General features: G+C 40.4%; 804 protein-coding genes, 12 tRNA genes, 2 other RNA genes, 12 pseudogenes, 2 riboswitches and 1 other annotated feature (2 of these 833 only partly in view). Of the genes and pseudogenes, 467 read left to right on the forward strand and 363 right to left on the reverse strand.

Translation table 11 applies throughout. The features are described from left to right. From aceE to P2E05_RS06480, 12 genes are all read left to right on the forward strand, one after another. Nucleotides 1-1,710, forward strand: partial view of a pyruvate dehydrogenase (acetyl-transferring), homodimeric type gene (gene aceE / locus P2E05_RS06425; protein ID WP_196713371.1) — the 3' portion only. It extends 957 nt beyond the left edge of the window; the window shows 1,710 of its 2,667 coding nt (coding positions 958-2,667); the start codon falls outside the window, past its left edge; its stop codon occupies nt 1,708-1,710. A gap of 13 nt (nt 1,711-1,723) precedes the next feature. Next, nucleotides 1,724-3,586 (forward strand): pyruvate dehydrogenase complex dihydrolipoyllysine-residue acetyltransferase, encoded by a 1,863-nt coding sequence (gene aceF / locus P2E05_RS06430; protein WP_269723795.1) that lies wholly within the window; start codon nt 1,724-1,726, stop codon nt 3,584-3,586. A gap of 204 nt (nt 3,587-3,790) precedes the next feature. Beyond that, entirely contained in the window at nt 3,791-5,218 is a 1,428-nt protein-coding gene (gene lpdA, locus P2E05_RS06435; RefSeq protein ID WP_154625094.1) for a dihydrolipoyl dehydrogenase, read from the forward strand. A 365-nt stretch (nt 5,219-5,583) separates the two neighbouring features. Continuing rightward, nucleotides 5,584-5,937: a VOC family protein gene (locus P2E05_RS06440; protein WP_154625093.1), complete on the forward strand. Its 354-nt coding sequence runs from the start codon at nt 5,584-5,586 to the stop codon at nt 5,935-5,937. A gap of 561 nt (nt 5,938-6,498) precedes the next feature. Continuing rightward, nucleotides 6,499-9,096 carry a bifunctional aconitate hydratase 2/2-methylisocitrate dehydratase gene (acnB, locus tag P2E05_RS06445; RefSeq protein ID WP_163860905.1) on the forward strand — a complete coding sequence of 866 codons (2,598 nt, stop codon included), beginning with the start codon at nt 6,499-6,501 and terminating at the stop codon, nt 9,094-9,096. A gap of 898 nt (nt 9,097-9,994) precedes the next feature. Continuing rightward, nucleotides 9,995-10,627: a DUF1120 domain-containing protein gene (locus tag P2E05_RS06450; RefSeq protein ID WP_272657575.1), complete on the forward strand. Its 633-nt coding sequence runs from the start codon at nt 9,995-9,997 to the stop codon at nt 10,625-10,627. 62 nt (nt 10,628-10,689) lie between these two features. Further along, nucleotides 10,690-11,328: a fimbrial protein gene (locus tag P2E05_RS06455; protein WP_272657574.1), complete on the forward strand. Its 639-nt coding sequence runs from the start codon at nt 10,690-10,692 to the stop codon at nt 11,326-11,328. 65 nt (nt 11,329-11,393) lie between these two features. Continuing rightward, the gene (locus P2E05_RS06460; RefSeq protein WP_163860908.1) at nt 11,394-12,101 is read left to right on the forward strand and encodes a type 1 fimbrial protein; all 708 of its coding nucleotides are present in this window, start codon (nt 11,394-11,396) and stop codon (nt 12,099-12,101) included. A gap of 25 nt (nt 12,102-12,126) precedes the next feature. Next, a complete protein-coding gene (locus P2E05_RS06465; protein WP_154622350.1) occupies nt 12,127-12,759 on the forward strand; it encodes a hypothetical protein in 633 nt (210 codons plus the stop codon). 36 nt (nt 12,760-12,795) lie between these two features. Continuing rightward, a complete protein-coding gene (locus tag P2E05_RS06470) occupies nt 12,796-15,222 on the forward strand; it encodes a fimbria/pilus outer membrane usher protein (RefSeq protein ID WP_196713364.1) in 2,427 nt (808 codons plus the stop codon). 42 nt (nt 15,223-15,264) lie between these two features. Then, the gene (locus P2E05_RS06475; RefSeq protein WP_154622352.1) at nt 15,265-15,945 is read left to right on the forward strand and encodes a fimbria/pilus chaperone family protein; all 681 of its coding nucleotides are present in this window, start codon (nt 15,265-15,267) and stop codon (nt 15,943-15,945) included. Between the two features lie 78 nt (nt 15,946-16,023). Next, nucleotides 16,024-16,380, forward strand: coding sequence for a helix-turn-helix domain-containing protein (locus tag P2E05_RS06480; RefSeq protein ID WP_154622353.1), 357 nt, complete (start codon nt 16,024-16,026; stop codon nt 16,378-16,380). Between the two features lie 90 nt (nt 16,381-16,470). Here the strand turns inward: P2E05_RS06480 and P2E05_RS06485 are convergent, their stop codons facing one another. Further along, complete coding sequence (locus P2E05_RS06485; RefSeq protein WP_272578146.1) at nt 16,471-16,848, reverse strand: VOC family protein; 378 nt, start codon at nt 16,846-16,848, stop codon at nt 16,471-16,473. A 216-nt stretch (nt 16,849-17,064) separates the two neighbouring features. On the opposite strand from P2E05_RS06485, the gene P2E05_RS06490 reads away from it, so the two are divergent. The 4 genes from P2E05_RS06490 to P2E05_RS06505 all read left to right on the forward strand — a co-directional run bounded on the left by P2E05_RS06490 (nt 17,065) and on the right by P2E05_RS06505 (nt 20,134). Further along, nucleotides 17,065-17,436 carry a YacL family protein gene (locus tag P2E05_RS06490; RefSeq protein ID WP_196713363.1) on the forward strand — a complete coding sequence of 124 codons (372 nt, stop codon included), beginning with the start codon at nt 17,065-17,067 and terminating at the stop codon, nt 17,434-17,436. A gap of 147 nt (nt 17,437-17,583) precedes the next feature. Continuing rightward, nucleotides 17,584-18,459 carry a small-conductance mechanosensitive channel MscS gene (mscS, locus tag P2E05_RS06495; protein WP_154622356.1) on the forward strand — a complete coding sequence of 292 codons (876 nt, stop codon included), beginning with the start codon at nt 17,584-17,586 and terminating at the stop codon, nt 18,457-18,459. 206 nt (nt 18,460-18,665) lie between these two features. Further along, nucleotides 18,666-19,286, forward strand: coding sequence for an arginine exporter ArgO (gene argO, locus P2E05_RS06500; protein ID WP_154624327.1), 621 nt, complete (start codon nt 18,666-18,668; stop codon nt 19,284-19,286). Nucleotides 19,287-19,399: 113 nt separating this feature from the next. After that, nucleotides 19,400-20,134 (forward strand): oxidative stress defense protein, encoded by a 735-nt coding sequence (locus tag P2E05_RS06505; protein WP_163860911.1) that lies wholly within the window; start codon nt 19,400-19,402, stop codon nt 20,132-20,134. Here the strand turns inward: P2E05_RS06505 and P2E05_RS06510 are convergent. Continuing rightward, nucleotides 20,131-21,033: a LysR family transcriptional regulator ArgP gene (locus P2E05_RS06510; protein ID WP_154624326.1), complete on the reverse strand. Its 903-nt coding sequence runs from the start codon at nt 21,031-21,033 to the stop codon at nt 20,131-20,133. The two genes, P2E05_RS06505 and P2E05_RS06510, sit on opposite strands and share 4 nt — an antisense overlap. A 192-nt stretch (nt 21,034-21,225) precedes the next feature. Between P2E05_RS06510 and rpiA the strand changes: the two genes are divergently transcribed. Together rpiA and serA are read left to right on the forward strand one after the other, a co-directional pair. Next, the gene (rpiA, locus tag P2E05_RS06515; RefSeq protein ID WP_154624325.1) at nt 21,226-21,882 is read left to right on the forward strand and encodes a ribose-5-phosphate isomerase RpiA; all 657 of its coding nucleotides are present in this window, start codon (nt 21,226-21,228) and stop codon (nt 21,880-21,882) included. A gap of 380 nt (nt 21,883-22,262) precedes the next feature. Continuing rightward, nucleotides 22,263-23,513, forward strand: a complete 1,251-nt coding sequence (gene serA, locus P2E05_RS06520) for a phosphoglycerate dehydrogenase (protein ID WP_154624324.1) — start codon at nt 22,263-22,265, stop codon at nt 23,511-23,513. A gap of 40 nt (nt 23,514-23,553) precedes the next feature. Here the strand turns inward: serA and P2E05_RS06525 are convergent, their stop codons facing one another. The 3 genes from P2E05_RS06525 to zapA form a co-directional block, all read right to left on the reverse strand. Then, on the reverse strand, nt 23,554-24,144 hold the full coding sequence (locus tag P2E05_RS06525) for a 5-formyltetrahydrofolate cyclo-ligase (RefSeq protein ID WP_154624323.1): 591 nt from the start codon (nt 24,142-24,144) through the stop codon (nt 23,554-23,556). Nucleotides 24,145-24,286: 142 nt separating this feature from the next. After that, nucleotides 24,287-24,468, reverse strand: a non-coding RNA gene (gene ssrS, locus P2E05_RS06530) — 6S RNA. A gap of 111 nt (nt 24,469-24,579) precedes the next feature. Beyond that, nucleotides 24,580-24,909, reverse strand: a complete 330-nt coding sequence (gene zapA / locus P2E05_RS06535; RefSeq protein ID WP_154624322.1) for a cell division protein ZapA — start codon at nt 24,907-24,909, stop codon at nt 24,580-24,582. Between the two features lie 174 nt (nt 24,910-25,083). Here zapA and P2E05_RS06540 point away from each other — a divergent pair, with 174 nt between their 5' ends. From P2E05_RS06540 to gcvP, 7 genes are all read left to right on the forward strand, one after another. Beyond that, nucleotides 25,084-25,659 (forward strand): YecA family protein, encoded by a 576-nt coding sequence (locus P2E05_RS06540; protein WP_154624321.1) that lies wholly within the window; start codon nt 25,084-25,086, stop codon nt 25,657-25,659. Nucleotides 25,660-25,932: 273 nt separating this feature from the next. After that, nucleotides 25,933-27,249: a Xaa-Pro aminopeptidase gene (gene pepP / locus P2E05_RS06545; RefSeq protein WP_276123058.1), complete on the forward strand. Its 1,317-nt coding sequence runs from the start codon at nt 25,933-25,935 to the stop codon at nt 27,247-27,249. A 29-nt stretch (nt 27,250-27,278) separates the two neighbouring features. Continuing rightward, nucleotides 27,279-28,457 (forward strand): 2-octaprenyl-6-methoxyphenyl hydroxylase, encoded by a 1,179-nt coding sequence (gene ubiH, locus P2E05_RS06550; RefSeq protein WP_154624319.1) that lies wholly within the window; start codon nt 27,279-27,281, stop codon nt 28,455-28,457. A gap of 25 nt (nt 28,458-28,482) precedes the next feature. Then, nucleotides 28,483-29,712 (forward strand): FAD-dependent 2-octaprenylphenol hydroxylase, encoded by a 1,230-nt coding sequence (gene ubiI, locus P2E05_RS06555; RefSeq protein WP_154624318.1) that lies wholly within the window; start codon nt 28,483-28,485, stop codon nt 29,710-29,712. 504 nt (nt 29,713-30,216) lie between these two features. Beyond that, nucleotides 30,217-31,311 (forward strand): glycine cleavage system aminomethyltransferase GcvT, encoded by a 1,095-nt coding sequence (gcvT, locus tag P2E05_RS06560; RefSeq protein WP_247047063.1) that lies wholly within the window; start codon nt 30,217-30,219, stop codon nt 31,309-31,311. Nucleotides 31,312-31,365: 54 nt separating this feature from the next. Then, nucleotides 31,366-31,758, forward strand: coding sequence for a glycine cleavage system protein GcvH (gene gcvH, locus P2E05_RS06565; protein ID WP_154624331.1), 393 nt, complete (start codon nt 31,366-31,368; stop codon nt 31,756-31,758). A 91-nt stretch (nt 31,759-31,849) separates the two neighbouring features. Beyond that, entirely contained in the window at nt 31,850-34,726 is a 2,877-nt protein-coding gene (gene gcvP, locus P2E05_RS06570; protein WP_163860913.1) for an aminomethyl-transferring glycine dehydrogenase, read from the forward strand. Between the two features lie 96 nt (nt 34,727-34,822). Here the strand turns inward: gcvP and P2E05_RS06575 are convergent, their stop codons facing one another. Further along, complete coding sequence (locus tag P2E05_RS06575) at nt 34,823-35,443, reverse strand: HD domain-containing protein (RefSeq protein WP_154624315.1); 621 nt, start codon at nt 35,441-35,443, stop codon at nt 34,823-34,825. An 11-nt stretch (nt 35,444-35,454) separates the two neighbouring features. Further along, nucleotides 35,455-36,444, reverse strand: coding sequence for a tRNA-modifying protein YgfZ (ygfZ, locus tag P2E05_RS06580; protein ID WP_196713358.1), 990 nt, complete (start codon nt 36,442-36,444; stop codon nt 35,455-35,457). Nucleotides 36,445-36,697: 253 nt separating this feature from the next. Between ygfZ and sdhE the strand changes: the two genes are divergently transcribed. Both sdhE and P2E05_RS06590 read left to right on the forward strand, forming a co-directional pair. After that, nucleotides 36,698-36,964 carry an FAD assembly factor SdhE gene (gene sdhE, locus P2E05_RS06585; RefSeq protein WP_154624313.1) on the forward strand — a complete coding sequence of 89 codons (267 nt, stop codon included), beginning with the start codon at nt 36,698-36,700 and terminating at the stop codon, nt 36,962-36,964. After that, nucleotides 36,945-37,355, forward strand: a complete 411-nt coding sequence (locus tag P2E05_RS06590; RefSeq protein WP_163860914.1) for a protein YgfX — start codon at nt 36,945-36,947, stop codon at nt 37,353-37,355. Before sdhE ends, P2E05_RS06590 begins: the two co-directional genes overlap by 20 nt. Nucleotides 37,356-37,399: 44 nt before the next feature. On the opposite strand, the gene fldB is transcribed toward P2E05_RS06590, so the two are convergent. Then, nucleotides 37,400-37,918 (reverse strand): flavodoxin FldB, encoded by a 519-nt coding sequence (gene fldB, locus P2E05_RS06595; protein ID WP_154624312.1) that lies wholly within the window; start codon nt 37,916-37,918, stop codon nt 37,400-37,402. A gap of 84 nt (nt 37,919-38,002) precedes the next feature. On the opposite strand from fldB, the gene xerD reads away from it, so the two are divergent. The 7 genes from xerD to P2E05_RS06630 all read left to right on the forward strand — a co-directional run bounded on the left by xerD (nt 38,003) and on the right by P2E05_RS06630 (nt 48,535). Continuing rightward, nucleotides 38,003-38,926: a site-specific tyrosine recombinase XerD gene (gene xerD, locus P2E05_RS06600; protein WP_154624329.1), complete on the forward strand. Its 924-nt coding sequence runs from the start codon at nt 38,003-38,005 to the stop codon at nt 38,924-38,926. 19 nt (nt 38,927-38,945) lie between these two features. Beyond that, nucleotides 38,946-39,647, forward strand: a complete 702-nt coding sequence (gene dsbC / locus P2E05_RS06605; RefSeq protein WP_154624311.1) for a bifunctional protein-disulfide isomerase/oxidoreductase DsbC — start codon at nt 38,946-38,948, stop codon at nt 39,645-39,647. A gap of 9 nt (nt 39,648-39,656) precedes the next feature. After that, nucleotides 39,657-41,390, forward strand: a complete 1,734-nt coding sequence (recJ, locus tag P2E05_RS06610; protein WP_276123059.1) for a single-stranded-DNA-specific exonuclease RecJ — start codon at nt 39,657-39,659, stop codon at nt 41,388-41,390. 137 nt (nt 41,391-41,527) lie between these two features. Beyond that, a protein-coding gene (prfB, locus tag P2E05_RS06615) for a peptide chain release factor 2 (protein ID WP_154624310.1) occupies nt 41,528-42,629 on the forward strand; the annotation gives its coding sequence in 2 pieces (ribosomal slippage) (nt 41,528-41,605 and nt 41,607-42,629; 1,101 coding nt in all). 7 nt (nt 42,630-42,636) lie between these two features. Then, complete coding sequence (gene lysS, locus P2E05_RS06620; RefSeq protein ID WP_154624309.1) at nt 42,637-44,154, forward strand: lysine--tRNA ligase; 1,518 nt, start codon at nt 42,637-42,639, stop codon at nt 44,152-44,154. Nucleotides 44,155-44,783: 629 nt separating this feature from the next. Continuing rightward, nucleotides 44,784-45,320: a hypothetical protein gene (locus P2E05_RS06625; protein WP_154625090.1), complete on the forward strand. Its 537-nt coding sequence runs from the start codon at nt 44,784-44,786 to the stop codon at nt 45,318-45,320. Between the two features lie 26 nt (nt 45,321-45,346). Further along, a complete protein-coding gene (locus P2E05_RS06630; protein ID WP_276123060.1) occupies nt 45,347-48,535 on the forward strand; it encodes a hypothetical protein in 3,189 nt (1,062 codons plus the stop codon). 274 nt (nt 48,536-48,809) lie between these two features. Here P2E05_RS06630 and P2E05_RS06635 read toward each other — a convergent pair whose 3' ends face one another. The 3 genes from P2E05_RS06635 to P2E05_RS06645 all read right to left on the reverse strand — a co-directional run bounded on the left by P2E05_RS06635 (nt 48,810) and on the right by P2E05_RS06645 (nt 51,339). Next, a complete protein-coding gene (locus tag P2E05_RS06635) occupies nt 48,810-49,625 on the reverse strand; it encodes a helix-turn-helix transcriptional regulator (protein WP_251463868.1) in 816 nt (271 codons plus the stop codon). Between the two features lie 902 nt (nt 49,626-50,527). After that, entirely contained in the window at nt 50,528-50,887 is a 360-nt protein-coding gene (locus tag P2E05_RS06640; protein WP_276123061.1) for a nitrous oxide-stimulated promoter family protein, read from the reverse strand. Between the two features lie 233 nt (nt 50,888-51,120). Continuing rightward, entirely contained in the window at nt 51,121-51,339 is a 219-nt protein-coding gene (locus P2E05_RS06645) for a DUF465 domain-containing protein (RefSeq protein ID WP_154635748.1), read from the reverse strand. Nucleotides 51,340-51,608: 269 nt separating this feature from the next. Here P2E05_RS06645 and eco point away from each other — a divergent pair, with 269 nt between their 5' ends. Beyond that, a complete protein-coding gene (gene eco, locus P2E05_RS06650) occupies nt 51,609-52,085 on the forward strand; it encodes a serine protease inhibitor ecotin (RefSeq protein WP_154624155.1) in 477 nt (158 codons plus the stop codon). 60 nt (nt 52,086-52,145) lie between these two features. Here eco and P2E05_RS06655 read toward each other — a convergent pair whose 3' ends face one another. Beyond that, nucleotides 52,146-52,583 (reverse strand): universal stress protein, encoded by a 438-nt coding sequence (locus P2E05_RS06655; RefSeq protein ID WP_154624154.1) that lies wholly within the window; start codon nt 52,581-52,583, stop codon nt 52,146-52,148. A gap of 297 nt (nt 52,584-52,880) precedes the next feature. Here P2E05_RS06655 and P2E05_RS06660 point away from each other — a divergent pair, with 297 nt between their 5' ends. The 7 genes from P2E05_RS06660 to P2E05_RS06690 all read left to right on the forward strand — a co-directional run bounded on the left by P2E05_RS06660 (nt 52,881) and on the right by P2E05_RS06690 (nt 61,527). Beyond that, a complete protein-coding gene (locus tag P2E05_RS06660; RefSeq protein ID WP_276123062.1) occupies nt 52,881-53,810 on the forward strand; it encodes a cation diffusion facilitator family transporter in 930 nt (309 codons plus the stop codon). Nucleotides 53,811-54,112: 302 nt separating this feature from the next. Continuing rightward, nucleotides 54,113-55,138 (forward strand): UDP-glucose 4-epimerase GalE, encoded by a 1,026-nt coding sequence (gene galE / locus P2E05_RS06665; RefSeq protein ID WP_276123063.1) that lies wholly within the window; start codon nt 54,113-54,115, stop codon nt 55,136-55,138. Between the two features lie 23 nt (nt 55,139-55,161). Continuing rightward, complete coding sequence (locus P2E05_RS06670; RefSeq protein ID WP_163860982.1) at nt 55,162-56,214, forward strand: UDP-glucose--hexose-1-phosphate uridylyltransferase; 1,053 nt, start codon at nt 55,162-55,164, stop codon at nt 56,212-56,214. Nucleotides 56,215-56,281: 67 nt separating this feature from the next. Next, the gene (gene galK, locus P2E05_RS06675; RefSeq protein WP_420794210.1) at nt 56,282-57,457 is read left to right on the forward strand and encodes a galactokinase; all 1,176 of its coding nucleotides are present in this window, start codon (nt 56,282-56,284) and stop codon (nt 57,455-57,457) included. Nucleotide 57,458: 1 nt separating this feature from the next. Beyond that, nucleotides 57,459-58,499 carry a galactose-1-epimerase gene (gene galM, locus P2E05_RS06680; RefSeq protein WP_196713350.1) on the forward strand — a complete coding sequence of 347 codons (1,041 nt, stop codon included), beginning with the start codon at nt 57,459-57,461 and terminating at the stop codon, nt 58,497-58,499. Between the two features lie 149 nt (nt 58,500-58,648). Further along, nucleotides 58,649-59,653 (forward strand): substrate-binding domain-containing protein, encoded by a 1,005-nt coding sequence (locus P2E05_RS06685; protein WP_154624148.1) that lies wholly within the window; start codon nt 58,649-58,651, stop codon nt 59,651-59,653. Nucleotides 59,654-59,895: 242 nt separating this feature from the next. Continuing rightward, nucleotides 59,896-61,527: a sodium/sugar symporter gene (locus tag P2E05_RS06690; protein WP_154624147.1), complete on the forward strand. Its 1,632-nt coding sequence runs from the start codon at nt 59,896-59,898 to the stop codon at nt 61,525-61,527. Nucleotides 61,528-61,896: 369 nt separating this feature from the next. Here the strand turns inward: P2E05_RS06690 and P2E05_RS06695 are convergent, their stop codons facing one another. Genes P2E05_RS06695 through prpB form a run of 3 tightly spaced genes read right to left on the reverse strand, consistent with a single transcriptional unit; the run spans nt 61,897 to nt 65,454 of the window. After that, on the reverse strand, nt 61,897-63,345 hold the full coding sequence (locus tag P2E05_RS06695; RefSeq protein ID WP_269723802.1) for a bifunctional 2-methylcitrate dehydratase/aconitate hydratase: 1,449 nt from the start codon (nt 63,343-63,345) through the stop codon (nt 61,897-61,899). 14 nt (nt 63,346-63,359) lie between these two features. Continuing rightward, a complete protein-coding gene (gene prpC, locus P2E05_RS06700) occupies nt 63,360-64,523 on the reverse strand; it encodes a bifunctional 2-methylcitrate synthase/citrate synthase (protein WP_272657567.1) in 1,164 nt (387 codons plus the stop codon). A gap of 46 nt (nt 64,524-64,569) precedes the next feature. Next, entirely contained in the window at nt 64,570-65,454 is an 885-nt protein-coding gene (gene prpB / locus P2E05_RS06705) for a methylisocitrate lyase (protein ID WP_154624144.1), read from the reverse strand. Between the two features lie 253 nt (nt 65,455-65,707). Here prpB and prpR point away from each other — a divergent pair, with 253 nt between their 5' ends. Further along, complete coding sequence (gene prpR, locus P2E05_RS06710) at nt 65,708-67,300, forward strand: propionate catabolism operon regulatory protein PrpR (RefSeq protein ID WP_272578150.1); 1,593 nt, start codon at nt 65,708-65,710, stop codon at nt 67,298-67,300. A gap of 652 nt (nt 67,301-67,952) precedes the next feature. Further along, the gene (locus P2E05_RS06715; protein WP_154623622.1) at nt 67,953-69,095 is read left to right on the forward strand and encodes an MFS transporter; all 1,143 of its coding nucleotides are present in this window, start codon (nt 67,953-67,955) and stop codon (nt 69,093-69,095) included. A 60-nt stretch (nt 69,096-69,155) separates the two neighbouring features. Here P2E05_RS06715 and P2E05_RS06720 read toward each other — a convergent pair whose 3' ends face one another. Then, entirely contained in the window at nt 69,156-70,100 is a 945-nt protein-coding gene (locus tag P2E05_RS06720; RefSeq protein ID WP_154623621.1) for an ATP-grasp fold amidoligase family protein, read from the reverse strand. Nucleotides 70,101-70,499: 399 nt separating this feature from the next. Here P2E05_RS06720 and P2E05_RS06725 point away from each other — a divergent pair, with 399 nt between their 5' ends. After that, a complete protein-coding gene (locus P2E05_RS06725) occupies nt 70,500-71,393 on the forward strand; it encodes a hypothetical protein (protein ID WP_276123064.1) in 894 nt (297 codons plus the stop codon). Nucleotides 71,394-71,412: 19 nt separating this feature from the next. Here P2E05_RS06725 and P2E05_RS06730 read toward each other — a convergent pair whose 3' ends face one another. From P2E05_RS06730 to P2E05_RS06740, 3 genes are all read right to left on the reverse strand, one after another. Further along, complete coding sequence (locus P2E05_RS06730; RefSeq protein ID WP_154622935.1) at nt 71,413-72,507, reverse strand: fatty acid desaturase family protein; 1,095 nt, start codon at nt 72,505-72,507, stop codon at nt 71,413-71,415. Nucleotides 72,508-72,566: 59 nt separating this feature from the next. Further along, nucleotides 72,567-73,043, reverse strand: coding sequence for a GNAT family N-acetyltransferase (locus P2E05_RS06735; RefSeq protein ID WP_196713347.1), 477 nt, complete (start codon nt 73,041-73,043; stop codon nt 72,567-72,569). 780 nt (nt 73,044-73,823) lie between these two features. After that, nucleotides 73,824-74,273 (reverse strand): hypothetical protein, encoded by a 450-nt coding sequence (locus P2E05_RS06740; RefSeq protein ID WP_154635750.1) that lies wholly within the window; start codon nt 74,271-74,273, stop codon nt 73,824-73,826. Nucleotides 74,274-74,537: 264 nt separating this feature from the next. Between P2E05_RS06740 and P2E05_RS06745 the strand changes: the two genes are divergently transcribed. Beyond that, a complete protein-coding gene (locus P2E05_RS06745; RefSeq protein ID WP_272657566.1) occupies nt 74,538-74,681 on the forward strand; it encodes a SymE family type I addiction module toxin in 144 nt (47 codons plus the stop codon). Between the two features lie 274 nt (nt 74,682-74,955). Here P2E05_RS06745 and P2E05_RS06750 read toward each other — a convergent pair whose 3' ends face one another. The 13 genes and pseudogenes from P2E05_RS06750 to P2E05_RS06810 all read right to left on the reverse strand — a co-directional run bounded on the left by P2E05_RS06750 (nt 74,956) and on the right by P2E05_RS06810 (nt 84,198). Next, the gene (locus tag P2E05_RS06750) at nt 74,956-75,834 is read right to left on the reverse strand and encodes a hypothetical protein (RefSeq protein ID WP_276145369.1); all 879 of its coding nucleotides are present in this window, start codon (nt 75,832-75,834) and stop codon (nt 74,956-74,958) included. A 995-nt stretch (nt 75,835-76,829) separates the two neighbouring features. Then, nucleotides 76,830-76,958 (reverse strand): annotated as a pseudogene (locus P2E05_RS06755) (integrase); the annotation flags it as partial. A gap of 467 nt (nt 76,959-77,425) precedes the next feature. Then, entirely contained in the window at nt 77,426-78,103 is a 678-nt protein-coding gene (locus P2E05_RS06760; RefSeq protein ID WP_250000261.1) for an Imm52 family immunity protein, read from the reverse strand. A gap of 13 nt (nt 78,104-78,116) precedes the next feature. Then, the gene (locus tag P2E05_RS06765) at nt 78,117-78,881 is read right to left on the reverse strand and encodes a Tox-REase-5 domain-containing protein (protein WP_154623954.1); all 765 of its coding nucleotides are present in this window, start codon (nt 78,879-78,881) and stop codon (nt 78,117-78,119) included. A 1-nt stretch (nt 78,882) separates the two neighbouring features. Then, nucleotides 78,883-79,221: a hypothetical protein gene (locus P2E05_RS06770; protein ID WP_154623953.1), complete on the reverse strand. Its 339-nt coding sequence runs from the start codon at nt 79,219-79,221 to the stop codon at nt 78,883-78,885. Further along, nucleotides 79,211-79,714: a DUF4123 domain-containing protein gene (locus tag P2E05_RS06775; RefSeq protein WP_276123066.1), complete on the reverse strand. Its 504-nt coding sequence runs from the start codon at nt 79,712-79,714 to the stop codon at nt 79,211-79,213. The genes P2E05_RS06770 and P2E05_RS06775 overlap by 11 nt, the downstream gene beginning before the upstream one ends. Nucleotides 79,715-79,720: 6 nt before the next feature. Next, on the reverse strand, nt 79,721-80,119 hold the full coding sequence (locus P2E05_RS06780; protein WP_272657564.1) for a PAAR domain-containing protein: 399 nt from the start codon (nt 80,117-80,119) through the stop codon (nt 79,721-79,723). A gap of 212 nt (nt 80,120-80,331) precedes the next feature. Beyond that, nucleotides 80,332-80,781: an IrmA family protein gene (locus P2E05_RS06785; RefSeq protein WP_272657563.1), complete on the reverse strand. Its 450-nt coding sequence runs from the start codon at nt 80,779-80,781 to the stop codon at nt 80,332-80,334. 65 nt (nt 80,782-80,846) lie between these two features. Further along, a complete protein-coding gene (locus tag P2E05_RS06790) occupies nt 80,847-81,080 on the reverse strand; it encodes a hypothetical protein (RefSeq protein ID WP_230085871.1) in 234 nt (77 codons plus the stop codon). Between the two features lie 330 nt (nt 81,081-81,410). Continuing rightward, nucleotides 81,411-81,935, reverse strand: a complete 525-nt coding sequence (locus P2E05_RS06795; RefSeq protein WP_250000268.1) for a hypothetical protein — start codon at nt 81,933-81,935, stop codon at nt 81,411-81,413. A gap of 280 nt (nt 81,936-82,215) precedes the next feature. Beyond that, nucleotides 82,216-82,596 (reverse strand): hypothetical protein, encoded by a 381-nt coding sequence (locus P2E05_RS06800; protein WP_250000270.1) that lies wholly within the window; start codon nt 82,594-82,596, stop codon nt 82,216-82,218. Nucleotides 82,597-82,761: 165 nt separating this feature from the next. Beyond that, nucleotides 82,762-83,412, reverse strand: a complete 651-nt coding sequence (locus P2E05_RS06805) for a hypothetical protein (protein ID WP_154624278.1) — start codon at nt 83,410-83,412, stop codon at nt 82,762-82,764. Between the two features lie 15 nt (nt 83,413-83,427). Further along, entirely contained in the window at nt 83,428-84,198 is a 771-nt protein-coding gene (locus P2E05_RS06810) for a PD-(D/E)XK nuclease family protein (RefSeq protein ID WP_154624279.1), read from the reverse strand. A gap of 323 nt (nt 84,199-84,521) precedes the next feature. On the opposite strand from P2E05_RS06810, the gene P2E05_RS06815 reads away from it, so the two are divergent. After that, complete coding sequence (locus tag P2E05_RS06815) at nt 84,522-84,989, forward strand: hypothetical protein (RefSeq protein WP_230085887.1); 468 nt, start codon at nt 84,522-84,524, stop codon at nt 84,987-84,989. Nucleotides 84,990-85,104: 115 nt separating this feature from the next. Next, entirely contained in the window at nt 85,105-86,112 is a 1,008-nt protein-coding gene (locus P2E05_RS06820; RefSeq protein ID WP_196713333.1) for a hypothetical protein, read from the forward strand. A gap of 100 nt (nt 86,113-86,212) precedes the next feature. Here the strand turns inward: P2E05_RS06820 and P2E05_RS06825 are convergent, their stop codons facing one another. Beyond that, entirely contained in the window at nt 86,213-86,341 is a 129-nt protein-coding gene (locus P2E05_RS06825) for a YagK/YfjJ domain-containing protein (RefSeq protein WP_196713492.1), read from the reverse strand. Nucleotides 86,342-86,488: 147 nt separating this feature from the next. Here P2E05_RS06825 and P2E05_RS06830 point away from each other — a divergent pair, with 147 nt between their 5' ends. After that, nucleotides 86,489-90,346, forward strand: a complete 3,858-nt coding sequence (locus tag P2E05_RS06830; protein ID WP_272657562.1) for a hypothetical protein — start codon at nt 86,489-86,491, stop codon at nt 90,344-90,346. 362 nt (nt 90,347-90,708) lie between these two features. On the opposite strand, the gene P2E05_RS06835 is transcribed toward P2E05_RS06830, so the two are convergent. From P2E05_RS06835 to smpB, 5 genes are all read right to left on the reverse strand, one after another. After that, nucleotides 90,709-91,161, reverse strand: coding sequence for a GNAT family N-acetyltransferase (locus P2E05_RS06835; RefSeq protein ID WP_154624283.1), 453 nt, complete (start codon nt 91,159-91,161; stop codon nt 90,709-90,711). Between the two features lie 36 nt (nt 91,162-91,197). Then, nucleotides 91,198-91,659, reverse strand: a complete 462-nt coding sequence (locus tag P2E05_RS06840) for a GNAT family N-acetyltransferase (protein WP_154624284.1) — start codon at nt 91,657-91,659, stop codon at nt 91,198-91,200. A gap of 348 nt (nt 91,660-92,007) precedes the next feature. Further along, complete coding sequence (locus P2E05_RS06845; RefSeq protein WP_276123067.1) at nt 92,008-93,249, reverse strand: integrase; 1,242 nt, start codon at nt 93,247-93,249, stop codon at nt 92,008-92,010. Between the two features lie 203 nt (nt 93,250-93,452). Continuing rightward, nucleotides 93,453-93,816: a transfer-messenger RNA gene (ssrA, locus tag P2E05_RS06850) on the reverse strand. 48 nt (nt 93,817-93,864) lie between these two features. After that, on the reverse strand, nt 93,865-94,347 hold the full coding sequence (smpB, locus tag P2E05_RS06855; RefSeq protein ID WP_154624285.1) for an SsrA-binding protein SmpB: 483 nt from the start codon (nt 94,345-94,347) through the stop codon (nt 93,865-93,867). Between the two features lie 154 nt (nt 94,348-94,501). On the opposite strand from smpB, the gene P2E05_RS06860 reads away from it, so the two are divergent. The 4 genes and pseudogenes from P2E05_RS06860 to P2E05_RS06875 form a co-directional block, all read left to right on the forward strand. Continuing rightward, nucleotides 94,502-94,936 carry a type II toxin-antitoxin system RatA family toxin gene (locus P2E05_RS06860; RefSeq protein WP_154624286.1) on the forward strand — a complete coding sequence of 145 codons (435 nt, stop codon included), beginning with the start codon at nt 94,502-94,504 and terminating at the stop codon, nt 94,934-94,936. After that, nucleotides 94,929-95,222, forward strand: a complete 294-nt coding sequence (locus P2E05_RS06865; RefSeq protein ID WP_163861004.1) for an RnfH family protein — start codon at nt 94,929-94,931, stop codon at nt 95,220-95,222. The genes P2E05_RS06860 and P2E05_RS06865 overlap by 8 nt, the downstream gene beginning before the upstream one ends. Nucleotides 95,223-95,360: 138 nt before the next feature. Continuing rightward, nucleotides 95,361-95,590 (forward strand): annotated as a pseudogene (locus P2E05_RS06870) (transposase); the annotation flags it as partial. Further along, nucleotides 95,581-95,718 (forward strand): annotated as a pseudogene (locus P2E05_RS06875) (PCC domain-containing protein); the annotation flags it as partial. The pseudogenes P2E05_RS06870 and P2E05_RS06875, both read left to right, overlap by 10 nt. A 179-nt stretch (nt 95,719-95,897) precedes the next feature. Here the strand turns inward: P2E05_RS06875 and bamE are convergent. The 3 genes from bamE to nadK form a co-directional block, all read right to left on the reverse strand. Continuing rightward, the gene (gene bamE / locus P2E05_RS06880; RefSeq protein ID WP_154624288.1) at nt 95,898-96,377 is read right to left on the reverse strand and encodes an outer membrane protein assembly factor BamE; all 480 of its coding nucleotides are present in this window, start codon (nt 96,375-96,377) and stop codon (nt 95,898-95,900) included. 112 nt (nt 96,378-96,489) lie between these two features. After that, nucleotides 96,490-98,151, reverse strand: a complete 1,662-nt coding sequence (gene recN, locus P2E05_RS06885; RefSeq protein WP_163861005.1) for a DNA repair protein RecN — start codon at nt 98,149-98,151, stop codon at nt 96,490-96,492. An 85-nt stretch (nt 98,152-98,236) separates the two neighbouring features. After that, nucleotides 98,237-99,136, reverse strand: coding sequence for an NAD(+) kinase (gene nadK, locus P2E05_RS06890; protein ID WP_195848186.1), 900 nt, complete (start codon nt 99,134-99,136; stop codon nt 98,237-98,239). A 101-nt stretch (nt 99,137-99,237) separates the two neighbouring features. On the opposite strand from nadK, the gene grpE reads away from it, so the two are divergent. Next, the gene (gene grpE / locus P2E05_RS06895) at nt 99,238-99,828 is read left to right on the forward strand and encodes a nucleotide exchange factor GrpE (protein WP_154624291.1); all 591 of its coding nucleotides are present in this window, start codon (nt 99,238-99,240) and stop codon (nt 99,826-99,828) included. A 64-nt stretch (nt 99,829-99,892) separates the two neighbouring features. Here grpE and ung read toward each other — a convergent pair whose 3' ends face one another. Continuing rightward, nucleotides 99,893-100,573: a uracil-DNA glycosylase gene (ung, locus tag P2E05_RS06900; protein ID WP_154624292.1), complete on the reverse strand. Its 681-nt coding sequence runs from the start codon at nt 100,571-100,573 to the stop codon at nt 99,893-99,895. Between the two features lie 320 nt (nt 100,574-100,893). Here ung and grcA point away from each other — a divergent pair, with 320 nt between their 5' ends. Both grcA and P2E05_RS06910 read left to right on the forward strand, forming a co-directional pair. Further along, nucleotides 100,894-101,277 (forward strand): autonomous glycyl radical cofactor GrcA, encoded by a 384-nt coding sequence (grcA, locus tag P2E05_RS06905; protein ID WP_154624293.1) that lies wholly within the window; start codon nt 100,894-100,896, stop codon nt 101,275-101,277. A gap of 159 nt (nt 101,278-101,436) precedes the next feature. Beyond that, on the forward strand, nt 101,437-102,891 hold the full coding sequence (locus P2E05_RS06910; RefSeq protein ID WP_154624294.1) for an ankyrin repeat domain-containing protein: 1,455 nt from the start codon (nt 101,437-101,439) through the stop codon (nt 102,889-102,891). A gap of 31 nt (nt 102,892-102,922) precedes the next feature. Here the strand turns inward: P2E05_RS06910 and srmB are convergent, their stop codons facing one another. The 4 genes from srmB to P2E05_RS06930 form a co-directional block, all read right to left on the reverse strand. Next, nucleotides 102,923-104,263, reverse strand: coding sequence for an ATP-dependent RNA helicase SrmB (gene srmB, locus P2E05_RS06915; protein WP_276123068.1), 1,341 nt, complete (start codon nt 104,261-104,263; stop codon nt 102,923-102,925). A gap of 163 nt (nt 104,264-104,426) precedes the next feature. Beyond that, on the reverse strand, nt 104,427-105,632 hold the full coding sequence (gltS, locus tag P2E05_RS06920; protein WP_154624296.1) for a sodium/glutamate symporter: 1,206 nt from the start codon (nt 105,630-105,632) through the stop codon (nt 104,427-104,429). Between the two features lie 294 nt (nt 105,633-105,926). Continuing rightward, on the reverse strand, nt 105,927-106,844 hold the full coding sequence (gene hutG, locus P2E05_RS06925; protein ID WP_196713287.1) for a formimidoylglutamase: 918 nt from the start codon (nt 106,842-106,844) through the stop codon (nt 105,927-105,929). 2 nt (nt 106,845-106,846) lie between these two features. Then, nucleotides 106,847-107,578 (reverse strand): IclR family transcriptional regulator, encoded by a 732-nt coding sequence (locus P2E05_RS06930; RefSeq protein WP_154624298.1) that lies wholly within the window; start codon nt 107,576-107,578, stop codon nt 106,847-106,849. Between the two features lie 164 nt (nt 107,579-107,742). Here P2E05_RS06930 and trmN point away from each other — a divergent pair, with 164 nt between their 5' ends. Further along, nucleotides 107,743-108,471: a tRNA(1)(Val) (adenine(37)-N(6))-methyltransferase TrmN gene (gene trmN / locus P2E05_RS06935; RefSeq protein ID WP_163861007.1), complete on the forward strand. Its 729-nt coding sequence runs from the start codon at nt 107,743-107,745 to the stop codon at nt 108,469-108,471. Between the two features lie 36 nt (nt 108,472-108,507). Here trmN and nadB read toward each other — a convergent pair whose 3' ends face one another. Then, complete coding sequence (gene nadB / locus P2E05_RS06940) at nt 108,508-110,109, reverse strand: L-aspartate oxidase (protein WP_163861008.1); 1,602 nt, start codon at nt 110,107-110,109, stop codon at nt 108,508-108,510. 493 nt (nt 110,110-110,602) lie between these two features. Here nadB and rpoE point away from each other — a divergent pair, with 493 nt between their 5' ends. The 11 genes from rpoE to acpS all read left to right on the forward strand — a co-directional run bounded on the left by rpoE (nt 110,603) and on the right by acpS (nt 120,286). Then, entirely contained in the window at nt 110,603-111,181 is a 579-nt protein-coding gene (rpoE, locus tag P2E05_RS06945; protein ID WP_154624301.1) for an RNA polymerase sigma factor RpoE, read from the forward strand. A gap of 105 nt (nt 111,182-111,286) precedes the next feature. Next, a complete protein-coding gene (gene rseA / locus P2E05_RS06950; protein WP_276123069.1) occupies nt 111,287-111,913 on the forward strand; it encodes an anti-sigma-E factor RseA in 627 nt (208 codons plus the stop codon). Then, nucleotides 111,913-112,857, forward strand: a complete 945-nt coding sequence (rseB, locus tag P2E05_RS06955; RefSeq protein ID WP_154624303.1) for a sigma-E factor regulatory protein RseB — start codon at nt 111,913-111,915, stop codon at nt 112,855-112,857. Before rseA ends, rseB begins: the two co-directional genes overlap by 1 nt. 9 nt (nt 112,858-112,866) lie before the next feature. After that, complete coding sequence (rseC, locus tag P2E05_RS06960) at nt 112,867-113,328, forward strand: SoxR-reducing system protein RseC (RefSeq protein WP_154624308.1); 462 nt, start codon at nt 112,867-112,869, stop codon at nt 113,326-113,328. 244 nt (nt 113,329-113,572) lie between these two features. Continuing rightward, a complete protein-coding gene (lepA, locus tag P2E05_RS06965; RefSeq protein ID WP_163863540.1) occupies nt 113,573-115,369 on the forward strand; it encodes a translation elongation factor 4 in 1,797 nt (598 codons plus the stop codon). Between the two features lie 17 nt (nt 115,370-115,386). Next, nucleotides 115,387-116,358 (forward strand): signal peptidase I, encoded by a 972-nt coding sequence (gene lepB, locus P2E05_RS06970; RefSeq protein WP_154624305.1) that lies wholly within the window; start codon nt 115,387-115,389, stop codon nt 116,356-116,358. Between the two features lie 268 nt (nt 116,359-116,626). Continuing rightward, complete coding sequence (gene rnc / locus P2E05_RS06975) at nt 116,627-117,307, forward strand: ribonuclease III (protein ID WP_154622128.1); 681 nt, start codon at nt 116,627-116,629, stop codon at nt 117,305-117,307. Beyond that, nucleotides 117,304-118,212, forward strand: a complete 909-nt coding sequence (gene era, locus P2E05_RS06980; RefSeq protein ID WP_154622129.1) for a GTPase Era — start codon at nt 117,304-117,306, stop codon at nt 118,210-118,212. Before rnc ends, era begins: the two co-directional genes overlap by 4 nt. Further along, complete coding sequence (gene recO / locus P2E05_RS06985; protein ID WP_154622130.1) at nt 118,212-118,955, forward strand: DNA repair protein RecO; 744 nt, start codon at nt 118,212-118,214, stop codon at nt 118,953-118,955. Before era ends, recO begins: the two co-directional genes overlap by 1 nt. Before the next feature lie 213 nt (nt 118,956-119,168). Then, nucleotides 119,169-119,900, forward strand: coding sequence for a pyridoxine 5'-phosphate synthase (gene pdxJ / locus P2E05_RS06990; RefSeq protein WP_154622131.1), 732 nt, complete (start codon nt 119,169-119,171; stop codon nt 119,898-119,900). Further along, nucleotides 119,900-120,286, forward strand: a complete 387-nt coding sequence (gene acpS, locus P2E05_RS06995; protein WP_154622132.1) for a holo-ACP synthase — start codon at nt 119,900-119,902, stop codon at nt 120,284-120,286. Before pdxJ ends, acpS begins: the two co-directional genes overlap by 1 nt. A gap of 150 nt (nt 120,287-120,436) precedes the next feature. On the opposite strand, the gene P2E05_RS07000 is transcribed toward acpS, so the two are convergent. The 3 genes from P2E05_RS07000 to P2E05_RS07010 all read right to left on the reverse strand — a co-directional run bounded on the left by P2E05_RS07000 (nt 120,437) and on the right by P2E05_RS07010 (nt 123,824). Then, the gene (locus P2E05_RS07000; RefSeq protein WP_154622133.1) at nt 120,437-120,697 is read right to left on the reverse strand and encodes a YfhL family 4Fe-4S dicluster ferredoxin; all 261 of its coding nucleotides are present in this window, start codon (nt 120,695-120,697) and stop codon (nt 120,437-120,439) included. Nucleotides 120,698-121,415: 718 nt separating this feature from the next. After that, nucleotides 121,416-121,634 (reverse strand): ANR family transcriptional regulator, encoded by a 219-nt coding sequence (locus P2E05_RS07005; RefSeq protein ID WP_154622134.1) that lies wholly within the window; start codon nt 121,632-121,634, stop codon nt 121,416-121,418. A gap of 132 nt (nt 121,635-121,766) precedes the next feature. Next, nucleotides 121,767-123,824: a DNA polymerase gene (locus P2E05_RS07010; RefSeq protein ID WP_276123070.1), complete on the reverse strand. Its 2,058-nt coding sequence runs from the start codon at nt 123,822-123,824 to the stop codon at nt 121,767-121,769. Between the two features lie 19 nt (nt 123,825-123,843). On the opposite strand from P2E05_RS07010, the gene P2E05_RS07015 reads away from it, so the two are divergent. Continuing rightward, complete coding sequence (locus tag P2E05_RS07015) at nt 123,844-124,407, forward strand: hypothetical protein (protein WP_154635753.1); 564 nt, start codon at nt 123,844-123,846, stop codon at nt 124,405-124,407. Here the strand turns inward: P2E05_RS07015 and P2E05_RS07020 are convergent. From P2E05_RS07020 to P2E05_RS21650, 3 genes are all read right to left on the reverse strand, one after another. Then, nucleotides 124,399-124,950, reverse strand: a complete 552-nt coding sequence (locus tag P2E05_RS07020) for a DUF2815 family protein (RefSeq protein ID WP_163861010.1) — start codon at nt 124,948-124,950, stop codon at nt 124,399-124,401. The two genes, P2E05_RS07015 and P2E05_RS07020, sit on opposite strands and share 9 nt — an antisense overlap. 508 nt (nt 124,951-125,458) lie before the next feature. Then, complete coding sequence (locus tag P2E05_RS07025) at nt 125,459-126,160, reverse strand: hypothetical protein (RefSeq protein WP_163861011.1); 702 nt, start codon at nt 126,158-126,160, stop codon at nt 125,459-125,461. 9 nt (nt 126,161-126,169) lie between these two features. Next, nucleotides 126,170-126,304: a hypothetical protein gene (locus tag P2E05_RS21650; RefSeq protein ID WP_276123071.1), complete on the reverse strand. Its 135-nt coding sequence runs from the start codon at nt 126,302-126,304 to the stop codon at nt 126,170-126,172. Nucleotides 126,305-126,449: 145 nt separating this feature from the next. Here P2E05_RS21650 and P2E05_RS07035 point away from each other — a divergent pair, with 145 nt between their 5' ends. Beyond that, on the forward strand, nt 126,450-126,845 hold the full coding sequence (locus P2E05_RS07035) for a hypothetical protein (RefSeq protein ID WP_154621888.1): 396 nt from the start codon (nt 126,450-126,452) through the stop codon (nt 126,843-126,845). A 29-nt stretch (nt 126,846-126,874) separates the two neighbouring features. On the opposite strand, the gene P2E05_RS21655 is transcribed toward P2E05_RS07035, so the two are convergent. Continuing rightward, nucleotides 126,875-127,111, reverse strand: a complete 237-nt coding sequence (locus P2E05_RS21655; protein WP_163861012.1) for a hypothetical protein — start codon at nt 127,109-127,111, stop codon at nt 126,875-126,877. A 484-nt stretch (nt 127,112-127,595) separates the two neighbouring features. Further along, nucleotides 127,596-128,219 (reverse strand): LexA family protein, encoded by a 624-nt coding sequence (locus P2E05_RS07045; protein WP_154621886.1) that lies wholly within the window; start codon nt 128,217-128,219, stop codon nt 127,596-127,598. Nucleotides 128,220-128,334: 115 nt separating this feature from the next. Between P2E05_RS07045 and P2E05_RS07050 the strand changes: the two genes are divergently transcribed. From P2E05_RS07050 to P2E05_RS07155, 22 genes and pseudogenes are all read left to right on the forward strand, one after another. Then, nucleotides 128,335-128,547, forward strand: coding sequence for a helix-turn-helix domain-containing protein (locus P2E05_RS07050; protein WP_154621885.1), 213 nt, complete (start codon nt 128,335-128,337; stop codon nt 128,545-128,547). A gap of 3 nt (nt 128,548-128,550) precedes the next feature. After that, nucleotides 128,551-130,788, forward strand: coding sequence for a VapE domain-containing protein (locus P2E05_RS07055; RefSeq protein ID WP_276123072.1), 2,238 nt, complete (start codon nt 128,551-128,553; stop codon nt 130,786-130,788). Between the two features lie 283 nt (nt 130,789-131,071). After that, a complete protein-coding gene (locus tag P2E05_RS07060; protein ID WP_154621883.1) occupies nt 131,072-131,503 on the forward strand; it encodes an antiterminator Q family protein in 432 nt (143 codons plus the stop codon). Between the two features lie 628 nt (nt 131,504-132,131). Further along, nucleotides 132,132-132,401 (forward strand): HP1 family phage holin, encoded by a 270-nt coding sequence (locus tag P2E05_RS07065; RefSeq protein ID WP_154621882.1) that lies wholly within the window; start codon nt 132,132-132,134, stop codon nt 132,399-132,401. Continuing rightward, nucleotides 132,401-132,871, forward strand: a complete 471-nt coding sequence (locus P2E05_RS07070; protein ID WP_154621881.1) for a lysozyme — start codon at nt 132,401-132,403, stop codon at nt 132,869-132,871. Before P2E05_RS07065 ends, P2E05_RS07070 begins: the two co-directional genes overlap by 1 nt. Beyond that, entirely contained in the window at nt 132,853-133,026 is a 174-nt protein-coding gene (locus P2E05_RS07075) for a hypothetical protein (protein WP_167520916.1), read from the forward strand. The genes P2E05_RS07070 and P2E05_RS07075 overlap by 19 nt, the downstream gene beginning before the upstream one ends. Before the next feature lie 20 nt (nt 133,027-133,046). Then, entirely contained in the window at nt 133,047-133,496 is a 450-nt protein-coding gene (locus tag P2E05_RS07080) for a lysis protein (RefSeq protein ID WP_154621880.1), read from the forward strand. Nucleotides 133,497-133,967: 471 nt separating this feature from the next. Next, a complete protein-coding gene (locus tag P2E05_RS07085) occupies nt 133,968-134,483 on the forward strand; it encodes a phage gateway protein (RefSeq protein WP_154621879.1) in 516 nt (171 codons plus the stop codon). A 10-nt stretch (nt 134,484-134,493) separates the two neighbouring features. Beyond that, nucleotides 134,494-135,981 (forward strand): DUF3383 domain-containing protein, encoded by a 1,488-nt coding sequence (locus tag P2E05_RS07090; protein WP_154621878.1) that lies wholly within the window; start codon nt 134,494-134,496, stop codon nt 135,979-135,981. A gap of 9 nt (nt 135,982-135,990) precedes the next feature. Continuing rightward, entirely contained in the window at nt 135,991-136,443 is a 453-nt protein-coding gene (locus tag P2E05_RS07095) for a phage tail fiber protein (RefSeq protein WP_154621877.1), read from the forward strand. Nucleotides 136,444-136,493: 50 nt separating this feature from the next. After that, the gene (locus tag P2E05_RS07100; protein WP_154621876.1) at nt 136,494-136,952 is read left to right on the forward strand and encodes a hypothetical protein; all 459 of its coding nucleotides are present in this window, start codon (nt 136,494-136,496) and stop codon (nt 136,950-136,952) included. An 82-nt stretch (nt 136,953-137,034) separates the two neighbouring features. Then, nucleotides 137,035-139,548, forward strand: a complete 2,514-nt coding sequence (locus P2E05_RS21660; RefSeq protein ID WP_195848131.1) for a hypothetical protein — start codon at nt 137,035-137,037, stop codon at nt 139,546-139,548. Continuing rightward, complete coding sequence (locus P2E05_RS07110) at nt 139,545-140,072, forward strand: phage baseplate protein (protein ID WP_247047228.1); 528 nt, start codon at nt 139,545-139,547, stop codon at nt 140,070-140,072. Before P2E05_RS21660 ends, P2E05_RS07110 begins: the two co-directional genes overlap by 4 nt. Nucleotides 140,073-140,074: 2 nt before the next feature. Then, entirely contained in the window at nt 140,075-140,368 is a 294-nt protein-coding gene (locus tag P2E05_RS07115) for a phage baseplate plug family protein (protein ID WP_154621874.1), read from the forward strand. Next, a complete protein-coding gene (locus P2E05_RS07120; protein ID WP_154621873.1) occupies nt 140,361-141,176 on the forward strand; it encodes a baseplate hub protein in 816 nt (271 codons plus the stop codon). Before P2E05_RS07115 ends, P2E05_RS07120 begins: the two co-directional genes overlap by 8 nt. Before the next feature lie 3 nt (nt 141,177-141,179). After that, the gene (locus tag P2E05_RS07125) at nt 141,180-141,872 is read left to right on the forward strand and encodes a Gp138 family membrane-puncturing spike protein (protein WP_276123073.1); all 693 of its coding nucleotides are present in this window, start codon (nt 141,180-141,182) and stop codon (nt 141,870-141,872) included. Next, complete coding sequence (locus tag P2E05_RS07130) at nt 141,869-142,213, forward strand: hypothetical protein (protein ID WP_154621871.1); 345 nt, start codon at nt 141,869-141,871, stop codon at nt 142,211-142,213. The genes P2E05_RS07125 and P2E05_RS07130 overlap by 4 nt, the downstream gene beginning before the upstream one ends. Next, on the forward strand, nt 142,206-143,393 hold the full coding sequence (locus tag P2E05_RS07135; protein ID WP_269723881.1) for a baseplate J/gp47 family protein: 1,188 nt from the start codon (nt 142,206-142,208) through the stop codon (nt 143,391-143,393). The genes P2E05_RS07130 and P2E05_RS07135 overlap by 8 nt, the downstream gene beginning before the upstream one ends. Next, a complete protein-coding gene (locus P2E05_RS07140; RefSeq protein WP_154621869.1) occupies nt 143,390-144,049 on the forward strand; it encodes a DUF2612 domain-containing protein in 660 nt (219 codons plus the stop codon). The genes P2E05_RS07135 and P2E05_RS07140 overlap by 4 nt, the downstream gene beginning before the upstream one ends. Before the next feature lie 5 nt (nt 144,050-144,054). Beyond that, nucleotides 144,055-144,435: pseudogene (locus P2E05_RS21920) on the forward strand (phage tail protein); the annotation flags it as partial. An 819-nt stretch (nt 144,436-145,254) separates the two neighbouring features. Next, nucleotides 145,255-145,872: a phage tail protein gene (locus P2E05_RS07150; RefSeq protein ID WP_276123101.1), complete on the forward strand. Its 618-nt coding sequence runs from the start codon at nt 145,255-145,257 to the stop codon at nt 145,870-145,872. Continuing rightward, a complete protein-coding gene (locus tag P2E05_RS07155) occupies nt 145,872-146,489 on the forward strand; it encodes a tail fiber assembly protein (protein ID WP_276123074.1) in 618 nt (205 codons plus the stop codon). The genes P2E05_RS07150 and P2E05_RS07155 overlap by 1 nt, the downstream gene beginning before the upstream one ends. A gap of 465 nt (nt 146,490-146,954) precedes the next feature. On the opposite strand, the gene P2E05_RS07160 is transcribed toward P2E05_RS07155, so the two are convergent. Further along, a complete protein-coding gene (locus P2E05_RS07160; RefSeq protein WP_154635754.1) occupies nt 146,955-147,413 on the reverse strand; it encodes an XRE family transcriptional regulator in 459 nt (152 codons plus the stop codon). 201 nt (nt 147,414-147,614) lie between these two features. Here P2E05_RS07160 and leuE (P2E05_RS07165) point away from each other — a divergent pair, with 201 nt between their 5' ends. Together leuE (P2E05_RS07165) and tadA are read left to right on the forward strand one after the other, a co-directional pair. Then, nucleotides 147,615-148,262: a leucine efflux protein LeuE gene (gene leuE, locus P2E05_RS07165; RefSeq protein ID WP_154635755.1), complete on the forward strand. Its 648-nt coding sequence runs from the start codon at nt 147,615-147,617 to the stop codon at nt 148,260-148,262. Between the two features lie 195 nt (nt 148,263-148,457). After that, nucleotides 148,458-148,994 (forward strand): tRNA adenosine(34) deaminase TadA, encoded by a 537-nt coding sequence (gene tadA, locus P2E05_RS07170; protein WP_163861019.1) that lies wholly within the window; start codon nt 148,458-148,460, stop codon nt 148,992-148,994. A 58-nt stretch (nt 148,995-149,052) separates the two neighbouring features. On the opposite strand, the gene mltF is transcribed toward tadA, so the two are convergent. Beyond that, nucleotides 149,053-150,687, reverse strand: a complete 1,635-nt coding sequence (mltF, locus tag P2E05_RS07175) for a membrane-bound lytic murein transglycosylase MltF (RefSeq protein ID WP_230085909.1) — start codon at nt 150,685-150,687, stop codon at nt 149,053-149,055. Nucleotides 150,688-151,132: 445 nt separating this feature from the next. On the opposite strand from mltF, the gene purL reads away from it, so the two are divergent. Continuing rightward, nucleotides 151,133-155,020, forward strand: a complete 3,888-nt coding sequence (purL, locus tag P2E05_RS07180; protein ID WP_163863542.1) for a phosphoribosylformylglycinamidine synthase — start codon at nt 151,133-151,135, stop codon at nt 155,018-155,020. A 225-nt stretch (nt 155,021-155,245) separates the two neighbouring features. On the opposite strand, the gene P2E05_RS07185 is transcribed toward purL, so the two are convergent. Then, nucleotides 155,246-156,277 (reverse strand): methyltransferase, encoded by a 1,032-nt coding sequence (locus P2E05_RS07185; RefSeq protein WP_154624684.1) that lies wholly within the window; start codon nt 156,275-156,277, stop codon nt 155,246-155,248. A 902-nt stretch (nt 156,278-157,179) separates the two neighbouring features. Between P2E05_RS07185 and P2E05_RS07190 the strand changes: the two genes are divergently transcribed. The 5 genes from P2E05_RS07190 to glnB all read left to right on the forward strand — a co-directional run bounded on the left by P2E05_RS07190 (nt 157,180) and on the right by glnB (nt 162,892). After that, complete coding sequence (locus P2E05_RS07190) at nt 157,180-158,619, forward strand: sensor histidine kinase (protein WP_276123075.1); 1,440 nt, start codon at nt 157,180-157,182, stop codon at nt 158,617-158,619. 2 nt (nt 158,620-158,621) lie between these two features. After that, the gene (gene qseG / locus P2E05_RS07195) at nt 158,622-159,473 is read left to right on the forward strand and encodes a two-component system QseEF-associated lipoprotein QseG (protein WP_154625171.1); all 852 of its coding nucleotides are present in this window, start codon (nt 158,622-158,624) and stop codon (nt 159,471-159,473) included. Then, nucleotides 159,460-160,800 carry a two-component system response regulator GlrR gene (glrR, locus tag P2E05_RS07200; RefSeq protein WP_163861020.1) on the forward strand — a complete coding sequence of 447 codons (1,341 nt, stop codon included), beginning with the start codon at nt 159,460-159,462 and terminating at the stop codon, nt 160,798-160,800. The genes qseG and glrR overlap by 14 nt, the downstream gene beginning before the upstream one ends. A 118-nt stretch (nt 160,801-160,918) precedes the next feature. Beyond that, the gene (locus P2E05_RS07205; protein ID WP_154625169.1) at nt 160,919-162,541 is read left to right on the forward strand and encodes an NAD+ synthase; all 1,623 of its coding nucleotides are present in this window, start codon (nt 160,919-160,921) and stop codon (nt 162,539-162,541) included. A 12-nt stretch (nt 162,542-162,553) separates the two neighbouring features. Further along, entirely contained in the window at nt 162,554-162,892 is a 339-nt protein-coding gene (gene glnB, locus P2E05_RS07210) for a nitrogen regulatory protein P-II (protein WP_272657546.1), read from the forward strand. 445 nt (nt 162,893-163,337) lie between these two features. On the opposite strand, the gene hmpA is transcribed toward glnB, so the two are convergent. Continuing rightward, complete coding sequence (gene hmpA, locus P2E05_RS07215) at nt 163,338-164,537, reverse strand: NO-inducible flavohemoprotein (RefSeq protein ID WP_154625168.1); 1,200 nt, start codon at nt 164,535-164,537, stop codon at nt 163,338-163,340. Nucleotides 164,538-164,889: 352 nt separating this feature from the next. Between hmpA and glyA the strand changes: the two genes are divergently transcribed. Then, nucleotides 164,890-166,143 (forward strand): serine hydroxymethyltransferase, encoded by a 1,254-nt coding sequence (gene glyA, locus P2E05_RS07220; RefSeq protein ID WP_154625167.1) that lies wholly within the window; start codon nt 164,890-164,892, stop codon nt 166,141-166,143. Between the two features lie 80 nt (nt 166,144-166,223). Next, the gene (locus tag P2E05_RS07225; protein ID WP_251463918.1) at nt 166,224-167,375 is read left to right on the forward strand and encodes a 3-phenylpropionate MFS transporter; all 1,152 of its coding nucleotides are present in this window, start codon (nt 166,224-166,226) and stop codon (nt 167,373-167,375) included. 246 nt (nt 167,376-167,621) lie between these two features. Here the strand turns inward: P2E05_RS07225 and suhB are convergent, their stop codons facing one another. Next, the gene (suhB, locus tag P2E05_RS07230) at nt 167,622-168,425 is read right to left on the reverse strand and encodes an inositol-1-monophosphatase (RefSeq protein WP_154625165.1); all 804 of its coding nucleotides are present in this window, start codon (nt 168,423-168,425) and stop codon (nt 167,622-167,624) included. A 124-nt stretch (nt 168,426-168,549) separates the two neighbouring features. Here suhB and trmJ point away from each other — a divergent pair, with 124 nt between their 5' ends. From trmJ to rluF, 24 genes are all read left to right on the forward strand, one after another. Next, nucleotides 168,550-169,281 carry a tRNA (cytosine(32)/uridine(32)-2'-O)-methyltransferase TrmJ gene (gene trmJ, locus P2E05_RS07235; protein ID WP_154625164.1) on the forward strand — a complete coding sequence of 244 codons (732 nt, stop codon included), beginning with the start codon at nt 168,550-168,552 and terminating at the stop codon, nt 169,279-169,281. Between the two features lie 106 nt (nt 169,282-169,387). Beyond that, nucleotides 169,388-169,885, forward strand: coding sequence for a Fe-S cluster assembly transcriptional regulator IscR (gene iscR, locus P2E05_RS07240; protein WP_154625163.1), 498 nt, complete (start codon nt 169,388-169,390; stop codon nt 169,883-169,885). A gap of 118 nt (nt 169,886-170,003) precedes the next feature. Continuing rightward, nucleotides 170,004-171,218 carry an IscS subfamily cysteine desulfurase gene (locus tag P2E05_RS07245; protein WP_154625162.1) on the forward strand — a complete coding sequence of 405 codons (1,215 nt, stop codon included), beginning with the start codon at nt 170,004-170,006 and terminating at the stop codon, nt 171,216-171,218. Nucleotides 171,219-171,242: 24 nt separating this feature from the next. Further along, nucleotides 171,243-171,629 carry a Fe-S cluster assembly scaffold IscU gene (gene iscU, locus P2E05_RS07250; protein WP_154625161.1) on the forward strand — a complete coding sequence of 129 codons (387 nt, stop codon included), beginning with the start codon at nt 171,243-171,245 and terminating at the stop codon, nt 171,627-171,629. Nucleotides 171,630-171,779: 150 nt separating this feature from the next. After that, entirely contained in the window at nt 171,780-172,103 is a 324-nt protein-coding gene (iscA, locus tag P2E05_RS07255) for an iron-sulfur cluster assembly protein IscA (RefSeq protein ID WP_004921385.1), read from the forward strand. A gap of 107 nt (nt 172,104-172,210) precedes the next feature. Beyond that, nucleotides 172,211-172,732 carry a co-chaperone HscB gene (gene hscB, locus P2E05_RS07260; RefSeq protein ID WP_154625160.1) on the forward strand — a complete coding sequence of 174 codons (522 nt, stop codon included), beginning with the start codon at nt 172,211-172,213 and terminating at the stop codon, nt 172,730-172,732. 11 nt (nt 172,733-172,743) lie between these two features. Continuing rightward, a complete protein-coding gene (gene hscA, locus P2E05_RS07265) occupies nt 172,744-174,594 on the forward strand; it encodes a Fe-S protein assembly chaperone HscA (RefSeq protein ID WP_154625159.1) in 1,851 nt (616 codons plus the stop codon). Between the two features lie 2 nt (nt 174,595-174,596). After that, nucleotides 174,597-174,932: an ISC system 2Fe-2S type ferredoxin gene (gene fdx, locus P2E05_RS07270; RefSeq protein ID WP_154625158.1), complete on the forward strand. Its 336-nt coding sequence runs from the start codon at nt 174,597-174,599 to the stop codon at nt 174,930-174,932. Between the two features lie 33 nt (nt 174,933-174,965). Further along, nucleotides 174,966-175,166 carry a Fe-S cluster assembly protein IscX gene (gene iscX, locus P2E05_RS07275; protein WP_154625157.1) on the forward strand — a complete coding sequence of 67 codons (201 nt, stop codon included), beginning with the start codon at nt 174,966-174,968 and terminating at the stop codon, nt 175,164-175,166. 157 nt (nt 175,167-175,323) lie between these two features. Beyond that, a complete protein-coding gene (gene pepB, locus P2E05_RS07280; protein ID WP_154625156.1) occupies nt 175,324-176,619 on the forward strand; it encodes an aminopeptidase PepB in 1,296 nt (431 codons plus the stop codon). Nucleotides 176,620-176,713: 94 nt separating this feature from the next. Beyond that, nucleotides 176,714-177,169: an enhanced serine sensitivity protein SseB C-terminal domain-containing protein gene (locus P2E05_RS07285; RefSeq protein WP_154625155.1), complete on the forward strand. Its 456-nt coding sequence runs from the start codon at nt 176,714-176,716 to the stop codon at nt 177,167-177,169. A 480-nt stretch (nt 177,170-177,649) separates the two neighbouring features. Then, nucleotides 177,650-178,588 (forward strand): Rpn family recombination-promoting nuclease/putative transposase, encoded by a 939-nt coding sequence (locus tag P2E05_RS07290; RefSeq protein ID WP_163861024.1) that lies wholly within the window; start codon nt 177,650-177,652, stop codon nt 178,586-178,588. Between the two features lie 121 nt (nt 178,589-178,709). Beyond that, nucleotides 178,710-178,952, forward strand: coding sequence for a hypothetical protein (locus P2E05_RS07295; RefSeq protein ID WP_272657543.1), 243 nt, complete (start codon nt 178,710-178,712; stop codon nt 178,950-178,952). A 341-nt stretch (nt 178,953-179,293) separates the two neighbouring features. Further along, nucleotides 179,294-184,342: an alpha-2-macroglobulin family protein gene (locus P2E05_RS07300; RefSeq protein ID WP_272657542.1), complete on the forward strand. Its 5,049-nt coding sequence runs from the start codon at nt 179,294-179,296 to the stop codon at nt 184,340-184,342. Between the two features lie 69 nt (nt 184,343-184,411). Continuing rightward, nucleotides 184,412-186,733 carry a peptidoglycan glycosyltransferase PbpC gene (pbpC, locus tag P2E05_RS07305; RefSeq protein ID WP_272657541.1) on the forward strand — a complete coding sequence of 774 codons (2,322 nt, stop codon included), beginning with the start codon at nt 184,412-184,414 and terminating at the stop codon, nt 186,731-186,733. Between the two features lie 244 nt (nt 186,734-186,977). Then, on the forward strand, nt 186,978-187,403 hold the full coding sequence (gene ndk, locus P2E05_RS07310; RefSeq protein ID WP_154625151.1) for a nucleoside-diphosphate kinase: 426 nt from the start codon (nt 186,978-186,980) through the stop codon (nt 187,401-187,403). 149 nt (nt 187,404-187,552) lie between these two features. Beyond that, on the forward strand, nt 187,553-188,734 hold the full coding sequence (locus P2E05_RS07315; RefSeq protein WP_154625150.1) for a bifunctional tRNA (adenosine(37)-C2)-methyltransferase TrmG/ribosomal RNA large subunit methyltransferase RlmN: 1,182 nt from the start codon (nt 187,553-187,555) through the stop codon (nt 188,732-188,734). A 191-nt stretch (nt 188,735-188,925) separates the two neighbouring features. After that, nucleotides 188,926-189,867, forward strand: a complete 942-nt coding sequence (gene rodZ / locus P2E05_RS07320) for a cytoskeleton protein RodZ (protein WP_154625149.1) — start codon at nt 188,926-188,928, stop codon at nt 189,865-189,867. 153 nt (nt 189,868-190,020) lie between these two features. After that, nucleotides 190,021-191,142, forward strand: a complete 1,122-nt coding sequence (ispG, locus tag P2E05_RS07325; protein ID WP_154625148.1) for a flavodoxin-dependent (E)-4-hydroxy-3-methylbut-2-enyl-diphosphate synthase — start codon at nt 190,021-190,023, stop codon at nt 191,140-191,142. Between the two features lie 214 nt (nt 191,143-191,356). After that, on the forward strand, nt 191,357-192,649 hold the full coding sequence (hisS, locus tag P2E05_RS07330; protein ID WP_163861027.1) for a histidine--tRNA ligase: 1,293 nt from the start codon (nt 191,357-191,359) through the stop codon (nt 192,647-192,649). A gap of 10 nt (nt 192,650-192,659) precedes the next feature. Further along, the gene (locus P2E05_RS07335; RefSeq protein ID WP_154625147.1) at nt 192,660-193,283 is read left to right on the forward strand and encodes a YfgM family protein; all 624 of its coding nucleotides are present in this window, start codon (nt 192,660-192,662) and stop codon (nt 193,281-193,283) included. A 132-nt stretch (nt 193,284-193,415) separates the two neighbouring features. Further along, nucleotides 193,416-194,588 carry an outer membrane protein assembly factor BamB gene (gene bamB, locus P2E05_RS07340; protein WP_154625146.1) on the forward strand — a complete coding sequence of 391 codons (1,173 nt, stop codon included), beginning with the start codon at nt 193,416-193,418 and terminating at the stop codon, nt 194,586-194,588. Nucleotides 194,589-194,726: 138 nt separating this feature from the next. Continuing rightward, a complete protein-coding gene (gene der, locus P2E05_RS07345) occupies nt 194,727-196,199 on the forward strand; it encodes a ribosome biogenesis GTPase Der (RefSeq protein WP_154625145.1) in 1,473 nt (490 codons plus the stop codon). Between the two features lie 148 nt (nt 196,200-196,347). Then, entirely contained in the window at nt 196,348-197,220 is an 873-nt protein-coding gene (gene rluF, locus P2E05_RS07350; protein ID WP_154625144.1) for a 23S rRNA pseudouridine(2604) synthase RluF, read from the forward strand. A gap of 78 nt (nt 197,221-197,298) precedes the next feature. Here the strand turns inward: rluF and P2E05_RS07355 are convergent, their stop codons facing one another. Next, complete coding sequence (locus tag P2E05_RS07355) at nt 197,299-198,447, reverse strand: M4 family metallopeptidase (RefSeq protein WP_163861028.1); 1,149 nt, start codon at nt 198,445-198,447, stop codon at nt 197,299-197,301. A gap of 156 nt (nt 198,448-198,603) precedes the next feature. Then, nucleotides 198,604-199,521 (reverse strand): oxygen-dependent coproporphyrinogen oxidase, encoded by a 918-nt coding sequence (gene hemF, locus P2E05_RS07360; protein ID WP_163861029.1) that lies wholly within the window; start codon nt 199,519-199,521, stop codon nt 198,604-198,606. Nucleotides 199,522-199,658: 137 nt separating this feature from the next. Here hemF and P2E05_RS07365 point away from each other — a divergent pair, with 137 nt between their 5' ends. The 8 genes from P2E05_RS07365 (at nt 199,659) to cysM (ending at nt 207,230) form a co-directional block, all read left to right on the forward strand. Then, nucleotides 199,659-200,090 (forward strand): GNAT family acetyltransferase, encoded by a 432-nt coding sequence (locus P2E05_RS07365; RefSeq protein WP_154625141.1) that lies wholly within the window; start codon nt 199,659-199,661, stop codon nt 200,088-200,090. 95 nt (nt 200,091-200,185) lie between these two features. Beyond that, complete coding sequence (locus P2E05_RS07370; protein ID WP_269723890.1) at nt 200,186-200,782, forward strand: RpoE-regulated lipoprotein; 597 nt, start codon at nt 200,186-200,188, stop codon at nt 200,780-200,782. 291 nt (nt 200,783-201,073) lie between these two features. Further along, nucleotides 201,074-201,970 carry a Dyp-type peroxidase gene (locus tag P2E05_RS07375; RefSeq protein WP_196713262.1) on the forward strand — a complete coding sequence of 299 codons (897 nt, stop codon included), beginning with the start codon at nt 201,074-201,076 and terminating at the stop codon, nt 201,968-201,970. 319 nt (nt 201,971-202,289) lie between these two features. Continuing rightward, entirely contained in the window at nt 202,290-203,255 is a 966-nt protein-coding gene (cysP, locus tag P2E05_RS07380; RefSeq protein ID WP_269204878.1) for a thiosulfate ABC transporter substrate-binding protein CysP, read from the forward strand. Beyond that, entirely contained in the window at nt 203,255-204,085 is an 831-nt protein-coding gene (gene cysT / locus P2E05_RS07385; RefSeq protein WP_154625137.1) for a sulfate/thiosulfate ABC transporter permease CysT, read from the forward strand. The genes cysP and cysT overlap by 1 nt, the downstream gene beginning before the upstream one ends. Continuing rightward, nucleotides 204,085-204,951, forward strand: coding sequence for a sulfate/thiosulfate ABC transporter permease CysW (cysW, locus tag P2E05_RS07390; RefSeq protein WP_163861031.1), 867 nt, complete (start codon nt 204,085-204,087; stop codon nt 204,949-204,951). Before cysT ends, cysW begins: the two co-directional genes overlap by 1 nt. Further along, the gene (gene cysA, locus P2E05_RS07395; protein ID WP_154625135.1) at nt 204,948-206,036 is read left to right on the forward strand and encodes a sulfate/thiosulfate ABC transporter ATP-binding protein CysA; all 1,089 of its coding nucleotides are present in this window, start codon (nt 204,948-204,950) and stop codon (nt 206,034-206,036) included. Before cysW ends, cysA begins: the two co-directional genes overlap by 4 nt. A gap of 309 nt (nt 206,037-206,345) precedes the next feature. Next, nucleotides 206,346-207,230 (forward strand): cysteine synthase CysM, encoded by an 885-nt coding sequence (cysM, locus tag P2E05_RS07400; protein ID WP_196713261.1) that lies wholly within the window; start codon nt 206,346-206,348, stop codon nt 207,228-207,230. Nucleotides 207,231-207,466: 236 nt separating this feature from the next. Here cysM and crr read toward each other — a convergent pair whose 3' ends face one another. From crr to cysZ, 5 genes are all read right to left on the reverse strand, one after another. Beyond that, nucleotides 207,467-207,976: a PTS glucose transporter subunit IIA gene (gene crr / locus P2E05_RS07405; RefSeq protein ID WP_154625134.1), complete on the reverse strand. Its 510-nt coding sequence runs from the start codon at nt 207,974-207,976 to the stop codon at nt 207,467-207,469. A 49-nt stretch (nt 207,977-208,025) separates the two neighbouring features. Continuing rightward, nucleotides 208,026-209,753, reverse strand: coding sequence for a phosphoenolpyruvate-protein phosphotransferase PtsI (ptsI, locus tag P2E05_RS07410; protein WP_154625133.1), 1,728 nt, complete (start codon nt 209,751-209,753; stop codon nt 208,026-208,028). Nucleotides 209,754-209,895: 142 nt separating this feature from the next. Then, a complete protein-coding gene (gene ptsH / locus P2E05_RS07415; RefSeq protein WP_008910625.1) occupies nt 209,896-210,153 on the reverse strand; it encodes a phosphocarrier protein Hpr in 258 nt (85 codons plus the stop codon). A 352-nt stretch (nt 210,154-210,505) separates the two neighbouring features. After that, nucleotides 210,506-211,459, reverse strand: a complete 954-nt coding sequence (cysK, locus tag P2E05_RS07420) for a cysteine synthase A (protein ID WP_163861033.1) — start codon at nt 211,457-211,459, stop codon at nt 210,506-210,508. 301 nt (nt 211,460-211,760) lie between these two features. Then, nucleotides 211,761-212,525 (reverse strand): sulfate transporter CysZ, encoded by a 765-nt coding sequence (cysZ, locus tag P2E05_RS07425; protein WP_154625131.1) that lies wholly within the window; start codon nt 212,523-212,525, stop codon nt 211,761-211,763. Between the two features lie 348 nt (nt 212,526-212,873). On the opposite strand from cysZ, the gene zipA reads away from it, so the two are divergent. The 4 genes from zipA (at nt 212,874) to P2E05_RS07445 (ending at nt 217,745) form a co-directional block, all read left to right on the forward strand. Next, complete coding sequence (gene zipA, locus P2E05_RS07430) at nt 212,874-213,887, forward strand: cell division protein ZipA (protein WP_195848206.1); 1,014 nt, start codon at nt 212,874-212,876, stop codon at nt 213,885-213,887. A gap of 57 nt (nt 213,888-213,944) precedes the next feature. After that, nucleotides 213,945-215,960, forward strand: coding sequence for an NAD-dependent DNA ligase LigA (gene ligA / locus P2E05_RS07435; protein ID WP_154625129.1), 2,016 nt, complete (start codon nt 213,945-213,947; stop codon nt 215,958-215,960). 317 nt (nt 215,961-216,277) lie between these two features. Further along, nucleotides 216,278-217,462 carry a NupC/NupG family nucleoside CNT transporter gene (locus tag P2E05_RS07440; RefSeq protein ID WP_154625128.1) on the forward strand — a complete coding sequence of 395 codons (1,185 nt, stop codon included), beginning with the start codon at nt 216,278-216,280 and terminating at the stop codon, nt 217,460-217,462. Nucleotides 217,463-217,529: 67 nt separating this feature from the next. Beyond that, nucleotides 217,530-217,745: a DUF3820 family protein gene (locus tag P2E05_RS07445; protein WP_163861035.1), complete on the forward strand. Its 216-nt coding sequence runs from the start codon at nt 217,530-217,532 to the stop codon at nt 217,743-217,745. A 68-nt stretch (nt 217,746-217,813) separates the two neighbouring features. On the opposite strand, the gene P2E05_RS07450 is transcribed toward P2E05_RS07445, so the two are convergent. Next, nucleotides 217,814-218,833 carry an LLM class oxidoreductase gene (locus tag P2E05_RS07450; RefSeq protein ID WP_231131775.1) on the reverse strand — a complete coding sequence of 340 codons (1,020 nt, stop codon included), beginning with the start codon at nt 218,831-218,833 and terminating at the stop codon, nt 217,814-217,816. A gap of 9 nt (nt 218,834-218,842) precedes the next feature. After that, nucleotides 218,843-219,466, reverse strand: coding sequence for a glutathione S-transferase family protein (locus tag P2E05_RS07455; protein WP_154625126.1), 624 nt, complete (start codon nt 219,464-219,466; stop codon nt 218,843-218,845). 113 nt (nt 219,467-219,579) lie between these two features. Between P2E05_RS07455 and gcvA the strand changes: the two genes are divergently transcribed. Then, on the forward strand, nt 219,580-220,482 hold the full coding sequence (gene gcvA / locus P2E05_RS07460) for a transcriptional regulator GcvA (protein WP_272577911.1): 903 nt from the start codon (nt 219,580-219,582) through the stop codon (nt 220,480-220,482). Between the two features lie 46 nt (nt 220,483-220,528). Here the strand turns inward: gcvA and P2E05_RS07465 are convergent. The 3 genes from P2E05_RS07465 to gltX all read right to left on the reverse strand — a co-directional run bounded on the left by P2E05_RS07465 (nt 220,529) and on the right by gltX (nt 222,358). Beyond that, nucleotides 220,529-220,604, reverse strand: a tRNA-Ala gene (locus tag P2E05_RS07465). A 38-nt stretch (nt 220,605-220,642) separates the two neighbouring features. After that, nucleotides 220,643-220,718 (reverse strand) — tRNA-Ala (locus tag P2E05_RS07470). Between the two features lie 218 nt (nt 220,719-220,936). Then, a complete protein-coding gene (gene gltX / locus P2E05_RS07475; protein ID WP_154625124.1) occupies nt 220,937-222,358 on the reverse strand; it encodes a glutamate--tRNA ligase in 1,422 nt (473 codons plus the stop codon). A gap of 456 nt (nt 222,359-222,814) precedes the next feature. Here gltX and P2E05_RS07480 point away from each other — a divergent pair. From P2E05_RS07480 to P2E05_RS07505, 6 genes are all read left to right on the forward strand, one after another. Beyond that, a tRNA-Val gene (locus P2E05_RS07480) sits at nt 222,815-222,890 on the forward strand. Between the two features lie 37 nt (nt 222,891-222,927). Beyond that, a tRNA-Val gene (locus P2E05_RS07485) sits at nt 222,928-223,003 on the forward strand. Between the two features lie 34 nt (nt 223,004-223,037). After that, nucleotides 223,038-223,113, forward strand: a tRNA-Val gene (locus P2E05_RS07490). Nucleotides 223,114-223,165: 52 nt separating this feature from the next. Continuing rightward, nucleotides 223,166-223,241 (forward strand) — tRNA-Lys (locus P2E05_RS07495). A gap of 30 nt (nt 223,242-223,271) precedes the next feature. Then, nucleotides 223,272-223,347: transfer RNA gene (locus P2E05_RS07500), tRNA-Lys, on the forward strand. Between the two features lie 2,225 nt (nt 223,348-225,572). Beyond that, a complete protein-coding gene (locus tag P2E05_RS07505; RefSeq protein ID WP_154635756.1) occupies nt 225,573-225,866 on the forward strand; it encodes a helix-turn-helix domain-containing protein in 294 nt (97 codons plus the stop codon). Nucleotides 225,867-226,183: 317 nt separating this feature from the next. Here the strand turns inward: P2E05_RS07505 and P2E05_RS07510 are convergent, their stop codons facing one another. The 5 genes from P2E05_RS07510 to P2E05_RS07530 form a co-directional block, all read right to left on the reverse strand. Beyond that, a complete protein-coding gene (locus P2E05_RS07510) occupies nt 226,184-227,911 on the reverse strand; it encodes a potassium/proton antiporter (protein WP_154623655.1) in 1,728 nt (575 codons plus the stop codon). 482 nt (nt 227,912-228,393) lie between these two features. Continuing rightward, entirely contained in the window at nt 228,394-229,062 is a 669-nt protein-coding gene (locus tag P2E05_RS07515) for a methionine ABC transporter permease (RefSeq protein ID WP_154622346.1), read from the reverse strand. Beyond that, nucleotides 229,059-230,072: a methionine ABC transporter ATP-binding protein gene (locus tag P2E05_RS07520; RefSeq protein WP_154622345.1), complete on the reverse strand. Its 1,014-nt coding sequence runs from the start codon at nt 230,070-230,072 to the stop codon at nt 229,059-229,061. The genes P2E05_RS07515 and P2E05_RS07520 overlap by 4 nt, the downstream gene beginning before the upstream one ends. A gap of 3 nt (nt 230,073-230,075) precedes the next feature. Beyond that, nucleotides 230,076-231,536 (reverse strand): NAD(P)-binding domain-containing protein, encoded by a 1,461-nt coding sequence (locus P2E05_RS07525; RefSeq protein WP_272657527.1) that lies wholly within the window; start codon nt 231,534-231,536, stop codon nt 230,076-230,078. A 4-nt stretch (nt 231,537-231,540) separates the two neighbouring features. Continuing rightward, a complete protein-coding gene (locus tag P2E05_RS07530; protein ID WP_272657525.1) occupies nt 231,541-232,665 on the reverse strand; it encodes an alkylhydroperoxidase domain protein in 1,125 nt (374 codons plus the stop codon). A 171-nt stretch (nt 232,666-232,836) separates the two neighbouring features. Here P2E05_RS07530 and P2E05_RS07535 point away from each other — a divergent pair, with 171 nt between their 5' ends. From P2E05_RS07535 to P2E05_RS07550, 4 genes are all read left to right on the forward strand, one after another. Continuing rightward, on the forward strand, nt 232,837-233,724 hold the full coding sequence (locus tag P2E05_RS07535) for a MetQ/NlpA family ABC transporter substrate-binding protein (RefSeq protein ID WP_276123076.1): 888 nt from the start codon (nt 232,837-232,839) through the stop codon (nt 233,722-233,724). Between the two features lie 212 nt (nt 233,725-233,936). Beyond that, nucleotides 233,937-234,674, forward strand: coding sequence for a cyclase family protein (locus P2E05_RS07540; RefSeq protein WP_272657523.1), 738 nt, complete (start codon nt 233,937-233,939; stop codon nt 234,672-234,674). Nucleotides 234,675-234,864: 190 nt separating this feature from the next. After that, the gene (locus tag P2E05_RS07545; RefSeq protein WP_154621780.1) at nt 234,865-235,644 is read left to right on the forward strand and encodes an SDR family NAD(P)-dependent oxidoreductase; all 780 of its coding nucleotides are present in this window, start codon (nt 234,865-234,867) and stop codon (nt 235,642-235,644) included. A gap of 9 nt (nt 235,645-235,653) precedes the next feature. Further along, the gene (locus P2E05_RS07550) at nt 235,654-236,448 is read left to right on the forward strand and encodes a MoaF C-terminal domain-containing protein (RefSeq protein ID WP_272657520.1); all 795 of its coding nucleotides are present in this window, start codon (nt 235,654-235,656) and stop codon (nt 236,446-236,448) included. A gap of 43 nt (nt 236,449-236,491) precedes the next feature. Here P2E05_RS07550 and P2E05_RS07555 read toward each other — a convergent pair whose 3' ends face one another. Continuing rightward, a complete protein-coding gene (locus P2E05_RS07555; protein ID WP_196713252.1) occupies nt 236,492-237,736 on the reverse strand; it encodes an SLC13 family permease in 1,245 nt (414 codons plus the stop codon). Between the two features lie 597 nt (nt 237,737-238,333). On the opposite strand from P2E05_RS07555, the gene P2E05_RS07560 reads away from it, so the two are divergent. From P2E05_RS07560 to P2E05_RS07575, 4 genes are all read left to right on the forward strand, one after another. Beyond that, nucleotides 238,334-240,289: a PTS mannitol transporter subunit IICBA gene (locus P2E05_RS07560; RefSeq protein WP_154621777.1), complete on the forward strand. Its 1,956-nt coding sequence runs from the start codon at nt 238,334-238,336 to the stop codon at nt 240,287-240,289. 10 nt (nt 240,290-240,299) lie between these two features. Then, nucleotides 240,300-241,451 carry a mannitol-1-phosphate 5-dehydrogenase gene (locus tag P2E05_RS07565; protein WP_154621776.1) on the forward strand — a complete coding sequence of 384 codons (1,152 nt, stop codon included), beginning with the start codon at nt 240,300-240,302 and terminating at the stop codon, nt 241,449-241,451. A 104-nt stretch (nt 241,452-241,555) separates the two neighbouring features. Continuing rightward, on the forward strand, nt 241,556-242,086 hold the full coding sequence (locus P2E05_RS07570; RefSeq protein WP_154621775.1) for an MltR family transcriptional regulator: 531 nt from the start codon (nt 241,556-241,558) through the stop codon (nt 242,084-242,086). A 298-nt stretch (nt 242,087-242,384) separates the two neighbouring features. Then, nucleotides 242,385-243,104, forward strand: coding sequence for a hypothetical protein (locus P2E05_RS07575; protein WP_272657513.1), 720 nt, complete (start codon nt 242,385-242,387; stop codon nt 243,102-243,104). 126 nt (nt 243,105-243,230) lie between these two features. Here P2E05_RS07575 and P2E05_RS07580 read toward each other — a convergent pair whose 3' ends face one another. The 4 genes from P2E05_RS07580 to P2E05_RS07595 form a co-directional block, all read right to left on the reverse strand. Then, on the reverse strand, nt 243,231-244,544 hold the full coding sequence (locus P2E05_RS07580; RefSeq protein ID WP_247047616.1) for an NAD(P)/FAD-dependent oxidoreductase: 1,314 nt from the start codon (nt 244,542-244,544) through the stop codon (nt 243,231-243,233). A 468-nt stretch (nt 244,545-245,012) separates the two neighbouring features. After that, a complete protein-coding gene (locus P2E05_RS07585; RefSeq protein WP_154635757.1) occupies nt 245,013-245,678 on the reverse strand; it encodes a hypothetical protein in 666 nt (221 codons plus the stop codon). Between the two features lie 853 nt (nt 245,679-246,531). Further along, complete coding sequence (locus tag P2E05_RS07590; RefSeq protein ID WP_196713247.1) at nt 246,532-247,572, reverse strand: M48 family metallopeptidase; 1,041 nt, start codon at nt 247,570-247,572, stop codon at nt 246,532-246,534. Further along, nucleotides 247,569-248,801, reverse strand: coding sequence for a YjgN family protein (locus tag P2E05_RS07595; RefSeq protein WP_272577915.1), 1,233 nt, complete (start codon nt 248,799-248,801; stop codon nt 247,569-247,571). The genes P2E05_RS07590 and P2E05_RS07595 overlap by 4 nt, the downstream gene beginning before the upstream one ends. Nucleotides 248,802-249,672: 871 nt before the next feature. Here P2E05_RS07595 and P2E05_RS07600 point away from each other — a divergent pair. Next, entirely contained in the window at nt 249,673-250,179 is a 507-nt protein-coding gene (locus P2E05_RS07600; RefSeq protein ID WP_163861055.1) for an AAA family ATPase, read from the forward strand. A 293-nt stretch (nt 250,180-250,472) separates the two neighbouring features. Further along, nucleotides 250,473-251,075: a DJ-1/PfpI family protein gene (locus tag P2E05_RS07605; RefSeq protein WP_272657509.1), complete on the forward strand. Its 603-nt coding sequence runs from the start codon at nt 250,473-250,475 to the stop codon at nt 251,073-251,075. Nucleotides 251,076-251,190: 115 nt separating this feature from the next. Here P2E05_RS07605 and P2E05_RS07610 read toward each other — a convergent pair whose 3' ends face one another. Further along, the gene (locus P2E05_RS07610) at nt 251,191-251,529 is read right to left on the reverse strand and encodes a hypothetical protein (protein ID WP_154624808.1); all 339 of its coding nucleotides are present in this window, start codon (nt 251,527-251,529) and stop codon (nt 251,191-251,193) included. 263 nt (nt 251,530-251,792) lie between these two features. On the opposite strand from P2E05_RS07610, the gene P2E05_RS07615 reads away from it, so the two are divergent. Both P2E05_RS07615 and P2E05_RS07620 read left to right on the forward strand, forming a co-directional pair. Then, a complete protein-coding gene (locus tag P2E05_RS07615; RefSeq protein WP_154624809.1) occupies nt 251,793-251,999 on the forward strand; it encodes a hypothetical protein in 207 nt (68 codons plus the stop codon). Between the two features lie 13 nt (nt 252,000-252,012). Next, nucleotides 252,013-252,408, forward strand: coding sequence for an SMI1/KNR4 family protein (locus P2E05_RS07620; protein ID WP_272657507.1), 396 nt, complete (start codon nt 252,013-252,015; stop codon nt 252,406-252,408). 3 nt (nt 252,409-252,411) lie between these two features. Here the strand turns inward: P2E05_RS07620 and P2E05_RS07625 are convergent, their stop codons facing one another. Next, complete coding sequence (locus tag P2E05_RS07625) at nt 252,412-252,954, reverse strand: RNA 2'-phosphotransferase (RefSeq protein WP_163861059.1); 543 nt, start codon at nt 252,952-252,954, stop codon at nt 252,412-252,414. Nucleotides 252,955-253,618: 664 nt separating this feature from the next. Between P2E05_RS07625 and P2E05_RS07630 the strand changes: the two genes are divergently transcribed. After that, nucleotides 253,619-255,295 (forward strand): ShlB/FhaC/HecB family hemolysin secretion/activation protein, encoded by a 1,677-nt coding sequence (locus P2E05_RS07630; RefSeq protein ID WP_272657598.1) that lies wholly within the window; start codon nt 253,619-253,621, stop codon nt 255,293-255,295. 11 nt (nt 255,296-255,306) lie between these two features. Then, nucleotides 255,307-266,892, forward strand: coding sequence for a hemagglutinin repeat-containing protein (locus P2E05_RS07635; protein WP_276123077.1), 11,586 nt, complete (start codon nt 255,307-255,309; stop codon nt 266,890-266,892). A 252-nt stretch (nt 266,893-267,144) separates the two neighbouring features. On the opposite strand, the gene P2E05_RS07640 is transcribed toward P2E05_RS07635, so the two are convergent. Continuing rightward, the gene (locus P2E05_RS07640; RefSeq protein WP_272657504.1) at nt 267,145-267,375 is read right to left on the reverse strand and encodes a SymE family type I addiction module toxin; all 231 of its coding nucleotides are present in this window, start codon (nt 267,373-267,375) and stop codon (nt 267,145-267,147) included. Nucleotides 267,376-267,723: 348 nt separating this feature from the next. On the opposite strand from P2E05_RS07640, the gene P2E05_RS07645 reads away from it, so the two are divergent. From P2E05_RS07645 to P2E05_RS07655, 3 genes are read left to right on the forward strand one after another with little or no spacing between them, the layout of a single operon-like run. Continuing rightward, the gene (locus P2E05_RS07645) at nt 267,724-268,152 is read left to right on the forward strand and encodes a hypothetical protein (protein ID WP_272657503.1); all 429 of its coding nucleotides are present in this window, start codon (nt 267,724-267,726) and stop codon (nt 268,150-268,152) included. Then, a complete protein-coding gene (locus P2E05_RS07650; protein ID WP_272657502.1) occupies nt 268,152-268,466 on the forward strand; it encodes a hypothetical protein in 315 nt (104 codons plus the stop codon). The genes P2E05_RS07645 and P2E05_RS07650 overlap by 1 nt, the downstream gene beginning before the upstream one ends. After that, nucleotides 268,463-268,744: a hypothetical protein gene (locus P2E05_RS07655; protein WP_272657500.1), complete on the forward strand. Its 282-nt coding sequence runs from the start codon at nt 268,463-268,465 to the stop codon at nt 268,742-268,744. The genes P2E05_RS07650 and P2E05_RS07655 overlap by 4 nt, the downstream gene beginning before the upstream one ends. 36 nt (nt 268,745-268,780) lie before the next feature. Here P2E05_RS07655 and P2E05_RS07660 read toward each other — a convergent pair whose 3' ends face one another. Further along, nucleotides 268,781-268,936, reverse strand: a complete 156-nt coding sequence (locus P2E05_RS07660; protein WP_272657499.1) for a SymE family type I addiction module toxin — start codon at nt 268,934-268,936, stop codon at nt 268,781-268,783. On the opposite strand from P2E05_RS07660, the gene P2E05_RS07665 reads away from it, so the two are divergent. The 13 genes from P2E05_RS07665 (at nt 268,920) to P2E05_RS07720 (ending at nt 280,865) form a co-directional block, all read left to right on the forward strand. Further along, nucleotides 268,920-269,684, forward strand: coding sequence for a hypothetical protein (locus tag P2E05_RS07665; protein ID WP_272657497.1), 765 nt, complete (start codon nt 268,920-268,922; stop codon nt 269,682-269,684). The two genes, P2E05_RS07660 and P2E05_RS07665, sit on opposite strands and share 17 nt — an antisense overlap. Before the next feature lie 64 nt (nt 269,685-269,748). After that, nucleotides 269,749-269,931: a hypothetical protein gene (locus P2E05_RS21925; protein ID WP_375097494.1), complete on the forward strand. Its 183-nt coding sequence runs from the start codon at nt 269,749-269,751 to the stop codon at nt 269,929-269,931. A gap of 9 nt (nt 269,932-269,940) precedes the next feature. Beyond that, on the forward strand, nt 269,941-270,363 hold the full coding sequence (locus tag P2E05_RS07670) for a hypothetical protein (protein ID WP_272657495.1): 423 nt from the start codon (nt 269,941-269,943) through the stop codon (nt 270,361-270,363). 1,200 nt (nt 270,364-271,563) lie between these two features. After that, nucleotides 271,564-271,785, forward strand: coding sequence for a helix-turn-helix transcriptional regulator (locus P2E05_RS07675; protein ID WP_165880334.1), 222 nt, complete (start codon nt 271,564-271,566; stop codon nt 271,783-271,785). Then, entirely contained in the window at nt 271,782-272,618 is an 837-nt protein-coding gene (locus tag P2E05_RS07680; protein ID WP_272657494.1) for a hypothetical protein, read from the forward strand. The genes P2E05_RS07675 and P2E05_RS07680 overlap by 4 nt, the downstream gene beginning before the upstream one ends. Nucleotides 272,619-272,641: 23 nt before the next feature. Continuing rightward, nucleotides 272,642-273,661 carry a P2 family phage major capsid protein gene (locus P2E05_RS07685; protein WP_272657492.1) on the forward strand — a complete coding sequence of 340 codons (1,020 nt, stop codon included), beginning with the start codon at nt 272,642-272,644 and terminating at the stop codon, nt 273,659-273,661. Further along, nucleotides 273,658-274,191 (forward strand): GPO family capsid scaffolding protein, encoded by a 534-nt coding sequence (locus P2E05_RS07690; protein ID WP_272657491.1) that lies wholly within the window; start codon nt 273,658-273,660, stop codon nt 274,189-274,191. Before P2E05_RS07685 ends, P2E05_RS07690 begins: the two co-directional genes overlap by 4 nt. Nucleotides 274,192-274,260: 69 nt before the next feature. Next, nucleotides 274,261-274,773: a host cell division inhibitor Icd-like protein gene (locus P2E05_RS07695; RefSeq protein WP_272657490.1), complete on the forward strand. Its 513-nt coding sequence runs from the start codon at nt 274,261-274,263 to the stop codon at nt 274,771-274,773. A gap of 2 nt (nt 274,774-274,775) precedes the next feature. Continuing rightward, nucleotides 274,776-275,003: a hypothetical protein gene (locus P2E05_RS07700; RefSeq protein WP_272657489.1), complete on the forward strand. Its 228-nt coding sequence runs from the start codon at nt 274,776-274,778 to the stop codon at nt 275,001-275,003. Further along, entirely contained in the window at nt 275,003-277,723 is a 2,721-nt protein-coding gene (locus tag P2E05_RS07705; protein WP_272657488.1) for a DUF927 domain-containing protein, read from the forward strand. Before P2E05_RS07700 ends, P2E05_RS07705 begins: the two co-directional genes overlap by 1 nt. Nucleotides 277,724-278,008: 285 nt before the next feature. Beyond that, the gene (locus P2E05_RS07710) at nt 278,009-278,221 is read left to right on the forward strand and encodes an ogr/Delta-like zinc finger family protein (protein ID WP_272657487.1); all 213 of its coding nucleotides are present in this window, start codon (nt 278,009-278,011) and stop codon (nt 278,219-278,221) included. 719 nt (nt 278,222-278,940) lie between these two features. Continuing rightward, complete coding sequence (locus tag P2E05_RS07715) at nt 278,941-279,930, forward strand: retron St85 family effector protein (RefSeq protein ID WP_272657944.1); 990 nt, start codon at nt 278,941-278,943, stop codon at nt 279,928-279,930. Next, nucleotides 279,927-280,865, forward strand: coding sequence for a retron St85 family RNA-directed DNA polymerase (locus tag P2E05_RS07720; protein ID WP_272657945.1), 939 nt, complete (start codon nt 279,927-279,929; stop codon nt 280,863-280,865). Before P2E05_RS07715 ends, P2E05_RS07720 begins: the two co-directional genes overlap by 4 nt. On the opposite strand, the gene P2E05_RS07725 is transcribed toward P2E05_RS07720, so the two are convergent. Both P2E05_RS07725 and P2E05_RS07730 read right to left on the reverse strand, forming a co-directional pair. Further along, nucleotides 280,843-282,024: a tyrosine-type recombinase/integrase gene (locus P2E05_RS07725; RefSeq protein ID WP_272657946.1), complete on the reverse strand. Its 1,182-nt coding sequence runs from the start codon at nt 282,022-282,024 to the stop codon at nt 280,843-280,845. The genes P2E05_RS07720 and P2E05_RS07725 overlap by 23 nt on opposite strands. Before the next feature lie 165 nt (nt 282,025-282,189). Then, nucleotides 282,190-282,264, reverse strand: a tRNA-Arg gene (locus P2E05_RS07730). A 553-nt stretch (nt 282,265-282,817) separates the two neighbouring features. On the opposite strand from P2E05_RS07730, the gene mlaA reads away from it, so the two are divergent. Beyond that, on the forward strand, nt 282,818-283,570 hold the full coding sequence (gene mlaA / locus P2E05_RS07735; RefSeq protein ID WP_154623994.1) for a phospholipid-binding lipoprotein MlaA: 753 nt from the start codon (nt 282,818-282,820) through the stop codon (nt 283,568-283,570). 844 nt (nt 283,571-284,414) lie between these two features. On the opposite strand, the gene fadL is transcribed toward mlaA, so the two are convergent. Beyond that, entirely contained in the window at nt 284,415-285,740 is a 1,326-nt protein-coding gene (gene fadL, locus P2E05_RS07740) for a long-chain fatty acid transporter FadL (RefSeq protein ID WP_163861077.1), read from the reverse strand. Between the two features lie 352 nt (nt 285,741-286,092). Here fadL and P2E05_RS07745 point away from each other — a divergent pair, with 352 nt between their 5' ends. The 4 genes from P2E05_RS07745 to sixA all read left to right on the forward strand — a co-directional run bounded on the left by P2E05_RS07745 (nt 286,093) and on the right by sixA (nt 291,154). Beyond that, nucleotides 286,093-286,389: a YfcZ/YiiS family protein gene (locus P2E05_RS07745; protein ID WP_154623995.1), complete on the forward strand. Its 297-nt coding sequence runs from the start codon at nt 286,093-286,095 to the stop codon at nt 286,387-286,389. Between the two features lie 413 nt (nt 286,390-286,802). Beyond that, nucleotides 286,803-288,122 (forward strand): acetyl-CoA C-acyltransferase FadI, encoded by a 1,320-nt coding sequence (gene fadI / locus P2E05_RS07750; RefSeq protein WP_154623996.1) that lies wholly within the window; start codon nt 286,803-286,805, stop codon nt 288,120-288,122. Further along, complete coding sequence (gene fadJ / locus P2E05_RS07755; protein ID WP_163861081.1) at nt 288,122-290,299, forward strand: fatty acid oxidation complex subunit alpha FadJ; 2,178 nt, start codon at nt 288,122-288,124, stop codon at nt 290,297-290,299. The genes fadI and fadJ overlap by 1 nt, the downstream gene beginning before the upstream one ends. 372 nt (nt 290,300-290,671) lie before the next feature. Continuing rightward, a complete protein-coding gene (sixA, locus tag P2E05_RS07760) occupies nt 290,672-291,154 on the forward strand; it encodes a phosphohistidine phosphatase SixA (RefSeq protein ID WP_154623998.1) in 483 nt (160 codons plus the stop codon). Nucleotides 291,155-291,242: 88 nt separating this feature from the next. Here the strand turns inward: sixA and smrB are convergent, their stop codons facing one another. Further along, nucleotides 291,243-291,785, reverse strand: coding sequence for an endonuclease SmrB (smrB, locus tag P2E05_RS07765; RefSeq protein ID WP_154623999.1), 543 nt, complete (start codon nt 291,783-291,785; stop codon nt 291,243-291,245). A 336-nt stretch (nt 291,786-292,121) separates the two neighbouring features. On the opposite strand from smrB, the gene hutI reads away from it, so the two are divergent. Further along, nucleotides 292,122-293,360, forward strand: coding sequence for an imidazolonepropionase (gene hutI / locus P2E05_RS07770; protein WP_272657947.1), 1,239 nt, complete (start codon nt 292,122-292,124; stop codon nt 293,358-293,360). A gap of 147 nt (nt 293,361-293,507) precedes the next feature. On the opposite strand, the gene P2E05_RS07775 is transcribed toward hutI, so the two are convergent. Further along, nucleotides 293,508-293,630, reverse strand: a complete 123-nt coding sequence (locus P2E05_RS07775) for a hypothetical protein (protein WP_272657948.1) — start codon at nt 293,628-293,630, stop codon at nt 293,508-293,510. Between the two features lie 311 nt (nt 293,631-293,941). Between P2E05_RS07775 and hutC the strand changes: the two genes are divergently transcribed. Then, nucleotides 293,942-294,685: a histidine utilization repressor gene (gene hutC / locus P2E05_RS07780; RefSeq protein ID WP_163861087.1), complete on the forward strand. Its 744-nt coding sequence runs from the start codon at nt 293,942-293,944 to the stop codon at nt 294,683-294,685. A 47-nt stretch (nt 294,686-294,732) separates the two neighbouring features. On the opposite strand, the gene P2E05_RS07785 is transcribed toward hutC, so the two are convergent. Then, nucleotides 294,733-295,302: a hypothetical protein gene (locus P2E05_RS07785; RefSeq protein WP_154624002.1), complete on the reverse strand. Its 570-nt coding sequence runs from the start codon at nt 295,300-295,302 to the stop codon at nt 294,733-294,735. 376 nt (nt 295,303-295,678) lie between these two features. Here P2E05_RS07785 and hutU point away from each other — a divergent pair, with 376 nt between their 5' ends. From hutU to P2E05_RS07830, 9 genes are all read left to right on the forward strand, one after another. Next, nucleotides 295,679-297,364 carry a urocanate hydratase gene (gene hutU, locus P2E05_RS07790; protein ID WP_154624003.1) on the forward strand — a complete coding sequence of 562 codons (1,686 nt, stop codon included), beginning with the start codon at nt 295,679-295,681 and terminating at the stop codon, nt 297,362-297,364. A gap of 11 nt (nt 297,365-297,375) precedes the next feature. Beyond that, nucleotides 297,376-298,908 carry a histidine ammonia-lyase gene (gene hutH / locus P2E05_RS07795; protein ID WP_272657949.1) on the forward strand — a complete coding sequence of 511 codons (1,533 nt, stop codon included), beginning with the start codon at nt 297,376-297,378 and terminating at the stop codon, nt 298,906-298,908. Nucleotides 298,909-299,103: 195 nt separating this feature from the next. Next, nucleotides 299,104-300,501 carry an amino acid permease gene (locus P2E05_RS07800; RefSeq protein ID WP_154624005.1) on the forward strand — a complete coding sequence of 466 codons (1,398 nt, stop codon included), beginning with the start codon at nt 299,104-299,106 and terminating at the stop codon, nt 300,499-300,501. Between the two features lie 157 nt (nt 300,502-300,658). Beyond that, entirely contained in the window at nt 300,659-301,591 is a 933-nt protein-coding gene (gene prmB, locus P2E05_RS07805) for a 50S ribosomal protein L3 N(5)-glutamine methyltransferase (RefSeq protein ID WP_154624006.1), read from the forward strand. 74 nt (nt 301,592-301,665) lie between these two features. Beyond that, nucleotides 301,666-302,760, forward strand: a complete 1,095-nt coding sequence (gene aroC, locus P2E05_RS07810; protein ID WP_154624007.1) for a chorismate synthase — start codon at nt 301,666-301,668, stop codon at nt 302,758-302,760. Nucleotides 302,761-302,937: 177 nt separating this feature from the next. Next, nucleotides 302,938-303,741, forward strand: coding sequence for a TSUP family transporter (locus tag P2E05_RS07815; RefSeq protein WP_163861094.1), 804 nt, complete (start codon nt 302,938-302,940; stop codon nt 303,739-303,741). A gap of 16 nt (nt 303,742-303,757) precedes the next feature. Then, nucleotides 303,758-304,306, forward strand: coding sequence for an elongation factor P hydroxylase (locus P2E05_RS07820; protein WP_154624009.1), 549 nt, complete (start codon nt 303,758-303,760; stop codon nt 304,304-304,306). A gap of 29 nt (nt 304,307-304,335) precedes the next feature. Next, complete coding sequence (locus tag P2E05_RS07825; RefSeq protein ID WP_154624010.1) at nt 304,336-304,608, forward strand: YfcL family protein; 273 nt, start codon at nt 304,336-304,338, stop codon at nt 304,606-304,608. A 58-nt stretch (nt 304,609-304,666) separates the two neighbouring features. After that, nucleotides 304,667-305,188, forward strand: a complete 522-nt coding sequence (locus P2E05_RS07830) for a GNAT family N-acetyltransferase (protein WP_250000333.1) — start codon at nt 304,667-304,669, stop codon at nt 305,186-305,188. A gap of 203 nt (nt 305,189-305,391) precedes the next feature. Here the strand turns inward: P2E05_RS07830 and mnmC are convergent, their stop codons facing one another. Continuing rightward, nucleotides 305,392-307,443 carry a bifunctional tRNA (5-methylaminomethyl-2-thiouridine)(34)-methyltransferase MnmD/FAD-dependent 5-carboxymethylaminomethyl-2-thiouridine(34) oxidoreductase MnmC gene (gene mnmC / locus P2E05_RS07835; protein ID WP_247046783.1) on the reverse strand — a complete coding sequence of 684 codons (2,052 nt, stop codon included), beginning with the start codon at nt 307,441-307,443 and terminating at the stop codon, nt 305,392-305,394. A gap of 204 nt (nt 307,444-307,647) precedes the next feature. Between mnmC and fabB the strand changes: the two genes are divergently transcribed. Further along, a complete protein-coding gene (gene fabB, locus P2E05_RS07840) occupies nt 307,648-308,862 on the forward strand; it encodes a beta-ketoacyl-ACP synthase I (protein WP_154624013.1) in 1,215 nt (404 codons plus the stop codon). Nucleotides 308,863-308,925: 63 nt separating this feature from the next. On the opposite strand, the gene P2E05_RS07845 is transcribed toward fabB, so the two are convergent. The 4 genes from P2E05_RS07845 to P2E05_RS07860 all read right to left on the reverse strand — a co-directional run bounded on the left by P2E05_RS07845 (nt 308,926) and on the right by P2E05_RS07860 (nt 312,498). After that, complete coding sequence (locus P2E05_RS07845) at nt 308,926-309,354, reverse strand: hypothetical protein (protein WP_276123078.1); 429 nt, start codon at nt 309,352-309,354, stop codon at nt 308,926-308,928. 194 nt (nt 309,355-309,548) lie between these two features. Then, a complete protein-coding gene (locus P2E05_RS07850; protein WP_269723915.1) occupies nt 309,549-311,069 on the reverse strand; it encodes a tripartite tricarboxylate transporter permease in 1,521 nt (506 codons plus the stop codon). A 10-nt stretch (nt 311,070-311,079) separates the two neighbouring features. Then, on the reverse strand, nt 311,080-311,511 hold the full coding sequence (locus P2E05_RS07855) for a tripartite tricarboxylate transporter TctB family protein (RefSeq protein ID WP_163861100.1): 432 nt from the start codon (nt 311,509-311,511) through the stop codon (nt 311,080-311,082). Between the two features lie 12 nt (nt 311,512-311,523). Next, nucleotides 311,524-312,498: a Bug family tripartite tricarboxylate transporter substrate binding protein gene (locus P2E05_RS07860; RefSeq protein WP_163861102.1), complete on the reverse strand. Its 975-nt coding sequence runs from the start codon at nt 312,496-312,498 to the stop codon at nt 311,524-311,526. Nucleotides 312,499-312,789: 291 nt separating this feature from the next. On the opposite strand from P2E05_RS07860, the gene tctD reads away from it, so the two are divergent. Continuing rightward, entirely contained in the window at nt 312,790-313,458 is a 669-nt protein-coding gene (gene tctD / locus P2E05_RS07865; protein WP_154624017.1) for a transcriptional regulator TctD, read from the forward strand. After that, nucleotides 313,455-314,888, forward strand: a complete 1,434-nt coding sequence (locus P2E05_RS07870) for a sensor histidine kinase (RefSeq protein WP_163861103.1) — start codon at nt 313,455-313,457, stop codon at nt 314,886-314,888. Before tctD ends, P2E05_RS07870 begins: the two co-directional genes overlap by 4 nt. Nucleotides 314,889-314,975: 87 nt before the next feature. Here P2E05_RS07870 and P2E05_RS07875 read toward each other — a convergent pair whose 3' ends face one another. After that, complete coding sequence (locus P2E05_RS07875) at nt 314,976-319,643, reverse strand: tetratricopeptide repeat protein (RefSeq protein WP_276123079.1); 4,668 nt, start codon at nt 319,641-319,643, stop codon at nt 314,976-314,978. Nucleotides 319,644-319,941: 298 nt separating this feature from the next. Beyond that, nucleotides 319,942-320,871, reverse strand: coding sequence for a DMT family transporter (locus P2E05_RS07880; RefSeq protein ID WP_154624020.1), 930 nt, complete (start codon nt 320,869-320,871; stop codon nt 319,942-319,944). Nucleotides 320,872-320,970: 99 nt separating this feature from the next. Between P2E05_RS07880 and P2E05_RS07885 the strand changes: the two genes are divergently transcribed. From P2E05_RS07885 to P2E05_RS07940, 12 genes are all read left to right on the forward strand, one after another. Then, a complete protein-coding gene (locus P2E05_RS07885) occupies nt 320,971-321,765 on the forward strand; it encodes an AraC family transcriptional regulator (protein ID WP_154624021.1) in 795 nt (264 codons plus the stop codon). Nucleotides 321,766-321,891: 126 nt separating this feature from the next. Further along, the gene (gene pdxB / locus P2E05_RS07890; protein WP_247046786.1) at nt 321,892-323,022 is read left to right on the forward strand and encodes a 4-phosphoerythronate dehydrogenase PdxB; all 1,131 of its coding nucleotides are present in this window, start codon (nt 321,892-321,894) and stop codon (nt 323,020-323,022) included. Between the two features lie 94 nt (nt 323,023-323,116). Then, complete coding sequence (locus P2E05_RS07895) at nt 323,117-324,127, forward strand: aspartate-semialdehyde dehydrogenase (RefSeq protein WP_276123080.1); 1,011 nt, start codon at nt 323,117-323,119, stop codon at nt 324,125-324,127. Beyond that, on the forward strand, nt 324,127-324,942 hold the full coding sequence (gene truA / locus P2E05_RS07900) for a tRNA pseudouridine(38-40) synthase TruA (protein ID WP_154624023.1): 816 nt from the start codon (nt 324,127-324,129) through the stop codon (nt 324,940-324,942). The genes P2E05_RS07895 and truA overlap by 1 nt, the downstream gene beginning before the upstream one ends. A gap of 47 nt (nt 324,943-324,989) precedes the next feature. Beyond that, entirely contained in the window at nt 324,990-325,676 is a 687-nt protein-coding gene (locus P2E05_RS07905) for a DedA family protein (RefSeq protein WP_154624024.1), read from the forward strand. Nucleotides 325,677-325,828: 152 nt separating this feature from the next. Further along, nucleotides 325,829-326,812: an acetyl-CoA carboxylase, carboxyltransferase subunit beta gene (gene accD / locus P2E05_RS07910; protein WP_154624025.1), complete on the forward strand. Its 984-nt coding sequence runs from the start codon at nt 325,829-325,831 to the stop codon at nt 326,810-326,812. Further along, nucleotides 326,805-328,094, forward strand: a complete 1,290-nt coding sequence (gene folC, locus P2E05_RS07915) for a bifunctional tetrahydrofolate synthase/dihydrofolate synthase (RefSeq protein ID WP_272657958.1) — start codon at nt 326,805-326,807, stop codon at nt 328,092-328,094. Before accD ends, folC begins: the two co-directional genes overlap by 8 nt. A gap of 5 nt (nt 328,095-328,099) precedes the next feature. Then, nucleotides 328,100-328,756, forward strand: a complete 657-nt coding sequence (gene dedD, locus P2E05_RS07920) for a cell division protein DedD (protein WP_163861114.1) — start codon at nt 328,100-328,102, stop codon at nt 328,754-328,756. 179 nt (nt 328,757-328,935) lie between these two features. Further along, nucleotides 328,936-329,439: a colicin V production protein gene (gene cvpA, locus P2E05_RS07925; RefSeq protein ID WP_154624027.1), complete on the forward strand. Its 504-nt coding sequence runs from the start codon at nt 328,936-328,938 to the stop codon at nt 329,437-329,439. A 14-nt stretch (nt 329,440-329,453) separates the two neighbouring features. Beyond that, entirely contained in the window at nt 329,454-330,971 is a 1,518-nt protein-coding gene (purF, locus tag P2E05_RS07930; protein WP_154635736.1) for an amidophosphoribosyltransferase, read from the forward strand. Nucleotides 330,972-331,733: 762 nt separating this feature from the next. Then, nucleotides 331,734-332,558 (forward strand): YwqG family protein, encoded by an 825-nt coding sequence (locus P2E05_RS07935; protein WP_154623565.1) that lies wholly within the window; start codon nt 331,734-331,736, stop codon nt 332,556-332,558. Between the two features lie 73 nt (nt 332,559-332,631). Then, nucleotides 332,632-333,204: a UbiX family flavin prenyltransferase gene (locus P2E05_RS07940; protein ID WP_154623566.1), complete on the forward strand. Its 573-nt coding sequence runs from the start codon at nt 332,632-332,634 to the stop codon at nt 333,202-333,204. A gap of 112 nt (nt 333,205-333,316) precedes the next feature. On the opposite strand, the gene P2E05_RS07945 is transcribed toward P2E05_RS07940, so the two are convergent. Together P2E05_RS07945 and P2E05_RS07950 are read right to left on the reverse strand one after the other, a co-directional pair. Further along, nucleotides 333,317-334,051: a methyltransferase family protein gene (locus P2E05_RS07945; protein ID WP_163861118.1), complete on the reverse strand. Its 735-nt coding sequence runs from the start codon at nt 334,049-334,051 to the stop codon at nt 333,317-333,319. 275 nt (nt 334,052-334,326) lie between these two features. Then, the gene (locus P2E05_RS07950) at nt 334,327-335,229 is read right to left on the reverse strand and encodes a TIGR01777 family oxidoreductase (RefSeq protein WP_163861120.1); all 903 of its coding nucleotides are present in this window, start codon (nt 335,227-335,229) and stop codon (nt 334,327-334,329) included. A gap of 297 nt (nt 335,230-335,526) precedes the next feature. Between P2E05_RS07950 and yfcD the strand changes: the two genes are divergently transcribed. From yfcD to P2E05_RS07970, 4 genes are all read left to right on the forward strand, one after another. Continuing rightward, nucleotides 335,527-336,069 (forward strand): NUDIX hydrolase YfcD, encoded by a 543-nt coding sequence (gene yfcD / locus P2E05_RS07955; protein ID WP_163861122.1) that lies wholly within the window; start codon nt 335,527-335,529, stop codon nt 336,067-336,069. Nucleotides 336,070-336,284: 215 nt separating this feature from the next. Beyond that, complete coding sequence (locus tag P2E05_RS07960) at nt 336,285-337,520, forward strand: M24 family metallopeptidase (protein WP_154622644.1); 1,236 nt, start codon at nt 336,285-336,287, stop codon at nt 337,518-337,520. 18 nt (nt 337,521-337,538) lie between these two features. Further along, nucleotides 337,539-337,736, forward strand: coding sequence for a DUF3311 domain-containing protein (locus P2E05_RS07965; RefSeq protein ID WP_154622643.1), 198 nt, complete (start codon nt 337,539-337,541; stop codon nt 337,734-337,736). Continuing rightward, a complete protein-coding gene (locus tag P2E05_RS07970) occupies nt 337,733-339,187 on the forward strand; it encodes a sodium:solute symporter family protein (protein ID WP_154622642.1) in 1,455 nt (484 codons plus the stop codon). Before P2E05_RS07965 ends, P2E05_RS07970 begins: the two co-directional genes overlap by 4 nt. Before the next feature lie 169 nt (nt 339,188-339,356). On the opposite strand, the gene P2E05_RS07975 is transcribed toward P2E05_RS07970, so the two are convergent. The 3 genes from P2E05_RS07975 to ackA all read right to left on the reverse strand — a co-directional run bounded on the left by P2E05_RS07975 (nt 339,357) and on the right by ackA (nt 344,069). Beyond that, on the reverse strand, nt 339,357-340,457 hold the full coding sequence (locus tag P2E05_RS07975; RefSeq protein ID WP_276123081.1) for a hypothetical protein: 1,101 nt from the start codon (nt 340,455-340,457) through the stop codon (nt 339,357-339,359). Between the two features lie 181 nt (nt 340,458-340,638). Next, nucleotides 340,639-342,783 carry a phosphate acetyltransferase gene (pta, locus tag P2E05_RS07980; protein WP_163861126.1) on the reverse strand — a complete coding sequence of 715 codons (2,145 nt, stop codon included), beginning with the start codon at nt 342,781-342,783 and terminating at the stop codon, nt 340,639-340,641. Between the two features lie 83 nt (nt 342,784-342,866). Beyond that, entirely contained in the window at nt 342,867-344,069 is a 1,203-nt protein-coding gene (gene ackA, locus P2E05_RS07985; protein ID WP_163861128.1) for an acetate kinase, read from the reverse strand. Nucleotides 344,070-344,675: 606 nt separating this feature from the next. Here ackA and yfbV point away from each other — a divergent pair. The 5 genes from yfbV to P2E05_RS08010 all read left to right on the forward strand — a co-directional run bounded on the left by yfbV (nt 344,676) and on the right by P2E05_RS08010 (nt 348,926). Continuing rightward, nucleotides 344,676-345,131 carry a terminus macrodomain insulation protein YfbV gene (gene yfbV, locus P2E05_RS07990; RefSeq protein WP_154622732.1) on the forward strand — a complete coding sequence of 152 codons (456 nt, stop codon included), beginning with the start codon at nt 344,676-344,678 and terminating at the stop codon, nt 345,129-345,131. Between the two features lie 127 nt (nt 345,132-345,258). After that, a complete protein-coding gene (locus P2E05_RS07995) occupies nt 345,259-345,753 on the forward strand; it encodes a YfbU family protein (RefSeq protein WP_154622734.1) in 495 nt (164 codons plus the stop codon). A gap of 21 nt (nt 345,754-345,774) precedes the next feature. Beyond that, nucleotides 345,775-346,449, forward strand: coding sequence for a sugar phosphatase (locus P2E05_RS08000; protein ID WP_163861130.1), 675 nt, complete (start codon nt 345,775-345,777; stop codon nt 346,447-346,449). A gap of 87 nt (nt 346,450-346,536) precedes the next feature. Next, nucleotides 346,537-348,366: an SLC13 family permease gene (locus P2E05_RS08005; protein WP_154622731.1), complete on the forward strand. Its 1,830-nt coding sequence runs from the start codon at nt 346,537-346,539 to the stop codon at nt 348,364-348,366. 143 nt (nt 348,367-348,509) lie between these two features. After that, nucleotides 348,510-348,926: a hypothetical protein gene (locus tag P2E05_RS08010; protein WP_195848629.1), complete on the forward strand. Its 417-nt coding sequence runs from the start codon at nt 348,510-348,512 to the stop codon at nt 348,924-348,926. Nucleotides 348,927-348,969: 43 nt separating this feature from the next. Here the strand turns inward: P2E05_RS08010 and yfbR are convergent, their stop codons facing one another. After that, a complete protein-coding gene (gene yfbR / locus P2E05_RS08015; protein ID WP_154623041.1) occupies nt 348,970-349,551 on the reverse strand; it encodes a 5'-deoxynucleotidase in 582 nt (193 codons plus the stop codon). A gap of 211 nt (nt 349,552-349,762) precedes the next feature. On the opposite strand from yfbR, the gene P2E05_RS08020 reads away from it, so the two are divergent. Further along, nucleotides 349,763-350,137: a hypothetical protein gene (locus tag P2E05_RS08020; protein ID WP_230086024.1), complete on the forward strand. Its 375-nt coding sequence runs from the start codon at nt 349,763-349,765 to the stop codon at nt 350,135-350,137. Nucleotides 350,138-350,678: 541 nt separating this feature from the next. Here the strand turns inward: P2E05_RS08020 and P2E05_RS08025 are convergent. Beyond that, nucleotides 350,679-351,893 (reverse strand): pyridoxal phosphate-dependent aminotransferase, encoded by a 1,215-nt coding sequence (locus tag P2E05_RS08025; protein ID WP_154622103.1) that lies wholly within the window; start codon nt 351,891-351,893, stop codon nt 350,679-350,681. 771 nt (nt 351,894-352,664) lie between these two features. Between P2E05_RS08025 and P2E05_RS08030 the strand changes: the two genes are divergently transcribed. From P2E05_RS08030 to nuoN, 14 genes are all read left to right on the forward strand, one after another. Then, the gene (locus P2E05_RS08030; protein WP_154622114.1) at nt 352,665-353,594 is read left to right on the forward strand and encodes a LysR family transcriptional regulator; all 930 of its coding nucleotides are present in this window, start codon (nt 352,665-352,667) and stop codon (nt 353,592-353,594) included. 761 nt (nt 353,595-354,355) lie between these two features. Next, nucleotides 354,356-354,799, forward strand: coding sequence for an NADH-quinone oxidoreductase subunit A (locus P2E05_RS08035; RefSeq protein WP_070929231.1), 444 nt, complete (start codon nt 354,356-354,358; stop codon nt 354,797-354,799). Between the two features lie 18 nt (nt 354,800-354,817). Next, on the forward strand, nt 354,818-355,492 hold the full coding sequence (locus tag P2E05_RS08040; protein WP_154622104.1) for a NuoB/complex I 20 kDa subunit family protein: 675 nt from the start codon (nt 354,818-354,820) through the stop codon (nt 355,490-355,492). Between the two features lie 73 nt (nt 355,493-355,565). Beyond that, nucleotides 355,566-357,365 (forward strand): NADH-quinone oxidoreductase subunit C/D, encoded by a 1,800-nt coding sequence (gene nuoC, locus P2E05_RS08045; protein ID WP_272657952.1) that lies wholly within the window; start codon nt 355,566-355,568, stop codon nt 357,363-357,365. A gap of 2 nt (nt 357,366-357,367) precedes the next feature. Continuing rightward, entirely contained in the window at nt 357,368-357,910 is a 543-nt protein-coding gene (gene nuoE, locus P2E05_RS08050) for an NADH-quinone oxidoreductase subunit NuoE (protein ID WP_154622105.1), read from the forward strand. After that, on the forward strand, nt 357,907-359,265 hold the full coding sequence (nuoF, locus tag P2E05_RS08055) for an NADH-quinone oxidoreductase subunit NuoF (RefSeq protein ID WP_154622106.1): 1,359 nt from the start codon (nt 357,907-357,909) through the stop codon (nt 359,263-359,265). Before nuoE ends, nuoF begins: the two co-directional genes overlap by 4 nt. Nucleotides 359,266-359,367: 102 nt before the next feature. Further along, complete coding sequence (nuoG, locus tag P2E05_RS08060) at nt 359,368-362,091, forward strand: NADH-quinone oxidoreductase subunit NuoG (RefSeq protein WP_251464005.1); 2,724 nt, start codon at nt 359,368-359,370, stop codon at nt 362,089-362,091. Continuing rightward, nucleotides 362,091-363,068 carry an NADH-quinone oxidoreductase subunit NuoH gene (gene nuoH / locus P2E05_RS08065; RefSeq protein WP_154622116.1) on the forward strand — a complete coding sequence of 326 codons (978 nt, stop codon included), beginning with the start codon at nt 362,091-362,093 and terminating at the stop codon, nt 363,066-363,068. Before nuoG ends, nuoH begins: the two co-directional genes overlap by 1 nt. 14 nt (nt 363,069-363,082) lie before the next feature. After that, nucleotides 363,083-363,625: an NADH-quinone oxidoreductase subunit NuoI gene (nuoI, locus tag P2E05_RS08070; protein WP_154622108.1), complete on the forward strand. Its 543-nt coding sequence runs from the start codon at nt 363,083-363,085 to the stop codon at nt 363,623-363,625. A gap of 12 nt (nt 363,626-363,637) precedes the next feature. Then, nucleotides 363,638-364,183: an NADH-quinone oxidoreductase subunit J gene (gene nuoJ / locus P2E05_RS08075; protein ID WP_154622109.1), complete on the forward strand. Its 546-nt coding sequence runs from the start codon at nt 363,638-363,640 to the stop codon at nt 364,181-364,183. After that, nucleotides 364,183-364,485 (forward strand): NADH-quinone oxidoreductase subunit NuoK, encoded by a 303-nt coding sequence (gene nuoK / locus P2E05_RS08080; protein WP_004921109.1) that lies wholly within the window; start codon nt 364,183-364,185, stop codon nt 364,483-364,485. The genes nuoJ and nuoK overlap by 1 nt, the downstream gene beginning before the upstream one ends. Next, nucleotides 364,482-366,344 (forward strand): NADH-quinone oxidoreductase subunit L, encoded by a 1,863-nt coding sequence (gene nuoL / locus P2E05_RS08085; protein WP_154622110.1) that lies wholly within the window; start codon nt 364,482-364,484, stop codon nt 366,342-366,344. The genes nuoK and nuoL overlap by 4 nt, the downstream gene beginning before the upstream one ends. 19 nt (nt 366,345-366,363) lie before the next feature. Next, nucleotides 366,364-367,884, forward strand: a complete 1,521-nt coding sequence (gene nuoM / locus P2E05_RS08090) for an NADH-quinone oxidoreductase subunit M (protein ID WP_154622111.1) — start codon at nt 366,364-366,366, stop codon at nt 367,882-367,884. 6 nt (nt 367,885-367,890) lie between these two features. Further along, nucleotides 367,891-369,354 (forward strand): NADH-quinone oxidoreductase subunit NuoN, encoded by a 1,464-nt coding sequence (nuoN, locus tag P2E05_RS08095; protein ID WP_163861134.1) that lies wholly within the window; start codon nt 367,891-367,893, stop codon nt 369,352-369,354. Nucleotides 369,355-369,419: 65 nt separating this feature from the next. Here the strand turns inward: nuoN and P2E05_RS08100 are convergent, their stop codons facing one another. Beyond that, the gene (locus P2E05_RS08100; protein ID WP_272657953.1) at nt 369,420-370,427 is read right to left on the reverse strand and encodes an alpha-xenorhabdolysin family binary toxin subunit B; all 1,008 of its coding nucleotides are present in this window, start codon (nt 370,425-370,427) and stop codon (nt 369,420-369,422) included. A gap of 10 nt (nt 370,428-370,437) precedes the next feature. Beyond that, entirely contained in the window at nt 370,438-371,643 is a 1,206-nt protein-coding gene (locus P2E05_RS08105) for an alpha-xenorhabdolysin family binary toxin subunit A (protein WP_276123082.1), read from the reverse strand. Nucleotides 371,644-372,515: 872 nt separating this feature from the next. On the opposite strand from P2E05_RS08105, the gene P2E05_RS08110 reads away from it, so the two are divergent. The 6 genes from P2E05_RS08110 to menE all read left to right on the forward strand — a co-directional run bounded on the left by P2E05_RS08110 (nt 372,516) and on the right by menE (nt 379,649). Next, a complete protein-coding gene (locus P2E05_RS08110) occupies nt 372,516-373,850 on the forward strand; it encodes an isochorismate synthase (RefSeq protein WP_163861139.1) in 1,335 nt (444 codons plus the stop codon). 118 nt (nt 373,851-373,968) lie between these two features. Next, nucleotides 373,969-375,642 (forward strand): 2-succinyl-5-enolpyruvyl-6-hydroxy-3-cyclohexene-1-carboxylic-acid synthase, encoded by a 1,674-nt coding sequence (gene menD, locus P2E05_RS08115; RefSeq protein ID WP_276123083.1) that lies wholly within the window; start codon nt 373,969-373,971, stop codon nt 375,640-375,642. Then, nucleotides 375,642-376,415: a 2-succinyl-6-hydroxy-2,4-cyclohexadiene-1-carboxylate synthase gene (menH, locus tag P2E05_RS08120; RefSeq protein WP_276123084.1), complete on the forward strand. Its 774-nt coding sequence runs from the start codon at nt 375,642-375,644 to the stop codon at nt 376,413-376,415. Before menD ends, menH begins: the two co-directional genes overlap by 1 nt. 2 nt (nt 376,416-376,417) lie before the next feature. Continuing rightward, nucleotides 376,418-377,275: a 1,4-dihydroxy-2-naphthoyl-CoA synthase gene (menB, locus tag P2E05_RS08125; RefSeq protein ID WP_154622139.1), complete on the forward strand. Its 858-nt coding sequence runs from the start codon at nt 376,418-376,420 to the stop codon at nt 377,273-377,275. After that, on the forward strand, nt 377,275-378,246 hold the full coding sequence (gene menC, locus P2E05_RS08130; protein ID WP_251464011.1) for an o-succinylbenzoate synthase: 972 nt from the start codon (nt 377,275-377,277) through the stop codon (nt 378,244-378,246). The genes menB and menC overlap by 1 nt, the downstream gene beginning before the upstream one ends. Beyond that, nucleotides 378,234-379,649 (forward strand): o-succinylbenzoate--CoA ligase, encoded by a 1,416-nt coding sequence (gene menE / locus P2E05_RS08135; protein ID WP_269723927.1) that lies wholly within the window; start codon nt 378,234-378,236, stop codon nt 379,647-379,649. Before menC ends, menE begins: the two co-directional genes overlap by 13 nt. A gap of 102 nt (nt 379,650-379,751) precedes the next feature. Here the strand turns inward: menE and P2E05_RS08140 are convergent, their stop codons facing one another. Then, nucleotides 379,752-381,191, reverse strand: coding sequence for a catalase (locus tag P2E05_RS08140; protein WP_276123085.1), 1,440 nt, complete (start codon nt 381,189-381,191; stop codon nt 379,752-379,754). 299 nt (nt 381,192-381,490) lie between these two features. Here P2E05_RS08140 and P2E05_RS08145 point away from each other — a divergent pair, with 299 nt between their 5' ends. Next, complete coding sequence (locus P2E05_RS08145; protein ID WP_154622143.1) at nt 381,491-382,039, forward strand: YfaZ family outer membrane protein; 549 nt, start codon at nt 381,491-381,493, stop codon at nt 382,037-382,039. A 79-nt stretch (nt 382,040-382,118) separates the two neighbouring features. Here the strand turns inward: P2E05_RS08145 and tyrP (P2E05_RS08150) are convergent, their stop codons facing one another. Next, nucleotides 382,119-383,279 carry a tyrosine transporter TyrP gene (gene tyrP / locus P2E05_RS08150; RefSeq protein WP_230085774.1) on the reverse strand — a complete coding sequence of 387 codons (1,161 nt, stop codon included), beginning with the start codon at nt 383,277-383,279 and terminating at the stop codon, nt 382,119-382,121. Between the two features lie 486 nt (nt 383,280-383,765). Between tyrP (P2E05_RS08150) and P2E05_RS08155 the strand changes: the two genes are divergently transcribed. Then, on the forward strand, nt 383,766-385,106 hold the full coding sequence (locus P2E05_RS08155) for an anaerobic C4-dicarboxylate transporter (RefSeq protein ID WP_163861148.1): 1,341 nt from the start codon (nt 383,766-383,768) through the stop codon (nt 385,104-385,106). Between the two features lie 61 nt (nt 385,107-385,167). Here P2E05_RS08155 and yfaE read toward each other — a convergent pair whose 3' ends face one another. The 4 genes from yfaE to ubiG form a co-directional block, all read right to left on the reverse strand. After that, the gene (gene yfaE / locus P2E05_RS08160) at nt 385,168-385,431 is read right to left on the reverse strand and encodes a class I ribonucleotide reductase maintenance protein YfaE (protein WP_276123086.1); all 264 of its coding nucleotides are present in this window, start codon (nt 385,429-385,431) and stop codon (nt 385,168-385,170) included. Between the two features lie 2 nt (nt 385,432-385,433). Then, nucleotides 385,434-386,570, reverse strand: a complete 1,137-nt coding sequence (gene nrdB / locus P2E05_RS08165; RefSeq protein WP_154624739.1) for a class Ia ribonucleoside-diphosphate reductase subunit beta — start codon at nt 386,568-386,570, stop codon at nt 385,434-385,436. Nucleotides 386,571-386,581: 11 nt separating this feature from the next. Next, a complete protein-coding gene (gene nrdA / locus P2E05_RS08170) occupies nt 386,582-388,873 on the reverse strand; it encodes a class 1a ribonucleoside-diphosphate reductase subunit alpha (protein WP_154624740.1) in 2,292 nt (763 codons plus the stop codon). A gap of 335 nt (nt 388,874-389,208) precedes the next feature. Next, nucleotides 389,209-389,931 carry a bifunctional 2-polyprenyl-6-hydroxyphenol methylase/3-demethylubiquinol 3-O-methyltransferase UbiG gene (gene ubiG / locus P2E05_RS08175; RefSeq protein WP_154624741.1) on the reverse strand — a complete coding sequence of 241 codons (723 nt, stop codon included), beginning with the start codon at nt 389,929-389,931 and terminating at the stop codon, nt 389,209-389,211. A 241-nt stretch (nt 389,932-390,172) separates the two neighbouring features. On the opposite strand from ubiG, the gene gyrA reads away from it, so the two are divergent. Together gyrA and rcsC are read left to right on the forward strand one after the other, a co-directional pair. Beyond that, entirely contained in the window at nt 390,173-392,770 is a 2,598-nt protein-coding gene (gyrA, locus tag P2E05_RS08180) for a DNA topoisomerase (ATP-hydrolyzing) subunit A (RefSeq protein ID WP_163861152.1), read from the forward strand. A 194-nt stretch (nt 392,771-392,964) separates the two neighbouring features. Continuing rightward, nucleotides 392,965-395,745 carry a two-component system sensor histidine kinase RcsC gene (rcsC, locus tag P2E05_RS08185; RefSeq protein WP_244316509.1) on the forward strand — a complete coding sequence of 927 codons (2,781 nt, stop codon included), beginning with the start codon at nt 392,965-392,967 and terminating at the stop codon, nt 395,743-395,745. 89 nt (nt 395,746-395,834) lie between these two features. Here rcsC and rcsB read toward each other — a convergent pair whose 3' ends face one another. Beyond that, nucleotides 395,835-396,485, reverse strand: a complete 651-nt coding sequence (gene rcsB, locus P2E05_RS08190) for a response regulator transcription factor RcsB (RefSeq protein ID WP_154624744.1) — start codon at nt 396,483-396,485, stop codon at nt 395,835-395,837. 1 nt (nt 396,486) lies between these two features. Continuing rightward, on the reverse strand, nt 396,487-399,198 hold the full coding sequence (gene rcsD, locus P2E05_RS08195; protein ID WP_154624745.1) for a phosphotransferase RcsD: 2,712 nt from the start codon (nt 399,196-399,198) through the stop codon (nt 396,487-396,489). Nucleotides 399,199-399,413: 215 nt separating this feature from the next. On the opposite strand from rcsD, the gene P2E05_RS08200 reads away from it, so the two are divergent. Next, nucleotides 399,414-399,501, forward strand: a tRNA-Ser gene (locus P2E05_RS08200). Between the two features lie 5 nt (nt 399,502-399,506). Then, nucleotides 399,507-399,582: transfer RNA gene (locus P2E05_RS08205), tRNA-Thr, on the forward strand. 265 nt (nt 399,583-399,847) lie between these two features. Here P2E05_RS08205 and P2E05_RS08210 read toward each other — a convergent pair. After that, a pseudogene (locus P2E05_RS08210) lies at nt 399,848-400,448 on the reverse strand (site-specific integrase); the annotation flags it as partial. 42 nt (nt 400,449-400,490) lie between these two features. Here P2E05_RS08210 and P2E05_RS08215 point away from each other — a divergent pair. Continuing rightward, nucleotides 400,491-400,652 carry a DUF2612 domain-containing protein gene (locus tag P2E05_RS08215; protein ID WP_269723991.1) on the forward strand — a complete coding sequence of 54 codons (162 nt, stop codon included), beginning with the start codon at nt 400,491-400,493 and terminating at the stop codon, nt 400,650-400,652. Between the two features lie 654 nt (nt 400,653-401,306). Here P2E05_RS08215 and P2E05_RS08220 read toward each other — a convergent pair. Beyond that, complete coding sequence (locus P2E05_RS08220; RefSeq protein ID WP_154635564.1) at nt 401,307-401,594, reverse strand: DUF2645 family protein; 288 nt, start codon at nt 401,592-401,594, stop codon at nt 401,307-401,309. Between the two features lie 1,693 nt (nt 401,595-403,287). On the opposite strand from P2E05_RS08220, the gene catA reads away from it, so the two are divergent. Then, nucleotides 403,288-403,929 (forward strand): type A chloramphenicol O-acetyltransferase, encoded by a 642-nt coding sequence (gene catA, locus P2E05_RS08225; protein WP_247048089.1) that lies wholly within the window; start codon nt 403,288-403,290, stop codon nt 403,927-403,929. 112 nt (nt 403,930-404,041) lie between these two features. On the opposite strand, the gene P2E05_RS08230 is transcribed toward catA, so the two are convergent. From P2E05_RS08230 to P2E05_RS08240, 3 genes are all read right to left on the reverse strand, one after another. After that, nucleotides 404,042-404,995: a glycoside hydrolase family 6 protein gene (locus P2E05_RS08230; RefSeq protein ID WP_154623201.1), complete on the reverse strand. Its 954-nt coding sequence runs from the start codon at nt 404,993-404,995 to the stop codon at nt 404,042-404,044. A gap of 404 nt (nt 404,996-405,399) precedes the next feature. Next, complete coding sequence (gltP, locus tag P2E05_RS08235) at nt 405,400-406,707, reverse strand: glutamate/aspartate:proton symporter GltP (protein ID WP_154635563.1); 1,308 nt, start codon at nt 406,705-406,707, stop codon at nt 405,400-405,402. 524 nt (nt 406,708-407,231) lie between these two features. After that, complete coding sequence (locus P2E05_RS08240; RefSeq protein WP_154621940.1) at nt 407,232-407,894, reverse strand: GntR family transcriptional regulator; 663 nt, start codon at nt 407,892-407,894, stop codon at nt 407,232-407,234. A gap of 391 nt (nt 407,895-408,285) precedes the next feature. Between P2E05_RS08240 and P2E05_RS08245 the strand changes: the two genes are divergently transcribed. The 5 genes from P2E05_RS08245 to P2E05_RS08265 are packed head-to-tail and all read left to right on the forward strand — an operon-like array spanning nt 408,286 to nt 414,477. Continuing rightward, on the forward strand, nt 408,286-409,530 hold the full coding sequence (locus P2E05_RS08245; RefSeq protein ID WP_154621939.1) for an NRAMP family divalent metal transporter: 1,245 nt from the start codon (nt 408,286-408,288) through the stop codon (nt 409,528-409,530). Nucleotides 409,531-409,545: 15 nt separating this feature from the next. After that, a complete protein-coding gene (locus tag P2E05_RS08250; RefSeq protein WP_272657889.1) occupies nt 409,546-410,319 on the forward strand; it encodes a LamB/YcsF family protein in 774 nt (257 codons plus the stop codon). Continuing rightward, the gene (locus tag P2E05_RS08255) at nt 410,316-411,122 is read left to right on the forward strand and encodes a putative hydro-lyase (RefSeq protein WP_163861161.1); all 807 of its coding nucleotides are present in this window, start codon (nt 410,316-410,318) and stop codon (nt 411,120-411,122) included. Before P2E05_RS08250 ends, P2E05_RS08255 begins: the two co-directional genes overlap by 4 nt. 9 nt (nt 411,123-411,131) lie before the next feature. Beyond that, entirely contained in the window at nt 411,132-412,745 is a 1,614-nt protein-coding gene (locus P2E05_RS08260; protein ID WP_272657890.1) for a 5-oxoprolinase/urea amidolyase family protein, read from the forward strand. Further along, complete coding sequence (locus tag P2E05_RS08265; protein ID WP_167520917.1) at nt 412,732-414,477, forward strand: acetyl/propionyl/methylcrotonyl-CoA carboxylase subunit alpha; 1,746 nt, start codon at nt 412,732-412,734, stop codon at nt 414,475-414,477. Before P2E05_RS08260 ends, P2E05_RS08265 begins: the two co-directional genes overlap by 14 nt. A 46-nt stretch (nt 414,478-414,523) precedes the next feature. Here the strand turns inward: P2E05_RS08265 and P2E05_RS08270 are convergent, their stop codons facing one another. Continuing rightward, nucleotides 414,524-414,793, reverse strand: coding sequence for a hypothetical protein (locus P2E05_RS08270; RefSeq protein WP_154621934.1), 270 nt, complete (start codon nt 414,791-414,793; stop codon nt 414,524-414,526). A gap of 1,280 nt (nt 414,794-416,073) precedes the next feature. On the opposite strand from P2E05_RS08270, the gene P2E05_RS08275 reads away from it, so the two are divergent. Further along, on the forward strand, nt 416,074-416,616 hold the full coding sequence (locus tag P2E05_RS08275; protein ID WP_154621933.1) for a DUF924 family protein: 543 nt from the start codon (nt 416,074-416,076) through the stop codon (nt 416,614-416,616). A gap of 251 nt (nt 416,617-416,867) precedes the next feature. Here P2E05_RS08275 and P2E05_RS08280 read toward each other — a convergent pair whose 3' ends face one another. The 4 genes and pseudogenes from P2E05_RS08280 to P2E05_RS08295 form a co-directional block, all read right to left on the reverse strand. Continuing rightward, a complete protein-coding gene (locus tag P2E05_RS08280) occupies nt 416,868-417,644 on the reverse strand; it encodes a dimethyl sulfoxide reductase anchor subunit family protein (protein WP_154621932.1) in 777 nt (258 codons plus the stop codon). A 1-nt stretch (nt 417,645) separates the two neighbouring features. Continuing rightward, nucleotides 417,646-418,263 (reverse strand): annotated as a pseudogene (locus P2E05_RS08285) (DMSO/selenate family reductase complex B subunit). A gap of 11 nt (nt 418,264-418,274) precedes the next feature. Next, nucleotides 418,275-420,704: a DMSO/selenate family reductase complex A subunit gene (locus tag P2E05_RS08290; protein ID WP_251464028.1), complete on the reverse strand. Its 2,430-nt coding sequence runs from the start codon at nt 420,702-420,704 to the stop codon at nt 418,275-418,277. Between the two features lie 293 nt (nt 420,705-420,997). Further along, a complete protein-coding gene (locus tag P2E05_RS08295) occupies nt 420,998-422,263 on the reverse strand; it encodes a mechanosensitive ion channel family protein (RefSeq protein WP_154621930.1) in 1,266 nt (421 codons plus the stop codon). A 335-nt stretch (nt 422,264-422,598) separates the two neighbouring features. Between P2E05_RS08295 and P2E05_RS08300 the strand changes: the two genes are divergently transcribed. Further along, nucleotides 422,599-423,102 carry an anti-virulence regulator CigR family protein gene (locus P2E05_RS08300; RefSeq protein WP_163861164.1) on the forward strand — a complete coding sequence of 168 codons (504 nt, stop codon included), beginning with the start codon at nt 422,599-422,601 and terminating at the stop codon, nt 423,100-423,102. Between the two features lie 309 nt (nt 423,103-423,411). Here the strand turns inward: P2E05_RS08300 and P2E05_RS08305 are convergent, their stop codons facing one another. Further along, a complete protein-coding gene (locus tag P2E05_RS08305; RefSeq protein ID WP_154622390.1) occupies nt 423,412-423,987 on the reverse strand; it encodes a DUF308 domain-containing protein in 576 nt (191 codons plus the stop codon). A gap of 318 nt (nt 423,988-424,305) precedes the next feature. On the opposite strand from P2E05_RS08305, the gene P2E05_RS08310 reads away from it, so the two are divergent. Beyond that, entirely contained in the window at nt 424,306-425,154 is an 849-nt protein-coding gene (locus P2E05_RS08310; RefSeq protein ID WP_154622392.1) for a D-amino-acid transaminase, read from the forward strand. A 19-nt stretch (nt 425,155-425,173) separates the two neighbouring features. On the opposite strand, the gene P2E05_RS08315 is transcribed toward P2E05_RS08310, so the two are convergent. The 3 genes from P2E05_RS08315 to P2E05_RS08325 all read right to left on the reverse strand — a co-directional run bounded on the left by P2E05_RS08315 (nt 425,174) and on the right by P2E05_RS08325 (nt 427,881). Further along, on the reverse strand, nt 425,174-425,755 hold the full coding sequence (locus P2E05_RS08315) for a cysteine hydrolase family protein (RefSeq protein WP_154622389.1): 582 nt from the start codon (nt 425,753-425,755) through the stop codon (nt 425,174-425,176). Between the two features lie 97 nt (nt 425,756-425,852). Then, nucleotides 425,853-427,214, reverse strand: a complete 1,362-nt coding sequence (locus P2E05_RS08320) for an ATP-binding protein (protein WP_163861167.1) — start codon at nt 427,212-427,214, stop codon at nt 425,853-425,855. Then, the gene (locus P2E05_RS08325; protein ID WP_154622388.1) at nt 427,204-427,881 is read right to left on the reverse strand and encodes a response regulator; all 678 of its coding nucleotides are present in this window, start codon (nt 427,879-427,881) and stop codon (nt 427,204-427,206) included. The genes P2E05_RS08320 and P2E05_RS08325 overlap by 11 nt, the downstream gene beginning before the upstream one ends. Before the next feature lie 175 nt (nt 427,882-428,056). Here P2E05_RS08325 and P2E05_RS08330 point away from each other — a divergent pair, with 175 nt between their 5' ends. Together P2E05_RS08330 and P2E05_RS08335 are read left to right on the forward strand one after the other, a co-directional pair. Further along, nucleotides 428,057-428,299, forward strand: coding sequence for a hypothetical protein (locus P2E05_RS08330; protein ID WP_163861169.1), 243 nt, complete (start codon nt 428,057-428,059; stop codon nt 428,297-428,299). 22 nt (nt 428,300-428,321) lie between these two features. Then, nucleotides 428,322-429,122, forward strand: coding sequence for a MipA/OmpV family protein (locus P2E05_RS08335; protein ID WP_154623475.1), 801 nt, complete (start codon nt 428,322-428,324; stop codon nt 429,120-429,122). Nucleotides 429,123-429,206: 84 nt separating this feature from the next. Here P2E05_RS08335 and P2E05_RS08340 read toward each other — a convergent pair whose 3' ends face one another. Next, nucleotides 429,207-429,467 (reverse strand): DinI-like family protein, encoded by a 261-nt coding sequence (locus P2E05_RS08340; RefSeq protein WP_154623476.1) that lies wholly within the window; start codon nt 429,465-429,467, stop codon nt 429,207-429,209. A 258-nt stretch (nt 429,468-429,725) separates the two neighbouring features. On the opposite strand from P2E05_RS08340, the gene P2E05_RS08345 reads away from it, so the two are divergent. Further along, nucleotides 429,726-430,259, forward strand: coding sequence for a GNAT family N-acetyltransferase (locus tag P2E05_RS08345; RefSeq protein WP_276123087.1), 534 nt, complete (start codon nt 429,726-429,728; stop codon nt 430,257-430,259). A gap of 21 nt (nt 430,260-430,280) precedes the next feature. Here the strand turns inward: P2E05_RS08345 and P2E05_RS08350 are convergent, their stop codons facing one another. Continuing rightward, nucleotides 430,281-430,691, reverse strand: a complete 411-nt coding sequence (locus P2E05_RS08350; RefSeq protein WP_276123088.1) for a GNAT family N-acetyltransferase — start codon at nt 430,689-430,691, stop codon at nt 430,281-430,283. A gap of 121 nt (nt 430,692-430,812) precedes the next feature. Between P2E05_RS08350 and P2E05_RS08355 the strand changes: the two genes are divergently transcribed. Next, nucleotides 430,813-430,935, forward strand: a complete 123-nt coding sequence (locus tag P2E05_RS08355; protein ID WP_255427368.1) for a hypothetical protein — start codon at nt 430,813-430,815, stop codon at nt 430,933-430,935. 63 nt (nt 430,936-430,998) lie between these two features. On the opposite strand, the gene P2E05_RS08360 is transcribed toward P2E05_RS08355, so the two are convergent. Beyond that, the gene (locus P2E05_RS08360) at nt 430,999-431,676 is read right to left on the reverse strand and encodes a DUF1345 domain-containing protein (RefSeq protein WP_272657891.1); all 678 of its coding nucleotides are present in this window, start codon (nt 431,674-431,676) and stop codon (nt 430,999-431,001) included. A gap of 251 nt (nt 431,677-431,927) precedes the next feature. Here P2E05_RS08360 and P2E05_RS08365 point away from each other — a divergent pair, with 251 nt between their 5' ends. Continuing rightward, complete coding sequence (locus tag P2E05_RS08365) at nt 431,928-432,347, forward strand: hypothetical protein (protein WP_154635578.1); 420 nt, start codon at nt 431,928-431,930, stop codon at nt 432,345-432,347. Nucleotides 432,348-432,362: 15 nt separating this feature from the next. Here P2E05_RS08365 and P2E05_RS08370 read toward each other — a convergent pair whose 3' ends face one another. Continuing rightward, nucleotides 432,363-432,524: a thiamine biosynthesis protein ApbE gene (locus P2E05_RS08370; RefSeq protein WP_154635582.1), complete on the reverse strand. Its 162-nt coding sequence runs from the start codon at nt 432,522-432,524 to the stop codon at nt 432,363-432,365. A gap of 487 nt (nt 432,525-433,011) precedes the next feature. On the opposite strand from P2E05_RS08370, the gene P2E05_RS08375 reads away from it, so the two are divergent. Further along, nucleotides 433,012-433,338, forward strand: a complete 327-nt coding sequence (locus tag P2E05_RS08375; RefSeq protein WP_154622302.1) for a hypothetical protein — start codon at nt 433,012-433,014, stop codon at nt 433,336-433,338. Between the two features lie 197 nt (nt 433,339-433,535). Here P2E05_RS08375 and P2E05_RS08380 read toward each other — a convergent pair. The 3 genes from P2E05_RS08380 to P2E05_RS08390 form a co-directional block, all read right to left on the reverse strand. After that, nucleotides 433,536-433,612, reverse strand: a tRNA-Pro gene (locus P2E05_RS08380). Between the two features lie 72 nt (nt 433,613-433,684). After that, nucleotides 433,685-435,403 (reverse strand): LPS biosynthesis-modulating metalloenzyme YejM, encoded by a 1,719-nt coding sequence (gene yejM / locus P2E05_RS08385; protein ID WP_163861318.1) that lies wholly within the window; start codon nt 435,401-435,403, stop codon nt 433,685-433,687. A 21-nt stretch (nt 435,404-435,424) separates the two neighbouring features. Further along, nucleotides 435,425-435,652: a YejL family protein gene (locus tag P2E05_RS08390; RefSeq protein ID WP_154622300.1), complete on the reverse strand. Its 228-nt coding sequence runs from the start codon at nt 435,650-435,652 to the stop codon at nt 435,425-435,427. Nucleotides 435,653-435,894: 242 nt separating this feature from the next. Here P2E05_RS08390 and yejK point away from each other — a divergent pair, with 242 nt between their 5' ends. Further along, nucleotides 435,895-436,896: a nucleoid-associated protein YejK gene (gene yejK, locus P2E05_RS08395; protein WP_163861321.1), complete on the forward strand. Its 1,002-nt coding sequence runs from the start codon at nt 435,895-435,897 to the stop codon at nt 436,894-436,896. Nucleotides 436,897-436,983: 87 nt separating this feature from the next. On the opposite strand, the gene rplY is transcribed toward yejK, so the two are convergent. Both rplY and P2E05_RS08405 read right to left on the reverse strand, forming a co-directional pair. Next, on the reverse strand, nt 436,984-437,265 hold the full coding sequence (gene rplY, locus P2E05_RS08400; RefSeq protein ID WP_154622298.1) for a 50S ribosomal protein L25: 282 nt from the start codon (nt 437,263-437,265) through the stop codon (nt 436,984-436,986). Nucleotides 437,266-437,428: 163 nt separating this feature from the next. Beyond that, nucleotides 437,429-439,189 (reverse strand): DEAD/DEAH box helicase, encoded by a 1,761-nt coding sequence (locus tag P2E05_RS08405; RefSeq protein WP_269723935.1) that lies wholly within the window; start codon nt 439,187-439,189, stop codon nt 437,429-437,431. Between the two features lie 225 nt (nt 439,190-439,414). Here P2E05_RS08405 and rsuA point away from each other — a divergent pair, with 225 nt between their 5' ends. The 3 genes from rsuA (at nt 439,415) to P2E05_RS08420 (ending at nt 442,434) form a co-directional block, all read left to right on the forward strand. Further along, entirely contained in the window at nt 439,415-440,119 is a 705-nt protein-coding gene (gene rsuA / locus P2E05_RS08410) for a 16S rRNA pseudouridine(516) synthase RsuA (RefSeq protein WP_154622296.1), read from the forward strand. A 162-nt stretch (nt 440,120-440,281) separates the two neighbouring features. Beyond that, nucleotides 440,282-441,412, forward strand: coding sequence for a Bcr/CflA family multidrug efflux MFS transporter (locus tag P2E05_RS08415; RefSeq protein ID WP_230085779.1), 1,131 nt, complete (start codon nt 440,282-440,284; stop codon nt 441,410-441,412). Nucleotides 441,413-442,092: 680 nt separating this feature from the next. Further along, complete coding sequence (locus P2E05_RS08420) at nt 442,093-442,434, forward strand: hypothetical protein (protein WP_163861328.1); 342 nt, start codon at nt 442,093-442,095, stop codon at nt 442,432-442,434. Nucleotides 442,435-442,522: 88 nt separating this feature from the next. On the opposite strand, the gene mepS is transcribed toward P2E05_RS08420, so the two are convergent. Both mepS and P2E05_RS08430 read right to left on the reverse strand, forming a co-directional pair. Then, the gene (gene mepS / locus P2E05_RS08425; RefSeq protein WP_154624342.1) at nt 442,523-443,104 is read right to left on the reverse strand and encodes a bifunctional murein DD-endopeptidase/murein LD-carboxypeptidase; all 582 of its coding nucleotides are present in this window, start codon (nt 443,102-443,104) and stop codon (nt 442,523-442,525) included. A gap of 574 nt (nt 443,105-443,678) precedes the next feature. Next, entirely contained in the window at nt 443,679-444,302 is a 624-nt protein-coding gene (locus P2E05_RS08430; RefSeq protein WP_154635579.1) for a YrbL family protein, read from the reverse strand. A 318-nt stretch (nt 444,303-444,620) separates the two neighbouring features. On the opposite strand from P2E05_RS08430, the gene P2E05_RS08435 reads away from it, so the two are divergent. Continuing rightward, nucleotides 444,621-444,959, forward strand: coding sequence for a hypothetical protein (locus tag P2E05_RS08435; protein WP_250000376.1), 339 nt, complete (start codon nt 444,621-444,623; stop codon nt 444,957-444,959). A gap of 97 nt (nt 444,960-445,056) precedes the next feature. Here the strand turns inward: P2E05_RS08435 and yeiP are convergent, their stop codons facing one another. The 3 genes from yeiP to P2E05_RS08450 all read right to left on the reverse strand — a co-directional run bounded on the left by yeiP (nt 445,057) and on the right by P2E05_RS08450 (nt 447,607). Continuing rightward, entirely contained in the window at nt 445,057-445,629 is a 573-nt protein-coding gene (gene yeiP, locus P2E05_RS08440) for an elongation factor P-like protein YeiP (protein ID WP_154635581.1), read from the reverse strand. Between the two features lie 132 nt (nt 445,630-445,761). Then, a complete protein-coding gene (mtr, locus tag P2E05_RS08445; protein WP_154624868.1) occupies nt 445,762-447,006 on the reverse strand; it encodes a tryptophan permease in 1,245 nt (414 codons plus the stop codon). Nucleotides 447,007-447,169: 163 nt separating this feature from the next. Beyond that, nucleotides 447,170-447,607 (reverse strand): nucleotide triphosphate diphosphatase NUDT15, encoded by a 438-nt coding sequence (locus P2E05_RS08450; RefSeq protein ID WP_163861334.1) that lies wholly within the window; start codon nt 447,605-447,607, stop codon nt 447,170-447,172. A 161-nt stretch (nt 447,608-447,768) separates the two neighbouring features. Between P2E05_RS08450 and fruK the strand changes: the two genes are divergently transcribed. Further along, nucleotides 447,769-448,704 carry a 1-phosphofructokinase gene (gene fruK / locus P2E05_RS08455; RefSeq protein ID WP_154624866.1) on the forward strand — a complete coding sequence of 312 codons (936 nt, stop codon included), beginning with the start codon at nt 447,769-447,771 and terminating at the stop codon, nt 448,702-448,704. Nucleotides 448,705-448,770: 66 nt separating this feature from the next. Here the strand turns inward: fruK and nfo are convergent, their stop codons facing one another. Beyond that, nucleotides 448,771-449,613 (reverse strand): deoxyribonuclease IV, encoded by an 843-nt coding sequence (gene nfo, locus P2E05_RS08460; RefSeq protein WP_154624865.1) that lies wholly within the window; start codon nt 449,611-449,613, stop codon nt 448,771-448,773. Nucleotides 449,614-449,718: 105 nt separating this feature from the next. Continuing rightward, entirely contained in the window at nt 449,719-450,798 is a 1,080-nt protein-coding gene (locus P2E05_RS08465; protein WP_247047877.1) for a YeiH family protein, read from the reverse strand. A 227-nt stretch (nt 450,799-451,025) separates the two neighbouring features. Between P2E05_RS08465 and yieE the strand changes: the two genes are divergently transcribed. The 9 genes from yieE to dld all read left to right on the forward strand — a co-directional run bounded on the left by yieE (nt 451,026) and on the right by dld (nt 463,235). Further along, entirely contained in the window at nt 451,026-451,889 is an 864-nt protein-coding gene (gene yieE, locus P2E05_RS08470) for a DNA-binding transcriptional regulator YeiE (protein ID WP_154624863.1), read from the forward strand. Between the two features lie 220 nt (nt 451,890-452,109). Then, nucleotides 452,110-453,600, forward strand: coding sequence for an amino acid permease (locus tag P2E05_RS08475; RefSeq protein ID WP_154624241.1), 1,491 nt, complete (start codon nt 452,110-452,112; stop codon nt 453,598-453,600). A gap of 471 nt (nt 453,601-454,071) precedes the next feature. After that, entirely contained in the window at nt 454,072-455,172 is a 1,101-nt protein-coding gene (locus P2E05_RS08480; RefSeq protein ID WP_230085770.1) for an ABC transporter substrate-binding protein, read from the forward strand. A gap of 22 nt (nt 455,173-455,194) precedes the next feature. After that, nucleotides 455,195-456,289 (forward strand): FecCD family ABC transporter permease, encoded by a 1,095-nt coding sequence (locus P2E05_RS08485; protein ID WP_154621898.1) that lies wholly within the window; start codon nt 455,195-455,197, stop codon nt 456,287-456,289. Further along, nucleotides 456,286-457,074 (forward strand): ABC transporter ATP-binding protein, encoded by a 789-nt coding sequence (locus tag P2E05_RS08490; RefSeq protein WP_154621899.1) that lies wholly within the window; start codon nt 456,286-456,288, stop codon nt 457,072-457,074. Before P2E05_RS08485 ends, P2E05_RS08490 begins: the two co-directional genes overlap by 4 nt. A 254-nt stretch (nt 457,075-457,328) precedes the next feature. Next, on the forward strand, nt 457,329-459,302 hold the full coding sequence (locus tag P2E05_RS08495; RefSeq protein ID WP_276123089.1) for a ligand-gated channel protein: 1,974 nt from the start codon (nt 457,329-457,331) through the stop codon (nt 459,300-459,302). Nucleotides 459,303-459,689: 387 nt separating this feature from the next. Continuing rightward, a complete protein-coding gene (locus tag P2E05_RS08500; RefSeq protein WP_154624460.1) occupies nt 459,690-459,905 on the forward strand; it encodes a hypothetical protein in 216 nt (71 codons plus the stop codon). Continuing rightward, nucleotides 459,895-461,277, forward strand: coding sequence for an APC family permease (locus P2E05_RS08505; protein ID WP_154624459.1), 1,383 nt, complete (start codon nt 459,895-459,897; stop codon nt 461,275-461,277). Before P2E05_RS08500 ends, P2E05_RS08505 begins: the two co-directional genes overlap by 11 nt. A gap of 224 nt (nt 461,278-461,501) precedes the next feature. Next, on the forward strand, nt 461,502-463,235 hold the full coding sequence (gene dld, locus P2E05_RS08510) for a D-lactate dehydrogenase (protein ID WP_154624458.1): 1,734 nt from the start codon (nt 461,502-461,504) through the stop codon (nt 463,233-463,235). A 45-nt stretch (nt 463,236-463,280) separates the two neighbouring features. On the opposite strand, the gene sbcB is transcribed toward dld, so the two are convergent. After that, nucleotides 463,281-464,708, reverse strand: coding sequence for an exodeoxyribonuclease I (gene sbcB / locus P2E05_RS08515; protein WP_154624457.1), 1,428 nt, complete (start codon nt 464,706-464,708; stop codon nt 463,281-463,283). A 409-nt stretch (nt 464,709-465,117) separates the two neighbouring features. Here sbcB and P2E05_RS08520 point away from each other — a divergent pair, with 409 nt between their 5' ends. The 3 genes from P2E05_RS08520 to tmaR all read left to right on the forward strand — a co-directional run bounded on the left by P2E05_RS08520 (nt 465,118) and on the right by tmaR (nt 467,469). Continuing rightward, the gene (locus tag P2E05_RS08520) at nt 465,118-465,315 is read left to right on the forward strand and encodes a hypothetical protein (RefSeq protein WP_230085896.1); all 198 of its coding nucleotides are present in this window, start codon (nt 465,118-465,120) and stop codon (nt 465,313-465,315) included. Between the two features lie 264 nt (nt 465,316-465,579). Beyond that, nucleotides 465,580-466,848: an MFS transporter gene (locus P2E05_RS08525; protein WP_269723936.1), complete on the forward strand. Its 1,269-nt coding sequence runs from the start codon at nt 465,580-465,582 to the stop codon at nt 466,846-466,848. A gap of 288 nt (nt 466,849-467,136) precedes the next feature. Continuing rightward, entirely contained in the window at nt 467,137-467,469 is a 333-nt protein-coding gene (gene tmaR, locus P2E05_RS08530; RefSeq protein ID WP_154624455.1) for a PTS system regulator TmaR, read from the forward strand. A gap of 45 nt (nt 467,470-467,514) precedes the next feature. On the opposite strand, the gene P2E05_RS08535 is transcribed toward tmaR, so the two are convergent. Continuing rightward, nucleotides 467,515-468,141: an NAD(P)H-binding protein gene (locus P2E05_RS08535; RefSeq protein ID WP_269723937.1), complete on the reverse strand. Its 627-nt coding sequence runs from the start codon at nt 468,139-468,141 to the stop codon at nt 467,515-467,517. A 136-nt stretch (nt 468,142-468,277) separates the two neighbouring features. Next, on the reverse strand, nt 468,278-471,553 hold the full coding sequence (gene rne / locus P2E05_RS08540; protein WP_269723938.1) for a ribonuclease E: 3,276 nt from the start codon (nt 471,551-471,553) through the stop codon (nt 468,278-468,280). 543 nt (nt 471,554-472,096) lie between these two features. Here rne and rluC point away from each other — a divergent pair. After that, a complete protein-coding gene (gene rluC, locus P2E05_RS08545; RefSeq protein WP_154624452.1) occupies nt 472,097-473,053 on the forward strand; it encodes a 23S rRNA pseudouridine(955/2504/2580) synthase RluC in 957 nt (318 codons plus the stop codon). Between the two features lie 59 nt (nt 473,054-473,112). Here rluC and P2E05_RS08550 read toward each other — a convergent pair whose 3' ends face one another. Then, complete coding sequence (locus tag P2E05_RS08550) at nt 473,113-473,697, reverse strand: Maf family protein (protein ID WP_247047308.1); 585 nt, start codon at nt 473,695-473,697, stop codon at nt 473,113-473,115. Between the two features lie 143 nt (nt 473,698-473,840). Between P2E05_RS08550 and yceD the strand changes: the two genes are divergently transcribed. From yceD to umoD, 20 genes are all read left to right on the forward strand, one after another. Beyond that, entirely contained in the window at nt 473,841-474,365 is a 525-nt protein-coding gene (gene yceD, locus P2E05_RS08555) for a 23S rRNA accumulation protein YceD (protein WP_154624450.1), read from the forward strand. 12 nt (nt 474,366-474,377) lie between these two features. After that, nucleotides 474,378-474,548 carry a 50S ribosomal protein L32 gene (gene rpmF, locus P2E05_RS08560; protein ID WP_004253223.1) on the forward strand — a complete coding sequence of 57 codons (171 nt, stop codon included), beginning with the start codon at nt 474,378-474,380 and terminating at the stop codon, nt 474,546-474,548. Nucleotides 474,549-474,571: 23 nt separating this feature from the next. After that, nucleotides 474,572-475,618 carry a phosphate acyltransferase PlsX gene (plsX, locus tag P2E05_RS08565; RefSeq protein ID WP_154624449.1) on the forward strand — a complete coding sequence of 349 codons (1,047 nt, stop codon included), beginning with the start codon at nt 474,572-474,574 and terminating at the stop codon, nt 475,616-475,618. Between the two features lie 3 nt (nt 475,619-475,621). Beyond that, entirely contained in the window at nt 475,622-476,572 is a 951-nt protein-coding gene (locus tag P2E05_RS08570; protein WP_154624448.1) for a beta-ketoacyl-ACP synthase III, read from the forward strand. An 18-nt stretch (nt 476,573-476,590) separates the two neighbouring features. Then, the gene (gene fabD / locus P2E05_RS08575; RefSeq protein WP_154624447.1) at nt 476,591-477,523 is read left to right on the forward strand and encodes an ACP S-malonyltransferase; all 933 of its coding nucleotides are present in this window, start codon (nt 476,591-476,593) and stop codon (nt 477,521-477,523) included. A 7-nt stretch (nt 477,524-477,530) separates the two neighbouring features. Then, entirely contained in the window at nt 477,531-478,265 is a 735-nt protein-coding gene (gene fabG / locus P2E05_RS08580) for a 3-oxoacyl-ACP reductase FabG (protein ID WP_154624446.1), read from the forward strand. Nucleotides 478,266-478,420: 155 nt separating this feature from the next. Beyond that, complete coding sequence (acpP, locus tag P2E05_RS08585) at nt 478,421-478,657, forward strand: acyl carrier protein (protein WP_099110956.1); 237 nt, start codon at nt 478,421-478,423, stop codon at nt 478,655-478,657. Between the two features lie 78 nt (nt 478,658-478,735). Then, nucleotides 478,736-479,986 (forward strand): beta-ketoacyl-ACP synthase II, encoded by a 1,251-nt coding sequence (gene fabF / locus P2E05_RS08590; RefSeq protein WP_196713187.1) that lies wholly within the window; start codon nt 478,736-478,738, stop codon nt 479,984-479,986. Between the two features lie 173 nt (nt 479,987-480,159). Further along, the gene (gene pabC, locus P2E05_RS08595) at nt 480,160-480,990 is read left to right on the forward strand and encodes an aminodeoxychorismate lyase (RefSeq protein ID WP_247047307.1); all 831 of its coding nucleotides are present in this window, start codon (nt 480,160-480,162) and stop codon (nt 480,988-480,990) included. A gap of 19 nt (nt 480,991-481,009) precedes the next feature. Next, nucleotides 481,010-482,038 carry an endolytic transglycosylase MltG gene (gene mltG, locus P2E05_RS08600; RefSeq protein WP_154624444.1) on the forward strand — a complete coding sequence of 343 codons (1,029 nt, stop codon included), beginning with the start codon at nt 481,010-481,012 and terminating at the stop codon, nt 482,036-482,038. A gap of 1 nt (nt 482,039) precedes the next feature. Next, complete coding sequence (tmk, locus tag P2E05_RS08605) at nt 482,040-482,666, forward strand: dTMP kinase (protein ID WP_154624443.1); 627 nt, start codon at nt 482,040-482,042, stop codon at nt 482,664-482,666. Between the two features lie 9 nt (nt 482,667-482,675). After that, the gene (holB, locus tag P2E05_RS08610) at nt 482,676-483,668 is read left to right on the forward strand and encodes a DNA polymerase III subunit delta' (RefSeq protein WP_163861364.1); all 993 of its coding nucleotides are present in this window, start codon (nt 482,676-482,678) and stop codon (nt 483,666-483,668) included. A 13-nt stretch (nt 483,669-483,681) separates the two neighbouring features. After that, a complete protein-coding gene (locus P2E05_RS08615; protein WP_154624441.1) occupies nt 483,682-484,473 on the forward strand; it encodes a metal-dependent hydrolase in 792 nt (263 codons plus the stop codon). Nucleotides 484,474-484,501: 28 nt separating this feature from the next. After that, nucleotides 484,502-484,852: a purine nucleoside phosphoramidase gene (gene hinT / locus P2E05_RS08620; protein WP_154624440.1), complete on the forward strand. Its 351-nt coding sequence runs from the start codon at nt 484,502-484,504 to the stop codon at nt 484,850-484,852. Nucleotides 484,853-484,861: 9 nt separating this feature from the next. Continuing rightward, nucleotides 484,862-485,278, forward strand: a complete 417-nt coding sequence (locus P2E05_RS08625; RefSeq protein WP_196713183.1) for a YcfL family protein — start codon at nt 484,862-484,864, stop codon at nt 485,276-485,278. Further along, nucleotides 485,278-485,862: a penicillin-binding protein activator LpoB gene (lpoB, locus tag P2E05_RS08630; protein ID WP_154624439.1), complete on the forward strand. Its 585-nt coding sequence runs from the start codon at nt 485,278-485,280 to the stop codon at nt 485,860-485,862. The genes P2E05_RS08625 and lpoB overlap by 1 nt, the downstream gene beginning before the upstream one ends. Next, a complete protein-coding gene (locus P2E05_RS08635; RefSeq protein ID WP_276123090.1) occupies nt 485,852-486,724 on the forward strand; it encodes a phosphotransferase in 873 nt (290 codons plus the stop codon). Before lpoB ends, P2E05_RS08635 begins: the two co-directional genes overlap by 11 nt. Nucleotides 486,725-486,800: 76 nt before the next feature. Beyond that, nucleotides 486,801-487,820 (forward strand): beta-N-acetylhexosaminidase, encoded by a 1,020-nt coding sequence (gene nagZ / locus P2E05_RS08640; protein ID WP_154624437.1) that lies wholly within the window; start codon nt 486,801-486,803, stop codon nt 487,818-487,820. 845 nt (nt 487,821-488,665) lie between these two features. Next, the gene (locus P2E05_RS08645; protein WP_154624436.1) at nt 488,666-489,970 is read left to right on the forward strand and encodes an NAD(P)/FAD-dependent oxidoreductase; all 1,305 of its coding nucleotides are present in this window, start codon (nt 488,666-488,668) and stop codon (nt 489,968-489,970) included. A 697-nt stretch (nt 489,971-490,667) separates the two neighbouring features. Beyond that, the gene (gene umoD, locus P2E05_RS08650; RefSeq protein WP_154623830.1) at nt 490,668-491,270 is read left to right on the forward strand and encodes a UmoD family flagellar biogenesis regulator; all 603 of its coding nucleotides are present in this window, start codon (nt 490,668-490,670) and stop codon (nt 491,268-491,270) included. A 66-nt stretch (nt 491,271-491,336) separates the two neighbouring features. Here umoD and mfd read toward each other — a convergent pair whose 3' ends face one another. Continuing rightward, nucleotides 491,337-494,780, reverse strand: a complete 3,444-nt coding sequence (mfd, locus tag P2E05_RS08655) for a transcription-repair coupling factor (protein WP_276123091.1) — start codon at nt 494,778-494,780, stop codon at nt 491,337-491,339. Nucleotides 494,781-494,975: 195 nt separating this feature from the next. Here mfd and lolC point away from each other — a divergent pair, with 195 nt between their 5' ends. From lolC to lolE, 3 genes are read left to right on the forward strand one after another with little or no spacing between them, the layout of a single operon-like run. Beyond that, entirely contained in the window at nt 494,976-496,178 is a 1,203-nt protein-coding gene (gene lolC, locus P2E05_RS08660) for a lipoprotein-releasing ABC transporter permease subunit LolC (protein WP_276123092.1), read from the forward strand. Beyond that, complete coding sequence (gene lolD / locus P2E05_RS08665; protein WP_154623833.1) at nt 496,171-496,872, forward strand: lipoprotein-releasing ABC transporter ATP-binding protein LolD; 702 nt, start codon at nt 496,171-496,173, stop codon at nt 496,870-496,872. The genes lolC and lolD overlap by 8 nt, the downstream gene beginning before the upstream one ends. Beyond that, nucleotides 496,872-498,119: a lipoprotein-releasing ABC transporter permease subunit LolE gene (gene lolE / locus P2E05_RS08670; protein WP_154623834.1), complete on the forward strand. Its 1,248-nt coding sequence runs from the start codon at nt 496,872-496,874 to the stop codon at nt 498,117-498,119. The genes lolD and lolE overlap by 1 nt, the downstream gene beginning before the upstream one ends. 37 nt (nt 498,120-498,156) lie before the next feature. Here the strand turns inward: lolE and P2E05_RS08675 are convergent, their stop codons facing one another. Both P2E05_RS08675 and P2E05_RS08680 read right to left on the reverse strand, forming a co-directional pair. Continuing rightward, nucleotides 498,157-498,714 (reverse strand): class IV adenylate cyclase, encoded by a 558-nt coding sequence (locus P2E05_RS08675; protein WP_154623835.1) that lies wholly within the window; start codon nt 498,712-498,714, stop codon nt 498,157-498,159. A 115-nt stretch (nt 498,715-498,829) separates the two neighbouring features. After that, nucleotides 498,830-499,327, reverse strand: a complete 498-nt coding sequence (locus P2E05_RS08680; protein ID WP_154623836.1) for a TIGR00645 family protein — start codon at nt 499,325-499,327, stop codon at nt 498,830-498,832. Between the two features lie 295 nt (nt 499,328-499,622). Between P2E05_RS08680 and cobB the strand changes: the two genes are divergently transcribed. Next, nucleotides 499,623-500,456, forward strand: coding sequence for a Sir2 family NAD+-dependent deacetylase (gene cobB, locus P2E05_RS08685; protein ID WP_195848174.1), 834 nt, complete (start codon nt 499,623-499,625; stop codon nt 500,454-500,456). 60 nt (nt 500,457-500,516) lie between these two features. On the opposite strand, the gene P2E05_RS08690 is transcribed toward cobB, so the two are convergent. Then, nucleotides 500,517-501,227, reverse strand: a complete 711-nt coding sequence (locus tag P2E05_RS08690) for an SDR family NAD(P)-dependent oxidoreductase (protein ID WP_154623838.1) — start codon at nt 501,225-501,227, stop codon at nt 500,517-500,519. Between the two features lie 587 nt (nt 501,228-501,814). Between P2E05_RS08690 and ssuD the strand changes: the two genes are divergently transcribed. Together ssuD and pepT are read left to right on the forward strand one after the other, a co-directional pair. Beyond that, the gene (gene ssuD / locus P2E05_RS08695) at nt 501,815-502,963 is read left to right on the forward strand and encodes an FMNH2-dependent alkanesulfonate monooxygenase (RefSeq protein ID WP_154622253.1); all 1,149 of its coding nucleotides are present in this window, start codon (nt 501,815-501,817) and stop codon (nt 502,961-502,963) included. A gap of 310 nt (nt 502,964-503,273) precedes the next feature. Then, nucleotides 503,274-504,512: a peptidase T gene (pepT, locus tag P2E05_RS08700; protein WP_276123093.1), complete on the forward strand. Its 1,239-nt coding sequence runs from the start codon at nt 503,274-503,276 to the stop codon at nt 504,510-504,512. 59 nt (nt 504,513-504,571) lie between these two features. Here pepT and P2E05_RS08705 read toward each other — a convergent pair whose 3' ends face one another. From P2E05_RS08705 to rluE, 8 genes are all read right to left on the reverse strand, one after another. Then, complete coding sequence (locus P2E05_RS08705; RefSeq protein ID WP_163861383.1) at nt 504,572-505,696, reverse strand: cupin domain-containing protein; 1,125 nt, start codon at nt 505,694-505,696, stop codon at nt 504,572-504,574. Between the two features lie 86 nt (nt 505,697-505,782). Further along, nucleotides 505,783-507,240, reverse strand: coding sequence for a two-component system sensor histidine kinase PhoQ (phoQ, locus tag P2E05_RS08710; RefSeq protein WP_196713177.1), 1,458 nt, complete (start codon nt 507,238-507,240; stop codon nt 505,783-505,785). Nucleotide 507,241: 1 nt separating this feature from the next. Then, nucleotides 507,242-507,916, reverse strand: coding sequence for a two-component system response regulator PhoP (phoP, locus tag P2E05_RS08715; RefSeq protein ID WP_154624138.1), 675 nt, complete (start codon nt 507,914-507,916; stop codon nt 507,242-507,244). Between the two features lie 216 nt (nt 507,917-508,132). After that, nucleotides 508,133-509,503: an adenylosuccinate lyase gene (gene purB / locus P2E05_RS08720; protein ID WP_163861388.1), complete on the reverse strand. Its 1,371-nt coding sequence runs from the start codon at nt 509,501-509,503 to the stop codon at nt 508,133-508,135. 17 nt (nt 509,504-509,520) lie between these two features. Further along, nucleotides 509,521-510,153, reverse strand: coding sequence for a high frequency lysogenization protein HflD (gene hflD, locus P2E05_RS08725; protein WP_276123094.1), 633 nt, complete (start codon nt 510,151-510,153; stop codon nt 509,521-509,523). A gap of 2 nt (nt 510,154-510,155) precedes the next feature. Next, nucleotides 510,156-511,259: a tRNA 2-thiouridine(34) synthase MnmA gene (mnmA, locus tag P2E05_RS08730; RefSeq protein ID WP_154624136.1), complete on the reverse strand. Its 1,104-nt coding sequence runs from the start codon at nt 511,257-511,259 to the stop codon at nt 510,156-510,158. A 203-nt stretch (nt 511,260-511,462) separates the two neighbouring features. Beyond that, nucleotides 511,463-511,912, reverse strand: coding sequence for an NUDIX domain-containing protein (locus tag P2E05_RS08735; protein WP_154624135.1), 450 nt, complete (start codon nt 511,910-511,912; stop codon nt 511,463-511,465). Further along, nucleotides 511,905-512,570, reverse strand: a complete 666-nt coding sequence (rluE, locus tag P2E05_RS08740) for a 23S rRNA pseudouridine(2457) synthase RluE (protein WP_163861396.1) — start codon at nt 512,568-512,570, stop codon at nt 511,905-511,907. Before rluE ends, P2E05_RS08735 begins: the two co-directional genes overlap by 8 nt. Nucleotides 512,571-513,596: 1,026 nt before the next feature. Between rluE and icd the strand changes: the two genes are divergently transcribed. From icd to lpxL, 6 genes are all read left to right on the forward strand, one after another. Then, nucleotides 513,597-514,850 (forward strand): NADP-dependent isocitrate dehydrogenase, encoded by a 1,254-nt coding sequence (gene icd / locus P2E05_RS08745; RefSeq protein WP_154622573.1) that lies wholly within the window; start codon nt 513,597-513,599, stop codon nt 514,848-514,850. A 175-nt stretch (nt 514,851-515,025) separates the two neighbouring features. Continuing rightward, nucleotides 515,026-515,493 (forward strand): DUF2971 domain-containing protein, encoded by a 468-nt coding sequence (locus P2E05_RS08750; protein ID WP_272657898.1) that lies wholly within the window; start codon nt 515,026-515,028, stop codon nt 515,491-515,493. A gap of 119 nt (nt 515,494-515,612) precedes the next feature. Continuing rightward, nucleotides 515,613-516,143, forward strand: coding sequence for a hypothetical protein (locus P2E05_RS08755; protein ID WP_272657899.1), 531 nt, complete (start codon nt 515,613-515,615; stop codon nt 516,141-516,143). A gap of 119 nt (nt 516,144-516,262) precedes the next feature. Continuing rightward, a complete protein-coding gene (locus tag P2E05_RS08760) occupies nt 516,263-516,790 on the forward strand; it encodes a hypothetical protein (RefSeq protein WP_154622570.1) in 528 nt (175 codons plus the stop codon). 737 nt (nt 516,791-517,527) lie between these two features. Next, nucleotides 517,528-517,992 carry an Hsp20 family protein gene (locus P2E05_RS08765; protein WP_154622569.1) on the forward strand — a complete coding sequence of 155 codons (465 nt, stop codon included), beginning with the start codon at nt 517,528-517,530 and terminating at the stop codon, nt 517,990-517,992. A gap of 244 nt (nt 517,993-518,236) precedes the next feature. Continuing rightward, nucleotides 518,237-519,160 (forward strand): LpxL/LpxP family Kdo(2)-lipid IV(A) lauroyl/palmitoleoyl acyltransferase, encoded by a 924-nt coding sequence (gene lpxL, locus P2E05_RS08770; protein ID WP_272657900.1) that lies wholly within the window; start codon nt 518,237-518,239, stop codon nt 519,158-519,160. A gap of 300 nt (nt 519,161-519,460) precedes the next feature. Here the strand turns inward: lpxL and P2E05_RS08775 are convergent, their stop codons facing one another. Continuing rightward, entirely contained in the window at nt 519,461-519,640 is a 180-nt protein-coding gene (locus P2E05_RS08775) for a hypothetical protein (protein ID WP_154622787.1), read from the reverse strand. 638 nt (nt 519,641-520,278) lie between these two features. Between P2E05_RS08775 and P2E05_RS08780 the strand changes: the two genes are divergently transcribed. Then, nucleotides 520,279-520,668, forward strand: a complete 390-nt coding sequence (locus P2E05_RS08780; protein WP_196713174.1) for a nuclear transport factor 2 family protein — start codon at nt 520,279-520,281, stop codon at nt 520,666-520,668. A 69-nt stretch (nt 520,669-520,737) separates the two neighbouring features. On the opposite strand, the gene P2E05_RS08785 is transcribed toward P2E05_RS08780, so the two are convergent. Continuing rightward, nucleotides 520,738-521,580, reverse strand: coding sequence for an MBL fold metallo-hydrolase (locus P2E05_RS08785; protein ID WP_154622864.1), 843 nt, complete (start codon nt 521,578-521,580; stop codon nt 520,738-520,740). Between the two features lie 160 nt (nt 521,581-521,740). After that, nucleotides 521,741-523,375 carry a methyl-accepting chemotaxis protein gene (locus tag P2E05_RS08790; RefSeq protein WP_196713173.1) on the reverse strand — a complete coding sequence of 545 codons (1,635 nt, stop codon included), beginning with the start codon at nt 523,373-523,375 and terminating at the stop codon, nt 521,741-521,743. A 374-nt stretch (nt 523,376-523,749) separates the two neighbouring features. On the opposite strand from P2E05_RS08790, the gene P2E05_RS08795 reads away from it, so the two are divergent. Both P2E05_RS08795 and P2E05_RS08800 read left to right on the forward strand, forming a co-directional pair. Next, a complete protein-coding gene (locus P2E05_RS08795; RefSeq protein WP_154622866.1) occupies nt 523,750-524,088 on the forward strand; it encodes a GlpM family protein in 339 nt (112 codons plus the stop codon). 159 nt (nt 524,089-524,247) lie between these two features. Then, a complete protein-coding gene (locus P2E05_RS08800) occupies nt 524,248-524,679 on the forward strand; it encodes a hypothetical protein (protein ID WP_154622867.1) in 432 nt (143 codons plus the stop codon). Between the two features lie 7 nt (nt 524,680-524,686). Here P2E05_RS08800 and P2E05_RS08805 read toward each other — a convergent pair whose 3' ends face one another. Together P2E05_RS08805 and P2E05_RS08810 are read right to left on the reverse strand one after the other, a co-directional pair. After that, nucleotides 524,687-525,469: a class I SAM-dependent methyltransferase gene (locus tag P2E05_RS08805; protein WP_154622868.1), complete on the reverse strand. Its 783-nt coding sequence runs from the start codon at nt 525,467-525,469 to the stop codon at nt 524,687-524,689. Nucleotides 525,470-525,600: 131 nt separating this feature from the next. Then, a complete protein-coding gene (locus P2E05_RS08810; RefSeq protein WP_272657901.1) occupies nt 525,601-526,089 on the reverse strand; it encodes an N-acetyltransferase in 489 nt (162 codons plus the stop codon). 161 nt (nt 526,090-526,250) lie between these two features. On the opposite strand from P2E05_RS08810, the gene P2E05_RS08815 reads away from it, so the two are divergent. Further along, complete coding sequence (locus P2E05_RS08815) at nt 526,251-526,595, forward strand: DMT family protein (RefSeq protein WP_154622869.1); 345 nt, start codon at nt 526,251-526,253, stop codon at nt 526,593-526,595. A 329-nt stretch (nt 526,596-526,924) separates the two neighbouring features. Here the strand turns inward: P2E05_RS08815 and P2E05_RS08820 are convergent, their stop codons facing one another. Continuing rightward, entirely contained in the window at nt 526,925-528,076 is a 1,152-nt protein-coding gene (locus P2E05_RS08820) for a pyridoxal phosphate-dependent aminotransferase (RefSeq protein WP_154622870.1), read from the reverse strand. Between the two features lie 271 nt (nt 528,077-528,347). Here P2E05_RS08820 and P2E05_RS08825 point away from each other — a divergent pair, with 271 nt between their 5' ends. Next, a complete protein-coding gene (locus P2E05_RS08825; protein ID WP_154623413.1) occupies nt 528,348-528,851 on the forward strand; it encodes a DUF1543 domain-containing protein in 504 nt (167 codons plus the stop codon). A gap of 57 nt (nt 528,852-528,908) precedes the next feature. Here P2E05_RS08825 and P2E05_RS08830 read toward each other — a convergent pair whose 3' ends face one another. Then, the gene (locus tag P2E05_RS08830; protein WP_154623412.1) at nt 528,909-529,250 is read right to left on the reverse strand and encodes a hypothetical protein; all 342 of its coding nucleotides are present in this window, start codon (nt 529,248-529,250) and stop codon (nt 528,909-528,911) included. Between the two features lie 306 nt (nt 529,251-529,556). Then, nucleotides 529,557-529,778 carry a HEAT repeat domain-containing protein gene (locus P2E05_RS08835; RefSeq protein ID WP_154635549.1) on the reverse strand — a complete coding sequence of 74 codons (222 nt, stop codon included), beginning with the start codon at nt 529,776-529,778 and terminating at the stop codon, nt 529,557-529,559. Between the two features lie 329 nt (nt 529,779-530,107). On the opposite strand from P2E05_RS08835, the gene P2E05_RS08840 reads away from it, so the two are divergent. Next, complete coding sequence (locus P2E05_RS08840; RefSeq protein WP_154622805.1) at nt 530,108-530,482, forward strand: hypothetical protein; 375 nt, start codon at nt 530,108-530,110, stop codon at nt 530,480-530,482. A gap of 70 nt (nt 530,483-530,552) precedes the next feature. Here P2E05_RS08840 and P2E05_RS08845 read toward each other — a convergent pair whose 3' ends face one another. After that, complete coding sequence (locus P2E05_RS08845; protein WP_196713169.1) at nt 530,553-530,927, reverse strand: hypothetical protein; 375 nt, start codon at nt 530,925-530,927, stop codon at nt 530,553-530,555. 370 nt (nt 530,928-531,297) lie between these two features. Further along, entirely contained in the window at nt 531,298-531,534 is a 237-nt protein-coding gene (locus tag P2E05_RS08850; RefSeq protein WP_154622807.1) for a DinI-like family protein, read from the reverse strand. 647 nt (nt 531,535-532,181) lie between these two features. On the opposite strand from P2E05_RS08850, the gene P2E05_RS08855 reads away from it, so the two are divergent. Further along, nucleotides 532,182-533,639, forward strand: a complete 1,458-nt coding sequence (locus tag P2E05_RS08855) for an alanine/glycine:cation symporter family protein (protein ID WP_269723948.1) — start codon at nt 532,182-532,184, stop codon at nt 533,637-533,639. A gap of 149 nt (nt 533,640-533,788) precedes the next feature. After that, on the forward strand, nt 533,789-534,715 hold the full coding sequence (gene yddG / locus P2E05_RS08860; RefSeq protein WP_154624067.1) for an aromatic amino acid DMT transporter YddG: 927 nt from the start codon (nt 533,789-533,791) through the stop codon (nt 534,713-534,715). A 29-nt stretch (nt 534,716-534,744) separates the two neighbouring features. Here yddG and brnQ read toward each other — a convergent pair whose 3' ends face one another. From brnQ to P2E05_RS08875, 3 genes are all read right to left on the reverse strand, one after another. Beyond that, nucleotides 534,745-536,076: a branched-chain amino acid transport system II carrier protein gene (brnQ, locus tag P2E05_RS08865; protein WP_272657903.1), complete on the reverse strand. Its 1,332-nt coding sequence runs from the start codon at nt 536,074-536,076 to the stop codon at nt 534,745-534,747. A 214-nt stretch (nt 536,077-536,290) separates the two neighbouring features. Then, nucleotides 536,291-537,106, reverse strand: coding sequence for a sugar-phosphatase (gene yidA / locus P2E05_RS08870; RefSeq protein ID WP_154624065.1), 816 nt, complete (start codon nt 537,104-537,106; stop codon nt 536,291-536,293). A gap of 252 nt (nt 537,107-537,358) precedes the next feature. Then, entirely contained in the window at nt 537,359-537,742 is a 384-nt protein-coding gene (locus P2E05_RS08875; protein WP_154624064.1) for a helix-turn-helix domain-containing protein, read from the reverse strand. A gap of 652 nt (nt 537,743-538,394) precedes the next feature. Between P2E05_RS08875 and mgrB the strand changes: the two genes are divergently transcribed. From mgrB to P2E05_RS08890, 3 genes are all read left to right on the forward strand, one after another. Then, the gene (gene mgrB / locus P2E05_RS08880; RefSeq protein WP_230085875.1) at nt 538,395-538,472 is read left to right on the forward strand and encodes a PhoP/PhoQ regulator MgrB; all 78 of its coding nucleotides are present in this window, start codon (nt 538,395-538,397) and stop codon (nt 538,470-538,472) included. Nucleotides 538,473-538,669: 197 nt separating this feature from the next. Continuing rightward, nucleotides 538,670-540,052: an amino acid permease gene (locus P2E05_RS08885; protein WP_196713165.1), complete on the forward strand. Its 1,383-nt coding sequence runs from the start codon at nt 538,670-538,672 to the stop codon at nt 540,050-540,052. A gap of 52 nt (nt 540,053-540,104) precedes the next feature. Then, nucleotides 540,105-540,521 (forward strand): GFA family protein, encoded by a 417-nt coding sequence (locus P2E05_RS08890; RefSeq protein WP_154624061.1) that lies wholly within the window; start codon nt 540,105-540,107, stop codon nt 540,519-540,521. 74 nt (nt 540,522-540,595) lie between these two features. Here P2E05_RS08890 and pagP read toward each other — a convergent pair whose 3' ends face one another. After that, on the reverse strand, nt 540,596-541,123 hold the full coding sequence (pagP, locus tag P2E05_RS08895; RefSeq protein ID WP_230085874.1) for a lipid IV(A) palmitoyltransferase PagP: 528 nt from the start codon (nt 541,121-541,123) through the stop codon (nt 540,596-540,598). 307 nt (nt 541,124-541,430) lie between these two features. Continuing rightward, nucleotides 541,431-541,521, forward strand: a riboswitch (TPP riboswitch). A gap of 51 nt (nt 541,522-541,572) precedes the next feature. Between pagP and thiD the strand changes: the two genes are divergently transcribed. Further along, nucleotides 541,573-542,370, forward strand: a complete 798-nt coding sequence (thiD, locus tag P2E05_RS08900; protein ID WP_154624059.1) for a bifunctional hydroxymethylpyrimidine kinase/phosphomethylpyrimidine kinase — start codon at nt 541,573-541,575, stop codon at nt 542,368-542,370. A gap of 207 nt (nt 542,371-542,577) precedes the next feature. Here the strand turns inward: thiD and fbaB are convergent, their stop codons facing one another. The 15 genes from fbaB to purM form a co-directional block, all read right to left on the reverse strand. Next, nucleotides 542,578-543,627 carry a class I fructose-bisphosphate aldolase gene (fbaB, locus tag P2E05_RS08905; RefSeq protein ID WP_154624058.1) on the reverse strand — a complete coding sequence of 350 codons (1,050 nt, stop codon included), beginning with the start codon at nt 543,625-543,627 and terminating at the stop codon, nt 542,578-542,580. A 46-nt stretch (nt 543,628-543,673) separates the two neighbouring features. Beyond that, nucleotides 543,674-544,579 (reverse strand): lipid kinase YegS, encoded by a 906-nt coding sequence (yegS, locus tag P2E05_RS08910; protein ID WP_154624057.1) that lies wholly within the window; start codon nt 544,577-544,579, stop codon nt 543,674-543,676. 438 nt (nt 544,580-545,017) lie between these two features. After that, nucleotides 545,018-546,397 carry a tRNA 5-hydroxyuridine modification protein YegQ gene (gene yegQ, locus P2E05_RS08915; protein WP_154624056.1) on the reverse strand — a complete coding sequence of 460 codons (1,380 nt, stop codon included), beginning with the start codon at nt 546,395-546,397 and terminating at the stop codon, nt 545,018-545,020. Nucleotides 546,398-546,543: 146 nt separating this feature from the next. After that, nucleotides 546,544-547,239 (reverse strand): two-component system response regulator BaeR, encoded by a 696-nt coding sequence (gene baeR / locus P2E05_RS08920; protein ID WP_163861431.1) that lies wholly within the window; start codon nt 547,237-547,239, stop codon nt 546,544-546,546. Continuing rightward, nucleotides 547,236-548,630 carry a two-component system sensor histidine kinase BaeS gene (gene baeS / locus P2E05_RS08925; protein WP_154624055.1) on the reverse strand — a complete coding sequence of 465 codons (1,395 nt, stop codon included), beginning with the start codon at nt 548,628-548,630 and terminating at the stop codon, nt 547,236-547,238. Before baeS ends, baeR begins: the two co-directional genes overlap by 4 nt. A gap of 9 nt (nt 548,631-548,639) precedes the next feature. Continuing rightward, entirely contained in the window at nt 548,640-551,714 is a 3,075-nt protein-coding gene (mdtC, locus tag P2E05_RS08930) for a multidrug efflux RND transporter permease subunit MdtC (protein WP_154624054.1), read from the reverse strand. Beyond that, nucleotides 551,714-554,836: an MdtB/MuxB family multidrug efflux RND transporter permease subunit gene (locus tag P2E05_RS08935; RefSeq protein WP_163861440.1), complete on the reverse strand. Its 3,123-nt coding sequence runs from the start codon at nt 554,834-554,836 to the stop codon at nt 551,714-551,716. The genes mdtC and P2E05_RS08935 overlap by 1 nt, the downstream gene beginning before the upstream one ends. Beyond that, nucleotides 554,836-556,074: an MdtA/MuxA family multidrug efflux RND transporter periplasmic adaptor subunit gene (locus P2E05_RS08940; protein ID WP_154624052.1), complete on the reverse strand. Its 1,239-nt coding sequence runs from the start codon at nt 556,072-556,074 to the stop codon at nt 554,836-554,838. The genes P2E05_RS08935 and P2E05_RS08940 overlap by 1 nt, the downstream gene beginning before the upstream one ends. A gap of 271 nt (nt 556,075-556,345) precedes the next feature. After that, on the reverse strand, nt 556,346-557,701 hold the full coding sequence (locus P2E05_RS08945; protein ID WP_154624051.1) for an MFS transporter: 1,356 nt from the start codon (nt 557,699-557,701) through the stop codon (nt 556,346-556,348). Between the two features lie 595 nt (nt 557,702-558,296). Beyond that, a complete protein-coding gene (gene mgtE / locus P2E05_RS08950) occupies nt 558,297-559,757 on the reverse strand; it encodes a magnesium transporter (protein WP_154625008.1) in 1,461 nt (486 codons plus the stop codon). Between the two features lie 178 nt (nt 559,758-559,935). After that, a complete protein-coding gene (gene ppx, locus P2E05_RS08955; protein ID WP_154625007.1) occupies nt 559,936-561,465 on the reverse strand; it encodes an exopolyphosphatase in 1,530 nt (509 codons plus the stop codon). A gap of 4 nt (nt 561,466-561,469) precedes the next feature. Then, nucleotides 561,470-563,539 carry a polyphosphate kinase 1 gene (gene ppk1, locus P2E05_RS08960; RefSeq protein ID WP_269723952.1) on the reverse strand — a complete coding sequence of 690 codons (2,070 nt, stop codon included), beginning with the start codon at nt 563,537-563,539 and terminating at the stop codon, nt 561,470-561,472. 54 nt (nt 563,540-563,593) lie between these two features. After that, the gene (speG, locus tag P2E05_RS08965; protein ID WP_154625005.1) at nt 563,594-564,181 is read right to left on the reverse strand and encodes a spermidine N1-acetyltransferase; all 588 of its coding nucleotides are present in this window, start codon (nt 564,179-564,181) and stop codon (nt 563,594-563,596) included. A gap of 269 nt (nt 564,182-564,450) precedes the next feature. Then, on the reverse strand, nt 564,451-565,086 hold the full coding sequence (gene purN, locus P2E05_RS08970; RefSeq protein WP_154625004.1) for a phosphoribosylglycinamide formyltransferase: 636 nt from the start codon (nt 565,084-565,086) through the stop codon (nt 564,451-564,453). Beyond that, nucleotides 565,086-566,126 (reverse strand): phosphoribosylformylglycinamidine cyclo-ligase, encoded by a 1,041-nt coding sequence (gene purM / locus P2E05_RS08975; RefSeq protein WP_163861446.1) that lies wholly within the window; start codon nt 566,124-566,126, stop codon nt 565,086-565,088. Before purM ends, purN begins: the two co-directional genes overlap by 1 nt. Nucleotides 566,127-566,564: 438 nt before the next feature. Between purM and upp the strand changes: the two genes are divergently transcribed. From upp to hda, 3 genes are all read left to right on the forward strand, one after another. Then, nucleotides 566,565-567,191 (forward strand): uracil phosphoribosyltransferase, encoded by a 627-nt coding sequence (upp, locus tag P2E05_RS08980; protein ID WP_154625002.1) that lies wholly within the window; start codon nt 566,565-566,567, stop codon nt 567,189-567,191. 64 nt (nt 567,192-567,255) lie between these two features. Next, the gene (gene uraA / locus P2E05_RS08985) at nt 567,256-568,557 is read left to right on the forward strand and encodes a uracil permease (RefSeq protein ID WP_154625001.1); all 1,302 of its coding nucleotides are present in this window, start codon (nt 567,256-567,258) and stop codon (nt 568,555-568,557) included. A gap of 116 nt (nt 568,558-568,673) precedes the next feature. Continuing rightward, complete coding sequence (hda, locus tag P2E05_RS08990) at nt 568,674-569,381, forward strand: DnaA inactivator Hda (protein WP_196713477.1); 708 nt, start codon at nt 568,674-568,676, stop codon at nt 569,379-569,381. Between the two features lie 33 nt (nt 569,382-569,414). Here the strand turns inward: hda and arsC are convergent, their stop codons facing one another. Next, nucleotides 569,415-569,771, reverse strand: a complete 357-nt coding sequence (gene arsC, locus P2E05_RS08995; protein ID WP_154624999.1) for an arsenate reductase (glutaredoxin) — start codon at nt 569,769-569,771, stop codon at nt 569,415-569,417. A gap of 13 nt (nt 569,772-569,784) precedes the next feature. Continuing rightward, entirely contained in the window at nt 569,785-571,248 is a 1,464-nt protein-coding gene (locus tag P2E05_RS09000) for a tetratricopeptide repeat protein (RefSeq protein ID WP_154624998.1), read from the reverse strand. 138 nt (nt 571,249-571,386) lie between these two features. On the opposite strand from P2E05_RS09000, the gene P2E05_RS09005 reads away from it, so the two are divergent. Both P2E05_RS09005 and P2E05_RS09010 read left to right on the forward strand, forming a co-directional pair. Next, on the forward strand, nt 571,387-572,460 hold the full coding sequence (locus P2E05_RS09005; protein ID WP_154624997.1) for an AI-2E family transporter: 1,074 nt from the start codon (nt 571,387-571,389) through the stop codon (nt 572,458-572,460). Between the two features lie 10 nt (nt 572,461-572,470). Next, complete coding sequence (locus P2E05_RS09010; protein ID WP_154624996.1) at nt 572,471-572,992, forward strand: O-acetyl-ADP-ribose deacetylase; 522 nt, start codon at nt 572,471-572,473, stop codon at nt 572,990-572,992. Between the two features lie 399 nt (nt 572,993-573,391). On the opposite strand, the gene bcp is transcribed toward P2E05_RS09010, so the two are convergent. Together bcp and P2E05_RS09020 are read right to left on the reverse strand one after the other, a co-directional pair. Continuing rightward, the gene (bcp, locus tag P2E05_RS09015; protein ID WP_154624995.1) at nt 573,392-573,862 is read right to left on the reverse strand and encodes a thioredoxin-dependent thiol peroxidase; all 471 of its coding nucleotides are present in this window, start codon (nt 573,860-573,862) and stop codon (nt 573,392-573,394) included. Nucleotides 573,863-573,876: 14 nt separating this feature from the next. After that, on the reverse strand, nt 573,877-574,434 hold the full coding sequence (locus P2E05_RS09020; protein ID WP_154624994.1) for a glycine cleavage system transcriptional repressor: 558 nt from the start codon (nt 574,432-574,434) through the stop codon (nt 573,877-573,879). A 273-nt stretch (nt 574,435-574,707) separates the two neighbouring features. Here P2E05_RS09020 and dapA point away from each other — a divergent pair, with 273 nt between their 5' ends. The 3 genes from dapA to purC all read left to right on the forward strand — a co-directional run bounded on the left by dapA (nt 574,708) and on the right by purC (nt 577,816). Beyond that, complete coding sequence (dapA, locus tag P2E05_RS09025; RefSeq protein WP_154624993.1) at nt 574,708-575,616, forward strand: 4-hydroxy-tetrahydrodipicolinate synthase; 909 nt, start codon at nt 574,708-574,710, stop codon at nt 575,614-575,616. Nucleotides 575,617-575,632: 16 nt separating this feature from the next. Next, entirely contained in the window at nt 575,633-576,682 is a 1,050-nt protein-coding gene (gene bamC / locus P2E05_RS09030; protein ID WP_154624992.1) for an outer membrane protein assembly factor BamC, read from the forward strand. 420 nt (nt 576,683-577,102) lie between these two features. Next, a complete protein-coding gene (gene purC, locus P2E05_RS09035; RefSeq protein WP_154624991.1) occupies nt 577,103-577,816 on the forward strand; it encodes a phosphoribosylaminoimidazolesuccinocarboxamide synthase in 714 nt (237 codons plus the stop codon). Between the two features lie 60 nt (nt 577,817-577,876). On the opposite strand, the gene P2E05_RS09040 is transcribed toward purC, so the two are convergent. The 6 genes and pseudogenes from P2E05_RS09040 to P2E05_RS09065 all read right to left on the reverse strand — a co-directional run bounded on the left by P2E05_RS09040 (nt 577,877) and on the right by P2E05_RS09065 (nt 581,798). Beyond that, nucleotides 577,877-578,296 carry a hypothetical protein gene (locus P2E05_RS09040; RefSeq protein ID WP_250000413.1) on the reverse strand — a complete coding sequence of 140 codons (420 nt, stop codon included), beginning with the start codon at nt 578,294-578,296 and terminating at the stop codon, nt 577,877-577,879. Between the two features lie 83 nt (nt 578,297-578,379). Then, nucleotides 578,380-579,132: pseudogene (locus tag P2E05_RS09045) on the reverse strand (energy-coupling factor ABC transporter ATP-binding protein); the annotation flags it as partial. Nucleotides 579,133-579,202: 70 nt separating this feature from the next. Continuing rightward, the gene (locus P2E05_RS09050; RefSeq protein WP_272658053.1) at nt 579,203-580,045 is read right to left on the reverse strand and encodes an energy-coupling factor ABC transporter ATP-binding protein; all 843 of its coding nucleotides are present in this window, start codon (nt 580,043-580,045) and stop codon (nt 579,203-579,205) included. Then, a complete protein-coding gene (locus P2E05_RS09055; RefSeq protein ID WP_154624987.1) occupies nt 580,036-580,740 on the reverse strand; it encodes an energy-coupling factor transporter transmembrane component T in 705 nt (234 codons plus the stop codon). The genes P2E05_RS09050 and P2E05_RS09055 overlap by 10 nt, the downstream gene beginning before the upstream one ends. Nucleotides 580,741-580,742: 2 nt before the next feature. Beyond that, nucleotides 580,743-581,324 carry an ECF transporter S component gene (locus P2E05_RS09060; RefSeq protein ID WP_154624986.1) on the reverse strand — a complete coding sequence of 194 codons (582 nt, stop codon included), beginning with the start codon at nt 581,322-581,324 and terminating at the stop codon, nt 580,743-580,745. Nucleotides 581,325-581,354: 30 nt separating this feature from the next. Beyond that, nucleotides 581,355-581,798, reverse strand: a complete 444-nt coding sequence (locus P2E05_RS09065) for a PPC domain-containing DNA-binding protein (protein ID WP_272658055.1) — start codon at nt 581,796-581,798, stop codon at nt 581,355-581,357. A 389-nt stretch (nt 581,799-582,187) separates the two neighbouring features. On the opposite strand from P2E05_RS09065, the gene ypfJ reads away from it, so the two are divergent. From ypfJ to P2E05_RS09090, 5 genes are all read left to right on the forward strand, one after another. Then, nucleotides 582,188-583,078, forward strand: coding sequence for a KPN_02809 family neutral zinc metallopeptidase (ypfJ, locus tag P2E05_RS09070; RefSeq protein ID WP_154624984.1), 891 nt, complete (start codon nt 582,188-582,190; stop codon nt 583,076-583,078). A 9-nt stretch (nt 583,079-583,087) separates the two neighbouring features. Beyond that, the gene (locus P2E05_RS09075; RefSeq protein WP_154624983.1) at nt 583,088-583,381 is read left to right on the forward strand and encodes a DUF7677 family protein; all 294 of its coding nucleotides are present in this window, start codon (nt 583,088-583,090) and stop codon (nt 583,379-583,381) included. Between the two features lie 41 nt (nt 583,382-583,422). Further along, nucleotides 583,423-583,815 (forward strand): hypothetical protein, encoded by a 393-nt coding sequence (locus P2E05_RS09080; RefSeq protein ID WP_272658056.1) that lies wholly within the window; start codon nt 583,423-583,425, stop codon nt 583,813-583,815. A gap of 195 nt (nt 583,816-584,010) precedes the next feature. Further along, nucleotides 584,011-584,463 (forward strand): DUF441 domain-containing protein, encoded by a 453-nt coding sequence (locus P2E05_RS09085; protein ID WP_154624981.1) that lies wholly within the window; start codon nt 584,011-584,013, stop codon nt 584,461-584,463. A gap of 7 nt (nt 584,464-584,470) precedes the next feature. Further along, entirely contained in the window at nt 584,471-586,483 is a 2,013-nt protein-coding gene (locus P2E05_RS09090) for a tRNA(Met) cytidine acetyltransferase TmcA (RefSeq protein WP_272658057.1), read from the forward strand. On the opposite strand, the gene P2E05_RS09095 is transcribed toward P2E05_RS09090, so the two are convergent. Further along, nucleotides 586,464-586,655, reverse strand: coding sequence for a YpfN family protein (locus P2E05_RS09095; RefSeq protein WP_154624979.1), 192 nt, complete (start codon nt 586,653-586,655; stop codon nt 586,464-586,466). The two genes, P2E05_RS09090 and P2E05_RS09095, sit on opposite strands and share 20 nt — an antisense overlap. Nucleotides 586,656-586,834: 179 nt before the next feature. Here P2E05_RS09095 and P2E05_RS09100 point away from each other — a divergent pair, with 179 nt between their 5' ends. Then, nucleotides 586,835-587,224, forward strand: coding sequence for a DUF454 family protein (locus tag P2E05_RS09100; protein ID WP_163863576.1), 390 nt, complete (start codon nt 586,835-586,837; stop codon nt 587,222-587,224). A gap of 43 nt (nt 587,225-587,267) precedes the next feature. On the opposite strand, the gene P2E05_RS09105 is transcribed toward P2E05_RS09100, so the two are convergent. From P2E05_RS09105 to P2E05_RS09120, 4 genes are all read right to left on the reverse strand, one after another. Next, nucleotides 587,268-587,936 carry a M15 family metallopeptidase gene (locus P2E05_RS09105; protein WP_276123095.1) on the reverse strand — a complete coding sequence of 223 codons (669 nt, stop codon included), beginning with the start codon at nt 587,934-587,936 and terminating at the stop codon, nt 587,268-587,270. Next, the gene (gene dapE / locus P2E05_RS09110; RefSeq protein ID WP_154624976.1) at nt 587,933-589,063 is read right to left on the reverse strand and encodes a succinyl-diaminopimelate desuccinylase; all 1,131 of its coding nucleotides are present in this window, start codon (nt 589,061-589,063) and stop codon (nt 587,933-587,935) included. The genes P2E05_RS09105 and dapE overlap by 4 nt, the downstream gene beginning before the upstream one ends. 14 nt (nt 589,064-589,077) lie before the next feature. Next, entirely contained in the window at nt 589,078-589,443 is a 366-nt protein-coding gene (locus P2E05_RS09115) for an ArsC family reductase (protein WP_269723958.1), read from the reverse strand. A 167-nt stretch (nt 589,444-589,610) separates the two neighbouring features. Beyond that, nucleotides 589,611-590,231: a LuxR C-terminal-related transcriptional regulator gene (locus P2E05_RS09120; protein ID WP_154624974.1), complete on the reverse strand. Its 621-nt coding sequence runs from the start codon at nt 590,229-590,231 to the stop codon at nt 589,611-589,613. A gap of 417 nt (nt 590,232-590,648) precedes the next feature. On the opposite strand from P2E05_RS09120, the gene maeB reads away from it, so the two are divergent. The 5 genes from maeB (at nt 590,649) to P2E05_RS09145 (ending at nt 599,460) form a co-directional block, all read left to right on the forward strand. Next, complete coding sequence (gene maeB / locus P2E05_RS09125; RefSeq protein ID WP_154622254.1) at nt 590,649-592,928, forward strand: NADP-dependent oxaloacetate-decarboxylating malate dehydrogenase; 2,280 nt, start codon at nt 590,649-590,651, stop codon at nt 592,926-592,928. Nucleotides 592,929-593,051: 123 nt separating this feature from the next. After that, nucleotides 593,052-593,939, forward strand: a complete 888-nt coding sequence (locus tag P2E05_RS09130) for a ChaN family lipoprotein (protein WP_272658058.1) — start codon at nt 593,052-593,054, stop codon at nt 593,937-593,939. Between the two features lie 126 nt (nt 593,940-594,065). Then, the gene (locus P2E05_RS09135; RefSeq protein ID WP_154623918.1) at nt 594,066-594,863 is read left to right on the forward strand and encodes an energy transducer TonB; all 798 of its coding nucleotides are present in this window, start codon (nt 594,066-594,068) and stop codon (nt 594,861-594,863) included. A 20-nt stretch (nt 594,864-594,883) separates the two neighbouring features. Continuing rightward, nucleotides 594,884-597,046 (forward strand): S9 family peptidase, encoded by a 2,163-nt coding sequence (locus P2E05_RS09140; RefSeq protein ID WP_272658059.1) that lies wholly within the window; start codon nt 594,884-594,886, stop codon nt 597,044-597,046. A 158-nt stretch (nt 597,047-597,204) separates the two neighbouring features. Then, nucleotides 597,205-599,460, forward strand: a complete 2,256-nt coding sequence (locus P2E05_RS09145; protein ID WP_154635694.1) for a TonB-dependent receptor domain-containing protein — start codon at nt 597,205-597,207, stop codon at nt 599,458-599,460. A gap of 254 nt (nt 599,461-599,714) precedes the next feature. Here the strand turns inward: P2E05_RS09145 and xseA are convergent, their stop codons facing one another. Further along, nucleotides 599,715-601,094: an exodeoxyribonuclease VII large subunit gene (gene xseA, locus P2E05_RS09150; RefSeq protein ID WP_272577943.1), complete on the reverse strand. Its 1,380-nt coding sequence runs from the start codon at nt 601,092-601,094 to the stop codon at nt 599,715-599,717. Between the two features lie 171 nt (nt 601,095-601,265). Here xseA and guaB point away from each other — a divergent pair, with 171 nt between their 5' ends. The 9 genes and pseudogenes from guaB (at nt 601,266) to P2E05_RS09195 (ending at nt 613,935) form a co-directional block, all read left to right on the forward strand. Next, on the forward strand, nt 601,266-602,732 hold the full coding sequence (guaB, locus tag P2E05_RS09155; protein ID WP_154624339.1) for an IMP dehydrogenase: 1,467 nt from the start codon (nt 601,266-601,268) through the stop codon (nt 602,730-602,732). Between the two features lie 86 nt (nt 602,733-602,818). After that, a complete protein-coding gene (gene guaA, locus P2E05_RS09160) occupies nt 602,819-604,396 on the forward strand; it encodes a glutamine-hydrolyzing GMP synthase (RefSeq protein ID WP_154624338.1) in 1,578 nt (525 codons plus the stop codon). A 306-nt stretch (nt 604,397-604,702) separates the two neighbouring features. Further along, nucleotides 604,703-605,888, forward strand: a pseudogene (locus tag P2E05_RS09165) (tyrosine-type recombinase/integrase). Continuing rightward, nucleotides 605,866-607,127, forward strand: a pseudogene (trbL, locus tag P2E05_RS09170) (P-type conjugative transfer protein TrbL); the annotation flags it as partial. The pseudogenes P2E05_RS09165 and trbL, both read left to right, overlap by 23 nt. 27 nt (nt 607,128-607,154) lie before the next feature. Beyond that, nucleotides 607,155-607,637 carry a HigA family addiction module antitoxin gene (locus tag P2E05_RS09175; protein WP_244316501.1) on the forward strand — a complete coding sequence of 161 codons (483 nt, stop codon included), beginning with the start codon at nt 607,155-607,157 and terminating at the stop codon, nt 607,635-607,637. A gap of 151 nt (nt 607,638-607,788) precedes the next feature. Continuing rightward, on the forward strand, nt 607,789-608,796 hold the full coding sequence (locus tag P2E05_RS09180; protein ID WP_272658060.1) for a PIN domain-containing protein: 1,008 nt from the start codon (nt 607,789-607,791) through the stop codon (nt 608,794-608,796). A gap of 68 nt (nt 608,797-608,864) precedes the next feature. Further along, nucleotides 608,865-609,056 (forward strand): addiction module antidote protein, encoded by a 192-nt coding sequence (locus P2E05_RS09185; protein ID WP_072422352.1) that lies wholly within the window; start codon nt 608,865-608,867, stop codon nt 609,054-609,056. Between the two features lie 19 nt (nt 609,057-609,075). Then, a complete protein-coding gene (locus P2E05_RS09190) occupies nt 609,076-611,226 on the forward strand; it encodes an SEC-C metal-binding domain-containing protein (protein WP_272658061.1) in 2,151 nt (716 codons plus the stop codon). Between the two features lie 372 nt (nt 611,227-611,598). Beyond that, nucleotides 611,599-613,935 carry a YecA family protein gene (locus P2E05_RS09195; protein WP_244316502.1) on the forward strand — a complete coding sequence of 779 codons (2,337 nt, stop codon included), beginning with the start codon at nt 611,599-611,601 and terminating at the stop codon, nt 613,933-613,935. 469 nt (nt 613,936-614,404) lie between these two features. Here the strand turns inward: P2E05_RS09195 and P2E05_RS09200 are convergent, their stop codons facing one another. From P2E05_RS09200 to P2E05_RS09210, 3 genes are all read right to left on the reverse strand, one after another. Then, nucleotides 614,405-615,721, reverse strand: a complete 1,317-nt coding sequence (locus P2E05_RS09200) for a type II toxin-antitoxin system HipA family toxin (RefSeq protein WP_272658062.1) — start codon at nt 615,719-615,721, stop codon at nt 614,405-614,407. Continuing rightward, nucleotides 615,715-616,041 (reverse strand): helix-turn-helix transcriptional regulator, encoded by a 327-nt coding sequence (locus P2E05_RS09205; protein ID WP_154624335.1) that lies wholly within the window; start codon nt 616,039-616,041, stop codon nt 615,715-615,717. The genes P2E05_RS09200 and P2E05_RS09205 overlap by 7 nt, the downstream gene beginning before the upstream one ends. 274 nt (nt 616,042-616,315) lie before the next feature. Further along, nucleotides 616,316-617,287, reverse strand: coding sequence for an SDR family NAD(P)-dependent oxidoreductase (locus P2E05_RS09210; protein ID WP_272677657.1), 972 nt, complete (start codon nt 617,285-617,287; stop codon nt 616,316-616,318). A 1,466-nt stretch (nt 617,288-618,753) separates the two neighbouring features. Between P2E05_RS09210 and P2E05_RS09215 the strand changes: the two genes are divergently transcribed. The 3 genes from P2E05_RS09215 to rlmA all read left to right on the forward strand — a co-directional run bounded on the left by P2E05_RS09215 (nt 618,754) and on the right by rlmA (nt 621,847). Beyond that, a complete protein-coding gene (locus P2E05_RS09215) occupies nt 618,754-620,076 on the forward strand; it encodes a serine hydrolase domain-containing protein (protein WP_272657943.1) in 1,323 nt (440 codons plus the stop codon). A gap of 639 nt (nt 620,077-620,715) precedes the next feature. Next, the gene (locus P2E05_RS09220) at nt 620,716-620,916 is read left to right on the forward strand and encodes a hypothetical protein (RefSeq protein ID WP_154623323.1); all 201 of its coding nucleotides are present in this window, start codon (nt 620,716-620,718) and stop codon (nt 620,914-620,916) included. Nucleotides 620,917-621,025: 109 nt separating this feature from the next. Then, the gene (rlmA, locus tag P2E05_RS09225) at nt 621,026-621,847 is read left to right on the forward strand and encodes a 23S rRNA (guanine(745)-N(1))-methyltransferase (RefSeq protein ID WP_250000498.1); all 822 of its coding nucleotides are present in this window, start codon (nt 621,026-621,028) and stop codon (nt 621,845-621,847) included. 47 nt (nt 621,848-621,894) lie between these two features. Here rlmA and mntP read toward each other — a convergent pair whose 3' ends face one another. From mntP to pabB, 8 genes are all read right to left on the reverse strand, one after another. After that, nucleotides 621,895-622,479: a manganese efflux pump MntP gene (mntP, locus tag P2E05_RS09230; protein ID WP_154623324.1), complete on the reverse strand. Its 585-nt coding sequence runs from the start codon at nt 622,477-622,479 to the stop codon at nt 621,895-621,897. 6 nt (nt 622,480-622,485) lie between these two features. Beyond that, nucleotides 622,486-622,663, reverse strand: a riboswitch (yybP-ykoY riboswitch). A 151-nt stretch (nt 622,664-622,814) separates the two neighbouring features. After that, nucleotides 622,815-623,273 carry a DUF986 family protein gene (locus P2E05_RS09235; protein ID WP_154635697.1) on the reverse strand — a complete coding sequence of 153 codons (459 nt, stop codon included), beginning with the start codon at nt 623,271-623,273 and terminating at the stop codon, nt 622,815-622,817. Between the two features lie 90 nt (nt 623,274-623,363). After that, nucleotides 623,364-624,215 (reverse strand): PTS mannose transporter subunit IID, encoded by an 852-nt coding sequence (locus tag P2E05_RS09240; RefSeq protein WP_154622924.1) that lies wholly within the window; start codon nt 624,213-624,215, stop codon nt 623,364-623,366. A 12-nt stretch (nt 624,216-624,227) separates the two neighbouring features. Then, nucleotides 624,228-625,034 (reverse strand): PTS mannose/fructose/sorbose transporter subunit IIC, encoded by an 807-nt coding sequence (locus P2E05_RS09245; RefSeq protein ID WP_154622923.1) that lies wholly within the window; start codon nt 625,032-625,034, stop codon nt 624,228-624,230. Nucleotides 625,035-625,121: 87 nt separating this feature from the next. Beyond that, the gene (gene manX, locus P2E05_RS09250; protein WP_247048028.1) at nt 625,122-626,087 is read right to left on the reverse strand and encodes a PTS mannose transporter subunit IIAB; all 966 of its coding nucleotides are present in this window, start codon (nt 626,085-626,087) and stop codon (nt 625,122-625,124) included. A 652-nt stretch (nt 626,088-626,739) separates the two neighbouring features. Beyond that, on the reverse strand, nt 626,740-628,104 hold the full coding sequence (locus tag P2E05_RS09255) for an L-serine ammonia-lyase (RefSeq protein ID WP_163861497.1): 1,365 nt from the start codon (nt 628,102-628,104) through the stop codon (nt 626,740-626,742). Nucleotides 628,105-628,277: 173 nt separating this feature from the next. After that, complete coding sequence (locus P2E05_RS09260; RefSeq protein ID WP_154622922.1) at nt 628,278-628,838, reverse strand: CoA pyrophosphatase; 561 nt, start codon at nt 628,836-628,838, stop codon at nt 628,278-628,280. Next, entirely contained in the window at nt 628,831-630,198 is a 1,368-nt protein-coding gene (gene pabB, locus P2E05_RS09265) for an aminodeoxychorismate synthase component 1 (RefSeq protein ID WP_154622921.1), read from the reverse strand. The genes P2E05_RS09260 and pabB overlap by 8 nt, the downstream gene beginning before the upstream one ends. A 153-nt stretch (nt 630,199-630,351) precedes the next feature. Between pabB and P2E05_RS09270 the strand changes: the two genes are divergently transcribed. Together P2E05_RS09270 and yebF are read left to right on the forward strand one after the other, a co-directional pair. Next, on the forward strand, nt 630,352-630,525 hold the full coding sequence (locus tag P2E05_RS09270; RefSeq protein ID WP_154622920.1) for a YoaH family protein: 174 nt from the start codon (nt 630,352-630,354) through the stop codon (nt 630,523-630,525). A 189-nt stretch (nt 630,526-630,714) separates the two neighbouring features. After that, nucleotides 630,715-631,080 (forward strand): protein YebF, encoded by a 366-nt coding sequence (gene yebF / locus P2E05_RS09275; RefSeq protein WP_154622919.1) that lies wholly within the window; start codon nt 630,715-630,717, stop codon nt 631,078-631,080. Between the two features lie 75 nt (nt 631,081-631,155). Here the strand turns inward: yebF and P2E05_RS09280 are convergent, their stop codons facing one another. Beyond that, the gene (locus P2E05_RS09280) at nt 631,156-631,386 is read right to left on the reverse strand and encodes a DNA polymerase III subunit theta (RefSeq protein WP_154622918.1); all 231 of its coding nucleotides are present in this window, start codon (nt 631,384-631,386) and stop codon (nt 631,156-631,158) included. A 378-nt stretch (nt 631,387-631,764) separates the two neighbouring features. Here P2E05_RS09280 and ftnA point away from each other — a divergent pair, with 378 nt between their 5' ends. The 4 genes from ftnA (at nt 631,765) to P2E05_RS09300 (ending at nt 634,129) form a co-directional block, all read left to right on the forward strand. Next, the gene (gene ftnA / locus P2E05_RS09285) at nt 631,765-632,268 is read left to right on the forward strand and encodes a non-heme ferritin (RefSeq protein ID WP_154622384.1); all 504 of its coding nucleotides are present in this window, start codon (nt 631,765-631,767) and stop codon (nt 632,266-632,268) included. A 186-nt stretch (nt 632,269-632,454) separates the two neighbouring features. Beyond that, nucleotides 632,455-632,841, forward strand: a complete 387-nt coding sequence (gene copC / locus P2E05_RS09290; RefSeq protein WP_154622385.1) for a copper homeostasis periplasmic binding protein CopC — start codon at nt 632,455-632,457, stop codon at nt 632,839-632,841. A 2-nt stretch (nt 632,842-632,843) separates the two neighbouring features. Then, nucleotides 632,844-633,740: a copper homeostasis membrane protein CopD gene (gene copD / locus P2E05_RS09295; RefSeq protein ID WP_154622386.1), complete on the forward strand. Its 897-nt coding sequence runs from the start codon at nt 632,844-632,846 to the stop codon at nt 633,738-633,740. A gap of 41 nt (nt 633,741-633,781) precedes the next feature. Next, entirely contained in the window at nt 633,782-634,129 is a 348-nt protein-coding gene (locus P2E05_RS09300; RefSeq protein ID WP_163861503.1) for a YebY family protein, read from the forward strand. 393 nt (nt 634,130-634,522) lie between these two features. On the opposite strand, the gene P2E05_RS09305 is transcribed toward P2E05_RS09300, so the two are convergent. From P2E05_RS09305 to yebS, 3 genes are all read right to left on the reverse strand, one after another. After that, entirely contained in the window at nt 634,523-634,756 is a 234-nt protein-coding gene (locus P2E05_RS09305) for a DUF1480 family protein (protein WP_154623811.1), read from the reverse strand. Nucleotides 634,757-634,902: 146 nt separating this feature from the next. Beyond that, nucleotides 634,903-637,236, reverse strand: coding sequence for a PqiB family protein (locus P2E05_RS09310; RefSeq protein WP_272657941.1), 2,334 nt, complete (start codon nt 637,234-637,236; stop codon nt 634,903-634,905). After that, nucleotides 637,211-638,437 carry a membrane integrity lipid transport subunit YebS gene (gene yebS, locus P2E05_RS09315; RefSeq protein ID WP_272657940.1) on the reverse strand — a complete coding sequence of 409 codons (1,227 nt, stop codon included), beginning with the start codon at nt 638,435-638,437 and terminating at the stop codon, nt 637,211-637,213. The genes P2E05_RS09310 and yebS overlap by 26 nt, the downstream gene beginning before the upstream one ends. Nucleotides 638,438-638,571: 134 nt before the next feature. Here yebS and P2E05_RS09320 point away from each other — a divergent pair, with 134 nt between their 5' ends. From P2E05_RS09320 to P2E05_RS09340, 5 genes are all read left to right on the forward strand, one after another. After that, nucleotides 638,572-639,054, forward strand: coding sequence for a GAF domain-containing protein (locus P2E05_RS09320; protein WP_154623814.1), 483 nt, complete (start codon nt 638,572-638,574; stop codon nt 639,052-639,054). Between the two features lie 111 nt (nt 639,055-639,165). Further along, complete coding sequence (proQ, locus tag P2E05_RS09325; protein WP_154623815.1) at nt 639,166-639,858, forward strand: RNA chaperone ProQ; 693 nt, start codon at nt 639,166-639,168, stop codon at nt 639,856-639,858. 19 nt (nt 639,859-639,877) lie between these two features. Further along, a complete protein-coding gene (gene prc, locus P2E05_RS09330; RefSeq protein WP_154635698.1) occupies nt 639,878-641,920 on the forward strand; it encodes a carboxy terminal-processing peptidase in 2,043 nt (680 codons plus the stop codon). A gap of 178 nt (nt 641,921-642,098) precedes the next feature. Beyond that, nucleotides 642,099-642,980: a protease HtpX gene (htpX, locus tag P2E05_RS09335; RefSeq protein ID WP_154623633.1), complete on the forward strand. Its 882-nt coding sequence runs from the start codon at nt 642,099-642,101 to the stop codon at nt 642,978-642,980. Between the two features lie 249 nt (nt 642,981-643,229). Next, a complete protein-coding gene (locus P2E05_RS09340) occupies nt 643,230-643,511 on the forward strand; it encodes a hypothetical protein (protein WP_154623634.1) in 282 nt (93 codons plus the stop codon). A 178-nt stretch (nt 643,512-643,689) separates the two neighbouring features. On the opposite strand, the gene P2E05_RS09345 is transcribed toward P2E05_RS09340, so the two are convergent. Then, on the reverse strand, nt 643,690-643,911 hold the full coding sequence (locus P2E05_RS09345; RefSeq protein ID WP_154623635.1) for a DUF2594 family protein: 222 nt from the start codon (nt 643,909-643,911) through the stop codon (nt 643,690-643,692). Between the two features lie 156 nt (nt 643,912-644,067). Here P2E05_RS09345 and P2E05_RS09350 point away from each other — a divergent pair, with 156 nt between their 5' ends. The 4 genes from P2E05_RS09350 to P2E05_RS09365 all read left to right on the forward strand — a co-directional run bounded on the left by P2E05_RS09350 (nt 644,068) and on the right by P2E05_RS09365 (nt 647,132). Continuing rightward, nucleotides 644,068-644,925, forward strand: a complete 858-nt coding sequence (locus P2E05_RS09350; RefSeq protein WP_154623636.1) for an NAD(P)H-hydrate dehydratase — start codon at nt 644,068-644,070, stop codon at nt 644,923-644,925. A 190-nt stretch (nt 644,926-645,115) separates the two neighbouring features. Next, entirely contained in the window at nt 645,116-646,318 is a 1,203-nt protein-coding gene (locus P2E05_RS09355; RefSeq protein WP_154623637.1) for a sugar transporter, read from the forward strand. Nucleotides 646,319-646,457: 139 nt separating this feature from the next. Further along, entirely contained in the window at nt 646,458-646,790 is a 333-nt protein-coding gene (locus tag P2E05_RS09360; protein WP_154623638.1) for an SMR family transporter, read from the forward strand. A gap of 36 nt (nt 646,791-646,826) precedes the next feature. Beyond that, nucleotides 646,827-647,132: a DUF333 domain-containing protein gene (locus tag P2E05_RS09365; protein ID WP_163861509.1), complete on the forward strand. Its 306-nt coding sequence runs from the start codon at nt 646,827-646,829 to the stop codon at nt 647,130-647,132. A 310-nt stretch (nt 647,133-647,442) separates the two neighbouring features. Here P2E05_RS09365 and dsbB read toward each other — a convergent pair whose 3' ends face one another. Together dsbB and nhaB are read right to left on the reverse strand one after the other, a co-directional pair. Then, complete coding sequence (dsbB, locus tag P2E05_RS09370) at nt 647,443-647,964, reverse strand: disulfide bond formation protein DsbB (protein WP_154623640.1); 522 nt, start codon at nt 647,962-647,964, stop codon at nt 647,443-647,445. 232 nt (nt 647,965-648,196) lie between these two features. Beyond that, the gene (gene nhaB / locus P2E05_RS09375) at nt 648,197-649,744 is read right to left on the reverse strand and encodes a sodium/proton antiporter NhaB (RefSeq protein WP_154623641.1); all 1,548 of its coding nucleotides are present in this window, start codon (nt 649,742-649,744) and stop codon (nt 648,197-648,199) included. 222 nt (nt 649,745-649,966) lie between these two features. Between nhaB and fadR the strand changes: the two genes are divergently transcribed. The 4 genes from fadR to P2E05_RS09395 all read left to right on the forward strand — a co-directional run bounded on the left by fadR (nt 649,967) and on the right by P2E05_RS09395 (nt 654,507). Further along, nucleotides 649,967-650,683 carry a fatty acid metabolism transcriptional regulator FadR gene (gene fadR, locus P2E05_RS09380; protein ID WP_154621783.1) on the forward strand — a complete coding sequence of 239 codons (717 nt, stop codon included), beginning with the start codon at nt 649,967-649,969 and terminating at the stop codon, nt 650,681-650,683. 512 nt (nt 650,684-651,195) lie between these two features. Beyond that, complete coding sequence (locus tag P2E05_RS09385; RefSeq protein ID WP_244316419.1) at nt 651,196-652,497, forward strand: D-amino acid dehydrogenase; 1,302 nt, start codon at nt 651,196-651,198, stop codon at nt 652,495-652,497. 48 nt (nt 652,498-652,545) lie between these two features. After that, on the forward strand, nt 652,546-653,616 hold the full coding sequence (alr, locus tag P2E05_RS09390; RefSeq protein ID WP_251464093.1) for an alanine racemase: 1,071 nt from the start codon (nt 652,546-652,548) through the stop codon (nt 653,614-653,616). A gap of 138 nt (nt 653,617-653,754) precedes the next feature. Next, nucleotides 653,755-654,507, forward strand: a complete 753-nt coding sequence (locus P2E05_RS09395) for a MipA/OmpV family protein (protein ID WP_276123096.1) — start codon at nt 653,755-653,757, stop codon at nt 654,505-654,507. 66 nt (nt 654,508-654,573) lie between these two features. Here the strand turns inward: P2E05_RS09395 and P2E05_RS09400 are convergent, their stop codons facing one another. Both P2E05_RS09400 and gapA read right to left on the reverse strand, forming a co-directional pair. Further along, a complete protein-coding gene (locus P2E05_RS09400) occupies nt 654,574-655,455 on the reverse strand; it encodes a D-hexose-6-phosphate mutarotase (RefSeq protein ID WP_154621949.1) in 882 nt (293 codons plus the stop codon). Between the two features lie 171 nt (nt 655,456-655,626). Further along, entirely contained in the window at nt 655,627-656,622 is a 996-nt protein-coding gene (gapA, locus tag P2E05_RS09405; protein WP_004920333.1) for a glyceraldehyde-3-phosphate dehydrogenase, read from the reverse strand. A gap of 355 nt (nt 656,623-656,977) precedes the next feature. Between gapA and msrB the strand changes: the two genes are divergently transcribed. Beyond that, entirely contained in the window at nt 656,978-657,391 is a 414-nt protein-coding gene (gene msrB / locus P2E05_RS09410) for a peptide-methionine (R)-S-oxide reductase MsrB (RefSeq protein ID WP_154621948.1), read from the forward strand. A gap of 118 nt (nt 657,392-657,509) precedes the next feature. Next, nucleotides 657,510-657,812, forward strand: a complete 303-nt coding sequence (locus P2E05_RS09415; protein ID WP_163861518.1) for a YeaC family protein — start codon at nt 657,510-657,512, stop codon at nt 657,810-657,812. Between the two features lie 708 nt (nt 657,813-658,520). On the opposite strand, the gene pncA is transcribed toward P2E05_RS09415, so the two are convergent. The 3 genes from pncA to sppA form a co-directional block, all read right to left on the reverse strand. Then, entirely contained in the window at nt 658,521-659,177 is a 657-nt protein-coding gene (gene pncA, locus P2E05_RS09420; RefSeq protein ID WP_154621947.1) for a bifunctional nicotinamidase/pyrazinamidase, read from the reverse strand. Next, nucleotides 659,164-660,183, reverse strand: a complete 1,020-nt coding sequence (gene ansA, locus P2E05_RS09425; protein WP_154621946.1) for an asparaginase — start codon at nt 660,181-660,183, stop codon at nt 659,164-659,166. Before ansA ends, pncA begins: the two co-directional genes overlap by 14 nt. A gap of 195 nt (nt 660,184-660,378) precedes the next feature. Next, on the reverse strand, nt 660,379-662,235 hold the full coding sequence (sppA, locus tag P2E05_RS09430) for a signal peptide peptidase SppA (protein ID WP_154621945.1): 1,857 nt from the start codon (nt 662,233-662,235) through the stop codon (nt 660,379-660,381). 324 nt (nt 662,236-662,559) lie between these two features. Between sppA and P2E05_RS09435 the strand changes: the two genes are divergently transcribed. From P2E05_RS09435 to P2E05_RS09445, 3 genes are read left to right on the forward strand one after another with little or no spacing between them, the layout of a single operon-like run. Further along, on the forward strand, nt 662,560-663,111 hold the full coding sequence (locus P2E05_RS09435) for an NAD(P)H nitroreductase (protein WP_247047376.1): 552 nt from the start codon (nt 662,560-662,562) through the stop codon (nt 663,109-663,111). A gap of 14 nt (nt 663,112-663,125) precedes the next feature. Further along, complete coding sequence (gene selD / locus P2E05_RS09440; protein ID WP_276123097.1) at nt 663,126-664,166, forward strand: selenide, water dikinase SelD; 1,041 nt, start codon at nt 663,126-663,128, stop codon at nt 664,164-664,166. A gap of 4 nt (nt 664,167-664,170) precedes the next feature. Continuing rightward, nucleotides 664,171-666,102, forward strand: a complete 1,932-nt coding sequence (locus tag P2E05_RS09445; RefSeq protein ID WP_154621942.1) for a DNA topoisomerase III — start codon at nt 664,171-664,173, stop codon at nt 666,100-666,102. 80 nt (nt 666,103-666,182) lie between these two features. Here P2E05_RS09445 and xthA read toward each other — a convergent pair whose 3' ends face one another. After that, entirely contained in the window at nt 666,183-666,998 is an 816-nt protein-coding gene (xthA, locus tag P2E05_RS09450) for an exodeoxyribonuclease III (RefSeq protein ID WP_163861529.1), read from the reverse strand. Between the two features lie 460 nt (nt 666,999-667,458). On the opposite strand from xthA, the gene P2E05_RS21665 reads away from it, so the two are divergent. Continuing rightward, a complete protein-coding gene (locus P2E05_RS21665; protein WP_154635702.1) occupies nt 667,459-668,334 on the forward strand; it encodes a LysR family transcriptional regulator in 876 nt (291 codons plus the stop codon). Between the two features lies 1 nt (nt 668,335). On the opposite strand, the gene P2E05_RS09460 is transcribed toward P2E05_RS21665, so the two are convergent. The 3 genes from P2E05_RS09460 to P2E05_RS09470 all read right to left on the reverse strand — a co-directional run bounded on the left by P2E05_RS09460 (nt 668,336) and on the right by P2E05_RS09470 (nt 670,086). Next, a tRNA-Tyr gene (locus P2E05_RS09460) sits at nt 668,336-668,420 on the reverse strand. Between the two features lie 138 nt (nt 668,421-668,558). Then, nucleotides 668,559-669,407, reverse strand: a complete 849-nt coding sequence (gene purU / locus P2E05_RS09465; RefSeq protein WP_154623829.1) for a formyltetrahydrofolate deformylase — start codon at nt 669,405-669,407, stop codon at nt 668,559-668,561. A gap of 199 nt (nt 669,408-669,606) precedes the next feature. Then, a complete protein-coding gene (locus P2E05_RS09470; RefSeq protein ID WP_154623828.1) occupies nt 669,607-670,086 on the reverse strand; it encodes a YchJ family protein in 480 nt (159 codons plus the stop codon). Between the two features lie 131 nt (nt 670,087-670,217). Between P2E05_RS09470 and rssB the strand changes: the two genes are divergently transcribed. Beyond that, a complete protein-coding gene (gene rssB / locus P2E05_RS09475; protein WP_154635699.1) occupies nt 670,218-671,228 on the forward strand; it encodes a two-component system response regulator RssB in 1,011 nt (336 codons plus the stop codon). Between the two features lie 165 nt (nt 671,229-671,393). Beyond that, on the forward strand, nt 671,394-672,323 hold the full coding sequence (gene galU / locus P2E05_RS09480; protein WP_251464099.1) for a UTP--glucose-1-phosphate uridylyltransferase GalU: 930 nt from the start codon (nt 671,394-671,396) through the stop codon (nt 672,321-672,323). A gap of 441 nt (nt 672,324-672,764) precedes the next feature. Here galU and hns read toward each other — a convergent pair whose 3' ends face one another. Next, a complete protein-coding gene (gene hns / locus P2E05_RS09485) occupies nt 672,765-673,175 on the reverse strand; it encodes a histone-like nucleoid-structuring protein H-NS (RefSeq protein WP_163861532.1) in 411 nt (136 codons plus the stop codon). A 550-nt stretch (nt 673,176-673,725) separates the two neighbouring features. Between hns and P2E05_RS09490 the strand changes: the two genes are divergently transcribed. After that, nucleotides 673,726-674,355 carry a thymidine kinase gene (locus P2E05_RS09490; RefSeq protein ID WP_154623371.1) on the forward strand — a complete coding sequence of 210 codons (630 nt, stop codon included), beginning with the start codon at nt 673,726-673,728 and terminating at the stop codon, nt 674,353-674,355. Between the two features lie 148 nt (nt 674,356-674,503). On the opposite strand, the gene adhE is transcribed toward P2E05_RS09490, so the two are convergent. Further along, nucleotides 674,504-677,161 carry a bifunctional acetaldehyde-CoA/alcohol dehydrogenase gene (adhE, locus tag P2E05_RS09495; protein WP_154623668.1) on the reverse strand — a complete coding sequence of 886 codons (2,658 nt, stop codon included), beginning with the start codon at nt 677,159-677,161 and terminating at the stop codon, nt 674,504-674,506. A 493-nt stretch (nt 677,162-677,654) separates the two neighbouring features. Between adhE and P2E05_RS09500 the strand changes: the two genes are divergently transcribed. The 7 genes from P2E05_RS09500 to oppF all read left to right on the forward strand — a co-directional run bounded on the left by P2E05_RS09500 (nt 677,655) and on the right by oppF (nt 686,199). Then, nucleotides 677,655-678,299: a YchE family NAAT transporter gene (locus tag P2E05_RS09500; protein ID WP_163861536.1), complete on the forward strand. Its 645-nt coding sequence runs from the start codon at nt 677,655-677,657 to the stop codon at nt 678,297-678,299. A gap of 628 nt (nt 678,300-678,927) precedes the next feature. Beyond that, nucleotides 678,928-680,544, forward strand: coding sequence for an ABC transporter substrate-binding protein (locus P2E05_RS09505; RefSeq protein ID WP_410241963.1), 1,617 nt, complete (start codon nt 678,928-678,930; stop codon nt 680,542-680,544). 92 nt (nt 680,545-680,636) lie between these two features. Next, complete coding sequence (gene oppA / locus P2E05_RS09510) at nt 680,637-682,277, forward strand: oligopeptide ABC transporter substrate-binding protein OppA (protein WP_154623667.1); 1,641 nt, start codon at nt 680,637-680,639, stop codon at nt 682,275-682,277. A 78-nt stretch (nt 682,278-682,355) separates the two neighbouring features. After that, complete coding sequence (oppB, locus tag P2E05_RS09515) at nt 682,356-683,276, forward strand: oligopeptide ABC transporter permease OppB (RefSeq protein WP_154623666.1); 921 nt, start codon at nt 682,356-682,358, stop codon at nt 683,274-683,276. A gap of 15 nt (nt 683,277-683,291) precedes the next feature. After that, nucleotides 683,292-684,200, forward strand: a complete 909-nt coding sequence (gene oppC / locus P2E05_RS09520) for an oligopeptide ABC transporter permease OppC (RefSeq protein WP_163861540.1) — start codon at nt 683,292-683,294, stop codon at nt 684,198-684,200. An 11-nt stretch (nt 684,201-684,211) separates the two neighbouring features. After that, nucleotides 684,212-685,201 (forward strand): ABC transporter ATP-binding protein, encoded by a 990-nt coding sequence (locus P2E05_RS09525; RefSeq protein ID WP_154623665.1) that lies wholly within the window; start codon nt 684,212-684,214, stop codon nt 685,199-685,201. After that, nucleotides 685,198-686,199 carry a murein tripeptide/oligopeptide ABC transporter ATP binding protein OppF gene (gene oppF, locus P2E05_RS09530; protein ID WP_163861546.1) on the forward strand — a complete coding sequence of 334 codons (1,002 nt, stop codon included), beginning with the start codon at nt 685,198-685,200 and terminating at the stop codon, nt 686,197-686,199. Before P2E05_RS09525 ends, oppF begins: the two co-directional genes overlap by 4 nt. Before the next feature lie 72 nt (nt 686,200-686,271). On the opposite strand, the gene P2E05_RS09535 is transcribed toward oppF, so the two are convergent. Continuing rightward, nucleotides 686,272-686,604, reverse strand: coding sequence for an HI1450 family dsDNA-mimic protein (locus tag P2E05_RS09535; RefSeq protein WP_154623663.1), 333 nt, complete (start codon nt 686,602-686,604; stop codon nt 686,272-686,274). 23 nt (nt 686,605-686,627) lie between these two features. Beyond that, entirely contained in the window at nt 686,628-688,088 is a 1,461-nt protein-coding gene (gene cls, locus P2E05_RS09540; RefSeq protein WP_154623662.1) for a cardiolipin synthase, read from the reverse strand. Nucleotides 688,089-688,400: 312 nt separating this feature from the next. Here cls and P2E05_RS09545 point away from each other — a divergent pair, with 312 nt between their 5' ends. Both P2E05_RS09545 and P2E05_RS09550 read left to right on the forward strand, forming a co-directional pair. Further along, nucleotides 688,401-688,574, forward strand: a complete 174-nt coding sequence (locus tag P2E05_RS09545; RefSeq protein WP_154624651.1) for a YciY family protein — start codon at nt 688,401-688,403, stop codon at nt 688,572-688,574. 125 nt (nt 688,575-688,699) lie between these two features. Next, nucleotides 688,700-689,437: a TonB family protein gene (locus tag P2E05_RS09550; protein WP_154624650.1), complete on the forward strand. Its 738-nt coding sequence runs from the start codon at nt 688,700-688,702 to the stop codon at nt 689,435-689,437. Nucleotides 689,438-689,541: 104 nt separating this feature from the next. Here the strand turns inward: P2E05_RS09550 and yciA are convergent, their stop codons facing one another. Continuing rightward, nucleotides 689,542-689,958 carry an acyl-CoA thioester hydrolase YciA gene (gene yciA / locus P2E05_RS09555; RefSeq protein WP_154624649.1) on the reverse strand — a complete coding sequence of 139 codons (417 nt, stop codon included), beginning with the start codon at nt 689,956-689,958 and terminating at the stop codon, nt 689,542-689,544. Between the two features lie 293 nt (nt 689,959-690,251). Here yciA and P2E05_RS09560 point away from each other — a divergent pair, with 293 nt between their 5' ends. Then, a complete protein-coding gene (locus P2E05_RS09560; RefSeq protein ID WP_154624648.1) occupies nt 690,252-690,446 on the forward strand; it encodes a YqaE/Pmp3 family membrane protein in 195 nt (64 codons plus the stop codon). A gap of 63 nt (nt 690,447-690,509) precedes the next feature. Here P2E05_RS09560 and P2E05_RS09565 read toward each other — a convergent pair whose 3' ends face one another. Continuing rightward, nucleotides 690,510-691,064 (reverse strand): septation protein A, encoded by a 555-nt coding sequence (locus P2E05_RS09565; RefSeq protein ID WP_163861549.1) that lies wholly within the window; start codon nt 691,062-691,064, stop codon nt 690,510-690,512. Between the two features lie 227 nt (nt 691,065-691,291). Between P2E05_RS09565 and P2E05_RS09570 the strand changes: the two genes are divergently transcribed. Continuing rightward, on the forward strand, nt 691,292-693,013 hold the full coding sequence (locus P2E05_RS09570; RefSeq protein WP_247047247.1) for a SulP family inorganic anion transporter: 1,722 nt from the start codon (nt 691,292-691,294) through the stop codon (nt 693,011-693,013). A gap of 107 nt (nt 693,014-693,120) precedes the next feature. Here the strand turns inward: P2E05_RS09570 and P2E05_RS09575 are convergent, their stop codons facing one another. Further along, on the reverse strand, nt 693,121-693,873 hold the full coding sequence (locus tag P2E05_RS09575) for a YciC family protein (RefSeq protein ID WP_154624646.1): 753 nt from the start codon (nt 693,871-693,873) through the stop codon (nt 693,121-693,123). A 421-nt stretch (nt 693,874-694,294) separates the two neighbouring features. On the opposite strand from P2E05_RS09575, the gene ompW reads away from it, so the two are divergent. Beyond that, nucleotides 694,295-694,930 (forward strand): outer membrane protein OmpW, encoded by a 636-nt coding sequence (ompW, locus tag P2E05_RS09580; RefSeq protein ID WP_154635701.1) that lies wholly within the window; start codon nt 694,295-694,297, stop codon nt 694,928-694,930. A gap of 318 nt (nt 694,931-695,248) precedes the next feature. Here ompW and P2E05_RS09585 read toward each other — a convergent pair whose 3' ends face one another. From P2E05_RS09585 to P2E05_RS09610, 6 genes and pseudogenes are all read right to left on the reverse strand, one after another. After that, a complete protein-coding gene (locus tag P2E05_RS09585) occupies nt 695,249-695,563 on the reverse strand; it encodes a BON domain-containing protein (RefSeq protein ID WP_154624934.1) in 315 nt (104 codons plus the stop codon). Nucleotides 695,564-695,783: 220 nt separating this feature from the next. Further along, on the reverse strand, nt 695,784-696,590 hold the full coding sequence (trpA, locus tag P2E05_RS09590) for a tryptophan synthase subunit alpha (RefSeq protein WP_154624935.1): 807 nt from the start codon (nt 696,588-696,590) through the stop codon (nt 695,784-695,786). Then, a complete protein-coding gene (gene trpB / locus P2E05_RS09595; protein WP_154624936.1) occupies nt 696,590-697,780 on the reverse strand; it encodes a tryptophan synthase subunit beta in 1,191 nt (396 codons plus the stop codon). The genes trpA and trpB overlap by 1 nt, the downstream gene beginning before the upstream one ends. An 87-nt stretch (nt 697,781-697,867) precedes the next feature. Beyond that, nucleotides 697,868-699,229 carry a bifunctional indole-3-glycerol-phosphate synthase TrpC/phosphoribosylanthranilate isomerase TrpF gene (trpCF, locus tag P2E05_RS09600; protein ID WP_163861555.1) on the reverse strand — a complete coding sequence of 454 codons (1,362 nt, stop codon included), beginning with the start codon at nt 699,227-699,229 and terminating at the stop codon, nt 697,868-697,870. A gap of 1 nt (nt 699,230) precedes the next feature. Continuing rightward, nucleotides 699,231-700,862, reverse strand: a pseudogene (gene trpD / locus P2E05_RS09605) (bifunctional anthranilate synthase glutamate amidotransferase component TrpG/anthranilate phosphoribosyltransferase TrpD). Further along, a complete protein-coding gene (locus tag P2E05_RS09610; protein WP_154624949.1) occupies nt 700,862-702,436 on the reverse strand; it encodes an anthranilate synthase component 1 in 1,575 nt (524 codons plus the stop codon). The pseudogene trpD and the gene P2E05_RS09610 overlap by 1 nt, the downstream one beginning before the upstream one ends. 28 nt (nt 702,437-702,464) lie before the next feature. After that, nucleotides 702,465-702,565: a sequence feature (Trp leader region), on the reverse strand. A 168-nt stretch (nt 702,566-702,733) separates the two neighbouring features. Here P2E05_RS09610 and rnm point away from each other — a divergent pair. The 4 genes from rnm (at nt 702,734) to P2E05_RS09630 (ending at nt 706,673) form a co-directional block, all read left to right on the forward strand. Further along, the gene (gene rnm / locus P2E05_RS09615) at nt 702,734-703,606 is read left to right on the forward strand and encodes an RNase RNM (RefSeq protein ID WP_272657938.1); all 873 of its coding nucleotides are present in this window, start codon (nt 702,734-702,736) and stop codon (nt 703,604-703,606) included. 306 nt (nt 703,607-703,912) lie between these two features. Continuing rightward, complete coding sequence (locus P2E05_RS09620) at nt 703,913-704,533, forward strand: L-threonylcarbamoyladenylate synthase (protein WP_154624941.1); 621 nt, start codon at nt 703,913-703,915, stop codon at nt 704,531-704,533. Nucleotides 704,534-704,675: 142 nt separating this feature from the next. Beyond that, nucleotides 704,676-705,593 carry a 23S rRNA pseudouridine(2605) synthase RluB gene (gene rluB, locus P2E05_RS09625; RefSeq protein WP_154624942.1) on the forward strand — a complete coding sequence of 306 codons (918 nt, stop codon included), beginning with the start codon at nt 704,676-704,678 and terminating at the stop codon, nt 705,591-705,593. 171 nt (nt 705,594-705,764) lie between these two features. Then, nucleotides 705,765-706,673: a hypothetical protein gene (locus P2E05_RS09630; protein WP_154624943.1), complete on the forward strand. Its 909-nt coding sequence runs from the start codon at nt 705,765-705,767 to the stop codon at nt 706,671-706,673. Nucleotides 706,674-706,716: 43 nt separating this feature from the next. Here the strand turns inward: P2E05_RS09630 and cobO are convergent, their stop codons facing one another. Both cobO and P2E05_RS09640 read right to left on the reverse strand, forming a co-directional pair. Further along, nucleotides 706,717-707,307: a cob(I)yrinic acid a,c-diamide adenosyltransferase gene (gene cobO / locus P2E05_RS09635; RefSeq protein ID WP_250000442.1), complete on the reverse strand. Its 591-nt coding sequence runs from the start codon at nt 707,305-707,307 to the stop codon at nt 706,717-706,719. 4 nt (nt 707,308-707,311) lie between these two features. After that, a complete protein-coding gene (locus tag P2E05_RS09640) occupies nt 707,312-708,076 on the reverse strand; it encodes a YciK family oxidoreductase (RefSeq protein ID WP_154624945.1) in 765 nt (254 codons plus the stop codon). Nucleotides 708,077-708,255: 179 nt separating this feature from the next. On the opposite strand from P2E05_RS09640, the gene sohB reads away from it, so the two are divergent. After that, the gene (gene sohB, locus P2E05_RS09645) at nt 708,256-709,302 is read left to right on the forward strand and encodes a protease SohB (protein WP_163861558.1); all 1,047 of its coding nucleotides are present in this window, start codon (nt 708,256-708,258) and stop codon (nt 709,300-709,302) included. A gap of 92 nt (nt 709,303-709,394) precedes the next feature. Here the strand turns inward: sohB and P2E05_RS09650 are convergent, their stop codons facing one another. Beyond that, nucleotides 709,395-709,643 (reverse strand): DUF2498 family protein, encoded by a 249-nt coding sequence (locus P2E05_RS09650; RefSeq protein WP_154624946.1) that lies wholly within the window; start codon nt 709,641-709,643, stop codon nt 709,395-709,397. Nucleotides 709,644-709,933: 290 nt separating this feature from the next. On the opposite strand from P2E05_RS09650, the gene topA reads away from it, so the two are divergent. Both topA and sodC read left to right on the forward strand, forming a co-directional pair. Then, nucleotides 709,934-712,528, forward strand: a complete 2,595-nt coding sequence (gene topA, locus P2E05_RS09655; protein ID WP_272657937.1) for a type I DNA topoisomerase — start codon at nt 709,934-709,936, stop codon at nt 712,526-712,528. Nucleotides 712,529-712,895: 367 nt separating this feature from the next. Continuing rightward, nucleotides 712,896-713,420 (forward strand): superoxide dismutase [Cu-Zn] SodC, encoded by a 525-nt coding sequence (gene sodC / locus P2E05_RS09660; protein WP_276122720.1) that lies wholly within the window; start codon nt 712,896-712,898, stop codon nt 713,418-713,420. A 203-nt stretch (nt 713,421-713,623) separates the two neighbouring features. Here sodC and P2E05_RS09665 read toward each other — a convergent pair whose 3' ends face one another. After that, nucleotides 713,624-715,657 (reverse strand): M13 family metallopeptidase, encoded by a 2,034-nt coding sequence (locus P2E05_RS09665; RefSeq protein ID WP_247047253.1) that lies wholly within the window; start codon nt 715,655-715,657, stop codon nt 713,624-713,626. 322 nt (nt 715,658-715,979) lie between these two features. Between P2E05_RS09665 and cysB the strand changes: the two genes are divergently transcribed. The 3 genes from cysB (at nt 715,980) to P2E05_RS09680 (ending at nt 720,714) form a co-directional block, all read left to right on the forward strand. Next, a complete protein-coding gene (cysB, locus tag P2E05_RS09670) occupies nt 715,980-716,954 on the forward strand; it encodes an HTH-type transcriptional regulator CysB (RefSeq protein WP_154624593.1) in 975 nt (324 codons plus the stop codon). Nucleotides 716,955-717,258: 304 nt separating this feature from the next. After that, nucleotides 717,259-719,931, forward strand: coding sequence for an aconitate hydratase AcnA (gene acnA, locus P2E05_RS09675; protein WP_272657936.1), 2,673 nt, complete (start codon nt 717,259-717,261; stop codon nt 719,929-719,931). Nucleotides 719,932-720,249: 318 nt separating this feature from the next. Next, the gene (locus tag P2E05_RS09680; RefSeq protein WP_154624595.1) at nt 720,250-720,714 is read left to right on the forward strand and encodes a hypothetical protein; all 465 of its coding nucleotides are present in this window, start codon (nt 720,250-720,252) and stop codon (nt 720,712-720,714) included. Nucleotides 720,715-720,762: 48 nt separating this feature from the next. On the opposite strand, the gene hemB is transcribed toward P2E05_RS09680, so the two are convergent. Further along, the gene (hemB, locus tag P2E05_RS09685) at nt 720,763-721,746 is read right to left on the reverse strand and encodes a porphobilinogen synthase (protein WP_163861567.1); all 984 of its coding nucleotides are present in this window, start codon (nt 721,744-721,746) and stop codon (nt 720,763-720,765) included. A gap of 192 nt (nt 721,747-721,938) precedes the next feature. After that, a complete protein-coding gene (gene ribA, locus P2E05_RS09690) occupies nt 721,939-722,535 on the reverse strand; it encodes a GTP cyclohydrolase II (protein WP_154624607.1) in 597 nt (198 codons plus the stop codon). Nucleotides 722,536-722,738: 203 nt separating this feature from the next. On the opposite strand from ribA, the gene pgpB reads away from it, so the two are divergent. From pgpB to yciH, 5 genes are all read left to right on the forward strand, one after another. Next, nucleotides 722,739-723,443: a phosphatidylglycerophosphatase B gene (gene pgpB, locus P2E05_RS09695; RefSeq protein WP_247047042.1), complete on the forward strand. Its 705-nt coding sequence runs from the start codon at nt 722,739-722,741 to the stop codon at nt 723,441-723,443. Between the two features lie 154 nt (nt 723,444-723,597). Beyond that, a complete protein-coding gene (locus P2E05_RS09700; protein ID WP_163861572.1) occupies nt 723,598-723,915 on the forward strand; it encodes a LapA family protein in 318 nt (105 codons plus the stop codon). Nucleotides 723,916-723,921: 6 nt separating this feature from the next. After that, the gene (lapB, locus tag P2E05_RS09705) at nt 723,922-725,091 is read left to right on the forward strand and encodes a lipopolysaccharide assembly protein LapB (RefSeq protein ID WP_154624597.1); all 1,170 of its coding nucleotides are present in this window, start codon (nt 723,922-723,924) and stop codon (nt 725,089-725,091) included. Nucleotides 725,092-725,132: 41 nt separating this feature from the next. Then, nucleotides 725,133-725,864 (forward strand): orotidine-5'-phosphate decarboxylase, encoded by a 732-nt coding sequence (gene pyrF / locus P2E05_RS09710; RefSeq protein WP_269723093.1) that lies wholly within the window; start codon nt 725,133-725,135, stop codon nt 725,862-725,864. A gap of 2 nt (nt 725,865-725,866) precedes the next feature. Continuing rightward, entirely contained in the window at nt 725,867-726,193 is a 327-nt protein-coding gene (gene yciH, locus P2E05_RS09715) for a stress response translation initiation inhibitor YciH (RefSeq protein ID WP_269723094.1), read from the forward strand. A 40-nt stretch (nt 726,194-726,233) separates the two neighbouring features. Here the strand turns inward: yciH and osmB are convergent, their stop codons facing one another. The 10 genes from osmB to P2E05_RS09765 all read right to left on the reverse strand — a co-directional run bounded on the left by osmB (nt 726,234) and on the right by P2E05_RS09765 (nt 736,538). Continuing rightward, on the reverse strand, nt 726,234-726,452 hold the full coding sequence (gene osmB / locus P2E05_RS09720; protein ID WP_154624600.1) for an osmotically-inducible lipoprotein OsmB: 219 nt from the start codon (nt 726,450-726,452) through the stop codon (nt 726,234-726,236). Between the two features lie 192 nt (nt 726,453-726,644). Beyond that, nucleotides 726,645-728,588, reverse strand: a complete 1,944-nt coding sequence (locus tag P2E05_RS09725) for an exoribonuclease II (RefSeq protein ID WP_250000452.1) — start codon at nt 728,586-728,588, stop codon at nt 726,645-726,647. 108 nt (nt 728,589-728,696) lie between these two features. Beyond that, nucleotides 728,697-729,338 carry an endonuclease III gene (gene nth / locus P2E05_RS09730; RefSeq protein ID WP_154624602.1) on the reverse strand — a complete coding sequence of 214 codons (642 nt, stop codon included), beginning with the start codon at nt 729,336-729,338 and terminating at the stop codon, nt 728,697-728,699. A 15-nt stretch (nt 729,339-729,353) separates the two neighbouring features. Next, complete coding sequence (locus P2E05_RS09735; RefSeq protein ID WP_272657935.1) at nt 729,354-730,070, reverse strand: electron transport complex subunit E; 717 nt, start codon at nt 730,068-730,070, stop codon at nt 729,354-729,356. A gap of 2 nt (nt 730,071-730,072) precedes the next feature. Further along, nucleotides 730,073-730,699: an electron transport complex subunit RsxG gene (rsxG, locus tag P2E05_RS09740; protein ID WP_154624604.1), complete on the reverse strand. Its 627-nt coding sequence runs from the start codon at nt 730,697-730,699 to the stop codon at nt 730,073-730,075. 9 nt (nt 730,700-730,708) lie between these two features. Next, nucleotides 730,709-731,794 carry an electron transport complex subunit RsxD gene (gene rsxD, locus P2E05_RS09745; protein WP_154624605.1) on the reverse strand — a complete coding sequence of 362 codons (1,086 nt, stop codon included), beginning with the start codon at nt 731,792-731,794 and terminating at the stop codon, nt 730,709-730,711. A 13-nt stretch (nt 731,795-731,807) separates the two neighbouring features. Then, nucleotides 731,808-734,810, reverse strand: coding sequence for an electron transport complex subunit RsxC (gene rsxC, locus P2E05_RS09750; RefSeq protein ID WP_276122721.1), 3,003 nt, complete (start codon nt 734,808-734,810; stop codon nt 731,808-731,810). Then, nucleotides 734,803-735,429: an electron transport complex subunit RsxB gene (rsxB, locus tag P2E05_RS09755; protein WP_154624829.1), complete on the reverse strand. Its 627-nt coding sequence runs from the start codon at nt 735,427-735,429 to the stop codon at nt 734,803-734,805. Before rsxB ends, rsxC begins: the two co-directional genes overlap by 8 nt. Further along, nucleotides 735,429-736,010, reverse strand: a complete 582-nt coding sequence (gene rsxA, locus P2E05_RS09760; protein ID WP_154624828.1) for an electron transport complex subunit RsxA — start codon at nt 736,008-736,010, stop codon at nt 735,429-735,431. Before rsxA ends, rsxB begins: the two co-directional genes overlap by 1 nt. A gap of 87 nt (nt 736,011-736,097) precedes the next feature. After that, a complete protein-coding gene (locus P2E05_RS09765; RefSeq protein WP_163861584.1) occupies nt 736,098-736,538 on the reverse strand; it encodes a DUF2569 domain-containing protein in 441 nt (146 codons plus the stop codon). Between the two features lie 227 nt (nt 736,539-736,765). Between P2E05_RS09765 and P2E05_RS09770 the strand changes: the two genes are divergently transcribed. Together P2E05_RS09770 and P2E05_RS09775 are read left to right on the forward strand one after the other, a co-directional pair. Further along, on the forward strand, nt 736,766-737,809 hold the full coding sequence (locus P2E05_RS09770; RefSeq protein ID WP_163861587.1) for an oxidoreductase: 1,044 nt from the start codon (nt 736,766-736,768) through the stop codon (nt 737,807-737,809). 54 nt (nt 737,810-737,863) lie between these two features. Continuing rightward, nucleotides 737,864-738,838: a bile acid:sodium symporter family protein gene (locus tag P2E05_RS09775; protein WP_154624825.1), complete on the forward strand. Its 975-nt coding sequence runs from the start codon at nt 737,864-737,866 to the stop codon at nt 738,836-738,838. Nucleotides 738,839-739,300: 462 nt separating this feature from the next. Here P2E05_RS09775 and add read toward each other — a convergent pair whose 3' ends face one another. The 3 genes from add to manA form a co-directional block, all read right to left on the reverse strand. After that, a complete protein-coding gene (add, locus tag P2E05_RS09780; protein ID WP_247047038.1) occupies nt 739,301-740,302 on the reverse strand; it encodes an adenosine deaminase in 1,002 nt (333 codons plus the stop codon). Between the two features lie 114 nt (nt 740,303-740,416). After that, nucleotides 740,417-742,048, reverse strand: a complete 1,632-nt coding sequence (locus tag P2E05_RS09785; RefSeq protein WP_250000459.1) for a YdgA family protein — start codon at nt 742,046-742,048, stop codon at nt 740,417-740,419. 108 nt (nt 742,049-742,156) lie between these two features. Continuing rightward, nucleotides 742,157-743,335: a mannose-6-phosphate isomerase gene (gene manA, locus P2E05_RS09790; protein WP_154624822.1), complete on the reverse strand. Its 1,179-nt coding sequence runs from the start codon at nt 743,333-743,335 to the stop codon at nt 742,157-742,159. A gap of 178 nt (nt 743,336-743,513) precedes the next feature. On the opposite strand from manA, the gene fumC reads away from it, so the two are divergent. Next, nucleotides 743,514-744,911 carry a class II fumarate hydratase gene (fumC, locus tag P2E05_RS09795; RefSeq protein WP_154624821.1) on the forward strand — a complete coding sequence of 466 codons (1,398 nt, stop codon included), beginning with the start codon at nt 743,514-743,516 and terminating at the stop codon, nt 744,909-744,911. A gap of 121 nt (nt 744,912-745,032) precedes the next feature. Here the strand turns inward: fumC and tus are convergent, their stop codons facing one another. From tus to P2E05_RS09810, 3 genes are all read right to left on the reverse strand, one after another. After that, on the reverse strand, nt 745,033-745,953 hold the full coding sequence (tus, locus tag P2E05_RS09800) for a DNA replication terminus site-binding protein (RefSeq protein WP_276122722.1): 921 nt from the start codon (nt 745,951-745,953) through the stop codon (nt 745,033-745,035). Nucleotides 745,954-746,077: 124 nt separating this feature from the next. Further along, complete coding sequence (locus tag P2E05_RS09805) at nt 746,078-746,641, reverse strand: lytic polysaccharide monooxygenase (RefSeq protein ID WP_154624819.1); 564 nt, start codon at nt 746,639-746,641, stop codon at nt 746,078-746,080. A gap of 104 nt (nt 746,642-746,745) precedes the next feature. Then, on the reverse strand, nt 746,746-748,008 hold the full coding sequence (locus tag P2E05_RS09810) for an MFS transporter (protein ID WP_154624818.1): 1,263 nt from the start codon (nt 748,006-748,008) through the stop codon (nt 746,746-746,748). A gap of 115 nt (nt 748,009-748,123) precedes the next feature. On the opposite strand from P2E05_RS09810, the gene P2E05_RS09815 reads away from it, so the two are divergent. The 3 genes from P2E05_RS09815 to bioD all read left to right on the forward strand — a co-directional run bounded on the left by P2E05_RS09815 (nt 748,124) and on the right by bioD (nt 751,152). Continuing rightward, entirely contained in the window at nt 748,124-749,026 is a 903-nt protein-coding gene (locus P2E05_RS09815) for a LysR family transcriptional regulator (protein ID WP_154624817.1), read from the forward strand. 101 nt (nt 749,027-749,127) lie between these two features. After that, nucleotides 749,128-750,336, forward strand: coding sequence for an ROK family protein (locus P2E05_RS09820; protein ID WP_272657773.1), 1,209 nt, complete (start codon nt 749,128-749,130; stop codon nt 750,334-750,336). 141 nt (nt 750,337-750,477) lie between these two features. Further along, nucleotides 750,478-751,152: a dethiobiotin synthase gene (gene bioD / locus P2E05_RS09825; RefSeq protein WP_154635669.1), complete on the forward strand. Its 675-nt coding sequence runs from the start codon at nt 750,478-750,480 to the stop codon at nt 751,150-751,152. A gap of 38 nt (nt 751,153-751,190) precedes the next feature. Here bioD and P2E05_RS09830 read toward each other — a convergent pair whose 3' ends face one another. From P2E05_RS09830 to ydfG, 3 genes are all read right to left on the reverse strand, one after another. Next, nucleotides 751,191-751,427 (reverse strand): DUF1161 domain-containing protein, encoded by a 237-nt coding sequence (locus tag P2E05_RS09830; RefSeq protein WP_154635670.1) that lies wholly within the window; start codon nt 751,425-751,427, stop codon nt 751,191-751,193. A gap of 26 nt (nt 751,428-751,453) precedes the next feature. Further along, the gene (locus P2E05_RS09835; RefSeq protein ID WP_154635671.1) at nt 751,454-751,822 is read right to left on the reverse strand and encodes a DUF1283 family protein; all 369 of its coding nucleotides are present in this window, start codon (nt 751,820-751,822) and stop codon (nt 751,454-751,456) included. Between the two features lie 81 nt (nt 751,823-751,903). Beyond that, nucleotides 751,904-752,653, reverse strand: a complete 750-nt coding sequence (gene ydfG / locus P2E05_RS09840; protein WP_154635672.1) for a bifunctional NADP-dependent 3-hydroxy acid dehydrogenase/3-hydroxypropionate dehydrogenase YdfG — start codon at nt 752,651-752,653, stop codon at nt 751,904-751,906. Between the two features lie 577 nt (nt 752,654-753,230). On the opposite strand from ydfG, the gene P2E05_RS09845 reads away from it, so the two are divergent. Further along, the gene (locus tag P2E05_RS09845; RefSeq protein ID WP_272657772.1) at nt 753,231-754,265 is read left to right on the forward strand and encodes a phosphatidylinositol-specific phospholipase C; all 1,035 of its coding nucleotides are present in this window, start codon (nt 753,231-753,233) and stop codon (nt 754,263-754,265) included. A 606-nt stretch (nt 754,266-754,871) separates the two neighbouring features. After that, nucleotides 754,872-756,455 (forward strand): phosphodiester glycosidase family protein, encoded by a 1,584-nt coding sequence (locus tag P2E05_RS09850; protein WP_276122723.1) that lies wholly within the window; start codon nt 754,872-754,874, stop codon nt 756,453-756,455. 54 nt (nt 756,456-756,509) lie between these two features. On the opposite strand, the gene P2E05_RS09855 is transcribed toward P2E05_RS09850, so the two are convergent. The 6 genes from P2E05_RS09855 to P2E05_RS09880 all read right to left on the reverse strand — a co-directional run bounded on the left by P2E05_RS09855 (nt 756,510) and on the right by P2E05_RS09880 (nt 761,587). Next, nucleotides 756,510-758,075 carry a phosphodiester glycosidase family protein gene (locus P2E05_RS09855; protein WP_163861613.1) on the reverse strand — a complete coding sequence of 522 codons (1,566 nt, stop codon included), beginning with the start codon at nt 758,073-758,075 and terminating at the stop codon, nt 756,510-756,512. Nucleotides 758,076-758,861: 786 nt separating this feature from the next. Further along, nucleotides 758,862-759,098, reverse strand: a complete 237-nt coding sequence (locus P2E05_RS09860) for a hypothetical protein (RefSeq protein ID WP_276122724.1) — start codon at nt 759,096-759,098, stop codon at nt 758,862-758,864. Nucleotides 759,099-759,114: 16 nt separating this feature from the next. Further along, the gene (locus P2E05_RS09865; protein WP_163861618.1) at nt 759,115-759,342 is read right to left on the reverse strand and encodes an ECs_2282 family putative zinc-binding protein; all 228 of its coding nucleotides are present in this window, start codon (nt 759,340-759,342) and stop codon (nt 759,115-759,117) included. A gap of 1,035 nt (nt 759,343-760,377) precedes the next feature. Next, complete coding sequence (locus P2E05_RS09870) at nt 760,378-760,725, reverse strand: DUF7079 family protein (RefSeq protein ID WP_276122725.1); 348 nt, start codon at nt 760,723-760,725, stop codon at nt 760,378-760,380. 124 nt (nt 760,726-760,849) lie between these two features. Beyond that, nucleotides 760,850-761,347: a GNAT family N-acetyltransferase gene (locus P2E05_RS09875; protein ID WP_154622717.1), complete on the reverse strand. Its 498-nt coding sequence runs from the start codon at nt 761,345-761,347 to the stop codon at nt 760,850-760,852. Between the two features lie 27 nt (nt 761,348-761,374). After that, nucleotides 761,375-761,587: a hypothetical protein gene (locus tag P2E05_RS09880; RefSeq protein ID WP_154622718.1), complete on the reverse strand. Its 213-nt coding sequence runs from the start codon at nt 761,585-761,587 to the stop codon at nt 761,375-761,377. A 222-nt stretch (nt 761,588-761,809) separates the two neighbouring features. On the opposite strand from P2E05_RS09880, the gene P2E05_RS09885 reads away from it, so the two are divergent. Continuing rightward, the gene (locus P2E05_RS09885) at nt 761,810-761,977 is read left to right on the forward strand and encodes a hypothetical protein (RefSeq protein ID WP_230085798.1); all 168 of its coding nucleotides are present in this window, start codon (nt 761,810-761,812) and stop codon (nt 761,975-761,977) included. Nucleotides 761,978-762,320: 343 nt separating this feature from the next. Here the strand turns inward: P2E05_RS09885 and P2E05_RS09890 are convergent, their stop codons facing one another. The 15 genes from P2E05_RS09890 to P2E05_RS09960 all read right to left on the reverse strand — a co-directional run bounded on the left by P2E05_RS09890 (nt 762,321) and on the right by P2E05_RS09960 (nt 777,352). Further along, entirely contained in the window at nt 762,321-762,842 is a 522-nt protein-coding gene (locus P2E05_RS09890; RefSeq protein ID WP_154622719.1) for a hypothetical protein, read from the reverse strand. Then, nucleotides 762,839-763,102, reverse strand: coding sequence for a hypothetical protein (locus P2E05_RS09895; RefSeq protein ID WP_154622720.1), 264 nt, complete (start codon nt 763,100-763,102; stop codon nt 762,839-762,841). Before P2E05_RS09895 ends, P2E05_RS09890 begins: the two co-directional genes overlap by 4 nt. A 195-nt stretch (nt 763,103-763,297) precedes the next feature. After that, the gene (locus P2E05_RS09900; protein WP_230085799.1) at nt 763,298-764,329 is read right to left on the reverse strand and encodes a hypothetical protein; all 1,032 of its coding nucleotides are present in this window, start codon (nt 764,327-764,329) and stop codon (nt 763,298-763,300) included. Between the two features lie 362 nt (nt 764,330-764,691). Continuing rightward, entirely contained in the window at nt 764,692-765,744 is a 1,053-nt protein-coding gene (locus P2E05_RS09905) for a hypothetical protein (protein ID WP_276145363.1), read from the reverse strand. 343 nt (nt 765,745-766,087) lie between these two features. Continuing rightward, nucleotides 766,088-767,149: a hypothetical protein gene (locus P2E05_RS09910; RefSeq protein ID WP_276122727.1), complete on the reverse strand. Its 1,062-nt coding sequence runs from the start codon at nt 767,147-767,149 to the stop codon at nt 766,088-766,090. Between the two features lie 14 nt (nt 767,150-767,163). Then, complete coding sequence (locus P2E05_RS09915; protein WP_154622723.1) at nt 767,164-769,731, reverse strand: fimbria/pilus outer membrane usher protein; 2,568 nt, start codon at nt 769,729-769,731, stop codon at nt 767,164-767,166. Next, nucleotides 769,728-770,477, reverse strand: a complete 750-nt coding sequence (locus P2E05_RS09920; RefSeq protein WP_154622724.1) for a fimbrial biogenesis chaperone — start codon at nt 770,475-770,477, stop codon at nt 769,728-769,730. The genes P2E05_RS09915 and P2E05_RS09920 overlap by 4 nt, the downstream gene beginning before the upstream one ends. Beyond that, nucleotides 770,468-771,217: a fimbrial biogenesis chaperone gene (locus P2E05_RS09925; RefSeq protein ID WP_269723110.1), complete on the reverse strand. Its 750-nt coding sequence runs from the start codon at nt 771,215-771,217 to the stop codon at nt 770,468-770,470. The genes P2E05_RS09920 and P2E05_RS09925 overlap by 10 nt, the downstream gene beginning before the upstream one ends. Nucleotides 771,218-771,238: 21 nt before the next feature. Further along, a complete protein-coding gene (locus P2E05_RS09930) occupies nt 771,239-771,775 on the reverse strand; it encodes a fimbrial protein (protein ID WP_272657758.1) in 537 nt (178 codons plus the stop codon). 15 nt (nt 771,776-771,790) lie between these two features. After that, nucleotides 771,791-772,345: a type 1 fimbrial protein gene (locus tag P2E05_RS09935; RefSeq protein WP_154622726.1), complete on the reverse strand. Its 555-nt coding sequence runs from the start codon at nt 772,343-772,345 to the stop codon at nt 771,791-771,793. Next, complete coding sequence (locus P2E05_RS09940) at nt 772,323-773,051, reverse strand: fimbrial biogenesis chaperone (protein ID WP_154622727.1); 729 nt, start codon at nt 773,049-773,051, stop codon at nt 772,323-772,325. Before P2E05_RS09940 ends, P2E05_RS09935 begins: the two co-directional genes overlap by 23 nt. Before the next feature lie 81 nt (nt 773,052-773,132). Next, entirely contained in the window at nt 773,133-773,660 is a 528-nt protein-coding gene (locus P2E05_RS09945) for a fimbrial protein (protein WP_154622728.1), read from the reverse strand. 1,373 nt (nt 773,661-775,033) lie between these two features. After that, nucleotides 775,034-775,267: a YgdI/YgdR family lipoprotein gene (locus tag P2E05_RS09950; protein WP_154623238.1), complete on the reverse strand. Its 234-nt coding sequence runs from the start codon at nt 775,265-775,267 to the stop codon at nt 775,034-775,036. Nucleotides 775,268-775,592: 325 nt separating this feature from the next. After that, a complete protein-coding gene (locus P2E05_RS09955; protein ID WP_154623239.1) occupies nt 775,593-776,876 on the reverse strand; it encodes an arsenic transporter in 1,284 nt (427 codons plus the stop codon). Nucleotides 776,877-777,016: 140 nt separating this feature from the next. Next, nucleotides 777,017-777,352: a metalloregulator ArsR/SmtB family transcription factor gene (locus P2E05_RS09960; RefSeq protein WP_163861651.1), complete on the reverse strand. Its 336-nt coding sequence runs from the start codon at nt 777,350-777,352 to the stop codon at nt 777,017-777,019. Between the two features lie 543 nt (nt 777,353-777,895). Here P2E05_RS09960 and P2E05_RS09965 point away from each other — a divergent pair. The 4 genes from P2E05_RS09965 to P2E05_RS09980 all read left to right on the forward strand — a co-directional run bounded on the left by P2E05_RS09965 (nt 777,896) and on the right by P2E05_RS09980 (nt 781,911). Continuing rightward, on the forward strand, nt 777,896-778,522 hold the full coding sequence (locus P2E05_RS09965) for a GrpB family protein (protein WP_163861654.1): 627 nt from the start codon (nt 777,896-777,898) through the stop codon (nt 778,520-778,522). Between the two features lie 38 nt (nt 778,523-778,560). Then, a complete protein-coding gene (locus P2E05_RS09970; protein WP_163861657.1) occupies nt 778,561-779,073 on the forward strand; it encodes a GNAT family N-acetyltransferase in 513 nt (170 codons plus the stop codon). Nucleotides 779,074-779,743: 670 nt separating this feature from the next. After that, nucleotides 779,744-780,841: a hypothetical protein gene (locus tag P2E05_RS09975; protein ID WP_276122728.1), complete on the forward strand. Its 1,098-nt coding sequence runs from the start codon at nt 779,744-779,746 to the stop codon at nt 780,839-780,841. Nucleotides 780,842-780,921: 80 nt separating this feature from the next. Beyond that, entirely contained in the window at nt 780,922-781,911 is a 990-nt protein-coding gene (locus P2E05_RS09980) for a patatin-like phospholipase family protein (RefSeq protein WP_163861660.1), read from the forward strand. A gap of 182 nt (nt 781,912-782,093) precedes the next feature. On the opposite strand, the gene P2E05_RS09985 is transcribed toward P2E05_RS09980, so the two are convergent. From P2E05_RS09985 to P2E05_RS10010, 6 genes are all read right to left on the reverse strand, one after another. Next, nucleotides 782,094-786,470, reverse strand: coding sequence for an AAA family ATPase (locus tag P2E05_RS09985; RefSeq protein ID WP_276122729.1), 4,377 nt, complete (start codon nt 786,468-786,470; stop codon nt 782,094-782,096). A 5-nt stretch (nt 786,471-786,475) separates the two neighbouring features. Further along, nucleotides 786,476-788,062 carry a hypothetical protein gene (locus P2E05_RS09990; RefSeq protein WP_272578000.1) on the reverse strand — a complete coding sequence of 529 codons (1,587 nt, stop codon included), beginning with the start codon at nt 788,060-788,062 and terminating at the stop codon, nt 786,476-786,478. Between the two features lie 572 nt (nt 788,063-788,634). Further along, complete coding sequence (locus P2E05_RS09995) at nt 788,635-789,732, reverse strand: alkene reductase (RefSeq protein WP_154623446.1); 1,098 nt, start codon at nt 789,730-789,732, stop codon at nt 788,635-788,637. Nucleotides 789,733-789,785: 53 nt separating this feature from the next. Continuing rightward, nucleotides 789,786-790,385, reverse strand: coding sequence for a TetR/AcrR family transcriptional regulator (locus P2E05_RS10000; protein WP_154623445.1), 600 nt, complete (start codon nt 790,383-790,385; stop codon nt 789,786-789,788). 126 nt (nt 790,386-790,511) lie between these two features. Then, nucleotides 790,512-791,939, reverse strand: a complete 1,428-nt coding sequence (gene uxaC / locus P2E05_RS10005) for a glucuronate isomerase (protein ID WP_276122730.1) — start codon at nt 791,937-791,939, stop codon at nt 790,512-790,514. Between the two features lie 14 nt (nt 791,940-791,953). Further along, nucleotides 791,954-793,420 (reverse strand): fructuronate reductase, encoded by a 1,467-nt coding sequence (locus P2E05_RS10010; RefSeq protein WP_154623443.1) that lies wholly within the window; start codon nt 793,418-793,420, stop codon nt 791,954-791,956. A 365-nt stretch (nt 793,421-793,785) separates the two neighbouring features. On the opposite strand from P2E05_RS10010, the gene P2E05_RS10015 reads away from it, so the two are divergent. From P2E05_RS10015 to mnmH, 3 genes are all read left to right on the forward strand, one after another. Further along, on the forward strand, nt 793,786-794,550 hold the full coding sequence (locus P2E05_RS10015; RefSeq protein WP_154623448.1) for an FCD domain-containing protein: 765 nt from the start codon (nt 793,786-793,788) through the stop codon (nt 794,548-794,550). Nucleotides 794,551-794,587: 37 nt separating this feature from the next. Next, nucleotides 794,588-795,373 (forward strand): ANT(3'')-I family aminoglycoside nucleotidyltransferase AadA33, encoded by a 786-nt coding sequence (aadA33, locus tag P2E05_RS10020; RefSeq protein ID WP_276122731.1) that lies wholly within the window; start codon nt 794,588-794,590, stop codon nt 795,371-795,373. Between the two features lie 263 nt (nt 795,374-795,636). Beyond that, nucleotides 795,637-796,731, forward strand: coding sequence for a tRNA 2-selenouridine(34) synthase MnmH (mnmH, locus tag P2E05_RS10025; RefSeq protein ID WP_196713108.1), 1,095 nt, complete (start codon nt 795,637-795,639; stop codon nt 796,729-796,731). 102 nt (nt 796,732-796,833) lie between these two features. Here mnmH and P2E05_RS10030 read toward each other — a convergent pair whose 3' ends face one another. Then, nucleotides 796,834-797,097: a DUF3811 domain-containing protein gene (locus P2E05_RS10030; RefSeq protein ID WP_154623440.1), complete on the reverse strand. Its 264-nt coding sequence runs from the start codon at nt 797,095-797,097 to the stop codon at nt 796,834-796,836. A gap of 294 nt (nt 797,098-797,391) precedes the next feature. Between P2E05_RS10030 and P2E05_RS10035 the strand changes: the two genes are divergently transcribed. The 3 genes from P2E05_RS10035 to P2E05_RS10045 all read left to right on the forward strand — a co-directional run bounded on the left by P2E05_RS10035 (nt 797,392) and on the right by P2E05_RS10045 (nt 802,791). Further along, nucleotides 797,392-798,399, forward strand: coding sequence for a DUF481 domain-containing protein (locus tag P2E05_RS10035; RefSeq protein WP_230085838.1), 1,008 nt, complete (start codon nt 797,392-797,394; stop codon nt 798,397-798,399). A 289-nt stretch (nt 798,400-798,688) separates the two neighbouring features. Further along, nucleotides 798,689-799,708: an efflux RND transporter periplasmic adaptor subunit gene (locus P2E05_RS10040; RefSeq protein ID WP_154623438.1), complete on the forward strand. Its 1,020-nt coding sequence runs from the start codon at nt 798,689-798,691 to the stop codon at nt 799,706-799,708. Beyond that, a complete protein-coding gene (locus P2E05_RS10045) occupies nt 799,705-802,791 on the forward strand; it encodes an efflux RND transporter permease subunit (protein WP_276122732.1) in 3,087 nt (1,028 codons plus the stop codon). Before P2E05_RS10040 ends, P2E05_RS10045 begins: the two co-directional genes overlap by 4 nt. 66 nt (nt 802,792-802,857) lie before the next feature. On the opposite strand, the gene P2E05_RS10050 is transcribed toward P2E05_RS10045, so the two are convergent. Genes P2E05_RS10050 through P2E05_RS10065 form a run of 4 tightly spaced genes read right to left on the reverse strand, consistent with a single transcriptional unit; the run spans nt 802,858 to nt 812,959 of the window. After that, nucleotides 802,858-804,216 (reverse strand): hypothetical protein, encoded by a 1,359-nt coding sequence (locus P2E05_RS10050; RefSeq protein ID WP_276122733.1) that lies wholly within the window; start codon nt 804,214-804,216, stop codon nt 802,858-802,860. 16 nt (nt 804,217-804,232) lie between these two features. Next, nucleotides 804,233-810,469, reverse strand: a complete 6,237-nt coding sequence (locus tag P2E05_RS10055) for an AAA domain-containing protein (protein ID WP_276122734.1) — start codon at nt 810,467-810,469, stop codon at nt 804,233-804,235. 18 nt (nt 810,470-810,487) lie between these two features. After that, entirely contained in the window at nt 810,488-811,117 is a 630-nt protein-coding gene (locus P2E05_RS10060) for a 4Fe-4S single cluster domain-containing protein (RefSeq protein WP_154623434.1), read from the reverse strand. 3 nt (nt 811,118-811,120) lie between these two features. Then, complete coding sequence (locus P2E05_RS10065; RefSeq protein ID WP_154623433.1) at nt 811,121-812,959, reverse strand: AAA family ATPase; 1,839 nt, start codon at nt 812,957-812,959, stop codon at nt 811,121-811,123. 229 nt (nt 812,960-813,188) lie between these two features. Between P2E05_RS10065 and P2E05_RS10070 the strand changes: the two genes are divergently transcribed. After that, nucleotides 813,189-813,626: a VOC family protein gene (locus P2E05_RS10070; RefSeq protein WP_230086003.1), complete on the forward strand. Its 438-nt coding sequence runs from the start codon at nt 813,189-813,191 to the stop codon at nt 813,624-813,626. A gap of 137 nt (nt 813,627-813,763) precedes the next feature. Here P2E05_RS10070 and P2E05_RS10075 read toward each other — a convergent pair whose 3' ends face one another. The 3 genes from P2E05_RS10075 to alkB all read right to left on the reverse strand — a co-directional run bounded on the left by P2E05_RS10075 (nt 813,764) and on the right by alkB (nt 816,522). Then, nucleotides 813,764-814,228, reverse strand: coding sequence for a YaiI/YqxD family protein (locus tag P2E05_RS10075; RefSeq protein WP_154622940.1), 465 nt, complete (start codon nt 814,226-814,228; stop codon nt 813,764-813,766). Between the two features lie 321 nt (nt 814,229-814,549). Beyond that, complete coding sequence (locus P2E05_RS10080; protein WP_276122735.1) at nt 814,550-815,575, reverse strand: threonine aldolase family protein; 1,026 nt, start codon at nt 815,573-815,575, stop codon at nt 814,550-814,552. Between the two features lie 314 nt (nt 815,576-815,889). Further along, nucleotides 815,890-816,522, reverse strand: coding sequence for a DNA oxidative demethylase AlkB (gene alkB / locus P2E05_RS10085; RefSeq protein WP_154622938.1), 633 nt, complete (start codon nt 816,520-816,522; stop codon nt 815,890-815,892). Between the two features lie 859 nt (nt 816,523-817,381). Between alkB and P2E05_RS10090 the strand changes: the two genes are divergently transcribed. Then, nucleotides 817,382-819,565, forward strand: coding sequence for a glycoside hydrolase (locus tag P2E05_RS10090; protein WP_272657744.1), 2,184 nt, complete (start codon nt 817,382-817,384; stop codon nt 819,563-819,565). Nucleotides 819,566-819,673: 108 nt separating this feature from the next. On the opposite strand, the gene P2E05_RS10095 is transcribed toward P2E05_RS10090, so the two are convergent. Next, nucleotides 819,674-820,552, reverse strand: a complete 879-nt coding sequence (locus P2E05_RS10095) for an EamA family transporter (protein ID WP_163861701.1) — start codon at nt 820,550-820,552, stop codon at nt 819,674-819,676. A gap of 84 nt (nt 820,553-820,636) precedes the next feature. On the opposite strand from P2E05_RS10095, the gene P2E05_RS10100 reads away from it, so the two are divergent. Beyond that, on the forward strand, nt 820,637-821,125 hold the full coding sequence (locus P2E05_RS10100) for a MarR family winged helix-turn-helix transcriptional regulator (RefSeq protein WP_154624243.1): 489 nt from the start codon (nt 820,637-820,639) through the stop codon (nt 821,123-821,125). Between the two features lie 171 nt (nt 821,126-821,296). On the opposite strand, the pseudogene P2E05_RS10105 reads toward P2E05_RS10100, so the two are convergent. The 4 genes and pseudogenes from P2E05_RS10105 to P2E05_RS10120 form a co-directional block, all read right to left on the reverse strand. Further along, nucleotides 821,297-822,180: pseudogene (locus P2E05_RS10105) on the reverse strand (4Fe-4S binding protein). A gap of 141 nt (nt 822,181-822,321) precedes the next feature. Beyond that, nucleotides 822,322-822,981: a CerR family C-terminal domain-containing protein gene (locus P2E05_RS10110; RefSeq protein WP_154624245.1), complete on the reverse strand. Its 660-nt coding sequence runs from the start codon at nt 822,979-822,981 to the stop codon at nt 822,322-822,324. A gap of 21 nt (nt 822,982-823,002) precedes the next feature. Beyond that, complete coding sequence (locus P2E05_RS10115; RefSeq protein ID WP_154624246.1) at nt 823,003-824,268, reverse strand: M24 family metallopeptidase; 1,266 nt, start codon at nt 824,266-824,268, stop codon at nt 823,003-823,005. A gap of 138 nt (nt 824,269-824,406) precedes the next feature. Then, a complete protein-coding gene (locus P2E05_RS10120) occupies nt 824,407-825,603 on the reverse strand; it encodes an anthrax toxin-like adenylyl cyclase domain-containing protein (protein ID WP_276122736.1) in 1,197 nt (398 codons plus the stop codon). A gap of 273 nt (nt 825,604-825,876) precedes the next feature. Between P2E05_RS10120 and P2E05_RS10125 the strand changes: the two genes are divergently transcribed. Both P2E05_RS10125 and yghU read left to right on the forward strand, forming a co-directional pair. Beyond that, nucleotides 825,877-827,034, forward strand: coding sequence for an iron-containing alcohol dehydrogenase (locus P2E05_RS10125; protein WP_154624248.1), 1,158 nt, complete (start codon nt 825,877-825,879; stop codon nt 827,032-827,034). Between the two features lie 49 nt (nt 827,035-827,083). After that, nucleotides 827,084-827,923, forward strand: coding sequence for a glutathione-dependent disulfide-bond oxidoreductase (gene yghU, locus P2E05_RS10130; protein WP_196713102.1), 840 nt, complete (start codon nt 827,084-827,086; stop codon nt 827,921-827,923). 60 nt (nt 827,924-827,983) lie between these two features. Here yghU and P2E05_RS10135 read toward each other — a convergent pair whose 3' ends face one another. Then, entirely contained in the window at nt 827,984-829,405 is a 1,422-nt protein-coding gene (locus P2E05_RS10135) for an MFS transporter (protein WP_247047648.1), read from the reverse strand. Between the two features lie 97 nt (nt 829,406-829,502). Between P2E05_RS10135 and P2E05_RS10140 the strand changes: the two genes are divergently transcribed. Continuing rightward, nucleotides 829,503-830,288 carry a helix-turn-helix transcriptional regulator gene (locus P2E05_RS10140; RefSeq protein WP_247047646.1) on the forward strand — a complete coding sequence of 262 codons (786 nt, stop codon included), beginning with the start codon at nt 829,503-829,505 and terminating at the stop codon, nt 830,286-830,288. Between the two features lie 303 nt (nt 830,289-830,591). Then, a complete protein-coding gene (gene ydeE / locus P2E05_RS10145) occupies nt 830,592-831,782 on the forward strand; it encodes an efflux MFS transporter YdeE (RefSeq protein ID WP_154624252.1) in 1,191 nt (396 codons plus the stop codon). A gap of 38 nt (nt 831,783-831,820) precedes the next feature. Here ydeE and P2E05_RS10150 read toward each other — a convergent pair whose 3' ends face one another. Both P2E05_RS10150 and P2E05_RS10155 read right to left on the reverse strand, forming a co-directional pair. Continuing rightward, entirely contained in the window at nt 831,821-832,975 is a 1,155-nt protein-coding gene (locus P2E05_RS10150; protein ID WP_272657741.1) for an MFS transporter, read from the reverse strand. A 269-nt stretch (nt 832,976-833,244) separates the two neighbouring features. Further along, nucleotides 833,245-834,651, reverse strand: a complete 1,407-nt coding sequence (locus tag P2E05_RS10155; protein ID WP_247047644.1) for a PLP-dependent aminotransferase family protein — start codon at nt 834,649-834,651, stop codon at nt 833,245-833,247. A 151-nt stretch (nt 834,652-834,802) separates the two neighbouring features. Here P2E05_RS10155 and P2E05_RS10160 point away from each other — a divergent pair, with 151 nt between their 5' ends. Then, entirely contained in the window at nt 834,803-834,964 is a 162-nt protein-coding gene (locus tag P2E05_RS10160; RefSeq protein ID WP_167520920.1) for a hypothetical protein, read from the forward strand. Between the two features lie 131 nt (nt 834,965-835,095). Here the strand turns inward: P2E05_RS10160 and P2E05_RS10165 are convergent, their stop codons facing one another. The 5 genes from P2E05_RS10165 to P2E05_RS10185 all read right to left on the reverse strand — a co-directional run bounded on the left by P2E05_RS10165 (nt 835,096) and on the right by P2E05_RS10185 (nt 840,794). After that, nucleotides 835,096-835,752: a Crp/Fnr family transcriptional regulator gene (locus P2E05_RS10165; RefSeq protein ID WP_154623555.1), complete on the reverse strand. Its 657-nt coding sequence runs from the start codon at nt 835,750-835,752 to the stop codon at nt 835,096-835,098. An 18-nt stretch (nt 835,753-835,770) separates the two neighbouring features. Continuing rightward, the gene (locus P2E05_RS10170; protein WP_154623556.1) at nt 835,771-837,039 is read right to left on the reverse strand and encodes a NupC/NupG family nucleoside CNT transporter; all 1,269 of its coding nucleotides are present in this window, start codon (nt 837,037-837,039) and stop codon (nt 835,771-835,773) included. Nucleotides 837,040-837,058: 19 nt separating this feature from the next. Continuing rightward, entirely contained in the window at nt 837,059-838,306 is a 1,248-nt protein-coding gene (locus P2E05_RS10175; RefSeq protein ID WP_154623557.1) for an adenosylhomocysteinase, read from the reverse strand. Nucleotides 838,307-838,459: 153 nt separating this feature from the next. Continuing rightward, nucleotides 838,460-839,524 (reverse strand): bifunctional DNA-binding transcriptional regulator/O6-methylguanine-DNA methyltransferase Ada, encoded by a 1,065-nt coding sequence (gene ada, locus P2E05_RS10180; protein WP_154623558.1) that lies wholly within the window; start codon nt 839,522-839,524, stop codon nt 838,460-838,462. 85 nt (nt 839,525-839,609) lie between these two features. Further along, nucleotides 839,610-840,794, reverse strand: a complete 1,185-nt coding sequence (locus P2E05_RS10185; RefSeq protein ID WP_154623559.1) for an MFS transporter — start codon at nt 840,792-840,794, stop codon at nt 839,610-839,612. Between the two features lie 122 nt (nt 840,795-840,916). On the opposite strand from P2E05_RS10185, the gene P2E05_RS10190 reads away from it, so the two are divergent. Beyond that, entirely contained in the window at nt 840,917-841,816 is a 900-nt protein-coding gene (locus P2E05_RS10190) for a LysR family transcriptional regulator (RefSeq protein WP_196713096.1), read from the forward strand. Between the two features lie 9 nt (nt 841,817-841,825). Here the strand turns inward: P2E05_RS10190 and P2E05_RS21670 are convergent, their stop codons facing one another. After that, nucleotides 841,826-842,668, reverse strand: coding sequence for a helix-turn-helix domain-containing protein (locus P2E05_RS21670; protein WP_163861742.1), 843 nt, complete (start codon nt 842,666-842,668; stop codon nt 841,826-841,828). Between the two features lie 132 nt (nt 842,669-842,800). Here P2E05_RS21670 and P2E05_RS10200 point away from each other — a divergent pair, with 132 nt between their 5' ends. The 6 genes from P2E05_RS10200 to P2E05_RS10225 all read left to right on the forward strand — a co-directional run bounded on the left by P2E05_RS10200 (nt 842,801) and on the right by P2E05_RS10225 (nt 848,313). Continuing rightward, nucleotides 842,801-843,343 carry a GNAT family N-acetyltransferase gene (locus P2E05_RS10200; protein ID WP_154623561.1) on the forward strand — a complete coding sequence of 181 codons (543 nt, stop codon included), beginning with the start codon at nt 842,801-842,803 and terminating at the stop codon, nt 843,341-843,343. 215 nt (nt 843,344-843,558) lie between these two features. Beyond that, nucleotides 843,559-844,986: a Na+/H+ antiporter NhaC family protein gene (locus P2E05_RS10205; protein ID WP_154623562.1), complete on the forward strand. Its 1,428-nt coding sequence runs from the start codon at nt 843,559-843,561 to the stop codon at nt 844,984-844,986. A gap of 17 nt (nt 844,987-845,003) precedes the next feature. Further along, nucleotides 845,004-845,996 carry a D-cysteine desulfhydrase gene (locus tag P2E05_RS10210; RefSeq protein WP_154623563.1) on the forward strand — a complete coding sequence of 331 codons (993 nt, stop codon included), beginning with the start codon at nt 845,004-845,006 and terminating at the stop codon, nt 845,994-845,996. Between the two features lie 448 nt (nt 845,997-846,444). After that, nucleotides 846,445-846,882, forward strand: coding sequence for a GNAT family N-acetyltransferase (locus tag P2E05_RS10215; protein WP_154624133.1), 438 nt, complete (start codon nt 846,445-846,447; stop codon nt 846,880-846,882). A 30-nt stretch (nt 846,883-846,912) separates the two neighbouring features. Further along, nucleotides 846,913-847,425, forward strand: a complete 513-nt coding sequence (locus P2E05_RS10220; protein ID WP_154624132.1) for a GNAT family N-acetyltransferase — start codon at nt 846,913-846,915, stop codon at nt 847,423-847,425. A gap of 18 nt (nt 847,426-847,443) precedes the next feature. Then, the gene (locus P2E05_RS10225; RefSeq protein ID WP_154635611.1) at nt 847,444-848,313 is read left to right on the forward strand and encodes an SDR family oxidoreductase; all 870 of its coding nucleotides are present in this window, start codon (nt 847,444-847,446) and stop codon (nt 848,311-848,313) included. 82 nt (nt 848,314-848,395) lie between these two features. Here the strand turns inward: P2E05_RS10225 and P2E05_RS10230 are convergent, their stop codons facing one another. From P2E05_RS10230 to frmR, 5 genes are all read right to left on the reverse strand, one after another. Then, nucleotides 848,396-848,578 (reverse strand): hypothetical protein, encoded by a 183-nt coding sequence (locus P2E05_RS10230; protein WP_163861755.1) that lies wholly within the window; start codon nt 848,576-848,578, stop codon nt 848,396-848,398. A 14-nt stretch (nt 848,579-848,592) separates the two neighbouring features. Continuing rightward, on the reverse strand, nt 848,593-848,913 hold the full coding sequence (yqfB, locus tag P2E05_RS10235) for a N(4)-acetylcytidine aminohydrolase (RefSeq protein WP_154624129.1): 321 nt from the start codon (nt 848,911-848,913) through the stop codon (nt 848,593-848,595). Nucleotides 848,914-848,979: 66 nt separating this feature from the next. Further along, nucleotides 848,980-849,810 carry an S-formylglutathione hydrolase gene (gene fghA, locus P2E05_RS10240; protein WP_272657738.1) on the reverse strand — a complete coding sequence of 277 codons (831 nt, stop codon included), beginning with the start codon at nt 849,808-849,810 and terminating at the stop codon, nt 848,980-848,982. Between the two features lie 68 nt (nt 849,811-849,878). Next, nucleotides 849,879-850,991: an S-(hydroxymethyl)glutathione dehydrogenase/class III alcohol dehydrogenase gene (locus P2E05_RS10245; protein WP_154624127.1), complete on the reverse strand. Its 1,113-nt coding sequence runs from the start codon at nt 850,989-850,991 to the stop codon at nt 849,879-849,881. Between the two features lie 15 nt (nt 850,992-851,006). Then, nucleotides 851,007-851,279 (reverse strand): formaldehyde-responsive transcriptional repressor FrmR, encoded by a 273-nt coding sequence (gene frmR, locus P2E05_RS10250; protein ID WP_163861764.1) that lies wholly within the window; start codon nt 851,277-851,279, stop codon nt 851,007-851,009. 166 nt (nt 851,280-851,445) lie between these two features. On the opposite strand from frmR, the gene P2E05_RS10255 reads away from it, so the two are divergent. Continuing rightward, nucleotides 851,446-852,228, forward strand: a complete 783-nt coding sequence (locus P2E05_RS10255) for a GNAT family N-acetyltransferase (RefSeq protein ID WP_154624125.1) — start codon at nt 851,446-851,448, stop codon at nt 852,226-852,228. 376 nt (nt 852,229-852,604) lie between these two features. On the opposite strand, the gene P2E05_RS10260 is transcribed toward P2E05_RS10255, so the two are convergent. Continuing rightward, nucleotides 852,605-853,525: an acyl-CoA thioester hydrolase/BAAT C-terminal domain-containing protein gene (locus P2E05_RS10260; protein WP_247047835.1), complete on the reverse strand. Its 921-nt coding sequence runs from the start codon at nt 853,523-853,525 to the stop codon at nt 852,605-852,607. Between the two features lie 706 nt (nt 853,526-854,231). On the opposite strand from P2E05_RS10260, the gene P2E05_RS10265 reads away from it, so the two are divergent. The 4 genes from P2E05_RS10265 (at nt 854,232) to P2E05_RS10280 (ending at nt 858,320) form a co-directional block, all read left to right on the forward strand. Continuing rightward, nucleotides 854,232-855,395 (forward strand): MFS transporter, encoded by a 1,164-nt coding sequence (locus P2E05_RS10265; RefSeq protein WP_154623034.1) that lies wholly within the window; start codon nt 854,232-854,234, stop codon nt 855,393-855,395. A gap of 162 nt (nt 855,396-855,557) precedes the next feature. Continuing rightward, nucleotides 855,558-856,652 carry an NAD(P)/FAD-dependent oxidoreductase gene (locus P2E05_RS10270; protein WP_272657736.1) on the forward strand — a complete coding sequence of 365 codons (1,095 nt, stop codon included), beginning with the start codon at nt 855,558-855,560 and terminating at the stop codon, nt 856,650-856,652. A gap of 3 nt (nt 856,653-856,655) precedes the next feature. Next, entirely contained in the window at nt 856,656-857,441 is a 786-nt protein-coding gene (locus P2E05_RS21675; RefSeq protein ID WP_154623032.1) for a GNAT family N-acetyltransferase, read from the forward strand. Between the two features lie 327 nt (nt 857,442-857,768). After that, a complete protein-coding gene (locus P2E05_RS10280) occupies nt 857,769-858,320 on the forward strand; it encodes a shikimate kinase (RefSeq protein WP_247047892.1) in 552 nt (183 codons plus the stop codon). 129 nt (nt 858,321-858,449) lie between these two features. Here P2E05_RS10280 and ddlA read toward each other — a convergent pair whose 3' ends face one another. Then, on the reverse strand, nt 858,450-859,553 hold the full coding sequence (ddlA, locus tag P2E05_RS10285) for a D-alanine--D-alanine ligase (protein ID WP_272657735.1): 1,104 nt from the start codon (nt 859,551-859,553) through the stop codon (nt 858,450-858,452). Nucleotides 859,554-859,675: 122 nt separating this feature from the next. Further along, nucleotides 859,676-860,563, reverse strand: coding sequence for a LysR substrate-binding domain-containing protein (locus P2E05_RS10290; protein WP_247047890.1), 888 nt, complete (start codon nt 860,561-860,563; stop codon nt 859,676-859,678). Between the two features lie 166 nt (nt 860,564-860,729). On the opposite strand from P2E05_RS10290, the gene P2E05_RS10295 reads away from it, so the two are divergent. Next, on the forward strand, nt 860,730-861,344 hold the full coding sequence (locus P2E05_RS10295; protein ID WP_196713086.1) for a LysE family translocator: 615 nt from the start codon (nt 860,730-860,732) through the stop codon (nt 861,342-861,344). A gap of 2 nt (nt 861,345-861,346) precedes the next feature. Here the strand turns inward: P2E05_RS10295 and P2E05_RS10300 are convergent, their stop codons facing one another. The 3 genes from P2E05_RS10300 to leuE (P2E05_RS10310) all read right to left on the reverse strand — a co-directional run bounded on the left by P2E05_RS10300 (nt 861,347) and on the right by leuE (P2E05_RS10310) (nt 863,059). Continuing rightward, nucleotides 861,347-861,814 (reverse strand): NUDIX hydrolase, encoded by a 468-nt coding sequence (locus P2E05_RS10300; RefSeq protein WP_154623027.1) that lies wholly within the window; start codon nt 861,812-861,814, stop codon nt 861,347-861,349. Between the two features lie 8 nt (nt 861,815-861,822). Beyond that, entirely contained in the window at nt 861,823-862,218 is a 396-nt protein-coding gene (locus tag P2E05_RS10305; protein WP_154623026.1) for a cytidine deaminase family protein, read from the reverse strand. 199 nt (nt 862,219-862,417) lie between these two features. Then, nucleotides 862,418-863,059 (reverse strand): leucine efflux protein LeuE, encoded by a 642-nt coding sequence (gene leuE, locus P2E05_RS10310; RefSeq protein ID WP_154623025.1) that lies wholly within the window; start codon nt 863,057-863,059, stop codon nt 862,418-862,420. Nucleotides 863,060-863,470: 411 nt separating this feature from the next. Between leuE (P2E05_RS10310) and P2E05_RS10315 the strand changes: the two genes are divergently transcribed. The 4 genes from P2E05_RS10315 to P2E05_RS10330 all read left to right on the forward strand — a co-directional run bounded on the left by P2E05_RS10315 (nt 863,471) and on the right by P2E05_RS10330 (nt 866,157). Then, a complete protein-coding gene (locus P2E05_RS10315; protein WP_154623024.1) occupies nt 863,471-864,286 on the forward strand; it encodes an AraC family transcriptional regulator in 816 nt (271 codons plus the stop codon). A gap of 209 nt (nt 864,287-864,495) precedes the next feature. Beyond that, nucleotides 864,496-865,197, forward strand: coding sequence for an AzlC family ABC transporter permease (locus P2E05_RS10320; protein ID WP_154623023.1), 702 nt, complete (start codon nt 864,496-864,498; stop codon nt 865,195-865,197). Then, a complete protein-coding gene (locus P2E05_RS10325; RefSeq protein ID WP_154623022.1) occupies nt 865,194-865,508 on the forward strand; it encodes an AzlD domain-containing protein in 315 nt (104 codons plus the stop codon). The genes P2E05_RS10320 and P2E05_RS10325 overlap by 4 nt, the downstream gene beginning before the upstream one ends. A 178-nt stretch (nt 865,509-865,686) precedes the next feature. Continuing rightward, nucleotides 865,687-866,157, forward strand: a complete 471-nt coding sequence (locus P2E05_RS10330; RefSeq protein ID WP_154623021.1) for a DUF1456 family protein — start codon at nt 865,687-865,689, stop codon at nt 866,155-866,157. 35 nt (nt 866,158-866,192) lie between these two features. On the opposite strand, the gene P2E05_RS10335 is transcribed toward P2E05_RS10330, so the two are convergent. From P2E05_RS10335 to P2E05_RS10360, 6 genes are all read right to left on the reverse strand, one after another. After that, nucleotides 866,193-867,095, reverse strand: coding sequence for a LysR family transcriptional regulator (locus P2E05_RS10335; RefSeq protein WP_272657731.1), 903 nt, complete (start codon nt 867,093-867,095; stop codon nt 866,193-866,195). A gap of 46 nt (nt 867,096-867,141) precedes the next feature. Continuing rightward, nucleotides 867,142-867,843: a phosphohydrolase gene (locus tag P2E05_RS10340; RefSeq protein ID WP_163861791.1), complete on the reverse strand. Its 702-nt coding sequence runs from the start codon at nt 867,841-867,843 to the stop codon at nt 867,142-867,144. Between the two features lie 119 nt (nt 867,844-867,962). Further along, nucleotides 867,963-868,922 (reverse strand): acetyl-CoA carboxylase carboxyl transferase subunit alpha, encoded by a 960-nt coding sequence (gene accA / locus P2E05_RS10345; RefSeq protein ID WP_154623019.1) that lies wholly within the window; start codon nt 868,920-868,922, stop codon nt 867,963-867,965. 129 nt (nt 868,923-869,051) lie between these two features. Then, the gene (locus tag P2E05_RS10350) at nt 869,052-869,468 is read right to left on the reverse strand and encodes a helix-turn-helix domain-containing protein (RefSeq protein WP_154623035.1); all 417 of its coding nucleotides are present in this window, start codon (nt 869,466-869,468) and stop codon (nt 869,052-869,054) included. Between the two features lie 58 nt (nt 869,469-869,526). Then, entirely contained in the window at nt 869,527-870,993 is a 1,467-nt protein-coding gene (locus P2E05_RS10355) for an AMP nucleosidase (protein ID WP_420794202.1), read from the reverse strand. Nucleotides 870,994-871,305: 312 nt separating this feature from the next. Further along, entirely contained in the window at nt 871,306-872,214 is a 909-nt protein-coding gene (locus P2E05_RS10360; protein WP_154623017.1) for an AEC family transporter, read from the reverse strand. A gap of 316 nt (nt 872,215-872,530) precedes the next feature. On the opposite strand from P2E05_RS10360, the gene P2E05_RS10365 reads away from it, so the two are divergent. After that, nucleotides 872,531-873,076 carry an NADAR family protein gene (locus P2E05_RS10365; RefSeq protein ID WP_249998764.1) on the forward strand — a complete coding sequence of 182 codons (546 nt, stop codon included), beginning with the start codon at nt 872,531-872,533 and terminating at the stop codon, nt 873,074-873,076. 217 nt (nt 873,077-873,293) lie between these two features. Here the strand turns inward: P2E05_RS10365 and P2E05_RS10370 are convergent, their stop codons facing one another. Then, complete coding sequence (locus P2E05_RS10370; protein ID WP_154623015.1) at nt 873,294-873,752, reverse strand: GNAT family N-acetyltransferase; 459 nt, start codon at nt 873,750-873,752, stop codon at nt 873,294-873,296. 103 nt (nt 873,753-873,855) lie between these two features. Here P2E05_RS10370 and P2E05_RS10375 point away from each other — a divergent pair, with 103 nt between their 5' ends. Then, nucleotides 873,856-875,343 (forward strand): PLP-dependent aminotransferase family protein, encoded by a 1,488-nt coding sequence (locus P2E05_RS10375; protein ID WP_163861797.1) that lies wholly within the window; start codon nt 873,856-873,858, stop codon nt 875,341-875,343. Between the two features lie 125 nt (nt 875,344-875,468). Beyond that, nucleotides 875,469-876,050, forward strand: a complete 582-nt coding sequence (locus tag P2E05_RS10380; protein ID WP_163861800.1) for a YebB family permuted papain-like enzyme — start codon at nt 875,469-875,471, stop codon at nt 876,048-876,050. Nucleotides 876,051-876,096: 46 nt separating this feature from the next. On the opposite strand, the gene alr (P2E05_RS10385) is transcribed toward P2E05_RS10380, so the two are convergent. The 4 genes from alr (P2E05_RS10385) to P2E05_RS10400 all read right to left on the reverse strand — a co-directional run bounded on the left by alr (P2E05_RS10385) (nt 876,097) and on the right by P2E05_RS10400 (nt 879,512). Next, nucleotides 876,097-877,320, reverse strand: coding sequence for an alanine racemase (gene alr, locus P2E05_RS10385; protein ID WP_272657724.1), 1,224 nt, complete (start codon nt 877,318-877,320; stop codon nt 876,097-876,099). Nucleotides 877,321-877,791: 471 nt separating this feature from the next. Further along, nucleotides 877,792-878,028 (reverse strand): hypothetical protein, encoded by a 237-nt coding sequence (locus tag P2E05_RS10390; RefSeq protein WP_141173389.1) that lies wholly within the window; start codon nt 878,026-878,028, stop codon nt 877,792-877,794. A gap of 2 nt (nt 878,029-878,030) precedes the next feature. Next, nucleotides 878,031-879,212: a phospholipase D family protein gene (locus tag P2E05_RS10395; protein ID WP_141173388.1), complete on the reverse strand. Its 1,182-nt coding sequence runs from the start codon at nt 879,210-879,212 to the stop codon at nt 878,031-878,033. Between the two features lie 51 nt (nt 879,213-879,263). Continuing rightward, nucleotides 879,264-879,512, reverse strand: coding sequence for an ogr/Delta-like zinc finger family protein (locus P2E05_RS10400; RefSeq protein WP_272677616.1), 249 nt, complete (start codon nt 879,510-879,512; stop codon nt 879,264-879,266). Nucleotides 879,513-879,592: 80 nt separating this feature from the next. On the opposite strand from P2E05_RS10400, the gene P2E05_RS10405 reads away from it, so the two are divergent. Beyond that, nucleotides 879,593-880,960, forward strand: a complete 1,368-nt coding sequence (locus tag P2E05_RS10405; protein ID WP_276122737.1) for a hypothetical protein — start codon at nt 879,593-879,595, stop codon at nt 880,958-880,960. Here P2E05_RS10405 and P2E05_RS10410 read toward each other — a convergent pair. The 8 genes and pseudogenes from P2E05_RS10410 to P2E05_RS10445 all read right to left on the reverse strand — a co-directional run. Continuing rightward, nucleotides 880,938-881,375 (reverse strand): annotated as a pseudogene (locus tag P2E05_RS10410) (phage late control D family protein); the annotation flags it as partial. The gene P2E05_RS10405 and the pseudogene P2E05_RS10410 overlap by 23 nt on opposite strands. A 169-nt stretch (nt 881,376-881,544) precedes the next feature. After that, nucleotides 881,545-882,594, reverse strand: coding sequence for an HNH endonuclease (locus P2E05_RS10415; protein WP_272692154.1), 1,050 nt, complete (start codon nt 882,592-882,594; stop codon nt 881,545-881,547). 240 nt (nt 882,595-882,834) lie between these two features. After that, nucleotides 882,835-884,415 carry an alkyl hydroperoxide reductase subunit F gene (gene ahpF / locus P2E05_RS10420; protein WP_163861814.1) on the reverse strand — a complete coding sequence of 527 codons (1,581 nt, stop codon included), beginning with the start codon at nt 884,413-884,415 and terminating at the stop codon, nt 882,835-882,837. 79 nt (nt 884,416-884,494) lie between these two features. Then, nucleotides 884,495-885,058 carry an alkyl hydroperoxide reductase subunit C gene (gene ahpC / locus P2E05_RS10425; RefSeq protein ID WP_154623842.1) on the reverse strand — a complete coding sequence of 188 codons (564 nt, stop codon included), beginning with the start codon at nt 885,056-885,058 and terminating at the stop codon, nt 884,495-884,497. A 183-nt stretch (nt 885,059-885,241) separates the two neighbouring features. Continuing rightward, the gene (locus tag P2E05_RS10430; protein ID WP_163863591.1) at nt 885,242-886,366 is read right to left on the reverse strand and encodes an ABC transporter permease; all 1,125 of its coding nucleotides are present in this window, start codon (nt 886,364-886,366) and stop codon (nt 885,242-885,244) included. Nucleotides 886,367-886,372: 6 nt separating this feature from the next. Next, nucleotides 886,373-889,129: a ribosome-associated ATPase/putative transporter RbbA gene (gene rbbA / locus P2E05_RS10435; RefSeq protein ID WP_163861817.1), complete on the reverse strand. Its 2,757-nt coding sequence runs from the start codon at nt 889,127-889,129 to the stop codon at nt 886,373-886,375. After that, a complete protein-coding gene (locus tag P2E05_RS10440) occupies nt 889,126-890,196 on the reverse strand; it encodes an HlyD family secretion protein (RefSeq protein WP_154635604.1) in 1,071 nt (356 codons plus the stop codon). Before P2E05_RS10440 ends, rbbA begins: the two co-directional genes overlap by 4 nt. 375 nt (nt 890,197-890,571) lie before the next feature. After that, nucleotides 890,572-891,048: a GNAT family N-acetyltransferase gene (locus tag P2E05_RS10445; RefSeq protein WP_154635603.1), complete on the reverse strand. Its 477-nt coding sequence runs from the start codon at nt 891,046-891,048 to the stop codon at nt 890,572-890,574. A gap of 392 nt (nt 891,049-891,440) precedes the next feature. Between P2E05_RS10445 and P2E05_RS10450 the strand changes: the two genes are divergently transcribed. Continuing rightward, a complete protein-coding gene (locus P2E05_RS10450; protein ID WP_272657717.1) occupies nt 891,441-893,186 on the forward strand; it encodes an ABC-F family ATP-binding cassette domain-containing protein in 1,746 nt (581 codons plus the stop codon). Nucleotides 893,187-893,403: 217 nt separating this feature from the next. On the opposite strand, the gene P2E05_RS10455 is transcribed toward P2E05_RS10450, so the two are convergent. The 5 genes from P2E05_RS10455 to P2E05_RS10475 form a co-directional block, all read right to left on the reverse strand. Beyond that, nucleotides 893,404-893,601, reverse strand: coding sequence for a DEAD/DEAH box helicase (locus P2E05_RS10455; protein WP_154622332.1), 198 nt, complete (start codon nt 893,599-893,601; stop codon nt 893,404-893,406). Then, nucleotides 893,594-894,145 (reverse strand): PadR family transcriptional regulator, encoded by a 552-nt coding sequence (locus P2E05_RS10460; protein ID WP_154622331.1) that lies wholly within the window; start codon nt 894,143-894,145, stop codon nt 893,594-893,596. The genes P2E05_RS10455 and P2E05_RS10460 overlap by 8 nt, the downstream gene beginning before the upstream one ends. 295 nt (nt 894,146-894,440) lie before the next feature. Continuing rightward, nucleotides 894,441-895,589, reverse strand: coding sequence for a tyrosine transporter TyrP (gene tyrP, locus P2E05_RS10465; protein WP_249998782.1), 1,149 nt, complete (start codon nt 895,587-895,589; stop codon nt 894,441-894,443). Between the two features lie 82 nt (nt 895,590-895,671). Beyond that, nucleotides 895,672-897,612 (reverse strand): pyridoxal phosphate-dependent decarboxylase family protein, encoded by a 1,941-nt coding sequence (locus tag P2E05_RS10470; RefSeq protein ID WP_154622329.1) that lies wholly within the window; start codon nt 897,610-897,612, stop codon nt 895,672-895,674. A 403-nt stretch (nt 897,613-898,015) separates the two neighbouring features. Beyond that, nucleotides 898,016-899,026 carry an NAD(P)H-quinone oxidoreductase gene (locus P2E05_RS10475; RefSeq protein ID WP_154623450.1) on the reverse strand — a complete coding sequence of 337 codons (1,011 nt, stop codon included), beginning with the start codon at nt 899,024-899,026 and terminating at the stop codon, nt 898,016-898,018. Nucleotides 899,027-899,367: 341 nt separating this feature from the next. On the opposite strand from P2E05_RS10475, the gene P2E05_RS10480 reads away from it, so the two are divergent. Together P2E05_RS10480 and uspE are read left to right on the forward strand one after the other, a co-directional pair. After that, the gene (locus tag P2E05_RS10480; RefSeq protein WP_154622337.1) at nt 899,368-900,126 is read left to right on the forward strand and encodes an FNR family transcription factor; all 759 of its coding nucleotides are present in this window, start codon (nt 899,368-899,370) and stop codon (nt 900,124-900,126) included. 128 nt (nt 900,127-900,254) lie between these two features. Then, the gene (uspE, locus tag P2E05_RS10485) at nt 900,255-901,199 is read left to right on the forward strand and encodes a universal stress protein UspE (RefSeq protein ID WP_154622338.1); all 945 of its coding nucleotides are present in this window, start codon (nt 900,255-900,257) and stop codon (nt 901,197-901,199) included. A 75-nt stretch (nt 901,200-901,274) separates the two neighbouring features. Here uspE and pntB read toward each other — a convergent pair whose 3' ends face one another. Together pntB and pntA are read right to left on the reverse strand one after the other, a co-directional pair. Beyond that, nucleotides 901,275-902,663, reverse strand: coding sequence for a Re/Si-specific NAD(P)(+) transhydrogenase subunit beta (gene pntB, locus P2E05_RS10490; protein WP_154622342.1), 1,389 nt, complete (start codon nt 902,661-902,663; stop codon nt 901,275-901,277). A 13-nt stretch (nt 902,664-902,676) separates the two neighbouring features. Beyond that, complete coding sequence (gene pntA / locus P2E05_RS10495; protein ID WP_154622339.1) at nt 902,677-904,209, reverse strand: Re/Si-specific NAD(P)(+) transhydrogenase subunit alpha; 1,533 nt, start codon at nt 904,207-904,209, stop codon at nt 902,677-902,679. Between the two features lie 384 nt (nt 904,210-904,593). On the opposite strand from pntA, the gene ydgH reads away from it, so the two are divergent. The 6 genes from ydgH to P2E05_RS10525 all read left to right on the forward strand — a co-directional run bounded on the left by ydgH (nt 904,594) and on the right by P2E05_RS10525 (nt 912,389). Beyond that, nucleotides 904,594-905,544, forward strand: coding sequence for a DUF1471 family protein YdgH (gene ydgH / locus P2E05_RS10500; protein ID WP_154622340.1), 951 nt, complete (start codon nt 904,594-904,596; stop codon nt 905,542-905,544). 281 nt (nt 905,545-905,825) lie between these two features. Further along, entirely contained in the window at nt 905,826-907,214 is a 1,389-nt protein-coding gene (locus P2E05_RS10505; protein ID WP_276122738.1) for an amino acid permease, read from the forward strand. A gap of 501 nt (nt 907,215-907,715) precedes the next feature. After that, nucleotides 907,716-908,243: a fimbrial protein gene (locus P2E05_RS10510; RefSeq protein ID WP_154635546.1), complete on the forward strand. Its 528-nt coding sequence runs from the start codon at nt 907,716-907,718 to the stop codon at nt 908,241-908,243. Nucleotides 908,244-908,288: 45 nt separating this feature from the next. Further along, nucleotides 908,289-908,960, forward strand: coding sequence for a fimbrial biogenesis chaperone (locus P2E05_RS10515; RefSeq protein ID WP_154624104.1), 672 nt, complete (start codon nt 908,289-908,291; stop codon nt 908,958-908,960). Between the two features lie 25 nt (nt 908,961-908,985). Beyond that, nucleotides 908,986-911,421 carry a fimbria/pilus outer membrane usher protein gene (locus P2E05_RS10520; protein ID WP_272677619.1) on the forward strand — a complete coding sequence of 812 codons (2,436 nt, stop codon included), beginning with the start codon at nt 908,986-908,988 and terminating at the stop codon, nt 911,419-911,421. Beyond that, nucleotides 911,418-912,389 carry a fimbrial protein gene (locus P2E05_RS10525; RefSeq protein WP_272657715.1) on the forward strand — a complete coding sequence of 324 codons (972 nt, stop codon included), beginning with the start codon at nt 911,418-911,420 and terminating at the stop codon, nt 912,387-912,389. The genes P2E05_RS10520 and P2E05_RS10525 overlap by 4 nt, the downstream gene beginning before the upstream one ends. A gap of 75 nt (nt 912,390-912,464) precedes the next feature. Here the strand turns inward: P2E05_RS10525 and hrpA are convergent, their stop codons facing one another. Continuing rightward, a complete protein-coding gene (hrpA, locus tag P2E05_RS10530) occupies nt 912,465-916,355 on the reverse strand; it encodes an ATP-dependent RNA helicase HrpA (protein ID WP_154624106.1) in 3,891 nt (1,296 codons plus the stop codon). Nucleotides 916,356-916,579: 224 nt separating this feature from the next. On the opposite strand from hrpA, the gene P2E05_RS10535 reads away from it, so the two are divergent. Next, the gene (locus P2E05_RS10535) at nt 916,580-917,179 is read left to right on the forward strand and encodes an FMN-dependent NADH-azoreductase (protein WP_272657714.1); all 600 of its coding nucleotides are present in this window, start codon (nt 916,580-916,582) and stop codon (nt 917,177-917,179) included. A 58-nt stretch (nt 917,180-917,237) separates the two neighbouring features. On the opposite strand, the gene P2E05_RS10540 is transcribed toward P2E05_RS10535, so the two are convergent. Genes P2E05_RS10540 through P2E05_RS10550 form a run of 3 tightly spaced genes read right to left on the reverse strand, consistent with a single transcriptional unit; the run spans nt 917,238 to nt 920,376 of the window. After that, nucleotides 917,238-917,564, reverse strand: a complete 327-nt coding sequence (locus tag P2E05_RS10540) for a YdbL family protein (RefSeq protein WP_154624108.1) — start codon at nt 917,562-917,564, stop codon at nt 917,238-917,240. Beyond that, nucleotides 917,561-917,734, reverse strand: coding sequence for a YnbE family lipoprotein (locus P2E05_RS10545; protein ID WP_154624114.1), 174 nt, complete (start codon nt 917,732-917,734; stop codon nt 917,561-917,563). Before P2E05_RS10545 ends, P2E05_RS10540 begins: the two co-directional genes overlap by 4 nt. A gap of 50 nt (nt 917,735-917,784) precedes the next feature. After that, the gene (locus P2E05_RS10550; protein ID WP_272657713.1) at nt 917,785-920,376 is read right to left on the reverse strand and encodes a YdbH family protein; all 2,592 of its coding nucleotides are present in this window, start codon (nt 920,374-920,376) and stop codon (nt 917,785-917,787) included. A gap of 232 nt (nt 920,377-920,608) precedes the next feature. Here P2E05_RS10550 and P2E05_RS10555 point away from each other — a divergent pair, with 232 nt between their 5' ends. Continuing rightward, on the forward strand, nt 920,609-921,607 hold the full coding sequence (locus P2E05_RS10555) for a 2-hydroxyacid dehydrogenase (RefSeq protein WP_154624110.1): 999 nt from the start codon (nt 920,609-920,611) through the stop codon (nt 921,605-921,607). A 15-nt stretch (nt 921,608-921,622) separates the two neighbouring features. After that, the gene (locus P2E05_RS10560) at nt 921,623-922,060 is read left to right on the forward strand and encodes an META domain-containing protein (protein WP_154624111.1); all 438 of its coding nucleotides are present in this window, start codon (nt 921,623-921,625) and stop codon (nt 922,058-922,060) included. 102 nt (nt 922,061-922,162) lie between these two features. On the opposite strand, the gene grxB is transcribed toward P2E05_RS10560, so the two are convergent. Continuing rightward, a protein-coding gene (grxB, locus tag P2E05_RS10565; RefSeq protein WP_163861841.1) for a glutaredoxin 2 crosses the window boundary here: on the reverse strand, nt 922,163-922,746 show its 3' portion. Its footprint extends 55 nt past the window's final position; only the last 584 of its 639 coding nucleotides appear in the window; the start codon falls outside the window, past its right edge; it ends in the stop codon at nt 922,163-922,165.

Consider the following 922,746-nt stretch of genomic DNA (forward strand, 5'->3'; position numbering starts at 1 on the left):
CTTGATGGTGACTATCAGACCTTTAAATCACGTGATGGTGCATACGTTCGCGAGCACTTCTTTAATCGTTATCCAGAGACAGCTGCATTAGTTAAAGACATGACTGATGATGAGATTTGGGCTCTGAACCGTGGTGGTCATGATCCGAAGAAAGTCTATGCCGCATTTAAAAAAGCAGCAGATACTAAAGGTAAACCAACTGTTATTTTAGCTCAAACCATTAAAGGTTATGGTATGGGTGAAACAGCAGAAGGTAAAAACATTGCTCACCAAGTGAAAAAAATGAACATGGATGGCGTTCGTCACTTCCGTGATCAGTTCAACGTGCCAGTGGCTGATGATCAACTCGAAAAACTGCCATATGTTACGTTTGAAAAAGATTCTGAAGAATACAAATATCTGCATGAGCGTCGTCAAGCATTAGGCGGTTATCTGCCAGCGCGTCGTACTCACTTTGATGAGAAATTAGAAATCCCTACATTGTCTGATTTCAGCCAATTGCTAGAAGAGCAATCAAAAGAAATTTCAACCACTATCGCATTTGTTCGTGCGTTAAACGTGATGTTGAAAAACAACTCTATCAAAGATCGTTTAGTCCCAATCATTGCTGACGAAGCACGGACTTTCGGTATGGAAGGTCTGTTCCGTCAAATTGGTATCTATAGCCCGAAAGGTCAGCAGTATACGCCTCAGGATCGTGAGCAAGTGGCTTACTATAAAGAAGACTCTAAAGGTCAGATCCTACAAGAAGGGATTAACGAACTGGGTGCAGGTGCATCATGGTTAGCGGCTGCAACATCCTACAGCACGAATAACCTGCCGATGATCCCATTCTACATCTACTACTCCATGTTTGGTTTCCAACGTATCGGCGACCTATTGTGGGCAGCAGGTGACCAACAAGCTCGTGGTTTCTTGATTGGTGGTACTTCAGGCCGTACAACTTTAAATGGTGAAGGCTTACAACACGAAGATGGTCATAGCCATATTCAATCACTGACTATCCCTAACTGTATCTCTTATGACCCTGCTTATGCTTATGAAGTTGCAGTCATTATGCAGGACGGTTTAGAGCGTATGTATGGTGAGAAACAAGAGAACGTGTACTATTACATCACGACTCTGAATGAAAACTATCATATGCCAGCGATGCCAGAAGGTGTTGAAGAAGGTATCCGCAAAGGTATCTATAAACTGGCTTCAATTGAAGGTAGTAAAGGTAAAGTTCAGCTGTTAGGTTCTGGTTCAATGATGCGCCATGTTCGCGAAGCGGCTAACGTGCTGTCGACTGAATACGGTATCGGTTCTGATATCTATAGCGTAACCTCGTTCACTGAGTTGGCGCGTGATGGTCAAGATTGTGAGCGTTGGAATATGCTGCACCCATCTGAAGCACCACGTGTACCTTATGTTGCTCAAGTGATGAATGATGCGCCAGCTGTTGCATCAACTGACTATATGAAACTGTTTGCAGAACAGATTCGTACTTTCATCCCAGCAAGCGATTATCGTGTATTGGGTACTGATGGTTTCGGTCGTTCTGACAGCCGTGAAAACCTACGTCACCACTTTGAAGTGGATACATCTTATGTAATCGTTGCGGCGCTAGGTGAATTGGCTAAACGTGGTGAGATTGATGTTAACGTCGTTGAAGAAGCGATTAAAAAATACAACATCAACCCAGAAAAAGTTAACCCACGTCTGGCATAAGAGGTAAGAATCAATGTCTATTGAAATCCAAGTGCCTGATATCGGTGCTGATGAAGTTGAAGTCACCGAAGTGATGGTCAAAGTTGGTGATAAAGTAGAAGCAGAGCAATCACTTATCACTGTTGAAGGTGATAAAGCTTCTATGGAAGTACCATCTCCACAAGCGGGTGTGGTTAAAGAAATTAAAATTGCAGTTGGTGACAAAGTTACCACCGGTAAATTAATTATGGTATTTGAATCAGCAGAAGGTGCCGCTCCAGCGGCTCCTGCTGAGGCTCCGGCTGCACCAGCGGCGGCAGCTGCTGCTGAGTTAAAAGAAGTATCCGTACCTGATATTGGTGGTGATGAAGTTGAAGTCACTGACATCATGGTTAAAGTTGGTGATACTGTTACAGAAGAACAGTCACTCATCACTGTTGAAGGCGATAAAGCGTCTATGGAAGTTCCTGCTCCATTTGCAGGTACGGTCAAAGAAATTAAGATCGCAACAGGTGATAAGGTGAAAACTGGGTCGCTAATTATGGTCTTTGAAGTCGCCGGTTCTGCACCAGCGGCAGCACCTGCACCAGCAGCGTCAGCATCTGCACCTGCTCCAGCAGCTTCTGCAATTAAAGATGTGAATGTACCAGATATCGGTGGTGATGAAGTTGAAGTCACTGAAATCATGGTTAAAGTTGGCGATACTGTTACAGAAGAACAGTCACTCATCACTGTTGAAGGCGATAAAGCGTCAATGGAAGTACCAGCGCCATTTGCAGGTACAGTCAAAGAAATTAAGATCGCAACAGGTGATAAGGTGAAAACTGGCTCGCTGATCATGACCTTTGAAGTGGCAGGTGCAGCACCAGCGGCAGCAGCCTCTGCGGCTCCAGCTCCGGCTCCTGCATCATCGGCTCCGGCACCTGCGGCAGCGCCAGCGAAAGCGGCTGATAGCAAGAATGAATTCGTTGAAAACGAGGCTTATGTTCATGCGACACCAGTTATTCGCCGTTTAGCTCGTGAGTTTGGGGTTAACCTTGCTAAGGTAAAAGGTACTGGTCGTAAAGGTCGTATTTTGCGTGAAGATGTGCAATCTTACGTTAAAGATGCGATCAAACGTGCTGAAGCGCCTGCCGCAGCGGGTGGTGGCCTGCCAGGTATGCTGCCATGGCCAAAAGTGGATTACAGCAAGTTTGGTGAAGTTGAAGAAGTTGAACTGGGCCGTATCCAAAAAATCTCCGGTGCTAACCTGAGCCGTAACTGGGTCATGATCCCTCACGTTACGCTGATGGAAGACGTTGATACTACTGATGTTGAAGAGTTCCGTAAGCAGCAGAACAAAGAAGCAGAGAAGAAACAGCTAGGTGTTAAAATTACCCCACTGGTGTTTATCATGAAAGCTGTGGCTCGTGCGCTTGAAGAAATGCCACGTTTCAATAGCTCTATTTCTGAAGATGGGCAACGCCTATTCATGAAGAAATATATCAACATTGGTATTGCGGTTGATACACCTAACGGTCTTGTTGTTCCTGTTATCAAAGATGTGAACAAAAAAGGCATCATGGAACTTTCTCGCGAACTGATGGAAGTTTCTAAGAAAGCACGTGCAGGTAAATTGACGGCTTCTGATATGCAGGGCGGATGCTTCACGATTTCTAGCCTTGGTGGTATCGGAACAACTGGTTTCGCACCAATTGTTAATGCGCCTGAAGTAGCTATTATGGGGCTATCTCGCTCTTCCATGAAACCAGTATGGAATGGCAGTGAGTTTGTACCTCGTTTAATGCTACCAATGTCACTTTCATTCGACCATCGTGTGATTGACGGTGCTGATGGTGCTCGCTTTATCACCTTAGTAGGTCAATTGATGAGCGATATTCGCCGACTGGTGATGTAATAAATAAGACCGGCTAATAGGCCGGTCTGTTTTATTTAGGCTGGGGCAGAATTTTTTACTGTTCATCCGAAACGTTGCGAGTCACGTCACGTAATGAGCCTTTTCAGGATGTTAACAATTCTGTAAACTGCTCGCGGTGTGTATTTTCCGGTGGAATAATTCGTTTTTTCGGCAGCCCGCTGGACAAAACAAAAAGAGGTCATGATGAGTACTGAAATTAAAGCCCAAGTAGTGGTACTTGGTGCAGGCCCTGCAGGGTATTCTGCGGCTTTCCGTTGCGCTGACTTAGGTTTAGATACTGTTTTAGTTGAACGTTATTCAACTCTGGGTGGAGTTTGTTTGAACGTTGGTTGTATCCCTTCTAAAGCACTATTGCATGTAGCTAAAGTGATTGAAGAGGCTAAAGCCCTCGCTGAACATGGTATTGTTTTTGGTGAGCCAAAAACGGATATTTCCAAAGTTCGCCTGTGGAAAGAAAAAGTTATTAATCAGCTGACAGGTGGTTTGGCTGGTATGGCAAAAGGCCGTAAAGTGAACGTTGTTAACGGTCTTGGTAAATTTACTGGTGCTAACACACTGGTTGTTGAAGGCGAAAACGGTAGCACAACGATCAACTTTGATAATGCGATCATAGCTGCGGGTTCACGTCCTATTCAGTTACCATTTATTCCTCATGAAGATCCACGTATTTGGGATTCAACGGATGCACTAGAACTGAAAGAAGTTCCAGAGCGTTTGTTAGTTATGGGTGGTGGTATCATCGGTCTGGAAATGGGGACTGTGTATCATGCTCTGGGTTCTCAAATTGATGTTGTTGAAATGTTTGACCAAGTCATCCCAGCGGCTGACAAAGATGTGGTTAAAGTATTCACCAAACAAATTAGTAAAAAATTCAACTTACTATTAGAAACAAAAGTGACGGCTGTTGAGGCAAGAGAAGACGGCATCTATGTTTCTATGGAAGGTAAAAAAGCACCTGCTGAACCACAACGTTATGACGCTGTGCTTGTTGCAATCGGCCGTGTACCAAATGGTAAAAACCTTGATGCAGGTAAAGCTGGCGTCGAAGTTGATGACCGTGGTTTCATCCATGTCGATAAGCAAATGCGCACGAATGTTCCTCATATTTTTGCTATCGGTGACATCGTTGGTCAACCAATGCTGGCACACAAAGGTGTTCATGAAGGGCACGTGGCAGCTGAAGTCATCTCTGGCTTGAAACACTATTTCGATCCAAAAGTTATCCCATCTATCGCTTACACTGAGCCAGAAGTTGCATGGGTAGGTCTAACAGAGAAAGAAGCGAAAGAGAAAAACATCAGCTATGAAGTCGCAACATTCCCTTGGGCTGCTTCAGGTCGTGCAATTGCTTCAGACTGTTCAGAAGGTATGACCAAACTGATTTTCGACAAGCAATCTAACCGTGTTATCGGTGGTGCGGTTGTTGGTGTTAACGGTGGCGAACTGTTAGGTGAAATTGGCCTAGCAATTGAAATGGGTTGTGATGCAGAAGATATCGCATTAACTATCCATGCTCACCCAACACTGTATGAATCAATTGGTATGGCGGCAGAAATCTACGAAGGTAGCATTACTGACTTACCAAACGCTAAAGCGAAAAAGAAAAAATAATTTCTTAAGTCGCTTTGGTAAACAGCCTTTTTAATTCGCTGTTTATCAGTAAAGTAGATAGAAGCCAATGTGGAAGCACATTGGCTTTTTGCTTTTGTATATAGGTAGTTATATTTTTTGGGTGATTATCATATTCATTTAAATAGTTTTCTTAAATAAAAAGCGTCTTTAAGAGTGAAAGATAAATCAATATTAATGATAATGCGTATTTGGCTCATGAAATATTACATTCTTTGCGCTAATTACGCTTATACTTCAAGTCGCAGCGTTGTTGACTGCGCTCACTCACACTAGTCACGTAGTTGCACCTCGAATTATTTAGAGTGTAGATTAATCCTCATAACGTATATCAATAAGCAAATGCCATGAAACTGATACCCGCTGCAATTTTAATTCATGTTCCTAATGTGTCCGTAGGCTTAGCTTGGTACCAGCAAGCTTTTTCGCAAGCGGTAGCCGAGTATCTCCCTGAGTTTGATTTTACGTTATTGCATATAGGGAATTTCACCATTGAAATTGTGCAAGCGGATGAAAAGGTCAGAGAAGGTAAGCGGGGAACCGTGCTTTATTGGCAAACTGCATCTTTAGATGCTGCAATGAAACATCTAATCACTTTAGGTGCGAAACTATACCGAGGACCAATGCGAATCGATGGTAACAACCGAATGTGTCAGCTTGAAGATCCGTTTGGTAATTTAATTGGTTTAAAAGGGCAATAAAATCAATTAAAACCGTTAAAAAAATTATGACCAATCGTAATGATTTTCCTTATCAATTAGAGAGATAAATAAAATTACGATAAAAGATATAATTTGTGATAACTAATGAAAAAGGGCACAAAAGAGGGTGCGTTAACGGTATAAATGCATTATAAAAAGTGTGGCTATAGGCTCTACTGCCAGTTGTGCGCTTTTAATTAAGGTGTTGTCATGCTCTTCATCGGGGGGTGATGCCCCTTGCGGCTGATTCACTGGTCGCCTAGCTGCACCTTGAATTAACTAGAGTTTATATCTGCTTTTTGTGACTGATTATAGAATCTTAAACTAAAAACAACCTGTAATAGATGATTAGGGCCTAAAGTAAGTAGAAGTATGTTGCTTTCTTGTGAATGAATTAACATTCTATTTAAACTCTGCTATGCTGAGTGCCCGAAGCTGGACATAATTTTACTGCCATTGAGATTATGCGAGCAAATTCCTCTGACCTGGCACCGGATGATGTTTTTTCAAGATGGTGCAGACAGCCGGGTATATAAATTACAATGAAGCGAGGAGAACGTCGTGCTAGAAGATTACCGTAAGCACGTAGCCGAGCGTGCCGCTCAAGGGATTGTCCCTAAGCCATTAGATGCTGCACAAGTAGCTGCACTAGTAGAACTACTGAAAAACCCACCTAAAGGTGAAGAAGATTTCCTGTTAGACCTGCTGACCAACCGTGTGCCCCCTGGTGTTGACGAAGCAGCTTATGTTAAAGCCGGCTTTTTAGCGGCTATCGCGAAAGGCGAAACCGCCTCACCTCTTATCTCCCCTGAAAAAGCGATTGAGCTGCTTGGTACAATGCAGGGCGGATACAATATTCATGCACTCATTGAAGCGTTAGACGATGCGAAGCTTGCGCCAATAGCCGCTAAAGCACTGTCACATACTCTGCTGATGTTTGATAACTTCTATGATGTTGAAGAAAAAGCGAAAGCCGGAAATGAATACGCCAAACAAGTTATAGAATCTTGGGCAAATGCAGAATGGTTCTTAGAGCGCCCAGAGCTCGCCGAAAAATTAACCGTGACCGTATTTAAGGTAACTGGTGAAACAAACACCGATGATCTTTCCCCTGCACCAGATGCTTGGTCACGCCCAGATATTCCATTGCATGCGCTAGCCATGTTGAAAAACCCACGTGATGGTATTGAACCTGATGATGCGGGTAATGTTGGTCCAATTAAACAAATCGAAGCTTTGAGCGAGAAAGGTTTTCCTTTAGCTTATGTGGGGGATGTTGTTGGTACGGGCTCCTCTCGTAAGTCAGCGACTAACTCAGTGCTATGGTTTATGGGTGACGACATTCCATTTGTACCAAACAAACGTGGTGGTGGCGTGGTACTTGGTGGCAAAATTGCCCCAATCTTCTTTAACACGATGGAAGATGCGGGTGCACTGCCGATCGAAGTCGATGTGTCTAAGCTGAATATGGGTGATGTCATTGATATCTATCCTTATAAAGGTGAAGTTCGTCACCATGAAACGGGTGAATTACTTGAAACATTTGCACTGAAAACGGATGTTTTAATTGATGAGGTTCGTGCTGGTGGCCGTATTCCTCTGATTATTGGTCGTGGTTTGACAGCCAAAGCCCGTGAATCTCTCGGCTTAGAACCGACCAAAGTATTCCGTCATGCTAAATCTGTTGCACAAAGTCATCGTGGCTTCTCTTTAGCGCAAAAAATGGTAGGTCGTGCTTGTGGTCGTCCTGGTATTCGCCCTGGTGAATACTGTGAACCGAAAATGACTTCTGTTGGCTCGCAAGATACTACGGGTCCAATGACTCGCGATGAGCTGAAAGATTTAGCATGTCTAGGCTTCTCCGCTGATTTGGTTATGCAGTCATTCTGTCATACTGCGGCTTATCCAAAACCTGTCGATGTGACAACTCACCATACGCTCCCTGATTTTATTATGAACCGTGGTGGTGTTTCCTTACGTCCGGGGGATGGTATCATCCACTCATGGCTAAACCGTATGCTGTTGCCTGATACAGTTGGTACAGGTGGTGACTCACATACACGTTTCCCAATTGGTATTTCTTTCCCTGCCGGTTCTGGCCTAGTGGCATTTGCTGCTGCAACGGGCGTCATGCCGCTTGATATGCCAGAGTCAGTATTGGTGCGTTTTAAAGGTGAGATGCAGCCGGGGATCACTTTGCGTGATCTGGTGCATGCGATCCCGCTATATGCAATCAAAGATGGTTTGTTGACGGTTGAGAAAAAAGGTAAGAAAAACATTTTCTCGGGCCGTATTCTAGAAATTGAAGGTTTACCTGAGCTGAAAGTCGAGCAAGCTTTTGAATTAGCAGATGCCTCTGCTGAACGTTCTGCCGCGGGCTGTACGATTAAACTGGATAAAGCGCCAATCATTGAATATCTGCAATCAAATATTGTTCTATTGAAATGGATGATATCTGAAGGTTATGGCGATCGTCGTACGATTGAGCGTCGTATTAGAGGCATGGAAAGCTGGTTAGCCGATCCACAATTGTTAGAAGCTGATGCTGATGCTGAATATGCCGCGGTGATTGAAATTGATCTTAATGAAATTAAAGAACCAATTTTATGTGCGCCGAACGATCCTGATGATGCTCGCTTACTGTCTGATGTGCAAAATGAAAAAATCGATGAAGTCTTCATTGGTTCTTGCATGACTAACATTGGCCATTTCCGTGCAGCAGGTAAATTGCTCGATCAGCATAAAGGTCAGTTACCGACACGCCTATGGGTTGCTCCGCCAACTAAGATGGATGCAGCGCAATTAACCGAAGAAGGTTATTACAGTGTGTTTGGTAAGAGCGGGGCGCGTATCGAAGTTCCTGGCTGCTCGTTATGCATGGGGAACCAAGCGCGTGTTGCCGATGGTGCAACAGTTGTATCAACTTCAACACGTAATTTCCCTAACCGATTAGGTACAGGCGCTAATGTATTCTTAGCCTCTGCTGAATTAGCCGCTGTAGCGTCTCTATTAGGTCGCTTACCAACGCCTTCAGAGTACTTGCAGTTTATGGATAAAGTTGATGAGACTGCTGCTGATACTTATCGTTACTTAAACTTTGATCAGTTAGAACAGTACACCGAGAAAGCTGATGGCGTGATTTTCCAAACCGCCGTGTAGTTTTCATCTGGAAGAAAGTAACAGCCTCGAATTTATTTCGGGGCTTTTTTTTACTCTAAAAATGATATTAATTACCTATTTTATGTACAGCAATAATATAGAAAGGATGAAGTTATCCTATTAGATAAGTTAATTTATAAATATAAAACTTATCGAATTCATCATTATTCGATTAAATAATAAAGAACATGAATTTAATAAATTGTTAGTGTTATTACAAATACCGTCTTATTTTGAATGACTAAAATAGTCAATATAATAATGTTACTCTCACATCTGATAAGTAAAGTAATGATATATGACCTTTCTATCTCATTGATAAATATAATTAAATATATTTAATTTAAATATATGTATGTTTTTATCGATAATTATACACTCCATTTGCGTATAATTTGTTAGTAAATATTAACAACTGTTAAATAAAAATAAATAAAGAGTTTAATATTATTTTTTTGTTCATAATACGTCATTTTTAATTTTATAAACTAGATGGGATGGCGTGTGAAATTAAGAAAGTAGTATATTGTCCTGTTTTTCATGATGAAATTTTTTGTTACATTTGTTTTTATATCTGTCTATCTAGGTTTTACGTCTATTAGGTGTAATATGAATTAGTGTATAAATTGCCTATAATGTTTGCATCTGTGAAGCAGTAGGGGAATTAATAAATTTGAAGGTGAGATAAATCTTATTCATTAAATTTTCATTGTTTATAAGCCATCTAAAAAAGAGTGATGTTTTATTTGTTATTAAAATTTAATGAGTGTCTGAATATAATCTTTATTGGATGAAAGTAATTTTTATTACTGATTATGTAGTCTTATTAATAGCTGATATTCATTATTAGCTAGGGTTTTGTTTTTATTTTTTTTATATTAAATTAAAGGTCAAAAAAATGTTTAAGAAAACTTTATGTGCATTGTCGTTAATTTCTGTTTCATGTGCAGCTTTATCTGCTCCAGTTGCTAATTTAAAAGTAACAGGTTCAATAACACCACCGACATGTACTATTAATAATCAAAATGAAATTGATGTGGAATATAAATTTGATGTTGCACCACAGATGTTCCCTGCTACTGGTGCTTTAGTTTTACCTCCTGAATCTAAAAGAATTGAAATAGTCTGTGATGCAACAACCTATTTAAGTTTTGATGCTACAGATAATCGTAGTGATAGCGTTATGACGGTAGGAAATACTAACTTTGGTTTAGGTAAATATGGTACTGATAATGATAAAAACATTGGTTTTTATACTATCGCTATGAAAAATGCAACGACCAAAGCAAATGCTGATGCAACAGAAAAGAAAGTAGGTGTGTTAGTTGGAACAACCTATAATGCAACTGAGCTTTCAGTAGTGAAAAATAGAAAAGCATCTTGGGGATTAGCCTCACAGGTACCAGCAGCTGCACAAATTTTTGCAGCTGACTTTGAAGTGAAACCAACATTAAGTGCAGAACTAAAGAACTATTCTGGTGATGTATCTTTAGATGGTCATACAACATTGTCATTTGGTTTTTCTATTTAATTTTACATAGATAAAGGTGGGCCTTGTGGGGCCTACCTTACTGAATAAGGTTACGGATAAAGATGAACAATTCAGTGAAATATGTAGCGTTATTACCATTATTTTTTTTAAGTGCAAGCCATGCTGATGTTGATGCAAATTTAAAAATTATGGGAACAGTAAAACCACCAACGTGTAGTATTAATAATGGAGATGAAAGTGATATTGAATATAAATTTACGGTATCTCCACAAATGTTTCCTACGACAGATAATTTAAATCTAGCACCAGAAACTAAACGTATTGAAATAATTTGTGATGCTACAACAGTTTTAAATTTTATGGCGACAGATAATCGTAGCGATAGTGTTTTAATTAAAGGTACTCGTAATTTATTTGGTTTAGGTAAGTATGGTACTGATAATAGCAAAAACATTGGTTATTATTCGATTAAGATGAAAAATGCGACAACGAAAGCAAATAGCGATGCTGAGGAAACTAAAGTCGGGATTGCATCTGGTTATAGTTTTAATGATTCGCAATTAGATGTCTATGTTGGAAAAAAAGTATTTTGGGCATCTAAATTTGCACAATTCGCTGCTGCGCAAATTTTTGCAGCTGATTTTGAAGTAATACCAGTATTAAATGGTGATTTAAAGGATTTTTCTGGTGATGTGTCTTTAGATGGCCATGCCACTTTAGCGTTTAGTTTTTCTATTTAATCTAATGCTGAAGTTAATTATGTATTCTATCTATTATGTAAGTGACTGAGGTTATTGATTTATTCATGAATAAGTTGACAAAATGCATTACACTATTTCCATTATTAGTTTCAGGCATGAGTTATGGTGATATTAATGCAAACTTAAAAGTTAATGGCGATATTAAGCCACCAACATGTTTAGTTAATGGGATGGAAAAAACAGATATTATTTATGATATGGGAAAATTATCTCTTGATGTCATACCGGTATCTGATATGTATATATTCCCTAGCGAATCATTAGTTAAAAACACGGTAACAGTGACATGTGACGCAACAACCTATTTAACGTTTATGGCGAATGATACATACCAAAGCTTAAACTTACCGGCTACTCCGTTAAAGTCATCATACGGTCATATCTATTTCCGTTTTAATGTGGGGGAGCCTCAAGCCCTAGGTGGAGTGTATTTTTTACTTGAGGATCTAGAAGTAGATAACAAGGCTGTTTATGCTCGTCGCCTTTATAGCAATATAAAGCCCACTTCTGGGATTAGAGACAATACACTGACCAAAGATGAATATTATGGCTGGGCTAATGTAGCAAAGGAAACTGTTGATACATCTGAATTTCAAGAATCACTCGTTCCTGGGAAAGTCTTTTCCGTATCATTTAAACAAGGTGGTGCGTTTATTAATTCAAGAACTGACTTATCTAAAGCCAATATTAATCTAAATGATGGCATAAATTATAACGCTGAAGCTGTGGTTACATTTAACTTTGGCATCTAATTATAAATAAACTAGGCACGTATCTATGCGTTTAATTTCATTAAAAGTAACGTTGTTTTTTATGTGCTTTTTGAGTGTTTTTGTAAAAGCCCAGGGAATATATGCCCAAAATATTCCGGCTGAAACTGTGATACCACCAAGTTGTGACATTATTCCACCGAATGATGGAAATTATCAATTTTCACAGCTTCATGCTAGTTATTTTAAATTAAATGAGTTAACAGAAATTCCAGAAGTAAAAAAAACATGGCAGGTTTTATGTAATACACCGGTAAGTCTGTTTCTTAAAATAGTCGATAATCGCCATGATTCTTCACGTATGGATAATGAAAGCTATTTTGGCTTAGGTCATGTTAATAGGCAGGGTAAAATAGGTAATTATCAATTAACACTAAGTCATGCCAGCGTTGATAATGAAAGAGCTGATATGTTCTTAAGTGAAAATATGTCTGCCTCTAAAGCATCTTCTATGACCGTGAAAAAAAATAAAACTTATGGCTGGCTGCTGGGAGAAAATACCCCTGCTTCAGGAAAAGTGTTTTCTGTAGACATTACCGTTTCAGCTAAACTGAATTCGTTAAAAGAAACGGATGGGCCTATTGTTAATGGCGCTGAACTGGATGGTAATGCTGAGTTGATTTTTTCATTTGGTATTTAATGTTTTAATAATCATCTAATAAAACAATGAGCATGTATGTTATATACTAATAAAAAAACACGATGTTACTATTTTTTTATTGCATTGATATTCATATTTTATAATGAGTCCTCTTATTCATCGAATAGCGATAAGTTAAATAAGAATTCAAAAGTAGACTTTGATATTGATTCATTGAAAGCGCTTGGCTATGGTGAAGAAGTCGCTGATTTTTTTATGCAAGGGAGTAAGTTTCTTCCTGGTAATCATGATGTCACAATAAAATTAAATGGGAGCAATAGCTATTCTGTAAATGCTAAAATAGATGATAGTGGTAACCTTTGTATCGATGAAAGTTTGCAGAAAACATTGAGACTAAAATCGACTCATCTTGGTGAGCGATGTCATATTTTTCAGGATGTATATCCTGATTCACAGGTTGTGATGCGTCCAAATGAATTCATTATTGATATTATTGTTTCTGAGGATAACTTTGATCCTAAATTACAGGGGAGTGAGTTGACCTATGGGGGTTTTGGTTTAGTCAATAATTACCGTATTTATGGTATGAAGATTAATGGAACTAATAATCAAAATTTTTATCAAGGGCAGTTTGAGACTGGCGCAAATTGGAATAATTGGGTTCTACGAAATAATAGTAGCTTTTCATCAAGTAAAGGAAACTCAGAATACCAGTTTAACGAGACAGTACTGTCGCGCAGTATCGAGTCATTAAAGTCACAATTCGAAATTGGTCAGTTAAATAGCGTAGGTCATTATTATTCTGGTATTCCAATTAATGGTGTTCAAATTTATTCAGATAGTGCCTTACAGCTTAATAGCCGCTTGGTTGTTCCAATTACAGGAGTAGCAAATTCACTCTCAACAGTGGAAGTGCAGCAAAATGGTCGTCTGCTTTATCGAACTATCGTACCGGCTGGTCCATTTGAATTAAATAGAATTAATAATATTAGTAGTGGTGTGCCTGTCGATGTCACTATTATTCAAGACAATGGTGAACGTCAGAGATATCAAGTACTGACATCGAATCAAGCAACCGATAATTTATCGCCTTTATCTTATCAATTTGCTCTTGGTCAGTATCGCCGTGTTAATCGTGATCAAAAAGTCGATACACCGTTGATTGGTAGCTTGGAATTAAGTGCGCAGTATAAGCAAATAGATTATTCAGCAGGGTTGCTTTATTCAGATAAATATCAATCGATGAGTGGTGGAGCAAATACGTCGTACGGTTCAGACGTGGTGGTTAGTGGTGGCATTAGTGCGACAGCGTCCCGTAATGATAAAAAGCAAGGTAACCAAATTGATTTTAATACATCAGTTTCCAGCGGTGGTGCATCATTAGGAACTTCATTTCTCTATCGTAGTAATGAGTATCCAACGTTGGATGATACAGTGCAAAAAGATCTCCCCATTATTGAAGACGAGCGATTTGATTGGCCATGGTTTAGTGGTGAACTTCAGTCATCGACTTCTCTGTTTGCTAGCTGGGGTAATATGACGTGGGGAAGTTTCAGTTATAGCCTGAACCACAACAATTATTATGGCAATACACCTGATTCGGTCAGTCATACTGTTGCTTATGGGCGAAAATTTTATGATATTTCGTTGAATTTCTCTTTTCAATCTAGCCGTGAGCAAGGGGAGCGCTATTTCTTAAATGCATCGATACCAATAAATAAGCGCTCGAATGTCACTTTACAAAGCCAATATTATGATGACCGTAGCACTCTGATGGCGAATTACCATTATCGGCCAAATGATAGATGGAATTATTCCCTAGGAGCAGGTCGCAGTAGTGATACTAATCGTATCAATGGTAGCGTGAGTAATAGAAATGCATATTCACAACTGTCACTAAATGCCTCTATGACAGAAAATGATGTTTATTCATTTATGTCATCGGCTTCAGGCTCGATTGCGTATTCTAATGGGTTAGTTGCAACTTCACCATTACCTTTAAGCAATACATTTGGCATTGTTTATATTCCAAATCAGCCAAATGTTAAGATTAGTGCGTTAGGAAGTGGAACAACGATAACGAACCATTTTGGAACTGCTGCTATTTCAGCATTACCAACAAATAGGAAAACAACCGTTCAGCTTGATACGCAAGATTTACCATTAAATATTCGACTTGATACAACCACATTTGATGTTGCGGTGGCTAAAGGTAGTGTGATCACAAAAGAGATCAAAGCAACGGAAATGAGACAACTATTACTTAGTATTACCCTAAAAGATGGTTCAGAAGCACCTAATGGCGCAAGTCTTGTCAATAAAAATGGAAAGTATATTGGAACGGTGATGGGTAATGGAAATGCGCTTTTAACGAATGAACAAATTGGTGATGAATTAATTCTTCGTTCAGTGAATTCAGATGATTGTATTGTGAGTTATACCGTCTCAGATCATTTTTCACCTGAAAATCTTTATGAAGAAGCTGATGCCGTATGCCAATAAGTTATCACTAAATTCAATATGAGTTTTATGTAGAGGTTATTTATGAAGAAGTTACTTACAGTTTTAGGTTCAGTTTGCTTATTAATGATAAGCGCAAATGTTATGGCCAGTTTTCAGTTGGAAACAATGACAGTGATATTGGATGCGGGTGAAAATAGAAAGGTGTTTAACGTTAAAAATACAGGGAGTGAACCTATTTTATTATCCACAAAAGTTGAAGATCTTGAAGGCTCAACGAAACTGGCCGGTGATATTATGATTACGCCTCCTATCATTCGTATTGAGCCTCATGAGAGCCAACAAATTAATTTCATTTTGAAAAATGGCGTTAAATTATCTGATGAAGTTATTTTAAAAGCATCATTTCAAGGTGTAGGTGCTAAAAGGGAAAATGCAGCTAAAATGCCTATTCGCCAAGATGTTGCAATGTTAGTAATGCCTGAAAATATGAATGTGAGTTTGACGCCTTGGGATGCACTTTCTGTTACGCAAAAAGGTGAGCAATTAATATTTAAAAATGAAGGTAAACAAGTTATTAGATTGTCACCCTCTTTTAATGTTATTCCTGGAAACCATACTTATTCTATAGGTCAGTTTTATATTAGACCTGGTGAAAATAAAGCAGTCAATATAACAGGTAATGCTACTGATATAACAATAGCACCGTTAAGCCGTTATGGATTTAAACTTGAAAGTGATGTCAATGTAAAAGTGAAACACTAATTAATAATGATGTTTTAGATTAATCAGTGTTGGTATCAAAGGATGATATTTATAGCTCTTTAGTAGGGAAGTGATAATATGAATGAATCAATTTTAGATAGCTCGATACCTAAAAATTTTTTTACTCAAATTATTGGTCGAGAGATTCAAAGGTTAAGAAAAGAAAATACTATGTCAGGAACCAAACTGGCAAATAAGTTGGGTATTTCACAACAACAATACTCACGTTATGAACGAGGTATTAATACGATATCTGTCGATACGTTATTGCATATATTATATATCCTTGAGTGTGATCTCGATTCTTTTTTTGCTTATTTACGTTATCAAATAGAAAGAGATAATCTTCCAGCTTATACTAAATTTAAGCCACTTTTTAATAAGCTGGGAACATACGATGAAATAGAACAATATTTTCTCAAAACTAAAGAGTAGATAAATTGTTCTAATAACGACGAGTCGAATGTTAAACATTCAATATGATTTATCATGCCACACTGCATGTGGCATGGTAGCGAATCACGATTAGATATAATTTGATATTTCGATAAGATTTAAATCTGGATCACGTACATAAATCGATAAGATTTCCCCCATCGCTCCGGTTCGTTTAATTGGCCCATCAATAATTTTAACCCCTTGTTTCTCAATATGTTTGATCACCTGTTCAATGGGTGTCTTGCTAATAAAGCATAAATCGAGAGAGCCAGGAACGGGCAAGTGTGCTTTCGGCTCAAATTCTTTACCATATTGATGAATGTTGATTTTTTGCTGACCAAATTGCAACGCATAACGCTGTGTACCAAAGGTGATGAGCTCCATTCCGAGTACTGAGGTATAGAAGTTAATGCAGGCATTTTGATCGGTTGTTGTTAATACGAGGTGGTCTAAATAGTCAATCATCTGTGAGTTCCTACCATTATTTATAGGTGATTGTTGTTTGATAATAGATAGGCTGTCTGTTATCAAAGTGATTTTAGTCTAATATCAATATGCTCAAAGATGTATCAATGTTGCCGATTTTGTCGATAATTTTCTTTTTATGCGCAGTGAAGAGGACACAATAATATCTAACTAGAGGTATAATTATAAATAATAGAGTCTGCTTCGAGGTGTATTATGGAGTACCAATTTTTTCAAGACATAACAGGTGAGATATCGGCAAAGTTTTCGATGGATCATGAAGCGATTGGCCATTGGCTTAATGAAGAAGTTAAAGGTGATTTAAGCTTATTGGATGAAATAGAGGCTAATTACGCATTACTCAAAGGAAGCGAAAAACAGTGGGAGCTGATCGGTCACGAATATACATTATTATTGGATGATGAAGAAGTGATGATCCGTGCTAATCAATTAGCTTTTGAGACCGAGGGACTAGAAGAAGGCATGAGTTATTATGATAACGAAAGTGTCGCTTTTTGTGGTATTGACGACTTTATTAGCATGCTAAATGAATACAGACGATTTGTTTTAGAAAACAAAGTGAAATAAACTTTAATTTTGGTTGATTGTCTGATTTCGGAGACTGTCGTTATTATTTAATAATGATGCGATATGATTCGTCTGAATAGGATTAACTGTTTGGAAGATGTGGTTGTTTCATATACAAAGTAATTTAATTTAAATTTAGAGGACTCTATGAATACTGATGATGTTACAGGGGCGTTGAATGACGCAACCAACTGGTTTGCAGCTAATCAGGATCTGTTAGTTCAGTATGCGGTGAATATCGTTTCCGCAATTATCATCCTTATTGTTGGTTTGATGGTGGCGAAATGGGTAGGGCGTGGGTTACATCGTGTGATGGTAGGTCGTGGTATCGACCCTACTGTGAGTGATTTTTTATCTGCGATAGCGCGTTATACCATCATCGCGTTTACCTTCATTGCCGTACTTGGCAAAATTGGTGTTCAAACAGCGTCAGTGATCGCGGTTATGGGTGCCGCAGGTTTAGCGGTTGGTTTGGCTTTACAAAATTCACTGGGTAACTTTGCGGCTGGCGTATTGTTAGTTGTCTTTAGGCCACTACGTGCGGGGGAATATGTGCAAATCGGCGCGGTAGAAGGGACAGTTCAAAATGTGCAAATTTTCTCAACCACATTAAGAACTGCGGACGACCGCATCATTGTCATTCCGAACGGTAAAATTATTGCAGATAATATTATTAACGTAACTCGCGAACCTGACCGTCGTACCGACATCATTGTGGGTGTTGCTTATGATTCCGATATTGACCTAGTGAAAAAAGTATTAGGTGATATTGTCGCAGCAGATGACCGTATTTTACATGATAAGGGTGTGACGATTCGTCTGCATGAAATGGCGCCTTCTTCATTAAATTATTTAGTCCGCTTTTGGGCTAAAAATGGTGATACGTGGCCAGTCTATTGGGATCTGATGGAGAATTTTAAACGTGCACTCGATAAGCACGATATTGGTATTCCATTCCCACAAATGGATGTGCATGTGCATCAACAAAATCCAGTAGCGGTAAAAAAAGATTCTGCTGAATAAGATTATTAGCAGACTATTTAGAAATGAGCTGATTCATTGGATTGGCTCATTTTTTTCACCTTTTCTCCTTCCTTTCTTGCGGTTTTTGACTCATTTATCCAAATAAATTTTTCTAATGTTCGATAAGAATTAATAATTTTCACTAATAATTTTTTCTCGCTAGAATTTGCGTGTATAAAATATGAATAATTATTAGGAATTTATGCATGTTTACTATTTATATTCAAGGCGCTTTATTGGGGGCTGCAATGATCCTTCCTCTTGGGCCACAAAATGCATTCGTTTTACAGCAGGGAAGTCGCAAGCAATATCATATCATGAGTGCATTTTTATGCGCTTTAAGTGATACCGTTTTAATTGTCGCGGGGGTATTTGGTGGAAGCGCGTTATTGAGTCAGTCCGAAATGTTAATGCAGTTGATCACTTGGGCTGGTGTCGTATTTCTGGTTTGGTATGGTTATGGTGCATTTCGGACAGCTATCAGTCACGATGATGTGGTTATTCAAGCAGAAAATAAGGTCATTAGTCGTTGGCGAGTGGTGGTAACGCTATTTGCTGTCACATGGCTAAATCCTCATGTTTATTTAGATACATTTGTGGTGTTAGGTAGTGTAGGAGGGCAGCTAGAAAGCCAGCTACGACCTTGGTTTACCGCGGGAGCATTGACCGCATCTTTTAGTTGGTTTTTTGCCTTGTCACTATTAGCAGCTTGGTTTTCTCCTGTATTAAAAAAACCTCGTTCACAGCGGGTCATTAATCTCTTTGTTGGGCTGGTCATGTGGTTCATCGCATTTCAATTAGCGAGACAGGGGATAAGTTATTGGTAATTTCTTATTAATCCGAAAATAATTTCACATAGGATGTGTTAAGGTTTAGGCAGGGTTGTAGACTAGATAATGTGTCACTACAACTTTCTTATTATTATTTATTAGGAGGTCCTGTGAAGTTAAAGTCTCTAGTTCTTGCGGCCATGATGGCTGGTGTTGCGGTTCCAGCTATTGCACAAGCTAATCCGCTTCCTGAAGGGCCACATATTACAACATCAGGTAATGCGGTAATTAAAGCGGCACCCGATATGGCCACATTAAATATCAATGTTGAAGTGACCGAAAAGGATGCCGCGGCAGCGAAGGCTGGTGTTGATAAGCGTGTCGCTGAGTATTTTGAATTTTTAAAACAAAATGGTATCGAGAAAAAAGATATCAATGCCGCGAATGTGCGCACTCAGCCTAAATATGAATATGATAAAGATTCGCAAAAGTCATCGATTGTCGGTTACACCGCAGTTCGCTCTGTTGAAGTGAAAGTGACGAAACTTGATCAATTAAATACACTTCTTGATGGCGCGTTAAAAGCGGGCCTTAATGAAATTAATGCGGTACAGTTCGGTGTTAATAACCCTCAACAATATCGCGATGAAGCACGTGAAAAAGCCATTAAAAATGCGATTGAACAAGCGAATGCGTTAGCGAAAGGCTTCAATGTTCAATTAGGGCCTGTATATAGCGTAAATTATCGAGCGCCAGATGCGGTACCATATCCTGCACCAGTGATGAATTACAGAGGTAAAATGGCACTCTCTGCTGCCCCAGAGAGAGATGTGAATGAAACCTATGAGCAGCAGAGTATTGATTTTAATGACCAAGTTGATGTGGTTTTTGAATTAAAACGCTAAAGTTCATCTTCTTGTTTTAACATTTGACGTCCTGTTTTGAGCAGGGCGTCAGTGACTTTCTTCATCGTGCGGCTCTCAGGCGCAAAACGATGCCAATAGAGCATCCGGCGCTGACATAGGCCCGGTGTTAAATCTATCAGTTCACCATTTTTTAATTCATCGGCAATTTGCAAATGTGGGATCATACAGCAAGTAGAGCCCTGTTTTGCTAATTGTACGAATGCCTCTGATGAGTTCACTATATGACAGGGCACACTACCGGGTGATAAGCCAAAATTCTGCTGAACAAAAGCTTGGTGCATGTCATCAAGGTGGTCGAATGCAACGGCTGGTGCTTTAAGCAATGATGAACGTGTGACCCCTTCAGGGAAGTATTTGCTAGCAAAATCGGGAGAGGCAACAAAGATATAATCTAGAGCACCTAGCTTATCAACTAAACAGCCCGGTAGTGCTTGAGGTTGGATACTGATAGCACCCACGACTTCACCTCGTCTCAAACGCTCTTGTGTGCGCGTCTCATCTTCCACTTGAATGTTTAAGCGAATGGGAGTGTTACCTAAAACAGGATTCAGGGCTGGTAATAGCCATGTGGCCAAACTGTCGGCGTTGACCGCAAGTGAAAGTAATAGTGGCGTTGAACCCCCATTTTCGTCACCTAGCCACTGCTCTTCGAGTAATTCTACCTGATGGAGTAAGGCTAATAGCTTTTGCCCTTGCTCTGTGGGATGTGGCGGAACTGTTCGAACGAGTAGCGGTTGACCAAATAGATTTTCTAATTGTTTGATCCGCTGTGAAACCGCAGATTGTGTAATACACAGTTTTTGAGCCGCTCTCTCAAATCCTCTTTCACGAATGACAGCATCCAGTGCTTGCAACGCGCGGTAATCAGGGCGCTTCATTAGGGGGTATTCTCCTTGTTGTTATTCTACTACTCACTATGCCATATTTTATTTCAGAACTCCTGTAATATTGATGACAATGTGTGAATCACAGAATACAACGAACAAAGCTGACCTTGTTAAGGGTCCGTTATATAATAGGCTTATTCAACAAACTTTATTTACTTGTGAAAAATAATAGAAGGCATGGGCATGACTCAGGACGAACTAAAAAAAGCAGTAGGTTGGGCAGCATTAGAATACGTAAAACCGGGTACGATCGTGGGGGTTGGCACAGGCTCTACTGCTTCTCATTTTATTGATGCACTGGCGACCATGAAAGGCCAAATTGAAGGCGCGGTATCAAGTTCTGAAGCATCAACCGCTAAGCTTAAATCATTAGGTATCCCTGTACTTGACTGTAATGATGTCGACTCACTGGATGTTTATGTTGATGGTGCAGATGAAATTGACCATCATATGAATATGATCAAAGGTGGTGGAGCGGCTTTAACACGTGAAAAAATCGTTGCAGCTATTTCTAAAACATTTGTTTGTATTGTTGATGAGTCAAAACAAGTGGATGTATTGGGCAAATTTCCACTGCCTGTTGAAGTGATCCCGATGGCGCGTAGCTATGTTGCGAGAGAGCTTGTTAAGTTAGGTGGAACACCTGAATATCGTCAAAATGTTGTGACAGATAATGGTAATGTTATTTTAGATGTTCACAACCTTAGCATTGTTGACCCCGTTGCTCTTGAAAATAAAATCAATGGGATAGCAGGCGTTGTAACGGTAGGCCTATTTGCAAATCGCGGTGCTGATGTTGTTTTAATGGGAACGTCTGCCGGTGTTAAAACCATTAAATAAATTAGCATGACAATCATGATTTGATTGTCATCGCCTTACCTAGCCGTCAATCAGATAAGCCAGCCATTATGTGGTTGGCTTATTTTTTATGTGGCATGGATTTTTGTTATCTATTTTAGCGGTATCACTGACCCGTAAAAAATTTCACTAATTTTTATTTATGATTATTTTGGTGATATATCTCACACTAATGCTTATAGTGCAGGCAAAATCCTTATTTTGTGTTACTCACCCTGATTTTCTACCATATTACTTCTTTTTCATCGCGTTTAGTGAGAGGGGCTAGGCAAACGATTGTATTGATACTGTGCCGTTTTTTGCTATGTTGGTACACGGTCAGTTCATCTGTTACAAATCTTAAGCATGATAGGGTAGGGTAAATGGTCAAAGTATCTTTGGAAAAAGACAAAATTAAATTTTTACTATTGGAAGGGGTTCACCAAAGCGCGGTTGATAATTTAAAAGCAGCAGGTTATACCAACATTGAATATCACAAAAGTGCGTTGTCGGACGAAGAATTAAAAGAAGCAATTAAAGATGCGCGTTTTGTTGGTATTCGTTCCCGTACTCATCTGACTGAAGACATTTTTGCAGCAGCTGAAAAATTGGTTGCTGTTGGTTGTTTTTGTATCGGTACAAACCAAGTGGATTTAGATGCTGCGGCTAAACGCGGTATCCCAGTTTTTAATGCACCGTTCTCAAATACCCGTTCTGTCGCTGAGATGGTGCTTGGTCAATTACTGTTATTGTTACGTCGCATACCTGAAGCGAACATGAAAGCGCACCGCGGTATTTGGGAAAAACAAGCTAAAGGTTGTTTTGAAGCGCGCGGTAAGCGTCTAGGGATTGTGGGTTATGGTCATATCGGTACTCAGCTAGGTATATTGGCTGAAGGCATTGGTATGGATGTTTATTTTTATGATATCGAAAATAAACTGCCTCTCGGTAACGCGACACAGGTGCGCTCAATGGCTGAGCTATTGAACATGAGTGATGTGGTCAGCTTGCATGTGCCTGAAACAGCGAGCACCAAGAATATGTTTGCAAAAGAGCAGTTTGAATTGATGAAGCCAGGGGCTATTTTCATTAACGCTTCACGCGGAACAGTCGTTGATATTCCTGCTTTAGCCGATGCCCTTGAGAGTAAACATTTATCGGGTGCCGCTGTCGATGTCTTCCCAACTGAGCCTGCTGCTAATAATGATCCGAATGATCCCTTCATTAGTGAGCTAATCAAATTTGATAATGTGATTTTGACTCCGCATATCGGTGGTTCAACGGAAGAAGCGCAAGAAAATATTGGGCTAGAAGTCGCAAGTAAATTAGCGAAATATTCAGACAATGGTTCGACGCTTTCTGCGGTGAACTTCCCTGAAGTTTCTCTGCCAGTTCATACAGAAGATACTAACCGTTTACTGCATATTCACGAAAACCGTCCTGGTATGATGAATAGCATTAACCAAGTATTTACTGAAAATAATATTAACGTTGTTGGTCAGTATTTACGTACTTCAGGAAACGTAGGTTACGTTGTTATTGATATTATCACTCAACAACCTGACCACGCTGACGATATCTTGGTTAAATTGAAACAATTGCCGGGAACGATCCGCGCACGATTATTATATTAATCGTTAACCAACGAGATTGAATACACATGATGGCACTGGATCACCAGTGCCATATTTTTTGGGGCGTAATAATTTCAGGTAGCGGGATATCCCAATGTGCCACAGGGAGCAAGGGAACGCGCTGGCAATCGTGTGCCAAACCAATGGGGTAAAAGCCTTTCTGTTGCCAGTTAGCTAAGGTTCTATCATAAAAGCCACCCCCCATGCCTAAACGTTGGCCTTGTTCATCAAAGGCAACTAATGGGATCATCATGATATCTAACTGATTGATAGGTAGCACTTGAGTGACATCGAGTGGTGGCTCATCGATGTTAAATCTATTTTTGATTAATTGCGTCGTTGGCGCATAGTTTAAAAACAGCAGATGATGACGGCTAAAGGGGTGTAATACAGGTAGGTAGACTTTTTTATCCTGTTGCCAGAGTGCATCGATTAAGGGCTGGGTATGGATCTCACCATCGAAAGAAAGAAACAAAGCAATGTGCTGCGCTTGAGCAATTTTAGGGTGAGATAAAGTCTGCTGTACGATTTTTTTCGCGGCCAGTTGTTGTTGCTCTGGAGTCAACTGTCGGCGTAATTGACGAACGGATTGGCGAATTTGTTGACGCATGACTGATAACTTATCTTCCATAAGATCCGCAACCTCAGAGGCTATTAACGCTATTATTATTAAAGGGTTGATAAATTTGTGAGTAAGCGTTGGAAGTATAGCGTAATGAGTGCGAGATGGTAGTACTAGACGTAAACTCAGGGGGAAGTGTCACAGAAAAATGAGGGTCTCCAAGATGCCGTTGTAGGCTGTAACCCTTGAACCCTTGGTTCAAGGTGAACGCAGTTTAGCAACCTTTAGGCTTCCTGAGCGAATCAGGCGTGCTCACCAGCGCAATAACCACATTCTATTTTTTTGAAATATCGGCTCAGGGGACTTACCCACTGACGAGCATCTCAGAGAAATTTGTTTGAGTACATATCGTTACTCTATGTACTTCATTGTATGAGTTTGGATTGAAAAAGCAACCCCATTTTTGTTTATTTTTTTATACTAATGTATGATTATTAAGCAAATTTAGCCGATAGGCATAACCTGCCTCTCAGTAATTTTCACCTGATCATGTAATGCTTGCTCAATGGTTTGTTGCAGCATTTTTATTTTCTCTTCCATATTATATGCATAATCACGCGTTTTTGTCTTTTCTTGTGTTAATTCGTGACACACGTTCAATGCAACGATAAAAATAAGCTGTTCTGTGTTGGTGACCCCACTTCTATCTTTAAGATCTTGAAGGCGTTGCTCAAGTTCTTGGGCTGATGCAATCAGGGCTTCTTTTTGTTCGACAGGGCAGTTGACTCTCATTGAGCGCCCAAATATTTGAATGTCAACAGGTTGTGCGGACATGATACCTCCATACGAATAGGACTCGCCGCAAATACAATGCTCGGCGTAAAGTAATAGATGTTATTTCACTAGTATTGGTTGCTTTATTCAAAATACAGTTCAAAAGCTTACTGGTACAGCGACCATCCTTGATGGTAGCATATCATGAATGATTAGCTAACATGACGAATTCAGATGTCTATACAAAAATCTTTACCAAACTATGAAACGTTGGACAATCTTCTCCAACAATATTCTATCGCACTTACCGCCGCAGAAATTCATGGCTTAATTACTGGGCTGATTTGCGGTGGTAGCCGCGATGGCGGCTGGCAGACATTAGTCCATGATTTGGCTAATGACGGTTTAGCCTTCCCTCAAGCGGTTGCTCAACCGCTACGTGAACTCTACGATACGACTTTTCAAGTGTTAGATGAAAGCGAATTTGCTTTTTCTATGCTTTTTCCTGATGACAATGCGTCTGTATTTGATCATGCGGATGCTTTAGCGGGTTGGGTTAATCATTTCTTACTAGGAATTGGTGTGGCGCAACCTAAATTAGCGGATAAAAAAGAAGTCAGTGAAGTGATCACTGATTTACGTAATATCGGCATGCTTGGTTACGATGAAGATGAAGACCAAGAAGAGCTTGAACAGGCGTTGGAAGAGGTGGTGGAGTATGTCAGAGTCGCTGTACAGCTTTGCTATATCTCTTTCACCGAAGGCAAAAAAGTGCAAACAGCGGCGAATAATAAACCTATTCTTCATTAATACTGTCTGGCTTTGTTAAGTCTATTTGCTTATTTGAGCTAAATCGCGCTTTACAAGGCAAAACAGATACAGATTAAGCGCTTGCCGTTGTACTCTAATTTCTTGTTGCTAGGTGACACTCGAAAGAAGCTTAGGATGTTTGCGAAGTCATCGTCATTCAAAGCGTTGTATGGTGTCAGTACTGAGGCAACTTGAAGAATGGCGAGTCTATATGCTTAAAATAGAAAGGTATAACGTTCAACTCAACAGTCTAGATAATAAGGCAGAAACGGTATGAATAAACAGGAATTTATTTCTCGTCGTAACGCATTATTGGCTCAGATGGAGCCAGCAAGTGCCGCTATTATTTTTTCAGCGCCCGTCGCTCAACGCAACGCGGATTGTGAATACCCGTATCGCCAGCACAGTGATTTTCTTTATTTGACGGGGTTTAGTGAGCCTGAAGCCGTTTTACTGTTAATTAAAAGTGATGAAAAACACAGCCACACCGTTCTCTTTAACCGTGTTCGCGACCTGACCGCAGAAATTTGGTTTGGTCGTCGGTTAGGGCAAGAGGCTGCGCCGGAAAAATTAGGGATCAGTAAAGCACTGCCTTTTGATGAAATTGAAGAGCAACTGTATCAATTATTAAATGGCCTTGATGTCATTTATCATGCACAAGGCGAATTTGAATATGCCGATAAGTTAGTTTTCGGCGCGCTCGATATTTTACGCAAAGGGGGGCGTCGTAACTTACGAGCTCCACAGACAATCATTGATTGGCGTCCTTTGGTACATGAAATGCGTCTATTTAAATCAGAAGCTGAAATTGCCGTGATGCGTAAGGCTGGTGAGATATCCGCATTAGCGCACATTCGTGCAATGAAAACGTGTCGGCCGGGCATGTATGAATATCAACTCTGTGGCGAGCTGGAGTATGAATTTACGCGTCATGGTGCACGTTTTCCATCGTATAATTCGATTGTTGGTAGTGGCGAAAATGCGTGTATTTTGCATTACACCGAAAATGAATGTGAAATGAAAGATGGGGAAATGGTGTTAATTGATGCGGGGGCCGAGTTTGATGGCTATGCAGGCGATATCACCCGTACATTCCCTGTAAATGGTAAGTTTACTGAACCACAACGAGCGATTTACAATATCGTTCTTAAAGCATTAAATACCGCTTTAGAATTGTATCGCCCTGGTACCAGCATTCATGAAGTGACACAAAAAATCATTCGAATTAAAGTGGAAGGCTTAGTGGAGCTGGGTATTTTACATGGCGATGTCGATCAATTGATCGAAAACAAAGCACACTTCCCATTCTTTATGCATGGTTTAAGCCACTGGCTGGGGTTAGATGTTCATGATGTTGGATTCTATGGCGTTGACCGTGATCGCATTCTAGAACCTGGAATAGTATTGACGGTTGAACCTGGACTGTATATTGCGCCTGAAGCAGATGTACCACCAGAATATCGCGGTATTGGTATTCGTATTGAAGACGACATTGTGATTACCGAAACGGGTAATGAAAACTTGACCGATTTAGTGGTGAAGGACCCTGATGAAATAGAAGCATTAATGGCCGCAGCTAACAATGCTTAAATAAGCTGTAATAAGGTAATAAATACAACATGAACGTGATTATTGTTGGTGGTGGAATGGCAGGGGCAACCTTGGCTCTGGCTATTTCTTCATTAAGCCAAGGACGGTTATCAGTTTCGCTGGTAGAGGCCGCCTTACCAGAAGGAAAGCACCCAGGGTTTGATGCTAGGGCGATTGCACTTGCTCATGGAACATGTCAGCGGTTATCTAAAATTGGTATTTGGGATTCATTCGTTGACTGTGTCACACCAATAACTCATGTTCATGTTTCCGATAGAGGCCATGCTGGTTTCGTTAATATCCATGCACAGGATTACCATATTCCAGAATTAGGGAGTGTGATTGAGTTACATGACGCCGGTGCACGGTTATTTGATTTATTGCATAAAGCAGCGGGCGTTTCGTTGTATTGCCCCGCAAAAGTTGAAAACATTCAACGGCACAACGATAGCGTTACAGTAACCTTAGATAGCGGTGAAACCCTTTCAGGGGCTCTTTTAGTGGCCGCGGATGGGAGTCATTCAGCCGTCGGTCAAGCATGCCATGTACAGTGGCAGCAGGATGACTATGGTCAAGTGGCGATTATTGCGAATGTTAAAACATCAATTGACCCACAAGGGCAAGCGTTTGAGCGTTTTACTGAATTTGGCCCACTCGCGTTATTACCCATGTCGCATGGACGCAGCTCCTTAGTATGGTGTCATCAACAAGCGCAAGCGGAACTTATCAAAACGTGGGATGATGAAACCTTCATGTCTAAGCTGCAACAAGCTTTTGGATGGCGTCTGGGTAAAATCATTCAGGTTGGTACCCGTTTTTGTTATCCGTTATCACTTCGAAAAGCGTTAAATCCGATTAGTCATCGCACCGTTTTGGTGGGAAATGCGGCTCAAACATTACACCCTATCGCAGGTCAAGGTTTTAATCTGGGGATCCGTGATGTCATGCAGTTGGCTGAGTCGGTGGTGGCCGCCCATCAACAAGGGCAGGATATCGGTGCTTATGCACTTTTGAATACCTATCAGCAAGCGCGAGCTATTGATAGAGAACGAACCGTGACAATGACTGATGGTTTAGTGCGCGTGTTTGCAAATCGTTGTTTACCGTTAGTGGTTGGACGTAATTTAGGTTTAATGGCAATGGAAATGTTACCGTCAGTACGTGATGTTTTAGCTCGTCAAACACTTGGCTGGGTCGCGGAACAATAACCACAAAACTAAGAGGAATAAAAATATGCAATCGTTTGATGTGGTTATCGCCGGTGGTGGTATGGTTGGGTTAGCATTGGCTTGTGGTTTAGAAGGAACAGGATTACGTGTTGCTGTTATTGAGCCTCAGCCAGCAAAACAGCCGTTTTCTGAGAATGAACCATACACCCTTAGGGTTTCTGCTATTAACGCAGCAAGTGAAAAGTTATTAAGCTATTTAGCTGTTTGGTCAACGATTAAATCGATGAGAGCATCGGCCTACAAAGGTATGGAGGTCTGGGATAACGATAGTTTTGGCCGTATCCAGTTTTCTGCTAAAGAGCAAAATCTTTCCCATTTAGGGCATATTATTGAAAATCATGTTATCCGAGATGCGCTCTGGCAAAAGGCCTCGTCATCCCGAGATATCACTTTATTCGCTCCCGCAACGATTCAAAAGGTGGTTTGGGGGGAAAATGATGTGTTTATTACACTCTCTGATGACTCAATGCTTACAGCAAGGTTGATTGTTGGAGCCGATGGTGCGAACTCTTGGTTGCGTGGGCATGCAGATATTCCATTGACGTTTTGGGATTATGAGCACACGGCGTTAGTGGCGACTATTCGTACGGAACAACCTCATGAGGCCATAGCACGTCAAGCTTTTGATGGGAAAGGGATACTTGCATTCCTTCCTTTAACTGACCCTCATCTCTGTTCTATTGTGTGGTCTCAACCTGCAACAGAAGCGGCTAGACGTCAGCAGCTTGATAAAGCCAGTTTTGAAAAAGAATTGGCCGTGGCGTTTGATACCCGCTTAGGGTTGTGTCATTTAGAAAGCGATAGATTGACTATTCCGCTAACAGGACGGTATGCACGTCAATTTGCCGCGCAACGTTTAGCGCTTCTCGGGGATGCCGCACACACCATCCACCCACTGGCTGGACAGGGCGTTAACTTAGGCTTTATGGATGTGGCGATGTTACTCGGTGAAATCAAACGATTACATCGTGAAGGCAAAGATTTTGGACAATATTTTTATTTGCGTACTTTCGAACGTCATCGTAAGCATAGTGCAGCGTTGATGTTAGCGGGCATGCAAGGGTTCCGTGAATTGTTTGATGGCAATAACCCCGCTAAAAAATTATTCCGCGATTTAGGCTTAGTGCTCGCGGATAGTTTACCTGGTGTTAAACCCCAACTTCTTAACCATGCTATGGGCTTATTTGATATGCCTGAGTGGCTACAAAAAATTCAAATTGATTCCGCGGAATAATCCCTTTCTATAGATTGGTGGCCATATTTTCCACCAATCTTTCCTTCCTGATAGGTTAAAAATACCCATCTTTATGTGATGGCCCACCATGCCTTACGGTTTTTAATGTCATCATTAATTTAATTGTCAATGACTGAGAAATTCTAATTACAATCAGTTTTCGGATTAGTTTTACTAATTTTATGACTGAGTGTTAAGATTGATTTTTCGCTAACTTCTGTGAACACACGTTGATTAAGTCTACTCTTTTACACCAAATATGGTGGTATTGAGTGATCATTCTCAATTTTTTAACAAATTTAGCTGGATTATATCCCTTGTAATCAGTAATACAGAGTATCGGTAGCCCTATTTTTTTTAATGGTTTCTTACTAAAAACAGTGGTAGTTTTTAATAAGATGTTATCGTTTGCGTAGCGTTATTGGTTGTGGAGTCATAGGTCTTTTCTCTGCATAAAAAAGAGTAACGCTCACCCTATCTTATTCAAATGTAAAGAGGGTATTCATGGCAAAGCAGACCCCGCTATATGATGAACATATTGCTTGCGGTGCGAAAATGGTGGACTTTCATGGTTGGATGATGCCACTGCACTACGGTTCACAAATCAATGAACATAATTTAGTGAGAACCGAGGCTGGGATGTTTGATGTCTCCCACATGACTATTGTTGATTTACATGGTGAAGGTTGCCGTGATTTCCTTCGCTATCTTTTGGCAAATGACATTGCCAAGCTGACTGATAAGGGAAAAGCACTCTATACCGGCATGCTAAATGCCTCTGGTGGCGTGATTGATGACCTGATCGTTTATTATCTTGATGATCACTTTTATCGTCTTGTCGTCAACTCTGCAACCCGTGATAAAGATATTGCATGGATTGAAGAGCATGTTAAATCATATGCCGTTTCTATTCACGTTCGTGATGATCTTGCGCTATTAGCCGTTCAAGGCCCTACAGCACAACAAAAAGTTCACTCTCTGCTGACTCAAGCGCAATGTGCACAACTTGCTGACATGAAACCTTTCTATGGTATTCAAGTTGATGATTTGTTCATTGCGACAACCGGTTATACGGGCGAAAAAGGGTATGAAATCGCTTTACCGAAAGAGCAAGTGATTGATTTTTGGCGTCAGCTAGTTAAAGCCGGTGTGCATCCAGCAGGATTAGGGGCTCGTGATACGCTACGTCTTGAGGCCGGTATGAACTTATATGGCCAAGATATGGATGAAAGCATTTCACCGCTGGCCGCCAATATGGGGTGGACGATTGCTTGGAAACCTGAAGAGCGCCAGTTTATTGGGCGTGAAGCATTAGAGAAGTTGAAAGAACAAGGCACAGAAAAACTAGTTGGTATCGTAATGCGTGAAAAAGGCATATTACGGGCGGGTCAAACGGTACGTTTTACTGACGATCTAGGCAAATTACAAGAAGGCGTCATTACTAGCGGCTCTTTTTCGCCAACGCTCGGTTTTAGTATTGCTTTGGCGCGTGTACCAAAAGAAATACAAGATAAAGCTATTGTTGAAATACGTAACCGAGAAATGCCAGTTGAGGTGGTAAAACCGGGATTTGTTCGGGAAGGAAAGGCGCTTGTTTAAGACGAGTTAAATCCTATCTATCTAAAAAATTTGTAAATAAGAGTGAGGTTGATGATGAGTAATGTTCCTGCTGAGCTGAAATATACCCGTGAACATGAGTGGGTCCGTCATGAAGGTGATGGTGTATACACCGTAGGTATTACTGAGCATGCACAAGAATTATTAGGTGATATGGTGTTTGTCGATCTACCTGAAGTGGGAAGCTCGGTGGATATTGGTAGTGAATGTGCGGTTGTAGAATCTGTTAAGGCGGCATCGGATATTTATGTTCCACTAAGTGGAGAAATCATTGAAGTTAACGAAGCTCTTGGTGACTCTCCAGAGTTAGTCAATGAACAGCCTTACCAAGAAGGTTGGATCTTCCGTATAAAAATCTCTGATGAGTCAGAATTAGCTGATTTGTTAGATGCAGATGCTTATTCTGCGTTACTCGAAGAAGACGAATAACACAACTAACGCCCCGTAATGACTGTATTACGGGGCGTTTTGCTTTTATACCAACCCTGTTGTTGCAGATATTAGGAATGGGAACATAGATATGACGATGTCTCTGAGTCAATTAGAAAACCGTTCGGAATTTATTCAACGCCACATCGGTCCTTCAGAACAACAAGTAAAAACCATGTTGGACACTGTGGGGGCCACATCCCTTGATGCATTAACGGACGATATTGTCCCGAAAGCGATTTTATTAGCTGAACCGCCCAGAGTAGGCAGTGGTGCGACGGAACAAGAAGCACTTGCCGAGTTGAAAGCGATTGCAAGCCTGAATAAACGTTATAAAAATTATATTGGCATGGGGTATGCCCCAGCCATTTTACCGCCTGTGATTTTACGTAACTTACTGGAAAATCCGGGTTGGTATACAGCGTATACCCCTTATCAACCTGAAGTTTCTCAAGGTCGTTTAGAATCCTTGTTAAACTTCCAACAATTAACCATTGATCTAACTGGCTTAGAGCTAGCGTCCGCTTCCCTCTTAGATGAAGCGACAGCGGCCGCAGAAGCAATGGCAATGGCAAAACGGATCAGTAAACTGAAAGAAGCTGAACGTTTTTTTGTCGCAGATGATATTCACCCTCAAACATTGGATGTAGTCCGTACTCGAGCGAACACATTTGGTTTTGAAGTGATTGTTGATAAAGCAGAAAAAGTGCTTGAGCACGAGGGTGTTTTTGGCGCTTTATTACAGCAAGTTGGGTCGACAGGTGAGGTGCATGATTACAGCGAGCTGTTGGCTAAATTAAAAGCGCGTAAGATTATTAGCTGTGTCGCGGCTGAAATGATGGCTCTGGTAGTGTTAACGGCTCCTGGAAAACAGGGGGCCGATATCGTATTTGGCTCGGCGCAACGTTTTGGTGTGCCTATGGGCTATGGTGGCCCACATGCTGCGTTCTTTGCTTGTCGTGATGAATATAAACGTGCCATGCCCGGTCGTATTATTGGGGTATCTCGTGATGCGGCGGGTAACACGGCATTACGTATGGCGATGCAAACTCGTGAACAGCATATTCGTCGTGAGAAGGCGAACTCAAATATTTGTACCTCTCAAGTTCTGTTAGCAAACATTGCGGCTATGTATGCGGTGTACCATGGCCCACAAGGGTTAAAATTGATTGCAGAACGCATTCATCGTTTTACGTCTATTTTTGCTAAAGCGTTAGAGGATGCGGGGGTTACGTTACGCCATCACAGCTGGTTTGATACCTTATCTATCGAAGTTGCAGATAAAGCAGCTGTTCTCGCACGTGCAGAAAAAGCGAAAGTTAACTTGCGTAGTGATATTCATGGCGCTGTAGGTGTTACCTTTAATGAAACAACTACACGACAAGATTTGAATGAGTTATTCACTATTATCACGGGTAGTGAGCAAAAGTTAGATTTCGAAAAACTGGATAAGCAGGTTGCATCTGCTGAGAGTGCGATTAGCCCTGCAATGCAACGAAATGATGTGATTTTGTCACATCCAAATTTCAATCGCTATCACAGTGAAACGGAAATGATGCGCTATATGCATAGCTTAGAGCGTAAAGATTTAGCGCTGAATCAGGCGATGATCCCATTAGGTTCTTGCACCATGAAACTGAATGCGGCGGCTGAGATGTTACCCATCACTTGGCCTGAATTTGGTGAAATGCATCCTTTCTGCCCACCAGAACAAGCGCAAGGTTACCATCAAATGATCGAACAGCTATCGCATTGGCTTGTTCAGTTGACAGGGTATGATGCGGTTTGTATGCAGCCTAACTCCGGCGCACAAGGTGAGTATGCGGGGCTATTGGCTATCCGACGCTATCATGAAAGTCGAAATGAAGGTCATCGTCACATTTGTTTGATCCCTGCCTCAGCGCATGGTACCAACCCTGCATCGGCACATATGGCGGGTATGGAAGTCGTGGTGGTGCGGTGTGACGACGAAGGCAATATTGACCTGACAGATTTACGTCAACAAGCGGAAAAACATCGTGCTGATCTTTCTTGTGTGATGGTGACCTATCCGTCAACGCATGGGGTATACGAAGAGAGTATTAAAGAGGTTTGTGAAATCGTTCATCAGTTTGGTGGGCAAGTGTACCTTGATGGTGCCAACATGAACGCTCAAGTTGGTCTGACAACACCGGGCTATATTGGTGCCGATGTTTCCCACCTGAATTTACACAAAACGTTCTGTATTCCTCATGGTGGTGGTGGACCGGGCATGGGACCCATCGGTGTGAAAAAACATTTAGCGCCATTTGTACCGGGGCATTCCGTGGTTGAGCACGAGATGGTTACGGAACAAGGCGCCGTTTCAGCAGCTCCATTTGGCAGTGCTTCTATCCTACCTATCAGCTGGATGTACATCCGCATGATGGGCTCCTACGGTTTGAGAAGAGCGAGTCAGGTCGCTATTTTAAATGCAAACTATATAGCTAAACGCTTACAAGGTCGCTATGACATCCTGTATACCGGTCGCGATGGTTATGTCGCGCATGAATGTATCGTTGATTTGCGCCCGATTAAGAAGGATACAGGGATCAGTGAATTAGACATCGCAAAACGTCTGATCGATTATGGATTCCATGCGCCAACGATGTCATTCCCTGTTGCGGGAACCTTGATGATTGAGCCAACGGAGTCTGAAAGCCTTGTTGAGATTGACCGTTTTATCGAAGCAATGTTATCGATTCGTAATGAGATTGACAAAGTCGCTAATGGTGAGTGGACCCTAGAGGATAACCCTTTGGTGAACGCTCCACATGTTCAAACAGAGCTTGTTGAGCAATGGGAACATGCTTATAGTCGAGAGTTGGCGGTGTTCCCGACTTCAGCAACCAAAGCTAACAAATATTGGCCTGCCGTGAAACGTTTGGATGATGTGTATGGCGATCGTCATCTGCACTGTTCGTGTGTGCCGATTGAAGATTATATTTAGTCAGTCTGCTGGCAGTAACAAGCGAGTAGTCTATTAGAAGTGACCCCCAATCGTTGAATAATCAATGATTGGGGGTCTTGTTATTTTAAGAGAGGCTTACAATAACCAGCCTTTTTGTTGAGCAATTTTTAATTGTGGTAACAACTGCTCCCAAAACTCAGGGAAAACCTCTTCAATAAACTCATTTCGAGCGATAACTTGCTCAAGACGAATATTATTTTCAACCCAGCTCTGCCCTTGGTTATGTAAATTTAAAAGCATTGGAATGGTTCTATCAATGACGTTGGCAAACTTAGCATCTAACGTTTCAGCCGCATCATATTCATTCCACAAGGCTAAAAATTGTTCATTTTGCGGAGAGGGAAGCAGGCCGAAAATACGAACAGCCGCTTTTACCTCTTGTTCGCGGATTGCTTCTCGTGCGGCAACATCATACACCAGTACATCACCAGCATCGATTTCAACCACATCATGAACCAAGGCTAATTTGATGGCATGATCAACATTCACCCCTTTCACATAAGGGGCAAAGCTCATCGCTGCCATCGCGAATTGCCAACTATGTTCCGCTGTGTTTTCTTGTCTTTCATTGTTGAGCAACTTGTTTTTGCGATAAACACTTTTTAGCTTATCCAATTCCATTAAGAATTGGATCACTTCGGTAAAATCGCCAAAATTTAACACGTCTACTGGCTTATTACCTGTTACTGATGACATAAAAACCTCAATTATTGTTCTTCTTCCAAAGAGTATGGGAGTGGCTGGATAGTCAGGTGACTGTTTTCATCACCAATAACACGAAAGACACTGTCTGCTTCCATGTCATTATTCATAATGACCTGAATGTTGACGTCACCATTTGCTAATTTGACTGCGGCAAGCACTGTGCCTGTACGACGCCACTTGTCACCAAGTTGCCATTCAACGCCTTCACCAATCGCAGGTACGGAGGTTGAGTTGCCTTTTAGCCAATACATCGCGCGTTTGTTTGCACCGCGGAATTTCGCACGAGCGACCATTTCTTGTCCGGTATAACACCCTTTTTTAAAGCTAATTCCGAAAGGCAGTGCTTGTAGGTTGGTAGCTTGTGGCAGGTGTTGCGCGCTATTTGCTTGATCGATAATTGCATACCCTGCTTCAATGTCTAAAGAAAGCCATTGGTCATCGCCTACCATAGGAGCATTGAGTGCATTGGATATTTTCTCGGCAGAATCATTGCCAGTAATAACGAGAAAACGTTCTCTGGGGAGTGCAAAGTGAAGGATCGTAGAGTCTCCATCAACGACAACTTGATTTTCAGCATCGGGGAGGGTACTGAACACACGAGCGAGTGCCTCTTTAGCGCCTTCTCCGGCAATACCAAGTAGCTTCAAATCATTTTTTTGTTCAAAGGTCACTTTTGAGAAAACCGCGTATTTTTTCAGTTCCGCTAACTGGCTCTCGATGAGGCTGTTTCTTACGATATAAGAAAAGCCATCAAGATGGTGGAATAGACGTAAATTACTCCACATTTTACCTTTTGGGTCACAATGGGCGGTTAAGGTATGTTGAGAGGGTGTCAATGCGGCCACGTCGGCAGTCACTTGCCCTTGAAGGTATTTTTCAGCATCAAGGCCATGTGAGTGAATCAGCCCCCAGTTTTCCAGTGAAATCAATATAAGTGGTAAAGACTGAGAATCGAGGGGGAATTGTTGAGAGTGAGCAACTTCAGTAGTCATGATTTCACCTGTTTTTTCTTTCTGATCAGAAGGTGGTTAATGGTAAAAGAGCTGGATAAAATTGCAAGTAGTTATTATGATGCACCATCAATTATTCAATATTTTTAATTATCATTCTTAGATAAAAGCGCCATGAGGCATGGAAATTAGCGACATTGTACTATAGGTCATGTTTTCCTAATCGATTATCTGTTAGAGTGTTGAAAATAATCAATCTTATCAGTTAAATGTAACAAAGTAAGGTCGTAACGGAATGGATATAGAGAACAAAGCAAGAATTCATTGGGCTTGCCGCCGTGGTATGCGTGAATTGGATATTTCCATCATGCCATTCTTTGAGTATGAGTATGATAGCCTTTCCGATAAGGACAAACAGACTTTCGTCCGTTTACTTGAGTGCGCTGATCCAGACCTATTTAACTGGTTAATGAATCACGGGCGTCCAGATGATGAAGAGTTGTTTGGTATGGTTAAATTGATTCAGGAAAGAAATAAAAATCGTGGTCCTGTGGAAATCTAATCTTTCCATTTCATGGAAGACACAACTTTTTTCAACCTGTGCACACGGGCTGGTAGGTTTTATTTTATTGGTAGCACCGTGGGCGCCAGGTAATTCCATGGTCTGGTTACCTTTACTTGCCATTGTGATTGCAAGTTGGGCTAAAAGCCAAAAAAGTATCAGTAAAATTAAAGGCACCGCAGTGCTCGTGAATGGCAACAAGGTGCAATGGAAAAAAAACGAGTGGAATATTATTAAGCAACCGTGGTGTAGTCGTGTTGGTATATTATTGACGCTAAGTGCACTACAAGGTAAGCAACAAAAAATCCGCTTATGGATAGCAAAGGATGCGTTATCTGAAGAAAGCTGGCGTAATTTAAATCAACTATTACTGCAATATCCAGATATTTAATCTTAGATAATATTGCAGTAATAGAAAATATAACTATTAGATAGTTATAATAATTGTTCCAGCTCGGTTAAAATTTGCATACACCATTTGGCAATACGCTCATCGGTTTCTTCAAATTGGTTAACGTCATCTAACGCTAAACCAACAAATTGTGTTCCATCTTCAGTCAATGGTTTAGGACTTTCGAATTCATAACCATCGAGTGGCCAGAAACCGATAAATTTAACCCCTGTTGGTTTTAGCTGGTGGTAAAGCATACCGAGTGCATCGAGAAACCATTCACTATAGTCAATTTGGTCGCCCATCCCATACATGGCAACAATCTTGTTGTTCAAATCAAGTTTGGGAAGTGCATCCCAAATGGCTAGCCAGTCTTCTTGTATTTCACCAAAATCCCACGTAGGGATCCCCAAAATTAAGGTGTCATACTGTTCCATTAATTCAGGAGGTGTGTCGTTGACGTTATGTAATGTCACTAAATCGTCGCCGAGGATATCGCGTATTTTTTCAGCGACGATTTCGGTATAACAAGTACTAGAACCGTAAAAGAGACCTATTTTCATGTTAATGTAACTAGTTTTCATTGCAGTAGAGAGGTATTGTAACAGAATGAATGCTATTCGGGCAGACTCGATTGTGTGGTAATGATGAAGGGGAACACAGGTAGCGTGGAAATAAAACAACTTAATCCATTAATTGAGCAGTTTCTTGATACAATTTGGCTGGAACAGGATCTCGCTGAAAATACCTTAGCATCTTATCGTTTAGATTTGCAATCACTCGATAAATGGTTAGACGCGAACCAATTGCATTTAGAAAATGTTCAATCGATAGATTTGCAAACTTTTCTGGCTGAACGCATTGATAGTGGTTATAAAGCAGCAAGTTCAGCGCGTTTGCTGAGCGCGATTCGTCGGTTATTTCAATATTTATGCCGTGAAAAAATACGGAACGATGACCCTTCAGCGGTGATTGCAGCACCTAAAATACCGCAGCGCTTGCCAAAAGATTTAAGCGAACAACAAGTTGAAGATTTGCTGAATGCCCCAGCAATTGAAGATTCACTGGAGCTTCGTGATAAGGCAATGCTTGAAGTCCTGTATGCCTGTGGGTTACGTGTTTCTGAGCTGGTCGGGTTAACATTCTCTGATATGAGTTTGCGGCAAGGTGTTATTCGCGTCGTCGGGAAGGGCGATAAAGAACGGTTGATCCCATTGGGAGAAGAAGCTATTTATTGGGTGGAAAAATATATTCAAGAAGGTAGACCTGAATTACTGAACGGCAAGGCTAGCGATGTGCTATTTCCAAGTAAACGTGGCACTCAAATGACGCGCCAGACATTTTGGCACCGTATTAAGCATTATGCTGTGATTGCGAATATAGATTCTGAAGCATTATCACCCCACGTTCTACGTCATGCATTTGCGACCCATTTATTGAATCACGGCGCAGATTTACGCGTTGTGCAAATGTTGTTAGGACATAGTGATCTCTCTACTACACAAATTTATACACATGTCGCAACAGAACGTTTGCGCGTGTTACATGAGCAACACCACCCACGGGGGTAGTGTGCGTAAAAGGATAATTATGAAACGTAAATTATTATTATGGGCAGCTTGCATTGCGACATTTTCCACATCGATACCTGCTGCAACTGACGATAAGGTTATCGAAGAAAAACTGGCAAGGTATAACATATCTGTGGAATCAATTAAGCCATCGCCAATCGTGGGGTTAAACACAATCGATACCTCAGATGGCATTATTTATGTCACTGATGATGGTAAATATCTGGTGCAAGGACCGATTTATGATTTAAGCGGCAAAGTGCCAGTCAATATTTCGAATCAGCCGTTGCTGAAAAAGGCTGATGCATTAAAAGATGAAATGATTGTATTTAAGGCACCGAAAGAGAAGTATGTCGTGACGGTATTTACCGATATCACCTGTGGTTACTGTAAAAAACTTCATGAGTCTGTGGGTGAACTCAATGATAAAGGCGTGACAGTACGCTACCTCGCATATCCTCGACAAGGTTTAAATCATGAGTCAGCAAAACAGATGGCATCAATTTGGTGTAACGCATTGCCTCAGAATGCGTTAACTAAAGCATTTAAGGGCGATGAAGTGGCGATCATTGATGACTGTAAAATTGATCTCAGTAAACATATGAAACTCGGTAGCCAGTTTAAAATGACAGGTACACCAGCGATTGTTTTACCTGATGGCCAGCTGCTTTCAGGTTATTTAGCCCCTGATGATCTTTTAAAAATACTCGAACAAAAATAGTTAACTATCGTGAATGTAGAAACTTTTTTACAACGGCGAACACTCGCGGATGACATGAAAACATTGGACGGTTTTCCTGAGATCCTTCAGCGAGTTTATGCCCATAGAGGCATTACCGATATTGCTCAATTAGAACGTAAAGCGGCTAACTTATTGGATTACCGTGCATTATCAGGTATCGATCATGCGCTATCACTGCTGTATGACGCACTCGAAAACCATCGCGTTATCACGATTGTTGGTGATTTCGATGCTGATGGTGCAACGAGTACCGCACTCGCGATTCGCGCCTTGAAAGCGATGGGGTATGCAAACCTAAATTACATTGTGCCAAATCGATTTGAAAATGGTTATGGATTAACCCCTTTAGTCGTGGAGGAAGCCCATCATCGAGGGGCCGACCTTATCATTACCGTTGATAATGGTATCTCCTCACATGAAGGGGTCGAATTTGCCCATCAACTTGATATTAAAGTGATAGTTACCGACCACCATTTACCTGGAGAAACGTTACCCAAGGCAGATGCGATCATTAATCCTAATTTAGAAAACTGCCAGTTTGCCTCTAAATCCTTAGCGGGAGTCGGGGTCACATTTTATCTGATGTCAGCATTACGAGCGAAATTACGACAAGAAGGCTGGTTTGTTAAGCAAGGCCTAAAAGAACCTAATTTAGCCGAATATTTAGACTTAGTTGCGCTTGGAACGGTTGCCGATGTGGTGCCTCTTGATACAAATAACCGTATTTTAGTGCATCAAGGATTAAACCGAGTAAGAGCAGGGCGCTGCTGTGCGGGCATTAAAGCGCTTATTGAGGTCTCAAAGCGAGAATGTTCTCGCCTAGTCGCCAATGACTTTGGTTTTGCGTTAGGTCCTCGATTGAATGCGGCAGGGCGTTTGGATGATATGTCAGTCAGTATTGAATTATTACTGACTGATGATATGGCTTATGCGAGAGAACTGGCTAACGAACTGGATGGTTTGAACCAAGCTCGACGCGAAATTGAAGTGGGTATGCAGCAAGAGGCCTCTGTTTTATTTAATAAAATTGAGTATGGAGACAGCCAGCTACCGAATGGTCTGGCGATTTATCACCCCGAATGGCATCAAGGTGTGGTGGGTATTTTGGCTTCAAGAATTAAAGAACAATACCATCGTCCCGTCATTGCTTTTGCGCCCGCAGGAGATGGCACTCTCAAAGGTTCTGGACGCTCAGTGCCCGGTGTGCATATGCGCGATGCATTAGAGCGTTTAAATACCTTACAGCCTGGACTTATGCAAAAATTTGGTGGACATGCGATGGCTGCCGGGCTAAGCCTTGAGGAAACTAAATTTGAATTATTTAAGCACCATTTTGAGTTATTAATGGGGGAGCTCATTCATCCTGAACAATTAGCCGGTGTGGTCTGGAGTGATGGTGAATTGAAACAGAATGAGTACACGCTAGAAACAGCAGAGTTGTTACGTGAAAGTGGCCCGTGGGGGCAAGCATTCCCCGAGCCTGTGTTTGATGGGCACTTTCAACTTTTACAACAACGAATCGTCGGTGAGCGTCATCTTAAATTGATGTTAGAACCTGTCAGTGGTGGGCCGATGCTCGATGCCATTATGTTTAATATCGATGTACGGCGGTGGCCTGACCATAGTGTCAAACGCGCTAAGATAGCGTTTAAACTTGATGTGAATGAGTTTCGAGGGCAAAAGAGTGTGCAATTAATGATTGAACATATTTGGCCCGAATAATGCGTTTACCTTAGCCGAGCGTGTTTATTGCAATATTGATTTTCATGGTGCTATAAACTTTGCGGAAATTTCGTTATAATTGACGGTTTCTAAAGAATTCATTCTATTTATAACGACCAAACATAAGACATTGAAAAATGACGTTTGAAATAAACCCAGTAAAAAGTAAGATTCAGGACTTGTCTGAGCGCACAGCGGTTCTTAGGGGGTATCTTTGACTATGATGCCAAGAAAGAACGCTTAGAAGAAGTTAACGCAGAGCTTGAACAACCTGATGTTTGGAATGAGCCTGAAAGAGCACAGGCGTTAGGTAAAGAGCGCTCATCGCTTGAAGCTATCGTCGATACTATCGATCAGCTGACTCAAGGCCTTGAAGATGTGGAAGGTTTACTTGAACTGGCAATTGAAGCCGATGATGAAGATACCTTTAATGAAGCGGGTGAAGAGCTAAATCAGCTACAGGGCAAATTAGAACAACTTGAGTTTCGCCGGATGTTCTCTGGTGAATATGACAGTGCCGATTGCTATATCGATCTACAAGCCGGCTCTGGTGGTACGGAAGCGCAAGATTGGGCAAGTATGCTGATGCGTATGTATCTCCGTTGGGCTGAATCGAAAGGTTTCAAAACAGAAATTATTGAAGAGTCAGACGGTGACGTTGCCGGTTTAAAATCCGCAACAATTAAAGTCATTGGGGATTACGCGTACGGATGGCTTAAAACCGAGTCCGGTGTTCATCGCTTAGTTCGTAAAAGTCCCTTTGACTCTGGTGGGCGTCGTCATACTTCATTTAGTTCAGCATTTATTTACCCAGAAGTTGATGACGATATTGATATCGAAATTAACCCAGCTGATTTACGCATTGATGTGTACCGTGCGTCTGGTGCGGGAGGGCAGCACGTCAACAAAACAGAATCAGCGGTACGTATTACCCACATACCGACCAATATTGTGACCCAGTGTCAAAATGACCGCTCGCAACATAAAAACAAAGATCAAGCTATGCGCCAGTTGAAAGCGAAGCTGTACGAACTGGAAATGCAGAAAAAGAATGCTGACAAACAAGCGATGGAAGAGAATAAATCGGATATTGGTTGGGGAAGCCAAATTCGTTCTTATGTCCTTGATGATGCACGTATTAAAGATTTACGTACTGGTGTGGAAACGCGAAATACGCAAGCCGTACTGGATGGTGATTTGGATAAATTCATTGAAGCTAGCTTGAAAGCTGGCCTGTGAGGAAAAAATGTCTCAGCAACAACAGGGCGCAGAACAAGCCCCCGATTTGAATAACGAATTAAAAACACGTAGAGAAAAACTGGTCACTTTACGTGAAAAAGGGGTTCCATTCCCAAATGATTTCCGTCGTGATATCACGTCGGATAAGATCCACGCACAGTACGATGAAAAATCCGCAGAAGAACTCGAAGATTTAAACATCGAAGTTGCCATTGCGGGCCGTATGATGACGCGCCGTATTATGGGGAAAGCATCATTTGCGACACTGCAAGATGTGGGTGGTCGTATTCAAATTTATGTTTCTCGCGATGATTTAGCGGAAGGCGTTTATAACGAACAATTTAAGAAATGGGATTTAGGCGATATTTTAGGTGCAAAAGGTCGCTTATTTAAAACCAAAACAGGTGAATTAACCGTTCACTGCCACGAAGTGCGTTTGTTAACCAAAGCATTACGTCCGTTACCAGACAAGTTCCACGGTCTAGCCGATCAGGAAACTCGTTATCGTCAACGTTACCTTGACCTAATTGCTAATGATGAATCACGCCATACCTTCATGGTTCGTTCTAAAATCTTGGCCGAATTACGCAATTTTATGGTAGGCAAAGGCTTTATGGAAGTTGAAACACCAATGATGCAGGTCATTCCTGGTGGTGCTTCTGCTCGTCCATTTATTACCCACCATAATGCACTTGATATTGACATGTACTTGCGTATTGCGCCTGAGCTATATCTAAAGCGTTTGGTTGTTGGTGGCTTCGAGCGTGTGTTTGAAATCAACCGTAACTTCCGTAATGAAGGTTTATCACCACGTCATAACCCTGAGTTCACTATGATGGAACTCTATATGGCATATGCGGACTATCGCGACTTGATCGACTTGACCGAGGAATTATTCCGTACGCTAGCGCAAAAAGTACTTGGTAACACCGTGGTGAAATATGGTGATCAAGAGTTCGATTTTGGCAAACCATTTGCCAAATTGACAATGAAAGAAGCCATTTGCAAGTATCGTCCTGAAACCAATGTTGCCGATTTGGATGACATGGATAAAGCGGTTGCGATTGCACAATCTCTTGGTATTAAGATTGAAAAGAGTTGGGGATTAGGACGTGTTCAGTGTGAAATTTTCGAAGAAGTTGCTGAAAGTCATTTGATCCAGCCAACGTTTATCATTGAATACCCAGCGGAAGTTTCGCCTTTGGCACGTCGTAATGATGACAATCCGTTTATTACGGATCGTTTTGAATTCTTTATTGGTGGCCGTGAAATCGGTAATGGTTTCTCTGAGTTGAATGATGCAGAAGACCAAGCGGAACGTTTTGCTGAACAAGTTCGTCATAAAGATGAAGGCGATGATGAAGCAATGTTCTATGATGAAGACTATGTGACGGCATTAGAACATGGTTTACCACCAACTGCTGGGTTAGGCATTGGTATTGACCGTATGGTGATGTTGTTTACCGACAGCCATACTATTCGTGATGTTATTTTATTCCCAGCATTACGCCCATCGAAAGCTTAATTTTATACCATCATTATGCCCAGATATTTCTGGGCATAATTTTATCTCATCCCAAACTATTTAATTCATAAAAGAAGACCGTCTAACACGATAAAATCGTAACTTAAGTGAAACTGATTGAGTGATATATTTGTATGGTAATAGATATAGATTATCTATTATTCCCAAGTAGGTAAAAACACATAATCAATATAAATTATATTGATAACATATTAAGTGTAATTTATTTAAGCCAATGCCAATCGTGTAACGCTGTCAATTTATTTTTTTGTTAGAAAATATTTCTCAATTGAAATATTTTACTTTATTCGAAAAATCAATTTCCTATAGCGACTCGCTTGAGATAACTGATCATTTACCAAATAAAAGTTACCACTCGGTTTGTAAGATGATAATTTGTTGTCGTGATTATTTATAAAACTCAAATTAAGTGTTCTTTAGTTTATTGTCACATTAAAAAGAGTGTGGTTAGTTCTGATTTAATGCTAAGATTAAAATAATTAACCAAAATTTATGAGATGAATCTATTTCTAGATTGGGGATTATAGAAAATAGATAAATTTTAGCTTACACTAGGTTTCTTGGATCTCATTATAATAGCGAAGAAAAAGTGCTGGTAAGGTAACCATATGTTTTTAAAAGATAAATTTATTGTTGCATCTCTGCTTTTAGTTGGGACGACGATGCTCTCTGGCTGTTCTTTGGGCTATCACACGGATAATACAGAGAAAAAGGAAGCGATAACCTCAACCGCATCTGCTTCTAATTCTTCTGAAACAAAACAGCAGTATATGGATTATTCCTATGCTGATTCCCAGTCTGCTTTAAACTCGGCTATTAGTAAAAAACCGACAGAACAGCGTTCGATGGGATTAAATGCCACTGGAAATGACCAAGAATCATTTCAACATTTAAATACCTGCATTAAAGAGCTTAATGCTTTAAAAACACTGTCACCAGCAGATTACAATCGCTTAGTTGGTTCGTTTAAAGAGGTGAGCGAAATAAATCAACTCTATAAACAAGTCTCCTCAACAGCGAGTCCAGATACGATCGAATTATTACAGATGGCAATAGAAGCTAAAACAAAGGTGCTTTGTGCCAAAGTTCGTTATAACTCAGTCTTGTCTACCGAATCAACATTGGAAAAAATTAGTGGATTATGAGAATTAACCTAAGGCTTTGTATATCATTGGCCATTTTTTCGGCTACTTTTAGTCAATTAGCAAAATCGGATAGCTTTAATAACGTCATTGATGACTTTGACACTTACCTGCAATTAGAGCAGGAAGGAAAATTGCCTGAAAAACCACTGAATATTCAAAGTCAGGGCTATGACTCATTTTCATCTTTACCACTTGCGCCTGAGCCAAAAGAAAAATCCAAATCTGCGGCGGGTAGAAACGTTGGGCAAGGAAAAACGTCTGTACGGACTCAGCCTAAGGCACAAGGTTCGGTAACGAAACAAACTCAGCCAAAAGTCACGACGACAAAGGTTGTTACACAACCAACAGAAAAAACAATGGTGCCGTTGTCTGAATGTCCATTACCTGAAAACACAACAGCACAACAAACTGGTTCAGCACACCAGTCTTTGCTATTGTCTTCCTACCCTTATTTCTTTAATTCAACGCAATGGCATCCCCAGTATTTATCGAAAGACTTTGCGAAATATCAGCTTGTTTTGGATCCGTTGGGGCTTTATTCCGCCAAATACTCAACCCATGTATTACGTGACAATACCGACTATTTAGAACAGCTCGCTGACTTATTAGCACAACAACAGTCAACACACTTATTTAAGTTTGGTGCTGCTCAAGGTGCTGGTCAGTTAATTGCTTATAAGCAGCTTTTAACTGATAGGCAATTAGTTGAAAAGTTAATCGCACATAATAAAAGTGTTGCGGAATTGAGCCATGAAATTGCTGAGAAGCAATTTGAAATAGAGCGCATTAATAACCAGCTGACTGAAAACAAGAATCAGGTTGCTTTATTAAGAGAAAAGCTAAATGCAACTGATGATAAAGAAACCATTGTATTACTCACCGATGAACTCACCGCGGTTAAAAATACGCTGACTGAAAAGCAACATAGTTTAGAACAACTGACATTAAATAATCAGCAAGCTCAGCAGGCCATTGACGCGCTTGAAAAGAAATTAAGTAACAGTATTCAAGCGCAAACAGCCGCTGAAAAGCAGTTAGCAGAAAAAGATAAAGAACTCGTACGAGCACAATCACAATTTGAAAATGCACAGAAGCAAGTTCAACAATTAACCGAGCAATTGGCTAAATTAGAAACTGATGCAAAAGAACAAGCCGATAGGTTAAATAAAAGCAGTGATGAACAAGTTAAACTTGTCACGGCTTCCCTTGAAAAACAGAAGGAACTGCTGAAGCAAAAAGAAGCAGCTCTTCAGTTAGCTCAAAAACAAAATAGTGATATTCAAGCCGAATTGGCTAAGCAGCAAGAAACATCTAAAGCTTTTGAGGCTGAACTAAAATTAGCGCAACAACAATTAAAAGCGGGTAAAGCAGAACAAGAAGCGTTAGCGAAGCAGTCTGCAAGCAACGAAAAAACACAGCAACAGCTGCAAGCGAAATTAGCGCAACAAGAACAGAATTATGCGACGGCGCAAGCGCAGTTGAAGCAAGCTAATGCGGATGTCGCACAGCTGCAAAAAGAGATTGAGAAGCAAAAACAGTTAATGACACAAGCGTCAGATCAACAGGTTAAAGCGTTGACCGCTGATCTGAACCAGCAAATGGCGTTATTAAAGCAGCAAGAGCAGGCGTCGAAGAAAGCGGAAGCTGACAGCCAAGCGATCCGTGAGGCATTGGCACAGCAGCAGGCGGCAGCGAAGCAGCTAGCGGAACAAAATCAGCAGTTGCAAGCCAAGTTAAAAGAGCATGAGCAACAGGCAGCAAAACTGCAAGCCACGTTGACTGCACAGATGGCACAGTCTGAACAGAAGAAGAAGTTAGAGGCAGAACTAAAAGCTGCACAACAACAGCTACAATCTCAAAAAGCTGAACAAGAGGCGTTGGCGAAGCAGTCTGCAAGTAACGAAAAAACACAACAGCAACTGCAAGCGAAATTAGCGCAACAAGAACAGAATTATGCGACGGCGCAAGCGCAGTTGAAGCAAGCTAATGCGGATGTTGCACAGCTGCAAAAAGAGGTTGAGAAGCAAAAACAGTTAATGGCACAAGCGTCAGATCAACAGGTTAAAGCGTTGACCGCTGATCTGAACCAGCAAGTGGCGTTATTGAAGCAGCAAGAGCAGGCGTCGAAGAAAGTGGAAGCTGACAGCCAAGCGACCCGTGAGGCATTGGCACAGCAGCAGGCAGCAGCGAAGCAGCTAGCGGAACAAAATCAGCAGTTGCAAGCCAAGTTAAAAGAGCATGAACAACAGGTTGCGAAATCGCAAATTATGTTAGCTGCTCAAATAGCGCAAGTAGAGCAGAAAAAAACGTTAGAAGCGGAACTGAAAGTCGCTCAGCAGCAACTGCAAACCCAAAAAGCAGAAATTGAAAAGCAAGTTAAAGAGCGTGAACAAAAAATTCAGCGCCTTGAGAGCGACGTTACTGCAAAAGATAAACAGGCAGTTGAAATTGACAAACGATTAGCTGAAGCTAATAAGCAAATCAGTGCATTAAAATTAGATGCTGAAAAGCTGAAAACGATTGATACAAAATATCAAGCTCAGCGTGCTGAATTAGAGAAATTGAAAAAGCAGCTGTCTGATAGTGCTCAATTGCAAAAAGAATTAGCAACCGCGAAAGAACAGTTGAAAACGTTGCAATCTGAGTTAAAGCAACAAAAATTCTTATCTTCAGATGAAGCACTGAAATCGCAAATTATGGAGCTGAATAAAAAGGTGATGCAGCTTCAAGAAGAGAACGATAAGCTAAAAGCAAAACCATCGTCTACAGGTGCTGCTGTGGTTCGTCCATCTGTAAAACAACTCACACAGAAAGAACTCAATGCGATTGCGGAAGAAAATAAAAAACGCAATCAAAAAATGATTGAAGAAATCACCAAGCAGAAATATAGCAAACTTGATGCCTTTACGTATTATAAGATCCTACAAAAAGGTAAGCCAATTAGTAATGTGAAGAAGAAAAACATCACATTTATTATGCGTGAACAGCTTACCGATGGAACCGTGACGGTGTTATATACGGATAAGAATCCAGTCACATTACCTTATAATGAGTTACCTGTTCCGTTGAACTCATTTATTGAGAAGGCGGGTGAAGGGGGTATGGTTAAGGTTTATATCAAACCGGAAGGTGGTTATGGGGTTGATGGTATACCTGGACAAATACCACCAAACTCCATGTCAATTATCGATTTAAAAATCATTAGCGTTAAATAACGTATAACAGATCAAAAAAGGCCGTTTACATATTAGTAATACGGCCTTTTTTATGACGTTATCGATAGACATATTATTCACAAATTATCGATGCGATATAAAGGTTTAATTAATAGACTGTCCACCTCTAAACTAATAGCGTTGGTGGGATAAGAAAGGCTGTGTTTCATTACATGGGCATAAGATGTGCCTTTCTGTCAGTATACAGTGAATGGGCACTGCTATCACTGACAGGGCATGTATTCTTTGTCGTTTAGTTACTCAAATTAATTGGCTAACTTCTCGATTTACTAGGTGTAAATCCAAAGCGTTTACGATAACTTTGGGTGAAATAAGATTGGCTTGAAAAACCCGCTTCCATTGATATTTCCACAATACTCATTTGAGTGTTGATGAGCAATTGGTGTGCATACATAATTCTTTTCTCACTAATCCATGAACGTGGTGAGGTTGAGTAAACAGTATTAAATAATTCTTTAAATGTTGTTAACCCCATACCGAAGGTTTTTGCAAATTCAGCAAGTTTCCATTCCTTTAAAAAATTATTTTCCATAAAATTCTGTAAACGTTCAGCCTGTCGATTGGTGAGTTGTCTTAGGTTTGAAAGTAGTTGTGATCCTTGCTCACTATAAGAGAGTAACAAAAGAAATTCAGAAATACGCAATGATTCCAGTAATGGTGGACATTGTTGTTTAATAAGGTTTTTAAAACTATTCTTTAGGTCATCAATAATGGCTGATGTGGTAAATTTAATCACATCATGGCTACTATTATCTGAGCGCTCAATTTCACTTAATTGGCTACCATAGTGATTCATGAACTCACGCAAAAATTGATCTTCTAAGGATATTGAAAGAAACTCACACTCAGATTCATAATCTAAAGTTTTTAAAGCATATGAACCTTGTTGATGATAAAGAATATCACCTGGGTGTAACATTTCTATTGTTGTCGGACTTTCCCATATTAAGGTTCCTTTTTCAATAATAAGTAATCCTTTTGTGGGACGTTCTATAATAGAATATGAGCTATTTTTATTAATAGCGGTTCTTTTTATACGACAATCAGTCACATTGTTATCATTTTGCATGACGCATCCTGTATGTTAATTCTATGTAGTCAAATGTTATTTTTTTAATTTAATATTAAATACCTTTGTTGTTTTAATCAGTGAAATATAAATTCACCTTCCTTTGATTGATTGAAATTATATAAACCTCATTTTTTTGTGTCACAGTTTAATTCTAAATATTAATAAATGTGTCTAAAGGTTGTTTTTACGAGTTATTTTGAGATTTATGACGTAAATAACGAATATTAACACAGCTTGCCTTTTTTATTATCTGTTGATTTTGTTTATGCTGGTTTATTATTTTGGTTATTAGGTTTTGGCAGGATGAAAACTATTTTAAGGGATTTACTCAATTTCATTGTTTATTGATCTAGTTAGGGTTACTTACCGTTTTCAGTGTGTGAAGAAGAAATTTAGTTATATATTTTACTGTCATTTACCTCGGTAAACATATGACTGATTAATAAAATTAATGATAGGAATTGTTAACTACGTCACTAATCAAATATAATTATCGTGACGATTAGTTATATATATTAAAGTCGTAAGACAATTCCTATTATTGAGACAATAATCTCATTTAACCCCAGTATTTTTGCGAATGAGCATTTTGAGTGAACATATAAACATGCATTTTAATTATTAGTTACCAAAGGGTATTAATTTTTAGAAAAACGTCACGATGGGATTTAAGATAAATACATTTCGTCATATAAGATGCAGGAAAACGCGATGTAAAGTGAGGGGAGGACTGGTAAAAGTTCACAGAGGTACAGTGATAAATTAATATCGACGGTTTTAACTGTAGATGAAAGAGTTTTTACTATTAATTAACAATCTTTCTATGCATCAGAAATAGGCTATATCAATAGAATTTTCATGATGGAATATTTTTAATCAAGACATAAGTCGTCTTGTTGTTAATTATTTGTATCTGACGACCTTCTTGGTTTTTTTGCAGGAAGTTCGGGGACTGGTTTTCTGTCATCTAATAAATGGCGTATTGCTAATATAGGATGATGAAAGAGCATTTTTGGCCCTGACCACCGCATAATCAGTTTCATTTGTTCACGCATTTTAGGCTGATAGCAATGTATTGGGCACTGTTTACAGGCGGGTTTGTGTTCTCCATAACGGCATTTTTCAAGGCGATTAATTGCATAATCATATAATTTTTGATATTGCTCTGGTGAGTCTGCGGAGGCGGGATGCGCCTTTTCATATATTTGGATCATTTTTTCAATAGTTTTAATTTCTCTTTGAATACGTTTACCGACCATTGAATCACCTCAATTTATGCAATAAATTGCATTTAATATACAACTTATTGCATTTAATAGAAAGTAAAGATAAACGCAAGTCACGTAAATGGCATAAGTTGATACTTATGCCATAATAAAATTAAAATTTATTGAGTAGGTCTATCAGTGAGATTAGATGACTTACAAAATTAAACACAACAATGTGGCGTGATAAGCCAAACGTCTCCTGCTATGACCTAGCCGATTGCGATTTAGACCTTATTGACGGATTGCATTATTTTTTGCATTTCGTCTTTTAAATGTAATTTTTCTTTTTTGAGTTTCACAACATGCTCGTTATAACCAGCACCGGACGGGCCTTCTAATTTGCTGATTTCTTTATCAAGCTGATGATGTTTTTCATAAAGGTTTTGAAAGCGGGGGTGTGTAGATATTAACTTTGAAACTAAATCTTGATCTGTAGATAACATACTACCTCCTCAGAATGTATTAAGCCTCACACTCAGTATAAGCATCGTCTATTATTTATGCATTATAACAAATAGGAATTTACATAGTTTTTATCAAATTTATGATCATTCCACTAAAATTAGCTATGATTAACTTTATTGAGATAGTTATATTTTCGTATTTTTAAAATTAAGAATCATCCAGAGTAGGAAAGTTAGACTTTTTAACTTATTCTAGATGCATGATATGTATTTTCAGTTAGCTTTGTTATTTTTAATAGGATTTTATAATGAAAAAAGCGATTTTATCTGTAATGGCAGCAGCATTAGTGTCTTCTTGCGCAATGGCAACAGGGGAGTTGGAAAAGATCGCACCTTATCCTAAAGCGGAAAAGGGCATGACTCGTCATGTGATACAACTGCCTACAAAACCTAATGAAGATAACTTGCAAGTCGAATTAGTTATCGGTAAGACGATTAAGGCTGACTGTAATCGCCAATGGTTTATGGGCGATTTAGAAGAAAAAACCTTAGAAGGCTGGGGATATAACTATTACAAGTTAGAAGATGTAAAAGGGCCAGCTGGAACGATGATGGCGTGTTCAGAGCCAGCGAAAGAGCGTTTTGTAACAACACAACTTGGTGATGATGCTTTTGTTCGTTATAACAGTAAACTACCTATTGTGGTTTATGCACCAAAAGAGATGGATGTGAAATACCGTATTTGGTCAACTGACGATCAGTTACTTGATTCGAGCAAAAAATAATTTGTCGTCATTTTGTCTTATCAGTGCCACATGATGATATGTGGCACTTTTTCTTAGCGTTTATCTAATGACCAGTACCGATGTCTTGGCATGGCGAACAAGCGTAGATGCGGTCGAACCAAGTAAATAGGTTGAGGCACTTGGTCGATGGGAACCTATTACAATTAAGTTAGCTTCGATATCATCGGCATAACTGAGTATTTCATCTTTGGCTGAACCAATGCCAATTTTACATACCATTTTGTCATCAGGGATATTGATGTCCTTGATCACTTCTTCTAACGCTCTGAGTGCGAGAATAGAACGCTCCGCTGAGTTTTTATGACTTTCAGGCAGAATAGTCACTTCAATACCAAAAAATAGTTCAGCGCTTGGGATCACTGATAAGAAGTGGATTTCAGGGGAACCTAATTTTGATAGCTCTTCAATATGTTTGATGATTTGTGGATTAAGCGAATCTTCTAGTAGGTCGATAGGGACTAAAATTTTATTATACATAACCACCTCATTCGTATGTTAATTGGCGCTATTATAGCAGCTAGCCGTTAATATAGTATAAGTGAGTTGCCTTTTGTTAATTACATTGGATTTAAATAGAAAAACGTCTTTTTTAGCTATTCAAATTAATATTATTTTATAGAAAGTGATGATTATTAATTAACAGAATAAGCGATAATTAAATAACAAGACTTTTCTTGTTTCTTGTGTCAATATGAGTGATGCTATTAGGTAACATATTGATTTAAAAGTTCATTTAAATGATAATTGTTTTGTTTTTCATTAAGAATATAGATTATGAATAAGCGTACGCAATCAGATACAACAGACAATGAGTTAACACTCCAACAACAAAAATTTCATGCTGCTAAAAAGAGCACATTGATTAGTGTGATCGTTAATATGCTGCTTTCGTTGTGGCAAATTATTATTGGTTTCATTTCTCATTCACAAGGTTTAATTGCAGATGGTATTCATACATTATCTGATTTGGTTGCGGATTTTGTTGTTTTAATTGCCAACAAAAAAAGCCATAAGCAGCCTGATGACGATCATCCCTACGGACATTTTCGTTACGAAAATGGAGCATCTTTGATTTTAGGTGTGATTTTATTAATTGTTGGTGTTGGCATGATTTGGTCGGCAACACAAAAAATGCTTAATCCAGAGTTGATTCAAGAGGTGCATACAATTGCATTAGTGGCTGCATTGGTATCATTAATCGCCAAAGAAAGCCTCTTTCGCTATATGTTACGAGTGGCGAATCAAGTTAACTCGAGTATGTTGGTTGCGAATGCTTGGCATGCACGCTCTGACGCCGCCTCATCGTTAGTTGTGGCTATCGGGATCATAGGTAGTTTATGTGGCTTTAAAATTTTTGACCCTATCGCTGCATTGATCGTCGGGACTTTTGTTTTTCGTATGGGTTATAAATTTACATATCAGTCAATGCAAGATTTGATGGATAAAGGTGCCGATGAAGAAACATTACAAGAGATCCGTACCGTTCTTGATGGTATTGATGAAATCAAAGGCTTCCACGATTTAAAAACGCGTAAGTCGGGGGATTTTTATTTAGTCGATGTGCATTTGGAAGTCGATGGGAATTTATCGATCATTGCAGGTCATGAAATTGCGGTAAACGTCCGTGATAAGCTAATGGAAAATCCACAAATTCTTAATGTAATGACTCACTTAGATCCCTATGACAAAGAGTGCATTCATTAATTCATTACCCATAATCCACGTATAGCCAGAAAATAAGACTTTCTGGCTTCTTATTACAACCAGCATTTAGTTATTTGTATTTGCACACTAATCTTTTTTCTTGCCGACATACCAAGTCTTACTATTCCCTGTTACGCCTCATGCAACTTATTTTTGCCGATTGACCGCTTATTCAGCGTTATTGCCTCTATTTGTGTAAACGTTTACACTATCGCGAGTCAGATCACAGATTAGTGGGGTAGCCCATTGTTATACTCTGTGCAATGAATTTTTATATCCTTAAATGAATCAAGGGGTAAGCTATGCAGCCTACAAAAGTGCTTGTCACTGGGGGGATGGGATACATCGGTAGTCATACGTGCGTCCAAATGATCCTCGCAGGGTTCACACCGGTGATTATTGATAACCTGTGCAATGCAAAAACAGAAGTATTAAACCGGATAGAAAAACTAACAGCAGTACGACCTATTTTTTATCAAGGGGATGTCCGTGATGAAGTGTTGTTAGAGGCTATTTTTCGTGAACATAAAATCAGTGCGGTTATCCATTTTGCAGGTTTGAAAGCCGTTGGTGAATCTGTCGCTAAGCCACTTGAATATTATGACGTGAATGTGAATGGAACGTTAGTACTTGCCCGTTGTATGCAGCGTGCAGGCGTACACAGTATTATTTTCAGCTCCTCAGCAACGGTATACGGTGAACCCGATACTGTGCCTATTACTGAAGCATTTCCAACGGGCAATACGCAAAGCCCTTATGGCACGAGTAAATATATGGTTGAACGTTGCTTGTCAGATTTGTTTACGGCTCAACCTAATTGGTCTGTCACATTATTACGTTATTTCAATCCTGTGGGGGCTCATCCTTCAGGTTCTATGGGGGAGGATCCTCAAGGTATCCCTAATAATTTAACCCCTTATATTGCGCAAGTTGCGGTGGGACGACGTGACAAACTGTCTATTTATGGAAACGATTACCCTACCATTGATGGAACAGGGGTCCGTGATTATATCCATGTTATGGATTTAGCGGATGGGCATGTTGCTGCTCTGAAAGTGGTCAGCCAGAAGGCGGGATTACATATTTATAATCTTGGAACGGGAAAAGGAAGCAGTGTGTTGGAAGTGCTGCATGCATTTGAGAAAGCGGTAGGAAGGAAAATCCCTTATACCATCGTTCCTAGAAGGGCGGGCGATATTGCTGAGTACTGGTCAACATCTGAAAAAGCGCAACGTGAACTCGGATGGAAAGCGTGTCGTACGATTGATGATATGGCTATAGATTCATGGCGTTGGCAATCCAATAACCCTAATGGTTATGAATCATAATAGAGGATAGGAGAATAATTACGATGAATAAGCTTCCATTTAATCCGTCAGATTGCCCCCACAGACGTTATAACCCATTAACGGGGCAGTGGGTGTTAGTTTCCCCACATCGAGCTAAGCGTCCTTGGCACGGGCAAGATGAAAAGCCAGAAATAAAACAATTACCTGAATATGAAGCGAGTTGTTTTTTATGTCCAACTAACCAACGGATCTCTGGGGATATCAACCCAGACTACCAAGGTACGTATGTTTTTCAGAATGACTACTCCGCCTTATTGCCCGAAGCATGCCAGCAGCCGGAAGAGCAATCTGCGTTATTTAAAACACAGTCAGTTAGCGGTTTGAGCCGCGTCATTTGTTTTTCGCCTGATCATAGTAAAACTTTACCGGAGTTATCCACGCAACAAATCGGTCGAGTGATTGACACTTGGATACAACAAGTTGACGAGCTGAGTCAACGCTTTGTGTGGGTGCAAATTTTTGAAAATAAAGGTGAAATAATGGGGTGTTCTCAGCCTCACCCACATGGACAAATCTGGGCAAGTGATTTTTTACCCAATGAAATTGCTCGTAAAGATGCCCAGTTACAGCGTTATTATCAGCAGCAAGGCAGTAATTTATTATTGGATTATGCGCAAGCCGAATTGCAAGAGGGGTCAAGAACGGTTGTTGAAACAGCGCATTGGCTTGCTGTTGTTCCTTACTGGGCGGCTTGGCCATTTGAAACAATGCTAATGCCGAAAACGCATATTAGGCGTATGAACGAGATGAGTCTTGAAGTACGAGAAGACCTCAGTATTGCATTGAAAAAGCTCACATGTCGCTATGATAATTTATTCCAATGTGCATTTCCCTATTCAATGGGATGGCATTTTGCGCCTTTCTTGAGTGATGATCAAAACAGGGATCATTGGCAGTTGCATGCATTGTTTTATCCACCTCTTTTACGTTCGGCGACAGTCAAAAAATTTATGGTTGGGTATGAAATGCTAGCAGAAACTCAGCGTGACTTAACGCCAGAACAAGCAGCTGAAAGGTTACGTGCTGTCAGTGAAGTTCACTATAAACAGCAGTGAATATTCGAAAAAACACAGTGACGTATCAAAATAGTTTAATTATTATCAAGAGGTTGCTATGAGTAGCATTGAAATTCTTCGCCAAAAAGTCACCGACGCCTTCCACCAAAAATTTGATTCTCAACCAGAGGTGTACGTACAAGCACCGGGTCGAGTGAACATAATTGGTGAACATACAGATTATAATGATGGTTTTGTATTGCCTTGTGCAATTGATTATCAAACGATAACGGCCGCTAAAAAACGTCATGACCGCATCATTCGAGTGGTTGCCGCTGATTATGCGAATGATATCGATGAATTTAGTCTCGATGAAGAGATTCAATTCTTACCTGAAAAAATGTGGGCAAACTATATTCGTGGCGTGGTTAAGTTTTTACTTCTCAGAGGTTACCAGTTTTCAGGCTGTGACATTGCGGTGAGTGGTAATGTGCCGCAAGGTGCAGGGCTTAGTTCTTCTGCTTCACTGGAAGTGGTGATAGGACAAACATTGAAGGTGCTATATCAGCTCAAGATCAGCCAACAAGATATTGCATTGAATGGGCAGCAAGCAGAAAATAAATTTGTAGGTTGCAATTGTGGGATCATGGATCAACTCATTTCTGCTTGTGGTGATGAGGGGCATGCTCTACTCATTGATTGCCGCAGCTTAGCATTGGCGCCTATTCCGATACCTGATGACCTTGTGGTCATGATTATCAATTCAAATAAACAGCGCGGTTTGGTTGATAGTGAGTATAATACCCGACGCCAGCAGTGTGAAAGCGCCGCTAAACAATTTGGTGTTAAAGCATTACGTGATGTCACCATGGCGCAATTTAATCAAAAACAAGGGGAGCTGGAGCCTCTGGTGGCCAAACGAGCCAAACATGTTATTAGTGAAAATGATAGAACACTTGCAGCCGCAAAAGCCTTAACAGAAAATAATCTGCCTCTACTCAGTACATTAATGGAACAGTCACACATTTCTATGCGTGATGATTTTGAAATCACCGTCAAAGAGATTGATACGTTAGTTGATATTGTGAAAGCCGTTCTTAGTGAACAGGGGGGTGTCCGAATGACTGGAGGGGGATTTGGCGGATGTGTTGTGGCACTGATGAAACAACAATTGGTTGAATCTGTTATTCAGGCTGTTGAAACACACTATCACGCCATGACAGGGCTACAAGCGGATATCTATGTTTGCCAGCCAAGCGATGGCGCTGGGCTGATAACGAATGCATTATCGTTGGGAGAATAAAGTGCAGTTATCAAAAGACCAAAGGTATGTTGCCCGTGCATCGAAAGTCATTGCACTCACCAACCGTCATGGCATGAAAATTTTATTGTCGACTTTGGGGGCAAGTTGGATCAGTTGCATCTTACCACTGCCAACGGGTAAGCGCGATGTTTTACTTGGCTCACCAAACATGGCTGCCCAGATGGATCAGGGGGTTTATTTGGGGGCAACGGTTGGTCGGGTAGCAAATCGTATCGCAAATGGCCGTTTTAATTTAGCGGGTCGTGAATATCAAGTGACAAAAAATCAAGGCGAAAATTGTTTACATGGTGGTGTGGATAATTTTAGTTATCGGGTTTGGAAAGTCACACAATTAGATCCACAAGAGGCAATATTCTCATTAACTTCTGCGGCAGGTGATCAGGGATTTCCGGGTGAACTCCAGGTGGAAGTACGTTATGTATTAACAGATGAAAACAAAGTGATCATTCATTACCGCACTCAAGTGAATGAATTGTGCCCTGTCAATCTGACAAATCATGCTTATTTTAACTTGGCCGGTGAGGATTCCGTAAGAACCGCGCTTGAGCACGACTTACAATTATCAGCGACTCACTATCTGCCTACGGATGAGCGTGGTGTCCCAACAGGAGAATGGCGGGATGTTACGGAGACTTTTTTTGATTTTCGTCGCAAAAAACGCATTGGTTATGACTTTTTACAAGATGCGGATCAAAAAGCAGCGGGGGGATATGACCATACGATGATCCTTTCAACTGACTTGATTGATGGTGAGCAAACCGTCGCTTCATTCTTTGCACCTGATGGTGACGTTCGGATGGATATAGCAACAACGATGCCATCAATGCAGTTTTATACTGGAAACTATTTAATTTCGGTACCAGGGAAATCACGTCATTATACCCCGTTCTCTGGCGTGGCTTTTGAGACCCAGTTTCTTCCGGATGCGGTTAATCATCCCGAATGGGGCGATGAATACAGGGGAATTTCACAACCGAACCAACAATACGAACAACAAACGAGTTATCAATTCATTTTTTAAGCTTAACGCCGCTTTAATGCGGCGTTTTTCGTGATGAGTCATAGAGTTGATATATTGGTTCCATGACATTATCAGGTTCTAAGACATACCCCATTGTTTTTTCTACTAATTCATTGTTTAATGAAACCAACTGAACTTAGGGGTAAAAAATGGCAACAATAAAAGACGTGGCGAAAGAAGCGGGAGTGTCGGTAGCGACAGTCTCCAGAGTGATTAATCAATCACCTAAGGCGAGTAAAACTTCAATTGCTGCGGTGAAAAGTGCCATGTCTAAGCTTGGTTATCGGCCTAATGCCGCAGCCCGTGCATTAGTGAGCCAAAGTTCAAATACGATTGGCGTGTTGGTCAATGATGTTTCAGACCCCTTTTTTGGTACCATGGTGAAGGCTGTTGATGCGGTCGCCCATAAAAATGGTAAGCATATTCTGATTTGTAATGGTTACCACACTGCCCAAGAAGAACGTCAATCAATAGAATTATTAATTAATAATCGCTGCGATGCACTGATCATTCATTCAAAAGCCTTATCAGATGAAGAGTTAATTAAATTTGCTGATGAAGTGCCGAGTTTAGTCCTGATCAACCGACGTATTGAGGCGATTGCTGACCGCTGTGTTTCACTGAATAATTATAAAGGTGCTTACCTAGCAACCGAACATCTTATCCGCCAAGGCCATACAAAAATCGCTTATATTTCATCAAATCATAAAATTGAAGATGCTGAGCAGCGGTTGCTTGGTTATTGTGATGCGCTGAAAAAACACGCTATCTCACTTCCTGAAAGTTATATTGAATATGGTATGCCTTATGGGGAAGGTGGAGAACAAGCGATGACGAATTTATTAATGAAATCATTAGAGATAACCGCGGTTGTGGGGTATAACGATTTTATGGCCGCAGGCGCTATCGCAGTCCTCGATGAAAATGATATCTCTTCCCCTGAACAAGTATCAGTCATCGGTTTTGATGATGTATTGATCGCGCGTTATATCCATCCTCGTTTAACAACGATCCGTTATCCTATCCAAATGATGGCTGAGCGTGCGACGGAGTTAGCGTTGGCACTCGCTCGTAATGAAAAGATAGATACGGGTGGTTTGATCTACTCTCCAACATTAGTACAGCGTAATTCTGTACGTCCATTAAAATCATAGCAATGTAAACGTTATCATCACTTTATGATGGTATCCTTTTTTATATTATGATTTTTTTTGAATTTTTCAAAAAAATGATATTTCAGCGATGGTTAGCGTATTTAATATACGCATAAATAGCCACTTATTTCACGATTGATCACCGAAATTAATTTATTGTGAAAATATGTGATTAATCTAACAGTGATTTTTAATGGTAACGTTTACACTGATTGCGAATCATTTTGGTGAGGGAATTGATCATGCATACAGAAGGTGTTGGCTTAAGTACATTAGATTACGGGGTATTTATCCTGTATGTACTTATCATCATATCAGTGGGTTTATGGGTTTCTCGGAATAAAAAAGGTGAGAAAAAGGGGACTAAAGACTATTTTCTAGCGGGCAAAACGTTACCTTGGTGGGCCATCGGCTCTTCACTCATTGCGGCAAATATTTCTGCTGAGCAGTTTATTGGCATGTCTGGCTCAGGATTTTCTATTGGATTAGCGATCGCGTCTTATGAATGGATGGCGGCACTAACATTAATTATTGTTGCTAAATACTTTATGCCTATTTTTATCGATAAAGGCATTTTTACCATTCCTGAATTTGTTGAAAAGCGTTTCAACCGCACACTAAAAACGATTTTAGCGGTATTTTGGCTCGCATTATTCGTGTTTGTTAACCTAACGTCAGTATTATATTTAGGGTCGTTAGCTTTACAAACTATCCTAGGTATCCCAATGTCTTACGCTATTTTTGGTTTGGCATTGTTTGCGGTTGCTTACTCTTTATATGGTGGCCTATCGGCAGTCGCGTGGACTGACGTTGTACAGGTATTCTTCCTGATCCTCGGTGGCTTACTCACGGCAATAATGGCGGTCAGTTATATTGGTGGAGACGGTGGGCTCTCTGCGGGAATGAGCCGCATGGTGAGTGAAGCACCTCAACACTTTGAAATGATCTTAAGTCAAGATAACCCTCAGTTCAGTAATTTACCGGGTATCGCTGTGCTGATTGGTGGCCTATGGATTGCTAACTTGTATTATTGGGGTTTTAACCAATATATTATTCAACGTGCTTTAGCGGCGAAATCGATCAATGAAGCGCAAAAAGGCCTCGTCTTTGCCGCTTTCTTAAAACTTATTGTGCCTATTCTGGTTGTTGTACCTGGGATTGCGGCGTATGTGATTGTGACTGACCCACAACTGCTAGCTGGTTTAGGTACCATGGCGCAGGAACATATTCCAACACTTGCTCAGGCAGATAAAGCTTATCCTTGGTTAACGCAATTCTTACCTGTAGGCGCTAAAGGCATTGTTTTTGCCGCATTGGCAGCAGCGATCGTGTCATCATTAGCTTCTATGCTGAACTCAGTGGCTACGATTTTCACCATGGATATATATAAAGAATATATCGCACCTTCAACAAGTGATCATAAATTAGTGAATGTGGGTCGAGTTAGTGCTGTAGTAGCATTAATTATTGCCTGCTTTATTGCTCCATTACTGGGTAATATTGGTCAAGCTTTCCAATATATTCAAGAATATACTGGATTAGTAAGCCCTGGAATTTTAGCTGTATTCTTGCTGGGTTTATTCTGGAAAAAAACGAATGCAAAAGGGGCCATTATCGGTGTACTGCTCTCCATTCCATTTGCTTTATTCTTAAAATTAATGCCATTAGGAATGCCATTCCTTGATCAAATGATGTATACCTTCTTCTTTACAGCCGTTGTCATTGGTTTAATTAGTTTAACCACGTCAAAAGAAGATGATAGCCAAGGCGCCATTATTTTGACATCTGAAACCTTTAAAACCTCCGCGGGTTTCAATATCGCCTCTTATGCAATCTTCATTATCTTGTGTGTTCTGTATGCACTGTTTTGGTAAGTGAATAGATTGAAACAATCAACAGGGGACGAATGTCCCCTCAGACGGCTGACAAACCGAGTATGTTTGGCGGAAAGTCGAATAGGTTTTGAAAATAAACGAGGAAAATCAAATTATTGATTTTCGGCTGATAATACAACGCGGGAAAAACCACGCTTTTATCCCGCGTTGTCAACCACCTCAGGGGACGAATGTCCCCTGTTTTACTTGATAACCCAGTATCTAGCTTGATGAAAGCCATGTTTTCATTCTTGAATGACAACACACTCTATTTAATTTTTATCTAAAACAGGAATTGATGAATAGCAAGGCGCTATTCATCAAATATGGGCGTATGGGCGCTAATGCTCCCATACTTAAACTTCATGATTAAATAACAAATAAGTCCATAAACTCATTGACGGGCATCGCTTCTAATAGCGGTTTATCTAATGAAGCAGCAAGAATGCGTAATTGCTGAGTTTCAGGAAATTGACGAGCCAAATTAGTGCGATATTTCTTTAATAGCAAAGGGATCCCTTCTTGACGGCGGCGTTTATGACCAACAGGGTATTCGATTAACAACTCATCAAAGACTTGTCCATCTTTCAGTTTGATCGTTAATCCATTCGCGATAGAGCGTTTATCAGGGTCATGATAGTCTTGAGTGAAGCTAGGTTCTTCACGGCAAACTATTTTGCTACGCAAGGTATCGATGCGTGGATCATGAGCAATATTGTCTTCATAATCAGCAGCAGTTAAACGTCCAAAAATCAGCGGGACTGCGACCATATATTGAATACAATGATCACGATCAGCTGGATTATTCAGCGGACCTTGCTTATCGATAATACGTATACATGCCTCATGGGTGCGTATTGATACACTCTCAATATCCTCTGCACTTTTTCCGAGTGATTTCAGTTTATCGTGCAGTTGTAATGCTGCCTCTACAGCGGTTTGTGCATGGAATTCAGCAGGGAAAGCGATTTTGAATAGCACGTTTTCCATGACATAGGAGCCGTAAGTGCGTTGAAAACGGAAAGCTTGCCCATTAAACAACACATCATAGAACCCCCATGTTTTGGCGGTTAATGCACTGGGGTAGCCCATTTCACCTTTTTGTGCCATTAAAGCTAAACGCACTGCGCGAGATGTTGCATCTCCAGCCGCCCAAGATTTGCGTGAACCCGTGTTCGGTGCGTGACGATAGGTACGTAAACTATGACCATCAATCCAAGCAAGAGATACCGCATTCAGGATTTCTTCGCGATTGAGTCCTAGCATGTGAGCGACAACAGCAGTAGAAGCCACTTTCACTAAGATGACATGGTCAAGCCCGACTTTATTGAACGCATTTTCTAAGGCAATGCATCCTTGTATTTCATGGGCCTTAATCATCGCCGTTAATACATGCTTAATGGTTAAAGGGGCTTTACCTTTTGCGATAGCTTCTCGTGATAACCAATCAGCAACCGCTAAAATACCACCGAGATTATCAGAAGGATGCCCCCATTCAGCAGCAAGCCATGTGTCATTAAAATCTAGCCAACGGATCATCGCGCCAATATTAAAAGCCGCTTGAACAGGGTCTAGCTGAAATTGCGTTCCTGGAACTTTAGCGCCATTAGGTACGAGAGTACCGGGAACAATAGGACCGAGTAATTTTTTACAAGCCGGATATTCGAGAGATTCCATGCCACAACCGAGTGTATCTAAAAAACAATAATAAGCGGTTTCATAGGCAAGCTCAGAAGTAATTGGATATTCAGTAACATAATCAACGATATCACTGATCACTTTATCGAATTCTTGTTGAGTTGAAAGAGCAGTTGTCATGAATGTCATCCTTATTAACGTTGTTCCATACGAGTAAATAATTTATTTTCTGGACCAATATAATTAGCAGAAGGTCGGATAATTTTATTATCTTGGCGCTGTTCGATAATGTGGGCAGACCATCCAGCGGTGCGCGCCATTACAAACAGGGGGGTAAACATCGCGGTAGGGATCCCCATTAAATGATAGGTTACGGCTGAAAACCAATCTAAGTTGGGGAACATGTTTTTTTCTCGCTTCATCACTAACTCTAAATGATGGGCAATATCATAGAGTTGGCGATTTAAATTCTGTTCGGATAGTTGTAGCGCCACGGACTTAATAATAGGGTGGCGTGGGTCCGCAAGCGTATAAACAGGATGACCAAAACCAATCACCACTTCCGACCTTGCAAGGCGAGCGATGATATCTTGTTCTGCTTCTTCAATAGAGGAATAACGCTGCTGAATTTCTAATGAAACCTCATTTGCCCCACCATGTTTAGGGCCTCGCAATGCGGCAATGGCCCCGGTAATCGCGGAATAAAAATCGGTGCCAGTTCCTGCTATTACTCTTGCTGCAAAAGTGGATGCATTAAATTCATGCTCAGCATAGAGAATGGAAGCAATATGCATGAAACGCTCCCATTGAGCGGGCGGTTTTTTACCGTGTAATAAGTGCAAGAAATGCGCGCCGATTGAATCATCATCGGTTTCTGTTTCAATACGACGACCATGATGGCTGAAGTGATACCAATAGAGCAACATGGAACCAAGAGAGGCAAGTAACCTGTCTGCAATGTCTTTTGCACCTGCTAATGTATGTGCTTCTTTTTCAGGTAATACACAACCCATGACTGAAACACCGGTACGCATGACATCCATTGGATGTGCGTTGGCCGGAATGGACTCCAAGGTCTGTTTGACACTAGCAGGAAGTCCTCTTAACGCTTTGAGTTTTTCTTTATATGCGGTTAACTTCGAGCTTGTCGGTAATTTTTCATGAATAAGCAAATAGGCGACTTCTTCAAATTCACATTGTGTCGCGAGGTCGTGAATATCATACCCTCGATAGTGCAAATCATTACCGTTTTTACCAACAGTACAGAGTGCAGTATTACCAGCGGCAATACCAGAAAGCGCCACGGATTTTTTAGGTTTAAATTGTGATGTTCCAGTCGTATTAAGTTGTTCATTCATCGGATTATCCTCTGTCGGTGTCGCACAACTTTTTTTATTGGAGCGATTATTTTTGTTGTGAGAAAAGTGCGTCTAATTTTTGTTCATAATCGTAATAATTAATGCTCTGATAAAGTTCATCGCGGGTTTGCATCAATGGGATAACACTTTTTTGAGTGCCTTCTTGACGTAATGTGGTGTAAACCTGTTCAGCCGCTTTATTCATGGCACGAAAAGCAGAGAGTGGGTACAGGGCGATTGCAATACCGACACTGCGTAATTCATCAAGTGTGAAAAGAGGGGTTTGACCAAATTCAGTCAGATTAGCAAGCACAGGAACTTGAGTATGATCGACAAACTGTTGGTACATATTTAATTCAGTAATTGCTTCAGGGAATAGCATATCTGCGCCGGCTTCAATATAAGCATGAGCTCTTTCTAATGCGGCTTCTAATCCTTCGACGGCAAGCGCATCTGTACGTGCCATGATCACAAAACTATCATCAACACGAGCATCAACCGCGGCTTTAATACGATCAACCATTTCTTGCGTAGAAACGATCTCTTTATTCGGTCGATGTCCACAACGTTTAGCGCCAACCTGATCTTCTAAGTGTAAGCCAGCGGCTCCTGCTTTATATATTGATTTCACGGTGCGTGCGACATTAAATGCAGAAGGGCCAAACCCAATATCAGCATCAACCATTAAAGGCAAATCACAAACATCTGTAATGCGTCGAATATCAATCAGGACGTCGTCTAAGGTCGATATACCGAGGTCTGGCATCCCTAAAGAGCCTGCTGCAACCCCTCCACCAGAAAGATAAATCGCTTTATAACCTGCTCGTTGAGCTAATAAAGCATGGTTGGCATTGATAGTCCCGACGAGTTGTAAAGGTGTTTCACTACTTAATGCATGACGAAAAGCTTGGCCTGCGGGTATTGATGGCATAGAAACCTCACGTTATCAAATTGCTAACAAAATGTATCTGTGTTTGTTATTTTATGTATAGCAAGTGCCATGCCAAAATCTAATATAGGTGTAATAATTATTTTATCTATTTGAAATCAATGTGATGTGAAATAGATGAGGTTTGTGACTGACTTTTGAATTCTTGAACAAGAGGCTGTGATGTTTCATTGAAACAATGCTAGTGTTAAATGAAACGTTATCGAAACATCATAAGACTTTTAGGGCTAACAGTATGCAAAAACCGATTATTTGGACAGTTTCTGTTTCGCGATTATTCACACTTTTTCGTGATATTAGCCCTGAATTCAGTGCACAGGCGGATATTACACCGCTGAATATGGGGTTTGAGCAGGCCGCTGAAGAGGTGCGTGAACGATTAAAAACAGGTCATTGTGATGCAATAATCAGTGCGGGTTCAAATGGTGCTTACTTAAAAAGCCATGTATCGGTGCCAGTCATTATTGTTAAAGTGAGTGGTTTCGATGTGATGCAAGCCTTAGCTAAGGCTCGTGAAATTAGCCATAAAGTTGGCATTATTAATTATCAAAAAATCATTCCATCACTGGATGAATTTCAGCGAAATTTTGGTTTGCGCATTGAACAACGTAGCTATATCACCGCAGAAGATGCGCGTGCACAATTAAAAGCGTTGAAAGCGATGGGAATTAATGTCGTTGTTGGCGCTGGGTTAATTATGGATCTCGCTCAAGAATTAGAAATGACGGGGATCTTTATCTATTCAACCGAAACGATACGCCAAGCATTTTATGATGCAATAGAATTAAGTCGTATCTCCTATGACCAAAAAACCATACCAACAGGTTATCAATCTGAAAATACAACCAAAGTACGGCACACGATTAACGACTTAATTGGTGCTTCACCGCTAATGGAGCGCGTTCGCCAAGATATTATGCTATATGCGAAGTCAGAAGCGACCGTATTGATCCAAGGAGAAAGCGGAACAGGTAAAGAGATGGTCGCTCAGGCTATTCATCATGAATATCGACTATTTAATCAACATAAAAGGAATAAATCTCCGATTCCATTTGTCGCAGTCAATTGTGGCGCCATTCCTGAAAATTTATTAGAAGCGGAACTGTTTGGTTATGAAGAGGGGGCATTTACTGGATCACGACGTGGTGGACGTGCGGGATTGTTTGAAATGGCAAATGGAGGAACGCTATTTTTAGATGAAATCGGTGAGATGCCATTGGCCTTACAGACGCGATTACTCAGGGTTTTGGAAGAGATGACCGTCGTCAGAATTGGTGGCTATCGCCCCTTGCAGGTGAATGTCCGCGTCATTTGTGCAACACATTGTGACCTTGATAACTGGGTAAAAGAGGGCCGTTTTAGAGCCGATCTATTTTATCGTTTGGGCGTATTGCGTATGAAGGTACCTTCGCTACACGAACGAGGAGAGGACATTTACATGTTAGCAGAAAGATTGCTCAAACTGGCTTTCGCTGGGTTACAGCAGTCATTGCCTGCTTTTAGAGTACAACAGCTATTTAGTTGTCGTGAGTTTTTTAGCCAATATTTATGGCCTGGCAATGTTCGAGAATTACGTAATTTGATGGAACGGGTTGCATTATATTGCAGTGCTTACCCCGATAAAGGCATTACCCAAAAAATGCTCATGAATTTATCACCTGAGCGTAAAACCGAGAGGAATGATTTAGTCGAAAATCAACCGATAGGAGAGACGCTACCTGAAGTCATGGATTATTTTAATGGGGATAGGCAAGCCGTAGCACGCTATTTAGGGATTAGTCGCACAACATTGTGGCGTCGATTAAAACAAGAAAATAGCTCTCTTTAATTAAAATGAAATTAATTAAAGATAAATAAGATTTTCAATTCAAAAAATGAATAAAATAGATGATTCATACTAGTAAGTGACTTTATCAAGTAAATAGTGCAGCACAATATTGTAAGAAAATATTTTTTAATGGTTGTTCCACTAAATAAATTAACGTGATGCGGTTTAAAATTAACCAACAATGCGGCATTGGTTACAATGGAATGAGGTTTTTTCAACCTATTGTTTTTAATGGTATTTATTTGTTATCTAACCTGGTAGGCGTAAAAATCAAGTCGCAAAAAAACGTGATTTTTCTCACATAAATATTTTTGCTAGTGAGCATTAGTTTTTCTCATTTTAATTTAACTGAGTAAAGTTCTATATTGCCGCCAAATTAGTCTTATCATTTTATTTTAACACCTGCAGTAGTCGCCGGACTGAGTGCTTTTTAGGTACTCAATATTGCCGCGTGGCCCCCCGATGAATGCAGCGCAGATACTCTAAAAATTTTTAAATACAGCTAAGTGACCCGTGAATGTGTTACTAGGCGCATACTCCACTATGCCTCTAGTCCTAATCGCAAAGTCAGGCATGCTGCAATTTGAAATATGACGAGTCATTATTTATTTTGTCAGTGGGAGAGTAGGTCGTGAAACAGGCCTCTACATTAATGCGCAAACAAGACAGTACTTTCGTTCCTGTCGCTGGCTTGACTATTTTTGCCATCGCATCGGGTTACCTGATGAGTTTAATCCCATTATCAATGGGTGGATTCAATATTGATACCAGTTATGCGGGGTGGTTAGCGAGTGCCTATTATATTGGATTATTAATAGGTTCAATGATGATTGAGCCTATTATTGCTAAAATTGGCCATCGTCTTTCATTTATTGCCTTTTTATTACTGCTTGCGGCAACGGTAGTTATCTTACCTTGGACTCCAAGCATTGCGGCTTGGCTACCAAACCGTGTGGTTGCAGGGATTGCTGTTGCAGGGATTTTCGTGGTTGTCGAATCATGGTTGCTTATCGGTGATAGCCCTAAAGAAAGAGCTAAACGACTGAGTTTTTATATGACGTCCCTGTATGGCGGAACCACATTAGGGCAATTAGCCATCGGGGTGATTGGTACTCATGGTGCCTATCCTTTTATGGTGGTTCTAGGGTTATTATTGTTGGCGGTTTTACCTCCCTTGTTATTTCGTCAAGGGCAACCTGCTTGCGACTCCCATCAAAAACTGTCATTGAAAAAAATAACTCGTCTGAGCAAGCCTGCCATTATCGGTTGCATGACGTCAGGTATTTTGATGGGCACAATTTATGGATTAATGCCGTTATCACTCAAAAATGGTCCATTTACTACCCAACAAGTGGGCGTATTAATGGCATCGATTATTTTAGGTGGCATGTTAATTCAGCCCGTGGTGAGCAAGCTTTCTGTGATCATGAGTAAAACGCTTCTGTTAGCGATGGCCTCATTATTAGGGGTATTCGCGATGGGGATCATTTATGTCTCTAGTGATTATCTGGTAATGATAGTGGCATTGGCGTTGTTAGGCATGTCTTCATTCGCCTTGTACCCCATTGCGATTACGCTAGCTTGCGATAACTTGGATTCTTCTTACATTGTTGCTGCAACTCAAGTCATGTTATTTAGCTATAGCGTAGGCTCTGCTGTCGGGCCGCTAGTAGCAGGTACTTTCTTAGAACAACATAATGGATTAGTGAACTTCTTCTTTATTGTTTTAACCGTCACAACCATTTATATGTTGATTGCAAGTGTACGCCGTAAAGCTGGGGTATTAGCGAATTAGCGATGATATAAAAAAACCGTGTTACTCATTGAGTGAACACGGTTTTTTTAACTAAATCAGTTATTTTTTCTTATGACTAAAAGTACCTGTGGCTAATGCTCCCTCAGCCTCTATGTTACCAGTCGCACCAATAATTTTTTGTTGCCACATCTCTCCCAATCTAAAATCCCATGACAACGGCTGAATTTCTGTACGTCCAGCATTGGGCGCAAAAGTCAGTTCACTAAAATATAATGTCTCTTCAGACATTAAAAAATCGGCGCGGCAATAATCAAACGGGCTGACAAGTCGCTGAGCTAGCCTTAACATATCTTGAAACAACGCTGGTTCAGCAACAGGTTCTAACATGTTTGGATAACCAAACGTGAAAGGTTGTAGTTGCCATTCGGTATCATAAATATTGATGAACTCATTTCCAAATTCATCGGTATAGTCGATTTCAACAAAGGTCGGTTTCCCTGCAAAGCAGTGAATACGACAAGTTTCAGGTACAAGCTTCCTATTTTTGTTTGTAAATAGGTCGATATATGATTCACAAATTATTTGAGCTTGAATATCTTTATAATGCCGTTCACGAGTAATGTAGTACAAATTTTTTATAAGATGGAATGAAAGCTTATCTTTTGCTTTTTGGAGATCAAAACGCTTTTTATCCACACAAATAATACTACTACCACTATCATGATTACACTTTAATACAAAACGCTCTGGTAACTTATCAATATCGATTGCATTAACGTCATCATAAGTGGCCAAAATGGGGACTAAATATTGCTCACCAATTTTTCGAGAGACATATTCTCTCACCGCTAGCTTGTCTGCCAGTTGTGTATATAACGGATTCCTATCATATAACATCCTATAGTTTACTTTTTCATTAAAGCTTTTAGGATTATTGAAATTAGGCGTATAGTTAAGTTTTTTTCTAAATTTATTAGATAGATAGAGCCTATCGCTGATCACTAATGTGCGCAGTTTTTTGAGTGAATATTCGACTTTTTTCATATGAGTCGCCAACCATTCTTAATGTTATTTATAATAAATTGTTACAATCTGAAATTGTTTGGTAATTATATTTCTACAAACATAAATAGATATTAAATATAGAGGCATTGTTATCTTAATTAACCTAGTGATGAACAGTTTCTTAAGAAACACTTAAGCTAAATAAAATAAGTAATAACGAATTGGGCTAGTTAATCTTATTTTGGCCTAGACTGATATCAAAAGTAGTCATTATATTTTATAGTCAATAAATTAACGTTAAGAATACATTCTCGCAACATACGATCTTCGCTAGGTACCTAAAAGCACATTATATTTCTAATCATTAGTTAGCTAATTATCAATTGGCTAACTATATTTGTAGTATGACGTTAATTAAATACATGATGAGGTATTAATGTGAAACCTAGCGAGCTCTCTCAACCTTATTTATTACTATTGGATGTTATCAATCCCGCAATTATTCAGCTTCACAAATCAACAGCCCAAATTGATACACTAATTGAAGGCCTTGGCGGTACACCGGATGGTATCGCTGTTGACCCTATAAAAAGGTTAATTTATTGGAGCAATATGGGGGATAACTATGACGCCGATGATGGTTCTATAAATGTCATGAGTTTTGATGCCACAGAAAGAAAAATGTTGGTAGGAAATGGGCTTGTACGAACGCCAAAACAACTCCAACTCGATCAACAAACTCAGCGTTTATATTGGTGTGACCGAGAAGGCGGAAAAGTTAGCTCATGTAACATTGACGGAACAGATTTACACGTTCATATTGAGCGACCTCGAAATAGCCTAAACAAAGTCGATATACTTGACCAATGTGTGGGAATTGCCGTTGATGCTCCGAATAACTGGCTTTACTGGACCCAAAAGGGAACGGCAAAGGGTGGGGTTGGTCGTTTATTTAGGGCGCCTTTACATCCCGCTAGCCATTATCAGCCATCGTCGAGAAAAGATATTGAATTATTGCTCGGTGATCTTCCTGAGCCTATTGATCTATTACTTGATCAACAAGCGAATGTCCTTTATTGGACCGACAGAGGCGGTGAACCAAGGGGTAATAGTTTAAACCGTGCTGACATTACCAGCAATGGGCTAACTCATTATCGCGTTATTTGTCGAGGCTTTAATGAAGCAATAGGTTTAACACATGATAAAGAAGCACAATTAATGTATGTTGCAGATCTGCTTGGTGGCGTTTATAAAGTGGCATTAGCGACAGGGGATGTCGATAAAATATACCAAGGTAAAGGTTATACTGGCATCACTCAGTATGCAGGTTAACCTATTTTAGACCGTTTTATTATTGTGGCTCTTTCCCCATCTGGCGTAGAAAACGAATTTGAGCGCTCAGCAATTGTCGATAGCTAATACAGCGATACGGCATATTATGTTGTTTTGCAAGTTTTTCGATAATTGCTGCAAGTGCAGGGTAATGCCGATGATGCCAACCAGGAAAGAGATGATGAGTGAGGTGGTAATTTAATCCCCCAGTTAAACGCCATAAGTATTTAGGGGAGGGGAGCCAATCACACGCAGTAATAAAATTATGTTGATACCAGCCGTGAGGCATCTGCTGATTATCAGGTGCCTCAAAAAAGGCAGTTTCTGCCCAATGTGTGCCTAACAGCAAATAGACAACAAATAAAGAAGCAATCATCTGGCTTACTAGATAGGTGAGCAAAATGGTCATCACACTAATACCATTATGATGGGCAATGAATAAGGGTAATCCTAGCATTAATAATAGATGAGCAAGTTTGCTAGTAAAAAATAATAGCCAACCTGACCAGCCTGTTAAAATTCCACGTGATTTTAGCGGGGTTTTCCCTGTCCGATCAGACCAATCAAAAACGAATGCAATCCAAGTTAGAGAGAATGAAGCAATGAGTGGCCAATACAGGTATTGGTATTTCATGACTGGGCGCCATTTTTGAAAAGGCGTTTGTCGAAAAATACCATTTTCTTCCGTATCTAAATCATAATGCTCAATATTGGCATAGCGATGATGAAAATAGACATGTCTCGCACGCCAAAATTCAGGTTCAAGTCCCAGAGGTAAGGTAACTAGACGACCAAAAATACGATTGAGCCATGGTGTTTTAAACAGCGTATTATGGCAGGCATCATGTTGTCCAAGGACATTTAATAACATGATTAACAACACAAAACAGATATAGGCAATAACATAGACAAACGTTGAATACGTCAATAGCGTGGGAATATAACAGATAATGGCAATCGCAAACATACCGAGAACTAAGCAGATATCCATTGAGCTAGCGTAAACATGGTCATTTTTACATTTTAGATATTCATTACTAGCCTGTTTTAATGCAAGATGAAAACGTTGCTCATCATTATTTTTAAAGTGCAATTCACTCAATGGTGTATCCATAATCTCACATAGCTAAAAAGTTAAATAACAGGTTAGGTGGTAGTAAAATAATGATGACATTATTCGACACTATCATGACTGTCAGTGGTGTGTTTGGATAAGATAATCAAATTATTGTGTATCGTAAAGCCATTGCGTTGATAATAATTCTCGGCAGGAAAGCCTTTTTCTGTATTTAGGATAATAGCATTAAGATTATGCTGAACGCATTGTTGTTCAATGTGTTGCATAAAAGCACTTCCAAGACCTTTTCCTTGAAAATCAGGATGAATAAAGAGTTCATCAATATAATATTCTACTCCCTGATTCCACGGTTTTTTAAAGCCAAGGCAGGCACCCACAATGCGTTTATCTATTTGAATAACAAAGCCCATAAAGTAATTATTACCTAAATGATGGGTAATAAATTCGATAATGGGCTGATGCGATGGCCAATGTTCAAACCAAGGTGCTGAGCTATAGGTCTTGCAATAGAGTCTAGCGCATTCCTCAATCATTTCTTTTGTTAGTGGTATAAAATCAGCTTGTAGAGGCATTGTGTGGTGCTCCATTATTTTTGATGGCAATAGTCTACCCAAATGGATTTAAAAGAAAATAAATGACTCGTATTTTTGAAAAATGCCTATTTCGTTTTTATTGCCGATGGAGTCCGAGTTAGAGTTTTAAGGTATTGACCTAAATAGCTCTCTGAGGAAATGTTTTTATATCTACGTTGCACATCCGTTTCGACTTCTCTTCTAGGCTTCTCATAATGTTTTTGTAACGATTTTTTAGGTGAATTAAACCAACATTGATGTCATTCAGCTTCTGCCGTACTACTCATTATTATGTCATCGAGTTGGGTATGATGACTCACTGTGATATCAAAATCTCCTTTGGCTGCATTGATACCCATTTGTTTATTTATCGATTGGTAATTACTGTGCATCTCGATTTTGCTTGATCCCCTTGCGTGTTGATGGCACGGGTTAGGCTGATAGCGTTTTTCGAGTATGGAGATAAAAAGAACGTGTAAATAGACCGATACCTTGAAATTTGAAAGTTAAGAGATGAGCAAGAGGGAGAGTGTAAAAAAATGAGGTAGCTAAATAAGAAATGGCAAAACCTCAAAATATACAAGAGGGTTATGCCCCAACCGAGGTAAACACAACGGCATACCACAACTCGTTTTACGTGGTCAGTGGCAAAAAGAACTAAGGTTTGAGGTGAGAAGCCACTATCCCCTTACTCGTTAAGCTGGACAGTTGATTATCCGGTTGGCTGAGAGCTTGTAAGATCGTTAATTTAGATTTCAGTGTGGAATAGAGATCCTCCCATTAAGTAATGGAATAAAGATCTTGAATGTAACGCTCAACAAATAGTTTTAATTCACAAGATGGATAAGACTCTTTAGTTTGAATTAAATAAGCATCATCATAAATTATTCTTGAATTCAATGAGCTAGATATTATATATAAAATTAAAGCTGAAAATTTTAAGTTAGCCTCACCTCTTGTGGAGACACTTCCCATGTATGGGTATTCTATATCTTCTATATCACGTAGATTTTCTTCAATAAAATTAAAGCTCACCCAACAAAAATAATCATACTGGTGGTCATGTATATAGATAAACTTATCAACTAAGTTTACTCCTTTTTTCGCGGATATCCCTATCGTTAATTGTTTTGTAGACAAAGAAAAGTCATTAAATCCATCGATGATACTATTGAGGATATCTTCAAATTGAGGAAGCTTTTTAATTGGAAATAAAATTTCGGTAGACATTATTTTCCTCCATTTGTGCTAATTGAGCTACGTATAGTAATCTTCGATACAGTTTAACTCTACCTAGGTCTTACATAATGACTCGCTACTGTAAACAAATCAAAAATTTAACTTTATGTTAGGTAACAACTGTCTGAAATGACATTAGCTATGTTCGCTTCACAAAGTGGGCAAGCTCATTGAACCAGAGATCCGCTGAGAGCGAAAAGCGGAAGTTGACCTTGCTCCGATATAATTAGTTTGTCGGAAGATCTCTAAAAATTAATGGTACGTTTTGTAGGGATACTTACACTACTTTCAGCCATTAGCTTAAAAAGTCACTGGCTGAAAACGGCAGGATTTGAGATCGGTTTCACATTTACCGTCAATATTTTAAACTGCTGTTTGGTATTAAATACCGGACAGTGAAGATATCCAGACGATTAAGCAGCAAAATCAGCAACAACAAGCTCCGATCACCGCATTTAAGCTTAAGGCGCTGATCGGGGAGTGGTGTGGGGTGATTTACCTGTGTTGGTGTGCAGTTATAGCCAAAGTAGGTAATTATACAATTGATTTTTTTAATTATTCATATATACCTTTTTCTTCTGCAATGGATATTAATTCATCCTCCAATGATCCCTGAATTTCATCACCTTTATACGAAATGATTGGCTTACATGCCTAAATCACATAAAGCTTATTAATAATTCACCATCGTCTTTCTTATATTTTCAATGCGTTCAGCTATATCTGGGGGAAGACGAGGTGTTAAATATGACGCAATTTTTCCGGGCATTTTCCCTGTAGCAAAACTATCTAGGCCTGATTGAAGGTAGGCATTGATTTGTTCATAAAACTGGGTTTCTGCTTTAGGATTATCAATATTCAGAAAGCTGAATAGATGAACGGCAGGGTTAAATATATATTCTTTTTTCTCGTCATTATTATATGTGAAGAGTATTATGCGTGAAAGTTCCCTATAGGAGCGTAATGATAAGTTGTCATTTATATAAACACTTTTTCCATCCCATAAATAGAAACACTTTAGTACCCTATCAATATAAAGCAACGGATGCTTCTTCCGGAAAATTATCTTCTTTGCAATCCAAATAAAACCAATAAAGCTAATCAGAAAATGAACAGAATGCATAATAAATGAAGGTGTTTCTGATACATAAGTGCTCATGTTAGGATTTAACTTACTATAAATGTAATCAAAAATATTAATTCCATCTTTTTCAGCAAGATAGCCATATCTTGCATAATATGTCTTCAATAGTCTCGTTTCAAAATTATCAGCATCGTTTTCGTCTGTATTATATTTATCAAATCTTTCCGGTGTTTTTTCTTTCATGTAAGAAATTTGTTCATTCAAAATGTACATTTTAGACTGATAAATTTCTATCTGTTCACATGTCGTGATAATACACATTATAAAAAAGAAAGCTGCCAGAGGTATATAAAACAATCTGACCTTTTGATTTTCCTTGCAATTCAGACTTATTTTTTCGGATGAAATTTTTTGGTAGAGACCTTGTCTGAAATAATCAACCTTTGTTATTTTTTCTGGGGTTTCCATTTCCATTACACTCCATTATACGTATTTATAATCTCTTTTTTATATTCAATACACAGCGCTATAACACAAAGAACTGCCATAATGATTTTTTCATCATGCACACTGCCATAATAAATTTTTGAATCATAAAAAGATAAAAAAATTAATATGACAGCCAGCGTTAATGGAAATCGGAACTTCCTGTTGTGGAAAATCAGTTTTTTTTCAGGATACATATAAATCTTGTCAGCATAGACGCGCCGCTGGATTTCAATGAAAATATAAATAATGATAAATGAGATAGAAATGCGGTTTATGATAAAAACCTCGTTCCCCATGTCAGCTCTGATTATAAAAAAAGACCATAAATAAAGTAAAACAGGCAGGAGTACCATTTTATGACGAATAATGAGAGTTGGTAGTATGACCAGATTGAGAACTGCTATAGTCAGATATTCTATGGCATTTGGCATAATAATCAGTATGTGATGAATTTAGGGTCTATTTTACAGGAGGAAAAACTAAATAACACGTAATTTATTGGGCTTGACGTCTAGGAATTTCAAAATTCCGGAGGCCACGTAAAACCAGGCTCGCAAAGGACGAAATTCGCCCTTAATTACGCCATAAAAAGCTTGTTAAATGTCTCAAGGAGTGAAGCGGACGATGAATATGATTAACGTGGCAAGAAATAACATTCTCGATATGCGCTTACAGACAATAATTTATTTTTATACGAAAATCCGAAATGAAGATTTAAATATATTAAAAAGGGAATATATGCGTACTCGTCCAGCCTCTCGATTGATAGTCCTTTGATCTGCCTTAATAAAACAGGACACTTTAATAATAGAATATAATCTAATTATTGAGGTGTTAAATGAAAAAACGAACAAACAGAATTTATACCACTGAGTTTAAGCAAGAAGCGGTTGCATTAGTCACTAAACAAGCTACTCCAACTTTAAGTAATTATAATTAAATTCACTCGTATAAATATGTCTGCTATTGGCACAGAGCGGAACAGTGTGTTTTCGTTTCATCTTCATTCTAGCAGCAGGTATCTTCCATTCTTTGGTTTCAAAGTTGATTTCATCCCAACGGACGTCAGCGGCTTTCGCAGGGAGAGATATGGTGAGTCGCTGAGCTACATAAACAAGCATTGATCTCTTTAACTGATAAGGGGTTGGTTTGTCTTGCCAATTTTGATGTTTTATTGTTTTTAGGCATCTCAAAAACGATAAAGGTTTGCGAGGTGCCTATCAAGGTGCCTAAGATGATTGGATTTAATTAGGTGACATCAGACTGCGCAGGACATAAAAAAGCCCGCAACTCATTGAGTTAGCGGGCTTTTCAGTCTTCTTTGGACGTCCTTAGAAGATAATTTGGTGGGCTGGCGGAGTCTGAATCGAGCTTGTATAGTGTTGATTTTAAATTAATAAAATACAATTCAACTTTTAGTTTGGGCCCATTGTTGGGCCTAAGGTTTATTTTACTGTTTTTTTTGATGGCAGGCTCAAAATTTCGCTTGCCATCTTAACATATAGTAAGAGATTAATGAGAATTTTGTAGATTCAGTGTTTATAGAACTACTCTATTTCTCTTTACAGTATTAGCTATAAATTTCCTTGACTAAAGGCAATAACCCTAATGCAGTTAATTGAATCTCTATTTCATTGGCTTTTCTGATGTCGTCTTTATCTGAACCATCAAACACATGGTCGGTACTGATGATCAAAGTACCGTTGTTTTTTTCATTTTCAATATCAATAAGTTCAGCCGCCATAGGTAATTGTTGTTGCGTGATTTTTTTGTTTAAATAAAGCATCCAGCCAACGGGGAGTCTGTCAGGGAAAACATTTTTTTTATTATACCTATATCCATTAGTATCAATCCGCATACAAACGATTTTATAGGCACTAAAATAATAATTTATGGCCTCTATTACAGCATTTTTTTTGATGTAGTTAATATCATCAATAGTAAACTCAAGATTATAGATTAATCCAGAACTGGTATACTTTATATTCAATGCCTTGTTTTCATTAGCCCATATTGATTCCATACAATCAAAGTAAGGAATATCCTTTAATAAATTGGTTGGTGTGTTTTGATTAAAGGCTTTCTTTTTTAATGCATCTTCAAGAGTATCGCCTGTTAAATACCATGAGTCCTCTTTTTCATTAGTAATTGATTCACATGTTAAAATCATATGACTAAAAATATCAATTAAAGATGGAGTTGATATTTCTTCATTTAGCTCGATATCTAACTTAATTAATAAGTCCATGGCTACCTCAAAACTATGGTGTGTAATGTGTCCGTACCTGTGATAGTGGTTCTAATAGTACTTCACAAAATTCAAACATCTTTTTATGTGAAAAATGCCAATCAATAAATGATCTGCTTTTAAACTGGTTGGAACATAACCAATTTTGATCAGTTGCTTGCTTAAGTATTTTTTTATCTTCTCCCATAAATTTATTTGGTTTACCTTTACTATTAAAGAAAAAATCATAATTATCTTTCGTTTCAATAAAGTTACATTCACTGGGTACCCAACCATCAAAAATAACATTATTTTTTGTTCTTGTTGGTACAGGAATTGTGCATTCCCATTCATCAATATATTTAATCTGACCTGCTGGGGTATCAACGGTTCTTATTTGTGTGTTACATATTCTAGCCTGATACTCATAAGCACTTGGTGAGCGTGTATTCGTTATATTACTTTCATGAGGAATAATGTACGGAATAGCAGGGCAATCCTTACATCCTTTACTCGCTTCAATTGCAGCAACACCAATCGATGAGCCAGCAACAGCTCCTGTAGCCGAACCTTGTCCACGATTTCGACGACCATTTACATCTTCGTCATCAATTCCACCAATGGCTATACTTTCATACTCACGAATTTTATCACCGTAACTTGTGTTATCTCCCCATTCATCATCTCCACTACCTGACGAAGAAGGAAAACCGATTTTTGAGGCTTCTTGTGTTACTGCTGCTAACCCACCTAATGTCGCTAGTCCAGCCGCGGCAAGAATTACTAAAGGAAATGGCATATTAAGTTCTCCATTCAATCAATTTCATGGCTATCCGTAAAAAATCTTGATACTGCTGCTCTGGCACGCGATTTTTTTCCTCAAGCATATTTCTAATTTCTGGCTTTAAATGAAAGTCAGGGCAGCAAGCTTCGTAAAATAAAAATGATCGAATTAACGGTTCTTGAGTGAAACCGAGGGAGAGAATATATTGAAATGCGGATTCTAAACGTTTATTCAATGTTTCGAGGTTCTGGAGTTTATTCAAATGATGTTGATAAAAATCAGCACTCACTTGAGTCACATAATCACTCTGTTCAATATTTTGGATTTTCTTTAATTGTTCTTCGCTAAACTGCATTTAAACCGCCTCCTTGTAATGCATAAAATCGTCCTTCAAAACGGTAATACCACGCAATGAGTGGCGTGGTTATTTCATGGTATTGTTCGGATGTGAGAACTTGAGGCATATTGTGCGTCACACGAGGATCATAAAACCGAAATAAGGCTGTTTTGCCATTGGGTAAACTGACATTAAGTCGTTCAGAGAAGTAAATAGCTAATTTATTAATCGATGAATCACTGGCTATCCATGACAGCGCTGGCGATTCGTTTTCCAATTGCATTAAATCTGCAAGTAAATCATATCGTTTTGTCACGTCAATCAGCCAAGGGCCAGCCCATGCTATTTCAGTATCTGATCCTCCCTGTCTAAATAAAGGACTTGCTGACCCAAATTTATCTTGAAGTTCTTCGTCAAAGTAACGTTCATATTGCAGACCACAGATTAAACAATAATGCTTTGCATCAGGATAGTGTTCAAAATAGTTAAAAATAGGATGCTGATTATGCATTTATCATTATCCTTCTCGAACGACAAGCATTTGCCCAGACTCAGCTGCTTTCATTAAGCAACTAATGCAAATTTTATTCGTTATAGCAGGGAAGATAGTTGAAGCTGTTTCTGGAGAGGCAGCCCCACTTTCATCGCTATAGCAATCCTGAATTGAGTTAATAAATCGTGCATGACAAGGGCAAGAGCTAAAGCTTTCAAGTGTTCCTGCGTGTTTTCTATCTTCAAGCCACACACTATTTACACCTCCGAGAATTCTGTATGCTCCTGAATGTTTGCCACAACTGACCATATCGCCTTCACGAGCACCAGCAACACCATACCACTGCATGGTATTGTCTCCCGTTAATATTTGTCCTCCGCAGGTTGTTCTATCACCAACCCGCAAAAAATATCCTATTGCCATAATTGTCCCTACGATAAAATTCATCTCAGTATTATTTTATACTTAAGTGGAATTTACAATGCAAAAATAAAGTCTAGTAAAATTAATTGGTTTTTATTTCTTGATTATCATAAATAATTAGGGGGAGAATAATGGTAGGTATATGGTAAATAAAAATGGCAGATCATTCATTCTGCCATACGTTACTTTGATAGAAAGCTAAAAAATGATTATTAATTTCCTGCTATCGAAACCTTAGCCAACTCTGGATTATTGGCCTGAAAGGTCGATAGTGGTAATTCAACCTTATGTCCATTTTGCTCTTCTACTGCTTTAATCACTTCAAACTCAGCAATATCTTCACAAGGTATTTCCAGTCCTGCAAAGGTGGCACGAGTGGCGCTAGAATCGCCAAAAGGTTCCACTTCCAGTACCGTATCCCCTAATACTTTTCCTTGCCCATCTTTCATTCTTAAGGTTATCTCAAGGGCACCAAACTCCGCATGGTCTAACACCATATGGCTACCGCCATTATCGAGGGTAAATGAGTAACCACAGTAGCCTTGGTTAATAAAGTTTGAACTTGTATGCGTGATGCTCGCATAACGCTGTTGTTCTTCAGCCAAGCTAAATGTACTGACTGCCAATAAACTCATCGCAAAAATGCTCTTTATCTTATTCATTACGTTACCTTTAGTTATCTTTTATCATGCTCGCTACCACAAGCGATGGTAGCGAGCATCTAGATTTATTGTTGATTGGTTTGCAATCCGCCTTTAGTGCAGTCTATTTCTTTCCAACGTGGGCGTTTTTTACCTGATAATTCTTTTTGCTGGTTCCAATAACCTATCGGATAGCGTTTGACGATAATACCGTTGGCATCAATATCAACTGACGAATATTGCCCGTTATTTATGTATCCTTTTTGGACATAGGCATTAGGGCTATAAGTACCTGTATCCAGTAATCTAATTGGGTGCAAAAAGAGGTTTGGAATGAATGAGATAGTGCTGATAGGAGAGGTTTAAAGTGAGAGTACTGAGGTATATTACTCCTTGAAATAAAAGAAATTATAGTTATTCAAAGAGATAATATATATCTGAGATTTTTTGAAATAATGCTGATTTATAAAAAGGGACTGTAACGACAAAGCCTAGAATTTTTTATTATCTGTAATCAATAGAATAAATTATGTTTTATTACGAGCAGTTATTTTTCCTCACTCGCCAAGCCGGACTTGCGATCATTCGGCTGGCTGAGAGGATGTTAGTTAGGTCAGGAAAGCTCTGTGTGGACTGGGTCCTATTACTTATTAAACAATAATAAGTTCTCCATATTGATCGAAAGATGCTTTCACATCGTAATTTCGAGTGTACACATTAACAATATGCCTTAAATAGTTTTTAAGCTCCCAATGAGTCGCCTCTATCGTTTCTTCATTTTCATCATATTGATAAACAACATTAGGGTTATCGGATGTTGTTAGAACAAAAAAATACTGTGTATAGCTTTCTACAGAGATAAAAAATGGTTTTTGTTTCATCAAATCATATCTCTGAGCTGAGGGAAGCTCATATCGTAGAGCATCTTGATATAATACAGTCCCCCTAACTGTTTGCCCATTTCTATAGAAAATAAGAGGGTCATCACCGAATAAACCTCCGCTACAACGCCCAATAGTTGCTAGGAAATCATATAATTGTCCTTTTACTTCAATATCATATAACCGTTCAATTTTTTTAATTTCATCAACTGAATATCCTCGCATATAGCTAGCATTGATCGGCAATTCTGGATAAACAGAATGTAGGTATTCAATTAGAGCTGTACTTGTCATTTATTTTCTCCTGTAGAATTGAGATAAGTTTTGTCTTGCAGTTAAGGTGCTATGCTTGCGATTAGCGATGGTTATTATGTTTTTCGTTTTTTGATGACTGACTTTAAGGGTAAGGATGTAACATAAAAGATAAATAGCTAAAGAACACGTTATACAGTGAGTTTCTTGCCTAGCTCATGACTCATCTTTGTCGGTAATCAAATGAAATAAATGAATTTTACGAATATTCTCTTTCCGCTCATTTACCAAATCGGATAGTTGGTTATCCGGCTGGTTTAGCTTATGTATAGCGTTCTTTAAGTCTCATCATTGAGCGCTCTACCGCTTCTTTTTTTTCTGGATGCTCAGTTATATAATTATCCGTTATGACTTGCATTAACCCAACAAATTTCTGAGGTGAAATAGTCGAATTTTCGTAGTCTCCAAACATAAAGCTAACCTCATCAAATTCATCAGGTATATCCCAATCTTGGTCTAGTGCGTAACCATTACCTTCTGAAGGAGAAAAACCATGTCCTTCACTAGCTGTACTTAAAAATGTGGGATACGTCATTTTATTATTTTCTAACGTTTCAAAAATAATATCATATAAGTCCCTGCCATTATTTTCATATAGGTCTTTCTTTATATTTATTAACCAATTTAATTTGCCAATAATCACTTTTTAGCTCTCGGTGAGATTGTTATAAATGCGTTATTGATTTATTCAGTCATTCATTTTGAATTGAATAGCTCAAGAGATATTCAGTGTAGCAAATTTAAGCCGATGTGGCCTCCCTTACTAACGAAAGGCCTAATTATATTAAATGATAATCATCATCTAAGTTTATTCGTTCGTCTCAATAGCATCTCGGAACATAGCATCCAGTGTTTCAGTTGCTTCTAATAGTGTATCAAGGGCATCTCTTAGAGGGGAAAACACCTCATCTTCTACTGGGAATTCACCGTTGAGTCCCCAACAATTACAAAGTAATTTTAAATCAATTATAACGGGGAGAAAATAGTTGCCCTTTCCCTGATCCCTTAAGCCTATTTTTATTAGTTTTTCTTTGCCTTCATTATGTTTTTCAGAAATCGAATTGTTATAATTAGCCAGCTTTCTGGCTCCTCCAAAATGCGCGGCATTCAATTTAAATTCGAAACCAAAACTCCCTTGTTCAATACCCTGAGCTGCTAGAACGGCTAAGGTATAGTCGAGTTCTTCATCAACTGTTGTCTTCGTTTCAAACCAGTATTTCCAGTTATTATTCTCAATGACCCAATTTTTCGGTGCGAGCCAACAATAACGTTTGTGTTCATAATTAGCATCACCCGCCAAATTATTGCTTTTGATAAACCGGTCGATACACTTATCAAAACTTTTCCAGAAAGCAGGTTCTATATGTTGTTCAAAATAAACAACTGCTTCGTTAAACATTTTCAGTTGTGAAAGAAGTTGTACGCCTGCTTGGCGTTCTGTTTCACTGAGCTTATTCATATTTATTCCTTTGAATTAAAATGTACGAATTCGATTAAGAAAACAAAATACGGCATGAGCGGCTATCTGACGCGACGGTGAGCTTTTTTCAGCAGAATCGAGTTTGTTATAGTGCGATTGCAATGGGTCTTCTAGATTTGTGGCGAGTTGGCGCCATGATAAACATGGCACATTTTCAGGTTTGAACTCTGAACCTAGAGTCTGTGGCTCTTTCCCTTGTGGCGTTAAAAAGACAACCGCCCATGGGCGTGACATGGAACGCTGTTCCGCATCCCTACAGTATCGGGCTATTTGTTCCGGCTGTTCATTGGCATCAATTTTTACTTCAATAAATAGGAGAAAATTATCTGCGTCGATTTCTATATCAACACGATTAGTACTATCACCTGTAGGATTGGTTTCAACTTGTACTCGACAATAGCGATGATAATCTTCTGGAATATCATTTCTGTTACATCGTATCATCTGTAGAAGTGTTTGCAGCGGCAATCTACCGAAAGCATGGGTTCCCTCAGGATCAAGAAGCCAAGCAAGGATGGCTGTGTTGCGAATTTCTTTACGTTCAAGGCCTGCTACTTCCCATGGATCAAAAGATAAAGCACGATGTTGTACTAATCTCAATGGTTCAGAAAGTCGGTTGAAAAACTGAGTTAGCTCTGCTGTATTGATATCAATTTTGGGGCGGTTTTTTTCTCTAGCCCAATCGATATTTTTAGGCCATTGCTTAAAAAATTCTGGAATCCAATTTGCCAGAGATGAATCGCGATGTTCCGTTAAGTTATCCATTCGGAATAATTCCTGTTGATGACCTGTGTATTTCAGAGTAATGAACGCTAAGGTTAATACTTTTTCTTACTTATACAATCGATTATGCCAGTAAATAGATAGCTGGTATGGAGTATGAGTAACAAATTGAACTAAGTACCCTAGTCAACACGATATTGCTATACAAGAATATAAGTAACTATAATCAGCTGGGTTGTCATTAAGTTAGGGAAATAATTAAGATTCCTATGGAATATCAATTCAAATCATACAGTCAGGGTAACAAGAACAAAATAATTTGTGTTTACTGTGGCGTTGTTCTTGTTGTCATTTGGATGGCATTCATGTATTGGTCAATAATATTAGGCCATAGAACAGTTATGTTTGAATGGTTTCCTCAATGGACTATTTCTATTACGTTTGCTTCTATTGTAAGTGTAATTGGTGGAATTTGGAGCATTTTACGTCGTCCGTTAAAAAGCGCATTTAAAAATTTTCTATGGTCTGGGTTCGCTGGTTTTATGTTAATCGTTCCTGTGTTTGATGTACTGACGTATTTACTAACAAACAAAACCATTCGCTACCAAACAGAATATGAAATCACATCACCGGGCCCTAGTACTAGCCGATTTAGTCGATGTGATCACGGTATATGGATAAAAGAAACCTATACTGAACAATGGAAATTACTTTGTATTAGCAATCCAAAATCGAAAACCAAAGAAAACACAGGTATGGTATGGGTTACAACAAAAACGGGCCCTATCGGCGCATATATTGTTGATTACCAGTTTTCTCCTTTGAATCTTTAACTCTGATTTACCTTTATACTAAATGCAATTTTGATTCGTAGTGACTAGATTGTTTTAGCGTGTATTTACCTTGCATGGAAGTGAATATTATCAATTACGGATAACGAGAGGGATTATGTTACAACAAGATAGCCTTAAACAAGATGTTATTGCATCTGTAAAAAAATCATTAAATATTGAACATTTTTACCACAGAATTAGACCTGATATTTCGCCATTCATTAGTGCAACGTCGAAGTTATTACTCAAAAACCTTGATGAGTGGGAACGTATAATTCGTTGGCAGATTGATGCATTTCTCCTGCAAAATAACGCTCTACTGACTAAAGTTAATAGCCAATTAATTGGCTCTCTCAGATGGCTGGATTTATGTAATGCTGATGGCTTCAAGCGAGAGCGAGCACTAAAGATGCTGACGGGTGGTGCACCAAACAGTTTTTTACTTGCTTTGATGTTTCGAAAACTGAATGACTGGGTGCCTGAAGTCAGAGTTGCTGCACGTAATGCATTGCCATTAATTGCGGAAAAAACAGACCCAGAGATTATCGTTGATGTGTTATTTATCATGCTTCCCTATTGGAACTCGTGGGGAAGGATAGGGGATGATGAAAAACAAATTCTATTGAGTATTATTGCAATGAATAAAGTTGCAGAATCTCTTAAAAATCGACTGATATTATCTACTTCAGGACCCGCTGCTACCATATTTGCACAGGCTGGTCGTGTTGATGTATTAGATAAATTTCTGACTGAAATTGCTGAATTATCGGTGCAGCCTGCCTTGCGAGCTAAAGCATATCGTTGCTTATTAGAAAGCAAATTTGTTTGGGCTGAAGGATGTGAATTTAAATGGATAGACAAAAGGTATGGCATACAGCAACGAACTCCTGTTTTAAGAGAAAGAAGAATAGAGACTAAAATTCCTTTTATTGAGTATTTAAAAATGGCGGTAATTGATCGTTCTCCTATGGTTCGCCGTATTGCTGGAGAAATGCTAATCAAGCAGCTAGAAAATATTGGGGATGATGCATTTAAATTAGCAGAATTGCTGGCATCCGATAAAACAGCCGCAGTAGCAGAACGAGGCCTGTTTGCATTGAAAGATTTAGCTAAGCAGACATAAATATATAACCATGTTCCAGTGGCGATTTAAATCACCACCAAACCTATTCATAATTATTTCTGGCTATAGCTAATACTCCGTGAATTGCATTGTAGTGTTTTTAGCGTTTTGTCGTTAAGTAACTTAGCCTATTCATTAATGCAGTTCGGTCTAGTTCAAACGTTAATGAATTTTGATTTAAGCAATACCTACTGTTAGCTGGGTAGTGGACTAATGAGACAGTGGCTATTCAGTATTAGCTCCGCCGCTTGAGTAGTCTTTACTGTGATTGTTCTACTCATTCTATACCTTATACATGCACTATTAGCTCAACTCGATATAATAGTTTCATTTCCGGCAATTTAAGTGCCAATATTTTCGTTAAAAAGTCTAAGCCATGGCAATTTTTGATATTGAAAAAGATGAATTACTTGGGCTATCTGATGTTCAGTTAGAAGAACTAATCGCTCGTCTTTCAGAGGCAGAAGTAGCAGCACATGGTCATAGCCCTGCTAGAGTTAATTGGTCCGGCTCAATCAATGCTCCAGATGATGGTATTGATGTTCATGTTAATATTCCTGTAGCGCAATTAACTACAGGGTTTCTTGAAAGGCCGAATACGATCCTTCAATCAAAAAAACACTCAATGTCGAGAACGGCTATTACAAAAGAAATGGTTATTGATGGTGAATTGTCATCAACGATTTCTTTATTAGCCGCACAAGGGGGAAGTTACATTATTGTCAGCTTAGCTGATGATTGTTCTCCTCCAATGCTAAAAGATCGTATTGAAGCCATGCAGGATGCAGTGAGCAGAGATCCTAATGGCAGTAATTTGCATTTATGCTTCTTTGACCGTTCTAAATTAACTCAGTGGGTGCGCCAACATCCGTCAGTGATGTTATGGGTGAAAAGGAAGTTGGGTCGAGGATACTCTGGCTGGCAGCCGTATGGGGCATGGAGCAATCCACCGCAAGGAGCTGAAGATACTATAATTTTCGCACAAGGTGTGAAGATCTCATTGCCATCAGGAAAAGGTCAGAATCTTAGTATTGAAGATGCAATCGGACCGATGAGAGACCTTGTACGAACGACTAATAAAGCAATTCGTATTACTGGGTTATCTGGGGTAGGAAAAACGCGTATCGTACAGGCGCTTTTTGATGAAACTGTAGATACAGTTGGAACAGATGCTCTTGATAGAACAATTGCTGTTTATGTCGATACTGGTGCTGAACCAGAGCCGTCGGCTACAGTCATGTTGGAGAGGCTTATTTCTGAAAACCGACATTCAATTATGATCCTTGATAATTGTCCATCAGACCTCCATGCAGATTTGGCTAAAAGGGTTTCTACTGCATGTGACAATGTAAAACTCATTACTATTGAGTACGATATTAGGGATGATAAGCCACAGACCACAGAGGTAATTCACATAGAGACAGTTGGACCCGAAGTCGCTGAAAAATTACTGCTCCGTCGTTTTCCTAATATAGGCCAGAATAATGCCCGTAGGATTGCAGAGTTTGCAGATGGTAATGCAAGAGTCTCTTTGGCAATAGCGGAGAGGGTGGAAGAGGGGGAAAGTTTGGCTCAACTATCCGACGCTCAATTGTTTAACCGTTTATTCGATCAGCGTAATCACCAAAATGATGATTTAAGGGAGCAAGCTGAAATATTATCTTTAGTATATTCATTTTCGATTTTTGATCCCGATGTAGGGCGAAGTGAATTAGAAGTATTGGGCTCTCTTTCTGGGTATTCTAAAAACCAATTATTCCGCACAGTCAAAAAATTAATAGATAGGCATATTGTACAAAAAAGAGCTCATTGGCGAGCTATTTTACCTCATGCTATTGCGAACAGATTAGCATCGTCAGCACTTGATAGTATCCCCACCGAACAGCTTAGGGCAACCTTTGAAGCATCGAACAATCAACGTTTATTAATGTCATTTGCTCATCGATTAGGGTTGTTACATGACCATCCTGTCGCCATCGAGATTGTTGAAAGTTGGTTACAACCTGAAGGACTGTTAGGGAAAATTCTAGAGCTAGATGATTCACAAATAAGGATGTTGGAATATATCGCTCCAGTGGCACCTGATACGTTATTGAACCGAATTCAGGTAGAACTCATTGACTCTAATTTCAACGAATTAAAGCGTTATGACTCTCGTCGAATAACGACTATCAAACTATTGCAAGCATTAGCTTATGAGCCTAGAAACTTTGTGCAATGTGCTAAATTGTTAATTCGAATTGCAGATAATGAAAAAGAAAGTAATAACCACGATGATGCAGGGCAAAAGCTCACTAAATTCTTTCAGGCATATTTATCAGGCACCCATGCTTCTATAGAGCAGCGTATTGAGATTATGAATGAATGCCTCACTTCAGATATCATTGCTCGTAGATCTTTAGGGCTTAAAATGCTTTCAACTGCTCTTGATGATGGTTTATGGTCAGGTATTGGGTTGTATGAATTTGGTGCTAAGCCTAGAGATTTTGGATTCGAACCTGACTACGATGAATTGGTTGAGTGGCGTCATACTTTTATTAATTTTGCATTACAATTAGGGATCTCAAGTGATCTTGAGTTGAAAAACTGTGCTCGACAAATTCTGGCGAATCAGTTTAGAGGAATGTGGTTTCAAGAAGCAATGAGAGAAATACTTATCGATGTAGCTCGTAAATTGCATAATGACTCTCCTTGGGGAGAAGGTTGGAAGGCGATCCGTTCAGTTATTTATTTTGATTACTCTAAGAGCCAAGATAGTCAAAATTTAAAACAGATACCAGATAATCTCGTGGCCTTAGAGAAAGAGTTAGAGCCTAATAGCTTAATTTCAAAAACAATAACATTTGTTTTCAGTGGAGGACGGGATTATTGGGCTCTTGATAATGATTTTAATCATAGTTCTGGAGATAAATATACTGACGCTAGAAAACGGCTTGACGCTAATGCTCAACGACTAGGTGAACTTTTTGCTATTTCAAATCATAAGCTCCATGAGCTAGGCTCTAATTTATTTTCTGCTGATTGGATGCCATATCGAATAGCTTTTGGTACAGGATTAGCGAAAGGAGCATACGATCAGAAAATCTATTGGCAGAATCTTGTTGATGAGTTGAAGAAACATCCCGAAATTAATAAAGATTTCTCAGTTTTTAAGGGATTTATTGACGAAGTTGATTCTGTAAATAGAGAGCTAGCGCAGGAATTTCTTGAACAGTGCGCAAAACATAATGAACTCAAAAACGTTTTAGTTGCTCTACATCCACAACGAGAATTTACAGTTAATGATCTGAATCGCTGTATGACAATTTTGGATGATCCAGATATCAGGCCAATCATGTATGGACCGATTTTGTGGAGGAAGGAATATGGAGATTTACCAAAAGAGTGCATTCTTGACCTTACTTCAAGGCTTTTAAGAAAACCAAATGGTGATGATGTAGTTTTAGATGGCCTTAGCATGAGGTTACATGACGAAGATGAAGCAATCGATACTCTTGGTGCTGAATTTAGATTACTTGGTCTGAAAGCTGGAATATCGCGACTTAAGAGGAATGATAATGACTCTGGCGGTATGAGCGATTATAACATGGAGCATGTGATTAATGCTGCTTTACGTTTTGATGGTAACGAATCGGAAAAACTAGAGTGGTTAAATACTATTTTTGATGTAATTGACAATAGCTATGGTTGTCTTTACTCATTTGAAAATGTTATTGGGAAGACAGCTTCATTGATGCCAGAAGAATTTCTTAGTCGTGTTTTTAAGGGAACGGATAGGCAAAAACAGTCACGATTATATTTTATCCGTAGTGATGATAGGAATGGATCTGCTCTTGAAAAAATAGATAAGAATGTACTACTTGAATGGTGCTGTTACAAAAATGATAGCAGTATATTTGCGGCTGTAGCGACGGGCATAAACCTTTGGGTAAAAGATGAGATTACATCAGCAACGATCTTGTCTGAGGTGGCAATCAAATTATTAGAACTAGCACCTGAACCAAAAATTGTTTTAGAAGCTTTTGCTGCGCGTACAGCTCCTTCTAGTTGGTCTGGTAGTCTGGCAAATATAATGCAATCTAGAGCAGATGCAATTAGCCAGCTAATTACCCATGAGCGTACCGACATTTCTATAGCTACAAAGTCGGTGAATGAAAAACTGATTCACTGGATAGAGAATGAAAGAGTCCGTGAACGTAAGGATGCTGAAGGACGTGAACAGCGATTTGAATAAACAGGATATAGAAAAGTTGCTTAAGACATTTCATATACGGTTCATTGCTCAATTCAATTACTTAATTCACAGGGTATAACTGGCCCTGCTTGAGGTAAATATATTACTCAATTAATCAGGTGGATAAATATTGGCATGAGGTAATGCTAAGTAAGAGCCGTAGTCAAGAATTGGGTAAGTGATTAACTGCAATTGTATTAGCTCATACCCGAGCAGTGTCGTGCATACTTAAAACTGACAGTCAGCTCTGAGCGAAGAGCGGACAGTATTGGAAACCGATCCTAGCCTACATTCTATACATAGAGTAACGGAGCCTTATAGGCATAAAAATATTATAAATTTTTATGCTCTTTAGTTTAAAATTAGCATGGTATCCGTGTCGATAAGAGCAGCATGTTTTCATGCCTCTCGAAGCCATTTTTTATGTAAAATGATTCCGCTGGATAGCCATGTTCAGTGTGCAGAAGAATGGCATTAAGATTTTTAGCGCGCATATCTTCTCTTATATATGCCATAAATAATGACCCAACCCCTCTATTTTGATAATCATACCCAACAAAGAAATCATCAATATAATATTCCATGCCTTCAGGCCAAGGTTTCTGAAAACCAATTGAAACCGCAACAATACGAGAGTCTAAGATGGCGACATATCCAAGAAAATAATTATTCTTCAGATGATTTGAAATAAACTCTTTCACTGGTTTAGCTGATGGGTATAGTTCATTCCACGGAGGAGCTTGATATGTTTGTATATACAAATCAGTTATTTCATTAATATCGTCAAGAAACAGATTGCGAAAGTTTAGGTTCATAGGAAACTCATTGATTATAATGTAATAAATATATGATTATAAGGTGATTTTCATTTTGGGTATAAGTCTGTCTGGTATTGAGCCTGACGGAGTTCTACACATTGTTATCGCACCCATTTTTATGTAAAAATTTTCAGCGTTGGGGTCTGCATCTAAAGTTAATTCTTTTATGTTCAGCCTTCGCGCTTGTTCCAATCCTGCGTCATATAAAGCTTTACCAATTCCCAATCCAATGAATGAAGGGTCAATAAATAACTTTTCTAATTCTCCGCTTTCAGAGTCTTCATCAAATCTGAGTTGAATAAAGCCACAGTATTTGCCATTAATTTTGGCTACTAAAATTAAATAGTGAGCGAAATCATCCGGTTTTAATGTAAGCTCATCACGGCACATTTCAATAAAATTATCACTATATCCCCAATATTTTTTAGATCTCAATGATAGTGTTGTCAGTACATTTGCCTCACTGGCATTTGCTATATCAATAATGAAAGACATATAGTGCTTTCCCTGTTTTTAGCTTGATTGAGGGGGTAATTATCCCGTTTTCCTCAGGGATTTTTAGTAGAATGATGTTGCGCGCCCATTGCTAGGTCATTCAGAGTTTTATTCGTTTTGGTATCAACATATTATTTATCAAAAGCGGCGGGATGAATATGCACTGGCGCGCGACCATGCCGCATATGGTACAGGGTATTGGTGTAAAATAAACTTTTACAGTCCGCTGTGAGCGATAAAGGGATGCTACTTTTATATAATGTCCGCTTCTGGCACATAGCTGACGTCTGGATGATGTATAGATCTACGTAGTCATAGTGCCAGTTCAAATTCGAACTGGCGCACAAATTACCCAACTAGTGATATCCCTCTTATCCCGCCTTCAATAATACTTCCCCTATCAGCCGATTCAATAAAATCAGCCCACCATTGCATCATAGGGCGTCTTTGTTCTAAGTAGTCACTGCGGTTATAAGCACGTCTAACTTCGTTTTTGTCAACGTGGGCGAGGGCGGCTTCTATGACATCAGGAGGAAAGCCTTGCTCATTCAGGGCAGTGCTGGCAATTGAGCGAAGACCGTGTGAAACAAGTACACCTCCGAATCCAGCGCGTTTTAATGCAGCATTGACGGTTTGGCTATTCATTGGCTGAGTAGGCTTGATACGGCTAGGGAAGATAAATTCACGATTACCACTTAATGGTTTCATTAGCTCTAAAATAGCCAAAGCAGCGTCAGATAACGGAACGGTATGTTCGCGATTCATTTTCATTCTAGCAGCGGGTATCTTCCATTCCTTGGTTTCAAAGTTGATTTCGTCCCAATGGACCTCAGCGGCTTCGGCAGGGCGGGAGATAGTGAGCAGCTGCCACATGAACAAGCATCGCGTTGACATACTGATACTTGCTATACGCATTGTTTGCATTAACTGTGGAAGCTGATCCGGACGGATACTTGGCATGTTTTTCTTTTGCGGTTTCTCGAACGTTTTTCCGATATTTACACTGGGAACTGCATCAATCAGGCCTGTGTTCTGCGCATAAATCATGACTTCGTTAATACGCTGACAAAGGCGGCGAACAGTCTCTAATGCACCTCTGGCCTGAACCGGCTGAACAGCTTTAACCAGAGTATGAGCCTTAATCTCAGTGACGCTGATATCACCGATTGCTGGGAAAACATCTCTCTCAAGCGAGCGCCAGATATCGTCGGCATAGTCCTCTGTTACGCTGGCTTTCTTCACATTCCACCAACGCTCGGCAACTAACAAGAAGGTGTTGGTTTTGGCCTCTTGAGAATTCCTCACCTGTTCTTTCTGGTGTTCCTGAGGATCAATATCTTTTGCCAACAAAACTCGAGATTCAGCTCTGAGTTTACGCGCATGAGAAAGGGAGACAGCAGGGTAGGCACCGAAGCTCTGCTTGGTTCGCTGTTTGGTTAGAGGCCGATAGTAACGGAACTGCCAGAGCTTACTACCGCTGGACTTTATTAACAGGGTCAGCCCATCACCATCATAAAGCTGGTAATCGGCATCTTTAGGTTTGGCGGCTTTGATTTCCGTATCGGTTAACGGCTTGGTTTTTCTTGCCATGGGGAGTCTCCATGCGTTTAGGCCCAACGAAAACAATAGAGCTTTTCGTTGGGCCTATCAATGGGCCTAAAAGGTTCGGATTTAATTAGTTCTCTTCGGACTTCGCGGGACAAATTGAAGGCACAAAAAAGCCCGCAGGGCTTGTGCCGTGCGGGCTCTTAGGACTTCATCGGATGACTCTGGTAATCACCGATGGAGAATTTTGGTGGAGCTGGCGGGAGTTGAACCCGCGTCCGAAATTTCTACATCCTCGGTACTACATGCTTAGTCTAGTCTTTAAATTCATTTGCCAGCTGCGGACAGACACGCCACTAACAAACTATCCTGATTAAATTTAACGCTTCAACCCCAGGCAAGGCATCCACGCGATCTCTTTTAGGTTTGACCTCTCTTGATCCCCGTCCTAAGAGCGGAGGCTAGGGAGAGAGGGCTCTATGCAGGTTATTAAGCTGCTAGTGCGTAGTTTTCGTCGTTTGCGACTATTTTTTTGCGGCTTTTATCGAGGCCAACCGCCCCTCGGCATGCACCTTGGGTTTCGCAAATCCCGTCGAATCCAGAATCAGCCCCAAGTTGTTGAACGCAGTATAACAGAAAAATACTCTAAAAAGCTAGAACTTAGCGATTAGAATGTTTCATTATACGTGCTTTATCTAATTGCCACTCACGTTCTTTAATATCAGAACGTTTGTCATGCGCCTTTTTACCTTTTGCTACGCCAATTTTGACTTTGCACCAAGCATTTTTCCAATAAAGGGAAAGGGCGATGACCGTATAGCCTTCACGGTTAACACGACCATAAAGGGTGTCTAATTCTCGTTGGTTTAGTAACAACTTCCTGCTACGTGTCGGATCACAGACAACGTGAGATGATGCTACATTCAGTGGTGTGATATTTGCACCAAATAAATAAGCTTCACCATCTCTGAGTAAGACATAGCTATCACCAATGTTAGCTTTGCCAGCACGTAGTGATTTTACTTCCCAACCTTGTAAGGACAGGCCAGCCTCGAACTCTTCTTCGATAGAATATTCGTGGCGAGCACGTTTGTTCAAGGCAATAGTTGCCGAACCAGGTTTATAAGCTTTTTTCTTTGTCATAGTTTGTTCATTATACTGTAAGCTGAAGTTAAATAAATCTTTCTACGTTTAAAAATGTGCCGATTGTGCAATTATTGTGCTTAAGGCGTTTTGTTTTTTGTTTAACCAATCAATAGTGGTATTATATGTGCAGTTTTTGGGGATAGGAATTGATATGCCACAGATTAGTCGCTCTGCGTTAGTGCCATTTAGCGCAGAACAAATGTATAAACTTGTTAATGATGTTATTGCATATCCAAGTTTTTTGCCTGGATGTGTTGGTAGTCGGGTGATTAGTCATAGTGATGATGAGATGACGGCCTCTGTAGAGGTTTCAAAAGCAGGTATTAGTAAAACGTTCATAACCAAAAATGTATTAGAGGATAACAAAGGTATCCACATGCAATTGGTTGAAGGGCCTTTTCGAAAGCTAACAGGGGGATGGCGTTTTATACCGTTAAGCTCGGATGCGTGTAAGATTGAATTTCACCTTGATTTTGAGTTTACGAATAAGCTGATTGAACTTGCTTTTGGCAAAATCTTTAAAGAATTAGCGAATAACATGGTTCAGGCATTCACGCTCAGAGCAAAGGATGTTTATAGTGTCTGAGTTAAACGTTGAAGTCACTTATGCTTTACCTGAGAAGCAATATCTACTGTCGGTCAATGTCGCTGAAGGGGCAACGGTTGAAGATGCGATTATTGCTTCAGGTATTCTTGCACTACGAGCAGATATTGACCTGAAAAAAAATAAAGTTGGTATCTATAGTCGCCCGGTAAAGCTAAGCGATACATTGAAAGACGGGGACCGTGTTGAAATTTATCGGCCACTGATTGCTGACCCTAAAGAGTTACGCCGTAAAAGAGCTGAAAAATCGAAAGATAACAAAAAATAGTGACTGTTTTTTGTTCCTTCTATTAAACCGAGAGTTCTCTCGGTTTTTTATTGTCCGCTGTAAACCACCAGCTAAGGTGATGATTGAGCCTGTGAGGCTATAGTCTGAAAGAAACCCCATGTCAGAAAACATCCTCTCATTCACCACAAGTACAAAGGAAATCACACGGGTTTTATACACAGTTCATCACATGGTATTGGCACTGCACATATCATCGAGTTTGGATACCTAAATATCGTTATAAGATGTTGAAAGATAAAGTAGTTAAGGCGCTTTATAGAACAATTTATATTCTCTGTAATATGAAGGACTGTGAAGCGCTAGCGCTAAATGTTCAGTCAGACCTTGTCCATTCATCGGTAAGTATAAAGTTGTTTCTCTGTTCGGCACCTTAGATGCGATGAGTGAACATTTACATCTAGCTATCTCAGATGAAAATAGCCATGTTCAAGGTGGGCATATGATGAACGGTTGTACCGTTAGAACAACCTTAGAATGAGTCATTGAAGAGTGAGATAACATCACCTTCACTCGAGAATATTATCAAAATGATTTGATCGAGGTGAGGCTGGTTAAAATTGTAATAACTACCTGTATTTATTGATGGCAGGTAGCTATTACAAATTGAGCGAAAAATAGCCAGCCGATGTAAGCTAGCTATTATTTATTAGTCAATTACTGACTTAGCATTTTTTTAGCAGGAGCTGGTTGCTCAGTAGTCGGCATACTGGGCTCTGCTGGGCTAGTAGCAGGTGCTGGCTCAGCAGAAGCTGGTTCAGATGGTGAACTTTCAATTTCTTTGGCTTCCATCGCTTCTTGCTCTGCAAGATTTTTCTCATTTTTGATCTCAGTAAGGATACCGTTGCGATCAAAAGTTAAGGTCAGCGTTTCTTGCTTAACAGGGTCATGACCAAGCTCTTGGCGGAAAACATAGTACCAAGTTTGAGTACCAAACGGGTCGGTTAACATTGGTGTGCCCAAAGTATAAGCGACCTGTTGCTGAGTCATTCCTTTTTGGATCTTAGCAACATCTTTCGCTGTCAGGTAATTACCTTGGTTAATGTCAGGATGATAGACCAAACGTTCCATCATTGAACAGCCCGTGGACATTAATGCGAGTGATAGTGCAGCAGCAGTTAACAGTTTATAACGCATGGATATCTCATTCCTTTTGGAGTCAGAACATCAATGATAATCGACATTGATACAATTTAAAACCTTCCGTATTGACTCTAAGACCATAGGAGAGCAAAAAAGTTGTCAAAATTTATGCTGCGAGTAATTCTTTTGCATTCGCCAGTGTATTTTTGGTCACTTCGCTGCCCGCTAATAAACGTGCAAGTTCTTGTAAACGTGATTTTTTATCTAGCAATTGCATCCGAGTTTCTGTTTCTACGCCATTTGTTTCTTTGCTGACATAAAAATGTTGGTGTCCACACCCTGCAACTTGAGGTAAATGTGTAACGCACATGACTTGAGTGGATTCACCTAATTCACGGAGTAGTCGACCAACAATAGCGGCGGTAGGGCCACTAATTCCGACATCAACTTCATCGAAAATCAGGGCTGGTGTATCCATTTTTTTCGCGGTGATCACTTGGATTGCTAAGGCAATACGTGATAACTCGCCCCCTGACGCAACTTTCGCGAGTGATTGATGCGGTTGCCCTGGGTTTGTTGTGACGTTAAACGCGACTTTGCTTGCACCATCGATTTGTAAATGGTCGGGGGTGAATGTGACATCGATGGTGAAGCGACCATGGGGCATGGAGAGTTGATGCATACTATTTGTGATCAACTGACTGAGCTCTTGGGCATACTCGACACGAACCTGATGTAGCTGTTGAGCGCAGGCAAGCGCATGTTGATGGTCTCGGCGTACTTGTTCACTGAGCATTTCACAGTCATCATTTTGCTCCGCAGTCTTTTGCTGTTCATCTAATAATTGCTGGTATAGCTCAGGTAGCGCTTCAGGCATAATGTGGTGCTTACGAGCAAGATGAATTTGCTTTGAGATACGTTGTTCAAGTTCATACAAACGATTAGGATCTAGTTCATATTGATCACAATAATGCCTTAGTTCATCGCTTGCTTCACTCACTTGAATAGAGGCTTCCTCGAGCATATCCAACAAGCTAGAAAACTTAGTATCCAGAGTGGCTAACTCAGTTAACTCATGTTTTGCGCTATTTAGTAAACTTAAAATATTAACGCCATCATTTTCGGACATAATCTGCATTGCATTTTGTCCGAGTGTTAAAAATTGCCCATAATTAGCTAGCTGTTTATATTCTTGTTCAATACTTTCAAATTCCCCTTGGACAGGGTTAAACTCATTTAACTCTTTTAAATGATACTCCAAAAGCTGTTGGCGTGATTCACGCTCCTGCATCTGTTTTTGAAACATGGCGAGTTGTTGGCAGGAGTGATGCCATTGTTGCCAAGCCTGTTTCATATTAGCAAGTTGTGCTTGCTGATTTGCATAAGCATCCAGTAATGATTTTTGGTGTGTATTATCTAAGAGGAGTTGATGCGCGTGCTGGCCATGAATTTGGATCAGTAAGGCACCCAGCTCACGTAATTGAGAAAGAGGGACAGCAGTACCATTGATAAAACCACGAGAGCGGCCATCTAACGTGATCGTACGCCGTAAGAGGCATTCATTATGATTATCCAGTTCGTGAGCGATAAGCCATTTAGCCGCCATATCGGCATCCACTAAGGAAAAACGCGCACATAAGTCAGCTCGTTGTGCGCCAGGGCGGACCATATTCGCATCACCCCGGTTACCTAAGCACAGACCAAGTGCATCAATAGCGATAGATTTACCTGCACCAGTTTCACCTGTAATTGTGGTCATACCGCTACGGAAATCAATTTCCAGATCACGAACGATAGCAAAATTATTAATGGTAAGTTGGGTAAGCATCTGCGCTCTCCTGTAAAAATACACACCTGTGTTTGTATACAGTGTATCCTGTTTTTTTATACAGTAAAGAGGCAGATGAAAAAAATTAGAAAGTTTTTTTAGCCCAACCCAATTTTGAACTTAATGTATTGAAATAATTGTAATCTTTAGGGTGAATGAGATTAAGGCTTTTGTTACTACGCTGTATAACAACCTCTTCACCATCTTGGATGGGTAACATAATTTGGCTATCACAACTCACTTCATAGTCAATGTTACTACGTAAAAATTTAAGTCGGATACGGCTGTCACTGCTGATAACCAGTGGGCGTGATGACAGGGTATGAGGAAACATCGGAACGAGTACAATCGCATCTAAATTAGGTGTCAGAATAGGCCCTCCGGCAGAGAGCGAATATGCTGTCGACCCCGTTGGTGTGGCAATGATTAGGCCATCTGAGCGTTGTGAAAAGGCAAAACGATCATCAATATAGACTTCAAACTCAATCATATGAGCAACTTTGCCGGGGTGGAGAACCACTTCATTAATCGCGCTACTTTTACGCGCTTTTTGGTTTGGTTTGATGACTTGAGCTTCAAGTAAAAAACGCTGCTCTTCTCGGTATTCACCATCAAGAACCCGTGAAAGTTGTTGCAAAGCGTTGTCTGGGTCAAGGTCGGTAAGGAAACCAAGATTGCCGCGGTTGATACCAATCACTTTGTTATTGTAACGGGATAAAATTCGGGCGGCTCCCAGCATGTTGCCATCGCCTCCAACAACAATCACTAAGTCTGCTTGTTGACCGATCTCTGTTAAGTTTCCCGTATTCGCATTTTGGAGTTTTAAATCTTTGGCAACTTGCTTATCAATAATGGCGTGATAATTTTTAGATAATAGCCAATTATAGATTAATTCATGGGTAGCCAAAGCTTCGGGGTGGCGTGGGTGACCAACGATACCGATGGTTCGAAAAATGGTTTGGTGCGTGCTTTTATCCTGACGCATAATTTTTTGGCCTCTCATTGCATGACGTCCCTTGAATCCCTGTTTTATATCCCCATAATACTCTAATAAATGGGATTAATGCTAAATACGCGGAGATATTCATGAGTAGTAAAGAACAAAACATGCATGATGAGCAAGCCCCTGAGCTGAATGAAGTCCAAAAATCGGAGTCAGAGCAAGAGCAAGAAGCGCAGCAGGCTGAGTCACAGGCAGAGGTGCAAGCGTTAGCAGCGCGTATTGCTGAGCTTGAAGAACAACTCGCAGCTTCACAAAAAGTTGAGCGTGAAGCGATGTTACGTGCGCAAGCTGAAATTGAGAATATTCGTCGCCGTACAGAACAAGATATCGAAAAAGCACATAAATTTGCGCTTGAGAAGTTTTCTAACGAGTTATTGCCTGTTATCGATAATTTAGAGCGCGCAATTGATGCCGCGGATCACGAAAGTGAAACGTCGAAGGCGATGTTAGAGGGCTTAGATTTGACACTGAAATCATTTTTAAATGCTGTAGGTAAATTCGGCATTGAAGTGGTTGGTGAATCTAATGTGGCATTTAACCCTGAAATACATCAGGCTATGACGATGATTGAGTCGCCTGATCATCAACCAAACCATGTTATTGACGTGATGCAGAAGGGCTATCTATTAAACGGTCGTTTGTTAAGACCGGCAATGGTTATCGTCTCTAAATAAGGTCGCGTGAATGATGAAACCGGGTCACTTATGTGTTACCCGGTTTTTTTATGGCGATAAAACGTCACGCTTCAATGACGGGAGTCCAATCTATTGGTGTGAGGCCTTGTTGTTGTAGCAGCGCATTCGTTTGTGAAAAGTGTCCACATCCCAAAAAGCCACGATGCGCAGAGAGTGGAGAAGGGTGCGGTGCTTTTAATACATGATGGCGTTTGGTATTAATGATCTTGCCTTTTTTCTGAGCATGTGAGCCCCATAATAAGAAAATGACCCCCTCTCTGTGCTCATTAATTGCGGCAATCACTTTATCTGTAAATGTTTCCCATCCTAAATGCGCGTGGGAATGCGCATTACCTTGTTCAACCGTTAATACGGTATTGAGTAAAAGCACCCCCTGTTTAGCCCAACTGAGTAAATAACCGTGATCAGGGCGTTTAAAACCTGGGATATCCTTTTCTAACTCTTTATACATATTGACTAATGAAGGGGGTGGCTTAATGCCGGGTAGCACTGAAAAAGATAGGCCATGAGCCTGCCCTGGGCCGTGATAAGGGTCTTGCCCTAAAATGACGACTTTAACGTCAGCGAGCTCGGTATATCTAAAGGCATTAAACACATCTTGTTGAGGCGGATAAATAATTTTTCCGTTTTGACGTTCATTCGCCACATAGGCGAGAGTGTCTTTAAAGTAACTTTGTGTTTTTTCTGAGCCAATAACATCGTGCCAAGTTGGAGTATTTGACATGAAAATTCCTATAACAACCAAATTATAGTTATAAGCTTACTGGTTAAGTTGCGAGAGATAAAGATGAGTTTTCGCTTAAATCATTAAAAAATAGTTTAAAAACAGCAAAAAAAATTGATTTCAATAAATGATAAAAATTGATTTAAAACATGGTGTTGAGTTAATGAGCGTTAATTCCCTCTGGAAATTATTGATAAATATCAAAGAAGCCCTAGGTTCTTGCTGGTATATAATGTGTAGAGAAATTGGTTAGACCAAATATTTAACTGACAGTCAAATGATGGGATTGATCTCAATCCTGCTCGAGCGTGGAGGTCGACATGATTACAGGTATTCAAATTACTAAAACTGACAATGCTGCATTATTAAACTCTTTTTGGTTACTTGATGAAGAGAAAAATGAAGCACGTTGTGTCTGTGCAAAAGCAGATTACAGTGAAGGGCAAATTGTGGCTAAAGATGAACTCGGTGCTTTTGAGTATCGTGAAGTGCCTTTAGAAGTCAAACCAACCGTCCGTGTTGAAGGTGGTCAGCATTTAAACGTCAACGTGTTAAGCCGTGAAACTTTAGAAGATGCGGTTAAAAACCCTGAAAAATACCCACAATTAACGATTCGTGTTTCGGGTTATGCAGTGCGTTTCAACTCATTAACGCCAGAACAACAACGTGATGTTATTACTCGTACTTTCACTGAAAGCCTGTAATAACGATATTGTTCAAGATAAAAGTATTAGCCTATAACTAATTTATAAAGCCATTGAATTCAATGGCTTTTTTATGCCCATCTAACAAAGTACATTCTTTTTCCCTTCTGGATTTTCCCTTTTAATGTTGTTTCCTATCACCATTATTTGGGAGGCTTTATGTCCTCAATTAACCAAAATATGCAAATTGAACCTGATAATCAAATTGCTATGATCCAAGAAATCATCAGCATTTATTTGAAGAAGAAGGGGTCATTGCCACAGTGTGCTCATCAAATGGAGGAGCCAGAACAATTATCATTTCAGCAATTTTTTGGTCGTGATCCACAAAATTATGATTATTTGATGGGGTTAATTGCGTATGGCGCTTATTTTTCGGATTGGGAAAATAGATATGGTGTTGAGCGTCTTAACCATCAGCAACTGAGTGACATTGGCGTTGATCCAAGACTGTTATCTGATAAGGCGACAGGCTTTGAAGCGCATATTTGTCGCATGAATGATTTATATATTATTAGCTTTGCTGGCTCAAATGAGCTCATTGATTTTTATGCGGATATACGGCAAGGGATTGGTTGCTTTGAACCTCAATATTTTCAAGCGGTTAATTTAACTAATGTGTTATTTAACGCGTCAAAAGGAAATATGATCTGTGTCGGTCATTCTTTAGGGGGAGGGCTTGCAACTTTTGCTTCCTTAGCTAGCCAAACCCCCTGTATTGGATATACGCCAGCAGGAATTGCCAAAAATACGTTACGGCAGATTGGGATGGATTATCAAGAAGCGAAAAAAATGGCAGAAAATGGTTTATCGCGTTTTTATGTTGTTCGTTACGATTGGTTAGATTTACTACAATCGCTATCGCCTTTTCCATCCGCATTAGGGAGTCGAATACTGTTAGATTATTATGATGACAGGAAATCATGGCGTGACTGGTTACCTCATCGCATAGTGACTCGTAATTTTATTGCCCATACGATGCCTAAAATACTCAAAATGATGTGTCATTTTGCGCCTTGGTCAAATTATCAAAAGGTTGTTAATGATGATTTTGATAAGCAATTAGAGGAGTTTAGTTGTAACGTATCATCCAGCCATGATCATTATACCGAATGCTGGCAAAACTGTTGTGAAAACAGTATTAGGCAAGGGAATATAACGGAATTTTCAAGATTAGTCGCGATTAGCAATAAAACGGCGCAGTTTGATGAATTAGTCAGTTATACCGTCAGATCAACAGATCCTGAGTTTATGCAAATCTTGCTGAATTCTTTCTATGCCAAGGAAATCAAAAAAACACATTTGGCCGACAATCGAAGCTATTTACACCTTGCTGCTCAATCAGGCAGGTTGGAACAATCGAAAGTGTTGTTGCAAAGCGGATTTGCGGTGAATGTCGTTGATGACTTTGGGAATACACCATTACATGATGCGCTAGGTAGTCATGCGTTATCCGTCGCAGAGTATTTATTAAATAAAGGTGCTGATTGGAGGGTTAAGAATCACCGAGGGTATAACTGTCGCGATGTATTAAAAAATCATATGGTTAAGGCTGACTGGTTATCTTCACAAGGACGTATAATACGCGAAAGATTGATGGCCAAAATGTCGTAATCAAAAAACGGGCCTAAGCCCGTTAAGTCATTTATTCAGATTTTTGATGACTAGGTTCTGAAGCTGTTGTCACGGGTTTACGGCGTTTACCGATGTTCTTTTTATCACGATGACGGACTTTAGCTTTTTTCTTCGATTCTTCTTCTTTTTTCTTTTCTTTACGTTTAGCGAGCACTTTCTTAGATGGTTTTGGTTTGTTCATCATTGATGCAGAAGGTGCTTTAGTTGATGGACGTAAAGAATCGACAACACGCATTTTTATAGGATCTTCAATATAACGTGTCACTTTACCGAATAAAGGGTAATCGTGTGATTCAATCAGTGAAATCGCGGTACCTTTTCGGCCAGCACGACCGGTACGACCAATACGATGCAGATAAACGTCAGCAGTCCGTGGCATATCAAAGTTAAACACATGGCTGACATTTTCGATATCTAAACCTCGAGAGGCCACATCGGTAGCCACAAGAACTTTGACTTGGCCTGAAACTAAACGGCGAACCGCTTCATTACGTTTTGATTGAACCATTTCTCCTTCAAGATAGCAAGGCTCAATACCTGCATCACGTAACCACTGAACAACGTCGCGCACACGTTCACGTTTGCGAACAAACACAATTGATTTCGTCACATCGCTCTGTGCAATGAGATGGCATAACAAGGCGGTTTTGTGTTCTAAATTATCTGCACGATAGTAAAATTGCTGTATTTTTTTCCGTTCGCGGCGGGAAGATTCAGCGTCGATCTCAACGGGGTCTTCCAACAGACGCTCGGAGAAGTCACGAATCGCCTCGCCTTCAAGAGTCGCAGAAAACAGCATCGTTTGCTTACGCCAGCGTGTTTCCCCCGCAATTGTTTCAATATCATTAGCAAAGCCCATGTCGAGCATACGGTCTGCTTCATCAAGAATGAGAATTTCAACAGCACGGCAGTCAAAATTTTCTTCTTTAATGTATTGAAGTAAGCGACCTGTTGTTGCAACAACAATATCTTGGTTTTCGCTAAAGACTTCAGCATGGTTCATATAGGCGACACCACCAGTGATTGTCGCGACATCAAGATGATTATGTGCACATAATTCTTTTGCTTGATCTGCAACCTGCATCGCGAGTTCGCGAGTTGGCGTTAATACAAGAACTCGCGGAGGGCCTGATTTTTTTCTTGGAAAATCAAGTAAATGTTGGATGGCTGGTAGCAAGAATGCCGCGGTTTTCCCTGTACCAGTTGGGGCTGAACCTAAAACGTCACGGCCATCCATCGCCGCAGGGATAGCGGCTGCCTGAATTGCAGTAGGGCGTTCATAGCCTTTATCTGCCAGCGCGTTGATCAGGCTTTCATCTAATTCAAGTTCAGAAAATGTGGTTGCAGTCATGATATACCTCTATTTGGGGCGCTGATTATAAACAGGTTAGCCAAATTGTTCATTATAAAATATAGATCTTTTAGCAAAGTGTACCTGTTTTAGCGTTTAACGGGCAGTCTTATTGCCAGAAAGCGTGCTTTTCCGAGGTGAAAAGCACGCATGCCCAAGAAGATTAACTGAGGATGTTAATTAACCAAGTGTGGTAAGGAATACCCACTAAATCAATGAGTACAGCTCCACTTAATGGAACAATCATGAAGGCTTTCATGGAAACTTGCTTATAGCGTTCACACACGGAAGACATGTTTGCCATTGCATTCGGGGTCGCTCCTAATCCGTGCCCCATTAATCCTGCACACATAACGGCAGCGTCGTAGTTTTTGCCGAGGAGTCTAAAGATAACGAATACCACTAACAGAATTAATACCACGACCTGAGCAAAAAGAATGATAAAGAGGGGTAAGGCAACATCTTTCAGTTCCCAAATCTTAAGGGACATCATTGCCATGGTTAAAAATAGGCCGAGAGAAACTTCAGAAATTAAATCGACAGATTTTTGGTTAATTTTAAATAGATGAACTTGGTCGTTGATATTACGAATGACAATCGCAATGATCATTGCTCCCACATAACTGGGTAAAGAGAAGCCCGTCGCTTTGGTAAATTGTGCTGACGCAAATTGCCCAATGACCATGATACCTAATACTAATGCCAACATTTTTAAAAAGGCATGGGCATCAATAGATTCAATTTTACTTGAAATGGTTTCGGTGACTTTTGGACTGGTGACGGTCTCATCGGCTTGAATAGTCACACGATGCTTTTTGATTAAGAAAGAGGCGATTGGTCCACCTAATAAGCTGCCAGTAATTAAACCAAAAGTCGCTGCTGCAATGGCGGCAACTGTTGCTGATTGTACACCTAAGCCTTCGGCCATTTGACCAAATGCGGCTGCACCACCATGACCACCAGTTAAAGAGACGCCTCCTGCCATCACGCCAATGACGGGGTTGATATCTAATAAATGTGCGAGTCCGGCACCAAAGGTGTCTTGGAATAATACGGTAAACCAACAAATAAATAAGTAGATAAACAGTAGACGCCCGCCACTTTTTAGAATACGGAAGCTGCCATCAATCCCGATTGTTGTGAAGAAAGCAACCATTAAAAAAGTCTGTAGGCTGGTATCAAAATGGATTTCAGCCAAATTAAAGGATTTCAGTCCCCAAATAATGAGACTCACTAAAAAGCCACCGATAACAGGTGATGGAATACAAAAGCGTTGTAACCATTCAATACGCTTTTTTAAGTGAATGCCCATTAGGAGGCACAGTACCGTAAGGAGGAGTGTAGATAATGTATCGAGTTGTAATGTCATATGGATGTTTCCCTGTGTAATCTATAACCGTTCTCGCCATTTGCCGTTTTTGGCGACACGCCTACGCTCTAGCCACAGTGTGAATGTCTCTAAAGAAGTATTCGGCTACCCTTTCGCAACAGTTTAATTCTCAAGTTTTAAATTTTTATTTTGTGGTTAACGTCATAAAATAAACTTTAATGTTAAAACTGTTGCGATATTTTTTTGTCAGTATTGTTTTAATTACTGTTATGGTTATTGGGTTACAAATGTATTGAACGGTATATTTATCAGTCGCGTTGTTGTGTTTGTTTATTAGAATAAAAATTGGTAAATCAAATAAGCTGCTAATTTTGACGTGTGGTTATCAATATCAAATTCTGGATTACATTCAGCAATGTCAAATACCGCAATTTTTTTGCTCGCTTTAATGACTGAAAATAATTGATCGAATGTTTCTGTATTAATTCCTCTCGCCGCGGGGGCGCTAACGCCTGGAGCGATTGCCGCAGAAAAAACATCAAGATCAACGGTGACATATAAATAATCGACGCGATTAATAAATTGTTGAACTTGTTCTATGGCTTTAGGTAATTGAGAAGCGGTCAGTGCCTTATCACGAATATATTGGCAACCTAATTTATCCGCCGTATCGAATAACACTTTAGTGTTGCCATGATCGGCAATACCAAGACAGAGATAATGAAAAGGGCGATTATGCTGTTCGCATAATTGTGCCGCTTGTAAAAATGGCGTGCCAGATGTTGCTATTGGCGCTGAACGTAAATCAAAGTGGGCATCAAAATTAATGATGCCAATGGTTTTCGTTGGTTGAGTCTGTTTAACGAAATCAAACAGTCCTTGAAAACTGGCAAATGCCACTTCATGTCCTCCCCCTAAAACAATAGGGGTTTGTTTCGATGATAAAATCGTGATGAGCTCATCCGAAAGACGGCGTTGTGCTGATTCTAATTGGCCATCGTCACAATAGATCGTTCCTGCATCTCGAATCGCTAAAGGTTGATGCAGTGGTAGACCTGCAAGTTGCTGGCGGATAGCATCAGGTCCTGCTTTAGCGCCTAGTCGTCCTTTATTACGTTTAACGCCTTCATCGGAAGCAAAGCCAATTAAAGCAAATTGTGCAGGGGTATTTTTATTCATGACTTGATGGATCCGTAGGTGTTCTTCGGTATCACCATCAGTACGGCCTTGCCAAATAAAAGGTGCTGCCATAATTACTCCAGATTAATGAGTTTGGTCATGTTATGAGCTGCTTTGCAGGTCTCAGCGATAAATTCGTCAATTCGATGAGTTGAACGAAATTCCGGTGCCATTACAGAAACAACTGCAATAACATCATTGCCTTTAAAAATAGGTGCGGATACACCTAAAACGCCTTCATCTATTTCGCCACATGAGATGCCATAGCCTTGCTGGCGTATTTGCATGAGTGAATGTTTTAACTGCTGTATACTGCCGGGTGATTGCAATTGTTCTGTATGGGTTTCAAACACTAATGATTGATATTCTTCGTCGCGAAACGCGAGCAATGTTTTTGCACTCGCCCCTTTGATGAGGGTATTGCCTCGCCCGATGACAAAGGAACAGCGTAGTGCTTGTGAACTCTCTATCATGTCAACACAGATGGTCTCGCACAGATTTGATGTAATAATTGCGACGGTTTCTTGTGTCTTTTTACTCAGTGATAGCAGTTCTATTTTTGATGAATTCATTAACAGGCTGTGGTGATAGTATTTTTCTTGAGTTTTGATACTCTGCGCACCAACAGTATAGGTACCATATTGTTTAGCATAAGTCACAAATTCCCAGTTTATGAGAATGGCGAGTAGTCGATAAACAGTCGAAACAGGAATATTCAATGCCTTGGATATCACTTGTGGAGTGACGGGAACCGCACTAGCAGTGATATAAGATAGAATATTTAATGTTCGGTTAATACTGTTCATGGTATCCCCCTTTTTTTCGAAGTTAGCAGTAAAAATTTTTAGGCTCAAATAATATTCTCATATTGTGAGAATTCTTTTGTGAGAAAAGTGTAAATATTGCATTTTAAAATTGTCGTATAATGAAAATTTGAATGATTAAAAAATAATTAGAGTGGTTGAATAACGTGAAAAAAAGTTATCGCAAAGGCGGTTTTACCTTTAAGCAGTTTTTTGTGGGACATGATCGCTGTGCAATGAAAGTTGGAACGGATGGGGTATTACTGGGGGCATGGGCGCCCGTGCAACAGGCAAAAACAGCCTTAGATATTGGTAGTGGCAGTGGCTTAATTGCTTTGATGCTTGCTCAACGAAATCAACAAGTCATTATTGATGCGGTTGAATTGGATAGTGCGGCGGCACAGCAAGCACAAGAAAACTTTATCGAATCTCAATGGCGTGAAAGGTTACAAGTCTTTGCGCAAGATATTGTTGAGTTTTGTACTCAAAGACAACATGACTATGATTTGATCGTCAGTAATCCGCCTTATTTTGAGCCATCTGTGTCATGCAGTAGCGAGCAGCGCGAACAGGCTCGCTATACTGCCACGTTAACTCATCAAACATTATTAGATAGTGCACGGCACTGTTTGGCACCGGATGGCTTATTTTGTCTTGTACTACCTTATGATGTTGGCGAAAAGGTTGAAGCAATGGCGCATAGCGATAACTGGTTTACCGCTTATCGAGTGAATATTCGTGACAAAGCCACGATGCCATTTCACCGCATGCTATTGGGGTTAAAACGAGAGCCTGTGGTAGCGCAAATCACAACGTTAGTATTAAAAGAGGCCGATAATACGATTTATACCGAAGATTTTCAGCGGCTCATACGTGATTTTTATTTGAAATATTAATAGCTAATCCAACGGACTAGCTATTAATTCATGAGATTAAGGTTTGAGGATAGTCGGACCTGAGAGTGGCAATAACGCGGGATAATCTAACGTATAGTGTAAGCCGCGGCTCTCTTTACGTTCCAGCGCACAGCGAACCATCAATTCAGCGACTTGAACTAGGTTTCTAAGCTCTAGTAAGTTATTTGAAATACGGAAATTAGCATAATAGTCATGGATTTCTTGCTGTAATAGATGGATGCGTCGTAAGGCGCGTTCTAAGCGTTTAGTTGTTCGAACGATCCCCATGTAATCCCACATAAACAAACGTAATTCATGCCAATTATGTTGAATGACGACTTGTTCATCTGAATTATGCACACGGCTTTCATCCCACTCAGGGAGTATCGGGATATCATCGACCTGTGAGATCGTTTGATTAATATGCTCCGATGCTGACCAGCCATAAACCAGGCACTCTAAAAGTGAATTGGATGCCATGCGATTAGCCCCGTGCAGCCCTGTATAACTGACTTCTCCAATGGCGTAGAGGTTGGGGATATCGGTCATGCCATTTTGGTCAACCATGACGCCGCCACAGGTGTAATGCGCTGCTGGTACAATAGGGATTGGGTCTTTAGTCAGATCAAGCCCTAAGGTCATTAGTTTTTCATAGATAGTTGGGAAGTGGCTCTGAACAAAGTCCGCGGGTTTGTGGCTAATATCAAGGTACATGCAGTCCGCACCGAGTCGTTTCATTTCATGATCAATGGCTCTTGCAACAATATCCCTTGGTGCCAGTTCACTACGAGGATCATAGTCTGGCATGAATCGACTTCCATCAGGGCGTTTCAAATAAGCGCCTTCTCCACGCAATGCTTCCGTTAATAAAAAATTTCTGGCCTGTGGATGGAACAAGCATGTTGGATGGAATTGATTAAATTCCAAATTTGCCACACGGCAGCCGATGCGCCATGCCATTGCAATACCATCTCCCGATGAAATATCAGGGTTTGTGGTATATTGATAAACTTTCGCTGCACCGCCAGTGGCTAGAATGACGATTTTGGCACGGATCGTTTCGACGTGTTCTTTTTGTCGATTCCAGACATAAGCCCCGACAATACGCGGTTGGCCAGATGTGTCGATTTTATCAGATCGAATAAGATCGACAGCGTTATAACGCTCTTTGACATGAATATTGGGGTGGGAAAAGGCCAGATTGACGAGAGTCGTCTCAACTTCTTTGCCTGTGGCATCGGCATGATGGAGTATTCGGCGATGGCTGTGCCCACCTTCACGGGTAAGATGATACTGTGTTTCACCCGTTTCAGTCACTTCAGTATCAAACAATACGCCTTGATCAATCAACCATTGAACACAGTTTTTGGCATTGGAAGCAATAAATTCGACCGCTTGTGGATCACAAATACCTGCGCCGGCAATTAAGGTATCTTCGACGTGAGACTCTACGCTGTCTGTATTATCAAAAACAGCAGCAATTCCGCCTTGTGCATAGTAAGATGCACCTTCACTGAGCGTGCTTTTGCTTAGGATGGTCACTTGATGAAATGGTGCGAGCCGTAATGCAGCGGAAAGCCCTGCGACACCGCTACCAATAATAAGTATATCAGTGTAATGCTGTGGGTAATCGTTCATAAGTGTTTTGCATGTTGTATATGCTCGCCATCTTTCAAGTTGCAGTATTGTTGGCTAGGATGACTGGTACGAGTCACTGACTGATAGACGCGTCTAGCGGTTCATTGGTTGTTGCCTAGCTGCACCTCGAAGTATTTAGAGTATAGTATCTATTGGAAGTTTCATGTTAGCCTATCAGACTTGGTAATGCTATTTTTGAAGTTGGGCTTACGCTGATTTTATTGACTCACTATTGAGTACTGTTTTACCGTTTTGTATCAGAGGGGATAACACGCAACACGCTTGGTTATCTATCTGAACTTAAAGTGAATTATTGAGGATCGTGTGGATCCTTTATCAGTAAAAACATCTTTTTTTTGTAAGTTTTTTACTATTTTTATGTATTAAATTGAACTTCACTTGTTTTTACTACTCAAAGTAACGCTTGCTTTAGGAAGGGAGACATGATCGAGTTAACAAATTTACAGCCTGATTGCGGGAGATTTTCCCAGGAATGAGCGAGCAACTGACAGACCAGATGTTGGTCGAAAAAGTTCAAAAGGGCGATCAAAAAGCGTTCAATTTACTGGTGGTGAAATACCAGCATAAAGTCGCAAGTTTGGTTTCCCGTTATGTGCCACAAGCGGATGTGCCTGACGTTGCTCAGGAGTCATTCATTAAAGCTTATCGTGCGATTGGCTCGTTTCGTGGTGACAGTGCTTTTTATACTTGGCTATACCGGATTGCGGTTAACACGGCCAAAAATTATTTAGTCGCTCAAGATCGACGCCCTCCCGCGTCGGATCTGGAAGCGAGCGATGCAGAAAATTACGAAACAGCAGGCGCACTGAAAGAAATTTCGAACCCAGAGAACTTAATGTTGTCTGAAGAATTGAAGAAGGTAGTTTTTCGAACGATTGAGTCGTTACCTGAAGATTTAAAAATGGCAATAACACTCAGGGAACTTGATGGTTTAAGCTATGAAGAAATCGCGGAGATTATGGATTGCCCTGTAGGCACTGTGCGCTCCCGTATCTTTAGAGCAAGGGAAGCTATCGATAATAAAGTACAACCGTTGATTCAGCAGCACTAGAAGTTGTTTGTATTCATGTTATTTTTGGAATACAACACCGTGCAATATAGCGAAATCAGGGTATTAAACTGTAATTGTGATGCAATTAACTGAAGGTATTCGGGCATGCAAAGAGAGAAACTTTCCGCAATGATGGATGGCGAAGTTCTAGATGTAGAACTGATTAACGCTATCTCATGTGATTCAACGTTACAAAAACGTTGGGAGAGCTATCATCTTATTCGTGATACTCTGCGTAACGACACCCCTGATGTCATGAATTTTGACATAGCAGGTAAGGTCGCCGCAGCATTAGAGAATGAAGTTGTGCAATTTAATCCTCAGGGAGTTGTTGAGTCACAGCCTGAGCCGGCAATATGGGGAAGTATGCCGTTTTGGCAGAAGGTTCGCCCATGGGCTAGCCAAATCACCCAAATTGGTGTTGCAGCATGTGTGTCTCTTGCCGTCATCGTTGGTGTGCAACAATATAACCAAAGTAACTCCGATGAGTCGATGATTGATGAACCCGTGTTTAACACTATTCCTGTTGGGGCTGGCGCACCTGTAAGCCTAAATTTCTCTGATGGCCAACTTTTTGGTAACGAGCAACAAATGCAACAAGTTGAGCAACAAAATCAGCGTGTTAATGCAATGCTTCAGCAATATGAAATTGAAAGACGCTCCATGCTAAATCAGCAATATCATGAAAATGATGATAAAGCAGCGGTATCGGCTGGAGTTAAACAGCACTAATGAATAAGTGGTTATCCGTCATCTGCCTGGCGGGCAGCCTGATTATTGCTAATCAAGCTTCGGCATCTCAACAAGATGCCGAAGTTCTCTTTAAAGAGATGGGAAGTGCTGCCCAGAATCTTTCCTACGAAATGTCATTCATGTCTTTTAGCCCGAGAAGTATCGTTCCTGTTCGCTACCGCCATGGACTCATCAATAATGTGCCGATATCTCAGATGATCCAAATGGATTCGACGCGGCGTGAGATTGTTCAAAAGGGCGAGCGAATTAGTTATTTCGAACCCGGTTTCGATGCCTTTAGTTTGAATGGCAAACACATTGTCGATAACTTGCCTTCAGTGCTGTTCGCTGATTACGACAAAATTAAGCCATACTATAATTTTATCGATGCAGGACGCACACATATTGGTGATAAGCCGTCGTTAGTTATTCGTATTATCTCTAAAGATAACTCACGCTTTAATTATGTGTTGTTAATTGATGAAGAGAACAAGTTACCCCTACGAGTTGATCTTCTTAATAACAATAATCAAACGTTAGAACAATTTCGCGTGATCTCGACCGTGTTAGATAGTAAAGCGGTAAATGACTCTTTGGTGAATTTAAGTAAAATTAATTTACCACCATTATTAGTCTCTCCTCAAAATACGAGCCCGTCATTTAAATGGCGCGTGGGTTTTTTACCCCCAGGATTTGAAGAAATTTCACGTTCAAAGCGTAGTCTCGCACAGAATGATGAGGTTGAAAGCGCATTATTTAGTGATGGCTTGTTCACCTTTTCTGTGAATGTCACTAAGGCCGAACAAGGGCAACCTTTAGAGCAACCTATTCAAAATGGTCGCCGCACAATTTATACAATGACTCAGAAACAAAATGTGATTACCATAATAGGCGAATTGCCGTTGTTAACGGCACAGCAAGTCGCTGCGAGCATTCGTTTTTAGGAGTAAATGATGGTAAAAGAGTGGGCAACAGTTATTCGTTGGCACCAAGGAAGGGCATTATTGCGTTATGGGGCTTCTTCCGGGTGTGGTAGCTGTAGTGCACGTGGGGCTTGTGGTTCGTATGCATTGAGTAAGATAGGACCAAATACTGAACATCAATTAGAGGTTGAAATACAACAACCTTTAGTTGTGGGGCAGAAAGTTGAAGTCGGTATTCCTGAAGGGAGTTTACTTCGATCTGCGATGTTAGTGTATTTGACACCCTTAATTGGCCTATTTTTCGTTGCAGCGTTAGTACAGTTAGCAGGCTTGGAACAAATTTGGGTCGCGATTTCTGGTGTCATAGGTGGGTTTTTAGGATTCTTTTTGGCCCGAAAAATCGCCTCTTATTGGCGGGATGAGACAGCGTTTCAACCTGTTATCCTACAAATAGGCTTGCCTCCAGAAGAACGCTTAGTTCAAGTTGATTAATCAGTTAAACCACCTGTTATTTGCAGGTGGTTTTGTTTCATTAAAGTACCATTCATTGCCATTATTAGGCTAAAACCCGCATAGTTTACAGTTGTTTTACATTGAACCTTTGTGTTACAGGGATCTTCTATGTAAAATGCAGCTAATTAGCAATCTTGTGATAATCATAGCATTTTAGTTCTGTGATATATTTTTATACAGAGCTGATTTTGTAGGCAATTTAAAAGAAGATATTACCTTGAAAATCAATAACATAAGAAACTTTTCTATCATTGCTCACATTGACCATGGTAAGTCCACGTTATCTGACCGTATTATTCAAATTTGTGGTGGTTTGACGGACAGAGAAATGGCGGCTCAAGTTCTAGACTCCATGGATTTAGAGCGTGAACGCGGAATTACAATTAAAGCGCAAAGTGTGACGCTTGATTATAAGGCCTCCGATGGGGAGACCTATCAGTTAAACTTCATTGATACGCCTGGCCACGTTGACTTCTCTTATGAAGTATCACGTTCGTTAGCCGCTTGTGAAGGCGCACTGTTGGTTGTTGATGCGGGGCAAGGGGTTGAAGCCCAAACACTGGCTAACTGCTATACAGCGATTGAAATGGATCTCGAAGTTGTTCCAGTCTTGAACAAAATCGACTTGCCAGCGGCAGATCCGGAACGCGTAGCGGAAGAGATTGAAGATATTGTGGGCATTGATGCTCATGATGCAGTGCGGTGTTCAGCGAAAACCGGTATCGGCGTGCAAGAGGTTATTGAACGTTTGGTTCAATCAATTCCTGCTCCCGTCGGTGATTCTGAAGCACCTCTGCAAGCCCTGATTATTGATTCATGGTTTGATAACTATTTAGGTGTTGTATCGCTTATCCGTATTAAAAACGGTACCTTGCGTAAGGGCGATAAAATTAAGGTTATGAGTACTGGCCAGGTATATAACGCTGATCGACTCGGTATTTTCACACCTAAACAAATCGACCGTGATTCATTAAGCTGCGGTGAAGTGGGCTGGTTAGTTTGTGCGATTAAAGATATTACCGGTGCACCAGTAGGGGATACGCTCACAGGTGCTCGTCATCCAGCAGAAAAAGCCTTACCTGGATTCAAAAAAGTGAAGCCGCAAGTTTATGCCGGTTTATTCCCAGTCAGTTCAGATGATTATGAAGCATTCCGTGATGCACTGGGCAAACTGAGTTTAAATGATGCTTCATTATTCTATGAGCCAGAAACGTCGAGTGCGCTAGGTTTTGGTTTCCGTTGTGGTTTCCTCGGCTTACTGCATATGGAGATCATCCAAGAGCGTTTAGAGCGTGAATATGATTTAGATCTGATCACCACGGCGCCAACCGTCGTTTATGAAGTTGTACAAACGAACGGTGAGGTTGTGTATGTTGATAGCCCTGCTAAATTGCCACCGCTGAATAACATTGAAGAGCTGCGTGAGCCGATCGCGGAATGTCATATGTTGATGCCGAAAGAGTATCTCGGAAACGTGATTACACTTTGTGTTGAAAAACGCGGCGTTCAGACAAACATGGTCTATCATGGTAATCAGGTATCGCTAACCTATGACATTCCAATGTCAGAAGTTGTGCTAGATTTCTTCGATCGTTTGAAGTCTACCTCCCGAGGTTATGCTTCTTTAGATTATACGTTTAAGCGTTTCCAAGCGTCAGATATGGTGCGTGTGGATGTGATGATTAACGGTGAGCGTGTGGATGCACTGGCATTGATTACTCACCGCGCAAATTCACAGTATCGTGGTCGTGAACTGGTTGAAAAAATGAAGGAGTTGATTCCTCGTCAACAGTTTGATATCGCGATTCAAGCGGCGATCGGTAACCATATTATTGCTCGTTCTACAGTTAAACAATTACGTAAAAACGTGCTTGCTAAGTGTTACGGTGGTGACGTTAGCCGTAAGAAAAAACTGTTACAGAAGCAAAAGGAAGGTAAGAAACGTATGAAGCAAGTCGGTAATGTTGAATTGCCTCAAGAAGCGTTCTTGGCGATATTGCATGTTGGTAAAGACAACTAAAATTACAAGGAGTCTCAATGGCTAACACCTTTGCCTTGATCCTAACACTGGCAACAGTGATTACGGGGATTATCTGGTGTTTAGATCGCTTTAAATTTTCGCCTGCGCGGAAGAAGAAGCTCAAACATATACAGGAAGTGAGTCAAGGCTCATTGACTCAAGACGAGATGGAGAAAGTGGTACGCCGTCCGTCATGGGTCGAAACAGGATCTTCAATTTTTCCTGTTTTAGCAATTGTTTTGGTGGTTCGTTCGTTTATTTACGAACCATTTCAAATTCCATCTGGATCGATGATGCCAACGTTATTAGTTGGGGATTTCATGTTGGTTGAAAAGTTTGCTTATGGGTTGAAAGACCCAATAACGCAAACCACCTTGATTGAAACCGGTAAACCCTCTCGCGGTGATATTGCAGTATTTAAATATCCAAAGGATCCGAGTGTGGACTTTGTTAAACGTGTGATTGGTTTACCCGGCGATAAAATTGTTTATAACCCAGATGCGAAGGAACTGACAATTTATCCGAATTGTGCGGACAATAACTGTACCAAGCAATTGCCAATTAAATATGGCCCATTAGCGCCAAGTGAATGGACAATGTTCTTCAATGTTGATTCTGTCGTTGAGAGCCAAAAAGGGAACTATGAAATCCCCGTTGATCAACCTGTTCCAAGTAATGCATTACGTCAATATCAAAGAAGTGAAAAGCTTGATACTGTCGAGCACCAGATATTGATTATTCGTCAGGCAATAACAGAATCGCGTTATATTCAACCGAATATGCCACCAAATGAATGGATTGTGCCTGAAAAACATTATTTTATGATGGGTGATAACAGGGATAACAGTTCTGATAGCCGTATGTGGGGCTTTGTTCCTGAAGAAAATCTTGTTGGTCGCGCGGTGTTTATTTGGTTAAGCCTCGATAAACAAGAAAACGAGTGGCCTACCGGTATTCGTTTTAGTCGTATTGGACCACTAGGTTCATAATCATGTTATACGGGTTTTCGCACGAAAACCCGTATAAACCGAAGCATTATTGTTTTTCTCAGTGTACAATATAATTTAATTAAATATTTATTGGCTTCTTAATTAACTCCTATAATCATATTAATAGTATTTAGCTATATTTTTAGCTGAAATTTATTATTTAAAATTAAGGATAAAGCGTTAAGAGTCAGTGCAAACGCAACAGTTTTGTTCCTTACAGGTCTGTTGCGTGTGCTTTTTTGTCAATCAGAAAAATGGCTGGGCGCGCATGAACCCCTCTTTACTTGAGCAATTACAACGAAAACTTGGTTACAAGTTTAATCAACACGACCTTTTAATTCAGGCGCTTACACATCGTAGTGCGAGCAGTAAACATAATGAACGCTTAGAATTCCTTGGCGATTCTATTTTAAGTTTTGTTATTGCCAATGATTTATATCATCGATTCCCTAAAGTGGATGAAGGGGATATGAGTCGTATGAGAGCAACGTTAGTTCGTGGAAACACGTTAGCGGAAATTGCTCGTGAATTTGAGCTTGGTGAATGTTTACGTTTAGGACCGGGTGAATTAAAAAGTGGCGGATTCCGCCGTGAATCTATACTCGCAGATACAGTTGAAGCACTGATCGGCGGGATTTTTCTCGATAGTGATATTCAAACGATAGAACGAATTATTCTAGATTGGTATCAAAATAGGTTGAATGAAATCAGCCCGGGCGATAAACAAAAAGACCCGAAAACGAGATTACAAGAATATCTACAGGGGCGTCATTTGCCTTTACCTAATTATATGGTTGTTCAGGTAAAAGGTGAGGCTCATGATCAGGAGTTTACTATCCACTGTCAAGTGAGTGGTATTGAACAGCCTATTCATGGTGTTGGTTCAAGTCGTCGTAAAGCTGAACAAGCCGCTGCGGAGCAAGCATTGAAAATTTTGGAGATTGAATGAGTGAAAAACAACCCCACTGTGGCTTTGTGGCTATTGTTGGGCGACCCAATGTCGGCAAATCAACGTTATTAAACCAGTTGTTAGGGCAAAAAGTTTCGATTACATCGAGAAAGCCCCAAACGACTCGTCACCGTATTATGGGGATCCATACTGAAGAGGAATACCAAATCATCTATGTGGATACTCCAGGGCTGCATATTGAAGAGAAACGGGCAATAAATCGTTTGATGAACCGAGCTGCTTCAAGCTCCATTGGTGATGTTGAGCTGGTTATTTTCGTTGTTGAAGGCACGAACTGGACCGACGATGATGAAATGGTGCTTAATAAGCTAAAAAGTCTACGCTGCCCAGTCATTTTAGCGATCAATAAAATTGATAATGTAACGGATAAAACGGTTCTGTTACCGCATATTAGTTTTGTTAGCCAAAAAATGAACTTTTTGGATGTGGTACCAATTAGTGCAGAAAAAGGCAAAGGTGTTGATACAATTGCAAAAATTGTCAAGCAACACATTCCTGAAGCTGAACACCATTTCCCAGAAGACTATATTACTGATCGTTCTCAACGCTTTATGGCATCGGAAATCATCCGTGAAAAATTAATGCGTTTCTTGGGCGATGAATTACCTTATTCTGTCACTGTTGAAATCGAACAATTCAAAGTTATGGAAAAGGGCGGTTATCATATCAATGGCCTTATTTTGGTTGAACGTGAAGGCCAAAAGAAAATGGTTATTGGGAATAAAGGCAGTAAACTCAAAACGATCGGCACAGAAGCCCGTATCGATATGGAAAGACTGTTTGATACCAAAGTCCATCTTGAACTTTGGGTGAAAGTTAAAGCTGGCTGGGCTGATGATGAACGAGCGCTACGCAGCTTAGGCTATGTTGATGACCTAAAATAATGGGTGAAACGGTGAGTGCGGGCTGGCAACGTGCATTTGTGCTTCATTCTAGGCCTTTCAGTGAAACAAGCCTATTAATTGATTTTTTTACTGAAGGTGAAGGCAAAATTCGACTGTTAGCAAAAGGTGCTCGCCGTAATCGTTCACCGCTGAGGGGCTGCTTGCAGCCCTTTACGCCATTACTTATCCGTTGGGGAGGTAAAGGCGAAATCAAAACGTTAACCCATGCGGATCCGATTTCACTCTCGCTGCCATTATCGGGTACTGTGCTTTATAGCGGTTTATATCTCAATGAGTTAGTTTCGCGCGTCATTGAGTTTGGAACACCGTATTCCGCGTTATTCTTTGACTACCTTTCATGTTTACAATTACTTGCCGCGAGTGAACAAACACCTGAATCGGCATTACGTCAATTTGAATTAGCATTATTATCCTACCTTGGTTATGGAGTTGATTTCCTTCATTGTGCAGGCAGTGGCGAACCCGTTGCAGATACAATGACTTATCGTTATCGCGAAGAAAAAGGGTTTATCGGTAGTTTGGTGATAGATCAATTAAGCTTCACGGGTAGGCAGCTCAAAGCGTTAGCCGCTCGTGAGTTTCCAGACAGTGATACGCTAAAAGCGGCAAAACGTTTTACACGCATGGCGTTAAAGCCTTATTTGGGCGGAAAGCCATTAAAAAGTCGTGAGTTATTTAGGCAATTCGTGAAAGTTCCGCCTACCCATCCCCCTAAAGCCTGATTGAATCTGCACATATCCCGCATTGTGCACCGTTGACGGTTTTACCCTCCAAGTTTTATTCACCGTTATCAAACGATAAGAGATTGCAGAAAAAAACAGCGAAATGTGGAAAGGTACGCGTAGTGATAGAGATTTATTCCCAATAAATATTAAATTGCAGTAGGATAGGGGCATTCGTGCGTATTTGACCGTATCAATTATAGGGAGTGAAAAATGGCTGAGCTTTTGTTAGGTGTCAACATAGATCATATCGCGACAGTGAGAAATGCGCGGGGCACCCAGTATCCTGATCCTGTTCAGGCGGCATTTGTTGCTGAGCAAGCAGGCGCTGATGGCATTACTGTACATTTACGCGAAGACCGTCGTCATATCACTGATAGGGATATTGAATTGCTGAAAGAGACTATCCAAACGCGGATGAATCTTGAAATGGCAGTGACAGAGGAAATGCTGACGATCGCATGCCGTATTAAACCGACCTTTTGTTGTCTTGTACCTGAAAAACGTGAAGAAGTGACCACCGAGGGTGGATTAGATGTGGCGGGCCAATTACCAAAAATCACAGAAGCAGTGAAACGTCTCACTGAAGCAGGTATTCAAGTCTCTCTATTTATCGATGCTGACCACGCACAAATTGATGCAGCCCAAGCCGCAGGCGCGCCATTTATTGAAATTCATACTGGTGCATATGCAGATGCAAAAACAGAGCAAGAACAGGAAATTGAGTATCGTCGTATTCGTGATGGCGTAACTTACGCGGCGAATAAAGGTTTAAAAGTTAATGCGGGTCATGGGTTAACCTATCATAATGTTCAACGCATCGCGTTATTGCCTGAAATTTATGAACTGAATATCGGACATGCGATCATTGGTCGAGCATTGTTCAGTGGATTAGCCGATGCAGTATCCGATATGAAGAAATTACTACGAGAAGCGCGTGACTAATGGCAATTATCGGTCTAGGTACAGATATTGTCGAAGTTGCTCGGATTGAAGGTGTCATTAAGCGTTCGGCCGATAGCTTGGCTAAGCGTATATTAACCGAAAATGAATTTAAGCAATTTCAGCAACAAGCTCAACCAGCGCGTTTTCTGGCAAAGCGCTTTGCGGTTAAAGAAGCGGCGGCTAAAGCTTTAGGTACTGGCATTCGTAATGGCTTAGCATTTAATCAATTTGAAGTCAGCAATGATGCCCTAGGCAAGCCACAACTTACATTGCTCGGAGAGGCGAATCAGTTGGCTCAACGAATGAAAGTGACGCATATCCATGTTTCTATTACCGATGAGCGTCATTATGCCGTGGCGACGGTGATCATTGAAAGTTTGTCGTGATAATCGTTTAAACGCCATTTTGATAAATGGAATTCTCAGGCGGTAATCGCGATTCAAAACAGGATGCCTCGCCGTTTACGGCGGGGTATCTCATTTCGTTATAGTCATAGGTTGGTTTATTAGCGACGAATGGCAAAACGTATAAACTGATTAAATCTTATCAGCGTGATGGATCATCACAAATTTATCCCACAGTTGTTCTTGGGTTTCGATATGCTGAGGGTCGGTAATAATAGTATTAGTGATAGGACAAACGGACTGACAGGTCGGTTTATCATAATGGCCAACACACTCAGTACAGAGATCTGTGTCGATCTCGTAGATTTCATCGCCCATATAGATTGCATCATTAGGACATTCAGGCTCACACATATCGCAATTGATGCATTTTTTGGTAATTAATAGTGCCATATCAATAGGTTATATAGTATTCAGTTCAAGTCAGTGAGTGATATTATTTCAGTATTCGTTACTTTTGGCGATGAGCTGCCATTTAATACCGTCTATTTTACATTGTAAAACCTAAATTCATAACACAAAACCGCAACGCATATTCTTTTTATCGATTCAAAAACAGTGAATGTGTGAGCTTTATACTTAATGTGTTGATATAAATAGGCAATCTCATGCCGACTATCGTATCACAAAAGGGCAAAAGCCCCGATTCTGATGATCATACTGACGCTTTATCGTATTGAGGATTACCTAAGTTATGCACATAACTCACTGTCGTATAAGCATTTTAAAATAGCTCAATAAGCCGCGTCGATGACATGGCGAAAAAGCGCTCAATTTCCTATCAATCAACTCTCTCTTTCGCCGAAGAGGTTCCTATCAAATTTTTCCATTATTGTAGCGATCTATTTGGCAGTACTTATGACGACCTTGTGTTTTTCTCTTTGTATCCTTTCAAGATTGTTGCAACCCAAAATAACGTGGCGAACCCCGAATATAAAAAGCCTCGCGTGTTCCCGTCATTGATCGGGGGCGAGGCTTTTGACTGGGGCTTTGTACTCCATAACATGTTGTTACCATCTGGCAGAATACGCCCCTACTGGGGGGATCTTGACCATTAAGAGACGTCAATGTATAAGCAATACCACCGATTTTTGGTTCATTTTCATGTACTTTACTTATGACTCGCGAGTTTATACTGTTCGCGTTTAATTTGCATAAAGCAAAAGTCAGAGCGTCGTTCGCTCCATATTTGGTTATCTCGTGATCGGGATAACCTATGGGCTTGTGACCAAGCTTTAGAAGCCTCAAAATATTTCTTTGCCTGTTCAAGACGAATCGCATCCCGAGCCGCGCGGAAATACAACGGGCTATCGTTGTTTATGAATGTCATATAGGATTCTCAAAGATGAAATTGATATGGATAGATTAAAGTGAAGATAAAGTGTGTTGTTCAACCAACGCATTAGATTGCGTAACCGTTGGGCGGCATAGGAGCCAATGTCATTGTAGTCAGCGGGACAATTTAATCCTTCCTGTAGTGATAGGCCTCAAAGCCTCCGGCATTAAGCGGAAGGTCTAAGGCCCATTCGGGGTTGGTGGCAAGTAATTTGGATAAATGTTCATGGTTGAATGCAGGGGTATCGAGTGCCTCGGTCAACACCTCATCGTGAATGGTGAGTACAATGTCATAACCGTGATCTTCAATAATTGGCATGTTACTGGCGAGAATATCACGGGCAGCGGCTTGGGTTACGTTTTCTACCAATTTCCCGCCATAGGTTTTCAAACGTTGCCATTTGCGGTTATAAGGATTAATCCCCATATAGCTGATTTGGCCGTTATCATGACGTGGGGCGGGGTAGCAAACCGCGCGGCCTGACGGTAAAACAATACGTAGCCATGCTTTATCCCGTCTAATTTTAAGCTTACGACATGGAAAGGTTACCCTCGGTGAAGCAATCGCCCGACGCACGGTATTTTCCAATTCATACCAGAAAGAGACCGTTTCGGGGTGTGCATTGCGCCACATGCGCTTAAGTGAGTCACAGGTGATAAATACGGTTTCACTGAGACCATAGGTTTTTTGGGTTTCCACCGATTTTCTATACCAACTGATCGCCTCGTGTTTCACTTTGGGTGGAATGTTAGGCAATGCCGCTTCAGCCAGTTCCTCTAAATTCAGACCATAGGTGAGGGCAAATGTTAAGAATGCGGCGACTCCTCCCCCGTAACCTAAGCCGAGTTCCATCACTTTACCGATTTGGCGCATATCTTTATTAACCTCTTCTGGACTGATATTGAATGCGCGCGCGTAAGCCAATTTATAGAGATCAGCGCCGATACCCCTGTCGAATTCGCTAAACGCGTTAATCTTCCACGCTTCACCGGCTAACCAAGCGAGCATACGGCCCTCAATATTGGAAAGGTCGGATACTACAAGCTTTTTACCTTCAGGTGCCATAATGCAACCGCGCAAAGCTGAGCTGGTCAGTTGCATAATGTCATCGTAAATGAGGTCGGCACATCCTGCTTTTAACGCTTCAATACCGTTATCAATGGTCTCTTGGTCAAGTGTTGGCCTTGGTAAATTTTGTGGCTGAAATAATCGACCCGCCCAACGCCCCGTGCGTGAAGCACCACAAAATTGCAATGTTCCACGTAAACGACCGTCTGAGCTTACGCCATTGATCAGCGCTTTGTATTTACTGGTGCTGGTGCTACTGGCTTGTAATCGAATGGCTAACAATTCACGTAGAGATAAGGGAATATCAGGATCGTTAATGCGACGTTCTAATGTGCTTTTTTGCATATCAGGCAAATCAACACCAAAAGCGGCAGAGATATGTTTTAGTAGGGCATCACGCTGAGTTGCCGCCTGAACTTCATTATCTGTCAGTTTTTGGGTGAGTTGGGCTAAACGTTTTTGCTCAACTTCAACCGCTTTAATCGCGGAGGCGGCTAATTGAATATCCATACACACCCCGCGATCGTTAATTCGTTGGTCACGATGCCAGTGTTTTAATTCACTGTCGCGGTAGTTCCAATTTGGCAAACGTTGGTGCACTTCGCGCATGGCTTCGATATCTCGCCCTGCATAGGCCACAAAACGTTTCCACTCTTCGGGATGGGTTTTGCTTGTTGCGCGGCGTAATGCTGAGTTGTTAGGTCGAGGCTTACAAAATAGCTGTATTAATGCTTTACCTTCTTGGTCTTTGGCTTTATCCAAAGGCACACCAAGCACGTCACATAACACCCCTAAAGCACCGGGTAAACCGTGCGCGAGTGCTTGTACCATCGTATCACGCCAACGACTAACATCTATTTTGATACCACTATGGTTGAGCATGGTGCGGTCAAAATGGCTGTTATGTGCATAAATTATAGTGTTAGGGTCTGTTAACGCTTGCTTTAATTCAGTAGGCATAGAGGATTTATGCGTAATATCCCAAACGTTAACTGAATCGTTGTTTAACGCCCAAGCAAAAAGCATAATTTCAACGGTTTCTGCGTAAGAATGCGTACCGTATTGAATTGGCTTTTCACTGAATGTTTCGAGGTCTAGCCAGAGTGTATTTTTCATAATTTATAGGAGGTAATGTATGAGTAATAGTAGGGATAGATTGGCACTCGGTATTGCAATTTTATCACTAGCGGTATCTGCCGTGGCTGTTTACCTTACTTATTCAGGAAATAAAAGTCAGGAAGCTAACTTTATTCGTGCGGTTCAGCCTCGTATTTCTATTGTTCCCCAAGCGGATCCTAATAATAACGGGATAGGTTTTTATTTTTATAATGATGGTCCTGGCGTTGGCTATATTGAAAATTTAATAGTTATTGATAAAAACGGTCAGAAATTTGATTTATCTGATACCAGCGAAAAAAGTCCCTCTATAGCGTTAGCGGATATAATTGAATTCAATCAAACTTGTTTAAGGATGGGGTACCCTAAAAAAGGAAATTCGTTAGCAGTAGATAAAATGGAGCCGTTAATTGCGATTAGTACCCCAATTACCAGAATAGATTGTGCTAAATATTTAAATGAAATGGCTCGATACACAAAAAATAAAACATATAACTTTCAAGTTGAAATAATTTACCTTTCAAGTTATGGGAAGAAATACGAATATTCCTTCCCGTCAAATATAACAAGAGAACTAGATTAGTGATTCTTCCTCTTCGGCGACGCTTAAGTCGTCGAAATCATCTTCACTCGCGACACGGGCACCTGCGAAAGCGTCACCATCACGGAAGAACTGAACACCACCAAGTGAGGCGGAAATACCCTTGCCTTGGTTGTCATAGGCAAAAATGGTGATGGTTGCGTTAACATAACAACCGGAGTAAGGGCGATGATCTTGTGTTGTTAACGGAGTGCGGTCACGGTCAATAACCAGCGGTCGCACTTTATTGCTCGCACTGATGTACATATGATCTGCATAACCGTCATACTCAATCTTTTCATCACCATCACGGAAGTTAAAACGTTTAGAATTACCACGAATTGATTTGAGAATAGCACTGGCTTTTGCCCCCCATTTTGCGGTAGCGGCTTGTTTAATCGCGCTTTCAATCGCTTCGATTAAATCAGTACGGTTTTTCGGGATGAGAAACGTTCCGCGGAATTTATAATCACCTTGCCCGTTAACTTGGGTTGCTTCAAATAAATCAGGGAATGCCAAACGGACGTTGGATAATTTAACTTTCATATTGGGGACCTTTAATTAAATGGGATCAGCGATAAGTGATTTTTCGGTCACATTATCAAAATCATTTTTAGGATTCATAATGAGGGCAGCGGGGAATACAATCACAGGCTTACCTTCAGCTCAGCGAATGAGTGCCGCGAGTTTTGTCTAGCGATGAGGGTTAACTTGCTTAACCAATTTTCGGTTTTGTCAATTTTAGCTTGGCTACCCCATTTATTCGTGACTAGCTTTAAGCCTTATATTGTGTGGTTTGTATAGAATAGTTCTTTCCTGCGGCGAGTTGCCAAACGGTGTTAACATGCGGGCTTATTGCCTCGGCTATTTCAGCATTAACTTATGGGCTATCTGTTTTATTTAACGGATATGACCTAGCCCTGAGCTATTTTCTTATCGAGTTTGTAAAACAGATTCACCCAGCGTATGAGCGACGGTACTTGCTAAAGTCAATTCAGGTTTCGTATTGAGTACCGTTAATTCTAAGGATAAGTTCCTGCTGCATATCAGCGAGTTAACTTTCTAAGGCTTTTTTCGCCAGCGCAACCACTTCGGCTAATTTATCTTCGGGCACTTGACCTAATTTTTTAGCACCAAACTGAGTAAGAATTTCAACCGCGTTATTGCGATAGCCGCCTTTTGCTAACTGCAAAATGAGTTTTTCAGCTTGCTCAAACAGCACTTTAGGGTCGGTATCTTCTGGCGTTTTGCTCGTGACCTTACCGGCCCTGAGAAGTTCGATAGCAAATTCGCGACGTTCAGTAATACCGACGATATCAGACCAATGGCGTAGCATTTCCAAACACAGGTCGTGGATGGTGTTATTTGGTAAGTTGGTGACTTCCTCTAAATTCACTAGCGCCATATAGAGGGCATCGGCTTGGGTATTTCGATGTTTACCCGTAGCAGCTATGGTTGCATTGACTTTATCAAGTTGTTCAGTCGTGAGTTCGTCAAAGTTACCGTTAAATAATACCGCTAAGACAGCGAGTTGCTCTAAATTGAGGGTATGAATATCAATCGGGTTAATGACAGAGTGTGTGTCTATTTTAGCAGTTTCTTTTTTACTGATTGTTTTTGTTTCAGCTTTGCTCAGTTGAGATTCTGCATCTAGTGTTAATGTGGTATGAGGCTGTGCGACTGCGCCTGATTGCATTGTGGCAATTAATTGGCGCATGACTTCGGTGTTTTCTTTAATTGCTAGTTCGAGACTCATTTTGATACCTCAAAGATATAAGGTGATAGGGAAGGTGGTGTTAGGATTTTGTTTAAGAGCTTTACGTTTTTGTTGATAACGTAAACGGCGAACGTTGTTATTCATCGGAAATTTATCCGATGGCAAAATTTTGGCTTTTTTCATTGAATGATTTCCGAGGAATAATAAAGAATTATTTTTTAAATATTAGGTGGAGTATTTTTGATGATCATTGACAATACTCCTTTGCGTTATCATTAAACACAAATACTGATATACTCCATTTCACTTAAATAAATGGATTATGATTGTGAAATTACTTACTGCTGCTGCGATCTTGTTCTCAGCATCTGGCATGGCTACAAATCAGTGCAAGCCGGATGATGTTTGTATTGTATTTAGGCCAGACTCTATAGAAGAGAAGGGCTTCTCTGTTGAGTGTGAAAATATTTACTTGGCTGAGTTAAAAGATGACTTGTACGACAGCAAGAAATTGATTGTAAAAATGACAAACCCCATAGACATAAAAAATAAATCGTCACTAACCGGCTATAGTTTTGGGGTTATCAATATCCTTAACCATAACTATGGCGGAGCAAGAATTGACATTAGCCTTTCAGATAATATTTATTTATCCATAGATGAATCTCAAGTCAATGCCGCAAATGCACTAATAAGTTGCGTTGATTCGCTTAAAGCTAAGTAGTTAACTACCATTTTTAACTAAACACGATGCTAGCTGTTATATTTCACGCCGCAGAAAGGGCAGAACGAGAATGTAACGGGGAAATCCTGCCTAGTCATGCGAGCTTTTGGTGTGCCGTCCTTCTTGAATTCTTGATAACTGATACTGTATTCAATGAAATAATTAACTGACATGATGCCGCTAGACATAAACAAGCCCGACTGTTTCCACCCAGCGGATCGTAGGTTTGCGTCTTCTGGACGTTTTGCTTTGATGCGACTTTCCATGTCCTTGCCTAGTTTCGTAAAGCATTCACACATATCTCCATCGCCTGCCTATTAATCAACTCATTATAGGCCACTCATTGAATGGCCTATAATGAGTGGTTTTGCGTTTGTACAACGCCTTACTGCCAGTGTTGCCCATTCCTTGCCGTTCTCACTCTCGTGCGGAAGTAACCTTCTTAGCAAACAGATCGTGCCTGCTAATACGTCGCATTTTTGCGTAGGGGTCTAAACAGGTGGCTTTGTACTGTTCCGACTTTCTAGATTGTTAAAGAGCAAAATCTTACTAGTTATGTGGTAAGTCGTGTGAATAACAATACTATAAAAATAGTATTTGTAAACAGTTAAAATTGTATTTTAGTCTGTGAGATACTTATCTATTTGTTTTATAAATTAATTAAACGAGTAAAAATGATATGGAGATGTGGCAAAGAGTCTTCTTGGCTGCTTGCAAGAAAACTCTCTTTGAAGGAATTGGGGGGAGAAATTACCTTTTTCGACGGTAAATTCGGTGTTCCACCATGACACCAATAAGCGCAATTTGGTAGTCGTGGCTATTGAGTGTAGGATAATCGGGATTTAACGGAACAAGCTCAAACTCGCCGGTACCAATGCCTAGCGGGCGATACTTCTTAAATGTTCCCTGATTTCCGCCATTTTTTGCAAAAACGAATTCGCCAGGATTAGGGCAAAGTTCCGTGTCGATAACAACGATATCCCCCTCTTTAAACTCAGGGTTCATGCTGTCACCTTCTATTCTTAGTGCGAATGCGTTTTCACTAATATCATCATCAACTAAGATATATTCAAAATTTCCTTCATGATCAGTAATGGGGTCTGCATCCTTAAATAATCCGGCCTGAACGTAGCTTAATAGGGGAACTCTACGAGAGTTTACCTCCGCCATTGGCATAATGCTTTTACCATTGAGTAGCCACTCTGGGTGACACTGTAAAGCTTTAGCCAGTTCTATGATATTTCTTGGTTTTCGTGTCCTACCGTTTTCAATCGACTCGACAGATTGCTGGCTGATATTTGCGCGTTCAGCTAATTCAGATTGGGTTAAATTAAGTGCTAACCTACGCTGTCGTACCCTTGTTGCTAGTGACATTTTTGTGATTCCTAGGAGTATTTTTACCTCCCACTATTAATACTAATTTTATTGTATTTGACAAACAGTTTTTGTGGTGATGAAATACTACGAATATTGTTAAAGGGGGTCGTTAATGACACTTGGTAATAGAGTAAAACAAAGACGTAAGCTACTTGGTTATACGCAGCACGATTTAGCTGAAGAAGTAGGTTTAACGCAACAAGCGATCAATAGAATAGAGAGTAATGTCATTTCTCGACCTCGATTTATCCTTGAATTAGCACAAGTTTTACAGTGTGACCCGGAGTGGTTGTTAAAGGGCTCATCAGTTTCAACGAAGGTTTAGCCTATGCGGATCACCTATTCAGTAGGGCGCTCCGCTAGGGATAATCGTCCTCAATTAGCGCAAGCGCCTAGCTTTGATGAGTATAAGTTAGCTATCAAAGCGCTTAAAAAAACGATTAATGTGTCTCCAAATGACTCAATAGAGGCCATGCGTGAGAAAAAGGCACGTCTTAATTATATTTGGGGTGCGTTGATCAATAAAACCAAAGGGCGTAGTGCGGCTAATGCCGGTCATCGTCACGTTCTTTGGTTAGATATGGATGGCTGCTCTTTAGATGCTTGGAACCGGTTAACCGGTGTCCTGAGTATGTACCGCTGTTTTTGTTATACGACGGCTAGCCATGAACACCCAACCGCCAATAATGAGCAACGCTGGCGCATCGGCATTATGCTAGATAACAGCGTGACAGCTCACATGTATGCCGAATTAGGTCCACGTGTTGAACAAGAGATCATGGACTGTTACCAGCTGTTAAGCGATGAGCCTGTCAAATGGGATCGCTCTGTTTATGAGCCATCTCATATGGTATTTGCCCCGCATGAAGGCGCTGAATTCTTAGAGTTCGATGGTGCGGTGATTAATGTTGATACCGTTCTGGCATCCAATCTCGTCTTGCACAGTAACGCTGTTGATGGCTCTGATTTTAATACAGTATCGGGCGATGACCTAACGCGCTTAGTCGATTTAAGCCACATTGATAGTCACACTTTTGATGATATTCGCTCTGCGCTGTGGCATCCGCAGGTATTACGCCTTGCTGAAAATTACCCAACTTGGGTTGATATGGGGAATCGTTTGGCCTGGTTCAAAGATACCGATTATGAAGATAAGGCCAAAGCGTTATGGGTTGAATGGTCCGCTAAAGCAGACAAGGGCGATGAAGAGGCTGCAATAAATAAGTGGTCTCAACTCCGTGCTGACCGCACCGGCTACCAAGCGATATTCACGTTAGCCCAAAAAGAAGGGTGGATTAACCCTGGTTGTGAGCGTTTAAAAACAGCGGTTGTAACCGTAGACGATTTTGAGGCGATCCAAGTCGTTAACGAGCCATTGCCTTTACCTTCATTTAAGCGTGATAAATATGGCCGGATAGAATCTACCATTGATAATGTGGCTAAAGCGGTCATGCACCCCGACTTTATCGATATCGAAATTCGCTTTGATACCTTTCGCGATGAAATTATGTTCGCGCCAACCGGAACCAATGAATGGCAACAGTTTAGCGATGCGGACTATTCGCGTTTACGTATTGCGATGGAAAAGCGCGATTTTAAACCTGTAGGGCGTGAGCTGATCCGTGATGTGGTTTTACTTGCTGCGGAAGAGAATCAATTCGACTCGGCTATCGAGTGGCTGACTAACCTAGAGTGGGATGGCGTTAGGCGTGTTGAGACGTTTTACCACACGCATTTTGGTGCGGAGAACACACCTTATACCCGCGCTGTTTCTCTCTATATGTGGACGGCGATGGCAGGGCGTGTTTTGGTACCGGGGATTAAAGCTGACATGGTGCCTATCTTAATTGGTGCTCAAGGATGTGGGAAGTCCACGGGGGTCGCGGCGCTATGCCCTGATCCGACGTTCTTTACAGAAATCTCTTTTGCTGAAAAAGATGATGACTTAGCACGTAAAATGCGCGGTCGTTTAGTCGCTGAAATTGGCGAGCTACGCGGACTGAATACGAAAGAGCTTGAATCCATCAAAGCCTTTGTCACCCGCACACATGAGAACTGGATCCCAAAGTTTAAGGAGTTTGCCACACAGTTCCCGCGTCGTTCATTAATTATCGGTACCACCAATGAGGACGAGTTCTTAGCCGACCGTACGGGGAATCGCCGTTGGCTTCCGGTCGAGGTGATTAAGGTCAACGTTGATGATATTCGGCGTGATGTTCTTCAACTGTGGGCCGAAGCCCGCGAAATGTTTAAAGCGGATGGTGTCCAATATGAAGCCGCTGAATATTTAGCCTCACACATTTATGAAAAATACACCATTAAAGACGCTTGGTTAGAAATTATTGAACGTTGGTTGGATGAACCTGATTTGATGACGGGTGAAAAACCGCGAACGCGTGGTTTTTTACGTGCTGCTGACGTTTTGCGAGAAGCGTTGAATCTCGATCCTAAAAATATCTCAAGGCGCGAACAAATGCGAATTAGCAATGTTCTGCAAAATTGTGGGTATAAATCGATGCGTAAATTCCTTGAAGGTAAGCAGCAACGTGTATTTATTTGCGAATAAGACAACCTAGACAACCTATAAGCGCAAGGTTGTCTGCTTTTAACATATTGATAATTCATTAATTAGATAACCTAGACAACCTAGACAACCGTTTAAAAAACGATACACATATAAGTATATCGGCGCTAAAAAAGTATTAATAGAAATAGGTTGTCTAGGTTGTCATGGGTTGTCTAGTTGCTCAATGAGTTATTTTTACTTGCTTCAGTTAACCAAATGCTTTTTGTCGTTATCGATGCCTGAAATTGGGGCAATTGGTACAGAAAAACACAGGTCGGAAACTATGAACAGAGATATACAGAAAATTTTGACACATTGGGGCGGCTGGTCTGCTGGTAATCATTATGCTGCGTTAGGGTGGTCAACAGTGGCGGCAGGCTTTAGCGATTATTCACCGAGATCTAGCGGTAATAGGCTGTCGTGTAGTGATGAGGACGGTTTAGTCATTGACTTATGTGTCGCTAAACTTTCAACCGTCGGTATGGAACGTGAGCGCGCTTATCTTGAAGAATATTACATCAAGGGCAAATCTAAACGTGCCGTTGGGCGTAAGTTCAAAATCCGAGAAGATGAGGTGCGAAGGCAGATGCAAATTGCTGAAAGTTTTGTTTTGGGTTTCTTAGAAGCACTTAATATTCAATTGGATATAGATATTTTGCATAAAAAACACTCAATCGATACGCTGAAATTAGTGCGACCGCAAAATGTGTGTTAATCTGATAAAAATGGTGTTCTACCCATGGCAAAGGCCCTCAGTTTGAGGGCCTTTTCTTTTTGGGGACCGCAAAAAAACTATCAAAAATAAACCTTACGCTCCGGTTTTTAGTTAAACAGCAATAGTGACGATTTGTTAATAAAATGTTGTTCGCGATAAACAGTAAAAATAGCCTAGAAGATAGTGATTTTTAGCTGTTTGAGGTGACATTTTAATTGAGTTCAAAAATCGCGGGGCGTGTAAGGGCTATAATGTTAAATAGACCTGTTTTTCACGAAATTATCTAAAAGTCACCTCGGTGGCTTTTTTGCTTTCTAGGCAATGAAAACTCTATTTGCTAGCTTCTATCTTGCACATAGCGGCATTAAAGCGAGTAGGGTTCTCATTGTGGGGAAAATTAGCCGCAGGTGACTGATGCTTGATAAGGCATGGCGCAAACTCAAACTGAGGAAAGACTGCCTTCACAATACCTATAACACGCTGAAAAAGTTCTGGTAGCACAGAACAGCCCGCATGAGCTAAATCATGCTTCAAATAATCACTTCTTCTTTTATCCCCTCAAATGAGGGCGAAAAAACAGAAATCCCCAAAAACTTTTAATTTCGGGCACTCCGTAGGGGGTGGGATTATGCGTATGGATAAATACAGCAACGCAGCCTACGGCAGTGCTGGGCTTACAGCATTCTTTGCAAGCTTATCGCTGTATGAGTGGGGCTTTATTATCGGGATGGCGTTTAGCATCATTCTTGGACTCGCCACCTTCTTTATGAACCGACGAGAGCAGCGAAAACGAACGCGTTTATTTGAAGAACTGGTACATAAAACCGATCCACAAAATCCCTCTGCGACAGCACGAATAGCGGCTGAACTTATGGCAAAAGCGCCTAAGGATATCTAATGTCACTCAAACAAAAATTAACTGTGCTTGTAGGTGCAGGGGCATCGGCTATCGCTTTAACCGTGATTGCGCATTTTGAAGGGGTTAGATATGAGCCTTATGAAGATGTCGGCGGGGTATTAACGGTCTGCTATGGGCATACAGGGAAAGACATTGTCCCTAATAAAGTTTATTCAAAAGAAGAGTGCAACGAGCTGTTAGAACGGGATTTCATGAGAACCAAACAGCAGGTCGACCGGCTAATCAAAGTTCCCATCAACGAACACACAAAAGCGGCACTATATTCATTTGCTTTCAATGTGGGTACCGGCGCATTCGCTAAATCAACCATGCTTAAAAAGCTTAATGCAGGTGATCAATATGGCGCTTGTGAAGAGTTAAAAAGATGGGTTTACGTGGGTGGTAAAGTGTGGCGTGGGTTGGTTAGTCGCCGAGAAGTGGAGGCCGCTATATGTCATGGAAAGCTGTAGTGGTTATTGCTGGTTTTGTTATTTATTTCATGGTGTTCATTGTTTCGGGCGTATACCTGCTTACTGACAACACGTGCGCTATTGACAAAACCAGTTTAGAAAAACGTTGCTTGAAGGCATTCGAACATTACAAAGGGCGACAAGTTAACTTTTAATTTTCTAGACGGTAATTGTCATGAATACAGCGAGAGCATTGCTATTTATTGCAGCGTGGGTGGCCGTATGGGGGATGTGGAAGCAGCATGAAAGGATAGAGGAATTACACACCCAAAATGCTAGGTTGCTGGCTGAACTTACAGAGCAAATCAAAATCAATGAAGATTTCCAAGAGCGCGTCCAATCCCTTCATAAGCTGGATATTAAGCATACTCAGGAATTAGCCAATGCACAGATTGAAATTGACCAGTTGCGTATTGCTGCTGAGCGTCATCCTGAGCGGGTGTACATCAAAGCCAGTTGTAAAAAATCCGAAGGCACTACCGCCTCCGGCTTGGATGATGCAACCACCGCCCGACCTGATGACGCCGCTATCCGAAATTATTGGTTACTCAGAGAGCGAATTGCGGAGTCAACTCAAATCATCTTAGGTTTGCAAGATTACATAAAAATGCAGTGTATCCAATAACCAATATGCAAGGTTTTACCCATGTCATTCGGTGAGTGGGATGTAACCTTGTGGTACCCAGTGAAGTGAGATACCAGCAGATAAACGCCAATTATCCCAAATTTTTTTTCTCACCTAAATTCATCGGGCTAAGCGGTGGGAGATAGCTCAATACAATGAGTGTGGCGATTCGACATGTGCTTCCCGTCAAATATCAGTTGCTAGGTTAATCATCTCAAATCAAAGGGAATTCAGTCGATACGACGAACACAGACGCTGACCTATTTGGCCCAACCGCCTGACTACTGTTTGATTAACGCCATCTTTTTTACGCCCTCAAATGAGGGCTTTTGGGTATACACGATATTCAAGCCATACAGCGTGGCTTATCACCCGGTTTTCAGTTGTTAACGGTCGAAACATGATGTGCGGGTGATACGAATTGAAAATGAAATGGTTGTAAATCAATGTTTTGTATAGAGACAGAAATTTATGAAAGATTATGATGTTGAAATAGCTATTCAAAAACAAATCTTGATGCAGCTGAAAGAAGTCGGCATCGAGATCCCCGTTAAAGCGGGTTTTCCGTCTATCAAGCAAGACCGTGAAGATAATATGGTGGTCTTTTTTCCCATAAATGAACACGGTCACGGTTGGCAAAGTAGAACCTATCACGTTCAAGGTAATAAAGCGGGTCACCAAGAACATCAGTTATCTGAAAAAACGTATCAAGTTCAAGTGTTTGTGACTCAAATAGAACATTATACGTCCACTGATATCGCGGCTATTGTCAGAATGATTGTCAATTCGCTACCTTTTGCCACCACGCTGAGAAAGCAAGGTATTGGCGTGCAGCGAGCAACGTCAGTTCGCCAACCTTACTCTGTGAACGAACATGGTGATTACGAACAAAATCCTTCATTTGATTTTAATGTGACCTTTAAACGTTCTCTTTTCCCTGATACAGCTGCCATTAGTGCACTTTATCCTGATATCCATCGCATATAAGGTTTTTACTATGCCAATTAAACAAACTCGATACGTTGATATCGCATCGGCGGTTGTTGGCGCGTCTTCTGTTCCGATGCGTAAACTAACTGCTCGTTTATTTTCTACCAATCCTAAAATTCCAGCGGGTAAAGTGCTTGAATTTGCAAATGGTCAAGTCGATGAATTTCTGGGTGTTGATTCTCCAGAAGCGCATTTTGCTCGACAATATTTTAGCTATGTCAGTCCTGCTCCCGTGAGTAAGCCAAAAGAATTACAAATTGCGTCTTATGAACCAGTAGGGCGGATGCCTACACTGTTTGGTGTTAAAGCGGCAGCGTTAGCGGACTTAAGCGCGATTGCCGATGGCACTCTCTCTGTCACTATCGGTACTGTGACCAAAAACTATAAAGACATTGATTTATCGGAAGCAAAATCTTATGCGGATATTGCGTCCATCATTCAAACGAAACTCAATGCAGAAAAGGAACCGCAATTTTCCAGCAGTTACTTGACGTTTAATGCATTAGAGAGTGCTTTTGAACTCAGTGGAGGAGTGCAAGAGAGTGCTTCTATCCACGTTGATTATTCCGTGCTGGCTGATGCCATGGGGCTGTCTTCAGGTAGCGCATCTGAAGGTAACCCTGCACAAACACCGCTGGAAGCCTTTATTGTGGCAGAGCAAGTGTCGGACTCATTTGGGAGTGCCACCTTTTTAGCTGAACTGACGTTAGAGCAAGCAGTGCCATTAGCGCAGTATGTATCGGGTGAGAACGTCAAATACCAGTTACACATTAACGTTAGTGAAAAGCAGGTTGAAGATTTCAGCGCGGCTTTAATGGACACTGCGTCTGTGGGCTTGAACCTAAAAACGGACAACGTTCACTTTATTCAATCGTTACCTATGGCGGTGATGGCGGCGACCGATTATGACCGGACTAACGCCACGACAAACTATATGTTTCGCCAACTCGGAGTGACATTCCCAGCACAAGTGACCACGGATAAAGCGGCTGATCGATTCGATAAGTTGCGTGTGAATTATTACGGTGAAACCGCGATAGCAGGCTCACAAATTCGTTTTTATCAGCGAGGCTTCTTATGCGGTGGAGCATCAAACCCATTAGATATGAGTGTGCACGCCAATGAACAGTGGTTAAAAGCCTATATTGCTCAGCAGTGGTTTAGCTTGCTGTTGGCAACACGCGGTGTTCCAGCGAATAAAGACGGTGAAGCACGAGCGTTAATGGTGATTGCTGGTGCGGTCACAAAGGCGATTAATAATGGCACGATTTTAGCCGGGAAAACATTGACAGATGCGCAAAAACTCGCCATTTCGGACGCATCCGGTGATGACCTCGCATGGTATGACGTACAAGATAAAGGCTATTGGTATAACGCACAGATTGTTGAAAATACAGGAAAAAGTGGTCTGCCTGAGTATGTCATGAAATACGTATTGATTTATGGCAAAGGCGATTGGGTTCGCAAAGTCGAAGGTTCTCATAATTTAGTCTAGGAGTAGAACATGCATGATGTATCTGCAACCGGTTTGAGTTTTATTATTCAAGCCAACAAAACATTTCCCACAGGGATTTTAATTACCGCCTTTGCTGACGATGCGGATCCGCTGGATTTACCCGCGGTCGATATCGCACAAACGGGCATGGATATTAACGGTAACTTGGTGAGTTGGTCCACTCCGACACCACAAACCGTCACAATTAACGTCGTAGCAGGTAGTGAAGAAGATCAGAATCTGTCTATTTTGCTCGAGGCTAATACCGCTAAAAAAGGGCGTCGACATGCTGGGGATATCATTACCTTTGTGGCGTCTTATGGTGATGGTTCAACGGTCACGGCGCGTAATGGCAAAATTACCAATGGGAGCCGTGGTAACTCAGCGGCTTCCGCAGGGCGTTTGAAATCCAAAGCCTATACCTTTGTGTTTCAGGATTTCGATAGCACGCGAGTACGTTAATTTATTTCAAATTATGGCGGGGGATCCCGCCTTTTTTATTGGTGTTCACTATGCTAATTAAGCCTAAAGAAGTTGCTATCAAAGATGTTGATGGTATTGAAAAATCATTTGTAATTAGTCGACTACCCGCTACGGTTGGGCGCGAAATCTTAGCCAAGTACCCGTTATCCAATGCACCTAAAATTGGTAATTACGAGGTCAGCAAAGAAGCCATGCTGAAGATGATGGCATACGTATGTGTGGTTATCGACGGTGAAGAAATACCGCTTAAAACACAAACGCTCATTGATAATCATGTGACTGACGGCGAATCCCTGATCCGCTTAGAGTTGGAAATGCTGAAATATAACACCAGTTTTTTCGGGAACGACGGGAGTCAAGGTTTCCTCCACTTCCTGCTCAGCAAGGTAAGCGGTTCACTCCCGTCGATTATAAAAACGCTGATGGGTTCTTTGCCGTCATCGTCAGTGAACGCCTCGCCACCTTCACAGAGCTCAAAACCTCAATAGATTTAGAAGAAGCAATGGACCTATGGGAAATTGCCATTACTAACCGTTATAACGAAGCCCTTGCGGCTTCAAAGGATCGCTAATGTCATTAATGGATACCTTTGTGCAGGTCTTTGAGTTTGATACAAGGCAAGCGAATGAGGCATTTAAAAAAGTGCAACGTTCGACCGATGACATTATTGATGCCATGAAACAAACTCAACAGGCAGCGGAGCAAAGTTCACTGACCATTGGGAGTGTCATGGCTGAACTTTGGCGATCACTACAAAGCCTATCAACCGACCATAAAATCCATTTCACAACCAATGCCAATGACGTCAGCGCTGAAATAAGTCAAATTATGGTTCGGTTGGATGCGGTGGGGTCATCATTAAGCGCCCTTGATGCGCTGCGTCAAAATACAGAAACCGCGTGGTCATCCGCTGGGGAGGCATTAGGGCGTTGGGGGCAATCGCTACAGACTGAAATCGCCCAACTTAAAAATGACCTTGGTACCTTATCCGTGGGTGACCAAAAAACGGCATTAGAACAAGTAAAAAACGCAGTCAGTGAGTTTATTCATGAGCTGCAAAAAATTCCGCTAACCACAGCCGATGGTGCCACAGAAGTTGAACGTGTGATGGCGCATTTGCACGAATCGGTACAGGGCTTATCCGTTGAGCATGCTATTGGTTTTGTAGTTAATGCGAGCGAAGCCATTGCACAAACTGATGCTATCAAAACACGGTTAGATACGGTTACGAATTCGATGGCTAACCTCGATACACAAAGAGCAATCTCTGATGAAGGTATGCGATCAACGAGTATTGTTCTCAGTGACGTAGAGGCTCATTACCAGGCATTGCAACAAGAGTTGACTCTGCTGAATCAAGGTGTCACAGACCTGGCTAATACCGAGCATCAAGGCATCACAGCTAAACGGCTCTCAAACGCGATTATTCAAGCATTGCAAGGTAATTACACGGAGTTGATTCACCTTGTGGATACGATGAAGGTGAAGGGAATCGAAGCGGCTAACAGCGAAATTAATGCTCAAAGAAATGTGCAACAAAACATTGATAGCACGCAAAGCAAATATCAGCGGTTGGGTAATACGGTCATGTCTTTTGTTAAAAAGGCATTTGCTGCGGAGAAGTTACTGGCGGGGGCGAAAGCCTTAGTGGAAGCCTCTATCACACGTTCGGCTGAAATAGAATCTCTCGATAATCTAGGCAAAAAAATCAATGTAGCGGCAGTCGATGTGGATGCTTTCGCTGGTTCAATGGCCGAACTTGGTGGCTCGCGTGATGCAGCTCAAGCCGATTTATCTGCGATGGCAAAATCGTTTGGATTTGCTAAAAACTCCATGGAAAAGGTGTTACAAACCGCGGATAAAGTGCAGGGCATGAAGTTTGATAAAGCGAAAGCGACGCTCTCTGCCTTGGGTGTCACGGACGATAAAACCGTTGAACTCATGATGAAAGGGCGTAAAGAGCTTGAGCACATGATGGAGGCTCAAAAAGAATACTCCGGTATCAACAAAGATAGTATTGAGCAATCTATTAGGTTTAACAAAGCGATGCGAGGCTTTCAGCAATCGTCAGATATGCTGAAAAATAGCTTACTCGAAATGGTGATCCCGATTTTAGCCAAAGGGGTAGAGTGGATTAATCGGTTTGTCAGCTTCTGCAAAGAAAATCAAACATTCATCGTGGGTTTTTTTATTGCGATGGGCGCTGCTATTACAGCTTTTTATTTGCCTGCGATGTTATCGGCAGCAGCAACGACTTTGGCGTTTGCATGGCCTATTTTAGCGTTAATTGCCGTTATTGCCTTATTGGCAACAGCGTTCGCATTAGTTTATGACGATATCATGAACTTTATTGATGGCAACGATTCGATGATTGGTCGCTTGCTGGATAAATATCCCGCCTTAAAAATTGTCATTATGGCGTTATGGGAAGCGTTTAAAGCGCTTTTTGAATACCTCAAAGTTGCCGCCAAATTTGTGGCTGACATTGTTATTGATGCGTATAACCTCATGAATGATGCCATGGATGAGTTCATCGGTTGGCTGGTGGCAAGTATTCAAGACGTTATCAATTGGGGGAAAGGGTTTGAAGGTATCTTTAATACGGTTTCTGATACCGTTGTGGGTATTTTCAAATGGCTTTGGAACCAAATTAAACAGTATTTAGGCTGGATTAATGACGGGTTGGATGCGATCAAAAATGGCTGGAAGACGGTTAAAGGTTGGTTTGGTTTTGATGATGATGCCGAAATAACGCAGACCGTTGAGCGCAAAGTGTCAGTGAATGGCACGATTGAATCTCAAATACCGGAGACCCCTAAACTTTCCGAGGATGATACGGCTTTTCTAGTCACAGGTCTGAGTCAGCACATTAACGGCATGTCAGCGAATACGATGAATTCGATGACCAGCCAGGCGATCAGTAATCAATCTAACATGACTAATGAAACTAACGTGTCTATTGGTGAGATTAAAGTGGAAACCCAAGCGACAGATGCTCAAGGTCTCGCAGCCGTCATGAAAGAGGCATTAACTCCCCACTTACAAGATTTAGGGCAGCAAAACAATACAGGGCTGAGTAAATGATCACAGAAATTAAAATTTTCAACATTGATGACTTCACGGTGCTATTTGAGACGGCTAGCCCCATCCAAATTAATGTACGCGATGAACACAAAGCCACGCAGTTTACTGTTGAGTCTGGGGAAACGCGTAGCGATCACGTTGTGGTACAGCCAGTTGAAATTAGCATGAGTTTGATTTTAGTCGGTGAATTGAAAAATGCCTTTGAAATGATGCAACAAGCCTATGATCAACATCAATTGGTTGGCATACAAACGCGAGTCAAAACGTATCAACCACTCTTGTTAGTGAGTTTTGATCACGATGAAAGTCCTGACATGACAGACGCGATCAAACTCTCATTGCGGTTTACAGAGTGGCGCAATATAGAGCCTGAATACGGGGCTCTGCCGCCCAGAAAAGTGGCTAAAAAAGCGCAGTCGAGCACCGTTAATTGCGGCAAGGTACAAACATCGACAATCCCTAAAAAAAAGAAAAAGTCTGTTATCGTCAAAGTCGTAGATGGTTCATTTAATGCAGAGGAGTGAGCATGCAAGAAATTCCATTAAGTGCGATACCCAATCAACGGATCAGAGTGACACTTGATGGCGATGATTGGGAATTTACGCTGAAGGCAGCGCGTGATGTGATGTGCTGTGATATCAAGTGTAATGATAGGGTTTTGTTACAAGGCTTGCGAGCGATGCCAAACCAATCCTTGATCCCCTACCGGTATTTATCAAGTAAGAGCAATTTTGCGTTTATCACGAATAATGATGTATTACCTTGGTGGGAGCAATTTAATCAATCTCAATATCTGGTGTGGTGGAGGGAGGATGATTGATTTACGCCGTATTCGATTAGGCATTGAAGTCAATGGTCGATTGCAATGGTATGAGGGGCTACGTGTTCGTGCAAGTGGCACCAAGTACGCTAACCCTTTACAGAATGAATGTACTGTCAATATCGATGGCCTCAATTCTGCAACACGTAATATGTTGTTGACCGAAACTAGCCCTTATACCAAAGCGAAGAAGCCACATCGATTAATTGTTGAAGCGGGTCGTGCCAGTACTGGTGTGTTTCGGATTTATGTAGGCGATATTGTCAGTGCCGAAATTGCCTCGCCACCTGATGTCACACTCACATTAAAGGCCAAAACTAACAATGCAACGGCACGTGACATTGTTTCTTCATCGGGTAGCGCGATGAGCAAAATGAGTGAGTTAGCTAAAAATATTGCACAGGATTGTGGGGTGAGATTGGACTTTCAAGCGACCGATAAAAATATTGCTAACTGGTATTTTTGTGGGTCGGCACTCAAACAAGTGGAGCGATTGCAAGATGCCGGTAATGTGAAAGCATTTATTGATGATGACACCTTGTATGTGAAAGACCGCGACAAAGCTTTAAACGGCCGTTTACGTATTCTCAATCAAAAGTCGGGCATGGTGGGTATTCCGAAAGCGACTGAAAAAGGTGTTGACGTCACTTATTTAATTGATGGTGAATCGTCATTAGGTGGCATGTTACGCCTGGAAAGCAAGTTTAATTCTGCGCTAAACGGTGACTATATTATTGAGCAATTAAAGTTCGACATTGCCTCTCACGACGACTCATTTTTTTACCAAGCGTCCTGCAAACGAGTGTAAACCATGAACCAACCTAATAATGATATTGCTAGCGAAGGCAGCTTGGCAGGGCAATTTATGGCTGCGTTTCGTAGTCTATTGATGAATATTGATGACATGCTTCCCGCCACAGTGGTGAGTTATGACGATAAAACTAACCGCGCTGTTATCAAACCATTAGTCATGATGGTGTCGACTGAAGGACAAAAGATTGCTCGTGCAGCCGTTCCTAATATCCCCGTGTTTCGCTTTGGTGGCGGCGGTTTTTTTATTCGTATGCCGATTAAGGAGGGGGATTTTGGCTGGCTCAAAGCCAATGACCGCGATATTAGCTTAATCTTTCAGCGAGGAGGGTTGGAAGATGAACCGAATACGGCTCGCTTACATACCTTCAGTGATGCGATGTTCTACCCCGATACGCTTAAAGGTTGGCTGATTGATGGTAAAAATACGGATGCATTGGTTATTCAATCTATGGATGGCTCGGTGTGTTTAGCACTGCATGAGGGAAAAGTGGTGTTAGATTCCCCCATTCTTGAGGTCAATGTTCCTGAAACGACATTTAATGGCAACGTGACGATTAATGGTAACCAGCAAACCCATGGTAATAGTGAGTCAAGTGGTGGCACGTTGAAACATAATGGTAAAGATATCGGTTCAACGCATAAACATAGCGGCATTCAAAGTGGTAATAGCAATACAGGAGCGCCCATATGATGACCTTTGATGTCAATAAAAACAATGATATTCATTTGGGAAATAGCGGCAATTTAGCTATCGCCAATGGTGAACGATCATTGAAAAATCGCTGTGAACACTATGTCAAAGCGATACGCGGTGAAATGCTGCATAAGCTGGATAGGGGGATTCCTTATTGGAAAACGACATTTGGACGCCAGGCTGATATTCCGCTCTTTGAATCCGCGTTTCGGGATCGTATGCGTGAACTCAATGATGTGATATCGGTCCTGTCTTTTTCGGCTTCATTGGCGGATAACACACTGAAATATACCGCTGTGATCCAAACGATTTATGGGGAGATAACACTCAATGGCTGATTATCAATTCATTACATCGCAAGGCGTTATTATTCCTGATACCAGCACCTTACGTGATGATGTTGAAAGCGAATTTAAAAGTGTGTTTGGCCAGGATCTGGATGTTTCGCCAGAAACACCACAGGGCGCACTGATCACCATGGAAGTTGAAAATCGGGATGCGATTGTGCGAAATAATGCCGAACTGGCTAACCAAATTAACCCTGATTTAGCCGGCGGTATTTTCCTTGATGCAATATGGGCGTTAATGGGTGGACAGCGTTTTGATGCGACACATTCTTTTTTATCTCAGGTGCAATTCACCGGTATTGCCGACACCATTATCCCGAAAGGTTCACAAGCTGCCTCGCTCAATGGTGATTTATTCGAAACCACTAAGACTTTAATTATCGGTCAAGATGGTTCCGTGACGGGGGATATGCGGTCCATTGAAACAGGGGCAATTGAATGCGGAGTGGGGCAACTCAATAAAGTGGCCAGTTCGGTATTAGGCTGGGAAACCGTTCATAACCCGAGTACCGCAGTATTGGGGCGTAATGCGGAAACCGATCTACAATCAAGGCGACGACGTAAGCAGACGTTAGCGAAAAACACCGTCAGTGTGGGGGAGGCGATCACTTCCGCACTTTACGCATTAGAAGGTGTGCGTTCGTTGGCGTATCGAGAAAATTACACTGACCAACCGATGGTTTTTGACGGTATCACTTTAGTTCCTCATAGCATTTATGTGTGTGTTGAAGGGGGCGATAAAGAGGCGATTGCCCGTTCATTGTTACGCACAAAGACACTGGGTGCCGCTTTTAACGGTAGTGAAAAAGTTGAAGTATTGGAAGCTATCAGCGGTCAAACTTACCCAGTTAAATTCGATAGAGCCAAAGAAATTGTGCTGTTTTGCCGAGTAACGGTAAAAAAAGCGACGGTGGATGCACAAACAATTATCCCCGCCGCGGTTGAGGCGTGGGCAAATGGTGATATCGATGGTGAGGGGGGGTTAGTGGTTGGGCGAGATGTTTCTCCATTTGAAATTTCGGCAGGGATTAATGCTGTAGAACCTCGATTATTTATTACAGGTGTTGCACTTTCGAACGATGGTAAAACTTGGTCATCCAATAACTACGAAATCAAAATGAATGAGGTGGCAAGGCTCAAACGTAGTGCAGTACAAGTGGTGATCACATGATAAAAATCCAATCCTTCGATTTTCATTCTGATTTATTAAAAGCCATTCTTTGGCAATATGAGGATGCTGAGAATCTCAAGGCGTTAGCCAAATACAAAGCGGACTACTTTGATCAATCCACGATACAGTTTTGGCGTGATTGGTACCGTGATGTGTTTAATATCGATACAGCAAATGAGTTCGGGCTTAACATCTGGGCGCGTATTCTTGATGTGCCATTGGGGATTGATGTTCCGCCCAGTGATAAAACCAAAATTGGCTTTGGTTTTGGCAAAAAGAAAGCCAATTTTAACGCTAACTTTCGGCGTAATGCCGATTACACCTTATCACTGACCGTCGACCAAAAACGCCTCATTGTGCGTATGCGCTATTTTAACCTTACGCAAAGCCCAACGGTGACCAATATTAACGAATTTCTTAAACGATTCTTTTGGCAAGCAGATAGCAAAGTGTTTGTGCTTGATCCGCTGGATATGACCTATCTGTATTACGTGTTTAATTTCAATCCTGACGAACATTTACGAGTACTTCTTGAAAACTTTGATCTTATGCCACGCCCATCGGGAGTTGGTGTCAAATATCGTATCGTGACGAAGAAAGCTTTCGGCCACGGCCAACATCGTAAAAACTTTCTAAGCAGTAATTTCGGAGCCTAAAACCCATGACAAAAATATTTAAAATCCCCTTTGCAACACAAGGGGATCGTAATGCTATTCCTGATGCAGTGCAGGGGGATGGTTCAGTTTCTTACACTCAAGGTTACAGCTATGACTATGAGCGTGATCAACAAACTGACCCTGCTGCTAAGGATATTGAACGTGAAAAAATGAATGCGTTGTTTCACGATATCACGGGAGCGATTGGTGAATTGCAAAGTTATGGCATTCCCCTATGGGCAGTGGAGGGGAAGCCCTACCCAATTCGTAGTGTTGTTTATCATAAAAATAAAACATGGCAATCCAAGATTGAGAATAACAATGTTGAACCTGCCGCAGGGGCTGCATGGCAAGAGCTGAAAGCGGATTTAACGGCGGGAGATATTCAGGTTTATAACAAAACCGAATCGGACAAGCGGTTCCAACCATTAGGCAACTATCAAACCGCCGGCTACAGCTATTCGAAGGCAGAGTCAGATACGCATTTCCAACCGAAAGGAAACTACGCCCCAGCGGGTAACTATGCCGTCAAAGGCGAAAGCTACACGAAAGCAGAAGGGGATACACGATACCAGCCAAAAGGCAGTTATCAGCCCTCGGGGGATTATGCCTTAAAAGGAAGCAGTTACACGAAAAGCGAATCCGATGGCAAATATCAACCAAAGGGCAGTTATCAAGCGGCAGGCTACAGTTATTCAAAAGCAGAATCTGATACTAAGTATCAACCCAAAGGCAATTATGCCCCAGCGGGAGATTATGCGACAAATACGGCGCTAAAAAATGGGCTAGATGGGAAGTTTGATAAGACTGGGGGTGTAGTAAAGGGAGGATCTAGTGTCTTAACGCTACAAAATGAAAAAGATGAAGACTCTCTCTATATAAGATTCTCAAGAAAAGACGGTACCTCTCGTGGGTTTGTTGGAGCTGCCGATGCGGGAAACTCTATATCATTAATGAATACTGCGACAAACATGTCCTTAGTTTTAACGTCAACGGGCCAACTTAATTATGGCGGGAAAGCTCTAATGCAAGTTGGTGATTATGGGGTTGGTACAGTAGGAAAGATATATTTAGACGCCAATGACATTCCCCTTGAGAGCGGTTTTTATGCAGGGGGAGGAGGAAATACAACGTCTGGTAATAATTTTCACAGCTACTCTCCGTTAATTCATGCATGTAGATCTGGCGGCCCAAATGGTTCTGGAATGACATTGCAAATTCAAGGCAACACAACAAATTTGCTCGCGTACAGGCAAAGAAACGATACCTCGTGGAGTCGTTGGTTTGAAATTTACTCAACCGCAAACACAACCAAAGACAGAAATGGTAATTTAAAAGTTTCTGGCTCTTCAGATGCATTGAGTGATTACCCAGTGGGAGCACCTATTCCTTGGCCTCAATCTACCGCCCCAACTGGTTATTTAATTTGTAATGGCCAAACATTCAATAAAACAACCTATCCGCTTTTAGCCAGTGCATACCCATCTGGTAAGTTACCAGATCTACGGGGAGAGTTTATCCGTGGTCTTGATGCGGGTCGTGGAATTGATGTGAATAGAACTGTTTTATCATCTCAGCGTTGTGCAACAGAACATCACAAACATATTTCAGGATGGGGAGAAGCCAGTAATGTGAATGCAACTTTTGGTAAGACTGTTAAAAGTGGATACGCAGGTTCAGGTGATAGTGATCATGACAATTATTTATTTTATACAAATGATGGTTCAGAGTTCCAAGGTAGTAATCCAAACCCCACAGGAATTATGGCAAATGAAACTCGTCCCCGCAACATTGCATTTTTATATATCGTGAGAGCAGCATAATGAACAAATATAATTTAGAGATTACTCAAGGCAAAATCGGACAAGATGGTTATGTATCAACAACGGGTTGGTTAAAAAGCTATTACATTAATGAAGCAACGCGTGAATACATCGGTGCGACTATGGAGCATGTGACCATTGGTGGCGGCTTACCAGCGGGTGCATATTTAGATGCCCCACAACTGCTGGAAAAACAAGATATCGCTATTATTCGTAGTGATGATGAACAATCGTGGCTTTATGTGGCAGATTATCGAGGAAAAACAGCCTACAACACAGAAACACGCCAGCCGATAGAAATTGATTTTATCGGTGATTTGCCCGATACATTCACTCTTTTAGAGCCAAAAAGCGAATTTGATAAATGGAACGGTAAAAAATGGGTTACTGACACGGAAGCGCAAAAAGCCGCATTAATCGAACAGGCTGAACAGGAAAAATCACAACGACTGAATGAAGCAAATAACACGCTGACTTATTTGCAAGACTCCGCCGATACAGGATTAGCAACCGATGAAGAAACCATGCAATTAACGGAGTGGAAAAAATACCGCGTTTTGTTAAATCGTGTTGACACATCAACAGCGCCAGATATTGAGTGGCCAGAAAAACCTTAACTCCTACCAAAACAAAGCCGCAGATATAAACTGCGGCTTCTCATCACATCAAGTATTTTTAATAGGTTCAGGATAACCATCATCTGTTTTAGCGTCGTTGATAGTGAGTGATTGTGACGAACCTATCGCGATATGTAAGCTTAATAGCGCGAATTACTCACCGATTCTTTGCATTATCTGTTCTTGTCGTGTATTACCCGTTTTATCGATTAGCTTGTGCTTGTGCTTTTTATCATAAAAGAGGGAGTATTTTGGGAAGGTCTAATAGCGTAGTGATTATACCCATCCAATTAAGATCAATATAGTTTGTTTTATGCAGTAGAATAATTGACGTTTTAATTCAGAAATATATTGAAAGTTTTATATAGATGAATAAACACAATAAAGTGTTGATGTGAATTTGAACAGGGTTAAAGAATTAAGGATTGAAAACAATCCTTAATTCTAGTGTGCGAGCGCTTTATTTTATTTAACGATAACTACACTAAATGATTCCCAATTTTTTGATTTTTCGTATTGGTAGTAGTAATACAAAACACCATTAATAACAAAGAATGAGGCGGTTCTAATTTGCATTCCAGTCGCGTTAAAGGTGAAATCATAGACATTTTCAAGGCTACCATTATCCTGAACTAAATAGAATTGAATCGTTTTCTCTTCTAAGTTATAACCGTAAATATATTGCTTGTTCAGCGTTAAGTCTTGGACATATTGAAGGTTGCTGAGATAACTGTTTAATTTACCTTTATGGACAGGTGCGCTTGTATCAATAATTCCTTTATCATTTACACTATAAATAAAATACGCTTTTTCTTGAGGCGTATGACCTAAGAAGAAGACTTTTTTAGCAGCAGAATATACAAGCGTTGTCGGATAAAATTGTTCAAATATACCGGCTTGGATACCTGATTGAATAAGTGCCATATCATATCCTTTATTTATTAGTTGAGTTAAATATTTCTTAAGCACATTTATAGTATGAAAATAAAAGAAAATTAAAAATAATGATTATTATTAGCTTGTTTTAGCATTTGAAATTAATAAGCAAATAATGAGTTGAATTAAATATTCACAACTCAGAAAGATTGTGATAATAATAAGAAAAAAATCACAAAGGTCTTAATTATGTTTGAAAGTTTTGGTGTTTTAAATTTTTGGACTTACATGGCAGGGCTGATCCTAATCATCATTGTTCCGGGGCCAAACTCTTTATATGTTTTAAAATCAAGCACTTCACATGGTACTCGTGCTGGGTATCGTGCAGCGTTAGGTGTGTTCACGGGCGATGCGATATTGATCTTCCTTTCATTCATTGGTGTTGCCTCTGTCATAAAAGCCTCCCCCACGCTGTTTATGATCGTGCGTTATTTGGGGGCTGCTTACCTATTATACTTAGGGAGTAAAATTCTTTTTGTTACTTTTAAACAGAAAAAATTACCCAATACTGGTGATGATTCGGTCGTGGTCAAATCAGAAAAAATCTTCACGAGAGCGCTGATCCTCAGTTTAACCAACCCAAAAGCCATTCTCTTTTATATTTCCTTTTTTATTCAGTTTATTGACTTTAGTTATGCACAAGCATGGGTACCTTACCTTGTGCTAGCGTCAATCCTTGAATTTGTTAGCTTTCTCTACCTAAGTTTATTAATTTTTAGTGGCTACCTCATTGCGCGTTTTTTACGTGAAAAACAAGTGTTAGCTAAATTAGGAAATTGTGCAGTAGGCAGCTTTTTTATGGGATTTGCAGCGAAACTGGCAATTTTCAGTAACTAATCATAATCTTTTTGAATAAAGTTTCATTGAATCAATGGATTGTAATTATTATCTTTGACGTTGCTGTTGCGCTAATAATAACGGCAACGTTCAGGTATTTTTTAACTCACCTAGGTATCTACATGATTCATCATCTGCATGCAAGCCAAGCTATTTGGGGTATAATCTATCAAAATAGACAGTGAAGAGGTTGGTGTGACGCAAGTAGAGATTGATGAGTACTGGATGAATCGCGCTTTAGAATTGGCGAAAAATGCCCAAGATGCAGGTGAAATACCTGTAGGTGCACTATTAGTTAAGGATAACCAATTAGTTGCATCTGGATGGAACCGTTCAATTGAAAGTCATGACCCTACAGCTCACGCTGAAATTATCGCCTTACAGCAAGGTGGGAAGGCACTTAATAATTATCGACTATTAGACACCACGCTGTATGTGACTTTAGAACCGTGCATTATGTGTGCAGGTGCATTAGTGCATAGTCGAATAGGGCGCTTAGTTTATGGTGCCAAAGATTTTAAAACAGGGGCTTGTGGTTCATTTATTAATCTATTAGAACGCCCAGGATTAAATCATTATATTGATGTAACGGGTGGGGTACTCGAAGAAACCTGCTCTACGATGTTAAGTGCTTTTTTTAAAATGCGCAGAGCACAAAAGAAAGAACAAAAAAGAATGCTAAGTCAAATTCAATGTGAGTGTGTTGAAAATCGAAACAGCAAAAATGCCTGAATAAACGAAAGCGATATCTAACAACACATTCCTTATCGACCAATCAGATAATCATTGATTAATTCGTTACAGTATCTTCTTTATCCTGCTCGCTTTTTTCTGGGTTGATGGAGAGGAGATATTGTCCTAAAGAGGGCTGGCCATTTGCAGGTGAAATGGCTGGCAGTTTGTATGCATTGTGGGGGGATTGTTTCTGTTTTAGGCTGACTTTCTCTTTCACATCACTTTGCGTGGTAGACGGCGGCACGTTATCGACGATGGTTTCCGGATCCCCTGACGTCTCAGTGCTTTCAGTTTTGTCATTGGGGCTGTGAGGGGAGACAAGCGGTGGAAATAAAATCAATGATTTTTCGGCAATAGCCAATGCACGTTGCTTCTTATCTTGATTTTGTAAATAGCCGACTAAGCTTTGATGGTAGCGACGAATGTTTTCAACATAGCGATAGGCTTCATGCCCTCGCGCATAACCATAGTTAAGCTGTGAATAATACTTTTTTTGAGTTAACAGAGGGAGTCTCGATTTTACATCTAACCAGCGGTCTGGGTCTCCACCTTGTAATTCAGTTAGTTTTCTGACATCTTGCATATGGCCATACCCCATATTATAGGCGGCCAGTGCAAACCAAATTCTATCATCATCGGCGATAGAAACTGGAAGGCGTTGCATTAAATATTCCAAATATGCAGCTCCGCCTTTAATACTCTCTTCAGGATCTAATCTATCTGCAACGCCCATTGTTTCGGCGGTTGGTTTGGTGAGCATCATGAGCCCACGAACCCCTGTTGGTGATGTCGCCAACGGATCCCAATGCGATTCTTGCCACGCAATAGCCGCTAATAGTTTCCAATCAAGCGCCGTAGCATATTTTTCAAACAGTGGTTGATAAGTAGGAAGTTTTTTATTGATAGCATTGATAAATGACATGGTATCAAAGTAGTCAAATGAACCGACATGGCTAAAATATTTTTCATCGAGCCTTGCGAGCAAATCGGATTCATTGCTGGCATTAAAAAAATCAAGTAGAGCAGCGTTCAAGCTATCATCATTAAGGCGTTTCATATACCAAGTGATGGCATGGTCATCGACTAAATCGAATCCGACCGCAATTTCAGGATGAATACGTTGTTGTAATGCAACAGAAATAGAGTCTTCTAGCGTATAGTCAATCAGCCCTTCCGCCACCATCTCTAATAGCTGGCTAGTTGTGTATTCGGTTGTTTCTTCCCAAACCAACTCAGGATGTTTTTCAGCCGCCATTTTGAGGGTACTAGCATGAGCAGAACCTGCCATCACGACGAGCTTACCGTTAATATCCTCAAAACTTTTAGGGCGTGTAGAGCCTTTTCGGTAAACCAGTTGCTGTGTGACATTGAGATAGCTAGGCCCTGTTTTCATTTTTTTCAGCCTATCTTTATTATAGAGCAATCCAGCAACACCAATATCTGCATTGCCATTCTCAATATCATCGAAAATTAGCTCAACGGTTGGTCGCAGGGTGATGTTCAATTTAACGCCGAGATAGTCGGCAAAGCTTTGAACAAGCTCATAATCAAAACCATGCAAGTTTGCTTCGTCATCTTGATAGATCAACGGAGAACTAATTGCACTCACTCGTAGCTCACCGCGAGAGATGATTTGGTTGAGCTGATTGTCTTGCGTATTGGGCCAACGGAGATTAAGTCCAATAATCATGGCCGCTAAAAGCGCAACAATCACAATGATTAAATAGTTAACCTTTATGTTATTCAAGAAAATATCTCATATGTATACCCTCTGAACTTTTCATTGCTTTATCAATTGAGCAAATTAAGTTGCCATCCGAATATTTCATTATAGTGGCGCTAAGAAACTTTGCTGCCTACTTGTGGCTCGGAAAACCATGAGGGGTTTTATGCCGGTGTTGTTGTAAAAAAATAATTATAAGTAATGGTTATATTTCCAGTGTTTGGACATTTTGCTCAACAATTATGATCCGTGCAACCAATATTGTGCTATTTCATTCCTAATAATTTTTAACGGTTTGCTTTATTTTTAGTCACGCAAACGGTTTCGTATTGATTCGCATTGCTCTATAATGTCTCCCAGTTCCCCTGCTTTTATGATCAGGGCTGGCGTTTAAATGAGAGAAATTATGACTATGGAAATTTTGCGTGGTTCACCTGCTCTATCAGCATTTCGTATTACTCGCCTTTTGGCGTTGTTTGCTGAAAAACAGCTTCCTGTTACGGATATTTATGCTGAATATATGCACTTCGCTGAACTATCAGCACCTTTGAGTGATAGCGAGCAAGGCAAATTGCGTAGTTTGCTAAAATATGGACCTTCTCTCGCGGAGCATGAGCCATTTGGCACACTGATATTAGTGACCCCACGCCCTGGTACCATTTCTCCTTGGTCATCCAAAGCGACTGACATTGCACATAATTGTGGTTTACCTCAAGTCGAAAGAATTGAACGTGGTCTCGCTTATTATGTGCAGGCGGATGCTTTATCACAGGCACAATGGCAAGCCATTGCGGCACTGCTTCATGACCGCATGATGGAAACGGTTTTTAGCGACTTTGAGCAGGCTCAAGCGCTTTTTGTTCATCATCAACCACAGCCAATGAAAGTTATCGATATCATTCGCTTAGGGCGTTCAGCACTTGAAAAAGCGAATATCGAAATGGGGTTAGCGCTGGCTGATGATGAAATCGACTATTTGTTTGATGCATTTACAGGATTAAAACGTAACCCAACAGATGTTGAGTTATATATGTTTGCACAAGCAAACTCAGAACACTGCCGCCATAAAATTTTTAATGCTGACTGGATCATTGATGGTGAAAAACAGCCGAAATCGCTGTTTAAAATGATTAAAAACACCTTCGAGACAACACCTGATTATGTTTTATCGGCTTATAAAGATAATGCCGCAGTGATGGAAGGTTCTTCTGTCGGGCGTTTCTTCCCTGAACCAGAAGGTCGCACTTATCGTTATCATCAAGAAGATGCTCATATTTTGATGAAAGTGGAAACGCATAACCACCCAACAGCAATTTCACCGTGGCCAGGTGCTGCAACAGGCTCTGGTGGTGAAATTCGTGATGAAGGTGCAACAGGCCGTGGGGCAAAACCAAAAGCAGGGTTAGTGGGTTTCTCCGTGTCTAACCTCCGTATCCCGGGATTTGAGCAGCCTTGGGAAGAAGATTTCGGTAAACCAGAACGCATTGTTACTGCACTCGATATTATGCTTGAAGGGCCTCTAGGGGGGGCCGCATTTAATAATGAATTTGGCCGCCCAGCGCTTTTAGGTTATTTCCGTACCTATGAAGAAAAGGTCAATAGCCACAACGGTGAAGAGCTACGAGGCTACCATAAACCGATTATGCTAGCGGGGGGGATTGGTAATATTCGCGCTGATCATGTCCAAAAAGGGGAGATCCCAGTTGGTGCAAAACTGATTGTTCTTGGTGGCCCATCAATGAACATTGGGCTTGGCGGTGGTGCTGCCTCTTCAATGGCCTCGGGTCAATCCGATGCGGATCTGGATTTTGCGTCAGTACAGCGTGATAACCCTGAAATGGAGCGTCGCTGCCAAGAAGTGATCGATAATTGCTGGCAGTTAGGTGATAACAACCCAATTCTCTTTATTCATGACGTTGGTGCGGGTGGTTTATCTAATGCAATGCCTGAACTCGTGAGTGATGGTGGCCGAGGTGGTTGTTTTGAATTACGCAAAATTCTTAATGATGAACCGGGCATGAGTCCATTAGAAGTCTGGTGTAATGAATCACAAGAACGTTATGTATTAGCGGTAGCCCCTGAACAAATGCCCCTATTTACCGCCATTTGTGAACGTGAGCGTGCTCCTTTTGCTGTGATTGGTGAAGCCACTGAGCAGCGTGAGCTCGTGTTGAAAGATGAGCATTTTAATAATCAGCCTATCGATATGCCTCTGGATGTGCTACTCGGTAAAACCCCTAAAATGCTGCGAAATGTCGACACATTAAAAGCACAACCCGATGCGCTAGATAGAACATCGATTAATTTAAATGAAGCGGTTAAGCGCGTTTTACACCTGCCTGCTGTGGCAGAAAAGACCTTTTTAATCACCATTGGTGACCGTAGCGTAACGGGAATGGTTGCGCGTGACCAAATGGTTGGGCCATGGCAGATCCCTGTCGCCGATTGTGCCGTGACGACTGCTAGCCTAGATAGTTATTATGGCGAAGCGATGTCTATTGGTGAGAGAACACCTATTGCATTACTGGATTTTGCCGCTTCTGCTCGCATGGCGGTTGGTGAAGCGTTAACGAATATCGCTTGTGCGTATGTGCAAGACCTTAAACGTGTGAAACTGTCTGCTAACTGGATGTCGGCAGCCGGTCACCCTGGTGAAGATGCAGGTTTATATCAAGCGGTTAAGGCGGTTGGTGAAGAATTATGTCCTGCTCTGGGATTAACGATTCCAGTAGGTAAAGACTCAATGTCAATGAAAACACGCTGGCACGAAAATGGGGCAGAGCGTGAGATGACTTCACCATTGTCATTGATTATTAGTGCATTTGGTCGCGTTGAAGATGTGCGTTTGACCGTGACCCCAGAATTAAAACAACAGCCTGATTCTGCATTGATGCTGATTGACCTTGGGCAAGGACATAATGCTCTAGGTGGTTCTGCACTTGCTCAAGTTTATCGCCAGTTGGGCAATAAAGCGCCCGATGTTCGTGATCCTAAACTACTGTCAGGCTTCTTTACGGCTATCCAAAGCTTATTATCAGAGCAAAAGCTATTAGCTTATCACGACCGTTCTGATGGTGGTTTGTTTGTCACATTAGCGGAAATGGCCTTTGCTGGTCACTGCGGTATTAACGTGGATATCAGTGAATTTGATGAGGATATTTTAGCCGCATTGTTTAATGAAGAGTTAGGTGCGGTGATCCAAATTAAACAACAAGATAGACCGTATGTTGAAGCTTGCTTTGCGGATGCTGGCTTGGGTGAGTGCCTACATTATTTAGGCACAGTAACGCAAGAGGATGCGTTAGTGATTAATAGCCGTGACACGGTAGTTTATCATGAATCACGTAGTACATTACGCGAATGGTGGGCGGAAACGACATGGCAGATGCAACGCTTACGTGATAACGAAGATTGCGCCGATGAGGAACATAAGGCTAAGTTAGACTCTCAAGACCCAGGTTTGAATACGCACCTGACCTTTGACATTGCTGATGACATTGCCGCGCCTTACATTATGTCTGGTGTTCGTCCTAAAGTTGCTGTTTTACGTGAGCAAGGGGTGAACTCTCATGTTGAAATGGCAGCGGCATTTGACCGTGCTGGTTTTGATGCTGTCGATGTGCATATGAGTGATTTGTTAGCGGGCAATCTATCATTAGCAGGTTTCCAAACACTGGTTGCATGCGGTGGTTTTTCATACGGTGATGTATTAGGTGCTGGAGAGGGCTGGGCGAAGTCGATTCTGTTTAACCCTCAAGTACGTGACGAATTTACCGCTTTCTTTGAGCGCCAAGATACCTTATCTCTCGGTGTGTGTAATGGATGCCAAATGATGTCTAACCTGTATGAGTTAATTCCAGGGGCAGAGTTCTGGCCACGGTTTGTTCGCAATCGTTCTGAGCGTTTTGAAGCTCGCTTTAGTTTAGTTGAAGTGGCGAAGAGCCCATCATTATTGCTGCAAGATATGGTTGGCTCACGTATGCCTATCGCGGTCTCTCATGGTGAAGGGTTCGTTGAAGCAAGACAGCCTACTCATATTCAGCAACTGGAAAACAAGGGATTAGTCGCGTTACGTTTTGTGAATAACTACGGGCAAGTGACTGAGCAATATCCGGCGAACCCAAATGGCTCTGTAAATGGGATCACGTCTGTAACCTCAATGGATGGCCGAGCGACGATTATGATGCCTCATCCGGAGCGTGTATTCCGTACTGTGAGTCATTCGTGGCATCCTGATAATTGGGGTGAAGATGGCCCATGGATGCGTATTTTCCGTAATGCACGTAAACAATTAGGTTAACTCGATTAAATATAAAGTGGATAGCCCCGTCTGACGGGGCTATGAGGTTGTTGACAAAGCGGGATAAAAGCGTGGTTTTTCCCGCTTTGTGTTATCAGTCGAAAATCAATAAATTGATTTTCCTCGTTTATTTTCAAAACCGATTCGACTTGCCGCCAAATATAATAGGTTTAGCGGCAGTCTGATAGCCCCGTCTGATGGGGCTATTTTTTTGTTTGCCGCGAATTAGATTGGAACAGTTTCAATGATGCTGATATGACTGTTTGTTGGGATGATTTGGGTGATCCTTAGACCCGCTTGCGAAAATAATTCCATAAATTCGTTTTTTGTCCGTTCGTTACTGTCATGAATCACACTCAAACATATAAGTTCTAACTCTTTTCCAAAATGAGGCGCATTATCTTCAGGGATAACAGCATCCATGATCAGTAATTTTGAGGTGGGCTTCATTGCGTTGCGAATAGTTTTAAATATCTCAACAAGTTTATCATCGGGCCAATCATGAGTGATGTATTTCAACAAATAGATATCGGCCTCTGGACACTGCTCAAAAAAAGAACCCGATTGCAATTTCCAGCGAGTATTATCGTTTAATTTGGACAAAATATTTTTTTCAAGCACATGCTTTTTATCAAATAAAATCCCTTTCAATGAGGGATTACGGGCTAATACTTCAAGAAGTAGGTTGCCTAAGCCGCCGGCAATATCGGCAACAATAATATTTTGGGGAAAGGTATAGTTTTGTAGGATAAATTCATTTTCAATCTTTGATAAAGAAGCCTGCCCTTCATCAAAACCATCCGGTTGTGAAGCCTTTTTTTCCCAGTACTCAAAGAATGTAGCGCCGAATAGCTCTTCAAATGGCTTTCTTCCATAAGCGAATTGTGCAAACCTTGCACTGGTTAACCAAAAGGTTTTATCTGTCAGCCAGAGGATTGCGGGACGTAATGAGTAGGGGTGATCCGAGCATAAAAATGCGGCTTCTGGAGTGAGCGCGTAATGGGTTCCCCCTTGGCAGGTAAAAATGTTACGTGTCGCAAGTACTCGCAGGATTTTTTTAATTATTTTTGCATCCACATTCATGCTATCGGCTAACTGATGAATGGTTTTTGCTCCCTGTGTTAAATGGTCTGCGATATTTAACTGCACAGCAGCACGTAGCGCAGCTTGGAAGACAAAACCGATAGTTTGTTCCAGCACATGCAGCGCGGGCTGCATATCAATGGTTTCTATCCTATTGTTTGATTGTACGTTCATAAATTTCCTCATTGAGTTTTCGAAGGCTAAAAAAGATCACCTTAACTTAAGTATTGTTGATGTTTTTAGATTGGTGAAATTTCCCGTTAAAAATAACAAGTTAATAAATATCAATATAGTTAGTCATTTTGTTGTTGTTTTTTCTTTTTGATACTTACAGTTAATACTTTTATTAAGTAATTTTATTAATGATTTTGTGGTTTTAGGGGTAGGCAATCAGGCGTATTTACGGATGTGTATAAATTTAGCGACAAACCCACTATTAGACTGTCGCTAATTGGCGACATTTAAATTGTTGAAATTAAAGGGTAATTTATATTCGGGTGATAGGTGTCTTTAATAAGAGACAATTTGTGATAATGGGTGATAGGTTTAGGGCCAGAAAAAGAAATTAATTGCGAGGTTTTAAATAAAAACCCTTAAATTTCAATTAAATAAAAAATATATTGAAAAGTTGGCATGATGTATGCATAATAATATTCAGTTGCTCATTCAACATTATTATGTCGGTCCACAATAAGGTGGGAACATACCACATAAAGCAAGAATGATGCCAAAGTAAGGTGCCTACCGTCCAACAGCACAGATATTCGTCTTTAGACCTTATCAAACACCGGACGACACGTGGAGTGAGGCACCACCTATATGATTATAGAGAGATAATCATATATCACATCAGTAAATCGCTGGCGGAATAGAGTTGAACACTTTATTCCGCCTTCCTGTTTTTATCCCCAAATTCATTCTTTTCATATTCATTCTTGTTTTCAAATAGATTGGCACATTGCTTGCTGTGACTAGCTGGATCATCCTTTTTTGAAGTGGAAAACTGAACTGTCGTAATCAGGTTCACCTAATGTACTCAGTTCTGCTACCATGGAACCACGTTTAATAGGTGTGAGATGAATGCATTGAGTAAATGGCGTCTATTTCCGCGCTCCTTGCGCCAATTGGTTGTCATGGCATTTTGGTTAGTGCTATTACCGCTATTGGTATTGGCTTATCAGGCTTATCAAAGTTTGGAGCAATTAAGTAACCAAGCGGCTCAAATTAATAAAACAACACTTTTGGATACTCGCCGTAGTGAGGCTATGGGGGGATTAGCTTTAGAAATGGAAAGAAGCTACCGTCAGTATTGTGTATTAAAAGATGCCTCTTTACATTCGCTTTATTTAAAACAATTCTCTGATTATCAACAAATGTTCGAACGGCAGAAAACAATACTGCCTAAAGAAACAGATACTTCAGCGCTTTCTCAAGCATTGAGTGAGCTAAAAACAGTGGTTTGTGAAAATAGTGAGCCACCAAAAGAAGTCACGACCGCATTAAGCCAATTTTCTGAACAAAATAATGTATTGATACAAGAAACGCGTGATGTCATTTTTAGTCGAGGCGAGCAGCTACAAAAAGCGATTGCAAATAAAGGGCAACTCTTTGGTTGGCAAAGTCTGATCCTATTTCTATTAAGCGTTTTATTGGTTGCGCTATTTACACGGATGATTATTGGGCCTGTGAAAGGGATTGAGCGAATGATCAATCGGTTAGGCACGGGAAGGACCTTAACAAATAATCTTAAGCAATTCAAAGGACCCCGTGAGCTACGGTCTTTAGCGCAGCGTATTATCTGGTTAAGTGAACGCTTGGCTTGGCTAGAGTCACAGCGACATGAATTTTTACGGCATATTTCTCATGAACTTAAAACACCATTAGCCAGTATGCGTGAAGGCACAGAATTACTTGCGGATGAAGTGGCAGGGCCACTCACCGCTTCACAAAAAGAAGTCGTCGAAATTTTAGATCATAGTAGTAAGCATCTTCAGCAACTTATTGAACAGCTTCTCGATTATAATCGCAAGTTGGCTGATAGTCCGCCAGAAGCACAGCATGTCGACTTACAAAAATTGATTGAAGACATTGTTATGGCTCATAATTTACCAGCGAGAGCGAAAAATATTCAAACAGATATCCGTTTACGAATTGATCATTGCCTTGCTGAACCAACGTTACTTGGACGTGTTATTGATAATATCTACTCCAATGCGGTGCACTATGGCAGTGAATCAGGTAATATTTGGATCACAAGCCGCAGAATAAATAATAAGCTTGTCATTGAAGTTGCTAATACTGGCACGCCTATTCCTGAATCAGAGCAAAGTATGATTTTTGAACCTTTCTATCAAGGGTCACTGGTGAGAAAAGGGGCCGTCAAAGGAAGTGGTCTAGGATTAAGTATTGCGCAAGATTGTATTAAGCAAATGGGGGGTGAATTGTCACTTGTTCCCCATAAATTAGCAGATGTCTGCTTTAGAATTGAACTGCCTTTAACTGCAGAGAATGAATAATAATGGCAAATAGGTCTACAGATGTTTTGACAGCACTGCATTTGACAATGCTGTCAAAGCGATACATCGAATTAACGAAAAAAACAACGACATTTATCCAAAAGCGAAAAACGGTACAGTTAGGCGCATTATTATTGTCATTAATTTTGACAGGGTGTGCGACTAAAAGTGGACAATCGCCATTAGATACATTGGCGCAAGTTGTGGTACCCGAGGTCAAAGTCACAGACTACCGTTATGCTGATTGTCATGGAATTTGGGATAATCAGCAGCAGAGTGCGCGTGAAAATGCCCTTTTTTGGCTGAGGATGATGGATTGTGCCGATCGTCTTGATCCGAAAACAGCCCGCGCACAAGCCTTACAACTGTCTATTGATAATTGGTCGAATGCATTTCAACAAAGTATTCTTATGGGAGCAGCAGAACCCTCGATTGCTGAGCGACGTAAAATGGTCGATAGCATGAATACCTTTAGCCTTAACTTCCCGACGGCAATTCGTCCGTTACTTCAGCTCTGGCGTGAGCAGCAAGTACAAATTATCAATCTCGCGGAAGCCAATTCTCGTTTTAAGCGCTTACAGCAAGAAACAGATAATAAGCTTGATCGTATGAAAGAGGAGAATGCTCGACTACTCTTTGAGTTGGACACGACATCACGCAAATTAGAGAATTTGACAGATATTGAAAGACAGCTCTCTTCCCGCAAGCAAAATACCAATGAAACAGAAAAAGAGGTAGAAGCAGTTGATAAAAATCAGGCCAAAGAAGCGGTTAAAGTAGAGAAGCCTGTTACTGAGAGCGAAAATTCAACCACAAATAATCAATTGGAGAGTGAGCGTAATGACCAGCCGTAAATCAGCAAATCTATTGTTGGTGGATGATGATCCTAGCCTGCTGAAATTACTCGGTATGCGCTTAAGCAGCGAAGGGTTTAAAGTCATAACAGCTGAAAGCGGAATGGAAGCGTTAAAGCTACTACAAAAAGAAAAAGTTGATTTAGTCATTAGCGACTTGCGAATGGATGAAATGGACGGCATGGCGCTGTTTGATGAAGTTCAAAAACACCATCCTAACTTACCTGTGATCATCTTAACTGCCCATGGCTCTATACCTGATGCCGTTGCAGCAACCCAACGGGGGGTATTTAGTTTTCTCACTAAGCCTGTTGATAAAGATGCATTGTATAAAGCGATTGATGACGCACTGGCATTGTCTTCAACACCGATCAGTGATGAAGAGTGGAGCGAGGGGATTGTGACACGTAGCCCGTTGATGATTCGGCTGCTAGAACAAGCCCATATGGTGGCACAATCGGATGTCAGCGTATTAATTAATGGGCAAAGTGGTACAGGTAAAGAAGTCCTCGCGCAAGCCATTCACAAGGCCAGTCCTCGGGCGAATAAGCCATTCATTGCTATCAACTGTGGCGCTTTACCTGAACAGTTATTAGAGTCAGAACTCTTTGGTCATGCAAAAGGGGCATTTACAGGTGCTGTGAGTAGCCGTGAAGGGCTATTTTTTGCAGCGAGTGGAGGCACCTTATTTCTTGATGAAATAGGTGATATGCCAATGCCTTTACAGGTGAAATTACTGCGTGTGTTACAAGAGCGTAAAGTACGGCCATTAGGGAGTAACCGTGACTTAGACATCGATGTGCGGATTATTTCTGCTACCCATCGTAATTTGCCTAAAGCCATGGAAAAAAATGAATTTCGGGAAGACCTCTATTATCGTTTGAATGTCGTGAACTTACGGATACCTGCACTGAACGAAAGAGCAGAAGATATCCCTATTTTGGCGAATCATTTATTACGTGAATCGGCATCAAGGCATAAACCGTTTGTACGTAGTTTTTCCACCGAGGCAATGAAATGCTTAATGTCAGCCAGCTGGCCGGGTAACGTGCGTCAATTAGTTAACGTAATCGAACAATGTGTTGCGTTGACGACAACACCTGTTATTAGTGAAGCATTAGTGAGCCAAGCTTTACAAGGTGAAAATACGGCATTGCCAACCTTTGTTGAAGCGCGTAACCAATTCGAATTGAACTATTTACGCAAGTTACTGCAAATGACGAAAGGTAATGTCACTCAAGCGGCTCGTATGGCGGGAAGAAACCGTACAGAGTTTTATAAGTTATTGGCTCGTCACGATTTAGAAGCGAATGACTTCAAAGAATAATGAATAACATAGTCTACATTTATCCTGTTAAGTGACTCAAGACATAGTCGCCGTAAACGAGTCACGGCTAAGAGTGAATGAAGGTATCAATATAAATGCTCGGGAGAATAAATACCTTATGAGCCGTAAGCTTAATATTTCATTAGCTCAATTAAATTGGTTAGTGGGTGATATTGAAGGTAACTGCGATCGTATGTTGCAGGTTTTTGAGAAACAAAAAGATATTGCTGACATTGTGATGTTCTCTGAGCTATCACTCACGGGATATCCCCCAGAGGATCTGCTATTTCGCTCCGATTTTAACCAGCGCTGTTTAGTGCAATTAGAACGTTTACAAAATGCGAGTACTGAAACCGCCATTATTGTTGGTCATCCATGGCATGAAGCGGGTCAAATGTATAATGCACTCTCTTTTTTCTATCAAGGAAAGTTATTAACGCGTTATTTTAAGCAAGAATTACCAAATTATGGTGTCTTTGATGAACCGCGTTATTTTTCCGCGGGCAATAAATCCGCTGTTATCGATTTTAAAGGCTATCGCATAGGCTTACTCATTTGTGAAGATATTTGGTTCGATGCCCCTGTTGATGCCATTAAACAAGCTGGCGCCGAGTTATTATTAACGATTAACGCATCTCCGTATGATCGTCATAAAGAACATATTCGTAGTGATTTGCTGGTCGCTCATTGCCAACGCACACAGCTGCCAATTGTCTATTTGAACCAAGTTGGCGGTCAGGATGAACTGATTTTTGACGGCGCGTCTAAGGTTTTGGCCAGTAATGGTGATATGACTCATCAACTCATGGAATTCGAAGAACAAGTGGTGAACTGCCAGTTCAACGAACTCAGCATCGTGCCTATGGAAAAGTTACCTCCTGTATTGTCGCCTGTTGCTCAGGTTTATCAAGCACTCGTTATGGCAACTCGTGACTATATTAATAAAAATGGTTTTAATGGCGCGATACTTGGCTTATCGGGCGGGATCGATTCAGGTCTTACCGTTGCGATTGCAGTGGATGCAATTGGTCAGGAGCGTGTTCAAGCCGTCATGATGCCATTTCGTTACACGTCAGAAATGAGCATTCATGATGCGAAAGAGCAAGCTGAACTGCTGGGAGTTGAATTTGATATTGTGTCAATTGAGCCTATGTTTGATGCTTTTATGGCACAGCTTCAACCAATGTTTGAAGGAACGCAAGTCGATACCACAGAAGAAAACTTACAAGCGCGTTGTCGTGCAGTTATTTTGATGGCAATGTCAAATAAACGTCGCCGTTTAGTGCTGACAACCAGTAATAAGAGTGAATCTGCTGTTGGTTATTCGACTTTATATGGCGATATGGCGGGTGGTTTTGATGTGCTAAAAGATGTGCCAAAAACATTAGTTTTCGAGCTAGCACAATACCGTAATACCGTGTCTCCAGCGATCCCACAACGCGTGATCGATAGACCACCTTCAGCGGAATTAGCGCCGGGGCAACTCGACCAAGATAGCTTACCACCTTATGATATTTTAGATGCATTGCTGGAAGGCTATGTAGAAAAAGATTATTCTGTCGCACAACTGATTGAACAAGGTTTTGATGAGGCGATTGTGCGTCGCGTTGTGCGCCTTGTCGATATTAATGAATATAAACGCCGCCAAGCACCTGTTGGGCCTCGCATTACGGTGCGTAACTTCGGGAAAGATCGTCGTTATCCAATCACGTCGGGTTTTGGCCGTAAAAATTGGTCATAACAGGAACTATTTATGAAAAAAATTGATGCAATTATAAAACCTTTCAAACTGGATGATGTCCGAGAAGCCTTAGCTGAAGTTGGGATTACTGGTATGACGGTAACCGAAGTGAAAGGTTTTGGTCGTCAAAAAGGCCATACTGAATTATACCGTGGCGCAGAATATATGGTGGATTTCTTGCCAAAAGTTAAAATTGAGATCGTTGTGCCTGATGACATCGTTGAAAACTGTGTCGAAACGATCATGCAAACGGCTCAAACAGGCAAGATTGGTGACGGCAAAATTTTTGTCTATGATGTTTCTCGTGTTATCCGAATTAGAACAGGGGAGCAAGACGAGGAAGCGATTTAACCCGCAACCCTCATCTTATTTTGTGTCATCACCTTGTGCTCTTCTTTTGCGGGCCCTAGTGACATACTTGTGTATGTTCTTAGGGATCCGCACCATCAATATCCCGCGGAAGCATTATATTTTTCAGGCGTTGTAACGCTCTCGAAGCCCTATTATCGTTGTATCAATCCCTCATTGTGTAACTCGTGATTTCTGCCATTGAGCTGGTTTTGTGTGTGCTCGCACAGCTCTTTTTTATGGCTATTTAGCGATACATCACCCCTGTTTTATCGAAGCCAACGCTCAGGAAAATAATGGTAGAGGGGATTGAGTGTGGGGAAGGGAAGGTTAATCTGTCAAGCAGTAAAAGATATCGCTGGTTTGATAAAAGGCGGTAATGGCATAAACACAGGAATGGGATTAGAACAGTGTTTAATATGCGAAACCATTACCGCTAAATTTTAAATTAGTTTAAGGATAGGACTTTGTGAGGGCCAAAACACTCATAATGAATATTATCTTCAGATATCCCCATTTCAATCAATTGCTTACCAATGTATTGCATAAAACCAACGGGGCCACAAAAATAGAAGTGCATATTCGGCTCTACAAGCCACTCTTTTACTTGTGAAAGATCCATCAATCCACTGAATTGATAGTCGAAACCTTGCTTATCTTCTGAACGAGGCTGATTAAACCATACCGCAGAGTGACTGTTTTGATGATGAGTTAAATGCTTGTTAACTTCATGCTGGAACGCATGAACCGCACCATTTTCCGCTGCGTGTAGCCAATTGATTTGTGCCTCATGGCCTTCTTTTGTTAACTGATTGAGCATACTCAACATTGGTGTTAAGCCGACCCCCGCAGAAATTAGCGTGACTGGGGTTTTATTATCAATATCAATGAAGAAATCGCCACATGGTGGCGCTAAGTAAACAATATCACCTTCATTGAGATTTTGATGGATATGGTTAGAAACAATACCTTTATCTTCTCGTTTTACAGCAATACGATAGCTGCGACCATTTGGTGCGGTCGTGAGTGAATATTGGCGGATCTCTTGATTGGCCAAACTATCATCATTGATATAGAGGGTAATATATTGTCCCGGACGATAATCAGCGACAGGTTGACCATCGACAGGTAAAAATTCAAAACTCGTGATGACATCACTTTGTGCTTGTTTAGCGGCAACTCGGAATTCACGTAAGCCTTCCCAACCACCGACTTTATCGGCATTTTGACGATAAATCTCCGCTTCACGGTGGATAAAAATATCAGCGAGAACACCATAGGCTTTACCCCACGCATCAAGGACTTCTTGGCCTGGGCTGAGTAATTCATCAATGGCGGCCAGTAAGTTTTCGCCAACAATTGGGTAATGTTCAGGTTTGATGTTTAAACTTGCATGTTTTTGCGCGATTTTTTCTACCGCAGAAATTAACGCTTCTGGGGTTTCAATGTGTGTTGCATAAGCACAAACAGCATTAAATAACGCCTCGCGCTGTGAACCGTTACTTTGATGCGTCATGTTAAAAATATCTTTTAGCTCAGGATGTTGCTTGAACATTCTTTCATAGAAGTGAGCCGTTAATTTTGGTCCTGTCGCAGCAATGGCTGGAATGGTTGATTTAACAATGGCGATAGTTTGGCTGTCTAGCATACAGGTTCTCCTGAAATAATTTCATTAGAAGATGAATTTTTATAACATGCATTTTTAATACAACTTATAACTTTTAATACACAATGTAAATAGGTCTATTACAAAAAGAGTTGAAAAATAGAGGCTTTATAAAATCAGATAGAAAAAAACAGTATTTAATGTTTTTACAGTGTGAATATGACTGATTTTATCTCGATACAACCGAACTCTTTTTAGGGCAATTAAAATATATGCAAACGTTTGCGTATATTTTTTCTTTAGGGCTATCACCCTGAAGAAAAAGAGTTTACACTGTGTGCTATTGCGATAGTTTTGTTATCAACTTATTGAATGGCTGAGGCAGGAGAAGCGAATGTTAAAGCGTGAAATGAATATTGCAGATTATGATCCACAACTGTGGGAAGCAATGGAGAAAGAAGTTCAACGTCAAGAAGAACATATTGAATTAATTGCTTCAGAAAACTATACCAGTCCACGAGTTATGCAGGCTCAAGGATCTCAGCTAACAAATAAATATGCCGAAGGTTATCCGGGTAAGCGTTATTATGGTGGGTGTGAGTATGTTGACGTGGTTGAGCAGCTAGCAATCGACCGTGCAAAAGCGCTGTTTGGTGCAGACTATGCAAACGTACAGCCTCACTCAGGTTCACAGGCTAACGCAGCTGTTTATATGGCGTTACTGCAACCCGGTGATACCGTATTAGGTATGAACTTGGCGCACGGTGGTCACTTAACGCATGGCTCACCAGTTAACTTCTCCGGTAAGCTGTATAACATCGTTCCTTATGGTATCGATGAAAGCGGTAAAATCGACTATGAAGACATCAAAGCACAAGCTCAGAAACATAAGCCAAAAATGATCATCGGTGGTTTCTCTGCTTATTCAGGCATTGTTGATTGGGCTAAAATGCGTGAAATCGCAGATAGCATCAATGCTTACCTATTTGTTGATATGGCTCACGTAGCGGGTCTAATTGCAGCAGGTGTGTATCCTAACCCTGTTCCTCATGCACACATCGTAACGACAACAACACACAAAACCTTGGCGGGTCCACGTGGTGGCTTAATCTTAGCGAAGGGTGGTGATGAAGAGCTGTATAAAAAACTAAACTCCGCAGTATTCCCTGGTTCTCAAGGTGGTCCGCTAATGCATGTGATTGCGGGTAAAGCGGTAGCACTGAAAGAAGCGATGGAGCCTGAATTTAAAACGTATCAACAGCAAGTTGCTAAAAATGCGAAGGCAATGGTAGAAATTTTCCAGCAACGCGGCTATAAAGTAGTGTCTGGCGGTACTGAAAATCACCTATTCTTAGTTGATTTGGTTGATAAAGATATCACAGGTAAAGATGCAGACGCAGCATTGGGTCGTGCGAATATCACGGTGAACAAAAACAGTGTTCCTAACGATCCTAAGAGTCCATTTGTTACCTCTGGTATTCGTGTAGGTACACCAGCCATTACGCGCCGTGGTTTTAATGAAGCGGATGCGCGTGAGCTGGCGGGCTGGATGTGTGATGTTCTGGATAACCTCAATGATGAAGCGACCATTGAAAGTACCAAACAAAAAGTATTGAATATTTGCGCAAAATACCCAGTTTACGCATAAAATTAAATTAATTTAATTTTTTAAACCCGCTTCTACACGTTGGTAAAAGCGGGTTTTTTGCATTGAAAAAAGGAGGAATAATGGTAATCCCATCAACTCGCTGGCTGGCGATTGATTATTTTACCTATTTTTTCGCTTACAGTATTTTTCTACCATTCTGGCCTATATGGTTACAGGGGGAGGGAATTGATGCTGAAATGAGCGGGATACTGTTGGGGGTTGGACTCGCTGCACGTTTCCTTGGTGCAATGTTCATTACACCGATGGTAAAGGATCCATCAAGCCTCATTAATGCATTAAGAATATTGGCGGCATTATCGTTGTTATTCTCTGTCGCTTTTGCGTTTGGCTCCCATTGGGCATGGCTATTTTTTGTCATGGTTGGATTTAATTTATTTTTTGCACCATTGGTGCCACTCGGTGACTCATTAGCGGGAACATGGCAAAAACAATTTCCATTCGATTATGGACAAATTAGGCTTTGGGGCTCCATTGCTTTTATTATTGGCTCGATAGTTATGGGCTATTTTGCTGATATATTAGGTCATAAATCAATTATGGCGGCCTTAATTATTAGCTGCTTAGCGTTATTACTCACGACGATGTTAAAACCCGCCATCATGCCTAAAGGCGCCCCGATGGTTGCAAATGAAGATAAGGTGTCTTTTAAGCAACTTATTGCCGATAAAAATGTCGTTAAGTTTTTAATTTGCGTCACCTTACTGCAAGGTGCTCACGCAGCATACTATGGTTATGCTTCGTTATTTTGGAAAGAGGCTGGCTACTCAGATGTTGTGATAGGTCGATTATGGGCGCTTGGCGTTGTAGCTGAAGTGATTGTTTTTATGTTGAGCAAGAAGTTATTTCGCCGCTGGAGCTCGCGTAACTTACTTTTACTCTCTGCTGTGAGTGGAATTATCCGTTGGGGACTCATGGGGGCTTTCACTTCATTACCTATTCTCATTATCGTTCAAATATTGCACAGCGGTACTTTCACGGTATGTCATTTGGCGGCAATGCGTTTTATTAGTGCGCGCAAAGAGAATGAAATTATTCCATTACAAGGTGTTTATTCGGCATTAGCCACGGGGGGAGGGTTAGCGATTATCACTGTCATGGTGGGGGCTATTTATGAACGGGTTCCCGATCAGCATGGCATTGTCTTTTATTTAATGGCTCTTTTGGCAATTCCAGCTTTGTTTATACGACCAAAAATCGCTGCACACTCATAGAATCATACACTTAGGTATATTCGAGCCATATTGATAACAGAATATACTGTGATGAGAAAGTATCTGTGCATGAACTCACTGCTCAGGATGCTAGGGCCATTATACCGTCGACTAATCAACACGAGTGCGATTTGGGGATGATGAGAGGAAAGGCAAGAAAATAGTGAGTATGACTTTAGACTTTGTCATAAATGAAAGACGTTGAGCGATGCTCAACGTCTTTTTCATCATGATACGACAACGCGATCAACGTTTTAATGCTTCTGACAGCTCTTCACGCATAACAGACAAAATATCTTTCACGATGCGTGGGCTACCCGCAACAATGTTACCTGAAGCTAAATAGTTATGGTTACCTACGAAGTCAGTCATGATGCCGCCTGCTTCACGCATAATTAGCTCACCACCCAAGAAATCCCAAGGTTTCAAACCAATTTCATAGTAGGCATCAACACGGCCAGCGGCGACATAGCATAAGTCTAAGGCTGCTGAACCTGTACGGCGGAAGTCAGCACAGCTATCAAACATTTTGCTCATGATATTCATGAACACAACGGAATGTTGTTTTTGTTTGAAAGGGAAACCAGTAGCAACGATTGCCCCATCTAATTCGCGAGCATCAGCACCACGCAGACGATAACCGTTTAATTGTGCACCTTGGCCACGAACAGCGCTAAATAACTCATTACGCATTGGATCGTAAACCACTGCAACTTCAGTACGGCCTTTAACACGAACAGCGATAGATACAGAAAAATGTGGGAAGCGTTTGGTGAAGTTTGTCGTACCATCCAGTGGATCAATTACCCATTGAATATCATCTTCTTTACCGAGTAATTCACCACTCTCTTCAGTAATGATGGTGTGCTCTGGGTATGATTTACGGATGATCTCGATAATGAAATGTTCAGCTTCACGATCGACATTGGTAACGAAGTCATTGGAACCTTTTTGTGAAATCTGGACATTGTCAGGCGTTTCATAGCTTTTAGCTATATGATTACCAGCCTTACGTGCTGCACGTATGGCGATATTAAGCATCGGATGCATGGGCTTTTTCCACTGGAATGTTAAAGAACGAAAAACATTGAGTGGGCGGATTATATAGATGTTCGTCACAATAAGCAATTTTGTGTTAAACTCTTGCGATTATTTTTTGAAAAACGACTAAATCATGTTAGACAATATCCGCATTATTCTTGTTGAGACCTCACACACAGGCAATATGGGCTCTACAGCCCGCGCTATGAAAACGATGGGGTTATCCAATCTTTATCTTGTTAATCCTCAAGTACAACCTGATTCACATGCCATTGCGCTCTCTGCGGGGGCCAGTGATGTCATTGGCCAGGCAACAATTGTCAATTCGTTAGATGAAGCATTAGAAGGGTGTCAGTTAGTGATTGGCACTAGTGCACGCTCACGGACACTCTCTTGGCCGATGGTTGCGCCACGTGAATGTGGAGAAAAATCAGTTGAGCAAGCGAAAACGGCGCCTGTTGCCATTATTTTTGGTCGTGAGCGTATCGGGTTGACCAATGAAGAATTGCAGAAATGTCAGTACCATCTCTATATTCCAACCAACCCCGAATACGGTTCTCTCAATCTGGCGATGGCAGTGCAGTTAGTCAGTTATGAAATTAGAATGGCATATTTAGCCTTAGATGAAAAAAATGCGGTTAACTCAGATTCGTCTGAGGTAGAATATCCCCCTGCACAAGATATAGAACGTTTTTATGTGCATCTTGAAAGCGTATTGAATGAGTCTGGGTTCATTCGTAAGGCACATCCGGGATTAATTATGAATAAATTAAGACGGTTATTTACCCGTGCTCATATTGAAACCCAAGAGCTACATATTTTACGTGGTATCCTGACGTCGATGGAAAAATGGGCTAAAAAATGAGTGGTTACTCCGTGCAGAATACTTGAGTAAATTAGTCAGGTAAATAGTTGACTAAATTAGTCGGGAATGTCACAATTGGCCTATATTTTACCACGGAGTATATGTTATGAGACTCACTTCCAAAGGACGTTATGCAGTAACGGCGATGCTAGATGTCGCATTACACTCTCAGACAGGGCCTGTGCCCCTAGCTGATATTTCTGAGCGTCAGGGAATTTCCCTCTCTTATCTTGAACAGCTTTTCGCTCGCTTACGTAAAAACGAGCTCGTGTCGAGTGTTCGTGGTCCAGGTGGTGGTTACCTACTTGGCCGAGATGCCGATCAAATTTTTGTTGCTCAAGTCATTGCTGCGGTTGATGAATCTGTTGATGCGACGCGTTGCCAAGGTAACAAAGAAGGTTGCCAAAATGGTGATCGTTGCCTGACTCATGCGCTATGGCGCGATTTAAGTGACAGAATTACGAGCTTCCTTAGTAGCATTAGCCTTGATGAGCTGGTTAAGAATCAGGAAGTGATGGATGTTGCCGATAGACAAGATAATGAAAAACGTCGTGCAACATTAGGTGGACTTTCACCTGAAACAATTATTAATGTCCGTGCTTAATTATACAATATTTTAATAAATTGCAGTTAGATACATAACGTGGTGGCGTTTCAACCATTAAGCACCGCAAGTATCATTGGAAAATGAAGACAACGTTGTCTTTTGGAGTAAGTGAGCAATGAAATTACCGATTTATCTTGATTATTCAGCAACAACACCGGTAGATCCCCGTGTTGCTGAAAAAATGATGCAATGTCTAACAATGGACGGCATTTTTGGTAACCCCGCTTCGCGTTCCCACCGTTTCGGTTGGCAAGCAGAAGAGGCCGTTGATATTGCACGTAATCAAATCGCTGAATTGGTGAATGCCGATCCACGCGAAATTGTCTTTACTTCTGGCGCAACAGAATCTGATAATTTGGCGATCAAAGGTGCTGCTAATTTCTATCAAAAGAAAGGCAAGCACATTGTTACTTGTAAAACGGAGCATAAAGCCGTTTTAGATACTTGCCGCCAATTAGAACGCGAAGGTTTTGAGGTGACATACCTCGCTCCGCAAAAAAATGGTTTGATTGATCTGAAAGAGCTAGAAGCTGCTTTACGTGACGACACCATTCTTGTTTCTATTATGCATGTGAATAATGAAATCGGTGTTGTACAAGATATCGCGGCTATTGGTGAAATGTGCCGTAGTCGCAACATTATTTTCCATGTCGATGCAACTCAAAGTGTCGGAAAACTGCCTATCGACTTATCAGCTCTGAAAGTTGATTTGATGTCATTCTCTGCACATAAACTGTACGGCCCTATGGGGATCGGTGCTCTTTATGTACGTCGTAAACCACGTGTTCGCCTTGAAGCTCAACAGCATGGTGGTGGTCATGAGCGCGGTATGCGTTCAGGTACATTGCCTGTTCACCAAATCGTCGGTATGGGTGAAGCTTATCGCATCGCGAAAGAAGAAATGGCCGAGGAATCTGCACGGTTACGTGAATTACGTTTACGCTTGTGGAATGGGATTAAAGATATTGAAGAAGTGCACCTTAATGGTGACTTAGAGAACGGCGCGCCACATATTCTGAATGTCAGCTTCAACTATGTTGAAGGTGAATCGCTGATGATGTCTCTCAAAGATTTGGCTGTATCTTCAGGTTCTGCATGTACCTCTGCAAGCCTTGAACCTTCTTATGTTTTACGTGCACTGGGAATGAATGATGAACTTGCACATAGTTCAATTCGTTTTTCTTTAGGGCGCTTTACAACAGAAGAAGAAATTGACTATGCAATCAAACAGATTCATGGCGCAATTGGCCACTTACGTGAACTGTCTCCTTTATGGGAAATGTTCAAAGACGGCGTAGATCTTAACAGCATCGAATGGTCTCACCATTAATCAGACAGTTTCAGGAGCTTAAAAATGGCATATAGCGAAAAAGTAATCGATCATTATGAAAATCCACGTAATGTGGGTTCATTTGATAATAGCGATCCAAGTGTGGGTAGCGGTATGGTTGGTGCGCCTGCTTGTGGTGACGTGATGAAACTGCAAATTAAAGTCAATGATGATGGCATCATTGAAGATGCACGTTTCAAAACCTACGGTTGTGGTTCAGCCATCGCTTCAAGCTCACTCGTGACTGAGTGGATGAAGGGCAAAAGCCTAGACGAAGCAGAAGCGATTAAAAATACCGCTATCGCGGAAGAGTTAGAATTGCCACCAGTGAAAATTCACTGCTCAATTCTAGCGGAAGATGCAATTAAAGCAGCCATTGCGGATTATAAAAGCAAACGCCAAGGCAAATAATGCTTAAATTCCGGCCTCTAGGTTGTAGAAACATAGATAAATAAAATCTGTGCGACAGAACCATTGGTCGGTATAATAATGATGATTTTGAAGGCGGATGCTGCGATTAAGTGGGTATCTGCCTTGTTTGTTTCTATAGTGAGGTTCGCAATGTCTATTTCTCTAACAGAAAGTGCTGCGCAACGTATTCAAGCTTTTCTTGCAAGCCGTGGTAAAGGCGAAGGTTTACGCCTTGGTGTGAGAACATCCGGTTGTTCAGGAATGGCTTATATTCTCGAATTTGCAGATATTATCAATGAAGAAGACACTGTGTTCGAAGATAAGGGTGTCAAAGTGATCGTTGATGGCAAAAGTATCGTCTATTTAGATGGCACTGAGCTGGATTTTGTCAAAGAAGGTTTAAACGAAGGCTTTAAATTTAATAACCCTAATGTCAGCAGTGAATGCGGCTGTGGGGAAAGCTTTCACGTATAACGTCTTTCTATAGACAATATTCTTAACCAATGCGCTTTTCGTGAGCTACACGATAGGTAGGTGCTGTTAAACGACATTGGTATTCTAGTTCGAGAAACTAAGCACTTATGGATTATTTTACTCTTTTTGGGTTAACACCCAGCTATGCGATAGACAATGAACAACTAGCTCAATGTTTTCAATCGCTACAGCGTCAATATCATCCAGATCGCTTTGCAACCTGTACTGAACAGGAAAAAATGCAAGCGCTTCAGCAGGCTGCAACCATAAATGCGGCTTACCAAGCCCTTCGTCATCCACTAAAACGTGCAGAATATCTGTTGTTATTACAAGGTATTGATATTAATAACGAACAACATACTATGCATGATACTGCATTTTTAATGGAACAACTTGAGCTACGCGAAGAACTAGACAATATCGAGCGCCACAGTGAGGCGAACGATTTACTCACTGAGTTTATGGCTAAAGTAAAACAGATGCAAAAAACGCGCTCTCTTGTGATGGTTGAACAACTTGATCGTGAGCAGTGGGAACAGGCGGCTGACACAGTACGAAAATTACGTTTTCTCGATAAACTGCAACAACAGGCAGAACAGCTCGAAGAACGTTTACTGGATGATTTTTAAGAGAAACGATTATGGCTTTACTGCAAATCAGCGAACCGGGTATGACGGCTGCACCTCACCAACGTAAGTTAGCAGCGGGTATTGATCTCGGCACAACTCACTCTTTGATAGCGACTGTGCGTAGCGGTGAGGCGGCGGCTTTGCCTGATCACGAAGGACGCTATTTATTACCTTCTGTTGTTAATTATCAGGCTGATAATAAACAGGTCGGCTGGGCAGCGAAACAATTAGCTGAACGCGATCCTGTAAATACCATCATCTCCGTCAAACGGATGGTGGGGCGTTCATTGGCCGATATTCAACAGCGTTATCCTGAGCTACCTTATAATTTTACGGCAAGTGAAAATGGTTTACCGTTTATTCAAACCGCTGCGGGGCAAGTTGATCCGATTCAAGTCTCTGCTGACATTTTAAAAACGCTAGCGAAGAGGGCAGAAGCAACGTTGGGGGGGGAAATGGACGGTGTGGTGATCACTGTTCCTGCTTACTTTGATGATGCTCAGCGCCAAGGTACAAAGGATGCAGCCCGTCTTGCGGGATTGCATGTCCTGCGTTTGTTAAATGAGCCTACGGCTGCCGCTATTGCTTATGGTCTTGATTCAGGACAAGAAGGGGTTATTGCCGTTTATGATTTAGGCGGAGGAACATTTGACGTTTCTATCTTACGCCTGAGTCGTGGTGTTTTTGAAGTGTTAGCGACAGGTGGCGACACAGCCTTGGGTGGTGATGATTTTGACCATGTGTTAGCACAGTGGATTGCAGAGCAAGCAGGCTTAGTCACTCAAGGTAACCACCATTTAACCCGTCAGTTATTAAATGTCGCTACAGACGCTAAAATTGCCCTCAGTGAGGCAAATACAGCATCAATTAACTTGCCACAATGGCAAGGTGAAATTCAACGTGATGTCTTTGAGCAACTGATCCAAAACCACGTAAAACGTACACTGATGGCGTGTCGTCGTGCCTTGAAAGATGCACAAGTAGAGCCAGAAGATGTACTTAATGTGGTGATGGTTGGTGGTTCGACGCGTGTGCCTCTCGTCAGAAATAAAGTGGGCGAGTTCTTTGGCAAACAGCCCCTTACCTCGATTGATCCAGATAAAGTGGTTGCAATAGGAGCGGCTATTCAAGCGGATATTTTGGTCGGAAACAAACCGGATAGCGACATGCTATTATTGGATGTGATCCCTCTATCTCTAGGCCTTGAAACAATGGGCGGACTGGTAGAAAAAATTATTCCCCGTAATACCACGATACCTGTAGCACGAGCTCAAGAATTTACCACGTTTAAAGACGGGCAAACGGCGATGTCGGTTCATGTCGTTCAAGGTGAGCGTGAGATGGTTGCTGATTGTCGTTCATTAGCCCGCTTTACATTACGTGATATTCCTCCGATGCCAGCGGGGGGCGCACATATTCGTGTCACCTTCCAAGTTGACGCGGATGGTTTATTAAGCGTGAGTGCCATGGAAAAATCGACAGGCGTTGCAGCTTCGATTCAAGTCAAACCATCATATGGTCTCACGGATACTGAAATTTCAAGCATGATTAAAGATTCAATGACTAACGCGCAAGATGATCTTAGTGCGCGCCGCTTAGCGGAGCAAAAAGTTGAAGCTGCAAGAGTCCTTGAAAGTTTGACAAGTGCATTAGCACAAGATGCCAATCTATTGACTCCAGAAGAAGAGTCAGCGATTGATAATGCAGTCAATGTTTTAATTGAAGCGGTAGAAGGTACAGACCCTACCGCTATTGAGAATGCCATTAAACAACTGGATAAGCAATCACAGGAGTTTGCTGCGCGTCGAATGGATGCTTCTATTCGTCAAGCGTTATCAGGCCAATCTGTGGATGAGATATAATTATGCCTAAAATAGTTTTTTTACCTCATACAGAGTTATGTCCGGAAGGTGCGGTTGTTGATGCACAACAGGGCGAGTCGATTTTAAATGTTGCATTGCGTTCAGGTATTGAACTTGAGCATGCATGCGAGAAATCATGTGCTTGTACTACATGTCATTGTATTGTTCGTGAAGGATTTGATTCCCTAGAAGAAAGCAGTGAATTAGAAGATGACATGCTTGACAAAGCGTGGGGATTAGAGCCAGAAAGTCGCTTAAGCTGTCAAGCACTCGTTGCTGACGAAGATTTGGTTGTTGAGATCCCAAAATATACAATTAATCACGCTCGTGAACATTGATACTGATACAATCAACTGTGTGGGGAAACGAAGATGAGCCTTAAATGGTCTAATAGCCGAGAAATCGGCGAAGCATTGTATGATGCGTATCCGGATTTGGATCCAAAAACAGTACGTTTCACAGATATGCACCAATGGATTTGTGAATTAGAAGATTTTGATGATGACCCACAAAAATCTAATGAAAAAATCTTAGAAGCCATTTTGTTAGTTTGGCTAGATGAGTTTGAATAATGGCCAAATTGAATCGATGAACCGGGCGAACAGTCCGGTTTTTATTTATGAGCACTATCTTGATACCTATTTAGCCTCTAATAAGTTAAGTTACTTTTATCAGCTATAGAAATAGATAAAAGCTGCCTGTAAAAAAACAGATAAAGTGGGAGAAACAATGACAAAACAGATTATGCCAGTAATGATTTCATTTGAAGCCGCAGCTCCTTGTTGGGGTGAAGGTGCACTGATCAGTTCTGGTGATAAAGGAATCACTATTCATTTAAAACATCCAGGCAAGCTTTGTGCAGTACAAAGCGCAGGACGTAAATTGGATAGCCAAGGTATTCGTAATGTTTCTTTGACAGGTGAAGGTTGGGATCTGGAAAAAAGTTGGGCATTTTGGCAAGGTTTCCGTGCACCAAAAGGGGCGAGAACAATTGAATGGCCAATTTTGCCAGAAGCTGAACGCCAAGAGTTAGAAAGTCGTATCCGTACGATTGATTGGGTGCGTGATGTGATTAACGCGCCAGCTGAAGAGCTAGGTCCTGAGCAATTAGCGCAACGTGCTATTGATTTACTATGCCACATCGGAGCTGAAGAAATCAGCTATCGCATTATTAAAGGCGAAGACCTACTTGAGCAAGGTTATGCAGGTATCCATACTGTCGGTCGTGGCTCAAACCGCTCTCCGGCCTTATTAGCACTGGATTACAACCCAACTGGTAATGCGAATGCACCTGTTTTTGCTTGTCTTGTTGGTAAAGGCATTACCTTTGATTCAGGTGGTTACAGTATTAAACCTTCTGCATCAATGAATTCAATGAAGGCAGATATGGGCGGTGCTGCAACATTGGTTGGTTCATTGGCACTGGCGATTAATCGTGGTTTGAAAAAACGCGTCAAGTTATTCCTCTGTTTGGCGGATAACATGGTCAGTAGTAACGCGTTTAAATTAGGTGATATCATTCGTTACCGTAATGGTAAGTCAGTGGAAGTGATGAATACAGATGCCGAAGGCCGTCTGGTTTTAGCTGATGGTTTGATTGATGCATGTAAAGAAAAACCCTCTTTAATTATTGATGCTGCCACGTTAACCGGCGCAGCAAAAACAGCGGTGGGTAACGACTATCATTCCGTACTCAGCTTTGACGATAAATTAGTGGCTGACTTAATGGATTCTTCCGATGCAGAACATGAGTTGTTCTGGCGTCTGCCATTAGCCGAATTCCACCGTCAGCAGCTGCCATCAAGCTTTGCTGATTTGAATAATATCGCAGCACCATCTAATACGGCGGGGGCGAGTACCGCAGCGGCATTTTTATCTCATTTTGTTGAAAACTACCGCCAAAATTGGCTACATATCGATTGTTCAGCCACTTATCGCAAATCTCCGGTTAGTCTGTGGGCTGAAGGTGCCACGGGAATTGGAGTGAGAACAATTGCGAACTTGCTGATGAAAAAAGCAGGCTAAAAGGTTATTCGTTTTCTTAACAGGCACGAAAGGGGCGACTTTTCGTGCCTGTTTTTTTATTATAGTTACAATTATTTTTACATAGGGCATGAGCATGTCGCAGCAATATGAATCGAATAAACCTTTAAGCGCCGATAATGATATTGAATTTACTGAGTTAATTATCCCTGAAGGGGCCTCATTAAAACTCAGTGTGCTTGAAACAGAACCAGAAGCATTGACGGAAGCTTTAATCGAATGCTTTAAGCAACACAAAGTAGTCCGTCGTGCCTTTTTAGTTTCTGCCCAAGCTGATGATGATACTGACGAAGCCATACTTATGGTGGCATTGGAGTTTGTACCCGGAACTGAAAATATCGATGAGATTATTCATCAAGCGGGGACTTTAGCTTGTGAGTATTTAAATGATAATGAGTCTATTGATTTTTGTTTAGTTAACGAAGCTGAAAAAGGGATTAGCCATTTTATCACTGAACATGTTCAACCTTTCTACCAGCGTAAGTTAGGTAGTTGGCTACGCGATACTATCCCGATTAAAAATACCAAGTAAGTTTCCGCAGTGGGCTAGATAATGGCTCACTGTGCTTTTGGCCCGCCGTTGTTCTTTCTTATCTAATCACTATTTCCTCTAGCCCAAATAGCAGGGCGATATTTTGAGCACGTGTTCGAATTCTTCTGTTTTTCAGAGTAACTTTCACGGCGGAGTAGCTGAGTCGCTAATGACCCTTTCAGCGCTTAAGTGATACGGTTATCGTGCAATGACAAGCAGTAGGGGCACACTGTTTCTGCTTAATTAGAAATAGTTAAATGACATCAATATGGCTAGATCACGAGAAGATACTTTGAGCTATGCTAACGGTGTAAATACTTTATGATGAGTTTGTTTGTGGTGAGTCACGTTATCGCTTGAAATAGGACGAGTGTAGCGGTCATTTCAAATGTGATGCCCTTTCTAAGGCAATAATCCATTGCACCTAAAAATAAATATCTACGATGATTTTTATAGGTTTATTTTAGATAAGGCTCAATAATGAAAAAAGTACAACGACACTCCGCTCATGATGCGGCATTTAAAGGTTTTATGGCGCAAATAGAGAATGCTAAAGATTTTTTCCATTTTCATTTACCTGCTCACATCCATGCGCTCTGTGATTTTGAAACACTCGCGTTAACCAATTCTTCTTTCATCGATAAACAGCTGCGTTCACGGTTATCTGACGTATTATATTCGGTCCAAACCGCAGAGGGTGATGGGTATATTTATTTACTTGTTGAGCATCAATCGTCACCTGATAAATTGATGGCTTGGCGGTTAATGCATTATGCATTTTTAGCCATGAATCAACATTTACAACAAGGTCATAAACACTTACCGCTCGTGGTGCCTGTTTTATTCTACCACGGAGATTGCTCGCCTTATCCATATTCACAACGATGGACAGATTGTTTTCCATTAGCGGATGTGGCGAAGGATTTATATACCCGCTCTTTTCCCTTGGTTGATGTCACAGTCATTGATGATAATGAACTTGTTAATTACCGTAAGGTTGCCATCATGGAATTAGCCATGAAACATAAACATTTACGAGATGAAAGTGAACACGTGATCTCCTTATTGGCTCAGGCGCTCAATAATCACTATAATACTGATAGCGATGTTATTACTATTCTCAATTATTTATTTTTTACGATGGATGCAGCAAATGTTGAGAAAATAGTCCAACAATTGAGTGAAAAAACTGAAAAGCATCAAGAGGTTATTATGAGTATCGCACAACGTTTGCAAGAGAAAGGTGCCAAAGTGGGCTGGGCAAAAGGGCACCAGAAAGGATTGGAAGAGGGCCTTGAAAAAGGAAAGCATGAGGCAAACCTAGCGACAGCAAGAACGCTTTTAAAAAACGGTATTAGTCTTGAGTTAATTATGGAAAGCACCGGGCTAAGCCGAGAAGAACTTATTTCTCTTCAATAATATGATAAGTTCCCCGTTTTGTTGATGCGAAAGGCGCTCTTTTCTTGAATTATTGCTCTTAAACGTTGAGAAAATAATCCAACAATTGAGTGAAAAAACTGAAAAGCATCAAGAGGTTATTATGAGTATTGCACAACGTTTGCAAGAGAAAGGTGCCAAAGTGGGCTGGGCAAAAGGGCACCAGAAAGGATTGGAAGAGGGCCTTGAAAAAGGCCTTGAAAAAGGTATTGAAAAAGGCATTAAAAAAGGAAAGCATGAGGCAAACCTAGCGACAGCAAGAACGCTTTTAAAAAACGGTATTAGTCTTGAGTTAATTATGGAAAGTACTGGACTAAGCCGAGAAGAACTTATTTCTCTTCAATAATATGATAAGTTCCCCGTTTTGTTGATGCGAAAGGCGCTCTTTTCTTGAATTATTGTCTTCGCATATTATAAGTCGTCGCAATATTTTCTATTGATATATTTGCTCATTATTTTTATACCCGCTATTGCCTATTTCACCCGCCGTATTGCCCCAAATAGTAAGATTTTTTTCCGTTTTGTCTTATAGGTGCTCACCGCACAATCTGTTAAATTATATAATTGATTGATACAAACTATTTTAGTTTTCGCCTATTTTATCATCAGGTCAAAATTTTTATTGCTCTCATTGAGTTAGATGAGAGTGAAAGCTCAATATATTAACTATTAAAGGAAGAATCGGTCATGAATCAACATTTTAGTTGGGCTTCATTGGCGGGTCTAAAGACAAAAAAACGTTATATTGCAGCGGCATTAGCTTCTGTCATTGCACTAACGGGTTGTGATAATACAGACGACACAAGCAAAAAAGATACAAATATTGCAGCAGAAAACAAATCAACGGTAGAAAATCCAACGAAGACTGCACCACTTGCAACGGAAAATAAATCTGCAACAAAATTATCTAAAGAAGAGATGATCAAGCGTTATGCAGGTAAAGAGTTAACGATTCTTGATGCCTCTGAGTTACAGCTAGATGGCGCGAGTGCAATTGTCGTTACTTTCTCTGTTCCCCTAGAGCAAAACCAAGATTTTAGCCAATTTTTAAATTTAGTTGATGTTAAATCAGGTAAGTTAGATGGCGCTTGGGAGCTATCTGATAATCAAATGGAGTTGCGCTTTCGCCATATACCGCCATCAAGAGAGCTAAATCTTACGGTCAATACGGGGATCAAAGCGGTCAATGAACGGACAATAACTCAACCATTTGAGAAAAAATTACAAACGGCACAAATTATCCCGACAGTTGGGTTTGCAAGTAAAGGCTCCTTATTACCTAGCAAAGTTGCACAAGGCTTGCCAGTTATCGCATTGAATGTCGATAAAGTGGATGTGAACTTTTTCCGCATTGATGAAAAACAACTGCCACAATTTTTGGCAATGTGGCAATACCGTAGTAATTATGAATATTGGTATTCAGAAGAGTTCCTCAATAAAACCGAACTTGCCTACACAGGGCGTTTTGACCTAAATCCAACCAAAAATACTCGTGAAACGGTTTTATTGCCGCTGAAAGAGATTAAAGAACTCCAGCAAGATGGTGTTTATTTAGCGATTATGCAAAAAGCAGGTAGCTATAGTTATCAATTCCCTGCAACCGTATTTACGCTCAGTGATATTGGCGTGTCATTGCATAGCTATCAAGATCAGGTTGATGTATTTACACAATCACTGGCAAAAGGTTCTGCACTAAAAGGCGTGGAATTACGTATTCTTGATGAAAAAGGGCAATTAGTTAATAAAGCCACTACTGATGGTGATGGGCATGCCAAATTAGATAAGTTAGCGGGTGGAAAACTATTGTTAGCGACCCTTGATGGTCAAACAAGTATGATTGACCTGACACAGCCAGCACTAGACTTATCCGAGTTTGATATTTCAGGTCCAGTTGGTTATGCAAAACAGTTCTTTGTGTTTGGCCCTAGAGATTTGTATCGCCCTGGTGAATTGTTATTGGTGAATGGTTTATTACGAGATGGTGATGGTCAGCCAATTAAGGCTCAGCCAGTTAAAGTCGATGTTTTAAAAACCGATGGGCAAGTCGTTAGAAGTTTTGTATGGCAGCCTGAACAAGATCACAATGGGTTATACCAGTATCAATACGAAATTCCAAAATCCGCTGAAACAGGCGGCTGGTCTTTACGCTTTGATTTAGGTGATGGTTCACCGTTGCGTTACTATAAATTCAACGTTGAAGATTTCATTCCTGAGCGCATGGCATTGGAGATGAGTGCTCAAGAGAAACCTATTCTGAATAATGAGCCTGTTGAGTTTGATATTCAGGGGCGTTATTTATATGGCGCACCAGCCGCAGGTAATGAACTTCAAGGACAAATTTTTATTCGACCTGACCGTGAAGCGGTAGCAAAACTACCCGGTTTTGAATTTGGTTTTGAAAATGAAGAAGGGCTACAACGTAAGCTGGATGAGTTTGATTTAACATTAAATGATAGTGGTGAAACCGTTATCGCTGTACCCCAGAGTAATTGGGAATCTTTGCGTTCACCAATTAAAGTTATTGCACAAGCGAGTTTATTGGAAGCGGGGGGGCGCCCTGTGACTCGCCGAGCAGAACAGGCGGTATGGCCGGCGAAAGCAATGGTTGGTATTCGTCCATTATTTAATAAAAAAGAAATTTATGATTATCGGACTGACCGTTACACACAGCGCTATAACGTCGATGAAAACTCTCTTGCTGAATTTGAACTGGTATTTGCTGACGCGGCAGGTAATAAGCTTGCGGCCGAAAATTTAACCGCTCGTTTAGTCTATGAACGCCGTGATTATTTCTGGAGCTGGTCAGAAAGTGGTGGCTGGACATCAAATTATGATCAAAAAGATTTGATGATGGCGAATGAAAACATCAAGATTGAAAAAGATGGCACTGCGAAAGTGTCTTTCCCAGTTGATTGGGGTTCTTTCCGTCTTGAAGTGATTAATGAAGATAATAAATTAGTTAGCAGCCTACAATTTTGGGCGGGTTATTCATGGCAAGATAATGCGGGTGGTAATGGGGCTATACGCCCTGATCAAGTAAAACTAAGCTTAAATAAACCTGCATATTTACCTGGAGAAAAAGCAAAAGTTCGAGTGGAATCTCCTAAAGCGGGCAAAGGCTATATTTTGCTTGAATCCAGTAGTGGTCCGCTATGGTGGCAAGAGATTGACGTCCCTGAAAAAGGGATGGAAATTGAAGTGCCTGTTAATAAAGAATGGGCACGCCATGATCTTTATATCACTGCGGTAGTTGTACGCCCAGGGGATGATTCGAAAGAGGCGACAGTAAAACGCGCTATCGGTGTACTCCATCTACCATTGGCGGATGAGAATCGTAAAATTGGCTTATCACTGACCGCACCCACAAAGATGCGACCTAATCAAGATCTTACCGTTAAAGTGAAAGCAACCGCGCAAGATGGTAAACCATTACCTGAAAAAGTGAATGTGTTGTTGTCCGCGGTAGATACGGGTGTCTTGAACATTACTGATTTTAAAACCCCTAATCCGTATGAAGCCTTCTTTGGGCGCAAACGTTATGGCGTAGACCAATACGATGTATATGGTCACTTGATTGAGGGGCAGGGCAAACTTGCTAATCTGCGCTTTGGTGGTGATAGTGAAGAAGCCGCGTTAGAGCGCGGAGGAATGAAGCCGCTAACAGAAGTGCAAATCATTGCGGAACAAGCTCAACCTGTGACACTGGATAAAAATGGTGAAGGTGAAATCACATTACCAATCCCTGATTTTAATGGGGAATTACGCGTGATGGCACAAGCTTGGAATGACAAAGATTTTGGTCATGCCGACAGTAAAGTTGTGGTTGCCGCACCATTGATTACACAAATGTCGATGCCACGTTTTATGGCTGGTGGTGATAAATCTTACTTTGCACTGGATCTGACTAACACAACTGATAATACACAAAATATCACGGTGACCTTTAAAGCCTCGGGTATGGTGAAATTAGATGGGGCGACCTCGAAAGAACTCTCTTTAGTGAAAGGCAAACGAACAACAGTTACCTTACCTGTTCGTGCTGATTACGGTTATGGGGAAGGTCAAGTGTCGATGACAATCAATGGTATTAACATCCCCGGCGAGTCATTGAAAGAATACAGTAATAGTTGGAAAGTCGGAGTACGTCCTGCTCAACCAGCAGAAACTCTTTCTTATGCGATTGCGATTGAGCCAGGTGAACAATGGACATTACCAACGGAAGAGTTGCGCGGTTTATCACCGGATACGCTTGAAGGGCAGGTACTGTTGACGAGTCGTCCTCCACTGCAAATCGCACGTTATATTCGTGAGTTATTTGCATATCCATATGGCTGCCTTGAGCAGACGATCAGCGGACTATATCCTTCACTGTACTCCTCGCAAGCGGAATTAACGAAGCTGGGTGTGAAATCACAAACGGATGATGATCGTCGGAAAGCTATTGAAATCGGTATTCCGCACTTATTAAGCATGCAGCGTCCTGATGGAAGTTTCTCGTTGTGGGATCGGAATGGCCGCGAAGAGTATTGGCTGACGGCTTACGCAACAGATTTTTTAAATAGAGCTCATCAACGAGGCTATTCAGTACCTCAAGATGCGTTAGTGAATGCAAATAGCCGTTTGTTAAGCTACTTACAAGATGGTAATCAAATCAATTATCCATATACCAATAATCTGGATGCATCGCGCTTTGCTGCACAAGCTTATGCAGGCTTGGTATTGGCCACACAGCAGAAAGCTCCTTTAGGAGCCTTGCGCCAATTGTACTCTAGGGCCAATGAATCCAATAGTGGGTTACCGCTAGTGCAGTTAGGGATCGCATTGAATCTCATGGGAGATAAGGCACGTGGTGACAGCGCCATTATCGATGGATTGAAAAAACAGCGTAGTCGTTACAGTTATGATGGTGACTATGGTTCAACGATCCGTGACGATGCAATGATAGTGGCTTTATTAAATGAACATCAATTAATGCCGAAATCGCGTGATCAAAAACTACAGATATTGTCCAATAACCTAGTTTCACAACAGTACTTCTCAACTCAAGAGAGTAATGCGTTGTATCTAGCGGGTCGTTATTATGTGAATGATTCCGAAACGCCATGGAAAGCGGTTATCAATGGTCAAGAGCCACCAATGACATCGGACAAACCGGTCAATGAGTTCTTGAGCAAACAACAGCTACAAACAGGCTACAGCATTGAAAATGCGGGTACCAATACATTGTATAGCCGTTTGAATGTGGTGGGATACCCGATGTATACACCAACGCCGAGTTCCAATGTATTAAGTGTGAAACGTACCTATTTAGATTTACAAGGCCAACCAATTACACTTGACCGTTTAAGATCGGGCGAAATGGTAGTTGTGAAGTTGGAAGTGAACGCTTCACAGATGGTTCCTGATGCATTAGTCGTTGATTTATTGCCAGCAGGTTTAGAGCTAGAAAACCAAAATTTGGCAAACAGCAGTGCAAATCTCAGCGAAACAGCGCCAAACTTACAAGAAGTGATCGATGATATGCAGCAAGCACAAATCAGTCATATGGAATATCGTGACGACCGTTTTGTCGCTGCCGTTGAGGTACAGCAGTATAAACCAACCACTTTAGTGTATTTAGCTAGAGCGGTGACGCCGGGTGTATACAACATTCCTGTTCCACAGGTGGAATCCATGTATGTGCCTGAATGGCGAGCTGTCGGTAATGCTAGTGGTCAATTAGAAATCGTTCGTTAATCTTTGCTAAGCCCTTATACTGTGCAGTGCTAGTCGTATAAGGGCTATTTCTTTGCGGTAGATCCATTTATGAAAAAAGGGTTACGACGCACTGGGATGACATTGATCGTCTTGGTGATTTTTTTGCCTCTGCTATTTTTATTGCTTGATAGGTTATGGCCATTACCCATCAAGCAAATTGAAATGGCACGTACCGTAGTGGCCGAAGATAGCACACCACTTTGGCGTTTTGCTGACAGAGAAGGCATTTGGCGCTATCCCGTAAAATTAGATGAAGTATCACCTGAATTTATTGAAGCACTCCTCACCTATGAAGATCGCCATTTTTATCAACATCCGGGCATTAACCCTTTTTCGTTGCTGAGGGCATTGTGGCAGGATGTGAGTTCAGGGCGTATCGTATCAGGGGGAAGTACGATTTCTATGCAGGTTGCTCGGTTAATTGACCCTCATGACCGAACAATAACAGGTAAACTCAAACAACTCTGGCGTACCGCACAGCTTGAATACCATTATTCAAAAGATGAAATCTTGGAAATGTACCTGAATCGAGCCCCTTACGGGGGAACTATTGAAGGAATTGGTGCTGCAAGTTGGGTGTATTTAAATAAATCGCCAGATAAACTGACGTCAGGTGAGGCGGCACTCTTTGCGGTATTGCCACAAGCGCCAAGCAGACTGAGACCTGACCGTTATCCCCAAAGAGCGCAAGCTGCACGCGATAAAGTCCTTGATAGGCTCGCTGAATATCAGGTTTGGTCGGCAGATAAAGTTGCTGATATTAAACAGGAACAAATCTGGTTAGCTCCGCGTAAAAATCCTCATTTAGCGCCTTTATTAGCGCGTCGCGTCGTCAAAGATGTTCAAGATTCAATTATTGAAACCACAATTGATGCAGGGTTACAGCGTCAGTTAGAGGATATGGCGATTAATTGGAAAAACCAGCTGCCTAAGCAAACTTCATTAGGATTATTGGTTGTTGATCATACTGATATGAGTGTGAAAGCTTATCTTGGGTCAATTGATTTTACAGATAATAGCCGTTTTGGTCATGTTGATATGATCACGGCTTGGCGTTCGCCGGGGTCGACACTTAAACCCTTTTTATATGCACTCGCAATGGATGATGGATTGATCCATGCCGAATCACTGTTACAAGATGTACCACGTCGTTTTGATGATTATCGACCAGGTAATTTTGACAGTGGTTTTAATGGTCCTGTGAGCGTCAGTGATGCATTAGTGCGTTCACTGAATTTGCCGGTAGTGCAAGTACTTGATGCTTATGGGAGTAAACGTTTTACGGCCAAGTTACGTAATGTTGGGACAGAATTACGTTTTCCTTTAGCAAGTGAACCCAATTTATCACTCATTTTAGGTGGAACGGCTGCACGTATGGATGAGCTAGTAGCAGCTTACAGCGCTTTTGCTCGCCAAGGAAAAGTTTCACCACTGCGCTATCGACCCAGTGAAGTGATACGCGATCGCCAGCTTATCTCACCGGGAGCTGCGTGGATTGTGCGACGTATTATGGGGGGAGAGGCGCGCCCTGTGCCAGACAGTAGTTTAAGCGCACAAGTGAATTTAGCATGGAAAACCGGCACCAGTTATGGCTATCGTGATGCATGGGCGATAGGGGTCAATCCGCGTTATACCATTGGTGTATGGGTTGGGCGGCCAGATGGTACACCTGTTGCAGGGCAATTTGGCTACGCAACGGCTATTCCGATAATGAATCAGGTGAATAATTTATTGTTAGCTCGTTTATATCAATCAACCCAATCGATACCGAAGGATACTAAGCCCGCAAGCGTTAGCCAAGCGGTGATTTGTTGGCCGAGTGGCACCGCGTTGCCAAAAGAGGATAGCAATTGCCGGCAACGTCGCTTAAGTTGGATTTTGGACAAGACGATCCCACCAACACTCATTGCGAAAGGACAGGAGTCATTATTAGGGCTACGCCAGAAAATATGGGTCAATACTCAAGGTTTACAGGTTGCGCCAGATTGCCCTAACGCAATAGAAAAAGAGATCTATTTGTGGCCGATTACATTAGAGTCATGGCTACCGTCGGGTGAGAAACGTGCTAACCGGTTACCTCGTATTGATCCCCAATGTCCACCAATGAGGAGTGAAATGCCGCCACTGTTGATTTCGGGCGTGCGTGAAGGTGAAATTCTACAGCGGTTACCAGGTAAAAGTAGTTTAGATGTACGCTTAGTGACGCAAGGTGGGCAAGGACAACAATGGTGGTTTTTAAATGGCGAGCAAATAAAAGAAACAGGACACAATGGCAGCGTTTTACTGACTTTTGATAAATCAGGAAACTACCAAATTTCTGTTTTAGACATGGGGGGACAAGTGACCTCAGTCAGTTTTAAAGTGAAGTAACGAATAAAAAGTGTGACTTAGTCAAAAAAATAGTCTTTTTTGCTATAAAAAGTTTAACAAAATGTTGATGTAACTGTAGGAAATTGTAATCGTAGCCCCTATAATCAACGCCTTGTTTCTGTTACTGGGTAGCAGAAGATTAACACTATAAAAAACAACAACTGACACATACTTTTCGTTTTTGAATTACTTGAAAAAGTTAAGAACGCTGGGTAAAAGTCACGATATCGCTAAGAGGTTATTTATGACGGTTCAACGTACATTTTCTATTATTAAACCAAACGCAGTAAAGAAAAATGCTATTGGTGCAATCTATCATCGTTTTGAAAGCGCTGGTTTTTCAATCGTTGCCGCCAAAATGCTGCATTTGACTCGTGAGCAAGCTGAAGGTTTCTACGCAGAGCACAAAGGTCGTCCTTTCTTTGAAGGTCTGGTTGAATTCATGACTTCAGGTCCAATTATGCTGCAAGTTCTGGAAGGTGAAAATGCGGTTCAGCGTCACCGTGACCTGATGGGTGCAACTAACCCAGATAACGCATTAGCAGGAACGTTACGTGCTGACTATGCGGATAGCTTCACTGAAAACGCAGTTCATGGTTCTGACTCTGTTGAGTCGGCAAATCGTGAAATCGCGTATTTCTTTACTGAAGATGAAATCTGCCCTCGCTAATTAACAAACTAATGCATTAGCATTATTCTAATAAAGTTTGTACAATGCGACGCCCTGTTAATATAATTGTTAACAGGGCTTATTTTATTATGAACGTTGTGCTATTCACATAGCACTCGCCGAAAGTGTAACAACGAGGCAACTTAAACATGTCCGATATGACAACAAGTGCACAATGTGCAACTTCCTCCGCTATTTCTGTCACACCAGAAAAAAACACACAAAAAATTAATCTCCTCGATTTGAATCGTAAACAAATGCGTGATTTTTTTGCGCAAATGGGTGAAAAACCATTCCGTGCCGATCAAGTCATGAAATGGATATATCACTACTGTTATGACGATTTCGATCAAATGACAGATATAAACAAAGCATTGAGAGCGAAACTCAAGGAAGTCGCTGAAATTCGTGCTCCTGAAGTCGCTGAAGAACAGCGTTCAGCTGATGGTACGATAAAATGGGCGATAACAGTAGGTGACCAGCAAGTTGAAACGGTTTATATTCCAGAAGATGACCGCGCAACATTATGTGTCTCTTCACAAGTGGGTTGTGCGTTAGAATGTAAATTCTGTTCTACAGCGCAGCAAGGATTTAACCGTAACTTACGTGTTTCTGAAATTATCGGGCAAGTTTGGCGTGCGGCAAAAATAATCGGTTCATTAAAATCCAGCGGACGCCGTCCTATTACTAACGTCGTCATGATGGGAATGGGGGAACCGTTATTAAATCTGAATAACGTCGTCCCAGCGATGGAAATCATGATGGATGATTTCGGCTTTGGTTTATCGAAGCGGCGTGTCACCTTATCGACTTCTGGGGTTGTACCAGCACTCGATAAGTTAGGTGATATGATTGATGTGGCGTTAGCGATTTCATTACATGCTCCGACGGATGATATCCGTGATGACATTGTACCGATTAATAAAAAGTACAATATTGAAACCTTCCTTAGCAGCGTAAGACGTTATTTGTCTAAATCAAATGCGAATGGTGGTCGTGTCACGGTGGAATATGTGATGCTGGATCATGTCAATGACAGTATTGAACAAGCGCATCAATTAGCGGAATGTTTAAAAGATACGCCAAGTAAAATTAACTTGATCCCTTGGAATCCGTTCCCAGGCGCACCTTATGGTCGTAGTTCGAACAGCCGTATCGATCGTTTTTCAAAAGTGTTGATGGAATATGGCTTTACGACGATAGTGCGTAAAACTCGTGGTGACGATATTGATGCCGCTTGTGGTCAGCTGGCGGGAGAGGTCATTGACCGTACTAAACGGACATTGAAAAAGCGCATGGCTGGGGAACCTATCAAGGTCAAAGCAGTCTGAGTTATAGATAATATCTAAATATTTGGTCTAATTATCATTTAGGTCATTTATGGATAGGCAAAATGACCCTCATCACCTACAATGATTTGTAGGTGATGATATTAATAAAATTGTCACGTTAGGATTATTACGAGTAAAGCTAAGGAAAATAGCTTTATATTTCATTCACTCGAACACAGTGTTGCTAGCAAATGACTATCGATAACAATACCGAACAAACTCCAATTACAGTAGGAAAACTACTCTCTCAAGCGCGTGAGCGAATGGGATTAACGCAAGAATCGGTCGCGGAGCGTCTGTGTCTTAAAGTTAGTACGGTAAGAGAAATCGATGAAGATGTAAAACCTGCTGGTGTCGAACCCACCTTTTTACGTGGTTATATGCGTTTATACGCACGTATGGTGAATGTGCCAGAAAGTGAATTAAATGCGCTACTTAGAAATGATGAGCCGATTGCAACATCAACGGTTTCATCTATGCAAAGTTACTCATTAGGTAAAAAACGTAAGAAGCGTGAAGGTTGGTTGATGAAGCTAACTTGGTTAATTGTCATTGTATTAATTGCAATGGTCGGCGTTTGGTGGTGGCAAGATCACCAAAAACAACAAAGTGAATTTGTCACAATGGCTAATCAAAATGATTTGCTATTATCCCAACAAAATAGCAGTGAAAATCAAGTGGAAGTGACGAGTAATGCCACGGAAACGCCTCCTGCAACAGAGACGCCAACGAATTCTGCGGTCGATCTCACCTCAATTCAGCCAAACGATAATCAAACAACCGAATCACAACCGGTTAAAACTGTGCCACTGCCAAATTCACCAAGTGCAACAGTGAACATTGATCGTACCCAATCAATTGAAGAACCTGCAACGGCACCTGTCGTTCAAGATGCACTCGCGATGAGTTTTAAAGGCTCATGTTGGTTGGAGGTTCGCGATGCGAATAATAAAGTCTTATATAGTGGTATCAAGAACAATGGTGATACCTTGGATTTACAAGGCAAATTGCCTTACCGCTTAAATATTGGTGCTCCCGCAAACGTTGATATCAAATTCAATGGCAATGCGGTTGACTTAAGCCGTTTTATTAAAGCGAATCGTTCTGCTAAGTTAAAAATACCAGAAGCATAAAGTCACAAATTAAGAAGACGCAAACTGTATCCTAAAACTAGAATTGTGATAGTTTGCAGTTTGCGTTTTTGTGTATAGTGGTCATCGCAGCAATGATTATCCACTACACAACAGTGTTTAAGAGCACATGGATGTCCAGAGAGTAAAATTAAAATGCATAATGAATCACCGATAAAAAGACGTAAATCCACCCGAATTTATGTAGGTAATGTGCCTATTGGCGATGGGGCACCTATCGCTGTCCAATCTATGACCAATACGCGCACGACGGATGTTGAAGCAACAGTGCGGCAAATCCAATCATTAGAGCGTGTAGGCGTGGATATCGTACGGGTATCTGTACCTACGATGGATGCAGCAGAAGCCTTTAAACTCATTAAGCAGCGTGTGAATGTGCCATTGGTTGCTGATATTCACTTTGACTATCGTATCGCGATGAAAGTCGCGGAATATGGTGTTGACTGCCTACGAATTAACCCAGGTAATATCGGTAGTGAAGAGCGTATTCGCCAAGTTGTGGATAGCGCTCGCTATCACAACATTCCTATCCGTATTGGGGTCAATGGCGGGTCACTGGAAAAAGATATTCAAGAAAAATACGGTGAGCCAACACCTGAAGCGCTAGTTGAATCAGCGATGCGACATGTCGATATCTTGGATAGATTGAATTTCGATCAGTTCAAGGTCAGTGTTAAAGCATCGGATGTTTTTCTTGCCGTTGGCTCTTACCGTTTATTAGCACAAAAAATTGACCAACCACTGCACTTAGGTATTACCGAAGCTGGTGGGGCACGCTCTGGTTCTGTTAAATCAGCAATTGGCCTTGGCATGTTGTTGGCTGAAGGTATTGGCGATACATTGCGTATTTCGTTAGCGGCGGATCCAATTGAAGAAGTTAAAGTTGGTTTCGATATTCTAAAATCATTACGGATTCGTTCTCGTGGCATCAACTTTATTGCTTGTCCAACGTGTTCTCGTCAAGAATTTGATGTGATTGGCACAGTCAATGCCCTAGAGCAACGTCTTGAAGATATCATCACCCCAATGGATGTATCCATTATTGGTTGTGTCGTCAATGGTCCCGGTGAAGCTGAGGTTTCCACCTTAGGGGTGGCTGGTGCGAAAACCAAAAGTGGCTTCTATGAAGATGGTGTTCGTCAAAAAGAGCGTTTTGATAATGACAATATTATTGATCAGCTAGAGGCGAAAATTCGAGCAAAAGCAGCCATGCTTGATGAAAATAACCGCATACAGATAAACCAAATAGAAAAATGATTGTCAAATAACTGGCTCTAATGGGCCAGTTTTTGTTTTTATGGTATTTTGGCGAGCACTCAACGGCACTATTTTGAGTAAAAAGGACAGGGGCAACCCTAAAAAGAGCAGAATATTCCCGATTGAAGAGGAATATTATGGTTTGTTGATTGAACCTAATGACATTTCGCTTTTATAATCGAGGCTATTCGATTCCGAAAAATAGAGACATAACGTGGCAAAAAATATCCAGGCCGTTCGTGGCATGAATGACTACCTGCCGGCAGACACTCGAGTCTGGCAGAAAATTGAAGCAGTTCTCAAAAATATTTTACAGGGTTATAGTTTTAGTGAAATTCGTACCCCGATTGTAGAGCACACCCCGCTATTTAGTAGAGCGATTGGTGAAGTGACGGATGTGGTTGAAAAAGAGATGTACACCTTTATCGACCGTCATGACACAGACAAAACTGAGGTTAGCCTCACTTTACGCCCTGAAAATACTGCTGGCTGCGTCCGTGCAGGTATTGAGCATGGTTTGCTGTACAATCAGGAACAGCGCTTATGGTATCTAGGGCCAATGTTTCGTCATGAACGTCCGCAAAAAGGTCGTTATCGCCAATTTCACCAACTAGGTGCCGAAGTGTTTGGTCTTGCGGGGCCAGATATTGATGCTGAGCTGATCATGATGACAGCACGCTGGTGGCGTGCATTAGGTATCAGTGAATATGTGACGTTAGAGTTAAACTCAATCGGTTCTTTAGAAGCTCGTGCAAATTACCGTGAAGCATTAGTGGCTTTCCTTGAGCAGCATAAAGAAAAGCTCGATGAAGATTGTCAACGCCGTATGTACACCAATCCATTGCGCGTACTTGACTCAAAAAATCAAGAAGTACAGGCATTATTAAATGATGCACCTGAGCTGTTTGATTATTTAGATGATGAATCTCGTGAGCACTTTGATGGCCTGTGCAAATTGTTAGATGCGGCTGGTATTCAATACCGAGTGAATCAACGTTTAGTGCGTGGTCTGGATTACTATAACCGTACTGTGTTTGAATGGGTGACAACCGCTCTTGGCTCACAAGGTACGGTGTGTGCAGGTGGCCGCTATGATGGCCTAGTTGGTCAACTCGGTGGTAAGCCAACACCAGCAGTTGGTTTTGCGATGGGCATGGAGCGTATGGTGCTCTTGGTTAAAGATTTGAACCCTAACTTCACTGCTGATGATTCTGTCACTGACGTGTATTTAGCTTCATTTGGCGATAATAGCCAACAAGCAGCATTGTTATTAGCTGAACAAGTACGTGATGCGTTGCCAAACATACGTGTGATGACCAATCACGGTGGCGGCAACTTTAAGAAACAATTAGCACGTGCAGATAAGCAGGGTGCAAGAATTGCGCTGATTTTAGGTGAAGATGAAATTGCTAATCAGCAAGTTAGTGTGAAACACTTACTGACTGGTGAGCAAGAAACTGTATCGCAGCAGCAATTAGCACAGCGTTTAGCTGAACTGTTAGGTTAAGGAGAAACTAATGGAAGTTTACACAACTGAAAACGAACAAGTTGATGCTATCAAACGCTTTTTTGCTAATAATGGCGTGGCGTTAATCATTGGACTTGTTGTCGGTATTGGGGCTGTTCTAGGATGGAATTATTGGCAGTCTCACAAGAGCAATGTGTTACAAGAAAGCGCTCAAAAATTTGAAAATGTCAGTACACAACTGCATTCAGGTTCAGCTCAAGGTATTGAAGCTGCACAAAAATTCGCTGCTGAAACAAATGATGTATACAGTGCGATGATTGGGTTAGAACTTGCTCAAGTTGCTGTTGATAAAGGTGATTTAGCGTTAGCAGAAAAATCATTATCAGATGCTTTAACCAAAGCAAAAACCGATGATATGCTGGACCTCATCAACTTTCGTTTAGCGCGAGTACAGCTAGCACAAGGTAAAGCTGATGCCGCGATAGCGTCAGTGGGTAATATTAAAGCTAAATCATGGCAAGCAGCAGCACAAGATATTCGTGGAGACGCTTTACTCCATAAGGGCGACAATGCAGGCGCAAAAGCTGCATATACTCAAGGGCTGGAAAGTGATGGCTCACAAGCAATTAGAAGCCTTCTTACCCTTAAACTGAACAACGTATCTGTACTCTAAGTAATTTGCGTCGCATCTAGGCAACAAGTGCAAGCATCCGAGCAAGAAATTTGTTCGGATGACTGAATGCCGATAATGATGTGACTTGGAATATGGTGAGTATAATTTATAAGAAGAAAGGAAACGATTATTATGCAGTTGCGGAAAACACTTTTGATTGGCCTAGTCGCTTCAGCTTTACTTGCAGGTTGTTCCAGCGAAACTGATTCTATCGTTATGGCGCCACTTCCTCAGGTTGAAAACCAATTTACACCTTCGATAGTTTGGGATAAATCAGTCGGAAATGGTGTTGAACAGTTTTATTCTGATCTGTCACCTGTTTGGGATGGCAGTGCAATTTATGCCGCTGATCGCAAAGGGCTAGTTAAGGCGTTTGAGCTTGATAGCGGTAAAGAAATCTGGTCAGTCGACCTTTCTAAGCGTACAGGTTTTCTTTCTGCTAACTTATCCGCACTGTTATCGGGTGGGTTAACGGTTTCTGGTGACCATATTTATATTGGAACCGAGCGTGGAACCGTCATCGCATTAAATAAAGAAGATGGTTCAGTCGTTTGGGATGTGGAAGTTGCGGGGGAAGCGCTTTCTCGTCCAGTCGCAAGTAATGGCCTCGTCATGGTTCATACTAGTAACGGTATGCTCCAAGCACTTGATGAAAATAATGGTGAAATCAAGTGGACAGTGAATATGGATACACCATCCTTGTCACTAAGAGGGGAATCAGCTCCGAGCGTCGCTTACGGTGCGGCCATTGTGGGTGGAGATAATGGCCGGGTTAGTGCGGTATTATTGTCTCAAGGCCAACTCATTTGGCAGCAACGTATTTCCCAGGTGACAAGTTCAACAGAGATTGGTCGTTTAGACGATGTGGATATGACGCCAATTATTGATGATGGTACTATTTATGCGATTGCGTATAACGGTACATTAGCAGCACTTGATATGCGTTCTGGGCAAATAAAATGGAAACGCGATTTAGGCTCCGTCAATAACATGGTCTTATCTGGTGAGAATTTATACCTTGTCGATCAAAATGACCGTGTATTATCAGTACGTAAGAGTGATGGTGTGACCTTATGGACCCAAGAGGGTTTGCTTAATCGTGGCTTAAGTGCCCCAGAAATGTACAATGGGTATATTGTTGTGGGTGATAAAGAAGGTTACTTGCATTGGTTAGATATGAGCACTGGCGGTTTTGTGGCGCAAAATAAAATCAATAGCTCAGGTATTCATAGTCGCCCAGTTGTTGCTGGTGATAAGCTCATGGTTCAGGCAAGAAACGGGACAGTTTATCTGTTAACGCGTTAATTTTCTGACAAGCAGCAAATTTCTCGATAAAATCAACAGCTCCTAATATTGGGAGCTGTTTCGTTTTTTGTTTTCTAGGTCAGTTTCACTGAAAACACCGAATTCTTTTAGTTAATTAAAGTAGTGAGGCATCAAATAATGATACCCGTCGTAGCGCTGGTTGGGCGTCCAAACGTAGGAAAATCCACGTTATTTAATCGATTAACCCGTACCCGTGATGCACTGGTAGCGGATTTTCCTGGGCTGACTCGTGATCGCAAATATGGTCGTGCTGAAGTTGAAGGGCATGAATTTATTATTATCGACACTGGTGGTATCGATGGTACTGAAGAAGGCGTCGAAACACACATGGCTGCACAGTCACTGCAAGCGATTGAAGAAGCCGATGTGGTTCTCTTTATGGTCGATGCACGCGCAGGACTTATGCCAGCAGATGAAGGTATTGCTAAGCACTTACGTAGTCGAAAGAAAAAAACCTATCTGGTGGCGAATAAGACCGATGGTATCGATGCTGATAGTGCCATTGGTGATTTTTATTCGCTCGGCCTAGGTGAAATACATTCTATTGCGGCGTCACATGGGCGTGGTGTAACCCAACTCATTGAAAAATCATTAAAGCCTTTTATTGAGATAGAAGAAGAAATTGAGCTAACCGAGGAAGAAGAAAATGCCGCTTACTGGGCTGCACAAGAAGCGGAAGCTGAATTTGACGAAGATGAAGATGATTTTGACCCAACCACATTACCGATTAAATTAGCCATTGTTGGTCGACCAAATGTTGGCAAATCAACACTCACTAATCGTATTTTAGGTGAAGAGCGGGTTGTCGTATTCGATATGCCAGGCACAACGCGTGATAGTATCTATATCCCAATGGAACGTGATGGGCGCGAATATGTCCTGATTGATACGGCGGGCGTACGTAAGCGTGGTAAAGTCACTGAAACGGTTGAAAAATTCTCAGTTATCAAAACATTACAAGCCATTGAAGATGCTAACGTCGTCTTACTCGTCATTGATGCTCGTGAAGGTATTTCTGACCAAGATCTATCATTATTAGGCTTTATTCTTAATGCAGGCCGTTCATTGGTGATTGCGGTCAATAAATGGGATGGCATGAAGCCTGAAGACCGCGAACATGTGAAAGACATGTTAGAGCTGCGTCTCGGCTTTGTCGATTTTGCGCGCATCCACTTTATCTCCGCGTTACATGGTAGTGGTGTGGGTAATTTATTTGAATCTGTGCAAGAAGCTTATGAATCAGCAACACGTCGTGTAGGTACTGCACTGCTGACGCGGATAATGAAAATGGCAGAAGATGAGCATCAACCGCCTCTTATTCGTGGTCGTCGTGTGAAAATGAAATACGCGCATGCGGGGGGGCATAATCCTCCTATTGTGGTCATTCATGGTAACCAAGTCTCTGATTTACCTGATAGCTATAAACGTTACCTAATGAATTATTTTCGTCGTTCATTACAGGTCATGGGGACACCGATTCGTATTCAATTCAAAGAAGGGGAAAACCCTTATGCGAATAAAAAGAACCAGTTAACAGCAACACAATTGCGTAAGCGTAAACGTTTAATGCAACATCTGAAAAAACGTTAATCCTAGAAGTCGCACATATTTGTGATACTTCGAGAAAGCCGTGACAATTTACTCTGTTACGGCTTTTTAATAACTATTTGTTATTCGTTGTGGTGAGCTAACGTGTATCTATTCCAGCTCCCAATTATGCAGATTACAGAGGGTAACCATGCAAACTAAATCTTCTACACGTCTAAATAAGTACATCAGTGAGAGTGGTATTTGTTCAAGGCGTGATGCGGATCGTTACATCGAACAAGGAAATGTGTTTATCAATGGCAAGAGAGCGACCATTGGTGATCAAGTTTTTAGTGGTGATGTTGTCAAAGTGAACGGACAACTGATTGAGCCTAGAAATGAAGAAGATTTAGTGTTAATTGCGCTGAATAAACCAGTGGGCATCGTGAGTACTACTGAAAGCGGTGAAAGAGACAATATTGTTGATTATGTGAATCACAGTAAACGTATTTTCCCGATAGGTCGGCTCGACAAAGATTCCCAAGGGCTGATTTTTCTCACTAACCACGGTGACTTAGTGAATAAAATTTTGCGTGCGGGCAACGAGCACGAGAAAGAATATATTGTGACCGTTAATAAACCCATTACCGATGATTTTATTCGTGGTATGGGCGCGGGGGTACCGATTTTAGGTACTATGACGAAAAAGTGTAAAGTAAAGAAAGAAGCTCCTTTTGTCTTTCGAATTACGCTGATTCAAGGATTAAACCGCCAAATCCGTCGTATGTGTGAATATTTCGGTTTTGAGGTCACAAAGCTTGAACGCGTACGGATTATGAATGTGAATCTTTCAGGTATCCCATTAGGTGAATGGCGTGATTTAACGGATGATGAGTTGATTAAGTTATTTGATATGATTGAAAAATCAGACTCAATGGCTCAGGCTAAGAAACCGGCTAAAGCGAAATCAGTGGCGACAAAACGGGTAAGTAAACCGAGTGCAGGTAACAAACCAAAGGCAACGACAGATACTGCATCTCGTAAACGTTTTACTCAACCGGGTCGTAAGAAGAAAAAACGTTAAATTTTTATCTCATAAAGTCAGCCGTATTATATGGCTGACAAACTTTGTCAGTGTTTGACCGTTGTTGCATTGATATTCTTAAATGTAGATCCCAACGCCTTCCCAGCTTTTACGTGTAATATCCACCACCTTATGATCAAAGAGTTGTGTTGCTGTTCTTAGCGTCGCTTGGGCAAACTCATTAAATGTTGTTCTGGTCGTGAGTGTTTTATCAAACATCGTACGGATCCAAATTTGTCCCGCTCGCTCCCATGAATAACCCCCTAACATGGTCGCTAATAGGTAAAAGGCTTTATTAGGTATGCCTGAGTTAATATGAACGCCGCCATTATCTTGGAAAATCGATAAATTTCGATAGTTTCGCATATGCCCAACTTGTGGATCTCGATTATTTTCGGATAGGCGATATGCAGTGCCTGGTGCTGACATAGAGCGTAAGGCAGGTGCTTTTTGTTTATCAATGAACAAGTTTTCACCCAGTAGCCAGTTAGATTGAGTCGCGGTTTCATTGGCTGCATATTGCTTGACCATGATCCCGACTACATCGGCGACAGATTCATTTAATGCCCCTGACTGGAAGACATAGTCAAAGTCTGTCGTGAAGGTAATAAAGCCATGGGTTAACTCATGAGCAATAATATCAATATCATTGTAAAACGGACCAAAATAGAGATTATCGCCGTCACCGAAATAGATGGCCTGTGAGTTCCAGAATGCATTAGGGTAATTTTTATCAAAATGAATGACGGCATTAATTTGTGAATCGCAGCCAAAAATTTTATTAATATTCAGTTTTTCTTTAAAAAATGATCTCACATGGCCAATGGAATCATACACAGTTTGTTCTGCTGTTGATGGCTTTATAGGGTCGCCTTCCTTCATAACGATCTGATAATCTTCATGAGGCATATGAAGTTCATAGGGACTTGGATAGCTTTCATCTAATGAGAGGTCGGAACGTGAACAAATAGGTAGATTTGAATGGACATGATTGGGTAAAAACTCTCTTTCCTGTGCATCTCTGATAATACGTTCATAATTGGTGCCAGGGCGTGCTGAACAAGCAAATAACTGTTTTAGATGCTCTTTATCTTCTGTTGAATAGGCGGTGCTCATTAGTTCATTGATATGAAATAACGTAGATTTTAATTTTTTACATTTCGACTCCTGATAGAGATGTGCAATAAGGTACGGAGGAAGATAGGAACGACCAAGAATATGACTCATAAACAGACTCCATTTTGTGTGTGAAAATGGAATCATAAGATAATGAGTTGTATATGTAACTATGTGATTAATAAGTAAATTTATTAACTATTATTGTTTTTTATCACAAAAGCCGCCAAGTCTTATGACGACTTTTATTAAGAGTAAATAATGTTACTATTTGTTCAACCAGTCTTTATTAGTCACTAAAAAATCACTATAGAGTTTTGCCTCGGGGGTATTTGGTTCAGGGTGATAGTCATATTCCCAGCGAACCAAAGGAGGCATAGACATTAAAATGGATTCAGTGCGCCCACCGCTTTGTAAACCAAATAATGTGCCCCTATCCCAAACAAGGTTAAATTCAACATAGCGACCACGTCGATATAATTGGAATTGACGTTCTCTTTCCCCCCAAGTGTGATGACGACGTTTCTCAACGATAGGCACATAAGCATCGAGAAAACCATGGCCAACAGCTTGTGTGAAGTTAAAGCAAGTCGTGAAATCAGGTTGGTTGAGGTCATCATAAAATAGTCCGCCTACGCCTCTAGGCTCATTACGATGCTTCAAAAAGAAGTACTCATCACACCAATTTTTATACTTAAGATACGTCTCTGAACCAAAAGGCGCACAGAGGTCGTGAGCGATGGTATGCCAGTGAACCACATCCTCTTCAAAACCATAATAAGGGGTTAAATCGAAACCGCCACCAAACCACCACACTGGCTCGTGACCCTCTTTTTCGGCAATAAAGAAGCGTACATTAGCATGAGTCGTTGGAATATAAGGGTTTTGAGGGTGAATGACTAAAGAGACGCCCATGGCTTGGTAGCTGCGACCTGCTAATTCAGGACGATGTGCCGTAGCGGAAGCGGGGAGTTGTTTCCCTTGAATATGGGAGAAATTAACGCCAGCCTGCTCAAATAGCGCTCCTTGAGTCAATACACGGCTACGTCCACCACCACCTTCAGCACGTTCCCACGTTTGTTCAAGGAAGGTTTCCTTACCATCCAGTTCAGTGATTTTTTGACAAATCGTTTCTTGTAGTTCAAGTAAAAATGTTTTTACTTGAAAAATATCAGGGTAATTCATTGTTTTCCAATAGAACGGTTGGTAAAAAAAAGTGACTAAAGTATACCCTTTTGAATGAAAAAAGGCATATTGAAATATTGATTGTGTGTGAAAAGCGGTGATAATGACAGAAAACTCAGTTAAAACGGGTCACTAATATGGAAATACGTATCTTCCGGCAAAGCGATTTTGAAGAAGTTATCACATTGTGGGAACGATGTGATTTAAATGAGTTTGGGGGAGACCCTGAACTTGATATTGAACGCAAACTCCAATGTGGCGCAGACCTTTTTTTGGTTGCTGAAGTGTCGGGCGAAGTGGTGGGCACGGTAATGGGGGGCTATGACGGGATCAGAGGAACAGCATGCTATCTTGCTGTACATCCAGATTATCGTGGCCGCGGTATTGCTAATGCGCTCGTGAGCCGATTAGAAAAAAAATTACGAGCGAGAGGATGTGGTAGGATTGAGTTTCTGGTTAGCGAAGAATCGGATGCCGCCATTTATATGTTTGAAAAAATGCTATACGAAGAAGAGCAGCCAGCTCGACTCATTTATGCGAAAACACTGACGAATGATCTCGATTTTTAATGTTGTTGATGATTTATTGGGTGATGAGTTGGAATGTTTTTAGGAATAGGTTGTCACAGTATGCATCAAGTAATCCAATATGAATTGAGGATGTTATGCCCAAAAGTGTCATTGTGAAGCTTTCTCAGATAGCTATTTTGAGTGGTACATTTATTCTATCGGGGTGCGCAGGCTCAGGTGGGTTTTGGTCTTCACTTTCGCCAATGAACTGGTTTAGTAGCCCTATAACGGCCAAAGCTGCTGGGGTAGGAGGGATCACGGGGTTCACCCCAATGCAAGCTGACATCACCAAAGAGCGTCTGGATGATCGTTATGTCATCCGTAGTGGAATGCAAACTGAACAAGGTGAGATTGTCACTGTATTTCAAGGCTTAGATGATGATAAGGTGAAAATTGAAGTATTTGGCCCTGAAAAAGGCTATGTTTCACGCATTAGCGTCAGTGATCCTGATATTGTCACCGAGTGGGGAATTAAAATTGGTTCACCGTTTAGTGATATTTATGAAAAAGCCTTTGGTGCCTGTAAAATCGCTGAGCCTATTGATGACCAACCTACTGTTGAATGCGTCGCACCACAGACGGCACATATTGTGTATAGCTTCACTGGTAAATGGCAAGGACCAGAAGGTTTAATGCCGCCTGATGATGAATTAAAAAATTGGACAGTGTCGCGAATTATTTGGAAGAAATAATCGCTCAGCTGCTGGTTCGATTCATTCCCTATTTGCTATGTCGCTCAATCTAAATATAGTGAGAATTTTGAGGGTGTGAGTGCGTTCAATGACGTTGTTACGGAGTTTAACTTTCGTTATTAAGCCCTCAGCTCACTATTAATGCCTAGCCTTAATCAGCCCCTTAAATTCTTTTTTGTATTATTTTCCTGTGCGCCTGAATATTTGCGTTAAAACAAGGTGAAAATCATCATTGATGAGATACTATATCTCACGCACAAATAATAAATTATTTCAAAGAGGTTGATTAGCATGTCTCATTCTCAGAGCGGTATTCTGAAAGATCATAGCCGTTTCGGTATTTTTATTGAAGCAATGGTGCAAGGGCCTCTTGCTGACATAAAAACGGGATGTCAGCGTTTTGTCGACGCATTAACACAATTACAAGAACAGTACCCATCTGATAGGTTAGGCGCGGTTATTGCATTTGGTTCTGATATTTGGAAGCAATTATCAGCACCTGAAAGCGCACCTGAATTAAAGCCTTTTCGTCAATTAGGGAAAGGTCTTGCACCCGCAACACAACGTGACCTTTTTATTCATATTCAATCTCAGCGTCACGATATTAACTTTTCATTGGCACAGGCTGCACTGAAGGCATTTGGTCCTGCGATTAAAGTTGAAGAAGAGATCCATGGTTTTCGTTGGGTCGAAGAACGTGATTTGAGCGGATTTATTGATGGTACCGAAAACCCTCAGGGAGAAGAAATCGCTGAAGTTGCACTGATTGCAGATGGCATTGATAAGGGAGGCAGCTATATTCTTGTTCAACGTTATGAGCATAGTTTACATAAGTGGGATCGCTTCTCAGAGCAAGAACAAGAAAAGATGATTGGCCGTACTAAGAGTGATAGTGTGGAGCTTGATGAAAGTGAACGTAACGTTACTTCACATGTTTCTCGTGTAGTGGTTGAAGAGGACGGTGAAGAGCTGTCTATCATGCGTCATAGTTTACCGTATGGTACAGCGAGTGGAAAACATGGATTATACTTCCTTGCTTACTGTGCGCGTCTCTATAATATTGAACAACAGCTTCTTAGCATGTTTGGTGAGAAAGATGGCAAGTATGATGATTTATTGCGCATGACGAAAGCCGTTTCAGGAAGCTACTATTTTGCTCCTTCAATCGACACGTTATTATCGCTATAACATCGCCGTATTGCCGCCAGTTGGCGGCAATTGATGTTTTCATAAACACCTGATTTTTTATTCCCATCTTATCGCCTATCCATGAAGGGCGCTCATGTGACTAACCTATTGATCATCAATATAATTTGATTGCTTATTGCCATAATTTCTTGATTATATCAATTTGATATATTAAAAGGCGATTGATAGCTACACAGTTATAACTAAAGCAGCTAAAGTAGCTTAACAGCGTAGTTTTGGTTTAGTCATAAGTAGGTGCCTAATGCAGAAAGCGATCTTAAAGAAAACAGTCTTAGCGGGTTTCGCAACCTTCTCACTTATGGGTAGTGCGCCACTGATGGCGGCTGAACTACTTAATAGCTCTTATGATATTGCACGGGAATTGTTCGTTGCATTAAATCCTGAATTTGAAAAACAGTGGAATGAGCTACACCCAGATGACAAGTTGACCATCAAGCAATCCCACGCGGGATCCTCTAAGCAAGCTTTGGCCATATTGCAAGGTTTGAAGGCCGATGTTGTGACTTATAACCAAGTCACAGATGTGCAAATTTTGCACGATAAAGGGAATTTGATCCCAGAAAATTGGCAATCAAGATTACCAAATAATAGTTCACCTTATTATTCCACGATGGCGTTTTTAGTCCGTAAAGACAACCCGAAAGGGATTAAAACCTGGGATGATTTGGCACGCGAAGACGTTAAATTAATTTTCCCAAACCCAAAAACATCGGGTAACGGTCGTTATACCTATTTAGCGGCATGGGGAGCCTATGCACAAGAAAATAAAGGTGACGAAAAGAAAACGCGTGAGCAAATGAAACAGTTTTTGAAAAATGTTGAGGTATTTGATACTGGCGGGCGCGGTGCAACCACCTCCTTTATTGAAAGAGGACTGGGTGATGTATTAATTAGTTTTGAATCGGAAGTGAATAATATTCGCCAGCAATATGGTGAGTCCGATTATGAGGTTATTGTTCCTCCGGTGGATATTTTAGCTGAATTCCCTGTGGCTTGGGTTGATAAGAATGTCGAGAAAAATGGTACGCAAGATGTTGCCAAGGCTTACCTTTACTACTTATATAGCCCAAAAGCACAGCAGATTATCACGAATTTTAATTATCGAGTGAACGATAAAGACGTGATGGCTGCAAATAAAGATAAATTCCCTGAAACACGTTTATTCACGGTTGAATCACAATTTAAAAGCTGGCCTGCTGTGATGGAAACGCATTTCGCCACCAATGGTGAATTCGATAAATTGATGGCAGAAGGGCGACGTTAATGCGTCAGTCAGGGAAACGTTTTTTGCCAGGATTTGGCCTCACACTAGGTAGCAGCCTATTTTATACCTGCTTGATATTACTGCTACCTTTGAGTGCTTTAGTCATTCAGCTATCGGAAATGACATGGCAACAGTATTGGGATGTGATCAGTTATCCGCAAGTTGTGGCGGCTTATAAGGTAACCCTCCTTGCGGCATTAGTCGCGAGTTTGTTTAATGCCGTTTTTGGTATGTTACTGGCGTGGATTTTAACTCGTTATCGTTTTCCCGGCCGGACTTTTTTGGATGGCCTCGTTGATTTACCGTTTGCGTTACCTACAGCGGTAGCGGGTTTAACATTAGCGACGCTATTTGCTGCTTCGGGTTGGTATGGGCAGTATTTGCATCAATTCGATATTAAAGTCGTCAATACGTGGCTTGGTATTGCTGTCGCCATGGCATTTACCAGTATTCCGTTTGTCGTGAGAACGGTACAGCCTGTGTTAGAAGAGCTTGGCCCTGAATATGAAGAAGCTGCGCAAACATTAGGTGCAAGTCGCTGGCAAACTTTTCGTCGAGTAGTATTACCGGAGGTTTCTCCTGCGCTTATTGCTGGCACCGTATTATCTTTTACCCGTAGTTTGGGAGAGTTTGGTGCGATTATTTTTATTGCGGGGAATATTGCTTGGCAAACTGAAGTCGTATCTTTAATGATTTTCAGCCAGTTACAGCAGTTTGATTATCCTGCCGCCAGTGCGATTGCTTCAGTGATTTTAGCGGTTTCATTAGTGCTGTTATTCACAGTCAACATAGTACAAAGCCGCTTTGGTAAAAGGTTGGGGGGCAAATAATGGCTCAAATCACGCCAATTATGGTGAGTTCACGTCAACCAATCAATTGGGCTAAATGGTTCTTGATTGCTATTGGTGTCTTATTTTCAGTTCTATTACTGGTCGTGCCCATCATTTGGATCTTTATGACCGCTTTTTCGAAAGGGTTAGATGCGGTTTTAATGAATTTAAACGATGCCGATATGCTGCATGCAATTGGTTTAACAGTACTTATCGCGTTGATAACCGTGCCAGTCAATTTAATTTTTGGCACGATGCTAGCTTGGTTGGTCACACGATTTCAGTTTCCCGGTAGGCAGTTATTATTAACATTGGTGGATATCCCATTTGCCGTATCACCAGTGGTTGCTGGTCTACTCTACCTATTGTTTTATGGGTCCAACAGTTGGTTTGGTGGTTGGCTAGAAAGCTATGACATCCAATTGATGTTTTCGTGGCCAGGCATGACCCTAGTGACTATTTTTGTGACTTGTCCTTTTGTGGTGAGGGAGTTGGTGCCTTTGATGCTGAGCCAAGGTAGCCAAGAGGATGAAGCCGCTGTGTTGTTGGGGGCATCTGGCTGGAAAATGTTTTGGCGAGTGACATTACCCAATATTCGTTGGGCGTTACTGTATGGTGTTGTTCTAACGAATGCGCGAGCGATAGGGGAATTTGGGGCGGTTTCTGTTGTTTCCGGTGCGATCCGAGGGGAAACCTACACATTACCATTACAAGTGGAATTATTGCATCAAGACTACAATACCGTCGGTGCGTTTACTGCGGCTGCAATCCTCGCTGTGATGGCAATTATCACCTTAATTATTAAAAGTGCATTGCAATGGCATTTGAGCCGGCAGCGATCCGAATCAGGAGTTCATCTACCATGAGTATTCAAATCGAAAAAATTGGAAAATTATTTGGTAGGACACAAGTGCTACAGGATATCTCATTGGATATCGCATCGGGTGAAATGGTTGCGCTGCTTGGGCCATCGGGGTCAGGTAAAACAACGCTATTACGAATCATTGCTGGTCTAGAGCAACATAGCTATGGGGCGTTGCGTTTTCATGGACAAGACGTTAGCCGGATCCATGCAAAAGATCGGCACGTTGGCTTTGTGTTTCAACATTATGCTTTATTTCGCCATATGACCGTGTTTGATAACGTGGCATTTGGGCTAACGGTCGTGCCAAGAAAACAGCGTCTATCATCACAAGCGATCAAACAAAAAGTGACTCAATTACTTGAGATGGTGCAATTATCTCATTTAGCTTCTCGTTTTCCTGCTCAACTGTCTGGTGGGCAAAAACAGCGCGTGGCTTTGGCTCGCGCCTTAGCGGTGGAACCACAAATTTTACTGCTAGATGAACCGTTTGGTGCGTTGGATGCACAAGTACGTATTGAATTACGTCGTTGGTTGCGCCAGCTACATGATGAATTAAAGTTCACAAGTGTATTTGTTACTCATGACCAAGAAGAAGCCATGGAAGTTGCGGATAGAGTCGTCGTTATGAGTGAAGGCCATATTGAACAAGTTGGGACGCCTGATGATATTTGGCATCGTCCAGAAACGCGCTTTGTGCTTGAGTTTATGGGGGAAATTAATCAACTTCATGGTCAAATCAATGGTTCCCAGCTGTTGATTGATGGTTATGAATTCCCTCTGCATCATGCAAGCGCCCATCAAGGGGAAGTGGATATTTTTCTACGCCCTTGGGATATCACACTCGTGAAAGAGGTGGATGAACAGCATCGTTTACCTGTTCGAGTGGTTGAGTCAGGGCCTAGAGGGCATTTCTGGCAGTTAACGGTACAACCGATAGGTTGGGGAGCAGGGCAGTTATCAGTAGTATGGCAATCATCGCAGCAGATCCCAATACGTGGGGAACATTACTTTCTTGGGAGTCAGAAAGCGAGAATTTACCAAGGGGATCATGAGTTGCTATTTCCCCGACTCGCGCAAAGCGCCTGATACTCGTCCAATCTGAAAGGTAGATAGTGCAAGTATATCGCTTCAATATCTCCGCGATAGGGTAATTTATCCTTCTGTATTGTTTTCTACGGGGCCATATGGCCCCATTTTCGATATCTTATGACGCCTTCTTGTCAATCAAAGCCATGAGCAGCTTTTCATATATCGATATTAGTAATAAGTCTAATCACTATTATTAATTACTGATATATAAGTGAATTTTTTTCATGCTGCTAATTCCTAGGTGTTAGGATACTATCTATAACCAACAAGATAGTGATAATAGATAAAGAGAATAAGGAATTAGCAGTGGCAACTCTTGAACAATTTATAGGTAATACGCCGCTAGTAAAACTACAGCGTTTAACAGAAGGGATGGATGCTGAAATCTGGGTTAAGCTAGAAGGTAATAACCCAGCAGGCTCAGTCAAAGATAGGGCGGCTTACTCTATGATCACTGAAGCTGAAAAGCGTGGCGAAATAAAACCTGGCGACACGTTAATTGAAGCAACAAGTGGTAATACAGGGATCGCGCTAGCCATGATTGCGGCAGTTAAAGGCTATCACCTTAAATTATTGATGCCTGAAAATATGAGCAAAGAGCGTCAAGCCTCGATGAAGGCTTATGGTGCCGAACTTATTTTAGTGAGTACCGCGGTGGGGATGGAAGGCGCCCGAGACTTGGCTCAAGAAATGGAGGCGCGTGGGGAAGGGAAGGTGCTCGACCAATTTAATAATCCAGATAACCCACTGGCACATTTTAAAACGACAGGGCCAGAGATATGGCAGCAAACTAACGGCCGTATGACCCATTTTGTTTCCAGTATGGGAACGACGGGCACAATTACAGGAGTGAGTCGCTATTTGAAGTCACAATCACAAAATGTGCAGATAGTCGGATTACAACCTGCCGAAAAGAGCCAAATCCCCGGTATTCGCCGTTGGTCTCCTGAGTATTTGCCCGGAATTTTTCATCAAGAACTGGTTGATACCATACTGGATGTGAACCAACAAGAAGCCGAAGAGACGATGCGAGCGCTGGCTAAGCAAGAAGGTATTTTTTGTGGTGTTAGCTCTGGTGGCGCTGTGGCTGGTGCACTGAAAGTGGCCAAAACACATCCAAACGCGGTGATTGTAGCCATTATCTGTGATCGGGGCGATCGCTATCTTTCTACTGGCGTATTTGATGATTAATGGCGTCAGTGTTATTCGTTGTTTTTCACCGTAAGGTAAAAATAACAATGGCTAAGCTCGGTGAACGGTGAGAAGTGATGATACTGTCATTTATCGATCGTTAGCATTGTTAGCGTGGATGTATCGAGGGGCGAGTGTCATTATTTTGAGTCGTACAGGCCGTTGAGAGCGAGAAAAAACCACCAGCGACATTGATGCCATCTGGTGGTTTTATTGAATAATTTAAAACGACTGTATTATTTTTTGATTCGCATAATAACAGTTTCACCGACGGTGACTGCACCACTCAGCTTAGTCAGTTCTTTAATTTCATCCATGTTGGAGATCACAACAGGCGTTAAAACTGATTTCGCTTTTTCTTCCAGTAGTGCTAGGTCAAACTCAATAACTAAATCACCTTTTTTGACGAATTGACCTTCTTCTGCGATACGTTTGAAACCTTCACCTTTCAGTTCGACGGTATCAATACCGAAATGAACAAACAGTTCGATACCATCATCGGACTCAATAGAAAATGCATGATTGGTTTCAAATATCTTACCAATAGTCCCATCTACAGGTGCGACGATTTTATTCCCCGCAGGTTTGATAGCAATGCCATCCCCAACAATTTTTTCAGCGAAAACAACGTCGGGAACATCTTCAATATTGACGATTTCACCTGATAAAGGTGCGATAATTTCAATACTGCCACTGCTATTCTTATCATCCGAAACCAGTGATTTCAGTTTGTCAAACAGACCCATGGACCTTCTCCTAATCGTTTTTATATGGGACCGAACTAATGTGCTGTTCCTAGCATAACGTTTTTTCTTGGATAAAGGTATCAACAAGTTTCATCAATTCGTCAGCGGTTGGTTGAGCAAGTGCTTGTTCAGCCAATGCCTTAGTATCCGCAAAGTTTGCATTACGAATTAATTTTTTAATACGAGGAATAGAAATTGCACTCATACTAAATTCATCTAAACCCATGCCAAGCAACAATAAGGTTGCACGTTCATCACCTGCTAATTCACCACACATTCCTGTCCATTTGCCTTCTGCATGCGATGCATCGATAACCTGTTTGATCAGGTTCAAAACAGCAGGTGACATCGGATTGTAGAGGTGAGAAATCAGCTCATTACCACGGTCAACAGCTAGAGTATATTGAGTGAGATCGTTTGTCCCAATACTGAAAAAGTCAACTTCTTTTGCTAAATGATGAGCAATAACCGCCGCAGCCGGTGTTTCCACCATGACACCCACTTCAATTGCTTCATCAAAGGCTTTGCCTTCTTCACGTAATTGACCTTTTAGCATCTCAAGTTCTGCTTTTAGTTCGCGAACTTCCTCAACGGAAATAATCATCGGGAACATAATACGCAGTTTACCAAAACTTGAGGCTCTTAAAATAGCTCTTAACTGAGAATGTAGAATTTCTTTGCGATCAAGGCAAATACGAATTGCACGCCAACCTAAGAAAGGGTTCTCTTCTTTAGGTAAGTTCATGTATGGTAAATCTTTATCACCACCAATGTCCATTGTACGTACAATCACTGCTTGGCTGCCCATTGCTTCCGCAACGGCTTTGTATGCTTGGAACTGCTCTTCTTCAGTGGGGAGCGAATCTCGGTCCATGAATAGGAATTCAGTACGGTATAAACCAACCCCTTCAGCCCCATTACGTTCAGCACCCGCGACATCACGCACAGTACCGATATTTGCACAAACTTCCACTTGATGACCATCAAGTGTAATCGCTGGCAAATCTTTTAATTTAGCCAGTTCATTCTTCTCTTGCTGGTACTCTTCATTAAATTTTTTCAGCTTGTCGATTTCTTGATCTGACGGATTCACATAAATGTGATTGTTCACACCATCGAGGATTAGGTAATCACCATTTTTAATTTTAGTTGTTGCCTCGGAGGTACCCACAATCGCCGGTAGTTCAAGTGAACGGGCCATAATAGAGGTATGTGATGTCCGGCCACCTAAATCCGTGATAAAACCTAAAACCTTCTCTAAGTTTAATTGAGCGGTTTCTGAAGGGGTTAGGTCAGCGGCAACAAGAATAACTTCTTTGTCGATAGCGCTTAAATCAACAATTGGTATGTTGAGAATATTTTTTAATAGACGTTTACCAATATCACGAACGTCAGCTGCACGCTCTTTTAGATATTCATCATCAAGTGCTTCGAGCGCTTGAGCTTGGTCTTCAATAACGGAGTAGACGGCAGCGTCAGCGGTTTTTTTATCGCCTTTGATGAGGGAGATAATCTCTTGTTCAAGCTCTTCATCTTCCAGCAGCATAATATGGCCTTCAAAGATCTCAGCTTTTTCTGCACCAAGATTTTTTTCGGCTCGCTCTTTAATAAGGCTGAGTTGTTCGGCTGATTTGTTGCGTCCTTCAATAAAGTGTTGGATCTCGGTTTCTATCTGGTCGTCAGCAATTTTTTTTGTGCTAACAATGATAGGATCTTCTTTGAGGATTAAAGCCTGACCAAAAGCAAAACCTGGGGATACTAAAATACCTGAAATCATAATATTACCTTACTACTGCGGGTAGGTGTTCTGATGTTGAAGAGATAACAGTAAGTCTATCAATATGTAAACTGATATCCCTGAATGATGCCATTCAGGGATGAAGATTAACGCGGTAACACTGGTTCTCTCGCTAGCAAGATTACTCCAGCTCGCCCATCAGTTTAACTAAATGTTCAACTGCTTGTTTTTCATCTTCGCCTTCGGCAGAAATGGTCACAACAGTACCTTGAGTTAAGCCTAGAGTCTGTAGCTTGAACAGGCTTTTCGCACTTGCTGATTTGCCACCAGAAATCAAAGTAATATCAGAAGTGAATGCTTTGGCTTCTTTCACAAATTGCGCGGCAGGGCGAGTATGTAAGCCATTTGGTGCTGTAATAGTGACTTCTTGCTGGAACATATTATTTCCTCAATAACTTTAGTTTTTTATAATGACCCAAGCTATTGTAGTTGAATAAACTTGAGTTTGCGTATAGTTAGATTATTAACTGTTAAAAAGGTTTCCTACTTTGTCGAGAGTCAACACTTTTTCAGTTTCTCAGTGCAAAATACACCCTTTAATCTTCAAAGAATACCGTAAACAGCGACTATCTTTAACTTAAGGTGGATTAATTTCGCGCCTCAAAATAATTACTATGTTTAATACTAAACCCTCGATCAGAAATCATCTCAATACGTGCTAAAGTTTGATCCATACCACAAAAAAAGCACCATTGAGGTGCTTTTTTAACGATAAATTAACGGTTTTAATATTATTCAGCCGATAGGTCAGCAAACAGAACCGTTGATAAATAGCGTTCGCCCGATGAAGGTAAAATGACGACAATATGTTTATCTTTGTATTCAGGCTCCGCTGAGAGTTTTACGGCGGCTGCGAGTGCTGCACCGGAGGAGATGCCAGCAAGAATACCTTCTTTTTCCATTAATTGGCGGGCAGTGTGAACAGCTTCGTCATCGCTGATCTTAAATACTCTGTCGATAAGTGAAATATCTAAGTTGCCAGGGATAAATCCAGCACCAATGCCTTGGATCTTATGTGGACCGGGCTTCACTTCATCACCGGATAGTGTTTGGCTAATGACGGGGGAGGTTTCCGGTTCTACAGCGACCAGTGTGACATCCTTGCCCTTGGTTTTTTTCAAATAACGACCGATACCCGTGATTGTTCCGCCAGTCCCGACACCCGCGACGACAACATCGACCTTACCGTCGGTATCTTCCCAAATTTCTGGTCCTGTGGTTTGTTCATGAATTTCTGGGTTAGCTGGATTACTGAATTGTTGAAGTAAAACATATTTGTTCGGATCGCTTTTGACAATGTCTTCGGCTTTTTCAATAGCGCCTTTCATTCCTTTAGCGCCTTCCGTTAAAACAAGGTTAGCACCTAAGGCTTTCAACAGTTTACGACGCTCTACACTCATGGTTTCAGGCATCGTCAGTGTGAGTTTGTAGCCTCTGGCTGCTGCAACATAGGCTAAAGCGATACCGGTGTTACCACTCGTTGGTTCAACTAATTCTTTTCCCTCTTTGAGTAGTCCTTTTTTCTCTGCATCCCAAATCATATTCGCACCAATACGACATTTAACGCTGAAACTTGGGTTGCGAGATTCAACTTTAGCTAAGATATTACCATTACCAAAATGTTTTAAGCGTACTAATGGGGTATGGCCGATGGTTAGCGAATTATCATCATAAATTTTACTCATGGGATATCCTTATAATTAAGGCAATTAGCCAACTAGAACTGGGTTTGAGAAAGAATATTGCTTCCCAACATACGTGAACTCATTATTATTGCAAATATAAATTAAACATAAGCTTATAACTAATCGCTATCTTAATTTTATAACCAATTGCTATATGTATGAAAATATTCTGTGTAAAAGGTTATGAGCCAAAAGCATCACTTACCACATTTAGTATAACGTTGAATAGGACGTTAAAATGAGAAAGCGCGATAGAGTTGTGAGCTCTAGCGCGCTTTTGAATGGCTATCGAAGAGTCAAATTAATAACGTGCATAACGCGCACGATATTGGTCTACCCACATTAATGTGGCGCCGCAAACCGCGACTGGCATAATCAATAAGTTGACGATAGGGATCATCATTAGCACGCTTACAGCACCGCCAAATTGAATGTTATTCATGCGATCTTTTGCTAATGCTTGTTTCATATCGTTAAAACTAACGCGGTGGTTATCAAATGGATAATCACAGTACTGAATAGACATCATCCATGCGCCAAATAGGAACCAGAGAACGGGAGCGACGGTTTGTCCAATACCGGGGATAAAAAATAAAATTAAGAGACCAATCGCTCGGGGAAGGTAATAGCCAATTCTGACGAATTCACGCTTCACCATGCGTGGCACATCCTTAGCAACATCAATAATACCGCCATCAGGTGCGGGAATACCGGTTAATTCGGATTCAAGCTTTTCGGCCAGCCAGCCGTTAAATGGCGCTGCGATAATGTTGGCCACGGTACTAAAAAAATAAGTGAATATTAATAAGATTGAAATAACAGCAATCGGCCAAATGAGATAATCTAGCCATTGCAACCAACTTGGCACATAGCCCATGATTTGGTCAATCCAACCACCAAGCTTGCTGTATAACCACCAAAACGCGCCACCAAGTAAAATAATATTGGCTAAAAGTGGTAGAATGACAAAGCGCTTAATGCCTGGGCGCGTGACAAGACGCCATCCTTGAGCGAAGTAATAAAAACCAGAGTGATTTTTTTGTTGCGAATCTGTCGATTGAATCATACTTCTTGTTCTCTCCTTTACGGTTGACCATGTATCATATAGATAGGTTTTTAGGCTGGCTAGTCAGTATTTGCTTAAAAAATCAGCAAACGAAAGCAGAATTGTCTCTTTCTTATAAGAAAATCGTTCAGAGGGTTGCACTTAGAGCGTTTGCCAAATAATCTTAAGTATATCCGTCATATTTTAAGTTGAATCTAAGTTGACGGCGTTCAGTGACTTGAATTCCTTAAAATCACACGGTAATGTGGCTCTAAGGGCGGGTGGCTGCGCATTAGCTTGCAACTTAAAGAGTTTGACTTAGTTTTTTGCCGTGGTGGCATTATCATTCAACAATTAGAGATAGCAGCGATGCAGGATTTGCGTCTAATATTAGTGGTCGTAGGTGCGATAGCCATAGTTGCGTTATTACTGCATGGTTTATGGACTAGCCGTAAAGAGCGCTCAAAATTATTTCGTGATCGTCCCGTAAAACGCCGAAAACATGACTCTCAGGATAAATCATCTCACTATGATGATGATTCTGCACTATTCAATGAAACCCATGTGGTTGAGCCATCGACCTCGTCACCTGAGGTTTCTGAACCTGCACGTCAGGTGAAAGAAGAACGTCGTGTCGAACCTGATTTGCCACCCATTTCACCTACTGTTCGTGATACTGAGCCCGTATTCACGATAACGCCCGAGCATTCAGAACCTAATGAACCTGAAATTGCTCCGCGTCCTCATGCTGTTAATGAACCCACTGCGGTAAAACCTGAACCTGCACCGTCGCAAGGGGCTCAGCCAAACACAGCAATCAATCAGCGAGCGACAACGGTACCAGAACAACCTGAATTTGATTTTGATACAAGCGACAACCAAGAGGAGCCACAGCCGATACACCATGAACAGGAACAGGCGCACACTGAGAAGAAAACTGAACAACCGCAAAACCAATCTCCAGCGAACAACAAGGAGACGGTTCTGGTTCTTCATGTAGCTGCTCATCAGGGCCAAGTTCTACAAGGTGAAGCGCTGTTGCAAAGTATTCTTCAGGCAGGGTTCCAATTTGGTGAAATGCGCATTTTCCATCGTCATGTGCATCCTTCAGGAACAGGACCTGTCCTCTTTAGCCTTGCAAACATGGTTAAACCGGGTTCATTTGACCCAGAAACCATGTCTGATTTCACCACACCGGGTGTCTCGATGTTTATGATGGTGCCTTCTTATGGTGATGCAGGACAAAATTTCAAGTTGATGCTACAGGCAGCGCAACGCATCGCCTCCGATGTCGGAGGGGTCGTCCTTGATGATGAACGTAAAATGCTGACACCTCAGAAAATTGAGGTGTATCATGCCCGGATACGCAATACATTGAATTAAAAATCAGTATTAACTAAACCCCCTTAACTGGGGGTTTTTTATCTTTATTGGTGAAACATGACAACAAAACAATATCTTGAGACACTCAAACAGCAATTACGCCATCATGAATATCAATACCATGTATTGGATGCACCTGAAATTCCCGATGCTGAATATGACAAATTGATGCAAGAGCTCAAGGGTATCGAAGCAGAACATCCTGAGTGGATCACCAGTGATTCTCCAACTCAACGCGTAGGGGCCGCACCATTGGCCGCATTTGATACGGTGCGCCATGAAGTGCCTATGTTGTCGCTGGATAACGTATTTGATGAAGAAAGCTATCTTGCGTTCGATAAGCGTGTCAGAGATAGATTAAAAAACAATCAAGAACAAACATTTTGCTGTGAACTAAAATTAGATGGCCTTGCGGTGAGTCTGCTGTATGAAAATGGTGAACTTGTCCAAGCAGCGACGCGTGGTGATGGTACTGTCGGTGAAAATATCACCTCAAATGTCCGAACGATTCGTGCCATTCCGCTACGTTTGATAGGTGATAACATTCCTACACGAGTGGAAATTCGCGGGGAAGTGTTCATGCCACAAAAAGGCTTTGAAGCTTTAAATGAAGAGGCTCGCCGTACAGGTGGCAAAGTGTTTGCTAATCCACGTAATGCGGCAGCGGGCTCATTACGTCAACTCGACCCACGAATTACGGCTAAAAGACCATTAACTTTCTATTGTTACGGCGTCGGCTTGGTAGAAGAAGGCTCTTTACCCGATACGCATTATGAGCGTCTCATGCAATTTAAAGCATGGGGACTACCGGTCAGCGATTATGTCCAATTACGTACAGGTGCTCAGGCCGTATTAGACTTCTATCATGAGATAGAAAAAGCGCGGCCAACCCTCGGCTTTGATATTGATGGCGTAGTGATTAAAATTAACGCCATAGCGACTCAGGAAGAGTTAGGTTTCGTTGCACGTGCCCCGCGTTGGGCGACAGCCTTTAAATTCCCTGCACAAGAGCAAATGACCCTTTTAAAAGACGTGGAATTCCAAGTTGGTCGTACAGGCGCTATTACGCCTGTGGCTCGTCTTGAACCTGTTCAAGTGGCGGGTGTCATCGTCAGTAATGCTACGCTACATAACGCTGACGAAATTGAGCGTTTAGGTGTGCATATCGGTGATACTGTCGTGATCCGTCGTGCCGGTGATGTTATTCCTCAAATTGTTAGTGTCGTCGAATCAGAACGTCCTGCTGATAGCCGTGAAATTGTCTTCCCAACCCATTGCCCTGTCTGTGGTTCAGACGTTGAACGCGTAGAAGGTGAGGCAGTTGCACGTTGTACTGGCGGTTTGATTTGTGGTGCTCAGCGCAAAGAGGCACTTAAACATTTTGTTTCCCGTCGAGCCATGGACGTCGATGGAATGGGCGATAAAATCATCGACCAATTAGTCGAAAAAGAATATGTGAAAACCCCTGCTGACCTGTATCAATTAACCGCGGGGATTTTGACGGGGCTTGATCGTATGGGGCCGAAATCAGCACAAAATTTGGTCGATGCATTAAACAAATCCAAATCAACCACATTAGCTCGTTTTATCTATGCGTTAGGTATTCGTGAAGTGGGAGAGGCAACCGCTGCAAATTTAGCGGCACACTATGGCACGTTAGAGGCAGTGATGACGGCTGATGAAGAGTCCCTAAAAACCGTACAAGACATTGGTCATGTTGTCGCGAAGCACGTAGTTAACTTTTTCCGTGAAGAGCACAACCAAGCTGTTATTCATGATCTCGTACATAAAGCGAATATCCATTGGCCACAAGCGGTTGCTGTAGATGCGAGTACTATCGACAGTCCATTTGCAGGAAAAACCGTTGTCTTAACTGGCTCTCTCAGTCGACTCACTCGCGATGAGGCGAAAGATAAATTAGTTGCCTTGGGCGCGAAAGTTTCTGGTAGCGTTTCTAAGAAGACGGATTTGGTTATTGCGGGTGAAGCTGCGGGTTCAAAACTGGCGAAAGCGAATGAGTTAGGTATACCCGTCATTGATGAAGATGAGCTTATTGCGTTATTAGGTGCCTAATCTTTTTATTGACGTATCGTATTTAAGTTGCAGTGCTGTTAGCGGTATTTATGCCTCTGCTGACTCACTGCTGCTTAAAGTTTATTGCATCAATATTTGAAGAAATGGTGTATTACCTATAAAATGCGTATTGATATGACCTGCGTCAATCTTCCTGCCGAGAATCGAATTTCTCCTTAAAAGTGTGAGCCATATAGTCTTTTCACAAAATACACAGTGTTCATTTTCATGCTAATGTGATGCTTATCGCATTTAAATGTCGTCTATTACATAGAATAGTCATATGACCGCATTATTAAATTTGTATGGAGTCGCATATGACCTCGATCCTGCATTTTGTTTTATCCCTTATAGTCATTGGCGCACTTGCCGTATTAGCGAGTAGTAACCGTAAAGCGATACGGTTACGTTATGTTATTCAACTCCTCGTTATCCAAGTTGCATTGGCATATTTTTTCTTACATTCGAATATAGGTTCTTCATTCGTACTTGCTGTAGCGGGGGTCTTTACCCATTTATTAGGTTATGCAGCGGAGGGAACCAAATTTATTTTTGGGGGGATGATCGAAGAAAATTTAGCATTCTTCTTCTTACAAGTTCTTTGTCCCATTATCTTTATCTCCGCGCTCATCGGTATTTTACAACATATCAAAGTGTTGCCGATTGTGATCCGTGTCATCGGGACGGTATTATCTAAAGTTAATGGAATGGGCAAGTTAGAGTCATTCAATGCGGTCAGTTCACTGCTCTTAGGACAATCAGAGAACTTTATTGCTTATAAAGATCAGTTAGGCAAAATGTCTGAGCGTAGAATGTATACGATGGCAGCGACCGCGATGTCGACAGTGTCGATGTCTATTGTGGGTGCCTATATGACCATGTTAGAACCGCGTTTTGTGGTCGCAGCATTAGTGCTTAACATGTTTGGTACTTTCGTCATTCTCTCTTTGATTAACCCGTACCCACCAGAAGCGGAAGAAGAGTTGCAAATGAGCAACATTCATGAGGGGCAAAGCTTCTTTGAAATGCTGGGTGAATATATTCTTGCAGGTTTTAAAGTTGCGATTATCGTATCAGCAATGTTAATCGGTTTTATTGCATTGATTGCCATGGTTAATGGTATTTGTATGGCTATCTTTGATATCAAATTCCAAACCATGTTGGGCTATGTATTCTATCCATTCGCTTGGATACTTGGAATTCCAGCCGACGAAGCATTACAAGTAGGCGGTATTATGGCGGTGAAAATGGTAACCAATGAGTTCGTTGCGATGAGTGACTTACAAGCCGTTGCTGCTGGACTATCGACCCGCTCAGTGGGGATCCTATCGGTTTTCTTAGTCTCATTTGCTAACTTCTCTTCAATTGGTATTGTTGCAGGTGCTATCAAAGGGTTGAATGAGAAACAAGGGAACACAGTTGCTCGTTTTGGTCTTAAATTACTGTTCGGTTCAACCTTAGTGAGCTTCCTATCAGCGGCTGTTGTTGGATTGATTCTGTAACTCACTAAAAAGTGTTAAAGTGTTGAGCGGCATTCATGATGAATGCCGCTTTGTTTTTGGAGGGCAAATGGAAAAACAAGATCTGATCGATATAGCAAACACATCAATGCCGTTTGGCAAATATAAAGGTCGTGTTTTGATTGACCTTCCAGAAGAATACCTCTTATGGTTCTATAAAAAAGGGGAATTTCCACAAGGGCGATTAGGGCAATTGATGGAAATGGCATTAGGCTTAAAAATAGAGGGGCTAGATGGCCTTGTAAAGCCTTTAAAGCGTTCTTAGGCTTGTAATTGATTAACGGCTATCATCGTCTGTGAGAGCCGTACATAAATAAATTGAGTGATTATTTGCTACCAATCCATAGGTCGTGTTGCCACGGTCTGATGTGTTGGAAAAAGAGGTAAAATGTCTAAGGCAATTTCTTCAATAACGTCTTTAGCAGGACGCTGAGAAAATTGAATGCCAAGGGCGGCATGATTAACACCCGCTGACTGCCATTGTTCTAATAATTCGATCAGCCCATGACGTCCTGTTCGTAGCACGTAGCCCCCATTTAATGCTGTTCTTGGATAATTAGGGTCATCAACTAAATCAATCCATTCATTAGTGATATGCGGGCGAAAATGATTGTCTGGTATTAAATTACGCCATGTCCGAATTTTCTCAGCGAGTCGTATCGGGCCTTGTTTATCGCTAGTGGAACCGGGGTAGGTTAACCATCCATCTGAATGATCTGCAATCCATTGCAACGACTGTCCTGAATTACCCGTCACAATTAAAGGGATTTCTCCTGTACTAGGCTTAGGAAGCAACTCTACCCCCGTAAATTGTCCAAGTGATGAATTAACGGTTAATTCCCCGTGTTGCATCAATTGTCGGAAAAGCTGTATAGACTCTGCAAAACGTTCTGCTCGTTGATTGTGTTGCAAACCATAAGCAGGAAACTCGATATATCTATCACCAGAAGCGACACCTAGCACAAGGCGGCCTCCTGATAGTTGGTCAATGGTCACTGCCATTTTGGCAAGGTCGATAGGATGACGTAAGGTAAAAATGGCACTGCCTGTGGCTAAAGCAATATTTTTTGTTTGGGCTGCAATAAAAGCAAGATAGGTAAAGGGATCGAAAAGTTGCCCTGCGTCGCCGAAATCAGCCGTGAATAAGGGAATATCGCGTACCCAGATGGCCGCGAAGTTATGCTTGTCAATTTCTTGAATCAATACACTTTGTCCAGTCAGCACACGAATATCATTGCGGTAAAAACGTAGAGGTAAAAATACCCCGACTGTTAATGAATCGGCTTTGAACATCCTTTGATAGCCTGGATGATTGGAAAAGGCCATATTGTTTATTTCGTTAATATTATTCATTTTATCCTTTTAGGCTCCAGTGGCGGGGGCTGGCAAAGTGATGCCTTTGACGACGGCAGGGCGTTTAGCAATACGCTCGTACCATGCACAAAGGTGCTCAAAACGGCTGAAGTCAAAATTAACAATACGTGCAATATGCAACCAACCAAAATTAGCAATATCTGCAATGGAATACTGTTCTCCAGCGAGATAGCGGTGATGTTGTAGTTGGTTATTTAAAACGGATAAAGCATTGTCACTTAGATGTTGATAACGTTGGATGGCTTCAGGGATCTGTAACTCACTAAAAATTTCAAAATGAACTCTTTGCCCTAGCATTGGCCCAACACTTGCGGAGTGAAACTGTAGCCACTTTATGGTTTCCCAGCGAATTCTTAGGTCTCTATCGAGAAGTTTTCCGGTTTTTTCAGCTAGATAGAGCAAAATTGCAGCTGATTCAAATAAAGTTATCCCTGTTTCCGTATCCGTTATCACAGGGATCCGTCCATGTGGGTTTAAATTTAAAAAATCAGCCTGTTTATGCTCCCCCTTATCAATATTAACGGTATGCAAACGGTAGGGGAGTGCTAATTCTTCTAATAGAATGGTGATTTTAAAACCATTTGGTGAGCTGTCAGTATAGAGTTCGATCATTTTATTTCTCGATGAGTTAAACTAAACATATGATGTAAGACTTTTTAGTATTTCGTTTAAAACCAGTAAAATAAAACGATTTAATCTAACTCTGAGTTTAGAGAAACTAAATTATGAATCCCGTATTACCGCTATTAGCATTACGCGCTTTTACCGAGGTGGCTCGGTACAACAGCATAAAACAGGCAGCGCAAGTTCTCGGCGTGACTTCAGGTGCAGTTAGCCAACAAATTCGCTTGCTAGAAACGCGTGTAGGGCGCCCATTATTTATTCGGCAGCGCTATCACATGGTACTAACCGAGGAGGCTGCTCGCATCTATCCTACGCTTTTACAGGCATTCGAACAGATCGAAAGTAGTATGCGGCAATTGGAAGAGACGAAAGTCAAAAATAGTTTAACCATTAGCACCGTTCCTTCTTTCGCCGCCTCATGGTTAATCCCTCGATTAGGCGATTTTAGAACTCGTTATCCAGAAATTGAATTACGTATCGAAGCTTCTGCAAATCTCGTTAATCTAAGAAAAGATCCTGTTGATATTGCGATCCGTCATGGATTGGGAAAATATCCGGGATTGCATACAGAGCATCTAATGACGCCAACGTTACTGCCAGTTGCTAGCCCGCATTTTTTCACTCATGGTAAAATCACAAAAATGCCCGTCACCCCAGAGGCGTGTTTAAATTACCCATTATTACAAGACAGTGATCGTGCAGACTGGTCATTATGGTTAACCGCTCATGGCGTTAAAATTGATGAAAGAGCAAAAAGGGGCAGCACCTTTGATGATGATTATTTACTGATTCGAGCGGCTATTGCAGGGCAAGGGATTGCGTTGGTGCCTCAAGCCTATGCTCAACAGGAAATGACCGAGGGAAGATTAATTCAAGTGCTTGATAAGCCTTGGCCAGCTCAATTCGCGTATTATTTAGTGATGTTGGAAGCCTCACGGCAACGACCTGAAATAGATGCATTTGTTTGCTGGATACAGCAGCAGGCTGCAATGAATATAGAATAATAACGAGGTCAATTTCTAATATTTAGGGGGAGACTGAAAAAGGGAGTGGTGGAGCTAAGCGGGATCGAACCGCTGACCTCTTGCATGCCATGCAAGCGCTCTCCCAGCTGAGCTATAGCCCCAACAAAATGATTTTGATACCACCTAACAGGGAATTAGATGGTGGAGCTAAGCGGGATCGAACCGCTGACCTCTTGCATGCCATGCAAGCGCTCTCCCAGCTGAGCTATAGCCCCAAACAAAATCCTTTGGACGGAGGGCATAATATTCAAGCAATGCTAGGGTGTCAATCAAATAATGTGAAATTGAGTTTAACTGCTGAATTATAGAGCATTTAATCATCAAGAACGGGGTTTGGTGAGGTATTGGCCGGTGATTAATCGTTGCGAATGATTTATTAACAAAGCTAAACATGGCAAAAAGCCCTATTTTAAATAGGGCTTTGGGGGAGGCGTTATTGTGCAGACGCTTCGCGTTCGCTGATGAAAGCTAATGCTTTATCAATACGAGTGATTGAACGCGCTTGACCTATCGCATGTACAGTCACATCTAACGCGGGTGATTGGCCGGCACCTGTCACTGCAACACGTAATGGCATACCGACTTTACCCATACCGACTTCAAGCTCTGCGGCTGTTTGCTCAATGGCTTGATGAACATTTTCAGCTGTCCAATGAGTGATTGCCGCTAATTTTTGTTTGACGGTTTCTAATGGTTGACGAGCAACAGGGCGCAAGTGTTTTTTCGCGGCATCGGCATCAAACTCAGCAAAGTCTTCATAGAAGTAATGGCAAGATTCTGCAATTTCCTTCAACGTCTTACAACGTTCGCCTAACAATTTCACTAGCTCAGCTAATTGTGGGCCGTTTTCAGTATTGATATTTTGTTGTTCAATATGCCATGCAAGATGAACCGCGACTTCTTCAGCAGGTAACTGATTAATATAGTGGTGGTTTAACCAAAGTAATTTATCGGTGTTGAATGCACTGGCTGATTTGCTAATGGCATCTAGGCTGAAGTATTCAATCATCTCTTCACGAGAAAAGATTTCTTGGTCGCCATGTGACCAGCCCAAACGAACTAAATAGTTGAGTAGCGCTTCTGGTAAATAACCTTCATCACGATACTGCATTACACTGACTGCGCCATGACGTTTAGACAGCTTTTTCCCATCATCACCTAAAATCATTGAAACGTGCGCGTATTCTGGAACCGGCGCGCCCAGCGCTTTGAGGATATTAATTTGACGAGGGGTGTTATTAATATGGTCTTCACCACGGATAACGTGAGTAATTTCCATATCCCAGTCATCAATCACCACACAGAAGTTATAAGTTGGTGAACCATCTGTACGGCGGATGATGAGATCATCGAGCTCTTGGTTACTGAACTCAATAGGACCGCGGATGTTATCATCAAAAATAACTGAGCCTTCTTGTGGATTACGGAAACGAACGACATGAGGCTCGTCTGGTGTGTGATTATGGGCGTGATCTCGGCAGCAGCCATCATAGCGCGGTTTTTCACCAGAAGCCATTTGTTGGTCACGTAATGCTTCTAAACGCTCTTTAGAGCAGTAACAACGATAAGCGGTGCCCGCGTCAAGCATTTGATCAATGACCTCGTTGTAGCGATCAAAGCGCTTCGTTTGATAATAAGGGCCTTCATCCCAATTCAAATTTAACCAGTTCATACCATCCATAATGGCATCGATAGCTTCCTGGGTTGAACGTTCTAAATCGGTATCTTCAATACGCAGAACAAATTCGCCCTGATTGTGACGGCTGAATAACCAGGAATAAAGCGCAGTACGCGCTCCACCAACATGTAAATAGCCTGTTGGGCTAGGTGCAAAACGGGTTTTAATTTTACTCATCGAGATTGCCTTAATTGCGATACGTGGTTTCTAACATGTTGGGCTTCTCTAGACTAAGAAGATCGATGAAGCACAAACTTATCTTCTACTTTAGGTTCATTTGATGAAAACGGGGTCAGCAGCACACGTTATTCATCACGAGAAACTCGTCAACAAGTCTAAAATGTTGCTCTATTCTATCACTCTAAAGTGATACCTCAATCAAGTTATCGATAGTTGAGGCAAATAAAATCAGTCGTAAAAGAAAAATAAAGGAGATTTTTCAAGCATAAAAATATTTTTGTTCTAGTATTGTATTTGTTGGGTGATATGGATTAACCATTTATTGGTTAAATAAGGTTCTTTTCTGGCGAATATTGGTACATCTTGCTTATTTTTACAACGAACAGAAAAAATCTATTCAAAAACCGTTGACTCAGAACGAGGGATCCCTATAATGCACCTCCATCGACGGCAGGGCGATTAGCTCAGTTGGTAGAGCATCTCCCTTACAAGGAGGAGGTCACTGGTTCGAACCCGGTATCGCCCACCACTGTCGACGATAAAAGAAGTAAATGAAGTAAATAAATGGGCGATTAGCTCAGTTGGTAGAGCATCTCCCTTACAAGGAGGAGGTCACTGGTTCGAGCCCGGTATCGCCCACCATTTATTTACAAATATGTGAAGCTTGTCATGAAGTGGGCGATTAGCTCAGTTGGTAGAGCATCTCCCTTACAAGGAGGAGGTCACTGGTTCGAGCCCGGTATCGCCCACCACTTCATTAGTTACTCGCATTATTCATAATACTGATTACAAAAGTTTATAGATGGGTCGTTAGCTCAGTCGGTAGAGCAGTTGACTTTTAATCAATTGGTCGCAGGTTCGAATCCTGCACGACCCACCATCTTAAAATTCAAAATCAGTCATACCAGATGGGTCGTTAGCTCAGTCGGTAGAGCAGTTGACTTTTAATCAATTGGTCGCAGGTTCGAATCCTGCACGACCCACCATCTTATTTATTCCTCTAAATCATCCAACAAACGTTGAAATTCCTTATTGCACATAGCGTGCAGGTGAGAAACTGCATTCAAGTTCAAGTTCAAGTTCAAGTTCAAGTTCAAGTGCAAGTGCAAGTGCAAGTGCAAGTGCAAGTCGGAGCGCAGCAGGGCAGCGTTGCTTTTGTCACAACGACTCGCAGGGGGAGGCCAAAGGCCGAATCATCCTGTACGACCCACCATCTTATCGACTCCTCTAGATCACCCAGCAAAGGTTTAAATTATCTATTGTACTAAACGTGTAGCTGAGAAGCTGTATTCAGGCTCGAGCCAAGCGAAGCGAGACAGCGTTGCGCTAGTGCTTCCCAATGGACATTAACTTTATTACACGCCTAGCCGCTTTTTATTCATAGGAATCGACCTAAGTCTAGCGGAACATCGTCGCGAATATGCAAAACAAATAATAGCTCGTTGCATAGCATCCAGCTCCAAACTGTAAAACAGAAACTCCGCAACGCCTTTCAAAGCTCATTTATGGTGAAGTTAGAAATGATGTATTGCCATGAATGGGCGTAAAAGAAATACAGCAATCCTAAAACATAACTTAGAAGCGTATTTAGTTTTGATTGATGATTATCTTTCGATTAATAAATGTACGGAATAGCCTTAAGGATATACTTAATATCGCTTTAGTTTAACTCTTTAGCATTATTCTATATGTATCCAGATTTTGTTTTATTAAGTGTCTGGACGAGAGATTGATCGTGTTACTTGGGAAATTCGGTGGCGAATTCATTAAATATCGCGTATATCATCGGCGAGTACGCTTATCTGAGTATATGCAGTATGAAGTATTTTTCGCGGAACAAATAGGAAGTCTATTTGCTTATCACTCAAATTAAAGATGCTCTATTTTTAAGCAACAGAATCGGGCTTGTTAAGTGTAAATTTTTCTTAATCATATTATTTCATTTATCCTCTCGAATAGAGAATATTCTATTAACGGTCATGTATAGTTGATTTTCTTATTGTCACGCCGCGTTATTTCATTGTGGGTCTAGCAGCAACGCTGGCTGGGTCAGCTCTTTAATATGTTAAAGCTTAAAAAATGATTCATCTTGATAATGTTAGTCTTAATAGGAGTAATGAATCTTCTATAAGATAGGCTTATTAATACTAAATTTAACAATCAATAAATAAAATATCATTTCGAGCAGTTGTGGTGTGTTTTGTGCAAAAAAAGAGTATCACATAAAGATGTTTTTATTATTGTTCGTTTTACCTGATAGGGTGTTTTTACACGTAAAAATAGTAAATATCTTCCCTAATAAGTGCTTATATTTCATTTGCCTAGCGAAAAAGAGGAAAATCAAAAATAGTGGGTAATATTCTATAAAAGTTGATGATATAAAAAACTGCCAATGAAAATTTTATAGATATAATTCTCGCAAGTTTAATTTACAACAGGAATATAATTACAAATAATCGTATATAGAGGGACTTATCGGTATAAAAATCTGTGTATTTGTGGAAATTTAATTTTTTGTTTTTTGTGATATGCTTCATGTATAGCAAACCAAAATGATACTTAGGGTTAATGTTTTGTTATGTTGAGTACATTGGCTATAGTCTATTTTTTATGCTGCTTTAAAAATCGAGTATTTTTTGCCGATTGTAACAAAAGGACTATTGTTATAAGTTATTGATATTTAAGTTATCAAAATGATAATATGGGAAAGATTTCCATTTTTTACTTAGTTTTACAGTTTTAGTGTATTTATCGTATTATGTATATTCATAAAATGAATATTACTTTGAAAAATCATTAATACTGTTACAGTGTTAAATTATTCTGTTTATTTCTTTTATTTTTAGATTTTTTATCGGTTAAATGAGCTTAATTTAGATAATAACTCTGTAGCTACCTGTTGGGTTGAGTTCGAACAGAACAACAATTATTAATTGTTAAGTTAATTAACTAATTGAAAATTAAGAGTAATATGCGAGCTGTGGATTTTTTGTGATTATGAAAATATTTAGTTACATAGTTGCAATGTCTTTTTTGGATTAGTTGAAACTAATTATATGGCTAGTATATCATCCCTCTCAAGATATATGCTGAATCGTCGTTAACACACCCTAATGGCTATATCATAAATAAAGATAACAATAGAAAAACACAGAGAATCACCTGCTGATTTTTTATTTCATTAATAATATAAGTTGAAGCGAGAATGTTTATGAATACAAAATATCCTGTCGCTTGTGCAGTTGGACAAAAAATTAAATCGTTAAGAAAATCTCAGGGCTATACCGTTTTCCAGTTAGCTAAAGAGATTGATATCAGCGAACAACAGCTATTCCGTTATGAGCGTGGAGTAAATCGTATAGATATTGATTGCCTAGTAAGAGTACTAAAAGTATTAGATGTGAATATGGGCGAGTTTTTCAGTGAAGTTCTACAAGATGATTCTCATGCTAATGAGGACAAAGAATCTAAAGGGTTTGACGACTCTATTTATTCTCTCATTTAAAGAACAGTTAATTATGTTTCAAAATGAAACTTAATTAAGTGAACAACGCTTAATTGTTTCAATTAAGAACATTATTATACTAATAGCAATTGAGAATTCTCTCTATTGAGAATACTGATAAATTCTTGTATCTATCTTTATTTATCTGCTATCAAATAAAAGCCCTATTATGGGCTTTTATTTTTTTATCAATAGAATTTCAGGAGATTGTCTAAGTGAAAAACGGAGAGATGGATAAGTGGATAAAAGAAGGCGACAGATTCAACATCAGTTAATTTTATTATTCACCAAATTAACTGATGTTATGAATTTTTTGACTAATTCTCTTCTTGGGAAATAGGCTCTAATACAGCAGTAACAATCCGAGAACCAATCATCTCACTAATTCTTATCTGTAAGCTGGCAAGGCTAATCACCGTGCCTTGTGTCGGCTCACTTGTGGTAATGCTATAAATAAACTGGTCGAGAGTTTGGTTATTTTCATTATCAATCAAAATGCCGTAAGACTCATAGATTTCATCTAATCTTGTTGTTCCTTTTAGACTAAGTCCGGAGGTCGGCAGTTCAATAGGGCTGAGATCCGGAGAAACTTGTTCCGAAAACAGACGTTCTAAAAAAGGACGATTTTCTGGTTTTAGCACAACAAACAAATGGTCGTCAGCAAATAACTTTGTTGAGCCTCGTGGTGGAAGCACTCCTTTACCACGGGTTATCATCGCAATGACCGTTTGGTCAGGCAGTGCGAGCTGAGATAAACGTCTTCCCACGGCAGAACAGTCCTCACCTAACGTGTATTCCACTAGGTCAGCATCGATTTGGTCTACCGCTGTAATATCTAGCGTCGCGGCTGGTAGCAGCGGAGGGGGTTGCATCAAATTCAGTTTTCGTGCGACATATGGCAAGGTGGAACCTTGTAAGGTTGCAGAAATCAGTACAACGAAGAAAACCACATCAAAAATGAGATTCGCGCCTGGCAACCCATAAATAAAGGGGAAAATCGCCAAAATAATAGGGACAGAACCTCTGAGTCCAACCCACGAAACTAGCGTGATCTCTTCACGGGTAAAGCCAAAAAATCTCAAAACAGGCACAACGGCAATAGGGCGAGCAATAAAGGTGAGTACCAGTGCAATAACGAGCCCTTCAAACCACACCTCGAGCAACGAGCTTGGATTGACTAATAGGCCTAACATAACGAACATAATGATTTGGCTTAACCAAGCTAATCCATCATGAAACAAAAAAGTGTTACGCTGGAAAACAAATCGTGCGTTACCAATAACCACACCAGTGACAAAAATAGATAAAAAACCACTACCTTGTAGATTACTCGCAAGACCAAATGACAACAGGCCACAGGCAGCGACAAGCACAGGATAGAGACCCGTTGCTAACAACTTTATCTTATTAATGATTTTGATGGATATCCAACCAACGCTGAGACCAACAATCGTACCAATTCCCATTTGGCTGACGAACAGTAACAACAACTCTGTTCCTGAGGCGGTTTGGTTCATCAACAGCTGCAATAAACCAACAGTTAAGAAAATTGCCATTGGATCGTTGGTGGCACTTTCTATTTCTAACGTAGACTGCAAACGCTCATTGAGATAGATACCGGCATTACGTAATAAAGAAAAAACGGCAGCCGCGTCTGTAGAACCGACGATGGCTCCGAGTAAAAGCCCTTCAAGTAATGGGATCCCAAGAATATAGGCCGCAGCGAGTCCAGTAATCCCAGCGGTGATCAGAACACCGAATGTTGCTAGGGTAAATGCTGGTTTCCAAACAAGGCGAATAGATTTTACCGACGTTTGCAAACCACCATCAAATAAGATCAGGGCTAATGCGAGTGAACCTACGGCATAAGAAACGTTAACATTATTAAACGCGATTTGGCCGATACCATCTTCACCTGCTAGCATTCCTATAAATAAGAACATAACAAGCATGGGTAAACCTAATCGAGCTGAGAGCTTACTGGAAAAAATGCCCAGTAAAATGAGGATTGAAGTGAGTAATATCAGTTGTTCTATAGTCGGCATAATCAGATTTAAGTTAGGGGTTGATAACACGCTGATGATGCAGTAGTGTTGCGTATAACGTAATCAGCAATATGATAAAAAATTAAAATTGATATGGCATTGATACTGTTTTTGTTGAAAGTAGCTGAAAAACATTTCAATCTGCCTATCGTTATGATTATACAATAAATAATATAAATGAATTGACAAATAACTGCATTATATTAAATTAAATTTACATTTGTTGCCTATTTTTATAGCCTTTTAATGGCAACTAACACTAAAAATCAGCCTTTTATTTATGCTTTTTGGTAAGACTGAGCGATAAAGTGTCTAAAATTTGGTTTTTTGTATGTTTTTAATACTAATCAATAGGCTATATGTGTTAAACACAGTGATGAGGTAAAAAAAGCCTGAAAAACATGCGGGAATAGTGAATAAAAAAGCGATTTACAGATGAAAATGAGGTATGGCCGATATAAATGTATATCGGCCGAAGAGAATTAGTGATAGCGGGCCTTTTTAGCAAGGTAATCACCGATCATTTGCATCCCTTGCACAATAATAACCAATGTGACTACGGTGATTGCCATCGCCACGTTGTCAAAACGTTGGTAACCATAATTGAGCGCGAGATCGCCTACACCACCACCGCCAACGGCACCTGCCATTGCGGTTGCGCCAACTAAAGTAATACTTGCTGCTGTTAGGCTAAGGATTAATGAGGACTTCGCTTCCGGTAAAATAAAATGCCAAACAATTTGCCAATTAGTGGCACCCATTGAATCCGCGGCTTCAATGATCCCAGAATGAACGCTTAACAGTGAGTTTTCGATTAAACGTGCAGTATAAGGGGCGATATAAATAACAAGCGGTACGATCGCCGCGGTGGTGCCAATTGAAGTTCCAACCATAAAGCGTGTTAATGGGATCATCGCCACCAGTAAGATGATAAAAGGTAATGAACGAATGGTATTGATCATTGGATTAAGAATGCGATAAATCCATTTATTTTCCCAAATCCCATCTGGGCGGGTCACGACAAGCAAAATGCCCAGTAAAATACCCAATAATGAGCCTATCACCAGCGCAATAGAAACCATGGTGAATGTTTCAGACATAGCAAGTAAAAACTGCTTACTTGTTAATGCGGTATCAAACCATTGTGTCATAGAACCCCCTTGCTAACAGCAACACCACGCTGGCGTAAAAACTCAACACCTTGATGAATACTTTCGTTGTCACCAATCAGTTGTACAAACATACTGCCAAGCACGACGCCACTGATTTCCTTCATATTGGCAAATAAAATATTAATTTTAATTTTATCTTGTAAGATCAGTTCATTCACAACAGGTTGTTGAGCTGAACTTCCTAAGAACTCCAAGCGATAAATATTATTTTGATGCTCTAAATTGTGGAGAACACGTTCAGGTATCTCTTCATTGAGGACGGTGCGAACAAATTTTTGGGTGGTTGGATGTTGTGGATTCGAAAATATCTCTAACACAGTACCTTCTTCGACGATACGTCCCGCCTCCATCACCGCAACGCGATGACAAACTTGTTCAATCACCTCCATTTCGTGCGTCACCAGTAAAATCGTGATTTTTTGCTCACGATTAATCTTTTTGAGTAAGGATAAAATTGAAAGTGTTGTTTGTGGGTCTAGCGCCGACGTAGCTTCATCACACAAGAGAATTTTAGGATTATTAATTAATGCACGAGCTATACCCACCCGTTGCTTTTGTCCTCCTGAAAGCTGTCCCGGATATTGATGTTTTTTATCACTGAGCTCAACATAAGCTAAAATATCATCAACTCGCCGCTCAATGTCTTTTTTACTAACGCCAGAGAGTAACAGTGGCATAGCAATATTTTGAGCAACAGTTTTGGTTTCTAGTAAATTAAAGTGTTGAAAAATCATCCCAATACTTTTTTTATGGTCGCGAATTTCAGATGCACTATGATGAGCAATGTTTTGCCCATTAATGACCACTTCACCAGATGTTGGTTTTTCTAGCTGATTCACTAAACGAATCAATGAGCTTTTGCCCGCACCGCTGTAACCAATAAAGCCAAAAATATCACCTTCATTGATTTGCAAATTAACGTCTTGTAGAGCCGTGAGGGAGTGTCCTTCCTTCTGGTATATCTTTTGAATATTTTGAAACCTAATCATATGTCACCCCACATGACTCGTTTGCTTGACGCGTTGCTGATAAGGCAACGCAGGCTGCCATTCATCACCAAGTAATTCGGCTTCAGTACTCTGTTTTACTTGTTGTAAGTGCTGCTCGTGGTAAGCGAGATACAATTTAGCGGCGATATGTTCCGCCAACTTTTGGGCACTAGTATTGGTATTGGGGATCAAGCCAATCATGGGGCCCATACTTAAGGAGGCGGCTAAATTAAAGCAGTAGATATTGCTGAGTTCTGGTAAGTCGCATTCCGCTTTCGGCAGGAATTCAAAATGTCCGCCTAAATAAGGGTAGGCGCTAAACTCGGCATTCTGTTCTTCGTTTGGTGGGGTATACATATCTGCCCATGTTCTAATAAAAGGAGCAATGTTGCTAAACGCGTTGTGTCGCTGCCAGTTAATGCGGTAACCAGTCGCTAAGATCAAATAATCAACGACGTAATTACCGGTTGTCGTCGAGATATGTAATTTATCGTCTTTGATATCAATCTGTTTAATTTGAGTATCGAAATTAAAGTAAGCATTGTCATGACGAGAAACTCTTAGCGTACTGCCGTGTGGAGCCGGTGTTTTCGCTTTAACGACATAATCACTGTAATGCCATTTTTGTGCATCGGTTAGGTGCTCATAAGCTTGGGTGAAGCCAGGGTTGCCAGCGACTTTACCGCGATTGACTCTGGGCATATCTTTAGCGCGGATCAGTAATTCGACCGAACGCGCACCATGCTCAAGGGCGGTTGCTGAACTATCCATTGCTCCCGCGCTATAACCAACAACGGCGATATCTAATCCATCAAAGCGACTATAGTCGCTACCTGCATAAGAGTGTTCCCAGTAACGATGAGGAATGCCATCCATAAAATCAGGAATATTGGGTTCACTAAAGGATTCCATCCCCGTTGCTAGGATCACATGTTGTGCCTGATATTGCTGTTGCCCATGATGAGTTTGGAAAGTCAGTATGCAACCTTGTGAATTGAGTTGAGTATCGATTAATTGATACTCATTTAACACCGTGGGTGCGGTCATTTTTTTAAACCATTGTAAGTATTCATCCCATTGTAAGCGTGGAATTTTATCGAGAGCTTCCCATGCATCAGTACCAAACTGAGCTTTAAACCATGCTTGAAACGTTAACGAGGGGGAAGCAAGCGCTGGACCAACAACATGTTTTGGTGAGCGTAATGTTTCCATCAAAGCAGGCTGTTTCCAAGGACCTTCGTTGCCTTCTGGCGCTTGATCAAAAACAATTGCTTCAACACCTTGTAATTTAAGAGCAAATGCCGCAGTAATCCCCGACATTCCTGCACCGATAATCGCGACATCTAGTTGATGATTATCCGTAGAGTTTGGGGATAATGACCAGCGGTTAAGGGGTAAATTAAGATATTGTAGGTCTTGAATAATGTGTTCTTCCAAAGCCTTTAAGCCATTTAACTGTTTCATAAACTTATTCCTTGTCTTGCGTGACTTCAAAAGGCTCGCCTAAAGACAGCATCAGACGGTTCGCCCAAGAGAAAAAGGCGGTTGATTGAATAAGATCGAGAAGCTCCAACTCAGTCAGTCCGAGCTGACGAAGGGTATTAACGTGCTGAGGAGTCGCCTGTATTGGTGTTGCCGAGAGTGAGGCCGCTAAGTCAGTTATTGCTGTTAAGCGTGCATCATAGCCATTAGCTAAAACGTCTCCCGCTGGTGTTGCGAGTAACCTTGCTACATCGGTTTGGCGATCCTTAGCATATTGGCTTGCTTTACGCGCATGCACCGAAGCACAATAGATACAACCGTTAACTTTACTCACAACAGCCGCAGCAAATTCGCGTTCCCAGCGAGGTAAGCCATTAGCGGTATAAAAAATATCACGATCAATCATCGTACGTATTTCTAAGATGTTGCTGTGGTGAGCAAGCAGTAAAAAATATTCGGAATTGAGTTGGCCAAATTTTTTCATCACTTGTGCTTCATCAGCAGTAAGGCTGTGTTTATCACGAGCCTGCAACCAAGCCTCCCAGCCTAGTTGTTCTTGCGTGAAAGCAACTGGCGACGGTCTGCCTTGATGAGTGAGAGGATGGTTATTCCAAGGGCCAGCCGTAATGGGTTCAGCTTGGTTACTGGTTGCATTTGCATCATGCAGCAATTTCAACCCTTCAATTAAGCGAGCTTGGTAAGTCACAAAGGTGACTAGCTGAGCTAGCAAAATAATATCTTGTTCATTCCATCCGCTTTCTATTAGCGAATGAATAAGCTGATAGTGCGTTTGTTTTGGATGACTAACCAAGGTTTCTACATACTTTGTAGCAGCTTTAAGTGCTGGAGTATCGAGAGTAGGTGAACGTTGTGCTAATAGCTGATGATAAAAATCAGCTAACGCTGGACTGCCTGTTTGCTCGGCAACACAGCGAGCCAATAAAAATTTAACGTCACCGGTTAATTGTGTCGAGGGAGCAGAAAAAATCGCTTCAAAAGCAGCTTGAGTATTTTCTGTCGTGTTTAAACGTTTCTTTCTAGCTTCAGCTAGCGTAGATTCTGGTGTTAGGTTTATTAGCGCATTAACTAAATCGTAATTTAAAATAGGCATCTTATAACTCACTTTTTTTTAACGTTTTTATCCTCTCCATTACATCTCAAGCAGATGGTTATTCGAACGAACAAATTATTATATTTTTATAACTATAAGTTATAAAAGTGGCTATATATATTCTTTTTGTATTAAGTTATAACGAGATGATCTAAATAGGATGTAAAAAATATGATTATACTGACCACATTATTGACACAGGGTCGTAACATCATGTTGAAACAAAAAATAAAACTTTTATCACTAATGGGTATTGCGGTTATCGCGTTAGCGGCATGTAATGATAATAATGAAAAGGGTAACCCCAATAAGAAAGAAATAACGATTGGCTTTGGTGTCGGTAATTATATCGACCAAGTCGAAAAAGGTGTTGTGCCTATTTTGGAGAAGAAAGGCTATAAAGTGAATTTACGTCAATTCTCTCAAAATAGACAAATTAACCCTGCTTTTGAAGAAGGCTCAATTGATGCGTCAGTGAACCAAAGTCGTGCATATATGGAAGCCTATAATAAGAAAAATAATATTAATATGGTGGCATTGACTGATTCGCCTAGTGCACCACAAAGTTTGCGTTCGAATAAACATAAATCTCTTGATCAAGTCAAAGACGGTATGATCGTCGCTTTATCAAATGACCCCGTGAATGCTGAACGTGGGGCTCGTATTTTAGAAGAATTAGGTTGGATTAAAATTAAACCTAATGTCAGTACATTGACATTTAGCGTTAATGATATCGAACCGGCTAAATATCGTTTAGATATTCGAGAAACAGATGCAGCACAAGGGTTACGCTTATTAGATGACGTTGATTTCGTTGTTGTTAATGGTAACTATGTTGCAAGTGCTGGACAACGAATTGCAGATGGATTAGTCGTCGAAAACTCACCATTAGAACACCGAGTGATTGTGACCGTGATGCAAGATGATGTGAATTCACAGTGGGCGAAAGACTTAAAAGAAGCATTCGAATCAAAAGAATACGCAGATTATATTCGCTCCCAACGTATTTATGATGGCTTTATTGAGCCTCAAGCATGGGCCTCTTATCCAAAACCCTAGTCTTTTTATGATGTTTAACATTGTTATTTATTACCACCTAATATCCCATTAGGTGGTTTTATTTTATCTCGATGACCCTGTTAGCCACTAAAATTTAATATGAAAATTTTTCTTATTATCGATATGGACAAAAGGGTGTTTTTGGTTAATTAATAACATAAGCAAACTGAAAATAAAAAAAATGTAATAGCGATATCATCAGGGGAACCGTTATGACGAATGAACTTATCACAGCACTCAATCTATTAAAGTCAAAAACATGGATTGATTTAACACACGCTTTCGATAAAGATTCTCCCCATTTTTTTATGTTTGAATCAGCAAACTTTAAGACACTATTTGATTATCAAGATGGTTTTTTTGCACAACAATTTACCTTTCCTGGGCAATATGGCACACATATTGATGCTCCATGTCATTTTGTACAAGGAAAACGTTACTTGCATGAACTTGAGCTAAAGGAGTTAGTGTTACCCTTGATTGTTATCGACCAGTCAGCAAGAGCAAAACAAGATCCTAATTTTGCCTTTTCACGAGAAGATGCCCTTAATTTTGAAGCGAAACATGGAAAAATAGAGCCTGAAACGTTTGTTGCGTTACGCACTGATTGGAGCCATCGCTGGCCATCACAGCAAGCAATGGAGAATAAAAACGCGGAAGGCCATAATCAAATCCCAGGATGGGGAATGGATGCATTGACGTTTTTATTTGAAGAAAGAGGCGTAAAAGCGATCGGCCATGAAACTTTTGATACCGATGCAGCGAAAGATTTCCGTCACAATAATGCGCTATTAGGTGAATATTATGTCTTAGAACAAGACACCTATCAGATTGAATTAATGACTAACTTAGATAAATTGCCAACGCGTGGCGCGGTTATTTTCAATTTGGTTGCTAAACCTAACAATGCAAGTGGTTTCCCTGTTCGCTCTTTTGCTATTTTGCCATAAATCATTTTCTCTCTATCAGCCTGTATCTGTTCTTAAACAGGCTGATAACCCCTCTTAATATTCACAAAAGTCATTATCTATCTTGCACTTCAGCGCATATCGTCCCTTAGGTCGATAGTCAAGCAAAGTTATTTCTATCTATATTAATACTCGAATTAACTTTATTTTAACAAATGCTGGTGGGGGTTGGATGAATTCAAGAACCGTAATCATTACCGGTGGGGGAACTGGAATTGGTGCCGCATGCGCGCAGGTGTTTGCAGAGCAAGGTGATAACGTATTGATTGTTGGACGACGTCCAGAACCGTTACAAGCCGTTGCTGCTCGTACCGGAGCGATTGCCATCGTCGCCGATGTGTCGACTGGAGACTCATGGAATGAAACCATCTTACCGCAAATCAAACAGCATACAGATGCTATCGATGTTTTGATTTGTAATGCGGGCGGAATGGGGCTAGGCCGAGTGGAAGATATGAATGACCAACAATGGCACCAAGGAATGAAAGCGAATCTCGACAGTGCTTTTGCCAGTGTTCGTGGCTGCTTACCATCGTTGATACAGCGTCGCGGTAATGTCCTTTTTGTTGGTTCGCTTGCCTCTTTAGCCGCAGGACCAGAGGCCTGTGGGTATGTGACAGCAAAGCATGCGTTAATTGGGCTAATGCGCTCTGTCGCACGTGATTATGGTCGTCAAGGCGTTAGAGCAAATGCAATTTGTCCGGGCTGGGTAAGAACACCAATGGCAGACGAAGAGATGCAACCATTGATGGAACAACATCAATTCACGTTGGATGAAGCCTACCAGTATGTATGCCGGGATGTTCCCTTACAGCGTCCTGCTAGCGCACATGAAGTTGCATTAGCGTGTCGATTCTTGTGCTCTGCGGATGCTTCTATGATTACCGGTGCAGCACTCGTTATCGACGGTGGTGCGGCTGTTGTTGACCTACCTACACTGGCTTTTACCTAAGGAGTTATTATGATTGAAGAAGTGGCATTTATCCAAGTTGGCGCATTATCTGATGGATTTGCACCTGATAGCTATATATTAGATACCAATAATCAACTAACAGGTAAAACATTCCAATTAACGTTTGCCGAGACAGCAGCTCAGGAAATAATCTCTTTTCCAACCGAGCAACAAATAGAATGGCAAGGTGTGGTGCGTGATTGTCGTATCACCTCAATTCGTGAAGGCATTTATTTTATTAATTTTATTTCACCAGAAGATTGGCGTACAAGTATTACGATCATTATTAATGAAGCAGAGGATAATTGCGTATTAGTGCGGGGCACGCTTCCCACTGAACAAGATATCCGTATGTCAGCTTTTACAAAAGTCGAACAAAATCAACCCTTGACAGGCGTTGATGTCGATATTCATTTTGGTAGTCTGAGTAATACTCAACATCCACTACCTGCTTATACTTCAGAGTTGATTGGTATGCGTAATATGTATACCTATAACCCTAAAGAGCGTTATGAACATGTTTATTTAAATGAACAATTTTATGCGTGGCATTGTTTAGATGGCGTAGAAAAAGGATTGGCGGATGTTGATCGCTGCCATTATATAAAGGTATCCGACAATTTATATTTATTCATTTGGCGCGAAAAGATTATCCCAACACTCGGTATTATTCTCATTGATTTACAAGGTATGAGAACGGATGGCGGAATTATGGGGTATCAAGATCAGGAATTTAGTTCAGTTAGCCTATTCCCCGTTGGGGCACATGCTACTATTTTAAATAAAACTCACTACCCTAAATAAGTATTCTATAGGCCACCCGCCGTAAACAGCGAGTGGCTTTTTTTTAAAGGACTAACATTATCCATGCGGCCGCTAAAAGCATACACAGCAGCGCAACGATGCCCCCCGACTTGGCAAATTCTGAAAATGAGATTTTGACGCCGTAAGCGGCAGCTTGCTCAACGACAATAATGCCGGCAAGACTTCCAAATACAAATAAATTACTTGAGAACCCAGAGCCTAATACTAAGGCTGCACCTAATGAATCGGCATTGCCACTTGTGGATAGGAAAGGGACAAGTAACATCACGGCGGGGTTATTCCCGACAATAGTACTTAATACTCCCGTGACCAAAAATAGAACAATAGGGTTGTTTAATTCAACGCCATTACTGCGCAAGTCATTTAACATTTGTTGTGGTAAGCCAGTCGATGCAAAGGCGGCATTGACAACAAATAGCCCCATAATCAGTAATAGTAAATTACCATCAACGAGTTTCAACATATCACTTGAGGCTATCGAACGGTTTAAAAGTAAAAAGCCCGCAGCCGTTAAGGCAATAAGTTCTCTTGGTATATCACTGATAACGAAAGCGATGATCACAATGAATGTGATAATACCGGCTTTGGTGGTTTCCCATACATCAAGTTTTGTCGCGGGGTCAGTTGGTGCAGTAGGGGCCGAGGGCGTTGTCGCCGTTTTAGCGAGATACCAACGATTACGATAGAGAAAAACTAAAATAGCCCATGTAATAGGTAATGATAGCAAAGCTGGGATCGCCGAAGCTTGTAATAAACCAATAAAGGAAATATCTAACCCTTGTGCCGCAATCATGTTTTGAGGGCTGCCAATTAATGAACCTGAAGCACCATTGTTAGCGGCAAAACAAAATCCTAACAGAAAGGGAATTGGGTTTAATCCACGAGATAAGGTAATTGAGACTAACAAAGGTGTCATGGCGACAACAACGACATCATTTGTGAGTAAGGCGGAGAGTAGTCCGCCAACGGCAATTAATACAGCAAGTAGTACTGGAGCACTGACGTTTAGCATCGCAACGCGGTTCGCCGTCCAGCTATAGAATCCGGATACGACAAAAGATGCGGAAACGACCATCAAGCCAAATAACATCCCAATAGTACGATAATCGATAGCATTCCATGCATGTGGTGGCGTAATACTCCCTACAGCCATCATGGCCAAAGCACCAATAACCGCAGCACCTGTTCTATCGACTTTAAAACCGGGCAACTTACCAAACCCCATCGCAACATAGACTAGCAGAAAAATAATGATCGTGAGGCTCATAACCTATTCACTCTTATTAGTAAAATTACGGCTAATTTAGCGGTGAAGAATCAATGAAGCAAGTAGAATAACCTTTAAATAATAATAAGTTGCAACAGGTCATTTAATGATGATTTTAATGAGATGAAATAGGGTCGAGATGTTGAGAAATTGAATTTCCTCACTTCAAAAAAGAAAAGCGAATCAAACGAGAGCGATATGCAACGAGATGAAAGTTTATTACAAAAATATTGAATAACAGTAACAATAGACCAAATGGTGAATTTTACTGAGTTAAAAAGTAAGCAACCTAAAAATATTTTGTGATTCGAATCACTATTTAACAAAAAACATCGTCGTAAAAAATGTGATAAAAATCACGTTAAATTGGTTTGATGAACAAAAAACACGCAATGTAGTTTTGCTACATGCCGTTATTGAGAGTTTGATCACTAAAAACATAGGGGGAGTGAGGGGGGAATAGTGATATCAATCACAAAAAGCCCGCGTGGTACGCATCCGATAGCGGTCATGCTAGAGTGAAACTGTTCAAAAATCACAAACGTTATTTGGCGATAACGTTATAACCGTATCATTTTCGTACCACGGGGTTCTATTATGGTAACATCAAATGTCAAATTAAAGGTACAGAATTTTGGGCGCTTCCTGAGTAACATGGTTATGCCTAATATTGGTGCCTTTATCGCGTGGGGGTTGATTACCGCGCTCTTCATTCCAACGGGCTGGTGGCCAAATGACACGTTGGCGCAACTTGTCGGCCCGATGATCACGTATCTTCTTCCCTTACTCATTGGTTATACTGGCGGTCGCTTAGTGGGTGGCGAACGTGGCGGCATTGTTGGGGCGATCACCACTATGGGGGTTATCGTAGGGGCGGATATGCCAATGTTTATGGGGGCGATGATAGCCGGTCCATTAGGAGGATTTGCAATCCGTCGTTTTGACCGCTGGATTGAAGGCAAAGTCAAAACAGGTTTTGAGATGTTGGTGAATAATTTTTCATCAGGCATTATCGGGATGCTGCTCGCCATTCTTGCATACCTTGCGATTGGTCCTTTAGTGGAAGGTTTATCCAAAATACTTTCCGCTGGGGTCAATGTGATGGTGGCCCATAATCTATTACCGTTGACCTCAATATTTGTCGAACCAGCCAAAATCTTATTTCTCAACAACGCGATTAACCATGGTATTTTTTCTCCTTTAGGGATACAGCAAGCCACAGAAACAGGGGCATCCATCTTCTTTTTAATTGAAGCAAACCCAGGTCCAGGTTTAGGCGTACTGCTGGCTTATATGTTTTTTGGTAAAGGCAATGCGAAACAATCAGCGCCCGGTGCCGCGATTATCCATTTTTTTGGCGGAATACATGAAATCTATTTCCCCTATGTGTTGATGAATCCGAGATTAATTATTGCTGTTATTCTTGGTGGAATGACGGGCGTATTTGTGATGAGCATCTTTCATGCGGGGCTTGTTTCACCAGCATCTCCAGGCTCTATTTTTGCCGTATTGCTGATGACGCCGAAATCATCATTAATCGGTGTGATTTTATCGGTCACGAGTGCCACATTAGTTTCATTTTTAGTGTCGGCTATTTTATTAAAACGAACGCGTTTAGGGGATGAAGATGAGCTTGGTAACGCAACGCAAAAAATGCGTGAAATGAAAGCGCAATCGAAATCTTCAAGTGGAAAAAGTGACAAGGCTGTAGCAAACCAGACAGCAAATTTGAGTCAGGTTCGCAAAATTATCGTTGCCTGTGATGCAGGAATGGGGTCCAGTGCGATGGGCGCCGGAGTCTTAGCGAAGAAAGTGCGCGATGCTGGGCTAAATGAAATTGCAGTGACCAATATGGCAATTAATGATCTCCCTGCCGATGTAGATATTGTTGTGACACATAGAGATTTAACTGCACGAGCAAAAAACTATGCGCCTCATGCACTTCATATCTCACTGACAAATTTTTTAGATAGCCAAACGTATAATGACCTCATCACGCGTCTTATTGCTGAAAAAAGCCCACACGCCGCGAATGACAGTCGCTTGATTAAACAAACGCTAATCGCGGCAAATGATGAACATTATGATCCAGAAGAGCAAGAAGAAGCATTGTTTACTCTCAGTTCACAGCATATTCATCTTAATTTAAGCGCACCGAATAAAGAACAAGCCATTCGCTTTGCGGGAGAAAAGCTCGTTGAAGGGGGATATGTTGAACCTGAATATGTGGAGGCGATGCTAGAAAGAGAAAAGTTAACATCAACCTATTTAGGCGAGTCTATCGCGGTACCACACGGCACAATTGAAGCGAAGGCACGCGTATTAAAAACAGGCATTGTTATTTGCCAGTACCCTACTGGTGTTCGATTCGGTGATGAACCAGAAGATATTGCCCATTTAGTGATAGGAATTGCTGCCCGTAATAATGAACATATCCAAGTCATTACAAAAATTACCTCTGCACTTGATGAAGACGGAATGATTGAAAAACTCTGCAAAACTCAGAGTGTTCAGGAAGTTCTCGATATTTTATCAACACAAAGTGCCGCTTAAGGAGATTGCTATGAAAGTCATTCATTTTGGTGCAGGTAATATTGGACGTGGATTTATCGGCAAACTATTAGCAGATGCAAATTCAGAAATGATTTTTGCAGATGTTAATCAACAGCTTATTGACCAATTAGCACATCAGCAGTCCTATCAAGTCCATGTGGTTGGTGAAGAACATATCGTTGAAAAAGTTCAACGAGTGAATGCGGTTAACAGTATGGATCCAAAAACAGTGGAGCATATCGCCATTGCAGATATGGTGACGACTGCTGTCGGGCCTCAAATATTAGAAAAAATTGCAGCAACATTGGCAAAAGGTATACAGAAACGAAGGGAAATCGGCAACAGTAAACCCTTGAATATTATTGCCTGTGAAAACATGGTAAGAGGAACAAGCCAGCTGAAACAGCATGTGTTAGCTCATCTTTGCGATTCAATGCATCAATGGGTAGAGGAAAATGTTGGCTTTGTAGATTCTGCTGTCGACCGCATTGTACCTCCTATGGAGGCGGCAAACGATGACCCGCTCGATGTAACGGTAGAGACATTTAGTGAATGGATCGTTGATCAAACACAGTTTGTTGGCGACATTCCTGAAATCAAGGGAATGGAGCTGACAGAAAATTTGCTGGCATTCGTTGAGCGTAAGCTATTTACTCTAAATACTGGGCATGCAATTACAGCGTATTTGGGGCAACTCAAGGGATATCAGACGGTCTACGATGCGATCAATGATCCGCAGATTGCAGAGATTGTGAAAGGAGCCATGCAGGAGAGTGGGCAAGTCTTAATTCAACGCTATCGCTTCGATCCTATCAAGCACCAACAATACATAGATAAAATTTTAAAGCGTTTCGCTAATCCTTACCTCCATGACAATGTTGAGCGAGTCGGACGCCAGCCTATGCGTAAACTCAGTCCTGAAGATAGGCTAATTAAACCGTTACTTGGCACCCTTGAATACCAATTAGCGAATCACTATTTAGTCATTGGTATTGCTGCTGCTTTGCATTTTAGGAGTGAAGCTGATCCTCAAGCAGTTGAAATGGCTAAATATATTAGCGAAAATGGAGTCGATGAAGCTGTTAAGCGATTCTGTGGGTTAGTCGATCACCCACAGTTGGTTCAAGCTATTTGTCATGAATACCAGCACATGAATAAATAAATGGATAGCTTTATTCTTTTTATAGCCTCAAAATTATAAAGGTAGTCAACTTATCACTTGGTAGTTGTTGAATTTTCAGCTACCAAGTGGTGTAAAGAGTCATTATGGAAAATAGACAGTATACAGAAAATCAAGTCCTTGAAAGGCTGAATAAACATTCAGATATCAGGCCATTTATTCAGGAAGTGATTGTTCTGATCACCGAAGCCATTGATCAACTGATGCTAAAGGTTTTTCGCAAAGATGATTATGCGGTTAAATATGCTGTTGAGCCACTCCTTGAAGGCAACGGTCCATTAGGGAAACTCTCTGTACGCTTAAAATTATTATTTGCCTTAGGGGCTATTTCTCGCGAATTATATGAAGATATTGAACTTTTTCTTGCATTAAATGAAGTTCTCTCAACAGAACAATTGCCATTGGCTTTTACTGATGATGAGATTATTGGACCAATAAAAACACTGCATTGCATTGACCCCTTACCTGAAATGATGCTGTTTAATTTACCTGAAGATTTAATTGACCAACAATTAATTGACTTACAAAAATATCGCTATCAAGAGATGGTTAAATCAGCATTAGTGCTTTCAGTGACCTCTTTAATTTCTCAGATATTAGATACTGAGGTTTTTTAATTCAATAACACCTTTTCAGTGATTCTTATTACAACCATCATAATAGATGAATCTATTATGTTTTCTATTCTGTACAAACTCGCCATAAAGATAATATTCTCTTTCTGTTTAAAGCCAGAGTTAGCTTATCTATAAGTTAAAAAATCATGCTATTCGTTATAAGAATTAATGCTTTAATATGACTTTTATATAGAGAAATGTCTTAGGCTACCTTAGATAAGAATCATTTTTTATTGGTCATCAATACTCGGGAAATGTAATGAGTCATAATTCTAAATCATTAAAGGAGAAGGTTATTATGTCAACGGCAATAACAAAAATAAACATTGATACACGCTATCAAGAAATTAACACGATTAACTCAACGTTACCGGATTCAGAAACAAATTATACCACGAAGGTGTTAGCATATAGCCATGACGCCATGCTTAGATTGAATACGGTCATAAGCTCACTCGTTATTGATGTGAACCTCTTACTACCTATGTTCCAACAAACACAGAGAAACTCGATACTTGGGGATGCGGTATTAGCTAGCATTAACATGATATGTGATAAGGCTAATCACTTAGAGATAGAGACAAAAAACAGTTTTTCGGCAATCGCTATTGATGATGAAATAAATCATCAATCAATCTATAAAGCGCAAATACAAAAATCCATTGGAGGGTTTAAAAATAATTTAAATAACCTAGTGTTACAAAAAGCATCACTCATGTCAGTTTATACTGATAAAGTAAAGGACGTTAATCACTTCTTGCCTTTTTTAGATGAAGTGACTGAACGTATTCAAAAAGAAATTTCACGTTTGAACGATTTTTTAGAAAAGTTAAATGAATTACTATCATTAATTCTAAAAATAAAAGAATTGATTACTATGATAATAACGGTGATTAAGACTTTAATGGAAATAATTAAACGCTTTGATGTATATAGGGTTAAAGGTAGCTCTTCTGATGGCTTAGTAAACCTTGTTAATGAATTAAAAGATTATCTTAATGGTTTTTTGAATACATAAAATTAAAAATTCTATACTTTATATTATTCAGCTTATGAGATAACCCAATAAGATTATCTTATGAGGCTATCCTAATAGCCTCTATAAACGGTATGGCGTATGTGATTATTTATAACGACATTATTGTTACATTTCACGTCTACCAAGGTACCTTTCTTTCATTAAAGATGTACTAATTGCAATGTCTAAAATGGGGGATGGGGGAAGGTAATTTGCCTTACCAAGTGCATTCATGGCTTCAATTAAAGGATGCTCAATGCCTAAAGCATAATCAGCGAGTAATGTACCTGCTATCGTTTGTTTAGATATACCTGCACCATTACAGCCTCCGGCACTATAAACCCCATGCATTAATTTCCCCCAAACAGGTGCTCCATTGCGGGTGACACTAATGGTGCCAGACCAAGTATTAACCAGTGGTACATCTGATAATTGCGGATAAATTCTATTAAAGAGCTGCTTGTGTTGTTGCGTCACTTGATAGGTTTGTTCGGCTGTTATACGGCCTTTTAAAGCAGGGGTAACATGTTGACGAATTAATAAACGGTGATCTTGAGTATAACGTAAGGTCGCGCCTGCAATAGCATTCACAGGTGTTAATCCCCAACTATTCATTGCAGGTAATCTCTGTCTCTGCTCAAGGGTCAGTGGCGCACTAATGCTTGCAAACGTTGCCATAGCGGCTTGGTAATTCGCTATAGGTCTCAATTCGCGAGAAAGTGCATTGGTAGCTAGCATGATATTGGGCGTCCGAATATTACCGTAGGGCGTAAAAATCGTATGTACTTTCGCTGTGTGAACCGCCATGACAGGGGTATTATTATAAACGGTGATATTTTCCGGAAGGCTATTTGCTAGGCCGACCACGAGGCTGGCAGGATTGACCAAAATTGAATTAGGCGTATAGATGCCTTTATTGTAAAAATGCGTACCGAGCTTTTGATACAGAGCGTCTTTATCTAAGAGTTGATAAGACTCATGCATAAGATTAAGGTTCTCAACATATTCCTGCAACACACGTTGGTTTTTGGTATCGACTTGGCAGTGATATTTGCCTACATTTTCCCAATCACACTCGATATTAAATTGCGCTATTAATGCCGTGAGTTGATTTATACCTTCTTCAAGTAATGAACGATAAAATTGTGCCTTTTTTAATTCAGCAGTCGAGCTACCAATATTATGAGGCAATCCAATAATAAATCCGGAGTTCCTTGCCGATGAACTGTCAACCGCGGTTGCTGAATCAATCAGAATAATATTTAGGCTCGGATTATTTTGCGCGAGCCTTCTAGCAAAAGAGAGACCTGCATAGCCTGAACCAACAACGACCCAATCTGCATCAGTATCGTTATTTAGAGTAGGGTAGGTATTGATCACTAAACCTTCTTTTAACCAACCATTTTTATTTTGATTAAATGGCACTGAAGCGTATTTCATCGATTTTGCCTAATAGTATCTGATATTGATATAGCTGATATGGACGTGTTTAAATCATAATCAAAAGATTAAATAACACCGAAAGATCATGACTATAGCGTAAATCTGATTTTTTGATAGTGAAGAAAACTCAACTTGAAATAAGGCAAAGGCGCTATTAGGATAATCTGTAAGCAAAGAAAATCGTATCGCTTTAATGAATGGTATCTATGACGAACGTGTCACATCGATCGTGTATCAACAACGAACAACTGGTTATAACTCGATATTTCATCCAATGATAATAAGGCAAGTAGATGACACCTGCATTATCAGACATTCTCTACCCAGTAGCCGGTAAGTCATATTTTGATAACTAAAATTATTTATTATCAGTTAAATTAAAATAAACTTTATTCCCTGATAGGTTATATTTCATCTGGAAATAAAGCTATAATAATTTTTAATATGATATATTATCGTTATTGACTAATTTATTGCCCCTCGTTGAATAGATAATATTTCTTCTTGAATAAACTTTCGACGTTGCTCTTGAGATTTAATTTGTTCTCCCAGTGAGTCTAATTCAGCTTTATACTTAGATGATTGCTCACAAATATTACCGTAAAAATCACTCCCTCTTTTTTCGCACTCTTTCTGTGAATATCCATATTCTGAGCTTAATCTAGAATGAGTCAGATAAAGGGTATGGATATTTTTTTCAACGGAATTTAGTGTCTGTCTGAGCGCAAGAATGTTTTCATTATTTCTTTTATTGATTTCTAATTGCGTAGTATGTGCATTTTGTGCTAACTGTGAAATAAGAGTATCCCTCTCTTGCATTAATTGATTATTCTTTCGGTTTAAATCTGTAATGACTTCATTATATAAAGCTTTAACATTAGCTACGTTTTTTTCTAACCTAGAGTCTTCGCTATCGATTTGTTTTTCTAAGCGATTTTGAATGTCTTTTAATTGACTAGCCAAATGATTTTTATCTTTATTTAACTCTTCTATACGGGAAACTTTCTCTTTAATAATCAGTTCATCGATAGCAAAGTATGACCCTACGCAACTTAAAATTGCTACAATCACTATTAATTTTATATTCTTACTGTCTGTAATGTATTTAAATGATGATTCTAAAAAAGACATTTTCATAGTCCAATGAGAGAAATATTATTTAATTACATCATGTTATACAATTAAGGGAAAATCAAATTAAATATAAAAATGTTCTATAAAAGTAATTTCATATCATTGGCCATAATCATGACTATTTAATTAATTATCAATGGCTTATTGATGTTTAAAAAGTGTCTAAATGTAATTGTGAGTATTTAGAATATAGAATAGGTCGCACCGCAGTATTTTTATTATGGCTTTAGCCAGTTTAAGTCGCGTTAGGGTCTTAAACATAAAACATCGCTTTATGGATGATCATGTTGTAAAGAACTCATACTATCCATACAGCAGCTAAAAGCCTACACAATAGGGCGATGATGATTGGCACTGTAGGCGGCAGCTTATTCAATCATGACAAGTCGGCGAGGCTACTAAATGCAAATCAATCTTCACTCGTATTTTGATTTAAAGCCGAGTATCGGGGAGTAAGTCAAGATTCCATTTAACCAACTATTTTTGTTTTGATTAAATGGAACGGATACGTATTTCATCTAATCTTGCATAATAGCATCTTGTGCTAACGATGATATATGATGGAGACTAATAGCATAATTATGAGGATAAATAAGATTTAAAGCTCATAGATATAACATAAATTTACTTTTTGATAGAGAAGAAAATTTAATTTCACAGAAAACAGAGAGTACTCGTGTGGTCATAGAGTCATAAAACGAGGCATAGTATTTTCATAAATACTGTCTCTAGCGAATGTATAAATCTTCCATTAATTATCAGGTATCTGCTGGTTTCTTTGCCAATAGGGCAATAGAGAATCCCTATCTTAGTGGGAATTCTCTATTTAGTGATTAATCAAGGGAGGTTATTAGTGTTTTTCACTCTCATTATTGGTTTTAGACGCATTTATCATATTTAAGCGCTCTTTCCATAGAGGATGGGTACTTAATAACTTACTATTCATTTCAGGTGATATGTTAGCCAACTTTATAAATATTGACTCCATCATCGCTAATGGCCGTTCTTGTTTTAACATATGCTCAATGGCAAATTGGTCAGCTTCTAATTCCATATCTCGAGAGTAGTTCAATGCCATTAATTGATTACCTGAATTTAACAATATCTCTTCAATTCCCGATGATTTACGCAATATCCACATGCTGACAAATTTTAACGATGACGAATTCACTAAAGAGTTCATTATGTGATGATGATAATGGTGCCCCATTTCATGCAATAAAACGGAAACGAGTTCATTTTCATCTTCAATTAAGTTAACTAGCTCATCAGTAATAATAATTGTACCATCAGTTAATGTTAAGGCGTTGGCTTGTTTCGGATAGTCTCTAAAAATAAGCTGTGGCTTTAACTGATAGTGATTAAATTCTTTAGGCGTAATTCTGTCAAATAGGGCTTTAAGTTCTCGCTGCTTTTTTAATGGCAATTTACTTGGTTCAAGTACACTTTTATCTAACAGGACAAGTGTTTCTTGACCAAGGTCCTTTTGAATTTGAACAGGCGTCTCTTTAGCAATAACCGATGCCATTGATGGCAGAAAGAATTGGAAAAAGAGATATACCATAGGAATAATACAGGCGAGTAAATAAAGGCTAGCCATTTTATAGCGTTCTAAAAAGTGAATAACACCAAAATGGAGCTTGCTTTTTTTCAAAACAAGCTTGTTACGTAACTTTTGCTCTTTTTCACAGATAAAGCATCCACCATCAGAAAAATAGATAGAGTCTGGTAGTGATCCTAGCGGCTCTGATAAACGAATATCTTGATATGAATATGTTTTAACTTCATCGTTTACATGAAGGATGATTTGATGCTTATCATTATCTAACTCAATAAAGGCACTGTGTTTCAGTGCCTTTTTATTATAAGTATATTCACCCGCTATGTTCACAACGATAATCCAAAGTCGAAGGAATCAAGCGTTTCATCATGAAAAGAATTGGCATCAGTCTCATCATGAGCGAGTTCATTTTCTAGAGACATATCACCTGTAATTTTAGTATTTATGGCGAAATATCGTGCATAGCGAATTTGAGCAATCGGTGTCGCTAGCCCTAGCGTAAATATAATAATAAGACTATTAGAGAACAGTAGAATAAGATAAGAAAAATAGGTTATGGATGAGCTAAATTTTAGCTCGTTACTGAACTCTAATTTATTGAAAAACTCACGTCTCATCATGAGGTGAATGTAACTATAAGAGAGTAACAACCCCACGTAAAAGTACAGATATATGAATAAAAACATGAAAATAGGCATTTCCGATTCGCTGGCGCTGTTTTTGTATATTGCAATGGCCTCTGCTATAGAGATGATGCTAAACCCGCTTAAGATGATGAAAGGGAGCAGTATTAAAAACGCGATACTATAAATTTTAGCAACTGCTCGATAATTCATTTGTAGCTTAAATGCGGATTTTCCAAAGTAAAAGTTATTGGCAAAATACTCATACAATTGTTTTGTTCTTATTGCGGAAACTACATATATAGAGATAACGATTAAAAATAAAGTAACGTATGTGCCGATTAAATATTTACTATAATTTAAATGGTCATAGCTATTCGATGAATTAAATATAATGATTAAACTTATAATATTTCCTATCAAGAAAGAAACACCCGCGCCAACTAATAAAAGTAAGAGTGGAAGAATGAAAAAGTGCCAATACCCTTTTTTATAGCTACCGAGAAAATTAAATCTTACATTTCTATAGCTTGTCATAATGGCATGGAAACGGCATGAGCGAATAATAAAGTAAGGTAGCATCAAGCAAAACAAAAACAGAATAACATATGCTATTGGTAGGTAAATATAGTTAACGACTAAATATAATGCAAAACAGAAAAATATAATAATCCTAGATATTAGAATGCTTACAGGTGAAGCATGATATTCAAGGCGTGAGCCATTAATCTCAGTGTTACCTAAGAAGTAGCGTCGGGTTCTGACGGTGGCCCACGCTGAATAGATACCTAGAGTGAGTATCGTCAATAAAACATTCACTATCCATATAAAGAAATACTCAGTATTATCACCATGAAATTTAACATGATGGACTTGACTACGCATATCTTCCTTTTCAATATCAATATCCAAAAGGTTTTTTGTTACATTTTCCATAAAGATCACTCTATTTATGTTTTATTTATAGCACGCTTGAGGAGTAAAAAGTAACTTACACGTAGACAATTAGGTTGAAACTAATGAGATATAACGCATAGTGATGTATATTTAGATGAAAATAATAGTGGAAATGAATTTTCAGTATAAAACACAGTAAGCTAAATATGACTCAACAGTTTATTCGTTAAAGGTGTAAATTCCCAATTTTACCAATCACAAATTTTGTGACTTAATCTAAATTATTATTAAGTGAAACTCAATATAAATAAATCATCATGTGGAGGGTTATCTTCATAAAAGGATAATTTATGGTTATTTTATTGACATTAATAGGGTAAAATAGTGAATTCAAGAATTATCCTATTTTGAGTGAATACACGGTATTGCTCATACTTTATGTGAAACACATCTGGATTTGATGAGTTTTGTCATGAAATAGAATGTGTTCTTTTTAGATATAGAGGGTACCGATACTATAAGTATTTCTTTTATATTTGGCGATAATAGCATTTTTGATTTATCGATTATGTTGGTTTAATATGGATACTTGTCACTCTCCATTTATCTAAGGAAATAGAATAAGAGGTTGTACAGTGGCTACCAGATACAAAGGATATCTCTTATAGAGATAGAAGATTTGTATTGATGTTACTTAGCTAATGAATCATGAAAAATAGATATAGGTTATTTAGACTAGAAGATATTAATTATGGTTAATTTTATTCACCATTCAAAATGTCAATTCAGTTAGCAGCAAGAAACATCCGAACGTTGTAAGGTAATTTATATCTTTTTAGTTAAATGGATATAACGAGCCCTTAGATAGGCTTTGTTGTTTTGTGATTTACTATGAGTTAGTGAGGTTTTAGTGAAGGTTTGTATTATTGGTATTTCCGGTGCAGGTAAAACAACATTAGCTAAAAAATTATCAATTAAATTTAATACACCCGCATATGCGTATGATGATGTGTACTGGGATAAAAGCAACGGAGAATACATTAAGAATACTCAGGAAGTGATGAATTCACTGATTTCTGACATAAAATCTCAAGGAGGTTGGATAGTTGAAGGGGCTTATGACCGGCGAATGACCCCATTCTTTGAAGAGTGTTCTTTGATTATCAGATTAAAGACCCCATATAGGGTATGTGCGTTCAGAATAATAAAGCGGTTTCTATTAGCAAGAATCGCAAGACAAAAACCTAAGGAAACGTTGCTAAACACAATTGAATTGCTTCGTTTTGCAAAGAAATTTGATAACAAGCTAGATATCTTTTTTAATTCAAATCAATCACTACTTCAAAAAGTGGTTGAAGTGAATGATATCAACCAGTGCTCACTGGCAATTAACAAACATTTTATTGAAACTGCATAGTATGAAAGGGGAGTAATGTCATTTCCTATGTTGCAAATAGTAACCTTTAAGTGCTCCTTACAAGCTCAACTCTTCAGTATTTCCGTATAATCACATAACGTATGTATTAGTGTACAGTGTGCATTAGGATGCGTTATGCGAGTCTAGAGCACATGCTTGGTTATTCTGAATATTCGTCATAAAAAGGAAATGAATATCAGCGTATCCAAAAATGCTCTACTTTTAGCATCCACTTTTTTTTGCGACATAAAATATTATTATGGAAATAGGTAATTATTGAGTAAGAGGTCAGAATGTTTAATGTCGCGATTGTTATTTTCGATGAGTTTACGGATATTGATTATTTTTTGATGCGGGATATTTTGGGTCGTTGTCGTGAGGACTGGAATGTCAGTGTTTTGGGAACCAAGCCTTATCACACCTCGACGCTTGGGCAAAAAGTCGACACGGATGGACATGTCTCATTAGCAAATCAAGCTGATGTTGTTTTATTTAGTAGTGGCCAGCAAGGTATTCCTAATGCCCTTGCAGATGAAGATTTTATGCGATCTTTTAAGCTTGATAGTCAGCGACAAATTATTGGTTCTATTTGTGCAGGTTCCTTTATTTTGCATCAACTTGGCCTATTGGATAATACCCAAGCGACGACACACCCAGATGCAAAAAATGCATTGATAAGCATGGGGGCAGATGTTGAAGATAAGCCTCTTGTTATTCGTGGTAATATTGGTACTGCTGGTGGTTGTTTATCGGCATTATATTTAACGGGATGGATTGCAGAAAAGCTTTTTGATAGTAATAAACGCCGAGAAATGCATCGCCAGATACTCCCCGCAAACCAACACGAGTTATATGAAAAAATGATTGTAGATGCGATCGCAGAAGCCAAAATATAGTGTCATTTTACGTTTGTGAGTATTTAAAATATAGAATAGGGCGCATTTGATTTGCCCCAAAAAGTTGGATGCTTTTAATTTAACGTAAAGGGTACAGGCCATTGTGTGGCCTTTTTTATTTCACTTGTGAATCTTCTCGCTCAGAAAATGCCTGTAACTCTCTAACGTATCTATGCCATTGTCTCCCTTTTGATTCTTGAGCGTAATTACGAATAGACACAGTTCGATCATGAGTTATAGACTGATCTACGCGAGAGATTTCAAATATAACAACCGTATTACCGTTAACTAGATAGGTATATATATTCTCACATTGCTCAATCATTTCATAAATACAGAATATTGACTTTAATTCGGCTGGGTGCATGATTTGTCTTAAATAAGGGGTTATCACCTCGCTCTGTATTCTGAGAAATTTTTCCATATAGCTTTGGTCAATGTGTTTATTGCGCATCGGCGAGGCTCTTGTTCAATTTACATTTTAGATAATGATATATTAATAACATTCACCTAGTGAGATTTTTTTTATTGTAGAAAATAATTAATCACAACGTTCATCATGGTGGCATTTTAATATCATAGGTGCAAAACTTAATAGCCATAACAGTTGCTAGATTCATTGCTAGCCCCTTGCGTATAGCGAGCATATAAAGTAGTTGAGGAGTCAGCATGAGCTACTCAGTAATTTAAAGATGAAAAAGAGAAGAGAGCTTACAAATGTATTTAAAAGCTGCTAGAGGTACTGGTATTAAAGTTGAAGCTAATGTTAGAAACTTCAATGATCTATTACCAAAAGATATGTTTGATTCTGGTCGCTTAGGCTCTACAACAACATGGGGTGAAGCTATCACTGGAAGAGTTAGCAATCAAAGCGATAGATTCAGTGAAAATAATCCTTATGGTCAAATGATTCACCAGGAATAACAGGTAAAGGTAAATGATTGATAGAACTATGATGTACCAAAATTATTTATACTCAGGATTTTCTTTCCCAGAAAGCTTTATCAATTATGTATCAAGAACGGAATTAGAGAACTTGGAACCGTGGTGGCTATTTTGTTACTCTTCACATTATGTTGATTTTTGGTGTGAGAAAGTCAGAGAACTCTATCCAGAAAGGCGACTAATTCCTTTTGCTAACTGGAGTTACTCAGATGATATTGTTTGTTTTGACGGTGACAATACATCAGGAGACCCAAAAGTATTCTATGTTCATGCCTTCGCCTCGGCAGGCTGGGAAGATAGGGGATACACAGATAACTTTACTGAATGGCTGAAAATAGCTCGTCTCGACTCAGAACGCTATAAAGCAGAGCTGGCAAATGATGAATAGTCACTATTCTTGAATAAATTCAGGAGGTACTTGTTCAGATAACCAGACGCCATTATCAGCCTGATAGAATTTAAAGCCCTGTTCGTACATGTGTAGAGCTCTTATTTTTAGTAGCACTGGTTTTCCATGACGTTGCCCTACCAAAATTGCAGTATGTTCATCTAATGAAAGATGAACATACTGTCGTGACATAGGGAATAAACCTTGTTCTCTGATTGTTGGTAAAAATCGTTTAGTTGTTCCATGGTATAAAAAGCGTGGAGGGACTTTTTCTTTATAATCAATATTCACTTGTTGCGAGGAATGCCCTTGTGAGGCTCTAAGACGTAATCCATCATCTGAGATTGTAAAGCGCTTTTTATCATTATTATCAACGATATTACGAATAAGAGTATAATCGAGCACATATCCTTTTTTAGCAGAACAAAGGATAAGATCATCTATGACTGCCCACCCTTCTTTATCTAAAGATAGGCCAATGGTCTCTGGTTGGTGACGTAATATATAACTTAAAAACTTACTGATATTTGTGTTGTTTTTACTCACAATAATAGCCTCAAGCAACGTCGGACACTGTGAAATAGATAGTGGTGAACACCATTGGACTAGGTTCAGTTCCACCAACATTTTATAAATATGATCAATGGTGAACTAAAAAGAGATTTTAGCCCCACACTAGGCTTTCCTTAGTCTCTTCTTTCCCCCTCAGCCAGCTGCATAATCAACTGTCCGGCTTGGCGAATGAGGGTACCACCAATACTCTCTCTTAAAAATAGGTTATGTCAATTTAGCTGTGTTTCGTTTGGTATAGCATGAAGAGTTACTGAGATTGGCTTGATGAGGTTTTTGTTTAAGTGGGAATAGCTTGGTTTAGCTCACCATAACCCTACAGGTTTCGAATTTAACTATTAACCATATTGATAATAAAGGATATTTTTTGTTAATTCATGAGTTTCAATTTAGCTCCTAAATGCATTTATATGGATTTTGAAGTCGCACCTGGTATTTTTCGTTACGGCGAAAAACATCGTGTGGGTTTATGGAACAGAATCGTACTGGTTACCAACTTCAAGATTTGTTAAAAAATGAGATATGTCTAATTGTTATTTATGTAAAATTATGTCATTTTTTGTCTTGGTATTTAACTTAGTCAAAACAACAAATACACGTAATGCAATTAAAATCCACACTCACCTATTTGTATAGCTTTATGTCGGTTATGGCATTATCGCCTTTACTAGCAAGTGCCTCCATGCTTCGACCTGAGAATACCGATACGTTGTTTCAGCAACAAACTCAGCAACAACAAGCACAACAACAACAATTTGATGCTAAAGCCCCGAATGTGAGCTTGTCTGTGCCCATTGCAAAAAGCCAATTGCAATTTCCAAATGAAACACCATGTTTTTTAATCGAACAGGTTGTTGTTAGTGGACAAGAGGCCTTACCTCATTGGGTACCCGTTCAGCGCTTAGCAAATCAAGCCGTCGGGCATTGCATCGGTGTGCAAGGGATTAACCATTTAGTGACGGATATGCAAAATAGGTTGATTAGCCATGGTTGGATTACCAGTCGGGTGCTGCTTCCTGAGCAAGATTTATCAACGGGTGTTCTCCGGTTAGTTGTCATGCCAGGTAAAGTACAAAAAGTCGTTTTTACCGATGATTCATCACAATACAGCACGCTATATACTGCAATGCCAGCCCATTCAGGTAATTTATTGGATTTGCGAGATATTGAGCAAGGCCTCGAAAATCTACAGCGCCTACCAACCGTACAAGCTTCAATGGAAATGGTGCCAGGTGATGGTCCGGGTGAAACCCAAATTGTGATTAAGCGCGAACAATCACGTTATTGGCATGCGGGAGCTTGGGTTGACAATACAGGTTCAAAAAGTACGGGTAAAAATCAAGCGGGTGTGATGATAGCATTGGATAATCCAACATCACTCAGTGATCTTTTTTACCTTACCGCCACACGCGATTTAAGCTTCTCCAGTGATAAAGACACCACTAACTACAGTGCACACTACTCGGTACCGTTTGGTTATTGGCAGTTTGCTACCACCGCGAGTGATTATGAATATACCCAAACTATCGCGGGTGCGAACAGCGATATAAAATATCGCGGTAAAAGTAAAAGCCTGAATTTGCAACTGAGTAATGTACTTTACCGTGATGCCACAGCGAAAACCACCGCGACCTATGATGTTAATTTACGTGAGACGCGCAACTTTGTGGGTGAAACTGAAATTGGCAACCAAAAACGTCGAACGACGGCGTGGAAGTTAGGGCTAAACCATCGCCAATATATAGGGCAATCAACCATTAACTTGGGTGCAAGTTATCAACATGGCACACGTTGGTTTGGGGCCATGCCAGCGTTTGAAGAGTTTCGTCGTAAAGATTCCCAAGATTATGCGACAGCGCTAGCGATTGTGATGCAGTTTCATGCATCGGCGAGCATACCTTTTACTTTGGCAGAACAGTCTTTGCGTTTCGACACACAATACTCACGTCAGATCAGTGACAGACCATTAACGCCTCAAGATCAATTCAGTATTGGTAACCGCTGGACGGTGCGAGGGTTCGATGGCGAGCGTACTCTCAGTGCCGATGAGGGGTGGACACTTCGCAATACCTTGTCATGGGCACTCCCTATCTCAGCTCAAGAGCTCTATGTTGGTGCAGACTACGGCAAAATCAGTGGGCGCTGGGCAGACATGAATTTAGGGACTCATCTTGCTGGTGGTGTTGTCGGTTTACGCGGAGCGATTAATCCAGCTAATTTGAGCTATGACTTATCACTCGGTACGCCTTTCTCTAAACCGGATGGTTTTAGAACCGATCCTGCTACTTTTGCTTTCTCTGTAAACTGGAATTATTAAGGACGCTCAGGATGAACAAGTTATTTTATCGCCTCATTTTTAATGCCGCGCGCCAAATGGTGATGGTGGTTTCCGATATTACGCGCAGCCATCGTGCGGGGCCAGCGGGTTCGAATAACAATCGCGTCGAGAAAACAACAAGATGTCAGGTGCGCTGGTCAGTTAAACCGATAGTAACTTCCTTATGGTTCACATTAGGTATGGTGAGCTTTAACGTTTCAGCCTCGACTATAGTTGCCGATGGTAAGGCTCCGGGTAACCAACAACCCACGATTGTGAATACACAAAATGGTTTACCCCAAGTCAATATTCAAGCACCCAACCGTGATGGGGTTTCTCGCAACCAATACAGCCAGTTCGATGTTGATCAGAAAGGGGCTATCCTTAACAACAGCAGTACCAACACGAACACACAATTGGGCGGTATTATTCAAGGTAATGATTGGCTCGCCAAAGGGGAAGCCAAAATTATTCTCAATGAGGTGAATAGTCGCGACCCAAGTCAGCTCAATGGCTTTATTGAAGTGGCTGGGAAAAAGGCGGATGTGATCATTGCCAACCCAGCGGGGATCACCTGTAACGGTTGTGGCTTCATCAACGCGGATAAAGCCTTACTTTCTGCGGGTAAAACGCTGATAGAGAATGGCAAAATCAAAGGGTTTGAAGTTGATAAAGGCAGCATCAATATTGTTGGGCAAGGTTACAATGGCAATGGAACTAACTACACCGCTCTGATAGCCCGTTCAGTGAATATTAATGCCAAATTGCATGCTAAAGATTTAGCGATTACAACGGGAAAAAATACCGTTGCAGCGGATGGAAAAACCATTCTCAAGACAACAGATAATTCCTCCACCGATGATAAGCCTGAATTTGCTTTAGATGTTGCCGCTTTAGGCGGCATGTATGTCAATACCATCAAAATGCGGGGGACAGAGCATGGTGTGGGCGTGCGTAATGCGGGGCATATTGGGGCAGAGGCCGGTGATATTACCCTATCGGCTGACGGTAAAATTGGCAATATTGGCGTGATCAACGCAAGCCAAAATATTGCCCTTAATAGCCAGCAAGGCATAAACAACTCAGGGACTGTACTTGCACAAAACGATATTCAGCTTAAAGCAAAACAGGCCATCACTAACACCGATAAAGGCCAAATTGTTGCTGGGCGTGATGCAACACTGCGTGCTGAGCAAGTTAACAGTGATAATAGCGCTTTATTAGCGGCAGGGGTTGATAGTAAAGGCAAACTGACTTCAGTGGGCTCGTTAAGGGTTAACGGTGATAAAGCGGTTGTGTTACAAGGGGATATCCTTGCTAAAGACGAATTAACGGTAACAGGCAGCGCCATAGATTTATCCCATTCCAATACCCAAGCCAAGAATATCACGTTGACGGCGAGTGCTGCGGATATTCGTACTAAAGAGGCGCATTTACTAGCAACAAACAATGCGACATTGACTGCTAAGCGTGGGATTGATAACCAAAAGGGAGAGGTTGTCGCCAATCAATTGACTCTGACAGCACCTGAGTTTATTGATAATCAGCAAGGTAAATTAGTTCAAAAAGGGAATTCTGAAAATACCTTGAATACTCAGGTATTCAGTAACCAACAGGGAGAAATCAACCTTGCAGGTGATACTTTAATAACGACGCAGCAGTTGAATAACCAGTCTGGGCAGCTATTAAGCCGTGATGGTAAAGTCGATATTCAAAGCCACAATCTGAACAACCAACAAGGCACGATTTTAACATCAGGCAAGCAAGGCCTCACCATCAAGTCCGATAAGTTAGATGGGCAGAAAGGGGAAATTCTGACCAGTGGTACATTGAGACTAACCGCCAAATCGACCAATCTTGATCAAAGTACCACACAAGCAGAACAAATTACTTTACAGGCCACTGCGTTATCTCACCGTCAAGGCAATATGTTGCAGACAGGCGATAAAACACTAAAGCTTAATGTGGTTAATGGATTGGATAACACCCAAGGAAGTATCGCATCTAAAGGTGACTTGAACATACAGGCAGGCGCTGTTAACAATACGGACGGTAAATTACTCACCAGCACGAACTATCGTTTAGACCTAACGTCTGCTGGCGAATTGAATAATACGCGTGGGGTGATTCAAACTGATAAGGCCCTGATGCTCAACGCGGATAAACTGATCAATCAGCAAGGTAAAATAAGCAGTTTATCCGGTGCCGCTTTATTAACAGCAAATCGCTTAGACGGTGAAAAAGGCACTATTTTTGCGCAAAACACATTGCGTATAGACAGCGCAGATATCAACTTAAACCAAGGATTCACGCAAGCAGGCCAAGTTTCTATTTTAGCCAACAACTTTAGCCATCAGGGGGCCACCTTACTGCAAACAAGGGAAGGCAAAACTGATTTACATATTCAAAATCAATTTGATAACCAGAAAGGTGAAATTTCCAGCAATGGCCTAATTGATATTGTCGCAAACGAGCTAAATAACCAAGACGGTAAGATTATTGCGGCCAAATTGGGTCATGTGACGTTGAGTATCCAACAGGCGTTGAATAACGCTCAAGGCACATTATTAGGTAATCAAGGTATTCAGCTGGCTGCGGAACGCTTAATTAACCAATCCGGTAAAATTATTGCCAGTTTTGGTGATAACCAATTGACACTTAAGCAGTTGGATGGTGAAAAAGGGGAAATTCTCTCGAAAGGCAAACTGGCCTTAACGGGGGAGGAACTCAACCTCAATGACGCGGTGACGCAGGCAGACAACATCCAAATTGAGGGGCAAAACCTGTCCCATCAACGTGGAAAAATGCTACAAACGGGCAGTGAAAAAGGGCAAATCAAGCTCGCCGATACCCTTGATAACCAGTCAGGGAATATTAGCAGCCAAGGCACATTGAGTGTCAATGTGGATAAACTCTCCAACCAACAAGGCGTTGTGGTCGCGGCTAAAGTCGGGGCGTTGATCCTAAATGCCAAGCAGCATGTCGATAACACCCAAGGGACCTTGTTTGCGCAGCAGGATTTTACCCTTAACACGCAGTCATTCAGCAATATTGACGGCAAAGCAATTAGTAAACAAGGGGATATGCAGCTTGCCACTGAAGATTTGCAAGGGCAACGCGGGGAAATCATTGCTCAAGGCGATTTATCACTGAGTGGTAAAGACATTGACCTGACAGCCGCCAATACCCAAGCACAACATATCCAATTGCGAGCGAATAATTTAACTCATCAGCAAGGGACAATGACCCAACTGGGCGAACACCAAGGCACTATTGAGGTATCCCAACAGATTAACAATAACGCAGGGGATATCATTGGTAACGGCTCTTGGTTGATCAAAACCCATGCCCTTGATAATCAGCAAGGTAAAATATTCAGTGCAAGAATGGGTCAGCTTGATTTACAAATTCAACAAGTACTGGATAACACGGGTGGGACATTGACCGGCCGCCAAGGTGTATTTGTTGAAACGCAATCATTAATTAACCGTACTGGTAAAGTGATTGCCAGCATGGGGGATGTCACCTTAAATAGCCAATCACTTGAGGGTGATGAAGGTGAAATATTGGCAGCTAACACTTTGAGTATTGATGGTGGAGCGCTCTCGCTAAATCAGGCTGTCACCCAAGCTGAACACATCTTAATCATGGCGAATACCCTTGATCACCAAGGGGGCAAGTTATTACAAACTGGCGATAAAGCGGGGAAAATCACCTTACAAGGGAAGCTAATTAATCAAGCGGGTGAAATAGGCAGTAATGGCGACTTCTCATTAACCGCCAACAGTCTCGACAATCGTGATGGACAAGTCATCACCGCAAAAAATGGTCATCTTAAGGTTGATTTAACCCATGAATTATTGAACCAAGACGGGGCACTCATTGGTGAGAATGGACTGAGCATAGCAGCCAGTGATATCGAAAACCAGCAAGGAAAACTGGTTGCTCGCCATGGTGATGCAAAACTGGATGTGACTAAGGGTATCAATAACCAAGCAGGGTTAATCGCCGCAGAGCAATTGTTGCAGATGCGCAACCAAGCACTACAAAACCAGTTGGGGTATCTACAAGCTAACACCGTTGATATTAATACCCATCACCACCGATTTGATAATACACAAGGCTCGTTGTTAGCGAAGCAAACACTCGTGTTAAATAGTGGCCAAATTGACAACCAACAAGGCTCAATTCAATCTGGTAGTGACATACTGATTAATACTCATGGTGAGCAGCTAAACAACACGCAAAGCGGTGACAATAAAGGCATTTATGCGCAAGGTGGGTTAACCCTAACAACGGGGGAGCTCAATAATGAGCAAGGCCGTATTGTGGCGAAAAGCACGCTTAAACTGAACAGCCAAGGTGTTAACAATCAGCAAGGCTTGGTGGGCAGCCAGTCTGAGCTCTCAATGACAACGCAGCAATTGGATAACCGTGAAGGCATGATTAAAGGCCACTCTGTGAGTATTGATACACAGGGTCAGAAACTGATTAATCTTGCTAAAAAAGCGGATCAAGGCATCTTTGCTAGCCAAAACCTGGCGATGACCGTTGGCGAGTTAATTAATCGTCAAGGGCAAATACAAGCAAATCAAATTTCGCTCGATAGCCAAAAAAATCGGTTTGATAATACGGAAGGAGAAATGCTTGCCGTCAATAATTTAACGGCAAATACGGGAGCGCTCGATAACCAACAAGGTCGACTTCAAGCAGGCCAGCAATTGACATTGAATACCCATGGCGAGGTGCTCAATAATAGCCATACACAAAAAAGTGGCGGTTTATTAAGTGGGGGCGGCTTATCGATTGACAGTGGGAAACTGCTTAACCACCAAGGGCAAATTCAAGGCGCTGGGGCGGTATCACTCACCACGACAGGGGTTGAAAACCAGAACGGAGAAATTTTTGCTGGTCAGTCGATGGATATTCATACCCAGCAACAGGCATTGCTAAATCAGCAAGGGACATTAGCGAGTAATGGCAAACTTGAGCTGAATACCGAGAATTTGAATAATATCCAAGGCGTAGTTCAAGGAAAACTTGGACTCACCGTGAATGCCGAGCAGATCGAGAACCAAAAAGGGTTATTACTAAGCCAATCCTCGTTAAAAGTGACAGGGAAAAATCTCGATAATGCTGAAGGGGTTGTTCAGTCTCAGGGGAACGCAACGCTAGATATTCATCAACGGATTGAAAACCAGCAAGGGCAACTTTTGTCTGGTCAAAACCTGAACGTGAAGACTCAACAACTCAATAATAATAGCGGTGTTATTCAAGGCCTCAATCATGTTGAATTGGCAGTAAAACAGCAAATTGAAAACCAACAAGGTTGGGTCAAAGCCAATGAACACCTTGATATTTCTGCGAAATATATTGATAACAAAAATACATCTCAAGCAGGTAAAGGCCTTGAGGGGGCAAGTGTTAGCCTCAGAACCACGCATTTAGATAACCAAAGCGGGGCGGTTCGTGCAGGGCAAGCGATTGAAGCGAATATTGCACAAAACCTGAATAACTCCCAAGGGATGCTATCTGCGGGGACAAAACTGAGTATAACCGATAATGCGAGAGGCAAAGCCTTAGCGGTATCAAACCAGCAAGGGGTGATAGTCAGTAATGGCGATGCCACTATTACTGCGAACCAACTAACGGGTGAAGGTAAGCTTATTGCACAAAAAGTGTTATCGCTGGCACTCAACCAACACTTTGAAAATACTGGGCGTATTCAAGCAGGGGAAAACCTAACAGCTAACTTTACACAAGGGTTTACCAATAAAGGGTTAATTTCTAGCCTTGGCGAACTGGCTTTATCTACAACGACAGTGATTAACTCACTTTCTGGCGAAATTAGTGGACAAAATACTCGAATTAAAGCCAGTGGTCAGGTATTGAATACAGGGCTTATTGACGGTGTATTAACCCACATTGTTGCTAATTCTTTAGATAACCTAGGAACCGGTCGTATTTACGGTGATTTCCTTGTCATCGCAGTGAATTCCTTAGTGAATGATAAGCAAGGGGACAAAGCGGCGGTGATTGCAGGACGTAAAGAAGTCAACATTGCGGTTTATGAACTGTTAAATCGTGACCATGCCTTAATTTACAGTGATGGTGATTTAACCCTCGGTAGCCAATTAAACGACCAGCTAAAAGCCACAGGTCATGCCAAAAGCGTGAAGAACCACAGTGCTAACATTGAGGCTGCCGGTAACCTCACACTAAAAACGGATGTTCTTGAAAATAAAGATATTCATTTGCAACTGACTGACGATGCCGTCGAAGTAAGCCGTGAACATTTCGACTGGTACGACTTTGGTAATGGGCGACGTTATAAAATTCAGCCGCGTAATGGAAACCAAACACGTTACGCGATTAATGACGATGGCACGCTGAACAAGGAAGTGGGTATTCATTATGAAAAATCCAATCGCTGGCGGATGTTTGAGTATGGTAATTGGACTAAAAATTTCTATGAATATGAGTACGACCGTATCATTTATGAAACCCAAATTATCAAACGAGATGCGGCGCTAATCACCAGTGGTAAGCACTTAACACTAGATGGGCAACAACTGAACAATGAAAATTCACGCGTTGTTGCGGGGCAAAACCTGATCTTAACAGGCTATGAGCTAAATAACGAAGAGGCACAAGGTGTTCGTCGTATCTTTGAAGATGGAAATACGATTTATCGCTATAAAGGCGGTGGTAAATGGAAAACGCGTACTAGCACGTCAAAATACCAAGGGGTCAATAGCGAAGAAGATTTAGCATTACATTTATTAGAAGTTACCGAAAATGCGGGCAATATCAATAAAATGCAGCTCGATTCAGTGAAAGTGAACCAACTGAATGGGCAAGCAGAACGCGTTTCTGATGCTAATCAACAAGAAAATCAAGGTGCCACAGTTACTGAGCAGGCGTTAAAAAATAGCAAAAACACGCCATTAGACCTGAGGCCAGGCCAGAAAATGGAAGTGATACAATTACCTGCAATTTCAGGCAAGGTTGATGTCAAAGATGACAAATCGGTTGACTCATCACTGCAAGTCGATGATGCAAATATCAGTAAAGAAGTGGATATTCAAGAGCAAAGGGATGCAGGTAAAGGGGAAAACGTCACCGCAGAAACTGGGCCTCAGGGTAAAGGTAATCTAAATACCGTGATAAGAACGGTTGGGCCAAACATTCAATTACCTGATAACAGCCTTTTTAACCTAACGCCGAGTAGTGATAGCCAATTTTTGATTGAAACTGACCCGCGTTTCACTAACTACAAAAAATGGTTGTCGAGTATTGATATTGTCACCAACGAGCAGCTGCATAAGCGTTTAGGTGATGGCTACTATGAGCAACGTTTAGTTCGTGATCAATTGATTGAAACGACAGGGCAACGCTTATTAGGTCATTACAATAGTGATGAAGAACAATACCGTGCATTACTGACTAATGGTGTTGCGTTTGGTCATCAATTTAACCTGACTCCGGGCATTGCATTATCACCCGAACAAATGGCGAATTTGACCACGGATATTGTGTGGATGGTGAATAAAGAGGTCACGTTGCCAGATGGCCACGTTGAAATGGTCAGTGTTCCGCAGGTGTATGTCCGAGCTCGTCAAGGGGACTTAAATGGTAATGGTGCATTGCTGGCAGGGCGTAATGTTTCTGCCAATATGACAGGCACTATTCTCAATAGTGGTGAAATCAGTAGCCGCGAACTGACGGATTTGCGTGCTGAAAATATCGAAAACAGTGGACGCATTCAAGGTAAAGATGTCCATCTCAATGCCCTAAAAGATATTAAAAATATCGGTGGGGAAATTCGTGGATTAGATAGTGTTTTACTATCAGCAGGGCGTGATATTCTCAGCGAAACAGAGCAACGTGGCGATGGTAAATCACAATGGCTCGATCGTCCTGCCAGTATTTATGTCACGGGTGATAATGGTCAGCTTACCTTAAAAGCGGTACAAGATATCAACTTGATCGCCACAGATGTGGGTAATTTAGGTGTTGATGGCAAAACATCCATTATTGCGGGACGCGATATTAGTTTAGAAACTCGCGATATCAGCTCTGCATTTGATTACACACATAATTCAAGCAATTACTATCGTGGCGCTAATAGTGCAGAAGTGAGTACACAAATCCAAACTCAAGGGGATTTAACCTTATCAGCAGGGCAAGATCTTTCCGCGCGTGCAGCGAATGTTACCAGCGGTGGTGAGCTGGCAGTTAATGTTGGTCGTGACATCAATATTACCTCTGGTATTGAAACCAGCGACTATGTGAAACACACCAAACATACGGATAAAGGTTTTTTATCAAGCACAACGAAAGAAACCCATGACGAGGTGAATGAGCGTACTGCTATCAGTAGCACATTCAATGGTGACAGTGTGAAAGTGACAGCAGGGAACAACGTCAATATCGAAGGGAGTAATTTACTCGGAACCAACGATGTCAATGTGACTGCTGGCAATCAATTAAATGTGACCACCTCTGATGAAGCGTCCCATGAAACGCATGTATCAAAAACCAAGAAATCAGGGTTAATGAGCAGTGGTGGATTAGGTTTTAATGTCGGTTCAACTTCACAAAAAGTCACTACCGAAACAGACAGCAACCAGAAAAAAGGCAGCGTGATTGGTAGTACCGCAGGAGATGTAAACTTAACTGCAGGTGCTACAGCGAACATTCATGGCAGTGATGTGATTGCTGCGAAAGATATCAATGTGACGGGCAGTGATGTGGACATCACCGCGGCTGAAAATAGCCGTACGGATATCACCACAGTGGAAAGCAAATCCAGTGGATTGACGGTTTCACTGGGTGGCACTACAGGTGCTGCACTGGATAGCATGGTACAAACGGCTAAATTAGCCAAAGATGAAGATGATAGCCAATTAGCTGCGCTCAAAGGAATGAAGGCAGGCTTACAAGGCGCGCAAGCAGTGCAAGGTGGTCGACTTGCTGAAGCACAAGGTAAAACGCCATCAGTCGGCGTGAATGTGTCGTATGGCAGCAGTTCGTCTAAATCTACTACCAAAACGGAACAACAGACGGCGTCAGGCAGCAGCTTAAGTGCGGGGGATAATATCACCCTCACTGCGACGGGTAAAAAAGACGGTAGCCAAGGAAACTTGACCGTACAAGGCAGTCAACTGGATGCAGATAAAAATGTCACGTTAACCGCCAAAAACGATATCAACCTGACTAGCGCCACCAACACCCAAACGGTAGATGGCAAAAATGAAAGCAAAGGTAGCTCGATGGGCGTTGGATTTGGTACTGACGGCTTTAGTGTTAGTGCCAGTGTGAATCAAGGCAAAGGCTTTGAGAAAGGTAACAGCCAATTCTATACCGATACTGAGGTCAATGCGGGTAAACAGCTCACGCTAAATAGCGGCCAAGATACCACCCTCACTGGTGCTCAAGTGAACGGTGAAACCATTAAAGCCAATGTTGGTGGTGACTTAACATTATCCAGTCAACAGATGACCGACAAGTACGACTCGAAGCAAACCAGTAGCAGTGCAGGCGGTAGTATCAGCCAAGCGGGCGGTGGCTCACTGAGTCTTAATGCCAGTAAAACCGAAATGCACAGTGATTATCAATCGGTGGATAAACAAACGGGTATTAATGCCGGTAAAGGCGGCTTTGATATCACCGTTGGCAATCATACGCAACTCGATGGGGCGGTGATTAGCAGCACTGCGGACGCTGAGAAGAACAAGTTGGATACGGGCACGCTGGGCTTTGGGGATATCAAAAATAAAGCCGAATATAAGGTGGATAGCCAAAGCGGCGGCTTTAGCACGGGTGGTGCATCAGTCGGTGACCAGTTTATGACCAATGCCGCGGGTTCATTGCTAACCAATGTGAATAATAAAGGTAAAGACAGCAACACCACCCAATCGGCGGTATCTGACGGTGAGATTACAATTCGTGATAAGGATAACCAGAAACAAGATATCAATGACTTAAGCCGTGATACGGGTAATGCCCATGAAAAGCTCAATAGCATTTTTGATAAAGAGAAAGAGCAAAAACGGATAGAGCAGAATCAGTTAATTGGTGAGATAGGCCAACAAATTACCGATGTGGCATTGACGGAAGCCACCATTAACGCGACGAAAGAAGTGAATAAAAATAATCCCACGTTGACAGGCCAAGAGCGAGAGAATGCCATTCAGGCTGAAATCAACGACTCTGGCTGGCAAGTCGGTGGAGACAAACGGCGCATAGTCGAATCAGGTACAGCGTTAATCCAAGGGTTAGTGAATGGTGATGTGAACAAAGCGGTAGCGAATGCGAGTGCGCCGTATATTGCAAATGAAATTGCCAAAAATATTCCAGAAGATAATAAAAAAGGTAGACTAGCCGCTCATGCGATTGCAAATGTTGCATTAGCGCTGGCAAAAGGTGAAAATGCGAGTGCGCAATCACTGGGTGCAGTGACGGCAGAAGCGGTGGGGATGTTATCTGAGAAACTGTATGGCAAAGCTGCAAGCCAACTGACGGAAGACGAAAAAGCAACAGTGAGTGCATTTGCGAGTCTGGCGGCGGGCATTGCTGGTGGCTTGGTGGGTGGCGATACATCGAGTGCAGCAAATGCAGGTCAAGCAGGGAAGACCACAGTTGAGAATAACTATCTGAGCTTTAATGAAGCTAGAGAATTTGATAGGGCAATGACGAAATGTAGAAGTGAAGGAAGTGACTGTCAGCCAGTTATTGACCAGTATTCTAAATTGAATAGAAAAAACTCTGATAAATACAAAGCAGATTGTGATAGGTATTCGCTGAACTGTACTGCCGGATATGAAAGGTTAAAACTTGATGGCGGGATTTCAGCAGCAGAAAGACCGACATGGTTATACGGCTCTTTAGACAATGAAGATGTCAGAAATGCTGTTTTATATGAAAACCAAAAAGATCTCGAATATGGCATGAGTAAATCAGATAACTGGGATAGGTTGGGAGCATTTGTTGCAGAGCCTGAAAATGTGTTTGGATTATTAGCGGGTGGCAAGTCTTTATTAAGCTCGAATATATCGACTGGCGCTAAATTAACGGGTTCTGGTTTAAGCATGGGCGCTAATGGTGGAGTTCAGCTCTATAATGGAAATACAGGTGATAAATTTGATTATTTAAGCTTCTTTTCTTCGGGAGTTACAGGTTGGGGGGGAACAGGAAAATCACTCCAAACTAATATGGGACTCAATGTAGGAAGTGCTTACCTGACAAGCCAAGTATTAGGAAATGACTCTGAAGCAGCCATGATCGGGGCAGGCTTTGGAACTATGTTAGGTTATGGCCTTGGGTCAAGCATTACAAGTAAAATGGAAGCAGCTGAAATTAAGCATCACTTTGGGATGTCGGCGAGTAAAAAAGCATTTGAATACAGTGACAAGTCAAAATATTCAAATTTTATCACAGAAGGAACAACGATTAGCCCTGCTCCGGGAATTATTGGAGGTGGGTTAGGTTCATTTAGCTTGGAATATGGAAATTCAGTTGTAAATTATAATGTTTTAGAAAATAAAAAACCTATTGAAGTAAATGAACAAGCAAATAAGGGAGAAAATAAATGAAGCCTTCAATATGCTATTTATTTTGTCTAATATTACTCTGCGCTATAGTTTTTTCAATTAGTGCTGTATCAGTAGAATGGCTTTTAAATGATAAACCAGTCCTTGAGCTGGAATGGAAAAGTGGGTTTGAGATAGGCAGCATTATTGGTGGCTGTGCTGGCGCTGCCATATGGTTAATGTATCGTTTCAATATACGTTAGGAATTATTGAATGTAGTAATCCTAGCCCTATACTGGGATCTCCTGAACCTCTTTACTCCCCTTCTGCCAGCCGGATAATCAACTGTCCGGCTTGGCGAGTGAGGGTATAGTGACTGCCTACCTCAAACCTCAGCTCATTCAGCCACTTACCACTTAAGGTGAGTTGTGGGCTGGGGTTGGGTTTACCGCGGTTCGGGGCGTAACCCACTGTATACTGTCTGGTTTTGACCACTTCTGCTTTAGTCGTCGGTGTTTTTACTTTACGACAAAGTACTGTAAACATATGCTCTACAAAAACCAAAAGCTCATGTCGGGGCGTTCGAATCCAAACGCGAAAATGCACTGGGAAAATTGTCTTGTAACTCACTGAGTGAACTAGGAAAAAGTGGTTTTATCTGGCCAAGTTGCAATGGAATGAGTTGTTGTTGAGAATAACTCAATGTCGAACTTTTTTGGTGCCCGAGGAGATAAATATTTTGAAGGGGCGTTCACACTAGAAAATGCGTTAACCAGTGATGATAGCTTAACCGCACAAGAAAAAGAGCAGATCCGCAAATAATATATCCGAGGCGATGGTCACGAAGATCCCATCAAGGCTATTCTAGAAAATAACCCTGGCTCAGACACCATAATGGCGTTGATCCAAGCCAAAGATACGGGTGATTATGCACTTGCTGTTCTCTCTTCTTTGCCGATGGAAAGAGCATTAGCGGTATTAGGTAAACTGAGTAAAGCGTTTAAGACTACCGAAAAAGTCGTTTCTCCAGAAATCGCAATTAAGAATCCATCTTCAAAATTGCCTTCAAATCCAACGTCTCAATCTTCCAGTGATGTATGGAAACCAAATGATTCAAAACTTTATGTTGATGGTGTTTTATCTGATGTGAAGTCAAAAGAGATCGTTAATATCCCTCACGGTCAGCGACCTGATCCATCAACATATATGACTAAATCAGAAATAGATGCACATTTGGCTAAGTTTGATGATGGTGCAATAAGGTTTACGTCGAAAGTAAATATGACCAGTACGGTACTTATGGGACAAGTGATGCTTTTGTAATGCCTAAATCAGATTTTGAGCGTGTAATGAGAGAATCGAAAGGCGATTTAAGGGTAGTAGAGCAAAAGCTAGGACTAGATAAAGGATATTTAAGTGGCTCTGATACACTTATTGTTCATGTTGAAAAGAAAGATATAACAGGATTAAAAGTTCCATCGGGAAATGAGGGAGGCGCAAATAGTCATTGGTTACCGGGAGGGTATACATCTGGTGGTGTTGCAGAAGCAACTATGAATTTCTCAAATAAACCAAATGTTACAGTAATAGAACTTGAAGCTTTAAAAAAACAAATACAGCAAGGGAAATCTAAATGACAAAAACAACCGTAACGTTTAATTTTGGAAATGGCCCAGTGGATGTTGAAGGCACTAAAGGTGAATATAAAGATGCCGTTTTAAGTGAAAACGAATTTTCCACAGACCCAAGTTGGTGGCGGCTTAAAGAAGAAAATGGTAAGTATATTTTTTCTTGTTTATCTGGTGCATTAGCAGGCGGTGAATGCTGTGCTGAAGTTACGAAAGAAGAAAATGATAAATTACGTAGCGGTGAAATGACGGCGATCGAAATCTGTAGGAAATACCAAATAGGTTAAGATCCTAGCGTCACACTAGGATCTAAATTAACAATCTTACTCGCTCTCAGCCAGCTGGATGATCAACTGTCCAGCTTGGCGAGTGAGGGTAAAGTGATTCCCCACCGTAAACCCAAGCTCATTCAGCCACTTACCACTGATTATCAGTTGTGGACTGGGGTTCGGGCGCTGTCGGTTGGGCAAGTACCCCACTGTATACTGTCTTGATGATACATCGAGTGCAGCAAATTCAGGTCAAGCAGGAAAGACCACAGTTGAGAATAACTTCTTACATGCTGAAAAAATCATTACTTTCGTTGGTGAATTCGCTAATGCAAAAACACCGGCAGAGAGAAAACAGTTACAACATGATATTGATAAACCAGATAAAAAACTTCAGTCACAAGCGGAAGGATGGGGAATATCAACCAATGACATGAAGAGTGCATTATCAAGCCTAAAAACATTAGAAGGCTTGCCAGATTGTAATGTTCAATGCCAAGAAATGGTAAAAGATTCAATATCTAAACTCGAGCCAGCATTAGAAAATAGAATCAATAAGCATTCATCACAAACAGAGAACCTCAAAGAACTAACAGGTATTTTAGCAGCAGTGATTGTGATGAATGAAAGTGGGTTGATTGATGGTCGAGCCACTACATCAGGAGGTGTGAAAGGGGTACCTAACGGAACTGAAACTCCTAAAATCGATAATTCTGCGAAAAATAATGGGCAAAAGGGGAAAGAAACTAGCCCGATAATTAATCAACCCCATATAACCGTGATCTCACCGGAAATAGAAACTAAGATACTGTCAGGGCAAAGGGTTGGAAACTCAAATAAATTAATTGGGGGACACTCTCCTTCAGTGAATAATGAAAATCCAAATTATGCGGTAGAAGCAGTAAGATTAAATCCAGATGGTACAAGAGTTGTAAAATTTACGACATCAGTTTCCTGATGGAAATCTATCCAAAATTAAGACGAGTACACTTTTCCCTGAAAGTTGGTCAGATAAAAATATTATTGACTCGGTCAAGAAGATTGGTAATTCCACAGCTATTGGGCAAAGAAGTTCAACGGGTGAAACGTTACATCGTGGTACAATTAATGGCATAGAAATTGATGTGATTAAAAAAAGAAATCAACTTACAGCTGGGTATCCTGTAGGTGGGAAGCCAGCTCCTGGCTTTAATCCGACCGATTGAGGCATGTACATGTATAAAGAATTTGATTTATGTATTACTGATTTTAGTAACGACAATGAACCTGGAGATTATTGGTATGATTGCGGCATCGTTGAATGCTCTAGAATTTTAAGTAAATTCAATGAACTAGACTGGTCTAATTTGTTTGATGTGTTAGAGCACAAATCTATATTTTGGAAAATTAGATTGGTCGAATGCTTGGGGGATTTAAAAAATAGTCATGAGTTAAATATTATTTTAACGCTCATTGATACTGATGATTATGACTTATTTATTAGTTGTGTTGACTCGTTGAGATCTATGGGAAGTCACAGTTTATCTGAAGATGATTTAAATAAGATTAACGATAAAATATACCATCTTGAGCAAAATGCTTCTTTACCAGTGAAAAGTGTTTTAGATAGTTTTTCACATAAGTTTAAGCGTAAATAGCCCCTGCTTTACACAGGGGTTTCTTGAGTACTCTCACTCCTCAGCCAGCCGGATAATCAACTGTCCGGCTTGCCGAGTGAGGGGATAGTGACTGCCTACCTCAAACCCCAACTCATTCAACCAATTACCAATGAATGTCAGCTGTGGGTAGGTTTACTTTGGTTGGGGACGTAACCCACTGTATACTGTCTGGTTTTGCCCCCTTTTTCTTTAGTCGTTGGTGCTAATTGCCGCATCTAATCCTTTTATTGACTTCTCTTTTTATTCAAAAATACCTTCATAAGCCACCGACAAGCGCAACTCAAAGCAACAGGATGGCAGTTTAAGCAGTAGTATTGGAAGCGAGTTGAATACCACGGCTTCGGTGAATGCTAATGAAACCGAAATGCACAGTGATTATCAATTGGTGGATAAACAAACTATCAGAAAGTCGATATGATTTATCTTTAGGCTTTGCCGTTTTTATTTGTTTAATAGTTAACATGTGGGCATCTCTGTATTGATTATTTTATTGGTGCCCGCACATATACCCACTTTTAATTGTTGTAGGCAAGTAATGGGTAGCTATGTATGGTAATGGGGAGATTGTGGTAATAGCTGTATTTAAAGTACTTTTGGTAATGGATGGGAAGGTGGGGTTATTCGGTCATGGCGTCCCCTGCAGGAATCGATTCCCTTAATTATCTTACTGATAAAATATAACTTTTATTTTAATTTTTATTTTTCTATACATAATTATATACATTCCGTTTGGAATCATGGTAATCCCTGTTTCAGAATTGAAATGTTCTGATTGTCAGCAAAACGTTATTTTTTCATATGAATCTTCCCGATTTATTTTATGAGAATGTCCCATCTATGAACACTCTGTTTTTTGGGGAGGAATACCTCATAAACAACAACTATATTTATCACATATCAATTTATTTACAAATATTTACAAAAAAAGAAGGGCAATAATTTAGATGTATGCAAAAAAATAGTAGGAAGTGCAAATAAAACCAAATAGACACAATGGTTACTTTTTGAACATTATTGTTAATTACCGTTAACGGTTGTTAATTAGCTATCAGCTATTAATAGTTCAATAAAATTGAACGAGTTAAATATTCACTGACTTTACCAAATTAATATTCTATGCAAATATAATTGCATCTCACGAGATACAACAAAGTCTAAATTAATCTTAAAGGAATAAATATGAGTTTATTACCTACGGGTAATCTTAACTCCGAAAAAAGTCGGCTGTTAAGAATGCCAGACGTAATTTCATTAACTGGGCTACCTCGTTCTACTATTTATTTTAAAATGAAAAATAAAGAATTCCCTAATCAAGTACAAATAGGATCTCGTTCAGTTGCTTGGTTAGAATCAGAAGTACATGAATGGATAAACAATAATTTAAGGAGACGGAAGTTATGAATAATATATCTTATTACAAAGATAGTGAATTATCTTACTTGTTCAATTATAAGTTTATTTCTGTTACTGAAGGAAGTAAAGAAACAGGGTTTATTATACGGGCAATTGAATTATATCGATTATCTCAAATGAAAGATAAGATACAAAAGTTCTGTGCGTTAACTAACTTTAACTTTGATAATTTAACACCTAGTTTAGAAGAAATAAAACTATTGATAAAACAAGGTGAAGGCATTGTTTCTAATTATTCAAAACTATCCGAAAAGGAAACGGCAGAATTGAATAGTTTAACAGAATATATGTCAAACCTAGAGAATGGAAAACTCAAAAAGCCCGCCCACCAACCAAGTGCAAAAACTTGGGCTGAGGATGCTTATCGGGCGGTAGAGCGGCAACAGAGCCATGTTAAGAATGAAAATGATAAACTCAATAAAATTAATGGGCTTTACGGTTTATTAAAACCTGTTATTGAGTGGATGATATCAGAAAAAGTTAAAGGAATTAAATCTGATTTATTAAATGTATTACCAAACCAACAGTGCCATTTAAACTCACTATTGTCTGATATGAATTGGTCACATGAAAGACCGTGCAAGCTGATTGTGGATGCAATGTGTGAATTTGAACGTTGCATAGATTCAGTTATCCGTAATTGTGCGCCACCGACAGATAAAAGAGATTTATTATTTACTCCATCGTATCAACGGGAATATTACAAGCATTATTACAGTAATGAAAATTCGCATTTAAAAGAAATATTAACCGCCAAAGAATATGTTGATTCCATGGTTAATAATCAAAATAAAATTCACGATAAATTAGAATATTTCTAAATTAAAAATATAAGGAACATATTATGTACGTAACCACTATTCCAAATGTGGCAAGGACTTTTCACGCCAATTTTATCCGAGGGGCTAATTATTTCTCTGAAAATAGCCAGACGTTTTCTATTTCCGAACCCTCTGAAAATTTATTACGCGTTGCTATTTCAGATGCCAGTTGGTTTATGAATCAATTAACGCTGACTGATGTTAACGAAGAGAGCGGAGATGCTATTAGTCTTGGTGACAACACACTTCATACAGGACGTTCTATCGCAGAACGATTCCATAAGCGCATTAATTTTGAAGGCATGCCTTATGTTTTAGAGGAAACAGATACCTGTGCCGCGATTTCGTATGAACAAATGTCCATGATTGCTAATAGTCGCAACGGGGATGATGAACATTTTACTAAAGTGATGTCTGACTTGTTTTCTAAAGCGGTTTCGCAGGACATGATACGCGTCGGTTTTAATGGTGAATTTTGCGGTTATCCCACTAAGCCCGAGGTTTATAAACGCGGTCAGGATGTTAATAAAGGCTGGCACGTAATTGCAGCCGAATTTAACAAAGGTTCACAAATAGTGACCGATAAAATTGTATTAGGAAAAGATGGTCCTTTCCCGAATTTAGATGCAATGGCTAACTATCTCATTATGAAAAAAATCCCCGAAGAATACCGTGAAGACCCGCGTTTAGTGGTGTTAGTGGGAGCTGAATTAGCGGGTTTATACCGTGAGAAGTTGTTCGCAGCATCTGATAAACCCGCAGATATTCAAGCAAGCCAAATGGCATTAAGCACCGTTGCAGGGCGTTTTGCCATTATTCCACCGTTTATGCCTGGTCGCCGTTTGGTGGTTACAACGCTTGATAATTTACATATCTACACTCAAAAGCATACACGCCGTTTTCGTGCTGAATTTGTGGACGATAGAAAGGTGTATGAGCATAGTTATTTACGCAACGAGGGCTACGGTTTAGGAGATGGGAATCTATATGCTGCCATTGATGAAAACGCCATCCAGATTGAGGAAGGGGTATTTTCATTATGAGTGAAAGGATTGAACCTCAATTAACAACTGTTTGGATTTGTGTAGCAACATCAGGGCAAACTCTAGATGGGCGACACATTGAGCCTGAATGGTTAACAGGCATTGCTGATAACTATGATCCAACCTATTACACCGCGCTAATTTGGGAGGAGCACAATCGAAAACTGGAGAACTTGGGTGAAGTGTTAGCCGTTAAAGCAGAAGATATTAACGGAGAAACCAAGCTTTATGTACGTTTAAGACCCAATTTGAAGTTGATGGAGTACAACAAGCAAGGGCAAAAATTGTTTTGTTCTATTGAAGTGGAAGAAGATTTTCGCGGACAAAAAGGTATTTTCTATCTTGGTGGGCTGGCTGTCACAGATAGCCCATCCAGCGTCGGAACAAACCGTTTAGAATTCAGCATTAACCGCTCTCATTTTTCACGTAAAAAGAGCCGTGTATCGCTTAGTTCACCAACTGCCTTTAATTTATCTGACGGGTTAAAAGGTACTAAAAATCGGTGGTTCTCTGCCATTTCAGCAGGTTAAAAAATCAGCCCAGTGTTTCGCTGGGCTATTTCCTCTATTTATCAATAGTACATCAAGCTGGCTTCAATCATGAAAATAAAAAAGTTGCATCTATCTAAAGGCTTGGGCTATAGTTCTTATGCGTTAGCAAAATCTAACGTCAGGATTGGAACCCTGAATATGTACAAGGCGACAGTAGACGCCTCATGCGTCTTTTTTTATGTCGTAAATAATGCCAACCGTATGGCGAATTGCGCCTATTCGAATTCAATGGTGGCGTTGTTAGGGCAACCGAAAGGTTGGCTGGTCTCCTTGTACGCCAGTAGTTCCAACCCTCTCAACGTCACCACCCCTTTAGAGATTGGAACCTCTGGTGGTGACTCCTTAACCAAGTGCAAGGAGATCATCGTTATGATGGCTATCCCTACCCAAACTCAATTTAAATTTCTTTTCTTGTGTGTAAAACGTTCAGATATTACCGCCAAACCGTGCCGTCTTTCGGCAATAGCGCCAACCGAACAAAACGCAAGAAGCCTACTTGTTCGTGATTTTATTCTCTTATTCGCAGGTCGCTTACCTGTGCAATCAACAAAAGGGGAATAATCATGAAAAACAATTCTCTAAGAAATACCGTTATTTCCCCTGCAGGTGAAAAACAACTGTTAAGAGCCGCACAAATAGCGTCCTTTCTCTCTGATTTACTCGAAGCCAATGTGATTAGTGGATCTCCCCATGTATCCAGTGAGGGCATGGCGGCAGTCATGGAATGTTTAGCGGAGCAAGTTGAGCAGGTGATTACTGAAAGTAGCTTGATGAATAAGGACATTACATAATGAACAACCAAACTCATCCAAATTCTTCAATGGCAAAAACACGGACTCCATCAGTGAGCGACATTGTTAAATCCGCTAATGGTCGTTGGGGATATATTTTAAATAATTTGGGCGTTACCGTTCCTGATAATCATAAGCATGGGGCTTGCCCGAAATGTGGCGGCAAAGATCGTTTTCGTTTTGATGATAAGAACGGGAAAGGCACATGGTTTTGTAATCACTGTGGCAGCGGTGATGGGTTGGATTTACTCAAATTAGTGACAGGGCAAGATATTAAAACCGCCTGTTTGGAAATTAATAAAATACTGCTTTTACCTGAATTCAAAAAAATAGCGCCAACCCAGATAAAAAAGGTTAGCGCTACTCGGGGCATTGAGTCATTTGAAAAACTGAAAGCCTTGTCTCTTTCAGGGGAAAGCCAGTACCTAACAAATAAGGGCTTAACCAATCACCAATGCTTAATCATTCAGCAACACTATACACAAGGTGAGCTGAAATTTCCAATGGGTTCAATGTTATTGCCGTTGGTGGATAACCAGTTTTTGATTAAAGGTGGACAGCTAATTAGCCCAACAGGTGAGAAAGCCCTGTTATCTGGCTCTGCCCTCTCTGGCTCCTTTATTATTGTGTCGGGTCAGGCACAAGAACCCCTTGAGCAAATCGTGATTACAGAGGGCTTTGCAACAGGATTAAGTCTATCAAAAGTGATTGATTCGTTTATTGTGGCAGCGGTTGCCGCGACTAACCTTGTGAAAGTCGCCCAGCAGCTACAGGAACGCTATCCACTGGCAAAAATCATTATTGCAGGGGATAACGATTATATTGATGGGAAAGAAAATACGGGCAAATCGTGGGCGGAAAAAGCGGCTAAAGCGGTTGACGGTTGGATCACGTTACCACCCACCCATTATAAAGCCGATTGGGATGATTACCGCCAAGAAAACAGCACCGTTAAAGTCAAAGAAGCCTTTTTTGAGGAAATGACCTATTGCGGCAAGGATAAAGCTTATTTGCCCCAAGGCTTTAGGCTAACCCAAGAATATTTATGGTATGACAAACTGGTGAATAAATCGGATGGTGACACCGAGGTTAGAAACATCAAAATCAGTAGCCCAATAAAAGTCACCGCGATTACTTGTGATGCAGACGGCAGTAATTACGGCCGTTTATTGGAGTGGGATGATACCTACGGAAATTGCCGTAAATGGGCAATGCCAATGGAAATGTTAAGCGGCAGCGGTGAAGAATTACGTCGTGTCCTTTTGGTGAACGGGCTTTCATATATCAACATTTCGGGGCAGGCTCGCGCGCATTTAATGGAATACATTTCACTGTGCCGACCAGAGAGAAAGGTCACTTGTGTAAATAAAACGGGTTGGCATGGCAACGTGTATGTGTTGCAGGATGAAGTGGTTGGAACAGGGGCAGATTCCGTTATTTTGCAAACCTCCAGTGTACAAGGTAAAGATTTTAGGGTAGCAGGTACTAGCGACGAATGGCGGGAGCACATTGGCAAATATTGCGTGGGAAACGCTAGGCTGGCGTTTTCTGTGAGCCTTGCCTTTGCATCATCATTATTAAAATTAGTCGGTGTGGGGGGCGGTGGCTACCATTTAAAAGGCGAATCAACAGACGGTAAGACTACCACGATGAAAGTGGCGGCTTCGGTTTGTGGTGGTACAGATTACTGGTACACATGGCGGGCAACAGGTAACGCGCTTGAAGGAACGGCTTGTCGTCGTAATGACGCTACGTTAATGCTGGATGAAATCCGCGAAGTGGACGGACGCGAAGCGGGTAACATTGCTTACATGCTGGCAAACGGTCAAGGTAAAGCCCGCGCAAAAACAGACGGCAGCGTCAGAGAAACAAATCGCTGGAACCTACTGTTTCTCTCAACAGGCGAACTGTCATTGGTTGAACATGCCGCCAATGCGGGCGAACGCACCTATGCAGGGGTTGAAGTCCGTATGATACAAATTCCCAGTGATTCGGGTAAACACGGTGTATTTGAGGATTTGCACCAGTTTGCGAGTGGTAAAGCCTTAGCGGAGCACCTCGAGCAAGCTGTCACGAAATATCATGGCTCTCCGTTCCGTGATTGGCTGAAATATCTCACCAATGATTTAACGTTTATTTCCAGTACGGCTAAAGCGTTATTAAAAGAGTACACCGCTAAATTGACGCCTGAAAATGCAGGGAATCAAGTCGGGCGAGCTATCACGCGTTTTGCGCTTGTGGCGATGGCGGGGGAAATTGCTACGTTAGCGGGGATTACAGGCTGGAAAGAAGGTGAAGCCTTTACAGCGGCAAAAACCTGTTTAGATGCATGGATGAATGAGCGTGGTCATACGGCTAATCAGGAAGACATGACCGCGTTAGAACAAATCACCGATTTTATTTCACGTAACCAGTTCAGCCGCTTTGCTGATTGGTATGACGAAAACAGCCGCCCGATGAATATGATGGGCTTTCGTCGTGTCGAAAAGGGGGGTTGCAATCAAGAGCCAACAATTCAATTTTACGTATTACCGACGGCATGGAAAGAAATCTGCAAAGGTTTTGACGCTCGAAAGGTCGTGCGTTTGTGTATTGAGAAAGGCTGGCTTGAAACAGGGAAAGATGGGAAAGCCCAAACCAGTATACGCCTACCAGAAATAGGGGTGAAACGGGTGTACGTCTTTAACAGTGAAGTCCTCGGTTCAGCGGATATTCTCTAATAAAAACTGACCATCTTATATTTTTAGTGTAACAGGTGTAACAAGGGTTACAGACATGATTTAAAAGGATTTTATCTGTTGCACCTTTTGTTTTTAAATGGGTAACAAGGTGTAACACGTTAGCGATTGTTACACCTGTTACACCTTGATTTTTTGAAAGGGTAACAAAATAAGTTCTTATTATTCAACGTTGTAACCCTTGTTACACCTGTTACCCTTTAAAATAGCAAGGTATGTATTTAATTGGCTTTATTCTGGAAGGCATTAAGGCAAAGGTGATTAATCATGCGAGTAATGAAAGTGTACTGTCCTGTTTGTGATGAACAGGCAACAATTCGAAAAATTCAAATGGAGGGCGTTGATAACATTCCTCATATTTATTGTTCCTGTAATGACTTTGAATGTGGTCATACTTACATGTTAACTCTGACTTTTTCACACACGATACAGCCAAGTAATTTAAAGCCAGCCAGTAACCAGCCTATTTTACCGTTATGATTGATTTGTATTTTACGTGGCTATCTCACAGTAATTTTTTGAAGTGGTCACTTAAACGTTAAGTGTCATTTGGCAAAATAAATTTCATTCGATTTCAGTTTTTCAATTCTTCGCAACCCGCATAAACACTGGCTTTTCAGTTTTTGTGCGGTGCATACGCTCAAGTGAAAATCTCACGTAAAATAGAAAAATCACTTTATTTCAATATGTTATGCATTGACTCGCTAATCGGACTCCACCTGAAAACTGAAATTTACTGAAAATCTTTTCACACATTTCAGTTTGAGATTTTCGGCAACGCCCTAGTATTGGCGCGGCTTGGCGATAGGGTTTGTAGAATTTTAAAACTGAAATAATTTTTAGATCCAAATTGTGCAGGCGGGTGCGGTGTAGTGCATTTTACGTGGTTTTTTATTTTATGTTGCTATAAATATTATTGAGTGCCAGATAGGTAAACTAATGTATTGATCATTTCATTTTTTTTGTTATTCTTACTAGACCTTTACGCGTGGGATAACTGATTTTATCCTTGTCGGGCGTTTCGCCAGACACTAACTTATTGTGAACATTTAGGGTTGCGCTTCAGCACTTTCAGCCAGATCCTGAATTTCACTAGCGTTACATTCAGGAGCTGTCTGAAAGTCTAAAGCGCATCCTTTAGGTGAAGGAATAAAAGGTGGCTATATGCCACCTTTTTAATATAAGAGGGGTTCCTTGATGTGAGTGATTCTGCTTACATGAATTCATTAGAAGAACAGTTTGGTGATTTGAGCTATTCAAACTTTATTGTTCAATTTATGCCACCGATAATTTTTGTTTGTGGTGGGCCAATTAATGCTAACCCGATAAGTGTAAGAGATTATTTTTTCTCTCATGTTGCTCAACATAATCCAAAGTTGTTTGATTCTCTTGTCTTGGCGGAAGATTTCAAAGACTATTTTAAAGATGGAGCCTATTCTGATTTAATGAGCTTTGAGGATGATATAGCTAATATTTCGACTTTAGTCATTATATGCTTAGAAAGTGCGGGTTCTTTAGTTGAATTAGGCCTATTTGTTAATAGAAAGAATCTAGCTCAAAAATTACACGTTGTTGCTCCACTTGAAGAAATTGAAGGAATACCAAATAAAAATATGACACCAAGATCTTCATTTATTTATTTAGGACCTTTAGAATATTTGAAAAGTTTAGAGCCAAATTCAGTTTCAGTTTTCCCTTGGCCAGATAAAACTCGTTTAAAATATGACGAAATAGAGCTTATTTATGATGATGTAAGTACTAGATTAAAAAATGTCAAAAAAACAGAAAAATATAATAGTGAAAATACAGGACATTTGGCTATTTTAATTTATGAGATCATTTTACTATCAGAGCCAATAAAAAAAACAGAAATTGAATGGGCATTATATTGTATTGATATAGATGTTTCTCAAAAATTAATATCTAGGTTACTTTATCTTTTAACTAAAATGAAACTTATTTCTTCAATCTCATATAGTCGCACAGATTATTATTATGTTATTGGGCATCGAGAGAGTAAGATTAAGTTTGGCTTAAGTAATAAAGGGAAAATAAAAGACTCTATGAATATAAAAATAGCTATTAGACAGTCTTATTTAAGCATGGAAGCAAAAAAACATGATGAAACGGCAAGAAAGAGAGAGAATGCTTTAAAACATATAAATATAATCAGAGGGAATGTAATATGAATTTATTACAATTTATAGCAAATGGTCTTTATCTAACCGAAGATGAGGCGATGCGCTACATCACTACGATCCCTAGAAGATATAAAAAGTTCCATATTAAAAAACGAAATAGTACAGAATACAGATTAATAGCACAGCCTGCAAGGCAGGTAAAATCGTTGCAGAAGGTTGTATTGAAACGTATGGAACAGTATTTTTATATACATGAAAATGCTTTTGCTTATCAGCGTGGAAAAGATATAAGAAAAAATGCACTATTACATAGTAATAATAAGTTTATATTGAAAATGGATTTTAAAAATTTCTTTTTAAGTATAAAGCCTATTCACTTAAAAAGATTTTTAGTAAATACAGGGAGAGAATTAACTGAGAAAGATATTTTAGTAATGGAGAATTTATTTTTCTGGAAATTAAGAAGAAATAGCCCATTAAGATTGAGCATTGGTGCTCCATCTTCACCAATGATATCCAATGTTATCATGTATTTTTTTGATTGTGAAATGTCTATTAAATGTCAAAAGTTAGGGATTAAATACTCTAGATATGCAGATGATTTAACTTTTAGCTCTAACATAAATGGGGTATTATTTAGTATACCTAAAATAGTTAGAGAAACTCTAAATTCTGTTGATTTAAATGATATAAAAATAAACCATAAAAAAACGGTTTTTTCATCAAAAAAATTCAATCGGCATGTAACGGGAGTAACAATTACTAACGATGAAAAATTATCTTTAGGGCGAGAAAAGAAAAGATTACTCAGAAGTAAAATTCATCATTATACTTTAGGGGTTCTTTCTGAATCTGAAATTTTGAAATTAAGAGGGGAACTTGGGTATGCAAAATTCATTGAGCCTAGATTTTTTGAATCCATGACCTATAGATATGGACATGATGTAATGGATTCAATAGCTAAATATGGTAATTGTTCATGAATATAATTTTGGCATAAAAAGTTAACATTTCTTTTCTTTGTTCTAAATATTGAGCATGATTATAAATGCCTCTAATCGAATTTTTATCAACATGAGCTAATTGAAGCTCTATCCATGCACTATCGAATCCTTTTTCATGTAAAATTGTGCTCATCATATGCCTAAATCCGTGACCTGTTAATCTACCTTTGTAGCCAATTTTAGCGATAACCTTATTTATGCTCGCTTCGCTAATAGGCTTTCTAGCGTCATTCCGACCCGGAAAAAGTATTGGATAGTTACCCGTAATCACTTGCAGCTTACCAAGGATTTCTAGAACTTGTGGTGATAGTGGTACTAAGTGAGGGCGACGTTTTTTCATTCGCTCTTTAGGTATTTCCCAAAGTGCATTTTCAAAATCAAATTCTGACCATTTTGCGAGTCGCAATTCTACAGTTCGAACACCAGTAAGCATTAATAGCTGGGTGGCATATTTAGTTACTTTGCTGCCTTGGTAGTTATTCAGGGCTTTGACAAAATCAGGGATTTCATTTTCACTTAGGAACGGAAAGTGTTTAGTTTCTGGCTTGTTCATAGCTCCGGCTAAATCGGGAGCAGGATTATATTTTACTCTGCCTGTAATGACTGCATATCTAAATACCTCACCACAACGACGACGGATCTTGCTTGCTTGTTCAAGTGCGCCGCGCTTTTCTATCTTCTGGAGAACAGCAAGTAATTCTAGTGGAGCAATTTGATCTATCGGTCTACTTCCAATATAAGGAAAAACGTCATTTTCAAAGCAACGCAATATTTCACTTGCATAGCCTTCTGTCCAAGTAGAACATTTGGATGTGTGCCATTCCATTGCAACAGCTTGAAATGTATTCTCTGTGGCGTATTTGAGGGTTATTTTTTCTGATTTACGTGCATCACTAGGATTGATGTTTTCTGATAGTTGTTTTTTTGCTTCGTCTCTTTTTCTTCTGGCATCAGCTAAAGATACTTGGTCGTAAACACCTAAAGATATCATTTTAGGCTTGCCAGCAAACCGATAACGAAAACGCCAACCTTTAGAACCATTAGGTTCAACAAGCAGTGACAAGCCTTTACCATCATTTAAGGTGTACGCCTTATCTTTAGGTTTGGCTTTGCGAATTTGAATGTCAGTTAGCAGCATAATGTGTATAGTTTTTCCATTGAACCTAGACCTATACGCAATAATATACACATTAGCACTTAGATTCCAGTAAACATTGCGGGACATTGTTAGACAATGATATTGTTTAACTAATTGGTTTTAATAAGAAAGTTGGACTTCATGAGATGTTTTTAGAAGTGGTGCTGGCGTCCCCTGCAGGAATCGAACCTACAACTAGCCCTTAGGAGGGGCTCGTTATATCCATTTAACTAAGGGGACTCAAAGAAAGTATTATAATGTTAACGTCCGGCATTCTACTTCTGACTTCTAATTGAATCAAGTTGTTACGTTGAATTTCTTTTGTAAAAGCGCAAAAAAAAGACGTTAGGTTAACTTTTGTTCAATGTGATGTCTAAGATATAAAAGTAGCCAATTTAGCGGCATATTCCTAATGTCGCTATCCATTAGGTGATGTAAAAAATGTGTTTAGAAAGAAAACAGGGCTTATATTGGTCTGGTGAATAGAATGAAAAATAAACAATCTGACTCAACAGGGCTGTAGCTCAGAAACAATAAAATAATTAGTCAAAATAACCGTAAGTTACCCATTTATTGTCTACGATACGGTCTCAGACTTAACCAATCGTGCATTTGATCACTTTTCTTATAAAAAAAGCTCACTTAAATAGGGTATAATTAACATTATTGCTGCTTGGTCATTTTGAGCACTCAAATTGGTTAACAATTATATCTATTTGGTTTTAATATAAACACATTGGTTTATAATTCGAAGAAAAGTGCCATGACTGTGGTACAGGGAATGGAGAGTATTATGAAGTTTCGCATGAGTGGCATGCTTCTTGCGGGAGTCTTGCTTGCTGGGTGCTCGAGCTCAATTAATCCTGAAACTCAGGAGCGTTCAGATCCGCTCGAAGGTTTTAACCGAGCAATGTTCAATTTTAACTACAATGTGTTAGATCCTTATGTGTTGAGGCCTGTGGCTGTTGCTTGGCGTGACTATGTGCCTATGCCGGCGCGTAACGGTTTAACCAATTTTTTTGTTAACCTTGAAGAACCTGCTAGCATGCTAAATAGCTTCCTACGAGGTGAAGTCACTCAAGGTTTCAAACACTTTAACCGTTTCTTTCTTAACACTGTATTTGGTGTTGGTGGGCTTATTGATGTTGCTTCAATGGCTAACCCTCAGCTCGCTAAGGAAGAGCCTAAACGTTTTGGTAATACATTGGGCTACTATGATGTGGGTTATGGTCCTTATGTGGTATTGCCAGGGTATGGCAGCTTCACACCGCGAGAAGAGGGGGGAAATCTAGTCGATGACCTGTATCCGATGCTGAGCTATTTAACATTTTGGATGTCAGCAGGTAAATGGGCCTTAGAAGGGATTGAAACGCGGTCACAGTTACTTGATTCCGACGGGTTGTTGAAAAATTCATCAGATCCGTATTTGCTAATGCGCGAGGCTTATTTCCAGCGTAATGATTTCTTGTCTAGTGGCGGGGAATTGAAAGCTACAGAAAATCCTAATGCGGCTGCAATTGAAGGCGAATTAGATTCTATTGATTAGAAACAAGGATTAAGTCTGAGTTGAAGCTATCACTCTCTTTTGCGACTAAGCATTAGAGAGTGATAAGAGTATTATTCATTGCCTCGTTTTCCTCGAGAAGTGATAGCGTCAATAAGTGCAATAACACCTAAAACACCGATAAAGCCAACCGTAAATAATGTTCCCATACAATATCTCCTATGTTGTCATATTTGCCTCTTTAGTCATTAACGGTTAGCTTTTTATAGCGCTTAAACGTTAATTTATTTTGCCTATATGTCAGTGATACCACACCGAATTAAACAATAACTATATTGTACTCAGCATAGTGACAAGAACATGCAGGGTGTGTGATGTTATGAAAAAGAAGTGCAAAACTATTTACAACGAAATGATTGATACAAAAGAAACTGAAATAGTTTTACAGTGGTAAGCTGAATATAGTGCCAATGATAAGAATTTCACTAATCAGCTACAACTTAATTTATAGATTCAGCTGGATAAAAGTCAAGCGTAACTCAGGCTAGAAGGGCGTTAATCCCCATTTTTAGCTAGAACGTAGTAGTGTATTTTGCTATTTAAATCAGAATGCCATGTTTATTTTTAATCAAGAAAAGCAAATGCTAGTTAAATCGTTCGGAAAAGACGGTGTTTTTAGTGCGAAAAAGGTTATTTTATTTGTGCGCTTTTTGTTTAATGACAGTGAAGAAATTTTTGAAATAGGTAGAAGAAATTACGGAAGATTGTATAAACTTCAATGATGAATTTTTTACTGATAATACAATTGAGTTGTTTAGATTATCTTGTTGTATCAGAAAATATAACAGGGGAATAACTCCCCCTGTTATATATTTGAAATGGCAGATTAGAAGGTATAGTTAAAGTTCACACCGTATAGCCACGCCGATCCTTCAGATTTAAATTGATATGCTGGAAGTGGAATTTTATCACTCTCACTTAGTTTTTCTGAAATATTCACTTTCTTACCATACATATAAGAAATACCAAGGTCTACAGAAGCATTCTCGTTAAATGCATAGGTTGTCCCCGCACTTAACCAGTAGCGATCTTGGTCTGGGATAGAAATTGAACGATATTTGGTTGGAACAGGACTTTCGTCATAGGCAATACCAGTACGGAATGTCCAGTTATCATCATAGTAATAAGTGGTACCGACAGCAAAACGCCAAGCATCTTTAAAGTTTTCAGCCTTGTGGAATAATTCTTTCCCATCACTACTGCGATATGCTGTTAAATCTTTGAATTCGCTCCAGCCAGTATAGGCTACGCTGTAGTGTAGTGCCCATTGAGGGGCAACTTTATGGTAACCTGAGAATTCCCAAATATCAGGCAGGTTTAGGTCAAGTTTACCTTTGATTTTTTCACCACCAGTACCGACTAATGGTAGGTTACTTGGTAAATTGGCTGGTAGGTCATTTGAGTATTTACCGTCTTTAAATTTAACCGTCACTTTAGAGCGGTAAGTCAAACTAAAGCGGTTGTCCGGATTGAGTTCATAGAGGATACCCGCGTTCCAACCGTAACCCCAATCATCGCCTGTGAGTTTTGCCATTGTGGTACTAGCTGGAATAGGTGGTAATCCAAGTTGTGGTGTTAATTTCCCTAAATCACCTGCATGGCGGGTGATTTCAGCATCGGCATAAACGGCATTAACACCTAGGCCAAAGCTAAAATTCTCATTTAAGCGATATGCCCCACTTAAATTTAAATTCGCGGTTTTAAGGTCAGTTTTACCGCCGATAGGGCCAGCAGCATAATTTTTACTGAAGTCAGTTGCTAGGCCAAAGTTGGTGGTCATGGATGTGCCCACAGCCCACTTATCATTGATAGGAAAAATAAAGTGAGCATTAGGTACTAGTGCACTTGGTGCAATATCATTTGCAGTTAAGTTACTTCCTAAAGGAGATGCCCCACGTCCTTTAATATCAACACTAGGGTCGATATAAACCGCACCGACTGAAATGGCTGGACGATCGAATAACATCATTGCAGCAGGGTTACGACTACCTTCACTTGCGTTATCGCCAATTGCGCCGGCACCAGAAAATGCGCGTCCGAGCGCAGATGTGGAATATTCATTAAGCAAAAAACCAGCGGCACCCGCATTGGATGAAATCATTGCCACTGCTATTGCTAAAGCTGATCGAGTAAATAGGTTTTTCTGGCTCATGACCAAAACCCTCTTGTTTATTATTTATAGTAGGCGACTTCTATCGCAAGAAGCGCAGAATTGTAGGGTCGCTTGCCTCTATGACAAATCAGACCAGTTACTAGAGTATAGGTCTGACCACCTCATGTGTTGCAAGTATGTTTTTTGTTTATCTCTAAAATGTTTTCAAAATTGAGACGTATTTAACAAAATGGCAACATATGATGAGGGCGATTCTACTTTTAATGATTATTTATGGGGTTAGATCAAACTTATAGCGGATAGTCTGAGATTCTATTGGCGACATACTGGTTTTTCCCTCTTTTTCAGCGGTATGATAACCACTTAACAGTGTGTTGATTTGGAGAATAAAATGACTGATGCGATTAACCGTTGTAGCGCGGAAGAGACTGCTGCTTGCTGCTGTGTAGATGTAGGTACAGTTTTGGATAACAAAGATTGCACTGCGTCGTATCAGCATGTATTCGCAAGCCAAGAAGAGGCAGAATCCATGTTGAAACAACTGACTGAAAAAGCAAGGTCGGTTGAATCAGATCCTTGTGTTATCAACCATACTGTTGACCATGTTGACGGTAGGTTTGAGTTATCGGCTAATTTTACGTTTAGCTGTGAAGCAGAAAGTCTCATTTTTCAATTAGGTTTGCGTTAATCAAACGGGTGATTAACTTTTCATTTCCTTCACTATGGTAAAATTTAACGATAGTGAAGGATCTTTATTGTAAACATATCTCTTTTTCCGCGCTTGGTTTCTTTTCTTTTTTCTTTCATTAATCTTCATCAAGTTGTGTGCAAGCTCGCATTTTCTCAATGTTGCTATTTTCCGAATGTAAATTTTATGTTAACAATGGTGACAGGTCAGACCTCTTTGGGCGGTAGTACATTATCAACGTGATGTTGAAGAAAGTGACACTTTCTCTATCAACTCTTAAAAGAGAGGGAGAGGAACAGCTTATTCACATATGCCATCATATTTAAAATATGGGTCTAACAGGTTACTGCCGTGGTACACATGAAAGGTTTATAGGTCATCAAACTTTTTATCACTTTTTAGCAGGAGCTACCATGAACCAACTTTCCCACCATGGTGAAAGCAATTATCCGGCAAAGGAAAGGATCGCAATCATTAGCGGCCTTCGTTTACCTTTTGCCAAGCAAGCGACAGCATATCAAGGAATTGCAGCAGTTGATCTGGGAAAAGCCGTTGTTGCAGAGTTGCTAACCCGAACCGGTATAGAAAAGCAACTTATTGAACAACTTGTATTTGGGCAAGTTGTACAGATGCCTGAAGCACCTAATATTGCACGGGAGATCGTATTAGGAACAGGCATGAGCGTTTCGACAGATGCTTATAGTGTTTCACGCGCGTGTGCTACTAGCTTTCAAGCAATGGCGAACATCGCTGAGAGCATGATGGCAGGGCATATCTCAATCGGGATCGCCGGAGGGGCAGACTCATCTTCGGTATTGCCTATTGGGGTATCTAAAAAGTTGGCAGCCACACTTTTATCTTTGAGCAAAGCCAAATCCTTTGGTCAGAAACTGTCATTAATGTCTAAATTGCGTTTAAAGGATTTATTGCCCGTTGCGCCAGCTGTTGCTGAATATTCAACTGGTTTGCGCATGGGGGATACCGCAGAACAAATGGCAAAAAGCTATCACATCACCCGAGAACAACAAGATGAGCTTGCCCATCGTTCACATTTGCTTGCGACTAAAGCTTGGGAAAGTGGTGTGTTGCAACAAGAAGTCATGACGGCATATATGCCTCCATTCAAGCAAGCATTTACACAAGATAATAATATTCGTACCAACTCTATCCTATCGTCTTATGCTAAGTTAAAACCAGCCTTTGACCGTAAACACGGTACTGTCACCGCCGCGAATAGTACACCATTAACAGACGGAGCTGCCGCTGTGTTAATGATGACCGAATCTCGTGCTAAAGCGTTGGGTTATACACCGTTAGGCTATATTCGTAGTTTTGCATTTTCAGCCATCGATGTTTGGCAAGACATGTTATTAGGTCCATCCTATGCAACACCGATAGCCCTTAAACGGGCAGGTTTGTCACTACAAGACTTAACGTTAATTGATATGCATGAAGCCTTTGCCGCCCAAACATTGGCCAATATTAAACTCTTTTCGAGCCGCCAATTTGCCCAAGAAAAATTGGGGCTATCAAAAGAAATTGGCGAAGTAGATATGGATAAGTTTAATGTGTTGGGGGGATCTATTGCTTATGGGCATCCCTTTGCTGCAACAGGGGCGCGTATGGTGACGCAAACTCTTCATGAATTACGTCGACGTGGTGGTGGGTTTGGTTTAACCACAGCATGTGCTGCGGGCGGTTTAGGTGCCGCAATGATTTTGGAGGTGGAATAATGACACACCATTCGGAAACCGAAGTTCAAGCAGAGTGCATCCAAGATGCATTTCGCCTTGAGGTTCACGCTCAAACGGTTGGCGTGATTTTCATTGATGTGCCGAATGAAAAAGTTAACACGCTAAAAGCGGAGTTTGCACAACAATTTTTGGCCATTTTACAGCAGGCGCAATCGACTTCTGGCTTAAAAGGGCTAGTCATCACCTCGGGTAAAAAAGACAGTTTTATCGCGGGTGCGGATATTAGCATGATCGCGGATTGTAAAAGTAAAGAGGAAGCCAGTGAGTTATCGCGGGAAGGGCATAAACTCTTTGATAAGTTAGAGAACTATCCATTGCCGATTGTTGCTGCTATTCATGGTGCTTGTCTTGGTGGGGGGCTAGAATTAGCGCTCGCGTGTCATGTTAGGGTTTGTTCCAATGATACGAAAACCCGTTTAGGTTTGCCTGAGGTACAGCTTGGTTTACTACCTGGGTCTGGGGGCACTCAACGTTTACCTAAATTGATTGGTATTCCCAATGCGTTAGATATGATGTTGACAGGGAGGCAGTTACGCGCAAAACAGGCACAGAGAATGGGGCTGGTTGATGATGTCGTACCGGACACCATTTTGTTAGATGTAGCGATAGCGATGGCTAAAAAAGGCAAAGTCCAACGTGCTCCACTTCCGTGGCAACAAAGGCTACTCAGTAGTAGTTTATTACGTAATAAAGTTTTTTCTAGTGCCAAACAAACAGTGATGCGCAAAACCAAAGGGCATTATCCTGCACCAGAAAAGATAATCCAAGTGGTCAAAACGGGTGTTGAAAAAGGCGCTAAAGCAGGGTACGAAGCAGAAGCAAAAGCGTTTGGCGAGTTAGTCATGACACCAGAATCAGCCGCTTTACGTAGTCTATTCTTTGCTACAACATCATTGAAAAATGAAACGGGATCTTCAGCTAAGCCACTAAAATTTAATCAAATTGGTATCTTAGGTGGCGGTTTGATGGGGGGCGGCATTGCATTTGTAACAGCAATGAAAGGTAACCTTCCTGTTCGTATCAAAGATATTAATGATAAAGGGGTAACTCACGCATTAGGGTATAGCTGGGATTTATTAACACAAAGAGTTAATAAAAGGCGAATGCTTGCGCGTGAACGTAGTGCTGTGATGGCGAAAATATCAGGAACCTTAACTTATCAAGGTTTTGAGCATGCAGATATCGTTGTTGAAGCTGTTTTTGAAGATTTGGCTTTGAAACGAAAAATGGTGACTGAAGTACAAAATGTGACTCAAGGAAAAGCCATTTTTGCATCAAATACATCATCGTTACCTATTCATCAAATTGCTGAACCTGCCGCTCACCCAGAAAAAGTGATTGGTCTGCATTACTTTAGTCCTGTCGATAAAATGCCTTTAGTCGAAGTGATCCCCCATCAAAAAACAGATGATGAAACGATCGCAACCGTCGTGGCGTTTGCCAAACGCCAAGGTAAAACGGCAATCGTGGTTGGGGATGATGCAGGTTTTTATGTAAATCGTATTTTAGCCCCTTACTTATGTGAAGCTGCCGAATGTTTAATGGCTGGGGAATCAATTGAACATATTGATAGTGCTTTAGTCGATTTTGGTTTCCCTGTCGGGCCATTCAACTTACTTGATGAAGTCGGTATTGACGTAGGAACGAAAATCTTACCTATTTTAGTGAATCGCTTTGGTGATAGGTTCAAGGCGCCTGATCTTTTAGACAAAGTGAATAAAGATGACCGTAAAGGTAAGAAAAACGGGAAAGGTTTTTATTTATATGGACATCAACCATCCTCTAAGCTGCGCTTTTGGAAAAAATCTAAAAAACGTCAGGTAGATAAGAGCATCTATTCATTAATCAATGTGCATCCAAAAAACCATTTAAGTAAAATTGATATTGCTGAACGCTGTGTGATGCTTATGCTCAATGAAGCTGTTCGCTGTTTAGATGAGAAGATTATTCAAAATGCACGTGATGGTGATATCGGTGCGGTCTTTGGTATTGGTTTCCCTCCTTTCTTTGGTGGGCCGTTCCGTTATATGGATAGTCTTGGGATCCAAAAAACAGTGGATACGATGAATAATCTAGCTGAACGTTATGGTGATAAATTCCGTCCGTGTGAGCTTTTATGCAAAATGGCAGAAGAAAATAAGACATTTTTTCAGTAAGTGATGATTGAGAATCATTAGCTCACTAGATAAAGCACGGATTAACAACTCAGAATACAAGGCCTGATATATTTGCTCCAGTTGGCAATTATCAGGCTTTTTATTTGTTGAGTAGAACGATTATTGTTAAGGTAAACGGTTGGAAAATAGTATTTGTTTATGAAATACCTGACATACCTTGATTAAGAGAGTGTGCCAAATTTTATGTGTTTTTCAGACAAAATCAGTGACAAAAAACTACTCAGGTCATTTTATTTGCTAGAAGTTTGATGCAGAATCACTCTTCGCCCCACTGATGGTGACTTTTACAACAAATTATATTAACAAAAAGATTAGCCAATGCTTGTCGTTAGGCTACTCAGATGGTGGATTATGCAAGTTTATATTATGCGTCATGGTGATGCAGCGTTACAGGCTGCGAGTGATGCGGCTAGAGTATTAACCCAGAAGGGAAAAGATGATTCGGCCTTGATGGCTCAATGGTTGAATAAACGTAACCCTGCCATTGATAATATCCTTGTTAGCCCTTATGTCCGTGCTGAACAAACATTGCAGGTTGTGCGAGAACATCTTAGCTTACCTCATCAAGCGACAGTCATGGATATGTTGACCCCCGGTGGTAATGCGGCATTTGTGGCTGATCATATTCGTGATTTGGCAATAATGGGCGCTAATGCAGTGCTGGTGGTTTCACATTTACCGCTGGTGGGGTATTTGGTGTCGGAATTATGCCCCCATGAGGCTCCACCTATGTTTATCACCTCCTCAATTGCATGTATTGAGTTGGATGTGAAACGTCATAACGCTCACCTTGAGTGGATGTTAAGTCCAGCACAGCTTTCTGTGAATCAGTAATCACGGATTTATGTTATCGATTTGCCCCTTAAGGGGCCTTGAATTTTTTAAACGTAAGTTTTTTTTCAACTGACTAAACAGTCGCTTGCTAGCGTCTAGTATGCTCTTGAGTTTCAATAAGTAGTAGCAAAGATGCATTACCTCCCCATTCTTTAGGTGCTTGATGGAAAGCGATAATATCAGGATGTTGTGCTAACCAAAGTGGGGTTTGCTGCTTTAAAATATGTTTACCATGACCATGCATAATACAGGCGCAGAAGACATTTTCGCGTTTACATGCTGCGATTAGTGCGCCAATTTCTTGTTTAGCTTCCATTTGAGTTAGGCCATGTAAATCGAGGAATAGTTCAGGAACATAGTCTCCTCTACGCAACTTTTTTAGCTCATACGGGTTTGACCCCGGTTTTAAATAGCGTGTAGGACCTTCATCTTCCAACTGGGGTTGGAACTCATCTGAAAAGTAAAATGAAGCATCAACTTGTTCTTGTTGTACTTTTTTTACAGAAGGTTGTGTCACTTTAGCGCGAATAGGTGGGTGCAGCATTTGATCTTGCTGAATTTTTTTGGTTCCGCGAATAGCCTCTTTAAACAGAAGAATATCATCTTCTTGTAATCCAAATTTATTTTTCATTTTTTATAAACTGTCTTTTTTCGTCAATCTTATTTTCTTTAGTGTAACCTATTTTGGGATGTGGCGGATATAACGTTGAGAGATAAGCTTTAGCTAACAATTTTTTAACTAAATATCCGAGTTTATATTGACAAGCGTTGTTTTATTAGGCTAATTGTATATACATATATAGACCTTTTATTCTAAACGCTATATTTAATGGCGTAGCACCTGTATCAAGCTGTTGTGTTACTGAGACTTTTTATCATCACATCTAAGCATGATTGACGTCATAGAAAACATAACAAATTGTTTTATCAATATAAAAAGGTATTACTAACCCTTATAGGACTCATTATGTCATTTAAAACACTTGCTCATGATGTTATTTGGCGAAATGGACGTATTGCAACCATGGATGCGAATCTCAATGTGGCGTATGGGCTTTTAGAAAATCACGATATGGTGACGCGAGATAACTTGATTGTTGCAATTGTTCCAAAGGGGGAACTTGATAGTCGTGATGCGAAGGTTATCGATCTCGAAGGGCGCTTAGTGACGCCAGGGCTAATTGACTGCCATACACATCTTGTTTTTGGTGGTAATCGTGCCGCAGAGTGGGAACAACGTATGAATGGTGTCTCCTATGAAGCGATTAGCCAGCAAGGTGGTGGAATTAATTCAACAGTTAGGGCAACACGGTCGCTCAATGAAGAGCAATTATATCAAGTCTCACAGCCGCGTTTAGAAGCTTTGATCCGCGAAGGGGTGACGACAATTGAAATGAAATCAGGCTATGGTTTGGACTTAGAAAGCGAGCAAAAGCAGTTGATGGTTGCAAAAAAACTCGCTGAATCCTATCCAGTGACCGTGAGTTCCACGCTATTATCAGCACATACTGTACCTCCTGAATATAAAGATAAATCAGATGAATATATTGACCTGATTTGTTGTGACATTATGCCTAAGTTGTGGGAGCAGGGGCTATTTGAAGCGGTAGATGTATTTTGTGAAAGTGTCGGTTTCTCACTTGAGCAAAGCCAAAAATTATTTTCTGCGGCTCAAAAGTTAGGCATTCCAGTCAAAGGCCATGTTGAGCAGCTATCAAATCTTGGTGGCAGCGAATTGGTGGCTAGTTTTAAAGGGCTTTCAGTTGACCATATTGAATATCTTGATCTTAAAGGAATTCGCGCATTAAAAGAGAGTGGTACGGTTGCTGTATTGTTACCGGGGGCATTTTATTTTTTAAGGGAAACGAAGTTGCCACCGATAGAGTTATTGCGTGAACACCAAGTTCCCATGGCAGTATCGACAGACTTTAACCCAGGAACAAGCCCTTTTGCATCGTTGCGAATGATAATGAACATGGCAGCCGTTTTATTTAGACTAACACCTGAAGAGATTTGGGCTGGCGTGACCTGCCATGCCGCGAAAGCTTTAGGTCGTGAAGATAGCCATGGACAATTAAAAACGGGCTATCAGGCAGACTTTGTCGTGTGGAATGCTGTCGATCCTGTTGAAATGATTTATGAGCAGGGGAGTCAGCCTTTGTATATGCGAGTTTATCAAGGAAGAATTAGCCATCAAAATGAATAACTAAACAGCGGGATATATTGTGCTAAGGGTTATTTAATAATGAACTAAGGTATCAATGGAAATATCCATCACACTATTTTTATTGATTCTGAAAAAGTAAGTTGAAAAACGTCCATTTATCCCGTTATTTGTTGGTTATGAAAGGTATTAAATCACTATCACAGTTCGCTTGATGGTTGCTGGTTGCTGGTTGCTGGTTGTGGTGATGAGTGGGGGAATGGGAATTTCAATATCGATAAGGTTTCCCCACTGCTTAGCAACAGGCGGCATTATGGAGCGCGTAAACTGAGCCTTATTTTTGATTTTTAAAGTGATTTATTAAATAATAAAATTCTTATTGCTTAATGTTATGAGTATTATCAATACTTTGTATTATGCAACTAATAGCCTATAAGATAGGGTGAATTGCTGTTTTTGAATCTTAATAGGCATACTCATTAGAGTGGAACTATTAAGTTTTATTTGCGACTGTCAGTATTTGTGTTGTTTGTTAGTACAACCCAAAGGTATGAAGGTAACCCTTATATTTCATGTGTTTATATTTTAAATACACGCGAAGGGTTTGGCATTTTACGTTTAAAATGGAAATAATTGTGACAGCCGATAAAAAGGGGAATCGGGACACGCCTATCCCACTCTACTTGCAAGTAAAACAATTGATCATAGAGAAAATCCATACAGGGCAATGGCAAGCGAATGATCGCGTTCCTTCTGAATCAGAACTCGTCAAACAGTTTGAATGTAGCCGCATGACCGCAAATCGTGCATTAAGGGAACTGACCGCAGAGGGATTACTAGTCCGCGTGCAAGGTATAGGTACTTTCGTTGCTGAGCCTAAAGGCCAATCGGCATTATTTGAAGTCCATAGTATTGAAGCTGAAATTCTTGCAAGAAATCATCATTATAGCTGTCGAATTATTAAATTAGAGCAGGTACCTGCTTCAATTTCACTGGCTAGTGAACTGAATATTTCCCCTGAAACCCCAGTATTTCATTCCATCATTGTGCACTACGAAAACGAAATTGCGGTGCAAATTGAGGATAGATATGTCAATGCATTGGCTGCGCCTGAGTATTTACAACAAAACTTTACGACCATCACACCCCATGATTACCTGTCGATGGTTGCGCCTTTAACTGAAGGTGAGCATATTGTGGAAGCGGTTGAGGCCGATGAGCGAGCCGCTAAATTATTGAATATTGCTGTGGGATCATCCTGTTTGTTAATTTCTCGGCGGACTTGGTCTCAATCTTTTGTTGTCACCAGCACTAAACTGCTCTTTCCAGGACATCGCTATAAATTAAAAGGGCACTTCACATCTTAATTAAAAAAAGCAACGCATTATTGTGTTGCTTTCTATCTTCACGTTAATCAATGCCTATACAGCCAGTATCCTGTTGCACAGACGATTATCAATATTGCACTGAAAATAAAAAACTTAAGCCATGAACGCTTTTTTGCAGCAGGTTGCGTATCAGTGGGCTGTGCATGAATTGTTGGTAGTGGGTCTACTTCAGTCTCAGTTGTCCACAGAGATTTAATGATCTGATGCAGCTTCAGTTGCATGTCATGTGAAAGAACAATAGACGCATTATTCTCATCCAAAATGTGGAGAGTCGTGGTGATTTTTTGTGAAAGGGCAATCAAGTAGCTGCCGCGGATCGCCGTATATTGACGTCCATGATGTTCAATATCATCAAGAATGGTTGTTGGATATTCCGTAGAGCCATCACTGTTCATATACGCGAATAGGGAGGGGGGAGAGTCACTATTATCCCCTGAAATCAATTCAAAGCTAATTTGTGAGCCAACTTTTTTTGACGCGATCCAAAATAGAGTATCACTCAAATGATGAGCAAACTCTTGGGTCAATTGCTCTAGCCTCTCACTATTAGTCTCATGTCGCCTCTTTGCAAATTGAGCGAATAGGTTGTTTTCCATGATTTATCCGAATTTAGGTGTGCATTTTTTATCTTTAGAGATTTTAAACACATAGATAAGGTAAATAGTCTGAATTGGTTAGTCTCTTTAGATAATTTTGCATTTTAAAAAGAAAACTGACATTGCGTGTGCGGAAAAACAAATGATGTGAACCAAATGTAAAATTAATGTGATCTGAGCTGCATAATTAGAAGAAAAATTAACCGTTTTAAACATGGTGGTTTTAGTCATTGTTATTGATAAATAATAAAAAATTGGGTTTTTTAATCTTTTTTTTCTTAATGGTCATGTTAAAAAGATTATTGATTGTACATGTATATACAACTATATCTATAGGGAGACATTATCAGTACAAACTGAATCTTTCGAAGAGGGTATGAATGTGACAACGATAAATAATAAATACAGGAATGGTGATATTAGGGCACCTCGTGGTAACGCTCTTAGTGCAAAGAGCTGGTTGACTGAAGCGCCATTACGCATGCTGATGAACAACTTAGATCCTGATGTCGCTGAAAATCCACATGAACTGGTTGTATATGGTGGCATTGGCCGTGCTGCTCGTAACTGGCAGTGCTATGACAAAATTGTTGAAACCCTCAAAAATTTAGAAAACGACGAAACCTTACTTGTACAATCAGGTAAGCCTGTGGGCGTTTTTAAAACGCATGAAAATGCACCTAGAGTGCTCATTGCTAACTCCAATATCGTTCCTCATTGGGCGAATTGGGAACACTTTAACGAACTCGATGCGAAAGGCTTGGCCATGTATGGCCAAATGACCGCAGGGAGTTGGATTTATATTGGTAGCCAAGGCATTGTCCAAGGGACATACGAAACTTTCGTTGAGGCAGGGCGCCAGCATTATAACGGTGATTTAACCGGACGTTGGGTATTGACGGCTGGATTAGGTGGTATGGGGGGCGCTCAACCATTAGCTGCGACGCTTGCGGGAGCTTGCTCACTGAACATTGAATGCCAACAAAGTCGCATTGATTTTCGTTTACGTACAGGTTATGTCGATGAACAAGCGACAGATTTGGATGACGCATTAGCGCGTATTAAACAATATACGTCAGAAGGGAAAGCCGTATCTATTGCCTTATGTGCTAATGCTGCGGAAGTCTTACCTGAATTAGTCAAACGTGGCGTTCGCCCTGATATGGTGACAGACCAAACGAGTGCCCACGACCCTTTGAACGGCTATCTGCCTATGGGTATGAGCTGGGATGAGTACCGTGAACGTAGTGTGAAAGACCCTGAAGGTACCGCAAAAGCTGCGAAAGCATCGATGGCGGAGCATGTTAAAGCGATGCTTGCATTTCAAAAGCAAGGTATTCCAACTTTCGACTATGGCAACAATATCCGTCAAATGGCTCTCGAAATGGGCGTCAAAAATGCGTTTGACTTCCCTGGGTTTGTACCAGCCTATATTCGCCCGTTGTTCTGTCGTGGCATTGGCCCTTTCCGTTGGGTAGCACTATCTGGTGATCCTGAAGATATCTATAAAACCGATGCTAAGGTTAAACAACTTTTATCTGACGATAAGCATTTGCACCGTTGGCTTGATATGGCGCGTGAACGCATTAGCTTCCAAGGTTTACCCGCACGTATTTGCTGGGTGGGTTTAGGAGATAGAGCTAAGTTAGGTTTAGCGTTTAATGAAATGGTGAGAAATGGTGAAGTTTCAGCGCCAATTGTTATTGGGCGTGACCACCTTGATTCAGGCTCAGTGGCAAGTCCAAACCGTGAAACGGAAGCGATGAAAGATGGCTCAGATGCGGTATCGGATTGGCCACTATTAAACGCACTGCTGAATACAGCAAGTGGAGCAACATGGGTTTCTTTACATCATGGCGGTGGTGTTGGTATGGGCTTCTCTCAGCATTCGGGGGTCGTGATTGTCTGTGATGGTACAGATGAAGCCGCTGAACGTATTGCCCGAGTGCTACACAATGACCCAGCTACAGGCGTTATGCGCCATGCCGATGCAGGTTATGATATTGCGATTGAATGTGCGCAAGAAAAAAATCTTAATCTACCGATGCTTAAAACACGCTAAGAGGTGCCAAAATGACTAAGTTAACTATTCATCCGGGTAAAATGACACTGAATGATTTGCGTCTTGTTCTTTCACAGGAAGTCATCGTTTCTTTAGACAAACGCTCTCATTCGGCAATTGAAAAAAGTGTGGCAACGGTAAATAAAATTATTGCTGAAGATAAAACAGCTTATGGCATCAATACCGGATTTGGCTTGTTGGCTAACACACGGATTGCGGCGAAAGATTTGCAATCATTGCAATGTTCAATTGTCATGTCACATGCTGCGGGTGTCGGTGAACCTCTTGATGATGAACTTGTCCGCTTGATTATGGTATTAAAGATTAATAGCTTAGCGCGTGGTTTTTCAGGTATTCGCTTAGAGGTTATTGAAGCGTTGATCGCGTTAGTGAACCACCAAGTTTATCCATTTATACCTGCTAAAGGCTCAGTAGGGGCATCGGGTGATTTGGCGCCACTAGCACATATGAGTTTAATTTTATTGGGGGAGGGTAAAGCACATTATCAAGGTAAATGGATCAGTGCGAAATCGGCTCTTGATAAAGCGGGATTAAAACCATTAAAGCTGGAGGCTAAAGAAGGTTTAGCGTTATTAAACGGTACTCAGGTATCGACCGCTTTTGCATTAAAGGGGCTATTTGAGGCAGAGAATTTGCTGCTAAGTGGTATTGTGTGTGGCTCATTGAGTGTCGAGGCAGCATTGGGGTCACGTAAACCATTTGATGCACGCGTCCATGAGGTTCGTGGTCAGAAAGGGCAAATCGATGTGGCGAAGCTGTTCCGTGATGTCTTAACACCAACCAGTGAGTTGGCTCAATCACACGAAAATTGTGTCAAAGTGCAAGACCCCTATTCATTACGTTGCCAGCCTCAAGTCATGGGCGCATGTTTGACACAAATTCGTCAGGCCGCCGAAGTGATCCTCATAGAGTCAAATGCGGTCTCTGATAACCCTCTCGTCTTTACAGATAATGGCGATATTATTTCTGGTGGTAACTTCCATGCAGAACCAGTGGCGATGGCGGCGGATAATATCGCGCTCGCGCTGGCTGAAATCGGTGCGTTGTCTGAACGACGGATTGCTTTACTGATGGATACTCACATGTCCCAATTACCTCCTTTCTTGGTGAATAATGGAGGGGTTAATTCAGGGTTTATGATTGCTCAGGTAACAGCGGCTGCTTTAGCAAGTGAAAACAAAGCATTGGCACATCCATCAAGTGTGGATAGTTTACCAACCTCGGCAAACCAAGAAGACCATGTGTCTATGGCTCCAGCGGCAGGGCGTCGTTTGTGGGAAATGGCGAAAAACGTGACGGGAATATTAGCCATTGAATGGTTGTCAGCGTGTCAAGGCATGGATTTCCGTGACGGCCTAAAGTCAAGTGAAACGCTAGAAAAAGCACGTAAGATCTTGCGTGAGAAAGTCGCTTATTACGATAAGGATCGCTATTTTTCACCGGATATCGATGCAGCAATTAACCTCATCGCTGAACACCAATTATCAATGTTATTCACAGAGGGCTCACTCTTTTCCAATTAAGTCTTATACATCACGCAAATAATATACTCTAAATCATTCAGGATGTAGCCGCCTAAGCCGTAGAGCAGTCTTGCTCAAAGGCTACATCTTGATGCATCGCGAGTGTAAGTGGTCGGCAATGTATCGACCGCTTGTAGTATTTATCTGCACGACCATTATTAAAAACAATTATTACAATAATACGAAGGATAAATCATGCAAAGCACAACAAAACTTACGCGCGGACTTTCGGCGCGGCACATCCGGTTTATGGCCCTTGGGGCAGCGATTGGTACAGGCTTATTTTATGGTTCGGCAAAAGCAATTTCTACAGCAGGTCCTGCGGTGCTGATTGCTTATATTATTGGCGGTGCCGCGGTCTTTATGGTGATGCGCGCATTGGGCGAAATGGCCGTACATAACCCCATCGCGGGCTCTTTCTCTCAATATGCGAGTCATTATTTAGGCCCGCGAGCAGGCTTTTTTGCAGGTTGGACTTACGTCTTTGAGATGCTCATTGTATGTTTGGCTGACGTGACAGCCTTTGGTTTTTACATGAAACTCTGGTTCCCTGACGTCGCTCAATGGATTTGGGTCTTGAGTATCATCTGTTTTATTGGGGCAATTAATCTATGCCATGTCAAAGTCTTTGGCGAAATGGAGTTTTGGCTCTCTATTATTAAAATTGTCGCTATTGTAGCAATGATCGTGGGTGGTGCGGCGATTATGCTGTTTGGTTTTGGACAAGCCTCTGATCATGCTGTTGGCATCGCTAACTTATTTGAGCACGGTGGCTTTATGCCAAATGGGGTTGCTGGTGTGATTGCGTCATTTGCAGTCGTCATGTTTGCTTTTGGTGGGATTGAAGTGATAGGTATCACAGCAAGCGAAGCGAAAAACCCTGACGTCACTATCCCTCGAGCAATCAACGCTGTACCTATTCGTATCCTATTATTTTATGTTTTAACCCTCTTTGTATTGATGTGTATCTATCCTTGGAATCAGATCGGGCAGCAGGGCAGTCCATTTGTTCAAATCTTTGATAGTTTAGGTATTTCATCTGCCGCGAATATATTGAACGTCGTTGTGATTACGGCAGCTATTTCAGCGATTAACAGTGATATTTTTGGTGCCGGTCGTATGATGTATGGCATGGCCCATGAAGGCCAAGCTCCGAAAGCGTTCACTAAATTAACTAAAAATGGTGTGCCTTGGATGACAGTATTGGTTATGTCACTTGTACTGCTCGTTGGCGTCATATTAAATTACTTGATCCCAGAAAAAGTATTCTTAATTATTGCTTCTATTGCAACTTTTGCCACGATTTGGGTATGGTTGATGATCCTCGTTTCACAAGTTGCGATGCGCCGCAAAATGACAGCGGAGCAGGTGAGTAAGCTGAAGTTTCCTGTGCCATTATGGCCGGTTGGCCCCGCGCTCGCCATCGTATTTATGTTGTTTATCTTTGGAGTATTAGGCTATTTCGAGGACACACGTATCGCCTTATATGTTGGTATTGTTTGGTTAGTCATCTTGGCCGGTGCGTATGCGCTGTGGGTGAAAAAACCTGAAACCACCAGTCAAACTCGCTATGAAGCGGAGTCGGTAGAATAACGAATGTTTTCATTTGGGCCTCCATGAGTGGAGGCCTAATCAGGTGAATTCTCTTTCTTGTCATTTCCTTATTATTTTATTGAATTAATCTGCTGATTTGTGTCTCACTTCATGGCAAACTTGAAGGCTTTCGATACACAGTCTGGAGAAACCCTTCTTGGAAAAGATCTTCGTTGATGAAGCTGTTGCTGAACTTCATACCATTCAGGACATTTTGCGTTGGACAATGAGCCGCTTTAATGCTGCCAATGTTTATTATGGTCACGGTACCGATAATGCATGGGATGAGGCGTTACAATTAGTATTGCCAACGCTTTATTTACCCCTTGATATACCGGATGAACTACTGACATCGCGCCTGACTCCGACGGAGCGTCATCGTATTGTTGAGCGTGTATTGCGTCGCATCAATGAACGGATTCCAGTTGCTTATCTCACTAATCGCTCCTGGTTCTGTGGTCACGAATTTTATGTGGATGAGCGTGTGCTAATCCCTCGTTCACCCATCGGTGAATTGATCAATAATCACTTTGTTGGGTTGTTAGCGGATGAACCTCAAACTATCCTGGATATGTGTACTGGTAGTGGTTGTATCGCGATTGCTTGCGCCTATGAATTTCCTGAAGCAGAAGTCGACGCTGTTGATATTTCGACGGATGTGCTGGCGGTAACAGAGCAAAATATTGCTAATCATGGTTTAGAACATCGAGTTATACCTATCCGCTCTGATTTATTCAGAGATATGCCAGACGTGAAGTATGATTTGATTGTGACCAATCCGCCTTACGTTGATGCTGAGGATATGGATGATTTACCGGAAGAGTTTCGTGTTGAACCCGAGTTAGCTTTAGCTGCGGGCAGTGATGGTTTAAAACTGGTTCGTCGTATCTTAGCTAATGCGCCTCGTTTCCTGACTGAAGATGGTGTGCTGGTTTGCGAAGTCGGTAACAGCATGGTCCATTTGATTGAACAATATCCAGAGATCCCATTTATTTGGTTAGAGTTTGAGTATGGTGGTGATGGTGTCTTTATGCTAACTCGTGAACAATTAGTTGAGCATCATGCACACTTTCAACTTTATATTGATTAAGTGAATCCTGCACGGCATTCTAATCAATCACAACATCACAATAACAATCATTGAATATTAAGTAGGAATTTGGCATGGCAGGAAATTCAATTGGGCAACTGTTTCGCGTGACGACATTTGGTGAATCTCACGGCTTAGCCTTGGGGTGTATCATTGATGGCGTACCACCAGGACTCGCCTTGACAGAAGCGGATTTACAGGGGGATCTTGACCGTCGTCGCCCAGGAACGTCTCGTTACACGACAGCACGCCGCGAGCCTGATCAGGTTAAAATTCTGTCTGGTGTGTTTAATGGCATCACAACGGGAACCAGTATTGGCCTGTTGATTGAAAATACTGACCAGCGCTCTCAGGATTACAGTGCCATTAAGGACGTATTCAGACCGGGGCATGCAGATTATACCTATGAGCAGAAATATGGTCAGCGTGATTATCGTGGCGGTGGGCGCTCTTCTGCTCGCGAAACAGCGATGCGTGTTGCAGCAGGTGCGATTGCTAAAAAGTATTTACAAGAGAAATTTGGTATTACAATTCGCGGCTGCTTGACCCAAATGGGTAGCGTAAAATGCGAAATCAAAGATTGGTCAATTGTGGAGCAAAATCCTTTTTTCTGTCCTGATCCGAGCCAGCTGGATGCACTCGATGAGCTTCTGCGTGGATTGAAAAAAGAGGGCGATTCCATAGGTGCTAAAGTCACGGTGGTGGCTGAAAATGTGCCTGCGGGCTTAGGTGAGCCTGTCTTTGACCGTCTAGATGCAGATATTGCACATGCCTTGATGAGCATCAATGCCGTTAAAGGGGTTGAAATTGGCGATGGGTTTGGGGTGATCGGCCTAAAAGGCAGTGAAAATCGTGATGAGATTACGCGAGAAGGCTTTACTTCGAATCATGCTGGGGGAATTCTTGGCGGTATCAGTAGCAGCCAGCCTATCATTGCCCATATTGCGATGAAGCCGACCTCCAGTATTACAGTGGCAGGTAAAACCTTAAATCGTGATGGTGAAGAGGTAGAAATGATCACGAAAGGTCGTCATGACCCTTGTGTCGGGATCCGTGCGGTGCCGATTGCTGAAGCGATGATGGCGATTGTTTTAATGGATCACTATTTACGTCATCGTGGCCAGTGTGCTGATGTTGTACCCGCGATGAAACCATTTAGCGAATTGTAATGGCCTATTCGTATGAGGGAGGAGATATCCTCCCTTATTTTAATGTGAAGGTTTGGATGACGCCTGCTTAAAAATACCTCATCTGGGCAGTGATACCCTGTTAGCCTTAACATACGTTATGTGTTGCGGGGTATATTACATATCTCAATCATGGCAATTCTGTAATTTGGATAAAAAATGGATTGGCTGACCGTTGTTGCACCTGAAGTTTATCTATTACTTTTTTGTGTTGCGTTGTTTGCAGGGTTTATTGATTCTATCGCGGGGGGTGGTGGCTTATTAACCATACCTGCACTATTGTCGGTTGGTATTACTCCTGTTGAAGTGCTAGCAACCAACAAGCTCCAAGCCGTTGGAGGATCTTTTTCATCGACGCTTTATTTTGTAAGGCGTAAGGCGATTAATCTGCGAGAGCAGATGTTCCCTTTTATCATGACAATCATCGGCGCCATGTTAGGTGCGATTCTCATCCAAATGATTAACACGGATTTTCTCAAACAGCTACTCCCTATTATGGTGATCTGTGTGGGTCTTTATTTCCTGTTATCACCTTCTATTGGTGCACAAGATCGTAAACAACGCATTAGTATGCCTGTTTTTGGGGTTGCTGTCGGGATGACTATCGGTTTTTATGATGGTGCATTCGGGCCTGGTACAGGGTCATTTTTAGCGTTGGGTTATGTATTGTTATTAGGTTATAACCTCGCGAAGGCGACAGCTCATGCTAAGCTATTGAACTTTGCTTCAAATTTTGGCTCTTTGATATTTTTTATTATCGGAGGTCATGTTCTTTGGGTCTTAGGTTTTGTTATGCTTGTAGGGCAAATGGTGGGAGCAAGGTTAGGCGCTCGTTTGGTGTTAACTAAAGGGCAAAAGTTGATCCGACCAATGATAGTCATCATCTCCTTGTTGATGAGTATTAAATTACTTCATGATAGCCATGGCGATGCCATTAAAGCTTGGGTTGTTTCGTTATTTTAAGATGATTTGAATTTCCATGAGTAAACACCATTATCAGCAGTTGATCGATATTTTCGAACAATGCTTTTACAAAGAATATAATACTAAATTGGTGAAAGGTGACGATGAGCCAATTTATTTGCCTGCCGATGAGCAAACACCCTATCACCGTATTGTGTTCGCGCATGGCTTTTTCACGAGCGCATTACATGAAATTTCACATTGGTGCATTGCTGGTGAAGCACGGCGTCAACAGGTTGATTATGGGTATTGGTATTGCCCTGATGGCCGTGATGAAAAAACACAATGTGAATTTGAAGTTGTTGAAATTAAACCACAAGCTTTAGATTGGCTGTTTTGTGTGGCGGTAGGTATCCCTTTTAACGTCAGTTGCGATAATTTAGAAGGTGATTTCGAACCTGACCGTATTGCATTCCAGCGTAAAGTACATGCCCAAGTGATGGAATATTTAGCAAATGGTATCCCTGAAAGGCCATTACGCTTTGTGAACGCATTACAATCGTTTTACAATACGCCACCACTTTGTGCAGAAGCCTTCCCTTATCCGGAAGACATTTTTGCCTAATGATAGATTAACGACAGTAAGGATTAAGCATGCTTGCCGATTTTGAAACACGCATACTGACAAAAATTGATGATATGGTCGAACACGCGAGTGACGATGAACTCTTTGCGGGTGGCTATTTGCGTGGGCATTTAACCCTTGCTGTAGCAGAACTTGAACAAGAAAATGAAAGTAGTGCGGATGCCCTTTATCAGCGTGTTGAAGCCAGTATTCAACAGGCCATTAAAGGCGGAGAACTCACACCACCTGATCAGGTATTGGTGTTAGATATGTGGAAATCATTACTTGATGAAGTACGTTAAGCGACTTGTCATTTTTTGTTAAAGGGGAGGAAACTCCTCTTTTTTTATAGGGTTTTTTATGTTTTTTATTCGTCAGGCCGTACCTTCTGATGCCAACAAGTTACCTGAAATTGAACGCTCGGCTGCGCAACTATTTCGTGACCATCACCAATATGCTTGGATTGCCGCTGATGATGTACAGTCAGAACAAGATCACTTAACACACATTCAACAGAATATGGAATGGGTTGCTGTTAATGATGACGACCAACCTATTGGTTTTATCAACGCTGAAAAGTTAACCGACAGCCTGCATATCAATGAAGTATCAGTTTGCCAATCTTGGCAAGGCAAGGGAGTCGGCCGGAAGTTAATTCTTCATGTTCTGAATTATGCATTGCAGCAGCAGTTTGCATCTGTTTCATTAACCACTTTCCGCGACGTTCCATGGAATGCGCCATATTATCAGCGCTTAGGGTTTTCTTTGATTGAAACCTCAGAGCTAAATTCGGAATTGAAAGCTATCTTAGCGCAAGAAGTTGAAGCGGGCTTTAATGCTGAAGAACGTTGTGCGATGCGTATGAGCCTGAAATCAATATAACCATATTGTGAGTTTGGATACTGAATTAAAGCGTTTTTTCGCGAATGAAGTGGAATATATCTCGTGATGGGCTTAATTATCAATTTTCTGAAGTAAGACAAATAGCTGATTAAGCCGCTGTTCAATTGGCGTTGTTATCTTTAAACGTTGATGACAACGCATCGCTTAGGCGTCGTCAGTATTTTCATTGTCAGCAAAGCAGCTTATGGTTTAGATGATGGCTTGCCTACTTTGACTTCCCGACCTTTTAGTAACTTTCTGACCCAAAAGCGGTTTGGATGTAAAGCCGCGAGTGTTTCATCATCTAAAGGTAAAGGCTCATCAAAAATTTGTGCGGCGAGCAACTCAGCACATAAAGGCGCCGTCGACAGACCTCGTGAACCTAATGCCCCTAACATAAACAAATTAGGGTAGGCAGGAGCAGGGGGGATGTCAGCTTGTTGCTTAATCTGTTCAGGCAAATTTTCGTAGGCCACCATTAATTGTGCAAAGTTAGGAATATTGCCCACCAGTGGCATATGGTCACGGATAACACAGCGGATCCCTTGACGAGACTGTTTACCTGAAACATCAACCTCTTCAGGCCAGCTAACATCGGCTAAACTATTGATGAGTTTTTGGCGATTATCCTGTTGGTCAGCCTCACTGTAATCAAAATCCAACTGGTCACGTTGGTAGCTAGCACCAATACAATGTTGCAGATTATTTGGATTAACAGGGGTCAAATAGCCTTCGTAACATAAGACATTATTTAGTTGGCTAAGGGTCTGTGTCGTTGGTATGTGGCTGACTTGCCCTTTGACGGGGGTAACCGGTAATTGCTGAGTTTGTGGAAATTGATTGAGCAAGTGACCATTAGCAATAACCACGGTTTGATGCACAAATTGCTGTTGTTGACCCGCGATCTCCGCCGTTAATTGCCAACCTTCACTAGCGTTCTGTAACTGTGTAATATCATGATTAAAATAAAATTTTACGCCATTATTATTAAGATACTGCATAAGGGCATCACAGAGTTGAGCAGGAGATAACCAGCCCCCATTAGCATAATGGATCCCTGAATGATTGACGTCTAAGCCTGCCAACTCGCTTAATTGCTCGCGTGTTTTTTCGGCTGCAAATGCCTCTGGCCAATCAGTCTGGAGCATCGCGTCAATTTTTCGACGACTTCTGTCATGATAAGCCAGTTCAGAGACGCCACACCACTGCCCATCAAATTGAAGACCTAATGCCGAAAGATGATGGTAAAAGCGATGCGCATATGGAAATGCACTCACAAAGAAGCGTTCTAATGGGGTATCACGGCCATTAAGCAAAGGATAAACTGCACCTTGGCGATTACCCGATGCATTTTGGGCAACGTGTGGATCTTTGCAGTAAATAGTGACATTAGCCCCACGTTGGATTAAGGCGTATGCGCTTGCCAAACTGGCGAGCCCGCCACCAATAATAGCAATATCAGTTGGTTGTGAAGCTGGCTGTCGCGTAAACCAAGGTGTCATTTTTATGTCATGTTTGGCCGTTAAGCTACCTGTCAGCATTTCTCGTTTACGGCCGAATCCTTTGATTTTTTTTATGGTGAAACCTGCTTGCTGTAAACCTCGTTTTACAAAACCCGCTGAGGTAAAAGTGGCAAATGTTCCTCCTTCTCGAGCAAATTTAGCCATTGCAGTGAACAGTTGTTCGCTCCACATTTGTGGATTTTTGGCAGGCGCAAATCCATCTAAAAACCAAGCATCTATCTTATTGTTTAAATTGCAATTAAGTCGAGGTAATTGTTCGTTTACATCACCAAACCATAAGTCAAGAATGATTTCCCCATTTTTTAACACAATACGTTGATTACCTGGTAAAGGTTGAGGCCATTGTTCACATAACATGTTTGATAGGGGAGCAAGCTCAGGCCAACGGCTGTGTGCGGCTTGAAGGTCTTCTCGACTAAGAGGATATTTTTCAAAGCTAATAAAATGCAAACGCTGTAGCTTTGCTTGAGGATGATTTAACTTAAACTGTTCAAAACATTGACATAAAGTGAGAAAGTTCAACCCAGTACCAAAACCTGTTTCAGCGATAACACAGGTTTCAAAAGGATGTGTTTCAAAGCGGCTTGGAAATTGATTTCCTTGCAAAAAGACATAACGGGTTTCTGCAAGGCCATCTTGATTAGAAAAATAGACATCATCAAACTGTTCTGAAATTGGAGTGCCTTCTTCATTCCAGCTAAGGCGGGCTGCTTCTACTACCGACTTTTTCACACTCATGCCTGTTATTATGCAAATAATCGTTAAATTTTAGCGCTGAACAAGCGTTAAGGCTACCTTTGAATAAAAAGGTTATTGTACTAGAGGAAAAAAAAATACAAATATTTACCCTGATCGGACTTGTTCAGCTTACAAGTGTAAGCTAAAGTGGCAACCTGTAATCCCGTACTCACATTATTAAAAGACATGAGGTAATGAATGAAGCGTGCAGTCATCACTGGCCTGGGTATTGTTTCCAGTATTGGTAATAACCAGGAAGAAGTACTGGCTTCTCTGAAGGAAGGTCGTTCCGGGATCACTTTCTCAGAAGAATTCAAAGAGGCGGGGCTGCGTAGCCACGTCTGGGGTAATGTAAAAATGGATACTGACGGCTTGATTGACCGTAAGATCCGCCGTTTCATGAGTGATTGCTCCGTTTATGCCTACCTATCTATGGAACAGGCTATTAGTGATTCGGGCTTAACAGATGAACAGATTTCGAATTTACGCACGGGGTTAGTGGTTGGTTCAGGTGGCGGTTCTCCACGCAACCAAGTCGCTGGCTCTGACGGTATGCGTGCAAAAGGCCTTCGTGGTGTTGGCCCTTATATGGTGACTCGTGCAATGGCATCGGGTATCTCAGCTTGTCTAGCCACGCCATTTAAAATCAAAGGGGTGAACTACTCAATCAGTTCCGCTTGTTCAACATCTGCACACTGTATTGGTCATGCGGTAGAGTTGATCCAACTTGGCAAACAAGATGTTGTTTTTGCTGGTGGTGGTGAAGAACTGAGCTGGGAAATGACCTGTGAATTTGATGCCATGGGTGCGCTGTCAACGAAGTACAATGAAACGCCAAGCAAAGCATCAAGAACTTACGATGTTGATCGTGATGGTTTCGTTATCGCTGGCGGCGGCGGTATTGTGGTTGTCGAAGAGTTAGAACATGCATTAGCTCGTGGTGCTCATATCTATGCTGAAATCGTTGGTTATGGTGCGACTTCAGATGGTGCAGATATGGTTGCTCCTTCTGGTGAAGGTGCTGTGCGTTGTATGCAAATGGCGATGCAAGGTATTGAAGGCAAAGTCGATTATATCAATACTCATGGTACTTCTACGCCAGTCGGTGATACTAAAGAACTCGAAGCTATCCAAGAAGTCTTTGGCAGTGAATCACCAGCCATTTCAGCCACGAAAGCAATGACTGGGCACTCTTTAGGTGCAGCAGGGGTTCACGAAGCGATTTATAGCCTGTTGATGTTGGAACATGGTTTTATCGCACCAAGTATCAACGTAGAAACCTTGGATCCGAAAGCGGAAGGACTAAATATTGTCACTAAACCAACGGAACAAGCACTAGAGACCGTCATGTCAAACAGCTTTGGCTTTGGTGGAACGAATGCCACTTTAGTCATGAGTAAATATAAAGGCTAATTGAATCCTAGCTGACATGTATGAGATGAGAAAGCGAGAGTATAACGCTCTCGCTTTCTATTATTAGTCACTCCCGCCGCCACCACAGTCTCCTCCTCCTGAATCACCGCTAGAAAAGTTGTAATCATGACTTGAAGATGAATTATCTGAAGCGGTTGTCGCTGGAAGAGATTGATGACTTGATGAGGCAACCTTTTGTTGTGAACGAAAGATATTTTTTCTGATATCAATAATTTTAGATTTATCTTCAAGGATACCAATCGTAATGGTACTCACATTTTTATTGATACGTAGAATTAAGATGCCATTACAATAGATATAGATCTTTCCATCGGCTTTCACTAATAAACGGCTATTATCATCTATCTCAGTGATGGTAGAAGGGAATTGACTACTGATTTGGTATCTATCATTTAATAGCGCTGCAAACTGATTATGACGAAGTGGTTTGGGCTGCCATTTTAATAAGGATTGCAATACGCTAACTAACATAGTGAGAATGATTCCATTCGAAATTATAGTCGACAATATTAAAGTATAAATCGAGACTAACAATAGAGTCACTCTCTGATTTTTTAAGTAAGTTCTCTATTTTTATATTGTGCTACTGCTTTAGAATAAAAAAAAGCCCCTATATAAAGGGGCAATGTTTAGTCAAAAAGAGCGATATTGATTGTTGAACGAATTTAAGAGTGTTCGCGGGTTGTCGTTTGATGTTGACGTTTTTTACGAATTAATTTCACGATAGGGGGTAACACAAGGACTAATACCGCCATCACGAGCAAACATTGAGAGATTGGGCTATTCCAGAGAATATTAAATTCGCCATTACTGATTGATAAAGAACGGCGTAAGCTTTGCTCAAGCATCTCCCCGAGAACGAAACCAAGGATTAAAGGGGATAATGGAAAATTCATTTTCCGTAGGATATAGCCAAAGACACCAAGCCCCATCATCAGAAGCAGATCGAATGTTGTACTATGCACAGCATACACGCCAACCGCGGATACCGTAGCGATTGCAGGCACTAAGAACCAAAGGGGCACGGTTAACATGCGGGTGAATAAACCGATTAATGGAATATTCATAACGAGTAAGACAATATTAGCGATCAGAAGCGCTGCAATTAATCCCCATACGATATCTGGCTGCTCAGTAAACATGCCAGGGCCTGGAGTAATATTATACAGTGTCAATGCGCCCATCATGACGGCAGTAGTTCCTGAACCGGGAACACCTAAAGTGAGCATGGGAATGAATGATCCACATGCAGAAGCATTATTTGCAGCCTCAGGTGCCGCGACACCACGTACATCACCGTTACCAAACTGGCCATTTGCACCACTGATTTTTTTCTCTGTCATATAGGTGATAGCACTGGCAATGGTGGCACCAGCACCGGGGAGCACACCGACAAAGAAACCGACCAAAGAAGAACGTAAAGTTGGACCTGCACAGGCTTTAGCTTCTTTGCGGTTAAATAGCATGCGTCCTGTTTTGCGGATTAAACCTTGCCCTGTTGCAGTGCCTTCTAACATCAGCAGTATTTCGCTGACAGAGAATAGCCCAATCACCACAACAATAAATTGGATACCATCGGATAAGTTGACGCTACCAAAAGTAAAACGGTATTCGCCTGAGTTTGCATCGACGCCAACAGTAGCGAAGGCAAGACCAATTAAGGCTGCTAATAGCGATTTAATTGGGTTCTGACTCATCATGCTGCCAAGACAGGCGATGGCAAACACCATGAGGGCAAAATATTCCGCGGGGCCAAACGCGAGAGCCCACTGGGCGAGTAGAGGGGCGAATAAAATGATCCCAAAGATAGCAATGGTTGAGCCAATAAATGAACTGACAGCAGAGATGGATAGCGCAACCCCACCTTTACCTTGCTTAGCCATTGGATAGCCATCAAGCGTTGTCATAATGGCGGCGGCATCGCCGGGGACGTTCAGTAAAATAGAAGAGATTCGGCCACCATATTCACAGCCTAAATATACCGTCGCTAATAATATTAAAGCTGACTCTGCGGGAAGTTTTAGCGCAAAGGCCAGTGGTAATAGGATGGCAACGCCATTGATAGGACCTAGCCCCGGTAACATGCCAACAACCGTGCCAATAAAGCAACCAATAAGTGCGATTAGCAAATTTTGTGGAATTAATGCAACTTCAAAACCTTGCGAAAGATACATCCAAGTTTCCATGGCTATCTCCTTAATTAAACAGGTTGCCAATAGGCAAGGTGACATCCAGTAATTTGTCGAAGGCATAGAATAGAACGACACCTAATATTGGGCCGGAAATGATGGCGGCTATGGGTGTCGCGCCAAACAACAGCGCAATACTGATCGTCAATAAACTGGTAGATAAAGGAAAGCCTAGCCACTCAAACACCCAAGCATAAATGACCAATGACAGGATGAGTAATACTAAGCGACGTAAAACATATGGCTTTGGCCATTCAATCGCTTCTTGTTTACCAAAAAGCAAGATGAAGGCACATAAAGCCATTAATGAAAGTATGGCTATCGGGAAAGGGCGGGGGCCCAGTGGTTCATAAGAAAACTCACTTTGGATCCCCCAGCCAATATAAAGACCGATACCACACAATATTAGCCAGACGATGGCAAATATGCGTTGGCTCATCAACGGCCTCCGTTATTTCGCTAAACCGAATGAACGAGCTTGTTCACGGTATTGTTCGATCTCTTCTTTGACATAGTTGTCAAGTTCTTGGCCGACTAAGTTGTATTCAAATAAACCACGTAGCTCGCGTTGTTTTTTGAATTCATCGGTTTGTTGTAATTTTTTGAAGGCTTCAACCCATTGGTTATAATCTTCATCCGACACTTTCGGTCCCATATAGAAACCACGAATAATTGGCCATTCGATGTCATAGCCTTGTTCTTTCGCTGTTGGGATATTTTCGAGGCCATCACCCAGGCGCTTGTCGGAATAAACGGCTAACACACGCACTTTGCCATCGTTAAGGTAAGGGGCCATTTCACTCATATCACCAGACATGACCTGAATGTGATTACCGAGTAAAGCGGTTAATGTTTCACCACCACCTTCAAAAGCGACATAACGCATTTTGCGTGGGTCAACATCGATTTGTTTTGCCAGTAACGCCGTCTTCATCCAATCTTGGCTACCAATTGAGCCACCAGCGCCAAAGACAATGCTATTCGGGTCTTTCTTGAAAGCGTCCATGAGTTCTTTCAGGTTTTTGTAAGGTGAATCTTCACGGACAGCGATCATGCCATAATCACTACCTACACTGGCAAGCCAGCGTACATCGTTTTCGTTATAACGACCGAATTTCCCTTGGGCGAGGTTCAGTAGCGATCCGCCGGAGAATGCCACAATGGTTCCTGGTTCAGCAGGGCGTTGAGCAACAATCGCATTATAGGCGACAGCACCAATTCCCCCTGGCATATAGGTCACTCGCATCGGTTTTTCGATTTCTTTGGTTTCCAACATGGAAACTTGAACCAACTTACATGTTAAATCAAATCCGCCGCCCGGTTTTGCTGGTGCAATACATTCAGTACGTTCAGGTAATGCTACCGCTTGATTAAGGCCAGCAAAGAAAAGTGCAGCAGCTAATGTGGTTAATGATATTTTTTTCATTCTTTATTTCCTCACGAAAAATCAGATAAAGAGAGACTTCATTGTTGTTTTTCTAATCATTATCATTGGCTAGTAAAGCTTTCATTTACCTTTCATTAACAAGTGAAGTTGTTTTTTTGTGATGTATATCAGATTGCTTATTATTTGTTATTTTAAATTGTTAATTTAATGTTAATTTGTGTTTATGGGTATTCTTGTGAACCAGCTTGAAAATATTGCACTTAAGCATTTCATTTCTCAGGGGTTAATGCGAACGTATATTTATCATGGGATGAATTGAGAGCATGGCAAATGAGGATATTATTAGTTGAAGACCATGATGAGTTGTCATTGTGGTTGCAAAAAGCACTGAGTGCGACAGGTTTTGCGGTTGATATTGCGAGTGATGGTGCAATTGCCGACCAGCTATTACAGACGGAAAGTTATTCGTTAGTCATATTGGATGTTTCTTTGCCCAGAATCAGTGGGTTAGATGTACTCGCACAGATGAGAAAACGGGGCCAAGAGACCCCGGTGTTGTTGCTAACAGCAAACTCCGATGTCTCTGACAGAGTCAAAGGATTAAATGCGGGGGCGGATGATTATCTTACTAAACCTTTTGATTTGTCTGAGCTAGAAGCACGGATCAGAGCGTTATTACGACGTAGCCAAGGGCAAGTTAATGAACCACAACGTTTTGGTTCACTTTGTTATCATGAAGAAGGGTATTTCTTAATAGGGTTAGAACCGTTAGCGTTAACGCCAAGAGAATTTGCCGTATTGAATACCTTGTTTCATCGTCGTGGACGGCCAGTGTCAAAGACACAATTATTTGAACAGGTGTTTTCATTATCAGAGGAAGCCAATTTACAGAGTATTGAACTCTATGTACATCGTGTAAGAAAAAAACTCTCGGGAACCGATGTCAATATCAATACGCTTCGCGGATTAGGATACCGATTAGAGCAGTGTAGTGTATGAAATTAGTCTCTCATCCACGCTCTCTCTTTCATCAGTTGCTGCTCTTCTTCGGTATCCCCCTCATTGTATTAGGGGGATTTACAGTATATACCCACTACTACAGTGCAAAAAATGCAGCTAACCAAGCATACGACAGAACCTTGCTCGCATCGGCACGTACTGTTGCAGAGCGATTAAAAGTAGAAAATGGTCATTTGATTGTTGATGTCCCGTATGTTGTTTTAGACAGTTTTGAACGTAATATTAATGACCGTCTGTTTTATCAAGTGATTGAACCTAATGGGAAGACTATTTCAGGCTATGATGATTTACCTGAGATCCCACCTAATTGGATGCGTTCTCAACACTATACAGCGCTTGTCTATTTTTATGATGCCGAATATAAAGGCTTACCTATCCGAGTTGCCACGTTTTACCAACCAGTTAATGAAGGTGGGATGATGGGGATGGTGCAGATCCGTGTTGCCGAAACGGTTTCTTCACGCCATGAATTTGCTAGACAATTATTAATATCCTCGTTAATGAGTCAAGGCACCGTCGTTTTTCTCACCTTAGTATTAGCGTATTTACTACTTAGTAAGTTATTAACACCATTGAAAAATCTATCTCAATTGATGATGGGACGTTCGGCTAATGATTTAACGCCATTCCCTGATATTTTGCCATGGTCAGAGTTATCACCGCTTGTTGATGCATTAAATCGCTATATTGAAAGGCTTAAAAGAATGGTAAAGCGACAAGAGCGCTTTAGCGCGGATGCTTCACACCAATTAAAAACGCCTTTAACCGTCTTAAAAACACAGGTTTCGGTGGCGCTGAATAGTGATGATGAACAGCAGCGGCAGCAAAGCTTGCAGGCTATAAACAACACCTTAGACAGCACGATTATATTAACGGATCGCTTATTACAGTTAGCGCGTTTAAAAGCGCACGAAAAAGAAGCGATTCGTCAATATAGCGCAATTAACTTAGTTGAATTAGCCCAACAAGCCTGTTTTACTCGCTTAGGGCAAGCGGAAAGTAAAGGAATTGATCTTGGTTATGAAGGCGAAGAGCAATCATGGATTAAAGGAGAGCCGATATTATTGGCAGAAATGTGTGCGAATCTCATCGATAATGCCATTAAATATACCCCTGATAACGGTATTGTGACTGTTCGGGTGTCATTGAGTGAAGATAACAAGTACACCATATTAGAAGTGGAAGACTCAGGACCGGGTATACCAGATAAAAAAATTAACCGTTCAATGGAAGCATTTACTCGTCTTAATAATGCATTGAGTCTTGAAGGCTCAGGGTTAGGACTGGCTCTAGTGAAAGACATTGCCATTTACCATGGTACAGAATTACAACTTTTGAAAGGAAACGAGCTAGGTGGATTATTAGCCCGAGTTGTTTTTCAAACCAGTAAAGAGCTGGGCAAAAAATAATACAAATGTTATTGAGAATGTTTGTCTGATTTTTAGCGAAAATAGCCAATGAATTAGGGGGAGAGTTTCCCCCTAATCGTGAATGTTCTATTTGTTTATTTGTTTAAAATCCCACTCTTCTAATGCTTTTATTGCATGGGGAACTTTATATTTCGCGGCTAACTGTAGGTAGTCATAGGCTTTTTGCTGGTCTTCTTTACTTTTTGAACCGACTAAACCATGGTAATACAATTTTGCGAGTTTATATTTTGCTAAAGCATGATGTATGCCTTGTTCTAAATCAGTCATTGCATAATATTGGGCGGCACGAGCGTAATCTGTCTCGATACCATCTCTCTCAAAATAGAGTAAATCGCCTGCCAGATGAGCCGTGTTACTGTCATTCAATTTAGCCCCTAGGTCAAAATAATAGAGCGCCTTTTGAACATCTTTTGGAAAATTAAGGTCATCTTCATTTAGATAGAGATGGCCAAGCGCATTGTAGGCATCCGCGTTACCGTTTTTACCTGATAACTCATAATAGTAAACAACTTTCACGGGATCGAAAGGTGCTTGGGTACCTCGTGCATAAATGATGGCTAATGAATAAGCCGCGGAGGCGTCACCTGTTTCTGCTTTCTGCTGTTTGTCGATAATTTCATCTCGATAATCACCATACTGCTGTTCATTTTGTTGATGCTCATATTCAGCTTTAACGGCTTCGCGTTCGGTATCAGAGAGAGTATTAAGTAATTTTATCTCAGGGATATTTTTCCCAGCCATTAAGCCATAATAATAAACTTTTTTAGCATCACCTTTTTCAAGATAAGCATCATAAAGCTTATTGATAGCTTGATGACCACGGTATTCTAAAGAGGTTTCATACCATTTAATCGCAGTATCAAGATCTTTTTTAACACCACAGTTTCCATAAAAATAGACATCACCTAGTTTATTTATAAGTGCACTAGGGCTGTCCGTGTGGTAATAATCATTGCCTGAGAAATGACTTTTTTCTAACCATTGAGTTAAATACAACGTCGCAGCATTTTCATCAAAACGTTTGTTTTGACAATTCTCATTAGAAAAACTGGCTTGATATAAGTATTCCATTGCTGTCGGATAGCCTTTTTCATAAGCCATTTTTAGGTAACCTAATGCCTTCTCCGGATCGCGTTTATTATAATAGTCGTATAACTGTATCAGTGCTTGATTGCGTTGAGCTGCTTCATCTTCTAATAGGGCTAGGTAGCGCTGATTATCACTTGGGTGTAGTTGCTGATTATTTTTATCACTAATCCCCTGATGATAAAGCGTACTTAAATAGTCAAAAGCAGACTGTGATATTTGCGTATCGCTCGATTTTAAACCTTGATTAAGGTATTTAATCGCTGTTTGGTATTGCTCAGAATATGTTTTTATCTCGGCATTATTCAAATCAAACCAAGCTAGCTGAACTTGTGAATAGATATCACCTTTTTCGGCGCCCTGTTGGTAAAGTTGATATTTTGTCTCATAATCATCCCTCGCTAATAGCTTATCAAGGTATGGAATAGCACGTACATCACCAGCATCAACGCTTTTGCGATACCATATTTGGGCGGCTTGGCTTTGCATATTATCTTGATACCAATTAGCTATATTAAAATAGGCTTTAGTATCACCATTTAGGGCGGGGGATACGGTGGTATTAAAGAATTTAATGCTGTCAGCAGCATGTTCTGAATTTGGATATTTATTTAACCAGATAATTGCGTCTTGCCAATTAGGAAGTAACAGCCACTTTTTTTCCTCATGATCATAATAACCATTCTGGAGTAGGCTTATATACTGATTAATTGCTTGCTCATGGTTTTCGTTAGCCGCTTGTTCAAAATAATAAACGGCTTTTTCAATATCGCGTTTTGTGCCAAAACCGTATAAATACGCATTAGCAAGTTCATATTTGGCTAATAGACTATCATCTATCACATTGAGATAAATATCAAAATTGTCCATTAATTTGATATCATAGTCTCCTATTTCACCTGCGGCTTGATAATATTTTCGAGCTTTGGAGCGATCGATATTCACCAGTTTGCTACCGGTTAAATATTGCTTGGCTAATTTATCAGCGTATTCTTGATTGCCTAATTGAATGAGTTGCTGGTAATAACCAAGTACTTTGTTCTGGTTTTTTTCAATCAGATCGTTTTTAGTGTAAAAGTGAATGCTGTCTATTAATGCTTGCTGATGATCACGCTGTGCACTGGCAGCGAGATATTTCAGCCAAATTTGTTGATTCGGATTCTGCCCATATTGACCTTTTTTATAGGCATTAGCGAGTTTATAGAGTGCATCACTATCACCGTGATTGGCTTTTTCGAGTAATTGAGTGAAATCACGATGGTCGGTTTTAATTCTTTTAAGTTGTGATGCCATATGGCTATTAGCAGGCGTTTTGATGCTAAAGTAATAAGATATCGCTTTTTCATAATCAGGATTGATGCCATATAGGCCTTTTTGGTAAATTTCACCGAGTTTAAATAAACATGTGTTACTTCCTAAATCCGCGCACTTTTGGTACCACGTCACTAAATCTTTCTGAGTTAAGCCCGTCAGGGACATAAACTTTGTCTTGTTATAAGGCTGACTATTTTGATAGTTAATGTCATCAAGGTTATGGATAATATAGATGGTGGCATCAATACTTCCCAAGTCTGAAGCCTGTAAAAGCAGATTGAAATAGGTTTTAAGTTCACTCTCTGTTGCTGAACTGATATCTTGAATTTTGGCAAGATGATTTATTGCATATAAATAAGTGATATGCGCATCTTTTCCTACTAATGATTCAACAAGTGCTGTTGCTTCGGCATTGTGCTCATTCAATGCAAAGGCGATAACCAATTCTTGGGCTTTTGGATGATGCATACCGTAATTAAATAAGAGGGCATATGCATCGTGAAGCTCTTTTTCATTCAGTGAACGATCATATTTGTGGTATTCGAAAGCATTAATAACCTGTTTTAAGGCCGCCTCTTCTTGTCCAGTTTGGTATTTAAATAATGCGTTTGCATAATGGAGCGCGGCTTTGCCGGAGTATTTACTGGTCACTTCATAAAGTTGAAAAGCTAGCGCGTGATTTTTTTGTGGATCCTGTTGAAGTAAGTAGTCGGCGTAATAGTAGCCTAATTTTGATAAATAGGGTGGATTGGCATCCTCTTTCAAAAGTGAAAGGATAAACTGTTCATCTAGGCCATTAACGGGTTGTTCATCATAATAAAGTTGTACTAATTTAATGCTCGCTATATTTTTTTCTGGCTTAAGAGTTAAGCTTTGTTTAAAGAGAGCAACCGCCTTGGTGAGATCTTTTTGGGTACCAATCGCATTGGCATATTTATCAGCTAATTGATTGATAATATCGGGTTCAGATGAGTAATCTCGAGCTTTTGCATTGAGTTCAAAAGATATTTTAGGATCATAAAGGTCAGTGCGTTTATTACCGTACACGCCACTTGCGGTGATGAGCATTTCCGCTGAGCTCGGAAACTGATTGAGCCCTTCAAGCGTATATTTTGTGACAATGGCATTCAGTTCTTTATTCGGAAAATGGTAGTGATTAAGCGAGTGATTAATTAAATCAAGGATTGCATCTAAATTTCCCAAATCAGCGGATATGGCGAGATATTTATCAGCGAGTTCTCGATTAGTTTTAAAATGAATATCGTGAATATGACCAGAATATATCTGGTAGAGCTGAGAGACGGCATCTGGATAGTTTGCATTAGCGGCATCAATAAGGTATTGCGGTTCTGACTTTGTCATTACATAGTGTAGGTAGAGGGCTTTTGGCGATTTTTTCTCGATTAAAGGTTGTAAATACTCGATAGCTTTAAGAAGATCTTTATGAAAACCATCACCAGAGTAGAACCTTTCAAACAGCGTATAATAGGCACTGTCATCACCTTCAGCCGCGCGCTGTTCAAGTTGCTGGCGTTGCCTATTTTGCTCTTTAGGAGTGAGATAACCCTGTACAGAGAGGGGAGCGGCTTCTAAATATGATTGATTAAAATCGAAGTATTGCATAGCATCTTGGATACTTTGTTCATATTTATCAGCAAGCTGTATATTTTTTTCTATGCCATAACCCCCCTCACGATAAATGTGTGAGAGCAATAGCGCGGCGATAGCGAAGTTATCCTTTATCAAAGGCTCCAATAGACTAACGGCTTTTTGATAATCCTTATCATATTGGTAAGCGATACCCGCATTACCATATTTGGCGAGCCGTGAGCCTTGTTGACTTGCTTGCGTAAAATAATATCGAGCAAGTTCATAATCTTTTTTAATCTGTGTATGTTGGTTATCGAGGTAAATTATTCCTAATAGTTCTTGAGCATTTAATACCCCAAGGTCAGCGGCTTTATTTAATGATGTCAGTCCATATAAATCATTCGGGGTGTCAGCTATTTGTTTGTAATAACGAAAATAGCCTAAATTGTACAAGGCACTAGGATTATTTTGATCAGCAGATTTGATTAGCCATTCTATCGCCAGTGGTTTATTTTGGGCTGTACCAATACCATTCCAGTACATCATTGCAAGACTAAACGCAGACTGTGGGTCACTGTGTGCCCGCTGATTAAAATATTTAAATGCTGAGGCAAAATTCCCATCATAATATAATTGGTAACCCATCTGAGCGGAATGAGTTGCCTTTTTTTGAATTAAATGCAGCCCTGAAATAACAAAAATAGCGATGAATACAATCAACACAATTTTAACGCGTTTAGTCATTATTATTCCTATTGTGACTGATCTTTATTCACGAACAGAAAAATTCTATTTAAATATCAGCCTGTCATATTTGGTTTAATGAATTTAGGTCTAACTAAAAAAAGAACGCTATATTAAGTGAAATTTTCATTCAAGGATAAACCATTGATGCTGATTTATTATGGACAAATATCATAAAATGATAAAAGAAAGGACAAAGGAAGTGAGTGGCTAAGAATATGTTGATTGAAAAACATAGCCCCACAAGTGTGGGGCATATGAATTACGACATTGCATTGCTTGAGGTTTAATTTTACTGCTAGGTATCGTTTAAGCAATCTTTTTCCTGCTCAATTTTTTTCTTGCTTTTGAAAAGCTGTGTCAGCGGTGTACGTAGCTGTTGGGCAAGCATGACACCCAATAACACAATTCCACCGCCAATCAGATGGTAGCTCTTCAGTTCTTCACCGAGGGCAAAGATGGCAATAATAGCTGTAAATACAGGGGCTAAGTTCATAAAAATTGAGGTTGTATTTGCCCCTAAACGCATCACACCTTGGATCCATAATGCTGGTGCAAGAATAGAAGCGGCAATCCCTGCAAAAGCAACTAGGCCGATATTATGACGATTCAAAGTCACGTCGTCGGCTAATAAAAAGTTTGGTATCAACAAAATAACACCAAAGAAAACCTGAACGTAAAGTGAATCCCAGCTCGATAATTGAATCGCCCAACGTTTAGTCAATACGCCATAGAGTGCATAGGCAGCGGAGGCGATGAGCATTAATAATTCACCAGTACCTAAACCTTGAGAAAAGAGAGCGGCTGGGTTGCCTTGGCTGACTAACCAAGTAAGGCCAGCGAGTGATAATAAAGTACCGATAAAAATCCCAACCGTTGGAATAACACGGAGTACAAAAATACTAATTACCACGGTAAGTAATGGGATCAGGGAATTCATAATCCCCATAAAGGTCGCACTGACAGTATGAGCCGCATAATACGCTAAGCTTTGATAGAGCATCATACCAAGGGCGCCTAAAATCGCTAATTGCCACCAATGCTTTTTCACGGTTTTCCAGTTTCGTAGCACTGAACGTAAGACAAAGGGGGTCATGACAAGCAGCGCCAACGCCCAACGGTAAAAGGATATTGCGGCAGGATCGATAGCAGTTGCCGCGGCTTTATTCACTATCGCATTCATTGACCAAAGTAAAACCGCAATCAGCGGAAATAATAAATTTTTCATTAACAGCTTCTCCCTAATGAGTGGTGCTAGTATACCTTTGTCAGATTTTTTATATATACTGATAACCAGACATTCGATAACGGTTTTCAGACAACATCTATGCAACAAATGCAAAAATCACCAACAAGGCTTATTAGTGAGTGCAATATTATTGAACCTTCCTTTATTGCCTTACGCCATGAACAAATAGATACGCAGAGTGAATATAAATCTCACGCTCATCCGTTTGGTCAATTGTTATATGTGGTATGTGGGATCATGGAAATGGAGATTGAAGGAAAACACTATCTTGCCCCACCCGAATTTTGTGTGTGGATCCCTGCTAATACGCAACACGCAAGTTTTAATAAACAGAGTGTGAAATTTCGCATTATCGATTTTGCACAACGTTTCAGTGAGAAACTGTCATCGCGTGCTTGTGTTATCAAGTTAAGCCCCATTTTTCAAACGATTATGAGTGACCTTTATCAGAGAGGCGTGGTTGAACCTCAAACGGATGAAGATATTCGTTTAGCAAGTGTATTAATTGATCAGTTTTCGATTTCGCCATGCCAAGAAACGTATCTTCCTATCACAAAAGATAAATTTTTATCTCCAATCTTAGATGCTTTACAAAAAGATCCGGCAGATAACTCAACATTGGCGGATTGGGCTAAACGCAGTTATACCTCAGAACGCACATTATCACGTCGATGTCAGCAAGAGTTGGGGATGTCATTTAGTGAATGGCGGCAGCGGTTACGCTATTTACATGCGGTATCTGCACTAGAGCAAGGTAAAAGCGTGCATGAAGTCGCACTGGATGTTGGCTACAGCTCGGCTTCGGCATTTATTGCGATGTTTCAACAAATATCAGGAGTGACACCAGACCGTTTTCGAGCCAAAGATGAATGAAACACAAGTAATCGTTCATAGGCAATAGACTCGGAACGTGGCAAAATACGCGGTCATAAAATGAAACAACCATAAAATAATTTGTTCGTTGAGAATGGTACGAATAAAGATATTGGGGCTAATTAAGTGAAAATTTTGGTTGATGAGAACATGCCATATGCTCAGCAGTTGTTTAGTAAGCTGGGTGAGGTTAAAGCTGTACCGGGTCGTCCAGTACCTGAAGCGGAATTGCTGGACGCGGATGCATTAATGGTTCGTTCGATTACAAAAGTGAATCGTGCGTTATTGAATGAAACGCCAGTAAAATTTGTTGGTACTGCCACGGCCGGTTTCGACCATGTCGACACGGCATGGCTTAATGAAGCCAATATCGCATTTTCGTCAGCACCGGGCTGTAATGCGATTGCGGTTGTGGAATATGTTTTTTCGGCACTGCTGATGTTAGCTGAGCGTGATCATTTTGATTTACGTGACAAAACGGTAGGAATTATTGGGGTCGGAAATGTTGGAGGTCGCCTAGCTCAGCGATTATCGGCTTGGGGGGTCAAAACACTATTGTGTGATCCTCCCCGCGCGAGAAGTGGAGACACAGGAGACTTTTTACCTTTAGAAACCGTGTTGAATGAAGCAGATGTACTGACATTCCACACACCGCTGAATATGGATGGCGCCGATAAGACATACCATTTAATGGAGGCTCAGCGTTTATCTCATTTACGTGACGGCACCATTTTAATTAATGCTAGCCGTGGTGAAGTAGTTGATAATCAAGCCTTATTAGCTTTGTTAAAGCAAGGCAAAAAAATAAGTGTCGTGTTAGATGTATGGGAGCCTGAACCTAATCTGGATACAGAATTATTGCAGTGGGTTGACATCGGCACACCGCATATTGCCGGCTATACTCTTGAAGGTAAAGCCCGCGGTACCACGCAAGTCTATGAAGCTTATTGCCAATTTTTGGGGCAACCGGATAGTATTGCACTGGCGTCGCTACTACCTATTCCTGAAATGAGTGCTATCACTTTTCAGGGTAAATTAACGCAAAGCCAACTCAAAAGGTTGGTGCATCTGGTGTATGATGTGCGTCGTGATGACGCAGCATTACGTGAAGTCGCCGCAATACCTGGTGAATTTGACAAGCTACGAAAACACTACCAAGAACGTCGTGAATGGTCATCTTTGACAGTCAGTTGTGATGATCCACAAACGGTATCTCAATTAACCGCACTGGGTTTTAATGCACATTTGATTAAGTGATCTTCTTGAATATTACGAGAAAGGGGTATATTGCCTTTCATTTAATACGTATGGATGATTTCATTTAATAGTTATATTTTTTGGAGAAACAGCAATGACTGAAGGTTGGAATATTGCGTTATTAGGCGCCACCGGTGCTGTTGGTGAAGCTATTTTAGCACTATTACAAGAACGCGAATTTCCTGTTGGCGAATTACATCTGTTAGCGAGCGAACGAACGGCTGGGGAGAGCATTCGTTTTAATAGTAAAAGCTACAGGGTGCAAGATGCTGCCGATTTTGATTGGTCACAAGCTCAAATTGCTTTCTTTGTTGCTGGGGAAGAAGCGAGTTTGCGATATGCAGAGCTTGCTGCACAAGAAGGCTGTATTGTGATTGATGCGAGTGGTGTATTTGCACTTGAGCCAGATGTGCCGTTAGTGGTTCCCGGCGTCAATCCACATGTTCTTGCGGATTATCGCAACCGAAATATTATTTCGTTAGCAGATAGCTATGTCAGTCAATTATTAAGTGCGATCAAACCATTGATTGAGGCCGCAGGCCTTGGACGTATCACGTTAACTAACATGCTGTCTGTTTCTTCTTATGGTAAAGCGGCAGTGGATGAGTTGGCGGGACAAAGTGCACGTTTGTTAAATGGTATCCCAGCGGAAGAGGGGCGATTTAATAAACAATTAGCATTTAATATGCTGCCAATGCTGGCGGATACCGCAGGGAGTGTGCAACAAGAGCGCCGTTTGGTCGATCAAGTACGTAAAATTTTGCAAGATGAAGGGATCCCTGTTGCAGTGAGCTTTATCCAGTCTCCTGTATTCTATGGAAATGCACAGGTGGTATATCTGGAGACATTACGTCCGGTAGGTGTTGAAGAAGCCCAAGATAAACTTGAACGTTTTGAGGATATTCAGGTCTCAGAGGAGGGGGATTACCCGACTCAGGTGACTGAAGCTTCTGGTAATCATTACTTAAGCATTGGCTGTATCCGTAACGATTATGGTATGCCTGAAATTTTACAGTTTTGGTCTGTTGCCGATAATGTACGCTTTGGTGGTGCATTAATGGCCGTTGAAACCGCTGAAAAGCTGGCTCAGGAGCTGTTTTACTGATGTCAGATTCAACGCAGTTGTCTCGTATTGCATTAGGCATCGAATACAATGGCAGTCGTTATTATGGGTGGCAACGTCAACAAGAGGTAAAGAGCGTTCAAGGTTGCCTTGAAGAAGCGTTATCGAAAGTGGCGAACCATCCTATTCATGTATTTTGTGCAGGCCGTACAGATGCAGGTGTACATGCAACGGGGCAAGTGGTGCATTTTGATTCACCTGTCATTCGCAAAGAAGCTGCTTGGACAATGGGGGTAAATACCCATTTGCCAGAGGATATTGCGGTTCGTTGGTGTCAGCCTGTTGATGACGAATTTCATGCAAGGTTTAGCGCGACGGCACGCCGCTACCGTTATGTGATTTTCAATCATCGTTATCGCCCTGCCATTTTATCGAGTGGAGTCACGCATTTTCACTATCCACTTGATGAAAAAAGAATGCATGAAGCGGCACAAGCTCTACTGGGAGAAAATGATTTTACGTCCTTTAGAGCAGTGCAGTGCCAATCACGAACCCCTTGGCGTAACGTGATGCATGTGCAAGTGACTCGCCACGGCAATTATGTTGTGGTGGATATTAAAGCAAATGCTTTTGTGCACCATATGGTCAGAAATATTGTGGGAAGTTTGCTGGAGATTGGTTGCGGAAATCAGGATATTAACTGGATGGCTGAATTGCTAGAACTTAAAGACAGAACAAAAGCCGCAGCGACTGCGAAGGCTGATGGTTTGTATTTAGTTGCAGTGGATTATCCTGAAAAATTTGCCTTGCCTCAAAATACCATGGGGCCGGTTTTCTTAGCAGACGAACTGATGTAAATCTAATTTTATACATAGCACGGATGCTATTCATAATGAGGGTTTTTATGGAGTTTATCAGTTTTATAATCGATTTTATTTTGCATATCGATGTCCATCTCGCAGAGTTAGTTGCTGAATATGGAACTTGGGTATACGGTATCTTATTTCTGATCTTATTTTGTGAAACGGGGTTAGTGGTAACACCATTCTTGCCTGGGGATTCACTACTCTTTGTCGCGGGGGCAATTTCTGCACTCGATAGCAACGATTTAAATGTTCATTTAATGGTCGCATTAATGATTACAGCAGCGATTATTGGTGATGCGGTTAATTACACGATTGGACGAATTTTCGGCGAAAAATTGTTTAAGAACCCTGATTCGAAAATTTTCCGACGTGTTTATTTAGAAAAAACACATGCTTTTTATGAAAAGCATGGTGGTAAAGCCATTATTTTAGCGCGCTTTGTGCCTATTGTTCGAACGTTTGCACCATTTGTTGCGGGAATGGGAAAAATGTCTTATCGTCATTTTGCCTTTTATAATGTGACAGGTGCGTTATTATGGGTATTATCATTCACTTATGCAGGTTATCTGTTTGGTGACTTACCCTTCGTACAACAGAATTTGAAATTATTGATAGTGGCTATTATCTTTATCTCAATTCTTCCGGGGGTGATTGAAGTGATTCGTCATCGCCGTAAAGCGGCAAAAGAAAAACGTGTAACTGCACAAAAAAATGGTAATCCATAACGGATTAAAAAGTTTTTATCCACAGTGAAGTTTCATTGTGGTTTAATGGCACAAAATAACATACTGGCGTTTTACCTGAAGGGATTGAGTAATCTTTACGACAGTCACCCTGACGGAATAGCCAGAAATCAATCAGACGAAAAGGTCCATTAATGAGCTGGATTGAAAAAATATTAAAAAAAGGTAACTTGACCCAATCAAACAAAGTCAACATCCCAGAGGGTGTTTGGACTAAATGTGATAGCTGTGGGCAAGTCCTGTATGGGGCGGAACTCGAGCGTAATCTACAAGTGTGCCCTAAATGCGATCATCACATGCGTATTCATGCACGCCAGCGTCTTGAAACCTTCCTCGATGAAAATTCGACCACAGAATTAGGTAGTGAACTTGAACCAAAAGACGTTCTTAAGTTCCGTGATTCAAAAAAATATAAAGATAGGCTGTCGGCGGCTCAAAAAGAGACCGGTGAAAAAGATGCTATCGTTGTGATGAAAGGAACGTTAAAAGATATGCCAATCGTTGCGGCTGCTTTTGAATTTTCCTTTATGGGTGGATCTATGGCTTCCGTTGTAGGTGCACGTTTTGTTCGTGCCGTTGAACAAGCCCTAGAAGATAATTGCCCATTAGTTTGTTTTTCATCGAGTGGCGGTGCGCGTATGCAAGAAGCACTGTTATCACTGATGCAAATGGCAAAAACCAGCGCCGCTTTAGCCAAAATGCAAGAGCGTGGTTTGCCTTATATTTCAGTGTTAACTGACCCGACTATGGGCGGTGTTTCAGCCAGTTTAGCGATGCTTGGTGATATCAATGTCGCAGAACCTAAAGCGCTGATTGGTTTTGCCGGCCCGCGTGTCATTGAACAGACTGTTCGTGAGAAATTGCCTCAAGGCTTCCAACGTAGTGAATTCTTGTTAGAGAAAGGGGCGATCGACATGATTGTTCGTCGTCCTGAAATGCGTGACACATTAGCAGATGTGCTCGCTATGTTAACCAACAAACCAAGCTTTAACACCTCTGACGTTTCTTTGGTCGTTGAAGAAAAGGATGTGAAAATCGATATCGTTAATGACGATGTTGTCATCGATGCTCCTGAGCAAGTAAAGGACTCTGCTAAGCATAAAAAAGATGATGAATAATCCATTTTCAATACCTAATGCCGAGTCTCCATTGGAGGCTTGGCTTTCTTATCAAGAAAACTTGCACAGTCAAAATATCGATATGGGGCTGGAGCGAGTTGGAAAAATCGCTCGTAAAATGGCATTAACGCAACCAGCACCCCGCGTTATCACCGTCACCGGTACCAACGGAAAAGGAACGACTTGCCATACGCTTGAATCTATCTTGATGGCAGCAGGCCTGAAAGTTGGGGTCTACAGTTCACCACATCTTGTTCGCTATACTGAGAGGGTACGTATTCAAGGTGCAGAGCTGTCGGAGGCTGATTTTTGCCGCGCATTTGCAGATATTGAAGCCGCCCGAGGCGATACCTCAATAACTTACTTCGAATACGGCACGTTAGCTGCTCTGAAACTATTTAAACAGGCTGCTTTAGATGTTGTGATTTTGGAAGTGGGTTTAGGTGGGCGATTAGATGCAACGAATGTTGTGGATGCAGACGTAACCGCAATCACCAGTATTGCTCTTGACCACACGGATTGGCTGGGATCAGACCGAGAACATATTGGTCATGAAAAAGCCGGTATCTTTCGTGGTGGCCGTTATGGCGTGGTTGGCGAACCGGATATGCCTCAATCTATCGGTGAATATGCGGATAAAATAGGAACTCTTCTGTTTCGTCGCGGCAAAGACTGGTCCTTCGAACAGCAAAATAACAGCTGGTCATGGCACAGTCATCAATGCCAGTGGTCGAATTTACCTGTGCCTAATGTACCGCTAGCGAATGCAGCAACGGCATTAGGGGTTATCTGCTGCTTGAAAGAGATTGATCGCACACTGGCCGATAAAATTACCGACCAAGCAATACATGAAGGGTTGAAATCAGCACAGCTGCCTGGGCGTTTTCAGATAATTAATGAAAAACCCTTGATGATTTTGGATGTTGCACACAACCCGCATGCGGCAGGTTATCTGGTTACGCGTTTAGCACAGTTACCCACCGTGCCAGGGCGTAGGGTGAGAGCGGTCGTCGGTATGCTTGGCGATAAAGATATTCAAGGCACATTAGCGTGTTTATCTGAGCAAGTGACAGATTGGTATGTGGCACCGCTGACGGAGTTTCGTGGAGCCCCTGCATCACAGTTGAGCCAGTATCTTGAATCTCCACAGGTGTTTGATTCTGTTGATGATGCATGGGCGAAAGCTTGTCTTGATGCGACGGATGAGGATGTCATTATTGTTTGTGGTTCGTTTCATACTGTCGCACATGTGATGATGTTGTTAGAAAAAGCAAAAGGATAGAGTCAGTGGCAAGTAAATTTCAGAATCGTCTTGTCGGTGCCATTGTATTAGTGGCGGCGGGGATCATTGTATTACCGGCGTTACTGGATGGTGATAAGAAATATAATGAAAATGAATTTGCGGCCATTCCTATTATACCGAAACCGGGTGATGAGCAGGATATTGAAGCCATTGCACCACTGACACAAAATGCCGCATCTGGAGAAGCATCGGAAGCGATGTTGTCAGAAGCGCTGTCTGAGCAAAGGCAGGAGCAACAACAAAGTCAATCAGCTTCCACAGCTCAAGACGTGCCGGCTATTCCTGCTGAGCAGCCAATAAAGGTGGAGCCAAAGCCTGAGCCGAAACCAACGCCGAAACCTGAAGTTAAACCAGAACCTAAGCCAAAACCGGAGCCTAAACCTGAAGTTCAGGCACCGCAAGGCAAAGCGTTTGTGGTACAACTGGGTGCGTTGAAAAATTCTGCAAAAGTGGAGGAAATTGTCGCTAAATTAAGATTGTCAGGATATCAGGTTTATACGGTACCTTCTCGACCTGTTAATGGGCAATTGACACGGATCTTTGTTGGACCAGAAGCATCAAGGCAGCGTTTAGAAAGTGCTTTACCTGAATTGAGGTCAATAACCGGTTTACAAGGTGAGATTAGGGCTTTTAAACCATGATGCTTAAATAGGAATATCATAAAAAGCTTGAGCTTTTAATCAATTACAGCGGCGAAGAAGAATTTTTCTTTTCGCCGTTGGTTTTTTTAAATTGTATGTAAATTGGTTACGCAAACGTTTTCGTTTTCTGTTAGAATGCACTCCAGCCACTGCCGTGGGTGCGAATTTTGGAATAAGATATGGTCTGGTTAGATTACGCAATTATTGCCATCATTGGCTTCTCGGCACTGGTAAGCCTGATCCGTGGGTTTGTTCGAGAGGCGTTATCGCTGGTTACATGGGGCTGTGCATTTTTTGTTGCGAGTACTTTTTATCCTTATTTGGCGGAATATTTTACACGCTTTGAGGATGTACTCGTGAGAAATGGCATCGCTATCGCTGCCTTGTTTATTGCTACATTAATTGTCGGGGCAGTAGTTAACTATGTAATTAGTTCTCTAGTTCAAAAAACTGGCTTATCGGGTACAGATCGTGTTCTGGGGATCTGCTTCGGAGCGTTGCGTGGGGTATTGATTGTATCGGCATTACTCTTTTTTCTCGATACCTTTACACCTTTGCCTCAAAGTGAGGATTGGCAACGTTCAGAACTTATTCCGCAGTTCAGTCATATAATCAGGTGGTTTTTTGACTACCTGCAAAATGCGTCAAGTTTCCTACCGGAGAATATTTCTCCGTCTGGCTGATGAGGAAAGACTAAATGTGCGGTATTGTCGGTATCGCCGGTGTAACACCGGTCAACCAATCAATTTATGATGCTTTAACGGTGTTACAGCACCGTGGGCAAGATGCAGCAGGGATTGCTACCATTGATGGCAAAAATAATATTCGTTTACGTAAAGCGAATGGCCTCGTAAAAGATGTTTTTGAAACGCGGCATATGCTTCGACTACAAGGTTGTATGGGTATTGGTCATGTACGTTATCCAACCGCAGGAAGCTCGAGCGCATCGGAAGCACAGCCCTTCTATGTGAACTCGCCTTTTGGTATCACCCTTGCTCATAATGGTAATCTGACAAATGCGCATGAACTTACGCGCCGTTTATTTGAAACCGCTCGTCGCCATGTTAACACCACCTCAGATTCTGAGATCCTATTGAATATCTTGGCTTATGAATTGGATCGCTTCGATCATTTTCCATTGGAGCCAGATAATGTTTTCACTGCGGTTGCAGAGATGCATAAAAGATTACGTGGGGCATACGCTTGTGTTGCACTGATTATTGGCCATGGGATGTTAGCGTTTCGTGACCCTTATGGTATCCGCCCATTGGTCTTAGGACGTCGCGTATTAGAAAATGGCGCGCAAGAGTACATGGTTGCTTCAGAAAGTGTTGCTCTTGATACGTTAGGCTTTGAATTCTTACGTGATGTAGCACCTGGTGAAGCGGTTTATGTGACAGAACAAGGGCAATTGTATACGCGCCAATGTGCAGAAAATCCTCAATTAACCCCCTGCTTATTTGAGTATGTCTACTTTGCTCGCCCAGATTCATTTATCGATAAAATATCGGTTTATAATGCTAGGTTACGCATGGGGCAAAAGCTTGGCGCGAAAATTGCGCGTGAGTGGGAAGATTTGCAAATTGATGTCGTCATCCCAATTCCTGAAACATCTTGTGATATTGCCTTAGAAATCGCTCATATCCTAGATAAGCCATACCGCCAAGGTTTTGTGAAAAACCGTTATGTTGGTCGTACTTTTATCATGCCAGGTCAGCAAGAGCGCCGTAAATCAGTTCGTCGTAAACTGAATGCAAATCGTGCTGAATTTCGTGATAAAAACGTATTATTAGTTGATGACTCAATCGTTCGTGGTACGACTTCCGAGCAAATTGTTGAACTCGCACGTGAGGCAGGTGCAAAAAATGTTTATTTTGCCTCTGCGGCGCCAGAAGTTCGTTTCCCAAATGTGTATGGTATTGATATGCCAAATGCAAATGAGTTAATTGCTCATGGTCGTGAAGTTGATGAGATCCGTAAATTAATTGGTGCTGATGGGTTAATTTTCCAAGATCTTAGCGACCTTATTGCTGCTGTTCGTGAAGAAAATCCGGAAATCAATGAATTTGAATGTTCAGTGTTTGATGGTATTTATGTCACAAAAGATATCGATCAAAGCTACTTAGATTATCTTGAGAATCTACGTAAAGATGACGAGTTAAAAATTAAAGATCAAAACGAAATTGAAAATTTAGAAATTTACAACGAAGGTTAATTATTTCTAGGTTAATAAGAAACCAGCCGATTGTATTATGGCTGGTTTTTTTATGAGAAAAATCATAGTGTCAACATTTGGTCAGTGGTATTACCCGTGTTTAAACAACTCAGTAAACAACATGAATAAACAAAGGCAGTGCCATGTTCTCATTCATAAATGCCAGCGAGAAATCTGCTGAACACCATTTAGCTTGTGCCTTCTGTTTCAACGGGTCGGTAATGATCCTCCAAGGGTGAATTGATACACGGCTTGCCTAAGGGGAACGGCCTGACGCGAAAGCGATGCTCAAAGGTCAAGAGGCTAGCTGTATGTAGAGGCACAGTGCAAGAAAAACATAAATACTCCCCGTATTGCCTGCTACAGAAGCGAGAATCATTCCCTCTAATAAAGTCGAGGAGGGAATATAATGGCAATGAGTGATGGACCTACTTAAACCAATGATTAAGCCCCTTAAATCAGCTCAAGAGTATGACGATAATGGGGAGCCATCCTTGATAAATAGCGGACTCAACAGATGCACCACTGGGCTGTAATGCTATAAACATTAATAACCGATCAGTCAAAGTCAGAATATTAAATCAAAAGAAAACACATTGGCTTCCGAAGGATGGAGTGCTGAATATGGTTGTTCGCGTGAAAAATAATGTGTTGTTGCAACTGATAAGTTAATCACGATTAAGATTTCCAGTTATATCCGATGGAGGCTTTGGCGAGATGGGGTATTTTAATCGAATTACTTATGTGTTTAAGGAACTCTTCATGACGGATTTAACCGCCTTACCAGATGTATTAAAACCTTTTTTAGCTAACATTACCGCGACAAAAAAGCCGACATTGGATATGTCTTTAACGTCAGTCGAGAATCCCATTTTATGGGAAAGTCGTATCGGCGGAGTACCTTATTTGCCTGTAGGCACAGATTTTCCCGTTGATAGTCATGGCGTTCCTCTAAAGCTGTTAGCGCAAATCAACTTTGCACAAATACCTCCACTTGAACACTACCCAAAAACAGGGCTGTTGCAGTTTTTTATTGGTGGTGATGACTTGTATGGTGCAGACTTTGATGATCTACAAGCTCAAAAAGATTTTCGCGTTATCTATTGGGAAAATATCATTGAAGACGCTTCACAACTGCAACAAGACTTTTCTGCAATTGAATCGGCTTATAACGATGAGTATTACTCACCGATTGAAGGGCAATTTAGTATCGAATTTACGCCATCTACGCAATATATAAGTTCGGAAGATTTTCAGTTTGGTCGCAAAGTGTTAGGTGTTGATAATCTATATGATTATGAAGAGCAGTTTGCAGGTGAAGATTTTTACGATGAATGGTTAGAGCCATATAATGAATACTTTGGCGCTAACGGCCATCGCCTTGGGGGTTACCCATTTTTTACTCAAACCGACCCAAGGGAATATCGTGAAGAAATTCAAGATTATGTCCTATTACTGCAAATAGACAGTGATTATGAGACCGGCATTCTGTGGGGAGATATCGGTGTCGGTAACTTCTTTATTCATCCGGATGATTTAAAAAATAAAGATTTCAGTAAAGTGGTATATAACTGGGATTGTGGTTGATAGATTTAGAGGCTTTTCGTTGCGATAATTGCTACTATTAGCATGGATAAACATGAATCGTACGGGGAGCAGGATGAAGAAGCTAATCATTGGATTGACAGGGGCAAGTGGTGCAATTTATGGCGTTAGGCTATTAGAGGTGCTAAAACCTGTTAAAAATGTGGAAACACATTTAGTGATGAGTGCTGCTGCCCGCCAAACATTATCACTAGAAACTCGCTATACAGTCAAAGAGGTTCAACAACTGGCTGACCATAATTACGATAGCCGCGATATTGCCGCGGCGATTTCATCGGGCTCTTTTCGTACAGCAGGTATGGTGATTATGCCATGTACCATGAAAACACTTTCAGGTATTGTTCATAGCTATACTGATACGCTAGTGACACGAGCTGCCGATGTCGTATTAAAAGAAGGTAAAAAGTTAGTATTAGGCGTTCGTGAAACGCCGTTACATTTAGGGCATTTACGACTACTGGTTCAAGCTGCTGAAATGGGGGCGGTGATCATGCCTCCAATGCCCGCTTTTTATCATCAACCGCAAACGATTCTTGATATTGTAGACCAAACGGTTAATCGTATTCTTGATCAATTTGATATTGAATTAGAACAAGAGCTCTTTACCCGTTGGCAAGGCGCAAAATAATCACTAAAGCTTATTGAGGTTGATATTTCATCAATAAGCTTCATTATCATGTTGAGCGATGATGCTAGTGATAGGCTTATTTATAGCATCATTAAATTCATATTGTTCAAGTTTATTTATAGTGATTTTTCGATAATTTGGGAATGATTTTGGGGACTTTTTTTAGATATTCGTGATATTCCTTACCTAAGGTTTCTTTTAAATCAATTTCTTCTAGATAAATACCCCAAAAAATATAAATCGTCATGCCGATATTAAATAGTAATCGTCCACTCGTCATATCTGGCGTGAACCAAAAGGCGATTAAAAAGCCAGTCATCATAGGATGGCGTGTTAATTTATAAAACCCTCTCATTTGAAATGGGATGTGGGTATATGCTTTATTTTTCCATTGTAACCATGATTGGCGTAAGCCATATAAATCAGTATGACTGACCATAAAGGTTGAAGCAATACAGATTATCCAGCCTAGGCCTCCGATAATATTTAATAGGATTGCGCCCATGCTATGACTAGGTAGCTGCCATAATTTTCCTGGAAGAGGCTGCCAATATATGGCTAACAAAATCAGAACGACACCCGAAACAAACACATAAGTATTACGTTCAATGGCAGGTGAGCAAGGGTAACGTTGTTTGAATTTTAATCTGGCGGGTATGGAGTGCGATAAAGCAAATAATATCATTAAACCAATATTTATTAACCAAGGCATAATACCTGATATACTGTCATTACTCATCATATTATGAATGCCAATATTCGTTAACAATAGAAATAAAAAGCCAATGCCAATTAAAAATAAGAGATAGCTGACAACACTGTAAATTAAAATAAGTAATCTTTTCATATCAATTACCACCCGTGTAGTTAGGTAATAGTTCAATGTTCAAAAATATATATAGACGAATATTAAAAAAATAAAAGGTATATGGCTGATAATCACAAGGATTAATTAATAAGGTGATTGTTTTATTTATTTATTGTTTTTATGCGATTTTAGACTTGTTTAATCCTACGGCGTAAGATAATAAGAAGAAAAGCCAGTGAAAGCTTGGCAAAATAACATGTTGTCATAACATGAGAAAATAAACTAAGCCATAAACTCAGTTATGGCTCTTTCATTTATTGGTTTTTAAATAGGTCTTCTAAAGCAATTTTTAATTCAATATATTCAAACTGAAAACCCGCCTCTTCTAAGCGTTTAGGGATTGCTTGTTGGCCGCCTAGAACGAGTGCAGCAGCTTCACCGAGAATGGCTTTAATCGCGAATGCGGGAGTGCGGACAAAAGCAGGACGATTAATGACCTCACCTAAGATTGCCGCAAATTGGTCATTGTGCACAGGGTAGGGGGCGGTCATATTAAATGGTCCTGATAATGTTTTATTATCAAGTAAGAAACAGATAGCATTTACCATATCATTGATATGAATCCATGGCATAAATTGTTTACCATGGCCAATTGGCCCGCCAGCACCCATCTTGAATATAGGGAGCACTTTCGCAAGCGCGCCACCTTTTAGTGAAAGGACAATACCGGTACGCAGCAGGCAAACACGGGTGGAATCCGATTGTGCGTTTTGTGCCAGTGCTTCCCAATGCTGACATAAATAATGAGTGAACTCATCATGTGGTTGCTCTGATTCATCGACAACGACTTGGCCTTGGTCGCCATAATAACCAACAGCGGATCCCGATAAAAAAGTATGGGGGGGTGTATCGCTTGCAGCGATTAATTCTGTTAAACGCTGTGTGATTTTCCATCGGCTATCGCATAATAGCTTTTTCTGTTCCTCACTCCAGCGTTTTTCCGCAATAGGTTCCCCTGCTAAGTTAATAACAGCATCGAATTCATTCAGATTCGTTTTATCTTGCAATGAAGTCCAACACTCGACAGCCTTGCAAAAATGGCTATAGACTTTTTGCGGAGAACGACTTAATACAGTCACCTCGTCTGAACGCGCGACAAGCCGTTGAACCAAAGGGGTACCTATCAGTCCTGTACCACCAGTAATCAGTATCCGCATAATCGCCTCCTGTGAAAAGTTGGATGAGTTAAATAAGGCTCATTTGAGCTAACTATAGCAGCAACTCAGCGATTTTGCTGAGACTGTGTTTTATTTTCTTAAAATAGGTGGTTGTATAGAGAAATAACCGACGATTAAAACCGCCAAGTTGTGATTGTCATACTCAAATTTGCTTGCTATGGCTTGCAAGCTGATCGCGAAAAGAATACCTTGTAACAGGCTGTTCGCTTGACCGATTTCAGCAATAATTCTATGGCATAAAAACTGTGTTAACAGATTGATAAAAAGGTTTTAAGGATGGATGAACAAACCGAGGTGGTTGAGTGGGTTGATATTGTTGATGAAAACAATGAAGTGATCGCCCAAGCTACACGTAGGCAGATGCGAGCAGAAAACTTGCGTCACCGTGCTACTTATATTGTTGTCCACGATGGAATGGGCAGAATTTTGGTACAACGACGTACCAGTATAAAAGATTTCTATCCAGACTATTTAGATGCCACTGCCGGTGGTGTTGTCACTCAAGGTGAAAATATTCTTGATTCTGCTAAACGTGAAGCGGAAGAAGAACTCGGGATTGCAGGTGTTCCTTTTGCTGAGCATGGCTTATTTTATTATGAAGGGGAAAACTGCCGTATATGGGGTGGTTTATTTAGCTGTGTTAGCCATGGGCCATTTGCACTGCAAGAGTCGGAAGTGGCAGAAGTCAGTTGGTTAACACCTGATGAAATTAGTGCTCGTTGCGATGAATTTACGCCTGACTCGTTAAAAGCGTTGTCATTATGGCTAACACGTAATAATGAGTTTGATAAAGCTATTTCATGTTCTGATCAGTCATAGTGACATATAGACTAAATGGAAAGGATAACCTTTTAATCCTTTCCTTGGTTCGCCTTCATACTATTCCGCTTTATAGGTTTACTTATACTATATTATAATAATTAGTTATAACTAATAAGGGTTTTAATTGCTATATTTATGCACCCGCAGGGTTGTACCTTCCCGCAGATAAATTCTTGGTACTCATCTTGAGACATCACCCGAGAGAATAAATAATGACATTTCATAAAGATGTATCTTCTTTAAAACAACAACACCTAGAGAATGTAACGAATAATGCCCGCAAAATTATGGAACGAGAGGGGATTGAAGCGCTCGTTGCGACAGTAAGCGATAACTTTTATCACCTAACAGGTTTTGCAAGCTTCTTTATGTATACCTTTAGGCAGACGGGGTCCGCTATCGCCGTTATTTTTCGCGACCCATCGATTAAATCGCTTGTGATCATGAATGAGTTTGAAGCGGCTAATTTACAGCTGGAAATGCCAAATGCACAAATGCATACATTTCCAATATGGGTCGATGTCGATGACCCCTATAATCCCGATAATGGAAAAGTCATTAAACAAAGACCAATAAACAGCCCAATCGAAACTATCTTCACTCTTTTGAAAGATGCATTAGCGGAAGCGGGTGTTTATGGAAAACCTGTAGCGATTGAACTAAACCAAATTACTCACATGGGTAAAGTCTGGTTGGATAAAGTGATCCCAGGGTTAAATCTAGTCGATTCAGCTCCACTATTTAATGAATTACGCGTGATTAAGAGCGAATGGGAAATCTCACATTTAAGAAAAAGTGCACAGATTACAGAAGCAGGCATTCAAGCTGCTAGTGAGCTTATTAAAGTGGGGTGTACCTCAGCGGAATTAACGGCCGCTTTTAAAGCCAAAGTGATGGAATTTCCAGAAACTAATTATAGTCGATTTAATTTAATTTCTGTCGGCAGTGATTTCTCTCCTAAGATGTTGCCTGAAAATATACCCGCTAAAGAGGGTGACTTAATTAAGTTTGATTGTGGCGTCGATGTTGCGGGCTATGGTGCGGATATCGCTAGAACATTCGTGGTTGGTCAAGCCAATGAGAAGGTTCAAGAAATTTATCAAACCATACATAAAGGCCATGAGTACATGCTAAGTCGCGTTGCACCGGGTGTCCGGCTTAGTGATGTCTTTAATGAAACGATGGCTCTCATTCGTTGCTCTGGATTGCCACACTATAATCGTGGTCATTTGGGGCACGGTGATGGGGTGTTTGTTGGTTTAGAGGAAGCTCCCTTTGTGAGCGCAGCAACGACGGATGTATTCCAAAGTGGAATGGTGATGAGCCTTGAAACGCCATACTACGGAATAGGTATTGGCGGCATTATGATTGAAGATATGCTACTGATTACCGATGATGGTGTTGAAATGTTTAGCCATTTATCTCGTGATTTAATTTCGCGCGGCTAATCAATAAGGAATCTATTCATGAAATGGTATCACTTTTTGGTTATTTTCCCATTATTAGCGCTGACCGTTGGTATTTATTATGCCAATCGGGTTGAGCCTTTTGTGATGGGACTGCCTTTTTTAATGTTTTGGATAGTCATTTGGGTGGTTATTAGCGCATTAATTATGTTGCTAATTAATGTGTTGGATGCAAAAGACACTAAGGAAAAACAATGAGCTCAGCATTAATTGTTATTACGCTGTTTTTCCTATTGAGTATTTATTTGGCCTTAAGGGCGAAAAAAGGCAAGACTATGGATCACGAGGGGTGGTCTGTAGGTGGGCGTAGTTATGGCGCTTTATTAGTCTTTTTACTCAGCGCTGGAGAGATTTACACCACTTTCACCTTTTTAGGTGGGAGTGGTTGGGCATACGGTAAAGGACCTGCAATATTATATACCTTAGCTGTGAATGCGTTTATGGGAATATTTTTATATTGGGTTCACCCGCGTGTATGGCGTTTTGCGAAACAAAATGATGTTCGAACTATCTCTGATTTCTTTGGGGCTAAATATCAGAGCCAAGGCCTAGCATTATTGATTAGCTTAATTTCCATTGCCGCAATGGTTCCTCTTTTTGTATTACAGCTTAAAGGGCTTGGCATTATTGTTTCTCAAGCCTCTTATGGCGCAATTCCGGCAGATATGGCGATTTGGATTGGGATCATCGCAGTGACATTATTTGTGATGATATCGGGAATTCATGGTTCAGCATGGACATCAGCCTTAAAAGATTTGATGATTTTAATTGTTGTACTATTTATTGGTATTTATATCCCATTGCATTACTACGGTAGCTTTGGTGATATGTTTCGTGCAATTGATACAGCAAGCCCTGGTTTTCTGACTTTCTCAGATGAAGGCCTCAATATCCCGTGGTATATTTCAACGATCTTCTTATCTGTGGTGGCTTATTTTTGTTGGCCGCACTATATGGCCGCTGTATTTACCGCTAAAGATGAAAAATCATTAAAACGTAATAGTATTTTAATTCCGGCATACAGTCTGATCATGCTATTCGCTTTTTTTGTCGGTTATGCAGCGATATTACAAATACCGCACCTTGATGGTTCAATGGTTGATTTGTCTTTATTCGAGATCTCTAAATCGACATTCTCACCTATTATTGTTGGCTTTATTGGGGCAGCAGGTATGTTAACTGCCTTAGTGCCAGGTTCAATGTTATTGTTGACGACATCAAATATGTTAGCAGGTGTTGTACAAAAAGCATTGAATGTGAGTGAAGAAAAACGTCAATCAGGTATTTATGCACGGTTTATGGTACCGTTGGTTGCATTAGTTAGCTTGTATTTTATTTTCCACAGTAATGACACCTTAGTGGCTATCATGCTGTTAGGGGTTAATATAGTTGCGCAATTCTTCCCTGCATTATTGATGAGCTTTAGGAAAAATAACCCAATGACGGCGGTAGGCGCTATTGCGGGAATCATCGCGGGTGTTATTTTCCTTGCAGTAACCTATATTGAGCATATTTCATTATCACAACTGTTTCCTTGGTTAGGGAAAGGGTTTGAATTTATGAATATCGGTATTGCTGCCTTTATATTGAACATTATTGTTGCCACTATTGTATCGTTAGCCGTGGGTAAAAAACACAAAGCCGCTTAAAGGTTAGAATCGATAGAGCAAACATGTTTGCTCTATCGCTAATGTTATATTCTCAAACGTATTGGAAACGGTTTTTTATTTAAATCGCGATGACAAGGTTACGCTTAGCACTCACTGGTTAAGCTGTTTCTTATTTTTTAACATAGCGTTCTTCACGGGGCATTTGCCATTAATTGGCTATCAAGCTTTTTTCTACTCTAGGCGCTTGAATATCATCGAATGTTTTATCTGCCACTAATGAGCTGGATAAACTGACGGCATTCTCCCCATCTAATGTCATAAATGAATAAGATTTATTATGAAAAAACTTATCTAAAAACTTAAAAAAGTGCTGTTTATTCGTAGTTTTGAAGAGACCTTCATTAGGTTCAAAAAATTCAAAGAGGGGATTGCCATTGTTGTATTTAACGACTATTCCCATAGAGTGGGTATTACTACTCATATTTCCAATAATATTTTTTTTATTTTCCAGGCTGTGGTCAATGTGTTTTTTTAAACTTTTTGAGGTGAATTTTATATTATCATCAATAAGTTCAATTGAATCGTAATTTATGCTATTAAGGTTTTCAGCTTGCATGAATCTATTTTTTGTAAGATCTAGGTAATAATTCTTTATTAAAGAAAAAAACATAAAAAACAAACCGGTATCTATCTCATTTCTCTCATTGAAACAAAAGTCTTGGATATTCTTAACTAACTGATAATATTTATTATTATCTACTTTATCATCAGTAGGGTTAAGAGTATCTTGATAAAGTTTATTAGTGAACTCATATAGTTCAAAATATGCCTCTGCTTCATCTTCCTTAACTGACGATATATTGATCTTAAATAATCTATTGATGTACTCATGAACACTCTCATGTGAGTGTTTTCTTGACCTGTTGAATTCAGAGATAATATTATTGATAAAATAAGCTATTTGGTAGTGCTTCTGAATATTGTAAGCTTTATTGAAATTTTGGTTTAATACAGCTTTGCTATGTTTTTTTAACGATTTGTAATAGGACGGCCTTAAGTAATTAAGTGGGTTTTTCTGCGTGATATTTTTATAGGCTTTATAGGTTTCTGTGATGTACGTTTCTTCTTGTCCTGCATGAGCATAATATAAAAATGCATTCGTTAATCCGTAACATATGCCTTTTTTGAAGCTATTCACGTTATTAACTCCCACTATTTTTCTAGTGAAAATATTTTTATGCGTATCTTTGTAATAATCGATAATATTAGCTTGATCAAATTTTATTGGGTATGCGGTAGCACCTAACATATCAATCTCCATGTTATTAATGTCTTAAGTGCCTTTATTATTGTTATTTATAGTAATTAGTCTTGCAATTTTCAGCAGTTATAAGAAGGGCGCTTAAACAGAATGCAGATTTTGGCCAATAAAAAAGTCAGCCAATGTTATTTGGCTGACTTGCGTATTAAAATAAAAAGACTATTTGATATTAAGCGTTTTCATTTTGTACGGCTTGGATAGCAGTCAGTGCAACGGTATAAACAATATCATCCACCAGCGCACCGCGAGACAGATCGTTAACTGGTTTACGCATACCTTGCAGCATTGGACCAATAGAAACAAGGTCAGCTGAACGCTGAACAGCTTTATAGGTGGTATTACCGGTGTTCAGATCTGGGAAGATGAACACCGTTGCTTTACCTGCAACAGGCGAATTTGGTGCTTTTGATTTAGCCACATCAGCCATTACAGCGGCGTCATATTGTAATGGACCGTCGATCATTAAATCAGGACGTTTTTCTTGTGCTAAACGTGTTGCTTCACGCACTTTCTCAACATCACTACCCGCACCTGAATTACCGGTTGAGTAAGAGATCATCGCAACGCGTGGTTCGATACCAAATGCTTTGGCTGAATCCGCTGACTGGATAGCAATCTCAGACAGCTGTTCTGCGGTTGGGTCTGGGTTAATCGCACAGTCACCATAAACAAAGACTTGCTCAGGTAACAGCATAAAGAATACCGATGAGACTAATGAGCTACCAGGTGCTGTTTTGATCAGCTGTAGCGGTGGACGGATAGTATTCGCTGTGGTGTGAACTGCACCAGAAACGAGGCCATCAACTTCGCCTTTTTCTAGCATCAGTGTGCCCAATACAACGTTATCTTCGAGTTGCTCACGAGCAACAACTTCAGTCATCCCTTTGTTCTTACGTAGTTCAACCAAACGAGCAACGTAATTTTCACGGACTTTAACAGGATCAACAATCTCAATACCTGTACCTAATTCAATACCTTGAGCAGCCGCTACACGGCGAATATCTTCTGGGTTACCTAGCAGAACACAAGTTGCGATACCGCGTTCAGCACAGATAGAAGCCGCTTTAACAGTACGTGGTTCATCACCTTCAGGTAGAACGATACGTTTACCTGCTTTACGTGCAAGCTCAGTTAATTGATAGCGGAATGCAGGCGGAGACAGGCGGTTAGGGCGCTCAGAATCAGCGACCAGAGACTCAATCCATTCGCTGCTAATGTGGCGAGCGACGTAGTTTTGAATTTTTTCGATACGCTCATGGTCATCGGCAGGGACTTCTAAGCTGAAGCTTTGTAGGTTCAGTGACGTCTGCCAAGTGTTGCTTTTGACCATGAATACCGGTAAGCCAGTTTCAAATGCTTGCTCACAAAGTTGACGAATAGGTTCGTCGATTTGATAACCACCAGTTAATAGGATCGCACCAATTTCTACGCCATTCATCGCAGCCAAAGACGCTGATACGAGAACATCTGGGCGATCTGCTGAGGTAACGAGCAGTGAGCCTGGGCGGAAATGCTCAAGCATATGAGGAATACTACGGGCACAGAAAGTGACTGATTTCACTCGACGAGTTGTAATTTCACCTTCGTTAACAACTTCAGCATTCAAATGTTTTGCCATATCGATGGCACGAGTCGCAATCAGGTCAAAGTTCCAAGGAATAGAAGCCAAAACCGGTAGGGTTAAGCACTCTAAATCTTTAGGCGTGATATTCGCGACAGTTGCTTTCGTTGAATCATCAAAGATTTCAGAAAGGTCAGGGCGAGTACGGCCTTGTTCATCGACAGGGGCATTCACTTTATTGACAATCACACCAATAATGTTTTTATTGCGTTGACCACCAAATTCGTTACGTACTAACTCAAGACGCTCTTTCATCTGAGTAATATTGCTATTACCTGGCGCTGTGACAAATACAATTTCAGCTCCCAGTGTTTTCGCAATTTCATAGTTTAGTGATTGTGCAAAAGAGTGTTTGCGGGTCGGCACTAAACCTTCAATTAAGACCACTTCAGCATTTTTAGTTTGCTCATGATAACGCGCAACAATCTCTTCCATCAGAATGTCTTTTTTTGAAGAGGTCAATAATGACTCAACATATTCCATTTTTAATGGTTCGACGATGGTAGTAAGACTGGAATGAGAGCGTAAAACTTCAGTGGTTTGATCTTTGTTACCAGAAATGCGTGGCTGAGCGATAGGTTTAAACACGCTCAACTGGACACCTTTTTGTTCCATTGAACGAACGACACCTAAGCTGACGCTAGTCAAACCAACGCTAGTGCCGGTAGGAATTAACATAATTGTACGAGACACGGGAACCTCTTTATCGGTTACTCTAATAAACAACAGTATTATAAAGTAGTACCGCCAGCGGGTTAGGCTGGCGGTATGGGATCTTAAGCTGTTAAACGAGCAGAATCTTGGGCAATTACGAGCTCTTCGTTGGTTGGAATAACCAGAGCTGGTCGGCTGTTATCAGTGGTGATTAAGCCTTCTTTACCGAAGCGTGCTGCTAAGTTACGTTCATGATCATACTCGAATCCAAGTAGCGCTAATTTTTTCAGTGTTAATTCACGTACTTGTGCTGAGTTTTCACCGATGCCACCAGTAAAGATAATTGCATCAAGGCGACCTTCCATCAGTGCGCTATAAGCACCGACATATTTCGCTAGGCGGTGACAGAAAACATCCATTGCACGTTTTGCGTCTGCTTTAGTTTCGTAGTTATCTTCAACATAACGGCAATCGCTGGTGACCCCCGTTAAGCCCAAAAGGCCAGACTCTTTAGTCAGCATTTTGTTAATTTGATCGACACTCATGCCTAATGAGTCATGCAGATGGAAAATGATAGCAGGATCGATATCACCGCTACGCGTTCCCATAACTAAGCCTTCTAATGGTGTTAGCCCCATAGAAGTATCTACACATTGACCATTAACAATCGCAGTGACTGAACCGCCATTACCTAAATGGCAAGTGATAACGTTAAGTTCTTCAACAGGTTTGTTGAGTTTTTTAGCCGCTTCACGTGACACATAGTAGTGACTCGTGCCGTGAGCGCCATAACGACGGATGCTATGCTCTTCATATAATTCATATGGCAGTGCATAGAGGTAAGCTTCTTCAGGCATTGTTTGGTGGAACGCCGTATCGAAAACCGCGACGTTTTTATTCACTAATTCAGGGAATGCCTTTTTCGCTTCCTCGATACCAATCAAGTGAGCTGGGTTATGCAAAGGTGCAAATGGAATGGCTGCTTTAATACCTTCAACAACTTCATCAGTAATTAACACAGAAGAAGTGAATTTTTCGCCGCCGTGAACAATACGATGGCCAATAGATGAAATTTGAGCAGACAGTTCAGGTTTTGCTGCAAGAATCGTGTTAACAATGAAATTTAGCGCTTCACTGTGTGCAGCACCTGCACCTAATTCCGCTTCATGCTTAGCGCCATCCATTTTCCATTTAATACGGGCTTCCGGCAAATTAAAGCACTCAGCTAATCCAGATAAATATTCATCGCCATTAGTTGGATCGATGATGGCGAATTTCAGTGAGGAGCTACCGCAGTTTAGAACCAGTACCAGCTTACTTGACATGGAAATACCTATCGTTAATTGTTGTTGTGAAGCCTTTAATTAGCAGACTGCATAAAAAGACTTTGTAAAAAATTATGAGCAGCTAGTAGAGCCTAGCGCATTTAACACCTGATATTTCATGATTGATATCATGATAATGATGAATACATAAAGATATCGATGTCTAATTAAGGGGTTAAAAGGCGATGTTGTTATGGTGCTAAGTTTTCTTGAGTTAACTTAACGCCAGGTGTTGAAATAATACGCAAAAACCCCAATCTATATCAAAGCTGTCGATGAATAAAAGCCAAATATTAGCTACAAAAATTCTCCAGCAATGCTAAACGCGGCAATTCTACTAAAAATATTTTATATTTTGTACGTTTTTTTTAGAAATAACCGCTTTGATTGATTAAAATCATAAGCATCGTGAAAAATACGCATTTTATGCAAATTTACCTATCAATCAGAATAGCTGATTTCGCCGAAAATGGTCATGTTTATGCTTAAATAATTCAAAATTATCTCTTAGTGTGTATACATAGGCATTATTGATAAAATAGCGTAAGGTAGGTAACAAGACTTGTTATTTCGTGATATAGATTTGTTAGTTGCAGGAAGGTCATTATGAGTACATTGCAAAACTCACCGCCAGGTTTTTTTAAACGCTTTAGGTTGGGGAACCTGTACCTAAAAACATTTCCTATGGAGAAAAAATTATCTCCCGTTTTTCCTGAACTGCGTATGATCAAAGCGACACGTTTTGGCATCCGCTTTATGCCGCCAATTGCGATATTTACCTTAACTTGGCAAATAGCCTTAGGGGGGGAACTCGGGCCAGCAGTGGCGACAGCCTTATTTGCTTGTAGTTTACCTATGCAAGGATTGTGGTGGTTAGGTAAGAGAGCATCAACGCCGCTTCCTGCCAGTTTATTGAATTGGTTTCATGAAATTCGTGAGAAATTTACTCAAGCAGGTATCGCAATAGCCCCTATCGAACAGCAGCCTGATTACTTGGCGTTAGCGCAATTATTAAAGCGAGCATTTAAGCAATTAGACAAGTCATTCATGGATGACGTTTAAGTGAAAAGCTCGATTTAACAACAAGTAATGAAAAAAGGTTGTCTAGATCAATAAAAGTGATGTTTTCACTGTCCATCATGAATATTGAATGCGAAGATAAGTTAAACATTTTCCGAGGAGAATCATGATGGAAATGACCAATGCACAACGCTTAATTCTATCCAATCAATATAAAATGATGACTATGCTTGATCCTGAAAACGCGGATCGTTATCGCCGTTTACAAACGATTATTGAGCGTGGCTTTGGCTTACAAATGCGTGAGCTTGATAGAGACTTTGGTGAGTTAAGTGAAAGTACTTGCCGCACGGTAATTGATATTATGGAGATGTATCACGCATTGCAGGTGTCATATGGTAATATGAGCGACGCCCAAGGCGTTGACCCTCGTCGTGTACAATTCTTAGGCTTTGATGCTGCGACAGAAGCGCGTTATTTGAGTTATGTTCGTTTTATGGTGAACACTGAAGGTCGTTACACGCATTTCGATAGTGGAACTCATGGTTTCAACTCGCAAACGCCTATGTGGGATAAATATGTGCGAATGTTGGGAATCTGGCGTGCATGTCCTCGTCAATACCACTTATCGGCAGTCGAAATTAGTCAAATTATCAATGCATAATGTGTTGTTTAAGGGGTAAAAGTGGAGTTAAAAGCAAAAGGTTTTTTATTTGATCTCGATGGTACCTTAGTCGATTCATTAGCCGTTGTAGAGCGTTGCTGGTGTTTATTTGGTGAAGAAATAGGCGTAAGTCGTGATGAAATTATTCATTTTATCCATGGAAAGCCTGCTTTAACGAGTTTACGACACTTTATGCCTGAAGCCAGCGAAGATGAAATTAAAGCACGTTTTCGCTGGTTAGAAGAGATGGAAGCCTCGGATACTGAAGGTGTTATAGCCTTATCTGGTGCTGTGGCATTACTTCAGCGATTAGATGAGTTAGCGGTACCATGGGCCATTGTGACATCGGGAACCGTACCGATTGCCCATGGTCGTCAACAGGCCGCAGGATTACCAGAACCTAAACACTGGGTTACGTTTGAAAAAGTGTCTAAAGGTAAACCAGACCCTGAACCTTTTTTATTAGGGGCGAAAGCCTTAAATTTAGATCCAAAAGACTGTATTGCGTTTGAAGATGCTCAAGCTGGGATTTATTCGGCTCTTGATGCCGGTTGTCAAGTGGTGGCGGTCCATGCACCAGAGAGTATGCCAAGAAGAGAACAAATTCATGCGATAATCAGTTCATTAACGCAAGTTTCGGTAACTCACTCAGACAAAAATGGTGTTTTTACACTATTAGTGTCAAAAAATGTTTAACAGCGAATTAATCAAGGAATTTCCCCGTAAAACATGATTAACTAAGGAAAATGACTAACACTATTTTTTTCGTCAAAAGGGGATATTTTGAACGGAGAATTGTTGTGGGTGTTAACCCTCCTGTTGATCGCAATTGTACTGTTCACCACAAACAAAATTCGGATGGATGTGGTGGCATTACTCGTTATAGTGGCCTTTGTTCTAAGTGATACTTTAACTTTAGAGCAAGCGACCGCGGGTTTTGCGGACCCTAACGTATTATTGATAGCGGCTTTATTTGTTATTGGTGATGGCTTAGTACGAACCGGTATCGCCTATCAAATGGGGGATTGGCTAGTACGAGTGGCTGGTAGCAGCGAAAGCAAGATGTTAGTTTTTTTAATGATCACCGTTGCTGGGCTTGGTGCCTTTATGAGCTCTACTGGTGTTGTCGCTATCTTTATTCCTGTCGTGCTGAGTGTTGCAGCACGAATGAAAATTTCTCCAAGTCGATTAATGATGCCTTTAGGCTTTGCCGGCCTGATCAGCGGTATGATGACGTTGGTCGCAACACCACCGAATATGGTGGTTAACAGTGAGTTGGTCAGAGAAGGTATCAAAGGCTTTCAATTCTTTTCAATTACACCGATTGGTTTGGTGATTTTACTGGCCGGTATCGCGTATATGTGGGTTGCGCGCCGTTGGTTAGGTAGCAGTGAACCAGACAAACTTCCTGAGCGTTACCAACGTAGTTTCCGTGATTTGATTCGTGACTATAAATTAACGGGTAGGGCGCGTCGTCTGGCTATTCGTAAAGGTTCCCCCTTGATCGGACATTCTCTCGATGAACTACATTTGCGTTCTCGCTATGAAGCTAACGTCGTTGGGATTGAGCGTTGGCGTAAATTCCGCCGTGTTATGGTGAGTGCAACTGGTGGCACAGAACTTAGAGAGCAAGATGTATTGCTGGTGGACATTTCTGTGAGTGACGATGAACTACGTCAATTTTGTTTTGAGCAGAAATTAGAACCAATGATATTACGTGGTGATTACTTTTCAGATCAGTCCCGTGATGTTGGCATGGCTGAAGTTTCTATGAACCCTGACTCTGAATTATTGGGTAAAAGCTTACGCGATATTAAGTTTCGTACTCGCTATGGCCTCAATGTGGTGGGGATTCGTCGTGATGGTAAAGCGATGGATGGTAAGCTCGTTGATGAACCTTTACGCCTTGGTGATATCTTATTAGTCATTGGGGATTGGAAATTAATTCGTATTTTATCAACCAAACCTCGTAATTTTATTGTATTGAATCTGGCCGCAGAGGTTGAAGCCGTCGCTCCTGCTTCGTCACAAGCACCGCATGCTTTATTTTGTTTGGCCTTAATGGTTGCCATGATGGTCACTAATGAAATTCCCAACTTTATTGCTGCATTAATTGCTTGTTTATTGATGGGAAAATTTCGTTGTATCGATATGGAAAGTGCTTATAAATCGATTCACTGGCCAAGTATCATACTGATTGTCGGGATGATGCCATTTGCGCTAGCATTACAAAAAACTGGAGGGATCGCCTTAGCAGTAGATGCATTGATGGAAATAGCCGGTAATTTGGGACCACATGTGATGTTACTGTGTTTATTTATACTTTGTGCCTCTATAGGTTTGTTTATTTCAAATACCGCGACCGCTGTTTTAATGGCGCCTATCGCTATCGCGGCAGCTCGTCAAATGGAAGTCTCTCCTTTACCCTTTGCTATGATTGTCGGTATTGCGGCTTCTGCTGCATTTATGACGCCTGTTTCCTCACCAGTCAACACATTAGTACTTGGCCCAGGAGGTTATAAATTCGGCGATTTCGTTAAAATAGGTGTTCCTTTCACGATAGTGGTAATGATAATCAGTGTATTGATTGTGCCTATTCTTTTTCCTTTCTAATAATAATGAAGCCCTCTTAACGAGGGCTGCTAGTTTCTTATATTAATGAAAAAACTTAATGTTTAACACCTTAAAGATTTTCTCATCACCGGAGAAGGCGATATTCTCTATTGAAAATAAATAGCGATTCTACGGAGGGGAGAATGAGAAATAGCGCACATAGACGAAATACCTATTATGGGGAAGCGGATTTTGAAAATTTTTGGGGAGAGGAATTAAGTGAAGTAGTCATACGGCATCATGTAGAAAGCCATGCTATTTATAATAATAGCCGACTATTAACTGAGAAGGTTTATCATGATATACCCGATAAAACAATATTAAAGAATGTGTTTTATTTTTTATATGAAATAGGAATAGATAATTCTTATGATTATTGGTATGTCAAAATTAAGACTAAAAGTGGCAAAGTATATAAAACAAAAACTAATTTCTATTGTTCTATTAGAGAAAGTGACCATGGAAAAGTGATATTGGGCGTTAACGGTGAGTCGAGAAGACTGTATTTAGATTTTCCGAGTTCATCGAATTGTTCAACGGCCTTAAATGAAGCGGATTAAACAAACAAAACTGGAATGGTAAGACGCATTCCAGCTTAGAAAGTTAATGACTAATTTCATCCAGTGAAAGTTTGAATCCCGGAACAAAAATGTCGATGAAATAATCCATTTCAGGGCTTTTTCTTTGCGCAAGAATTTTTTCAAGACGCTTTTTGGCTAATTTAAATTCACTATTTCCAGCGGATAATTCTTCTAGACATTTCAAGTAAGCACAGAGTGAGTCTGCTTGTTTTACTATACTATGTTCTTCATTTGACTGTAATTCTTCGATAAGCAGCGGTTTAAAATCTTCCTGTAATTCTTCAGGTAACATATCTAATAGCTTTTGCTGAGCAAATTGCTCGATTTTTTTATATTCATGGGCAATTTGTGAATTGTGATACTTAATCGGCGTTGGGAGATCGCCCGTAATCACTTCACTTGCGTCATGATACATGGCTAACAAGGCGATGCGCTCAGCATTGACATGACCACCAAACTTACGGTTTTTGATGATGGCCAGTGCGTGAGCGACCATCGCTACCTGTAAACTGTGCTCTGAGACGTTTTCAGTGCGTACGTTACGCATGAGTGGCCAACGATGGATGAGTTTCATTCGTGCAAGGTGGGCAAAGAAGTAGCTCATATAACCTCATTAAACAGGTAAAAAGGGAATTATAATATAGTTTATTTAAAATAGATATTGGTTTATTAAAGCTTAATAAGATGAAAATCAAATCTAATTAATAATTAAAATGCTTTACGAATATCATCATTCATTTATTTTATTATTGTTTAAACGTGACACTGTTTAATCTCACGGAGTCAATTCATTGTTGTTAAATTAATGGAGGTAAATGATGGGGGTTGAATTAGGCTGGAATTTGGGGTTTATCACATTTGAAAATTTTTGGCATGAAAAATTAAAATATGTGAGATTATATCACACGACGGATAATGGTAAGCCAACAGATATGACACTGTATCATGTTGAACATGGTAGTATTATCAAAAAAGCAGGTTCATTTGAATATGATGGTCAACTAAATTATTGGCGATTAGAAATTATTACAGAGAGAGGAGAGAAGTTTATAACAAAAAATAACTTCTATTGTACGATAACAGAAGAAGATGATCCGGAAGTTATTATCGGTGTTAATGGTGATGCAAGAACAATGTATGTTGCATTTTCTCACTCTAGTGGATGTAAAACTAAATTATTAAAAGTTTAATGATGTTAATTTAAATTGTTATAAAAATAAATCAATGGTGTAATACCAATCTAAAAAAGATAGCGAATGTTGAGTTCATAACAAATTAAAAATATCATTTAAAGAGCCTCTATTATGGATGCTCTTTAATTGCTTGTATATTTGTTTTTAATTATTGTTTGATCTGCGGTGATAAAAATCTATAATCAGCATAAACATTCTTAATAAATAATAGTAGGGGACATCATGAAATACTTTCCAATTATATTATTGCTGTTTTTCTTAGCTGCTGTTTATTTTATTTCCATTATCTAACGATTAGTCATCAACAATCCATTTATGTGTATTGTCTTTTAAAGAATACCAATGAGAAAGATAGTACAATCATGATGAGATGATTTTAGATTGTTACTCAACATTATTTGATGAGACGGGGCTCTTATTTGCTTTGATAGTGAGTGAGAGCTTGTTATTTATTATCCACTATTGCATTTGCTTATCGTGCTATTTGCCATAAAAATGGCAACTCCCTCACAAGAGGAAGTTGCACAGTCACTGTCCATTACTGACGATAATTCTCGATAAAACGGCCAAATTTATTAATCGCCATTTCAAGATCATCTGCATAAGGTAAGGTGACGATCCTAAAGTGGTCTGGCTCAGGCCAATTAAATGCCGTTCCTTGTACCAAAAGCACTTTTTCTTGTAGTAACAGATCAAGGATCATTTTTTGGTCATCATGGATATTAAAGCGTTTAATATCAATTTTAGGGAACATATAAAGTGCCCCCTGTGGTTTGACACAAGAGACCCCAGGTATCTGATTAATTAGCTGCCATGCGCGCTCTCTTTGCTCATATAGACGACCACCAGGTTGAATAAATTCACTAATACTCTGATAGCCTCCCAAAGCGGTTTGAATAGCATGCTGCATTGGAACGTTAGCGCACAAACGCATAGATGCTAACATTTCAAGTCCTTCGATATAGCTTTTAGCTTGTTGTTTTGGTCCGTTTAAGACCATCCAGCCTTGTCGGAAACCGGCTACACGATAGGTTTTTGATAAACCGTTAAAAGTGACAGTAAGTAAATCTGGAGCTAATGCGGCAATAGAGTGATGAACGGCATTATCGTAAAGAATTTTGTCGTAAATTTCATCGGCGAAAATAATAAGGTTGTTCTGGCGAGCAATCTCAACAATTTCCAGTAGAAGCTCTTTGCTGTAGACCGCGCCTGTCGGGTTATTTGGGTTGATAATCACGATACCCCGAGTACGAGGGCTGATTTTTTTACGAATATCGTCAATATCAGGCATCCACCCTTGTTGCTCATCACACATGTAATGTACGGCATTACCGCCAGACAGGGAAACCGCAGCTGTCCAAAGAGGGTAATCAGGTGCTGGAACCAGCATTTCATCGCCATTATTGAGTAACGCTTGCATTGCTTGCACGATTAATTCAGAAACACCGTTACCGATATAGACATCTTCAACAGTCATTTCACGAATATCGCGTGCTTGATAATGCTGAACAATCGCTTTACGCGCAGAATATAATCCTTTTGAATCACAATAACCCTGTGAGCTAGGGAGATTACGTAGCACATCTACCAAAATTTCATCAGGGGCTTCAAAACCAAATGGTGCCGGATTACCAATATTAAGCTTGAGAACTTTATTACCTTCTTCTTCTAAACGTTTTGCTTCTTTTAATACAGGCCCGCGTATGTCGTAGCAGACATTATCAAGCTTATTGGATTTCTTTACATTATTCATTCTTTCTCTCATTACCCTATTTGGGAAGACATAAGTAGGGGGAACTCCGGCTTAGCATCTACTCTACTCCTACCTCGGAAGCTTTTGAAGATAGTAGATAATTTTTGGTGTAAAAGGTTGGTTTATGTTGTAATCCAATTGTTGATATCTAAAGATATAACTTAGTTTGGGTTTTGCATTCAATTGTATCGGTTAATTTGGAATTTAATATTAACAATTGGGGCTGTTTTGGAGGAAAAAATATAAATAATGTACAGATAAAGGCAAATCATAAAAACATTGTATCAAATTGTAAGATTGATGACGAAATTGGATGTATAGAAATAAAAATTCATAGATTTCCGCGGTTTTTTAACGAAAATAAGCTCTTTTTGTTAGCAATATTGATTATTCTAGTGAGAGAATAATGAATAAAAATGAAAGAATTTATCTTAATGCATTGAAATAAGGATATTTTTATCAAGTTGGGTGTATGTGTATAAAGGCGTTTACATTAAAATAATTGCAATTACATTAAATATGTTACTATTTAGAGGATGGCAAAAAAAGAAGGTTGTATTTGTGATTTCAATTAAATCGACTGTTTAAAAAGCTTTTTTTGTCATTTGGTGGTGCTTTCGTTTTTGGAGGTGCCTATTAAGATAAAGTGCAATAAATGCGAGTCTAAGGATTGATAAGCATTAAACAAGTTATTTAAGTTATTAAATAATCTGATCTCAGGGAGGAGAGCAGGAACACCAGGTATCATAAAATTATATAAGAGAATTCATGATGATAAATTCCAATCGTCCAATAATGAACCTTGATCTGGATTTACTGAGGACATTTGTCGCAGTTGCCGATCTGAATACATTCGCCGCGGCAGCCGCTGCGGTATGTCGAACTCAGTCTGCTGTTAGTCAGCAAATGCAACGTTTAGAACAATTAGTTGGCCGTGAATTATTTGCTCGTCACGGTAGGAATAAGTTATTAACGGCTCATGGTTTACAATTGCTAGGTTACGCAAGACAGATCTTACGAGCTAATGATGATGCAACAGCATCATTGACTTATAACGATGCAGAAGGTGAGCTGAGAATCGGTGCATCCGATGACACTGTTGATATCTTACTTCCATTCTTACTTAACCGTATCGCATCTATTTTCCCTCGCCTTGCGGTAGAAGTCCGAATCAAGCGTGCACACTTTATTGAGTCCATGCTAGATAGCCATGAAATCGATTTGGCGTTGACAACGGCACGTATTAGTCACCATCCGAAAACAGCGCTCAGAACAGTTCCTGTGTTATGGCACAGTGCACCTGATTTCCAATTAAGAACAAATGAACCTATTCCCCTGGTGGTGATGGATGAGACGAATCCATTCCGCAAATTGAGCACCGATGCTTTGGATGATGCGGGTCTTGCATGGCATGTCGCTTATGAAGCCGCATCGCTGCCAGCCGTGAGAGCAGCAGTCAATGCGGAAGTAGGGGTCACAGCACGTCCGATGGAAATGCAAAATGCGGATTTGCGTATTCTTGGTGAAGCTGACGGTTTACCTCGCTTACCCGACATTCAGTATTGGTTATACAAAAATGCGGATGAGCAAAAGGATTTTGTCCTCACGGTGTTTAGTGCAATTGAGAACAAGAAAATTCCTTATGCTGTTGCACCCATGAATGATGAAGCCGTTGTAAATGAAAATGAAGGGGCATTTTAAGCATTAATCATTATTGATGATTATTAAATGATTAATATGTACTCAAGAGAAAAGCCGCGAAAAATTCGCGGTTTTTTTTAGGCCCAAAAAGCCAAAAAAGAATAAAAAAAGAACGTATTAACCACTTAATAAGTATGGTTAAAAAGCATGTAACGTGAAATAATTGTGATGTAGATGGCAGAACATGAATTTCGTTTTTTAGTTACGAAATTGTTATGTTGTTAACAATCATATTTTGCTGAATTGATAAAATAGCGCTGCTGGGTCAGGCAGTTACTTGATTTAGTGAATAAAAAATCGTTAATATGACTTAGCCTAAATTTGAATATTCTGTAAACAGTATGCGCATATTTTCAATAAAAATGTGCGCTAGATCAAAAAAAAAGAGCAAGTTTTCATCTGGTAAGACAGGTTTTTCCTGAGATAATAGTGTAGTAAAAGCGAATAATCAGTTAGACTAGTCATTGTGTTTACTAGGTGTATTATCACACTGACACGTTTTAGCTGCTTTTGAGTACTTTTTGTTGCAATCTTGTTTTTTACTGGTTGGTGGATTGTAACAATTACGGGTTATTTTGCTTAATTTAAGCAAAGTAAATAGTCAGAGAGAGGACAAACCAAACGCAGTCTTCAGGCTGATTTTTATGTTTGGTGATGATTTTTGGTCTTTCTTCTCGGTTAACTGGGCAATTATGGTGCAATACTGCCGTGATGTTGATAAGAGCAGATTACGCACCATGTGTAATGAGTAAGCAACGAGTATGTCTGAATCTATCCTAGCGTTAGCCCACAACTGGGCCTTTGCGATATTCTTTGTCGGCGCCATCGCCCTTTGTTCGTTTATGTTGGTTGCTGGTCATTTTCTCGGCAGCCGTGCCAAAGCCAGAACAAAACATGTACCTTATGAATCAGGTATCGATTCAGTAGGTAGTGCCCGTCTTCGTATGTCAGCCAAATTCTATCTGGTTGCCATGTTCTTCGTTGTTTTCGATGTTGAAGCTATGTTCCTCTTTGCTTGGGCTGTCGCAGTCCGTGAAGTAGGTTGGTTGGGCTTTATCGAGGCAGCAATCTTCATTCTGGTATTGTTGGCGGGACTGTTTTACTTGATTCGCGTCGGTGCATTGGATTGGACTCCTGTCCGTTCACGTCGCGCAGTAAAAGGTCCTAGTGAAGTTATTAAAATCAGCAATCGTCATCCGCAGTAAAAAGCGAGGCATTATACAATGGATTATACGCTCACCCGCATAGATCCGAACGGTGAGAACGACCGTTACCCCCTGCAAACTCAAGAAATTGTAACAGATCCACTTGAGCAGCAAGTTAAAAACAGTGTTTACATGGGAAAACTTTCTCATGCGTTACATGATGTCGTTAACTGGGGACGTAAAAATTCTCTTTGGCCATATAACTTTGGTCTCTCATGTTGCTATGTTGAAATGGTAACGTCGTTCACAGCAGTTCATGACGTAGCCCGCTTTGGGGCAGAAGTACTCCGTGCTTCACCTCGTCAAGCCGACTTTATGGTCGTTGCAGGAACCTGCTTTACTAAAATGGCTCCGGTAATCCAGCGTCTTTATGATCAGATGTTGGAACCAAAATGGGTTATCTCCATGGGGGCATGCGCTAACTCTGGTGGTATGTATGACATTTATTCCGTTGTTCAGGGAGTAGATAAGTTTATCCCTGTGGATGTCTACATTCCAGGCTGCCCACCACGTCCCGAAGCTTATATGCAAGCATTACTTCTATTACAAGAATCTATCGGGAAAGAGCGTCGTCCGCTTTCGTGGGTTGTGGGTGACCAAGGGGTTTATCGTGCCAATATGCAATCAGAAAGAGAAAGAAAGCACGGTGAACGTATTGCAGTGACTAACCTGCGTACCCCAGACGAAATTTAAGGCTTAAAGCCATACAGCGTAACAGAGCAATGTGTTGCGAAATAATAAACCTGATCAAGCGTTATGGTGAAGAATGATGACAGATCAGATAGCGCAAGAAAGTACCCTGCCTGGATGGCAGACACAGGATCACTTAAATGATCCTGTACTTCTGGAACTGCGCAACCAATTTGGCCCGGATGCCTTTTCTGTTCAAGCGACCCGTACTGGCATGCCAGTTATCTGGGTGCGGCGCGAGCAGCTACTGGAAGTCGTAGACTTTTTGAAAAAACTACCAAAACCTTATGTGATGTTATTTGACTTACATGGGGTGGATGAACGTCAAAGAATGCATAGACAAGGTTTGCCAGAGGCAGACTTTAGTGTTTTCTATCACTTCATCTCTATCGATCGTAACCGTGATATTATGGTGAAAGTCGCATTAAGTGAAAAAGACTTAAATGTGCCTTCCATGGTGTCATTATTCCCAAATGCTAACTGGTATGAGCGTGAAGTTTGGGATATGTTTGGTATCACCTTCCAAGGTCATCCGAACTTACGTCGCCTGCTTATGTCACCGAGTTGGGAAGGCCACCCATTACGTAAAGACTATCCTGCCCGTGCAACAGAATTCGACCCATTTGAGTTGACCAAGCAAAAACAAGATCTGGAAATGGAAGCGTTGACTTTCAAACCAGAAGAGTGGGGCATGGCTCGTGGGAACGAAAATGAAGATTTCATGTTCCTGAACTTGGGACCGAACCACCCTTCATCGCATGGTGCTTTCCGTATTGTATTACAGCTTGATGGCGAAGAAATCGTAAACTGTGTACCTGACATTGGTTATCACCATCGTGGTGCAGAGAAAATGGGTGAACGTCAGTCTTGGCATAGCTACATTCCTTATACCGACCGTATCGAATACCTCGGTGGTTGCGTTAATGAAATGCCATACATATTGGCCGTTGAAAAGCTGGCCGGTATTGAAGTCCCTGATCGTGTTAAAACGATTCGTGTCATGCTATCTGAATTGTTCCGTATTAATAGCCATTTGCTATACATCAGTACTTATATTCAAGATACGGGAGCGATGACACCGGTATTCTTTGCGTTTACCGACCGCCAAAAAGTGTATAACGTCGTTGAGGCTATTACGGGTTTCCGTATGCACCCAGCTTGGTTCCGTATTGGTGGGGTTGCGCACGACCTACCGAGAGGTTGGGATAAATTATTACGTGAATTATTAGATTGGCTGCCAAAACGTCTTGATTCCTATGTGACAACAGCCCTGAAAAACTCCATTTTAAAAGGCCGTTCAATCGGTGTTGCTTCATACACTAAAGAAGAAGCTTTAGCTTGGGGAGTCACAGGGGCAGGCTTACGTGCTACCGGCATTGATTTTGACGTACGTAAATGGCGTCCATATTCAGGTTACGAAAACTTTGAGTTTGATATTCCAATCGCACATAACGGTGATTGCTATGACCGTGTGATGATTAAAGTGGAAGAGATGCGTCAAAGTATGCGTATTCTTGAGCAATGTCTGAAGAACATGCCTGAAGGGCCTTTCAAAGCCGATCACCCATTGACGACGCCGCCACCAAAAGAGCGGACGCTGCAACATATCGAAACCCTGATCAATCACTTCTTACAAGTGTCATGGGGTCCGGTTATGCCAGCCAATGAATCATTCCAGATGATTGAAGCAACCAAAGGAATTAACAGTTACTACTTAACGAGTGATGGCAGCACGATGAGCTACCGTACTCGTATCCGTACACCGAGCTATGCACACTTGCAGCAAATTCCAGCGGTGATTAGGGGTAGTCTGGTTTCCGACTTGATTGTCTATCTGGGTAGTATCGATTTTGTAATGTCGGATGTGGATCGCTAACCATGCATAATGAACATAATAAGCAGACCAGTCTTGATGGAGTCAATGTTTTTGAGCCTCAAGAAGCACAGCACGGCTTTGTGTTAACGGAAGCTGAACGTGCAGAAATTGAAGGTGAAAAGCACCATTATGAAGACCCGCGCGCTGCCTCCATTGAAGCACTGAAAATTGTGCAAAAAAACCGTGGCTGGGTTGAAGATGGTGCCATTCACGCTATCGCTGAAGTGCTGGGTATTCCCGCGAGTGATGTTGAAGGTGTGGCGACATTCTATAGCCAAATCTTCCGTCAGCCTGTAGGTCGTCACATTATTCGCTATTGCGATAGTGTGGTTTGTCATATTACAGGTTATCAAGGGTTAGAAGCTGAAATCATTAATCAGCTGAATATTCGCCCAGGCCAGACAACAAAAGATGGCCGCTTTACGCTGTTGCCAACCTGTTGTCTGGGGAACTGTGATAAAGGTCCTACCATGATGATTGATGAGGACACGCACAGTTACGTACAGCCTGAAGATATTAAAAAGTTACTGGAGCAGTATCCATGACAAACTCCTTTAAACAAGTGATCCGTACTGCGGAAACACATCCGTTGACATGGCGTTTGCGTGATGACAAACAGCCGGTTTGGCTGGATGAGTATCGCAGTAAAAATGGATATAAAGGTGTGGAACGTGCGCTTAAAGGCATGGCACCGGATGAAGTGGTGAATCTAGTTAAAGATGCTGGATTAAAAGGACGCGGTGGTGCAGGTTTCTCCACCGGGCTGAAATGGAGCCTGATGCCAAAAGACGAAAACATGAAACTGCGTTACTTCTTATGTAATGCGGATGAAATGGAGCCAGGCACCTATAAAGACCGTCTATTGATGGAGCAATTACCACATTTATTAGTTGAGGGTATGATCATCGGGGCTTATGCACTAAAAGCTTACCGTGGTTATATTTTCTTGCGTGGTGAATATGTCGAAGCGGCAAAGCATTTACGACACGCTATCGAAGAAGCGAAAGCCGCGGGCTTACTCGGTAAAAATATTTTAGGTTCAGGATTTGATTTTGAACTGTTTGTACATACTGGCGCTGGACGTTATATCTGTGGTGAAGAAACCGCCTTGATTAACTCCCTTGAAGGCCGCCGTGCGAACCCTCGTTCAAAGCCACCCTTCCCAGCAACATCTGGCGCATGGGGTAAGCCAACGTGCGTTAATAACGTGGAAACTATCTGTAACGTTCCTGCCATTTTAGAGCATGGAGAGCAGTGGTATATCAATCTCAGTGCAGGCAAAAGTAAAGATGCAGGTACTAAATTGATGGGCTTCTCTGGTCGCGTCAAAAATCCGGGATTATGGGAATTACCGTTTGGTACGACAGCGCGCGAAGTGCTGGAAGATTACGCGGGCGGTATGCGCGATGGCCTCACGCTTAAAGCATGGCAACCAGGTGGTGCAGGTACTGACTTTTTAACGGGAGATCACCTTGATTTACCTATGGATTTCGAATCTATCGGTAAAGCAGGAAGCCGTTTAGGTACTGCATTAGCAATGGCCGTTGATAACGAAATTAATATGGTGTCTCTGGTTCGTAACCTTGAAACCTTTTTCGCTCGTGAATCGTGTGGTTGGTGTACGCCTTGCCGTGATGGTTTGCCATGGAGCGTAAAAATTTTACAAGCGTTGGAAAACGGGGAAGGGCAACCGGGTGATATTGAAACGCTGGAACAGCTATGCCGTTTCTTAGGTCCGGGCAAAACTTTCTGTGCTCACGCACCGGGTGCGGTTGAGCCATTACAGAGCGCTATCAAATATTTCCGTGAAGAGTTTGAAGCGGGTATCTCGCAAAAAGATCTGCGCAATATAGCCCAGATAGCAGGTATTCAGCCCAACCTGTTAAAACAGCGTTGGTAATATTTTTTGTGAATGAGCAACCACAAAAAATCGATTTTTCACGAAGAACGTATTTTTGATTAACGCCTGCTGTGAAGCGGGCCTTTGGGAAGCATGCTGACTATGGCTACAATATATGTAGACGGCAAAGAATATGATGTAAACGGGTCTGAAAACCTGTTGCAAGCCTGCCTTTCTCTGGGGCTAGATATTCCTTATTTTTGCTGGCATCCAGCGCTGGGAAGCGTTGGCGCTTGCCGCCAGTGTGCGGTTAAGCAGTATCAAAACGCGGATGACACCCGTGGTCGCCTTGTTATGTCCTGTATGACACCGGCAACGGAAGGGACTTACATCTCTATTGATGATGAAGAAGCCAAACAATTCCGTGAAAGTGTTGTTGAATGGCTCATGACCAACCACCCTCATGACTGTCCAGTCTGTGAGGAAGGGGGCAACTGCCATTTGCAAGATATGACGGTGATGACCGGTCATAATATGCGTAAATATCGTTTTACTAAACGTACACACGTTAATCAGGACTTAGGGCCATTCATTAATCATGAAATGAACCGCTGTATCGCCTGTTATCGTTGCGTTCGTTATTATAAAGATTACGCAGATGGTACTGACTTGGGTGTCTATGGTGCACACAACTATGTCTACTTTGGTCGTACTGAAGATGGCACACTGGAAAGCGAATTTTCAGGTAACTTAGTTGAAGTGTGTCCAACAGGTGTGTTTACTGATAAGACGCATTCAGAGCGCTATAACCGTAAATGGGATATGCAATTTGCACCGGGTATCTGCCAGCAGTGCAGTCTCGGTTGTAATACCAGCCCAGGTGAACGCTATGGCGAGCTACGCCGTATTGAAAACCGTTATAATGGTTCGGTAAACCACTATTTCTTATGTGATCGCGGTCGTTTTGGTTATGGTTATGTGAATCGTAAAGATAGACCTCGTCAGCCATTACTGAATAAAGATGGCGTTAAGCAAGTTATTTCCGCTATCGAAGCAATGCAAAGTGGTGCACAGATTATCAATCAAGCGAAGAAGGTGATTGGTATCGGCTCTCCTCGTGCAAGCATTGAAAGTAATTATGCATTACGTGCCTTAGTGGGTGAAGAAAACTTCTACTCAGGTGTATCAGCGGATGAGCAACGCCGTCTTGAACTGATGCAAAATATCCTAGAAAACGGCGGTATTTATACACCAAGCCTACGTGAAGTAGAAGGTTATGATGCTGTTTTGGTTCTGGGGGAAGACCTCACTCAGACGGGCGCTCGTATGGCTCTGTCTGTTCGTCAAGCAGTGAAAGGTAAAGCTCGTGAAATGGCAGCAGCTCAAAAAGTGGCTGATTGGCAAATCGCGGCGATCATGAATATTGGTCAACATGCCAAGTATCCGCTGTTTATCACTAACGTAGATGATACACGTTTAGATGATATCGCGGCATTTAACTACCGTGCGCCTGTTGCTGATCAAGCTCGCTTTGGTTTTGCTATTGCGAATATGATTAATGGTGATTCGCCGGCAGTCGCGGATTTACCGAGTGAGTTAAAAGCAAAAGTACAAACCATCGCAGACGCGCTGGCGAGTGCCAAGAAACCATTGATTATCAGTGGTAGCCATTCGGCAAGTGATGCAATGATCCAAGCAGCCGCTAACGTTGCTTTTGCGCTGAAAGCGAAAGGGGCACAAGTTGGCTTATCTTATCTAGCTTCACACGCGAACAGCTTTGGTTTAGCGATGATGAAAGCGCCTTCACTCGATAGTGCTTTTGCGCGTATCAACGCAGATGAAGCGGATGTGGCTATCGTGATGGAAAATGACCTTTACCGTCACAGTAGTGTCAATAAGGTTGATAGCACACTGGCTAAGTTGAAGCATTTGATTGTGGTTGACCATCAACATACTGCCATCATGGATAAAGCAACCTTGATCCTGCCAGCAGCAAGCTTTGCTGAAGCAGATGGTACGCTGATTAACCAAGAAGGTCGTGCACAACGTTTCTTCCAAGTCTTTGACCCATCTTTCTACGATAAAGCTATCGTGATGAACGAAAGTTGGCGTTGGTTGCACTCACTACAAACCGAAGCACAAGAGCGCGATGCGGATTGGTCACAACTTGATCATGTCATTGCGGAATGCGTGAACGCTTTACCTCAGTTCGCCGGTATAGTCGATGCTGCACCAAAAGCGTCTTTCCGTATTCGTGGTCAGAAGTTAGCACGTGAACCGCACCGCTACAGCGGTCGTACCGCGATGCTAGCGAACCAATCTGTTCATGAGCAGCGTCAACCTCAGGATAAAGACACGGCATTTGCTTTCTCTATGGAAGGGAACAATAGTCCAACCGCACCGCGCCAGCAAATTCCATTTGCATGGGCTCCGGGTTGGAACTCACCACAAGCTTGGAACAAGTTCCAAAGCGAGGTAGGCGGGCACTTGCGTTTTGGTGACCCTGGTGTTCGTTTGTTCAATTCAACAGAAAGTAAAATAGGCTACTTCACTGACATTCCAACCGCGTATCAAGCGACTGAAGCGCAGTGGGTTGTTGCGCCTTATTATCACTTGTTCGGTAGTGATGAAATGTCACAACGTTCTGATGTGATCCAACAGCGTATGCCTGAACCTTACATTATGTTGAATGCACAAGATGCCGCAACGCTTGGGCTTGCGGCGGGGACTAAAGCTGAATTTAGTCACGAAGGGCAAACTTTCAACTTGACAGTTCGTGTTAGTCAAAACTTGTCTTGTGGCCAAATTGGTCTACCTCTAGGTATGCCGGGTATTGCACCAGCCATGGCGGGTGTGTCAGTCAATAATCTACGGAGGGGGGCATGATGGATTGGATATCCCCAGAAGTGATGGAAATCCTGATTTCTATCCTAAAGTCGATTGTCATCCTATTGGTTGTTGTGATCTGTGGGGCATACATGAGTTTGGGTGAACGCCGTATTCTCGGTTTATTCCAAAATCGTTATGGTCCTAACCGTGTTGGACCGTTTGGCATGGGGCAGTTAATGGCCGACATGTTCAAAATGCTGTTCAAAGAAGACTGGATCCCACAGTTTGCCGATAAAAAAATCTTTACGCTGGCACCCGTGATTGCGTTTTGTTCACTGTTCCTTGCGTTTGCTATCGTTCCTGTTAGCCCGACATGGCATGTTGCAGACCTAAACATTGGGATCCTATTTTTCCTAATGATGGCGGGTCTTGCTGTCTATGCGGTGCTCTTTGCCGGTTGGTCAAGTAACAACAAATACTCACTGCTGGGCGCAATGCGTGCATCGGCTCAAACAGTGAGCTACGAAGTGTTCTTGGGACTTTCATTGATGGGGGTTGTGGCTCAGGCTGGCTCCTTCAATTTGATTGATATCGTCAATTCTCAAGAAGGCATGTGGAACGTCATTCCTCAGTTCTTTGGTTTTGTGACGTTTGCGATTGCAGGTGTTGCGGTATGTCACCGTCACCCGTTTGACCAACCAGAAGCAGAACAAGAAATTGCGGATGGTTACCACGTTGAATATTCAGGTATGAAATTCGGCCTATTTTTCGTCGGTGAGTATATCGGTATTGTTACTGTCTCTGCATTGATTGTCACACTGTTCTTTGGTGGCTGGCATGGGCCGTTCTTGCCGTCATTCTTGTGGTTTGCCATTAAGACTGCCTTCTTCATGATGATGTTCATCTTGATCCGTGCATCTTTACCGCGTCCGCGTTATGACCAAGTGATGTCCTTTGGCTGGAAAGTCTGTTTGCCACTGACTTTGCTTAACCTGCTGGGTACCGCAGCAGTCATTTTATACAACGCTCAGTAAGGGGTGATTGAACCATGACATTGAAAGATTTATTGGTCGGTTTCGGCACTCAAGTACGCAGTATTTGGTTGGTCGGTTTGCATGCGTTCCAAAAACGTGAAACGCAAATGTATCCCGAAGAACCGGTTTACTTGCCGCCCCGTTACCGTGGTCGTATCGTATTAACCCGCGATCCTGACGGCGAAGAGCGTTGCGTTGCCTGTAATTTATGTGCAGTTGCTTGTCCTGTGGGTTGTATCTCACTGCAAAAGGCTGAACATGAAGATGGGCGTTGGTATCCTGAATTTTTCCGCATTAACTTCTCTCGCTGCATTTTCTGTGGGTTGTGTGAAGAGGCTTGCCCAACAACAGCCATTCAATTAACGCCTGACTTTGAAATGGGTGAATGGCGTCGTCAGGATCTTGTTTACGAGAAAGATGACTTATTAATTTCAGGTCCGGGTAAATATCCTGATTATAACTTTTACCGTAAATCGGGTATGGCGATTGCAGGTAAAGACAAAGGTGAAGCGGATAACGAAGCCAAACCAATTAACGTCAAAGACCTGTTGCCATAAGGAGCGATATTCATGGAATTTACATTTTATATCGCCGGTCTGGTTGCTGTTTTAGCAACTTTGAGGGTGATAACCAATACTAACCCGGTACATGCGTTGTTGTATCTGGTTGTTTCTCTACTGGCTCTGTCGATGGTGTTCTTCTCGCTTGGCGCTTATTTTGCGGGTGCGTTGGAGATCATCGTTTATGCAGGTGCCATTATGGTGCTATTCGTTTTCGTAGTGATGATGCTTAACCTCGGTCGCTCTGTACAAGAACAAGAGCGTGAGTGGCTAACGCCGAAGAACTGGATTGGTCCTGCTATTTTATCAGCAGTACTTCTTGCACTTCTGGTTTACGGCATCATGAGTCTGTCATACCAAGAGGGTATTGCTGGCACAATGATTAGTGCGAAAGAAGTGGCTATCAGCTTGTTTGGACCTTATGTCCTAGCCGTTGAATTAGCATCACTGTTGCTACTCGCTGGTCTTGTGGTGGCGTTCCACGTCGGTCGTGACCGTAATGAAAATGGTGCTGATATTGTGAGTAGCACCAAAGCGAATGCGGAGGAACAATAATGATACCTCTTCAACATGGTCTGATTTTAGCGGCGATCTTATTTGTAATGGGGCTAAGCTGTCTTGTTATTCGCCGTAACTTGCTTTTCATGCTGATCGGACTGGAAATCATGATTAACTCAACTGCTTTGGCATTTGTCGTTGCAGGGAGTTTCTGGGGGCAACCAGACGGTCAAATTATGTATATTTTGGCCATTGCACTGGCTGCAGCGGAGGCGAGTATTGGATTGGCGTTGTTACTGCAACTCCATCGTCATCGTCAGAACCTGAATATTGATAAAGTCAGTGAGATGCGCGGATGAACTTACTCTATTTAACAATTCTGTTTCCGCTACTGGGGTCTGTGTTATTAGCATTTTCCCGTGGTCGCTGGTCAGAAAATGTTTCAGCAATTGTTGGTATTAGTGCCGTCGGTTTGGCTGCTATTGTCGCCGCTTATGCAGGCATTGATTTCCTAGAACACAAGGCGTTGATGGCAAATGCCAATGATGCTTATGTTTATACACAACCGCTGTGGACTTGGATGTCAGTGGGTGATTTTACCATCCCATTCACACTGCACCTTGATGGTCTATCTCTCACTATGCTTGGCGTAGTGACGGGAGTGGGTTTCCTGATCCACGTTTATGCTTCTTGGTATATGCGTGGTGAAGAAGGCTATTCACGTTTCTTTACCTACACGAACCTGTTTATCGCGAGTATGGTGGTTTTAGTTCTCGCCGATAATATGATGCTGATGTATCTCGGTTGGGAAGGGGTAGGGCTGTGTAGTTATCTGTTGATTGGTTTTTATTACACCAATCCAGATAACGGCAAAGCGGCGATGAAAGCTTTCTTTGTCACCCGTGTTGGTGATGTGTTCTTAGCTATCGGTATGTTTATTCTGTGGAATGAACTGGGTACTCTGAACTTCAGTGAAATGGCGATTTTGGCACCTCAGAAAATGGCTGAAGGCGGCACGGCAATTACATGGGCAACCTTAATGATCTTAGGTGGTGCGGTAGGTAAATCTGCACAGCTTCCACTACAGACATGGCTGGCCGATGCGATGGCGGGTCCAACACCTGTTTCTGCACTGATCCACGCAGCAACCATGGTAACCGCGGGTGTTTATCTTGTTGCTCGTACTCATGCCTTGTTCCTGATGGCACCTGAAATTTTACATCTGGTAGGCATCGTTGGTGGTGTGACACTGCTGTTTGCAGGTTGTGCGGCATTGGTACAAACCGACATCAAACGGGTACTCGCTTACTCAACCATGAGCCAAATTGGTTATATGTTCTTGGCTCTTGGCGTACAGGCGTGGGATGCGGCAATTTTCCACCTGATGACACACGCATTCTTTAAAGCGTTGTTATTCTTATCCGCAGGTTCTGTGATTATTGCTTGCCACCATGAACAAAATATTTTCAAAATGGGTGGGTTACGTAAGCAAATCCCTTACGTCTACGCGGTGATGTTAATCGGTGGAAGCGCATTGGCTGCATTGCCTCTGTTTACCGCTGGTTTCTACAGTAAAGACGCAATTTTATGGGGAGCAGAAGTGGATGGGCAAACTGTACTGTTATGGGCAGGTCTCATCGGGGCACTACTGACTGCAATGTATACCTTCCGTATGATTTTCATCGCATTCCATGGCGAAGCGAAAATCCAAGCGCACAAGGTCAAAGGTTTTACTCACTCTGTACCTTTGGGCATTCTGGCCGTTTTAGCGACATTCGTTGGTGCACAGATTCACCAGCCGTTAGAGGGGGTATTCCCGGTTAATCCACTGGAACATGAAGCAGGTAAGTTACAGCTGGAAATTCTGTCGGGTAGCCTAGCCGTTATCGGTCTGTTGATTGTGACATTCATTTATCTGTTCAGACGTTCTATCGCTACAGCAATCGCGAAAAGTGCACCGGGTCGTTTCTTCTCTACGTGGTGGTACCATGCATGGGGCTTCGACTGGTTGTATGACGTGGTCTTTGTGAAACCTTTCAAAGGGGTTGCATGGCTACTGGAAAGCGATCCTATTAACTCACTGATGAACTTGCCAGCTTGCTTGTCTCGTTGGGCAAACAAAGGGTTAGCAGTGAGTGAGAACGGTCAAGTCCGTTGGTATGTTGCCTCATTGGGGCTGGGTGCAGTGCTGATTCTTGCTCTGCTGCTTTTGGTTTAATTAAGGGACACATTGCGCCATGCTATTACCTTGGCTAATACTCATTCCCTTCATCGGTGGCCTGCTAAGTTGGCAGGCTGACCGGTTCAGCCATCGCGCACCTCGTTGGGTTGCGCTGGCTTCAATGGGAATAACATTAATATTATCAATCCAGTTGTGGCTACAGGGAAATTACTCTCTGGCAAACCCACAAGGTATTCCACAATGGCAAGCTGTATTCTTTATGCCATGGATCCCATCGCTGGGTATTAATTTCCATCTTGCTATTGATGGGTTATCGCTACTGATGGTGGTATTGACCGCGATTATGGGCGCTTTCTCAGTTCTCAGTTCGTGGAGCGAAAACCAAGCTAACCAAGGTGCTTATCACTTTAACCTGTTGTGGATTATTGCAGGGGTGATGGGGATCTTTACGGCAGTTGACCTGTTTTTATTCTTCTTCTTCTGGGAAATGATGTTGATCCCAATGTACTTCCTGATTGCTAACTGGGGGCACAAAGGGGCAGAAAACAGACAACACATTAATGCAGCAACTAAGTTCTTTATCTACACGCAAGCCAGTGGCTTGATTATGTTAGTGTCGATTGTTGGATTAGCATTAGTCCACTTCAATGATACTCGCGTGTGGACATTTAACTACAATGAGTTGCTTGGTACTCAGATGTCTAGCACGGTTAGCTTTATGCTAATGTTAGGCTTCTTTATTGCCTTTGCAGTGAAAATGCCGTTAGTTCCATTCCATGGTTGGATGGCAGATACCCAAGAGCAATCGCCTACAGCGGGTTCTGTTGATATCTCAGGTATCATGTTGAAAACAGCAGCTTATGGTTTGCTGCGTTTTACCTTGCCTCTATTCCCTGAAGCGTCTATCCAGTTCACACCAATTGCCATGACACTTGGTGTAATTAGTATCTTCTACGGTGCATGGTTAGCCTTCAAACAGACTGACATCAAACGCTTAGCGGCATACAGTAGCTTGTCTCACATGGGGTTTGTAACCGTTGCTATCTATGCAAGTTCAGTGCTTGCGTACCAAGGGGCGGTGATCCAAATGATCACGAACGGTTTATCGGGTGCGGCATTGATTATTATCAGTGGTCAGCTGTATGAGCGTACGCAAACTCGTGATATGCGCATGATGGGAGGATTGTGGAAACGTATTAAGTGGTTACCGGGTCTGTCTTTGTTCTTTGCCGCTGCAACATTAGGTATGCCAGGAACCGGTAACTTTATTGGTGAATTCATGATCCTATTTGGAACATTCAGCCAATTCACTCTCGTGACTTGCATAATGGTCTTCGGTGTTGTGTTCGCATCGGTCTACTCACTGTGGATGATGCAGCAAACTTATTACGGAACACCGAAATCAGATAGCGAAATGAAAGGGTTAACAGCGCGCGAATTTGGTGTGCTGCTGGCTCTGGCTGTATTACTGGTTATTATCGGTTTCTATCCGCAGCCACTGCTGGATACTTCAGCGGGTGCGATGGAAACATTACATAACCTGTACACTGTTTCACTTACAACATTAAGGCCGTAATTCGCCATGACAATAACACCTCAACAATTGATCGCAATACTCCCGCTGTTGATCGTCGGATTGACCGCGGTGGTTGTGATGCTGTCCATTGCGTGGCGACGCGATCATCTAACAAGTGCCACTTTGACAGTATTCGGCTTCGCAGTTGCGTTACTCTCTCTGTTCTTTATTGCAGGGAGTTTACCAATGGAAGTCACTCCGCTTATTCGTGTTGATGGCTACGCCATGTTTTACACCGCGTTAGTCCTCATTGCGGGTATGGCGACCAGTATTTTTGCTTTTCATTGGTTGGAAGGCTTCAAGGATAATAAAGAAGAGTTTCACTTACTGCTGTCTATCGCTGTAGCAGGTGGTGTGCTACTTTCAATGGCAAACCACATGGCGTCAATGTTCATCGGTATTGAGCTAATCTCTCTGCCGTTGTTTGGCTTAGTGGCTTATACTTTTGAACGCAAACGCTCATTAGAAGCAGGCATTAAATATATGCTGCTATCTGCTGCCGCCTCTTCTTTCTTGTTGTTTGGTATTGCATTACTGTATGCGGAATCAGGTAGCCTGAGTTTTGCCGCGGTTGGTCAAAGCCTAACAGATAGCCAAATTCATGCTCCATTGATTTTGGTTGGTTTGGGGATGCTGATTGTTGGTTTTGGCTTTAAGCTATCACTGTTCCCATTCCAGTTATGGACTCCGGATGTGTATCAAGGTGCGCCAGCCCCTGTATCTGCATTCCTTGCGACAGGCAGTAAAATTGGTATCTTCGCGGTACTAATGCGTATCTTTATGGAAGCACCAGCGGCACAAAGTCATACATTGGCGATTGTTGTCAGTGTTATTGCGATTGCATCGATTCTGTTTGGTAACCTTCTGGCTATCACTCAGAAAAGTGCAAAGCGCCTGCTGGGTTACTCATCGATTTCACATATGGGCTACTTATTAGTTGCATTGGTAGCACTACGAGTCGACCCCATTGCATCACAAGTTACCGTAGCGATTTATTTAGCCGGTTACTTGTTTGCAAGCTTAGGTGCATTCGGCGCGATTAGTATTGTCTCTAGCCCATACCGTGGTGATGACCAAGACGACATGAGTGCTTTCCGTGGTCTGTTCTGGCATAAGCCAGTACTGGCAACGGTATTGACAGTGATGATGCTTTCATTGGCAGGTGTGCCAATCACATTAGGGTTTATTGGTAAATTCTATGTGATCATTTCTGCTGTGAATGCTGAATTGTGGTGGTTAACCGGAGCCGTGGTTGTGGGGAGTGCAATTGGCTTGTTCTATTATCTACGCTTTATGGCTAGCTTATATAGCCGTGATGCAGAGCACGCTGACCGCTATACAGGCCCAGAAAAGGCAACATTTGGTACCGTCGTGGCAGTGATCTGCGCCATCATCGTTATCTTAATGGGGGTATGGCCACAGCCGCTGATCAATATCGCTTCAAGCGCATTAGCAGTCATTAGTCTGTAATAACAACGTAGCACAGACATAGCATGTAAAAGAGCGGTAATCGAAAGGTTACCGCTCTTTATTTTTTAATCTGCTAACTGGCGTTGATATTGGTACTCAGTTTCCACAAGAAATTCCATTAATACTTCACAGGATTCTATTGCATTATAGACATTGAATGTTTCTTCATGTAAACAATCAGCCATATAATCGATCCATTGCTGAAAATAGCGTTGTAGCTGTTGAAAGTTAGCAGCAATCTCCTGTCGCTGATGATCGATTTGCGTGACTTCTTTACCTAATATAAGAAAATAGGTTAGTCGGTTATTTCTTTCTTCATACTGTTTTGATTTTTCATGTAAGATAGCCATTTGGTCGATTAAATATAAACGCACATCCACTAATTTCATAAACTCCAAACCATTATCAAGAATGACCAGTAAGCGTTTTGCACAATCAATAGCGATTTTTAATAAATCTTTTTTGGACGGCGGAATATTTAACGATTCAATAAACGCTATTTCTGGAAAAAACTTTTCAAACATATCGGATAACTTATAGTTTAAAATGATCTCTTCGGCGGCTACAATAGCATTAATTTCTTGATTAAGTTCTTGTATCTTTTTTTTATTCTTGGTCGCTAACCCGATAAGCTTGTTTTGATGAGCTAGATAATATTCACTTTTTAACTGGTTTTCCTCCTTAAGTTGTACCGCTGTTAGGTAATCGGTAATACTTCGCATTGATAATTTTAGTTTTTCTATTTCAGTCTTAACTTCAGAAAAATCATCGATAAATTCTGTAAGTATTAAATCATGATGTTTATTATGAAGTTCAAACGTTGTATTTATGGGAGATAATTCGTTAATTGTGCTATTGATTATATAACGTGTTTTTAACTTCATTATAGGTAATGAGTCTCTCACTAACTCATTAAGTATTTCTGCTTTATCAGAGATGTTTTTTATACGATTAAAAATAACAGGGTCATAATCTAGAATGTTTTGATTAAATGCACTGAGTTTATTAATACACATCCTCATCTGATAAAATTCAATAGAAGGTAAGGTTGGGGATTTGGCAGTGAGCTTCATAATGTGACCTTTAATATAGATGAGTGTTTTTTGTTAATTGAATGTCAAATAAATCAATGAGTTGTTCTGAATAAGTTTGCACAGAAGCCCAGGCGGTGATAATTTTCTTAAAACGAGTAATAAATTTTAAAAGATTAGCGGCATTATCAATGCGAGCGAAGGTCTCTATCGATTGCTTGATTTCAGTTAAAATCACTAGCCACATATAATCTAAGTGATCAATTGCTAAGCGAGCATCTTTAAAATGACTTTCAATTTTTTGTAGGTTAATTTGAATGTCAAAGATAGTTTTCTTTATAAAACGGTCCTGATTTATTTTGTCATTAATGTTACTTATCTCTTTTAATAATTCATTTTTTTGATGGCGGATTTTTTCTGCTTTGCTACCAAAAATTCCGCCAGTAATCACTAAACCAATGAGTCCACCCGCAAGCCCTGTAAAGCTCAATTTAACAAAATGGCTATATTCTTTTTCTAATTGAAAAATTTCTTTTTTGAGTAACGCTATTTTTTCAAGATGATAGGTTTCAGAGTCAGTTGCATCTGTGGAGTCTAGCTGCATATAAATAGATTTTACCTTAAAAAGGAGTGAGTCAACATGTTGTCGATTGGATAGATTTCCACCAATAATGTGAATGCGAAAATCTGAAATGCTATTTTTTATGCTCGCTGTTTTATTGGCTTGTATTTTAATATCATCGTGGATAAGACCGAGTATACTTAATAGCTCAGTAGCAATTTGCTGGTCGTCATTTTGATAAGTAATGCCATCAAGATCTTCATTAGAAAGGCCCTCAACACTATTCGCTATTTGTTGGATAATAGGCATGTCATTTATATAATGAATAATTTGATTTCCAGTCTGGACAATATTTCTGCTAATTAATGATAAATTAACAGATTGCTGTTTAACCTCTTGTTCAATACTGTCCCAATGACTTGCATGACGGTGAATCAATTGGATAGTTTCAGTCAGAACATTCGTTTCTATAGGTAAGTTTGTGGACTCACCAATTTTAAGCCAAGATAATATTTCTAGTGTAGAAGTGGGTAATGATAGCGCAAAGTGAATATATTTATGGATATTTGACAGGTCTTGGTGAGTAAAAATACCGGCTGACCTTGCAGAATAGGGATCTTGATTAGTTAATAATGCAAGAGTTGCTGTTCCAATATTCTCTTTTTCAATTATTTTATCATAAGCTATGTCACTCATAATGGTTAATTTCCAATTTAACATTAGGGGTTAAATAAAAGGTATACAACAGAAAATCACTAAATGGTTGCCACGTTGAGAAAGATAAAATAGAAATAATATAATCTCTAATCAAATGGTCCATTTAACAACATTAGATTTTCATTTACCCGCGTAAGAGTGAATAAGCTACTTGAAGCATGCGGTAAAAGTAGATACTAAAATATGAAAAAATATATTAGAAATTGATATGTTAATATAATTAATATGAAGTTTATTATCGATTTTAGCTTTAATATTAAACGATAAATAATTATTTTTGTTTTTAGTTATACAGTAAGACTCTATTTAAATTGATGCTAATTATTCACGGTTTAAGGTGATTAGCAGAATCAAAAAATCCTATTAAGAATAGAATTAAATTTAAGCGATTATTTTTAATCTTATTGCTATTTGAGTTAGCTTGTTCACCATAAAGGATGGTCATTATTCTTATCAAGCGCTATTTTTATTTTAATCAATTAACAAGAATCAATGGCATTTCACATAAAGTGCTGTCTTAAGCATATTGTAATATGACGAGGTTACTATGAGTGGCTTTATTATAGATAAACATGTTTAATAAATAATCAGCATACATAGGTTTGTTTATCTTTTAAGCTATTACAGCGCAAGCGTTTGATACCTACTAAAGGGGTATTTAAAGTTAAATTTATTATATTGTACAATAAGATAAGTATGTTTTTATTGCTGTGTTTATCATCAATAACGAAGACAAATTTGATTTTATTATGAGTTACATCTATTGTCAGAAATAATCAATGTATTAATAAATTATATTGCACTATATAATTATGAATAGTCTTTGTTGAGTGTGGCAGTAGGGATCGAAAGTGGTACATAAAAAAATAGATAATTTAATAACTGAAATTCTTCATCAACTGTCAACTTTGGCATTGGGCAACCAAGAATTCATTCGTTTACACTGGCAACTAGGTGAATCTGCTACATTTCCTGGGTTAGCTTGGCTATCTGAACAATCCTGCTACCCTCAATTTTATTGGTATCACCGTACAGGAAGTGATGAATGCAGCACGATAGGCAAGGTAAAAACCTTTCATTCCATTGTTGATGCTGAACAATTTTTATCTGAGCATACTGAATATCCCGACATGCGTTTATGGGGACTCAACGGCTGGAATGCCGTAGGTGAAGGTATTTCGCTTGAAGATAAGCAACATGCCACTTTTTATTTTTTACCTCGTTTAGAAATTTATCGTGTCCGTTCATCGGTATCTGTTTACCTAAATATCCAAGGGGAACAAGACCGTTTATCGGCTATTGAATTTTTACAGCAAATAAAACCCGCACCAACACAACCTCTTACATTACATACGGAAATCGTCGGTCATGAACATTTTCCTGAAAAAGAGCAGTGGTGCAGCTTATTGACCGAGGCCATTACACGAATGAAAGCGGGTCATATGGAAAAAGTGGTGATGGCCCGTGAAACAAAATTGAGCTTATCTCAACCAATCGCTGCGGCTGAATTTTTGTCTGCGAGTCAACAAGTCAATTTTCAGTGCTATCATTTTATGATGGCGTTTAGTCAAGAATCGGGTTTTATATCATCGACGCCTGAACGTTTGTACTTACGTCAAGGCACACAATTACACTCTGAAGCACTTGCTGGTACGGTGGCGAATCATCTTGATGATACGATTGCAGCAGAAAATGCAAAGTGGTTATTGGAAGATAGTAAAAATCAACATGAAAATTTAGTGGTGGTGGATGATATTTGCCAACAATTACAAGGCGTGGTGACGGGTATCGATGTCTCTGCGGCAAAAGTTATTCGTTTACGTAAAATTCAACATCTTTACCGGTCGATTGCTGCGACGCTGATTTCTCCATCCGACAGCGAATGCTTACAGCGTTTACAGCCAACAGCAGCAGTCTGTGGTTTACCGCGTACGGTGGCTCGGCAATTTTTAAGTGAACACGAGCCTTTCTCACGTCGTTGGTATGCAGGTACTGGTGGCTTTGTGAGTCTAAATAAAAGCGAGTTTGCGGTATCGCTACGTTGTGCGCAAATTGAAAATCAACAACTCTCGTTATTTTCAGGAGCTGGGATTGTCAGCGATTCAGATCCTGAGCAAGAGTGGATCGAGATTGAAAATAAAGCAGCTGGGTTGAAATCTCTGCTGGAGCGTAGCGAAAAACCTTAGTCATAACAGGGTTATTTTCTTTTGGTTTCAATTAGTTCATTAAAAATTGTTCTAAGATCAAGAAATTTATATTAAGCGCATTACACTAACTGATAATAAATAACTTATTGAGCTCATTATGTCGAATTCTGTTTTTAATCTGCGTTGGGCTGAGATTATTATCGAAGCGCTCACTCGTCATGGCATGAAACATATTTGTATTGCGCCTGGTTCGCGTTCCACACCTTTAACTCTTGCCGCGGCAAAGAATAATAAGTTGCATTGCCATACACATTTTGATGAAAGAGGTCTAGGACACTTAGCGTTAGGGTTAGCGAAGGCAAGTCTTGAACCTGTAGGCGTCATTGTGACATCGGGCACGGCGGTGGCAAATCTCTATCCATCATTAATTGAAGCAGGCTTGACGGGAGAGAAAGTCATTTTTTTGACGGCGGATAGGCCGCCTGAGTTAATCGATTGTGGTGCCAATCAAGCGATTCGCCAGACGCATATTTTTGCATCGCACCCAGCTCAAAGCTTGATGTTGCCACGACCAACCCGTGATATTTCACCCAAATGGCTGGTAAGCGCCATTGATAATGGTATGAATCAATTGCGCCATGGCGCTTTCCATATTAACTGTCCGTTTGCGGAGCCTTTATATGGCGAGACGGAAGGCGATTATGACTGGCAGCAGCAGCTCGGTAATTGGTGGAACTCTCAGTTACCTTGGTTAAGCGAACCCTTAACGAATACAGTAGCGCATATTGCGGATTGGTACTTTTGGCGACAAAAAAAAGGGGTTGTGATTGCGGGGCGAATGAACGCCCAAGAGGGTGAGCATGTCGCGAATTGGGCGAAAACATTAGGTTGGCCATTGATTAGTGATGTTTTATCACAAACAGGGCAAACTCATCCTTGTGCTGATTTATGGCTCGCCCATCCGCAAGCTAAAGCATGGCTCGATGAGGCTGAGTTAGTGATACAATTTGGTTCGAGTTTAACTGGCAAACGGTTATTACAGTGGCAAGCACAATGCCAACCACAAGAGTACTGGATTATTGATATGATCCCAGGACGCCTTGACCCAGCAAACCATTATGGACGCAAATTGACTTGTTCAATTAAAGGTTGGTTGGATGCTCATCCCGCCCAGCCTAGAAGCCCATGGTGTGAAAAGCTATGGGCTTTGACAAAACGCACTCAACAGCATGTCACCGCGAAGTTACACAACCAGTTTTCTGAGGCGGCGGTCGCTCATCAATTACCTCAACTGTTACCCCCTAAAGGACAATTATTTGTTGGTAATAGCCTGATCGTACGGTTGGTTGATGCTTTGGCACAGCTGCCTGAAGGTTACCCTGTGTATAGTAATCGTGGGGCAAGTGGTATTGATGGATTGATATCCACCATGGCTGGTGTGCAACGCGCCACAATAAAACCTACATTAGGGATTGTCGGTGATCTTTCCGCCCTCTATGACCTCAATAGTCTTGCCCTCTTACGTGCGCCTTCAGCACCGACTATTTTGATCGTGGTGAATAACAATGGCGGACAAATTTTTTCGATGTTACCTACACCAGAAGAGGCGAGGGAACCTTATTACTGCATGCCGCAGAATGTGAATTTTGAGCATGCGGCCTTGATGTTTGGGTTACAGTATGCGTCGCCTAAAGACTGGTTATCACTCAAAACCTTGGTTGAACAATTTTGGTTTAACCAACAAGGTTGTTTGTTAATCGAATTGATTGTTGATAGTGACGAGGGCGCTCGTACATTAAAACAATTACTCGATGAAGTCGGTAATCTTTGATGTTAGCGGTATATCGTTACAATGAGAACCAAACAGGGCCTTGGCTAGTGTGGTTACATGGATTACTGGGTTGCGCGGATGAGTGGCTACCGATTATTAAACTGTATCCACATTTGCCATCATTATGTATCGACTTACCTGGGCATGGGCGATCTCAGGAGATAACTTGCTCAAGTTTTGCTGATTTTGATGAATACCTCATCCAGCTCCTGCAATACCATGGTATCGAAAATTATTACCTCATTGGTTATTCTTTAGGGGCGCGGCTGGCTATGCACACGGCATGTTACCGTCAGCCTACAGGTTTATGTGGCTTAGTTGTTGAAGGGGGAAATGTTGGCCTGAAGACACAATCAGAACGTGATGCCCGTTACCTGAATGACCACTCTTGGGCGCAACGGTTTCGCCATGAGCCAATCGAAAGCGTATTGTACGATTGGTATCAACAACCTGTATTTGCTAGTTTAAGCGATAGCCAACGTCAGCAATTAATTTTATTACGACAAGCCAATGATCCCCGTCGTATTGCCGATATGCTAGAAGGCACTTCATTGTCTAAACAACCATTTTTAGCCGATAAACTGCAACAGTTAACACTTCCATTTCGCTATTTTTGTGGTGAACAAGACCAAAAATTTCGAGGCGTTTCGCAACAATATGCTTTGCCGATTACGCTAATTAAGAATGCAGGGCATAATGCGCATCGGGAAAACCCGAATGGCTATGCCACTGCACTTCAGTATTTTCTATCATCTGTGGTTAAAGGAACTTGATAATGATTTATCCTAACGAAGAAAAACTCTATGCCCCAATCGAATGGCAAGATTGCTCTGAAGGGTTTGATGATATTTTTTATCACAAGTCACCGGAAGGGATTGCAAAAATTACGATTAATCGTCCACAGGTGCGTAACGCGTTTCGTCCACAAACCGTTAAAGAAATGATCCAAGCCTTATCTGATGCGCGTTATGACGATAAAGTTGGTACCATTATTCTAACGGGTGAAGGGGAAAAAGCATTCTGTGCAGGCGGTGACCAAAAAATTCGCGGTGATTACGGTGGATATCGTGACGAGAGTGGCACTCATCACCTGAATGTTCTAGATTTCCAGCGCCAAATTCGTACATGTCCGAAACCCGTGGTTGCGATGGTAGCAGGCTTTGCTATTGGTGGCGGTCACGTCTTGCATATGATGTGTGACCTCACAATAGCAGCAGATAATGCGATCTTTGGTCAGACTGGGCCTAAAGTGGGGTCGTTCGATGGGGGTTGGGGTGCATCTTATATGGCGCGTATTGTTGGACAAAAGAAAGCACGTGAAATTTGGTTCCTGTGCCGTCAATACGATGCAAAAGAAGCCTTGGATATGGGGTTAGTGAATACCGTAGTGCCTTACGCTGATCTCGAAAAAGAAACAGTCCGTTGGTGCCGTGAAATGCTTGAAAATAGCCCAATGGCACTGCGTTGTTTGAAAGCGGCACTGAATGCAGACTGTGATGGTCAAGCAGGGCTACAAGAATTGGCCGGTAATGCAACAATGTTGTTCTATATGACAGAGGAAGGCCAAGAAGGGCGTAACGCATTTAATGAAAAACGTGCGCCAGACTTTTCTAAATATAAGCGTAATCCGTAATGCGTAAAGCAACACTTTATACATTTAGCCTGCCGATGGAGGCAGGCGTTATCCTGCGTTACCAACGTCTGAAAACTCGTGATGGATTGCTGGTTCGCTTACAAGATGGGGATAACGAAGGATGGGGAGAAATTTCTCCTCTCCCCGAATTTAGTCAAGAAACATTGCTAGAAGCGACTGAGGAAGCCAAGCAGAGACTGACTGAATGGGTCAGCGGTCAGCCATTGGCGGATAGTGCATTACCCTCAGTTGCTTTCGGTTGTAGCTGTGCATTGGCGGAATTATCAGGTGAATTGCCTGAACAAGCTGATTATCGAAAAGCACCATTATGTAGTGGCGATCCGGACGATTTAATCTTACGCCTTGATGCTATGGAAGGTGAAAAAATCGCCAAGGTTAAAGTTGGATTGTATGAAGCGGTACGTGATGGCATGGTCGCTAATTTGTTGCTGGAAGCTGTACCTGACTTAACGTTACGCCTTGATGCTAACCGTAGTTGGACGCGAGCGAAAGCCGATGGCTTTGCCAAATATGTGAACCCAGACTATCGTGATCGAATCGCTTTTCTCGAAGAACCGTGCAAAACCCGTGAGGAATCACTGCAATATGCCAAGGATACCGGTATTGCGATCGCATGGGATGAGAGCGTTCGCGAAGAAGGTTTTAAAGTCGAAGCGCAACCGGGCGTGGCAGCGATTGTGATCAAACCGACGTTAACGGGAAGCCTTGCCTATTGTCGGCAGCTGGTTCAAGAAGCTCATCACCATGGTTTGCAAGCGGTGATCAGTTCATCAATTGAGACCAGTTTTGGGTTAACCCAGTTGGCAAGAATTGCTCATCAACTAACACCGAATACGATACCTGGGCTCGATACGTTAGATCTTATCCAGTCTCAACTTATACGTACTTGGCCAAATAGCACGCTGCCTGTTATGCAACTAGATGAACTTATTATCGAATGGCAGAGTTAACACCGTTTAAAGACTGGCCTTGGCAACACTGGGCCAGCCATCAACCTGATGCAATTGCGTTGATAACCGATGTTGCTTCACTGACTTGGCAACAATTGAATTTAAACGTCATAAATCTTACTTATCATTTTGATAAACAAGGACTCAAAAAAGGCCAAACGGTCATTTTACGGGGCAAAAACAGTGTTGAATTGTTATTAAGTCAACTCGCTATTTTGCGCTGTGGGGCGAAAGTTTTGCCGCTCAATCCTCGCTTGCCCATCTTATTGCTTGAAGAATTGCTTCCGCATCTGAATATTGATTTTGTGATTGATTTTGCAGATGGCCTGCTAAATGCATTTCATTATTCGACTTTAACGCTGCCGCCTGATCTCACTGTTTCTCAAAAATTAACACACTATGATCTGCCATGCTTTTGTGAATTAACTCGGCAACCTGCAACCTTAATTCTGACATCCGGCTCTACGGGGTTACCGAAGGCCGCGGTTCATTCCATGTTTGCTCATCTTGATAGTGCTAATGGCGTATTACAGGCGATGGACTATCAACAGAGTGACTGCTGGTTACTTTCTTTACCGTTATTTCATGTTTCAGGGCAAGGAATATTGTGGCGATGGTTAGGAAGAGGGGCGAGATTAGCGATTAAATCTTCCCCATTAACACAAGCGTTGCAAGGTATTACCCATGCTTCATTGGTGCCAACACAACTGTGGCGACTTCTCAATCAGGAGGAAAATCCGCCATTAACGCTACGGCAAGTACTACTTGGCGGGGCGACAATACCCACCTCACTAACCAATTTGGCATCAAGCCAAGGTATTGAGTGCTGGAGTGGTTATGGCATGACCGAAATGGCTTCAACCGTTTGTGCAAAACGCGCTGATGGCAAAAAGGGCGTAGGATTGCCCCTGATAGGTAAACAGGTTCGCTTGATGGATAGTGAAATACAAATCCAATCACAGAGTCAAGCCATGGGGTATTGGTTTGATGGGGAAATCAAACCGTTAAAAACCCAAGATGGTTGGTTTAAAACTAATGATAAAGGTGCATATATCGATGGAGAATACCATGTGATTGGGCGCTTGGATAATTTGTTTATTAGTGGTGGTGAATGCGTACAACCTGAAGACATTGAAAGCATTATCAATAGCCACCCCGCAGTTAGCCAGAGTTTTATTATTCCTATTGATGATGCGGAGTTTGGTCAAAGGCCTGTTGCCGTCATTGAGTTAATCGACAAAAGCGTATTAGCGGGTATTGCTGATTGGTTAAAAGATAAACTGGCTCCATACCAATATCCTGTGCACTTTTATCCTTTAGACGCCGAATTAAAAAATACCGGTATTAAAGTCTCTCGTCAGCAGGTAAAAAGTTGGGTACACCAACAAATATTCTCCTCTTAATAACAACCGATTGTTATGGAGAGTCAATCAGCTTCATTGGCGTCTGTAATAAAAAAATCAGGCTCTAGAAATAAAGCCTGATTTTTCGATTAGATAACCAAATTATTTAAGGTTATTCAGTGCTTTTTCGACACCCGCGCCATACTCAGGATGTACCTGCTTAAAGAGGTCGATTTGACGTTTCTGGGTTTCTTCAGAGGCTTCAATCAATTCACCAGCAATACGTTGGAACATGCGTTGATGCTCTGCATCATCCAACAGCTCGTATAATGCACGGGGCTGGCTGAAATAATCCTCATCTTCACGATGGTTCCAATGATCAGCTGCACCCTCAAGGGTTAATGGAGGCTCACTGAAATTAGGTTGTTCTTGGAACATACCTGCACTGTTCGGCTCATAAGTTACGCCGTTACCGCTGTTACCGTCAACGCGCATTGCCCCATCACGATGGTAGTTATGGAATGGGCAACGCGGTGAGTTAACTGGGATTTGATAGTGGTTCACACCTAAGCGATAACGTTGAGTATCCCCATAAGAGAATAAGCGTCCTTGTAACATTTTATCAGGAGAAAATCCGATGCCAGGCACAATGTTGGCTGGGTTGAATGCGGCTTGTTCAACATCTGAAAAATAGTTAGCAGGGTTACGGTTTAGCTCAAAATAACCAACATCAATCAATGGGTAATCTTTATGTGGCCATACTTTAGTGAGGTCAAATGGGTTATAAGGCACTTTTGACGCTTCATTTTCAGGCATGACTTGGATCTGTAGCGCCCAACGCGGATAGTCACCTTTATTGATAGCATCAAATAGGTCACGCTGAGAGCTTTCACGATCTTTACCAATAATCGCTTCTGCTTCATTGTCCATCAAATTTTCAATGCCTTGCTGGCAACGGAAATGGAACTTAACCCAAAAGCGTTCATTTTTGTCATTGATAAAGCTATAGGTATGACTACCAAAACCGTGCATGTGACGATAGCTACGTGGAATGCCTCGGTCACTGACGTCAATGGTCAGTTGGTGGAGTGATTCAGGTAAGTGAGAGAAGAAATCCCATTTATAGGCCATTGAGCGCATATTGCTATAAGGGCAGCGTTTAACGACGTGGTTTAAGTCAGGGAATTTCAGTGGGTCACGAAGATAGAATACTGGGGTGTTGTTACCAACTAAATCCCAGTTTCCTTCTTCTGTATAGAATTTTAATGCAAAGCCACGGATATCACGTTCTGCATCTGCGGCACCACGCTCACCAGCTACCGTTGAGAAGCGAGCAAACATATCCGTTTTTTTGCCTACAGAAGAAAATATTTTTGCTCGGGTATAGCGAGTAATATCATGGGTAACCGTAAAAGTACCAAATGCACCTGAACCTTTAGCGTGCATACGGCGCTCAGGAATGACTTCACGGTCAAAGTGAGCGAGTTTTTCTAAAAACCACACATCTTGTAATAGCATTGGGCCACGTGGGCCAGCTGTCATTACGTTATTATTATCCACAACAGGGGCGCCAGATGCGGTAGTGAGACCTTTCTTTTTCATCACAATACTCCAGTAATTTACAGACAATAAAACTATAAAATGCATTTAATATGCATCAAAATAAACGGTAAATGCAGATAATTCCGTATTATCATTCGATTATAGTTGATTGGTTGGATAATAACTAATACATGGTACCGATTGCTGTGATAACTGATTAAAAATAAATAGAAACACTCGCCTATGTTGTAGAAAAGTCGCCTTGGTGGCATGAAAAGTAAAAAACAGTAATAACTACTGAGAATAGGATTTATATATTGTAATATTAACGCATAATTTCTATTTATTGGGGCAATAATATGCGTAAAGGATTGTTCTTTGTCGCCGCAGCGGCATCATCACTTATGTTTGTGGGCACTGCTCAAGCGATATCTGTCAATGCGAGTGCTGGTGAGCATTACACTGAATTAAGTGCTGGGATCGGAACTAAAGGTTCAGGGCTTGCATTTGATGGCTCATGGGCGCGTAGTGACCATGATGGCCAAATGGGGAGCTTAGGCGCAACCTTTGGTTTGCCTTTAGGGCCGTTTTCAGCCTATGTTGGTGGTAAAGCATTATATCTTTCACCTGAAGACAACAAAGATGGTATGGCTCTTGCCGCGGGTGCAGGGTTAGGTTGGCAAGTTATGCCGTCACTGAACATTTATGGTGAAGCTTACGGTGCGCCAGCGTCACTGACTTCAGGTAGTGATGCTTATACTGAAGCGAAAGTAGGGGCGACTTATACTGTGTTTAAACCATTATCAATTGATGCGGGCTATCGTATCATTGACATTAAAGGCAATCATAACAATCCAAGCAACAAAATTGCGGATGGTTGGTATGTTGGAGCAGGTTTAAGTTTCTAATGAGTTAGCACTTTATTGAGCTAAATAGAGAAAACCCGTACATGGTACGGGTTTTTTGTTGGCTAGTGCAGGCTCAAAATTACCCGACATTAGGTAAGAATCCTGCAACAATAGCGAATTGAATCGCAATAACAGCGACACCACAAAGTAGCACAATACCCAACACAACAGAGCCCCCTTTCACTTGGTAGTGGGCTTGATTAGCGGTAGGCTTTTCAATCGCTCTGACACGTAGAGTCAGTAAAGCAGGAATGATAAGCGCCAATACAGACAACGCCACTGCCGCATAGGTTAAGGCTTGCACAAAACTACTGAAAAACAAGGCAGAAAGTAGAGGTGGTAAAAAGGTTAATACGCCTGTCTGTAGACGCCCAAATAGACGATTACTGCGTTTAAAGAGATCCGCAAGGTAATCAAATAACCCAAGAGCCACCCCTAAAAATGAAGTCGCTAGCGCAAGATCCATAAATAAACTCACCGCAATATTAACCCGTGGAGTTGCGACAACATCACGAATAGCCGTCAGTAAGCCATTTAACCCAGCTTCTTGCGCTAAAATGCCTAAAAAGGTATTGGCTGGAATGGAACCTAACGTAGCGATTTGCCATAAGATATAAGCGACGAGAGGGATTGCACTACCTGTAATAAAAATAATACGCAGTTTACGGACATCACCATTCATATAGTTCACTAAGCTTGGAACGCTGCCATGGAAACCAAATGAGGTAAAGATAACCGGAACGGCCGCAAGCAGTAAGCCTTTCTCGACAGGCATATTGGTTAAATTGACGCTTTCGACATGGGGTAACATTACCGCCAACATAATCACTAAAAAGATAATTTTAGCTGTAAATAAGAGGCGATTAATAAAGTCGACGGAATGGGTACCGATACATACCACGGCGCCGCCGATGAGTGTAAATAAAATAATTGCGGATTTTGTTGAGAGATGTAATCCCCACCAAGACAGTAAGCTATCAGAGATCAGTACGCCAGCACCGCCAATATAGGCTGTGGTAAGAGCGTACATTAATAATAACATACTTAACCCAGTCACAATCTGCCCTACGGGACCGAGATACTTTTTAGCGACTGAACCTAAACCCATATCGGGTGGATTATATTGATAGACTTCCACGAGAAGTAATGAGGTATAACTCATTAACATCCAGAGACCAATAAGTAGGCATATGATACCTGTGAAACCGACACCTGCTGCGGCAAGTGGCATAGCCAGCATCCCTGCACCGATTGTTGTTCCTGCAACGATTAAAACGCTACCTAGCGTACGATTTTTCACAAATTCCTCTGATTAAAAGTCGTAGATTAATAAGTTGTGCAGGTTATGCGATCATGATTTATCTGTCAAATCTAAATTACAATGAGTGTAAATATAATTTTACAGTGATGGGTGTTTTTTATTATGACTGCTGAAAATAACAGCGAATAAATTTTGATTGTTAATTAATTTCAGTTATGAATATTAACTATCAAAAGTGAACTTATGTGGTTAACTATGTTAATGGTGTTAATTAATGAATTGATTTTAATGTGATTTTTAATTTAACGGGATAGTGTCTCAATAAATTAAAATTAATTTTGTGACAAGGCAGGAAAATAGTGTGGAAAAATAATATTAAATTTTTTCACTCATTAATATAAATCAAAAATCTGTCAATCTTTCATCCGGATAATGTAAGGATACATTAATGAAAAGGATGAACTTATGGACTTTTTGATACAACTCGCCATTATTCTCGTCTGCTTGTTTTATGGCGCGAGAAAAGGAGGAATGGCATTAGGGCTGTTAGGCGGTGTCGGTCTTGTGATACTGGTTTTCGGCTTTGGCTTACCTCCTGGAAAACCGCCTGTTGATGTCATGCTTGTCATCATCGCTGTTGTTGCAGCATCAGCGACGTTACAAGCATCAGGCGGTTTGGATGTCATGCTACAAATTGCAGAACGACTACTACGTAAAAACCCAAAATACATCTCTATTGTGGCACCTTTTGTTACCTGCATTTTAACCATTTTGTGTGGTACAGGGCATGTGGTGTATACCATCCTGCCAATTATCTATGATGCCGCGATTAAAAATAATATTCGTCCTGAAAGACCAATGGCAGCAAGTAGTATTGGTGCACAAATGGGGATCATTGCTAGCCCCGTTTCTGTTGCAGTGGTATCGCTCGTCGCAATGCTGAATGGCATCACCATTAATGGTCAATCTCTTGAGTTTTTAGACTTATTAGCCATCACTATCCCATCGACTCTGATTGGTATATTGGCAATCGGTATTTTTAGCTGGTTTAGAGGGAAGGATCTCGATAAGGACCCAGAGTTTCAAAAATTTATTTCAGTGCATGAAAACTATGAGTATGTATATGGCGATAGTGCCACACTGCTCGATAAAAAATTGCCAAAAATTAATTGGGTAGCAATGTGGATCTTCTTAGCATCCATAGCGGTGGTGGCTGTGTTGGGCGCATTCTCTGAGTTAAGACCTCTGGTGAATGGTAAGCCATTATCGATGGTGCTTGTGATCCAGATGTTTATGTTATTGGCGGGTGCTCTGATCATCATTATTTGTAAAACTAACCCAGGGCAAATTTCGAAAAATGAAGTCTTCCGTTCTGGGATGATTGCGATTGTGGCGGTCTATGGGATTGCTTGGATGGCTGAAACCATGTTTGGTGCCCACATGGATCAGATCAAAGGGACTTTAGGGGCATTGGTAAAAGATTACCCTTGGGCTTATGCGGTGATCCTATTATTGGTTTCTAAATTTGTGAATTCACAAGCGGCTGCATTGGCTGCTGTCGTTCCGATTGCGTTAGGCATTGGTGTCGACCCTGCGTATATTATTGCATCAGCGCCTGCTTGTTACGGCTACTACATACTGCCAACTTACCCCAGTGACTTAGCCGCTATCCAATTTGACCGTTCAGGTACAACACGAATAGGTAAATTTGTCATTAATCACAGCTTTATCTTGCCGGGTTTGATTGGGGTTGGTGTGTCCTGTGTATTCGGTTGGGTATTTGCTGGATTATATGGCTATTTATAACAACTGAGCAGGTTAAGTCATTAGCAGCGATGACATTGTGTTAGCGTTATCGCTGCTATTGTTAGCCGATTTCGATATCAGAAAGGGGGTGACAGCAACAAGGCAAAATTTCACCTTCTTGAACAAAGGCAAGTGGTTTTTGTTTATAACCGACTTTTCCTTTCAGCAGCATCACTCGGCACGAACCACAGTAACCTTCTCGACACTGATACTCCACAAGAATGCGGCTATCTTCAAGAGCATCAAGTAAGCTAGCATGGACTTCGGTGTGATAGGGGACTTGTACACCCTGCGATAAGCGCAGGGTGACTTTATGGCTTGCCATGATTAGAGTTCGAAATCACTCAAGTCATCAGTATTGACTTCAGAGTCAATCTGACCGACCAGATAGGAACTGACTTCAACTTCTTGTGGGGCGACTTGCACGTTATCAGAGACCAGCCATGCGTTGATCCAAGGTATTGGGTTTGAGCGAGTCTCGAATGGCAGTTTTAACCCAACAGCTTGCATACGAATATTAGTAATATACTCAACGTATTGACACAAAATATCTTTGTTCAAGCCAATCATTGAGCCTTCACTGAAGAGATATTCTGCCCACTCTTTCTCTTGCTCTGCCGCATCCACAAACAGTTTATAACACTCGTCTTCGCACTCTGCTGCAATTTCAGCCATTTCAGGGTCATCTTGACCTGAACGTAACAGATTCAGCATATGCTGAGTGCCTGTTAAATGTAGCGCTTCATCACGAGCGATCAGTTTAATGATTTTAGCATTGCCTTCCATTAGTTCGCGTTCTGCAAAAGCAAACGAGCATGCAAAGCTAACATAGAAACGGATAGCTTCTAACGCATTAACGCTCATCAGACACAAATACAGTTGTTTCTTTAGGGCACGCAGTGACACTGTGATTTGTTTGCCGTTACAGGTATGAGTCCCTTCACCGAACATATGATAATAGTTCGTCATCTCAATCAAGGTGTCATAATAAGCAGAGATATCACGCGCACGTTTGAGGATTTCCTCATTTTCAACGATATCATCAAAGATAATCGCTGGGTCATTGACGATATTACGAATAATATGCGTATAAGAACGTGAGTGAATTGTTTCTGAGAATGACCAAGTTTCAACCCAAGTTTCCAGCTCAGGGATTGAAATGAGTGGCAATAATGCCACGTTAGGGCTACGACCTTGAATAGAATCAAGTAGCGTTTGGTATTTCAGGTTACTGATAAAGATGTGCTTCTCATGGTCAGGCAATGCATTATAGTCAATGCGATCACGAGAAACGTCAACTTCTTCTGGACGCCAGAAAAATGACAATTGCTTTTCGATTAGCTTTTCGAAAATCGGGTATTTTTGTTGGTCATAACGAGCAACGTTAACCGGTTGGCCGAAAAACATCGGCTCCAACAGTTGGTCATTTCTCTTTTGTGAGAAGATGGTGTAAGTATGTGACATAACAATTCCTATTAAATTTTACACGCGCCGCCTTCACAATCTGAATCCGCTGACTCAACAACTTCTTCCAGATCACCTTGAACATCTTCCGCGCCATCGCGAGTGTTATGGTAGTAAAGTGTTTTCACACCAAACTTATAGGCGAGCAATAAATCTTTTAGCAATTGATTCATTGGTACTTTGCCAGTTGCAAAGCGTGTAGGGTCATAGTTGGTGTTTGCAGAGATCGATTGATCAATAAACTTCTGCATAATACCGACTAATTGTAGATAACCGCTGTTTGAAGGCATTTGCCATAACAGCTCATACGCGCCTTTTAGATTTTCATAATCAGGAACAACTTGACGTAAAATACCGTCTTTCGATGCTTTAATACTGATATAACCACGAGGTGGCTCAATACCATTAGTTGCGTTAGAAATCTGTGATGATGTTTCTGACGGCATCAAAGCAGACAAGGTTGAGTTACGCAAACCATATTGTTGAATATCTTTGCGTAGCGCTTCCCAATCATAATGCAGCGGCTCATTGGTTAACTTATCCAACTCTTTCTTATAGGTATCAATAGGTAGAATACCTTGCGAATAGGTTGTTTCATTGAACCAAGGACATGCGCCTTGTTCTTTTGCTAATTCGTTAGAGGCTTTCAATAGATAGTATTGGATCGCTTCAAACGTTTTATGGGTCAAATTATTGGCACTGCCATCAGAATAACGAACACCGTGTTTCGCCAAGTAGTAAGCATAGTTAATGACACCGATACCTAAAGTACGACGGCCCATGGCGCCTTTCTGAGCAGCAATGATGGGGTAATCTTGATAATCGAGCAGGGCATCTAGCGCACGTACAGCGAGCACCGCAAGTTCTTCCAACTCATCAAGACTTTCAATCGCACCTAAGTTAAAGGCAGATAGCGTACAGAGTGCAATTTCACCTTCTTCATCATTGATGTTATTCAATGGCTTCGTTGGTAGTGCAATCTCTAAACATAGGTTTGACTGACGCACTGGCGCAATCTGTGGGTCGAATGGGCTGTGAGTGTTACAGTGGTCAACGTTTTGAATATAGATACGGCCTGTTGAAGCACGTTCTTGCATCATTAACGAGAACAGATCAACCGCTTTAACACTAGACTTACGGATATTATCGTCTTGCTCATAAGTGGTATACAGGCGTTCAAACTCTTCTTGATCAGCAAAGAAGGCATCATATAAGCCTGGCACATCGGATGGGCTAAACAGGGTAATATCTTGGTTTTTGATTAAGCGCTCATACATTAGCTTATTGATTTGAACACCATAGTCCATATGACGAACACGGTTACCTTCAACACCACGGTTGTTTTTCAGCACTAATAAGCTTTCTACTTCTAAATGCCATAGTGGGTAGAAGAGTGTCGCTGCACCACCACGAACACCACCTTGCGAACAAGATTTTACCGCAGTTTGGAAGTGCTTATAAAACGGAATACAGCCTGTATGGAAGGCTTCGCCGCTACGAATTGGGCTGCCTAATGCACGAATGCGGCCTGCATTCACACCGATACCCGCACGTTGAGAAACATACTTAACAATTGCACTGGATGTCGCATTGATAGAATCTAAGCTATCGCCACATTCGATCAACACACAAGAGCTGAATTGACGGGTTGGTGTACGAACCCCCGCCATAATTGGCGTTGGTAGCGAAATTTTAAATGTCGATGCGGCATCATAAAAGCGACGGATATAGTCAAGACGCGTCTCTTTCGGATAATGAGAGAACAAGCAAGCAGCAACTAAAATATACAGGAACTGAGCACTTTCATAAATCTCACCCGTAACGCGGTTTTGCACTAAATACTTACCTTCAAGTTGCTTCACCGCAGCGTAGGAGAAATTCATATCACGCCAATGGTCAATGAAACTGTCCATTTGCTCGAACTCTTCTTGTGAGTAGTCTTCCAGCAAATGCTTATCATATTTACCCATTTCGACTAGGCGTTGGACGTGCTTATACAGCGCTGGTGGCTCAAATTGACCATACGCTTTTTTACGTAGGTGAAATATCGCAAGACGCGCTGCAAGATACTGATAGTCAGGGGTATCACCTGTAATCAGGTCAGCCGCTGCTTTGATCATGGTTTCGTGGATATCAGAGGTTCTGATCCCATCATAAAACTGAATCTGTGAACGTAACTCCACCTGAGAAACTGAGACATTATTTAGGCCTTCCGCAGCCCAAGTTATCACTTTGTGGATTTTATCGAGATCAATGCGTTCTTTATGTCCATCACGTTTTGTGACTAACAGACTCTGGTTCATGAGCAAGTACACCTTGGTTGACCTACAAAATAGCATATCGCTAACATAAAAAAGCTCATAGATTAACTCCATGAGACTTGTAGTGTTAGATTTAAATTACATACTATATGTAGTGGTTTGTTGATTTTACTATAACAAGATAATGTTAATGTGCAGCTTTAGCAAGTGCACAAATCTGAGTCTTCTGTGGATAACTTTAGGGATAAAAATGATCACCATGTCGGTAAGCTGCAATATAAAAGGAATTCTATTAATCGAAACTCGCCACATGGTGATAAAAATTAATTTTGTAAAATGAGATCGTTTGCTGCTTTCTTAAACGTAACGCTTGCTATTTATTCGCTTACAGTATGGAGCATATAATTGACGTCAACGTTAGGGCCTAAGTAAAATTTATCCTTCAAAGGATTATAATGTAACCCAATGATATGTTTGTCTTTTAATTGGGTTTCATCGACCCAGCCTATCAGCTCAGAAGGGCGAATGAATTTTTTCGCATCGTGAGTTCCTTTAGGTACCATTTTCATCACATATTCGGCCCCGATCACCGCCATCAACCATGCTTTTTTATTACGATTAATGGTCGAAAAAATAACATGTCCACCCGGTTTCACTAATTTAGCGCATGCACGCACTACGGATTGAGGATCAGGGACATGCTCTAACATCTCCATACAGGTCACCACGTCATAAGCGTGTGGATACTTGTCAGCATGCTGTTCAACGGTTTCTTGCACATATTCAACAGGGATACCTGATTCTAATGAGTGCAAGCGTGCGACCATCAAGGGTTCTGCTCCCATATCAAGGCCTGTCACTTCGGCTCCTTCTCGTGCCATACTTTCTGATAAGATCCCACCGCCACAACCAACATCCAAGACTTTTTTACCAAATAAACCATCGATGCGTTGCATGATATAGCCGAGGCGCAGAGGATTAATGCGGTGAAGTGGGGCAAATTCACCTTCTAGATCCCACCAGCGAGAGGCGATCGCTTCAAATTTCTCAATTTCCTGCTTATCGACATTTTGATACGCTGAAGTTGAAGTATCATTCATGAGTGGAGCTCCTGTTACGAAATAGGTGTCCGAGCCGTAATACGTGAATTTATGGTGACTATGAAACATTTTTGTTGCTCTTACGCAATAAACTCAAAGTATCCGGACACATAAAGACATTTTTCCGCTATTATACATAGCTTGAAAGACAAATACTCACTTCTCATTTTTTTTATTAAATTGGCGAATTGTGGTATAGTTCTAAACCTTTGAATCCGAAGTTATGAGGGACAGTGGTTCCATGAGCGACATTGCCAGAGAAATCACACCGGTCAATATCGAAGAAGAACTAAAAAGTTCGTATTTGGATTATGCGATGTCCGTTATTGTCGGCCGCGCACTTCCAGATGTTCGAGATGGACTGAAGCCAGTACACCGCAGAGTACTGTTTGCGATGAATGTATTGGGAAATGATTGGAATAAACCCTATAAAAAATCTGCCCGTATAGTCGGGGACGTTATCGGTAAATACCATCCACATGGTGATATCGCTGTTTATGAGACGATTGTTCGTCTTGCGCAGCCTTTCTCTATGCGTTATATGCTGGTAGATGGTCAGGGGAACTTTGGTTCAGTTGACGGAGACTCCGCAGCTGCAATGCGTTATACGGAAATCCGTATGGCGAAAATTGCCCATGAAATGTTAGCGGATCTTGAAAAAGAAACCGTTGATTTCGTCCCAAACTATGATGGTACAGAGCAAATCCCAGAAGTAATGCCGACAAAAATACCTAACCTATTGGTTAATGGCTCGTCGGGTATTGCTGTAGGGATGGCAACCAATATTCCTCCACACAACTTAGGGGAAGTCATTAGTGGTTGTCTTGCTTATATAGATGATGAAGATATCAGCATTGAAGGCTTAATGGAGCATATTCCTGGGCCTGATTTCCCGACCGCTGCCATCATTAATGGCCGTCGTGGAATTATTGATGCTTACCGCACTGGCCGCGGCAAAGTCTATATCCGTGCCCGTGCAGAAGTTGAAGTCGATGAGAAAAATGGTCGTGAAACCATTATTGTTAGCGAAATTCCTTATCAGGTAAATAAAGCACGTCTTATCGAGAAAATTGCTGAGCTCGTTAAAGAAAAACGCGTCGAAGGGATCAGTGCATTACGTGATGAGTCGGATAAAGACGGCATGCGTATTGTGATTGAAGTTAAACGTGATGCGGTTGGTGAGGTTGTGCTTAATAATCTCTATTCACTCACACAACTTCAAGTCTCTTTTGGGATCAACATGGTTGCTTTGCATCAAGGCCAACCGAAGATCCTTAACTTAAAAGATATTATTGCCGCGTTTGTTCGCCATCGTCGTGAAGTGGTGACACGCCGTACTATCTTTGAATTACGCAAAGCACGTGAACGCGCTCATATCCTTGAAGCATTAGCCGTAGCATTAGCGAATATTGACCCTATTATCGAACTCATTCGTCAGGCACCAACGCCTGCTGAAGCGAAAGCAGGCTTAGTTGCACGCCCTTGGGATCTGGGTAATGTTGCTGCCATGTTAGAACGCGCTGGCGACGACGCTGCACGTCCTGAATGGTTAGAAGAGCAATTTGGTGTTCATGATGGTAAATACTACCTGACAGAACAACAAGCTCAGGCTATCTTGGATTTGCGTCTGCAAAAACTGACTGGCCTTGAGCATGAAAAACTGCTGGAAGAGTATCGTGATCTTCTGAAACAAATTGAAGCATTACTGTATATTCTACGTAGTCCTGAGCGTTTAATGGAGGTCATTCGCGAAGAATTAGAAGCTATTCGCGAAATCTATAACGATGCTCGTCGAACAGAAATCACTGAAAACTCTGCTGATATCAATATTGAAGATTTAATCAGTGAAGAAGATGTGGTCGTTACCTTATCTCACCAAGGCTATGTTAAGTATCAGCCATTGTCTGATTACGAAGCACAACGTCGTGGTGGTAAAGGTAAATCTGCGGCACGTATTAAAGAAGAAGACTTTATTGAACGTCTGCTGGTGGCTAACACCCATGATACGATTTTGTGTTTCTCCAGCCGTGGTCGCCTATATTGGATGAAGGTTTATCAATTACCTGAAGCAAGTCGTGGGGCTCGTGGTCGTCCAATCGTTAATCTGCTGCCACTCGAGCAGGATGAGCGTATTACAGCGATCTTGCCAGTTCGCGAATACGAAGAAGGGTATTATGTCTTCATGGCAACCGCTAGCGGTACGGTGAAGAAAACCCCTCTGCAAGACTTCAGCCGCCCAAGAAGTGCCGGTATTATTGCGGTTAACCTCAATGACGGTGATGAGCTGATTGGTGTTGATTTAACCAATGGTTCAAATGAAGTGATGCTGTTCTCGGCGCAAGGTAAAGTCGTTCGTTTCGCTGAAGATGCTGTTCGTCCAATGGGGCGTACCGCAACAGGTGTTCGTGGTATCCGTTTAGTGGATGAAGATAAAGTGGTTTCATTGATTATTCCACGCGGTGAAGGTCATATTTTAACGGTGACTGAAAATGGCTATGGTAAACGTACGGCTGAGCAAGAATACCCAACGAAATCTCGTGCCACTCAAGGTGTTATCTCCATTAAAGTGAGTGAACGTAACGGTAATGTGATCGGGGCTATCCAAGTGGATGAAACCGACCAAATTATGATGATTACCGATGCCGGAACTTTAGTGCGTACACGCGTCTCAGAAGTGAGTGTTGTAGGCCGTAATACTCAGGGTGTCACTCTGATTAGAACAGCTGAAGATGAAAAAGTTGTTGGTTTACAACGTGTCGCTGAAACGGAAGAGGATGAAACCTCTGATGAAGATAGTATAGAGAATAGTGCGGATGCTGATACAGATTCAGCCGAATAAATGTGAAGCTGAATAATTTAACGGGCGGTTTACCGCCCGTTTTGCTATCTATAACTAGCAGGTCTGACATTTATCGCTTTTTATCAGTTGTATCGAGTATACTTAATCGTCGTTACATAGCTGGTGTAGGATAAAACTTGAGATACTTACCATCATTTAGAACATCATTACGTTTATCACGTGATTTATTTCGTATCCTTGGTTTAATGCTATGGGGAATGGGGGTATTTATTACTCTGTTCTTTCTCTACACTCAATTCAACGAAAGTAAATCCGATATACGCCAGCAATTCTATTCAAGTTTTGAGAATATGCAGGCATTTATCTTACAGACAGGAACAACTTTACGTTCTATTCAGTTTATGACGGAACAGCATGAGGAGAAACTGGTTAATCAACCTAATTATCCGACACTGCCTGTGACCGGCTCTTATACCTTATATCCCTTATCCCCTGAAGCCGATTGTGTATATTTCGAAAATAGCACAACGAATTATCTTACTGCATTCGAGCAATTAATTTATTTTTGGAAAGACAGTATTGCTGCGCCTCAAGGGTTAAATCACGTGTTTGTGATTGGTTCTAAGAGCTACTGTATGATGGATTTTTCGATCCGAACGACAGTATCAGATATCGAAATGCTTAAGAAAATTGGCTATGAGAATATCAGGTCATACCAAAGCCTTAGATTACAAGGGCAAGAACGCAATTTATATACGGTGGTTCATGGCGCACAAACGGATTCAGGACAACTTTATTTAATCCAACCTATCTATGTTGACGGCCGTTTGTATGGATTTATCGGTTTAGAGAGAACGATTAGCTTAAACCAATTTAATCAGCGTTCTAATAAGTCAATTGAATCGGTTGTCGTTAACGCCTATAACCAACCCGTTTTATACAGCACTGCGGACTCTAACCCAAAAAATTCCAGTCTATTATCTATTTCTGAGCCAAGCTTTTTTGGTTTTAATTCCGATTATTCAAAGCTAATTTTTAAAAAGCGCTTAACGCCTTCCTTAATGACGGTTATTTATGCAGTACCAACCAGTGAGATATTAGCAGAGCACAAGGTAGCCATCTTTTATAGTGTGATTATTAACATTATTACAGGAGGGATGATCTTTTTCTTAATTTTGCTGTTAGAACGAAAAATGCTAATACCCGCGGCGAATACGGCTATTCGCCTCGAAGAACACGAACAATTCAATCATAAAATCGTAGCTTCAGCACCTGTCGGTATTATTATTCTAAGGCTCAGTGATGGTGGTAATATCTTGAGTAATGAACTGGCTCATGACTATTTCCGTTTATTAAGTGAAGATGATAAGCAGCGTATACTGACGATTATTCGACAAAAATCGAGTAATTATATTGATGTGGTGACAACGAGTAGTACACATCTACAAATTAGCTTTGTGAATTCACGTTATCAAAACGAAGATGTGGCGATTTGCGTGCTTATCGATATTAGCATTCGTGTGCAAATGGAAAAATCGTTGCAAGATGTCGCGGATGCCGCAGAGCAAGCGAACCATGCCAAATCAATGTTTTTAGCGACGGTAAGCCATGAATTACGAACACCGTTGTATGGAATTATTGGTAATATTGAATTATTACAGCGAGCTGAATTATCAGATAAAGCTAGTCGGTTGGTTACAACGATGGATAATTCATCATCACTGTTATTACAGATTATCAGCGATATTTTGGATTTTTCTAAAATAGAATCCAAACAGTTAAAAATTGAAAATAAACTATTTAATTGTCGTGACGTTTTTGCTTTTGTTTTAGCCAATTATTTGCCTTTAATTGCCAAAAAACAGATTGCAATCTATTCCTTTATTGAACCCAATGTGCCGGATTTATTGCTGAATGACTCTGTTAGGCTACAACAAGTCATCTCTAATATTGTTAATAACAGCATTAAATTTACAGACTCAGGTTTTGTGATTTTTTATGTTTGGCGTGATGAAAACTATTTAAAGATTGAAATTAAAGATTCTGGAATAGGGATGTCTCAGGCGGTTGTTTTGCAACTATTCGACCCTTTCTTTCAAGTTTATGATCAGAATAACGTGGGTCATAAAGGGACTGGTCTAGGCTTAGCCATTTGTGAAAAATTGATTAGCTTGATGGATGGTGATATCGAAGTTAATTCACAAACGGGGCTAGGTAGTTCATTTATTATTCGAATACCTCTTTATGGGCAAAAATATATTGAACAAAAAACACCGGAGTATCGTTTTAGTTATCGGATAGCAATTAATTGCCAAAATCAATTTTTAGCTGACTTTTTAGCCAAATTACTCAGATACCATCATTTTGTGGTATTTTCCGGTGATGAAATAGAAAAAACAGAAAGTTATGATTTGCTTATTACTGATAGTGAAGAGCCACATAAGTGTAATGTGAAAAAGGAAATCCAACTCAGTGGTTTTTATGTGGGTGACTTACGTGAAATAGCGCCTAATAAATGGCTATATAACACTTATCAAAATGAAAAATTACCCTTTATTATTGATAAAGTGATTTCAAAAACAGTTGAGGGGCAAGTCGCAAAAGCAGAGTCAATCAAAGCGAATTCACTTGAAATTGATGGCTCACTATCTGCTTATCAAGTATTAATTGTTGATGATCATCCAATTAATAGGGTGTTATTGAGCGACCAGATTGCCAATATTGGCTTTTGCACATCGACTGCGGTTGACGGCCTAGATGCGCTAAAATACGTAGAGAATCATACGGTTGATATTGTCTTGACGGATGTCAATATGCCTAATATGGATGGCTATGAGCTTGCTAAAGAACTCAGAAAACGGGGTTCAGCGGTCCCGATTATTGCATTAACGGCGAATGCAATGGCAGATGAAAAGCAGCGTTGTATAGATTCGGGAATGAATGATTGTTTATCAAAACCGACAAAAATCACAATACTGAAAGAAACATTATTAAAATATGTGATTGCCCAATAGGTATAGAATGAAGCGAGTGGTATCGAGAGGGAAGAGAAAAACCCATTTTATAGGGTTTTTCATCAATAATATAAAGATAATTCAATAGGTTAATCGCTAGGTGAATTATCAATACTGACAGAAGATAGGTAGTTAAGCAATGCGATATCATTATCAACACCAAGCTTCAACATCGCTGATTTCTTTTGGCTACTGATTGTTTTAATACTACGATTCAGCTTCTTAGCAATTTCTGTCACCAAAAAGCCTTCTGCAAATAGGCGTAAAACTTCACTTTCTTTTGGTGATAAGCGTTTGTCGCCGTAGCCACTTGCATTGACCTTCTCAAGCAGTTTACTCACACTTTCAGGGGTAAATTTTTTACCTTTTTGTAATGCGGCTAATGCTTTAGGTAAGTCAGCGGGAGCACCTTGCTTCAGAACAATCCCTTCAATATCCAATTCAAGGATAGCACTTAAGATAGCAGGGTTATTGTTCATTGTCAGAACGATAACCGAAAGGTCCGGATAGTGGCGTTTAATGTATTTAATTAATGTAATACCATCACCGTATTTATCACCTGGCATCGATAAATCAGTGACTAAAACATCAGCATTTAAACGTGCTAAATTATTAATTAAAGATGTTGAGTCTTCAAATTCACCAACGATATTGACCCATTCTATCTGTTCGAGTGACTTTCTGATACCGAAAAGAACAATAGGATGATCATCGGCAACAATGACATTTAGGTTATTCATATTATTGGTTACCTTCTAGCATTAGTTTTTTCACTGAAATATCCAGTTCTCTAATGCAATTACTTATTTTTAAGCTATTTTCTTCTGCTATGTAAAGTTCCAAATCTTCACAAAGCTTGTGAAGGAACCTAAAATCTAGCATAGCAAAAACTCCTTTTAAACGATGTGCTGTGTTTTTCAATTCGGTCAAATCCTCAACACTTTCGCTATTATACAGTTTATTAATATCTATCGGTACTGTTGTTATGAACAATTCCTTATAATCGCTTTTTGATAAAATATGTTGATAAGTGTGAAGTATACTTTCCATTGATTCATCATTGGTTTGAGCAAGCTCTTGGCTAGCAAATGGAATATGACCAATGGACTCTAAATTATTATCATCAGATGCTGCGTGTTCGATAAGCAAAGATATAGCATCAATCAGCTCATCTGCAAAGTTATAGTTAACTTCTAAATGCTGTGATGTGATTGAGTTGACACCTAGCACCGTTCCAGAAACTTTTATGATGTTTTTAAACTGGTTTTCATCATTATCAGTGATCAATAAATCCCAATCCGAGTGTGGCGAACTTTCATGTAAGTCTAAAAAGTCAGCGCCGTAATGTGTTAGTGTGTTTCTGATTATTCTTGAAGCATCAGCATTATGAATAGCTAAACGAATATGTATATCTTCAAGTAAAGTCGGATAGCTATCGGCCATTGTTGCTGATTTAACAGGCAAAATAAGTTGGTAATGAGAGCCAATAGCAGGGCTACTATTAATTGTAAAAGTCCCATTCATCTTTTTACTGATTGCTTTACATAAATAGAAGGTAATGCCGGAACGGCTAAATCGTGATGAGGTAAGTACTTGCCCCGAAAATGGATGCTGAAGATTACTCAGTTCGTGTTTGGTGAGCCCCATACCACTATCTCTGATATCAATGATAATATGATTTTTATCTTCTTGATAATTAAGGGTAATAGACACTTTTCCAAAAGAGGTGGTATCGATGGAGTACTCAAAAATGAGTTGTAAAAGATGTCTTAGATAGGTTGGATCTAATGAAAACATAGATTCAGGATTAATGTTATTATAAAAATAAAGCGTTAATCCTTTACTTCTAAGACGAAAAAGATTTTGTTTTAAAAATTGAGTGAGTAGTGAACTAACGGAAATTTTCTCAGCAGATGATTTACTGGCAGATGACTCAAGTGAATTTAATAAATTAATATTATTAAACCAGCGGCTAATATGAGTTGTTTGCAGGACGATGGTATCAATGAAATCTTGCTTATTTGCTGTCGGAGATTCAATAAGTCCTTCAACGGCGTTATTTAACAGCGTTAAGGAAGGTTGAATTTCCTTCTGCATATTCTCAAAGACAACCTTTCTTAACTGAATATTTTTCTTATACTCACGGTTAGCGAGTTCTTGTCGCCGTTGTGTCAATGCTTCTTTATCTTTATCAATAATAATGAAAAGATAAGTATCTTCTAGCATATTAATTTTAACGAGAATGACTTCATAAACGTTGTTCTCAATCGAGATTTGGATCATGTCATGGTTATTTGTAGCCAATTCCTTGATATGGTTAAGATCCATAGACGGTAATAAGGAGTTGGCCGCATTATTACTGAGCAATTTTTTATTGGTTGTAAAGTCATACACCAAAATACCGTAACTAATGTTGTTAATGATGTCGTGATTAAGCGTATCTTTCAGCTTCAACTCATGTTGCATAATCGAGTTAGGTGAAATAATCCGTTTACGAATAAAGATACTGGTAAAGAAAGCCAGTAATGTCACAATAATGATGCAAGTCAACAGCCAAAGGTTATAACCAATGATACCAACAACCAGATCTTTTAAGGGAACACGATAATAAACCTGATAATTGCTACCTTCTATCTGTTGTGCAAAAACGATACTAGTGCCTCGAAGTTCAACATTAGAAAGCTTATTTGTGTCACTGTTGCGTAGTGATAAGGAAATATTATCGCCTTTAAGGTTGGTTGGCAGTATAGAGTTGATTGATATATCAAAAGAAATAACACTGGTTAACTGCCCAGGCGAGTTAAACATCAAACGGTAGGTATAGTAATAGATATGCTCAGGTGTCAGTTTTTGTAGATTAGAAATAATCTCTCTTCTATCTAACAGTGTCGACTGGGTTAACATGTCTGTACGCTTTTCTTCCGCGGTTAACGTGAGATAGCTCTCTTTAAAGCGCAATTCAGGTTTTAAAATAGAATGTGTGGTTACCAAGACTAGTGTGTTATCAGAACCATTAAGAAAATACATTGAGTTGTATTCATTGCGTGCCCCCCAAACAATTTCCATGTAGTCGGCAAGCTTACTTGCTAACTGAATATTTTGCTCCTTATCATTACCAAATAAAATGGCATCGATAGTTTGGTTTGAACTGCTTAGCCAAAAAACATCGTGGCGGATTTTTGTAAGGTGAGGGGGCGAGGGAAGCGTTGTGACTTCAGAAAGTGGCGTCAACTTCTCATTAACCAGCTTGTACATCAAATTGGCTTGATAACGGTAATCTTCAATCTGATAGGCCAACTGTTTTGCCATGGTATCCAACGCGGCTTTACGGCTGATAACCCATGAATGATATGAATTATAAAGCGACAGAGATAGCATCACGACCAGTAACAGGATAAAGACGTAAAATAGGCGGGAAAGCAATGTCGTTTTTATTAGTAATTGTCTGTACATATTATGGTGAGCAGTCCTGTCGGCAAAAATATATTAATTGATTAAAAATCATACGCCTATGAAAATGTGAGACACCGATTTTGCACAGATATTAACACTTTTATTATGAAATAGAGAACAATTGAGTGAAGATTAGCCAAATAGAATAAAAAAATCAATTTTTTTACTTTCAGGGGTAGACAAGCTGCGTCGATTCCTCCATAATCGCGCCCCATGGAAGGATGGCCGAGCGGTCGAAGGCAGCGGTCTTGAAAACCGCCGATGGGAAACCATCCTAGAGTTCGAATCTCTATCCTTCCGCCATATTCGCCGGCTTAGCTCAGTTGGTAGAGCAACTGACTTGTAATCAGTAGGTCACCAGTTCGACTCCGGTAGCCGGCACCAAATAAGAACCCGTTATTGTCCACTAATGTGCGTCAATAGCGGGTTTTTTCTTGTTTCTAATAAAAAATGCTGTTTATTTATCCAGCAAAACTCGTTATTATCCGGTGATATCCTTCAGTTTTGAGGGTTCAAAAGCGGGTACTTGAATTAGGGTGAGGGTACAAACAGTGAAGCTAACTGCAAAACAAATTGATGGCGCAAAGCCTTGCATAAAGGACTATAAACTTACAGATGGTAGTGGGTTTTTTCTTTTTTGTAATTCATGTCATTTAACCACCTCTAATAACTGATGGGACATATTTGGGACATCTTCATCAAAAAGAGCATCAATTTTCATTGCGTGTTCTTTCAAATGGGATGGGGCAAGATGCGCATATCTCTTGACCATTTCTATGGATTCCCAGCCGCCCATTTCTTGAAGTGCAGATAATGGCACTCCGGACTGAACAAGCCAACTCGCCCAAGTATGCCTCAAGTCATGAAATCGAAAGTTTTCTATGCCAGCTCTGCGCAATCCTGTTTTCCAAGCTGTATTATGGTTAATTCTCATTTTGCTAACTTTAGCTGTTGGCGTTCCATCTGACCTATGCCATGCTTCAGTATGAACAAATACAAAGCGCTAGTGTTTTCCTATTTGTTCTTTCAATACCTTGCAGGCGGTATTATTTAGGGCAACACCTATCGCTTTCCCTCCCTTTGCATCTTCAGGGTGGATCCAAGCTAGATCTATCTGTGATCATTCAAGATGGAGTATGTTTGAACGTCTTAACACTGTAGCTAATACAAAGATAACAACCGGTCTAAATATTTCAGGCATACACACATAATTAATGTGCAGCTTCTTTCTTTGTAAGCCAACGCACTCTAATTTCACTTTCTGCCTGATTTTTATTGTTGGTAATTTTTCTATCTACTTCATCGACAATTATAGCGTGTCGATGAACGTTGTTATCTCAGCTAGTTACTTAACACCGTTTCGGATCTATGCAATCAAATGCCTCGACATTTTATCGAGGCTGATTGGCGTTAATTATCAATATCTTGTTTGTAATATTAGTGGGTTGTTATAGGGCTAGCTAATTGGCTATAAAAAATAAGGCGTTCTATTTTTTTGAATAGAACGCCTTATTAACAATAACTAAGCTACTCAATGTCATCAGCCGATAAGGTATTGAAATCTATCATGTGCTGATCAGAATTAACCACATTGTGTTGATTATCACAAATTTCATTCGATAACATTTTACAAGTATGTTTTATACTCTTTTCATCAATTCCTAGCCACTCTGAAAACAATTGAAAGAGGAAGGACTTGGTGTGCCTCAAAGTTATGAGAAAGCTGTCAAATTATACAAAAGAGCTTATCAACTAGGTTACACCGATATTCAATTACGGATTGACTACTTAGATAAAAAAATGCATAAAAAAAATAACTAATGTATGGATTTAACATAAAGGTGCTTAAGCTACCCAATGCTTAGGCACTCAAAATTCCCATCTTCCTACCGTAAAAAAGACCATTTTGTGTTGCTCATTTGTTATCAAAATGGCGGTTTCGGTTTCACGGTAAAAATAACGCCAACCGGCTATTTTTCCAGAATTGCCAAGATTTTTGGGTTGGTATAGGTGTGGCTGTTTCGGGGGGGAGGGGCGGTAACTTGGATTCGATTAACAGTATTGCCTGTTTAACATCATGGGTTTTGGAGGAACCAGTAGAATATTTCTTAGCAAAAAGTAAACCGAAGAAAAAATGACCATATAATATATATAATGACAATTAGTACATAGGACCACCTTAACTTTTTATTTCTTTCAAAAAAGAACAATAAGATACATGGTATTAATATTAAAATAGGCTCAATTATATACCTACCTCCAAGGGGAAGTTGACAAAGATTATCTACATCCCCATCACCAACCATCCATTCATAGTCAGATGTTGAAAGGATATTAATTAATAGTAATAAAAAGATTAAATACAGAAACGCGCCTATTTTTAGTATTATTTTCATATCAAGAAATTCCTAGAAGCTTTCTAATTCTATCTCTATTTTCTAAAATCCTCCTACCATAAGATGTCCACTCTCTAATAGGTTCTCCTTTGTTTGAGTAATAAGATTGAATAAAATCATCTAGTTTTCTAGCCGTTCCTCTCTTTATATTTGGTTAAATAATCAGCATCACCAAATGTATTCCACCATACTGTGTCTAGTAAATCCCATTTAGGGTAATCAGGAAAATTGTTCTGCACAACTGAATCAGGACACTTTTCTTAAGGAATTTTGTTCATACTCAATGGGTGGCAGATCACCGTTGGCAGTATGAAACCTTTGCAAATCACAGTTCTCATCTCGAAACGAAGCGTTACCAATTAGCAGTGTAGGGCAAGAATGGTAAATGCGTAATTGTCAATAAACAGGCCATTTCCTCGCTGTAGGTTTAGATGACTTCATTCCTTAAATATCTAATGAGAACATCAATTACACCCGAAACGTCATCATGCATAAGAATGGAAGTACAAACTAAAAAGATAAAAAAATTTCCAAGTTTAAAAAACATATCTACATTATTTCCATATTTATAATGACTTAATCTTAATACCTATTGTAACAAATAGAAACATTTATCCAATAAAGGTTATTGAGCATCGAAAATAGACGGTTGGGTTAAATATCACTAAAGATACACACTTTCAGAAGTAAACGGCTCAAACAAAAATGGCTCCCGAAGTATCTTAATGCTCTGTAGGCGATATTAGGTTAAAGAGAAGAGAACGGCGGTTTGCCGGTATTAGTGATAGTTAACATTATTTATGAGTATATTGGCGCAATCAAAAACAACGACTGTGCTGTTTTGGGCGTTTTTAGTGCAGATTAGCAGCGGGTAGCATGCCGCTTTGGGATATTTTCATTTATTTATGAATACAATCACCAGCAGGTGACAATATTTTTGGCTTTAATATAGATAATACATGACAGTTTTAAACTGACGTATGGTTAATACGTCAGTTTATGATCTCTGGATAAAGCGTTTAGTGATAAGCGGGTTATTTTTTTATAATTCGCTGATAGATTAATGGGCTATATAGGATAATAGCTAAAGCGATATACCCGAATATCCAGCTCAATTGGAAGTCATGGGCATAAACACCAACAAAGCTAATAATTAGTGCGGTTATTCTAAAGCCGAAAAGATTAAAAAGAGAGTATAGTAACTCGAAAAGAAAACTAAAAATTCCCACAATAGCTTCTATAAGAGAGTCCATATTTATTCCTTATTTCCATCATTTCTCTATTTCGAATAATTTTACAGTATTAAGTCAAATTTTTATAGGGGAAATGATGATAGAAAGGGGCATCATTGTTATAAAACAGTCATTAAATTCTGGTGTTTATTTTTTATCTCTTTGATTAAAAAGATAATGTAAATGTTATTGGATTGAAATAGTAGACATCGTTGATTGTGCTTTTTATCGGGGGTAAATGTTATAAATTTTTTCTATAGGGCAAAAATGATGCATTTTTTAGAGACTAGCTTTATTATAATAAACACCTTATTTGAGTGGTTCCGAGTTAATCGGATCTGACAGCAATAAATGTATGCATTATGTCATGATATGGAGCAGAAAATATGTTGCTTAGTAAAGCAGAGAGAGTCGCCCTTCTTCGTTAAAAACCATTATTAATCAACGAGAAGGGCAATAAAATGAATTATACTAAAGTGAATATTGATGAGTGGAATAGAAAACAACATTTCTCATTTTACCGTCAGGCGATGCCATGTGGGTTTAGTTTAACGACTCAGCTAGATATTAGTACGCTAAAATCGGCAATTGTTAAGCAAGGTTATAAACTTTATCCTGTTATGATTTACCTTATCTCTAAAGCGGTCAACCATTACCCTGAATCACGTATGGCCATAAAAGAGGGGGAGCTTGTACTGTGGGATCAGGTCAACCCTGCTTATACGGTTTTTCATCAGCAGACAGAAACATTTTCACAGTTATGGACTGAATATAATGATGACTGGTCGATATTTTTATCTCATTACCAGCAAGACCAATTATTATATAAAGATTGTCTCGATTTGATGGCTAAACCAGACTACCCGGAAAATCATTTTTGCATTTCGATGATCCCATGGGTGAGCTTTGAAGGGTTCAATTTAAATGTGGCTAATTTCACTGATTATTTTCCACCTATTTTTACGATGGGAAAATATCATTATTCAGGTGAAAAGGTGCTACTGCCTCTTTCAGTGCAAGTACACCATGCAACTATTGATGGTTTTCATATGGCGAGAATGGTGAATCAAATACAAACACTGTGTGATAACGTTGAATATTAGTATCGCTGTCGTTATTCATTAGTATAAAAGAAAGTGCTGATAACGATGATTATCGGCACTTTCTATATTTCTAGAGAAACTGACTCATCATCACGGTGCTTCTGATTGTAGATTAATCCCCATTAACTAATCGCACGGCTAAATCAGGACTGAATACACCCGCTTTAGGGCCTCCATGGCAATCTGCTTTAGGTGAAAAATCCCCATCTGATTCGCCAGGTGGTTTAATCCATGCTGTTTTAACAGTAGCAGAGATATCTTTCGGGCCTTCACCAATTTTACGACCCATTGGATTGCACCATTGGTTAGGTAGTGATGAGGCTCCATTACCATTACGAGAAGTATCAATAATGATATTCGGGCGAGCATTAGAAAGTGCGGCGATAAATTGATTTATCTCTTCGCCATATTTGATAGTTGGCTCGGTAGGGTGATAATTAGAAACATTTAATGAGAAACCATAAGCGTCTTTTATACCCGCGTTGACCAACTGTGTTGCCATTTCTTTTGCTGGCTGCCATCGCATATGACCAGCATCTATATATAGATAAACATTCGGACTTAGTGTTTTAAAGCGAGTGACAGCATAATTGAGTAATTCAATCCTTTCTTTACGTTGTGATGGCGTTAAACAGCTCATATCGGCTAAGCCATCAGGCTCAAGAATGATCGTCACCTTAGTATCTGAAATTGTTTTAGCGAGTGTATTAATCCATGTTTGATACTTTTGAGTGTTGGCACTGTTATCCGCTGACGCTTGTCCAGAGCAATCTCGGTTAGGTAACCCGTATAGAACAAGCATCAATTGAGTTTTTTGTTTATTGGCCTGCGTGATATAGCCTGAAATTTGCTGAGTTAATTCTGTTTCATTTTCTTGAATTTTGGATAGCCAAATTGCGGTAGGAACAGAGGCAATTTTTGTATTGATGAGTACGGCTCTTGGGTCATGCTTATTTTTTTCTACCCATAATGCAGCTGAAGATTTGGGGTCAATAAAATAGTCTGCTGCCATGAGCTTACCTATATAACAAGCTGAAATTAAAAATGGAAAAATGATTTTATTCATAGTATCAACTCCGGTTTTAATAAGATGTAATAGCGTAATCAGTTGATATAAATATTAAACATATTTATTAATGCATTAGCTGCTTAATCATTTAGTTTTACCCTGCTAAACCGGATTGAATAATTTAGATTAACAACATGATTTGATATGGTCTGTAACGAAAAAGAATAATAGACAGTATCAATATTATTATTTTAATAAGATGAATTTTTAACATGACGGAGTGATAAAGTAAATATACTTAGTTATTTTGGTGTGGTGATTCTTGAACTGAGTTCTCATTGTTTATATTAATAGAAATTATCAATAATAATGATGTCTTAATTCAGTTATTAAAGATAGATTGGATATAACTAAAAAAACACCAAGTGTTAGCTTGGTGTTTTCGCATATACGCTCAATAGTTAGAATGTTTTTTCATATTCTTGAGCTTTGACTTCATCATAGTTATGTTCCCATTTAGCAATAACCAATGCAGCAAGGGCATTACCGATAACATTCAAGGCGGTTCGTGCCATATCAAGAATACGGTCAACGCCCGCAATAAAGGCTAATCCTTCTAATGGGATACCTACACTGCCTAAAGTGGCGAGTAGGACAACGAAAGATACACCCGGTACACCAGCAATTCCTTTTGATGTAATCATTAACGTAAATACAAGAATTAACTCTTGGCCGATAGATAATTCAATGCCATATAACTGAGCAATAAAGATAGCCGCAATACTCTGATAAAGTGTTGAACCATCAAGATTAAATGAATAACCAATAGGAATAACAAAGCTGGTAACAGATTTAGGCGCCCCGTATTTTTCCATTTTATCCATAATACGTGGCAATACGGTTTCAGAACTTGCTGTTGAATAGGCTAATAATAACTCGTCTTTTAAGATTTTCATTAAAGTAAAAATATTAATTTTACAATAGCGAGCAACGAGTCCTAACACAACGATTGCAAAAAATAAGATAGCACAATGTACAAGGATCACTAATTTTAATAATGGAACGAGTGAGGCAAAACCAAAGTTGGCAACGGTGACTGAAATAAGAGCAAATACCCCGATAGGAGCGTACAGCATAATCATGTTAGTGACGCGGAACATCGTTTCTGAGAACGTTTGTAGCACATCCAGTAAGGGTTGCTTTTTCTCTTTAGGTAATGAAGAGAGCCCTAATCCGAATAATACGGCAAAGAAGATCACGGGTAACATTTCACCACTCGCCATAGAAGCAAAAATATTACTTGGTACCATGGTTAAAATGGTATTAATGATACCGGAAGGGTGACTTTCTACTTCTTGCGTGGTTTTCTCATATTGTGAGATATCAACTTGCGTGAGTTGTGACATATCAATGCCAACACCGGGTTGAAAGATATTGGCAAAACTGATCCCGACAACTATCGCAATCGTTGTAATCACTTCAAAATAGAGAATCGTTTTAAATCCTAATGAGCCGAGTTGTTTAGTATTACCAACACCAGCGATACCCACAATAAGCGTTGAAATAACAATTGGCACGACGATCATTTTAATTAACTGAATAAATATTTTTCCCGCTGGGGATAAAACATTCACAATTAACCAATCTTTATATTCTACGCTTTCATGCAAATAGGCGCCGACAATAACCCCTAAAATCAGTGCAATTAATATTTGCCATCCTAGGCCAAACTTAAATGTTTTCTTCGTGGAAATGTGGTTTGAAGTCATAATGAAATCTCAAATATATTAATATTTTTTATGTTTGTGTTTTTACGATCGCAATTCTTATAACTAATATTCGTTAAAACTACAACTATTGATTCGTAAATATTGAATCATTTAGTTGAGTGATTGATGTTAGCAATCATTTTTTATCTTTGATTTGTATATATTTGTAACAGTATCTTTCAGTTACTCATAAAGAAAGGGATTGTATGGGGAATCGGTAATACGAACTTTAAATAGATAATGTTTTTTTATTGTTTTCATTCTGTAACTTAAATGTTATTAGATGGATGAAAAGTATTCTAAAAAAAGACATTAATAGAATGGAGATATTAAATAAATGAAGGCGCCATTAACTATAAATAGAAACTATTTTTATAATTAATATTCTAAATAAATTGGTGAGATATCAGTATCGTGATGACATGAAGGGGATATTTCATAAAATAGAGTCATTAGCTCTTTATGCTCTGAAAAGCCTCGCTAATAGGGATGGATTAATAGAACAAAAATTAATAGAGCAAAAATTAATAACCGGATTGACGACGCTTGTAGGCCGCAAGTAGGGTACGCTCCGATAAATCTAAATACTGGTGTAATTTTTCAGCGGCTTCAAGATTATGACCTGCATCCAATAATTCTAAGATGGACTGATTCTTATCAATATAAGGCGCATATAAAATTTTAGGGTCATTCAGATGACCAAAAGCCAGTCTTAACTCAGCGGCGATATTACGATAAAGTTTAATCAGTCTTTCACTATCAGATAATTCAACGATAGCGGTATGGAATTTCATATTTGCAGTTCCAACGCCAACCCAATTTTCAATTTTCTCTTGTTCGTGAGCTTCACTGACGGCTTGTTTCATTTTTTGTACAGCTGGATGCATTGCATATGCGTGCCTTAATGAATCACATTCAATCAACCGGCGAACTTGGTAAATATCGATGATTGCCGCCATGTCAGGGATAGAAACAAATACTCCCTTATTTGGTGCATAAGTCAGTAATCCTTCTTGCGTTAAAACCCGAAATACCTCACGTAATGTGTTTCGAGAAATCGCTAATTCTTCACTGAGAGCCGCTTCTGATAAGCGTTGGCCTGGCGTGAGTTCTCCAACCGTAATTTTGTGGCGGATCGTTTCGGCGATAGTGACGGATAAGGTCTGCGCAACAGGTTGTTTAGTCATATAAGTCGGTTTGTTATGGATGAATAGCCAATAAAGCGTGCCATAAAAGAATATCTTCACATATTCCCTAAAGGGCTTCAAGGTTCCTTTTGGTGCACTATGACATGGTAACCCATTATTTTGCACTTGATTGGTGCATCTACCTCTTGGAACGCATTCAACTTATGTTAATTATTTGCGCGTTTTGTTAAAAAAGTGATCACCATTTGATTTTTAACCTACCAACCACGATTTTTATTGCTTACTTATTCGCCATTCACTATTAATTGTTCAACAATGCATTAAAGATAGATTAACAATCAATTTCATTAGTAGAACAATGGCACGTTTTTTGCCTTTATCACTATCACAACATCAATAACGACAAAAACAATTCGAAAGGAGTATGCATATGGCAGCTCAAGAAAACACAACCACCAGCAGTGCTGAATTTGTAAAAAATAGGCGCACTTCATTAATTGGTGCGATTTTCTTAATGGCAACATCCGCAATTGGTCCCGGTTTTATCACTCAAACTGCAACCTTTACCGTTACATTAGGGGCTGCATTTGCTTTCGGGATCCTCGCGTCAATTATTATTGACTTTGTTGTCCAACAAAATATTTGGCGAGTAGTGACATTAACGAAAATGCACTCCTCTGAGATAGCCAACGCGACCATTCCTGGCAGTGGCTATGTGTTAGCTGTATTAGTCATATTCGGAGGGCTCATCTTTAACATCGGAAATATTGCGGGCGCTGGGTTAGGGTTAAATGCCCTCGTCGGATTAGATCCTAAATGGGGAGGATTAATCAGTGCATTATTAGCGATTTATATTTTCTCTTCTCGTAAGGCGAGTACATTCATTGACCGTGTAATAATTGTGTTGGGGTTAGTCATGATAGGGCTGACACTATTTGTGGCCTTTGCCTCTAATCCACCAGTTGGGGAAGCATTACGCCAAAGTGTCCTGCCAGATACTGTTGATTTTGCAATGATCACAACGATTGTGGGCGGTACAGTAGGCGGATATATCTGCTATGCAGGTGCACATCGCTTATTAGATAAAGGTGCGGTGGGTGTTGAAAATATTCATGTTGTTTCAAGTGCTGCGACTAAGGGGATCCTAGTTGTTGGCCTCATGCGTTACATCTTATTCCTCGCTATTCTTGGCGTGGTAGCAAGCGGTGTGACCATTGATATTTCAGGTAAGGCTGCAAATCCTGCATCCCAAGCGTTTCAAGCTGCTGCGGGTAATTTTGGATTGCGCATTTTTGGATTGATTTTATGGGCAGCGGCTTTGACGAGTGTAATAGGCGCTGCTTATACCTCAATGAGCTTTATTACCGCATTTAAAAAATCCATTACAGAAAGGCAGCGTAACATTGCCACAATCATATTCATTGCAATTTCATTAGCTGTTTATTTAATGATGGGAACGGCACCAGCAGCCTTATTGGTATTTGCTGGTGGCTTCAATGGATTAATTTTACCGATTGGTTTAACTATCTTTGTTTATATCGGGTGGAAGCGTGCTGATTTGATGTCCGGATATCATTATCCGCGTTGGTTGCTATGGTCTGGCGTTATTATTTGTGCCCTGACATGGTATATGGGCGCCATGTCGGTTGAAGCTATCTTTAATTATTTGAAGTAGAGGTCAAATAGAACAATGAAAAAAATTATCGATTTAAACAGTGATCTCGGGGAAAGTTTTGGCCAATGGCAAATGGGTAATGATAACGCCATGCTGAAAGTGGTTAGCAGCGCCAATGTTGCCTGCGGATTTCATGCTGGCTCTCCTGAAGGGATCTTTAACACGTTAATTGAGGCTAAAGCCAACCATGTTGTAGTTGGTGCTCATGTCGGATATCCAGATTTAGTTGGTTTCGGCCGTCGGAATATGGATATCTCATCGAATGAACTGATTGCAGATGTGATTTATCAAATCGGGGCGCTGAAAGGGTTAGCGGTAGCTGCGGGTTGTCACGTTGATTATGTCAAACCTCATGGTGCACTGTACAACACCATCGCCCATGATAAACGTCAAGGAATGGCAGTTATTGAAGCGATCTGCGCTATTGACCCTCAATTGGTCTTGGTTGCACTTGCTGGCTCACCGTTGATTGAATGGGCGAAAGAAAGTGGGCTTACTGTCGTTGCAGAGGCATTTGCAGATAGAGCGTATCACGCGAATGGTACCTTAGTTTCGCGTAAAGAAGTCGGTTCAGTTCTACATGATCCTGAGCAAGTAGCACAGCGTATGCTGCAATTTGTCAATGAAGGTGGCGTGATGTCGATTGAGGGAACCTTTACACCGATTGATGCAGGTTCGATCTGTGTACATGGCGATAGCCCCGGTGCGCTGGCTATGGCGCAAAAGGTTCGAGAACTGTTGCAACAAAATGGCGTTGAAATTACTGCTTTTGCGGGGAGAGGGCAATGACTAGGTTATTTAAAGCCTCAGAAAAAGCAATCGCCGCGGCGAGAGAAGCAAGGGAGGCGATCCGCCAAGGTTTTGACAAGCCAACAGCAGGTTTAGCGGCAGGTTTGACACAAGCTAATATGATCGCATTACCTCGTGATTGGGCATTTGATTTTTTATTGTATGCCCAGCGTAACCCCAAAAGCTGTCCTGTTTTAGACGTGTGCGAAGCGGGAAGTTGGCAAACAATTTTAGCTGAAGGCGCTGATTTACGAACAGATATCCCACGTTATCGTGTATGGCAAAACGGCAATTTAGTTGATGAAGTAACGGACGCGACCCATATTTATCAGGAACATCCGGACTTAGTAACCTTTTTAATTGGTTGTAGCTTTACCTTTGAAACGTCATTAATGGAAGCGGGGATTGATGTCCGCCATATTACGGATAACACCAATGTACCCATGTATAAAACGAATCGCTTATGCCGCCCAGCAGGGCGTTTACAAGGTGAGCTTGTTGTCTCGATGAGACCTATCTTGGCGGAGCGGGTAGCCGATGCCGTCAGTATTACAGGGCGTTTTCCATCGGTTCATGGCACTCCTGTTCATATCGGGGCGCCTGAACAATTAGGCATCAAAAATATGATGGCACCTGATTTTGGCGACCCAGTCCGTATTGAAAATGGTGAGATCCCCGTATTTTGGGCTTGTGGTGTGACGCCGCAAGCTGCGGTGATGAAATCGGGAGTCCCCTTTGCGCTTAGCCATGCACCGGGACATATGTTTATTACTGATATACCTGATGCTGCCTACCATGTATAGGAGGGGGTAATGCGATTCTTACCGGTCAATTTAAGCGCTTTTATGATCGAGCTACACAGTCTTGAAGAGACGATGGCATTGACTCATTTACTGCGCAATAGGGCACACAAACTGGCAATTGAAGAGATAACACCAGCGGCAAGAACAGTGCTTGTTCGTTTTAATTCAATGCTCACCAATATTGATAAGTTAATTGATCAAATTGGCCGTTTAGACATTTCAGCAACGGAGTTGAAATCGGGGCCGCTAGTGACGATCCCCGTTCATTACAATGGGGAAGATCTTGCTGATGTGGCTGAGTATCTTGGTACATCGATTGAAGATGTCATAAGGAGACATACGGGGAATGAATACCAAGTGGCATTTTGTGGTTTTGCTCCCGGATTTGCTTATATGGTGGCGAAAAATGCACAGTTGAATGTACCTAGAAGGCCATCGCCGAGGATCCGTATTCCAGCCGGCTCAGTGGCATTAGCGGGAGAGTTTAGTAGTGTTTACCCGCAGGCTAGCCCTGGGGGATGGCAGCTCATCGGTGTCACGGAAACGGCTGTTTGGGATTTGTATCGAGAGGAACCCGCGCTGTTAAAACCGGGTTATCGAGTCAATTTTGTTGATGCCGCCAGAGCAGAGACGACTTACAGTTTACCTCAGCCGACTCATCACCATAAAAGTCATGAAAAAATGGTCCTGAGTGATGATTTGACGGTGCTAGCAACAGGCTTACAAACATTAGTACAGGACTATGGACGAATGGGATTGTCGGCTTTGGGGATCTCCGAGTCGGGAGCGATGGATAAAGGGGCATTACGTAGCGCTAACCGCCTTGTTGGGAATGATATTCATGAAGCTGCATTAGAAATCACTCAAGGTGGCTTTAAAGCGCAGGCAAACAGACCTTTATTAGTCGGGGTAACCGGAGCCAGTTGTGATGTTGAAATCACCACAGCGGAAGGGATCCACTATTTTGCGCAGCAATATCAGCCAATTCAACTTGCCAAGGGCGACATTATCCATTTGGGGACGGCGACTAAAGGGGTTCGTAGTTATTTGGCTATACGCGGTGGCATTGAGATGACACCTATTTTAGGAAGTTGTTCTTTCGACACCTTAGCTCAAGTTGGCCCAGCGCCACTCAAGGCGGGGCAGTGCTTAGCCGTGAAAAGCCTTAAGCAGCAAACTGTCATTTCACTCAATGAACTGCCCGTTTTAAATTATCCAAGCGCTCATGAAATTGTTGTATTAGATATTGTTTTAGGTCCTCGAACTGACTGGTTTACACAGCAAGCGGTACGATTATTAACATCGCAATTATGGCAAGTGACTGCGGCATCGAATCGTATCGGTTTGCGATTAGCTGGGGATAAGGGGATCGAGCGCGCTAAACATCAAGAATTACCGAGTGAAGGGACTTGTGTTGGTGCAATTCAAATTCCCGCGAATGGTCAACCGGTCCTATTTTTGAATGATCACCCATTAACGGGGGGCTATCCGGTTATCGGGGCAGTGTGTGAATATCATTTAGACCTAGCGGGTCAAATCCCTGTTAACGCAAAAATACAATTTAATCCAATAAAGGTATTCAACGAATTTGAAGGGAGTCGGGACACTTATGCCTACAATTAATCATAATATTCAACATAAAGTGTTGATCGCGAATCGCGGTGAAATAGCGGTAAGAATTATTCGTGCTTGTCGTGATATGGGGTTTACGTCTGTGGCCGTTTATGCAGATGCAGATATTGCGGCATTACATGTCCAAATGGCGGATGAGGCCTATGGTTTAGCGGGTAATACCCCCACTGACAGCTATCTGGATATGCACAAACTGATTAGGATCGCGAAAAAATCAGGGGCTACGATGGTTCACCCTGGTTATGGATTTCTTTCAGAACGTGCAGAATTTGCACGTGCCGTGCAAGAGAATGGCCTTATCTGGATTGGACCTAATCCAGAAACTATTGAAATATTAGGTGATAAGGTAAAAGCTCGCCAACTTGCCATGCAAGTGGGCGCGCCATTGGTCGCAGGAACAAAAGAGCCAGTGAAAGAGGCGAAGGAAGTCGTGGCGTTTGCTCACGCGAATGGTCTCCCCATTGCTATAAAAGCTGCATTTGGTGGCGGAGGACGAGGTTTAAAAGTGGCATGGCAGATGGAGGAAGTGGAAGAGCTCTACCACTCGGCAGTGAGGGAAGCGACAGCAGCATTTGGACGCGGCGAATGTTTCCTTGAACAATTTCTGCATAATCCTCGCCATATTGAAGCACAAGTGATTGCTGATCAGCATGGCAATGTTGTTGTCGTCGGGACTCGTGATTGTTCTTTACAGCGTCGTAATCAAAAGTTGGTGGAAGAATCGCCAGCGCCTTTTCTTTCGCAAGCGTTACAGCAACAAATCATTCAAGCATCTGTCGATATTTGTGCGAAAGCAAATTATATCGGCGCTGCTACAGTCGAGTTTTTACTTAGCCAAGATGGTAAATTATCTTTCCTTGAAGTGAATACACGTTTACAAGTAGAACACCCTGTGACGGAAGAAACGACAGGTATAGACCTAGTCATTGAACAATTACGTATTGCCCAAGGGTTACCATTAAGCATCAATGAAACACCTAAGCCCAGAGGTCATGCTTTTGAGTTTCGTATCAATGCTGAAGATGCGGGAAATGGTTTTCTACCTACACCGGGCGTGATCCAGCGTTTTGATCCACCATCTGGCCCAGGTGTTCGTTTAGACAGTGGTGTCATGGCAGGATCAACCATACCAAGCACATTTGATTCACTAATGGCGAAATTGATTGTGTTTGGCCGCACACGAGAACAGGCCATTCAGCGTGCTCGCCGTGCTTTAGCCGAATTTACTATTGAAGGTGTAGCATCGGTATTGCCTTTTCATCGCGCAGTGATAGAACAAATGGACTTTTGTGAGCAATTTAACGTGCATACACGTTGGATTGAAACCGAGTTTAGGGTACAAATTCCGCCAGCAAAACGTCAGCTCCCTCAAAATGAGCAGCCGTTAACTCATACTTTTATTGAAATTGATGGTAAACGTTGCCAATTAGGATTGCCCGCACAATTATTAGCAGGGTTATCGTTACAATCTACTGAGCAAGCCTCTACGACAACACAAGCCAATGACAAGCAGGATCATTTGCTGAATGCGCCAATTTCAGGTGTGTTATTTAACTGGTTAGTTGCTGAAGGTGATGAGGTGGCTCAAGGGGAGGTGATTGGCGTGATGGAAGCCATGAAGATGGAGGTTCAGGTAATGGCACACCGTGCAGGTAAATTGAAATATATTGCTAAAAAAGGTGATTATATTAACGCAGATTGTGCCATCGCTGAAATTGCCTAGCTGTTTGGTGGGAGCAAGTTACAACGGGCTCCCACGTTTGCCAATGTTATCGAGAAATACGCGTTGGTAATGAACGTAATGGAGGATTAGGCGCAGGCACACTGTGTTGGTCCTCTTTTTTAATTTCGTCGCTATCTCGATAGACTTCACCACACATAAAGTACAGGTTTGGGCGTTTGGATTCGAGGTAAGATTTACGGCTGATACATTCTTGTTGCGTAAAAATGGTCTCAGTAACAGGTAGCGCATCACATGCATCTGTGCCGCAAGGGCTTACCCATAAGGCCCATCCAATGAGTACCATATGTCCTGCCATTCGAACTGCTCCTCCAACAAGTATGAAAGTAACACTGGGCCACAGCGAGTGGCAGCACTAACGATGACAAATTAACTCACTTGACGGCATCTGTTAGCGACGATAAGTGTAAAAAGCGAGCATCAATTAATAGATTGAACACAAATGTTATCATTGGATTCAGCAAATGTATGTAATGTCGTGAATAATCATTGTAAATTGGCATTAAATAGCAAATCAATAAGTTAAGATTGTAACAAGTAATAATCTCTATTAGAGGCCTATCATTGTTAATATTATGAATTAAAAGGCGTTAATAATGCGTCATTATGTCGTAAAAAAATATTTTTTCAAAATTAGCAATACAAAATAGATGTTATTATCACTATCTAAACAATAAGCATTCTAATTATGATTCAGTTAATGTCACCCCCAAAGACATTTTTGGACTTGGTGTAAGAAAATAAATAGGTAATAGGCTAAATGGAAGGGGATGGATGAAGCGGAGTAGCATTATTCTATAAGATGTTTTTTGCTTATATTCGTTATTGTTGTTCAGCATGTTTGATATCGAAAGTAACAAATATCATGGGATAGTCACAAATTGCGTTCGGTAATGTCTTATTTAGACTGTGTTGAGTATCCACCACTATTATTAACCATTTTTATTTATGATATATCAATAATGTCAAATCTTTTATGGGGAAATGTAAAGTCCACAATAGACGCTCTAAATTAGAATGAAAACCGATAAAGGCAATGGGTTGGATATTAAAATATAGACTTGTCTGTTTTGTTTTAAATAAAGGTTTCTTAAAAAATACTGATGAATTGATAAAGTACTATGACTCATTTTAGCTAGTTGATTAATTGCAACACTATGATAATAATCAATTTCTCAAACGAGAACACCTGGCGCATGTAAATATGGATAACTGAGTTTATAGCCTATACGAATATAATATTGGTTTGGTGTTATTTGTCGTGAAAAATAGCGATGTATTCACTAAATCATTTAACTGTTCATTTTTTAATGAAGGCATCGGTATCTTTTAGGTTAATTTACTTAGGCTATGTGGATTGATAGATTTTAATTATTTTTATTGAATAGCGATAGGAGAACCCTATCAGGCTGATTGATTTATAACCACGATTGGTCGCTAATTTTGGAACCGCTTCGCAAAAACGTAAAATATTTGTCTTATGATTGTTGTTTTAAGAGCTAGCTCATAACAATGATAATGGGTTTTATTTACGATAAAAAATAACTTATCACTACAGAAATTGGGTATCTAACGATTATGAATACCATGGAGAACGTTTTGACATTTTGGTTCGAAGAATCGACACCAAAACAGTGGTTTGAAAAAAGTGCAAAATTTGATGCGGTCATTACCCAACGTTTTGCCGGAACCTTAGAACGTGCGGCAAAAGGCGAACTTGCTTACTGGCGAATTTCTATCCGTGGTCGACTCGCTGAAATTATCGTTCTAGACCAGTTTTCAAGAAATATTTGGCGTGATACGGCAAAAGCGTTTGCACAAGACCAAATGGCTTTAGTGTTAGCTCAAGAAGCGATCAAACAGCCAGACTATAATTTATTGCCTTTATCTCAACGAAAATTCATTCTCATGCCGTTTATGCATTCGGAATCCAGTTTTATTCATCAACAAGCGGTGGAGTTATTTCGAGGATTAGGCGACGACAATACATTGAATTATGAAATGCAGCATAAAGCCATTATTGATCGTTTTGGGCGTTATCCGCATCGTAATGAGATATTAGGGCGGGTATCAACGAAAGAAGAAATTGCATTTTTACAGCAACCTAATTCATCTTTTTAATCATCAATTGTGGTGCTGTGCTTGAGGCTCTCTAACCGCAGTATTAATAGCGTTCGCTTAGCTTCAATTCTGTTTGGGTGAGTGAAATGACTTGGCGGTGATTTGACGTTGATAATCTGTAATTCATACTCAGTGTTACAAAGCTCACAGAATAAAATTGTCAGTGTTATTTTGTATAATGGGCAACGACAAGAGAAAGCCTGCAATTTTGCAGGCTTTCTCTTTAGTGGGAAAACAGGTGTAATGATGAATTACATCGTAATTTGCCACAGGTTATAAAAAGCGATACGCCCAGCAAGTTCTGCAAGTAAAACGGCACCCGCACAGGTTGCGAGAGTCGCTTTTGGGGCACGTTGTTTTAATGCCATGCCGACAAAACCAGCTAATGCGATCACCAGTACAACAACTTGGAATCCCCAAAAACCAGTCTGTTCTGCGCTAAGTGCAGGGCCTGTTTCGGATAAAAAGGCCTGATAACCAGCACGGCTTGCGAAGATAACGACAGCACCGACTAAGAAAGCCGCAATACCTAAACCACGAGCACCGATAGCAATCGCCAAGGCTCCGCCACCGACTAACATGGTCATCCACATTTGTAATGTGGTGTAGCTAGTATTCCAGTTTGCAATGGACGCAATATTATAAACTTGCGGAATTGACCAAACAAAAGCGAGGCCAGAGATCACCGCAGCAATGTTCGCGAGTTCGCGTAACAGCGGTTTTTTATAAAATAATGTGAAAAACAGTGTTGCCGCGGCAAAAGTGACAAAAACGCCACTTAAGAACGCCTCATTACTCATTGGCGAACGACCAACACCGAGTAGCATATTGAAAAAGCGTAGCGGTTGGCCAACGTGTAAGCCACCAATAGCTAATCCAATAATCATCACCACAAATGCGAGAATATTGGCATTTTTCAATTGTTTTTCATCAATAGATCCCATTTTTTTGCTCAAATACGCAAATAAAAATAGACCTGCCGCCGATTGCCCTAGGACGGTGAAAAAGACTAATGGTAATTCATGCATTTTACACCTCCGCTGGGTTTTTGAGTTCGCCACTTTTATCGCCAGATGGTTTGGCATCTTTGTGTGGCTTAATGACGATATTTGGATTAGTCAGGCTTGGGTCTGGCATTGGTGCAATACCGCATTCCGTGCCATGAAGCTCACGAAGGACATTGATATCATCAAAATCCAGCGCTCGTTGTGGGCATGACTCAACACAAACAGGTTTCATACCTTTAGCGACACGCTCGTATCAACCATCACATTTGCTCATCAGCTTTTTCTTCTCGTCATATTGAGGCGCGCCATACGGGCAACGCAATTCGCAATAACGACAGCCAACACAGACGGATTGATCGACAACAACGAGGCCATCTTCTGCACGTTTGTGCATCGCTCCTGTTGGACAACCTTCCACGCAGGTTGGGTTCGAACAGTGGTTACAAGAGATGGATAAATAGTAGCTATAAACATTTTGCTGCCAAATACCATCTTGTTTCTGCCAACTACCACCACCAAATTCGTATACACGACGGAATTTAGGGCCTAAATCGAGATCTTTTTCGTCCTTACAACTGACCTGACACGTTTTACAGCCAGTACATTTTGTGGAGTCAAAATAAAAGCCATACTGTTTCATCAATTAACTCCTTAAGCGCGTTTCACTTCAACAAGGTTAGTATGTTGTGGTGTTCCTTTTGCCAGTGGAGAAGGAACTTGTGAGGTTAGGGTGTTGATACAGCCTCCCGTATCTAATCCCGCTGTATCTAAGGTACGCCATGCACCTTGTGGAACAGCGATAACACCCGGTAATACGCGCTCAGTCACTTTAACTTTAATCTGAATGCGACCACGGTCATTGAATATTTCAGCGACATCACCATTGCTTAATCCACGTTCTTGGGCATCAATAGGGTTGAGCCAGAATTGATGTGGAATAGCTTCACGTAACATCTCAACATTAAAATAGCTTGAGTGAACATGACCTTTATCATGGAAGCCCGTCATTAATAATGGGAATTTTTGTTGGCTACGTTGCTGTTCAACGCCTTCTTTATTGACGCAATATTCCGGAATTGCCGGTATACGCTGGCCTTCTGGAAGTTCCCAATTTTTAACACGCTCTGCTAATTGCTCTGAATAAATTTCAATTTTTCCAGAAGGTGTTTTTAATGGATTTGCGACAGGATCATCACGGAAATCCTTCAGTGCAATGTATTTTGACGTATCGGCAAATTGACGGTCGATAATGCCACCACCATCGGTTTCACTGAACTCAGGTAAATGAGGCATTTTTTCACGGGTTTTGTTGTAGCAATATTCAATCCACTCTTCATAAGTACGACCTTCAGTGAATTGTTCTTTTACTCCCATTTTCTCTGCAATGTCAGCTAATACATCATAGTTAGGGCGGTTTTCCCACAGAGGTTTAATCGCATTTTGCAAACGGACTAAATAGTGATAGGCGCCACTTGCATAGGAGTTATTGATAAGGTCATTTGTCTCAACGGGGGTAACATCCGGCAGCAGCAAATCAGCATATTGTGCCGATGGCGTGTGGTGGTTATCCCAAACTAAGATAAATTCACATTTTGATTCATCAGATAAAATATCGTGGGTTTTATTCAAGTCAGCGTGCTGGTTACCGATCACGTTACTTGAGTAGCACCACATAAATTTGATGTCGTTATTGAGCTTATCTGCCCCTTTGATACCGCCATTTTCAGCAGTTAACTCTTTACCGCGGACAATAGCTTCAGTCCACATAAATGAAGGTAATGTCGCTTTAACAGGGTTTGGTAAAGCGAAACCAGCAACAGGGTAAGCAATACTATTGCCCCAAAGGCCTGTATTGGTACCTGGGCGACCAATATTACCTGACATGATAGGAAGCATCATGATAGAGCGGCAGGCTTGTTCGCCATTTTCAGTACGTTGTAAACCCCAGCCTTGTGAAATCCACGCATGCTTTGAATTACCAATTTCGCGAGCTAATTGGATAATACGTGAAACCGAAATACCGGTTAGCTGACTAGCCCATTCAGGAGTCTTAGCGATGCCATCTGGACCGTTACCAAGGATATAATCCTTGTAAGAACCATTACGTGGTGCGGAAGCGGGCAGTGTGCTTTCATCCCAACCGACACAGTAATTTTTCAAAAATTCTTCATCGGTTAAGCCTTCTTGGATCATGACATAGCCTAGCGCTGCAACTAGTGCAGCATCGGTACCCGGATAGATAGGGATCCATTCTGCGCCAAGTGTGGTCACACTATCAGTACGGCGAGGGTCAATGATGATGACTTTCGCTTTACTCTTGTCTAATGCGTTCAATGTTTCATAGAACTGACCGCCACCAGACATACGTGTTTCAGCAAGGTTATGACCAAACATCACAACGAGGTCTGAGTTTTGGATCTCAGAAAGCAGGGATTCTTCCACACTACCATAAACATATGGTGTGATTTCCATTAACTGAGCATAGGAATAGGTACCGTAGTCACCTAGGAACCCACCCGTCAGGCTGAGAAGACGTTTACATGCCGCACGACCATGCAAGTTAGCCCCTGTTGAACCTGTACCGTATTGGTAATAAATTGCATCGCTGCCATATTTATCAATGGTGTATTTGAGTTTTTCAGCAATGATGGTTGTTGCCTCATCCCAACTGATTTTTTTGAATTTGCCTTCACCGCGTTTACCAACGCGCACCATTGGGTATTTCAGGCGATCAGGATTGTAGGTTTTCCAACGTACTGAACGGCCACGTAAGCATGGGCGAATTTGGTGCTCCCCTAATGTAGAGTCGTCGTACATGGTTTCATTAGAAATACGACTGATAACACCATCCTTAACATGGACTTTGAGTGGACAACGGCTACCACAGTTAACTAAGCAAGCGCTATAACTGATTTTTTCGTTGATTTCATCAGGCATGATTTCTGGTGTTTTTGCTTGAGCAGCAAAAGGTAAGGTGATTGAGCCTGCGACAGCAGCTGCGGTAGCCACTGTTGCGGAAGTTTGAATAAACTCCCTTCTGCTCAGTTCTCCAAAATGAGTATTTTTATTTGTTTTATGCATTGACATTGCCTATATGTAAAGTTCGATATCACTTTCCTATGTATGTTAAAAAAAGTTGTAACAAAGCAACATGACCTACATCAACAATATCCATGATAAATCAAAGGCTATCATGTTTTATCACATTAATATTAAAAGGGTTTTTTCGGCAATTTAGGGAAATATAGCGATTTACATTATCTATCGATATGTATTTATTTATATAATGAGAGGTGCTAAAAGCAGTAAAAGAGGGTATTTTCCCTCTTTTACTGTACTACCAAAGTTGTAATACCATTAGATAAATTAATTAGTTACTCTTGGGTATTTGAATTTGCTATGGTTTGACCAATCGCGCGCATATCTGTACCCGTTGGTGATTGATGAACGCGTAGATCAAATTGTGGCAGGATGGAAAAAATATGGTCAAAAATATCCGATTGAATACGTTCATATTCAACCCATGCCGTTGTGTTCGTAAAGGCATAAATTTCAATCGGCAAGCCATTTGAGTCAGACTCAAGCTGCCTTACCATGATTGTCATCCCTTTATGAATATTCGGATGTGATTTCATATACGCCTCAACATAAGCACGAAATGTACCGATATTGGTCAGCCGGCGTTGATTCAATGGTGTTGCTTTGTCGTCTGGAATCGCAGAGTTGAACACTTGAATCTCAGATATTTTTTGTCCCATATAGGGCTCAAGTAAATTCGCTTTTTCTAAAGCGGTAATTTTTTCAGGTTCAAGAAAATGGATGCTGGTGGTATCTAAACGAATACTACGTTTAATACGGCGACCACCTGATTCAGTCATGCCTTTCCAGTTTTTGAATGAATCCGAAATCAAAGCATAAGTTGGAATTGTGGTAACGGTGTTATCCCAATTGCGAACTTTAACTGTTGTTAGACCAATATCGACGACTGCACCATCAGCGCCATATTTTGGCATTTCAAGCCAATCACCAATGTTCACCATATTATTTGCAGATAGTTGGATACCTGCAACTAACCCCATGATGGGATCCTTAAAGACCAACATCATGACGGCCGTCATTGCACCTAAACCACTAAGTAAGATAAGTGGAGATTTACCGATCAATAATGCAATGATCATGATGGCAATGAGCACGGTAGCGATCAGTTTTATGCTCTGAAAAATGCCTCGTAATGGTAAATGGGCTGTTTTTGCTGCTCGTTGTAAGATACTTAATAAGATATCGAGAATAGAATAAAAGGTGAGCAAACCGAAAAGTAAACACCAAGCCTGTGATGCCACGGTTAATATTTGCTGTGCGGTTGAGCCAGCATGTAGCCATAACACGGCTTGAATATTAACAACAACACCTTGGATAACAAAAGCGATGCGGTTAAATAAATTGAATTGGGTTAATTGGCGCTGCCATCCACTGTCTTTTTTCTGTCCACTTTTCTCGATACGAGGAAGAATAATTTTATGCAAAATAAAATGCAAAACGAGGGCAACGATTAAAATTAAGCCTAAGACCATTAAAAGCGAAGCAATATCGGCATATTCTTGATTAAACTGGCGTACCCAGTCTAGCAGTTGCTGCTGCATGTGCTCTCCTTTTTTATTGACATCAAACGTACAAATAAATGTTTTGGTTAAAGTATTTCACTATAAGTTACGCATAGACAATAACATAAATGTGACTCAATCTCATCTATAGTGGATAAAAAAACTGGGATAGGCAAAAAATTAAGTTGAAAGTACAATTCAATGGATGAAATTAAGTTTTAAATAAAAAAATTATGTATTTAATAGAATATTATAAATTAATAAAAAACATCAATAGCGAATTTACGTATAATTACCTAATATAAGACAATTTCCGATTGTTGAATTTCGAACGACTGATTACTTTAAGCGGGATGATTAGCGGCGGAGTTGCAATGATGGAAAAACTGAAAATGGGAAGATGCACTCTTTCTATCTTATTAATGATAATACCTTATAGCGTTCAGGCAGATGCTCGGAATCACCACTGGGAAGGTCATAGTCATCATCAATATTATGACGATAGACCGCATAAACATAAGTATAAAGAGCATAGAAAACACCCTAATGCGCCTCGTTATTATCCTAATTACGGAATGATAATACCAAGTCCTGCTATACCAGTTTTAAGTGTTAATTTAAATGTTGCGTCGATTAGACCGATTGCAATTGATTATGGAATTACAGGCTATTCACGTTTACCACCTAAAATGGCAAGACAAATTATTGTTGGTCAGCCATTACCTGCTGGTATAGGGAGGCATCATTTACCGAGAGGGTTTGTATCCCAATTACCTGTTTATGAAGGGTATGAATGGCGTATAAGTGGACGCGATTTGCTACTCGTCGCAGTCAGCACAGCGGTTGTGGTTAAAGTGATTCAAGATGTATTTGAATAAAAAAACAGCCTTAAAACAATTTAAGGCTGTATTGCTAAATAATATGCATAGAACGCTAAAGGTGAGGTAATAAAGGCTTTCGTTTTTTACATAAAACGCTTAGCAAGTAATTCAATAACTTCTTGAACGTTGCTAATAAATTCTTTGATGCTATTCATGGAAACTCCAAAAGTTAAAGTGTGATCTAGATCACTTGAATGCATTTTAGCTTTTGGCTGTAGAATGTCAAGCACCTAGCTAAACATTTTTTGAATCTTTAAAAAAAATTTGATATTAGCAGTTTCCAGTTCAATATTTTTGAATTATCAATCACTTACTGCTATTTTTTAGCGCTCCAGCCAGTAGGAATAAATTAAAAGAACTAAACAGTAATTCAATACCAATAAAGAGCGTTAACAATGTGATTGACGTTTGCGCATTACCGCTTAACAGCATGTAGGCAATGATAAAATCGAGAATACCAATTAAAATATTCATCATTCCCGCCGCAGAGCTGAAAAGTTTAGCGCCAACGAAGATACGGATCACACCACCAATTATGAAGAGAATAGCGACAAATACCGCTAAGAATAATAAGCTTTGTAAGGGGTCAGTGATAAAAGCATAGCCTAAGATTAAGTAAGCAATACCTGCAATTAAGCTGAATAAGACAGATACATTTGCATACAGTCGATTGAATACAATATTTAAAATGACGGCTATACCGCTAATCAATAACATAACACCGATCAATGAACTAAATGCGATACCAGAGACAATCGGGTTAGTTATACAGACCACCCCACCAATGAGAAGCAATAAGGCGACCAAATAGATAAGCGTTCTATGACCTTTTAATTGTGAATCTGCAAGATTTTTAAGTTGATTTTGATTGAGATTAAGCATAATAAAATTTCCCCTTAAATCAAATGAGTGGCAACTGTATGGGTCGATTTGAGTTAATATCCAAAATATAGACCATTAGTGTTTAATTCAATAGCTATTTCACAAAAACACTAATCGTGGCTATTGTTAATACTAGCGATTAAGTCCAAATATGATGAGTTAAAGTGGCAAGAATAAAATTGAACAATACAATACTCAAATAATGAGTGGTTAAGTCAATAACTCAAATAATAGTGTTTTTGTAATACTAATGAGTGAAAACAGATATATCGCATCGTGAAACTTGGTATTTATAAGCTTGAAAAGGAAGTAAACATTATGATTACCTACATAAATGGTCAATTTGTGCCAGAAGAACAAGCATCAATATCCGTATTCGACCGTGGTTTCTTGTTTGCTGATGCAGTCTATGAAGTTACCGCTGTTGTTAATGGTCGTTTGGTTGATTTTAAAAATCATATGACACGCTTGCAACGTTCATGTCATGAATTGCAATTAGCTTTACCTTATACAGAAGAGTCGTTATTAAAAATTCACCAACAGATCATTGAAAAAAATAATCTCACTGAAGGGTTAATTTATTTACAACTCACAAGGGGCAATGCTGGACAGCGCAATTTCTTGTTTCCCGATAAAACGATTACACCCACATTAGTGATATTTGCCCAACAAGCTTCGATTATTGATAATCCACGCGCTACAACAGGGATTAGTGTCGTAACATTTGACGATATTCGTTGGCAACGATGCGATATTAAAACCGTTGCTTTGCTGGCGGCATGTTTAGCAAAAGACTATGCGCATTCTCAAGGGGCGGATGATGCACTTTTTGTGTCAAATGGCGATATCACAGAAGGGAGTTCAAGCAACTTTTTTATCATTACACATGAAAATATAATCAAAACTCGTGCTTTAGGTTATGAAATATTACCCGGTATTACGCGGCAAGCAATTTTAACGCTTGCTCGGGAGCAGCATTTAGCTATTGAAGAAGGTACTTTTACTGTTGAAGAGGCAATGGCCGCAAAAGAAGCTTTTATTACTTCATCAACGACATTCGTTTGGCCTGTTATTGAAATTGACGGGCGGAAAGTGGCCGGCGGAAAGCCTGGACCACTAACACACCGGTTGCGTGAAATTTATATACAAAAGATGTTAGTTGTATAAGACATGAAAAAGAGTCCATTCACTTTAGTTTTCCTTGCAGGAAATCGGCTAGGGAGGAAACGGTGACCATTCCTTGTAATGCTTGCATACTTTGATGATGTAGCTCTAATGTTGCTGCGGCGCATAGTTCATCAATGACTGTAACTTGATAACCGAAATCATGAGCTTGGCGAGCACTGCTTTGAATGGTCATCACTGAACTGACCCCACCAAAAATAACATGTTTAATGTTATTTTCTTTTAACCAATGGTTGAGTTGGTTACCTGTAAATGCGCTGACACCTTTTTTTACTATGATGACGTCACGGAGTTGAACATCTAATTTTTCAGCCCAATGGCAGCCAGCAGAGCTTAATTTTAATGCACCGATCGCTTTTGCATGATGGAACATAGGGGAACCCGCTGGGATATCATGATAATCATCCGCAAAGCCCACTTTTACCCAGATAATAGGGATATTATTTTTACGGGCAAAATCGGCGGCTTGATTCGCTCTGTCGATAATATGGCGTTCTTGAGTTTGTGGATAGCTGGTATTTAATAAACCATTTTCGCCAACAATTTCCTGAATTAGGTCGATAATAATGAGTGCTTGGGACATGAGCTTTCCTTTAAACAAATAAGTAAAAAGACTTACAGTGTTTAAGTATAGACTAAACACTGTTTAAGACTCTGTTAACCTAGTTGCAAAAAGGGCGTTAAGGCAAATCGATAATAAAACCAACCCCTTTTTTATCTAGTCCATCGGTGACACGTATCGCTGCATCTATTTTTGTTGCGAGGTTATGAACAATGGATAGACCAAGTCCACTACCTGTTTCTGTTGTACCGGGAACACGATAGAAACGTGAAAATATTAATTGGCGGCTTTCTTCTGGAATGCCTCGACCATTATCTTGTACGGTAATCGTTGCGCCGAAAGGCGATAAATCTTTAATTGTGATTTTAATCTTTCCTTTTTTATCACTATATTTAATCGCATTTTCCAGTAAGTTGGTAAAAATTGTTGTTAATGCTAGTTTATCAGTGGTAATAAAGACATTATCTGCACTTTGTAGTTCGATATCGATATCTTGGTTTATAGCATGTGGTACATGCAATGAAGTAATATGAGAAATTAATACGGGTAAGTTAATCTGCTCTTTATTTACAGAAAAGTCTTCAGCCTCTAAGCGTGCTAAATCGATAAGCTGGTGTGATAACGACGCCGCTCGATTTAATGCTGCCTGCATGTCGTTAACGATTTCTTCTTTCTCTTTTACATTCTGTATTTGCATCAATAAATGAAGCTGAGCAATGACCGCGGCAATGGGGGTACGGAGTTCATGTGCAGCATCTGCCATAAATCGTTTTTCACGTTGGTTTGCAGCATCAACGCGTGACATGAGATTATTGATTGCCGTAATAATAGGACGAATTTCTTTATACTGCTCTTTTACTGAGATGGGAGTTAAATTCCCCGGTTTGCGGCTAGCGATAATCGTTGCAGCTTGTCTTAGCGGTCTTAAACTAAAATAAGCGGTGATGATAATTGCAATTAGCATGATGCCTAATATAAATAATAAAGGTATTGCAGTACCTTCAGCGGGGCTACCTATTATTGATTTCCTGTCAAAGTAAGACTCCCCAAGGATCACCTCGATGGAGTGTTCATCATTCCATGCGAAGGTAAAGTGCCAATTAGGATACTGTTTTTTGAGGTCATTGAACAAAATATTATCGGTTATTTTGATTTGGTCACTATTGCGATATAACACATCACCATGTTGGTTACGCACGGCAACAAATGGTCTATAGGATACCTCTAAACCATTTTCCATTGCGTCAGTATACATTTTTTGCAATGAGGTCATGATACGTTCAAAATATTCTGGGTTATTAGCAACGGTACCTAAAGTAGACGCAAAACCTTCAGTAACGATTTGCTGCTGGAGGTTAAAATCATCATCAATATCAGGTAAATAAAAAAATTGTAACCAACCTACTAATAATACCCATAACAGAATCACTGAGCTTATCTGTAAGAAAAAAGTATAGATAAAAAAGGATTTAACTTTCACTTGATTGCGCTTCTTTTTTAAGTAAATAACCGATGCCGCGAATAGTAATAATACGATCTTTACCTATCTTGCGCCGTAAATTGTGAATATGAACTTCAAGTGAATTACTTTCTATTTTATCATCTAACCCAAATAAACGTTGTTCGAGATCCGCTTTACGTACCACGTTATCTGCATTTTTTACTAATTCATATAATAGCTGATATTCTTTTCCTGAAAGCATTAATAGCTGATCATCTAATAGAACTTGATGGTTGATTGGGTTTAGTTGCAAATTATCCAATTGCCAAATTTCTGAAGAAAATCCTGCCATACGACGACTTACGGCTTTAACACGAGAAATAAGCTCAGGCATAGCAAACGGTTTTGTTAAAAAATCATCGGCACCGGAATCTAAACTGGCCACTAAATTATCCATCTGGTTTCGAGCGGTCAGAATAATAATTGGAATTGATTGGCCAGAACGACGCCAAGCAATTAATTCCTCATATCCATCACCATCAGGTAAACCTAAATCTAATAACATGAGATCAAAATTACGTGAATTTAATTGTTGTTTAGCATCGTTAAGTAATCGTACCCAAAGGGGATTAAAACCAGCAAGTTCTAGACCTCGACATAATGCTTTGCCTAGTTGGAGATCATCTTCAACTAATAAGATATTCATTTTATCACCTCTCTAGCGTGCAGTATAAGCAGCTAATATTTTTCCGACAATATAACTAAGGTAAATTCAATGAGAGATTTAATGATCTCTTAAGGTTTGTTTAACCCATTTTTAAGGTACGAAGCGCGAATAGGATTACTATTTTAACATCTTTGCAATCCTTGGAATAACTAAAATGAAATTACAATTAATTGAACTCCCTATTTTCGTTACGGTTATTCTTATCTCAATGTTTTTAATGGGAAAAAACTTTAGTCCTTCAAAGGAAATGCTCATGCCAACGCTTTCATTTAATCAGTTAGCTGAGAATACACATACTAGAAATGGTATTGAAAACGAAAGGATAAAAGACGAATTTAAAAAGAATTTGAAGCCCATAAAAGAAATTAAAGCATTTATTCGACAAAAAATTTATTAACAGAACCAGATAGGATATTTTAATGAAACGTTTGTGTTCAGCGGCAATATTAGTCACTGCCTTGTCACCCTACAGTGTTGTCGTCGCAGGGGAGAGTGTCATAGTTTTGGGAGCAGGGGGTTCTGTTATGCCTGCTTATGAAGGATCTAATAAATACTTATTTTCGCCAACCGTTGATGTGAACTACGGATATATTTCCGATGATTACGGCGTATTTAGCTTAGGGTTAGAGGGAGCAGAATGGGCTATTGGTTTAACCGAAAACTTAACGGTTTCCAGTCGGTTAGGTTATGACGCAGGACGAGATGAAAAAATAGGTATTTTGGGTCATAAGAATGAAGATTTAAAAGGTATGGGGGATCTAGATAGCTCCATGCTCGTGGGGGCAGAAATTAATTATTCGATTAATAATTTTCAGCTTTACCTTTCTGCCAATATGGCAACGAAAGATCGCCATTATGGTGGACGAAATATTGGTAGAACTGTCAATGTTGAAATGGGGGGGATTGGTTATTATCAGTTTAGTCATCGGTGGGATATCGAATATACGCTAGCAACCACCTGGGGGAATAAAGCTTACAATCAAGCTTATTTTGGCGTTTCTCCACTACAGGCGAGCCGTTCCCGTTTTAGTGAATATGATGCGGGGAGTGGATTTAAAGATGTTCATGGAGGCGCTATCCTAAACTATAACTGGAATGAAAATATAACCTTTTACACGGGGGTTGGGGCTTATTATCTTGTCGGTGATGCAGCAAAAAGTTCCATCACGGAGCAACGCCTAGGTTGGGTAGGTTTAGGTGGAGTAAGGTATACTTTTTAATTTATCATTCTGTTGATGATAAACAATAAAGGAATGCTGGACGCGATAGACGATATCCAGACATTCCTTTAATTTTATGCATGCTTAATCCTCTAACGTTTGTTCTGGGATCCAGCCATCATCCATCCATATTTCTTCTAATATCTCTTCGATACGAACCTTGTCTTGGGCAAGTTTGGTTCCAGAAATATTAATACGTTGACCAGAGCTAAAACCTACCCGAGTCACCATATCTGGGTATTGTGGGCTGAGTTTGCGCGTTATCTCAGACTCAAGAGCTTGCAACATAATATCACTAGGTTTTTGTGGTGCATTTTTATCAAATAAAATTTCAATGCGTAACATAGTCGCCTCTAACTAATACTGTGTTTGTATACAGTATTTTTAGATTGAGTCACGAATAAAGTCAATATCAGATCGATAATATTTTTTCAATGACACATAAAATATGTGCAACCACGGTTTTTTACTTTTTAAAGTTAAAATAAAACAATGCGCTAGTAAGGGTTAACACTGGATAAAAACTTAAAATGAGTTGCCTAGAAAAAGAGAATAAGTATGCTAAATAGGTTTTTTTAAGATGATAGGATAGGTTCAGGTCGCATGCTCACAGTAACAAGGTTGACTAGCAGAAACGTTTTAGAAATAGCAAATGTAAACCAACTGTATGATTCAGCATTCCCCGCTCATGAAAAAAGAAGTTATCAAGGGCGGCAAAGTATCTTTAGTCATGAGGATTATTATTTATACTATTTTTCTGATAACGGTATTTTTATTGGCTTTATAGGCAGTTGGAGAGTCGATGATTTCTTTTATGTTGAACATCTTGCAGTTTCATCGGCTCTAAGGGGGCAGGGTTATGGTCAAAAGGTCATACAGTTATTTGCTAAACAGGTGAACAACATTATCTTGGAAATTGATCCTGTCATTGATGAAATTAGTCAAAAGCGATTACGTTTTTATCTGCATTGTGGATTTAAACAAAATGAATATGCACATGTTCATCCTAGTTATCACCCAGAGTTTAAACCTCATCAGTTGGAAATATTGAGTTATCCAATAAAAATCAACCCGCAAATATATCAACGATTTAATCAAAAATTAATCAATGTTGTTATGCAACCTTCTTTACTCTAAAAATATGATGTTGCCAATTAACTAGGCTAATTGGCAAAAGTAAATAAGTTCGGGATCTCCCTCATCAAGATTATCGATGAAGCCACTTGGTTTGAATTGGGCTTTATCGAGTAATCGTTGCATCGGAGTATTTGACTGGTTAGTCGATGTAAATATTTTTTGAGTAAGGCAAGTCTGTTTAAGTTGTTGTAGCAATGAAAGACCAGCACCTTGCTGTCGAAAGGCTTGATTAACCATTATCATTTCAATAAAAGCACATTCAAAAAAATGGTAGTGTAATACCCCATAAGCGATAATTTGGTTCTGTTGTTCAATCAGGTAACAATGTTTGTTGTTGACCCATTGAGATATTTTTTGAGCTCGTTCTACCGTTGTGACACTATCAAGCTGAATGAGGGATGCTATATCAGGGGGGGTTGCTAGTCGAAACATGTGCAATGAGTATTCCTTATTGATAAACATGACTGAATTGTAAATGTGCTTAAATGAGGTATGGCTGCGATGATAAACAGTGCTAATTTAGTGAATAAATAAAACACAATGGGTTATTTCTATGAAAATAATCAAAAAACTACTCAATAGTCAATATGTTGGTTATTGTCTTACTGTCTTTATGATGGTCATCTTTGGTGTGCCGCCATCTGAATGTGAAAAAGAGATGCAAAACGATAAATAAAATTGCGTTGTACTGACTACTTGCTCAGTTTGGGTATGTTTTCGCATTTTCAGTTTAAATCAGTTAGAACAAGCTTGCGGAGATATTGATACATAATCCGAGTATAGCCATATTAAAAATAAAAGAGATGATAGATTGTAATAAAACAGCACGGCGCATAGGTGTCGATGCAACCTCAATGTCTGCTGTTTGTGATGCAACAGCAATAGTAAAAGAAAAATACATAAAGTCAGAGTAGCTCGGTTCGAGTAATTTATCTGGAAAACGTAACCATGGCTGCTGTGGTTTAGCATTACTATAATATAAGTGTGCATAGTGCATCGTAAAACCGGTGGGAAGAAGTAGCCATGATGAAATTAAAGTCGACGCTGTGAGTGCATAAGGGATGAATTTATCTGACTTAGAGAAATCACCATGACCGCCTAATGCAAAAAATAAAACTAATAAGCTTACACAGCATCCTGCAACCAAAAAGAAAATAACCATTTGAGCACTTTCGTCTTCAACTCTCGTGATTTCACGGATGTTTTTAGCTTTGTGATTCATAATACGCACAAAAAGAAATAATAAATACATCCAGGCAAAAGCATTCCAGCTGATGATCAAACTCATCATAGTATTTTGATAAGAGAGTAGTGCGAAAAAAGTAGCGAAGGCAACAAATAATGAAATAATAAAGCGTGGGCGAGAGAGAAACACATGGCGAAAAAGGCGCATAACGCGTATCGCGTAATGTAACATGACACATACCTTAATAAATATAAAAATAATATTTATTATATCAAATGTTTGAGCCTATGTAGCAATAATACAAGCCCATAATAGGGGGGGATTTCAAGTAAATACATTGCCAATAAACTATATCGACACATTAAATTTACTTTATGTGGAAAATAGGACTGTGTTACGTTATAAATTTATCGATAGCAGAATCTATTTGCTATTTTGAATCGTCAGTATCGTTATTTTATTATTATTTAGATGATCATTTTATGAATAAAATATTTTATATCATCATTGGATTATTCCTGCTCGGCGCGGCATTTTTATTTGGCATGTCAGTCGTCTATAAAAATGAAATTAGTATGATAGAACGGGTCGAGCGTGCAGTATTAGGTTATTTAGATAACCCTAAAGCGGAATCGTTTAAAAACGTCACCTATTATTTTGACAAAATATCACATAATGGTGGCGAGGTAGGGTATGTTTGTGGTTTTGTATCACGACACTATGATTTTTCAAGAGAAACAGAAGATAAGCGCTTTATCGTAAAAACCTATATACGCCCTGACGGCACAGTCCATATTTCCATCCCAATTATTGATGGGGTAGATGAAATGTTGACGGAAGAGCAAATTGATAATTTATGGAATAAGTTCTGCAAGGGACCGTCAACAGATTTACCTGCGTGATGGCGATAGTTATCTCTAAATAGCTTTATCAATTGATTTTTCAATCGATTTACAGACAGGGGAAGTCCCTGTTGCTTGCTCAATTTTGGCAGGTAACTTTCCTTCGGGAGGATCAATTTGAATCGTGCATCCATTTTGATCAGACACTTGTTTCGTTGCTGTTGAGCAACCTAACATTAGGGTTACTGCAATTAGAATGCATGAAGTTTTTATATTCACGGTTTTGACTCTTTCAATGGAAGCAATAAATTTGCTATAAATACTTTAATAAATCGAAAAATATATTGTTAGTTTTAATAAAAATCAACTAAACAATAATGACCATCTTAATAAGAGCCTTGCTCTGACTATATATTTAGATGATGCAATACGCTTATTCAACTTATTGTAGTCATTTTAATATGATGAGTATATTAAAATGAAAAAATAATAAAGGGCATAAAAGTGGTTCAATAATTTTTATTTGAGTTAAGTGTTTAGTGAAAATAAAAATTGATATTCATAATGATGGATAACGAGGATTATCTTATTTTGATGATCTCACGGCGTGGTTTCTATAATTATTAAAGTCACGACTCATCATCCAAAATAGGCGCTGGTGTTTTATTGCCTGAGCTCTGCATTTATCCTAATATTCACATACTTAACTTAAAGATGGTGATGTATGAAAAAGAGATTAGTCATTTTATTTTTAGGTTTGCTTTCATTTGGCTCAGTTGCTGAAATCACAGAAGATGACAAAGTGCCAGACATGGCTGCAAGTATTAATCGTCAAAAAGCGCTCCTTTGTGGTGAATTTAAGGAAGCGGTTAAAAGTCGTACCTGCAAGCGCTTGGTTGATAACATGGTATCCATGGCATATTTCCAAGGGCAGGTGAGTGTGAAGTGCAAGCAAAAAGCTGATGATCCTGAGTTCAAGAAAGTACCAAAGATTGATGAATTTTGTGGGAAAGCTGAGAATCTAATAAGTGACTTAAGCCCTAATGAATAACCCACTCCGGCAGGCTTTTTATTTACTGCAATTTGCATTCCCGCCAAGCTAACACTGAGTGGGGGCTAGTCTGTCCTTGGGCTGAGTGGGATGAAACGTTGGTGTAATCATGTCAGGACTTTTGCCGCCATTTTACCTTTTGAAAATTTCAGGCACAAAAAAACCAACCTCTTACGGTTGGTTTTTTTAGGGAATTCTGGTCGGCATGAGAGGATTTGAACCTCCGACCCCCGACACCCCATGACGGTGCGCTACCAAGCTGCGCTACATGCCGAACTGCCATAATAGTACTCATTTTCCCCATTAAAGCAAGACTTGAGTTGCACGACTGATTGATTTTTAAACGTTAATTTTCATTAAATCGCTTAAGCTCAGTAAAGATTTTTAGTAGCTGAGCAAGATCCGGTTTTTGGTCTTTCATTTCTTTACCCTGCAAGTCATAGATACTAAATTGACCATTTTTATCCATATATAAGGTTGCATCATCCGTTGTGATCACGACATCGTTATCATCCCCAGTAATGATCCAAGGGAATTTACGTTCTGGGCTGAATAAATCCTCGCCTTGGCTGTAGTCATCTGGGGAGTTAGAGACATGCAGCAACCGTTGCATAATTGTTGTCAATACATCTTGATGACTGGTGAGCTTATCAATTTGCTGGCTAGGTGTATTCGGCCAATAGATAAATAATGGAACTTGCATTTTTTCACGTGCAAAACGTTTCTGATTAAACCAGTCAGTGGTTTCGGATTGCTCAGCACCATTATAATTCGCGGTAATCACCACGATAGTATTTTTCATCCGCCCATCACGTATCAATGTTTCAATAACTTGATTGATTTGGGCATCCGTTTGTTGACTACCTGGCTGGCCTTTTATGTTCAAAAATGAGAACCAAGGCGATTCATTTTTCAAATTAGTCAGCCATGACGTCCATTGTGTAATGGTCTGCGCGTCGCTATCGGCTGCTTTTGCTGGCAACGAATAATCCGCCAAGATAGCTTGACGAAACAGCGGTGAATTAAACCCATCGGTAGAGAACAGACCGAATTGATAGCCTTGATGTTGTAACGCCTGTATGAGTACAGAAGCATTACGTTCATTCAGAATATTATCAAAGTAGCTAGCTGAAATACCGTAGAACAGGCCGAATAGAGCCGTATCATTACGTAAACCAGTCGTATAATGGTTAGTAAACTCGGTACTCATATCTTTAAAGGCGTTCAACGATGACATGTCATCTTGCTGCTTTTTATCGCCTAAATCGTCCACCACAATGAGCAGTAAATTATAGCCTATACCTTGGTCATAGTAGCTAAGTGGTTTCAATGGGTACTGGACTTTTAACGCCGTAGGGCTACCTTGTTGGAATACACGATTTTGATGTTCGGATAAGTCTAACAGTCCATATCGGTCAAGGAGTTTTCTGGCGGTCATAGGCTGAGACAGTGGGTAGTTATAGCGCTGCATCGTGATAGGACGATAAAAATTGGCATCTGACCATGCATACATCAAATGGGACATAACAAAGGTCGCGATGAAAAATCCGGCTAAAGGCTTACCAAAAGTTTGTCGGTTCAGACTACGTAATTTTTGCCAACTCCAAGTTGCGAATAACATTTGCACTAAGAAGATGATCGGAATAACAATAAACATAAGTTGCCATTCACGTGCCATTTCCCCTTGTTCAGGGTTAATGACGAGATCCCATACTTGTGGTGTTAGATGCAGGCCAAATTGGCTAAAGACACGAATATCAAAGATTAGCAATGTGGTGCCAGCAGTCGCAAGGGCAACACAAATTAGCCTCAGCAACCGCTGAGACATGACAATAAAGGTCAGTGGAAAAACGATGAGTAAGTAGCAAGCAAAGACAACGAAGCTAAAATGTCCTATCCAACTGACGAAGGCAAAAATACGCCCAGCAAGTGTGTCGGGCCAATCAAAAATAAACAGATAGCTACTACTTAGTCCCAGACTAAGTAGGATATTGAAAAGAGCAAACCAGTGCCCCCAACTGATCATCTGGGAGACTTTGTCACGGTAGCGCTGATGGGTCACCATACTGTTTATTTCATTATCTATTTAGTGGGATTTGTCATCTTTAACAGAAGACAGTAAAGCATTGGCGAAAGAGTCTGCAATCATTTTACGCTGTGCTGGTGCAACTGACGTGTTGAGCAGATTGGTCACCATATTGCCTAACACCATAAGTGAGAGATCTACAGGAGTATGGTTTTTTTCTAACACGCTGACAAGTTCAGCAAGTAGAGTTTCAACTTTTTCATCGCTATAGCGAGATGACTGTGGCATAAATTCTGACATCCTAAATTAGTAAAAGCCCACCTATGATAGCGTATAGCGGGATGATTTTCTTCTTTCTTAGCAAGAAATTTATCTTTGAGTGATAATAATGCTTATTAAGATTATTCGAATGAGTATTAGTTCAGCATTTAGGTGTAAAAATAGGCGCAAATGACAGTTTCGGTTGCAGATAAATAGTATCAGTGTTTGAATACGTGCGAGAATATTTCTGCTTGAATAAGGAGCCTACAATGAGTCTGGAAATTTCCCAGATAGCTTTACATCAGTTGATTAAACGTGATGAACAGACACTTGAAGTCATGTTGCGCGATTCTTTATTGTCAACCGATAACGTTGTACAAGACATGATGGCAGAATTACACCGAGTATATAGCGCAAAAAGTAAAGCTTTTGGTGAGTTTAATGAAGAAAGCGAACTGGCCGATGCGTTGAAACTGTTGCGTAAAGGTGAAGAAGAATTTCTTGGCTTTAGTCGAGCAATGACCGTGCGTTTAAAAGATGAATTGGCTAAATATCCCTTTGCTGAAGGTGGGGTCGTGTTATTTTGCCAATACCGTTATCTTGCTGTTGAATATTTATTAATCGCGGTGCTCAGTAGTTGCGATAGTATGTTTGTAACCGACAGCCTCGATTTATCGACCACGCATTACCTCGATATTCCTCATGCAGACATTGTTGCTCGTATCGATTTAACGGAATGGGAAACCAATCCCGAATCTACACGCTATTTAACCTTTTTAAAAGGGCGTGTTGGTCGTAAAGTATCTGATTTTTTTATGGATTTCTTGGCTGCGTCAGAAGGCTTGAATGCAAAAGTACAGAATAAAGGGCTAGTGCAGGCGCTCGATGATTTTTGCGATAATGCGCAAATGGATAAGAACACACGTCAAGCTTATCGTCAGCAAGTGCATGCATATTGTACGGAACAGTTACAATCCGGCGAAGAAATTGAGTTACAAGCACTGTCTAATGAATTACCAATAGTAGAAGAACAGAGTTTTGGTGATTTTGCCCGTCAAAATGATTATCAGTTAGAAGACAGTTTTCCTGCGGATAGAGGCACATTAAAACAGCTGACTAAATTCTCGGGGAGTGGCGGGGGAATCACGATCAGTTTTGATGCTATGTTGATGGGAGAACGTATTTTTTGGGATCCAGTGACGGATACTCTGACTATTCGCGGTACACCACCGAATTTACGTGATCAGCTACAGCGTCGTGGTGGAAAATAAGCGTATGTTGAAAATAAATAACGCCGCAATTGCGGCGTTATTTACTCGGCGTCCCGATAAATTCTAAAGCTCGGCTTGTGGCTTTAATTAAACGCGCAGGAAGTCAATGTGCGTCACTTTTGGTTTGAACGGGTGACGTTGAACAGCCTGAACTTTGACTTTAGTTTCTTTACCATCGATAACCAGGTTCAGAACTTCATAAAATTCTGCTTTACCTTCTTGGTTAATCACTTCATCGTGGCTAAGAGTCACAGAGATAGCTTCTTGGTTGCCACCGTAAACGATAGCTGGAAGCTGGTTTGCTCTGCGCAGGCGGCGGCTCGCACCCTTACCCTGCTCTTTACGTGCAATTGCATTGATAGTTAACATTACTATTTCTCTATACAAGAAAAAAATAAAATCCTGCTACAGGCGACCCAGCAGCAGGTTCGATATTTGGCTTGGTGTTGTTGAAGTACGCTAATGCGAAACATCCAAGCGGGCGGCATTTTAACGGAAAATGCCTACAACGGCAATCATAATCTAATTAACATCAAGAATAGAGTTGGTCAGCAACGCGGAAGCGTCCATGATAATCGAATATTTTTTGGCGGATCTCCCAATAACTTTCTTTTTTACGAGCAACAATAAATTGCGGGTATCGTAATGCGGACTGTTGGGTAACGATATCATGGGCTGACGACCATTTGAAAGGAACGCCAGGCGCTCGTAAGTGTTCACGCAAGAAACGATGCTCAAATGCACGACGTTGTGGTGTTGTATGAAGGCGAAAACGTTCTGAGACAGAAGTACCATCCTCATCATAATAGGTGATTTTTAACCATTCACCTTTATTATCGCGACCTGTTGTCATCTCCATTCCACCACAACGTAAAATTAAAGCATCTTTTAGTTTCAATGCGGCTTTTAGCATATCGTCAGGATCCGATAGCACCTCATCACATTTTTGACAGCGTCGTGCAGCGATATCATTTTCTGCTCCACAGTGAGGGCATTGCTTAAAACGAAAACGAAATTCACATTGTTGCTTGTGTCCTAACGCATTTTCTTCCCAACCTTGGCAACGGCGGCCATAGTGCTCAATAATTTGGCCATCTTCTGTGCATTTTCCCCAAAAAGTATTCGCAAATTGACAGAGTGGACAAAAAACTTGTACAGGCACACTATTCGAATTAGGTTTGCTTGAACCAACTTCAGGGCGAAATAAGTCATGAGGATTACCCGCGTAGTCTAAAATCAAACACTGAGATTTATTAGGTGATAATCGCAAACCACGTCCAACAATCTGTTGGTATAAACTGACCGATTCAGTAGGGCGTAAAATGGCGATAACATCCACATGAGGGGCATCGAAACCGGTTGTTAATACGGAGACGTTAACTAAAAAATGCAATTGTTTATTTTTAAATTGTTGGATAATCGCTTCACGTTCCATCGCCGGTGTGTCTGCGGTGACTAAGGCGGCAGTATTTTGGGGGAGATAGCTGAGTACCTCTTTTGCGTGTTCGACAGTTGCAGCAAAAATCATGCAGCCTTGTCGTGGTGTCGCATAGTCAACGATTTGAGCCACAATCTTCGGCGTAATGCGTTTTTGTTTTTGGATAGAAAGATTGAGTTCATGTTCATTGAAAATGCCCGCGGAACTGAGTGACACCTTGCTAAAATCATATTGCAGTACAGGCATGTCGAGACGTTCAGGCGGTACTAAGAAATGATTTTTAATCATATAGTGTAACGGTAATTCGTAAATACATTCGCGGAAAAAGCAATTTTCATCACCTCTGACCATGCCATGATAATGATATTGGTAAATCCAGCCTGAACCTAGTCGATAAGGCGTAGCGGTCAGCCCTAGAATTTTTAACGTTGGATTATATTGGCTAAGGCTATTGATAATTTGTTGGTATTGGCTTTTTTTATTTCCGCTAATACGGTGGCACTCATCAATAATGACCAGTGAAAAGTTGTCATGAAAGCTTTCCAGGTTGCGCGCGACAGATTGTACGCTACCAAAGACCACTTTGCTGTGGGATTGTTTACGATTTAAACCCGCAGCAAAAATATCCGCTTCTAGGCCATAAGCCCTATATTTAGCATGATTTTGTTCAACAAGCTCTTTGACGTGAGCTAGCACAAGCACTCTTCCTCGAGCTAAGCGAGCAAGTTCGGCTATCACTAGGCTTTTTCCTGCGCCTGTAGGTAGCACAATAACAGCAGGTTGCGTGTGCTGGCGAAAGTAGTGAATCGTCGCATCGACAGCATCTTGTTGATAGGGGCGGAGAACAAAAGGCATATTATTCAGCATTAATTAAAAATAGTGAGTCTCTCAGTGTTAAATTTAGGTTAACACAATGGCATGAGCTAAAAACACCACATAATTTTGAGACGCTATCACTTGTGATTAGTTATTGATATAATAAAAGATGTGAACATAATCACAATAACCTTTCAATTTTATTTCTAACAACTTGGCCGCTTTATAGGGTTGAGTTGCTATTCCATCAAATTAAGAGAATTTATGCGACTGGATAAGTTTTTGTCCCAGCAATTAGGGATTAGTCGGAGTCTGGTAACTCGCGAGCTACGTGCAGGAAAAGTCACTGTCGACGATGAAATTGTTAAATCAGGTGCGCTACAGATTAGCCCTGAACAATCGGTTGCTTATGAAGGCAGTGTTTTAGTCCATGTTACAGGTCCTCGTTATTTTATGCTGCATAAGCCTGAAGGCTACGTCTGTTCAACTGACGACCCGACACACCCGACTATTCTCTATTTTATTGATGAACCGTTAGCCGATAAGCTGCATTCGGCAGGACGCCTTGATATCGATACAACAGGGCTTGTGCTATTAACGGATGATGGTCAATGGTCGCATCGTATAACGTCACCTAAACATCATTGTGAAAAGACCTATCGGGTCGAATTAGAACACGATATTGCCGATGATGTCGCACAGCGCTTTGCTGAAGGCGTCATGCTTAATGGTGAAAAATATCCAACTAAACCTGCACAATTAGAAATAATCACGCCCAAAGAAGTCTTATTGACGATCAGTGAAGGTCGCTATCATCAAGTCAAAAGGATGTTTGCGGCTGTTGGAAATCATGTTTGTGGCCTACATCGCGAACGTATTGGTGATATATGGCTAGATGCTGAGTTGGCACCGGGTGAATATCGAGTGCTGACAGAAGATGAAATTAATAGCGTGACAGTTCCGCGCTAAATACCAAACGTAATACAAAAGAAGTTTAGTCATGCGAAGTTTATATACGCTTACTGTGTCATTGGCTCGTGCGCCTTAAGCGGAACGAGATAGGAGTTTAAAAGAGTGCAACAGCAGACATCATCCTACTTAGGATTGATATTAATATTAGGTTTATTATCGATGCTTATGCCTTTGGCCATTGATATGTACCTACCGAGTTTCTTAGCTATGGGTGAGTACTTCAATGTCGATGAAGGGCGCATCCAAATGACGCTAAATAGCTATATATTTGGCTTTGCGATAGGGCAACTGTTTTATGGACCAATGGCGGATAGCCTAGGACGTAAGCCTGTCATTTTAGGTGGTGTTATTGTATTTGCTATCGCATCGGCAGCTTGTGCACTTTCTGAATCCATCGATTCACTCATTCTGTTTAGATTCCTACATGGTTTTGCGGCAGCGGCAGCGAGTGTTGTGATTAACGCATTAATGAGAGATATGTTTACACGCGATGAATTTTCGCGAAGTATGTCTTTTGTCGTGTTAGTGATGACGATTGCGCCTTTACTTGCGCCAATTCTCGGCGGAGAAATGATGCGTTGGTTCTCATGGCACGCTATTTTCTGGAGTATTGCGATTGCTGCTGTTTTGGCTGTTATTCTAGTTAGCTTATTTATACGTGAAACGTTGCCTGTTGAGAAACGTCAGCCATTCCATTTAGGTAATACCTTAAAACAATTTGCGACCTTGTTTCGTGCAAAGCAGGTTCTATTTTATATCCTCGCAAGTTCATTTTCATTTTCAGGCATGTTTTCATTCTTGAATGCAGGGCCATTTGTCTATATTGAGCTTAACGGTGTATCTCCTCAAGATTTCGGTTACTTTTTTGGTATTAATATTGTTTTCTTATTTTTAATGACAACCTTAAATAGCCGTTATGTAAGACGCTTTGGTGCGGAGCATATGCTCTACCTTGGAATTATTGTGCAATTTACCATGGGTATTTGGTTATTAGCCACAACAGCACTTGATGTCGGTTTCTGGGCTTTAGTGCTTGGTGTTGCTGTCTATGTCAGTGGCATTGCGATGATCACGTCTAATGCGATGGCGGTGATTTTGGATAACTACCCACATATTGCAGGAACCGTATCTTCATTAGCGGGAACGATTCGCTTTTCGATTGCGGCGTTAATTGGCTCATTGATATCGTTGATTCCGGCTAAATCCGCATGGCCGATGGTTGGCTCGATGGTCGCCTGTGTTGCCTTTTCTATGTTATTTGTTTTATTAGCTAAACGCGCTAAAAAATAAACGACGATCAGTTTCTATCATGTCAAGCGGCTTCTGTTGTTTTAAGCCGCTTACCCGCATTAATTTCAGTTAGTCACCATATTTATTTGAATAGTGTTAAGTAAAAATTAACTACTCGATAAAACCGAATTCATCTTCAGTAAAATTAGAATTTCTGTATAAAAATGATCTGGGTCAACTATCATTTGATTAACGTTTGTTAAATTTATGTATTAAACTAAGCTGATTGGAGTTAAGTGAAAAATTGGTTGAGATGATGATTTTTATTCAAAATAACTCAGTTTATTATTAACCTCCGTTTAGTAATGTAAAAAAAATGGCTAATAGTTAGTCTTAATGTTGAATTTCAATAGTAAAAAAAATTTAAAGTTTAACATTCTGGGTAAAAAAATTCGTATGCAAGGATTTGTGTCACAAAAATTTAACGACACGAGCAATAATTAATGTTATATTTAGGTATGATAATTTAACAAACACGTTACTTTTGTGAGTTGTAGCGAATTCGGTTTGAACGAGGTTTGATGAAGTTTACTGAGCTCTAAGGATTAACTTAGAGGAGGGAGAATCAAATTGCTTAGGAGTAGGGGGGATTTATGGAAAAAACTCTACTCAGCGTTGATTAGGTAAATGGATCTCGTTCAGCAAATAATATGATGGTTAGGTAGCAATAGGAATTTGTTGTGGAAAAATCAGGTCTTTCGGTAGTGCACAGGCTGCCGCAAAGCTACCGCTGGTTATCTGGAAAAATAGGGACTGATGTTGAAGTGGTACCTACAGATGATTTTGGTAGCGATAAACTTGTGGGGCTGAAATTACTCAGTCATGACTGTGCGACAGATTGCATCGCAATGAAGCAGTTATCAGAATCATTGTCTGAATTGCAAATTGAAAGTGCAATTTTAGAGTGGCAAAAAGAAGTTTGCCTCTTTATTCATGCAAATGATGAGCTTGCGGCAATGTGTCGCTTAAAGGCCGATGGCGTTGCTATTGCCGAGCTTGGATCAGGTTTCTATTCGTCTTAATAAAACCGTATTGAATACAATAAAAAAGCTTCCAGTTTTTAAACTTGGAAGCTTTTTTATTGGCAAGGGATTAATGAGATTTTACAGCTTATGAGCCATTAATAACACGACGGCCCGCGTAGTATCTTTTGCTCCAATACTCATTGGTCATTTCAGAAACGATAACACCGCTACTGGTAGAAGCGTGAACAAATTTATTATCGCCGATATAAATGCCAACGTGTTTCATGCGACGACCTGTTTTAAATAAAACTAAGTCACCTGCTTTTAAATTATTGCGTTTGACGCTCTGTCCTGAAGACTCTTGTTCCGAGGTGGTGCGAGGCAAAGCAACACCGAATTGTTCGATAAAGGTGCGCTGAACAAAACTTGAACAATCAATACCACTCTTTGTTGTACCGCCTAGGCGATAGCTGACCCCTTTCCAGTTAGCGTATTGGTCCATAATTTTCGATTTGGTATCGACGCTCTGGACGAGTTGTTCAAACTCATCTTGCGAAGCCATCGCTAAAGAGTCAGAAGAACCATTTAACATGCGAGGTTCAGAGTGGGGAGTACGTTGAGCATTCTTTGAAGAATTAGGGGTAGTACAAGCTGAAAGTGCCGCGGCAATCGCGATTGCTGGTATAATGCGCAAAATGTTGCGCTTAAATTTTTCAGATGTTGCCATTATTCTCGATATCCCTTGCCATTTTGTTTTGTGTTTTTCCACACAATAAACGTAAACTTATCCCTGTGAAAAACGCATTTTATCAAATGCAACACTAGCTTTTCACAGAAAGTGTTTAATACAGAACAACTAAACTTTGTATATGAATGTAAATAAACTGCACGCCGTAGAAGAAAATGTGTGATATGTAAACACAATAACAGCCAGCTAGGCAGACACTCATCGTTAAAATTTGGCAGTTGCATACTTATTTCGCCAAACATAGAGAGCATACATAAACAGAACTGAAATGGCGAGTTAATAAGGGGATAATTTACAAAACATTATATTAAATACGAATAGAGTAAGGGTTTTGGCGGCTTTTTGTTAAAAAAATAGAACTTTAACTGTTAAGTGAACAAAGAATATAATAAAAATAACGATCTAGATCACATTTCAAGTCGGCTTGCTGCAATTATTAACGATTAAGACACTCTTAAATGTAAAGAAGTTTAAATTTACTTAAGCTGACCAACTTAAATAGTGATGGCAAACTCATTATCGTTAACCATCACTATACTGTAGGCATACCAAGTTAGCGAGTCAGTATCTGCATGTTGGCGAGTTTAATATGGTATTCGTTATATATTCGTCGTTCAAAATCAGCAAATCGGCGAGAGAGTGTTGTTCGCGCTAGCGTTGACGAAAAATAATCGACGGGAATTAAATTCGCACTGCCGAGGTTATCAATGATCACAAATTGACCATGAGGCTTATAACCTAATTGGTAGACAATATTGTAAGGCTTTAATGCCATTGTCACTATGGCGTCTTTAAATATCGTTTTTTTAAAAATATCATACGCAATTCGCATATTTTTTTGATGTTTTAAAAAATAGTTTTTATTTTTAAAAAAATAATCAAGTGTATTAGATACAGCCCCTGTTTTATCTTTAATTAACTGAAATACATAACCCGTCCCCATGTTTGTTTCCTGAGTACCATAATAATCGGAGATTGTCTCTGACGACGATTTATTTCGATAAATCCGTTTGTAATATTTTATTTCGCGTATCGTCTCTTTATCATCTCTATCTGCATGATGCACTTTTACGCATAAATCCTCACGTTCAGGATGATGATAACACGCTCGTTGCCGTCCACTGGCAATCAATTGCGATGGACTAAGTACGATAGGCTTTGCAAGTAATGTCTTCATATTATAGCCATTAAGTGAATGTGAATTAGGTCGACTAAGGCTGTTGCCTTATTTATAAAAATAAACAGGCTAATTTTAATGGATAAGAAAGAAGGAAAGTGGCAATCTGTGTGATCGCTTGTTATTTTGTGATCAGGTTATCTTATTATATTTTATTTCTTAGAGTTAAAGAAAAATAAAAAACTACGGCTATCAGTTAAATATCATTTCATTCATTCAAATTAGAATCTCGTCATTCAGTGATAAAAATAAAAAACAATTTAAATATAAATAATTTATTACAAATGACGATAACTTAATTTTTAATGGATGCTTTTTATGAAACTTATAGTCAATAAAATTTCCATAGCAGCAATATTGGCAATCACAGTCATTAACTATTTACCAATAGCACAAGCGAAAGAAAAAACAGTAATCGGTAGTGGCACGATTACATTTACGGGGGCTATCGTTGCATCGCCATGTCAAATCGGGACATATCAGGAAAATGTTCAAACCACTTGCTGGAACGATAGCGGTAAGCCCGTGACAACGCAAATCTCCCTAAAGACCTTAAAAAAAGGCACTCAAGAGCTGCCAAATAACAAAGGGACTCAAAGCTTTAAATGGATAGATAAAGCACAGACTCTGGGTGTGTATACACTGATATATAACTGATTTGAAAAGAGTCATATGATTTAAAGCAGGAAAGCGAATTCAAATTGTATAAAGTTCGAAAGCCCTATGGGCGTCCGCCCATAGGTGATAACAACAATTAATCGCAGCGACCCATATAACGACGCTCAGGAATATGGATACGAATTTTTTCGCCGCTGGTGAGGTATTCAGGAACTTGAACCGTTAAACCGGTAGCCATTGTTGCAGGCTTTGTACGTGCGCTCGCAGAAGCCCCTTTAATGGCGGGAGTGGTTTCTACGATGACCATATCGACAGTTTGAGGTAATTCGAGTGCAAGGACTTGACCATCCATTGTTAGCACTTGCATGCCAGGTAGGCCTTCTTCAGGAATAAACAATAATTCCTCTTCAATATCCGCACGTTTAAATAGATAAGGCGTATAGTCTTCATTGTCCATAAAGACATATTCATCACCATCGATATAAGAGAAACTAACAGCTCGGCGAGTGAGTGAGATAGTCTCTAAAATATCATCACCTTTAAAACGCTCTTCGACTTTTTGCCCTGTTTTAATGTCAGTAAAGCGCATTTTGTATAAAGTGCTGGCACCACGAGCGCTTGGCGCTTGAATATCAATGTCTTTAACCAACAACAGTTTGCCATTGTAATTCACTGCAAAACCGCGTTTGATTTCATTGGCCTTTGCCATATATAACCTTCTTGATTGTCTTCATAAAAGAGTGCGACAAAATTACTCGCAGATAGGCGATTAGGCAAGATAGTAAACACATTTTTCAGCAAAAAAATCTCCCCAGTGACTTAGCTGGGGAGGGATGTTCAATTAATAGACTGGGAGTAACCCAAATAAGGAAAGTATGTGTGCTACAGCATTAATGACACCGAATAGAATGACAAACAGAATAATACTGATACCACCAGGAGCCTGATAGCTGTTGTTTGGAAAACGTTTACGACTCGCTTTAGCCATTAATGCAGGTACGATGACAGCCCAAATTGTCGCGGCAAGACCAGCAAAACCAATCGCGTAGATAAAACCATTAGGGAAAACGAGTGCAAAGACAGTTGGTGGCAAAAATGTGATTAGGGCAGATTTAAAGCGACCTTGTTTGCTGTCATTAAATTTAAAGAAGTCAGCAATAAAATCAAATAAACCAAGTGATACACCTAAAAATGAACTTGCCAATGCCATATAGGAAAATAGCGTCAAAAATTGGGAAATGAAATCGCTATTCGTCGATGCATTCATTTGTTTCAATAATGCACCAATGTTATTGCCTTCTTCACGAATTTGAATAAACGCGGAGCGTGGGATGTTACCTTGAACCGCATACTGCCACAGGATATAAATCGCAACAGTAATAATAGCGCCATACACAAGACTACGTACAACAGAACGACTATCTTTATTGTAATACTTAACTAGACCTGGAACATTACCGTGATAACCAAATGACGTTAATAAGTAAGGTAATGCAGCGAGTGCATACGGTAAATAGTGGGCATTACCTTGATCGACTTGGTTGAGTAGAATTGAAGGGGATGCTGTTGTGACCATGCCACCAATAGACATCACAAAGGTGATGACCATACCGCCGATTAAAATCGTGCTTAAACGGTCAACGGCACGTGTCGATAACCAAACAAAGAAAGCGACCAGAAGCGCAAAGAACAACCCAGAAACGGCTTGAGGAACCGCCATGTAACTAGATAAGTTCTCAGAAATAATGGAGCTTCCCGCGGATATATAAGCATAAGTCAAAATATACAGCACGAAAGTAATGGATAGACCATTAAGTGAGTTCCATATCGGTCCTAATAAATCTTTGACCATAGTATGAAAGCTGGCACCAGCAGGGTAATTCATATTGGCTTCTAAAATCATTAACCCTGAAAGCAGCATGCAAACAAAGGTATAGATTAAAAGCACGATAGAGCCTGTAAACCAAACACCAGAGGTCACCATGGGGATTGAAAACATACCAGCGCCAACGGCTGTACCCGCGATAATCATTGCGCCACCTAAGATGGAGGGCTGTTTGATTGTTTTTGTTGTATCAACAGACATGGGAACTCCCGATTAATGTTTCTTTGTACTAGCTTAATGATACAGACGGTGTGTGTTGATGTAAATAATAATTAACGGACAAATGTAAAAAATTAAGAGTAATTATAATGAGTTGGATGATTATTGTACAAATGACGCAATGCCATTTGCACAAAAGGAAGCCTTAAGCGGGATGGTGATAAAATTGTTGGTTCAACCATAGGTCGATAGCATTGCGGCTAGCTTCAAAGTGTGGTTCAGGCAACTCATTAGGCGCAACCCACATTAGGCTTTCACACTTATCAGCCTCCATAATTTGCGGCTCTACGTCACCGTTGTATTCAACATGCATACAAATAGAAACGGTATGTTTGCCTTCCTGTTGATAGGTATTCACATTATTACTAATACCAAAAACAGTTGGGGTAGTAATATCAATACCAATTTCCTCTTTTATTTCACGAATAGCACATGCCTCGAATGATTCACCCGCATCGACGTGCCCACCGAAAATAGACCAGTACGGTGCGTGTTGGCTGCTGCGTTTCCCCATTAAAATTTGGCCTTGTTGATTCGTGATAATGACTCCCACACCAACGACAACACCATCAACAATAGACATGAGTTCTCCTTATATTCTTTATTTTAAGCCGGCTAATATTGCCAGTTTAGTCTAGAAAAACAATCAGGAAAAACTACAAATATCACTGAAGCCATTGTGTTTTAATGGTATAACTATGGTTAGCATGTATACGACAATAACGATAAGGGAGATTCGAGGTTATGACTCGCCGGGTTGCTACAATTACATTAAATCCTGCTTATGATCTTGTTGGGCTGTGCCCATCAATCGAAGTCGGTGAAGTCAACTTAGTGAAAACAGCTAGCCTCAATGCAGGAGGCAAAGGGGTTAACGTCGCAAAAGTTTTACGAGACCTTGGAATCGATATCACCGTAAGTGGTTTTATGGGAAAAGATAACCAAGAAGAGTTCCAACATTTTTTCAGTGATAACGGAATGGCAAACCGTTTTCATATGGTGCCAGGTAGGACAAGAATTAACGTTAAATTGACGGAAAATAACGGTGAATCGACCGATTTTAATTTTTCTGGTTTTGATGTTAGTAAAGAAGACTGGAATCGTTTCTCAACGGAATCACTCAATTGGTTAGGCCATTTTGATATGGTGGTGGTCAGTGGAAGCTTACCGAATGGTATTGAAGCTGAGGAATTCACTCGCTGGATGAGCCGACTGCGTCAATTGTGCCCGTGTATTATTTTTGATAGCAGCCGTGAAGCATTAAAAGCGGGTTTGAAAGCATCGCCATGGTTAGTTAAACCCAATCGCCATGAATTGGAAATGTGGGTTGGGCGCAAGTTACCCGATCTGAAAGATGTCATTGAAGCGGCACATGAACTTCGCGATAAAGGCATCTCTCATGTGGTGATATCGTTAGGTGAAGAAGGCGCGTTATGGGTCAATGCCTCAGGCTCTTGGTTGGCTAAGCCACCACATTGTGAAGTTGTCAGTACCGTTGGTGCTGGTGACTCGATGGTAGCGGGCCTAGCGTATGGATTGTTAAATGGTGAGTCGAGCGCACACACACTCCGTATGGCAACGGCAATTTCAGCACTATCGGTCTCACAACCGGATGTTGGCTTAAAAAATCGTAATAAACTTGCGGATATGATGGCAAAAATTGAAATGGAGTCTTTGTAAATAACCCCATTACAAGATGCATAATTTCAAGGCGGTTAAGGAAACTTACCGCCTTGATTCTATTGATTAGTTTTGCTGTGACTTCAACCACGCAATCTCTTGAGGCCAAATATCAGGATTAATGGTTTCCAAAATCAGAGGAATGCCATCAAAACGTGGGTCTTTCATAATATAACTAAAAGGGGTATAGCCAATGTTGCCTTCACCTAAACTGTGGTGGCGATCGACTCGGCTGGCAAATTCACTTTTTGCATCATTGAGATGCATGCCTTTAAGGTATTGAAACCCGACAATGTCTGAAAACTGTTGAAAGGTGTCTTCGCAAGCGTCTTCCGTACGTAAGTCGTAACCAGCGGCAAAGGCATGGCAAGTGTCAATACAAACGCCAACGCGGCTTTTATCATCCACATCTTCAATAATTTTTGCTAAATGCTCAAACCGATAACCTAAATTTGAGCCTTGGCCCGCGGTGTTTTCAATAACAGCGATAACACCTTGCGTTTCATTTAATGCGATGTTGATGGATTCCGCGATACGTGCCAAACAATCATCAACTTCAATTTTTTTGAGATGGCTACCTGGGTGAAAATTGAGTAAATCAATGCCCAACTGCTCACAGCGTTGCATCTCATCAATAAAGGCAGCGCGTGATTTTTCTAAGGCTTCGACTTCTGGATGACCTAGATTAATTAAGTAACTGTCATGAGGTAAGATTTGATGCTTACCATAGCCATATTTGGTGCAGTTAGCTTTAAACTTTTCAATGATTTCTTCGGTCAGTGGAGGGGCTTTCCACTGGCGCTGATTCTTTGTGAATAACGCAAATGCCGTGGCGTTAATTTCATGGGCGCGAATGACGGCTTGATCAACGCCTCCGGAGGCGCTGACATGTGCTCCAATATATTTCATTATTGACTCCTTTTTTAAGGAAGTATGCCATTAATAGGGAAATAAATGAAATGAACAAACAAGGCCGCATAAATAGCGGCCTTTAGAGAAGAGATGGGAAGGTAATTAAAGCATCATTTGGATAATCGCGTTGATGATGACGCCACCAACAATCAACCATGCAAATAGGATCAGCGCCATTAATAAAGGTTTAATACCTGCTTGACGTATTGCGCTAACGTGTGTGGTGAGGCCGAGTGCTACCATTGCCATTGCTAATAATACAGTATCTAAAGTAATAATGTGTTTCACGATGACTGTAGGTAATAAATCAAAGGAATTAAATGCAGCCACTAAGATAAAAATCACCGCAAACCAAGGAATAGTAATTTTGCTTTTTTGTGTATTTTCACTGTTAGTGACGATTGAACGACGGCTTAAATAGGCGGATAAAAGAATTAAGAAAGGCGCTAACATCATGACACGAATCATTTTTGTAATGACGGAAGCATTTTCAGCATCAGGACCGATAGTATGGCCGATAGCAACCACTTGAGCGACTTCATGGACTGTTGAGCCTACATAAATGCCAAAAGTATCTTGTGTTTGGGTAAACCAACCGAAATGTGCGTTAAGCTGATAAAGCCATGGGTATACAAAAATCGCAATAGTACCGAAAATGACCACGGTAGACACTGCAACGGCAACTTTACTCGCAGAAGCCTTTACGACAGGCTCTGTCGCCATTACCGCCGCAGCCCCGCAGATACTACTACCCGCACCGATTAAAAAGGTCGTTTCATCATCGAGCCCAAAGACTTTTTTACCTAACCAGAAAGCCAAGAGGAAAGTGGAGGTAAGCGTTAAAGCATCAATGAGTAGCCCTGTGGCACCCACATCGGTGATTTGTTGAAAAGTTAAGCGAAAGCCATACAGTATGATACCGGCTCGTAAAAAATAGTGTTTGGCAAACTTTATACCGTTATCACAACGCGCACTCATCACAGGGTAAACGGTGTTACCCACAATAATACCTAAGAGGATTGCGAGAGTTAGCGCCCCTAAACCCACATCAATAAACCATTGCTGTTCACCAAGAAACATCGAAAGAGCGGTTAAGATCCCCGCTAAAATAACACCTGGAATTAGCTTGAGAGCGGGATGACTTGTGCTCTGTACTAATGTTTTTGTATTGCTTTTATCCATAACTTTACCTTCTGTTACTACTGATACCCATTAACAAAAGCTGCTAATTATGGGTATAGATAATTTTGGAATAAGCATATAACAAAACTTTTAATAATTTAAATTGATTGTTTGTATATAATCAATCTAAAAAACAGGTTATAAGTTTCTTCTGGTAAGTTGGTAATAAATCATTAATATTAACAATATTATTACAAACTCAAGTGAACAATGTGGGAGCTACCTGTATGCGAATAACACTTAGGCAACTCGAAGTATTTACGGAAGTACTGAAAAGTGGCTCCACCACGCAGGCATCTCAGTTACTCGCTTTGTCACAATCAGCAGTGAGTGCTTCTTTAACTGATCTGGAAGGGCAACTCGGAGTGCAACTTTTTGATCGTGTTGGTAAACGTCTTGTAACGAATGAGCATGGGCGGTTATTGTATCCAAAAGCGCTAGCATTACTTGAACAAGCCCTTGAAGTTGAGCAACTCTTTAAAAAAGAGATGGGGGCTGTGCGCCTTGCCGCCAGTACCACTATCGGCAACTATATGCTACCGCCTTTGTTGGCAGAGTATCGTCATGATCACCCCACCATCCCACTCGAGCTGAACATTAGTAACACGGAAGAAGTTATCAAATCGGTAATGGAATTTCGTGCCGATGTCGGGTTAATTGAAGGGGTATGCCATAGCCCAGAATTAATCACAGAGCCATGGCTAAAAGATGAGCTAGTTATCTTTGCTGCACCAAATAACGCTTTAGCTGGCAAACCGTTAACATTAAAAGAGTTGCGTGATGCCCCTTGGGTATTGCGTGAACGGGGTTCTGGAACGCGTGATGTCCTTGACCAGCTTTTGTTTGCTCATCTCCCTGGTTTTCATATTTTCATGGAACTCGGAAATTCCGAAGCGATTAAGCATGCCGTGCGTTTTGGTATGGGAATTAGCTGTTTATCAAGGCGTGTTATCGATGAACAACTGGCAAATGGTTCTTTAGTTGAGCTACAAGTTGCCGATCTGCAATTGCAACGTACACTGTATTTGATTTATCACCGTCAGAAACATTTATCGAACGCGATAAAAAATCTATTGGCATATTGCAAGTAACATATTGAATATTATATAAAAATATAGGGTTTATATCAGTGTTATGCCTAATGCGATGACTATTTGAACAAAGATTACCTTCATTCAGTATAAGTGTTTTACTAATAATTCTGTGTGGATTATGAAGGTATCTTATAACTGCTAAGAGTTACTTAGTTCTGACAGGATGTTTTGCTAGAATTCTCTTAATATTGATTAAATAAAGAAATACAGGGAACAGATGTCAGAACAACATACCACTACGGTACAAAGTAGCGGACCTCAAAAATTACGCCGCGAGTTAAAAGCCCGCCACCTAGCAATGATCGCTATCGGTGGTTCGATTGGTACAGGCCTTTTCGTTGCATCTGGTGCGACCGTCGCACAAGCTGGCCCCGGCGGGGCACTTCTTTCTTATGCGATTATTGGTTTAATGGTCTATTTCTTGATGACCAGTTTAGGAGAACTTGCGGCTTATATGCCAGTCTCAGGCTCTTTTGCAACCTATGGCGCTAAGTATGTCGATGAAGGATTTGGTTTCGCATTAGGCTGGAACTATTGGTATAACTGGGCTGTCACCATTGCCGTTGACTTAGTTGCTGCGCAACTTGTGATGACCTATTGGTTCCCAGACACCCCAGGTTGGATTTGGAGTGCGATCTTCTTAACCATTATCTTCTTGCTGAACTATATCTCAGTAAAAGGATTCGGTGAGGCAGAATATTGGTTCTCTTTAATTAAAGTTACCACGGTTATTATTTTCATTGTTGTTGGTGTGCTGATGATTTTTGGCATCATGAGCGGCGCTGAAAATGCAGGGTGGCACAATTGGGAAATTGGTGACGCTCCTTTTGCGGGGGGATTCTCTGCGATGATTGGTGTTGCAATGATCGTCGGCTTCTCGTTCCAAGGAACGGAATTGATCGGTATTGCAGCAGGTGAGTCACAAGATCCCGCGAAAAATATCCCTAAAGCGGTGCGTAAAGTTTTCTGGCGTATCCTTCTATTCTATATCTTTGCGATTTTAATCATTAGTTTGATTATCCCTTATACTGATCCAAACTTACTGCGTAATGATGTTAAAGATATTAGTGTCAGCCCGTTCACATTGGTCTTTGAGAATGCAGGGTTACTATCGGCAGCAGCGGTAATGAACGCCGTTATTTTGACCGCGGTATTATCGGCGGGTAACTCAGGGATGTATGCATCGACGCGTATGCTGTATACCTTAGCGCGTGAAGGAAAAGCGCCACGTATTTTTGCTCGCCTTTCAAAAGGCGGCGTGCCACGTTATGCCCTAGTTGCGACAACGGTGATTGCTGGTTTGTGTTTCTTAAGTTCCATGTTTGGTAACCAAACCGTCTATTTGTGGTTGTTGAATACTTCCGGTATGACAGGATTTATTGCTTGGTTGGGGATCGCGATTAGCCATTATCGTTTCCGTAAAGGTTATATTGCGCAAGGTAAAGATCTCAAGGATTTGCCTTACCGTTCAGGCTTCTTCCCAATTGGACCTATTTTTGCTTTCGTACTTTGCTTAATCATTACGTTAGGGCAAAACTATCAAGCATTTTTAGAAGATAAGATTGATTGGGTAGGGGTGACCGCGACGTATATCGGTATTCCATTATTCTTAGCAATTTGGTTTGGTTATAAGATTGTCAAGAAAACCTCATTCATTCGCTATAAAGACATGGATTTCCCAAGCTATCGCGAAAATTTGAATAAATAATTAAGATTGCGTTGGCAGCCAAAGAAAGAGCTAACCTAGTTATAGGTTGGCTCTTTTTTTATGAGCTTGAGAAGCGATATCAAATGGTCATCTTTTGAGGTGTAAGAAAACGCGCGTTCTTATGACTGACTTACGGCGGGTCGTGAAATGAGTAACAAGCCATCGTCGTTTGGATAGCACAAGGAAGAGGTGTTTAGCCTAATGGCACTGAAAGTAGGGTTGCCCAATTGTCACTAAGTGCTTGGGTGATAGAGTCAATATTTGGTCCTTTTTATTCTTATTTCATAAATGAAAATATTAATTTTCAATTAATTAACAAAAAGTTCGTGTAAGATCACACTTCAATACCAATATGGAATTAAATTGGCAATCGTATTGATAAGTATTCTTATTTGCTTTATTGTTATGGCACAAAAAATGGGGATAAAGAGGTACGTTGTGAAGTTGATGATGAAATCGTTAGGGAAGGGGATGGGGTTAGCTTTATTTGCAAGCTCAATGTTGAGTGTTAGCTTCCATTCTCTGTCAGCAACAGTGACAGATGTTGCTGGGCGGACTGTTGAAGTTCCTGACAATGTGAATCGCATCTTACTTGGTGAAGGCCGTTTATTGAGTGCGATAGCCTTACTTGAAGGTGACAAACCCCTTGATAGAATCGTTGGTTGGCAAGGTGACTTACGTAAACTTGACCCACAAACTTACGCGACCTATAAAGCAAAATTTCCTCAAATCGATAATATCCCCCTGATTGGCAATACAAGTGCAGACAGCGTCAGTGCTGAAAAAGTCTTAACACTTAACCCTGACATTGCCATTTTTGGTCTATCTGGTCATGGTCCCGGTAAAAATAGTGAATTGGTGAACCAGCTTGAAAAAGCGGGGGTGCCTGTTGTTTTTGTCGATTTTAGGGATAACCCATTACAAAATACCTTGCCAAGTATCCGCATGCTTGGGAAAGCATTAAATCGCGAGCAAACAGCAGAGAAATTCGCTGATTTTTATGAAAAAAATCAAAAGTTAGTGACTGATATCACCAGTAAGATCCCTGAAGATAAAAAACCAACGGTATTTATTGATCTACGAGCAGGTGCTTTTGAAGACTGTTGTGGAACCGCAGGCAATGGAAATATGGGCAATTTTATTGATCTAGCGGGTGGTAAGAATATTGCTAAAGAGGTGTTACCGGGGGCTTTGGGTAACATGAATCTTGAAAAAATTATTGCGGTAGATCCTCAAATCTATATTGCAACAGGTGCTAAAGCACCGGGAAGTCAGGATGTTGGCGTGCAGTTAGGTGCACAAGGCACCATCGAAGAAGCGAAAGCAAGCCTGAAAAAAATTACTGAACGCAAGGGGATTAGCTCATTATCTGCCGTGAAAGACGGTAAAGATTATGCGATTTGGCATAACTACTATAACTCACCCTATAACGTGCTAGCGACTCAGGTGTTTGCGAAATGGTTTTATCCAGAACAGTTCGCTGAACTTGATCCACAAAAAACGTTAAATGAATTGCATCGTCAATTCCTTGCCGTTGAGCCGTCAGGCGTTTATTGGGTCAGTGAGAAGTAAAATTTTGTAGGTAATTATAATAATGAGTCTTACTACCGAGACAATGTCAACTGTTAAGCAGTCAGTTCAAGAAAGTGATAATGGTGTAAAACAACATTATCAACATATGTTACGACGTCGAATTGCATGGATAGCCGTTATCATCGCTGCAATTTTATTGTCACTGGTTATTGATTTTACCTTAGGTCCATCAGGTTTATCCTTAGAAAAACTTTGGCAGACGCTTATCTCTCCGGAATCTGTTGAAGCAGGTACAAGAGTGATTGTGTGGGATATTCGCCTGCCATATGCTCTGATGGCTGTGGTTATTGGTATGTCACTTGGCCTTGCAGGGGCTGAAATGCAAACCATCTTGAATAACCCATTAGCTAGTCCATTTACACTTGGGGTGTCAAATGCTGCGGCATTTGGTGCGGCATTAGCTATTGTTTCAGGTATTGCTATCCCAGGTGTACCTGATCAATGGGTCATTTCTGCCAACGCGTTTATTTTTGCGTTGTTGGCTGCATTGATGCTGGATGCCGTGACCCGCTGGACGCGTGTTGCAACGTCAGGTGTTGTGTTATTTGGTATTGCACTGGTATTCACGTTTAACGCACTCGTATCCATGATGCAGTTCATTGCGACAGAAGATACGCTGCAAGGCCTAGTGTTTTGGACAATGGGAAGTTTATCCAAAGCGACATGGGTAAAACTGGGTGTAATGGCATTAGTCTTCGCATTGATTTTCCCTATAGCGATGATGAGTTCGTGGAAACTGACAGCGTTAAGACTCGGGGAAGATCGCGCAATCAGCTTTGGTATTGATGTACGTCGTTTACGTTTAACCACGTTACTTCGTATCAGTATTCTGTCTGCTTTAGCCGTGGCATTTGTTGGACCGATTGCCTTTATCGGTTTGGTCGCTCCACATATTGCAAGACTCATGTTTGGTGAAGACCATCGTTTCTATTTACCGGCAAGTGCATTGATCGGTGCATTAGTTTTATCAATGGCGTCTATTGCATCTAAAAATATTATACCGGGTGTCATTATTCCAGTTGGAATTGTCACGTCATTGGTTGGTGTTCCGTTCTTCCTTAGTATTATTTTGCGTCATAGAGGTAACGTGTCATGACAGATGGCCTGATTATTGATCAATTTAATGCAGGTTATCCGAAAAATCCTGTGATTGAAGGGTTGAGCACACATGCTTTACCTAGAGGCAAAATAACGGTGCTGTTAGGGCCGAATGGCAGCGGTAAATCAACCTTATTACGTTCGTTGGCCGGATTAAATAAATCAACGGGACAGTTATTGTTAGATGGGGTGGATTTAACAAAACAGAATTTTGCTCAGCGAGCTCAAAATGTGGTGTATTTACCACAAAGCCTGCCTGCTGGAGTACATCTTTATGTTTTAGAGTCAGTGATTGTTGCTCAAAGAGCGTCAGGCGGACTAAGTAATGAAAATAGTAAAGATGAAGTGATGCGTTTATTACGCCAATTAGGTATTGAACATTTAGCATTAAGTTATTTAGACCAATTATCTGGTGGGCAAAAACAATTAGTGGGTTTGGCACAATCATTAATTCGTCAGCCTAATTTATTGTTATTAGATGAGCCATTAAGTGCATTAGATTTAAATTATCAATATCATGTAATGGATTTAGTCGCGAAAGAAACAAAACGACGTAATATTATTACGGTGGTAGTGGTGCATGATATTAATATAGCCTTAAGACACGCTGAGCATGTTTTAATGCTAAAAAAAGGTAAGTTAATTGCTCAAGGAGAACCTGAGGACGTCATTACGCCAAGCAGCTTAGCCGATGTCTATGGCGTGCGTGGTCGTATAGAGCGTTGTTCGCAAGGTGTGCCACAAGTCCTTATTGATGGGTTAGTTGAGAAATTAGCGAGTTAATTTTATAAGTCTTAAAGATGTCTATTAAATAATATCAATAGGCATCTTATAGACAAGTAAGATGATATTTTGGAATAGTCATTAATTATAGAAAATTTATGAAAAACAGTAATAACCGTAAATTTTCTATAGGTAATTGATATTATCTAATAATCAAAAAAATAATAACAGTAAGTATAAGGTTATATACCTGAATATTGAGCTGATGTCATATCAATAAATTCAAATCAAAATTATCTCTTGGAGAGTTGGGAATGGTAGTTTTTAATAAAAGAAAAATTGCAATGAGTATTATCGCAGCAATTACAGCAGCACCTGCATTTGCGGATGATAGCAAGGATACCATCATGGTGACCACCGCATCTGGTTTCCAACAGAAAATCGAAGATGCGCCTGCATCGATTTCAGTGGTGACTCGTGAGCAACTTGAAAATAAAGCTTACCGTGATGTCACGGATGCACTGAAAGATGTTCCAGGTGTTCTTGTAACTGGTGGTGGTAGTAGCTCCGATATTAGTATCCGTGGTATGGATGCTAAGTATACGATGATTTTGATTGACGGTAAGCGTGTTGATACGCGTACAACTCGACCAAATAGTGATGGGTCTGGTATTGAGCAAGGTTGGTTGCCACCACTGCCTGCTATTGAACGTATCGAAGTTGTTCGTGGTCCTATGTCTTCTCTTTATGGTTCAGATGCGATGGGCGGGGTCATTAACATTATCACTCGCCGTGTGCAGCAAGAGTGGACGACAAGTTTACGTGCAGATACGACAATTACTGAACGTAGAGATTCAGGAAATACAGGACAAGGCAGTTTCTATACTTCTGGTCCACTGATTGATGGATTATTAGGCGTGAAACTTAACGGCCAATATTCACATCGTGGTGAAGATAAAATTATTGATGGTTTCGGTCGTCAAATCATCGCAAGTGGCGGTGGAACACTTTCATTAACACCAGATGAAAAGAATACCTTTGATTTGGATTTCAAAAAAGATAGTCAGCATAGGGATTATCGTGAAGGCTATACGTATAAAGAAGGTGACAGTAGCAGCTTTAGTAAATATGAGATGACCCATACAGCATTAACTCATACAGGGGTTTATGACCTAGCTAACACTGATACTTATATTCAATACGATGAAACTAAAAACCCAACTCGTAAGATGAAATTTGATGATCTCGTCATACGTAATCAAAGTGTATTCTTAATTGGTGATCACAGCTTAAGTTTAGGCGGTCAATACCGTAAAGAAAAATTAGAAGCAGGTGATAATAAATTTGCACTAAACAAACTTGACCGCTATAGCTGGGCACTGTTTGCAGAAGATGAATGGTTAATGACTAATGACTTTGCATTAACTGGCGGGATCCGTATGGATAAAGATGAAAACTATGGTTCTCATTGGACTCCTCGTCTTTACGGTGTTTGGCATGCAGATGACCAATGGACCATCAAAGGTGGTGTGTCTACTGGTTATAAAGCACCTGACTTACGCCAATCTTCCGCAGAATGGGGACAATCAACGGGTGGACGCGCAGGTAACGCGGTTATTTACGGTAACCCGAATTTGAAACCGGAGAAAAGTGTTACAGAAGAGATCGGGGTTATTTGGAATAACCAAGACAATATTACCGCCGGAATCACGATCTATAATACAGATTTCAAAGATAAAATTACAGAAGTGAGACGTTGTGATAATAGCAATGCGAATATCAGAGACTGTACATTAGATGATGGTATTGGTGATAATGGTAAACCGTATCGTTTTGTTAGTGATCGTGAAAACGTGGATAAGGCAAGAATGCGTGGTGTTGAATTAACATTCAACTGGGGAATTCTGGATAATTTAGCCTTTGCTGCAAACTATACTTACACTGATACAGAGCAAAAAAGTGGTGTCAATAAAGGTAAGCCGTTAAACAAACAACCTAAACATATGGGGAATGCGACGTTAACATGGGATACCACAGAAGAGTTGCAAACGTGGACTCGTATGAATTTCCGCGGTAAAACGTCTGATTACCAAGGTCGTGGTGAAAGCATGAATAACGGTACAGCATCCTATGCACTGTTTGATTTAGGCGCAAGCTATAAGTTGAATAAGAATGCAAACATTGTTGGTGGTGTTTATAACATTCTTGATCGTCGTATTGATTCGACAAACTATGGTGCTGAATTAGAAGGTCGTCGTTATAATATTGGTATTAACTATAACTTCTAATCGATACCGTAATTGACTGATTGAGGCCTTCTTATCTTGATTAAGAAGGCCTTATTGTTTTTAGGATAAATGCACATAAAAAATGCCTTTTAATCGCTAATTTTTATAGAAAAAACTAAGTTATTAGCGCATGCAGCAAAATCTGGGAATTTATCAAAAATTCTCATTAAATATTGGCCGTTTTTTTACAATAGCTATTGCTATTTCAGCAAGTGAAGTGCAAAATGCGCGAACTAAAAAAATGACTGATACCTTAATTCTGGTATCGGTTTTTTTTTGCTTGTTAAGTTCGAACTATTTCGCGGGGCCGGATAATAGGCCGGATAGATAAATTTATATTTTTACGTGTAGCAAAGAAAATATGCTACCGATTTGAGGAATGCTTGCATGGCTTACTTTTTCGCATTCGCAGCAGGGCCTGGTGGCCGTGGTTGCCGCATTGATGACTACGGAGCAGTTGGTTGCTTCGCAACTTCACCATTCAACCTTTCATCGTTCTTTTCTGCCTATAGGCAGATGCAAAGTCTTCCCAGTAACTGTCGATTAAGTAGGTCAAATAATACTCAATCGAAAGTTATGGGAGGGCTTTATCATGCCAAATAATTCAACGCCATTATCCATCGGTAGCAACCAAACAGGTGCCAACAACCGTGTTGAACTAGCAAAAACACTCACCTTATTACAAGTGGTGATGATTGGTCTTGCTTATATTCAGCCAATGACGATTTTCGATACATTTGGCATGGTATCGGATAAAACCGGTGGTCACGTCCCGACTTCCTATATTATTGCACTTGCTGCGATACTATTTACTGCGCTGAGCTACGGTAAACTGGTCAAACGTTTTCCATCTGCTGGCTCAGCGTATACTTATGCTCAAAAATCAATGAGCCCACATATTGGCTTTCTGGTAGGATGGACCTCGTTGCTGTCTTACATCTTTATGCCAATGATAAACATATTATTAGCGAAGATTTATTTACAAGACATCTTCCCAACCGTTGAACCTGCTATTTTTGTTGTGGGATTAGTCATTTTAATGACAGCGGCTAACTTACGTGGCATCAACGTTATTGCAAACCTAAGTACCGTGATCGCAATTATTCAAGTAGGGGTAATGGTTGTCTTTACCTTTATCGTTATTCATGGTGTATCTAACGGTGAAGGGACGGGAGAGGTGTGGACCTTCCGTCCATTTGCTGATGAGCATACCGAACTTATCCCTTTGATTGCAGGAGCAACGATACTCTGTTTCTCATTCTTAGGTTTTGATGGATTAAGTTCGCTATCAGAAGAAACGCCAAATGCAGGTAAAGTGATCCCGCGCGCTATTTTCTTAACCGCATTAATCGGTGGGATTATATTCATTACAGTATCATTTTTCTTGCAGCAGTTTTTCCCTGATGTTTCACGCTTTAAGAACATTAATGAAACTCAGCCTGATATTATGAGATTTGTTGCTGGCGCATTTTTCCAGTCAATCATTTTGGTTTTCTCATGTGTTACAGTATTGGCTTCAGGAATGGCAGCTCATGCAGGTAGTGCTCGCTTGATGTACGTTATGGGGCGTGATGGTGTATTCCCTGAGAAAATTTTTGGTCATGTAAGTCCAAAATGGCGTACACCTTCTTATAACGTCCTGATGGTTGGGGTGCTAGCACTCGGCGCTATCTGGTTTGAGATGGATTTCGCCACGGCATTGATTAACTTTGGTGCATTGATTGCCTTTACCTTTGTGAATATCTCCGTGATCAGCCAGTTCTTTATTCGTGAACGCCGTATCAATGGAATTAAAAACATTCTAAATTATTTGATATTACCTGTTATTGGTACACTAACGGTATGTGTACTCTGGTTAAATATCGAAGAAGATTCAATGGTATATGGCTTAATTTGGACCGCGGTAGGCCTAGTTTATATGGCTATCTTGACGCGTATGTTCCGTCGACCAATGCCTCAAATGAGTGATTATTAATTGAGTCAATAGAATAAAAAACAGCGCTTTTTAAGCGCTGTTTTTTTATGTATAAATCAATGCACTTATCTGTCTTTCCCGCAAATTTATTCAACAACTAATCGTAAAACTGCATTAATATCCCAAACTAAAACTTTTCATAATGTGGTATGGTGAGTAAATCACTATAACATGACAAGCTATTCACAATTTATTGATAATCATCCTGACAAGAAGGCGTAGAAATGAATGCAGTAAACAGCCCTGAAAATCAACGATTATTGCTTACATTGAAAAATATTGTAGGTAAAAAAAATATCCTGACTGAACCGCACAAAACGGAACGTTATCGTAAAGGTTTTCGCTCGGGTTTCGGTGATGCTATTGCAGTCGTCTTTCCGACAACCTTATTAGAACAATGGTATGTCTTCAAAGCCTGTGTTGAAGCTGACAAAATTGTCATTATGCAAGCAGCTAATACAGGCTTGACCGAAGGTTCAACCCCCAGCGGTTACGATTATGACCGTGATATTGTCATTATCAGCACACTAAAATTAAATCAGATTCAAGTATTACCTGAGTTTAACCAAGTCGTTGCTATGCCTGGAAGTACGTTATATGACCTTGAGAAATTATTAAAACCATTAGGTCGTGAGCCACATTCACTGATTGGGTCATCCTGTATTGGTGCTTCTGTTGTTGGAGGGATTTGTAATAGCTCCGGAGGTTCATTAGTACGTCGGGGGCCAGCCTATACCGAGTTAGCGCTGTATGCCCGTGTCAACGAGGAAGGTAATGTTGAATTAATTAATCATCTAGGTATTCATTTAGGTGAGACACCAGAAGAAATATTAACGAATTTGCAAAATCGACGTTACCGCACAGAAGATATCGAACTGAGTGAAAAACTGGCTTCAGATCACGAATATGCAGAACGAGTGCGTGATGTTGATGCGGATACACCATCACGATTTAATGCGGATGAACGACGTTTATTTGAAGCGTCGGGTTGTGCCGGTAAATTAGCTGTTTTTGCTGTGCGTCTTGATACTTTCCCCGCGGATACCTCAACACAGGTATTTTATATTGGCTCCAATAACCCAGACGTACTCGAAGATATTCGACGCCATATTTTGAGTGAATTTAAAAACTTGCCTGTTGCGGGTGAATATATGCACCGTGGCTGCTTTGATATTGCCGAAGTTTACGGTAAAGATACTTTCTTGATGATAGATAAGTTTGGTACAGATAAAATGCCGCTCTTTTTTACCATCAAAGGGCGCATTGATGCGGTCTTGAATAAAGTGCCATTGTTACCATCCAATCTGGTAGACCGTACAATGCAAGCGCTAAGCAAGCTATGGCCATCTCATTTACCACCTCGTATGAAACAATTCCGCGATAAATATGAGCACCATTTAATGCTGAAAATGGCAGGAGACGGGATTGAAGAAGCGAAGGTGTGGCTAAAATCATTCTTTGCAACGGCGGATGGCGATTATTTCGAATGTACGGCAGAAGAAGGAGCAAAAGCGTTTTTACATCGTTTTGCTGCGGCTGGCTCTGCTGTGCGTTACCATGCGGTTCATAATAAAGACGTAGAAGATGTATTACCATTGGATATTGCTTTACGTCGAAATGATCGTGATTGGTTTGAAAAATTACCACCAGAAATTGAGAAATTGTTAGTGCATAAACTGTACTGTGGCCACTTTATGTGCCATGTCATGCACCAAGATTATGTATTGAAAAAAGGGGTTGATCCTAAAGAGTTAAAAGAAAAAATGTTGGCCTTGTTAGATGAGCGCGGGGCGCAATATCCAGCTGAGCATAATGTCGGTCATTTATATAAAGCTCAGCCTCAGCTGAAATCATTTTATAAACAAGCGGATCCGACTAATACCATGAATCCTGGTTTAGGTAAGACCACGAAACGCAAACATTGGGAAGGGGATTGTGGCTGCCCACATGACCACTAACTGAGCGTTATTGATTAGTTGGGCAGGTAACCTGCCCAACTATTATTAGCTTGCTAAATCAGCGGCGTAATTGACGAGCGCTTTTAATTGCTTACAGCGTTCAACATCCTCTTGGTGTTCTACCATCAATAATTCAATGGATTGCATGTATTCCATTAACCGGCTTTCGGTAAAGTACTCCCTGCGGTGCTGCAACCAGCGTTGTTGCTCTTCATATGAGAGAATGCTTGGATAATTACGTGCTTTATAGCGAAAGAATAACGCTTTCATCCGTGGATCTTCAAAGGTTAGATCAAGGGCTGGTAGGTTTTGTGGCGATGTTTTTCGAATGATTTCCATGGTAGCGCGGTCAGCACTACTAAAGAAACCACTATAAAGCTTAGCATCGACATCGTCAGGTTCATCGAATGGTTGAGCTTGAGCAAAAATTTCAATGACCTTATTACGGATGTCAGGATGTTTGCGTAAGATTTCTAAGTTACGGAAACAGATGTCACGATCAATGCCTGTTCGCTCGGCATCTTCGTTACGCAACGTTTTAGCGGGAGCAAGTATTGGGCACTTATTGATATGCACTAGCTTTATCGGCACGGGTAATGCATCACCTAATTCACTTTTTGGCGTATACAGGCGTTCACGAAGCTGATCGACAGTTAAATTGATGAGTGGTGAAATATCAGCGGATAAATCACACATAATAACCGCATTACGATTATCAGGGTGCCATGCTAATGGTGCGACAAGGCTAACATAAGAACGTAATGCGCCAAACATACCGGAAACATGCACTAATGGCGTCATTTCGACAATATCAATTAATTGGCTAACTTTGTTTTTATTTCTCAATTGATAGAAATAATCAAACATTCTCGGTTGCGCTGCTTTGAGTCGCTTAGCCATATTGATTGTTGCTAGAACGTCAGACATAGCATCATGAGCATTTTCATGGGCAACACCATTAGCTTTAGTAAGGTGTTCAAGACGCATACTCGGCAGTCCATCCTCATTTTCAGGCCAATTAATGCCTTCTGGACGAAGTGCGAAGCAAGCACGCAATGTATCCAATAAATCCCAGCGTGAGTTATTTTGTTGCCAGCTATAGGCGTAAGGGTCGTAAAAATTACGATAAAAAATATGACGAGTGACTTCATCGTCAAAACGAATATTGTTGTAGCCCATGATACAGGTGTTCGGCTGGCTAAATTGATGATGAATACGTTTCGCAAACTCAGCTTCATTAACCCCTTGGGCTAATGCTATTTGCGGAGTAATACCTGTGATCATCACGGCTTCAGGTTGTGGGAGATAATCATCTGATGGGGCGCAATAGAAGACTTCAGGCTCATCAATGATGTTGAAATCGAGATCTGTTCTTACACCCGCAAATTGTGCTGGACGATCAAGTGCAGGGTGCTTGCCAAAGGTTTCATAGTCATGAATAAAAAATGTAGGCTGTTTTTTAGTATCTTGCAACGTGATTCTCCGTTAGCCTTATTGCTATTTTAGCGATGAAAATAATTTGTGATGGCTATCTACAGAAAATATACGCTAAAAGCGGTATGTCACAATACTGCTCAGAAGGAACACTGTAACTTCACACTACACAAATATTTTATGGCCTATCATACCTGATACGTGACAAAACCTGAACCTAAGCTATCGTCGGCTCTGCAAATCAGAGAATGTTAATCACTGTATTAACTTTTAATTTATATCTCAGTTATCGACGCTTTATTTTTATTTATCTTTTTGATTTTAAATGCAATTAATAATAAAAATTTGTTTTTGGAAATTTAAAAAGTCGGTAAATCAGCGTAAAAATATGCGTAAATGCGGTTTTTTTGATCTATTATTTTTAAGGTCATAGACAAAAAAGGAACGTATGATGAATACATATGATGAAAGAACGCGCTTAATTTTAGCTGAAATAGGTCGAGTCACATTGGGGCTGCTGGCTAGCGATGGAGTGACTAAACAGGGTATCGTAGATAAATTGAAAAATGATGCAAAAGAAGAAGATAACCCAGCTCGCAAAAGTATCCTTGATGATGCCGTCAACTACCTTAATAGCCAAATCTAGATAACACGAGCCCTCAAATGAGGGCTAGGGATAGTATCGCCTTCGTTTTCCTTGATATTCTCTAACATATCGGAACCATAATAAAAGCAATGCCACCGTTAGGTGTAAATCATTCAGCTAGTTTTAGTGATCTATTTCACAAAACATAATTGTTAACGTTAACATTTGTGCTTAACATCACAATATAACGGTGAATCAGTAGTCTATTAAGAATGTTAACCTTAACATTTTAGTTAATTAAGGGAACGTGTAGGCAAAATTTTAATGAATAGTGAATCGAAAAAATATTATGCTTCATTGAGTGCGCTGCTGTTTTTTTTCTTCTTTACTTGGTCATCCACATTTTCTGTTGTTGCTATTTGGCTTCGAAAATATGTGGGTTTAGAAGGCACGGATACAGGAATAATTTTTTCTTGTATTTCAATAGTTGCACTTTGTGCCCAACCTCTTTATGGCTTCTTACAAGATAAACTCGGCTTACGCAAAAATTTACTGCTATTCATTGCCGTATTATTAATATCATCTGGACCATTTTTTATGGTATTTGGTCAATTACTACAATGGAATGTGGTCGTTGGCAGTTTGATTGGTGGGTTATTTATTGGTATGACTTTTCATGCAGGGATTGGCGTACTCGAGTCTTATACTGAGCGTATCAGCCGACTGCGCGATTTTGAGTATGGCAAAGCAAGGATGTGGGGGTCATTAGGATGGGCTGTTGCCACATTTTTTGCTGGGCGCAATATTAATATCGATCCTAACTATAATTTTATTATGGCCATGGTTTCCGGTGGATGTTTCTTCGTTATTCTTTTAAGGCTAAAAACCGCAAAAGCCAATGCATTTAACGATTTAGAACATGGTAAGTCTTCAAATATTACCATCAACGATGCCTTGCAATTATTTGTCCTTCCACGGTTTTGGGCGCTGATTCTATTTGTGCTGGGTACTTGTATTTATAGTGTTTATGATCAGCAATTTATGGTTTATTTTGCGCATCAGTTCCAAGACGAAAAAACCGGTAATGAAATGTATGGCTACCTGAATTCATTACAGGTTTTCTTAGAGGCTGGGGGAATGTTTCTTGCGCCATATATTGTTAATCGTATAGGTGCTAAAAATGGTTTGTTGTTTGCGAGTAGTGTCATGGCGTTAAGAATCATTGGTTCCGGACTCGTTGAAGGCCCGCTTATGATTTCTATTATGAAACTCCTACATGCTGTTGAGTTACCGATATTATTGATCGCCATTTTTAAATATAACAGCCGCCATTTTGATAAACGTCTATCTTCTACCCTGTATTTAGTTGGATTTAGTTGTATCACCTCAATTGTTGCCAGTATTCTGTCGCCATTAGCCGGGTGGGGCTATGATAAAATTGGTTTTGCGGAGACTTACTTAATCATGGGTGGCTTTGTGGTAATGACAACCATATTGTCTGTCTTCTGTTTACGTAGCGACAAAATGGAGCCTGTTGAGCAAACTGTCAATTTACAAGAAAACCATTCGGAAACATTAACGCAAAAGGTTTAACTGAAACAATTCAGCCTATTGATAGCATTCATTGAGTAAAAATGCCATTTTCTCTGTTTTTATATCAATGAATATGTGAAATAGGGTTGTCACATAAGGCTGTTAGAAGGTATTGTGTTATATCTATCGTAGTTTTAGTTGTATGTTAGCTAGCAATATCCAGTGGGTTGGAATAGCGAATATGATCGATGTTTATCGAATAGCCTTATGTGTTGCTGACATATCACTCGAATTATTTAGGGTATAGAAATAAATGCGTTTTGTTTTTCTAACAGAGGGTTTTTAAACATGGACAACGCTAGCAAGCCGTCTTTCCAAAATGTGTTGGAATTTGTGCGTATGTATCGTCGTAAAAATAAAATTCGCCGTGAAATTACGGATAATGAAAAGAAAATTCGTGATAACCAAAAACGTGTTTTATTGCTTGATAACCTGAGTGACTATATTAAGCCAGGTATGACGATTGAGGAAATTCAAGCCATTATTGCGAATATGCGCAGTGACTACGATGACCGCGTTGACGACTATATTATTAAAAACGCAGAGCTTTCTAAAGAACGCCGCGAGATCTCGAATAAACTCAAAGAGATGGGCGAGCTGAATAAAAAAGACGTCAAATAATACCGTATGAGAGCCGAGTTTAACTCGGCTCATTTGATATTGGCCTTAGCGCCAATTCGGCTGCAAATCGGGGTCAATAACCGCATATACTTGCTGGTAGCTATGTTTATCATCCACAAGATTTGCGAGTAACATCGCCACATCTTCTCGACTGACAACACCATGAGCTTCGCCTTTGACTAGCTTGGCGTTATAAGTCGCTGCTGTATTCATTAAGCCACCCGGTCTTAAGATAGTGTAGTTTATCTCACTTGTTTGCAAATAAGATTCAGCCATGGTTTTTTGGCGAACTGACTGACCAAAAAGTGATTTTGCTCTAGGGGATAAGGTTGACCAACTGTCACCACAACCGATTGACGTGACAAGTAATAAACGACTTATCTGAGATTGTTCTGCCTTGCGGATGATATTGTAGTTACCGTAAAAATCGGCTTGGCCACCGCCTATCGTAGTAAAAATAATGCTATCGGTTGTTGTGTCAGCGAAAAGAGACTCTAAAGAGGCGATATCAGTGGCATCACCAATAAAGGCTTGCATGCCTGCTGCTGCTAATGTTTCAGCATCTACTTGATGACGAACTAAGACGGAAATGCGGTGACCCTGAGCAACGCCCCATTTTGCTAATAACAGACCAATACCTTTTGTCGCACCAAAAATTACCCAATGAGCCATGTCATTTTCCTTGCGGTAATATTCATTAAATAGGAATGTGATGGTTTAGGTTGGTATTATTAACAATGCATTAATATTTATCTACAAATAAAAAAAGCCCTGCAATTAGCAGGGCTTTTTGTCGTAAAGAGAAGGGTTATTCAAAACTTGCGGGTTTTGCCATTCCAGACGTTGCGTGGTTAGTCGCCACGTGGCCACCAGCACCTTTACCAACAAAAGTTGATGCTTCACGTTGGTAAACTTTAATCTCGAATGAAGATTCAACGACTTCAGGCGCAGGCGCTTTCATCATTGGCGAGGTTGCGTGGCGGATAGCCTTGTTAGTGACTATCACAGCAGGTCTTGATACTTTTTCTGCGATAACAGGTGCTTCCACAGCTTCAGTTGAAACTTGTTCAACCTCAACAGCCATAGACTGTGGTTGTATGACCCGTGTTTCTTCTGTATCCGCAACAGGTTGAGCTTGTTCAATAACGGTATTTTCAATCACTTCTTCTACAATAGTCGTAGATTCAACCGCAGGTTGTTTTTCATCACTCACGACTTGTGATTGAACAGTTTCTTGAGCTGACTGAGCAGGCTGTTCGGTATGTACAGCGATAACCGGTTCCGCTTGCGGAGCACTTGCAGGTTCAAGCGTCATGACTTGTGAATCGGTTGATTCAGCAACAATCTCAGCTTCTTCGACGTCTGTTTTTTGCGTTTGCTCAACAGTGACGGTCTCAGTAACTTCTTGCGAGGATTGAGTCGCTGAAGAAGAAATCGCTTCCGCTGCCTCAACCGTTGCTACGGCTAAAACACCTTGTTGTTCAAGCATTTCTTCATTGGTGATGATCGCCATGGATTCTTGCTGTGGTTGAACAAGCGGGTAACTGATACACACTTTACCTGAAGCCAGCTCAGGAGAAGCAACAGCGGCGAACAGCGGCATTGGTGATTTAGTTAAATGGCGCTCATCACGATAACGACGGCGACGTTGACCACTGACACGCAAGTGACGTGGTGAACGACGTGAGCGACGAGGAATGATCGTGTCTTGCTTCTCTTCCTCATTGCCTTGGTTATCTTGTGAATGCTCCTCGTTAACGTCAACAAGTTCGATATCTTGCTCAGCGATGTGTACTGGTGCCGGTAATGCTGCAACCGTTTTAGCACTGTTTTGGGTAACGACTTCAGCCTTGGTCGGATCTTCGTTTTGTTCAACAATGTCTACGGTATCAGTGATACGTACCTTCTGAGTTAACTGACGACGCTGACGGCGCGGTGTGACTGGGCGCGGTTGAGCTTCTTCTTTCTCAGTAGCGGTGGTATCGGTATCTTGAGTCGCATCTTGTTGAGCTTTAGCGGCCTGTTGTTGGCGTTTCTCATCTTGACGACGACGACGTTCAGCACGTTGCTCACGACGCTGTTGTTGTTGAGCTTCGCGGCTAGCATTATCAACAGTTTGCTCTTCTTGTTGACCGGAATTTTTATTGTTACGGCCTTTACGATTGTTATTATCGTCTGCTTGAGCATTACGGTTAGAACGATTTTCGCGGTTATCGCTGTTTTCATCACGATCACGACGATTATTACGGCGATTGTTGCGGCGTTCATTATGACGACGTTTATCGTTACCCGAGTTCTGACGGTTTTTCTCGACAGGTTTTTCGGCAACTTTCTCTTCTTCACCGAATAACTTTTTAAAGAACGCAGCGAGCTTGCTGAATAAACCCGGTTGAGTATCGACTTTAGCCGTTTGTTTTGCTGGCTCAGGACGTGTTTTGCTCTCTTTTGGCTTAGCCACTGCTGTTTGCTCTACAGGTTCTTGTAAAGCAAATGCAGAAATAGCCGGCTGCTCAGGCATTTTGCGTTCAGCAGCAGCGTCTTCTGTACCATTTAATGTTTCGGTTTCGTGGTATTGCGCAAGGTTGTAACTCAGAGTGTTAACTTCTTCACCTTTACGAATACGGATCACGTGGAAGTGAGGGGTCTGCATTTGGTCGTTTGGTACGATAACCACACGAACATTTCGCTGACGAGTCTCAATTTCACTTACGGCTTTACGTTTTTCGTTGAGTAGATAAGAAGCGATTTGTACAGGGACAATCGCATGAACTTCATGAGTATTTTCTTTCAGTGCTTCTTCTTCAATTAAACGAAGTACAGATAGCGATAAAGACTCATTATCACGAATGGTTCCGGTTCCCGAACAACGAGGGCAGACATGGTGGCTAGATTCACCCAAAGATGGGCTTAAACGCTGACGGGACATTTCTAATAGGCCGAAACGTGAAATACGTGCGATTTGAATACGCGCACGATCTTGACGAACAGCTTCACGTAAACGGTTTTCGACTTCACGTTGATGCCTAACTGGCGTCATGTCGATAAAGTCAATAACAATGAGACCACCAAGGTCACGGAGGCGTAATTGACGTGCAATTTCATCTGCCGCTTCAAGGTTAGTATTAAATGCAGTTTCTTCGATATCACCGCCACGAGTAGAGCGTGAGGAGTTAATATCAATAGCGGTGAGGGCCTCTGTGGTATCAATAACCAAAGCGCCCCCTGAAGGAAGACGAACTTCACGTTGGAACGCAGATTCGATTTGTGATTCGATCTGATAGTGGCTAAACAGCGGAACATCACCGCTATAATATTTGATTTTGCTGGCAAAATCGCCACGGCCAATGGCTTCAATATGGTTACGCGCCATCTCGACAACTTTTGGGTTATCAATCAGGATTTCACCAATATCAGGACGCAGATAATCACGGAATGCTCGTACAATCACATTACTTTCTTGGTGGATTAAGAAAGGAGCCGGACGGTTTTCAGCCGCTTTTTTGATGGCTTCCCAGTGACGTAGACGATACAACAAATCCTGTTGTAAAGACTCTGCTGATTTGCCAACACCTGCGGTACGGACAATCAAACCCATACCATCTGGAATTTCGAGCGAAGACAACGCTTCTTTTAATTCCGTACGATCTTCACCTTCAATACGACGAGAAATACCGCCAGCACGTGGGTTATTTGGCATTAAAACCAAGTAGCTTCCAGCTAGGCTAATAAAGGTAGTGAGTGCGGCACCTTTGTTGCCACGCTCTTCTTTATCAACTTGAACGATCACTTCTTGGCCTTCCTTGAGAACATCTTTAATATTAGGACGACCTTGGGAGTGATAGTTGCTTGGGAAGTATTCGCGAGCGATCTCTTTGATGGGAAGGAAACCGTGTCTTTCAGCACCGTAATCAACAAAAGCAGCTTCTAGACTAGGTTCAATACGAGTGATTTTACCTTTGTAAATATTTGCCTTTTTTTGCTCATGACCTGGACTTTCGATATCCAAATCATAGAGTCGTTGCCCGTCAACAAGGGCAACACGCAACTCTTCCTGTTGAGTCGCGTTTATTAGCATTCTTTTCATATTGTTACTTACTCATTATTTTTCTTTCAATAATAGAGCAGCGAAAAAGGGAGCTATTGTAAACCGATGGCCTCGTGATTTTTACAAAACCGCCTGCCTCCCGGCAGTCGTTCGTATAGAGACGCGCAGTATTCGGTGAACCTGATTTTTAGATTAAAAATTCAGCGTTCTTAATCAGGAAGCCGTCATAATTGTATTAACGGAAGTTCCTAACCCAAAAAGCTAATAATCGTTGCTCGCTAATTATTTGATTTCGCGAAGCGTCTTACGCCATTGCTGCACTTGTACTCAATCAAATAGTAAATTTGTATCTTATGCCAATTATCGTTTTATCGAACATGGTGGCAATTGCATATTATTCCATTGCCGACCTCATTATAGCAAGTCGAGACATGAGTTATATGAAAATTTTATTTAGAAATATGACTAACAAGCTATTCTTTGACCAATTAAAAAAAAATGATAAAAAAATTTACGGAGTCGGTATGATATATCCTGCAAATAAGGTCGTAATTTAATCAACCAGAGTTAACATATTTTTGAATGAAAACACAAAATCAAGTTCAGTTTATCGATATTGGCGATGACGAGGCCGGACAACGAATTGACAATTTTCTGCTCGCAAAATTAAAGGGTGTGCCTAAAAGTATGATTTATCGCATTATCCGTAAGGGAGAAGTGCGGGTGAATAAGGGGCGCATCAAACCTGAGTATAAGCTTGCCGCAGGTGATCAAGTTCGTGTTCCGCCAGTCAGGGTTGCAGAGCGCGAAGCAGCGCCCGTTTCGGCAAAACTGGATAAAGTCTCCGCTTTGGCTGATTGTATCCTGTATGAGGACGACGCAATATTAGTGATTAACAAGCCTTCTGGTACGGCAGTGCATGGCGGAAGTGGGCTTAGTTTTGGGGTCATTGAAGGATTGAGAGCATTACGTCCAGAAGCTCGTTTTTTGGAATTGGTGCATCGTCTTGATCGCGATACGTCAGGAATATTATTAGTGGCGAAGAAACGCTCAGCACTGAGGGCGTTGCATGAGCAATTACGTCTTAAACAGATGCAAAAAGATTATCTGGCGTTAGTACGCGGGCAGTGGCAATCCCATACTAAAGTGATTCAAGCGCCATTACTGAAAAATATTTTACAAAGTGGTGAGCGCGTTGTTCGAGTAAGTCCTGAGGGAAAACCTTCAGAAACGCGTTTTAAAGTTGAAGAGCGTTTTGCACAAGCCACGTTAGTCAAAGCCAGTCCGGTTACGGGGCGTACGCATCAAATTCGCGTCCATACGCTGCATGCAGGGCATCCGATTGCATTTGATAACCGTTATGGGGATAAACAATTCGATAGCCAATTAGCCGGTACAGGGTTAAAAAGATTATTTTTACATGCCAGTTCGCTGAAATTTATACACCCTAAAAGTGGCGAAGAGATGCGCTTACAAGCGCCACTTGATGACGAATTGAATCAGTGCTTGAAGGCTCTACGCGCACAAAAACAACATTAATATCGTGAGATTGCTAATAAGAGGTCGGTAGGGTTCCTGCCGACCTCTCTAGCCTCTTTTTAATCGCTTAACGGATTAAATCCGTGGTGGCGTAGCATGTCCAGTAATAGGATTAGCGGTAAACCAATTAATGTGTTTGGATCGCGTCCTTCTAACTTATCAAACAAAGCGATACCAAGTCCTTCCGATTTAAAACTTCCTGCACATTGATAAGGTTCTTCTTTGCGTAAGTAAGTGTCGATTTCGTGATCACTTAAAGCGCGAAAATAGACATTAAATAATTCACATTGCACATTATAACTGCCTGTTGCGGAGTCTAATAAGCACAGCCCAGTATAAAATGTCACCTTGCTTGCTGAGGCTTGCTTCAACTGTTTAAACGCATTGTCGTAATTGAGTGGTTTACCGACAATTTTCCCATTAATGACGCAAACCTGATCCGAACCAATGATTAAATGTTGTTGATGCTGTTCGCTAATGGCATGGGCTTTTGCGTGGGCGAGACGAGTCACTAATGCTTCTGCGGATTCATTTAATATCGGGGTTTCATCCACATTGGGCGCAACGGCTAAAAAGGGCACACCTAGCTTCTTTAGCAACTGCTGCCGATAGGGTGAGGTTGATGCTAAAATAATCGATTTCATATTTTTTCTCGAAACTCATAGCCAAAAGGGTGAACTCATTTTAAACTATCCGGCGCTTAACAGGCGATTTTTTGGTGAAAAGGCGAGTTTTGTCCGCCTTTTTCTTTGACTATAGCTCATTACAAAGTTAATATGCGCGCCTTATGCAAAAGGTAAAATTACCCCTGACTATCGATGCGCAGCGTGCAGCTCAAAAAAACCTCGACTATGTCGGGAGTTACACGCCTGAGCAGGTAACACGTATTGCTGAATCAGTAGTCAGTGTAGACAGTGATGTTGAGAGCGAATTATCATTTAAAATTGATAATCAGCGTCTGACGGTCATAGAGGGGCATTCTGATGTGGATGTCACCCTACAATGCCAGCGTTGCAGAAAAGATTTCAAGCATCATGTTTACGTATCGTATTGTTTTAGTCCTGTCGTCAATGACGAAAAGGCCGAAGCATTACCGGAAGCCTACGAACCAATTCAAATTGATGAATTTGGTGAAATAGATTTGCTGGGAATGATAGAAGATGAAATAATTCTTTCCTTACCAGTGGTTCCGGTTCATGATTCTGAACACTGTGAAGTGTCCGAAGCGGACATGGTTTTTGGTGAACTACCTCCAGAGGCGGAAAAACCAAACCCATTTGCCGTATTAGCCAGTTTAAAGAAAAGTACTTAAGGAGTAAGGTCAATGGCCGTACAACAGAATAAACCAACTCGTTCAAAACGCGGTATGCGTCGTTCACATGATGCACTGACTGCTACCCTAGTTTCTGTAGACAAAACTTCAGGTGAAACCCACCTGCGTCACCATGTGACAGCAGACGGTTATTACCGTGGCCGTAAGGTTATCAACAAGTAGTTTCTGATTTACACGTTGATACTTTGGCTAATCTAACCATTGCGTTAGATGCTATGGGCGGGGATGTTGGTCCCCGCGTCACAGTGCCTGCTGCATTGCAGGCTCTGGCATCTAATCCATCACTCAAATTACTGCTAGTCGGTCAACCTGACGCCATTCAACCTTTGCTTGCACAACAAAGTGTCGAGCTGACTTCTCGTGTCGAAATTATTCCTGCTGAAAACGTGATTGCTAACGATGCTAAACCCTCTACGGCAATAAGACAAAGCAAAGGAACATCGATGCGAACGGCGTTAGAGTTAGTCAAGACTGGGCAAGCACAAGCGTGCGTGAGTGCCGGTAATACTGGGGCGCTGATGGGCTTGGCGAAACTGATGTTGAAATCGATTGAAGGCATTGAGCGACCTGCGTTGATGACAATTTTGCCGAATCAACAAAAAGGTCAAACAGTGGTGCTGGATTTAGGGGCTAACGTCACGTGTAACAGTGAAATGCTGGTGCAATTCGCTGTGATGGGGTCAGTGGTTGCAGAAGAAGTGGCTAAGATTGTCTCACCGAGAGTGGCACTGCTGAACATCGGTGAAGAAGAAACCAAAGGGTTGGATAATATCCGCGAAGCCGCCGCACTCCTTAAAGAAACTGCGGCAATAAATTATATCGGTTATGTTGAAGGCAATGAATTGCTAACAGGCAAAACGGATGTACTAGTCTGTGACGGCTTCGCAGGTAACGTCACGCTAAAAACAATGGAAGGGGTGATCCGCGTCATTCTTTCATTGTTAAAATCAACAGAAGAAAGCAAAAAGAATAAAAAACCTAGCTGGTTGATGCAACTGGCTAAAAAATGGCTTAAAAAACGACTTATGAAGCGTTTTGGGGAGCTGAACCCCGACCAGTATAATGGTGCAACTCTGTTAGGATTAAAAGGAATTGTCATTAAAAGTCATGGCGCAGCAAATGAAAATGCATTTAAAGCGGCTATTGAACGTGCAGTTCAAGCAGTAGACAGACAAGTTCCAGACAGAATAGCAGCTCGACTGAATATCGTATTACCCAGGAGTGATCAATAACCTATGTATAGCAAAATATTAGGCACAGGCAGCTATTTACCCGCACAAATTAGAACGAATGCTGACCTGGAAAAAATGGTTGATACTTCTGATGAGTGGATTGTGACTCGCACAGGTATTCATGAAAGAAGAATTGCAGGCGAAGATGAAAGTGTTGCGGTAATGGGGTTTCACGCCGCACAAAAAGCGTTAGAAATGGCTCAGGTCGATAGCAGTGACATTGGGTTGATTGTTGTTGCTACAACGTCATCGACTCACGCGTTCCCAAGTGCCGCATGTCAAATTCAACAAATGTTAGGTATTCACGATTGTGCGGCATTTGATGTTGCTGCTGCTTGCGCGGGTTTCACCTATGCGATTAGCATTGTTGACCAATTTGTAAAAACGGGCATGGTAAAAAAAGCATTGGTCATTGGCGCTGATGCACTCTCTAAAACATTAGACCCGAATGATCGTGGTACGATTATCTTATTTGGTGATGCAGCAGGGGCCATGGTTATTGGCGCTTCTGAGCAACCCGGTATTTTATCGACACACCTTCATGCCGATGGCCGTTATGGTGATTTGTTGGCGCTGCCAAATCGTGAGCGCGGCTCAGAAGATGAAGCCTATTTAACCATGACGGGCAACGAAGTATTTAAAGTTGCTGTACGTGAGTTAGCTCACATTGTTGATGAAACATTAGCGGAAAGTGGTATTGCAAAAGAAGAACTCGATTGGTTAGTGCCGCATCAAGCGAATTTACGCATCATTTCAGCAACAGCAAAAAAACTGGATATGACCATGGAAAAGGTGGTTGTTACGCTTGATAAACATGGTAATACCTCTGCTGCATCGGTGCCGACCGCATTTGATGAAGCCGTGCGTGATGGGCGTATCCAACGTGGCCAGTTAGTGCTGTTAGAAGCATTCGGTGGTGGCTTCACTTGGGGCTCTGCACTCGTTCGTTTTTAATTTACTGAGAAAATAGACATGACACAATTTGCTATGGTTTTTCCCGGTCAGGGATCTCAGTCTCTTGGTATGTTGTCTGCATTAGCGGCAGAAAGTCAGCTTGTAGAGCAAACATTCGCTGAGGCGTCTGAAGCATTAGGTTATGACCTCTGGGCACTTGTCCAGAATGGACCAGAAGAAGAATTGAACAAAACATGGCAAACTCAGCCTGCTTTGTTAGCTGCATCTGTCGCTATCTTCCGCGTTTGGCAAGAAAAACAAGGGCCAATGCCTACAATGATGGCAGGGCATAGCTTAGGTGAGTATTCAGCGCTAGTGTGTGCTGGTGTCATCGATTTTAAAGCCGCTATTAAACTGGTTGAATTACGTGGTAAATTAATGCAAGAAGCGGTCCCAGAGGGAACCGGAGCCATGTATGCGATTATCGGTTTAGATAACGAATCTATTGAAAAAGCTTGTCAGGAAGCCGCACAGGGTCAAGTTGTATCGCCTGTGAATTTTAACTCTCCGGGACAAGTCGTTATTGCAGGTGAAAAAGAGGCAGTAGAACGCGCGGGTGCAGCCTGTAAAGAAGCTGGGGCTAAACGTGCGTTGCCATTATCAGTCAGTGTTCCTTCGCATTGTGCGTTAATGAAACCAGCGGCTGAAAAATTAGCGGTTGCATTGCAAGACATCACGTTTAATCAGCCAAATTTCCCCGTTATCAATAACGTTGATGTAAAAATTGAACAATCAGCTGAAAATATTCGTGATGCTTTGGTTCGTCAATTGTATAATCCGGTTCGTTGGACTGAAACTGTAGAATTAATGGCAGATCAAGGTATTGAACACCTTGTTGAAGTAGGCCCAGGTAAAGTGTTAACTGGTCTTACCAAGCGTATTGTCTCTAATTTAACTGCCGTTGCAGCCAATGATCCTGTATCATTAGGCACTGCGTTAGAAAACCTCTGAGGACGATATGAGCTTTGAAGGAAAAATTGCACTGGTAACAGGCGCGAGTCGCGGTATTGGTAAAGCAATTGCTTTAACACTTGCTGCGCGTGGTGCGACTGTTATTGGTACAGCAACAAGCGATAAAGGAGCAGAAGCGATTTCTGCTTATTTAGATGGAAAAGGCAAAGGTTTTGCTCTGAATGTGACAGACCCTGCATCAATTGATGAAACCTTGAATAATATTCGTCAACAATTTGGCGAAATTGATATACTGGTTAACAATGCAGGTATCACTCGTGATAACCTTTTGATGCGTATGAAAGATGATGAGTGGCAAGATATTATTGACACCAATCTATCATCCGTTTACCGTTTATCTAAATCCGTATTACGCGCCATGATGAAAAAACGTTGTGGGCGCATTATTTCAATCGCATCTGTTGTGGGTGTGATGGGAAATGCGGGGCAGGCGAACTATGCAGCAGCGAAAGCTGGGCTAATTGGTTTTAGCAAATCATTAGCACGCGAGGTTGCTTCCCGTGGTATCACCGTCAACGTCGTTGCTCCTGGTTTTATTGAAACTGATATGACCAAAGCATTGACAGATGAACAGCGTGCAGGCATTTTATCTCAAGTTCCTGCCGATAGGCTGGGTGATGCGCAAGAAATTGCCAGTGCTGTAGCGTTTTTAGCTTCTGATGAAGCTGGTTACATCACAGGTGAAACATTACATGTCAATGGCGGCATGTACATGATCTAAAGAAATGATGGAACCATTTGCATTATTAGTGTTAATTAGCGCAAAATAATGCAAAATTTAGGTTCCAACAGCCGGGATTGGGTTGTATCTTTTCCTGTATTTTATAAACTACGAAAACCATCGCGAAAGCGAGTTTTGATAGGAATTTTAATAGTATGAGCACTATCGAAGAACGCGTTAAGAAAATCATCGTTGAGCAACTGGGTGTTAAAGAGGAAGAAGTTGTAACAACAGCTTCGTTTGTTGATGACTTGGGCGCTGATTCTCTTGACACAGTTGAGCTGGTTATGGCTCTGGAAGAAGAGTTCGATATCGAAATCCCTGACGAAGAAGCTGAAAAGATCACAACAGTGCAGGCTGCGATTGACTACGTCGAGAACGCATCTAAGTAATTGTTTTAAAACTTATCTAGGCGGTCACTCGACCGCCTATGTTTCTTTGGTAACTTTTTCCCTCCTTGGAGGATATACGTGTCTAAGCGTCGTGTAGTCGTAACTGGACTGGGCATGTTATCTCCTGTCGGCAATACAGTTGAATCATCATGGAAAGCTGTTTGTGACGGACAGAGTGGTATCAGCCTCATCGAACATTTTGATACTACAAACCATGCAACTAAATTTGCTGGTGTAGTGAAAGATTTCAATTACGAAGATTATGGTATCTCCCGCAAAGAAGCACGGAAGATGGACCCATTCATCCAGTATGGTATCGCTGCTGGCTATCAAGCCATCAAAGATGCAGGTCTGGAAGTAACAGAAGCCAATGCTACTCGTATCGGTTTGGCGATTGGTTCTGGTATTGGTGGTCTAGGCTTAATTCAAGAGAACTGTGAAGCACTACAACACGGCGGTCCTCGTAAAGTTAGCCCATTTTTCGTTCCTTCTACGATCATTAACATGGTCGCAGGTCATCTGAGCATTATGTACGGTTTCCGTGGCCCAAGTATTTCTATTGCCACTGCTTGTACCTCAGGTGTGCACAATATCGGTCATGCGGCTCGTATGATCGCTTATGGTGATGCGGATGTTATGCTCGCAGGTGGCGCTGAAAAAGCAACAACACCATTAGGTGTTGCTGGTTTTGGTGCTGCGCGTGCTCTTTCTACTCGTAATGATGACCCACAAGCAGCTAGCCGCCCATGGGATAAAGACCGTGATGGTTTTGTGCTGGGAGATGGTGCGGGTATTATCATTCTTGAAGAGTATGAGCACGCTAAAGCACGTGGTGCTAAAATCTATGCAGAAGTCTCTGGCTTCGGCATGAGTAGTGATGCCTATCATATGACATCACCTCCTGAAAATGGAGAAGGTGCAGCGTTGGCGATGATGAATGCTCTGCACGATGCTGGAATTGAAGCAAACGACGTGGGCTATATCAATGCTCATGGGACTTCAACGCCAGCGGGTGACTTAGCTGAAGCCCAAGCCGTTGTATCTGTCTTTGGTGAAGACACTAACGTACTGGTTAGCTCAACCAAATCGATGACTGGTCACCTATTAGGTGCAGCTGGCGCGATTGAGTCTATCTTTACGATCTTATCATTGGCTGATCAGATTGTTCCGCCAACGATTAATCTGGAAAACCCAGATGAAGCCTGCAAACTGGATTTCGTTCCAGGTGAAGCAAGAAAAGTGGAAAACATGGAGTATGCTCTGTGTAATTCATTTGGTTTCGGCGGCACCAATGGCTCATTAATTTTCCGTCGTTATCACCAAGAGTAAATTAATCTAACATTATTGCCTTATTATTAGCGCTATAATGTATTTAAAGCCCCAGTATGTTCCATACAGGGGCTTTTCTTTTATTGTCATTTTGCAGTCTCAGTCAGTTTAGTTTATGATAATAAACATCCTGTTACTGACTGATTTATCAGCCATTATTATAAGAATTATCAATGTCATATTGGGTTAATGGAATTGCATGCCGTCATATTGATGTTTCTGATCGCGCTGTGCAATTTGGTGATGGCTGCTTTACGACGATTCATGTGTTTAATCAGCAGCCCAAAATGCTTGAGCACCATATTAGGCGCTTAATGCAGGATAGCGCTCGTCTCAAGTTACCTCAACCTGATTGGCAACGTCTGCAAGAGCAAATTCTCGCCATTTGTCAGCAACAAAGTCATGATGAATGGGTACTCAAAGTGATCATGAGTCGTGGTACAGGTGGCCGAGGCTATAGTTCTTTGGGTTTCAATCAACCAACAGTGATTATGTCGATAGCGCCTTTCCCTTTGCATTATCAAGCATTGCAGAAATCGGGTATTCACTTGATGTTGAGCAGTGTGCCGATCAGCAAGAACCCATATTTAGCCGGCATTAAGCATCTCAATCGTCTCGAACAGATCTTAATTCGTCAGGAAATTGATGAAGCTCAAGCGGATGAAGCATTAGTTGTTGATTCAGATGGTATTTTGATTGAATGTTGCAGTGCAAATCTCTTTTGGCGCAAAGGTGAAACAGTATTTACTCCAAACTTAACGTTTTCAGGGGTAAATGGATTAATGAGACAAAAGATTATAGCGCTTTTAGCAACCAGTCAGTACGATCTACAAGAAGTTGAACGATTCCCTGAAGTTTTAGGATGTTGTGATGAGGTGTTTATTTGTAATGCTTTGATGCCGATATTACCGGTTGCGACGATCAACTTAGGTAAAAACAAGCCTCTCTGGCAATATTCCTCTAGAGAATTATTTGAATATTTGTTGTTACGTTGCCAAATTTAGTCACAGAAATGGTTGATGAATGAAACTAGCTAAAAAAATATTTATTGCAGCGGTCGCGATTGTGTTGATTGCAGGAAGTGTAGCCTACGTCTTGTATCAACAAGTTTTAAACTACGCGAAAGAACCGCTTAATTTAACCCAAGAAAAAATTTTTACCGTGCCATCGGGAACGGGGCGTGTTGCGCTTGAGGGTTTATTAGTTAATCAAAACATCATTAATCAAACTGATAAATTCCAATGGCTGTTAAAGTTTCGTCCCGAGTTAGCCAAAATGAAAGCAGGAACATACCGCTTGCAGCCGAATATGGATATTGAACAGATGTTGGCATTAATTGCGAGTGGTAAAGAAGCACAGTTTTCTATCCGTTTTGTTGAAGGTTATCGTTTATCCGATTGGACGAATATTTTACTTGATGCGCCTTATTTGCAGCATGAGATTGAAGGAAAAACCCCGACTGAGTTATATGCACTGATTGGCTTTGATGGCGATACAACTCTGGAAGGTTGGTTATATCCGGATACTTATTTGTATACCGCGGGAACACGCGATGTCGATATTTTGAAACGAGCTCATCAACAGATGAAAAAAAATGTCGAGGAGATATGGCAGGGACGTGATAAAGATCTGCCTTATAAAAATGCTTATGAGATGTTGATCATGGCATCAATTATTGAAAAAGAAACCGGCGTCGATAGTGAAAGAAATCAAGTCGCTTCAGTGTTTGTGAACCGATTGAAAAAAAATATGCGTTTACAAACCGACCCAACGGTAATTTATGGTTTAGGTGATAAGTATCAGGGGAAAATTTATCGTAGTGATTTAGATAACTATACGCCATACAACACTTACCGTATTGATGGGCTACCTCCAACACCGATCGCAATGCCGAGCCTTGCATCGATTAAAGCAGCAGCCCATCCGGCTAAAACGGATTATTTATACTTTGTTGCAGATGGTACTGGTGGTCACACATTCAGCCGTACGCTGAATGACCATAATCGTGCAGTCAAAGTGTATCGAAAAATTGAAAAACAGAATGATAAGTAAAATGAAAAATGCCTATATTGTCATTGAAGGATTAGAGGGAGCAGGGAAAACAACGGCGATTAAAACTGTTGTTGAAACTTTAAACCAAGCGGGTATTCAAGATATTGCTTTTACGCGTGAGCCGGGGGGAACGCCGTTAGCAGAAAAATTACGCGAATTGATCAAGCAAGGAATCAGTGGTGAGAAAGTGACCGATACTGCGGAGCTGCTTATGCTGTATGCAGCACGTGTTCAATTGGTTGAAAATGTCATCAAACCCGCCCTCGCCGCGGGCAAATGGGTTGTTGGGGATAGGCATGATTTATCTTCCCAAGCTTATCAAGGCGGGGGGAGAGGGATTGATCGCGAATTGATGCAATCCTTGCGTGATTTGGTGTTAGGGGAGTTTAAACCTGCTTTAACCTTATATTTAGATTTACCACCAGAACTTGGTTTACAACGCGCTCGGGCGCGTGGTGAGTTGGATAGGATTGAACAAGAATCCTTGGCATTTTTCGAGCGTACTCGTGCTCGTTATCTTGAATTAGCCGCAACAGACGAAACCATTTTGACGATCGATGCCAGCCAAAATATTGAACAAGTACAACAAGATATTCGCCAAACACTCCAGCAGTGGTTGGCGAAGTAAGGTGAGAAAATGAACTGGTACCCTTGGTTGAATGAAACTTATCGTCAAGTGATAACGTCCTATCAGCAAGGCCGTGGGCACCATGCATTATTGTTGCATTCACTATCTGGTAATGGTGTGGAGGCGCTATGTTATGGGATCAGCCGCTGGTTAATTTGCCAAAACACCGACGGTCTAAAAAGTTGTGGTCAATGTCATAGCTGCCAGCTGATGTTGGCCGGTACACACCCTGATTACCATGTATTAGAACCTGAAAAAGGTAAAACCACCGTCAGTGTAGATGCAGTAAGGAAACTGACGGAAACCTTAAGTGGCTATGCCCAGCAAAATGGGGCGAAAGTTGCTTATATTCCGCGTGCTGAAGCGTTAACCGATGCGGCGGCAAATGCCTTATTAAAAACGTTAGAAGAGCCAACACAACAGACTTATTTTTTATTAGGCTGTGAAAAGCGAGAAAATTTACTCGCGACACTCCGTAGCCGCTGTTTATATACTTATTTGTCGCCTCCAGAGTTGCAGACGGCATGGTATTGGTTACAAAAACACATTGCAGGCGTTAACTATAATGATGCATTGACCGCATTAAAGCTCTGCCAAGGGGCGCCAGTAGCGGCGATGTCACTGTTGCAGCCTGAAAATTGGCAGCAGCGTCATGCTTTGTGTCAAGGGCTAGCCCATGCAATGCAGCATAATGATATGTTGTCTCTGTTATCTGTCATGAATAATGATAAGGCCACTGAATTGATTGGCTGGTTGCTCGGATTGTTAACCGATAGCATGAAATTACAACAACAAGCTGCACAATTCTGTTTAAATCAGGATCAGTTGCCTCTCATTAGTGTGCTCGCGTCACGAATGACCTATACGCAATTGTTTAACGTTTATGAAGCTTGGCAACAATGCCGCCACCAATTGATGACAGTGCCTGCACTGAATCAAGAGTTACTTTTAACCAATCAGTTATTACAATGGGAAGCATTAATTGCGACTCTAACACGATGAAAAAGAGTGAAATATGTTTGTAGTTGATTCACACTGCCATCTCGATTGCCTTGATTATGAAAAATTACATACAGGTGTCGATGATGTTATCGCAAAAGCATCGCAGCGCGATGTGGGTTTTATGTTGGCGGTTGCCACAACGCTACATGGGTTTGATAGTATGAAAACCCTGATAGGCAAACGAGATAATGTTGCATTTTCTTGTGGGATCCATCCGCTTAATTTAGATGAAGGCTATGATTTTGAGCGTTTAGCACAGTTAGCGGCAGGGAAGGAAGTGGTTGCGTTAGGGGAAACGGGACTCGACTATTATTACCAAAAAGAAAATGCGGCACTGCAACAGGAGTCTTTCCGTCAGCACATTCGCATTGGTCGTCAGGTAAATAAACCGGTCATTGTACATACTCGGGATGCACGAGACGATACTTTGGCCATTTTGCGTGAAGAGAATGTGACTGATTGTGGCGGTGTATTACACTGTTTTACCGAAGATAAAGACACCGCGAAACAATTACTCGACCTTGGGATGTACATCTCTTTTTCTGGTATTGTGACTTTTCGTAATGCAGAACAAATTCGTGAAGCAGCAAGAATTGTTCCTTTAGATAGGATCTTGGTCGAAACGGATTCACCTTATTTGGCACCGGTTCCTCATCGTGGTAAAGAGAATCAACCGGCCTATGTCCGTGATGTAGCAGAATATATGGCTGTTCTCAAAGGGGTTAGCCCAGAAGAAATGGCGCGTATTACCACTGAAAACTTTAACCGCCTCTTTCATTTGAATGTCGGCGATAACAACGCGTAATTATTAGTCAATATTAAAGGAAGTTGAAATGGCAGAAGAAACAATTTTCAGTAAGATCATTCGACGTGAAATCCCTGCTGATATCGTTTATCAGGATGAGCTTGTTACCGCATTTCGTGATATCTCGCCGCAAGCGCCTTCACATATTCTTATTATTCCAAATAAATTAATTCCAACAGTGAATGATGTAGCTGCGGAAGATGAACAGGTATTAGGACGTTTATTTATCGTTGCAGCAAAAATAGCTCAGCAAGAAGGCATTGCTGAGAGTGGCTATCGCTTAATCATGAATTGTAATAAAGATTCCGGACAGGAAGTGTTTCATATTCATATGCACTTAGTTGGTGGTCGCCCTCTAGGTCCATTACTCGCCAAATAAGGCAATGACGTGAAGAAAGTCGAATATGTACTAATACGTGTGTTGGCGCTCAGTATGGTGGTCTTTTCACTGAGCGGCTGCCTGTGGGGAAAAAATGATGGCTTGGTATTTAATGAACAGCAACGTGTCATTATGGAGCCCTCGGTTTTAGCGCATGGCATTATCGTAGAACAACCCGTAGTGAGTGTTGAAAACTATGCGACAGTGGCTAAAGTCAATATGAGTAACAGTCAATCCGAGGCGGTGACCATCATGTACCGCCTTTATTGGTATGATAATAACGGCTTAAAAATAGCGACAACGCATGATATACAGCAAACAATACCTGCCAATTTATCTATTAGTGTTAGTAATCAAAGTACTTCATCACTGGCGCGTAATGTACGTATTTATGTCTTCTTACCGAAAACGCTTGGAGAAAAATAATGAAACGTATCCTATTTGTTGCAGCGGCAGCGATGATATTGGCAGGGTGTCCTTCTTTTCAATCAGAAAGACCAAAAACACCACCGCCTGTTGTACCGGTTGAACCCGTAGAGCCGACTGAACCAGTCACACCGCCACCAATCGATAAGGTCCCTACGCCACCTAAACAAAAAACGACGGACTGGTCTGCGGCGGTATCACCATTGGTGAGTGAAATGTCTGGAGCAAGCGGTATTGAAAGTGGCAAAGTATTGTTAGTCGATTCAGTCAAAAACAACACAAATGGTTCATTTTCCGTGCAAAACGCAACCTCAGCGATTGTAAAAGCGGTTGATAGTAGTCACCTTTTTAAAGTTGTTCCTCAAGATGTTGTGAATACAGCACGTAAAACGTTAGGTCTATCACAAGATGATAGCTTAGTCACGCGCAGTAAGGCGATTGGGCTGGGGCGCTATGTGCAAGCAGACTATGTGTTGTACAGTGTAATTTCAGGCTCAAATAAGCAACGTGATATTGAAATGCAGCTTATGGCAGTACAAAGCGGTGAGATTATTTGGTCAGGAAAAAACGATATTGACCAATAATGATTCATTGAGGCTACTGTTAAGGCGTTATTTTCCAAAGATTGATATTAAACTCTGGGAAATAACGCCCTTAGCGGGGCTGTCTGGGGGAACTTATCGTTTGAGAGCCGCCTTGGCAGATCAAGTCGTTGAGTTAATTGCTCGTGCACAGGGGCAAGTTCAACATGCGCTCTATGTCAACCGTCGTAAAGAAGCAAAGGTGCTACAGCAGTTGCACGGGTTCGGCCAAGCCCCAAAACAGCTAGCAAGAAACAGAGACTGGTTATTACTCTCGTGGTGTGATGGTCAACATCCAAGCCATACTCAATATTTATCACCTGAATTTCAATCGTTATTAGTGGCAACCATCGCTAAATTGCATACTCAACCCTTATTAAGTTACCCGTTACAGCTGCGGCAAGAGATGGCTCATTATGGGGAGTTGATTGATCCAAAGCGTAAAACCCCACGATGGCTACGGTGGCATAAATATTTTTTGTCTGCCCCAATGCCTAAAACGTTAAAGCTTGCTCCCGCCCATATGGATATTCATCGGGGTAATATTCTCTATACAGAGGATAACAGTATCATTTTGTTAGATTGGGAATATGCTGCGAATACAGATATTGGGTTGTCATTAGAAACCTACTTTCAAGCCAATCAATTAAACACCCAACAACGACATGACTTCCTATCAGAATATTGTAATAAACATCAATCATATACAGATGCTGAACGGTTGGCTGCTCAGTGTCGCCAATGGACACCATGGGTAAAATATATGATGTTGATGTGGTATGAAGTGCAATGGAATCAAAGTCAAAATAGCGATTTTTTGTTACACTCTGGAGCATTAAGGCAATATTTTCATTTGCCGTATTAAACCGCTTTGTTTAACACAAATGAAAGCATTGAAATGCGTGTTATGACCGCAAAATAGTTTAAATAGTGAGGCATGTATGGGTCCGATAATGCTAGATGTTCAGGGCTATGAGCTGGACAGTGAAGAGCGTGAAATACTGGCACATCCGTTAGTGGGGGGATTAATTTTATTCACCCGTAATTTTCATGATGCAGCACAATTAAGGGAGCTAGTGCGTCAAATTCGTGATGCATCACGCCACCGCCTATTGGTCGCTGTGGATCAAGAAGGTGGGCGTGTTCAACGTTTTCGTGATGGTTTTACCGCGTTGCCTTCCGCACAAGCTTTTGCTGCATTAAACAGTGAGTCAGAAGGGGCTAGGTTGGCCGAAGAAGCGGGTTGGTTGATGGCATCTGAAATGATAGCCATGGATATCGATATTAGCTTTGCGCCGGTACTTGACCTTGGTCATCAAAGTATTGCCATTGGTGAACGTTCTTTCCATGAAGATCCGGAAATAGCCATGGTTATGGCAGAACGCTTTATTAAAGGTATGCGTAATGCAGGCATGAAAACAACGGGTAAGCACTTTCCAGGGCATGGAGCCGTAAAAGCGGATTCACATAAAGAAACGCCTAGGGATGACCGTGACCTTGAGATCATTCGCAAAAAAGACATGTCAATTTTTAGAGATTTTATCCAGCGTGATTTATTGGATGCAGTGATGCCAGCACATGTTATCTATACTCAAGCGGATGAACGCCCTGCAAGTGGTTCGCCTTTTTGGTTGAAATCCATCTTACGTGAGCAACTTGGTTTCAATGGGGTCATTTTCTCGGATGATTTATCGATGGAAGGGGCCGCTATCATGGGAAGTTATCCAGAACGCGCTGCGGCTTCATTATCTGCGGGCTGTGATATGGTATTAGTCTGTAATAACCGTGATGGTGCAGTCAGTGTACTAGACAATTTACCCAAGCAACATGGCAGCTTAGCCTCATCGTTATTCCACAGTGGACGGCAATATAGTCTTAAAGAGTTACAAAGTACTCAGCGTTGGCAAGAAAGCCACAAACAGTTGGTTGGTTTATCCCGTCAATGGCAAGAACAACGTTAGTGAATTGACCTTACAATGCGATGATATTGTCCTATTAGGCAATGTTGTTGTCGTCAGAATAAAAAAACACCCAAGCGTTCATTCGTTGGGTGTTTTTTTCTATCATTTGATTTAGCGGGAAAGGCCGTTGATAAGTCGTTTAGTTTTGCACTCTGTCTTGTTCTCTTACACAACCTAAAAGCTTTATGCAATGGGATGAGTGTCACCAAGAAAATCGGGTGCTTAAGTAGACTAATCATGAGAGTGACTTGCTAAGTGTTTATGTTTTCGTCGAGTGAAGGGGTTACTGTAATTGCTAGCAGAAATAGGAGAACAAGTCATAACGTCATGGTATAAGTGATAACAAAAGTGAAAGAGAAAGCAATCAAGCGGATACGATACTATTCACGGTTTGATAGATAAGGAACTTCACTCAACATATCCCTTCGTATTGATCTTATGATAGGCGTCCATTCGACATATCTAAGTATTTTAGGTACAGCTGAATAGAGTGATACAAACATTATCCGAATTGTATTTGCTATCGCCCTTATAAAGAGGGTAAGGTCGCAGGCTAGATTAACTAATTATCATTATCAAATAGGTTGGAAATTATTTCGAATATTGATTAATATCAATATATCGCTAGCTGACACGATTCGTATTTTGCATAATATGAAACTAACCTGTGATCGATGTCATATTAATCAGTCAATTTGATATGCGTCAATATTTGGTATGACCAAATAACCAAGCGTGTTATTCTCAACATGGATTTGAGGTTTATCGATGAAATGAGTGTTATTTAAGTGTTTTATCTTTTAAAAGGCTTAAATAACATTAATTTATTTTGTAATGAGGTATCCATGGCCTTTTCTCAACCAAAGATTGTGATAGTCGGTGGTGGTGCTGGTGGTTTAGAGCTAGCAACCCGTCTTGGGCGCAAATTAGGACGTAAAAAGCGTGGGGAAATCACCCTTGTCGACAGGAATCCAAGTCATTTATGGAAGCCTCTGCTGCACGAGGTTGCTACGGGGTCATTAGATGATGGTGTTGATGCACTTAGTTATCTAGCTCATGCACGCCATAACGCATTTAATTTCCAACTAGGTTCATTAACGCAAATTGATCGCGATAATAAAAAGGTTATTTTGGGTGAGTTGAGAGATAAAAATAATGAACTGTTAGTTCCTGAACGTGAAATTGACTATGACATATTGGTGATGGCGCTAGGAAGTACATCCAATGATTTTGGTACGCCGGGTGTCAAAGAACACTGTATTTTCTTAGATAATCCTCAGCAAGCACACCGCTTCCATGATGAGATGCTTAACTTATTTTTACGTTATTCAGTCCGTGATAATGCGGAAGAAAAAGTGAACATTGCGATAGTCGGAGCTGGTGCGACTGGGGTTGAGCTATCAGCTGAGTTATATAACGCGGTAGAACAGTTAACCAGTTATGGCTTTAAAGGGCTGGATACGGATGCTTTGAATGTCACCTTGGTTGAGGCAGGTGAACGTATTTTGCCAGCGCTACCGCCTCGTATTTCAGGAGCCGCGCATCAAGAATTAAACAAACTTGGCGTCAAAGTCCTGACGAAAACCATGGTAACCAGTGCAGATGATGACGGTTTGAATACCAAAGAAGGCGAAAAAATTCGTGCTGACTTAATGGTGTGGGCCGCAGGTATTAAAGCCCCTGACTTCATGAAAGAAATTGCAGGGCTAGAAACTAACCGCATTAATCAGCTGGTCGTGAAACCAACATTACAGACAACGCGTGATGATACTATCTTTGCGATTGGTGATTGTGCCTCATGCGCTAAGCCAGAAGGGGGCTTTGTGCCACCAAGAGCGCAGTCGGCACACCAAATGGCAACGCATTGTTATAATAACATCTTAGCAATGATGAAAGAGAAACCATTAAAAGACTATGTCTATAAAGACCACGGCTCTTTGGTATCTCTTTCACGTTTCAGTACCGTAGGTAGCTTGATGGGGAATTTAATGCGTGGCGATATGATGGTTGAGGGGCGAATTGCACGTTTCGTCTATATCTCATTGTATAGAATGCATCAAATAGCGCTTCATGGTTACGTCAAAACGGGATTAATGATGTTAGTGGGCAGCATTAACCGTATTATCCGTCCGAAGCTGAAGCTTCATTAATTTTCTATGTCGTTACCTTCTACACAGAAACCCTCGTTCAGTGTTGAACGAGGGTTTTTATTCTGATGAATACTATTGTTATATTAAATATTCATTCAAATGATTAATTACCCTTCACATGATACTAAAAAAGATTAACCACTTTATTGATAACGTGTTCATTCAATAAAAATAGTTCTATTAATTCTAAAAATAGAGGCTTATTTGTGAATTATTTAGTAACAAATCATTGTTAGTTTAAGTTAATCTACGTATTGCTTAGTGATTAAACATGATTTTTTAATGAGCCTTAAAGGCTTTTTTATTAAAAAATAGTTTGCATATTAATGTTATATATAATAGTTAACTATCTAATATATAACATTATCTAATAAACTAAGAAAATATATAAAATTTCATGATTGATAATTTTCTTGTTTAATAAATAGTTATCGATAATTTATCGGTTTGGGATAAAGGATTAAGTGACTAACACTAAAAATATAATAAAATAAATTGATCATAATCAAGATGTAAAATTAAATTACATTTTAATTTATTGACCTAATGATGGATGAGGTCAAAGTGAATTTTTCAAAAGTTATCGTGAGTTAAGAAAATTCCAAAAATTGTGGCTATATTGTCTGCAATCATCGAATTATCAAAATGAACGGATACAATAGAGATATTACTAATTTTGTAACTAATAAGGGCGCCTATGAAGCTAACATATAAGTTTTTATTAGCAGCAATAGCTATTTGCCTCATTATTATTGCATCAATAGTATCGTTAAGCTGGTCTGAGAAGCCAACCAAACACGCAACAGTGCTGTCTATTGAACCTATCAAATCACATCGGCTGATTGAGCATGAAAACTGTTCATTCATGGGGGTGCTGGATGGGTTCAATCAAGCATATTTATCACGTTACCATCCAGCACAAAGTGAATGTAAGATGGTATTTATGATCCAAACATTACAAAGTCAGTCTTTGCCTAAATTAGTGGATCGTGAATATCGTAGCTGTGTCATTACTGAGAAAGTCGAACAAATCATTGTGGGTTATGATGTGGTGTATCGTATTGGTAATACGCTAGGTAAAGTGCGCACAGCATACGAGCCGGGGCTATTGATACCTCTTGATCAAAAAGGTCGTTTAGATTTAAGTGCTTCTAGTAATGAACTTTGTGACGTTGCTCGTAGCGACGCTAATGCACTAATACCTTTTTATTGTGTCAAAAATGATGAAAAAGTATCAAACACATTCAATAACGCTGTTGAGATTTATCCTGGAAAGAATACGTACGCCTATTTTGATTAATATTTATTGAAACAACCTCCAGAGAAGGCTCAACTGAAGGTTGTTTCAAGGCATTTGAGCAGAGAATTAATCGATTAAGTTATCCGCAAAGTCATTTAATAACTGTTTGATAAATTCAATACGAGCATGTCTATCATTTAAATCGTGAACAAATTTGAGTCTCACAGGCCCATCGAGGCGGAACGTTTTAGGTTGATTCTGTAATAAACTGATTAAGAAGTTTGGCGACACTTTATTTTTCTCGCCAAACTCAATAAATCCACCTTGCTCATGAGCTTCTATACGCTTAATACCCAATTTTTCTGCTTCAAGCCTAATGGCTGCACTCGCCAGTAAAAAGCGCCCAGCATCGGGTAACATGCCAAAACGGTCCACTAACTCTGTACGCAGCTCGCTTAACTCCCTTTCATCACTCGCACTTGCTATACGTTTATAGAATGATAAGCGAATATTGACATCATGAATGTAATCATCAGGCAGTAGCACGGGCATGCGTAATTCGACTTCCGTTTGCTGATTCACGAGATCTTCCAATGAAGGCTCTCGTCCGTCTTTTAATGCATCTACCGCATTCTCTAATAACTCCATGTACAGTGTAAAACCGATTGTGGTCATTTGGCCGCTTTGCTCTTCACCAAGTAATTCACCGGCTCCTCGAATTTCAAGATCATGAGTTGCTAGTGCGAAACCAGCGCCGAGATCTTCAAGTGAAGAGATTGCCTCTAAACGCTTATGGGCATCAGTTGTCATGGCTTTAGGATGCGGGGTCAACAAATAAGCGTAAGCTTGGTGGTGAGAACGACCTACACGACCACGTAATTGGTGCAGCTGTGCTAGTCCAAAGTGATCAGCACGCTCGATAATGATTGTATTTGCCGTTGGAATATCGATACCTGTTTCAATGATCGTAGTACAAATTAAGACATTGAAACGTTGATGGTGGAAATCACTCATCACGCGTTCAAGCTCACGTTCGCGCATTTGACCGTGGCCAACCACAAAGCGCGCTTCTGGAACCAATTCTTCAAGGCGTTTTTTGGCTTTTTCAATATTTTCGACATCATTGTATAAATAGTAGACTTGTCCACCACGTAATGTTTCACGCAAAATCGCTTCACGAACAACCAGGTCATCATACTGACGCACAAAGGTTTTGACGGCTAAACGGCGAGCTGGCGGTGTCGCAATAATCGATAAGTCTCGCATACCACTCATTGCCATATTCAATGTACGAGGAATCGGTGTTGCGGTTAATGTTAAAATATCGACATCTGCACGCATCGCCTTGATACGCTCTTTATGACGAACACCAAAACGGTGCTCCTCATCCACCACAAGTAACCCTAAGTCATGCCAGACGATGTCGCTTTGTAGCAATTTATGCGTACCGATCAGAATATCAATTTTCCCTTCCGCAGTTTCCTCAATAATTTGCTGCTGTTCTTTTGCCGTTTTGAAACGGGAAAGCATTTCGATTCTTATTGGCCAATTTGCGAAACGGTCGCGGAAATTATCGAAATGTTGCTGAGCAAGTAGGGTGGTTGGTACAAGTACCGCCACTTGTTTATTGTTGTTGATAGCTAAAAAGGCCGCGCGCATAGCCACTTCGGTTTTACCAAAACCAACATCACCACACACTAGACGATCCATGGCGATAGGTTGGCACATATCGCTAAGGACGGCATTAATAGCCAATTCTTGGTCGGGCGTCGTTTCAAAGGGGAAGCCTTGACAAAACTCTTGGTATTGCTCTTTATCGTGCTTAAATGCAAAGCCAGGCTTGGCTGCACGTTGCGCATAAATATCGAGTAGTTCTGCTGCCACATCACGTACTTTCTCTGCCGCTTTTTGACGGGCTCTGCCCCAACTATCACTGCCAAGACGATGGAGAGGTGCGTTTTCATCTGCACCGCCAGAATAACGGCTAATAAGATGTAGAGAGGATACAGGTACATATAGCTTATCGTTACCTGCATAGGTCAGGATCAAATATTCAGCTTTAATGCCACCGGCTTCTAAGGTGGTCAAACCTTGATAACGTCCAACGCCATGTTCAATGTGTACAACGGGTTGACCGGGACGTAATTCGGCTAAGTTGCGAATGAGCGTATCGGTGTTGATCGTTCGACGGTTATCCGTACGGCGCCGAACAACACGCTCCCCAAGTAAGTCACTTTCACAAATTAAAGCGCGGTGCTGCTGAGGCTGAATAAAGCCATGTTCAGCGGCGCCGACCATAATAGCAAAACGGCTGTCGGATGGACTGGTATAACGGTTAATAATTTCAGGGCGAATTTTTATGCGACCTAATAGTTCAGTCACCGTTTCACGTCGACCTTCACTTTCAACAGAGAAAACCACGGTTCCATCAAAATGTTCAATAAATTGACGGAGCTTTTCCAATGGTTGCTTGCTTTGCCCTTGAGTACTAATGTCGGGTAAAGGTTGATAGTCTAAATTGGTATTCGCTGCTTTATCCGCTAATTTCTCAACCGAAAGTTGAACTCGAGGCCATTGTTTTAATGCTTGGTTAAGTTGTTCGACAGTGAGCCATAAATCGGTTGGCGGTAGCAGAGGACGCATGGGGTCGACACCGCGGCTTTCGAAACGCTGCTGGGTATCTGTTTGGAAACGTTCTGCTGCTTCTTGATAATGTTGCGAAATAAACAGTGTGTTAGCAGGCAAATAGTCAAATAGAGAGGGTAGCGGTTGACTGAAAAATAGGGGTTGCCAGTATTCAATACCGGTAGGCAACGTTTTCTTACTTACCTGTTGATAAATATGCTCAGGATCGCGTCTAACTTCAAAACGTTCGCGCCATTGGCTGCGAAAACGCTCAATAGCCTCTTTATCGGTAGGAAATTCGTGTGCGGGTAATAAATTGATGCGTGCTACTTCTTCAAGGGTTCGTTGGCTATCGACATCAAAAGTCCGTAAGCTATCAATTTCATCATCAAAAAAGTCAATTCGATACGGTAAAGTGCTACCCATTGGGAATAAATCGAGTAACGCGCCTCGAGTTGCATATTCCCCATGCTCTAAAACCTGTTCAACGTGACGATAGCCTGCTTTATTAAGTTCATCACGCAAGCTATCACGTGAAAGTTTATCGCCTTTCGCCATGACTAGCGCGTGACTAGTTAAAAATTCAGCAGGGCATACCTTTTGCATTAAGGTGTTGACGGGCAGGATCAACACGCCTTTTTGCATTGTCGGTAGGCGATATAAGGTTGATAAACGGTGAGAAATAATTTCTTGGTGTGGTGAAAAATTATCGTAGGGTAATGTTTCCCAATCAGAAAGTATTTCTATCGGTAGTTGGGTAAACTGTTGAATTTCATCGCGTAGGCGCAGTGTGTTCTGCATATCTCTTGTGATGATGACCACAGGCCCTTGATGACGCTCTATCATCTCTCCACATTCAAGCGCACCAGCGGCCCCAATCAAGCATCCTAGATGACGGACATCACCACCGCGCGTAGGGAGTTCATAACGAAATTTTGCAGACATAAAAATATTCGGTTTCTCAATGCATCATGGTTAAACAACCTGTTTTACCCCGTACAATTGTCTGAAAGTAAGACAAACAGGCCGTGCCAATAAGAAAAAAAACCACAAAACCGGGGCCGGGTGGTTCCATTCATCATTCGTACCCTTTATTATCGCTGAACACTTCGCTTTGGCAACAGGGGCGTTACAGATTTCATGTCTCAATCTGTCTCAATATTTATAGGTCTGCGTTATATGCGCGGACGGGCTGTCGATAAATTCGGCCGTTTTGTATCCAGTCTATCAGCGATTGGTATCACGTTAGGGGTCGCTGCACTGATCACCGTGACCTCTGTCATGAATGGGTTCGAACGTTCGTTACAAGATAGCATACTCTCTTACATGCCGCAGGCCGTTTTAACATCGGCTTCAGGGCATATCGATCCTAAAAAATACCCAATAGCGGATTTACAGCATCTACAAGGGGTTAAACATATTACGCCCATTGTTCAGTCGGATGTGGTTTTACAAAGCCGTTCGAATGTTGGGGTAGGCATGATGGTGGGTGTCACGTCAGAGGAAAGGTCACCCTTGTTAGATAATGTAATTGATGGGCAGCGCTCAGAATTGGTCACGGGGCAGTACCGCGTGTTTTTAGGCCAAAAGTTAGCTGAAAATTTAGGTCTAAAACGGGGTGATGAAGTTCGTTTAATTATACCGGGTGTGAGTCAATTGACGCCAATGGGACGTATTCCCAGCCAGCGTCTATTTATGGTGGCTGGGATATTTCAAACCAATGGGGAAGCGGATGCGAGCGAACTGATTGTGGCACAAGATGATGCGGCAAGAATGATGCGTTACCCGTCAGGGCATATTACTGGCTGGCGATTATTTCTCGATGAACCATTAAAAGTCGACACATTGAGTCAGCAAAGTTTACCCGAAGGATTGGTATGGACTGACTGGCGAGAACGTAAAGGTGAGTTTTTCCAAGCCGTTAGAATGGAAAAAAACATGATGGGCTTGTTACTAAGCCTGATTATTGCAGTTGCGGCCTTTAATATTATTACATCACTGTCATTACTGGTGATGGAAAAACAAGCGGAAGTCGCCATTTTAAAAACCTTAGGTCTGAAGCGTGGTCGTATTTTGGCCATTTTTATGATCCAAGGGGCAGGTGCAGGAATTGTGGGAACCCTGATAGGCACACTACTGGGTATGCTACTTTCGAGTCAATTGAATATTTTAATGCCTTTATTTGGTATGTTACCAAAAGGCGTTCAATTACCTATCGTGCTTGATTTTTCTGGTATTTTAATTATTGCGATATCCGCAATGCTGATTTCGCTGCTTGCGACGCTTTATCCTTCTTGGCGTGCGGCGGCTGTGCAACCTGCTGAGGCGTTACGTTATGAATAAACAACCACTTCTTGTCTGTGAGCATTTAAGTAAAATCTATCAAGAAGGGACACTATCAACACAAGTATTAAAAGATGTCTGTTTTTCGATGAATGAAGGCGAAATGATGGCCATTGTTGGTAGCTCAGGTTCCGGTAAAAGCACACTACTGCATCTATTAGGGGGTCTAGATACACCGTCAGAAGGTGAGGTGATTTTCCGCGGTCAGCATATTAATCGACTTTCTTCTGATCAACGAGCGGCTATTCGCAATAAAGACTTAGGATTTATCTACCAGTTTCATCATTTGTTACCTGATTTTACGGCATTAGAAAATGTAGCGATGCCACTATTGATTGGTGGCATCAAAAAAGCCGAAGCTTTTGAGCGTGCAACTCATATGTTGGAGGCTGTCGGGCTAGCTCATCGCTCAGGGCATCGTCCTTCTGAGCTTTCAGGAGGCGAACGTCAGCGTGTGGCGATTGCCAGAGCATTGGTGAATCAACCTGCACTGGTACTGGCGGATGAACCAACAGGTAACCTTGATTTGCGTAATGCAGATGCCATTTTTGAATTATTAGGTGAATTGAATAGCACACAAGGTACGGCATTTCTAGTCGTGACCCATGATATGAAATTAGCCCATCGCTTATCTCGCCAGCTAGAAATGCGTGATGGTCATCTACAACAAGATGTTACTCTGGGGGCAGTGTAATGTCTGGATTACCACTGACTTTACTCACTGCGCTACGCTTTAGCCGAGGTCGCCGTCGTACGGGCATGGTATCACTGGTGTCTATTGTCTCAACACTCGGTATTGTGCTTGGTGTGGCAGTACTGATTATTGGCTTGAGCGCCATGAATGGTTTTGAACGCGAATTGAAAAATCGTGTGTTGTCAGTTGTTCCCCATGGGCAAATTTACGCAGTTAAGGCGCCTTATCAAGATTGGCAGTATGCAAATAATGTGATCCGCAATACGCCGGGCGTTAAAGCCGTTAGTCCTTATGTTGGTTTTACAGGCTTGTTAGAGCGAGGAGCTAATCTCAAAGCGATACAAATAATGGGGGTTTCACCAGAAACAGAGTCTGAGGTGAGTGAACTGCCGAATTTTGTTCTCGACGATGCTTGGAAAAATTTTAAGGCTGGGGAACAATCGATTATTTTGGGGCAAGGCGTGGCGAATGCATTGAATGTCGCAGTAGGCGATTGGGTCACTATTATGATCCCCAATACGGATGCGAGTTTAAAAATACAACAGCCTAAACGGATCCGTGTTCAGGTTGCCGGTATTTTTCGTTTAAGCGGTTTGCTGGACCATCAACTGGCCTTGATTCCGCTGGCCGATGCCCAAGCGTATTTAGATTATGGCGAGGGTATTACAGGATTTGAAATTAAAGCAGATGATCCGTTTAATGCCGATAAAATTGTTTATGATGCAGGGTTGAAGACAATGCATCATGTCGTCGTGAAGAGCTGGATTGGCGATTATGGTTACATGTACAACGATATTCAAATGGTGCGCGGTATTATGTATTTAGCCATGATCCTTGTCATCGGCGTTGCATGTTTCAATATCGTTTCAACACTGGTCATGGCAGTGAAGGACAAGAGCAGTGATATTGCGGTATTACGTACACTGGGCGCTAAAGACAGGCAAATTAGAGCGATATTTTTGTGGTACGGTCTGTTAAGTGGATTAGTGGGCTCATGCATTGGTGCGGTACTGGGTGTGGTGATTTCCTTAAATCTAACCACCATCATCAAAGGTCTTGAATATGTGATTGGCCATCCTATTTTATCAGGTGATGTGTATTTTATCGATTTCCTGCCTTCTCAACTGCATCTGTTAGATGTGGTGTATGTATTGTTGACGACGGTAGTATTAAGCCTAGTCGCTAGTTGGTATCCAGCGCGTAGAGCTAGCAAATTAGACCCTGCACGTATTTTGAGTGGTCAATAAAGCGTAATTCGCTGGGGTAATAGCGCCCCAGCGATGCTTAGCGAGTGATATTGCTCTGTGCAAGTTGGATCTCTTTATAGCTGCGTCGTTCAATCATTGTTTCATTCAAACCGTATTGCTGAGCGAGTCGCAGCATCTGCTGGGTTAATTGGGGAAGCAGATGAGATTCGTTAGTCATAATCGCAAATTCCGCGAACCACCCAATATCGACCAAATAATCAATGGTAATGTGAGCATCACCAAGAAAATAGATACTACGTATTTTACTGGCAGTAAAATAACACTGGTATCCTAAGGTGGTGAGCATCTTTTTGACGTGAGTACAATCCTCAATATCAATCGCTTTACATTCAGAGGCTTCAGGCCCTTTCACTATCCACAGTTTAATTCCTGAAGGGTGCATTTCTCGTACCGACATACTTATACCCTGTTGCGCTAGTTGCTGATCTGGGGTATCAAAAAAGTAGTCAGTTTCCGTATTGTCGGCAGTAAAAAGGTCGGCGCCATTAGCCTTGATAGCGTGTAAAAATTGCTGGTGGTGAGGTAATTTGAACTTAATTTCTGCCTCATATTGCCCAACAAAATGTTTGCTCATTGTTATGCTCATTTATCTATAAATTGAAGATTATTATTCCTCAACAAGAATGATTTTTCATGTCGTAAAATGTGTTTTAAAGGAAGAGCATTGACTCTTCCTTTAATCAAGAGGGCTATTTGCTTTTTTTCATGATCGATTGGTCGAGGTAACCCATGACAAATGCAGAAAGAACAAAGGTTAGATGGATGATGACATACCACATTAACTTATTATCAGGTATATTTTTTGAGTCCATAAACACTTTTAATAAATGAATCGAAGAGATTGCGACGATTGAGGCTGCGACCTTATTTTTTAGCGAGGTGGCATCCATTTTACCTAGCCAGTTCAATTTTTCGCTGCTGTCAGAGATATTAAGTTGAGATACAAAATTTTCGTATCCTGAAAACATTACCATCACGAGCAAACCGCCGACTAATGCCATATCAATTAAAGATAATAAGATCAGAATTAAATCAGGTTCAGGAATAGAAAATATATTGGGGATAACGTGCCACAGCTCTTGGAAAAACTTAATGGTTAACGCTAATAAGGTCAGTGATAGCCCAAAATAGACAGGTGCGAGTAACCAACGTGAAGCATACATCGTTTTTTCAAATAATTTTTCCATGCTAACCTTTTATCTGTGATGAAATAATTAAGACGTGCGTAAAGTGAGGCTATTTTAGCTCGTCTCACTCAAGACTTCGATATTTGATGGTCGATGAAAATACACTATTTTGTAAAAGAGCGTGTTTTCATAATCCTTAATTAAAATTGTCGCTAAACATTCATCCTCACACTTTCTGTTGTTATCTATTGCGTTATACTTACATTCGATTTAGGTTTGAGTCATCAACCTTGTTATTCAAGGTACTGTATGGCATCTGTGCTATAAAGACATGGAAGAAGGAAGTATATCGATGTTGCGTTTTCGTCATAGGCTAAAGAAACTTAAAAAAATTAAAATGTTACGTCGTCAACGAGATCGCAAACGTTTTTTTTACAGTGAAAATAGAATAACCAATATGAAAAATGTGAAAGTAGTCGTATTAACAGGAGCCGGAATTTCAGCCGAATCAGGCATTAAAACGTTTCGTTCCTCCGATGGATTATGGGAAGAACATCGTGTTGAAGATGTTGCAACCCCTGAAGGATTTGCGCGAGACCCTAAATTAGTACAACGTTTTTATAATGAGCGTCGCCGTCAGCTACAACAAGAAAATATTAAACCAAACCCTGCACATTTTGCATTAGCACAGTTAGAAGCGTTGCTAGGCGATAACTTTCTGCTCGTTACTCAAAATATTGATAATTTACATGAACGTGCGGGCAGCAAACGTATTGTGCATATGCATGGTGAATTATTGAAGGTACGTTGTAGTTGGTCAAATCAAGTCGTGGAATGGAAAGGGGATCTCAGCGTGGAAGAACGCTGCCATTGTTGCCAATTTCCTCAACCACTAAGACCCCATATCGTCTGGTTTGGTGAGATGCCCTTTGGTATGGACCAAATCTACCAATCGCTTGAAGAAGCGACAATTTTTATTGCAATTGGCACTTCTGGACATGTTTACCCCGCTGCGGGTTTTGTGCATGAAGCAAGGTTAAATGGGGCACATACCGTTGAGCTTAATCTAGAGCCGAGTCAAGTTGAAAGTGAATTTGAAGAGAAGCATTATGGTCTTGCTAGCCAAGTGGTGGTGGATTACGTCAATCAGCTTATGAGTGAATTGAGTTCGACTCGCGAAAGTCAATGATAAACCCCTGTATGTGAGGGATGCTTCTCCCCCTCACATCATCATGCTTATCAATTTATATTAGACGTTCTCATCTAACATAGCCGGCATGGTAATTTCTTTTACACAGGTCGCATCACTAGTACTTAAGATAAACTTCACCGCATTTAATACGTCTTGTAATGGGATCAGTGCTCCTTCAGTTCGTGAAATAACATCTTCGATAGGCGTTGATAAATCATATTCAGTTGCTAAATAACCGAGGTTTATAACTGAGATAGCGATTTTATCTTGGCGTAGTGTTTCCCTTAACGATTGAACAATACCGCGTAATGCGTATTTTGAAGCAGAGAAAGTCACTTCATGACCATTATGGTTATCCAGACCCCAAGTTGAACCAATTAAAATGATTTTACTCTTTTTTCCAAGACGTAGGTTTGGCAACATTGCTTTAAGGTGCAAGATACAGGCGCTAATATTGGTCTGAATCATATTGACTATTTCAGTGTCTTCTGTTTTTTCAAACAGATATTCATCAGTAAAAGCATGTTTTTCCCAAATACCGACGTTAAAGATGAGACAATCAATAGGCGTATCTTGAAGAATGGTTTTGACAGTTTGCGCTGAATGGTTATCTGCTAAATCAGTTTGAATCCAATGGAAGTTATCGCCAATGAATTGAGGAATTGAACGAGAAACCCCATAAATAGTATCTTGAGCCGTAGGAATACCCTCTATGAGTGCTTTTCCTAATCCTTTACTAACACCATACACTAAAAATGTTTTTTTCATCATTATTCTCTTTATTTTCAACTGATTAAAGCTGTTTAGAAGTTGTTGTGAGTCAATGTAGAGTCTATACAGGTAATAAATAAAGTCATTATCCGTTAATGTGGATGGCAAGTATGTAATTATAGTACAGCTGTCGTTACTGTTAGTATAAATATTTAATGTTCAAATTAATTAAATAACACCTATTAAGTGTCAAATAATTAATGGGAATGAATGATTAATATGTTCAATGTCTTTTTGAGTGGCGACTCTTTAAAATCAATGCATTTTTCATCCAACAAAGTTTTATTGTGGCTTGATTGAAAATATGACTAACACCGCTGTCATTATAATGAAGTAAGTTTTTATTTTAATAAAAGATAAAAATTAATAGGGCTTGAAATAGTACCCTGATATTTTTTATTAATAGATGAATTAAAATGAAATTTATTTTTATAGAGATCCTTGTCAATATAATGTAGATGTAGGGAAGCGTTTCTTAATCGATAATTATTATATTTTCAATGTGAGCTAATGGGTCGATAAACATTAATCAGCAAGATAGCTAAAAACATTTTAATGGTAACAAGAATAAGGCATATTTAAAAATGGCAATACCGCAAAAACAACAACTATTTTGGTTTTTACCGACGCAGGGAGATGGACGCTACTTAGGAACGTCAAAAGGGGGACGTGCGGTCACTCTAGCGTATTTACAACAGCTCGCGATAGCGGTAGATAATATTGGTTTTCATGGTGTGCTCGTTCCCACAGGAAAGGCATGTGAGGATCCATGGGTAACCGCGGCAGCGCTGGTGTCAGTGACACAAAAATTACGATTTTTAGTCGCGGTTAGGCCTGGCTTACAACCACCAAGTCTTGCGGCGCGTATGGCAGCAACACTGGATAGGCTTTCTGGTGGAAGGGTGCTGATAAATGTGGTGACAAGCGGGGATCCGATAGAAAATAAAGGTGATGGCCTCTTTTTCGATCATCAAGAAAGATATCATATGACGAAAGAGTTCCTTGAAGTCTATAAACCGCTAATGAATGGCCAACAAGTTAATTATCAAGGTGACTATATTCAAGTTGAAAATGCCCATCTACTGTATCCGCCGCTACAACCTTCAGGACCCGCGCTATATTTAGGAGGCTCATCGGCTGAAGCAATGGAAATTGCCGCAGAATATGTTGATACATACTTAACATGGGGTGAGCCATTGGCAGAGGTCGCTGAAAAAATTAATCAGGTTAAGCAACACGCAGCCGATAAAGGTCATTGTCTGGAGTTTGGTATTCGCCTACATGTCATTGTGCGAGAGACTGAACAAGAAGCTATCGATGAAGCCAACAAACTGATTGCCCATCTTGATGATGATACCATTGCACAGGCACAAGCGACCTTTGCACGGATGGACTCGAAGGGGCAGGCTCGTATGCAGGCCCTGCATAAAGGTTCAAGAGAGAATTTATTTATAGCGCCTAATTTATGGGCGGGGATTGGTTTAGTGCGTGTTGGGGCAGGAACGGCACTGGTAGGGGATCCACAACAAATTGTCTCACGCATAAAGGAATACCAAGCTATCGGTATCACCAAATTTATTTTATCGGGTTATCCACACTTAGAAGAAGCTCATCGATTTGCAGAATTGGTCATGCCATTATTAGAGACATCAACAGAGATATTGGCTGCAACATCGACATTAAATGAACAGTCGAAAGGAGAAGCTATTGGGGCACATTCACGTCCGAAATAATCGTCTGTAAATTAATATAAAACGTTAACTGTTTCAACGTATAAGGTATTAGTTATTTCGTTATTTTAAATAGATTAAAATGAAATTTGAATTGAAATAATAATGACAAATTTACCTATTTATCGTCACCAATAGAGAATAACGAGAAAAATAGGTTTATAAAAATTATTCAATAAGGCTATTTTATTATCATCTCTACGATGTTTTTGTCTAAAACGATTTGTGATTAACCGCAAAAGTGATTTGAAACAAGAATTGTTGATACGTTCATCCCCATAATAAGGCAATAAATATTAGGGGGGAATAAAGCATGGATAAACTTTTAGAGCGGTTTTTTGAGTATACCGCTTTTGACACACAATCAAAACTCAACGCAAAAACAGTACCTAGTAGCACAGGGCAATTAAAATTTGCTCGTGCTCTCGTCAATGAATTAAAAATGTTGGGCTTTGAAGACGTCGCGCTTTCTGAGTATGGGTGTGTAACGGCTTGCTTATCCGCCAATGTTGATTGGGAAGTTCCCACCATCGGCTTTATTTCACATTTAGACACGTCACCTGATTTTTCAGGTAAAAATGTGGCTCCACAAGTTTTGGAAAATTATCGTGGTGGTGATATTGCTCTAGGGATTGGTGACGAAGTGTTATCGCCCGTAATGTTTCCGGTCTTACATGGAATGATTGGTAAAACGCTGATCATGACCGATGGCAAGACATTACTGGGCGCTGATGATAAAGCGGGTATTGCAGAGATCATTACGGCTTTAGTTCGTCTTAAAGAGAATAAAATTCCACATGGTAAAATTTGTCTTGCTTTTACGCCTGATGAGGAAATTGGCCGAGGGGCACAACATATTGATTTAAAAGTTTTTGATGCTCGTTGGGCTTATACGGTGGATGGTGGTGCTGTCGGTGAACTCGAATATGAAAATTTTAATGCCGCTAATGTCGCTATAAAAATCGTAGGAAATAACGTTCATCCGGGAACAGCTAAAGGGGTGATGGTGAATGCTTTAGCATTAGCAAATCGTATCCATGCTGAATTACCAAAAGAAGAAACACCTGAAAATACGGAAGGTTATGAGGGTTTTTATCACCTAAACTCAATGAAAGGCTCTGTTGAAAAAGCAGAAATGAATTACCTTATTCGTGATTTTGATAGTCAGGGCTTTGAGGCACGTAAGAAAAATATCATTCGTATTGCAGAGAAAGTAGGGCAAGGTCTACATCCCAGCTGTTATATTGAGCTGACGATCGATGATAGTTATTACAACATGCATAAAGAAGTGATGAAACACCCACATGTTATTGAAATTGCTCATCAAGCTATGAAGGATTGTGGTATTGACCCCATTATTCAACCTATTCGTGGCGGTACTGATGGTGCTCAATTATCTTATCGAGGACTGCCTTGCCCGAATATTTTCACGGGTGGCTATAATTTCCATAGTAAACATGAGTTTATTACATTAGAAGGCATGGAGAAAGCGGTAGAAGTGATTATGCGTATCGCTGAATTGACTGCGCAAAGAGCAAAAAACGAGCAGTAAATAGCATTGTTACCGTACCTTATGGAGAACATAAGGTACGGTATGATAGAAATATTTAATTAATCATCGAAATACCAATAACCGCTATTGATTAGTGCTGTGATTAACGCAATAAAATTCACATCATCAATAGCATCACCGAGTTGCTGAACGTTAACGGAATCGTAACGGCATAGGCTATCAGCAGCTTCATAGCAAGTTGTTTCTAGGCATTCGCCATTGACAAAAAACTGGTCGCCAACTCGTAGTGCTCTCAACCCATTGAGTTTATATAAGGTCTCTTGCTGAGTTTTGAGAAGGTCATAGATTTCGTCTTGCTCATAAGGTGGTTCCGGTGGTGCAAGATCCAGTTCATGACGTGACTGAGAAATGAATTCACCCAGCCATTTACGGAAAACGTCTGGTTCATGCAGCATAGATTCCATCATTTCCCGTAACTTAATCTGCTCGCCTTGTAAAATCTCGGCAGGGTTATCTCTAAATGACAAGTCTGGGTCACTGTAACGATAACTTCCTAAGTCATTTGAGATCAGATAATCTGCAAAGCTACTCATGAGTTCACGTGTATTCGGCGCTCGGAAACCAACAGAGTAGTTTAATGATGGTTCAATCGCATAACCTTCATGGGGAAATCCAGGTGGAATATACAGAATATCACCCGGCTCCATTTCTTCATCGATAATCGCATCGAATGGTTGAACCTGAAGAAGGTCAGGGTGCGGGCAATGCTGTTTCATCGGCACTTTTTCACCAACACGCCAACGTCTACGGCCTTCACCTTGGATAATGAAGACATCATATTGGTCCAAATGAGGCCCAACACCACCCCCGGGCACAGAATAGGAGATCATGAGGTCATCCATTCGCCAATCAGACAAGACTCTAAAAGGCTTCATCAAAGCTGCACTTGGGTGATGCCAATGGTCTACTGCCTGCACTAAAATAGACCAATTTTCTTCGCCTAAATGCTCATAGCTTTCAAAAGGACCATGAGCCACTTGCCATATGCCCTCATTGTGGCTGACAAGGCGGCTATCAACTTCATCTTCCATCGCTAGTCCCGCGAGTTCGTCAGGCGAGATAGGATCAATAAAACGTGTAAAACCGTTTTTGATGAGTAAAGGGCGTTTCTGCCAATGACTATCGAGAAAACTCTGCCAGTCAAGATTCAGTTTATAATCCATCTTATTGTCCTAGGTTAACATATCTGTTGATAGTATACCTGAATTTGCCACTACGGCAGATGGTAAACAGACACGATGATCACAGATTAACTATCTTCATTGACACTCTGTCGACGGAAAGTCACTTGTACTCTGGCGCCGCCAAGTGGGCTATCACTGATCGTGATATTACCGTCATATTGGTCAATAATTTCAAGGGCAATGGATAATCCAAGGCCTTGACCTGGGCGTAACGTATCTACGCGTTGTCCACGGACGAAAATGATATTACGCTGGCTTTCTGGCACGCCAGGCCCATCATCATCAACAGTAATCACTAAACTATCTTGCCCAACAGCTGCTGTCACCTCGACAAATTCAAGGCAATATTTACACGCATTCTCCATAATATTACCCATGACTTCCATAAAGTCATTCGGTTGGCCTAACCAGGTGATTTCAGGAGAAATATCGACTGTAATCGACACGCCTTTATTTTGATAGACTTTATGTAAAGCACTTGCAAGGCTATCTAACACAGAGGGGACTGAGGTGATTTCGCGTAACATCAGGTTATTATCGCCTTGAGTAGAAGCACGGTGTAAATAGTAACCAACCTGTTGAGAGATACGACCAATCTGTTCTAACATGATAGGCTCTGCTTGCTCAATGGTCATTTGCTTCCCTGTTCGCAGTGAACGCAAAGTCGATTGCAAAACGGCCAAAGGCGTTTTTAAGCTATGTGTTAAATCAGAAAGGGTAGTGCGATATTTGCTATAACGTTTGCGTTCATTAGTCAGCAAGTTATTTAAATTGCGAACTAAGCCACGTAATTCATTTGGTGGGTTTTCATCCAACATTTCACGTTCGCCTTTTTCGAGGCTACTAATTTGTGATACTAAAGATTTTATTGGACGTAAACTCCAATATGCAGCCAGCCAAAGTAGTGGAATCACTAAAATTAAGTTAGCCAGCAGCACATAACCAAACCACTCCCAAACTAACCCTGTTTTTTGTAAGTCTTGGGGTAACGTATCAACCACAACAATAGTAAGGGGAGGGAGATTTTCTGTTGCGCCATATTGGTTTACTGAAACGGAATGCGTTAATGGCTCATCGTTGTGGTTCATATCATCTAACTTGCTGTTAAATTCCGGATTATTTTGTAACAGCTGGCGTGTTTCACCAATATCGGTATCAATTTCGTACAGGCCTTCTTTTTTTAGCCAATCACGACGAATAAGATTTTCGACATTAGGCACTTCACGTTGTCGCCAAAGTACTTGTCCATTTTCATTATAAATGATGATAAGTGTTGGATTATTCAGTGTGAAATTTGGCGGTACACGAATATCAATTTTGTTATTTTGCCACTGAACTAGGCTATAAATAAGATTACTTTGGCTACGAAGTAAGGTGTATGTGGTTTTATCAAAGCTAATCAGATAGCCTAATATCGCAACGATACCGTAAGAAAGCGTAAGCGCGAGGATAACCGCTGAGGTGGCACATAAAAAACGTGCTCTCAGCGATAAAGGTTTAAGTTTAAATTTTTTTGAACGCATATTAGCCATTCACATCAAAGCGATAGCCTTGCCCACGGACTGTCACTATCACATCTTTTGCGTGGAATTGTTGTATTTTCTTCCGTAACCGCCCCATTAATACATCAATAGTGTGACTCTCACGCAGCTCCGCGTCAGGGTACAGCTGACGCATCAAGGAATCCTTACTGACCACTTTGCCGTTATTGCGGAGCAAGGTTTCAATAATGGTGTATTCAAAAGCAGTTAATTTAACGGACTCACCATTTACCATAAATTCTTTTCTTGATAAATCAATGACAAAGCCATCTAACTCTAAAATTTGAGAGGCAAGTCCACTGTTTCTCCGCATCAATGCTTGCATCCTAGCGACTAGCTCTTCAAGGTGAAAAGGCTTGGTGACATAGTCATCTGCACCACTGTTTAATGCTTGTACTTTCTCTTGCCAGCTTTCACGCGCTGTCAGCACTAAAACAGGGATATTGATTTGTGTGCTACGCCAGCGTTTAATCATGGATAAACCATCTTCATCGGGTAAGCCGAGGTCAACCATTGCAATATCTGGGCGGCTTTCATGTAGAAAATAGTCAGCTTCTTTAGCGTCTTCAGCTGCATCAACTTGATGACCCAGTTCTTTAAGTTGCACAGTTAAGTGGTGACGAAGAAGAGCATTGTCTTCAACGATAAGAATTCGCATCTAAAACCTCATATTAAAGAAGAATTACAGGTTACTTGACGATAGTTATCGCCATAATAGTCGCACTAGAGGGGATATGGTAAAAAGATATGTGCTTTACAACAAGAGATTAAGTAAACCAAAGGCAAACAAAACAGAGATATGTCAAAAAAAGAGAAAAGTAAGCGAAGAATTCTTCGCCTACTTGATTCCACTAAGACTTATTGAAATAAAACGCTATTTTAACTCATCAATAAAAGTGACAGCGTAACCGATGTAATTGGCAGGTGTCATTGCTTTCAAGCGCGTCTTTTCTTCTTCAGGGAGGTCTAATCCATCAATAAACTGTTTCATGCCTTCCGCAGTGACTCGCTTACCGCGTGTTAGCTCTTTTAGCTTTTCATATGGTTTTTCAATACCATAACGGCGCATAACGGTTTGAATTGGCTCAGCCAGAACTTCCCAGTTTTGATCTAACTCATCGAGCAGATGCTGCTCATTAACTTCTAGCTTATTCAAGCCTTTAAGAGTCGATTGGTAGGCAATTAAAGCGTAGCCAAGACCGACGCCAAGGTTACGCAACACCGTAGAATCCGTTAGGTCACGTTGCCAACGCGAAACAGGCAATTTACCAGCAAGGTGGTTAAGTACGGCATTCGCCAAACCTAAATTACCTTCTGAGTTTTCAAAATCAATTGGATTGACTTTATGTGGCATGGTTGAAGAACCGATTTCACCAGCGATTGTCTTTTGCTTGAAGTGATTGAGCGCAATGTAACCCCAAATATCACGATCAAAGTCTAATACGATAGTATTAAAACGGGCGACGCAATCGAATAGTTCAGCGATGTAATCATGAGGCTCAATTTGTGTGGTGAATGGGTTCCATGTGATCCCTAAAGAGGTCACAAAAGTCTCACTAAATTCATGCCAGTTGACTTCAGGATAAGCCGCAATGTGTGCGTTGTAGTTACCTACAGCACCATTGATCTTACCTAAAATTTCCACTTGCTCTAACTGGCGATATTGACGCTCCATACGATAAGCAACATTGGCAAACTCTTTACCAATGGTAGAAGGTGTCGCCGGCTGGCCGTGAGTACGTGAAAGCAGAGGGAGATGACGATATTCATGCGCCATTGCTTTCACTTTATCAATAATTTGACGCCATTGAGGCAGTAACACTTCTTCTCTGGCTGTTTTTAGCATTAATGCATGCGAAAGGTTATTGATATCTTCAGAGGTACAAGCGAAATGGATAAACTCAGAAACGGCGTGCAAGGCGGGGACTTGTGCCACTTTCTCTTTTAGAAAGTATTCAACCGCTTTAACGTCATGGTTGGTGGTACGCTCTATTTCCTTAATACGCATTGCGTCTTTTTCGCAGAAGTTCGCGACTATTTCATCTAGGTAAGCGTTTGCGTCAGCATCAAATGATGGAACTTCTTTGATTTGGGCGGTTGCCGCCAGTTTTTGTAGCCAGCGAACTTCAACCTGAACGCGAAATTTCAGTAAGCCGAACTCACTAAAAATAGTGCGTAGTGCGCTGACTTTATCACCGTAACGGCCGTCAATCGGGGATACAGCGGTCAGTGAGGATAATTCCATTGGTAGCAACTCCAGATTTAAAGGTGAGACAAAATTTCTTTCGCCTGATGACTCAGACGGCTTCGGGAAAACATTAATTGCAGACGGCTTCCCCCAACTTGCTGCCATAATACAGCACTTCGAATACCACACAGCAAGAGCGTTCTGACTTTGGCTTGCACGAGTGAATTTTTTAAAATTTCAGGGGAACCTGTAACTTGTATACGTGGACCGAGTGGACTGATCACATCCACATAAATTCCAGCTAATGCATTAAACACACCTTCAGACATCGGTTCAAAGTAATCCGCTTGGCGATCGAATTGTTCAATACGTTGTCCAAGTTGGTTCATGGCCTGTTGATCTTTATTGAGACGTCGTTCTAGCACCATGATACTTAACATATAGCGGGTCATTTCGGCAGATAAACCACTACCGCTATTACCGCCTGATAACATGCTGAGCATCGCGCCTAGTCCGACTTTTAGATTCGCAGGGTCGTTACCATAAACATCAATCGTTGAAGACGGATTCATGTTAGTTAAACTGTTGACCATGACTTCAAGGTCATGGTCATTGCAAATACCTTCTTGAGCAAGTTTCTGTACCATGTGACTTGCTTGGCAAATGCCCGCGAGCGCGAGTGTAATATCGCGATAATTTTTAGCCACAATTACTCCTGAATACGGGATTCAATAATACCGCCACCTAAGCATACCTCATCAAGGTAAAACACAGCAGACTGACCTGGGGTAACCGCCGCCACTGGATAGTCGAAAGTGACTTCAACTTTACCTTCATTGAGCGGGGTAACAGTACAAGGGATGTCTGCTTGGCGATAGCGCGTTTTAACAACACAGCGTAGTGTTTGTGTTAATGGCTCTCTATCAACCCAGTCTAATTGTTGTGCGATCAGTCCTGTAGACATTAGTCTTGGGTGCTCATGGCCTTGCGCAACAATCAGCTGATTATTTTCAACATCTTTATCGACGACATACCAAGGTTCATCTGAACCTTCTTTTGTTCCACCAATACCAAGTCCTTTACGCTGACCGAGCGTGTGGTACATCAATCCTTCATGCTCGCCGATGGTTTCACCTTCAACAGTAACAATAGGACCTGGCTGTGCAGGTAAATAACGACCAAGGAAATCGCGGAATTTTCGCTCACCAATAAAACAAATACCGGTTGAATCTTTTTTCTTTGCGGTGACCAATCCAATTTCTTCAGCGATACGGCGAACTTCAGGTTTTTCTAATTCGCCAACAGGGAACAGACTTTTACTGATTTGTTCATAGCTGAGTGTATAAAGAAAATAACTTTGATCTTTATTACTATCCAAGCCGCGAAGTAATTGGCTTTTACCATCAACATCACGACGGCGGACATAATGACCAGTTGCAATATAATCTGCACCGAGATCTTCTGCTGCAAATTCAAGAAATGCTTTAAACTTAATTTCTTTGTTGCATAGAATATCTGGATTTGGTGTGCGTCCAGCTTTGTATTCAGACAGGAAATGTTCAAAAACATTATCCCAATATTCTGCTGCGAAATTGATGGTATGAAGTTCAATACCTAATTTATCACAAACGGACTGCGCATCAGCCAAGTCGGTCGCTGCGGAGCAATACTCCTCATCGTCATCTTCTTCCCAGTTTTTCATGAACAGACCAACAACCTGATACCCTTGCTGCTGGAGCAAATAAGCTGAAACGGATGAGTCAACACCACCGGACATACCGACGATGACTTTTTTTTGGCTGTTATCTGACATGTAATACTCTCACTGCGGAAAAATTAAGCCCCATACTTTACCATGTTGTCCCCTTGTTACGCCAGCGTTAGCCGGGGGAATATTCTTATCGCTCGTAACAGATTACATCTTCACCGTATTGAGGCACGCCATTGCCATGACAACATAGCTGGGATGTATCTTTAATCAGCCATCTATAGGCTGTTATTATGGTGGAGCATTGATTATCGATAGTGATCACCAAATGCACCAAGTACATCAAGAGGATAGCTAGTTCCTTCAAGGAAACATCGAATACTTTCAGCAACAAGTGGAGAGCGTAAGCATTGACTTTCAAGAATATCTTGCGCACTAACCCAGTGACAGCAAGAGATATCGCTATCTTGAGGTTGAGTTTCACACTGTTCAGTCAGCGCTAAAGAAAAGAGAAAACGTATAAACGGTGTCTCATCAGGCGCAATCCATTGATGAATTTTAATGAGCCTTTGAGGTTGTCCCTTGATCCCTGTTTCTTCGAACAGCTCGCGTTCAGCAGCAGCGAGTAGCGTTTCATTCGCTTCTAAATGACCGGCTGGTTGATTCCATGTCGCTTTACCATTAACTAGCTCTTCAACAACTAAAAATTTATCGTTTACATGGACAATTGTTGCAACGGTAACGTGAGGTTTAAACAAGAGTGATCTCCTTCCATTCGCCTGGCAATAAATTATTCAGTGTATATTCACCGATCTGGTAACGGACCAATCGTAAAGTCGGGAAGCCAATATTTGCGGTCATTCGCCTGACTTGGCGATTTCGCCCCTCATTAAGCGTGATTTTTAACCAACTTGTTGGAATGTGTTTTCGTTCACGGATAGGGGGCATTCTTGGCCATAACCAACTTGGCTCATCGACTAATTCGATACCTGCGGGGCGAGTTGGTCCGTCATTGAGCACTAAACCGCGACGAAACTTTTCTAGCGAGGTTTCGTCAGGAATGCCTTCGACTTGTGCATAATAAATTTTATGCGTATTTTTGTGTGGCTGCGTTAAGTGCGCTTGCAATTTTCCATCATTGGTCAAAATTAAGAGGCCTTCACTGTCACGATCTAATCGACCAGCCGCATAAACGCCTGTAATAGGAATATATTTTTTTAAGGTATCTCGGCCTTGCTCATCGGTAAATTGAGGGAGCACATCAAAGGGCTTATTAAATAAGATGACTTTGCGTGCAACGACTGATTTAGGTTTAGATGAGAATGCATGAGAATGATTAGAGGCTGGTTTGCGAACAAACTTACGTTGACTTTTTTTATTGGCTGGAGGCTTTGCTTTATGATTCGCTATGGGCATGGGAACTCATTTTAACTGATTAATATTGTATTAATAAAACTCAGGCCAGCATTCTACTGACTGATTTTTTAAGTCTAGTTGATTTTCACACAAAATGACACCGGGATAAGCGTGAGCGAAGCAAAACTAAAATACAGGGCTAATTCAAGCAGTAAAATCATAATAGGATACGATAAGTTAATAAGCAAAGAATAACGCTATGGTATTTATTTCAGTATTATCAATCGCATGAGGACACGCCATTTCACTTATCCTTGTAGGATTTTTATTAGGTATTTACCAAATTAGCCACAGTTAACGAGCAGAAAACGGTGGGTACTTAATCCATCTATTTAAAAAGAGTCATTGTCAGCAGCTGTAGATTGATGCGATGTTATTTCCGTTAATCGATAAATAACGGTTTACAGTAATTTGCTATTTTCGGAGCAATGTACTCACAAAATATCGTTGTTTCTCTATCATTTTGAGGGGGATAAATAGAAAATGCGTTCGATTTACATGTGTCAAACATACTGTAAAAAATACCTATCAGGTAGAAAGGCGACTGAATTTTCTATTGGCACTTTTGTCTTAAAAAGATTGGATAAATCCGTTTTATTTAAAAATAAACATAACGAATAAATATATTTATATAGGCTCAGTGATATTTAATAAATTACGTTAATATAAAAAATACATTAACAAATATTATATATATAAATTAAATAAAATTTAACAATGCTATTGATTGAAAGTGACCTGTTAATAGTTTCTTTTTTCACCAATTTTTTATTGGTTTAATAAATTATTGCTACGACATAATTTTTATGTGATATCGCCAATAATTCAAAGGGATTTGTAATGTTATGATTTTAATCCGATTCTTTCTTTTTTATAGGGATGTAACAATCATTGATAAACACGTTTAATGCGATCCACATAAAACCTTGAACGACTAACCATTGGCGTTAGAGAAAGATTGAAGTAGTATTGACGGGTCTCTTACAAAAAATTAACAAGCAAATGCGCAAGTGAAAGGAGAGGTTAATGGAAAGCAAAGTAGTAGTTCCGGCAGAAGGCGCTAAAATTACCATTGATGCCAAAGGCAAACTGAATGTTCCAAACAACCCAATCATTCCCTACATTGAAGGTGATGGTATTGGTGTTGATGTAACTCCAGCGATGTTGAAAGTGGTTGATGCGGCAGTTAACAAAGCCTATAACGGCGAGCGCAAAATTTCCTGGATGGAAATCTATACCGGCGAAAAATCTACTCAATTATATGGTAAAGATGTTTGGTTACCGCAAGAAACTCTCGATTTAATCCGTGATTACCGTGTTTCGATTAAAGGCCCTCTGACAACCCCAGTTGGTGGTGGTATTCGTTCTTTGAACGTTGCACTACGTCAACAGCTTGACCTCTACATCTGCCTACGTCCAGTTCGTTACTATAAAGGTACACCAAGCCCAGTTAAACAGCCTGAGCTGACTGATATGGTTATTTTCCGTGAGAACTCAGAAGATATCTATGCAGGTATTGAATGGAAAGCGGGTAGCGCAGAAGCAGATAAAGTCATCAATTTCCTGAAAAATGAAATGGGTGTCACCAAAATTCGTTTCCCAGAAAACTGTGGTATTGGTATTAAGCCTTGCTCAGAAGAAGGGACAAAACGTTTAGTTCGTGCGGCGATTGAATATGCGATCGATAATGGGCGTGATTCAGTTACTCTAGTGCATAAAGGCAACATTATGAAGTTTACTGAAGGTGCCTTTAAAGATTGGGGTTACCAACTAGCTCTAGAAGAGTTTGGCGGTGAATTACTTGATGGCGGCCCTTGGGTTAAAATTAAGAATCCAAAAAATGGCAAAGATATCATCATTAAAGATGTGATTGCCGATGCCTTCTTGCAACAAATTCTGCTGCGTCCAGCGGAGTATGATGTTATCGCATGTATGAACCTAAATGGTGACTATATTTCTGACGCATTAGCGGCACAAGTTGGTGGTATTGGTATCGCTCCAGGTGCAAACATTGGTTCAGAATGTGCGCTGTTTGAAGCAACACACGGAACAGCACCTAAATATGCAGGTCAGGATAAAGTGAACCCAGGTTCAATTATTCTTTCTGCTGAGATGATGTTACGTCATATGGGCTGGACAGAAGCCGCTGACCTAATCGTTAAAGGTATGGAAGGCGCAATTGAAGCTAAGACCGTAACTTATGACTTCGAACGTCTGATGGACGGCGCTAAGCTACTGAAATGTAGCGAGTTCGGCGACGCAATCATCAAACACATGTAATTTATTACGTGGTGTGATTAATAACGGGAGCTTAATAGTTCCCGTTATTTATTGTCACATTTGAAACGGTTATCAAAAATAGCCTACATTATCTACAGATAATTTATATCTTGATGACATCGTCCTAAGGGAAACTAGTAGGAGAGTATTCAAGTATAGAGGTGGAGATAAAGATTTGTTTTCAAGGGATTTATCTTCATTAGAACAGGATTATTTTTGGTCTCCTAATTATGATAAGTTAAACGACCCATGTGAAGGTCTAGTATTAACAGATCAAGTATTTGATCAATTAGATGTTTTAAATAGTGCGCTTGGTAATACAAAACAAACCTCTTTAAATTCACTTGATTCATTAAAGGAAGCATTTAGTGATTTAATTGCTACTAAAGATAAGTCTGGAATTTATTCTTTGAGTAAGACTTTTACTGATGAATTGTTATGGGCGCATTATGCTGATAGCCATAATGGTTTTTGTATTGAATATGATTTAGATAAGTTGTGTGAATTTGAAGGTGCTAGATATTCTATTTTTGATGTCATATATCAAAATAAACCACCGATAATAAATGTTGACGATATATTTGCATCGGATGCGCAAAATGAAGTTATTCAAATTCTCGTATTGAGTATTGATAAGAAGTAGATGACAACGAATACCGTTGGCTTAGTTGTTTTATCAGTTATTTTGGTGATTTTTATTGTCTGAAATCTGCAATTACCCTAGTATTTACGTACTTAAATTAAATATGAATATGGTGATGTATGAAAAAGGGAGTTGTAGCTGGTTTATTAACAATGGCTTGCTTTAATGGTTATACAGCGGAGCTAAATAATGAAACTAAAGCGCCATTCGGCTTGAAGTGGAAACAAAGCTTTGAAGACGTCAATAAAAATGAAGATATCGATTTAAGAAATTGCAAAAGTATGCGCGAATATAAGGCATGCGATATCGATTTGTATTTTTCAAATGATAAAGCGCCTTTCACTCCGTGGACTATGAATGCCATACTGTTATTTAAAGATAACGAGCTGATTTCAGTGACAAATGGGTATCATGTGAGTGAATCTAAAAAGAGTGATTGCGGTAGCATACCTGAAGAAATTAAGTACCTTTCGAGTCTGGGTGTTGACACGACACAATTAACGGAATTAACAAAATTATGCGCCACTTTCGAAAATAAGGGTATAAAGAAAACCATTAAAACACACTATGGTAGTGTCGAGTTTGTCGTCATGAAAGTTCCTTTTGGTGAAGTCATTGGTATCACCACTTATAAATTGGATAATCAATAGAATCTGCACTTCCACTCAGTTAATATTCCGATGCTCACTCTTGAATTGAGGTTGTGGGACAGCGTTAGAAGCTGTATTTTGCTTTATTACTGATAAATCATAAATTACTTGTGAATATGATGAAAAAAGCTCTCTCTTCAATTGCTCTGCTATTTGTACTTCCTTGTATATTTAGTGTCAGTGTTGCTGATACTAATAACAAAATACAAAAAATTGAAAAACTTCCTCAACCATACTCCGAGAGTGACTTATATGGCTATTGGTTTGATGCTTATAACACTCCAGAAATAAAAATTCTTAAACTTATGATACTAGCTCCAGATGGAGTTGCGATAGACTCATTATTGATTCAAGCAGGGAATGATGTCGAAGAGGTAAAGCAGGAATCTAGATGGCGTTTTGACCCAAAATCCAGTGTGCTAACGCAAGAAGTCACCAGCATGACTTATACAATCAATGGGAAAGTAGAACCAAAAGATCTTGGTAAGATAGAACCGGTAAAAGTTTCAGTTGTTATTCAGAAGAGTGGTGATGATATTTATATGGGTACCGTTTCTAGTGATGGAACGTTAGAAATTTACCAAAAAATAACGAAAGCAATGAAAGATGAAATTCATAAAAAAGCACATGGAAATGTATACGAATAAAATTCAATATCACTTTGATATCTTTCCCAATAATCTGACCGCACCGTTGATTGAGGGAAGTTCGAATTTTGAGGCGTGTAGCTTTAAGTAATTTTATTCAGACTCTGTTATCGAACGCTTCAATGCCGACAAACGTAATAATCAAAAATTGCTGACTAAGGCAAGCTGTTCTGGGTGGATAAAACCCAATATTCTCTTGTTTACACTTTTGCAAATGCACTTCGCTATTCCTTTAACCTTGGGTCATTATCTTTTGTCCACACGCGCCCACACATGTCACATGACCAGTTATTTTTATTTTTGCGTATTCCATAAAAATGACAGAAAGGGCATGTTTTAGGAGTGTATGGGGTCGGTCTCTTTTTGATCGCTTCTTTCATTTGCTTATCCATTATGCTGCTATTTGAATATAAGTTATTTTAACGTAATTTAATGGCTAGCATGGGATTTCATCAAGGAAATCTGTCGGTATTATTATCACTAGACGCATGCAAACTAGCGCTGTTGGTATCATTTATATGTCTCCTGTTGTTAGCACCTTGAAAAATTTATAGCTTATCCCCATAGTTGATTATACGTAGCGTTGGGTGATAATTGATTAGTTGATTGATAATCAAGGGGGTTAAAAGGAAATATAAAAATTATGTTTTGGGGACTTGAAAAACGATTATGAGTTCCTATTTATATCATGGGTAGGTAAGAGACCCTTAAGTTTAATTAATATTGGAGGAGGAATTATGGCTAACATTAGACCTTTTTCATTATTTCCAACACTTTCTGATAATATACTTTCCAATCGATTTGACCAAATAGACCGTTTATTTAGTCAACTGACAGGAAGTAAGCCTATTTCATCGCCTATACAAACTTATAACCTCAAACAGGTTGATGATAACCGCTATGAGCTGACGGTGAGTGTTCCTGGATATCAAGAAAGTGATTTAACGGTTTCATTAAAAGGTGGTCGCTTATTGGTAGAAGGGAAAAAAGAAGAAAAAATTCAGGAAGATAACGAAAAGTGGATCCATCGAGGTATATCTCAAGGACAATTTACCTTACAGTTTGACCTCGGTAAGAATGTCCAAATAGAGAAAGCGGACCTATCCAGTGGGCTGCTCACAATTAATATTGAATATGAATTGCCAGAGGAGGAAAAACCACAAATGATAGCGATAGAGAATAAAGATAAGCAATCATCATAATAGGTTACATCAATATATTAGGCTGCACATATTGTGCAGCCTTTTTTATTCTTAGTTGGCGTCAATTATTGATGACTTAAACAGAAATGCATTCCCTTTGCAAGAGGAGATAATATAATCTTTATTTATATAATCAAAATAATCGTTTTTTATAAATAATCATGTCATAATCTTTTTGAATTAAAATTAGTTGTTAATGTCTAATTTTGATTGCATACCGTAAAGATAAAATACAGAGAAACATATGTACGCTAAAAATCTATTCTCCCTAAAACTGCTCCATCCTAAATATATTATAACATGGTTGGGAATCATCCTATTGTTTTTATTAGTTCAATTACCTTACAAATGGCTTTTGTGGCTTGGTGCATTTCTGGGGGAAAACTCGAAGTATTTTATTAAAAGAAGAGTTTCAATTATAAAAAGAAACTTAGAGCTATGTTTTCCAAATAAAAATAGTAAAGAAATAAATGATCTCGTTCATGAAAACTTACGATCTTTAGGTATTGCATTATTTGAAACGGGAATTGCATGGTTTTGGAGTGATAAAAGAGTTAAAAAATTATTTCAGGTAAAAGGAATTGATAACTACCAAGAAGCCATTGCGAAAAATAAAGGTGTCATTATAGTTGGCGTTCACTTTATGTCGCTGGAGCTGGGGGGGCGGATAATGGGTCTCTGTTTTCCTGTGAACGCTATGTATCGGCCGCATAACAATAAAGCGATGGAATATATTCAAACTAAAGGTCGATGCAGATCAGGCAAAGGGATGATTGATCGTAAGAATTTAAAATTTATGGTCCAAGAATTGAAAAGTGGGAAAGCAATATGGTTCGCACCCGATCAAGATTTTGGTAAAAAAGGAACGGTATTCGTCCCCTTTTTCTCAGTTCAAAATACCTCAACCTCAAAAGGCACATCAACACTTGCGCAACTGTCTCATTCTCCAACACTTACGGTAACACTGCTACGGAATAAAAATGGTGTGAATTATGATTTAGTGTTAGGTAAGGAACTGATTGATTATCCAACTAATGACACATTACGTGATGCGGCAACGATTAACTCTGTATTAGAAAAAGAAATCATGAAAGCGCCAGAACAGTATTTATGGGCACATAGACGGTTTAAAACAAGGCCAGATGGGGAGCCTTCTCTTTATATTTAAAAGAGAGCATGATGATCTAAGGCGGATATCCACCTTTGACAGTGATGATTATGGTTAAGTTGTCTAGGCAGAGTTTGAAGGTGTTTTTATGGACAATGATGAATAATCATTAATTTTATTAATGGACGTTATTTGTATGTTGGAAAATTCGTTTTGGTCATTAATTTAATCAATAAAAATCTAGCTAGTTTAATTGAAGTTTTGAGCATCTAGTCAGATGGTTACAAAGATTTCTTTATGAATAATGATGATAAAACCCTCATGTCGAGGGTTTTAATATTAAGTTAAGATAGTAATGCGTTATGGTCCTTCACCACCGGAATCAATACCACCTATTCCTGGCGTATAGTTGATACAAATTGCTTCGCCAGTGAGAGGGTCAATACTTGGATTTGGCGGACACCATGTTACCGTTTCAGTGGCATAAGCTGCGAAAGCTGATGAACAAAGAATAGTAAGTATAAGCAAGAAACTTTTCATGATAGTCTCCTCTGTTTGTGGGGGGTATGTAAATTTTATTATTAATAATATGCAGAGGATAAATCAGCTATTATTTATTGTGATGAACATCAATTAAATTTAGTTTTATTTAATTGATTGATTTTAAATGGCAATTAAAAGCCAATCGATAATTAGAATGAATTTTAAGGCGACATGAATATAAAACAAATGGCAGGTTTTATTTGAAATTAAAAGTGAGAATAAGATCTTTTTTAATAATAAGATAGTTGAAATAAAAAGAGGTATATAGCTTTAGGCTAAAGGCTTATTCTTCTGAGAGGCTATCTTGATAGGTGAATTCACTTAAAAAATTTCATGTGGCCTTAATAACCAACGGTATGATATGTGACAACAATTGGATTTAACATGATGACTCATATGTATTAAGGTTAATAAATTCTATTTTTATCAGAGGATTAAAATAGTCAAGCTTATAGCATTGAATACAAAAAGCAGTGCTATTGTTATATGCCCATAAAATCCTATTTGTTGGCTTTTGTTCGCGTTTTTTACCTATAATTAATTTTTTCATGGCTTTTTTGAAGAATAGACTTGAAAAGAATGTGTAATGACAAAATATGTATTGAACAATGTTTTTAAATAGATGGAAATTAAATATGAATAATATGAATTTTGTTCAACAGGCTCTTACAAGCGTACTTGGCAAAGAAATTGGCTCAGTTGCGGTTATTGAACAATATTTTTCACCGAATTACATCCAAATTGTTGATGGTAAGCAAATAGATTATGATGAATTTGTTGCTCATCTCAAAGTACTAAAAGAAGCCACCAATAGTATTACTATCACGATCAAATCTATTGCTGAAGGGCAGAACTGTGTTCATACTCAGCATATTGCACATGCAGAGAAAAAAAATGGAGAGGTGAGTGAATTTGAAGTGTTCGCTTGTTTCCATTTATCAGACGGGAAAATTATTCGTTGTGAAGAACTCACGAGAATGATTTCTGGCGCAAAAAGCGATGGTGATCTTGGTTCAAGAGTATAGTTATTATTGAGGAATACAACAAAATTATCGAGTGATGGTGAAGAGTAGGCACCATCACTCTGCGGGTGATTATGAAGGATAGTTTAATACTAACCCGACACCAACCTCTTGAATTTTAGTATATTTTGAAAGATGAATTTTAGCTGCTAAATCAGTGCAATGACAAGGATGTATCTGTTTAGCATCAAGTTGGCTAAAATAGTCACCAGTTTGGTTTAAGACTTCATCAGAAGCTTGTTGTAAATGGAACCCACCGATAACAGTGACTATTTTATCCATTTTGGTAACTTTTTTCGCATATTCAACGATATTACAAATACCTGCATGCGAGCAGCCTGTAATAACGATTAGGCCTTCAGACGTTTTAATCGCTAATGCACTGTCATCCCATACATAATCATCAATAGGCTGATTGTTATTATCAACTGTCGTACCAATAGGTTCTTTTCCTTCAAAAGTATTAGTTCTGGGAATTTGTCCTAAGAATATAACATTATCAGTCAGATAAAATGGCTTAACGGTTTCATGGTTTTCAAAATAAGCCGTTAATACAGCTTTAGGAATATTAGCGCCGATAACTTTATCACCAAAACGTTTGGGAAGAAGGGCATCTGGATGATAGATCAGACGTATTTTTTTGGGGAAAAGGCTGTTACGACGGTCATAGTGTTGTATTAAATGATTTAGCCCCCAAGTATGGTCATTATGTCCATGTGATAAGGCTAAGTCAGTGATATTTGCTAGGTCTATGCCCATTGTGTGTGCATTATCGATAAATATGTCTGAATAGCCAGTATCAAAAAGAATTTGATGTCCATCAGCATCAATATGATAGCAAACTCCGGGTTCACCACAAAAATAGCTATCAATAAGGGTATTATTATCAACAAGAACGGATATTTTTATTGTCATGTTAACTCATTATATATTTGGTTAATCTCTTATTAGCAACATCGTTATATCAGAATAAAGCCAAAAAATAACTTATTAAAAATGCTTTCTATGTGCAAGAAAATTACGAAGGTAGTGACTAATAAGCCACTACCCAGTTAAAAAATTAAATATTTTGAGTTCAAGTATTCTGTGTTTCTAATGTGTTAGAAGTCGCATCAAGGTGAAATATATCCATAATTTCTTTTAGTAATTCAGATTGTTTTTTTAAAGATTGTAGAGAACTCTGTAATTCCTTAGTCATTGTTGCATTAGCTTGGGTTGTATTGTCCAGCTCATTAATGGCAAGATGAATTTGTCCAACGCCGTGGGTTTGTTCAGTGGATGCATGAGAAATACTTTGGATCATATCATTAATATTGGATGTACTTTTCGCAATGGAAACAATATTGTCATTAGCATCCGCGGCAAGTTGAAAGCAATGATGAATTTTCTCATTCGAATTATCGATCAGCGTTTTAATCTCTTTAGAAGCTTGGTTACAGCTCATGGAAAGCTCGCGCACTTCATTAGCGACGACGGCAAAGCCTTTACCATGCTCACCTACACGCGCGGCTTCTACAGCGGCATTTAAAGCCAGCAAGTTAGTTTGAAAGGCAATATTATCAATTGTAGAGGTAATTTTGCTAATTTCTTTCGAAAAATCGACGATATCATCCATATTTTCAACTACATCAGAAATAAGCTCATTGCTTTTGTCAATCGTTATGCTGGTTTTCTCCATTAATTGGCATGATTCATGAGTATGGGCGCTATTAAGTTTAAAAGAGGAATCGAGTTCTTCTATACTTGCCGCAGTTTCAACTATTGCAGCTGCTTGCTGATCTGCTCTAATAGAAAGATCTTGATTCATTTGTGTAATTTCATTTAGTTCGTTTTTTATACTATGCGCGTTTGAATGGATATTCTTGACAATATCGATCAGTTTTTTTTGCATGTTAGAAACATGTGATTTAAGTAACTTTATTTCAGCAAGGCCAGTGTGATCAAAATTGTGGTAAAGAATGCCTTGGCTGACTTTTTCGATGCCGTCAATGACTTGGTTTAGAGGACGAATAAATAGATATTGAAGAATGAAGCGAATTAATAATGTGACTAGCGTTAGAATCACAATGACCGTAATGATACCTATAATGCTTTTTCGGTATAGCTGTTCACTCGCAACGGATATTTCATGATAGCTTTGATTGAGATTTTGGTGATAATAATTGAGGTTTTGTTCAAATGCATCTTGAAACTTTTGTGTCGGTTGATTCAAAAAATCATACGTTTTGCCTTGTACTAAAAAACTGGACAACTCTATTAGCGCGGTTCTTAGTTCAGTATAACTTTTATCTAACTCATTAAATATTAACTCATTTTTATTTTGTGATAAGCTGGCGAATTCTAGCCATTGCTGTTCTGTATCCTCTATTTTTTCATGAAATTGTTTGACTAAACTATCAACGTCAGTATTTGCTGTTTGCATTTTATTAATAACTAATAAATGTCTTGAACTTGCTCTATTTATAGTATTTCTCGCTTGTAAAAGAGATTGCCATGTCTTATTTAACGCGGATTGCTCTTGATAAATGTTGTCCAGTTTATCGACGGTTATTTGGTAGTTTTTTAGATAGCTAAAAAATAACCAACAAGAAGAAAGCAATAATACAATCAGTAATCCTGATAACAGCCAAATGAGTGTAGTTGTTTTAAGACCTGAAAACGAAAATCGGAAATTAGGTAATTTAGTTTTTTTTGCAATAGCAGACATCATTGATTATTTCCTTACATACTGTCGATAACATGCTTGAGCATGTACAAATAAACTACTTGATAGATATAAAGTGATGACCAAATAGATATAAACAATCTGGCAATACCTTATGGCAGTCGTACAGAAGTCAGGCGTAGGCACTAATCAAAGATATCGGCAAAAACAGTGTATACTTTATATTCAAAAGGAAAATAATTTAAATATATACAGAAGCTAACTTAATGTTATTAAAAATAACTTATTGTTTTAAAATTGTATTGCCCCATGTTCCTCAGGTAAACTTAACGTGACTCGATGCGGTATAAAATCGCTGAGTATTTTTGCTTGTTCAGCGATAATGACGTTCAATAATTGAATAACATGAAGAGGTCATAATGTTTTCATTATTTATAAAGTGCTCGTTAGGTGCGCTTGCAGTTTTAATTATTGCTTTATTATCAAAAAGTAAGCTGTTTTATATTGCTGGTTTGGTTCCTTTATTTCCAACTTTTGCATTAATTGCACACATCATAGTGATTCAAGAGCAGGGAGCGTTAGCTTTACGTAAAACCGCACTATTTGGCTTGTGGTCATTAATCCCTTATATGTTGTATTTATTAACAGTTTATTTGTTAGCGATGAAGACTTCAGCGTGGGTTTGCTTAGGCGTTGCAACCCTCAATTGGATTTTAGCCGCAGCCATATTGATCTATCTTTGGCAAATATATCAATAACTTTGCAAGCAATATAAGTTAATCTCTTATACAATAAGCAACAAAAGCAGATGATATAGGATTAAATTATTTTTTTAAGGTGATTATTTTTCTGTCGCAATTTGTTACAATTTACTATAATAAATCAGTTTACATTTCATAAAAATCACTGTGAGAAATATGTTATTAAGAAGCCTAGTGCTATTGCTTATTGTGGGTGGTGCCTATATTGCCGGTATTATGACTGATATCGCTCAGGTATCAGAATTCGACACTAAGAAAAAAATTGAAAATTCAGTGGAAGATTTTCTTGCTTATCCAACTGCGGCCCAATATAGAAACGTTAATTATCATATGCTGAACAAAACGGCAGATGGTGAAGAGACGGGGTATTATTGTGGGGAAGTCTTCGGGTTTAAGAATGAACTCCCTTACGGTTTCAAGCGCTTTATTGTTAGGTATCATAAAAATGCGGTAGGCAAAACGATGGTATCTATTCCCTTTGTTGAAGAAATAGATGACATTATTCCAAAAGAACAGTTTGAATTAGTGTGGGCGAGATATTGTCAAGATAACAATCAGGCTGATCTAACAGAAAATCAACCTGAATAATTTCAAATTAGGCGACTTTAATGGCGAGTGTTGCTAAGAAAGTCGGTAGATAATTATCGATGACAAATCGTGGATTAGGTTGCCAGTCTTCTAAAAAACCTGCGATATTAAAACCAGCATTTATTTGCCCACCAATTAGATCAGTTAATGAATGACCAAAGACAAAAGCTTCCTCATTGTGTTGTTTCAAGCTAATTTGCTCTTCCGTAAGTACTTCTATTTCAGAAAAAGGCAGTTTATAAATAGGTTTAATCAATTGTTGTTCACGTAGCTGTGGATCACGATCACCAATAAACACAACAGGATTAAAAAAACTGGATAGCAATCTTCCCTGTGGTTTTAAGACTCGCTGACACTCTTGCCATACAGGATTGACATCTGGAATATAGAGATTTGAGATAGGGTGAAAAATAAGGTCAAAACTATTATCCGTAAATAGATGTAGGTCACGCATATCTCCTTGGACAGTTTCTAATTTTAGGTTATCTCTAATCGCAACTTGCCTATCTTGCTCTAATTGTTTGTCGGAAAGATCAAATACGGTCACATCCGCGCCAGCAGCGGCTAAAATAGGCGCTTGTTGCCCCCCAGCAGAAGCGAGACACAGGATCCGTTTACCTTTAATATCACCTAACCATGCTTTAGGTAGGGGAGAAGGGGTTAAATGAATTTGCCAATCGCCTTGTTTTGCTTTGGCTACCGTTTGTGAGTCAACAGGAATAGACCAAGGCTGCTGTTGCTGCGCTTGTTTATCCCACGCTTTTCGGTTAGAAGTTAAAAAATCAGTCATAAAAGAGTACTCCATAATACACATTTTTCTAATGTAACCGATAATGGCGGAAATAAAAACAAAAAATGTACTTTCTAGTACATAAAATAACGCAAAAAGATCAGCATGGCCTATTTATAAGTATCGAGCCATTAATGAGTGACAAGATAATAATCTACATTATTAAAAGTAAACTGAGCCACTTCCTGCATACCTATTTTTTGATGAGCAATTAAAGAGCGTTGATTACTGGCATTAATAAAGGCAATAGGATTTCCTGCATGCTTGGCACGAAGCGCATCAAAAAGTGCTTGGAGAATACCCTTTCCACGATAGGTCTTATCAATACATACAGGACCGTAAAACCAATTATTTTCCATTAACTCACTAAATTGTTGTGTAATATATTTAGCAAGAGGCGGCAGAGTGTCCGCATATGGGCTAAAACTGAATACAACACCAACGATGAAATTCTTATCATAAGCGACTATCGTATGGATTGAGTGAGTAAACATCATCTTAACTTTACTTAATGGGTAATCCCCTAATAGTCCACCGCCTTGAGATTCTGAATTAGCTTGTAATAATTGAGCAACATTTTCACAATCGGTTATCTGCATTAAACGATATTGAATAGGCATGTTTTCTCCAAAGACGATTTGAATAATGATTAATAAAGCAGGAGTTATCGAAATAAGATGATTGAAATGGCCTTTTTATGATGATGTGAAAATCGATTGTTATAGATTTTATTGTTATTCTCAGCATAATGTCATCATTATTTACTACCCGTTATTTTAAAATGCTTGCTAAATCTTATCCTATTTTATTGCTCATTATTTCGAATGTTTTTATGATGTTTGCGTGGTATGGACACCTAAAGTTTACCGATAAACCATTGTATAGCATTATTTTTTTTAGTTGGCTAATCGCACTTGTCGAATATTGCTTCGCTGTGCCTGCTAACCGCCTTGGGCACCAGTATTACAGTGCTGCGGAACTGAAAACAATGCAAGAGGTGATAACACTCTGTGTGTTTGTGATTTTTTCAGTTCTCTATTTAGGCGAAAGTATCACAATTAACCATATTATTGGTTTTCTTCTGATTTTTGCTGGCGCATTCTTTATTTTTAAAGGTCCATTCTGACGTCTTGCTTAATAAGCGCTCTGTGTCATGAGAAATGTGCGATATTGGCTAACAAGTTAAGCTTGAGTATGATGTTGAATAACATGAAGGAAAGAGGGATAGCGTTGCAAGAGAGAAGTGTTATACCTTGCTGACCATTACAGGAACAAAATAAAGATAAGCGTTGCTGTATAACGTTGAATGACGGATTGACTGAGTTGACTCTGGGCTGAGTGTTAGAAAAGTCTGGGTTTGAGTATGGGCTAATGGGATGTGAAATGGGTTTGTTGTTCTGTGATGTATTTCATTAATCCCCCCATACACCTAGTATGCGGGGGAAGCAATTTAAACTATACCCAACCTTTTTCGCGGAACTGTTTTAATATAATAACAAATTGTTCCATTTCTTCAGGTGTACCTAATGTTAAACGACTCCATCCTAATGCTGGTGGAAATTCTCGGCCTACCATCACATGGGCATCTGCCATTCTTTGCTGATAAGTTTTTACATCACCTTTTACTTTATGGAAAAGAAAATTAGCTTGAGATGGCGCATAGGTAATTCCTAATTCATTTAATGCAGTCTCAACAATTTTTCTGGATAAATTATTTGATTTCAGACTATATGCAATAAATGGCTTATCTTTCAATGAAGCTAGTGCGGCAACTGCCCCTGCTGTATTTGTATTATCTATAGACAAAAATGCATCAATGGCTGCAATGACTTCTGGGTTAGCGATTCCGTAGCCGACTCGAAGTCCCGCTATAGCAAAAATTTTAGAAAATGTACGTGTCACGATAAGGTTTTTGTGACCTTGTTTAACCAGTTCAATTGCACTGGTAAATTTAGGATCTTCCACATACTCAGCATAGGCTTCATCTAGGATAAAAAATTGTTTTTCTGAAGCATGACTAATCCATTTTGCTAATTCACTGGCAGGGGTGATCATTGCTGTTGGGTTATTTGGATTACAGATGTAGATAATAGACAATCCATCAAACTCATTTGCTAGCTGTTCCATCTTTTGCAGGTCAAAAGTCAGGTCTTCTTTTAACGGCACTTTAGTAATTTTTCCACCGAGTGGGATGCTGTATAGCTCAGCATAGTTAAAGGTTGGATCCGGTGTAACAAGTTGAAAGTTGATATTTTGTTTTTGTGCTTGTGCTGCCAGCATAGCGATGGCGGCTTGAATTGTTTCTGAAGAACCGTTCCCAAGAGAAACATGTTTATCAGATAAAGCGTACTGTTGCCCAATAGCGGTAATCAATTCCGCGCGAGCGCTATCTGGATAGCGAAAAGAGTTCGGTAAAGCGGCCACAACGGCATCTTTCGCTTTCGGGGACATGCCTAACGAGTTCTCGTTAAAATTGAGCAGTAAAGGGTGTTGAGCATCAAGTACAAGAGGGCTTTTAGTTTCAGCGATTGCTTGATTTAATAAAGTTGTGCTAGCCAATCCGCCCATGATAATTGAGCTTGTTTTTAGAAAAGAACGACGATCCATGGTGTTTCCTTACAATAGAAATAGTACAAACTGGATTAGTTATAATTGTTAATTGTTTACTTGTAAATAATTATTTAAAAAAAATGCGTTTTTATTCATTTCTATGCATGAAAATAGATGTGTGGATACGGGGTGGATATATAACGATATGATAAATATGAAAAATTATTCATTACTGTTTTTATCAAAATACTGGGCTTTTTTACTTTGAATTTATATCGATGTGTAATAGATTACATATCGATATTGGAAGATAAAGTCGGAATACAAAATGAAGTTATTTATGTTTTATATTGGTGGAAATGCAGGTAAATCAAATATTGAAGTGCATGATGTGCAATTTGTTGTCGCTCAACAAGCAACAGATGCATGGCCAGCATTAAGGGAAGCGTGGTTCGGTGATAAGGATAAAGTCCACATTGATGGCTATGCAATTATTGATTGGGTGGATGGCTATAGAATTGAGTTAAGTCGCGAACCTTCTGTAAGTTCACAGCGGTTGTATTTTGTTAATGTTGGAGGATATCAATCATCTACTTTAGCGGAACTCCATGAGTTTGATTTGTTTGTTGCAGAATCAGCAAGCGCTGCAAAGCAAAAAGCGATTCATTCACTTTTAGTTAATTGTCAGCAGCAGCATAAAGATAATTTAAAGGATGTTGATGATTGTCTATTGCTCAATCAGGTGGGTGAGTATTACATACATTTAGTTGAGCAACCAAACGGTGAACATTTTAAACCTGAATGGCAAGGTTATCAGCCAATAGGGATTTAAATTTTTAGTGACTGTCATTTTGTCACTGAACAGGGCAGTCTTGCTGCCCTGATTGAATTATGGATTTTGAGAAGAGTCGTTATTTAAAACTTCGATAACGGAAACACGAATAAGGTATTGCTTACCATTTTCTCCTTTAGGCGTATCTTCCGCAATTTTTTTCAGTGTTTCAGAGGGTTGCGCTGTTTGAATTGAGGTTGAGTACTGCATCATGCCATTATGTCGCCCTGAATGAGTATAGTGACGAGGACCATCACAAGGACGATTATTATATTGTTGTTGATTGTGATAACTGCCTCTATGCCAAGTGCCATCACAATAATTATTGTTATATGCAAAAGTTGTAAAACTTACGGCAAATAGGCTTGCTGAAATTAAAAGAGGTTTAAGATAATTCATAATTATACTCCTATTGGGTATCTATTAATGATTATTGTGGCTCTTTTATTTATTATTTCAATCATATTTACCTAAATGGAGGTATAAATCATAATTTCATCAAAATCCCTCTTATTTTATTCACAATGAAAAGAAACTGTTTCAGTTTTTAAAATAAAGTGATTAAGGTGTATTTTCTATTATAAAAAATACAGTTTGTTAATTTAGAAATTTATTTTTTGATATCAATCTTAGGTCGTAGCGATAGTATATAATATAAATAAACCCAATGTTTTCCTTTAAAATCAATGGTTTTTGTTTTTTTTGCTATAAGTCAGTGAAAAACTTGGCGAGTTTACTCAATGAACTAATAGAGGCTATGGCGATATCTTTATTATAGTCATCACATAGAACTAGTAATCTATTAATAGCTTCTTGTTGTTCAATTGAGCATTTATAATCACCTAATGCATTGATAGCCGCGATTTTAACATCATTATTTGAGCCATAGGTGAGGTCAACTAAGTTTTTCACTATTTTTTCTTTCATTTGGTTTATGTTGGTTAAATGAGAATTGTTTCTGGATTATAATGTTGAGAGTGAAAATTGAAAATGTTTTTTTTATTAATATATAATGAAAATTAATAAAAAAAGAATATTAAAGTTTATTTTTTATTTTTATATAAATATCTTTTCAAATAATTTATTTTAACTATATATCTATCATAAAGATAACCAAAATAAAGGTCTGTTATCCCATTGAGGGATAGAATGGAACCAAATTTAATGAAGCGTAAATTTGACTCATTTTGTTCACTTTCCCCCATTTAATACAGTTATAATTAGAGATAAAAGTAAACGCAAAGAAGGGTTATCTGTTGAAACGTGTAAAAACCAAACTGTTTATTGTGATCTTGATTATTATTGCTGGCTTTATATATCAATATGTTACATCAATAAATGATGCAGATATTCAAAAAATGGCTCAGCAACTTGTTGAACAAAAGTTGCCTTCACAACAGAAAGTGACCTTCAAGGATGTTAAGGTGGTGAAGCGGAATCACTATAAAGAGGGGGAAGGCGTTCGCGTGTGTGGTATGTATCAACTGAATGATAACAGTTCAGCTTTGCCTTTTGTTGCGAATATTGATGTGCGTGATGGGAAATTTTCTGGATACAATCAATTATTATTGAGTGATACTGAAGCAAACCAAGCAGCAATAACCGGTATCTGCCAAGAGAAACAACAGTAAATCAGAAAGCGTCGATAAAATGCGCTCAATATTATCTGAACAAATATTGAGCGCATTTTTATATTGATGATTATTTGGCTTTGTTTAGAAGCAATTCAGTTTGGATCTTACACGCTGAAATAGAGTCATTTAGCGATGCGGTAAATTCATCTTGGTTTTTAAATTGACTTTTATTATCACGGACTGCTTTGATTGCGACATCTAAGTTTTTTTGCAAATCAGCTTCGTTAGTCTCTAATTTGGCAAGATCAACATTTTTGCTCTTTAATTGGCTAAGTGTATTTATTGCTAATTCATTGCTGCTTTTATCTGAACGATAAGCATCGTTAAGCGCTTGGCCAGTGACATCACAGTAGTCATTGGCAATTTGGCTAATGTTAAGTGGTTCATTAGCACCCATAGCAATGACAGGGGCAAAGCATACAGCAAGTAAAAGACGTTTCATGGCAGTACCTCTAGTTTTACACTAAATGAGATTTAACTTTATAGGGTAACGAACTGAAACTATAGCAGAATAGGCTGAAAAGGTCTTAGTTTACGTATCTTTTCGCATTTTGAAACAAAAAAGAGCCAGTAAAAATACTGGCTGCCATAATGAGCAAAAGCAATGTAAATGAAAATTACGTTATATAATCTATCATATAACGGTGGAAAGAAAAGGCGTTTCGCTTTTTAAGCAGGTTAGATTGCTACAAACATGATCTTGATCAGAATTAAAAATGAGAGGAATAATCAAATAGGATAGATATTGTTCACCGGCCTTCAAATGTCGTGAACGTTTAAATTAAAGGCCGGTAAGCATGAGTCAAAAATAATTATTTTGACCAATGGCCATGATGAAGAACATCTTCAACCAGTTCATGGAGAACAATATGTGCTTCTTTATCATCATGGAAACCTGAAGTGTCGAATGTTGTTGCACCACTGTCATGAACAATATATAGGTCACTACCTGGGTAGACTTCTAACACTCTAGCGCGTAATTCAGCGGTAAAGGCATCATAGAGGTTTTTAGATACTGCATCATCAGAGATTTTAATGGTGATTTTCATTTTTTAACCTTCAATAGGGTTACGATTTAGCTGTAAAGTTTATTGTGTTGCACTAATAGAAGCAATGGCTATTTATCATTGTCTTTTTTCGATTATTTTCGGATAGGTTCAGGCGCGTATTTTATCAACACTCTCCCATGAGTGTTCGCGTTCATACCAAATAACAAATGATTGAATAAAAAATTAGCATTATTGATAAATAGATTTATTGGCCTTATTAGCTGAATAACTATATTCAGGAATATAGTAAGTTCATTTTATTACAGCCATTAATATGAGAATATGACTATTATATATGCAAATAAGATAAGGTGTTGGCAGAATAAAAAATCAATTGATTAACTTTTTTATGATTGGTTGGGTTGCTTTGTAATCTATTGATAAATATTAATAATAATTGTGATTAACCCAAGGATGTTAAGCGTGGCGATAATAAAATTTGATCTAACATATTCTCAATACAGAAAATGTTTTACATAAAAGATAAAAAAATATAGTTTTATGATCCTTTGTTCTGTATTTAATTAGGGGCGCTATAAAAAGTGAGTTTATATCGTGAACTTTGTATGCCTGAGAGATGGAATATCAAAAGGCTATCATTATATAAACAATAATCTTTATTTATATATTCATATAAGGAGAATAGTTTGGTAGAAATTGTAAATTATCTAAATAACATTGTTTGGGGCTCTCTCCTCATCTATTTATTACTTGGTGTGGGTATTTACTTTACTCTTCGAACAGGATTCATCCAGTTTCGCCATTTTGGTCATATGTTCGGTGTTTTAAAAAATAGCAACCAGTCCAGTAAAGCGGGGATATCTTCTTTTCAAGCCTTGTGTACCAGCTTAGCCGCAAGAGTGGGAACCGGAAATTTAACGGGGGTCGCTATTGCGATAACGGCGGGTGGTCCAGGTGCTATTTTTTGGATGTGGGTTGTGGCGATGCTAGGAATGGCAACTTCCTTTATTGAATCTACACTTGCACAATTGTATAAAACGAAAGATGACCAAGGAAATTATCGCGGTGGCCCTGCTTATTATATGCAAAAAGGGTTAAATCTTCGCTGGATGGGCGTTCTCTTTTCTATTTTTTTAATTATTGCATTTGGGTTGGTATTCAATGCCGTTCAGGCGAACTCTATCGCACAAGCAACGGCTGTAGCATTTGATTTTAACCCTCTATATGTTGGTATAGCCCTTGTCGTGATGAGTGGTGTTGTCATATTTGGCGGATTAAAATCAATTGCAAAGGTTGCTGAGTTTATTGTTCCGATCATGGCGTTAGCGTATTTGATACTTGCATTTTGGGTTCTCGGTCATCATATAGAGCGGCTACCAGATGTCATCATGCTAATTATCCGTAATGCTTTTGGATTACAAGAAGCTGCTGGAGGAGCAATTGGTTATGGCGTAGGTCAAGCTATGACACAGGGGATTCAGCGCGGTTTATTCTCGAATGAAGCCGGAATGGGATCAGCGCCGAATGCTGCCGCTTCAGCAGCACCATATCCACCGCATCCCGTATCACAAGGTTATGTGCAGATGCTTGGTGTTTTTATGGATACAATCGTGATTTGTAGCGCGACAGCCATCATCATTCTCTCTTCTGGTGTTCTTGACAATCCAGTTGAAAAGATTAATGGGATTGAGTTAACTCAGCTTGCCTTATCGTCAGTTGTGGGGAGTTGGGGGTCGACATTTATTGCAATTGCTATCTTCTTTTTTGCATTCACCTCTATTATTGCCAATTATGCTTATGCAGAAAGCAATATGATATTTTTAGAAAATAATCACACGACCAGCTTATTTATTTTGCGTTTGGCAGCATTAGCGATGGTGATGTTTGGGACGTTAGCGGAAATGCCGCTTATTTGGAAAATGGCTGACTTATCGATGGGGTTGATGGCAATAACTAATTTAATTGCAATTTTACTGTTATCAGGAATAGCCTTTAAGTTGGCTAAGGATTACGATCGACAAAGAAAAGCGGGAGGAATACCGACATTCGATATTGACCAGCATCCAGAATTAAAGTCCCAAGTTGAACAAGGTATTTGGGAAAAAGAACAAGTGCAACAGTGGGTTGATAAACAATCAGTCTAATTATTACACAATAAGAGTCATGTTTTTAACACTGGCTCTTATTGTGTTTTCCATTATATAAACAGTATTAATAATACTTGCTTTCTAATTGTTTGAGCTTTAAGGTTTTTCTTATAGGTGAACAAGGCAATTATCCAACCGAGAAAACAATGAATTTAAAGCGGTATGCAGCAACATTTTATGGTGTGGTCTCGATTTTACTGTGGAGCACAATCGTAGGGTTAGTACGCAGTGCGAGTGAAAATTTTGGTGCTGTTGGCGGGGCGGCATTAATTTACAGCTTAGGAACAGTGATTTTGGTTTTATTCATGGGGTTGCCCAAAATTCACCTTTATCCTAAACGCTATTTAATTTGGGGCACGTTGTTATTCGTCAGTTATGAAATCTGTTTTGTGCTTGCATTAGGGTTAGCGCGAGACCGCCAACAAGCGATAGAACTCGGTATGGTGAATTATTTATGGCCAAGTTTTACAATTGCGTTAGCTGTCTTTTTTAATCGGCAACGATTTACCTTGCTTCTTGGTATTGGGCTGTGCTTAGCGTTTGCAGGTTTAATTTGGGTTATTTCCGGTGATCAACCTATTTCTATTGAAGCTATAGCGAATAATATTTCAAGCAACCCTGTCAGTTATCTTTTAGCTTTTGTTGGGGCGATTCTTTGGGCGTTTTACAGTAATGTGACGAAGCGTATTTCAGGTGGGCACAACGGAATGGTGCTGTTTTTTCTATTGACAGCCGTGGGATTATGGATACTGTTTGCATTTGAACCAGATAAACATTTTCATATTTCGTTATCAAGTATTTTATTACTCGTGATTGCATCATTAGCGACAGGTGGAGCAAATGCTTTATGGACGTTAGCCGTGATTAGAGGCAACGTGGCTTTTTTAGGAACGCTATCTTACTTCACCCCAGTAATATCAACCGCTTTTTCGTCGATGCTATTAAGTACAACATTGACTTTAGGTTTTTGGCAAGGTGTCGTAATGGTAACACTCGGGTCAATAATTTGTTTTTTAGCGACTCGGCGTGCTTCTCTTGTCAAAGTTTCAGTGAAAAGCGCCCAACAAAAATAGAGGGCGCTATAGAAAGGTGAACGGATTAATTAAGCAAGTTCATCATTGAGTTGCGCAGGTTTACCTGAAAACATTTTTCCGATAAATAAAGAAATAATGAAAGCAATGATCCCCGGTATTAGCCAGCCCATACCTTGTTCAAACAGCGGTAAATGACTCACTAAAAATTGTTTAACGCCTTCGCTGAGTAATGCCATATTGTTGAGCGTATCTAACAAGCTCATGAAGACAATAACGGCAATTGTGATGCCATAAGATACTCTTGGTGCCGCCATATAACGTCGAGCAAATTGCAAGAACACAATCGTCACTGACGACGGGTAAATCATCAGTAGAGCAGGGATAGTGACTCTTAACAGCGTATCCAGGCCAAAGGTTGAAACAATGGTCGTGAGTAGTGTGAAAAAGACGACCCAAAAACGATAGCCTAAACGATGATGGAAGGTCGCAAAATAGTCCGCACATGCGCTAGTAACACCAACCAGTGTTGTCATACTGGCTAATAAAACAATGCCACACATAATCCATGTGCCAATTGAACCAAACAGTGCATCAACGTAGCGTGAGAAGATTTGCCCACCATTTGTCGCGGTATTCGCGACAACTTCACTGGTCGCACCAAGATAGAATAAACAAATGTAGAGAGCCGCCAGTAAGCTCACGGAAATTAAACCGGCTTTAATGGTGATAAAAGCAACTTGGCGAGGTTCAGTGATTTTTTTCGAGGCTAATGCGCGAGCTACGATCCCACCAAATGCCATTGCGGACAATACATCCATAGTTTGGTAGCCATCAATAACACCGCCAAAGAAGGCGTAATCCGCATATTGCTTCACGGGGGCATTAATTGGAGACAGCGGCTCCACAACGACAGCGATACCTACAACCACTAAGAGAACAAGCAAAGCCGGTGTCATGAATTTGCCAATAGCGCTGATCATCGTACCTTGCTTAAGCATGAAAAACAGCGAACAAACGTTGAAAATCAAAGCAAAGGTCAAATGAGATGCTGTACTTTTTTCAATAAATCCTAAAGGGATAAAGCCCATTTCAAATGCCGTATTTGTTACCCTAGGCATGGCAAAAGTGGAGCCAACAATTAAGTACAGAGCAACCCAAAAAATAACAGCGACCCATTTGGGTAAATCAACGGACAGTCTTTCTCCTCTGCCTTTAACGGCGACAGTGACCAGTGTCATGAAAGGCAGAATAACACCTGTGATAATAAAACCGAGCGAGGTACTAAACCAATCGGTACCGGACTGATAGCCTGCCATTGGAGGAAAAATGATGTTGCCAGCGCCTAAAAACAGCGCGAAGACCATCATCCCAAGAATTACCATATCTTTAGTTGAAAACATTTTACTACCTGTTTGTAATGTTTATTTTGCAATGAATATTTTAGTATTACAGTATTTTTAAGGGGGCAGATAGTATCAAATTTAGAGAAGTAAGTAAGGTTTTGCTGTTGAATTATATTTTTAACAGCAGCGAAATTAAGAGGGTGATACGTAAATGAATGGTATTATTTTGTGGTATATCTTCATTTGGCAGTGAAGTTCACTGCCAAACAGATTATTGGTGGTTGATAAATTTATTTAGTGCAACAGCAACACCATCTTCATTATTGGTTGTTGTAACAAATTTTGCGATGTTTCGAACATTATCAATCGCATTTCCCATCGCGACAGGTACTTTGGCATATTGTAGCATTTGCACATCGTTATTTTGATCACCAATACTCATGACTTTATCGGGTGTGATGCCGAGTTTCTCACAAATCAATTGTAATGCCGCGCCTTTACTGGCTGTTTTGTTCGAGATTTCTAAAAAGTAAGGGCTTGTATGCATTAAAGAGTAACTTTCAAAAGCGTCTTCAGGAATATAACCGATACCGACACTGAGCTTTTCAGGCTGGTCGACCATCATGAACTTTGTAAATTTCAGGTCAGTGTCCATTTCATTTGCAGGGCAATATACAAGAGGTGTATTGGTCAGATAGGCATCGTGGACCGTGTAATGGCTGATATGACGATTCGCTGTAAACATGGTGTTTTGTGCAAGCGCATGCATATGTACACCCACATCGTTAGCAAGGGAGACAAAATATTGGTAATCAGCGAAATCAAGTAAGTTTTCAATTAAATGAGTACCATCATTGGCTTGATGAATGACACTCCCATTATTACTAATACAGTAATCAGATGCGTTATCTAGCCCGAGCTCTTTAAGGTAAGGGGATATCCCAGAAAATGGTCGCCCAGATGCGAGTACAACACGAACACCTTTATTTTTAGCCTGAATGACGGCATCTTTGACAGCGGGTGTAATTTGGTGCTGAGAGTTGAGTAAAGTACCATCTAAATCAATCGCTACCAGTTTGATAGACATCAACGCCTCCGATTAATGATATTTAATTGAAATACCTTACTCTATTTACAAAAAATGTAAATTAGCTAAAAAAGAGTGGTGACGATAAATGTGTAAGATGGCTTTGCATATTGAATGCGTTATCCCAAGGACTTGCCTCGTCGCTATGGGATAGTTCGGGTGCGCTGATAATATAAAATTACTAAAGTGACAATGGCTTATGGCATTGAATGCGTGAAGAGACGTGATAGTTTCAATGCCAATAAGGCATCTTCACTCACGGTGGTTCGCTAAATGTAATGGTTCTTTGACGTCTAAATCAATATCAACATTTTGCCTAAAATCAAATGGCGTGATGCCATATTCTTTACGGAACATGTAGGTGAAATGCGACTGTGAGCCAAACCCAAAGTCTAGTGCAATATCGAAAATAGACTGATCGCTGTTTCTCAACAGGTTTACCGCGCCAGCAAGTCGGCGTTGGCGAATATACTTACCCAATGAAATTCCAGTGACTTCTTTAAAAATTTTCTGCATATGCCAAAGCGAATAGCCTGAGTAGGCAGCAAGCTCTTCTAAATGGATAACACGGCCTAAATGTTCTTCAATCCATTTGCTTAGGGCATAAACAAGTGCTAAGTGGTTGTCTTGTGGCATCTCGATTTAATTACTGAGGTCGTTGACCTTTTGGCGTTAAATTTTGTTCGAAGTACAGTTGTTCTGTCGAATTGAGTTAATTAAAGCATTATTCCTCAATTATGTAATAAAGAACAATAGTAAAACATGTATACCCGAACTCCGTAGGGGTCATTCGTGACCAATCTAGCACGGTATGACGAACCCGTATAAAACTATTTGTCTATCATTATTGATGAAGCGGCGAGCAGAATATTTATCAATATGATTGAAAAATAAACATTAACTTCTGATAGCCCTTAATAAAGTAGCTGAAGTATACACAACTTCATTTGTTTATGACAAAGGCTGGTTGTGCGGAATTGCCATTGAATTGATGAAAAAAAAGTCAATCAAACTGGGTTTTTAACGATTAGTTGGAAAATTGAGCATAAATACAAAAATGGATGGAAATTGCTTATTTTCCTCAAACTTTACTTGAATGACTGATGTAACATTTTATGTTAACCATCATCGACAGATAGCCATATCACCTTACTCGAGAGTGAATTAATTATAACACCATGAAAAGTAATATGTATTACGCCGTTTTTAAGGGAGATCATAGTTGAAATACAAATTGGTGATCGGTATTTGCATCGTGATAACCTGCATTTTCTTATATCTTTTAGCGATGGATAGCCTTTGCGACCAAGGCGGCGAAAACTTTATATATGGTATCTGCGGAGTCACTGACTGGTTACCGTTTTGAATTTATTCTTTTATGCGTCATAATGTGCTCCTTCTGCAATTTTTGTCACGTAACCTCAATATTTAATATGCTAAATGCTCATAATAGGGCAGAGTAGGTATTGAGATAGTGTTAATAATAAAATTCAAATAAACGTGTATGATTTGCTCAATAATTAGAGATAACAAGCAAATACATAGGATGATAAGGGTAAAGTTATGGCGCAAGAGCAGCAGACGCTAAAGCGTGGATTAAAGAATAGGCATATCCAATTGATTGCTTTGGGGGGCGCCGTAGGTACAGGGTTGTTTCTTGGAATAGCCACAACGATTAAGATGGCGGGGCCTTCTGTATTACTAGGGTATGCATTATGTGGTTTTATCGCCTTTCTGATTATGCGTCAGTTAGGGGAAATGATTGTTCAAGAGCCTGTTGCAGGTTCATTTAGCCACTTCGCGTTTAAGTATTGGGGCGGTTTTGCAGGCTTCTTGTCTGGCTGGAATTACTGGTTTATGTTTATCCTCGTAGGGATGACGGAACTGACCGCAGCTGGGGAGTATATGCGACGTTGGTGGCCTGACTTACCTATTTGGGTCTCTGCTGCTGTTTTCTTTATTGCTGTTAATGCGGTCAACTTAATCAATGTGCGCTCTTATGGCGAAACCGAATTTTGGTTTGCTTTAATTAAAGTGATTGCTGTAATTGCGATGATTGTCTTTGGTTGTTATTTATTATTGAGCGGTAAAGGTGGCCCACAAGCCAGCATCTCTAACTTATGGGAGCATGGTGGTTTCTTTGCTAATGATTTTATAGGGTTATTAATGGCATTAGCCATTATTATGTTCTCATTTGGTGGCCTTGAGCTGGTTGGGATCACTGCCGCGGAAGCCGAAGAGCCTGAAAAAAGTATTCCGAAGGCGATCAACCAAGTTGTTTATCGTATCCTGATTTTCTATATAGGCTCACTAACGGTATTACTGGCTTTATACCCATGGGTTAATCTAGATGGTGAAACAAGTCCATTTGTTTTAATTTTCCATGAATTAGGTGACATGCTGGTTGCAAATGCATTAAACGTGATTATCTTGATCGCTGCTCTTTCGGTGTATAATAGTGCAGCTTATTGTACAAGCCGTATGTTATATGGCTTAGCGCAACAACAAAATGCCCCTCAATTTATGGCGAAAGTAAATAAAGGTGGCGTGCCTGTCATGGCGCTGATCGTATCGGGTATTGCAACTTCTGGCGGAATTGTGATCAACTTTATCATGGAAGGTAAAGCATTTGCTTTACTGATGACATTGGTTGTGACAACGCTGGTTCTTAACTGGATTATGATTTGTGTTTCTAACTTAAAGTTTAGAGCGCAAATGAACAAACAAGGTATTGAAACGAAGTTTAAAAGTATTTGGTATCCATTCGGCAATTACCTGTGCTTAGCCTTTTTAGCGATGATTTTAATTATTATCTTAATGATGGATGGGCTAAGGATCTCGGTCTTGATCATGCCAGTATGGATTGCGGTGCTATGGATTGGTTATCAGTTCTCTGGGGCGAAGAAACAAGAAGCTGAAAAAAACAAGGCATCGACAGCTAATTAATTAGCTTCAACATCAATTAATGTAATTATTCATTTCATTGATGGGAGGCTTTATGGAGACACGATTTGCCCAATGCCATTGTGGCAGCGTTAAATTCAAAGTAACACTCACCGATGGATTGAATACCCTAAGACGATGCAATTGCTCCTACTGCCGAATGAGAGGGGCAATTGCAGTCTCTGCACCATTATCTGGTATTGAAATTCTTGAAGGCAAACAAAAGTTAACCGAGTATCGGTTTAACACACAGCAGGCTGCTCATTTCTTCTGTTCTGTTTGTGGCATTTATACCTTTCATCAACGGCGCTCAAATCCTGAACAATATGGCGTGAATGTTGCTTGCCTAGAAGGCGTTTCGCCTTTTGATTTCGAAACAGTCAATGTTATGGATGGCATAAATCACCCGCAAGATGGCGGTGGTGGTGTTGTTGGGTATTTAACTTATCGGAAAGCAACGAATCAAAAATAATGCATCAATCAAAATGGCCAGTAACAGAATACTGTTGCTGACCACTTTTGTTGTTATTTAATGAATAATACGGATTACCACTGCCAACGAAGCCAGGCAAATAACACGTTGCCGTTATTATGAGTTCCTGGAATATAAGTGGCTTGAACCGCTAATCGGTCATATTCCATAGAAACTAATGGGAGTGGTAGAGGCAATGGAATATAGTAGTAGTCATCACGAGCCGTCACGCTTAGCGTGAAACCTGCCCCCATTTTAAAACCATCCAGTTCGCCTGGGATCCACATTTTTTGAAAAGCATAACCTGCGATTGGCTCGACTTTGTTATGTGAGTCCATGAACGCCATAGCATATAAGGCATGCCAGTCATTATCTTCATCATAGCGATATTTACCGAGACCAAATCCCCAAGGATTTTCATTATAACTGTCGGTTTTTTCTTTATCGTAAGTAAACCGGTTATGCCATGTTAAAACAGGAATATAGATGTCGTATTGATCCGAATCCCAAGTAGTACTGACATTTCGAGTAAATTTATCCCAGAGTCCCTCAGACTCTTGAGCTGTGTTGGTGGATGACGCGAAGCAGATGGAAGTCATCATTAAAGCTGATGCTCCTACAACTTGCTGCAATTTTTTATTAACTCTCATTGTAAATCCGATTCAGGTTAATGCGTGTTTCGATGGCATTGAAGTAGATAAATATGGGTAATAAGTCTCGACTATCATGACTGATAATATGCTTATACACTTTAATTATTTTAGTTTACATAGGTGAGTTATAACAGCATTAATTGAATTTGCCTAATATTGGGCATTATCTTAATTGTCTCTGCATAATCAGCCATGTAAGGAAAGCTATGGCTGATAGGCTGGTCTGTTGCGAGAAAAAATGCGATACTTATTCAGTATTTTTGGCTCGGGGCGTCGCTTAAGACTGAGAAGCACCCGTATTACCTGATCTGGATAATGCCAGCGTAGGGAAGTCGGAAGCGTCAATGATAAACCTTCCAATAGACCACTCCTTATGCTGTGCTTAGGAGTGACATTTCATGAGAATCAATGCGTTAACCATTGCTGGAACAGACCCTTCTGGTGGCGCTGGGATCCAAGCGGATTTAAAAACGTTTTCGGCACTCGGTGCTTATGGAACGAGTGTAATGACTGCTTTGGTAGCGCAAAATACCCGAGGTGTGCAATCAGTTCACGAATTACCTGATACGTTTGTTGCTGCGCAGCTCGCATCGGTACTTAGTGATGTGCGTATTGATAGCGCTAAGATCGGCATGTTATTCAACCAAGAAGTCATTGCTGTCGTGGCGCAAGCCTTAAAGCAATATCATATTCCTCATATTGTTTTAGATACGGTGATGATCGCTAAAAGTGGTGATCCATTATTACTTCCTGACGCAATTGATGCGATGCGACGTGAGCTTCTGCCTTTGGTTTCACTTATTACCCCTAACTTACCTGAAGCGGCGGCATTGTTAGATGAACAAGTCGCGAAAACAGAAGCCCAAATGCTCAGTCAAGGGCATCGATTACTAGAAATGGGGTGTCAGGCGGTTTTAATGAAAGGTGGACATTTAACTGACAGTGAAAGTCCCGATTGGTTGATTACTCCTGAAGGCGAGTGGCGCTTTACGTCACCAAGAGTGAATACGCGTCATACTCATGGTACAGGCTGCACTCTGTCTGCCGCATTAGCGGCACTGAGGCCTCGATTTGCTAATTGGCAGCAAACGATTCCTGAAGCCAAAGCATATTTACAAGCGGCGTTAGAGCATGCGGATAGCTTAGAGGTGGGGGAAGGGATCGGACCTGTTCATCATTTTCATGCGTGGTGGTAAGGTGAACCACAAAAGTGCCTTCTTATGAAGGCTCCATGTTACTGATTGACAGAGTGTGCTTGCTGGCATATTGGCTATGCTGATTGAAAATCAATTAGGAAAATTGAGTATCATTTTTCCTGATAACATAAAGCGGGAAAAGAGGTTTTTTATCCCGCTTTGTCAACAATTTTATCCTGCAATCAGAGGACGTTAGGTAGATAAAGCTTAAGCGATGGTGATGTCTTTATTCAGGTAAACATCTTGCACGGCATTGATTAACTCGACGCCTTCCTTCATCGATTTCTTAAAGGCTTTACGGCCTAATATTAATCCCATACCACCTGCACGCTTGTTGATTACAGCAGTACGAACGGAATCACTTAAATCATTTTGCCCTGAAGCGCCGCCGGAGTTGATCAGGCCCGCACGTCCCATGTAGCAGTTGGCTAATTGATAACGTACAAGGTCGATTGGGTTATCTGTTGTCAGTTTGGTATAAACGCGCTCATCAGTATGACCAAACCCAATGGCTTTATAGCCCCCATTGTTTTCAGCCATTTTCTGCTTAACAATATCAGCGCCAATAGTTGCCGCGATGTGGTTAGCTTGCCCTGTTAAATCGGCACTTGCATGGTAATCAACGCCATCTTTTTTAAATGCGGAGTTGCGTAAATAAGCCCAGAGAACTGTGACCATACCAAGTTCATGTGCCCGTTCAAATGCCGCTGAGATTTCTTCAATTTGGCGACGAGACTCATGAGAACCGAAGTAGATGGTAGCACCTACAGCAACCGCCCCCATTTCAAATGCTTGTTCGACACTTGCATAGAGTGTTTGGTCATATTGTGCTGGATAACTAAGGGTTTCGTTATGATTGAGCTTAACTAAAAAAGGAATTTTATGAGCATAACGACGGGAAACGGCAGCCAGTACGCCATAGGTAGAGGCAACACAGTTACAACCGGCTTCAATGGCCAACTCTACAATATTTTTAGGATCAAAATAGAGGGGGTTAGCGGCAAATGAGGCTGCTGCTGAATGCTCAACGCCTTGATCCACAGGAAGAATAGATAAATAACCCGTTCCCGCTAAGCGACCATGATTAAATAAAGTTTGCATTGAACGAAGGACGCTATTGGGGCGGTTATTATCGATCATGACACGATCGACAAAATCAGAACCAGGTAAATAAATGCTGTCACGGGGAATGGTTTGGCAACGATGGTCAAGAAGCGTTGATGCTTCAGAACCTAACAGCTTGGCGATATCAGTCATGACTTCCTCCATTTAACAAAAGTCTAGGGGATGTTAATCATTAAATTTAAGATAACAAGCCACATTGAGGCGGTAATCGGCAGTGGATCGCTTCAGGTAGTAACTCAAAGGTGAAAGTTTCACCAGAAAGTGGCTCTCCGTCCAAATTAAATACCATTTCATGGGGGGATGAAATTTTGACCCAAGAAGTTGTTTTTTCAATTAAATGCTGATTTTTGTCATTGGTGAACAAATTCGTCAGTAGGGCGGGTATCACATCACGCGCAGGCACGATCAATAAATTCAATTTACCATCATCGATTAACGCTTCTGGAGTGAGTTGCTGACCTCCACCTGCTTGTTTACCATTGCCGATGGCGACGACTAAAGTTTCGCCTTCCCAGTTAAAATGTTCAGTTTCAATTTTACAGGTATCAGTTTTTAGGGTGTCAGGGCGTAATAGGCCGTTAATCACATAGGCCGCGCCACCGAGAGCGGATTTTAGGGCTTCTGGCGTTTCTGTGGTGATGCGTGTACCAAATCCCCCAGTGGCCATATTCATAAAAAAAGCATCATGATTCACTCTAGCAATATCGATAGCAAAAGCTTTACCTTTTACTGCTAATGCTAAAGCCGCATGGATATCCATAGGAATATTAGCGCTAGTGGCGAAATCATTCGCGGTTCCTAATGGTAAAATCCCCATAGCTGGGCGTTGTGTGTCAGGTAAAGCCATTAGCGCGCTTGATACCGCATTGATGGTGCCATCACCGCCGCCTGCAATAATGGTTTCTACGCCTTGCTTTATGGCTTCCTCAATAAAAATAGGTAACTCACTGTTTTCCCATGGGATACGCACCCAAATCGTATGACCTTCGTCACGTAGTTGATAGATTGATTTTCTGAGTTCAGGATTGGCTGCTTGTTTGCCATTAAGAATAACGAGTGCGCGATGAAGCTTATCGATAGCCATTTTGATCCTTGTAATGAAAAAAAGAGTGATAAAAGTATAGACCCGATAGTTGGGGTAGTGGCAACTATTAAATAATCACATGGCTAAAATAAGTATAATTAACGGGGAGTTCGCAGAGGTAAAAAAAGAAATGGCTAGCTCAAGGGAGATTGAGCCAGCCAAGGAGGTGGTTCCTAGTCTTATTTTATGACTTTCTAGTTCTTCATTTTCGATTGTGACTATACGACATTGAATAGCTAATTGTTGTGATCTATTGCATAAAAATGGATATTAAATACATTTTCACGGAGAATCACTATTTATGAGAATGATTATCAATTGATAATCCTGTTTTATAAGGAAATAATATAAATTGAGGAAATAAAAAATGCTAGAAAATCAATAAATTAAATTATTGATATCTAGCATTATAATCAGAATAGATAATAAGTGTCTGAACTAAGCTGTAGTTGTCATTTCTGGCTGATGAGGTGAACGTGTTGTGGTGCCTGCCAGATTCCGAATCAATAAACCAAAATCGAGTTCAACATCATCGGGAACAGGAAGGTACACAATATGCCCATTTCCTGGTGCCACTTCAATTGCTTCCCCTTTACGGTTATGAAGCGTCTCAAGGGTGAACACAATATTGCCTGCGGGTGTCATTAATTCTAGGCTATCACCAACACTGAATTTATTTTTTACATCAACCTCAGCAAGTCCATTAACGCGTTTTCCTGTGAATTCGCCCACAAATTGCTGCGTTTCTGAAACTGAGTAACCGTACTCATAAGTCTGATAAGCATCATGAGTATGACGACGTAAAAAGCCTTCCGTGTAGCCGCGATGAGCTAAGCCTTCTAAGGTTGAAAGAAGGGTAGGATCAAAAGGTTTGCCTGCAACAGCATCATCAATAGCACGACGATAAACTTGCGCCGTACGTGCACAATAATAAAATGACTTTGTACGTCCTTCAATTTTCAGTGAATGAACACCCATTTTTGTTAGATTTTCGACGTGTTCAATAGCACGTAAGTCTTTCGAGTTCATGATGTAAGTGCCATGTTCGTCCTCAAAGGCGGTCATATATTCACCTGGACGCTTTGCTTCCTCAATCATAAATACTTTATCCGTTGGGGTGCCTTCGCCTAACGTAGGGGCAACATTTTTGACAGGGATAGGCTCATGCATGTGGACGATATTGCCAACCTCGTCTTCTTTACCTTCTTCGACTTTATATTCCCAACGGCAAGCATTGGTGCAAGTACCTTGGTTGGGGTCACGTTTATTAATATAACCTGAAAGAAGACAACGGCCAGAGTAAGCCATACAAAGTGCACCATGAACAAACACTTCTAATTCGATATCAGGCACTTGCTTACGAATTTCAGCAATCTCTTCAAGGGATAACTCACGCGATAGGATCACTCGCGTTAACCCCATCTGCTTCCAGAATTTTACCGATGCCCAGTTAACGGCGTTTGCTTGCACGGACAGGTGAATATCCATGTCAGGGAAGGCTTCACGTACCATCATAATTAAGCCAGGGTCAGACATAATCAATGCATCTGGTCCCATTTCAATGACAGGAGTGAGATCACGGATAAAAGTCTTGAGTTTGGCATTATGCGGCGCGATGTTAACAACAACATAGAATTTCTTACCTAACTCGTGGGCTTCTTGGATCCCTTTAGCGAGATTTTCATGGTTGAATTCGTTGTTACGTACGCGCAGGCTATAGCGAGGTTGTCCCGCATAAACGGCATCGGCACCATAAGCAAAGGCGTAACGCATGTTCTTTAACGAACCTGCTGGAGATAATAATTCTGGTGTAAACATGGTTGGTTCTCTGTCTGATGTCAAGTCAGGACTTACCCTTTAGAGGATAAGTATTTTAAAGGGAGCTGATTTTAGCGCGATTTTTCAGGAAATCAAAATATTCCCCACAAAAAGTAAGTCTAACTGACCTGCATCAATGAATAAGGCTAGACCTCATCCCACCGATAACCAAGACCATAAATAGAGCGAATAAACGTTTTTTCACTGTCGAGGGATTCAAGTTTACGACGTAAGTTTTTCACATGGCTATCAATCGTTCTATCGGTAACAATACGATGGTCATCATAAAGAATATCAAGTAGCTGATCACGAGAGAAAACGGTTCCGGCGTTATCAGACAAGAATTTCAGTAAACGGAATTCAGCGGGGGTCAATTCTAACAGCTGTTCGCCGTAGCGAACCTGAAAAGCATTTTCATCGATGACCAGTTGTGTCTTGCTTTTATCGGAGATGGGGAGACGCTGACAACGTCGTAAGATAGTTTTCACGCGTGCCACCACTTCGCGAGGGCTAAAAGGCTTACAAATATAGTCGTCAGCACCGATTTCAAGACCTAATAAACGGTCGATCTCTTCGGTTTTTGCCGTCACCATAATAATCGGTATTTCGCAAAACTTCCGCAGTTCGCGGCAAATGCTCAATCCATCCATACCCGGCAGCATTAAATCAAGTAGGATAATATCCGGCTGATGTTGTCGCACATAATCAACGACGCCATCACCCCTTTGTAGCAGTGAAGGCTGGTACCCAGCGGCGTGAAGATAATCGTACAGTAGTTGTCCAAGTTTTGGCTCATCTTCAACAACCAATACATTGGCACTTGAAGTTTCTAATACTGTCACTGCTCATTTTCCTTTTGATTAAGCGGTAAATGGATAGCAATGCATACGCCACCTAAAGAAGAAGGGCTAGCATGTATGCTTCCTTTATGGGCTTCTATAATATTATAACAAATTGCCAATCCTAGGCCAGAGCCGCCGCTAGCACGGCTACGAGACTCTTCAGCGCGATAGAAGCGTTCGAACAGGTGGCTACATTGCTGTGCCGTTAACCCCGGAGCACTGTCTTCCCAATAAAGGGAAAACTGGTCATTTTCAACAGTGGCTCGAATCACTATTTTACCGAGAGGGTCGGTATAGCGTAGGCTATTTTCCATTAAATTATAAAAGAGCTGTAGGATACGGTCAGGATCGATATTCATGATTTGCTGCTGAGGTAAATTGGCCTCAACGGTTAACTGTTTTTCTTCAAGTCGCCAATGGGCTTGGCCAATCGTCATATCAATTAATGGAATAATATCCGCAGACTGTATGCGATACACTAATGAACCACGATCAGACAGAGACAGTTGATGCAAATCATTGACGAGTTTAATCAATGTTTGCGTTTCTGCGAGTAAAGAATTAATGGTCTCAGGGGTGGCTTTACGAACACCGTCTTGTACCGCTTCTAATTCACCTTGTAAGACGGATAATGGTGTTCGTAACTCATGAGAGATATCCGCCATGTAGTCGCGACGCATCTGTTCATTTTTTTCAAGGGTTGAAGCTAAATGGTTAAAATCTTTCGCTAATTGCCCCAGTTCATCGTGGCCGACTTCCGCAACACGGATTGAAAAATCACCATTAGCAAGCTGATTAGTCCCATATAAAAGCCGTTTAATGGGCTTTAAAAAGCCTCTTGCTAACAAAAGAGTCGCGATTAAGGCAACAACTAAAGATAATCCTGCAATTAGCCAGCTGGTTAGCATCTGTTGTTCATCAAAGCGGCGGTCAATTTCACTGCTGATACCATCGCCACTACTGGCAATCACCCAACCCACAGTCTTGCCATTGGATGTGACGACTGGTTGACGGATGACATCATCCGGTAAAGGAACATCACGGCCTAAAATCAACTGATCTTGGCTATCGTAAACCCAAAAATAAGAACGCCAACCTTTTGGTTTGGTAGGAGGAAGGGCACGTTGGTGATGTTCTATGCTGCGTAAAATATGAAAAAAGGCACGTTCATTCCGTATTAAAAAACGCCAGCTGCCGGTTTCATCGTATTGTTCAGCAAGAGCATCGGCAATAAGTTCAGTACGCTGTTGATCATTCTCGCGAATATAATCGATAAAACCATGTTGAAAGCTCATGCGCACACCTTGGTGCATGATAACAACAAGCAGTATGCAGGTGGCAAAAATGGCCAAAAACAATCGGGTGCTGACACTATTAAATCTCAGTTTCATTATGTTGCCTTAATGAGTAAGCGTTACTGCTTTTTTGCTATAACGCTGTCTGAGTTGATCAAAGCATAAATACACGACGGGTGTGGTAAATAAGGTGAGAAGCTGACTCATCACCAAGCCACCCACAATCGTGATACCCAATGGTTGACGTAACTCTGCACCATCACCACTTCCTAACGCGAGTGGTAGGGCGCCAAAGATTGCTGCAAGCGTAGTCATTAAAATAGGTCTAAAACGGAGTAAACTGGCGCGGAAAATAGCGTCACGGGCCGTTAAACCTTCATTACGTTGAGCTTGGATTGCAAAATCAACCATAATAATGGCGTTCTTCTTCACTATACCGATGAGAAGCATGATCCCGATTAGCGCGATTAGGCTAAATGGGGTATTAAATAGCTCCAAAGCGAGTAAAGCACCAACACCAGCCGAAGGCAATGTCGATAAGATGGTTAATGGGTGAATATAGCTTTCATACAAGATACCTAACACTAAGTATACGGTGATAATCGCGGCAAAAATCAAAAATAATTGTGATTTTAGAGTATCTTGAAATATTTGAGCCGTGCCTGCAAACGTACCTCTAACCGTGGAGGGGACGCCAAGCGCTGTCATTGTTTTTTCGATTGCTGAAATAGCCTCTTCAAGGGTATACCCCTCAGCGACGTTGAAGGCAATGGTTGAGGATGCCGATAGGCCCTGATGGTTTACGCTTAATGGTGCATTTGCAGGTTGCCAGCGAGCGAAATAAGACAATGGTATCGCTTCACCGTTACTATTGATAACAAACATCTTATCCAGTGAGCTGACATCTTGAGTGTACTCAGGAGCAACCTCCATGACGACCTTATATTGGTTCATGGACTCATAAATGGTGGAAACTTGACGCTGACCAAAAGCGTTATTCAGCAGGTCATTAGCAATCCGGACATCGATACCTAATTGAGCCATTAAATCTCTATCATAGGTCATAGCCATTTCAGCGCCTTTATCTTCCTTATCCGAGTTCACATCGGTGACTTGAGGAAGGTCTGCAATAGCTTTACGTATTGCGGGCTCCCACTCGCGTAGGGCATTGAGTTCATCGGCCAATAGCGAAAATTGATAGCTGGAGTTTGCTTGCCGACCACCAACACGAATATCTTGTACTGGCATCATAAATAAGTTAGCGCCCGGTTCTTTGGCTAACTTAGCTCTCAATCGATTAATGACCGCATTGGCGCTCTCTGTGCGTTCATCGAGTGGCTTTAAAGAAATAAACATAGAACCACTATTCACGCGACTACCGCCTGTAAAACCTGTGACACTTTCGACGGCAGGATCAGCTTTGACTTGCTGCATAAAGCGCGTCATTTTTTCTTTCATCGCTTGAAATGAGATACTTTGGTCAGCACGAACAAAACCGAGTAAACGCCCCGTATCTTGCTCAGGAAAAAACGTTTTAGGGATAGCGATATACAAATAGATATTGAGCCCAATTGTCGCAAATAAAATCGCTAGCACACTGCGTTTATGTGATAACACCCAATTTAACGTGACGCCGTAACTTTCTTGTATCCGCTGTAAATAACGGTGAGTGCTATTAGGCTTGTCGGTTTTTATAATCCGTTTTTTTAATAAATGGGCGCACATCATCGGTGTGAGTGTCAGTGAGATAACCAATGATATGCCAATGGCGGTGGCGAGTGTGATAGCAAATTCACGGAATAGACGCCCGACCAATCCTTCCATTAAAAGCAACGGAATAAATACGGCAACAAGGGAAACACTCATGGAAACAACGGTAAATCCGACTTCGCTAACCCCTCTGACCGCGGCAATAAAGGGTTTAGTGCCATTTTCAATATGACGTGAGATATTTTCGAGTACCACAATGGCATCATCTACCACAAAACCGGTTGCAACGGTGAGTGCCATCAATGACAAATTATTTAAACTGAATCCACAAAGATACATGGCAGTAAAGGTGCCAATTAAGGAAACAGGTACCGCAATTGCGGGTATTAGCGTTGCGCGGCCTGAGCGTAGAAACAGTAAAACGACAAGTATAACTAAAGCGATTGCAATGATGAGTGCGCGCTCAACTTCAACCAGGGATGCACGGATCGTTGGCGTTCTATCCTGCGCGACTTTTAAATCAATTGCTGCGGGGATCATATTTTGAAATTCGGGCAGTTCAGCACGAATTCGATTAACCGTTTCAATAATGTTTGCCCCCGCTTCACGACGGATGACAATCAATACAGCGGGTTCTCCTCCAGACATACCTGCGGTACGCACATCTTGGATGGAGTCTTTAACGTTGGCGACATCACTTAATTTGACGGCATTGCCATCTTGATAGTGGACAATAATGGGGCGATAATCCGCGGCTTTCTTTAATTCATCATTGGTTTGCACTTGCCAGCGCTTGTCATCATCATTGATATAGCCTTGAGGCTGACGCACGTTGGCACTGCTTATCGCCGAACGCACTTTATCAAGCGATACACCTTGATTAAACAAGGCCGTTGGATTGAGTTCAACTCGAACAGCAGGCAGCGAACCCCCACCAACAGAAACTTCACTCACGCCTTCAATTTGTGCGATACGCTGTGATAAACGGGTTGATGCAATATCATAAATCTCACCCGTACTCAGGGTTTTTGACGTTAATGTCAAAATCATGATGGGAGCATCGGATGGGTTCGATTTATAGTATCTAGGTTTGCTTGGCATACCGCTTGGCAACAGGTTTTGTGCTGCATTAATCGCCGCTTGCACTTCACGAGCTGCATTATTGATATCTTTATTAAGATTAAATTCTAATGTAATTGTCGTACGACCCAGTGCACTGCTGGAAGTCATCTCACTAATACCCGCGATACTCCCTAATGAACGCTCAAGAGGGGTCGCAATAGAAGAGGCCATTGTTTCAGGAGAGGCGCCCGGAAGTGACGCTGTCACGTTTATCACGGGGTAATCAACCTGCGGCAACGGGGCAACAGGTAAGAAAATAAAGCTCAGCGCGCCACATAGCGAAATGGCGACGCTAATCAATGTGGTCGCTACAGGGCGGCTAATGAACAGTGCAAAGAAACGCTTCATTATGACACCTGTTGTTTACGGCTTTGACGACGGGCTTTTAAGTTATTGGAAAGACTATCAAATAACAGGTAGATTACAGGCGTCGTAAATAAGGTTAAGATTTGGCTCATAATTAGCCCTCCCACCATACAAATCCCCAGTGGTTGGCGTAGTTCTGCGCCGACCCCTGAGCTCAACATGAGAGGTAATGCCCCCAGTAATGCGGCCATGGTTGTCATGAGTATTGGGCGGAAGCGTAATAAGCAAGCTTGGTAGATAGCCTCTTTAGGCGACATGCCTTGCTGGCGTTCAGCAGCAAGAGCAAAGTCAATCATCATGATAGCGTTCTTTTTAACTATCCCGATCAGCAATATGATACCAATCACCGCAATCACATCGAGTTCACTGCCTGCCATCATTAAGGCAAGTAATGCACCCACCCCCGCGGTTGGAAGCGTTGACAGTATTGTAATCGGGTGAATAAAGCTTTCATATAAAATACCTAGCACGATATACATAGCGACAATCGCCGCGGCAATCAACCAAACGGTACTACTTAACGCCGCTTCAAAAGCGAGTGTAGCGCCTTGAAATTGGGTGGTAATTGATTTAGGCATTTCAATTTGTGCCTCAGCGTTTTTGACGGCATTTACCGCTGATTCTAGAGAGGCACCTTCAGCAAGGTTGAACGAGAATGTTGTCGCTGGGAACTGATCTAAATGATTGATGGCTAGCGGGCCATAACCTTCCTGAATGTTGACTAAGGTACTCAATGGAACTATTGCGCCATCAGTTCCTTTCAGACGGACATCATTTAATGCGTCGATGCCATCACGGGTTTGTGTATTATGCTCCAGAATGACACGATATTGGTTAGACTGGGTGTAAATGGTTGAGATCATGCGCTGACCGAAGGCATTATATAAGGCATTATCGATAGCTGACATGCTAATACCAAAACGACTTGCTGTATCTCGGTCAACATTAACGTAGGCAACTAACCCTTTGTCTTGCCAGTCACTACTGACATCCACTAATTCAGGTTGTTGTTTTAATTCCGCCAGTAATTTAGGCACCCATAAAGTTAGCTCATCCAAAGAGCTGGCTTGCAAGGTAAATTGATATTGCGTCCGCGCTAATTGTGTATCGATAGTGAGGTCTTGCATCGGTTGCAAGTATAAATTGACACCTGAGACAGTATTCGCTATTTGTTGCAAGCGCGGAATAATGGTACTTACACGATCAGGGCGCTCGTCTAATGGTTTCAAGGTAATTTGAATACGTCCGTTATTCAGTGTTGCATTGGTTCCATCGACGCCCACATAAGTCGTGATATTGTCGACCGCCGGATCTGCCAATAATTTTTCGGCCACTTCTTGCTGTTTTTGCGACATTGCTGCAAATGAAATCGATTGACGGCTTTCAATGGTACCTTGAATAATCCCACCATCTTGTAATGGGAAGAAACCTTTTGGGATCCACATATACAGTAATACAGTTAGAACCAAGGTACCGATAGCCACAGAAAGTGTTAACCAACGATGATTTAATACACGTTTGAGCCAAATTGCATAACCTGCAATCATGCTATCGAAGAAACGCTCACAAGCGATTTCAAAGCGATTATGCTTATGTTCTGACTCGGGTTTTAATAAACGCGCACACATCATTGGCGTGAGTGTTAATGAAACCACGGCAGAGATGAGGATAGCAACTGCAAGGGTTATAGCAAATTCACGGAATAAGCGACCAACGATATCCCCCATAAACAGTAACGGGATCAGAACAGCCACGAGCGAGAATGTCAGTGAAATGATGGTAAACCCGATTTCACCGGCTCCCTTTAGGGCTGCTACGACGGGTTTATCCCCTTGTTCGAGATAACGGGAAATATTCTCAATGACCACAATCGCATCATCCACGACAAAGCCTGTGGCAATAGTTAATGCCATTAATGTGAGGTTATTGACGGAGAAACCACAAAAATACATAACGGCAAAGGTGCCTACCAAGGAAAGCGGAACGGCAATACCGGGAATTAACGTGGCGATACCATTACGAAGGAACAGGTAGATCACCATGACAACCAGTGCGATAGCAAGCATTAATTCGAATTGCACATCGTTGACAGAGGCTCGAATCGTGCTAGTTCTATCCGTTAAGATTTTAACATCCACTGATTTAGGCAGTGTCTCGATTAATTCAGGCAGTAAATTGCGGATAGTATCTGTCGTTTCGATAACATTAGCGCCAGGTTGGCGTTGAATATTAATGACAATCGCTTGTTGCGTATTGGCCCAAGCACCCAAATAAGCATTCTCTGCGGCTTGCTCGATTGTCGCTATATCACCAAGTCGTACCGGCGCCCCATTCTGGAAAGCAACAATTAAACGACGATAATCATCCAGTGACTTCATTTGGTCATTGGCTGATAGGGTGACAGCTCGGGTAGGGCCATCGAAACTCCCTTTTGCAGAGTTCACGTTGGCATTGTTGATCGCAGTGCGAATAGTATCACTGTCTAAGCCTTTTGCTGCCATTGCTTGTGGATTCAAACTGACACGAACCGCTGGGCGTTGTCCACCTGCCAGTGTCACAAGACCGACACCATTGACTTGAGATATTTTCTGAGCAATACGGTTTTCAATAATATCTTGTACTTGCGTTAGAGGCATCGCATCTGAAGTTACCGCAAGTGTTAATATCGGTGGGTCAGCAGGGTTAACTTTGTTGTAAATTGGCGGATAGGGCAAATCAGAGGGCAATAAACTGGACGCTGAATTAATCGCGGCTTGAACTTCTTGCTCAGCAACCTCTAATGGCAAAGTGAGCTGGAACATCAGTGTGATCACTGAAGCGCCGCCTGAACTTTGCGAAGACATTTGCTTAAGACCTGACATTTGCCCAAATTGTGTTTCTAACGGCGCAGTTACCGCCGATGTCATGACTTCAGGGCTAGCGCCAGGGTAGAGCGTCACTACCTGAATCGTTGGATAGTCCACTTCAGGTAATGCAGATACAGGGAGAAAACGATAACCGATAATCCCTGCGAGTAAGATCGCGACCATAAATAAGGTTGTGGCGACGGGACGTAAAATAAATAGACGAGAAGGGCCGCCACCTTTTTGGATCCCTGGCTGCATCAGGCTTTCTCCGCTGTATTTTTATTTTTTTGCGGTTTGGCTGATTTAGCGACCGTTTCACTATTCACGACCTCAACGCTGGTACCATCCGTTAAACGATCAACACCGTCAGTAATCACTTTTGTATTCGCGGTTAGACCACTTTCAATCACGACTTGATGACTATCTTGCATTCCAACAGTGACGGATTTTTTACTCACATGGTTATCATCACTTAATACCCAAACATAATGGCCTTCATTCCCCATTTGCAAAGCAGCAGTCGGTATGACAACGGCATTTTGCAGTGTTTCGACCTGCATTTTGATATTGACAAATTGGTTAGGGAATAAGCTTTGTAACTCGTTCGTGAAACGGGCTTTCATTTTTAATGTGCCGGTGGCTGGGTCTATTTGGTTGTCGGTGCTCAAGAGGTAGCCTTCACTAATCATCGCAATATTATTGCGATCCCACGCTTCGACTTTGACTTTTTGACCGGATAATTGGGCTTTTTGAACCGCGGGAATATCGCCTTCAGGCAGGGCAAATATGACATCAGCAGGTTGAGTTTGTGTAATCACGACCAGAGGAGTTGCGCTGCCAGCTGAAATGAAGTTACCTACATCGACTTGCTTTAAACCGACGCGCCCTGAAATTGGGGCGGTGATCTTACTGTAAGTGAGCTGTAATTTTGCGTTATCAACAGATGCTTGATCGACTTTAATACTGCCTTCTGCTTGTAACACTAAGGCTCGCTGATTATCGAGTTCTTGTTGTGAAATAACCTTCGTATTGGCTAATTTTTGATAACGGCTTAAATCTAGTCGAGCATTCGCCAAAGTTGCTTTATCTTTAGCAAGCTGACCTTCGGCTTGTGCTAATTGTACTTCAAATGGACGCGGATCAATTTCAGCAAGTAAATCACCCGCTTGCACTTGTTGGCCTTCAGTAAAATGCAATGACATTAATTGTCCTTCAACGCGGCTGGTGACAGTGACGACGTTTGCAGCCTGAACAGTGCCAAGGCCAGTTAAGTAACGAGGAACAACTTTTTCCACCGCATTAGCGTATTGAACAGGTGCGAGCATGCGATTTGGCATTCCACTAGGTCGTGTCGGCCGCGGGGTATTGGAATTATTTTGCGTGGTACTGGAAGGGTTTTCTTGCGAATAAAAATACCAACCTGCACCGGCAGCGATTATGACGGCAACGAAAATGGCTGAACGGGTGAATGTAGTACGGCGTTTTTGTTTATTCATTTAAATTTTCGCTTAGCTCAACAACAAGTAGAAAAACATCACATTAGAAGGACAAAGTCGCAGATATGCATCTGCTATATAGTTAAAAATTAGTCAGTTGCGTTATGTTAATAGTTTAACGTGGGGGTTACACGTAAAAATGAAGGAAATATGAAAAAAACGTCAACTAGTGTGCAGAATAAGCAGGTTAGCAGATTAAATTGTATAAAAAAACCTGTGGCGATTAACAACCACAGGTTTATAAACAAATAACATAACAGAGGGGGTCACATTAGCGTGATGCGCTGGTGTTTAATGCGCCAACTTTATTCTGTTCTGCTTCGCTGTTGGCGGTCCATCCTTTCCAAGCTAATGGCAGGTAAGCAACAGCAACGGCTAATAAAGAGACTCCCGCCACATAATACGCTGGCGCCATATGAGATTGTTGTAACCATGCTCCAGTTAAGATAGGCGTTAATCCACCAAAGATGGCGTAAGCCACGTTATAGGCAAATGATAAGCCCGAAAAACGAATTTCAGGTGGAAATGCGCGAGTACTGATAATAGGGGTAGTCGCGATAGCCCCCACAAAAAAGCCCATCAAGGCATAGTTAAATATTAATGTTGAGGCTGCAATATCCGTGGATAAAGACGAATAAAAATACAAGGCAGTGACGGCCAACCCCCCCCATGACAAGGTCATTGAGGCACGGGTACCCATTTTATCGCCAAACCAACCCCAGAAGATACAGCCTAACGTTAATGTTAAAGTTGCAGCGCAGTTTGCTTGCAGTGCGATATCGCGGTCGATCTGGTAAAGGCCTTTAAGCACAACATCAGGGGTCATCAAAATGGTCACAACGATAGCGGTAGATAATGACCAAGTCAGTGCCGCAGTGATCATACATGCTTGTTTATGCGATTTTATCACCGTTTTAACAGGTAACTCTTTTGCTAACGCTTTTTTTGCCGCCAGTTCTTTAAAAATAGGGGTTTCTTCTAAGAAACGACGTAAATAAACGGAAATAAAGCCAAAAACACCACCAAGAATAAAGGGAATACGCCATGCGAAATCATGAATTTCCTGAGCGCTATAGCTACGTTCAATAATGATGGCGACAATGGAGCCTAATAAGATGCCACCAGTGATACCAGATGTTAAAGTACCGACGCCAAGGCCATAGCGTTGTTTGGGGGTATGTTCCGCAATAAATACCCATGCGCCTGGCATTTCACCACCAATAGCCGCACCTTGCATAATACGCATCAACAGAAGCAATAATGGTGCAGCGGCGCCAATTGTGGCGTAGGTAGGCAAGAAACCAATGACAAAGGTTGGGAAGGCCATTAAGAAAATGCTAAGAGTAAACATTTTCTTACGACCGATTTTATCGCCAAAGTGCGCCATGATAATGCCACCAAGCGGGCGAGCAAGATAACCCGCAGCAAACAAACCTAGTGTTGCCATCAGAGCTAAAAACTCATTATCACCAGGGAAAAATAGCTGAGAAATAATTTTCGCGTAAAAGACGAAAATGACGAAATCATAAAATTCAAGGGTTCCGCCTAAAGATGACAACCCTAATGTTTTATAATCTTCTTTTCTCAAAGGCCTTGCCGAGGGCTGGCTGGTTGTTTGCGATGTCATAATATTATCCTTTTCAAATACCGAATATATTTTTTTATTTTAAATTCGGAATAACCGCTAAATTTACTGTCGCAGACAGTAAATAATATTAGATGTGTGCAGATAAGTGGTATAAAACCTTGGATGGAACAACCTAGTTAATACGCTGTATCTTTATGCATGCACTCATTTATAGCAGAAAATTCCATATTTTGTAAACTGCAACTCTGTAAACAAGATGAATAATCTAACTATATATCTTTGTTTAATTATATATTTCATCACGCAAAACAATCACATTATATGATGTTAATAAATAATTTTTTGCAGCAGATCATATATTCTCATTTTTGAATTAAGAGAAAATAAGGCGATTTATTGCTGTTTTTGTTGATTAATTCATCAATCCAGTCACAAATAATTAATTTCATTATTTGCCATGAATTATTTCAATAATGACAATCAACAGCGTCGTAAAATGCGAGAAAATAAAAAACAATCAAAAAGCGTGTAATTATTGGGAGAGAGTTTGAAATTAATAATGTGAGTAATGGGGTAGGCTAAGTATTATAATTGGCATACCCAGAGTGTAATTTTCTGGGTATGCCAAAAGGGATTAAACCAAAAACAGCGTTGCTAAACCTAAGAAGATAAAGAAACCACCAGTATCGGTAATTGCAGTGATCATAACACTAGAACCGATAGCCGGATCTTTACCCACTTTGAGCATAATCAATGGGATAAGAACGCCCATAATGGCCGCCATCAGCAAGTTGAGGATCATTGCTAATGTCATGACAGCGCCCATTGCGAGGTCACCATAGAGGAAATAGGTAATCACCCCCATAATTCCCCCCCAAACGACACCATTAATAAAGGCAACTCCCAGTTCTCTCAACATTAAGAATGAGAAACTACCTGTTTGGATTTGGTGAAGTGCGATTGCACGCACAATCATAGTAATGGTTTGGTTACCTGTATTGCCTCCAATTCCGGCAACGATAGGCATTAAGGTCGCTAAGGCGACTAGTTGGGAGATCGTGTCCTCAAAGACACCGATAACACGAGATGCAATGAATGCCGTACAAAGGTTAATAGCAAGCCAAGTCCAACGCGTTTTCACCGCTTGACCAACAGGGGCAAACACATCCTCTTCTGGGCTCAACCCCCCCATACGACGGATACTGTTGTCATTCTCTTCGTTTAAATTATCAACGATATCTTCAACGGTTAACCGTCCCATTAATAGGCCGTTACTGTCGACAACAGCTGCTGAAATCAAGTCATAACGTTCGAACGCACTGGCTGCATCTTCACCTTTTTCATCGGGTAAGAAGGTGACCGTGTCTGTTTTCATGACATCAGCGACAATACGCTCTGGTGATTGCGTTAATATCGTCGTGAGGGGGAGTTCACCCTGCAAATAATTATGACTATCGACGACGAAAATTTTATCTGTTGCCTCAGGGATTTTTCCACGTTGGCGGAGATAACGTTGAACTGTTTTTAAAGTGACATTGGGGCGGACAGTGACGAACTCAAAATCCATCATTTGTCCGACGCTGTCTTTTGCATATTGCAGAACTTCACGAATACGACTTCGTAAGCTCGGGTCAAGGTAGGTGAGTAGCCTACGCATGGTATCTTGTGGTAAATGCTCTGCAATATACGCTTGTTCATCAACATGTAAGTTAGCAACAGCGCGAAGTAATTCCCTGTCAGACATATCCTTGATCAGGCTATCCCAAACGGCGACAGAAGCCTCGACTAACACTTCACCACGTTCCGTGTTATCGACGAGACGCCATAGCGCTAGACGCTCATCATAAGGTAACATCTCTAAAATATCGGCAATATCGGCGGCGTGTAAATCAATGAGGAGTTCTTTGACTGCATTGATTTTTTCGCTAAGAGCCTTATCGCTTAAGATAGCGTGTTGGTCATGTTCGACAAGCGTTTGGACAAATTCTTCATCATCCAAAAATAGCGTCAGAATCTGCTGGCGGATGTGAGCCAGTTTCTGAGAATGCGGATTGATTGTTGGTACCGCATCGATTGAGGAAGCAGGTTGTGACATTTTAATCCTTAAAACAATGACGGGTACTTGGCGTACCTGTGTGGATCCATTGGCGAAAAAACACGTATATTTTGCCATTTATTGATCGTTAACCCAAATAAATATCAACAATCAAGGCAAATTAACGTAAAACTAACTAGAACCCTATCTTAGGGAGACAGTATTCACGGTCGTCATACTAATTAGATTCTTCGCGTATATCTAATTTCCAGCCGGGCACATCCTCCCAGTAAGCGCTCTCTTTTTCGAGATCAAGCTGCATCAAAGCATTTTGCGACAAATACTGAGCAGGTAGGTATAGTGTCCAGTGTCCATCATCGGTTTCTAAGCGTAATGATGATGGGATGGTTGTGGATTGTCTTTGGTTATTTAATAGTATGGATAACCGTAAAATTTGTATCAATGGTAAAAATTGTTTTCTTTTATATAAATTAAACTTAGGTATATCATCGAATTTAATCACACGTCGGTGGTTACGTACAAGCGTCGCTAATAGAGTTTGCTGTTCTTGGTTAAACCCCGGTAAATTGGTATTTTGTAGAATATAAGCGGAATGGCGATGTAGACCACTCTGATTAATGTGCAGGCCAACTTCATGCAGCATCACAGCCCAAATTAAAATGGATTCAAGTTGCGGATTGGCTAACTTGGGATTTTGCTGAGCCCACTGATGATATAGCTCCTCCATCGTCTTTAACACGCGCCGTGCCTGCTCTCTATCTATATTATAGTGTTCTGCAAGGCTCAAGGCCGTACGTTGGCGGATATCTTGATGGCGAAAACGTCCTTCCATTTCATAAAGTACACCTTCACGTAGCGCCCCATCGGAAAGGCGTAACTCTTTAATATCTAATGAATCAAAAACAGCACAGAGTATCGCTAAGCCAGGAACAAACACGTGTTTGCGCTCAGTCGAGAGACCAGGGATTGCAACAGCTGAAAAAGTTTTATACTTCAGCGCCATTTGCTTAATCTTTTCGAGCCGTTCGCGGGTAATAATACCGTCACGTTCGCCCATCTCGACAATCACAGCATGTACTGCTTTGATTGTCCCTGAAGCACCCATCGCCACATCCCAGTGCATATGTTTAAACTTGTTGGCGGTCTGCTCAAGCTTTAAACAAGCCGTGAGATAGGCGCGATTGAAGTTTTCTGAACTAATGACTTCATTCGGGAAGTAATTTCGCGCAAAGCTCACACAACCCATTCGACGGCTATCGATTAAAAGAGGTTCAAAACGTTCACCTACCACTAATTCAGTAGAACCGCCTCCAATGTCAATAACCAATTTGCGTCCTTTTTCGGGCTGGGTGTGTTCTACCCCCATAAAAATAAGACGCGCTTCTTCTTGCCCAGAAATGATTTCAATTGGATAAGGGATGATTTTTTTGGCTCGTTTCAAAAACTCTTCAACGTTTGTGGCAACACGTAAAGAGTGGGTGCCTACGATACAGACGTTTTCTTCCGTAAAGCCTTGTAGGCGTTCTGCAAATAACGCAAGGCAGGCAAGGCCCCGTTCCATGGCTTCTTCACTCAGTTCATTTGTATCACTTAAACCATCGGCAAGATGCACGCGTTGTTTTAAACGCGTCAGTATTTGTAGAGCACCGTTAACAATACGCGCAATCACCATATGAAAGCTGTTTGAACCAAGGTCAATCGCTGCGATCTCTTGAGGCCTAGGGGTTGATATATCAGTTAATGGCATAGTATTAAGACCTTGTCTCAGGCGTTTCTAGTGATTTCAAATAGTCATAAACAGCAAGTTGCGCCCGAATTTTGCGCTTATTACCGCGGGGAACATAATGATTACTGAGATCTTTGTCAACATAACGCGCCTTAACGGTATCGTTAAATTGTAATTCAAGGATATCTAAAACTAGCTGTTTCAGTCGACAGTCCACTAGGAGGACGGCCACCTCAATCCGATAATCAATATTACGGGTCATCCAGTCAGCCGATGAAATGAAGACTTTTTCATCACCTGCATTCGTAAATACATAAACACGGTCATGCTCTAAAAAGCGATCAACAATACTGGTGACTTGAATATTTTCACTATACCCAGGTTGCCCAGCAACGAGTGAGCACATCCCTCTGACTAATAAACGAATTTTGACGCCAGCATTGGAGGCGTCATACAACTTGTCGGTCAGCTCTTTATCAACCAAATTATTGATTTTTAAAGTAATGCCGCTTGGTAAACCGGCTTGGGCATTCGCCATTTCTTGGTCAATGAGTTCATTGAGCTTGAGGCGTGTGTTTTGTGGTGAAACCATTAAATTGTCAAAAGTGACAGGACGGTATGGGTTTTCAATAAAACTAAACACGCGGCGAACTTCATTGGTAATTTGCTCGTTCGCAGTGAGTAATGAATAGTCGGTATAAAGACGAGCCGTCTTTTCATTGAAGTTACCTGTTCCGATATGGGCATATCGAATAATTTGACCTTCTTCCATGCGTGAAATAATAAATAGCTTGGCATGAATTTTTAGGCCAGGAGCCGAGAAGATAACGTGTACCCCAGCCTCTGTGAGTCGCTTGGCCCAGTGAATATTGGCTTCTTCGTCAAAGCGGGCTTGTAATTCAACCACCACTGTGACTTTTTTACCGTTATGGGCCGCATGGATCATGGAATCAATAATGCGTGAGTCTTTGGCAACACGATAAATATTAATTTTTATTGATAAGACACTCGGGTCAAAAGAAGCTTGTCTTAATAGTTCTAATGTGTGCTCAAAAGTATAATAAGGGTAGTAGAGCAAAACATCCCGTTCGCGAATGGCATCAAAGCCGTTACGGAAATTGTCAAACCAGCGGTGACGCAGCCGAGGTAAAGGTTTATTGAGTAGACTTTTATTTCCTTCATTAGGGAAATTAATAAAATCTTTAAAATTGTGATAACGGCCGCCAGCGATCACGGAGTCGTCATTGGATAAACCTAATTTTTCACGTAGTACAGCGACCATTTCGTCAGGCATATCACGCTGATAGACGAAACGCACAGGCTCAGCCGTGAGCCGCTGTTTGAGTGTTGATGACATGATTTCAAGTAAACTTGATTCCATTTCTGTCGCGATATCATATTCTGCATCACGGGTCATTTTCATGGAATACGCATTTAATTCGTCGTAATCAAAGAATCCTTTAAAAATTTCATCCAAGGTGTAACGTAAAATATTATCAATCAGAACCATCGATTTGCGGCGTTTTGGCATTTCGGGTGGCAGATTAACAAACCGAGGAACTTTATCTGACGGAATTTCTAAGAGAGCATATTGCACATTACTGCTATTAATAATCTCAACAGCTAAGTAGGTGTAGTCATCTTTTAAGAACTCCACCAAGTTAGTATCGGGATTAATCAAGATTGGCGTAATATGTTGACGCAAGTGTTGACGAAAATATTGGCGTAACCAAATTTGTTGGCGAGGGGATATTTGCCGTTCGTTAATTAAGAAAATTTGGTTGCGAGCCATTTCAAGCAAGAGGTCGTTGTACAAAATATCGAACTCTTGATCCTGCTTAGCAACTTTATTTTGAATACGTTTAAGTAAATGACGAGCGCCGCTGGCGGAGCCGCGCTCTTCGTTAATTAAGATACGACGTTTTACATCGGCAAAACGGACTTTGTAGAATTCATCTAAGTTATTGGAATAAATACCTAAAAAACGCATACGCTCGATAAGAGGGTTTCGCTTATCTGCTGCTTCTTGTAAAACCCGTTCGTTAAAAGCAAGCCAGCTTAGCTCTTTTTCGTGGTATAGACGTTCTTGGGACATCGTTGCTCCATATTGTAGGAATAGATAAACTTAAGGATGAATAATTACCTTACCTTAAACGTGCTGCTTAATTGTGGCATGTGGATTAACAACACTTTCAGGGTTTGCAGACTGAGCTTTGCTTGCAAAGTATTGGTGTTGAAAAATACACATGCGGATCGCGGTATGATAGCGACCATTGACGAAAAACTCATCGATAAGCTCGCCTTCCGTATGGAAGCCCAGTTTATTGTATATGTGGATAGCTTTGATATTTTCTTTATCCACGATGAGGTAAAGTTTATATAAATTGAGAACAGAGAAAGCATAGTCCATTGCGAGTTTAGCTGCACGTGTTGCGTAGCCATGGCCTTGGTGGCTCGGAGCAATGATAATCTGAAACTCAGAACGACGGTGAACATAATCGATTTCAACCAATTCCACTAAGCCAACTTTTTCACTGTCATTTTCAACAATAAAGCGCCGCTCAGATTGGTCATGAATATGTTTATCATAGAGATCACTCAACTCAACGAAAGCTTCATAAGGCTCTTCAAACCAGTAACGCATTACACTGGCATTATTATCAAGTTGATGGATAAACGCTAAATCTTCACGTTCAAGTGGGCGCAACCTAAACGGATGAACTTGCCCGGTCGTCATATAACACCTCAATTCTATTTAAAAGATACGCATCTACTATCGATATTTTTAAGTCATAAAGACAAATAAATGCCACGAATTATTTTCACTCTTAACCAATAAGGATACCACTAATTTACGATAAAATAATGACACAAAGCAGGAGGCTCTACTAAGTGGTGAAGATTAACGCACTTTGTCGCGGATAGAGTGGCTTATCCAACAAAAAGGGCAGAGATCTCTCTTTGCCCTTAGTGAATGTCATGGTCTAGCGTTGGACAGTGATTAGGCTATTCATTTGCATAGCCTTGTGGTGGCAAACATTGACCATCTAAATAAGCAAGATTATCTTTCATGACTAAACGGTCATCGATAAACCATTGCACAACAAGTGGATAAATATTGTGCTCTTGTGCTTTCACTCGCTCTACAACCGCTTCTTCACTATCCTCTGCAAAAATAGGCACTTTGGCTTGTAATATCACAGGACCGCCGTCTAGCTCTTCAGTGACAAAATGCACGGAAGTCCCATGTTCGCTATCGCCGTTCTCTATTGCCTTGCGGTGGGTATGTAATCCGGGGTACTTCGGTAATAGAGAAGGGTGAATATTCAGCATTTTTCCCGCGTAATGTTTCACGAAGTCCGCCGTTAAGATGCGCATGAACCCAGCAAGCACCACTAAATCAGGCTGATATCCATCCATCATTGCCATCAATGCAGCGTCATATTCTTCACGACTTGCCAATGATTTTGCACTTAGCGTTAAGGCAGGGATCCCTGCCTTTTGTGCACGAATCAACCCATAAGCATCGGGTTGATTACTGATGACAGCCACTATCTGCGCCTGAAGGCCATTGGACGTCGCATCAATCAGCGATTGTAAATTACTGCCGCTGCCTGAAATAAGAACAACAATTTTTTTCATTAGCGGATAACAACCTGTTCTTCACCCGCAGGAAGCTGAGCAATAGAACCGATTTGCCATGCTTTTTCACCTAAACCGTTGAGCAGCGTGAGTGCCGCATCAACGTCATTTTGTGGCAAGGCAATAATAATGCCGACACCACAGTTAAAGGTGCGATACATTTCGTGATCTGTCACACTGCCTGCTTTTTGTAACCAATTGAATACCGCAGGCCATTGCCAACTCGCTTTATCAATTTGTGCTTGTGTATTTTCAGGCAATACACGAGGAATATTTTCCCAGAAACCACCGCCAGTGATGTGTGCGATTGCGTGGATATCACATTTTTCAATCAGCTCAAGGACGTTTTTTACATAAATACGTGTTGGTGCTAATAGGTGGTCAGCCAGTGATTGACCTTCAAGGTCTGTTGATTCTGGGTCGGTTTGACTCACTTCAAGAATTTTACGTACTAATGAGTAACCATTAGAGTGGGGGCCACTTGATGCTAATGCGATCAGTGCATCACCGGCACTAACCTTGCTACCATCAATGATCTCGGAACGTTCAACAACACCAACGCAGAATCCAGCAACATCATAGTCTTCACCGTGGTACATACCGGGCATTTCCGCGGTTTCTCCCCCGACAAGGGCACAACCTGATTGTTTACAACCTTCTGCGATACCTGTGATCACACTTGCTGCGGTATCAACATCCAGCTTGCCTGTTGCGTAATAATCTAAGAAAAATAGCGGTTCGGCACCTTGTACAATTAAGTCATTAACGCACATAGCGACCAAGTCGATGCCGATCGTGTCGTGGCGTTTTAAATCCATTGCAAGGCGCAGTTTAGTACCAACGCCATCTGTACCTGAAACTAACACAGGTTCCCGGTATTTTTGTGGCAGGGAACATAACGCACCAAACCCTCCCAATCCTCCCATAACTTCTGGTCGGCGAGTTTCTTTCACTACGCCTTTAATACGTTCAACCAATGCATTACCTGCATCAATGTCAACACCGGCATCTTTATAGCTGAGAGAGGTTTTATCAGTCACTACGGCCCCCAAGGCAATTGTGTTTTGGAAAAATAGACTTCAATAAACGCTATTCTAACAGGCTAAGCAAACGTTTGCGATAGCTTTATGAATGAAATCATCATCGTGTTTTTTATCGTAGCGAAATGAAGCTTTAGTGTTTATGGGGGAATGCTTGTTGCAAATATTTATACCGTTTACATAAGGTAAAATGCGATTGAGCATCTATAATTTTACATTGTGATTTTATTGAATATATTTCATTGCATGCATGCGGTTATTCGGTTCAAGGTAGTGGAATGTGCTATTGGCATATTGAGTGAAATGGTGAGTTTAAAAATAAGCTATTTCTGATTGTTTTGACATCAATCAAACATGGCATAGTGGCATCTTCCATAAAAAGAGGTATAATCCCGCGATTTTTTTGTGCGCTGACGTCTAAAATAGTAGGAGAATTCCATGAAGATCGTTGAGGTAAAACACCCTCTCGTTAAACATAAACTCGGCCTGATGCGAGATCATGATATAAGCACCAAACGCTTTCGTGAACTGGCCTCAGAGGTTGGTAGCCTACTAACTTATGAAGCAACCGCTGACCTAGAAACTGAGAGAGTTACCATTGAAGGTTGGTGTGGTCCTGTAGAAATAGAGCAAATTAAAGGGAAAAAAATCACTGTTGTACCTATTCTCCGTGCAGGTATCGGCATGATGAATGGCGTTCTAGAAAGTATTCCAAGCGCTCGAATCAGTGTTGTCGGTGTGTATCGTGATGAAGAAACCTTTAAACCTGTCTCTTACTTCCAAAAATTAGTTTCCAATATTGATGAGCGTATGGCTTTGGTTGTTGACCCAATGCTGGCAACGGGTGGGTCAATGATCGCCACGATCGACCTGTTGAAAAATGCGGGCTGTAAATCAATTAAAGTATTAGTGCTGGTTGCAGCACCTGAAGGGATTAAAGCACTTGAAGAAGCTCACCCAGATGTCGAGCTCTATACCGCGTCCATTGATCAATACCTAAATGAACATGGTTATATTGTTCCTGGGCTAGGTGATGCTGGCGATAAGATATTTGGTACTAAATAATAATTAGCCGACTTTAGAAGTCGGCTTTTTTTTGATGATAAAAATGCATTAAGGGGATGAAAAAATGACACGTCGTGCGATTAGTGTTGAAGAAAGGCCACCACTACTACAAACCATACCGCTAAGTTTTCAACATTTATTTGCCATGTTTGGCGCGACAGTGATTGTACCCATTTTGTTTGGTGTTAACCCAGCAACGATTTTGTTGTTTAACGGTATTGGCACCTTACTTTATCTATTTATCTGTAAAGGGAAGATTCCTGCGTATTTAGGTTCCAGTTTCGCTTTTATTTCACCCGTGATGATTTTGCTACCTCTTGGTTATGAATTGGCATTAGGCGGCTTTATTATTTGTGGTGTCTTATTCTGTATTGTGGCGTTAATTGTCAAAGTTGCGGGTCGAGGTTGGATAAATGTCATGTTTCCACCCGCGGCAATGGGCGCCATTGTTGCGGTTATCGGCCTCGAATTAGCACAAACAGCCGCGGGAATGGCGGGTTTGTTGCCTAAAGAAGGCGCTCCAGTCGATTCAAGTACCTTAATCATTTCGATTACCACACTGGTGGTGACCGTGTTGTGTGCTGTTGTCTTCCGCGGCTTTTTATCCATTATTCCTATCTTAATTGGTTTCTTGGCGGGATATGCGTTGTCTTATTTTATGGGGATCGTGGATTTTACACCTGTCATTGAAGCGCCATGGTTTGCAATACCGACTTTTTATACACCACGTTTTGAATGGTTCGCTATCTTAACTATCTTACCTGCTGCGTTAGTTGTCATTGCTGAGCACGTCGGTCACTTAGTTGTGACGGCAAATATTGTTGAGCGTGATTTAATGAAAAATCCTGGTTTGCACCGTTCTATGTTTGCAAATGGTTTTTCTACTGTCATTTCTGGCTTTTTTGGCTCAACACCGAATACCACGTATGGTGAAAATATCGGGGTCATGGCAATTACTAAGGTTTACAGTACGTGGGTTATCGGTGGTGCGGCTGTGATTGCTATTTTGCTTTCGTGTGTAGGTAAATTAGCCGCTGCGATTCAGTTAGTGCCAGTACCTGTCATGGGTGGGGTTTCATTATTACTTTATGGTGTCATTGGTGCGTCCGGTATTCGTGTTCTTATTGACTCGAAGGTTGATTATAATAAACCGCAAAACTTAATCCTAACCTCTGTCATCTTAATCATTGGTGTCAGTGGGGCGGTGATCCATATCGGTCAAGCGGAACTGAAAGGCATGGCCTTAGCAACAATTGTTGGTATTGTGATGGCTTTAGTATTCCGTTTTATTACTTTTGTGCGTCCTGAAAAACAATTTGTAACGTCAGACCTTGAAGAAATAGAGACTCACCAGTCTAAGAAATAAAAGCATTCTGCAATTGCCGATGTGATGAAAGCATCGGCAATTGAGTTTCTTCTTGTTCATTTATGCTTGAAATTTATGGTAAACTTTCTACTGTTAATTGTTTTGCACAGCCAGAGGTGCTTCTGAACACGCCATCGCAACTTTCACTACCACTCTATCTACCTGATGATGAAACGTTTGCTAGCTTTTATGCAGGCGAAAATGAAGCGTTGTTGTCTGCGATTAAACTCGCCATTAATCAACCCCACGGTAGCTATATTTATTACTGGTCTCGTGAAGGTGGAGGAAAAAGCCATCTATTGCATGCCGCTTGCGCTGAACTTTCCGAACAAGATATGGCGGTAGGGTATGTACCACTCGATAAACGTGCCTATTTTGTTCCTGAAGTTTTGGAAGGTATGGAACACCTTTCTTTGGTTTGTATCGATAACATTCAGTGTATTGCGGGTGATCCTGAATGGGAAATGGCGATTTTTAATCTGTATAACCGTATTTTAGAAATCGGTCGTACCTGCTTGTTGATCACAGGTGATAGGCCACCAAGGCAAATTGAACTTTCTCTTCCTGACTTAGCCTCTCGTCTAGATTGGGGGCAAATTTATAAACTGCATCCACTGAGTGATGAAGACAAAATCTGTGCGTTGCAGCTACGCGCTAGGATGCGTGGTTTTGAATTACCAGAAGATGTATGTCGCTTTGTGTTAAAACGTCTAGACAGAAAAATGGGGACGTTATTTGATATTTTGAACAAACTGGATCATGCATCAATTGTTGCACAACGTAAACTGACAATTCCTTTTGTCAAAGATATCCTCCAGTTATAAAAAGGCAGCCTCTTAGCTGCCTTTTTTGTATCCTTATAAAAGCTCAAGGACTTGCTCGGGTGGACGTCCTAGTTTTGCCTGTTTGCCTTTGACAACAATAGGGCGCTCAATCAGTTTTGGGTTTTCATGCATGGCTTGAATGAGTTGTTCTTGCGTTAAAGTGGTTTCCCCTAAATTTAGTGTTTTATAGCACTCTTCTTTCGTGCGCATGAGTTGGCGAGCATCTGCAAAGCCTAACGCCTTTAACAATTGTTTTAGTTGAGAAACACTAGGTGGATTTTTCAAGTATTCGACGATAGTCGGTGTAACCCCATTGGATTCTAATAGGGCTAGGGTCTCACGGCTTTTAGAACAACGTGGATTATGATAAATGGTTATTGTGTCCGTCATGGTCATCATTTCCTTACGGTTTGGCTTTACTGTCTCTTAATTGTAACTTTCTTAATTCATCAATACGTGCATCATAGCGTTGCTGTTCATAGCTGCCTAAACGACTTTTACGGCTGGCTTCGCTAAGATAATTGATCGCATTATCATAGTTACCCCGTAATGCCATTCCTTCCGCATAGGCGGCCAGCTCTTCATTCCGTTTGCCTTGTTTGGCGGACGTTTCTGCTAATAGATCCCACCCATTTGGGTCGTCAGGATTATTGAATGTATATTTATTCAGCAAAGAACTCGCATTTTGATACTGTTTATTATTAATTAACGCATTGGCAAGGTTAATTTGTAATACAGGGTTATTAGGCGATTTTTTCAATGCGTTTTGTAAGCGGGTCACGGCTTGGGATGAACGACGTTGTTCAATATCTAAATCGGTCATACTATCGATAAACCATGGGTTATCGGGTTGTTTTTCCAGCAAACTCGCCATGATTTTAGTTGCCTCAGCATATTTTTTATCTTGTGATAATTTTAATGCTTTACCGTAGTCCGCGGCCATGCGTTCTTGCGCCGTGCCTTGACTATAATTTTCAAGAATTTGGTCAAGGGCATGCTGTTGTCCCGCTGTATACATTGATAAGATACGCACTCGTGCATACATAAAATCATCGGAAGACGGTACGGTGAGTTTGGGGTACTGATTAGAGCGGTTACGCGCATCCGCTAAACGGCTATCGGGTAATGGGTGCGTTAACAGTATTTCAGGTGGCTTTGACATGTAACGAGTTTGGTCTGACATGGTTTGCATAAAGTCAGCCATAGCATGAGGGTCAAAGCCTGCGCGTCTTAGTGTTTGTAAGCCGATGCGGTCTGCTTCTTGCTCGTTAGCTTGAGTAAAGCTGATCATACCTTGCTGAACGCCGGCCATTGTTCCTGTTAAGGCCGCAAATCCGGCTTGTGGGTTTGCCATGACCAATAAGAGTGAACCAATAGTGCCAGCTATAGCAAGCGGTGTGGTACTTTTTTGGTCTTCCATCATACGTGCAAGGTGGCGTTGCGTCACGTGAGAGATTTCGTGAGCCATCACAGAGGCAAGTTGACTCTCGTTTTGGCTGTAACGAAAAAGTGCTGAATGCAATACGACATTACCACCAAAGTAGGCATAAGCGTTAATGTTCGGATTATTCACTAAATAGAACTTAAAAGGTGTTCTAACGGAATCCGCATTTTTGACTAATCGCATACCGAGCTTATTGATGTATTGATTGAGGAGAGGGTCATATATCAACGGGGTACTTGCACGAATTTGGCGCGTGATCGCATCACCCATAATAATTTCTTGGTTGATACTCAGCGTACCGCCAGCGGTCGTACCGATGTCTGGAAGCGTGTCCTCAACGGCACTGTATGCGGGGAATGTCGCGCCGTTGACGCACGCTGCTATCAATAAAACTAGAAGTGGATTTTTCAGTTTTTTATTCATGAAAAAATTGCATCCCGTACAACGATTAATTTTCAGCTTAATCCATGATAGCAAAAGCTATCGAAATGTCTGTTAATTGGTATAATTTTCGCTAATTTAGGAACTGTCTTTAAAGCATCACTTCCCAAGGAGCTATATATGTTGGAAATGCTATTACAATGGTATCGGCGACGCTTTGCTGATCCTCAGGCTGTTGCGTTGTTTACGTTGCTCATTGTTGGCTTCTGTATCATCTTTTTCTTTAGCAATATATTAGCTCCGTTGTTGGTCGCTATCGCCTTAGCTTACTTACTTGAATGGCCGACACATTTACTTGAGCGTATTGGTTGCTCTCGTGTTGTTGCGGTTACGATTATTTTGACCTTGTTTGCGGGAATTAGTGCCATGGTCATTTTAATTATTGCACCAACGGCATGGCAACAAGGGATTAATCTGGTAGGGGATTTGCCAAATATGGTAAATCGTTTTAACGAATTCGCACAAACCTTACCTGAACGATATCCGGCTTTAGTTGACGCGGGTATCATTGATATGATGGCTGATAATTTACGTGGTCGTTTGTCAGGGATGGCGGAATCCGTCGTGAAAATGTCGGTGGCTTCTTTAATCGGTGTATTTACTTTAGCTATTTATACCGTTCTTGTGCCTCTAATGACATTTTTCTTATTAAAAGATAAACAAAAAATCATTAATAGTGTCCAAAAAGTCCTTCCACGAAACCGTTTATTGGTGGGGAAAGTATGGATAGAAATGAACCAACAAATTACCAACTATTTACGTGGTAAAGTCACTGAGATGATCATTGTTGGCGTTTGTACCTATGCGGGGTTCGCTTACTTTGACTTGCGTTATTCGGTGTTATTATCGGTACTGGTCGGGGTGTCGGTATTGATCCCTTACATTGGTGCCGTGGCGGTAACCATCCCAGTGGTTCTTGTGGCGTTGTTTCAATGGGGGATCGGCAGTGATTTTTGGTCGCTAATCATTGTTTACCTTGTTATTCAAGGGTTAGACAGTAATTTATTCGTTCCGCTACTCTTTTCTGAGGCCGTGAATCTTCATCCGCTTGTGATTATATTATCGGTAGTGATTTTTGGGGGATTATGGGGTTTTTGGGGCGTATTTTTTGCGATACCGTTAGCCACATTGATCAAAGCGGTGATTAACGTCTGGCCTGAAGAAACAACGGAAAACCAAGCTAAACTGGAGTGAAGGGGCGACAATGCCGGCTAATATCGAGTTACAACAAGGTGATATCACTAAAGTTACCGTCGATGCTATCGTGAATGCAGCGAATAGTTCTTTATTAGGCGGTGGTGGCGTCGATGGCGCTATTCACCGTGCAGGAGGCAGTGCAATTCTTGATGAATGCCGCCAAATTAGAGCTAAACAGGGAGGGTGTAAACCTGGGCATGCAGTTATAACGACAGCGGGTCGTTTGCCTGCTAAATATGTTATTCATACGGTAGGGCCGGTATGGCAAGACGGAACATACGGTGAAACACAGGTATTAGCAAATGCGTATTTATCCTGCTTACAATTGGCCAGCCAGTATAAGGTCGCGACCATCGCATTTCCCAATATTAGCACTGGGATCTATGGTTTTCCTAAGGCATTAGCTGCACAGGTTGCTTGCGAAACCGTCGTAAATTACCTTGCCGCTCATGCGTTGCCGATGAAAGTCATTTTCATGTGCTTCGATGCAGAAAATTACCATTTATATCAACAGCAACTGCAACAATAAAACAGGATTGTGGAAGCGTTATTGTTCATGATTTTATCGGTTCAATCTGGCTTAGATTAACCTATATCGAGTTACGCTTGCTGACGCTAAAGAGGTTATTGCTCCAACGGGAGCAGTAACCGGTTTATTTTTGTTGTTTGGTTGGCTATTCATCGAGATTCATTGTCTTGTCCTCTCTGTCGATAATGCCGGAACATGAATGGGATGAATTTGAATATCATAGCAATAAGCTGTCTCTATCTTTGTTTCGCGTTCAGCGAAGAATAGAGGTATTGATACTGTTCAGATGAACAATCATCGTTAGTTTTTGATTGTCCTGTCTTTTGCGCGGTAGGATTAAGGTTGCTGGAGAAAGAAGAGAGGGTTGTGTAAAGCTTAACAACCCTATCAGGTAAAATATTAAGCGTGACTATTTATGTATTCGAGAACAATTTCATGGTGATTGCTGGTTTTGAAATTATCGAATACATGTTCAATAGTTCCATTTGCATCAACAAGGAAACTAATACGATGGATGCCATCATAAGTTTTCCCCATGAACTGTTTTTCACCCCAAACACCAAATTGTTCACAAACTTGATGATCTTCATCTGAGAGCAGTGTGAAGTTCAACATTTCTTTTTCAGCGAAACGAGACAATTTTTCGGGTTTATCTGTGCTAATGCCTAAAACTTCAACACCCTTTTGTCTAAGTGTATCCATTTCGTCACGCAGACCACATGCTTGGACTGTACATCCTGGGGTCATGGCCTTAGGGTAGAAGTAAACTAATACGCGTTGACCCTGATAATCTGAAAGATTGATGATTTCACCATCTTGGTCAGGAAGGCTAAATTGAGGCGCCTTATCACCGGCTTTCAATGGGTTCATTACATATATCTCCGTTAACTCTGCATTTTAGGATTATTAACAATGCTTATGTTGCCTTTTGCATTGAGTATTGTACATAGTTGTTGAAATTTATTCTTTATAATTATGCCATTATCATCCAATGGATGATGCGCTGTAATTTGAATTTCGAGCTGAGCCGGCATGCCATTGTTTGCGGGTTGTGTTTTTGACACAAGCTCCGCGATATTACATTGTTGAGTTGTGAATAAATTCGTAAATTGTTCTACGATACGCGGTGCATCATCAACCATAACGTTCACTGTGACTGTTGATGGATAATCGGTTGTTTGTACACTTTGCGTACGCTTCATCACAATCAACAGATCAAGTTCGGCCCCTTTCAGCGGTAGAATAGCTTCAATTTGGGCTATCGCGTTCCAACTACCGGAAAGCATCATAATAAAGGTAAATTCCTTACCAAACATGGCTAAACGGCTGTCTTCAATATTGCAATCACACTCGCTCACAAGACGTGTAATAGTATTCACAATGCCCGGACGATCGGTTCCTAGCGCAGTAATCACAAGAAATTGCTGTTCTGTCTTAGGCAAAGTCTGTTCCTTATTTTTAATTGGCAGATCCACGTTTTAGCTTCAAGATTCCAAGCATAAAATCTGCTTGTTGATATCGGTAAGGAAACCATAAAAATGAGAATCTGCCAAGTAGGCAGATTCACTCTTGCGAAGAATGATCGAGAATTATTACTTCTGTTTAAGTTATTCATGGCGGTATTAACAAAATTCATTAAAAACCTGTGGTTGGGTGGTTTTCTTCTTTCAAATGAAAAAGTACCATGGAGACTAAACTATTTAGGGGGTATAGCTATGTCTCATTCAAACACAAACTATAAAGCGTTTTTAACTGGCAGTATTGTTGCAGTAATTACACCAATGGATTCAAATGGGCGTTTGGATAAGCAAAGCTTGAAAAAATTGGTTGATTACCATGTTGAGAGCGGTACCTCCGCCATTGTCTCTGTTGGGACCACAGGTGAGTCGGCAACCTTAACGCATAAAGAACATGTTGAAGTCGTTCACACCACGTTGGAACTTGCCGATGGGCGTATTCCTATTATTGCTGGAGCAGGGGCGAACGCGACCGCAGAAGCTATCTCGTTGACAAGAGAGTTTGAACATTCCGGAGTGGTTGCCTGCCTGACAGTGACACCGTATTACAATAGACCTTCACAAGAAGGCTTGTATCAACACTTTAAAGCAATTTCAGAAAACACGAGCTTGCCTCAAATTCTCTATAATGTACCATCACGCACAGGATGTGATTTATTACCAGAAACAGTGGGGCGCTTAGCTAAATTGGCGAATATTGTGTCAATTAAAGAGGCGACAGGGAACTTAGCAAGGGTTCATCAAATCAAAGAACTGGTTAATGACGATTTTGTTCTGCTCACTGGTGATGATGCAACCGCACTTGACTTCATGCAGTTGGGCGGTCAGGGCGTTATTTCTGTTACTGCTAACGTTGCTGCCGCACAAATGGTAAAAATGTGTGACTTAGCGCTTGCGGGCAAATATACTGAGGCTCGTGAATTAAACAAACGTCTGATGGGTTTGCATCATCAGTTATTTGTTGAGCCTAATCCAATTCCAGCGAAGTGGGGCTGCCACCGCCTTGGCTTGATTGCTGACGATACATTACGGTTACCAATGACACCGTTAACCGCAGCCGGTCAACAAAAAGTGGAAGAAGCCCTGAAACTCGCTGGGTTACTGTAAAATTTAGGGAATTTTAATGGCAACACTATTGCAAAAATCGAAGGTTATGAAGGTTGCTGGCCTGTCACTCGTTGTGTTACTGGCAGCCTGCTCCAGCGATCAGCGCTATAAACGTCAGGTCAGCGGTAACGAAGACTATCTCGATGCCGCGCCATTGAAAGTGTTAAATATACCTCAGGGAATGACATTACCATTGCAAAATGGTGAATATGAAATCCCTAAAGTCACCTCATCGGGCCCAGTAGGTAAAGCACTTGATATTCGCCCTCCAGTATTGTCTATCTCGCAACTCGCGGGTTCACGTACTGAAGATAGCGCTGAAGCAAGCCGTTTGTTGCTTGAGAATACACCTGAAAATAGTGCGCTTTGGTCACAAGTCGCAATGATTTTGGAACAACGTAATATTCCTGTTTCTTCTAAGGATGATGGTTCGCACGCGATTGAAACCGATTGGGTGAAATGGGAACGTGCAGACGAAGATGTTCCGTTAGAAAGTCGTCATAAAGTGACTGTTCAGCCGCAAGGCGGGATGATCGCATTGACTGTCACCAACTTAGGCTTGCGCCAAGGTACAGAGTCGATTAACGATCAGGCCGAAATTCAGCGTTACAATAAATTATTGTTGAATGAATTAACTGAGAGCCTGTACGCACTACGTGATACCTCGAATAAAAACAGCATTCAAAGTGCTTATGGCATCATTGATGTTCAATCAGGTAGTGATTCTACAGGTTTACCTGTGGTTATCGTACGTGCGCCATTTGATGCAGTTTGGGAACGTTTGCCACGTACTCTCGAAAGCGTTGGTATGAAGGTGGGTGACCGTAGCCGTTCAAATGGTTCTGTTATGGTCACCTATAAGGGGCTAAGTAGTTCCGAATGGCAGAATTTAGGTATTGATGATCCTTCCATTCCTGAAGCAGATTATAAAATTCAAGTGGGTGATTTGAATAACCGTAGTAGCCTACAGTTTATCAACACCAAAGGTGTACCATTAACTCAGAAACAAAATGATGATATGGTTGCTGCCTTGAAAGCCGCTTTCAGTAAAGTGGGTAATAAGTAATTTTTTCTGACTTATCAAGCCGTGATCCAGCGATATTGGGTCACGGCTTTTTTTATAACTCACAATCCTGTCTTAACTCTCTTCATGGTCAACGGCATAAAAAGAGCCACCTTGATGACTTCTTTAAAACCTGAATTTTAAAATTCGCTGTCAATGGACAAAAAACCAGTGTTTAAGCTTAAGTAATCGTTTGCGTCTACACGTGAATTTTATTATCATAAATAGGTGAGGTAGATAAAATATTTAATATCAGTTAGTTAGAGAATTAGATGCATTTATTCAATCACTTATCAAAACAGAGCAGATAAGTAACGGTAGAGAGCAGATTTAACCCCTTCTGCGGTTACTTATCTGAATCTGCGGGTGTCATTTTGCAGGTTGATATCCTAATTGAATAATCCCATCTCTGGAGTGTGTAAGATGCAAAAGAAAGCTGAGTTGTATCGTGGTAAGGCGAAAACGGTCTATACCACTGAGGATCCTGACCTTTTAATTCTGGAATTCCGTAATGATACATCAGCACTCGATGGAGAGCGAATCGAGCAGTTCGAGCGTAAAGGGATGGTAAACAATAAGTTTAACCATTTTATTATGAGCAAACTGGAAGAAGCCGGTATCCCAACGCAAATGGAAGCGTTGCTTTCTGATACTGAAGCACTAGTCAAAAAATTGGATATGGTGCCGGTAGAGTGTGTTATTCGCAACCGAGCAGCCGGTTCTTTGGTTAAACGTCTTGGTGTTGAAGAAGGGATGGTGTTAAACCCGCCACTGTTTGACTTATTCTTAAAAGATGATGCAAAACATGACCCAATGGTTAATGAGTCCTATTGTGAAACTTTTGGTTGGGTAAACAAAGAAAACTTGGCGGAAATGAAGCGCTTAAGTTATAAAGCGAATGAAGTATTATCAAAGATTTTCGCCGATGCAGGGTTGATCTTGGTTGATTTTAAACTTGAATTTGGCTTATTTAAAGGTCAAGTGGTTCTCGGCGATGAGTTCTCTCCAGATGGTAGCCGTTTATGGGATAAAGCAACCTTAAATAAAATGGATAAAGACCGTTTCCGTCAAAGCCTTGGTGGCTTGATTGAAGCTTATGAAGAGGTGGCTCGTCGTATTGGCGTAGAACTCGATTAATGAACAATTAAAGCCGTCACTAAAAAGTCGCTCATATAAGAGCGACTTTTTTTTGGGGATTTATTGTTGATTCGTGCAATTAGATTGTTGATTTAACCGTTGGCAGCCCGCTGTCGCTGATAGGTTAACGGGTTTACCTTGTTCGGATAGCCATAATTTTAGCTGCTCAGCCGCTGGGTGGCGTGTAAAGGCCGTCTGGCGCATTTTTTCATTCTTTTCACCATACTCTACTAGTTTATTATCAATAAAAATAAAATGTTGGATGGTGAAGGAGGTGGAAGACGTCATTGTAAAATGTTTTGTATAGAGCAGTAGAGTGGCATCTTGCTGTGTCGCTGAGTCAGCAGGGGATCCCATAATAGAGACCACTTGTTGTGGCGTCATGCCAGCGGTGATAGCCGTTAATGGGTTTGTTGAAGCATAGCCCACAAGGGAAAATGCTAGAATAAATATTACATAGATAGCTTTAATCGTGTGCATAATGTTCTCCGTCTTATTGAATGGGAATAAAGCTATTATTTTTAGGCTAGCCAGCGTGGACAGTTTATGGATATTGGCGTCGTTTAATCAATCGAAATCACGTGAGTACCGATAAATGTCGATGACTTGGCAATAAATTTGTTAGCCCAACATTTAGGATCGTTTTCTCGTTCAAGACCAAGCGCATTGCTCAATGAATAAAGTGTTGGGGCGGGTAAGACCGAATCAGGCTGTAAATCAGGGTGGCATAACGTATGTTCCGGAGGGCCATCAGCAATCACGGTTCCCGCAGATAAGTGGATAGCTCGCTTAAAATTACGTGCGACAAAATCAAGATCATGGCTAATGGCAAGTATTGTTGTTCCCATCGATTGCTGTAAGGCGAGCCACTGTTCAAAACGGCTCAACCAACATGCATCAAAGTCACGAGTAGGTTCGTCTAATAAGAGAATTTTAGGGGCAACAGCACTCAAACAGGCGACGGCAACCATTCGTCGTTGACCCGCGTTTAAATCGAGAGGGTGGCTATCTGCCACATCTTGCAGATGAACACTTTTCAGTGTTTTTAGGGTGCGTTCATTAATCTCTTGTTGAGATAATTTCTGACGACGAAGCCCAAAGGCAACTTCATCTTTCACACGACTATGAAAGATTTGCTTTTCAACTTCTTGAAATAAAATACCAATTTGATTGGCTCGTTGCATGGCGTTGAGCGTTGAAAGCTTGTGACAATTAACCTGAATTTGTCCTTGTGTTGGACGTAATAATCCTGCAATAAGCCGCAATAGTGTTGATTTGCCAGCGCCATTATCCCCCACGAGTGCAACACTTTCACCAGTATTTATCGTGAGTGTCAATTGAGAGATCGTCGCATGCATGGCATTAGGCCAACGGTATTCTAGGTTATCAACGACTATCATGGTAATCCTTAAAGGCATTCAGCAAAGCGTTATCGTCAGTTGGGAGTGCGGCTTGCCAATGGTTTTGATTCATTAAGTGACCCAAAACACGCCAAGCATCAGGCATATTGATAGTCGGTTGCGCCGCAGTAAAAACACGCGTTTTGTCATGGCTAGCAATCACCTTGCCATGCGCTAATAACATTAATTGTTCACAAAAGCTGATCGCAGGAAGCAGGTTACGTTCGAATAAAATCACACTGCAACCTGTTTGCTGAGAATACTGTTTTAAGTTGAGTAACATGGTTTGTGTGGCTTTTGGCGTTAAACGACTGAAGGCTTCATCCAATAAGAGCAGTTTAGGTTGCATTGCGAGGGCACAGGCAATCACAACACGTTGCGCTTCTCCTCCTGATAAAGAATTTGGGTGGCGGTCACGAAGTCTCTCACTATGAGTTAACCGCATAGCGTCATTGACTCGTTGTCTAATTTGTTCTTCAGGTAATCCAAGGTTTTCAGGGCCAAAGGCAATTTCTTGTTCTACGCTAAATCCACATCCTGATAATTGAAGTTGTGGTGCTTGTTGAACCAACTGCCTTTGACTACTGAGTGCAGCCAAATGGTTATTCGATATTGGTTGTGATAAGACTTCAGCGACACCGTCAAGCTTGCCTGTGAGCAGCTCAGGAAACCAACCGCAAAGAAGCTGAGCTAACGTGCTTTTGCCACTACCATTACCACCAAATATCGCAAGCCACTGACCTGCGGACAACTGGATGTCGACAGGTCCGAGAGGAGAAAACTCGGTATTGCTAGGTATGAAAACCAATTGCTGTAAATTTACCACCACCAGCGGATCCCTCCTTCAATGACAATGACCATTAGAAGGCTATAACGGAAAATACTTTGCATCGTACTGTCTTTAGGGGCATCTAGAGTTGTGCGATGACTGACAGAACGAAAGCCTCGCATATCTAATGCCGCGCCACGAATTGCCATCTCACTCAATGTTTGAGTCATGAGAGGCAATAATAAAGCAGGTAATGAAATCAATCGTTGCCAAAGATGACCATCAAGGGGAACGCCTCTTGCGAGCTGAGCTTCCTTAATGCTCGCTAATTGCTGACGTAATTGTTCCAGAAAGAGTAATGGCCCAGCGAATAAATATGAAAAGCTGCTGGGCAATCGGCTGGCAAACAGCGCTCGAATAAATTTTTCAGTTGGTACGTATTGTAACCACAGCTGTGCGCTACTCATAATGGCGAATAGTTGAAACCATAAAGTAAGCGCTTTTTGTTGCTGGGGTGTTGTTGTAAATTCACCAGTCAGCCAATAGGCTAGCCATCCGCCATGGATCAACCATAAGCCACACGCCATTGGTAGCATAAACCAACACACAAACCGCCAACGATAGCGAGCCTGTCGCCAAATCAGCAAAGCAGCGAAGCTGGCTAAACTGATTGTGATTAATGGCCAGCCAAACGGCAGCAGCACTACGCTGATACTCAACCAAAGCCATAATGTTAGCGACGTAAAAGGGTGCATACTTATCTGACTCGAGCCATATGCGGAAAATTCTGTTGTGCACGTAACGGTAAGCGGCGTACTAACAACCAAGCGATTAATGCAGAAAGAATTTTATCCGCGATATTGGCACCTAAGACAGTAATAGCGACAGACTCAAGTAAGTTTTCCCCAACAGCATGGAAATAAGCGACAAAGAAATCCGCACCGCTACCCGTTGTGCCAGCAAACAGGTAGGTACGAATTGGTACGGCAACTAGCATCAACGCCAATGTAATAATCACGCCAGACAGAATAACGCGCGGTAATGTACGGAATAGCCCTGCATGAGCGAGCAAACCAGCACTAAGACCTATCATCATAGCAACGGGTGCGAATGCCGCTGCAATAGGGCCACTTAGCAATCCCCATAATAAATTGGTTAATAACCCTGTTAATACCGCAATCCATGGACCGGCTAACAATGCACAGATCAACGTGCCGATCGAATCAAGAAAGATAGGCAGCTTAATCATGGAGCTGATTTGTCCACCTAACATATTAATGGCGATTGAAAAAACAATAAGTACCAAAGTACGACTTGAAAGAATAGGTGATTTAGACATGGAAATTTCGATCCTTAGTGGATTAACCCGTTATTTATCATGATGGTTGTGGCGTGGGGTAACAACAAGTTCGTCATAACCGGATAATTGACAATATTCTCGAGTGAAGGTGATGTTATCTAACTCTCCAATGACTAATTCTAAGGTTGTTCTCACGGTACAACTGTTCATCATATGCCCACCTTGAACATGACCATTTTCATCTGAGATAGCTAAATGCAAATGTTCACTCGTCGCATCTAAGGTGCCGATCAGAGAAACGACTTCATACTTACCCATGATCTGCTGGGTTTCTTCTCTTCCAGCAAAACGTAGATTAACTTGGGTTAAGCTACCAACACAGCCCGCAATAAAAGCGGCTTTCAATTGATTTTGTTGAATAAAATTACGTAATGTTGGAATGACATCATCGTCTGGCTGCAAGCGAAGGGCGAAATAACGCGCGCCAGAAGATGGAAGCCGAGCTGCATTCATGCTTATGATCCTAAATATACTTATAATTTGAATATGATATGGTTTTTCTATTAATAGAAACGCAGTGATAGAGTTAATTATAATAATTTTATATTTATCTGCTGGTATTGTAAGTAACAATCAATGAGATATCAGCAACAAAGTGTTTTATCGTGATCGTTTGATTAAAAGTAGGCTTAATTTATGTTAAGTAAAGAATAAACGTCTAAGAGGCAATATAACCATTTTATTTGTAAGGTTAATATCGCGAATATCTGTGTTAATTCAGTGGGCTCATTTATCTATTTGCGTGTGATGACGATGTGCAAATAAAAATAATTAATCAAGTTATGCCATTTTTAGGTTTAAACTACGGGTTAACAATTTATTAACTCATTATGGAGGTAACGATGCGTTGGCAAGACCGTCGTCGTAGTAACAATATCGAGGATAGACGATCCGAAAATACCCCTCGTGATTATCGCAATACTGGTGGTGGAATGCGTATTCCTCTACGCGGAAAAAGTGGCCTTGTGATCCTGATTGTTATTGTGGTCGCCGGTTACTATGGTGTTGACCTGACAGGTTTAATTACAGGTGAACCTATTAGTAACCCATCATCTCAGCAAGCACAAAAAAGAGCGATTAGTCCACAAGAAGAACAGCTGGCAGATTTTACGTCAGTGATGCTGGCTTCCACTGAAGACATATGGCAGTCAGAATTCAAAAAATTAGGTAAACAGTATCAGCAGCCAAAGCTCGTTATTTATCGCAACGGCACCTCAACAGCATGTGGTCAAGGTAAAGCCTTTATGGGCCCATTTTATTGCCCAGCAGACAGTAAAGTGTATATCGACCTCTCATTTTATAATGACATGAAAACTAAATTAGGTGCGGGTGGTGAATTTGCACAAGGGTATGTTGTCGCTCATGAAATTGGTCATCATGTCCAACACTTATTAGGTATTGAGCAGCAGGTGAGACGATTACAGCAAGGCATGAGCACAAAAGAAGCCAATAAATTATCTGTCAAACTTGAGTTACAGGCCGACTGTTTTGCGGGAGTTTGGGGACATAATATGGACAAAGAAGGCATATTAGATGATGGGGATCTGCAATCGGCGTTGAATGCCGCGCAAGCCATTGGTGATGATAGGCTGCAACAACAAAGCCAAGGCCGTGTTATCCCTGACAGCTTTACGCATGGCACGTCTCAACAACGCTATTTTTGGTTTAAAAAAGGGTTTGAAACGGGAGATATCAACAGCTGTAACACCTTTTCGGCTAAAAACAACATTTAAGGGGAGTGGATGAAACTTAGTGAAAGTGTTAGCAGCGCCATAAGGACGTTTAGTTATTTTATGGCCAGTGGTTCACACGTTATGCTTGAGGGGGTTGATTACTTATCTCTTTATGGTGAAGAGCCCAGTGCAATTGAACAAGCCTACGCTATTTTTATCAATACCCTTGAAATTGATGAAGCAGGGGAAGTTTTGAATTTTATTCACGCACAAAAAAGAGCAACTGATTATATTCGCAGTTATTGTGATGCATCCTTTAATGTGGAACCCCCCTATGAAGAGTGGGAAGTCGCTTTATATTAAGCACTGAATGGATTATTAAAACCCCCTTGAGAGAGGTTTCAGTGCCACAGCTAAAGTGTACGATAACTACTATTTGCTTATGTATAGGATTGAATCATGCGTTAGCGAAAACGCATTATACGATGCAAGATTTTTCATCTGAGGGGATGTTAACATTTTCTATTGATTTACCTAAAACTGGCCATGAGCAAAAACTCATCGTTAGAGGAGAGGTTTGGGGCCTAAAGTCACAGGTTAGTCAGCCACAATGCGAAGGTACATTATTAAATAAAAACACCAATAACGAATGGATAGTGCCAAAAGATTGCGAGTGTGTTTTTTGGCATGTACATCCGTTTAAAATTGAGAAAGGGCACATTGATGCTTCTAAACAAGCCACAGTGTTTATTGCCGATGAGCCCCATCATAAAAAACGCGATTACTCTCTGAACTGACGTCCTTAAATTTCAAAAATAAAATAATAGCGATAGGTGGTGAGCCTGTTAAAACGTTATTTCAGGCATATATTGGGCAATAATAATATACGCTTAGGTTTGATTCTTATTCGGGGAGCCAATAACATAGGCGTTACTTTTTATTTTTAGCGATCCTTATAAGCAAAAAATAGCGTTTTTTACAGGGAATATGATATGAGTCAGGTTGATCCTACTTTGATAATTTTATTAGTTTTAGCGGGTCTTGGGATCATTAGTCATAATATGACAGTGACACTAGCGATGTTATTTCTTTTAGTCGTACGTATAACGCCTTTAAATAATTTTTTCCCTTGGGTAGAAAAATATGGCTTAACGATCGGGGTTTTAATCTTAACAATTGGCGTTATGGCCCCTATTGCAAGCGGTAAAATCTCTGCACAAGATGTATTAGGTTCTTTTTTAAACTGGAAATCACTGCTGGCTATCGTGATAGGGATTTTAGTTTCTTGGCTAGGTAGCCGAGGCGTGACATTAATGTCACACCAACCCTCAACAGTGGCAGGTTTATTAGTGGGTACGGTGATTGGCGTGGCGCTATTTCGTGGTGTGCCTGTCGGTCCTCTTATTGCCGCGGGGATATTATCATTGTTGATTGGGAAATCTTAGCAAAGATATGAATGACTCACTTCCTGAAATATGTGCTCAATTAAGTGACTATGGCTATCGACGCTTACTGGTATTATCGGGTGAAAGCCAGTGGGTGGTTGAACGGTTGCAAGAGATCCAATCTACCATAAGTGGTGACTGGCTGACACTTTCATCAACCATGCCAAATGCTTTACCCGTCAAAAGTGCCCATTTATTATTAGGTCGAGAGTTTTTACATGCTGTTTTCGATGCCCGAGAAGGATTACACAGTGAAGCATTAGCCATGCTGGCAGGAACATTAAAAGCGGGCAGTTTATTGATTTTATGTACACCAGCGCAGCATATTTGGGCCGATACGCTAGATAGTGACAGTTTACGCTGGAATGAACAAAATGGCGCGATAGCAACGCCTAATTTTGTTCATCATCTACAACGAGTTATAAAATCACGCCCCGATGTCTTGCTGTGGCAACAGTATCGGCAACCCTATTTTTCGCGACTACCAGAACAAGCACATTGGCAAGCACCTTCAGGTGAAGCAACAGCGGCACAACAAATAGCATTAAACCAATTATTAGCAGCAACATCTGGGGTATGGGGAGTGATTGCCCCTAGAGGGCGTGGTAAATCCACTCTCGCGGGGATGCTGATAAAAAAATGGCAAGGAAAATGTTGGTGTTGTGCACCCGCAAAGGTTGCTATACAAACCCTTGAAAAGTACGCTGGTGGCGCAGTGAGCTTTTTCTCGCCTGATGAGTTGCTACGTTATTGCCTGAAGGATGGCGAAATTGATGCAGACTGGTTAATTATTGATGAAGCTGCGGCGATCCCTAACTATATTTTGCGACAATTAGTCAGCTATTTTCCTCGAGTCTTATTAACGACCACGGTGGAGGGTTATGAAGGCACAGGTCGAGGCTTTATCAATAAATTCTGTAGCCATTTGGATAATTTTACATCACTTCATTTAGCGGCACCTATCCGTTGGGCAGAAAATGACCCTTTAGAAAATTGGCTTAACCAAGCATTACTGCTTGAGGAAACTGACATTAGCACAGAAACTCACTCGGTATGCTTAATCGAACAGACGACTCAACAACAGCTAGCGGACAACCCAGAACAGCTAAAAAACTTTTATGGACTCTTAACTAGCGCTCATTATCGAACATCCCCCCTTGACCTACGTCGCTTACTTGATGCCAGCCAGCAGCAATTTATGACAGCAAAATCATCGACTCAATTGGTCGGGGCATTATGGATGGTGGAAGAAGGGAGTTTAGACCATGCATTAAGTTGGCAGGTATGGGCTGGTTTGCGTCGTCCTCGCGGTAATTTGCTGGTGCAATCTCTTGCGGCGCACAGTTATTTTCCTGAAGCAGCACAAATGCGTTCCCAGCGTACTATGCGAATTGCTGTTGCTCCTGCCTATCGCCGGCAAAAAATAGGTTTACAACTACTTGCCGCACAAAAACACCTAGCCCTTGAGCAAGGAAGGGATTTTTTATCTGTGAGTTTTGGGCTGACCCCTGAATTATTAAGTTTTTGGCAGCAAGCGGGTTACCGATTAGTGCGTGTAGGCAGTCACCTTGAAGCGAGCAGTGGATGTTATACCGCAATGGCGATACTGCCGTTATCAGCACAGGCCTCACTGTTATGTGAACAAGCTGAACGGTGTTTATCAAAAGATCTGTTTTGGCGAAAAGACCTTAGTCATTTCAATTTGCCATTCTGTGAACAACAACATTTGAGTGACGAAGACTGGTTAGAACTCGTGGGTTTTGCTTTTTATCACAGAACACTTGAAGCTAGCAGTGCGGCGATACAGAGGTTACTGACTCAACACGAAGGTGGGTTGTTGTTATTGCGTTTCTATTTTCAATTACAATTATCGCTCGAAGAGATATGCCAGCAACTACAGCTAGCAGGACAAAAGGCTTGGTTAAAGCAAGCTCGGGCAGAATTGAAGCAATGCCTTCAACGTGACTACCCTGAGCTTGTGGAAATGGTAGCGCAAAAAACTAATCTTTCTTGTTTTTAGGCCAATCGTCCTCATCATCCCAAAGATGGTTGTTATCTTTATGTGGCGGTATCTCTGGTTTATTATCAAGAAATTTTTTATGATCAAACCGCATCATCTCTTTGATAGCGTTCCAGATGATGCCGACTAAAATCAGTAGGACTACCCACCAATAATCTGCTAACCAATGCATATGTAGCCTTCTATACTTGCCAATATGAGGTTACTAAAAAGGTGGAAGAAAAGTGAACACTTTTACTGGCACACATTTAGCATCACATTAAAGTTTGAAATTCGATAGGGTATTTTCCTTATCGATCATTCAGTTTATTTAACCATGTTTTCGGTGCGGTTGGGAGAGCCATTTTGAACATAACAAAAGGATTTTTAATTTTATTAGGTTGGCTCGCGGTAATACTCGCCTTTTTAGGCGTTGTATTGCCGGTATTGCCAACAACGCCATTTTTACTCTTAGCCGCATGGTGTTTTTCTCGCTCATCACCGCGTTTTCATCACTGGTTACTCTATCGCTCTTGGTTTGGTGGATATATTCGGCATTGGCAAACCTATAAAGGCCTACCAAAAGGGGCTAAACCTAAAGCAATGGTAGTGATATTGGTGACATTTATGATATCGATTTGGGTTGTTAACTTTTGGTGGTTAAAACTCGGACTATTTATTTTGTTATGTTGGTTACTCTTTTTTATGTATCGCTTACCTGTGATTGATAAACCAATCCCGAGTAAAAATGAATTGCCATGATTGCGTTATAAAAAAGCACCAAATTGCTTGGTGCTTTTTGGGTTTATTCCGCTATTTTAATATAGCGATTAAAAACGTACTCTAAATTGGCTAATAACCAATCGTGACCCAAAATATCTTCTTGTTGCAAAACAGTTTTGATGACTTCAGGTGTTAACAGTTGCTCGGCCTCATGTGACAACGGCCAATAACTAATATGCCAAGGCTCATAAGCAACACCGGCATCTTTGGCGGTAAAAGGGCGGTAGAAATAGTAGGTGGCCATATTGTCACTCAACCATTGATTCAGTTCAGCAAAATAACCGCCTGATTCGTATTCCCAAGGTTCAAGTTGCAGTGACTGCCCCGCGGGAAGGCGTAAAGGGTCATAAACATCGATTTCAGTTCCCCAGTGATGCCGACTTGCTCCGGGCAGGGCGGACCAATGTAAAATTGCCTCACATAACTCGCCTTCCGTTAACAACGTAATGTCTAATGGCTGGCTCTGTTTATCAAGTACAGGGCGTTTCCCTGAGAATTTCTCATTCCAAATCAGTTGCTGGCGAGAAAAATCACGAAATGCACTCGCAGACTGGAGTTTAAAGCCTGCTCTTGCCGCGGCTTGTTGCATGGCTAAAAATGCTTTGGTCGCATTAAACTGAAGGCGATGAGGACCACCTAATGTGACGAGATGCTCCGTTGAACGACCTGTTAGCATTTCAATCGAAATCATAATAGCAATAGCTCCATAATTCGCTCATAGATTAAAGCGAGTTGTTGCAAATCACTGACCTTGACACACTCGTCAACCTTATGAATAGTTGCATTTAATGGACCTAACTCAATGACTTGAGCCCCCATTTGCGCAATGAAACGGCCATCAGATGTTCCCCCGCTAGTCGATAACTCAGTCGTTCGACCGGTTAATTCACGGATAGCTTGGGTCGTCGCATCAACTAAATGACCTGAGCGTGTCAAAAAAGGTTGACCTGATAATGACCAAACCAACTCATATTTTAGCTGGTGGCGAGCAAGCATCTCTTCAACACGCTCTTTGATCATTTTATCCGTTAATTCCGAACTGAATCGGAAATTAAATTGGACAAAAAACTCACCAGGAATAACGTTGGTTGCGCCTGTTCCTGCTTGTACGTTAGCTATTTGCATGCTGGTTTCAGGGAAAAATTCATTTCCTTGATCCCACTGTGTCGAAACGAGTTCATCTAAAAAACGGGTCGCACGATGGACTGGATTATCGGCAAGATGGGGGTAAGCGACATGTCCTTGCGTGCCTAAAATGGTTAAATGAGCGGTCAATGAGCCACGTCGACCATTTTTAACGGTATCACCAAGTTGCGATTGACTAGAAGGCTCACCCACCAAGCAATAATCTAAACGCTCATTGCGCTGCATTAGTGTTTCAACAACTTTGACCGTACCATTGGTTGCTTTAGCTTCTTCATCGGAAGTGATCAAAAAAGCCAACCGGCCACGGTGGTTAGGATGTTTTTCGACAAAGCGTTCAGCAGCCACAATCATTGCGGCTACGGAGCCTTTCATATCAGCGGCACCGCGTCCATATAGATGCTGATTAATAATCGTCGGTGTAAAAGGCGGTGTTTGCCATTTAGCAGGATCGCCAGCAGGCACCACATCAGTATGCCCCGCAAAAGCTAAGGTTTCACCATCTGTACCATGATGTGCCCAGAAATTTTGGGTATCACCGAAGGGCATATCTTCCACCACGAAGCCTTTCTTTTTTAATCGTTCGATTAATAAAGCTTGGCAGCCTTGATCATCAGGGCTAATTGATGGGCGAGAAATGAGTGCTTGAGCAAGTTGTATAACAGGACAATCCATCGTAGCTCTCCAGCTTATTGGGTAAACTGTTGGTATTCAGCAGCAGAAAAGCCGACAAGATAACGCTTATCTGCTGATACAAGAATGGGTCGTTTGATCATTGCGGGTTCTGCCAACAAGACTTGCTTAGCACTTTCAGTATCGACAACGGCATTTTTTTCCTCGTCGCTAAGTTTACGCCAAGTTGTCCCTCTTTTGTTGACTAAGACTTCCCAACCCAGTTCTGCGATGAAAGAGGAGAGTAAGGCATCATCAATTCCATCAACGCGATAATCATGAAATTGGTAACTAATATCATTGTCTTCCAAGTAGCGGCGAGCTTTTTTGATCGTGTCACAATTTTTGATGCCATACATGATGTAAGAGGAAGTGTTGGACATGAGGTTTTCCTTTGATAACTAACAGTTAGTTGTACATGATGCGTGAAAATGACATTATGATCTACCCCTTATCACCAGAAAGAAAAGTTAATCTATTGATTAAATAAAAAAGTGACAATCCAGTTTTATCTATTTTTTAGTGAAGCGATAAACAATTTGAAAGTTTATTATTTAGAGCGCATATATATTAAGCTGGCTTCTAAACGAGAACGTACATTTAATTTTTTTAGTAAATTACGGATATGCACTTTCACCGTTTCTTCCGAGATAAAAAGTAATTTCGATATTTCTCTATTTTTTAGTCCCGCGGCTATTTCATGTAGTATTTCACGCTCTCGGCGCGTTAACGATGACACAGGATCATGCAGCCGATGACGGTTGCTCAGGCACTGATACACTTTTTCACTAAACACATGATGACCCGCAGCCGCTTTACGCATGCTGTTCATGAGCATATCAAGGTCACTATTTTTGAGTAAGTAACCTTGTGCTCCAGAATCTATTGCGCTATAGACATCTGTTTTAGATGAAGAAAATGATAGAACGAGCAGGTAGGATTTCAGGCAGTATTTGCGTAATGACCTGATCGTTTCGAATGTTTTAATACCATAGATGTTGGTGTCAATAAGAATGATATTAGGTTGTATTTCCTCCGCAATATGTAGCGCTTCAGAGCAATTACAGCTTTCTGCTGTGACATGAAAATCTTCATCTGCGTTGATTAATTGTCGTAAACCATAGCGATAAATCGGATGTTCATCAATGATCATAACGGTTTGGGAAGACATAGTGGATTCCTTTTATGCCTATACTGACAGTATGAAGTTAGTAAATAATGAATATAAAATTAATGTTTATAATATAGGGTCACTTTATTTTTTTATCATTTTTGTGTTTTATTAATATACGATTTTTTATATTAATGGATGTAGTTAAAATAGAAGTACAGATATTTAAAAACAGACGGAACATAAAAAATAATAACGTGATTTTTACATGATTAAAATTATCAAGGATAATTATATCTATATAGAATTATTATTTGGATTAGCAGGGAAAGGGCGCAGTAAATTGTACTGAATCGTCTCATGCAATACTGTAAGCAAAAGAATTTTCTGGAAATTGTCGCCAAGATCATGATTTGCTTGCCTGATATGTTTATACTGTCACTGCTTTTACCCTACCTACTTTGAAAGGACTTGATGATGGATGATAAATTAAAACAAAGTGCTCTTGATTTTCATGAGTTTCCTCATCCAGGAAAAATAACTGTAACACCGACCAAACCATTGGTAACTCAGCGCGATTTGGCTCTTGCATATTCACCAGGCGTTGCAGTCCCATGCCTTGAAATCGCTTCTGAACCACTTAAAGCGTATCGCTATACTGCAAAAGGGAATCTTGTCGGTGTGATCTCGAACGGTACCGCCGTTTTGGGATTAGGTAATATTGGAGCCTTGGCGGGTAAACCCGTGATGGAAGGGAAAGGGGTGCTATTTAAGAAGTTTTCTGGCGTTGATGTCTTTGACATCGAAGTTGATGAAACAGATCCGGATAAACTTGTTGATATCATTGCCTCTCTAGAGCCTACTTTTGGTGGTATCAACTTAGAAGATATCAAAGCGCCGGAATGTTTCTATATCGAACAGAAACTACGTGAAAGAATGAACATTCCTGTATTCCATGATGATCAACATGGTACCGCGATCATCTGTACAGCGGCGGTGATTAACGGGTTACGTATCGTTAAAAAGGATATCGGTGATGTACGCTTAGTTGTTTCTGGGGCTGGTGCCGCATCCATTGCTTGTATGAACCTATTGGTGACATTAGGTTTAAAACATGAAAATATCACGGTATGTGACTCGAAAGGAGTCATTTACAAAGGCCGTGATGAGAAAATGGATGTCACAAAAGCCGCGTATGCAATTGAAGACAATGGCACAAGAACGTTGGCTGATGTGATCCCAAATGCGGATATTTTCCTTGGCTGTTCTGGCCCTGGGGTATTAACTCAAGACATGGTAAAAACCATGGCGAAAGACCCTCTTATTTTAGCGCTTGCTAACCCTGAGCCAGAAATTTTACCGCCATTAGCCAAAGAAGTACGCCCAGACGCTATTATCTGTACTGGTCGTTCAGACTATCCAAACCAAGTGAATAACGTGCTGTGTTTCCCATTCATTTTCCGTGGCGCACTCGATGTTGGTGCAACAACGATTAATGAAGAGATGAAACTCGCTTGTGTTTATGCAATTGCCGATTTGGCATTAGCGGAACAAAGTGAAGAAGTGGCTTCTGCTTATGGGAACCAAGACCTATTCTTTGGCCCTGAATATATTATTCCAAAACCGTTTGACCCACGATTGATTGTGAAAATTGCACCAGCAGTTGCAAAAGCGGCAATGGATTCAGGGGTAGCAACACGTCCTATTGCAGATTTTGATGCTTATATTGAAAAACTCAATCAGTTTGTCTACAAAACAAACTTGTTTATGAAGCCAATTTTCTCACAAGCAAAAACACAGAAAAAACGTATTGTGTTGGCGGAAGGGGAAGAGGAGCGTGTATTACATGCGACGCAAGAATTGGTTTCTCTTGGTTTAGCCTTCCCAATCCTAATTGGTCGCCCAAGTGTCATTGAAATGCGTATTCAAAAATTGGGTCTGCACATTGAGCTTGGTAAAGACTTTGAAGTGGTCAATAATGAAAATGACCCACGTTTCAAAGAGTACTGGCAAGAATACTATCAAATCATGAAACGCCGAGGTGTTTCACAGGAGATGGCTCGCCGCGCCGTAATTGGTAATCCGACCTTAATCGGAGGCATCATGGTGCTGCGTGGTGAAGCTGACGGCATGATTTGTGGCACCATTGGCAGCTATAGTGAGCACTACAGTGTTGTGAAAAATCTGTTTGGTTTCCGTGAAGGGGTTCATGCCGCGGGTGCGATGAATGCGCTGTTATTACCAACCGGAAATACATTCGTTGCAGATACTTACGTCAATGAAGATCCAACACCTGAAGAGCTTGCAGAAATCACATTAATGGCAGCAGACACTGTGCGTCGTTTTGGTATTGAACCTAAAGTGGCACTCCTATCTCGCTCAAGTTTCGGTTCATCTGACTGTGCGTCAGCACAAAAAATGCGTGATACGTTAGCACTTGTTAAAGCTCGAGCACCACATCTGGAAATTGATGGTGAAATGCACGCTGATGCGGCATTAATTGAATCAATTCGTAAAGATGTTATGCCGGATAGTCCATTAAAAGGCTCTGCAAACTTACTGATTATGCCAAATATGGAAGCGGCACGTATTAGTTATAACTTATTGCGTGTGACGAGTTCAGACGGTGTGACTGTCGGGCCTGTATTGATGGGGGTTTCCAAACCTGTCCATATATTGACTGCGATAGCTTCCGTGCGTCGTATTGTGAATATGGTGGCATTAGCTGCTGTTGAAGCACAGACTCACCCTCTGTAATTTGACTTAATCTTGGAAGACCTCTGAGTTTTTAAATTCAGAGGTCTTTTTTAATTGAAAATAATTATCATTATCTGTATTTTGAGTGGTTCTATACACAATTATTAATAGATGGAAAAGATAATGATATCAGTAAGATTGAAGGTAAAATCCTCCCTTATCACGATGGCATTACTGCTTGTTGCAGGTTGTGCGCAGCAAGTCGAACAAAAACCTTTAGAGCTTGATAGCCGATTGACAGGGCAAGGGCAAATCATTGATCTACAAACGGGGCAATCCATCACACCTCAGCAACTTATTGAACAACTATCGCAATCATCGCGCGTTATTGTTGGCGAAAAGCATGACAATCTGTATCACCATCAAATCGAGCAGTGGCTCGCACAGGAAATGCATAAAACACGTCCACAAGGATCTGTTTTGCTTGAAATGATTAAGCCGGATCAACAAAAGAGTGTGGATGCCGTTAAGGCACAAATGCAGGGGAATCCCTACATTCGAGATGAAAAGCTTCAATCAAAACTAAAATGGCAAAAAGGTTGGCCATGGGAGCAGTACGGTGAGTTAACGAAATATTTACTTAAAGCGCCTTACCCTGTGCTTTCGGCTAACTTAAATACTGAGGAAATCACAGAAGCTTATGAAAAACCTCCCGTTCTTAATGGTATCTACTCAACTCAACCCGTTGTCCAAGAGTTGATTAGTAAAACGATTGAAACATCTCATGATGGTGCATTAACGCCAGAGCAAGTGCAAAAGATGACGGTTATTCAACAAATGCGTGACCGCAGGATGGCAAAATCATTATTACAAGCACCAACGCCAGCAATGTTATTTGCAGGTGGGTATCATGCTACACGTGCGATCGGTGTTCCATTGCATGTACAAGATCTTGCACCAGACGCTGAATTTAAGGTGTTAATCATTTCTGAAAAAGACAATGCCATTGATAACATTCATGCCGATTATGTTTGGTATACACCAAACCAAAATAAAGTGGATGCAAAGTAACCATTTGATAACTATTAGTAATGTATTTGTGATGCTTTTACCATTTTAACTTGAAATAGTTTTCATTTGCATATGTAATTAATTATCATTTAGGTTTTAGGCATAGCAAAAATAAATAAGATTAAAATGGGCACGATGACATTAGGGTACTACCAAACCACCAAAATGAGTGGGGCGGTGATTATTGCGATTGCATTACATCTTTTAGTGATTTGGTTTTTTATCCACAGCAATGATGACCAAGCATGGGATGAGCTAACGCCACCTCCATCCGTTGTGATGGAGCTTTCCATAGAAGCGGAAGCTAAACAGTTAACGGAGGTGAATATCGGTCAAGTTCAGGAGGTTTCGGTGGCAAGTAAAGCACAAGAGGCTACGCCTGATGAACTTGACCTTCCTCCTATTCCGGTGAATGAGAATGCAGAACTGCAAGTCACAAAAGCGGAAAAGAGAAAAGCACCAACAGTTCCTAAAAAAGAAAAAAAAGAACCTAAGAAAAAGCCCGTTGAAAACGTCGAAAGTGATAATTCAAAAGCAAGTAATGCCCCTGTAACCAGTGATGCAGCGGCGCTAAAAAAGACGGACAAAATAGCAGCTGACTTCAATAGTCAATCACAAGCGACGCTTGATGCTGAAAAACAGTGGCAAGCGCTAGTGTTAGGTAAATTAAATACGTTTAAACGCTACCCTGAAGATGCCCGCCGACGTAACCGAACAGGCATTCCTGTCGTGACGTTCGAAGTGGATGCACAAGGCTATATCATTCATAGTTCGTTGACGAAAAGTTCAGGAACTCGCTCTCTCGATAGGGAAGCGGAAAGAGTTCTTTCTCGCGCACAGCCTCTCCCCACACCACCGACTGAAATGCTAAAGAACGGCAAAGTGACAGTAAAAATGCCGATAGACTTTGCACTTGAAAATTAATGGTCAATTAGAGTAACAAAATGATTATACGAACAAATTTATTGCCAGCATCAACTCGAATCGCTAAATTTTGTCTAATAGCACTTATTGGACTACAAACCAGTCATAGCCTTGCGGAGGAATTCATGTCAGCACCAAAGGCGAAAAAACAACCTTATACGATGACAACACACGGAGATGTACGTGTTGATGATTATTATTGGTTAAGAGATGATAAAAGAAAGTCACCAGATGTCATTGATTATCTTGAAAAAGAAAATGCGTATAGTCAGCAGCAATTAGCGCAGGGTGAAGGGCTTAAAAAACAAATTTATGAGGAATTACTTTCGCGTATGAAAGCGGATGATGAGTCGGTTCCTTATAATTATAATGGGTATACCTATCGTAGCCGCTTTGAAGCGGGCAATAATTATCCTATCTATGAACGTCGTCCTGTTAATAGCCATGAACCTTGGCAGGTACTTGTCGATGGCAACCAGCGCGCAGAAGGGAGTGAGTATTATCGTTTAGGCACCCTGACGGTTTCGCCGGATAACAAAAACATCGCGATTGCAGAAGATAGAGAAGGTCGTAACAACTATAGTATCTCTTTTCGTTCTTTAGATAGCCAAGAGTGGCAGAATGCTGAACTGACGAATACATCGGGTAATATTGTTTGGGCAAATGACAACAACACATTATTTTATGTCAATAAAGATCCGCAAACCCTCTTACCGTACCAAGTTTTTTACCATCAAGTTGGAACACAACAGCAGCAAGATGTGATGGTATATGAAGAAAAAGATGATACTTTTTATGTCAGCTTGTCTAAATCGACATCAAAAAATTATATTTTTATTGGTATCACAAGTACCGAGACTGCTGAGTATCGTTTACTCGATGCAAATCAGCCACGTAAACAAGTTGAAGTCTTTCAAACACGTAAAACAGGGGTTGAGTATTACCCAGATCATTTCCGTGATCAGTTTTACATACGCTCTAATCATCAGAATCCATTATTTGGCCTGTATTCAGTAAAGCACATTGGTGACGATTGGAATACTGTGGTTGCCCCTCGCGATGACATTGACCTAGAAGGCTTTGAGTTATTTAACCAATGGTTGGTACTGGAAGAACGACAAAATGGTTTAGTGAATATTCGTCAAATCAATTGGCAAACCAAAGCAGAAAATTTTGTGAGCTTTGATGACCCTGCCTATATGGCATGGATTGGCAACAATCCAGAGCCTGATACCCGCAAATTGCGTTATGGTTATTCGTCAATGACGACACCATCTTCTGTTTATGAAATAGATATGCAGACGCAACAAAAGCAGCTATTGAAACAACAAGAAGTCAAAGATTTTGATAAATCGAAATATCAAAGCCAACGCCTATGGGTAACGGCCCAAGATGGTGTGAAGGTACCTGTGTCATTAGTGTATCGCAAAGATCTGTTTAAAGAAGCACAAAATCCATTATTAGTTTATGGCTATGGGGCTTATGGTTACAGTATTGACCCTTCATTCAGCTCCTCTCGTTTATCTTTATTAGACCGTGGTTTTGTCTATGCGATTGCTCATGTTCGCGGGGGTGGTGAGTTAGGGAAAAAATGGTATTTACAAGGAAAAACCATTAATAAAATGAACTCATTTACTGATTTTGTTGATGTAACAAAATCATTGATTAGTCAGGGCTATGGTCAACCAGGGCATATTTATGCCATGGGAGGCAGTGCAGGTGGGTTATTGATGGGAACGGTTGTCAATATTGCGCCTGAATTATATGAAGGTGTTGTCGCTTCAGTGCCTTTTGTTGATGTGGTTACCACGATGCTAGACCCCTCAATTCCATTAACAACTGGGGAATATGATGAATGGGGTAACCCTGAGAATGAAGAGGCGTATTGGCGAATCAAAGCCTATAGCCCGTATGATAATATCAAAAAGCAAAAATATCCCCATATGCTAGTGACAACGGGTTTACATGATTCTCAAGTGCAATACTGGGAACCAGCGAAATGGGTCGCTAAATTACGCGAATATAAATTAGGTGATTCACTATTATTATTAGAGACCAATATGAATGCAGGCCATGGAGGTAAATCAGGTCGTTATAATGCATTGAATGATATTGCTCTTGATTATAGTTTTATTTTAATGCTAGAAGATAAAAAACAATATTTCCCGCAATTAAAAAACTAATATACTAATAACCCATTATTAAATGGGTAATTAAAAGCAACAATCAGGTTATAGCCTCTTTACTATAACCTGATTGTTGTGCCAAAAATTTCAATACGAAATTTTCTTTTGAAGCAAGTGAGCGCATGTTTAATTATTGCGTTTACAGGAATGGTTTAATGAATAACAAATTAAAACTACTAGGAGCCGGGTTATTATATACAGGGCTTTATGGAATTGCTTTAGCAGAAGACACACAGCGACAAGATAATAAAGACATCATAAACTTTAGTAAATTAAAGGTTTCAGGTGCACAAACACAAACACCATTGGTTAAGGCTTTAGAACGACCAGGAGCATATAGCGCTGTTGGTACGGAGAATAAACTAGAAGGATTAGATAAAATTATTCGAACAATGCCAGGGACTTATACTCAAATGGATGCAAGTCAAGGTACTGTAAACGTGAATATTCGCGGCTTAAGTGGTTTTGGTCGCGTTAATATGATGGTTGATGGTGTTACCCAAACTTATTATGGTATTTCACCGAGTAATTATACTCACGGTCAGCAACCTAATAATGATTTTGGTGCGTTAATTGATCCGAATTTTATCGTTGAAGTTGAGGTTGAAAAAGGTCAATTAAATGGGGGGAACAGTGTTAATGCTCTTGCAGGGAGTGCCAATTTTAGAACAATTGGCATTGATGATGTGATATTCGATAAGCAGTTATATGGCGTAAGAAGTAAGGCGCGTTGGGGAGATAATGGCTTAGGTTATAACGGAATGGTTGCCGTTGCAGGAAAAACATTAACGAATTCAGATAATGGGTATTTTGGGGGATTGATGGCGGTCAGTGGACATAATATCCCTAGCTCCTATAAAAATGGTGCGGGTTATAATAGTGATGATTTTGCAACGGATAACACCTTTAAACAAAAGCCACAATCACAATTAGCTAAGTTAAAATATAAACCTAATGATAGCCATGAAATAGAGCTCAGTGGTCGTTTATATCAAAATAAATTAACGCGTCGTAAAATAGATAGTGAAGATTATTATATTAAATATAAATATACGCCACTTAATGAGCTAATTGATACTGAATTAATGATTAACTATGGTAATAGTAATCAAAAATTTAGCGGTGATTCATTAGGGTGGGCTTTACGACAAGGAGAATCTAAAAATATTTCCGAAGGTATTAATTTATCCAATACTAGCCGTTTTTCGTATGGTGATATGGATTATGAATGGCAAATTGGCTCTAAGTTGATGAAAAACAAATATGAGCGAAATGTCTCTAGTGCGGTTAATCAGGATACCTTGATTTATAATGCATTCTCACCAAGTGGGACATTAGATCTATCCAGCCTTTATACGCAATTTAACGTCAAATATGATATTTACAGCGCATCATTGAATTTAAATTACATGCACTATCAATTAAAAGGATTTAAACCTGCTTGTGACGATGATGTGAAATGTTTCCCTCAAGGAGATGCTTCAATCGATTTACGTGAAGGGGGATTCAATCCAGGCGTGCTACTCTCAGCTGAAATTATCCCAGAGTTTCAGCCTTTTGTGAGTTATTCTCATTCGATGCGCGCGCCTAATTCACAGGAAGTCTTTTTTTCTCAAAATGGCGGTAATTCGATGAACCCGTTTTTAAAAGGGGAAAAAGCACAAACATGGCAAATAGGCTTTAATAGCGTCAAACCTGATTTAATTGTACAAGGTGACCAGTTCAATATGAAAGCACTCTGGTTCAATACAAAAGTGAAAGATTACATCACGAGTAAACCTTATTTGCTATGTCGACCAAGAACAGAAGCAGAATTTGCATGGTGTTTAATGAACGACGATGTCTGGGATAAAGAGTTTCCTGATTTTATGCAGAAAAGTTATATCTATATGAATGATCCAAGAAACGTTAATTTACGTGGTTATGAACTGCAAGCTAATTACGATGCAGGGGTCTTCTATTCAACATTGTCTTACACCAAAGAAACCAGTGCTCAGCCTGTCTCAATTGCCAGTGTTGCTGACTTCAGTGCAGGTGATCTGACTGAGTTACCTGATTATTATTTGACGCTGGATAGTGGCGTTAGGCTATTCGATGAAACATTGAAATTAGGTTCGACTATTACAGTAACAGGACCTGCTAAGCGGATCGGTGTGGAATCGCTGGTCGACAATAATGGTGATGCATTTAAAGATAAATATGAAAAGCAACCTACCATTATTGATCTTTATGCTGATTATAAAATCAATAAAAATGTCAAATTGATGTTCTCGGTGAATAATGTGACGAATGAGACGTATTCGGATGCCTTAAATCGTTCAAACTCTACCGCTATTATGGAAGAACGTGGGAAGAATAATGCCACTGCAAGAGGGCGTTCCTATATGCTTGGGGGAGAAGTTCGTTTCTAACTTAATTATTGGGGTATCTAGATTAGATACCCCTTAAGACCCTTGATAGCGGTATGAGGCCTATCTCGCGGGTTAAAGGCTATTAATCCTCAAAAATCAGTCTATTATTTTCTGTTGATACGGGCCAATAGGACTCCTGCATTGGCTCGCCATTTTAAAACTGTCTGATCTTGTCCTTGCTAAATTTGATGACATCTTTTCAAAATTAATCTTGAGAAATGAATAGGTGAAAATTTTGAGAATAACCGATTCATTTATTTGCTGATTGAGCGAGGTGTACGTTTCGCTTTCATTTTAGTCACCTCAGTGACTTCACTTTCTACCCAACCATCATTGAGGCGTGTTTTCAATTTCTGCCCCAATTTCACCTGTGAAGTCTTTTTCAACACAGTGCCATCGGCCGTTTCACTGATACTAAAGCCTCGAGCTAAAGTGGCCAGTGGGCTAACAGTTTCCATTTTTGAGCAAGCTACCGCAAAGCGCTGTTTATAGCGATTAAGTAACTCGGTCATCATATTTTGCAGATGATATTGCGTTTGCTGTAATGAGCTGTGTCGTTTTTGCAATAAAGGGCGCAAATCTTGTTGTGACAGTCGACGCTGTAACTGATCATAGCGCAACTGAGCAACTTGTAAGCGTCGAGTCATCGCTTGATTGATCTTCTGATTTAGAAGACTCAATTGGTGCTGTTGTCTAGCTAAACGAAGTTGTGGATGTTGCTGCTGCAAGCGATGCTGTAAGCGGCTAAAGCGTTGTTGCTGGCCTGCAAGATAATAATCCATTGCCATTTCAAGGTGCTGTTGAGCGGATTGCAATTGACGTATTAGTTCAAGTTGATTGCGGCTGACTAACTCAGCCGCAGCTGAAGGTGTAGGCGCTCGAACATCGGCAACAAAGTCGGCAATCGTGACATCGGTTTCGTGGCCAACTGCACTGACAATAGGCAGTCGACTAGCAAAAATCGCTCTTGCCACAATTTCTTCGTTAAAAGCCCACAGGTCCTCTAATGAGCCACCACCACGTCCAACAATCAATACGTCGCATTCATGACGAATATTTGCTAATGCAATCGCTCGTGCAATTTGTGCAGGGGCTTGCTCACCTTGAACCGCAGTCGGATAGATAACGACTGGCAGTGAAGGATCTCGGCGACGTAAAATATGCAGAATATCGTGTAAGGCTGCTCCTGTTGCCGATGTAATGACGCCAATACGTTTAGCAGGAGAGGGCAGTGGTTGTTTATGTATGGCATCAAACAAGCCTTCCGCCCCTAATGCCTGTTTGAGCAATTCAAAACGCTGCTGTAAAAGGCCTTCACCCGCTGGCTGCATGCTGTCAATGATGATTTGATAGTCACCCCGAGGCTCATAGAGTGTTACCGTTGCACGAACTAAGACTTGTTGGCCATTTTGAGGCCGAAAAGTTACACGCGCATTTTGCCCGCGAAACATAGCCGCACGAACTTGCGCCTTGTCATCTTTCAACGTCAGATACCAATGACCAGAGCTAGGCTGCGAAAAATTCGATATTTCGGCGGTCAGCCAAATTCTCCCCATCTGACGGTCTAAAAGTTCACGAACCGCCTGATTGAGTTTGCTGACAGAATAAATTCCACTATTTTCTTGAGTTGACATGTGAGCTAGATCAAATTCTAAAACAATGACTTAATTGATTGATACTAACCTAGTCAGAACAGTTATCAAGTTTTTTTTCAAAAAAGGACTGGAGGCAAACGGTTTCGGTGTGTATAATGCCGCGGCAATATTTTATACCTTTCCACAACGCTGCCTGGTGAGATATTGCCTATGTTACGCATTAAAAAAGAAGCACTAACTTTCGACGACGTATTGCTCGTTCCTGCACACTCAACCGTATTACCAAACACGGCCGATCTATCAACTCAATTAACTGCAACTATCCGCCTGAACATTCCGATGCTCTCCGCAGCGATGGATACAGTGACTGAATCTGACCTTGCGATTGCTTTAGCTCAGGAAGGTGGTCTTGGCTTCATTCACAAAAACATGTCTATTGAACGCCAAGCGGAAGAAGTTCGTCGCGTGAAAAAACATGAAAGTGGTGTCGTGACTGACCCTGTCACCGTAACACCTGATACAACAATCCGTGAAGTTCAAGAAATGGCTGAACGTAATGGTTTTGCTGGTTACCCTGTCGTTGCTGCTGATAAATCCCTAGTGGGGATTATTACCGGTCGTGACGTGCGTTTCGTTACTGATTTGGATCAGCCAGTAACTGCGGTGATGACGCCTAAAGAGCGCTTAGTGACGGTCAAAGAGGGGGAAGCTCGTGAGATCGTGCTACAAAAAATGCATGAAAAACGCGTCGAAAAAGCCCTCGTCATTGATGATAACTTTCATCTGTTAGGAATGATCACCGTTAAAGACTTCCAAAAAGCAGAACGTAAACCAAATGCGTGTAAAGATGAACAAGGTCGCCTACGTGTTGGCGCGGCTGTTGGCGCTGGTGGTGGTAACGAAGAGCGTGTTGACGCGCTAGTTGCTGCGGGGGTTGACGTGCTGTTAATTGACTCTTCACACGGTCACTCTGAAGGTGTTTTACAACGTATTCGTGAAACCCGCAAAAAATATCCTGACCTGCCAATCATCGGTGGTAACGTTGCTACTGCTGAAGGCGCAAAAGCGCTGGCTGAAGCAGGAGTTAGCGCCGTTAAAGTCGGTATAGGTCCGGGTTCTATCTGTACAACACGTATTGTAACGGGTGTGGGTGTACCACAAATTACCGCTATTGCAGATGCGGTAGAAGCACTCGAAGGCACAGGGATCCCTGTCATTGCGGATGGGGGTATTCGCTTCTCGGGAGATATTTCTAAAGCGATTGCAGCAGGCGCTGCTTGTGTGATGGTTGGCTCAATGTTTGCTGGAACTGAAGAATCTCCGGGTGAAACCATCTTGTTCCAAGGTCGTAGCTATAAAGCTTACCGTGGTATGGGGTCACTGGGCGCGATGTCTAAAGGTTCTTCAGACCGTTATTTTCAATCTGATAACGCAGCTGACAAGCTGGTTCCAGAAGGGATTGAAGGACGTGTGGCATACAAAGGTCGCCTAAAAGACATTATCCATCAACAAATGGGTGGACTACGCTCCTGTATGGGCCTAACAGGATGTGGTACTATTGACGCCCTGCGTACTAAAGCCGAGTTTGTCCGTATCAGTGGTGCGGGTATTCAAGAAAGCCACGTACATGATGTGACCATTACTAAAGAGTCCCCGAACTACCGTCTGGGGCAATAATCGATAATGATTCAGGGTAGCTCCGTGAATAATGGCGGAGCTACCAATTTTCTATTTTTGACTTGAATTTTTGGAATTCTCCTCAAATGACAACAAATATCCATAAGCATCGCATTCTTATCCTTGATTTCGGCTCACAGTACTCACAATTGATTGCTCGCCGTATTCGTGAAATTGGCGTTTATTGTGAACTCTGGGCGTGGGACGTATCAGAAGAGCAAATCCGTGAATTCAATCCAAATGGTATCATCCTCTCTGGTGGCCCAGAAAGTACGACAGCAAATGATAGCCCACGTGCGCCTGATTACGTGTTTAATGCCGGTGTGCCTGTCCTTGGTATCTGCTATGGCATGCAAACTATGTCAATGCAACTCGGTGGTGCAGTAGAAGTTTCTGGTGAACGTGAATTTGGCTACGCACAAGTTGAAATCAAGGAACAATGTGATTTATTCCGTGATATTCAAGACTCACTCAGTGAAAATGGTACGCCAGTACTGGAAGTGTGGATGAGCCATGGCGATAAAGTGACGGCTATCCCAGCAGATTTTAAAACTATCGCAAGTACTCCAAGCTGCCCATTTGCCATCATGGCCAATGAAGAGAAAAAATTCTACGGTGTTCAATTCCACCCAGAAGTGACTCATACATACCAAGGCCTGAATATCTTGAAACGTTTTGTACAAGATATTTGTCATTGTGAAGCACTGTGGACACCAGCCGCAATTATTGATGATACAGTCGCACGCCTGAAAGAGCAGATCGGTGATGACCATGTGATTTTAGCCTTATCAGGTGGCGTCGATTCTTCTGTAACCGCATTACTGTTAAACCGTGCGATTGGTAAACGTTTGACTTGTGTATTCGTTGATAATGGCTTATTGCGTTTAAACGAAGCTGATCAAGTCATGGAAATGTTTGCAGGTAAATTCGACCTGAATATTATCCATGTTAAAGCTGAAGATCGTTTCCTTGGTGCGCTGGCGGGTATTCATGATCCTGAAGCAAAACGTAAAGCGATCGGGCATGTCTTTATTGATGTTTTCGATGAAGAAGCCGCTAAACAGACGCAAGTAAAATGGTTGGCGCAAGGGACGATTTACCCAGATATTATCGAGTCTGCGGCATCAGCGACAGGTAAAGCGCATGTTATTAAATCTCACCATAACGTCGGTGGATTACCAGAAGACATGAAACTGGGCCTTGTTGAGCCTCTGAAGGAACTGTTTAAGGATGAGGTGCGTAAAATCGGCCTTGAGCTTGGACTACCTTATGACATGCTATACCGTCATCCATTCCCAGGCCCAGGCCTTGGTGTACGTGTATTAGGCGAAGTGAAAAAAGAGTATTGCGACCTGCTACGTCGTGCCGATGCGATCTTTATTGAAGAGTTGCATAAAGCAGAGCTTTACCACAAAGTTAGCCAAGCGTTCACTGTATTCTTACCTGTACGTTCAGTTGGTGTGATGGGGGATGGCCGTAAGTATGATTGGGTTGTTTCTCTGCGTGCTGTTGAAACTATCGACTTTATGACAGCACATTGGGCACATCTACCTTATGACTTCTTAGGTCGTGTCTCAAACCGCATCATCAACGAGGTCGATGGTATTTCTAGGGTCGTGTACGATATCAGCGGCAAGCCACCAGCAACAATTGAGTGGGAATGATTTCGCGTCTGGCACGACCAGGCACTTGATGGCATAAAAGTCCGCTAAGCCCGCGTAATTGCGGGCTTTTTTATTTTTTCGTCAGGCACTTTCTGGCAGCTGTTAGCAACGGGAAGCACGGTTTTTTCAATGGAATTTTTGATGGTACTCTCTGGTTTCGAATTCAGGTTTGAAAAAGTACCATGTGATAAATTTCGTTTGAGTTATGGTATTTGTTTTTTATAACTCAATTAAAAACAGATAGTTAAACAACTTTTCTGAATTTTTTACAACATGGTATTTTTTGATAAAGGAAAACAATAAACCATGTTGACTGACACCAGGCTGCGTCACCTTAAGCCGAAGGAGAAACTCTATAAAGTTAATGATCGTGATGGTCTGTATGTTGCGGTCACTCCGGCTGGAACTATTTCATTTCGTTATAACTATTCAATAAACGGAAGACAGGAGACCGTTACTTTTGGCCGCTATGGTGTTGGAGGGATCACGCTTGCAGAAGCGCGTGAACGGCTCAATGAAGCCAAAAAAATGGTTGCCAGTGGAAGATCGCCTGCGAGGGAAAAAGCCAGAGATAAAGCGCGTATCAAAGATGCGGAGACTTTTGGGGCGTGGGCTGAGAAATGGTTACGCGGTTATCAAATGGCTGAATCGACGCGTGATATGCGGCGTTCGGTATATCAAAGGGAGTTGAAGTCAAAATTTGCCCAGCAGAAACTTAGTGAGATTACACATGAAGACTTACGCGCATTAACCGATAACATTGTCGAGAGAGGCACCGGCGACAGCTGTACACGCCAGAGAGATTGTATTGCAAGTCTATCGCTGGGCTATTGAGCGCGGTCAGAAGGTGGAGAATCCAGCTGATCTGGTACGGCCTGCAAGCATAGCGAAATTTGAGCCTCGAGACAGGGCATTGACGCCAATTGAAATTGGTCTGATGTATCGGTACATGGAACGGGTAGGAACGACGCCATCAATCAGAGCAGCGGTTAAACTTTTGCTGTTAACGATGGTACGTAAAAGTGAGCTTACTAACGCAACCTGGAACGAGATCAATTTTAGTGAGGCATTATGGACGATACCAAAGGAGAGGATGAAACGACGTAATCCACATTTGGTTTTTCTTTCCAGACAGGCAATGGATATTATGATTGCTCTCAAAACCTTTGCCGGTAGCTCTGATTTTATCCTTCCTTCGCGGTACGATTCCGATGCGCCAATGAGTAGCGCTACTTTAAACCGGGTTTTGACACTGACGTATCGCCTGGCTCAGAAAGAAGGGGAGTTGTTGCCTAAGTTTGGTCCCCATGACTTACGGCGTACAGCCAGCACCTTGCTACATGAGGCCGGGTACAATACTGACTGGATTGAGAAGAGCCTTGCCCATGAACAAAAAGGGGTACGAGCTGTTTATAACAAGGCTGAATATCGTGAGCAGAGGGCTGAGATGCTACAAGATTGGGCGAATAACATGGACAACAGTAATTGCTGACTATGCAAATTGGCTCTTCTGGGGCTGGTATTAATAAGTATGGTTTGGATATTTGGCATGATGGCGATGCAAGGGGAAGGGTTGACAGGCGTACTTGCTGAAATAGTTCGCTTTTTTGCCGTCATTGGTTTTTTTTACTATCTTTTAATCAATGGCCCATCCATATCTCAATCCATAATTAATTCAATGAGACAACTTGCAGCAAATGCTTTAGGAATAAGTACTGGTATTTCGCCCTCAAGCATAGTTGATATGGCGTTTGCGATATTAACAAAGGTCAGTTCAGCCGCATCAATTTGGTCGCCAATGATATCCACCATTATGATAACGGTCGCGATAATCGTTTTGGTAGTGATGTCCCTTATAGCGATAAATATGCTAATCATGTTGGTTTCTGCATGGGTGTTATGTTATGCAGGAGTTATATTGCTTGGATTTGGTGGTTCGAAATGGACCTCTGATATAGCAATTAATTACTTACGAACTGTTTTATCGATTGGCATTCAATTATTCACGATGACATTAATTATTGGGATTGGACAATCATTTTTAGATCAATATTTTTCTCTTATTAAAGATGATGTTCCTGATCTAAATAGTCTTATTGTTTTGCTTTTGGCGTCAATTATCCTATTAGTATTAACGAATAAGCTACCACTGTTGTTATCAGGTGTTGTAGGAGGGGGATCTTTACAAGGGATTGGTGGATTTGGGGCGGGTATGATTACCGGCGCTGCCGCTACTGCCATCAGCGGTGCTGGAGCAATGGCAATGGGGGCATCAGCTCAACTCAGCGGCGGAGCCTCTGCATTAAAGGCAGCGTTCGAGTCTGCGCAAGCTGCCATGGCCGAAGAATCTGGTTCAGGTGGTGGAGGCAGTTCCGGTGGAGGATTTGGCGGCGGGGAAGATACCGGTTCTGTAGATACTTCTGGAGGCCAACCCTCAGGCAGTTCCGGTGGTTCGTCAGCAGGGAGCTGTTCAGTTAGCACCAGTGGAGGAAGTCAGGGGTTTGCTTCATTCTCACGAGCTGGCCGCATGGCAAGCCATATGGGAAGCAGCATGGCCAACGGAGCTGCTGAGTACCAGAAAATGAAGCGAAGTAGCAATTCTTCTCGTGTCCAACAAACTATTGGAGGGGAGTTGGCGACTCAGATACGTAAGCAGACAGCTACTCATCGGGATAACTGCGAACATGATGATTTTGCCGATGATAGCTTATCGGGTAATAATAAATCTTGAGTCACGTGCGTCAGTTAACGAGGTAGCGTGAGCTGGCGCTTTCACTGTGCGAACTTTACTCCTGCAATTCAAAGGAAAAACATGTCCAGGACTCCCTATACACGGTTACGTATTGAGGGCTTCCGCAAAGCAGAGGCTTCCCTGAGACTTGAAGGAATGGACCCCAGTGGTACGCCACTGTACGAGTCCATTAAGGCACGTATTATTTCAGGTGAGCTTACGTATGAGCAGGGGCGTTCAGAGATTCTTGCATACTACACAAAAGCAGATACCGCCGGGCCTGTGACAGTGGGAGAAATTCTGACAGAAGAATTTTTAAAACCGCTGAACATGTCTCATGATGAACTGGCGGAAGCTATGGGTATCTGCAAGCGGTATATTGACGATATTATCTGCGGTTTGCGTCGTCTTACGGATGATGAGGCTCGGGTTCTTGCTGCCGTATTTGGTACTGATGAGGATTTTTGGAGCAATCTGCAGAAGTTGCAAGATCGGAAGAAACGACGGTAAAAATAGTAACTCAATGCCATGATACCTGCGCAGCCCCTCAAGTGTCATGAAAGTAGTTCTTCAAGTCATAGCATCTTGAAACACCTTAGATTATCAGGTAACGATCTTATACAATATAGGTCTTTGACTTTCATAACTTCTGGGAGCTTTAATGCATCTAATAATGCTCGATACATGTGTTTGGCTTGATATTTCCTCTAAAAAAGCTGAATTGCCAATGCTTACTGCCATCGAGCATCTGGTAGGGGATGGGAGTATCAAAATACTACTGCCCGATCTAATACGTGCCGAGTACGAACGAAATAAAGATAGGGTGATTGAGGCTACGCGAAAACGACTCTCCAGTGAATTTCGAGTAATTAAAGGGGTAATTGAGTCTTTTGGCGTTGAAGGTAAAGATACTGCGCTCAGGACCTTAGATGATGTTAATCACAGATTGCCTATTCTTTCCGAAGTTAATCAAAATACAGTAAATCGTGTTACCAAACTTTTTGACATGGTCCACGAAGTTATAATCTCTGATGCCGCAAAAATAAGAGCGGCAGAGCGGGCTATCGCTAAGAAGGCACCGTTCCATAAGCAGAAGAATAGTGTGGCTGATGCAATGTTAGCAGAGACTTTCCAAGAGTTTCGGCTGTCGCACATAAGTGAGTACGAAACCTTTAGATTTGTCACTCACAATGTGACGGATTTTTCCGGCAAAGACCACAGGCAGCCACACGACGATTTCGCAGATATTTTTGACGGCAACAGCTCTTTATTCTTTAACACCACAAGCTCTGCAATCGAGGATCTGCTCGATCTTGAAGAATTTCACTATGAGAATAGCTTTGCTTGGGAGGACGAAACTCGTGGGCTTCAGGAAATCATGTCTGCGATGGACGAGCTCTTCGATAAAGTTTGGTACAACCGCCATATGAACATGATGTATCACATAGATAATGGTGATATAGAGGTAGTCCCCGTTGGCACAAAACGCCACGGCAATGATGTGATTCACGAAGATATCCTCGACCAAGCAAAAATTGCAGCCCAACGAGTCAGGGATAAATATGAAGATACTGGGCCTTGGAGCGACTTTGTTTGGGGGATGCTCAATGGGAAGCTTTCTGCCCTGCGATGGGTCTTGGGGGATGAGTGGGACATGCTTGATACGTAAGTAAGGATTATATCGCTTCTATCCATAAAAATATGTGTCGATACCGTTCGACCAAGATTATGGGTTAGATGAAAGACAGATCACATGACGAAGCTATGACGGTATTTTTCCGTGCCAACCCAAATTATGCTACTGAACTGCTTGATGAAGTTAGGCGTAGTGGGGATTCAGCAGAACTTGCCATTTTTGTTCGACAGGTAACTACTGCAAACTTGAACAACGAGGATGATGGGAGAAGAGAATGTTCTTCCATGCTGTAAATAATTTTGGGGGGAAAATATGGAAAAACCGAGAGACGAAGCCCATATTTTTGAGGATTTGGCAGTATTAGCTTGTTCGCCAGGATATATTCATGCGATTGCGCAAATTTGTAATCGCGATAACGTCATTCATATTAAGGGAACGCTAAAGCCATCTGACATGGATCGATTGTTCAGTGGTGAGCGCCTTATACGGACGGAGCTTACGACGTTGCTTGGTCTCGTGGTAAAAGGACCGTTGGACCTAACCAAGCAACTGAAAGCTGTAATTGATGGCTATGTCCAGCGTACTGATGCGCTTATGCAGGAGCTTCACAACGCAATGTCCTATCCAATCTTCGCTTCTATGTCTGAAGCGATGAAGCAGGGAGGGGAGCCTCCAAACCCGTGGCATGGGCCAGGGATGCGAGAACCAATCTTTTACGGTACAGAATCAGCTTATGCTTTCCAGTATAGAGATTTAGTGCCAGAAAAGTTTGGGGCGGATGATGAATGGCTGCTTAAAAACAAAGGCTTCACTTCTGGTCAGGCGCGCATCATAGCGAAGACAATGTGCACTTTGATGGATGAGAAGGGAACGAAACTTCTCGCGGATTTTCAATCAGATGGAGGCTCTCTAGCGACTTGGTTGCCAGTATTCGAGTTCTCGCTAGATGAAGTGGTATTCCACAGTGGTGTTGAGGCCAATATAGTTCAAGCCTTCTTTGCTGCATTTCTCTTTTCAGGGCATAACGATGGGTTTAAGGAGGTTGGGGATTTCAATGAGGTCGCTGCTCGACCGCTCATACCGACCGGGCATGGAACTGTACTTCTCTTTTCACATTACGCCATTTACGAGGCATTATACGAATCTCCATTCTTTTGGATGTGGGACGACAAGGCTTATCGCCCGACAGCTGCTGAGCATCGCGGAGCTTTTACTGAACAATTTGCTGCACGCCGCCTATCTAGGGTTTTTGGCAGTGAACATGTTCATGCGAATGTAAACCTATATCGTGGTAAAGATATTGTTGCTGAGGTTGATGTTCTGGTCATATACGGAGATCGACTCATCGTTTTGCAGGCGAAGGCTAAAAAGCTAACTATTGCAGCACGCAAGGGCAACGACAACCAGCTAAAGGCCGACTTCGCTGCCGCCATTCAGGATTCGTATGATCAGGGGTGGGTGTGTGCGAATGAACTGCTTGCTGGAGGATGCCGGTTGGTGGATGACAACAAGAAAGACATAGCTCTTCCGACTAGCATCAAAGATATCTTTTTGTTCAGCCTTGTGTCTGAACACTATCCTGCACTTGCCTTTCAGGCAAGTCAGTCACTGAAATTCCAGACTACCAATGTCATCCGTCCTCCGTTCGTAATGGACGTTTTCCTCCTAGATACGTTGACGGAAATGCTGGCAACGCCATTGCGTTTTCTAAGCTATGTAAAATTAAGAGTGGCTGTATCAGATAAGTTGATGAGTGGGCATGAGTTAACCGTGCTTGGCTATCATCTTAAGCAGAATCTCTGGCTAGATGGAAATTACGACCTAGTGATGCTTGAAGATTCTGTCGCACAAGATTTAGATGCGGCGATGTTAGTTCGCAGAGATAATCTTCAAGGTGATTATACCCCAGCAGGCATACTCACGAAAATGCGAGGAACACGTTATGAAGATTTGATTAAAGAAATTGAGAATAGAGCAGACCCGGCAACACTTGAACTCGGGTTCCACTTGCTTTCAATGAATGAGGATGCTTGTAGAAATGTTCACCGCATACTTGAAACTATCATAAGGAAAGCGCAGTTCGATGGTAAGCGGCATGATGTTACTCTGGCCTCGAGAACTCCACCTTGTGGAGTCAGCTTTCATTGTAATCCAAAGGTATCTCCTGAAGCGGTTGCTGTGTTGGAAGCTCACTGTGCAAAACGCAAGTATCAGCAACATGCAGCTCAATGGTTTGGAGTTTCTGTAAGTCCGAATGGGCGAGTCCAGTTCGGCGTGACGTTGGATTATCCATGGGCGGCGTCTGACGAAATGGAACGACTTACAGCTGACATGAAACCAGCATCTAGAGTAAGTGATGCTTTACCTCCATTTTTACGAGAAGGTAGGCGGATGAAACTTGGGCGAAATGAACCGTGTCACTGTGGAAGTGGAATCAAGTACAAAAAATGTTGTTTAAAATAGATTGGCGGGATATTTTTTTTGATTATTTTTAGTTGCGATTTGAGTTTTAATTATTTTTTATTTAAGTTTTATTTTATTTTGATGTTTTGCGTGAGGTAGCATTTCATTAAATTTTGCTTGGTCATGAAAGCGGTGAAATACATCTGAATTTGCGTGTTTTTGTGGGGCTTTGAATCGCTACGGATAATCCCGGAAAAAATTATCCACTACAGTAAGTGCTCGAAATCTCGACGTAACCAGAGTAAGGGCGATATATAAGAAAGCTGATTATCGTGAACAGCGTAAAGCCAAGATGCAGGACTGAGCTGATATGATTGACGAGTGAGCATTATGGTGCTCGAAAGATCAGTAGTTCAAAATGGGGTGATAAGAATGAATATGGAAGAAGATCGAAAGAAGGCTGTAGCTTCTTTATTGAAGGATATGGAATCCATTGCTGACCGAATGCGTGAGTTGATTGTCAAAATGCCTCCGCATGATTTGCTCGGGTACATCTACGCTCAGCACATGATGAAAAAAATGGGAAACCAAATTGGGGGCGAAAAGCAAGGCCAAGAGGGTAGCCCAGCTGACGTAGTTAATGAAACCCAGTTCTTACTGGAGTATGTTCACGCGGTTCTGGCATCTGAGGCCGCTCCTGCGGATATGGAATTCGACGAAGCACTGTGCGCTGAGTTGTTTGAATGTAGCCGAAAACTGAGAGAGCTGGCCATGTTCTATGCTATGGCCACCTCTGCTGATACCAAAGATGGCATCTTCGGTCCTAATACGGCCGACATTGAATTCCGTGCGAAATCCACTTGGGTCATGATACGCGGGAATCGTTATCAAGTTTTGGAGGGCGAGTTCTATCGCTACGTTCTGGCGCCTCACAATGATGTTTTGGAGGAGGTGTACGGCATTGGTGCCACCGATATTGCGGAAGGCTTTCAGGCCATGGCCGACGCTACTCGTTCTGGGCAGGCCAATGCAATCATTGAGATGATGAAGCAGTTTGAGGCGGTAAAAGCTTTTTCTATAGAGCAAAGTAAGTCTATGGAAGACGCTATGGAGTCATGGATTGCTGAAAATGAGGAACAGTCCAAAGCGGCCCGGGGGGCGATGGAGGATATGCTTCGCGGCGGTATTGCCAATGTAAGCCGTCACACGAAGTTGCCACCGACATTGCTAGCAGACTTGTCATACCAGCGAGGAGAAGATACTGAGTTCTTCGCAGCGGGCGATTTTAAGGGGACACCCTTTCGGACACTGCCAGCACGTAAGAAACCTCTAATTCAGCTTGGGTCGGACTACTACGCGGTCGATCCCTGTTTTGCTCGCGATGCGGGGTATCGTGCGCTCCTATTTAATCTCCTTCAGCGAAAGCCGGATTACAATAAGGCCTTTAAAGATAGGCAGAAAATGATGAGCGAAGCAGCCTTTGCCGACATTCTCTATGCCCAGCTTCCGGGAGCCACAGTTCTTCAGGAGGTTTACTACAAGGATCCTGATAGCAAGCAGTGGTCCGAAAACGATACTCTAATCCTGGTCGATGATGTGCTGTTACTAGTTGAGGCTAAGGCTGGTGCAGCTGCCACCATTGCATCACCGGCGCTTGATTTTGGCCGCCATGCTCAATCAGTGCAGGACTTAGTACTCAAGGCATATAAACAATGTGTGCGCTTCTTCAATTATATGAATTCGGCGGATGAAGTGTCCCTCTATCACCTCGTGAATGGCAAATACGAAGAGTGTTGTCGTGTGCGTCGCTCTGACTACCGGGTGATGGTGCCGATTGGGTTGACAGTCGAGTCGTTCTCGCCCTTTTCCACGTACTGTAAAGAATTACCGCAGGTTGAGCCTTTGCTTGGAAAGCATGCTTTCATTTCACTGTCCATCGACGATTTGTTTGTGCTCAAGCGACTCTTGCCCACACCCGGGGAGTTCGTCCATTACTTGGAGGTGCGGCAAGCCGTGGCCGGAATACGCGGGGCTCATCTCTTCGACGAGTTCGATCACTTGGGTGCTTACCTGAAGAAGAACCGTTTTGATCAGGATATTATCGAGCAGTTGAAGGAAGAGAAAGCGAACATGGTTATCTGGGATGGCATGAGTGACATCGTCGACAGGACCTTCGAAGGTGAGGAGTGGGAAAGCAAACCGTTACCAAGTCAGAAGTTCCCGGAGGAGGTTCTGAAGCTGCTTGGAGCACTCGATAGCACCCGAGCTAGCGGCTGGCTTTCAGCAGAGAGTTATATCCGTGACCTAGGAGAGGAAGGCCGGAATAATCTGGCCAAGATGCTGTCCGACCTTCGAAAAACACTGATTCAGCATCCCGTTCGTTACTTTGTTCTGGGCGGGGACGGTGTACCGCTCTTCGTTTGGCTTCAACGGCATGGTCATCCAATTGACTGGACTAAGGTGAACAATAAGGCTAGCGCAGTTGCGTTGAGCGCCAAGGCTACTAACGTCATTGGCGTTGTGGCTGAAGTTAGTGCCGATGGTACTTATGTCCAGGCGCGGTCTTTCAAAATTTACATACCGACGGAGCAAACAGCAGAAAACGCACACATTTATGAAGACGCGGCGAGAATGGCCAATCCTGAACGTACGGTCAATCTCGAACGGGAAAAACAAGTCCACTTTGGTCGCAAGAGCAAAAAGATTGGCCGTAATGTCCCTTGTCCATGTGGCAGTGGCATGAAATACAAGAGATGTCATGGACGGTAGAATCAGCTTAGAAATTCAAATGGAGGTTGTGCATAAATTTGTATAACATACTGATTTTTATCTTTAATTTTATATTTGATCCATGTTGTGCGAGAGTCTTCTCAGTATGATTCTGAGCTTAATAAACGTCGATGAGCAGAAAAAATAAAAAAATCTCCGCATGGTATAGATTGTGGTATCAAGAAAGATTGACTTTCTAAGTTACTGTTATTTAAGTTGATTTTAATTTAATTGATAATAGAGTGGGAATAAACTAGCTATTGTTGATAACAGTTTTTAATTGTCGATAAATTCAAAGGCATCAGTTAGTTACTGGTGCCTTTTTGTTTGGGTAAAGAATGTGTAGATGGTGTTGCATGTTCGTTTTTAGGCTGGTTTGAATACGTAAGACGATAACAAGATTCTTCAATTGTGGTGGCAGAGAATGATTAATTCATCACAGCATTAAATATTTAGCCTTAAACTAGCGTTAAATATTCAACCTTAAATTTTTACTAATTTCGTCGCTTAATGACTTAGGCACATCCCACTCTTTGGCTAAGTTCGGCCACGACGAAACACATTCAATGGTTTCATCAATCACTGCATTTATTTTCTTTTTACTAAATAATGGGCTCACCTTCTCTAAACTATAAAAATCTTCTCGAATAAAATTATCACGTTTGCCATTTAGGCTCATCCAATGACTGTTTACCCATTTACTGCCTGGTTTGTAGCTATAGGCCAAGTCGTAAGCAGGGGCCAATCTCCATTTATTTTCTTTCAGCATAAAGGCAAAATTCTTTGAGTGATCATCGTGGTTTCGCGCAATGATGTTAAACGTCATACGTTTGAATAATTGTAGGGCATCTTGTGCAGATAATTTTAATTGGCGAGCAATGGCAAATAACTCAGCATAAGAATATGACCCCGGTTTTTTATAATCGACATGCGCTAATCCATTGAGTGTTTGAATATGAATTTTGTTGTTACCAACGCGATCAAAACGTTGGGTCATAAAATGTCGTCGAGCACCTTCATGTAATAATTTACATGGCATCATCTCAATACCACATTCTGTTGCCATTATGTGGTAAACAAACTCCATCGCCCCATAACCTAATGGGTCACCAAAAGTTTCTTGGTTTTTATTGTGTTCACTGACCCCATCAAACTTCATAAGGTAATGTGTAAATCCATTGGGTACTGTTGTTTGTCCCGATCTCACCTGTGTGAAGTCATCATTAAAGGCTAAGACCGCTTTTGGGCGAGCACCGCCGGCGCTCATACCGACAGACAATAGCGATAACATGGCCTCGCGTGATTCTTGACCATCCCGATTCAGTTCAACTGAAAAATTCCCTCGGGTATCCAAGATTTCTTGCGCTATTGCAACAAGTGATTCAATTTCAACTTGTTGTGATGAATTAAGATTACGCATTTGAGTGGCTGGAGAATATTCAAGGGCGCCCATACCTCGTTTCCCTGTGTATTGTAATCTTTGTAGCGGGGTGATTTCTTGAGGGGATAACCCCTTATTTGCGACCCAAGCATTAAGTACAGCATTGCCGAAATCGTCGGGCAGGGAATCTGCAATTAAACCGGGAAGCCCTCTAAAGGTATTGAAATCTAATTCGGGAAAACGAAATATTGTTGAAGACAAAGGCATTTTTAAAGGGGATAGCTCGATCCCTTTTTTAATAAAGCTAGGGGCATATTCAAAAGCACCAATGCCGCTATCTGTATCAAAACTGAGGGCGCCGATGGTTTGATCATGATAATTAACATTAATGACTTCCATTACCATTCGAGGTGCTCCTCTTTATTTTCTTGTCGTTGTCCTGAGGCTCGTTGGCGTTTTTTACCTTGTAATTTAGCTAATTGCAAAGGCGATATAGGTTGTCGTGGTAAAAATAAATCAAGTTGATCCGTTAAATTTAAAGCCTGCATGATGGCAATAAAAATGTCTAGTTGCGCTTTGCCTTTTTCTGCATTAATGACGGTTTTACGTGCGACGCCAGCAAATTCCGCAACTTCGGATTGTGTTAAGTTTTGGTTCAATCTTGCTTGTTTTAGTCGTTCGCCAAGCTGTTCCGCAAGTGCAATAGCACTAATTTTCTTGTTCATATAAAGATCCCATTGGGTGACTTTAAATGCAAAAACAACAAATAATGTTACTATTATGGTACCTTATTGATATTAAGTAAAGGTGTCTTTAATGTAACTATATGTGCTCTTTACTGTCATTTTGATGCAATAGGTAACCATAATGGAACTTTATGTACTTTGTTGTTTGGTCGTGAATTTCATTAAAGGTATAGATGGCTAAAAGCCCCTATAGTTAAGGGGCTTGTGTTCTGCTTAATTTTATGTCGCAACATAAAATTCTAGTAGAGAAAAATTAGCTTCTGACAGGGAATTTTTCACCAACTAACTGTTCGCTTTTAAGCCATAATGTTGTCGCTAATTGAGGGTCAATGGCATAAGAACGAAGACCGTAAAAGCCAGGGCCGTCATTAATTGGTGCGACTTGGCAGTCTTCACAGTATTGCCCACCAATTTGGTCAATATCTGCAATAACAGCAGCCCATACAGTGGTAGCCGCCCCTTGAGGAATTGTTTTTGTCGTTAATTCAGATAAACCGGCTTGTTGATTAAGCGTATTAATCATAGTGCCAATTTCGACTTGATCTTCAACTGACATATTACGGCTTAGGTTGGTGGCAATGTTGCCTGGATGAATAGCACAAGCGCGGATACCAAGATGACGATAACGACGGTCAAATTCAACAGCAAATAAGATATTGGCTGTTTTAGAGCGGCTATAGGCAAGCTGTGGCTGATATTCGGTAGTGGTAAAATTAAGATCGTCGATGTCAAAATCAAATAATCGATGTCCCGCAGAGGAAACACTAATAAGACGAGAGCCCGAATGCAATAAAGGCACTAGGTGATTAACTAACACAAAATGCCCTAAGTGATTAATACCAAATTGGGTTTCAAAACCATCACGCGTATGTCCGAAGGGGGTTGCCATCACCCCTGCGTTGGTAATAATGACATCAATTGATTTTGCTTTCTCTAGAAGTCCGCTTGCACATGCACGCACAGAGTCTAATGATGAAAGATCTAATTCAATCAGTTCGAAACGACCTTGTGGGTTAGCACCACGAATAGCGTGAGCCTGTTTTTCGTTGCTAGCAATATGACGAACAGTACCTATGACATGAGCACCGCGAGCAGTCAGTGCTCGAGCAATTTCCACACCAAGTCCCGATGATGTTCCTGTTACAAGAATTCGTTTATTGGTTAAATCGATATTATTTAAAACATCATCCGCTGTGGAGGTTGCACCGAAAGAATTTTGTTTCATGTCACACTCCTAATATAAAAGTATAAAAAATCAAAAACAGTTATTGCAAATTAAGTACGAAAATAAAATATTACATGATGCTTTTTAATTGATTTTTTAACTACATTGCATTTTACCATGACAAAATGTTTTTATGTATTGAGCAATGTTACAAACGTTGAATCATTATCAAATTGAGTAAGTTGAAACCTATTTTATATTTTGACCACATTGGTTAATGTTAACTTAGAAGCATGCTTATCTATAAATATAAATAAGCGGTCTACCCCAAGTTTACAATCTATTTAGATAGTATAATCACGGACGTTATTTTTAGTTTATCTTTTGATGCTGGCAAAAATAATAAAGACTGTCAATGCGTTAAAATAACTAAATATGGATTTAGAATAATGAAAAATAGATGCGCATTCACGGGTTTGGTAGAGTTAAAAGCCAATAATAAAACATAACCTAATGATGTTAAATAATTTTTATTTTTTTTGTGGATAACTGAAAATATCGTAAGTTTATTTGTTGGAGATTGTTCATCTTATTTTCACTGAAGCAAAGTAAGGCGATTCTTTCGTTAGTTATTGATAAGGAATGATCAGAGCTTTAATAGCAACAGAGTAAAATCATGGATAACGGCATTAGCGATATCCATGGAACATTATCTATGTCTATAAAACCTATTCTATATTGATTAAATGTCGTTTTTATATGTAGTGCAAAGTTGAAAGGATATTGACTCTTTTACACTGATTTAAATCAGTGAAGTATGTTATAAAAATCAAATGACCACTGGTTATAGAGATAACATCATCTTTATACAAGGAAGGTGGTTTTTAGCCAGTGCAGAATAATATAGACAGGTTTCCTGAGAGATACACTCGTGTTTTAATAAAAACGTTCGGCATTAGGCTTTGATTCTAAAGTTAATATCTTAATATGACGCTGTTTAGCTTATTGTTTTATTGCCTCTATAATTAACCCCGCATCGCCTAAACCGATCTAAACCTATTTAGTCCGGTAAAGTAAAACAGTATCGACACTATGCTGCTTAAGGTTTAAAAAACCAGTAGCGATTGGAAGAACAGCTTCATTTACAACAAAAAAAAGGGTTATCGTTTATCCTAGTTCGGTAGCTTACAGGCAGGGTATCTGGGGTCCAAGCAGGGATTGTGTTTTGATCAAAGCTCTATTTACAACTTGCTCGGATTACTTGATTTCTGATAAACCAGAGGCGTTCTGCTTCTTCTGGTTTGGTTAGTCTAATTTTCATAAATATTACTCTTAAGGGTAAATAAAATATCTTAACGACAAGAATACATCTTATTACTCGAAACCTAGAGTAGTTTATTTAAAAATTAAAAACCATTAATCACCAATACTCTCATCTTTTTGGGCGATAGCAGTAATCTAAACCGACGTTAAGATACTTATGGCAATAAAATAACAAATGGTCATTATCATAAAAAGGGCGCCTTATGAGAAAAAATAAAAAAAACGTATGTTTAATTTCAGTTTTACTCATCACATCGTTCTATGGCTATGCAAATCCAACGAATAATGAATGTGGTGTACCTGCATTAGCTAAATGTCCTCAGCCTATTGATAGGACTTATCCAAATGTCAAAGATATGCTGAAATGGGATCAAAATGAAAGGTTACTCGGTTTTCGTAATGACTATCGCGCGTATCCTGGGGATGTTTTTCATGCCGTTAATCCTAAGCCCTTGGAAAGAAAAATCCAACGTTTAGACGATGTGACTTACCAATTGAAAGGGATGACATATAACCTTGAAAATTACATAAAGCGTAATGATGTTACTGCGTTAATGGTTATCAAAAAAGGGAACGTTGTCTTTGAATATTATGGACGAGGTAACACTCCCCAAACATTATGGACGTCGCGCTCTGTTGGTAAATCCGTGGTTTCTACCCTAGTAGGGATTGCGCTACAGGAAGGCCGGATCACGTCATTAGATGATGCTATCGAAAAATATAATCCAAGTGTCAAAGGAACGGTTTGGGAAGGCGTGACTATAAGGCAATTACTGCAACACACCTCCGGGGTTGAATGGGGGGAGAATTATGAAAAAGCAAATTCAGATTTTGCCAAAATGACAGAGTGTGAAGCAAACCCAGAAATTTATGCATGCGTTCAACAATTAGTGCTAGACCCGAAACGGCAACGTTATGCAAAAGCAGGGGATGTGTGGCAATACAACTCAGGGGGAGCATGGTTATTAGGTGATACACTTGAAAAAGCAACAGGGGTATCCATTGCAGATTATCTTGAAAGTAAAATTTGGCAGCCTTTTGGGATGACTCGCGATGGGGTATGGCAAAGCTATCAGCTTGGTAAACATAATAGTGGCGCGCATGGTTTTAATGCCACATTAGAGGACTGGGGTAAGTTTGGGCTATTTTTTGCAGAAAATGGTGTATTAGCAGATGGTAAACAGACATTACCAGAAAATTGGTTAAATGAATCGAAATCATGGGTACAAGCGAAAAATTCTGTTAATGCAAGTTACCCTGAAGGTATTTATGGCTTTGAGTGGTGGAATAATAGTGTGCCACAAAACACGCAGAATGTAGAACCCAAAATGGGTTTAGATAGCAATAATACATTATGGGCTTTAGGTATTTTCGGACAAATTATTGTGGTTAATCCCAAAGAGCAGTTAGTGATAGTTCAATGGTCAACATGGCCTGTAGCGCATCCTGCTGATGATGGACAACCACTCGAAGCATCTCTAATGTTTAATGCAATCAATAACCAGTTAAATAAAATATTAAATTAAACATTTAATTTAATATCGAGATTATAACGGCCGTTCGTTACAGCGAGCGGCCGTTATATTTTATCATTTAATAAAGGAAACTTTTTATATTACTATTTTCTCTAAAGCTTAATATTCTCTGCCATTTTGTTTTTCTATTGAGTTATTCATAGGAATAAAAATAAGCAGTCGTGAATTAAATAAATTTTCAGCCTATTTTATCTTTAAACTATCCTTCTTAGAATTGGATATTAATGATTATCATGGGTAAATACAATAAAAACATGATGTTATCTTTTTTTGATAAGGTTTTTTTGAAGTGAAAAAGGCGTGGGAACTCTTATGTTTATTGGGTTTGATGTTTAAAAGTATAAATTAATTAAATGAATTCAATGATAGGTGGTTATTGATGCAATGACGGTGGAATAGAAAGATATGAATTTAATGGGTAACGGTAGATTGACGTTTTATTTACTATTTGTTGATCTTTCTGTATTGAAAATCAACGGTGCATCAACCAACTGAATAAATAAATTATCAAAGATAACCTATAAAAAATTTATAAATCTTTAAGTTTGTCCTATTGTGAATTATTCATAAAACATGATTTAGTAGCGGAGCAAGAACATCCTTGTATATATTAATTTGAAGGTGCTTATAATGAAAAGATTTTTAGCAGTAGCAACGCTATTGTCACTTGCTATTTCTGGTTCGGCATTAGCAGCAAATAATACAGTAAAAAGCGGGCAAGCCACTCCAACTGTTAAAGAGCAAAAAAGCAATAAAGTACATGCAGCAGGTAAAACCAAATCACACAATACCGTAGAAAAGAAAACGCCAACCACATCTGATAAGGGTTAATCTTCTTTCTTGTTAGAACCTTTTCAGTATCAGTGCCATGGGAAATAAGCTACCCGTGGCGCTGCATCTCTATGGTATACTGTTTTTTATTTATCAAACTATACCTGTTATGAACTATCAATGTCCTTTATGTTTTAACTTATTAACGCTGCAAAATAACAGTTGGCGATGTGAAAATAATCATCAGTTTGATTGTGCCAAAGAAGGTTACGTTAATTTGTTGCCAGTTCAACACAAACGTTCTAAAGATCCGGGCGATAGTGCAGAAATGATGCAAGCACGTCGAGAGTTTTTGAATGCTGGTCATTATGATGCAATGCGTCAATTGGTTGCAGATAAGCTCAATCACTCTATTTCTGAGAAAAAGAGTACGGTATTAGATATTGGTTGTGGGGAAGGGTATTACACGAATTATTTTATGCAAAGCTTAGCTAAGCAGAGTAAAACTCAATCTGTGTTTGGATTAGATGTGTCAAAAGTGGCTATTCGCTATGCTGCAAAACGTTATCCTTCAGTTCATTTTTGTGTCGCCTCTAGTCATCGTTTACCTTTTGCGTCGCAAAGCATTGATGCCATTGTTCGTATCTATGCACCCTGTAAAGCCGATGAGCTGGCTCGAGTTTTACGGCCAAGCGGTATTCTTATTACCGTGACTCCGGCACCTGAGCATTTACAAGAATTAAAACAATTGATTTATTCTGAAGTAAAGTTACATCCGCTGAAAGAGGAACAGCTACCTCAATTTAAATTATTGGATGAAAGTCATTTAAACTATGCTATGCCATTGGCGGGAGAGGAAGCATTTGCATTATTGCAAATGACCCCATTTGCTTGGCGTGCTTCTGAAGAAGTCAAACAGGAATTAAAACGTTCTGGGATAAAAAATTATACTGCGGATTTTATGGTTCGAGTTTATCAATTGATCGATTAATGGATATTCAATATTTCCCCCACAAAGTGTATGTGGGGGAGATAAAATTAAGCGCTATACATAAATAGTTCGAGATGTTCAAACAAGATATTGAAACCGATAGCCATTAAAACAAGACCGCCAATAATTTCTGCTTTTTTCCCGAGTAATGGCCCGACATAGCGACCAATCATCATACCTATAGTGGCCATTATCATGGTCATTAAGCCAATCGTCATTGCGGTATGAACAATATCCACTTGTAAGAATGCGAGCCCAAGGCCGATAGCCATTGCGTCAAGGCTGGTGGCAATGGCGGAGAGTACTAAACTCATTGAGCTATTACGGGATGGCTGAGTACAGCAATCTTCTTCATTTTTCGCTTTAATACCTTGCCAAATCATGCGCGATCCTAATAAGAACAGCAGGGCAAATGCGATCCAATGATCCCAGCGAATAACATATTGGCTGGCTAAAATACCGATTGCCCAACCAATGATGGGGGTTAGGGCTTCAATAAAGCCAAAGATAAAACCAGTGCGGAGGATCTCTTTAAAGCGGGGTTTATGCAGGACTGCACCTTTGCAGATAGCGACAGCAAATGCATCCATTGAAAGTGCAAGTGCTAAAATTAGGGTAGCGTAAAAACTCATAATATTAACCTCGGTTGGTGCATCCATATACACATGAATTACCCCCAACCAAAAGGCTTATTCATGTGTCTATGGTCTTGCCAACCAAGATGGCGTCCGTACCACGTTTAAACAACAAACGAGTATGTTGACACGGACATTCTGGATATATTTCCAGAATAGGCTACTCCCCAATGACTTGGAATGAAAGATATCATAAATTAATTTAAAGGCAACACTTAATTTTGTGTGCCTATTAAATAGTATTGAGAATAATTTTCATTTGCAGGAATGGGAGAGTTGAGGTTAACTTAATTTTTAATTAACCTCAATCTTAATGTGAATATATATAACTATTATTTATGATTAATAAGGAATTCATATATTCTTTGTAAATCATCAAGTTGTGATACTTTGATGTAAATTTTTCGATGCTCTAAACCAACAATCAAAATACCGTCTTCTGATAAATTCATTGTTTTTATTCTGTCATACAATATAAATGTATTCGCAAAATAAAAACCATTTTGTTTAAAAAATAATTTTGGTGTTCGAATAAAAGCCAAATAGACTGACATTAAAATGGTAGCCATTAGCAAGTATGTGGTTAATATACTGCCATGTCGTGAAATATTAGTATAAATAACAATACAGATTAATACGATGAATATAATAGCATCAGCTCTATGTTTCCGCTTTAGATTAATTTTTAGTAGAGTTTTCCCTTTACGTATATGTTGAATAAATTCATCGTAAATCGCATACAGTAGCATCAGTAAAATAATAATGGCCAGTATGAAATCATTTAAGGTCATGTTGAGTGCCTTTGGCTAAGTTAACATTCTAGAGAGCTTAAAAGTAAAAATGGGAGGCTGCAACCTCCCATTTCAATTAATGACAGTAAATTATGGTGCTAAGAACTTCAACCAAGCACCCAAAATACCTAATCCGAAGAAGCCAATGATAATCCACAATGGATTAACTTTGCGGCGAAGTAGCCACATACAGGCAAAGGTGAGTAATAATGGCACTAAACCGGGCATCAAGTCATTCAAAATATCTTGAATCGTTTTGATTTCCATGATTTTTGTTTCAGGATTTTCAATACTCGATACCACGACAGGGATATTCACATTTGTCCATTTATTCACGAGTGCCCCCATGACAAATAGACCTAATATCGATGCACCCTCAGTCAGTTTTTGTAAGAAGCCGCCACCGATATCTTGAACAATATCAACCCCTTTTTTATAGCCATAGGATACGCCATAATAGAGCGTGAGTAGGCGAACGAGGTTGAATAGCACGAAGAACAGAATTGGACCCAACAGGCTACCTGTCATCGCGATACCTGCACCCAGAGCAGCAAACACTGGACGAACGGTACCCCAGAAAATCGGGTCACCAACACCCGCTAAAGGCCCCATCAAACCAACTTTGATACCGTTAATCGCACCGTCGTCAATATCAGCACCATTTGCACGTTGTTCTTCCATCGCCATGGTCACGCCTAGAACTGGAGCTGCAACGTAAGGGTGGGTATTAAAGAACTCAAGGTGACGTTTAATCGCTTGTTTACGTTCGTCGTTATTTTCTGGATAGAGGCGACGAATGACAGGCACCATTGAATAACAGAAACCTAAGGCTTGCATACGTTCGAAGTTCCAAGAACCTTGTAATAAGTTAGAACGTATAAAGACACCTCGGATGTCGCTTTGTGTCAGCTTTTTAGCTGTTGGACTTGTTGTATCTACCATGTTGCGATCCTCCTAGTCTAATTCATTATCAAGGTTGTTGTTGCCATTGGCATTATTTTGAGTCACAACAACTTGAGACTTATTATATTTCGGGCTGAGTTGGATATAGAGAATAGCCATAACTGCACCGATAACACCCAGTGCAACTAGGTTGAAATCAGTAAATGCAGCAGTTACAAAGCCCAAGTAGAAGAATGGCATTAGGTAGCCAGCACGCATCATGTTGATGACCATGGCATAACCGACAACCACGATCATACCACCAGCAATGTTTAGACCATCGGTGACAACCTCAGGGATCGCATCCAACATTTGTTTAACTTCAGATGTTCCCACAGAAACTGCAACGATCAGTGCTGGAATTGCGATACGCATCGCTTGAAGTAGTAGTGCCGAAACATGGATCCAGCTAATTGCTGTCAGATTACCATTGTTCGCTGCACGGTCAGCTGCGTGTTGGAAAGCAACAGTGACTGTACGAACGATAATGGTTAATACTTGCCCAGCTGCGGCCAGTGGAATTGCGATAGCGATACCGGCGCCGATACTTTGCCCACCAGCGATAACCAAGATGGTTGAAATAATTGACGCAAGCGCGGCATCAGGTGCAACAGCAGCACCGATGTTCATCCAGCCTAATGCGATCATTTCGAGTGTACCACCGATGATGATGCCGGTTTTCATGTCTCCCAAAACGATACCGATAAGCGTACAGGCAACGAGTGGGCGATGGAACTGAAATTCATCGAGTATAGAGCCCATACCAGCGATACAAGCAACGATGAAAACCAGTACTATTTGAACAACGGTAAGTTCCATTGTTTAATCTCCTGTAACCAAACATGTTTGGTAAATCTGTTTTCGAGTAATGGTTAAAATTTAAAATTATTAACGGCTTAACTAGGACTAATTTTTTAATTTTTTAATCAAATCCATCATCTGAACTTTACTGTCAGAAGAAACTTTACGGACTTCCAATTCGATGTTTTTCTCATTGAGATAATTGAAAGCGTCAATATCTGTTTGATTGATAGACACGGCATTTGTCACTTGAGTTTTACCTTCATGGAACGCCATACCACCGATATTGACTGACTTTATATCTACACCTGCTTCAACGAGTCGTTTTACATCTGTTGGGTTAGTGAACAGCAACATGACACGTTCACCCGCGTATTTCGGGTTGTTATAAACACGAATACATTTTGCAACATCAACAACATGGGCTGTAACGCCCGGAGGGGCAACTTGTTTGAGTAATGTTGAACGAACTTGGTCTTTTGCGACCTCATCGCTGACAACGATAATACGTTTTACACGTGTTTCTTTTGTCCAGCGAGTTGCGACTTGGCCATGAATTAAACGGTCATCAATACGGGCGAGTGCGATCACCATATGTTCGCCAGGCGCAGCGGTGACAACTTGTGCAGGCGCAGGTTGTTGAACAGGCGCTGGTGTTACAGCGGCTTCTGGTTCTTTAAATTTCAGTGCGCGGATCCCACCACGGCCAGTTTCTAAAGCAACGGAGATTAACTCCTCAAAGGAAGGGTTATCATCGCGACACATAAAAGTTTCTACTAACATAGGCACGTTAACACCAGTGACTATTTCATAGTTTTTATGTTCGTTTACGATACGACTCGCCGCGTTAAATGGGCTACCGCCCCATGTATCGACTAGAAAAATCACTCCATTGGAGGTCTCTAAATCAGCTAGTTTTGCTGTGTACTTTTCAAATAGGGTGTCCGCGTTTTCCCCTGGTACAAAGTCAATAAACGAGACATTTTCCTGCTCGCCAATTAACATTTCGGTGGTACGGAGAAGCTGCTCTGCCGCCACACCGTGGGTACCAATCATAATAGCTATACTCACTTGATTTCCCTCTTAACAGATATAGAACGGAATTTGTTTATCAGGTCAAAATTGAATCAGGGTGATGAAACCTCCTAATTAAAGAACGGTATTAATAATATTAGCTGATTAAATTCACTCCACTTAGTACAACGAGTAAACAATTATCATGCTAATTACGATCATTAGAAAAGGTAGCATAACATTTTGTATAAGCGTAAAAACTTGTTTTGCGTCAGAAAATTAAAAACATGCAGGTTATTTCAAATAAAATGCAAGTTTTATCTGTATATATTTGTTTCGTTGAATCAATTATCTAAAAATGATTTTTAAATGGATAATTAAACTGTTATCGGTAACAAAAAAAGAATAGGAAATGTAAGGTTTTTACGCGTGAGATTAAAAAAGTGTCAAAAAATGACACGATTCAGCAGTAGGAAGTTCTGAAAGGGAGCCGTTAAAAGATAAAGAATATAAAATCACTTTTCATTAAATATTTATCACAGAATAAAATGGCTCCATGTGATGAGCAAAGTAGGAGAAATATAGAGCAGAAAAAGATATCTGTGAGGTTAAATAATGCTCAAAGTAACCGTTGCTAAATAAATACCGCGTATACAAAATAAAGTGCTATACGCGGTATCAAATAACCGTTTAATGGTAGTGTGAGTGTTTAATCACATTGGACTTTAATGGCTAAACCACCGCGAGAGGTTTCACGGTATTTTGCATTCATGTCTTTTCCTGTTTCATACATTGTCTCGATAACTTTATCGAGAGAGACTCGTGGTTCACTTGTTCGACGCAATGCCATACGCGTTGCGTTGACAGCTTTGACGGAAGCAATCGCATTACGTTCGATACAAGGTACTTGCACTTGGCCAGCAACAGGGTCACAGGTTAAACCTAGGTTATGTTCCATACCAATTTCAGCCGCGACACAAACCTGTTCAGGGCTACCACCAAACAGCTCGGCGAGGCCAGCAGCGGCCATCGAACATGCGACACCGACTTCACCTTGACAGCCAACTTCTGCACCTGAAATGGAAGCATTCATTTTATAAAGAATACCAATAGCGCCAGATGCAAGGAAATAACGGGTATAAAGCTCAGGAGTGACGGGTTCAATACAGTGATTATAATAAGCAAGTACAGCGGGGACGATACCACATGCACCGTTCGTTGGTGCAGTTACGACACGCCCGCCAGCCGCATTTTCCTCATTAACAGCTAAAGCATACATGTTAATGAGATCCACAACGTTCATTGGGTCATTAGACAGTTTGCTTGATGAAGTTACGAGGCGATTCAGTGCTGGAGCACGACGAGGCACGCGTAGTGGCCCAGGAAGAACGCCTTCAGTATTGAGTCCTCGTTCTATACAAGCCTGCATGGTTTTCCAGACATCGGCAAAATATGCCTCAATTTCTTCTTTAGTATGAAGGTCTAGTTCATTCTTCATCATCAAGCTAGAAATGGATAAGCCTGTCTTTTTGCAATGAAGTAACAGTTCTTCTGCTGATTTAAATGGATAGGATACAGGTTTGCTATCGAGAGTGGATTGACCAAAGTGTTCTTCATCAACGATAAAACCACCGCCGATGGAATAGTAAGTTTTGGTGTAAATTTCATCTTCACCTGAAAACGCATGGATGGTCATGCCGTTTTCGTGTAAAGGGAGGTTATCTGAACGGAAATTCATACCACCTTCACGAGGAAAATCGACGGTGTGAGTACCATTGGCTAGCAGTAATTTTTCCGTTTTTTCAACGTTATCGATAAAGCTTGGAATAGATTCAATATCAACGGTTGCAGGTAAGTTGCCAGCAAGGCCCATAATGATTGCAATATCGGTATGGTGACCTTTTCCAGTGAGCGAAAGAGAGCCATAAACGTCAACCGCAATGCGTGTGACGCTTGGTAATAATTGTTTATTTACCAAATCATCGACAAATTCTTTTCCCGCCTTCATTGGGCCGACGGTATGAGAGCTTGAAGGACCTATGCCCACTTTAAACATGTCGAATACGCTTATCACGCAGGACTCCTTAAAAAAAGTAGATATTTAGTGATTTATTTTAAAGGGCGCTACTTTACTGTTATTTAGTAGTGTTAACCAGTAAGTTTAAATTATTTTTTAAAATAAGGTAGCAACAAAAGGCCTATTGATTAAAAATAGCACAAAATGTCAGCGATTTCGTGATGAAGGCGCTATTTTAGTTGAAGAGCTAACTGATGAATAATGGCGGCAGTCAGTCCCCATACTAAATGGTTATTATGCCAATAGAAAAAGATACGGTTACTGCTTCCTGCCCGTTTTACATCAACATACTTATGTTGGCTCAATGATAATGCATCAAATAGAGGCACTTCAAAGACAGAAGCAACTTCACTAGGGTTAGGGTGATAGTCAATACCTGGAGGTAATAATCCGACAACGGGGGTGACCTCATAGCCACCAAGGCTTTGTTGAGGGGTAAGCTGCCCGAGTATTTGTACTTTTTCTGGAGGAATGGCAACCTCTTCATACGCTTCCCGTAAAGCAGTGGTGATCAGAGAACCATCTTCAGGATCGCTAGCGCCACCCGGAAAAGCGACTTGACCTGCGTGAGAGCGCAAGAAAGGTGAGCGCTGTGTTAACAGCAAGGTTGGTGTTTTTTTATTAATGATCGGCAGAAGTACAGCAGCAGATTTACTCGCCGTACGTTGCGTTTGGCGAGTAACAGGAAGTGTAAACTGAAAACGGCTAATAAAGTCATTCAGTTTAGTCATTATGCTGCAATTCTCCTAACAAGGGTAATATAAGCCGTAATTTATCAAACGTTTCCTGATATTCTTTATCTGCTTGGCTGTCAGCAACGATTCCGCCACCGGCCCAGCAGTAAATACGTTTCTTATCAGTTAACAAAGTACGAATCGTTATATTAGTATCCATTTTACCACAAAAGCTAATATAGCCAATTGCACCACAATACCCATGCCGACGATGAGGTTCAAGCTCTTCTATAATTTGCATGGCACGAATTTTAGGTGCGCCAGTTATTGAACCACCAGGAAAACTGGCACGAAGCAAATCTGTTGCAGTATAAGGTGCAGCAAGAGTTGCAGTGATGGTGCTAACGAGGTGATGAACGGCTGGAAAAGCTTCAACAACGAATAATTCCGGCACTTTCACGGAGCCCGGCACAGCAACGCGACCAATATCATTTCTAAGTAAATCGACAATCATCAGATTTTCAGCGCGATCTTTAGGCGAATTAGCTAACTTTTCAGCTTGAATGAGATCCTCTTGTTTATCTTCTAATCGTGGAAGCGTACCTTTAATTGGTCGAGTTTGAATTTCCCCATCCTGCAAAAGAATAAAACGTTCAGGTGAAATGCTTATCACTGCATTATCAGGTAGGCGTATAAAGGAAGAAAAGGGCGCTCGGTTTGATTGAGTGAGTGATAAAAAAGCATCCCATTCATTGCCTTTATAGGTGGCATCAAAACGCTGTGCTAGGTTGATTTGATAACAATCACCATTGCGCAGGTATTCATGTATTTGTTGTATTTTTTGCTGATATTGCTCTTGTGTCATGTTTGAATGCCATGCGCTAGTGAGCGTAAATTGCGTTTTGCGTGGTGCTTTTTGCTTTTTTAGCCAATTAAGACGTTCATGTACATCGGAGTAACTCAATAATGTGACCGTTTTTTCTTGATTATCGACAATCAAAGCCCATTCATATATACCGACGGCCATATCGGGAAAGTGCAGGTCAACATGGGCTATTTGTGGCATTTTTTCAATACGTCGACCGAGATCGTAGCTCCAAATACCTAAAGCCCCTCCTGTAAAAGGGAGCGAATCGTCACGAGCGTGTTTAGGTGTGAATTGTTCAATGGATTGTTGGAGTAATTTAAACGGGTCGTCACTCGAAACTTCGACAGTTTGTAAGTGGGTTTTGGTCGTTTTATCCCCCTCGGTGATGAGCGTTGCAATAGGATCAGCAACGATAATATCGTATCGATTATGTGGATGATCCGCATTGCCTGAATGCAGGAGCATGGACCAAGGTTGATGAGCTAGTGGAGCAAAGTAATCAATAGCTGCATCAGGATGATAAGGAAGTTGTATTTTATTGATAACCATTTGTCTATACTAATCTAAAAATCCACAAAAAGAATTACTGTCCAGATTAGCATATATCTTATCTTAAACAGCTAACAGCTGTTAAAATTAGGCTAAAATTTTTTATTTTCACCTAAATCACTTAATGATTAACCAGTAAGAAGAGAGGTAAAGATGTTTTCAGGCATGCCTGCACTCAATCATCAAGAACAACAGGAAGCTGTTGAACGCATTCATCAACTAATGGCAGATGGAATGAGCAGTGGGGAAGCGATCGCACTGGTCGCACAAGAAATTCGTGAGAAGCATAAAGATAAAGAGCAGATTCATGCTCGGTTTGAAGAATAAAATAAATATGAGTAAAACAAACTATTAACATTTATGCTAAAATCTGATACATATTAGTTAAGTCATACCATTTCTGGCAGTTTATAAATATTTCGACTATTTTAGTTAGATGAGATAAATGTCGTAAAAAATTAACTATGGTCACTGAACTAATTTGTTACCTAACATTTTATAGGGATCGGAGGAAGCATGAAGGCTGGAAAAAAAATCGGTTTTGCTTTAGGTAGCTGTGCATTGTTGTTCAGTTCAATTGCATTCAGCGCTAATCAAGAAGAAGGCAAAGCAGCCCCCTTTATTAGCTGTGAAAAATTAGCAGAGCCTCAAATCGCTGCACAAGTTAAAAATGATTTTATGAACAATCGTCTACCTCGTTGGGGAGATGAAAAGGCATTGGTGGGTAAAAAAGCAGTTGCTTGGGTGAATAATCAAGAAGTGACTAAAACGGCGACAGGTTATCAAGTGCCGTTAACGGTAAGAGGATCTAAACAGGATTTACATTATAACGTGGTAGTTGATTGTGAAAAATCCACGATCACTTATAACTCTACAAAATAATCCTCAATATATTATTTAAGTATTGATAGGAAAGGGAGGCATTTAGCTTCCCTTTTTTATGACGCTTGATAACGTCTAACGATTTTTAGGCTCGTATGGAAGACGAGAAAAATGTTGTGAGAGTTGACGATAGTGGATCAACCTTTCCCTAAAATAGTTTCGAAGATGTTCAGGTTGTTCTTGTTCAACGGCTTCTGCAATGACGGCGATATTATAACGCTCTTTAAAGGCAACTCCGGAAGCTTGAAGATCTACGTTGATTTTATCCATTTCGTCTTTAGGTAATAATGCAAGATTATAGCTCATATCCACTCTCAATCACTTCATTGTAGAGAGGATAGTGTAGCAATTTATGGATAAAAATCACTAGATTCATGATGTTTGAAGAGATATAAATAATTTAATACTTTTTATAAAAAAGAGAATTTTGCATATAAAACACGTAATAAATTAATCAATAACCATAATGATATAATGTGTTTTTAAATAAGAATAATTCTTGTTCCTCATGAGAAATAATGAAATGACATGAATAAAGATAATGAGATTGATTATTGTTAATCTTACGTAAAGTTATTAATTATCAGTAGATTATATTTTTATGTTTTATTATTGTTTTAGGGTTTTAATTATTTTTATTATATGCATAATAATGGAATTAATCTTAACAGCTAAGGAAAGAATATGTTAACAAATGATATGATCAATAAATTGAATGAGCAGTTAAATCTTGAGTTTTATTCTGCTAATTTATATTTACAAATGAGTGCATGGTGTAGCGATAAAGGCTTTGAAGGTGCTGCGGCGTTTTTAAAAGCGCATTCTCAAGAAGAAATGGAACATATGCAGCGTTTATTTGACTACTTAAGTGATACAGGTGCATTACCGAAGTTAGGTCAAATTGCAGCTCCACCGGTTGATTTCAAATCTATTGCTGATGTATTTACACAAACTTATCAGCACGAACAGCAGATTACAGCAGAAATTAATAAGTTGGCGCATTTAGCGATGACTACGCAAGATTATTCTACGTTTAATTTCTTACAGTGGTATGTTGCAGAGCAGCATGAAGAAGAGAAATTATTTAAATCCATTCTGGATAAACTGGATATGGTGGGTGAAAGTGGCAAAGCGCTATTCTTATTGGATAAAGATCTAAAAAATATGTCTGCCGCTGCACACGTTTAATATAAAACATCAATAGGCTTATGAATCGTAGTGATTAATTTCAACATTCATGAGCCTTTTTCTTTTCATTTTGTGTCAATAATCACACCTTAAACAGCTAAATCGATTTTTTTGGCGATAAAGCGTATTTCTTCCGTATAATGGTTGGCAATAAATCTAAATTCACCTGCAAATTAAGGGGTTACTATGCCAATCTATCAACTCAAATCATCGTGGCGCAAATTAAGTGCGGTTGCTGTACTGTTTTTAGGCATGTCATTTCAACAGGCATTTGCGCATGCGCATTTAAAAGATCAACTTCCAGCAGAGGGCGCTTCAGTAGAACAAGCTCCAGAGTCAATTACCCTAAACTTCTCTGAAGGTATTGAGATCAACTTTACTAAGGTAAAAGTGACGGGGCCTGATAATAGTGTAGTGAAAACAGGTAAACCGGCATTAGACCCAAGTAATGATACCAAGGTTATCGTACCTATCGAAAGCAACCTTGCGACCGGTAAGTATGATGTTAATTGGAGTGTTGTTTCTGTCGATGGACATAAAACAAAGGGTGAATATAGCTTTACTGTGAAATAATCATGTCTCTAGAGGCATTTTATACAGTCATACGCTTTTCCCATTTTGTCGCTGCGATGTTGATGTGTGGTATGTCAATATTCGCGGCTGTTCTCAGTGTTGGCGCTTTTCGTCAGGTTCTTCGTCAGCTCCTTAATCGTGCGATTATCTTTAGTGCAGTCATCACGGCACTTACTGCTTTTGCGTGGATGTCTGCTCAAGCTGGGTTAATGGGAGATGGCTGGGAAGATACACTTGATATTGATATTTGGAAGAGCGTTTTTAGTACAACATTCGGTCAAGTATGGCGTTGGGAATTACTCTTTTCCTTAATGACGCTTGTCGTTGTTTTTATTCGTTCACAAAATCTTCGTTTATACCTGCTGTTAATACTTTCGATTATTCTACTCGGATTACATGCTCTTATTGGTCATGCAGCGATGCATGATGGTTTAATAGGGGGCCTACATCGTTTGAATCAATTCATTCATCTTATCAGCTCAGCCTATTGGTTTGGTGGTTTGTGGCCATTCCTGATTTGCATTCAATTTTTACGTGATAAAAATGAATTAGCTACAGGCTTAGATAAGCAAATATTTGTTAGTTTGATTCGTTTCTCACGTGCAGGACATGTTGCTGTGGTATTGGTATTAATGACAGGGATCATGAGTTCGATAACATTATTGCCAAATTGGCCGTTAAGCTATTCTGGCTCAGAATATCAATCTTGGCTTTGGTTAAAAATTGGTTTAGTCGCGTTAATGGTCCTACTCGCCTTGATTAATCGTTATATACTGGTGCCGACGATCAAAAGAAAAGGGCGATTACAATATTTGATTGTTAATAGCTGGATTGAATTGTTGTTAGGAAGTGTGGCCATTTTGGCTGTCGCTATTTTTGCAACTTATCAGCCGGTATAATAATACGATAATGAATTTGATGTTCTAACAAGGTAATTTTCATGAAACTGAAATTAGCGCTTTATTCTATGTTGTTGGTAAGTACCACTTTTAGTGTGGCAGCTGCCCCTATCGAGACCGTGAGTAAAAAGCAATTTGGTGATGATTGGCCATTTACCCGTGAAGAGGTGATGCTAGAGTGCCGAGGCAATGGGGCACTTATTGTGATCAATCCAGCGACACTAATGCAATACCCACTTAATGATGTCGCGGATAGCCAGATGAAGAATAAAGAGATAAAAGCTCAACCAATTGATGTGCTATTAAAGCCCATTGATACACAGAAAACCACCGAAGAGCGTATTCAACCGCTTAAGTTAGCAGCAGAGAAGCTGTGCAACAAAGCCTGATATTATATTTATAGTAAAATAATAAGTGCCGTAAATCGTAAGTATATTACTTATCATTTATGGCATTTTTTTTATTTTACCATTTATGCATTTAACCCCAGCTAAACTTGAAAGGTTACACTTATTTTTGATATAGAATTTACCTATCAATCAAATAGCTCGATATTCGAATATTAAGAAATAAATTGTGTTAATAATATGTAAAAAAATTGATAATTTATGTGGTAAGAGTGCGCTTAGCAAGCTAGTATTAAATTGTACTTTGTTACGTCTCAATGGCAATTTTTAGCGCACGGCTCTGCCAGAGCCATTTCCCAAGGCCCGGTAATCGGAATCTACCAGGCCTCTTTTTTTGCCTGTAACTTGCTGTTGATATGATAGCGACTTCATCAATTAAGCCACTCTCATCACCCAATGATGGTTATCTTTGTCATAGCGATGACGATATAACAATACGGGTTTTTCATTAATAAGCGCTGGAATACTGGTATTTTCATCCCAACCGTCTAGCTGCATACAAAATTCGGTATCCGAATCACAAGGGATACTGAGAATATCACTTTTATGATCATGCATAACAGCATCGTTGATTTCATAGGAAGATATTTTCAAATTAACTATGCTCATTAGATTACCTCTCATAGGGTCTGTGACAATAGATTATCGACTTAACAAAACTAAGCATAGTATAAATGAAACCTATTTCCAAAATATTTTTTTGGTGGCATTAAAGAAAAGGTGCAATATTGTTAAAATATGCACCTTTCTAGTGATTATTGTTTAGGGATAGATGTCCCCCAGTCTAACCAATCTTTTGGTGGTTCTAATTTTAGAATGAAATGCTGATCGGGCTTGGCTTTAGGGGCAAGAGGCACTGTCGGTGGGGTAGCTAAAGAAATGCCACCACGAACGAACTGTTTGAAAGTACCACTCTTAATCATGCCGCCAGTAAGGCCAAATGACATGTTATAGCCAGATGAGATCCAAAATTGGGTATTATCGCGGATCAGGTATTGGTATTCTTTTCCGATACGTGACGCAACATAGACGCGATCGGAAAGCTCTCCCAAATATAAACCAGTAACAGTTCCTATTTCCATTCCTCTAAATAGTAATGGCGTTCCCACTTGGATTGAGCCTACTTCACTTGCATCAAGTACAATAGTTAACCCATCCAAATAGCGGGAGTCGGTGATATTGGCAGTTTGTAGTTCAAATTGGTAACGATTTCTATTTCCTCTACCGGGTTCAGCGCTGATATAAGGTTGTAGAAGGGTATCAAGGTTATTGAAACCCGCAGGAGAAAGCTCGGGAGTGACAATAGCAAAGCGGCTACCGCTTTTGGTAAAGGCCTGAACATATTCAGGGTAGAGGATCGCGCGCGCATTCACCTCGCGATTGTTCGCTGACAATTTCAATGTGTCTATTTGCCCAATATCAATCCCTAAGTAGCGAATAGGCATTCCTTCTGACAATTTAGATGCATCAAAAGTGGTTAAAGTCACTACGCTACCGATAGCTTTTGCTGCGGTCTCTGTTGGGTAAAGAGTGTGTTGTCTTGTGCTATCAAGAGCTGCACTTTGAATATTATCAAAGCTAATTGCGCCTCGAATTGCCCGTGTCAATGGAGCCGCTTGTACGGTTAATCCGTTACTGTTTAATTTGACTTTTGCGCCACCTTCCGCCCAAAAGACACTCTTTTTGGTTAATAAATGGCGATACTGGCTAGAGATATGAATATTAATCGCAAAGCCTTCATTAGTCGGCTGGATTGAGACAATTTCACCGACCGTAAATTGACGGTAAAGCACGACAGAGCCTGCTTGAATGTCGGGAAGGGTCGTTGCGTTTAATGTGATAGTGGTTGTGGGTGATGAGCCGGTTATCCCCGCTTTTGCATTATCGTCGCTACGATATAATGGGAAAGTTTCAGGCAAGGTCTCTTTCCCTTTACCAACTAATAAGTGAATGCCGCCGTCTAACCACTCTTGAGGCGTGGCCCCTTGAAACTGAATTCCAGTTAATCCTAATTGAACATCAAGGCGGCTGTTCGCAACAAATTTAGTATCAGCAAGGATGAGGTGGCGATATTTATCTAAGATGGCAACTTGAAACATCACTTTGTCGTCAAGTAAGTTACGCTGTAACACCTTACCTACTTTAACGCCACGATAAACAATAGGTTGCCCTTCATTGACGCCATATGTCTCAGGCGACCATAAAGAGACAACTAAACTTTGTTTGTGTTGCTGCTCATCCTGTTTAAGTTCATCTTTGTTCGGATGTAAAACAAACTGCTGTCCTTCTTGTGCAGGCGCACTGTGAGAGGGGGAGTCAAACGCGATAGCACCATTGATGATAGCAGAAAGACTTTCCATTTTGACATTGACGCCCGAGTTCAGGTCAAAGCCGCCTTGGAAACCGGAGACATTCCAAAATTGGCTATTTTCTTTTACCAATTTGGTATAACGTTTTTCAATGACCGCCGCAATGGAAACACCTTTATCATCAGGTAAAATAGAATAATCAGAGATATAGCCCACAGGTACTTTTCGATAGTAAATGGGGGAGTTTTCATGCAAAGAGCCTAAATCTTTTGCCGTTAAATAGATCAGCAATTGCCCTTCTTCCGTTTGCAACTGAGGGGGAGAGTCTTGAGCGATAAAATTGTGTTGCTCTTCACCTGTACCGGGCTGCATTCCAATATAGTTCCCCCCAACCAAGGCATCTAACCCAGAAACGCCAGCTAAAGAAGCTTTGGGTGTGACCAGCCAAAATTTGGTACCTGCGGTAAGTGCAGGTTTCATATCTTTATTTATACTTGATTTAACAATGATTTTTTTCATGTCTTGGCTAACCGTGACGGATTGAACTAATCCAACCTCAACCCCCTGATAGCGAATGGGGGTTCTCCCAGCAACCACCCCCGGCGCTGAAGAAAATTCAATGGTCACCTCTGTACCTTGCTCTAACCAGTGTTGGAAGAGCAACCAACCTGCGATGAAGACCGCCACAAGCGGTAAAAGCCAAAATGGTGAGATACGCGCTCGTTTGCGTAAAATGGCTTCTTGCTCAGCAGGTTCATTTTGTTGATTGTGATTTTGCATAAGAGTCCCAAATTAAACGACTATCAAGCCACTCGACAGCGAGTATAGTTAAAATAACAGTAACACCGAAAAACAATGCGGCAGGGCCCATAGTAAAAGACATCAATTGATCGCGATTGATGAGTGTCATCATGAGTGCAATAACAAATAAATCCAACATTGACCAACGACCAATCCATGATACGAATTTCAGTAACTTCATTCTCAGCACAGGGTCAGTACCACTTCTATGTTGGATTGAAAATAGCAGTAGAATCATGATCAGTATTTTAATAAATGGCACCAATATGCTCGCGATGAAAACAATGGCTGCAATGGGCCAATTTCCTGAATCAATGAGTGAAACAACGCCAGAGTATATGGTGTCCTCCATTCGTTGCCCATTAATGTAGACAACGGAAATCGGCATTAAGTTAGCAGGAAACAGTAGGATCATCGCAGCAATCAGTGCGGCCCATGTTTTTTGCAAACTATAAGGTTCTCGATGATGTAACGGGCGATGGCAGCGTTGGCACACTCCGCGTTGGTTTGCAGGTGCCGTAAAATGACAGGCTTGGCAAGTTAAGGCATGAGGATCATTAGCTTGCTCACGTTTAGGATAAAATGTCCGCCAAAGTTGTTCGATATTGAGATGAATTAATATCAATAGGCTAATAAGGGTCATTGTGATAAAAGCAATTAGCCCATTACCGATAAATACACTTGCGTAATCTTGCAGTTTAATCGCCGCGATACCGACGCCAATGAGATAGACATCTAGCATTACCCACTCTTTTAAACGGCTCAAGACCAGCAAAACGGGGCGTAAATTTAAGGAAAAGTATTTTCCGATATAGAGATAGATAAGCGCTATTGGCAAAAACAAGGGGGCCACAATCGCACAAAAAGCAATAATACTCGCTGATAGGGGATCCCCTTGATGGTTAATCAGGCTAATCCCTTCAATGACATTGGCGTAAATTTGCGTACTGAGCAAATGAATCGAAATAAGGGGTTGCCAAAATGCAATAGGGGCTAACATCAATAATGTAATCGAAAGAATAAACAAGCGCTTTAATGACCAAGAGCGCCCATCATCTAACTGACTATGGCACCGTGGGCATACGACAACTTGGCGCGCATTATGCGGTGGAATAGATAATTTAAGATTGCAATAGCAGCAATGTTGCGAAATTATATCACTATGATTAATGTGGTTCATTATATTGCTCGTTGGTTTTAGCTGCGCGTGTAATCTAGTGTAAAAAAATTTACGATTTAGTGACAACTTGCTAACCTACAGGTTGCACGAAATGTTAAATTTATTGCATCATTTTATTATTACAAGAAAATTTTATGGATAAAAACAAGTATTATCACGAACTTTCAGATAATTTGTCTGCTCTTTTAGCAGGAGAATATGATCTAATTGCTAGTTTAGCGAATACATGTGCACTGTTGTATGAGCGATTAGAGGGGATTAATTGGGTTGGTTTTTACCTCAAAAATGGGCAAGAATTAGTTCTAGGTCCTTTTCAAGGAAAAATAGCTTGTGTCAGAATACCGTTTGGCAAAGGTGTTTGTGGTACGGCATATAGCCAAAATAAAATACAGCGTGTCGATGATGTGCATTCTTTTCCAGGTCATATTGCCTGTGATGCAGCAAGTAACGCTGAAATTGTGCTTCCTTTGGAAGTTAATGGTCAAGTTTTAGGCGTGTTGGATATTGATAGTCCGAATTTCAACCAATTTGACCAAGATGATGAAAATGGTTTAAAACACCTTGTAAGTCAGTTGTGCCAACATCTGGCAATGTGTTCAATGCCTAATTATCACTAAATATTCGTGTGTTAACTTAATAGGAACGTGGCAATTGTCTGCAACGCTATTATAATGTCGGCTTGTTCATGCCCGTGCTGGTTGGCAAAATCGTTGTTATCAGGAAATTTCATGGAAAATCAACCTAAGTTGAATAGTAGTAAAGAAGTTATCGCATTTTTAGCTGAGCGTTTTCCACGCTGTTTTATCGCTGAAGGCGAAGCACGTCCGTTAAAAGTCGGAATTTTTCAGGATATCGTAGGTCGTTTAACTGAAGAAGATGGTATTAGTAAAACGCAATTGCGTTCAGCATTGCGTATGTATACCTCTAGCTGGCGTTATCTCTACGGTGTTAAAGAAGGCGCTAAACGCGTTGACTTAGATGGTAATGATTGTGGTGAATTAGAGGCGGAGCATATTACTCATGCACGTCAACAATTGACTGAGGCAAAAGCTCGAGTTCAAGCGCAACGTGCAGAGCAAAAAGCGCAAAAACGACCCGCTGCCAAAAAATCAGGTGATAAAAACACCCGTAAGCCGGTAACTGCAAAAGAAAATGCACCGCGCCATCGTCAGTCAGAAAATAAAGAACGCCCACAAAACTCCTCGACTAAACCTCAGCGCCGTAGCGGTGCAGCATCTCCAGAACAAAAACTGAAATCAGTGACTGATATTAACGCACTTCAAGTCGGTCAGACTTTGAAAGTGAAAGTTGGTACTAGTCTGATGGAAGCGTCTGTGCTGGAAATTGCAAAAGACGGTGTCAGAGTTCAGTTGCCAACAGGAATGGCAATGATTGTGCGCGCGGAACATTTAAAGTTCTGATACGGAGGTCAATCAGGGCATGAACAAACTTTTAAAAATTGCATTAGTTGTTAGTGTTGCCACTTTTGGTAGTGCAATTGCTAATCCTCAAGCAGTGACTCCGGTCACTGCTGCTCAGTTACCTGTTTTAAAACAGGACACTCAGCATGGCACCGTCAGTGAAAGGGTAACGTCTCGATTTACTCGTTCACATTATCGCCAGTTTGATTTGGATGAAGCATTCTCCGGTAAAATATTTGATCGTTATCTGAATATGTTGGATTACGGTCATAATGTTCTGCTTCAGTCTGATATTGATGAGTATGCAAAAGACAAAGCGAAAGTCGGTGAATGGCTTGAAGATGGAAAACTGGATAAGTTCTATGACCTGTACAACCTTTCGCAAAAAAGACGTTTTGAACGTTTTGAATATGCGCTAGCGCGTCTTGATCAGCCAATGAATTTTGATGCCACAGACTCAATTGAAGTCGACCGTAGCAAGATGCCTTGGCCAAAAGACAAACAAGAATTAGATAAACTTTGGGATCAAAAAGTTAGGTATGACTGGCTGAACCTGAAGCTATCGGGCAAAGACGATAAAGAGATCAAAGAAAAACTGACTAAACGCTATAATTTTGCGCTAAGACGTTTAACACAAGGGCAAAGTGAGGATGTTTTTCAGTTGATCGTGAATGCATTTGCTCGAGAAATCGATCCTCATACCAGTTACCTTTCTCCTCGTAATACTGAGCAATTTAACTCTGAAATGAGTTTGTCGCTTGAAGGTATTGGGGCTGTATTACAGCAAGACGATGAGAATACAGTGATTAATTCTTTAGTTGCCGGTGGCCCAGCCGCGAAAAGCAAAGAGTTAAAAGTCGGCGATAAGATTATTGGTGTCGGTCAGACGGGTAAACCCATGGTGGATGTTGTTGGCTGGCGTCTTGATGATGTGGTGGCTTTGATTAAAGGGCCGAAAGGCAGCAAAGTTCGCTTAGAAGTGTTATCCGACACGAAAGGGGCTAAACCGCATATCGTGACTATTGTTCGCGAACAAATCCGCTTGGAAGATAGAGCGGTTAAGCTAACAATTAAAAATGTGGGTAAAGAGAAAGTTGCCGTTTTAGATATTCCTGGCTTCTATGTTGGTTTGACCAATGATGTGAAAACTCAACTGCAAAAAATGGCCAAGGATAATGTGTCTGCACTGATTATTGATTTGCGTGGTAATGGTGGCGGCGCATTAACCGAAGCCGTAGCGTTATCCGGTTTATTTATTCCTAAAGGGCCTATTGTTCAGGTTCGTGATAATAATGGTCAGGTTCGTCAAGATATCGATGATGATGATGTCATTTATTACAAAGGGCCGTTGGTCGTGCTCGTCGACCGTTTTAGTGCTTCAGCATCAGAAATTTTTGCGGCGGCAATGCAAGATTATGGACGTGCTTTGATTGTCGGTGAACCGACTTTTGGTAAAGGTACAGTACAACAACACCGTAGTTTAAGCCGTGTTTATGATCAAATGCTAAAACCTGAATGGCCAGCACTGGGTTCTGTCCAATATACTATCCAGAAATTCTACCGTGTGAATGGTGGGAGTACGCAACGTAAAGGGGTAACACCTGATATTGTTATGCCAACAGGGCAAGATCCTGCTGAAACAGGTGAGAGCTTTGAAGACAATGCGCTACCATGGGATAGTATTCCGCCTGCTAATTACAGCAAGGTAGGGGATATTACTGAGGATGTGTCTGAACTCAAAACGAAACACTTAGCGCGTATTAGCAAAGATACGGAGTTCAAGTATATCGATGAAGACATTGCGCATTATAAAGCGAATAAAGAGAGTAAAAATCTCATCTCGCTGAATTATGCCCAGCGTTTGAAGGAAGATAATGAGCTTGAAGCCACTAAACTGAAACGTATAAATGAACGTTATGCAAAAGAGGGTAAACCATTGCTGAAGTCTATAGATGATTTACCTAAAGATTACGAAGGGCCAGACCCATATTTAGACGAAACAGTTAAAATTGCGATTGATCTTGCTCATCCTGAGACCAGTCTATTAACCAATAAAAAATAAATTGGTTATACAATAGATTATAGTCAGGGCCAGCAAAAGCTGGCCTTTTTTATGATGTGTGTAAAGTTATGTTAATTTTTGGTTTTTTCTTGTTAAGCCACTTGAAAAAGTATGAAAAAACCTTATTTATACAGTAAATTCTTCGTGATATTTATTTTTACCAAGGAAACAAAAAAATATGATGCGAATAGCCTTATTCTTACTCACAAACTTAGCAGTTATGTTTGTGTTTGGGATAATCTTAACCTTGACGGGTGTTAAAGGAAGCAGTGTTCAAGGTCTGATGATCATGGCGGGCCTGTTTGGTTTCGGTGGTGCGTTTATTTCGTTATTAATGTCAAAATGGATGGCGCTTAAGTCCGTTGGTGGCGAAGTTATTGAATCACCACGTAATGAAACTGAACAATGGTTGATGAATACGGTGAGCCGTCAGGCACAGCAAGTCGGTATTCAAATGCCACAAGTTGCTATTTATCATGCTCCTGATATTAATGCATTTGCAACAGGTGCTCGCCGTGACGCATCGCTGGTAGCGGTAAGCACTGGGTTGTTAGAAAATATGAGCCGTGATGAAGCAGAGGCTGTTATTGCGCATGAGATCAGCCATATTGCTAATGGTGACATGGTCACAATGACGTTGTTACAAGGTGTTGTAAACACGTTTGTTATCTTTATTTCACGTATTATTGCTCAGTTTGTTTCTGGTTTTATGTCGAGCAACGATGAAGAAAGTGAAAGCAGTAATGGTAACCCAATGGTTTACTTTGCTGTCTCGATGGTATTAGAAATCGTATTCGGTATTTTAGCGAGTATTATCACCATGTGGTTCTCGCGCTATCGTGAATTCCATGCGGATGCAGGCTCTGCAAAACTCGTTGGTAAAGAAAAAATGATTGCAGCATTACAGCGTTTGAAAACGAGCTATGAGCCACAAGAAGAAGGGCGTTTAATGGCATTCTGTATTAATGGACGTGGTAAAGCATTCAATGAACTGTTCTTGTCGCACCCTCCATTGGATAAACGTATTGAAGCACTACGTTCAGGTGAATACTTAAAATAGTCGAAGAGTCGCAATGATATAATTGATGCTCTAAATTAGACAGAAGCCCGCGTTGAATTAATCACCGCGGGCTTTTTATTTGAAAATAAAAAATTAGTTACGGGCATTAATTTAATATAAATCAAAATAGTGTATTCTCTAAGTGAAATAGCGTAGTTTTTCTTAGGCTGTAAATCGATGAATAGTCTATGATGGATACGGGTAATAGGCCAATAGGCTTTAATAGTGAATGAGTTATAAGGATAGAAAATGGATATACTTGTGAAAACGCTGGTATTTGGTAATGAATTTGCGACAGTTGAAAACCCAGCTCGTTTAGTGCCATTTAAATTTGAAATCTATCAATCTCCAAATGGTTTTTATCATCGTATGTATAAAGAAGTTGGTATGTCTGGTGCCAATTTAGGGCAAAATTTTAAAGTATGGGCCTTTGAAGAACAAAGGGCACAGGATAATAAAACTGCCGACATGACATTAGAGAGCTATATTCAGCATTGCCAAGATATTTATGATGGGAAAGTAAAAGCCTAATTTTAAGCAAAAAAAAGCCCCCTTCATAGGGATCTGAAGGGGGAGCTAAATGAATAAAGAATGGTTTAATTCGAGATCAAAGATAAGCGATTTCAATAAATGATATTTAGTTATTTGTGCAGTTTTAAGTGTAATTGAAAAATTAACGCCCTTAAATAGCACTAATCGTTAAAATAATCTATTGGCGATACCCTGCTTTTATTTGATCTAATGTATTTCGATAAATTTCAGCTTGTTTTTCATCTTCCATTGATGCAATTTCACGCTCCATTTTAATTAAAATTTTACCTGCATCTGCTTGACCAATTGCTTTTAACATATGAGCCAGCAGATTTTTAATACAAGTCACTTCTGCCGCGAGTTCATTAACATCAGGCTGAGTAGGAAAATGTGTTTTCATCAAAAAGCGTCCTTTTAAGAAAGATAAATTTGCTAATATTCTATCATAGAAAGTTTATCCAATGTGCCATCAATGAATGGCTTAATATGAATTATTCAAATTAAGAAGAGATAATTTACGTCATCGCGCTGTACGAAAATTTAAGGAGTGCCAATTATGTTAACGATAGAAGAAAAACAGTGGCTAGCAGAACAGTTTCCAATATTCGTACAACCAAGACCAGAACAAAGTCATAAAGGCACTTTTGGAACGCTAAATATTATAGGTGGCTGTGTTGGTATGACGGGAGCTTGTGTATTGGCAGGGGTCGCTGCGCTTAAAAGCGGTTGTGGTAAAGTCATCATTGGGTTGAATCAGCAGCCACAGGCATTACACTTAGTGGAACAGGCTCCTGAGTTGATGTTACGCCAAGCGAGTCATGTTATGGATGGTGAAACCCCAACGGCTTGGGTCATAGGGTGTGGCTTAGGGACTGCTCACGAGGCGAAAATGTTGCTAGACGGTTCTTTACGTCTTATAGCGCAAAATCAGCGCGTTTTAATCGATGCTGACGGTCTCAATCTATTGGCACAACGCCCTGAAGCTGTAAAACTCTCGTCAGAAACAGTCATCACACCACACCCTAAAGAAGCGTCTAAACTACTACAAACAACGGTCGCACAAATCCAATTAGATAGGCATTTTTCTGCGCAACAGCTCAGTCAACGATTCGGTTGTTGGGTGGTGTTGAAAGGACACCATACGATCATTGCAGCTCCGGATAATCAAACATGGTGTAATGAAACGGGGAACAGTGGTTTAGCGACAGCAGGTAGCGGTGATGTATTATCAGGAATTATTGGTAGCTTACTGGCACAAAAGCTGCCAATAGAACAAGCCGTACGGGCAGGCGTTTGGTTACATGGTAAAGCCGCAGATGTATTGGTACAAAAAGGTATCGGTCCTATTGGCCTAACCGCTCACGAAATTATTGATGAGGCTAGAACGATAAGAAATAGAGCCATTATTTATTGATGGTTTGATATTGAGCGGCTTTAACTGCGGTGAAAAAATGTGATACAATTCACACAAAATCGATTGCTTCTTATTATGTCAGCGAAGCAATATCAAATTTCAGCTAACTCATGACTTCTGGTTTTTAACCAATCACTTTGTGATTGGGGGATGAGTATTTGCTGATACCAACAAAGGCGTAAGCAAGACAATGACACAGGTTTCTAGAAAAACAGCTTGGATCCGAGTTGTGGCACTAGCAGTCGCCGCATTTGTTTTCAATACTACAGAATTTGTTCCCGTCGCATTATTGAGTGACATAGCTGCAAGTTTTGATATGACAGTTGCGCATACAGGGCTAATGATCACTATTTATGCTTGGGTAGTCGCAATAATGTCATTACCCTTGATGCTACTAACCAGTAAGATAGAACGCCGCAAGTTATTAGCATTACTGTTTATTGTGTTTGTGCTTAGCCATATTCTTTCCGGTTTTGCTTGGAATTTCGATGTATTAATCATTGCTCGGGTTGGTATCGCTCTATCACATGCGGTGTTTTGGTCAATTACCGCGTCTTTGGCAATCCGTGTCGCACCAGCAGGTAAAAAAGCGCAAGCATTAGGCTTACTTGCAACCGGTACGGCATTAGCGACAGTTTTAGGACTGCCAATTGGCCGTGTGATTGGACAATTATTAGGTTGGCGAGTCACTTTCTTATGTATCGGTGCTATCGCATTGTTGACGATGATTGCGCTAATTCGCTTCTTACCTAGGTTACCAAGCGAACATTCAGGCTCATTAAAAAGTTTACCTGTGATTTTTAAACGTCCTGCATTAGTGGGGTTATTTGCATTAACCGTTATCGTTGTGACGGCACACTTTGCCGCTTACAGCTATATTGAGCCATTTGTTCGTGAAATAGCACAACAAAGTCAGAATTTTGCAACGTTATTGCTTCTTATTTTTGGTGCAGCAGGCATTGTCGGCAGTGTGATATTTAGTCGTTACAGTCATAAATATACATTATCCTTTTTACCAATTGCGATAGCGGTATTAACAATTAGCTTATTATTATTGATGCCAGTGAGTGGCCACGTTAGCTGGCTGGTTCTATTAAGCCTATTCTGGGGAATTGCAATCATGTGTGTAGGCCTAGGTATGCAGGTCAAAGTGATTGATTTAGCGCCTGATGCAACAGATTTAGCGATGGCAATTTACTCTGGGATCTTTAACATTGGCATCGGTGGTGGCGCCTTATTAGGTAATCAAATTATTGTTCATATGGGAATGACGAATATTGGTTATGTAGGGGCCATATTTGGATTGATTTCATTGGTGTGGTGCATTTTTATTTTTAGGCGTTATAAAGGCTCATTTAACGAACAGCTGCAAGCATCCACTGCGTTACACTAAATTTCCGACGAAAAAGTGAAAAAGCCATAATAGAATTATTTCTATTGTGGCTTTTTTTATGTGAGGGTGCGTTACAGGGATCGCGAACTATGCTAAATTCGCTACTATTTTAATAAGTTCAAAGAGTAAGGATGAGCGGATGAAAGGGCTAGGTTTTTTATTGATGTCTATTATCGCAGAGGTGATAGCAACAACGACATTAAAAGCATCCGATGGTTTTAGTCGTTTTTGGCCGTCCTTGATTGTGGTGATTGGCTATGCCGTTTCTTTTTGGGGGCTATCACAGGTTGTTAAGTTAATACCTTTAGGGATCGCATATGCCATTTGGTCGGGTTTAGGTATCGTATTGGTGTCTATCGCGGCGATATTTATTTATCAGCAGAAGCTCGATTTACCAGCAATTATTGGTATGCTATTAATTATCGTTGGTGTGTTGGTCATTAATCTGTTTTCTAAAAGCAGTGTTCACTGATTCAGGAAGCAGAAATCATCATAAGCGGAGTATAGAATGAATAGAAAAATCAGTAACCTGCTTAATTCTACTTTTGTTAAAGGTTTACTAGGTAGCACAATACTTATTTTAGCGGGGTGTTCTAGCTCAGATTCGATGAATACAGTGCAAGTCGATCGCTCGGCATCCCAATATGCACAACAAGTGGTTAATTTAGGACCTAAAGCCCAAGAAGCCTGTGTTTCAGCGGGTGGACTACCTTCACTTAACTTAGAACTGGATGGTGCTCAGACGGCGGTGTGTCAATTTGCCAATGGGAAGCGTTGTGCTGCCGATGTCATATTGACGGGTAGCTGTATTTAATAAAATTATTCAGTAGAACCCATCATTAACAGGTGGGTTTATGGTTTGTATTGCAGTTTCAATAAATATTGGCTTCTTTTTATGTTGCATAACCCGCCTGATATCAAACCCAGTATTCAACAGATTTCCATCATACTTTTGGGTTTTAAACTGGGGCAGATGTTTATTCAAACGTTGGCGATACAGATAAAAAAGTGAAGAAGCGATTCAAAAACGTAGCTTGTCAGGAGATAAAATGACCCCCGATAGTGTTTATCGGGAGCCTTAACCGTAAAATAATCAATATCCTTAATTGATGACGGTTTCGATATTATGCTTTTTTGTGTGAAGGGAAAAATTGGCTGATTGTGACGATAATAGCAACTAGCAGGTAAGCGCCATAAACACCAATTAGCCATTGTGGCATATCTAGCCCTAAGAAATCCCACTGTTTAACAGCACAGTCACCAGTTGCTTCGAAAATAGCTGGCGCCCATTCATTCAATGGTAACCATTCAGGGAAATTGACAAAAAAGTCACATGATGCGAACGGGGATGGATAGAGTTGTAGCATAGTGTGTTCCCATGCAAGCTCTAAGCCACGCCATGCCGCGTAAATCCAAATAATGATAGCGACCCAACGTAAAATCACATTACGTGGCGCAATAGCCCCGACTAAGCCCGCAATCATAATCCCAAACAATGCAACGCGCTCATAGATACACATAACACAGGGTTGTAGCTTCATAATGTGTTGAAAATAGAGCGCAGCGCATTCCAACATAAACGCAATAAAGGCCATTAACAGCCAAGCGCCTCGTCCTTGCGAGCAGTAGTTAAAGAATCTGAACATACTTTACTTCCCTAAATTAATGATGCGCACATTTTGCCCCTATCGACACAACAAAAAAAGATGTTAGAGAGTATTTATGTGATTTTAGATAAGGATTTACCTAATATTACAAATCAAACCACTCTAGCAGGTATTTCAGAGCAATGGTGACGGGATATCAATGAGAAGAATGATAAAGGCCACCCATAATGTGTCATCTGCGTGGCCTTTATGCGTTTCGGTGATGACGAAACTAAGGTAGGCTAATCCAGCCTAAGCTTTCTAGCCAATGTGTCATTGGTATCAGCCAAAACTCGACGCCTAATAAACCAACGACTGTCATTACAATGGTGTAAGGTAAGGCCATCCATACCATGCGCCCATAGGAAAGACGGATCAGTGGCGATAGTGCCGAAGTGAGTAGAAACAGAAAAGCTGCTTGCCCATTCGGTGTCGCAACAGAAGGGAGGTTAGTACCTGTATTGATAGCGACGGCCAATAACTCGTATTGATGATGGGAGATTAAGCCTTCATTGGCGGCTTTTAATGCTTCCGTAATGTATACCGTACCGACGAACACGTTATCTGAAACAGCAGAAAGTAAACCATTGAACAGATAAAACAGTGATAGTTGCGATGATTCAGATGACTGTAAAACAAACTGAATAAAGGGGGTAAACAGTTGTTGGTCAATGATGACAGCAACAATAGAGAAAAAGACTGTGAGTAAGGCAGTAAAGGGTAATGCTTCCTCAAAGGCTTTACCTAACGCGTGCTCTTCTGTAATACCACAAAATGCAGTTGCCAAAACGATGACAGATAAGCCTATAAGCCCGACCTCCGCGAGGTGGAAAGCAAGGGCGACGATCAGCCAAATACCAATCAAACCTTGGACTATGAGCTGCGCTTTTTCTTTTTGGGTGCGTTTAGCACTATTCTTTTTGTCATTATTAGTCAGCACTTGGCGAACCGGCTCCGGTAACTCAGCACCATAGCCAAATAATTTAAATTTTTCGACTAAAAAGCAAACCATGAGTCCACAGGCAAAGACTGGTAGGGTAACCGGTGCCATTCGTAAGAAGAAGGTCACGAAATCCCAATCTGCATGTTTAGCGATGATAAGGTTTTGTGGCTCCCCAACCATCGTCATCACGCCACCTAAAGCAGTACCGATACCGGCATGCATCATTAGGCTGCGTAAGAAAGCCCTAAATTGTTCAAGGGTTTGCTTTTTCTCTGCGGTATCAATGAAGCTATCGTTTTGTATATCAGTATGACTATGCTGACTAGATGCATATTGATGATAAATAGAGTAAAAGCCAACCGAAACACTAATGACAACCGCAATCACCGTCAGCGCATCTAAAAAAGCAGATAAGAATGCGCTAGCTAAGCAAAAGGCCAAGGACAATGTGCGTTTAGAGCGCACATTCAGTAACAGTTTGGTGAAGACAAACAGCAATAGCTGCTTCATAAAATAGATACCAGCGACCATAAAGATCAGCAGCAGTATGACTTCCAAATTGTTACTGATCTCATGAGAGATCTGTTTAGGCGTTGTCATGCCAATAAGGACCGCTTCGATAGCCAGAAGGCCCCCAGGCTGTAGCGGATAACATTTGAGTGCCATTGCCAAGGTGAAGATAAACTCGATGACGAGTAGCCACCCGGCGATGAACGGGTTAACGAAATAAAATACCAGTGGATTGATAACCAGAAATATTATTATTGCGAGCTTATACCAATCAGGTGAGTTCCCTAGAAAATTTTTCAAAAAAGCTCTTTTTAAACTAAAATCCATTATGTGCAGTTTTCCTCTTACTGGGTGTATTGTACAGTAAATTCACATACTACTCTTATCTTTCACATAAATTAAGTCTAATCAGTAATAGATAATATATTAATTATATGAGGGTCTTATGATTGGTTTCATTGTTTATGTGTGGTCTAACTATCTCAATTTACGACAATCTGGTATGATTTCTACAATAATCCGTCTGAAAATGTTTGGAATAATAAAAATATGGTCATAAAAGCTCAAAGTCCTGCAGGTTTTGCGGAAGAGTATATTATTGAAAGTATCTGGAATAATCGCTTTCCACCAGGGTCGATTTTGCCTGCAGAACGTGAACTATCGGAGCTGATTGGTGTGACTCGTACAACGCTCCGAGAAGTGTTACAGCGTTTAGCTCGTGATGGTTGGTTGACTATTCAGCATGGTAAGCCAACAAAAGTAAACAATTACTGGGAGACATCGGGTCTAAATATTTTAGAAACCTTGGCTCGACTCGATCATGACCGTGTGCCGCAGCTTATCGATAATTTATTGGCGGTAAGAACGAATATTGCGGCTATTTTTATCCGCACTGCATTTCGTCAAAATCCTGAAAAGTCTCTGGAGGTCTTGTCTGAACGTGAAAAAGTCGAAGACAACTCAGATGCCTTTAGCGCCTTGGACTACAATATTTTCCGAGGATTGGCGTTTGCGTCTGGAAACCCTATTTATGGTTTAATTATCAATGGGTTAAAAGGGCTTTATACCCGCGTTGGGCGTTATTATTTCTCGAATCCAGAAGCGAGACGTCTTGCGCTTAATTTTTATCAGCAGTTAGCCAATTTATGCCGCGAGCAAGCGTATGAACGTATCATGGAATGTGTTAGGAATTATGGTAAAGAGAGTGGGATGATTTGGCACAGTATGCAAGGCAATATGCCTAATGATCTCGCCAATAGCCGATAATTTTAACGGAGCGCACCTCAATTGCCTTCTTTAATCTAACATCTGTTTGTCATCACTAAGGCCAGTTTGGTTTATTTAACCTACTGGCTTTTTTATTTTGTGTCCTAAGTCACTAAATTTTCGTCAATTCTAAAAACTGCGCAATAACAAAGGTATTATTCACACTAAGTAATATGATTAGAGTAATAATCTGTCATGCTGTGGTAAATTAAAATATATTAAAAGTTGTCCTTCCAAAATAAAATCCCAACAAGACAGTGTAAAACTCTAAATTAAACCACGAGCGAGCAACTGTCCAGACCGCAAATAATACATATTTCATTGTTTTTATTGGTTATATTTAATTTTGTAAAATTTCGCCAATAGAATTTAAAACCAAAGTGTAAAGTATTTGTAATGAAATTTGAATTAATTATCTGAATTGTTAAAAATGTTAATCAACCATATTGGAAAATAAATTATAGAATATTATTCTAACTAAAAATATTTCATGCTACATGGCAGGGGGAATAATGAAAGTTTTAGTATTAGGTGCAGGTGTCATCGGTGTTACGACAGCTTGGTATTTAGCACGAGAAGGGCATGAAGTGACTGTGCTAGATAGACAAATGGATGTTGCCGAAGAAACGAGTGCAGGTAATGCAGGGCAAATTTCCCCTGGTTATGCCACTCCATGGGGAGCGCCCGGTATTCCCCTTAAAGCAGTGAAATGGATGTTTGAAAAACACGCCCCTCTCGCAATTCGGCCAGATGGAACATTGTTTCAATTACGTTGGATGTGGCAAATGTTAAAAAATTGCGATATTCAGCATTATGCAATGAATAAAAGCCGTATGGTCAGAATTGCTGAGTATAGCCGTGACTGCATTCGTCAATTACGTGCTGATACAGGCATTACTTATGAAGGACGTGAAGGCGGTACATTGCAGCTATTTAGGACTGAAAAACAGTTTGATAATGCAGCAAATGATATTGCTGTTTTACAGCAAGAAGGGGTGCCATACGAGTTATTAACGGCAAATGAGTTAGTGAAAGCCGAACCAGCCCTAGACTATGTGAAACATAAATTGACAGGTGGATTGCGTTTACCGAACGATGAAACGGGTGACTGTCAGCAATTTACCAAAAAACTCGCCAAAATGGCTCAAGATTTAGGCGTGAAATTTCGATTTGGTTGTCACATTGAACAAATTCTGACTGAGGGAAATAAAGTCAGTGGCATACGTTGTGAAGGCGAAATATTGCAGGCCGATCGTTATATCGTGGCAATGGGCTCGTATTCAACATCGTTATTACATAATTTAGTAAAAATCCCAGTTTATCCTTTGAAAGGCTACTCTTTGACTATGCCTATCATTGACATTCAACGTGCACCAACATCAACGGTATTGGATGAAACATACAAAATAGCCGTGACACGCTTTGATGATCGTATCCGTGTCGGTGGTATGGCTGAGGTTGTTGGATTCAATTTGAATGTATTAAAAAAACGCTGTGAAACCTTAAAGATGGTGGTGCAAGATCTTTATCAGGGCGGTGGGGATATTTCTCAAGCCACATTTTGGACTGGATTAAGACCAATGACACCAGATGGTACGCCGATTGTTGGTCCGACGGCTTATAGCAATTTATATTTAAATACTGGGCACGGGACATTAGGCTGGACGATGGCATGTGGCTCGGGCAAGCTATTGGCTGATTTGATTTCTGGCAATAAACCCGATATTGCATCGGACGATTTATCCGTATTCAGATATATAGATGGATTTAATACCAAATTAATTCCAAACGGTGATTTATCGCCTGCGCGTTGAGCAATTGGCTGGAAATACATTCGGATAGCATAAAAAGAAGGAAACACGATGCCTCGCCCAATTAGTGCGGTCATTCACCTGCAAAATTTTACCCATAACTTATCCATTGTGCGTCAGCATGTTGGACAAGCGAAAATATGGTCAGTCATGAAGGCAGATGCCTATGGGCACAGTATTCAACGAGTCTGGCATGCGTTAGCCGCATCAGATGGTTTTGCCATTTTAGATTTGGATGAGGCTATTTTGTTACGTGAGCAGGGTTGGCAAGGCCCAATTTTATTGTTAGAGGGGTTTTTCCAACCTGACGATCTACAGCTGATAGACCAATATCAGTTGACAACGGCACTGCATAGCCATTGGCAATTAGATGCGCTAGAAAATGCAACGGTTAACTCTGCAATACCCGTATATGTCAAATTGAATAGTGGTATGAATCGCCTCGGTTTTAGACCTGAAGAGTATGCAGCGGTACTGCACCGACTCTCTGCAATCAATAATGTGGCTTCGGTGACATTGATGACTCACTTTGCTAACTCAGATACGTTGACAGGAACAGACAAACCACACCAAATCATTAAGTCGTTTATTGATGAGAGTCTACCTGTGTGTATTGCTAATTCAGGTGCCACGTTATGGCACCCAGATACGCATTATGACTGGGTACGTTCTGGCGTCATTCTGTACGGCGCATCACCAAGTGGTTGTTGGCAAGATATTGCTGATAAGGATCTGCGCGCAACGATGACGTTGCAATCACAAATTATTGCAACGCATGATATCGCTAAGGGTGAATCAATTGGTTATGGCAGTAAGTTTACGGCGACTCATCCAATGAAAATTGCGACAGTCGCATGTGGTTACGCGGATGGTTATCCTCGTCATGCGCCAACAGGCACACCCACTTGGTTAAATGGAATGCGTTGCCCAATATTAGGGGCTATTTCGATGGATATGTTGACTATCGATATTAGTGACTGTCCTGAGGCCAAGATTGGTGATCGAGTGGAACTGTGGGGGAAAAATTTACCCATTGATGATGTTGCACAGGCAGCAGGCACTATTGGCTATGAATTGATGTGCGCATTGGCTAAAAGGGTGCCAGTGAAATATGAAAATTAGAATAATTGCATAAACTATTATTAGACATAGCTATAAATTTAGCTAAAAATGTGATCATCTCTACTAGCATTTTGGCTAAGGTGTGCATCAAGGTATGATGCACACTATTGTTCAATTATCTAATATTTCAGGTTTTATATGTCTAAAACAATTAAATTAACATCACTTGCTGTTGCACTAGGTTTCTTATCTTCCGCTGCGGTAGCAGGCACTTGGTCTGTAGGTGGTTCGGTTTTAGCACAATCAACACCGTATAAAGGCATAAAAACAAAAGATTATGTTACACCAGTTCCCATTGTTAATTATGAAGGGGAAAATTTTTACTTTCATACCTTAGCGGTAGGTTACTATTTGTGGAATGATCAAGTTGACCAGTTATCCCTTGACGCTTATTACTATCCACAATTTTTTAAACCAAAAGACAATGATGATCGCGATATGCGTGAACTGGATCGTCGCAGAGACACGGTCATGGGCGGTCTGACCTACAAGCACAGAGCGGATTGGGGAACGATCAGAACCATCGCTTCAGGGGATATGTTAGGCATCAGTAATGGTTTACGTGCGGAAGTTGCTTATCTGTATGGTTTCCATGGCGATAAATGGTCTTTGGTGCCAGGTGTTGGTATCAAATGGGATAGCAAAAACCAAAACCGCTATGAATATGGGATCTCCTCAAAAGAGTCACAAAATAGTGGTTTAGCTCGTTACCGCCCAGGTGATAGCTGGACGCCATATGTTGAGCTATCAGGTAACTATAAATTTACTGAAAACTGGAGTGCATTCGCCATGGGGCGTGTTGACCGTTTACCAAATGAGGTTAAAGATAGCCCAGTGGTTAACAAATCTGTTTCTGCAATTGTTTGGAGTGGTGTGACCTACACATTCTAACGGCTGAATAGAAATGCCTAAAAAGCCCCAGACGTGCGATATGCTTTTGGGGCTTTATTTTATGTATTACTCTTGCGGTTTATTGTCTCGTGTCATCATCACTAAGGAAAGGCGAGCAGGGTGCTGACTTTCGCTTTTCATTGGCTGATTAATGCGTGCTGTTTCGACACAGACCATCTGTTTATAACCATTATTTGGCATATCTTGCATGCTGCATGATAATTCAGCCCATGGATTCCAGCACACGACATCAGAATTATGATAATGATGGATTTCAATAGTGCGTGACCAGCAATCATCTCTGACCAAGCTATACTCTTCTGGCTCAGAATAAATTCTGTCAGTATGAGCGGTTATTTTTAGGGGTTTATCTGCATAGACTTCACGGTCACTCACCTTATCAAAATAATGGCCACCTAGGCCATAGACCGTCGTTTTATGGATATCACCAACGTTGAGGTAAGTGTGCATGGCGGCCGTAGTGTCAAAATCACCATAGCTTTCTAACTCTAATTCACAGGTTTCACCGAGTTTCATACGTAATATGAGGGTAAACTCATGTGGCCAGAGTTTACGGGTATAGTCGTTATCGGTGAGGGTAAAGGTGAGGATCACACCATCTTCGTGTTCATTATGTGCAGTAAACTGCCACGGTAAAATCCGTGCAAAACCATGGCTAGGGCTGCCAGCAGGACCAAACCAAGGCCAACAAATAGGAATACCACCGCGAATAGCGGTGCCTGCTTTGAATGCACTTTCACTGCTGAGCCAGATACACGGTTTTTGACCATGAGGTTGCCAATCAATTAGTTGAGCACCTTGAATGCTAACAGCACCACGTACTTTAGGGTGAGAAATAATAATTAAGGGCAGTTCACCCAACTGACGTTGGCTAATGTAGGCTGAAAGTTGCTTAATAACGGGTAAAGCAAAGAGTGTATCATGCATAATTATTTGCCTGTATATATGGAACAGTGAATACAAATAGGTTAGCAGAACTCAGGAAAACCGTCATTCTCCCTGAGACGTAAGTGGGGGACTCCCGACAAAATTGGCGGTAAATAAAACAAAAGAGCCGCCAAAAGGCGGCTCAAATTAACCTTAAAACATGAATGACTCTTATTTAGAAATATGAGCAATCAGGTCAAGAACTTTGTTTGAATAGCCAGTTTCGTTGTCATACCAAGAAACCAGTTTTACAAAGTTATCATTCAGTGCGATACCTGCTTTAGCATCGAATACTGAAGTCAGTTTTTCGCCGTTGAAATCTGTTGATACAACATCATCTTCAGTATAACCCAGAACGCCTTTCAGCTCGCCCGCAGCAGCTTCTTTGATAGCATCACAGATTTGAGCGTAAGTCGCTGGTTTTTCCATACGAACAGTTAAGTCAACAACGGAAACGTTAGGTGTCGGAACACGGAAAGACATACCCGTCAGCTTGCCATTCAGTTCAGGAATAACTTTACCTACTGCTTTAGCTGCACCTGTTGAAGATGGGATGATGTTTTGAGAAGCACCACGACCACCACGCCAGTCTTTGTGAGAAGGGCCATCAACAGTTTTTTGCGTTGCTGTAGTTGCGTGAACAGTTGTCATCAGACCTTCGATGATACCGAATTTGTCGTTGATAACTTTAGCCAGAGGGGCCAAGCAGTTAGTTGTACAAGAAGCGTTAGAAACGATTTCTTGACCTGCATAGCTCTTATGGTTAACACCCATAACAAACATTGGCGTGTCGTCTTTTGAAGGACCTGTCAGAACAACTTTTTTCGCGCCTGCTTGGATGTGTTTACGTGCGGTTTCATCTGTTAAGAAGATACCCGTTGCTTCAGCAACGACGTCAACACCGACTTCGTTCCACTTCAGGTTTGCAGGATCTTTCTCTGCGGTAACGCGAATTTTTTTGCCATTTACAACTAGGTGACCATCTTTAACTTCAACAGTACCGTTGAAACGACCGTGAGTAGAGTCATATTTCAGCATGTAAGCCATATAGTCTGCATCGAGCAGGTCGTTGATAGCAACGATTTCGATATCAGAACGCTCTTGTGCAGCACGGAAAACGATACGGCCAATACGACCAAAACCATTAATACCTACTTTGATAGTCATAGTATTTCCACCAGCTATTTATTCGTGAATTAAGTTGTAGTTAAAGTTACCAAAACCTTGCCAGCCGTCAAGCGGAATCGTGTCAATTATTGAAAAAAATCAAAACTACTCGCACTAATTGCTTACTTGTCAGCCACTTTAGAGGCAAATACATCCGCACGTATTATCGGGATTGTGCGGGATAATGAAACCTGCTATCAGTGATATATGTGAAACCCGTCACAAATCAAAACACAAAGCAGCGTGTTAATTAGTTTAGAATATCTTTATAAAACTTGTTGTTAATTTTTTGTTGCGTCAAATGGGGGTATTATTAGCTTAATACCACTAAGTGATTTCAATATTTGGGTTTGATATGACAGATAAAAGTAAGCAACCGATTGATATTTCGGAGCTAAATGATATTCAGCAATATGTGACTCAACAAGCAGGAACAGAGCGTCCTTTTACTGGGGTTTTATTGCATAATCGTAAAGATGGGGTGTATGAATGTCTGTGTTGTGGTACACCACTTTTTCTATCAGAGACCAAATTTGATGCCGGATGTGGATGGCCGAGTTTTTATCAGCCAGTGAATGAAGATGCGATTAAATACATCGAAGATTTCTCTCATGGCATGCATCGAATCGAAGTTCGCTGCCAAAACTGTGATGCTCACTTAGGACATGTCTTTCCTGATGGACCGCAACCTACTGGGCAGCGTTACTGCATTAATTCAGCATCATTAAGCTTTATCGATGAGCAAACCGGCGAAAAGACTCGTGGATAGGGTGCTGAAGCAAGCTGAAGCTAAAAAACAAAATAAAGCATTATCGATTCAGCTAAATTGAAATAGGTCATGAAATACCGATAGATGATTTGCTGAGTCTTTTTGAAGGAGTCGTGAAGTGAGTATAGAGTTAGAGCCAGAACAATTAGAGCAACTGTTATCAGTGATGACCCCTGAGATTTATCAGCGTTTAGTGACCGCTGTTGAATTAGGAAAATGGCCTGATGGTGTCGCTTTAACCGCAGAACAAAAAGAACATAGCTTACAAATGGTGATGTTATGGCAATCGCGTCACAATCATGACCCTGAACATATGACGATTGGTACGGATGGGCAAATTACCATGAAAAGTAAGCAGGAGCTCAAATCAATGTTTCAAGGCGAGATGCTGGCGACATTGAAACCACAAAACAAAGACTAGTTTCATCTGCTTGCCTCTTTATCTCAATAAGAGGCAAGTCATATCGATAATACGCTATTGCTAAAACGGTCTTCTCCGCTAATACAAAAGGTTAAGAGACACATTATGAAATTGTCTTCTCATTTACTCTTTTCTTTCAAATAATTTCTTCCGACGATTTTTCAAACATAAAGTCTGGCATGAGAAAGATTTTTACGGCCTCAAAGTCGGCTTTAATTAATTTGTTCACTGTTTATTTAAATTGATGATAGTCATTGATAATTAAGGTTATTTATTGGGGGTGCCATAAAAAGCATCAAAGCACTGTTTCGATAAACACGCCTATAATTTTGCTTAATAAATAAAGATAATTTATGGCAAATAATGATTCTCATGAGCGTATCGGCAAGCCTTGATAGTGATGAGTCACAGGTAAGGAGGAGCTGGTGGGAGCCATAGCAACTCATATTCGCGTTCCGTAGCTATTGTTCCAGTAACAGAACGGAAGGTTACTATATTGACTAAAACTGCTCGTTAAGTTTCAACCATTAAAGCAACAAGAACGCAGCGGTTTAAACAGACGGTGAGCAAACTTAAGTGTGTCACAGCAAGGGCAAAGTGGGCTCGCAACATGATAGCTTTAGTGATCAAAAGAGGATGCAGTTAATCTGAAATGATAGCGGGATGTTTTACCCACTGTATCATCGGATCCAGCGGGTATTTTTATGTCTATTGCAAGGAGTCGGTTGTCAGTAAAGTCGCCCCTTTTTGCGACATTTCAGCTAAGGCAAGCTCACTGTCCATGGCTGATAAGTTTACACCACGGCAACCATCAATCAGCACATCGACGTTATAGCCTAGTTTGAGTGCATCCAGTACGGTAAATTTGACGCAATAATCGGTGGCAATACCCATAATAAATAATTGCGTAATTTGCTGTTCTTGTAGCCATGCATGCAAGCGTGTTTGGCTAATCCGATCATTGTCGAAAAAAGCACTGTAGCTATCTACTTGAGGATTTTCCCCCTTAGTGAAGACTTCACAGATAGCCTCTCGATTGAGCTTTGGATGAAAGTCAGCGCCCGTTTCACCTTGCACACAATGCACTGGCCACCAGACTTGAGGAATGCCATTGAGAGTGCCAATATCCCCCTCACGGGTTCCTGAATTAACGGCAAAACTCAGATGGTTGGCAGGGTGCCAGTCTTGGCTAGCGATAATCGGAATATTTTGTTGTTGGCATAGTTCTATGGCTCTATTCGCTGTCTCTATCACTATTTCACTGTCTGCGACAGCAAGTGCGCCGCCAGTGCAGAAATCATTTTGTAGATCAACTAAGAGTAAAGCGGATTTAATTAAATCCTCATGGGGATTATTCATCGGCATAGCTGAGTTCACCTCTAAGATTATTTTGCATTAATTCCCGAACATGTGCCGGTGTATATTCTTGACTGAGTAAGTAATGTAATTTACTTAAAGCGGCCTCAAATGTCATATCAAATCCACTAATCACCCCAGCTTCGGCAAGAGCGTGGCCTGTTGCATACCCCTCCATATTGACGCGACCAGAAATACATTGCGTCAGATTTACCACGATAATGCCGCGATTTGTTGCATCATGGAGGATTTTCAGTAATTCAGGTTGCTGGGGAGCATTACCAATACCATAAGAACGCAGAATGAGTGCTTTCACGGGTTGCTGGAGAATATTACGTACAATTTCAATCGATAACCCTGGATAGATCATGACAACGCCAATAGGTTGAGGGGTTATCCTATGGGTAATCAACGGACCTATACCGATGGGAGCTGGACATGTGTTGAATGTGCGAATATGAATACCCGCCTCCATCAAAGGAGGACAGTTAGGAGAGGTAAATGCATCGAAGCCATCCGCATGAGATTTGACAGTACGATTGCCCCGATACAGCTTGTTGTTAAAGAACAATCCAACTTCATTAATGGGATAATTAGCGGCAAGATACAATGCATTCAGTAGGTTAGTTTGGCCATCAGAACGCAATGCCTCCAAGGGTATCTGTGACCCTGTCACAATAACGGGCTTGCGTAAGTTCTCTAACATAAAGGATAGCGCAGAAGCGGTATAAGCCATGGTATCTGTGCCATGAAGGATGACAAACCCATCATAATTGTCATAATTTTCGCTGATATCATCGGCGATATTTTGCCAATCCTCAGGTGTGATATCAGAAGAGTCGATTAAAGGTTGATGTTCTCTGATTGTAAACTCTGGCATTTCAGGACGATGAAACTCTGGCATTTTAGCTAGCTGGGCCTGAAGATGGCCTGAAATAGGAATATAACCTTGGGGAGAGTGGCGCATACCAATGGTTCCACCGGTATACACAACATAAATCGATTTCTTCTGCATTTAATTACCTAATTTATTTCTGAACACATTGCCTAACAAGATAAAAAGTGCTTGTTACCATTGGCTCTATTTGGAAGCGAGATAATTCTGACGCATTTAATTGCAGTTATCTACTGCTTAAATGGCTTTTGCTAGGGAGAATGACAAGATAAATCAATTAATCCCCTTTAGATATTCTAAAGGGGATCGGGGAGATTAATGAATATCCGCGCAATTTAGGCAAAAGGCATAACGATTTTGAGGATCGTTCATTTTTAAGAAAAATTGGGCTTGCTGGCGAATATCAGTGGCGACGGCGGGAGGTAAGAATACCTGTAACACATCGGGTACTATCGCTTGTGCGCTGTTGCTCAGTTCGAGAATTAACTGATCCATAAATGACAACTCAGGTTGCATCCAGTCCAATTGTACAGAATCAAGCTTGGCTAATTCAGCGGCTTTGGTGACGGCATCATCGAAATCACCTAATTGGTCGACTAGACCAAGTTTTTTCGCATCACTGCCGATCCAGACGCGACCTTGTGCAATTTTGTCGATCTCTTCCGGTGTTTTATGGCGTGCTTTCGCCACTAAACCAATAAAGGTTTTGTAACCATTTTCGATGGTAATCTGCATCATATCAGCAAATTCAGGGCTTATGCCTTTAGTGGCAGAAATATCAGCCAGTGGGGTTGTTGATACGCCATCCGTATAGACTCCGACAGAATCTAGTGTATTTTCAAATGTATTGATCACACCAAAGATGCCGATAGAACCTGTTATCGTATTTGGGCTAGAAATAATATAGTCAGCTGGTGTTGAGACCCAATAGCCACCTGATGCCGCCATACCGCCCATAGAGACGATAACTGGCTTACCTGCTGCTCGCGCAGAGGCTAATTCATTACGAATCAGATCAGAGGCTGTGACACTACCACCGGGGCTATTAACACGTAAGATGATTGCTTTGATGTTGTTATCTAAGCGAGCTTCTCTAATTTGCGAACTGATCAGGTCTCCACTGGCAATACCCGGCGCTTGGGGGCCATCCATGATCGCACCTTGTACAACGATCACCGCAATATTGCCGGGCATTTCAGCGCCGATACTGGTGATTTTTGCTGAATAATCATAGATACTCACGTAATTAAAATGTTTCTCTTGGTCATTCCAACCAAATTGCTTCTTGAGCACATTTTCAGCTTGTTCACGCGTATAGATTTTGTCGACAAGTTTTTGGTTTAGGGCATATTTCGCGTTATCACCGTCAGAAGCACGTAATTTATTGAGTAATGCCTCTGTACCTGGAAAAATTCCTTCCGCTGTGGTTTTACGGTTTTTAGCCAAAGTCTCTAGATAGTTACCCCATAAGGCATCTAACCACTGCTTAGTCGATTCACGAGCTTCTGGTGACATATTGTCACGCATTAGCGGCTCAACTGCCGATTTATACGTCCCTACACGGAAAATATGGCTACTGACTTTGAGCTTTTCTAACAGTGATTTGTAATAAAGGGTATTGGTTGAAAAACCTTGAATGCCGACCATTCCTTGTGGTGCAAGGAAAATGTGGTCAGCATAACTGGCTAAGTAATATTGAGATTGACTAAAGCTATCACCAACTGCATAAATAGGTTTACCAGAGTCTTTAAACTCGGTAATGGCTTTACCAATAAAATTGAGCGAAGGTTGGTCGGCTCCAACAAGATTGTCTAAGCGGAGTACCATACCGGTAATACGGTCATCGGTGGCGGCACTGCGGATCGTATCGACAATATCAAATAGCGAGTTTTCTTGCATTCGGCTATTGGGAGTCCCCAAGAGTTCACGGCTCATACGACCAAAAGGGTCAGGTGTTGAGACTTGATCAACAACTACGCCCTGTAAATCAACATACAGTGCACCAAAATAGTTTTGGTCAGGTTTAGAATCGGATTGATATAGCGCTATCGAACCAATGACTAAAAAACACAATACAAGAAAAATGGTATTGAAAACCAGCTCTCGAATAAAATTTAGTATTCGCCAACTAAACTTAAATACAGTGGCGATGATTTCCCATATTTGACGCATAATTTCTCCGACACACGAATTTGCACTTGTTATCTTAATGAAATAAAAACAGTTGTCTGCTAATGAATGATATTTTTATTCATAACAATGTTTTCTAGCGCGTTGTACAATATCGTGATTATATTTTTCAACACACACAAATGATATAATTCAATTTATTAATCAATATAATACTGTAGTCTCTCTCAAGCGAATAAGACTGCCAAAAAGCTTTGTAGACACAGTAGAATAACCTTAAATCGGTTATTTAATCATTAAATAGCATGATTATGATTGCTTGTTTGAATGACTATTATATCAGTTTACTCTGAATCGGAGATGAATATGGATGCTTTAACCCTTTTATTGAACCGCCGTTCAGCTTCACGGCTAACAACGCCAGCACCACAAGGTGATGAGTTACAAAATATTTTGGCCGCAGGCATGCGAGCGCCGGATCATGGTGCTTTACGTCCTTGGCACTTTGTTGTTATGCAAGGTGAAGGGTTAAATCGTTTTAGTCAATTACTGGAAAAAGCGGCAAAAGAAGGCAATTTAGGCGCAGAAGTTGAAGAAAAAGCGCGTAATGCTCCCTTTAGAGCGCCATTGATTATTACCGTTATTGCGAAGACACAAAAGCACCCTAAAGTGCCTGAATGGGAACAAATTGTCGCCGCAGGGTGTACTGTACAAGCCATGCAAATGGCCGCAGTAGCACAAGGTTTTGGAGGGATCTGGCGTTCAGGATCTTGGACGGAAGATGCTATTGTTCGTGAAGGTTTAGGTTGCACGCCGAATGACCATATTGTTGGTTTCTTATATTTAGGCACACCTGAGCTGAAGGCACCTGCAAAAGTTCAATTTCCTGATATGCAAGATTTTATTTCTCACTTTTGATAAGGCCAAGTTCAGTGGAAAAAATCAGATTAACTCAGTACAGCCATGGCGCAGGCTGTGGTTGTAAAATCGCCCCAAAAATATTGGAGCAAATTCTTCATACCGAACAAGCTAAATTTCACGACCCTAATTTATTAGTCGGTAATGAAACGAAAGATGATGCGGCGGTGTATGACTTAGGTAATGGCATCGGTATTATCAGTACGACTGATTTTTTTATGCCGATTGTCGATTCACCTTTTGAGTTCGGTCGGATAGCCGCCACGAATGCAATTAGTGATATTTTTGCCATGGGAGGCAAACCCATCATGGCGATTGCGATTTTAGGGTGGCCAATCGCAAAATTACCCCCGGAAGTGGCAAAAGAAGTCATCGAGGGGGGGCGAGCAGCGTGTGCTGAGGCGGGGATCTCTCTTGCTGGTGGGCATTCGATTGATGCACCTGAACCTATTTTTGGTCTTGCAGTGACTGGCGTAGTGAATACGGAATATGTGAAGAAAAATAGTGCGGCTACCGCAGGGTGTGAACTCTTCCTGACTAAACCGTTAGGTATCGGTGTGTTAACGACCGCAGAGAAAAAAGGGGTATTGGCGTCAGAGCACCAAAACTTAGCCACTGAAACTATGTGTCAGATAAATAAGTTAGGGGCAATTATTGCGCCATTAACGGGTGTGACGGCCATGACCGATGTGACGGGATTCGGCCTACTTGGTCATTTGAGTGAAATTTGCGAAGGTTCGAAAGTCCGTGCAGAAATTTACTTTAGCCAAGTACCCAAATTGGCGAATGTTGAGCAATATATCGATGTGGGTTGTGTTCCCGGTGGAACCCAACGGAACTTTGACAGTTATGGGCATCTCATTGGGCCAATGACGGAAGCTCAGCGCAAGTTACTCTGTGATCCGCAAACATCTGGTGGATTACTCATCGCCGTAGAGCCTTCTGAGGTCGCTAAAATTAAAGACATTGCACAGCAGCAAGGTGTTTTGTTACAGTCTATCGGTAAATTATTACCCCAGCGGGAAAATGTTCCTTTAATTGAAGTGAAAGATTAACTTAATGCGTTTGTTTATTGCGGAAAAGCCTAGCCTTGCGCGGGCAATTGCGGATGTACTTCCTAAGCCTCACAAACGAGGTGATGGTTTTATCCAGTGTGGTAATGATCAAATAGTCACGTGGTGTATCGGGCATCTATTGGAACAAGCAGAACCCGACGCGTATGAACCTCGATATGCACGCTGGAATTTGCAAGACTTGCCGATCATTCCTGAAAAATGGCAACTCAAACCGCGTTCCGCAGTAACCAAACAATTAAAGACAATTGATACTTTGCTCAAACAAGCGACTGAGGTCGTGCATGCAGGAGACCCTGATAGAGAAGGGCAATTGTTGGTGGATGAAGTTTTAGATTTCTTAAAACTTCCGGCCGATAAAAGGAAGCAAGTCAAACGTTGTTTGATTAATGACCTTAACCCACAAGCAGTAGAAAGAGCCATCGACCGGCTACGAGAAAATCGCGAATTTATTCCATTATGTGTTTCCGCACTAGCACGGGCACGAGCAGATTGGTTGTATGGAATTAACATGACTCGAGCGTACACGTTGTTGGGGCAACGAGGCGGTTATCAAGGTGTGTTGTCGGTGGGAAGAGTGCAAACACCAGTACTAGGTCTGGTTGTTCGTCGTGATGAAGACATCGAAAATTTTGTACCGAAAGATTATTTTGAGGTCAAAGCGCATATAGTGACGCCTCAAGATGAACGTTTTGTGGCCATTTGGCAACCAAGTGAATCTTGTATTGATTATCAGGATGAGGAAGGGCGTCTATTTCATCGTCCTCTCGCTGAACATGTTGTCTCGCGAATTACCGGAAAACCGGCTTTTGTCACCCAATATCAAGACAAGCGTGAATCTGAAACGGCTCCGTTACCTTTTTCACTATCTGCATTACAGATTGAAGCGGCTAAAAAATTTGGATTAAGCGCACAAGAGGTGTTGGACATTTGCCAACGTCTGTATGAAACCCACAAACTCATCACTTATCCACGTTCAGATAGCCGTTATCTGCCTGATGAGCACTTTGCTGGACGTCATTCGGTATTGAATGCGATTTCAGTTCATCAACCAGAATTAACCCAGTTCGAACTGCCTGAACTGGATAAAAAAAATCGTTGTTGGGATGACAAAAAAGTTGATGCTCATCATGCGATTATTCCGACAGCTAAAGCAACGGCGGTTAAATTAACTGAAAATGAAGCTAATATTTATCAGTTAGTGGCGCGTCAATATATCATTCAATTTATGTCAGATGCCGTTTATCGAAAATGTACCATTGAGCTTGATATTGAAAAGGGTAAATTTATTGCTAAGGCACGTTTTTTAGCGGAAGCAGGTTGGCGAGTGGTTCTTGGGAATAAAGAGCGAGACTCTGAAAATGATGGTAGTCCATTACCTGTTGTGGCTAAAGGGGATGAGTTATTGTGTGAAAAAGGAGAGGTTGTTGAAAAGCAAACTCAGCCACCAAGACCTTTTACTGATGCAACTTTATTATCAGCAATGACTGGGATAGCGCGCTTTGTTCAAGATAAAGCCTTAAAAAAAGTATTGCGCGAAACGGATGGGTTAGGCACTGAAGCGACACGTGCAGGGATCATTGATTTATTATTTAAACGTCAGTTCCTATTTAAAAAAGGTCGTTATATTCACTCCACCCCCGCAGGCCGAGCGCTCATTCATGTATTGCCTGATATGGCGACATTACCGGATATGACCGCACATTGGGAATCTATTTTGACGCAAATCAGTGAAAAGCAAACGCGATATGATGATTTTATGAATCCGTTAAGCGCCACCTTGACACAGCTGATCTCTCAGGCTCGCCAGTTGACTAATTTACGTGCGTTTCGTGAATTACCACCGGTAACACATGCCAAAGGCACTAAAAAAGCCACTAAATCGGCTAAAAAAATGAAAAAGAGTGTACAAGAGTAGTTAACAATCCAAAAATCATTCTTGTTTTTATCATGATCAATAAGGGAATGAGAGCCACTCCCTTATTGAATGGGGAAAGGTTAGTCTTTCGTTAAATCGAATTCAGCCCAAACGGGGGCGTGATCTGATGGTTTTTCCATTCCTCTGATTTCATAATCAATCCCTGTCGCTAAACAGCGGCGAGAAAGAGCCGTTGAGGCTAATAGTAGGTCTATACGTAATCCTCGATTATCATCAAATCCTTTTGAACGGTAGTCAAACCATGAATAACAATCATTGGTTTCAGGGTGCATGGCACGATAGGTATCGACTAAGCCCCAATTGAGTAATCTTTCCATCCATTCCCGCTCTTCTGGTAAGAAAGAACATTTCCCTGTTTTTAACCAACGCTTACGGTTTGCGTCACCGATACCAATATCGAGATCGGTTGGGCTAATATTCATATCACCCATGATTAACAGTTGTGACTCAGGTGTCTGAGTTGATGTAATATAGTCTTGTAAGTCCTGATAGAATTTTTCTTTGGCAGGAAATTTTGTTGGATGGTCGCGACTTTCACCCTGGGGAAAGTAACCATTCACGACAGTTAGCAGACCATTATTGGTCTCAATATCCGCCATAATAATTCTGCGTTGTGCATCGTCGTCGTCAGTAGGGAACCCTTTACGCACAGCGACAGGTTCACTTTTGGTCAATAGCGCTACGCCATAGTGGGCTTTTTGGCCGTGATAAAATACATGATAGCCTAGCTTGCTGACCTCATCATAAGGAAACATGTCATCATGAACTTTGGTTTCCTGTAGCCCGATCACTTCAGGCTGATGCTTATCAATAATAGCCGCCAATTGATGTGGGCGAGCACGGAGGCCATTTATGTTGAACGAGATAAATTTCATGGTCTTTTATCACCTGTTAGATATTGTCTGTACAGGGGGATTCTATCAGATGCGGAGTTAACTGTAACTATTAAAGAACTATTTAAACAGGACTTTAATTATGGGGAATAAATATTTTTTACCTTAATTATAATAATAACATTACATTCCAAATTTTAAGTAACATTATTAATTGTACAATTAATGAAAAATATGTTCATTGATTTCCAATTGGTGATTTATATTTAATGTGATTTAATAGTCGAGCCATAAAAAATAATGAAATGAAACAGTATAATATATTGCTTTGCATTGTTGGAAAATATAAAAATACTTTTATGAAATATTGTTACTCATTCAATGAAAAGTTAAATTAAAGTTTTCATCTGAAATGTCAAGTGATGGGCTATTCAACATATTGTTTTTAATGATTAATAATGTTGGATTCTGCATGTTTAATAAACAGAATGGGGTCATAGATATGTTCTTTTCAAGAAAATTAGAGGCATTTATGGCAGTTGTTGAAAATGGCTCATTAAGTAAGGCTGCTAGAGTGATGAACCGAACGACGCCACCTATCGCCAAGTCGATTAAAGATTTCGAAACCAGCTTGGGTAAGCGGTTATTTAAGAGAGAAAAATTTGGTATGACTTTAACTAAAGATGGACAAGAATTATATAATGACTTGCGCGATCTTTACTTGCAGGAGAAAGAAATAACTAAAAAACATTTCACGGGCTATATTGTCAATGAAGCAAATATTTATTATGACTGGGGGAAAGAAAACTTTCTTATTAATCTTTATCAAGCCGCTAATAAAAATAATGTCCAAATTAATATATTAAGATTTAATTATGAGGAGGTTGATGAAATAGTCGATTATGATGGAAATACACTAATTTTAAGTTCACAGCCAGTCGTGAGTGAGCGTTTTTCCTTACAACGAAAAATAGAAAATGCATCATTAGGAATTTTTTGTCGAAGTGAGCTATATCAAAAGCATCAACATAATATTATGGCACTATTAAAAAATTGCACTTGGTTATGTGACCCTGCATTCTATAAGAGTAATTTAATGGGGGAATTACTCGAAAAGGTGGAGCTTGAGGGTAACAAAGCAAGTGTTCGGCAAATGGATAACATCAGTAGTTGTCAAAGTTTTCTACAAGTGGGTGATTTTATTGCTATTATTGATTGTTATCCTGAGCATGAAATCGCGGACAACTTACTGCAATATATTCCCTTGAATTCCATTATAGATGAGTGTAGTTGCTATATTTATAAGTCTAAATCACATTCGAGTGTGTTAAATCGCTTTATGGATACTATTGATGATTTAGGTCAGGGAGTTGCTTGAATGGTGGTGGGAGAAGGATTCGAACCTTCGAAGTCTGTGACGGCAGATTTACAGTCTGCTCCCTTTGGCCGCTTGGGTATCCCACCAGATTTTGAATTGCTGTATTCGTTGACAGCGGGCGGCATCATATCAAATGACGCGCCCCTGTAAAGCATTAATTTTTAAAAGCTGTTTAAGTGCTGTTTTTTTACTCTGCATGCATATTTAAACAGCAGCTAAGTGTCTTACAAGATAATAGTTCTATTTCCGTAAACAAAAACGCGTTGCGCTAATACCCAATATAATGCATGGCTAAGCACGTTTTTTTCTACATCTCTACCCGCTCGCATCATATCGTCAGCAGTGAAGGTATGGTCTACATTAATGACGTTTTGCGTGATAATAGGGCCTTCATCAAGATTATCATTAACAAAGTGGGCGGTTGCTCCAATGATTTTAACGCCCCGTTCATATGCTTGATGATATGGACGGGCACCAATGAAGGCGGGTAAAAATGAATGATGAATATTAATGATTTGATTCGGGTAGTGCTGGACAAATGCGGGAGTCAATACACGCATATATTTGGCTAAAACAACATAATCAGGTTGGTATTGGTCGATTTGCGCAATCATTTTCTCATCATGCTGCTCTCGGGTTAAACCTTCATGGCTAATATGATGGAAAGGAATACCAAATTGCTCAACAAGGTTTTTTAGTGTGTCATGATTACCGATAACAGCTGCAATTTCAACGTCTAAGCCATCGTATGCGCTTTTCATTAATAGGTCACCTAAGCAATGAGCTTCTTTCGTAACCATAATCACGATGCGACGACGACCCGATGAATTTAATTCACGTTTTGAACCTACTGGTAATGCATCATCTAGGTCAGCGAGAAGGGTTTCATCATTAAAAATCCCTTCAAGCTCCGTTCTCATAAAGAACCGACCAGTACGATGATCAACAAATTCATTATTTTGGACTATGTTGAGTTGGTGCTTGTAACAAATATTGGTGATTTTAGCGATCAATCCTTTTGCGTCAGGACATATAGTGCGAAGGACTTTTTTTTGTACATTTTTTTGTTGCATGGAGGTGTCTGATCCTTAACTTACAAAGCGAATTGGCTATCATTCTTTCTTTGCGGCGACTTATGACTAGGCTCATAACGCTCTGGTGCACAAAGATCAATACTCTCTCTGTGAACCAGTTAGCCGCGTGAATGATAAAGCAAACAATTCAGCAAGCGATACATTCTGCATTTCCGTTACGATGGGTAAAACATAACCACTAATTATTGTTACAGCATTTTTTAAATTTTTTGCCGGAACCACATGGGCATAGGTCATTTCGACCCGTCTTAGGTGTCACACCATCTATGTAATACCAACGTTTATCTATGCGAAGAAAACGGGAACGTTCATGAATAAGCTGTTTATGATCAGCTTTTTCATCAATAAAGCAAGTTGAAAATTCGACATATCCTTCATCGCTATTTTTAGCATAAGAAGAACTAATAACACGAAGAGAGATCCATTTCGTTTGTGAGAAACTTTGTTGGAGTTCTTCTCGCCACTGTTCAGCCTGACAATCAGGATGCCAAGTTGCGATGAGATAATCCGCATTGTGTGTCACATACGCACTATAGCGGGATCGCATCAGTTGTTCTGGGGTTTCAGGCGTCGCTTTATTTTCGAGATAAGGTTGGCAACATTGGTCAAAAGGTGCGGTATTGCCACAAAAACAGCACTGGTTTAAGGATTGTTCCATCTTTTTACTCTATAAAAATAAGTATAGGTAATAAAAATAACTATACTTTAAAAGTGATAGTACAATGATTTTGTCATATGAATAATAGTATTGGTAGTTAATCGCCAATTATAGCCAGAAGTAGGTTCAACATGAAAAATAAAAAGATACTCATCGTTGAAGATGAAAAAATTTTTCGCTCAATGTTAGAAGGGTACTTACAAGCACAAGGTATGCAGGTTTTCGTCGCTGATAATGGTCAAAGCGCATTAATAAGACTCACGGTCGAAAAAATTAGGCCGGATGTTATTTTGTGTGATCTTAATATGCCAGTGATGAGTGGTGAGGCTTTTATGTCAGAACTGGTCGCTCAGCATATTCATATACCTGTCATTGTGATATCGGCGACAACCGACTTTACTCAGTTGGATCGTATGCTGAGGTTGGGAGCAAAAGATGCCTTATTAAAGCCAATCAAAAATTTAGAAGAGTTGAAAGTCACGATTCACGCCAATCTTTATCCAGAGCTATATGATAGTGAACTGATAAATACATTACATCCTCAAGATATCTCATCATTAATGGATTATGATGAGCAGGATATCATTCCTGTCTTAAAGCAACTGCAACCACCAGTAAATCAGGTTATTAATGGCTATCGAATTAATTACCGTCAATTAAATGCAATTAACCAATTTGGATTATTACTGGATTTAGCACCGATATCAGATACACAAATTGGTTTTTACTGTATTGATATTGAGCGTTCGCCTAGAGAAGGTATCATGGCAGCATTTTTGATCCGGGTTGTATTTAATGACTTATTAAAAAATGCGGTGAGTTTTCCTGATAAAAAGTTGCCGAAAATTGATAAAATTATTAATCAGATAAATTATTTATTAGAAGACTCTGGTTTTAGCGGGCAATTTCCAATATTGCTGGGGTATTTCAATACATATAATAAAGCAATTATTTTGGCTAGTGGTGGTTTGGAGGTTGAAGTATCTACCGAAAACGCACAATATAGCTTGTCACGAAGTGTTCCGCTAGGCACTTTAAAGCATCAACCCTCCAATCATTTGGATGTTCGAGGAACATTTTGGCAGTGTCGAATTTGGAATAATCATCAAAATATTAAATTAATGTTTAATCCAGAAGCTTAAGTTTTGTTTAAATTTAATCCATTAGATGCAATATCATTCCTTATTAGGGATTAGTACTATTTATCCAGAAATTATTCCTGTTATACTGCCTCGCACTAAAAACGCACCACATTATTACTGTTGATTTAGTCTATAGAATAAGGTGCTTAGGAGAATTCTGGAGTTATGACGAATATGACAAAAAGAAAGGTACGTAAGGCAGTCATTCCTGTTGCGGGTCTCGGCACACGTATGCTTCCAGCGACTAAAGCAATTCCAAAAGAGATGTTACCTCTTGTTGATAAGCCACTCATTCAATATGTGGTTAATGAGTGTATCGCAGCAGGTATTAATGAAATTGTTTTAGTCACTCACTCATCAAAGAACTCGATTGAAAACCACTTTGATACGAGTTTTGAACTTGAAGCTATTTTAGAAGCGCGTGTAAAACGCCAGTTACTTGATGAGGTGCAATCTATTTGTCCTAGTCATGTCACTATTATGCAAACGCGTCAAGGTATCGCTAAGGGATTAGGCCATGCAATTTTGTGTGCTAAACCACTTGTGGGTGATGAGCCTTTTGCCGTTATTTTGCCCGACGTAATTTTAGACCGCTATAGCACCGATTTAACGAAATTTAATTTGAGCGAAATGCTTGAACATTTTGAAGCAACAGGTGCGAGTCAAATTTTAGTCGAGCCTGTTCCAGAAGATGAAGTATCCAATTATGGTATCGTGGATTGTGATGGTGCGGTTTTACTTCCTGGTGATAGTAAACCAATCAGTCGTATGGTTGAAAAACCGAAGAAAGAAGAAGCGCCATCAAACCTTTCTATTGTTGGACGTTATGTCTTATCCGAAAAAATTTGGGATACATTGGCGAAAACAGCACCTGGAGCTGGTGATGAAATTCAATTAACCGATGCTATTGCCATCATGATGGAAAATAATGAACCTGTTGAAGCATATCACTTATGTGGTAAAAGCCATGATTGTGGTAATAAGCTAGGTTATATGAAAGCCTTTGTAGAATATGGGTTGCAGCATGATACTTTAGGCAAAGACTTTTCCCAATGGATTAAAAATTTATCACACGAGTTGAACAGTTCTAAATAACGCAGCTTCTCTCTATGATGATTGATAAAAGCTAACTGGAAGGTTGGCTTTTTTTGTTTGTTGATTTTAGAACAGTCGATAGTTAAGGGTAGTGTAATGTAAATTATTATTTAATTTAATTTACATATTGAATGGGTAAATACATCATTTTTTTGTATAACCCTAAATCTGATTATTCAATCACGCGTTTGAGGGTAGGGCAAATTACATAACTTTACTTTATGGTGTGACAAAATTTAAATCATAATGATAAATAACTTGGAGATAAAAAGTTCAACGACGGTTATAGCAGGTTGCGGTGTTTGGGTTAGGGGGCTTTTATTTAATACAGGGAATATTGGCGGTGCTATTTGTATAGACAGGCTTATATAATAAAAAAAACAAATATCAGATAAAAAAACGCCCTTATATTAGGGCGTTTTTTTGAATAAGGTTAAAATTTTAGATTAAGAAATCGTCCAAAGATTTACCTTGTTCTTCAATGGCAATCTTGATAACAGCTGGCGTACGGCCTTGGCCTGTCCAAGTTTTAGTTTCGCCATTTTCATCAACATATTTGTATTTAGCAGGGCGAGCAGCACGTTTAGCACGAGTGCTAGTGCCTTTACCTGTATCTAAAATTTGAACAAGTTCGTTTAGATCGATACCTTGTTCCTCTGCCATTTGACGGAAACTTTCCAGCTTACGGCTTTTCTCTTCTAGCTCTGCACGAGCTTGATTTTCTTCTTCACGACGTTCTTCAACAACGACGGTTAATTTTTCCAGCATTTCTTCCAGTGATTCTAAAGCAATTTCTCTTGCTTGTGCACGAAGAGTACGGATGTTATTTAATGCTTTTAAAGATTCGCTCATTTTCCTGGTCTCAAATTTAATTGTTGGCCTGTGTACACTAATAATAGAATGCTATTTTATTTTCTGCAATAGCTAATTTACACTATTAGTTTAAAAGTTATCTTTACCAAAAGCAATTTTTTTACAAAAGAAATATTAACTTTTCACTGATATATATATACCGCTATTATCAATATCCAAACTAATGAAAAACGGATTCAATTAACCGAAGTTTTTTTGGATTATAATTTGAGGTACTCACTCGTAAACGGTGACATCTTTATTAGTGGTAAAAGCTCAAATAAATGAGCCTAAACGTAAATTTTCTTTTTTTGATACAGCAGGCTAGCTATATGGTTGATAAAATAACAGGCTATTTTGCACAAACGATAGTTCGTTATTTTACCTGTTATAGGAGCAAAAAAGGTGTTTAGTATCAGTCTAAATTCATTAAAGCCAATAGAGTTTTGTGTATTGTGCTGTTTTTAAACCCTTAAAATGCGGATTGTTAATCTAATAACATGTTTTATGGTAAGATTATTTCGTTTATTAATTTAGAGGAACTAGGCTGATGGCTCAGCTATATTTTTACTATTCTGCTATGAATGCGGGAAAATCGACATCCCTGCTGCAATCTTCTTATAACTATAATGAAAGAGGAATGCGCACATTGATTTTCACCGCTGAAATCGACAATCGCTTCTCGCAAGGTAAAGTCTCTTCTCGAATTGGGCTGTCTGCGGATGCGTTACTATTTTCGCCTACAACGAATATGGCTGAAATCATCAAAAGTGAAAATGGGATAAAAAAGGTACATTGTGTCTTAATTGATGAGTGTCAATTTTTAACAAAACAGCAAGTTGAACAGCTATGCGATATTGTCGATAACTGTGATATTCCCGTTTTATGTTATGGCCTGAGAACCGATTTTTCAGGAGAATTGTTTGCGGGTAGTCAATATTTATTAGCATGGGCAGACAAATTAGTCGAATTAAAAACAGTGTGCTATTGCGGTCGTAAAGCAAATAAAGTGTTGAGAATAGGGAATGATGGTATTCCCGTCTACGAAGGCGCACAGGTCGATATAGGCGGTAACGAGAAGTATATTTCAGTGTGTCGTAAGCACTATACGGAAGCCATCGAACAAGCAAAACTAATGAATCAAGGGGTTATTCCTAAGGTTGCTATTCACTTTAATTAACGCTAACTAATTGATGGTTACTGGAAATAAAACAGAGGCAGGGCGTTATTAGTTGATAAAAGTGTATAATAAATAATTACTTATTATATTACCCAAAAAGGCACTGGTTTTTAATCAGTGCCTTTTTATTAATTGTGCAATTATTTAATTATTTCTTTGAATTTTTCTTTTCTGTTTTCGCGGTTGCGACAACAGGTTCTTCAGTAAATTCACGTCCATAATAGGAATCAAGTAGCAGTTGTTTTAACTCGGAAATTAATGGGTAACGTGGGTTTGCACCTGTACATTGGTCATCAAACGCGTCCTCAGACAACTTATCAACATGCGCTAAGAAGTCTGCCTCAGCAACGCCAGCTTCACGTATAGACTTAGGAATGCCTAAATCTGCTTTGATCTCTTCAAGCCAAGCCAATAGCTTCTCAACCTTCGTATCGGTACGATCACCCGCTTTCGTCAGACCTAAATGGTCAGCGACTTCAGCATAACGACGACGTGCTTGTGGGCGGTCATATTGGCTGAATGCGGTTTGTTTGGTTGGGTTATCGTTGGCGTTGTAACGAATCACATTACTAATTAATAGTGCATTGGCTAATCCGTGCGGTATATGGAATTCAGAACCCAGTTTATGGGCCATTGAGTGACATACCCCTAAGAAGGCGTTTGCAAATGCAATACCTGCAATGGTAGCGGCGTTATGAACACGTTCTCTTGCCACAGGGTTAGTCGCCCCTTCATGATAGCTAGCGGGCAGATAGTCTTTTAATAAACTCAGCGCTTGTAGTGCTTGCCCATCTGAGTATTCGTTCGCTAAAACAGAAACATAAGCTTCTAGAGCATGCGTCACAGCATCTAAACCACCAAATGCAGTCAACGATTTTGGCATGTTCATGACTAGGTTTGCATCAACAATCGCCATGTTAGGTGTTAGAGCATAGTCTGCTAATGGATATTTTTGACCTGTTTTATCATCAGTAACTACCGCAAATGGTGTCACTTCAGAACCAGTACCAGACGTTGTGGTAATAGCGACTAATTTTGCTTTCACGCCCATTTTGGGGAAGCGATGGATACGTTTACGGATATCCATAAAGCGTAATGCTAACTCTTCGAAATGGGTTTCTGGGTGCTCGTACATTACCCACATAATTTTGGCGGCATCCATTGGTGAGCCACCACCTAATGCAATAATGACATCAGGTTTGAAGGCGTTCATTTGTGCTGCACCTTTACGGACAACGGTTAAGGTTGGATCAGCCTCAACTTCAAAGAAGACGTCAGTTTCAATATGATGTTGTTTAAGGACATTAATGACTTCTTCGACATAGCCATTATTGAATAAATAACCATCAGTCACGATAAACGCACGTTTTGCGCCATCCGTTGCTATCTCTTCAAGGGCAATAGGAAGACAACCGCGACGGAAATAAATTGAGTTAGGAAGTTTATGCCATAACATATTTTCAGCTCTTTTCGCCACAGTCTTAGTATTAATTAAGTGTTTTGGTCCAACGTTTTCAGAGATGGAGTTACCTCCCCATGAACCACAACCCAGTGTGAGAGAAGGCGCTAATTTAAAGTTATATAGGTCACCGATACCACCTTGTGAGGCAGGGGTATTAATCAAAATACGCGCTGTTTTCATTTTCACGCCAAAATAATTAACGCGTTCAGCTTGGTTATCTTGATCTGTATATAAACAAGAAGTGTGACCAATTCCGCCCATTTCCACCAGTAACTCTGCTTTTTCTACGGCATCTTCAAAGTTTTTACCACGATACATGGCGAGTAGTGGGGAAAGTTTTTCATGAGCGAATGGTTCTGATTCATCAATGACTTTAACTTCACCAATCAGAATTTTTGTCGTCACAGGAACAGTGATACCGGCCATTTCTGCAATTTTGTAGGCAGGTTGGCCAACAATGGCGGCGTTGAGATTGCCATTTTTAAGAATAACGTCTTGAACGGCTTTCAGTTCTTTGCCTTGCAAAATATAGCCGCCATGGCTAGCAAAGCGTTCACGAACTTGATTATAGATTTCATCAACGACCACAACGGATTGTTCTGAGGCACATATCACGCCATTATCAAACGTTTTTGACATCAAAATAGAGGCAACAGCGCGTTTGATATCCGCAGTTTCATCGATCACTACAGGGGTATTTCCCGCACCTACACCAATAGCCGGTTTACCGGAACTATAGGCGGCTTTTACCATACCCGGACCACCAGTTGCTAAAATCAGATTGATGTCATCGTGATGCATGAGTGCATTGGATAATTCAACAGATGGCGCATCTATCCAACCGATGATATCTTTTGGTGCACCCGCGGCTATTGCTGCTTTTAGAACGATTTCAGCCGCTTTATTGGTTGCATTTTTTGCTCTTGGGTGTGGTGAAAAAATAATTGCATTTCGTGTTTTTAAGCTAATCAGCGACTTAAAAATAGCGGTTGATGTTGGGTTAGTGGTTGGCACGATACCACAGATAATGCCGATAGGTTCTGCAATTGTGATGGTACCGAAAGTTGGGTCTTCTGAAAGCACGCCACAGGTTTTTTCATCTTTATAGGCATTGTATATATACTCGGAAGCAAAGTGATTTTTGATCACTTTATCTTCAATAATACCCATGCCTGATTCTTCAACCGCCAGTTTTGCGAGAGGGATTCGTGCATCTGCTGCGGCAAGCGCCGCTGCGCGGAAAATACGGTCAACTTGTTCTTGAGAGAAGTTAGCGAATTCACGCTGAGCTTTTTTGACACGAGCAACGAGGTCATTGAGTTCGGTAACATTAGTTACTGACATAGAGATTACTCCTGATAAATGTTAAACTTTTTAAGCCAATGAGCAGTGCATCCAGAAACACAACGGTGTTACAAAAGTGAGTAGATAATTATAGTTTATATTTATTATCATACTTTGCTTATCCGCTTATTGGCTTAAAAAGCTTTTAAATCAATATGAAAAGCGTACTTTTCTTAAATTTTCTCTCCCTATCAGTTAAGAATAGATTAACATTATTCATATTTATTAACGTGATCTAAATCACAAAAAATCAAAACTGAAACCTTTCAGCATGGCAATTTTAGCCAAATTCGCTTCTTTTTTGGAAATTAACCCAAAATATCGTTATTACGCTGGTGAAATAGAGAAATAGCCTGCTTTTTGTATGCTTATTAAGCCGATGGTTAATCGTGGTAACTAAAACAAAACTTAGCACAATGTATTTCATTAATTTAATGATAAACTTTATCTATCGATCATTTTCTCAAACGAGACTTTTTGAAGGTGCTAATGAGTGGGTGCAGGATTACTTGATTTATCAGGCTATATAAAATTTTTTATCGGCCTTTTTGCGTTAGTAAACCCAGTAGGGATCTTACCTGTGTTTATTAGCATGACCAATTATCAAAGTAGTGCAGGGCGTAATAAAACCAATACGATCGCGAATACTTCTGTAGCTATCATTTTATGTACGTCCTTATTAATTGGCGATTCTATTCTTCAGCTATTTGGTATTTCTATTGATTCGTTTCGTATTGCGGGGGGGATCTTGATAGTGACTATCGCAATGTCAATGATCAGTGGGAAAATTGGTGAAGATAAACAAAATAAGCAAGAGAAAACAGAAACTGCCGTCCGTGATAGTATCGGCGTGGTTCCTCTTGCGTTACCTTTAATGGCAGGGCCAGGGGCAATTAGTTCTTGTATCGTTTGGTCATCTCGCTGGCATGGATGGCAAAATTTTATCGGCCTTGCGCTGACAAGTATTGTATTTGCATTTTGTTGCTGGTTACTGTTTCGTTCAGCGTCATTATTAGTTCGTTATTTAGGACAAACAGGTATCAACGTCGTGACGCGTATTATGGGCTTACTTCTGATGTCATTGGGGATTGAGTTCATTGTCACAGGTGTTAAAGCGATATTCCCAGGCCTTCTCTAATCCACTCCAAAAATGACTAATACCTCCGAATTAATCGTCACTAATATGGCGATTAATTAGGTTGTTATCGCATTAGTAATAATATTCTGAACGTTATAGTGCTTAAGCAATAAAGCGTATGTGGGTTTTTTTACTATCTCGTGTTAATAGAAAAAATAAAAGCCCAATATCATTATTTGATTATCATCAAAGGGATAATTTCACACATTAATGTGCTGTTATTTTGTACTATTATAGTCTGGCAATACTTATAATAATATGTCGCATTTTTTGTCAAAGAAGGTATAAAAAGTAAGGAAATGTGAGCTGAGTAAATTTTTACGCTATTTAATTTATCTAATGTTAATGATATGTTTAAACCAGTCCTTGGTATTTAAATATAGCAATAACAGATAAATCCTCTGTTAGTACCGTAAAATCATAATGTTTATTGATTTGTATAGTAACGATAGATTTCAGCATAATTACACAATGTTAACAATTTGTTGTTTTTTATAGGTGGTACTTGTGAATTATGAAAACTAATCTAAAAGGTGAGTGGTATCGCTAACTTAGGATATTACTTTGACGAAATAAGCCGATTAAGTGCTGGATTTTGTTGTAGCAACACTTATAACCTTTGAGGGTGATGATGAATTTTCTTTATAAGAGTTTGTGTTCACTACCTATTTTTTTAGTTGCATTTCATTCTAATGCCGCGCCTGTAGCGACGGCAGTTAAACAAGCTATTACGATTAATAATGGTTCTGAAGTTGCTTCATTAGATCCACATAAAGTTGAGGGTATACCGGAAACCAGTATTATCCTTAACCTGCTTGAAGGGCTCATTTATACGGATGTTGACGGTAAAGTCACGCCAGGCGTGGCTGAAAGTTGGACTAATGAGAATTATACCACTTGGGTATTTACGCTCAGAGATAATGCGAAATGGAGCGATGGTTCTCCTGTGACTGCCCAAGATTTTGTTTACAGTTGGCAGCGATTAGCTGATCCAAAAACAGGTTCACCTTATTCAAGTTATCTGCAAAGTGCCTATATTGAAAATGCTGCTGAGATTTTAAAAGGTCAAAAACCACTGGAGTCGCTAGGTGTAAAAGCACTCGATGAAAAACATTTACAAGTCACGCTGAGCCATCCTGTGCCTTATTTTATTGATATGCTTAACCATACGGCGATGAAACCCGTAAATAAGCAAGCAATTGAAAAATATGGGGATAAGTGGACGCAAAGTAATCATTTTGTCGGAAATGGCGCCTATTTATTGGATAAGTGGGTTGTTAACGAACGTATTGTTCTTAAACGTAACCCTTTGTATTGGAATAATCAGAATAGCAAAATAGATGAAGCAACTTTTTTAACCATTTCGTCGGAAGTCAGTGATGTCAATCGTTATCGTAGTGGTGAAATTGATATTAGTAATTCCGCTATTCCCCCCGTTTTATATAAAAAAATGCAATCAGAGCGACCAGATGAATTATATGTTCGTCCTTACTTATGCACTTTTTATTATGAGATTAATAATAACAAGCCACCTTTTACTGACCCCAGAGTGCGAGAAGCCATAAAACTCGGATTGGATAGAGACATTATTACTCATAAAATTATGGGACAAGGGCAGATAGTTGCTTATGGTTTTACGCCTACTTTTATTAATAATAGTGATTTTTCACCGCCTGAGTGGGCAAGTTGGAGTGATGAGAAACGCTATCAACGTGCAAAAGCGCTTTTAGCTGAAGCAGGCTACAATGCCGCGAATCCACTTAAATTTTCTCTGCTTTATAACACTTCTGATCAAAACAAACAGCAAGCCATAGTTGCTGCTTCCATGTGGAAAAAAAATATTGGGGCAGAAGTGAGCTTACAAAATCAAGAATGGAAAACATCATTACAAAGCCGCCACGACGGTAATTATGATGTCGTACGTGCGACTTGGTGTGCCGACTATAATGAGCCTTCTGCATTTTTGAACATCATGTCTTCAGATAGTAGTAATAATACCGCTTTCTATAAAAACCCTCAGTTCGATTCTCTATTAGAAAAAGCATTAGTTGCGCCTGATGATGCAGCGCGCAAGCAAATTTATCAACAGGCGGAGGCCTTGCTTGATCAAGATTCAGCGCTTATTCCTGTTTATTACCGAGTAAGTGTTCGATTGGTTAACCCAGCAATTGGAGGATTTAAAGGTAAAGACCCTCTTGATTATATGGATATTAAGCGGTTATATATAAACCAAACTAATAAATAGTACTAAAATAATATAATAAACAGTTTACCGCGTTGGTAAGCATCACAATCCACAATATAACAATGAAATATGGTATGGGAGTAACGGATAAGATGAGTAAATACATTCATAAAACCATGGTTGCTTTAGGTGTTACTGCTGGATTGATGGCTGGAGGGATGACGAGTAGTGTTGCTGCAACGGTACCTGCTGGTGTTGAGCTTGCGCAGAAACAAACACTCGTTCGTAATAATGGCTCTGAACCTCAATCTCTTGATCCACATAAAATTGAAGGTGTTCCGGAATCCGCTTTAGCTCGTGATCTTTTTGAAGGTCTAACGATCGTTGGACCAAATGGTGAAATTTTGCCTGGCTCGGCAGTCAGCTGGGAAAATAAAGATTTTAAAGAATGGACTTTTAAAATTCGTGAGGGAGCTAAATGGTCAAATGGAGATCCCGTAACGGCCCACGATTTTGTCTATAGTTTCCAACGTCTTGTTGACCCTGATACCGCTTCTCCTTATGCAAGCTATTTACAGTATGCGCACTTGAAAAATGTAGATGACATTATTGTTGGTAAGAAAAAACCAGAAGAACTCGGTGTTAAAGCATTAGATGACCATACCCTTGTTCTCGAATTGAGTGAAGCAGTACCGTATATCCCTAAACTTTTGATCCATTCATCAATGTCACCAGTAAACAAAAAAGTGATTGAAAAATATGGTGCAAAATGGACTCAACCACAAAACTTTGTGGGGAATGGGGCTTATAAATTAAAAGACTGGACAGTCAATGAACGCATTGTCCTTGAGCGTAGCCCGAGCTATTGGGATAATGCTAATACCATTATCGACCAAGTCACTTACCTGCCAATTTCCTCTGAAGTTACCGATGTTAACCGTTACCGTAGCGGTGAAATCGACATGACTTACAGTAATTTACCCATTGAGCAATTTAAAACGCTGCAAAAAAATATGCCAGATGAGCTACGGGTAAATCCTTATCTGTGTATCTATTACTATGAAATTAACAACGAAAAGCCACCCTTTAATGATCCTCGTGTAAGGGAAGCATTAAAACTTTCTATGGATAGAGACGTCATTACTTATAAAGTGAAAGCTCAAGGCGATATCCCTGCTTATGGGTTTACACCACCATTTACCAACGGCATGAAAACGGAAAAGCCAGATTGGTATGCGAATATGACGCAAGAGCAGCGCAACGAAAAAGCGAAACAGCTGCTCGAAGAAGCGGGTTACAACAAAGCAAATCCATTGAAGTTTAATTTATTGTATAACACCTCTGATTTACATAAGCGTATTGCGATTGCCGCTTCCTCAATGTGGAAGAAAAACATTGGCGCAGAAGTCAAATTAGAAAACCAAGAGTGGAAAACTTTCTTAGATAGCCGACATCAAGGCGCTTATGATGTTGCTCGTGCTGGTTGGTGTGCAGACTATAACGAACCTTCTTCTTTCCTCAATATGCTACTGTCCCATAGTAGTAATAATACTGTTCATTATAAGAATAAAGACTTCGATGCTACGATGAAGCAGACGTTGCAAGTGAAAACGGATGAAGAACGTGCCGATCTCTATGATAAAGCTGAAAAAATCTTAGATAAAGATTCCGCTGTTGTGCCATTGTACTACTATGTAAACACGCGTTTAGTTAAACCGTATGTGGGGGGTTATACAGGTAAAGACCCTCTCGATAACCTTCATACTAAAGACCTTTATATTATTAAGCACTAACAATAACAGTCCGGCTCTGAGGAGCCGGACAACAATGTGATGATTGGTCCGGCTAAGCAACAGATGTAGGGAAGGGCAATGTTAAAATTTATTATACGTCGCTTACTAGAAGCGATTCCGACACTTTTTATTCTTATTACGATTTCATTTTTTATGATGCGGTTAGCACCAGGCAGCCCTTTCACGGGAGAACGTAAACTACCGCCTGAAGTTATGGCGAATATAGAAGCGAAATATCACTTAAATGACCCGATGTATAAGCAATATTTCAACTATTTAGTGCAATTATCTAAAGGTGATTTTGGCCCATCATTTAAATATAAAGACTATAGTGTTAACGACTTAGTCGCGAAAGCATTTCCTGTCTCTGCAAAATTAGGGGCTACTGCCTTTATCGTTGCCGTATTCTTTGGTGTGTCTGCTGGCGTTATTGCCGCATTAAATCAAAATAGTAAATGGGACTTTACGGTCATGGGGTTTGCCATGACGGGGGTTGTCATCCCCAGCTTTGTAGTGGCACCGCTATTGGTGCTGATTTTCGCCATTCATTTGAAATGGCTCCCTGGTGGTGGCTGGGACGGCGGTAATATCAAACACATGATATTACCGATGGTGGCATTATCGCTAGCCTATATTGCAAGCATCTCACGTATTACACGTGGCTCAATGATAGAGATTATGCACTCAAACTTCATTCGTACTGCGCGCGCAAAAGGCTTACCACTTCGTACTATCATCTTACGTCATGCATTGAAACCTGCTTTGCTTCCTGTGCTTTCGTATATGGGGCCTGCATTTGTGGGGATTATCACAGGTTCAATGGTGATAGAAACGATTTTTGGTTTACCAGGCATTGGGCAATTATTTGTTAATGGTGCATTGAACCGTGACTATTCATTGGTTCTTAGTCTAACAATTTTAGTCGGTGTATTGACCATTGCCTTTAATGCGATTGTCGATGTGTTATACGCTGTTATCGACCCGAAAATTCGTTATTAATCCGGAGAAGACACTGTGTTATTGAATCAAAAGAATAGTGAAGCTCTGGAAAAACTTTCGGAGCAATTAGATATTGAAGGGCGTAGTTTGTGGCAGGATGCACGACGTCGATTTATGCATAACCGTGCTGCAATATTTAGCCTGTTTGTCCTATTTTTGATTACGTTATTTGTGATTTTTGCACCGATGTTATCCCCCTTTTTATATGATGATACGGACTGGGAAATGATGTCGATGCCGCCAGATATGGCGAGTGGGCACTATTTTGGTACCGATGCTTCTGGTCGAGATCTTTTAGTTAGGGTCGCTATCGGTGGGCGTATCTCTCTGATGGTTGGAGTCGCTGCTGCACTTGTGGCTGTTATTGTGGGCACACTTTATGGCTCTCTGGCTGGCTATGTTGGTGGAAAAGTAGACTCCTTTATGATGCGTTTATTGGAGATCTTAAACTCATTTCCATTTATGTTCTTTGTGATTTTGCTAGTGACATTATTTGGCACGAATATCTTATTGATATTTGTCGCTATTGGTATGGTTTCTTGGTTGGATATGGCGCGTATCGTGCGTGGGCAAACTTTAGGGCTGAAACGAAAAGAATTTATTGAGGCCGCTTTAGTTTGTGGTGTGAGCACTCGCCACATTATTTTACGCCATATTGTTCCTAACGTATTAGGTGTTGTTGTCGTGTATGCATCATTACTCGTGCCAAGCATGATCTTATTTGAATCGTTTTTAAGCTTTCTCGGGTTAGGTACTCAAGAGCCGTTGAGTAGTTGGGGCGCATTATTAAGTGATGGTGCTAATTCTATGGAAGTGACGCCATGGTTATTATTGATCCCAGCGTGTTTTCTTGTTGTCACACTATTTTGTTTTAACTTTATCGGCGATGGTTTACGTGATGCCCTCGACCCGAAAGACCGCTAGAGGGAATGACTATGTCTGAAATTAAATCATCTAACCCTCTACTGAGAGTTAAAGATCTCAACGTCACTTTTTCAACGCCAGATGGTGATGTAACAGCCGTTAATAAACTGAATTTTGAATTACGAGCCGGTGAAACCTTAGGTATTGTGGGAGAATCAGGTTCAGGAAAATCCCAAACGGCTTTCGCTCTCATGGGGTTGTTAGCCCGTAATGGCAAAATAGGTGGCTCGGCCATATTTAATGGTCGTGAAATCCTTAATTTAAAAGAAAAGGATTTGAATAGGATGCGAGCAGAAGAGATTTCGATTATCTTCCAAGATCCTATGACGTCATTAAATCCTTACTTAAAAATTGGAACACAATTATCTGAAGTGCTAATGCTGCATAAAGGTATGGGGAAACAGGAAGCTTTTGAAGAGTCCGTACGTATGCTCGATGCAGTAAAAATGCCAGAAGCCCGTAAAAGAATGAATATGTATCCTCATGAATTTTCTGGTGGGATGCGTCAACGTGTCATGATCGCCATGGCATTATTGTGTCAGCCTAAATTATTGATAGCGGATGAACCGACAACGGCATTAGATGTTACGGTTCAAGCGCAGATCATGACGTTATTAAATGAACTGAAACAAGAGTTTGATACAGCCATTATTTTGATCACTCATGACTTAGGCGTGGTTGCTGGGGTGTGTGACAAAGTTCTGGTGATGTATGCAGGGCGTACCATGGAATACGGCACAGCGCGCGATATTTTTTATCATCCTTCTCATCCCTATTCGTTGGGATTACTTGCAGCAGTACCGCGTTTGGATGGTGATGATGAAAGCCTCGCAACCATACCTGGTAACCCGCCTAATTTGTTGCGCCTGCCAAAAGGCTGCCCATTTTCTCCGCGCTGCCAATATGCGAATGAACAATGTATTGAACATGAGCCTGAGCTGAGCGTCTTTTCAACGGATCGTTTGAGAGCTTGCTTTAAGCCAGTGGAGGAGTTGGTATGACACAGCATGAAAATAGACCCGTTTTGCTCGAAGTTAATGATTTAAAAGTTCATTTTGCTATTCGAGACAAAAAACAATGGTTCTGGCAGCCTGATAAAAGTTTAAAGGCGGTTGATGGTGTGACACTGCGCTTATATGAAGGTGAAACACTGGGTGTCGTGGGGGAATCTGGGTGTGGAAAGTCCACTTTTGCTCGCGCTATTATTGGGTTAGTGAAATCATCGGGAGGCACCGTCAGTTGGTTAGGACGTGATTTACTAGGGTTAAATGAAAAACAGTGGCGAGATGTACGTAACGACATTCAAATGATTTTCCAAGACCCTTTAGCGTCACTAAATCCGCGTATGACAATCGGTGATATCATCGCTGAACCGTTGAAAACCTATAATCCAAAGATGCGTCAATCTGAAGTGACGGAAAAAGTCAGAAAAATGATGATGCGAGTAGGGTTATTACCCAATTTAATCAACCGTTATCCTCACGAGTTTTCTGGTGGACAATGTCAGCGTATTGGGATTGCAAGAGCACTGATCCTTGAACCCAAACTCGTTATTTGTGATGAACCAGTATCTGCACTTGATGTGTCCATTCAAGCACAGGTGGTTAATTTATTGCAAGAATTGCAAAGGGAAATGGGCTTATCCTTGATCTTTATTGCTCATGATTTGGCCGTCGTAAAGCATATTTCTGACCGGGTATTAGTGATGTATTTAGGTAATGCGGTTGAGTTGGGAACCTATGATGAGGTGTATAACAATCCTCTTCATCCTTATACGAAAGCCTTGATGTCAGCAGTGCCTGTTCCTGATCCGGATAAAGAGAAAAATAAAGCGATAGAGTTATTGGAAGGGGAATTACCTTCTCCCATTAATCCACCGTCGGGTTGTGTGTTTAGAACTCGTTGCCCATTAGCTGATGAAGGTTGTGCGAAAACGAAGCCTTTGTTAGAGGGAAGTTTTAAACATGCGGTATCTTGTTTAAAGGTTGATCCACTTTAACGATGAAATTTAAAAGGGCCGTTAGGCCCTTTTTTTAATGCGTATTTTATGCGAAAGCCGTATCAATATTGATCAACGCTTCCATAAAATATGGTGGAAGGGAACGGCTGGATTACGGCTAATCAAAACTCGAGCAAAGATATCGTTAATATCTTCATCTGCGGATTGCGCTAAGCCAATAATCACTTCGCTAAAATTTTCTAAATTAAATTCAGGTTGAATAATGCTTTGCCAATGCGAAGTCAGTGGCACAATTTCAGCAGCGCCACACTCTTCAAATTGCAGGGCAAAAATCACCTGATCAGCAGGCTCTAGGTTTGTCATAGCGCCTTCTAGGAACAAGTCATAGGCTATTTCAATGATTTCATCCTCATCGATAAGTTGTACAGTTAGTGGCTTAGTCATGACAGTTCCTAAAGTTAAATAAATTACAATAACGGGCTAAAGAAGTAGCATAAACGTTCAACAACGCGATTCCAGAATGGTCGTTGTTCCCATTCCTCGATTTCGAGTCGTGTAGAACGGGCGATATAATCATACTGTACCATCGTTAGGTCGCTACCAAAGTTTTTATCATCGATCACAACGGTGATTTCAAAATTCAGCCATAAACTCCGCATATCCAAGTTGACCGAGCCTACGAGGCTAAGCTCTCCATCAACTAGAACACTTTTCGTGTGCAAGAGTCCATCTTCAAATTGATAAATTTTGACGCCGGCTTCTAACAACTCAGAATAAAATGAACGGCTTGCCCAACGAACAAGAAACGAGTCATTTTGCCTTGGCATCACAATACTGACATCGACTCCACGCATTGCTGCGGTGCAAATAGCGTGTAATAAATCATCACTAGGAACGAAATAAGGCGTAGTCATTATGAGCTGTTTACGAGCGGAGAAAATCGCCGTCATTAATGATTGTTGAATCAACTCGTCAGGGAAACCTGGACCAGAAGCAATCATTTGCGTGGTATGACCGTTAGCTTGTTCAAATGGCATAATATTGGTGTCTGGTGGCGGTGGCAAAATACGTTGTCCCGTCTCCATTTCCCAATCAAACGCATAAACAATACCTAACGTGGTACTGACAGGGCCTTCCATACGTACCAAAATATCGACCCATTCACCCACACCAGCATCCTGCTTGAAATAGCGTGGGTCAACCATATTCATACTTCCGGTATAAGAGATATAGTTATCGATCACCACAATTTTACGGTGTTGACGTAAATCCATGCGGCGCAAGAAAAAACGCATTAGATTTACTTTTAATGATTCAACAAATTCAATTCCAGCAGCCCGCATTTTGGCGGGGTAATCGCTACGGAAAAAATGCCAACTACCCGCAGAGTCCACCATAATGCGGCATCTTACACCACGTTTAGCCGCGTTGAGTAAGGCTTCGGTAACGCCATCGACTAATCCACCGGGTTGCCAGATATAAAATACCATTTCAATAGAATGCTGTGCATTGTTGATATCGTTGACGATAGATTTAAGGGATTCTTCACAAGTAGTCAGGAGCTGAATGCGATTCCCTTTAACGCCAGCAATACCTTGGCGTTTTTCACACAACTGAAAAAGTGGCTCGGCGACAGGGCTATTTTCAGTGGCAAAAATATGTTTTGAATGACGCAAGTTTTCAAGCCAAGTCGCGACAGATGGCCACATTTGCTGTGCTTTATCAACACGCCGTTTCCCCAAATGGAGCTCGCCGAATGCAATATAGGCGATAATACCGACTAATGGCAGAATATAGATAATTAATAACCATGTCATCGCTGAGGTGACAGGGCGTCGTTTCACAAGAATTCGAACGGTAATTGCTGCAATTATTAACCAATATAAGAAAAACAATAACCAGCTCAATAGCGTATACACGGTTGCCATAATCGATTACATGCCTCACAAAATAGGAGAGTGTAAAAATAGTCAAAAAATGAAATAGACCTTATAAAATAAAAACTGATGTTAATCCTAATAGAATTTAGCAAAAAGTCATCTTAAAAGCTTTGCTAAATCTTATAGATTAATAATGAAAAAACAATTTATTCTCTTGATAGTTATCTTTTGATATCAAATTCATGCAGAGTTGAAATATTTTACCAATTTTAAGGTTATTCTTGGCTAGCGCGACTAAAGGTCTATAATATTTTACCAATTTCACTCGTAGTTAAATTCAGTAATCAAAAGGATAAAAAAATGAGACGTAGTAGGCATGAAGTGGGTCGCTGGCGGATGTTAAGACAATCCTTAAGACGCCGTCGACGCTGGCTTGAAGGGCATTCAAGGCGCAATATGCATATCTACTCAATCAGAAAATTTGATATCTATAAACGCCGCCGTTCCTTACTATTTACCCAGTGGAGTGAGTAAAAAGAGTAGGGCTCAGTCTCACAATTTTCACTTTGAATGACAAACCTTATTGAATATGATTGCTATTTGCATTTAAACTATCGGTCATATTCTTTAGGTTGAAAGTCGTAGGGTAGAAAATTCGTATGCGTTGGATCCGTTGGCCTCTTATTATTATCATTTCGTTGTCTATTCATGCAGGGCTTGCTATGGCATGGATTTTCAATCAGCCGAAGACAGCAACCGTGGTGGAGCCTATGACGATAGCCATGGTTGCATTTGAGTCGGATGAACCCGCGGTCGAGCCTGCCGCCGCTCAACCGGAACCAACGCCACAACCTGAACCAGAACCTGAGCCAGAACCAGAACCTATTGTTGAACCTGAACCCGTTGTTGAACCGGCTATCGCATTAGAAAAGAAACCTGAAGTTAAGAAAAAGCCAAAGCCTAAAAAAGAAGAAAAACGTGAAGTTAAGAAAGAGGCGAAGCCAGTTGAAAAACAGCTAGCAAACAATGATTTAAAACCGCTATCTAACTTGAATGCCGCGGCGCCTAAATCAACGGCGAATGTCACTGCAAACAACAAAGGGGCAACGAGCTCTCAATCTACCAGTCAACGTGGACCTAAAGCTATCCGTAAACAGGCTCCTTCTTACCCAGAACGTGCTCGCCGTTTAGGTAAAGATGGTTACGTTAAGGTTCGCTATGACATTGATGCTGATGGGCGTGTTACCAATATTGAGTTTGTAGAAGCAACGCCAAAAGGTTTATTTGAACGTGACGTAAAACGCGCGATGAATCGTTGGACATTCGAAAAATTGCCTGCAAAAGGTTATGTGACGGAAATATATTTCAAAATTGATGGCACAGTAAGCCAAGTGTAAAGCCGTTTTGTTAAACGATAGAGAAAATAAAACGCCCCCATAAACGGCTAAATAGGTTTTGGGGGCGTTATTGATTGGTCAGGTACTCGAATTGATATGCAAAGTTACTCAGTGCTCTCTAACTGAAAATATTGTTTTTCCTGAGGTAGTTGACGAGGCGAATTATCATCATTAACAGCCACATAGGTGAAGACGGCATCTGTTGCTCGATAACGATGACCCACTGGCTCTGTCGCCACTTTTTTTACCCATACTTCAATATTAATGGTAATGGAGCTTTTACCTGTTTTTAAACAACGCGCATAGCAGCAAACCACATCACCAACGGCGACAGGTTTTTGAAATTTAATGCCATTTACGGCAACAGTGACAACGCGCCCAAGTGCAATTTCTTTTGCTAAAATTGCACCGCCAATATCCATTTGAGACATTAACCAGCCACCAAAAATATCACCATTTGCATTTGTATCTGCTGGCATGGCTAAAGTACGTAAGACTAATTCCCCGTTTGGTAATTGCATATCAAACTCTTTATCAAAATATAGAAATATTTAAACCCATTCTCATCATAAACTAGAATGAGCGTATCCGTCACGATGAATCATGAACTGATACGCTTATTGCTGTTAAAAGCGTCAAAAGATAACTGGAATGTGTTATCAATAGCTTTTTATAAGGCAATAAAAGCAAATAAATAGACTAAAAATATGCAAAGAAACTGCAAGAAGTGTTTTTTATATTTCATATTGAGACTTGACTGTCTACAATGGCAAAATATTTGCTAAAGTTGGGTCGTAAACTCTAGGGAGATAATATGAGATTGATATTGGCAATTTTATTACCTTGGTTACAGTTTTTTACTATCGGTCGCCCATTCGCCGGCATTATTTGCCTCATTCTACAAATTACGTTAATTGGTTGGCTTCCTGCCGCAATTTGGTCAGTGTATGCCTTATCCCAATACAATACAGATAAGAAAATAGATCAGGCTCTCGGAAGAGGTCGTTAAAAATAAAAAAACCTGCAAATGCAGGTTTTCTTTTTTTTTATTCGTAATCGCGTAACTAATCTATTACTTTTCTTGTTCGATGGGTTCTTTCGACATGTTTTTGTAAATATAAATAACACTGAGGACAGTAAAAATTAACGTTCCCGCGGTTAAACCAAACACTTTAAAATTCATCCAAGTATCCAGCGATAACCAAAACGCGATATAGATATTTAATGCCGCACAGACAATAAAGAAAATAGCCCATGCGCTATTTAATTTAACCCAATGACTATCTTGTAACTTAATTTCTTGATTACTACCTAACATACGCTGAATTAATGGTTTTTTAGTGAACCATTGGCTGATCAGTAATGCCAAAGCAAATAATGCATAAATAATGGTTACTTTCCATTTGATAAAGGCGTCACTGTGGAAAATCAAGGTGAGGGAAGCAAACACCATCACCAGTATACAAGTGATTTTTGCGACTTTTTCGACGTGTTTATAAATCAGGTATGTTGCGAGTAATGCTAAAGGGGTTGCTACCAGTAACGCACCGCTGGCATAAAAAATATCATAACTTTTATAGACAATAAAAAATATCACCAAAGGGATAAAATCAATAAGTTGTTTCATAACAGTGAGTACCACAGCCTCGCATAAAGATAATGGGGTAGTTTAACCGATTTTTAGATGAGTTGTTAAGAATTTGCTTCTTTTTACCAATAAACACGCTTTGTTACCAATCATATTTGCATTATTTTACGGTTATTTGAGATAAGTGATAGATAATCTTTGATACTTCAGATATATATAGTATCTATAATAATTTAACTCATTAATTTTTAGAGAGTTTTCTGACAATGATAAAGGCGCGACTGTTTGTCTGGATGCCCGGCTTAGAAACGTTATTTCATTATCGTTTTGCTGACTTAGGACCTGATGTTAAAGCGGGTTTATCGGTTGCAGCAGTCGCTTTGCCTGTCGCAATTGCTTATGCTGAACTGATGGGAATCAATGCCATTATCGGTTTATATGCATGCATTTTCCCAATGATTTTTTATGCATTATTTGGCACATCAAAACAATTGATTATCGGCCCTGACGCTGCAACTTGTGCGGTGATTGCCGCTGCGGTTAGCCCTTTGGCGATGGGGGATGAAGCAACGCGATGGCAATTGATTATTGTTATGAGTCTCATGACGGGAATGTGGTGTTTGATTGCGGCTCGGTTTAGGTTAGGCACGTTTGCTGATTTTTTATCGCGACCAATTTTACAAGGGCTGTTAAATGGTGTTGCTATTACTATTATTGTCAGCCAAATCGGTAAAGTTTTTGGTATCGTCGATTTGCCGAGTGGTTTTATTGAGCGCTTAGTCGCTTTTCCAACCGCATTATTGGCTACCCATATTCCCACTTTGTTGATGTCAGTTATGACATTCATCATTATCATTACAATAAAAAAAATACGTAGCATGTGGCCATCATTATTGATTGCGATGATCTTTGCTACATTCGTCAGTTATGTTTTCGACATTGAAAAATATGGAATTAGTGTGGTGGGGGATTTGGGGGAAGGGCTTCCTTTCATTCCTATGCCGCAATTTAACCCAGGATTGATGCGTGATTTAATTACCCCTTCTTTAAACTTGGCTGTCATAAGCTTTGTGAGTTTTATGATGACAGCGAGAAGTTTCGCCAGTAAAAATGGCTATAGCATCGACGCTGATCAAGAATTACGCGCTTTAGGTATGGCCAATATTGCGTCAGCATTCTCTCAAGGATTTGCGGTTAGTGCGGCCAGTAGTCGTACCGCGGTAAATGATATGATGGGGGGGAAAACTCAGCTGGTCTCGATTGTTGCTGCTGTCGCGATTGCAATGGTGCTGCTTTTTTCTGTCGATTTATTGGAATATATACCGATGCCTGCATTGGGTGTGGTGTTAATTGTTTCGACGTGGTCATTGCTCAGTATTCGTAATATAGGGTCGATGCGCAAACGCAATAAGCAAGCCTTTACTCTGAGTATCTTTACACTCGGTGCGGTATTAGTTGCTGGGCTGATAAATGGTGTTGGCTTAGCGGTTTTGCTTGGATTATTACAGTTTATTCGCGTTATTTTCCGTCCAACAGACCAACTGTTAGGGGTTGATGACCAAGGGATGCTACATTCAATTTCTAAAGATAATGGCGTTCAACCTGTTGAAGGTGTGTTGATCTATCGGTTTAACTCACCATTGACCTATTTTAACGTTAATTATTTTAAAGAACGTTTAAATAAACATTTGGATAATCAGCCCAAACGTCCAGCATGGGTGATCGTTGATGCCGCTGTTAGCTTCACTCATAACGATGTAAGCGTTTTTTCTGCGTTAAATGATATCGTGACGGCGTTAAAAGCAAAAGGGGTAACACTGGTACTGGCGGGGCGTAGAACATCAATCAACAGCTGGTTGGAGAAGAATAAAATTAATCGTTCAGACGATGACCTGTTGGTTGTACCTGATATCTATTTTGCTATTCGTCTGATCCAAAGTAAGCAACAGAAGCAGCTAAAAGAGCTGGAATCACCCGATCCCGAATAACGCCGAGATATTGATTAGCGTTAATGATGCTAGGCTATAAAATCAAACGGCACCTTAATGAGAGAACATTTAAGGTGCCGTTGAGCGTCATTTTTAATCAGTAATGATTACTTTTGAGTGATCAGCATATATAACCGATAAAAATACAACAACGCGAAAGCAGCAATGATGTTGTTGATGAAAAAGGACAACCCATTAGCAACGATGTGATTGAGTTGGAGTTTGTTAATTAATATGCTGACGAGCATTTGCGATGCCATCCAAATCAGAACCATCGGTAATACCACTCGCCAGTTGGCATAGGCCATTTTCCAACTTTTCCCCATTGCGCTAAAGGGATTAACATTTTCACTCATGAGTACCGCGGGGGCTAATGAGAAGCCAATAGCCAGCACTATCCCTGGGATCAGCATAATAGTGATGCCGAGTTGCACCAGCAAAGAGCAGACAACTAACAGCAAAAACATAGAAGGCGCTTTAGGTAAAGATGCTGATAACGCTTGAGTTGCGGTGATGTCTTCGCCACGGGATAACCCCGCAATATAGGATAAAACACCGCAAATCAAGATTAGGCTACCAAAGGTAACCGATAGGATAAGACCAAAAGAAACGCGTAAGATACTGCTTTTATCTTCTTCCGAAAGGTCTTGTACCCAATTTTGTAAGCCTGAATTTCCTGAATCAATTAATTGTGCCTGTGCATTATACAAAACGGCAAGCATATGGGCATTTGGTACCATTATTGCGTAAATCACAACACTGACAACCGTTGCTAACAGCACAATTGTGAATAGGCCACCCAACTGATTCTTGAAAAAATTCACACTATCATTGATGAGTGAGTTGGCCGAAATGGACATGTAACTGCTCCTATCTACAAAAACGGGACAAAATTTTAGGTGATTGTAACCGAGTATCTAACGTATAGGTAGAGAAAGTTCAGATAAGACGAGGGGTGAGCAAAAAAGGATAAATGCGGATTGTTATTTCATGAAGGACTATTGTTATCTTAAATAGATCTAACTCTACATAAGATGCATTTAAAATATAATTTATATCTTTTGAATAAAATAACAAAAGCGAGGGATCAATTCTTATTTTAAACGTATACCTGACAAAAATTGATTTAAATCAAAATTAAAAAATTTATAAATGAAATAATAAATTCAACGTAGTCAGATTAGGTCATTTTTATTAAAAGATGTGATCTTGATTTGAACATTAAATAAAATTAAACGGTATATTTTATACCAAAATAAAAACACAGGAATGGGATTAATAATGAAAAAACTCACTGCGCTTGTCTTAGCTGCTGCAACTCTTGCACCAGCAGCTTCATTTGCTCATGAAGCTGGCGATTTTATTTTCCGTGCGGGTACTGCAACTGTTCGTCCAAATGCAGGATCTGAAGATGTATTAAATCTTGGTCACTTTAATGCGAATAATAATACTCAATTAGGTCTGACATTCAGCTACATGGTGACAGATAATATTGGTGTGGAATTATTAGCTGCGACACCATTTGAGCATAAAGTTAGTTTAGGTGAATTAGGTAATATTGCGACAGTCCATCATTTACCACCAACATTAATGGCGCAATATTATTTTGGTAGCAAAGAAGATAAATTACGCCCATACCTAGGTGCGGGTCTTAACTATACCTTCTTCTTTGATGAGAAATTCAATTCAGGTGCTAAACAGCTTGGTTTGAGCGACCTAGACCTATCAAGCTCATGGGGCTTTGCTGCACAAGCAGGTATGGACTACATGCTAACGGATAATTGGATGTTGAACGCTTCAGTTTGGTGGATGGATATCGACACTGACGTTAAATTCAAATTCCAAGGTGAGCAACATAAAATTGATACTCGCTTAGACCCATTTGTATTTATGTTTGGTGCGGGTTACCGTTTCTAATCAATTTGTATTGAAGACCTTAGATAATAGGTAAAAAATTAACTCTAATGGATGAGAGTGTCATCGTAAATCCGAGAATCTATATTCTCGGATTTTTTTATTAAGAAATAATATATCCGAAAAATAATCGCTGAGTTTTTATAAATTATCTGTCAGGAAATAATAAAGCCACATCTTTTAACAATAATTAAACATGCGCGTAACTCATTGCGTTATAATAAATGGCAGTGATCATTTTATTGAGATATATAAAATTAATTTAGGCTATCAATATCAGCCCAAATTGAGCTGATATTGATAAAATTGACAGGTAACCGTTTAGCGGATTTTCATTGAATCAATCACAGACTGAACGCCTTTGACCTTTTTCGTTGTTTCAATCGCTTTATTAGCGTCAGCTCTTGAATCAACAAAACCACTTAATTGCACTCGGCCTTTAAAGGTTTCAACACTAATTTGTGTTGATTTTAAATCCTTCTCAGCCAGTAGCGCTGATTTTACTTTAGTTGTAATGACGGTATCATCAATATAACCACCGGTACCTTCAGATTTGTCTGTTGGTGCGCAGGCCGCGAGTGTGAAAGCCATAAAGATAGCGACAAATAATGCACTAACGGATTTGAATAATTTCATCCTTTTATCTCCTAACGTTTCAAACTACAAAATACGTTGATTGTTAAGTCATCCAGCAAAAATTTATCAGAGACTATAGATCATGGTGTATCACTGATAGTTTTAGTATCAGTAGAAAGCGAAAAAAATTCAACTTAAAGAAGAAAATAGTGGGTATAAAATAGATAGGGTAGACAGATTGCCATATAAGATATGGGCAATCTGTCGTTATGGTTACAGGTTATTTTTGTGTAGCTGCTTTCATTTTTCTCACAAATTGAGTTAATTCAGCTAGCATGATATCTGGGCGTTGCAGATTATTCTCAATAATTTTCACAACAGCAGAACCTGAAATCGCTCCCGCAGCGCCATTGGCAATAGCTTCACTGACTTGTGCTGGTTCAGAGATACCAAACCCTTGTAGAGCAGGGGCTGCCTGATATTGGCTTAATTGACTAATGAGGTTAGTCAATGGTATTTCAGCACGTTTTTCTGTCCCAGTGACACCAGCACGGGATAATAGATACGTATAACCTTCGCTATACTCCCCAATTTGCTTAATTAATGCTTCATCAGCATTGGGTGGGCAGATGAAAATGGGGGCAATACCGTGAGCAATTGCAGATTGACGAAATGGTGTTGATTCTCGCATAGGTACATCTGCAACTAATACAGAATCTACGCCAGCTTGCTGGCAACGCGAATAAAAATGATCAATGCCATTACTGAACACTAAATTAGCATAAACTAATAAGCCAATTGGCATGTCAGGATGTGTTTGTCTAATACGAGCTAAAAGTTCAAAACATAGCGTTGGTGTAATATCACTTTTAAATGCCCTTAAGTTGGCATTTTGAATGGTAGGCCCATCAGCAAGTGGATCCGAAAATGGAATACCAATTTCTAAGGCATCTGCGCCACCAGCAATTAAAGCATCAATAATTTTCAGCGAAAGTTCAGCGTCAGGATCACCTAATGTGACGAATGGAACGAATGCACCTTGGTTTACACTGCTCAAACGCTTAAAAAGTTGTGTATAGCGTTCCATTAGATTTCTCCCTTGCTTTTTAAAATATCGTGTACTGTAAAAATATCTTTATCGCCACGGCCCGATAGATTAACGATCAACAATTGCTCTTTATTTGGCTCTTGTTCAGCCAGCTTCAGGGCATAAGCGAGCGCATGAGATGATTCTAGCGCGGGGATGATCCCTTCTTTGCGAGATAACAGTTTAAAAGCCGTTAAGGCTTCATCGTCAGTAATAGAGACATAATCTGCTCGGCCAATACTATTCAAATGCGCATGCTGAGGGCCGACAGAAGGGAAATCCAGTCCTGCTGAAATTGAGTAAGACTCTTCGATTTGTCCTTCGTCAGTTTGCATCATGGGGGATTTCATTCCAAAGTAGATCCCAACACGGCCATGTTTAAGTGGGGCACCATGTTGACCGGTTTCTATCCCCAATCCGGCAGGTTCCACACCGATTAAACGGACATTTTCTTCTGGAATAAATGAAGCAAATAGACCAATCGCATTTGAACCACCGCCAATACAGGCGATGACGGCATCGGGTAAACGGCCTTCTTTTTCCAAAATTTGTTGTTTCGCTTCATCACCAATCATGCGTTGGAAATCGCGTACAATTGTTGGATATGGGTGTGGACCCGCTGCCGTTCCCAACAGATAATGCGCTTTGTCATAACTGCCAGACCAGTCTCTAAGCGCTTCATTACACGCATCTTTTAATGTCGCTGAACCACTGTGTACAGGAATGACTTCTGCGCCCATTAATTTCATGCGAAAGACGTTAGGTGATTGGCGTTCTACATCTTTTGCCCCCATATAAATACGGCATTTCATATTAAGTAATGCGCAAGCGAGTGCTGTCGCTACACCATGCTGACCCGCGCCTGTTTCAGCGATAATCTCGGTTTTGCCCATTCTTTTAGCTAATAACGCTTGGCCTAATACTTGGTTGGTTTTATGTGCACCACCGTGTAGCAAGTCTTCACGCTTAAGGTAAAGCTTTGTTTTAGTACCGTCGGTTAAGTTTCGGCAGAGTGTGAGCGCCGTTGGTCGACCCGCATAGTTTTTGAGTAAGTCATGAAACTCTTTTATAAATTGAGGATCGTTTTGTGCGTCAATAAATGCATCTTCAAGCTGATTAAGCGCAGGGATTAAAATCTCTGGAACATATTGTCCACCAAATTCACCGAAGTAGGGATCTAATTTACTCATTTTATTATTCATCTCTTTATGTCATGCGACTTAATTAGGGTTCAGTTTAGGGCGTTGAAGCCAAATATAATGCCAATCAATGGGGCATTAGCTGGCTAAACAACTGAAAACTTGTTTGATCTTTGTCTCGCTTTTGATACCAGGTTCAACTTCGACACCGGAGTTAAAATCAAGGCCATTGCATAATAGTGTTGCCGCTTGTCGACAATTGTCAGCGTTTAATCCGCCGGCAACCATAACGCGGAACGGACTATGACTAGGTATTTTTTCCCAATCAAAGGTGTGTCCGCTGCCACCAGCGCCATTATCGAGAACGAGTAGGTCAATGGGTTGTCCTTCAAACTGACTAAAGTCAGGTTGCGACATGTTGACCGCTTTCCAAATTTCACAATGTTTAGGTAAGATAGCGCGCAGATTTTGCACATAGTCGATATCTTCATTGCCATGCAGTTGTACCGCGGAGAGTGCGAGTTGTTCTACCATGTGGGCAATAAAATCAGTAGATTGATCACGAAATACACCGACATATTGTAGAGGTACAGTATGGACAATCTGTTTTGCTTGTGACAGTGTCACTTTTCTCGGGGAGCTTTCAGCAAAAATCAGTCCTCCGTATGTTGCGCCAGCTGTGAGGGCGGCTTTAGCATCTTGGCCTCGAGTAAGTCCACAGACTTTATGTTCACCGATTAATAATTTTTGTAATCCTTTGTCGATATCCGCTTGTTCCATCAATGCACTGCCAATTAGAAAACCATTTACGTACTGGCTTAAGGCTTGAATATGTTGATGACGGTGAATACCTGACTCACTGATGATAATCGTCTCTTTTGGTAAACGTGGTGCGAGTTGACGCGTTCGGTTTAAATCTATCGAGAGGTCACGTAAATCACGGTTGTTAATACCGACAACGTGTGCTTTTAGCTTTATGGCGCGTTGTAATTCTTCTTCATTACTGACTTCGGTTAATACACCCATATTTAATTGGTGTGCGACGTCAGCGAGTGCAATATATTCCTCATCATTGACGACGGAGAGCATTAATAAGATAGCATCTGCCTGATAATACCGCGCAAGGTAAATTTGGTAAGGGTCGACAATGAAATCCTTACATAAAACCGGTTGTTTAACGGTATTGCTAACGATGGTCAGGTACGCCATATCACCTTGGAAGTACTTCTCATCGGTTAAGACAGAAATCGCGGAAGCATAGGGGGCATATATGTTGGCAATCACTGCCGGATCAAAGTCTTCTCTGATTAATCCTTTTGATGGCGATGCTTTTTTACATTCAAGTATGAAAGCCGGTTTTTTTGCTGATAAGGCTTCATAGAAACTGCGGCTAGCAGGGGTGACTTGACCAATGAAGCTATCCAAAGGCTGTTTAGCTTTGCGCGCCGCTAAATACGTTAGCTTATCATTAACAATTTTTTGTAATACAGTCGCTTTCATTTTATTGGTTCCTTGACGCTAGAGCAGTAACACGATCATACGCGGCACCACTACGAATAATATTTAGAGCATGTTCGCTATTGGCCTTGAGGTCTTCAAAGCCATTAATACGCATTAGCATGGCAACATTCGCTGCAACGGCGGCTTCGTGGGCTGGTTTTCCGTGACCCTGTAACAAATTGCTCAACAAAATCCGATTTTCATCGGGCGTTCCACCTTCTAGGTCAGACAGCTGATACGGTTGCAAACCAAAATCACTGGCAGTGAGCTGATAAAAAGATAAAGTTCCTTGATTGAGCTCTGCAACTTGAGTTGTTGCATGAAGAGAGACTTCATCCATTCCTCCACTGTGTACCACAGCTGCACGTGTAAAACCAAGCATTTGTAGCGTTTTTGCTACAGGTTCAACCAATGTTTCTTGATACACACCAATTAAGGCAATAGGTGGGCGTGCAGGATTAATCAGTGGCCCCAGTACATTGAATAAAGTTCGTGTTTTTAGTTGGGTACGTACAGGCGCCGCATGGCGAAAACCACTGTGATATTGTGGGGCAAATAAGAAACACACGCCTAATTCATCTAGTGCATCGCGCGCGCTTTGGGCACTTAAATCCAATGAAATACCAAAAGCAGCGAGTAAATCCGAAGAGCCTGAGCGGCTAGATACACTACGGTTGCCATGCTTAGCCACTTTAATACCCGCTTGTGCGGCAACAAAAGCACTGGCTGTAGAGATATTGATACTATTTGCACCATCACCTCCTGTACCGACAATATCGCTGAAGGGGTAATCAGGACGTGGAAAAGGTTGCGCATTTTCTAGGCAAGCCAATGCTGCACCAGCAATCTCTTCTGGTTGTTCACCACGCATTTTCATGCTGACTAATACACCGGCTAATTGCGCCTCAGTTAATTCACCGCGAATGATGGCATTAAATAATTGTTGGCTTTCTTGTTGTGTCAGCGCTTGGGCACGGAATAATTTATCGAAAATAGTTTGCATAATAGGTTCTCTCTTCCCTGGTTATAACGATGGTGTGATTGAGCAAGTTGGTGTTGAAAGAGCCCATGCCACGGTTTTTTCCAGTAAAATGGCACCTTCAGTGGTTAAAATAGATTCCGGATGAAATTGAAAACCACAAACACGGTCATGATCATTACGTACAGCCATCACCATGCCATTCGACTGTGCACAAATTGTTAATTTTTCAGGGATTTGACTACCCACTAATGAATGATAGCGAGCGACAGGAATTGGATTATCAAGTCCGCTAAACATCGCCTGTTGGTCATGTGTTGCCATAGACGATTTACCATGCAGAATTTCCCCAGCGGCAGAAACATGGCCACCATAAGCTTCGATAATCGCTTGATGACCTAAACAGATACCAATAATAGGTAACTTACCGATAACCTGTTGTAGAACGTCAGGCATACAGCCCGCATCACTGGGTTTACCCGGACCGGGAGAGAGCACGAGTAATGGCGATTCCATCTTATTGAGAACGGATAAAATATGTTCTGAACTCACCGTGTTACGATAAATAACGACTTGATGACCACCAGAGCGGAGTTGATCGACAAGGTTGTAAGTAAAAGAATCAACATTATCGAGTAATAGTATGTTAGCCATTAGAACAACTCCTCTGCTTGGTGGGCTTGGGCAATCGCGCGAATAACAGCACGAGCTTTATTACGTGTTTCATCAGCTTCACTTTGTGGTGATGAATCAAGTACTACACCACCTCCGGCTTGTACGGTAGCAATACCATTTTCGACATAAGCAGAACGGATGACGATGCAAGTATCAAAATCGCCTTTACCGGTAAAGTAACCAACCGCGCCACCATAAGAACCGCGGCGCTCTTGCTCATATTCCGCGATTAATTGCATCGCTCTGACTTTAGGCGCCCCCGTCAGTGTGCCCATGTTCATACACGCTTGATAAGCATGAAAGATATCGAGGTCATCACGTAGCGTACCGACAACTTGCGAAACAAGGTGCATGACGTATGAGTAACGATCCACTTTGGTTAAATTCGCCACATAACGGCTACCTGGGGTACAGATACGCGCGAGGTCATTACGTGCTAAGTCCACGAGCATAAAATGTTCGGCTAATTCTTTATGATCAGTTCGCATTGACAGTTCAATACGACTATCAAGGTCTAAATCAATCTTACCTGAAGCATCGCGACCGCGAGGACGCGTGCCAGCGATGGGGTAGATTTCGACCTTACGGCTACTCGCATTGTATTTCAGCGCACTTTCGGGTGAGGCTCCGAATAGCGAAAAATCATTGTCTTGCATAAAAAACATATAAGGACTCGGGTTCTGTGCTTTCAGTTTTTGATATGCGATTAATGGGTAAGGGCAAGGCATTGAAAATTTACGTGATGGTACAACTTGAAATATATCACCACGATAAATCGCTTCTTTCATCGCATTGACCACAGCACCGTATTGCTCATCACTTTTATTGGTTTTTACGCTGAATTTTTCCGCCTCACCTAATGGTAGAGGGGATAAAAATGGACGGCATGCGGCAATGATTTGGTTATGTCGTTGCGTCACCGTTTGAATATGTTCATCAACAGTTGAAAAAAGACAACTTTTTAGGCGAGCAGCCTGATTTTGATGGTCGATCACTAAATAGTGTTCAGCGACAAAGAAGCAGTAATCTGGGCAACGATTGATATTTTTCACTTCTGGCAGTGATTCAAAACTGGCGATCAAGTCATAAGCAAATAGCCCACCGACAAATAAATTGTCACTTTGGTGTGAATTAGCCTGTGCCAGTGTTGGTAGCAAACGTAATACATCTAAGCATGATGGGCTTTTTAAACGACTGTCTTCATCGAGATCACTGCTAGGCTGCTTAAAGGAGACGGTCAAATGTTGGGCGGATAATTCACAATGTTGTGCTTTATCTGCTAAGTGTGTTGCGAGCACAGGGAGTAATTGGCAGCCATTATCGGTGAGTGCGTCGATTTCTACACGTTGACCAAACGCTCGAATGCGTAGAGCACTGTCAACAATCAGCAAGCTTTGTAAGTTTGCTTTACTATTGATTTCGGCCGATTCTAATAGCATCGTCGCCGGTGTATCCTGACACAGATGATGAAATAGCAATGTAGGGTCTTGCTGGTAGTTAATTGGGCTATCCAGAAAACTAAAATGTGGTAATGTTGTGTTTTGGTTATTCATTTTATTGCCTTTTATATTGTTTTTAGACATAAAAAAACCCGCTGATAAAGGCGGGTTTGGCACTAAGGCATATCAAATTTATGCGTGTGCGACTTCCGCCCAATTTGGGAAGTTACGCCACCAACGATTTGATAAATTAATGATAGCCATAAGTGCCTCTCTGGATAATCAAACTAATATCGGCTAGCAAGCCGTCCTGTGTACTAGTAAACTGGATCGCATTGATTGTGTCAAGCTGTTTATTATTTATATTTAGGAAAAATATCCAGAAATTGGAAAAAAGGAGAAAAACACCTTATGTCACAATTTTCGAGTCCATTAATTACTCGGTATGATTTACATTGCCATACGAATGCCTCCGATGGTGATTTATCCCCAAGTGACGTGATTGAGCGTGCGATTGATATGGGAATTGATGTGCTGTCCATCACCGATCACGATACATGTGAAGGGGTTATTGAGGCGCGTGAATACCTTGAACAAACACAACGGCCTCTAACACTCATTAATGGCGTTGAAATTTCAACGCTATGGGAAAATATTGAGATTCATATTGTTGGGTTAAATTTTTCACCTACTGCGCCGTCAATGGTTCAATTATTAAAGCAACAGTCTCAGCTACGTTTAGAACGCGGGATCGAAATGGGTCGGCGTTTACAAAAAGAGGGCATACCGGACGCATGGGAAAATGCATTGCAAATTGCAACAGGTGGGCAGGTGACCAGAGCGCATTTTGCACAGTATTTAGTGAAAATAGGCAAAGAAAAAAATATTAATAATGTCTTTAAACGCTATTTATCAAAAGGGAAGATAGGGTATGTTCCGGCCAAATGGTGCAGTATTGATGATGCAGTGAATGCCATTCATCAATCAGGAGGCGTTGCAGTACTCGCTCATCCATCGAAATATCAACTATCCAATAAATGGATCAAACGGTTAGTTGCCTATTTTAAGCAGTCTCAAGGGGATGCGATGGAAGTATCTCATTGCCAACAACCCGCAAACGAGAAGCAATATTTAGCGGAATTGGCTCTATTAAATGATTTAAAAACCTCTGTGGGGTCAGATTTTCATCGCCCTTGTTCATGGATAGAGTTAGGTCGTAACCTTTGGTTGCCGGATGACCAACAGGCTGTCTGGACCCTATGGAATGAGGTGAAAACAGCATAAACCGTTGATGTATAATAAATACGGTGTAAAATATACGCATTATACTTAAGTGGATTCAGGTTAAGTTGCTTATTTTCTATCGCGATAGAGAGAAAAATTTAATGGTGGAGAGGTGACGTTATTTGGCGCTTCTGGGTCATTGAATTGGCACACGATAAGCAAGTTAACTTGTTAAAAACTAACCTAATCATTCAGTGAACATATCATGACAGGTGTGTGCACTAGGGTAAATAATTAATAAAAGATAGTACCATTTTAAGGTTTTTTACCGGATGATGCTGTCAATACTAAAGATCAGAGGTCTGTATGAGTCAGTTTTTTTATATCCATCCGGATAATCCACAAGCACGGCTAATTGCGCAAAGTGTTGAAATTATAAATAAAGGTGGTGTGATTGTTTATCCGACGGATTCTGGTTATGCGATAGGTTGTCGTTTAGAGGAAAAAGATGCGCTGCAACGCATTTGCCGTATACGCCAACTGGATGCAAATCATAACTTCACCTTAATGTGTCGTGATCTTTCTGAACTCTCCAATTACGCCCATGTTGATAATACGGCATTTCGTTTAATCAAAAACAATACACCGGGTAATTACACGTTTATTCTTCGTGGCACAAAAGAGGTTCCGCGCCGTTTGATGAATGAAAAGCGTAAAACAATTGGGTTAAGAGTGCCATCAAACCCAATTGCTCGTGATTTGCTTGAAGCCGTTGGTGAACCATTAATGTCAACCAGCCTGATAATGCCAGGAGATGATTTTACGCAATCCGATCCTGAAGAAATCCGTGACGTACTGGGTAAACAGGTCGATTTAGTTATCCATGGAGGCTATATTGGCCAGAAACCAACGACGGTCATTGATTTAACTGACGATAGCCCAGTTGTTGTCCGTGTTGGCACCGGTGACCCATCTCCGTTCGAATAACGTTAAGTTCGATATATGGATTAATAATAGGGGATCTCCATAAACCTGTGTATAATGCGCAGGTTTTCCAATTCGTTATTTTTTGTCATCATTATTGACGAAAAATTATCTGACGCCTGTGAAGGCGACATTTGAGGGTTATATGAGCGCCAAACCGCAAAAAACTGAAAAGTTACAAAAAATTCTTGCCCGTTCAGGGCATGGCTCCCGCCGTGAAATCGAATCCTTTTTAAAAGAAGGGCGCATCAGTGTCGATGGTAAAATGGCCACGTTAGGTGATCGCATTGAAGTTAAATCATCGACAAAAATTAGATTAGATGGGCGTATTTTAGCGATAAAAGAAGCTGAAAAAGAGATCTGCCGTGTAATGGCTTACTATAAACCTGAAGGGGAGTTATGTACTCGTCATGACCCTGAAGGTCGCCCGACAGTCTTTACCCGTTTACCAAAACTTGTTGGTGCACGCTGGATTGCTGTTGGACGTCTTGATGTTAATACAAGTGGATTATTACTGTTTACGACTGACGGTGAGCTGGCAAACCGTTTGATGCATCCAAGTCGTGAAGTTGAACGTGAATATGCTGTGCGTGTATTTGGTGAAATTACCGATGCGAAAATACGTCAGCTAACTCAAGGTGTTCAACTTGAGGATGGTCCCGCAGCATTTAAAACAGTTTCATACCGAGGTGGTGAAGGTATGAACCAATGGTATAACGTTACTTTAACGGAAGGACGTAACCGTGAAGTGCGTCGCTTATGGGAAGCCGTAGGTGTACAAGTTAGCCGCCTGATCCGTGTAAGATATGGTGATATTGACCTACCAAAAGGCTTACCACGTGGTGGTTGGACAGAACTGGGACTGGAACAAACCAACTACTTAAGAGAGCTGGTGGAACTGGAGCCAGAAACGGAAACGAAAGTGGCGGTTGAACGTGACCAACGACGTATTAAAGCGAATCAAATCCGTCGTGCAGTTAAACGTCATTCACAAGTCGCTTCAAGACCGGCCTCTAAACGCCAATCATCTAGACCGACAGCGAAGCGCCGTACACGTATCTAACGATATTTGGATTTATTATTTCTTTAAAAAAGGTTATAGAGTTTTCTATAACCTTTTTTATTAATTCTAGTAATGTATTTGTCACAAAATGATAAAAACGTATTTGAGAATACCCGGTGTTTACGGTACTTTCATTAACTGTAAGGATAGAATAAAAGGTTATTGTCTTCTATGATTGGTTTTCGATTAATCAAGACGTTGCTAGTCGTTAGTTTAGGCTTCAGTATTAGTGCTTGTGATGATCCCAAAACGATAACATCTGAAAGTGGGCGTTTTTATTTTACAAACGATTCATCAGAAAGTTTGATATTTTTTATCGATTACCAGCCGATCGTTATTCCACATCAAGGGGTGGGCAGTATTCTATTACGGCCAGGGCCGCATTTGATGACGACAATGTCAGGCAAAGCTGTACAATTTATTGTGTACCCAGGCAATAAAGGCGGCATTCTCAATCCCAATAAGCAAATTTATTATACATACAGTTTTGTTCATGGCACTGAAGGTATTCCTTCTATTCATCATTTAAAGAAACAATCCTTAGTCGTGAATGGTTATCTGCTAAATGGTAGAATCAATAGTAGTAATGATTATATTATTGATAATAATGTGTTTAATTGTGATTTTCACGTTGGGGAAGCGGTGCCTGAAGAGATAAACAGCTCGACAACAGTCAGCCAAGTGAAAACGAAATGTTTGACGCATAAAGAATTAGTAGACTTAATTCATCAAGAGGATGGATTGATATCACAGCTTATTGTGAAAAAAATGGTGAATCACGCCAATCAATCAGTGACAGTTCATTTTGATTACCCTCTCACTCAACCCGATTTTTCAGATGAGGCCTTGCAGCTGCATGCTCAAGAGGTGGTTAATCTGATTGATAGCTTCCGGCGTTCACTCGATCCGCAAAGAAAGCAATTTTATTACAATCAATATCATAATAAAATTTCGCATATGGCGATCATTTATAGCCAAATGGGGAGCGATAGAAGCTCATTACAAGAAAAACGTAAATATGCTGAATTTATGCAGCAAACACGCGCGATATTTGGTGCTGGTACGTTGATGTATCACTAAGTTGCCGATACGCGAGTGAGCCTACCGGCAGTTGAAAAGAGAGTTACCAATCTATCCCTTTTTGGGCTTTTATACCGGCATCAAATGCATGTTTGACAGGGCGCATTTCTGTTACAGTATCGGCTAAATTGAGTAAATCACGATGACAGCCTCGTCCCGTAATAATCACTGATTGATTTTCAGGCCGATGAGTGAGGGCATGTATCACGACTTCTAGCGGCAGATAATTGTAGCTAATCATATAAGTGATTTCATCAAGCACAACCAAATCGATTAATGGGTCGGTCAGTAACTGTTGTGCATGATGCCATGTATCAAGGCAGGCAAGGGTATCGGCTTCACGATCTTGGGTCTCCCATGTAAAACCTGTGGACATGACATGAAAAGCGACACCATGAGGTTGCAATAATTCACGTTCACCGTTATCCCAGCTGCCTTTGATAAATTGCACTACCGCCGCTTTTTGGCCATGACCTACCGCTCGGCAAACTGTACCAAATGCCGCGGTTGTTTTGCCTTTACCGTTCCCTGTAAAAACAAGCAAAATGCCTCGCTCTAATTGAGCGGATTCAATTCGAGCATCGACTTTTTCTTTTAGACGTTGTTGGCGTTCTTCATGTCGACTTTGAGACATAAAATCACTCCGTTGCCTTGACTTGTTGAGCCGGTTGAGCATCAAAACTAATGCCAGTTTTACGTAAGCTATCATTACTCATCAAGAATAGATAGATTGGCATGATATCAGCGGGGGCTTTGATGGTCATTGGATCTTCATCTGGCGCAGCGCTAGCACGCATACTGGTTCGTGTACGTCCTGGATTAATGCAATTCACACGTAAGCCAGTATTTTTATACTCCTCAGAGAGAATCTGCATTAGGCCTTCAGTCGCAAATTTAGAAACAGAGTAAGCTCCCCAGTCTGCGCGGCCTTTTTTACCTACGCTGGAACTGGTGAAAACAAGGGATGCGTTTGGCGCTTTCAATAATAGAGGAAGCAAAACTTGAGTTAACATAAATGAAGCATTAACGTTGACCTGCATAACATCATGCCATAAGTCAGCGGGCTGCTCGATGATTGGTGCTACAACACCCAATAGCCCAGCGTTATGTAACACGCCATCAAGATAAGGGTGCTTTTTAGCAATTTCATCGGCTAACTCAACATACTGTTCATAAGGGGCTGTTAATAGGTCTAATACATAGATATCAGCCGCTTTGCCAGTGAGTTTTTCGATTTCTTGGCTAACGCTTTCAAGCTTATGTTTTGTTCTACCTACAAGGATTAAAGAGGCACCGAAGCGGGCATAGGTTAATGCGGCTTCACGGCCAATACCATCACCGGCCCCAGTAACTAAAAGGGTTTTACGACTTAGCAGGTCATGTTTGGGTTGATAGTGGAGCATAGTATTTTTCCTATCCTATTTGTTAACAGTTACGATATCATCTCATTGATTGATGCTATTGGCTAATGTAGCGTAGAGATTTAAGTGAAATTACGATAAAAAGCAGAGTTATTTTACTGGTTGTTTAAGAGCAATCATGAGACTATTTTTATCAAGATAAACATGAGAAGGATGATTTTGTGGAGTATTTCTCTCTGTATGGACTATTTTTGGCAAAAGTTGTCACGATAGTCGTTGCGATTATCGCACTAGCCGTTTTTGTTTTTGGTGTTGGAATGCGTCGCCAAGGTGGTAGAGGTGAGCTAAAACTTACTGATTTAGGTGAGAATTATCGTGAGCGCCAACGCCAAATGCAGCAAGTTAAAATGAATGCATCTGAGCATAAAGTTTGGATGAAAGCATTTAAGAAACAACAAAAGGTGCAGGAAAAAAATGAAAAAGCAGGGGCTAAAATAGGTCAAACGACAGTTAAAAAGCCTTGTTTATATGTTTTAGACTTTAAAGGCAGTATGGATGCGCGAGAAGTGAATTCTTTAAGAGAAGAAGTCAGTGCTATTCTGGCTGTGGCAGAAGCTCATGATGAAGTTTTATTACGTCTTGAAAGCCCTGGTGGGATGGTGCATGGCTATGGTTTGGCTGCATCGCAACTTTCGCGCATTAAAGAAAAAAATATTCCGTTAACGATAGCTGTCGATAAAGTTGCGGCAAGCGGTGGCTATATGATGGCCTGTATCGCGAATAAAATTGTTGCGGCTCCCTTTGCTATCCTAGGATCAATAGGCGTGGTTGCTCAAGTACCTAATATCCACCGTTTGTTAAAAAAACATGATGTTGATGTTGAGTTACATACTGCGGGTGAATACAAACGTACGTTAACTATGTTAGGTGAGAATACCGAACAAGGGCGTAAGAAGTTTGTTGAAAACCTTAATGAAACTCATGAGTTATTTAAGCAGTTTGTTCATCAAAACCGCCCATCATTGGATATCGATGCGGTTGCGACTGGCGAATACTGGTATGGTAGTCAAGCACTTGAGAAAGGGTTGATTGATCAAATTGGTGTCAGTGATGATATTATTATTTCTGCGGTAGAAACCAAAGAAATAATCAGTGTTCGTTATACTCAAAGTAAAAAAATGTTAGAAAGGTTTACGGGGAGTGTTTCTGAAAATGTCGATAAGTTGTTATTACGCTGGTGGCAGCGCGGTCAGAAGCCATTTATGTAATTAAATTGAGATTAAGTTTTCTCGCAAAAAATACATTTCATAACTATTATTAATTACCGGCTAAAAGCCGGTAATTTTTTGCTTAGGCATTATTACTTAAGGCGATACTGTTCAGACAGTATATGTGATAGATGTTTATACATATTGAAAGCCGCGGCACTTTTGGTTGTTGGAATACCATTGGCATCGAGAAAAGATTCACCTTTAAAGACTAAAGTGTCACGGTGTTGCTCGACGGTATGAACGAACATCCCATGAATGAAGTCATCATGCTTCCTTATGATCTCATTGGCTTTTTCTAGAAGTTCATTTTGTGTTATAGATTGAATATTGTTATCCATAAGTTAGCCCCATAAAAAAAATAATTGGTTGCGTCTGGCGTTTTATCAGGTAGAGTGTGTGCTTTTCGTTAGCCATAATTAGTTATTATACGGCTAAAATCAGTCAGCTAGCACACTTTGTATTCTTTTTAGCATAGCGTGATTGGTCTGGTAGTTTTTGCTTAAACGCAAACTATTTAAAGAAATTATATTGATATATTGCAATTGTGCCGCAATATAAAAAAGAGATTTTCATTTTGTGCATTTTAATGTAGAAATGCGCCATTGTAGAAATTTAGGTAAAGGTAAATATGGGTAAAGCTCTTGTTATCGTGGAGTCCCCGGCAAAAGCCAAAACGATCAATAAGTATCTTGGCAGTGGCTACGTTGTAAAAAGCAGCGTCGGCCACATTCGCGATCTGCCGAAAAGCGGGTCCGGCTCACAAAAGAGTACAGGCTCATCTACCGACAAAACTAAAAAGGTTAAAAAAGACCCTCAAACAGCGCTTGTGAAACGTATGGGGGTTGATCCTTACCATGGTTGGAAGGCGAATTACCAGATATTGCCAGGTAAGGAAAAAGTCGTTTCTGAATTACAAGCGTTAGCGGAAGATGCAGATCATGTCTATCTTGCGACGGACCTTGACCGTGAAGGGGAAGCAATTGCATGGCATTTACGCGAAGTGATTGGAGGCGATGATTCTCGCTTCAGTCGTGTCGTGTTCAATGAAATTACTAAAAATGCGATTACTCAAGCATTTGAAAACCCAGGTGAGTTAAACATTGACAGGGTCAATGCTCAACAAGCACGCCGTTTTATGGATCGTGTTGTGGGTTATATGGTATCGCCTTTATTGTGGAAAAAAGTTGCGCGTGGTTTATCCGCGGGGCGTGTGCAATCCGTTGCGGTACGTTTGATTGTTGAACGTGAACGTGAAATTAAAGCGTTTGTGCCGGAAGAGTATTGGGAGCTTCATGCAGATCTTGCTGACAAAAATATTGCAGCATTACGTATGGAAGTCACACACCAATTAGGTAAACCTTTCAAGCCAGTTACAAAAGCTCAGACCGAAGCGGCGGTGAGCGTGCTTGAAAAAGCTCGTTTCCAAGTTGTTGATCGTGAAGATCGACCAACGTCAAGTAAACCAAGCGCACCTTTTATCACATCGACATTACAACAGGCGGCAAGTACTCGTCTAGGTTTCGGTGTGAAAAAAACCATGATGATGGCTCAGCGTCTTTATGAAGCGGGTTATATCACTTATATGCGTACTGACTCAACGAACTTGAGCCAAGACGCAATCAATATGGCGCGTGGTTACATCAATGACAATTTTGGTGAGAAATATTTACCAAAAGAAGCTAACGTTTACACGAGCAAAGATAATTCGCAGGAAGCTCACGAAGCAATTCGTCCGTCAAGTGTTGATGTCTTAACTGATTCACTAAAAGACATGGAAGCTGATGCGAAAAAACTTTACCAGTTGATTTGGAATCAATTTGTGGCTTGTCAGATGACACCTGCAAAATATGATTCGACGACATTAACGGTGAAAGCGGGTGATTTTGAGCTAAAAGCCAAAGGGCGTACTTTACGTTTCGATGGTTGGACGCGTGTCATGCCTGCTCTGCGTAAAAACGATGAAGATAAAACATTGCCACCAATTCAGGTGGGCTCTGAATTGTCACTCGTTGAACTGCTAGCAAGTCAGCACTTTACTAAGCCTCCAGCACGTTTTAGTGAAGCCTCTTTGGTTAAAGAGCTCGAGAAACGTGGCATTGGTCGCCCATCAACTTATGCGGCAATTATCTCGACTATTCAAGATAGGGGTTACGTTAAAGTTGAAAACCGCCGTTTCTATGCAGAAAAAATGGGTGAAATCGTCACTGATAGATTGGAAGAAAACTTTAACGATCTGATGAACTACGATTTCACGGCACGTATGGAAAATCAACTTGACCATATTGCTAACCATGAAGCTGAATGGAAAGCCGTGTTAGATGAATTCTTCTCTGACTTTAGCAAGCAGTTGGATATTGCAGAGAAAGAGCCTGAAGAAGGTGGAATGCGTACTAACCCAATGGTGATCACATCAATTACTTGTCCTGATTGTGAACGTCATATGGGAATTCGTACTGCATCAACCGGTGTATTCCTTGGTTGTGAAGGCTACGCGCTTCCACCAAAAGAACGTTGTAAGAAAACCATCAATTTGATACCTGAACATGAAGTATTGAATATACTTGAGGGTGATGATGCGGAAACTAATGCGTTACGTGCTAAGCGCCGTTGCCCGAAATGTGGCACAGCGATGGATAGCTACTTGATTGATAATCAACGTAAATTGCATGTTTGCGGTAATAACCCAGCCTGTGAAGGTTATGAGATTGAAGAGGGTGAATTCCGTATTAAAGGCTATGATGGCCCTGTCATTGAATGTGACAAATGTGGTTCTGAAATGCACCTAAAAACAGGGCGCTTTGGGCCTTATATGGGATGCACAAATGAAGAGTGTAAAAACACGCGTAAGATCTTAAAAAATGGTGAGATTGCCCCACCAAAAGAAGATCCGGTTCCCTTGCCTGAATTGCCATGTGAGAAATCAGACGCTTATTTTGTATTGCGTGATGGTGCTGCTGGGGTATTTCTTGCGGCAAACACGTTCCCTAAATCGCGTGAAACTCGAGCACCTCTGGTGGAAGAACTGCAACGCTTCAAGGACCGATTGCCTGAAAAGCTAAAATATTTAGCAGATGCGCCAGCGCAAGACCCAGAAGGTAATCCAACAGTGGTACGTTTTAGCCGTAAAACCAAGCAACAATATGTCTCTTCTGAGAAAAATGGCAAAGCGACGGGTTGGAGTGCATTTTTTGTAGACGGTAAATGGGAAGCAAAAGAGAAGTAACATTCTTTATATTGCCCCTCTAAAAGCCAAAGGCGATAGACGATTCTATCGCCTTTTTCTCTGTAAGAACTCAAATAATTTTCAGGGGTGACATAGGGTTCATCCTCTCCCCCTGAAATCCCATCTTTGATGAACGGTTTATTATCTTTATCACTTTTCAGGCGCAGTCTTAAAAATGCGTATATTTAGGTTAAGTATTGATTTATGTGGCTAACCGCAAAGCAATATGATGCGGGTTTGCTATGCTGATAAATAGCGAATATCAATAGTTATCAGTTTATTGATATTTATCCGCTTTTTAGCAACAAACGCAATAATCAATGTAACGATATAAACGTATAAAAATAGACCCACGACTGGAGGTAGAATGAAATTAAAAATGTGTTTACTCGCTGGTTTACTCACCGCTTTTGCAGCTAACGCAGCGGAAAAAACAGTAGTCTTGAAAGAAGCAACTCCACAAGGTGAAGGTAAAGCCATTGGTGAGGTTGTTATTTCCGAAACGGATTATGGGTTACTGTTCTCACCAAAATTAACAGGCCTACAAGGCGGGGTTCATGGCTTCCATATTCATGAAAACCCAAGCTGTGAAGCTGGCGAAAAAGAAGGTAAAACAGTGCCTGCATTAAAAGCGGGTGGGCATATGGATCCAGCGAAAACCGGCGTTCACAAAGGCCCTTATGATAAAACAGGTCACTTAGGTGATTTACCTGGTCTAGTTGTTGATGCTAAAGGTAATGCGGATTATGCCGTATTAGCGCCACGCTTAAAAACACTCAAAGACGTTGAAAACCGTGCTCTAATGGTGCACGTTGGCGGGGATAATTACTCTGACCATCCGGAAGCGCTAGGGGGTGGTGGAGATCGTATGGCGTGCGGTGTTATTAAATAATACTGTATGTAAATACAGTTATTAGGGAAACCCGACGAAAAATCAATCTTACTATGAGGCTCTGAGGTATTCAGGGCCTTTAATTTATTTTTATTAAGAGAAGGGTGGTGCTGAATTCATGGGTAACTGTATAAATATACAGTTACCTGTATTTGTCAGAACTAACAAAGGCACTCATTGCTAGCGCCTTTGTTAATGGTTAATTACCAAATACGGATACGCTGTTCTGGCTCAAGATATAATTTGTTATCTTTATCAACAGAGAATGTTTGATACCATTCATCCATATTTCGTACGACACCATTCGCTCTGAATTGGTTTGGGCTATGCGGGTCGGTTAAGATTTTGTTTCGTTCAGATTCTTTATTTGACAGTTCTTGCCAAGTTCTTGCCCAAGAAATGAAGAAACGTTGTAATCCCGTTGTGCCATCAATAATAGGTGCTTCACCATTTGGGTAATTCTCTTTGACGAATTGCTTATACGCGCTCAGCGCGATATTAAGGCCGCCCAAATCACCAATATTTTCCCCTAATGTGAGTTGACCATTCACTTTTTGGCCATCGACACGAAAGCCATCATATTGCTCAACTAATTTATCAGTTTTCTGCTTGAAGTGTTGTTTTGAAGCATCACTCCACCAGTTACGAAGTTGCCCTGTACCATCATATAAGCTTCCTTGATCATCGAACCCATGGCCCATTTCATGGCCGATGACAGCGCCAATAGCGCCGTAGTTATAAGCAGGGTCAACATTAGGGTCAAAGAATGGCGCCTGCAAAATTGCGGCAGGGAATACAATCTCATTTTGAACAGGATTAAAATACGCATTAATGGTTTGAGGTGTCATTCCCCATTCCCATTGACGAACCGGTTGTCCTATTTTGCTCATGTTATCCTGATAGGACCAATTCAAGACTTGCTTATAGTTATCCAATAAAGTATCAGGCTTTAAATTAATGCTACTAAAATCATTCCACTTATCAGGGTAGCCTACTTTAACGGTAAATTGTTCAAGCTTTTTGAGCGCTTCTTCACGCGTTGGGTTATCCATCCAGTCATTATCTTTTAAGCGTGAATTGAAAGTGCCTCTAATATAACTCACCAGCTCAGTAATTTTAGCTTTTGATTCAGGGTCAAAATATTTCTCGACATAAATCTGGCCCATCGGCTCGCCTTGTAAACGGTTTACTGTTTCAAGAGCACGTTCTTTGCGGGATCTTTGTTTTTCAATACCATTCAATTTACGTGAATAAAAATCAAATCTAGCGTCAGAATAATCACGGTTTAAATAGGGTGCTTGGTCGCTTAAATAATGAAAACGTAGATAGTCTTGAAGTGTCGAGACGGGGGTATCAGCATAGATTTTCGCTAACTGTTTTACAGCACTATCATTTTCCACAATGACCTTATTCAATTGTTTGTTTGAAAGTTGCCATTGATTTATGAAGTTATCCCACTCAAATCCTTCAGTGAAATTTTTCATTTCATCGAGCGTCATGGGGTGATAATTTTTGATCGTATCGCGACGTGCTTCTGGGCTCCAATGTACCTGAGCCATGGATTTTTCTAGAGCAAAAATTTGCTGAGCTTTCTGCTCAACCTCTTTTTCACCCGCTAAGTTTAAGATTGTTGCGATATAAGCAATATAGTTTTTGCGAATATCTTCCATCTGAGGGGTGTCGTCGAGATAATAATTACGATTCGGTAAGCCTAAACCGCCTTGACCAAGGTATAAAACATAAGTATCAGGTTGTTTGGCATCAAGGTCGACCCAATAAGAAATAAATGGCGTATAAGCAGGTAATGCCATCAATTTGCTAATATCATTATGGTTTTTCGCATGGCTAATGGCATCTAACTCTTCCTTAAGAGGCGCAATGCCAGTTTTTTCGATGGCCTCTTCATTAAGGTAGCTAGCATACAAGTTACGAATATTTGTTTGATTATGATTGAGCGTGTTGGCCGGCGCGTTTTGAAGTTGGTCGATAATACTTTGTAGCTGCTTTTCTGTGGTTAGGTATAACTCAACAAACGAGTTGATGCGTGGCATACCGGTAGGGATCTTTGCCTTACTGATCCAATCCTGATTCACGTAGCGATAAAAATCATCACCAGAAGCGATGTTGTCTGATAAAACAATCTTTTGATTTCCATAGGAAATTTCTTTGGCATACAGCTGAGGGGCCATGGCGATAGTCGACATACTGATAATGAGCGCCAAAATGTTTTTCTGCATGTAACGTCCTCTCTTCGTTGAGAATTTTGATTTCCATTACTAAGGCTAAAGTGGATTTACCCATCTTACAAAGTTGCTTATCTCCTATTCAATCATAGTTTACGAAAATTGGGTCATAACTTTGCATTTCCTTACTAGTTAACTGTATAAATAGTTTTATATTTAAATTAACTTATGTGGAATTTCATCATCTGGCTATTCACAGTCTGCATTATGGTGTTATATTAGTTATATTAAATATCATATATATAGCTTTTAATTATAAGTAATAATTTTTAGCTATAGCTAAATTCTGACACGCTCTGTAGAGGTGAACCTAAAAATGAAATTACAGCAATTACGCTATATTGTTGAAGTGGTTAATCATGACTTGAATGTCTCTTCAACTGCTGAAGGGCTATTTACCTCACAGCCAGGCATCAGTAAACAAGTTCGCATGCTAGAAGATGAGCTAGGTATTCAAATCTTTGCTCGCAGTGGTAAACATCTCACTCATGTTACACCCGCCGGTGAAGAGGTGATCCGTATTTCTCGTGAGGTTTTGTCAAAAATAGAGGCCATTCGCTCGGTTGCAGGGGAGCATACATATCCAGATAAAGGCACCTTGCATATTGCGACAACGCATACCCAAGCACGCTATGCATTACCGCCTGTCATAAAAGGTTTTATCGAGCGTTATCCACATGTTTCATTGCACATGCAGCAAGGTTCGCCGACCCAAATTGCTGAAGAAGTCTGTAAGGGAAATAGTGACTTTGCAATAGCAACAGAAGCGCTGCATCTCTATAGTGATTTGATCATGCTTCCTTGTTATCACTGGAATCGCTGTGTTGTGGTGAAAAAAGATCACCCGTTAGCGGAGAAGAAAAATGTCACGATTGAGGATGTAGCACAATACCAGATAGTGACTTATACCCACGGTTTTACAGGGCGTTCTGAATTAGATATTGCTTTTCAAAAGGCAAATCTTGAGCCTAAAATTATTTTTACGGCAACAGATGCGGACGTTATTAAAACCTATGTTCGTCTTGGGTTAGGGATTGGTATCATTGCGAGTATGGCGGTGAACCCTGAGTTGGATAGTGATCTCGTTGTGATTGATATGCGGGATAAATTTAGCTATAGCACAACGAAAATAGGCTTTAAGCGAACCAGCTTTTTGCGTAGTTATATGTATGACTTTATTTGGCGTTTTGCCCCTCATCTTACTCGGGATGTTGTGGATAAGGCGATTGCACTTCGTAACAATGAAGATATTGAAGAGATGTTTAAAGACATTAAATTGCCTATCGTGTAATGACACCTTTCAACCCCTTTCTTTACCTTATGTCGCCTGTTTTTATGCGCGACATAAGGTTTCTATTTAAGTCATTTAATGATTACTCATAAGACGAGCGAATTTCTCATATTATATTTCGATACCTATTTTTCTTAAATTTTTTTGTGTTTTTTGATGAAAAGCACAGAGAATTTAAGGATTTGACACAAAATCCATAAAGTAAATATTTTCAGCAACTATAATTACAAGTAATTAACAAAACATTGTGAATTTGTTAGGCAAGTAAGATGACCCATAATCATCATAAAACCAAGGAGGAGTTATGTCGTTGAGTCTAAAAACACAGAGTGCATCAACACTCAGTGTCGGAAGCAAGCTCTATAATTACTTCAGTTTGCCGATTGCTACTAAACAACTCGGTGATGCTACTAAGCTACCCAAATCCCTCAAAGTCCTACTTGAAAATCTGTTGCGTAATATTGATGGCAAATCAGTGGTCGAAGCTGATTTGCAAGCGATCATCGATTGGCAAAAAACGGGGCATGCTGAGAGAGAAATAGCTTATCGACCCGCTAGGGTACTGATGCAAGACTTTACAGGGGTACCGGCGGTTGTTGATTTGGCTGCGATGCGTGAAGCGGTGAAATCGTTAGGTGGTAATGTTAATCAAGTCAATCCGTTGTCTCCGGTGGATCTTGTTATTGACCACTCGGTGATGGTTGATGAATTTGCGACCGACAAAGCATTTGATGATAACGTTGAAATTGAAATGAAGCGCAACCATGAACGTTATCTCTTTTTGCGTTGGGGACAAAAAGCGTTTAACCGCTTTAGAGTCGTTCCACCGGGTACTGGTATTTGCCACCAAGTGAATTTAGAGTACCTCGGTAAAGCAGTGTGGTATGAAAAAATTGATGGTCAATTATATGCCTACCCAGATACTTTAGTGGGTACCGATTCACATACAACCATGATCAATGGCCTTGGTGTATTAGGCTGGGGGGTTGGGGGAATTGAGGCTGAGGCCGCTATGCTCGGTCAACCCGTTTCAATGCTCATCCCTGATGTTGTCGGGTTTAAACTGACAGGCAAATTACGTGAAGGTATTACTGCAACGGACTTAGTTTTAACGGTCACACAAATGCTACGTAAGCATGGTGTGGTTGGTAAGTTTGTTGAGTTTTATGGTGATGGCCTTGCGGATTTACCATTGGCGGATAGGGCAACGATCGCGAACATGTCGCCAGAATACGGTGCGACCTGTGGTTTCTTCCCTGTAGATAATGTCACATTAGAGTATATGAAGCTAACAGGACGCAGTGATGATGAAATTGCGTTGGTGGAAGCTTATTCTAAAGAGCAAGGTTTATGGCGTCATGCCGGTGATGAACCGATCTTTACGAGCACCTTAGAGCTTGATATGTCGACAGTGGAATCCAGTTTAGCAGGGCCTAAGCGTCCACAAGATCGCGTCGAACTGAGCCAAGTACCAAAAGCGTTTCAAGCCGCTGTCGAATTGGAACTGAATAAAAAAGATAAAGCGGCACATCCAACGGTAAATTATCAAGGACAAACCTTTGACATGACCGATGGTGCTGTTGTCATCGCGGCAATAACATCTTGTACAAATACCTCAAACCCAAGTGTCCTAATGGCTGCTGGGCTATTAGCGAAAAAAGCAGTAGAAAAAGGCTTAACGCGTCAACCCTGGGTTAAATCTTCTTTAGCGCCGGGTTCTAAAGTGGTTACCGACTATTTAGCTTTAGCCGGTTTGACGCCGTATTTAGACAAATTAGGCTTTAATCTTGTGGGTTATGGTTGTACAACTTGTATCGGTAACTCAGGTCCATTACCAGAACCGATTGAACAAGCGATCAAAGAGAGCGATTTAACCGTAGGGGCGGTATTATCTGGAAACCGCAACTTTGAAGGGCGGATCCATCCTTTAGTCAAAACCAATTGGCTTGCGTCACCACCGCTGGTGGTTGCCTATGCACTCGCGGGCAACATGAATATCAATGTCAAAACAGACCCGCTAGGTAAAGATCATCAAGGTAATGATGTCTACCTGAAAGATATTTGGCCATCAAGCGCTGAAATTGCCCAAGCGGTTGAAAAAGTGAAAACAGAAATGTTCCGTAAAGAATACAGTGCTGTTTTTGATGGAGACGAAGCATGGCAAGCATTACAGGTTGAAAGCTCCTCTACTTATCACTGGCAGGAGGATTCTACCTATATCCGTCATCCACCTTTCTTTGAAGGGATGAAGGCGGAACCAGAGGTTGTTCAGGATATCCATGGAGCGCATATTCTGGCCATATTAGGCGATTCAGTCACAACGGACCATATTTCTCCAGCAGGGAATATTAAGGTAGATAGTCCAGCGGGACGCTACTTGCAGGAACATGGTGTGGCTGTCGCTGATTTTAACTCCTACGGTTCTCGCCGTGGTAACCATGAAGTGATGATGCGTGGTACGTTTGCAAATATTCGTATTCGTAATGAAATGGTGCCAGGGGTTGAAGGTGGCTATACAAAACATATTCCAACAGGCAAACAAATGGCAATTTATGATGCCGCCATGCTGTACCAAAAAGAAAAATTGCCTTTAGCCATCATTGCCGGTAAGGAATATGGTTCTGGTTCGAGTCGAGATTGGGCAGCAAAAGGCACTAATTTGCTGGGTGTTCGCGTGGTGATTGCAGAATCTTATGAGCGTATTCACCGTTCTAACCTCATTGGTATGGGGGTTATTCCTCTGGAATTCCCACAAGGCACCACGCGTAAAACGCTGGGGCTTAAAGGTGATGAGCGTATAGATGTTGAGTACTTGCAATCCATTGAGCCGGGTCAACATATCGTGGTGAAAATCACCTATGGAGATGGGCAGGTGAAAGAAATCGCCACACGTTGCCGCATTGATACAGCCACCGAGATGGAATATTACCGAAATGGCGGTATCTTGCATTATGTGATCCGTCAAATGCTGCACTAATTTTTGGCATTTGTTGGTTAAAAACGCCCATATGTATTTTTACAATGGGCGTTTTTTATTGTTATTTCGCAATATAATGCGATTAACTTCAGGTTATGATGATGTTGCTGTTAGGCTCTATGAATGGATGTACAGAGTGTTTTTTGGGTGGCGAAATACATTTTGCGGTCGGTAAGGGGGGAATAACTGCTCACAGGGGGATAAAAATGCGTAAGGAGTGGGGACGTATTTTTAAATCGGCGGATACAAATAGCGTATATTGATATTCGATAAGATATAAACGGGCTAATGAAATGATCTAACGTAAAGGAAAAAGATATGGCAGATATTAATGCAACGGATTTTTACAAAGGTGCACTTTGGGCTGCAGATATTCTCGTCTCTACCTCGTCAAGTTCGTCAAGTCATCATTATCAAAATGAAGTTCGAGATATTCTTGAACATATTCCAAATTTATATTCCATTGTGATGCAAACACCCGAAACTGAAGTTTGTGATCTCCGTTTATTGGTAGATAAAGAATTCCCATTAGGTCGTCATGCGGATTATGTCGCAATAGATATAGTCCCCTTATCTCAAAACAACGATATTGTGGCCATGCCAGAAAAAGTAGCCAATTTGGATGAAATGTCTCACTCAAGGGCGGATATCGCCTGCTGGGGAGTGGCTGCAAAGACTGCCGATGAAAAGCAAAAATTGTTGATTACAGGACTACATGACCCAAGTGTTGCGCAAAGTTATGCCCTACGATTAACAGAACAACTTAACAGGCAAAAAGGGTAAATGAAAATGCCCGTTAATGAATGCATTAACGGGCACTGTAGACAATCATTAGAGGGACAGAATTTTGTCTTCAGCGAGTTGAAGTGCAAAATAGGTGAAAATCATATCAGCACCAGCGCGTTTGATCGCACCTAAAGTTTCAAGCGTCACGCGAGTTTCGTCGATCGCTCCCGCCATTGCAGCAAATTTAATTTGTGCATATTCGCCACTAACCTGATAAGCGCCAATCGGCAATTCAGTACGTTCGCGTAGGTCACGAATGATATCTAAATAAGCTCCCGCGGGTTTAACCATTAGTGCATCAGCGCCTTCTTGAACATCAATCAATGATTCATGAATGGCTTCGCGGCGGTTCATCGGATTCATTTGATAGGTTTTTCTGTCACCTTTCAAACAAGAGCCTGCCGCATCTCTAAATGGACCATAGAGCGCTGACGCAAATTTTGTGGAGTAAGACATGATTGCGGTGTCTGTAAAACCCGCTGCATCTAGAGCGTGGCGAATGGCTGCAACTTGTCCATCCATTGCAGCTGAAGGGGCGATAAAGTCCGCACCTGCTCGAGCAGCAGCCACTGCTTGCAAACCTAAGTTATGGATTGTGGCATCATTATCAACAATGTCACCCTGCATAACACCACAATGACCATGTGATGTATATTCACAGAAACAAGTATCTGACATCACAATCATTTCGGGGACGGTATCTTTACATATGCGAGACATACGTGCGACTAAACCATTTTCTTGCCACGCATCGCTACCCGTTTCATCCAAATGATGAGAAACGCCAAATGTCATCACAGATTTAATGCCTGCTTTGGCAATACGTTCTATTTCAAAGGCTAAACGTTTTTCAGGGATACGTACAACGCCAGGCATACTGTCGATTTGTTTATAATCGTCAATACCTTCTTCAACAAAGATAGGTAGACACAGGTCATTAAGGGAAAGATGCGTTTCTTGGAAAAGGTCACGCATTTTTTCAGTTTTGCGTAATCTTCTCATACGTTGGATAGAATGCAGGTTATTCACCGTAGCTCCTTATTATCAGAGAAATAAATTTAAGTCGTTAAATTTATTTTTCGAGATCATTGATGGGTAACAGTATAAACCTTATAGAGTGAAAGTGAATATATCAGAGAGGGAAAGTCATACAACCGATTGTTATTATTTTAATATTGGTAAAGGAAGAGCGCGATCATAAGCTCTTCCATTTTTGAAAAATTATTGATGCTTAAATAGCATATGCCCCATTTTCTCAGCTTTTATATCTAAGTAATGAGCATTGCTTGGATTACGGCCAACAATTAAAGGAACACGTTCAACAACATTAATGCCGGCTTCACGCATAATATTAATTTTTTTAGGGTTATTGGTTAATAAGCGGACTTCGTTAATACCCAATAATTTATACATGTCAGAGCACAGTGTAAAATCGCGCTCATCCGCTTTAAAACCTAATTTAAGATTCGCTTCGACGGTATCTAAGCCTTGATCCTGTAATGCATAGGCACGAATTTTATTGAGTAGGCCAATATTGCGACCTTCTTGGCGATGATAAAGTAGCACTCCACGGCCTTCTTTACTAATCTGAGAAAGTGCTGCTTCTAATTGGAAACCGCAATCACAGCGTAAGCTGAATAACGCATCACCCGTTAAGCATTCGGAGTGGATACGACTGAGCACTGGTTCCGGACCTGATATATCGCCAAAAATGAGAGCGACGTGGTCACGACCGGTTGCTATTTCCTCAAACCCGACCATCAAGAACTCGCCGAAAGGAGTGGGTAATTTGGCTTCGGCAACACGTATTAGCTGCATATTTTCATTCATTAGTTGAAATAACTCTTGCGTAATTAAGAACGTTAATCGATAGGGGATAATCTATCGATGCTATATGGTGTTTAGCATATAGAGAAGACTTTTATTTGCACACGGTCTCCTATTCATTACTATAACAGAGTTAATCACTTGTGAATCAAATTTTATTAATTCAAATACTCAACAGGCATAAATAGCATAAAATGAATAGATCAATATATCCCATCATCGCTTTTGCTGTTTTATTACTTATTCCGCCTACCGTACTGTGGATGAGCGGCTGGTATTGGCTGCCGTCATCGAAAGTAGAATCGATTAAATGGCTGTTTTGGTTAACCGAAACTGCGGGGCTCCCTTATAGCCTAATAACCTCAACCGTTTTACTCGCTCTGACTTTTTATGTTTGTAAGCTCAAATTAAAACACACCATTTTATGGGGGATCGTGATTATCTGTTGTATTCTTGCGGGACAAGGTATCAAAGGGATTGTTAAAAACAGTCTCCAAGAACCACGACCTTATGTGGTTTGGTTAGAAAAAGAGTATGGCATTTCGAATTCAGATTTTTATGAATTAAAAAGAAAACAACGGGCCGAGGTAATTAAACAGTTTGTTAAAGAAAATGCTCAGGTTCCATCATGGCAACGGAAACATTGGCAGGCTGAAACAGGGTATTCATTTCCATCAGGCCATGTTTTATTTGCCGCAGGTTGGGCGTTATTATTGATCGGGCTATTTTGGCAGCGTAGGCAATATCTACTTTCAGTGATAATTGCTGTGTGGGCTGAAGGGATTGTTTTGAGTCGATTGCTACTAGGAATGCATTGGCCAGTTGATGCTATTGCCTCCATTATCATTAGCGCGATTCTAGCCTTGGTGGCATGTGCTGTATTAAAAGAGCGAGCATAAGCCGCGAGTGATAGCACAAAAGTCGCTTAAATAAGCGCCATAAGGCATCAGCAAAGTCGGCGTATAAGATAAATTACTTTGTCTGAGTGCGCCAGAAATGCTACCTTATCAGGTAGATAATTTCATTTCATAAAAACGGATAACGGGAAAGAATGTGAAATATTTTCTGATATTATTACTAGCTGTTGTGATTTTTATCATTTCAATAACGCTAGGCTCAAGCAATAATCAGGTGATTACATTTAACTATCTGATTGCGCAGGGAGATTTTGCATTATCTTCGCTTTTGGCTTCGTTGTTTGGGGTCGGTTTTGTGCTCGGTTGGTTAGTTGCAGGGCTGTTTTATTTGCGTGCGGTGGTTAGCCTGAAAAATGCGCGCCGTAAAATCAAACGCCTTGAATCCCAACTGAGTGTGGATGATAAAACATTCTCTGATTCTACAGAAATTGTGGCTCAGAAGAACAAGGAATAAACTTGTATGTTTGAGCTGCTGTTTCTGTTGTTACCTGTCGCGGCTGCATACGGCTGGTATATGGGGCGTCGAAGCGCTCAACAAGACAAGCAGCAACATGCTAATCGCCTGTCACGAGACTATGTGACGGGTGTTAACTTTCTTTTGTCAAATCAGCAAGATAAAGCTGTTGACCTCTTTCTCGATATGTTGAAAGAGGATAGCTCTGCATTTGAAGCACATCTCACATTAGGTAATTTATTTCGCTCCCGAGGTGAGGTTGAACGAGCAATCCGAATTCATCAATCGCTTGTTGAAAGTGCATCATTATCTTTTGAACAACGTCTTTTAGCCACTCAGCAACTCGGTCGTGATTATATGGCGGCAGGGGTTTATGATCGCGCTGAAAATATGTTTCAGCAATTAACTGATGAGGTCGATTTTAAGCAAAATGCCTTGCAGTCATTACTCAGTATTTTCCAACTGACTAGTGAATGGAGTAAGGCTATCGAGATTGCCACCAAATTAGTTAAATTGGGTAATGAAGAGCAACGTGAAAATATTGCGCATTTCTATTGTGAGCTAGCTAGCCAACATCTTAGCAGTGACGACCTTGATGGTGCATTAAGCTTACTCAATAAGGCAGAACAGGCCGATAAAACTTGTGCTCGTGTGTCGATTATGAAAGGGCGCATTTTTATTGAACAAGGGCAGTATGACAAAGCCATTGCGGTCTTAAAACAAGTTTATGAACAAGACAGAGAGCTGGTGGCTGAAACCTTGCCTTTATTGCATGATTGCTACCAACAAACTGCGAATATCGAAGATTGGGAAACGTACTTACGTCAATGTGTTGCTGGCAATACGGGCGCAATTGCTGAACTTTACTTAGCCGATATTATTGTTGATAAACAGAATCATGAGGCTGCTGCAAGTTATATTAATGATCAGATTCAACGCCATCCCACCATGCGATTATTTTATCGCTTAATGGATTACCACCTACAAGAAGCGGAAGAAGGGCGAGCAAAAGAAAGCTTAATCCTGTTACGCAAAATGGTGGGTGAGCAAATTAGAACTAAACCCGATTACCGTTGCCACAAATGTGGTTTTACCTCACATTCGTTATATTGGCATTGCCCATCTTGCCGTTCATGGGACACAATCAAACCAATTCGTGGATTAGATGGACAGTGACAGTGTCACTTTTTACCAAATATGATTAAGGCTACAACTAAATGATTTCTTCAACAGAAAACCACGCTTGTGTATCTACTCACTCGCCAGTCATTGTTGCACTCGACTATGAAGATGTAGACGCTGCATTGGCGTTTGTTGACCTAATTGATCCCCGTGAATGCCGTTTGAAAGTCGGTAAAGAGATGTTTACCTTTAATGGCCCGCACTTTGTCAAGTCACTGCATCAACGAGGCTTTGAGGTTTTCCTTGATTTGAAATTCCACGATATCCCAAATACCGTTGCTCGTGCAGTCGCTGCGGCAGCAGAGATGGGGGTTTGGATGGTGAACGTTCATGCAGGTGGTGGCAGCCGTATGATGGAAGCCGCCCGAAAAGCATTAGAGCCTTATGGTAAAGAAGCGCCATTATTAACAGCAGTTACCGTTTTAACCAGTATGGATCAATCTGATTTGCTGGGGGTTGGTATTAATGCAACACCGGCAGAGCATGCTGAACGTTTGGCATTATTGACGAAAGAGTGTGGTTTAGATGGTGTCGTGTGTTCAGCGCACGAAGCAAAAAGATTAAAATCATTGTGTGGTCGTGATTTTAAATTAGTCACCCCAGGCATTCGCCCTGTAGGAAGTGATGTGGGTGACCAACGTCGTATCATGACGCCACAAGATGCATTACAAGCAGGGGTTGATTATATGGTGATTGGTCGGCCGATCACTCGTAGCGATAACCCTGCATTAGCATTACAGCAAATCAACCAATCGATTAAGGCTTGAGTATGAGTGATTCAAATAGTCGCCTAGTCTATAGCACTGAGAGTGGGCGAATAGAACAAGAGAAGCCTAAAATCCAACGCCCTAAAGGAGACGGTATTATTAGGATCCGTCGTGAAACGGCTGGGCGTAAAGGTAAGGGCGTTTGTATTGTTACCGGACTTGATCTAGACGATGGCGAACTGGCAAAACTGGCTGCGGAATTGAAGAAAAAGTGCGGTTGTGGCGGCTCAGTAAAAGACGGTGATATTGAGATCCAAGGCGATAAACGCGACATAATCAAACAACTTTTAGAAGCAAAAGGCTATCACGTTAAGTTAGCGGGTGGCTGATCGTAATACAGGCTAAGGGGAAAGCCCCTTAGCCATGAATTTATTTTCCGACTTGATGTCCAATAATCCCACCAACAGCAGCGCCACCAACAGTTCCTAGTGTGCTACCTCCCGTTAGGATTGCCCCACCTACGGCACCTACGCCAGCACCTACAGCGGTATTCTTGTCTCGTTTTGACATATTTGAGCATGCACTCAGGCTAATAGCGATAATAGTAGCTAAAGCGAATGTCGTAACGCGTTTACTTGTCGTGTTCATTTTAGTGACTCCGAGTTTTGTGGACGTAACCAAATTATCACAATCAGTAATTATACGAATCAGAATTATCGGGAATTAATATCTATAAAAAACGGAAATATAACTAAGTGTTGTAGACTAAATAAGACGGCAATAAAACAATATGCTACTGATAAAATCAGTAGCATATTTATAGTATAGTATTAAAAAGAATTATGCGGCGGGGCGAGCAACAATATTACGTGTTTCCATACGCACTTCGGCGATATTGACATGAATAATATCGTTGAGTTTGTACGCAGGTTCACCTTTAATTAATACGCTGCCCGTTTCTTGGCTACATTGTATTTCGTCGCGCACAGCATGTAAGAACGGCGCTGGGATAAAAGCAACAGCACCATTATCGGTGAGTCGGACACGAACACCACCACGAGTAATATCGATGATCTCCGCTGGGAAAACTTGGTCAGTCCCCTCAAATGGCTTTAAGAAACGCGCATATAGCCAATCACCGACATCGCGTTCAGCCATGCGGTTTGCACGGCGGCGTTCAGCTAATTTTATTGACAACTCTTCTGTTGGCTTATTCGTTGAAGGCTCGCCAGCAATCACAGACTTTAATAACCGATGGTTAACGATGTCTGTATATTTACGGATCGGTGATGTCCAAGTTGCGTAAGCGTCAAAACCTAAGCCAAAATGCGGGCCGGGTTCACTTTTCACCTCAGCAAATGTTTGGAAGCGGCGGATACGACTGTCTAAGAATTGGGTCGGTTGTGCATCTAACTGACGACGTAGTTGACGGAAACCTTCCAAAGTTAGCAATGCGTCCGCGGTCGTTTCGATACCATGATCTTTCAACGTTTGTACGACTTGGTCAATTTGTAATGGTTCAAAGCCCATGTGGACATTAAATACACCAAAACCTAAGCTGTTTTTCAGTTGTATTGCTGCACACAGGTTAGCCGTTATCATGGCTTCTTCGACAATACGATTTGCTGTACGGCGGCTTTCTACAATGATATCAATGACATTGCCTTTATCATCTAATAGGAAACGATAATCAGGGCGATCTTTAAACACCAGTGCATTTTGTTGACGCCATTGATGGCGTTTATCAGCCATCTCTTTTAGTAACTCGATCTGTTGTTGATCCGCTGGATTAGCTGGCTGCCAACTACCTGTTTTTTCCAACCAATCAGAAACTTCGTCGTAAACCAATTTGGATTTAGACTCAACCCAAGCACTAAAGAATTGAATATCTTCAGCGATACTGCCATCTGCTAATATCGTCGTGGCACAGACAAGTGCAGGGCGCTGCTCATTAGGGCGCAAAGAGCATAGGTTGTCGGATAGCTCACGAGGTAGCATTGGAATGTTAAAACCAGGAAGATAATTGGTATAAGAACGTGCCAAAGCCAGTTTATCTAATTCACTGCCTTCTTTGATATAACTGGTTGGATCGGCAATAGCAATATAAAGCTTTAGATTACCTTCAGGGGTTCTTTCAACATAGAGCGCATCATCCATATCTTCCGTGCTGGCACTATCGATAGTGACAAAATGAAGGTGAGTGAGGTCAATGCGTTCAATGCCTTCATCGTCACGTTCACTATCCACCATTTGTGGCTCTGCACGATCAAGTTGATGACGACGCAGTGTTACCCACCAAGGTGCAAAATGGTCTTCACCATCCGTAATGAATTCTGTAATGTCAGCGTAAAAACCTTTATCACCTTTTAAGGGGTGACGACGCATTTCAGCAACAACCCAATCTCCTTGTGCAAATTCATGGGTAACGTCTTTGGTTGGGCGGCAAGAAATCGTATCTTTTAGTAGCGGATGATCTGGAATAACGAATAAACGGTTATCATTATCTTTTTTCTGAATTCGACCTACAAAACGCGTGAGAAAAGGTTCGACAAGTTCTTCTGGCTCAGCGAATTCACGGTCTTTATCGGTATGAATAGCAGCCACAACACGGTCACCATGCATGACTTTCTTCATCTGCGGAGGAGGTACAAAGTAGCTTTTTTGTCCATCTACTTCGAGAAAACCGAAACCTTTGTCGGTACTTTTTATCAAACCCTCAACTCGTGGGGTTTGAGAATGTAGCTGCTGTTTGAGTTGCGCGAGCAATGGGTTGTCTTGAAACATACTTACCGTTTTTATGGAGGTTGAGTTTGACTCCCATTGTTACGTAAGACAAAGTCTTAGAGCAAGAAAAAATTGCATCGTGAACAAATTACTGGGAGCAGTGTAATATTAATTTTCAGGGTAAACTTTATCTTTAAATTCGCATAAGTCTTCGATAATGCAAGAACCACAACGAGGCTTACGAGCAATACAGGTATAGCGACCATGCAAAATAAACCAATGGTGGCAATCGACTTTAAACTCAGCGGGGACGACTTTTAGGAGCTTTTCTTCCACTTCGACAACATTTTTACCCGGTGCAAAGTTAGTTCGATTACAGACCCTAAAAATATGGGTATCAACAGCGATAGTTGGCCAACCAAATGCTGTATTTAGAACAACATTGGCCGTTTTGCGACCCACACCGGGTAAGGCTTCGAGTGCGGCACGATCTTCGGGCACTTGGCTGTTATGTTTTTCAATTAAGATCTTACAAGTTTTAATCACACTTTCCGCTTTGGTGTTAAATAGCCCAATGGTTTTTATATATTCTTTGATGCCATCAACACCTAGCGCCAACATAGCTTCAGGTGTATTTGCTACCGGATATAATTTAGCGGTTGCTTTGTTAACACTAACATCCGTGGCTTGTGCTGATAGCAAAACAGCGATCAGCAGCTCGAAAGGGGAATTAAATTGTAATTCCGTTGTTGGATTGGGATTGTTATCGCGTAAACGAGTTAATATCTCAATACGTTTTGATTTATTCATAGCTCACAATCAATTTTATCTAGAAATATGGCTGCCGCATCCTTGTTCTTTTGAGTATTCACGTTCAGGTTGCAGACCTGACTTGAGAGCGGCTCGTTTTTTCATTTTTTCATCAATTAAATATTTACCCGCAAGCATTAATGCTAGACCGATAAAAGCACCCGGTGGCAGCATAGCGAGTAAAAACGGAGAGTCAAGCTGTAACACTTCAATTCTTAATGATTTAGCCCATGGCCCTAAAAGTAAATCTGCACCATCAAATAACGTGCCATTGCCTAAAATTTCACGCATAGCGCCGAGAACAAGTAAAGCCGCGGTAGCCCCTAATCCCATAGCAAGTCCATCAACGGCTGAAAGTGGCACTGGATTCCTTGATGCATAGGCTTCCGCGCGGCCAATAACAATACAGTTTGTCACAATTAGGGGGATAAAAATGCCTAAAGACTCATAGAGGCCGAAAGCATAAGCATTAATTAACATCTGTACGGCGCTAACAACAGAAGCAATAATCATGACATAAATAGGTATACGGATTTCACTCGGTACCCAACGACGAAATGCCGAGACAGCCACATTGGTACAGATTAATACCAGTGTTGTGGCAAGCCCAAGTCCTAGTGCATTGGTTGCTGTTGATGAAACCGCGAGTAAAGGGCATAGCCCTAAAAGTTGTACCAGCGCTGAGTTATTTTTCCATAAGCCTTGGGCAAAAAGTTCTTTAGATTCACTCATGATTATTCAGCTCCACAAATTGGGTAACTTGATAGATTTTGTGGTATTTTTTGCATAAAAACAGCAGTGCGCTTAGTGGCATTCACAACCGCTCTTGGCGTTATTGTCGCACCCGTAAATTGATCAAAATTACCACCATCTTTTTTTACCGCCCATTTAGGGTCCTGCTCAGAAGCAACGTTACCTGTTAATAGCGTGATCCAATCGGAAATTCGAGTTTCAATTTTATCGCCGAGTCCGGGGGTTTCATGATGTTCAGTCACCCTAACACCAAGGACATTACCGTTAAAATCAGCGCCAACTAATAGATGTATCGCGCCAGAATAGCCATCAGGCGCAATCGATTCGAGAGCGGCGGCGACAGGTTCACCATTCTTTCGTGCAATGTACAGTCGATGGGGTTGTTTACCGCCAAGTTGGGCCTCAGCACCGACTAAATAACACTCTTGTCCAAAATCATTATCATATAAACGGGTTGGCACGACTTGGTCAAGTAATTGCTTTTGCACAATCGCCGCTTGTTGAGCAATGGTATCCTTAGTTAACGTATAAACCGTAGCACTGAGAGCCGTTGTACCTGCTGCAAATAGCGCCAAAATAGCCCCATGACGGCGCATCGTATTCAACATACAGCCTCCTTACTTATGTCCATGCCCGTATGCACGGGGTTGCGTATAGTGGTCAATGAGAGGAACGGTAATGTTGGTTAATAAGACAGCAAAAGCGACGGCATCGGGATAACCACCATAAACACGAATTAACCATACTAATAAACCAATCATCACACCATAAATGAGGCGACCTTTTGGTGTTGTGGAGGCTGTTACCGGGTCAGTTGCAATAAAGAAGGCCCCTAACATAGTTGCGCCTGAGAGTAATTGCACTAAAGGTGGAGAGTAGCGCCCAGAATCGATTAACCAGCTTACGATTGCACAAAATGCCAATGTAGCGAGAAATGCAACAGGGATTTGCCAACTGATAATACGGCGATTCAACATGATTACGCCACCGACTAAATAGGCAATATTCACCCATTGCCAGCCAATACCAGCGAGAGAGCCTTGCAAAATAGGCTGCTGTAAAACATCTGAAATAGGATGAGTTAAAAGCCCTGTTTTAAAACTGTCTAATGGGGTTGCTTGGCTCATTCCATCGACACCCATTCGTAAGGCATCAAGCGTAACTCCAGTTGGGGTATGCCCTGTAAAAATAATTGATAGACTTTCTAATGCATTGATATTTAAAGTCTGTAACTCATGGGGAGGTAACCAACTGGTCATTTGTACGGGAAATGAAATTAAGAGTACAACATAACCGACCATAGCAGGGTTAAATGGGTTTTGTCCTAATCCACCATAGCATTGTTTTGCAATAATTATCGCGAAAGCTGTCCCTAAAACGATCATCCACCACGGCGCTAATGGCGGTAGGCTAATACCTAATAATAGCGCCGTTACAACCGCAGAGTTATCTTTGAGTACATTCAATACAGGCTTTTGACGAAGGCGAATAGCAATGCCCTCGACGATAATGGCCGTGATTATGGCTAAAACAATTTGATAGAGAGTACCAATACCAAAAAAGTAAATTTGTGCCGCAATACCAGGCAAAGCGGCCAATATCACCCATAGCATAACAAGGCTGGTGCTTTGATTATCATGGGTAAATGGAGCGCTTGCAATTTTCAAACGGCGATTATTTGGGTCAATAGGCCTAAATTTCATGGTATTTAATCACTTACTCTGTCATGGTTTGTTCGTTTTGTTTTTGAGCCTGTTTCGCTTTTACACGAGCTATCGCTGCGGCAACGGCGACTTTACGAGGATCTGTTTCTTCTTCAATTGGCTGCTCAGCAGCAGGGGAAAGCATTTCCTCTTCATCGGCTTTCGCGATAAGTTGTGCTTTATCTTGTGCTGCTTTTTTGGCTTTCGCACGAGCAATAGCGGCGGCAACCGCTGCCTTACGCGGATCAACCTCAGCCGGTTCGTCAGCGCTAGTTGGCTCTGCGCTCTCTGAGGTGGTAGCCTCCTGTTGAGCCGCTTTTTTGGCTTTAGCACGGGCAATAGCGGCGGCAACCGCTGCCTTACGTGGATCAACCTCAGCTGGTTCGTCAGCGCTGGTTGGCTCTGCGCTCTCCGAGGCAGTAGCCTCCTGTTGAGCCGCTTTTTTGGCTTTCGCACGAGCAATAGCGGCGGCAACCGCTGCCTTGCGCGGATCAACCTCAGCCGGTTCGTCAACGCTGGTTGGCTCTACGTTCTCTGAGGCAGTAGCCTCCTGTTGAGCCGCTTTCTTGGCTTTCGCACGGGCAATAGCCGCAGCAACCGCAGCCTTACGTGGATCAACCTCAGCCGGTTCGTCAGCGCTGGTTGGCTCTACGTTCTCTGAGGCGATAGTCTCCTGTTGAGCCGCTTTTTTGGCTTTCGCACGAGCAATAGCCGCGGCAACCGCAGCCTTACGCGGATCAACCTCAGCCGGTTCGTCAGCGCTGGTTGGCTCTGCGCTCTCTGAGGCGATAGTCTCCTGTTGAGCCGCTTTTTTAGCTTTCGCACGAGCAATAGCGGCGGCAACTGCTGCCTTACGCGGATCAACCTCAGCCGGTTCGTCAGCGCCGGTTGGTTCTACGTTCTCTGAGGCGATAGTCTCCTGTTGAGCCGCTTTTTTGGCTTTCGCACGAGCAATAGCGGCGGCAACCGCTGCCTTACGTGGATCAACCTCAGCCGGTTCGTCAGCGCCGGTTGGTTCTACGTTCTCTGAGGCGATCGTCTCCTGTTGAGCCGCTTTCTTGGCTTTCGCACGAGCAATAGCCGCAGCAACCGCAGCCTTACGTGGATCAACCTCAGCCGGTTCGTCAGCGCCGGTTGGTTCTACGTTCTCTGAGGTGATAGTCTCCTGTTGAGCCGCTTTCTTGGCTTTTGCACGAGCAATAGCCGCAGCAACCGCTGCTTTACGCGGATCATTCCCCTCGTTTGCTTCCGCAGGTTGAGTGACAGTGTCACCTTTGCTTTCTTGCGCGGCCGCGGCTTTTCTCGCCTTAGCGCGAGCAAGTGCAGCGGCTACGGCAGCCTTACGTGGGTCGTTAGTATTATCTTCTGCTATCATTGTAGCGGCTTGTTTCTCGGCCTGTTTTGCTCTCGCTTGCTCTTTACGTGCCGCTCTTGCGGCAATAACCGCACTGTTATCAGGCTCTGCACCTACAATGACATCAATTGCGGATGTGGCAGCTGATTTTTTGGCTTTTACACGAGCAAGGGCTGCGGCAACAGCATCTTTATCGGATGCCTCCACTTGAACTGCTGATTTTTTATGGCGTTCTTCTCGGGCCAGTTTTTCGCGTTCCATCCGCTGCTGTTTCGCTTCAAAACGTAATTTTGCTTCTGCTGCCCGTCGTTCCTCTTGCTTAATCTCACGTATTTCTGCTTTTTCTTGTCGGTAATATTGCACGAGAGGAATATTACTTGGACAAACATAGGCGCAAGCGCCGCATTCTATACAATCAAAGAGGTTATGCTTCTGTGCTTTCTCATGCTCTTTACCTTTACTGAACCAATACAGTTGCTGAGGGAGCAGAGCAGCAGGGCATGCATCAACACATAAACCACAACGAATACACGCTTCTTCAAGAGGCTTTTGCCCAACCTCTTCGATACTAGGAACCAGTAAACAGTTACAAATCTTAACAACGGGCGCGTTAAGGTCAGGCAAAGTAAATCCCATTAATGGGCCACCCATAATGACCATTTGCTCAGTTGCAGGCGTAAAACCTGTCTGTTGTAAAAGGTGTTGTACAGGGGTACCTAGACGAGTCCAAAAGTTACCCGGAGAGGCGATCGACTCACCCGTTACGGTCACGACACGTTCGATTAAAGGTTGACCATCAATCACGGCTCGTTTTATTGCAACCACCGTTCCCACGTTCTGCATTAATACGCCGATTTGAGATGAACGAGCACCGGAGGGAACCTCTTTACCCGTCAAAATTTTAGTAAGCTGTTTGGCTCCGCCAGAAGGGTATTTAGTCGGAATGACCCGAATAAAAATATGCTTATCATGAGTGGTTATTGCTTTTTTTAAAGCCGCAATAGCGTCTGGCTTATTGTCTTCAATACCAATAAGAATTTGATCAGGATTGAGTAGGTGTTGCAAAATGCGACAGCCTTCGATGACCTCATCCGCATGTTCTTGCATGAGGCGATCATCCGCGGTGATATAAGGTTCACATTCCGCGGCATTCACAATTAAGGTCTTGATCGCATCTTTCCCCCCGGCAAGCTTAGAGGCTGTTGGAAAGCCTGCCCCCCCAAGTCCGGCGATACCTGCTTGTTCAATTTTTTGCAATAGTTGCGCTGGGGTGAGTTGTAAATAATTAGGCTCAGGAAATAATTCGCACCAAGTATCTTCGCCATCAGCGTTGAGGCAAACCGACAGTTCTTTTAAGCCAGAAGGGTGAGCGGTAACCATCGGTTTAATTGCGGTGATTGTACCGGACGTTGAAGCATGGACAGGTACGGTTCGGCCAACACCACGTGTTAAAGGTTGGCCTTTGAGTACATGATCACCCGCTTTAACAATTAACTCACCTTCAGGGCCTAAATGCTGTTGTAACGGAATAATAAGCTGCTCAGGGATTGAAGCCACGCGCATTGGAACTTGGCTGGATTGAAGCTTCATTTCAGGTGGATGTATGCCGCCTGAAAAATCCCAAATAGTATCTTTTTTCAGCCAGTTAAATAAATTAAACATGTGCATCACCTTTTACCGCAGAAAAGGGTGATTTGGGCTGTTGTTCATTAGCTGACACAGGAATATTTTTAACTGGAATACTGTTTAAATCCCATTTCCAGTTTGCCGTCGTCGTTTTCACGGGAACCAGTTCAATACAGTCGGTTGGGCAGGGCGCGACACATAGGTCACAACCTGTACACAAGTCTTCAATGACGGTATGCATCGCTCTGGTTGCACCAACAATGGCATCGACAGGACATGCTTGGATACATTTGGTGCATCCAATACAGTTTTCCTCATCAATAATGGCAACTTTACGAACGGGATTCTGTGCACTCTCATCGCCGTCAATCGGTTGAGGGTCGACATTCAGCAGCTCGGAAATTTTCAACATAACTTGCTCGCCGCCGGGGGCACATTTATTGATCATCTCACCATTATTAGCGACGGCTTCCGCATAAGGACGACAGCCTGGGTAGCTGCATTGACCACATTGGCTTTGAGGCAAAATCGCATCAATTTTTTCGACAATAGGGTCTTCTTCAACTTTAAAGCGTAGAGAGGCATAGCCAAGGACTAAACCAAAAATCAGTCCCAAAACAGCTAAAATGCCAATAGCAATCCATAACGACATCATTAGAATTTCACCAAACCACTAAAACCCATAAATGCTAAAGACATAAGTCCAGCAGTAACTAGGCCAATAGATGAACCACGAAAAGGAGCAGGGACATCGGCAACAGCAAGCCGTTCACGAATAGCGGCAAACAAAACCATGACCAATGAGAAGCCGACTGCGGCAGCAAAACCATAAACGGCTGACTGTAAGAAACCATGCGACTGGTTGATATTTAACAGAGCAACACCTAACACAGCACAGTTAGTTGTAATGAGTGGGAGAAAAATCCCTAATAAGCGGTAGAGTGTTGGACTGGTTTTTCTGACAACCATTTCGGTGAACTGAACAACGACGGCGATCACTAAAATAAAGCTGAGGGTGCGTAGATAGAGAAGGTCAAGAGGCACTAAAATTAACGTGTCCATCAGCCAAGAACTGATGGAGGCAAGTGTCATGACAAAAGTCGTAGCAAAGCCCATTCCAATGGCTGTTTCGAGTTTTTTTGATACGCCCATAAATGGACACAGACCAAGGAATTTTACCAGCACAAAGTTATTAACCAGCACTGTTCCAATAAATAGTAAAAGATAATCAGTCATTTCATAGCCTGAAAACAAAATTAAAGAACAAAGACCGACGTATGTCAGTAAAACTGAGCGTATGATAACAAGCTATTTTTGTGATGCTTATCGATCTTGTGTGAAAGTCATTTTCACGCGGGCAGAATTTTTAATGTAAGGCACAAAGACTCCCGCGCCAATAAGTGGCCAAGCGAGTGTTTTTAGTGCGATATTGTCTTCAACGGCAGCGAAGGCGAAGGTTTTTAATCCCAACAGCAATAACACTAATAGCCAAATAATAAAACGGCGAGGGAAATGTTTAGAACGAATAAACATCAATTTCAAAATATGAGCGGTAAATAGCGCCATCACAACGGTAATAAGAAATGATAAACACCAATCTAACGGGATATAACTGGACCAATTCTCAATAGTGGTGACAATTTGATAAAGTTTAATGGAATACATTACTACCATGGCGCACACAGCAAAAAATGTCATTAAAATAAAGGCGGCTGGAGCAAGGAGCCAACCCGTAATTCGATGATGGTCATAGACAGGCGTCATATCAATTTATTCCATATTTAAGTTCATAATAATTCAAATACATATTGTTACCTGCCTAAGAGCATCTAAGCTAGCGTTTAAAATGCTTTTTTTCAGTGTTCAATGGTACTTAAAATTATTTTGATAGAATCAATCAATGGATATCCTACCATAGTTTTATTTGCTAATTAATTGGTTATGGTGATACTTTTTATACGTTCTGTGGAAACTAATAAAATGAGGTTATTATGTCTGCACCAATTAAAGTGGGTATTATTGGTTATGGTTATGCAAGTAAAACATTTCATGCACCTTTTATTGCCACTTTGCCAGGTTATGAGCTGACAGCAATTTCAAGCAGTCAGCCAGATAAAGTGACGACAGATTGGCCGAATGTTACGGTAGTCTCCTCTCCAGAACAGTTACTTGCAAATCCTGAAATAGAATTAGTTATTATTCCAACACCGAACGATACTCATTATCCGCTGGCGAGCCAAGCACTAGCGGCAGGTAAACATGTTGTTGTGGATAAACCTTTTACTGTTACTGTTGAAGAAGCCGAAGCGCTACAACAACAGGCCCAAAAAGCAGAAAAAATACTTTCTGTGTACCATAATCGTCGTTGGGATGCGGGCTTTTTGACGTTAAAACAGCTCTTTGCTGACGGTTGCTTAGGTGACATTAAATATTATGAATCTCATTTTGACCGCTATCGTCCAGTGACACGCCAAAGATGGCGTGAATCGGCTGTTGCCGGCGGTGGAATTTGGTATGATTTAGGCCCGCATTTATTAGATCAAGCCTTACAATTTTTTGGTAAGCCTACCAGTATTCATGCAGATTTAGCGATGATCCGCCCTAATGCAGAAGCCGTCGATTATTTCCATGTATTGCTTAATTACGCAGATAAAAAAGTGATTCTTCATGCTACCACCGTGGCTGCGGCGGAATCTCCGCTTTATGTCGTCCATGGCATGAAAGGCAGTTATGTTAAATATGGTCTTGATTCCCAAGAAGATAAACTAAAAAGTGGGGCGTTACCCAACGATGAAAATTGGGGGGTTGATGAACGTAACGGAGTTGTGACGCTGTCACAAGGCGATGAATTGATTTCTAAAGAGTGGGTGAACAAAAAAGGTCATTACGGTGGTTATTACCTTAAGATTTTCGACGCAATCCGTCATGGCGCCGAAAACCCAGTACAACCCCAAGAAGCGATTGAAATCATGAAGCTGATTGAAGCCGGTATCATTTCAGCCAAAGAAAAACGTACTGTAGATATTGATTTCTAAAATTAATTTTAAATTAATGAGCCAGCAAAAGCTGGCTCTTTGTTAGGTACTAAAATGAATTTGTTAGCAAAACTTAAAATTGATCCTTTCTTGCTTATCATGATTTGTGTTGTGGTAATTGCTAGCCTATTTCCTTGTGAGGGGGAGATTAAAATCGGCTTTCAATACTTAACGACAGCAGCAATTGCACTGTTATTTTTTATGCATGGCGCAAAGCTGTCTCGCGAATCTATCATGGCCGGAATTGGACACTGGCGACTGCATTTATTGGTTTTTTCTAGCACATTTATTTTATTTCCTATTATTGGTTTAGGGTTGCATTTCATGGTGCCAACTTGGATGTCACCAACCGTGTACATGGGCTTCCTTTACCTTTGCGCGTTACCTGCAACGGTACAATCGGCAATTGCATTTACTTCTGTTGCAGGCGGGAATGTTGCCGCGGCAATTTGTAGTGCTTCAGCATCGAGCATTTTGGGAGTCTTTTTATCGCCGATCTTAGTGGGCTTCTTAATGGATGAAGATGGCAGCCAAGCGATGGATACACTGAATGCAATTGGTGCTATTTTATTACAGCTAATGTTGCCGTTTGTCGTAGGGCACCTTTCTAGGCCGTTATTAGCGAATTGGATTAACCGGAATCGCAAACTAATTAATATTACCGACCGTTCATCAATATTATTGGTTGTTTATGTTGCATTCAGTGAAGCGGTCGTTGAAGGGATATGGCAGCGTATTGATGCCTATTCACTCTTTATGATCGCTGTAATCAGTTGCCTTATTTTATTTATTGTTATGGTGCTCAATACATTAGCGGCTCGCCTATTTAAATTTAGCAAAGAAGATGAAATAACGATTGTATTTTGTGGCTCTAAAAAAAGTCTTGCTAATGGTGTTCCAATGGCGAATGTTCTTTTCCCAGCCTCAGTCGTTGGAGTGATACTATTGCCATTAATGATATTCCATCAAATACAGTTGATGGTTTGCGCTGTTCTTGCTCAACGCTATGCAAAGCGCTTAGCTAAATAATTAGTCCTGTGTCGAGTAGAGGTATCTACTCGATAAAATACCCGCATTTAGTTACAACATACTAATGAGTGGAAACAAACTTCATACATTAGCCACTGAGTATGAAAATGAAAAAGCTAAACAGGGCAGAATTTGGTTGCACTGCCCTAAACGGGGATGTTTGGGTTAGAATACAGCTTATCTGACTTTATCTTAAAATCCGTTTAAACATTTAATGACAGCGGATAGTAAGGTTGAAAATGAATATTCAATCTATTAACTAATTGAATAATAATCTTATTTATTATTTCTATGTCCCATCAACTCAATAACATCGATTTTATCCACTGTTAAAGGAGGTTGTTTATGGCGGGAGAGCGGCTCGAAACTCTCATGCCTTAATGCGCTAGAGCAAGAGTTGATAGCTAGCAACCGTTTGTTCTCTAAGCCAACCTTCCAAAATGAAAAAGGAATATCCCCTGATTAGCGAAGGGCAGCTTTTTGTCGCAATTGCTGCTTTTCGCTCTCACTGAGAAAAGACATCGTTAATCCATTGATTTGCGCCTGTTCAATTTCAGCTTGCGTTAATCCTGCCATCGGAGCGGCGATATTATATTCATGGTCTAGCTCAATACCTTCAACCGCTGGGTCATCTGTATTGATTGAGGCTAATACGCCGTGATTTAAAAACATTTTCAACGGATGTGCAGATAATGATGATACTGTACTCGTTTGAATATTGGAGGTCAGGCAGCTTTCAATACCGATTTTATGTGAGGCTAAGTACTCAATGAGTTCTGGGTCTTCATTTGCTTTAACGCCATGACCGATTCTTTGCGCACCTAACTGTTTAATCGCATGCCAAATACTCTCTGCACCTGCCGCTTCTCCCGCATGAACCGTTATTTGCAAACCGGCATCACGAGCTCGGGTAAAGTGGGTATTAAATAGGGAGCCAGGAAAACCAAGTTCGTCACCAGCAAGATCTAGCGCACAAAGCTTATCACGATGAGCGAGAAGACCCGCTAATTCTTGAGAACAAGCTTCTGGTCCGAAAGTCCGGCTCAAAATACCAATTAAATTGATCTTGATATCATACTGCTTACAACCCGCCATTATCCCATCAATCACGGCTTCAACGACACCTTCAATGGGTAATTTGTGTTGCATTGCCATATAGTAGGGAGAAAAACGTAGTTCAGCGTAGTCAATGCCTGCATTATAAGCATCTTCAACATTTTCTTGAGCCACTCGTTTGCAGGCATCTAAATCTGCTAACACAGCGACTCCCCAATCTAATTTTTGTAAAAATCCGACTAAATCAGCTTCTTGCGTCATGATTTGTACGTGAGGGCGTAGAGTTTCTAGCTCATAGGCAGGCAACGCGATATTATGCTGTTGAGCGAGAGAAAGAATCGTTTCAGGGCGGATATTACCATCTAAATGGCGGTGGATATCCGTTAATGGCAGTTGTCTGTTAATCACTAATTGCATCCCTTTATCTTGCTGATAGTTCGTTGTATATATGTTCTTAGTATAGATGTAAAAACGCCAGTCAAAATTGATTGACTGGCGTTTTAAGATTTATTTTAAACTAAATTAGTTTGCTGGTTGTGCGACTTCTGCACCTTCAGCTGGCGCTTCTTCAACTTCAGGAACGATGATTTCTTCTTCATAATCCAGAGTGCTTTCTGGGCTAGACATGATCTTCATCTTAGTTAAGAAGTCAGCTAAAGTGTATTTATCCGCGTTGAAAGTAATATCATTACCTGCAAATTTGATAGTCATTGTCAGGTCATTACCTTTTTCAACCATCCACGGTGATTTTTTCTGCTTAGCTTTTTCAGCACGTTCTTCGTCTGTCATAAACATTTCTTCAAACGGAGAAGAGAACATATCAGAAGTCAGCATCATTTGTGCTTGTTCAAATTCAGCTGTTGCTTGTTCCACATACTGTTTTTTGATTTCAGCATCGACAGCTTTACCTTGATCTAAAATAGCTGCTTGAGCAAGCAACTCGATCGCCATAGGTTTATTCAGCGTGAAATTAAAGTCAAAAGAGGTCAACAGGCTCTTAACTGCTTCATCAACCTTATTCGACAACGCTAATGAAGTCAGTTCGTCTTGATTCCATTTGTTGAAAGTCATGCTTAAGTCAATTGAGCTTTGTCCAGCATCATTTTTCCAGTAAGCAGGGCTAATCGAAAAGGTTGGTTTGCTTTGCAGCAGTTGAGGTAATGTTTTTGTGACTATATCCATAGCAATTTGTTCCCCAGCAGCGGATGGATTACCACTTGCCAGACCTTCTGCTAAGGCTTTGTTATACTGCTCAACAAATTGACCTAATGCTTTTGCATCTAATTTATCGATTGAAAGAACCGCTTTACCTGAACCTAAGTTTTGTCCTAGCGCTGTCAGTCCATCAATGCTATAAGCTAAATTCCCTTTGACCGTTTCTTTTTCAAGAACAGTATCTGAATTGATAGCTAAATTTTTGAAAGAAAATTTAACTTCAGGGATATTAAAATCAGTATCTGCGATAACAAACTCTTGTTTACCCGTATAGAAGCCATATTGAGTTTTCGTTACGTTAGAGATTAATTTCAATCCTTTTAAGGTCATTCCCTCAGATTTATCTGCTTTTTGAATCACTAAATTATCAGTGATTAGAGATGCATCCACTTTTTCGAGGTCAGATGTCGTATTGAACACCATTTTTGAACCGCTGAAAGAGATACTTGCATCTTCTTTCGAATATTCAATCGGTAACAGTTCTAAATCTGAATCAATACTTTTGCTATAACCAATTACAGCATCACCTGAAATAAAAGGTTTACCTTTTGTTATTTCAAATAATTCTTTTGTAGAAGCGTTATTTGCCAATTCAATATGTGCTGCACCTAATTTCGGCATTAGGTTAAATTTAGCAACTTGTGATAGCGGGAAAGGGCCGTGATCAATATCGGTATTGAAAACGATAGTTTCATCAGGACCTGCTGATTCAGCTGCTGAAATAACGATATTTGCTTGAGATGAGAATACGCCACGTTTAAAGTTTTCAACTTTAAATGTGAGTCCAGCTTCTGGCGCATTTGCAGCAAAAAATGCGTTAGTGTTGCTGATAACTTTGTTTAATTCCTTTTCTACTTTAGAGCCAGTATACCATGACGCCCCTGTCCAAGCAGCACCCACAGCAATAATAACACCAACTGCAACTAATGACTTTTTCATTATAAACATCCATCCTTTCAGCACGTTATTCAACATGCAATGAATTTTGTACAAGTTTTAACAAACCGTCTTTTGCGTGCAATCAAGACGAACAAAACGCAAAATAAATCAAAGGTTATACACGCGAGCAAGTTCACCTATACCTGTTAAGCGAACTTCTTTTTCAAAGGCTGAAATAAAAACAGATTCTCCAGAACTGATTTTTAATTCTTCACTGCCTGATCTCAAAACTAACTCACCGTCTATACAAAATAAGATAGAAGCTGTCTCATTAGTTATGTTTATCTCCGTGCCGTTAATAGAATATATATTAAATGCAAAATCTTCTACTGGTATATGGTATTTACAGATATTTCCTGATTTCTGGGGTTCACTAAGTAAACTTTTGCTTGTTTTAGGAACAAAATCAACGTTAGCTATCAATTCAGGCACATCAATATGCTTATTGGTCAAACCAGCTCGTAGGACATTATCTGAATTTGCCATGATTTCTAAACCTACACCTTCAATATATGCGTGTGGCGTTCTTGCATATAAGAACATCGCTTCGCCAGGTTGTAACTCAATCACATTAAGCAGAAGTGGCACAAATAAACCAGTATCTTCAGGATAAAGGCTAACCATTTGTTTTATCGTATTCCAAGGTTCACCTTGGCGGCTATTAAGTGCCGCTTTTAATACACCTAATGCTAATTCTTTCTGCTCCCCAGAAAGACTGAGAATTTGTGCAAATAATTTAGCCAGCTTTTCTTCCGTCGGTGATTGAACAAAAAATTGAATTTCAGGGTGTGCCGCGGAAACAAAATCAAGTAACTCGGCGATCTCTTGCAATGGGCGAAATGCATTCATCGCTTTAAAAGGGGTGAGCGCATAAATTAGCTCAGGCTTATGATTATCATCTTTATAATTACGGATAGGTGAGTCTAGAGGGATACCCGCTGCATTTTCTTTAGCGAAACCAACCTCAGCGTAAACTTTATTCGGATGAACCTGTACAGAAAGGGGTTTTGCTGCACACAATACTTTGAATAAAAAGGGCAAGCGTGATGAAAAAGACGCGGCTACTTTTTTGCCTAGAATTTTCTCAGGATTACTGGCAATGTAATCAATTAATGAGAGTTTTTGACCGGTTTTAGCGTTAACAACATAAGAACTCGCTTTAGGATGGGCCCCCATCCATAATTCGGCCATTGGCAAATGTTCTGGGTTAGGGATAGCGTATAACTGTGTGAGCGCAGTTTTACTTCCCCAGTCATAATTTTGAACTTTATTAATCATTTTTAGCATAGCCAAACTCTCTTTTTCTAAAAATCAACTTATTTCCTTGATACTACAATACAATAAACACGGTTAAGTCGCATTATTGAAATTAAATGTGTGGCATCATAGAGGGGTATTGCCAGCTTACCTGCAAGCTGGTGATTTTAAAACCGATTATTCTGTGTATGTACTTAAGGAGATAGTAATGGCAGCCACTCGCATTGAAAAAGACTCAATGGGACCAATTGAAGTACCAGCTGACCAGTTGTGGGGCGCGCAAACCCAGCGTTCTTTAGAACATTTCCGTATATCTGTAGAGAAGATGCCAGTTGCTTTAATCCATGCCTTAGCGGTGACTAAAAAAGCAGCTGCAAGCGTTAACATGGATTTAGGATTACTTCCTAAAGATCGTGGCGATGCGATTATCGCTGCTGCTGACGAAGTACTCGCTGGTAAGCATCCGACAGAATTCCCTCTTGCTATCTGGCAAACAGGTTCTGGCACTCAAAGTAACATGAATATGAATGAAGTGCTTGCAAACCGTGGTAGTGAGATCTTAGGTGGCCAAAGAGGTAATGACCGTCTTATTCACCCGAACGATGATGTTAACAAGAGCCAAAGTTCCAATGACGTCTTCCCAACAGCTATGCACGTTGCGGCCGTTGTTGCTATTCGCGAACATTTACTTCCTGAGCTAAAAGCATTACATAAAGTATTAGATGCTAAGGCAAAAGAATTTAAAGATATCGTTAAAATTGGTCGTACACACCTACAAGATGCAACTCCGCTGACGTTAGGCCAAGAAATTTCTGGCTGGGTAGCGATGTTAGCTCACAATGAAAAACATATTGAAAACTCTGTACCTCATGTGTGCGAACTGGCTCTTGGTGGTACCGCTGTCGGTACGGGTTTAAATACTCACCCTGAATATGCTGTACGTGTCGCTAAAAAAATTGCTGAGTTAACAGGGCAACCATTTGTTACTTCACCTAACAAGTTTGAAGCATTAGCAACGTGTGATGCTTTAGTTCACGCTCATGGTGCACTAAAAGGTCTTGCTTCATCTTTGATGAAAATTGCGAATGATGTTCGTTGGTTGGCATCTGGTCCTCGTTGCGGTATTGGTGAGATTGCAATTCCTGAAAATGAGCCAGGTAGCTCAATTATGCCAGGTAAAGTTAACCCAACACAATGCGAAGCGCTAACGATGCTTTGTGCTCAAGTTATGGGTAACGATGTTGCTATCAATATTGGTGGTGCTTCAGGTAATTTTGAGCTGAACGTATTCCGTCCAATGGTCATTGATAATTTCTTACAATCAATTCGCCTCTTGGCCGATGGTATGCGTAGCTTCAATGAGCACTGTGCGATTGGTATTGAACCAAACCGTGAGCGCATTGAAAAACTTCTGCATGAATCACTGATGTTAGTGACTGCACTAAATACCCATATTGGCTACGATAAAGCAGCTGAAATTGCTAAAAAAGCCCATAAAGAAGGGTTAACGCTGAAAGAATCAGCTTTAAAACTGAATTATCTAACCGCTGAACAGTTCGACGAGTGGGTTCGTCCTGAAGATATGGTTGGCAGCATGAAAAACTAATTAACAGATTAGTTTAAGCTAAAAAAAGCACTTGCTTAACAATAAGTAAGTGCTTTTTTATGTTGCATAATCTATGTACTTTTTATCACGCTCAATCTCCAACGAACATCGCATTTTATCTCTAGACTTCTTGATATAAGTTGAGACGAGGGATCAATAATTCTATGGGCTTTGATCGGGGGCGGTTGCGAAGAGTAATATTGTCTGCGTTATAATCCGGCAAATCACCGATCACAATATCATCTAATGATTTTTCGACGGCAAATATGATTAACGGATTGGCACAGGCAAGTTGAGTCTGTTTTTGTTGTGCGCTATCCCAAACACGAGCAATAGGCTGAACTTTCACCGGTCTCTGAGTTTTAAGTACGGCATCCTGATTTAGCTGACTAATTAGAGTAATTTCTTGCTCTAATTGCTTCAGCCAATGTTCTCTAGGTATACCTAATGGTTGACGGCCATTTTCTAATGAGGCTTGCAACTTATTTAATACCTGTTCTTTGGTGGTCTTATTGATGACTTTTTTATTTGCCCAGCCAAATCTAACGGTATCGACATCCGTTAGATAAGTTAAAGAGCGATAAGTATTTAACGTCAATAGACCATGGAGACTATCATGAATAAACTCAAAACGTTGTGATTCATCGATGCCAGATTGCTGAGTCACAATCTTCTTTATTTTCACTTTTAATTCATTGATATCTTCTAGTAATGAATGAAACATCCGATAAGTAGAATAGGGCGCATTTATACAAATAGCACCGGGTAACCTAACTGCCGATTTGTTGCTGGTTAACTCTGATTTATCATGAATAAACAACAAATTAAAATGCGCTATAGCATGATTGATTGCATCTTTTCCTGTTATTTTCTCAACCTCAATATGTTTTATTTCATTATTTTCATCACCTTTCATAATTTCAGGGAGACGAAATACGGAGGCATAAAAAACGGGCTGTTCAGCCATGAGATGACTAAACTTACTTATTTTGTTCTCTAATTGATTAAAGCAATTTATAAGCTCATATTTAGCATTTGTCATAAGCCAATACACCCATTTAGTTACAACATTCTATATATTGAAAATATAACAAATATTCAGCATCGAGCAAAATAAATCTGTCTAACAGAACGAAAGGGGCCTTCTTTCCCCTTTATAAAAAGTCTTATTTGATATTGAGGTCTATCACTTGATAAAAAGCATTACCCGTATCAGCAATCGTCCAAACCGCTAACACCAGTTGATAGCCTAAATTTTCTTTTGGTAATGTACAATGATGCTCGACGACTGAACCAGGGCGTTTGGGTTCATCATACTGGCAAAATGGTGTTAAAACTAATTGATTACGGCTTATTGGTAAATTAGGGTTCCAATTCGGCTTGGTAATAAAGTATTCCCACTTAGATGTTGAATGTCTGGCAGTTAAATACCATTTAAACGTTTGTTGAGAGTGATGAAGATCATTTTTGCTCCAACGAGCGGCTGTTTGCACATCAAGTTCAGCAAAGCGAGTAATACCCGCACTTGCGATTTGACCATCTATAGGGCCTGATAAAGGGAAACCTTTTGCAGCTTCAAGAGATTGTGGCTCATATTGTATTGCACCACACTCTGCATTGAGCTTTTGATTACACAGGTAAGCACGGCTTTGTGGTTCAAATACATAGCCGTGCGCGAATATAAATGTTGAAAAACAGAGTAGAAAAGGAAGTAAAAATAGATTTTTCATTGGTTGCCCTCATCGTTGTTGAGGGCAACATTTTCACTGAATCAAACTCACAAAATAAATTTCATCATTTAATAGGTATTGATAAAGTAAAGACACTGGCTTGATCAGCAGTTAGCCTTTAATTTGTAAGCGATTAGCATACCAATAAGAAGCAGCCCAGCAATAAACCAAGCAACGCCAGCCCATCCAAATTGCAACCAAAAAATCCCACCAACAGTTCCTGCAATACTCGAACCTGCATAATAACTAAACAAGTAAAGTGAAGAAGCTTGGCCTCTAGCCCGTTTAGCTCGGTGTCCAACCCAACTACTGGCGACTGAATGAGCAGAAAAGAACCCAGCTGTTAACACCGTCATGCCCAAAAGGATGAGCCAAAAACTCGAAAATAGTGTTAACAAGATCCCTGACAACATGAGAACTAATGCAGCAATCAGCACACTTCCCAAACCAAATCTAGAGGTTAAACTTCCGGATTTCGATGCGCTATATGTACCTGTTAAATAAATTATTGATAATAAGCCAACAGTAGCTTGGCTAAAATGATAGGGGGCTTCAAGTAATCGATAACCAATATAGTTATACATAGTGACAAACCCTCCCATCAAAACAAAGCCTTCAACAAATAACCATGGTAAACCTTTATCACGAAAATGAAGGCGTAAGTTAATCCACAAATTTTTGGGTTTTAAAGAGCTTGCTCTAAAATGTTGTGAAGGTGGCAATAACCGCCAAAAGCCAATTGCAGCAATTAAAGCTAGGCTGCCCAACAAAACCACAGCGACACGCCATGAATAAAAATCAGCGATAATGCCCGTAACAAGACGTCCGCTCATTCCACCAATAGAGTTACCACTAATATATAACCCCATTGATAATGCGACATAGCTAGGATGGATTTCTTCACTTAGGTAGGTCATCGCAACCGCTGCAACACCACTCAACGATAATCCAACGAGCGCTCTAGCAATTAAAATACCTTGCCAACTTTGCATAAAAGCACTTAACAGTGTGAACAATGCCGCACTTGTTAACGCAACGACCATGACATTTTTTCGTCCAATCGCATCGGAAATTGGTCCAGTAATCAGTAGCCCTAGCGCCATTAATCCAGTACTTAATGATAACGAGAGACTAGCCGTAGCAGGGGAAACATTAAAATCCTCTGATAACATCGGCAAAATCGGTTGCACAAAATAAAGTAATGCAAATGTAGCTAACCCCACGGTAAAGAATGAAAGTGTCACGCGCAAATATAGTGCATCATCACGTTGAATATAGTGCTTTTTAGGGACAGTATTCTTATTTGAGTTATCCCGCGTTCCGTTAGCGGTGTCTTCAGTAGTAAGACTATTTGATGAATGTTCCATAGAGATTTCCTTGCCATATAACCCAATTGATTTCGATCAAAGGATAGAAATCTCAGACTATTTTGTCTAATATATTAATAATTACCAATAATACTTTAAAGATATCATAAAGAAAATGGCTATTGAATTAAGACACTTACGCTATTTTGTTGCTGTTGCAGAAGAGTTACATTTTGGGAGAGCGGCTGATCGACTGCATATTTCTCAACCACCATTGAGTCAGCAAATTCAGTCACTTGAAGAGCAAATCAATGCAAAGTTACTTGAGCGTAATAATAGGAATGTATCCTTAACCCCCGCAGGCACTATGTTTCTTAAAGAGGCTTATCAAATATTGTCTCAGGTCGAAGCTGCCGCCACGAAAGCCGCAAGAATGGAAAAGGGCGAGTTAGGCGAACTTTCTATAGGCTTCACCTCAACAACCCCCTTTATGCATAAAGTGACTATGTGTTTACGTCAATATCGTGAATCCTACCCTGAAGTCGCTATTCATATGCATCAAATGAATACAAAACAACAACTTGCACCATTATTAACGGGTAGGATTGATATGGGTATTATGCGTAATACTCAATTACCTGAACAATTGAATTACCAATTATTGTTTAAAGAACCTTTCATGGTTGCGGTGTATGAAGGGCATCCGCTATTAAAATACGAAAAAACAGGTGTCGATATTCACTTATTGGCTGATTATCCTTTAGTTTTTTTCGAAAGAGAGGTGGGAACGGCGCTTTATGATGAAATACATAATCTGCTTACATCCGCTGGGGTCACGCCTAAAATATCTCAAGAAGCCGGTGAAGCGATGACCATTTTAGGATTAGTTGCAGCTGGCATGGGAATTTCTATTATCACAGAGTCCTTCACTCGCATGAAGATTGATGGTGTAAAGTACATCAAATTTTCTAATATCAATGCAGCATCGGAGGTATGGTTAGTCTACAATAGTCGTAGGACATTACCAGCGGCCGCACAAAAATTAACTCAGTTACTCATAAAAAACATTGTTGGTTAAATCATGTGATTTAAGTCACAATTAACATGTGGATCAAGGCGTTGATGACTTATATTACGCATAATAGCTGGCTGCTTTAGCATGGGATTTAATATTTCATAATGGAAAATCAAACCGGTCATATCGATCAGATTAAGCAACTAAATACAGGGATTGTTTACCGAGTGATTGATCAACACGGGCCAATCTCGCGTATTGCGTTGTCCAAACAATCACTACTCGCTCCAGCGAGTATTACAAAAATCACCCGTGAATTGATCGATGCTCACTTAGTGAAAGAAATTGAATTCCCCGTCCTTGGCTTACGTGGTCGACCAGCCATTGGCTTAGTAATAGAAAGTGAAGGGTGGCAATTTTTATCTATCCGAATTGAAAATGGTTCTATCAGCTTAGCCCTAAAAGAGATCAATACCCAAACCATCGTAGAACAAAGCTATGCTTTTCACGTAAAAGGCAATGATGAATTTTCAAATACTCTCTCATCTTTAATTAGCCATTTTTTTGCCACTTACTCACAACACCTTGAGCGTGTCACTGCAATTAGCATTATTTTAGATGGTTTAATTGAGCCTTTTTCCGGTGTGATTTATAAATTACCGGACTATGATATTGATCATTTATCACTTGGCCATCACTTAACAGAACAAACCGGTTTACCAACCTATATTCAACCTTATGTTAATACGTTAGCCTTAACCGATTATTTTTCTTTTCATGCTAAAAGAACGGCTAAAAATATTATTTATTTACAAATCGATGATGTGGTTAGTGCCGCCATTATCAATAATGGTATTGCGCTAGATAGCCATACCAGACGTACCATTTATTTCGGTCATGGACAGATTCAGAACAGCCACGAGAGTTGTTATTGTGGCGGGATTGGCTGCTTAGAAAGATCGATTTCGATTCCAGCGATCTTAAAGCGTATTCCTAAATTATTTCATTTATACCCAGAAACCTCGCTTTTAAATGAAGAAATTAATTTCGATAATTTCTGTTTAGGTATTGAAACTGAAGATCCTCTTTGCCTGCACATATTAGATAATATTGCTCAAATACTCGCAGGGCAGCTCTATCAATTAATTAATATTTTTGGCATTGAGTTAATTTTGATCAATTCGCCATTAAATCGTGTCTCTTCGCTATTTTATCCACTTTTATATCAATACTGTCGCTCCCAGTGCATTCATATCTACTATCAAGAATTGCATATTGAAAAATCTGAAATTACTAAAAAAGAGAGTGAAACTGCTTTAATTCAACAGGCTTTATACGATGGCTCTTTATTGATCCAGTTACTACAAGGTTAACAAAAGTTGATAAAGTTTTTGCTATTAACTAGAAAATTGAGCTAACGCAAACTTAAGACTTGCCCATTCCCATAAACTGATTCCATATCATTTTTCACTGCAATTATGCAGTCGTCTGTCACTTCAGGATAGAAAATAACTATGATGAATCTATTTATTACCGGGACAGATACAGATGTCGGGAAGACAGTATCCACATTGGCCATATTGCAGGCGCTTAATAGCCAAGGAATTAAAGCGGTAGGCTACAAGCCTATTGCTGATCAATGTATTGATACTCCAGAAGGTATGAGAAATAAGGATGCTTTACTCATTCATGGGATATCACAAGAGGTTGTATCATATGATGATATCAATCCAATAAAAATTAAAGATAATTACAATCACGAAAACCGTATTGATTTCAGTAAAATTAAACTAGGCTTAGAAAACCTAAATAGTCAATGCGATACCGTTGTTATCGAAGGTAATGGTGGCTGGCGTTATTTATTAGATGACAATACGTTTTACACTGATTGGTTAAAAGGCCAAAAGGTTGGTGTAATACTTGTTGTCGGAATTCAACACGGTTGTGTTAATCACACATTGCTTACAGCAGAGGCAATACGAGCCGATGGTTTACCACTTGTCGGCTGGATAGCGAACCGAATTAATCCAGGTCTTGCCCATTACGCTCAGATTATTAGTCGATTACAAAAGCACTTAAAAGCACCATTACTCGGTGAGATCCCCTATTTATTGCGGCCAGAAGAGAAAGAACTCTGTCAATATTTAGATAAAGATAAGCTTAAAGAATTTATGTGTGAATATGCTTAGATAAAATTGAAAAGGGCGCTCAAAGCGCCCTAGCTATTTTATTGGTGACGAGTATAAATGATTTTATACGTTTCATTCTGACAGTGGCCAACAACCTGTCCTTGTGTTTGATCGACTTCGTCATTTGGAACAGCCACTAAGCTAAAATTATCAGCAGGTACACCATTATTGATAATCTTTTGCTTAATTTCTTCAATCACACTTTCACATGATGCCTGTGCTAATACAGGGGCAAACAGGATACACAGTGCTGGAAGTATAAGTCTCGTTTTCATAATAACTCCTTAATTAGGTTAATGAGTTATGGGCGAGCTAATGGGCGTCCAGTATTTACATCAAGACAACGTTGTGTATTAGGTTCCCAATAAGCATTTAAATTAAGACTTTTTTCGCATGCATCTTTCGCATCAAACGCGGCATCAACCTTATCGAACTCTTTTTCAGTGCGCGCATTCACTTTTGTACGTAACTGACGTGTTTGATCCCACTGTTCTTTTTCTTGGCGAGCTTGCTCTTTCGTCAGAACACTATCAACATTTCCTGACGTTACACAAGTACTTCCCGCAGTGCAGTTGACATTCGCAGCATGCGCTGAAGAAAGCCCTAACAAAGGAAGACACAGCAATAATGCTGACAAGCCTTGCTTAACAACTTTGAGAGATGAGTTCATCATTAAATCCTGACTAAATGAGTTCCATTTCGCTATTTAAACACAAATATGAGGCGAATCCCTTTAGAAAAGTACGAAAAATCACTCTTCTTTATGAACGGTTAAACCTGCAAATGTTTGGCACACAGGCATTAATTCAAGTGTATTCACATTCATGCGAGCAGGCAAGGTAGAGACCCAATAAACTGTTTCAGCGATATCTTCAGGGGTAAGTGCATCGGCGCCTTTATATATATTAGCAGCTTTAGCATCATCGCCATTGAGTCGAACATTAGAAAACTCAGTTCCGCCAACCAAGCCAGGTTCAATGTCAGTGACACGTACTTTTTTACCTTGAAGATCTGCACGCAAACCTAGTGAAAACTGCCTAACAAAAGCTTTGGTTGCACCATAAACGTTACCACCTTTATATGGCCAATTTGCAGCGGTTGAGCCAATGTTAATAATATGTCCATGATTATTGGCCACCATCGTTTGCAGTACTTCATAAGTCATGTTAACCAACCCTTTAGTATTAGTATCAATCATGGTGGCCCAATCTTCTGGATTGGCATTGAAGGCAGGTTCGATACCCAACGCTAAGCCCGCGTTATTAACTAATACATCAATGTTTTTTAGTGATGCTGGCAAGCCTGCAATTGCTGATTGAATAGCTTCTCTATCACGAATATCAAGCGTAATAGGGTGAAATTTATCGCCTAACTCTTTTTGTAATGCGACTAAACGTTCAGTTCGTCGACCGGTACCAATAACGGTTGCTCCATGCTGAATGAAACGACGAGCAATTGCTTCGCCAAAACCTGATGATGCTCCTGTAACTAAAATGATCATGCTTACCCCTGTCTCTTATTATTGCTTAGTGTTCCGTTATTCTAACGCGCTTGCAGTAATGATCTACAAAAAACTTATTGTTATTACACAATAAAGAGTAGAGGGATGACGCTGTGAGGCCCCAAACTTGGTAGCTACAATCTTCACAATTTGCTGTTCTGAAGCTGTATAAGTTAATAAAAACGTCATTTTTCAGCATAAAGAAGTCAATCTTTTGCTGAAATAAAGGGCATTAAAATATTGGTGGCTATGTCGGATAAAGAATAAAATCGGGTCAATGTGATTCAAACCGTGAGTGATAATCCTAACGGTATCTTGGAAATGCCAGCGGATCGGCCAAAATCTTGTAATAAATTCAATAAAACTGCCTTTCAAATTATTAATTACCAATATTATTACTGGTGCAATAATAACGGCTATCTATCTGTTTTTATTAGTTCTTATAAAAAAATCTTCCTTGCCAGGTTACTCCATTATTTCACTAAAATGCTATCATTTAGATGGCTGCACTCATAACTAACGCGTGATTTTTCACTTTATTCAAAATGTTCTTCTCTCCAAATCAAGGGCACAAAACATGTTAAAGATATTTTTCTATATTCTAATAATGTCTTTTTGCACCACAAGTCATGCTCATTGGGATTCTGCGTACTTCAGAAAGGCTAGTGACGGATTCACTAGTAAATCAAAGTGGATGAGCTCGATTAGGGATGATGTGTTACTTTCTGAGATAGCGATACCAGGTACACATGATAGCGCAGCTTACAAAGGTTTTGTTGATAGCGTCGCAACTCAAACTCTTAATTTTGATCAACAACTTGAATATGGAATTCGGATGTTTGATATACGTGTTAGGCATACGAGCGACAGGTTTGCTTTGCATCATGGGACTGTTTTCCTAGACGTCATGTTTGGCGATTTTCTTAACTCCGTTGATAGGTTTCTGGAAAAGAACCCATCCGAAACCGTTATATTTAGATTGAAAGAAGAAATGAAGCCAAATAATAACAACACTCGCTCTATGAGTGAAACCCTAGAATATTACATTTCCTTGCATAAGGATAAATATGTGAAGTTAACGTCTTTAAATACAAGATTGGCTGAAGTGAGGGGGAAGTTTGCCATATTGAGTGATGGAAGGGAGTTTTGGGACTATGGCGTCTCCTATTGGCAGGCTAATATACAAGATGAATATCATCTTAAAACCAATTGGGACTTATACACGAAGTGGGAACATGTTAAAGAACAGTTAGCGACAGCAACAAGAGGTAGTTCTCGTACTACATATATTAACTATCTGAGTGGTTCTGGAGGTTCATTTCCTTACTTTGTAGCAAGCGGTCACTCATCTCCTGGTACTTCAGCCCCAAGGTTATCTACAGGACTAACGACCCCGGGCTGGAAGTATAGCTATCCTGATTTTCCTAGGGTTTCTTGTTTTATTGGGATTTGTACAATCGCGTTTGAAGGTACAAATATTTTGACAAGAGATAAAATTAATCAATACAACAGGCTGGGCGTTAATCGAACGGTTGGAATAATAATTGCTGACTTCCCTGGAGAGTCTTTAATTAGCAGCATTATCGCTAATAATAAAAATCTTCAAAAATAGCTTGATTGCGTAAGGCTAAATTATTAAGCCTTATGCATTTATATAAACCAGTAAATAAACTTTTCGTTTGATTGCTCATACGACATTACAATCTATCCAAAATAACATTTCCGTTTTTATTTTAAAAACATAAAGTCCAGCGCTAAAATAAACTTGCTCCAAACTGAAGCCTCGCATAGGTCTGCTAAGTCGTTTAACTCTAAGGAAGCAAATGCTCTTTGTGGGTCACAATTGTTTCGCATTTTCTCTTCGTCATCATTCTAGAAAATGTGAGAATGGTTTGATAAACAAATCAAACAGATGAATAGAATGCCTCAATCCGAACTTGGCATTGAGGGAGATGAAGTTATTCCGTGATGCTAACGGCAGAGAAGGGCCTTACGCTTACATCAAACCACAGCATGCGAATTCAAAAGTGTTATTATATTTTATAGAGAGAGAAATAACTTTGTAACTCAAGGTCAAACTGGACAATATTTAGCTGTTTTAACTTATCTTTCCAATTTTATCTATATATTCCACCAAATAGTTAAATTATGATGCATGTTACATATTGTTCATCACGAATTATGTATCCTCGGTACTTTGACACCTGAGGAAATTCTAATGCGAAGAATAATATTACTGGCATTACTTACGGCGGCCCCCTTATTAAGCTATGCCTCTGATTGGATTGTTCCTGATCTAAATATCGGAGAGCCAAAATTGAACCAGTCCGTAATTAAAAAAGATTTGAGTGAAGGAGCCACTCTGTATGAAATAAAAAGAGGAACAGTAGGGAAGGATGGGTATATTCTTTCCACTGATGTAATAAATTCTCAGACAAAACAAAAATATATAGACGAACTTAAAAATTTAAATATTCCCTTTGAAGTCAATTTCGCCCCTGAAACAGCGCCACTAGGCAATTTCATTGGCCCCATAATTAGAATTAAGGGTTTTAATAACCAAAATGAAGCTAAAGACAAGGCGGATAAATTACAAGCCAAAGGCCTTGAATTTAATGTGCGGTATAGCGCACAGGAAGGTTTGCATACAAGTGGGCCATTCGATATTAGCGTATTAAAGATTGATTTAAATAAATTTGATGGGAAGATTGTTAGCGCCCTAGCTAAAGATACAATACAGGGAGCAGAATCCGTTACATCAATGATTGACAGAAAAAAAGCAATCGCAGGCGTAAATGGTGGTTTTTTTGCCTTTGATAATTCAGTCGGTGATTACGGCGCTCCAGCAGGTATATATGTAAGTAATGGAGAGTTGATACGCGAGGCTACAAATAATAGACCCGTCATTATTTTTGACAACAGTGGTAATAAAACAAATGTATTTTTTGGAACGTCAGTGGTAACAAAATCATTTATAACGCAAGGTGACCTGAGTTACCAAATAAACGGGTTAAATAGAGTTCCGGGAAAATTGTTAAATTGTGGCGGTTATGAAAGCAAGCCAACAGAAAAACCTGTTCATGATTTTGTGTGTCACAATGATAACGAAGTTATTGCTTATAACCGCATGTATGGAAACCACACCCCAAATGTAACGGCGACAGAAATAATAATAAATAAACGTGGCGATATTATAAGTTATTCAGATAAAGTAAATACAAAAATAGAGAGTGATAAAACTTACATTCAGGTGACTGGTAATAAAAAGTTGGAATTGAAGAAAGATATACCCGTGAAGCTAGTTCACAAAGTTTTTATTGATAATAAAGAATTCACACTCAAACCTGGAATAACAATGATAAGTGCTGGGCCTTCTCTTCTTGTGAATGGAAATATTCCTATTGAAATCAGAGCTACTCAGGGCTGGGATCCTTACCCTAAAATAAAGGATCTTAACCAAAGTCAAGACGATGATGGATTGTCACTCGCAAATGATTCCGAAAATAGAGAGGGGTTTTATGAAGGCTGGGTACTTCGCCGGCACCCTCGGACAGCTATTGGTATCACTAAAGACAATGTTCTTTTCATCGCGGTTGTTTATGGAAGAAATCCAACTAATTCAGAAGGGGCAACCATTACAGAAATGGGGCGTTTAATGAAGGCGCTAGGCGCTATCACTGCGATGAACCTTGATGGTGGCGGGTCATCAGTGATGATTGTAGACGGCAAGCCTACAGGTCCCTTTTCTGATGAAGAAGAAAGGTTAGTCTCGGATGCCATCCTTTTGATTAAAAATAACTAACCAATGTTACCTTGCTCAAAAAGAAGAGCAGTAAACTCAGCTCTTCTTTTATCACTATTTATTGATAGATAGCCCTAACCATGAAGGTACTGGTCTATGTTTACCGTCGGGCTGAGATATTAATGAACACCAGACCCCCGACGTGTCGCATGATGAGGAAGGCCTTGCATCACCCTTAACGACAAAAGCATTACTGTCTATCGCAATGGCGGCAGACCCACCTCCATCGAGTTCCATTGAACTTGAAACACCTAAACCATAATACAGATTTTTAAGATCCGTTCTACTTATCCCATTACGGTAACTTCCGCCTTGAAACACATAAATCACACTATTATTATCGTCCGCAGCAATGCCTATGCGGGTAGTTTCTGACGAACCCGAATCAGGTGTAGGTTTTGGTGAAACAACACTAAGAGGTAATCCTGTTCCTGCAATAGCAAGGAATTTATAACCACTATTGTCTAACTCTATAGCATGTTGTTCGATCGCTGGATCAGATACACCGTTGCTGTAATATACTTCAATGCTTGAATTTAAATCCATTTTCCAAAACAGGGCATCAAGCGGCGCTTTGCTGCCATCTTCATCAATGAAATAGCTAGGCCCCGCAAAATACTTATTGGGTTCGTTGTGAGTACCTTGTGTTGGCCCGTTAGAAATATTATCAAAATAAATCCCCAAAGGCGTTGAGCATTTATTGCTTTTCCAAGTCGCTCCATTTAATTGAGGCCTCACATCAAAGTAATTTGCATTCAGCGCTACTAATGGCTTTTCAAGCTTTAACCAAGCCTCGTCTGGATTATATAGCTCAGCATACTCAAGCGTACCGTCTGACGTGCGGGCGGAAGCAGTGCCTTCGCATCGAGCTGCTTCCCCTTTGTGAGTATCACCCAGCAAATGAGGAATAATATATTTCTCATTATTTCTCACCCTCGGTATAATTAATAGATTCCCTTTATTCGCAAGGGTATATTTTCCAGAGCCTGTGCTCATTGGGATTTCGTAGTTTCCACCAAAAACGATATGACTTGGTTTGCCAGTTTGCAAAGTTTCTTTTTTAGCCTCATTAATTAACGCCATTACTGCATCGTTGGTGTAGTTAGGCTTTATATAGCCATTCCCAGTACGAACATTATCACCTCTTATTTGGAATGAACCAACAGTACGGCCATTATTTCTAAACATCAACCAAATTTGTTTGATAGTTATTTCATATTCCCCAGACTTTGCAGCAGGATACTCAAACCGCTTCATATACTCACTAACCTTGCCAACATCCTCAGTTATTCGCATAACTTCAGTTTGACCAGTTAACTTATGTTCTATATCAACAATAATATCAATTGAGGTTTTATTATAACTTGCCCCGCTAAATTTGATATTATGCAAATAAACATCAACAAATAATGGTCTAATTTCCTTTCTATCGCATATGTCTGTATTAATACTTAAAGAGACTTTCTTATTATCGTTGTTTCTATTTTCGAATGTATAATATAAACGTCCCCAGCAATTCCAATTTTCAGATCTTTCACTGCTATATTCGTCAATATAATTAGCATGCACAACGGAGATATTTAACCCTAATAGAATAGCAAGAATAGAGTATTTAAACATGAGTTAATTTCCTATATTGTATTAAAATGATACCTTTGATTTAATTTTTAATCGTATTAGCTGAAACAATTCCAATTTCAATACTTAAATTTCAAATAATTAATTCACCATGTCATCCTCAAATTGATTTCGATTAAATAAAGTTATAGATGAGTAAGTAAAATTACGCAAACTTAAAAGATATTAATTGTCCTTACGAATAAAGAAGAATCCACAGAATAGTATTATGCTCTTAGACTGATAAGCTATGTACGCCTAGTAAAATTCATTTTTCGATATAAAGAACCTCAAAAATGAACGTAAAACGTCTTGACAACAAAGTGTATGTTCTTACTTGGCTGGTTTGTGGATTCGCAGAGACGCTAAGGGTAGAAAGAGATTTTATGGCTACATCAATAACAGCATACGTATACAGAATTGGTTGTGACTATTATTAAAAGGGTTAATGCACACCGGTAGATATTTCTTCAAGGGTAAAGCTCAGGCTAGTTCATGTCATTTATACATTAGATGTCAGGTATTAAGAAACCAACTCAGATAACCGATCATATGTGGTAAAGGGAAGGGGGATAATACTCAACCGTAATAGTCCTAGTTCTGAGCGTTTTACACTCATAACCATTTCTTCAGGAAATTATTTTTTATTCGCTTCTCGGTACGTAATTAAACATACTAAACCGTAAATATTATTTAGTTCACTTAATGTATAACGCTATGTTACAAAAGGGTCCTGAGCGATTGCGGTAGAATGGTTTTGGGGTTTACCGCAATCGGGAAGGTTCATCTTTACATATAGAGTGCATTGTGCGAGCCTATCTTATTACTTTCCAATTCCAAGTCAGCTTTCTTATTTTCAATAAAACTTTCAGTTTCTTTTTCTAATAAAAGCCTTGTGAGTTCATTTTGTCTTTCTTCTAGAATTTTATTTTCTTTTTTATTTCGCCTATTTCTTATCTCGGATGAAATCACAGTATAAATGGAAACAATTAAAGCAAATAAAGCAATCCAAGCACTCGCATCCATTTTTAACCTCTATTTATTATTTGAACGATTTCTTAAACATTTTTTTTATGTCTTTAATAATATCTTCTTTCATTTCGTTAACATTGGCTTGAATGTTTTCATCATTTTCCCGAATTAATTCATCTTTCGTTAATTCATAGCCACAATCAAAGCATTTAGTAGCATCTTGCTCTCCATATATTTCAAATTCAGTATTGCTACAGACAGGACAGTGTAGGGTAATAGATCTGTTATGCTTATTCATTTTAACCTCACTAAAAGTTTTAACTCTAAAACTCCCCGTCCTGTGTACTACAGGGGTAGTCTCAAGACAATTACGGACTTTCCGTAAAATAACTAATTATATCGGGTTCATTTGAACTTACCACGGAGACCTAAGATTGTACATAATGATAGCAGATGATGAAAATAACATCTATTTAGTGCCTAAACGAACCAACACGATTAACCAGCCAGAACACTGGATTTCTTCATTTCACTTTTGGGTTCGCATAATGCATATTATGTTAAATAGAATATAATGACCAATAGCTTCATAAGATGAATCCCTTTCAATGAATTAGCGCTTCTAACCCCTGTTGATTCAGATACGTGTTAAAAATTTAATCACTTCACTTCTTGCCAATCTGTGCATTTTAATGAGATACGTAGTACAGCATGGATAAGAAACAAATACTGACCTAAATCGATGAGCAAACCAACTCTTCCATCCTTGTTTGTTGCAATATACTCAATAAGAAAGTTTTCACTTCTACGTTTCCGCACCAAGAAAAGGAATTGTTCACGCTGAAGTATTTCTTTAAGTGTTGGGAAAATAAATTCAGTAAAAGATTCGATTTTTCTTTCGGGGAATCTAACGACGATATTGCAAATTGCATTTCTGAATTGGATGGTTTCTATCATCACTTGGGTAATAAAAAAGTACTAAAAGCATAGTTTCAATTCAAAATGTATCTTTTGAATCATGCAAAAATAATGCTGAGCACCTACGAACAATGTCTAAATTCTTTTAATAAATAGGAATCAGTGCTTTCAATAGATTGACAGGTATGACATCTGGACGCCACGCGATTGAAACGGATGCTACATAAAGTAATCGCTCAGAATTTTAGCAAAGTACAGCCAGGTGATATGAAGCACAGTCCCAATTACCGGAGTTTAACGAAAGAGCAACTATTATGCCTTGATAAAATACTACTACCCTATTCTCCTTTGATATCAGAATCATTACCTGTAGTGACCCCGTGATTCTATTAACTATTTATTAAAAATATTATTTTTATAAACGTGATTTCAACTGAATCCATTCATTTTTAAACACCATCTTAAGATAATAGGTAAAAAAAGACATTTTTAGCCTTCCTAAGAATTTGTTTTTTATACTTTTTATTTTTTCTATCTCTGTAAGCAATTGCTCTTCATCAAAAAAATAACAAACAGGCGGAACTGGCGATATAACATTGAAGTAGCAAGCTGGAGCCACATAATTAAACAACACATCTTCAATGTATTTAATATCATAATTTTTAACCATGTAAGCTATATAATCGTAGTCTATAGCGTTATCAACAAAAATAAGTGACAACGTCACATAAAGACGTTCTTCATTATTTAACGAATTGCCCATTTCGTAAGCTCTTCTATTTCATCATCAAGACTATCCGTTACAACTGTTCCGGAAATTATTGCACTTAAGGATTGCGCCGGTGCTTTTACCCTTATTCAATAAACTCAGGATGATATTGAACGGTTTAGCGAAGAATTAACGCCATCAGAATTTCATCCCGATATTCCGTGCCCTCTTTCAGTGCACGAGGTTCCACACCGTAGATTTTGAAACCCTGTTTTTCATAGAGCTTGATAGCGGCGACATTTCCATCTACTACGCTCAGCATGATTTGTTCAACATGCTTAATCGCATAATTTTTCACTGACTGTAATAGTTTTTCAGCTATACCTAACCCTCGAAATTCAGGCTCAACAAAAACACTCGATAAATAAGCTTTGTGAGCATCTTTAACGCCATCCTCTTGTTTAAAAACACACAAACCGACAATCTTTCCGTCTATGTATGCACCGAATGCCGTAAAACTATCCAACCGTTTTACAAATGATTGAAGTGGCTGCTTTTCCTCACAATCATAAGTGGAGCCGAACATCTCTGGCGATTTCTTCAACGCTGACAAGCGAATGTTACGAAAATCTTGTACATCAGCTATTCCGAGTAGGCGAATTTTAGGTTCAATCATAGTATTAATTTTATTTCCTGATTATTGCTAGTTAACATCAACACCAAAAATTGGCCATGCTTTGATCTCATTGAGAATCACTTGATTAAGCTTATCAATATCCGCGCCATCACAGACTTGTATTATTACCCCGTTAATCACTGTAATATAAAAATCAGTAAAGGTATGTTCATCCTTAAAACCCCCCTCTAATCCCCAATAAATCACAGAAAAAATGCAAAAATTCCTTTTCAGCTTCATATTCATATAACTTAACTTGAACATGTAGATTTATAGAAAAATTATGGCATCAATCGAATAGTCGAAATATCTATCACTCTACCACTTTCTTCACAAATGTGGCTTTGGCATCTAAAACCTTTCCATCTTTGCTGACTGGTAACATTAATCCAATTTCTGCACCCGTCTCTTTATCCACTAATATTGAACGTGTATCGTACTAAACCGGAAGCAAACAGCAGAATGATCAGCTTATATATGATGTTTTATGCAATAGGTAGTGGTTTGGACGCTATCAGCTCAACGGCCATGTATGCTTATGCAGGTTGGAATGGTGTTTGTATTTTAGGTGCATTAGTTAGCGTATTTGCACTTATTATTTGGGGGATAACACACAACCGCTCTTTTTGAAAACAGAAATGAAAGAAAATTGCGTTTTACCCGTTATTGGCGGCAAATGTGCAATTGGCAGTGGGATTTATGACTTTAGGGGGGGATTAAAAAAGCAGCGAATTAACCTGACCGATCATCTCTGATTCTTGTAGGATAAACTTGGGCTTGCAAAGATCGTGGAAATTTGGTTTAGCGAAAAGGCACGAGCGCTACGACCGTTGCAATGATTATTAGCATCCCAAAACCGATACTTTATTTTTTGAAGGTATAGGCTGGCGTAGACTGTTCATGGTTGGGTAGCTAAATTATTAGCTACCCATATTTATATGCTAATCAAACCAACCAACTATTTCTAACTTACCTAAATAATAATTAGTTCTCCGCAATAATCTGGTGTCATGTTTTTTTTGTGCATTCGAGTATCGGTATCTACAAGGTTTTTGATATGCTCATAAAAAGTCCAATGAGTTGCTTCGACCGTGTCTTCATTCTCATCATAATGATAAACCAAGTCTGGGGCATCAGATTCAGTTAACAAAAAATAATATTGAGTTTGATTCTCAAATGATACTAAGAATGGTTTTTTATTAACTAATTCCCAGAGCTGCAATGAACATAAATTATCTCGAAGTGTTAATTGAGAAAGTACATGAGAGCGAACACTTTTGATTTCCCTGTAAAACATAAGCAGGTCATCACCAAAAAAGCCACCGCTGCATCGGCCCATACAGCTCAAAAAATCACGAAGTTGGCCAACTACTTTAATATCGTAGAGGCGCTCAATTTTCTGTATTTCATCTCCTGTATATCCTTTGATTTTACTTATATCTATTTCTAACTCGGGATATACAGCGTGTAAACATGCGATTAATGATGTGCTCATTCTTTTCTAATTCCTGTTGTGCCTTGGTAAATAGTTATATTAAAACGTTCGTTTTGTTTTGCAAACTCCAAGCTAGTTTGCTGGCAACCATCACACATACCGGGCACCTTTTGGGATGTATTCTCTACCGCAATCGCAATTTCGGCGTTTTTACCTTTGTAATTATCATTTATATCACTAAACAATTTCTGCTCGGCATGATTGTAATTAGTTTGGCCATTGCTCGTAGAGACACTTGGAATACTTTTACTATCACTCACAACAACTTTATAATTAATACCATCAACGTTAAGTAAAAATAAAATTTATCGAGCTAGTTATCATAATGGAGTGTGAAGCCTAACGAACGTGAGCCACACTTCACCCGCGACATTGTTATTTACGTCCACTACAGCCAGTATGATTTGTTCCACATATTCGCTTGCGTAATCCTTCACTGCCTGTAGTGATACCGCTTAACGCATAATAACGGAAAGTTCCACGGAACCACGTGCTACGCCGGTTATCCCTGCCCCCTTTGAATATAACTCATATTCAAGCGTTTTCGTCATATTGATATTGTTTTCATTTGCGTTAATACGTCCAAGCTCGACCATCGTCTGATCTAAACGTATCGGTAATTTAGAACCGTTATGGTGTACAAATAATTTCACATATGCGGCAGCTCTACGACTTGCGTTGTTTAAATTAACATCAAAAGCATTACCAGAATAAAACTCTGGTTTAACGTTAGCTGAAATTCCGATATAGGCGTCAACTTGATCTTTAAATTGGCTACAATTTATCGTCATAGGACGTTGAACAGAAGCTAACAAAGTACCTTCAGCCGCACCTGAGTCTTGAATACCAAAATTAATTTTATTCGCAGTCTGTAAATTACAAGTTAGCCCAGAAACCGTGACATTTATTGGATCTGATTTTGGCACTAGCACCGACCATGCGCCTTCATACTGAGTACGCCAATCTTTAATAGAAGTCCCTATATTATCCCTTAAATAGTATCTTCCACTTTTTTGATTCCCTGTTCCGTAAACTAACAAACGACCCGTCACTGTTACATTATGTCGTAGAGTAATTACAGGTGTTGATTGGTAAGGTTCAAAAATACAGCTTCGAGAATGTGGAAATTGATTAGTACCAGACCCCCAACCATTGAAATGTCCTGTTACTGTGTCTATCCGTTGGTAAGGATACGTATCTCTTGTTCGTCTATTTGTAAAAGTAAATTCAGGCACTAGCATTAAATCATTACTAATTGGTATCCCAAATACACCATCAATTTCCATCAAAGTAGAATCATTGCATTGATTGAATGAACCATTAAAAAAATTGGTTAACGAAACATACGGATAAACATCACCAACATTAGCGTATGTAATATGAGTGTTAGTTGTCGAATAATAACCAAATACCCCGACTAAACCTCGCCCATTAAATACCTTAACGTCCGCAGCGAATGTTGGTAACGTTATACTCGTCAAAACCATTGCTAATAAAATCTTTTTCATCATATTACCTAAAAATAGAAACCGCTATAACCAACTCCTAAGGTTGTTATCGTATCCTTACATTCCCAATAATCTTTTAAAATAAATTGAATCTCATTTGCCAAGTGTTCGATTTATATAAGATAAAAACGATTGTATTAATATCCGCTTAACCACAATGCAACATTATCTTTTAGACGATAGCCCGTATGGTTAAATTATGAAAAACTACCATCAGGATTTTATCTCAATATTCAGTCCCTTTTTTAGAGTCAATCACAGTATCAAATCTACTGTCATGGTTATTGGTGAGCTATCGCTAATTTTAAAATGCCTGGTTTAAAATCAATCTTACGATAAACTTAACGCATAATAACGGAAAGTTCCACGGAACCACGGGCTACGCCGGTTATCCCTGCCCCCTTTGAATATAACTCATATTCAAGCGTTTTCGTCATATTGATATTGTTTTCATTTGCGTTAATACGTCCAAGCTCGACCATCGTCTGATCTAAACGTATCGGTAATTTAGAACCGTTATGGTGTACAAATAATTTCACATATGCAGCAGCTCTACGACTTGCGGTGTTTAAATTAACATCAAAAGCATTACCAGAATAAAACTCTGGTTTAACGTTAGCTGAAATTCCGATATAGGCGTCAACTTGATCTTTAAATTGGCTACAATTTATCGTCATAGGACGTTGAACAGAAGCTAACAAAGTGCCTTCAGCCGCACCTGAGTCTTGAAAACCAAAATTAATTTTATTCGCAGTCTGTAAATTACATGTTAGTCCAGAAACCGTGATATTTATTGGCTCAGTTTTAGGAACTAATATTACCCATGCCCCTTCATTTAAATTACGCCAGTCTTTAATTGAAGTTCCTAGATTATCTTTTAAAAAGTATGTGCCACCTTTTTGATTTCCAGTTCCATAAACAAGCAAACGCCCCGTGATTGTTACATTATGAGCTAAACTTATTTCGGGAGTTGATTGATAAGGTTCAAAAACACACCCTGCGCTATATCCATATTGGTTGGTACCAGAACCCCAGCCATTAAAGTGCCCTGTTACAGTATCTATGGGTACGTATGGATAAGTCGGTCTTGTTCGTCTATCCGTAAAAGTAAACTCAGGGACTAGCATTAAGTCATTACTAATCGGTATTCCCCATATGCCATCGATTTCCATCATAACACGTTGATGGCATTGGTTGTAGTATCCATTAAAGTGATTAGTTAAAGTAACATACGGGTATACATCACCAATATTAGCATGTGTAGTCATACGGTTAGTTTTCCAATAATAACCAAATACCCCGACTAAACCTCGCCCATTAAATACCTTAACGTCCGCAGCGAATGTTGGTAACGTTATACTTGTCAAAACTATTGCGAATAAAATCTTTTTCATCATATTACCTAAAAAATAGAAACCGCTATAACCAACTCCTAAGGTTGTTATCGTATCCTTACATTCAAAATAATCTTTTAAAATAAATTAAATCTTATTTGCCAAATGTTCGATTTATATAAGATAAAAAACGACTGTATTGATATCCGCTTAACCACAATGCAACATTATCTTTTAGACGGTAGCCCGTATGGTTAAATTATGAAAAACTACCATTAGGATTTTATCTCAATATTCAGTCCCTTTTTTAGAGTCAATCACAGTATTAAATCTACTGTCATGGTTATTGGTGAGCTATCGCTAATTTTAAAATGCCTAGTTTAAAATCAATCTTACGATAAACTTAACGCATAATAACCGAAAGTTCTACGGAACCACGTGCTAAACCGGTTATCCTTGCCCCCTTTGAATATAACTCATATTCAAGCGTTTTCGTTATATTGATATTGTTTTCATTTGCTTTAATACGACCAAGCTCGACCATAGTCTGGTCTAAACGTATCGGTAATTTAGAACCGTTGTGGTGCACAAATAATTTTACATACGCAGCAGCTCGATTACTTGAATTAATTAAATTAACGTCGTAATTATTCCCTGAATAGTACTCGGGTTTAACGTTAGCAGATATTCCAATATATGCATCAACTTGATCCTTAAATTGACTACAACTTATGGCTATCGGACGTTGAACAGATGCTAATAGGGTACCTGCTGCTGCATTCGAATCTTGAATACCAAAATTAATTTTATTCGGGGTCTGCAAGCTGCATGTTAGCCCAGAAACAGTGACATTGATGGGATCCGCTTTATCTACTAATTTTACCCATGACCCTTCATTAATATTACGCCAGTCTTTGATCGAGGTGCCTATATTATCTTTTAAATAATACGTACCACTTTTTTGATTCCCAGTTCCATATACTAGCAAGCGACCTGTTAGGAAAACCTCATGTTCGATAACAGTTTCTGGCGTTGTTTGATAAGGTTCAAAAATACAATTCCGGTACCATGGAAATTGATTTGTACCTGAACCCCTGCCATTGAAATGCCCTGTTACTATATCGAATGGGGCAGGCCGAGGATAAACTAATCCCTTTCTTCGCTCATCTGTAAAAATAAACTCAGGCACTAGCATTAGTTCATTACTAATTGGTATTCCGTAAATACCATCAATTTGCATTAGAGCGGGTTGATAGCAACGGTTATATGAACCATTGAAAGTATTGGTTAATGTAACATAGAAATAAGATTCTCCAACGTTACCGTATGTTACCATTTTGTTTTTTGCAGTGTAATTCCCAAACACTCCAACTAAGCCACGCCCATTGAACACCTTAACGTTTGCGGCTAATGATGACATTGTTATACTTGTCAAAATAATTGCGAATAAAATTTTTTTCATCATATTACTCAAACTAGTTATTGGCATGTAACAGTTAAATTACGCAGCGACGAGTAGGTGTTTTCAGTTGATTGACTCATATCAAATGGAACTTGACATTGCTCAGAGTTTGCTCTTCCCCATACTACTGATAATGTCCCTTTTTCAGGTAACCCGCTTATATATACACGACCATTTTCACCAACAATTCCTGATATTAAACTAGAACTATCTTGTTCTGATTGTTGAAGTGATGCTACAGCCCCCATTGGAATAGTTTTTGGACCCGTTAAGGTGAGCATTGCCTGATACCCTTTCAAGGTATTAAACTGAGTTTTAACTAAAGCGCCTTTTGTTGGATAGACATTAACGGATGTTTCTTTACTTTCAACATCTGTTGGTAATGTATTAATATCTAGATTAATAATATTTTGGCTGTATTCCATCATATTAGGCACAATAGCGTAACCCCGAGAGTCAATAACGGCCATCCCATTATTGATACTTGTTCCCGCAGCATCTGGCGCATACACTACAGCAGCAGAATTACCAATGAACTGACCCAATGTAACCCCACCTGGGTGAATGACGGCAGCACCATTTCCATTCACATAAGTAAGTTGGTTTTCACGGCCATAACTGTAACCAACACCCGCATAACCTTTACTTCCTTGATAACCAATATTGATAGAGCTGGATAATTTCTGGTCACGGTTATCGCCACTTTCACTTAACTGATAAGTCAATTTATTGTCTAATAACTGGCCATTAATACCCAACTGTTGATAGGTTCTACCTGTATTATCGTGACTTATTTGGAAGCTACTGTAGATATTTTCAATATCTTTGTTATGTGAAAACAGACTAAATGGTACGCTAACGTTGAAGCTAACTTGGCGGTTTTCAGGCCAGTTTCCATCGCCTTGTGTACGGCTAATACTGTAATCGATACCATAAGATAAACCTTTATAGAAACCGCTATAACCAACCCCTAAGGTCGTTATCGTATCTTTACGTCCCCAATAATCACTCCGCATACCTCTAAAATAAATTGAACCCCATTTACCAAGAGATTGATTTATATAAGATTGAAAGCTACTACGTTGACGCCCGTTCAACCACGGGGCAACATTATCTTTCAAACGATAACCTGCATGGTTAAAGTCTGAAAAACTATAGTAGTCTTTTGTTGAGTACCTCAACGCGGTCAAGTCAATAGATGTACCAAAATCAGATAAGTTCTTTGAGTAACGAAGTCTGAAAGATTGGCCTTGCTTATTTTCATCTCTGATTGTGGCATAGGCATGGGTCGCATCGATTGACATAGCACCAAATGAGCCTAATGAGAAACCTGTACCAACAATACCTGTCCAGTAATGATTAGCCCCTAAAAAACCAGTATAGAGTGTGACCGCTTTTGGTAATCCGTATATGAGTGTCCCCATCAAGAAATTACTTTTTTTATTACCATCGGTTATGCCACCATTGTATTGACCTGCTGTAACTTCATATTTAAATGTTCCAGCTCGTTGCATTACGGGCAATGATGAGAATGCTTGAGTGAATACTCGGACAGAACCATCTTCCTCATGAATTGAAACCTCCAAGTCCCCTGCTGTACCTGTTGGATAAAGGTCATTAATCACAAAGGGTCCTGGTGCAACGTACGTTTGGTATATGGTATTACCATTTTGGCTTATCGTGATGCGGGAATTAGATGATGCAACACCTCTAATTTGTGGCGCAAATCCCCTATCACCTCGTGCTAACATCTGCTCATTGGATAATAAACGAACCCCTTTGACTGGAACACTGTCAAGTACATCATTGAGTGTGCTCGTTTCACCCATTACAATTTCAGAATTTAAGTGCTGAATATCCCTTGAAACGGTTGTATTATTAAAATCGCTTTGACGATTACGTGCGGTCTGACCATCAAATTTATTTTCATTTTCAATGTAAAAATATTGGGAACGTAAACGCCACGCACCAAGATTTAATCCGCCTGTAATGTTGGCAAAAATAGAGTTATTTTTTGTTTTACCGCCAATTCCACCCGTAAATTCTTGTCGGCTCCCACTAACTTGATAGTTTAATACCAAGCCAGGTAAACCTTGGTCAAGAAGCTCTATCGGTACAGCACCTCTAGCCTTCTGGTTCATAGAGATTTGCGGGATATTTAAATTTAGTGTTAATTTTGAAACATCGAATTGAACTTGTGCATTTTCTATTACCGATGATAGAGAGGTAATTTTGTGAGTCGCAGGCATTCCTTTCAATACAGGATTACCTTGAATATTTACGCCGAACTCTTCTAACATCGCAGGCGTAAATTCAGGCACAATGTTACCTTCCTCATCTTGTATGAAATAAATTTCCTTCTGGCCTATCTCTTCTTTATTTATTTTCATAGTAACCATATAACGGCCAGGAGCTACTGTATCAGAACGTGCAAATACAGATAAATCGATACTATCTTTATCTGTTCCTGCCGGCAGGTTTAAAAGGGAAGGATCAAAATAAGGTTCAGCATTTGTGACACCACCAAACAGACAAAACATAAGCGCTATTGAGATAGGTTTTAAGATAAATATTCTGTTATTCATAATATACTCTCATCCAATACGCCAATGCTCAGTTTTGTTATTAATCCATATTCATTTAAAGCTTGCCAAGTCACCTCTCCAGAAACAGATTGAGGTAGTTCAATTTGGTTTTCACTAAACGGAGGAAAACTGTCATCGATTAATTTCATTGGTACTTTATATGAACCAATAGTTAATGAAGTTAATGTTATTGAAAGAGCTGACGGGTTTTTGATCATCAGTTTATTTTTATTTATAGAAAAACGCATTTTGTCCACTTCCTTGTCAATCCGTAATTCTTCAATTGCTTTAGGTCGATACAGCATTTTAAAATAGAGTGTCGGAGTAATAATAAACTCCGAGGTGTTCTTATCTGATACTTCGGGAATAGTTTTTAATGAAACATAAAATACACTTTCTCTATCTTTTGCTAAATTACCATCAGCAACCCGTTGTATTTTCCAACTATAGCGAACACCACTATCTAAACGATGTAATGGTGGTGTGATTAAAAAAATATCTGATTCTTTATTAATCAGTGGTTTCAACGTTTTTTCATTTGCAGCAATGATTTGAGACTGGACGAGTATTGCCTCGTTATTCGCATTCTCTAACATGGTTGAAACACCTTTTTTTTCCGATTCTTTATAAATTATACGTTCAGGTGAAAATAACAAACCATCCGTGATATCGATATTTGCGAAAGAAGACCCCATATAATAAACAAATGAAACAATTAAAATAATGATTTTTTTAACTATTGACATGTTTTCCTCTCGCCTAATATTAGTGAAGCCGTGTTATCTTCACTATCACCACCATAATCATTAACTGCTTTCCATACTATTTTGCTTGAGTGATTTACTTCATCAGTATTGTTTACTAAGTATCTGCTTCTGGGTGGAATTATTACTCCAGATATTTGCGGGTACTGTTTATTATTTATTTTTAGAAAGCTTAACGTTATATGGTATGGTGACGGATTTTCTATACATACATTCTTTTTATGTAAATAAAACTGTAGCCCTTTAATCGCATCTTCACTTGATTGCGTTAATCCATTGGGGCGATAAAATAGCTTTATCACTAAACGCGTACCTATCGATAACCTTGCCACTTGTTCTTCATTATTGTTAGGTGTAACACCGGGTATACCAATAACACTAAAATAAAATAAGGATTCTTTATCTTTAGGCAGTTGAGTTAATTTTTCTTCAGGCAAAATTTTCATTGCCTGCTGACTATTTGGATTCAATCGATATAGTGGTGGCGTAACTAAAAATACGCCTGATTCTTTCTGTCCAATAGGCGTATCAAACACCCCTGATTGCACTAAATATACACTGTCACTATCGTTTTTTAAGGTAATGGATTCTTGCGTTGAATCACCATTCCAAATGATTCTTGTTTGTTCTAAGAGTAGCCCAGCATAAGCATTAGAAGATAACTCTGGTAATAAAGTTAAAGTACCAACCAAACAAAATAATGAAAATATGATTCTACGCATATTAGATACCCTAGAGATTAGCTAGTCAGTGAATACGGTGAATATCATTGACGCTTTAAAACTACCTTTTGCTATTTGACTCGTATTGTTACATTCACCGCAAGATAATGCGGTCGTCACTGTAAAGGTATCACCGATAGCATTACTAGAATTAAGTTGGAAAAGAACATCACCATCTGTTTTTGCAATGTCATCAACTAATAACTTAATACCGACACCTTTTGAAGTTCCACTTTCTTTAAATAAAGGTTTTCCATTAAAAATTTCTGTCTGTCCAGATACAAAAATTTTGCTTTTAGATAAATCGCTAACATTTGTACATCTTGCTAGCTTCAAAGTGATATCTCGATTTAACTTTGTGGTTTCACCTGAATCATTTTTAACAATATCAATTGGAGAAACTTTTTTGTAATCAATCACTGCTTCTGAAACATCAACTTCACAAGTCTTTTTATAAAAAGAGACTTCAAAATCGACAGCAACACTATTCATTTGTGCTAATACTGATTGACAAAATACAATCGTTACAAAAGATAAAATTAACCGAAGCACATTCATACCCTCTTTTCTAAATTATGGCATTACAACGGTTAATAAAATTGATGCTTTTGCAGAACCCGCTGTAACGGTGCTATTGTTTGATTGACGTACAAATCCGATTGTCATTGGTAAAGAACCTGTTGTACTACCAGCAGGTAAATAAAAGCTTTCATTATTTTTTAAGGTTTTTCCCTTAGAATAGAACCCTACCAACTCTGACACTTCACCATTTTTCAGCATAAAACCAACCCCTTTTGCTCCAGCAGGGTCCGCTGTTAAAAATAGATTAGGATCATTTGATACATCACCTGTTACCATTACTTCCGGCATCACCGTTGTTTCATAATCGCGGCATTGGTATGAAAGTTTAATTGGCGTAATATCGACAGCATCATTTAATCTAAAATCTGCAATAACAGGACGACGAGTCATTTCGATATTTGATGGCGTTACTTCAATGTCACATTCACCTATACTATGTATATCTGCAAGTATTTCTAATTTATTCCCTGCAAAAGATTGCATTGTAGAAGCCATTAATAAACAGGCGACTAAGGTCGATAATTTATGGTTTCGTATGTTCAACATAGCCCCCTAAATCATTAATAGTTACCCAAGTGGTTGGGCCTGTATTCACCGTTGTCGGATAAATGATATTGCTAAAAGGCGCCACCATCGTGTTGTTCTTTTTAGCGGAAATATCTATCTGCTTATTGCCCACTTTTAATGATGCTAATGTAATATAATAGGGAGAGTTGTTTGTGACTTGCACACCGCCTTGAACCGCTGAAAACGTTAGACTTTCTTGCGCTTTATCAGAAGTTTGAACTAACCCAGCTGGGCGATAAAAAACTTTAATCACATTTTCTATTGCAATTTTTACATCGCCTTTCATATTTGAAACATTTAACTCTGCATTTTTTTCACTGCGTGCGATTGCTCTTGCATGTAAGTAATAAATGGATTCACGATCTTTTGGTAAATTCATTGAGCTAGAAGTTTCGGTAATACGAACATCTCGCTGTTGTCCCGGCTTTAAATAGAGCATAGGAGGAAGAATATCAAATACTGTCTCTTGGGTAGAATCACTAGGTGTTTTCGTTAAATATACCTGAACCAGATATTCTTCGTTCTCTGTACTATTGCGAACAGTTACCGGAATAGATTGGCTATTTTGTGGAAAAACAATTCGAGTAGTATTAAGGCCTACCCCAGCAGCTGATAGTCCTGTAATTTCAAGACCAAATATCATCATTCCAATTATTGAGTATCTGATAGTTGACATCAAATTCATAATTTATCTCCAATAGTCATTCTATTAAGTAACAAGTAATAAATGAGATGGCCATTTTCTGCCATCTCATTTAAATAATTATTATTCGTAGCTTACAGAGAATGTAATTGGAGCATCAATGCGTTGTGAAGCAGGTGTTCCTACTGTTGAATATAAGCCAACGTTCATTGCGATTGAAGCAGAAGAACCTTGAGCTAAACCAGTCACAGAAGTTAAATCAACACTTGTGTTAGGTTTAACTGGCTTAGCATCAGCAGTTAATTTAACACCAACAGTTGCATTTGCAGTGTTGTTGAAGTAATCACCATTCGCGTCTAGTGCAGTTCCTTTAGCGAATAATTGCACTGATGCACCTGTTTGGTCTTTGCTACAATTAGTTAATTGTAGAGTGAAGTCTTTTGCGCTTGCAGCAATATCACCAGCCGCTTGAATATCAGCAGAAATGTGAGTACCTAAGTCAATATTAGGATTGCTAACGCTTAAATCACAGGTTGCCGCTGCGATTTGACCTGAAACATTTACTTGAGCGTTTTGAACTGCAGAAGCAGCACCAGTAAATCCTAAACCAGCAGCAACACATAGAGCAATCATATTTTTTTGATTAAACATAATAAGACCTTAAATTTTTATTAATAATTGGGTGTAAGTTAATATTTACCCTACGATTACAACACCCTTTTAATCGCAGGACTTAAATAGAAATGAATTGATTTCAACTTAATGAATGGGCTAATCGATTCTTTTCCAGTTTTCTTCTTAAATAAGTTTATTTATAAACTCTAAATTCATTTTTCCGTATACACTTCCATGTTTCCATACACATTTCCATTATGTTTCCCTATTTGCATCCGCGTTTAATTGGTTAAAAAAACTTAAATCACTCAACTAACAGAATCGCTAGAGATTCTAATCAAGCAAAGCTCTTCTTATTAGCTGAAAAAACTTAAATTACTCAATTGACGGGATTGACGGAGATTCTAATCCAAAAAAAATTTTTTTCTAGAGGGGGTATTCATGCAGTGAGTAAGCAAATGTAATTGGCTTTTATTTTTAATAAGTCAATGATTAAATATTCTTCATTAAAAATGAAAGTAAAACACCCTGTTGTTCTTAGCTGTGATTTAACACTTATTTAACTTACTCATATTATGCACATCATCACCAAAATATAATAACTATATGAATAAAAAGATATTTTTACATTTCAAATAATAATCTTTAAATTGATTTGAAATAAAAAATTAACATCAAACAAAAAAACAACACATAATACATATTAAAAATTGAAACTCATCAACCCCCTTATTAAGGTTGAATATTGAATTAAAAACAGATTTTTCTTAACAATTATTATTGTTTTATTGAAATATATGTTTACATGTAGTTACTAACATATAAATATAATAGCCTATTACTTAAATATTTTTTTAATTTAACTAAAATTTTTTTACTGCCAAATGTAAGAATATATACTATAAGTATAAAAAGATGTGTAAATACTCAATTCGTATCCTTAAATTTAAAACCCAATATAGTGAAGTGGTGTTATTATTCCATTTTGTAACAATGCAATGTATCGAAAGCATTTACAGTAAGATAAGGTGTTAGCAATTAGTAATTAATACTGATTTAAGGCATTAATATCATATTATTTGAGTTTGTTCACAATATTGTTTATGGAGTGATTATCGTAAGAAACTAAACTTGCATGATTGAAGATAGTGTCTTCATCTTCAGGATGATATGTATTGATAATAAGATGAATACAGCAGATACTTATTGATAATAATACTGACGACTTGGTTAAGGCGGTTAAACTCAGTTTCACATCTGCTTGATGAACATTAATTGATCATTAATTTGCTTTTTTATAACCAAATCACATCGAAAAATTCCTTTCAAGAAAACATTTTATTTCTTGAAAGGAATATAGCCGCATCGGCATTATGAAAATGTCACTACTAAATATTTTAGTTTAGTCATTAATTTTCAAGTTCACTCATATTGGTGATCTCATTGCGGTTAATTTGCTCATTTTTTCCTGTTTGAGCATCTTTATAAGAAACCAATCCGGTATCATTATCAACCTGAGGTTTACCATCGGTGATAATAGTACGTCCATCCGTGGTTTTTATTGCTTGGTTTGAAGAGCAGCCTGTTACAGTAAAGGCGACAAGAGAGCTTAGAATAACAGCAAACAATGTAACTTTTTTCATATGTTCTCCTTATGTATCGATATTTATGTAACAAGTTCAGTATAGGTAAATTTCTATGCATTGTTAACCTATCCTATGAATAATTACTTAACTATAAAAAATTTTCATTAACGTAAATAAATTTATTTACATATGAATTTATTGATTTATGTGACAGTACCTACCCTAAATAAATTATTTACCGTCAAAGATTGGCTTCAGGAATAGCGGTATAGACATGATTTTGAGTGTCAGCACATCAATAAATTATTCCAACAAAGCCAACGTTCATCAGATAGGATAACATTGCGTTTTTTGGCGGCGTTCAACGCAATGCTACATTCACTTAAATAGATAGTCTGAGTGCTAAAGCAATCAATGTTACTGTCAGCACAGGAATGGTCATAATAATACCGACTTTAAAATAATATCCCCATGTAATAGTCATATTTTTTTGCGATAATACATGTAGCCAAAGTAAAGTCGCCAAACTTCCAATCGGCGTAATTTTAGGCCCCAAATCAGCACCAATAATATTCGCATATACCATCGCTTCCTTGATCAGCCCAGTAGCACTGCTGCCCTCAATTGACAACGCACCGATCAATACAGTTGGCATATTATTCATAATTGATGATAAGAAAGCAGTGATAAATCCAGTGCCTATTGTTGCGCTCCATAAACCACCATCAGCAAGATAACTTAATATGTTTGAAAGATAAGTGGTTAATCCTGCATTTTTTAAACCATAGACAACCAAATACATACCCAGTGAGAAAATCACTATCTGCCATGGCGCACCCTGTAATACTTGTCGGGTATTGATCACGCGACCTTTAGAAGCAATAACCCAGAGAATTAACGCCCCTATCGCAGCAATAGCACTTATTGGAAGACCTAAAGGTTCTAATACAAAAAAACCTATCAATAACAGTACCAATACAAAGCAACCTGCCTTGAATGTTTTTAGATCTTTAATCGCTAAGGTTGGTTTACTGAGCTTTGTTACATCATACTGCTGTGGAATATCTTTGCGATAAAACCAGTGTAATATCACTAATGTTGCAATGATCGATGCAATGTCGACGAAAACCATAATGGATGCATATTCAGAAAATCCAATATTGAAAAAATCGGCAGAAACAATATTAACTAAATTAGAGACAATCAGTGGTAAGCTAGCTGTATCTGCAATAAACCCCGCCGCCATGACAAAAGCTAACGTTGTTCCTTTATTGAACCCCAACGCCAATAGCATAGCGATAACGATGGGAGTTAAAATTAAAGCTGCTCCATCATTGGCAAATAAAGCGGCCACCATTGCACCAAGCAAAACGATATAACTGAATAGTAACCGCCCTTTTCCATTCCCCCATTTAGCAACATGTAATGCAGCCCATTCAAAGAAACCGCTTTCATCTAAAATCAAACTAATCATAATGATGGCAATAAAAGTGGCCGTTGCGTTCCAAACAATATTCCAAACAATCGGAATATCTTGAAAATTAATCACACCAAAAGTGAGTGCCAGTATTGCCCCTATTGTTGCACTCCATCCGATGCTAAGCCCCTTAGGCTGCCAAATAACCAACGTGATCGTCAGAACAAAAATGAATACTGCAATAAACATAACAACCTCAATTTCTAAAGGCTAACTCGCCTTTTTAGTTCGAATCACAATAAAGTGTTGAGAGACCAATGGCCCAAATATGATTTATCATGATCACGCCTTCATATACGATTTATCATATATGTTAAGATAAAAATTTTTTATGAAGAACAGTGACTAGCAGAATTTTTATTTTCTAGCGCATTAACTAATTCTGATATTCGATGTTTTTCTGCTAGATATGTTAGGTCAATGATATCTTTTATCCATGGCAATAATGCGGGTGATAAGCGGTAGTGAACCCATTTGCCATGCTTTGAATCCCGTAATAAGCCAGATTCTCTTAACATAGCCAGATGACGAGATGTTTTCGGCTGAGATAAATTCAAAGCAGTATAGATATCACAAACACACAATTCACCAGAGGCTTTTAGTAACAAGATAATGTCTAACCTAGTTTGATCTGCCAGTATTTTAAATAACTGTAAGGGTTCCATACTCACTCCTTTTCTATCTTCGAGTAATATAATGCCAATGAACATATTCGTCAAATCAGATATGTAGTATCTGTCATGTTAGTCACCCTTTTTATAAATACCTTTTTCTAGCTAAACAAATCTCTGCTTGTATGCGTTATCGCTCAATCTTACCTAAAGCAGGTGTTTTTCCATTTATCAAAATTTTTCTAATTTGTAAGTTATTTGAATATATTCCTAAACTAAATACCGTCTATCTTTCCTATCTATACGTTGATAACGTCACTCCGTAGCTCAGGGATAAGCAGCTAGATCCTTGTGCACATGACACAGCAATCAATATTGACCCTACCTAAAAAATTTATTGCGGTATGTTTCTGAATATAATATAAAAACCAGAGAATCCCCCCCTTCGTCAGGATTTAAAGATGAAGCATCACTCACTACTCGTCGGAGTAGGAATATATATGGTTGGTATGACATGACCATGAAAATTATCAAATCTCCCGATACTAATTTAGCGACATTAACTTGCCCCATATACGATTAATGATGAGTTGAAAAATGAATCCATTTAGTAAAACCTTAGATGCATTATCTCCAGAAGAAATTGCCGCGGTGATGACCTTTGAAGATGGCGACCCAAATGAAAATCCATGGGTACTCGAAAAACCACGAGCATTGAAAATTGATGTTAGCGATTATGATCCCAGATGGGCAGAATGCTTTATACAAGAAAAAAAACGTATTATGGCGATATTGGGGGATACCGCACTGCATATTGAACATGTTGGTTCAACCGCAGTGCCTGGCTTGTCCGCTAAGCCAATCATTGATATTGATTTAATCGTGGCAGATCCAACCGATGAAAGCCGTTATATTCCACAGCTAACTGCTTTGGGATATGTGCATACCATTCGTGAACCCTCTTGGTATGAACACCGAATGCTTTACTTAGATAACCCGCAAGTCAACCTACATGTTTTTGCCCCCCACTGCCCTGAACATCTTCGTCATCGATTATTCCGTGATTGGCTGATCACCCATCCTGATGACGTTAAAACTTACGCGGCCAGTAAAATGCAAGCCAAAAAAGGGATTAATACAATGATGGATTATAACCAGAAGAAAAATGATACTGTGCGGTCAATTTATGAAAAATTATTTACTTCACTAAAAAATAAAATGTAACTAAACAATAGCCCATTTCCGTGATGAGCTATAAATACATGCGTAAAGACCATATTAACGAGGAAGTCATGCATAGAGTCATTCGCCAATTAAATAAGAACGATATTCAATTACATCTCCCTGTCTTGGCAGAATTGTTACACCAAGAATGGCGTGCATTCACACCATGGGCAACCCCAGAAACGATCACTAACCGATTACAAGCTCGTATATTAGCGACAAATTTAAATGAGGTTTGGTGTGTTTGGCAAAACAATCATTTAGTTGCTACGGCAAGTATCATCGATAAAGAAATAGACTTTATTGATGACGCACAATGGTGGATCGGTGAAATCTACACTCATCCCACATATCGAGGGCAAGGAATTGCGTCAGCGCTTATCCAAAATGTCACCGATGATTATTGGAAAAAAACAGACCAAGATTTATATCTATACACCCCAGATCAACAGAAGTTATATCAAAAGATGGGCTGGTCCATAACTCAAAACTTAATATACCAAGATGAAATGGTCAGTATAATGAAAAGGACAAAGCATATTGACTTTTAAGAATACTTAAAGGTGATTTTTTAATTAATCACCTATTTCTTACTCAAGATTGAATTACTCCATTATGTTGTATAATTGGCAGGAATTTAAACACCTGAATAGAATCATTTGATTGTTTAATTATTATTGAATTTATTTTTCATTTTACATGTTTATATTGCTAGTGTATTTCAAACTTTTGATTTTATTTTTACAACATAAATAATAAAGTTTATTAAGTATACGGTAACCCCCTTAACATCGATGTTCTAGAAGAATTCAACACAATACAACAAGGCACCTTCCTAATTGAAAAGGATGTCAAATCTATAAATGAACGATATTTAATATTGTTATTTTTATTTCTTTGACCTAATATGTGATTTATTAAAGTTACCATGTTTTTATTGTTTGATTTGTTATTTTTTAGGTTGCCTTACTCTCTAAGAAACCCGTAAAAAATCTATCATTTGATTGTTGCGCTACAGCGTATTAAAAACATCAACCTTTAAATACACCACCTTACTAAATTAAACGTTTGTATGATATTAGATAAATCATAAAACCATTTGACGTGTATTAACGCACTCATGAAAGAGGGATTGCCATTAATTAAAATTAGCCAAAGTTAACTATGAATTATTTTAATAACATTAACTAGATACTATTGCTTATATATCAGGAGCGTTTTATGAAAAATATCAAAAAAAAAAGAGCCAGCACCGATCTTATTACTTACTTGAATTACCTATCCACATGGGAAACAGAAAGTGAAGAGAATATAGACATATTAATCAATGAACATAACCTATTCTTAATGCTAGGTGACTTTGATTCTGACCATATCGTAGATAAGGAATTCGATTATATTTATCATCTAGCGAGTAATATGAAGCTTGAAACCACTGCTGATGATGGTATTAGAATAACTGCTGACGCTGCTGCTATCGCTTCTATCTGGTCATTAGGCTTAAGTATGGCTGTATTTGCAAACCTTGAGGCATCTAGAGTCATTTTAGAAGGTGTTATTTCAAAGCATGCGAAAGAACTCAATGAACGATTAAAAAATGCAGATAATAATATTTCGCATGAAATTGGCAGTAATGTTCATGACTATATCACTCACTATAAAAAGAATAATACATTAATCGCAGCAAAAGCACCTGCTGGATTAGATGCAAGAATTTGTAGAAGTCACTTATTTCAATTTATGGGTGCGATAGAAAGAAAAGAAAAAAAATTAGATGCAAGAATCTTTCGGTTATATGCAGAATCTGCGCGACTACTCTTCCATAGCGATGAAATTAATAAGGTATACAATGCGTTAGATGAATTGAACTTTAGCAAAAAAACAGATGATGATGTTAAAAGATGTATAGATATTATTAAAAATATTAATATACCACCTGATGCGATATATGCTTTTAATATTATCCTTCCTTTAAGTTTTTCTATCATGATTTATAAGTTAAAAATTTCAATGAACACAATTAAAAAACAGTCAGAAGAAGTCGGCATTCCCGCAGAGGAAGTGAGTCCCTGTTCATTTGAAGTCATGGATGCAATAGGTAGATTTGCAACAGTTATCACTATCACACTTAACATGGTTGATATTTTTTTAGCTATATTAGATATAGTGGCAGTAATACAACAATGTAAGGAGCTGTGTGATAAAATAAATGGAGTCATTAGAGTTAATTATAAAGCATACTACAATGGTATTAAATTAGCATCTAATGAATATAAAAAAGCCATAAAAAACTATAGGAAATCAATAATAACTGATTAATTTACTTATTTTTTCTTCAACTCTGATATCAAACAAAATTTAATATCAGAGTTTTTTTAAATAACGCAGAAAGGTCAAAAATGTCATTTAATATGATAAGTTTTGATGGTGGAGGCATTAGAGGCTTAATCTCTGCTGTCATTATTAAAAAGCTAGATGAAAAATACCACATCCTCAATAAAACCAATGCATTTATTGGCACATCGACTGGAGGTATATTAGCTATTGCTCTTGCTAATGAGATCCCTATCTCCAAGATCATAGAGAGCTATACTGATAATGCATCCATTATATTTATGCCGAATAATAAATTCTCTGCTGAGGGTTTAATACCTGAAAATATTCTAAGTCTATTCCACAGTAAATATACTCATGTTGGAATGAAGAAAATTTTCAATCGCTTTTTTGGTGAAAAAAAGCTCTCTGAATCAAAAAAAATCATTATCGTTAACACTGCGCAGTTACTAAATACGACTAAACAAGGCTGGGAACCGGTAATTTTATCTAATTGCGTTGATAATATTTATAAAAATATCAAAATGATTGATGCTGCATTAGCCACGGCAGCAGCACCAACTTATTTTCCACCCTATCGTATAGATGAAAATAATTTAGGTTATTGTGTGGATGGTGGCGTTTTCGCGAATAATCCAACCACGATCGCCATCAGTGAAATCATCTCACAACAGTTAGTCTCTAGCCTGAGTGAGCTTTGTGTACTATCAATAGGAACCGGATATAAAGCCACAGGAATACCATTAATAGAAATGAGTAATCCTCTCAACGTAGGGGCAAATTTTTGGTTGCTACCTCATATCCATAAAGGACAAAAAAATATAGCGCCATTTTCAATTTTACAATTGATCTTAGACACCTCTTCTGAAATTGTTACCAAACAGGGTTCCCAATTATTAAAAGATAATTTTAAAAGAGTTAACCCCACATTGAGTAAAGATATTCAATTAGATGATTGGCACAGTATAAACTTAATATTAACAGAAACTGATAACTACCTTTTAAGTCAAGAATGGGAAGAGGTCTGTAACTGGGTTCAAGACAGATGGAAATAATGATCATTTATTATGACTGAAAATTAATCATATGCTTAACAGATGATAAATATAACCAATCTCCTATGTTACCCTACTGACTACATCAAGTTTACCCTATTCAAGTAATCCTTTGTCAATATCAATGACAGTAGTCATGTAGGGCATGCAAATAAATTCACCTCTAGATGATAAATGGTTGGTTATGAATCAGCTTTTCTGCAACTTTCAACCTGTTCTAACTTTCTTTTTATTTCTTCACTCGCATCATCAAATAGCGCCCTTCTGACTGCATTGCTGTATTTAGCTCGACAATATGGCATTAAAAGCGTTGAGATCATCCAGTTTCGCACTTCTTCATCAGGGTCCTTAGCAAGTGTCAAATAAATATCTTCACTACTTGTGATGGAAAATATACCGAATAATGTGCTTATTAATTTTTTCCTAATTTCCTTATCAGGATCTTGAACGAGTACTTGCTGAGCGTCTAATGACAATTGATTTACGTAGTTAGATTCTTCCATGAGTTTTATTTTGATACTAGCATTAGTCTCTGCCGCTAATTGTGCTTGAATATTCGAGTGCAGACGAGTGTAACCAGCAAGCGCAAGGCGCACATCAAAATGTGAATCATGAGCGAGTATTTGCTGTACTTCTTCACTTAATGGTGTTCCCATCCAGCTTTCATCACGTTTAGCCAACGCAACTCTTACGCTAAGTAAATCGTCTTTCGCTAATATTAGCTGTGCCGCCGGATCTAATTGATCATATGCCGCCAAAAGCTCTCGAATTTCAGGTTCTTTGTCTCTCGCTAGCATCTCTTGAGTCGTTCGTTTAAGGTAAAACATGATGTTGTTTTTGCCTTTGAGTAAGGTAGCGCGAACGTCTTTTTCTGGAGATTGGGCAAGTATTACCTGTGAGGATTTATCTAAATCATCGCAGCCAGCTAAAGCTTGACGAACTATAGGTGAAGGATCCCGAGCTAACTGTCGCTGTATTTCACTTTCTAGCCATAAATTATTAGTCAGCGCAGCTCTCACTGAGGCAACGGTATCACTCATTAATTTTAGCTTAACGTCATAACAAATATTGTTATTCGCAGCCAAAATTTCACGTACACTTGCACTTTTATGATTTACAAGCTCTTTCTGTACGATTTTAGATATAGCGGTATTTTTCGCCAGTACTTTGGCTAATTCAAGTAACTCATCACCTTGTTTTAGTAAAATGAGCTGTAATGCCTCAGGTAATTGCTTGTTACTGGCTAAAGCGAGTTTACTTTTAGAAATAGTATTGGAGGTTAAACCAAATATATTCATTCTCCCCATCAATGAAGAGTCTGAGTCTTTCCGCCAATCACATATTTGCTCCATCAGACTTTCACCTATTTTAGGGTTTGACGCTAATATTTCTCGCACATCTTCTGAGCCTTTTTTGAATAGTCGGAGATACTGCGATTCACTCAATTGTAAGTTATGTGCTAGGCTTTTTTGCACATCCTCAATATCTTCAATTAACTTATCGGCAACTGAAGGCGTCAATGAAAAATTATCTGCAAGGCGAGTTCGTACTTCTGTATTACTGTTTTCAGATAATAAAGCTTGTATCGTACTATCAAGGGATGGGTTACTGGCTAAACAAAGCAGAACCTCAGGATCGTCTATTTCTAAAAGTTGCTGCTGTATTATTAGGCTAACACACGGATTCCCGGCGAGTGTTTCATATATTTCAGGATCCTGTTCAAATAATATTTGCTGGATTTCATCCTGTAAATTTATTGCACCGGCGAGTGCTTTACGCACTCTAGGCTCAGCGTCATCAGCCACATGCTGTTGTATGACAAGCGGTATCTCACGATAGCGATAGCCATGTTTCACTAATGTTTCACGGACCCCTGCACTTTCATCCTTAACTAATATTTCAGCGACCTCTTGTGAGATACTGTTATTCATCGCTAAATCATTACGTACTGGTTCGCAAGAGTCTTGTGCCAGTAATATTTGGGCTTCAATGTTAATTTTTCGATTGCGTGCTAAAGCTCGACGAACATCTTCGAATTGACTTTGACTCAGTGTTGATTGGAATTCATCCGGTAAAGTATCTAGATGAGAATTACCCGCAAGTTCAATCTGCACTTCTTCTATATCTTGCAGTAATGCTTGTACCGCGGCATGTGACAATGAATTGTGGTTAGCTAATTTTTTACGCACTTTAACATCAGTATGCTGCGCTAAAATTAACTGTGTTTCAGCTGAAATACTTTCGTTCTTAGCCAAAGCTAAAAGAACCTTTGGCTGATCTTTGATTAGGATTTTCTTCGTTTTATCAGATAGTTTTGACCCACCATCACGACTTGCTAATTTGATACGAATGTCAATATCCCTATCTCGCGCTAAGATTAGCTGGGCCTCTTCAGTTAGGTCATCGTAATACTCAGTTAATGTTGCTCGAACATCATAAGATTCATCTCGAGCAAGAATTAATTGTACTTCATCTGTCAATTCAGCAAATTTAGCTAGAGCCTCGCGGACATCTGAACATGTATCTCGAGCAAGTTGCAATTGCGCCTTCAACGATAAATTATTGTTATGGACTAGGCTGGTACGTACTTCAACCTCTATATCTTTAGTTAATAAAAGCTGTTGTTCAGAACTTAGATTTTCATTACGAGCAACTAATTGGCGAATAGTGATATCTTCATCCTGTAATAAGCAATCGAGCAATAAATTGTGAGTGCTTTTACTCGCTAGAAGCTTTTTATGCTCCATTGTGAGTTTTAAACGTTGATATTGTGAGGCCAATAAATCATGAGGAGCATGAGGGTGAATACACGCTAAATGCAATAAATCTAGGTCATAGTCTGCTTGCCCTTCTCCTATATTAATTCGCATGCTCAACAGCCGTTCAGGGCAATTCGGATTTTCGTATACGGCTGTCCTAATTTCTGGTTCAGAATCATTAGCTAACTTCTCTAATAAATCATCGGGGCAATCTTCATTGGTTGCGACACTTTTACGACGAATTGCATTAGGGTCATCCGCCAGTCTTAGCATCTGTGCAACACTGAGACCTTCAATTGTCGATGCCGGTTTAAGCTTAAGTTTTTCAAATAATTCTTCGTATTTAGCAACTTGCTCCCGCAGTGTTTCTCTTAAAGGTACGGTTTGCTCAATAGCAAATTCTAACTCTTTAAAGTTTAATTCTCGGCTATCGAGAAACACGGATTCTTTGGCTTCGTTCACCGCATTTTGAATATCAGCACCTGCAAAATCTCTACACTTAGTAACGAGTTTGCTACGCTCTTCAGCTTTAAGCGTTAATCCCGTTCCCTTAAGATGAATATCGAGAATTGCTCCCCGTTCAGCGGCATTTGGAAAACCGACATAAAAGACCTCATCAAAACGCCCTTTACGTAATAATTCAGGTGGCAACACCGTAATATTATTTGCTGTAGCAATGACAAACACGGAACCTGTTTTTTCTTGCATCCATGTCAGAAAATAACCAAAAAGCCGTGATGAAACCTCTGAGCCACTGCCATTGTTCATACCAACAAACGCTTTTTCCAACTCATCTATCCAGAGAATACAAGGACTCACAGATTCAGCCATGGTTAATGCACGGCGCATGTTGTTTTCACTCTCACCAACATATTTGCCAAGTAATGAACCGATATCTAAACGTAATAATGGCAGTTGAAATAAGCTTGCAGCGGCCTTAGCCGTTAATGATTTACCACAACCTGGCATACCGGCTATCAAAACCCCCTTTGGCGTTTGTATTTTTGCAGTAACAGCCTCTCCCAAACGGCAGAAAATCTGTGAGCGACGATGAAGCCAACTTTTAAGATTTTCAAGACCACCAATATCTGAAGCATTTTCACTGACTTTAATCATCTCAAGCACACCACTTTTAGCGATGATTTGCTCTTTTTCATGTTGAATGAGGGCCAGCCCTGCTTCGTCAAGTTGCTCTTGTTTCTGGCGAACCATAGCAAGTGCTTGGCGAATTTCTTCCTGGCTTAAACCACTACAAGCCGCACATAAACGCGGTTTTAGCACTTCAGGAGTGCGTAAACTCACTTGTTGGCACACTATATCGACTAGTTTCGATATCTCTTCACCATGAGGAAGTTTTAGCGGTAAGAGCGTAATTTGTGCTTCGATTTGAGCAGGTATATATAGACTTTCTGATACGAGGATCACCGCAGAATGACCACGGTGATGACGTTGAATGCGGTTTAATAATTGTTTCAGTCTAGCGACTGCCAGTGGATGGTTTTCTAGAGCATTTTTAGCATCTTTAATAATGAATAGCTTACCTGTTAAGTCATCATCAAGTAAGGTCATTAAACCATTGGCTAGTTCAATATTTTCATTTTGGCAATCGCGCGGCTGTTTATGATAAAAATCAACCCAGCCATAACCAAGGTTCCATTCTTTGGGGTGTAACTCTAATTCTGAGGCAACCTCTTGTAATAAGGCATCAACCCTAGCTTCTTCACCTGACTGTATGTATAAGCCTGGATATCCAACAGATAAATAAGTTATTAACTTTTCTTTAATTTCAGATCGATTCATTGTATTTACCACAGCGAAAAAAGTGAAGATGCAAAGTTGCTGATACCACGCCCGATGGATTTGATTGCTTGCCCTGTACTTTCTACAACGCTACTCACCACTTCAATGGCTTTTTTTGCGACGACCTTACCGGCATCATAGATGATTTCACCCACTTTACTGCCCGCAATGCCTCCAGCCACACCACCGATAAAACCACCCGCAGCCATGCCGATAGGACCAAAAACTGTCCCCATCTTCACGCCGACCATCGCGCTTTTCGTCGCGCCCAAAATTGCCATGGAAGCTGTCACTGTCGTGCTACCAATTTCATCAAGCGCTTCACTTTGAGTTAATTCACCTTTACCTAATTTATAAAGAACTTTCGCATTTTGTAAGCCGATACAAGCGATATTGGTGATTAATCCTGCTGGCGTATTGCGTAATAGTGCCCCTAGGTAGCCATTTTTTACCGCAACGACAACAGCACCAGATACTGCAATCTGTGCAGCTGTCTCAGTGGTAGAGCGCAATGAACTTGAAAAAAATTCCTTTAGATCGTCGTTAACACTTGGATTTTGGCGGCCATTCAGTCGATTCCAAGCTCGACGGGCGAGAATTCTTACCCCCTGCATACCAACAGCAATACAAGCACCGAACAGAGCTTGCTTACCTATTTTTTTAGCAATATCAATGCGGTTGGTATCTTTCCACTCATATTGATAGGTTTCTCTTTCTGCCTGAGCTTGTTTTTGAAGGGCCTTAGCTTTTTCTTTAGATAAAGGGGTCGAGCTGACACCACCAGCCTCGATCACTTCTGTACTATTAGGAACATCGTTCCCTTGGCCTTCTGGAACTAAACGCTGTTGACCGGAATAGTCACCACGCTCAAATTGGCTATGGGTTGATTTGGCATCTGAGCCATATTTCGATTGATACTGCCCCACCACATTACCGTTGACATCCACAATTTCAATATCAACTGAATTCAAGTCATGAGAATTGACCATTCGTGCACGATAAGGACTTCCTTTCACCGTGGCATCGATATTAAAGGTATCGACATGGTGTTGTTCAGCGATAAAGCCATCCAAATTATAGTTGCCATTGATTTCACCGCCTAAAGTGCTCACTATTTTACGAGCATTAGCCGTTGCATCTGCCAAAGCGCTATCAATATCAGTCGCATATCGACCTACATCAACTGAGCCACTAACCGCCGCATTTTTTTCAATCTCATTGGCCAACCAAGATGCGCGGCTGCGCCCTTGTTCTTGATGACGTTGTAATGAATGACGTGAAACATTAAAAGCATCTGTAGATTCAATCACATCTCGTGTCGTGTTTCGTATTTCCTCTTCATTTTCCCAGATCTCCGGATATTTACGAAATTCATCATGCAGCCATTGATCTAATGGCTTTTCACCTCGTTGATTACAGGATGCAACAAACGATGCAATGAGAGTGGTTGTCTTGTCAGAATTTTGCGTATTTTCGAATAGAACTAATTCCGTGTTTTTAGCCATAACAAGTGAAGCGCTATCACATTCTATTTCCCAATCATTACTGCTAATGTTTTTATCACTCAGTTCGTTATCTTTATTGATGTTCATTATGCTAACCTTTTTAAATCACTATTATTCGATAATCACTTATGTAATATATTGTTCAATAGATCACCGTTAGCATAAAAAATAAAAATGACGATTTGCTAATGAAAAGGCGCCTATAGCTCAAAAACCACATAAAAAACTTTTATTTTAAGTTTGCCGTATATGCAAGTTTAAACATTTTCCTTATAAATTAATGCAATACCTTGTTGGCATTAGCCAAAAAATGAGTATGACCATTAATGTGTTATCCGATATACACAGTTAAAAATAAGCCATAGCGCAAAGGCTTTATTCAAATAATAAGCAGTGTGATTTTTACATCATTGACTCTTAATGGTAAGAGATATTACGGAGATAAACTTTCAGGTCAATATTTAAATTAGATGTATAAAATAAATTATGGCAGGGTATTTTGAGGGATAAAAATAAATTAATGATACTTTAGCGACCATCAATTTTTAAATAAAAGTCTTATTGTAAACTTAATAAGTTTTACTCACTAAAAACACTAGCATTGTTTCTATCCTCGTAGAGGATAAGCGGCGATAATCCGCCGCTACTAAAATTAAAATCTAAAGAAAAGGATAGTCGGTATACCCTTCTGCTCCTCCTCCATAAAAGGTTTCAGGACGTTGCGGATTTAACGCCGCCTTGTGCTGGAAACGCGTCACTAAATCTGGATTAGCAATAAAATCACGTCCAAATGCAACTGCATCAATCAATCCCTTCTCGATCAGATCTTCAGCTTTCTCAACCGTATAGGCCCCCGCACCGATAATCACTCCCTCGAAACGCTCACGAACTTGTTTGCGAAAATCTAAGCTGTATGGTTGTCCTCCAGCCCAATCAGGCTCAGACATGTGAAGATAAGCAATGTGTCGTTTATTCAATTCGTTAATAAGATATAACGCATCTTCAACTTCATTTGGCCCATTATCGGTATTTTGAAAACGACCTAATGGAGAAACACGAATACCAATGCGTTCAGGACTCCATTCTGCACAAACAGCATCAATGACCTCTAGAAGAAAACGTGCACGGTTCTCCCTTGTTCCACCATATTGGTCGGTGCGATGATTGGCTGATGGTGATAAGAATTGATGTAATAAATAACCATGTGCCGCATGCAGTTCAACCATGTCAAAACCCGCTTCCCTTGCATTAGCAACAGCTTGACGAAAATCATTAACGATGCCGGGGATTTCAGCAAGTTCTAATGCTCGCGGTGTAGACGTATCAACTCGAATAGCTCGCCCATGTTCATCTCTTAATGATGTTCTGGTTCCCGCATTGATAGCAGAGGGTGCTACTGGTGCAGCGCCTTCAGGTTGAAGGCTTGTATGAGAAATTCTCCCTGTATGCCATAGCTGTACGGCAATACGCCCTCCTTCACGATGAACGGTAGCGGTAATTTTTTTCCATGCTTCAATTTGTTCGGCACTATGTAAGCCGGGAGCGCCCGCATAGCCTTTTGCCTGAGCAGAGATTTGAGTTGCTTCTGAGATAATTAAGCCAGCTGTCGCACGTTGACGATAATATTCAGCCATCAAAGCCGTTGGAATATCCCCCGGTTCAATGCTACGTAAGCGAGTTAATGGGGCCATAAAAATACGATTTGGAGCAGTTAACGACCCCACTTTAAGCGCTGTGAATAATTTTTTCTGTGACATAAAATCTCCAGATTAGACCGGTCGACTAGTAGTTAGGTAAATAAAAACGCCTATCAACAATCAGGCGTAGTGATGATTTTTTCCACATAAGCCAGAGCACTTTCCATTGGTGCGCGACTTCGAGAAATTTTGGCTTGTAAATTCGCACCTAGCCAGAGTGAATAAAGTACCTGTGCGACAGACAATGGCTCACCCGAGAAGCTCAACGACTTTTCATTTCGGCCATTAACCAGTGCTTGTGCCAGTATAGCCACTACTTGACTGACACCTTTATCCATAGCTGTGTTCATATCCTCTGATAAGTCACATACCTCAGCGGATAATTTGACCGTCAAACAACCTGTTATATGACTAAATGCACAAGTGTTATCCAGCACCTTTCCATAATAAGCCAACAAGCGATCTCGATAATTCCCTGTGCCATGCTCAAAGTGCCCCTCTAGCCGTTGGAGGTAAACCGCATAATAGCGTTCTAACATAGCCACGCCAAAGGCTTCCTTCGAGCGGAAATAATGGTAAAACGAGCCTTTTGGTACCTCTGCGGTTTTTAACAGCTCATTTAACCCCATGCCGACAAAGCCTCGCTGAAGACAAAGGTTTTCTCCCGTAACCAAAAGGTGTTCTCGTGTATCCTGTTCTGACTTTCTGTTCATATCTCTACTGTAATAGACCGCTCGGTCTAGAGCAAATTACTTTTTGTTATTATATGGCAAAATAAGCTATATAAAAAATATTACAGTACCTTAAAAAGACTCAAACAACGATAACTTGCGTGAATTTCACTGACTAAGGGGAGTTATTGCTGAAAAATAACGCTTAGCATTATAAAAACAAATATTCTCAACCAGTTGACCTATCATTTTTTCCTCTGCTGGCATTTCACCATTCATCACTAAAGTCCCTAGCATATTACAAAGGATACGCCGGAAGTATTCATGCCGTGTATAAGATAAAAAACTCCGTGAGTCAGTCAACATTCCGATAAATAGGCTGAGCAAACCTAACTGAGATAACTGCTCCAATTGCCTCTGCATTCCTTCTTTTTGGTCATTAAACCACCAAGCGGAGCCAAATTGGATTTTGCCCGCAACCTCACCATCCTGAAAATTACCGATTAATGCCGCCAAAACGTCGTTATCGCGTGGATTAGCACAATAGAGAATGGTACGAGGGAGTTCGTTAGTTTTATCCATCTCATCAAGAAGACGGGAAAGTGGATAGGCAATCGGTAAATCACCAATAGCGTCAAATCCACTGTCAGAACCCAGTAACGTAAATTGTCGGCGATTGTTATTACGCATCGCGCCAATATGCAATTGCATCACCCAACCGTATTTAGCATACTGTTTTCCCAACCATCCTAATATCGCGGTAGAAAATTGTGCAATCGCGATTTCATCCAGGATTTTTCCTTGCAAGCGAGCTTGTAATATCCGATCAAGCACCGTTTCATCGGGTATCGGTGCATAACGCACAATATCAATACCATGATCGGATGCGATACACCCATGAAATGCAAAATATTCCAATCGTCGTTCTAGAGCGAAAAGTAAATCGCTAAAACGCGAAATAGCAATATTCGCACACTCCCCTAATTGTTCAATGTAGTCAGCAAAACCAACCTGCTCGATTTTAAATACACGATCTGGCCGCCAGCTAGGGCGGACTTCTATATTAATTGTTTTATCTTGAGCTATTTGCTGATGGTATATCAAAGAATCAATGGGATCATCGGTGGTACCAACCATATGCACCTGCATTTGTTGCATAATCCCGAGTGTTGAAAACGCTGGCTGAGAAAGCCGTTCATTCGCTTCATGCCAAATGTCATCCGCGGTCGTTGGACTTAATAATTTTCCAGTAATACCAAATGGGCGACGCAATTCAAGATGGGTCCAATGATAAAGCGGGTTACCCAATGTCATTGGAACCGTTTTGGCCCAAGCTAAATACTTTTCATAGTCGCTACTTTCACGACCTGTAATGAATCGTTCTGGAATACCCGCCGAGCGCATAGCTCGCCATTTATAATGGTCAGCTTCTAACCATATTTGCCCAAGGTTATCAAATTGACGATTTTCAGCTATTTCTTGAGGATTTAAATGGCAGTGATAATCATAAATTGGCATTTTGGCAGCATAATCATGATATAAATTCTGCGCTACTTTATTGTTTAATAAAAAATTTTCGCAAAGGAAGGATTTCATAAGAAGCTCCAACGTTATAATGTCGCCACAGCTTGTCGTGCACCAACATCCAGTAACTTCTGATACGCCAATTTCACTGCTGTAATAAAAGAGGGATTATTTGCTAAATGTTTATCAAATATCGATTCAATGGCTAATAACTCTTCAACGACCCCGACGGAAAGACCGTGCTTTGCATATATAGCCGCAAATGTTTTTTTTAGTGGGTCTCGTATATCTATAGTATTACCTTGCTCATCAATACCACTGATATAACGCATCCATCCCGCTATGCCTAATACTAAGCAAGAGTGTTCCGTTCCATGCTCTAAATGCCATAAAACTGAGTCCAATAAGCGTTGAGGTAATTTTTGACTACCATCCATCGCGATTTGCCATGTTTGATGCCTTAACGCTCGATTTGTGAAGCGGGCCATTAAACTGTCCGTATAAGCGATAAAATCAATATCTTCCGATACCGTAACCGTCATTGCTTGCTCATTAAGCATCAGCTTTCGTACTGCATTGCGGTAATCAGGATTATCCATCGTATCCGCGATATAGGTATAGCCGCCTAAATAACCTAAATAAGCCAAAAAGGAGTGGCTGCCATTGAGCAGACGTAATTTCATTAATTCAAAAGGTTTCACGTTCCGCACAAATTTAGCGCCAGCAAGTTCCCATTCAGGACGTCCATGAACAAAATTGTCTTCAATTATCCACTGTTTAAAAGGCTCGCAAATCACAGCACACCGATCGTTTTTACCAAGTAACTGAGTCATTTCATTGGTACTTTCTTCCGTAACGGCAGGGACAATTCGATCTACCACCGTGCATGGAAACGTGACATGTTGTTCAATCCATTCGCTGAGTTTCCGATCTTGCAAAGATGCCAACCCAATAACGGCTCGACGAACCATATGACCATTATCACGAACATTGTCACAAGAGAGCACAGAAAATGGAGGGCGCTGACGTTCGAAACGTCGTTTCAGGGCCGCGGTTATAAACCCTATTGCTGAGCGAGGGGTATCTGGAGTTGTAATATCTTGTTTTATCAATTCATTATTAAGATCCAGTTGACCTGTTACTGGGTCAATACAATAACCTTTTTCTGTTATTGTTAACGAAATAATACTGATATCAGGCGAAGCCATCTTTTCAATGATAGCGTCGACGCCATCAATCAGCGGATGCATCGCTTCTTTCATCGAGCCTATGACTTTCAATGCTGTTGTTGAGGGTCCTTTTTCTACAATAGCATATTGCATCGATTGAGCTTTGAGGGCTTCAATGATGGCGATATTACGCACAGACATCAAATTGACCTCACAATAGCCCCAGTCACTCTGCGTTTTTTCTAAAACAAGATGCATATAAAGCGCTTGATGTGCTCGATGAAATGCCCCACACCCGAGATGAACCATACGAGTTGTCAAACGGTCAGTCGTCCAGTTAGGATAGACAATAACAGGGTCAGTCATCGCCAGTTTATTTTTCATGACGGGTTCCTAGGGGGCTAGCAAGCACAAAATTAGGAAGTCTATTGGTTCAATTTGGAAAAGCATAGTGGCATACAAATCACTATTCGACTATTTCCCTTAATTTATTTGGTTAACCTGATCACAGTATTAATACGTATAAGTTAACCAATGGAGTCGTTAAATGAATTAGCAAAATGATATAACACTTCACTAATTATTTATTACTCAATGCGTTCTATTAAAATAAGCCGAATCCATAGGGGTATATATTGTCTAAGTTTATATGCTGTCATTTTTTATGAGTAGCTTCCATAATCACATTTGGTCAACCAATTTGTGCTAAACTACTTTAACTAAGACGGGAGATTGATATGGCCATTATCATGACATCATCGACTGAAACTAAACGTCCTTACCAAGAAGTGGGCCACTTACTGCGGCAAATGATCACGAATATGGGCTATGCCATCGGCGATAGGCTTCCCCCTGAAAGAGAAATAGCCGAGATGCTAAATGTTTCTAGGGCTGTTGTGCGCGAAGCGTTGATCATGCTAGAACTTGAAAACCTTATTGAAGTGCGAAAAGGCTCCGGTATTTATCTGATTGCTCTGCCTAATCAAAAAGAAAACACGACCTCTGCCTCTTGCGCGCTGAATGCAGCAGGCCCATTTGAATTGTTGCAGGCAAGGCAGCTACTCGAAAGCAATATTGCTGAGTTTGCTGCGACGCAAGTCACCCCTGTTGATATCGCCAATATTCGTCAAGCATTACAACGGCATCATGACAATCAGGATCCTGAAGAGTCAGAAAACAACGACCGCGAATTCCATCTCACCATTGCTGAAGCAACACATAATAGTTTACTCGTTGAACTGTTAAAACAATCATGGGCTTGGCGAGATAATAATCCTATGTGGTTAAAATTGCATACACGAATTACTGATATCAATTACCGCCAAGAATGGATGAAAGATCATCAGGCCATTTTAGCTGCCATGGTTAAAAAAGACCCTATTGCGGCGAAACAAGCTATGTGGCAACATCTCGAAAATGTCAAACGGCGGCTATTAGAATTATCTGACGTTGAAGATCCTAATTTTGATGGCTATTTATTCAACTCTTATCCTGTCGATTTAGTCCGTAATTAATATTTCGCATAACAAGAGATAAAAAGAAACGTTTTTGATGAATTTTGAACATATAGACAGCAGTATACAGAAACAAGTGAAATCCGCCTGCTTACTTATTGAGAAACATCTTGGTGATTCACTCAATACTATTCACCTTTATGGCTCTACTTTGCATGGGGGACTAAAACCCCTTAGTGATATTGATTTGCTTGTTACCATTCATGTACCACTGACGGAGCAGCAACGTAAACGATTAATGAGAGAGCTTCTAGCGGTATCGGCTTGGCCTGGAAGTGATCCTACGTTACGTGCATTAGAAATCACTATCTTACTCAGTGAAACCATAAAACAGTGGCGCTACCCTCCTCATCGCGAACTACAATTTGGTGAATGGTTAAGAGAGGACATTAACTCAGGGATCTTTGAACCCCCACAAATAGATCCCGATGTCGCGATTCTCCTCACCAAAGTGAGGTTACACAATATCGCAATACTCGGTGAAGATGCTGCCCACACATTTGCCCCTATTCCATTAGAGGATTTATCACAGGCAATCAAAGCGACATTGGCTCAATGGAATAGCTCGGATGATTGGCAAGGCGATGAATGTAATATTATCCTTGCCCTCGCTCGTATATTTTATACGTTATCGACTCACGACATTGCATCTAAATCAGAAGCTGTAGATTGGTTATTGAATAGAACGAGTCATATTTCGCATCAACGCTTACTTGCGGCAGCACAGCATGCTTATTTAACAGGAAAACCCTTCGATACTTCTGATCCTAAAGCTATCGAAGATTGTATTCTTGCCATAAAAGCGCAATGCGAAAACATATAATTCATTGATGTTCATTTTTTCTGTCAGCATTAAATGCTCTAACGGTGACTTATCAACCGTTACCTGTCGCTGACAGAGTTGAAAAATCTTACACATCATCATAAAAGGTCAGTAAACTGAATCATTGACAGAATCACGAAATAAGTGACAGCGTCACGATGGAAGTATCCTGTTATTATTCCGTTAGGATCATGACGTGCCTTCACGCCCACATAGGAGTATAGTAGACGCTCCTATAATTTGGATTAATAACCGTTTTCACCATGGAATCAGCAGCATTACCGCAAAATATCCGCCAAATTTTAACTACTGGCACCCCTTTAATTGATGTCCGCGCCCCTGTTGAGTTTCAGCAAGGGTCAATGCCCAACGCGCACAATATCCCTTTAATGAATGATGCGGAACGTTCTGCTGTTGGGACATGCTATAAACAACAAGGCTCAGCAAAAGCAGTAGAATTAGGTCATCGATTAGTCAACGGTGAAATTCGAGCCAAGCGAATTACTGCTTGGCGTAAAGCATGCCAACAATTTCCTCATGGCTATATCTGTTGCGCTCGAGGGGGCATGCGTTCACATATCGTTCAGCAATGGCTCCATGAGATAGGGATTGAGTACCCATTAATTATTGGTGGCTACAAAGCATTAAGACAAGCTGCCATTGAGGTAACAAAAGAGTTAGCTCAACGCCCTATCATTTTGATAGGCGGATATACTGGCAGCGGTAAAACGATGATGATACATGAATTACCTAATGGTATTGACCTTGAAGGGATCGCTCATCACCGTGGTTCCTCTTTCGGCAGAACATTGCAGCAACAATACCCACAAGCCACATTCGAAAATCATCTAGCGGTGGAAATGCTCAAAAAATCTCAACAACATACACGCTGGATACTGGAAGATGAAGGTCGCACCATTGGCGCAAATAGTCTACCGGAGGCGCTACGCGCTCAAATGGCAAATGCAGCTATTGTGGTTGTTGAAGACCCTTTTGAATTACGTTTACAGCGACTAAAAGAAGAATATTTTGACCGGATGACGCATGCGTTTTTAACTGCTTATGGTGAAGAACAAGGGTGGATAGCCTACAGTGAATATCTGCACCATGGCCTATCAGCAATTCATCGCCGTTTAGGTTCGCAACGCACCATAGAATTAACAACATCACTGGATATTGCATTAGCCGAACAACAAAAAAGTGGTAAAACCGATGCTCACTTAATTTGGCTAGTACCATTACTTAATGAATACTACGACCCCATGTATCACTATCAGCTTAGTCAAAAACAAGACAGAATTGTGTACCGTGGCAATTATCAAGAGGTTTTACAGTGGCTGATAACCCATGGAAATTAAGGGTTATTTTTACAACAAACATACTGACAGAGCCAACTTAATGACTCTGCCAGTTTCAAATGAATTAATTGTTATCTATATAGCTCATTGATTAACTATATTTTAACGGAGACCCCTACGGTGGTTATGAGTTGACCAACTGTATGTTTCCTCACTGGCAACTAATTTATCTTTCTTTTTCTGCGCTCTGGCCTTTTTAGCTGCCAATTCAACCTCTTTTGATATTTCAGAGACAATTTCGTTCTTTACCCTACTGTGCTCCGCATTGGTTAATTCACGCCCCAATTTTTTTCTTTCTTGACCTAGCCTTGTACTTACTCTCATGCGTTGAGCATCAGTCATCTCTTGTAGCGTTAACATTTTCATATGTACACCTCAGTCATCGCGTAGGAGTTCATAATATAGCATCCAACGCAATAAACTGAACCTCATTCATATCAATTTCACGCGCTGATATCTTCTTTTCTGAACAAATAATATTCGATGGATAGTTCAACTAAGTAATATTAACTAACCCAATATTGGCGTCATTAAATAACGCTATATTTGCGTAAATTAAACTCGTCATAACTACAGATTCGTAAAGGATCTTGCCTTATATTTCTATCAATACTAGGGTTAACTAATTGATATATTTAGTACGATATGGGGTTTAGTCTAATGCGGTGTTTTACAGGTTTAATTTTGATTTCAATTACCGCGAATAGCTATGCTGATAATATCTACTTAAAAAATGGTGATTCACTCTCTGGTGATATCAGCCTTATTGATAATAATAAAGCGCTTATTAAGACCAGCTATGCTGGAGAATTAAGAATAAAACTCAACGATATTAAAACATTTAGTATCGATAACCCCGCTGTTGTAAAATCTAATGCTTCCTCTGAGTGGCAGCAAATTGATGCAATACAGGCAGCAGATACAAAACACGTCATATTAATTCATGGTGATCAACAGCAAAAAATGGCTATTAACGAGCGCTTAGTTTTGAGTAAGAAAATCGAAGAAAAACACCCAAAACAAACTAAGATAACGGGCGCTGTAAATGCGGGGGCAGCATACAATAAAGGCGCTTCCCGTAGTGAAAAATATTCGCTTGATGCAAATATGCAAGTTACCTCCAAAAAATGGCGTCATGGCGTCACAGCAGCCATGATAAGAAATAAAGATAATCATACGGTCAGCACCTATTATTACAATTTAGGTTATGAACTAGACCATTTTATTAATCCTGCTTTCTTTTGGCGTAATTCTGTTAACTATCAGCATGACTGGATTGAAGATATTAAATCGAAAGGTGGCCTAGGAACAGGTCCTGGTTGGCAAGTCTGGAATAATGAAAGAAGCGCCCTTTCCTTTACTGGCCTTATTAGTTACCAACGTATGGCATATCGAGATAACAGTAAAGAAAATTACATGCAAGGAAATCTGGCTTGGGACTTTAATCAAAATCTATTTGCAAAAACTATCAATGTCTATACTAAAGGGCATATCGGCCGAGGATTTAATCACGACGTAAGCTTAGATTTTAATGCGCGTTTAGGAATGATGTACTACCTGACAGATGGATTAAACTTAAATGCGAATATCATTCGAGAAAAAATCAATGCCAATAAAGGTGACTCCAATAATACCAATTACACGATTGGTGTTGGCTATAAATGGTAATACCCCCACTCCAGTTTAGGCTAAGTTCATCCGCCTTTTCAGTGTGACCTCTTCATCTATTTCAAGTTAGAGTATTCCCTTCAGACTTATCATAAACTCATGATGAATATTTTTTAGCTAACCTTAACAGAAGATTAAGGTTTAACTCCGGTTTATGGTAACAAATAGTGTCTCTGATTATATTAAGCCCCATATTCACTATCGGCTTTCTTTATTTATGACACGTTTTTTTTATTTTTGTTTTTTTTCCATACTTATCATCATATCGATACCTTCTCGCGCTGAAAATATGCGCCTGAGTGTAACTCAACCACAAAAAATAGAGCACATAGAGGTTATTAGCTTACCCGGTAAATTTATCGCAAAAAATGAAGTGGCCATTGGCTCACCATTACAGCAACAAATGGTCATCGATGTTTTTGTCGAAGAAGGCCAATGGGTAGAGAAAGGACAGCTATTAGCGACGCTAGAATCGCCACTCCAAAATGCGTCAGTCGAGCAATTACAAGCAGAAACAGAAAAGGCGGCAGCTTATATTCAGCAACAGAAAGCATTATCAGAACAATCACAAAAAGAGTTATCTCGATTAAAACCTCTTGCACACAAGGGGGTTATTTCAGCCAATGATTTTGAAAAAGCGAAATCGGAAGCCGTGGCACAACAAGCTATGTTAAATGCCAGTCGTGCTGAACTGCGCCAGCTGCAAGCACAATTATTAAAAGAACAAAGCCAGCAAGAAAAATCAAAAATCATTGCGCCCATTTCTGGTGTTATCAGTGAGCGACATGCAATACGTGGCATGTTAACGGATAATCAGCTGCTTTTTAAAATCATTGAAAATAATGAAATTGAATTTGAAGCATTCGCGCATTCTTCTGAACTGAAACGGCTATCAACCATTGAATCGATAACATTAAAAGCAAATGATAACAACCAATTTATAGGCAAGTTACGCTATTTATCTCCTAAAATAGATGCAATCTCACAGCTAGGGAAAATACGCATATCAATGACAAATGAACGCCCTAATATTCAACTCGGTGAGTCGGGCACGGCGATAATAAATAAAGCGGCAAAACCTATTTTAACCCTACCTTATAGTGCAATTAGAACCATCGATAACGGTGAAAGGATCATTTTTACTGTCGAGAATAATACCGTTAAACAGCAAAAAATCGTCATAGGCCAAGTACAAGGAGGACGTGTCGAAATAGTAAGCCCACTGCCTACTGATATTAATGTCGTTAATAATGCTCAAGCTTTTCTGACCGAAAATGATAAGGTTATACCTGTAAAGGATATCAAATGAGATTGCAGTTATCCTCTTGGGCAATTACTCGCCCTATCCCTACCATTGTTATTTTTTTAGCATTAACAATAGCAGGTATATTTTCATTTATTCATTTACCTGTTACTGCAAATCCTGTTATTAGCTTCCCTATTGTAACGGTAACCGTTACTCAGGATGGTTCCTCGCCCACTGAATTAGAAAATGCAGTGACCAAACAAATTGAACAAGCTGTATCAGGGATACCCGGTATTCGTCATATCTATTCAACGATTACTGAGGGTATTTCGACGACAACCATTGAGTTTGATTTAAATATTGATGCCTATATAGCAACAAATGATATCCGTGAGCAAATAGCACAAATCAGAAGTGATTTGCCCCAAACTATCGATGAGCCATTAATTAATCGGGTTGATGTTGAGGGTGGCGCCATATTGCGTTACGCCATTTCATCGGATACGCAATCTATTGCAGACCTCTCTTGGTTTGTTGACGATACTATCAGCAAACAACTGATCATGATCCCCGGTGTTCAAAAGGTCAACCGTTTAGGGGGAGCCGACAGTATTATTAGAGTGGAACCTGATGCGAATAAATTAGCCGCATTACAACTTTCTATTATCAGCATTAACGAATTACTGCGAAATGTTCACCAAAACTCAGCAGGCGGATCATCAAAATATAATGACCTACAACACACTATTCGGGTTTTAGGTGAGAAAAAAAATATTGATGATATTAAAAATATCCAACTCCCGCTTAGTGACCAGCAATGGGTTAAGCTAGGTGACATCGCTACGATTTATTTAGGGCAAAAAACAACCAAAACAGTCTCACAGTTAGATGGGAAAGATGTGGTTGGTTTTGCCGTTTTTCGTGCTAAAGGATCCAGTGATACAATCGTTGCCGAAGAGGTCAATCGCGCTATTGCAGAACTCACACAAAAACATCCCGATGTTGCCATTGAATTGGTATCTTCAACCGTAAAATATACGGAATCAAGCTACCATTTAACCATCCAAACACTTTTGGAAGGCGCATTCTTAACCATTATTATCGTTTTCTTCTTTTTGAAAAGCTGGCGAGCCACACTTGTTGCTGCTATCGCCTTACCATTGTCGATTTTACCGACATTTTTTATATTAGCGCTTTTTGATTACAGCCTGAACAGTATTACATTATTAGCATTAACACTGGTCATTGGTATTTTAGTCGATGATGCGATAGTTGAGATTGAAAATATCCAAAAATATATTGAACGTGGTGAACGTCCTTACTTAGCGGCATTAAAAGCTTCCGATGCCATTGGATTCGCTATCGTCGCAATAACATTAACTATTGTCGCGGTCTTCTTGCCGGTCAGTTTTATCGGGGGATTTGTTGGTAAATATTTTGTGCCATTTGGAATTACAGTCTCTGCGGCCGTTTTATCTTCATTACTCGTTGCTCGATTAGTCACGCCACTCATGGCCGCTTATCTATTATTACCGACCTCAAAACCTGTTAAAGAAGATAACGTCCCTAAGTGGATCTTAAAATATACACGGTTCTTATTAGTGACATTACGGCATCGTAAACTTGCTTTGTCTTTAGCGTTATTATTTTTAATTGGCTCGGTTTCAACAATTGCCTATTTACCCGCTGGATTTATGCCTGAGGGGGATATTAGTGTTAGCCAAATTGATGTGGAATTACCACCAGGCACACCGGTTGAAGAAACAAATAAAGCGATCAGTCATCTGGCGAAATTACTCGGAGATAGAGAGGAAGTTAAGTCCATTTATACTATTGCGGGGATCAGTGATGATGCCGATGGTATTGCTCAACATAAAGGCCAGCTTATTCTTACTTTAATTGAACCACATGAACGCGCCATGTCTCAAAAGCAATTTGAAAACTCGATTGCTCATTTATTACAACAAAGTCCTGACGTACGTTATACCTTTAGTAATAGTGATGGGAATAAAGAATTTTCGCTGACATTCACAGGTACTGACCCTGAAGAATTAGAGGCGGCTATGCACACATTACGCGATAGCATTGCAACAGTGAAAGGGATCAATAATGTGCGCGTTGTCAAACCGCTATTACGTAAAGAATTAATCGTTACGCCCTCGACGAATGATTTAGGTCGTACGGCGGTAAGCGCAGATGAAATTGCAAATACCTTACGTGTTGCAAGTATGGGCGAATCTAATTCCAGAAGTGCTAAATTTAATTTACCGGAAAGACAATTAGCGTTGCAGGTGATACTTCCTGATTACCAAAAAGATGATCTTAATGTTTTAAACAATCTTTATGTTCGAAGTAATACTCAGCTGAGTGTTCCTATCAAATCCGTTACTAATATCGATTTTAGTGATGGCCCTACCCAAATTGACCGTGTGAACCGTTCTCGAAAAATGGTCATTGAAGGAAACTTAGAAGGGTTAACACTCGGTGAAGCATTGGAAAATGTGAAGGCTCTTCCCGAATATAACGCATTACCCTTAAGCATTGAACCGCTTGAAGATGGCGATATCGAATACATGAATGATATGTTTAACCGTTTTAGTACCACTATGCTATTCAGTGTATTATTGGTATTCGCTATTTTAATCATCTTATTTAAAGATTTTATGCAGCCTATTACCATTTTAGCGGCTCTACCGTTTTCCATCGGTGGTGCAATCATCGCTCTTGTCTTGTACGGTGCAATGATCGACTTACCTGTTATTATCGGTATTTTAATGTTAATGGGTATCGTCACTAAAAACTCAATCTTATTAGTTGAATTTATTTTAGAAAAAGAACGTCGCGGTTTAAGCCGTGAAAACGCGATCATTGAGGCTGGTCAAGAGCGAATTCGCCCTATTATTATGACAACATTCGCCATGATAGGGGGAATGATACCGTTAGTGCTGACTACAGGGGCCGATGCAGGGTTCAGAGCGCCAATGGCGGTCGCCGTGATTGGTGGTTTACTCAGTTCTACCGTTCTCAGTTTACTGTTCGTTCCTGTTATCTATAGCTTTATGGATGATTTGAAAAAGAAAATATTACCGCAATTAGCAAAACTGACGTCTGTCACCGAGGCTGATCGTAATGTCAAACATTGGTAAACGAACATCAAAGTATTAGAGTACGCGAAAAGGGGTAATGCCCTTTTCGCATACAGAAGAGGGTGATTAACGCAACGTTTTTTGATGCGGTAAATGGCTTATAATATTGCGATTTTGTTCATTTTCATCTGTGATTTCAACTACTTTCATCTCACCACTTCCTGCGGGTAATGCCCTATCAATCATTAACTCCGCATCTGATTGCGCAAGAATATCTTGCAGTTGTTGATGCTGGTTACACCAAATAGCATCCACATCGTGATCACGCTGATTATCACGTTGTGAAGAAAAAGCCACCGTGCGAGCCTGAAAACGCGTCTGCTTCCCCCCCAATTCGAGGCCATAGCCCGGAGTTGCGGGGTGGGTAATCACCACTTGCCCATTTTCCAACCATGAAGTCACTGAGTTTTCACGCACTTCGTAGCCTAATTTGCTTAAACCTTCAAGTATGGTTTCCCGTTGCGCACGGATAATAATCGCATTTTCCGCTTGCTCTATGGCCGCTTCTATCTGTTCAATTAATCGCTCAATCTGTGAGATTGGGTTAATTCTTGAAGCTTGATCCGCTTGTTGAAGAAGTGAAGCAAACTCTACATTTTCAAAACTTGCGAGTTCATCTCTCACCTGCGCCAGCCTTTCGATTAATTCAAGGTGTTTTTGATTATCACGTAACTGTTCAGCCATCACCATAATTAAGGAGTCTGCACTCATCTGGCGCTGAGCATTCTCTGGCATTGATTGGAGTTCAGTTAATCTTTCTGTGTGTAATGTCGCCTCTTTTTGACAGCCAAGTACATTTAGTTTCTCAATCATCAAGGCAATTTGTTCACATTGGATTGCAAATGGGCTTTGTGGTCCACCACTTTGCCAAAACAATCTTCTACCTTCTGACTGCGCTTTTAGCTGAGTTAACAGTTCATTTTGCGTTTCTGCTGGTGATTTAGCGGCATTTTCCAGCACTGTCATCGCACGAAAAATAAGCGAGGCCATCTGCTCATCATCTAAAATAGCCTTATTTTGTAACTCTGCAATTAAGGCTATTTCATGAGGTGCTTGCTGCTGAAGCCGCTCGAGTAATTCAGCAAGATTACGTTGGCGATGGTATTGACTACGCGCAGCGATTGCTTGTTCTTCAATGAATTGCTCTCTTATTTGGCGCATTTCACTATTCAAAGTTACCGTAAAACTTGCCATTTCTTGATTAAATGCGTTCAATTCACGGCTGGAAAATTGTGCAATTTTATCGTGTTTTTCTCGTAATTTTTGATATGCCGTTGTGATATGAGTTGTCCTTTCGTTGCGAGTGAGCCGCTTTTCACTTAAAGCTTGCCATTGCTGAAACAACCTATTCATCACTGCCAGTTGTCGTCGACTGCGGATCTCATTCATTTCTCTTACAGAAATACGGTGAACAGATGAACTCATAATGAATTATCCTTTATTAATTTAATGAAGCACGATGAATTGCATCAAGTAATCGTTGTTGCGCCTCTTCTTTTGCATAATACCATTCTGTCAGTGAGACACGATGCCTATGTGGCACAATACGCTCCAACACCCCTGCTCGCCATAGCTCACGTGCTCGAGCACGTTGCAGCAGTGAATGATGTGGCATATCACATTCAACGCCTAGCAAAAATTTTCCTGTTGCTTCATTTTCAATCAGGCAATCAAAATAGAAAACACCAACATGTTCTGGCGGGGCAATTTTCCATCCATGTGAACGAATGAAGCTGACAACAGACTCAACGAATGCATCTGATTGAATTGTAGTTTCTTCTTGTGCTGCCGCGGTATGACACATTCTACTGAGCAATTTATGGTTTTCTTGTTGCATCAATGGATCATTCAGGTTTTTGGCATAGGCTAAGTAGCCTTGTAAATAATCACGAGGAATTTCAGGTTTCCGGTAAGTCGTGAGTAAATCAGAGATCTCATCAATAGGCATTGATGACATGATCACCACTTGTTGACGAGCGCGTGTAATGGCGACATTTAATCGTCGCTCGCCACCTGTTTGCCCCAACACCCCAAAATTACGACGAAAAGTTCCCTGAACGTTACGCCCAAAAGTCGTTGAAAATAAGATCACATCACGTTCATCTCCTTGAACGTTTTCCACATTTTTGACAAAAAACGACATATCTTCATCGTTAGTTTGTCGTTGATTTTCTTCGATATAGGCCTGATGGAACTGCTCATCAAGTTGGATTTTCGCTCGAATATGTTGATTAATCAGTTGAGCTTGTTTTTGATTGAACGTGACGACCCCTATCGACGGTCTTTCATTAAATGGTCGCTTCCACAGTTCAGTTAAATGGTCAATAACCGCTTTCGCTTCATCTTCATTGCTTTGATTCACATAAGTACCATTAATCGGTAATAGCATTAATGGCTTGATATCATTAATAATTCTCTTGGAGTGCTGAGCAGGAATATTGAGCCTATTTTCATAAAAGGCATAATTTGAGAAATTGATTAATTCGCGATACACCGAGCGATAATGAATATCAAGGGAATGAATAGGCAATACAGTGCGCGCAAGATGGAGCAGATCTGGACAATCACTAATTTGGCGATAATTCCATTGCTCATCAACCTGTTCTTGCTGCTCTTCATCTTCCTCATCACCATCTTCTTCGACGACTTTTCCACTGAAGAATTTTGATGGTGGCATCTGTTTTTCATCACCACTGACAATAGCTTGCCGACCTCTAAATAAGGTAGGTAAAGCAAATTCAATAGGCATTTGCGATGCCTCATCATAAATAACAGTATCAAACATCGCGGCTTTCAAAGGAAGTATTTGGCTCGCAACATCGGGTGTCATCAACCAAACTGGTCGTAATTGCATTAACCCAAGTTCACATCCTTCACTGACAAACTCTCGTAATCGCCTTGCTCGTGGCCCCGCGAGACGGGTAATCGCTTCCCATTCACGACGAGTGGCTAATAATAAAGAATTTATATTGAGTGTTAGCGCTTGTTTATTATATTGCTGCAACTGCTTCTGTAATTCAGAGAGCTTAGTAATATGCTCAGTAAGCTGAGAATGATTTAAACTCAAAATGGGTGATCGGGTTTCAATTTTGTTTTTAGCAAATACGAAAAAATAGTGTTTCAGCGTATTCGCTAGAGTATCAACCCAGTGTGGCATTTCCTCTTCGCTTATTTGAGGCTGTAATAATGCCAAACACTGCCAATGTGCATTCGTAAAGTGTGCCGTTTCAGTTCTAAACAATTGAAACTGAATTAAGTCTGGCAGCGCACGTTGCAATTGTTCAATAATTTGTCTTAATGAACCATCTGCCTCAATCGTTTCTTTAAACTGCTGGAAATGTTCTGTTTTCAGTGTAGGTGCTAGTTGATTAAGTGTTTCAATACTCCTTTGTCGAGCTTCTGCCTTAACGATAGCGGATTCCACTTCACGGCATTGTTGCATAAAACCATCATGCTGCTGAGTTCTTATGCTATCAAGGAAATGTTCAGGTTGTGGGTATTCAGCCAAAATAGTCGCATTGACTTCAACATGTTTGAGTAATTCAATTAGCCCACTCAGTTTATGTCGCCACTGTTGCCCATATTCTGTTGGCGCTATCGCTAATTGGCCATATATAGGCTGTAATTCTTGATACAATAAGCGCCATTGTTGTTCAACATCGATAGTTTTTAACAGACTCTGTAGTTTACCCTCATCTTTTCCTATGCCACTCGAAGTAATAAACTGGTTTAACTTACTTTTACGTACATAGTAAAAAGGATTGAAAAACTTGAGTAATGAGCCTTGGCGTTTTTCGCTAATAGCGCGAGATAATTCGCTTAAATTGTCGTGATCTAACTGAGTAAACAGTGGAAAATACAAAGGGTCACACGCGGTAGTATCAATCATACATAAACGATCATTCAGTTGCGTTAACTGCTGTATGATCATCGTGCCGACGGTTTGTTTACCATTTTCAGTTAAAAATAGGGTTAACCACTGTGAAAAATGGTGCCATTGTTCCGTCGTCAATGCAGAAAATTGTTTTTGGCATTGACTAAAGGCGGCTCTATGATTGGTTAGCTCGTGAATATTGATTTGGCTTTTACTTACAGCATTCACATTTTCACGCTGTTGTTCATCATCCACCCACTGTGGAAAATAGTGATTAAAACAGTGGTATTGCGAGTCATGTGATAAGAAAGTAGTTAAGCAATTCAACGGGTTATTCTGGTAATTGAGCGATAACCAACGTGGAGCATGGCTTTTCAGATCATGCACAAACTGAATCACGGTATGCCTATCTAATGATGCGAGATAAGGCTGTATTTGATCCTTGTCTAATGAAAAATAATCGGTTTGCTCAGTCAGCAGTAATTCAGATAGTACCTGCTTATAAGAAAGTTTTAGCTGTTCATCCTCGCTAAACATCGCCTGATAATAATCATCAAGTAGGCACTCATGCTGCTTCAGCGTGGCTTGTATTTGTCGACGTTGATGACGCCAATCATCATCATGTAACGCTATGGCTAACCTGCCCCATAACTGTTCAATTTGCTCTCTCACCGCTTGAATAATTTCTCGAGGCTTTTGGTTCTGATTGATCAAAAGTACCCGATCGGTTAATCCATTGGCAACTAAGCGTTTATACACAACGTCCAGCGCTGCCGGTTTTTGGCAAATAACCAGTACGGTTTGTTGGTGCCCTATCGCATCTGCGATTAAGTTCACAATTGTTTGGCTTTTGCCTGTTCCGGGAGGCCCTTCAATTAATAAACCCGTACCTTGTCGAGCCGCTTGTACCACAGACTCTTGAGAAGGGTCAGGTAATGATAAAAAATATTGCTCATCCGTTTTTATCGGGCTGCTCTGTTGAGGTTCTGAATGGTCAAGATTCAGCATAGTGGCAAGCGCCGTTTGTTGAATTGATTGCGATGCGATCAATCTAAGATCACTACTGATCGCCTGACCAATGAATGAGGTATGAAATAGTACGGCTGAACACACAATTTGCGCGCTATTTTCTGGAACTTCCTCCGTAATCGAAGGTAATGGTGTCAGTGCCAATTCTCTTGCTGGCAAGGTGTTGGCGAGTGTTGTCATGACCTCTTCCACACTCAAAGCAGCCAAAGACAGAATTTTATCCAGCACTTTCTGCCATTCACTCATGGCAGGGATCCCAACAAAATTGGTCAACGCTGGATTTAAGCGTACGGCCGCTCTCTCATTATCAAAAGCTAATTGTATTGGACCTCGTTGTAATTCCGTCGATTGGATGGATACTGGCCATAAAAATAAAGGCGCAATCCTAGGTTTAATTTGATTAGGCTGTGTATTCAGCAATAAAAATGGAAAACCCAAGTACATTCCATTAATACCAGTATCTCTCTGGTACAACTGAGTATCTGACTGTAACGTCCATAAACGATTGTTCACACCTTTGCGCTGTAACAGGAGATCACCGCCTACAGTGATAGGACGACTTTTCCGATTGATCAGATGCTCAAGGAGTTTATCTGCACCCGAGGTAGAACTTGCGCATTCAACTAAATCAACGCGACCCGCGTTTGCAGTTAAGCGCATACGGACTAGATTACCCCGTTGAGTGACAGACACTAATCTTTTCGAAAAAAAGTTTAAAACTTCAAGAAGATATTTCTGCGATTCGGGCACTTGCCACTGCTCTTTTGGGATAGCGAGCATGACTAGAATTTGTGGTAATGGTAAGCGGCGCGTCAGTAAAAAAGTGTCTACCCACTGGTCTATCACAAGAATGCCAATACGCTTAAAACCCGCTAACCGATCGACTAATTGTTGAAATAATTCAGCGCGTGGTAATGTTAATTGTTGTTTAGCAATAGTCTCATCAAAATCACTTATATCCTGTTGTTGAGCTAATCGTGCCGCCTCATTGGTTATCGTTTCCAATGAGATAAATTGCCCAATATCGGCACTTAGCAACAGGATATAATCATCCTCTTGCAGCTTCTGCTTCCCAATCAATACTTTTAAGCTATCGTTATGAGTATCCGGAAACTGTTGGTGAAAAATATCCCAACGTGCAGCTAACTGACTGACGGACGTTATCAACAGATAAAGTTTTAAACTTTCCTCATTTAAAGGAATTTTTTGTTGCTCCGCACGCTGTCGAATACGGCATTGACGGTAATAAAGTTGAGCTAGCCAATGTTGTTCGTCAATACGTTGGATTTCATCAGTCAACGGTTCACTAATGAATTGATAACCTAATGCGGGATGCGTCAATAACCAAGCTGGAGTGGTGATTTCTCCTTGATAAACAAAAGGAATATTAGGATTCAGGATCCGTAGTGCTAAAGTCAGTTTAAGGTTATCTTCCATCTCGGAATGACCCACTAAACGTTGTAACTGACTAAGCACGTTCCCCATATCAGCAAATTTTGCTAACCAAGAAGTTATTTCCCCTCGTGTTAACATCGCAACGGCATCATCCCAATGCGTCGCCTCAGCAGCCATCATGGCCAATTCATTAGGATGTTTAAATTGATGTCCCGCAAACTGTAAGCTATGCGATACGAAATCACGATGAGCAGGTGTTGTTTCAAGCGCTTGTACCGGACGACCTTGTAGCCAAGCAGAAACTTGCGGCCACTGCCAACGCAAAAAACGATCCCTATTTAATAAGCCTCGCAATAATAATTGAGTGTTAGGATCCAAATCATCGGGTAGCTCTACACCATTGGTCATAATTTGAATCAAAAAAGCGTTATCATGAATATGCTCAAAACACTGACCTCGCGTAAGTTGTTCAAGCAAAATCATGCCTAAGCTCCACCAGTCAGAAGCTGCACAAACTCCACCAGCAAGCGTTTCAGGCGCGGTATAGCGTGAGATATCTAACGGTGAAACAATATCAAGGTCAAACTCAGATAAGCTAGCCGAGCCATATTCGATCACTACGATATCTAATGGTTCACGACTACGGATCAGTAAGTTAGAAGGTCTCAACGCCCGATGACGCAAGCCATGTTCAGCGAATGTCGCTAGCGCTTGCCCCATCTCCTCGACCAATCGTGGAATTTCATCTGGTCGCCAAAACTCACCTCGCTGAATAAATTGACTGAGCGATCCCCCCGTTAATGTTTCTGTTACATGCCAAGCTCGATTTTCCCAACGCCCTGTTTCATAAAAAACTGGGATATGTTCGACAGGAATAACGTTTAATACCTGATAGATAGCAGGATCAGGCTCTTCGCCCTTTTGATAGAGTGTGAGCACACCTACTTGGCCGGTTATTTTATTTGTGACAGCGTAACGTTCTCGTTCACTATCGACATCATTAATTCGCTGCTGTAAACACCAATTACCTATCATTCGTTCAGCCAAAATCACGGGCTGATTAATATTGCTCTGTTGATCTTCAGCAATATCCGCACCACATTGGAAGCAAATGAGCTCACCCTCTTCCATTGGATGGCCGTTGGTGCAAACACTATTTTTTATTGGCGGAGTGTCATGAGCTAAGTCAATACCTTGATTATCTTTAGCCGTGTCAATTGAAATAACCTTGTCTTGGATCGGAGCTTCCCAGTCCTCATCATGAATAGGTTCAAGAGTCAGATCCCAGCCACAAGTTTGATTGTTTATATCTCCTTCACAAAAAATCTCGGTTAATGGACGTTTTGTGTGGCAGTGTGGACAAAAGCGTATCATGGTCATCCGTTATTCCAATTTAGGTTATTTCTTTAGTTGTTTTAGGGGCTGCTCTTGTTGCTCAAGTAATGTTCGTAAACGCAACATATCATGGCGCTGTGGGATGCCTGTTAAAAAGATACGCCCTGTCTGATCAAGTGCTAAATCAAGTATTTTATCATTTTCGGTTAACGCTCTGTCGTATTGAGCAAATCGCGCATCGCCAAGGGGGGTGAGCCGGTGTAATTGCTGATTATCACTTCCTCTAAGAGCTTGCGTTTGTGGCGCATTCTCTAGGTAAGGGCCACTCATCAGCGCATCAATCAATCCATCCATTTCTAAAACCTGCTGCTTGATTTGCTCCCATTCATAACCGCTATAAACGAAAATATCTCCCTGGAAGTGCTGTCGTAACGCTTTCAGCAACTGCTGCAACGCTTTTGGTTGTTCGAAAGGTTCACCACCGGAAATGGTGATACCATCCGCAAAAGGAAACCATTGACTAAGTTGTGCAATCAGCTCACTGATCTCAATTGCATTATCACGTTGATGCCAAGTATCGGGCGATAAACATCCTTTACAGTGCAAAGAACAACCTTGTACCCACAAACCAATTCTCTGGCCAGGTCCTAAGGTTGTAACAGGAAAATGTAGGCGTGAAAGACTGATTTTCATGCTTTAACTGACCTGCGGCTGTAATGTGATATGTGTCAGCTCGCCAATTTCAATATCTGTTATTTGATAATTTGCTCCAGCAGTCAATTCACTATCAAATATGGCCCGTGATAATGGATTAATTAAATAAGCCTCTAATTGATTGCGAATTCCCCTTCCACCATTTGACAAATCAGACAAACAACGTTTTTTTAGGCCTTCTTTCGCTTGTGGAGAAATGGAGATATTCAACGCTTGTTTATCTAGTCCGGAAAGAATATTACTGACCATTTGCTCAAATATCTGCTCGGCGACATCAGGACGAATAAAATCGAATACAATGATATTTTCACCAATTCGGTTGAGCAATTCAGGTCGATTAAGCACCAATTTAAAATGACGCTCAATTTCATTTTTGACATTACGCGTGACGGTTTCAAATGGCTCATGCGGCTGTACATTCGCGACTCTTTCACCATTATCATCTAAACGGTAAATACCAAGATTTGAGGTAAAAATAATGAGTGATTCAGAAAAATAAACGCGATCGCCACGTCCCGAAGTTAATACACCGTCATCAATAATTTGGAGGAATTTATCCATCAAACGTGGGTGTGCTTTTTCAATTTCATCGAATAACACAACGCTAAAAGGCTTTTCTCTAATGGCATTCGTTAACTCACCGCCAGAATCATAGCCAACATAGCCTGGAGGTGCTCCTATTAGGCGCTGATCTGCATGTTCAGCACTAAATTCCGACATATCAAAGCGGATGTACGCATTTTCATCACCAAATAGCAGCTGAGTGACAGTTTTTGCAAGCTCAGTTTTACCAACTCCCGTAGGTCCTGCAAGAAAGACAACACCACGTGGGCGACCACCTTTGTGATTAGCAACCCCCGTCATAGCCCGTTTAATGATATCCAATAAGTGAGTGATCGCGTGTTGCTGCCCTTTCACTCGGCGTTGAATAACCTGTGGTGCATTATGTATTTTTTGCTTATCAATTTTTTTCCATGGATCTTCAGTTATCCCAACTTTATACCGTCGTACTGCATCGCTGATACGAGAGACCTCGACCAATTCAATACGGGCTAGTTGAATAATTGCTGTAAGGTCAAGCAACAATAACCCTTCTGTTTCATCAATAAAATCATTGATGACACGCTCTTTTTCTGAATCAACAAGTTGCCCAAAACCTTGCAGTGAAGCCAATAATGTTGGTGCCAATTGGCGTCTTACTAAACTATCCGGTTTGGCAACAGAAATCGCGCGTATCCGTGGATTATTAACGAGAAACCAATCCGGTAAATCAGTTTCCTTTTCCACAATCCAAAACAACGTATTGAAGAAGGGCTGATTTTTCTCTCCAGCAGGCCGAGCTTTCGCTTGATGGGAAACAACCAGTGCACGCGTAAATAGGCTATGTTCAGCGGGGGTTAAATTGGCATGATGCGAAATCAGGCATGACGCAAAATCAATACATAATGCGATCGGCTGTTCCTGATAATTTATCCATTTTTCTAACACTTGATTAAGAAGGTCAATACCTCCGGCCGCACGCCCTCCTGACGCTGTTAACCCTAATTGCTGCATTAACACGTCTCCTTCTTGTGCTTGGCGAGAAGGATGCGTTACCCACTGAAATCCCATAAGGGGGGTATAGGTAATAACATGCGCATAGCCTGCATCAAAAAGACCATTAAAAAGAGCCTGATTAAAAGGTAATGGCGTAACTATATTAGGGGCAATTTCACTGGCTTGCAGGTCACGCACATTACCAAATAGTACGAATTGACTTTTTAAGGGAATAAATCGTAGTAAATCACGCAACCAACGAGGTTTTTGAAAAACAGGCTCCATGTTATTCCTTACATTCTTGTTAGATATTTTTTTAAAGTTTACCGTAAATATCAATGAATAGCGTATTTATATTAATGAGATTTTCAATTATCTGAACATTCTCATACGGCAATAAAAACAGCCTAGGACCCTTTATACTTTATTGATAAATATTAGAACAAAATAGACTCAGAAATAACTCGATATTTTATAAAATTACTTATATTTTTTAACCTATAGAGTGTCCAAAATGGCAGTAAAAATAATGAAATTAACACAGTTATGGCGTAAACAGCCATCAAGTGAACACTTAACGACACCTCGAGTGATGGCCCGTGTTTTTGTCGCACCAGGGGAACTAGAAGACAGCATCACTTTTTATGAACAATTGCAAAAAGTCACCATGGATGGCTTCTTTCCGTTCCCTGAACATCAATTACGTCTCGCGATGGTCGGTGCTTTTCTTATTATTGAAGGCCCCGATGAAAAATTAGTGCCCTTTACGAGCACGCATACCACTTTATTAGTGGATGATGTACAACCTTATTACGATAAGCTTATCCAATCAGGAGCAAAAATTATTTTTCCACTCCAAAACGTTCCCACAGGGAAAGCTTTTAATGCCATTCATCCTGACGGAACCGTGATTGAATATGTTCATCATAGGCCAAATCATAAAGGCCAGTAGAAATAAAAAATAATAAGAGATCTCACTGATAGATGTGTTTTTAGAAGTCGCGGATAAGTATTCACTCATTTAACATATAGACTATGTCATCTTAAATCGATTTTGTTAAGATGACACACATTGGTAGGATAATGAATCTATTGAGTTGCTAGCTGCTTTCTGCGGTGTAGTAACCATTTATCTAACTCATTAGCAAACTGTTGACGGTCACGCTGATTTAAACTAGCAGGCCCTCCTGTTTGTACGCCACTCGCCCGCATTGTGTCCATAAAATCCCTGATAGTTAAACGCTCACGAATGGTTGCTTCACTATAACGCTCACCTCTAGGATTCAGTGCTATAGCGCCTTTTTCCATCACTTCAGCAGCCAAAGGAATATCCGCAGTCACGACTAAATCACCCTGCTGTGCACGGCGTACTATTTCATTATCTGCCACATCAAAACCAGCAGCGACTTGTAACGTACGTAAAAAAGCAGAAGGAGGAACGGTTAGTCGTTGATTAGCAACAAACGTTACCTGAACCTTTTCGCGATCAGCTGCACGGTATAATACTTCTTTGATCACCTTTGGACAGGCATCTGCATCTACCCAAATAAACATAACATTATCCTGTAATCACAATATCAAAGCCTATGTTACCAACTTCTTTAGATAAGAGGCATTGCTATTTCAATCGCATACCTAATTTTCTAAATGTTCGAGAAAAAAGATCCTTTCCCAAAGGAAAATCAGTTCAATACCCCAACGAAAAATGGAATTGTGAATGTTTATTCGAGAGAAACTGATCTATTAATATACAAACAAGGGGCTTTAAAGACGCAATTCACCACCGCATTGAAGTGTCCCCGATAATATCAAACATTATCGGAGCCACTTCCCCCTATACAATGTCATCCAGTCACTTTATTCTGCATCTTTAGCTTAAATAAGTGACTTAAATGTGGTAATGAACTTGTCGACATCTTGCTGTGTTGTTGACCAAGATGTACATAAACGTAAACAACTTTGGCCATGTTCAGGTTCACAAATTTTTCGCAATACATAATGAGTCATCAGCTTCTCAGCTAATTCATTGGGTAGAATCACAAAAATTTGATTAGACTCTGGTGGCGCTAGGAACCCAAACCCTTTTTCTTCAAAAAGTTTCACTAACTGAGCCGCTTTATTATTCACATAAGCACCTAGCTGGAAAAATAAATCATCGGTAAATAATGCATCAAATTGAGCAGCTAACAACCAACCTTTAGCCTGTAAAGCCCCTTTTTGTTTTAACGAATAACGAAAATCTGATTTTAGTGTGGGGTTTAAAATAACCAATACTTCTGCTGCAAATGCGCCTATTTTTGTCCCGCCAATGTAAAACATGTCCGCTAATTGGGCGATATCTTCAATCGTTAAATCACTGTTGCTGGACATCAATCCAGAGGCTAAACGTGCGCCATCCATAAACAGTAATAGTCCATGTTTATCACATTCAGTGCGAAGTGCTTGAAGCTCTTGCTTACGATAAACTGTTCCAATTTCAGTTGAATTACTGATATAAACTAATTTAGGTTGAACCGCATGCTCATCACTGTGTTCTGCCAACACCGCCTGAATATGCTGAGGTTCAAGCTTACCTGACTCTGAGCGAACAGTAATCACCTTATGGCCGGTCGCTTCAATAGCGCCAGTCTCATGAGTTGCAATATGTCCAGACTCTACGGCAATTGCGGCTTGATGTGGACGTAATGCATGCGAAATTGCGGTTAAGTTGGTAATGGTCCCACCATTAAAAAAATGTATATCCGCATCAGGACATCCGATTCTCAACTTAATCTTATCTGCTATTTGTTGAGTATATTGATCAGTACCATAGCCATCAAAACGCTTTCCAACTAAGTTATTCAGCGTATTCATGACTGACGGATGTGCTATTTCATTATAATCATTTTGAAAACTGTACATTATTATTCCCAGTGTTATTTTTGTTAGTATTTTTTGAATCACTATTTATATTCTGATAATGGGCTATCTTCAATAGTCTACGTTGCATACCTGTTTTAAATACTGTTTAACCTTTATTGGGTAGTTTTTTAAATTATGACAACATAAATTTATGCATAAAATGATGGCGTATAATTTACCTAATAATATTAAGGGTATTTTTCTGTTTATTTACCTCCAATGAACAACAGGCTGCTACAGTTGAAGGAATTAACCATCTGTATTGAAATATCACCAACCTATACATAATGGAAAAATAATCTATTAACTCATTTTTACTGGCAGCGGCGAAAAGTGATATTAATACGATATTCGCCTAAAACAGGGTGACTCCCCGCTTTGATACTACGTACACCATGGTAATTTAATCGCGACTTTCCTCCCCAAACGACAACGTCACCATGTTCCAATAATAATGCTTTTTTGGGCGCCTCTCGGGTTTTACCGCCAAAATCAAATATTGCAGGTAGTCCTAAGGAGAAAGAAACAATGGGCTGCGAAAAATCAGTTTCATCTTTATCTTGATGCAAAGATAACTTTGCCCCAATAGAATAACGATTGATTAAGCAAGCATCCGGTAAAAAATTAGGGAAACCGGCCATCTCAGCGGCTTCTTGAGCCAAAGTCATAAAAATAGCGGGCATAGTTGGCCAAGCTTCTTTTGTGACAGGGTCACTCATTTGATAACGGTAACCTTGTCCATCAGTGACCCATCCCCATGGACCACAATTTGTCATAGCAACTGACATACTATGCCCCCCAGGTGTCACCATAAAACGAAAAGGCGATTGTTCTACGACCTGATTTAATGCCAACAATAGCGCCTCACCATTTCCTAATAAAAAGCCTTTTAATAAAAAAGCATCCTCGGCAATGGGTAGTGTGTTTTCTTCATTAGAAAATAGCATATTGGCCCCAGGTTAAATTAGAATGAGTTGTAAATTCTTGAGCGAAATACGACAATATTCGAGGTGACTTTACTGGCTAAAAAATAACATTTGATTACTTTTTAGTCTCTCCAAATATTATCCCTACATATCTAATTGAAATCTAAATCACTCATCGCTTTTTCTTAAATAACTTTATGGCGCGAATCACTAGCTCTACTGCAACTTTAATTCATGTTCCGAATGTCAGTGAAGGATTGGCTTAGTTCCAAAACGCTTTTTCGAATACCATTACAGAATATTTACCTGAGTTTGATTTCACTTTATTACATCTAGATGATTTTTCTATCGAAACAGTGCAAACGGATAGCAAAATCAGCGCAGGCAAAAAGGACTCTCTTATATTGGCATGTCAGCGATTTTGCACAAGCGATAGCACATTTTTCAGCCTTAGGTGCCCCTCTTTATCGTGGTCCTATGGATATTGCTCAAAGTCTGAAGATGTGTCAAGTTGCCGACCCCTTGCTAATTTGATTGGATGATAAGAAAAATAGAAAAAAAATCATAAAGGGATGGTCTGCTTTCTATTTTTCTACCGATGGAACAGCAATGAGTACGACTTTGATGGATCAATTATGCCACGGGCACACATTTGCCGCGATAATCCCGAATATTACGCCTAATATTAATAGAACACATTAACATTTTATGTAACAGTAATTATTCAACGAAAAATAGTTTTGTAGAAAAGTATATTTTGTTTAATACGATTAATTCGAACTTTAACCCATCATTAAATCTGTTTTTGTTTTTTTTATGTGCAGGTTAAGATTTTATTTACCACAGTACCAATATATTATAAACACGGGTTTCTTACTGCATGAAAAAATACCATTGTAAACTCGCCATAACGCTATTATTTATTAGTTCAATTTCTCATGGTTTAACACTCAAAAATAATGATTTTTCTATTACTATAGAACCTGAAACGCTAAAAATCGCCCATGAAAATGAAGTTATTAATAAGGGAATTCAACAGCGTACAACCCAAAAAATCAAAGCAACTGACGATAAAGCCAGTTGGTATTGGCCAGACAGGCAAATGAACGTTTCTGCTAGACTTGAAGGTCAGCAACTTCGTTTACGTTTTACAACTAGTCAAGTTCAAACATTTTTTTGGTATCAATCACCTAAGGACATCTCTGCGTTATATATGCCACTGGGTGAAGGTAGCCATATTCCAACTGACAATATTATATGGCAACAATATTTATTAAAGGAACAAAATGGTATTGATACCAATTATGACCTAAAACTTCCTTTATGGAGCCAACAACAAAATCGAGTATATAGCTGGCTATTAATAAATCCATTTAATAATAAAATTAATTTTTCAACACAATCTAAACAACTACACATGTCTTCTGGTCATATTTTCGACCAATTTAATCTTGAGCAACCTTTTGACGTTATTCTTTCGGTTGGTAATTCTCCTATTGATGGAGCGCTTGCGTATCGGCAATATTTAGAATCCATCGGTGAAATAAAAACACTACGAGAAAAATTTACCTATATACATGATGGTTATAAATTAATTGGTGCTACCCATATTTATGTTTGGGGTAAAGGATTACTTGATCAACAGGATATTAAAGATTGGCAAGGGCTAAGCCAATATTTGCAATCTTCCAGCGGCAAACGTATTTGGCAAGCTCTTGAAAAGGATGCACAAATCGCCTTCAAAAAAATCACACTTGCTCCCCCAGAAGAATGGCAGCGGCCTTATTTAACCAATGCTTTAAACAATGCTTTTCAACGCATTATTCCTAATTCTAAAGCCCCTTACGATGCGGAATTTTTACAACATCAGCAAATGCAAGCTCAAAAAATTAAACGTTTCGCTGCTCTGCAATTAGGTCCATGGTTAACCGCTAGTCAAAATTGGGGACAAGGGTTATCCATTCCTCTAATTAACCAGCTAAATATTAGAGGATTAGATAGAATTTGGTTAGGTGTTGATAATTGGGCTGTCACCTTTTATCAGCCTCAAGCCGTCGATCAGACATTAGAACTAGGTTATTTAATCGGCAGTTATGACTCCTATGACACAGGGATCCCTGCTGGAGTGAATGACCAATGGCTTACCGCTCAGATTCCCTCCGAGTTACGTAAAAAATGTGCCATTGTGCAAAAAAATGGTCAAAAACTACCGGGGTTTGGAGGTCAAGGCTATTACCTTAATCCAGGCTGTATGCTGAATTACTCAAAAAATAGAATCAAAAATATCCTTGAATTATCACACACTAATAGCCTCTTCCTAGATGTTGATGGTACTGCGATGGTGACGAATGACTATCATCCAGAGAATAGAACGAGCGCGCAACAAATGGCTCAGGCACGTAATACACGTCTAGAATGGATTGAAAAAAACCTTAGGATCCCTCTCGGGTCTGAAGATGGTAATGCCTTAACAGCCAAACATTTAATGTTTGCTCATGGAATGGAAACTTGGGGATTTGGTTGGGGAGATCAGAGCATCCATAAAGATAAAAATTCGCCTTACTATTTAGGTGCATGGTGGCCTGAAAGTGAGCCCGCAACATTCTTCAAAAAAGCAAAATTAAAACAACCTTATTTAACGGTTGAATTTGATCCTCGCTGGCGGCTCCCGCTATATCAAGCTGTATTTCATGATACTATCATTAGCACTCATCACTGGACTTTCGATAATCTGAAATTCCCAGAGGTACAAACAACTCGGGAACTACTCAGCCAATTATATAATACAGCACCTCTATATAATTTAAGTCGTAATACAATCCAAAAACGGCTCCCTGACATACTCAGGTCAAATGAAGTTTATCGTCCATTGCACGAGGTTTTATGGGACAAAAAGATGGTGGGCTTCCAATGGCTCGATAATGAAGGATGGGTACAAAAGACAACTTTTAGTGATGGAACCGTCATTATGGCCAATTTTTCTAAACAAGCCTTTAACGATTTACCCCCTCAATCCTTGAAAGCCATTTTGGCAAGCGGAAGAGTTATTCAACAAAGCTACTGACATTCGCGCCACCAGCAGTAAACAAACTAAAGGGCAAAGCGTCCGGATACGACTTGCCCTTTTCTTATATTATAAATTTATAGTTATTTTTATTAATTAGTCGCTTAATTATACGGCTTGTTGTAATTTCCGTTGCGCTAATCGTTTTTCTGACTGTTGACTCCCCCAAACACTAACTAATATCACCACCATACCAACAAATTGTAATAAACTTAGGTGCTGTTCTAATACTATCCAGCCTAATACAACTGCACTCACTGGGCTCAAAAAACCTAAAGAAGCGACCGAACTCGGCCCCAATAATGCAAGTCCTCTAAACCATAATGCATAAGTTAATGCACCACCAATCAAAGTTAGATAGCTGATCCCAAGCATATTCATGACGGTGAGTGAAGGTAATGCAGGCTCTAACCATAAAGCAAACGGTAATAATACCACTCCACCTGCTGTTAATTGCCAAGCAGTAAAAGTTAATGGTGTCACCGGTGGCTGCCAACGTCGACTAAGTACGGTACCCGCTGCCATCGAAAAAGCGCCAGCAAATCCTGCAATGATACCTGTAAAGTCCAGCGCTGCACTTGGAGTTAATAGCAATATTGCAACCCCTGAAATACCTGTCAATGAAGCGACTATTGATAGTACTGAGAGTTGACTTTTCAACAACCAATAGCTTAAAAACAATACAATTAACGGTTGTACAGCCCCCACCGTTGCAGCAACACCACCAGGTAAACGGTACGCTGAAACAAACAACAACCACCAAAATAACGAAAAGTTTAAGATCCCCAATACAATAACCCGTAGCCACCATACGCCTTGTGGCAGCTTACGCAGCCAAATCAATAATAATAAACCCGCAGGTAACGCTCTTAATACCGCTAAAGTTAGCGGAAATCCAGCGGGTAGCATTTCCGTAGTAATTAAATAAGTACTTCCCCAAACAATAGGTGCTAATGCAGTTAGCAATAAAATGGAATAACGATTCATTATCAAACTCGGTTAATTTATCTTGATATCAAGATAGTTTTAACTTACCTTGACGTCAAGATAAATTATTGACATAATTCACCTATGGATCGCATAGATAAAATCACTCAACAATGGGCCAATCAACGTCCCGATTTAGATATTAGTTCGATGGGCTTGATAGGTCGTTTAAGCAATATCGTTTTCCATCTCACTCGTGAAATGGAAAAAGTATTTGCGCAATTTGGCCTTAATCGTTCAAGCTTTGATGTGCTAGCAACCTTACGTCGAGCAGGAAGTCCTTATACCCTATCCCCTGGTGATATGCTTGCTACTCTCATGGTTACGTCAGGGACAATGACAAATCGAATCGATCAGCTAGAAAAAATTGGGTTAGTCGCACGCCACCCTAATCCTGAAGATGGGCGTGGTTTTTTGGTTTCATTAACTGACAGTGGATTAGCTCTCATCGATCAAGCAATTGAAAAACATGTTGCCAATCAAGCAAGGCTAGTGGAAGGTTTAAGCCCCGAAGAACAGGCGTCGTTAAATCAAATTTTACGCGTATTTCTTGCCTCTTTAGAAAGTCAATAAATCACCTTCTAGCTTCAAATTATTTGAGCGATATAACACTATCGCCCAATGTATCAACTTGTCACTAGTTAATGCGTTATACAGTGCATTAAAGCCGAGCCATTCGCGAAGAAATAGAAAGCTAAGATTTTAACGCAAAAATGTATAAGGCAATCTAAGCATACCCCGACTTTATAACCAACCCTGCTTTTTATGCTGTGCACAAATCGGACATAAACGCTCATTTGGTTGCCAAGCTAAAAAAGAGAGTCGACATTTTTCGCATTGACCATCGTAATAATGGTATATTCTTGCTTGATTATCTTTTGCCACAAAGGGTTTGACGTCAATGGATTGAGGAAAGCATACCACTTGGCAACTCATACAACCTGTGCATTTTTTCTCATCAAAAATAAATTGATTATTTTCTAATTTAATAGCCTGTTCATCACAAACTTTTGCGCAAGCACCACATAAAATACAACTCTCTGCATTTAACTCAATCTGGAACCAACTATCTTGCGGATAAAATTGCTTACGCGCATTAAGACCGGTTCTGACTTGACCTTTACTTAATGGGTTTTCGTCTAATTTTTGTCGAAAAAATAATGAACGTCGCCCACTATCAACTTCAGGTGCTTCAGTCACCACTAGCTGCCAGACAGGCTCTTGAAGATGTTTAAGTTTTACATTCAGTGCAGCAAGTACTGGTAACCACTTATCCACTAATGGTTCAGCAATTTCTATGCCATTAATCTGATATTGCTTATGCCACACTAATAACTCTTCAATACTAGCTAATGGCTCATCATGGCTAATGACTAAACGGTTATTATGATAGGAGCGTTCATGGGGATCGATATTATCGATTGCATCAACGGGGCATGAAAACAAACAATTACCACATTGATAACAAAGTTGATTATCAATAGCAGCACTCATAGAACCTAAAGTAATCGCCTCAACAGGCCAACCTGTGCACAACTATCACAAACACTATTTTTGAGGCGTTTTCTTACGCATTTACCATTAATCATAGGCTCAGGAGGAAGCTCCATCCTAATAAAACGCCTCATACAACTAAACTCCATGACTTAGCAATAAGCGCCATTATACCCATTAATCAGAATTTATGGGAATGATAGTAAACCAATGATTGATCATGAACAGGTAATAACAACAGTCACCATGATAGAGAGTATGATGATAACTGTTTTTTATACTCGTAATGCCCTACTCGCTAATAGACTTATTTGCTGTAAAATTTCATCAAGTAATGATTGGTCAATGTTATCTTGATTCAACCTTTTCAATAACGGTCTTTTCGCCACGACGAAACCTAAGACCTGACCAATAATTGCATGTGCACGAATAATTGCAGTCTGTTCATCCAGTTGGTTGATAAACTGAATCAATCCTGATAACCGAATATGAAATGGTTCAATAAAATCACGATAAATAATTTGGTAATTCTCTGTCGGTTCAAGCTGCTCCCTTAAGATCAATACCGAATAATAATTATGCGCTGGCTGTAACAACGCATTCCCAAGACCATTGATTAACATATGCAGTAAAGCATTGGCTTCTTCTGTTTGTCTGGATGACTGCTGTGTCAGTTTCGTGAAAGCCCGATCAAATTCATGAGGATGGCTCGCAGCCGCAAGATCGGACGCAATTTTTTGAATGACAGCGGAATAGACCCCTAACTTTCCTCCCATATGATAAGGAATGGCTGATTGGTTGACCCCTGCATTGTCAGCTAACTGACGAGTTCTTACCCCAGCAATTCCATGAAGAGCAAATAATTTGATGCCTTCATTTATCAATTTTTCTTTGGTTAGCTCAGAAGAAAGCGTATTTTTATTCGTTTCTGTCATATCCCGCTGTGACCTTATGGGTTAAATATCGGCTCGCATCAAATACGTGGAATTAGTATTTAATTCAATGCCTTTTTCTTTGCCAACGACGACGGTTCCGCCTAAATTACATAAATGATAACCAAAGGCGCAATTAGGTTCAAACGCAAACGTCATACCTGCTTTTAGTACTAATTCTCTGCCTGGATTAGGTAACCTTTCTAATTGGCGATACTTTTGTGCAATAGGCAGTGATTCAATGCCAGGCGCTGTGCCGAAACCAATTGGCCCATAAGGATTAATACTATGAATCAATGGATGCACGTGCCAACCCTTTGATTTTAATAAAGGTTGTTCCATTTTATCGACAACCTCACCAAAAGTAACCCCTTCTTTCAAATATTCAATACCAATTTCATAGCACTCACGTGCCACTTCGGCGGCTCTTTCGACGTTAGGATGAACTTTACCGACAGCAACAGCGGCTTGATGTTGAGTTTCATACATGCCATACAAAGCAAATATTTCTGTTAAAACAATATCACCCTCTTGGATTTCACGAGGTTTTTGTGAACGATATTGCCACGCGGGTTGTCCCCAACCAATATATTCAGGGCCCGAACCCATTAAGATTTCAGCCGTAAATCCTCCCATAGATAAACAAGTCGATGTCACAGCAGCTGCAATGTCGGCTTCAGTATTCCCCGGAATTGCAGTTGCACGCATGGCTTCACTCATCGCTTCACCAATCATCGCAGCATGCCGAATATGCGCTAACTCCTCTTCACTTTTAACAGAAGCTAACTGGAAAAATTGTTTATACACGGGAACAAAATGGATATTGGGTAACCTTTTTTTAATTTCTGTTAAGGTATTAAATGGCATTGCCCCATCAAAATAGAAAGGAGGGTATGGCTCTAAGCCTATTACACCTATTTTGGCGTTGGATGAGATATCTAAATCAATTAATATTTGTGCAATATTACGCCCTGTTTTACCTACAACAATTTGTTCAGGTGAAATCCACTGTAGATCACCACGCATGGCTGCTTGCATATGGTCAGCAACCATCATGGGAGCAAAAGTAACCACGACTGGCGGCTTATCAAGGTGGAACAAAACAACCGATCCTAATCGGTCATTGGTAAAATAATGGTCGATACAAAATGGTGCTGGTGCCGCAGACTCCCTATCACCATATACCATCAAGACTTCAAGACCATTAGCTTGCATAATTTGACGTGCAAGGTTCCACCTTCTATCTCGTTCATTAATAGAAAATGTATTTGGGATCATCGTATTTTTCATAAAAACCTCATTTCATTCATTTGAATGAATTAAATGTAGATCATATCCTAACCGTTTGTCAAAAAAATTTGTGTTATGTGAGTAAATATATGATGTAAATGTCTCTAAGGTATTGTTTAAACATATCTAAATTCATATTTAAAAATGAGTGATTTTTGATTTTAAATTAACCATAGAGAGTCTACGTTTAGCGTATTCAAAGCTTGGACGTCTGACTGAGGGTAATTCATTTTTCCACAAAGGATTAATGTTAATGTGGTAACCCTCTTCTTTGGCTATTGTTATCAATTCCGCCAATTCCTCTTTATTGGCGATAATGCATAACTCATCAAAATGCCCTATCTTTTTAGGTAAAGCAAAAGTGGCGGGAAAATTTGCCTCTAATTCAGTCATTGGATTCGTCGCATCTGCACTATGATGGACCACTTTTTCGGCCTCTCCCACCAGCGCTTTATTGATCAACGAGATCATTTCCTTTGCCCGTGGTGAGGCATTACCTACCTCACGATCTTCATTCTGATAAAAATGAGTTTCATCCATGTAACCTTGTCTCAGGTTTGAGTCTTTAGGTAAATTTTGATATGTTTCAATACGTTGTTTATATATTGAATGTGCGACATCAGGGACGGGTACCCTATCTTGAGAACCAAAATATCGCATATGTGGGCCAATCAATAACAGATCATAATCAGCAGTAATAGGAACAAAGTTTTGAACAGAAGCCAACACTTCAAGTGTTTTTCCTTCAAAATAAATACGGTATTTCTGCTGTTGTGGCAGCCATTTAGCTTCAAATTGATAATTGCGTCGACTCGGTCCTTCAGCAGTAAAGTGCCTAATACCTTGTGAGTTTTCGAAACTAAGCTGATGAATCGCCCCCAACTGTAATAAGGTTTGTAACCGCTCCTCCGTTATTTCAAGCGGTACCGGTATAGAATGTCCTTTTTCAATACAATCACGTACAAAAACGTTATATTTATCAATTTGTTGTTCTGATTTATTCTCTAATTTGCTAAAACGTTGGTCGACACAAATTAACCCTGCCTGTGCCCCCCATGAAGCACTTTTACCTTTAATATGAAAGCCCTTTGTTGGATTACCCGCAGCAATCAGCTGTGTTGCAAAACGATCAACAGGGCGGATACCAATAATACAATCTTGTTCCTTTGCAACTTGATGTAATGGAGATAAATGGCTCGATACTATACCTGTATTCCGGCTAACCTCTTCTACGATTCGTTCTATACTATGAATGCATTTCTGTTCTGTAGAAGGGGTTAAGTTTTCATGATATTCATTACTAATCTTGTAGTGATATTTATGTATTGGGATCATAAGCCTTCCTTAGCTGATCAGGTAAATTCCTTCACCTTGTATCAAAATCCCTCTCCGTTCGCTTGCATAAAGCGACTTCTTGATATTGATATAAAAAATAAATAGTTACATGTATTTATAACAAATAACACCTTGCGATAATACATAATCTAATTATGTCTGTATAATGTGTTAAGCTAGTTAATACATTAATAATTTTTAATGTTTTTGCCTTTTTCCCAGTTGTTCAAGGCAAAAAAATATCCCTGTTCCATGCTGAAATAAGGTCTATCTATGAAAAATTTCGAATTTTATAACCCAACACGTATTGTCTTTGGTGAAGGTAAAATCGCTGAATTGAATAGATTGGTGCCAAAAGAAGCCAAAGTTTTGATCCTTTTTGGCGGCGAAAGCGCTCGTAAAACAGGCACATTAGATGAGGTTGAAAAAGCATTAGGTAACCGTCAAATTGGCCTATTTGGTGGTATTGAAGCCAATCCGCGCTATGAAACCTTAATCAAAGCCGTCGATAAAATTCATCAAGAAGGCTATGACTATTTATTAGCTGTCGGTGGTGGCTCAGTCATTGATGGAACTAAATTTGTCGCTGCTGCTGCAAATTTTTCTGGCGATAGTTGGGACATTCTCACTAGCGGCGGTGAAAAAGTGAATACCGCGTTGCCTTTTGGTACTGTGTTAACACTGCCGGCAACAGGTTCAGAAATGAATAAAAACGCTGTAATTACCCGTGAAGCAACACATTCTAAACGTGCTTTTATGCATGATACTGTGTATCCACAGTTTTCTATTTTAGATCCCGTAAAGACATTTACTCTCCCCCCACGCCAAATCAGTAATGGTGTCATTGATGCTTTTGTTCACGTGATGGAACAGTATTTAACCTATCCAGCGAATGCGCCTGTACAAGATGTTTTCGCTGAAGGCTTATTAAAAACACTGATTGATATCGGCCCTAAAGCCTTAGCTAACCCACATGATTACGATACGCGTGCGAGTTTAATGTGGACTGCAACTTTAGCATTAAATGGTCTTATCGGTGTTGGCGTGCCACAAGATTGGTCAACACATATGTTAGGACATGAAATTACTGCATTATATGGGTTAGATCACGCGCAAACTCTTGCGATTGTATTACCGTCTATGTTGCTCGAAAAACGCCCGCAAAAACAGGCTAAACTTGTGCAATATGCACAACAAGTCTGGGGTATTCATGAAGGCTCTGAAGAACAACAGGCTATTCGTGCCATTGAACTCACTCGAGAGTTTTTTGAACGAATGAATGTGAAAACGCGCTTCAGCGATTACAATTTGAATCAAGATGTCATTGAACCTTTAGTAGAAAGTTTGATCAAAAATGGCATGACCGCGCTGGGTGAGCATCATGACATTACACCTGAAATCAGCCGCCGTATTTATATTGCGTCTTTATAAATAACTCGGTACTTACTCAATGTAGCAAGCTAACGAATTGGAGATAAAAATGAATAATTCAACCTATACCCCTCCTAAAGTTTGGAAATGGGAAAAAGGTAACGGTGGTAAATTTGCGAATATTAATCGCCCTGTATCAGGTGCAACACATGAAAAAGCCCTGCCTATTGGGAAGCACCCTCTACAACTTTACTCGTTAGGGACTCCTAACGGGCAAAAAGTGACTATTATGCTGGAAGAGTTACTGGAGCTAGGGATTAAAGAAGCAGAATATGATGCTTGGTTGATTAATATCAGTGAAGGCGATCAATTCAGCTCAGGATTTGTAGAAATCAATCCAAACTCGAAAATTCCAGCGCTCGTCGATCGGAGTGGTGAGCAACCGATACGAATATTTGAGTCTGGCTCAATATTGACTTATCTTGCTGAAAAATTTTCTGTATTTTTACCCACAACACAGCCTGAACGGGCGGAAACCTTATCTTGGCTATTTTGGCAAATGGGTTCGGCTCCTTTTCTGGGCGGCGGTTTTGGGCATTTTTATGCGTATGCGCCAGAAAAATTCGAATATCCGATCAATCGATTTGCAATGGAAGCTAAGCGCCAACTTGATGTACTCGACCAACGTTTAGCCAATAATCAATATATTGCAGGTAATCATTACTCCATCGCGGATATTGCGATTTGGCCATGGTACGGAGCATTAGTTAAAGGCTGGCAATACGATGCGGGTGAATTTTTGAGTGTTCATGAATATAAACATCTACTTCGCTGGGCTGATGAAATCTATGCCCGTCCAGCAGTACAACGTGGACGCCGTGTTAACCGTCTGCAAGGTGACCCTGCTCAACAAGTTCGTGAACGCCACGATGCCAGTGATCTACTGTAATTCCGTTAATTCATTATGATGCATTAAGCCTTATACTATTTGTATAAGGCTTTTTATTTTTTACGGATGCTTTGGAAGCTCTTTCATTGTCGCTTTGCCGATAATCTTTAATAATAAAACCGCCGCACAGACCGCCATTAAAAAGTTAAACACTAATCCCAAACTAACCGCATTTTTAAGTTGTTCAAAGGGTAATTGGTATGAGAAATGAGTTAAGCCATATTGCATGATCACTGATACTGCTGTTGCGCCTATTGCGGCGCCAACTTGCTGTAATGTCGCCGTAAAACCAGAAGCTTGCCCTACCATTTGGGATGTTACTTTCGCAAGAACTAGATTCAACATTGGCGTCATAATCATTCCTTGAGTAAAGCCTATAGCCAGCAGAATAGGACTCAGCCATACCACTGAATAATTTGATGAAAACCAATAGAGACCGGTCAGTAATAATATATAGCTAGCCCCATAAAATATGGCTCCCCAAAATACAATTCGCTCACCATAACGATTTATCCAATGGGGCGTGAGTAATGAGGAAATAACAAAACCAACACTGGCTGGAACAAAAACTAAGCCTGATAAAAAAGGCGTTAACCCGATTCCGTTCTGAAGTAACAAAGACAACATTAAAGGAAATGCGGATGAAGTCGCATAAACACTCATGACCACCCATAAACCAATAACAAAAGAGCGATGACGCAAAATACGCATACTTAACAATGGAGCTTTTTCCTGTTTTTCCATCCTCAGTTCATGACGAACAAACAACGTTAACATCAATACGCCACATAAAAACAGTAGTGAACTCACTGTTGACCAGCCCCACACGGGTAACATGAGAAACGGTAATAACCCACAACAAATACCCATGCTTGACAAGAAAACGCCACGCCAATCTAAATCAACTCGACTTTTTTCTCCTTCCTGTAAGAATCGAGATAAGGCAATAGCAAGAATACCTATCGGCACATTAACAAGAAAAATAGTTCGCCAATTGAGTTCAAATAGATTTAATGTGATTAACCAACCACCAAACGCCTGCCCTGCAATGGCCGCTAATCCCAAACTCATTCCTAAATAACCGAAGGCTTTTTTAGCCTGAGATTCATTAAAATTTAATCGAATACTGGCATATACTTGTGGGAAAAGTAATGCGGCAGACAACCCCTGCAAGAAGCGAGCGATAACTAATAATGTCGCTGTCGGCGCAAGTGCACAAAATAAAGATGTGATAGTAAAAAATGCCATGCCAGTGCGGTATAAGGACTTTTTACCATAAATATCACCTAAGCGCCCGCCAGTAATTAGCAATAGGCCAAAGGCCAATTCATAACCGACAATGATTAATGTTAGTTCGGTTAAATTAGCATTCAATGACTGTTGAATACTAACTATGGCAACATTCACCACAAATAAATCAAAAATTGTTACAAACCCTGCCAATAATAAGACAAAGAGAGCGATACGTTGCTGCTGATTCATAATCTTCTCATTCAGATGACTAAAGAATGAGGACTATAAATAGAAAATTATCATGGTACAATTTAACCATTTATACTATTACTAAAGACAATAGGCTATGAAAGAAAAACAACGTAACCGACCTGAACTTGCTGATTTTTTAAGGCAAAAACGTGAAAGTCTTTCTCCTGAATCGGTTGGCTTACCAAGAACCTCTCGACGTCGAACACCAGGATTACGCCGTGAAGAAGTCGCGGCACTGGCAGGTGTTGGGCTTACATGGTATACATGGCTTGAACAAGGCCGTGATATTGGTGTATCCACACAATTTCTCGATAATTTATCAGCAGCTCTACATTTAAATAACGCAGAGCGCCAGCATCTTTATTTGTTAACCCATAATCGGGAACCTATCGCAACCGCCAAGACCGAGCACCATGTTCCCTCTGCTATTTCTCGACTGATCGCTGATTTCCCTGAAAATTATTTATGTTATGTACTCAATCTTCATTGGGATGTACTGGCTTATAACCCTCGCGCAGACGATTATTTCCATTTCTCTGAGGCGGAACCTTATTATTGTAATTTCCTATATTTATTATTTATGGATCAACGTTATCAGGAACGGTTCGCAAATTGGCCGTTAGTGGCACAGCAATTACTGGCAAGCTTCCGCCGTGATTATGCTCGCACTAAAAATGATCCTAATATCAAAAAGCTCATTAAAATATTAACAGAACAATCCACATTATTTAGCCAGCTTTGGAATAAACACGAAATATACCAGCCATGCACAGGAGTGCGGGAGCTGGTCTATCAAGGAAAAATAGCCGATTATGATTATTCTTCCTTAACTTTTGACATTGAAAAAAGTAACCGCCTATTAGTCTATATCCCTAAATAAGCTAATATGCTGAGGGGTGAAAATATTTTCACCCTTGTCATCTTTGTTTTAATAGGTTATCGATTAATACCATCCAGCCAATATAAAAGTCGTAGTGTATTACACTATAAATATGATGTTATTCCCCCTATACCCTATTTTAAAAATCCGAATACGAGATAGGTATAAGGGAATATTTTGTTTTTATCTTTTTTAGCGATTGTTGCTGCTCCCCCATTCCCTGTCATCACAAAATTCGGTAATTTATAACGTTAACAGTCAGTGCTACAACTCAATAACAATTATAACGCTAGGTCGTGAGTCATGTTGTCTAAATCAAATATTTCAAATAGCGCTTTACTCTGCTCTTCACTGCTATTAACCATTGGACGTGGTGCAACATTGCCCTTTATGGCAATTTACCTAACACGCGAATATCAAATGGCGATTGATATCGTTGGTGTTGCGATGTCTTTAGCGCTGACTGTCGGTGTCTTATTCAGCATGGGTTTTGGTATTTTGGCCGATAAAGTTGATAAAAAACGTTGTATGCTCCTTGCTGTTATCGCCTTTATTTGCGGTTTTATTGCTATCCCATTATCTAATCATGCTGTATTAGTGGTTATTTTCTTTTCGCTCATTAACTGCTCTTATTCTGTTTTTTCGACAGTATTAAAAGGTTATTTTTCAGATACACTCTCCCTTTCCGTTAAAGCGAAAGTATTTTCACTTAATTATACTTTTTTAAATATTGGTTGGACAATTGGGCCACCACTTGGAACATGGTTATTGATGTATAATATCAATTTACCTTTCTGGTTGGCTGCTATCTCTGCTTCTGTTCCTATTTTCTTTATCCAACGTTATGTACAGAGTGTAAAACCTGTTTCTCATCACGATGAAACAAAACACCTTTGGAACCCCGCAGCAATGCTGCATGACAGAGCGCTTGCGTGGTTTATTCTATCGACTTTTCTCGGTTCTCTCGTGTTTGGTTCTTTTACAACGTGGATGTCACAATATGTGATTACTGTTGCAAACAGTGAGTTTGCACAAGCCGTTATTGGCGTTGTACTCCCTGTGAATGCCGTCGTGGTTGTCACCTTACAATATATGGTAGGCAAACGCCTCACGCCTGATAACCTTAAACGTTACATGACGATAGGGACTATCTTCTTTGTCGCTGGTTTAGCCACATTTATGGAAGCGGGTGAAAACTTGTACTTATGGGCGTTAGGTTCATTTATTTTTACGTTGGGAGAACTTATTTATGCACCAGGTGAATACATGCTTATCGATAACATTGCTCCGGAAGGCATGAAATCAAGCTATTTTTCTGCTCAAGCACTGGGTTTACTCGGTGGTGCATTTAACCCCATGATCACAGGGATTGTCCTCACTGAATTACCGCCTAAAGCTATTTTTATCATCTTGATGATCTTCACTGTTCTTGCTTGGATGAGTATGCTCAGAGGCATGAGTGTGAGACAACATCGTCTATTACAAACACAGTAATAATCGTTGGTGAAGCGATAACCACTTCACCAATTACCTTACGCTTCAGGACGTTTAGCATCAAATCCACAAATCATTATTGAAATAACTAATACAAGAATACTCATCGCTCCCATGGTTAGTATTCCATAGTTCATCAATAACCATGACAATAAGGGTAACATTGAAAATAGCACTATATTATTCAGGCTTTCCGATACTGCTAGCACTTGTCCTTTATTTTCACCACTTCGAGTCGCGATTATTGTTGTACTGAGTGGTGCAGCCATTCCCAGAAAATTGCCCCAAATCACTAAGCATAGTGTATGAGCTATTAATGGAAAATAGGCAAAAATAAACGTTGCCACCGCAATCGCCATCATTGAAATCACGAGTAATAACCGTTGACTATCATTCAATAATAAATTGTTCAATTTACCGACAAGCAAATTACCTATAAATAAACCAGCACCAAACGCGCTGATAACAAGACCAATCAATGCACTATCTATTGCAAATTTATGTCGTAATATTTCCCCTGATAATAAAAAAATACTGACGGCCGTACCATTCCATAATGCTTTTGCACCAATAAAATGGGTAATTTTAGTATTACGTAGCCACTGAAAACTGCCCTGTGTTTTCAAAGTATGAATTTGTTTTGAAGAAGGAAGTATTTTACATGCACAAAACCAAACGATCAGACTTCCGAGCGTCGTCATGATAAATGGTGCATACCATGTTAAATATTCTGTTAACACTCCGGCTAACACTGGGCCCGTAACAATTCCCACTGTCATACCAATCATTGCCGTTCCCATCGCAGAGGACTGCTGGCGAGAAGGAAAGATATCCGCAATTAAGGAAAAAATAGTTGGCACAATCGCTGCTGATGCTAAGCCACCACAAATACGAAACAGCAGAGCTATCGTGAAGTTTGGAGAAGCAATAATGGCTAGACTATCTATTGCAAATAGAAACATAGCAACTAACAGTAATTTTCGTCGCTCAACTCTGTCAGAAAAATAACCTAATACTGGCGCACTAACCGCATAAGTCAGCGCATAAGCTGAAATTAGCCAAGATGCTTGTGCGCTAGTAACGGAAAACACCCCCGCTAGCGGCGTTAGCGTCGCCGATAACATAAATTCTGTTGTGCCGACTAAATAAACAGCGGCTGCAAAAACTAATAATAAATAACGGTTCGATTGCATAGGATTCTCTTGCGTAAATAAAAACACCCCGTTCTCTGCTGACGTTCAGTCACAGATATAAGCAAAAATGATTAAATGTAGAGTTAAAACAAGACGTTAATAGTGATAATGAAAGACTTTGACGCGATATCAAAAAGCGAGGTGTTCAGAAATAAAGGGAAATGACGATATAGAATTTGGGAGAGGTTATGAGTCTATCGAAGACAACATTTAGCGTCAAATAAAATAATTGCACCCCATCACGACCAAGGTGCAATCTCATGGTTACACTATAAGCTGGCTAATTTTAATGTCTCACCTAATATCTTTAACCCATTACGGCGTCTCGGAATCAATGGTAATGCATAGTTAATTCGTAAATGATGAGTAAAACATCCTGCCGATGAAAAATGTTCTCCTGTAAGCACGATCACTTTATTTCGGTTTAGGACATCCATTAATTTACGGTTATCGACAGGTGGATGCTCAATCCATAAAGAAAATCCACCTTGTGGCCGAGAAATCCGCGTCATCGGTGGAAAATAGCTTTCCACTAACTCACGATACTGGCTTTGTAACGCCTCGTAATGTTGTCGCATAGAGCGTAAATGCGGAAAATAGTGCCCTTCACGCAAAAAATTAGCGACCACTTGTTGCATAAATATTTCCCCCGAGCAATGAGATAAATATTTTAAATGCATGACTTTTTCTTTGTATTTACCCGGTATAACCCACCCCGTACGGACCCCTGGGGCAATGGTTTTAGAAAACGAGCTACAAAGGATCACCCGACCTTCACTATCGAATGATTGTATTGTCGCTGGGCGTGGATATTCGTAAGCTAATCCAGCAAGCACATCATTTTCAATGATTGTCACACCATACTGATTTGCCAACGCCAATAATTGTTGCTTATGTGTGTCAGGCATAGAACAGCCCATAGGATTATTGCAGGTGGGTGTGACGACAATAGCTTTCACAGGCCAATGATGAAAAGCCTCTTGTACCCTTTTCAGTTTAATCCCTGTTTGCGGGTCTGTTGGGATCTCAATAATTTTCCTGCCCAACCCATACAGAGTTTGTAATAACCCTGGAAAGGCGGGTGACTCAATCGCAATAACGTCATTACCTTGTGTACAAGCTTGAATAGATAATGATATTGATTGATGACCGCTAGTCGTCGTCACGATGTCATCTGGAGTGAATGACGGTTTATGAGTAGAAATACTGTGAATTTGCTCGCGTAAAGCGAGTAATCCTTGTAAACAATCATACTCTAATACTAAGCTATTTTTACGACGGCTGATCATGTTGATTTCTTGCCACAACGGTTCCAACGTTTTGCTTTCAATATTAGGCACCGCGCAAGATAGCGAAGTAACGTTATCACGTTGTTCTACACGCAAAAAATCAATAGTTGGGTTCCATTGAGCAATCTGAACTGGCTTTTGTATATAATTGACAGCCTTAGGCAATAGAGCTTCGTTTTTATTTGGGATGACAAAGTAACCTGATTTAGGGACCGCGTAAATCAACTGCATCTTTTCAAGTTCACGGTACGCAAGCTGAGCCGTGGTTAAACTCACCGCATGTTCACGCCCAATTTCCCTTACTGAAGGCAGTTTTTCACCACTCAAAAAATCCCCCCGATAAATTTTTTCTTGTAGTGTCTGCGCGATTTGCTTGTACAGTAACATCTTCCAGCCCTTTCACCGTTTCTCTATTGCGGTAATGTAATACAGATTTGTTCTTTTTTGATCTGTATTATGCAAAAAATAATATCTGTCACTTTTTTGACATTATTTCCTATGCCAATCTAAAAATAGACATACAGCATAGGAACGCAATATGGAATACGAACATAATAGAAATGGCAAACATTATCCTTCATTTATCTTAGTCACTGCGATTATCTGGATAGCCAAAAAATTATTTTATTTAATAAAGAAAATTTATCATAATTTTAAGAATCGCAAAAAATATGAAAAATATAAAGGTCAGAAAATATAAACTAAATAGATAAATAGTATTAGCATATAAAATATAAACCAACTTATTGATATAGTTTATTTTTAAACTAATCTGCATGCATGCTTATAATATTGACCATACAAAAATAGAAATTTAATTTAGTCTATAGATTAACGGGAGCTTAATAAAATTATTGGGCCTTCTTGTTGTATCACCCCCTGCTCCTTGAGTTTAAATAAAACTTTATCTAAATGACGGCGTGATGTACCTAAAATTGCAGCTAACGTTTCTCTTGGTAAACGAATTTGATGACTGGATAGTTGGGTTAAAATATACAGGAGATTCTTTTCAATAGAGTCAACGGCTGTCATTAACCGTTGTTCTCCATTAATTAATGACCGTTTTGCTAATTGACGGTTTAAAAGAATGGATAAACGATGGTCTTGAGATAGCCAAACTAAAAAGCTGTCAGAGGGAATGCGGATAACTCGCGCATCTGTTAATGCAATAACATCATAGCGATAGCCTGTTTGTTGACAAAGAGCTTCCATCTCACCAAGAAACTCCCCCTTATAACAGAAGGTAAGTGCAAGCTCTTTACCATTATCAGCAAGTTTATTCACGACAAACTCGCCTTCAATAATAATGTAAGTGTATTTATTATCGGTGCCTTGATGGATTAACTTGTAACCTTCTTGCAGATGAATTGTACAAAACGTATTTTTGACGGAAGGTGGCGCATGACGAAATAACCAATCAACATCGGGCAGGAGTTCTTGTTCACTAAACTTGAGCCACAATTCGCGAAAAGGCGTTTCATCCATCATATATGCCACCTACCATTATTAACCTAAAATTAATCCAGCAATTGCGCCATTCATCAGGTTAGCTAATATTGCCGCACCGAAGGCTTTAAATGCGATACTGGTTAATTCGCCCCGACGTTCTGGACACATAGCACCAATTCCTCCTATCGCAATACCGATAGTGCCTATATTCGTAAAGCCACACAAAGCAAATGAAAGAATGACTTGTGTTTTCACGCTTAAGGCTTCTCCGGTAGCTGGGAGAATTGAACCATCTAAATAAGGCTGTAGATTAGCATATGCAATAAATTCATTGAATAGTACTTTTTGCCCTAGCAGCTGTCCTGCAAACTGTGCTTCAGTCCAATCGACACCTAATAACCAAGCCACTGGTGAAAATAACCAACCAATCAGCTGAGTCAGCGAAATCTCATGGCCTGTAAAGCTCGTCGCCCACATCATTATGCCATCAAACATCGCGATAATTGCCAGTAACGCTAATAGCATACCTGCAATGTTTAACGCCATACTGACCCCAACACTAGCACCTTGAGTCACCGCATCAATACTATTGCGGTATTCTGACTTTTCCTCTTTCATCGAGTTAGCGCTCGTATGCTTATCACTGTTTTCCTTAGTTTCAGGATAAAACAGCTTCGCAAACAATAAACCAGCAGGTGCAGACATGAAAGATGCCGCTAATAAATATTCAATTTTTACACCATATTGCGCGTAACCTAATAGTACTGTGCCAGCAATTGATGCTATTCCTCCGACCAAAATGGTAAAAAACTCTGAGGAAGATAAATATTTCAAATAAGGACGGATCACCAGTGGCGCTTCTGTAACACCAAGAAAAATGTTTGCAGCGGATGACATCGATTCTGCACGTGATGTGCCTAATAAACGATGCAAAGCACCACCAATCAAAATGATCAGTTTTTGCATAATGCCAACATGGAACAACAGTGCAGATAACGCAGATAAGAATACCAATACAGGTAATACTTTAAACACAAAGATAAACCCATCAGCGCCAAGCAAATCAAACATCTTGTCTGTTGCCAAGCCACCTAATAAAAACTGAGTCCCTATTTGTGTGTAGTCTAACAATGCAGTGACTTTATCAGCCATCCACATCATGACCTGTTTTCCAATAGGAAGATATAACATGCAAAATGCAAACGTAAATTGCATTAATAGTGCGATAGAAACGAGCCGTAGGCTAATCCTACGGCGGTTATTAGAACAAAGGTATGCAACCAACAGTATGACAGCAATACCTAAAAGGCTATTCAGTATCGACATTAGCGTTCTCCGACTATTTTTATTTCAGTTCGAAGGCGTTCAAATACTGATATTGTCTGTCACTAAGAGCATCAAAAGTGACACCCATATCTTGTAATTTTAAGCGAGCCACTTCACTGTCGATTTCATCAGAAACAGCATACACTTTCTTATCAAGATCATGCTTAAGCAAATACTCTGCACCTAATGCTTGTAAAGCAAAACTCATGTCCATAATTTCAGCCGGATGACCATCTGCACAGGCGATATTGACTAATGCACCTCGACCTAACAGATAAACAGTACGACCATTTTTTAAGCAATACGCATCAATATTTTGACGAGCCTCATACGTCGAAACACTTAATGCTTGTAAGCCTTTCAAGTCTATTTCATCTTCAAAATGGCCTGTGTTACTGATAATCGCCCCTTCTTTCATTAAACTAAAATGCGCCTCAGTTAATACATCACAGCAACCCGTAGCGGTCACAAAAATATCGCCTAATGGAGATGCTGCTTCCATGGTCATCACTTCAAAACCATCCATCTTCGCTTCAAGTGCTTTGATCGGATCAATTTCAGTAATAATGACTTCCGCACCTAATCCTTTTGCACGCATAGCACAGCCTTTGCCACACCAGCCATAGCCTGCAACAACAACTTTTTTACCCGCAATCACTAGGTTAGTTGTTCGCATAATGCCATCAAATGTGGATTGGCCAGTACCATAACGGTTATCAAATAAATGTTTGGATTGCGCACCATTAATAGAGATGACAGGGAAATTCAGTTCATGACTTTTCTCACGCGCTATCGCCCTTAATACACCCGTCGTTGTTTCTTCACATGCGCCAATGACATGATTCGCATATTCTGGATACACACTGTGTAACTCATGAACCAAATCACCGCCATCATCAATAACAATATGAGGTTCACAGGCTAAGGTTTCTTTTACAAATTGTTGATATTCTTCACCACTCGCCCCATGAATAGCGAATGTATTAATACCATTTTTGACAAGTGCAGCCACAATATCGTCTTTCGTTGACATTGGATTGCTGCCAGTCACAGACACTTTGGCACCACCAGCCGCAAACACTTGCGCGAGATAAGCCGTTTTCGCCTCTAAATGAATCGACAAGGCAATGCGTTTGCCTGCAAAAGGTTTTTCTTCACTAAAACGCGCTTCTAAAGCGCGCAAAAGTGGCATATGCGCACGAACCCAAGCAATTTTTTGTTCGCCTGAAGGAGCCAGAGATAAATCTTTATAAATGCTTGTAACCATCTTAAATTCCTTTCACTATGTTGCTTCAAATGAAGAAAACATACAAAACGAACGATCGTTACAATAGGTCATTTGCCCATATCAGATTGAAAAAGTGTTAACAGGATATAATTATGGCAAACAATTTTTCTGAGTGATTATTTATTAAACTCATTACTTCTTTATTGCTTCCTTGTTTAGCAAGCTACGCTTACGTTCTATCCCCCAACGGTAGCCTGACAGCGATCCATCTGTTCGTACAACACGATGGCAAGGTATCGCAACCGCAAGCATGTTTGCCGCACACGCGCCAGCAACCGCTCGAATAGCTTTCGGATGACCAATTTGCTTTGCAATGTCACTGTAACTCACTGTTGAGCCAACGGGGATCGTACGCAATGCTTGCCATACCCGCTGCTGAAACGCAGTGCCGCGAATATCTAAAGGCAAGTTTAAGCCAAGTTCAGGCGCTTCAATAAACCCAATCACTTTCGCAACCAGTTGTTCAAATTGGCTATCGCCACCTATTAATTCAGCTTGAGGAAATTTATCTTCTAAGTCTTGTAACAGCTTTTCAGGATCATCCCCCAGTAAAATAGCGCAAACCCCCACTGTGCTTTGAGCTACCAAAACATGGCCTAACGAGCACATCGCCAATGCAAAATAAATGATTGAGCCATCGCCTCCCGCTTTCCAGGCTTTCGGCGTCATGCCTAAGCGTTCCGTTGCCGTTTCGTAAAATCGACTATTAGAACTGAATCCCGCATCATAAATAGCATCCGTAATACGTGGTTGTTGTTGTAACTGTTGCTGCAATTTGCCATGACGATGCGCATCCGCATACGCCTTCGGGGTTAGCCCTGTTTGCGCTTTAAATAAACGATGAAAATGATAACGACTGATCCCTACAACTGCGGCAAGTTCATCTAACTTCACCGTCGTATGACTCTGCTCAATATATCGACAAGCTTGGGCTATTTTTTCCTGATAAAACTGTTCAAGTTGAGCAGCCTCTTTACGACTACGTTTCCCCGCATGATAACCTTTGTCTATCGCTTGCTGTTCGTTATCAAAAAATTCGATATTATCTCGTTTGGGTAAACGCCCCGCCGCCGAGGGATGACAGTAAATTCTTGAGGTACGAACACCATAAACAAAATGACCATCCGCCGCTTTGTCACGGGCGACAATTGCTTGCCAACGCGCTTCATCACTTAACCATTTGTTTGTTGCTGTCATTGTCATACTCCAATCTGCCCTGTGTTACCGCCATTATTAAACTGATCAGGTGGCAACAAACTCCATCTCTTGCTTTTTAGTCCGATTAATCACACAGACAAGAAGCTGGCTGACAAACTTCTTTTCGTGAGTTTTGGCGTATTTTAAGCCATAAGGCGACAATACCGAGTAATGCGACTAAAGCTCCCATATAGCTTACCGTTGAATAATCGTAGCCAAATGATAATACGCTAGCACCAATCGCCGCACCAATGGCATTACCAAGATTAAATGCCCCCACATTCACAGAAGACGCTAAAGCTTGCGCTCCTTGTGCTGCTTTCATCACTAAGATTTGTAAAGGAGGCACCACACCAAAGCTAAAAATACTCCAAAATACTAGCCCAAACCCTGCACCGATCGTCGTTGTGCCAATAATAGGAAAGATTGCCATGCTGAGCGCTAACATACCAAAGAAAACAAATAATGTTCCATACAACGATTTGTCTGCAAATAATCCACCGAGATAATTTCCTACCGTAAACCCTATCCCAACAATAATTAACATAAAGGTAATCATTTGGTCAGATGCGTTAATAAACTGCATTAGCATTGGCGTGATATAGGTATACAAGGTAAACATAGCGCTTGCACCTAACACGGTACTCAGCATTCCTAGCATCACTTGAGGTTTGCGTAAAATACGTAATTCAGCGCGAACATGTATTGTTTGACCCGATAGATGGCGAGGTAACGCTAGGATCAAACTGATCAAGGTCATCAGCCCCAACCCTGATATGACAAAGAAAGCGGGCCGCCAACCAATCACTTGCGTCAGTTTGGTCATGAATGGTACTCCGCCTATATTTGCAATCGTCAATCCCATAAACATCGCCGCAATCGCACTGGCTTGTTTACTTGGAGGAACAACATTCGCCGCCACTAATGCCCCTAATCCAAAAAAGGCCCCATGATTTAAGCTAGTAACCAGCCGAGAAAGTGACAGCGTCACCAAATCAGGCGACATCGCGGATAACAGATTACCGAGCGTAAAGATGGACATAAGAAAAACGAGTGCATATTTAGGGGGATATTTAGCTAATACTAATGTCATGATAGGGGCTCCAACCATCACCCCCAATGCATAAATCATCACGATTGAGCCTACGGAAGGAATCGTCACGTTCAGGTTATCGGCGATATAAGGTAGCATTCCCATTGGCGAAAACTCAGTCACACCGATAGCAAATGCGCCTATTGATAATGCTAATAGTGCTGTATTGATCTTCATAGATTGACCTTACGAATAACTGTCTTATTTTATTGAATACATTAAAGATGCGTGATTTTTTCATATTGATGTGTCTTGAAAAAGCCATTAAGGTAAGAAAAACTTTTGTTGGAATTGCAAAAATGAAGATGACATTTGAAGAGTTACAAGTCTTTATCAGTGTCGTTGATTGCGGCTCTATGACAGCAGCTGCCGAACAGCTGAATATGACCATATCAACGGTAAGTAGGTTGCTTCTTCGACTAGAGGAAAAAATACAAACCACCCTAATTTACCGTACAACACGTAAGATCAAGCTCAGTGATGAAGGTTGTGCATTTTTGCAAAAAGCGCGAGAGATAGTTCAACTTGCTCAAGAAACCGAGGAAATGTTATCCGCACGTCAAACTATCCCTTCTGGAAAATTACGCGTTGATGCTTCGACTCCTTTTTTAACTCGAGTTATCGCGCCTTTGATGCCACTATTTAGTGAGCAATATCCACAAATTACGTTAGAAATTACCAATTTTGAAGGTGTCACTAATCTGCTAGAGAAAAAAACGGATGTCGCCTTTCGTATTGGTCAATTAAAAGACTCATCACTTAATGCAACATTAATTGGTTATAGTCAGAAACGGCTGTTGGCCAGCCCTGCTTATCTTAGCAAATACGGCATGCCCAACACGATTGATGATTTACATCACCATCGTTTATTAGGTTTTACCACACCGGAAACATTGAATATCTGGCCAATAAACAAAGCGGATGGCACGCCACTTAAAATAACGCCAGATATGTCAGCATCCAGCGGTGAAGTGTTATTTCAATTAGCGCTTCAAGGCTGTGGGATACTGCTTTCTTCTGATTTCGTGAGCCATGAAGCTCTCTCAACAGGTCAACTGGTTCAAGTATTAACAGAACAAACAGACAGAGTAAGGCAGCCCATTCATGCTGTTTATTATCGCAACCAAGCCGTTTCACCTAGGTTACGATGCTTTATTGATTTTGTGAAAAAACATGCTACACAAATTGAAGCAATCTAATGACATATCTCAGTCATAGCCATGATTTTTCCTAAAATGCGATAATGTCACGCCTGTGTGTCGCTTAAAATATCGGCATAAATAAGAGGTATCTTCAAAATTTAATAACACCGCCACTTCTTTGATTGATTTATTCCCAGACCCTAATAGCGCTTTGATCTCCAGTATAACTTGTCTATCTATCAATGCTTTAGGAGTATCATTAAAAAAACTCTTGGTTATCTGTGATAAATAAAAGGGGGTTACTGCTAATTTTTGTGCATAAAACTGTACTTCTCTGTGCACTTTGCAATACTGAGTAATCATGTCCCAAAAACGCCAACACAGCTGCTCTTTACGGCTCTGCTGTGCTTTTTGCTTAAGCGGTGTTTGAGGCATTTTATTCGCAATCATTAAAAAGAAATTTTGCACATGATTACAGAGCATCAAGGTGGCATATTCCCCTTGCTGCTGAATAATAAAACTCAATAACCTTTGCCATTGTTGTAATGACTTCCAATCTTCTTGCTTGACATGAAGTACTGGCGATTCATTGAAAAACGCAAACAACGGATTAGGCAATTGAAATGCAACATCACTGGCAAAGGCTTTTTCAAGCAAAATATAGTCAAACAGTGCTGAGCGTGAACATTGCTGTAGCATGACGAACGTATCGTCATACAACACAACAATATCATGCGCTTTTACAACATATTTGTTGAAATTAATGTTAAAAATGGCGCTTCCTCGCTTGCAAATCAACACGGTTACATAAGCTGTAACAAGCGGCATTAACAGTTGTTTATCAAATGTCGTTTCGCCCAAGCTGGCAACTTGAGGGACATGATACGAATGGTTCACTAAGCTACGCATTAATCGTTACGTCCAGTATAAAAAGAGCAATGAGTTGTTAAAAGTACCTAAAATAGCGAGGTTTTGCGCTTATATCTATCAAAAAAATACCTAAAATAGCGTTCACTTATTTAGATTTTAGGAGATAAAAAAATGATATTGCATACAGAAAGATTAATTTTACGTCCTTGGCAAGAAAACGACGCAGCGGACTTATATGAATATGCTAAAGATGAACGCGTTGGACCTATTGCCGGTTGGCCCCCACACCAGAGCGTTGAAGAAAGCTTAGATATCATCAAAAATATTTTTATGCGGGATGAGATTTATGCTGTTGCACTAAAAGAAGATAACCGTGCCATCGGTTTAATCGGTTTATCAATTGGCTCAGAAAGCAACTTCCCCATTGGTGAAAACGATGCCGAAGTGAGTTATTGGATTGGCGTTCCATTTTGGGGGAAAGGTTTGATTCCAGAAGCGATTCGCGAAGTTATGCGTCATGGTTTTAACGACTTAAAACTCGATAATTTATGGTGCGGCTATTTTCAAGGTAACGAACAGTCTAAAATCGCTCAAGAAAAATGTGGATTTGTTCATTATGGCACTCTTGAGCCTCAATATATTGAATTAATTGGTGAAATCAAAGTAGAAGAGCTCAGCCGTATCACATATGACGAATGGAAAAACCTAAACTAGCTTTTGATAATTACTTAAGGTAAAAAAGCCATTTCTCAATGGTTTTTTTACCTACTTCCCGCCTGTTTTTCTCCTTATTTTAAAATTTATGCCTATTTTTCGTTATAAAACGCAGAGTATGTGCAGTTATTTATTCAATAAACTTCCCTATTAGTGCTATGATTTTTCAACAATTATAATTTTAAAATAAAAATTCATTGCAAATAGGTAAATACATGCAAGACTATGGCATTTGGACAATCATTACTCCCATCGTAACTATTCTATTGGCGATATTCACTCGTCAAGTCATGCTGTCACTGATGTTGGGGATCCTCGTTGGTTTTACCGTGATTAACGACCACAATATCTTGCTGGGTATCAGGGGAACAGTCGACGGCGTTATTGATACATTCGCCTCGCCAGGCAATACTCGTACTATCGTATTCATGGTAATGATCGGCGGCATTATGCGCCTAGTCGTTATTACAGGAGGCGTCCGAGCCTTAGTTCAGTTATTGTCCAATCGAACGCAATTAGTCAAAAATCGGGTTACGACGCAACTCTTGGCGATTGTGATTACTTCCTTGATTTTCATAGAAAGCTCAATTAATCAGTTGGTTGCTGGTGCTGCCACGAAGAATCTAGCGCATAAATATGCGGTTGCGCCTGAAAAAATGTCATACATCATCCAAACCGCCTGTGTCTCTGTTTGCTCTTCTGCCATTATCAATGGCTGGGGAGCTGTGATTATGGGATTGATTGGCGTCCAAATTTCACAAGGACTGATTAGTGGCGAACCTTTTGATATTTTAATTACATCAATAGGTTATAACTTAATGGCATGGTTATCGCTTATAACGATCTTATTCTATGTTTTTACCAATATCTCTTGGGGGCCAATGAAAAAAGCGGAAATGCGTTATCAAGCCAACCACGCAACAGGTATTCATTCGCAAAAAAATCAAATAGAAGACGAAAAAGAGATTATTGACCATCCTAATACACACTCCGTATTCAACTTTTTTATCCCAATTCTGTCGACCGTATTGATGGTTCCAGTGGCTTTATACATCACTGGTGATGGTGATTTTAGTAAAGGAAGTGGTTCCACATCTGTTTACTGGGGAGTTATGTTTGGTACTGTGGTCTCTTTCTGTTGGTTTATCGCTCGCCGACTACTGAATATTGAGAGTTTCTTTCGCGAGTTATTTATTGGTTATGCCAACATGCTAAAAATTAGTTCTATTATGATATTAGCGTTTTTAATGGGAAATGTTTCAGCAGAACTAAATACAGGTACATATATTGCCACCGTTACGCAAGGCGTGATGGCCCCTGGTTTTTCTGTCGGCTTCATCTTTATCATTAGCGCCATCATGTCATTAGCAACAGGCACCTCATGGGGTACTTTTGCCATCATGATCCCAATTGGTGTACAACTCGGTATATCCATTGATATGCCTATCGAATATATGATCGGTGCGGCTATCTCTGGTTCAATATTTGGTGATATGACGTCCCCCATTTCAGCAGATGCGATTGTCGCCTCAATGGCTACAGATTGCGACCATATCGAACATATTCGTACACAAATGCCTTATGCGTTAGTTACAGCAAGTATGGTACTCGCTATTTATCTATACTTAGGTTTTTCACATTAGTTTCCAAGGAAGTTAACATGTCACTACAACAAAAATTAGCCCAATTCACCAAGTTGAATTTGAATAAAACCTCGACGCCTCTTCAGCGTCTTGAAAATTTATCGCGTGTATATGGTCGTGAAATTTTCATTAAACGTGATGATATTTCTCCTCTTGCAATGGGAGGGAATAAACTTCGTAAACTGGAATTTCTTATTGCTGACGCACTGGAGAAAAAAGCGAAAGTCATTGTTACCGCAGGAGCAATTCAGTCTAACCATGTTCGCCAAACAGCAGCAATTGCCGCGATGTATGGATTAAGATGCATTGCCTTACTTGAAAACCCGATTCAAAGTGATGAGCATAATTTCTTGCATAACGGCAATAAGTTGCTGACTAACCTATTTGGGGCTGAATCTGTGATGTGTGAGGCATTAACAGACCCTCAAGCTCAAATGGAAGAACTCATTCAAACTCTAGCTTTAGAAGATGCTTATATCGTGCCTGTAGGCGGTTCTAATGCGCTTGGTGCATTAGGTTATGTTCAATGCGCTATTGAAATCGCTCAACAGAAACCGTTGGAAATCGAATTTGAGAAAGTGATTGTCGCTTCAGGTAGTGCGGGAACCCATGCTGGACTGGCTATCGGTTTACAAGAGTTATTACCTCATTCTCAGGTCATCGGCGTGACAGTGTCACGATTTAAGCAGGAGCAAGCGCCTAAAGTGGAAAAAATTCAGCGTGAATTAGCTGAGTTATTTGCAATTTTAAAAGTGCCTGAAGTACAACTATGGGATGGTTTTTTTGAACCTATGTATGGTATGCCAAATCAAGCAGGACTGAATGCTATCACCCTATTAGCTCGTAGTGAGGGAATTTTATTAGATCCGGTTTATACAGGAAAAGCCATGGCAGGTTTGCTCAATTATCTAGAAAATTCAGATGAAAAAACGCCCGTTCTTTTTATCCATACTGGCGGTGCTCCTGCCCTATTTGCTTACCCAGAAATCAATAAAACGATTAACAATTAATGGAAAAACGGTGCATTTTATAGCACCGTTTCCTCCTATACTTTCCCCTCTGATAATCTCTGTATAATCTAGCTATATTTTAAATATGCTTTATTAGCTTGATATTATATTTAAATTAAACTGACTGACCTTACCTTTAAATCAGTCATTATTATTTTTATCTCATTTTATTGTATCTGTTATTTTCGCTAATAAATTAATAATCGGTTACTTACCAATATATAAAAATAAAAAAGTACCAATAAAATAGAATGCAACAACATTACTTCCCGCGATAAAACTTTACCCATAATAAAACTATTAGTAAGAAATACTACAGCCCTTTAAATACACTCAAATAACGATAGTGCTGTCTCATTTTTTAGCGCTAAAAATGCGCTATATCGCTCCTCCGGTAGGCAACATATAACCAATTGTATAAACTTGATACTCCATCAAGGAGAAAATAATGAATATTCATTTACGCCCAATAACAAAAGAAAATTACGAATCTATATCTTTACTCGATGTATTTGAAGAACAAGAAGACTTTGTTGCTTCAAATACATGGTCTTTGCTTGAGGCTGCCTATAATCCAGAGTATGTTACTAGGGCTATTTACCTCGATGATGATCCTGTTGGTTTTTTTATGTGGGTACCTGCCTCAGACACAAAAATAGCTATTTGGCGTTTTATGGTCGATCAAAAATATCAACACAAAGGAATAGGACGCCAAGCAATGAAACTCGCCTTGGCTGAAATCAAGCGAGCCTCATCATTGCAAGAAATCGAGATTTGCTATAATCCTAAAAATACGGTTGCCAAATCCTTTTATTCATCCTTTGGTTTTAAAGAAATAGGGTTAGATGAAGAAAGCAAAGAGATGCTTGCTATTCTTAGCATCTAGTATTTAATACACTAAATAATAAGATATTTTATGGAAGTTATACTAAGAAAAGCCACAGAACAAGATGCCACGCTGCTCTATAATATCGGTATGGAAAGCTACCTTTACCACTTTGCTAAGCTATGGTTACATGCCGATGAATTAGCCAGTTATCTTTATCATGAATACTCTCCGCACAAAATCATTGATGATATTAGCAGACCGGATACTGATTGGTTTATTATCGAGAATACTCAACCAATAGGCATAGTAAAACTAACGTATCATGCAGCGATCACTAATGAATCCATCATAGGCACTCAGTTAAATAAACTGTATTTTTTACCTACTGCAACTGGTAAAGGAAATGGAAAAAGCATATTTAACCAAATAGAATCACTCGCTAAACAGCATGGAGACCGTCTATTATGGTTAGATGTGCTGGCTGAAAATCATTCCGCAGTCAATTTTTATCAAGCAAACGGGATGAGTAAATTTAAAGAAACCGCATTCACTCACCACTCTCAGCAATCTATAGCATTTATCATGAGTAAAACATTATGATTTTGTTGGTAATAAATAATGAAAAATAGAATTCTTGTCACTGGTGCAACTGGCCAAGTTGGGCATTATTTAGTTCGTTCATTACAAGCTCAAGGGCATGAAGATGTTGTTCTCGCCGTTAGAAATCCCGCGAAACTCACTCATTCCCCCTATCCTATTGTCGAAATGGATTACGATAAGCCAAAGACCATTGAAGTGGCACTTTCTGGTGTGAATTCTGTTTTTATGATGACGGGTTATACCATTGATATGCTACAACAAAGCAAAGTCTTTGTAGATATCGCCAAAAAAAGTGGGGTTAATTATATTGTGCACCTTGGCGCTTGTGGTGATGATGAGGCACAAGTCGCCCATTGGGCTTGGCATCAATTAGTGGAACGCTATATCGAATGGTCAGGTATCCAATATACTCACTTACGCCCTGAGTCCTATATGCAGAATTTATTAGGTTACCAAGGGGAAGATAATATCAATAAAGGTGTCCTACATTCTTACTTTGGTGATGCTATATTAAGTTGGGTAGATTGTGCTGATGTAGCCGAACTTGCAGCTTATTGTTTACTTTCCCCTGAACAGCATGCTGGGCAAGTATATCGCTTAGGTTATGAGAATAAAAATTACACACAAATTGCTGAATTATTAACAACGGAGCTAGGTATTCCTTTTCATTATCAAGCCGATGACCCAGATGAGTTTTGGCAATTTGCCCAAACCAACTCACTCGAACTTGCCTATATGAAAAGCATTTATGACCATTATGTTGCTTTCACATCTGGAAAATTGTCTCGCGAAGGAATGATATTTGACAATTTTCAGAAAATTACAGGGAAAGCCCCCACTACATTAAAACAATTTCTCATTAAACACCAAAACCATTTTAAACCATAACTAATTTGTTATAACAATAAAATAATTGGTGCGATTGATTTATACGTTCCTGCTGTAATATAAAAGAGCAAAGTTGTAATTTTTAGGCTTTGCCTTTTTTATTTTCAATCAAGAGTTCTAACATCATCAAACAGCCCCCAGCAAATATCCGCAGACCCGTTTTTTCATCTAAACGTTCCGCTGCCTTTGCTATTGCTGATGAAAATGAAATGACACCAACAACTAAAGCCTTTATGAAACTGACAAAAGCAATAAGCTCAATCACTAAGTAAAATACATTTACTGAACGAGGCGATAGTGAATAACAAACAGTGATTGCTCTGTAGGGTAAATTTCACGAATTAAGGTTTTTAAATTATCTAACGTCATTGCTTCTTGTTTCGCGTGATACGCTGAAATTTCATCATAACCAATAGGCTCAACAGAAAGAATTTCAATATCCGTATAATAAGTGCCTGTTTCGAGGGCAAATACTTTCACTACCGTTCCAGGAATATAATTACTTTCACTTTTATCACGAATTGTGATGACTTTTTCACCAGAAACAACCAGTGGTAATAATCGCTCAAAAAAGGTTATCGTGTCAGGCGCTTTACGCATAGCTATCCTTTGATGGAAATGGTTTAAATAAAGATTGGTGATGAAGCATTTCATCACCAAGCATAATTATGATTTCAGATAACGTGCATGAAATGCGATATGCTCGCCAATAAAGCTAGCAATAAAATAGTAACTGTGGTCATAGCCTTCACGCAAATGCAAAGTAAAATCATGGCGTTTACGCTGACAAACCTCATCAAACAATTCAGGTTGTAATTGTTCTTGATAAAAAGGGTCGTCAGTTCCCACATCAACCAGCATAGGGGGAGTCGTTTGCGCCTCATTCAGGAGATTGATCGTATCATAGCGCGACCAGAGGGACTTATCCTCCCCTAAATAAGCCGCAAATGCTTTTTGTCCCCAAGGAACTTGTGATGGTGCAACAATTGGCGCAAACGCTGACAGACTACAATAACGTTCTGAATTACGTAAGCCAATCATCAATGCGCCATGTCCCCCCATTGAATGACCGAAAATAGCGCGTTTATCATTAACGGGAAAATTGGCTTCAATAAGATTAGGTAATTCTGACACAATATAGTCATACATTTTATAATGATGATGCCATGGTTCTCTTATCGCATTTAGGTAAAAACCCGCACCTTGCCCTAAATCATAAGCTTCATCATCTGCAACCTGTTCCCCTCTAGGACTCGTATCTGGCACAATTAAAACGACACCATGCTCAGCAGCAAATTGTTGTGCTCCCGCTTTCGTAATAAAATTTTGTTCATTACACGTTAATCCAGATAGCCAATAAATGACAGGGTACTGTTTATTTGCTGAAGTCGACGGCAGATAAACTGCAAATTTCATATCACAATTTAAGACGGTAGAGTAATGCTGATAAACATCTTGCCAGCCGCCAAAACAAGCGTGGCGTTCAATCCTTTCCATTGTGAGCTCCTTATCAATTTGAAAATACAAGCCCAATAAAAACAGGTTAAAATTGGGCTTGTTAACCGTTAATCGTAGTGGATCACAGTACGAATGGATTTACCTTCATGCATCAAATCAAAGGCGTCGTTGATACTTTCAAGAGGCAGCGTGTGGGTGACAAAAGGAGCTAACTCAATATCTCCTTTCATGGCATCTTCCACCATTCCAGGAAGTTGACTACGACCTTTCACGCCACCAAATGCAGTACCTCGCCATGAGCGCCCCGTTACAAGTTGGAATGGGCGAGTCGCTATTTCTTGTCCAGCTCCTGCAACACCAATAATAATAGATTGGCCCCAACCACGATGTGCACTTTCAAGTGCGGCTCTCATTACGTTAACATTACCAATGCATTCAAAAGTATGATCCACCCCCCACTCTGTCATTTCGATGAGTACTTGCTGAATAGGCTTATCAAAATCGTTAGGATTTAAACAGTCAGTAGCACCAAATTGACGGGCTAATTCAAATTTCGCAGGGTTCGTGTCAATCGCAAAAATACGCCCTGCCTTCGCTTGCCTCGCACCTTGAATAACAGCAAGGCCAATACCGCCTAAACCAAATACTGCAACAGAATCCCCTTCTTGGACTTTGGCTGTGTTATGCACCGCACCAATCCCTGTGGTTACGCCACAACCTAATAAACACACCTCTTGGTGGTTTGCTTCAGGATTAATTTTGGCTAATGAAACCTCAGCGACTACGGTATATTCGCTGAACGTTGAGCATCCCATATAATGATAAAGTGGCTGACCATTGTAGGAAAAACGAGTCGTGCCATCAGGCATAACACCTTTACCTTGAGTTGCACGAACAGATACACACAAATTCGTTTTGCCTGATTGACAAAATAGACATTCACCACACTCTGCCGTATATAAAGGAATAACGTGGTCACCGGGTTTAACGCTGGTAACACCTTCACCGACTTCGACCACAACGCCTGCCCCTTCATGGCCTAACACCACGGGGAATAATCCTTCAGGGTCATCCCCAGATAAGGTAAATGCGTCAGTGTGGCAAACCCCTGTATGACTGATTTTAACTAGCACTTCACCTGCTTTCGGTGGCATCACATCAATTTCAACAATTTTCAGTGGTTCTCCAGGTCCAAACGCGACCGCGGCTCTTGATTTCATATTGATTCCTTATTATTAACGCAGGTATGTTCGAATGAGAGAAATCGCATCATCAACAGATTCTTTTTGGCTTTGCGTAGCCGCTGACGCTTGCAATCCTTCTCGTAAATGACTTTCCAAAACGCCAGCCATTAGCCCATTAACTGCTCCTCTAATTGCGGCTATTTGCTGTAACACTGCACTGCATTCCACTTCATCTTCTAAAGCGGTTTCCAATGCGAGTAGCTGTCCTTTTAATTTTCTGACTCGTGTCAAGACGGCTTTTTTCTCTTTCGGTGAATGTGGCATAGTCTGTCGCTCATTATATACATAGGGGGAGTATAGTATTTTTCAGGTAATCTGTACAGGAAGGGCAAATTGATCGCGCCAAAAATGCTCTCTTAGCCCGATGAACTGTTCAGTAACACAGACTTTTTGTACACTCAATCAAAAGGGAAACAAATGAAGTAATATTATGAAAAATAATGAAATATTATTCTATCAACAAGAACGTCATTTCTGGACTGGCATATGTAAAGACACTATTGCTATTAATGATGCAACCATTGCTTATTTCTCAGAATTACCGATACCGGCCTTCAGCTTTGTTTATTTACATTCAGGGGCATCTGTCGCTGACTTTACGACTGCTAACAACCTATTTGTTAAACAAAAAAAGCCTTATATCCTTGTCGTACACGAAGATATTCTTCCACACATGATGTCACTGATTGCAGAGAAACAGTATCAAAGTGATGGAGAAACCACCGCAATGGTTTTAACTCGAGCTGAGATGGTCAATCACACCGAGGAGGCACTCCCTGAAGGGTACAAAATCGCACTCTGTAATGATCAGTTAATCGAATGGGCACAGCCGCTAATGACTGCATTTGGTACTGAAGATAGTGATGCAGATGAAGATCCTACTGTAATCAATGAATATATTCGCTATCACCAAAGAGCATTACAGCGTGATATTCAGTCTCAACACTATGTATTATTTAATGAAAACAATACGCCAGTGAGTGCTTTAACACTCACGATAAATGGGAATATGGCACGTCTTGACGATATCGGTACGGATACTCAATATCAACGCCAAGGATTAGCGACTTTACTCATTAAACATGCCTTAAAAACGTGTATAAGAAAAAATATTGAGTGTTGCTTTCTAGAAGCTTCTAGTGATGGGCTGTCTATTTATCAAAAATTAGGATTTACCCCTCTTTTCCACTATTACAGCTTTATTGTTGAGTAAGATCGCTGAGTAAAATTAATTCATTAATACGGCTTATTCACTGTCGTTCTTTTCGTGAATGTCTACGCTTTCATCCGCAAAAAGCACTGTATCTAGGAAAAAGGCGCTTATTCTTACTTGAATAAACATTAAGGTAACTTAAAAATGTGTATGTCGCCCCGCATTTATCAATTAGAAGAACAACCTTTGCAGATCAGTGAATTTGAATTAAAAACAGTCAAGTAAGCTAATTAACGCGTTAATTAGCTCACACAATAGGTTTATGGAAGGCATCAATTTTACGCCCAAACGAATATATTGAGGCTTAAATAAACGCGTAAAACTCCCTATTCATCATTAGCTATTAGCCTCCCATTATCGAAGGAGGCTAAAAATGCTATTTATCGATCGCGCGATACCATTTCTGAATATCGTTGACGATGACATTTGTCTGTGACTTCCCTTTATCATCAATAAAAAAGTGGTCAAGGTCTGGGTAAGTCTTGAACGATACATGATTGTTATTAACGTATCCCATCATCCTCATTACGCTATGCGGATCAACATGAGTATCGTTCATGGTTTGTATGACTAAATGGGGCGTTTTAACTGATTGCAGTAATTTTTGATTGTTAATCATTAACATTTCACGCCACCATTTTTTTCCATGTTCACTTGGATAATTATCTTGTTGTAATTTATTTTGTACTACATCCTTAGCAAATTGCTTAAAACCTTCAATGGCGTGTGATGATTCTTCACTAGGTACTGTTTTTTCGATGCTATACAGCACATCATTAATAAAAAATGCGCCACCACCATTAAGTGAAATAGACGCATGAACCATGTCAGTATCAGCCACAATCAAATTTGTCACCACAGCCCCTTCGCTTCCACCAAGTAAAACAATGTGTTGGTAACTATTTTTAAAATGCGCTAACAGTGTTAAATAGTTATCTTTACGTTCTAATGGCGAATCATTCTCCATATAAGCAATAGGACAATCCTCCGCTGAGACTTCTTTTCCGTCTTTGCCAACTTGACTATCTAACCCTGTTTTTTCAACCAATAAGATATCATTATCTGGAAACGCGATAGCAAAGTTTTCTACCATATTGGTATTATTAATCACACTTCGACAATCAGAACCTTGAATTAAGACCAGCAAGTTTTCAGCGGGTTGCTCGTTTTGTTTGAGAAGATAATAGTGAATCTCTTTGCCTTGTTTATTTTGAATTTTTTGTAATTCAGGTGAACTATTAGCTTGATTCGCTATAAAAAAACTCATACTACATAAAATAACAGGGAGTATTTTCATGTCATAACCATAATAACCAATATATTATATATTCCTAACAAGTATAGACATCTAACGCTATATAAATATACACCGAAAATGCTCTTTTATATAATATAGATATGATAGATTAAAAAGCGTTTTTCATTATGCGATTGAATCAATGCACCGTATACATTAATTAAGGAAAACAGATAAATACAGCAACATATACGCATTAGTATTTAATTTTGTTCACTACATTTCACCAACCACTGTGGGTTAAAAATAATATGATAATTCTATAACCCGCCATCAGTCAGTTTTCATAATATGTTGTCGCGTATTAAACCTCCACATCTCCTTTTCTAAATAGAAAAAGAAAATATGTTATAAACTATTTATTCCCACATTATTATTTGTACAAAAACGCATGCTGTTTTTCTACCATTGATAAATTAGCTACATCAATTTCCATAATAATTAACATTATTTATTTTCACGCAGCAAAAGGGTCATCTGAACCTAGTACAGATAAAAATGAATAATTACCTTAATTTCACACTTTCCCCTATGATCTTGTCTCTTTAATCCTTATTATAATCAGCGCTCACCACGAACGTTCATGTTCGATGAGAACAACATCAACATTGCATGATACGGGCAAATAATTGCCTTATTTGACATGAGTAGGTTGAAATAAGCTTCATCATAAACCATTTAATAACTAAACTAAATTATTGATACAATGACTTCATCTTCAGAATTATTAAACACAACACCGGCTATGCCTCCGGCAAAAAAAGAACAAATCGCCACACGAATTATTTTCTTCATTTCTGGCTTTGCAACAGCGTCATGGGCTGCAATCGTTCCTTTCGTTAAAATCAATACTGGTGCCAATGACGCCACATTGGGTCTATTGTTATTATGTTTCGGCGTTGGGGCGTTAGTTGCTATGCCTTTAACCGGCGCGCTGGCTGCTAAATTTGGTTGTCGTAAGCTCATGGTTGCAGCGACGATCCTCTTTTGCTTCATGCTCCCTTTATTACCGGCTATTTCACAGATCAGTATTTTGATCGTCTGCCTATTTGTTTTCGGCGTCGGTATCGGACTTACTGATTGCGCAATGAATATACAGGCAGTGATCGTTGATAAAGCGTCTGAAAAGCCGATTATTTCTGGCTTTCATGGTTACTTTAGCGTTGGTGGGATCGCGGGGGCTGGAGCAATGAGTGCTATTTTATTAGTCGGCATTCCGCCAATTATCGCTGCCACGATAATTTCGCTTGTCTGTTTATTATTACTTTCAATGAGCTTTAAAGGCTTTCTAGGTTATGCCAATGCACCGACTGGCCCGCTAATTGCGATACCTAAAGGTATCGTCTTAGTTTTTGGTATTATCTGTTTTGCTATTTTTCTCGCGGAAGGAACCGTTTTAGATTGGAGTGCAGTCTTTTTAATTGAGCATCATGGTTTAAAAGAGTCTCTCGGGGGGCTTGGCTTTACTGCATTTGCTACCACCATGACCATTGGCCGCTTAACCGGAGATCGAATTGTTATGCGTGTCGGTTCCGCTCGCGTAGTATTTTGGGGCGCTCTTTTAGCTTGTTTTGGCTTTATTATTGCAGTGTTATCTCCATATTTATCCATTGCTATTATGGGTTATGCCTTAGTTGGTGCAGGTTGCTCTAACATTGTTCCTGTCATGTTTGCGGCAATAGGTAAACAGAATACAATGCCAGAAGCCCTCGCCGTTCCAGCCGTTTCGACGTTAGGTTACCTAGGGATTTTGGCTGGTCCTGCTGCTATCGGCTTTGTCGCATTTCAATTCACTTTAGCAACTGCACTACTAATGATTGCTTCATTATTAATCATCATTGCTATTATTTCTAAATTTATAAGGGTTTAATGCATCCCCAATATTCTTAGAGGAACATTAATGCGTTGTGCTGAGTCACACTGATGCACCTTAATCATAGCATGGTAAGGTGCAATACCATCTGCTCAAAATAGAAACTTACTTATTGATTAATAAGATAAAACTATAAAATTCAGGTCAAGAGGGAAACATTTGAAACAAAATAATAAAATTATTATTGTAGGTGCTGGCATTGTTGGCACAACTCTAGCTTGGTATTTATCGCGTCATTTTAAGGGACAAATTACCCTGATTGATGCACATGAAGCAGCCAGTGGAGTCACTCAACATGCATTTGCTTGGCTCAATGTTTCTTATGGTCGCCCTAATGAATATAGTGCATTCAGAAAGCAAGCGCTTGATGAATGGCGTTCGCTGGATAAATTAACGCAAGGCCAACTCGGCATTAATTGGAGCGGAGCCATTAGCTGGCAACATGATAGAGAAGCGACACAACAATTTATTGATTCACATAAAAAAACAGGATTTAACATTACTGCCCTCAACAAGCAGCAGCTACAAGCACTGGAGCCTAATCTATTTACACTTCCTGAGCTGGCGGCTTTTTCTGTTGATGAAGGCTACGTCGACCCTGTTTATGTGACAAAAACGCTTCTTGAGCTTGCCATAAATCAAGGGGTAAACTATTTACCCAATACCGCGGTACGAACGCTGTTACAAGAAAATGATAAAATTATTGGCGTTACGACTTCAACAAGCCGTTTATATGCAGATCAGGTCATTATTACCGCAGGTCTAGGTGCTATCGAGCTATTACAACCGTTACACGTTACGCTACCTATAGCCCCTTCACCTTCAATTATTGCTCATTTTCAAGATGTTAATGCCACTCCCGCTATGCGGCATATCCTCTCGACTCCTGATATGGAAGTCCGCCCTACAACAAACGGAAATACCTTATGTGCGGAAGATTACATTGATGAGCAACCTCAGCACAGTGCGAGCAATATCGCACAAAATGCCTTATCCGTTATTCAAAATTCATTTATAGGTACAGATACATTAGTCTTACAGAAAGCGTTCGTAGGAATGCGACCTATGCCACAAGATGAATTGCCAATTGTTGGGAAAGTTGCTGATTTTAGTGGTTTATATATTATAAGTATGCATGCTGCTATCACACTTGCACCGCTGATTTGCCATTTGGCGCAAGATGAAATAATACATGGCATAGAAAAAACAGCACTTAGCCCTTATCGATTAACACGCTTTGCGTCAGGTAACTGAAATATGAATATTCCGCTCTATTATTTAAGGCATTATCAGTCCATTGAAAAAACGTTTTGGACCTCGATTTGTGAGCACAGTATCCAAATTGAGCAACATACGATTTGTTACCTTACACCGCTAAATTCGCCTGTATTTAACTTTATCTATCTTCAGCCTGAGTCATCTGTTCAAGCATTCAAACAAGCCCATCATCTGTTTGTAGCACAAAAGAAAAACCATACGTTGGTGCTTCCTGAAGAGATGCAACAAGAAATCGTCAATGAAGCGCTGGCGTTAGGTTACAAACGTGACAGCGTCACGACGGCCATGGCATTATCCCTAGATAAACAACTTACTGTAGAATTACCTAAAAATCAGGTGGATATTGTATTTGCCAACCATGATCTATCCTTATGGGCAAAACCTTTAGTCTCTGCTTTTTATATCTCAGATGAGCACGATAAAGTCGTTAATGAGTATGTTCGTTATCATGAAGATGCTTTACAACAAGGTGCCCCTCAATTCCATCTTGTTCTATTGGTTGATGGTGAGCCAGCCACCTCAATGACCGTCACTATTGAAGGGGTTCTGGCTCGTTTTGATGACATCGGTACCGAACCTACCCACCAAGGGAAAGGCTATGCAACACAATTAATTGCTTATGCACTTGCATTTTGCCGCCAACAAGGTGTCGAGCACTGTTTCCTTGATGCGTCAGAAGCAGGGTTTGATCTATACAAAAAATTCGGTTTTGAACCACTATTTCGTTATATAAACTATGTCTGGTGTAAGTCACTTATTAATTGACGGTTTTTAGCGAATAGGCCACAGATTAAACAACGGGTTTTATAATAGTACATTAACGAGTGGCCTCGCTTTATCACGCTCTAAACATTTAATATTGTATTGAAATAAGCAAGTGTAGGCAGCTATCGACAGCTGCTTATGTGTCACTTGTCTGCTGAAATCAAATAGTAAAGCATTCTTTGTTTGATCATTTAAAATAATCAACAAGTAAAATCCACCTTTCCTTCTCCTTTATACGACCTCAGCGGGAGATAATTTATTATTTACGCTGAGTTTGTATCAGGCAATTAATCTGCATGACACATTGACGATAAGATCACTCAAGTTATGAAAATCAATATTATAGGCTGTAGTGGTAGTGGAAAAAGCACTCTCGGTCATACCTTATCTTCACTTTATTCCATCCCGTATATTGAGCTGGATGCACTTTATTGGCAAAAAAATTGGCAGCACTCTAGTGATGAGCAATTAAAAGAAAAGTTAACTCAGGCATTCCTAGCCGCACCAAATGGTTGGGTACTTGATGGGAACTATACCCGTACACAACCGATTAAATGGCAAGAGGTTGATCTGGTGATTTGGCTAGATTATTCATTTTCTAGAACCTTATATCAGTCAATACGCAGAGCGCTATATCGAATCATCAGCCAAAAAGAGCTGTGGCCTAATACTGGAAATAATGAAACATGGAAAAAAACTTTTTTTAGTCGTGATTCTATTCTGCTATGGGTGCTAAAAACCTATCACAAAGGAAAAGCACCAAGAATTGCAAGTATGATAAATAAGCAATATCAACACATTCGCTTTATCCGACTAACAACACCAAAAGAGACTGCGTTTTTCTTAAAGCGAATACAAGAAGATATCAATAACCCGTGATAACACCCGACTCTTATAGGCAAATCACAATGAAAGAGAATTATCACGCTAACAGCTAGCGTGATAACCACATTCACTCGCTTTTATTGAATATAGGCGGTTTGGCAAACTTTCCACCCCTTGTTACCTTTAGTGTGTATCACTCGCTGTTTTTAAAGCGACAGTTTGTTGGTATTTTTCAATCCCCAAGTCGATCAAACGACTGATCAACTCTTGGTAAGTCATCCCACCCTGTTGCCATAATTTAGGATACATACTGATATTAGTGAACCCTGGAAGGGTATTGATTTCATTAATAATGACTTGATTATCTTCGGTCAAAAACACATCAACTCGAGACATGCCACAGCAGTTCAATGCTCGATAAGCCCTTAGTGCGATTTCTCTTATTTTATCACTTACCGCTGATTCTAAGTCTGCTGGAGCCACAACAGAGGCACCATTTTCATCAATATACTTTGTGTGGTAAGCATAGAAACTGTCGTGAAGAACAATTTCACCACACGGGCTGGCAACTGGCTGTTCATTACCTAAGACTGCGCACTCAATTTCACGCCCTTTCACCGCACTTTCGACCAGCACTTTTACGTCAAATAAGAATGCAAAATCCAATGCCGCATTAAATTCAGACTCATTGGTGACTTTACTGATCCCAACAGAAGAGCCTTGGTTGGCTGGCTTAATAAATAATGGCAATCCTAGCTGCTTAACGACTTCAGCATATTTTACTGTTGTGTGGTCAGATGCCATCAGTGTAATAAATGGGGCAATTTGCAAACCGGCATCACGCAATAGACGTTTTGTCACATCTTTATCCATGCAAGCTGAAGAGCCTAAAACACCCGGACCGACAAAAGGCAAGTTAGCCATGCGTAACAGCCCTTGCAAGGAGCCATCTTCACCTAAATTGCCATGAACGATAGGGAAAATAACATCTATTTGAGGAAGTGGTTGAGCATCTTCGAGTGAAATAAATTGTTGGGTTGATTTACCTGGGATAATCGCAATACTTCGCTTTGGTGTATTCAAGGCAATACGAGAAGGGTCATCACCATGAATTAAAAAATCAGCTTCATCATATTCATGCCAATGGCCCTGTTTATTGATACCAATCAGGCACACATCATACTTATTGCGATCAAGGCCATTGATAATATTCTTCGCTGACTGTAAGGATACTTCGTGCTCTGTTGATTTACCGCCAAAAATGACACCTACCCGTAATTTACTCATCACTCACTCCACCTTTATAAACCGACAAACCTAAGTCAGAAAATATAGCACGACATAAAATGGTTATGTGACAAAATCTTTATTTATCACATAGGGTTGCTGAAAGAATAAACAAATCACACCTAAAAAAGAGCGCTTTCTGACTGGATCCCCTTGGCACTGGCTTGTAGGTTCTCTTTTAACCATTCACTGAAGAGATATCGCGTACTGCCCATACTCGGCGCTTTAGGCGCAAGTAAATAATAAGCCGAACCATCTTCAATAAACCCTTGAGGAGCGATTAACTGCCCTGATTTGATTTCATCTTCCACCATAAGACATGATGCTATGGTTATACCCTGCCCTGAAGCTGCCGCCTGAATGCACAGATAAAAATGCTCATATGAAACTTGCCTATTGCTCCGCTTAACCTCTCCCATTTGTTGTTGCCATTGCTGCCAAACAGATGGCCGAGAGGCCGGATAAAGTAACGTCATATCATTTGTTTGATTTTGTAAGTCAGCGCTCTGTACTAACCCCATTCTTTCACGACAGATCTCTTCAGCGTAAATACTATCATCCCATTTAAAATCATTACGCCTCAATGCAAGGTCAACACCTGCTTTAGTAAAATCTATAGGCCCCCCCGCTGCAATGAGATGTACCGTAATATGCGGATACGTTCGATAAAATAATGTCAATCGAGGAATAAGCCATTTCATTGCAATCGTTGGTTCACAAGAGATACTAACAACATGGCTATCCTGCTCTTGAGCCAATTCTTGCAGTGTCGTCTCTAATTGGGCGAATATTTCGCGGGTTGTGTGAAATAACTTTTTACCTGCCGACGTTAAAAATACCGCTCGATTACGTCGTTCAAACAGCTCGATACCAATATGTTCTTCCAGCAGACGGATTTGTCGGCTAATGGCACTGTGGGTGACATGGAGTTCATCGGCCGCTTTCACAAAGCTCCCTGTACGGGCAGCGACATCAAAAAAACGTAGTGAAGATAATGGCGGTAGTTTCATTTAAATTATACCGATAAATAGGTAACGAAAACTGACAGATTAGTGTCAGCATAAATCGCTTTTTAGTTAAACACAATCTATTGATAATTAAATTAATCAGTAATTTAAATTAATCAATAAAAAGCAATTTAACGTTATTTTTTATCATCTATTTAAAGGATTTAGAATGAATGAACTTCTTGCAGTAGCAACAATCACGATACTTGCGGTGATGAGCCCGGGTCCGGATTTTGCAATGGTGACCCGTAATAGTTATGTCTATGGAACAAAAATAGGCTTATTCTCTGCATTAGGTATCGCTTTTGGTGTACAAGTACATGTCTTCTACACCATTTTTGGTGTAACACTGGTTATTATGAATTCTCCCATGCTCTTTACTCTCGTGAAACTACTGGGTGTAGGGTATTTGGTTTATATTGGTTTTCAGTCGTTGACCAACAAACATCAAATAAATGTAGAAAGCACTGCTGTGGTGAAGCCAACAACACTGTCCGCTTTTAGAATGGGCTTTCTTACTAATGCATTAAACCCGAAGACCATGCTATTTGTGGTTTCTGTCTATACCCAAGTCATTCAAAGTACAAATTCATTACTGCAAAATTTTAGTTATGGTTTATTTATCTCTTTTGCCCATTGGATCTGGTTTAGTGTAATTGCTTTATTTTTCTCAACACCAACAGTGCGCAGTAAAATTTTAAATTATCAATTGGTTATGGATAAAATCATTGGATTATTATTCATTTTTCTTGGCCTTTCTCTGCTATTTTTCAATACAAAATAATTTTATTTCAATAAATTAGACTCATTAACCATACTTGCCAATTGTAGAAGGTCATCGGGAATATCGAGATTGGCAAGTTCGCTAAACGGAATCCAATCAAATTCCGCATATGGCGTTTCATCTGGAGCAACGAGCTCACATAAATACACCATATCTATATGCCAATGGTCGCCATTAACTTTATCAGGAATAAACTCTTTTAAAATCGCCAAAGGCATGGGTAACGCACAAACATGTTCATTACTTACAACCTTCGTTGTTGTTGGATAAGCACAATCAATAACACGGCAAACTAACCCTGTTTCTTCAAGTACTTCACGTATAACCGCATCCTGTGGCTCTTCATTTTCTTCTATATGCCCCCCAGGTGGGAGCCAAATATTTAATTTACGATGTTTATGTAATAAAAACTCCCCTGAGTGATTACGTATCAATGCTGTCGCTGTGAAATGTTTGTATTCTTGAGCCATATTCGCTTTTATAAACCTCTATCTTGCCCAACTTTCCAATCATAAGGCATCAATTGTTCTAGCGTCACTTGTGTTTCATTATCTACGCCAATCAATGTTTGTTTATTTTTATAAGATAATTGACTAATGAGCTCCCGACACCGTCCACAAGGAGGCACTACATTGCCAGATGAATCAACAGCTACCATCGATTTGATCACAACCGACTTTCCTGCTTTCAGTAATTCCGCGACTGCACCATGTTCAGCACAAAACCCAAGTGAACAAGCAGTATCAATACTGATACCTGTATAAATATCACCCTCTTCAGTTTCAAGTGCAGCGGCGACATAAGCACACTCAATATAGCTATTAATGATCGTTGGCTTCGCATACTTGCGAGCTATTTCGACTAATTTTTTCATATTCAACAGTCCATTTCGTCAGCAAAAAACCTTTTTATTGTATTGTATTTTTTATCCCATTTAACAACGCAATCGTGCGCTATATTCTGTCAGCGCAAGCGAGGCTCTTACTATTTTTTAAAAAAAGAGAACAACGCTGAAAGAATACAGAATACAAAAAAGCCGACACTAAGTCGGCTTCATGAATAAGTATAAGAAACTAGGCTGCTAAGGCTAATTTAGCACCAAACATTAAGAATATAGCGCCAATACAGCTGTTGGATAATTTAGATAATTTTTTGTTATGTTTAACCATATTAGTCACAGCAACAGCACCAAAAATCAGCATTGATAGATAAATCATGCTACATGTTTCAAGAATGGCGCCCAAAATAAAAAAGGGGATACCCGCATTTGGATAGGCTGGATCAATAAACTGTATAAAGAATGACACATAAAAAATAATCATTTTAGGATTAAGCAAACTCAAAAATACCGCTTTTTGATACGTTCCTTTCGTTGCTAACACCATAGCATCGACATCTGCGACAGCCTCTTTCTTATGAAAGACGCTGTAAAGTGTCTTAATTCCTAAGTAAACTAAATAAGTTGCGCCGACATATTTAATAATACTAAAAAAGATTGGTGATGTTTTAACTAACGAAGCAACGCCTAAAAAGGATAAGAAAATCAGTATAGCGTCACCTGAGAATACGCCTAAAGCGGCCTTATAACCATTTTTAACACCATATTTTGCACTGCTAGTTAACACAAATAAAGAATTAGGCCCTGGTACCAATGTAATAAAAATCACACCAATTAAATAAGTCCATAAATTCGTGATACCGAGATTTTCAAGCATAGGAAACCCGCTAACTTAATAAAAGTTATAACAAAAATTAAACATCTCCTGTAGACAATGCCTATGATACACGGGGCTTGAAAACTATAAAAGATATCACTAATCTTAAAATAAAATACAGTCAAATAATCCACAATTTGATTATCAATCCATAATATAATTTCAAATATCTCGCTATAGGTAGACTTATCATTCAACAAAACAACTCAAGTTAGAATCGTATTGAAAAAGGTTTATCTTTTAGTTTTTTATATCAAACTAAACTCACTAACTGAATTTATTATCTGAAATAAAGAGTAAAAGAGTGGGAGTGAAACTTATTACGATTAGCGGTATAAAGTAAGACACGTTTAAGTCAATCTCACTGTGTGCCATACCTCTATTTAAGGTGTTTTAAAAGTAGGAATTTAGATGGAAAGCGCTAATTATTTTCATTTACAAGAGCTGGATGGGTTAGAAATGATACAGGCTCAATACCACCAGCAAAAGTTTTCTCGTCATAGCCACGAAGGTTTTTGTATTGGTGTGATTGAAGACGGTGCTCAACAATTTTTTCGTACTGGTGAGAATCACTATGCTCCTAAAGGCGATATTATCGTCGTCAATGCTGATGAAATTCACACGGGGTCTTCCGCTGTTGAAAGTGGCTGGTCATACAAAGCGATTTACCCTACCCCAGAAATGTTTCAGCGCTTAACCTTAGATTTAAAAAATGACAACTATGGTGTGACACCTTGGTTTCCTAATGCCGTAATTCAGGATGCAGGTTTAGCTGCCCAATTAAATTTATTATTTAACTTATTACTACAACCAGAAAACAGGTTATTCAAAGAAACCTTACTACTCTCTTCACTCAGCTGGCTTATTTTGAAATATAATAAAAACCCGTTTCGACTGAATGATATTACTCCTGCCAGACAACGTATGCAGGATATTTGCGACCTTATGATGAGTACGCCAGAACAAGCGCATTCATTAAGTGAGTTAGCAACAATTGCAGGCTTCAGCCAATGGCATTTTCTTCGACAGTTTAAATTACATACAGGAACAACACCGCATGCCTTTTTAGTACAAGCAAGATTATACAAAGCCAAAAAACTACTTGTACAAGGTGTGAAGCCAGCCGATGTTTCAAACTCTTGTGGATTTTCTGATCAAAGCCATTTTACACGACATTTTAAGCAAGCTATCGGTGTCACACCAAATCAGTACATTCGTCATCTTTAGCATCATCATAGTCTTGAGCGTCGATAAGTTTGATGTTCATAGCCTAATGCTATGCTTATGTATTTAATAATGATTATGACAGCTCCACTATTCATCTTATTTCATCTAATCAGTGATAATTTGTGCTTTGTGAGAGCAATTTTATTCTATCTCGCGACTCACTACGCCAGTATCATAAAAATAACAAGTCGAAAAAAGGTATTAAATCAATGTATTCACAACAACGTAGCCACTGGCAACGTGCTTTTATCAATGGGGCAATGCATATGACCCCTCTAAATTTAGCGGTTATACCATGGGGAGTATTAGCGGGTTCAATGGCCGTTGAAGCAGGACTTTCGTTTTGGCAAAGTGTTGCTATGTCAGCGATGATCTTTGCTGGTGCAGCACAGCTTGTCACTTTAGGATTACTTAATTCAGGGGCTGGTTATCTTACGATCATTATTTCGGTCTTCTTTATTACATCACAGCATTTACTGTATGGTTTAACAATGCGGCCTCATGTAAAAAACTTCTCGACCACGAAGCGTCTTAGTATTGGTTTTTTACTCACTGATGAGCTCTTTGCAATTAGCGCGGCTAAACGCCACCCTCTCAGTTTTTCTTATTTATTTGGTGCTGGGTTTAGTTTTTATATTGTTTGGCTTATCACCAGCCTTTTAGGCATTTTGATGGCCAACTTTATTACTGACCTTAGTCGCCTGCATTTAGACTTCTCTGTTATAGCAACCTTATTAGCGATTGTTGTTCCTTTAACGAAGAAAATAAGCACAATTTGTGGTGTTATTTTTTCATTAGTGACCGCTGTAATACTTTCTCTTTATTCGATAAGTAGTGCTATCGTTATTGCAGGCGTTGGCGGAATGTGTGTCTCTGTTATGGTATCTCGTATGCTTAAGGAAGAAAAATGATCTGGCTCTTGATTATTATACTCACCGTCATTGTATTTTCTTTACGTTACGTTTTTCTAATTCCTCAGCTGCCGATTAGACTGCCGTTGTTTATTAAACAAGCATTGAGTTATTCAGCACCTTGCTTATTAACTGCGATCTGTGCTCCTGTTATTCTTTTAGAAAACCATGAATTGCGGAGTTTTCCTGATAATCCATATCTATGGGGGGCATTATTTTGTGTGATTGCCGCGTCATTACTCAAAAATATGCTATTAACGGTTGGATTAACCTTAGCCTTCTTCTATAGCCTTATATATTTTATTGGCTAACATTCCATGACACGGGATGCGTAAACGTAGACGAAATCATTGTCTTTACGCATCCTCTTATTGATAAAAATAGCATAACGCTCTAGTATGCCCCCCTCAAATCCACTCGGTATTTTTGAATCTCAGCACTGTTGTGGTGATTGATTTAGAAAATCAACAATGACGGAAATCAATAACCATGCTTAATAATTATGTTTTACGTAGCATTCGCTACATGCTAGACCTCAGTAATAATCAAATGGTTGAAATCGTTAAATTGGCTAACTTAACGGTTAGCAAAACAGAAATGATCCATTGGTTAAAAAAAGAGGATGATCCTGAATATGTCGAATGTAATGACAAAGCACTCGCCCATTTTCTTAATGGATTAATTTATTTTCGTCGGGGCAAAAACGAAAACTTTCCAGCGCCCAAAATAGAAACACGCCTTACCAATAATCTTATCCTAAAAAAGCTGCGTATTGCTTTTGAATTAAAAGATACAGACATGATCGAGATCTATCAAAAAGCCGATTTTCGCGTCTCCAAACCGGAATTAAATGCGTTGTTCCGTAACCCTGACCACAAAAATTATCGTGAATGTGGAGACCAATTATTGCGCTATTTTTTAAAGGGTTTGACCGTGAAATTACGGGGTGCTTCTGTCTAAACCAATAGGCCGTTTACGCTTTAATCTATGCAGCTCTACGGGGTCATAGTATCCACTGATTGCATCAAATGCTGCATAAAAGCATCAATTTTTGGTGATAACGAACGGCGGCTTGCATAAATTGCTCGTAATTCAATTGGTGCGGGACTTTCATTAAAGTGAATGACCTCAAGCAACCCTTGCTCTATTTCAGCTTGGCACGGCGCCATCGCTAAAATGGCATAACCAATGCCTTTTAACGCAGCAGCCTTAGCTAAAATACCGCTATTAACACGATATTGACTGTTAATAGTGACTTTTTGGGTATGTTGTTGGTTATCAATAAATACCCAAGGCTGCCCTGATATCGCACTCAAACTTGAAATACAGGGCATATTTGCTAAGTCTGTTATCGCTTTCGGCCTTCCTGTGCGTTCTATAAGATGAGGAGCAGCAACAACAACACTTTGCCACCTTTTAATGACTCGTGAGTGATAACTACTATTTTTCAATTCCCCACGATGAAAAGTGAATAACAAATCAATACCGTCATCAATCACATCTAAAGGCATTAATTGAGTATCACAATGGATGGTTAATTGAGGATGTCGCAACGCAAATTCAGCGATGATTTCTGCTAATAATAGGCTTCCTACCTCACTAGGAATAGTCAACCGAAGAGTTCCTGTTAGAGTCTCACGATGACTGATTTCACTCAATACATCATCCAATTCCGCATACAGATTTTGGCTATGTTTTAAGAGAATCTCACCTTGTTCTGTTAAGCGCATACGTCGTGTTGTTCTTTCAATTAATCGGCAATTAAGCTGCGCTTCTAATTGTTTGATGCAACGACTGACATTGGAGGTTGGCATAGCTAATTGCTGCCCTGCTCGCGCAAAGCTGCCTTGTGAAGCCACAGAAATAAATACTTTTAGTAAATTTAAGTCGACTGACATTTAACGCCTATTACCGTTCTTTATCATATTCAACGAAGAGCAGATGTTAATTAACATCCAATGAAAACCGCGCAATAATATCATCGTCAAATTGAGCGATATTCCCGCTTAACTCTGCACTTAATTTCGCCATAAATTGAACTAAATAGTTCGCATTCTGTGTTGCCAGTAATTTACCCACTGGCGTTTGCATCGTTTCTGGGAGTTTTAATAACTTTGCTTGGAAATGATCTAATGCCCAACGACTATCATCCAATGCTCTATTTTGGGCAAAAGGATCATCCCCATCAAATAATGTGCGATTAAGCTGACCACTAACGGCAAATACTCTTGCTAAACCAATGGCCCCAAGCGCTTCTAGCCGATCGGCATCCTGCACTATTTTTGCTTCTAGTGATATCGGTTCAACATTGGCACTAAAACTATGGGCAATAATACAGTGAGCAATAGCGTCATGATAGTGCTTAGGTAAACTCGGAAAATGTGTTGTTAAAATACGAAGAGTTTCCGTTGCACTCAAAGATGATGCTTGGCTTCTTTGTGGATGATCTTTTGGCAAAGTCACAACATCATGGAAATAGCAAGCAACCAACACGACCAAAGGGTTAACTTGCTCTGACGCTCCCATCAATGTTTGTGCTGTACGCCAAACTCGCCTGAGATGGAAAATATCATGGGCATTATCATGGTTAACCCAATTCTTTAATAAGTAATTATCAAACTCACTCGCCCAGTGATCAATATCCACAGTATCCCCCGCTGTCTGCTGGTATCGATGGATATCACTATATCACGCAAGTATCGATTTTATCTTTCCTTTTACTTCTATCCACAAAACACACAGGCAATTTAGTCAAATTCATCACATTAACAATAACCAATAGCCATAATTTTTTGATAACGTTCCGCTAATAAAGTTTCCATGTCCAGTTTATTTAGTATTGCAAGGTCAGTCAGGAGTTGTTGTTTTAAATTTTCCCCTGCCTGTGCATAATCGCGATGCGCGCCACCAAGTGGCTCAGCAATAATAGCGTCAATAATATTAAGCTCTTTCAGTCGTTTCGCTGTCATACCCATGATTTCAGCCGCAACTTGTGCTTTTTGTGCATCTTTCCAAAGAATCGATGCACAGCCTTCTGGTGAGATGGCTGCATAAGTGCTGTATTCCAACATATTAATCCGATCACCGACACCAATAGCTAATGCACCACCAGAACAACCTTCTCCGGTGACCACACAAATAATGGGGGTTTTTAAATGCGACATTTCTTGGATATTTCTCGCTATCGCCTCCGCTTGCCCCCGCTCTTCAGCACCAATTCCTGGATAAGCTCCCGCTGAATCAATGAATATCACAACCGGCAGATGAAAACGCTCTGCCATTTTCATTAAGCGCAATGCTTTACGATACCCTTCAGGTGAAGGCATACCAAAATTTCTCATCACTTTTTCTTTCGTGGTACGCCCTTTTTGTTGGCCAATAACCATAACAGGCTGACCTTCAAGACGCGCTAAACCACCAACAAGCGCCTTATCATCTGCAAAAGCTCTATCTCCAGCTAACTCTTTAAACTCAGTAAAAATAAGCGAGATATAGTCAAGGGTATAAGGCCTCATGGGATGCCTAGCTACTTGCACAATTTCCCAAGCACCTAGCTGCGAAAAGATTTTTTTCGTTAACGTAAGACATTTTTTCTCAAGTAATTTAATCTCTTCATCAAAATTAATATCAGACTGTTGGCTATTATTTTTAAAAGCCACTAAAGCGTCGATTTTTTCATTAAGTTCGACAATTGGTTTTTCAAATGCGAGAAAGTGAGCAGACATATGACCCTTTAAATCAATACAGTGATGATCCAAGTGTAGTTAAGATCTAAAGGGCTTTCTATGCATGATAATGGGATAGATTGTTATCAAAAATGGGATAATCCCATCTAACAGTCAATAAAATATGACCTATTTATTGAGTTTTCTATTCGTTCGTAAACCTATCGACATAATTTTTTGAAATTTAGAGCATTCAAGATGGTTTTCTTCAGGGCACTGCGCGATATGCAATATGCCATTCTTCAAAACAGTCAGGTCTTCAATCATTTTTTGAATTTCCTCTGCTTTGGCTATTAAATGGCTGCGATCAATACTTGGACCCGTTTTTTGGTTCAACATAGCCCCTATCTCATCGAGCGAAAATTTAGCCTCACGCCCCAAAGAAATCAGTGATAAGCGAGTCATGACCTCTTTAGCATGATAAACTCGTTTTAAGCCTTTACGACCAATCGGAGTAATCAACCCTCTTTCTTCATAATAACGCAGCGTTGATGGCGGTAAGCCTGATAACTCACTGACTTTAGAAATATCTAGTTCATCAACCATATCGTTAATAACTCGCTTAATCACATCTCAACATGACTTAATGACTCGCGATTAGACCCTATCTAAAAGGAGGCTCATCAAATGTTCTTAACTTTCTTGAGTGTAACTTATCACCTTCTTGTCTCAACAAGTCAATGGCTCGAATTCCGATCTGTAAATGTTCCGAGATAGCCCCCTCATAAAAACTATTGGCTTGTCCCGGTAACTTTATTTCGCCGTGTAATGGTTTATCTGAAACACACAACAATGTGCCATATGGCACCCTAAAACGATAACCTTGCGCAGCAATTGTTGCGCTTTCCATATCTACGGCAACCGCACGACTTAAGCTAAAACGTCGAGCTGTCGCAAAAAAACGCAATTCCCAGTTACGATCATCGGTTGTGACAACCGTTCCTGTCCGCAAGCGTTGTTTAACTAATTCGCCCGGCATATTGCTAACTTGTTTCGTTGCATCGTACAGCGCTCTTTGTACCTCAGCGATACTTGGAATGGGAATATCCGGTGGCAATACATCATCTAGAATATGATCATCACGCAAATAGGCATGCGCTAATACATAATCACCGATTTTTTGGCTTTCACGTAGCCCGCCACAATGGCCTATCATTAACCATGCATGAGGCCGTAATACCGCTAAATGGTCACAAATATTTTTAGCATTTGATGGCCCAACACCAATATTGACTAGCGTAATTCCTACACCATCTTTTGCTATCAAATGATATGCTGGCATTTGGAATTTCTTCCAAGTAAGGTCAGATGTTGCTGTTTGTGGATCGGCATTTTCTGCCGTTAAATAGTGATGACCAACACAGGATAATGCGCTATAACGGCTATTAGGATCCCGTACTTGTTCGCAAGCCCAACTGACAAACTCATCAACATAGCGATTATAGTTGGTAAATAAGATATAGGGCTGGACATGTTCCGGTGGAGTGCCTGTGTAATGTTTAAGTCTCGCTAGCGAAAAATCCACACGTAATGCATCGAAGTGTGAAAGCGGCATTTCATCCGTCGCTTGAACCAAACCATCTGTTATATCATCACTGATATCGGCCAGGTCTGTAATAGGGAAATGAGTGGCAAGGCTACTACTCATACTTCTATCTAGCACTAAATCTGAACCATCGATAACAAATGGGTATGGCACTTCTGTTTGTGATGGGCGAACAGAAAAAGTGATATCATAATCCTGCTGTAAAATACCCAACTGCTCAGTTAAATACTGACGAAATAAATCAGGTTGCGTAATCGTGATGCTATACTGCCCTGGTTTGACAAAACGTGCATATGCTCTCGTTTTTTCGCAGTGGTCGACTTGTCCTCGCCATTCTACACACAACTCTGGATACGCAAATAACCCTTTTTTTCGAGCCTCTGCACTAGGCAACTGCCCGCTATTAATGTAGGCCGCAATCGAATTTCTTAAGGAATCAATGGCGTTGGTATATAGCAATGACAGCTTGTCTAATACCTCATCAATAGACAAATTTTCATATTTTTGGCATTTTTCTAAAGACACGCATAACCCCTTATCGGATAACATTGTTTCTCTGTTACGCAGTGTATGTCTTTAGCATTTATCAAACAAGCCTCTCTACTTATAATCTACAGATGAACATTCTCTTTTACGAGACGAATATATATTCGCGGTTTATTGTCTGAAAATAAGCCACTTGTAGGCTTACTTATGTTAAATTCTACTGCTTGGTTTTTATCTGACAACACTCTTTCAGCCTACATTTCAACCATTATTTCCAGTAATAATCCGATATATAAATAAAGTACTCATCATAATGAATACTTTATTTAAGCCGGAAATAATAAAAACGAGTTAATGTATTATCTGAGTAAGCACTAAAGGTAATGTGATTACCGCAATTACCGTCTGTAATGTGATAATTCCAGCCATAAGCTGACTATCACCATTTAATTGACGCGTTAAAATATATGCTGTAGGTGCCGTAGGTATCGCAAAGAAAATGACAAATAGCACCGTTTCAAACTCAGGTAATGAAAAGAGTTTCGCAGTGAAAACAGCTAAAACAGGCATAGCTAACAAACGTAACAACGTTGAGGTCATTAAAGGTTTAAATTCTTTTCTCAGTGTTGATGTTTGCAATGCAGCTCCAATACAAATTAGCCCCAATGGTAAGCTTGCCGCTGCAAGTAATTTTAATAATTGGTCTGACCCAAAAGGCAACCCGATTGGCGATAGATTCAGTAAAATACCAATCAAACACGATAAGATCAGTGGGTTTTTAATAATAGGTAAAAACAGTTGCTTAAAAGAGACTTTTGAACCCGATGTTAATGCTAATACAGCAATAACATTACAACTTGGCACTAATATAGCCATAATAACGGCAGCAATGGCGATCCCATCAGTTCCAAATAAATCAGCAATAATAGCAAGGCCTAAATAGGTATTAAACCGAGTGATACCTTGAATATGCGCACCAAATCGAGGTATTGACATGTTAAAAATGAATTTAAAAATTAAAACTAATACACTGCTTATTGCTAGAACAAAAAATATTGCTCCCGCTAGATATGGTAATTTAGGGCTATCAAGCGGTGCACTACCTAAACTATTAATCAGCAAAGCTGGAAACAAAATAAAATAATTCAATTTTTCAGCGCTGGGCCAAAAGTCCGTTGATATCATTGACGAACGACGCAGCACGAACCCCATTGCTATCAATGCAAACAGCGGCCATAAAACTAATAATACCTGTTCCATATTTTTATACTTTACTGTCGTTAATAACTGTTAACCAATAAGAAGCAACACTGTATCGTTAACAAAATGTGACAGTTAGGTAAAAGTGGCGCTATTTTCTTATTGATATACTGTCATTGAAGATATTTATGAAAAGTGTATGACACCTCACATTTTTGTTTTTATACAGCAGAAGACAAGCATAGTTTTTACATTGCTCTATCTGATCATGGCATGGCAAATTACTGTACTCCCCTATAAATACAGCGATTTCCGATAGTATTTTAGTTTGTTCATCGATACTCTCAACAATAACGTATTATTAGAATAATTTATTATGAACATTGAAACTCTTCGTAAACAATATCGAGCAGGTAAAAAATTTAAATATATCTTTTTTTGGGGACATCAATCAAAGTCAACTCTCATTACTAAAAGTTGTTTCAGCCAATGGTATCCAGCTGCTTTTACAGTAGAAGGACATCGTTTTGCAAGTGCCGAACATTTTATGATGGCAGAAAAAGCAAAGCTGTTTAACGATCATGAAACACGAGAGAAAATTATTCATGCCCCTAACCCTGGTGCAGCAAAAGCATTTGGCCGCGAAGTTCGAGGATTTAACCAAGATATTTGGGATGCCCACAGGTTTAATATTGTCATTGCAGCCAATTTAGCCAAATTTTCACAAAATGAAGCCTTACAACAGTTTTTATTAAATACCAATGAGCGAGTCTTAGTAGAAGCAAGTCCAGTCGATAAGATATGGGGAATAGGTCTCGCTGAAGATCATGAAAATATCGATAACCCACTTACGTGGAAAGGGCTAAATCTATTAGGTTTTGCTCTCATGGAAGTCAGGAATCAATTAATCTCACTTAAATAAGCTGTTGAATAGCTATTTTCTTCATCATATTGGCCCTTAATACAATAAGGGCATAAAAAATGTCTTTTAACTTTGCCTGACATGACCGAAAAGGTGTGAATGGTAAAATAACCCCCGCCACTTGCTAAAATGGTGGGGGTAAGAAACGACCTGAATCGTTTACGGAATAGAATAGAACGTTTTTATTAAGTCATTCAATGAATGAGTGATTACGATATTACAATGGCATTCTATACTCAATAACCCCTGGTTTTTCAGCTACCCAATCATATAAACGTTGGCCTCGTAAATTCGTTTCTTGCGTATGCCAATATAAACGGCCACAAGCCTGCTTTTGAGCTTGTTCGTGAACAAATTCAATGAGATGTTTGCCAACCTGACGGCCCCTTACCTCCGGTGAAACAAATAAATCTTCTAAATAACAGAAATGATTTTCCGCCCACGTAGAACGATGATAAAGGTAATTAACAAAACCTACGACTTTGTCATTTTCAAGTGCTACAGCACAATACATCGGTTCATTTTCATCAAAAAAACGCGCCCATGTTTTTAGGGTCACTTCTTCACTTAAATCTACGTTGTAAAATTCTTGATATTGCAACCAATACACTAACCATTGTGAATAATGATCAGGTAAAACGAACTTAACAGTAATAGGTAACGCATTGTTATTCATAATGTATCCTTTATAACTCGATAGATAAACAATGGCGCTATGTTACCTATCAATCTGGTACTAAATAAGATACACTTTTGATATTTATTTAGGATCCACTTTGATGAGGCGTAAACCACAAGCTCACTTTCCTCACCTGCTTTTGCAATCTGGTGGCATCAAAGAAAGTGTTTACCATACGATTAGAAATGCCATTTTAGATGGTAGGCTCAGCGCGGGTATCAAATTACCTTCAAGCCGTGCTTTCGCGGAAATGATGTCTATTTCTCGCAACTCAGTCATTGCCGGCTATGAACGCTTAATAGACGAAGGCTATCTCATCACCAAAGCAGGATCAGGCACCTATGTCGCCACCACCCTACCTGATGAGTTAGTTAAGTTAACCTCTAAAACCAATTACCTTAACCACCCTCTATATTCTGCCCCTAATCTCAACCCAATGATCAGTCATTTAACGACATTGTGGAAAAATTCTCGGCCTAATACAAATCAACGACAAATGTTCAATATTGGTATTGGCTGCGTTGATCAGTTTCCCCATGATTTATGGGGCAGATTACTCGGAAGAGTTTGGCGGAAGTCAAAACAAGACATTCCCTATTACAACCACCCTGACGGCTATCCACCACTCAAAAAAATATTAGTCGATTATGTACACTCAACCCGAGGGGTTAACTGCCGAGCAGAACAAATTATTATTGTAAATGGTACCCAACAAGCAATTAACCTTACTGCGAATGTTTTACTACACAAAGGGAACTCAGTCTGGTTAGATGACCCTGGATATGATAGTGCACGAGCTATTTTAACTGCTTCAGGTGCGCATATATCACCCGTTCATTCAGATGATGAAGGCATGGATATTGAATTTGCCATGCAACATTACCCCAATGCTAACCTGATATACACTGCGCCATCCCATCAGTTCCCATTAGGTACAACGCTCAGTCTAGCGAGGCGTCTCGCGTTATTAGAGTGGGCTCAAAAGAATAATGCTTGGATCTTTGAAGATGACTACAATAGCGAATTTCGTTATTTATCCAAGCCGATTCAAGCACTACAAGGCCTAGATACCTACCAACGAGTTATTTATGCCGGCACCTTTTCCAAAATGATGTATCCCGGTTTTCGCTTAGGTTTTCTAATTGTACCAGAAGTTCTGATAGAACCTTTTACCATGATGAAGTATTACAGTGATAGCCATTCTGGTTATCTGGAACAAGCGGCTTTAGCACAATTTATTCAAGAAGGTCACTATGCTCGTCACGTGCGAAAAATTCGCAAAATATGTTATTCACGTCAAAACGCATTAATCGATGCTATTAATACCTACTTGCCTAATATATTTGAAGTACAGCGAACTGATTCAGGTATCCATGCCGTATGTTGGCTAAAAGCGGGGATCAATTTGCAACTTATCTTATCTGCCTGTTATCAATTAGGGTTTGGGGTTCAACCGTTATCTCGTTATTGTATTAAAAGTCGACATAATAACGGGATTTTATTTGGTTATGCCGCTCACACTGAAACCGATATTACCAATAATATCATCGAATTAAGTAATGCCTTACGGCGACTAAATGTCATTTAATCAACAAACTCTCAACGTAAGTAAAATTTAGGGTTCAAATCACAATTTTAAGACAAGCTTTGATTTCCACCTTAAACATTAAACACTATCATGCAATCAATTAAACAAAATGTTGAGGTATCGAAATGACGAATAACAATCCTCCCAAAGACCTTGAAGTTGGTGATATTGTTTTTACAAGTATTGGTACTACTTTATTTCGCCAAATTGCCTCCGCCTCTCAGTGTTGGAGTAATCATGTCGGTTTAATTATTGGTCATAATGGACAGGATTATTTAGTTGCAGAGAGTCGAGTGCCTTTATCAACCGTCACGACTTTGACTCGCTTTATTCAGCGTTCCGCAGAAAAAAGGTATGGAATACGCCGGCTAACTAGCCACCTTACTGACGTACAAAAAGCGGCTTTAGTCGCCGAAGTCCCATCAAGGCTCAATAAATTTTATCATACCGGCTTTGACTACTATTCTTCTCGCCAATTTTGTTCAAAATTCGTATTTGATATATACCAATCTGCCCTTTCTATCAAAGTAGGTGAAATTCAAACCTTTAAAGATCTATTAGCTAAAAACCCAAATGCCAAACTGAATTTTTGGAAGTTATGGTTTATCGGTGATATACCATGGGAACGAGCAACCGTAACGCCAGCAAGTTTATGGTCACATCCGCAATTAGAGCTTATTTATCGTAGTCACACCGATATCCATTAATTTGATAAATAAGAAAAAGCAGCCAAAATTGGCTGCCCTTTGGCTATCAATCAACTAATATACGTTGATTCGTAGCCCCCCACAGAATTGACATTTCAGTAAATAATGCACCACTGATATCTTCAATTTGTTCTGCTGTGACTTCAGCATTGCCCTGTTTGCCAAAAAAGACGACTTCATCGCCTGGTCTAACTTGCTTTAAATCAGTTACATCAACCATTACTGTATTCATTGATGTCTTGCCTAAGACAGGTACACGCTGACCACCGATCAAAGCATAACCAGCATTACTAAACACTCGACGATAACCATCTGCATAACCAACCGGTATGTTCGCTAATACAGAATCACGTTTTAGCGTATGAGTACGGTCATAACCCACGGTATTCCCTTTAGGATAATGATTTACAGAAGCAATATTTGACTTAAACGTCATCACTCTCTTGTATTCGTCAGTAGCAATAGTGTCACCATAAAAAATACCACCTACACGCACCATATCTAGCCATGATTCAGGTACTGTAATGGTTGCAAATGTATTCGCAACGTGCAGTGTTACATCTTTACGATCTAATCCTGTCATCTCCAATACCTTCTGAGATTGCTGATTAAAACGCGCTAAATCTTTTTTAATTTGCAGAGCATCTTCTTCTGGATAATGTGACATGATCCCAACAATTTTTAATTGAGGTAGTTGAGAAATCAGTTTTGCTTCATTTAATCCAGCCGCATTAGCCACTTCCAGACCATTACGCGACATTCCACCCGAATTTAGTGCTAAATGAATACGTACTGTCTTTCCTTGTTTTTGAGCAATCGCATTAAGACGTTGGGCCATATCAAGGTTACCAATTAACTCTTCAACATCATATTGCGTTGCTTGCTGCATCTCTTGTTCAGTAGCATTACGTACTCGCATTAATCGACCTTTAAAGCCGAGATCTCTGACCATTTTTAATTCTTGGTTATTTGTTACACCAATGCACTGAATATTATTTTCGATCATAATAGGTGTAACTAAAGAGAGATCGTGCCCATAGGCATCCCCTTTCAGGACCGCACATAACGAAGACTTATCGCCAAGCAAATTTTGCACTTTTTTGATATTAAACTCTAATGCACTACGTGATATTTCTATCCATGCATTATTCACCGCAATTGGCTGTACCTGCGCACTTTCTGATGCAACAGCTTTCATGTTAGCTGGCTGCTGACAACCCGCAACGACAAGTAGAGGTAATAACGCAAGATACCGAAGCTTGAAAGACATCAAATTTACCCTTAAGAAAGATTTCAATAACCCTTGAATCATTTGCATGATTAATCAAGACGATAACATGTGATAACTATTTGTTTGGTTAAATAATAATTAATACATTATTTATCACATAAAACATATATATAGAGGTTATTACTATTCGTGACAAATCTTTCTTAGCGACTTAGAGGATTTACAGTAAATTGAAAGGGAATCAGTCCATGAACTGCATAAATTTGCAATAATTCAGCATAAAAAAAGGCACTCGCCCCCGAGTGCCTTTGGGTACAACCTACTGAATTGGTATGATTTACACCTCTTCAGCGGTTCTGGTACTTGTGCGGATGAGGTAATCAAAGGCGCTAAGTGCGGCGTTCTAAAAGTGATTTAAACAATTGATTTAAATGGATTTAGTCAATGGTTAATGTCCACATATTGACCACACTTATAAAGTCTCTTTTGATGAGAGGCTTTTTATTTTGCTTATTTTTCAATGGGTGGGAGGAGTTTTTTAGCTTGCTCAATCAAAGTTTCAATTACCTCAAGAGGAATGTTCGGCTCAAAACAAGTTAATGTAAATTGGAGGGTAACATCCGAGTAAAAGACTTCAGCGAGTTGTAATATTGGGTTAGTATTTGCAACAGTTAATTCAAGGAACATGCCATCCCTAACTATGTCGCTTCCTCTTGATAATTCGTATTCAGTATTATCATTGAACATAATTATTTTTCTTTATAAAATAGAACATCGAGCATCGCTACTCGGCCTTGCCATGCACTTCGTTCAATTCCTGAGGATGGCCATTCAGAGTTCCACCAAGGAGTATCCATGATTCTTTCAATAATCAAATCCCAATATTCCTCATAATTTAAGTTACGCTTAGATAAACAGAACTCTTCTGCAAGCCCTTTTTTATTCTGTTCATTATAACAAATAAACTGGTCAGGTCGTTTCATAGATAATAGCCGTGTGGCAATACCAACGCCATCCCGCCCTTCAGGAAACGCTCGCTTAAACAATTCAACATATTCCAAGTAAGAATCTCTCGTTATCGTTCCACTTAACGATATTTCATCTAGTGCATTAGATATATTTATGTTATTTGAATTAATGGCATTATAATATTTCCCAGCCCCGATCATGGAACCAAACCAAGCCCAATTTTTTATTTCTTCACTTCTAAGCCCTGCTATACCACATCTGACACCTACATCCATATTTGAGAAATGTACATTCCCCTCAAAATAATAATTTATTTTTTTTAACAAATTTATTCGGTCTTTAAACCCATGATATGGATCATTTTGTATTTCTTTATATAGCTCATTCCAATCCATTGTTAATACTTTACTATGTAATATATTAGTATTTTTACTTTTATTATAGACTTCTGCAATTTTCATTAAGGATCGTGATCTAACATTCCAGATATTTCTATATCTCTTCGCCTCATTTACAGTAATACTTTGGGCATTTTTTTCATAATTACTTATTAGACCAACAAAATATTCAAGCTCATAATTCGAATCGTCTTGCTGGATTAATACACATAATTCTGTATTTTTTTCCATGGCGCCATATGTAAAATTCGCACTACCGATAACTACGCTCCAATCATATTCATCATTCCAAAAAAGATATATTTTAGGGTGGAAAACTCCATTAGGCTGTAAGATGAATTTAACCTTTTTAGACATACAAAAATCATCTAAAACATCCGGATGCGTTTGGTAAAAGTGAGTTCCAATGACACCTATTTTTATCTTATTTTTGTGGCTAAGAAGCAACTCATATAAATCCGTTTTTGACGTAGCCCATGCAACACCAAAAGAAATATACTTATAACATGAAATCATCCTTTTTAAATTAGATTTTAACTCCCTGTTTGTATTTAAAATTTTCAAAATTCAACATTCCTTATTATCTTAATCAAGTTATTAATATAATACTGTTTATCAAAACATCTCCATCTGTTTCTCTCCTCGATGTGATCTAGGTAGCTCATCTATCTGGATCTCAAAACCTTCTGGTAACTCTTGTGGAATTGTTTTTGTTAGATAGACCTCCACTGAGGTTATTGTCGTAAAAGAGCAGCCACACAGCATGTTTTGACATTGGTGATAGCTTCTACGGGTTTCACTGCTCATGGATTTACTGGTTTTGGTATAGATCACAGCGCCACACAGGGGACAATTGAACGCCATTTTTTAACCTTGGGTTTGGAGTATGCCTTAAGTTAGGTTAATCTATTCATCACAAAAATCAATTAAAAGGATTTTATTATATGTCTAAAGGTTCATATTCTTCTAAAATCACATTATTGATATCCGTATCTGTCCTTATATCACCCATAATATTATTTATTTATCTTAGTACACTGAATGCTCAAAATTTCTTTTCTTTTTTATTACAAGAGAGCTACTTATTCCCTTATCTGATATTTATTTCTATCGCTTGGTTTGTTTTTACGTTTATATTTTATAGTCTTCCATTTTTAACATTTAAATTTATTAATCTATCCATTGAAATAACCAATGATAATAATATAAAGCAAAACTTTAGATTATCTATTTGGAGTTATTTACTATCAATATGTATAAGTCCAATTGTAATATTTTCTATGATTTATTTAACGGTGGATCATCCCAAATATGTGACACTCATGGCATTCATGACATTTATAGTAATGGTACTACTAATATTACGATACAAGAACAATGTTAAAATCATAAAAATAAAACTAAATTTTTACAAAATTCTTTTATACAAAACTATTAGCATTTTATTTTTAACAATTGGTTTTATTATAGTTTATAGTTATTTTAGCGAGAAAAAATATCATTTAGCATCTGTGCCTTACTTTCTTTGCCTTTCATTTGTACTAACCGAAACTGTTTTTAATTTCAAAAAAGCCCAAAAAGCATTATTCAGTTTAGTGAAAAAGACCTTCCAAACAATAACAAAAATACCTTATTTCATGACACACCCTAATGAATTTAAAGATATTTTCAGAAGTAAAAAAGGCAACAACCGAATAACAAATCGTGATAGATTTATAATGCTATTATTGTTTTCACTGCTTATCATTCCTATGTCTATACTATCTATCTCTGCATTAGTAAATAACCTTGATGGTGAAATGCAATTAGAAGATGCTTTCATACCATTTGTTAGCTTGTGCCTTATCTTATATACAATTCCAAACGTGATACTTTTACTCCCAAACATTGGAATCATAAAAAAGACTGTTTATCTATCACTGTATTTAATATTTTTATCTTTCACCACTAATATTCTTAACCTTCTGGCTTATAAAACCTTTGACTCCATACATTTCATTAATAAAAACAAAATCGAAATAACAGCAAAAAAATGGCATGATGCTGACACACCTATTCCTGCAACACTGAATAAAATTCAAATGACTGCTTTCAATGCATTTCAAACACCAACGCATTCTATCTTTTGTAACTATGATGATATTAAATCATTAACCACAAGAATTGAATTTGATTTCTTTAGACCTGAAAAAACTCCCCCTAAATGTATATTTGTCAACAATGACGATGTAAGTCTAGTTGAAAAGGATAAGTTTATAATATTAACAGAACCTCTAATGAGTTTACTCCTCATTCAATACCAACATCTTTGATCCTTATTTCTAACTCCAAACTTGTGATAAAGCCGTGACCATCGATTTGATGAACAACACGGCTAACCACCCACTGGTGACTATCAATAGTCGGTTTAAAGCCTGTCACAGTCACTGGCATTTCAGGGTAAAGGTCTGCGCGCCCCTCGGCCAAAGTGATATTAAATTCTGCTACGCCTCTTTGTAATTTTGACCACTTGGCCGCGGCGACACGTTTAGCGGATTGCTCGTTTTTAAAGGTTTGTCGCATCACAAAAACGTTACCCTCGGCACCCTCGATGTAATCACCCTCTTTTTTGCTCGATTTCTCTTTTTTAGGCTTTTGCTTGCGTTTAAGATTGGTTTTCTTTTGTTGGCCATGGTTCAAATCAAGCCAATAAGCTTGTACGCCAGTGTACGCTTGCTGGTCAGCTAATCAAAAATAATGCTTATCGCTATTTTAAAATATCTTTATTGAGTACGATAGGTAATAATATACTAGACAATAAATACTATATTATTTTCAGTGAAGCTGATATTTATCAATAAGCACAGTTGTTATAACTGTACTTATTAGGCTCATTATGATAAAGAAAGCATAAAATCTATTTGTATTTTTTATATTTCTCTGCTAGTTTTAGCTTACAAGGCCTATCATCTTTATTTATAGGTAAGTTTATTTTTTTCCCTTGATAATTTTTATAATCATCAATCTGGGATAAATCATTACTTAATTCTACAGTATAATTTTCATTTATTTTTAATAATCCCAAATCGAATAAAGTATGAATATCTGCTCTTAGTAATATACCATTATTTATTGTGTTTCCTTCCTGACCAACTTCGGAATAAGCTTGAATATGAGCAGCCTCAAGTATTTCTTGGAACTGGCAACCGGTTACTGCACATTTATTTTTATATGCCAATAATAGCTTTTCTCGGAACAGTCCCTGGCCTCGCCTTTGTAATATAGAACGCAAAACATACTCTTTAGATGGAATATCTAGGTTTTTATCGTTAGATGATTCCAGCCCTAGCTTAACTTTATCCGGAATATTATCAGGCAACGCTAATGCTGAAAATTCTAACGTGGTTGTTTTATTGTCTGGATTATAAACAATTTCTTTACTCTCTAATTTTTTTATAAAAAAACCAGCTATTTCCATTGAGTTTTTAATATGTTCTATTAAAAGTTTATCATCGTGATCTGTCGGTTTCTTCTTCACATAAAAAGATTCAGGATTGCAAAACACATTGTTGTATTGTGTATTTTTACCACCGCCATCAACATCTAAATCTAATTTGCTATTTTTGTTTTTTCTAATGACAATAGGTAAACCTTTAGGTGTAGTTTTAGACTCACCACACCCAATTACAGCACCTCTACCATATTTATCTATACAAATAGCAACGTAAATCCCATTGGACACCTTTTGAGCTTTTGGTAATAGACATACGTGCCAAACTACAGGGAAATTACCTACACCAGAAGATATTTTTATTGAAAACTGTGAACCATCTACAATACTTTCTAGTTCATTTTTTAATTTATTCAATAGAATCTTTGCTTTTTTAGCAAAATCAGAGCTGCTAACAATAGGATCAGGTATTGATGCTCTATATTGACAAATCTCATTCAAGATGCTGTATATCACTTATTCTTTCCCCATTAATTATTTCACTAATAGTAAATGAATAAATAATAATAACCTTTTTAATTAAATATTGTACTATTTAATTAATGTAAGTAGCATGAATCAACAGAATAAAACCCAGAAGATCCTTATTCTAATACTTATTAACAAGCACCATTGAAACCTTTATATGTAAATTACGCATAAAAAAGGCACTCGCCCCCGAGTGCCTTTGGGTACAACCTACTGAATTGGTATGATTTACACCTCTTCAGCGGTTCTGGTACTTGTGCGGATTAGGTAATCAAAGGCGCTAAGTGCGGCTTTCGCTCCCTCACCGGCTGAAATAATAATCTGCTTGTATGGCACAGTTGTACAGTCACCTGCTGCAAAAATACCTTTAATATTGGTTTCGCCACGCGCATTCACTTCAATTTCCCCCATGCGATTGCGTGCAACGGTATCCCCTAACCAATTGGTATTGGGTAATAAACCAATTTGAACAAATGCACCTGCAACTTCTAATAAATGAACGCTATCATTCGTCCGATCTTTATACTCAAGACCTGTCATTTTACTACCATCACCCTTAACTTCTAATGTCTGGGCATTAAGGATAATATCGACATTTTTCAGGCTACGTACTTTATCTTGTAATACTGAGTCTGCTTTCAGTTCAGGCGCAAATTCTAATACGGTCACATGTTCAACAAGACCGGCCAAATCAATAGCTGCTTCTATACCTGAGTTACCACCACCAATCACAGCAACACGTTTGCCTTTAAATAGTGGGCCATCGCAATGTGGGCAGAAAGTCACGCCTTTCGTGCGATATTCTTGTTCACCCGGTACCCCCATATTGCGCCAGCGAGCACCTGTCGCAATAATGATGCTGCGTGACTTCATCACGCCACCCGATGCCGTTTCAATTTGGTGTAAGCCACCTTCTTCCGCTGCTGGAATTAATTTGGTCACAGACTGACCATCAATAACATCGACACTATAGTCATCAACGTGGTTTTTCAGTGCTCCCGCGAATATCGCACCTTCTGTTTTAATCACAGAAATATAGTTTTCGATATCAACCGTATCCATCACTTGACCACCGAAGCGCTCACCGATCACACCAGTGCGAATACCTTTACGTGCGGTATAAATCGCAGCCGATGCACCAGCAGGACCACTACCAATAACCAATACATCAAATGGTTCGCGCTCAGTTAATGCTTTAGCTGCACGTGCATCTGCATTACTGTCAACTTTATTCACTATCTCACTTAATGTCATACGGCCTTGACCAAATTCTTTCCCATTCAGGAAAACAGCCGGCACGCCCATCACATTGCGTTGTTCTATTTCATTTTGGAACAAAGCACCGTCAATGGCGGTATGAGTGACATTTGGGTTCAAAACTGCCATCAAGTTCAACGCTTGCACAACATCTGGGCAATTATGGCAAGATAATGAGTAATACGTCTCAAAGTGGAATTCCCCTTCAAGGGCTTTCACTTGATCTAATAATTCCTGTGCTTCTTTAGACGGGTGACCGCCAATTTGTAATAACGCAAGCACTAATGATGTAAATTCATGGCCCAACGGTGAACCAGCAAAACGCAACCCACTATCGACCCCTGGATTCGTAATTAAAAATGAGGGTATTCTTTGGCTAGCATCTTGGGTTTCACGAACAGTGATTTTGTCAGAAAGTGCAGCAATTTGATGTAACAGCTCTTTTATTTCGTTTGATTTATTGCCGCTATCTAAATTTGCAACTAACTCAACAGGTTTGGTTAATCTTTCTAAATAAGCCTTCAATTGCGCTTGCATATTGTTATCGAGCATATGATCCCCTTGGTCATAAAATCGGGTGCATAGCACCCGATAACATCAGTCTATTTTTGCTTTCGAGATAAAATTCGAATTAGATTTTACCAACTAGGTCTAAAGATGGAGACAGCGTTGCTTCACCTTCTTTCCATTTTGCAGGACATACTTCACCTGGGTGGCTTGCAACATACTGTGCTGCTTTAACTTTACGTAGCAAGTCAGACGCGTCACGACCAATACCTTCAGCTGTGATTTCGATAGCTTGAATGATACCTTGTGGGTCAACAACGAATGTACCACGGTCAGCTAGGCCTTCTGCTTCACGCATATTTTCAAAATTGCGAGTCAGCGCACCTGTTGGGTCACCAATCATGGTGTATTTAATTTTACGAATAGTATCTGAACTTTCGTGCCATGCTTTGTGAGTAAAATGGGTGTCTGTTGAAACAGAATAGATTTCAACGCCCATTTTTTGGAACTCTTCATAATGGTCAGCAATATCACCAAGCTCAGTTGGGCAAACGAAAGTAAAGTCAGCTGGATAGAAGAAGAAAACACTCCATTTTCCTGCTACGTCTTTTTCAGTGACTTCAATGAATTTACCGTCTTTAAATGCTTGGTTTTTAAATGGTTTGATTTGAGTATTAATTAAAGACATTTTCTATTCTCCTGTTTGGTTGCTTATTAAGTTACTGGTTTTCAGACTTTTTTTCCAATCAGTTAATACTATCGATTTGATAGGCAACACCTAATGATGGGATTAATATTAATAGATAATACATTACAACGCTTACTAAACAATTCAGCAAGCGTTTTTTGACAGTGTTGTAACAATAAAGCACTATGCCATCGTTGCTATCGTTTTACGAAAACGCAACAAGGCAAATGAAAAGAAGACAATACCTATAATTAACAACACGATAAACTGTGGCCACACAATCTGGAATCCTGCTCCACGATATAAAATCGCCTGGGCAAGGCTGACAAAGTGAGTTGTTGGCATTGTTAACATAATGTCTTGAACTAGCTGAGGCATACTTTCACGAGCCGTCATTCCTCCGGAAAGCATATTTAATGGTAATAACACAAGGATCATTAATAGCCCGAATTGAGGCATAGAACGTGCTAACGTTCCCATAAAAATACCGATTGATGTAGTCGCGAACAAACTAAGCGCCACACCGCCCATAAATAGCAAAATAGAGCCTTCTATCGGAACTTGTAATAATGTTTTCACCACCAGCAATAATGAAACACCAGAAGCGACAAGTACCACTAGCCCCATCGACCAAATTTTAGACAGCATAATTTCAAACGGTGTTAATGGCATAACCATTAAATGTTCAACGGTTCCATGCTCTCTCTCGCGAATTAAAGCCGCGCCAGTAAGGACAATCGATAACATAGTGATGTTATTGATAATTGCCATTACTGAACCAAACCACGATTGAGTTAAGTTAGGGTTAAAACGCATACGAACTTCCAGATCAACTGGTAAGCTGGCATTACTACGATATTTAGCTAAGAATTCATTCACTTCACCTAATGTGATGTTTTGAATATAACTATTTCCCAAAAATGCTTGGCTCATACGCGTTGCATCGATATTAACTTGAATCTCCGGATGACGACCTGCGAGTACATCTCTTTGAAAATTTGGAGGAATATCTAAAGCAAAGGTATAGGTTCCTCTATCAAGCAGGCCATCAATCTGTTCCGGTGTTACATCCGCTGGAGGGTTAAAATAAGGTGCATAAAAACTATTGATAATGCGATTTGATAATTGTGATTTATCCTGATCAGCAATCGCTATTGGTGCATTATGCAATGACCCTGGTGTTACTGTTGCAGATGAGTAAATCGACACCGTAAAAGCAAAGACAATCAATGCTAACATCGCTTTATCTCGCCCTAAACTGCGAAGTTCTTTGACTCCCAAATGAAATATATTTAGTAACTTACGCATCATTGGTTAGGACTCCTGTTTTTTCAGGAAAATAACACTGAGGCCGATCACTATTGGAATAGTGATCAATAAAGGAATAAATGAAGCCTGTAAGTCAAACAAGTTCAGCCCTTTCGAGAAAGTCCCTCGTGTTATTGTCAAAAAATGAGATGTTGGATACACCATACCTACCCAGCGTCCAATACCTTCAAGCGATGATACAGGATCAATCATGCCTGAAAATTGTGTTGCGGGAATGAGCGTAATAATGGCGGTACCAAAGATAGCGGCAATTTGGCTCTTCATAAAACAGGAGATCAGCAACCCCATACCCGTTGCAATTGTTATATAAAGAAAAGCGGCCAGCGTTAAAGTGAGAAAACTGCCTTTAAAACTCACCCCAAAAACAAATACGCTCAATGCACATAACATCAGAAAGTTAAACATCCCCAATAAAATATAAGGGAGCTGTTTACCCAATAAAAATTCCAATTTGGTGATCGGGGTGACATAAAGATTAATCATCGACCCCAATTCTTTCTCACGTACGACACTCAACGCACTGAGCATAGCTGGGATCATCATCAGCAATAATGGAATCACTGCTGGGACAATCGCAGGTAAGCTTTTAACATCAGGGTTATAGCGATAACGGGTTTGAATATCGATAACTGGCATACCGACTACCCCAGCAGGTTGTTTGGCCGCCATCGTACTTAACCACGCTAAATGCATCGCCTGTACATACCCACGAACAGTCTCAGCACGGTTAGGCATAGCACCATCAACCCATACACCGATTTTCACTGAGTGCCCTTTTGCGATATCTCGTGCAAAATTGGGAGGAATTTCAATAGCCACAGAGACTTTGCCGCTACGTAACGCGGTTTCCAATTCATCGTAATCTTGAAGTGGAGGCTGTTCGATAAAGTAACGTGAGCCCGCAAGATTTAGCGTATAGCCTTGGCTTAATCCTGTTTGGTCACGGTCGAGTACTGAGAAACGTAAATTTTCCACGTCCATACTGATCCCATACCCCATAATAAACATCAGGATCACCGTACCAAGTAACGCCAGTGTCGAACGAACAGGGTCGCGTCTTAATTCCATGCCTTCGCGAATACTATAGCTAAACAATCGACGCAAACTAAAACGGCTTTTCAGTGCTTCATCAGCCTGTTTTTTAAGCTCAGGGTCAACATGAAATTCGGGTGCAGTATCCTTAGTTGCCCCCGCTTCCCCTACAGCATCTTGCAAGTAAGCAATAAAAGTTTCTTCCAGTGTTGTTAATTGACGTTTTTTAATAAGGTTAGCAGGCGTATCACAATCCAGAACTTTCCCTGCATGCATTAATGAAATACGGTCACAACGCTCCGCTTCATTCATAAAGTGAGTGGAAATAAAAATAGTGACACCGTCACGTCTAGACAGATCAACCATTAAATTCCAGAACATATCTCGAGCGACAGGGTCAACACCAGACGTCGGTTCATCAAGTATCAGCATTTCTGGACGATGAATAACAGCAACAGCGAGTGATAATCGCTGGCGAATACCCAGCGGTAAATCATCAGGCATTGTGTCTCGCACTTCATCTAAATCAAATCGCTGACACATTTCATCAATACGTTGCTGAATTTGCTCATCGGGAATATGGAATAATTTAGCGTGCAATACTAAGTTTTGTTCAACACTTAGTTCACTATAGAGAGAGAAAGCCTGTGACATATAGCCAACACGTTTACGTGTTTCAATGTCTTTCGGGTCAATCTCTTGCCCAAATAGCCACGCTTGCCCTTCACTTGCTTGTAGTAAGCCAGTCAACATTTTCATCGTCGTTGACTTACCACAACCGTTTGATCCTAAAAAGCCAAATATCTCACCTTTAGGGATTTTAAAGTTAACGTGGTCCACCGCAACAAATTGCCCAAAACGCATCGTTAAGTCTTGTGCTTCGATTGCGATGACATCGTCATCAGAGGTGTCACGAGGCGGAATCACAACCTTTTTATGGCCTTGACGCTTCTCTTCTGGCAATAACGCAATGAATGCGGCCTCAAGGTCATCGCATTGAGTTTGTGATTTCAGCTCAGTCGCGTGTCCTGTCGCCATGACTTTCCCATCATCCATTGCAACAAGCCAATCAAAACGCTCAGCTTCTTCCATATACGCTGTCGCGACTAACACACTCATATTCGTTTGTCGTTCACGAATACGTTCAATGAGATCCCAAAATTGCGCACGCGATAATGGGTCAACGCCAGTTGTCGGCTCATCAAGGATCAGTAAGTCGGGGTCATGAATTAATGCACAGCACAACCCTAACTTTTGTTTCATACCACCTGACAGTTTCCCTGCCGGTCGATCTTTAAAAGGAGCTAGCCCAGTACTTTCTAGTAGGTCATTAATACGGTATTGTCGCTCTTCTTTTGATTGACCAAATAGACGACCAAAAAAATCGACGTTTTCATAAACCGACAGAGTATGGTACAAGTTTTTCCCCAAACCTTGTGGCATATAAGCAATTTTGGGGCACACTTCTCGGCGATGCTCTTTGTCCGCCATGTCACCACCAAGTACCATCACTTTGCCTTGTTGGATCTCTCTTGCCCCAGCAATTAATGAAATTAAACTTGATTTTCCAACCCCATCAGGACCAATTAACCCAACCATTTTTCTAGCAGGAATTGATAAGGTAATGTCATCCAATGCACAATTATCACCGTAATGCTGGCTGACATGGCTTAAATCTACTATCACATCATCCATCAAATTATGGGTCATTGTGGTAATCTCACCTCTAGGTCAGTTGGCCATTGTGCATCCGCATCTAAACGTACATAAGCTTTACCAGGTAAGCCTGTTTTGACATATTCGAGATGTTTTTCCAGTAATTCTGGAGAAATTCGCGCACGAACACGGAACATTAATTTCAAACGTTCATTCTGTGTTTCAACGGTTTTTGGCGTGAATTGCGCGACACTTGCAACAAAAGTTGCTTTCGCGGGAATAACAATATTGGGAGCCGCGTCTAATACAATATGAACATCACTACCTAATGCAACTTTTCCGGCATCTTCAGTCGGTAAGAAGAAGGTCATATAGACATCACTGAGGTCAACCATATTCAATACTCTACCCCCAGCCCCTAATACTTCTCCCGGCTCAGCTACGCGATATTGAATACGTCCATTTCGTGGTGCTTTAAGTACACTATCATCTAAGTCAGCAATAATACGTCTTTCCGTTGCTGTCGCTGCATCAACACGCGTTTTAGCCTGTACAACACCTGCTTTTGCTGAATCAATAGCGGCTATTGAGGCGGCAACTTGTGCTTTAGCGGCTTGTAGTGCTGCTCTTGCCCCCTGAACCTGAGCAGTGTCATCATCCACTTGTTGCTGAGAAACGGCTTTCGTTTTTACTAATGCACGAGAGCGATTAAGCCGTTTTTGGGCCGCATCAAGTTCTGCTTCTCGTTGACGAACAACAGCCTGCGCGGCTAATTTTTCACTTTCCCTCTGAACTAAGCCCGACTCAGCAGTTGATACATTACTAATTGCTTGGCGCAATTGCGCTTGCACTTCATGAAGCTGCTCTTGTAGCGCCCGAGTATCCATTTTGGCAAGAACTTGGCCTTCCTTGACAAAATCCCCTTCTCTCACAGTAATAGAATCTATACGCCCAGCCGTTTTCGTCGCGATATCAATTTCTGTTGCTTCAATACGACCGTTACTTTCCGCGAATCCAGCAGGTAGATTATTCGAATTCACGCTCCAATAATAAAAACCACCGGCAGCAATAATTAAAATAATAACAACATAAAATATGATCTTTTGTTTATTTATTTTCATACCATCCCTTCTTTTTTCTTTATGTGAAAGAAAATAGCTAATTTAAATTTCAGTATTACCCATGTTGTCTAATCACAGCAAAAAATAGTAAAACCAAGAAAATAAAAATGTTGATGGCTATTTTTATTTTAACATATTGACGCAACACTCCTTTTTGGACTTACTTATTTGTACATTCGCTATCCCTTTAATTTAATTCTATTTTATCCTTATTCGCCTTAAGTAAAATAGCACATATATCACAAAATACCATATTCAAAAATTAAAAAGACTTTCTTGGCACTTATTGCTTAAAATTTATTTAGCAACAAAAAAACAATGCTAACAATAAATCTTGCTAGCATTGTTTTGTTATAAAATTAACTTTTGATGTAATTAATTTATAAATTTAGCAATCGCTTTTTCATCCAGTCGATAGCGTACCCATTCATCTTGTGGTTCCGCTCCAATACTTTTATAAAAATCAATTGCAGGTTGATTCCAATCTAAAACACTCCATTCTAAACGCTGGCATTTTCTTTCACTGGCAATCATTGCGATATGTTTTAATAATTTTTTACCTGCACCTGCCCCGCGATAATCCGGAGAGACATATAAATCTTCTAAGTAGATACCATTATTCCCTAACCAAGTCGAATAACTGGAAAAAAAGACCGCATAACCCGCTGGTTTACCATCTACATAGCAAATTAAAGCCTCTGTATTTGAATTTTCACCAAATAATGAGTTTTCTATATCGGTAACTGAGGCTTTAACTTCATGACGTGCTTTTTCATATTCTGCTAGTTCGATGATCATTTCCAAAATCAAATTAGCATCTTTCATTGTGGCTGGTTTTATTTCTACATTCATTTTGGTGTTTCCTATATGTTTACGCCTTGATTTTACTCTAAAATTATTACTCACCACAGCCACTAACAGTTTTATTCATGACACTTTTAATGCCATTAGAATCATTTATAACAATACCTAAACATAATGCATCATTGTGATTGATTGATAATGGCTAGGCTTGTTATGATGACGACATTGTTCAACACTAGAAAAAAGGAGGCTTATTATGACGTTGTGTGATCTTATTGATTATTCACACTTCTTTGGTAATCGCCAAAGCTCAGGCTTTCACAGTGAAATACTGCGATAACCCTGCCTGAGCGAAGCTCCCAAAAGATATCTTCCTCAGCTTACTGGGTTGTCGTCCTGACTATACCCTGGCATTGCTATGCCTAAAATTTGAGTAAGCTATGAGCACATTATTATCTGTAAAATCATTAAACTATGATACTTCTACCACCTCTTTATTGAGTGACATTACCTTTACGCTACAACGCGGCGATCGCATTGGTCTTATTGGCCATAACGGCAGTGGCAAAAGTACATTATTGAAGCTTTTGACCGGCCAGTTATCGCCTAACAGTGGCAGCATTACTTATGCTAATCAGTGTATTACCGCTTATATTGAACAGCATCTGCCTGAAGAAGTCGCACAATTGTGTTTAATCGATGCAATCATGCAACAACTCCCAGTTGCAGAGCGCCTATCCGAACGTTGGCGAGCAGAAGTTTTGCTAGCTGATTTAGGATTCACTGAGATGCAATGGACACAAAAAGCCAATCAAATTAGTGGCGGGCAGCATACTCGATTACTGTTAGGTAGAGCATTAATTCAGCAACCGGATCTCATGCTATTGGATGAGCCAAGTAACCACCTTGATCTCCCCACACTGATTTGGTTAGGTAACTTTTTACAACAGTGGAAAGGCAGCTTTGTTTTAGTCTCTCACGACCAGGATCTACTTGATAAAGTGACTAACTGCACATGGATATTGCGAGATAAAACGTTACATTTCTTCCGGCTTCCATGCTCATCTGCACGTCAGTTACTGAATCAAAAAGACCTTGCTGATGAAAAACGTCACCAAGCAGAACAAAAAGAGATCGATCGCATTGCAGTGAGTGCCAAGCGTTTGGCTATATGGGGTCAAGTTTATGATAACGAAGACCTTTCTCGTAAAGCAAAGCAGATGGAAAAACATATTGATAGGCTTAAAGACGCCCAAACCGAGCTAACTGACGGCTATCAATGGACATTGGCGCTAAATGGTAAATCAATCCCTGCGGATAGAGTGCTGGAATTAGATCATGCCAACATTAAGACTCCTGATGAGAAGTTGCTTTTCACTACAGGTTTTCATCAGGTCAAGAGTGGTGATCGTATTGCCATTATTGGTGCGAATGGTTGCGGTAAATCCACTTTATTACGTTTATTATGGCAACGTTTTAAAGCGGATGAGCGATACAGTGACCAATTAACGTTTCATCCATCTATCAATGCAGGTTATTACGACCAACAGCTTGAGCAACTCAATGATAATGACAGTTTATCTGATGCCTTACGACCTTTTGCTAGCTTAGTTGATGAACAACGCAAAATGGCATTAATTGGTGCAGGTTTTCCTTATGCACGCCACCAACAAAAAGTAGCCACACTGAGTGGGGGTGAACGAGCACGGTTGCTATTTATTGGCTTGAGTTTGGCTCAATATGAGCTGGTGATGCTAGATGAACCCACGAACCACCTTGATCTTGAAGGTAAGGAAGCACTGAGTGAGCAAATTGCACAATTTGCAGGCGCATTGCTCGTGGTTAGCCATGATAAATGGTTAATTGAAACAAGCTGCCAGCGTTTTTGGTATATCAATAATCATCGATTAGAAGAGTATCTTGACGTCGAGGAGGTTTACCAACAAATCGAACAACAATCACATTTGCAACATAACGACACGATGAACCAAAGAGCTGTTTCACCCGCGATAAATGAGACAGTCTCCCAATCGACCGCTTATGAAGATGAATTGTTGGAAAAGTTACTGTTACTTGAGGAAAAGCTGCAAGCTGACAAACAACGTAAGTTGGCCCATCAAAAGCCACAGCTCCAGCAACAATGGATGGATGAAATAGAAAAAATACAGGCACGACTCAACTTGTAATTAAAAATCCCCCAATAACGGGTTTATTGGGGGATTGAGAATACGAGGGAAACATCCCCTTATCACCGAATACCTTATAGTTTAAGGTAGGCTGTTTTTTATTTTCATGGCCTTTTCTGTTTAAAAATAGGCGACATAACGCTGATTGCCGTCATTAAACGCAAAAAGTTATGCCATGAACAATAAATTGCTAAACTCCCCCTACCTAACTATTTTCTTATTTGGTACGTTGACGTTTAGCTCGTTTAAAATAGGATGTCGGCACTTTTGGGCACACAACCTCTTTAAATTTTTTATCTTGTACAACTTCCGTTTTTACCTCAGCGCCTTCGACACTTTCGCTCGATGGTGTCTTTACATTATCTTTCATATATGAAGACTCTTTTGCTTGAATAATATTATTCGTTTTAGCCATGTTCATTTTCCTCTGTTGTCAATACTGAGTTCACTTGCTCAATACGTTCAACAGCACTATTAATAATTTCAACAACACGAGTTGATTGTTCTTTAGTCAACTCCTGCAAAACAATTTTATGTCGCAACAATGATTTAAATTTATCTACAGCGAGCTCAATTTCTTTGGCAAATTGATTGCCCGCTTTAAGCTCTTGCGCATAATTCAATTTCAGCTTTACTTCAGCTAAAATTTCGGTTTTCAGTAACAAGAAACATTTGCCTTCCGGTGTCAGTGAATAGCACTTCCGCCCTTTGCCCTGTTCTTTTTGTGCTGTGATAAACCCTAGCTCTTCCAATAACGTCAGTGTTGGATATATAACACCTGGACTAGGGCAATAAAACCCTGCGGTTTCATTTCCTATTTTCTTAATCAGCTCATAACCATAATTTGCCCCGTCAGCCAATAAATGGAGAATATAAATACGTAGCTGCTTTGGGTTAAACATACGGCTTAAACTTTTGCCATCACAAGCACACGACTCTGATTGCTGTTCACTGTTCATTCATATTCTCAGAGAGACTCTCTAAATTAAAAACCGATATATCTAATATCATAGTGTATTTTTCAAAGATTTCCAGTTTAGATATATCTGTTTTTTTGCATAAAATGCTAATGATAACCATTCCTATTTTGAATGATCGAAAAAGAGGGATTAATAAATGAATTTCTTGTTGATGCCTCAGTGGCGCTATTTTGAAAGGTTATATTCGTCACTCAGTGATAGGCGGGTTGACGTATGAAGCAAAGCCAATCACGAATAACTTGATTGGCTTTGTTTGTTTTAATGAAAATCGAAGTTAGCCCACATTTGGAATGATGTTAAATGCAATAGCGAATTGAACACCTATGACGACAATTCCACACAAGAAGACAATCACTAATGCTAATGCTCCACCTGTAACTTGGTATTTGCGCTCATTTCTTAATCTTGATTTAAATGCTAAGGCACTTGGTAGTAACAAGGCTAGGATGGATAAAGCAATTGCCGCAAAGCCTAATGCCATAATAAACCCTTTTGGATAAAAGAGTGCAAAGACTAAAGGAGGCAAGAAAGTTAATAGCCCAGTTTGAATACGGCCCGACATATTATCTTGGCGTTTAAATAAATCGGCTAAGAAATCAAACAAGCCTAATGCAACACCGAGGAACGAAGTCGCAAGCGCTAGACTCATAAACATCTGAGCAATAAATTCTGTTCTCGCTGACATCACAACATTACGGATCGCATCTAATAGGCCATTTAGTCCTGAATTTTCTGCAAGTATTCCGACAAATGTCGTTGTGCTAATACTACCCAGAGTGGCAATTTGCCATAAAATATAGGCAATCAATGGGATCGCGCTACCGATAATAAAAATTATCCGGAGCTTTTTCACATCCCCACCCATGTATTTCACAATACTAGGTACACTGCCATGAAAGCCAAATGAAGTAAAAAATACAGGAATTGCAGAGAGAATTAATACTTGCTCTGTGGGTGCCGACAATAAATTTTGCTGTTCAACATGCGGCAACATCAATGCGAGTATAATGACTAAAAAGACAATTTTAGCAGCAAACAAAATGCGGTTAATAAAATCAACAGAGGATGTACCAAAACACACTACGCCTCCACCGATGATGGTAAAAATCACAATTCCCATCCAGTCCGCCATTTCAATGGATAAACTGCTTTTTAAGTTCGATGTGATGATTTCCCCTGCTCCACTCACATAGGCAGCTGTCAGCGCATACATGAGGAACATCATACTAAAGCCGGTAATAAACTTACCACCAGAACCTAAATAGCGTTGAGCTACGGAGCCTATACCCGTTTCCGACGACTCATGCTGATATACTTCAACTAACAATAACGCGGTGTAGCACATTAATGCCCAAAGAGCGAATAACATCACTAAGCTTACCATTGAGCCGTTGCCAGCTGCCGCTATCGGCATTGCCAACATACCAGCACCAATCGTAGTACCTGCAACAATAAAAACACTACCAAGTGTGCGATTTTTCATATTGAGATCCTAGCTAAGAGTTTTATAGAGCTATTTTTTGTTTTGAATGTGTGAGTTTATTTTCTTCATCTATAAGCTGCTGTAACTTACCCTCAAAGATATTTCTTAGTTCTTCCCAAAAGGCAGTAAAATGCTGCTTGTCACGTAGGCAATGGGTCATAATCGCAGCTCTTAGTACATATAATGATTGCGTTTTATCCCATTCTTGGTCACTGAACCCCATTTCACGGCAAAAGTTTCGGGGATTATTACCATATTCTTCTGAAGTTAAAGATGTTGAGGAGGTTAAAAAGTTATTGGTATAAGAGCGACCCGCCGCATAAGAACATAACTCATATAACCGTTTATTGAGCTGATTTTGCCTTTCTAACGAGCTATTCCCAACTTCCTTAAACATAAAATTAACCATATGAAAATCAGGCGATGGCATAGCGACGATCTGAAATTCCCTATCTTCTATTTTGAATACGTCACAATGATTCATACTCTCAATCATCCAATTCGCCGTTGTTAGCCCCGCGGCGATGACCTTTCCGTAACCGAGAATATTGAGTGGTACTAAACGATGTGCAGCCCAAACCGCGGCTGCTGTTGCCCCCGCTTTTGAACCTTCCATAATTGAAGAGCCTAATAACACATTTTGTTGTTTGTCTGCTTTACGTCCTTTTTCAGCGACCTCTTCAAAAACATAGGCGGCATGGTAAGAAATAAGGTCAACAATACGTTTATCTTTCATGCAGATAGCACCTGCTGCATAAGGGATAAACCCGACCTTATGGGGATCAACAGTAATAGAGTCGGCTTCTTGTAGTGCTTTGAAACTTTGATAGACATCTGGCTTAGGCCAAATGACATCTGAAGGAAAAATACCTTCGCTGTGATAGCGTTTAATCAGTGTGTCATATTCAATAAATTGATTATTTTCATCACGGAACATCGCGCATGCATATCCTGCATAAGCGGCATCAATATGGATATAAAACGAAACACCAAATCGAGCTTCACACTCACGACGTAACTCAATGAGTTCAGCGACATTATCGATAGCGCCGGTTTCAGTCGTTCCGACAACGGCAACAATCGCTAAAATAGGTTCGCCTCGCTCTATCAATGAAAACACTATCTGCCTCATCTGGTCGGTATCTGTGCGATAACTTCCATCCACAGGCAATTGCACAATATTTTGTTGCCCTAATCCTAAAATATCCATCGCTTTAAGCCATGAATAATGTTTAGATTGTGGTACTAATAACTTACCGAGTCTGCCTTGTTCTACGCCTTCACCACGGCACGTCATTTCCCTGACGTCTTCGAATAAACCACGTTTTTTTAATTCATCAATTAGGTCTAAAACAGCTGAAGTCTGCATATTTAATAACGCTTTCTCAGAGCTATCTTTAAGCAGCTGTTTGGCTTGAGGGTGCTTAGCTATTGCTAACGGTAACGTTTTAATATTTCTCGCTACCCATAAACCTTCATAGTTAGCGACAGTACCGCCAGAGGTAATATGCCCCCATGCACGATTAGGGTCATAACCGAACATTGCACACAGATCTGCCCCAGCTTCTAGCTCTAGCACGGTTGTGGTCGGCGACGACTCTTGTGCGCAGTTATTTGGGTTATACATCATCGCCATGACATACGCGAGATTAGAGATCATCAGCGTATCCGCATTCATATGGCCAAGATAACGAGGAGAAAACCAAGGAATTGATGTTGTTTTTAATTTAGAAGAGAGTTGATTTAAAATCCCTTCAGTCCGATATAGCGTATCTCTATATTCTGGTGCATATCGTTCGACGGTTGTGACATATTCAGGGTCTTCGGGATGGTATCCTGAGCGCCAGTGCATGTGTTCTGTTACTGCATATTCCATCATTTCTCTGAAAAAGACCGCGTTTTCAGATTTAGGCCCAAGAAATAAAGCATCCACATTCATTTTTGAGTTATTAAAATTTGTCATTATCACTACACCTTTAAATCATGCCCTCATTGAGAAGCATATTTAATTTAGGTAACTACTATCATTGGAAAGTGATATAACGGAATGCATGTCTCATGAAGACAACAATGTATTAATGACTTTGTTATCTTCATTATCATTTAGGAATTTTATTTGATAGACAAACCGTTAATGTGCCAACTTAGGTATAGATATAATCGATAATTATTAAAATATTAACAAACTCGTCTTTATTTCAATCGGATTTGTGCGCGGGAACAAAATTTCGAAATTTTATCAGCTGTAAAGAGATATTTACGCTAAAACAGCTTGAAAATGTAAAATATTTGTTATAGACGAGGTCTAATGACAAGTCATGAGAAAGGCATAATCTCATGACTTGAATATGCCACAATAAATATAACTACTTATTAATTAAAACTATTTTCCCATAGAGATCACCAGACTCCATATAGCGATGAGCATCCGCCACGTGGTCTAACGAATACACTTTGTTAATAAAAGGTTTTAATTCACCTTTTTGCAACATCCCCCACACCTGCTGCTTTAAGTCAGTCGCTATGCTGATTTTTTCAGCGATTGTACGTGAGCGCATTGTCGAGCCAGTATGAATTAAACGTTTAACCATTAAAGGCATTAAGTTAAGGTTTTTTGGGTTACCTTGCATCATACCAATTTGTATAATGCGCCCGAATTTTGCGGCAACTTGATAATTTTTGCTGACATAGTCGCCACCAACTATATCAACGACCATATCAACCCCGCGAAGATTTGTATAATCAAGTGTTTGTTGTACAAAATCATCGTGTCGATAATTCACCACGCAATCGGCACCTAATCCTTTAGCAACCTCTACCTTTTCAGATGAACCTACGGTTGTAATGACCGTTGCGCCAAAAGCTTTTGCTAACATGATTGCGACGGAGCCAATTCCAGATGTTCCACCATGAATTAACACGGTTTCACCTTTCTTCAATTGACCGATTTGAAAAACATTAGCCCAAACAGTAAAAAAGTTTTCAGGGATAGCCGCCCCTTCAATAAAGGATAAGTTTCCTAGCGGCAATGCAATATCTTTATGAACCAAACAATACTCTGCGTAGCCGCCACCCGCTACTAGCGCGCAAATATTGTCACCCACCTGCCATTGTTCAACATTATTTGCTTTTGCAACAATCGTTCCGGCTATTTCAAGCCCTAAAATAGGGGATGCATCTGGCGGTGGAGGATAAGATCCCATACGTTGAAATATATCAGGCCGGTTAACTCCCGCCGCCTCAACCTTAACCAACAAATAGTCTTCAGATAAGGTTGGCAGCGGTTGGTCAATAAGCTGCAATTTTTCTGCGCCGCCATGTTCTGTAATATTTATCACTTTCATGGAAGTGGGAATATTTAATGGGCTATTTGCCATCTACAGCTCCTATGATATTTCAATGTTAAAACCGAATATTGCACTCTTGTTTAAATATTATAAATAATGTTAATTTTTAAAAGTCCCTAAATATAACTTTTAAATAGATATTAAATAGATAACCTATTTTATCTATAAAAAATATTTCACTTCATTTTTATTTAAGTTAAATAAATGATTTCATCACGTTATTGCTATTTATGCAAACCTAGCTGAACACCTTGTTTTTGTAAGAGTTTCTATTTACGATGACTCTGTTTTATATTTCTACTTACCAGTCGCGTTATCTTATGTTAAAATTGACTCATATCAATAATTTTAACTTGTATTGAGCATTTAATATGATCCCAGAAAAAAGAGTTGTTCGTCGCATCCAGTCTGGTGGTTGTGCTATTCATTGTCAGGATTGCAGTATTAGCCAACTGTGCATTCCCTTCACGCTGAATGAACATGAACTGGATCAACTTGATAATATCATTGAACGTAAAAAACCAATTCAAAAAGGCCAAGCACTTTTTAAAGCAGGTGATGAGTTACGTTCTTTATATGCTATTCGCTCAGGCACAATCAAAAGCTATACCATCACTGAAGAAGGTGATGAGCAAATTACCGGTTTCCATCTTGCCGGTGACCTTGTAGGTTTTGATGCTATCATTCATACACAGCACCCAAGTTTTGCACAAGCACTTGAAACATCAATGGTTTGTGAAATTCCGTTTGAAACACTTGATGACCTGTCAGGTAAAATGCCAAACCTGCGTCAACAAATCATGCGTTTAATGAGTGGAGAAATAAAAGGTGATCAGGAAATGATCCTTTTATTATCTAAGAAAAATGCAGAAGAGCGTTTAGCTGCATTTATTCTTAACTTATCGCATCGCTTTGCAGAGCGCGGTTTTTCACCTAGAGAATTCCGCCTCACAATGACACGCGGTGATATTGGTAACTATTTAGGCCTTACCGTCGAGACCATTAGCCGACTTTTAGGACGTTTCCAAAAAAGCGGTATGTTAAGTGTTAAAGGTAAATATATTACTATCGAAGATATGGAAAAACTGACTGATATAGCTGGTAAAATTTCCACTGTCTCCTGCTCATAATTCTAGGTGGGTCACAATATCTATTTTGTGACCCACCATGATTATTTTTCATCAAATCTTGCCTATTTCTCCTCAATACCTTAGTTTATCTTTAGTAAGGAATGTCCAGCCGTTATGAGGATTTTAATATGGCAAACTATAGAAATCTCCTAGTTGCAATTGACCCAAATCAGGATGATCAACCAGCATTACGACGTGCTGTCTACATAGTGCAACGTAATGGTGGACGGATTAAAGCATTCTTACCTATCTATGATCTTTCCTATGATATGACTACCTTGTTATCACCTGAAGAACGTGATGCGATGCGTAAAGGAGTCATCAATCAAAAAGCGGCTTGGATTAAACAGCAAGCCCATTTTTATCTCGAAGCGGGCATTGAGATAGAAATTAAAGTTATTTGGCATAACAAGCCTTACGAAGCAATTATTCAGGAAGTGATCAGCGGTGAACATGACCTGTTGCTAAAAATGGCTCACCAGACAGATAATTTTGAATCGATAATTTTTACCCCGCTCGATTGGCATTTATTAAGAAAATGCCCTTCCCCTGTTTGGATGGTCAAGGATAAAGTTTGGCCTGATCATGGCTCTGTTGTGGTTGCCGTCAATTTATCGAATGAAGAATCTTATCACGATGACCTTAATATCAAGCTTGTCGAGAAAACCAAAGATTTAGCCGCCCGTATTGTGAAAGAGCAGGAAATTCACCTAGTGAGTGCCTATCCTATCGCCCCCATGAATATTGCAATAGAGTTACCCGACTTTGACCCTAGCCTTTATAACAATGCATTGCGTGGACAGCACCTCATCGCAATGAAAGAGCTACGTCAAAAATTCGCGATTGATGAAAAATATACTCATGTTCGTGAGGGGTTACCTGAAAAAATTATTCCTGAGATATGTGAAGAATTACATGCTGGCGTCGTCGTTCTTGGAATATTAGGCAGAACAGGAATTTCCGCGGCTTTTCTTGGCAATACAGCGGAACATGTGATTGATAAGTTAAAATGCGATTTATTAGCCATTAAACCCGATGGCTTTGTTTGCCCAATCACCGTTGATGACGATTAATTCAATAACTTGTTTTGTGTTTTTTAGTGAATATAAAAAGCTCTGTCATATGACAGAGCTTTTTGTTTTTATAGATTATAGTGCTTTTAAAATAGCATCAACGCTGGCTTTTGCATCACCGAATAGCATTTGTGTATTGTCTTTGAAGAATAATGGGTTTTGCACACCGGCATAACCTGTATTCATCGAACGTTTAAAAACAATCACATTATTTGCCTTCCAAACTTCCAATACAGGCATACCTGCGATTGGACTATTTGGATCCTCTTGTGCTGCTGGGTTTACCGTATCATTAGCGCCAATAACCAATACAGTATCGGTATCAGAGAAATCATCATTGATTTCATCCATTTCCAACACGATATCATAAGGAACTTTAGCTTCAGCTAATAGAACGTTCATATGGCCCGGTAAGCGTCCAGCCACGGGGTGAATCCCAAAGCGTACATTAATACCACGCTCACGTAACTTAGCAGTAATATCGTGAACGGGATATTGTGCTTGAGCCACCGCTAAGCCATAGCCTGGGGTGATAATGACTGAGGTAGAATTCTTCAGTAACTCAGCCACTTCTTCCGCGGTTGTTTCACGGTATTCTCCCATTTCCTCTTCACTACCCGTTGAAGAGCCATCTGTGCCAAAGCCGCCGGCTATCACGCTAAAGAAAGAACGGTTCATTGCTTTACACATAATATAAGACAGAATTGCCCCTGATGAACCAACTAAAGCACCCGTCACAATCAGCAAGTCATTGCTTAGCATAAATCCAGCCGCTGCCGCTGCCCAACCTGAATAAGAGTTCAACATTGAGACAACCACCGGCATATCAGCGCCACCAATGGAAGCGACTAAATGCCAACCAAATGCTAATGCAATGACAGTCATAATTAGCATGGTAAATACTTGCAGGCCAACACTGCTTGTCTTAACAAAGATCACTAACAAAATAAATGAAACAACAAGAGCTGCTAAGTTCAATTTATGGCGATTTGGCAACATCATTGGTTTTGATGAGATCTTACCTGAAAGCTTACCATACGCGACGATGGAACCTGTGAATGTCACTGCACCGATAAAAATACCCAGGAAAACTTCTGTCAAATGAATGTTTTCCATAACGGCATCCATATGACCTTCGCTCGCAATGAAACTATTGAAACCAACTAACACCGCCGCTAAGCCCACAAAACTATGCAAGATAGCCACTAGCTCTGGCATTTCAGTCATTTCAACTTTTTTGGCTAAGCGGATGCCAATTACAGCACCGATCACCATTGCAACAATCATCCAACCGATATTGGCGCTATCTGGACCCAAAATGGTGGCAAGTAACGCGATTGCCATACCCGCAATACCATAGGTATTACCACGCTGAGAACTTTCATGCCGCGATAAACCCGCAAGGCTAAATATAAATAGGATAGCAGCAACAATGTAAGCCGCTGTCACAATTCCACTTGACAACATAAGTTACCCCTTATCCTTTACGAAACATTTTTAACATGCGTTGGGTAACAGTAAACCCACCGAAAATGTTGATACTGGCAATCAATATTGCAATGAAGGATAAAAAGCCAACCCATCCCCCAGAGCCTATCTGTAGTACCGCGCCAACAACAATAATGCCCGAAATCGCATTAGTTACAGACATTAACGGAGTATGCAGCGCATGTGTAACATTCCAAACAACGTAATACCCCACCACACACGCGAGAGCAAAAACCGTAAAGTGTGATAAAAACTCTTTCGGTGCAGAATTAGCAAACCAACCAAACAAAATAATGGCTAATGCCATTAAGCCGTATTTCACTGCCGGCGACATTTTCTTCTTCTCTGGCGCCTTTTGTTTTTCTGGCGTCTTAGGTTTCGCCTGCGGCTGAGCAGATACTTGAATGGGAGGAGCCGGCCAAGTAATTTCACCCTGTTTAATCACCGTCACGCCACGGATCACAACATCATCAAAATCAATGTTGATTTCACCGTTCTTTTCTTTGCACAATAACTTCATTAAATTAACAAGGTTAGTACCGTACAACTGCGACGATTGAGTCGGTAGGCGGCTAGGTAAATCAGTATAACCAATGATTTTGACGCCATTATCCGTTACAACCAACTGATCAGCTTGGGTTAGCTCACAGTTCCCACCAGTTTGCGCGGCTAAATCAACAATCACACTGCCCGGCTTCATGGATTCAACCATTTCTTTAGTGATCAATTTTGGAGCAGGACGTCCTGGGATTAAGGCTGTTGTAACAATAATGTCAACTTCTCGAGCTTGTGCAGCAAATAACGCCATTTCGGCTTTAATAAAAGCTTCCGACATCACTTTTGCATAGCCATCACCACTTCCAGCCTCTTCCTTGAAATCTAACTCAAGAAATTCAGCCCCCATACTTTGCACTTGCTCTTTTACTTCTGGTCGAGTATCGAATGCCCGTACGATCGCTCCCAAACTACCAGCAGCACCAATTGCGGCTAAACCAGCGACACCCGCACCGATAATCATGACTTTTGCTGGAGGGACCTTACCGGCGGCAGTAATTTGCCCTGTAAAAAAGCGCCCAAATTCATGCGCGGCTTCTACAATTGCACGATAACCGGCAATATTTGCCATTGAGCTCAACGCATCGAGTGACTGTGCGCGGGAAATACGCGGTACCGCATCCATTGCTAACACATTGATATTTTTTGCCTTTAAGGCATCCATCAACTCAGCATTTTGAGCTGGCCAAATAAAACTGACGAGCGTTGTACCTTCTTTAAATAAAGGAATCTCATCGTCTAATGGCGCATTTACTTTAAAAACAATGTCAGCAGAGAATGCGGTGTCACGATCAACAATCTCTGCACCAGCTTGTTCATAAGCCACATCATCAAAACTCGCTAAATGCCCTGCATCCTTTTCGATACAAACACTGAAACCTAACTTAAGTAGCTGAGTTACAGTCGAAGGTGTAGCAGCAACACGAGCTTCATTGGCAAGTCGTTCTCTTGGTATACCAATACGCATAATGTTCCCTTTTTAAAGCTAAAGTTATGTTGTATTTATTAAGCTTACTAAAAATTGTTCATTCTTTAATGGAATAGTCCGATTTTTAGCTAAAACGGTTTTGTCTTGTTCTAATAACCTACTGAAAATAACCTTCTTGATCCATAATTGATCGCTATTCTTAGACAGTAAATGGAATTCACAGTGAAAATCTTAGTTTTAGGTCAATAAAATACTGGATAGCACAAAAAATCTGGTAATTATGACTAGTCAATGAATATTTATTTCTTACAAAAAATAAAATAATGAGACAACTTGATTGGTTACGTGTAATAATCACGGTCATGTGATACAACTAAGATTCAGCACTTTTAAAATAAATTGCGCAAGTCGGAAGGATTTTGTATGAAGCTGAAAACTACGGCCATCGCAGCCGCGGTGTTATCATTAACTAGTATTACTGCTACACAGGCAGCTGTTGAGCTGACGCCTAAACAGGCTGAAGAGTTAAAACCTTATGAGCGCATAACAGTGACTGGGCGCTTTAATGCTATTTATGAAGCATCCGATGCCGTCTCACGTAGGGCTGATAAATTAGGCGCTTATGCTTTTTATATCCAAAGCCTTGATGATGTGGGTGATAGCGGTAATATGCGCGTTGTCGCAGACCTTTACCAAAAAGATGCCAAAGCAGTAGAAGAAAGTAAACGTCGTGTATTTGGTGGCATTGAAGAAATGTCTAAAACCGATGCTGCACAGTATGAGCCATTTGATGCCGTTACTGTCAGTGGTTTTTACCCTTCTCAACCTGACCTTTATGAAGCGATTGCTAAAAAAGCGTCAGAAAAAGGTGCCGCTTCGTTCTACGTAGTACGTAATATCGCCGTTAACGATGGTGGCAATACGCTCGCTACTGCTTATATTTACAAAAAAGATGCGCCTAAACGTCAAGTTCAACTGGAAGAAGCCGTTGTACCTGCGGACTCAGAAGCGGGTAAAGCTCTTTTAGCTGAAGGTGGAGAAGCGGCTAAAAAAGTACGCATTCCAGGCGTGGCTTCTTCAGAGGAGCCTACCGTAGCTGTAGGTCGATTCTTTGAAACGTCAAGCAGTGCACCAGGTAAAACAAGCGTTACATTACCTAGTGGTTACGTTATTGAAGAAGTTAACAAGGTTGCCGCTGCACAAATGGTGCCTTTTGATTCGATCACTTTCTCTGGCTATTACACCAACACACCAGAGGTTCGTTATCAAATAGCAAAACGTGCTGAAGCCAAAGGCGCAAAATACTTCCATATCACTCGTGAATGGCAGTCGAATGGCGGTAGCGTAACAATCAGTGCTGACCTATTTAAATAATTAACTAAGTTAAATTAGTTAACCGAAAGCCAGCTTTAGTTAAGCTGGCTTTTTTTATTTGAACCAGCCCATTTTCTGTTATGGCATCATTGAATAAAAATCTTACAAATCTGCATAGTTTTCCATTGCATAACGATCATTTCATTCGTAGAATCCCCCTCACTTTATCAAAGTAACAGATAAACAATCTGCAATTTAAAATTATGCCAGCTTAAATGAATATGCAAATTGTAGATTTAACGTTATTTTAACTTTTGATTGTAGAATAACTAGGACATACATTGAAACATACACTCAGTCTTACTGCACTCACTGCCTTGGTGCTCAGCTCAATGGTGGGTGCTGGTGTCTTTAGCCTTCCTCAAAATATGGCTGAAGTTGCTAGCCCGTTAGCCCTGATCATTGGATGGTATATCACGGGCATTGGTATTTTATTTTTAGCATTCTCATTGCTACTACTTTCTCGTATACGCCCTGATTTGGATGGTGGTATTTTTACCTATGCAAAAGAGGGATTCGGTGAGCTGATTGGTTTTTGTTCTGCATGGGGATATTGGCTTTGTGCTGTTGTTGCTAACGTATCCTACTTAGTTATTGTTTTTGCCGCTATTAGCTTTTTTACCGACACTCCTGATAACATCATTTTCGGTGATGGTAATACTTGGCAAGCCTTAATTGGAGAATCTATCCTACTATGGGTGGTTCACTACTTAGTATTGCGTGGAGTGCAAACAGCAGCGGGTATCAATAAACTTGCTACGATGGCTAAACTTATCCCATTGGGGCTATTTATTATTTTAGCCTTTATCGCATTTAAACTTGATATTTTTGATGCTGACTTTACGGGTATTTCGCTTGAATTACCTGTTTGGCAACAAGTTAAAGATACTATGCTCATCACATTATGGGTCTTTATTGGTATCGAAGGAGCTGTCGTCGTTTCTGCTCGCGCTAAAAATCGTCGCGATGTTGGTTTAGCAACCGTGTTTGCAGTTAGTTCCGCACTTATCATCTACATATTGGTTACCCTGCTCTCACTGGGCATTATGCCTAGAGCTGAGCTAGCCGAAATCAAAAACCCGTCCATGGCCAGTTTAATGGTGAGTTTAATCGGTTCGAGTGGTGAAATTATTATTGCTGCGGGGCTAATTATTTCTGTTTGTGGAGCATATCTCAGTTGGACAATTATGGCCGCCGAAGTCCCTTATATTGCGGCACAGTACCAATCGTTTCCAAAAATATTTAATAAGCTTAATAAGAATGATGCCCCTTCTTCTTCTTTGTGGCTAACGAATGGTGCTGTACAACTCTCATTGATACTCATTTGGCTAAGTGGTAGCAATTACAATACATTATTGACGATTGCTTCTGAGATGATCCTAGTTCCTTATTTTTTAGTGGGGGCTTTTTTAATAAAAGTCGCGATACAACGCCATAGCAAAGCCCTATTAATGGTTGGATTTATTGCCAGTGTTTACGGTCTTTGGTTATTGTATGCATCGGGCCTTATCAACCTTATGTTATCGGTTGTGTTATATGCTCCAGGTATATTTGTTTTTTGGTATGCTCGAGCACAACAATCAAAACAAGCCCCACTGAATAAGATCGAAAAACTCCTTGCCCTCGCCATCGTTGCAGCTGCGATTCCAGCAACGTATTACCTATTCTAGCGCTGTTTATCAATCACTACATTGGATGTGTAATTGACGCCAATGTAGTGGCATTTGCTATTGTCTTACGGGTTAACTTCTCGTTCTTATCAACATCTCACCCCTCAACGCCTTAATTTTTGATCAAACACCTTTAGACTATTTTATGAAACGGTTGTACATGCACTGTTGTCGCATTAGGTCAGTATTTTTCACACAGTATGTTGTAACTAAATCAATTTAAAAGATAACCAAGTTATTATTGATATACATAACATTCATACCCTTTTGTTGATTGCCATAAGCTAAACACTAGTAGATAAAACTACTAACTACGTTAGTTATATATTTTGATAGCAAAAAATAGCTGTTAAAAACCTCAAAACAGATAAAAAAATCCCATATTCGGCATCTATAAAATTACCTCTTTTTCACAAAAAAAATCTATTTATTATATTCCGCTCAATCACAGCGGTTAATATTGACAAAAGTTAAATAACACATCATTCACAAGGTTATATAATGAATAGCATCTTAAAATTTCTATTAATTATTTTATTTTTTAATCATTCAATTTCTTTTTCAGCTGATGGTGAAATCAAGTTTATTGGCAGCATAATACCCACAGCTTGTTCAGTTGATACTAATTCTATTAATAAAGTCGTGAATATGGGGAAAATCTCAGTTGCTTCCTTTAATCATAAAAATAGTGTTGCAGCAGCAACACCATTTAGAATAACACTGTCTAACTGCCCTACTGATTATAAAAAGATTCAATTTAAATTTGATGGGAAAAGTGATAACGCGAATCCAACCTTATTAGGGTTATCACCAAACACCACATCAACACCCGCCACCGGTATCGCAATAGCACTTTATGAAGAGAATAGCGTTCGTCGTATACCATTAAATGGCGGCAGCCAATTTAAAGAAGTGACATCGAGTAAGACTGTTGAAATGAATTTTGTTGCAAAATATATTGCCACGAGTGAACAAGTTACTCCTGGTTCAGCCGATGCACTCGCGCATTTTAGTATTATCTATCAATAGACAGAGGACAAGGGAGAGGCGGAATTTCCTCTCTCCCTAACTATTATGAAAAAAATAGTTCTATTATTATTGTTATTATCCTTTCATGCTTATGCAGGTGTCATTATTAATGGTACTCGTTTTATATATAAAGAAAACGAGAGAGAGTTATCTTTATCTATGGAAAATCCTGAAGAGAAAACAACTTATTTGATTCAATCATGGATTGAAAAAGAGAGTCAACGTTCTAATGACTTTATTATCACACCACCTTTATTTAAGCTTAAGCCATTATCTTTAAATAAACTAAGGATTATTAACGTTAAGCCATCAAACCATGAAGATAGAGAAACTCTATATTGGCTCCATATTAAATCTCTTCCCGCCCTACATGAAAATAGGGAAAATACTTTACAAATCATTGTTAAATCAAGTTTTAAACTGTTTTATCGACCGGAATCATTAACAGAAAACTCAGAAGCTGCATTTAAAAAAATAAATTTTCACTACCAAAATCAGCGCCTCATAGCGAAAAACCCTACAGGCTATTATATTACACTTCGAGAACTACGCTTGAATGATACGGAGATCCCTGAACCTGGAATGATAGCTCCTTTTAGTCAACTTTCTTGGAAAGTGCCATCATCGAAAACCAATACCGTATTTTGGAGTGCATTGAATGACTATGGTGGAAAAACACAATTAACTTCACAAGTGCTATCTATCAATGATGAATAAAAATAAAAATTTACTGGTTATTTTCATGTTGTTTTCATCTTATTCTCACTCCGATAGTTTCAATTTAGATGCACTTGATAATTATCATAACATTCACGACATTGAAAATATCATACTAAACTTAGATCATCAGCCAGCTGGCATATATTCGGTTGACCTGATTGTCAATAATGTAAGGTTATTGACATCTAACATTGCCTTTAAATATATTGAAGACCAATTAACGCCCATATTCAATAAGGAACAGTTAATAAAAATTGGGTTAAACAAGAAAACATTAAATCAAATGGAATTTAATGATAATGGTGAGCTAACCGATAAACTCTCTAAGATCATAATCGGTTACTCTTATTATTTTGATTTCAATCACTTGACACTAGAATTGAATATTCCAAAACATTTTCTAGACAAAGATGAAAAGGAATTGAACTCACAAGATTCATGGAGTGATGGGATAACCTCCGCCTTTATCGATTATCACTTATTAGGAAGCCATAACTCAAGCAAATACATTGAAGATAATTTCAACTTGTCACTTATGAATGGTTTTAATTATTTAGGGTGGCGACTAAGAAACCACTTTAATTATTCCTCACCACAAAGAGAATGGGAATATTATAATACAACATTATCTTACCCGATTAGAAATTTAAAAAGTCAATTAACGCTTGGTGAATATTACCTAACTTCTTCTTTTTTTATCCCCTTTTCATTCAAAGGATTTTCTCTCTCAAATGATGAGTTAATGTATCCTGAATATGATGCTTATTACTCTCCGGTTTTGCAGGGGATTAACCATAGCCCTGCCCAAGTGACCGTAAAACAAAATAATATCATTATTTTTAATGATTATTTACCTTCGGGGCCCTTTATGCTAAATAAACTCAAGCCACTTAGCCCTAAAGGCATTTTAGATGTGATTATTACTGAAAGTAATGGAACTATTCGGCAATATCAGTACCCGTTTTCCTCATCACTCGTCATGATTAAGCAAGGTCAGTTTCGGTATGCGATAAATAGTGGTTCAGTGAGCCATCAACACTCCACTTCATCACCTTATTTTCTCCATGGAGAAATGAAATATGGCCTTAATAATCATATTACTGTCTATGGCGGTTCTATTTTTTCACAACCGTTTAAATCTTTTCTACTCGGAAGTTCTTTTTCTATTGGTCGTTTCGGTAATATTAATATCAATTGGACACAAAACCAGAGTGTAAATATTAGTTCAAATAATTATCAGCTAGAATATACCAACTTAATATCCTCTACAGGAACTAACATTACACTCGGTATTCATTGGATAAATAATCCTAAGTTACGTCTAATGACAGATATATTTGAAAAAGAAACCGCCACCACGCCTTCCCATCCTCAACAAGGATTAAAAATACATTTATCTCAAAGCTTAGGTTTTTTGGGGAATTTATTATTATCGGCATCACAACAGCGAGTTATGCAAAATAATACCCAACAATGGAGCTATAACATCAACTATTCTGGGAATTTAAACGAGTATCATTTTAATCTGAATTGCCAATCGAATTACTCCATGACTGAACATAAACCAGAGTATGTATTTTCTGCATCAATGATTATTCCGATCAATGCTTGGCTGCCAAATACATATTTTAGTTATCAGGCACAACATTCACCAAACAACTATCAGAATCGACAAGCCACACTCACAGGCGCTATTCTTAATGATGATTTGATCTCCTATACACTTCAACATAACCAATTTACTGAACGATGCTGTTCATCTTCGGGAAATCAATCAGAAACTCGCTTTTACACTCAATATCATCATAATAAGTTTTTTTTAAATGCTGGGTACGGCTACAAACAAGATCATCAATTCCATTATGGTCTTCGTAGTTCAATTGTGGCTCATCCTTACGGTGTCACTTTCACACCGAGTCGTGGTGAAACCGCTGCTTTACTTATCGTGCCTGACACTAAAGATGTTCGTTTAGATACGCATCTCAATGTACGCACCGATAGCAAAGGACATGCGATTATCAATCAACTACAACCTTATCGACGTAATCACTTCGTCATTGATACCCTTACTTTGCCTTTAGATGCGGAAATTGAAACCAATTTTCAATCCACCTTACCCACTAAAGGTGCTTTGGTCGCCGTACACTTTCCTGTCAAACGTGGTAAACGCGTATTTTTTACTATTCAATTGGATGATGAAAAATTAGCGCCATTTGGTGCTATCGCGAGCCTAGTCACCAAAGTCGGCGATAGCAGCCACAATGACGTTAATGTAGGTATTATCAATGATGTGGGGCAAGTATATTTAAGTGGATTAGAAACAAGAGGCACAATTAAACTGAAATGGGGAGAACGCCAATCACAGCAATGTGAATTTCATTATCAATTATTAGCATCATATCAACAGCAAGGCTTTTATCATGTTCCGGTAGTTTGTCAACGCAAGGAAGCTTTATGATGACATTCATTTTTCGTTCGTTATGTTTCTACTACATTTTAATGGTTCATACTGCCCACGCATCTCAATGCCAATATGTTGCCAATTTTACACCACATCATACTATTTTATCTTTGGGTTCTATTATGGTGCCCCACCGGCTCGCTGTGGGTTCCGTTATTCGAGAACTCACTGTAAATGAAATCGATAACTACCCTATTATGGTCGAATGCTCTTCACCTGCCTATGCTCAGTGGGGAAATAGCTTATTCACACTTTCATCCGAACACGATAATACTCTTTATCAAACGAATATTGATGGTATTGGTCTGCGTTTTATCCCGTTAGAACAGACTCTTGGCCGAGATAGGCTCCCTTTAGTTAATCAATCTCCCTATTCATGTCATACGAGTAACTATCGTTATCGTTACTGTGGTAGTGCGCTCAAAGGGATCCGTATTCAACTAATAAAAACAAAAAGTATCGTTGGCTCAGGAGAATTAAGCACAGACCAGCTCATTGAAGCCTCTATCGGTAATTTGCCCGTGCAAAGTTACCGCTTTGTTAATACAAAAATTATGACCCCAAGCTGTGAATTCGTTGAAAAACATAAACGAGTCAAAATGAATAAAGTTAAACAACGTCAATTTCAGGGCATTGGGAGTCACTCAACACCCGTACCTTTTTATTTAACTTTGAACTGTAGCGGTAAAACGTCTGTTGGTATTATTCTTAGAGGCCGTTCTAGTCACTATGCTGATAATTCAGTAATTGCTTTAGATAAAAGACCAGACAGTGCCCAAGGAATTGGCCTGCGCATTCGCTTTCAAGGAGAAGCGCTGCCCCTCAATCAAATTTTTCATTTAGGTACCAGCTTTAACCGAGAGGCTTATGCTGTGTATTTTGATGCTCAATATGTTCAAACTCAAGCATCTGTTCGTGCCGGAAAGGCCAATGCGACTGCAACATTACAGATTGTATATCCCTAAACTTTTTCACATTAAAAGCCCCCACCATAAAAATGACGGGGGCTATCTGTTTTTCGATTTAGTTACTCACTCAATTCACAATGATTGACTTAAATTTTCCATTGACTGAATGATCCGTTTATCTGAAATTGGATATGGCGTTCCCAATTGCTGAGCAAATAAACTAATGCGTAGTTCTTCTATCATCCAGCGGATCTCTTGTACTTCTGGTAGGTTTTGCTGTATTGGCGTTAATTTGGCCTTCCACTGTTGCCACATAGTCGTCACATGCTCAATTTTACTCATTTGGGCACGATCTCTATTCGGATCAACCGCTAATTTTTCTAGTCGACGTTCAATACCATTTAAATAACGTAATACATCGGGAAGTCGCTTCCAACCATGCTCAGTAACAAAGCCTTTAAAGACTAAATGCGACATTTGTCCTTTAATATCTGAAAGTGCCATCGCCATGGCAAAATCGACCCGTCCCTTCAAACGCTTATTAATCGCAAATACGGCGGTTAATATCTGTTCGACTTGTTTAGCTATTTGTACAACTGCATCATTGAGTTCTGCGCGCACAAAATCTTGCAGCTTACTAAACTCATTTTCGGTCCAAACTGGGCCACCATATGTTGCAATCAGTTGGTCAACCCCACAAGCAATACAGTCATCGATTAACTCTAATACTTTCCCATATGGATTAAAATACAAGCCAAGCTTCGACTTATTGGGAAGTTTTTCGTGTAAATATTTTATGGGGGATGGGATATTCAGTAGCAGTAACCGACGCACACCCGACCACATCGCTTGTTGTTGTTCAAACTCAGTTTCAAAAACACGGATCCCTACACTGCCCCTTTCATCCACTAAAGCAGGGTAAGCTTTTACGGAATAACCGCCTCGTTTTTGCTCGTAGCGTTGCGGTAGCTCCCCAAAACTCCAGATATGCAGGCCACTTTGCTCGATTCCATCATCAACGACTTCAGAAAGTGTTTCTTGAACCTTCGCTTTTAAACTCTTTTTCAGTGCATCAAGATCTTGACCTTCAGCGATCGTTTTGTTTTTCTCGCCAACCACACGGAATGTCATTTTTAAATGAACAGGTAATTGTTCTAACTGCCAAGCATCACGTTCAACAGTAACCCCTGTCATTCGACGTAATTCGCGTTCTAACTTGTCGAGCAAACTCCCATCAGGCGTAGGAACGCGTTCTAAAAATGCCGCGGCATAATTAGGAGCAGGAACAAAGTTACGACGTATTGGTTTAGGTAATGATTTGATCAACGCAATAATTAATTCCTGACGTAAACCGGGAACTTGCCAATCAAAACCGATGTTCTGTACTTGGTTTAAAATCGCTAATGGAATATGAACTGTCACTCCATCTGCATCAGTACCTGGCTCGAACTGATAACTGAGGCGAAATTTAAGTTCGCCTTGATGCCAGTAATTCGGGTAATCCAGTAATGAAACATGTGTCGCATCTTGTTTGATCAACATGTTTTTCTCAAAATTCAGTAAATCTGGTTGCTGTTTAGAAGCAACTTTCCACCACTTATCAAAGTGACGGGCAGATATCACATCATTTGGGATGCGTTGGTCATAAAATGCAAATAAGGTTTCATCATCAACCAATATGTCACGGCGTCGAGATTTATGTTCTAAATCCTCGACTTCTGCCAATAACTTACGGTTTTCTCTAAAAAACGCATGGCGTGTCCCCCAATCGCCTTCAACCAGTGCGTGTCGAATAAACAATTCTCGGCATAATAATGGGTCGATTTTGCCATAATTCACTTGGCGAGCAGCGACAATTGGTAAGCCATACAAAGTCACCTTTTCCGATGCCATAACGGCACCTTGTGACTTAGACCAATGAGGCTCACTGTAATGATATTTAACAAGGTGTTCAGCTAATGGTTCAATCCATTCAGGTTCAATCGCCGCAGCCACTCGACCCCATAATTTAGAGGTTTCAACCAATTCGGCGACCATCGTCCATTTAGGGGGTTTTTTAAATAATCCAGAGCCAGGAAAGAGGGTAAACCGTGCATTTCTTGCGCCCGTAAACTCGGTTTTTTCTACATCTTTTTGACCAATATGAGATAACAGTCCAGAAAGTAATGCCGTATGAATTCCGCGATAGTCTGCTGCAACGCTATTGATAGGAAAACCCTGTTCTTTGACGACTTGTCGCAGTTGAGTGTAAAGATCTTGCCATTCACGAATACGTAAATAATTCAAGAAATCTTGGCGGCACATTTTTCTAAATTGTGAATTTGATAAGGTTTTTTGCTGCTCTTTTAGATAATCCCATAAATTAAGGAAGGCTAAAAAATCAGATTGCTTATCATGGAAACGGCGATGTTTTTCATCAGAAGCTTGCTGCTTATCTAATGGGCGTTCGCGAGGATCTTGAATCGACAATGCTGAAACAATCACCATTGCTTCTCGAACAGCGCCTTGTTTACGAGCCTCAATCACCATTCTCGCTAAACGAGGATCAACGGGTAATTGCGCTAACTGCCGACCAATATCCGTCAGTGTATAGCCTCGTTCTGTTTGTTGATGCTCTTTAATAGCGCCAAGTTCTTCTAATAATTTAACGCCATCCTGAATATTACGTTTGTCAGGGGGCTCAACAAATGGAAATGCGCTAATATCCCCCAAACCAATTGAGGTCATTTGTAAAATAACCGAAGCTAAATTAGTCCGTAAAATTTCAGGGTCAGTAAATTCTGGTCGACTCAAAAAGTCTTCTTCAGAATATAAGCGAATACAAATACCATCCGATACACGACCACAACGACCTTTACGTTGATTCGCTGAAGCTTGAGAAATTGGCTCAACAGGTAAACGCTGTACTTTTGTTCTATAACTGTAACGACTTATCCGTGCATAACCGGTATCAATAACATATTTAATACCTGGAACTGTTAAAGATGTTTCGGCAACATTGGTCGCTAATATAATTCGCCGCCCACCATGTGGATGGAATATACGATTTTGCTCACTATTGGATAACCTTGCGAACAAAGGCAAAATCTCTGTATGGCGTAACTGTAGTTTTGACAACGCATCGGCCGTATCACGGATCTCACGTTCGCCACTCATAAAGATCAAGATATCCCCTGAACTTTCCTGCCCCAGTTCATTTACCGCATCTATAATTCCATCAAGTTGATCTCGGTCACTATCATTGTCATTCCCTATGATAGGTCGGTAACGGACTTCAACTGGATAGGTTCTACCTGAGACCTCAATAATAGGTGCCTGATTGAAGTGACGTGAAAAACGTTCAGGATCAATAGTTGCAGAAGTGATAATGACTTTGAGGTCGGGACGTTTTGGCAATAATTGGCGAAGGTAACCTAAAATAAAATCAATATTTAAGCTGCGTTCGTGAGCTTCATCGATAATGATCGTATCATATTGTAGTAATAGCTTATCGTTCTGTAATTCTGCGAGTAAAATACCATCAGTCATTAATTTAACTTGAGTATTATCACCGACTTGGTCACTAAAACGAACTTTATAACCTACCGTTGTGCCGATTTCACTCTCTAATTCTTGTGCTAAACGTGTTGCTACCGCTCGTGCTGCTAAACGTCTAGGCTGAGTATGACCGATAAACCCTAACACACCTCGCCCCAACTCTAGACAAATTTTGGGGATCTGCGTGGTTTTACCTGAGCCTGTTTCACCTGCGATAATAACCACTTGATGCTGTTTTATCGCATCATAAATCTGTTGTTTTTTCTGGCTAACCGGTAAATTTTCTGGATATACGATCTTTGGTGGATTGAGCTGCTTATTCGCAATTTTTTGTTTAGCAACGTCAATATCCGCTTTTATCGCCTCGAGTACCGCCATTCGTGACTTATCATCACGAATCTTGGCGATACCATGAAGACGCTTTTTTAGTAACCATTGGTCACGTAATGAAGTTTGTCCAATATCAGCTTCGAGAGCTGTCAGCATGGATGTCACTTTGTCAGTCCTTATAATTTTGTTTATGCATAACCTAAAATAGACACGCTCAAACGGCAACAAAACTGAGGCCATTTTTTGTTAATGTTTAGCGCTCAGTTATCAACAGTTTTTTTGACATACTTTATCTGATTTTCTTTCTTTTAAAGGTCATCTATATCTGTATGATAATTAATGAAGTAATTTCAATGCATTCTATGTTCTAAGGTTAAATAATGAATAAAGTATTATTGTTGAAATCAAGTATTCTGGCAGACTATTCACACAGCAACAAAATGGCAGACTACTTTATTGAACAGTGGCAAGGGAAAAATCCGGCTGATAGCATAACTGTCCGTGATCTTGTCAGCAACCCAATTCCAGCAATGGATGCCGAAATTTTAGCAGCTTTCTCACCCGGCGACAGCAAAACTGCACAACAAGAAGCACATTTGGCACTGTCTAACCAGCTTATTAATGAAATAAAACAACATGATGTTGTGGTTATCACTGCACCTATGTACAACTTTACTGTTCCTTCTCACTTAAAAAATTACTTTGATTTTATTGCAAGATCAGGGGAAACCTTCAAGTACACTGAACAAGGCTCTGTGGGATTACTAGAAAATAAACGAGCTATCGTGCTAACCAGTCGTGGCGGAATTTATAAAGATACCCCTTCTGACATTATGGTTCCTTTTTTAACGCTATTCCTTAATTTTATCGGTATTCAAGATATCGAATTTATCTTTGCAGAAGGAACGGCATTAGGTGCCGAGTCGGCTGAAAAAGCGCAACAACAAGCCCGCCAATGCATAGACAAGGTTATTGCGTAACCTTATCGCACTCGATGTGTATCAAAATAGTATGCGTACAACGTTTATTTTGCGCATACTACTTTTTCTTTAACCATTGACCGTTAATACCACGAACATACTCTCCACTATCTGCACGCTCTACTAGCTTTTGCCCTGCAATTTTACCGACATCCCGTGTTTGTAAGTTATTTTTCTTAGCTATCTCACTGTATTTAATTTCTCGTTCATGGTTTATTTGAGCAACCAATTTATCTGCTGTCGCATTATTCGTATCAACGACCGCTAAATAGCCCGATAATGTCTCACCCACTAACCCTTGTTTTTTAGCTTGCTCAACAGTTAATGCCACGGCTGAAAAAACAAACACACAAGAGAGTATCAACGCTGGGAAAATGGCTTTCATTTCGCCTCCACCTTACCAAAAAGGTCACTATTTTCTTTGAGTAAGTCTTCAACTTGCCTATCTGCTTTGATTTGTATCTCGTGCTCTATTTTTACATTCATATTGATATTAATGGGTTTATCTGGTGTAGCAACTTCAACCCTCAAACACCCTGTTAGCATCATTAACATTAATGTGAATAGACTTGCGCTTATTATTTTCACAGTGAGTCCTTATTCCTTTAGAGATTTTTTTCTAACCACTCTTCTAAATTACTGCCGAAACGTAAGCTACGCCACAATTGAAAAATGTTCTCTTCATGTGTGTAGTTTAAGTGAACTTCTCTTTTTTTCGCCTCTTGAGAGTTAAAACCTTGAATAATGGTTTTCATCGTTAAGAGGCCTAAATTAGTAATATTGACATCTGTTCGGCTGCGAGAAATTTCTAAATACTGTAACCATCCTATCGCTGAACCCGCTGAAATATTATCGGCTTTTATCGATTCAACAAATTGTGTATCAAGACGCAATGCTAATGGGCCACTGTTTTCCAACCAACCATTTTTAACAATCCACTCAGGATTATTAAGATAAAAAGGTAACTCACCATTCACCTTACCTGAAGCGGCAAACTGAGTGACTTTCAGTATGGTGAATAATCGACTCAGCTCAATTTGGTGTAGTCTGATTGTTGCTGGTTGCTTTTGTGGCCAACGCAATAAATCAAGATGCACCTCACCACCTAATAGATTAAATCCAACATTGCTGAGTTTTAAAGGTAAAGCGTCTGTAGGTGGATAAGTTCCTGATAAATCGGCTCGAATATCAGTCAGTTCGAATAGATTATTTAATTGTTTTATACGCAATTTGACTGCTGATTTCTCACCTAATGTCCAAGTGCTGTTTTCCAATTTCCAGGGTAAAACAAAGTTTAACCCACTAATCTCACCATCTTTGAGCCACAAACCTGTGTTTTCTACGCGCCAGTGCCCACCAGCAACAAAGCCTGTTGTTAAGCCAATAGAAAATGCCGCTTGTGAAAAGAGTTTCCCTTCTCGCAATGTCATTCCAAGATCATTTGGGATTAACGTTTGAAATGCACTCACAGATTGTTCAGGCCAACGCGCTCGACCTCTAAAACGTTCACCATCCCAACGGCTAAAGATAACAATTGGCCCAACGTCTTTGGTACTCAGGTCCGCTTTTAATTGAAAATCAGCGGGTGATTTACCTGCAATGGCGGCATTTATCGTGATTTTAGGTAAATAACTCGCTGCACCAAATTGCATCCGATCACTTGTCAGCTGCAATTGCCCTTGCAAATTTTCTTTATTTGCATCACGCTGCCATAACAGCGGCTTGGTTAATATAAGACGTGTTGCAGTCATGGAAAGCAAGCCATATCTTATCTGATCAAAGCCCGTATTTAAGGTATTTAAGGTAATTAACGTATCCTGCCAACTGCCTTGGCCTTTAATATCCCAACGTGCTGCCAATGCTGGTAATTGTGCATTTCCCCAATAGTTCCAAAACCATTTGCCTTTATCGACCGTAAACTTATTCGCCTGACCATCAAGATGGATGGCAAAATTTCCCCAATATTGCTCTTTGACTTTTAAAATAGCTTGTAATCTGCCGGAAATCCCCTCAGCACTTAATGAAGTCCCTGCTAGCGGCAAACGAGCTTCTTGCAATAACAATGTAGGTGAAACTCGGCCATAAGCTCTTAACAACGAGCCTGGAAGAAATGACATTGATGGGGAGACTAATTGCCCTGAGATACGTGATGGTAAATGAATATCCAGCACCATATCGTTATATTTTAATTGGCCATTAAGATTAAAATGAATATCTGCATCTAATAGGTTAATTTTATTTTCAGGTAAACTGAGCACTAAGTTAGCTTTACCTTTTTGCGCCTCGGTCATCATATTCATTCGGCCACTGATCACCATCTCATTTAGGCCCAACTGCCAATTGGCGACTTGTAATGAAATAGCGCCATGAAATGGAATACCACTTTCTTCCCACTGCCAACGGCCTTCCGTTATATTAATAACCTGAGGAGCAACTCTCCAAGGCAAATGGGTAATTTCTTGCCCTGTCTGTTTGTCAAACACAGAAAACGTTCCTTGTGCGCCTTCCCATTGAAGCCTGGCATACAGCTGTTTTTGTGGTTGAGATAAGGTAAATTCCGTTGCTAAGCTGCCTTTAGCAGGAAGGTCTTCAGTGGTTAACGGTAAATTTAACTCGCCATTTAAATCGATACGCTGTTCTTGGTCGGGTAATTGGATTGAGAATTGCTCAACGACTAATTGACTATCTGAGGTGATATAAGTAGATAACAATAACTTATCGCCTCGGAGGTTTAATGCTAACGGTTTTTCTCCGTTACGGTGTAACCAAATACTCGCTTGGTATTCTTCCCATGGCGATATTTTTGCCTTTTCGATAACTACCGAAAAATCAGGTAAACTCTCCAACAGCGCAACAATTTCGATGGGTGAGTCATCCTTTTTTGCCGTTGTTGTGGGTAGCTGGCTTAAACACTGATTATCTTCAGTCAATTCATTCATTGTTAAATGCAATGGAAAAATAGAAAAACGGCTCTCTTTAGCATCAAACCACAAACAGTCCCCTGCTTTCAATTGTAGAGTATTTATCAATAATTGATCGTCTTGAAATACGGGCTGACTTAATGAAAAAGTCACATTTTCAGGTAGATAGGCTTTTGCAACAATAGGAAGCCAGCGGGTGATAGTCACCCATAAAATAGATAAGAACAAAAAGCAGCCTATAACGCTTACTAGTAGTATTTTAAGAGCCCTTTTCATCAAACTGCTTCCTTGTTTTACCTATATCAATGACGAGTGTTGGTTCTGATCAAGGTCGTTTTATCTATAAACGACTATAATGGCATATTAAAAGTTAATCGAGGGTTGCTTTCGGTATTTTTTTGGTGATTTACAGCAACAATTATCTTATTCTGACCTAAGTTCTTGGTAGCCACTTTTTCGCTACCCTTTTATTTTGGTTCCTAACGAAATAGTACACGGAGTTCCTTAGATGAAAATCGTTTCTTACAGTACTAAACAGTATGATCGCAAACATATGGATCAAGTCAATCAAGGATCCGGGTTTGATTTTAATATCGAATACTTTGATTTTCCATTAACAGTACAGACCGCTAAAAATGCGATTGGTGCCGACGCGGTATGTATTTTTGTTAATGATGATGCTAGCCGAGAAGTGTTAGAAGAACTTGCAGCACTTAACATTCGTATTCTTGCGCTACGTTGCGCAGGGTTTAACAATGTCGACCTAGTCGCTGCCGAAGAGCTCGGCATTCAGGTAGTAAGGGTACCCGCTTATTCACCAGAAGCGGTTGCAGAACATTCCGTTGGCATGATGTTATGCCTAAATCGTAGGATCCATCGTGCTTATCAACGTACTCGAGATGCCAACTTTTCTTTAGAGGGCTTAACGGGTTTTAACATGCATAACCGGACTGCGGGCATAATAGGTACAGGCAAAATAGGTCAAGCTGCTCTACGCATTCTTAAAGGTTTCGGGATGCGTCTACTCGCCTATGACCCTTACCCAAATCAAGTTGTGCTTGATTTGGGTGCTGAATATGTCGATTTAGATACGCTATATAAAAATTCTGACATCATTTCCCTACACTGTCCGCTAACACCCGAAAACCACCATCTACTGGATGAAAATGCCTTCAGTAAGATGAAAAACGGTGTCATGATCATCAATACTAGTCGTGGTGCTCTGATTGACTCAGTTGCCGCAATTAACGCCTTAAAAGCACAAAAAATTGGTTCTCTTGGTATGGATGTTTATGAAAATGAGCGAGATCTATTTTTTGAAGATAAGTCTAACGATGTCATTCAGGATGATATTTTCCGCCGCCTCTCATCATGTCATAACGTTCTATTTACCGGCCATCAAGCCTTTTTAACTGAAGAAGCGCTGACAAGTATCAGCGAAACAACATTAGGAAATATCCGCCAACTTAATAATGGTGAAAATTGTCCTAACATTGTAAAAGCCTAATTGAGCCAAATGATAATGAAACGGATAATTCCTTTAACATTGCTTGGTTTATTATTGGCGGCTTGCCAGACGCAGAATGTCAGTGCTGATAATAATGATAATGTCACCGAGCAACAGTTAATACACCATAATTTCGTGCTGACAGAAATAGATGGGAAACCTATTATTGATAAAATCAGCGTTCCTAGCCTTTCTTTCGGCGAAAAAATGTTTGTATCAGCCACAATGTGTAATGATTTTCATGGAATGGGTCGAATCAACAAATCAACCCTCATGGTAAAACATTTATCTAAAACAGAACTGGAGTGCGTTGACGAAGACTTATCAAAATGGGATTCGCTAATTAACCGAATGTTAACGGATGGTGCAGACATTTCATTCAGTGATAAAAAGTTGACCCTAACGCAAGGTAGATACAAGCTTGTTTATACACTCAAAGACTACATGAATTAGTCTCTACCGTCTTGTTTATTGTATATACATATAAATCCCATTATTTTATTAATAATGGGATTTTTTATGCTTAATAAAGCCTGTTCGCGATTATTAGCGTTCTTATTTAGCTTGGTCAAATAACAAGCTGACACCCGTTATCTGTGAAATATTCTTCATATAGTTCAATATCACTGTACTAAAGGGTATGTCATTCACGATAGACAAACTGCGTAATACAGGGAATATGAAAATATCATCCATAACGTTTTCATTTTTACGATTTTCTAACCATACGTCTAAGGCATCCATATGTGGCTCAAGTTCAACAATTAACGTATGCGTTTCTTTCAATAGAATGCTTAAATCGCCAAAAGCTTTCTCTTCTCGTTCAATATATGCAGCCCTTGCTTCTGGCGTATTTAACTCAGGAAAATCAGCTTGCGTAAAACGTGGTACAACGAGTTTAAAGACCGTTTCTGATACTGTTTGATACCATTTCTCTATTTCAGGAGAAACCGTAACTTGAGTCATTTTAGGTTCGGATAATTGATCAACATAATGAACAATATCTAAACTTTCAGGTAGATAGTTACCGTCATCTTTTTCTAGAATAGGTAACATCTTACGACCGATCATTTTGGTCGGAGTGGCTTTGTCGTCCTCCATCAGGAAGATTTGCTCAACATTGATTTTTTTAAAACCGA

This window comes from Providencia stuartii, from assembly GCF_029277985.1.
Classification (GTDB): Bacteria; Pseudomonadota; Gammaproteobacteria; order Enterobacterales; family Enterobacteriaceae; genus Providencia; species Providencia zhejiangensis.

What these genes read in the sequence shown, in the direction of transcription:
- lpdA (WP_154625094.1), top strand. Translation starts at nt 3,791, where the DNA reads ATGAGTACTGAAATTAAAGCCCAAGTAGTGGTACTTGGTGCAGGCCCT.
- P2E05_RS08255 (WP_163861161.1), top strand. Translation starts at nt 410,316, where the DNA reads ATGACTAGGTTATTTAAAGCCTCAGAAAAAGCAATCGCCGCGGCGAGA.
- fadR (WP_154621783.1), top strand. Translation starts at nt 649,967, where the DNA reads ATGGTCATAAAAGCTCAAAGTCCTGCAGGTTTTGCGGAAGAGTATATT.
- fabD (WP_154624447.1), top strand. Translation starts at nt 476,591, where the DNA reads ATGACACAATTTGCTATGGTTTTTCCCGGTCAGGGATCTCAGTCTCTT.
- rne (WP_269723938.1), bottom strand. Translation starts at nt 471,553, where the DNA reads ATGAAAAGAATGCTAATAAACGCGACTCAACAGGAAGAGTTGCGTGTT.
- nuoE (WP_154622105.1), top strand. Translation starts at nt 357,368, where the DNA reads ATGCATAATGAACATAATAAGCAGACCAGTCTTGATGGAGTCAATGTT.
- ubiI (WP_154624318.1), top strand. Translation starts at nt 28,483, where the DNA reads ATGCAATCGTTTGATGTGGTTATCGCCGGTGGTGGTATGGTTGGGTTA.
- P2E05_RS09890 (WP_154622719.1), bottom strand. Translation starts at nt 762,842, where the DNA reads ATGAGCACATCATTAATCGCATGTTTACACGCTGTATATCCCGAGTTA.
- P2E05_RS07510 (WP_154623655.1), bottom strand. Translation starts at nt 227,911, where the DNA reads ATGCCGACTATAGAACAACTGATATTACTCACTTCAATCCTCATTTTA.
- yfbV (WP_154622732.1), top strand. Translation starts at nt 344,676, where the DNA reads ATGAGTACATTGCAAAACTCACCGCCAGGTTTTTTTAAACGCTTTAGG.
- P2E05_RS10460 (WP_154622331.1), bottom strand. Translation starts at nt 894,145, where the DNA reads ATGAACAGTGAACAGCAATCAGAGTCGTGTGCTTGTGATGGCAAAAGT.
- P2E05_RS08295 (WP_154621930.1), bottom strand. Translation starts at nt 422,263, where the DNA reads ATGCAGCAGCAACTGCTAGACTGGGTACGCCAGTTTAATCAAGAATAT.
- P2E05_RS10165 (WP_154623555.1), bottom strand. Translation starts at nt 835,752, where the DNA reads ATGATGGATGAAACGCCTTTTCGCGAATTGTGGCTCAAGTTTAGTGAA.
- P2E05_RS08815 (WP_154622869.1), top strand. Translation starts at nt 526,251, where the DNA reads ATGCTTGCTAAATCTTATCCTATTTTATTGCTCATTATTTCGAATGTT.
- P2E05_RS06695 (WP_269723802.1), bottom strand. Translation starts at nt 63,345, where the DNA reads ATGACAACTGCTCTTTCAACTCAACAAGAATTCGATAAAGTGATCAGT.
- P2E05_RS08360 (WP_272657891.1), bottom strand. Translation starts at nt 431,676, where the DNA reads ATGTTACATTACGCGATACGCGTTATGCGCCTTTTTCGCCATGTGTTT.
- P2E05_RS09105 (WP_276123095.1), bottom strand. Translation starts at nt 587,936, where the DNA reads ATGATTTCGATTGAAATGCTAACAGGTCGTTCAACGGAGCATCTCGTC.
- P2E05_RS10380 (WP_163861800.1), top strand. Translation starts at nt 875,469, where the DNA reads ATGACGAATAACAATCCTCCCAAAGACCTTGAAGTTGGTGATATTGTT.
- P2E05_RS06735 (WP_196713347.1), bottom strand. Translation starts at nt 73,043, where the DNA reads ATGCCTCTACAAGCTGATTTTATACCACTAACAAAAGAAATGATTGAG.
- galE (WP_276123063.1), top strand. Translation starts at nt 54,113, where the DNA reads ATGCAGCCTACAAAAGTGCTTGTCACTGGGGGGATGGGATACATCGGT.
- P2E05_RS10300 (WP_154623027.1), bottom strand. Translation starts at nt 861,814, where the DNA reads ATGGCTCAAGAATACAAACATTTCACAGCGACAGCATTGATACGTAAT.
- tctD (WP_154624017.1), top strand. Translation starts at nt 312,790, where the DNA reads ATGAGGATATTATTAGTTGAAGACCATGATGAGTTGTCATTGTGGTTG.
- yceD (WP_154624450.1), top strand. Translation starts at nt 473,841, where the DNA reads ATGCAAAAGGTAAAATTACCCCTGACTATCGATGCGCAGCGTGCAGCT.
- P2E05_RS09095 (WP_154624979.1), bottom strand. Translation starts at nt 586,655, where the DNA reads ATGCATTGGTTAGCAGATTATTGGTGGGTAGTCCTACTGATTTTAGTC.
- P2E05_RS07290 (WP_163861024.1), top strand. Translation starts at nt 177,650, where the DNA reads ATGAAAAAAGTACAACGACACTCCGCTCATGATGCGGCATTTAAAGGT.
- mfd (WP_276123091.1), bottom strand. Translation starts at nt 494,780, where the DNA reads ATGTCTGCAAAATTTCGTTATGAACTCCCTACGCGCGGTGGTGATGTC.
- P2E05_RS10560 (WP_154624111.1), top strand. Translation starts at nt 921,623, where the DNA reads ATGAAACGGATAATTCCTTTAACATTGCTTGGTTTATTATTGGCGGCT.
- purB (WP_163861388.1), bottom strand. Translation starts at nt 509,503, where the DNA reads ATGGAATTATCCTCACTGACCGCTGTATCCCCGATTGACGGCCGTTAC.
- hrpA (WP_154624106.1), bottom strand. Translation starts at nt 916,355, where the DNA reads ATGCTGACAGCTCTCGAAGCTGATATTGGACAAACTTCATTACGTGAC.
- pepT (WP_276123093.1), top strand. Translation starts at nt 503,274, where the DNA reads ATGGATAAACTTTTAGAGCGGTTTTTTGAGTATACCGCTTTTGACACA.
- P2E05_RS08495 (WP_276123089.1), top strand. Translation starts at nt 457,329, where the DNA reads ATGGTAGTTTTTAATAAAAGAAAAATTGCAATGAGTATTATCGCAGCA.
- nrdB (WP_154624739.1), bottom strand. Translation starts at nt 386,570, where the DNA reads ATGTCACATACTTACACCATCTTCTCACAAAAGAGAAATGACCAACTG.
- P2E05_RS10210 (WP_154623563.1), top strand. Translation starts at nt 845,004, where the DNA reads ATGTCACTACAACAAAAATTAGCCCAATTCACCAAGTTGAATTTGAAT.
- P2E05_RS07855 (WP_163861100.1), bottom strand. Translation starts at nt 311,511, where the DNA reads ATGAGCCAACGCATATTTGCCATCGTCTGGCTAATATTGTGTGGTATC.
- pyrF (WP_269723093.1), top strand. Translation starts at nt 725,133, where the DNA reads ATGATTTCTTCAACAGAAAACCACGCTTGTGTATCTACTCACTCGCCA.
- purF (WP_154635736.1), top strand. Translation starts at nt 329,454, where the DNA reads ATGTGCGGTATTGTCGGTATCGCCGGTGTAACACCGGTCAACCAATCA.
- P2E05_RS07025 (WP_163861011.1), bottom strand. Translation starts at nt 126,160, where the DNA reads ATGAGTCTCGAACTAGCAATTAAAGAAAACACCGAAGTCATGCGCCAA.
- P2E05_RS09650 (WP_154624946.1), bottom strand. Translation starts at nt 709,643, where the DNA reads ATGGATAACAATATTCAATCTATAACACAAAATGAACTTCTAGAAAAA.
- P2E05_RS10365 (WP_249998764.1), top strand. Translation starts at nt 872,531, where the DNA reads ATGAACATTGAAACTCTTCGTAAACAATATCGAGCAGGTAAAAAATTT.
- lolC (WP_276123092.1), top strand. Translation starts at nt 494,976, where the DNA reads ATGTCTCAATCTGTCTCAATATTTATAGGTCTGCGTTATATGCGCGGA.
- P2E05_RS10200 (WP_154623561.1), top strand. Translation starts at nt 842,801, where the DNA reads ATGATATTGCATACAGAAAGATTAATTTTACGTCCTTGGCAAGAAAAC.
- P2E05_RS07455 (WP_154625126.1), bottom strand. Translation starts at nt 219,466, where the DNA reads ATGATCGAACTCTATACTGACAGCTCACCAAATGGTTTTAAAATCACC.
- P2E05_RS09860 (WP_276122724.1), bottom strand. Translation starts at nt 759,098, where the DNA reads ATGGATGCGAGTGCTTGGATTGCTTTATTTGCTTTAATTGTTTCCATT.
- P2E05_RS06715 (WP_154623622.1), top strand. Translation starts at nt 67,953, where the DNA reads ATGCGCAAACAAGACAGTACTTTCGTTCCTGTCGCTGGCTTGACTATT.
- P2E05_RS10325 (WP_154623022.1), top strand. Translation starts at nt 865,194, where the DNA reads ATGATCTGGCTCTTGATTATTATACTCACCGTCATTGTATTTTCTTTA.
- P2E05_RS07560 (WP_154621777.1), top strand. Translation starts at nt 238,334, where the DNA reads ATGGTAACATCAAATGTCAAATTAAAGGTACAGAATTTTGGGCGCTTC.
- xerD (WP_154624329.1), top strand. Translation starts at nt 38,003, where the DNA reads ATGAAGGGGAACACAGGTAGCGTGGAAATAAAACAACTTAATCCATTA.
- topA (WP_272657937.1), top strand. Translation starts at nt 709,934, where the DNA reads ATGGGTAAAGCTCTTGTTATCGTGGAGTCCCCGGCAAAAGCCAAAACG.
- P2E05_RS09340 (WP_154623634.1), top strand. Translation starts at nt 643,230, where the DNA reads ATGGATATACTTGTGAAAACGCTGGTATTTGGTAATGAATTTGCGACA.
- P2E05_RS09535 (WP_154623663.1), bottom strand. Translation starts at nt 686,604, where the DNA reads ATGACTAAGCCACTAACTGTACAACTTATCGATGAGGATGAAATCATT.
- fumC (WP_154624821.1), top strand. Translation starts at nt 743,514, where the DNA reads ATGGCAGCCACTCGCATTGAAAAAGACTCAATGGGACCAATTGAAGTA.
- uspE (WP_154622338.1), top strand. Translation starts at nt 900,255, where the DNA reads ATGGCAAACTATAGAAATCTCCTAGTTGCAATTGACCCAAATCAGGAT.
- acpP (WP_099110956.1), top strand. Translation starts at nt 478,421, where the DNA reads ATGAGCACTATCGAAGAACGCGTTAAGAAAATCATCGTTGAGCAACTG.
- purL (WP_163863542.1), top strand. Translation starts at nt 151,133, where the DNA reads ATGGAAATTTTGCGTGGTTCACCTGCTCTATCAGCATTTCGTATTACT.
- P2E05_RS09345 (WP_154623635.1), bottom strand. Translation starts at nt 643,911, where the DNA reads ATGAAAACACATTTTCCTACTCAGCCTGATGTTAATGAACTCGCGGCA.
- P2E05_RS08500 (WP_154624460.1), top strand. Translation starts at nt 459,690, where the DNA reads ATGGCTTACTTTTTCGCATTCGCAGCAGGGCCTGGTGGCCGTGGTTGC.
- P2E05_RS07905 (WP_154624024.1), top strand. Translation starts at nt 324,990, where the DNA reads ATGGAGTTTATCAGTTTTATAATCGATTTTATTTTGCATATCGATGTC.
- P2E05_RS06720 (WP_154623621.1), bottom strand. Translation starts at nt 70,100, where the DNA reads ATGAAAAAAGTCGAATATTCACTCAAAAAACTGCGCACATTAGTGATC.
- P2E05_RS07745 (WP_154623995.1), top strand. Translation starts at nt 286,093, where the DNA reads ATGACTGATGCGATTAACCGTTGTAGCGCGGAAGAGACTGCTGCTTGC.
- P2E05_RS10350 (WP_154623035.1), bottom strand. Translation starts at nt 869,468, where the DNA reads ATGGTTGATGAACTAGATATTTCTAAAGTCAGTGAGTTATCAGGCTTA.
- P2E05_RS09865 (WP_163861618.1), bottom strand. Translation starts at nt 759,342, where the DNA reads ATGAATAAGCATAACAGATCTATTACCCTACACTGTCCTGTCTGTAGC.
- P2E05_RS10050 (WP_276122733.1), bottom strand. Translation starts at nt 804,216, where the DNA reads ATGAGTTCATCTGTTCACCGTATTTCTGTAAGAGAAATGAATGAGATC.
- trpB (WP_154624936.1), bottom strand. Translation starts at nt 697,780, where the DNA reads ATGAGTAAATTAGATCCCTACTTCGGTGAATTTGGTGGACAATATGTT.
- P2E05_RS10255 (WP_154624125.1), top strand. Translation starts at nt 851,446, where the DNA reads ATGAAAAATAATGAAATATTATTCTATCAACAAGAACGTCATTTCTGG.
- P2E05_RS10090 (WP_272657744.1), top strand. Translation starts at nt 817,382, where the DNA reads ATGAAAAAATACCATTGTAAACTCGCCATAACGCTATTATTTATTAGT.
- oppF (WP_163861546.1), top strand. Translation starts at nt 685,198, where the DNA reads ATGACACAGCATGAAAATAGACCCGTTTTGCTCGAAGTTAATGATTTA.
- ydfG (WP_154635672.1), bottom strand. Translation starts at nt 752,653, where the DNA reads ATGATCATTTTAGTTACAGGAGCATCATCAGGTTTTGGCGAAGCAATT.
- P2E05_RS08025 (WP_154622103.1), bottom strand. Translation starts at nt 351,893, where the DNA reads ATGAATAATGTAAAGAAATCCAATAAGCTTGATAATGTCTGCTACGAC.
- P2E05_RS07555 (WP_196713252.1), bottom strand. Translation starts at nt 237,736, where the DNA reads ATGAGCCTCACGATCATTATTTTTCTGCTAGTCTATGTTGCGATGGGG.
- glyA (WP_154625167.1), top strand. Translation starts at nt 164,890, where the DNA reads ATGTTAAAGCGTGAAATGAATATTGCAGATTATGATCCACAACTGTGG.
- der (WP_154625145.1), top strand. Translation starts at nt 194,727, where the DNA reads ATGATACCCGTCGTAGCGCTGGTTGGGCGTCCAAACGTAGGAAAATCC.
- rluC (WP_154624452.1), top strand. Translation starts at nt 472,097, where the DNA reads ATGAAAACACAAAATCAAGTTCAGTTTATCGATATTGGCGATGACGAG.
- nuoM (WP_154622111.1), top strand. Translation starts at nt 366,364, where the DNA reads ATGCTATTACCTTGGCTAATACTCATTCCCTTCATCGGTGGCCTGCTA.
- folC (WP_272657958.1), top strand. Translation starts at nt 326,805, where the DNA reads ATGAATAATCCATTTTCAATACCTAATGCCGAGTCTCCATTGGAGGCT.
- P2E05_RS08280 (WP_154621932.1), bottom strand. Translation starts at nt 417,644, where the DNA reads ATGCATGAATTACCATTAGTCTTTTTCACCGTCCTAGGGCAATCGGCG.
- P2E05_RS07645 (WP_272657503.1), top strand. Translation starts at nt 267,724, where the DNA reads ATGGCGTTGATCCAAGCCAAAGATACGGGTGATTATGCACTTGCTGTT.
- P2E05_RS08265 (WP_167520917.1), top strand. Translation starts at nt 412,732, where the DNA reads ATGCCTACAATTAATCATAATATTCAACATAAAGTGTTGATCGCGAAT.
- P2E05_RS09990 (WP_272578000.1), bottom strand. Translation starts at nt 788,062, where the DNA reads ATGAACATCAATAAAGATAACGAACTGAGTGATAAAAACATTAGCAGT.
- rsxC (WP_276122721.1), bottom strand. Translation starts at nt 734,810, where the DNA reads ATGTTTAATTTATTTAACTGGCTGAAAAAAGATACTATTTGGGATTTT.
- yieE (WP_154624863.1), top strand. Translation starts at nt 451,026, where the DNA reads ATGCGAATAACACTTAGGCAACTCGAAGTATTTACGGAAGTACTGAAA.
- ddlA (WP_272657735.1), bottom strand. Translation starts at nt 859,553, where the DNA reads ATGAGTAAATTACGGGTAGGTGTCATTTTTGGCGGTAAATCAACAGAG.
- P2E05_RS08450 (WP_163861334.1), bottom strand. Translation starts at nt 447,607, where the DNA reads ATGTCTATTGTTGATGGTGTTGTCGTTGGTGTGGGAGTCATTATCACG.
- alkB (WP_154622938.1), bottom strand. Translation starts at nt 816,522, where the DNA reads ATGCTATTTTCTAATGAAGAAAACACACTACCCATTGCCGAGGATGCT.
- aadA33 (WP_276122731.1), top strand. Translation starts at nt 794,588, where the DNA reads ATGAATTTTGAACATATAGACAGCAGTATACAGAAACAAGTGAAATCC.
- brnQ (WP_272657903.1), bottom strand. Translation starts at nt 536,076, where the DNA reads ATGTTTTCAACTAAAGATATGGTAATTCTTGGGATGATGGTCTTCGCG.
- P2E05_RS08615 (WP_154624441.1), top strand. Translation starts at nt 483,682, where the DNA reads ATGTTTGTAGTTGATTCACACTGCCATCTCGATTGCCTTGATTATGAA.
- P2E05_RS07850 (WP_269723915.1), bottom strand. Translation starts at nt 311,069, where the DNA reads ATGGAAACTTGGATGTATCTTTCGCAAGGTTTTGAAGTTGCATTAATT.
- P2E05_RS09395 (WP_276123096.1), top strand. Translation starts at nt 653,755, where the DNA reads ATGTCTAAAACAATTAAATTAACATCACTTGCTGTTGCACTAGGTTTC.
- P2E05_RS07300 (WP_272657542.1), top strand. Translation starts at nt 179,294, where the DNA reads ATGAATCAACATTTTAGTTGGGCTTCATTGGCGGGTCTAAAGACAAAA.
- P2E05_RS09875 (WP_154622717.1), bottom strand. Translation starts at nt 761,347, where the DNA reads ATGATTGAACCTAAAATTCGCCTACTCGGAATAGCTGATGTACAAGAT.
- cysP (WP_269204878.1), top strand. Translation starts at nt 202,290, where the DNA reads ATGGGTAGTGCGCCACTGATGGCGGCTGAACTACTTAATAGCTCTTAT.
- rlmA (WP_250000498.1), top strand. Translation starts at nt 621,026, where the DNA reads ATGAACTATCAATGTCCTTTATGTTTTAACTTATTAACGCTGCAAAAT.
- P2E05_RS07155 (WP_276123074.1), top strand. Translation starts at nt 145,872, where the DNA reads ATGAACAAATATAATTTAGAGATTACTCAAGGCAAAATCGGACAAGAT.
- grcA (WP_154624293.1), top strand. Translation starts at nt 100,894, where the DNA reads ATGATTACAGGTATTCAAATTACTAAAACTGACAATGCTGCATTATTA.
- P2E05_RS10155 (WP_247047644.1), bottom strand. Translation starts at nt 834,651, where the DNA reads ATGTTACTGTACAAGCAAATCGCGCAGACACTACAAGAAAAAATTTAT.
- P2E05_RS07680 (WP_272657494.1), top strand. Translation starts at nt 271,782, where the DNA reads ATGAATAATATATCTTATTACAAAGATAGTGAATTATCTTACTTGTTC.
- P2E05_RS10400 (WP_272677616.1), bottom strand. Translation starts at nt 879,512, where the DNA reads ATGGCGTTCAATTGTCCCCTGTGTGGCGCTGTGATCTATACCAAAACC.
- P2E05_RS08010 (WP_195848629.1), top strand. Translation starts at nt 348,510, where the DNA reads ATGAGAAATAGCGCACATAGACGAAATACCTATTATGGGGAAGCGGAT.
- nuoJ (WP_154622109.1), top strand. Translation starts at nt 363,638, where the DNA reads ATGGAATTTACATTTTATATCGCCGGTCTGGTTGCTGTTTTAGCAACT.
- hutH (WP_272657949.1), top strand. Translation starts at nt 297,376, where the DNA reads ATGACTAAGTTAACTATTCATCCGGGTAAAATGACACTGAATGATTTG.
- copC (WP_154622385.1), top strand. Translation starts at nt 632,455, where the DNA reads ATGCCAATCTATCAACTCAAATCATCGTGGCGCAAATTAAGTGCGGTT.
- P2E05_RS07285 (WP_154625155.1), top strand. Translation starts at nt 176,714, where the DNA reads ATGTCGCAGCAATATGAATCGAATAAACCTTTAAGCGCCGATAATGAT.
- P2E05_RS06835 (WP_154624283.1), bottom strand. Translation starts at nt 91,161, where the DNA reads ATGAACCTAAACTTTCGCAATCTGTTTCTTGACGATATTAATGAAATA.
- pagP (WP_230085874.1), bottom strand. Translation starts at nt 541,123, where the DNA reads ATGATGACTTCCATCTGCTTCGCGTCATCCACCAACACAGCTCAAGAG.
- ubiG (WP_154624741.1), bottom strand. Translation starts at nt 389,931, where the DNA reads ATGAATGATACTTCAACTTCAGCGTATCAAAATGTCGATAAGCAGGAA.
- P2E05_RS06475 (WP_154622352.1), top strand. Translation starts at nt 15,265, where the DNA reads ATGAAGAAGTTACTTACAGTTTTAGGTTCAGTTTGCTTATTAATGATA.
- P2E05_RS07705 (WP_272657488.1), top strand. Translation starts at nt 275,003, where the DNA reads ATGAACAACCAAACTCATCCAAATTCTTCAATGGCAAAAACACGGACT.
- ppk1 (WP_269723952.1), bottom strand. Translation starts at nt 563,539, where the DNA reads ATGTCCCAAGAACGTCTATACCACGAAAAAGAGCTAAGCTGGCTTGCT.
- rcsD (WP_154624745.1), bottom strand. Translation starts at nt 399,198, where the DNA reads ATGTACAGACAATTACTAATAAAAACGACATTGCTTTCCCGCCTATTT.
- P2E05_RS09320 (WP_154623814.1), top strand. Translation starts at nt 638,572, where the DNA reads ATGGATAAAAACAAGTATTATCACGAACTTTCAGATAATTTGTCTGCT.
- copD (WP_154622386.1), top strand. Translation starts at nt 632,844, where the DNA reads ATGTCTCTAGAGGCATTTTATACAGTCATACGCTTTTCCCATTTTGTC.
- P2E05_RS10470 (WP_154622329.1), bottom strand. Translation starts at nt 897,612, where the DNA reads ATGACAAATTTTAATAACTCAAAAATGAATGTGGATGCTTTATTTCTT.
- P2E05_RS06760 (WP_250000261.1), bottom strand. Translation starts at nt 78,103, where the DNA reads ATGGACTTATTAATTAAGTTAGATATCGAGCTAAATGAAGAAATATCA.
- P2E05_RS08550 (WP_247047308.1), bottom strand. Translation starts at nt 473,697, where the DNA reads ATGAAATCGATTATTTTAGCATCAACCTCACCCTATCGGCAGCAGTTG.
- tmk (WP_154624443.1), top strand. Translation starts at nt 482,040, where the DNA reads ATGAAAAATGCCTATATTGTCATTGAAGGATTAGAGGGAGCAGGGAAA.
- P2E05_RS06470 (WP_196713364.1), top strand. Translation starts at nt 12,796, where the DNA reads ATGTTATATACTAATAAAAAAACACGATGTTACTATTTTTTTATTGCA.
- tus (WP_276122722.1), bottom strand. Translation starts at nt 745,953, where the DNA reads ATGACAAATGCTAAATATGAGCTTATAAATTGCTTTAATCAATTAGAG.
- P2E05_RS07970 (WP_154622642.1), top strand. Translation starts at nt 337,733, where the DNA reads ATGAGCTCAGCATTAATTGTTATTACGCTGTTTTTCCTATTGAGTATT.
- iscU (WP_154625161.1), top strand. Translation starts at nt 171,243, where the DNA reads ATGGCATATAGCGAAAAAGTAATCGATCATTATGAAAATCCACGTAAT.
- gltS (WP_154624296.1), bottom strand. Translation starts at nt 105,632, where the DNA reads ATGACATTACAACTCGATACATTATCTACACTCCTCCTTACGGTACTG.
- P2E05_RS06670 (WP_163860982.1), top strand. Translation starts at nt 55,162, where the DNA reads ATGAATAAGCTTCCATTTAATCCGTCAGATTGCCCCCACAGACGTTAT.
- glnB (WP_272657546.1), top strand. Translation starts at nt 162,554, where the DNA reads ATGAAAAAAATTGATGCAATTATAAAACCTTTCAAACTGGATGATGTC.
- mgtE (WP_154625008.1), bottom strand. Translation starts at nt 559,757, where the DNA reads ATGTCACAACCTGCTTCCTCAATCGATGCGGTACCAACAATCAATCCG.
- P2E05_RS07820 (WP_154624009.1), top strand. Translation starts at nt 303,758, where the DNA reads ATGAGTAAACACCATTATCAGCAGTTGATCGATATTTTCGAACAATGC.
- P2E05_RS09885 (WP_230085798.1), top strand. Translation starts at nt 761,810, where the DNA reads ATGATCAGCTTATATATGATGTTTTATGCAATAGGTAGTGGTTTGGAC.
- ydgH (WP_154622340.1), top strand. Translation starts at nt 904,594, where the DNA reads ATGAAGCTGAAAACTACGGCCATCGCAGCCGCGGTGTTATCATTAACT.
- P2E05_RS07690 (WP_272657491.1), top strand. Translation starts at nt 273,658, where the DNA reads ATGAGTGAAAGGATTGAACCTCAATTAACAACTGTTTGGATTTGTGTA.
- P2E05_RS07685 (WP_272657492.1), top strand. Translation starts at nt 272,642, where the DNA reads ATGTACGTAACCACTATTCCAAATGTGGCAAGGACTTTTCACGCCAAT.
- ahpC (WP_154623842.1), bottom strand. Translation starts at nt 885,058, where the DNA reads ATGTCTTTAATTAATACTCAAATCAAACCATTTAAAAACCAAGCATTT.
- P2E05_RS07010 (WP_276123070.1), bottom strand. Translation starts at nt 123,824, where the DNA reads ATGAAAAATACACTCTGGCTAGACCTCGAAACATTCAGTGAAAAGCCA.
- P2E05_RS10190 (WP_196713096.1), top strand. Translation starts at nt 840,917, where the DNA reads ATGAAGATGACATTTGAAGAGTTACAAGTCTTTATCAGTGTCGTTGAT.
- P2E05_RS09985 (WP_276122729.1), bottom strand. Translation starts at nt 786,470, where the DNA reads ATGAATCGATCTGAAATTAAAGAAAAGTTAATAACTTATTTATCTGTT.
- cysZ (WP_154625131.1), bottom strand. Translation starts at nt 212,525, where the DNA reads ATGATTCAATCGACAGATTCGCAACAAAAAAATCACTCTGGTTTTTAT.
- P2E05_RS09965 (WP_163861654.1), top strand. Translation starts at nt 777,896, where the DNA reads ATGAATCCATTTAGTAAAACCTTAGATGCATTATCTCCAGAAGAAATT.
- rsuA (WP_154622296.1), top strand. Translation starts at nt 439,415, where the DNA reads ATGCGACTGGATAAGTTTTTGTCCCAGCAATTAGGGATTAGTCGGAGT.
- P2E05_RS08355 (WP_255427368.1), top strand. Translation starts at nt 430,813, where the DNA reads ATGAAAATAATCAAAAAACTACTCAATAGTCAATATGTTGGTTATTGT.
- P2E05_RS07710 (WP_272657487.1), top strand. Translation starts at nt 278,009, where the DNA reads ATGCGAGTAATGAAAGTGTACTGTCCTGTTTGTGATGAACAGGCAACA.
- msrB (WP_154621948.1), top strand. Translation starts at nt 656,978, where the DNA reads ATGACAGATAAAAGTAAGCAACCGATTGATATTTCGGAGCTAAATGAT.
- P2E05_RS09200 (WP_272658062.1), bottom strand. Translation starts at nt 615,721, where the DNA reads ATGGTAATGGAAGTCATTAATGTTAATTATCATGATCAAACCATCGGC.
- P2E05_RS07950 (WP_163861120.1), bottom strand. Translation starts at nt 335,229, where the DNA reads ATGCGGATACTGATTACTGGTGGTACAGGACTGATAGGTACCCCTTTG.
- cls (WP_154623662.1), bottom strand. Translation starts at nt 688,088, where the DNA reads ATGGCAACCGTGTATACGCTATTGAGCTGGTTATTGTTTTTCTTATAT.
- phoP (WP_154624138.1), bottom strand. Translation starts at nt 507,916, where the DNA reads ATGCGAATTCTTATCGTTGAAGACAATGCTCTTCTTCGTCACCACTTA.
- P2E05_RS08885 (WP_196713165.1), top strand. Translation starts at nt 538,670, where the DNA reads ATGGCGCAAGAGCAGCAGACGCTAAAGCGTGGATTAAAGAATAGGCAT.
- P2E05_RS06635 (WP_251463868.1), bottom strand. Translation starts at nt 49,625, where the DNA reads ATGCAAAATGATAACAATGTGACTGATTGTCGTATAAAAAGAACCGCT.
- ftnA (WP_154622384.1), top strand. Translation starts at nt 631,765, where the DNA reads ATGTTAACAAATGATATGATCAATAAATTGAATGAGCAGTTAAATCTT.
- P2E05_RS10265 (WP_154623034.1), top strand. Translation starts at nt 854,232, where the DNA reads ATGACTTCATCTTCAGAATTATTAAACACAACACCGGCTATGCCTCCG.
- P2E05_RS10405 (WP_276122737.1), top strand. Translation starts at nt 879,593, where the DNA reads ATGTCTAAAGGTTCATATTCTTCTAAAATCACATTATTGATATCCGTA.
- ndk (WP_154625151.1), top strand. Translation starts at nt 186,978, where the DNA reads ATGACGGTTCAACGTACATTTTCTATTATTAAACCAAACGCAGTAAAG.
- menB (WP_154622139.1), top strand. Translation starts at nt 376,418, where the DNA reads ATGATTTATCCTAACGAAGAAAAACTCTATGCCCCAATCGAATGGCAA.
- P2E05_RS08220 (WP_154635564.1), bottom strand. Translation starts at nt 401,594, where the DNA reads ATGAAAATAATACTAAAAATAGGCGCGTTTCTGTATTTAATCTTTTTA.
- P2E05_RS09010 (WP_154624996.1), top strand. Translation starts at nt 572,471, where the DNA reads ATGCCGGCTAATATCGAGTTACAACAAGGTGATATCACTAAAGTTACC.
- P2E05_RS06840 (WP_154624284.1), bottom strand. Translation starts at nt 91,659, where the DNA reads ATGTCTTTCATTATTGATATAGCAAATGCCAGTGAGGCAAATGTACTG.
- recN (WP_163861005.1), bottom strand. Translation starts at nt 98,151, where the DNA reads ATGCTTACCCAACTTACCATTAATAATTTTGCTATCGTTCGTGATCTG.
- P2E05_RS07060 (WP_154621883.1), top strand. Translation starts at nt 131,072, where the DNA reads ATGAACAGAGATATACAGAAAATTTTGACACATTGGGGCGGCTGGTCT.
- P2E05_RS10520 (WP_272677619.1), top strand. Translation starts at nt 908,986, where the DNA reads ATGTTGTTTTCATCTTATTCTCACTCCGATAGTTTCAATTTAGATGCA.
- fabG (WP_154624446.1), top strand. Translation starts at nt 477,531, where the DNA reads ATGAGCTTTGAAGGAAAAATTGCACTGGTAACAGGCGCGAGTCGCGGT.
- rsxB (WP_154624829.1), bottom strand. Translation starts at nt 735,429, where the DNA reads ATGATGTCGTTATGGATTGCTATTGGCATTTTAGCTGTTTTGGGACTG.
- P2E05_RS10430 (WP_163863591.1), bottom strand. Translation starts at nt 886,366, where the DNA reads ATGCGTAAGTTACTAAATATATTTCATTTGGGAGTCAAAGAACTTCGC.
- zipA (WP_195848206.1), top strand. Translation starts at nt 212,874, where the DNA reads ATGCAGGATTTGCGTCTAATATTAGTGGTCGTAGGTGCGATAGCCATA.
- fabB (WP_154624013.1), top strand. Translation starts at nt 307,648, where the DNA reads ATGAAGCGTGCAGTCATCACTGGCCTGGGTATTGTTTCCAGTATTGGT.
- P2E05_RS10540 (WP_154624108.1), bottom strand. Translation starts at nt 917,564, where the DNA reads ATGAAAGCCATTTTCCCAGCGTTGATACTCTCTTGTGTGTTTGTTTTT.
- P2E05_RS07875 (WP_276123079.1), bottom strand. Translation starts at nt 319,643, where the DNA reads ATGACTAAACGCGTTAAAATTGTGTTGATTGTATTCATCGCTATTTTT.
- P2E05_RS08935 (WP_163861440.1), bottom strand. Translation starts at nt 554,836, where the DNA reads ATGCAGCCAGGGATCCAAAAAGGTGGCGGCCCTTCTCGTCTATTTATT.
- ansA (WP_154621946.1), bottom strand. Translation starts at nt 660,183, where the DNA reads ATGCAGAAGAAATCGATTTATGTTGTGTATACCGGTGGAACCATTGGT.
- P2E05_RS09075 (WP_154624983.1), top strand. Translation starts at nt 583,088, where the DNA reads ATGAAACTTAGTGAAAGTGTTAGCAGCGCCATAAGGACGTTTAGTTAT.
- sodC (WP_276122720.1), top strand. Translation starts at nt 712,896, where the DNA reads ATGAAATTAAAAATGTGTTTACTCGCTGGTTTACTCACCGCTTTTGCA.
- P2E05_RS10060 (WP_154623434.1), bottom strand. Translation starts at nt 811,117, where the DNA reads ATGAAAATCAGTCTTTCACGCCTACATTTTCCTGTTACAACCTTAGGA.
- P2E05_RS09880 (WP_154622718.1), bottom strand. Translation starts at nt 761,587, where the DNA reads ATGAAGCTGAAAAGGAATTTTTGCATTTTTTCTGTGATTTATTGGGGA.
- P2E05_RS06745 (WP_272657566.1), top strand. Translation starts at nt 74,538, where the DNA reads ATGGTACGTTTTGTAGGGATACTTACACTACTTTCAGCCATTAGCTTA.
- P2E05_RS06845 (WP_276123067.1), bottom strand. Translation starts at nt 93,249, where the DNA reads ATGGCAAGAAAAACCAAGCCGTTAACCGATACGGAAATCAAAGCCGCC.
- cvpA (WP_154624027.1), top strand. Translation starts at nt 328,936, where the DNA reads ATGGTCTGGTTAGATTACGCAATTATTGCCATCATTGGCTTCTCGGCA.
- P2E05_RS08325 (WP_154622388.1), bottom strand. Translation starts at nt 427,881, where the DNA reads ATGAATATCTTATTAGTTGAAGATGATCTCCAACTAGGCAAAGCATTA.
- yebF (WP_154622919.1), top strand. Translation starts at nt 630,715, where the DNA reads ATGAAGGCTGGAAAAAAAATCGGTTTTGCTTTAGGTAGCTGTGCATTG.
- P2E05_RS07675 (WP_165880334.1), top strand. Translation starts at nt 271,564, where the DNA reads ATGAGTTTATTACCTACGGGTAATCTTAACTCCGAAAAAAGTCGGCTG.
- P2E05_RS06625 (WP_154625090.1), top strand. Translation starts at nt 44,784, where the DNA reads ATGTTTTTAAAAGATAAATTTATTGTTGCATCTCTGCTTTTAGTTGGG.
- P2E05_RS09960 (WP_163861651.1), bottom strand. Translation starts at nt 777,352, where the DNA reads ATGGAACCCTTACAGTTATTTAAAATACTGGCAGATCAAACTAGGTTA.
- P2E05_RS07655 (WP_272657500.1), top strand. Translation starts at nt 268,463, where the DNA reads ATGACAAAAACAACCGTAACGTTTAATTTTGGAAATGGCCCAGTGGAT.
- P2E05_RS07725 (WP_272657946.1), bottom strand. Translation starts at nt 282,024, where the DNA reads ATGCTGCTAACTGACATTCAAATTCGCAAAGCCAAACCTAAAGATAAG.
- P2E05_RS09915 (WP_154622723.1), bottom strand. Translation starts at nt 769,731, where the DNA reads ATGAATAACAGAATATTTATCTTAAAACCTATCTCAATAGCGCTTATG.
- P2E05_RS08100 (WP_272657953.1), bottom strand. Translation starts at nt 370,427, where the DNA reads ATGAAGCTCACTGCCAAATCCCCAACCTTACCTTCTATTGAATTTTAT.
- P2E05_RS08475 (WP_154624241.1), top strand. Translation starts at nt 452,110, where the DNA reads ATGTCAGAACAACATACCACTACGGTACAAAGTAGCGGACCTCAAAAA.
- P2E05_RS09900 (WP_230085799.1), bottom strand. Translation starts at nt 764,329, where the DNA reads ATGGTTTTGACGAGTATAACGTTACCAACATTCGCTGCGGACGTTAAG.
- menH (WP_276123084.1), top strand. Translation starts at nt 375,642, where the DNA reads ATGTTAGCGGTATATCGTTACAATGAGAACCAAACAGGGCCTTGGCTA.
- rsxA (WP_154624828.1), bottom strand. Translation starts at nt 736,010, where the DNA reads ATGACTGATTATCTTTTACTATTTATTGGAACAGTGCTGGTTAATAAC.
- P2E05_RS10135 (WP_247047648.1), bottom strand. Translation starts at nt 829,405, where the DNA reads ATGAATCAGCAGCAACGTATCGCTCTCTTTGTCTTATTATTGGCAGGG.
- speG (WP_154625005.1), bottom strand. Translation starts at nt 564,181, where the DNA reads ATGACGACCGGGCAAGTTCATCCGTTTAGGTTGCGCCCACTTGAACGT.
- P2E05_RS07355 (WP_163861028.1), bottom strand. Translation starts at nt 198,447, where the DNA reads ATGAGTCATATTCTTGGTCGTTCCTATCTTCCTCCGTACCTTATTGCA.
- P2E05_RS07375 (WP_196713262.1), top strand. Translation starts at nt 201,074, where the DNA reads ATGTCTCATTCTCAGAGCGGTATTCTGAAAGATCATAGCCGTTTCGGT.
- ompW (WP_154635701.1), top strand. Translation starts at nt 694,295, where the DNA reads ATGAAAAAACTCACTGCGCTTGTCTTAGCTGCTGCAACTCTTGCACCA.
- leuE (WP_154635755.1), top strand. Translation starts at nt 147,615, where the DNA reads ATGTTTGAAAGTTTTGGTGTTTTAAATTTTTGGACTTACATGGCAGGG.
- bcp (WP_154624995.1), bottom strand. Translation starts at nt 573,862, where the DNA reads ATGAACCCATTGAAAGCCGGTGATAAGGCGCCTCAATTTAGCCTTCCT.
- P2E05_RS09385 (WP_244316419.1), top strand. Translation starts at nt 651,196, where the DNA reads ATGAAAGTTTTAGTATTAGGTGCAGGTGTCATCGGTGTTACGACAGCT.
- P2E05_RS07670 (WP_272657495.1), top strand. Translation starts at nt 269,941, where the DNA reads ATGTATAAAGAATTTGATTTATGTATTACTGATTTTAGTAACGACAAT.
- P2E05_RS10110 (WP_154624245.1), bottom strand. Translation starts at nt 822,981, where the DNA reads ATGACAGAAACGAATAAAAATACGCTTTCTTCTGAGCTAACCAAAGAA.
- cysK (WP_163861033.1), bottom strand. Translation starts at nt 211,459, where the DNA reads ATGAGTAAAATTTATGATGATAATTCGCTAACCATCGGCCATACCCCA.
- P2E05_RS07080 (WP_154621880.1), top strand. Translation starts at nt 133,047, where the DNA reads ATGAATACAGCGAGAGCATTGCTATTTATTGCAGCGTGGGTGGCCGTA.
- fadI (WP_154623996.1), top strand. Translation starts at nt 286,803, where the DNA reads ATGAACCAACTTTCCCACCATGGTGAAAGCAATTATCCGGCAAAGGAA.
- hscA (WP_154625159.1), top strand. Translation starts at nt 172,744, where the DNA reads ATGGCTTTACTGCAAATCAGCGAACCGGGTATGACGGCTGCACCTCAC.
- cysW (WP_163861031.1), top strand. Translation starts at nt 204,085, where the DNA reads ATGGCTCAAATCACGCCAATTATGGTGAGTTCACGTCAACCAATCAAT.
- P2E05_RS09980 (WP_163861660.1), top strand. Translation starts at nt 780,922, where the DNA reads ATGTCATTTAATATGATAAGTTTTGATGGTGGAGGCATTAGAGGCTTA.
- rpoE (WP_154624301.1), top strand. Translation starts at nt 110,603, where the DNA reads ATGAGCGAGCAACTGACAGACCAGATGTTGGTCGAAAAAGTTCAAAAG.
- P2E05_RS07160 (WP_154635754.1), bottom strand. Translation starts at nt 147,413, where the DNA reads ATGGCACTTATTCAATCAGGTATCCAAGCCGGTATATTTGAACAATTT.
- P2E05_RS09435 (WP_247047376.1), top strand. Translation starts at nt 662,560, where the DNA reads ATGGATGCTTTAACCCTTTTATTGAACCGCCGTTCAGCTTCACGGCTA.
- P2E05_RS08645 (WP_154624436.1), top strand. Translation starts at nt 488,666, where the DNA reads ATGGCCTTTTCTCAACCAAAGATTGTGATAGTCGGTGGTGGTGCTGGT.
- P2E05_RS07630 (WP_272657598.1), top strand. Translation starts at nt 253,619, where the DNA reads ATGTCGGTTATGGCATTATCGCCTTTACTAGCAAGTGCCTCCATGCTT.
- tyrP (WP_230085774.1), bottom strand. Translation starts at nt 383,279, where the DNA reads ATGCTGGCTATGCCACTTGCCGCAGCAGGTGTCGGTTTCACAGGTATC.
- nuoC (WP_272657952.1), top strand. Translation starts at nt 355,566, where the DNA reads ATGATGACAGATCAGATAGCGCAAGAAAGTACCCTGCCTGGATGGCAG.
- P2E05_RS07880 (WP_154624020.1), bottom strand. Translation starts at nt 320,871, where the DNA reads ATGAAAAATTTATTATTTCCGCTGATTGCGGTTTTACTTTGGTCAATG.
- P2E05_RS06770 (WP_154623953.1), bottom strand. Translation starts at nt 79,221, where the DNA reads ATGCAGTTTAGCGAAGAACAATTAAAGAAAATCCAAAATATTGAACAG.
- P2E05_RS07095 (WP_154621877.1), top strand. Translation starts at nt 135,991, where the DNA reads ATGCATGATGTATCTGCAACCGGTTTGAGTTTTATTATTCAAGCCAAC.
- P2E05_RS07545 (WP_154621780.1), top strand. Translation starts at nt 234,865, where the DNA reads ATGAATTCAAGAACCGTAATCATTACCGGTGGGGGAACTGGAATTGGT.
- P2E05_RS08795 (WP_154622866.1), top strand. Translation starts at nt 523,750, where the DNA reads ATGTTTTCATTATTTATAAAGTGCTCGTTAGGTGCGCTTGCAGTTTTA.
- guaB (WP_154624339.1), top strand. Translation starts at nt 601,266, where the DNA reads ATGTTACGCATTAAAAAAGAAGCACTAACTTTCGACGACGTATTGCTC.
- menE (WP_269723927.1), top strand. Translation starts at nt 378,234, where the DNA reads ATGGCAGAGTTAACACCGTTTAAAGACTGGCCTTGGCAACACTGGGCC.
- P2E05_RS09190 (WP_272658061.1), top strand. Translation starts at nt 609,076, where the DNA reads ATGGAAAAACCGAGAGACGAAGCCCATATTTTTGAGGATTTGGCAGTA.
- P2E05_RS07225 (WP_251463918.1), top strand. Translation starts at nt 166,224, where the DNA reads ATGGTAATCCCATCAACTCGCTGGCTGGCGATTGATTATTTTACCTAT.
- gyrA (WP_163861152.1), top strand. Translation starts at nt 390,173, where the DNA reads ATGAGCGACATTGCCAGAGAAATCACACCGGTCAATATCGAAGAAGAA.
- mepS (WP_154624342.1), bottom strand. Translation starts at nt 443,104, where the DNA reads ATGGCAACATCTGAAAAATTTAAGCGCAACATTTTGCGCATTATACCA.
- P2E05_RS07860 (WP_163861102.1), bottom strand. Translation starts at nt 312,498, where the DNA reads ATGAAAAAAATATCATTAACCACATTAGCTGCTGCACTTTTCTTTGCT.
- P2E05_RS10010 (WP_154623443.1), bottom strand. Translation starts at nt 793,420, where the DNA reads ATGAAAAATAAACTGGCGATGACTGACCCTGTTATTGTCTATCCTAAC.
- P2E05_RS10510 (WP_154635546.1), top strand. Translation starts at nt 907,716, where the DNA reads ATGAATAGCATCTTAAAATTTCTATTAATTATTTTATTTTTTAATCAT.
- oppB (WP_154623666.1), top strand. Translation starts at nt 682,356, where the DNA reads ATGTTAAAATTTATTATACGTCGCTTACTAGAAGCGATTCCGACACTT.
- guaA (WP_154624338.1), top strand. Translation starts at nt 602,819, where the DNA reads ATGACAACAAATATCCATAAGCATCGCATTCTTATCCTTGATTTCGGC.
- P2E05_RS08250 (WP_272657889.1), top strand. Translation starts at nt 409,546, where the DNA reads ATGAAAAAAATTATCGATTTAAACAGTGATCTCGGGGAAAGTTTTGGC.
- P2E05_RS10040 (WP_154623438.1), top strand. Translation starts at nt 798,689, where the DNA reads ATGCGCCTGAGTGTAACTCAACCACAAAAAATAGAGCACATAGAGGTT.
- P2E05_RS09210 (WP_272677657.1), bottom strand. Translation starts at nt 617,287, where the DNA reads ATGAAACAAAATTCTTTCGGTGCAACCTCCACAGCGGATGATGTTTTA.
- sppA (WP_154621945.1), bottom strand. Translation starts at nt 662,235, where the DNA reads ATGCGTCAAATATGGGAAATCATCGCCACTGTATTTAAGTTTAGTTGG.
- trmJ (WP_154625164.1), top strand. Translation starts at nt 168,550, where the DNA reads ATGTTAGACAATATCCGCATTATTCTTGTTGAGACCTCACACACAGGC.
- suhB (WP_154625165.1), bottom strand. Translation starts at nt 168,425, where the DNA reads ATGCATCCGATGCTTAATATCGCCATACGTGCAGCACGTAAGGCTGGT.
- prc (WP_154635698.1), top strand. Translation starts at nt 639,878, where the DNA reads ATGAACAAACTTTTAAAAATTGCATTAGTTGTTAGTGTTGCCACTTTT.
- nadB (WP_163861008.1), bottom strand. Translation starts at nt 110,109, where the DNA reads ATGAACGATTACCCACAGCATTACACTGATATACTTATTATTGGTAGC.
- P2E05_RS07585 (WP_154635757.1), bottom strand. Translation starts at nt 245,678, where the DNA reads ATGTCTTTTTTAGAATCATCATTTAAATACATTACAGACAGTAAGAAT.
- P2E05_RS09830 (WP_154635670.1), bottom strand. Translation starts at nt 751,427, where the DNA reads ATGAAAACGAGACTTATACTTCCAGCACTGTGTATCCTGTTTGCCCCT.
- xseA (WP_272577943.1), bottom strand. Translation starts at nt 601,094, where the DNA reads ATGTCAACTCAAGAAAATAGTGGAATTTATTCTGTCAGCAAACTCAAT.
- P2E05_RS21655 (WP_163861012.1), bottom strand. Translation starts at nt 127,111, where the DNA reads ATGGAAAGTCGCATCAAAGCAAAACGTCCAGAAGACGCAAACCTACGA.
- P2E05_RS09930 (WP_272657758.1), bottom strand. Translation starts at nt 771,775, where the DNA reads ATGAATGTGCTTCGGTTAATTTTATCTTTTGTAACGATTGTATTTTGT.
- accD (WP_154624025.1), top strand. Translation starts at nt 325,829, where the DNA reads ATGAGCTGGATTGAAAAAATATTAAAAAAAGGTAACTTGACCCAATCA.
- P2E05_RS08310 (WP_154622392.1), top strand. Translation starts at nt 424,306, where the DNA reads ATGATTACCTACATAAATGGTCAATTTGTGCCAGAAGAACAAGCATCA.
- trpA (WP_154624935.1), bottom strand. Translation starts at nt 696,590, where the DNA reads ATGGAACGCTATACACAACTTTTTAAGCGTTTGAGCAGTGTAAACCAA.
- P2E05_RS10175 (WP_154623557.1), bottom strand. Translation starts at nt 838,306, where the DNA reads ATGGTTACAAGCATTTATAAAGATTTATCTCTGGCTCCTTCAGGCGAA.
- P2E05_RS08845 (WP_196713169.1), bottom strand. Translation starts at nt 530,927, where the DNA reads ATGAAACGTCTTTTACTTGCTGTATGCTTTGCCCCTGTCATTGCTATG.
- P2E05_RS09810 (WP_154624818.1), bottom strand. Translation starts at nt 748,008, where the DNA reads ATGGAACATTCATCAAATAGTCTTACTACTGAAGACACCGCTAACGGA.
- P2E05_RS09775 (WP_154624825.1), top strand. Translation starts at nt 737,864, where the DNA reads ATGAATTTGTTAGCAAAACTTAAAATTGATCCTTTCTTGCTTATCATG.
- cysT (WP_154625137.1), top strand. Translation starts at nt 203,255, where the DNA reads ATGCGTCAGTCAGGGAAACGTTTTTTGCCAGGATTTGGCCTCACACTA.
- P2E05_RS10480 (WP_154622337.1), top strand. Translation starts at nt 899,368, where the DNA reads ATGATCCCAGAAAAAAGAGTTGTTCGTCGCATCCAGTCTGGTGGTTGT.
- P2E05_RS07640 (WP_272657504.1), bottom strand. Translation starts at nt 267,375, where the DNA reads ATGTTTACAGTACTTTGTCGTAAAGTAAAAACACCGACGACTAAAGCA.
- P2E05_RS07570 (WP_154621775.1), top strand. Translation starts at nt 241,556, where the DNA reads ATGGAAAATAGACAGTATACAGAAAATCAAGTCCTTGAAAGGCTGAAT.
- hmpA (WP_154625168.1), bottom strand. Translation starts at nt 164,537, where the DNA reads ATGCTAGACAGCCAAACTATCGCCATTGTTAAATCAACCATTCCAGCC.
- P2E05_RS10545 (WP_154624114.1), bottom strand. Translation starts at nt 917,734, where the DNA reads ATGTTAATGATGCTAACAGGGTGTTTGAGGGTTGAAGTTGCTACACCA.
- P2E05_RS08405 (WP_269723935.1), bottom strand. Translation starts at nt 439,189, where the DNA reads ATGCCTTTTGTTCTCCGCCCCTATCAACAAGATGCTGTCGATGCGACG.
- P2E05_RS06460 (WP_163860908.1), top strand. Translation starts at nt 11,394, where the DNA reads ATGAATAAGTTGACAAAATGCATTACACTATTTCCATTATTAGTTTCA.
- cysA (WP_154625135.1), top strand. Translation starts at nt 204,948, where the DNA reads ATGAGTATTCAAATCGAAAAAATTGGAAAATTATTTGGTAGGACACAA.
- P2E05_RS09925 (WP_269723110.1), bottom strand. Translation starts at nt 771,217, where the DNA reads ATGCGTAGAATCATATTTTCATTATTTTGTTTGGTTGGTACTTTAACT.
- adhE (WP_154623668.1), bottom strand. Translation starts at nt 677,161, where the DNA reads ATGTCAGTAACTAATGTTACCGAACTCAATGACCTCGTTGCTCGTGTC.
- P2E05_RS10440 (WP_154635604.1), bottom strand. Translation starts at nt 890,196, where the DNA reads ATGAAAATAAATAAACAAAAGATCATATTTTATGTTGTTATTATTTTA.
- recO (WP_154622130.1), top strand. Translation starts at nt 118,212, where the DNA reads ATGGGTGAAACGGTGAGTGCGGGCTGGCAACGTGCATTTGTGCTTCAT.
- cysB (WP_154624593.1), top strand. Translation starts at nt 715,980, where the DNA reads ATGAAATTACAGCAATTACGCTATATTGTTGAAGTGGTTAATCATGAC.
- P2E05_RS08945 (WP_154624051.1), bottom strand. Translation starts at nt 557,701, where the DNA reads ATGACATCGCAAACAACCAGCCAGCCCTCGGCAAGGCCTTTGAGAAAA.
- hemF (WP_163861029.1), bottom strand. Translation starts at nt 199,521, where the DNA reads ATGAATTACCCTGATATTTTTCAAGTAAAAACATTTTTACTTGAACTA.
- dapE (WP_154624976.1), bottom strand. Translation starts at nt 589,063, where the DNA reads ATGGATTGTCCTGTTATACAACTTGCTCAAGCACTCATTTCTCGCCCA.
- P2E05_RS08415 (WP_230085779.1), top strand. Translation starts at nt 440,282, where the DNA reads ATGCTTATGCCTTTGGCCATTGATATGTACCTACCGAGTTTCTTAGCT.
- P2E05_RS21665 (WP_154635702.1), top strand. Translation starts at nt 667,459, where the DNA reads ATGTTCTTTTCAAGAAAATTAGAGGCATTTATGGCAGTTGTTGAAAAT.
- P2E05_RS08390 (WP_154622300.1), bottom strand. Translation starts at nt 435,652, where the DNA reads ATGCCACAGTCATCTCGCTATAGCGATGAAAAAGTTGAAACTCTACTT.
- P2E05_RS09935 (WP_154622726.1), bottom strand. Translation starts at nt 772,345, where the DNA reads ATGTTGAACATACGAAACCATAAATTATCGACCTTAGTCGCCTGTTTA.
- P2E05_RS09945 (WP_154622728.1), bottom strand. Translation starts at nt 773,660, where the DNA reads ATGTTTAATCAAAAAAATATGATTGCTCTATGTGTTGCTGCTGGTTTA.
- P2E05_RS07315 (WP_154625150.1), top strand. Translation starts at nt 187,553, where the DNA reads ATGTCCGATATGACAACAAGTGCACAATGTGCAACTTCCTCCGCTATT.
- P2E05_RS07815 (WP_163861094.1), top strand. Translation starts at nt 302,938, where the DNA reads ATGGATTGGCTGACCGTTGTTGCACCTGAAGTTTATCTATTACTTTTT.
- P2E05_RS08805 (WP_154622868.1), bottom strand. Translation starts at nt 525,469, where the DNA reads ATGACTGATTTTTTAACTTCTAACCGAAAAGCGTGGGATAAACAAGCG.
- hutC (WP_163861087.1), top strand. Translation starts at nt 293,942, where the DNA reads ATGGAAATAATTGTGACAGCCGATAAAAAGGGGAATCGGGACACGCCT.
- P2E05_RS07885 (WP_154624021.1), top strand. Translation starts at nt 320,971, where the DNA reads ATGCAACAAATGCAAAAATCACCAACAAGGCTTATTAGTGAGTGCAAT.
- P2E05_RS09260 (WP_154622922.1), bottom strand. Translation starts at nt 628,838, where the DNA reads ATGACTAAACTGAATGACTTTATTAGCCGTTTTCAGTTTACACTTCCT.
- maeB (WP_154622254.1), top strand. Translation starts at nt 590,649, where the DNA reads ATGGATGATAAATTAAAACAAAGTGCTCTTGATTTTCATGAGTTTCCT.
- yebS (WP_272657940.1), bottom strand. Translation starts at nt 638,437, where the DNA reads ATGAACCACATTAATCATAGTGATATAATTTCGCAACATTGCTGCTAT.
- P2E05_RS10450 (WP_272657717.1), top strand. Translation starts at nt 891,441, where the DNA reads ATGAGCACATTATTATCTGTAAAATCATTAAACTATGATACTTCTACC.
- menD (WP_276123083.1), top strand. Translation starts at nt 373,969, where the DNA reads ATGTCGAATTCTGTTTTTAATCTGCGTTGGGCTGAGATTATTATCGAA.
- P2E05_RS07055 (WP_276123072.1), top strand. Translation starts at nt 128,551, where the DNA reads ATGCGGATCACCTATTCAGTAGGGCGCTCCGCTAGGGATAATCGTCCT.
- aceF (WP_269723795.1), top strand. Translation starts at nt 1,724, where the DNA reads ATGTCTATTGAAATCCAAGTGCCTGATATCGGTGCTGATGAAGTTGAA.
- holB (WP_163861364.1), top strand. Translation starts at nt 482,676, where the DNA reads ATGAACTGGTACCCTTGGTTGAATGAAACTTATCGTCAAGTGATAACG.
- P2E05_RS08340 (WP_154623476.1), bottom strand. Translation starts at nt 429,467, where the DNA reads ATGTTACGCATTGAAATTTTATTTGATAAAAATGCACCACAAAAACCT.
- P2E05_RS10215 (WP_154624133.1), top strand. Translation starts at nt 846,445, where the DNA reads ATGAATATTCATTTACGCCCAATAACAAAAGAAAATTACGAATCTATA.
- P2E05_RS08435 (WP_250000376.1), top strand. Translation starts at nt 444,621, where the DNA reads ATGAAACTTATAGTCAATAAAATTTCCATAGCAGCAATATTGGCAATC.
- rssB (WP_154635699.1), top strand. Translation starts at nt 670,218, where the DNA reads ATGAAAAATAAAAAGATACTCATCGTTGAAGATGAAAAAATTTTTCGC.
- P2E05_RS09060 (WP_154624986.1), bottom strand. Translation starts at nt 581,324, where the DNA reads ATGTCTAAATCACCTATTCTTTCAAGTCGTACTTTGGTACTTATTGTT.
- dsbB (WP_154623640.1), bottom strand. Translation starts at nt 647,964, where the DNA reads ATGTTCAGATTCTTTAACTACTGCTCGCAAGGACGAGGCGCTTGGCTG.
- lolD (WP_154623833.1), top strand. Translation starts at nt 496,171, where the DNA reads ATGAATAAACAACCACTTCTTGTCTGTGAGCATTTAAGTAAAATCTAT.
- P2E05_RS06655 (WP_154624154.1), bottom strand. Translation starts at nt 52,583, where the DNA reads ATGTATAATAAAATTTTAGTCCCTATCGACCTACTAGAAGATTCGCTT.
- pepP (WP_276123058.1), top strand. Translation starts at nt 25,933, where the DNA reads ATGAATAAACAGGAATTTATTTCTCGTCGTAACGCATTATTGGCTCAG.
- lpoB (WP_154624439.1), top strand. Translation starts at nt 485,278, where the DNA reads ATGAAACGTATCCTATTTGTTGCAGCGGCAGCGATGATATTGGCAGGG.
- rnc (WP_154622128.1), top strand. Translation starts at nt 116,627, where the DNA reads ATGAACCCCTCTTTACTTGAGCAATTACAACGAAAACTTGGTTACAAG.
- hutI (WP_272657947.1), top strand. Translation starts at nt 292,122, where the DNA reads ATGTCATTTAAAACACTTGCTCATGATGTTATTTGGCGAAATGGACGT.
- rodZ (WP_154625149.1), top strand. Translation starts at nt 188,926, where the DNA reads ATGACTATCGATAACAATACCGAACAAACTCCAATTACAGTAGGAAAA.
- P2E05_RS08835 (WP_154635549.1), bottom strand. Translation starts at nt 529,778, where the DNA reads ATGAAAGAAAAAATAGTGAAAAACTTAGTTGACCTCACCTATGGCTCA.
- P2E05_RS10120 (WP_276122736.1), bottom strand. Translation starts at nt 825,603, where the DNA reads ATGATCCCAATACATAAATATCACTACAAGATTAGTAATGAATATCAT.
- P2E05_RS08490 (WP_154621899.1), top strand. Translation starts at nt 456,286, where the DNA reads ATGACAGATGGCCTGATTATTGATCAATTTAATGCAGGTTATCCGAAA.
- yddG (WP_154624067.1), top strand. Translation starts at nt 533,789, where the DNA reads ATGAATTTAAAGCGGTATGCAGCAACATTTTATGGTGTGGTCTCGATT.
- P2E05_RS08030 (WP_154622114.1), top strand. Translation starts at nt 352,665, where the DNA reads ATGATAAATTCCAATCGTCCAATAATGAACCTTGATCTGGATTTACTG.
- P2E05_RS07075 (WP_167520916.1), top strand. Translation starts at nt 132,853, where the DNA reads ATGTCATGGAAAGCTGTAGTGGTTATTGCTGGTTTTGTTATTTATTTC.
- mltG (WP_154624444.1), top strand. Translation starts at nt 481,010, where the DNA reads ATGAAACTAGCTAAAAAAATATTTATTGCAGCGGTCGCGATTGTGTTG.
- P2E05_RS09280 (WP_154622918.1), bottom strand. Translation starts at nt 631,386, where the DNA reads ATGAGCTATAATCTTGCATTATTACCTAAAGACGAAATGGATAAAATC.
- P2E05_RS07515 (WP_154622346.1), bottom strand. Translation starts at nt 229,062, where the DNA reads ATGACACAATGGTTTGATACCGCATTAACAAGTAAGCAGTTTTTACTT.
- rluE (WP_163861396.1), bottom strand. Translation starts at nt 512,570, where the DNA reads ATGCCCATAGCGAATCATAAAGCAAAGCCTCCAGCCAATAAAAAAAGT.
- P2E05_RS07335 (WP_154625147.1), top strand. Translation starts at nt 192,660, where the DNA reads ATGGAAGTTTACACAACTGAAAACGAACAAGTTGATGCTATCAAACGC.
- nuoK (WP_004921109.1), top strand. Translation starts at nt 364,183, where the DNA reads ATGATACCTCTTCAACATGGTCTGATTTTAGCGGCGATCTTATTTGTA.
- P2E05_RS10225 (WP_154635611.1), top strand. Translation starts at nt 847,444, where the DNA reads ATGAAAAATAGAATTCTTGTCACTGGTGCAACTGGCCAAGTTGGGCAT.
- P2E05_RS10335 (WP_272657731.1), bottom strand. Translation starts at nt 867,095, where the DNA reads ATGTCAGTCGACTTAAATTTACTAAAAGTATTTATTTCTGTGGCTTCA.
- P2E05_RS07245 (WP_154625162.1), top strand. Translation starts at nt 170,004, where the DNA reads ATGAAATTACCGATTTATCTTGATTATTCAGCAACAACACCGGTAGAT.
- rbbA (WP_163861817.1), bottom strand. Translation starts at nt 889,129, where the DNA reads ATGACCCATAATTTGATGGATGATGTGATAGTAGATTTAAGCCATGTC.
- P2E05_RS09815 (WP_154624817.1), top strand. Translation starts at nt 748,124, where the DNA reads ATGGCTATTGAATTAAGACACTTACGCTATTTTGTTGCTGTTGCAGAA.
- P2E05_RS07050 (WP_154621885.1), top strand. Translation starts at nt 128,335, where the DNA reads ATGACACTTGGTAATAGAGTAAAACAAAGACGTAAGCTACTTGGTTAT.
- P2E05_RS07540 (WP_272657523.1), top strand. Translation starts at nt 233,937, where the DNA reads ATGACGAATGAACTTATCACAGCACTCAATCTATTAAAGTCAAAAACA.
- rluF (WP_154625144.1), top strand. Translation starts at nt 196,348, where the DNA reads ATGCAAACTAAATCTTCTACACGTCTAAATAAGTACATCAGTGAGAGT.
- icd (WP_154622573.1), top strand. Translation starts at nt 513,597, where the DNA reads ATGGAAAGCAAAGTAGTAGTTCCGGCAGAAGGCGCTAAAATTACCATT.
- yqfB (WP_154624129.1), bottom strand. Translation starts at nt 848,913, where the DNA reads ATGCGTAAAGCGCCTGACACGATAACCTTTTTTGAGCGATTATTACCA.
- P2E05_RS08300 (WP_163861164.1), top strand. Translation starts at nt 422,599, where the DNA reads ATGATGGAAAAACTGAAAATGGGAAGATGCACTCTTTCTATCTTATTA.
- P2E05_RS09845 (WP_272657772.1), top strand. Translation starts at nt 753,231, where the DNA reads ATGTTAAAGATATTTTTCTATATTCTAATAATGTCTTTTTGCACCACA.
- P2E05_RS10535 (WP_272657714.1), top strand. Translation starts at nt 916,580, where the DNA reads ATGAATAAAGTATTATTGTTGAAATCAAGTATTCTGGCAGACTATTCA.
- dapA (WP_154624993.1), top strand. Translation starts at nt 574,708, where the DNA reads ATGTCTCATTCAAACACAAACTATAAAGCGTTTTTAACTGGCAGTATT.
- P2E05_RS07615 (WP_154624809.1), top strand. Translation starts at nt 251,793, where the DNA reads ATGTATTTAAAAGCTGCTAGAGGTACTGGTATTAAAGTTGAAGCTAAT.
- P2E05_RS10205 (WP_154623562.1), top strand. Translation starts at nt 843,559, where the DNA reads ATGCAAGACTATGGCATTTGGACAATCATTACTCCCATCGTAACTATT.
- P2E05_RS06690 (WP_154624147.1), top strand. Translation starts at nt 59,896, where the DNA reads ATGCATACAGAAGGTGTTGGCTTAAGTACATTAGATTACGGGGTATTT.
- pabB (WP_154622921.1), bottom strand. Translation starts at nt 630,198, where the DNA reads ATGGTTATCAATAAAATACAACTTCCTTATCATCCTGATGCAGCTATT.
- acnA (WP_272657936.1), top strand. Translation starts at nt 717,259, where the DNA reads ATGTCGTTGAGTCTAAAAACACAGAGTGCATCAACACTCAGTGTCGGA.
- P2E05_RS07830 (WP_250000333.1), top strand. Translation starts at nt 304,667, where the DNA reads ATGTTTTTTATTCGTCAGGCCGTACCTTCTGATGCCAACAAGTTACCT.
- P2E05_RS06645 (WP_154635748.1), bottom strand. Translation starts at nt 51,339, where the DNA reads ATGTTATCTACAGATCAAGATTTAGTTTCAAAGTTAATATCTACACAC.
- lapB (WP_154624597.1), top strand. Translation starts at nt 723,922, where the DNA reads ATGTTTGAGCTGCTGTTTCTGTTGTTACCTGTCGCGGCTGCATACGGC.
- P2E05_RS06510 (WP_154624326.1), bottom strand. Translation starts at nt 21,033, where the DNA reads ATGAAGCGCCCTGATTACCGCGCGTTGCAAGCACTGGATGCTGTCATT.
- P2E05_RS09560 (WP_154624648.1), top strand. Translation starts at nt 690,252, where the DNA reads ATGAGATTGATATTGGCAATTTTATTACCTTGGTTACAGTTTTTTACT.
- P2E05_RS06750 (WP_276145369.1), bottom strand. Translation starts at nt 75,834, where the DNA reads ATGGAAACCCCAGAAAAAATAACAAAGGTTGATTATTTCAGACAAGGT.
- P2E05_RS06820 (WP_196713333.1), top strand. Translation starts at nt 85,105, where the DNA reads ATGTTACAACAAGATAGCCTTAAACAAGATGTTATTGCATCTGTAAAA.
- P2E05_RS07960 (WP_154622644.1), top strand. Translation starts at nt 336,285, where the DNA reads ATGACATTTCATAAAGATGTATCTTCTTTAAAACAACAACACCTAGAG.
- oppA (WP_154623667.1), top strand. Translation starts at nt 680,637, where the DNA reads ATGAGTAAATACATTCATAAAACCATGGTTGCTTTAGGTGTTACTGCT.
- umoD (WP_154623830.1), top strand. Translation starts at nt 490,668, where the DNA reads ATGAAGCTAACATATAAGTTTTTATTAGCAGCAATAGCTATTTGCCTC.
- ptsI (WP_154625133.1), bottom strand. Translation starts at nt 209,753, where the DNA reads ATGATTTCAGGTATTTTAGTATCCCCAGGTTTTGCTTTTGGTCAGGCT.
- era (WP_154622129.1), top strand. Translation starts at nt 117,304, where the DNA reads ATGAGTGAAAAACAACCCCACTGTGGCTTTGTGGCTATTGTTGGGCGA.
- ahpF (WP_163861814.1), bottom strand. Translation starts at nt 884,415, where the DNA reads ATGCTCGATAACAATATGCAAGCGCAATTGAAGGCTTATTTAGAAAGA.
- P2E05_RS10150 (WP_272657741.1), bottom strand. Translation starts at nt 832,975, where the DNA reads ATGCAATCGAACCGTTATTTATTATTAGTTTTTGCAGCCGCTGTTTAT.
- phoQ (WP_196713177.1), bottom strand. Translation starts at nt 507,240, where the DNA reads ATGCGTTCAAAAAAATTTAAACTTAAACCTTTATCGCTGAGAGCACGT.
- P2E05_RS09665 (WP_247047253.1), bottom strand. Translation starts at nt 715,657, where the DNA reads ATGCAGAAAAACATTTTGGCGCTCATTATCAGTATGTCGACTATCGCC.
- P2E05_RS09680 (WP_154624595.1), top strand. Translation starts at nt 720,250, where the DNA reads ATGGCAGATATTAATGCAACGGATTTTTACAAAGGTGCACTTTGGGCT.
- hutG (WP_196713287.1), bottom strand. Translation starts at nt 106,844, where the DNA reads ATGGCAGCACCTTTTATTTGGCAAGGCCGTACTGATGGTGATACCGAA.
- P2E05_RS07575 (WP_272657513.1), top strand. Translation starts at nt 242,385, where the DNA reads ATGTCAACGGCAATAACAAAAATAAACATTGATACACGCTATCAAGAA.
- P2E05_RS08330 (WP_163861169.1), top strand. Translation starts at nt 428,057, where the DNA reads ATGAAATTACAATTAATTGAACTCCCTATTTTCGTTACGGTTATTCTT.
- smrB (WP_154623999.1), bottom strand. Translation starts at nt 291,785, where the DNA reads ATGAAAAATAAATTTGGATTACAAGAAGATGATATTCTTCTGTTTAAA.
- yidA (WP_154624065.1), bottom strand. Translation starts at nt 537,106, where the DNA reads ATGTCTATCAAACTGGTAGCGATTGATTTAGATGGTACTTTACTCAAC.
- P2E05_RS08755 (WP_272657899.1), top strand. Translation starts at nt 515,613, where the DNA reads ATGAAAAAGGGAGTTGTAGCTGGTTTATTAACAATGGCTTGCTTTAAT.
- mnmH (WP_196713108.1), top strand. Translation starts at nt 795,637, where the DNA reads ATGGAATCAGCAGCATTACCGCAAAATATCCGCCAAATTTTAACTACT.
- P2E05_RS08520 (WP_230085896.1), top strand. Translation starts at nt 465,118, where the DNA reads ATGATGAATACATATGATGAAAGAACGCGCTTAATTTTAGCTGAAATA.
- P2E05_RS10370 (WP_154623015.1), bottom strand. Translation starts at nt 873,752, where the DNA reads ATGAATAACAATGCGTTACCTATTACTGTTAAGTTCGTTTTACCTGAT.
- P2E05_RS07785 (WP_154624002.1), bottom strand. Translation starts at nt 295,302, where the DNA reads ATGGAAAACAACCTATTCGCTCAATTTGCAAAGAGGCGACATGAGACT.
- P2E05_RS09305 (WP_154623811.1), bottom strand. Translation starts at nt 634,756, where the DNA reads ATGAGCATAGTTAATTTGAAAATATCTTCCTATGAAATCAACGATGCT.
- P2E05_RS10185 (WP_154623559.1), bottom strand. Translation starts at nt 840,794, where the DNA reads ATGAAGATCAATACAGCACTATTAGCATTATCAATAGGCGCATTTGCT.
- lpxL (WP_272657900.1), top strand. Translation starts at nt 518,237, where the DNA reads ATGTACGCTAAAAATCTATTCTCCCTAAAACTGCTCCATCCTAAATAT.
- P2E05_RS08315 (WP_154622389.1), bottom strand. Translation starts at nt 425,755, where the DNA reads ATGTCCCAAGCACTCATTATTATCGACCTAATTCAGGAAATTGTTGGC.
- gcvH (WP_154624331.1), top strand. Translation starts at nt 31,366, where the DNA reads ATGAGTAATGTTCCTGCTGAGCTGAAATATACCCGTGAACATGAGTGG.
- P2E05_RS09180 (WP_272658060.1), top strand. Translation starts at nt 607,789, where the DNA reads ATGCATCTAATAATGCTCGATACATGTGTTTGGCTTGATATTTCCTCT.
- P2E05_RS09205 (WP_154624335.1), bottom strand. Translation starts at nt 616,041, where the DNA reads ATGAACAAGAAAATTAGTGCTATTGCACTTGCGGAACAGCTTGGCGAA.
- glrR (WP_163861020.1), top strand. Translation starts at nt 159,460, where the DNA reads ATGACCAGCCGTAAATCAGCAAATCTATTGTTGGTGGATGATGATCCT.
- P2E05_RS08705 (WP_163861383.1), bottom strand. Translation starts at nt 505,696, where the DNA reads ATGGATTATAAACTGAATCTTGACTGGCAGAGTTTTCTCGATAGTCAT.
- P2E05_RS07445 (WP_163861035.1), top strand. Translation starts at nt 217,530, where the DNA reads ATGGAAAAACAAGATCTGATCGATATAGCAAACACATCAATGCCGTTT.
- uraA (WP_154625001.1), top strand. Translation starts at nt 567,256, where the DNA reads ATGACACGTCGTGCGATTAGTGTTGAAGAAAGGCCACCACTACTACAA.
- P2E05_RS09360 (WP_154623638.1), top strand. Translation starts at nt 646,458, where the DNA reads ATGAAAGGGCTAGGTTTTTTATTGATGTCTATTATCGCAGAGGTGATA.
- P2E05_RS09820 (WP_272657773.1), top strand. Translation starts at nt 749,128, where the DNA reads ATGGAAAATCAAACCGGTCATATCGATCAGATTAAGCAACTAAATACA.
- P2E05_RS07190 (WP_276123075.1), top strand. Translation starts at nt 157,180, where the DNA reads ATGAATGCATTGAGTAAATGGCGTCTATTTCCGCGCTCCTTGCGCCAA.
- P2E05_RS08535 (WP_269723937.1), bottom strand. Translation starts at nt 468,141, where the DNA reads ATGGCTCATTGGGTAATTTTTGGTGCGACAAAAGGTATTGGTCTGTTA.
- nfo (WP_154624865.1), bottom strand. Translation starts at nt 449,613, where the DNA reads ATGAAATATATTGGAGCACATGTCAGCGCCTCCGGAGGCGTTGATCAA.
- P2E05_RS10445 (WP_154635603.1), bottom strand. Translation starts at nt 891,048, where the DNA reads ATGAATGTAGAAATAAAACCAGCCACAATGAAAGATGCTAATTTGATT.
- rnm (WP_272657938.1), top strand. Translation starts at nt 702,734, where the DNA reads ATGTCACAATTTTCGAGTCCATTAATTACTCGGTATGATTTACATTGC.
- iscA (WP_004921385.1), top strand. Translation starts at nt 171,780, where the DNA reads ATGTCTATTTCTCTAACAGAAAGTGCTGCGCAACGTATTCAAGCTTTT.
- fldB (WP_154624312.1), bottom strand. Translation starts at nt 37,918, where the DNA reads ATGAAAATAGGTCTCTTTTACGGTTCTAGTACTTGTTATACCGAAATC.
- P2E05_RS21660 (WP_195848131.1), top strand. Translation starts at nt 137,035, where the DNA reads ATGTCATTAATGGATACCTTTGTGCAGGTCTTTGAGTTTGATACAAGG.
- P2E05_RS08245 (WP_154621939.1), top strand. Translation starts at nt 408,286, where the DNA reads ATGGCAGCTCAAGAAAACACAACCACCAGCAGTGCTGAATTTGTAAAA.
- yciH (WP_269723094.1), top strand. Translation starts at nt 725,867, where the DNA reads ATGAGTGATTCAAATAGTCGCCTAGTCTATAGCACTGAGAGTGGGCGA.
- P2E05_RS09445 (WP_154621942.1), top strand. Translation starts at nt 664,171, where the DNA reads ATGCGTTTGTTTATTGCGGAAAAGCCTAGCCTTGCGCGGGCAATTGCG.
- galU (WP_251464099.1), top strand. Translation starts at nt 671,394, where the DNA reads ATGACGAATATGACAAAAAGAAAGGTACGTAAGGCAGTCATTCCTGTT.
- P2E05_RS09620 (WP_154624941.1), top strand. Translation starts at nt 703,913, where the DNA reads ATGAGTCAGTTTTTTTATATCCATCCGGATAATCCACAAGCACGGCTA.
- P2E05_RS07125 (WP_276123073.1), top strand. Translation starts at nt 141,180, where the DNA reads ATGAACCAACCTAATAATGATATTGCTAGCGAAGGCAGCTTGGCAGGG.
- yegS (WP_154624057.1), bottom strand. Translation starts at nt 544,579, where the DNA reads ATGGCTATCGATAAGCTTCATCGCGCACTCGTTATTCTTAATGGCAAA.
- P2E05_RS09575 (WP_154624646.1), bottom strand. Translation starts at nt 693,873, where the DNA reads ATGTCCATTTCGGCCAACTCACTCATCAATGATAGTGTGAATTTTTTC.
- purU (WP_154623829.1), bottom strand. Translation starts at nt 669,407, where the DNA reads ATGCAACAAAAAAATGTACAAAAAAAAGTCCTTCGCACTATATGTCCT.
- P2E05_RS07550 (WP_272657520.1), top strand. Translation starts at nt 235,654, where the DNA reads ATGATTGAAGAAGTGGCATTTATCCAAGTTGGCGCATTATCTGATGGA.
- P2E05_RS06685 (WP_154624148.1), top strand. Translation starts at nt 58,649, where the DNA reads ATGGCAACAATAAAAGACGTGGCGAAAGAAGCGGGAGTGTCGGTAGCG.
- P2E05_RS09270 (WP_154622920.1), top strand. Translation starts at nt 630,352, where the DNA reads ATGTTTTCAGGCATGCCTGCACTCAATCATCAAGAACAACAGGAAGCT.
- pepB (WP_154625156.1), top strand. Translation starts at nt 175,324, where the DNA reads ATGACAAAACAGATTATGCCAGTAATGATTTCATTTGAAGCCGCAGCT.
- P2E05_RS09005 (WP_154624997.1), top strand. Translation starts at nt 571,387, where the DNA reads ATGTTGGAAATGCTATTACAATGGTATCGGCGACGCTTTGCTGATCCT.
- ribA (WP_154624607.1), bottom strand. Translation starts at nt 722,535, where the DNA reads ATGCAGCTAATACGTGTTGCCGAAGCCAAATTACCCACTCCTTTCGGC.
- P2E05_RS08365 (WP_154635578.1), top strand. Translation starts at nt 431,928, where the DNA reads ATGAATAAAATATTTTATATCATCATTGGATTATTCCTGCTCGGCGCG.
- P2E05_RS08480 (WP_230085770.1), top strand. Translation starts at nt 454,072, where the DNA reads ATGGGGTTAGCTTTATTTGCAAGCTCAATGTTGAGTGTTAGCTTCCAT.
- P2E05_RS09240 (WP_154622924.1), bottom strand. Translation starts at nt 624,215, where the DNA reads ATGGTAGATACAACAAGTCCAACAGCTAAAAAGCTGACACAAAGCGAC.
- gcvA (WP_272577911.1), top strand. Translation starts at nt 219,580, where the DNA reads ATGAATCCCGTATTACCGCTATTAGCATTACGCGCTTTTACCGAGGTG.
- P2E05_RS09950 (WP_154623238.1), bottom strand. Translation starts at nt 775,267, where the DNA reads ATGAAAAAAGTTACATTGTTTGCTGTTATTCTAAGCTCTCTTGTCGCC.
- P2E05_RS07520 (WP_154622345.1), bottom strand. Translation starts at nt 230,072, where the DNA reads ATGATTAGGTTTCAAAATATTCAAAAGATATACCAGAAGGAAGGACAC.
- P2E05_RS10075 (WP_154622940.1), bottom strand. Translation starts at nt 814,228, where the DNA reads ATGTTTATTTGGGTAGATGCAGATGCCTGTCCAAAGGTGATCAAAGAA.
- P2E05_RS09400 (WP_154621949.1), bottom strand. Translation starts at nt 655,455, where the DNA reads ATGCATGATACACTCTTTGCTTTACCCGTTATTAAGCAACTTTCAGCC.
- fghA (WP_272657738.1), bottom strand. Translation starts at nt 849,810, where the DNA reads ATGGAAAGGATTGAACGCCACGCTTGTTTTGGCGGCTGGCAAGATGTT.
- bamC (WP_154624992.1), top strand. Translation starts at nt 575,633, where the DNA reads ATGGCAACACTATTGCAAAAATCGAAGGTTATGAAGGTTGCTGGCCTG.
- P2E05_RS06440 (WP_154625093.1), top strand. Translation starts at nt 5,584, where the DNA reads ATGAAACTGATACCCGCTGCAATTTTAATTCATGTTCCTAATGTGTCC.
- P2E05_RS10220 (WP_154624132.1), top strand. Translation starts at nt 846,913, where the DNA reads ATGGAAGTTATACTAAGAAAAGCCACAGAACAAGATGCCACGCTGCTC.
- P2E05_RS06450 (WP_272657575.1), top strand. Translation starts at nt 9,995, where the DNA reads ATGTTTAAGAAAACTTTATGTGCATTGTCGTTAATTTCTGTTTCATGT.
- P2E05_RS08105 (WP_276123082.1), bottom strand. Translation starts at nt 371,643, where the DNA reads ATGAGTGACATAGCTTATGATAAAATAATTGAAAAAGAGAATATTGGA.
- P2E05_RS08375 (WP_154622302.1), top strand. Translation starts at nt 433,012, where the DNA reads ATGAAAAAGAGATTAGTCATTTTATTTTTAGGTTTGCTTTCATTTGGC.
- P2E05_RS07620 (WP_272657507.1), top strand. Translation starts at nt 252,013, where the DNA reads ATGATTGATAGAACTATGATGTACCAAAATTATTTATACTCAGGATTT.
- prpB (WP_154624144.1), bottom strand. Translation starts at nt 65,454, where the DNA reads ATGCCATCAATACCCGCAGGCCAAGCTTTTCGTCATGCATTAAGTAGT.
- dld (WP_154624458.1), top strand. Translation starts at nt 461,502, where the DNA reads ATGAATGCAGTAAACAGCCCTGAAAATCAACGATTATTGCTTACATTG.
- P2E05_RS06485 (WP_272578146.1), bottom strand. Translation starts at nt 16,848, where the DNA reads ATGATTGACTATTTAGACCACCTCGTATTAACAACAACCGATCAAAAT.
- P2E05_RS09640 (WP_154624945.1), bottom strand. Translation starts at nt 708,076, where the DNA reads ATGCTCCACTATCAACCCAAACATGACCTGCTAAGTCGTAAAACCCTT.
- P2E05_RS08370 (WP_154635582.1), bottom strand. Translation starts at nt 432,524, where the DNA reads ATGTTAGGTTGCTCAACAGCAACGAAACAAGTGTCTGATCAAAATGGA.
- P2E05_RS10140 (WP_247047646.1), top strand. Translation starts at nt 829,503, where the DNA reads ATGAAAGAAAAACAACGTAACCGACCTGAACTTGCTGATTTTTTAAGG.
- P2E05_RS06780 (WP_272657564.1), bottom strand. Translation starts at nt 80,119, where the DNA reads ATGGCAATAGGATATTTTTTGCGGGTTGGTGATAGAACAACCTGCGGA.
- nadK (WP_195848186.1), bottom strand. Translation starts at nt 99,136, where the DNA reads ATGCGTCAGGATAAAAGCACGCACCAAACCATTTTTCGAACCATCGGT.
- P2E05_RS10525 (WP_272657715.1), top strand. Translation starts at nt 911,418, where the DNA reads ATGATGACATTCATTTTTCGTTCGTTATGTTTCTACTACATTTTAATG.
- P2E05_RS09040 (WP_250000413.1), bottom strand. Translation starts at nt 578,296, where the DNA reads ATGCACACGATTAAAGCTATCTATGTAATATTTATTCTAGCATTTTCC.
- P2E05_RS06785 (WP_272657563.1), bottom strand. Translation starts at nt 80,781, where the DNA reads ATGAATAAGATAAAGAGCATTTTTGCGATGAGTTTATTGGCAGTCAGT.
- P2E05_RS09805 (WP_154624819.1), bottom strand. Translation starts at nt 746,641, where the DNA reads ATGAAAAATCTATTTTTACTTCCTTTTCTACTCTGTTTTTCAACATTT.
- P2E05_RS08875 (WP_154624064.1), bottom strand. Translation starts at nt 537,742, where the DNA reads ATGCCACAAGACAACCACTTAGCACTTGTTTATGCCCTAAGCAAATGG.
- tmaR (WP_154624455.1), top strand. Translation starts at nt 467,137, where the DNA reads ATGGACAACGCTAGCAAGCCGTCTTTCCAAAATGTGTTGGAATTTGTG.
- ligA (WP_154625129.1), top strand. Translation starts at nt 213,945, where the DNA reads ATGACAACAAAACAATATCTTGAGACACTCAAACAGCAATTACGCCAT.
- P2E05_RS08345 (WP_276123087.1), top strand. Translation starts at nt 429,726, where the DNA reads ATGCTCACAGTAACAAGGTTGACTAGCAGAAACGTTTTAGAAATAGCA.
- rseC (WP_154624308.1), top strand. Translation starts at nt 112,867, where the DNA reads ATGGTAAAAGAGTGGGCAACAGTTATTCGTTGGCACCAAGGAAGGGCA.
- P2E05_RS10245 (WP_154624127.1), bottom strand. Translation starts at nt 850,991, where the DNA reads ATGAAATCAAGAGCCGCGGTCGCGTTTGGACCTGGAGAACCACTGAAA.
- eco (WP_154624155.1), top strand. Translation starts at nt 51,609, where the DNA reads ATGAAAAAAGCGATTTTATCTGTAATGGCAGCAGCATTAGTGTCTTCT.
- P2E05_RS09115 (WP_269723958.1), bottom strand. Translation starts at nt 589,443, where the DNA reads ATGTCCAACACTTCCTCTTACATCATGTATGGCATCAAAAATTGTGAC.
- P2E05_RS09140 (WP_272658059.1), top strand. Translation starts at nt 594,884, where the DNA reads ATGATTATACGAACAAATTTATTGCCAGCATCAACTCGAATCGCTAAA.
- P2E05_RS06455 (WP_272657574.1), top strand. Translation starts at nt 10,690, where the DNA reads ATGAACAATTCAGTGAAATATGTAGCGTTATTACCATTATTTTTTTTA.
- rpmF (WP_004253223.1), top strand. Translation starts at nt 474,378, where the DNA reads ATGGCCGTACAACAGAATAAACCAACTCGTTCAAAACGCGGTATGCGT.
- P2E05_RS09055 (WP_154624987.1), bottom strand. Translation starts at nt 580,740, where the DNA reads ATGCACCCTTTTACGTCGCTAACATTATGGCTTTGGTTGAGTATCAGC.
- P2E05_RS07115 (WP_154621874.1), top strand. Translation starts at nt 140,075, where the DNA reads ATGCAAGAAATTCCATTAAGTGCGATACCCAATCAACGGATCAGAGTG.
- ssuD (WP_154622253.1), top strand. Translation starts at nt 501,815, where the DNA reads ATGGCAATACCGCAAAAACAACAACTATTTTGGTTTTTACCGACGCAG.
- rseA (WP_276123069.1), top strand. Translation starts at nt 111,287, where the DNA reads ATGCAAAGAGAGAAACTTTCCGCAATGATGGATGGCGAAGTTCTAGAT.
- P2E05_RS08790 (WP_196713173.1), bottom strand. Translation starts at nt 523,375, where the DNA reads ATGATGTCTGCTATTGCAAAAAAAACTAAATTACCTAATTTCCGATTT.
- frmR (WP_163861764.1), bottom strand. Translation starts at nt 851,279, where the DNA reads ATGCCACATTCACCGAAAGAGAAAAAAGCCGTCTTGACACGAGTCAGA.
- P2E05_RS10315 (WP_154623024.1), top strand. Translation starts at nt 863,471, where the DNA reads ATGGAAAGCGCTAATTATTTTCATTTACAAGAGCTGGATGGGTTAGAA.
- P2E05_RS08760 (WP_154622570.1), top strand. Translation starts at nt 516,263, where the DNA reads ATGAAAAAAGCTCTCTCTTCAATTGCTCTGCTATTTGTACTTCCTTGT.
- P2E05_RS09770 (WP_163861587.1), top strand. Translation starts at nt 736,766, where the DNA reads ATGTCTGCACCAATTAAAGTGGGTATTATTGGTTATGGTTATGCAAGT.
- P2E05_RS07090 (WP_154621878.1), top strand. Translation starts at nt 134,494, where the DNA reads ATGCCAATTAAACAAACTCGATACGTTGATATCGCATCGGCGGTTGTT.
- P2E05_RS08430 (WP_154635579.1), bottom strand. Translation starts at nt 444,302, where the DNA reads ATGAAGACATTACTTGCAAAGCCTATCGTACTTAGTCCATCGCAATTG.
- osmB (WP_154624600.1), bottom strand. Translation starts at nt 726,452, where the DNA reads ATGAACACGACAAGTAAACGCGTTACGACATTCGCTTTAGCTACTATT.
- P2E05_RS10295 (WP_196713086.1), top strand. Translation starts at nt 860,730, where the DNA reads ATGAATGAACTTCTTGCAGTAGCAACAATCACGATACTTGCGGTGATG.
- P2E05_RS09975 (WP_276122728.1), top strand. Translation starts at nt 779,744, where the DNA reads ATGAAAAATATCAAAAAAAAAAGAGCCAGCACCGATCTTATTACTTAC.
- P2E05_RS08240 (WP_154621940.1), bottom strand. Translation starts at nt 407,894, where the DNA reads ATGACTAAACAACCTGTTGCGCAGACCTTATCCGTCACTATCGCCGAA.
- pgpB (WP_247047042.1), top strand. Translation starts at nt 722,739, where the DNA reads ATGAATAGATCAATATATCCCATCATCGCTTTTGCTGTTTTATTACTT.
- P2E05_RS09000 (WP_154624998.1), bottom strand. Translation starts at nt 571,248, where the DNA reads ATGAATAAAAAACTGAAAAATCCACTTCTAGTTTTATTGATAGCAGCG.
- P2E05_RS08155 (WP_163861148.1), top strand. Translation starts at nt 383,766, where the DNA reads ATGGACTTTTTGATACAACTCGCCATTATTCTCGTCTGCTTGTTTTAT.
- P2E05_RS07440 (WP_154625128.1), top strand. Translation starts at nt 216,278, where the DNA reads ATGACCTCGATCCTGCATTTTGTTTTATCCCTTATAGTCATTGGCGCA.
- P2E05_RS09550 (WP_154624650.1), top strand. Translation starts at nt 688,700, where the DNA reads ATGCGTTGGATCCGTTGGCCTCTTATTATTATCATTTCGTTGTCTATT.
- fruK (WP_154624866.1), top strand. Translation starts at nt 447,769, where the DNA reads ATGACTCGCCGGGTTGCTACAATTACATTAAATCCTGCTTATGATCTT.
- lysS (WP_154624309.1), top strand. Translation starts at nt 42,637, where the DNA reads ATGTCTCAGCAACAACAGGGCGCAGAACAAGCCCCCGATTTGAATAAC.
- P2E05_RS08260 (WP_272657890.1), top strand. Translation starts at nt 411,132, where the DNA reads ATGCGATTCTTACCGGTCAATTTAAGCGCTTTTATGATCGAGCTACAC.
- P2E05_RS09850 (WP_276122723.1), top strand. Translation starts at nt 754,872, where the DNA reads ATGCGAAGAATAATATTACTGGCATTACTTACGGCGGCCCCCTTATTA.
- P2E05_RS10360 (WP_154623017.1), bottom strand. Translation starts at nt 872,214, where the DNA reads ATGGAACAGGTATTATTAGTTTTATGGCCGCTGTTTGCATTGATAGCA.
- P2E05_RS10390 (WP_141173389.1), bottom strand. Translation starts at nt 878,028, where the DNA reads ATGTTCAATGATAATACTGAATACGAATTATCAAGAGGAAGCGACATA.
- P2E05_RS09565 (WP_163861549.1), bottom strand. Translation starts at nt 691,064, where the DNA reads ATGAAACAACTTATTGATTTTATCCCTTTGGTGATATTTTTTATTGTC.
- fadJ (WP_163861081.1), top strand. Translation starts at nt 288,122, where the DNA reads ATGACACACCATTCGGAAACCGAAGTTCAAGCAGAGTGCATCCAAGAT.
- alr (WP_272657724.1), bottom strand. Translation starts at nt 877,320, where the DNA reads ATGTCTTTCAAGCTTCGGTATCTTGCGTTATTACCTCTACTTGTCGTT.
- P2E05_RS09905 (WP_276145363.1), bottom strand. Translation starts at nt 765,744, where the DNA reads ATGAAAAAGATTTTATTCGCAATAGTTTTGACAAGTATAACGTTACCA.
- P2E05_RS06730 (WP_154622935.1), bottom strand. Translation starts at nt 72,507, where the DNA reads ATGGATACACCATTGAGTGAATTGCACTTTAAAAATAATGATGAGCAA.
- P2E05_RS08305 (WP_154622390.1), bottom strand. Translation starts at nt 423,987, where the DNA reads ATGCTTAATCTCAATCAAAATCAACTTAAAAATCTTGCAGATTCACAA.
- pdxJ (WP_154622131.1), top strand. Translation starts at nt 119,169, where the DNA reads ATGGCTGAGCTTTTGTTAGGTGTCAACATAGATCATATCGCGACAGTG.
- serA (WP_154624324.1), top strand. Translation starts at nt 22,263, where the DNA reads ATGGTCAAAGTATCTTTGGAAAAAGACAAAATTAAATTTTTACTATTG.
- P2E05_RS09735 (WP_272657935.1), bottom strand. Translation starts at nt 730,070, where the DNA reads ATGAGTGAATCTAAAGAACTTTTTGCCCAAGGCTTATGGAAAAATAAC.
- P2E05_RS06830 (WP_272657562.1), top strand. Translation starts at nt 86,489, where the DNA reads ATGGCAATTTTTGATATTGAAAAAGATGAATTACTTGGGCTATCTGAT.
- P2E05_RS09995 (WP_154623446.1), bottom strand. Translation starts at nt 789,732, where the DNA reads ATGTCACAGAAAAAATTATTCACAGCGCTTAAAGTGGGGTCGTTAACT.
- lolE (WP_154623834.1), top strand. Translation starts at nt 496,872, where the DNA reads ATGTCTGGATTACCACTGACTTTACTCACTGCGCTACGCTTTAGCCGA.
- P2E05_RS10000 (WP_154623445.1), bottom strand. Translation starts at nt 790,385, where the DNA reads ATGAACAGAAAGTCAGAACAGGATACACGAGAACACCTTTTGGTTACG.
- P2E05_RS07015 (WP_154635753.1), top strand. Translation starts at nt 123,844, where the DNA reads ATGAGTAATAGTAGGGATAGATTGGCACTCGGTATTGCAATTTTATCA.
- P2E05_RS07450 (WP_231131775.1), bottom strand. Translation starts at nt 218,833, where the DNA reads ATGAATAATATTAACGAAATAAACAATATGGCCTTTTCCAATCATCCA.
- P2E05_RS07975 (WP_276123081.1), bottom strand. Translation starts at nt 340,457, where the DNA reads ATGTTAGGTGCTACCGCATACCCAATAAAATTTGATCAAGCTAATATT.
- P2E05_RS09910 (WP_276122727.1), bottom strand. Translation starts at nt 767,149, where the DNA reads ATGATGAAAAAAATTTTATTCGCAATTATTTTGACAAGTATAACAATG.
- ung (WP_154624292.1), bottom strand. Translation starts at nt 100,573, where the DNA reads ATGTCAAATACTCCAACTTGGCACGATGTTATTGGCTCAGAAAAAACA.
- acpS (WP_154622132.1), top strand. Translation starts at nt 119,900, where the DNA reads ATGGCAATTATCGGTCTAGGTACAGATATTGTCGAAGTTGCTCGGATT.
- P2E05_RS09920 (WP_154622724.1), bottom strand. Translation starts at nt 770,477, where the DNA reads ATGTCAATAGTTAAAAAAATCATTATTTTAATTGTTTCATTTGTTTAT.
- catA (WP_247048089.1), top strand. Translation starts at nt 403,288, where the DNA reads ATGAATTATACTAAAGTGAATATTGATGAGTGGAATAGAAAACAACAT.
- P2E05_RS09545 (WP_154624651.1), top strand. Translation starts at nt 688,401, where the DNA reads ATGAGACGTAGTAGGCATGAAGTGGGTCGCTGGCGGATGTTAAGACAA.
- nuoH (WP_154622116.1), top strand. Translation starts at nt 362,091, where the DNA reads ATGGATTGGATATCCCCAGAAGTGATGGAAATCCTGATTTCTATCCTA.
- yfcD (WP_163861122.1), top strand. Translation starts at nt 335,527, where the DNA reads ATGGATGAACAAACCGAGGTGGTTGAGTGGGTTGATATTGTTGATGAA.
- P2E05_RS08810 (WP_272657901.1), bottom strand. Translation starts at nt 526,089, where the DNA reads ATGCCTATTCAATATCGTTTAATGCAGATAACCGATTGTGAAAATGTT.
- P2E05_RS06795 (WP_250000268.1), bottom strand. Translation starts at nt 81,935, where the DNA reads ATGACAAGTACAGCTCTAATTGAATACCTACATTCTGTTTATCCAGAA.
- crr (WP_154625134.1), bottom strand. Translation starts at nt 207,976, where the DNA reads ATGGGTCTGTTTGACAAACTGAAATCACTGGTTTCGGATGATAAGAAT.
- P2E05_RS08275 (WP_154621933.1), top strand. Translation starts at nt 416,074, where the DNA reads ATGAATACCATGGAGAACGTTTTGACATTTTGGTTCGAAGAATCGACA.
- P2E05_RS08335 (WP_154623475.1), top strand. Translation starts at nt 428,322, where the DNA reads ATGAAACGTTTGTGTTCAGCGGCAATATTAGTCACTGCCTTGTCACCC.
- P2E05_RS08040 (WP_154622104.1), top strand. Translation starts at nt 354,818, where the DNA reads ATGGATTATACGCTCACCCGCATAGATCCGAACGGTGAGAACGACCGT.
- P2E05_RS08035 (WP_070929231.1), top strand. Translation starts at nt 354,356, where the DNA reads ATGTCTGAATCTATCCTAGCGTTAGCCCACAACTGGGCCTTTGCGATA.
- P2E05_RS07065 (WP_154621882.1), top strand. Translation starts at nt 132,132, where the DNA reads ATGCGTATGGATAAATACAGCAACGCAGCCTACGGCAGTGCTGGGCTT.
- P2E05_RS10555 (WP_154624110.1), top strand. Translation starts at nt 920,609, where the DNA reads ATGAAAATCGTTTCTTACAGTACTAAACAGTATGATCGCAAACATATG.
- P2E05_RS07825 (WP_154624010.1), top strand. Translation starts at nt 304,336, where the DNA reads ATGCTTGCCGATTTTGAAACACGCATACTGACAAAAATTGATGATATG.
- P2E05_RS10125 (WP_154624248.1), top strand. Translation starts at nt 825,877, where the DNA reads ATGAAAAATTTCGAATTTTATAACCCAACACGTATTGTCTTTGGTGAA.
- P2E05_RS06640 (WP_276123061.1), bottom strand. Translation starts at nt 50,887, where the DNA reads ATGGTCGGTAAACGTATTCAAAGAGAAATTAAAACTATTGAAAAAATG.
- P2E05_RS09855 (WP_163861613.1), bottom strand. Translation starts at nt 758,075, where the DNA reads ATGTTTAAATACTCTATTCTTGCTATTCTATTAGGGTTAAATATCTCC.
- rluB (WP_154624942.1), top strand. Translation starts at nt 704,676, where the DNA reads ATGAGCGCCAAACCGCAAAAAACTGAAAAGTTACAAAAAATTCTTGCC.
- P2E05_RS10515 (WP_154624104.1), top strand. Translation starts at nt 908,289, where the DNA reads ATGAAAAAAATAGTTCTATTATTATTGTTATTATCCTTTCATGCTTAT.
- P2E05_RS07700 (WP_272657489.1), top strand. Translation starts at nt 274,776, where the DNA reads ATGAAAAACAATTCTCTAAGAAATACCGTTATTTCCCCTGCAGGTGAA.
- manA (WP_154624822.1), bottom strand. Translation starts at nt 743,335, where the DNA reads ATGCTAAAAATGATTAATAAAGTTCAAAATTATGACTGGGGAAGTAAA.
- P2E05_RS07085 (WP_154621879.1), top strand. Translation starts at nt 133,968, where the DNA reads ATGAAAGATTATGATGTTGAAATAGCTATTCAAAAACAAATCTTGATG.
- P2E05_RS10375 (WP_163861797.1), top strand. Translation starts at nt 873,856, where the DNA reads ATGAGGCGTAAACCACAAGCTCACTTTCCTCACCTGCTTTTGCAATCT.
- baeS (WP_154624055.1), bottom strand. Translation starts at nt 548,630, where the DNA reads ATGAAACTGAGATTTAATAGTGTCAGCACCCGATTGTTTTTGGCCATT.
- mntP (WP_154623324.1), bottom strand. Translation starts at nt 622,479, where the DNA reads ATGAGTTTTTACGCTACCCTAATTTTAGCACTTGCACTTTCAATGGAT.
- nuoN (WP_163861134.1), top strand. Translation starts at nt 367,891, where the DNA reads ATGACAATAACACCTCAACAATTGATCGCAATACTCCCGCTGTTGATC.
- nhaB (WP_154623641.1), bottom strand. Translation starts at nt 649,744, where the DNA reads ATGGATTTTAGTTTAAAAAGAGCTTTTTTGAAAAATTTTCTAGGGAAC.
- P2E05_RS09470 (WP_154623828.1), bottom strand. Translation starts at nt 670,086, where the DNA reads ATGGAACAATCCTTAAACCAGTGCTGTTTTTGTGGCAATACCGCACCT.
- P2E05_RS09090 (WP_272658057.1), top strand. Translation starts at nt 584,471, where the DNA reads ATGAATGACTCACTTCCTGAAATATGTGCTCAATTAAGTGACTATGGC.
- P2E05_RS09505 (WP_410241963.1), top strand. Translation starts at nt 678,928, where the DNA reads ATGATGAATTTTCTTTATAAGAGTTTGTGTTCACTACCTATTTTTTTA.
- P2E05_RS07130 (WP_154621871.1), top strand. Translation starts at nt 141,869, where the DNA reads ATGATGACCTTTGATGTCAATAAAAACAATGATATTCATTTGGGAAAT.
- P2E05_RS07535 (WP_276123076.1), top strand. Translation starts at nt 232,837, where the DNA reads ATGATTATACTGACCACATTATTGACACAGGGTCGTAACATCATGTTG.
- P2E05_RS09130 (WP_272658058.1), top strand. Translation starts at nt 593,052, where the DNA reads ATGATATCAGTAAGATTGAAGGTAAAATCCTCCCTTATCACGATGGCA.
- P2E05_RS10330 (WP_154623021.1), top strand. Translation starts at nt 865,687, where the DNA reads ATGCTTAATAATTATGTTTTACGTAGCATTCGCTACATGCTAGACCTC.
- P2E05_RS08820 (WP_154622870.1), bottom strand. Translation starts at nt 528,076, where the DNA reads ATGGATCGTCGTTCTTTTCTAAAAACAAGCTCAATTATCATGGGCGGA.
- P2E05_RS09630 (WP_154624943.1), top strand. Translation starts at nt 705,765, where the DNA reads ATGATTGGTTTTCGATTAATCAAGACGTTGCTAGTCGTTAGTTTAGGC.
- cobO (WP_250000442.1), bottom strand. Translation starts at nt 707,307, where the DNA reads ATGTCTCAAAGTCGACATGAAGAACGCCAACAACGTCTAAAAGAAAAA.
- P2E05_RS07605 (WP_272657509.1), top strand. Translation starts at nt 250,473, where the DNA reads ATGTTTAATGTCGCGATTGTTATTTTCGATGAGTTTACGGATATTGAT.
- P2E05_RS09525 (WP_154623665.1), top strand. Translation starts at nt 684,212, where the DNA reads ATGTCTGAAATTAAATCATCTAACCCTCTACTGAGAGTTAAAGATCTC.
- mtr (WP_154624868.1), bottom strand. Translation starts at nt 447,006, where the DNA reads ATGTCTGTTGATACAACAAAAACAATCAAACAGCCCTCCATCTTAGGT.
- leuE (WP_154623025.1), bottom strand. Translation starts at nt 863,059, where the DNA reads ATGCTTGAAAATCTCGGTATCACGAATTTATGGACTTATTTAATTGGT.
- P2E05_RS09610 (WP_154624949.1), bottom strand. Translation starts at nt 702,436, where the DNA reads ATGAATAACCAAAACACAACATTACCACATTTTAGTTTTCTGGATAGC.
- yghU (WP_196713102.1), top strand. Translation starts at nt 827,084, where the DNA reads ATGAATAATTCAACCTATACCCCTCCTAAAGTTTGGAAATGGGAAAAA.
- P2E05_RS07185 (WP_154624684.1), bottom strand. Translation starts at nt 156,277, where the DNA reads ATGAACGTACAATCAAACAATAGGATAGAAACCATTGATATGCAGCCC.
- ygfZ (WP_196713358.1), bottom strand. Translation starts at nt 36,444, where the DNA reads ATGACTACTGAAGTTGCTCACTCTCAACAATTCCCCCTCGATTCTCAG.
- purC (WP_154624991.1), top strand. Translation starts at nt 577,103, where the DNA reads ATGCAAAAGAAAGCTGAGTTGTATCGTGGTAAGGCGAAAACGGTCTAT.
- rsxD (WP_154624605.1), bottom strand. Translation starts at nt 731,794, where the DNA reads ATGAAATTTAGGCCTATTGACCCAAATAATCGCCGTTTGAAAATTGCA.
- P2E05_RS07110 (WP_247047228.1), top strand. Translation starts at nt 139,545, where the DNA reads ATGATCACAGAAATTAAAATTTTCAACATTGATGACTTCACGGTGCTA.
- trpCF (WP_163861555.1), bottom strand. Translation starts at nt 699,229, where the DNA reads ATGAAAGCGACTGTATTACAAAAAATTGTTAATGATAAGCTAACGTAT.
- P2E05_RS10160 (WP_167520920.1), top strand. Translation starts at nt 834,803, where the DNA reads ATGGAATACGAACATAATAGAAATGGCAAACATTATCCTTCATTTATC.
- yfbR (WP_154623041.1), bottom strand. Translation starts at nt 349,551, where the DNA reads ATGAGCTACTTCTTTGCCCACCTTGCACGAATGAAACTCATCCATCGT.
- hinT (WP_154624440.1), top strand. Translation starts at nt 484,502, where the DNA reads ATGGCAGAAGAAACAATTTTCAGTAAGATCATTCGACGTGAAATCCCT.
- P2E05_RS08765 (WP_154622569.1), top strand. Translation starts at nt 517,528, where the DNA reads ATGGCTAACATTAGACCTTTTTCATTATTTCCAACACTTTCTGATAAT.
- P2E05_RS10320 (WP_154623023.1), top strand. Translation starts at nt 864,496, where the DNA reads ATGTATTCACAACAACGTAGCCACTGGCAACGTGCTTTTATCAATGGG.
- P2E05_RS08830 (WP_154623412.1), bottom strand. Translation starts at nt 529,250, where the DNA reads ATGAATTATCTTAAACCTCTTTTAATTTCAGCAAGCCTATTTGCCGTA.
- P2E05_RS21675 (WP_154623032.1), top strand. Translation starts at nt 856,656, where the DNA reads ATGAATATTCCGCTCTATTATTTAAGGCATTATCAGTCCATTGAAAAA.
- ptsH (WP_008910625.1), bottom strand. Translation starts at nt 210,153, where the DNA reads ATGTTCCAGCAAGAAGTCACTATTACAGCACCAAATGGCTTACATACT.
- P2E05_RS10015 (WP_154623448.1), top strand. Translation starts at nt 793,786, where the DNA reads ATGACATCATCGACTGAAACTAAACGTCCTTACCAAGAAGTGGGCCAC.
- bioD (WP_154635669.1), top strand. Translation starts at nt 750,478, where the DNA reads ATGATGAATCTATTTATTACCGGGACAGATACAGATGTCGGGAAGACA.
- proQ (WP_154623815.1), top strand. Translation starts at nt 639,166, where the DNA reads ATGGAAAATCAACCTAAGTTGAATAGTAGTAAAGAAGTTATCGCATTT.
- P2E05_RS09145 (WP_154635694.1), top strand. Translation starts at nt 597,205, where the DNA reads ATGAATAACAAATTAAAACTACTAGGAGCCGGGTTATTATATACAGGG.
- nuoF (WP_154622106.1), top strand. Translation starts at nt 357,907, where the DNA reads ATGACAAACTCCTTTAAACAAGTGATCCGTACTGCGGAAACACATCCG.
- P2E05_RS10550 (WP_272657713.1), bottom strand. Translation starts at nt 920,376, where the DNA reads ATGAAAAGGGCTCTTAAAATACTACTAGTAAGCGTTATAGGCTGCTTT.
- P2E05_RS08800 (WP_154622867.1), top strand. Translation starts at nt 524,248, where the DNA reads ATGTTATTAAGAAGCCTAGTGCTATTGCTTATTGTGGGTGGTGCCTAT.
- P2E05_RS09245 (WP_154622923.1), bottom strand. Translation starts at nt 625,034, where the DNA reads ATGGAACTTACCGTTGTTCAAATAGTACTGGTTTTCATCGTTGCTTGT.
- P2E05_RS06910 (WP_154624294.1), top strand. Translation starts at nt 101,437, where the DNA reads ATGTCCTCAATTAACCAAAATATGCAAATTGAACCTGATAATCAAATT.
- P2E05_RS09310 (WP_272657941.1), bottom strand. Translation starts at nt 637,236, where the DNA reads ATGCAAAATCACAATCAACAAAATGAACCTGCTGAGCAAGAAGCCATT.
- P2E05_RS09120 (WP_154624974.1), bottom strand. Translation starts at nt 590,231, where the DNA reads ATGTCTTCCCAAACCGTTATGATCATTGATGAACATCCGATTTATCGC.
- P2E05_RS07635 (WP_276123077.1), top strand. Translation starts at nt 255,307, where the DNA reads ATGAACAAGTTATTTTATCGCCTCATTTTTAATGCCGCGCGCCAAATG.
- P2E05_RS10030 (WP_154623440.1), bottom strand. Translation starts at nt 797,097, where the DNA reads ATGAAAATGTTAACGCTACAAGAGATGACTGATGCTCAACGCATGAGA.
- P2E05_RS06805 (WP_154624278.1), bottom strand. Translation starts at nt 83,412, where the DNA reads ATGAATAAGCTCAGTGAAACAGAACGCCAAGCAGGCGTACAACTTCTT.
- zapA (WP_154624322.1), bottom strand. Translation starts at nt 24,909, where the DNA reads ATGTCCGCACAACCTGTTGACATTCAAATATTTGGGCGCTCAATGAGA.
- ispG (WP_154625148.1), top strand. Translation starts at nt 190,021, where the DNA reads ATGCATAATGAATCACCGATAAAAAGACGTAAATCCACCCGAATTTAT.
- P2E05_RS08485 (WP_154621898.1), top strand. Translation starts at nt 455,195, where the DNA reads ATGAGTCTTACTACCGAGACAATGTCAACTGTTAAGCAGTCAGTTCAA.
- sixA (WP_154623998.1), top strand. Translation starts at nt 290,672, where the DNA reads ATGCAAGTTTATATTATGCGTCATGGTGATGCAGCGTTACAGGCTGCG.
- P2E05_RS06465 (WP_154622350.1), top strand. Translation starts at nt 12,127, where the DNA reads ATGCGTTTAATTTCATTAAAAGTAACGTTGTTTTTTATGTGCTTTTTG.
- gcvT (WP_247047063.1), top strand. Translation starts at nt 30,217, where the DNA reads ATGGCAAAGCAGACCCCGCTATATGATGAACATATTGCTTGCGGTGCG.
- P2E05_RS07045 (WP_154621886.1), bottom strand. Translation starts at nt 128,219, where the DNA reads ATGTCACTAGCAACAAGGGTACGACAGCGTAGGTTAGCACTTAATTTA.
- P2E05_RS09835 (WP_154635671.1), bottom strand. Translation starts at nt 751,822, where the DNA reads ATGAACTCATCTCTCAAAGTTGTTAAGCAAGGCTTGTCAGCATTATTG.
- yegQ (WP_154624056.1), bottom strand. Translation starts at nt 546,397, where the DNA reads ATGTTTACACCAGAATTATTATCTCCAGCAGGTTCGTTAAAGAACATG.
- yeiP (WP_154635581.1), bottom strand. Translation starts at nt 445,629, where the DNA reads ATGGCAAAGGCCAATGAAATCAAACGCGGTTTTGCAGTGAATTACAAT.
- P2E05_RS07895 (WP_276123080.1), top strand. Translation starts at nt 323,117, where the DNA reads ATGACTGAAGGTTGGAATATTGCGTTATTAGGCGCCACCGGTGCTGTT.
- lepB (WP_154624305.1), top strand. Translation starts at nt 115,387, where the DNA reads ATGGCTAACACCTTTGCCTTGATCCTAACACTGGCAACAGTGATTACG.
- P2E05_RS07775 (WP_272657948.1), bottom strand. Translation starts at nt 293,630, where the DNA reads ATGCCGCCTGTTGCTAAGCAGTGGGGAAACCTTATCGATATTGAAATT.
- iscX (WP_154625157.1), top strand. Translation starts at nt 174,966, where the DNA reads ATGAGCCTTAAATGGTCTAATAGCCGAGAAATCGGCGAAGCATTGTAT.
- accA (WP_154623019.1), bottom strand. Translation starts at nt 868,922, where the DNA reads ATGTCTGCTCACTTTCTCGCATTTGAAAAACCAATTGTCGAACTTAAT.
- P2E05_RS07100 (WP_154621876.1), top strand. Translation starts at nt 136,494, where the DNA reads ATGCTAATTAAGCCTAAAGAAGTTGCTATCAAAGATGTTGATGGTATT.
- P2E05_RS10035 (WP_230085838.1), top strand. Translation starts at nt 797,392, where the DNA reads ATGCGGTGTTTTACAGGTTTAATTTTGATTTCAATTACCGCGAATAGC.
- P2E05_RS08570 (WP_154624448.1), top strand. Translation starts at nt 475,622, where the DNA reads ATGTATAGCAAAATATTAGGCACAGGCAGCTATTTACCCGCACAAATT.
- P2E05_RS10080 (WP_276122735.1), bottom strand. Translation starts at nt 815,575, where the DNA reads ATGTACAGTTTTCAAAATGATTATAATGAAATAGCACATCCGTCAGTC.
- gltP (WP_154635563.1), bottom strand. Translation starts at nt 406,707, where the DNA reads ATGACTTCAAACCACATTTCCACGAAGAAAACATTTAAGTTTGGCCTA.
- pabC (WP_247047307.1), top strand. Translation starts at nt 480,160, where the DNA reads ATGTCATATTGGGTTAATGGAATTGCATGCCGTCATATTGATGTTTCT.
- P2E05_RS08775 (WP_154622787.1), bottom strand. Translation starts at nt 519,640, where the DNA reads ATGAAAAGTTTCTTGCTTATACTTACTATTCTTTGTTCATCAGCTTTC.
- P2E05_RS08290 (WP_251464028.1), bottom strand. Translation starts at nt 420,704, where the DNA reads ATGCATAAAACAAATAAAAATACTCATTTTGGAGAACTGAGCAGAAGG.
- P2E05_RS08465 (WP_247047877.1), bottom strand. Translation starts at nt 450,798, where the DNA reads ATGGATAAAAGCAATACAAAAACATTAGTACAGAGCACAAGTCATCCC.
- uxaC (WP_276122730.1), bottom strand. Translation starts at nt 791,939, where the DNA reads ATGAAATCCTTCCTTTGCGAAAATTTTTTATTAAACAATAAAGTAGCG.
- hutU (WP_154624003.1), top strand. Translation starts at nt 295,679, where the DNA reads ATGAATGTGACAACGATAAATAATAAATACAGGAATGGTGATATTAGG.
- P2E05_RS07365 (WP_154625141.1), top strand. Translation starts at nt 199,659, where the DNA reads ATGGAAATACGTATCTTCCGGCAAAGCGATTTTGAAGAAGTTATCACA.
- P2E05_RS06660 (WP_276123062.1), top strand. Translation starts at nt 52,881, where the DNA reads ATGAATAAGCGTACGCAATCAGATACAACAGACAATGAGTTAACACTC.
- P2E05_RS08525 (WP_269723936.1), top strand. Translation starts at nt 465,580, where the DNA reads ATGAATAGTGAATCGAAAAAATATTATGCTTCATTGAGTGCGCTGCTG.
- prpR (WP_272578150.1), top strand. Translation starts at nt 65,708, where the DNA reads ATGCAAAAACCGATTATTTGGACAGTTTCTGTTTCGCGATTATTCACA.
- arsC (WP_154624999.1), bottom strand. Translation starts at nt 569,771, where the DNA reads ATGACGGACACAATAACCATTTATCATAATCCACGTTGTTCTAAAAGC.
- P2E05_RS07940 (WP_154623566.1), top strand. Translation starts at nt 332,632, where the DNA reads ATGAAGAAGCTAATCATTGGATTGACAGGGGCAAGTGGTGCAATTTAT.
- P2E05_RS09135 (WP_154623918.1), top strand. Translation starts at nt 594,066, where the DNA reads ATGGGCACGATGACATTAGGGTACTACCAAACCACCAAAATGAGTGGG.
- P2E05_RS07005 (WP_154622134.1), bottom strand. Translation starts at nt 121,634, where the DNA reads ATGACATTCATAAACAACGATAGCCCGTTGTATTTCCGCGCGGCTCGG.
- P2E05_RS10305 (WP_154623026.1), bottom strand. Translation starts at nt 862,218, where the DNA reads ATGAAAAAATTAGTCGAAATAGCTCGCAAGTATGCGAAGCCAACGATC.
- P2E05_RS07120 (WP_154621873.1), top strand. Translation starts at nt 140,361, where the DNA reads ATGATTGATTTACGCCGTATTCGATTAGGCATTGAAGTCAATGGTCGA.
- P2E05_RS07135 (WP_269723881.1), top strand. Translation starts at nt 142,206, where the DNA reads ATGGCTGATTATCAATTCATTACATCGCAAGGCGTTATTATTCCTGAT.
- P2E05_RS07140 (WP_154621869.1), top strand. Translation starts at nt 143,390, where the DNA reads ATGATAAAAATCCAATCCTTCGATTTTCATTCTGATTTATTAAAAGCC.
- P2E05_RS07870 (WP_163861103.1), top strand. Translation starts at nt 313,455, where the DNA reads ATGAAATTAGTCTCTCATCCACGCTCTCTCTTTCATCAGTTGCTGCTC.
- P2E05_RS06815 (WP_230085887.1), top strand. Translation starts at nt 84,522, where the DNA reads ATGTATTGGTCAATAATATTAGGCCATAGAACAGTTATGTTTGAATGG.
- truA (WP_154624023.1), top strand. Translation starts at nt 324,127, where the DNA reads ATGTCAGATTCAACGCAGTTGTCTCGTATTGCATTAGGCATCGAATAC.
- P2E05_RS08020 (WP_230086024.1), top strand. Translation starts at nt 349,763, where the DNA reads ATGATGGGGGTTGAATTAGGCTGGAATTTGGGGTTTATCACATTTGAA.
- P2E05_RS09195 (WP_244316502.1), top strand. Translation starts at nt 611,599, where the DNA reads ATGAATATGGAAGAAGATCGAAAGAAGGCTGTAGCTTCTTTATTGAAG.
- hscB (WP_154625160.1), top strand. Translation starts at nt 172,211, where the DNA reads ATGGATTATTTTACTCTTTTTGGGTTAACACCCAGCTATGCGATAGAC.
- P2E05_RS08940 (WP_154624052.1), bottom strand. Translation starts at nt 556,074, where the DNA reads ATGAATAAACAAAAACGCCGTACTACATTCACCCGTTCAGCCATTTTC.
- P2E05_RS07945 (WP_163861118.1), bottom strand. Translation starts at nt 334,051, where the DNA reads ATGAAAAGATTACTTATTTTAATTTACAGTGTTGTCAGCTATCTCTTA.
- P2E05_RS07695 (WP_272657490.1), top strand. Translation starts at nt 274,261, where the DNA reads ATGAAAATAAAAAAGTTGCATCTATCTAAAGGCTTGGGCTATAGTTCT.
- P2E05_RS08505 (WP_154624459.1), top strand. Translation starts at nt 459,895, where the DNA reads ATGCCAAATAATTCAACGCCATTATCCATCGGTAGCAACCAAACAGGT.
- ackA (WP_163861128.1), bottom strand. Translation starts at nt 344,069, where the DNA reads ATGTCAAGTAAGCTGGTACTGGTTCTAAACTGCGGTAGCTCCTCACTG.
- ppx (WP_154625007.1), bottom strand. Translation starts at nt 561,465, where the DNA reads ATGCCATTAACTGATATATCAACCCCTAGGCCTCAAGAGATCGCAGCG.
- gcvP (WP_163860913.1), top strand. Translation starts at nt 31,850, where the DNA reads ATGACGATGTCTCTGAGTCAATTAGAAAACCGTTCGGAATTTATTCAA.
- P2E05_RS09065 (WP_272658055.1), bottom strand. Translation starts at nt 581,798, where the DNA reads ATGAATGCAGCTCGGCTTCCATCTTCTGGCGCGCGTTATTTCGCCCTT.
- P2E05_RS10095 (WP_163861701.1), bottom strand. Translation starts at nt 820,552, where the DNA reads ATGAATCGTTATTCCATTTTATTGCTAACTGCATTAGCACCTATTGTT.
- P2E05_RS10070 (WP_230086003.1), top strand. Translation starts at nt 813,189, where the DNA reads ATGGCAGTAAAAATAATGAAATTAACACAGTTATGGCGTAAACAGCCA.
- rpiA (WP_154624325.1), top strand. Translation starts at nt 21,226, where the DNA reads ATGACTCAGGACGAACTAAAAAAAGCAGTAGGTTGGGCAGCATTAGAA.
- ydeE (WP_154624252.1), top strand. Translation starts at nt 830,592, where the DNA reads ATGTTGTCTAAATCAAATATTTCAAATAGCGCTTTACTCTGCTCTTCA.
- P2E05_RS09185 (WP_072422352.1), top strand. Translation starts at nt 608,865, where the DNA reads ATGAAAGACAGATCACATGACGAAGCTATGACGGTATTTTTCCGTGCC.
- P2E05_RS06860 (WP_154624286.1), top strand. Translation starts at nt 94,502, where the DNA reads ATGCCACAGATTAGTCGCTCTGCGTTAGTGCCATTTAGCGCAGAACAA.
- ypfJ (WP_154624984.1), top strand. Translation starts at nt 582,188, where the DNA reads ATGCGTTGGCAAGACCGTCGTCGTAGTAACAATATCGAGGATAGACGA.
- P2E05_RS07525 (WP_272657527.1), bottom strand. Translation starts at nt 231,536, where the DNA reads ATGAAACAGTTAAATGGCTTAAAGGCTTTGGAAGAACACATTATTCAA.
- P2E05_RS09355 (WP_154623637.1), top strand. Translation starts at nt 645,116, where the DNA reads ATGACACAGGTTTCTAGAAAAACAGCTTGGATCCGAGTTGTGGCACTA.
- P2E05_RS10055 (WP_276122734.1), bottom strand. Translation starts at nt 810,469, where the DNA reads ATGACCATGATACGCTTTTGTCCACACTGCCACACAAAACGTCCATTA.
- P2E05_RS10475 (WP_154623450.1), bottom strand. Translation starts at nt 899,026, where the DNA reads ATGGCAAATAGCCCATTAAATATTCCCACTTCCATGAAAGTGATAAAT.
- P2E05_RS08145 (WP_154622143.1), top strand. Translation starts at nt 381,491, where the DNA reads ATGCGTAAAGGATTGTTCTTTGTCGCCGCAGCGGCATCATCACTTATG.
- nuoG (WP_251464005.1), top strand. Translation starts at nt 359,368, where the DNA reads ATGGCTACAATATATGTAGACGGCAAAGAATATGATGTAAACGGGTCT.
- P2E05_RS06775 (WP_276123066.1), bottom strand. Translation starts at nt 79,714, where the DNA reads ATGCATAATCAGCATCCTATTTTTAACTATTTTGAACACTATCCTGAT.
- P2E05_RS10280 (WP_247047892.1), top strand. Translation starts at nt 857,769, where the DNA reads ATGAAAATCAATATTATAGGCTGTAGTGGTAGTGGAAAAAGCACTCTC.
- xthA (WP_163861529.1), bottom strand. Translation starts at nt 666,998, where the DNA reads ATGAAATTTATCTCGTTCAACATAAATGGCCTCCGTGCTCGCCCACAT.
- P2E05_RS07205 (WP_154625169.1), top strand. Translation starts at nt 160,919, where the DNA reads ATGAGCCGTAAGCTTAATATTTCATTAGCTCAATTAAATTGGTTAGTG.
- fdx (WP_154625158.1), top strand. Translation starts at nt 174,597, where the DNA reads ATGCCTAAAATAGTTTTTTTACCTCATACAGAGTTATGTCCGGAAGGT.
- P2E05_RS09785 (WP_250000459.1), bottom strand. Translation starts at nt 742,048, where the DNA reads ATGAAAAAGTCATTAGTTGCAGTTGGTGTTATTATTGCTGTGGGTGCT.
- fbaB (WP_154624058.1), bottom strand. Translation starts at nt 543,627, where the DNA reads ATGACTGATATCGCCAAGCTGTTAGGTTCTGAAGCATCAACGCTTCTT.
- grpE (WP_154624291.1), top strand. Translation starts at nt 99,238, where the DNA reads ATGAGTAGTAAAGAACAAAACATGCATGATGAGCAAGCCCCTGAGCTG.
- srmB (WP_276123068.1), bottom strand. Translation starts at nt 104,263, where the DNA reads ATGACTGCAACCACATTTTCTGAACTTGAATTAGATGAAAGCCTGATC.
- P2E05_RS09235 (WP_154635697.1), bottom strand. Translation starts at nt 623,273, where the DNA reads ATGACCTTAAATGATTTCATACTGGCCATTATTATTTTACTGATGCTA.
- hns (WP_163861532.1), bottom strand. Translation starts at nt 673,175, where the DNA reads ATGAGCGAATCTTTAAAAGCATTAAATAACATCCGTACTCTTCGTGCA.
- fadL (WP_163861077.1), bottom strand. Translation starts at nt 285,740, where the DNA reads ATGAGCCAGAAAAACCTATTTACTCGATCAGCTTTAGCAATAGCAGTG.
- P2E05_RS06575 (WP_154624315.1), bottom strand. Translation starts at nt 35,443, where the DNA reads ATGTCATCAGTAACAGGTAATAAGCCAGTAGACGTGTTAAATTTTGGC.
- P2E05_RS09870 (WP_276122725.1), bottom strand. Translation starts at nt 760,725, where the DNA reads ATGGGCAATTCGTTAAATAATGAAGAACGTCTTTATGTGACGTTGTCA.
- P2E05_RS08825 (WP_154623413.1), top strand. Translation starts at nt 528,348, where the DNA reads ATGAAGTTATTTATGTTTTATATTGGTGGAAATGCAGGTAAATCAAAT.
- P2E05_RS07580 (WP_247047616.1), bottom strand. Translation starts at nt 244,544, where the DNA reads ATGAAATACGCTTCAGTGCCATTTAATCAAAATAAAAATGGTTGGTTA.
- sdhE (WP_154624313.1), top strand. Translation starts at nt 36,698, where the DNA reads ATGGATATAGAGAACAAAGCAAGAATTCATTGGGCTTGCCGCCGTGGT.
- rseB (WP_154624303.1), top strand. Translation starts at nt 111,913, where the DNA reads ATGAATAAGTGGTTATCCGTCATCTGCCTGGCGGGCAGCCTGATTATT.
- yciA (WP_154624649.1), bottom strand. Translation starts at nt 689,958, where the DNA reads ATGCAATTACCAAACGGGGAATTAGTCTTACGTACTTTAGCCATGCCA.
- gapA (WP_004920333.1), bottom strand. Translation starts at nt 656,622, where the DNA reads ATGACTATCAAAGTAGGTATTAATGGTTTTGGTCGTATTGGCCGTATC.
- P2E05_RS09765 (WP_163861584.1), bottom strand. Translation starts at nt 736,538, where the DNA reads ATGACGCCTGTCTATGACCATCATCGAATTACGGGTTGGCTCCTTGCT.
- aroC (WP_154624007.1), top strand. Translation starts at nt 301,666, where the DNA reads ATGGCAGGAAATTCAATTGGGCAACTGTTTCGCGTGACGACATTTGGT.
- nuoL (WP_154622110.1), top strand. Translation starts at nt 364,482, where the DNA reads ATGAACTTACTCTATTTAACAATTCTGTTTCCGCTACTGGGGTCTGTG.
- P2E05_RS21650 (WP_276123071.1), bottom strand. Translation starts at nt 126,304, where the DNA reads ATGAAAAAAGCCAAAATTTTGCCATCGGATAAATTTCCGATGAATAAC.
- P2E05_RS07530 (WP_272657525.1), bottom strand. Translation starts at nt 232,665, where the DNA reads ATGCCTATTTTAAATTACGATTTAGTTAATGCGCTAATAAACCTAACA.
- pntA (WP_154622339.1), bottom strand. Translation starts at nt 904,209, where the DNA reads ATGCGTATTGGTATACCAAGAGAACGACTTGCCAATGAAGCTCGTGTT.
- P2E05_RS07070 (WP_154621881.1), top strand. Translation starts at nt 132,401, where the DNA reads ATGTCACTCAAACAAAAATTAACTGTGCTTGTAGGTGCAGGGGCATCG.
- ada (WP_154623558.1), bottom strand. Translation starts at nt 839,524, where the DNA reads ATGACAGCAACAAACAAATGGTTAAGTGATGAAGCGCGTTGGCAAGCA.
- dsbC (WP_154624311.1), top strand. Translation starts at nt 38,946, where the DNA reads ATGAAACGTAAATTATTATTATGGGCAGCTTGCATTGCGACATTTTCC.
- P2E05_RS10065 (WP_154623433.1), bottom strand. Translation starts at nt 812,959, where the DNA reads ATGGAGCCTGTTTTTCAAAAACCTCGTTGGTTGCGTGATTTACTACGA.
- P2E05_RS07935 (WP_154623565.1), top strand. Translation starts at nt 331,734, where the DNA reads ATGACGGATTTAACCGCCTTACCAGATGTATTAAAACCTTTTTTAGCT.
- P2E05_RS09955 (WP_154623239.1), bottom strand. Translation starts at nt 776,876, where the DNA reads ATGTTTATTGCAGTATTCATTTTTGTTCTGACGATCACGTTGGTTATT.
- P2E05_RS08850 (WP_154622807.1), bottom strand. Translation starts at nt 531,534, where the DNA reads ATGAAAATCACCATTAAAATCTCTGATGATGCAGTATCTAAAAACCTC.
- P2E05_RS09570 (WP_247047247.1), top strand. Translation starts at nt 691,292, where the DNA reads ATGATAAAGGCGCGACTGTTTGTCTGGATGCCCGGCTTAGAAACGTTA.
- nth (WP_154624602.1), bottom strand. Translation starts at nt 729,338, where the DNA reads ATGAATAAATCAAAACGTATTGAGATATTAACTCGTTTACGCGATAAC.
- P2E05_RS07370 (WP_269723890.1), top strand. Translation starts at nt 200,186, where the DNA reads ATGCCCAAAAGTGTCATTGTGAAGCTTTCTCAGATAGCTATTTTGAGT.
- pbpC (WP_272657541.1), top strand. Translation starts at nt 184,412, where the DNA reads ATGAAAAAAGGGTTACGACGCACTGGGATGACATTGATCGTCTTGGTG.
- P2E05_RS21670 (WP_163861742.1), bottom strand. Translation starts at nt 842,668, where the DNA reads ATGCGTAGCTTAGTGAACCATTCGTATCATGTCCCTCAAGTTGCCAGC.
- mltF (WP_230085909.1), bottom strand. Translation starts at nt 150,687, where the DNA reads ATGATTATTGGACTTAATCTCCGTTGGCCCAATACGCAAGACAATCAG.
- P2E05_RS09585 (WP_154624934.1), bottom strand. Translation starts at nt 695,563, where the DNA reads ATGAAATTATTCAAATCCGTTAGTGCATTATTTGTCGCTATCTTTATG.
- P2E05_RS06810 (WP_154624279.1), bottom strand. Translation starts at nt 84,198, where the DNA reads ATGGATAACTTAACGGAACATCGCGATTCATCTCTGGCAAATTGGATT.
- argO (WP_154624327.1), top strand. Translation starts at nt 18,666, where the DNA reads ATGTTTACTATTTATATTCAAGGCGCTTTATTGGGGGCTGCAATGATC.
- P2E05_RS09300 (WP_163861503.1), top strand. Translation starts at nt 633,782, where the DNA reads ATGAAACTGAAATTAGCGCTTTATTCTATGTTGTTGGTAAGTACCACT.
- menC (WP_251464011.1), top strand. Translation starts at nt 377,275, where the DNA reads ATGCGTAAAGCAACACTTTATACATTTAGCCTGCCGATGGAGGCAGGC.
- mlaA (WP_154623994.1), top strand. Translation starts at nt 282,818, where the DNA reads ATGAAGTTTCGCATGAGTGGCATGCTTCTTGCGGGAGTCTTGCTTGCT.
- P2E05_RS07505 (WP_154635756.1), top strand. Translation starts at nt 225,573, where the DNA reads ATGAATACAAAATATCCTGTCGCTTGTGCAGTTGGACAAAAAATTAAA.
- P2E05_RS07965 (WP_154622643.1), top strand. Translation starts at nt 337,539, where the DNA reads ATGAAATGGTATCACTTTTTGGTTATTTTCCCATTATTAGCGCTGACC.
- P2E05_RS08350 (WP_276123088.1), bottom strand. Translation starts at nt 430,691, where the DNA reads ATGTTTCGACTAGCAACCCCCCCTGATATAGCATCCCTCATTCAGCTT.
- P2E05_RS08890 (WP_154624061.1), top strand. Translation starts at nt 540,105, where the DNA reads ATGGAGACACGATTTGCCCAATGCCATTGTGGCAGCGTTAAATTCAAA.
- P2E05_RS06740 (WP_154635750.1), bottom strand. Translation starts at nt 74,273, where the DNA reads ATGTCTACCGAAATTTTATTTCCAATTAAAAAGCTTCCTCAATTTGAA.
- P2E05_RS06525 (WP_154624323.1), bottom strand. Translation starts at nt 24,144, where the DNA reads ATGGAAGATAAGTTATCAGTCATGCGTCAACAAATTCGCCAATCCGTT.
- P2E05_RS06490 (WP_196713363.1), top strand. Translation starts at nt 17,065, where the DNA reads ATGGAGTACCAATTTTTTCAAGACATAACAGGTGAGATATCGGCAAAG.
- P2E05_RS07000 (WP_154622133.1), bottom strand. Translation starts at nt 120,697, where the DNA reads ATGGCACTATTAATTACCAAAAAATGCATCAATTGCGATATGTGTGAG.
- P2E05_RS08780 (WP_196713174.1), top strand. Translation starts at nt 520,279, where the DNA reads ATGAATAATATGAATTTTGTTCAACAGGCTCTTACAAGCGTACTTGGC.
- P2E05_RS07845 (WP_276123078.1), bottom strand. Translation starts at nt 309,354, where the DNA reads ATGTTAGTTAGCGTATTGCAATCCTTATTAAAATGGCAGCCCAAACCA.
- prpC (WP_272657567.1), bottom strand. Translation starts at nt 64,523, where the DNA reads ATGAATGAACAACTTAATACGACTGGAACATCACAATTTAAACCTAAA.
- P2E05_RS07565 (WP_154621776.1), top strand. Translation starts at nt 240,300, where the DNA reads ATGAAAGTCATTCATTTTGGTGCAGGTAATATTGGACGTGGATTTATC.
- P2E05_RS09365 (WP_163861509.1), top strand. Translation starts at nt 646,827, where the DNA reads ATGAATAGAAAAATCAGTAACCTGCTTAATTCTACTTTTGTTAAAGGT.
- P2E05_RS09215 (WP_272657943.1), top strand. Translation starts at nt 618,754, where the DNA reads ATGAGAAAAAATAAAAAAAACGTATGTTTAATTTCAGTTTTACTCATC.
- purN (WP_154625004.1), bottom strand. Translation starts at nt 565,086, where the DNA reads ATGAAAAAAATTGTTGTTCTTATTTCAGGCAGCGGCAGTAATTTACAA.
- P2E05_RS08230 (WP_154623201.1), bottom strand. Translation starts at nt 404,995, where the DNA reads ATGAATAAAATCATTTTTCCATTTTTAATTTCAGCTTGTTATATAGGT.
- P2E05_RS09085 (WP_154624981.1), top strand. Translation starts at nt 584,011, where the DNA reads ATGAGTCAGGTTGATCCTACTTTGATAATTTTATTAGTTTTAGCGGGT.
- P2E05_RS07800 (WP_154624005.1), top strand. Translation starts at nt 299,104, where the DNA reads ATGCAAAGCACAACAAAACTTACGCGCGGACTTTCGGCGCGGCACATC.
- P2E05_RS06480 (WP_154622353.1), top strand. Translation starts at nt 16,024, where the DNA reads ATGAATGAATCAATTTTAGATAGCTCGATACCTAAAAATTTTTTTACT.
- P2E05_RS09490 (WP_154623371.1), top strand. Translation starts at nt 673,726, where the DNA reads ATGGCTCAGCTATATTTTTACTATTCTGCTATGAATGCGGGAAAATCG.
- P2E05_RS07150 (WP_276123101.1), top strand. Translation starts at nt 145,255, where the DNA reads ATGACATTGCAAATTCAAGGCAACACAACAAATTTGCTCGCGTACAGG.
- mscS (WP_154622356.1), top strand. Translation starts at nt 17,584, where the DNA reads ATGAATACTGATGATGTTACAGGGGCGTTGAATGACGCAACCAACTGG.
- nrdA (WP_154624740.1), bottom strand. Translation starts at nt 388,873, where the DNA reads ATGAACCAGAGTCTGTTAGTCACAAAACGTGATGGACATAAAGAACGC.
- nagZ (WP_154624437.1), top strand. Translation starts at nt 486,801, where the DNA reads ATGGGTCCGATAATGCTAGATGTTCAGGGCTATGAGCTGGACAGTGAA.
- bamE (WP_154624288.1), bottom strand. Translation starts at nt 96,377, where the DNA reads ATGCGTTATAAACTGTTAACTGCTGCTGCACTATCACTCGCATTAATG.
- ubiH (WP_154624319.1), top strand. Translation starts at nt 27,279, where the DNA reads ATGAACGTGATTATTGTTGGTGGTGGAATGGCAGGGGCAACCTTGGCT.
- P2E05_RS09940 (WP_154622727.1), bottom strand. Translation starts at nt 773,051, where the DNA reads ATGAATTTGATGTCAACTATCAGATACTCAATAATTGGAATGATGATA.
- P2E05_RS10290 (WP_247047890.1), bottom strand. Translation starts at nt 860,563, where the DNA reads ATGAAACTACCGCCATTATCTTCACTACGTTTTTTTGATGTCGCTGCC.
- tyrP (WP_249998782.1), bottom strand. Translation starts at nt 895,589, where the DNA reads ATGTTGGCAATGCCGATAGCGGCAGCTGGCAACGGCTCAATGGTAAGC.
- P2E05_RS08680 (WP_154623836.1), bottom strand. Translation starts at nt 499,327, where the DNA reads ATGGAAAAATTATTTGAAAAAACGATGTATGCTTCACGTTGGTTACTC.
- rplY (WP_154622298.1), bottom strand. Translation starts at nt 437,265, where the DNA reads ATGTTAACTATCAATGCAATTGCACGTAAAGAGCAGGGTAAGGGTGCG.
- smpB (WP_154624285.1), bottom strand. Translation starts at nt 94,347, where the DNA reads ATGACAAAGAAAAAAGCTTATAAACCTGGTTCGGCAACTATTGCCTTG.
- P2E05_RS08690 (WP_154623838.1), bottom strand. Translation starts at nt 501,227, where the DNA reads ATGAAAAAAACATTTTTAGTGTATGGTGTTAGTAAAGGATTAGGAAAA.
- P2E05_RS10115 (WP_154624246.1), bottom strand. Translation starts at nt 824,268, where the DNA reads ATGAAAAATACGATGATCCCAAATACATTTTCTATTAATGAACGAGAT.
- bamB (WP_154625146.1), top strand. Translation starts at nt 193,416, where the DNA reads ATGCAGTTGCGGAAAACACTTTTGATTGGCCTAGTCGCTTCAGCTTTA.
- P2E05_RS08675 (WP_154623835.1), bottom strand. Translation starts at nt 498,714, where the DNA reads ATGAGCAAACATTTTGTTGGGCAATATGAGGCAGAAATTAAGTTCAAA.
- yejK (WP_163861321.1), top strand. Translation starts at nt 435,895, where the DNA reads ATGAGTCTGGAAATTTCCCAGATAGCTTTACATCAGTTGATTAAACGT.
- P2E05_RS07020 (WP_163861010.1), bottom strand. Translation starts at nt 124,950, where the DNA reads ATGAAAGTTAAATTATCCAACGTCCGTTTGGCATTCCCTGATTTATTT.
- P2E05_RS09220 (WP_154623323.1), top strand. Translation starts at nt 620,716, where the DNA reads ATGAAAAGATTTTTAGCAGTAGCAACGCTATTGTCACTTGCTATTTCT.
- P2E05_RS10455 (WP_154622332.1), bottom strand. Translation starts at nt 893,601, where the DNA reads ATGGCTAAAACGAATAATATTATTCAAGCAAAAGAGTCTTCATATATG.
- mgrB (WP_230085875.1), top strand. Translation starts at nt 538,395, where the DNA reads ATGGATAGCCTTTGCGACCAAGGCGGCGAAAACTTTATATATGGTATC.
- P2E05_RS10170 (WP_154623556.1), bottom strand. Translation starts at nt 837,039, where the DNA reads ATGTCGATACTGAATAGCCTTTTAGGTATTGCTGTCATACTGTTGGTT.
- P2E05_RS07295 (WP_272657543.1), top strand. Translation starts at nt 178,710, where the DNA reads ATGAGTATTGCACAACGTTTGCAAGAGAAAGGTGCCAAAGTGGGCTGG.
- P2E05_RS09970 (WP_163861657.1), top strand. Translation starts at nt 778,561, where the DNA reads ATGCGTAAAGACCATATTAACGAGGAAGTCATGCATAGAGTCATTCGC.
- P2E05_RS06765 (WP_154623954.1), bottom strand. Translation starts at nt 78,881, where the DNA reads ATGCCATTTCCTTTAGTAATTCTTGCCGCGGCTGGACTAGCGACATTA.
- qseG (WP_154625171.1), top strand. Translation starts at nt 158,622, where the DNA reads ATGGCAAATAGGTCTACAGATGTTTTGACAGCACTGCATTTGACAATG.
- nuoI (WP_154622108.1), top strand. Translation starts at nt 363,083, where the DNA reads ATGACATTGAAAGATTTATTGGTCGGTTTCGGCACTCAAGTACGCAGT.
- alr (WP_251464093.1), top strand. Translation starts at nt 652,546, where the DNA reads ATGCCTCGCCCAATTAGTGCGGTCATTCACCTGCAAAATTTTACCCAT.
- P2E05_RS08270 (WP_154621934.1), bottom strand. Translation starts at nt 414,793, where the DNA reads ATGGCAGGACATATGGTACTCATTGGATGGGCCTTATGGGTAAGCCCT.
- P2E05_RS06540 (WP_154624321.1), top strand. Translation starts at nt 25,084, where the DNA reads ATGTCTATACAAAAATCTTTACCAAACTATGAAACGTTGGACAATCTT.
- rcsB (WP_154624744.1), bottom strand. Translation starts at nt 396,485, where the DNA reads ATGAATAACCTAAATGTCATTGTTGCCGATGATCATCCTATTGTTCTT.
- P2E05_RS10260 (WP_247047835.1), bottom strand. Translation starts at nt 853,525, where the DNA reads ATGAAAATACTCCCTGTTATTTTATGTAGTATGAGTTTTTTTATAGCG.
- P2E05_RS10045 (WP_276122732.1), top strand. Translation starts at nt 799,705, where the DNA reads ATGAGATTGCAGTTATCCTCTTGGGCAATTACTCGCCCTATCCCTACC.
- P2E05_RS09350 (WP_154623636.1), top strand. Translation starts at nt 644,068, where the DNA reads ATGTTAACGATAGAAGAAAAACAGTGGCTAGCAGAACAGTTTCCAATA.
- iscR (WP_154625163.1), top strand. Translation starts at nt 169,388, where the DNA reads ATGAGACTCACTTCCAAAGGACGTTATGCAGTAACGGCGATGCTAGAT.
- yejM (WP_163861318.1), bottom strand. Translation starts at nt 435,403, where the DNA reads ATGGTGACCCATCAGCGCTACCGTGACAAAGTCTCCCAGATGATCAGT.
- mnmA (WP_154624136.1), bottom strand. Translation starts at nt 511,259, where the DNA reads ATGTCAGATAACAGCCAAAAAAAAGTCATCGTCGGTATGTCCGGTGGT.
- mdtC (WP_154624054.1), bottom strand. Translation starts at nt 551,714, where the DNA reads ATGAAGCGTTTCTTTGCACTGTTCATTAGCCGCCCTGTAGCGACCACA.
- P2E05_RS07650 (WP_272657502.1), top strand. Translation starts at nt 268,152, where the DNA reads ATGCCTAAATCAGATTTTGAGCGTGTAATGAGAGAATCGAAAGGCGAT.
- P2E05_RS08140 (WP_276123085.1), bottom strand. Translation starts at nt 381,191, where the DNA reads ATGAAAAAGAAAGGTCTCACTACCGCATCTGGCGCCCCTGTTGTGGAT.
- htpX (WP_154623633.1), top strand. Translation starts at nt 642,099, where the DNA reads ATGATGCGAATAGCCTTATTCTTACTCACAAACTTAGCAGTTATGTTT.
- P2E05_RS10100 (WP_154624243.1), top strand. Translation starts at nt 820,637, where the DNA reads ATGGATCGCATAGATAAAATCACTCAACAATGGGCCAATCAACGTCCC.
- yfaE (WP_276123086.1), bottom strand. Translation starts at nt 385,431, where the DNA reads ATGGCAAGCCATAAAGTCACCCTGCGCTTATCGCAGGGTGTACAAGTC.
- gltX (WP_154625124.1), bottom strand. Translation starts at nt 222,358, where the DNA reads ATGAGTAAAATTAAAACCCGTTTTGCACCTAGCCCAACAGGCTATTTA.
- P2E05_RS08785 (WP_154622864.1), bottom strand. Translation starts at nt 521,580, where the DNA reads ATGACAATAAAAATATCCGTTCTTGTTGATAATAATACCCTTATTGAT.
- thiD (WP_154624059.1), top strand. Translation starts at nt 541,573, where the DNA reads ATGAGAATCAATGCGTTAACCATTGCTGGAACAGACCCTTCTGGTGGC.
- rsxG (WP_154624604.1), bottom strand. Translation starts at nt 730,699, where the DNA reads ATGTTGAATACGATGCGCCGTCATGGGGCTATTTTGGCGCTATTTGCA.
- P2E05_RS06930 (WP_154624298.1), bottom strand. Translation starts at nt 107,578, where the DNA reads ATGAACAGTATTAACCGAACATTAAATATTCTATCTTATATCACTGCT.
- upp (WP_154625002.1), top strand. Translation starts at nt 566,565, where the DNA reads ATGAAGATCGTTGAGGTAAAACACCCTCTCGTTAAACATAAACTCGGC.
- P2E05_RS07720 (WP_272657945.1), top strand. Translation starts at nt 279,927, where the DNA reads ATGAATTTATTACAATTTATAGCAAATGGTCTTTATCTAACCGAAGAT.
- P2E05_RS09725 (WP_250000452.1), bottom strand. Translation starts at nt 728,588, where the DNA reads ATGTTTCAAGACAACCCATTGCTCGCGCAACTCAAACAGCAGCTACAT.
- P2E05_RS07610 (WP_154624808.1), bottom strand. Translation starts at nt 251,529, where the DNA reads ATGCGCAATAAACACATTGACCAAAGCTATATGGAAAAATTTCTCAGA.
- P2E05_RS07595 (WP_272577915.1), bottom strand. Translation starts at nt 248,801, where the DNA reads ATGGAAAATGTAACAAAAAACCTTTTGGATATTGATATTGAAAAGGAA.
- P2E05_RS07995 (WP_154622734.1), top strand. Translation starts at nt 345,259, where the DNA reads ATGGAAATGACCAATGCACAACGCTTAATTCTATCCAATCAATATAAA.
- pncA (WP_154621947.1), bottom strand. Translation starts at nt 659,177, where the DNA reads ATGCCGATGAATAATCCCCATGAGGATTTAATTAAATCCGCTTTACTC.